589 protein-coding genes, 24 tRNA genes, 2 rRNA genes, 2 other RNA genes, 1 pseudogene, 3 riboswitches and 1 other annotated feature (1 of these 622 only partly in view) are annotated in these 670373 nt (G+C 48.9%); of the genes and pseudogenes, 249 read left to right on the plus strand and 369 right to left on the minus strand.

What is annotated here, in order from left to right:
• The 7 genes from AC6R10_RS00255 to AC6R10_RS00285 all read left to right on the plus strand — a co-directional run.
• Positions 1-1395, plus strand: the 3' portion of a protein-coding gene (locus AC6R10_RS00255) for a heparinase II/III domain-containing protein (RefSeq protein ID WP_500671432.1). It extends 771 nt beyond the left edge of the window; the window shows 1395 of its 2166 coding nt (coding positions 772-2166); its start codon lies beyond the left edge, outside the window; its stop codon occupies positions 1393-1395.
• 22 nt (positions 1396-1417) lie between these two features.
• Positions 1418-3571 (plus strand): heparinase II/III domain-containing protein, encoded by a 2154-nt coding sequence (locus tag AC6R10_RS00260; RefSeq protein WP_500671144.1) that lies wholly within the window; start codon positions 1418-1420, stop codon positions 3569-3571.
• A 341-nt stretch (positions 3572-3912) separates the two neighbouring features.
• A complete protein-coding gene (locus AC6R10_RS00265; protein WP_500671433.1) occupies positions 3913-4386 on the plus strand; it encodes a hypothetical protein in 474 nt (157 codons plus the stop codon).
• 23 nt (positions 4387-4409) lie between these two features.
• Positions 4410-5336 (plus strand): tripartite tricarboxylate transporter substrate binding protein, encoded by a 927-nt coding sequence (locus AC6R10_RS00270; RefSeq protein ID WP_334550603.1) that lies wholly within the window; start codon positions 4410-4412, stop codon positions 5334-5336.
• Between the two features lie 65 nt (positions 5337-5401).
• Positions 5402-5845: a tripartite tricarboxylate transporter TctB family protein gene (locus tag AC6R10_RS00275; RefSeq protein ID WP_500671145.1), complete on the plus strand. Its 444-nt coding sequence runs from the start codon at positions 5402-5404 to the stop codon at positions 5843-5845.
• Between the two features lie 9 nt (positions 5846-5854).
• Entirely contained in the window at positions 5855-7348 is a 1494-nt protein-coding gene (locus tag AC6R10_RS00280; RefSeq protein ID WP_500632446.1) for a tripartite tricarboxylate transporter permease, read from the plus strand.
• Between the two features lie 249 nt (positions 7349-7597).
• Positions 7598-8329, plus strand: coding sequence for a BUD32 family EKC/KEOPS complex subunit (locus tag AC6R10_RS00285; protein WP_500671146.1), 732 nt, complete (start codon positions 7598-7600; stop codon positions 8327-8329).
• 23 nt (positions 8330-8352) lie between these two features.
• Here AC6R10_RS00285 and AC6R10_RS00290 read toward each other — a convergent pair whose 3' ends face one another.
• Positions 8353-9708, minus strand: coding sequence for an MATE family efflux transporter (locus tag AC6R10_RS00290; RefSeq protein ID WP_500671147.1), 1356 nt, complete (start codon positions 9706-9708; stop codon positions 8353-8355).
• Positions 9709-9783: 75 nt separating this feature from the next.
• The gene (locus AC6R10_RS00295) at positions 9784-10494 is read right to left on the minus strand and encodes a FadR/GntR family transcriptional regulator (RefSeq protein ID WP_500671148.1); all 711 of its coding nucleotides are present in this window, start codon (positions 10492-10494) and stop codon (positions 9784-9786) included.
• A 536-nt stretch (positions 10495-11030) separates the two neighbouring features.
• On the opposite strand from AC6R10_RS00295, the gene AC6R10_RS00300 reads away from it, so the two are divergent.
• From AC6R10_RS00300 to AC6R10_RS00315, 4 genes are all read left to right on the plus strand, one after another.
• Positions 11031-11750 carry a FadR/GntR family transcriptional regulator gene (locus tag AC6R10_RS00300; RefSeq protein ID WP_500671434.1) on the plus strand — a complete coding sequence of 240 codons (720 nt, stop codon included), beginning with the start codon at positions 11031-11033 and terminating at the stop codon, positions 11748-11750.
• A 209-nt stretch (positions 11751-11959) separates the two neighbouring features.
• Entirely contained in the window at positions 11960-13828 is a 1869-nt protein-coding gene (locus AC6R10_RS00305) for a DUF294 nucleotidyltransferase-like domain-containing protein (protein WP_500626835.1), read from the plus strand.
• Positions 13828-14544: a 3'-5' exonuclease gene (locus AC6R10_RS00310; RefSeq protein WP_500671435.1), complete on the plus strand. Its 717-nt coding sequence runs from the start codon at positions 13828-13830 to the stop codon at positions 14542-14544. The genes AC6R10_RS00305 and AC6R10_RS00310 overlap by 1 nt, the downstream gene beginning before the upstream one ends.
• 30 nt (positions 14545-14574) lie before the next feature.
• Entirely contained in the window at positions 14575-15453 is an 879-nt protein-coding gene (locus tag AC6R10_RS00315; protein WP_500671149.1) for a DMT family transporter, read from the plus strand.
• A 45-nt stretch (positions 15454-15498) separates the two neighbouring features.
• Here the strand turns inward: AC6R10_RS00315 and AC6R10_RS00320 are convergent, their stop codons facing one another.
• The 4 genes from AC6R10_RS00320 to AC6R10_RS00335 form a co-directional block, all read right to left on the minus strand.
• Positions 15499-16503 (minus strand): polysaccharide lyase family 7 protein, encoded by a 1005-nt coding sequence (locus AC6R10_RS00320; protein WP_500671436.1) that lies wholly within the window; start codon positions 16501-16503, stop codon positions 15499-15501.
• 107 nt (positions 16504-16610) lie between these two features.
• Positions 16611-17327, minus strand: a complete 717-nt coding sequence (locus AC6R10_RS00325) for an oligogalacturonate-specific porin KdgM family protein (RefSeq protein ID WP_500631564.1) — start codon at positions 17325-17327, stop codon at positions 16611-16613.
• A gap of 328 nt (positions 17328-17655) precedes the next feature.
• A complete protein-coding gene (locus AC6R10_RS00330) occupies positions 17656-19584 on the minus strand; it encodes a methyl-accepting chemotaxis protein (RefSeq protein WP_500671150.1) in 1929 nt (642 codons plus the stop codon).
• A 60-nt stretch (positions 19585-19644) separates the two neighbouring features.
• Positions 19645-20907 (minus strand): alginate lyase family protein, encoded by a 1263-nt coding sequence (locus AC6R10_RS00335; RefSeq protein WP_500671151.1) that lies wholly within the window; start codon positions 20905-20907, stop codon positions 19645-19647.
• A gap of 326 nt (positions 20908-21233) precedes the next feature.
• On the opposite strand from AC6R10_RS00335, the gene AC6R10_RS00340 reads away from it, so the two are divergent.
• The 4 genes from AC6R10_RS00340 (at position 21234) to AC6R10_RS00355 (ending at position 26558) form a co-directional block, all read left to right on the plus strand.
• On the plus strand, positions 21234-21374 hold the full coding sequence (locus AC6R10_RS00340; RefSeq protein WP_500632453.1) for a hypothetical protein: 141 nt from the start codon (positions 21234-21236) through the stop codon (positions 21372-21374).
• Between the two features lie 510 nt (positions 21375-21884).
• A complete protein-coding gene (locus tag AC6R10_RS00345; protein WP_500671152.1) occupies positions 21885-23666 on the plus strand; it encodes a sodium:solute symporter family protein in 1782 nt (593 codons plus the stop codon).
• A gap of 142 nt (positions 23667-23808) precedes the next feature.
• Positions 23809-25437, plus strand: a complete 1629-nt coding sequence (locus tag AC6R10_RS00350; RefSeq protein WP_500626844.1) for a polysaccharide lyase 6 family protein — start codon at positions 23809-23811, stop codon at positions 25435-25437.
• A gap of 164 nt (positions 25438-25601) precedes the next feature.
• Complete coding sequence (locus tag AC6R10_RS00355; protein ID WP_500637395.1) at positions 25602-26558, plus strand: AEC family transporter; 957 nt, start codon at positions 25602-25604, stop codon at positions 26556-26558.
• 18 nt (positions 26559-26576) lie between these two features.
• Here AC6R10_RS00355 and AC6R10_RS00360 read toward each other — a convergent pair whose 3' ends face one another.
• Complete coding sequence (locus AC6R10_RS00360; RefSeq protein ID WP_500671437.1) at positions 26577-27530, minus strand: LysR family transcriptional regulator; 954 nt, start codon at positions 27528-27530, stop codon at positions 26577-26579.
• Between the two features lie 137 nt (positions 27531-27667).
• On the opposite strand from AC6R10_RS00360, the gene AC6R10_RS00365 reads away from it, so the two are divergent.
• Entirely contained in the window at positions 27668-29008 is a 1341-nt protein-coding gene (locus AC6R10_RS00365) for an MATE family efflux transporter (protein ID WP_500671153.1), read from the plus strand.
• Positions 29009-29046: 38 nt separating this feature from the next.
• Positions 29047-29493, plus strand: a complete 447-nt coding sequence (locus tag AC6R10_RS00370) for a hypothetical protein (protein ID WP_500671154.1) — start codon at positions 29047-29049, stop codon at positions 29491-29493.
• Here the strand turns inward: AC6R10_RS00370 and AC6R10_RS00375 are convergent.
• The 3 genes from AC6R10_RS00375 to AC6R10_RS00385 form a co-directional block, all read right to left on the minus strand.
• Complete coding sequence (locus AC6R10_RS00375; RefSeq protein ID WP_500671155.1) at positions 29480-30676, minus strand: hypothetical protein; 1197 nt, start codon at positions 30674-30676, stop codon at positions 29480-29482. The genes AC6R10_RS00370 and AC6R10_RS00375 overlap by 14 nt on opposite strands.
• Before the next feature lie 37 nt (positions 30677-30713).
• Positions 30714-31958 carry a thrombospondin type 3 repeat-containing protein gene (locus AC6R10_RS00380; protein ID WP_500671156.1) on the minus strand — a complete coding sequence of 415 codons (1245 nt, stop codon included), beginning with the start codon at positions 31956-31958 and terminating at the stop codon, positions 30714-30716.
• A gap of 316 nt (positions 31959-32274) precedes the next feature.
• Positions 32275-33282 carry a LacI family DNA-binding transcriptional regulator gene (locus AC6R10_RS00385; protein ID WP_500671157.1) on the minus strand — a complete coding sequence of 336 codons (1008 nt, stop codon included), beginning with the start codon at positions 33280-33282 and terminating at the stop codon, positions 32275-32277.
• 190 nt (positions 33283-33472) lie between these two features.
• Here AC6R10_RS00385 and cscK point away from each other — a divergent pair, with 190 nt between their 5' ends.
• Positions 33473-34399 carry a fructokinase gene (gene cscK, locus AC6R10_RS00390; protein ID WP_500671158.1) on the plus strand — a complete coding sequence of 309 codons (927 nt, stop codon included), beginning with the start codon at positions 33473-33475 and terminating at the stop codon, positions 34397-34399.
• Positions 34400-34478: 79 nt separating this feature from the next.
• On the opposite strand, the gene AC6R10_RS00395 is transcribed toward cscK, so the two are convergent.
• The 3 genes from AC6R10_RS00395 to AC6R10_RS00405 form a co-directional block, all read right to left on the minus strand.
• Complete coding sequence (locus AC6R10_RS00395; RefSeq protein WP_500671159.1) at positions 34479-35753, minus strand: EAL and HDOD domain-containing protein; 1275 nt, start codon at positions 35751-35753, stop codon at positions 34479-34481.
• Positions 35754-35783: 30 nt separating this feature from the next.
• Entirely contained in the window at positions 35784-37403 is a 1620-nt protein-coding gene (locus AC6R10_RS00400) for a glycoside hydrolase family 32 protein (RefSeq protein WP_500671160.1), read from the minus strand.
• A gap of 170 nt (positions 37404-37573) precedes the next feature.
• The gene (locus tag AC6R10_RS00405; RefSeq protein ID WP_500671161.1) at positions 37574-38563 is read right to left on the minus strand and encodes a LacI family DNA-binding transcriptional regulator; all 990 of its coding nucleotides are present in this window, start codon (positions 38561-38563) and stop codon (positions 37574-37576) included.
• Positions 38564-38800: 237 nt separating this feature from the next.
• Between AC6R10_RS00405 and AC6R10_RS00410 the strand changes: the two genes are divergently transcribed.
• A complete protein-coding gene (locus AC6R10_RS00410; RefSeq protein WP_500626853.1) occupies positions 38801-40240 on the plus strand; it encodes a sucrose-specific PTS transporter subunit IIBC in 1440 nt (479 codons plus the stop codon).
• Between the two features lie 155 nt (positions 40241-40395).
• Here AC6R10_RS00410 and AC6R10_RS00415 read toward each other — a convergent pair whose 3' ends face one another.
• The 3 genes from AC6R10_RS00415 to pheS form a co-directional block, all read right to left on the minus strand.
• Positions 40396-40635, minus strand: coding sequence for a hypothetical protein (locus tag AC6R10_RS00415; RefSeq protein ID WP_500626854.1), 240 nt, complete (start codon positions 40633-40635; stop codon positions 40396-40398).
• A gap of 308 nt (positions 40636-40943) precedes the next feature.
• Positions 40944-43349 carry a phenylalanine--tRNA ligase subunit beta gene (gene pheT / locus AC6R10_RS00420; RefSeq protein WP_500671162.1) on the minus strand — a complete coding sequence of 802 codons (2406 nt, stop codon included), beginning with the start codon at positions 43347-43349 and terminating at the stop codon, positions 40944-40946.
• A gap of 18 nt (positions 43350-43367) precedes the next feature.
• Positions 43368-44351 carry a phenylalanine--tRNA ligase subunit alpha gene (gene pheS / locus AC6R10_RS00425; RefSeq protein WP_334550655.1) on the minus strand — a complete coding sequence of 328 codons (984 nt, stop codon included), beginning with the start codon at positions 44349-44351 and terminating at the stop codon, positions 43368-43370.
• 241 nt (positions 44352-44592) lie between these two features.
• Between pheS and AC6R10_RS00430 the strand changes: the two genes are divergently transcribed.
• Positions 44593-45093: a GNAT family N-acetyltransferase gene (locus AC6R10_RS00430; RefSeq protein WP_500671163.1), complete on the plus strand. Its 501-nt coding sequence runs from the start codon at positions 44593-44595 to the stop codon at positions 45091-45093.
• A gap of 28 nt (positions 45094-45121) precedes the next feature.
• Complete coding sequence (locus tag AC6R10_RS00435) at positions 45122-46225, plus strand: PQQ-dependent sugar dehydrogenase (RefSeq protein WP_500671164.1); 1104 nt, start codon at positions 45122-45124, stop codon at positions 46223-46225.
• 48 nt (positions 46226-46273) lie between these two features.
• Here AC6R10_RS00435 and AC6R10_RS00440 read toward each other — a convergent pair whose 3' ends face one another.
• From AC6R10_RS00440 to AC6R10_RS00480, 9 genes are all read right to left on the minus strand, one after another.
• The gene (locus AC6R10_RS00440) at positions 46274-47074 is read right to left on the minus strand and encodes a hypothetical protein (RefSeq protein WP_500671165.1); all 801 of its coding nucleotides are present in this window, start codon (positions 47072-47074) and stop codon (positions 46274-46276) included.
• 20 nt (positions 47075-47094) lie between these two features.
• Positions 47095-48216 carry a methyl-accepting chemotaxis protein gene (locus AC6R10_RS00445; RefSeq protein ID WP_500671166.1) on the minus strand — a complete coding sequence of 374 codons (1122 nt, stop codon included), beginning with the start codon at positions 48214-48216 and terminating at the stop codon, positions 47095-47097.
• Positions 48217-48480: 264 nt separating this feature from the next.
• Positions 48481-48572 (minus strand) — tRNA-Gly (locus AC6R10_RS00450).
• Positions 48573-48631: 59 nt separating this feature from the next.
• Positions 48632-48723, minus strand: a tRNA-Gly gene (locus tag AC6R10_RS00455).
• Positions 48724-48933: 210 nt separating this feature from the next.
• A tRNA-Gly gene (locus tag AC6R10_RS00460) sits at positions 48934-49025 on the minus strand.
• Positions 49026-49428: 403 nt separating this feature from the next.
• Positions 49429-49504, minus strand: a tRNA-Gly gene (locus AC6R10_RS00465).
• A gap of 28 nt (positions 49505-49532) precedes the next feature.
• A tRNA-Leu gene (locus AC6R10_RS00470) sits at positions 49533-49619 on the minus strand.
• Between the two features lie 78 nt (positions 49620-49697).
• Positions 49698-49773 (minus strand) — tRNA-Gly (locus tag AC6R10_RS00475).
• A 3-nt stretch (positions 49774-49776) separates the two neighbouring features.
• Positions 49777-49850 (minus strand) — tRNA-Cys (locus AC6R10_RS00480).
• Positions 49851-50179: 329 nt separating this feature from the next.
• Here AC6R10_RS00480 and AC6R10_RS00485 point away from each other — a divergent pair.
• Positions 50180-53269, plus strand: a complete 3090-nt coding sequence (locus AC6R10_RS00485) for an EAL domain-containing protein (RefSeq protein WP_500671167.1) — start codon at positions 50180-50182, stop codon at positions 53267-53269.
• A gap of 33 nt (positions 53270-53302) precedes the next feature.
• On the opposite strand, the gene pgsA is transcribed toward AC6R10_RS00485, so the two are convergent.
• The 3 genes from pgsA to uvrY form a co-directional block, all read right to left on the minus strand.
• Positions 53303-53860: a CDP-diacylglycerol--glycerol-3-phosphate 3-phosphatidyltransferase gene (gene pgsA, locus AC6R10_RS00490; protein ID WP_334550665.1), complete on the minus strand. Its 558-nt coding sequence runs from the start codon at positions 53858-53860 to the stop codon at positions 53303-53305.
• Positions 53861-53938: 78 nt separating this feature from the next.
• A complete protein-coding gene (uvrC, locus tag AC6R10_RS00495) occupies positions 53939-55771 on the minus strand; it encodes an excinuclease ABC subunit UvrC (protein ID WP_500671168.1) in 1833 nt (610 codons plus the stop codon).
• On the minus strand, positions 55771-56415 hold the full coding sequence (uvrY, locus tag AC6R10_RS00500) for a UvrY/SirA/GacA family response regulator transcription factor (RefSeq protein ID WP_334550669.1): 645 nt from the start codon (positions 56413-56415) through the stop codon (positions 55771-55773). The genes uvrC and uvrY overlap by 1 nt, the downstream gene beginning before the upstream one ends.
• A gap of 360 nt (positions 56416-56775) precedes the next feature.
• Between uvrY and AC6R10_RS00505 the strand changes: the two genes are divergently transcribed.
• From AC6R10_RS00505 to AC6R10_RS00515, 3 genes are all read left to right on the plus strand, one after another.
• Positions 56776-57261, plus strand: a complete 486-nt coding sequence (locus AC6R10_RS00505) for a DUF3015 domain-containing protein (protein WP_500671169.1) — start codon at positions 56776-56778, stop codon at positions 57259-57261.
• A gap of 141 nt (positions 57262-57402) precedes the next feature.
• Complete coding sequence (locus tag AC6R10_RS00510; protein WP_500671170.1) at positions 57403-59265, plus strand: Lnb N-terminal periplasmic domain-containing protein; 1863 nt, start codon at positions 57403-57405, stop codon at positions 59263-59265.
• 95 nt (positions 59266-59360) lie between these two features.
• Entirely contained in the window at positions 59361-61724 is a 2364-nt protein-coding gene (locus tag AC6R10_RS00515) for a DNA polymerase II (protein ID WP_500671171.1), read from the plus strand.
• Here AC6R10_RS00515 and AC6R10_RS00520 read toward each other — a convergent pair.
• On the minus strand, positions 61721-62488 hold the full coding sequence (locus AC6R10_RS00520) for a nucleotidyltransferase family protein (RefSeq protein WP_500626863.1): 768 nt from the start codon (positions 62486-62488) through the stop codon (positions 61721-61723). The two genes, AC6R10_RS00515 and AC6R10_RS00520, sit on opposite strands and share 4 nt — an antisense overlap.
• Before the next feature lie 139 nt (positions 62489-62627).
• On the opposite strand from AC6R10_RS00520, the gene yeiP reads away from it, so the two are divergent.
• Both yeiP and AC6R10_RS00530 read left to right on the plus strand, forming a co-directional pair.
• The gene (gene yeiP / locus AC6R10_RS00525) at positions 62628-63194 is read left to right on the plus strand and encodes an elongation factor P-like protein YeiP (RefSeq protein ID WP_334550677.1); all 567 of its coding nucleotides are present in this window, start codon (positions 62628-62630) and stop codon (positions 63192-63194) included.
• Between the two features lies 1 nt (position 63195).
• On the plus strand, positions 63196-63516 hold the full coding sequence (locus AC6R10_RS00530) for an HI1450 family dsDNA-mimic protein (protein WP_334550678.1): 321 nt from the start codon (positions 63196-63198) through the stop codon (positions 63514-63516).
• Between the two features lie 111 nt (positions 63517-63627).
• On the opposite strand, the gene ihfA is transcribed toward AC6R10_RS00530, so the two are convergent.
• Positions 63628-63924, minus strand: coding sequence for an integration host factor subunit alpha (ihfA, locus tag AC6R10_RS00535; protein WP_334550680.1), 297 nt, complete (start codon positions 63922-63924; stop codon positions 63628-63630).
• 480 nt (positions 63925-64404) lie between these two features.
• Between ihfA and AC6R10_RS00540 the strand changes: the two genes are divergently transcribed.
• On the plus strand, positions 64405-64830 hold the full coding sequence (locus AC6R10_RS00540) for a hypothetical protein (RefSeq protein ID WP_500671172.1): 426 nt from the start codon (positions 64405-64407) through the stop codon (positions 64828-64830).
• On the plus strand, positions 64823-67333 hold the full coding sequence (locus tag AC6R10_RS00545; protein WP_500671173.1) for a response regulator: 2511 nt from the start codon (positions 64823-64825) through the stop codon (positions 67331-67333). The genes AC6R10_RS00540 and AC6R10_RS00545 overlap by 8 nt, the downstream gene beginning before the upstream one ends.
• A gap of 24 nt (positions 67334-67357) precedes the next feature.
• On the opposite strand, the gene ohrR is transcribed toward AC6R10_RS00545, so the two are convergent.
• Positions 67358-67819, minus strand: coding sequence for a transcriptional regulator OhrR (gene ohrR / locus AC6R10_RS00550; RefSeq protein WP_500671174.1), 462 nt, complete (start codon positions 67817-67819; stop codon positions 67358-67360).
• Positions 67820-67932: 113 nt separating this feature from the next.
• Between ohrR and ohr the strand changes: the two genes are divergently transcribed.
• Both ohr and AC6R10_RS00560 read left to right on the plus strand, forming a co-directional pair.
• Positions 67933-68355: an organic hydroperoxide reductase Ohr gene (gene ohr / locus AC6R10_RS00555; RefSeq protein WP_500671175.1), complete on the plus strand. Its 423-nt coding sequence runs from the start codon at positions 67933-67935 to the stop codon at positions 68353-68355.
• Positions 68356-68511: 156 nt separating this feature from the next.
• Complete coding sequence (locus AC6R10_RS00560; protein ID WP_500671176.1) at positions 68512-69423, plus strand: LysR substrate-binding domain-containing protein; 912 nt, start codon at positions 68512-68514, stop codon at positions 69421-69423.
• 93 nt (positions 69424-69516) lie between these two features.
• Here AC6R10_RS00560 and AC6R10_RS00565 read toward each other — a convergent pair whose 3' ends face one another.
• The 3 genes from AC6R10_RS00565 to AC6R10_RS00575 form a co-directional block, all read right to left on the minus strand.
• On the minus strand, positions 69517-69717 hold the full coding sequence (locus AC6R10_RS00565) for a DUF4250 domain-containing protein (RefSeq protein WP_334550693.1): 201 nt from the start codon (positions 69715-69717) through the stop codon (positions 69517-69519).
• A gap of 69 nt (positions 69718-69786) precedes the next feature.
• Entirely contained in the window at positions 69787-70467 is a 681-nt protein-coding gene (locus tag AC6R10_RS00570; RefSeq protein ID WP_500671177.1) for an HI_1241 family integral membrane domain, read from the minus strand.
• 34 nt (positions 70468-70501) lie between these two features.
• Entirely contained in the window at positions 70502-72967 is a 2466-nt protein-coding gene (locus AC6R10_RS00575) for an EAL domain-containing protein (RefSeq protein ID WP_500671178.1), read from the minus strand.
• A gap of 170 nt (positions 72968-73137) precedes the next feature.
• On the opposite strand from AC6R10_RS00575, the gene AC6R10_RS00580 reads away from it, so the two are divergent.
• On the plus strand, positions 73138-75405 hold the full coding sequence (locus tag AC6R10_RS00580; protein ID WP_500627949.1) for a YgiQ family radical SAM protein: 2268 nt from the start codon (positions 73138-73140) through the stop codon (positions 75403-75405).
• A gap of 73 nt (positions 75406-75478) precedes the next feature.
• Here AC6R10_RS00580 and serC read toward each other — a convergent pair whose 3' ends face one another.
• Complete coding sequence (serC, locus tag AC6R10_RS00585; protein ID WP_500671179.1) at positions 75479-76561, minus strand: 3-phosphoserine/phosphohydroxythreonine transaminase; 1083 nt, start codon at positions 76559-76561, stop codon at positions 75479-75481.
• Between the two features lie 119 nt (positions 76562-76680).
• Positions 76681-77949 (minus strand): DUF945 family protein, encoded by a 1269-nt coding sequence (locus AC6R10_RS00590; RefSeq protein WP_500671180.1) that lies wholly within the window; start codon positions 77947-77949, stop codon positions 76681-76683.
• Positions 77950-78122: 173 nt separating this feature from the next.
• Between AC6R10_RS00590 and AC6R10_RS00595 the strand changes: the two genes are divergently transcribed.
• The 7 genes from AC6R10_RS00595 to AC6R10_RS00625 all read left to right on the plus strand — a co-directional run bounded on the left by AC6R10_RS00595 (position 78123) and on the right by AC6R10_RS00625 (position 85680).
• Positions 78123-80096 carry an ATP-binding protein gene (locus AC6R10_RS00595; protein ID WP_500671181.1) on the plus strand — a complete coding sequence of 658 codons (1974 nt, stop codon included), beginning with the start codon at positions 78123-78125 and terminating at the stop codon, positions 80094-80096.
• Positions 80093-80590, plus strand: coding sequence for a response regulator (locus AC6R10_RS00600; protein WP_500671182.1), 498 nt, complete (start codon positions 80093-80095; stop codon positions 80588-80590). The genes AC6R10_RS00595 and AC6R10_RS00600 overlap by 4 nt, the downstream gene beginning before the upstream one ends.
• Positions 80591-80778: 188 nt before the next feature.
• Complete coding sequence (locus tag AC6R10_RS00605) at positions 80779-81330, plus strand: hypothetical protein (protein ID WP_500627944.1); 552 nt, start codon at positions 80779-80781, stop codon at positions 81328-81330.
• 219 nt (positions 81331-81549) lie between these two features.
• Entirely contained in the window at positions 81550-82692 is a 1143-nt protein-coding gene (locus tag AC6R10_RS00610; RefSeq protein WP_500671183.1) for an ABC transporter substrate-binding protein, read from the plus strand.
• Positions 82693-82716: 24 nt separating this feature from the next.
• Positions 82717-84459, plus strand: coding sequence for an ABC transporter permease (locus AC6R10_RS00615; RefSeq protein ID WP_500671184.1), 1743 nt, complete (start codon positions 82717-82719; stop codon positions 84457-84459).
• Positions 84425-85063 carry an ATP-binding cassette domain-containing protein gene (locus tag AC6R10_RS00620; RefSeq protein ID WP_500671185.1) on the plus strand — a complete coding sequence of 213 codons (639 nt, stop codon included), beginning with the start codon at positions 84425-84427 and terminating at the stop codon, positions 85061-85063. Before AC6R10_RS00615 ends, AC6R10_RS00620 begins: the two co-directional genes overlap by 35 nt.
• Before the next feature lie 2 nt (positions 85064-85065).
• A complete protein-coding gene (locus tag AC6R10_RS00625) occupies positions 85066-85680 on the plus strand; it encodes a CDP-alcohol phosphatidyltransferase family protein (protein ID WP_500671186.1) in 615 nt (204 codons plus the stop codon).
• An 89-nt stretch (positions 85681-85769) separates the two neighbouring features.
• Here AC6R10_RS00625 and AC6R10_RS00630 read toward each other — a convergent pair whose 3' ends face one another.
• The 3 genes from AC6R10_RS00630 to AC6R10_RS00640 all read right to left on the minus strand — a co-directional run bounded on the left by AC6R10_RS00630 (position 85770) and on the right by AC6R10_RS00640 (position 88958).
• On the minus strand, positions 85770-86702 hold the full coding sequence (locus AC6R10_RS00630; RefSeq protein WP_500631599.1) for a class I SAM-dependent methyltransferase: 933 nt from the start codon (positions 86700-86702) through the stop codon (positions 85770-85772).
• A gap of 28 nt (positions 86703-86730) precedes the next feature.
• A complete protein-coding gene (locus AC6R10_RS00635) occupies positions 86731-87423 on the minus strand; it encodes a TIGR01621 family pseudouridine synthase (RefSeq protein ID WP_500671187.1) in 693 nt (230 codons plus the stop codon).
• Positions 87424-87530: 107 nt separating this feature from the next.
• On the minus strand, positions 87531-88958 hold the full coding sequence (locus AC6R10_RS00640; protein ID WP_500626884.1) for a sodium-dependent transporter: 1428 nt from the start codon (positions 88956-88958) through the stop codon (positions 87531-87533).
• A 423-nt stretch (positions 88959-89381) separates the two neighbouring features.
• Between AC6R10_RS00640 and cls the strand changes: the two genes are divergently transcribed.
• On the plus strand, positions 89382-90836 hold the full coding sequence (cls, locus tag AC6R10_RS00645) for a cardiolipin synthase (RefSeq protein WP_500631602.1): 1455 nt from the start codon (positions 89382-89384) through the stop codon (positions 90834-90836).
• 77 nt (positions 90837-90913) lie between these two features.
• A complete protein-coding gene (locus tag AC6R10_RS00650; RefSeq protein WP_500671188.1) occupies positions 90914-92116 on the plus strand; it encodes a cystathionine beta-lyase in 1203 nt (400 codons plus the stop codon).
• Between the two features lie 87 nt (positions 92117-92203).
• Here the strand turns inward: AC6R10_RS00650 and AC6R10_RS00655 are convergent, their stop codons facing one another.
• The 4 genes from AC6R10_RS00655 to AC6R10_RS00670 all read right to left on the minus strand — a co-directional run bounded on the left by AC6R10_RS00655 (position 92204) and on the right by AC6R10_RS00670 (position 95853).
• Positions 92204-92965: an iron ABC transporter ATP-binding protein gene (locus AC6R10_RS00655; RefSeq protein WP_487902069.1), complete on the minus strand. Its 762-nt coding sequence runs from the start codon at positions 92963-92965 to the stop codon at positions 92204-92206.
• 10 nt (positions 92966-92975) lie between these two features.
• Entirely contained in the window at positions 92976-93926 is a 951-nt protein-coding gene (locus tag AC6R10_RS00660; protein WP_500626887.1) for an iron chelate uptake ABC transporter family permease subunit, read from the minus strand.
• Positions 93919-94875, minus strand: coding sequence for an ABC transporter permease (locus AC6R10_RS00665; protein WP_334551469.1), 957 nt, complete (start codon positions 94873-94875; stop codon positions 93919-93921). Before AC6R10_RS00665 ends, AC6R10_RS00660 begins: the two co-directional genes overlap by 8 nt.
• Before the next feature lie 69 nt (positions 94876-94944).
• Positions 94945-95853 carry a siderophore ABC transporter substrate-binding protein gene (locus AC6R10_RS00670; protein WP_500626889.1) on the minus strand — a complete coding sequence of 303 codons (909 nt, stop codon included), beginning with the start codon at positions 95851-95853 and terminating at the stop codon, positions 94945-94947.
• A gap of 270 nt (positions 95854-96123) precedes the next feature.
• Between AC6R10_RS00670 and AC6R10_RS00675 the strand changes: the two genes are divergently transcribed.
• Complete coding sequence (locus AC6R10_RS00675) at positions 96124-97089, plus strand: LysR family transcriptional regulator (RefSeq protein ID WP_500671189.1); 966 nt, start codon at positions 96124-96126, stop codon at positions 97087-97089.
• A 142-nt stretch (positions 97090-97231) separates the two neighbouring features.
• Positions 97232-99214 (plus strand): TonB-dependent receptor domain-containing protein, encoded by a 1983-nt coding sequence (locus AC6R10_RS00680; RefSeq protein ID WP_500671190.1) that lies wholly within the window; start codon positions 97232-97234, stop codon positions 99212-99214.
• Between the two features lie 177 nt (positions 99215-99391).
• Here the strand turns inward: AC6R10_RS00680 and AC6R10_RS00685 are convergent, their stop codons facing one another.
• From AC6R10_RS00685 to pspA, 7 genes are all read right to left on the minus strand, one after another.
• Complete coding sequence (locus AC6R10_RS00685) at positions 99392-99964, minus strand: DNA-3-methyladenine glycosylase I (protein ID WP_500671191.1); 573 nt, start codon at positions 99962-99964, stop codon at positions 99392-99394.
• 34 nt (positions 99965-99998) lie between these two features.
• Complete coding sequence (locus tag AC6R10_RS00690; RefSeq protein ID WP_500627933.1) at positions 99999-103148, minus strand: efflux RND transporter permease subunit; 3150 nt, start codon at positions 103146-103148, stop codon at positions 99999-100001.
• On the minus strand, positions 103135-104229 hold the full coding sequence (locus tag AC6R10_RS00695; protein WP_500626892.1) for an efflux RND transporter periplasmic adaptor subunit: 1095 nt from the start codon (positions 104227-104229) through the stop codon (positions 103135-103137). The genes AC6R10_RS00690 and AC6R10_RS00695 overlap by 14 nt, the downstream gene beginning before the upstream one ends.
• Positions 104229-105260, minus strand: a complete 1032-nt coding sequence (locus AC6R10_RS00700; protein ID WP_334550738.1) for an efflux RND transporter periplasmic adaptor subunit — start codon at positions 105258-105260, stop codon at positions 104229-104231. The genes AC6R10_RS00695 and AC6R10_RS00700 overlap by 1 nt, the downstream gene beginning before the upstream one ends.
• A 212-nt stretch (positions 105261-105472) precedes the next feature.
• On the minus strand, positions 105473-105862 hold the full coding sequence (gene pspC, locus AC6R10_RS00705; RefSeq protein WP_334550740.1) for an envelope stress response membrane protein PspC: 390 nt from the start codon (positions 105860-105862) through the stop codon (positions 105473-105475).
• Positions 105855-106088, minus strand: a complete 234-nt coding sequence (pspB, locus tag AC6R10_RS00710; RefSeq protein ID WP_334550742.1) for an envelope stress response membrane protein PspB — start codon at positions 106086-106088, stop codon at positions 105855-105857. Before pspB ends, pspC begins: the two co-directional genes overlap by 8 nt.
• Before the next feature lie 90 nt (positions 106089-106178).
• Complete coding sequence (gene pspA / locus AC6R10_RS00715; RefSeq protein ID WP_334550744.1) at positions 106179-106853, minus strand: phage shock protein PspA; 675 nt, start codon at positions 106851-106853, stop codon at positions 106179-106181.
• 187 nt (positions 106854-107040) lie between these two features.
• Between pspA and pspF the strand changes: the two genes are divergently transcribed.
• The 7 genes from pspF to AC6R10_RS00750 all read left to right on the plus strand — a co-directional run bounded on the left by pspF (position 107041) and on the right by AC6R10_RS00750 (position 114282).
• On the plus strand, positions 107041-108075 hold the full coding sequence (gene pspF / locus AC6R10_RS00720) for a phage shock protein operon transcriptional activator (protein ID WP_500671192.1): 1035 nt from the start codon (positions 107041-107043) through the stop codon (positions 108073-108075).
• A 139-nt stretch (positions 108076-108214) separates the two neighbouring features.
• Complete coding sequence (locus tag AC6R10_RS00725) at positions 108215-109828, plus strand: ABC transporter substrate-binding protein (RefSeq protein WP_500671193.1); 1614 nt, start codon at positions 108215-108217, stop codon at positions 109826-109828.
• Positions 109828-110790 carry an ABC transporter permease gene (locus AC6R10_RS00730; protein ID WP_500671194.1) on the plus strand — a complete coding sequence of 321 codons (963 nt, stop codon included), beginning with the start codon at positions 109828-109830 and terminating at the stop codon, positions 110788-110790. The genes AC6R10_RS00725 and AC6R10_RS00730 overlap by 1 nt, the downstream gene beginning before the upstream one ends.
• Positions 110777-111664, plus strand: coding sequence for a putrescine export ABC transporter permease SapC (gene sapC, locus AC6R10_RS00735; protein ID WP_334550752.1), 888 nt, complete (start codon positions 110777-110779; stop codon positions 111662-111664). Before AC6R10_RS00730 ends, sapC begins: the two co-directional genes overlap by 14 nt.
• Positions 111664-112662 (plus strand): peptide ABC transporter ATP-binding protein, encoded by a 999-nt coding sequence (locus AC6R10_RS00740; protein WP_334550754.1) that lies wholly within the window; start codon positions 111664-111666, stop codon positions 112660-112662. Before sapC ends, AC6R10_RS00740 begins: the two co-directional genes overlap by 1 nt.
• On the plus strand, positions 112659-113444 hold the full coding sequence (locus AC6R10_RS00745; protein ID WP_334550755.1) for a peptide ABC transporter ATP-binding protein: 786 nt from the start codon (positions 112659-112661) through the stop codon (positions 113442-113444). The genes AC6R10_RS00740 and AC6R10_RS00745 overlap by 4 nt, the downstream gene beginning before the upstream one ends.
• Before the next feature lie 28 nt (positions 113445-113472).
• On the plus strand, positions 113473-114282 hold the full coding sequence (locus AC6R10_RS00750) for a DUF2927 domain-containing protein (RefSeq protein WP_500671195.1): 810 nt from the start codon (positions 113473-113475) through the stop codon (positions 114280-114282).
• 19 nt (positions 114283-114301) lie between these two features.
• Here the strand turns inward: AC6R10_RS00750 and AC6R10_RS00755 are convergent, their stop codons facing one another.
• Positions 114302-114676, minus strand: a complete 375-nt coding sequence (locus AC6R10_RS00755) for a DUF2750 domain-containing protein (RefSeq protein WP_334550759.1) — start codon at positions 114674-114676, stop codon at positions 114302-114304.
• A gap of 73 nt (positions 114677-114749) precedes the next feature.
• Entirely contained in the window at positions 114750-115655 is a 906-nt protein-coding gene (locus AC6R10_RS00760) for a manganese-dependent inorganic pyrophosphatase (RefSeq protein WP_500627927.1), read from the minus strand.
• 191 nt (positions 115656-115846) lie between these two features.
• Here AC6R10_RS00760 and AC6R10_RS00765 point away from each other — a divergent pair, with 191 nt between their 5' ends.
• Both AC6R10_RS00765 and AC6R10_RS00770 read left to right on the plus strand, forming a co-directional pair.
• Positions 115847-116572, plus strand: coding sequence for a transporter substrate-binding domain-containing protein (locus AC6R10_RS00765; RefSeq protein WP_500626901.1), 726 nt, complete (start codon positions 115847-115849; stop codon positions 116570-116572).
• 163 nt (positions 116573-116735) lie between these two features.
• On the plus strand, positions 116736-117941 hold the full coding sequence (locus AC6R10_RS00770; protein WP_500671196.1) for a putative manganese transporter: 1206 nt from the start codon (positions 116736-116738) through the stop codon (positions 117939-117941).
• Between the two features lie 89 nt (positions 117942-118030).
• Here the strand turns inward: AC6R10_RS00770 and hisIE are convergent, their stop codons facing one another.
• The 9 genes from hisIE to AC6R10_RS00815 all read right to left on the minus strand — a co-directional run bounded on the left by hisIE (position 118031) and on the right by AC6R10_RS00815 (position 127209).
• Entirely contained in the window at positions 118031-118666 is a 636-nt protein-coding gene (hisIE, locus tag AC6R10_RS00775; protein WP_334550764.1) for a bifunctional phosphoribosyl-AMP cyclohydrolase/phosphoribosyl-ATP diphosphatase HisIE, read from the minus strand.
• Positions 118663-119436: an imidazole glycerol phosphate synthase subunit HisF gene (hisF, locus tag AC6R10_RS00780; RefSeq protein WP_500671197.1), complete on the minus strand. Its 774-nt coding sequence runs from the start codon at positions 119434-119436 to the stop codon at positions 118663-118665. Before hisF ends, hisIE begins: the two co-directional genes overlap by 4 nt.
• Complete coding sequence (hisA, locus tag AC6R10_RS00785; RefSeq protein ID WP_487902056.1) at positions 119418-120155, minus strand: 1-(5-phosphoribosyl)-5-[(5-phosphoribosylamino)methylideneamino]imidazole-4-carboxamide isomerase; 738 nt, start codon at positions 120153-120155, stop codon at positions 119418-119420. The genes hisF and hisA overlap by 19 nt, the downstream gene beginning before the upstream one ends.
• A gap of 13 nt (positions 120156-120168) precedes the next feature.
• Positions 120169-120783, minus strand: coding sequence for an imidazole glycerol phosphate synthase subunit HisH (hisH, locus tag AC6R10_RS00790; RefSeq protein WP_500671198.1), 615 nt, complete (start codon positions 120781-120783; stop codon positions 120169-120171).
• 11 nt (positions 120784-120794) lie between these two features.
• Positions 120795-121868 carry a bifunctional histidinol-phosphatase/imidazoleglycerol-phosphate dehydratase HisB gene (hisB, locus tag AC6R10_RS00795; RefSeq protein ID WP_500626907.1) on the minus strand — a complete coding sequence of 358 codons (1074 nt, stop codon included), beginning with the start codon at positions 121866-121868 and terminating at the stop codon, positions 120795-120797.
• Between the two features lie 88 nt (positions 121869-121956).
• Positions 121957-123018, minus strand: coding sequence for a histidinol-phosphate transaminase (gene hisC, locus AC6R10_RS00800; RefSeq protein ID WP_500671199.1), 1062 nt, complete (start codon positions 123016-123018; stop codon positions 121957-121959).
• Between the two features lie 3 nt (positions 123019-123021).
• On the minus strand, positions 123022-124320 hold the full coding sequence (gene hisD / locus AC6R10_RS00805; RefSeq protein WP_500626909.1) for a histidinol dehydrogenase: 1299 nt from the start codon (positions 124318-124320) through the stop codon (positions 123022-123024).
• A 5-nt stretch (positions 124321-124325) separates the two neighbouring features.
• Entirely contained in the window at positions 124326-125222 is an 897-nt protein-coding gene (gene hisG / locus AC6R10_RS00810; protein ID WP_500671200.1) for an ATP phosphoribosyltransferase, read from the minus strand.
• A 49-nt stretch (positions 125223-125271) separates the two neighbouring features.
• Positions 125272-125408, minus strand: a sequence feature (His leader region).
• Between the two features lie 199 nt (positions 125409-125607).
• Positions 125608-127209: a Na+/H+ antiporter NhaC family protein gene (locus AC6R10_RS00815; protein WP_500671201.1), complete on the minus strand. Its 1602-nt coding sequence runs from the start codon at positions 127207-127209 to the stop codon at positions 125608-125610.
• A gap of 111 nt (positions 127210-127320) precedes the next feature.
• Positions 127321-127502: riboswitch (Lysine riboswitch) on the minus strand.
• A 622-nt stretch (positions 127503-128124) separates the two neighbouring features.
• Between AC6R10_RS00815 and AC6R10_RS00820 the strand changes: the two genes are divergently transcribed.
• On the plus strand, positions 128125-128532 hold the full coding sequence (locus AC6R10_RS00820) for an H-NS family histone-like protein (protein ID WP_334550775.1): 408 nt from the start codon (positions 128125-128127) through the stop codon (positions 128530-128532).
• Between the two features lie 51 nt (positions 128533-128583).
• On the opposite strand, the gene AC6R10_RS00825 is transcribed toward AC6R10_RS00820, so the two are convergent.
• On the minus strand, positions 128584-129888 hold the full coding sequence (locus tag AC6R10_RS00825; protein WP_334550777.1) for an inosine/guanosine kinase: 1305 nt from the start codon (positions 129886-129888) through the stop codon (positions 128584-128586).
• A gap of 134 nt (positions 129889-130022) precedes the next feature.
• Positions 130023-130295 carry a hypothetical protein gene (locus AC6R10_RS00830; protein WP_487902049.1) on the minus strand — a complete coding sequence of 91 codons (273 nt, stop codon included), beginning with the start codon at positions 130293-130295 and terminating at the stop codon, positions 130023-130025.
• 330 nt (positions 130296-130625) lie between these two features.
• Between AC6R10_RS00830 and mnmA the strand changes: the two genes are divergently transcribed.
• The 3 genes from mnmA to purB all read left to right on the plus strand — a co-directional run bounded on the left by mnmA (position 130626) and on the right by purB (position 133938).
• Positions 130626-131747 (plus strand): tRNA 2-thiouridine(34) synthase MnmA, encoded by a 1122-nt coding sequence (mnmA, locus tag AC6R10_RS00835; RefSeq protein WP_500671202.1) that lies wholly within the window; start codon positions 130626-130628, stop codon positions 131745-131747.
• Between the two features lie 48 nt (positions 131748-131795).
• A complete protein-coding gene (hflD, locus tag AC6R10_RS00840; RefSeq protein WP_487902047.1) occupies positions 131796-132413 on the plus strand; it encodes a high frequency lysogenization protein HflD in 618 nt (205 codons plus the stop codon).
• A 154-nt stretch (positions 132414-132567) separates the two neighbouring features.
• Positions 132568-133938 carry an adenylosuccinate lyase gene (gene purB, locus AC6R10_RS00845; protein WP_334550783.1) on the plus strand — a complete coding sequence of 457 codons (1371 nt, stop codon included), beginning with the start codon at positions 132568-132570 and terminating at the stop codon, positions 133936-133938.
• A 118-nt stretch (positions 133939-134056) separates the two neighbouring features.
• Here purB and AC6R10_RS00850 read toward each other — a convergent pair whose 3' ends face one another.
• The 9 genes from AC6R10_RS00850 to htpX form a co-directional block, all read right to left on the minus strand.
• Positions 134057-134590: a DUF3833 domain-containing protein gene (locus tag AC6R10_RS00850; RefSeq protein ID WP_500671203.1), complete on the minus strand. Its 534-nt coding sequence runs from the start codon at positions 134588-134590 to the stop codon at positions 134057-134059.
• Complete coding sequence (locus tag AC6R10_RS00855) at positions 134587-135150, minus strand: chalcone isomerase family protein (RefSeq protein WP_500671204.1); 564 nt, start codon at positions 135148-135150, stop codon at positions 134587-134589. The genes AC6R10_RS00850 and AC6R10_RS00855 overlap by 4 nt, the downstream gene beginning before the upstream one ends.
• Positions 135134-135658 carry a DUF2878 domain-containing protein gene (locus tag AC6R10_RS00860; protein ID WP_500671205.1) on the minus strand — a complete coding sequence of 175 codons (525 nt, stop codon included), beginning with the start codon at positions 135656-135658 and terminating at the stop codon, positions 135134-135136. Before AC6R10_RS00860 ends, AC6R10_RS00855 begins: the two co-directional genes overlap by 17 nt.
• 3 nt (positions 135659-135661) lie before the next feature.
• Positions 135662-136924 carry a class I SAM-dependent methyltransferase gene (locus AC6R10_RS00865; protein ID WP_500671206.1) on the minus strand — a complete coding sequence of 421 codons (1263 nt, stop codon included), beginning with the start codon at positions 136922-136924 and terminating at the stop codon, positions 135662-135664.
• 100 nt (positions 136925-137024) lie between these two features.
• Positions 137025-137810 (minus strand): DUF1365 domain-containing protein, encoded by a 786-nt coding sequence (locus AC6R10_RS00870; protein ID WP_500671207.1) that lies wholly within the window; start codon positions 137808-137810, stop codon positions 137025-137027.
• Positions 137810-139111, minus strand: a complete 1302-nt coding sequence (locus AC6R10_RS00875) for an NAD(P)/FAD-dependent oxidoreductase (protein WP_500671208.1) — start codon at positions 139109-139111, stop codon at positions 137810-137812. Before AC6R10_RS00875 ends, AC6R10_RS00870 begins: the two co-directional genes overlap by 1 nt.
• Before the next feature lie 47 nt (positions 139112-139158).
• Positions 139159-139887 (minus strand): SDR family NAD(P)-dependent oxidoreductase, encoded by a 729-nt coding sequence (locus AC6R10_RS00880; RefSeq protein WP_500671209.1) that lies wholly within the window; start codon positions 139885-139887, stop codon positions 139159-139161.
• On the minus strand, positions 139884-140303 hold the full coding sequence (locus AC6R10_RS00885) for a nuclear transport factor 2 family protein (protein WP_487902040.1): 420 nt from the start codon (positions 140301-140303) through the stop codon (positions 139884-139886). Before AC6R10_RS00885 ends, AC6R10_RS00880 begins: the two co-directional genes overlap by 4 nt.
• A gap of 214 nt (positions 140304-140517) precedes the next feature.
• Complete coding sequence (htpX, locus tag AC6R10_RS00890) at positions 140518-141378, minus strand: protease HtpX (RefSeq protein ID WP_334550795.1); 861 nt, start codon at positions 141376-141378, stop codon at positions 140518-140520.
• A 370-nt stretch (positions 141379-141748) separates the two neighbouring features.
• On the opposite strand from htpX, the gene AC6R10_RS00895 reads away from it, so the two are divergent.
• Entirely contained in the window at positions 141749-141916 is a 168-nt protein-coding gene (locus AC6R10_RS00895; RefSeq protein ID WP_334550797.1) for a hypothetical protein, read from the plus strand.
• 100 nt (positions 141917-142016) lie between these two features.
• On the opposite strand, the gene bioD is transcribed toward AC6R10_RS00895, so the two are convergent.
• From bioD to bioB, 4 genes are read right to left on the minus strand one after another with little or no spacing between them, the layout of a single operon-like run.
• Complete coding sequence (bioD, locus tag AC6R10_RS00900) at positions 142017-142724, minus strand: dethiobiotin synthase (RefSeq protein WP_334550798.1); 708 nt, start codon at positions 142722-142724, stop codon at positions 142017-142019.
• Positions 142721-143563 (minus strand): malonyl-ACP O-methyltransferase BioC, encoded by an 843-nt coding sequence (gene bioC, locus AC6R10_RS00905; protein ID WP_500671210.1) that lies wholly within the window; start codon positions 143561-143563, stop codon positions 142721-142723. The genes bioD and bioC overlap by 4 nt, the downstream gene beginning before the upstream one ends.
• Positions 143551-144732: an 8-amino-7-oxononanoate synthase gene (bioF, locus tag AC6R10_RS00910; RefSeq protein WP_500671211.1), complete on the minus strand. Its 1182-nt coding sequence runs from the start codon at positions 144730-144732 to the stop codon at positions 143551-143553. The genes bioC and bioF overlap by 13 nt, the downstream gene beginning before the upstream one ends.
• The gene (gene bioB, locus AC6R10_RS00915) at positions 144719-145771 is read right to left on the minus strand and encodes a biotin synthase BioB (RefSeq protein WP_500629670.1); all 1053 of its coding nucleotides are present in this window, start codon (positions 145769-145771) and stop codon (positions 144719-144721) included. Before bioB ends, bioF begins: the two co-directional genes overlap by 14 nt.
• A gap of 129 nt (positions 145772-145900) precedes the next feature.
• Between bioB and bioA the strand changes: the two genes are divergently transcribed.
• Positions 145901-147193 carry an adenosylmethionine--8-amino-7-oxononanoate transaminase gene (gene bioA / locus AC6R10_RS00920; protein ID WP_500671212.1) on the plus strand — a complete coding sequence of 431 codons (1293 nt, stop codon included), beginning with the start codon at positions 145901-145903 and terminating at the stop codon, positions 147191-147193.
• A gap of 39 nt (positions 147194-147232) precedes the next feature.
• Here the strand turns inward: bioA and AC6R10_RS00925 are convergent, their stop codons facing one another.
• Positions 147233-147871 carry a YccT family protein gene (locus AC6R10_RS00925; protein ID WP_500671213.1) on the minus strand — a complete coding sequence of 213 codons (639 nt, stop codon included), beginning with the start codon at positions 147869-147871 and terminating at the stop codon, positions 147233-147235.
• A 73-nt stretch (positions 147872-147944) separates the two neighbouring features.
• Positions 147945-148919 carry a porin gene (locus tag AC6R10_RS00930; protein WP_500671214.1) on the minus strand — a complete coding sequence of 325 codons (975 nt, stop codon included), beginning with the start codon at positions 148917-148919 and terminating at the stop codon, positions 147945-147947.
• A gap of 515 nt (positions 148920-149434) precedes the next feature.
• Between AC6R10_RS00930 and dinG the strand changes: the two genes are divergently transcribed.
• From dinG to rsmS, 4 genes are read left to right on the plus strand one after another with little or no spacing between them, the layout of a single operon-like run.
• Entirely contained in the window at positions 149435-151507 is a 2073-nt protein-coding gene (dinG, locus tag AC6R10_RS00935; protein WP_500671215.1) for an ATP-dependent DNA helicase DinG, read from the plus strand.
• A 60-nt stretch (positions 151508-151567) separates the two neighbouring features.
• Complete coding sequence (locus tag AC6R10_RS00940; protein ID WP_487902031.1) at positions 151568-152347, plus strand: sulfite exporter TauE/SafE family protein; 780 nt, start codon at positions 151568-151570, stop codon at positions 152345-152347.
• A gap of 4 nt (positions 152348-152351) precedes the next feature.
• Positions 152352-152900, plus strand: a complete 549-nt coding sequence (locus tag AC6R10_RS00945) for a primosomal replication protein (RefSeq protein WP_500671216.1) — start codon at positions 152352-152354, stop codon at positions 152898-152900.
• Complete coding sequence (gene rsmS / locus AC6R10_RS00950; protein ID WP_500671217.1) at positions 152900-153076, plus strand: pleiotropic regulatory protein RsmS; 177 nt, start codon at positions 152900-152902, stop codon at positions 153074-153076. Before AC6R10_RS00945 ends, rsmS begins: the two co-directional genes overlap by 1 nt.
• Before the next feature lie 129 nt (positions 153077-153205).
• On the opposite strand, the gene AC6R10_RS00955 is transcribed toward rsmS, so the two are convergent.
• On the minus strand, positions 153206-155323 hold the full coding sequence (locus tag AC6R10_RS00955; RefSeq protein WP_500671218.1) for a methyl-accepting chemotaxis protein: 2118 nt from the start codon (positions 155321-155323) through the stop codon (positions 153206-153208).
• Positions 155324-155536: 213 nt separating this feature from the next.
• On the opposite strand from AC6R10_RS00955, the gene xthA reads away from it, so the two are divergent.
• Positions 155537-156343: an exodeoxyribonuclease III gene (xthA, locus tag AC6R10_RS00960; RefSeq protein WP_500633524.1), complete on the plus strand. Its 807-nt coding sequence runs from the start codon at positions 155537-155539 to the stop codon at positions 156341-156343.
• 148 nt (positions 156344-156491) lie between these two features.
• Here xthA and fabV read toward each other — a convergent pair whose 3' ends face one another.
• The 6 genes from fabV to AC6R10_RS00990 form a co-directional block, all read right to left on the minus strand.
• Entirely contained in the window at positions 156492-157694 is a 1203-nt protein-coding gene (fabV, locus tag AC6R10_RS00965) for an enoyl-ACP reductase FabV (protein WP_334550818.1), read from the minus strand.
• A 204-nt stretch (positions 157695-157898) separates the two neighbouring features.
• Positions 157899-160184, minus strand: a complete 2286-nt coding sequence (locus AC6R10_RS00970) for an acyl-CoA dehydrogenase (RefSeq protein ID WP_500671219.1) — start codon at positions 160182-160184, stop codon at positions 157899-157901.
• Positions 160185-160296: 112 nt separating this feature from the next.
• Complete coding sequence (gene psrA, locus AC6R10_RS00975) at positions 160297-160923, minus strand: TetR family transcriptional repressor PsrA (protein WP_334550821.1); 627 nt, start codon at positions 160921-160923, stop codon at positions 160297-160299.
• A gap of 380 nt (positions 160924-161303) precedes the next feature.
• Positions 161304-161732 carry a GtrA family protein gene (locus AC6R10_RS00980; RefSeq protein ID WP_500671220.1) on the minus strand — a complete coding sequence of 143 codons (429 nt, stop codon included), beginning with the start codon at positions 161730-161732 and terminating at the stop codon, positions 161304-161306.
• The gene (locus AC6R10_RS00985; protein WP_500671221.1) at positions 161729-163132 is read right to left on the minus strand and encodes an ArnT family glycosyltransferase; all 1404 of its coding nucleotides are present in this window, start codon (positions 163130-163132) and stop codon (positions 161729-161731) included. Before AC6R10_RS00985 ends, AC6R10_RS00980 begins: the two co-directional genes overlap by 4 nt.
• Positions 163129-164160, minus strand: a complete 1032-nt coding sequence (locus AC6R10_RS00990; RefSeq protein WP_500671222.1) for a glycosyltransferase family 2 protein — start codon at positions 164158-164160, stop codon at positions 163129-163131. Before AC6R10_RS00990 ends, AC6R10_RS00985 begins: the two co-directional genes overlap by 4 nt.
• Before the next feature lie 125 nt (positions 164161-164285).
• Here AC6R10_RS00990 and AC6R10_RS00995 point away from each other — a divergent pair, with 125 nt between their 5' ends.
• The 4 genes from AC6R10_RS00995 (at position 164286) to AC6R10_RS01010 (ending at position 167604) form a co-directional block, all read left to right on the plus strand.
• Positions 164286-164984, plus strand: a complete 699-nt coding sequence (locus AC6R10_RS00995) for a response regulator transcription factor (protein WP_500671223.1) — start codon at positions 164286-164288, stop codon at positions 164982-164984.
• The gene (locus AC6R10_RS01000) at positions 164978-166237 is read left to right on the plus strand and encodes a sensor histidine kinase (RefSeq protein ID WP_500671224.1); all 1260 of its coding nucleotides are present in this window, start codon (positions 164978-164980) and stop codon (positions 166235-166237) included. Before AC6R10_RS00995 ends, AC6R10_RS01000 begins: the two co-directional genes overlap by 7 nt.
• A gap of 89 nt (positions 166238-166326) precedes the next feature.
• Positions 166327-167223 (plus strand): 1-aminocyclopropane-1-carboxylate deaminase/D-cysteine desulfhydrase, encoded by an 897-nt coding sequence (locus tag AC6R10_RS01005; protein ID WP_500671225.1) that lies wholly within the window; start codon positions 166327-166329, stop codon positions 167221-167223.
• Between the two features lie 54 nt (positions 167224-167277).
• A complete protein-coding gene (locus tag AC6R10_RS01010; protein ID WP_500671226.1) occupies positions 167278-167604 on the plus strand; it encodes a DUF1496 domain-containing protein in 327 nt (108 codons plus the stop codon).
• Positions 167605-167606: 2 nt separating this feature from the next.
• Here the strand turns inward: AC6R10_RS01010 and AC6R10_RS01015 are convergent, their stop codons facing one another.
• Positions 167607-168722, minus strand: coding sequence for a GNAT family N-acetyltransferase/peptidase C39 family protein (locus AC6R10_RS01015; protein ID WP_500671227.1), 1116 nt, complete (start codon positions 168720-168722; stop codon positions 167607-167609).
• Positions 168723-168791: 69 nt separating this feature from the next.
• Between AC6R10_RS01015 and AC6R10_RS01020 the strand changes: the two genes are divergently transcribed.
• Positions 168792-170243 (plus strand): RimK family ATP-grasp domain-containing protein, encoded by a 1452-nt coding sequence (locus AC6R10_RS01020; protein ID WP_500671228.1) that lies wholly within the window; start codon positions 168792-168794, stop codon positions 170241-170243.
• A 60-nt stretch (positions 170244-170303) separates the two neighbouring features.
• Here AC6R10_RS01020 and AC6R10_RS01025 read toward each other — a convergent pair whose 3' ends face one another.
• The 7 genes from AC6R10_RS01025 to AC6R10_RS01055 all read right to left on the minus strand — a co-directional run bounded on the left by AC6R10_RS01025 (position 170304) and on the right by AC6R10_RS01055 (position 180541).
• The gene (locus AC6R10_RS01025) at positions 170304-171938 is read right to left on the minus strand and encodes a response regulator (protein WP_500671229.1); all 1635 of its coding nucleotides are present in this window, start codon (positions 171936-171938) and stop codon (positions 170304-170306) included.
• Positions 171935-172294, minus strand: a complete 360-nt coding sequence (locus AC6R10_RS01030) for an Hpt domain-containing protein (RefSeq protein WP_500671230.1) — start codon at positions 172292-172294, stop codon at positions 171935-171937. The genes AC6R10_RS01025 and AC6R10_RS01030 overlap by 4 nt, the downstream gene beginning before the upstream one ends.
• Before the next feature lie 10 nt (positions 172295-172304).
• Complete coding sequence (locus tag AC6R10_RS01035) at positions 172305-173693, minus strand: sensor domain-containing diguanylate cyclase (protein WP_500671231.1); 1389 nt, start codon at positions 173691-173693, stop codon at positions 172305-172307.
• Positions 173690-174286, minus strand: a complete 597-nt coding sequence (locus AC6R10_RS01040; RefSeq protein WP_500631658.1) for a response regulator — start codon at positions 174284-174286, stop codon at positions 173690-173692. Before AC6R10_RS01040 ends, AC6R10_RS01035 begins: the two co-directional genes overlap by 4 nt.
• Entirely contained in the window at positions 174283-175452 is a 1170-nt protein-coding gene (locus AC6R10_RS01045; protein WP_500671232.1) for an EAL domain-containing response regulator, read from the minus strand. Before AC6R10_RS01045 ends, AC6R10_RS01040 begins: the two co-directional genes overlap by 4 nt.
• Complete coding sequence (locus AC6R10_RS01050) at positions 175449-179144, minus strand: ATP-binding protein (protein WP_500671233.1); 3696 nt, start codon at positions 179142-179144, stop codon at positions 175449-175451. Before AC6R10_RS01050 ends, AC6R10_RS01045 begins: the two co-directional genes overlap by 4 nt.
• A 314-nt stretch (positions 179145-179458) precedes the next feature.
• Positions 179459-180541: an ABC transporter substrate-binding protein gene (locus AC6R10_RS01055; RefSeq protein ID WP_500671234.1), complete on the minus strand. Its 1083-nt coding sequence runs from the start codon at positions 180539-180541 to the stop codon at positions 179459-179461.
• Between the two features lie 128 nt (positions 180542-180669).
• Here AC6R10_RS01055 and AC6R10_RS01060 point away from each other — a divergent pair, with 128 nt between their 5' ends.
• Entirely contained in the window at positions 180670-181722 is a 1053-nt protein-coding gene (locus AC6R10_RS01060) for a FecCD family ABC transporter permease (protein WP_500625586.1), read from the plus strand.
• Entirely contained in the window at positions 181722-182492 is a 771-nt protein-coding gene (locus tag AC6R10_RS01065) for an ABC transporter ATP-binding protein (protein WP_500671235.1), read from the plus strand. The genes AC6R10_RS01060 and AC6R10_RS01065 overlap by 1 nt, the downstream gene beginning before the upstream one ends.
• A gap of 52 nt (positions 182493-182544) precedes the next feature.
• Here the strand turns inward: AC6R10_RS01065 and AC6R10_RS01070 are convergent, their stop codons facing one another.
• Together AC6R10_RS01070 and sohB are read right to left on the minus strand one after the other, a co-directional pair.
• Positions 182545-184407, minus strand: a complete 1863-nt coding sequence (locus AC6R10_RS01070; RefSeq protein ID WP_500671236.1) for a methyl-accepting chemotaxis protein — start codon at positions 184405-184407, stop codon at positions 182545-182547.
• A 194-nt stretch (positions 184408-184601) separates the two neighbouring features.
• Entirely contained in the window at positions 184602-185663 is a 1062-nt protein-coding gene (sohB, locus tag AC6R10_RS01075) for a protease SohB (RefSeq protein ID WP_500631665.1), read from the minus strand.
• Between the two features lie 89 nt (positions 185664-185752).
• On the opposite strand from sohB, the gene AC6R10_RS01080 reads away from it, so the two are divergent.
• From AC6R10_RS01080 to AC6R10_RS01095, 4 genes are all read left to right on the plus strand, one after another.
• Positions 185753-186496: a YciK family oxidoreductase gene (locus tag AC6R10_RS01080; protein WP_500625583.1), complete on the plus strand. Its 744-nt coding sequence runs from the start codon at positions 185753-185755 to the stop codon at positions 186494-186496.
• Between the two features lie 129 nt (positions 186497-186625).
• Positions 186626-187309 carry a translesion DNA synthesis-associated protein ImuA gene (gene imuA, locus AC6R10_RS01085; protein ID WP_500633512.1) on the plus strand — a complete coding sequence of 228 codons (684 nt, stop codon included), beginning with the start codon at positions 186626-186628 and terminating at the stop codon, positions 187307-187309.
• 2 nt (positions 187310-187311) lie between these two features.
• Positions 187312-188760 carry a Y-family DNA polymerase gene (locus AC6R10_RS01090; protein WP_500671237.1) on the plus strand — a complete coding sequence of 483 codons (1449 nt, stop codon included), beginning with the start codon at positions 187312-187314 and terminating at the stop codon, positions 188758-188760.
• A gap of 21 nt (positions 188761-188781) precedes the next feature.
• A complete protein-coding gene (locus AC6R10_RS01095) occupies positions 188782-191853 on the plus strand; it encodes an error-prone DNA polymerase (protein WP_500671238.1) in 3072 nt (1023 codons plus the stop codon).
• Positions 191854-191899: 46 nt separating this feature from the next.
• Here AC6R10_RS01095 and AC6R10_RS01100 read toward each other — a convergent pair whose 3' ends face one another.
• A complete protein-coding gene (locus AC6R10_RS01100) occupies positions 191900-192847 on the minus strand; it encodes a chemotaxis protein CheV (RefSeq protein ID WP_334550864.1) in 948 nt (315 codons plus the stop codon).
• A 113-nt stretch (positions 192848-192960) separates the two neighbouring features.
• Positions 192961-194178 carry a sugar metabolism global transcriptional regulator Mlc gene (mlc, locus tag AC6R10_RS01105; RefSeq protein ID WP_500629695.1) on the minus strand — a complete coding sequence of 406 codons (1218 nt, stop codon included), beginning with the start codon at positions 194176-194178 and terminating at the stop codon, positions 192961-192963.
• Between the two features lie 400 nt (positions 194179-194578).
• On the opposite strand from mlc, the gene pyk reads away from it, so the two are divergent.
• Entirely contained in the window at positions 194579-196021 is a 1443-nt protein-coding gene (gene pyk, locus AC6R10_RS01110; protein ID WP_500671239.1) for a pyruvate kinase, read from the plus strand.
• 103 nt (positions 196022-196124) lie between these two features.
• On the opposite strand, the gene AC6R10_RS01115 is transcribed toward pyk, so the two are convergent.
• Positions 196125-197270 carry a patatin-like phospholipase family protein gene (locus AC6R10_RS01115; protein ID WP_500671240.1) on the minus strand — a complete coding sequence of 382 codons (1146 nt, stop codon included), beginning with the start codon at positions 197268-197270 and terminating at the stop codon, positions 196125-196127.
• 8 nt (positions 197271-197278) lie between these two features.
• Positions 197279-197371, minus strand: a complete 93-nt coding sequence (gene cydH, locus AC6R10_RS01120; RefSeq protein ID WP_334550872.1) for a cytochrome bd-I oxidase subunit CydH — start codon at positions 197369-197371, stop codon at positions 197279-197281.
• Between the two features lie 142 nt (positions 197372-197513).
• Here cydH and AC6R10_RS01125 point away from each other — a divergent pair, with 142 nt between their 5' ends.
• Positions 197514-198107 carry an outer membrane beta-barrel protein gene (locus AC6R10_RS01125; RefSeq protein ID WP_500671241.1) on the plus strand — a complete coding sequence of 198 codons (594 nt, stop codon included), beginning with the start codon at positions 197514-197516 and terminating at the stop codon, positions 198105-198107.
• Positions 198108-198178: 71 nt separating this feature from the next.
• On the opposite strand, the gene AC6R10_RS01130 is transcribed toward AC6R10_RS01125, so the two are convergent.
• The 6 genes from AC6R10_RS01130 to AC6R10_RS01155 all read right to left on the minus strand — a co-directional run bounded on the left by AC6R10_RS01130 (position 198179) and on the right by AC6R10_RS01155 (position 204296).
• Positions 198179-198601 carry a hypothetical protein gene (locus AC6R10_RS01130; protein ID WP_500625574.1) on the minus strand — a complete coding sequence of 141 codons (423 nt, stop codon included), beginning with the start codon at positions 198599-198601 and terminating at the stop codon, positions 198179-198181.
• A 156-nt stretch (positions 198602-198757) separates the two neighbouring features.
• Positions 198758-199753 (minus strand): murein tripeptide/oligopeptide ABC transporter ATP binding protein OppF, encoded by a 996-nt coding sequence (gene oppF, locus AC6R10_RS01135; protein ID WP_487902387.1) that lies wholly within the window; start codon positions 199751-199753, stop codon positions 198758-198760.
• Positions 199750-200721 (minus strand): ABC transporter ATP-binding protein, encoded by a 972-nt coding sequence (locus AC6R10_RS01140; RefSeq protein ID WP_334550877.1) that lies wholly within the window; start codon positions 200719-200721, stop codon positions 199750-199752. Before AC6R10_RS01140 ends, oppF begins: the two co-directional genes overlap by 4 nt.
• A gap of 27 nt (positions 200722-200748) precedes the next feature.
• Positions 200749-201651 carry an oligopeptide ABC transporter permease OppC gene (gene oppC, locus AC6R10_RS01145; protein WP_334550879.1) on the minus strand — a complete coding sequence of 301 codons (903 nt, stop codon included), beginning with the start codon at positions 201649-201651 and terminating at the stop codon, positions 200749-200751.
• A 15-nt stretch (positions 201652-201666) separates the two neighbouring features.
• Positions 201667-202587, minus strand: coding sequence for an oligopeptide ABC transporter permease OppB (gene oppB, locus AC6R10_RS01150; protein ID WP_334550880.1), 921 nt, complete (start codon positions 202585-202587; stop codon positions 201667-201669).
• A gap of 74 nt (positions 202588-202661) precedes the next feature.
• On the minus strand, positions 202662-204296 hold the full coding sequence (locus AC6R10_RS01155; protein WP_334550882.1) for an ABC transporter substrate-binding protein: 1635 nt from the start codon (positions 204294-204296) through the stop codon (positions 202662-202664).
• 754 nt (positions 204297-205050) lie between these two features.
• Here AC6R10_RS01155 and AC6R10_RS01160 point away from each other — a divergent pair.
• Positions 205051-206529, plus strand: a complete 1479-nt coding sequence (locus tag AC6R10_RS01160; protein WP_500671438.1) for a phospholipase D family protein — start codon at positions 205051-205053, stop codon at positions 206527-206529.
• A gap of 41 nt (positions 206530-206570) precedes the next feature.
• Here AC6R10_RS01160 and AC6R10_RS01165 read toward each other — a convergent pair whose 3' ends face one another.
• On the minus strand, positions 206571-207035 hold the full coding sequence (locus AC6R10_RS01165; RefSeq protein ID WP_500671242.1) for a GNAT family N-acetyltransferase: 465 nt from the start codon (positions 207033-207035) through the stop codon (positions 206571-206573).
• Positions 207036-207283: 248 nt separating this feature from the next.
• On the minus strand, positions 207284-208951 hold the full coding sequence (locus AC6R10_RS01170; RefSeq protein ID WP_500671243.1) for a P-loop ATPase, Sll1717 family: 1668 nt from the start codon (positions 208949-208951) through the stop codon (positions 207284-207286).
• Positions 208952-209683: 732 nt separating this feature from the next.
• Between AC6R10_RS01170 and AC6R10_RS01175 the strand changes: the two genes are divergently transcribed.
• The 8 genes from AC6R10_RS01175 to cas6f all read left to right on the plus strand — a co-directional run bounded on the left by AC6R10_RS01175 (position 209684) and on the right by cas6f (position 220545).
• Positions 209684-211321 carry an RNA-directed DNA polymerase gene (locus tag AC6R10_RS01175; RefSeq protein WP_500671244.1) on the plus strand — a complete coding sequence of 546 codons (1638 nt, stop codon included), beginning with the start codon at positions 209684-209686 and terminating at the stop codon, positions 211319-211321.
• Between the two features lie 31 nt (positions 211322-211352).
• A complete protein-coding gene (locus tag AC6R10_RS01180; RefSeq protein ID WP_500625857.1) occupies positions 211353-212561 on the plus strand; it encodes an IS256 family transposase in 1209 nt (402 codons plus the stop codon).
• 248 nt (positions 212562-212809) lie between these two features.
• Complete coding sequence (locus AC6R10_RS01185) at positions 212810-214840, plus strand: hypothetical protein (RefSeq protein ID WP_500671245.1); 2031 nt, start codon at positions 212810-212812, stop codon at positions 214838-214840.
• The gene (locus tag AC6R10_RS01190; protein WP_500627551.1) at positions 214837-215346 is read left to right on the plus strand and encodes a hypothetical protein; all 510 of its coding nucleotides are present in this window, start codon (positions 214837-214839) and stop codon (positions 215344-215346) included. The genes AC6R10_RS01185 and AC6R10_RS01190 overlap by 4 nt, the downstream gene beginning before the upstream one ends.
• A gap of 245 nt (positions 215347-215591) precedes the next feature.
• Positions 215592-216803 carry a TniQ family protein gene (locus AC6R10_RS01195; protein ID WP_500627550.1) on the plus strand — a complete coding sequence of 404 codons (1212 nt, stop codon included), beginning with the start codon at positions 215592-215594 and terminating at the stop codon, positions 216801-216803.
• Positions 216804-216805: 2 nt separating this feature from the next.
• Complete coding sequence (locus tag AC6R10_RS01200; protein ID WP_500671246.1) at positions 216806-218893, plus strand: type I-F CRISPR-associated protein Csy2; 2088 nt, start codon at positions 216806-216808, stop codon at positions 218891-218893.
• A 6-nt stretch (positions 218894-218899) separates the two neighbouring features.
• Entirely contained in the window at positions 218900-219931 is a 1032-nt protein-coding gene (csy3, locus tag AC6R10_RS01205; protein WP_500627548.1) for a type I-F CRISPR-associated protein Csy3, read from the plus strand.
• Between the two features lie 8 nt (positions 219932-219939).
• On the plus strand, positions 219940-220545 hold the full coding sequence (cas6f, locus tag AC6R10_RS01210; protein WP_500627547.1) for a type I-F CRISPR-associated endoribonuclease Cas6/Csy4: 606 nt from the start codon (positions 219940-219942) through the stop codon (positions 220543-220545).
• Between the two features lie 481 nt (positions 220546-221026).
• Here cas6f and ppl read toward each other — a convergent pair whose 3' ends face one another.
• A complete protein-coding gene (ppl, locus tag AC6R10_RS01215; protein WP_500671247.1) occupies positions 221027-223738 on the minus strand; it encodes an anti-phage protein Ppl in 2712 nt (903 codons plus the stop codon).
• Positions 223739-224112: 374 nt separating this feature from the next.
• On the opposite strand from ppl, the gene AC6R10_RS01220 reads away from it, so the two are divergent.
• Positions 224113-225042, plus strand: a complete 930-nt coding sequence (locus AC6R10_RS01220; RefSeq protein ID WP_500625892.1) for a PD-(D/E)XK nuclease superfamily protein — start codon at positions 224113-224115, stop codon at positions 225040-225042.
• A gap of 446 nt (positions 225043-225488) precedes the next feature.
• Here AC6R10_RS01220 and AC6R10_RS01225 read toward each other — a convergent pair whose 3' ends face one another.
• Complete coding sequence (locus AC6R10_RS01225; protein WP_500625891.1) at positions 225489-226367, minus strand: hypothetical protein; 879 nt, start codon at positions 226365-226367, stop codon at positions 225489-225491.
• Positions 226368-226840: 473 nt separating this feature from the next.
• Between AC6R10_RS01225 and AC6R10_RS01230 the strand changes: the two genes are divergently transcribed.
• Positions 226841-226936 carry a DUF4357 domain-containing protein gene (locus AC6R10_RS01230; RefSeq protein ID WP_500671439.1) on the plus strand — a complete coding sequence of 32 codons (96 nt, stop codon included), beginning with the start codon at positions 226841-226843 and terminating at the stop codon, positions 226934-226936.
• A 22-nt stretch (positions 226937-226958) separates the two neighbouring features.
• On the opposite strand, the gene AC6R10_RS01235 is transcribed toward AC6R10_RS01230, so the two are convergent.
• Positions 226959-228344, minus strand: a complete 1386-nt coding sequence (locus tag AC6R10_RS01235) for a DEAD/DEAH box helicase (RefSeq protein WP_500625890.1) — start codon at positions 228342-228344, stop codon at positions 226959-226961.
• A complete protein-coding gene (locus AC6R10_RS01240; protein WP_500625889.1) occupies positions 228338-228883 on the minus strand; it encodes a VspR family transcription factor in 546 nt (181 codons plus the stop codon). The genes AC6R10_RS01235 and AC6R10_RS01240 overlap by 7 nt, the downstream gene beginning before the upstream one ends.
• Before the next feature lie 101 nt (positions 228884-228984).
• Between AC6R10_RS01240 and AC6R10_RS01245 the strand changes: the two genes are divergently transcribed.
• On the plus strand, positions 228985-229302 hold the full coding sequence (locus AC6R10_RS01245) for a helix-turn-helix domain-containing protein (protein WP_500625888.1): 318 nt from the start codon (positions 228985-228987) through the stop codon (positions 229300-229302).
• Between the two features lie 10 nt (positions 229303-229312).
• Here AC6R10_RS01245 and AC6R10_RS01250 read toward each other — a convergent pair whose 3' ends face one another.
• The 8 genes from AC6R10_RS01250 to AC6R10_RS01285 all read right to left on the minus strand — a co-directional run bounded on the left by AC6R10_RS01250 (position 229313) and on the right by AC6R10_RS01285 (position 237455).
• Complete coding sequence (locus AC6R10_RS01250; protein ID WP_500625857.1) at positions 229313-230521, minus strand: IS256 family transposase; 1209 nt, start codon at positions 230519-230521, stop codon at positions 229313-229315.
• A 105-nt stretch (positions 230522-230626) separates the two neighbouring features.
• Positions 230627-231334: a TniB family NTP-binding protein gene (locus AC6R10_RS01255; RefSeq protein ID WP_500671248.1), complete on the minus strand. Its 708-nt coding sequence runs from the start codon at positions 231332-231334 to the stop codon at positions 230627-230629.
• A 48-nt stretch (positions 231335-231382) separates the two neighbouring features.
• Positions 231383-231589: a hypothetical protein gene (locus AC6R10_RS01260; RefSeq protein WP_500671249.1), complete on the minus strand. Its 207-nt coding sequence runs from the start codon at positions 231587-231589 to the stop codon at positions 231383-231385.
• A 23-nt stretch (positions 231590-231612) separates the two neighbouring features.
• The gene (locus AC6R10_RS01265) at positions 231613-233529 is read right to left on the minus strand and encodes an integrase catalytic domain-containing protein (protein ID WP_500625886.1); all 1917 of its coding nucleotides are present in this window, start codon (positions 233527-233529) and stop codon (positions 231613-231615) included.
• A gap of 1 nt (position 233530) precedes the next feature.
• Positions 233531-234157: a TnsA endonuclease N-terminal domain-containing protein gene (locus AC6R10_RS01270; RefSeq protein ID WP_500625885.1), complete on the minus strand. Its 627-nt coding sequence runs from the start codon at positions 234155-234157 to the stop codon at positions 233531-233533.
• A gap of 123 nt (positions 234158-234280) precedes the next feature.
• An RNA gene (ffs, locus tag AC6R10_RS01275) (signal recognition particle sRNA small type) lies at positions 234281-234377 on the minus strand.
• A gap of 142 nt (positions 234378-234519) precedes the next feature.
• Positions 234520-236559, minus strand: a complete 2040-nt coding sequence (locus AC6R10_RS01280) for a GGDEF domain-containing protein (protein ID WP_500671250.1) — start codon at positions 236557-236559, stop codon at positions 234520-234522.
• 158 nt (positions 236560-236717) lie between these two features.
• On the minus strand, positions 236718-237455 hold the full coding sequence (locus AC6R10_RS01285; RefSeq protein ID WP_500671251.1) for a VP0952 family biofilm-associated protein: 738 nt from the start codon (positions 237453-237455) through the stop codon (positions 236718-236720).
• Between the two features lie 51 nt (positions 237456-237506).
• Between AC6R10_RS01285 and AC6R10_RS01290 the strand changes: the two genes are divergently transcribed.
• A complete protein-coding gene (locus tag AC6R10_RS01290) occupies positions 237507-237809 on the plus strand; it encodes an MGMT family protein (protein ID WP_500671252.1) in 303 nt (100 codons plus the stop codon).
• Positions 237810-237817: 8 nt separating this feature from the next.
• Here the strand turns inward: AC6R10_RS01290 and AC6R10_RS01295 are convergent, their stop codons facing one another.
• On the minus strand, positions 237818-238246 hold the full coding sequence (locus AC6R10_RS01295) for a YbaY family lipoprotein (RefSeq protein ID WP_500671253.1): 429 nt from the start codon (positions 238244-238246) through the stop codon (positions 237818-237820).
• 240 nt (positions 238247-238486) lie between these two features.
• On the opposite strand from AC6R10_RS01295, the gene tesB reads away from it, so the two are divergent.
• On the plus strand, positions 238487-239347 hold the full coding sequence (gene tesB, locus AC6R10_RS01300) for an acyl-CoA thioesterase II (protein WP_334550896.1): 861 nt from the start codon (positions 238487-238489) through the stop codon (positions 239345-239347).
• Positions 239348-239423: 76 nt separating this feature from the next.
• On the opposite strand, the gene AC6R10_RS01305 is transcribed toward tesB, so the two are convergent.
• Complete coding sequence (locus tag AC6R10_RS01305; RefSeq protein ID WP_487903569.1) at positions 239424-239888, minus strand: Lrp/AsnC family transcriptional regulator; 465 nt, start codon at positions 239886-239888, stop codon at positions 239424-239426.
• 182 nt (positions 239889-240070) lie between these two features.
• On the opposite strand from AC6R10_RS01305, the gene AC6R10_RS01310 reads away from it, so the two are divergent.
• From AC6R10_RS01310 to AC6R10_RS01325, 4 genes are all read left to right on the plus strand, one after another.
• Positions 240071-241147, plus strand: a complete 1077-nt coding sequence (locus tag AC6R10_RS01310) for a PLP-dependent cysteine synthase family protein (RefSeq protein WP_500671254.1) — start codon at positions 240071-240073, stop codon at positions 241145-241147.
• Between the two features lie 440 nt (positions 241148-241587).
• On the plus strand, positions 241588-243054 hold the full coding sequence (locus AC6R10_RS01315) for a methyl-accepting chemotaxis protein (RefSeq protein WP_500671440.1): 1467 nt from the start codon (positions 241588-241590) through the stop codon (positions 243052-243054).
• A gap of 106 nt (positions 243055-243160) precedes the next feature.
• On the plus strand, positions 243161-244312 hold the full coding sequence (locus AC6R10_RS01320; RefSeq protein WP_500671255.1) for a hypothetical protein: 1152 nt from the start codon (positions 243161-243163) through the stop codon (positions 244310-244312).
• 10 nt (positions 244313-244322) lie between these two features.
• Positions 244323-244733: a phosphate ABC transporter substrate-binding protein gene (locus tag AC6R10_RS01325; protein WP_334550902.1), complete on the plus strand. Its 411-nt coding sequence runs from the start codon at positions 244323-244325 to the stop codon at positions 244731-244733.
• 122 nt (positions 244734-244855) lie between these two features.
• Here the strand turns inward: AC6R10_RS01325 and AC6R10_RS01330 are convergent, their stop codons facing one another.
• Together AC6R10_RS01330 and AC6R10_RS01335 are read right to left on the minus strand one after the other, a co-directional pair.
• Positions 244856-245179: a DUF1244 domain-containing protein gene (locus tag AC6R10_RS01330; protein ID WP_500636973.1), complete on the minus strand. Its 324-nt coding sequence runs from the start codon at positions 245177-245179 to the stop codon at positions 244856-244858.
• Positions 245180-245309: 130 nt separating this feature from the next.
• On the minus strand, positions 245310-246179 hold the full coding sequence (locus AC6R10_RS01335; protein WP_334550905.1) for a Tim44 domain-containing protein: 870 nt from the start codon (positions 246177-246179) through the stop codon (positions 245310-245312).
• A gap of 214 nt (positions 246180-246393) precedes the next feature.
• Between AC6R10_RS01335 and AC6R10_RS01340 the strand changes: the two genes are divergently transcribed.
• The 3 genes from AC6R10_RS01340 (at position 246394) to AC6R10_RS01350 (ending at position 249954) form a co-directional block, all read left to right on the plus strand.
• On the plus strand, positions 246394-246984 hold the full coding sequence (locus AC6R10_RS01340) for a TetR/AcrR family transcriptional regulator (protein ID WP_487903448.1): 591 nt from the start codon (positions 246394-246396) through the stop codon (positions 246982-246984).
• Between the two features lie 18 nt (positions 246985-247002).
• Positions 247003-248874 carry an MFS transporter gene (locus AC6R10_RS01345; protein WP_500671256.1) on the plus strand — a complete coding sequence of 624 codons (1872 nt, stop codon included), beginning with the start codon at positions 247003-247005 and terminating at the stop codon, positions 248872-248874.
• A gap of 156 nt (positions 248875-249030) precedes the next feature.
• Entirely contained in the window at positions 249031-249954 is a 924-nt protein-coding gene (locus tag AC6R10_RS01350; protein WP_500671257.1) for a YeiH family protein, read from the plus strand.
• Between the two features lie 14 nt (positions 249955-249968).
• On the opposite strand, the gene AC6R10_RS01355 is transcribed toward AC6R10_RS01350, so the two are convergent.
• From AC6R10_RS01355 to AC6R10_RS01385, 7 genes are all read right to left on the minus strand, one after another.
• Positions 249969-250163, minus strand: coding sequence for a hypothetical protein (locus AC6R10_RS01355; protein WP_500671258.1), 195 nt, complete (start codon positions 250161-250163; stop codon positions 249969-249971).
• A gap of 170 nt (positions 250164-250333) precedes the next feature.
• Positions 250334-251713, minus strand: coding sequence for an o-succinylbenzoate--CoA ligase (gene menE / locus AC6R10_RS01360; RefSeq protein WP_500671259.1), 1380 nt, complete (start codon positions 251711-251713; stop codon positions 250334-250336).
• Between the two features lie 39 nt (positions 251714-251752).
• Positions 251753-252739, minus strand: a complete 987-nt coding sequence (gene menC, locus AC6R10_RS01365; RefSeq protein WP_500671260.1) for an o-succinylbenzoate synthase — start codon at positions 252737-252739, stop codon at positions 251753-251755.
• An 11-nt stretch (positions 252740-252750) separates the two neighbouring features.
• Positions 252751-253617 carry a 1,4-dihydroxy-2-naphthoyl-CoA synthase gene (menB, locus tag AC6R10_RS01370; protein WP_334550914.1) on the minus strand — a complete coding sequence of 289 codons (867 nt, stop codon included), beginning with the start codon at positions 253615-253617 and terminating at the stop codon, positions 252751-252753.
• 47 nt (positions 253618-253664) lie between these two features.
• Entirely contained in the window at positions 253665-254498 is an 834-nt protein-coding gene (gene menH / locus AC6R10_RS01375) for a 2-succinyl-6-hydroxy-2,4-cyclohexadiene-1-carboxylate synthase (RefSeq protein ID WP_500671261.1), read from the minus strand.
• On the minus strand, positions 254488-256224 hold the full coding sequence (gene menD / locus AC6R10_RS01380; protein WP_500671262.1) for a 2-succinyl-5-enolpyruvyl-6-hydroxy-3-cyclohexene-1-carboxylic-acid synthase: 1737 nt from the start codon (positions 256222-256224) through the stop codon (positions 254488-254490). Before menD ends, menH begins: the two co-directional genes overlap by 11 nt.
• Positions 256225-257553, minus strand: a complete 1329-nt coding sequence (locus tag AC6R10_RS01385; protein ID WP_500671263.1) for an isochorismate synthase — start codon at positions 257551-257553, stop codon at positions 256225-256227.
• 221 nt (positions 257554-257774) lie between these two features.
• On the opposite strand from AC6R10_RS01385, the gene AC6R10_RS01390 reads away from it, so the two are divergent.
• From AC6R10_RS01390 to AC6R10_RS01405, 4 genes are all read left to right on the plus strand, one after another.
• Complete coding sequence (locus tag AC6R10_RS01390; RefSeq protein WP_334550921.1) at positions 257775-258989, plus strand: pyridoxal phosphate-dependent aminotransferase; 1215 nt, start codon at positions 257775-257777, stop codon at positions 258987-258989.
• 113 nt (positions 258990-259102) lie between these two features.
• Entirely contained in the window at positions 259103-259702 is a 600-nt protein-coding gene (yfbR, locus tag AC6R10_RS01395; protein ID WP_334550923.1) for a 5'-deoxynucleotidase, read from the plus strand.
• Between the two features lie 59 nt (positions 259703-259761).
• On the plus strand, positions 259762-262257 hold the full coding sequence (locus tag AC6R10_RS01400) for a bifunctional diguanylate cyclase/phosphodiesterase (RefSeq protein ID WP_500671264.1): 2496 nt from the start codon (positions 259762-259764) through the stop codon (positions 262255-262257).
• A 51-nt stretch (positions 262258-262308) separates the two neighbouring features.
• Complete coding sequence (locus AC6R10_RS01405; RefSeq protein WP_500671265.1) at positions 262309-263613, plus strand: anti-phage deoxyguanosine triphosphatase; 1305 nt, start codon at positions 262309-262311, stop codon at positions 263611-263613.
• Positions 263614-263618: 5 nt separating this feature from the next.
• On the opposite strand, the gene AC6R10_RS01410 is transcribed toward AC6R10_RS01405, so the two are convergent.
• Together AC6R10_RS01410 and AC6R10_RS01415 are read right to left on the minus strand one after the other, a co-directional pair.
• Positions 263619-264644 (minus strand): adenosine deaminase, encoded by a 1026-nt coding sequence (locus AC6R10_RS01410; RefSeq protein ID WP_500671266.1) that lies wholly within the window; start codon positions 264642-264644, stop codon positions 263619-263621.
• A 76-nt stretch (positions 264645-264720) separates the two neighbouring features.
• Positions 264721-264820: riboswitch (purine riboswitch) on the minus strand.
• Positions 264821-264897: 77 nt separating this feature from the next.
• Positions 264898-265518: a tRNA-uridine aminocarboxypropyltransferase gene (locus tag AC6R10_RS01415; protein WP_500671267.1), complete on the minus strand. Its 621-nt coding sequence runs from the start codon at positions 265516-265518 to the stop codon at positions 264898-264900.
• Between the two features lie 45 nt (positions 265519-265563).
• On the opposite strand from AC6R10_RS01415, the gene rrtA reads away from it, so the two are divergent.
• Both rrtA and AC6R10_RS01425 read left to right on the plus strand, forming a co-directional pair.
• Positions 265564-266103 (plus strand): rhombosortase, encoded by a 540-nt coding sequence (gene rrtA, locus AC6R10_RS01420; protein WP_500671268.1) that lies wholly within the window; start codon positions 265564-265566, stop codon positions 266101-266103.
• 183 nt (positions 266104-266286) lie between these two features.
• Positions 266287-267699, plus strand: coding sequence for a DEAD/DEAH box helicase (locus tag AC6R10_RS01425; protein WP_500671269.1), 1413 nt, complete (start codon positions 266287-266289; stop codon positions 267697-267699).
• A gap of 39 nt (positions 267700-267738) precedes the next feature.
• On the opposite strand, the gene AC6R10_RS01430 is transcribed toward AC6R10_RS01425, so the two are convergent.
• From AC6R10_RS01430 to AC6R10_RS01450, 5 genes are all read right to left on the minus strand, one after another.
• The gene (locus AC6R10_RS01430) at positions 267739-268461 is read right to left on the minus strand and encodes a DUF429 domain-containing protein (protein WP_500671270.1); all 723 of its coding nucleotides are present in this window, start codon (positions 268459-268461) and stop codon (positions 267739-267741) included.
• 5 nt (positions 268462-268466) lie between these two features.
• On the minus strand, positions 268467-270176 hold the full coding sequence (locus AC6R10_RS01435) for a class I SAM-dependent methyltransferase (protein WP_500671271.1): 1710 nt from the start codon (positions 270174-270176) through the stop codon (positions 268467-268469).
• A gap of 322 nt (positions 270177-270498) precedes the next feature.
• Positions 270499-270586, minus strand: a tRNA-Ser gene (locus AC6R10_RS01440).
• 145 nt (positions 270587-270731) lie between these two features.
• Positions 270732-271181, minus strand: coding sequence for an L-alanine exporter AlaE (locus AC6R10_RS01445; RefSeq protein ID WP_487902653.1), 450 nt, complete (start codon positions 271179-271181; stop codon positions 270732-270734).
• A gap of 254 nt (positions 271182-271435) precedes the next feature.
• Positions 271436-273862 (minus strand): hybrid sensor histidine kinase/response regulator, encoded by a 2427-nt coding sequence (locus AC6R10_RS01450; protein ID WP_500671272.1) that lies wholly within the window; start codon positions 273860-273862, stop codon positions 271436-271438.
• Between the two features lie 125 nt (positions 273863-273987).
• Between AC6R10_RS01450 and AC6R10_RS01455 the strand changes: the two genes are divergently transcribed.
• Entirely contained in the window at positions 273988-274557 is a 570-nt protein-coding gene (locus AC6R10_RS01455) for a UPF0149 family protein (protein WP_500625853.1), read from the plus strand.
• A gap of 42 nt (positions 274558-274599) precedes the next feature.
• On the opposite strand, the gene AC6R10_RS01460 is transcribed toward AC6R10_RS01455, so the two are convergent.
• The 21 genes from AC6R10_RS01460 to torE all read right to left on the minus strand — a co-directional run bounded on the left by AC6R10_RS01460 (position 274600) and on the right by torE (position 295401).
• Positions 274600-275634, minus strand: coding sequence for an ion channel (locus AC6R10_RS01460; protein WP_500671273.1), 1035 nt, complete (start codon positions 275632-275634; stop codon positions 274600-274602).
• Between the two features lie 129 nt (positions 275635-275763).
• Positions 275764-276825, minus strand: a complete 1062-nt coding sequence (gene nadA / locus AC6R10_RS01465) for a quinolinate synthase NadA (RefSeq protein WP_500634132.1) — start codon at positions 276823-276825, stop codon at positions 275764-275766.
• A 199-nt stretch (positions 276826-277024) separates the two neighbouring features.
• Positions 277025-277798: a tol-pal system protein YbgF gene (ybgF, locus tag AC6R10_RS01470; protein WP_500671274.1), complete on the minus strand. Its 774-nt coding sequence runs from the start codon at positions 277796-277798 to the stop codon at positions 277025-277027.
• Between the two features lie 15 nt (positions 277799-277813).
• Positions 277814-278353 carry a peptidoglycan-associated lipoprotein Pal gene (pal, locus tag AC6R10_RS01475; RefSeq protein ID WP_334550954.1) on the minus strand — a complete coding sequence of 180 codons (540 nt, stop codon included), beginning with the start codon at positions 278351-278353 and terminating at the stop codon, positions 277814-277816.
• A gap of 32 nt (positions 278354-278385) precedes the next feature.
• Positions 278386-279738: a Tol-Pal system beta propeller repeat protein TolB gene (gene tolB / locus AC6R10_RS01480; protein ID WP_334550956.1), complete on the minus strand. Its 1353-nt coding sequence runs from the start codon at positions 279736-279738 to the stop codon at positions 278386-278388.
• A 27-nt stretch (positions 279739-279765) separates the two neighbouring features.
• A complete protein-coding gene (gene tolA / locus AC6R10_RS01485; protein WP_487902660.1) occupies positions 279766-280854 on the minus strand; it encodes a cell envelope integrity protein TolA in 1089 nt (362 codons plus the stop codon).
• Between the two features lie 13 nt (positions 280855-280867).
• A complete protein-coding gene (locus AC6R10_RS01490; protein ID WP_487902661.1) occupies positions 280868-281311 on the minus strand; it encodes an ExbD/TolR family protein in 444 nt (147 codons plus the stop codon).
• Between the two features lie 5 nt (positions 281312-281316).
• Positions 281317-282015 (minus strand): protein TolQ, encoded by a 699-nt coding sequence (tolQ, locus tag AC6R10_RS01495; protein WP_500671275.1) that lies wholly within the window; start codon positions 282013-282015, stop codon positions 281317-281319.
• On the minus strand, positions 282005-282409 hold the full coding sequence (gene ybgC, locus AC6R10_RS01500) for a tol-pal system-associated acyl-CoA thioesterase (protein ID WP_334550962.1): 405 nt from the start codon (positions 282407-282409) through the stop codon (positions 282005-282007). The genes tolQ and ybgC overlap by 11 nt, the downstream gene beginning before the upstream one ends.
• A gap of 213 nt (positions 282410-282622) precedes the next feature.
• Complete coding sequence (gene ybgE, locus AC6R10_RS01505; RefSeq protein ID WP_487902662.1) at positions 282623-282925, minus strand: cyd operon protein YbgE; 303 nt, start codon at positions 282923-282925, stop codon at positions 282623-282625.
• Entirely contained in the window at positions 282918-283025 is a 108-nt protein-coding gene (gene cydX, locus AC6R10_RS01510) for a cytochrome bd-I oxidase subunit CydX (RefSeq protein ID WP_000270284.1), read from the minus strand. The genes ybgE and cydX overlap by 8 nt, the downstream gene beginning before the upstream one ends.
• Positions 283026-283037: 12 nt before the next feature.
• The gene (cydB, locus tag AC6R10_RS01515; RefSeq protein WP_500671276.1) at positions 283038-284174 is read right to left on the minus strand and encodes a cytochrome d ubiquinol oxidase subunit II; all 1137 of its coding nucleotides are present in this window, start codon (positions 284172-284174) and stop codon (positions 283038-283040) included.
• 17 nt (positions 284175-284191) lie between these two features.
• Entirely contained in the window at positions 284192-285784 is a 1593-nt protein-coding gene (cydA, locus tag AC6R10_RS01520; RefSeq protein ID WP_334550968.1) for a cytochrome ubiquinol oxidase subunit I, read from the minus strand.
• 494 nt (positions 285785-286278) lie between these two features.
• Positions 286279-287286, minus strand: a complete 1008-nt coding sequence (ruvB, locus tag AC6R10_RS01525; RefSeq protein WP_500671277.1) for a Holliday junction branch migration DNA helicase RuvB — start codon at positions 287284-287286, stop codon at positions 286279-286281.
• A 21-nt stretch (positions 287287-287307) separates the two neighbouring features.
• Positions 287308-287925, minus strand: coding sequence for a Holliday junction branch migration protein RuvA (ruvA, locus tag AC6R10_RS01530; RefSeq protein ID WP_500671278.1), 618 nt, complete (start codon positions 287923-287925; stop codon positions 287308-287310).
• Positions 287926-287996: 71 nt separating this feature from the next.
• Positions 287997-288518 carry a crossover junction endodeoxyribonuclease RuvC gene (ruvC, locus tag AC6R10_RS01535; RefSeq protein WP_487902666.1) on the minus strand — a complete coding sequence of 174 codons (522 nt, stop codon included), beginning with the start codon at positions 288516-288518 and terminating at the stop codon, positions 287997-287999.
• Between the two features lie 66 nt (positions 288519-288584).
• Positions 288585-290327, minus strand: a complete 1743-nt coding sequence (locus AC6R10_RS01540; protein ID WP_500671441.1) for a glycoside hydrolase family 36 protein — start codon at positions 290325-290327, stop codon at positions 288585-288587.
• 185 nt (positions 290328-290512) lie between these two features.
• Positions 290513-291322: a hypothetical protein gene (locus tag AC6R10_RS01545; RefSeq protein WP_500671279.1), complete on the minus strand. Its 810-nt coding sequence runs from the start codon at positions 291320-291322 to the stop codon at positions 290513-290515.
• Between the two features lie 185 nt (positions 291323-291507).
• Positions 291508-293970, minus strand: a complete 2463-nt coding sequence (gene torA / locus AC6R10_RS01550) for a trimethylamine-N-oxide reductase TorA (protein WP_500671280.1) — start codon at positions 293968-293970, stop codon at positions 291508-291510.
• A 24-nt stretch (positions 293971-293994) separates the two neighbouring features.
• Positions 293995-295176 (minus strand): pentaheme c-type cytochrome TorC, encoded by a 1182-nt coding sequence (gene torC, locus AC6R10_RS01555; RefSeq protein ID WP_500671442.1) that lies wholly within the window; start codon positions 295174-295176, stop codon positions 293995-293997.
• 48 nt (positions 295177-295224) lie between these two features.
• On the minus strand, positions 295225-295401 hold the full coding sequence (torE, locus tag AC6R10_RS01560) for a trimethylamine N-oxide reductase system protein TorE (protein WP_334550978.1): 177 nt from the start codon (positions 295399-295401) through the stop codon (positions 295225-295227).
• 430 nt (positions 295402-295831) lie between these two features.
• Here torE and AC6R10_RS01565 point away from each other — a divergent pair, with 430 nt between their 5' ends.
• Positions 295832-296632 carry an ABC transporter permease gene (locus AC6R10_RS01565; protein ID WP_500634138.1) on the plus strand — a complete coding sequence of 267 codons (801 nt, stop codon included), beginning with the start codon at positions 295832-295834 and terminating at the stop codon, positions 296630-296632.
• A 188-nt stretch (positions 296633-296820) separates the two neighbouring features.
• A complete protein-coding gene (locus AC6R10_RS01570; RefSeq protein ID WP_487902670.1) occupies positions 296821-296952 on the plus strand; it encodes a hypothetical protein in 132 nt (43 codons plus the stop codon).
• Positions 296953-297023: 71 nt separating this feature from the next.
• Here AC6R10_RS01570 and focA read toward each other — a convergent pair whose 3' ends face one another.
• Positions 297024-297875: a formate transporter FocA gene (gene focA / locus AC6R10_RS01575; protein ID WP_334550982.1), complete on the minus strand. Its 852-nt coding sequence runs from the start codon at positions 297873-297875 to the stop codon at positions 297024-297026.
• A gap of 222 nt (positions 297876-298097) precedes the next feature.
• Here focA and AC6R10_RS01580 point away from each other — a divergent pair, with 222 nt between their 5' ends.
• Positions 298098-298331 (plus strand): TIGR02647 family protein, encoded by a 234-nt coding sequence (locus AC6R10_RS01580; RefSeq protein WP_334550984.1) that lies wholly within the window; start codon positions 298098-298100, stop codon positions 298329-298331.
• On the opposite strand, the gene AC6R10_RS01585 is transcribed toward AC6R10_RS01580, so the two are convergent.
• Positions 298328-299101 carry a substrate-binding periplasmic protein gene (locus AC6R10_RS01585; RefSeq protein ID WP_500671281.1) on the minus strand — a complete coding sequence of 258 codons (774 nt, stop codon included), beginning with the start codon at positions 299099-299101 and terminating at the stop codon, positions 298328-298330. The two genes, AC6R10_RS01580 and AC6R10_RS01585, sit on opposite strands and share 4 nt — an antisense overlap.
• A gap of 258 nt (positions 299102-299359) precedes the next feature.
• On the opposite strand from AC6R10_RS01585, the gene AC6R10_RS01590 reads away from it, so the two are divergent.
• On the plus strand, positions 299360-300181 hold the full coding sequence (locus AC6R10_RS01590; protein WP_500671282.1) for an NAD-dependent epimerase/dehydratase family protein: 822 nt from the start codon (positions 299360-299362) through the stop codon (positions 300179-300181).
• Positions 300182-300189: 8 nt separating this feature from the next.
• Positions 300190-300816 carry a YdcF family protein gene (locus AC6R10_RS01595; RefSeq protein ID WP_500671283.1) on the plus strand — a complete coding sequence of 209 codons (627 nt, stop codon included), beginning with the start codon at positions 300190-300192 and terminating at the stop codon, positions 300814-300816.
• A 76-nt stretch (positions 300817-300892) separates the two neighbouring features.
• Here AC6R10_RS01595 and clpA read toward each other — a convergent pair whose 3' ends face one another.
• The gene (gene clpA / locus AC6R10_RS01600) at positions 300893-303163 is read right to left on the minus strand and encodes an ATP-dependent Clp protease ATP-binding subunit ClpA (protein ID WP_500671284.1); all 2271 of its coding nucleotides are present in this window, start codon (positions 303161-303163) and stop codon (positions 300893-300895) included.
• A gap of 43 nt (positions 303164-303206) precedes the next feature.
• Positions 303207-303527 carry an ATP-dependent Clp protease adapter ClpS gene (gene clpS / locus AC6R10_RS01605; RefSeq protein WP_334550991.1) on the minus strand — a complete coding sequence of 107 codons (321 nt, stop codon included), beginning with the start codon at positions 303525-303527 and terminating at the stop codon, positions 303207-303209.
• Between the two features lie 538 nt (positions 303528-304065).
• On the opposite strand from clpS, the gene cspD reads away from it, so the two are divergent.
• Entirely contained in the window at positions 304066-304287 is a 222-nt protein-coding gene (gene cspD / locus AC6R10_RS01610; RefSeq protein ID WP_334550993.1) for a cold shock domain-containing protein CspD, read from the plus strand.
• Positions 304288-304388: 101 nt separating this feature from the next.
• Here the strand turns inward: cspD and AC6R10_RS01615 are convergent, their stop codons facing one another.
• The gene (locus tag AC6R10_RS01615; RefSeq protein ID WP_500671285.1) at positions 304389-306614 is read right to left on the minus strand and encodes an NADP-dependent isocitrate dehydrogenase; all 2226 of its coding nucleotides are present in this window, start codon (positions 306612-306614) and stop codon (positions 304389-304391) included.
• 345 nt (positions 306615-306959) lie between these two features.
• Between AC6R10_RS01615 and AC6R10_RS01620 the strand changes: the two genes are divergently transcribed.
• A complete protein-coding gene (locus AC6R10_RS01620; protein ID WP_500671286.1) occupies positions 306960-307652 on the plus strand; it encodes a pseudouridine synthase in 693 nt (230 codons plus the stop codon).
• A gap of 104 nt (positions 307653-307756) precedes the next feature.
• Here AC6R10_RS01620 and aspS read toward each other — a convergent pair whose 3' ends face one another.
• Complete coding sequence (gene aspS / locus AC6R10_RS01625; RefSeq protein ID WP_500671287.1) at positions 307757-309529, minus strand: aspartate--tRNA ligase; 1773 nt, start codon at positions 309527-309529, stop codon at positions 307757-307759.
• A 269-nt stretch (positions 309530-309798) separates the two neighbouring features.
• Between aspS and AC6R10_RS01630 the strand changes: the two genes are divergently transcribed.
• The 6 genes from AC6R10_RS01630 to AC6R10_RS01655 all read left to right on the plus strand — a co-directional run bounded on the left by AC6R10_RS01630 (position 309799) and on the right by AC6R10_RS01655 (position 316035).
• Positions 309799-310680, plus strand: a complete 882-nt coding sequence (locus AC6R10_RS01630; protein WP_500671288.1) for a DUF72 domain-containing protein — start codon at positions 309799-309801, stop codon at positions 310678-310680.
• Positions 310681-310782: 102 nt separating this feature from the next.
• Positions 310783-311520 (plus strand): carboxy-S-adenosyl-L-methionine synthase CmoA, encoded by a 738-nt coding sequence (gene cmoA, locus AC6R10_RS01635; RefSeq protein WP_487902693.1) that lies wholly within the window; start codon positions 310783-310785, stop codon positions 311518-311520.
• Between the two features lie 140 nt (positions 311521-311660).
• The gene (cmoB, locus tag AC6R10_RS01640) at positions 311661-312635 is read left to right on the plus strand and encodes a tRNA 5-methoxyuridine(34)/uridine 5-oxyacetic acid(34) synthase CmoB (RefSeq protein ID WP_500671289.1); all 975 of its coding nucleotides are present in this window, start codon (positions 311661-311663) and stop codon (positions 312633-312635) included.
• Between the two features lie 160 nt (positions 312636-312795).
• Positions 312796-313536 (plus strand): ATP-dependent zinc protease family protein, encoded by a 741-nt coding sequence (locus AC6R10_RS01645; protein ID WP_500634146.1) that lies wholly within the window; start codon positions 312796-312798, stop codon positions 313534-313536.
• 12 nt (positions 313537-313548) lie between these two features.
• On the plus strand, positions 313549-315054 hold the full coding sequence (locus AC6R10_RS01650) for an inactive transglutaminase family protein (RefSeq protein WP_500671290.1): 1506 nt from the start codon (positions 313549-313551) through the stop codon (positions 315052-315054).
• Positions 315055-315057: 3 nt separating this feature from the next.
• On the plus strand, positions 315058-316035 hold the full coding sequence (locus tag AC6R10_RS01655; protein ID WP_500631918.1) for an alpha-L-glutamate ligase-like protein: 978 nt from the start codon (positions 315058-315060) through the stop codon (positions 316033-316035).
• A gap of 102 nt (positions 316036-316137) precedes the next feature.
• Here the strand turns inward: AC6R10_RS01655 and AC6R10_RS01660 are convergent, their stop codons facing one another.
• The 3 genes from AC6R10_RS01660 to AC6R10_RS01670 form a co-directional block, all read right to left on the minus strand.
• A complete protein-coding gene (locus AC6R10_RS01660; protein WP_500671443.1) occupies positions 316138-317772 on the minus strand; it encodes a GMC family oxidoreductase in 1635 nt (544 codons plus the stop codon).
• On the minus strand, positions 317772-319319 hold the full coding sequence (locus AC6R10_RS01665; RefSeq protein WP_500671291.1) for a long-chain-fatty-acid--CoA ligase: 1548 nt from the start codon (positions 319317-319319) through the stop codon (positions 317772-317774). The genes AC6R10_RS01660 and AC6R10_RS01665 overlap by 1 nt, the downstream gene beginning before the upstream one ends.
• A 94-nt stretch (positions 319320-319413) precedes the next feature.
• Complete coding sequence (locus AC6R10_RS01670; protein ID WP_500657478.1) at positions 319414-320871, minus strand: coniferyl aldehyde dehydrogenase; 1458 nt, start codon at positions 320869-320871, stop codon at positions 319414-319416.
• A gap of 187 nt (positions 320872-321058) precedes the next feature.
• Between AC6R10_RS01670 and AC6R10_RS01675 the strand changes: the two genes are divergently transcribed.
• On the plus strand, positions 321059-322111 hold the full coding sequence (locus AC6R10_RS01675) for an AraC family transcriptional regulator (protein ID WP_500657477.1): 1053 nt from the start codon (positions 321059-321061) through the stop codon (positions 322109-322111).
• Positions 322112-322209: 98 nt separating this feature from the next.
• Here the strand turns inward: AC6R10_RS01675 and mukB are convergent, their stop codons facing one another.
• Genes mukB through cmoM form a run of 4 tightly spaced genes read right to left on the minus strand, consistent with a single transcriptional unit; the run spans position 322210 to position 329521 of the window.
• Complete coding sequence (mukB, locus tag AC6R10_RS01680; protein WP_500671292.1) at positions 322210-326667, minus strand: chromosome partition protein MukB; 4458 nt, start codon at positions 326665-326667, stop codon at positions 322210-322212.
• The gene (gene mukE, locus AC6R10_RS01685; RefSeq protein WP_334551013.1) at positions 326664-327392 is read right to left on the minus strand and encodes a chromosome partition protein MukE; all 729 of its coding nucleotides are present in this window, start codon (positions 327390-327392) and stop codon (positions 326664-326666) included. The genes mukB and mukE overlap by 4 nt, the downstream gene beginning before the upstream one ends.
• Positions 327373-328710 carry a chromosome partition protein MukF gene (gene mukF, locus AC6R10_RS01690; RefSeq protein ID WP_487902687.1) on the minus strand — a complete coding sequence of 446 codons (1338 nt, stop codon included), beginning with the start codon at positions 328708-328710 and terminating at the stop codon, positions 327373-327375. The genes mukE and mukF overlap by 20 nt, the downstream gene beginning before the upstream one ends.
• Before the next feature lie 13 nt (positions 328711-328723).
• The gene (cmoM, locus tag AC6R10_RS01695) at positions 328724-329521 is read right to left on the minus strand and encodes a tRNA uridine 5-oxyacetic acid(34) methyltransferase CmoM (RefSeq protein ID WP_500631950.1); all 798 of its coding nucleotides are present in this window, start codon (positions 329519-329521) and stop codon (positions 328724-328726) included.
• Between the two features lie 96 nt (positions 329522-329617).
• On the opposite strand from cmoM, the gene elyC reads away from it, so the two are divergent.
• The gene (gene elyC / locus AC6R10_RS01700; protein ID WP_334551018.1) at positions 329618-330427 is read left to right on the plus strand and encodes an envelope biogenesis factor ElyC; all 810 of its coding nucleotides are present in this window, start codon (positions 329618-329620) and stop codon (positions 330425-330427) included.
• A gap of 114 nt (positions 330428-330541) precedes the next feature.
• Here elyC and torR read toward each other — a convergent pair whose 3' ends face one another.
• A complete protein-coding gene (gene torR / locus AC6R10_RS01705; RefSeq protein ID WP_500631914.1) occupies positions 330542-331249 on the minus strand; it encodes a two-component system response regulator TorR in 708 nt (235 codons plus the stop codon).
• 238 nt (positions 331250-331487) lie between these two features.
• On the opposite strand from torR, the gene torD reads away from it, so the two are divergent.
• The 5 genes from torD (at position 331488) to AC6R10_RS01730 (ending at position 335726) form a co-directional block, all read left to right on the plus strand.
• Entirely contained in the window at positions 331488-332195 is a 708-nt protein-coding gene (gene torD, locus AC6R10_RS01710; RefSeq protein WP_500671293.1) for a molecular chaperone TorD, read from the plus strand.
• 238 nt (positions 332196-332433) lie between these two features.
• On the plus strand, positions 332434-333438 hold the full coding sequence (gene purR / locus AC6R10_RS01715) for an HTH-type transcriptional repressor PurR (protein ID WP_500629083.1): 1005 nt from the start codon (positions 332434-332436) through the stop codon (positions 333436-333438).
• A gap of 175 nt (positions 333439-333613) precedes the next feature.
• A riboswitch (cyclic di-GMP riboswitch) is annotated at positions 333614-333722 on the plus strand.
• A 204-nt stretch (positions 333723-333926) separates the two neighbouring features.
• Entirely contained in the window at positions 333927-334520 is a 594-nt protein-coding gene (locus AC6R10_RS01720) for a TfoX/Sxy family DNA transformation protein (RefSeq protein ID WP_500631912.1), read from the plus strand.
• A 205-nt stretch (positions 334521-334725) separates the two neighbouring features.
• On the plus strand, positions 334726-335418 hold the full coding sequence (locus AC6R10_RS01725; protein WP_500671294.1) for a TVP38/TMEM64 family protein: 693 nt from the start codon (positions 334726-334728) through the stop codon (positions 335416-335418).
• Positions 335415-335726 carry a putative signal transducing protein gene (locus AC6R10_RS01730; protein ID WP_500671295.1) on the plus strand — a complete coding sequence of 104 codons (312 nt, stop codon included), beginning with the start codon at positions 335415-335417 and terminating at the stop codon, positions 335724-335726. The genes AC6R10_RS01725 and AC6R10_RS01730 overlap by 4 nt, the downstream gene beginning before the upstream one ends.
• 22 nt (positions 335727-335748) lie before the next feature.
• Here the strand turns inward: AC6R10_RS01730 and AC6R10_RS01735 are convergent, their stop codons facing one another.
• The 5 genes from AC6R10_RS01735 to topA all read right to left on the minus strand — a co-directional run bounded on the left by AC6R10_RS01735 (position 335749) and on the right by topA (position 344341).
• Positions 335749-336549 carry an alpha/beta fold hydrolase gene (locus AC6R10_RS01735; RefSeq protein WP_334551028.1) on the minus strand — a complete coding sequence of 267 codons (801 nt, stop codon included), beginning with the start codon at positions 336547-336549 and terminating at the stop codon, positions 335749-335751.
• Between the two features lie 241 nt (positions 336550-336790).
• The gene (glgA, locus tag AC6R10_RS01740; protein WP_500629086.1) at positions 336791-338251 is read right to left on the minus strand and encodes a glycogen synthase GlgA; all 1461 of its coding nucleotides are present in this window, start codon (positions 338249-338251) and stop codon (positions 336791-336793) included.
• The gene (gene glgC, locus AC6R10_RS01745; protein WP_500631909.1) at positions 338241-339458 is read right to left on the minus strand and encodes a glucose-1-phosphate adenylyltransferase; all 1218 of its coding nucleotides are present in this window, start codon (positions 339456-339458) and stop codon (positions 338241-338243) included. Before glgC ends, glgA begins: the two co-directional genes overlap by 11 nt.
• Before the next feature lie 342 nt (positions 339459-339800).
• Positions 339801-341495, minus strand: a complete 1695-nt coding sequence (locus AC6R10_RS01750) for a GGDEF domain-containing protein (RefSeq protein ID WP_500631908.1) — start codon at positions 341493-341495, stop codon at positions 339801-339803.
• Positions 341496-341713: 218 nt separating this feature from the next.
• Positions 341714-344341, minus strand: a complete 2628-nt coding sequence (gene topA / locus AC6R10_RS01755) for a type I DNA topoisomerase (protein ID WP_500631907.1) — start codon at positions 344339-344341, stop codon at positions 341714-341716.
• Positions 344342-344680: 339 nt separating this feature from the next.
• Between topA and AC6R10_RS01760 the strand changes: the two genes are divergently transcribed.
• Positions 344681-344929: a YciN family protein gene (locus AC6R10_RS01760; RefSeq protein ID WP_334551034.1), complete on the plus strand. Its 249-nt coding sequence runs from the start codon at positions 344681-344683 to the stop codon at positions 344927-344929.
• A 73-nt stretch (positions 344930-345002) separates the two neighbouring features.
• On the opposite strand, the gene aroA is transcribed toward AC6R10_RS01760, so the two are convergent.
• Both aroA and AC6R10_RS01770 read right to left on the minus strand, forming a co-directional pair.
• Positions 345003-346283 carry a 3-phosphoshikimate 1-carboxyvinyltransferase gene (gene aroA, locus AC6R10_RS01765; RefSeq protein ID WP_500634156.1) on the minus strand — a complete coding sequence of 427 codons (1281 nt, stop codon included), beginning with the start codon at positions 346281-346283 and terminating at the stop codon, positions 345003-345005.
• A gap of 139 nt (positions 346284-346422) precedes the next feature.
• A complete protein-coding gene (locus AC6R10_RS01770; protein ID WP_487903235.1) occupies positions 346423-346878 on the minus strand; it encodes an outer membrane lipoprotein in 456 nt (151 codons plus the stop codon).
• Positions 346879-346896: 18 nt separating this feature from the next.
• Here AC6R10_RS01770 and aat point away from each other — a divergent pair, with 18 nt between their 5' ends.
• The 3 genes from aat to infA all read left to right on the plus strand — a co-directional run bounded on the left by aat (position 346897) and on the right by infA (position 348613).
• Positions 346897-347604, plus strand: coding sequence for a leucyl/phenylalanyl-tRNA--protein transferase (gene aat / locus AC6R10_RS01775; RefSeq protein ID WP_500671296.1), 708 nt, complete (start codon positions 346897-346899; stop codon positions 347602-347604).
• A gap of 9 nt (positions 347605-347613) precedes the next feature.
• Complete coding sequence (locus tag AC6R10_RS01780; protein WP_500657469.1) at positions 347614-348312, plus strand: arginyltransferase; 699 nt, start codon at positions 347614-347616, stop codon at positions 348310-348312.
• Positions 348313-348394: 82 nt separating this feature from the next.
• Positions 348395-348613, plus strand: coding sequence for a translation initiation factor IF-1 (gene infA, locus AC6R10_RS01785; protein WP_001040192.1), 219 nt, complete (start codon positions 348395-348397; stop codon positions 348611-348613).
• 73 nt (positions 348614-348686) lie between these two features.
• Here infA and AC6R10_RS01790 read toward each other — a convergent pair whose 3' ends face one another.
• The gene (locus tag AC6R10_RS01790; protein ID WP_500625810.1) at positions 348687-349265 is read right to left on the minus strand and encodes a thymidine kinase; all 579 of its coding nucleotides are present in this window, start codon (positions 349263-349265) and stop codon (positions 348687-348689) included.
• Positions 349266-349361: 96 nt separating this feature from the next.
• The gene (cysS, locus tag AC6R10_RS01795) at positions 349362-350744 is read right to left on the minus strand and encodes a cysteine--tRNA ligase (protein ID WP_500634158.1); all 1383 of its coding nucleotides are present in this window, start codon (positions 350742-350744) and stop codon (positions 349362-349364) included.
• A 212-nt stretch (positions 350745-350956) separates the two neighbouring features.
• Here cysS and AC6R10_RS01800 point away from each other — a divergent pair, with 212 nt between their 5' ends.
• From AC6R10_RS01800 to AC6R10_RS01815, 4 genes are all read left to right on the plus strand, one after another.
• Complete coding sequence (locus AC6R10_RS01800; RefSeq protein WP_334551042.1) at positions 350957-351451, plus strand: peptidylprolyl isomerase; 495 nt, start codon at positions 350957-350959, stop codon at positions 351449-351451.
• Positions 351452-351576: 125 nt separating this feature from the next.
• A complete protein-coding gene (lpxH, locus tag AC6R10_RS01805; protein ID WP_500657467.1) occupies positions 351577-352311 on the plus strand; it encodes a UDP-2,3-diacylglucosamine diphosphatase in 735 nt (244 codons plus the stop codon).
• A gap of 82 nt (positions 352312-352393) precedes the next feature.
• Positions 352394-353602: an EAL and HDOD domain-containing protein gene (locus AC6R10_RS01810; RefSeq protein ID WP_500671297.1), complete on the plus strand. Its 1209-nt coding sequence runs from the start codon at positions 352394-352396 to the stop codon at positions 353600-353602.
• Positions 353603-353641: 39 nt separating this feature from the next.
• Positions 353642-354118, plus strand: a complete 477-nt coding sequence (locus AC6R10_RS01815; RefSeq protein ID WP_500629095.1) for a YchJ family metal-binding protein — start codon at positions 353642-353644, stop codon at positions 354116-354118.
• 16 nt (positions 354119-354134) lie between these two features.
• On the opposite strand, the gene AC6R10_RS01820 is transcribed toward AC6R10_RS01815, so the two are convergent.
• Positions 354135-354419: a YeaC family protein gene (locus AC6R10_RS01820; protein WP_334551047.1), complete on the minus strand. Its 285-nt coding sequence runs from the start codon at positions 354417-354419 to the stop codon at positions 354135-354137.
• Between the two features lie 114 nt (positions 354420-354533).
• On the opposite strand from AC6R10_RS01820, the gene AC6R10_RS01825 reads away from it, so the two are divergent.
• A complete protein-coding gene (locus tag AC6R10_RS01825) occupies positions 354534-355352 on the plus strand; it encodes a DUF2989 domain-containing protein (protein WP_500631903.1) in 819 nt (272 codons plus the stop codon).
• A 92-nt stretch (positions 355353-355444) separates the two neighbouring features.
• Here the strand turns inward: AC6R10_RS01825 and msrB are convergent, their stop codons facing one another.
• On the minus strand, positions 355445-355846 hold the full coding sequence (gene msrB, locus AC6R10_RS01830) for a peptide-methionine (R)-S-oxide reductase MsrB (RefSeq protein WP_334551050.1): 402 nt from the start codon (positions 355844-355846) through the stop codon (positions 355445-355447).
• A 334-nt stretch (positions 355847-356180) separates the two neighbouring features.
• On the opposite strand from msrB, the gene gap reads away from it, so the two are divergent.
• The 13 genes and pseudogenes from gap to AC6R10_RS01895 all read left to right on the plus strand — a co-directional run bounded on the left by gap (position 356181) and on the right by AC6R10_RS01895 (position 369973).
• A complete protein-coding gene (gene gap, locus AC6R10_RS01835) occupies positions 356181-357176 on the plus strand; it encodes a type I glyceraldehyde-3-phosphate dehydrogenase (protein ID WP_334551052.1) in 996 nt (331 codons plus the stop codon).
• A 130-nt stretch (positions 357177-357306) separates the two neighbouring features.
• Positions 357307-358197, plus strand: a complete 891-nt coding sequence (locus tag AC6R10_RS01840; protein ID WP_500634172.1) for a D-hexose-6-phosphate mutarotase — start codon at positions 357307-357309, stop codon at positions 358195-358197.
• A 107-nt stretch (positions 358198-358304) separates the two neighbouring features.
• Positions 358305-359126 (plus strand): 23S rRNA (guanine(745)-N(1))-methyltransferase, encoded by an 822-nt coding sequence (gene rlmA, locus AC6R10_RS01845; RefSeq protein WP_500638408.1) that lies wholly within the window; start codon positions 358305-358307, stop codon positions 359124-359126.
• Between the two features lie 140 nt (positions 359127-359266).
• A complete protein-coding gene (locus AC6R10_RS01850) occupies positions 359267-360259 on the plus strand; it encodes a ChaN family lipoprotein (protein ID WP_500671298.1) in 993 nt (330 codons plus the stop codon).
• A 146-nt stretch (positions 360260-360405) separates the two neighbouring features.
• The gene (locus AC6R10_RS01855) at positions 360406-360759 is read left to right on the plus strand and encodes a hypothetical protein (RefSeq protein WP_500629099.1); all 354 of its coding nucleotides are present in this window, start codon (positions 360406-360408) and stop codon (positions 360757-360759) included.
• Between the two features lie 388 nt (positions 360760-361147).
• Complete coding sequence (locus tag AC6R10_RS01860; RefSeq protein ID WP_334551057.1) at positions 361148-361438, plus strand: co-chaperone GroES; 291 nt, start codon at positions 361148-361150, stop codon at positions 361436-361438.
• A 32-nt stretch (positions 361439-361470) separates the two neighbouring features.
• Entirely contained in the window at positions 361471-363063 is a 1593-nt protein-coding gene (groL, locus tag AC6R10_RS01865; protein WP_500671299.1) for a chaperonin GroEL, read from the plus strand.
• Between the two features lie 768 nt (positions 363064-363831).
• Positions 363832-364384 (plus strand): annotated as a pseudogene (locus tag AC6R10_RS01870) (group II intron maturase-specific domain-containing protein); the annotation flags it as partial.
• Between the two features lie 509 nt (positions 364385-364893).
• Positions 364894-366138, plus strand: a complete 1245-nt coding sequence (locus AC6R10_RS01875) for a radical SAM protein (RefSeq protein ID WP_500629101.1) — start codon at positions 364894-364896, stop codon at positions 366136-366138.
• Entirely contained in the window at positions 366131-367936 is a 1806-nt protein-coding gene (locus AC6R10_RS01880) for an MFS transporter (RefSeq protein WP_500629102.1), read from the plus strand. The genes AC6R10_RS01875 and AC6R10_RS01880 overlap by 8 nt, the downstream gene beginning before the upstream one ends.
• The gene (locus AC6R10_RS01885; protein WP_500629103.1) at positions 367926-368513 is read left to right on the plus strand and encodes a hypothetical protein; all 588 of its coding nucleotides are present in this window, start codon (positions 367926-367928) and stop codon (positions 368511-368513) included. The genes AC6R10_RS01880 and AC6R10_RS01885 overlap by 11 nt, the downstream gene beginning before the upstream one ends.
• On the plus strand, positions 368497-369471 hold the full coding sequence (locus tag AC6R10_RS01890) for a hypothetical protein (protein WP_500671300.1): 975 nt from the start codon (positions 368497-368499) through the stop codon (positions 369469-369471). Before AC6R10_RS01885 ends, AC6R10_RS01890 begins: the two co-directional genes overlap by 17 nt.
• Positions 369458-369973 carry a GNAT family N-acetyltransferase gene (locus AC6R10_RS01895; RefSeq protein ID WP_500629105.1) on the plus strand — a complete coding sequence of 172 codons (516 nt, stop codon included), beginning with the start codon at positions 369458-369460 and terminating at the stop codon, positions 369971-369973. Before AC6R10_RS01890 ends, AC6R10_RS01895 begins: the two co-directional genes overlap by 14 nt.
• Before the next feature lie 71 nt (positions 369974-370044).
• Here AC6R10_RS01895 and AC6R10_RS01900 read toward each other — a convergent pair whose 3' ends face one another.
• The 7 genes from AC6R10_RS01900 to AC6R10_RS01930 all read right to left on the minus strand — a co-directional run bounded on the left by AC6R10_RS01900 (position 370045) and on the right by AC6R10_RS01930 (position 378661).
• Entirely contained in the window at positions 370045-370509 is a 465-nt protein-coding gene (locus AC6R10_RS01900; RefSeq protein ID WP_500629106.1) for an NYN domain-containing protein, read from the minus strand.
• A gap of 496 nt (positions 370510-371005) precedes the next feature.
• Entirely contained in the window at positions 371006-371353 is a 348-nt protein-coding gene (locus AC6R10_RS01905) for a hypothetical protein (protein WP_500629107.1), read from the minus strand.
• A 905-nt stretch (positions 371354-372258) separates the two neighbouring features.
• Complete coding sequence (locus AC6R10_RS01910) at positions 372259-372717, minus strand: hypothetical protein (RefSeq protein WP_500628083.1); 459 nt, start codon at positions 372715-372717, stop codon at positions 372259-372261.
• Positions 372714-374696, minus strand: a complete 1983-nt coding sequence (locus tag AC6R10_RS01915) for a hypothetical protein (protein WP_500628084.1) — start codon at positions 374694-374696, stop codon at positions 372714-372716. The genes AC6R10_RS01910 and AC6R10_RS01915 overlap by 4 nt, the downstream gene beginning before the upstream one ends.
• A 3-nt stretch (positions 374697-374699) precedes the next feature.
• Positions 374700-376562, minus strand: coding sequence for a hypothetical protein (locus AC6R10_RS01920; RefSeq protein ID WP_500628085.1), 1863 nt, complete (start codon positions 376560-376562; stop codon positions 374700-374702).
• Positions 376559-378154 carry a site-specific integrase gene (locus AC6R10_RS01925; RefSeq protein ID WP_500628086.1) on the minus strand — a complete coding sequence of 532 codons (1596 nt, stop codon included), beginning with the start codon at positions 378152-378154 and terminating at the stop codon, positions 376559-376561. Before AC6R10_RS01925 ends, AC6R10_RS01920 begins: the two co-directional genes overlap by 4 nt.
• A gap of 54 nt (positions 378155-378208) precedes the next feature.
• Positions 378209-378661, minus strand: a complete 453-nt coding sequence (locus AC6R10_RS01930) for a YcgN family cysteine cluster protein (RefSeq protein ID WP_500628087.1) — start codon at positions 378659-378661, stop codon at positions 378209-378211.
• A gap of 130 nt (positions 378662-378791) precedes the next feature.
• On the opposite strand from AC6R10_RS01930, the gene AC6R10_RS01935 reads away from it, so the two are divergent.
• A complete protein-coding gene (locus AC6R10_RS01935) occupies positions 378792-379040 on the plus strand; it encodes a YkgJ family cysteine cluster protein (protein WP_500625797.1) in 249 nt (82 codons plus the stop codon).
• Positions 379041-379161: 121 nt separating this feature from the next.
• On the opposite strand, the gene recR is transcribed toward AC6R10_RS01935, so the two are convergent.
• The 7 genes from recR to AC6R10_RS01970 all read right to left on the minus strand — a co-directional run bounded on the left by recR (position 379162) and on the right by AC6R10_RS01970 (position 385034).
• A complete protein-coding gene (gene recR, locus AC6R10_RS01940) occupies positions 379162-379761 on the minus strand; it encodes a recombination mediator RecR (RefSeq protein ID WP_334551065.1) in 600 nt (199 codons plus the stop codon).
• Between the two features lie 74 nt (positions 379762-379835).
• Entirely contained in the window at positions 379836-380165 is a 330-nt protein-coding gene (locus tag AC6R10_RS01945) for a YbaB/EbfC family nucleoid-associated protein (protein WP_005380618.1), read from the minus strand.
• Positions 380166-380236: 71 nt separating this feature from the next.
• Complete coding sequence (dnaX, locus tag AC6R10_RS01950) at positions 380237-382420, minus strand: DNA polymerase III subunit gamma/tau (RefSeq protein WP_500671301.1); 2184 nt, start codon at positions 382418-382420, stop codon at positions 380237-380239.
• Positions 382421-382432: 12 nt separating this feature from the next.
• Positions 382433-382978 carry an adenine phosphoribosyltransferase gene (gene apt / locus AC6R10_RS01955; RefSeq protein ID WP_334551070.1) on the minus strand — a complete coding sequence of 182 codons (546 nt, stop codon included), beginning with the start codon at positions 382976-382978 and terminating at the stop codon, positions 382433-382435.
• 169 nt (positions 382979-383147) lie between these two features.
• Positions 383148-383552, minus strand: coding sequence for a YbaN family protein (locus AC6R10_RS01960; RefSeq protein WP_500671444.1), 405 nt, complete (start codon positions 383550-383552; stop codon positions 383148-383150).
• A 7-nt stretch (positions 383553-383559) separates the two neighbouring features.
• Positions 383560-383691 carry a hypothetical protein gene (locus AC6R10_RS01965; protein ID WP_334551071.1) on the minus strand — a complete coding sequence of 44 codons (132 nt, stop codon included), beginning with the start codon at positions 383689-383691 and terminating at the stop codon, positions 383560-383562.
• A gap of 242 nt (positions 383692-383933) precedes the next feature.
• A complete protein-coding gene (locus tag AC6R10_RS01970; RefSeq protein WP_500629916.1) occupies positions 383934-385034 on the minus strand; it encodes a response regulator in 1101 nt (366 codons plus the stop codon).
• A gap of 241 nt (positions 385035-385275) precedes the next feature.
• Between AC6R10_RS01970 and AC6R10_RS01975 the strand changes: the two genes are divergently transcribed.
• Complete coding sequence (locus AC6R10_RS01975; RefSeq protein WP_500625794.1) at positions 385276-386151, plus strand: LysR family transcriptional regulator; 876 nt, start codon at positions 385276-385278, stop codon at positions 386149-386151.
• A gap of 58 nt (positions 386152-386209) precedes the next feature.
• Here the strand turns inward: AC6R10_RS01975 and AC6R10_RS01980 are convergent, their stop codons facing one another.
• From AC6R10_RS01980 to AC6R10_RS02025, 10 genes are all read right to left on the minus strand, one after another.
• A complete protein-coding gene (locus tag AC6R10_RS01980) occupies positions 386210-386758 on the minus strand; it encodes an NAD(P)H nitroreductase (protein ID WP_487903248.1) in 549 nt (182 codons plus the stop codon).
• A 131-nt stretch (positions 386759-386889) separates the two neighbouring features.
• Positions 386890-389016 (minus strand): fatty acid oxidation complex subunit alpha FadJ, encoded by a 2127-nt coding sequence (fadJ, locus tag AC6R10_RS01985; RefSeq protein WP_500671302.1) that lies wholly within the window; start codon positions 389014-389016, stop codon positions 386890-386892.
• Positions 389016-390323, minus strand: coding sequence for an acetyl-CoA C-acyltransferase FadI (gene fadI, locus AC6R10_RS01990; RefSeq protein ID WP_334551079.1), 1308 nt, complete (start codon positions 390321-390323; stop codon positions 389016-389018). The genes fadJ and fadI overlap by 1 nt, the downstream gene beginning before the upstream one ends.
• A gap of 303 nt (positions 390324-390626) precedes the next feature.
• The gene (locus AC6R10_RS01995) at positions 390627-391478 is read right to left on the minus strand and encodes a universal stress protein (protein WP_500638375.1); all 852 of its coding nucleotides are present in this window, start codon (positions 391476-391478) and stop codon (positions 390627-390629) included.
• A gap of 5 nt (positions 391479-391483) precedes the next feature.
• Complete coding sequence (locus AC6R10_RS02000) at positions 391484-393466, minus strand: tripartite tricarboxylate transporter permease (RefSeq protein WP_500671303.1); 1983 nt, start codon at positions 393464-393466, stop codon at positions 391484-391486.
• A 103-nt stretch (positions 393467-393569) separates the two neighbouring features.
• A complete protein-coding gene (locus AC6R10_RS02005) occupies positions 393570-394688 on the minus strand; it encodes a Bug family tripartite tricarboxylate transporter substrate binding protein (protein ID WP_500671304.1) in 1119 nt (372 codons plus the stop codon).
• Between the two features lie 182 nt (positions 394689-394870).
• A complete protein-coding gene (locus tag AC6R10_RS02010) occupies positions 394871-395941 on the minus strand; it encodes a 4-oxalomesaconate tautomerase (protein ID WP_500631890.1) in 1071 nt (356 codons plus the stop codon).
• Positions 395942-396042: 101 nt separating this feature from the next.
• Positions 396043-397092 carry an ABC transporter substrate-binding protein gene (locus AC6R10_RS02015; RefSeq protein ID WP_500671305.1) on the minus strand — a complete coding sequence of 350 codons (1050 nt, stop codon included), beginning with the start codon at positions 397090-397092 and terminating at the stop codon, positions 396043-396045.
• Positions 397089-398534, minus strand: a complete 1446-nt coding sequence (locus AC6R10_RS02020) for a sensor histidine kinase (RefSeq protein ID WP_500671306.1) — start codon at positions 398532-398534, stop codon at positions 397089-397091. The genes AC6R10_RS02015 and AC6R10_RS02020 overlap by 4 nt, the downstream gene beginning before the upstream one ends.
• Positions 398531-399196, minus strand: coding sequence for a response regulator transcription factor (locus AC6R10_RS02025; protein ID WP_500671307.1), 666 nt, complete (start codon positions 399194-399196; stop codon positions 398531-398533). The genes AC6R10_RS02020 and AC6R10_RS02025 overlap by 4 nt, the downstream gene beginning before the upstream one ends.
• Positions 399197-399746: 550 nt before the next feature.
• On the opposite strand from AC6R10_RS02025, the gene AC6R10_RS02030 reads away from it, so the two are divergent.
• The 4 genes from AC6R10_RS02030 to AC6R10_RS02045 all read left to right on the plus strand — a co-directional run bounded on the left by AC6R10_RS02030 (position 399747) and on the right by AC6R10_RS02045 (position 404172).
• Positions 399747-400253 (plus strand): sigma-70 family RNA polymerase sigma factor, encoded by a 507-nt coding sequence (locus AC6R10_RS02030; protein WP_334551485.1) that lies wholly within the window; start codon positions 399747-399749, stop codon positions 400251-400253.
• Positions 400246-400977 carry a DUF3379 domain-containing protein gene (locus AC6R10_RS02035; RefSeq protein WP_500671308.1) on the plus strand — a complete coding sequence of 244 codons (732 nt, stop codon included), beginning with the start codon at positions 400246-400248 and terminating at the stop codon, positions 400975-400977. Before AC6R10_RS02030 ends, AC6R10_RS02035 begins: the two co-directional genes overlap by 8 nt.
• A gap of 264 nt (positions 400978-401241) precedes the next feature.
• Complete coding sequence (locus tag AC6R10_RS02040) at positions 401242-402567, plus strand: outer membrane protein transport protein (protein ID WP_500671309.1); 1326 nt, start codon at positions 401242-401244, stop codon at positions 402565-402567.
• A 297-nt stretch (positions 402568-402864) separates the two neighbouring features.
• On the plus strand, positions 402865-404172 hold the full coding sequence (locus tag AC6R10_RS02045; RefSeq protein WP_500671310.1) for an outer membrane protein transport protein: 1308 nt from the start codon (positions 402865-402867) through the stop codon (positions 404170-404172).
• Between the two features lie 83 nt (positions 404173-404255).
• Here AC6R10_RS02045 and AC6R10_RS02050 read toward each other — a convergent pair whose 3' ends face one another.
• The 23 genes from AC6R10_RS02050 to sixA form a co-directional block, all read right to left on the minus strand.
• On the minus strand, positions 404256-405014 hold the full coding sequence (locus tag AC6R10_RS02050) for an MlaA family lipoprotein (RefSeq protein WP_500625782.1): 759 nt from the start codon (positions 405012-405014) through the stop codon (positions 404256-404258).
• 66 nt (positions 405015-405080) lie between these two features.
• Positions 405081-406298 carry a c-type cytochrome biogenesis protein CcmI gene (gene ccmI, locus AC6R10_RS02055; protein ID WP_500671311.1) on the minus strand — a complete coding sequence of 406 codons (1218 nt, stop codon included), beginning with the start codon at positions 406296-406298 and terminating at the stop codon, positions 405081-405083.
• Entirely contained in the window at positions 406295-406801 is a 507-nt protein-coding gene (locus tag AC6R10_RS02060) for a cytochrome c-type biogenesis protein (protein ID WP_500671312.1), read from the minus strand. The genes ccmI and AC6R10_RS02060 overlap by 4 nt, the downstream gene beginning before the upstream one ends.
• Positions 406798-407352 (minus strand): DsbE family thiol:disulfide interchange protein, encoded by a 555-nt coding sequence (locus tag AC6R10_RS02065; RefSeq protein ID WP_487903597.1) that lies wholly within the window; start codon positions 407350-407352, stop codon positions 406798-406800. The genes AC6R10_RS02060 and AC6R10_RS02065 overlap by 4 nt, the downstream gene beginning before the upstream one ends.
• A complete protein-coding gene (locus tag AC6R10_RS02070; RefSeq protein ID WP_500671313.1) occupies positions 407349-409307 on the minus strand; it encodes a heme lyase CcmF/NrfE family subunit in 1959 nt (652 codons plus the stop codon). Before AC6R10_RS02070 ends, AC6R10_RS02065 begins: the two co-directional genes overlap by 4 nt.
• Positions 409304-409789 (minus strand): cytochrome c maturation protein CcmE, encoded by a 486-nt coding sequence (gene ccmE, locus AC6R10_RS02075; protein WP_334551092.1) that lies wholly within the window; start codon positions 409787-409789, stop codon positions 409304-409306. Before ccmE ends, AC6R10_RS02070 begins: the two co-directional genes overlap by 4 nt.
• The gene (ccmD, locus tag AC6R10_RS02080; RefSeq protein WP_334551093.1) at positions 409786-409992 is read right to left on the minus strand and encodes a heme exporter protein CcmD; all 207 of its coding nucleotides are present in this window, start codon (positions 409990-409992) and stop codon (positions 409786-409788) included. The genes ccmE and ccmD overlap by 4 nt, the downstream gene beginning before the upstream one ends.
• Positions 409993-409994: 2 nt before the next feature.
• Positions 409995-410777, minus strand: coding sequence for a heme ABC transporter permease (locus AC6R10_RS02085; protein ID WP_500671314.1), 783 nt, complete (start codon positions 410775-410777; stop codon positions 409995-409997).
• Positions 410778-410898: 121 nt separating this feature from the next.
• On the minus strand, positions 410899-411567 hold the full coding sequence (gene ccmB / locus AC6R10_RS02090; RefSeq protein WP_334551096.1) for a heme exporter protein CcmB: 669 nt from the start codon (positions 411565-411567) through the stop codon (positions 410899-410901).
• A 2-nt stretch (positions 411568-411569) separates the two neighbouring features.
• Positions 411570-412190, minus strand: coding sequence for a cytochrome c biogenesis heme-transporting ATPase CcmA (gene ccmA, locus AC6R10_RS02095; RefSeq protein WP_500671445.1), 621 nt, complete (start codon positions 412188-412190; stop codon positions 411570-411572).
• Between the two features lie 252 nt (positions 412191-412442).
• Positions 412443-412931, minus strand: coding sequence for a DUF2802 domain-containing protein (locus AC6R10_RS02100; RefSeq protein ID WP_500671315.1), 489 nt, complete (start codon positions 412929-412931; stop codon positions 412443-412445).
• Positions 412931-413425 (minus strand): chemotaxis protein CheW, encoded by a 495-nt coding sequence (locus AC6R10_RS02105; RefSeq protein WP_006959436.1) that lies wholly within the window; start codon positions 413423-413425, stop codon positions 412931-412933. Before AC6R10_RS02105 ends, AC6R10_RS02100 begins: the two co-directional genes overlap by 1 nt.
• 37 nt (positions 413426-413462) lie before the next feature.
• Complete coding sequence (locus AC6R10_RS02110) at positions 413463-414539, minus strand: chemotaxis protein CheW (protein WP_500671316.1); 1077 nt, start codon at positions 414537-414539, stop codon at positions 413463-413465.
• Positions 414532-415308, minus strand: a complete 777-nt coding sequence (locus AC6R10_RS02115; RefSeq protein ID WP_487903592.1) for a ParA family protein — start codon at positions 415306-415308, stop codon at positions 414532-414534. The genes AC6R10_RS02110 and AC6R10_RS02115 overlap by 8 nt, the downstream gene beginning before the upstream one ends.
• Before the next feature lie 10 nt (positions 415309-415318).
• Complete coding sequence (locus AC6R10_RS02120) at positions 415319-416455, minus strand: protein-glutamate methylesterase/protein-glutamine glutaminase (RefSeq protein ID WP_500671317.1); 1137 nt, start codon at positions 416453-416455, stop codon at positions 415319-415321.
• Positions 416456-416479: 24 nt separating this feature from the next.
• A complete protein-coding gene (locus AC6R10_RS02125) occupies positions 416480-418735 on the minus strand; it encodes a chemotaxis protein CheA (RefSeq protein ID WP_500671318.1) in 2256 nt (751 codons plus the stop codon).
• Between the two features lie 9 nt (positions 418736-418744).
• Positions 418745-419464, minus strand: a complete 720-nt coding sequence (locus AC6R10_RS02130) for a protein phosphatase CheZ (RefSeq protein ID WP_334551109.1) — start codon at positions 419462-419464, stop codon at positions 418745-418747.
• Between the two features lie 41 nt (positions 419465-419505).
• Positions 419506-419874 (minus strand): chemotaxis response regulator CheY, encoded by a 369-nt coding sequence (cheY, locus tag AC6R10_RS02135; protein ID WP_017635949.1) that lies wholly within the window; start codon positions 419872-419874, stop codon positions 419506-419508.
• Between the two features lie 44 nt (positions 419875-419918).
• Positions 419919-420653, minus strand: a complete 735-nt coding sequence (locus tag AC6R10_RS02140) for an RNA polymerase sigma factor FliA (RefSeq protein WP_334551111.1) — start codon at positions 420651-420653, stop codon at positions 419919-419921.
• Positions 420646-421533 carry a MinD/ParA family protein gene (locus AC6R10_RS02145; protein WP_334551112.1) on the minus strand — a complete coding sequence of 296 codons (888 nt, stop codon included), beginning with the start codon at positions 421531-421533 and terminating at the stop codon, positions 420646-420648. Before AC6R10_RS02145 ends, AC6R10_RS02140 begins: the two co-directional genes overlap by 8 nt.
• A 13-nt stretch (positions 421534-421546) precedes the next feature.
• A complete protein-coding gene (flhF, locus tag AC6R10_RS02150) occupies positions 421547-423046 on the minus strand; it encodes a flagellar biosynthesis GTPase FlhF (protein WP_500671319.1) in 1500 nt (499 codons plus the stop codon).
• 29 nt (positions 423047-423075) lie between these two features.
• Positions 423076-425169 carry a flagellar biosynthesis protein FlhA gene (flhA, locus tag AC6R10_RS02155; protein WP_334551116.1) on the minus strand — a complete coding sequence of 698 codons (2094 nt, stop codon included), beginning with the start codon at positions 425167-425169 and terminating at the stop codon, positions 423076-423078.
• Between the two features lie 169 nt (positions 425170-425338).
• Positions 425339-425803, minus strand: a complete 465-nt coding sequence (sixA, locus tag AC6R10_RS02160) for a phosphohistidine phosphatase SixA (RefSeq protein ID WP_500671320.1) — start codon at positions 425801-425803, stop codon at positions 425339-425341.
• A gap of 313 nt (positions 425804-426116) precedes the next feature.
• Here sixA and AC6R10_RS02165 point away from each other — a divergent pair, with 313 nt between their 5' ends.
• Positions 426117-428891, plus strand: a complete 2775-nt coding sequence (locus AC6R10_RS02165) for an insulinase family protein (protein WP_500671321.1) — start codon at positions 426117-426119, stop codon at positions 428889-428891.
• Here the strand turns inward: AC6R10_RS02165 and AC6R10_RS02170 are convergent.
• Positions 428883-429479, minus strand: coding sequence for a VOC family protein (locus AC6R10_RS02170; protein ID WP_500671322.1), 597 nt, complete (start codon positions 429477-429479; stop codon positions 428883-428885). The genes AC6R10_RS02165 and AC6R10_RS02170 overlap by 9 nt on opposite strands.
• Before the next feature lie 245 nt (positions 429480-429724).
• On the opposite strand from AC6R10_RS02170, the gene argS reads away from it, so the two are divergent.
• Positions 429725-431458: an arginine--tRNA ligase gene (gene argS / locus AC6R10_RS02175; RefSeq protein WP_334551121.1), complete on the plus strand. Its 1734-nt coding sequence runs from the start codon at positions 429725-429727 to the stop codon at positions 431456-431458.
• Between the two features lie 91 nt (positions 431459-431549).
• Positions 431550-431978, plus strand: coding sequence for an HIT family protein (locus AC6R10_RS02180; RefSeq protein ID WP_500671323.1), 429 nt, complete (start codon positions 431550-431552; stop codon positions 431976-431978).
• 30 nt (positions 431979-432008) lie between these two features.
• On the opposite strand, the gene AC6R10_RS02185 is transcribed toward AC6R10_RS02180, so the two are convergent.
• From AC6R10_RS02185 to znuA, 5 genes are all read right to left on the minus strand, one after another.
• Positions 432009-432239: a FeoC-like transcriptional regulator gene (locus tag AC6R10_RS02185; protein WP_500631869.1), complete on the minus strand. Its 231-nt coding sequence runs from the start codon at positions 432237-432239 to the stop codon at positions 432009-432011.
• Positions 432236-434512: a Fe(2+) transporter permease subunit FeoB gene (feoB, locus tag AC6R10_RS02190; RefSeq protein WP_500671324.1), complete on the minus strand. Its 2277-nt coding sequence runs from the start codon at positions 434510-434512 to the stop codon at positions 432236-432238. The genes AC6R10_RS02185 and feoB overlap by 4 nt, the downstream gene beginning before the upstream one ends.
• Positions 434509-434739, minus strand: coding sequence for a FeoA family protein (locus AC6R10_RS02195; protein WP_334551126.1), 231 nt, complete (start codon positions 434737-434739; stop codon positions 434509-434511). Before AC6R10_RS02195 ends, feoB begins: the two co-directional genes overlap by 4 nt.
• 444 nt (positions 434740-435183) lie before the next feature.
• On the minus strand, positions 435184-438465 hold the full coding sequence (locus AC6R10_RS02200) for an AraC family transcriptional regulator (RefSeq protein ID WP_500671325.1): 3282 nt from the start codon (positions 438463-438465) through the stop codon (positions 435184-435186).
• A 283-nt stretch (positions 438466-438748) separates the two neighbouring features.
• Positions 438749-439624, minus strand: a complete 876-nt coding sequence (gene znuA / locus AC6R10_RS02205; protein WP_500671326.1) for a zinc ABC transporter substrate-binding protein ZnuA — start codon at positions 439622-439624, stop codon at positions 438749-438751.
• A gap of 80 nt (positions 439625-439704) precedes the next feature.
• Here znuA and znuC point away from each other — a divergent pair, with 80 nt between their 5' ends.
• The 12 genes from znuC to AC6R10_RS02265 all read left to right on the plus strand — a co-directional run bounded on the left by znuC (position 439705) and on the right by AC6R10_RS02265 (position 450442).
• Positions 439705-440493 (plus strand): zinc ABC transporter ATP-binding protein ZnuC, encoded by a 789-nt coding sequence (znuC, locus tag AC6R10_RS02210; RefSeq protein WP_334551129.1) that lies wholly within the window; start codon positions 439705-439707, stop codon positions 440491-440493.
• Positions 440486-441268: a zinc ABC transporter permease subunit ZnuB gene (znuB, locus tag AC6R10_RS02215; protein ID WP_500631949.1), complete on the plus strand. Its 783-nt coding sequence runs from the start codon at positions 440486-440488 to the stop codon at positions 441266-441268. Before znuC ends, znuB begins: the two co-directional genes overlap by 8 nt.
• Positions 441269-441539: 271 nt before the next feature.
• On the plus strand, positions 441540-442685 hold the full coding sequence (locus tag AC6R10_RS02220; RefSeq protein ID WP_500671327.1) for an HD domain-containing phosphohydrolase: 1146 nt from the start codon (positions 441540-441542) through the stop codon (positions 442683-442685).
• Between the two features lie 134 nt (positions 442686-442819).
• Positions 442820-443401 carry an electron transport complex subunit RsxA gene (gene rsxA, locus AC6R10_RS02225; protein WP_334551133.1) on the plus strand — a complete coding sequence of 194 codons (582 nt, stop codon included), beginning with the start codon at positions 442820-442822 and terminating at the stop codon, positions 443399-443401.
• Complete coding sequence (rsxB, locus tag AC6R10_RS02230) at positions 443401-443985, plus strand: electron transport complex subunit RsxB (protein ID WP_334551134.1); 585 nt, start codon at positions 443401-443403, stop codon at positions 443983-443985. Before rsxA ends, rsxB begins: the two co-directional genes overlap by 1 nt.
• Before the next feature lie 8 nt (positions 443986-443993).
• Positions 443994-446429, plus strand: coding sequence for an electron transport complex subunit RsxC (gene rsxC, locus AC6R10_RS02235; protein WP_500671328.1), 2436 nt, complete (start codon positions 443994-443996; stop codon positions 446427-446429).
• Positions 446429-447475 carry an electron transport complex subunit RsxD gene (gene rsxD / locus AC6R10_RS02240; RefSeq protein ID WP_500671329.1) on the plus strand — a complete coding sequence of 349 codons (1047 nt, stop codon included), beginning with the start codon at positions 446429-446431 and terminating at the stop codon, positions 447473-447475. The genes rsxC and rsxD overlap by 1 nt, the downstream gene beginning before the upstream one ends.
• Positions 447476-447483: 8 nt before the next feature.
• Complete coding sequence (rsxG, locus tag AC6R10_RS02245; protein WP_500671330.1) at positions 447484-448119, plus strand: electron transport complex subunit RsxG; 636 nt, start codon at positions 447484-447486, stop codon at positions 448117-448119.
• The gene (locus tag AC6R10_RS02250; RefSeq protein WP_500671446.1) at positions 448112-448798 is read left to right on the plus strand and encodes an electron transport complex subunit E; all 687 of its coding nucleotides are present in this window, start codon (positions 448112-448114) and stop codon (positions 448796-448798) included. The genes rsxG and AC6R10_RS02250 overlap by 8 nt, the downstream gene beginning before the upstream one ends.
• Before the next feature lie 25 nt (positions 448799-448823).
• On the plus strand, positions 448824-449465 hold the full coding sequence (gene nth, locus AC6R10_RS02255) for an endonuclease III (RefSeq protein WP_334551142.1): 642 nt from the start codon (positions 448824-448826) through the stop codon (positions 449463-449465).
• An 11-nt stretch (positions 449466-449476) separates the two neighbouring features.
• Positions 449477-449893: a lactoylglutathione lyase gene (gene gloA, locus AC6R10_RS02260; RefSeq protein WP_334551144.1), complete on the plus strand. Its 417-nt coding sequence runs from the start codon at positions 449477-449479 to the stop codon at positions 449891-449893.
• A gap of 111 nt (positions 449894-450004) precedes the next feature.
• A complete protein-coding gene (locus AC6R10_RS02265; protein WP_334551145.1) occupies positions 450005-450442 on the plus strand; it encodes a DUF2753 domain-containing protein in 438 nt (145 codons plus the stop codon).
• Between the two features lie 97 nt (positions 450443-450539).
• Here AC6R10_RS02265 and motY read toward each other — a convergent pair whose 3' ends face one another.
• Positions 450540-451421, minus strand: a complete 882-nt coding sequence (gene motY / locus AC6R10_RS02270; protein WP_500671331.1) for a flagellar protein MotY — start codon at positions 451419-451421, stop codon at positions 450540-450542.
• A gap of 195 nt (positions 451422-451616) precedes the next feature.
• On the opposite strand from motY, the gene rnt reads away from it, so the two are divergent.
• A complete protein-coding gene (gene rnt / locus AC6R10_RS02275) occupies positions 451617-452264 on the plus strand; it encodes a ribonuclease T (protein WP_334551149.1) in 648 nt (215 codons plus the stop codon).
• A gap of 36 nt (positions 452265-452300) precedes the next feature.
• A complete protein-coding gene (locus AC6R10_RS02280) occupies positions 452301-453626 on the plus strand; it encodes a Na+/H+ antiporter family protein (protein ID WP_500628594.1) in 1326 nt (441 codons plus the stop codon).
• 98 nt (positions 453627-453724) lie between these two features.
• Here the strand turns inward: AC6R10_RS02280 and bamC are convergent, their stop codons facing one another.
• Both bamC and dapA read right to left on the minus strand, forming a co-directional pair.
• Entirely contained in the window at positions 453725-454750 is a 1026-nt protein-coding gene (gene bamC, locus AC6R10_RS02285; protein ID WP_500671332.1) for an outer membrane protein assembly factor BamC, read from the minus strand.
• A 52-nt stretch (positions 454751-454802) separates the two neighbouring features.
• Positions 454803-455681, minus strand: coding sequence for a 4-hydroxy-tetrahydrodipicolinate synthase (gene dapA / locus AC6R10_RS02290; protein ID WP_334551153.1), 879 nt, complete (start codon positions 455679-455681; stop codon positions 454803-454805).
• Between the two features lie 313 nt (positions 455682-455994).
• Here dapA and AC6R10_RS02295 point away from each other — a divergent pair, with 313 nt between their 5' ends.
• Together AC6R10_RS02295 and bcp are read left to right on the plus strand one after the other, a co-directional pair.
• On the plus strand, positions 455995-456537 hold the full coding sequence (locus tag AC6R10_RS02295; protein ID WP_500671333.1) for a glycine cleavage system transcriptional repressor: 543 nt from the start codon (positions 455995-455997) through the stop codon (positions 456535-456537).
• Positions 456538-456551: 14 nt separating this feature from the next.
• Positions 456552-457022 carry a thioredoxin-dependent thiol peroxidase gene (bcp, locus tag AC6R10_RS02300; RefSeq protein ID WP_500671334.1) on the plus strand — a complete coding sequence of 157 codons (471 nt, stop codon included), beginning with the start codon at positions 456552-456554 and terminating at the stop codon, positions 457020-457022.
• A 115-nt stretch (positions 457023-457137) separates the two neighbouring features.
• On the opposite strand, the gene AC6R10_RS02305 is transcribed toward bcp, so the two are convergent.
• The 3 genes from AC6R10_RS02305 to AC6R10_RS02315 all read right to left on the minus strand — a co-directional run bounded on the left by AC6R10_RS02305 (position 457138) and on the right by AC6R10_RS02315 (position 460732).
• The gene (locus AC6R10_RS02305; protein ID WP_500671335.1) at positions 457138-459009 is read right to left on the minus strand and encodes a methyl-accepting chemotaxis protein; all 1872 of its coding nucleotides are present in this window, start codon (positions 459007-459009) and stop codon (positions 457138-457140) included.
• Between the two features lie 409 nt (positions 459010-459418).
• Entirely contained in the window at positions 459419-460486 is a 1068-nt protein-coding gene (locus tag AC6R10_RS02310; protein ID WP_334551158.1) for an AI-2E family transporter, read from the minus strand.
• Positions 460487-460732, minus strand: a complete 246-nt coding sequence (locus AC6R10_RS02315) for a sulfurtransferase TusA family protein (RefSeq protein WP_500632791.1) — start codon at positions 460730-460732, stop codon at positions 460487-460489.
• Positions 460733-460985: 253 nt separating this feature from the next.
• On the opposite strand from AC6R10_RS02315, the gene bepA reads away from it, so the two are divergent.
• The 4 genes from bepA to AC6R10_RS02335 are packed head-to-tail and all read left to right on the plus strand — an operon-like array spanning position 460986 to position 463854.
• Positions 460986-462461 carry a beta-barrel assembly-enhancing protease gene (gene bepA, locus AC6R10_RS02320; protein ID WP_334551160.1) on the plus strand — a complete coding sequence of 492 codons (1476 nt, stop codon included), beginning with the start codon at positions 460986-460988 and terminating at the stop codon, positions 462459-462461.
• 36 nt (positions 462462-462497) lie between these two features.
• Positions 462498-462842, plus strand: coding sequence for an arsenate reductase (glutaredoxin) (gene arsC, locus AC6R10_RS02325; protein ID WP_500671336.1), 345 nt, complete (start codon positions 462498-462500; stop codon positions 462840-462842).
• A complete protein-coding gene (gene wrbA / locus AC6R10_RS02330) occupies positions 462839-463411 on the plus strand; it encodes an NAD(P)H:quinone oxidoreductase (RefSeq protein WP_500671337.1) in 573 nt (190 codons plus the stop codon). The genes arsC and wrbA overlap by 4 nt, the downstream gene beginning before the upstream one ends.
• Before the next feature lie 2 nt (positions 463412-463413).
• The gene (locus AC6R10_RS02335; RefSeq protein WP_500625742.1) at positions 463414-463854 is read left to right on the plus strand and encodes a DUF2069 domain-containing protein; all 441 of its coding nucleotides are present in this window, start codon (positions 463414-463416) and stop codon (positions 463852-463854) included.
• Positions 463855-463964: 110 nt separating this feature from the next.
• Here the strand turns inward: AC6R10_RS02335 and AC6R10_RS02340 are convergent, their stop codons facing one another.
• Positions 463965-465248: a DUF2066 domain-containing protein gene (locus AC6R10_RS02340; RefSeq protein ID WP_500671338.1), complete on the minus strand. Its 1284-nt coding sequence runs from the start codon at positions 465246-465248 to the stop codon at positions 463965-463967.
• Between the two features lie 311 nt (positions 465249-465559).
• Between AC6R10_RS02340 and AC6R10_RS02345 the strand changes: the two genes are divergently transcribed.
• Positions 465560-466810 (plus strand): uracil-xanthine permease family protein, encoded by a 1251-nt coding sequence (locus tag AC6R10_RS02345; protein ID WP_334551166.1) that lies wholly within the window; start codon positions 465560-465562, stop codon positions 466808-466810.
• A 7-nt stretch (positions 466811-466817) separates the two neighbouring features.
• On the opposite strand, the gene ybaK is transcribed toward AC6R10_RS02345, so the two are convergent.
• The 8 genes from ybaK to hemA form a co-directional block, all read right to left on the minus strand.
• Positions 466818-467294, minus strand: a complete 477-nt coding sequence (gene ybaK, locus AC6R10_RS02350) for a Cys-tRNA(Pro) deacylase (protein WP_334551167.1) — start codon at positions 467292-467294, stop codon at positions 466818-466820.
• 74 nt (positions 467295-467368) lie between these two features.
• Positions 467369-469030 (minus strand): bifunctional UDP-sugar hydrolase/5'-nucleotidase UshA, encoded by a 1662-nt coding sequence (ushA, locus tag AC6R10_RS02355; RefSeq protein WP_334551168.1) that lies wholly within the window; start codon positions 469028-469030, stop codon positions 467369-467371.
• 379 nt (positions 469031-469409) lie between these two features.
• Positions 469410-470261 carry a 3-deoxy-8-phosphooctulonate synthase gene (gene kdsA, locus AC6R10_RS02360; protein ID WP_334551169.1) on the minus strand — a complete coding sequence of 284 codons (852 nt, stop codon included), beginning with the start codon at positions 470259-470261 and terminating at the stop codon, positions 469410-469412.
• 78 nt (positions 470262-470339) lie between these two features.
• Positions 470340-471149, minus strand: coding sequence for a SirB1 family protein (locus AC6R10_RS02365; protein WP_487903621.1), 810 nt, complete (start codon positions 471147-471149; stop codon positions 470340-470342).
• A gap of 57 nt (positions 471150-471206) precedes the next feature.
• Positions 471207-471590, minus strand: coding sequence for a SirB2 family protein (locus tag AC6R10_RS02370; RefSeq protein ID WP_500625738.1), 384 nt, complete (start codon positions 471588-471590; stop codon positions 471207-471209).
• 23 nt (positions 471591-471613) lie between these two features.
• Positions 471614-472471, minus strand: a complete 858-nt coding sequence (prmC, locus tag AC6R10_RS02375) for a peptide chain release factor N(5)-glutamine methyltransferase (protein ID WP_500671339.1) — start codon at positions 472469-472471, stop codon at positions 471614-471616.
• Between the two features lie 37 nt (positions 472472-472508).
• Positions 472509-473597, minus strand: a complete 1089-nt coding sequence (gene prfA, locus AC6R10_RS02380; RefSeq protein ID WP_334551174.1) for a peptide chain release factor 1 — start codon at positions 473595-473597, stop codon at positions 472509-472511.
• 67 nt (positions 473598-473664) lie between these two features.
• Positions 473665-474921, minus strand: coding sequence for a glutamyl-tRNA reductase (gene hemA / locus AC6R10_RS02385; protein WP_487903619.1), 1257 nt, complete (start codon positions 474919-474921; stop codon positions 473665-473667).
• A gap of 163 nt (positions 474922-475084) precedes the next feature.
• On the opposite strand from hemA, the gene lolB reads away from it, so the two are divergent.
• The 18 genes from lolB to AC6R10_RS02475 all read left to right on the plus strand — a co-directional run bounded on the left by lolB (position 475085) and on the right by AC6R10_RS02475 (position 481207).
• Complete coding sequence (lolB, locus tag AC6R10_RS02390) at positions 475085-475696, plus strand: lipoprotein insertase outer membrane protein LolB (RefSeq protein ID WP_500631948.1); 612 nt, start codon at positions 475085-475087, stop codon at positions 475694-475696.
• Positions 475696-476568, plus strand: coding sequence for a 4-(cytidine 5'-diphospho)-2-C-methyl-D-erythritol kinase (gene ispE / locus AC6R10_RS02395; RefSeq protein ID WP_500625735.1), 873 nt, complete (start codon positions 475696-475698; stop codon positions 476566-476568). Before lolB ends, ispE begins: the two co-directional genes overlap by 1 nt.
• A gap of 28 nt (positions 476569-476596) precedes the next feature.
• Entirely contained in the window at positions 476597-477541 is a 945-nt protein-coding gene (locus tag AC6R10_RS02400; protein WP_334551177.1) for a ribose-phosphate pyrophosphokinase, read from the plus strand.
• A gap of 110 nt (positions 477542-477651) precedes the next feature.
• A complete protein-coding gene (gene pth / locus AC6R10_RS02405) occupies positions 477652-478242 on the plus strand; it encodes an aminoacyl-tRNA hydrolase (protein ID WP_500671340.1) in 591 nt (196 codons plus the stop codon).
• A gap of 10 nt (positions 478243-478252) precedes the next feature.
• Positions 478253-479344 (plus strand): redox-regulated ATPase YchF, encoded by a 1092-nt coding sequence (gene ychF, locus AC6R10_RS02410; protein ID WP_500671341.1) that lies wholly within the window; start codon positions 478253-478255, stop codon positions 479342-479344.
• Between the two features lie 274 nt (positions 479345-479618).
• Positions 479619-479695: transfer RNA gene (locus AC6R10_RS02415), tRNA-Met, on the plus strand.
• Between the two features lie 65 nt (positions 479696-479760).
• Positions 479761-479845, plus strand: a tRNA-Leu gene (locus AC6R10_RS02420).
• A 27-nt stretch (positions 479846-479872) separates the two neighbouring features.
• A tRNA-Gln gene (locus AC6R10_RS02425) sits at positions 479873-479947 on the plus strand.
• A 78-nt stretch (positions 479948-480025) separates the two neighbouring features.
• Positions 480026-480102: transfer RNA gene (locus AC6R10_RS02430), tRNA-Met, on the plus strand.
• A gap of 56 nt (positions 480103-480158) precedes the next feature.
• Positions 480159-480243: transfer RNA gene (locus AC6R10_RS02435), tRNA-Leu, on the plus strand.
• Positions 480244-480272: 29 nt separating this feature from the next.
• A tRNA-Leu gene (locus AC6R10_RS02440) sits at positions 480273-480357 on the plus strand.
• Between the two features lie 27 nt (positions 480358-480384).
• Positions 480385-480459: transfer RNA gene (locus tag AC6R10_RS02445), tRNA-Gln, on the plus strand.
• Positions 480460-480534: 75 nt separating this feature from the next.
• A tRNA-Leu gene (locus tag AC6R10_RS02450) sits at positions 480535-480619 on the plus strand.
• A gap of 27 nt (positions 480620-480646) precedes the next feature.
• A tRNA-Gln gene (locus tag AC6R10_RS02455) sits at positions 480647-480721 on the plus strand.
• Between the two features lie 67 nt (positions 480722-480788).
• Positions 480789-480873, plus strand: a tRNA-Leu gene (locus AC6R10_RS02460).
• A gap of 16 nt (positions 480874-480889) precedes the next feature.
• Positions 480890-480966 (plus strand) — tRNA-Met (locus AC6R10_RS02465).
• Between the two features lie 54 nt (positions 480967-481020).
• Positions 481021-481105 (plus strand) — tRNA-Leu (locus AC6R10_RS02470).
• Between the two features lie 27 nt (positions 481106-481132).
• A tRNA-Gln gene (locus AC6R10_RS02475) sits at positions 481133-481207 on the plus strand.
• 140 nt (positions 481208-481347) lie between these two features.
• Here AC6R10_RS02475 and AC6R10_RS02480 read toward each other — a convergent pair.
• The 15 genes from AC6R10_RS02480 to AC6R10_RS02550 form a co-directional block, all read right to left on the minus strand.
• The gene (locus AC6R10_RS02480) at positions 481348-482481 is read right to left on the minus strand and encodes a flagellin (protein ID WP_500671342.1); all 1134 of its coding nucleotides are present in this window, start codon (positions 482479-482481) and stop codon (positions 481348-481350) included.
• Positions 482482-482986: 505 nt separating this feature from the next.
• Complete coding sequence (locus AC6R10_RS02485) at positions 482987-484132, minus strand: flagellin (RefSeq protein ID WP_500631839.1); 1146 nt, start codon at positions 484130-484132, stop codon at positions 482987-482989.
• Positions 484133-484563: 431 nt separating this feature from the next.
• Positions 484564-485757, minus strand: a complete 1194-nt coding sequence (gene flgL, locus AC6R10_RS02490) for a flagellar hook-associated protein FlgL (RefSeq protein ID WP_500671343.1) — start codon at positions 485755-485757, stop codon at positions 484564-484566.
• Positions 485758-485766: 9 nt separating this feature from the next.
• The gene (flgK, locus tag AC6R10_RS02495) at positions 485767-487641 is read right to left on the minus strand and encodes a flagellar hook-associated protein FlgK (RefSeq protein WP_500671344.1); all 1875 of its coding nucleotides are present in this window, start codon (positions 487639-487641) and stop codon (positions 485767-485769) included.
• Positions 487642-487852: 211 nt separating this feature from the next.
• Entirely contained in the window at positions 487853-488764 is a 912-nt protein-coding gene (flgJ, locus tag AC6R10_RS02500) for a flagellar assembly peptidoglycan hydrolase FlgJ (protein WP_334551186.1), read from the minus strand.
• A 10-nt stretch (positions 488765-488774) separates the two neighbouring features.
• A complete protein-coding gene (locus AC6R10_RS02505) occupies positions 488775-489866 on the minus strand; it encodes a flagellar basal body P-ring protein FlgI (RefSeq protein WP_334551187.1) in 1092 nt (363 codons plus the stop codon).
• 51 nt (positions 489867-489917) lie between these two features.
• Positions 489918-490697, minus strand: a complete 780-nt coding sequence (flgH, locus tag AC6R10_RS02510) for a flagellar basal body L-ring protein FlgH (RefSeq protein ID WP_500671345.1) — start codon at positions 490695-490697, stop codon at positions 489918-489920.
• A gap of 22 nt (positions 490698-490719) precedes the next feature.
• Positions 490720-491508 (minus strand): flagellar basal-body rod protein FlgG, encoded by a 789-nt coding sequence (gene flgG / locus AC6R10_RS02515; RefSeq protein ID WP_334551189.1) that lies wholly within the window; start codon positions 491506-491508, stop codon positions 490720-490722.
• A gap of 21 nt (positions 491509-491529) precedes the next feature.
• Positions 491530-492279, minus strand: coding sequence for a flagellar basal-body rod protein FlgF (gene flgF / locus AC6R10_RS02520; RefSeq protein WP_500671346.1), 750 nt, complete (start codon positions 492277-492279; stop codon positions 491530-491532).
• 196 nt (positions 492280-492475) lie between these two features.
• Positions 492476-493780, minus strand: coding sequence for a flagellar hook protein FlgE (gene flgE / locus AC6R10_RS02525; RefSeq protein ID WP_500671347.1), 1305 nt, complete (start codon positions 493778-493780; stop codon positions 492476-492478).
• A gap of 43 nt (positions 493781-493823) precedes the next feature.
• Positions 493824-494534, minus strand: a complete 711-nt coding sequence (gene flgD / locus AC6R10_RS02530; protein WP_500671348.1) for a flagellar hook assembly protein FlgD — start codon at positions 494532-494534, stop codon at positions 493824-493826.
• 16 nt (positions 494535-494550) lie between these two features.
• The gene (gene flgC, locus AC6R10_RS02535; RefSeq protein WP_334551194.1) at positions 494551-494967 is read right to left on the minus strand and encodes a flagellar basal body rod protein FlgC; all 417 of its coding nucleotides are present in this window, start codon (positions 494965-494967) and stop codon (positions 494551-494553) included.
• Positions 494968-494970: 3 nt separating this feature from the next.
• Positions 494971-495366 (minus strand): flagellar basal body rod protein FlgB, encoded by a 396-nt coding sequence (gene flgB, locus AC6R10_RS02540; RefSeq protein WP_334551195.1) that lies wholly within the window; start codon positions 495364-495366, stop codon positions 494971-494973.
• 279 nt (positions 495367-495645) lie between these two features.
• Positions 495646-496473, minus strand: coding sequence for a protein-glutamate O-methyltransferase (locus AC6R10_RS02545; protein WP_500671349.1), 828 nt, complete (start codon positions 496471-496473; stop codon positions 495646-495648).
• A 10-nt stretch (positions 496474-496483) separates the two neighbouring features.
• Complete coding sequence (locus AC6R10_RS02550) at positions 496484-497410, minus strand: chemotaxis protein CheV (RefSeq protein ID WP_334551197.1); 927 nt, start codon at positions 497408-497410, stop codon at positions 496484-496486.
• Between the two features lie 75 nt (positions 497411-497485).
• Here AC6R10_RS02550 and flgA point away from each other — a divergent pair, with 75 nt between their 5' ends.
• From flgA to AC6R10_RS02565, 3 genes are all read left to right on the plus strand, one after another.
• A complete protein-coding gene (gene flgA, locus AC6R10_RS02555) occupies positions 497486-498244 on the plus strand; it encodes a flagellar basal body P-ring formation chaperone FlgA (protein WP_500671350.1) in 759 nt (252 codons plus the stop codon).
• An 83-nt stretch (positions 498245-498327) separates the two neighbouring features.
• Positions 498328-498645, plus strand: a complete 318-nt coding sequence (flgM, locus tag AC6R10_RS02560; RefSeq protein WP_487903748.1) for a flagellar biosynthesis anti-sigma factor FlgM — start codon at positions 498328-498330, stop codon at positions 498643-498645.
• A 34-nt stretch (positions 498646-498679) separates the two neighbouring features.
• Positions 498680-499105, plus strand: a complete 426-nt coding sequence (locus AC6R10_RS02565) for a flagella synthesis protein FlgN (RefSeq protein WP_500671351.1) — start codon at positions 498680-498682, stop codon at positions 499103-499105.
• A 90-nt stretch (positions 499106-499195) separates the two neighbouring features.
• Here the strand turns inward: AC6R10_RS02565 and flgP are convergent, their stop codons facing one another.
• Together flgP and AC6R10_RS02575 are read right to left on the minus strand one after the other, a co-directional pair.
• Positions 499196-499627, minus strand: a complete 432-nt coding sequence (flgP, locus tag AC6R10_RS02570; RefSeq protein ID WP_500630492.1) for a flagellar assembly lipoprotein FlgP — start codon at positions 499625-499627, stop codon at positions 499196-499198.
• A 12-nt stretch (positions 499628-499639) separates the two neighbouring features.
• Positions 499640-500275, minus strand: a complete 636-nt coding sequence (locus AC6R10_RS02575) for a FlgO family outer membrane protein (protein ID WP_500671352.1) — start codon at positions 500273-500275, stop codon at positions 499640-499642.
• 161 nt (positions 500276-500436) lie between these two features.
• Between AC6R10_RS02575 and AC6R10_RS02580 the strand changes: the two genes are divergently transcribed.
• The 3 genes from AC6R10_RS02580 (at position 500437) to AC6R10_RS02590 (ending at position 502361) form a co-directional block, all read left to right on the plus strand.
• Positions 500437-501570: a flagellar assembly protein FlgT gene (locus AC6R10_RS02580; RefSeq protein WP_500671353.1), complete on the plus strand. Its 1134-nt coding sequence runs from the start codon at positions 500437-500439 to the stop codon at positions 501568-501570.
• Between the two features lie 73 nt (positions 501571-501643).
• Positions 501644-501720 (plus strand) — tRNA-Arg (locus tag AC6R10_RS02585).
• Positions 501721-501854: 134 nt separating this feature from the next.
• Positions 501855-502361 carry a Fe3+-citrate ABC transporter substrate-binding protein gene (locus AC6R10_RS02590; protein ID WP_500671354.1) on the plus strand — a complete coding sequence of 169 codons (507 nt, stop codon included), beginning with the start codon at positions 501855-501857 and terminating at the stop codon, positions 502359-502361.
• A gap of 97 nt (positions 502362-502458) precedes the next feature.
• On the opposite strand, the gene AC6R10_RS02595 is transcribed toward AC6R10_RS02590, so the two are convergent.
• From AC6R10_RS02595 to AC6R10_RS02610, 4 genes are all read right to left on the minus strand, one after another.
• The gene (locus AC6R10_RS02595) at positions 502459-503421 is read right to left on the minus strand and encodes an OmpA family protein (RefSeq protein ID WP_500671447.1); all 963 of its coding nucleotides are present in this window, start codon (positions 503419-503421) and stop codon (positions 502459-502461) included.
• Positions 503422-503667: 246 nt separating this feature from the next.
• Positions 503668-505095, minus strand: coding sequence for a glutamate--tRNA ligase (gene gltX / locus AC6R10_RS02600; protein ID WP_500671355.1), 1428 nt, complete (start codon positions 505093-505095; stop codon positions 503668-503670).
• Positions 505096-505191: 96 nt separating this feature from the next.
• A complete protein-coding gene (locus tag AC6R10_RS02605; protein WP_500671356.1) occupies positions 505192-505860 on the minus strand; it encodes a DUF2057 family protein in 669 nt (222 codons plus the stop codon).
• Between the two features lie 103 nt (positions 505861-505963).
• Positions 505964-507076, minus strand: a complete 1113-nt coding sequence (locus AC6R10_RS02610; protein WP_500671357.1) for a porin — start codon at positions 507074-507076, stop codon at positions 505964-505966.
• 487 nt (positions 507077-507563) lie between these two features.
• On the opposite strand from AC6R10_RS02610, the gene AC6R10_RS02615 reads away from it, so the two are divergent.
• Together AC6R10_RS02615 and AC6R10_RS02620 are read left to right on the plus strand one after the other, a co-directional pair.
• Complete coding sequence (locus tag AC6R10_RS02615) at positions 507564-510305, plus strand: heavy metal translocating P-type ATPase (RefSeq protein ID WP_500671358.1); 2742 nt, start codon at positions 507564-507566, stop codon at positions 510303-510305.
• Positions 510302-510751 (plus strand): DUF411 domain-containing protein, encoded by a 450-nt coding sequence (locus AC6R10_RS02620; RefSeq protein ID WP_487903513.1) that lies wholly within the window; start codon positions 510302-510304, stop codon positions 510749-510751. The genes AC6R10_RS02615 and AC6R10_RS02620 overlap by 4 nt, the downstream gene beginning before the upstream one ends.
• A 128-nt stretch (positions 510752-510879) precedes the next feature.
• Here the strand turns inward: AC6R10_RS02620 and hemH are convergent, their stop codons facing one another.
• The 3 genes from hemH to htpG all read right to left on the minus strand — a co-directional run bounded on the left by hemH (position 510880) and on the right by htpG (position 514962).
• Positions 510880-511839 (minus strand): ferrochelatase, encoded by a 960-nt coding sequence (gene hemH, locus AC6R10_RS02625; protein ID WP_500671359.1) that lies wholly within the window; start codon positions 511837-511839, stop codon positions 510880-510882.
• A 155-nt stretch (positions 511840-511994) separates the two neighbouring features.
• Positions 511995-512639 (minus strand): adenylate kinase, encoded by a 645-nt coding sequence (gene adk, locus AC6R10_RS02630; RefSeq protein WP_334551248.1) that lies wholly within the window; start codon positions 512637-512639, stop codon positions 511995-511997.
• Between the two features lie 418 nt (positions 512640-513057).
• Positions 513058-514962, minus strand: coding sequence for a molecular chaperone HtpG (gene htpG, locus AC6R10_RS02635; RefSeq protein ID WP_500671360.1), 1905 nt, complete (start codon positions 514960-514962; stop codon positions 513058-513060).
• Between the two features lie 287 nt (positions 514963-515249).
• On the opposite strand from htpG, the gene AC6R10_RS02640 reads away from it, so the two are divergent.
• The 3 genes from AC6R10_RS02640 to AC6R10_RS02650 are packed head-to-tail and all read left to right on the plus strand — an operon-like array spanning position 515250 to position 516949.
• Entirely contained in the window at positions 515250-516104 is an 855-nt protein-coding gene (locus AC6R10_RS02640; RefSeq protein ID WP_500671361.1) for a winged helix-turn-helix domain-containing protein, read from the plus strand.
• A gap of 9 nt (positions 516105-516113) precedes the next feature.
• Positions 516114-516629 carry a regulatory protein ToxS gene (locus AC6R10_RS02645; protein ID WP_487903509.1) on the plus strand — a complete coding sequence of 172 codons (516 nt, stop codon included), beginning with the start codon at positions 516114-516116 and terminating at the stop codon, positions 516627-516629.
• A 41-nt stretch (positions 516630-516670) separates the two neighbouring features.
• Positions 516671-516949, plus strand: coding sequence for an Rdx family protein (locus tag AC6R10_RS02650; RefSeq protein ID WP_487903508.1), 279 nt, complete (start codon positions 516671-516673; stop codon positions 516947-516949).
• 41 nt (positions 516950-516990) lie between these two features.
• Here the strand turns inward: AC6R10_RS02650 and yfcE are convergent, their stop codons facing one another.
• From yfcE to AC6R10_RS02675, 5 genes are read right to left on the minus strand one after another with little or no spacing between them, the layout of a single operon-like run.
• On the minus strand, positions 516991-517536 hold the full coding sequence (yfcE, locus tag AC6R10_RS02655) for a phosphodiesterase (protein WP_500671362.1): 546 nt from the start codon (positions 517534-517536) through the stop codon (positions 516991-516993).
• Positions 517537-517581: 45 nt separating this feature from the next.
• Complete coding sequence (locus tag AC6R10_RS02660) at positions 517582-517992, minus strand: CBS domain-containing protein (protein ID WP_500671363.1); 411 nt, start codon at positions 517990-517992, stop codon at positions 517582-517584.
• The gene (locus tag AC6R10_RS02665) at positions 517989-518339 is read right to left on the minus strand and encodes a P-II family nitrogen regulator (RefSeq protein WP_334551262.1); all 351 of its coding nucleotides are present in this window, start codon (positions 518337-518339) and stop codon (positions 517989-517991) included. The genes AC6R10_RS02660 and AC6R10_RS02665 overlap by 4 nt, the downstream gene beginning before the upstream one ends.
• Positions 518329-519123: a DUF1538 domain-containing protein gene (locus tag AC6R10_RS02670; RefSeq protein WP_500626175.1), complete on the minus strand. Its 795-nt coding sequence runs from the start codon at positions 519121-519123 to the stop codon at positions 518329-518331. The genes AC6R10_RS02665 and AC6R10_RS02670 overlap by 11 nt, the downstream gene beginning before the upstream one ends.
• The gene (locus tag AC6R10_RS02675) at positions 519120-519854 is read right to left on the minus strand and encodes a DUF1538 family protein (protein ID WP_500671364.1); all 735 of its coding nucleotides are present in this window, start codon (positions 519852-519854) and stop codon (positions 519120-519122) included. Before AC6R10_RS02675 ends, AC6R10_RS02670 begins: the two co-directional genes overlap by 4 nt.
• 223 nt (positions 519855-520077) lie before the next feature.
• On the opposite strand from AC6R10_RS02675, the gene AC6R10_RS02680 reads away from it, so the two are divergent.
• Together AC6R10_RS02680 and AC6R10_RS02685 are read left to right on the plus strand one after the other, a co-directional pair.
• Positions 520078-520998, plus strand: a complete 921-nt coding sequence (locus AC6R10_RS02680) for a TIGR01777 family oxidoreductase (protein ID WP_487903712.1) — start codon at positions 520078-520080, stop codon at positions 520996-520998.
• A 24-nt stretch (positions 520999-521022) separates the two neighbouring features.
• The gene (locus AC6R10_RS02685; RefSeq protein WP_500633582.1) at positions 521023-521850 is read left to right on the plus strand and encodes an SDR family oxidoreductase; all 828 of its coding nucleotides are present in this window, start codon (positions 521023-521025) and stop codon (positions 521848-521850) included.
• Positions 521851-522148: 298 nt separating this feature from the next.
• On the opposite strand, the gene dnaJ is transcribed toward AC6R10_RS02685, so the two are convergent.
• The 3 genes from dnaJ to grpE all read right to left on the minus strand — a co-directional run bounded on the left by dnaJ (position 522149) and on the right by grpE (position 526261).
• Entirely contained in the window at positions 522149-523291 is a 1143-nt protein-coding gene (dnaJ, locus tag AC6R10_RS02690) for a molecular chaperone DnaJ (RefSeq protein ID WP_500671365.1), read from the minus strand.
• A 196-nt stretch (positions 523292-523487) separates the two neighbouring features.
• A complete protein-coding gene (dnaK, locus tag AC6R10_RS02695) occupies positions 523488-525398 on the minus strand; it encodes a molecular chaperone DnaK (protein ID WP_500671366.1) in 1911 nt (636 codons plus the stop codon).
• Between the two features lie 266 nt (positions 525399-525664).
• The gene (gene grpE / locus AC6R10_RS02700) at positions 525665-526261 is read right to left on the minus strand and encodes a nucleotide exchange factor GrpE (protein ID WP_334551275.1); all 597 of its coding nucleotides are present in this window, start codon (positions 526259-526261) and stop codon (positions 525665-525667) included.
• Between the two features lie 142 nt (positions 526262-526403).
• Between grpE and nadK the strand changes: the two genes are divergently transcribed.
• The 3 genes from nadK (at position 526404) to bamE (ending at position 529666) form a co-directional block, all read left to right on the plus strand.
• Entirely contained in the window at positions 526404-527288 is an 885-nt protein-coding gene (gene nadK / locus AC6R10_RS02705; RefSeq protein ID WP_334551276.1) for an NAD(+) kinase, read from the plus strand.
• Between the two features lie 161 nt (positions 527289-527449).
• Positions 527450-529114 (plus strand): DNA repair protein RecN, encoded by a 1665-nt coding sequence (gene recN / locus AC6R10_RS02710; RefSeq protein ID WP_334551278.1) that lies wholly within the window; start codon positions 527450-527452, stop codon positions 529112-529114.
• 192 nt (positions 529115-529306) lie between these two features.
• Positions 529307-529666: an outer membrane protein assembly factor BamE gene (gene bamE, locus AC6R10_RS02715; protein WP_334551279.1), complete on the plus strand. Its 360-nt coding sequence runs from the start codon at positions 529307-529309 to the stop codon at positions 529664-529666.
• Positions 529667-529738: 72 nt separating this feature from the next.
• Here the strand turns inward: bamE and AC6R10_RS02720 are convergent, their stop codons facing one another.
• Together AC6R10_RS02720 and AC6R10_RS02725 are read right to left on the minus strand one after the other, a co-directional pair.
• Positions 529739-530095, minus strand: coding sequence for an RnfH family protein (locus AC6R10_RS02720; RefSeq protein ID WP_334551281.1), 357 nt, complete (start codon positions 530093-530095; stop codon positions 529739-529741).
• Entirely contained in the window at positions 530085-530528 is a 444-nt protein-coding gene (locus AC6R10_RS02725) for an SRPBCC family protein (RefSeq protein ID WP_500637730.1), read from the minus strand. The genes AC6R10_RS02720 and AC6R10_RS02725 overlap by 11 nt, the downstream gene beginning before the upstream one ends.
• A 117-nt stretch (positions 530529-530645) precedes the next feature.
• Here AC6R10_RS02725 and smpB point away from each other — a divergent pair, with 117 nt between their 5' ends.
• The 5 genes from smpB (at position 530646) to AC6R10_RS02750 (ending at position 534403) form a co-directional block, all read left to right on the plus strand.
• A complete protein-coding gene (smpB, locus tag AC6R10_RS02730; RefSeq protein WP_334551285.1) occupies positions 530646-531131 on the plus strand; it encodes an SsrA-binding protein SmpB in 486 nt (161 codons plus the stop codon).
• 67 nt (positions 531132-531198) lie between these two features.
• Positions 531199-531566, plus strand: a transfer-messenger RNA (tmRNA) gene (ssrA, locus tag AC6R10_RS02735).
• Between the two features lie 98 nt (positions 531567-531664).
• On the plus strand, positions 531665-532954 hold the full coding sequence (locus AC6R10_RS02740) for a tyrosine-type recombinase/integrase (protein WP_500671367.1): 1290 nt from the start codon (positions 531665-531667) through the stop codon (positions 532952-532954).
• A gap of 42 nt (positions 532955-532996) precedes the next feature.
• A complete protein-coding gene (locus AC6R10_RS02745; RefSeq protein ID WP_500671368.1) occupies positions 532997-533347 on the plus strand; it encodes a hypothetical protein in 351 nt (116 codons plus the stop codon).
• A 153-nt stretch (positions 533348-533500) separates the two neighbouring features.
• Entirely contained in the window at positions 533501-534403 is a 903-nt protein-coding gene (locus AC6R10_RS02750) for a hypothetical protein (protein ID WP_500671369.1), read from the plus strand.
• 92 nt (positions 534404-534495) lie between these two features.
• Here the strand turns inward: AC6R10_RS02750 and AC6R10_RS02755 are convergent, their stop codons facing one another.
• The 3 genes from AC6R10_RS02755 to AC6R10_RS02765 are packed head-to-tail and all read right to left on the minus strand — an operon-like array spanning position 534496 to position 536000.
• Positions 534496-535440 (minus strand): reverse transcriptase family protein, encoded by a 945-nt coding sequence (locus tag AC6R10_RS02755; RefSeq protein ID WP_500671370.1) that lies wholly within the window; start codon positions 535438-535440, stop codon positions 534496-534498.
• Entirely contained in the window at positions 535437-535721 is a 285-nt protein-coding gene (locus AC6R10_RS02760) for a helix-turn-helix domain-containing protein (protein WP_500671371.1), read from the minus strand. The genes AC6R10_RS02755 and AC6R10_RS02760 overlap by 4 nt, the downstream gene beginning before the upstream one ends.
• A gap of 51 nt (positions 535722-535772) precedes the next feature.
• Positions 535773-536000 (minus strand): hypothetical protein, encoded by a 228-nt coding sequence (locus tag AC6R10_RS02765; RefSeq protein ID WP_500671372.1) that lies wholly within the window; start codon positions 535998-536000, stop codon positions 535773-535775.
• Between the two features lie 730 nt (positions 536001-536730).
• Between AC6R10_RS02765 and AC6R10_RS02770 the strand changes: the two genes are divergently transcribed.
• Both AC6R10_RS02770 and AC6R10_RS02775 read left to right on the plus strand, forming a co-directional pair.
• Complete coding sequence (locus AC6R10_RS02770; RefSeq protein ID WP_500671373.1) at positions 536731-537564, plus strand: hypothetical protein; 834 nt, start codon at positions 536731-536733, stop codon at positions 537562-537564.
• Positions 537557-538294, plus strand: a complete 738-nt coding sequence (locus tag AC6R10_RS02775) for a hypothetical protein (protein WP_500671374.1) — start codon at positions 537557-537559, stop codon at positions 538292-538294. Before AC6R10_RS02770 ends, AC6R10_RS02775 begins: the two co-directional genes overlap by 8 nt.
• 126 nt (positions 538295-538420) lie before the next feature.
• On the opposite strand, the gene AC6R10_RS02780 is transcribed toward AC6R10_RS02775, so the two are convergent.
• Entirely contained in the window at positions 538421-539974 is a 1554-nt protein-coding gene (locus tag AC6R10_RS02780; protein ID WP_500671375.1) for a DUF3987 domain-containing protein, read from the minus strand.
• 36 nt (positions 539975-540010) lie between these two features.
• A complete protein-coding gene (locus AC6R10_RS02785) occupies positions 540011-541084 on the minus strand; it encodes a tyrosine-type recombinase/integrase (RefSeq protein WP_500671376.1) in 1074 nt (357 codons plus the stop codon).
• An 891-nt stretch (positions 541085-541975) separates the two neighbouring features.
• On the opposite strand from AC6R10_RS02785, the gene AC6R10_RS02790 reads away from it, so the two are divergent.
• Both AC6R10_RS02790 and AC6R10_RS02795 read left to right on the plus strand, forming a co-directional pair.
• A complete protein-coding gene (locus tag AC6R10_RS02790) occupies positions 541976-543337 on the plus strand; it encodes a type II toxin-antitoxin system HipA family toxin (RefSeq protein WP_500671377.1) in 1362 nt (453 codons plus the stop codon).
• Positions 543322-543804, plus strand: coding sequence for a helix-turn-helix transcriptional regulator (locus AC6R10_RS02795; protein ID WP_500671378.1), 483 nt, complete (start codon positions 543322-543324; stop codon positions 543802-543804). The genes AC6R10_RS02790 and AC6R10_RS02795 overlap by 16 nt, the downstream gene beginning before the upstream one ends.
• Before the next feature lie 16 nt (positions 543805-543820).
• On the opposite strand, the gene recQ is transcribed toward AC6R10_RS02795, so the two are convergent.
• The gene (gene recQ, locus AC6R10_RS02800) at positions 543821-545968 is read right to left on the minus strand and encodes a DNA helicase RecQ (protein ID WP_500671379.1); all 2148 of its coding nucleotides are present in this window, start codon (positions 545966-545968) and stop codon (positions 543821-543823) included.
• Positions 545969-546219: 251 nt separating this feature from the next.
• On the opposite strand from recQ, the gene AC6R10_RS02805 reads away from it, so the two are divergent.
• Positions 546220-547953 carry a sodium:solute symporter family transporter gene (locus tag AC6R10_RS02805; RefSeq protein ID WP_500671380.1) on the plus strand — a complete coding sequence of 578 codons (1734 nt, stop codon included), beginning with the start codon at positions 546220-546222 and terminating at the stop codon, positions 547951-547953.
• Between the two features lie 309 nt (positions 547954-548262).
• Entirely contained in the window at positions 548263-549219 is a 957-nt protein-coding gene (locus AC6R10_RS02810; protein WP_500671381.1) for an L-threonylcarbamoyladenylate synthase, read from the plus strand.
• A gap of 15 nt (positions 549220-549234) precedes the next feature.
• Here AC6R10_RS02810 and AC6R10_RS02815 read toward each other — a convergent pair whose 3' ends face one another.
• Both AC6R10_RS02815 and AC6R10_RS02820 read right to left on the minus strand, forming a co-directional pair.
• Positions 549235-550212, minus strand: a complete 978-nt coding sequence (locus AC6R10_RS02815) for an ion channel (protein ID WP_500671382.1) — start codon at positions 550210-550212, stop codon at positions 549235-549237.
• A gap of 112 nt (positions 550213-550324) precedes the next feature.
• Positions 550325-551218: a LysR substrate-binding domain-containing protein gene (locus AC6R10_RS02820; protein ID WP_500671383.1), complete on the minus strand. Its 894-nt coding sequence runs from the start codon at positions 551216-551218 to the stop codon at positions 550325-550327.
• Between the two features lie 47 nt (positions 551219-551265).
• On the opposite strand from AC6R10_RS02820, the gene AC6R10_RS02825 reads away from it, so the two are divergent.
• On the plus strand, positions 551266-552573 hold the full coding sequence (locus tag AC6R10_RS02825; RefSeq protein WP_500671448.1) for a D-amino acid dehydrogenase: 1308 nt from the start codon (positions 551266-551268) through the stop codon (positions 552571-552573).
• Positions 552574-552896: 323 nt separating this feature from the next.
• On the plus strand, positions 552897-554441 hold the full coding sequence (locus AC6R10_RS02830; RefSeq protein WP_500671384.1) for an alanine/glycine:cation symporter family protein: 1545 nt from the start codon (positions 552897-552899) through the stop codon (positions 554439-554441).
• Positions 554442-554587: 146 nt separating this feature from the next.
• On the opposite strand, the gene guaA is transcribed toward AC6R10_RS02830, so the two are convergent.
• Both guaA and guaB read right to left on the minus strand, forming a co-directional pair.
• Positions 554588-556141: a glutamine-hydrolyzing GMP synthase gene (gene guaA, locus AC6R10_RS02835; RefSeq protein WP_500627024.1), complete on the minus strand. Its 1554-nt coding sequence runs from the start codon at positions 556139-556141 to the stop codon at positions 554588-554590.
• Positions 556142-556252: 111 nt separating this feature from the next.
• Positions 556253-557716, minus strand: a complete 1464-nt coding sequence (gene guaB / locus AC6R10_RS02840) for an IMP dehydrogenase (RefSeq protein WP_334551301.1) — start codon at positions 557714-557716, stop codon at positions 556253-556255.
• Positions 557717-557961: 245 nt separating this feature from the next.
• Between guaB and xseA the strand changes: the two genes are divergently transcribed.
• The gene (gene xseA / locus AC6R10_RS02845) at positions 557962-559302 is read left to right on the plus strand and encodes an exodeoxyribonuclease VII large subunit (protein ID WP_500671385.1); all 1341 of its coding nucleotides are present in this window, start codon (positions 557962-557964) and stop codon (positions 559300-559302) included.
• Here the strand turns inward: xseA and AC6R10_RS02850 are convergent.
• The 12 genes from AC6R10_RS02850 to AC6R10_RS02905 all read right to left on the minus strand — a co-directional run bounded on the left by AC6R10_RS02850 (position 559280) and on the right by AC6R10_RS02905 (position 571430).
• The gene (locus AC6R10_RS02850) at positions 559280-559516 is read right to left on the minus strand and encodes a zinc ribbon domain-containing protein (RefSeq protein WP_500629237.1); all 237 of its coding nucleotides are present in this window, start codon (positions 559514-559516) and stop codon (positions 559280-559282) included. The genes xseA and AC6R10_RS02850 overlap by 23 nt on opposite strands.
• Positions 559517-559939: 423 nt before the next feature.
• Entirely contained in the window at positions 559940-561424 is a 1485-nt protein-coding gene (der, locus tag AC6R10_RS02855) for a ribosome biogenesis GTPase Der (protein ID WP_334551306.1), read from the minus strand.
• A 149-nt stretch (positions 561425-561573) separates the two neighbouring features.
• On the minus strand, positions 561574-562734 hold the full coding sequence (gene bamB / locus AC6R10_RS02860; protein WP_500671386.1) for an outer membrane protein assembly factor BamB: 1161 nt from the start codon (positions 562732-562734) through the stop codon (positions 561574-561576).
• An 8-nt stretch (positions 562735-562742) separates the two neighbouring features.
• On the minus strand, positions 562743-563357 hold the full coding sequence (locus AC6R10_RS02865) for a YfgM family protein (protein WP_500671387.1): 615 nt from the start codon (positions 563355-563357) through the stop codon (positions 562743-562745).
• 61 nt (positions 563358-563418) lie between these two features.
• Positions 563419-564687 carry a histidine--tRNA ligase gene (gene hisS, locus AC6R10_RS02870; protein ID WP_500671388.1) on the minus strand — a complete coding sequence of 423 codons (1269 nt, stop codon included), beginning with the start codon at positions 564685-564687 and terminating at the stop codon, positions 563419-563421.
• 31 nt (positions 564688-564718) lie between these two features.
• Positions 564719-565837 carry a flavodoxin-dependent (E)-4-hydroxy-3-methylbut-2-enyl-diphosphate synthase gene (ispG, locus tag AC6R10_RS02875; protein WP_334551312.1) on the minus strand — a complete coding sequence of 373 codons (1119 nt, stop codon included), beginning with the start codon at positions 565835-565837 and terminating at the stop codon, positions 564719-564721.
• 8 nt (positions 565838-565845) lie between these two features.
• Positions 565846-566844 carry a cytoskeleton protein RodZ gene (rodZ, locus tag AC6R10_RS02880; RefSeq protein WP_500671389.1) on the minus strand — a complete coding sequence of 333 codons (999 nt, stop codon included), beginning with the start codon at positions 566842-566844 and terminating at the stop codon, positions 565846-565848.
• Positions 566845-567189: 345 nt separating this feature from the next.
• Entirely contained in the window at positions 567190-568314 is a 1125-nt protein-coding gene (gene rlmN / locus AC6R10_RS02885) for a dual-specificity RNA methyltransferase RlmN (protein ID WP_500671390.1), read from the minus strand.
• 133 nt (positions 568315-568447) lie between these two features.
• Positions 568448-568879 (minus strand): cysteine desulfurase sulfur acceptor subunit CsdE, encoded by a 432-nt coding sequence (gene csdE, locus AC6R10_RS02890; RefSeq protein WP_334551316.1) that lies wholly within the window; start codon positions 568877-568879, stop codon positions 568448-568450.
• A 14-nt stretch (positions 568880-568893) separates the two neighbouring features.
• Positions 568894-569700, minus strand: a complete 807-nt coding sequence (tcdA, locus tag AC6R10_RS02895; protein ID WP_500631505.1) for a tRNA cyclic N6-threonylcarbamoyladenosine(37) synthase TcdA — start codon at positions 569698-569700, stop codon at positions 568894-568896.
• A 140-nt stretch (positions 569701-569840) separates the two neighbouring features.
• On the minus strand, positions 569841-570944 hold the full coding sequence (gene mltA, locus AC6R10_RS02900) for a murein transglycosylase A (protein ID WP_500671391.1): 1104 nt from the start codon (positions 570942-570944) through the stop codon (positions 569841-569843).
• Between the two features lie 69 nt (positions 570945-571013).
• Entirely contained in the window at positions 571014-571430 is a 417-nt protein-coding gene (locus AC6R10_RS02905; RefSeq protein ID WP_334551322.1) for a DUF2850 domain-containing protein, read from the minus strand.
• Between the two features lie 190 nt (positions 571431-571620).
• Between AC6R10_RS02905 and argA the strand changes: the two genes are divergently transcribed.
• Together argA and AC6R10_RS02915 are read left to right on the plus strand one after the other, a co-directional pair.
• Positions 571621-572958, plus strand: coding sequence for an amino-acid N-acetyltransferase (gene argA, locus AC6R10_RS02910; protein WP_500671392.1), 1338 nt, complete (start codon positions 571621-571623; stop codon positions 572956-572958).
• A 274-nt stretch (positions 572959-573232) separates the two neighbouring features.
• A complete protein-coding gene (locus AC6R10_RS02915; RefSeq protein ID WP_334551325.1) occupies positions 573233-573409 on the plus strand; it encodes a hypothetical protein in 177 nt (58 codons plus the stop codon).
• Positions 573410-573477: 68 nt separating this feature from the next.
• Here the strand turns inward: AC6R10_RS02915 and recD are convergent, their stop codons facing one another.
• The 3 genes from recD to recC form a co-directional block, all read right to left on the minus strand.
• Complete coding sequence (gene recD, locus AC6R10_RS02920; RefSeq protein ID WP_500671393.1) at positions 573478-575577, minus strand: exodeoxyribonuclease V subunit alpha; 2100 nt, start codon at positions 575575-575577, stop codon at positions 573478-573480.
• Between the two features lie 2 nt (positions 575578-575579).
• On the minus strand, positions 575580-579227 hold the full coding sequence (gene recB / locus AC6R10_RS02925; RefSeq protein WP_500671394.1) for an exodeoxyribonuclease V subunit beta: 3648 nt from the start codon (positions 579225-579227) through the stop codon (positions 575580-575582).
• 373 nt (positions 579228-579600) lie between these two features.
• On the minus strand, positions 579601-583059 hold the full coding sequence (recC, locus tag AC6R10_RS02930) for an exodeoxyribonuclease V subunit gamma (protein WP_500671395.1): 3459 nt from the start codon (positions 583057-583059) through the stop codon (positions 579601-579603).
• A gap of 160 nt (positions 583060-583219) precedes the next feature.
• Between recC and AC6R10_RS02935 the strand changes: the two genes are divergently transcribed.
• The 4 genes from AC6R10_RS02935 (at position 583220) to ppk2 (ending at position 586386) form a co-directional block, all read left to right on the plus strand.
• Positions 583220-584110, plus strand: a complete 891-nt coding sequence (locus AC6R10_RS02935) for a LysR substrate-binding domain-containing protein (RefSeq protein ID WP_500671396.1) — start codon at positions 583220-583222, stop codon at positions 584108-584110.
• Positions 584111-584213: 103 nt separating this feature from the next.
• Positions 584214-584519, plus strand: coding sequence for a YebG family protein (locus tag AC6R10_RS02940; protein ID WP_334551342.1), 306 nt, complete (start codon positions 584214-584216; stop codon positions 584517-584519).
• Between the two features lie 217 nt (positions 584520-584736).
• A complete protein-coding gene (locus AC6R10_RS02945; protein ID WP_500671397.1) occupies positions 584737-585567 on the plus strand; it encodes a copper homeostasis protein CutC in 831 nt (276 codons plus the stop codon).
• A 36-nt stretch (positions 585568-585603) separates the two neighbouring features.
• Positions 585604-586386 (plus strand): polyphosphate kinase 2, encoded by a 783-nt coding sequence (gene ppk2, locus AC6R10_RS02950; protein WP_500629225.1) that lies wholly within the window; start codon positions 585604-585606, stop codon positions 586384-586386.
• On the opposite strand, the gene phoU is transcribed toward ppk2, so the two are convergent.
• Genes phoU through AC6R10_RS02970 form a run of 4 tightly spaced genes read right to left on the minus strand, consistent with a single transcriptional unit; the run spans position 586383 to position 591849 of the window.
• Positions 586383-587096, minus strand: a complete 714-nt coding sequence (gene phoU / locus AC6R10_RS02955; protein ID WP_487901695.1) for a phosphate signaling complex protein PhoU — start codon at positions 587094-587096, stop codon at positions 586383-586385. The two genes, ppk2 and phoU, sit on opposite strands and share 4 nt — an antisense overlap.
• Positions 587097-587120: 24 nt before the next feature.
• On the minus strand, positions 587121-587939 hold the full coding sequence (gene pstB / locus AC6R10_RS02960; protein WP_334551352.1) for a phosphate ABC transporter ATP-binding protein PstB: 819 nt from the start codon (positions 587937-587939) through the stop codon (positions 587121-587123).
• Between the two features lie 2 nt (positions 587940-587941).
• Complete coding sequence (pstA, locus tag AC6R10_RS02965; protein ID WP_500671449.1) at positions 587942-589597, minus strand: phosphate ABC transporter permease PstA; 1656 nt, start codon at positions 589595-589597, stop codon at positions 587942-587944.
• 38 nt (positions 589598-589635) lie between these two features.
• On the minus strand, positions 589636-591849 hold the full coding sequence (locus AC6R10_RS02970) for an ABC transporter permease subunit (protein WP_500671398.1): 2214 nt from the start codon (positions 591847-591849) through the stop codon (positions 589636-589638).
• A 209-nt stretch (positions 591850-592058) separates the two neighbouring features.
• Here AC6R10_RS02970 and ppk1 point away from each other — a divergent pair, with 209 nt between their 5' ends.
• Positions 592059-594170 (plus strand): polyphosphate kinase 1, encoded by a 2112-nt coding sequence (ppk1, locus tag AC6R10_RS02975; protein WP_500627008.1) that lies wholly within the window; start codon positions 592059-592061, stop codon positions 594168-594170.
• Positions 594145-595644, plus strand: a complete 1500-nt coding sequence (gene ppx / locus AC6R10_RS02980) for an exopolyphosphatase (protein WP_500629218.1) — start codon at positions 594145-594147, stop codon at positions 595642-595644. The genes ppk1 and ppx overlap by 26 nt, the downstream gene beginning before the upstream one ends.
• An 89-nt stretch (positions 595645-595733) precedes the next feature.
• Here the strand turns inward: ppx and AC6R10_RS02985 are convergent, their stop codons facing one another.
• Genes AC6R10_RS02985 through phoB form a run of 3 tightly spaced genes read right to left on the minus strand, consistent with a single transcriptional unit; the run spans position 595734 to position 598749 of the window.
• Positions 595734-596714, minus strand: coding sequence for a PstS family phosphate ABC transporter substrate-binding protein (locus AC6R10_RS02985; RefSeq protein ID WP_500671399.1), 981 nt, complete (start codon positions 596712-596714; stop codon positions 595734-595736).
• Complete coding sequence (gene phoR, locus AC6R10_RS02990; protein ID WP_487901700.1) at positions 596714-598012, minus strand: phosphate regulon sensor histidine kinase PhoR; 1299 nt, start codon at positions 598010-598012, stop codon at positions 596714-596716. Before phoR ends, AC6R10_RS02985 begins: the two co-directional genes overlap by 1 nt.
• A gap of 47 nt (positions 598013-598059) precedes the next feature.
• A complete protein-coding gene (phoB, locus tag AC6R10_RS02995) occupies positions 598060-598749 on the minus strand; it encodes a phosphate regulon transcriptional regulator PhoB (RefSeq protein WP_334551363.1) in 690 nt (229 codons plus the stop codon).
• Positions 598750-598981: 232 nt separating this feature from the next.
• Between phoB and rdgC the strand changes: the two genes are divergently transcribed.
• From rdgC to AC6R10_RS03010, 3 genes are all read left to right on the plus strand, one after another.
• Entirely contained in the window at positions 598982-599896 is a 915-nt protein-coding gene (gene rdgC / locus AC6R10_RS03000; RefSeq protein WP_500671400.1) for a recombination-associated protein RdgC, read from the plus strand.
• Positions 599897-600058: 162 nt separating this feature from the next.
• Complete coding sequence (gene trhP / locus AC6R10_RS03005) at positions 600059-601459, plus strand: prephenate-dependent tRNA uridine(34) hydroxylase TrhP (protein WP_334551365.1); 1401 nt, start codon at positions 600059-600061, stop codon at positions 601457-601459.
• Between the two features lie 2 nt (positions 601460-601461).
• Positions 601462-601716 (plus strand): YfhL family 4Fe-4S dicluster ferredoxin, encoded by a 255-nt coding sequence (locus AC6R10_RS03010; RefSeq protein WP_334551367.1) that lies wholly within the window; start codon positions 601462-601464, stop codon positions 601714-601716.
• A 47-nt stretch (positions 601717-601763) separates the two neighbouring features.
• Here the strand turns inward: AC6R10_RS03010 and mepA are convergent, their stop codons facing one another.
• From mepA to queA, 8 genes are all read right to left on the minus strand, one after another.
• Complete coding sequence (gene mepA, locus AC6R10_RS03015; protein ID WP_500671401.1) at positions 601764-602618, minus strand: penicillin-insensitive murein endopeptidase; 855 nt, start codon at positions 602616-602618, stop codon at positions 601764-601766.
• Positions 602619-602658: 40 nt separating this feature from the next.
• Entirely contained in the window at positions 602659-602991 is a 333-nt protein-coding gene (locus AC6R10_RS03020; RefSeq protein ID WP_487901706.1) for a DUF1904 domain-containing protein, read from the minus strand.
• Positions 602992-603078: 87 nt separating this feature from the next.
• A complete protein-coding gene (locus tag AC6R10_RS03025; protein WP_500671402.1) occupies positions 603079-603573 on the minus strand; it encodes a hypothetical protein in 495 nt (164 codons plus the stop codon).
• A gap of 100 nt (positions 603574-603673) precedes the next feature.
• Positions 603674-604621, minus strand: a complete 948-nt coding sequence (secF, locus tag AC6R10_RS03030) for a protein translocase subunit SecF (protein WP_334551374.1) — start codon at positions 604619-604621, stop codon at positions 603674-603676.
• Positions 604622-604635: 14 nt separating this feature from the next.
• On the minus strand, positions 604636-606492 hold the full coding sequence (gene secD, locus AC6R10_RS03035; protein WP_334551376.1) for a protein translocase subunit SecD: 1857 nt from the start codon (positions 606490-606492) through the stop codon (positions 604636-604638).
• A 20-nt stretch (positions 606493-606512) separates the two neighbouring features.
• A complete protein-coding gene (gene yajC / locus AC6R10_RS03040; protein ID WP_334568317.1) occupies positions 606513-606842 on the minus strand; it encodes a preprotein translocase subunit YajC in 330 nt (109 codons plus the stop codon).
• Positions 606843-607005: 163 nt separating this feature from the next.
• Entirely contained in the window at positions 607006-608139 is a 1134-nt protein-coding gene (gene tgt / locus AC6R10_RS03045; protein ID WP_334551378.1) for a tRNA guanosine(34) transglycosylase Tgt, read from the minus strand.
• Positions 608140-608194: 55 nt separating this feature from the next.
• Complete coding sequence (queA, locus tag AC6R10_RS03050; protein WP_500671403.1) at positions 608195-609259, minus strand: tRNA preQ1(34) S-adenosylmethionine ribosyltransferase-isomerase QueA; 1065 nt, start codon at positions 609257-609259, stop codon at positions 608195-608197.
• Between the two features lie 337 nt (positions 609260-609596).
• Here queA and AC6R10_RS03055 point away from each other — a divergent pair, with 337 nt between their 5' ends.
• Positions 609597-610037 carry a CBS domain-containing protein gene (locus tag AC6R10_RS03055; RefSeq protein ID WP_334551382.1) on the plus strand — a complete coding sequence of 147 codons (441 nt, stop codon included), beginning with the start codon at positions 609597-609599 and terminating at the stop codon, positions 610035-610037.
• 106 nt (positions 610038-610143) lie between these two features.
• Here AC6R10_RS03055 and serB read toward each other — a convergent pair whose 3' ends face one another.
• Entirely contained in the window at positions 610144-611145 is a 1002-nt protein-coding gene (gene serB, locus AC6R10_RS03060) for a phosphoserine phosphatase (protein WP_500671404.1), read from the minus strand.
• A 101-nt stretch (positions 611146-611246) separates the two neighbouring features.
• Here serB and AC6R10_RS03065 point away from each other — a divergent pair, with 101 nt between their 5' ends.
• Complete coding sequence (locus AC6R10_RS03065; protein WP_500671405.1) at positions 611247-611852, plus strand: YtjB family periplasmic protein; 606 nt, start codon at positions 611247-611249, stop codon at positions 611850-611852.
• A 90-nt stretch (positions 611853-611942) separates the two neighbouring features.
• Here AC6R10_RS03065 and deoD read toward each other — a convergent pair whose 3' ends face one another.
• From deoD to AC6R10_RS03115, 10 genes are all read right to left on the minus strand, one after another.
• A complete protein-coding gene (gene deoD / locus AC6R10_RS03070; RefSeq protein ID WP_334551387.1) occupies positions 611943-612662 on the minus strand; it encodes a purine-nucleoside phosphorylase in 720 nt (239 codons plus the stop codon).
• Between the two features lie 98 nt (positions 612663-612760).
• Positions 612761-613981, minus strand: a complete 1221-nt coding sequence (locus AC6R10_RS03075) for a phosphopentomutase (protein ID WP_500671406.1) — start codon at positions 613979-613981, stop codon at positions 612761-612763.
• 66 nt (positions 613982-614047) lie between these two features.
• Positions 614048-615376, minus strand: a complete 1329-nt coding sequence (deoA, locus tag AC6R10_RS03080; protein WP_500671407.1) for a thymidine phosphorylase — start codon at positions 615374-615376, stop codon at positions 614048-614050.
• 87 nt (positions 615377-615463) lie between these two features.
• A complete protein-coding gene (gene deoC, locus AC6R10_RS03085) occupies positions 615464-616240 on the minus strand; it encodes a deoxyribose-phosphate aldolase (RefSeq protein ID WP_500626996.1) in 777 nt (258 codons plus the stop codon).
• 262 nt (positions 616241-616502) lie between these two features.
• The gene (locus tag AC6R10_RS03090) at positions 616503-616673 is read right to left on the minus strand and encodes a XapX domain-containing protein (protein ID WP_334551391.1); all 171 of its coding nucleotides are present in this window, start codon (positions 616671-616673) and stop codon (positions 616503-616505) included.
• A gap of 265 nt (positions 616674-616938) precedes the next feature.
• Entirely contained in the window at positions 616939-618201 is a 1263-nt protein-coding gene (locus tag AC6R10_RS03095; RefSeq protein ID WP_334551393.1) for a NupC/NupG family nucleoside CNT transporter, read from the minus strand.
• A gap of 205 nt (positions 618202-618406) precedes the next feature.
• The gene (locus tag AC6R10_RS03100; RefSeq protein ID WP_500671408.1) at positions 618407-619180 is read right to left on the minus strand and encodes a TatD family hydrolase; all 774 of its coding nucleotides are present in this window, start codon (positions 619178-619180) and stop codon (positions 618407-618409) included.
• A complete protein-coding gene (locus AC6R10_RS03105; RefSeq protein WP_500671409.1) occupies positions 619180-619347 on the minus strand; it encodes a DUF5363 family protein in 168 nt (55 codons plus the stop codon). The genes AC6R10_RS03100 and AC6R10_RS03105 overlap by 1 nt, the downstream gene beginning before the upstream one ends.
• 49 nt (positions 619348-619396) lie before the next feature.
• Positions 619397-620170 carry a peroxide stress protein YaaA gene (yaaA, locus tag AC6R10_RS03110; protein ID WP_500671410.1) on the minus strand — a complete coding sequence of 258 codons (774 nt, stop codon included), beginning with the start codon at positions 620168-620170 and terminating at the stop codon, positions 619397-619399.
• A gap of 93 nt (positions 620171-620263) precedes the next feature.
• Positions 620264-621697 carry an alanine/glycine:cation symporter family protein gene (locus AC6R10_RS03115; RefSeq protein WP_334568325.1) on the minus strand — a complete coding sequence of 478 codons (1434 nt, stop codon included), beginning with the start codon at positions 621695-621697 and terminating at the stop codon, positions 620264-620266.
• 707 nt (positions 621698-622404) lie between these two features.
• Between AC6R10_RS03115 and AC6R10_RS03120 the strand changes: the two genes are divergently transcribed.
• Entirely contained in the window at positions 622405-622587 is a 183-nt protein-coding gene (locus AC6R10_RS03120) for a DUF3545 family protein (RefSeq protein ID WP_334551401.1), read from the plus strand.
• A gap of 64 nt (positions 622588-622651) precedes the next feature.
• On the opposite strand, the gene AC6R10_RS03125 is transcribed toward AC6R10_RS03120, so the two are convergent.
• The 3 genes from AC6R10_RS03125 to nfo form a co-directional block, all read right to left on the minus strand.
• On the minus strand, positions 622652-623203 hold the full coding sequence (locus tag AC6R10_RS03125) for a hemerythrin domain-containing protein (protein WP_500671411.1): 552 nt from the start codon (positions 623201-623203) through the stop codon (positions 622652-622654).
• A 107-nt stretch (positions 623204-623310) separates the two neighbouring features.
• Entirely contained in the window at positions 623311-623997 is a 687-nt protein-coding gene (gene ung, locus AC6R10_RS03130; RefSeq protein WP_500629204.1) for a uracil-DNA glycosylase, read from the minus strand.
• A gap of 256 nt (positions 623998-624253) precedes the next feature.
• Complete coding sequence (gene nfo, locus AC6R10_RS03135) at positions 624254-625147, minus strand: deoxyribonuclease IV (RefSeq protein ID WP_500671412.1); 894 nt, start codon at positions 625145-625147, stop codon at positions 624254-624256.
• A gap of 324 nt (positions 625148-625471) precedes the next feature.
• On the opposite strand from nfo, the gene grcA reads away from it, so the two are divergent.
• Positions 625472-625849 carry an autonomous glycyl radical cofactor GrcA gene (grcA, locus tag AC6R10_RS03140; RefSeq protein WP_334551405.1) on the plus strand — a complete coding sequence of 126 codons (378 nt, stop codon included), beginning with the start codon at positions 625472-625474 and terminating at the stop codon, positions 625847-625849.
• A 108-nt stretch (positions 625850-625957) separates the two neighbouring features.
• Here grcA and AC6R10_RS03145 read toward each other — a convergent pair whose 3' ends face one another.
• From AC6R10_RS03145 to AC6R10_RS03160, 4 genes are all read right to left on the minus strand, one after another.
• The gene (locus AC6R10_RS03145; RefSeq protein WP_500671413.1) at positions 625958-626737 is read right to left on the minus strand and encodes a TSUP family transporter; all 780 of its coding nucleotides are present in this window, start codon (positions 626735-626737) and stop codon (positions 625958-625960) included.
• Positions 626738-626920: 183 nt separating this feature from the next.
• Positions 626921-628234, minus strand: coding sequence for an isocitrate lyase (gene aceA, locus AC6R10_RS03150; RefSeq protein WP_487901723.1), 1314 nt, complete (start codon positions 628232-628234; stop codon positions 626921-626923).
• Positions 628235-628421: 187 nt separating this feature from the next.
• Complete coding sequence (gene aceB, locus AC6R10_RS03155) at positions 628422-630086, minus strand: malate synthase A (protein ID WP_500671414.1); 1665 nt, start codon at positions 630084-630086, stop codon at positions 628422-628424.
• A 639-nt stretch (positions 630087-630725) separates the two neighbouring features.
• A complete protein-coding gene (locus tag AC6R10_RS03160) occupies positions 630726-631631 on the minus strand; it encodes a hydrogen peroxide-inducible genes activator (RefSeq protein ID WP_334551412.1) in 906 nt (301 codons plus the stop codon).
• Between the two features lie 200 nt (positions 631632-631831).
• Here AC6R10_RS03160 and AC6R10_RS03165 point away from each other — a divergent pair, with 200 nt between their 5' ends.
• On the plus strand, positions 631832-632443 hold the full coding sequence (locus AC6R10_RS03165; protein ID WP_334551413.1) for a peroxiredoxin C: 612 nt from the start codon (positions 631832-631834) through the stop codon (positions 632441-632443).
• 333 nt (positions 632444-632776) lie between these two features.
• Positions 632777-633808 carry a 2,3,4,5-tetrahydropyridine-2,6-dicarboxylate N-succinyltransferase gene (dapD, locus tag AC6R10_RS03170; RefSeq protein ID WP_334551414.1) on the plus strand — a complete coding sequence of 344 codons (1032 nt, stop codon included), beginning with the start codon at positions 632777-632779 and terminating at the stop codon, positions 633806-633808.
• Positions 633809-633909: 101 nt separating this feature from the next.
• On the opposite strand, the gene AC6R10_RS03175 is transcribed toward dapD, so the two are convergent.
• Complete coding sequence (locus tag AC6R10_RS03175; RefSeq protein ID WP_500671415.1) at positions 633910-635094, minus strand: NnrS family protein; 1185 nt, start codon at positions 635092-635094, stop codon at positions 633910-633912.
• A 236-nt stretch (positions 635095-635330) separates the two neighbouring features.
• Here AC6R10_RS03175 and AC6R10_RS03180 point away from each other — a divergent pair, with 236 nt between their 5' ends.
• Complete coding sequence (locus AC6R10_RS03180; protein WP_500671416.1) at positions 635331-635888, plus strand: gamma-glutamylcyclotransferase family protein; 558 nt, start codon at positions 635331-635333, stop codon at positions 635886-635888.
• Between the two features lie 150 nt (positions 635889-636038).
• Positions 636039-637040 (plus strand): substrate-binding domain-containing protein, encoded by a 1002-nt coding sequence (locus AC6R10_RS03185; protein WP_500671417.1) that lies wholly within the window; start codon positions 636039-636041, stop codon positions 637038-637040.
• A 58-nt stretch (positions 637041-637098) separates the two neighbouring features.
• Here AC6R10_RS03185 and galM read toward each other — a convergent pair whose 3' ends face one another.
• The 4 genes from galM to galE all read right to left on the minus strand — a co-directional run bounded on the left by galM (position 637099) and on the right by galE (position 641561).
• Positions 637099-638160, minus strand: coding sequence for a galactose-1-epimerase (gene galM / locus AC6R10_RS03190; protein WP_500671418.1), 1062 nt, complete (start codon positions 638158-638160; stop codon positions 637099-637101).
• Between the two features lie 9 nt (positions 638161-638169).
• Positions 638170-639330, minus strand: coding sequence for a galactokinase (gene galK, locus AC6R10_RS03195; RefSeq protein ID WP_500671419.1), 1161 nt, complete (start codon positions 639328-639330; stop codon positions 638170-638172).
• Positions 639331-639403: 73 nt separating this feature from the next.
• Positions 639404-640456 carry a UDP-glucose--hexose-1-phosphate uridylyltransferase gene (locus AC6R10_RS03200; protein WP_500671420.1) on the minus strand — a complete coding sequence of 351 codons (1053 nt, stop codon included), beginning with the start codon at positions 640454-640456 and terminating at the stop codon, positions 639404-639406.
• Between the two features lie 85 nt (positions 640457-640541).
• On the minus strand, positions 640542-641561 hold the full coding sequence (galE, locus tag AC6R10_RS03205; protein WP_500671421.1) for a UDP-glucose 4-epimerase GalE: 1020 nt from the start codon (positions 641559-641561) through the stop codon (positions 640542-640544).
• A 421-nt stretch (positions 641562-641982) separates the two neighbouring features.
• Here galE and AC6R10_RS03210 point away from each other — a divergent pair, with 421 nt between their 5' ends.
• Entirely contained in the window at positions 641983-643317 is a 1335-nt protein-coding gene (locus AC6R10_RS03210) for an MATE family efflux transporter (protein WP_334551423.1), read from the plus strand.
• A gap of 77 nt (positions 643318-643394) precedes the next feature.
• Here AC6R10_RS03210 and AC6R10_RS03215 read toward each other — a convergent pair whose 3' ends face one another.
• The 4 genes from AC6R10_RS03215 to AC6R10_RS03230 all read right to left on the minus strand — a co-directional run bounded on the left by AC6R10_RS03215 (position 643395) and on the right by AC6R10_RS03230 (position 649796).
• Positions 643395-646529, minus strand: a complete 3135-nt coding sequence (locus AC6R10_RS03215) for a beta-galactosidase (RefSeq protein ID WP_500671422.1) — start codon at positions 646527-646529, stop codon at positions 643395-643397.
• 135 nt (positions 646530-646664) lie between these two features.
• The gene (locus AC6R10_RS03220) at positions 646665-647891 is read right to left on the minus strand and encodes an ABC transporter substrate-binding protein (protein WP_500671423.1); all 1227 of its coding nucleotides are present in this window, start codon (positions 647889-647891) and stop codon (positions 646665-646667) included.
• Between the two features lie 133 nt (positions 647892-648024).
• On the minus strand, positions 648025-648876 hold the full coding sequence (locus AC6R10_RS03225) for a carbohydrate ABC transporter permease (protein WP_334551427.1): 852 nt from the start codon (positions 648874-648876) through the stop codon (positions 648025-648027).
• Positions 648876-649796: a carbohydrate ABC transporter permease gene (locus AC6R10_RS03230; protein ID WP_487901735.1), complete on the minus strand. Its 921-nt coding sequence runs from the start codon at positions 649794-649796 to the stop codon at positions 648876-648878. The genes AC6R10_RS03225 and AC6R10_RS03230 overlap by 1 nt, the downstream gene beginning before the upstream one ends.
• 344 nt (positions 649797-650140) lie before the next feature.
• Here AC6R10_RS03230 and AC6R10_RS03235 point away from each other — a divergent pair, with 344 nt between their 5' ends.
• From AC6R10_RS03235 to AC6R10_RS03250, 4 genes are all read left to right on the plus strand, one after another.
• Positions 650141-651223 carry an ABC transporter ATP-binding protein gene (locus AC6R10_RS03235; protein ID WP_500671424.1) on the plus strand — a complete coding sequence of 361 codons (1083 nt, stop codon included), beginning with the start codon at positions 650141-650143 and terminating at the stop codon, positions 651221-651223.
• Between the two features lie 232 nt (positions 651224-651455).
• Complete coding sequence (gene chrA / locus AC6R10_RS03240) at positions 651456-652604, plus strand: chromate efflux transporter (RefSeq protein ID WP_500671425.1); 1149 nt, start codon at positions 651456-651458, stop codon at positions 652602-652604.
• Between the two features lie 239 nt (positions 652605-652843).
• Complete coding sequence (locus AC6R10_RS03245; RefSeq protein WP_500671426.1) at positions 652844-654529, plus strand: AMP-binding protein; 1686 nt, start codon at positions 652844-652846, stop codon at positions 654527-654529.
• Positions 654530-654629: 100 nt separating this feature from the next.
• Positions 654630-655535, plus strand: coding sequence for a LysR substrate-binding domain-containing protein (locus AC6R10_RS03250; RefSeq protein WP_334551433.1), 906 nt, complete (start codon positions 654630-654632; stop codon positions 655533-655535).
• 60 nt (positions 655536-655595) lie between these two features.
• On the opposite strand, the gene AC6R10_RS03255 is transcribed toward AC6R10_RS03250, so the two are convergent.
• The 13 genes from AC6R10_RS03255 to trmJ all read right to left on the minus strand — a co-directional run bounded on the left by AC6R10_RS03255 (position 655596) and on the right by trmJ (position 667596).
• Positions 655596-656630: an ABC transporter substrate-binding protein gene (locus AC6R10_RS03255; protein WP_500629193.1), complete on the minus strand. Its 1035-nt coding sequence runs from the start codon at positions 656628-656630 to the stop codon at positions 655596-655598.
• Positions 656631-656867: 237 nt separating this feature from the next.
• Positions 656868-658955, minus strand: coding sequence for an elongation factor G (gene fusA, locus AC6R10_RS03260; RefSeq protein WP_500671427.1), 2088 nt, complete (start codon positions 658953-658955; stop codon positions 656868-656870).
• 225 nt (positions 658956-659180) lie between these two features.
• On the minus strand, positions 659181-659606 hold the full coding sequence (ndk, locus tag AC6R10_RS03265; protein ID WP_334551437.1) for a nucleoside-diphosphate kinase: 426 nt from the start codon (positions 659604-659606) through the stop codon (positions 659181-659183).
• A gap of 86 nt (positions 659607-659692) precedes the next feature.
• Complete coding sequence (gene pepB, locus AC6R10_RS03270; RefSeq protein ID WP_500671428.1) at positions 659693-660991, minus strand: aminopeptidase PepB; 1299 nt, start codon at positions 660989-660991, stop codon at positions 659693-659695.
• Positions 660992-661157: 166 nt separating this feature from the next.
• Positions 661158-661352: a Fe-S cluster assembly protein IscX gene (gene iscX, locus AC6R10_RS03275; protein WP_334551440.1), complete on the minus strand. Its 195-nt coding sequence runs from the start codon at positions 661350-661352 to the stop codon at positions 661158-661160.
• A gap of 39 nt (positions 661353-661391) precedes the next feature.
• The gene (gene fdx / locus AC6R10_RS03280; protein WP_334551442.1) at positions 661392-661730 is read right to left on the minus strand and encodes an ISC system 2Fe-2S type ferredoxin; all 339 of its coding nucleotides are present in this window, start codon (positions 661728-661730) and stop codon (positions 661392-661394) included.
• 12 nt (positions 661731-661742) lie between these two features.
• Positions 661743-663596 (minus strand): Fe-S protein assembly chaperone HscA, encoded by a 1854-nt coding sequence (gene hscA, locus AC6R10_RS03285; protein WP_500671429.1) that lies wholly within the window; start codon positions 663594-663596, stop codon positions 661743-661745.
• Positions 663597-663615: 19 nt separating this feature from the next.
• A complete protein-coding gene (gene hscB / locus AC6R10_RS03290) occupies positions 663616-664131 on the minus strand; it encodes a co-chaperone HscB (RefSeq protein ID WP_500671430.1) in 516 nt (171 codons plus the stop codon).
• A gap of 57 nt (positions 664132-664188) precedes the next feature.
• A complete protein-coding gene (gene iscA / locus AC6R10_RS03295) occupies positions 664189-664512 on the minus strand; it encodes an iron-sulfur cluster assembly protein IscA (RefSeq protein WP_334551446.1) in 324 nt (107 codons plus the stop codon).
• A 60-nt stretch (positions 664513-664572) separates the two neighbouring features.
• Positions 664573-664956, minus strand: coding sequence for a Fe-S cluster assembly scaffold IscU (iscU, locus tag AC6R10_RS03300; protein WP_138970401.1), 384 nt, complete (start codon positions 664954-664956; stop codon positions 664573-664575).
• A gap of 48 nt (positions 664957-665004) precedes the next feature.
• Positions 665005-666219 carry an IscS subfamily cysteine desulfurase gene (locus tag AC6R10_RS03305; protein WP_500671431.1) on the minus strand — a complete coding sequence of 405 codons (1215 nt, stop codon included), beginning with the start codon at positions 666217-666219 and terminating at the stop codon, positions 665005-665007.
• A gap of 29 nt (positions 666220-666248) precedes the next feature.
• Positions 666249-666755, minus strand: a complete 507-nt coding sequence (gene iscR / locus AC6R10_RS03310) for a Fe-S cluster assembly transcriptional regulator IscR (RefSeq protein WP_334551450.1) — start codon at positions 666753-666755, stop codon at positions 666249-666251.
• 115 nt (positions 666756-666870) lie between these two features.
• The gene (trmJ, locus tag AC6R10_RS03315; protein ID WP_334551452.1) at positions 666871-667596 is read right to left on the minus strand and encodes a tRNA (cytosine(32)/uridine(32)-2'-O)-methyltransferase TrmJ; all 726 of its coding nucleotides are present in this window, start codon (positions 667594-667596) and stop codon (positions 666871-666873) included.
• 176 nt (positions 667597-667772) lie between these two features.
• Here trmJ and suhB point away from each other — a divergent pair, with 176 nt between their 5' ends.
• Positions 667773-668576 (plus strand): inositol-1-monophosphatase, encoded by an 804-nt coding sequence (gene suhB, locus AC6R10_RS03320; RefSeq protein ID WP_334551454.1) that lies wholly within the window; start codon positions 667773-667775, stop codon positions 668574-668576.
• 340 nt (positions 668577-668916) lie between these two features.
• Here the strand turns inward: suhB and AC6R10_RS03325 are convergent.
• The 4 genes from AC6R10_RS03325 to AC6R10_RS03340 form a co-directional block, all read right to left on the minus strand.
• A tRNA-Trp gene (locus AC6R10_RS03325) sits at positions 668917-668993 on the minus strand.
• A gap of 141 nt (positions 668994-669134) precedes the next feature.
• Positions 669135-669211 (minus strand) — tRNA-Asp (locus tag AC6R10_RS03330).
• Positions 669212-669267: 56 nt separating this feature from the next.
• Positions 669268-669383, minus strand: a 5S ribosomal RNA gene (rrf, locus tag AC6R10_RS03335).
• Between the two features lie 182 nt (positions 669384-669565).
• Positions 669566-670373, minus strand: a 23S ribosomal RNA gene (locus AC6R10_RS03340); the annotation flags it as partial.

The following is a 670373-nucleotide window of genomic DNA, read 5'->3' on the forward strand; positions in this document are numbered from 1 at the left end:
AAAGATGGTGTGGTCGGTAAAACCGTGCAAGCGTTGTTGGCGACCGCTTACCCCAATGGGGTGTTCCCCGCTCTGAATGACGCCTCGCAAAGCATGAGCATCAACGATGCCGGCGTGCAGGTCGCCGTGAGCATCTATGGCGCGCATTATGGTTTGGACGATAACATTCTTGGCATGGCGAAAATTCAACAAGGCGTTTGGATGCATCCTTGCGGTTTGGCACTCTCCAATGCCTTTGAAGAGGCTCAGGCGCAGCGTGAGATTGGTCTACCCTACTGGCCAAGTGTTGAACTGTGTGAAGGTCCAAACGGCGATCAAGGTGCACAAGGCTTTATCCGAATGCAAGATCCAAGTGGCGATGTGACCCAACTTGTGATGAATTATGGCATGCACGGTATGGGGCATGGCCATTTCGATACCCTTGGCATCACCCTGTTCAATCGTGGTCAAGAAGTGCTGCGTGAGTATGGTTTTGCACGTTGGGTCAACGTTGAACCTAAATTTGGTGGACGCTACTTGGCCGAAAACCCATCGTATGCTCGCCAGACCGTTGCCCATAACCAGGTCACCGTTGATCAGCAGTGCCAGAACCAATTCGATGTTGAACGCGCAGACGCTCGCAGCGGGACGCCCCACTTTTTCGATGCGACTCAAGAGACACTAAAGGGCATGAGTGCATTCGCCAACGAGCATGTGGATGGTTGCGACATGCAACGCAGTGTCTTTTTACTCAGCCTAGACAAGCTAGAAGCGCCACTCTTGATTGACCTTTACCGCATCGACAACCAACCGGACCAAGCCAATACGCTGCGCAGTTACGACTACACACACCAATATCAAGGTCAAATCATTCGTAGCAACGTGGAGTATCACACCCATCAAGAGCTGCATCCACTGGGCGATAGCCACGGATATCAGCACCTATGGAACGTGGCAGAAGGAGAAGTCGCAGATTGTGCATTGGTCAGTTGGCTTCAGGGCCACAGCTACTACACTTGGGTTGGCGCGAGTTCAAATCCGAGCAACAAGCTAATCTTTACACGCACAGGGGCCAATGACCCTAGTTTCAATTTGCGCAGCGAACCTGCCTTCTTGCTTCGAAGTGAAGGCCCGTCGACGGTGTTTGCCTCTGCGCTTGAAACGCACGGCTATTTTAATGAAGAATTTGAGCAATCGGTCAATGCCCGAGGCCAAGTGGAGTCCATCCAAGTGGTTGCCAATAGCGATGCAGGGAGCGTTGTGCAGATCCGCACCCGCCTCCATGAAATTACCTTGATGGTCAGCCACCAGCAGCACGTGGCTGAGAATACGCCGCACCAAGTGGCGGACACAGAGAATGCAAACATTTACAGCTGGAACGGTGCCTACGCGTTAGACATCACCCCAAAAAACTAAGTATCGGTCAGGAGACAACATAATGAGCTATCAACCTCTATTAATGAATGTTGAGGAAGCAGCTGAACTACGTAAAGCACTTGGCACGGATAGCCTATTAGGACGCGCATTGGCGCGCGACATCAAAAAAACCGACCAATATATGACACAGGTTGGCATTGAAGTCCCTGGTCATGGTGAAGGTGGCGGTTATGAGCATAACCGTCACAAGCAGAACTATATCCACATGGATTTGGCGGGCCGTTTGTTTCTCATCACGCAAGAAGATAAATATCGTGACTACATTGTCGATATGCTTACCGCTTACGCCAACGTGTACCCAACGCTTGAGAGCAATGTCAGTAAAGATACCAACCCACCAGGCAAGATCTTTCACCAGACACTGAATGAAAACATGTGGATGCTCTACGCATCGTGCGCCTACTCTTGTGTCTACCAGACACTATCGGATGAGCAAAAGGCGCTGATCGAAAACGATCTCTTCAAGCAGATGATTGACTTGTTTGTTGTCACCTATGGCCATGATTTTGATATCGTTCACAACCACGGTCTTTGGGCAGTGGCTGCGGTCGGTATTTGTGGTTATGCCATTAACGATCAAGCCTCGGTTGATAAAGCACTGTATGGTCTGAAGTTGGACAAGGTCAGCGGCGGCTTCTTAGCACAGCTTGATCAACTATTCTCGCCAGATGGCTACTACATGGAAGGCCCCTACTACCACCGCTTCTCACTGCGTCCTATTTACCTGTTCGCCGAAGCGATTGAGCGCCGTCAGCCAGAGATTGGCATCTACGAGTTCAATAACTCGGTCATTAAGACGACGTCTTACGCAGTGTTCAAAACCGCGTTCCCAGACGGTACTTTGCCAGCGTGCAACGACTCGTCAAAAACCATCTCTATCAATGATGAAGGCGTGGTGATGGCGACGTCTGTTTGCTTCCATCGTTATGAACAGAACGAAACCTTGCTCGCGATGGCCAACCACCAGCAGGACGTATGGGTCCACATCTCAGGTAAAACGCTCTCTGATGCGGTTGCGAATGCCAGCGACATCAAGCCATTCAACTGGGGCAGCTTATACATTACCGACGGCCCACAAGGTGAGAAAGGGGGTCTTGGTATTTTGCGTCACCGCGACGCGCATGACGACGACACCATGGCGTTGATCTGGTTTGGGCAACACGGCTCTGATCACCAATACCACTCAGCGCTCGATCATGGCCACTACGATGGTTTGCATCTGAGCGTATTCAATCGCGGCGTTGAGGTCCTGCACGATTACGGCTACGGTCGATGGGTCAATGTCGAGCCTAAGTTTGGTGGACGCTACATCCCGGAAAACAAGTCATACTGCAAACAAACGGTCGCGCACAACACCGTGACGGTGAATCAGAAAACGCAGAACAATTTCAACACTGCCCTAGCAGAGTCAAAATTTGGTGAGAAACACTTCTTCAACATCGACAACGCCAAACTGCAAGGCATGAGTGGTCGTATCCGTGATTACTATGACGGTACGCAGATGCAGCGCAGCATCCTACTTGCCGAGTTGCCTGAGTTTGAAAAACCGCTGGTGATTGATGTCTATCGAATCGAATCAGAGCAGGAGAACCAGTACGACCTTCCTGTGCACTACAGCGGCCAGATCATTCGTACCGACTTTGAATACAACACACACTCCACACTCAAGCCGCTTGGCGATTCTGACGGTTATCAGCACCTTTGGAACCTAGGCTCAGGTAAAGTTGAAGGCAGCGCGCTGGTCAGTTGGCTAGTGAAAAACAGCTACTACACGTTAGTCACCAGTGCGACTGCTGACAGCGAAGTGATTTTTGCTCGTCTCGGCGCCAACGATCCTGACTTCAACCTACGCAGTGAGCCAGCGTTGATTCATCGCCAAAGTGCAAAAGATCATGTCTTTGCCTCCGTCCTTGAGACACACGGTTACTTCAACGAAGAGTTTGAACAATCCGTCAATGCACGTGGTCTTGTCCGCGCGGTGACCGTGGTGGGTCACAATGAAGTCGGCACTGTGATTCGCATCGATACAACGTCAGGTAATCACTACCACTACGCCATTTGTAACCTTGATGAACAGGCACAACATGGCGAGCATAGTGTTGAATTTAATGGTACTGCCTACACATGGCAGGGTGCCTTTGCCCAAATTGATTAGACCGTGTTCGGTTCGCTCGTTGGCTCCACCGACTGAGCGCCCCTCTCTCACATGGACTTATTGATGTAAAAATCTAACTACGATCAAAGCCGAGCATCCCGCTCGGCTTTTTATTTACAAGTTATCATATGACAAAAATAACCATACCTGTGATGAGGATTCCATCGTGCTCGCGATCACTAAAATCTTCCGTTAACCCTTTAAATATCTGAGCTGGAGCACTGTTTAGCACTCTCGATAGTGATCAAAATAACACTAGGCCAACTTCTCGTTGTTCACCATTAAAATAATACAATATCATTTGTTTGTGATTAGGACGTAACACGGAATTAATGCCCATGATGAAGGATCACGTATCCATAGCTAAAGATGCCGTCGAACTTGTCAAACCCGCTATAGACAAGCTCTTTGAGCGAACCAATCGTCAGGAGCTGCACATAGTGATCATGGACCCAAGGCTCAAACCTTGGGAGGCAAGCTTCGAAGAGGCCATTTTGTACCAAACCTCACTGGGCTCTCCAGATGAGTGGACCATTCCTTTTGACCAATTTGCCCGCAACAAAGCCAAACAAGCATGGCGCAGCGGTCAACCTAACATGGTCAACCAAACCCTGCACACATCATCACTGCAATCGGAGGATCTGCTGTTCTTTGGCTCCTTCGTATACGGCGATGTCGTCGTCGCGTGCAGCGGCGTCGAACAATGGTACGACATGCTCATCAGCGGATGGCTAGCCGTCACATTTGAGCAACTGTGCATGAGCGAGTACCAAAACAATAAAAGCAACAACCCTACACAAACTTACCGAAACTGAACGTGAAGAGAAGGTCTAAGACTATGAGTAAACTACTGAAATCTCTACTGGTTACCGCGGGCATTATGGCGTCAGCGAGCGCTATCGCCGCCGACTATCCGACCAAAAACATTCGACTTGTTGTTCCCTTTGGCGCAGGTGGCGGTACGGATGCCGTAGGTCGTACCTTGGCCAATTCAGCCAAAGATATTCTCGGTCAAAACATTGCCGTGATGAACCGTACTGGTGGTGCCGGTGCCGTTGGCATGAGCTTTGGGGCTCAACAACGTCCCGATGGCTACACACTGACGGTCGTCACACGCGAAATTGCGTCTTTACCTCAAATGGGGCTCATGCAACACGACGCGAGCGATTTTAAATTGATCCGTCTGGTCAACCTTGACCCTGCGGTTGTGTTGGTGCACAAAGACAGCCCATACAACACCATCAACGACCTGATTGCCGAAGCCAAAAAAGGCGATGGCGTCGTGAAGTTTGCCTCCACCGCAGCGCCAAACTTCTACCTAATGGCTCTAGAAAAAGACCAAGGCATCAAGTTAAACGCCATTCCTTACAACGGTGCAGCGGAAGCCATTCCTTCTGTATTGGGTAACCACACCGACGTGACTATGGTTACGCCAGGAGAAGCGATTGCGCAGCTTCGTTCAGGTCAGCTTAAAGCGCTCGGTGTGATGTCTAATGAGCGTATCTCGTACATTCCAGATGTCCCAACCCTCAAAGAACAAGGCGTTGATGTGGTAACAGGAACATGGCGTGGTATTGGCGCGCCAAAAGACACGCCAGATGAAATCATTGAGACCTTAGGTAAAGCCTTTGATGAAGCAATGGCATCTGCTGAGTTCAAACAGTTCATGGAAAAAGGTGCGATGACTATCCACAACATGAACGCTGAAGAGTTTACTCAGTTCGTCAAAGACGATACCAAAGCACTGAGCACACTCATCAACTGATCGACGTCGAGTTATTGGGAGCCTTCTCTTGAGGCTCCCATTTTTTGCTGTATCGAGGTGTCCCTATGATGAACCGTCATGTAATTTTCCCTTCTCTCATGATTGTATTGAGCGCACTGACTCTTGCCGTCATCACTCAGTTTGATCAACCGAGATTTCAAGATGCGAGCGTTAACGCACAATTCTTCCCGAGTGTGATCGCGGTGATGCAAATCGTCATCTGCGTTGCGCTGATTATTCAACACAAGCTCAAAGCCACCGCGTCTAGCGATGCGCCGATTTTCTCCAAAATGGCGTGGTTCGGTTTGGCTTTTCTCATTACTTATGCCGCGCTCATCAGTGTGATCGGTTATTTGTATGCCAGCTTACTCGCGTTCACCCTCTACCTGATCTGCTTTAGAGTGAAAAAGCCGCTCTTTTATGCCGTGGCATGGGTATTTGTCTTTTCTGTCTACTATCTGTTTGGCGAAGTTTTTTACATTGCTTTGCCCGACGGCTACTTCTACTAAGGAGGGCGTATGTTAGAACATCTGTTTAACGGCCTCTTGACGGCTTTTAGCCCTGCTGTATTGCCGGTGCTGATTTTCGGCGTTGTCGGCGGTATTGTGCTTGGCGCTCTACCGGGATTGACCGCGACGATGGGAGTCGCCATTTTACTGCCTTTCACCTTCGGCATGGAGTCCACTCCGGCACTGGTGATGCTTATCGGCGTCTACATTGGGGGCATTTACGGCGGCTCTATCGCAGCGATTTTACTTAAGACGCCCGGTACACCCGCTTCTGCCGCGACGGTGCTGGACGGGCATACACTTGCGGCGAAAGGCCAAGCCGCCCGTGCGCTCAGTATCTCAGCTGTCGCGTCCTTTATTGGTGGATTGATCAGTACCATAGTCTTGATAGCCATCGCGCCCCTATTGGCCAATTTCGCCCTGCGCTTCAACGCGCCGGAATATTTCGCCCTCGCCCTGTTTGGCTTAACCATCATCGCCAGTGTCTCGGCACAAAATATCCTTAAAGGCTTGTTGGCTGGCACCATTGGCTTACTGGTCTCTACGATAGGTTTAGATCCTATCAGCAGCGTACCCAGATTTACTTTTGGCGTGATGGACTTATACAGTGGCGTGAACGTCATTCCGGTTCTGATCGGTCTGTTTGCTCTGTCTGAGGCCATCAACCAAATTGAGAAACTCCTCAATGAGAAACGTGCCTCAATCGCCAAATTCGACCACACATTGCTCAGCCGATCTGATTTAAAAGAGATGATGCCGACCGCGGTGAAAAGCGGCGTGCTTGGCACGTCCATCGGTTCTGTGCCCGGTGCGGGTGCAGACATTTCGGCATTCGTTTGTTACAACGAAGCCAAACGGGTCTCGAAAAACCCTGATGAATTTGGCAAAGGCTCAGTGAAAGGTCTCGCCGCCGCAGAGGCTGGAAACAACGGTGTTACCGGCGGTGCATTGGTCCCCCTATTGACGCTTGGTGTACCCGGCGATGCGGTCGCCGCCGTACTACTCGGTGCCTTGATAGTGCAAGGTCTCACACCGGGTCCACTGCTCTTTGCGCAAAACCCAGATGTCGTTTACGGTGTGTTTAGCTCGATGTTGGTCGCCAATGTAGTGATGCTCATCGTCGGCTTAGTTGGCATTCGTTTTTTCTGTCGCATCATCGAAGTGCCGAAGCTTTTAATGATACCCATCATCATTTTCTTATCGATCGTCGGTGCCTATGCCATTAACAACTCGATGTTCGATGTCGGTATTGCGATTGCATTTGGCCTACTTGGATTTGTATTGGGTAAGCTTGATATTCCATCCTCACCGATCTTACTCGCCATCATTCTTGGTCCTATGGCCGAAACGAACTTACGAAAAGCTCTACTGATGTACGATAACTCCTGGTCATTCCTCTATGAGCGTCCCATTGCCCTTGGCTTTGTCTTATTGGCCATCTTCTCTGTCTACTCAACGATGAAGATGAAAAAGAAAGCCAAACTCGAATCCGCGCACCAGTGAACTTTCCCCTTCCCCCCTGACTCCCGAGCCTGCTCGGGAGTCGTCACACCACAGTTTGTTACATTATGCCAAGTTGGAATAGCCGTTATTCGTCATCAACAACACCGAATTTTGCTATACTCACCGCGCAACGCACCAAGCCAATTAAAGCACTGATTTAATTGGCTTATTATATAAACAAGAGTGATGATTCGCCTCTATTTGCGTTGCTAGTTGATAAGATTGCTGCGCGTTCAAATAGGTACGGTTATGGGTTTTAAACATCGAAAAACGTTTATTTATCAGTTGGAAAGACACGATAAACGCTACTGGATGAAATTCTGTGGTGAGAACAAACGTAATCCATTCAACCGCCTATTCAATCGTCTGATTACGCTGTCAGAAAAAAGCCAAACTTGGCAGTTACACAGTGGCTTCGACACCAAAACGCGCTTTTTGCTTGAACAGAGTCACTTGATTGAGGCGGCAAAACGCTCACTCCCGGTGCCTCGCGTCGTGATGCAAGGGCGCGGGTTGTTTGTTACTGAGTGTGCTGGTCAGCCTTTGACCGAGTCGCACACAGTCTCCCCCAAACAGCGCTTAACCAAAGCGATGCGCGGGCTGATTGCGTTTCACCAACAAGACATGATTCATGGTCGCCCGGCGATGCGGGATATTTTGATCAATGACGCAGGACAGGTGACCTACATTGATTTCGAAGAGTCGCGCTTCTCTGCCTGCCAGACACTGCGCACGCGCGATGTGCTCTTGCTTTTACTCGACTCCTATCGTTTAGAACGAGTCAGCCAAGCCACACGTTTAGCGCTCCTTACTGAGTGGCAGCAGCAAGTGGGACAAGGCAGTGCGCAAAGCCTAGCCGTTGTCGCACGCTTTCTCACCTACAATCGTTGGATAGCCAATTTAGTGCTGACGTTTAAATCGAACCGATTGTCACGCCAGCTATTACTACTTGAGCGCCTGTTGAGCCGCGCACTTCGTTAGTGCGCTCATCATCTAGAAGCGCTCTAGTCGTACATCAATTGCTTGGCTTTTTCTGCATCGAACTCATCCAAAGAGCGTCTGGCTAAGCGTCTAAACGGCCACGCTTTGACGATTTCTTCAAGTGGCATCACAGCAAACGCCCAGAAAATACTGCCTTCTAGCCACAGCACGATGCCAGCGCACAGCGGCAGCGCAATCACCCATTGCCCCGTAAAGTTGATCTTAAAAACCTCAGTGGTTTTACCCAAAGCACGCAAAACCTGCCCATGCACGGTGTTATAACCACGCACAATCGGAAGGAAGATATACAAAGGTGCAATCACCGCCAGTGCAAGGTACGTGTCGGGGTCCAAATTGGAATACAAATGGGGCAACAGAAAGCTTAATCCTAAAAAGGCCAAGCAAGACAATGCCGAGATGGTCACCGCGACATCAATACTGACATCGACGTTCTTGCGTAAGTCATCCAGCTGCTTAGAACCAATCGCTTGGCTAATGGTAATGGCCGATGAGACGGCCCACGCCGTGATGAACTGATTACCCGCCTTAACCCAAGGCATAATAATGGTGATTGCCACGTAGGAATAAAGCGGCAACTGCGAAAAAGTCAGCATGTACAGTGTTGCGCCCGTCATCAGCATAGTGACATTAGCCGCCACGGGAAAGATCTCTTTAAAGTGGTTGATAGCGTTGCGCCGCAATGACGCATCCAAGGTGCGCAGCGAGAGACGCACATGACTGCGCTGTAAGCAAAGGACGAGAAACAGCAGCCGAACAGTAATCGCCACCAAGCTTCCGATTGCCGCCCCTTGTACCCCAAAGCCCTGCCATGACCCCATACCGTGAATCATCGCGTATGAAACCGCGACGTTAATGGGCGCTTCAAGTAAGTACCCTTTAAACGGCAACTTGGTTTTCCCCAGTGCGTTAAAGAGGGCAATCATCACCTGCGTCGCCGCGTTGATGACCACAATGTACTTCGCCACCGATAAGTAACGCGCGGTTTCTTGCTTTAAAAGGTCATCATTGGTCAGCGCACTAATAAGCGCACTGTCTGCGAGCGTCAACAAGGCTAAAAACAGCACAGCAATACAGCCATTAATCAAAATCGCCGCCCAGAAGCCCTTATTCAGCGCACTCTCTTGACCAGAGCCAAACGCGCGACTGAGCACCAATTGCGAGCCATTGGCCAGTGAGATTTGAATCCCGAGCAAGAAAGAGACGATGGTAAACGCGATCCCCATCGCCGCTAGCGATATCTCACCAAGCGGTGACACCAACAAGGTGTCGATCATCAGCATGGATTGCATCAGCAATGCATTGAGTGCTAAGGGCCAAGCAAGCGATAGGTTTTTGCGAACGTAAGGGTTAAGGGTCATGGTAACGACTCAATTTCCAATGCTTAAACAAACGAAAAAACGTCACCGAAGCGACGTTATTGGGGTGATTCTTTTTCAAACGACTTGCGCTAAACGCTGATTCTCATCATTCAGTAGCGTTTGAGAGGCGAGGCGCGCCGCATCCGATTTTCCTGCCATGATCGCATCGTAAATGCGTTGGTGCTCGGCTAAACAAAATCGTCCGCCTTCTGCCGACTCATCAATAAACTCGCGGAAGATAGTCGAGAGGATATTGCTAAACGGCAAGAAAAACTGATTACCTGTTGACTGAAAAATCAGTTGGTGAAACAAGTGATCGTTTTCTGTCCACTGCGCCATGTTGTGGCTCTGCGCCGCAAAGGTCATGCGCTGAAACACAATAGACAGATCTTTACGCTGAGCGACCGAGGCATGTTTAGCGGCAAGGGCGCACGCTTCAGGCTCAATCGCTTTTCTCAGTCCGAGGAACTGCGCAAGAAACCGTTGATTATCCTCTAAATCTTGCATCCATTCCATCAACTGAGGGTCAAGAAAATGCCAATTATTACGCCCTTGAACTCGCGTTCCTACCCGGGGTTTGGACTCAATAAGTCCTTTGGCGGACAAGAGCTTGATCGACTCACGTAACGAGGTTCGACTGACACCAAAAATGTCACACATCTCCAGCTCACAAGGCAGCTTTTCCAGAGGCTGCAATCCCCCCGATAAAATGCGCCGAGCGATCTGCCGCGCGACTTGAACATGAATTTTACGGCTTGAATCCTCGACTGAGGTAAATGTCGCCATACAGTACTCCCGATGCACCCAATGATGGCCAGGTTCACGACAAGGCCATAGTGGGCACAGACACAATGATATAATCGAAACACTCTCAGCGAGAAGAACGCTTGAATTATAAAAAGCCAGTCAGCGCCGGCTTTTGGGTCAGACGAAGGGTTGCGCGGAGAGAAAAACACACCAAACTCCATTAATAATACAATAATATCAATTTTTAACAACTTAATTTCTCAGCAAAATAACCACCCAACAAAATAAACCCTTGTTTCATTTAATATTTGTGAACCAGTTCAAACTCAAGAAATAATGCGCCGATTTAACACGCAATTAGTCACATAAAGGCGCAAAAAACAGACACAAATCGACCCTCTCTACGTGCTAGATTGAGCCTTTTGAGTGATCGTGCGAGCCTTTATGGCACAAAGAGTGTGAGTCAATCGCGCTTTGCAAAAGCAATGGTTGGTCAACGGTGAGAAGAGTGCTATATTTAGGCTTAAATAATACTTATATTTTTAATTTAAACAGGTCGAAGAAGTAGCAATATGATGACTGGAGCTTTTAACTCAATCGCAGGTTCAAAACGTAGCCTGCACGTACAAGTCGCGAGAGAAATCGCTCGAGGCATTTTATCTGGCAAATTGGCACAAGGCTCTATTCTCCCTGGTGAGATGGAATTGTGTGAACAATTTGGCATCAGCCGCACTGCCCTGCGCGAAGCCGTCAAATTGCTGACCTCGAAAGGCATGCTTGAGTCACGTCCTAAAGTCGGGACCAAAGTGGTCAACCGCGCCTACTGGAACTTCCTCGACCCTCAACTGATTGAGTGGATGGATGGCCTAACAGACACTGACCAGTTCTGCTCTCAGTTCTTGGGTCTGCGCCGTGCTATTGAACCCGAAGCTTGCGCACTTGCCGCCATCCATGCGTCGGCCGATGAACGCATTGAACTTTCTGAGACCTTCCAACAGATGGTTGAGATTGCCGAAGCTGACGTGTTTGACCAAGAGCGCTGGATGGAAGTGGATACGCGATTCCACAGCCTGATCTTCAACGCAACCGGTAATGATTTTTACCTGCCTTTTGGTAACATTCTGACCACCATGTTTGTCAACTTTATTGCGCACTCGTCAGAGGAAGGCAGCACTTGCATCAATGAGCACCGCCACATCTACGATGCGATCATGGCGGGCAACCCAGACAAAGCGCGTCAAGCGTCTATCGTTCACCTGCAAGATTCGAAGCACCGCCTCGCAGCAGTGAACTGATCACTGGCACATATCAAACTCAAAGCCCTCGCCGATGCGAGGGCTTTGTCATTTTCCACACAAATCATCCAACTTACTGCAAGCCTAGCGCACTTCTATCTCGCCTAACCTCCCAAAATTTCCGCAAAAGTTGACTTAAATTTGGACTTCACCCAGCAACAGGGGCTATCATAAGACAATTCATTTTGACTCGTTGACTCACATCGCTCATGACCGAATCTTTACTGCCCAATATTGTCCAATTTATCGCGCAAATTGACCCTTTTGATAAGCTGCCTAAAACCGCAGTGCGTGAATTGGCAGGGAATGTTCAGATCACCTATTTGTGCAAAGGAGACACCGTGGATCTGTGTAAGGAGGGCAAAGAAAAATCCCTCTACATGATCCGCACCGGCTCAATGGAGCAACGTAAAAAAGATGGCGTCTTGCGCGCCAAGCTCGAAGCTGAAGATATTTTTGGTTTTACCTTCCTCTCAAAAGATGTCGATAGTAACAGCGATAAAGGCTACAAAGCGATTGCGCTAGAAAACACCCTGCTCTACATCGTACCTCACTCAGCCCTGAAGGCTCTGTTTAAGGCACACCCTGAATGCGCAGAGCACTTTGCTTCCCAAGCTCAAGTGCGGCTTAAATCTGCATTAGATGTGGTGTGGTCAAACAAAGAGAAAGGCATCTTTATCAAGAAGGTCTCTGAGGTTGCCAGTGGTCGCGTCGCGATTGGTGATGCTAAAGATTCCATCAAGAAAATTGCCAAAGAGATGCTGATCAAACGCTCGCCGTGTGCGGTGATCTACGAGGACGAAAAAATTGTAGGTCTCATCACGGACCGTGACATGACCAAACGCGTCATCGCACAGGACGTTAGCACCGATGAGCCAATTTCCAAAGTCATGACACTGTCGCCGCTGACCATCAGCCCAGATGATCTTGTGATGCACGCAGCCTCTATGATGATGCAGTTCAACATCCGTAACCTGCCTTTGGTCAAAGGCAACAAAGTGGTCGGTTTGCTTACCACCACCCACTTGGTGCAAAACCACCGCGTGCAAGCCATCTTCTTGATTGAAAAGATTAAATACTCAGGCAGTATCAAGACATTGGCCAGTTACACACCGGAAAGACAAGCAATTTTCGAAGCTCTGGTCGAGGGCCATGTCGCACCAGAAGTGATCGGTAAAGTCATGACAATGATCATGGATGCTTATACGCGCCGTTTGATTCAAATCGCTATCGACAAATTGGGACCGCCGCCATGTGAGTTCTCTTGGTTGGTGGCCGGATCTCATGCACGTAATGAAGTTCACATGCTGTCGGATCAAGACAGTGCCATCGTTCTCGCCGACGACGCCACCGACAGTGATAAAATCTACTTTAAACACATGGCGATGATGGTCTCCAATGGATTAGCGAGCTGTGGCTACCCCTTATGCCCTGGCAAGTACATGGCCGCGACACCCAAATGGTGCCAGCCGCTGAGCGTTTGGAAGCACTACTACAAAAAGTGGGTCGCGAATCCAGAATATGAGCGCCTACTGAATATCAGCGTGTTCTTGGAGATTCGCACCGTCTACGGCAACAAAGAGTTTGAGCAGATCCTCCGTGATGAGTTGCATCGCAACATCCGTGAGAACCATGCTTTCTTAAGTATCCTAGTCAATGATTCGGTGCAAACCAACCCACCGCTCGGCATCTTTAACAAGCTCGTTTTAGAAAAATCCGGCGAGAACAAGAAAACACTCAATATTAAGAAGTACGCCATTAACTTGATCATTGATTTGGCACGAATCTATGGTTTAGCGGTGGAGTCCGATGTCTCTGCAACCGACGAGCGTTTTAAAGCCGCGTTTGAAAAAGGCATCATGAGTGAAGATTCGTATAAGAACATCTTGCGTGCCTATCAATTTATTCTCTCATTTCGCTTTAGCCATCAAGTGGAAGCGCTCAAACGCGGTGAGATAGCAGACAACCACATTAACCCCGACAGCTTCGGTAGCTTCGAGCGCAATCACCTAAAAGATGCGTTCCGTATCGTTTCTGAGCTACAAGACGGGGCGAAGATAAGGTTTGGCTCACGATGATTCAGCTCTTTAATCGCTATTTCCATCCGCTGTCCCATCACATTAAAGCGCGCGAGCATTACCTTGCGAATGTTCGTCTCGCCGATGTGTTTTACCCGTTGGTGAAACAACCCGAACTCAATTTGTCGACGCTTGCAAGTGACTACGACTATTTGGTTGTCGACCTTGAGACGACGGGCTTAGACAGTGAAGTGGATCGAATTCTGTCGATCGGTTGGGTCACGCTCTCCGCAGAGTCTATCGATATGACCTCGGCACACCACTACTATGTTAACAGCCGTTCGCAGATCAAAGCCGAGACAGCGGTCATCAACCACATTACGCCACAAATGCTTGAAGAAGGCATTTCGATTCATGATGCGATGAACACCTTCTTTGAAGCCGCACACGGCAAAATACTCGTCGCACACGGTTGTATGGTAGAAAGCAATTTTATCAATCGTTACTTATCAAAGTCATTTGGCCTGAACGCTTTTCCTCTCACCTGGCTCGACACCTTGTGTATCGAAAAGAAGATGGCAAAAGCGATCAATCACCACGAAGAGATCGACGTGTCGCTCTCAGCCACACGACAACGCTATCAACTACCCGAATATTTCGCCCACAACGCCCTCACGGATGCGGTCGCCACGGCAGAACTTTTATTGGCGCAGAAAAAACGCATCGCTTCCCACAAGACGGTGACGCTGAGCCAGTTGTATAAACTCAGTCATTAACTCGGTTTTCCCGCACCTTAAACACACTGTATGAAAAAAAATGATGTCTCGTTCGCCATCTTCCTGCTGGTTGGCGCAAACTTACTCGCTTCACTGTCTGATGTATCGTTAAAAATCCTCAATGGTGAAGTCCCGACATTTCAATATGTCTTCCTCCGTCAATTGATTAGCCTCACTCTGCTACTGCCCTTTTGGTGGTCACTCCCCAAGCAGCGCCGTCGAATGGGCTGTGATGGCATTACCTTTTGGCGCGCACAATTGATTTTATTGGGAAGCGCATGTGCCATGGTGGCCATTACTCACCTGCCCTTGGCGACCGCGAATGCGATTTTCTACGTTGGGCCACTGTTAGTGTTGCCGCTTTCCATCGTCTTTTTGGGAGAGCGCCCTTCCGCGGGCAAAATTTTTGCCACGCTACTGGGCTTTATTGGCGTTTTGATTGTCTTGCGCCCGGAGCACTTTCACTGGGCGGCCATCATCGCGCTAGGCAGTGCGCTCGCCATGGGGGTGGGTAACATTCTCATCAGACGTATGCCTCAAGAGCAACCCTTGGTCTGTACTCTGTTTTGGACCACCTTGATGACTCTGCCCATCGCCGCCGTCATTGCCTACCTTGAGTGGCAACCTATCGAATGGCACCACGTAGGCTGGATTGTAGCGATCAACCTGTTTGTACTCAGCTACCATGCCCTGGTCGTACAAGCCTTTCGCCGAGCCCCCGCCAGCCAAATCGCGCTCGCCGAATACTCTGGCCTTGCCTTTGTCACTCTGTTTGGTGTGATGTGGTTTGATGAAATCCCTGATTTGTTCACAGCGCTAGGGATAATACTGATTATTGTTCCAATGATGCCAATACGTTGGAAACGTTGGATAAGAGGAAAGAGAAGAGACGTTGATTTAGCGGTTTAGCTATGGAGTATAAAAAGAGGTGGGAAGACCACCTCTTTTTATCGATTACTGATCGAGGACTAGCTCATAGAATCGTACCTGTGCATAGTCTTCTGAGTCTGGGCCACCATAAGCGCAGCCAGACGACCCGGTATTACACTGGTTGTAAGATCCCGCCTTAAAGTACATCCAGTCGCTACCGTAACCCTGGTCGATTTCATGCCCTTGGTACTGACCCGCGGTCAAATCGATGGTGACGCTTTTCGTCTCTTCATTGTCTAATCCCGGGGATTTGACAAAGTTGAGCGTCATCATGTCACCTTCGACAATCACTTCATAAGAAAAGACTTCATCTAGCGCAATGCCATCAATTGGCTCTGGATCACCTTGACGCAGATTGTGCTGACCAAAGACATCGTGTCGAATATCTTTGCGCAGTTTTGATTTTTGCTGCTCAAGCGGTGGATTCAGTTCGTAGTTCCAGCTGAGTGAACCCAGGTTGTGTTCCGGTAATTTTCGGTAAATGATTTTTAGTGGCTCATTCTTTGAGCCATGAATCTGCCCAATCACAGTCGCAAATGCACCGTTCTTTTTATAATCACCACTCGTACTCACCCAATCCACAGCTAAGGTTGCCTTCAAACGCCCCCCAATTGAGCCATACTCCTCGGCTTGAGGATGCGATGCGACGACGAAGTTGTTTTTTGGCTCCCCGTAATGATCAGCAAGCATCGCTCTCAACTCACTGCGCGCATTTTTACTGTTAGGTGTGGTTGGCGCTGTGTTAGGCGCTTTAAACACCATAGCGCCAGTTTCTTTATCGGTATAGAACCATTCTGAATGCTCATAACCCGATAGCTTGTCTTTCTGAATTTCTGCCGCTTTTCCTTTGCGGCTCCCCTCTTCTTCGGTCATCGGTAAGGTGATTTTCCAGTTACTCAAGTCGAAGTTTTGCCCTGGTTTTGCTTGAGGATCCAGGGACTGCACCATTGAAGATACTAATTCAGAGCTCGTCGAAGCTGGTAAAGCTGATTCAGCGGACAGTGTAGAAGAAGCAGATGCGAGCAACATACCCACAACAATGAGATTGAGGTTTGTATTTTTCATGACAATATCTCTCGACAATCATTGACTCTGATGAGTCGACCAAGTGCGACTTGGTCGACTCATCAGGGTTGTTAGAATTTATAAGTGATGCCTACACGGCTTCGCAACTGACGATCAGTCTTGTCATCACACGCACTGTTGCACTGAACATTGCCAAACTCTACATAAGGACGCCAGTCTGAGTTTTGAATCTTGTAACCGACTTTCAAGTTATAATCCCACTCGTACTCGCCGTCTTTGTTTCCAACTTTCCATTCTTTGCTAAAAAAGTCTTCTTTGTAGTTAGCTTCAAAACCCAGTTGTATTTGATTCCATGTGTATTCGAGGTTACCAGTTAATTTACTTGCGTTAAGAGAGTCGTGTTTTTCGCCATCACGTCCTGTCGATGTATTCCCACTCGAATAATTTCGAAATTCATGGCGGTAACGAAACTTAGCCGTTACACCATTATCAAATTTCTTTTGTATTCTTAGCTGAGGTTTATACGTGACATTGTTACTACCGAATGTCACTGGCATACCTGGCTGCAATCGCCAACCATCGGCAAGGTCAAAGTTATAGCTGTAGACAAATTCGCTATCACCGCGCTGTAACTCACCTAAATGTCCGGAGTGTTTCATTTCGACACTAAAATTGTGGCTTCCTGAATTGCCACCAATTAGCACGCGCCCCGCCCATTGTTCTCCGCCATGTTTATATTCCTCCCGAAAATCGAGAGAAGCAGCAGAGACAAGGGTAGTACAAAGTAGTGAACTCACTAATACAGCTGTTTTTTTCATGTTGTTCATTTTCGACCTTTCTATATTGTGTTTATGTATGACAATATTATTTATCAGAAAGATAAAATATTCCGTGATCCATTTCTCGATTAAAGATCGAAACATAACAATGTGCGTCGAGTTAATTACTTAGTTATATATCAGGTTATAAAGTTAATGAATTTCATAAGTTATTTGCATGCACTTAAGTGCTTAAATACATCACACTAATCGCACACTAAAGATAAAATTAAAATACTACAAAATAGCAAATGAGATAGATTATCTTTGACTTGGAAAAGAAGTCGCCTACTCTCGACTAAGAAAAGAGAGTAGGCCAGTCGATATGATGGAAGATTTAGATCTTAAATCTAGCGATTAACGTGTCTACCTCACCATTTAAGCTCTGGATGTTGCTCGCTTCGCTGACTTGGTTTTCACTGACGGTGTTTAGCTCGTTAACAAGATCATTAATCTTATGAATATTAACATTCACAGACTGAATGACCGTATTTTGCTCGCTGGAAGAATGGGAAATTTGACTATTAAATTGGTTAATGATGTCTATTTCATTATCTAGCTTGTGAAGCATATCCACTGCGTGTTCGATCTCTAAACGCGTGGCTAAACATTGCTCTTTGGTTTGTTCAATCGACAGAACCAGGCTACTCGATTTATGACTTAGCTTGGTTAACGCAAAATCAATCTCCGAAGTGCTCGTTTGCGTGCGGTTAGCTAACGCACGCACTTCGTCAGCAACAACAGCAAAACCTCGCCCATGCTCTCCGGCTCGGGCCGCTTCGATAGACGCATTTAATGCCAACAAGTTGGTTTGTTCCGCGATGCCGCCAATCACTGTTACAATCGATTGGATACTTTGAGCCTCGTTCGCCATTTCGTTGATATCTTGAAACGTACTGCCAATCAACTTTTCGAGTTCTTCAATGTGGGTGCGAGTTTCGCTGTTGATCGCTTTGGATTCATCACTCAACTTCGTCGCTTGATTGGCTGTCGCCGCCGCCGATTCCGAATGCTGCTCGACGACTTTTGACGTTTGTGCGAGCTCATCCACCGCAGTCACAATTTGGGTCGTTTCACCAGAATGGGTATGTAACACCGAGTGGGACAATTGACAGCTTTGCTCAATTTCAGAGGTACTCTTAGACAAAGAACGCGTAGCACTTCTGAGCTCTTGCAACATACTTTGAATATTGCAAATGAACGTATTAAAGCCGTCGGCTATTTCTGCTAGATCACCGTGGGCTCTGACATCGAGTCTTTGTGTGAGATCGCCTTCTCCTCTGGAAAGGTCTTTAACCAACACTTTCAAGTCCGTGATGGGTCGATAGATGTGATGAAGCAACACTAACACGATAAACATAGTGACCGACAAGGCAGCGAGCATAGTCAGGAAGGAGTGTCGACTTGCTGAACTAAGTTCTGAGAGCGCGATTGCTTTATCCATCACCGCGATAAGTTGCCACTGCGAATGTTGCCCCACGTCAATGGAGGTAGCAAACATAAGAGCATGAGTATCTCCTAGCACCGCCGGCACAAATGCCCCATTTTGTGATGTGCTCTTCAAGCCTTCTAAGTATGGCGCGATTTCACTGTCTGCTATTGAGGTTTGTGCCGCGACGCCATCAATCGTCGACGCAATAATCAACCCTTTTTGATCCACAACCAACGCTCGTGCTCCATTGACACGTTCAAGATCGGTCAATTGTTGGGTAATACCAGAGAAACGGATGTCTCCCAAAATCACGCCATTATCTAACGTATAAGTTACACCTATCATCGGACTTCGGTCACTTTTTGTGAAAAACACGTCACTAAAGCCGAGTCCACGTTTTTTCTTGGCTTCCTTGTACCAAGGTCTGGCAGTTGGATCGTACTTACTTTTGATACCAATCCCATTCGGAAATGATTCTTCAGATGGCCTTGATGTGAATGAACGACCATCATCAAAACCCACCATTATTTTCTCGATACCACCGAGTTGATACGCAAGATAGACCAATTTTTCGTTACGAATGTCTTCGACATAACCGCTTTCGTACTCTTTTGCCAAAGCAACCACCGTATCGATCGTTCTTTCAATGTTCGATTCGAGTTCATCCACCTTTTTATCAAGTGCAGTGTGGATATCTGCGACAATTCGACGTTCAACCTGCTCACTAAGTTGAAGATAAGACAGGTAGTGAGTCACCAACAATGAACCCGCCGCCGTGGTCAAGACGGTCAGCATAAGTTTGGCTTTAAAGCCGAGTTTTAATCGTTTATACATGAAGATGCACCGTATAATGAATAGACAACAAAAAGGCCTCGATTAGAGGCCGAAACATGACTAGTAAGGTTGGTAAAGCAACTCAATGTCCCGTTGAGCCCAGACTTCGGCAAGATTTTTCTTGACCGTATAGGCATCAAAGTTAGTTTGCTTGGCGAGGTTGACCCATTCCTGGTTACCCGTGGCGATGCCACCTTTGAGGTAAAGAGGGGTCATGCGCTCAACACGCCGAGGATTGTCTTTGGCGGTGTAAGGCCAAGGGGCGGCGGGATCGTGGTAATTGGCCATCAGTTGAATGCCCTTAACTAATGAACCGCCCTTGTCGTTTTGATAGTGCCACAAGTCAATCCCGACTTTATCGCCAAGCTGGGCCAGGCCAACCAATGGATCGAGACTAAAATAGTGATAGTGATAAGCACGCGTGCGAGAGATTTCGTGCGGCTGTGAACCATCGGCGTCAAATTGGGTGTCGACGCGCATCTTACCTTTTTGCACCATCTGTTTCGTCAGTGCTTCATTGCCTAAGAAGTAGGCGATACCACCGACTTGGTAGTCATACCAAGTACCATGATTGTTCGGTGCGTAAGCTTCACCCTTTGGTCCACCCGCCAAATCATCGACGATGAGCCAATCTAAGTAATCGCTGTACCACTGTTGAATGCTTTGCTCATCGCCTTCGGTCCAAGCAGACGATGTTGAAACAATCGCGATGGCATCGAGCATGCGATCGGCCAAGGTGCGTGTATCAATAATTCCACTTCGGCGTCCTTCCGCGCGCCCCGGGACACCCTGACCAAAGTTCACATTGGGGTTCATTTTGGTCTTTGGGTCGATATACCAAGTGCGAATGTATTCGATTGCCTTTTGAGCATATTGCTCTTCTTGACTGAAGTAGTAAGCCAGCGCCAGCGCTCTAACCGAGCGGGTAAAGTGGCCAATTCGTCTTGAGTCTGTCTCATTAGTTTTCGACGCTGGGTTGGTTTTGCCATCATGACGTATCCAAGGTAAGCCATCAGCTTTAGTGTCATCTGGCCACCAATATGGGCTAATGCTCAAATAGTCATTCTTGCTGCCACTTGGCGGTGTCATTCCCTTATCAACGACTGAGAAAGGTCCGTCTTGCATCGCAAATTCCGCTTCTTCCAGCAGACGTTGATACGCCACTTTCATCGAATCCGGTGCCTCTTGGGAATGGAGAACGGCGCGATTTTTTTCGATGACATCCTGATCCAAAAAGACAAAATTCGCTGACAACGCTTGGCTGCTTAACAGAGCCGTCGACACGATAGCGGCAAGACGTAGAGGTTTCACATTAAATTTCATGTTTTTCCTTGTTTTTTGATTATTTGTAGTATTAAAATACTAACAAGGAAATAAAATGTTTCTGTGATTCATTTCCGATTTTGGTAACAAAGCAGTGACAGCCCCATCATCATTTGGGCTTTGATTTTGCTAAGTGACTGATTGTACGGGGTGATGACAAGAAGTGGCGAATCGTCACTGAACAAAAAATGTGCGCTTGATTTGATTTTTATAAAAAACAGTTTCATTTTTAATAGTCATACATTACTATACGCAGCGTTGGATGTTGAACAGTTAGCAAAAAAGACGACTGAACAACGCACTAAGGCAGGAATAGCGACCAAACAATGCAAACTTTGACCACCATGCTCAAAGCAAGTTTGATTGGAACGCTGGTATTAAGTGCACGTGTGTTGATGGTCGCAACCGTATTATTGCTGTTTGTTTCTAAGGTGTTATTGGCATTGTCGATGCTATCAACTCAGTGAAACAAGCAACGAAGTGAGTTTTAAGTTCGCTCCCAACCTAATTAACAATAATATTTTCTGGACACAGCCTCGCTCCGGCAGCTTAAACGCTCGAAGATCTGGTGCTGCAACCACGGCTCAAAAGACAGGACATCGCTCACCCCCGTTCCGTCTTTGCGTCTTGGTGTGTATCACTGGTTTAAGTGTAACGACGATGGTGATTATCCAGACGGTACCCATACCGTTTGCGCCCACATATTACAGGCAATATGTGGGCGTTTTTTTATCCTCTTCTCTCCCCTAACTTAAATCATACAATTAAAACGCCGTTTCAATTTCATCTCACTCGAGCAATCCCCTACCCTCCCGAGATTATTGAATGTTTAGAGATTCGATCTCGATCACTTGTATGATTTATTGATCCATCACTCCTAGATCACTGGTCACATTTTTGAGTTATTGTAGTACAAATAAATAAGGAGCTAGATAACATAGGGAGGTGACATTACATAACATTACAAAGGTCAAAAGATGGAACTCAATACAATTATTGTCGGCATCTATTTCCTATTCTTGATAGCAATAGGTTGGATGTTCAGAACCTTTACCAGTAACACCAGTGATTACTTCCGCGGGGGCGGCAGTATGTTGTGGTGGATGGTTGGTGCAACAGCGTTTATGACGCAGTTCAGTGCATGGACCTTCACCGGTGCAGCGGGTAAAGCCTACGCAGACGGTTTTGCGGTAGCCGTTATCTTCCTTGCCAACGCGTTTGGCTACTTGATGAACTACCTCTACTTTGCACCGAAATTCCGCCAACTTCGCGTTGTTACGGTCATTGAAGCGATTCGCATGCGTTTTGGTAACTTCAACGAGCAAGTCTTTACTTGGTCTGGTATGCCAAACAGCGTTATTTCAGCCGGTATTTGGCTAAACGGCCTAGCGATCATTGCTTCTGGTATTTTCGGCTTTGATATGACCACCACCATTATTATTACTGGTCTGGTTGTATTGGTGATGTCGGTCACCGGCGGCTCTTGGGCGGTAATTGCCTCTGACTTCATGCAGATGGTGATCATTATGGCGGTAACCGTGACGTGTGCGGTGGTGGCAATCATCCAAGGCGGTGGTGTCGGTGAGATCGTCAGCAACTTCCCTGTACAAGAAGGCGCGTCGTTTGTTTCAGGTAACAACCTCAACTACCTAAGCATCTTTGGTATCTGGGCATTCTTTATCTTCTTCAAGCAGTTCAGCATCACCAACAACATGTTGAACTCTTACCGCTACTTGGCGGCAAAAGACTCCAAAAATGCGAAGAAAGCCGCTCTACTGGCGTGCATTTTGATGACAATGGGCCCACTGATTTGGTTCATGCCGTCTTGGTTTATTGCTGGTCAAGGTGTCGACCTAGCGATGCAATACCCTGAAGCAGGCAAGAAAGCGGGTGACTTTGCTTACCTCTACTTTGTGCAAGAGTACATGCCAGCGGGTATGGTTGGTCTACTGATTGCGGCTATGTTCGCTGCGACCATGTCATCCATGGACTCTGGCCTCAACCGCAACTCTGGTATTTTCGTTAAGAACTTCTACCAACCGATTTTGCGTAAAGACGCGACAGAGAAAGAGTTGGTGCTTGTATCGAAACTGACTTCTACCTTCTTCGGTATTGCGATCATTCTCGTTGCACTATTTATCAACTCACTCAAAGGTTTGAGCCTGTTTGATACCATGATGTACGTAGGTGCTTTGATTGGCTTCCCAATGACCATCCCTGCTTTCCTTGGCTTCTTTATCAAGAAAACTCCGGACTGGGCTGGCTGGGGTACGCTGGTTGTCGGTGCTATCGTCTCTTACTACGTGGGCTTTGTGATCAATGCAGAAATGGTCGCAAACTGGTTCAACCTTGAACCACTAACAGGTCGTGAATGGTCTGACTTGAAAGTGGCGATTGGTCTGATTGGACACCTAGTGTTTACAGGCGGCTTCTTTATCCTAACTACCCTGTTCTACAAGCCTCTTTCTGAAGAGCGCCAGAAGAACGTCGACAAGTTCTTCGAAAACTTGGCAACACCACTGGTTTCTGAGTCAACGGAACAGAAGAAACTCGACAACAAACAACGTCGTATGCTGGGTTCTCTTATCGCAGTAGCGGGTGTGGGTGTGATGGCGATGTTCTTACTGCCTAACCCGCTATGGGGACGCTTCATCTTTATTCTCTGCGGCGCCATTGTCATGGGTGTTGGTCTACTGCTGGTCAAAGCGGTCGATCAGAGCGTTGAAGACAAAAAAGAGTCAAAATCAGCGACAGCATAAATGCTCTCTTTCGGCGTAACTCTCTTAATCAAGGCGGCTTCGGCCGCCTTACATACTCAAGGCGTTTTGTATCACCCCCATTTTCCTCCATCACATAAGACGCTTTGAGTATGTTTCCTTACCTAAGTAGACGAGTTCAACAATGAAAAAAACTCTACTGGCGGGCGTGATTGCCGCCTCTCTTTCTGTTGTTACTTTGACAGCATGCACGACCACACAATCAAATGAGCTAGCCCTAGATGCACCCACACCCGCCACGTCGGATATCTCTGCACACACGCTGACCCGAGACTACCTTCTTTCAACAACGAGACTCGATAGCGTTGACGGCAGTGCGTTGATTGAACATTCAGCGCAAGAGACCGCAACACTCAAAGCCCAACTGGAAAATGCAGCAGATGGTGACACTGTCACTCTGCCTGCTGGCAAATATGCAGATCTTGGTGTCGTCACGATTTCTGCCAACAACATCACCATCAACACAGAGCAAGCAGGCAGCGCGTGGCTTACAGGCTTAGTGCAGTTTGTCCTTGAAGGTGACGACATCACTCTTGATGGTTTGGTCTTTACGGAAGGTGGTCCAGCCGAGCGCTTTGGTGCAGTACGTATGATGGGCGATCGCAATACCTTGCAAAACTCAACCTTCTACTACTTCAACCATGACTATGCGTATGAGCCAGATGAACGCCGCTCTGAGTACCCGAAGTACCTATGGTTATCACTATGGGGCAAAGACGGTAAAGTCATCAACAACCAATTTGAAGGTAAGCAAAAGCGTGGCACGTTAATTGGCGTTCAAAAAGACGACACGCCGGATAACCACTTGATCGCCCATAACATTTTCCTCGATCAGCAACAGAATCAGTTCAATGAGTTGGATATCAAAGAAGCCATTCGCTACAACGGCAATAGCTGGGAAGCGATTCGCATTGGTGATTCTAAATCTTCTCAGTGGCCTTCGAACTCTCAGTTTGTCGATAACCTGCTGATCAATATGGATGGTGAGCGAGAGCTGATTTCCATCAAATCTGGCGGTAACACCATTGCGCGCAATACCATTTTTGAAAGTGCAGCACTGATCTCGCTGCGTCACGGTAAAGCCAACACTGTCGACAGCAACATCATCGTCGGTAATGAGAAATTGCTGACTGGCGGCATTCGCATTTATGACGAAGACCATGTGATCAGCAATAATTACATCTCAGGTACCCGTGGACGTGATGGATTGATAGAGGGCAATGCCGATTTGCGCGGCGGTGTCGTGATCAACACGGGCATCATTGATGTGGCGAACGGTGAAGTACTGGATCAAGCGGTAAAAGGGAAAGAACTCAACAAGCAGTGGACACCGAAAAATATTCAGATTCACCACAACACCTTAGTGGATACTGAGTGGGGTATGGTCTACGGCAATCAAACGCACCGTGTTAGCCTGTTTAACAATGACGTCGTCGATACCATCTACACAGGCGTAGATGTGGATTTCGACTCAAACGTGGTCGACAATACGCGCAATCCAGAATTTGTTAGTGTACGAGCGACTGATGAACACCCACTGGTCAACGCGACCTATCACAATGAATTCTACGCCGGCACAGTCACGGCTAAAGAACAGATCGATGATTACAGTGCGACGCTGCCAAGCAAAACACAAATTGGTGGTTTTTATGCCTACGAAGGTGCAGGTGCGAACGTCGAATCGCTGAGCGTGATCACCGCTGAGGTCGCAGGACCGAGCTATCGACTCATCAATGCGGTAAAACTCAAGTAACCCATATTGAGACACTCAAGCAAACACGCTGCGCCTAACAAGCCTGGTGAGAACACCAGGCTTGACTGTTTTTCACCTTGGTAAGATGTCGCTATTGTGATCTCGCCAACTAATCGCTATGTTGTGGATTCTTCTCCACTTATTTCTTCATAATCGGATCACGCATGGACGCCATTGTTAGTCAGTTACAGTTCTCACTTTCCATTACCGGCCCTATTTGCTTGATGCTGGTATTGGGTGTGGCGTTTAAGCGCATCGGTTTGATCAACGACAATTTTATCGATGTCGCGTCAAAGCTGGTGTTTCAAGTCTGCCTACCTGCCATGCTCTTTTTGAGTATCGTCATCTCCGATCACGACTTCGTCTCAGCCGGGCGATTTATCGGCTTTGGTGCCATTGCCAGTGTGGCATTTTTCATTTTCACCACACTCTCCGTCAACGGTGCTTTTGCTGGCTCAGCGGATAAAGGGGTGATTGTCCAAGGTGGCTATCGCGCCAACACCGCCATCATAGGTATCGCTTATGTGGCCAACGCCTTTGGCGATCAAGGCGTCGCACAAGCCGCGCTCTACGTCGCTGCGACAACCTTTATCTATAACGTTCAAGCGGTGATTTGCTTAACCCCTCGCGGGCAGACATCTGGCACCCAGGCAGCAAAAGTGATGGTCAAAACCCTGACCAAAAACCCACTGATCATCGCTATCGTCACCGGCGTGGTGTTCTATCTATTATCTATTCCCGTCCCTAAGGTGGCCGTTGACGCAGGTGACTATTTAGCGCGTATGACGCTCCCTTTGGCCTTGCTCTGTACCGGTGGGTCGCTCAATCTCTCGTCGATGAAGAGCGATCAAAAGCCAACCTGGTTTGCGACCGGCTACAAACTGGTGCTCGCCCCTATCGCCATCACAGGTGCTGGCTATTGGTGGGGATTTCGCGGAGTAGAGCTGGGGATACTGTTCTTCATGAACGCCTCTCCGGTGGCCGCCGCCAGTTATGTAATGGCACGCTCAATGGGAGGTAACGCAACACTTGCTGCCAACATCATCGCCTTGACCACCGTCGTCTCAACGTTCACATGTACCCTAGGTGTCATGATTCTGATTGGCCTTGATGCGTTTTAACGCCGTTGCCAATGACACTTATAAGCTGACGCTCTCTAATCCCCAACCGTGCTCATGCGCTAGGCGGCGCAGCAGTGCCCTCTCTTGCTCTGTTTGTGCCACCAGCCACTCCAAGATTTCTTGACTTAATGGGTCATCTTGATTCCGGTAACAAAAGTAACACCAATGACTATGTTGCAGCGCCAACCCTTCGGGGCATTGTAAAAAGCCACGCTGCAGCTCCGGCAAGACCAACAACAAATCCGTGACGGTCACGCCTTGGCCGGACAAGCAAGCACTGAGGGCCAAATCCAAACTAAAGAACACAGTATCGCGACCTTGTTTCTCGCCATCTAACCCCGCGTTGTTCAGCCAGATATTCCAATCTTGATGCTCCAATGTGGCATGAAGGTGGGGCAATCTGAGTACATCCTGTTGGGTGATCCGACGCTCAGACATCGATTGTGCATAGACTGGTGCCATGTATTCATCACGCAGAAAGGTGACGCCCTTCTGACCCTGATACTGCTCACGACGCTGGGTGTTGATGATAAGCAGATCGCAACCTTCATGGCTCAAGTCCGGGTCTTCCTCAACAGAGGGAATGATCACCACCTCATGATCGGGGTAACGTTGATTGAGCATCTCCACCTTAGGCAGTAAGACGCGCGTTGCGTAGCTTAGCGCACTTTTAATCACAATTCGTTTTCTTGTCGGCGCCTGCCAAGATGCGATCAAATAAGAGAGGGACTGGTAGTTTTTACGCAGCACCTCAAACAACTCTTTTCCGCGCGGCGTCAATGATATCGCCCGATGCTGACGAACAATTAAGGATGAATTGAGATCATCTTCCAGTTGCTTGATTTGACGGCTTACTGCACTTTGCGTCACATGCAGCTCTTGCGCCGCTTTGGTAAAGCTCATCAACCTTGCCACTGACTCGAACACTTTCAGCGCGTTATGAGAATACGGGAGACTCGGGTAAGGGTGCACACTCTTTACTCGCATGATTTCAGATCATAGCAGAGTGACATAAATGTCATTTGAAAACCAGATGAACAACCACTAACTTAGCGTGATAGAGATCACGAAAAAAATCGTGACAGCACACAGTCAAGATCGAGAACATTATGAATACCATTTTAAAACTGGCGCTGCCCCTTATCGTGTCGCAACTGATTGCGATGGCACTGGTATTGACGGATGTCTGGATGATGTCACGCCTGAGTATGACCGCCATCGCCGCTGGCGGTTTAGGCGCGTCGGTCTACTCGTTTGTTTTTATCGTTGCTAGCAGTACCGTTGGATGCGTGGCAAACCTGATTGCGATTGCATATGGGCAAAGAATTGCGCGCCCGGAGTATGGCAACCAACAAATTCGCTTCGCAGTGAAAGGCGCGGTGCTGCTCTCGCTCACGCTCTCTGTGCTATTAATGGTCGCCTTCCAATGGGTACCCTCTTTACTGAGTTACGCCAAGCAGCCCGACGAACTGGTTGAGCTCGCCATGACTTACGTGAATACCTTGAAATGGGCGATGCTGCCCTCTTTGATCCTCCTGGTACTGCGTGGTCTAACAAGCGCGCTTGGCAATGTGCGTTCAATCATGGTGATGTCTCTGCTCACCGTCACGCTCAATGTGCCCATCAGCTACCTCCTCGCTTTTACCTTCGATTTTGGTCTCGCTGGTCTAGGCGCAGGCACGGCGCTCTCTGCCTTTAGTGTTATGCTTGGCTATGGCTACTGGGTCTTTAGCAGCGAAAAATATCGCCCGTATGCCCCTTGGCTAAATCGTGATGAGTACTCGCTCAAGCTCATGATTCCCCTACTCTCTATGGGATTGCCTATCGCCATTGCAGCCTTGCTTGAGCACGGCTTGATCTATGGCGGTACCTTGATGGCAGGCGCCATCAGCATCAGCGCTCTTGCACTGCATCAAATTCTGCTTCAATGCTTGAGCTTTACATGGAACGTCAATTTCGGCTTCTCCCAAGCCGCCGCGATACTGGTAGGCCAAGATTTTGGTGCGCAGAACTATAGCGGCATTAAACAAACCGCCATACGTAGCTTTACGATCACCACCGTGGTTAGCGTCATTCTGGCAGGCGGATTTATGCTCTGGCCAGAAGGCATCGCTCATCTATTCAATTTGAGTGCAGACCTCAGCGCCTTGTTGGTCTCAGTGCTCTGGGTCGTGGCGCTGTCGTTTGTTGTGGATGCTTGGCAACTGCTGGCGATCAATCTACTGCGCGGCATGAAAATCGTGATTGCTCCGACCATCATGACCGCGATCGGCTACTGGTTGTTCGGTCTGCCTGCAGCTTGGCTGTTGATGAAACACCATCAACTCGAAGGGATTTGGGCGGGGATCGGCATTGGTCTAGCGGTGACGGGCGTACTGCTGCTCGCACAATTAATTGCGGCGGTACGCAAGCAGAGTCAAACCGTTGAACTTGCGCACGCGGTCAGTTAATCGCTACACTCGCGGTTTTCACCCTAATGTCCCAAATCATGACCGATATTGATATTGAGTTTGAACACATCTGGCTGGAAGTATCGACTGAGCGTTGGATGCACATCGAACGATTTCTACTCAGTTACCACTGCCTTGCTCACGGTTTGGTGACGAGACAAGGAAAAGCAGACTGGGAGCAATTGCGCTCGAGTGCCCCTCGCTCTTTGCAGGTCAAACACATCAAAGGGTGTGAGCTAGAACCTGTCGTCCCTTATGCCGTGGTGGTGGGTGAGATCAAACGCCACTGGCGAGACGGTGAGCTGACCAAACCGCTGCTAAGGCGACTACTGCAAAGTTTGCTGCATTTTGTTGTCATCACCAAAGCCGAAAAGAACCAATTAAAAAAGGCGGGCCTGCTAAACGCCATGCCCGCCGAGTGGTATCAGACCCGAACCTCCATCTATGCTCGGTTCAACGCTATCAATCTCGTTATTCCGATGTAGAGACTTGCATCCAGTCCGCATCGTGCAGAGATGAGAATTGATCTACGAATACACCACCAGTCAAAGTGCCGCCGTCATCGGAGCTACCAAACTTGCCATGACACCCACGTTGCACTGCCAAACCCCATACATCGCTCCAAGGTAGTGTCGATTCCAATGTAATGTTGCCTTCAACTTCAAACGATGACGAATTGGAACATTCCATGATGTTGGTTGTAATGCTGCCGTCGACAACTAAAGAACTGTTTTGGTAAACACTGATACCGTCACCGGTGTCGTTTTCAACGGTCACGTCACCCCATACGGCGACACGCGCACTGCCCCAAATATCTAAAAACTCACCGACAACCAATTCATCAGCTTCAATGTATGAGGCACCCTCAGAGATGATTTCCGTGGCGGATAGTAGTGGGCCCTTAATGACAGAACTCCCCACCGCGACAATGTACTCGAAAGAAACGTCTGGGCTATCAAGGGTAATGGTTGAGTTCGCGTCAGAAATGAGCATCAAGCCATCACCGGTAACGCTGCTTTTGATGTCTACCGTTGAGTTGCGGGAAGCGTGCAAAGAGAGGTTCTCTACCGTACCGGCATTGATTCTCAGGTAGGAAGAGCGAATATCGACATTTCGCTCGTATTCGTCACCATCCATAGCCGGAACGGGAAGTACAACATTTTGCAAACGCACTGCTGAACTATTGCGAGCATAAACTGTACCTGTCAAGGTAACGTCGAACACTCTTACTGTGGATTGACCATCAATATACAGTGACTCACCGTCCCAATCATCTCCCAAGATTGGTCCTATCATAGCTCCACCAGTACCGACAATCTTCACATCGTTTCGCACAATATAAGCGCCATCACAACTGCCGGTAATGTTATATGTTGTACGTGTTGTCGTATTGCGCGATGCGTCAACGGCTGTGGCAAGTGCGGTTGAGTCACTACTACAATCAATCTCTATCGTTGTATAAGGAGCAGATCCCGTCCCGTCTCCACTTGAACCTGAGCCGTTCTCTAGTGTCGTCAAACGCTGATCTAAATCGCTAAAGTTTGCATTGACCTCACTCGCCAGTGCAGCTTCGCCTGAACTGAATGTATGTGGGACCGCAGCGTAAGCACTGAACGCAACTAAGTGACTGATCGCCGCCGCCAACACGAGTTTGTTAGTGTTTTTCATGATACTTTCCTTTCAATTTTACCATCGCTTTGGCGAGTTACTGCCAAGTCGCTTCATCCCAATTTGAATCATCCCAAGTGAAGCCGTTGTCTTCATCACACACATCACCGATGCCATCGTTATCACTGTCTGCCTGATCTTCATTTGATACAAGCGGACAGTTATCAACATCATCTAGGACAAGATCATTGTCGTCATCGGTATCACCGTTGTTCCCCGTACCGTCGTTGTCTGAGTCTTCCCACTCATCGGGATTTTCAGGCGCCCAGTCATCGACACTATCGACTCCGTCACCGTCTGAGTCCCCTGCCTTGGTCGCATCGTTTGGAAACTCATCGTCGAGATTATCGAATCCATCTTCGTCATCATCACCGGCTCGAGTGCTATCTGTGGGGTACTGATCCACATCGTTGTTGTAACCATCATTGTCGGTGTCGTTGGGGTATTGGTCGGCTAGGTTGTCGCCAAGCTCGTCACCATCTTCATCAGCCCACTCGTTGGCATCTTCTGGGAATAAATCATCTTCATCGCCAACACCGTCGCCATCGCTATCTGTGGGTTTTTCCGGTGGCATTTTAGTATTGAGTTCGGTTTCAATCTCCTCGGCGCTCTGCTCGTCGCTGACCGTGTCCAAAATGGCTTTGATTTCCTCATTGGCCGCTGCGACAATAATTTTAAATTTGCTCGACGCACTGTCCGTTGAGGTTGCCGCCTGTTTAAGCTCAGCAGGCTCTTGTGGCAAGACGCCCAAGCTGACGATCTGCTCCGCAGCGTATTTCGCTTTTGAAGCGCCACCAGCAATAAAATCACCAAGTACATCATCCGATGCGATCCCAAGTTCGTTAGCAACTTGTTGCGTGGCTTCAGATTTGGTAAAAGAAGGGTTTTGTTCGAGCACGTTGTGCACGATGGTTGAGAGAGGGGTGACAGCCGTTTCACCTGCCGGTGCTGACATGACGTAATTTTCTGTCACCACACCTTGATCTTCGTCTGTCGTTTGTCCCGCAATAGCCTGAACGACTACGGGGTATTGTTCTGGGTTATCTACGCCAGTCACATCGAGTTCAGCGACACCGCCTTCGCCAGTCACTGCGTTGGGCTCGCCATCATCGAGCTCAAAGTTTCGGTTTAAGTCTAACCACACACGTGCGCCATTGAGATAACCATCTATGGCTGTGACACTGTATGATGACGCTTCTGTCGGTGGGGAGCTGCCGTTGTCGCACCCCGCTAGCACTCCCAAGATGGCTATCCCGAGAGGTATCACCTTTATATTATGCATACCTATGCCTATCCATGTTATTGCACAACTAACAGGTGAAAACGATAGGAATGTTTTTTATCTATTTCAAATTCGCAAACCAAGTCACAATAAATCAATCATTTTATGTATTGACAAATTAAAATAGATATAAAAACAACATATTATGGGCATCTCGCACTACCACCAGAAAGTCATTAAAAATGACCTGTTTTTACAACCCCCTGACAAACAAGCATTAACAAATACTTACGAACAACCGTTTTTATGCGCATAAGATACTTAAGATTTGATAGCAATCACACTTTTAGACTTGAATTTGTGCGGCTTCTCATACCTAATCCATACACCGTAGATGGACTTTCGCAGGAATGACGTAAGGGTTGGATAAAACGTCATCCTTTTGCTCCAGTATGGATTGGCCACACTCAAACAGTGCCAGTGCAATTTGCTCACAATCTTGCTCAATGGAATCGATCGCCAACGGCAGACAATCAAGGATCGAATAGTTATCAAACGTCGCGAGACGAATGTCGGTATTCAATAGTTTGTATTCACTGAGATAACGGAGCACGCCCTCTAAAATGGAATATGAGGCGGTAAAAACCGTTTGGGGCAAGCGGCCCATAGACCGGTGCGCCTGCTCAATCAGATCATAGCCACTTTGAGGTTGATAATCTTTGATCAACACATGCTGTGGCTGATAATCGAGCCCTGCGCTCATTAATCCTTGTCGATACCCCTCAAATCGTTCTTGGCTAGTAGAGAGCGTAAGCTGCCCGCCGATATAAACACACTCGCTGCGCTCGTGACACAGTTTTGCCACCACCTGCTTTGTGGCGGCAGTCGCATCACTTTTCACCCCACAAAGTGAGCTGTCTTCAAATACGCGGTCAAAGGTGATGACGGGCGTGTGTTGATTCACATCTAGTAAAAAGTCGGCATTTTTCGCTGCACTGGCCACCAGCAGTAGGTCTACTTGGCGCTCCAGCAAGTGTTTGATGACGCTTTGCTCCATATCGGCATCGTCTTCTGAAGAGACTATCAAGAGTTGGTAGCCCACTTCTCGGCTTAGCTGCTCAAGCCTTTTGGCAATAGTGGCGAACCCCATATTGAGGATATCGGGAATCACTAAGCCGACGCTGTAGGTACGACTTGATTTTAACGCCCGTGCGTACAAACTGGGGGCGTAGTTGTGCTCTTTGGCTACCGCTAGTACCCTTTCAACCGTCTCTGCATGAATTCGGTGTTTCTTTGCATGTCCGTTAAGCACAAAACTCACCGTCGATTTCGACACCCCTGCCAACGCAGCGATGTCTGCCAATTTGGGCCTTTTGCTCATCACCCTCAGCCTTTCTTTCCTCAAAATCGGTCCTTATCTTACCCCGCTGGGGAGGAAATACTATCTTTACTCTACCTGGGCCGATTTTTGTCAGAAATAGAACGATCTAAACCACAAAACAATCCGTTTAGCGTTTAGCTAAACCGATTTAGCTTTATAATAGGCCAATATTTATTTATGCGAGGAACAGAACATGAGCATGATTTGGGTGACAGGTGACGCGGTTGTTGACCTGATTCCAGATTCCGACACCACCTACTTAAAATGTCCGGGCGGTGCCCCCGCAAACGTGGCGGTTGCCATCGCCAGATTAGGCGGCAAGAGTGGATTTTTCGGCCGTGTAGGGAACGACCCACTGGGCCGATTTATGCAGGAGACCTTAACCGCAGAAAAGGTCAACACACAGAGCATGCGACTTGATGATGAACAGCGCACATCCACGGTCATCGTCGATCTGGACGACAGCGGTGAGCGCAGCTTCACCTTTATGGTCAAGCCCAGTGCCGATCAGTTCTTGCTCCCCAGTGATATTCCGGAGTTTGCAGCCGGAGATTGGCTGCATGTCTGCTCTATTGCACTGGCGAATGAGCCGAGCCGCAGTAGTACTTTAGAAGCCATGCGTCGAATTAAACACGCCCGGGGCTATGTGAGTTTTGATCCCAACTTGCGAGAAGAAGTGTGGGCTAACCCTAGTGAGATTATACCGGTTGTTCGCCAAGCGCTTGAGTTGGCAGATGTGCTTAAGTTTTCTGACGATGAACTGATGTACCTCACACAGACCCACACACTCGATGCCGGACTGGAGGCGATTAAGGGTAACAACAACCGCTTGGTGGTCGTCACGCAAGGCGCGAAAGGTGCGTTGGTGGTTTTTGAGGGAACGCAGACCCTACAAGCTGGAAAGGCGATTCAACCCATCGATACCACAGGCGCAGGCGATGCGTTCGTGGGCGGCCTGCTGGCTAAACTGTCTCAATACGATCAATGGGATAACCAAGAGGCTATTCATCATGCCGTTGAGTGGGCCAATGGCTGTGGCGCACTTGCGACAACCCAAAAAGGCGCGATGACCGCACTGCCATCCGAAAGTGCGCTACGCGATTATATCACTGCACTCTAAGCGCCTTTGATGGAGGATTCATCGCCCCGTTTGGCTCTTTTGAGCAGATGGGGCGATATAATGATCATTGATAGAAATACTAATCGGGCTGCACTGAAAGCTCATTAAGCCACATTGACGCCTCAACATTGCAGCCAATGATATCTTGGTCATTCACGTCTAGGGATCGCCGAATCTGATCGATCTTATCCCACTCTGACGCTTCAATATATTCAAATAAATCAATTAACTGCCCCAAAGTCCCGCTTCGATAAATCAATGCTTGCTTAATGGTGCTATCTAAGTGGATATACTGCAAAGCCTCACGCATATCTATATCGAGAATGCCATCGATCAGAGACAGCAAACCGCAAAGGTATGCAAGATTTTTTAGGCTTGATCGACGCATATAGTGCACCAACAATTCCGCCATTTTTGCTCTGTGTAATGACATGAGAAACAAAGCTTCTGGTTTGCCGGGCGCGAGTGAGGAAATCAATACGTAAGTGACAAACTTCTTCAACTTGTCTTCACCAAGATAAGCCACTGCCTGCTTGACGGATTGAATCGGCGCACGAAGCTTACAACTACCATTGATGAAATTCAGAAGTTGAAGTGATAGGACCGGATTTTTCGCCACAATTTGGCTAATTTCGTCAAAATCAATAATATCTGCTGAGAGTTTCTCAGATAATGACATCAAGTCGGTAAATGACGCGTTAATTTTTCGACTCTTTATGATTTCCGGCTTAGTAAAAAAGTAGCCTTGAAAAAGTGTGAAGCCACACGCTTTGGCCCTTTCAAATTCGTCATTTGTCTCGACCTTCTCCGCAAGAAACGTGATATCGAGATGTTTTAAACCCTCAATCATTAGCGCGCTTTTGGGCATGGAAGTTTGCTGAATGTCGACTTTAATAATATCGATAAGCGGGTAAAACCGTTGCCAGTTCGAATCGAAAACATGATCATCTAATGCGATGGTGTAACCTGCTTTCTTAAGCTTGCTGAGCGCTTGAAACAACGTTTCGTCGGGCTGACACTGCTCTAATACTTCCACCACTAAAGAATCGCTGGGAAAGTCAAAAGGAACACCATCTATCAAGCAACTTTGGCTGAAATTGACAAACCCTTTGTAGGATTCCAACACTCTCGCTTTGTAACTGAGGAAGTGCTCCGCAAGCAACTTTCGCGTCGCCAAAGAGGAATCCATATGCACCGGAAAACCGTTGTACTCACCGTCGCGGTACAAAAGTTCAAAGGCATGAATCTCTCGATTACTATCTAAAATAGGCTGCCGTGCTATAAATGAGTAACTTGCGGATGCTAAACCCTGATCTTGTTTTTCCTTCGATGCGAGGTATTCCGATACTGCCATTGGTCGCCCTTTATCAACTTCGACGAACCGCTAAACAAATGGCTCCGTCGTTTGGTTCATATATCTCAGTTCAGCACGGGTTGCCGCTCCCGTGACCGAAATGCCCGTCGACTGAGCATCGACAAACACTCTTGAGGTCATCACCGCTTCACCGCTGTTAATGAATATTTCGACACTGGACGTGTCGACTAAAATCAGTAAACGAACGCTATCACTGGTCAGCGGCACTTCTCGACATTCATCTTGAGCGCGATTTTGCGTCTCACGGCGATCTAGTACCAACCGGCGGTGGTTGGCGTCTGCGGTCAAAGCTACCTTTTGCCCATGACCTTCGAAAAGGTTTAACGTCTGTCCCCATTGCAGTTCAACTTCTAGCTGATAGCTGTTTACGTCGAGACGCTGAGTTACATTAGACAAGGTTAATGTACTGGAGATTATCATTAGCTGCATCAATTCTTCAACAGGCCATTGATACAATTTCCCATCCCTGTAAGTGAGCTCGCGTGGCGCCGTCAGTTGATGAACCCAACCGTGGTCACTGGATGGCTGATCCACCTCATCAGGTAAGCCCATCCAGCCACACATGACACGTCGGCCATCAGGTGTTAACAGCGTTTGGGGCGCATAGAAGTCAAAACCGTAATCTAGGTGTACAAAATCCTCCAACTGCAATTGCTGACCATCCCATGATGCGCGGGCAATGCCGTTATGGTGAGGAATGGTATTAAAAGGCGAGAACGATTCGATCCCCTGCGGGCCAAGCACAGCGAACGTCTCCCCACCAAGATCAAACCAATCAGGACACTCCCACATATAACCAAAATCGCCAAGCTCATCACCATGCAAAGCGGAGAAAGTCCAGTTGCGCAAGTCATCAGAGCGATACACCGCCAGGCGCCCCTTCAGATCGGTGGTTTGCGCGCCGAGCAACATCAACCACTCTTGCTGGTGACGTATCACTTTGGGATCGCGAATATGGGCAGTCACGCCTGGCGGTAGCGATTCAATCACTGGGCCATGTTTAGTGAAATGAATACCATCGGTTGAAGTCGCAAGACACTGCGTGGTGTGCCGATCCCGCTGCTCATCAATCCGGGTGTTACCTGTGTAGAACAGCATTAATGTCTCATCATCACTCAGCGCATGACCCGAGAATACGCCATGACTGTCGAACCAATCCGATGGCGTCAATGCCACTGGCTGCCAATGCCAATTGACTAAGTCTTTACTGGTCAGGTGAGCCCAGTATTTGTCTTTGTGCACGCAACCAAACGGGTACCATTGATAGAAGAGGTGGTATTGCCCTTGATGATAAATAAAGCCATTTGGATCATTGAGAAGCCCTTGCGGCGGAGAAACGTGCCACTTAGGACGATATGAGCACGCGACAGGCACCATGGCCTCGCTGAGCGCTCGTTGCTGACGCTTTGCTATCTTTTGCCCAAGCTGGAGAAGCTCGGCTTCTATGTCTGAGGGACGAACAAAAGTTACTTGCCATTCGTCACCGACACGGCTTATGGCCTTGAGGTCGAGTTCATCTGACAAGCAATCCCTCTCTTTCACCGCAAAGATCAACCGACTATCGGGGATTAGGACTCGAAGGAGATTTTCTTCACCGCCACACAGCGCAACGTAGTATTCTAACGACATGGCTCAACACCTAAAATTTTGGGAACGTTTGCAAGATTAATCAAAAATGATGGTTTGAGCAAGCAATGAGTCCGTCATGAACCGCACTTCAGTGGTCGTTTTAAGGCTAAGTGCTTGATAGCATGTGTCCCAGTAGCCTAACTGAAGATAAAAATCTGAGTATCAAGGGATCAGCACGTCTCTCGATCAACCCGATGAAACGTTAATACCACTTTACTCATTTCTTGAGGTTGGCCTTCAATCAAATCGAGCAGTAGCTTGGCACCTTTTTCTCCCGCTTTATCAAAGGCATAACCAAAGGTAGATAAACTCGGTGATACCACATAGCCCAGTTCATCATTCCCCACTCCGAGCACTTTGATTTGCTCGCCAACTCGAATGCCACGCTCTTGCAAGGCCTTGATCGCGCCAACGGCAATGCGGTCCGTCGCACAAAATAGGCCATCCAATTGAGGGTATTGCTCGATAAGCGACGGGATCTGCGCATAACCCGAATCAACCGAAAACTCTCCATGACTATGGAACAGCAGAGGTTGTGCGCCGCGCATGCTTAGGGCTTGCTCTAAGCCTTGCGAACGCAAGCTATCGACTGCGATATCGGAGTCTCTTACACCCATAAAGCCGATGTTTTTGCAGCCCGCATCCAATAAGCGGTGACCCGCTTCAAAGCCCACGCGAAAATCATCGTGTACCACACTGGGTATGTTGAACAGCGAGCCATCTTGCCCGACAAGTACAACGGGAACGCGAGAGGCGCGGATAGCATCGACCAATTGCATGTCAATATGGGTCGCATAGAGCACAATACCCTCGACCCGCTTTTGATTAAATACCTGAATGTATTCAATTTCTTTTTCTGACAGCTGTTGAGAACTCGCTAACAACACATGTTTTCCTGCGGCTTCAAACGCCGCGCTGATGCCATCAACACCGAGGGAAACCGCGTTTGATGACATACGAGGAACGATGACGCCCACCAGATTGGTTTTCTGCGATTTGAGATCTTTGGCGACCTGATTCACCACATAACCAACCTCTTCGACTGCCTTCATCACTTTTTGCTTGGTGGCCTCTTTCACGCCATATTCATCATTAATGACTCGGGATACCGTCGATTTAGAGACGCCGGCTAACTTCGCGACGTCATGTAGGCTCGCCATCGGAATTCCTTGGGTTAACTTATTGGGATTGTTTGCAAAAATTAGCAAAAAACACCGCAAAAATCACTCTGCTCAAACGATTTAGCAAAAAATATAAACCGATCCATCTCACATAAACATCCAATATTCTTTGACTGAATAGGTTAAATCTCCAAAAATCCATTTTGCAAACGTTCCCAAAGAGAACAAGCGAGAATTGTATATAATCAACAGTAACGAACCAAACTGGGGTCCGGAATGAATTATCCTAACATTGCAAAAGAGCTGCTCACGCTGCTAGGAGGCAAAGATAACCTCCAAGCACTCGCCCACTGTGCGACTCGTCTTCGCCTAGCATTGAAAGACGATTCGATAATCGATGAAGAGGCTATCGGCAATCTCGATGGCGTCAAAGGTCAGTTTAAAGTGGCAGGGCAATACCAAATTATCTTTGGCTCAGGCATCGTCAACCAAGTCTACGCAGAAATGGCGAAACTGACTGGCATGAGCGAAATGTCCACGTCGGACGTTGCCTCTGCGGGTGCACAAAAGCAGAACATCGTCCAACGCGCTGTTAAGGGGCTATCGGACATTTTTGTCCCTATCATCCCTGCCATTGTGGCGGGAGGTCTGTTGATGGGGCTGTTTAATGTGCTGACCGCGACGGGTCTGTTCATTGAAGGACAGTCACTCATTGACGCAAACCCAGGCCTCGCCGATCTTGCAAGTATGATCAACACTTTCGCCAATGCGCCTTTTGTTTACTTGCCAGTTCTTCTCGCTTTCTCTGCCAGTAAGAAATTTGGTGGCAACCCCTTCTTAGGCGCAGCACTGGGTATGTTGATGGTCCACCCAGATTTGCTCAATGGTTGGGGGTTTGGCGGCGCGAGCGTTGCGGGTACGATTCCGACTTGGAACATTTTTGGCTTTGAGATTCAGAAAGTCGGCTATCAAGGTTCGGTTCTGCCTGTGCTCGTGTCAGCGTTCATCTTAGCGAAAGTCGAAAATGGCCTGCGTTCGTTTATCCCATCTGTGTTGGATAACTTGCTGACACCCATGCTGGCAATCTTCATTACGGGCTTCCTGACGTTCACACTCGTTGGACCCATTACCCGCGATATCGGCTTCTTGCTCGGTGATGGCCTCAACTGGCTCTACGACTCGGCTGGCTTTATTGGTGGCGCGCTGTTTGGTTTTATTTACGCGCCGTTTGTTATCACCGGCATGCACCACAGCTTTATCGCTATTGAAACTCAACTATTGGCAGACATCGCTGTGACCGGTGGTACTTTCATCTTCCCGATTGCGGCAATGTCGAACGTCGCACAAGGTGCAGCAGCACTTGCGGTCGGCATCACCACCAAAGAGACAAAACTGAAAGGTATCGCAATGCCATCTGGTATCACAGCTCTGCTCGGTATTACCGAACCGGCAATGTTTGGTGTGAACCTCAAGCTACGCTACCCCTTCATCGCTGCCATCATTGGTGCAGCGGCGGCGAGTGCGTTTGTCACCTTATTCAACGTGAAAGCGCAAGCACTGGGCGCAGCTGGACTACCGGGCATTATCTCAATCACCCCTGACAAGATTGGATACTATGTCGCCGGCATGGCCATCTCATTCGCTGTCGCCTTTGGTTTGACTTTGGTACTCGGTGCGCGAGACAAAGCCAAAGCGGTGGCCACCGCGACGGCCTAACCTAATCCCCGCAGTCAAAACATGTTTTTGACGCCGAGCCTCGCCTGAGCGGGGCTCTTTTTTGTTAGTTGAATGTCTTGAAGAACAAAAAACGCCCCATATCATTGATATTGGGGCGTTTTGCTTTTTCACTTGTGACCTACAGCCACACGAAATTAAGCGCTGATAGGGTATGCGTTGTCAAAGTTCTTACGGATAAACAATGCATGGCAATAACTTTGAAAGCCAAAACTGCAATAAATCGGGCGCTTGAATTCGTTGCACCAACGAATCCAAACATTGGTCTCTGTGCCTTGATTGTCCACCACGCCATCCCAAAGGAGCGTCTGCGAATTTTCTTGAGTTGGGGTGCAAGCTAACCCCAACTGTTCTAATGCTGTAAAAAACTTTTCCACAACTAACCCTTAATATTCAATTATCTGTATCTATTTCTGTCTTATCACCTTGGTGCAAACGTTTGCTTTTTTGGGCAAAACTATTGCGTCACCGATCTTATCGATACGCAACAACACACTTGGGGGGAGTGATAGTGTAACCTTCACTGAAGCACGGAACTCACGCTCAGTGCACATATTTTGTCATACTATACAACATTATTGACAGTAATTTTTTCTGCTTCCGTTGAGATGCAGTGTGATAAAGATGAAAAAAAGCCCGAAGCTAGGTCGCTTCGGGCTCTCTATTACTCAGTCAATACTGACAATTAATCGCGCAAGCTCGCGCCAAACTTATCCGAGATGTGCGCGACGATGGCGTCAACCGCACCGGCGATGTCCGCATCTTCGAGCGTACGCTCAACCGACTGCAAGGTCAGAGCGATGGCTAGGCTCTTCTTGCCTTCTTCAACGCCTTTACCAACGTAAACATCGAACAGTTTCGCGCCTTTCAAGAACTCACCACCTTGTTCTCGACATGCGGCAACTATGTCGCCAGAAGCGACGGCTTCGTCAACAACGACCGCGATGTCACGACGGTTTGATGGGAACTTAGAAAGCGCTACCGCTTCTGGAATCACTTTGGTGTTGATTGCAGACCATTCCACTTCGAATACGATAGTACGGCCGTTTAGACCAAACTTACGCTCTAGCTCTGGGTGAACGGTACCAATCACACCAACTTGCTTGCCATCAACGATGATAGCTGCAGATTGACCAGGGTGAAGCGCTGGGTTCGCAGCTTTGTCTTCAGCAGAAAGCGCTGCGAAAGAGTAAGCGGCTTCGTTAGCTGTTAGCTCAAGCACCGCTTCTAGGTCACCTTTCAGGTCAAAGAAATCAACTGTGTTAGTTTCGATGTCCCAGTGCTCTTCGCTGCGAGTACCTGCGATAACACCAGCAAGCATTGGCTCTTGGCGCATACCGTTTTCAGCAGACTCACAAGGGATAAAACGTAGGCCGTATTCGAATAGACGAACACGTGGCTGTTGACGTTTTTGGTTGTGAACCACAGTGTTGAGCAGGCCTTGAATTAAACCAAGACGCATTGCTGACATATCCGCAGAGATTGGGAATGGCAGGATTAGTGGCTCAACACCCGGAACGATCAGTTTTTGCTGCTCAGGCTCAACGAAGCTGTAAGTGATCGCTTCTTGGTAACCACGGTCAACAAGTAAGTTACGAACGCGTTTTAGCGGAATGTTCGCTTCAACGTGGTCGTGCATCTTAAGTGCTGCGGCTGGGTTTTGGTTGGGGATGTTATCGTAACCGTAGATACGACCGACTTCTTCAATTAGGTCTTGCTCGATAGCGATATCAAAACGCCATGTCGGTGCTGTTGCTGTCCAACCTGCGTCTGTTGTTTCAACCGCTAAGCCAAGACGCTCTAGAATCTCAACAACATCGCTATCAGCAATGTGGTGACCTAGTAGGCTGTCTAGCTTAGTGCGACGTAGAGCTACTGTATTTGCTTTTGGTAGGTCAGCTTCTGACTCTACAGCAACAACAGGTGCGACTTCACCGCCACAGATCTCAACAAGAAGTTCTGTTGCACGCTCCATTGCGCTAGCTTGTAGTGCGAAATCCACACCACGCTCAAAACGCATGGAAGAATCCGTGTGTAGACCGTAGCTACGCGCGCGGCCACGGATGTGGTCTGGTGCGAAGAATGCACACTCAAGTAGTACGTCTTTAGTCTCAGTCGTTACACCAGACTCTTCACCGCCAAAGATACCCGCAATAGCTAAAGCTTTGTTGTGGTCTGCAACCACTAGCGTATCTGCGTTTAGCTCAGCTTCGCTGCCGTCTAGAAGAGTAAGCTTTTCGCCCTGCTCTGCCATACGAACCACGATGCCACCTTCAATCTTAGCAAGATCGAATGCGTGCATTGGCTGGCCTTGCTCTAGAAGAACAAAGTTAGTGATGTCGACCACAGGGTCGATAGAGCGAATACCGCAGCGACGCAGTTTTTCTTGCATCCAAAGCGGCGTTTCAGCCTGAACGTTAACGTTTTTAACCACACGGCCAAGGTAGCGTGGACACGCCGCCGGCGCTTTCACTTCGATAGAGACTTGATCATCGATAACAGGAGCCACTGGGTTCACCGCTGGCTCAGTTACGTCAGCGCGGTTGAGAACGCCAACTTCACGCGCCATACCACGGATACTGAAACAGTCCGCACGGTTCGCTGTTAGGTCTACGTCAACGGTTACATCGTCAAGACCTAGGAATTCTCGGAAATCTGTACCGATGACTGCGTCTTCTGCTAGCTCCATGATGCCATCAGATTCAACATCAATACCGAGCTCAGAGAATGAACACAGCATGCCGTGTGATGGTTGACCACGCAGCTTGGCTTTTTTGATTTTGAAATCGCCCGGTAGCACAGCGCCAACCGTTGCGACAGCCACTTTGATACCTTGGCGACAGTTCGACGCGCCACACACGATGTCTAGCAGCTCTTCTGCACCAACATCGACTTTAGTCACACGCAGTTTGTCCGCATCTGGATGCTGACCACATTCGACCACTTTACCCACTTTTACGCCAGTAAACTCGCCAGCGACAGGTAGCACGTCATCGACTTCTAGGCCGGCCATAGTAATTTGGTGAGTAAGTTCATCAGTCGAGACTGAAGGGTTTACCCACTCACGAAGCCATGATTCGCTAAATTTCATAGTGATGTATCCCCTGGATTACTTGAACTGTTTAAGGAAACGAAGGTCGTTCTCAAAGAACGCACGCAAGTCGTTGACGCCGTAGCGCAGCATAGTCAAACGCTCGACACCCATACCAAATGCAAATCCAGAGTATTTCTCCGCATCGATACCAACGCTGCGAAGTACGTTCGGGTGAACCATGCCACAACCGAGAACTTCCAACCATTTGCCATTTTTGCCCATTACATCCACTTCCGCTGAAGGCTCAGTAAATGGGAAGTAAGATGGACGGAAACGCACCTGAACCTCTTCTTCGAAGAAGTTGCATAGGAAGTCGTGCAGGATACCTTTTAACTGAGCAAAGTTGACGTTTTCATCCACCAGCATGCCTTCCACTTGGTGGAACATTGGCGTGTGCGTTTGGTCATAGTCATTACGGTAAACACGGCCAGGCGCAATGAAACGGAAAGGAGGCTGACCGTTTTCCATTGTACGAATCTGTACACCCGATGTGTGAGTACGCAGCATCAAATCAGGATTGAAGAAGAAGGTGTCGTGATCCGTACGTGCTGGGTGATCCTCTGCAATGTTCAAGGCATCAAAGTTGTGGAAAGCGTCTTCAATTTCAGGACCAGACTCAACATTGAATCCTAGCTCACCAAAGAACTGCTCGATACGCTCAACAGTACGAGTCACCGGGTGCAAACCACCGTTTTCGATGCGACGACCAGGGAGTGTCACGTCGATGGTTTCAGCGGCCAGTTTCTCTTCTAGCTCTGCGCGTTGAAGGGCATCTTTACGCGCCGCGATAGCTTGTTGAACCACACCTTTCGCTTTGTTGATCTCTTGACCCGCTTCACGACGTTCTTCCGGTGGCAGTTTACCTAGGCTTTGAAGTTGAGCCGTCAGCTCACCTTTTTTTCCTAGGTATTGAACACGCACTTCATCAAGTGCGACGAGCGATGTCGCAGCATCAATGGCTGCGTTCGCATTAGCAATGATCTCTTGTAGATGTTGCATCGTTTCCTCATTACCCTATGTCGGTCAATCACAACCGCCATAAGTGGTAGTGTCCATAAGGTTCCCAAAAGGGATTGTGGGCATTTTCAAATAGCTGTACATAGTAACGAATGCCAAGGTCAAATCCAAACCGAAATCGTGATAATTACTGCCTTTGAATGAAAATTCGCCCCAAGCCTTGATAAAACTCTATTTAGGCCTATCGTAGGTAACACATATTTAAACGGACAAGGAATCAGAATTGGACACACCGAGCTACACCATCACCCCAATCACAGCGGAACATAACGACGCAATCTGCCATATTATCAAACGTGTCGGGCAAGAGTTCGGCGCCATTGGGGAAGGCTTTGGCCCTTCCGATGCCGAAGTGCTCACCATGAGTGAGCACTACCGACCGAGCGAACGCAGCCTCTACTTGGTTGCTCTCTTGGATGGCAAAGTCGTTGGTGGGTGTGGTTTGGCGCCGTTTGGCCAATCCGCTACGCGCTGTGAACTGAAGAAATTGTTTCTTTTGCCTGAAACTCGCGGTCTCGGAATCGGCAAAGCGTTGGCGTTGCAATGTTTGGCGTTCGCTCAATCCGCCGGATTTGAAGAGTGCTATCTCGACACACTCGCAAGCATGACGCAAGCCATCGCTCTGTATGAATCCTTAGGCTTTACACACTTAGCCGAGCCAATGGACGAAACAGAGCACAACGGCTGCGACGTATGGATGCTAAAATCATTCATAACGGACTAGTTTTCGGCTCTAACTCAGAGGACGATGTATGACCAAGCTATTTCTCACGCGCGCTTTTTTAATCTATACACTTGCTTCACTGAACGTCACTTACGCCACTGCGCAAGTGTCAGAGAAGGAGTGGCAAGCCAATCTTATCGTCTCCGGGCTCAATGTCCCTTGGGGAATCGCCGCTGTCGATGACACCACCTTACTTATCAGCCAGAGAAATGGCGAAATCGGTCAAGTGAATCTCAACACTCAGCGCTACACGGCCATCCATCAAGTCAGCGATGTGGCGGTGTCGGGACAAGGTGGATTGTTGGATGTCGCCCGTTCACCTTTCGAGAGCGATCGCTACTACTTTACCTTCACTAAACGTGTCGGCGATGCGCTTGAAACCGCACTGGCAACTGCAACGATTCAAGCGGGTAAACTCAACGAGTGGCGTGAACTGCTCGTGACAACATCTGGCTCTGATACCGGTCGCCATTTTGGCAGCCGGATTACCTTTGATGACCAATACCTTTACCTCTCCATTGGCGACCGTGGTGAGCGGCCCAATGGTCAAGATCGTTCCACGCATGCAGGTTCGATACTAAGGCTTCATCTCGATGGTTCAGCGCCAAAAGACAACCCTTTTGTTACCGAGAAGGACGCGCAAGCAGAAATTTGGAGCTATGGTCATCGAAATCCCCAAGGACTGCTTTACGACGGCCCAAGTCAAACACTCTGGTCTATAGAGCATGGGCCACGCGGCGGCGATGAAATCAATCTGATAGAAAAAGGCGCGAATTATGGTTGGCCTATCACATCGCACGGTAAAGAGTATTGGGGGCCGCTTGCGGTGGGTGAAGCTGAAGAAGCGCCCGGCGTAACCTCTCCCCGAAAAGTGTATGTTCCTTCTATCGCACCTGGCTCGTTAGTGCTGTATCGCGGCGAGGCCTTTCCTGAGCTGGATGGCAAACTTCTCGCTGGGGCGCTAAAACTCACCCATATCAACGTCTTGACTTTGCAAAACAACAACATCATCGAAGAGACGCGCATACTGGAGTCTTTGGGTGAACGTATCCGAGATATCGAAGTGCTCCCCAACGGAGGCATCGTGTTTAGTACAGACAGCGGAAAACTGTTTCAACTGACTAAGCCTTAGAGCGTTTAGCGCGCTGGGTGCCTGCGCTGCTGCTGAATCGGCTACGAGTTAAGACGGTGACACTGAGAGTTTCTTTTGTGCCTCTTCCAAGGTCCGATCAAAGGTGTCGAGAAGCACTTCAATCGCGGACGTCGCCAGACCAAAGTAATCGCTTGGCGTGATGTCTACTGATTCAACCAGCACCTGACGCTCTATAGTAGCCTTGAGCGTTTTGAGGGTGGGATTGCCATCGAGATGCTCAATTTTTCCGATCGCTTGATTGAGGTAGTTGAGCCGTATCCGGTCGACACTGCTGCACGTTTTGGCCGCGGCCACCCCAGTACCAATAGCTCTGGCTTGACCAATGTTTTCCGCGGTGACGAGAATATCTTGCCATAGGTAGCGAATCGAACCGCGCTCCTCATGGACAATTTCATACAAGCGGAAATATTCTGCGCAATCATCAATCAAAAACAACAAACAAGCGATCATAGCGCTGTGTCGACGCAACGATTGATCTGGGCTCATGGATTGGTGTTGATCGACAATCACCGACCAGCGCTGCTCTATATCCTTCCACTCAACGCTATCGATAAACCAAGGCTCTTGATTCAGTCGCTCCATAGCGCGTAAGACCTGCGCTTGAATGGGATGAATTTGCCCCATCAGCGCGTTGTCCCCTTTTAAATAGCCATTGGTCAAGCCACGGTGTTGTTGTACAAGCGTCAGCAGTATCCGACACTCTTTCAGCAGATTCAGACCCTTAGCTTGACGAGCGAGATACGCGCGGCGACGCATGGAATACGCAATCATAATGGCCACAAAGATGGCCAAGGTCAACGCGAGCGCGGTCAGTACCGAAATCATCATGATGGTTCTCCTTACAATATCTACGCCGTTAAGCTTTTTAGGTGGTCTGCCACATTCGCGTTCTCTTTCGCCATTGCTGCATTTTTACCTGCCGCCAACGCGACCTCTTCCATGTTTTTTGAAATCTCTTTGGTTGCGATCGCTTGCTGTTCAGAAGCTGTTGCAATACCAGCAATCTGCTGCGTCACATCATTCAATGAGGCAACCACTTGATCAATCGCGCTCATCGCCGATGCCACACTGACTTGACTCGCTTCACTCGACGCCGCCACGTGGCGCACCTGCTCGACCACTGTCGCCATGCTCTCGGTAACCTCTTTGACTTGCTTGGTGATCGCCGTTGCCGATTGATGGCTGGTTTGTGCTAAACGGCGCACCTCTTCCGCCACGACATTAAAACCTCGCCCTTGTTCGCCCGCTCTGGCTGCTTCAATAGCCGCATTGAGTGACAGGAGGTTAGTCTGCTCGGCCATGTCTCGAATCACATCAGACATCGCGATGATAGACGTCATTTTTTCTTCCAAGACTTCAAGGCTGTGATCGGCCTTTTTGACGTTTCCAGCCACTTTTTCCACCTGTAGCTCTGTCTCGCGCATCGCTTTTTCACTCACCAGACAAAGCTGCTGACCTTCATCCGCCGAGCGTCTTGTCTGCTCGATACGCGTCGCTACTTCATCAATGCTCGCCGATATTTCTGTCGCTGCCGAGGCCGAGGCATTAATGATGTCCGCCTGCTTTTGGCTGTATGACGCTACGCTACGTGCATTGGCCGCAAGCTCAGTGGATGAATATTGCATTTCGTGGCTAATCGATTGAATAGACTTAAGTTCTCTGCGGTTCAAACGCACCAAATTATCAAGGAGTGGAAACAGAGACTGCAGTGGGCCTGCCCGGCTGGCATCCAACATCTCATCACTCTCCAAGCGGCGAGAATCTGAGGCGAGCGACACATGATGAGATAACGTCCGCTGATCTTTGCCTATGGCGGTTAAAACCCAAAGCATTATTACCATGCCGGCCAACATGACCGCATAGCCATAAACCAGTTGATCTAACGCGGCAAGGGCTAAACTTAGCAGCAACAAACCGCCTTGTAACCGAACCGCCCCAACTACCCCTAGCGACTGAACATAAACACGCATAAACAATCCTTATTTAGTGTCGTGATCATCCATTGAGTGCGTGACACTCCTTTTAGTTGTTATGAAAAAGCATGTGCAACTTTTGCACCAAATGATTCATTTTCGAGACATAACAATAAGAATAGAGAGTTCAATGAGTTAACGAGAATGACGCGTAAAAAATAGTGAGGAAGGGAGACAATGAGTGCGATCAATGAGCAGAACGCCCCAAAATGGGGCGTAGAGATCGAAAAAGCCCCAGCATTTCTGCTAGGGCTTACAATTTGGAGCGACACACGAGGTTCGCTTTCTTTTGAACATCAGCGTGACCTCAACCTTGGCAAGATTGCGCTCTACCAATTGATGCTACTATTCACTGGCACGGACGATCACCAAAAACCAAAAAGCCCCAGCATTTCTACTAGGGCTTGTAATTTGGAGCGACACACGAGGTTCGCTTTCTTTTGAACATCAGCGTGACCTCAACCTTGGCAAGATTGCGCTCTACCAATTGATGCTACTATTCACTGGCACGGACGATCACCAAAAACCAAAAAGCCCCAGCATTTCTGCTAGGGCTTGCAATTTGGAGCGACACACGAGGTTCGCTTTCTTTTGAACATAAGGGTGACCTCAACCTTGGCAAGGTTGCGCTCTGCCAATTGATGCCACTATTCACTGGCATGGACAATCACCAAAAACCAAAAAGCCCCAGCATTTCTGCTAGGGCTTATAATTTGGAGCGACACACGAGGTTCGCTTTCTTTTGAACATAAGCGTGACCTCAACCTTGGCAAGGTTGCGCTCTACCAATTGATGCCACTATTCACTGGCATGGACAATCACCAAAAACCAAAAACCAAAAACCAAAAAGCCCCAGCATTTCTGCTAGGGCTTATAATTTGGAGCGACACACGAGGTTCGCTTTCTTTTGAACATAAGGGTGACCTCAACCTTGGCAAGGTTGCGCTCTGCCAATTGATGCCACTATTCACTGGCATGGACAATCACCAAAAACCAAAAACCAAAAAGCCCCAGCATTTCTGCTAGGGCTTATAATTTGGAGCGACACACGAGGTTCGCTTTCTTTTGAACATAAGGGTGACCTCAACCTTGGCAAGGTTGCGCTCTGCCAATTGATGCCACTATTCACTGGCATGGACAATCACCAAAAACCAAAAACCAAAAACCAAAAACCAAAAAGCCCCAGCATTTCTGCTAGGGCTTATAATTTGGAGCGACACACGAGGTTCGAACTCGTGACCTCAACCTTGGCAAGGTTGCGCTCTACCAACTGAGCTAGTGTCGCATAGGTTTGCTAATAACTTAGCGTTAGATGGTGCCCCGGGCCGGACTTGAACCGGCACAGCGCGAACGCCGAGGGATTTTAAATCCCTTGTGTCTACCAATTCCACCACCAGGGCACACAAATCTAAATTTGTGATGCCGTTACGGAAACGTAACACACCATCTAGATATCGAATCATCGCTATCTGAATATTTGGAGCGACACACGAGGTTCGAACTCGTGACCTCAACCTTGGCAAGGTTGCGCTCTACCAACTGAGCTAGTGTCGCAAATGGAGGCGCGTCCCGGAGTCGAACCGAGGTCCACGGATTTGCAATCCGCTGCATAGCCACTCTGCCAACGCGCCTTCGTCGTACCAAGTTAAGCTGCTTGCTTGCTGCCTTCCTCTTGGGTACGGGATGCATTCTACGGATTCGAACTTGTTCGTCAACACTAATTTTTATTTTTTGAATCGTTTGTCTAATTTACCGCCAAAACTTTCAAAATTAACTATTTTCTGTTCAATTTCCGCCAATTCTTTACCTTGTTTCTGTCTGTTTCGTTGTCAACCAAATCAACACCAACTGTGCGCTAGGCCCCGTACCCTCTTGCACAGAGCGTGAGCCAAGAAACAAAATCTTGCTTTGCTACTCGTTCGACACTGAGTTCTATATAGAATGAAGTTCTAAAAAGAATATGGCGGAGAGAAAAGCCCCAATGCAGCGACCAGACAACCTTATTCCAACGCGACCGACGCTGGGTATCATCATGCCGGTGCTGAGTGGATTTTACATGGGTGAGATAAACGCGACCCTCAGGCAGCTTGCCTTTGAGAACAATATCAACCTGATGTTTATTCGCAGTGGCGATCATCCAGAGTTCGATTTACCCGTCGGTTTTCTGCATTTAGATGGGCTCATTGTATTGCTCGGTTGCGCCAGTGAACGTTTGGTTGAACATGCCCTCTCTCTCAACATTCCCGTCCTTTCAATGGGTGGGCATTATTCATTGGACGTTGAACACTTTTTTAGCGACCAAGCTCAGGGAATCACCGCCCTCTACCAGCATCTCACCTCACTTGGTCACCGCCAGATAGGCTTTTGTGGCGATTTTACCGTTGATGACATTCGACAACGTTTCTCTGCCTATAAAACCATCCAACAGGCCTATGGTCACCCTGCCAGTCAAGCGATGATCTTCGAAGTCAACAACTGCTCGCTGGCCGGTGGCCGTGAAGCAGCGGTGCTTTATCAACAGCGCCAATCACCGTGTAGCGCGATTATTTGTGCCACCGACCACAATGCGATTGGAATGATAGAACAGCTTGAACACAAGGGCCTAAAGGTACCACAGGACATCGCGGTGGTTGGTGTGGACAATGTCTTTCTTGGCGACCACACTACCCCGCCGCTCACCACTGTCGACCAAAGGCTTGAGACGCTCACTCGAGATGTTTTCTTTCGAGCCCTTAAGCGGATGCAAGGTGCACCCTATTCAAGAATCAGCACATCGCTCGAGCAACAGTTGATTGTGCGGCGCTCTTGTGGCGTTAAGCCTCGCGAAGATCGCAAGGCCATCGACCCCACCCTCGGCTCCCCGATTCGCCAAGCTTTACTGACCAATGAAGGGCGATCGTCGTTTGAGATTTTTGAAAACTTTTATTCCCTCGCTCAAGAGGGCTTCTCTGCCATCTTAGATGCCCAGAGTATCTATAACAGTCCGCTCGCTTGGGCATGTTTAGCCACAGGGCGTCATGGTGAATACCACGTCGACAGTTGGGCTGAGAAAGGGATGACACATCCTAGCACGTTGGATAGTCAACATCGTATCAGCGACGGAATCGAGAGTTTTCCGTTTATCCAACACGATACCCACTACATTGCCACCATCATCCCGATCGCCACCGGAACCCAGCAGCAGTGGAAACTGGTGTCGGTTGTGGACGCCATCAATGACGAAGTCAACATTCACTCGATGGCGATGTTCAATAACTATTTAGATATGCTGGCACTGTTTATCGAGCGTGACGCCCTGATTGCCACCAGCAAACACAACGAGCAACAATCACAGCAACTGCTTGAACAACTTGAAGTGGTGTCCAATAGTTCAAACGATGGTATTTGGGAGTGGGATATCGCTGCTAACCATTTTCGCCTCAATGGTCGTTTACTGGCGATGGTGGGTATAGAGAGCAGCCGAACTAGCGGCGTCTACCCTCTCGAACAGGTCATCGACTTAGCTCACCATGAAGATAGAGACACGCTAAAGCAAGCGCTCAAGCAGCATCTGCGCGATCAAACCCCTTTCAAGTTGGAATTTCGCTTAAAAAGTTCGAAAGGTGAGATATTGTGGGTCAATGCGGCTGGTTCCGCCCTATATAATGCGCAGGGTCGCGCGGTGAAAATGATCGGCTCGGTCACCGATGTCACCGAGCGCCGAGTGAGCGCGGAAAAAATCCGTCAAATGGCCTATTACGACGCTCTAACTGGCGTAGCGAACCGCCGCAAGATCATTGAAGTCATGAACAGCCAACTTGCAGCCCTACCGACACAGCCCAAAGCGGTCATGTTGATGGATTTAAATCGCTTTAAATTCATCAACGATACTTTTGGTCACCATGTCGGTGACGCCTTGTTACAACATGTCACGCAACAAATACAAAGCACATTAGCCGCGACACATCGCATCGCCCGACTAGGGGGTGATGAGTTCTTACTCTTTTGCGATGTGGCAAACCGCGAACAAGCGCTGGCGCTCGCCAGTGATATGTTGGACGTCATCAGAAAACCGCTGCACTGCGAAGAGATTGAGCTGGTCGCCAGCGGCAGTATTGGCATTGCCATGTATCCGTGGGATGCGACAACGCCCGATGATCTCATTAAGCGGGCAGATATTGCCATGTACCAAGCCAAGCGCCAAGGTGCAACACAGCCCGCCTGCTATCGCCAACAAGACGAAGAATCCCTGTTTGATAAAGTGACCATGGAGCATCACCTCAAACTCGCGATTGAAAACCGCGAAATCGTCATGCACTACCAACCGCTGTTTTCCCCAACGGACAATCACTTTACCGCTGTGGAAGCCTTGGCGCGTTGGCACTCACCGCAGCTTGGACACGTTGCGCCGCATCAATTCATTCGTCTCGCAGAGGAAATCAACCTGATTGGTGCACTGGGTAAGCATCTGATTCATCAGGTGTGTCGCGACATTAAACAGTCCGTCAGCCTTAGCCGCTACCAGCATGTCTCTGTCAACTTGAGTGCAAAACAATTAATCCAACCCGACTTCGCCCATGAGCTGATCACCATCATTCATCACCACCACCTTCCTGTCAGCCGTTTTTGTTTTGAGGTCACAGAAACCGCCGCCATCACAGATTTCGACGCCTGCTTACAAGCGCTCACCACCTTGAGCCAAGCGGGCGCGAAGATCTCACTCGATGATTTCGGCGCCGGCTTCTCCTCTCTGTCTTTACTGCAAAAACTGCCGATTGATGAGATAAAAATTGACCGTTCGTTTGTCAAAGACATCGTGTTTAACGACAACGACCTTAACTTTGTCTCGACCATCGTCGTGATGGCGAGAGGGCTTGGGCTGCGCGTCGTGGTAGAGGGCGTGGAAACCACCGCGCATTTGGATAAACTCACCAAACTGGATGTGGATTTCTTGCAAGGCTACTGTTTTGCTATGCCAAGCCCTATAGATCAACTCAGCCACTACGTTCCGACGCAACAACCCGCCTTGACTGAACCTTCAGCATTAGAAACAACACAGCCCGTCGATTGACGGGCTGTGAGTGTGAAACATGAACGTAATGGATTAATGATGTTCTTCGTCGAGTAGATCATCTTTGGCGGCCAACAAGTATTGCGCCATCGACCAGTAGGTAAGAAAAGTCGCGACGTATAATGCCGCGTAGCCGAGCCAAATCATCCAATCATCGTAACGCCAAATCAGAACCCAAAGCGCAAACATCTGGCTCACCGTCTTCACTTTGCCAACCCAAGAGACGGCGACACTGGCGCGTTTGCCGATTTCCGCCATCCATTCACGTAACGCAGAGATGATGATCTCTCGGGCAATCATGGTGACAGCAGGGATGGTCACCCAAATGGAGTGAAAGTGCTCGGTAATCAGAATCAAGGCGGTTGCCACCAGCACTTTGTCCGCAACAGGATCGATAAACGCACCAAAACGGGAAGTTTGACCCAGTTTTCGCGCCAACATGCCATCTAACCAATCGGTGAACCCTGCCACAAAGAAAATCATTGCCGCCGCGAATGGAGCCCAAGCGTAAGGAAGATAAAATGCCACGACGAAGATGGGAATCAAGAAAAGTCGCAACAAAGACAGTAGGTTCGGAATGTTTAAACGCATATTTATTTAAGGCTCTTTTTGTGTGCGTACGGCTGGCAATCCGCCGTTTTGGCGGGCTCTTATGTTGCGGGATTTTTCTTATTGTTTCAATGCTTGATAGATGTTTTCTGCTAAAGAGTGGCTAATGCCCGGAACTTTGGCGATTTCTTCAACAGTCGCACGTTTGAGCTCTTGTAAGCCACCCATGTATTTCAGCAGCGCCTGACGACGTTTCGGTCCGATGCCTTCAATGCCTTCAAGTGCACTCGTACGGCGTGTTTTACCACGTTTCGCACGATGCCCGGCAATCGCATGATTGTGGCTCTCATCACGAATGTGCTGCATCAAATGCAAAGCAGGCGCGTCACTGGGCAAGTTGAACTCTTCACCATCGGTGGTGATTAAGGTTTCGAGGCCAGGTTTTCGTGTCACCCCTTTCGCAATACCAATCAGTTTGGGTCGCTTTGGCCAATCTCCCCAGTATTGCGAAATGATGTCATGGCCTCGGTTAAGCTGACCTTTACCACCGTCAATAAAGACAATGTCGGGGATTTTTTCGACATCAAGCTGCTTGGCGTATCGGCGCTCAAGCGCTTGCCCCATCGCAGCGTAATCATCACCACCGGTGATCCCGGTAATGTTGTAGCGCCGGTACTCTTGCTTCAATGGGCCTTCGTGGTTAAATACCACACAAGAGGCAATCGTACTCTCACCCATGGTGTGTGAGATATCAAAACACTCCATTCTGGCGATCGTCTCCATACCCAATACCTCCCGGAGTGCTTTGAAGCGCTGAGAGATGGTCATTTTATGGTTGATCTTGGTGGTGATTGCTGTCAGTGCATTGGTGTTCGCCAGTTTGAGGTAGCGACTCCGTGTCCCTGTCGGGTTGGTATGAAAATGGACTTTACGACCGAGCCGCTCACTGAGTGCGGTTTGCAGCGCTTTGGTTTCGTCGCTTAACCCCGCATTTAAGATGATACGCGTTGGTACGGTGCGTGCTTCGTTGTGCGCGAGGTAATACTGAGTCAGGAAACTGTGAAAGACCTCTTGTGCATCGGTTTCAGCCGGGATCTTAGGGAAATGGCTTCGAGAGCCAAGTACCTTGCCTTGGCGAATCATCAAGATGTGGATACACGCGATACCTTTCTCTTGAGCAAAACCCAGTACATCCATGTCGTCCATCGAATCTTCAGAGACAAATTGCTGCTCTTGCACGCGGCGGATGGCTTGAATCTGATCGCGAAACTTAGCCGCATCTTCAAAGCGCAGTGACTGACTCGCCTGCTCCATTTTTTCCACCAGCGTCGAGAGCACTTGGCTGTCTTTGCCTTGTAAGAACAAGCGCACGAGATCAACCAGCTCTTGATATTCCGCGTCAGAAATAACGTCACTGACACAAGGTGCAGCACAGCGACCAATTTGGTACATCAAACAAGGGCGGGTGCGATTACTGTATACCGTATCCTCACATTGACGAACCGGAAAGATCTTCTGAATCAGATGCAACGTTTCTCGAACAGCACCAGAGTCGGGATACGGACCAAAATACTCACCTTTACGCTTTTTCGCCCCACGATGCATTGAAAGCCGCGGGTGCTTATGACCACTAACAAAAATGTACGGATAGGATTTATCGTCACGCAATAGCACATTGTACTTAGGCAAATACTGCTTGATGTAATTGTGCTCAAGAATAAGGGCTTCCGTCTCCGTGTGCGTAACGGTGACATCTATCTTGGCGATATGACTGACGAGCGCGCGAGTCTTCTCGCTATCCACATTTTTGCGAAAATAGCTAGAGAGGCGCTTTTTGAGGTCTTTGGCTTTGCCGACATAAATAACCTCAGCCTCGGTGTTGTACATGCGGTACACACCGGGCTGATTGGTCACAGTCTTAAGGAAGGTTACCGAGTCAAACGTTTGTGTCACTAGAGGGTCTCGGTGTCGAGCATTCCATGTCGTATCGCTAGGTGCGTCAATTCAACATCGCCACTGATGTGCAGCTTATTGAACAAACGGTAGCGATAGCTGTTTACCGTTTTGGGGCTAAGATTGAGTTGTTCGGAAATGTCCGTCACTTTTTGCCCCTTGGTGATCATCATCATGATTTGCAGCTCACGCTCTGATAAATCAGCGAATGGATTTTCAGAGGCGGGTGAGAATTGGCTTAATGCCATCTGCTGCGCTATCTCTGGTGAGATGTAACGCTGACCACTGTGAACAACGCGGATCGCGTTGACCATTTCATCAGGACCTGCACCTTTGGTTAAATAACCGGCAGCTCCCGCTTGCATCACTTTCGTTGGAAACGGATTTTCCGTATGAACAGTCAAAACGATGATTTTTACATCTGGATTGAATCGCAGGATTTTCTTTGTCGCTTCTAAGCCACCAATACCGGGCATATTCATATCCATCAAAATGACGTCTGCATGATTGCTACGACACCATTTTGCTGCATCTTCACCGCTTACAGCTTCCCCTGCTACGTTCATTCCACGGACGTCTTCAATAATACGTCGTATCCCTGTGCGAACCAGCTCGTGATCATCTACAAGGAAAACATTTATCAAACTTGTATCTCCACACTTTTAACTTGGCTCTGCACCCACTTATACAGTGGATAACAGCATGGCTGCCTAGTTTAACTCATTTTGGTTTTTATTGCCTGCACTGAATATGTGCCCAAACGCAAAGTTTAGCAAGAACTTATTTTCATAACTGTTGGACTGCACTTAATTAACCTAAGAATCAATAGTTTGACACTATTTAAAGCGATAGATTCTCAACATTTGGAGCATGAATACTTTATTCGTAGCTATGCATTGAAAATGCAATCAATTTCAACTATTCATAAAAAGGATGTAACGAATTGCGTTGCATAACCTTCGTTGGCATTAAGCTGACGAACCATAATGATATAAGGATATGGTATGAAAAAGCTTCTCGCAGTGGCAGCACTGGCTTCAACTCTTCCTCTCTCAAACGTCGCAATGGCCGATTCTGATATCGGTTGTGGTCTAGGTACCATGATTTTTGATGGTCAATCTGGCAAAGTCTTCAAAGTGCTAGGCGCCACAACAAACGGTACGTTCGGTAACCAAACTTTTGGTATTACATTTGGTACATTGGGATGTGATGGCAACGGCACGATCAACTCAGCGCAGAAATTAGCCCTGTTTATCGATGGCAACATGGACAATCTTGCGCGTGACATCGCGAAAGGCGAAGGTGAAACGCTCGCGACACTTTCTGAAGTGTGGGGCATCCAAGAATCAGATAAAGGCGCGTTCAATACGCTAGCGCAAGAGAACTTCTCGCAAGTGTTCCAGTCTGAAAACGTCACGTCTGAAGAGGTGTTCATCAACCTCAACGCCTTGGTTTCAAGCGACCAAACACTGGCCAACTACGCGATTTAATCCTCGCTTAAAAGGCGCTGCACGCTTGTGTGGCGTCTTTGATCCTCTCAAAGTTATATTGAATATCACTGTACCACTCGAATTATCAGCATGTTGGCGTTAAAGTCATCGCAAGCCGATTTAGGATCTCCCCGACCAACTATGAAAAAACTGATGCCACTCACTGGCGCTTTACTTGCACTTTCTTCCCCTCTTTGCTTGGCGAAAGCCGAGTCGCCGACCGAGGTCGCACTAGACATCGCAACGTTAGCTCACTCGCCATATTGGCATAAACTGGGCCACTATCAGAGCCATTGGTCTGGCCGTATAGAAAGCCAAGTAGATTCGGACGACTTCTTTTTCTCTGCGCAGGGTAAGCAATCGCCAGAGCGAGAGCTTGAGGCGACTATTCATGCGTTCTATCAGCAGGAGGAAGCACAAGCCCACATTGCAAGGTGCCAATTTCCCGCACGCTTTACTTGGCTTGAAGAGCAACAAGGACGACGAGCGACGCTCGACTGCCCGGAGTTGGAGACATGGAAAGCGGTGCTGGATCCTCAAGGACTCACACTGGTGTTTCCGACTGCTTTTATGAATAACCCGTCCTCCATGTTTGGCCACACCCTGCTGCGCGTCGACGCCAAAGACCAGACGCGTCATAAAGAGTTAGTGGCGTTTGCGGTGAATTTCGCCGCGGAGCCGGAAACGCAAGACAATCCAGCACTCTATGCGATGAAAGGGTTGTTTGGCGCTTATCCAGGTCGCTATACCGTGATGCCCTACTACAGAAAGGTAAGGGAATACAATGACATCGAGTCGAGAGATATTTGGGAATACCCCCTCAACTTAACAGAAAATGAAGTAGAACGGGTCTTACTGCATCTCTGGGAAATGCAGCAAGCTCAATTTGATTACTATTTCTTGGATGAAAACTGCTCTTACCAACTGCTCGCTCTTTTGGAATTGGCTCGTGAAGATCTCTATTTAGTCGATCAGTTCCCCGTTCAGGCCATTCCTTCGGATACAGTCAAAGCCCTCGCGGCGCAAGATCTGTTAGCCGCGCCCCAGTATCGTGCGGCCTTTGGTACACGCTTACTGCATCAATCGCAGTCGATGAGTGATGAGCTCTTTTCTGCGGCGCAACGTGCAAAAAGAGGCATCTACCCAAGCGCATCAGAATACAGTGATGCAGAACGTGCGGCGATCCTTGAATTCGCCTATGAGTGGCTTAACTTTGAGCTCTACGACCAAAGGTTAGAGCGCGACCCTACCGCCAAACAGCTCACCGACCTCTTGTATCAACGCAGTATCATTAAAACCCCCTCACCCTTCAGCGACGTCCCCGTACCTAGCGTATCGCCTGAACATGGGCATGGTTCTGCGCGTGTCGGGCTAGGTTATCGCTACTCCGATCTCAACCGTCATCGGCTGACCTTAGATTGGCGCGCCGCGTATCATGATCTATTAGACTCGCAAGCTGGATTTATTCCCGGCGCACAAATTAGTTTTCTTGATGCGCAAATGAGCCTTGATGACAACGGCACAAGCCGGTTAGAGAAGCTGTATATTATTGATGCAATGGCGCTTGCGCCGAGTAATCGCGTCTTCAGCAGTTGGGCATGGAATATTCGCACAGGCTTTGACAGACAGCCCGATAGCACCAACACGTCCGGACGCTGGTTCGGCCAAGGGGGAGTGGGAAAGGCATGGGGGGATCCCAATCTCGTACACGGCTATACGCTGCTCTCCGCTGAATTAAGTGGTGGTGCGCTGACCGACTACCAAGCCACTCTCGGCGCAGGGGCTGAGGTGGGCCTGCTCTATCAAATCAATCAGACGCATAAAGTGAGCGTGCAGGGCCAGTACCTCAGTCTGTTCGATTCTCCTGCCTCTCACAAAGCGCAAGCCAGTACCCACTGGCATTGGTCCATGACGTCAGATTTCGCCCTTCGCAGTGAAGCAAGCTACCGGCACTGGCATCGTGACGAGCTTCTCGCGCAGTTGACGGCTTACGTTTATTACTAGCGTTATCACTTAGCCGCCTGTGCTACACTGGGCGAGCATCCCCCATTACAGCATCGAATTGGGGTTATCATGCTCACCAAGGAACACGCTTTACTATGACCATTCAACACGGTTTTTTACTGACACGCCAAGCACGCGATGTTGGACACCGCACTCAAATTGACCTCTGGCTCTCTACCGCGCAAGGGCCGATGCAACTGGTAATTGAGGGCGAAAAACCCGTGTTCTTTATCCCGCAATCGCATATAGACCAAGCGCGCGAGATCAACTTACATCATGGGTTCGATGCCACTATCCAACCCCTCGAACTGAAAGACTTTACCCACACCCCTCTCGCGGCTTGCTACAGTGCCACCATTCAAACGGCGACGGCCTTCAGCCAACAGTTGAAGCAGCAAGATGTCCTCGTTTTGGAAGACGACATCCGCCTTGCGGATAGATTCCTCATGGAACGATTTATTCAAGGTAGCCTAGAGTTTGTCGGTCACGTAGAGCAAAAGTCAGGCTATGTTCGAGTCAGCAACGCCAAATGTCGCCAAGGCCAATACACCCCAACACTCCATGTGGTGTCGCTTGATATCGAATGCTCCGAAAAAGGCCTTCTCTATTCGATCGGGTTAGACAGCCCCAAAGACAGTCGCGTGATTATGGTGGGAACGCCACAAGCCGCCGATACTCCGATAGAGTGGGTCAGTGATGAGAAAGCCCTCCTCCAAGCTCTGGTTCACTGGTTCCAAACCTATGATCCCGATGTGGTCATCGGATGGAACGTGATTGATTTTGACTTTCGCTTGCTCGATAAACGAGCCCAATGGCACAAGATGGCACTCTACTTAGGGCGAGGCAACCAAAAAGCCTACTTCCGCTCATCTGCATCGACTGGCCAAGCGTTCATCTCGATCCCCGGTCGCGTCGTCATGGACGGTATCGACACGTTAAAAACCGCGACTTACCACTTTCGCAGTTGGTCATTGGAGTCCGTTTCTCAGGAGCTTCTTGGCGAAGGGAAACAGATCCACAACGTCCATGATCGCATGGATGAAATTAACCACATGTTTCGACACGACAAACCCTCTCTCGCCCGCTACAACCTGCAAGACTGTGTATTGGTCAATAAAATCTTCGCCCATACCCATTTGCTCGATTTTGCCATCGAACGATCGCGGTTAACCGGTGTTGAGTTGGATCGCGTCGGAGGCTCTGTCGCCGCATTCACCAACCTCTATCTACCGCAGATCCATCGCGCCGGTTACGTGGCACCCAACTTACAGCCTGAAAACTGGCTAGCCAGCCCAGGGGGTTATGTGATGGATTCGATCCCTGGTTTGTACGATTCGGTGCTGGTGCTGGATTTTAAAAGCCTCTACCCTTCGATCATTCGCAGCTTTCTGATTGACCCAATCGGGCTAGTCGAAGGGCTGAAGCTTGAGGTGGGTAAAGAGGCCCACCAAGCGGTCGAAGGCTTTCGTGGCGGCCAGTTCCACCGCAGCACCCACTTTCTGCCTACCATGATTGAAACCTTATGGGCCGCGCGCGATAGAGCGAAGAAAAACAATGAAAAGGCCTTTTCTCAGGCCATTAAGATCATCATGAACTCCTTCTATGGTGTATTAGGCTCCTCGGGCTGCCGCTTCTTTGATACACGCCTCGCCTCTAGCATCACCATGCGCGGCCACGAGATCATGAAGCAGACCAAACGCCTGATTGAATCCCAAGGCTATCAAGTGATCTACGGGGATACCGATTCGACCTTTGTGTCACTAGGGACAAGCTTAAGCCAGCAAGAAGCTGATGCTATAGGCCAGCAACTGACCACACACATTAATGCGTGGTGGAGTGAGCATCTTAGCCAAGAATACGGTTTAACCTCGATGCTTGAGCTGGAATACGAAACCCATTACAAAAAGTTTTTGATGCCAACGATACGCGGCCAAGAAACAGGGTCGAAAAAACGCTACGCAGGATTGATTGTCACCGAGAGCAACGAACGCCTGGTGTTTAAAGGATTGGAAAGCGCCCGTACAGACTGGACGCCACTGGCACAGCGCTTTCAAAATGAGCTCTATCGCTTAGTCTTTCACGGTGAGGATCCGTGTCAATACGTTAGAGATTGTGTCGAGCAGACGTTAGACGGGCGCTTTGATGAGGAGTTGGTGTATCAGAAAAGGCTACGGCGCAAACTTCATGAATACCAAAAGAACATTCCGCCTCAAGTACGCGCCGCTCGAATGGCGGATGAAATAAACGCGCAACTTGGTCGACCTTTGCAATACCAAAACAAAGGCCGAATCGAGTACCTCATCACCACACAAGGGCCTGAACCCAAAGAGTATCGAAAGAGTCCGATTGATTATCAGCACTACATTGATAAACAACTCAAACCCGTCGCAGATGCAATTCTGCCCTTTATCGGGCTCGACTTTGCACGCTTGAGTGAGCCTCAACTTGGCTTGTTCTAACCGATTTTAAATTCCGTCTTTTGGTACTGTTTGACCAACCAATCACCAAAGGAATCCAACAGACCCACCACAGAGCGTTTAGGGATAACACGCCCAGACAGTAAAATCCCCAAGCGCTCAATGTCGAGCTGCTTTTCAGGATGGTAGCGTAAGAATTGCTGGCCGCACTCAATGGGATCATCGAACCACTGTTTGTCTCGAACCATCACCAATGAGTAGCTTGCTCGGAGCAGCTTTTTGGCGATGATGATTTGAGCATGACTTTGGTCTTCGGGTTTGTTGCTGCGCGCAATTCGATTGCGGTACACGGCAATCCAATCCTCGACGTCCATGTTCCACTGCTTAGCGATTTCCCAACTCGGCTCATAATCGCCAAAGCACTCCGAGAGATCTTCACCATGAATACACACCGCGCAATGACGCAATAAAAATCCCCAAGAAAGAATACCCTCTAAACTCGCCACCTCACTGGCTAAACCAGTTTTAAAAGCAACCCCAGTAATAAACGGATAGCGCTTTTGAAAGTGAAATTTGATGGTATTGAACAGAGATGAACGCGAATCGCTAAAAGAGCGATGCGTAATCACGATGACATCCATATTGGACTTCCCTTCGATGGCCGTTTTACGCGCCACACTGCCATAGAGATAAACGCTGTGGAGATTGTCACCCAGTCCACTTTGTAAATAGGCCATCAGCTCCCCTATTGCAGGCTGATAACGAGCTTGGAACGGTTGAGTTGGGTCGATAACGGGAAGAGGCATGTGGTAACAGTCTGAACTTATTGTCAATCAATGGTGACTTTAATGATCGCTCACACGCTCTGTGCAATCAAGTTATTCCTTCTCAAAGAATAACTGATATATAATGCGCCAAAATACACCCATATAAAGGAAAACGTTCATGCCTAAGGCAAGTGAGCTAAAGAAAGGTTTTGCGATTGTATCTAACGGCAAAACGCTACTCATCAAAGATATTGAAGTGACGACTCCTGGCGGTCGCGGCGGTTCAAAAATTTATAAACTGCGTTGCACTGACCTCACGACTGGTGCTCGCGTTGATGAGCGCTACAAGTCCGATGACGTACTTGACACTGTCGACATGTTCAAACGCGCCGCAGCATTCTCATACGTTGATGGTGACGAGTACATTTTCATGGACAATGAAGATTACACTCAGTACACCTTTAAACGCGATGATATCGAAGATGACTTGCTATTTATCACTGAAGAGATTCAAGGCTTACACGTGGTTTTAGTCAACGGCAACGCTGTTGCACTTGAACTGCCCGCTTCAGTTGAACTTGTGATTGAAGAGACCGACCCATCGATCAAGGGTGCGTCAGCATCTGCTCGCACCAAGCCTGCTCGTTTCTCGACTGGCCTTGTCGTGCAAGTACCTGAGTACATAGCCACTGGCGATCGCGTCATCATCAACACTGCTGAACGTAAATACACAAGCCGAGCGTAATATGTCTGATCTAATTTCTTACGATGACACCATTGACACGGCCTACGACATCTTTCTAGAGATGGCTCCCGATAATCTTGAGCCCGCAGATGTGATTCTGTTTACGGCGCAATTTGATGACCGTGGTGCTGCCGAACTGGTTGAAACCGGAGAAGATTGGGCGGGCCATGTTGGCTTTGATGTCGACAAAGAGACGTATGCAGAGGTTCGGGTTGGACTCGTCAATGAAGACAATGACGTGTTGGATGACGTATTCGCGCGTCTATTAGTCAGCCGCGATCCAGAACATAAGTTTTGCCACATCCTGTGGAAGCGCGACTAACCCCCACTCTTGTATCGCCATGGCATAAAAACAAAAATCCCCGAGTCAAAGACTTGGGGATTTTTTATGGAATTCGGACTGCCATCATCGCACAGGGCGCTGTTTGTCAGATCAACCTTCTGTTTTCACGTTTTCAACTCGGGCTTTCAGTTTTTGCCCAGGACGGAAGGTGACTACACGGCGTGCACTGATAGGAATGTCTTCACCAGTTTTCGGGTTTCGACCTGGTCGTTCATTCTTATCACGAAGATCAAAATTTCCGAACCCTGACAGTTTTACCTGTTCGCCACTTTCTAGAGCTTTACGAATCTCTTCGAAAAACGCTTCAACCGTTTCCTTGGCATCCCGTTTACTGTATCCAAGCTTTTCAAACAGGTTTTCAGCCAAATCGGCTTTTGTGAGCGCCATAAAACTTTCCTCAAAGCTGTGTTAAACATAGTTGCGCCAAGGCAACACCCAGTACTTTCGGTAAGCCAATCAACAACATATCGGCGTTACTTTGAAAAGTGTATGCCAAGCTTCTGATTTTCGCCAACTTTTTTATCTATCTACCTATCACTTGGCGAGAAAGCCAACAGTGACGAAACGCTAAGCATCAGAATTATAAATAGATTTTAACGCAACTTAGCGATCAATCATGCCAAAATTCTGTAAAGAAATCGTCCAATCCTAGAGGATAATGTCATTTTGACAATTAAATCAACAACCCAACACTTAAATTGCGCTAGATCACAAAACTAGCGCAATCAAGATTTTGTTGCATCGCGCACCGAACCACGCTCATCATTTCTTGGGATTAAGATCCAACCAGAATATTAACCAAGTTGCATTTGCGTGAATTATGTGCAACAACAAGAGTGTTCACATAAAAATAAACACGACAACGTCATGGCGACCAACCGCTCCCGAGCAAACAGCCCCCTATCGGTGAGACCAATTTCTGCGTCCGTCTCTAAAGAGGAAGCAAAATATGCTTGGTTTTATCAGGTAGAAGAAAACTATGCCGAAGAGGCGAATGTGTTTTTTCAAAAAGCACTGGATTGTCGTGTACGCGCTTTAAAACGCTGCCTTTCGTATGATGGTTCACCAACCCTAGAGCAACAACTCTCTTCCCGCGCTTGTTTTGATTCACTCGCCCTCCCACAAGGTGAACTGAGGTACTATGATTACCAAAAACTAAGCACTCCAGACCTCTCCAGAACAGACGCGAATCATCACAATCAGAGCGGTCATCGATACTGCCAACCTAACGATAAAAACAGCGCGCAATCACAACAACGTCAACCCATGGTGAAATCCAGAACTCATGCTTAATTTTGTCCTTCAAGAGCTTATGTACCCCAAGGCCATCGTGCTATTTATGACAGCGATGTTGGTACTGACTTGGTCTAGTTACTTCTGTTACTCACTGTATAAAAAGCACGGTGCAAGCAGTCTTAACAGTTATCTTTACTATGTGACCTACACGTTTGGCTTGTTTATTTGGATTCTTAGTAACTACTACTTTCATACCGGATTGCTGCCATTGCTCGGTGAGAAAGCGGCGGTCTTTATGGCGATTGTCGCCAATATTTCTGCGCTAGTCGCCTTCGCTTCTGCGTATCATTTTACCGCTAAGCTGCGCACCTATTACGCAAGTAAACGCGTCCCCGTGTTCCAATCCATTGTGGCATGGAGCGTATTTGCTTTTGGTTTGGCTTGTAACCTTTTACCGGATTTGACCGTACAAGGCGCCTCTATTTCAGGCCCAAGTCAGTTCGTATTAGAGTTTGGTCCGTATACTCAGCCCTTTTTCCTCGGTTTGACCACCTTAGTGGTGCTGACGTTTATCAATCTGCTCTCTCTAACGGCAAGCGAAAACCGTATTCAACGGACTCGAATCAACTACATGATTCTTGGCATGGCCATTTTTATGTGCTCAACGGCGGTCATTCAGCTTGGCTTTACTTATTTCCTCAATGACTTCTCGTTGACTTGGCTACCACCTGCACTATCGGTCAGCGAAATGCTCTTCATGGGCTACGCGCTGCTTACCTCTCGCTTTTATAGCTCGCGCTATATTCTGTATATCGGTTTGAGCTTCGCCGTGACGCTGTTCGTCTATTTTTCTGCCATCACCCTACTGCCCATATTTGATGATTCACACGCGTTTGAGGTGGTCACCATAGTCGCAATTGTTGGCTTATCTTGGTCCAAACTTTACCGCAGCTTGCAACGTTCCATTAGCTATATTGTGTATGGCGATCCCGTGTCTCCAGTGGAAAAAATCATCAAGTTGGAGAACGAATTTCATCACTCACCAACGCAAGCGATGGACAAACTCGCACGCTACCTCGATGTACCTGAAAATAAACTGCGCTTGTTGGATGACTTTCAAGGAGCAAGCTTTTACCGTGATTACTTTGAAACCCACACCGCACCACTTGTGCTCGACGAGGTGGAAGAAGCGATGGCGAAAAGTGGCAATAGCAAACTGAGTCAAGTTCGCTCAGCGATGAAAAAGACACAATCCGCCCTAGTTCTGCCTATTTATGAAGGTCGAAATAAACTGTCGCATGTCTTGGTCTCAAGTGAAAAAGATGGCGGATTAAACTTCTCCTATGAGGAACTTGAAGCGCTGCAACGGGTGCTCTCCAAAGTTCAAGCGCACATCAACTACGAACGTAAGGTCAAACAGTCTCAGGCATTAGCCAATTCCATTGCACATGAAATGCGTAACCCACTCAGCCAAGTGCAGTATGAGTTTGAGCATCTCAACTTAAAAATTCGCCATTTGCCCGCCCATTTTGAATTGATGACACACGTCGACAACGGCAAGCAAGCCGTCCTGCGTGGCCGCCAGCTGATCGATATCATATTGCGAGAGGTGAACAGTGCCTCGCTGGTTCAAGAGCCCGCGGTGGCAACATCGATCAGCGCCTGCGTGCGCAGCGCTGTCGAAAACTATGGCTTTGACGATGAACCCACTCGCCGCCGTGTCCACCTAAAACTGAATCAAGATTTTGTCGCTAAGGTAAACGAGACACTGTTTAACTTTGTGATTTTCAATCTCCTTCGCAACGCCATTTACTATTTTGACTCTTACCCAGATAGCCACATCACCATTGAAACCGTGCCTGGGGAGAACGACAACCGACTCGTTGTTACCGACACAGGCCCAGGTATTCCAGCGGATCTTCTTGAGCGTATTTTTGATGATTTCTTCAGTCACCGTAAGAGTGGTGGTAGTGGGCTAGGTCTGGGCTATTGTCAACGCGTGATGAAAGCGTTTGGTGGGACAATTCAGTGCCGCTCAGAACAAGGCAAATTTACCGAGTTCACGTTGAGCTTTCCCCCCACCACGCAAAAGCCTGTCGTCACGCCGAATAAATCAACGCCCGCCGCTGAGCCTCCAAATAAAGTAAAACCGCGTGATCGCCAAGTGGTTTCGAGCCCTACCGCTCCGGGTGCGCCAGTGGTGTTGGTGGTCGATGATAAAGAAGTGCAACGTGCGTTAGTCAAACTGTACGTCGAACAACTGGGCTATCGAGTGATTATGGCAAATAACGGTCGAACCGCCCTCGACATCATTCACGATAATCCCGTTGAGTTGGTGTTTATGGATATCCAGATGCCGGTCATGGATGGCTTTGAAGCCTCGAGACGCATCAAGGAGTCTTACCCAAGCATTCCTATTATTGCGCTCAGCGGAGAGGCAGAGAGCGCCAGTGTAACGAAAATGGCCAAGCTGATGGATGGTCGCCTCACCAAGCCAGCAACCAAAGAGGCCTTGGCGAGTGTGCTCAACCGTTTCTTTAACAAAGAAGAAGTGTTGTAACGATACGCAGTGAGGCGTTCTCCCTCACTCACCTAGACGCTCAAGCACTTTTTCACATAGCTGCTTGAGCATCACCATCTCTTCCAGGGGTAAATTGATTTTACATGACAGCGCAGTGGGCACGGTAAGGGCTTGCTGCTTCAACGCTTTTCCGTGCGAGGTAAGATTGAGGACCCGCACGCGCTCATCACTCTCACTGCGCGCTCGTTCTACAAACCCTTTGCTTTCCAAACGTTTTAACAGTGGCGTCAAGGTCCCTGAATCGAGGTATAACCGAGCACCCAGCTCTTTGACACTGACGCCATCTTGCTCCCACAGCACCATCATCACTAGGTATTGCGCGTAAGTGAGATCCAATACATCCAGTAGCGGTCTGTATGCTCGGCCAACTGCGTTAGCCGCACTGTATAGTGGAAAACAGACTTGATTCTCGAGTTTTATTTTATCCTCATCACTCAAGGGGGGCGTCACATGACAAGTGTCCATAGCATTAACCTTAAAAATAAATTGTGCACAATATAGTTGCAAAACAGCTCGGCTTCGATATATGATTGCAAACAATTAAATTGCGCACAACTTAAATAACCAAGGAGATACCTATGAGCACACTCTACAAAACTCAAGCAACCGCATCTGCTGGCCGTAACGGTCAGGTTCAAACTGACGACGGTCTACTTTCGCTTAGCCTTGCTTATCCGAAAGAGATGGGTGGCACAGGTGCAGCGACTAACCCAGAGCAACTATTTGCCGCAGGTTATGCCGCCTGTTTTTCTAATGCTCTGCTCCACGTTGCGCGTGAAGGCAAGGTCAAATTGAAAGAAGCGCCGGTAACCGCTGAAGTCGGTATCGGTCCAAATGAGCAAGGTGGCTTTGCACTCACCGTGAGCTTGAACGTCGCACTCGCTCTCGACGATGCACAAGCACTAGAGCTGACGAAAATCGCTCACCAAGTGTGTCCATACTCCAACGCCGTTCGTGGCAACATTGACGTTCATGTCACGGTGAATGGTCAAACGCTGTAAACCAATCCCTACGACAACAACGCCGACCCATTGGGTCGGCGTTGTTCTTTCAGCACATACGACAGCCTTTCGTAGACGTCTAGATGTTTACATGCCTATTAAAAGCGAGTAAGTTAGTTTTACTCATCTGAGACAGGGAAAGGTTGAAACAAATTAATGATCGAGCTGAAGCATCTGAAAACATTAGTATCACTGCGAGATACCGGATCACTCACCGCAACCGCAACGTCACTTCACTTGACCCAATCGGCCCTTTCTCATCAAATCAAAGATCTCGAGTCTCGCATAGGCAGTCCGCTCTTTTTGCGTAAAACTCGTCCGGTGAAATTCACTTCTGAAGGACAAATCTTACTTCGTGTCGCCGATGAGGTTCTGCCCAAGCTTGCGCGCGCAGAAAATGAGTTGGCAAGCCTCAAAGAAGACGTCAACGGACGCCTGCACATGGCGATAGACTGCCACTCCTGCTTTCAGTGGTTGATGCCTGCGCTACGTGAGTATCAAATTGCATGGCCCAGTGTCACACTCGATTTTTCATCAGGTTTCTCGTTTGAACCCCTACCCGCATTGGTCAGTGGCGAGCTGGATCTGGTTATCACTTCAGATATTCAACCGCGCTCTGAAATTCACTATGAACCGCTCTTCGACTTTGAAATGCGCTTGATCACCTCGACCACGCACCCGCTTGCAACAAAACCCCGTATCGAGCCACGCGATCTTGAAGGCGAAACCATGATTTCCTATCCAGTGCAGAAAAAACGCTTAGATGTAGTGAAACACTTTTTGACTCCGGCAGGGGTGGAGCCGGCAAAGTGGAAACAAGCAGACAATACGCTGATGTTGGTGCAGATGGTGTCCGCGGGGCTCGGTATCGCGGCGCTACCTAACTGGGCAATCAGTGAATTTTCTCGTCAGGGTTTGATCACCAGTATTCCTTTGGGAGACGGACTGTGGCGTCGACTGTTCGCGGCTACCAGAGACAGTGATAAGGGCAAACGCTATTTACAAGCGTTTTTCCATACCGCTCGGCAACAGTCGAAAAGTCATTTAGAGGGAATAAAAACGGTGTAACCTCTAAAGGTTACACCGAGACGGTTCGTCACGCCGATACCTAGCTTCGCTGTAAGGTATTGAACCGACATCGACGCTGAATTGAGTGAAGTCCTACCGTTGGTTTGACTTGAACTGGTTGGTGAGCGGGTCATATTGGTAGCCAAGCACATCCAATTTGCCAATCACTGTCTCTGCATCCATTTCATAGGTGCTTACCAACTCTTCGAGACTGTCACACTCCAGTCTCAGTTTCTCGTTCACGATACCAAGTAAAATCGTGCTATCGAAACGGCCAACATTACTAAGATCCATCGCTGCGCTCCTTTGTCGTGTTGATAACACAAGCTTAGACCTTCAGCAGAAAAATAACAGTGACCGAGGCTAAAGAACGAATAAGCCCTGGTTAACCGTCACCGCACTCAGCAACATCACCAGTGCAACCGCCAACTGCGGCTTAGTGATGCTTTTACTGAGCAACATATGCCAGCTCCAGACTACCACAGCAGTGATGAGAAGCGCAAAACTGACCAGCAACGGCTGCGTTGCCATGGTGAGCGTCTGCTCGTCCAATGCCGACGCTTTAAGCAGCACAGTAATGCTCATTATCATTGCAGAAGCCACCCCCGCGACAGGTAAAATTCGATGAAACGCTTGCAATCTCGTTTTTGCCACCGTCAACAGCAAATGGGCAAACAATCCGCCTAGCAACACAATCTGAACCAAAACACTCAATCCAGCGGCAAAGCTCGATTGTTCAGTGACCATGATTCCAACGTAAGCCAGCGCTAAACCATTCCCCAAGTACATCACCCATAACGGCCCTTGCACTCGTGTTTTCTTAGTTTGCACCTGAGAATAGAAATAGCCGATAGCGAACACCACCATCATGGCTTCAATACGCAAGGAGGCGACCGCTAACCACAAAATCGCGATCGCGGGTAATACCTTATGAATGCGCCCACGCTGGCCCGGGCAGATGTCCCCTTTAACCAGAATAAGGGTTAAGATCAATTGCGCGCCGAGCAACATCGGTGCGAAAGAGGCAAGCAAATCACGAGTCATAATCTGTCAGATAATTGAATGAACAAGGCGCGAATCATAACAGACTGGTGAGATGCTTCAATACAGCGCGCTGCTCGACAATGCCTTTGAACGCGCCTTCCTTGTCGACCAACACCCAGGGGAAGTGCGGGTACTGCTCCAACAGTGCCGCCATACTATCGAGCGGGGTTTGCCAATAGATGATCGCCGCAGGCGGCGACATAATACGGTTCGCGGTTTTCAGCCACATGTTGCGCTCTTTGCTGCTTTCTAAATCGGTGCCCATGGTGGGCGTCAGGTGTAAGTTCATCGAAGCACGCTCTATCACACCCAGACATTCCCCTTCATCGATCACAGGTAAGGCTTGTATCGTTTTGTCCTGAAATTTCTGAAAGATCAGTGACAGCGCCACCGTGGGGCTAAGGTGGCTGACATTAGGCGATACCAAATCCGCTAATGATGGCTCACCGCTGCTTGAACGTGGCGCATCGGGCAATTGGCAGTAGTCCTCAACCAATCTGAGGTCATCAAGACTCATCGGCTTTGAGAAGTAGTAGCCTTGAACATAATTGACGCCGAGACTGGCAATCACCTGGTACTCTTGTTCCGTTTCCACTCCCTCTGCCACGACCCTGAGGCCAAGCTTTTGCGCTAACTTAGTGATGGAAGCCACCAAATGGTACTTACGGCTGGTTTCACTGATGCCACTCACAAACACCCGATCAATCTTCAACACATCAAAATAGCTGCGATTGAGATACTCAAATGACGCACTGCCTGTGCCAAAATCATCCACGGCGATGAGCACACCTGCCTCACGTATCGCCGACAACATCGATTCTTGATAGCTGTCACTCTCAAAATAGGCACTTTCGGTAAACTCTATGGTTAATCGATCAGGGTCAATTTTTAGTCTGTCCACCAACTGCACCGTGCGGCCCAAGACTTCACCAATATCGTGTTTTGAGTTGAGGGAGCGGTTAACAGACAAGCCCACTTGAGCGCCAAAGCGCTTTTGTAATTCGGGCAGCATCGACATTGCTCGATGGCAAATCATATCGTCGAGCTCGACGATCAAATCGAGATCTTCAATGACACTCACCATCTCTTGCGTATTAGTGTTCAATTCATCATTGATTGGAAAACGGCACAGCGCTTCAAACTTATCAATGTGACCCGATTTAATATCCACCAAAGGCTGGAAGTGGACATCCACCAGCCCACCTTTCACGCACTTGAGCGCGAACTCCTCCAACGCTTTCTTGCGCTCTTGCGCTTGATGCATCTCTCGGTCGAAAAACGCAATGCGTTTGCCCTCACTCTGGTTCAGCTCTAGTAACGCCTGAGTCGCATGGGAAATCAAACGCGAAGGGTTATTCGCATCGACACCCAACACCGATACCCCGGTTAATCCGTCACGCAATGCCAAGGCAATCTCTCCTTGGGCACGCTTGAAAAGGTGAAAAAAGTTCTTTACCGCTTTGCGTACTTCTCGAATTCGCTCTTCGGCGGTGGATTCCGCTATCGACAAACACACCGCAAAACGACCATTACCCAAATAGCCGCAGCTTGCCACTTTGGTGCTCTCAATCAAATAACTGGCAAATTGCTTTTTGACTTGATGCGCTTTGTCGGCAGGAAACTTTGGCTGCAATACCAACATCACCGCATTCAACGCATCCGGCGCTTGCTCACATTGTTGCTCCAGTTCGGCAATGAAACTGTCTCGAGAGGGTAATAAGGTCAGTAGGTCAATGCCATCGGTTTCCAAGCCATCAATTTTATCCAGCTGCTTGGAGAGATCAGACGTAACACCAATATAGATACGTTCGCCACTGGCACGCTCAATTGCCGTAATTGAGAGCTCTTGTGGCACGGTGGAGCCATCCGCTTTCAAGGTGATGATCGGTCCGCTCCATGCCCCACAACGATTTACACTCGCCCACATCGCTTCATAGAATTCGTCACTCAGCTTGTCGGCATTAAAAATACTGGTTTTCAAACCCACAATTTCATTAAGTAAATAGCCAGTATTTTGTTCAAAGCGACGATTACACGCCAAAATGCGAGTTTGCGCGTCGGTGATGACCACACCGCGCGTCTCACTTTCAAATGCAGAGCAAAACAGGTCACTGGCGTCCGAGCGGGAACCAATCACCAGACGTGGAGAAAAGCAGCCTGAAAGCACGTTGGTCGCTTCTCTATTGACGTCAAACTCAACGTAAGCAAACACGGCATGAGGGATCAGCAAACAACAATGGAACCTGTCCATCTCACCGGTTTTCAGCACCGACTTGAACACACTCTGACAGCGCTTACGGTGTAACGTAGGAAGCAGCTTGAATAACTGCTTCGCCGAAACGCTCGCCACATTCTGGCCAAACAACAGCTGCATCGCATCGGGATCGCAACTAAAAGTCTGGTTGTTAAGGTCCAAACGCCAATCAAACGTGCTGTACTTGGGGTGATTAGAAGGCTCTGCTGTGGTTTCAAGCGCATGCACTTGAAAATTCTCTTCCATGCTCGTAAACACCTGTGTGGTTTATGTTGATGAGGTTAATTTTAGACTGGATGCTCGAAATTATCCGTTAACCTGCCGTGTTTATACGTAAAAAAATGAGGGCTATGTTGAGGTAGATAGATGAATGACAAGCCGCTATAATTCGCGCTCCCTGGCACAGAGAGCAAAATATGTTCAACGATATTACCCCGATTCACCAATACAAAAAGTACTGGGCCGAGTGTTTTGGCACCGCGCCATTCCTTCCGACCAGTCGCAAGGAAATGGATGCTTTAGGTTGGGATAGCTGTGACATCATCATCGTCACAGGCGATGCCTATGTGGATCATCCCAGTTTTGGTATGGCCATCATCGGGCGTCTTTTGGAAGCCCAAGGGTTTCGTGTCGGGATTATTGCTCAGCCAGAATGGCAAACCAAAGATGCCTTTATGGCGCTTGGCAAACCTAACCTTTTTTTCGGCATCACCGCCGGCAACATGGACTCGATGATCAACCGTTACACGGCGGATCGCAAATTACGCCATGATGACGCTTATACCCCAAACAACGAAGGGGGCAAGCGCCCAGATCGTGCCACTTTGGTCTACTCGCAGCGCTGTCGTGAAGCCTACAAAGGTGTGCCTATCGTACTGGGGGGTATTGAAGCCAGCTTACGTCGCCTTGCGCACTACGACTACTGGTCAGATAAAGTACGTCGCTCCATTTTGTTTGATGCCAAAGCCGATATCTTGCTGTTTGGTAACGCAGAGCGCGCACTGGTTGAAGTCGCGCACCGTTTAGCCGACGGCGAAGCGATCGCGAATATGACCAATATTCGTGGTACCGCGGTGAACTTGGCGGCCGAGCCAGAAGGTTACACCATCATCGACTCATCACGTATTGAGAAGCCCCGAAAAGAGGCGTTTATCCCGCCAAACCCTTACGTGGTGGAAGAGCAGTGCGACACCAAAGCGAAACAAGAAGAGACGAAGCCGCAACCGATCACGATTCGTCCTTCTCGCCACGATGCGAAAACCACCGCAGTGCGCCTGCCTCATTTTGAAAAACTCAACAATGACCGCATACTTTACGCGCACGCCAGTCGCATCATGCATCTTGAGACAAACCCGTACTCAGGACGTGCTCTGATTCAAAAGCACGGTGACCGAGAGCTATGGGTCAACCAAGCGCCAATTCCTCTGACCACAGAAGAGATGGACTACGTGTTTGGTCTGCCTTATGCACGCGTGCCTCATCCGATGTACGGCAAAGCAAAAATTCCTGCCTATGACATGATCAAGACGTCAGTCAACATCATGCGTGGCTGTTTTGGCGGCTGTTCATTCTGCTCCATTACCGAGCACGAAGGCCGCATCATTCAAAACCGCTCTCAAGAGTCCATTTTGAATGAGTTGGAAGAAATTCGAGACAAAGTGCCCGGCTTTACCGGAACTATTTCTGATTTGGGCGGCCCTACGGCTAACATGTATCGCCTCGGCTGTAGCGATCCCAAAGCTGAAATCAACTGTCGTCGTCCATCGTGCGTCTTCCCTGGCATCTGTAATAAACTCAATACTGACCATAAGCACACCATCGACCTTTACCGCGCGGCGCGCAAAGTCGAGGGGATCAACAAGGTGATGATCGCCTCTGGTGTGCGTTATGACTTGGCGATTGAATCCCCAGAGTACGTTAAGGAGTTGGTTACGCACCACGTGGGCGGCTACCTGAAAATTGCACCAGAGCATACTGAGAAAGGTCCGCTTGATCTGATGATGAAGCCGGGCATGGGAGCCTACGATCGTTTCAAAGAGATGTTCGAAAAATACAGTGCAGAAGCAGGCAAGAAGCAATATCTGATTCCCTACTTCATCTCCGCCCACCCTGGCACAGAAGATGAAGACATGCTCAATCTCGCCCTTTGGCTGAAAAAGAATGACTTTGAGTGCGATCAAGTGCAGAACTTCTACCCATCACCGATGTGTAATGCGACCTCAATGTACTACTCAGAGACGAATCCGCTCAAGCGCGTTAAATATAAGCAGCGTGAAGTGGTGCCCGTTGCGAAAGGAGAGCGTCAGCGTCGTTTACACAAAGCTCTGCTGCGCTATCACGATCCGCAAAACTGGCCACTGATTCGTGAAGCGCTGATCAACATGGGTAAAAAGCACCTGATCGGTGATAAGCCGAGTTGTCTCGTTCCGGCTGAAGACAGTTCCGCCCAGACGCCTGCGCAACGCAGAAAGTCCGGACGTCACGGCTCCAATCGCTTTGCTACTAAGCACACGAAAACTCAGCCTGGCTTTGAAAAAATGCATGGCAGTGAAAAAGGTAAAGCGAGTAAAAACAGCGGAAATAAGAAAGGCAAAGCGCCAGCGGGTAAAGCCTCACGCGATCATGTGATTGCAGAGCAAGGTCGATCCAATGGCCAAGGCAAGCGAAAACCCAAACACCGCTAATAAATGATGATCAAAAAAGGGGCAAACGCCCCTTTTTTTAATCTCTATTTTAAGCAACGCGGTAGAAATACCGTTATGCGTTGGCTTTTTCAAACTCAGCCATAAAGTTCACCAAGGCTTGTACGCCTTCGAGCGACATCGCGTTGTAGATCGATGCACGCATCCCACCGACCGCGCGGTGACCTTTAAGTGCCACCAAACCTCGGGCTTTCGCTTGCTCTAGGAACAGACTGTCCAACTCCGGTTTTTTGAGTTGGAAAGGCACGTTCATGCGCGAACGGTTGTCGGAATGAACGTTGTTGATGTAAAAGTCTGACTGGTCAATGTAGTTGTAAAGTGTCGCGGCTTTTTGTTGGTTGATTTTCTCCATAGCTGCCACGCCACCTTGCTCTTTCAACCACTTAAAGACCAACCCAGAGAGGTACCAAGCAAACGTCGGCGGTGTATTAAACATCGACTCTTTTTCCGCCAAAATTTTGTAGTTTAAAAAGCTTGGCAACACGTCACTGGCAAGCTCCAGTAAGTCATCACGTACAATCGCGATACAGATACCGGCTGGGCCAATGTTCTTCTGCGCGCCTGCGTAAATCACCCCATATTTCGACACATCAATCTCACGTGACAAAATGTTGGAAGACATATCTGCCACAATCGGCTTGTCAGTCACGGGCAGTTCGCTGATCTCGATACCATCGATGGTTTCGTTAGGACAAAAATGGACATAAGCACTGTCTGCATCGATACGCCACTCGCTCGCGGCGACGACAGCAAGTTTGCCGTCTTTCTCTATTTTTGCAGAGAATGCGTCAACATCACAGTACTTCTGCGCTTCTTCTATCGCACTTTGTGCCCAGTAACCGGCATCAATGTAAGTGGCTTTGCGCGCACTACCGAGCAAGTTAAGCGGCACGGCGGCGAACTGAGCTCGCGCACCACCCTGGCAGAAAAGGACTTTGTAGTTATCTGGGATATTCAGCAGATCACGTAAATCCTGCTCAGCTTCCTCAGCGACTTGAATAAACTCTTTACTGCGATGGCTGATCTCCATAACCGAAGTGCCAAGCGCGTTCCAGTTAACAAATTCTGCTTGCGCTTTTTCCATCACGGCTTTAGGTAGCGCCGCTGGACCTGCACTGAAGTTATATACGTTGTCCATTTCACATTCCTTGATCATTCTGAGAGATTGCTAGGATTAATAGCACGTTTTCTACGAGATAAAAAGCAAGAAAAGAGGTGTTACGACCTCTTTTCTTGCTTAGTGGTTTATTTTCCTAACTATGGCTGCATCATTGCAGAGAGAAACAAGGTCATCAAGGGTATTTTCTGGCCATTGTTAAACACCAAATTCCCCTGCTCAAGGGTGGCTTGGATTTGGTAGCCTTGCTGGGTTTGTGAGATAAACTCCATCACAATCGCTTCATCAACACCCTGCTTAATAAACGGATACTGTTCAACAAGTTGGTTGGAGAAAAAGGTATTAATCTCGCCCGTCAACGCTGGGATTACCATCATAGGGTTTTGTGAGATGCCAGAGGTACCTTCTGGTACTGCCACAGTCCAAGTAGAATCGAACACTGCGCCGTCACCCAAATCGACATCCAATTTGTTCATAGTGAGATAAAACCCTTTGGTAAACAGGGTCTCAACTTGGGAAATTGCTTGCTCAACCTCATTTTCACTGAGAACAGGGTTGTTTTGATAGATATTCACTAAATGGTCGAACGATTCCATATCTAAACCACCAAAAGTCAGATCGAAACCAACACTTTTCACTTCGCCCTCTTGACCGATAACATCGTTAAGACGAACAACATGCTGACTGCTGACGGTTTGATTCACTTCGTCCATAGAGCTGGTGACGCGGTATTGACCTTGCTTGAGGCCAAGCCACACCGCTTGAGCCGGATCCGTCAACGTCACTTCATCGACAGATAGGGTCTGCTCACCTAACCAAAAGCTGCCCTGTTTCTTACCACTTCCACTGCCTTTTAAACCCACAATATGCAGCGACTCGCCGTGGTTAAAGTCGATATCCGCAGCGGGCATATCCAGCTCGTAGCTCACTTCACCTAGCACAGTGATCTGACCGCTCAGCGTCGATGGCGACATCGACAACACCGCGTTATCGGCCCCTTGCGCGACATAATTCCAACTGTCCATAGATACGGTATAACGAGTATTGCCGTTGAGTTGGGTTGAGGTGTGCAGCGTCAATGGAATGGCTTCTAGCCCTTCGATGACCGAATCGGCGTCAAGGCTCACCAAGCCATGAGTCAAATCACTGTGAACGATAAACTCGCTGGGTAAGCCATCTTGAGCCATTTGGGCAGCGAGCTCTTGATCGTGAATCACATAGCGGGTGGTCACCTTTGAGGAAAGGTAGCCTCTATCGTAACTGACGACGTCGGCACTGATGGCCGCGCTGTTTAGGTGACGAATGCCATCTTGAATAACATTTTGACCAATTTGCCCCACGGCCAATGGCCAACAAAGGGCGAGAGAAATGGCACCACCGATGGCGCCAATCTTTTTAAGCTGATGCATGTACGTGTCCGGTATGGAGATTTGTCCCAAGTCTACACCAAAAAACATTGAGATAAATCAGAGTATTGTCTTTCTCTCGATTTTGGCAAAGATTCTATTACTCAGCTCTCAACATGGTTTGTTCAGGCTTGTTACAGTGGATCATGTGTTGGTTTCCAAAAAATGAAAACGCCGTGAATCATTACGCATTATTGTGCCTCGACAACAACCCTGTGAGCGTTGAAATCCTGCGACGTGAACTTGCGACCTTTGCGCCTAAATTCGACATTTACACTGCCGATACCATCGAGGACGCCCACTCGATTCTCGAGTTCTGTATCGAAAGGCAACAGGAGATGGCCTTAGTGATCGCCAGTCACCATGAGCAGTTTGATGGCGCCAGCTTCTTGATTCACCTTGATAAGTCACCTCAAACACGTTTAGCAAGAAAAGTGCTCGTCAGTTGTGGGCAGGATATTCAAGCCATTTTATCCGCGGTCAATGATGGCCGGCTTGACCACTGCTTAACCAAGCCTTTGCAAGACCATGTGGTCGAACGTACCGCATTGAAAGAACTGACCACATTCGTGCTCGAAAACGATCGCGATAACCTGCTCAGCTATAGCCAAGTTCTCGACCAACACCGCCTACTTCGCGCCCACATCGATCAGAAGATGCGAAGCTATCGCGAGGGCTTCATCAGCGATCACCACACGCTGACCGACCAACAATTAGCAGAACAAGTGACCGGTGCTCTGCGCGAGTTTTTTTCCGACCAAGATGACACCAACGCATGTCGCACCTACTCCGCCGACCATCTGTTAACTAAAGAAGGCGAGGAAAACCGCTTTCTGTGGTTCATCACTGAAGGCCAAGTGGCACTGTACAAAAAAGATGAGCTCGGTATCCAGCGTGAAGTCGTCCGTCACAGTCAAGGCAGTATCGTGGGCGGGATGTCCTTTGTCACCGGCGAAGCGTCATTCTCGACCGCCATAACTTTGACGAAAACAGAAGTCATCAAACTCGATCGTGACGTCTTCGCGAAAGTCATGCACTCCAATACTGCGCTGCTGCCACTATTTACCAATTTACTACTGCGCCATTTCAATCGCCGTTTGCAACGCAGCATTACCACCAAACTTGAGTTGCAAAAAACTCTAGAGTCTCTGGAACTGGCCCACCAACAACTGATCGAAAGAGAAAAAATGGCCATGTTGGGGCAGCTAGTTGCAGGGGTTGCCCATGAGCTCAATAACCCGATTGCCGCAATACTGCGCGGCACAGATACCATCACTGACAAAATCCATCAGTTGATCGCCCATCAAGGGGACGAGCCGATACAAGCATTGGGGAGCGAGATTCTCACTCATGCCTTGACCGCACGGCCCCGCTCCACCTCACAAGAGCGCGAGCTCGCCGCCGCCGCTGAAAAGCGCGTGGCTGATCGCCGCGTGGCAAAAAAGCTGGTCAAGCTAGGGCTTAATGAGAATGAAGAGTGGTTAACGCGCGCCAAACGTCACCCGCAGCAGACGCTAAGCCAACTCACCGATCTCGAAGCCTATCAACTAACGGGGTCTACCCTGCGCTCAATCCATGTCTGCGCGCAGCGTATTGCAGATATGGTCAAGAGCCTGAAAGGTTACGCGAGACCCGATGATGAATCTTTTCATTTGAGTGACATACACGAAGGGTTGGAAGACACCTTAGTGATCTTTGAAAACAAATTAAAATTCCATCATGTTGAAAAGCACTATGGCGACATCCCTCTCATTTCCTGTCAGCCTATCGCGCTGCAACAAGTGTGGACCAATCTTATCTCCAACGCGATTGATGTCTTTCCTGCCAAAGGTGTGTTGGAGATCTCCACCACCCTTCATGACGACAACTGGCTAGAAGTGGCATTTAAAGACAACGGCTGTGGTATTCCCAAAGCGCAACTGGATAAAATTTTTACTCTCAATTTCACCACCAAAAAAGAAGGCAATTTTGGCCTAGGTATTGGCTTATCGGTCTGTCAGCAAATTGTCCTGCAACACGGTGGCAGGATAGACGTGGCCTCACTTACCGAAGAGGAGTGCCACCATCACCCAGAGTTGGCCCCCTATACTAAGATGTCGGTTTGGCTGCCAGTCAACCCCATGTCTCACACAACAAGGACTCATGTATGAACAACTATCTCATTTTGTGCGTGGATGACGAGCGAGAAGTCCTCGATAGCGTAGTGCAAGATCTGGATTGCTTTGAAGAGACGTTTGTACTCGAGGCGGCAGAGTCGGTCGCAGAAGCCAAACAGATCATTCAGTCGTCGGCTAAAGAAGGTGCCCGTTTGGCGCTGATTCTCTGCGATCACATTATGCCCGAGCAGACCGGGATCCAGTTCCTGATTGAATTGAATGAGCAAGAAGAGACGAAGCCGACGCGAAAATTACTTCTCACCGGACAAGCGGGGCTAGAAGATACCGTGGAAGCGATTAATCACTCGAGCCTCGACTTTTACATCGCGAAGCCCTGGCGCGGAGAGGAGTTGCGGAAGGTCATCAAAGAGCAACTCACCCAATTTGTTATCGACAACGAGCCCAATCCGCTCCACTGGGCATCGACACTCGATACAGAAGCGATCTTTGCCGCGATAGCGAAAAACCGTTTGGACTTGGGTGAATAAACGACCACCTTAGCCATTCACTGGCTAAATCTTGGCATATCACTTGCTAAATGCTAGATATATCGACAAAACAATGACATTTAGTGTAGTGGCATTCGCTATGATGCATTATTATGTTGACACATCGTCATAGCGACACTCTCGCTAAAGACCAAGGAAATTAACAAGATAAAGGTTTATCGTCCATTATGCGTAAAACAATTTTAGCAGCGGCGCTAGTGCTTGCATCTGGCCAATCATTTGCTGAGGATCCAAACAGCCCAGCGGTTATGAGTAACTTCAGTTACGACTACTTCGAAGCTCGTATCGGCGCAAGCCCAGTGACCTTCGGCGGTGGCGTGAGCAAGTCCATCCACCCTAACGCACACTTTATTGCTCGCATTGATTCAGAGTTTGAAGGCGATTACGACTCAGCGGTCGGTCTTGGCTTTCACGCACCGATCAACAACTGGGCGGATCTGACCGGTTCGATGCTCTTCCGTATGGTGGATTTCAATGGTCGCAACGATAAGAGCACTGAAACAGGCATGCAGCTTAACTTAGGCGTTCGTCAGTGGCTTGGGCCACAACTTGAAGTCGGCGGTGGCGGCGGTTACTTATCGCTCGACGACAAAGACCAATGGTTAGGCTCTGTCTACGCACGTTTCCACTCCACCGAATTGTTCTCTCTCGGTGCAGAGGCTCGTATCAACGACTTCTACGGCGACCAATTGATGTTTACCACGCGCTTTAAGTTCTAACGCATCACGATCATCAACGTGTATTGATAAGCAGCGCCCAAAGCGCTGCTTTTTATTGTCCGCAAGTTTTATTTCCAACGCAGCGCCTTGATTTAACCCACATTTCTCTTTCGCTCGTAAAACTTTTGTTTTTTTTCGTTCATAATGAATGAATCGCAATGCGGCTCCGGTCTACTTGTTTATCGCAACCATTCAATACGTTCATCAGAAAGGATACTCATGACAAGGTTTATCACACTCTTCACCTCGCTTCTTGTGGCGTTCAGTAGCCTAGCAGCCGACAACTGGAATCAGGTAGTTGAAAAAGCCAAAGGGCAAACTGTCTATTTTCATGCTTGGGGTGGCAGCCAGGAGATCAACAACTACTTGCGCTGGGCAAGTTCTGAACTAGAGCGTCAATACGGCGTGACATTGAAACACGTCAAAGTGACGGACATTGCCGAGACCACGACTCGCCTGATTGCTGAAAAAGCGGCAGACAAAAACAACGGGGGCAGCGTTGATATGGTGTGGATCAACGGTGAAAACTTTAAATCGATGAAAAACAACGCTCTGCTTTATGGTCCATTTGTTGAATCGCTGCCCAATTGGCAGTATGTCGATAAGTCACTGCCCGTTGACAGTGATTTTTCAGAGCCAACACTTGGCCTTGAAGCACCTTGGGGGGTAGGACAGCTGGTGTTTATCCATGACACCACCACACTGAATAATCCGCCCGCCTCTTTTAGTGAACTGCTGAGCTACGCCAAGGCCTACCCTAATCGTGTCAGCTACCCTCGCCCGCCCGAATTTCACGGCACAAGTTTTTTAAAAGCGCTGTTGATTGAACTGACTAACAATGATCCATCGCTCGCCAAGCCCGTGTCTGAGGCCCAGTTTGATGCAGTGACGGCATCACTTTGGCAATATCTCGATGAGTTTCATACGGTCGCGTGGCGTCAAGGGAAGCAATTTCCATCAGGTACCGCAGAGACTTTGCAATTGCTCGACGACGGACAGTTGGACTTGGCGATTACCTTTAATCCCAATGCGGTTTTTTCCGCTCAAGCAAGCGGAAAGCTTGCCCCAACCACGGCGGCCTATGCGATGGAGAGCGGCGCCCTGTCTAACATTCACTTCTTAGCGATTCCTTGGAACGCCAATGCGCCCGAGGGCGCCAAGGTGGCGATTAACTTCTTACTCAGCCCAGAAGCACAATCACGCAAAGGAGATTTGAATGTGTGGGGCGATCCGTCAGTGCTTAAGAATGAGGTGTTACAGGGCAGCGCGAAAAATACAACGCTGTTTAAATCTGTGGCGGAGCCGCACCCAAGTTGGCAATCCGCACTCGAAGTCGAGTGGCAGAAACGCTACGGCCAGTAGCCAGCAAACCAATACGAGAGCCAGATGTTTAGAGCGACGTATTTCATTGTTTTACTGATCTGCATCATGCCCATTATGCCCGGCATATTGGGTGTGATGCTCTCTTCTTTGGGGTATATGCCGGTCATCGGCTTTGACCAAATCACATTAGCCGCGTATGACACTGTGTTGCAATGGCCGGGAGTGGGACGCGCCATCGGCAGTACCCTGACCAGCGCACTGGTGAGTACCTATCTTGCCTGCGCCATCACCTTTGCCATCTTACAAAGTTTGTGGATGAACAGACATTGGCGCAAGGTAGAGTTGCTGCTCTCCCCCTTATTGGCGATGCCCCACGTCGCGTTTGCCATTGGGTTTGCCTTTCTCTTCTCACCGACCGGCTTGCTGGCACGATGGGCGAATCAATGGTTGATGATGAGCAGTGATACGCACAATGCAGCATGGTTGATCCATGACCCTTACGCCGCAGGCCTAACGATAGCTCTCGCACTCAAAGAGGTGCCCTTCTTACTCTTAATGAGTATCCCGGTACTTGGCCAGCTTAACCTTCCTAAGCTCGCCCAGGTGTCTCATTCGCTCGGATATTCGTGCGCACAAATGTGGTGGAAAGTGGTGCTACCACAATGGCTGAGAAAAATGCGCTTCCCTCTGTTTGCCGTGATCGCCTACGGCGTATCCGTAGTCGATTTAAGCCTGATTTTGGGGCCCACCAACCCGCCCACCTTTGCGGTGATGATTTGGCAGTGGTTTAACGATCCTGATCTCAACGTCTTACCTCGCGCCGCTGCGGGCGCCGTCACCCTGTTTGCCATCGCATCAAGTTTGCTGCTTGCCGTGGTCGTGATTGAAAAAGCGATCACGCAATTCTGGTCTGGCTGGCAATATTCTGGTCGCGCCGGATTGGCTTTACCTGGCAAATCTGTGTTCACTCTAAGTGCACTGCTTGCCGCGTCAATGCTGCCCATCATGCTGGTGTGGAGCGTCGCACAGCGTTGGCGTTTTCCGGACTTATTGCCCACTTCTTGGAGTGGCCGATTTTGGCACAATGAGTGGCAGAACGTGTTACCAACCATCAGCGACAGCTTACTGCTGGCGCTTATCGCGACCACCATTGCCCTAATAGCCGCCTTGGTATGCCATGAGTACCGGCTGCGTTCGCGTTTGCATGTACCTGGATTTGTCATTGCCTTGCCCATGTTGATCCCACAGCTCTCTATCTTGTTTGGCTTACAAGTGGTCACCCTATCGATCAACAGTGACCTCTACTGGGTATGGACAGTCTGGGCACACGTGTTCTTTGCGTTTCCTTTTGTCTACCTCGCCCTCGATGGGCCTTGGAGAAGCTACAATCTCAACTATACCAAGGCAGCGTTGTCACTGGGCAAGTCGCCACTGAGCGTCTTTTTCACCATCAAGGCGCGACTGCTGTTTCCTGCAATCTGTTACGCTTGGGCGGTGGGGGCCAGTGTCAGCCTCGCCCAGTATTTACCGACCTTGATGCTCGGCGCAGGTAGAATCGCGACGATCACCACCGAAGCTGTGGCACTTTCCAGTGGCTTTGATCGCCGTGTCACCGCCATTTACGCAATCTGGCAAGCCTTACTACCCTTTGTCTTTTTTAGTGGTGCCTTGCTGTTGAGCCGCGCTGTCACCCGGAGAACAAGACGCCGAGTATCAGAAAGCGCCGTAAGCGCCACTCTCATATCCAATGCTGTAAAGGAAGATTCCACTCATGACGCTATATCTCAAAAACCTCGCCATCCATAATCGACAAGGAGAGGCACTACTGCATGACCTTGATTTAACGATAGAAAATGGTGAAGTCGTCTGTGTCATGGGCCCTAGCGGCTGTGGAAAGTCGACGCTACTGAATTTGATTGCGGGTCACCTCAGTGATGACTTTCAGGCGCAAGGAGAGATCATTCTTGATGAGCGAGAGATCAACCAGGTTGAAGCCCACCAGCGAGAAGTAGGGATTTTATTTCAAGATGACCTCTTGTTTCCTCACCTTAATGTTTGGCAAAACCTCGCCTTTGCTCTGCCCAATCAAATTAAAGGCCAGCAACGAAAAAAAGACGCACTGCAAGCCCTTCAGAGTGTCGGCTTGGACGCGTTAGCGAACCAATATCCTGAGCATATTTCTGGTGGTCAGCGTGCTCGTGTCAGCCTGATCCGCATGTTGCTGGCTAAGCCTAGATTGGCGCTACTTGATGAGCCGTTTAGCAAACTCGATCAACAGCTCAGAGTCCAGTTTCGTGACTGGGTGTTTTCACAGCTAAGTAAAGCGCACATCCCTACCCTACTGGTCACCCACGATGAACAAGATGTGCCGCCCGAGGGACGTATTTTGCATTGGCGTTGGGGGAAATAATCATGCTCGATAGAGTGAGTATTCGCGTGATACGCGCACCGCTAACCCTAGCGGCTAAGGGATTGGATAAGCTTGGTGTGACGGCCAACCAAACCACACTATGTGGATTTTTGCTTGGCGTTTTGGCTTTGCCAGCGCTGATCGTTTCTCGCTACGATTTGGCGCTGTTTTTCATCGTCGTCAATCGACTCTGTGATGGCTTAGATGGCGCGCTGGCACGTAGACAAGGGATCACCGATGCGGGTGGATTTTTAGATATCAGCCTCGATTTTCTGTTCTACTCTTTAGTGCCATTTGGTTTTGTATTGGCCAACCCAGAGCAGAACGCCGTTGCGGGAGCCTTTTTGATTTTCTCATTCATCGGCACCGGCTCAAGTTTTCTCGCCTTCGCAGTTTTGGCAAGTAAACGAGGTATTGAGAACCCGAACTACTCTCACAAGTCGCTTTACTACATGAGTGGGTTAACAGAAGGCACAGAGACCATTGCCTGCTTTATTCTGTTCTGCCTGTTACCTGAACACTTCGCCCTGATCGCCTATGTGTTTGGCGCAGCATGCTGGTTTACCACCTTCACACGGATTTATTCTGGCTTCCATACACTGAAATCAGCGCCATAAAGCAGACATCTTGAAGTCATCAACTCACTGCTAAACCTTGCTTGAAAACCAGGGCTTATACATCCGGTCTATTGTTCGATGACTGGGCGTTAGCGAAAACGCAGTACTTTCAGCGCGGCCTCATCGTCGACATCGGCAAATTCAGGCGGGTTCGCTAGGCGCTCAACAAACGATAGTTGCGGCGCCTCACTTTGCATACCATCAATAAGGAATTGGCTTGTCACTTGTGGTGAATTTACACACGCCAGCACCTCACCGTCTTGCGCCAATAAATCGGGCAAGCGACGCAAGATCTTTTGGTAATCTTTCGTCAGTGCGAAACTGCCTTTTTGAAACGAAGGTGGATCGATAATCACTAAATCATACGGACCACTTTTCTTGATTTTTCCCCACGATTTGAAGATGTCATGGGCCAAGAACTTCACTTGATTAAGATTGTGGCCATTGAGTCTGTGGTTATCTCGTCCTTTGCTCAATGACGCCTTGGCCATATCGACGTTGACCACTTGATCGGCGCCGCCTTCTATCGCGGCGACGGAGAAGCCACAGGTATAAGCAAACAAGTTAAGCACGTTCTTATGGCGCGCGTTCGCTTTGACCCAATCCCGGCCAAAGCGCATATCGAGAAACAACCCGAAGTTTTGATTTCGACCAATATCAAGCTGATACTTCAGTCCAGATTCCACCACCACAGGGTGACGGTCTAACTCACCGAACAACACTTCCGTAGGCGCACCTTCACTGTATCGGTGTTGAATCACCACTGAACGCCCGCATTTTTCACGCCAAACATCGCGCTCGGTCATGGCGATAAGCGCCGCTTTAAGTGCCTGCAAACTCTCGTCGCTGACAGGTTTAAACAGGTTCACCATCAACTGACCATTGACCCAATCACAGGTGATTTGCTCTAGCCCTTCATACTGACGTCCGCGACCGTGAAATAGACGTCGAACTTCATCGCTCGCCTCTGACAACGCATGGGTCAACTGTGTGATCAATGATTCAATGGGCAGTAATTGCATAGGTCGTTATCCGTTATTTGATTTGCCGTTATTTAATGGTTGGCCAGTTGAGTGTCCAAGGCGTCAGCCAAGCGTCGATACTTTGTGATACTGGTGCCTCACGCCATTTATTCCCCAGCGTCTCGTACTCGCGTGGGTCACAGACAAACTGGTAGCGCTCACCTTGATAGTCAAAGCCGAGCGCAAACGCGTGTAAATAGCCTCTATCGGCTTTAGAGCTGGCATTATAGATTGGATCACCCACAATGGCCGAGCCAATAGATTTTAGCGCTACCCGAATCTGATGAGTTTTTCCAGTATGTGGCTTACACAAAAACAGACGCTCGCCAGGCATCGCCGCGGCAGAGAAAAACTGTGTCAGCGCTGGGTTACACTGTGTATTGATTAACTTCCAACTTGCTCGGCGCGATCGCGCCATATCACCACTGATCAATCCCTGTTTCTTTTTTGGTTTTTTGCTGCCGATTGCCAGATAAAACTTACTCACCGTTCGTTTCGAAAACAGCGCTGATAGCTCACTCGCGGCCTGACTGTTTCTACCTAGAAGCAATAACCCGGAGGTCATCTTGTCAAGGCGATGGATAAGATAGAGTTTGTCATCCCCCGAGAGACTCGCGATAGCTTGCAGAAGCAGCGTATCACCGTCGTCTTTGTGTACAGAGACACCGGGGTGTTTGTTGATGATAAGAAAGTCTGGGTGAGTGTGTAGAATATCAAACATAGATGGGCCTTTACTTGGAAAGGCGAGTATACCGATTTGAGGTGAAAGCGAAATAGCAAAAAACCTCCCAGAGGGAGGTTTTTGTTTATCAGGTCAACGCTTAGCGATTACAACTTCTTAGAGAAGATACCCGCCAATACGATGATACCGATACCCAGCAGCATGATTTCGCCTTTACCGCTATCAAAGCCAGATTTGATACCCATGAAGGCAACAATCGCGATAGCAACAGGGATAACGAATTTCACTAGGTTGTACCATAGACCGAATAGTGGGAAAGACACTTCGCCATCGTTGGTGATTTCTTTCTTCAGGTCGTCACGGTTCAGTCTCCAGCCTGCGAAGATACAGATCAACATACCACCTACTGCTAGGAAGATTTTATCCGTTAGTAGATCGAAGATATCGAACGCACCAGTATCAAACAGTGTAGGACCAACGCCACCAAGAGAAAGCGATGCGATGATACATAGTGTCGCCATTACAGCGCCTGAACCAATTACCGCTGTTGAACGCTTCAGACCTTTTTCATCGATAAGGTAAGACACAACCACTTCAAGTAGAGAAACGGAAGAAGTCAAAGCCGCCACTGTTAGACCAATGAAGAACGCCAGAGCAAGCAATAGACCTACGACACCACCCATTTCAGCAAACAGTTGAGGTACAACCACAAATACTAGACCTGGGCCCGCTGCTGGCTCCATACCGAAAGCGAACATTGCTGGGAACATGGCGATACCGGCAAGGATAGCAACACCGGTGTCCATCGCAGTAACGATAGCCGTGTTCTGTACTAGATTCTCTTTCTTCTTCAAATAAGAGCCATACGTCAGCATTGCACCCATACCCAAGCTGAGCGAGAAGAACGCTTGACCTAGTGCTGCAAGTACTACGTTGCTGTCAACTTTCGAGAAATCAGGGCTAAATAGGAACTCAAGACCCGCTGTCGCACCTGGTAGCATAAGGCCACGCACCGAAACCACGATGAGGATTAAGAAAAGCAACGGCATAAGAATTTTGCCTGCTTTTTCGATACCACCAGAGATACCTTTGATAACGATCATGATGTTTAGGAAAAGGTAAACCGCCATCCAAAGTAGAGGCTGAACAGGATCAGAGATGAAACCACCAAAGCTGCTGCCAATCGCGTCCGGTGTGCTCAGTAGACCACCACCGACTTTAAACACGTACGCTAACGCCCAACCACCAACGACTGGGTAGAAGCCCATGATCAATAGACCACTGAACACACCCAATACGCCGGTAAAGGCCCAGCGACGGTCTGTTGACTTGAACGCGCCAACCGCAGAAAGACCCGTCTTACGACCGATCGCAAATTCTGTCAGCATGACGCTGAAACCGATAACAATAACGAACACTAGGTAAATCGCAACGAACGCGCCGCCGCCGCTTTCCCCAGCAGTGTAAGGAAACTTCCAGATGTTACCCAAACCAACAGCAGAACCTGCTGCGGCCATGATGAAGCCTAATTTAGACCCCCACGTATCACGGGCTGATGAACTTGATGTAGCCACGGTTACTCCATTAAAACTTGATTGATGTTGTGTATGCTTCTGTTAGGCGTCTTTAAAAGTTGTGTGTATATTATTTTTTACACTTTTAAGAATTTTGAGTGACGCTAACGTTGTGGTAAGTAAACCAGTTTACCAGTAAAATTGGAAGCCCTGCCAAGTACAAATTACCAACATATTTGTAACTTGCGCAGTTAAATGCTGCTTTTTTGACCTGGCGCGCATGCTTGTGTCTTCGTTTTACAATTCTCTAACACAATCGTTCTGTTTGGCTATACGAAACCAGTCTGGTATATAAGCCATTCTCTACCCTACTTACACATTCATAAATGTTATGCATTTGTGTCCATAGCAAACTTTCAAACGCTTGTTGGAAAACGGGGCTCGAAGTAAGATGGACAAGCTATTGCAGTCTTAGGTTGATTGATGGATAAATTTTACCAGTTCCTCACCCTCGCGGGGATCGTACTCTATTGGATACTTGTTGCTGGCGTCACGCTTCGTGTCGTCCATAAGCGGCGCGCTGTCAGCGTCTCGTTGGCGTGGTTGATGATCATTTATATTCTTCCCGTGGTGGGCGTTGGCTGCTATTTCTTATTTGGCGAGCTTAACTTAGGTAGAAAACGCGCCGAACGGGCGAAAGAGATGCTCGCTCCCTTTGCGACTTGGTTCTCAAAACTCAATGATTGCCATGCACACTCCCCTGAGATGTTTGGCCGCCACATCACCCGCATTGACGAACTGTGCAATAATCGCCTCGGTTTGCCCGCCTTATCAGGCAACTCATTATCTCTGCAGAGTTCACCCAATGAGATATTGCGCTCCATCATAGAGGATATCGAACACGCTCAATCGAGCATTCGAATGGTGTTTTACATCTGGCACCCCGGTGGGCTCGCCGACTCTGTCGCCTCTGCCCTTATTCGCGCGGCAAAGCGAGGAGTAAATGTCAAAGTGTTGCTCGATTCCGCAGGCAGCCCGCGCTTTTTTAGCAGTGATTGGCACACCATGATGAAACAAGCGGGCGTCGAGGTGGTTCAGGCGCTCGAAGTGAGCCCGTGGCGTATTTTTCTGCGTCGCCTCGATTTGCGCCAACATCGCAAGATCATCGTTATTGATGAAAAAGTGGCGTATACCGGTTCGATGAATCTGGTCGATCCTGCCCATTTCAAACAAGATTCCGGTGTCGGTCAGTGGATCGACATCATGATCCGCATCACTGGCCCCACCGTCAATGTCCTCTCTGCCATCCATTGCTGGGATTGGGAAGTGGAAACCGGCCAGCGCAGCTTACCCTCCATTCCAGAATGCCGAATAGATGACAGGCAGACCCAGCACCCTGTGCAAGTGGTCCCTTCTGGTCCCGGGATGCCTGAGCATTTGATCTCCCAAGTTTTAACCTTGGCGATCAATCAAGCCAACCAATCCGTGCGCATTACGACGCCTTACTTCGTCCCGAGCGCCGATTTGTTGGAAACCTTGAAGATGACCGCTCAGCGAGGCGTCAAAGTAGAACTCATCATTCCACACAAAAATGACTCACTGATGGTGCAGTGGGCATCTCGCGGCTTCTACGCTGAATTGATGCAAGCGGGTGTGTCGATTTTTGAGTTCTATGGCGGGTTATTGCACACCAAATCGGTCGTGATTGATGAGCAATTCTGTTTGGTTGGCACCGTCAATATGGACATGCGCAGCTTATGGCTTAACTTCGAGTTGACCCTCGCCATCGATGACGTGGCGTTTACTAAAGAGATGTATTGGTTACAGCAAAGCTACATCGAGAGTGCCTATAAGGTGGAGTTAGAGCAGTGGAACGAGCGCTCTCTCTATTCCCGCTTCCTAGAGCGTGTCTTCTACTTATTTAACCCACTGTTATAAGGCTTGATCATTGCCGCTCGCCATGTTTTAAATAGAGGTTCGTTTCATTGGCAACGCAGCAAAGACAAGGACTTAAGATGTCAGAGGGCAAACAAACAAAATTCGTCACCGCAGGTCGTGACAAAAAATGGACCAACGGCGTGGTCAACCCACCCGTGCAACGCGCCTCAACCGTGGTGTTCGACACCGTTGCGGAAAAACATCACGCCATGGTCAACCGCGCGAACAAAACCCTCTTCTATGGTCGTCGTGGTACTCGCACCCATTTTGCCTTTCAAGATGCGATGGTTGAGATTGAAGGTGGCGCAGGGTGTGCGCTGTTCCCCTGTGGTACGGCCGCCATCTCCAACGCGATCCTCTCTTTTGTCGAGACTGGCGATCATATTCTTATGGTGGATACCTGTTACGAACCGACACGTGATTTCTGTAACACCATCATGAAGAAGATGGGCGTCTCGACGACCTACTTTGACCCTATGATCGGCGAAGAGATCGAATCACTTATCCAACCTAACACCAAAGTGCTGTTTCTCGAGTCTCCAGGCTCAATCACCATGGAAGTGCAGGATGTCCCGACGCTCGCCGAAATTGCGCATAAACACGATATCATTGTGATGCTCGACAACACTTGGTCAGCGGGCGTCCACTTCTCACCGTTTGAACATGGGGTCGACATTTCGATTCAGGCGGCAACCAAATACATCGTTGGTCACTCGGACGTCATGCTAGGTACCGCAGTGGCAAATGAAAAGCACTGGGATCAGTTACGTGAGCAAAGCTATCTGATGGGGCAATGTGTCTCGCCGGATGATGCTTATCTGGGTCTGCGCGGCATTCGCACGCTGGATGTGAGACTAAAACAGCATGCGCAGAACAGTCTGAAAGTCGCCCAGTGGCTGGCCAATCGTCCAGAAGTGGATCACGTTCGCCACCCTGCGCTCGATACCTGTCCGGGTCATGAGTTTTTTGCCCGTGACTTTACCGGCGGCAACGGGTTGTTTTCCTTTGTACTCAAAACCAGTTACCCAAGAGCCACCACCGCCCTACTCGATGGAATGACGCATTTCAGTATGGGCTACTCATGGGGTGGATTTGAAAGTTTGATTTTAGCCAACGAGCCAAAGAGTTTTAACAGTTTACGCACGGTAGCCAACCCAAACTTCACTGGCACCTTGATTCGTGTCCACATTGGTCTTGAAGACGTTGACGATCTGTTGGCCGATCTGGAGGCGGGTTTTCAGCGCTACAATGATCTCATTGCCGAAAAAGCGGCTCAGTGACAAATACCAAACAGCCAATATGACAAAAGCGCCACGAAGGCGCTTTTGTTTTATGGATGATGCAGCGAGAGTGATTCACTCAGAGTGTCATCCTTGATAATACATACAAATACGATTGCCATCGACTTCACGAATCGTGAAAGGCAGCTCGTAAATATCACTTAATACCGACTCTTGAATCACTTCCTGCGTTGGGCCGCTTTTCACCACATGCCCCTTTTTCATCGCAATAATGTTATCCGAATAGCAGGAAGCGAAATTGATATCGTGAATCACAATCACAATCGCTTTGTTATTTTTATGCGCGAGACGCTTCAATGACTGCATCATATCGACCGAGTGTTTGATGTCGAGGTTGTTCAGTGGCTCGTCTAAAAATACGTAGTCGGTATCTTGAGCAACGACCATAGCGATGAACGCCATCTGGCGTTGCCCGCCTGACAACTGATCGATAAAACGATCTTGAATATCAGTGATCTCCAATTGCGCCAACGCATCGTCAATGACCGACTGATCCGCTTTGGTCAAGCGTCCTTGTGAGTAGGGGAAACGGCCAAAGGCGACCAACTCACGCACCGTAAATCGCATATTAATGTTGTTGGATTGGCGCAGCACCGCAAGATGCTTAGCAAGCTCCTGGGTTTCCCATTGATTGAGTGGCTTGTCGCCAATCACAACCGTTCCAGCATCACTGTCCGTCAAGCGGCTCGCCATAGCAAGAAGCGTACTTTTTCCCGCCCCATTTGGGCCGATAATGCTCGTCACCTCCCCGAGAGGGAACAAAGCATCAGCATTGTTGACCACATACTGTTCGTCGTATTGTTTACTTAATCCACGGATGGTAATCATTTTGCTCGCCTTAACTGAGTTTTTCTCTGCTCAACAACATTAAGAAATAGGCACCACCGACAAAGTTGATGATGACACTAATCGTGGTTTGAAAATCTAATAGGTTCTCAACCATCCACTGCCCACCTACCAACATGACAATCGACAGCAAACTGGCACCAACCAGTAACACTCGATGCTGATAGGCGCGAAACAACTCGCGCGTCAGTGCCACCACTATCAGACCAAAAAACAGCACCGGACCGACCAACACTGTGGAAATGGAAACCAAAATGGTGATGGCAAACATCACCCTCATCGTCAGCTTTTGGGTATCGACACCGAGACTTTTCGCGTTCGCCTCTCCAAGCCAAAAAACGTCCAACTGTGGAGAGAGATAAAAGAGGTACGCCGCGCTCAAAGAGAGAGGCAACAGACTCCAGTAGACCAAGTCACCGTTGATGTTATTAAAACTCGCGAACATAGACCCCTGAATCATGATAAATTCATCGGGATCGACAATCATAGTGAAGAAGCCGGTGACGCTGCTAAATAGACTGCTCAACACCACGCCAATCAGCAGCAAGGTAAACAGGTTTCGCTGCGCCTTTTTGAAGTAAAAGCCAAACAGCGTCATGGCGAGCAACAACATAATCGACGTGGAGAGCAAAAAGTTGATGCCGCTGTTCACCACCCACACACTCATACTGCCCAACGTCACCACCAGCAAGACCTGAATCATCACATACAGCGAGTCGAAGCCGAGAATACTGGGGGTGAGGATTCGATTGTTGGTGATGGTCTGAAACACCAAAGACGATGAGGCAATCGCCACCGCCGCAATCACAATCGCCAGCACTTTAGGGATGCGACGCGACAAGAAAAACTGATAGTTGTCGACGGTCAGCCCTTTCCCCAAAAAGTAACCGATAAACAGCAGTGACAAGGCCGTCAGCAACGCCATTTTTACGCCATTACGCATTGCTCTTATCCCTTAGAATCAGTGTCACGAAAATGGCTCCGCCTAGGATGCTGATGATCATCGAAATCGGTACCTCATAAGGGAAAATGATCACTCGTCCTAGCACATCACAGATCAGCACAAGCAACACACCCCAATACGCTGTCCAGGGTAGATTTCGGCGCATGTTATCGCCCATAAACAGTGACACCACATTCGGTACAATCAAACCTAGAAAGGGAATCACACCGACGATCATCACCACAGAAGAGGACAACACCGCCACCAGCAGTACGCCCACAGTGACGATTCGTTGATAGTTGAGACCGATATTTCTCGCAAAGCTCTCCCCAATGCTCGCCGCGCTAAACCGACTCGCGTAGAGATAGGCCAAAATCGACGTCGGGACAGCAAGATAGAGCACTTCATAATTGCCTTTGAGAACGGAGGCGAAATTGGCCACTGTCCATGAGCCTAGGGTTTGCACCAAATCGTATTTGTAAGCAATAAAAGTGGTCATTGAGGAGACGACATTGCCGTACATGATCCCAATCAATGGCACCAGCATAGCGTTCTTAAATTTCAGCTTTTGAATAAAACGGACAAAGATCAGCGTTCCAAGCAGAGCAAAGCTCATAATGATGGTGAGATGCAGCCAGCTTTGCGCCTCGGAGAACAGCACTAATCCGATAATGTAGCCGAGCATAGCGCAGTCAACCGTGCCCGTGGTCGACGGAGCCGCAAAGCGGTTTTGAACTATCTGCTGCATGATCAAACCCGCCACACTAAGCCCTGCACCCGCAAGCCCTATCGCCAACAGCCTTGGCAGCCGACTGGTCACAATGATGTCGAGCGTGTGACTGTCACCAGCCATCAGAGACGACAAATTGATCGTCGCCACACCCACAAATAAAGAAGCAATACTCAGTGTGCACAAACCAAGTATTGCGAAGAGAATTTTGTTATTCATTACATAAGGTAGACGTATGGCCGACACCATCCGTCGCTGTCTCAATGATAAAATTTAAACGTCAGAGGCTCAGTGGAACACTTTTTCGACGTCGGCCACCATGGTTTGCGTTGAGTGGTATCCCCCTGCGGTCAAGTACCACGCAGCAGGGTCCAAAAACACAATGCGGTCGTGCTGGGCGGCCGGTGTGTTGTTGACCAAAGCATTATCAAACAGCTGTTTAGAGACATTATTGCCCGCGCCAATCGCCTGTTGTCTATCAAGGATAAACATCACATCCGGTTTGGCGTCAGCGATGTATTCAAAGGAGATCAAGTTGCCGTGTGTCGCAGCGACGGTCTCGACATTTTTGCTTTCGTTGGTATGGAAACCAAACTCGTCATACACAATCGAGAAACGACTTTGACGACCAAACATAGAAATGCGATTGCCATTGTTCATCACGGTCAGCGCGCTGAACTCACCAGACTGCGCTTTCTTCGCGACGGCATCAAACTGCGCTTGCACGTCTGCGATCATCTGCTCTACACGCTCGGATTGACCAAACACATCCCCCATCACACGCCAGTGATGCTGCGTCGTTGTCCAGTAATCCGCACTGTCAATTTGGTACATATAGGTCGGCGCGATGTCTGACAAAGCAGAGTACATTTCCGCTTGGCGCCCTTCAGCAATGATCAAATCCGGTTTCGCCATGTAAATGGCTTCAAAATTTGGTTCTTTCAAACTGCCCAGCGACGCATATTGCTCCGCTTGGTATTGACTAAGGTGCTCTGGGATCAGTTGCTTCACCACACCCACCACTTCAACATTCAACTCATCGAGCAAATCCAACGCGCCGTAACTAAGCACCACCACGCGTTTGGGCTGACCTTCAATCTCAATGCTACCCAAATTGTGTTCGATTGTTTTCGCACTTGCCCATGTACTTGCCAGCGCAACTGCACAACCCAGTACGATGTTCCAAGAAAATACCATGTTTAAAGAAAAAGCCTTAAGCCTTGCCATAAGGAGGTTCCACCTTTACCTAACCACACTCAATGACAGGATGTATCACTGAGGATTCACGACATCACCACGTTTAAGGTGTTGTTCCATATTCAAATATTGAATCATTCTTCTCACCAATAGTTGGCTGCTAAATGGCCATATCGCAAATGGTAACAAGAATGATTCTTGATTATGGTTGAGAATATCAGCTAATATCAATCCGTCAATAGGATAGTTTCCATACTGGTTATGCAGAAAATGAATTTAGATAAGGTTGACTTAAACTTTCTGGTGATTTTGAAACACCTGCTGGAGGAAAAACACGTCTCCAATACCGCACTGACCCTCCATATGAGCCAACCCAGCGTCAGCCGCGCATTGAACAAATTGCGCGTACTGTTTAACGATGAGTTACTGGTTCGCACGTCCCAAGGCTACGAACTTACCTCCAAAGCGACTCAGTTGCAGCAAGAGCTTGACGGGTTACTCCAGCGACTAGAACGCTTTGTCAATGGCGGACAATTTATCCCACACGAGTCGGAACAAACGGTGCGGTTTTTCGGATTGGTTCCGCAAATCAACTGGTTACTGCCACCGATTCTACGTCGTATTCGCCGCTTAGCGCCGAATCTGATTGTCGATTTGGATACGGTGCCAAAACGTCATTTTGATGCGCTCAATGAAGGTAACGTCCATTTTGTTCTTTCAACCATCGAACCGAGCAACAGCGAGCAAAACCTGTATCGCATGTTCATCCGTTCCCGTGACTTCCGGCTGCTGATGAGCGAAGATCATGAATTGGCGAAGCGCCCTATCACAGTGGATGACCTTCGCCACGCCCATTTCGGTCAAATCTCCATCCAGGGTGGTAAAACACTCTCCATCGAGCCCCGATTTAGAGAGCTGGGCTTACTGGCCAAAAACGAAAAACTCTCTACACCAGTGATGTTGACCAACTTTAACGCTGCCGCCAATGTCGCTCAGGAAACGGATCTGATCTTTCATCTTCCTACCCCGTTCGCCGAGGAGGTCGCGGCCGGTAAGCGCTTAGTGACTCGTGAAGTGCCCGATGCCATCAAGTCCTCATACCAAAACATCTACTTGTATTGGCACAAGCGCTACCACTTGGATCCCATGTGTGTCTGGGTACGTGACCTATTTCGTGAGCACTATCATCACGAGCAAGAAAACGTCGCTAAGCGGCATGAAGAGCAAACGAAATAGAATAAAAAACGCACAGGTTATTCATTAGTTGAATAGCGAGCATGTAAAAATCGTATGAAACTTTGATTGCACTTTATTACTCATGCATATGTAATGCGAACCATTCTCATTGGTAATTACATTAAGGATAAAAGTGCATTCCATGAATCGTTTCACGTTAACCCCCATCGCTCTACTTGTCGCGTCTTCTCTCCCTACTTTTGCGGCCAGTGGCGAAGAAACGGAAAAATTTGATGAACAAATGGTGATCACTGCCACGCGCACTGAAACCACGCTGGCGAAAGCGCCCGCTTCAGTCTCGGTGATCACCCAAGAGCAAATCATCGCCGAGCCTTCTCTCGCATTGAATGATTTGGTTCAGTACGTCGCTGGCGTCGAGAGCCAAATGGACGGTGGCCGTGCAGGCCGTAAAAAGATCTCAATTCGTGGTATGGACACCAAGTTCACCATGATCCTGCTTAACGGCAGAAAACTCAGCTCTTCTAACGCTATTTTCCGCGGTAACGACTTCGATTTAGCGACCATTCCTAAAGAAAGCATTGAAAGAATTGAAGTGATACGTGGACCTATGTCTGCACTGTATGGCTCAGAGGCCCTTGGCGGCGTCATCAATGTCATCACTAAGCAACTAACTAACGACTGGCAATCTCAAATCAACACCGATTATGCCTACCGAGATGATGACAAGGGCGGCGAATACAGTGTTGGCTTTAACACCTCGGGGGCTTTGATTGACGACGAACTCTATCTCGCGTTGTCCATCAATAAAAGTGGCCGTGACGCATACCACGCTTTCGATGGCACCGCTTCCGGCCGCAGTGGCGAGTATGATCGTGCAGATGCAACAACACTAGAAGAGCGTGAAACCTTGGCCATGAGCGGTAACCTTCAATGGTACATCAACCCCAATCATGACCTCGCTTTCGATTTCGCATTCAATGATGACGATCGTCAAGGCGTGATTGAATCTACCTCAGGATTAACCGAATCAGACGCGACCATCAAGCGCGACATGCAAGCGCTCACCTACAATGGCGCCTTCAGTTGGGGTGATGCTCAGCTTAGGTACAACCGTGATTCCGTCACCAGTGAAGACGCGGCCGATACGGACACGGCGGTCAACGATGTCATTGAGACCAATCAACAGCTTTACGGTCACGCTACGACCTTTATCGCCAACCACACCCTAACCATGGGCGGCGAATGGAGCTACGCCGAACTCGATAATCCGGAAAGTTTGACGGTTACCGGTAAAGCAGACGCGCACGAACAAGCGCTCTTCGTGCAAGACCAATGGGCACTTGGTGAGGCATACACCCTCACATACGGCACTCGCTTGGACTTTCATGAAAGCTATGGCAGTCACTGGAGCCCACGTGCTTACTTAGTCAATACCGTCACCGACAAGTTGACCCTAAAAGGGGGTGTGGGCTCAGCGTTTAACGCGCCTTCGCTATTGCAAACTTCTCCGGAAAACATCATCAATAGCTGTAAGGGCAGTTGCCAAATCAGTGGTAACCCGAACTTGAAGCCAGAAACCAGCGTCAGCTATGAGGTTTCCGCGATTTATAATGAGCAAGATTGGGGCGTCGAAGCGAGTGTATTTAGAAATGATATTAAGAACCTGATTGATCGAGATCTGTCCGATGGCAGTGAAGTCGGCACGGGTCCCGATGGCCAACCGATTTACACCTACTGGAACATCAATAAAGCGATGACTCAGGGGATTGAGCTGTCTGGCCACGTTAACCTCACTGAAAGCTTGGAATTGAACGCCGCCTACACCTATCTCGATACTGAAAACAAAGAGACCGGTGAAACCTTGGAGAACCGACCTGAACACAAAGCCAACGCTCGACTTACTTGGTACGCGACCGACTGGTTGGATACCTTTGCTCGTGTGAATTACATTGGCGATACGACACTAAGCGTGAGCGATGACATCACACGCCCAGCGGTGACCACCGTCGATTTAGGTATGAATTATCACTTCCAGCAAGATTGGCGCCTCCGAGCTGGCGTGCGTAACCTCACCGATGAACAATATGATGATTTGGACGTGACGCAGCGCGGTTATAGCGTCGACCCTCGCTCTTGGTACGTAGGACTGACGGCCAACTTCTGATCCCTTGAGTGATCGTGTTGAGTGATTGTTGCTAGCTCGAATTGCACACCAAAGTTTCATCGTGCGGAGCAACAAGCGAAACGTTAAAAGTATACCGATACGATAAAGGGGCTTGATAGCCCCTTTGCTTATTTACGTTACTCCGTTCACTTTTGTACGTTACTGAGTTCACTTGGCTTATGCGTGTTGAATCGTGGTTTTCTCTCGGCAGAAACAGTCCAAATCATGATCGAAGACTACCCCAACCGCTTGCAGATACGCATAAAGCGTCGTACTTCCCAAGAACTTAAATCCACGCTTTTTCATCTCTTTAGACAGTTGATCAGACAATGGCGTGGTGGCCACAGGGAGACGCTCTTCACTGCGATTATCGACGGGCACCCCTTGGACGTATCCCCAAATAAACGCACTGAATGAGCCAAATTCCTTTTGCACCTCAAGAAAGCGCTGAGCGTTGTTAATTGCTGCTTCTATTTTCGGCCGGTGGCGGATAATGCTGGCGTCTTGCATCAGTTCTTCAACCTTTTTGGCATCAAACTGTGCGACCTTCTGCGGGTCAAAGCCAGCAAACGCACGGCGATAACCCTCGCGACGCTTTAAGATGGTGTACCAACTCAACCCTGCCTGCGCGGACTCGAGGATTAAAAATTCAAACAACACCTTATCATCATGGACAGGCACGCCCCATTCATTGTCATGATAAGCCACGTAATCTGGCTTTGATTCATCCACCCAACGGCACCGTTGCATGCGCTCTCCTTTTCTTGGTTGTTACAACTGCGAGTTACTGAGTCGCCTCTTGCATACCCAGTGCTGAAGGGTCACTTGGCTCTCGACCATTCGGCACACGTACTGAGTGGAATAGGCGATACAACACGGGTACCACAATCAACGTCAGCACGGTGGCAAACCCAAGACCAAACATAATGGTCACGGCCATCGGTTTAAAGAAGATGTCCGGTAGCAGCGGTATCATACCTAAAATGGTAGTAATCGCCGCCATACACACCGGACGTACACGACTCAGCGCCGCATCCACCACGGCGACGTAGGGATCTTTACCCAGTTTCATCTCTATCTCGATCTGATCCAGCAGCACAATGCCGTTTTTCAATACCATGCCAGACAGACTCAAAAAGCCGAGTAGCGCCATGAAACCAAACGGTGTATCCAGCAGCAACAGGCCACTGGTGACGCCAATCAGGGCCAATGGCACGGTACACCAGACGATGATCGGCTCTTTGATGGAGTTGAACAAGAACACAGTGATCAAGAACATGAACAAATAGCCCATCGGCATCGTAGTAAATAGAGATGCTTGCGCATCGGCGGATGACTCATACTCCCCGCCCCATTCGAGCGAATACCCCGGCGGGAACTCGAGCGCTTCTATCTTGGTTTGTAAGCGACTTTGCAGAGTGGCCGCTGTTTCTTCGCCGAGCAAGTCTGGGTCAGCCATGACGGTCAACATACGTTTGCGGTTTTTACGCACAATAATCGGGTCTTCCCAGCGCATGTCATAACCAAGCGTGACTTGCTGCAAAGGAATAAATTCGCTCAGTGCTGGGCTCCATATCTTCATCCCTTCGATGTTGCGAATATCCACCCGCTCTTCCTCGGGCAGTCTTGCGACAATTGGCATCAAGGTCGTCCCATCTCGGTACACACCGATGGAGAGCCCAGAGAACGACATCGAGAGAAAATCGTCAACATCGGATTTTGTGATGCCGTAACGTCGCGCTTGGCTTTCGTTAAACTTGGGCTCTAAAACCTTAGTGCGCTCACGCCAGTCATGACGGATGTTGGTCGCGCCAGGATCGTCACGCATGATGGCCTGCACCTCTGCGGCGAGCGAACGCAGCACCGTTGGGTCGGAGCCAATCAGACGCGCCTCAATTTTTGCGCCTCCGCCTGGGCCAAGCTCAATCTTTTTCAGCTTGTAATTGACTTCTGGAAATTGCTGCTCAACGTGGGCGCGAAATTTCACCATCAGGGCATCCAAAGATTCATAGCTGGTGACTCGCGTGGTGATCTCCCCATAAGCCGCGTAGCTTTTCTCCGGAGCATACGTGAGCATAAAGCGCTGCAAGCCTTTTCCGGCGGTCGTGGTGACATGCTCGACGCCATCTTGTTGAGTGATCCAACTCTCTAACGCTTTGAGCTTAGTGTTGGTCGCGCGAATGTCCGTCCCTTCAGGCAACCAAATATCCGCCTGAAACATGGGCGTGGTCGATGAAGGGAAAAACGCCTGCTTAACAAAGCCAAAGCCATACACACTGGCGGCCAACCCCACAACCAAGACGATGACGGTAAGCCAAGCTTGACGCATACACAGCTGCAAAAAGCGTCGATAGACGACAAAGATAATCCCATTGTAGGGATCGGCATCCTCACTGCCCGCGGCGTTTTTTTGCCCTTTAAAGAAGATGTCAGCAAAAAACGGCGTGATCGAAATCGCGGTAAACCAACTGAGCATTAACGAGATAAGCAACACGGTAAACAAGGTACCGCAATACTCACCGGTCGAGTCTTCAGACAGCCCAATAGGCGCAAACGCAGTAACCGCAATCACCGTCGCACCGAGCAGCGGCCATTTGGTTTGCGTGACGATATCCGTCGCGGCTTGCAGGCGGGTGCGCCCTTTTTGCGTGCCAATCAGTATCCCTTCCACCACCACAATCGCGTTGTCCACCAGCATACCAAGTGCGATAACTAGGGCGCCAAGCGAGATGCGCTGCAAATCGATCGCAAAGTACTTCATAAAAATAAAGGTACCTAACACGGTCAGCAGCAATATAAGACCAATCAAGAGCCCGGAGCGTAAGCCCATGAAAAACAGTAGCACCACAATCACAATCGCGACCGCTTGGCCCAAGCTGACCACAAAGCCACTCACTGACTTGTCAACTTCCTTCGGCTGGCTGTAGATTTCTGCAATCTCGACGCCTACAGGCTGCTGATATTTCAGCTCAGCCAAACGGCGATCAAAACGCAGCCCCACTTCGACCACGTTCACCCCTTGCGCGAAAGAGACGCCGAGGTTGAGCGCCAAATGGCCGTTAAAGGTAATAATGTTGCTTGGGACTTCGATGTATCCGCGCGTAATCTCGGCGACGTCCCGTAGATAGATAAGCCCTTGTGCGCCCGATTCGGTCAAAATCAAGTCGCCCAACTGGTCGACATTTTGAAACTCACCCGTCGGCTGAATGCGAATGTATTCGCTGCCAATTCGCACCGCACCGGCATCCGAGACCACATTTTGTGTCGAAAGCAAATTAAACACCGTGCTCGGTGATAACCCGAGGCTACTGAGGCGCTTCATGGAAATTTCGATAAAGACTTGCTCTTGTTGCTGACCACTCACCGAGACTTTGCTGACACCGTCTATCAGTTCCAGCTCTCGACGCAGATAGTCGACGTAATCAAGCAGCTCTTTGTAACTGTACCCATCTCCGGTGACGGCGAGCAAAATGCCATACACATCACCAAAGTCATCAATCACTTGTGGATCATTTACCCCAGGTGGCAGCGAGCCTTTGAGGTCGTTGACTTTACGGCGCAACTCGTCCCAAATTTGCGGCAGATCATCCGGCCCGTAGTTGTTTTTCATGGTGACGGTGATTTGCGATAAACCTCGACTGGAAATTGAGTTCACTTCATCGACATAGGTCAGTTGCTGAATCGCCTTTTCTAGTGGGTAAGTCACCTCTTCTTCCACTTGCTGCGGTGTGGCACCGGGATAGGAAGTGACGACCATAGCATCTTTGATGGTAAAGGCAGGGTCTTCCAAACGGCCCAAACCAAAGAACGCCGCCGCTCCACCAATCAAAAAGATCAGTGAAATCATCCAACTGATGACTCGATTACGAATAAAGTACGCGGCGATGCCTGTAATGTCGTCGTCTGCGCGTGGCGTTTGATTAGAGTTCGTCATGCTGCGCCTCCTTGGCGATGACTTCAACTTGCATTCCCTGTGTCAATTTCCCGAGCCCTGCGATTACGACTTGTTGACCCGCTTCCAGGCCCTCAAGAATCTGCACCGATGTTTTGGTCGCCTTGCCGGTCACCACGGCTTGCTTGCTAACCGTGCCGTCATCGTCTAGACGCCAGATGAAGGTTTCGCTGCGCGCCAGTGCGTCGCCATCGGCATTAAATATCGCTTCAATCGGTACTTGTACCCCTGCTGATAAATTCAAGCCTGCGTTTTCCCCACGTGAGGTCACTTCGACCGCCATGCCGTCCAAAATGTACTCCTCTTCTGGCATGGGCATTGATAAGGTCACGGTGAAAGTGCCCGTTGAGGGATCGGGCTCAGTGGTGAACGCCTTGATGGTTGCTGAATATTCGTTGCCACTAGGCACACGAACCACCGCATCGATTTTTTCCAGTTTGGCTTGCTCTGGTTGGCGGGCGTAGAGTCTGTCTGGCAATTGAATCACCACTTCGACGTTGTCTAAGCTGTGAATGTTCACCACTTGCTGACCCACTTGAATGTTTTCGAACTGATCCACTGCGACACGTGAAATCACCCCATCGACGGGGGCTAATAATTGGGTAAACGAGAGCCGCAACTTGGCCAGTTGAAGTTCTGCGAGCGCTATTTGGCGGTTGGCGGCAATTTCATCAAACTGAGACTTCGCTAACAGCCCTTTATCCACCAAAGGTTTTGAGCGGCGATATTGACTGTCAACCACGGTGTATTTGGCACTGGCGTTGTCGACATCCAGCTGGTAGTCGGTTGGGTCAAGCACGGCGATGACGTCGCCTTTTGCGACTTTATCCCCTTCTTTCACATTCAATTGGCTAATTTCGCCGGCGACACGAAAACTAAGATGAGCACGCTCAGCCGCATTGGCCACCGCAGGGAAAAAGAGGCTATCACCGCTGAACTCGCTGCCTACGCTCGCCACTTTAACTTTAGGCAAGCCAAAATCCAGGTAGTCCGCTTCTCTTTCACAGCCAAACAATACGCTGGTGCACAGCAAGGCGACCGATGTGGTCCATATTCTGTTCATCACAACCCCCGCTCTTTAATCCATTCACGCACTTTGATACCTGCAGTCATGCTGTTCACCCCAGAGGTGACTATCTGGTCGCCATCACTGAGCCCCGACACCACATAACGGCGCTCATCCAATGTCACTGGTGCTTTTTCCACTAAACCTTGGTCATCGACTCGCCATACATAAGTGACACCGTCTTGTTCAAGCAGCGCTGATTTCGGGATGGTTGTCGCTTCACCGCTGCCAGCGGTGACACTGACAATGCCAGCCATGCCAGGCAAAATCCCGACATCCGTTGGGCGCTCCATAATCATGGTCACTTTGTACGATCCGGTTTTGGGGTCCGCTTCCGTATCTAACTCTTGAAAGCTCAGCGAATATTGGTACTCAGGAAAGGCGTCAAAGGTCATGACGGCTTGGGATTGTGCCCCTCGCGCAAAATGATTGAGTAGGTAGTCTGGCAGTTGGAACACCACTTTCATTAATTGATTGGTTTGAATGTTCATCACTGCTTGCTTAGCAGCAACATATTCAAAATTTTCAGCGGGGATCAACGAGATGGTACCATCATAAGGCGCAAGTAAGCGTGTGTAGCCCAAATTCGCGTTGGCTTGATCAAGCTGTGCTTTTGCCGAATTGTGATTGGCTTGCGCTTGGTCGAAATCTTGCTCGGAAACGACTTTATCTTCACGCAGTTTTTTATAGCGGCGATATTGCACGTCAGCCAGTGTGAACTGCGCGTTGGCTTGCTCGGCGAGTAATGCATATTCATCGGGATTTAGGGTAGCTAACACTTGACCACGCGTGACATTTTGCCCCTCACGCACGTCAATGGTTTGCAGCTGCCCAGGCACGCGAAACGCAAGAACGGCGCGATCTCCGGCTTCAGAGACTGCCGGGAATTGACGTTCAAATTGCGTGTTGCCAACCGAGACGGTAAATAATTTCGCCGGACGAGAGTCTGGCTCAGGGACAGGGGCAGGCTCTTTTCCGCAGCCACTAATCAGCGCTGCGCCCACCAAGAGCGTTAAGGAAGTTCGCATAGTCACAGTTCCATTGTTCGCTATTCATCTATTCAATCCAACTATTGATAAAGATAGATGATAGCGATGCGCGCTTCCATAACAGGGATAATAAATTATTATGAAAATTAGGGATTTGGCCGAGTTTTAGACCTTAGTCTCAATGATGAACTTTCACGCGTTGATGATAAAGCGATGAAGTGGGCGCCCCATCACTGTTTGCCACCGCGCCTTTAGAGAGAGCGAAACTCCCGCTCGACACTAAACGTATCTGAGGTGACGTAGGCTTCCATATCTCTGATTTTGCCTTCAAGCTGATCAAACTCTTGCTCAATATTATCGAGTAATGCGCTTGGCGCTTGGCCCTTTTCCCACGGCTTACTCTTGAGTTTATGTCCTTGCTCGCTCTCCATTTCCGCTTGATAACTGGCGGGCATTTTTTCCAACATGAAGCTGAGGGCAACATAGGCTAGCAGCACCAGAAACGAACCGCCCAACAGCGCTGCAGAGATGACCAAAATACGTACTAGCCACACTTCTAATGAGAAGTAGTTGGCCAGCCCAGCACATACGCCCGACAACTTACCGTTGGCAGGATCTCGATACAGTTCACGTTTACTCATAGCGACGTCTCCAGTTTGGTGACTGCTCGTCAAGGATCCGCTCTAAGGTTTCTACTCGTTGCTGCATCGCATCAGCTTTGTTGGATAAGCTTTGCAGGCGCTGGTAATCCTCTTGTGATAAGCCACTGCTGGTTCTTTTTTTGCTGCGATAGTGCAAGAAAAGCCACAAGGGGGCGACAAAAATCAAAAAGACAATTAATGGCCCTGTAACCATAAACGATGACATACATGACTCCTTTTAGGCGGAGAAGCTGATCGCTTCTCCCTATTGTTGTGGGGCGAATGCTCTGCAGCGAAATGATTTTTCACAGAGGGATTAAGAGGATTTTTTCTCTTCCATCTGCTGCTTAAGTTGCGCGAGTTCTTTCTCAATTTCATCTTGAGCTTGCAACTCAGCAAATTCTTGGTCAAGTGATTTACTCTGGCCCGATTGCGCAAACACATCTGCTTCCGCTTCCAGTTCATCAATCTTACGTGAATATTGCTCAAACTTCGCCATCGCTTCGTTGGTACGGGCCGTGTGCAGATGTTTCTGAACATCGCGACGATTGGAGGCCGCTTGGCTGCGAATCGCCAACGCCTGTTGTTTGGCGCGAGTCTCGGTAATTTTACTCTCTAGCTTACTGATTTCACCGGTCAGCTTCTCGATGGTTTCTTCCACTAAGGTTTGCTCTGTGTGAAGACCTTTGAGTACATCTTGTAATTTCTGTTTCTCAATCAAGGCGGCACGGGCGAGATCCTCGCGCTGCTTAGTTAACGCTAAAGAGGCCTTCTGCTGCCAATCATGCACTTGCTCATCAATGGCTTCCACTTTGCGCGCCAGCTCTTTTTTGTCCGCTATCGCTTTGGCGGAGTTAGTGCGCACTTCGACAAGTGTATCTTCCATCTCTTGGATAATGAGGCGGATCATTTTCTCGGGATCCTCGGCTTTATCAAGCAGAGCACTGATGTTGGAGTTAACGATGTCGGCGAATCTTGAAAAAATACCCATGATGAGGCTCCTTAATGGTTGTCGCTACGAGTGTGAACAATACAAGTGTCGTGCCAATAAATAAGCTCATTTAAAACAATCACTTAGATTTTCCCCCTTGATTGAAAGACACGCATGTGATGAAAATAACCAACATAAGGTAAATTTTACCACCGCCCATAGGGGCAATTTTGAGTGAGCCGCGACTATGCAACAAAATCTGATTGGTGAGTCACCTGCGTTTCTTGCGGTGCTCGATAAAGTCTCCAAACTGGCTGCGATTGAGCGTCCGGTGTTAATTATCGGCGAGCGAGGGACAGGTAAAGAGCTGATCGCACAGCGCCTGCACTATCTGTCCAAGCGTTGGGACCAACCTTTAATTTCACTTAACTGCGCGGCGCTTAGCGAAGGCTTGATAGATTCCGAGCTATTTGGGCATGAGCAAGGGGCCTTTACCGGCTCCAAAGGGCGTCATCAAGGCCGATTTGAGCGTGCGGAAAATGGCACGCTGTTTCTAGACGAACTGGCCACTGCCCCACAAATGGTGCAAGAAAAGCTGCTGCGCGTCATCGAGTATGGTCACTATGAGCGAGTCGGAGGGCAAAAACCACTGACAGCCAATGTCAGGCTCATCTGCGCCACCAACGCCGATTTACCCACCATGGCGAAAACCGGTCATTTTCGCGCCGACTTGCTCGACAGACTCGCCTTCGATGTCATTTACCTTCCTCCCCTACGAGCGCGTCAACAAGACATCCTATTGCTTGCCCAATACTACGCCATCAAGATGTGCCGTGAATTAGGGCTTAGCTATTTTGCCGGCTTCACCGAGCATGCGGAGTCAGCGCTGCTCGATTACGACTGGCCTGGCAACGTGCGCGAGCTGAAAAATGTCGTCGAACGTGCCGTATACCTTCATGGCGAGCAAGAAACGCCGATTGATGAGTTAACCTTTAACCCTTTTACGCCGCAGTGGAGTGAGGCTTTCGAGTCCGCTTCTCATAACACGGTAGAGAAGGTGTCCAACGCTGAGGGTGCGTCTGTGTTTACTTTTCCGATGGATTACAAACGCTGGCAGGAAGAGCAAGACATCTCTCTACTTAACCAAGTGTTGGCAGAAAGCAAATACAACCAGCGAAAAGCCGCACAATTGCTCAGCCTTAGCTATCATCAGCTCAGGGGAATGGTGAGAAAATATCAATTAAATACGCCAAACCTTGAGTCTTCCGCAGACGATGAGTAAATCGGCTCTTGATAACCCAACACTTGGGTTATCAAGAGGTTTAATGATAAATTACCCTTATCTTTTATGGTAAATCACTCAGATATTGAGGCATAATGACCAATCGCTTTGTGCTTTATCTCAGGCAATCGCTCTTTCTATGAAAGCATTACTACAGTTAACATTCGGTCTCGTTGGCCTCGGTTTGCTTAGCGGCTGCGGAGACGACATCGACCACAGCAAAATCCGCCAAAGTGGCTTCGTCTATTGTGGCCAAGGTGGTCCCGGGACCTTTAACCCGCAACTGGTCGACAGCGGCATCACGTCTGAAGCGCTCAGTCCTCAGATTTTCGATACCTTACTGGTGCTCGACCCAGATACATACGAACCCATACCCAGTCTCGCCACCGCATGGCAGGTGGATGCAAGCGGCACGGAGTACACGTTTACGCTTCGTCCCAACACCCAATTTCAAATCACACCGTGGTTTACGCCCTCTCGAGCACTGAATGCACAAGACGTGGTGTTTAGTTTTAAGCGTATCATTGACCCACAACATCCTTTTCATCACGTCGGTGGCGGTATTTACCCTTGGTTTAACAGCATCGACTTCCCCAATTTAATTGAAGATGTCGTGGCTACCTCAGATGACCAAGTCCGCTTTATTCTTTCTCGTCCGGATAACACGTTTTTATCCAACATTGCCACCAGCTACCCGGTGATTCTCTCCAAAGAGTACGCGAGTGAACTGGAGATAAAAGATGAAAAAGCGCGCTTAGATTCCCACCCCGTCGGCACCGGTCCCTTTTATTTGGCTGAGTACCAAGTCAACGACCTGATTCGCCTTAAACGCCATACACGTTACTGGAAACAGCCCGCCTTGATGGAGCAAGTTGTGTTTGACATCTCCCATCGCGGTACTGGCACACTGGCTAAACTGCTGCGTAACGAATGTGATGTACTGAGCTCGCCTCTGTCGAGTCAACTGCCCATCATTCGCGAGCAAGATAACATTGAGTTGATTTCAAAGCCGGCAATGAACATCTCCTTTATTGCTGTCAATACCGCCCACCCTGCGCTCAAAGATGCGCGCGTGCGCAAGGCGCTCAACTTTGCCATTAACCGACAAAACATTTTAGATTCGGTCTACTATGGCACGGGTAGCCAAGCCTATTCGGTTCTGCCGCCTAGCTCTTGGGCGTACCAAAAAGACGCCAACCAAATTCGTTACGATCGCAACTATGCTTTGGCACTGCTGCGAGAATCGGGATTCAGCGAAGGTTTGGAGCTCAGTATGTCGGTGCCCCTTGAGCCTCGCGCATTCAACCCTAGCCCGCGCAAAACCGCGGAGTTGATTCAAGCGAACTTGGCAGACATTGGCATCACCTTAAACCTCATTACTGATGAGCGCTTCGAGCGAACCAACCTCACCAGCAACATTGATCTCTACCTCACCGGCTGGATCGCCAGCACGGGTGATCCAGACAACATTCTGCGTCCACTCTTGTCGTGCGATTCCGATCGCGTTGGACTGAATGTCTCCAGTTGGTGTAACCCAGATTTCGACTTTTTGCTCGATTTGGCGCTCGAAGTGGATCGTCCTCGCTATCGCCTCAACCTCTATAGGCAAGCGCAGAATATTTTGAACGAAGAATTTCCCGTGATCCCACTCAATCACGGCGTGCAGTTGCAAGCGCATGATCGCTCGATTCGTGGCTTTCGCATGAGCCCATTCAACGCACAGCCTTTTGATAAAGTGGAGAGGGTGAACTAATGCTGCTGTATACCCTAAGAAGACTGAACCTCTTTATCATCACCTTGCTTATCTTAACCATGGTGGGCTTTAGTTTACTTCGTTTGGAGCCCGACTCCGCCTGGAGCCAAATGGGCTACTGGTCTGGCTGGACGACCTATGTTGGCGAGTTGATGCACTTAAATTTTGGTATTAATAAGCAAGGCGTGGCGATTATTGACGAGCTTGGGGTGGTCTTCCCTGCCACCATTGAGCTGTGCTTTATCGCGTTTGTCATTTCCCTGATGATTGGTATTCCTATTGGCACGTTAGCGGGCATGCGCCAAGGTAAGTGGATTGATACGGCGATCTCCTTTACCTCGATGTCGGGCTATTCTGCACCGATATTCTGGATTGCACTATTAATGATCATGGCGTTCTCACTGCACTTTGAGTTATTTCCCGTTGGCGGCCGCTACGATCTTCTGTATCAAATTGAACACGTGACCGGCTTTGCCTTAGTTGACGCGTTTTTTGCCAAAGGTGCGTACCGAGCGCACGCGCTGCAAAGTGTTATCGAACACCTGATCTTGCCCTGCTTGGTGCTGGCACTCGCTCCGACCACACAAGTTATTGGCTTGATGCGCGCCTCGGTTGCGGAAGTGATGGGGCAAAACTACATTCGCGCAGCGCGGATTAAAGGCCTCTCAAATCACGAGATCGTAACTCAACACGTGCTGCGTAATGCCATCCCACCCATCATCCCCAAAATCGGTATTCAGTTATCAAGCATGTTGACCTTGGCCATCATTACCGAGTCTATTTTTAACTGGCCGGGGATTGGTCGCTGGCTACTGGATGCTTTATCAAACCGTGACTACGTCTCTATTCAAGCGGGTGTCATCGTAGTAGCAACACTGGTACTCACCGCCAATATTGTCTCGGATCTGTTTGGTGCTATGGTTAATCCGCTGGTAAGGAAGGAGTGGTATGCTAAGCGATAACATCTATCAAGAAGAGTTGATACCCACTCAGTTTGAGCGTTTTTGGCGCAGCTACAAAGCCAACAGCTTAGCGATGTTTGGTTTGTGGTGTTTGATTCTGCTGATCGTCATCACGCTACTTTCTCCGTGGATCACACCCCATGACCCGCAGGCGCAAACCGGTGAATTGCTGATTCCCCCTTCTTGGGATCCGACCGGCACCGTCGAATACTTCCTCGGTACCGACGATTTAGGCCGAGATATTCTCTCACGCTTAATCGAAGGTTCACAGCTGACGTTCGGCGCAGCTATCATCATAACGCTCATCGCAGCCATAATAGGTTGCTCAATCGGTATTTTGGCCGGAATGACCAAAGGCCTGCTCTCCAGCACGCTCAACCACTTGCTTGATACTGTGATGTCGATCCCTTCCCTGCTGTTGGCGATCATTTTCGTCGCCTTTCTGGGCTTTGGCGAATTCAATATCTTACTGGCGATCGGTCTAGCGCTTATTCCGCGTTTCGTGCGCTCTTTGTATATCGCGGTGCACGCAGAAGTGGAAAAAGACTACATCATGGCCGCAAGACTCGATGGCGCCAATGATTTCTACCTGCTGTGGAACTCCATTCTGCCCAATATCTTAGTGGTGATCGCAGCCGAAATGACCTACGCGTTGTCATTGGCCATCTTGGACATCACGGCACTGGGCTTTTTGGGCCTTGGCGCTCAAACGCCAAGTACCGAATGGGGCGCACTACTCGGTGACTCCGTCGAGCTCATCTATTTAGCGCCTTGGACAGTGACGTTGCCGGGCCTTGCCATTATGTTCACTGTCATCGTGATCAACCTCGTTGGCGAAGGGGTTCGCCAAGCATTGAATGCGGGGATTGAATAATGCCGCTGTTAGATATCCGTCATCTCACGATCGAGATTGAAACGCCTCAAGGGCTGATGAAAGCGGTCGATCGAATGAGCCTGACTCTCAACGAAGGCGAGATTCGCGGGCTTGTGGGCGAATCTGGCTCAGGTAAAAGTCTGGTGGCGAAAGCCATCGTTGGTGTGTGCAAAGAGAACTGGAAAATCACCGCCGACCGCATGCGCTTAGGCAATATAGACCTATTGCAACTCACGCCGAAAGAGCGTCGCCGCGTTATTGCACGCGATGTGGCGATGATTTTCCAAGAGCCCTCCACCTGTTTGGACCCATCGGAAGAAGTGGGCAAACAGCTGATCGAATCCATTCCAGCCAGCGCCTTTGAAGGCCGCTGGTACGAGCGCTTTAGTTGGCGTAAGAAGCAAGCCATTGGCCTGCTGCACAAAGTGGGCATTAAAGATCACAACCGCCTGATGAACAGCTACCCTTATGAGCTGACGGATGGGGAATGCCAAAAGGTGATGATCGCGATGGCAATCGCGGCCAAACCCAAGCTGTTAATTGCAGACGAGCCCACCAATGACCTCGATCCGATCACGCAATCGCAAATCCTGCGTTTGCTCAGTCGAATGAATCAGATCAACAACACTTCAATCTTGCTGATTGGTCATGATCTCACCACCATCACCCAGTGGGCCGATCGCATCACCGTGATGTACTGTGGTCAATCGGTGGAGTCGGCAGATACCGAGCAGTTGCTTGAAAAGCCAAAACACCCCTACACCGTGGCGCTATTGAAGGCGATGCCCGATTTTAGTGAGTGGATTCCTCACAAAGAAAAACTGCAATCCTTACCCGGCACCATTCCACCGTTGCAACATTTGCCAATTGGCTGTCGACTTGGACCCCGCTGCCCATACGCGCAGCGTCAGTGCGTTGAGATCCCCATGACCAGACGGATTAAAAACCACAAATTTGCCTGTCACTTTCCACTCAATACGGAGAGAAAAAAAGCATGAGTGCGCTACTTGAAGTCGACCAACTGTCGAAACAGTTTGTCACGCGTTCTGGCTTGTTTCGAAAGAAAATCCAACAGGCTGTCAAGCCCGTGAGCTTTAGCTTAGAAGCAGGGCAAACTGTGGGGTTTATCGGCCAAAATGGCTCTGGTAAGTCCACGTTAGCGCGCATGTTGGCCGGTGTGGTTGAACCCAGCTCTGGCGAAATCCGGGTGAATGGCGAAGCACTGCGCCATGAAGATTACTCGACGCGTTGTAAGCTCATTCGAATGATTTTCCAAGATCCGAACACCTCGCTCAATCCAAGAATTCAGATTGGCCGTATCCTTGAGGGGCCATTGAAGCGAAACACCAACATGCCACCCGAAGCACGCATTAAGCGCGTGAAAGAGACCCTACTTCGAGTGGGATTGCTGCCCGAGCATGCGTACTTCTACCCACAAATGTTGGCAACAGGCCAAAAACAGCGCGTCTGTCTCGCGCGAGCGTTGATTCTGCAGCCTTCAGTCATCATCGCTGACGAAGCGCTCAATGGTCTTGATATGGCGATGCGCTCACAGATCATCAACCTGTTTCTAGAACTGCAAGAAGAGATGGGCGTATCGTTTGTCTATGTGTCGCAGCATATTGGCACCGTCAAACACATCACTGACAAAGTGATGGTGATGCACGAGGGAGAAGTGGTCGAGGCGGGCGATACACACAAGGTGCTGACTGACCCACAACACCCGATCACCCAGCGCATGGTTGAAAGCCACTTTAACAAAGCGCTCTGCTTTCGCTAAATCGCCATTTCAATCAGGGATGTCAGCAATGGAACAGCGAATCTATCTATTCCAATGGGGCAAAGTGATTCTACTTAGCCCCTTGCTGCTCTTTGCTCACCTCACCTTCGCCTACCCGAGCCAGACGACCTGGCTTGACCCAACCTTTGTTGAACGCGCTTTTCTCGATGTTGCACTAAAAAACGAATACCGCCCTGGCGACAAGCCACTGACAAAATGGCAGGCACCGATTCGTATTTGGATCGATCACCGCGTGGCTGATCGCGAGCTTCATGATGAGCTGACCAATGCACATCTGCGCGACTTATCCGCGATGACTGGCCACGACATTCGTCGCGTTTCACGCCGGGAGGACGCCAACGTGGTGTGGATATTCACCCGTCAAAGTCAGTGGCAAGACGAGATCGCCGCGGAAATTGGTACTTTTGCGCTAGAGCACATCAAGGGGGCCATCTGCAAAGCGAGCTTTAGTTATACGAGCAGCAGCGTTATCGACAAAGGGGTCGTCATTATCCCGGTGGATCAAGCGCGCAGTCACGGCAAGCTGCTAGCATGCATCGTCGAAGAGATCACCCAAGTGCTTGGTCTGCCCAATGACGCAGAAAGCGCCTACCCTTCGATTTTTAATGACGAAACGCCTGAAGATCTGCTCTCGCCTCTCGACGTCATTTTATTAAAACTGCTCTACGAACCTGAGCTGCGCCCCGGTATGAGCCGAGAGCAGGCCGCGCCAGTGGTGCGTAGACTGCTGCAACGCTATCAGCAACAAGGCATCTTACGCGATGCGGCCAAGCAGGCAAAAAACAACCAGCTATTTAAGCTAGTTGGTGGTTATTAATCACGTTGAACGGGCACGGTTAGCCGCGTTTTTTCAGCTCAAATTCAAACTCGTCCGGAAACAGCACGACGCCCTCTTCATTGCTGTCAGGAAAGACAACCACTGAGAGCTCATCTTGCTCAAGCCCGACGGTCCAACGGCTGAACCATTTTGCTGTGGAAATGGATTGCGGCTCGCACTCAGACCACTCACCGGTTGCCCACTCACGCGCAAACTCTTCAGAGGGCCACACAGGCACGCAATCATCATCTTCGGTGTTGAGCATCACGCAGCCATGCTCGTCGGTTAGGATCCACACTTTGCGCTCTTTTGCGATCGCATTTAAACAGTAATTAAAACGCTCATCCGGACGCATCTTGTTAATGCTTGTCTTTTGCTCTTCACTGAGTGACATGTTACCCCCTTAAACAAAGAAAAAAGCGCTCACAGGCATCCCTGTAAGCGCTTGAAAAAGATCACTGTTTGGATTACGCCAACTCAGTTTGTAGCCAAGGCCAGCCTTGCTTCTTACGGCTCAGCGTGTTTTCCATCATCAGCTTGCCATCTTTCTCATGCTTAACCAGCTTCTGCGCCCACTCACCTTTATAGAGTAGACGAGTTTGCGCTGTGGTGATGTCTGTCAACATCACAGCTGCAAACGCAAGACCTTCTTCATTGCAGCGACGCTCAAGATCCGCTTCCAGCGCATCAATCATGCCATCAACTTGCTCAAGGGTTGCCAGCTCAACCTGACCCACTACGACATCACGACCGTTGAATGGGTAGCCTTTAAGATCTTTCTCAACCAATTCCGCTGCCGACAGACCTTCAATGTTCGTCTTAGCAATCAGAAGGTCTTTGATGAAGGCATCAATGTCTGCCACATCTGCGATCTTCGCTAGCTCTTCAACCGCGTCTTTGTCTTTTTGCGTACACGTTGGCGAAGCAAAGCCCACGGTGTCAGACAAGATGGCCGACATCATCAACTTGGCAATCTTAGGCGTGATTGTGTGGCCTTCGATTTTAAACATATTGAATAGAACCGTGTTGGTGCAGCCTACTGGCCAGATCCACGCTTCCATCGGATTGATGGTCATCACATCACCTAGACGGTGGTGATCGACGATACCTAGGATTTCTGCGTCTGCCACATCATCAGGTGCCTGTGCGAGATCTGAATAGTCAACCAACCAGATTTTCTCACCGGCCACAGATGTACGAAGCTCTGGCGTCTCTGCACCAGCAACGTCAAGGATGTGTTGAGTTTCACGGTTGATTTCACCTTGGCGGATAGGCATGGCTTGCTCGCCACGTGCCTTCAGCAGTTCAGTTGCCACCAAAGCACTACAAATACTATCACTATCAGGGTTCTTGTGACCTACGACTAGAATCATCTTATTTCCTATACGACTATTACGAGCCCGATCTGGGCGATTACTCACGAAGCCCGATACTTTACCTGATTTTGAGAATTTGTCATCGCCTAACGGTGCCAAAAGCGCCAATTAACCCCTATCGGGTGTTTTGGCTGTCGGGCAAAAGGTGTCTACACTCAAAGGACAATAATCATAAATGAGTCAATGCCATGCGTTTTTGTTTTTATGCTCTGCCGTTGCTTCTCCTTAGCACAGCGCTTTGGGCCAGCCCTCCCGTGATACGCGCCACTCAAGCGCAGTGGCCTCCCTATGTGTTTGAACGGGTCAACTCCGGGCTAGCGATAGAGATTGTTCAAGAAGCGTTTGCCACGCAGGGCTATGACATCGATTTGGAAATTTTGCCTTGGCTGCGCTCACTTAAAGAAGTGCGCAACAGTAAAAAAGATATGTTGGTGTCGCTTTGGTGGTCAGACGATCGTACCCAAGAGCTAGAATTTAGCGTGCCCTATTTGATGGTCCACCTAAAGTTCATTGTGCTAAAAGAAAACGCCTTTGAGTACCAAGACTTCACCTCATTAGAAGGCATGACGGTCGGCATTATTGAAGATTATGGCTATGGAGAGCGCTTTAATGAATCCACCTACTTTACTCGGGTCGTCGCGAGCGATCTCGCTACCAATCTTCGAAAACTGCGCGCAAAACGCGTTGACGCCATCATCGCCGACGAGCGAGCCGCCATTCATACCATGAAGGAAATCGGTTTAGACTCAGACCACTTTTACTTTGTCGATAAAAGCTTGATGATAAAACCCGTGCATCTCGCCATCGCCAAAGATCATCCCGAAAAAAACACCCTAATGGTCCGTTTTATGATAGGGCTCCACCAGCTAAAGCAGAGCGGACGCTATGATGAACTCGTGATGAAGTACCGATAGCCTTCATGCTCTTGTCAACCATCAGCGCTTACCACTTGTCAAGTAAGGGGTTTAAACGGGTTCGTTTTAGCCATTGAATCGATAGGTGAAATCGACTTAAATGCATTTGCAAATCATTATCATTTTCATATAATCAAGGAAATGCTTTACGATGGTTTGCACTATGAATCACTTCGATGCCCAAACTGCCACGCTTGACTCGCTGCAATTTAGACCCGCTTACAAACGCTTGCTGCTACCCGTAGGGCTATTGGCGCTGTTATTAAACGACTCAACACGCGCGCTCACGGTTTCAACCCTCTCTGATGCCTTCTGGGCCGTATCTTGCTACGTGGCAATGACGCTTGCTCTCTACCACTCGATTGCGAAGATCACTCGTTCGGACAACCGAATCGTGGCGCTGTATCAGCACTCGCGCCACTACCAAGTGATTTTTGCCGCTCTGCTCGGCGCGCTGCCAGGTTGCGGTGGCGCGATTGTCGTGACCACTCAATTTGTTAGTGGCCGGGTCGGATTTGGCGCCATCGTCGCTGTGCTGACCGCTACCATGGGTGATGCGGCCTTTCTATTGCTCGCCAGCCAACCAAGTGTGGGATTAGGTGTGATTGCATTGGGTGTTGTGGTGGGTATTGTCAGTGGCTTGGTGGTCAACGCGATTCACAAAGATGACTTTTTGCGTCCTGCACTTAAGCAAGCTCTAACGTCACGGACGCTGCAACACGCAGCCAATAAAGAGACGAGTAAAGCGATTGAAATTCAAGCCATCAATCTGCAAGGGGCATTCTGGAAGTGGCTGCTGGTCCCCTCCGCTCTTGTCGCCATACTCGGTTCCTTTCAAGTTGATGTGAATCAGTGGTTAAACGTGCCTGACATGACCATGGAGTGGCTTGGCGCGGGTTTGATTGTCATTAGTATGCTGCTGTGGTCTCTGACTCGTGAGATCAAAGACTATGAATCAACGGTGGCGGAAGATTGCAAAATCGTCTCGTCACACCCGATTCAAAAAGCCGCGCAAGATACCAACTTTGTGACCGCCTGGGTGATTGTCGCCTTCCTCACCTTTGAGCTTATCCAACTGGCTGCGCATATCGATATCAGTGATAGTGTGGCTCAACTTGGGGTTTGGATGCCTCTAATGGGGGTTGCTGTGGGTCTGCTTCCCGGGTGCGGGCCGCAAATTTTGGTGACCAGTTTGTATATCTCTGGTGCGGCACCCCTATCGGCACAATTGGCGAATGCCATCTCTAACGACGGCGATGCCTTGTTCCCAGCTATTGCTCTGGCGCCAAAAGCCGCCTTAGTCGCGACCGTCTATTCAGCCTTACCGGCGTTACTGGTCGGTTATGGCTACTTTTTTTTGTTCGAATAGACGCTCAAAAAAAAACGCTCTCGGTATCGCCGAGAGCGTTTTTCTGTCAGCAAGCGATGTCATGCACCACTCGTTCATCAATAATCGCGTTACTTATGACGCTCTTTAAGCTTATTGATCACATCGTTCATCGATAGACCTTGGTCTTGAAGCAGCACCATCAAGTGGTAGATCAAATCGGCCGATTCACACACTAGCTCCGCCTTGTCGCCCGACGTCGCCGCAAGCGCGACTTCAACGCCCTCTTCGCCCACTTTCTGCGAAATACGTTTGGTGCCACGGGCATAAAGGCTGGCAGTATAGGAAGAGTCTGGGTCGGCACTCTTGCGGGCAGCCAATAGCTGCTCAAGTTGATGAAGCCACACCATTTGCGACTCTTCTTGCTTGTCAGCGTCCCAGCACGTCGTGGTACCTGTGTGGCACGTCGGTCCGATAGGCTCCACTTTGACCAACAAGGTATCGTTGTCGCAATCAAGCGCCATGTTTTTCAGTTGAAGCACATTCCCTGAGGTCTCACCTTTTGTCCACAGACGTGATTTCGTACGTGAAAAGAAGGTCACTTGTCCTGTCTGCGCGGTTTTCTCTAGCGCATCTTGATTCATGTAGCCCATCATCAGCACTTGGCTCGATTGGAAATCTTGGACAATCGCAGGCACTAAGCCATCCACTTTGTCCCAATCGATACGCTCAGCAAGTGCGCTCACTTGCCCGCTAGCAAAACTCATACTCGTACCTCTACGCCTTGTTGTTTCAGGTAGTGTTTTAATTCACCAATGTTGATGATTTGCTTATGGAAAACGGAAGCCGCTAGTGCACCATCGACGTTAGCTTGATGGTAAGCGTCTGCAAAGTGGGCCATTTCACCGGCTCCGCCAGAAGCAATCAGCGGTACTTTGCACACTTCACGCACCATGTTGAGCTGTTCGATGTCGTAGCCGTTGCGCACGCCATCTTGATTCATCATGTTAAGGACAATCTCACCGGCGCCTCGTTTTTGAACTTCTTGTACCCAGTCGCGTGTTTCCCACTGTGTCGCTTTGGTGCGTTGTTCGTCACCGGTGAACTGGTACACCTGGTATTTGCCTGTCTCTTTATCGTAATAAGAGTCAATGCCCACCACGATGCACTGCACACCAAATTTATCCGCAAGGTCGGTAATCAGCTGTGGATTGGCTAGCGCTGGTGAGTTAATCGACACCTTATCAGCACCGAACTCGAGAATCCGCGCCGCGTCTTCAGCCGATTTGATGCCACCTGCCACACAAAAAGGAATGTCAATGACCTCAGCAACACGGGCTACCCAGCTCTTGTCGACCACGCGGCCATCACTGGATGCGGTAATATCGTAAAACACTAATTCGTCTGCGCCTTCCTCAGCGTAACGCTGCGCGAGGGGCACAATGTCACCGATAATTTCATGGTTGCGAAACTGAACCCCTTTCACCACCTGACCATCTCGAACGTCGAGACAGGGAATTATTCGCTTTGCCAACATGCAAACGCCTCCTCTGCAGTAAATTTGCCATCGAGTAACGCACGACCAACAATCACGCCAGACACACCGCTACCTTTGAGCGCCTCGATGTCAGCCAGCGACCCAATGCCCCCTGACGATTGAAATTGCACTTGCGGGTACTGCTTGCAAAGGTCGACGTAAAGCTCAACGTTAGAGCCCGTCAACGTACCATCACGTGAGATGTCCGTGCATAGAACATGCTGTAATCCGACAGTTAGATAATCGTCAATTAAGGCTTCAATCGTCACGCCTGAATCTTCTTGCCAGCCGGAGATCGCCACCTTGCGTACACCTTGATCATCGATATTGATGTCGAGCGCTAAGACAATTCTCTCCGCGCCGTATTTTTCCATCCAACCTTTGACCAGTTCTGGTTGCTTCACCGCTGTGGAACCAACCACGACGCGCTCGGCGCCGGCTTCAAGTAAATCCACAACGTCTTGCTCACTGCGCACGCCGCCGCCAATTTGAATTTTTGCAGGGGTACTGGCTAACAGTTTGGCAATCAGGTCTAACTGACGCGCACTGGTGTCTTTAGCACCAGTCAAATCCACCAGGTGCAGCCAGTTGGCGCCAGCTTGGTGATACAGATTAAACTGCTCAGCTGGATCCACTTTGTATTCGGTCACTTGGCCGTAATCGCCCTGATAAAGACGAACGACCTGACCTTCTATTAAATCGAGTGCTGGAATAATCACGAAGGTTATGTCCCTATAATGCTAAAAAGTTTTCAATCAGTTTTGAGCCGGCTTTCGATGAGCGCTCTGGGTGAAATTGCACCCCGTAGTAATTGCCACTTTGCACCGCAGCGGTAAAGGGTTGGCCATACTCACACTGAGCGATGGTGTAGTCGCCGACAGGCATCGCAAAGCTATGGACGAAATAGAAATACTCGCCCTCTTCAATCCCCTCAAACAGTGGGTGATCTGGGGTGGCCGATACCGTATTCCACCCCATGTGCGGGAGCGGAAGATCACCCGTCTCCATCAAGCGTACTTCGCCATCACAAAGACCGAGACACTCAACCGCATTTTCGCCTTGCGTGCCTTTCTCTTGGGAGAGTTTGCCAAGCAGTTGCATACCTAAACAGATACCAAGCAGTGGCTTTTCGACCCGTTTCACCAAATCAATCAAATCGCGCTCAGCAAGATTTTTCATTGCTTCGCTTGCTGTACCAACACCGGGTAAGAACAGCTTATCCGCAGCGAGCACCACATCAGGATCTTTTGAAATCGTCACGGATTGACCTAGGCGCTCAATAGCGAACTTGACCGACGAGACGTTGGCACAGCCAGTGTCGATGATAACGACGTTTTGCTTTGTCATAGTCTCTCTCCTTACAACACGCCTTTACTGCTCGGCAGTTCATTGCCTTCCACTTTGATCGCTTGACGTAAAGTGCGACCAAACGACTTAAACAAGCTTTCGATGATGTGGTGATCATTATCGCCTGCTGAAGAGAGGTGCAAGGTACACGCCAATGTGTCGGTCAATGAGCGGAAGAAGTGCACCACCATTTCAGTGGATAAATCGCCGACCTGATCGCGGCTAAACTTGGCATCAAACTTCAAGTAAGGTCGGCCAGAGAGATCCAACGCGCACTGCGCCAGACACTCATCCATCGGCAAGCTGAAACCAAAGCGGCCAATCCCACGTTTATCGCCCAACGCTTCTTTTAGTGCTTGGCCCAACGCAAGTGCGGTATCCTCGATGGTGTGGTGATCGTCGATGTGCAGATCGCCTTCCACCTGACATACCATTTGGAAGCCGCCGTGCGTCGCAATTTGGTCTAGCATGTGGTCAAAAAAGCCAAGACCAGTGCTGATGGCGTTGCCACCTTGCTCATCGAGATTAACCTTCACTTTGATGTCGGTTTCTTTGGTGGTTCTCACCACTTCAGCAACGCGAGCATTCACGGTGAGCTCTTTTAAGATTGTCGGCCACCCCATGGTTTCTGGGTGGTATTGGATGCCGCGAATCGCCATGTTTTCCGCCAGTTGAAGGTCGGTCGCGCGATCGCCAATGACCACAGAGTGCTTGAAATCCACTTTGCCGCCTTGAAGGTACTCTTTGACCATACCCAATTTCGGTTTACGGCACGAACAGTTGTCCTCTTCAAAGTGAGGACAAATCAATACATCATCAAACTTCACACCCTGAGAGGAGAAGATTTCCATCATCATGTCGTGCGGCGCATCGAAATCCGCTTGCGGATAGCTGTCTGTGCCTAGGCCATCTTGGTTTGTGACCATCACCAAGCGATACCCTGCGTCTTGCAGCGCAAGCAGGCTTGGGATCACAAACGGCTCTAGCTTGAGTTTGTCTAAACGATCGACTTGAAAATCAACCGGCGGCTCGACGATTAAGGTGCCGTCTCGGTCAATGAAAAGAATTTTTTGTTGTGTGCTCACTCGAACTTCCTTATCTCAATCTTAAAGGCGCCCGCCACAGCCAGCGCCCATTTGTTTCTTTACTGCGTGTCATCACGCGCTATAGTGCTTACGGATTAATAGCACTTGCGGATAAATAGTAGTTGCGGATAAAACCGAGTGTCTTCTCGCACTCATCTCGACTACCAATACTGATGCGAACGCAATCCTCAATCGGCGAATTGCGCAAAATAATGCCAGTGTCCCACGCCGCTTTAAACAGTGCATCACCATCGGGGAATTTCACCAACAGATAGTTGCCCCACCCCTCGAACACCGTTAAACCAGCAATGGTCGACAGGCCCGCTTGCAAATACGCGCGATTGGCGTTGAGGTCCAGCACTTGGAACTTGGCTCTAGCAAGCCCTGCCTCTGAGAGAGCTTGGGTGGCAATTTCCGCCACTGGCACAGGCACTGGGTATGGCGCGATCACTTTCAGCAAGACGTTGATCAACGCCTCATTCGCCAAGGTAAAGCCACAGCGCAGACCGGCAAGGGCAAACGCCTTGGACAAAGTGCGCAAAATAGCCAAATTGGGGTACTGAGCCAGTAAATCGACCGTCGATGCTTCTGGACAAAAATCGATGTAGGCTTCATCCATCACAACAATGGCGCGGTCTTGGGTCATCTCAAGCAGTCGGACGATGTCTTCACGCTTAACCAAATTACCGGTTGGATTGTTAGGGCTGCAAACAAAGACCAGTTTTACCTTGTCTAAGTTGGCTTCAATGGCGCTGAGATCCAGTTGCCAATCTTGAGTCAACGGCACCACTTTTTTCTCCACACCAATGGTTTCCGCTGAAATAGCGTACATTCCGTAGGTAGGTGGACAATATAAAATGGCGTCTTCACCCGGCTCACAAAATGCGCGAATCAAAAGCTCAATCCCCTCATCCGCACCGCGCGAGGTCAGCGTTTGCTCAGGTTTCACGCCCGCGTAAGCGGAGTAAGCGTTAATCAACTCAGCAGGTTGACACTCACTGTAGCGATTCAGGCGGGCGAAATCCGTCTTGTACTCATTGTTGAAAGGCGACTCGTTGGCATTGAGCCACACATCGCCACTGCCGCCAATGCGACGTGCAGACAGGTAAGGGGTCAGTTGCTGAACTTGTTTGCGTGCTAGCTTTTCCATCTCTTACCCTTGCTTCTGAGCCAATTTTTCAACACGAATGGTAACGGCGCGTTTGTGCGCATCCAGTCCTTCTGCTTCCGCCATGGTCACGACGGTCGGCGCAAGATTTTTAATCCCTTCCTCAGAGAGTTCTTGCACCGTCATACGCTTGGAGAAATCCGCCAAGCCTAGGCTTGAATAGGTGCGAGTGTAGCCATAGGTTGGCAGAACGTGGTTGGTGCCCGACGCATAGTCGCCCGCCGACTCAGGTGACCAATCACCAAGGAAAATCGACCCAGCGTTATCAAGAAGAGGAAGCAGTTCACGTGGGTTCTTGGTCTGTACTATCAAGTGCTCTGGGCCATAGTAATTCGAAATAGAAACCGCCTGAGTGATGGAATCAGAAATGATGATCAAACTCGACGCCAGTGCTTTTTCTGCAATAGAAGCGCGAGACAGTACTTTGAGCTGACGCTGAACGGCATCCGTCACTTGATCGGCAATCACTGGCGATGGCGTGACCAGCACCACTTGTGAGTCTGGGCCGTGCTCAGCTTGGCTCAAGAGATCCGCAGCAATGAAATCTGGGTCGGCGGTCTCATCGGCAATCACCAACACCTCAGAAGGGCCCGCTGGCATGTCGATCGCGGCACCGCGAAAATCGTTGCTCACTTGGCGCTTAGCTTCTGTGACGTACGCATTACCTGGGCCAAAAATCTTGTCCACTTTCGCCACGGTTTCTGTTCCGTAAGCCATCGCAGCAATCGCTTGACCACCACCAACATTGTAAACTTCATCGATACCACACAGCTTCGCCACGTAGAGGATTTCATCTGCGATCGGTGGTGGTGAGCAGAGTACCACTTTACGACAACCCGCAATCTTAGCCGGTACGCCGAGCATTAATACGGTCGATGGCAGTGGCGCACTGCCACCTGGGATATAAAGACCGACTTTCTGAATCGCTCGAGTCACTTGTTCACACACAACACCAGGTTGCGTTTCAACTTTAATAGGCTGTGGCTTTTGGGCTTTGTGAAACTTAGCGATATTGGCGTACGCTTGCTCAAGCGCTTGCTTCATGGTTTCGCTTAAGCGCTCTGACGCCGCCTCAATCTCTTGAGTTGAGACTCGAATCGACTCTGGTTTGACGCGATCATACTTTTCCGTCAACGCCAATAGAGCAGCATCGCCTTGAGTTTTTACTTGCGCGATAACCTCAGACACCGCAGCGGTAATATTCGCCCCTTCGGTAATGGCAGGGCGCTCTAAAATGGAGTCTTGTTGAGATTCACTCAATGATTGCCAAACAACTGTTCTCATCGCCCTTACTCCATCATTTTCTCAATTGGAAGTACTAGGATTGAGCTAGCACCAAGCTCTTTGAGTTGTTCCATGGTTTCCCAGAACAAGTTTTCGGTACTAACAAGGTGAACGGCCACTTTTTGTTTGTCAGCAGAGAGCGGCAAGACGGTTGGATCTTCTGCGCCAGGAAGGAGCGATTTGATCTGCTCAAGTTTGTCTGCTGGGGCGTGCAGCATGATGTATTTCGACTCTTTCGCTTGCTGAACGCCTTGCATACGAGTCAATAGCTTATCAATCAGTTCGGTTTTATCTTGTGCGAACTCACCTTTACGCTGAATAAGGGTCGCTTTTGATTGGAAGATGACTTCCGCTTCTTTTAAGCCGTTCGCTTCTAAAGTAGCGCCGGTAGACACTAGGTCGGCGATGGCATCAGCAAGGCCAGCACGTGGCGCGACTTCAACAGAACCAGTCAGCATACAGGTTGAGAACGGTACGCCTTGCTCATCCATGTAGGCTTTTAACAATTGTGGATAGGTGGTGGCGATACGCTTACCGGCCAAATCTTGCGGGCCCTTGTACTCTTCATCCTTATCGATCGCAATAGAGAGACGGCAGCCACCAAAATCGAGACGACGCAATGTCACAAACTCACTAGGTTCACCCAATGCTTTTCGGTCTAGGCGGACTTCTTCCAATTCGTTTTCGCCAATGAAGCCAAGATCAACCACACCGTCCATGATCAAACCTGGGATATCGTCGTCACGCACAAGCAGCAAATCGATAGGCATGTTCTCTGAGTGAACCACCAGCTTTTCACCCATGACGTTAAATTTCACACCGCACTTTTTCAGCAGTGCTTGGCTCTCTTTACTTAGACGACCTTTTTTCTGAATGGCGATTCTTAGGCGTTGTGTTTGCATGACTCTTGTATCCCTGTGTTCAAAATCGTTCAAAACGTTAGACTTAAAAACTAAAAAACCCTCGGAAGGTTTGTCTCCCGAGGGTCATAAATCTTTATATTTGCGATTTTCTGCCTCCGGGAGTTTCCTATCTCCCGGGTATGCGCACATCTCCCGAAAGACTAGATTGGGTGATGGTGATGATGAATGTTCATTACAAAATTGCGCATACTGATAAAGCTCTCTTAGCTCGCTTGGTTGCTAACCACACTAACCAAGCTCAGGGATCTTTTCAACCTTTAATTTCAACTTTTTCTTATTTGTATTAGACAAATAAGAAAGGAGGCCAACGCCTCCTTAAAATAATCAATAGAATCTGTCAGTTAGATACCAACTGTCTATCGTTTTATGACGTCGTACAGCTCGCTAGTTTCGATTTAGACATCATTGAAAGCACCGCGCACACCGCTACAAACGCCACGCTGGCGACCGCAAATGAGAGACCGACCGATGCCGTCATACCGAGAGTGATAAAGCCCACACAAGAGATCGCCGCCACAGACAACGCATAAGGTAGCTGAGTCGAGACGTGATCAATGTGATTACAACGAGCACCCGTCGAAGACAAAATCGTGGTATCTGAAATCGGTGAGCAGTGATCACCAAAGACCGAACCTGCCAGCACCGCACTCAGCATTGGCAACATCAAGGCAATATCTGTTGCTCCAGCCATATCACCCGCAATCGGCAACATGATACCGAATGTACCCCAAGAGGTACCGGTCGAGAACGCCATCAAGCCCGAGAGCAAGAACAGGATAACCGGCAACCAATGTGGGTTGATGCTACCTTGCGCCAGCGTTGACAAGTATTTACCTGTGTTCATGTCACCAATCACGCTACCAATGGTCCACGCGAAGACTAGAATGAGGATCGCACCAAACATTGAGCGCGCACCAACCCACAGTGTACGAGCAATTTCGATGGTCGCAATGCGTTGCTTAACTACCGTAAACAGCGCCGTTGCCAAACCCACAATACCACCGTAGATCAAAGACAAACCCACATCGGTGTTTTCAAAAGCGCCCAGCAGATTAAATGCTTGGCCATCCGCTTTGAGCGCCTGACCACCGGTGTAAAGCATGGCCGCGACCGTTGCAATGATTAACAGCACAATAGGCAAAACCAAATCAAGGACGCGTCCGCCTTCGCTTTCACGAATATCCAGCTCTTCATTGAGCTCGTGCGCTTCTTTGGTGTCGTTCTCTGCATCTTTGTCAAAACCACGGCCTTGAGACGCCGCAATTTCATGGCTGCGCATCTTACCGATGTCGAGACCAAACCAAGCCACAGCAAACACCATCAACAGCGCAAATACCGCATAGAAGTTCATTGGAATCAAACGCACGTAAGCGCCCAGAGCGGAATACTCTGTGATGCCATGAGAGACTAAGATGCCACCAATGATGGTCATAATATAGGCACCCCAGCTTGATGCGGGCATCAAGACACACATAGGGGCAGCGGTCGAATCGAGAATATAAGCCAGCTTAGAGCGAGAGACGTAAAAACGGTCCGTGACTGGGCGAGAAATCGCGCCCACCGCCAAGCTGTTAAAGTAATCATCGACAAAAATGAACACGCCCAAAAACGCAGCAAGCAGTTTTGAACCGCGCTTACTTTTCACACGAGACTGCGCCCATTCAGCGAACGCGCGAGTGCCGCCTGAGAGCGTCAGCAGTGCTGTCATCATACCGAGCAAAAGCAAGAAGCCGACAATACTCATGTTCCAAGTATTGAGGCCACCGTCTTCTACGAAAACGCCCGATACGGTTGACGCAAGATAACCCGACGCACTCGCAAACGAATAGTCGTTAAGCAATACGGCACCTAAAACGATACCCACACCGAGAGACACAAGAACGCGACGCGTAATGATCGCAAGACTCAACGCCACGAGTGGTGGCAAAAGAGATAAAGGAGATGAGGCAAAATCAATTAAATTCATGATCTTCAAAAACCAGTAATAAATGGTTAGAGATCTACTGCAGATTAGTCAACCGCACGAGGCCGTTGATAATGTTGAACTTAGCGACAGGGAAGTAGACACTTCACCCAACCCTACAGTAGCGCTCCATAGTTTTACACATTATAGACTATGGCAGTGTTAGCCCTTTCGAGACTAACCCCAGCGAACTCCTTTGATATGGAAGCCCACTTCGGCGAGATAACCTTTCACGCATGCTCATTGGCATCACCCCAACAAACGCTACTATTTTATTCCGCTCCTCTACCGCACAACCAAAATAATCAACCAATGAAACATCAAATTAACAAAGGTTTTACTGTAGTCATGCATTAGGTGGCGCCATTGTACCCATCTAAAACTGCATTTCAACAATTTGGCTCGTTTTGTTGTCACTTTTATTGCTTAGCGATGGTACAAACGGGAAGCCAACTCTCAATTTGGTGACAATTCACACTGTGCTGACGTTCAACGCCCGGGACATTAAAAACTCGGTGTTGACTGCAATGCCAAATAGATAGCACTTTCTCCAAGTCGAAATATGTGCTGTGATCGAAATCGTAAAAGAAAACGTACTGAGGTGGTTCATTTGAACTATATCGACATTATAATGCCAACTATTAGGCAAATTCGTTCTCATGCTGATTTCGGCGACTTTTATCTAAACAGTACCATCAGGATAAGAAACGTTTAATAATAGATATGAAACTCTATTATTAAATCTGAGCGTCAAAACAGGACTTAGCCGAATGATCGCTCCAATAAAGTAAAGAAAGGTAAATTTGGCTGACAGTAACAATAAATTTATCGCATTCTGCTAAGAATGGATTGTAATGTTTAAATATCAGGATTAGTATTTAAGAAATACTCTTAAATAAGATAACAATGAGAGATGTTATGTCTGAACTAACAAAAACACTATTAAATATTCGTAGTCTTCGTGCAGCAGCACGTGAACTGACTCTTGAGCAACTGGAAGACGCCCTAAGCAAATTAACGACAGTCTTTACTGAGCGTAAAGAAGAGGAAGAAGCGCAGCGTGCAGCAGCGGCAGAGCAAGAAGCCAAACTGGCTGCCATTGCTGAGCAAATTTCTAAAGAAGGTATCGATATTGATGCCCTTTACTCTGCGCTTGCTGGTGAAACAAAAACCAAAACAAAATCGAAACGTGCACCTCGTCCACCAAAATATAAATACGTGGATGCAAGCGGTGAAACTAAAACTTGGACAGGTCAAGGTCGCACCCCATCTGCTATTCAACAGCAATTGGATGCAGGTAAGAGCCTAGAAGAGTTCCTGATCTAACTTTCGATGTAAGTTAGTTCAAAAAAAAGCGCCTGTCGGCGCTTTTTTCGTTTATCTTTCCCAGTAGGCTTCTTCCAAGCTATCTTCTCGTTCAGGTAAACCTTTCGAAAGACGTGGAGAGTGCTGAACCAATACCTCATAACTGGCACGGTTAGAATACTTACACACTTGTGAAAAAGAAGAGTAAGTTAAAAACGCATGCGCGTGTTTACTCGAGTTGGGCACATTTTCTTTGTGGTATTTATTCGCGGCCATATCGTGTAGCAACGCAGACAATGCCGCATCACCGGCACCATTAGTGTTTTTAATTTTCTCCGGACCACCCATGTATGGTGAAATATGAGAATACACTTTGATCGCTTGATCGCAATTATCTTTTAATGCTGGGCGGCTAAATTCATAACGATTGAATTCCGCAATACTACCTGGCAACAAAGGCAATGACGTTTCACGTTTGGCTGCTTCTTCGGTATAACCAGCCATAAACAAGCCAAGTGGCCCAGCAGTACACAGCACCAAATCGACCCACTCCAAGGCTTTGTCTGATGCCGCAAGCGGGTCGCTCTCCCCAGTGAGCGCATGCGCCTCATCTTCATTCATCGCTACAACGGTGACATGATCGCGCAAAAATTGCTGCCAAAACTGCGGGTCATCTTGGATGACAAACTTAGTCCCTAACGTGAGAACGACCGGTACATCGTGCTTTTTCGCGTACTCAATAGCGCGCATGGTCGCTTCTGGCATCGGATCGCCCGCTTTGCAGCGCACCAAATACGCAGTCAGCACCAGTGCAGAGGCATTTTTAAAGATTTTTTCTGGAATGCTCTCTGGTTTAAGCTGGTTCATCTGCCCTTCACTAATGGCAAAGGTACGCTCACCATCTTCGGTGATCAGCGCGAAGCAGCGTCCAATTGCGCCGTCGACACCTTGCAGATAATTCAAGTCCATTCGACTGGAGGTATTGCACAAATAACGATAGCCGTAACTGCCGATCTTGATGTCCTGACTCATGACACCAAGCAGCGTAGAACGGTCATCCGCCAACACAGAATAGTTGTGCAAGGTATTGCCAATCGTGCCACCCGCGTATTCATTGGTGATCAAATCATCGCGCTTAAGTTCGTCGTATAACGCTTCGGCCGTCGCATCATCAATCACCAGTGAGTGTCCCTTACTTAACTGGTATTTTTCGATGAGCGAGCTGCACACTTTAGCTTCAATATCCACTAAGGTTTGGTCGATACCAATAATATGTGTGCGGGACATTTTCTTGCTGTCCTGCGCTTGAGTCACTAAAGGGTCGCGAGCATGAACCGGGAAGTAATGTTTGGATTTGCGTTGGCCGGGAAATTTCATAATCAGAGTAAAGTAAGGGATAAAAAGTGGCGCGATTCTACCGCGCCCTTATTGGCGCGGCAACTCCCGCTAGCATAGCAAACGTTTGCTCGCGCATTTAACCTAGAGCAACGTCGATAAGGATTAGCGGCGGCTTATTCGCCTTCCATAAAACTCAAATCTGGCAACAAATCCAAGTGCTCGGAATAGCGTTTAAGATTAAACTCACCATCGTTTTTCATCACATCAAAAATTTCGATTGAGACTGCGCAAGCCATCATGGCAATCGCTTCGTCTCTTGCTGTGCCCGTCATCATCAAACGCATTAACGTTTCTTTCACTTTGATGGGGTTGCCATCTTGCAGTTGGTTTTCAATTACTTCAATAAGTTGCGTTTCTTGCAGCAGTTCGTCTTGGTGTTCAGTCATGAGGAGTTCACTTAATAATGAGATAGATGAGCCTAGGACTCTTGAATTTCGCCCACTATGCCACAACTAACCCTGCATTACCCAATGATATCCGTGCTAACTGTCGACGTAATGACCATCAACGCAATCAACCGATATGTTGTGATATTTACGCGAGGTACATTGCCGTGTTTAGCAGATAACTTGGGCTCTATTTGTCGAACTATGGGCTGCATAACAACCTAGCGAGAACAAGCTCAAAAGCATCGGTGTGATTTCGATCTCGGATCTGTCACCGCTACCGGCTTTCTGCTAGAATTTGCATCCAGTTAAATTGAGTGGTGTGACCTAATGTCTGAAAACTGTACTGACAACAGTAAAAAGAAAGTCATCGTCGGTATGTCTGGCGGTGTAGATTCGTCCGTTTCTGCCTACCTGTTAAAGCAACAAGGCTATCAGGTTGAAGGTTTGTTTATGAAGAACTGGGAAGAAGACGACAACGAAGAATACTGTACAGCAGCAGAAGATCTCGCCGACGCGCAAGCGGTGTGTGACAAGTTGGGCATCCACCTGCACACCATTAACTTTGCTGCCGAGTACTGGGATAACGTATTCGAATACTTTTTGGCGGAATACAAGGCGGGCCGAACGCCGAACCCGGATATTCTCTGCAACAAAGAGATCAAATTTAAAGCATTCTTGGAATTCGCCGACGAAGTGCTCGACGCCGACTACATTGCGATGGGTCATTACGTGCGCCGCACCTTCCCTGACAATGGCGAAGCACCTAAGATGCTGCGTGGATTAGATGGCAACAAAGATCAAAGCTACTTCCTCTATACACTAAGCAGTGACCAAGTAGCACGTAGCCTATTCCCTGTTGGCGAGCTTGAAAAGCCGGAAGTGCGACGCATCGCCGAAGAGCAAGATTTGATCACCGCCAAGAAAAAAGACTCCACCGGGATCTGTTTTATTGGTGAGCGCAAATTTACCGATTTCTTATCTCGCTATCTACCTGCGCAACCCGGTAAAATCGAAACACCGGAAGGCAAAGTAATTGGCGAACACCAAGGTTTGATGTACCACACGCTAGGCCAGCGTAAAGGACTACACATTGGTGGTCAAAAAGGTGGCGGCGGTAATGAAGACCCTTGGTACGTGGCAGACAAAGATCTGAAACGCAATGTGTTAGTTGCTGTGCAAGGTGCAGATCACCCACTGCTCAAGTCTGAGGGTTTGGTGGCTTCACAGTTACATTGGGTCGATCGCACACCGATTCGCGAGCCAATCAAATGCACGGTAAAAACCCGCTATCGCCAAACCGACATCCCTTGTACCATCACACCTATCGATGATGAGAATATCAAGGTGATCTTTGATGAGCCTCAGGTGGCGGTAACCCCAGGGCAATCCGCGGTATTTTATGATGGTGATGTGTGCTTAGGTGGCGGCATCATCGAACAGCGTCTGTAATGGACAGTAAGTCTGTAATCAACAGTTTATTGATAGGAGTACGATTCGGTGGCTAATGCACTCTATGACCGCACCATCGCCTTTGCCGGTATTTGCCAGGCTGTCGCTTTGGTTCAGCAAGTGGCGAAGAACGGTTACTGTGACAATGACGCGTTCGAAACCTCGTTAAAAGCGGTCTTAAACACCAATCCAAGCAACACAGTGGCGGTGTATGGTCGTGAATCCGATCTTAAACTGGGGCTTGAGTGTTTAGTCAAAGGGATCGATAGCACGCCAGCAGGCAGCGAAATCACACGCTACATCATCAGTCTCATGGCGCTTGAACGTAAACTCAGCGCCCGACGCGACTCGATGTCTCAGCTTGGCGATCGCATCCAGATGTTGGAGCGCCAACTCGAGCACTTTGACCTACACAGCGAGCAGATGATCAGCAACCTTGCCAGCGTCTACCTGGATGTCATCAGTCCGGTGGGTCCTCGCATTCAGGTCACTGGCACACCGTCCGTATTACAGCAGACTAGCAACCAGCACAAAGTGCGTGCCTTATTGCTCTCTGGCATTCGTAGTGCCGTGTTATGGCGTCAAGTGGGCGGCAAACGTCGCCACCTTATTTTTGGACGCAAGAAGATGGTGGAGCAAGCACAAATTTTGCTCGCCAGAATGTAAGATACGTCATAGAGAATCTTGGCTCGCCACTCGGCGAGCTTATTTTTTCTTTGTCGGATAAGAATCGCGCAAACGTTTGCGCAATATTCGTGACAATTGCCACAGTTATTGGTATAAAGCTCACCAGATTTAAAACCCAATTCAGGAGAACATCATGGAACTGTCAGCACTGACTGCTGTTTCACCCGTAGACGGCCGTTACGGTAGCAAGACAATTGCACTTCGCAGCATCTTTAGTGAGTTTGGTCTACTAAAGTACCGCTCTATCGTTGAAATTCGTTGGTTACAAAAGCTCGCAGCGACCGATGCCATCGCAGAAGTTCCTGCCTTCAGTGCAGAAGCGAACCAGTTCCTTGATGACCTAGCGGCCAACTTCTCAGAAGAGGACGCGGCTCGCATCAAAGAGATTGAGCGCACAACCAACCACGACGTTAAAGCCGTTGAGTACTTCCTTAAAGAGAAAGTCGCGGGCGTTCCTGAACTGCATGCCGTGAACGAATTCATTCACTTTGCATGTACGTCAGAAGACATCAACAACACCTCTCACGCTCTTATGCTTAAAGAAGCGCGTGACAGCGTGATTCTTCCTGAAATCAAAAATATCATTGATGCGATCAAAGCACTGGCTGTCGAGTACCGCGACATCCCGCTACTCTCTCGTACCCACGGTCAACCAGCATCACCGACCACTATGGGTAAAGAGATGGCGAACGTGGCGTACCGTATGGAGCGTCAATACAAGCAGATCGAAAATGTTGAGATTCTCGCGAAAATCAACGGCGCAGTGGGTAACTACAACGCGCATCTCTCCGCTTACCCTGAGCTTGATTGGCACCAGTTCTCTGAAGAGTTCATTACGCAATCTCTTGGTGTAACGTGGAACCCATACACGACGCAGATCGAACCGCACGATTACATCGCAGAACTGTTTGATGCCATCGCACGTTTCAACACCATCCTTATCGATTTCGATCGTGACGTTTGGGGTTACATCGCACTGGGTCACTTCAAGCAAAAAACCATCGCTGGTGAAATTGGTTCTTCAACCATGCCGCACAAAGTGAACCCAATCGATTTTGAAAACTCAGAAGGCAACCTAGGTTTAGCAAACGCGGTATTTGGCCACCTTGCACAAAAACTCCCTATCTCTCGTTGGCAACGTGACCTAACGGATTCTACCGTGCTACGTAACCTTGGTGTGGGTGTGGGTTACGCAATCATTGCGTACACGTCGACCCTAAAAGGCATCAGCAAACTGGAAGTGAACCGTGAAGCCCTGCTTGCTGAGCTAGACAAAAACTGGGAAGTGCTTGCGGAGCCTGTGCAAACCGTTATGCGTCGTTACGGTATTGAGAAGCCATACGAGAAGCTAAAAGAGCTCACTCGTGGTAAGCGCGTTGATGGTGAAGCAATGCGTCATTTCATCGACGGTCTAGAGCTTCCAGAGCACGAAAAAGCGCGTCTGAAAGAGATGACACCTGCGAACTACATTGGTCAAGCCATCGAGCTGACTGACAAGCTGTAAGCGAGCGTTCTCGCAGCAACAATCAAAAGACTTTGCCTCGGCAAAGTCTTTTTCATTTGTGGCGTTTTCATTTCAGAGTATGTGAGCCTCGCTTAGCGATGAGGACTGTTTAAGGCGCCTACTGCTTTTGGAAAAAGAGCGTGATTTGCCCCACTTCCATCCCCCATTTCTTTATCTTGGTCAGGTTGAACACATGCCGTTCATCTTGTCGATATAGCCAATCATCAAAACTGACCGACACACTGCCATCATCCAATTGCAGATCAAAATCGTATTGCCATTGCAGCGCATTACCGACTTCTCTTCCGCGGGCGGTACCGATGATGTCATCGGCTTTTCCGGTGTAGCGACCAGCGTCACTGCGTGTTATCGTCCAGATGCGCTGACTCAACTCGCCATCATCAAAACGAAAATCTTCCACCAGCGTTAACGTGTCACCCTCTACGTTTCCGTCAATAGTGACGAAAAAACGCCGAGTCTGTTTATCTGTATAGTCTTGCACCATACCCCACGCGTGGGTTTCGCCTTGAAAATAGTCGAACAAATCAAAAGCGGGACTGCTAGTTTGGTAGTCATCAATATCGGCGCTACACCCCACCAATACGACACTCAAGAGTATCGCCGCTAAACGAGCACCTAAACGAGATATCATCGCTGCTTTCCTATCAGTTGTTGACGCAATCTTGGGTAGTCTGTGTTGGGTGAAAGCCATATTGAGACAAATGCATCATTAAAGGCTTCATCGTCGATGATGCCAATGCGCTGAGTGTTCGCCTGACGCGTATAATAAAACTCACCCACCTGACCGTTGGTCACATACGTTAAGTTATGCCCCTGTTCGATATTGGGGAAAACCTCAGCTAAACGAGTCAACCAACCTTGGGCAACCTCTTCTTGATAGCCGAGTTTTTGCCACTGCTCCATCGTGGCATTGAGTAACTGATCTTGGCTGATGTTACGCTGATAGGTAATCGAAAGCGCGAGTGGATGAGGCGTCACGTCGTCACTTTCCCGGTATTGACCATTGGGCGCCCGTAACTCCGACTGGTAAATATCAAAAAAGAGCATGGAGAGCTGCGCCTGACCGACCACCGGCCAGTGTGACCATAGCGCGCTCTGCGTCTGTTCATTATCTCCCCCTGAAACGTGTCCCGCTGAAATGGAGGCGTGCGCGTATTGAGACAAGCACAGCACGCTAATCAGGAATGTCATGACCTTTTTCATTGCCGTATATCCTTAACATCAAACCTATCACCACCATCCACTGACCAAAAAGAATCAGTAAACTGAATGTGGGAGGATAGCCGAATTCCACCGCGCCAAGCCGTTCTCCCGCCCAATAACTCAGAGCGCCCGAGAGCCCTCCTATCACTGTTACGAGCCAACTGGGGTATGTGTTCACCAAGGGCAACAAAAAAGTGCTGTACCAGATGAATATCGCCCAAAGCGCCAATAGCCAAATCGGTAACAACCAAGTTGAATGCATCGCGTACTCGAACCGCAGTACCCCCGCAAGCATATTGAAACTGTCGATGCCAATGCCAACAACGAAAACGAGACCAACAAAACGCAAAGGCAACGGCTTAGCTGACACCCCTATCGTGACCACATAAGTCGCCACCACCAGCACAACCAACCACCATTGCCACGCCTCATTGCCTAATACTGCGAGCAGCCAAAGCGCTTGAAACCAGCTCGATATCAGCAGTAAACGAGTCATCAGTTATGGTCGCTGAAATGTCATATGAACGGTGCTGATGCTCTTGGCTTTAAAGCCCCCTTCGCAATAGCAGAAGTAGTAGTTCCACATGCGAATAAAACGCTCATCAAACCCTAAGTGTTTGACGCGCGCCAGCGAACCATTAAAGCGTCGATGCCAGTGATTGAGCGTTTGCGCGTAGTCCTGACCAATATCGAATAGGTTTCGCAGCACCAAGTCACTGTGTTTGGTGGTGGTTTGTGTCAAGGCCGTGATGGATGGCAGAAATCCTCCCGGGAAGATGTATTTCTGGATAAAATCCACATTGTCGCTGTAATAGTCATAACGCTGATCGGCAATGGTGATCGCTTGAATGGCCATCAATCCACCCGGGCGCAGTAAAGACTGACATTTCTCAATATAAGAGCGCAGAAACTGTTTGCCGACGGCCTCTATCATCTCGATAGAGACCAATTTATCGAACTCCCCCTCAAGCAGACGATAATCTTGCTTAAGTAAGGTAATGTTGTCCTGCAAGCCAAGTGCTTCTATCCGAGTCGCGGCGTATTGATATTGTTGCTCAGAGATAGTGGTTGTGGTCACATGGCAGCCGTAGGTCGTCGCCATGTAGATGGCCATCGCGCCCCAACCAGTACCGATTTCAATCACTCGGTCTTGCTCGTTGAGCTGCAATTCCTGACAGAGTCTCTCCATCTTATTGATCTGCGCTTGTTCTAATGAGTCACTTGGGTCAGTAAACAGCGCCGAAGAGTAGAGCATCTCTTTATCGAGGAAGGTTTGATATAACTCGTTGCTCAAATCATAGTGCGCTTCAATGTTCTTCTGCGCCTTCTCAACCGTATTGCGATTCAACCAATGGCCGAGCTTATAGAGGATTTTAGAGAGTAAGCTGCTGCGACTTTCCAAGGCATCCAATGCGGATAAGTTCTTCGCCATCAATTCCATCACTTGGGTCAGGTTTGGGCTGTCCCACCAGCCATCCATATAGGCTTCACCTGCTGCAATGCTGCCGCCCTTGAGTAGACGTGCGTAAAAACCGGGGTGCTTCACTTCAACAACGGCATTGGGTCCATTGTCTAAATGCTGATTGGATCCGTGATGCTGACCAAACGTCTCTTGTCTTTGACTGCCATCACTGTCACTAAACACTTCTCGTATGGTCAATGTCCCGACCTGAAGATGGGACAGCGTCGAAAAGGCGAGATTACGCGCCGTTTTTTGCACAGTGGTCAGCGCTCTTGGTATGGGCATTACTTGCGAATTCATTGTTCTCTTTGCTCCTTGCAACATGTCCGGCGGACTCTGTTTTGTGCGTACATTTGTCTTTGTTTTAGGTGCTAGGGTTTTAGATGGCTAAACGCCTTGGCTAGCTGTTGCTCTCTTTGTCTTGGTAGCTGGGTTCTTGGGAACCGGGGTGAGAGTAAAAAGGGGCCCCTTTCACCCACAGTTTCAACGCGTGCCAATAAATACCTATCACCACTTTTACTGCCATAATCGGCGTTGCGATCAATCGCTTAGCGAGTTGAGCGGAGGTAAGAGGCTGTTTTCGCATCACCATCGTGGCATCAAACACTTTGGTTCGCGTTGTCTCCTCCGCATCACTATGACATTCAAGATGAACAAACAGAGACTCAGTAAGCGGTTTAAGACGCCATACATAAGCCTGTTTAATTGGGTTAAACGGTGACACATGAAAAGCCTTATCATGACGCCAAGTGTTAGCATCATTGGCATCCACCGCGTAGTAATGGCGCTCGTTCCAAGGCGTGTTGGAGACCTCTGCCAATAAGTAGCGCCATTGCCCTTGTTCATCATAAAGGTAGTAAAAATTGACCGGGCTGAAGTAAATACCGAGGTATCTAAGATGGAGGACGGCTTCAACGCGACCTCGAAGGGTAACGCCCGTCAGCTGTTTGACTTTCTCTTGCACCGCGACCTTGAGACTGCCCTCGCCAACATAGTCACTGCGTTTGAATCTCGCCCAGTGCCACCAGCGTGTGCCAAATGCCCAGACTCTGCTCTCCAGCGCCTCTAGCTCATCCAAATCGATGCACGGCATAAAGAGCGGATAATTGAGACTGTGCGAGATGGGCGAAAAACGCCGATGTCTCACATCACCCACCAGCAATGCACTGCGCAACGCGTCTGTCATTAGGCGGCTCCTCGTGTCGTCTGCGCTAGTGCTTCGATACCGCGAACCACATCCAGGGCGCTGCGTACACCGTCCTCGTGGAATCCGTTGTACCAGTAAGCGCCGCAAAACCAGGTTTGACTTTGCCCGTTGACTTCCTCTCTGCGACCCTGGGCGTTGAGAGATTCGGTATTGAACACTGGATGATGATAATTGAAGGTTCGCAGCACTTTACTCGGCTCTATATTCTGTGAGCTGTTGAGTGAAACGCAAAAGGTCACCGGCGCTTCAATGTGCTGAAGAATATTCATGTTGTAAGTCAGCGTTGGGGCGCGAGTGTGCTGGCCGTCTCCACCTTCAATCCAGTAGTTCCAAGACGCCCATGCTGCCTTACGAGTCGGCAGCAACGCCTCGTCTGTATGCAAAATCACTTCGTTGGCTTGATAGGCCAGACGGCTCAGCACTGAGGTTTCGCTTTCACTCGCATCAGCCAACATCGCAAGGGCTTGATCACTGTGACAAGCAAAAATAACCTGATCGAAACGTTCAGACTGGCGCTGCTCGCTTTGCGTCGCGCTTCGGTCAACATAATGAATCGTCACGCCTGCCGAATCACGCGTGACACGAGTGACAGGCGTGTTCAAACGAATTCTCTCTTTGAAGCCTTTGGTCAGCGGGGCAATGTACTCACGCGATCCTCCCTCAATCACATACCATTGCGGGCGGTTGGTGACGTCCAGCAAGCCGTGATTGAGGAAAAAGCGGGCGAAGAAACCAAGTGGGAAAGCGCGCATATCCGCCAACGTTGATGACCAAATCGCGGCGCCCATCGGCAAAATATAGTTCGTACAAAAATAGTCACTGAATTCATGTAGAGTAAGAAACTCGCCAAGGGTCAATGCACTCTCTTGACTGGCCTGAGCTTGCGCTTTCACTAAACGGTTAAAGCGCAAAATCTCGAAAATAAAGCGATAGAACTGCGGACGAAGCCAATTTCGCTTCTGAGCAAACAAGGTCGTGAGTGTATGGCCGTTATACTCCAGTCCATTGTCGTCGTTTCTCACACTGAAGCTCATTTGGCTCGGTCTGCCACGCACGCCAATCTCCTGCATCAACTGGATAAAATTGGGGTAAGTGCGATCGTTGTAAACAATAAAGCCGGTATCTACCGCGTACGTGTGCCCTTCAACCTCCACGTCCACCGTCGCAGTATGACCGCCCACATAGTCGTTGGCTTCAAACACGGTGATGTCGTGGTTTGGATGTAGGTAGTAACCACAGGTTAAACCTGAAATACCCGAGCCGATGATTGCTATTTTCATTGTTGTTATCCTTGTTCCCTATCCTTTTATCTATGCCGAGAATGCGTTCAACGCGAGCCGAGTAGTCGGCTGACCAGCGCGGTTTGCCAACGATAAGGCAACGCGCCAAACACGCGCAGTAGCGTGGTGAATCGTTTGGGGAAATAGAGCGTCGCCCCCCCCTTTTCCAAACCTCGTCTAATCGAGTCCGATGCCGATTGCACCGAAACCATCATCGGCATATCAAACGTGTTTTTGTCCGTGAGCGGCGTTTTGACAAAGCCTGGAAAAATGATCGTGACATCAACGCCTTTGGGTTTGAGATCCAGCTGCAGCGTGCGGGCGAGATAGCTAACCGCCGCTTTCGAGGCGCCATAAGCTTCTGCCCTTGGCAAAGCGACTTCACTGGCGATCGAGCCCAAAATCGCGACACGTTGCCCGGGCGAAAAACGCGATTGCGCGGCGGTGACAAGATTGACCACCCCCATCACATTGATGGCAAAAATGCGCTCGAACAGAGCAGCATCCATCACACCATCATCGATGTACTCACAATCTCCGGCGCTGAGCAGCCATACGTCCGGTGTGTTCTCGAGGGAGTCTATGGCTTGAGTGGTCTGCGCAAGATCGGTGACATCAAACCGCAGCGGCGTTATCGTCTCAAATTGCTGTGCCAGCTCTGCGAGCGCTTGCTCGTTTCGACCACAAGCGATCACCTGCCAATGGTCTCGGGCGTAATCCATCGCCAGCTGCTTGCCGATGCCTGAGGTCGCCCCCGTGATGAGAACGGTCTTCATTGTCCGAGCCTCTGTTTGATCGATTTAATGACGCTACCCAAAATAGGCAAGTTCTCGTACAACATTTCACCGAGGTCGAAATAGTCGCGATGGTAAATCACTTTGCCATCGGCAAATTTAAGATGAGACACGCCATTGACAGCAACAGGCTTGCCTTTGGACAATTTGGGGTGCTCCAACGTCATCACCCAAGTTAAAAAACCCATGTCGCCACTTTGTTGGGCGTGCTGAATATCAAACTCACAGCGCTGGACATTGCTGTAAAGAGACTGGAAGTAGCGCTCAAGCTCAGGCCAGCCTTCCATTCGATGAGCGGCATCTTCAAATACCACATTTTGGTGATAGACCTGCTCAAGCAACACCAGATTATGCTTATCGAGTTGCTGATAGATATTGCCGACTGACTGGACGTCCATTTCGCCTCCATCTTACATTCACACAAGTTATACATTTTTATTTAATGTACAACTTATATAACCTTAGTTGAACATCAAAAGTTGTACAAATTATTTTTTGTACAACTTTCTACTGCCAGCTTGTACGTCTGCTTAGCGAATAAGATCAAAAAAAGGCTTGGTGATAAACCAAGCCTTTTCAGTCAATTAAGTTGTCTTTATGACGAGATAAGCGTTATGAGTTGCGCAGTGCGGCGATGCGCTTATCCAATGGAGGGTGGCTCATAAGCAGTTCGGTCATTGAGCGCTTACCGTTAATACCAAAGGCCATCATCGACCCTTCGAGTTGAGACTCGTGGCTCACTTTAAGGCGCTCAAGTGCGGCAATCATCTTGTGTTTGCCAACCAAATTCGCCGCACCCGCATCGGCGTGGAACTCACGGTGACGGCTGTACCACATGGTAATAAAGCTCGCGAGGAAACCAAACACCAATTCCAACACCATAGAGACGCCGAAGTAGACCATCATGCTACTGCCTCCCTCCTCGTCGCGGTTCGACGAGACGATATTGGCAATAAAGCGTGACAAGAAGATCACGAAGGTATTCACCACACCTTGCATCAAGGTCATGGTGACCATATCACCGTTGGCAATGTGGCTCACTTCGTGTGCCAACACAGCTTCCGCTTCATCGCGGGTCATGTTGTGCAACAAACCGGTCGATACCGCAACCAGAGAGTCATCACGCTTAGCGCCTGTCGCAAAAGCATTAATATCAGGAGAGTCATAAATGGCCACCGTCGGCATACCGATGCCAACTTGGTCAGATTGACGCTTTACGGTTTCAAGCAGCCAGTGCTCTGTTTCGTTACGTGGGCTCTCAATCACCATACCACCCACGGAGCGAAGCGCCATACTCTTAGACATCAAGAGAGAAATGAACGAACCGCCGAAACCAAATACCGCTGCCATCACCAGCAAGCCCGATAGGCTACCTGGCTGCAAACCGGTGGTCGCATAAACGATATTAAGCACCACACTCAGCACAAGGATCACGGCTAAGTTGGTCGCTAGAAATAACATGACACGCTTCATTATTTACTCTTCTCCACGCAAAAGATGACAGTGAACAGGTCCATCGCCTGTTCTGAATGAACTGTTACGAATGACCTGTTGTAGATGAATTGTGGGCACATTGACTCAATATCAATACCTAGCATAGGAATTATTTCAGGCTAAGTATGACGCACCCCACAATTTATCAGGGATAAAGAGAGTGTATTCCTTTTCTCAATAACGTTAAGTGGCAAATTGAAACATTTGATGTCACAGCACTTTTTCACCTCTCTCTTGAATCAATCAACAGGCCAACCAAACACCATTAGACTTTGGTCTTATTGCTGCATCTTGGTTTCATGGTAGATTTCAAACAGATTTTCACTTCCATGGATAAGGGAACGACATCATGGTTGAAACTAACAACTATCAAATGGCTATTGATATGCTTCGTTGTCACTTAGGATTGTCTGAGGATGAGGCCAAACAGCAACTGGGATTAGCTTTGGGGCAATCGGCGCAGAACCACGCAATGGAAATGCAACAAGCCATGCTGGGGCTAAACGAAGAGCAATAAACGGCAACGACATAAACGCATCGGATGACGACGCAACGAGAAAGGGCAGCCACACGGCTGCCCTTTTTGTCTCTTCATTGCTGTTATCGCCTGAAACCGATCAAGCTTCTAACAAGGGCGAGGTCGCACCAGCAATCAACGGCTCAACATTGATGTATTTTGCCAAATCTTTGCGTTTGACGCTCGGCACGTACGGAATCTCGCCGATTTTAGGTGCGTCAATCTTGTTCTCAAGCATTTCAATGATGTCACGATAGTGCTCTGTACCCGGGTTGACGCGGTTTGCAACCCAGCCAATGACGTCAAGACCATCGGCTTTGATGGCATCTAGCGTCAACATCGCGTGACTCAAACAGCCCAGCTTAATACCCACCACCAGTACCACCGGCAGCTTTTCTTGCACGACCCAAGTCGACAAACAGTCACTTTCGGACACTGGCACGCGCCAGCCGCCCGCCCCTTCGACAAGGACCATCTGCGCATTTTGCTTGTGTTGCGCTAACTTATCGCTCAGCACCGCGTAATCAATCGTCACATTTTCGCGCTGCGCCGCAATATGTGGTGACGCGGGTAGCTCTAGCGCATACGGGTTGACGTCTTCATAAGCGACATCCAACGTTGCAGCGCTTTGTAAATAGAGTGCATCTGAGTTACGCAGTCCAAATTCTGTCTGTTCGCTTCCAGCCGCAACCGGCTTGTAGCCAATTGTCTTCATTCCTTTCTCGGCTAAAGCGTTAAGGATTGCTTTAGAAGCAACCGTTTTGCCTACATCGGTATCCGTACCAGCAATAAAAAAAGCATCAATCATCGATGTATAACCCCTAAACAAACCTGATAAGTTGCGGGTAACAACCCCTCTTGGTTTTGAAATACTTGGTACGCTTGCTCTAACTTTCTAAGCGTTTGGCGACTCATGAGTCCCGGTGAGCGGCCGCTCACATGGTTTGCGCCAATGCCCTTTAAATCACGCATTAGAGAAAAAGCAGTCTCATACCACACTGTGACAGCGGGCAAGTCTAGATGATGGTGGGGTGATTCAGATTGCGCTAACGCAAGTTTTAACTGATTGACGGTGATAAAATCGTTAACGTGTTGATATGAATCAATATTGCGCCATGCGCATTTCAACTCATCGAGCGATCCATCCAGCAAAGTCGAAAATACAATCTCACCGCCCTTTTTCACTACGCGGCGCATTTCTTTAAGTGGCAGAGCCAAGTCCTCACACCATTGCAGAGCCAAGCTTGAGAACACGTAATCCACACTGCCCGCTTGCAGCGGCAACTGTTCGGCATCGCCCAATTGATAGTGCATGTTCACGTTACCGCAGCGGGCTCTAGCGGCCGCCAGCATATCCGGAGAGAGATCAAGACAGATCACCTTAGCCCCGCGCTGTTGTAACTGCCAAGAGAAATACCCCGTCCCGCAGCCGACATCCAGCACGACTTGACCACTCAAATCGCTGGGCATGCGTGCAAGCAGTCTCTCACCTACATCACGCTGGAAAGCCGCATGAGCATCGTAGGTGGCGGATGCTTTGCTAAACGCATCACGAATGGCGGATTTATCGCTCACTGCTTTATCGCTGACTGTTTTGACGCTCACCTGTGTGAGAGGATTTGGGGAAGATGTCGTTACCGCGTGCATGAGTGTCCTCGTCCCGTGGGTTTTCTCGCGCCTTTGATGGCTTGGGCCAACTGATGAATGTGCGTTTTGGTATGATTGGCGGTTAAAGTAATGCGTAGCCGCGCGCTGCCTTTGGGTACGGTTGGCGGGCGAATGGCGGTCAACCATATACCTTGCTGTTTCAGCTGTGAGGCGGTGGCCACCGCATCGTCACTCTCGCCAATGAGCCAAGGCTTGATGGGTGTCGGCGTTGACACATACCCAGGCTCGTCACTAAGCAGTTGATCGTACAGTGCCGTCAACTCAGCTAGCTTATCTCTGCGCCACTGCTGCTGCTCAATGATCTCGCTCGCTTTATGCAGCGCGACCGCTTGCGCCCCGGGCATGGCTGTCGAGTAGACATAGTGGCGAGCAAATTGCGTCAAGTAATCGGCCAATTCGTCATGACACAGAATCGCCGCGCCAGAGAGCCCAAACGCTTTACCAAAGGTGACAATCAACACCTGTGGCTTGATACCCGCATGTTGGCAGCTGCCGCGCCCGCCTTCGCCGAGCACGCCGATACCGTGGGCGTCATCGACCGCAAGCCATGCCTGTTGCTCTGTGAGCTCGCTGATCCCTTGGAGCGGCGCAAGATCGCCATCCATGCTAAACACCCCTTCGGTGACGACAAGGGTCGCAGCTTCAGAAGCAATGGTATTCAAGACCTGACGCAAATGCGCCATATCGTTGTGTTTAAAGCGCTTCATGGTCGCAGGACAGAGTACCCCTGCTTCCATCAAGGATGCGTGGTTGAGTTTGTCTTGAATCAGCACATCGTCTTGCTGAAGTAAACTCAATAGCAGCGCTTGATTGGCGGCAAAACCGGAGCTGAACAGCACCGCTCTTTTATAACCTAACCATTCACACAGCCGCTCTTGTAGCGCTTGATGCGCGCCGCCATGACCTGTCACCAATGGCGATGCGCCAGAGCCATTGCCATAGACGGTAATGCCTTGCTGCCAAGCTTGCCCAATAGTGGCGTTCGTCGCAAGACCAAGATAGTCGTTGCTGGAAAAATTTAAGTATCGGCGCTCGTTATCAGCAATCTCCACCTGATTGCCACCGTGCAAGGTGCGTGTTTGACGCAGTAAACCCTGCGAGCGGCGCTCAGCCAGCACAGCGCGCACGCGAGAATCAAACGCTGGCATCGTAGAACAGGTCGTCTTTGGCTGGGCGAGCTGCCACACGTTCAACAACGCGATCCAGCAGATCGTTCTCTTCTATTTCATCCGGCTTTTGCGACACCTGTTGACTGTTAATGCCCAGCTTTTTGAACAGCTGCATATCTTTGTCTTCCGATGGGTTTGGTGTGGTCAGCAGTTTGCAGCCATAAAACACCGAGTTGGCTCCTGCCATAAAGCACAGCGCTTGCATCTGCTCGTTCATATTTTCACGTCCAGCAGAGAGGCGCACTGCAGAGCGAGGCATCATAATGCGCGCAATGGCAATTAAGCGGATGAAATCAAACGGTTCGACGTCCTCGACCTCTTCCAGAGGGGTCCCTTTGACCTTAACGAGCATATTAATCGGCACACTCTCAGGGTGTGTCGGCAGATTAGCTAGCTCAACCAGTAAGCCCGCTCGGTCATTGGCGCTCTCACCCATTCCAATAATGCCACCGGAGCAAATCTTCATGCCTGCGTCACGCACGTGTGACAGAGTATCCAGTCTATCTTGATAAGTACGGGTAGTAATGATGTTGCCGTAAAACTCAGGCGAGGTATCTAAGTTGTGGTTGTAGTAGTCAAGACCAGCCTGTGAGAGCTCCTTCGCCTGCTCGGCCGTCAACATGCCCAGAGTCATACAGGTCTCAAGCCCCATCTCTTTGACGCCTTTAATCATCTCGGTGAGATGAGGCATATCACGCTGTTTGGGGTTCTTCCATGCGGCGCCCATACAGAAACGTGTAGAACCCGCGTTTTTCGCTTTTTGCGCAGCATCGAGTACCCGCTCGACTTCCATCAATCGCTCTTTTTCGATGTCAGTTTGGTAACGCGCACTTTGCGGACAATATTTGCAATCTTCCGGGCAAGCGCCGGTTTTGATCGACAGCAGGGTACTCACCTGCACATGATTGGCCTGCTGGTAATGGCGATGGACGGTTTGCGCTTCAAAGACTAAGTCCATGAATGGCTTTTCCATGAGCGCACGGACTTGCTCGACAGTCCAGTTATGACGTACTTCCACCTGCTTTCCTTTTTATTATTGGATTGATTTCTCGTCAGTCTACTGACACCATACGCACTGTCAACACAATAAAAACACGCAGGTTTACATCTGCTTAATATTTGAACTTTAATTTATTAAGGGACTTTGATGGATCTCGCCTTTGATCGCTGCCATATCTGGCATCCGTACACTTCTACTCTCACACCTCTGACCTGCTATCCTGTTCGTAGCGCAAAGGGTATCTATCTTGAATTAGAGAGCGGAGAACATCTAGTCGATGGCATGTCGTCTTGGTGGGCTTCGATTCATGGCTACAATCACCCTGTGTTAAATCGCGCCGCCCATGAACAAATTGACACCCTCTCTCATGTGATGTTTGGTGGCATCACCCATCAACCGGCGATCACCTTGTGTCAAGCGCTGCTTGAGCTCGCACCGGATAATCTTGAACAGGTGTTTCTGGCTGATTCTGGTTCGGTGGCAGTGGAAGTGAGCCTCAAAATGGCGCTGCAATATTGGCATGCGAAAGGTGAGCCGCGTTCAAAGTTTCTCACCCTTCGAGATGGCTACCATGGCGATACCTTTGCGGCAATGTCAGTGACCGATCCTGACAACTCCATGCATTCACTTTATAAAGGCTTTCTTCCTGAGCACATTTTTGCCCGCTCGCCTCAAACAGGCTTCTGGCAAACGTGGCAACCGAGTGATCTAGACGATTTTCGTCACCAACTCGCCAATCATCACCAAGAAATAGCAGCGGTCATTCTTGAGCCCATAGTGCAAGGTGCGGGGGGCATGCGTATTTATCACCCAGAATTTCTAAAAGGCGTGCGCCAACTGTGTGACAAATACAGTGTGCTTCTGATATTGGATGAAATCGCCACCGGATTTGGCCGCACAGGCAAGCTGTTTGCCTGCGAGCACGCCGAAGTTCAGCCAGACATCCTCTGTGTCGGTAAAGCGCTCACCGGCGGTTACATGACCTTATCCGCCACGCTCACCACTCGCCACGTGGCTGACACCGTCTGTTCGGGCGAAGCGGGCTGCTTTATGCACGGCCCTACTTTTATGGGCAACCCCCTCGCCTGCGCCGTCGCGAGTGCCAGTATGGCGTTGTTAAAAAGCGGCGAATGGCAAACACAAGTTGCGGGCATCGAACGTCAATTTGCTTCGCTGCTGCCGAGACTAAAAAAACATAAAAAGGTCAAAGACGTGCGCTGGCTCGGCGCAATTGGTGTGGTCGAGACGACGACAGCGGTGGATATGGAAAACATCCAAGCACATTTTGTTGAGCAAGGCGTCTGGATACGCCCATTCGGACGTCTTATCTATATGATGCCGCCGTTTATCAGCGAACCCAAGCATATTGAGAAGTTAGTAATGGCAGTGGAGAGTGCACTGGGGAAAGAGGCGTGTTTTAAAACTCAAACTGAGTCCTAGTTCCCAAAATCTAGGAACTAGGAACTAGACACTAGGAACTTACTCCTGATCAATCATCCAGCGGCGGAAGGCTTTGCGCTCTTCGGTGGAAGATTTTAGGTACCAGGCTTTGAGTTGTTCGAGGTTGTTGGTGTCAACACTAGGCATAGCCTCACTTCCTTGCTTCAACTCGGTTTCAGGTGCTAACTCAGCGCTGGCGACTAAAGCAGCACTTGCACCAAACAACACGCCTCTCGCTTGATTGTGTTGTGCAACAAGCTTAGGTAGGTCGTAATACGGGAAAATGCCTTCACCGCTGTCCAAGACTTCCTGAGAATATTCAATCGATTCGCCATTTTTAGTTTTTATTACCCACTCTGGGGCTTGTTTAAAGTGCGAGTTAGCTTGCTGATAACTGTGCAATTTTGGTGCTTCAATAATCAAATCGCTTTCCGGTGCGTTGAACATGATGACATAAGGCGCAGAATCAAAGATTCGCGATTTACCTGAATCACTCAATTTCTTACTGTACTTTACCACCAACTGGGTAGGACCTTCATCGACACTGACACTTTTACGCTTTTCTTGATTTTGCTCACCGTCGACAAACAGCAACTCAACGCTCGATTGTGGCTCTAGCATCCCCGCTGACACTCCGAAACTCATCAATACGCAAAGTAAGCCCATGGATTTTTTCATACACTCGATTCCTTTAGTCCATAATAAAAAACCACCCCGAAGGGTGGTTTGATTGTATCTCATTCAGGTGAGATTAGAAGTAAGCTTTAACACCTACAGCAACACCAGTTTCAGTTGAGTCACCGTTATCCTGCTTACCGTTGTCACCACCAACTTCAGCGTACAGAGTTGTGTTTGGAGCGATGCCGTAGCCAGCGTTTACATACCAAGTGTCGAAGTCGTCAGCACCGTCTTGCTCAGAAGTGCTGTAACCTGCCGCTAGAGTCACTTTTTGAATAGTGTAAGTAGCTGCTAGACCGATAGTATCGATAGTATCTGTAGAATCGTCAACATTGTAGTAAGCAACTGCAAGCTCTAGGTTCTCAACACCTGAGTAGCGTGCTTGTAAAGACCAAAGTGACTCGTCGTGCTTACCAGCAGCAGTGTCGTCTTCGACTTCACCTGAACCGTAAAAACCAGTGAAGTCAAAATCAGCCACTCGGTAACCAAGCTTAGCGTCGAAGTAAACGGTATCTTCGTCTAGACCAGTGCTGTTGATCTTATCTTGAACTAGAGCTGCAGCAGCGTAGAAATCACCGTTGTCTAAGTCCCAACGAATAGTTTCGTCTGCACAGAAGTGGTCATCACTACCACCGAAGAACGTGTTCAACCCAAACTGGTAGTCAGAACCGATGCCCGCATCATCCATTACTGCACATAGACGACCCACTTTAAATGAACCCGCTGTGTCAGAGTATAGCGCTACGTAAGCATCACCTTCAGATTGACCAACATCTGTGAATTCCCAGAAACCACCAAACTGTAGAGAGTCGTTGATTGCGTAACGAACGTCAAAGCTCAGATCAGCGTCTTGGATTTCTTGGTGGAAATCAGTTTTTTTAGTAGTTAGATTGCCGTCGCTATCAAATGAGTCAGATTTTGACTGCATGTAAACAACTTCAATATCGCCGCCCATAGTTACTGACACTTTGTCTTGATTGTAAATTTCAAAACCAGCGTGTGCTGAACTTGTTGCAAGTACTGCTAGAGCTACTAGAGTCTTTTTCATAATAATCCACTGCCTTTTCTATAGAATGGGAATTCCTTATCCGGTTCCCTTTATGTTTTAGAAGATGACTCAAACTCTTTATTGGTCCGATGTCATCGCCACTAAATTTCGAGGTTTAGATTGCAAAAGATTCCCCCAAGTGTCAAATGTTCTAAATCGCACAACTAAAAAAACATAAATTAATTTAAAATCATACAGTTACATGTAAACCTGTCGTTTTTTAGACCAGGTTCATAAAAATATCGTTACGCCACGCACCTTACCAAAACCGTTAACATTTAGATTTAAATCCCAAACACGAAGAAAATAAAATAAATTATCAGCATATAAATCTGTCAATGGTGATTATTTGGAGTGATATATATTTTACAATTAGAATTAATTATAAGTTCTTGAAGGTTCAGTTTTTTTTTGTGAAGGAGATCTAGATTTGGTCATTTGAGATTCTATTTCGTGAACTGAGTAGCGTTTAGCAAACTGTGCTATCATCCGTCGCCCATAGCGAAGGTCCCCATATGATTGCCAGTAAGATACAAAATTCTATCCGCCACAGTTATCAATCTCTCCAACATCAGTTAGAAAACTTCGTTCCTCGCCGAGCACAAAACTACTTGGTCGCAGAGATCGCCAAAACATTATGTGGCGAGTATCACAAATCTAACCGGATGATAGTTGCAGAAGCGGGGACCGGGATTGGCAAATCACTCTCCTATCTGATGGCCGTGATACCCGTTGCGCTGTTCAATAATCGTAAAGTGGTCATCTCCACCGCCACCGTCGCGCTGCAAGAGCAGCTCATCAATAAAGATTTGCCACTATATAGACGCCTCTCTGATCGTGAGTTCTCCTTTATCCTCGCCAAAGGCCGAGGCCGTTATTGCTGTGCTGAAAAGCTCTACGCCGCGTGTGGGGCAGACGGCGGGCAGATGGCGATGTTCGAAAGTAAACCGAAGAAAAAAGAGGTTGAACTGCTTGAGCTCATGCACACCAAGTTGGCACAAAACAAATGGAATGGGGACCGCGACGCTTGGCCCAAGCCAATTCCCGACCACTTGTGGCAAATCATTGTCAGCGATAAGCACAGCTGCAACACCAGTTTACCTGCGCATCGCCAGTGTCCGTTTCAAAAGGCCCGTGCCGAGCTTGATAAGGTCGACGTGATCATTGCCAACCACAGCTTGGTGATGGCCGATGCCGATCTCGGGGGTGGCGTGATACTACCAGAGCCTGAGAACACCTTTTATGTGTTTGATGAGGCGCACCACTTACCCCACGTCGCGCGCGATCACGCCTCTGCCGCCGCCAGTTGTAAAGGCGCTGCCAGTTGGCTAGAGAAGCTCAATCAAAGTGTGACCAAATTTGCAGGCCTTGCCGATGAAAAGCGCGTTGCAAGGTTTAAAAACGAGTTGCAAGACAGCATTGCGCAGCTTATTCCAACCTTGGCGAAGCTCCCCGCACAGTTTGATACGCAAGCGTTTGAAGACCGTCATTATCGCTTTGAACATGGCGAACTGCCCACTTGGCTATTTGAACAGGCCAAAGAACTGAAGACCTATTCGGTCAAAGGTGCTCAGGCCGTCGCTAAGGTGGCAGATCTGATTTCAGAACGCGTTAAAGACGGTGAAATTGCGAACCGACTCGCAGAACCCGCGCTCGCTGAGCTCGGTTTTTACATTCAGCGTTTTGACAATCTCGCCCAAGTTTGGCGCTTAATGGCCGAGCCCACACGTGAAAAAGGCGCGCCTTTAGCGCGTTGGTTATCCCTGCACCCGGAACGCGAAGGCGACATTATCGTCAATGTCTCGCCGCTCGAAGTCGGTTGGCAATTGGATCAACAGATCTGGAGCCGCTGCGTCGGTGCGGTGCTCACTTCCGCGACTCTGCGCGCGCTCAACTCATTCAGTTTTTTCTGTCGCCAAGCTGGCGTGAGTGAAAAAGAGGAAGACGGGGTGCGCTTTCTTGCGCTCTCATCGCCGTTTGATTACGCCAACCAAGCCGAATTGGTCATACCGACAATGAAGATGGAGCCCCAAGCGCCACAGTTTACTGAATATCTTATAGAGATATTGCCTAACTGGATTGAAGACAAACAGGCCAATTTGGTTTTATTCTCCTCCTATTGGCAAATGAACCAAGTCGCAGAAGCGCTCAGTAGCGAATTTGTTAAAAAGGGTTGGGCGCTGCAAATTCATGGTCAAGAATCGCGCTCTGAAATTCTAAAAAAACATAAAAACCTTGTGCAGTGCGGCAAGACGAGCATTCTGTTTGGCACTGGCAGCTTCTCAGAAGGGCTGGATTTACCGGGCGACTTGCTGACCAACCTGGTGATCACCAAGATTCCGTTTGCGGTGCCGACCTCCCCCGTGGAGCGCTCACATGCAGAGTACATCGAGCGCAAAGGCGGAAACCCGTTTATGCAGATCTCGGTACCCGAAGCGAGTAAAAAGCTGATTCAGTCTGTCGGTCGCTTGCTGCGTAAAGAGCGCGATTCTGGTAGAGTCGTCATCCTTGATCGCAGACTGGTCACCAAACGTTACGGGAGTGCGCTGTTGGACTCACTTCCGCCATTTAAACGCACCATCAAATAGTGGTGCGATTGACACCCATAACTTACAAGCGCTTCAAGCATATAAAGAAGAATACACATTATGGAACTTTTTGAGCCAACCATGTTGTTGGTGTTGGCACTGGTTGCTTTTGTTGCTGGATTTATTGATGCCGTCGCCGGCGGTGGCGGCATGTTAACGGTGCCTGCTCTGCTGTCACTCGGCCTACCGCCGCACATTGCACTCGGTACAAACAAGTTAGCGGCGACCTTCGCATCCTCAACCGCCGCGTTTACTTACTACCGAAAGCGCCTATTTAAGCCTGAATGTTGGCTAAGAGCCTTCTTTGCCACCCTAGCAGGGGCAATCTTGGGCACCTTGTTTGTTGATTTCATCTCAACTGAGTGGCTTGAAAAAATCTTACCGCTGATTATTCTGGCGGCGGCTGTCTATACTGTTTGGCATAAAACGCCGAATGCAAACATCAATGAATCGCCACCACCTTGCCCTGTACTGCATAAAAAGCAGATAGGCCAAGGTTTGATTCTAGGCTTTTATGATGGCGTTGCCGGCCCCGGTACGGGTGCGTTTTGGACCGTGAGTTCAATGGCGCTCTATCGCCTCAATATTTTGTTGGCTTCAGGCTTGGCCAAGGCGATGAACTTTACCAGCAACTTCACGTCATTGGTGACATTTGCCATTTTGGGTCATATCGATTGGGTGTTGGGCCTAACAATGGGCGTCTGTTTGATGGCTGGCGCGTTCGTCGGCGCTCATTCCGCGATACGATTTGGCGCAACGTTTATACGCCCAGTCTTTGTTACGGTCGTCAGTGTGCTCGCCGTCAAACTGGCGTTTGACGCGTGGTTTATCCCTAGTTAACGCAATGAATAGATTCGATTCGCTAAAGCAAACCTTAGAGAACCTTGCCCAACAAGCAGCGGGGCTTGATCGCCAACGGGGTGAGCACCACCTGCCGCTGTTTGATGAACGACTGTTTTCTTGCCGAGCCAAACTGCTTGTCCCCTGCGTGACAGAAACACAAGCTACATTGACATCGATTTTGCGCGAAGAACAAGCGGGCAAATTGACCACGCACCGAGCAGAATACCTCGGCGAGCGTTTACTATCGCAAATCAGCGCCATCGAGCGCGAATTGGCCACCACCTCAATCCGAAAAAACGAACCTAAGCACAAAAGCTACTATAGAAAGCCCATCAACGAGCTCTACCAACAACTGGCGCAGCATCAAGAGTGGGAACGTCGCTTAAAAGAGATGGTGAGAGACAAAGAGCGTGCACTGCAAAACGCCTCATCGTTTGCCCAAGCACAAGCGCAGCAAGCGTTACTGGCTACCGAGCAGCGTCTAAAACGGTGCCAAGAGTCTAAGTTGAAAATCGAAAATCAAATCACTTATCGAGAGAGAAACCAGTAATGTCTAGCCAAGAACAGTCAGCGGCAGCAAACAGCGGGCTTGAAAACGCCCCCGAAGAGATCAAACTGGCGGTAGATTTGATCTACTTATTGGAGAGCAACGAGATCGATCCTCGCACTGCTTTAGCCGCAATCGACATCGTAAAAAGCGATTTAGAGCGAAAGTTGGCACAATAAGGTCAACGCCCTGATTTCAAAGACTTGCTGTCTTGCTTAACGACTAATCGCTGGATAAAACAAAAACGCGCTCGGTGATGTGATTCACCGAGCGCGTTTTTCTCAATAAGAGATGTATGTCCTTTGAGGCTATACCTTAAATTGATTGACCAGTTGCTGCTGATTTTTCGACAGCTCACTGATTTGGCCGCTGACCGTTTCTGACTCTTCCGCTTGAGACAAAATTTGTGCACTCAGATCGCGGATATTAGCGACACTTTGATTCACTTCGCCTGACACCGACTGCTGCTCTTCTGCCGCTTTGACAATCTGGTTGTTCATGTCGTTGATGGAAGCGATCGCGCCAAAGACGTGATTGAGCTCTTGTACCGCCTGTTCAACTTGGCTGGCAGAGTGATTGGCGAGTTCATTCCCCTCTTGAATCGCAGATACCACATCCTGCGTCCCCTTCTGCACACTTTCAATCACTTTACGGATTTCACCAACTGAGTCTTGAGTGCGGCTGGCGAGATTACGGACCTCATCGGCCACCACAGCAAAGCCACGACCTTGATCACCCGCGCGCGCCGCTTCAATCGCAGCGTTGAGCGCCAACAGGTTGGTTTGCTCCGAAATGCCCTCAATCACGGTCAAAATTTCCGTAATGTTGGCGTTGTTCTTCGCCAGCTCTTCCACTACGGGCACTGCTGCAGTCATACGTTCGACCAGATGTTCCATTTCATGTTGCGATTTTTCAATCACTTGTTGACCGACGGTTGCCGCCTGATGCGCTTTATCCGCCTCTTGCACCGCAATTTCTGCGTTTTGTACCACAAGGCCTGCGGTTTGCGTCATTTCTTCAGACGCCGTCGCGACTAAGTCGACCTCTTTAAACTGGGCGTCACTGCTGCGTCTCGTACCTTGGGCGGCGACTTTCGATTGTTCCGTTGTGGTCCCTACCTGCATCGTCGTATCAATCACATCACGAATAATGTGTTGCAGCTTTTCCAAAAACGAGTTGAAACCTATGGCGAGCTGACCAATTTCATCCGCCGATTTCACATCAATACGTTGGGTAAGATCACCTTCGCCCGACGCGATATCATCCAAACGCGCCACCACGTCACGAATGGGTTTCACCAAGCGATTAGCCATAACACCAATCGTAAATAAACCAAACAGCACCAGGACCGAACCGGCCAACAGTTCGGTGGTCACGCTCGATTCCACTTGCGCCGTAATGGTAGCGTCAAGGTCATCGGCATCGGCCAACACACTGTTTCTTGGCATATCAAACAATACACCCCAGGTTTGATTCGCTACCATAATCGGTGCGAACACCGTCATCCAGTCACCGCTTTCGCTCCACTGCGTCACCACTTCTTGACCCAAGAGCAGCTCGCGTAGCGCTTCACTGCTGTGCATGTCGCTCTGATAAGCTTGGCCGATGGCCGCGTCAGGCGCGTCACTGGCAATCAAAGAGCCATCGAAGCTAACAATATTAACGCTGCCGTCGCCCGAAAAGAGTTTGCTGTCAGCATCGGCCACCACCTCTTTCAAGGCGTCGAGACGTAAATCAATCCCAAAAAAACCAATGCTGATGCCATCGAGCATAATTGGCACCGAAATCGAGGAGGTTAAAAATGTTTCCTCCTCTTGAGTAATCAAACGTGGCGTAGTCACACACGCTTGTGCTGTGGTCAATGGGCACTCAAAGCGCTCACGATTACTTGGGTCTAACAGCAGGGCTTCACTGAGCACGCTGTTCACCACGTTTTCACCATTTTGCGCGGTGATCCAGTAAGGCGCAAAACGGCCCACTTCGTTTGAACCGACATACTCGGCATCAACGTAATTGCTGTCTTCATTGTCGAGCATGTCCGGTCTAAAGACCAAATACGCCCCTTGAATCGATTCAAAGTCCATCACCGAACGACGGACCATTTCATCCAATGCGGTACGCAGCTCTTCACTGTCACCAAAATTTTCTTCGGTATTGCGTTTTAAGAACATGGCGCTGGAGGCCAACATTTCAGCGCGGTAGAGCGCTTCATTGAGATACTCCGCCACCTCAGTGCCACTGAGTAGAGCGCGCGTTTGCAGCAACTGCTCGGATTTATCGATCACCGATTCCGCGCTTTGCGCTTTGATCAATTGTTGATTGGATAAAGCGTTGTAGACCGAGAAGCCAATTAAAGAGAGTGACGTAATGAGGAGACAGCAGCCAGCGAAAAGCGTGATCTTCCATTGAACCGAAAGCGTTCGCATAATACATCCTTATAAGCAAACTTGTTGATAGTTTTATCCAATCATTACAGCATATTGAACATGATTATCAATCAAAAGTTTAATAATTTGTTACTATCGCTCAGAGGAAGATGCTGAACGCTTGGCATTAGTCAGCCAAAAGTGGAAGTGTTACTATTCAAAACCAGTGGATTTAGACTGCAAAAACGAGACCTATTCAAGCAAGGATTATCAATGAAAGTCATCTCTTTTAATATCAACGGCCTTCGCGCCCGCCTTCATCAACTGCAAGCCATTATTGATAAGCATCAACCTGACGTGATTGGTCTTCAAGAAATCAAGGTTCATGATGAAGCTTTCCCGCTCGAGGATGTGGAAGCGATGGGCTATCACGTATACTTTCACGGTCAAAAAGCGCACTACGGTGTGGCTATGCTGTGTAAGAAAGCGCCGATTCACGTGCAAAAAGGCTTTCCAACTGACAATGATGATCATCAAAAACGCATGATCATGGCGACGTTTGAAGACGACGCGGGAGAGAAAGTGACCGTCCTCAATGGTTACTTCCCTCAAGGTGACAACATCCACCACGAAACCAAGTACCCGTATAAGCGTCAGTTTTATCAAGATTTAATGACCTACTTGAACGAGTATCACAGCAGTGACGAGCAATTAATCGTGATGGGTGACATCAATATCAGCCCACTGGACAGCGATATTGGTATTGGCGAACCCAACCGCAAACGTTGGTTAAAAACGGGCAAGTGTTCGTTCCAACCTGAGGAGCGCGAGTGGCTTAACACCTTGATGGATTGGGGCTTGGTCGATACGTTCCGTCAGGTTCATCCAAGTGTTGACGATCGTTTTTCATGGTTTGATTATCGCTCTCGCGGTTTCGATGATAACCGTGGTCTACGTATTGATGTGATTCTTGCTACGCCAAGTTTGGCGCAAAAATGCGTCGAGTCGGATATTGATTACGAGCTGCGCGGGATTGAAAAACCGTCTGACCACGCGCCTATTTGGTCGACGTTTAAGTAAGCGGACTGACTAGGATAAAGAACTGGGAAAGCCGACGTTCCAAAGCCGTCGATTGAAAATAGCGCAGTGAAAAAAATCCGGAGCATCAACTCCGGATTTTTTGTCTTTAACGCCATGTATTGACTAATAATGTAGCGATAAATAGCCGTTAGATAGCGATAAAGTCAGCTTTGTAGTCTGGGTTAACATCCGCGTCGTAATCCACGCCTTCAACACCAAAACCAAACAGTTTCAAGAACTCTTCTTTGTACTCGACGTAATCCGTCAGCTCTTTTAGGTTTTCAGAGGTGATTTGTGGCCATAGGTCACGACAGTGTTGTTGGATGTCGTCGCGCAACTCCCAGTCGTCTAAACGTAGGCGGTTCTTCTCATCCACTTCTGCTGCGCTACCATCTTCTTTGTAGAGACGCTGGCTAAACATACGGTAGATTTGTTCCATACACCCTTCGTGAACGCCTTCCTCACGCATCTTCTTAAATACCATAGCGATATAAAGCGGCATAACAGGAATCGCAGAACTCGCTTGAGTCACAACCGATTTCAATACTGCGACATTCGCGCTGCCACCGGTTGAAGAAAGTTTCTCGTTCAGTGCAGCGGCGGCGCGGTCTAAGTCCATCTTCGCTTTGCCTAGCGCACCGTCCCAGTAGATCGGCCACGTCAGCTCAGTGCCAATGTAGCTGTAAGCGACGGTTTTGCAGCCATCAGCCAGTACGCCAGCTTCAGAGAGGGCATTGATCCACAATTCCCAATCTTCGCCACCCATTACGGTGACGGTGTCTTTGATCTCTTCTTCAGTCGCAGGCTCAACGCTCGCTTCGATGATCACATCTTTGTTGGTATCCACCGCGGTCGATGTGTAGGTTTCGCCGATAGGCTTGAGAGAAGAACGAATCACTTCACCCGTCTCTGGCATTTTACGTACTGGAGAAGCCAGTGAGTACACCACCATATCGATCTGACCTAGGTCTTGTTTGATCAGCTCAATGGTTTTTTCTTTTGCTTCGTTTGAAAACGCGTCACCGTTCAAGCTTTTTGCGTAAAGACCCTCTTCACGGGCGAGTTTTTCAAAAGCGACAGAATTGTAGAAACCGGCTGTGCCCGGCTTTTTCTCTGTGCCTTCTTTCTCGAAGAACACACCGATGGTTGAAGCGCCGCCACCAAATGCCGCTGCGATACGAGAAGATAGACCGTAGCCACTCGATGCGCCCACAACCAGTACACGCTTAGGTGCATTCTTGATTGGGCCTTGCGCCTTAGTGTAAGCAATTTGTTCTTTTACGTTAGCTTCACAACCCACTGGGTGCGTTGTTGTACAGATAAATCCACGAATTCTAGGTTTGATGATCATATTCAACTTCCTTAACAAAACCCGGCTAGGATAAAAGGTTCAACGCCAGATCGCATCTAATTTCTGTAAAAATGTCGTGAAAAGGCAAGTGGTTGGATCACTTCCTGTGGCTTCTCTCTGTGGTATCCAAAACATTTTACTGAGCAGAAACAGCAGAGGCACCATGACGGTGCCTCTGAGTAGTAAGAGCGGTGACGTACTTTATTACGCCACGCTATCGAGCTTTGGCTTCGCACCCTCTTGATGGGTACGAGTCTCGCTGAAATCGTGGCTAAAGTGGTCCACTTGAATGGCGCGGTAACGCAATTTATCCGCGGCCAAGATCTTATCCACTTCAGCTTGAGTCAGCACGCCAGCGTCTAAAGCTTGCGCTAATCGCTCGGTCAGTAGACCTTTACGAGCGACTACACCGTCTTTAGCTGCGCGCATCAGTTTGCGCTCTAAGCTCTTCACCCCATACATGGCAAGGAAGGCGTTTTCCATCAAGCCGACACTGTCATCCGCGTCTTTGCCTATGTAGCAAAGGTGAGTGAGGCGATCACGATGCGCGCCTGGTGTCATCAGACTTTCTGCCAGTTTCACAGTAAGCTGATCACTTGGCTTGGTGTAACGATTGCTCAGCGGAAAGATGATCACTTTCAGCAAACGCCCAACCGCTTTTTGTGGGTAGTTAGTAAAGGCTTGCTGCAATGACTGCGCCGCGTGATACAAACAGTGCTGCACGGCGTAGTGTACATAATCGAGATCATGCTGCTGGCGACCTTCATCTTCGTACTTTTTCAGTGCCGCAGACGCCATGTAAAGATACGCCAGTACATCCCCTAAACGTGCCGAGATCATCTCTTTACGTTTTAGATCGCCGCCCAGTGTCGCCATTGCGATGTCCGCACTGACCGCCAACGCGCGGCTGAGACGTGTCATCTCTTTATAGTATTGCTGCGTTGGCCCGCTCATATCGGCTTTGATAAAGCGAGAGCCGGTGAGCGCCGCGCCAAACGCGCCGAAGGCGTTGCCCATCGCGTGTTTGATGTGTTTGAACAGCAAATCATCAAATTGCTTCGCACCCTCTTTTTCATCTGGGTTGGCGGCCGCTTCCATTTCTTTCAGTACGTATGGATGACAACGCGTCGCCCCTTGACCAAAGATCATCAGGTTACGGGTCAAAATATTTGCGCCTTCCACGGTAATAGCGACCGGCACACCGAGATAGTGCGTTGCAAGGTAGTTCATCGGGCCATCTTGAATAGCGCGGCCTGAATGAATGTCCATCGAATCATTCAAAATGGTGCGGGCCATTTCCGTCATGTGGTATTTGGCAATCGCCGTCACAATGCCCGGTTTTTCTTTGAGATCCAACGAGGTGGTGGTGAGTGTGCGGCTCGCTTCGAGCAAGTATGTCAAACCACCGATACGCCCTAGCGCTTCTGCAACCCCTTCGAACTTACCGATCGACATTCCAAACTGCTTACGCACGTAGGAATACGCGCCTGTAGTGCGTGACGTCAGATGGCCAATCGCAGTGCCAAGTGCTGGCAACGAGATACCGCGACCTGCTGACAAACATTCCACCAGCATGCGCCAGCCTTTACCGGCGTAGTCTTGGCCACCAATGAGCCAATCCATAGGAATAAAGACATCCTTACCGCGCGTTGGACCATTCATAAACGCCAAACCTAGCGGGTCGTGACGCTCACCGATTTCCACCCCTTTGTGATCAGCAGGGATCAACGCACAGGTAATGCCAAGCTCTTTTTCATCGCCTAGCAGGCCGTCTGGGTCATACATTTTAAACGCTAGGCCAAGTACCGTAGCAACGGGCGCGAGAGTGATGTAACGCTTGTTCCAGTTGAGGCGAATACCCAGCACCTCTTTCCCTTCATGCTCGCCGTAACAGACGACGCCATCATCGGGAATGCCACCGGCATCTGAACCCGCTTCCGGGCCAGTTAGCGCGAAACACGGAATGTCGGTACCATCGGCAAGACGTGGCAGCCAGTAATCTTTCTGCTCTTGCGTACCATAGTGGGACAACAGCTCACCCGGACCTAACGAGTTTGGCACCATGACCGATACCGCCGTACTGATACTGCGAGTGGCGATGCGCGAAACGATGGTTGAGTTCGCCAATGCAGAGAATTCACGGCCGCCATACTCTTTCGAAATGATCAGCGAGAAAAAGCGCTCTTTGCGTAGGTAATCCCACACTTCTTTTGGCAGATCGCGATCTTCTTTGACGATCTTGTGGTCATTGAGCATCGCCAACAAGGTTTCGAGCTCATTGTCCATAAAGGCTTGCTCTTGTGCTGTTAGCGTTGGTGCAGGATATTGGTGCAACTTACGAAAATCAGGACGGCCTGAGAACAACTCTCCGTCCCACCATACGCTGCCCGCTTCCATGGCTTCTTTCTCTGTGCTTGATAGCGGCGGTAGTACTTTTTTGAACATTTTGAAAGCTGGGTCACTGACCCATTTTCTTCTTAGAGAGCACATAATCCGATCCTTTTGTTCGCGTTAGGGTGTTGAACTTATTGTTAGTGTTATAAATGCTTTGTTGGTGTTAAAGATGCTTTATTGGTCTTAAAAACCTTCGCTATTGCTCGATTTATTTCGCCGCGACGCCCGCAGCCAAATAAGGAATCAGTTGGTCAACGACGGACTTGGCATCCATCGCTTTGCCGTAATCATTTTCAGCGATCTCTAGCAGCGCTTGACTCGAAGCCATAGTGAACACGCAGGTGCCGAGGGTAAAATGCAAACGCCAGAACAGCGCTTCTTGAGTCAACTCAGGGTTGGCTTTCATCACCGATTGGGTAAACAGTGATAACGTCTCTTGGTAACGTGTGGTAATGAACCAACGCAAGTGACCCTGCACATCGGTATAACCACGCCCAATCAGCAACATAAAGCGGCTGGTGCCGTTCGGTCTTACATCGTTTAAGTTTCTTAGTGGCGTACGCAGTGACTCAAACACGTCTGACATTTCATACGTATCATTGAGATTTAAGTTTATTAGCGCATCTTGCACTGAGGGCATAAAAGCTTCGAGATAGCGGTTTAGCACTGCACGTACCAAGGTTTTCTTATCGCCAAAGTGATAGTTGACTGACGCGAGATTCACTCCAGCTTTGCTGGTAATGGTACGAAGAGACGTGTCATTGAAACCATGCTCAGCAAACAACGCTTCCGCTACATCTAGGATTTTCTCTTTCGTCTTATTTCTCGCCGACATTTTAAAGCACTCGTATTAAACAACTGTTTGAAATATACATCCGAAACATTTAACTAACAACCAATTAACATCACATTTTTGCGTTTTGGTCTGACCAGATAAAAAAGTGTGAAAGTAATTCATTGAAACGTAAGAGAGATTTTTTATTGCGAACAAAAAAGTGTGCAAAGAAGAAAAAAGAGAGGAAATTTATTGAACTGTTTGCGCCGTCCCCGGTCTGAATAGGTGTAGTGAGCAGAGCATTCGAAGTTTACAGGCCGTCAAACTTGTTTCCTTTCTGAACCTACTCATATGCTGCTTTTTCTTATTAACTCCTATGTTTTATGTATCCGCCCAGAGACCTTTTACTCTGGGCTTTTTTTATCTGTTCTCTTGCGGTTCTAAACGCGAGCGCCACGGCGCTGAAACACCCAATGTTTGCTCAACCAATAGTTGCTGACCATGCCTGCGAGTACGCCAAGTACCAAGGCCAGCAGTGGTGCCCCATCGTTCTCACCCCACCCTTGCAGAACGAGGGTAAACACCGCGAAATTAGGCAACGCAGACAAGCAAGCACTCACCATAAATCGCCCCCACTCTGACCACTTATCTCTCGACTGACTGGCAAACGTGAACACTCGATTGCCAAGCCAAGTGACGCACGCGGCGCAAAAGAACGCCAGCAGACGTGACAGCATCACGTCAAGCTGAAGTAAGTAGTGCGCGGTGACAAAAACGCCACTGTCGGCGATAAAGCCCGCCCCTCCAACCAATGCAAACCGAACAAACGGAGACTCTGCCAGCCAAGTGGACAACGTCACCTCCTTCATGTCGGCTCCGAGCATTTGTATAAAGTTCGTTGGCTTTTTGCCGTCATTTCAACGATACAACTGAGATGGAGATCAGCAATAATTGGCTCCACTTCGTTCGGATGACCGATCAGTTGCACCGCATTTCGTCGATCAATCTCACTCACATCGGTCAACACCTTGGCTTGCCCTGAGCTGTAAAACTGCCCAGAGAAAGGTCGTTTTCCGATATAGAAAGTTGCGATTTGGCGATCTGCATGGGCCAAAATGCGCTTATCACTGCGCTTTTCCGCGACGCCCAGATGCAAGATGAACACGGCAATGACCAACAAAACCGGAACAACACTGGCGGTCACTTTAAACCACTTCGCATCCGGCTTGATGTCCTCGGTCAGTTTGGCGATCGCAATGCCAAGCGCAGGGATCCCTGGCAGCACATACGCCGGTAGTATGTTGCCCGATAGAGAAAAGAGCACCATTGGCGAAATAAGCCACCACAATGCAAAAGAGAGCACGCCTTGGTCTTCTTGCAACAGACCTCTTAACGCCTTGCGCTTACGCCACAGCATTACTGGCAGCACCAATGACCAAGGCGCGGCGCTGTAGAGCCAAAATAGCCAAATTGTGCCCCGAACTTCATCATGAGCTGTGCCATACAAATCCCCTTGCCAACCACTGACCAAAAAGCGCTTGATATGCTCACCGATGATAAAGTAGTCCAAAAAGCCGGGGGTTCGCTGCTCAGCCAGTAGATACCAAGGAAGTGCAATGGCGAGCATCAACAGGCTTCCACCTAGCCAAGGCACGCGTTTTACAAATAGCGCGACGCCTTGAAAAACCCCATGTCTAATCAGTACCCAAGGGACAACCGCCAGTCCCATCAAGACCAATACCAAGGGGCCTTTGGCAAGCAGACCTATCGCAAGGCCAATAAAACCGACATACCCCCATCCTCGACTCCCCTGCCAGCAGCGAAAGAAACCCACCATCGCCAGCGTCATACCCAGTGTCAGTGCCATATCTGTCATCACGGCGCCAGCCGCAATCGCAAAAATGCCGCAGGTCGCCAACACCAGTGCGGTTACCAAACCGCTCAATTTTTGCGAGCGAGCAAAATTGGCCATCAACAGCATCACCACGACACCAGCCAGCCAGTGGGGGAAGCGCACGGCAAACTCATTGACACCAAACGCCTCAATGCCACCAGCACTCATCCAAGTAAACAAGGGCGGCTTACCCCAAAACGGCACACCGTAGTCGAACTGTGGAGTCACCCAGTTTTTCGTTTCAATCATCAGTCTGGCCATTTCGCCATAGCGTGCTTCGGTGGTGTCCATCAGAGGGTAAGCGCCGAGACTGAGCAAACGAATCAGCAGCGTCGACCCTAAAATGGCCCATAAATGAACGGGGTTGAATCTCATGCTCGTCGCTCCTTACGCACTGCTTTGGCCTCTACCTTCTTCGTTCCCAATGCATTGAGCCCGATGGTTTCTTGAACCGATTGAACCAAATAGAGCGGGCGCTGTTTGGTTTCAATAAAGATGCGCCCGAGGTACTCCCCCATTACGCCCATGCACAATAATTGCACGCCGCCCGACGCTAACTGAACCACCATCATGGAGGGGTAACCGGATACATCTTCGCCAAACAGTAAGGTTTTGCCGACGATGACAGCGCCATACACAAAGGCGCTCAACGCAATGGCAGCGCCGAGCAAAGTGGCGATCCTCAGCGGAGCGATAGAGAACGACGTGATGCCATCGACCGCCAATCCAATCAGTTTGAATAGGTTCCATTTGGTCTCACCGCAATAGCGAGCGTCGCGCTGAAAACTGAGCGTCACTTGCTTGAACCCAGGCCAGGCGAAAATGCCTTTCATGTAGCGATTGCGCTCTGGTAGTTGATTAATGTGATCAACCACTTCGCGGCTGAGTAGACGAAAATCACCGACATTTTCCGGAATGGGTGTTTTCACCATGGTATTGAGTAGCCAATAATAGAGCGCCGCCGAGCGCTTTTTGAACCAGGTTTCGCCCAATCTTTCGCTGCGCTGCATGTTGACCACATCAAACCCTTCGCGCCATTTGGCAAGCATCTCTGGAATCAGCTCTGGTGGGTCTTGCAGATCGGCATCAATCACGACAACGGCTTGACCGCGAGAGTGTTCAAGCCCCGCGCTCATCGCCGCTTCTTTGCCGAAATTACGACTTAAGGCGACACTCACCACCCGGCATCGCTCACACTGAAACGTCGCCACCAACGCTAAGCTGTCATCACGGCTACCGTCGTCGACGTAGATGATTTCACACGGCTCATTGAGCGAATCCAATACCTGCGAGAGTCGTTTATGCAATGCGGGTAGCACCGCTTGTTCATTAAAATAAGGCACAACCACACTAAGAGCGATTGCAGAAACATTCGATTTGGGTACAGAAGTTATAATGCCCATCACGCCTACCTGCTTCGGTTATCTGATACCATCACTCTAAAGTTGCAGGTGTGAAAAGTGTGTTATCGACGTTTTTTTCACGTTTCGATCACCATGATGGGGAGCAAAGTGTATGAGGTCGATGAATGAATAAAGTATTGCTCGTGGAAGACAATCGCGAAGTCGCGGGTATTCTGTTTGATTATTTTGAAGCAGAAGGGTTAGAACTCGATTACGCAGACAACGGTGAGTTGGGACTCAAACTCGCCCTAGAGCAATCCTTCGATCTGATTCTGCTTGATTTAATGCTGCCGCGCATGGATGGTCTAACCGTGTGCAATAAGCTCCGTGAGGCGGGCAATACCACCCCGGTATTAATGCTCACTGCACTGGATAACCGAGACGATATGCTCAACGGCTTTAAGCATGGCGCCGACGACTACCTCACCAAACCATTTGACCTTGAGATTTTAGATGCGCGTATTCATGCCCTGATCCGCCGTTATCGCGGCCAGGTTGCCAGCCAAACCCTTCGTTTTGGTCCTCTGCGCATTGAACAAAAAACGCGGCAAGCCTATCGAGACGATCGCCGCTTGGCGCTCAATCCCACCACTTACACGATTTTGGAAATGCTCTGTGCCCGCGCGCCAGAATTGGTGACTAAACAAGAGATTGCAGACAAGTTATGGCAAGAGGAGGAACCCAATAACGATGTGTTACGCAGCCACATTTACCAACTGCGTAATCAGCTCGATAAACCCTTCGCCTCACCGATGTTGATCACTGTGCCCAAAGTCGGTTTTCGCCTGCAAGTATGCGTCGATGACGAGGAGCATGCATGTTAGGTAGCTTGCCCCCTTCGACACGCTCACTCACCGGCCGACTGGCGCTGTTTTTCACCTTAATGTCTTGCGTGATTGGTTTGGCGGTGTTTCTGATCTTCTATTTCGCGATCCAATGGGCGGAAGACCGAGTCGGCGAACGACGTATTTTGATTGATCGTGATAATGCCGTGCATCGGTTCATTGCTGGCGAACAGGGCAGAATTGCCCTTGATGAGTTGACCATGGCGTACAACGACATGTCGCTGATCCCCTCAGATTATCGAGCCTTTCTCAGCCAACATAGCGAATACTTGGGCGAAATCGACGACCTGTCTCACATGGTCTACAAAGGCCACTACACAGACCAAGGCGAGCACAAACCGATTGTCTTGCTCTCCTTGATTGACAAAGTCGAGTTTGATGATGACGAAATCTTGTATTCCGGTTTGTTGGTCATCGGCCTCGTCGCTGTGCTGATGTTTGCCTTTGGCACCGTGCTGTTTCGCCTTTCAAAACGGCTCATTGAGCCGATTAATCACATTACCGACCAACTCAATCAGTTAAGCGGCGATGGCAATAGAGAGTTCACCATCAATCCGGATGCGGCGAATGAATTCCAGCTTCTCACGGCGCGGCTTAACCAATATCGCCATGAGCTCAATCAAACGCTCAAACGAGAACAGGCGTTTGCACGCTATTCCAGCCATGAGCTGCGTACACCACTCACCGTGGTCAAAGGCGCCAATACGCTGCTCCAGCGCTCTGAACACAACGCGTTTCAAGCTCGGCAAATTGAACGTATCGATGATGCGGCCCGCCAGATGATGACCATGGTTGATGCACTACTGGCGCTGGTGCGCTATGAGAGAAATATCGACGACGCCCCTCTTCGCTTTCTCGAAGAAGCCGAAGTCGCGGCCATCATTGAGCGCCACCAACCGATGGCGAAACAAAAACAGTTGCCCCTGCATCTCGAGGTGACGGGGCAACCTCAATTACGCGCCACCCCCGCCGTGATTGACATGGTATTAGGGAATTTGCTGCGCAATGCCATCGCGGCGACCGAGCAAGGGTCGATAGATGTTCATCTCTCGACTCATTCTCTCTGTGTGATTGATGACGGTGAAGGGTTGTTAGACAAACCCAATCAAGAGGGTCATGGGCTGGGGCTGATGATTGTCGATGACCTTTGTCGCCGCTACGGTTGGCAGTGCTCTTTGACCCATCACGAGGCGCGCGGGTGTCAGGCATTGATTGAGTTTGGGCTATCCTGAGTCGATACTCGGCTTACTGAGACGACATTGGGCATCGGGAAAAAGATCACGTACACTACGCCTCTTTTTGACACCCTGCACGTTAGACCATGAAACTCAGCGATACGCCCGTCACGCAACATCAAGTGGCTTCGATCCCCTTTTTTCTCAAGCGAGACGATCAACTGCACAGCCACTTCTCTGGTAACAAGGCACGCAAACTGATGTCAGTACTGAGCGGCGAGTGGCCAAAGGTGAAAACCTTGATTGGCTATGGCAGCGCACAGGCGAACTCCGCCTACTCGCTTGCCGCGCTTGCTGCAATAAAGGGCTGGGCGTTTGAGTTTTATGTCGATCGTATCCCCGCATGGCTAGAGCAGCAGCCGATGGGCAATTATCGCGGCGTGTTGGAGCTCGGTGGGCAAATCATCGCCGTCGGCGATTCAGGGCTAGAACCCACGCGCTACATCGAGCAAATCCGCCAACCTGATGATACCTGCTTGGTGATCCCCGAAGGCGGCCGCTCTACCCTGGCAGAGCCCGGCGTGGCAGGACTGGCGCGAGAAATTCTCTCTTGGACTCGTTATCATCCCGAGCACGAGTTTGTTGTCGCCCTACCTTCCGGAACCGGTACCACGTCGCTCTATCTGCAAAAAGCACTCAGGCCGCACGGCATTGAGGTGCTGACTTGTCCGTGTGTGGGCGGGAGAGCCTACCTCGAAGCGCAGTGGCGAGCATTAGGTGAAGAGGTGTTTCCCACGGTTCTTGAACTCGAACAAAAGCATCACTTTGGCAAGTTGTATCAAGCGGACTATCGGATGTGGCAGCAACTGCTGGCCGACACCGATGTTGAGTTTGATCTGCTTTACGATCCCATGATGTGGCGATGCCTGCTCAACTGGTACCCAAATCACCCGCAAAAGACTATTCTCTATGTGCATCAAGGGGGATTACTGGGCAATGAAAGTATGCTGGCGCGTTATCAACGCAAATTTGATGGTGTTTAAAGCCAACGCATCCCCTAAGTTCATCACCAACCAAAGAGTAAAAGGAGCGCAGCGATGCGATTGTGCACTCAAATTCTAAGTCTGTTGTTGGCTCTCGGCATGACTTATCCTGCGTTGGCAACCGTCATCACAACGCCGGGTAAACCGGTTGTCGGCGTCAACGCTACGCGCCTTGCGGAGCGCGTCTGTTACTACCAAGACCAAGCCTACTCATTGGGCGCCGTGATTGAAGTCAAGGGTCACCTGCTGCGCTGCTCCAAAGCCAACGACTTTGAGAGCAATGGCGCGCTGAAATGGCAAAGCCTTAATCGCCAAGACGAAAGCAAAACCGAGCAACCTGACGCTGACGCGACCCAATCTAAGCGTTATTCGGTCAACTAGCTCTATGACGCCACTGCGCTGGAGTCAGAGTGCGCAGGGCGAATCACCACACAAGCGGTATGACGCTGCTTGCCAAAACCGATGATCTGCGACAGCGCCGCTTTGCTGACCGTCACGTGCGCCGAACCAACGGCATCCAGCTCAGATTCAGCGTGCGGATCATGAATGAAAAAGAACTGCTCGCTCATCCCACTCAGTACCACCCAGTGCGGCTCTTTGCTGCCATTAAAACGATAGGTGCTGATTAACAGCAAAATGCTGGCCCCTTCTTCCACCCAGCGCTCCAACTGACTCTGTGACGGTGGAGAGTCGATGATATCCACGTCCTGCTCTGCCAACTGTTGGCAAAAATCCTGATGAACAATTTCAATCACTTGCTTCTTGTTGTCATCCCGCACACTGTCGATAAATGGCGTCGACTGGGATTGACTCCACAGCTCGACATGATACCCACGTCGTGCCGCTGCCAGTGCCAATCCATGACCACTGCATCCACCGTGGCCTGACGCCATGAAAATCGTCGTCGCCTCGCGCCACAGTTGCAACTCAGCACTGCGTGTCAGAGGCTGTGATTTATCGAAATGCGCAAAAGCCATTAACAGCGACGCCGCGCCACAGGTAAATGGGGTGGTTTGCACATAAAGTGGCATATTTAACAAGGTCTTAGGTCCGTAATGACTTAAGCGTTTTTGCATTTTTAGCCCATCACACAAATCGTCGTAGTAATGGATCAGCAGCTTGAGGGTTTTATAGCCCAATTTCTTGTATAAATTTATCGCGCCTATATTGTCTTCGCGCACTTCTAGTCGTATTGTTGTGAAGCCTTTTTCGACGGCAGCGCGCTCACACATTTCGATCAACGATTGTGCAATATTTCGTCCCCGGTACTGCGGCATCACCGCGATGGAATAGAGTCTCGACAGTTGTGTTCCTTGGTGAAACAAAACTAATGCATAGCCAACCACCTGCTCATCGCACTGTGCTACGAACAAAGAAGAATGTTCAGATTGGATGAACCTTTTCATCTGCCGTGGTGAGATCCTATCACTGGAGAAAAGTGACTTTTCCAACTGATTTAACGCACTGAGATCTGTGATTTTCGATTGGCGAAAATTCATGTGATACCTTCAAAAAAAGCTTATGCTAGTGTTTACCCATCATAGCGTTATTATTAAGGAACAAGATAGATGGCAAACTTATTAATTGTCGCCGACCAAACCAGTGATTGGCAGCAATATTTCCCGTCAGAACAAGTGGTGAGCGTGGCGCAATACCTCGACAGAGATTGGCAAACCACACAACGTAACGTTCAAGTCGTCAACCTATGTCGCGATTACAGCTACATGAGCAGTGGTTACTACTGTTCGCTGATGGCCGAGGCCCGTCGTCACCGAGTGATCCCGACGGTCACTGCTATCAATGATATTTCTCAACCCCTGTTGATGTCATCTAATTTCCTCAAGCTGAGTAAACTGCCGAGTGACTTAACGACCTTGTCTTGCAAGATCTATTTTGGCCGTACGCAACAAGCAGGGCTTGAAAAACTTGCCCGTCAGCTTTTTGAGCAGTTTATGATTCCGATCATCGAGCTCAAGATGACCAAACACCAAACGCAGTGGCAAATCGAGTCAGTGGCGGCTTTCCCGTTCCAAGAGCTAGAAGATCAAGAAGAAAACTTCTTTATCGAGTCGCTTGAGCTATTCTCAGACAAAGTTTGGCGCAAACCCAAGCAGGTGAAAAAATACCGCTATGACCTCGCAATGCTGGTCGATGAAGAGGAAAAAATGCCGCCATCGGATGCCTCTGCATTGAAGCGTTTTAAGCGTGCAGCGGATCGCTTGGGGATGAACCTAGAGACGATTGGCAAAGACGACATTTCGCGTCTTGGCGAATTTGATGGCTTGTTTATTCGCGCGACCACCAACATCAGCAACTTCACCTACCGCTTTGCCAAGACTGCCGAAAAGCTTGGCCTAGTGGTGATGGATGACTCTGAGTCCATCATGAAGTGTACCAACAAGGTGTTTTTGACTGAGCTGTTGAAAAACAACAAAGTCCCTGCGCCTGCAAGCGTGATTTTGAATCGCTTTGACCCAGACTGGCAAAACGATTTGCTGAGCGAGTTGAGCTTTCCGATGGTGCTTAAGATTCCAGATGGCGCTTTCTCTCGCGGTGTGGTGAAAGTTAAAAACCAAGAAGAGCTTGAGCGCGAAGCGGCTGCGCTGTTTGAGAAAAGCGCATTGATTTTGGCTCAAGCCTTTATGCCGACCGATTTTGACTGGCGAATTGGTGTTTTGAACCACCAAGCGATTTTTGCCTGTAAATACATGATGAGTCGTGGTCACTGGCAAATCTACCAACACCACAACAGTGGTCGTGTTTCATCTGGTAGTTTTGAGACGCTCGATCTTAAGCAAGTGCCAAAGAATGTCGTCGATGTGGCGGTCAAAGCAGCGAATTTGATTGGTCATGGTTTATATGGGGTCGACTTGAAAGAGATCGACGGTCAAGTCTACGTGATTGAAGTCAATGACAACCCAAGTATTGACCATCATGTTGAAGACGCTTTCCTCGGCGATCTTCTCTATGACCGCCTGATGACGGAGTTCCTGCGTCGTATCCAAATGCGCGGCTTCTAACCCATATCATCCGATCATTCGTATCAAAGCTTAACATCATGTCTAAGTCACTCCGGTGGCTTAGGCATACTCCATCACATTGTCTTTCGCCATCGCATAGAGCTTTTTGTAATTGCTGTTGTTGCGCTCTTGTGCCGACATTTGCGCATGGACTACTCGATGGCAATCCGCCAACAAGTTAAATATCTCTCGATAGTTGCGAATTCGAATGCGGTTATTGGCCAGTAGCTTGATGATCGCCAAGCTCACTTTATAGGAGTTCGGCATTAGGGCTTTGAGCGTCGCGTATTGCTCTAAGTATTTCTCGCCTTCTTTTTCGTCGCGTTCGTTCCATTGCGCCATAATGCTTTTCACTCGCTGAATTTGGCGCTGCTTGTCTTTAAAGCGACTTTCAAAATTTTTCCACATGACGTGCTGGCTCTTCTTAATATGGGCAATTTGCTCGTCTCGAATCGCCATTTTGGCCTGCTGCAAGAGCACGGGAATGTCGTTAAACAGCGACAGGTGCTCCAGTAGATAGAGCCAATGAAAATAATCATAGAAATGCAGTGGCTTATCAACGGTGAGCTCAGAAATGAGCGACACGGCGCTGCGCATATCTTGCGACAACCAATGAATGTGCACATGCAGCAACGTCACTTGCACATCAAGATGACGACACTTTTCAAGCTCATCCAACTTACCATTGATGAGGTAGCGCTGAGCTTCAAATACTGCGGGCTTATCCTCATCAACGGCTCGATAGAGAAAACTGCGGACCGTGTTGAGCGTGATATATTCACTTTGCCGATAGGTATTTTCGTTCTTTTCGCTGTAGCGCTTAATGTAATAAAACGCGTCGTCATAATGAGCAATCGCCAGCGACAGATTGGAGAGAATCAACTCGCGCTCCGTCCCCGCCTCAAGCAGGTTGGTGGCCAATTTTAGGTGCCCTATCGCCCCCTCTATGTTGTCGTTGCGTACACACACCGCCGCCATCCCATCATGATAATAGGGATTATTGTCTTGATTCGACAAGGTGCTGAGTACATCCCTCGCCATATCAATCTCTTCTTGTTCAATCAGCACTTTGCTCAATGCGGTTTTCACGCTGTCGCAATCATATTCATCGAGCAGCGTGCGATACTGCTGGGCCGCATCCTCATATTGACCCAACTGGGCATAGCATTGGGCTTTCAGATGGCCCAGATGACGCCCATACTGCGAGTGAAACGGGTGCAGCTCATCACATACCTCTAGCGCGTGTTGGTATTGCTTGTCATAAATAGCGGCATAGACACTCGCCAGTGCCTTTTTCCGCTTGAGACCGCTGTAAAGACGCGCAGAGAGAAAGGGCTTATTGAAGGGCTTAAGCCAATAATCATCCGGGTTACAGTCAATGATGGTACGCACGATTTGCGGTTGGTTTTCACCGGTTAAAAAGGCGAAAAAGAGATCGCTTTTGAGCAGTTGTAAGTGATGCAACTCTTCGAGCAGTTGGTAGCCGTTGATCTGGCTATTGAAGTTCACATCACAAATCACGATGTCGAACGCAATCTGCTTGCAGTGATTAATCACCTCATTTGGCCGATAGGCACAAACAACGTTGCTGCTATCAAAGCCAATCTCTCTTAGGATCAACAAGATAGAGTTGCACACTAAACGCGAGTCATCCGCGACCAATACTTTAAGCTGGCTAACATTGATCCCATTCATGGCCCTGCATCCTCCGATGTCTGCATTGATTGCCAGTTCACGACATGCTCAATGCTTTGGCTTAGGTTTCGTGAAAATTGAATAAGCGCCGGCTCACCCTGCACCGATAGAGAACTGGCTTGCAATAAATGATGCGCATCACTCGCCAATAAGTGGTGACCAACCATCGCCGCGCCGCCCTTGATCTTATGCAGCAAAGCGCGAACGGCCACTGCATCCGCCTGTTCAAGCGCTTGCGTTAAACCGGTGACGTCTTCTTGCATCACATCGATATAGCACTGCGCCATCATCGGCCTTGTGCTTGGCTCAAAGGCATCTAGCCACGCCGTGTGATCGTTAGGCTGGATTTGCTGCATCACCTCTTACTTACCCCCGCTTGCCTTTGTCTTGATAGAGATTTTCATCCGCCATGATCAGCGCATGGTCTAGCTCATCATCTGGCCGTTTAAACGCGACACCCACGCTCACGGTCACCGCGATGTTCATCGGTCTTAACAACTGAGCCGATACCTGCTGTTGCAACTTCTCTTTGAGCTCCAACACACGAGGCGGAGTACACCCTGGCAAAATGGCGAGAAACTCATCACCGCCCGAGCGAACAAGATAGTCGGAGTCGCGGAAAACACGCTTCATCGCGTTGGCAATGTGTTTAATCGCTTCATCGCCGGTATGGTGTCCATATTCGTCATTGATGGTTTTGAGTTTGTTGCCATCCACGGCCAAGATAGCCAGAGTTTCACTGTGCGTTTTTTCTATAAACTTGCGAGTATTGAACACCTTGCGGTTATACAGCCCTGTCATCTCATCACGGTGTGACTCTTCGTACACTTTGGCGATATTGGCTTTCGCCTCACGCAGTTTGGCGTAGTGATTCACCCCAAGTAGCGAGACACACCAAAGCAAGAAAAAGGCGGGTAACGTATCGAGCAACAACTTGCTGACCGGATAATTGAAACTGAGCACCGATTTGTTATCAATCACGTAGTGCGAGCGAAAGCCCAGCTCTGCCAACGGGTAGTCCGGGTAACTGATTTGCACATAATTAAGCTCGCCCACACTGCCTGAGCTGTACGTCGCTTCTTCACCAAATTTTGAACCAAACGCGTACATATCTACGCTCACATCACCAATCACTTCATCGCGATGCAACACGGGGCTCGACAGCGTTATTGTCGGTTCGCCTGAGATCATATCCTGGTAGATTTTTGATACTACTAAGCGATCCGAAAGCGCCTCTGCGGTGGAAAATCGAGAACAGGTTCGAAAACGTTCGCAGCGCTGATCGTGGATGGCGCGTGTACCCAAGTCAATTTGCCCCATATCGCTGAAAAAGATGAACTTTCCCAGCCCTTGAAACGATTGGTAGTAGGTCGCAGAGCGATCATCGAGTAAAAACGCATTCATATTGCCAAAGGCATAAATCAGTGAGGACAACACCACTTTTTCATCGCGATTTAGCTGGTGCAACTCTCCGGTCAGTGGGTAAACGTAGGTCTTAATGCCATATTGACCGATATTGTTGTACGTCTCCTCCAACACCGCCTCATCAATATGAAAAACCGTATTCACAAACAAAGAGGTGTAAATAAGGCGCTGCTTTTGAGTATCGATGCTTTCTGTCAGCAGCTTGAAGTCGTTTTTTTTCGTGCTGACTTGCACATAGGAGTAGGCAAAAAACAGTAAGATATAGGCGATGAATGCCAACGCGCAAGACTTCGTCAGCACGCTGACACGACTCACTTTTTTGCTAATCATAATGCCGCGACCTTGTTGAGCTCCATTAAATTACCCACACCATATTTGTCTAAAAGACGCTTCTTATAGGTGCTCACGGTTTTGTCGCTGATGGACAGAATATGCGCGATCTCCTTGTTGGTTTTTCCGCGCAGTAAATGGTTCATCACGACGGCTTCACGATTAGAGAGATCCACTTTCTCGCGCTCAGGGCTCGGAGTTGATTTGAACTTGAAGAAGGTATAGCCGTTGAAGATCCCTTCTACTGCATCACGCAAGATCTCTTGCTGCTCCGACTTACACACATAACCGTCAGCGCCTGCTTTAAACGCCAATTCGCTAAACAGCGCGCTCTCTTCCGCCGAATAGAACAAGACCTTACCGCGATAGCCATGAGACTTAATGCGGCGGTAGAAATCGTATCCATCGACATCGGTGAGATTGATGTCCAAGATAAGCAAGTCCACCGCCCCTGACTTAATGGTATTGAGCGCACTCTTGGCGTTGTTGGCCACAGAGACACTGTCAATAAAGGGTAAGGTTGAGATGGTGGCGCGAATCGCCACTCCCACCAGTGGATGGTCATCAAACACTAAACAGCGACATTTACTCATAATAAGCTCTCTACTAAATTAGGTTGGCAAAGCGGCAGCTCTGCCAAAGGAACAGGTTTACTGACCAAGTAGCCTTGGCAGGTATGCACACTCAACCTGCGCAATACATCCCACGATTGCTTCGTCTCCACCCCTTCTGCCACAACATGAATGTTGAAAGATTGCGCAAGTTGGCTGATAAACGTCACGATGCGCTGCTTTTTGGTGTCGTTCTCAAGACCAAGCACAAAGGTGCGGTCTATCTTGATTTCGTTAAATGGGAAGGCATACAAGTTCTCCAACGAGGAGTAGCCTGTGCCAAAATCATCAATCGCGACATTGATGTGATTGACGCGCAGCTTGGCTAAGTTTTTGTATAGCGAACGATTTTTCTGGTACGAGTACTCTTCGGTGATTTCTATCGTCAGACGCTGCGGATCCACTCGGTGCTGACGACACAGCGTCAGCACATGATCGGCAAAATTGGGGTTCTCCAGATTCGCTTGATCGGCGTTCACGGAGACTTTGGCGGGCAGCAAACCCTGCTGCATATCCATGAGCGCGTTGAGCAATACGGTATCAAACAGCTCGTTCGACAACTGGCATCGCTCCACCATAGGAAGAAAGGTATCGGGGAAGAGCGTGCCATGCTCTGGGTGTTGCCATCTCGCCAGCGCTTCAACGCCCACTACCTCACCAGTATTGAAATCCACTTGAGGCTGATAAAAATTGCAAATGTCCCCCGCAGCCAATGCGAGCAAAAACTCCGCATCCGTTAGCGTTAGCGCGCGTTGAACGAATGTGCGCGGGGCCGGTTTGATGTAGGAAAATAGAGCGCTTAATTCGGCCTCCACAAAAGGCTTACTGATCTGGGCAATGAGGTCAAAACTGTAACCTTGGCACATGGCTTTCACAGTAGAGAGTACGGGTTGATCTAGCCCACTGAGAATGGCGACATGTCCAGCAAAACCGGCCTCATTGAGCGCTTCAAGCATGTCGATACCGTCTCGGCCGGGCATGCTCAAATCACACAAGATCAACTGGTAATCCCGTTGACTCAGTGACGCCATCGCCGCATCTACCGAGGTAAAACTGTGAATATCACTCACCCCGAGTTGGCGTAGCGCTCTGTCCAGCATTTTTAGCTGTAAGGGGTGGTCGTCTAATAACATCACTGTGTGTGTCATGATTGGGTTCTCCAGCGGTCTACCGCGGCTACCTCTTGCGTCAGACTATCAATCAATGACGCGACTCCCTGAGAGAATGAGTGAGCAGAAGAGTGCTCTATGTGTTGACACTGAGTCACCAGTGACGTGAGCCCAACGGCTGCCAAGCCGCCTTTAATGCTGTGTATCGCCTTACGAAGCACATCGATATCATCGCTGTCTCGCAGCACCTTTAAATCTTGATTCATCGACTGCACAAACAGCGCCGCAAATTCGGCTTGTTCGCTCTCGCTTAACTGAGCAAGCCAAGCAGGCATGGCGCGGTTTTCGTTCGCCTCTGCGGGCAGATACAAGTCAAGCAGAGCGCGTAATTGCGCCATTGAATAAGGCTTGCAAAGGACATGGTCCAAGCCGCTTTGGCTGGCAAGCTCCGTCGCCACTCGCGAATCTTCTGCGGTGAGACCAATCACGGGTAACGCACTCAGCATCGAGGCTTGACGAATGTGACGCGTCAAGGCAAAACCGTCCATGATGGGCATATGAAAGTCAGTCAGCAGCACATCGATATCCTGGTGCTGAGCAAGATAAGCCAACGCTTGTTCGCCGTTATCGACTATCTTGGCGTCAACGCCCAACTCAGCCAGTTGCATCGCGATGATGTTTTGATTGATGAGGTTATCTTCCGCCACCAAAACACGCCCGCTCAGCGCGGGACTTGCAGGCGCATCCTTAGCTGCTGACGTGGAGGTCGATGTCTGACGCGTGCGCTCCGTCAAGGCTTTAAGTACCAGATGAGGGTAGCGATAGTGCTGACTCGGCATCTCATGTACGTCATCACTCAAACCTCGAATCTGAAGATGATGGTTTTCAAGCATCATCACATCCGCAAGCCCCTCACAGGCTTTCAGCCCCCAGGCGCGAAACCACTGTGTCATTTCTACAGGTAAACCTGATTCGTTGTAGCTCACATCGCTCAATATCGGATCTAAGCGAGCACTGGGTTTGAGTGGCAGCTGTAAGCGAAACACACTGCCAACATTGACGATGCTTTCAACATCGAGTGACCCACCCATGCAGGCCACCAGCTTATCAACAATGCTCAGCCCTAAACCGGTGCCGCCAAATTGGCGCGTCACGCCATCGTCGGCTTGGGTAAACGGCTGAAAAATCTTTTCTATTTGGGCGCGCGTCATTCCGATGCCGCTATCAGAGACCGTCACGTTGAGTGCCCGATCAGTGGCGGATGCGTCAATTTTAATGAAGCCCATCTGGGTGAACTTAATCGCGTTAGACATCAAGTTGTTGATGATTTGCACCACTCGCACATCATCAATCACGCCATAACGCTGGGCAAAGGGTAAAAACGCCACGCGACACTCCAGCCCTTTGCTCTGCGCTGCACTTTCAAAGGAACGAACCGTCTCCCCCACCACCTGCAGCAGATCGGTCTCAACCGGATTCACACGCAACTGATTGGCGTGCAATTTGGAAAAATCGAGCACTTCATCCACCAACTGATTGAGGTGACGGGTCGATTGTTTGGCTTGTTCCACCAGTTCAGACACGTCAGAATGCAACGGCTTGGTTTGCATCAGCTCCAATAGCCCTTGTGCTGCCGCTATGGGAGTGCGCAGCTCATGGCTCATGGTTGCCAAAAAGCGCTCACGAGAGACGACCGCTTCCTGCGCATGTTGCTTCGCTTTGAGAAGCTCGGCTTCTTTCGCTTTGTGCTCGGTGATGTCGTTGAGCACCGTCAACACAAAGCGATTGTTTGAGCTCGGAGACGTGATCATTTTACGTTGGCGGAAAATGTGCGCCACCGACAGACGACAATCTTGAGTTTGGTGATAATCCGCGATCAGCTCACCCGCCAATACCCGCTCCACTTCTTGCGCATTATCGACCAAAGGCGACTGCGCGCTACGACTGGCCACGGTGCACCCGTTGCAATCGCCACGTTGAACGTGCTCGCAGTTACTCAGCACCATCTGGTTGCGGCTGTCATGAATAAATACCCAACTGTCGAGCTCTGAAATAATGGTCTTCAACCACTCTTTTTCGTTCTCTTCTTGATTTGCACTTGCCTCAGCCAAGCCCACTTTGAGCCTGAGGTTAGAGATAATAAAGTAGGTCAGCAGCGCCGCCAGCAATACCAATGTCAGCACTGCGCCAGCGACCTGCACCACTTGCTTGTCGTCATAGCCGTAGATGAAGTTGATTTGGCGATAGCCTCGCATCAGCTTCGCCATCTCGTTAACGTCAATGGTGCTAAATACACTGTCGAGCAATCGCTTCAACTGCGGGGAGTTTTTCACCGCAAACGCAAGGTGCACTTTTAGAGGCTCACGCTCATTGATTTCGAGCCCGCCGACATCGCTTCGTACCACCAAACCGTGCGCGATATCTTTAGGGATATAAGCAAAATCAATCGCTTGAGATTTCAAATCTGCAATCAGCGTTTTCAGGGTGTCGTATTGTTTGATCTGGCGATCGCGCCACCCGGTAAGATGAACAAATCCTTGGTGCTCACTGCTGGTCAAAACGCCGACAATGTCATGCCCCTGATGTTGAGGCACGTCACCTTCACGGGTCACGGCAACATAGTTGAGGGACAAAAAGGGCTCAGTCAGTTGCCACTTCGCCATCGGTTTTTCATCGGTATACGCCACAGGAACCAAATCGGCGTTATAGCCTGACAAGCTCCCTTCATCGAGATGATCAGGCTCTACATGGGTAAACTCGAGTCCTGTCCGTGAGCGAAGCAGTTGGAAGAAATCATGCAAAAAGCCATCAAGCTTGCCGTCTTCACCACGAAACAGAAACGGATAGGCGGTGGTCGCGGCGCTATAAGTGATCAGCTGTTCGGCGCTATGGGTACGCTGAAAATCGTTCAGTTTGAGTTCAACCGAGTGATAAGGGTTGTCGGAGACTATCGAGCGAACGTTATCTCCCTGCTCTTCTAAATTCAGCACCTGATTGACGCGATCGACAAGGCTTTGATATTTGGCGGTGGTGATCAAGCGCACTTTCTCGCTCTTGACCCACTCTGGCGTCGCCAATGTACCTTTGACGATGTCATGGCCATCAAGAAAGGTGTTTAAGACCACGAAACTGGAGATAAGCGCATCACTCAATCCCAACTCCATCGCTTGCTTGGCATCATCAAGATCGCGGGCATAGTGAATGTTATCAATGCCCGCCGATTTGAGCTGTTCGCAATGGGAAGTGCCGCGAATGCATGACCAAGCAAGAGATTCAGGCGCATGTTTGGCGAGGTGACGATCGGCGTACCACACCGCCACACTGCTAGTGAAAAAAGGTTTAGAGAAGATAAATCGCTTGGCTCGCTCCTCGGTGTGGCTAAAGCCCACCGCCCCGACCACTTCATCACGCTCAATCGCATCCAGCAGTGCATGCACCGTCGGGTAGCCTTTCAGCTCCACCTTCAACTTCAGCGCATTGGCGATGTTGACCAGATAGTCTTGATTGATGGCATCAAACGCATTAATACCATCGTGGTGGGTACCCATCGCTCCCTCTTTCGACACGATACCAAACACCAACGTCGCCCTTTGTGGCTCATTGGTCGGCGCTATTGGCGCAGTTTTGGTCGCATTCACCTCACCTGTACCTAAACCAAGCAGGCAGAGCGCGCACAGCGCCATCACGCGCAGGCGCGGCATGTGAAATCGTGTTTGAAAACGTGGCATCATAAGTCTTTCCTAATCTACTGATCGGCAAGACTATGGATATAGGAAGCAAAGTCAAACGAGCACGTTCAACGTGGGTTTCATAACTAATTGTTAAATATGGATAATTTTAAATTTTGTAGGAAGAGTATGACACGAGTTCGGGAGATACCAGACAAATCGACTCTGTCAGAAAAGAAGAAGATTGACGCTCTCTAGGCTCAGTAATGACAGAAAAGCCGAAGTGACCCGACATACGGTTCACTTCGGCTTTTGTTGAGGGCAGCACGCTTATTCAACTTGCCCAAAAGAGCGTAACCAGCCTAACAGCTGAGCTCTTATAACTCAGTCATAAAAGTGCCGGTTGGGCTAATCGGCAGGTATTTTTCATAAAACGCCTGGTATTGACCAGCAGGGTCTAAATCACTAAACAGGGATGGGTAGAGAATTTTCGCGTAAAACTGGATCATCGCGCCATCAAGAATCGTACGACATGCACCGTGATACGCCGCAAACATACGCTGGTTTTGCACCGCAGATAGGGTTGACCAACCGACACGCTGCTGAAATCCGGCTAAACGCTGCTTCGCTAGTGCTTCATCCACACCTTGCCCCATGACCATAGAGTCATCGGCGCTACCTGATTCATAGCCTGTCATCACAATCACTTCTGGATTCGCAGCGAGGATTTGCTCTGGGTTGAGTTTGCCCCACCACTCGACGTATGGAGCGGAGATATTGTCACCGCCCGCCATGGTCGCAATTGCACCCCACATGTTTTTGCCAAAGGTGTAGCCAGTTTCACTCACGCCCGCCGCACCATATTCGGTGTAGACACGCGGCTTAGGCAGGTTGGCTTTCGCGAGACGCTCGCTGATCATCTCTACGTTTTTCTGGTACTCATCAGCAATGGTTTGTGCACGTGCTTGCTGACCAGTGATGACACCAATCAGCTTAGTGCTTTGCACATGGCGATCCACCGTTTGGGCGTTGTAATCCACGACGACCACTGCGATTCCAGCACTTTGCATACGCTCAACATCCGATTCAAGTGCCTTAAATTGCCAATCCGCCAGTAGCACGACGTCTGGGTTCAAGCCGATCACTTTTTCTACCGAGAAGGTGTTGGTGTCTACACGTCCGATTTCGGGGATCTCATCAAGAGAGGGGCGGTGCTTGACATACTTCGCCCAGCTCGCCGAACGTGCTTGCCAAATGTATTTAGACATGCCAACCACATGGTCATACGCCGCTTCCGTGCCTATTGCCATATAATCTTCAGGGTAAAATCCTACGACGGCTCGTTGCGCCGGTGCATCAAAGGTCACCTCACGTCCTAGAACGTCAGTTACTGTGGTGGTTTGGGCAAAAGTGAAACCGCTAAAACAGAGTGCGGCAAACATCATTAACTGTTTAATCATTGGGTCAATTCCTTGTTGTTTTGCGACATATTAATCCCTTTATTAATGATAATGCAACTAACTATCATTAATGGTAATATCACCACCTTTATTTATGCGAATACGCCCTTTTGTACAGGTAAGATGACGTGGAATCTGTCGCCTTAGAACAGTTAATCAAGCAGCAGCGCCGCAACGAGAAGCAACGCGTAGGCGTCATTGTCGCCTTTGCTTGTCTGATTGTGATGACGTTTGTTTTTGACATCATGACCGGGCCTTCGATGCTCAATGCATCCAAAGTCCTCTACTCATTATTGGAATGGATTGGCTTGCCGTATCAAGTCGATGCATCCACGCAAATCATTGTCACCAACCTGCGCTTGCCCATCGCTTTGATGGCGATCGTCGTTGGCGGCGCACTTGGCGTTGGTGGTGCAGAAATGCAGACGCTCCTGAACAACACCATGGCAAGCCCCTACACCTTAGGTATGGCGGCAGCCGCAGGCTTTGGCGCGGCCATCACTCTGTACATGGGATCTTGGGGGATCAGCAGCAACTATGCGGTGCCACTTGGCGCGTTTTTGTGTTGTATGTTGTCGGCGTGCTTTTTGTTCTCTCTCGCCTCGGTGCGTCATATTAGTTCTGGCCAGCTGATTCTTGCCGGAATTGCGCTGCTGTTTCTGTTTCAATCGCTGCTCTCGTTGGTGCAGTTTGTCTCCTCCCCTGAACTCAGTCAGCAAATTCTATTTTGGCTCTTTGGTAGCCTGTCGAAAGCAACGTGGAATAACCTAGCCATTACTGCGGCGGTGGTCTTATTGGGAGGCGTGTTGCTGATGAAAGATGCGTGGCAACTCACCGCGCTGCGCCTTGGGGAAGAGCGGGCAAAAAGCGTTGGCGTTAACATCAAACGGCTGCGATTAAAAACCCTGTTTATCGTCGCGGTGATCACCGCAACCGTGACCAGTTTCGTTGGGATCATCGGTTTTGTCGGCATTGTCGCCCCCAATATGGCGAAATCCATGGTGGGTGAAGATCAGCGATTCTTCTTGCCGATGTCGTTTTTGGTTGGGGCATTTTTGCTCTCAGGCGCCTCTGTGCTGTCTAAAATCATCGTGCCAGGCGCGCTATTTCCCATTGGCATAGTCACCGCCATTATTGGCGTGCCTTTCTTCTTCTGGCTTATCTTGGCGAAGCGAGGTTAATGGTGCTGGTTGCGGATCATATTCACATTCATATCGATAATCTCACGCTGGCAGATAACATCAGCTTTGAGCTCAATCCCGGTCAAGTCACTGCGGTACTGGGTCCCAACGGCGCCGGAAAGAGCACACTCTTGAAAGCGCTGTTTGGCGATATTGACCTCTCTCAAGGTGCCATTCGTCATCAAGAGACCACGCTCAACCCGAAAGCTCTCGCTCGCTGGCGTGCTCGCTTTGGCTACATGCCGCAAGACATTCACCTTGAAGTGAGTTTGACTGTGATAGAAGTGGTACTGATGGGCAGGCTCGATAGTTTGAGCTTGCGCATTGATGATGATTTACTCAAGCAAGGGCTGCACATTCTCAACAGTATTGGCATGGCCCATTTAGCGAATCGTAACGTTAGCTCACTCAGTGGCGGTCAACGGCAGATGATTTTGTTCGCCCAAGCTATCATGCGCAACCCGCAGATCATGTTACTTGATGAGCCCGTTAGCGCATTGGATCTTCACCACCAGCATGTCTTGCTTGATCACTTAGTGAAACAGACACGCGAGCAGCAGTTTGTCAGCATTATGGTGCTGCACGATCTTAATTTGGCGGCGCAATACGCCGACCATCTTCTGGTCATCAAGCAGGGGCAATTGGTCGCCAGCGGCGCGCCCAATGCCATTTTGACCACAGAGCTGGTGAAGTCCATCTACAATGTGGATGCCACGGTTCATCATGATAACGATGGCGTACCCTTCGTACGTACTCTAAAAGCCAGTTAACGCACGCTCACCGCTCAAGAAAAGCCCCAGCATTAAGCTGGGGCCACTTCGACTAAACAATAAACTTGTTGAGTGCTGATGATTGCTCTTCGACAAGGCGCGTCTGTTGCTCGACTAAGTTAGACGTTTCCAACGTACGTTCTGCTACTTGGCTCGACAGATCTTTGATGTTCACCGTGTTGCCGTTGATCTCTTCAGCCACCAAGCTTTGCTCTTCCGCCGCGGAAGCAATTTGGATATTCATTTCGGTGATTTGCGACACCGCATCTTTAATGCGATGCAATGATTCATTGGCACTGTGCGCGTGCTCCACCGTCTCCATCGCCAGATCGTAGCTCTGAGTCATCGCCGAAGCCGTCGTGTTCGCGCCCGCTTGTAAGCGTTCAATCATAGCGCGAATCTCGGTGGTCGATTCCGTCGTGCGCTGCGCTAAGGTGCGAACTTCATCCGCTACTACCGCAAAACCGCGTCCTGAATCGCCCGCACGCGCCGCTTCAATCGCCGCGTTCAATGCAAGCAGGTTGGTTTGGTCAGCAATGCCATTAATCACGCTGACGATAGATTCAATGCTGTCAGTTGAGGCTTCCAGTTCACGGACACTTTTCGACGCGCGCTCCATCTGCTGAGCCAATGTTTGGATAGAATCAGACGTCAGCGAGACAATGCTGGTGCCCTCTTCTGCAGCGTGATCCGCCGATTGCGCAGCGTGCGCGGCGCTCTGTGCGTTCTCTGCCACCAACGCACAGGTCGTCGACATCTCATTCATCGCAGTCGCCAACTGCTCCACTTCTTGTACTTGAGTGTCCAGCAGGATTCGTGAATCGTTCGCCGCGATGTTGGTCGATTCCGCCACATGAGTGACATCGTGAGCTGTACGTTGGCTGTCTTTAATCAGCGCTTGAATCGTCGCCACAAAGTTGTTGAAGCTTTTCGCTAGCTGGCTAAATTCTTCATCGGTATTAGTATCAAGACGCTTGGTCAAGTCACCATCGCCACTTGCAACGTTGTCCATCGCTGCACTCAGTTGACGCAATGGGCGGGTTAACCAAGCGATGATCGCCAAGAAAACCGCTAAACTGAGGAACATCAAGAGAGTGGCAATGATCATCGAGCTTGTTCTCATGTTCTGCAAAGGAAGATGTGTCTGCTCAAAATCGACGAGGATGCCGACAAACCAGCGTGTATCAGGCACTGGCTGGTAGGTGACATAGTAATCTCGCCCATTAACAGGCAAGATCTTAACATCATCGCTAATCGCACCATTTGCAATGAAACGGGTCAGAGGCTGACCATTAAATTGCGCGTTTGGGTGACCAATGATGGTGCCATTTTCATGAACAATGAATAGCGTGCTGTGTGGCACGTCAGCCTCATTGACAGTGGCTGACAACACAGAAAGGTCAACATCAAAAAAGCTCACTGCCTCAAGCTGACCACTCTGGTAAATCGGTTGTGACACAGAGATCAATACCGCGCCTGTGCCTTCATCTACATACGGCTCTGTCACCACTCGTTGACCCACGCGCTTTGCGTCCACATACCAAGGGCGGGAGCGAGAATCCCAGTCACTCGGTGGCGTCCAACTGGCATCATTGTGCACAATTCGGCCATCATCTTCATAACCGACTCCGGCGGTAACAAAGACATGATTCAGTGCCGATTGATTGAAAATAGTATGAACACTCTCTTGAGGTGCGGTCGCCGTCAACTCCGATAGGTAATCAGCAAAATCATATTTGGCCTTCATGGTCTCCGACAAATTATCGGCTACCTGTTTCATCGAGAGGTCAATCATTGTTGAGATAGAACTCTCCACTTCTTTGCTCAATGCACGGTAGTTAAGGGTCGATAATAGACTCAACGACACTAAACATATCGCTGATCCTGCTACGATCAGTTTGGTACGAAATTTCATAATTCCTCGGAGACAAATAAGCATGCTCGTGCGAGTGTAGCGAAGTGCATATTTTATGAGGAATATCGGTTATTCCTCATACAGTAACGAGGTACACATTGGCTCCGTACCAATACCAAACAGCAAAAAGCCCACCGAAGTGGGCTTTTGGGAGTTAGGCTTTCGATGTCGTGTTACCAAAGCATCTATCTTTATCACACAATCGGTCTTTGTCCGCGATCCATCAGCTTCATGAGTACGTTGTCGGCGGCTTCTCCGGCAATGCCGGCCAGCTTGGATGACAGCTTTTTCTTTTGTGTGTAATGGATCGCCAAAACGGTTTTTTCTTTGCAGGCTGTGGCGATAAGGTCATCAGAAGTGTTGATTTCATCCACCAAGCCCAGTTTGTGCGCTTGTGTGCCGAACCAGTGTTCACCGGTGGCGACTTTCTCCAACGCTAACTCTGGGCGATGTTCACGGATGAAGTCTTTAAAGAGATCATGCGTCTCTTCAAGCTCTTGTTTGAATTTTTCACGCGCTTTGTCGGTGTTTTCACCAAACATGGTGAGGGTGCGTTTGTACTCACCAGCAGTCAGCTGCTCATAGTCGATGTCATGCTTTTTCAGCAACTTGTTGAAATTTGGCAACTGGGCAATCACGCCAATAGAGCCGACAATCGCAAATGGTGCCGAGACAATTTTGTCCGCAATGCACGCCATCATATAACCGCCGCTGGCCGCCACTTTATCGACCGCGATGGTCAGTGGAATGCCCGCGTGCTTAATGCGATCCAATTGCGAAGAGGCCAAGCCATAGCCGTGCACCATGCCACCACCCGATTCAAGACGCAGCAGAACTTCGTCTCCCTCACGGGCCACGGCAAGAATGGCGGTCACCTCTTCACGGAGCGAAGCCACCTCTTTCGCATCAATGCTGCCCTTAAAATCCAACACAAAAAGGTGCGGCTCGCGCTGGCTGTCTAACTCACCCGCTTTACTGGCCTGTTTAATGGCTTTCTCGCGCGCTTTGGTCTCTTCTTTCTGGCTCTTCTTCTCCGCCTTGTCGCGCGCTTTCAAAAACGCATCATCATGCAGATGATGTTCAAGGGTATCGACGGTGTGTTTATGCTGTTCACTGAGGTTGGTCACCTCCAGTTCACCTTTCGCACTGCCACTCTTGCCACCCGCGGCTTTGGCTATCACTAAAATCGCAATAATCGCGACCACAACAGTCACAATCTTGGCTAAAAACAGCCCGTACTCCAACAAAAATTCCAATGTGAATATCCTCTCCTAGGCGAATTGGTGTATTGTAACCACCTTGTCACGAAGACTTAAAGCAGAAGATTACAATAAGGATGCACATCGTGGATTATGCTGTCTCTTCAGATGCCCTGAAAGGTAAGGTTATTCTGGTTACTGGCGCGGGAGCCGGTATTGGTAAACAAGCGGCGCTCTCTTATGCAGAGCATGGCGCAACGGTGATTCTCCTTGGCCGCACCGTCAAAAAACTCGAAGCCACCTACGACGAAATCGAAGCCGCCGGCTACCCTCAGCCAGCGATTATTCCCTTGGATATGAAAGGCGCCAGCAAGCAAAACTATCTGGATATGGCCGATACGATTGAGAGCCAGTTTGGACGTCTTGATGGTGTGCTGCACAACGCCAGTTTGCTTGGCGTGATCAGTCCGTTTGATCAAATCGGTGAAGACACCTATGACGACGTGATGCAAGTCAACGTCAAAGCGCCCTTTTTGATGACGCAGGCCCTGCTGCCTTTGCTGCGTAAATCCGACGATGCGCGCATTGTCTTTACCTCATCCACCGTGGGTCACAGTGGCCGCGCGTTCTGGGGCACGTATGCGATGTCCAAATTTGCAACCGAAGGCATGATGCAAGTGTTGGCGGATGAGCTCAGTGACTCGACTATTCGTGTTAATGCCATCAACCCAGGCGCGACCCGCACAGGCATGCGCGCAAAAGCCTACCCAGCGGAAGATGCCGATTTGCTCAAAACACCGCTCGATCTGATGCCCCTGTACCTCTACTTGATGGCACCGGAAGGTCGCGCCGTCAACGGTCAGTGTATTGACGCGCAACCGAAAAAATAATCACCAATAAACGCCGTCTTCTCAACGCCTTGCACTCTGTGTGAGGCGTTTTTTTATTCACTCACACCACAAGGATCTTGTCGATCGTTGATAAACAATTATACTGTATATATGTACAGGTAAATAGTTATGTATGAACTGATCGAACATCTTAAGCAAAAACAATGGCTTTGGCAGGGTAATCAAACCTTAGCAGAGCAAGACCACTACACCACTGGCTATGATCTGCTTGATCAAAAGCTCAGCGGCGGCTTCCCGAAGCAAGGTGTGGTGGAACTGAGCTCGCCCGCTGCGATTGGTGAGCTGCGCCTATTGCTTCCCCATCTAAGAAACACCACTCAAGAGCGGTTGTCGGTCTTTATTCAGCCGCCGGGGTATCTGTGTGCCGAGCAGCTCATCCGCGAAGGGTTCGATATGAATAAGATTTTGCTCCTCTACCCGCGCGAGCACAAAGAGGCGCTGTGGGCCGCCGAGCAATGTTTAAAAAGCGGCGCTTGCAGCAATGTGCTGTTATGGTCGAGCGAGTTAGAAGTGCACCAAGCTCGGCGTTTGCAAGTCGCCAGTGAACGCGGTGATAGTTTGTCTTTTTTGTTCAAATCCGAGCAGCACAGCCAGGCATCACTGCCAGTGAGCTTAAGCCTTGCCCTGCGCCCACACCCTTTGGGCTTAGAGGTCACTATCACCAAACGCCGCGGCGGATGGCCACACGCCAGTTTTGTCCTGGATATGAGCCGCACTTGGCCAGCACTGACGCAGGCTCGCTCGCCATCAAGCGCTGACGTACTCCCCTTTCCACTGAGGCAGCAAGGCTAACGATGACGCTCTGGTTGTATCTCCATTTTCCATCCTTGCAACTGGACGCGCTGTTTCACACGCCGCAAGGTGAGCCGCTGGTGATTGTCGATCCCCAGCGCTTTCGGGTTGTGCAGTTAAATGCAGCGGCTCATGCTCAAGGGATCCAACCTGGCATGGGGCTGGGCAGCACCAGTGCGCTTTGCCCGACTCTGCAAGTGCACCCTTATGACGCCGATGTTGAGCATAAGTTGTTACTGGAACTGGCGCAGTGGCTCTATTTCGTCACCTCTGACATTGCGCTCTATCCCCCCAATGGCTTGCTACTTAAAGTTACCGATATGCTGACCTTATACGAGGGGTTGGATAAGTATTGGCAGCAGCTCAGTCAGCACCTCACGCGCTGGTCGTTGGATGGCAAAGAGACAGCAGAGAGCGATAGCAACGCGCCGATGCGCCTTCACTATCACTACGCCACTGGGTTTTCTCCGCTGTGCGCCATGCTATTGGCCAAATCGGGTACAGCCATGATTGAAGAGCGTCAAGAGAGACTCCATCAAGCCCTTTTACCGTTTGCTCTGCACGCGACCGAACTCGCTCCCTCGCAAGTGGATAAACTCGCGCGCGTCGGGATAACCACACTCGAACAATTGCTGGCGTTGCCAATGCAAGATATTGCCCGCCGCTTTGATATTGATTTGGTCAACTATGTTGGGCGCTTGATGGGCCAATTTAAGCATCCGGTGGATTTCTACCATCCGCCCGAGTCCTTCCAGCGTTATCTGGAACTGCTGTTTGAGATTGAGACCATTGCGTGGCTCACTCGCCCTTTGCAGCGCCTGCTCAATCAACTGGAAACCTTCCTTATGCTGCGCAATCAAGTGGCCTACGAGCTCACACTCACGCTGCATCAACGGGAAGGACAAGAGGCGCAGATTCACTTTACCTCCGCCAGTGGTGATTATCTGGCCACGCGCTGGATGACGCTGTGCCAGCTGAGATTGGAGTCGATGAAACTCGACGCGCCAGTGCAAGGGCTGACGCTCAAGTTAGTACGCGGCGGCGAATTAGAATCCACCAGCCCTAACCTATTTGGCAAAAAGCAGGGCCAACAGAACGAGCTGGAACTCATCAGCCTACTGCAAGCCAAACTAGGCGCGCAGCAGGTACGTAAAATCGCGCTCACCGCCGACCCTAGACCGGAAAAATCACTGGCGCTGAGCGAGCCAGAGCGCCCCGTTCCGACCTCTCTGGCTACGCCGAAGTTTCGCCCTTTGGTGTTACTCGACAACGCTCAGCCACTGGAAGAGAACGTCACCTTGATTCAAGGACCCGAACGCATTGCAACCGGATGGTGGGATGGTGACAGCATCACTCGGGATTACTTCATCGCTCGCAGTGAGGTTGGGCGCTGGTTGTGGGTCTATCGCACCCCGCAGCGGCAGTGGTTTTTGCATGGCCTATTTTGTTAGCACTGAACCCAAGAGAAAAGCATGTCGTACGCTGAGCTTTACTGCCAAACCAATTTCTCGTTTCTGACCGGCGCTTCTCACGCAGAGGAGCTGATCTTGCAGGCGGATTTTCTTCGCTATCACTCACTGGCCATTACCGATGAGTGCTCCGTCGCGGGCGTGGTGCGCGCCTACAGTGCCGTTAAGCAGCACCAACTCGGGATTCATTTGATTGTCGGCAGCGTATTTTGGTTGAACCCCCATTGCCACGTGGTGTTACTCTGCCCTAGCCGTGAAGCGTACGCCGAGCTGTGCCGGATTATTACCAATGCGCGTCGGCGCTCAGAGAAAGGGCAATACCAGTTGTCAGAGTGGGATCTGATGTCCGTTCGCCACTGTTTTGTGCTTTGGCTCCCCACCCACCACAGCGAAGATAGCCGCTGGGGACGCTGGCTCCATCAACATCATGCTGATCGCTTGTGGATTGGTATTCAGCGCCATCTTAAAGAGGACGATCACGCCTACTTAACCCATTGTGAGCAGCTCGCCGAATCGCTTCATCTGCCCATTACGGCGTGCGGCGGCGTATTGATGCACAGCGCAACACGCCTGCCTTTGCAACATGTCCTCACCGCGATTCATCTTGGTCAAAGTGTTGAACAGGTCTCTGCGCATTTGCTCGCTAACACGGAGCGCAGCCTGCGCAGCCAAGATAAGCTCAACAAACTGTTTAAAGCTGAATGGCTAGCGGAGAGTGTTCGGATTGCTAAGCGCTGCCATTTCTGCCTCAGTGAGCTCAAATACGAATACCCAAGCGAGCTGATTCCTGACGGCCACACCCCGATGAGTTACCTAACCGCATTAGTAGAAAAAGGCAAAATAGCACGCTTTCCAGACGGCGTTCCTGAAGAGATTGAACACACCATTCAAAAAGAGCTAGCGCTGATTGAGGCGCTCGATTATCCGTTTTACTTTCTCACCATTCATGACATGGTGATGTTTGCCAAGCGCCAGAAAATCCTCTACCAAGGGCGAGGTTCAGCGGCCAACTCCGTCGTCTGCTACTGCTTAGAAATTACCGCCGTTGACCCAAGACAAATCTCAGTACTGTTTGAGCGTTTCATCAGTAAAGAGCGCGATGAGCCGCCCGATATTGATGTCGATTTTGAGCACGAGCGACGCGAAGAGGTCATTCAATACCTCTATCAAAAATACGGCCGTGAACGCGCCGCGCTCGCCGCAACGGTGATCTCCTATCGTTTTAAAAGTGCGGTACGTGATGTCGGTAAAGCGCTTGGCATTGAAGAGAGCCAACTTGACCACTTCATTCACAACGTCAACCGCCGTGACCGCACCCAAGGTTGGCCAGCTCAGATCGTACAGTTAGGTCTACAACCGGGCTCACTCAAAGGCCGGCAGTTTATCGACTTGGTCAATGAGATCTTGGGCTTTCCGCGTCACTTATCACAGCATGTGGGCGGCTTTGTCATCTCCGCAGGTCCACTCTATGAACTGGTGCCGATCGAAAATGCCGCCATGGCCGATCGCACCGTGATCCAGTGGGATAAAGATGACTTAGAAAGCCTCAAACTGCTCAAAGTCGATGTGCTGGCACTGGGCATGCTCAGCGCCATTCGCAAATGTTTTGCTTTGATTGAGCGCTGGCACGGACGCAACTTATCGATTGCCGACATTACCCGCCTTGGCGATGACCCCAAGGTCTATCGCATGATTCAAAAAGCCGACACCGTGGGCGTGTTTCAGATTGAATCACGCGCGCAGATGAGTATGCTGCCGCGCCTCAAACCCGCCAACTACTATGATCTGGTGATACAGATTGCGATTGTGCGCCCAGGGCCAATTCAAGGGGATATGGTTCATCCCTTTCTCAAGCGCCGTGATGGCTTAGAGCCCGTCACCTACCCTTCAAAAGAGGTGGAAGAGGTGCTGTCACGCACTATGGGGGTGCCGATTTTCCAAGAGCAAGTGATCAAACTGGCGATGGTGGCCGCCGGCTTTAGTGGCGGGGAAGCCGATCAGTTGCGACGCGCGATGGCGGCATGGAAGAAAAATGGCGATTTGGTGAAGTTTCGCACCAAGCTGATTGAGGGCATGTTAGCGCGCGGCTATGAACAAGCGTTTGCCGAGCGGTTATTTGACCAGATCTTAGGCTTTGGCGAATACGGTTTTCCTGAAAGCCACTCGGCCTCCTTTGCGGTGCTCGCTTACTGCTCGGCGTGGCTAAAGTGCCACTACCCTTACGCGTTTTATACGGCGCTGCTCAATAGCTTGCCGATGGGCTTTTACAGCCCTTCTCAATTGATCCAAGATGCGCGTCGCCACCAGCTGCGCGTGTTACCTATCTGTATCAACCACTCTGAGTATGACCATCAGGTCGTACGCGATGAACACGGATTTGCCCTAAGGCTGGGCTTTCGTCTTATTAAAGGCTTTAGTCAAACCAGCGCTAAGCAGGTACTCAAAGCGCGCCATAACGGACACTTTCACCACCCAAGTCAACTGAAACACATTGGCTTAAACCAGAAAGAGCTCGAAGCACTGGCCTCAGCCAACGCCATGCACACCATTGCCAACAACCGCTACCATACCCGCTGGGCGATGATGGATTCGCTCAATGACTTGCCACTGTTTCGCCACCTCAATGATGAGCAAGCCGCGCCGGTGCCTGCCCCAAGCGATGTGCAAACCTTACTTGAAGATTACGCTGCCACAGGGCTATCGCTGCACAGCCACCCCATCACACTGCTGGATAACGCTCAGCGATTAGGCCGTTTTACGCGGATGAATCAACTGGTAAAAAAGCCGCATCACTCCTTAGTCACCGTGGTGGGTGTGGTGACGGGCAGGCAATCTCCGGGAACCGCCGCTGGGGTGACTTTTTTTACCCTGGAAGACGATACGGGCAATATCAATGTTGTAGTGTGGCAAGCGACCGCCAGAGCGCAAAAAAACGCTTACCTGACCGCCAAGATACTCAAAGTCAAAGGGATTTTAGAACGCGAAGGCGACGTCACACATGTCATCGCTGGGCGCTTAGAGGATATGACCGAGCAACTGGCAGACTTAAACAGCCGCTCGCGAGATTTTCATTAAATGGTGAGCCCGTCAGATCAAACCCAAAGGTCACAACAAGTCAGACTTACTTGCTCAGTACATCGCGCAGACGATCTTGCGCCACTTCCACCAGCAAATCCGGTTGGAACTTGGAGATAAAACGATCGCAGCCCACTTTTTTCACCATGGCTTCATTAAAACTGCCACTGAGCGAGGTGTTCAAGGTCACGTAGAGATCTTTCATACGCGGATCGTTACGGATTTCATAGGTGAGTTTGTAGCCGTCCATTTCTGGCATTTCGGCATCAGTGATCATCAGCAACAAGTCCTCAACCACATTCTTGCCTTCATCCGCCCAAGATTTAAGCAGTCTCAACGCTTCAAGGCCATCTCGGCACTCAATGATATTAAGGCCCAGCTGCGATAAGGTTCCCCTCACCTGAGCGCGCGCCGTCGAGGAGTCATCAACAATCAAGACATTGCGTCCGACCATTTGTGTCGACAACTCTTCATCCAGTACGCCTTCAGAAATGGAGACGTCGTAGTCAATGATCTCAGCCAGCACTTTTTCTACATCGATAATTTCGACAATCTCTTGCTGCTTGCCCTCTTGCACATGCGTAATGGCCGTCAAGTAGTTCGCTCGTCCTGCCGTTTTCGGTGGCGGCTGAATTTCGCTCCATGCGGTGTTGATGATGTTGCGCACTTGGCCCACCAAGAATCCCTGCACCGTGCGGTTGTATTCGGTGATGATGAGATTTTCTTCTTGATTTTCAAGACGAGAAGGCGGGAAGCCAATGGCAGCGCGCAGGTCAATCACCGGCACAGAAACACCACGCAATGAGGCGACACCCGTGATGTTGTAATGAGAGCCGGGCATTTTGGTCAATGGCGGCACTTTGATCACTTCACGCACTTTAAACACATTGATCGCGAAGATTTGACGACTGTTGAGGCTAAACAGCAACAACTCAAGTCGGTTCTCACCCACCAAGTTTGTGCGCTGATCTACGGTATTTAATACTCCAGACATACTACTTCTCAACCAATGTATTAAGACAAATTAACTAGGGTATTCACCCCGTCCCTTTTCAAGATTATATGGGAAAGTGGAAAAGATAAAGCTTGGCTATGAGATGACGTGCGTTAACCCTCAATGACTTTCATCAACAGCAGGCCATCGTATAGCGCCTGTTTGATTAGCGCCGCGCCCGGCATGGTCGCTTGTTTATAGAAGCGCGATTCCACCAGTTCCAAGTCTTGATGATAGACAGGCAAACTCTGCTCTTCAATGCAGGTTTGGATTTCAGGGTACAAAATGGTTTTGGCTTGGTTAATGGCGCCGCCAATCAACACCTTCTCGGGGTTGAACAAATTGATCACCATCGCTATCGCAGAGCCAAGGTAGCGCCCTAACTTTTGGATGACATCCACCGCCAGTGGATCGCCGTTCGCCGCCGCTTCACAAATGTCTTCAACCGACACTTCTTCAATCGATGAGAGCGATGACTCTTCACCATTGGCAATACGCTCGGTCACCTCATCACGAATCGCTTGTGAACTGGCAACGGTCTCTAAACAACCACGGTTGCCGCAGTGACACTGCTTACCGTTTTTGTCGATTTGAATGTGGCCAAGCTCACCAATGTTTCCGTGACGACCTTGCAAAACCCGGCCATCCAAAACGATCCCGGCACCAAGACCGTGGTGAATCGAGATGAGTACCGAGTTGTCGTTCTCTTGTGAGTGGCCAAACAGTTTTTCTGCTAGTGCCCAAGCTCGGGTATCGTTGGCAATAAACACAGGCAAACCCGTGGCTTTAAAAATCTCTGGGCCTAAGGCAAGATTCTCGACGTGATAGTGCGGCATTTGCAGCACGACGCCTTGCTCAGAGTTCACTAAGCCCGGCAACGTGATGGCAATACTGGTGACGCGATCAAGCTGATCGGCGTAGGTTTGAAAGAACTCGTCAATTTCATGCAAAAGTCGCGCGAGCACGTCATCTTGGTCTGTCTCGTGAATATCGATTTTGGTATCGATGAGGACATCACCACCCAGCTCATGCAGTGCAATGGTCAGATAACCGCGACCAAGACGCATCGAGAGAAATTGCCAGCCTTCGTTATTGACTTGAAGCCCTACCGCAGGTCGACCACGACTGGTGGCTTCTTGCACTGTGGTTTCATGGATAAGGTGCGCCTCTATCAGCTCACGAGTAATCTTGGTGATACTCGCTGGTGCTAACTCGCTCAACTTGGATAAGTCGATGCGAGAAATAGGGCCGAACTGATCGATCAGTTTGTAGACACGGCCAGCGTTGACCTGCTTGATATGATCAATATGGCCAGGTTGAGCCATGTACATAGAGTGCTCCAAATATCAGTAACCTGGTAATTTTTTTACTTTGCGAACTAATTGTGAAGAGCTTTGATGAATCGCCGTGACCAGCATCACGTATAAAGCGTTTTGTTTGTGTCCCGAGTCAAATCACAAAACGATTCCTGCCCCCTTAGTGTTATTTTTTTGCGTTAATAAATATGTCCCCATCCTCAAGTTTGAAACAGCGTATATACTTATCTCATAGGGAATTTAGATCATAGGCCATTTAGATCATAGGGAACTTATCTCATCGAGAATTTTAAGGCATCGAGCATTTAAGTTATCAGGGACTTAATTTATCAAACACTTAATTTATCGACCACAGACATCATCGAGCGCTTGGAGAAAGCGAGTCTGGCAAATAACGCCTTGCAAGGAGAGTTCAATGACCATCATCCAGAGAAGAACAAAAATCGTCTCAACCCTCGGACCTTCAACCGACCAACCCGGTATCTTAGACGCCATTTTGCAAGCGGGGGTCAACGTGGTGAGAATGAACTTCTCGCACGGGACGGCTCAAGATCATAGAGAACGCGCCACCAAAGTCCGCAATATCGCCGCCAAATTAGGCACGCATGTCGCCATTTTGGGCGACTTACAAGGCCCCAAGATTCGCGTCTCCACCTTCAAAGAGGGCAAAGTGCACCTCAAGGTGGGCGACATTTTTATTCTCGATGGCGGCCTACCTGCAGGTGAAGGTGACAAGAACGCTGTCGGTTTGGATTACAAAGCACTGCCAGAAGACGTCACCACCGGCGATATCCTGCTTCTTGATGATGGCCGAGTGCAACTCAAAGTGATTGGCGTATCCGGCCAGCAGGTACGCACCGAAGTGACCATCGGCGGCGCACTCTCGAACAACAAAGGCATTAACAAAAAAGGGGGTGGCTTGTCGGCCGCCGCCTTAACCGAAAAAGACAAACGGGACATTCTGCTTGCGGCAGAGATCAATGTCGATTACCTCGCGGTGTCGTTCCCACGCAACGGCGAAGACATGAAGTACGCCAGACGCCTCGCAAAAGATGCCGGGCTCAACGCCAAATTGGTCGCAAAAGTTGAGCGCGCTGAAACGGTGGAGAGCCTTGAGAACATCGACGACATCATTCTCGCTTCCGATGCCGTCATGGTCGCTCGGGGCGATTTAGGGGTGGAAATCGGTGATCCTGAGCTGGTCGGCGTACAAAAACAACTGATTCGCCGCGCGCGTAGCCTGAACCGCACCGTGATCACCGCGACGCAAATGATGGAATCCATGATGGAAAACCCGATGCCCACTCGAGCGGAAGTCATGGATGTGGCCAACGCGGTACTGGATGGCACCGATGCAGTGATGCTCTCGGGGGAAACCGCAGCGGGTAAATACCCTCTTGAGACCGTGATTTCGATGGCCGAAGTTTGTTTGGGTGCCGAGCGTGTGGCCTCCATCAATCGCAGTCAATTCCAAGTCGATTCAGAATTTGAATCCGCCGAAGAAGCGGTCGCGATGAGCACCATGTTCGCCGCCAATCATACCAAAGGCGTTAAAGGCATCATTACCCTGACTGAATCTGGCCGCACCGCACTGATGATGTCTCGTCCAAGCTCAGGGCTGCCCATCTTTGCTCTCTCTCGCAACGAAGATACGCTAAATCGCAGCGCCCTTTACCGTGGCGTGTTCCCGATTTTCTTTGACTACAAAGGCGACACAGGCTTTAACACCGCTCAAGCCGCGGTCAATACGCTCAAAGAGAAAGGGTTACTGGATGAGGGGGACTTAGTGTTGATCACGCTCGGTGACGTGATGGATGTGGTGGGCTCGACCAACTGCATGCGTATCTTGAAAGCCTAGCCAAAGAACGCCAATAGGGAGCGATGTTCCCTATTGGTTGTTTATTTTCTGAGCCGGTTTATTGGCCGACTTTACATCTTTTCTAGCTTAACTCGCCTGCCCCCTAAACACTGAACAAGCGCTGCTCACTGCATCGGGCGAAGATCTCGACGAATCGATAACCTGCCTCTAAACCGAGTTGATAATCGTGTTCTAACGCGGATTTCTCACTCATCAGCGAACTCGATTGCAGAGGTTTATCGGGCTTAATTTGCACAATAAAACAATCATCCGGTGGCGAATGAAGGAAATCTTGCGTCAAGGCGTAGGTTTGATAGTGCACCATCAGCATATCGGCTAAATGTGAGTCAAACTTATCGCCCAGCAAGTGACTCAAACGGTACACATCGTCGGCGCCAAACAACCAACGCCCACCATTGAGCGCCTCAAAGCCCTGTTTTTGGATTTGCAGCTGTTTGTTTTTCTGCACCTTTTCCGACAAAAACGCGCCCCAATCCAACTTCCATTGCGACAGCTTTTGCTGCCACTGCTCTTGAATCAGATTGAAAGAGTCACGAAACCACTCAACTTTCTCTGTTTGTGTAAGAGGAGTGGGCTCCACGGCGAGATCATCCCCTTCGGTGCGGATCACGACAATGCAACGAGCGCCCTTGCGCCACGCTTCTTGAACCGGGATCGACGCCGACACGCCCCCATCCACGTATTCTCCATGCTCAAACGCCACCGTATTGGGATACAACCTTGGAATCGCGCAGGTGGCAATCAGCACCTTTTTCCAATCATCCTTTAACATGGGTAAATAATGATCGAGAAGATGATGCGTATCCGTGACCGCCGCATAGGCATCACGCTTACCCAGCACTTTGCGTCCTAAGTCGACATCCAATCGGTAGGGGTAATCACTGATTTTATCCAGCGACCAATCTAGCCCAAGGTACTGTTTGCGGCGGATGTAACCGAAAAGATTGAAGAACTGCGGATCCGTGGTCAAATCTAAGATGAAAGAGCGACCGATTCCGCGTTGGCGGCAAAGGTAAGCACACAAGTTCAACGCACCAGCGGAAGTGCCATAGAAGGTATCAAACGGGTCAAAATTGGAGAGAAGAAAAGCATCAAGTACACCGGCAGTGAAGATACCTCTTTGGCCGCCCCCTTGGGCAACCAAAGCGTTTTTGCCGCCGGTATATTTGGCGAGTCGGGATTCGTCTAACTCGACAGCAGCATTAGTAATGCATCCGCTGTTGTTCATGATGGCGGTTAAGCCGCATTGATCGCGATAAGTCCATAGCCAATTAACACGGTAAAGACGGTCGCGACGATGATGAGGGCAAATTTGAGATCGTGTTCCATAGACATCTCCTTGTTGTTTAACAAAGTAATAACACCTCTGTGAAGTATCTTCAAATACCACATCTTTTTTGTGTTTAATTATGGCGTTAGCGTCACAATTGCCTTATCCCACTGCGATTAGATTCTCGATAAGGAACCGCTCATGACTTGTCTGCGCTTGCTCACTCCCTTGCTTTTACTCTGCGCCCTACCCTCTATCAGCTACGCCGAGACTTTCCTCACCCCTTGGCTAGGTGTGACACTGGGCGGCGAGTTAGAAGACCAAAACGGGCAAACCTACGATCTCAAACCGTCAGAGAGCTACGCTTTTAGCCTAGAACATACGCTAGATAAGGGACGCATCGGCCTTTTTTACGCCACGCAGTCGACCGAGGTAGAAAAGATTTCAGAGCGAGCAACCACTCACTATCTTCACTTTCAGAGCAGTATTTACTATCCACTGAATCAGGGGCTGTCGAGCTACGTTGGCGTCGGTTTGGGCGCGTCCTACATGGATGCCCAATGGGTGGATGATCACACTGGGTTTTCCGCCTCGATCTTTGGTGGCTTTGATTACCAGCTCAACTCGCAACTTTCTGTTAACACGCAAGTACGCTGGCTCGGGACTGTGGTGGACAATGACACCAGCGGGATATGCAATCTACCCAGCGATGGCAGCGAACAGTGCATCATTCGCTTTAAGACCGATTGGATGAATCAATTTTCCGCCAACATCGGGCTCACGTGGCGATTCTAGGATTCTCAATATCGAGCAGGCATAAAAACGCCACCGACAAAGCGGTGGCGTAGAGAGTCTAACTGGAGCGCTTAAAAGTTGTACTTAATGCCGAGTGCACCGCCAATTTGCAGTTCAGGACCACTGTATAGGTCAAGCTCTGGGTGAAGTTGGCCGTAAAGATCCCAACCTTTGCCCAGATCCCATTTCAAGCCCAGTGGCACGCGCACGCCAAACTCTTTGTGATCCCACTCGCTCCAACCACCAACACCGACATACCAAGAGACTGGGGCGTTGCCATCAAAACGACCAGAAGTGATCAGGTAGTCAAATGCAGCACCATCATTGCCAAGGGTGAAACGGTATTGATTATCGAGCTCCAATACCGCACTGAGCTCTTGATCGTAAGCCATACCGACCGAAATTGGGGTTTTATCTGGGTTTGCCATGGCTGCGGACGAGCCAAGCAATACTGCCAACGTGCCCCCTACCATGCTAACGCTTCTCTTGTTCATTGATGAGTTCCTTAGCGGTTTAAGTTCTGCAGGAAATTATCGTCAAAAGTGCCTATCAGGTGTCAGGAAAACGTCAGAACCTAATAACAAAGGGCTAGAGACAACAATGCCAGTCATCAGACTGGCATTGAAAGTTGAGCGTGCATAATGCGTCAATTAAGAGACGGACACATGCAAACACGACACTGCATGCACATCGCTACCTTGAATGGTTGGCTTGGTCTTGGCGCACGCGTCGGTCGCTTGTGGACAGCGGGTGCGGAACACACAACCAGACGGCGGACTGATCGGTGATGGCAGATCGCCTTCTAACATTTCAATCTGCTTCTCACGTTCCAACTTAGGATCGGGAATCGGCACCGCCGACATCAGTGCGCGTGTGTAAGGGTGTTTCGGGTTGTCAAACAGCGCGTGAGCTTCACCCAACTCCACTGCGTTACCCAAGTACATGACCAACACGCGATCAGAAATGTGTTTGACCACCGACAAATCGTGGGCGATAAACACCAGTGACAGACCCAGCTCTTTTTGCAGCTCTTTAAGCAAGTTTACAACCTGAGCCTGAATCGATACGTCTAGCGCCGATACCGGCTCATCACAGATGATCATCTTTGGATTCAAGATAAGCGCACGGGCAATACCGATACGCTGACACTGACCACCCGAGAATTCATGAGGATAACGGTTAATCACGTTAGGCAGCAGACCGACCTTCTTCATCATCTCTTTAACGCGCTGCTTCACTTCCTCTTTGGAGAGATCTGGGTAGAAAGTCTCCAGCGGCTCGGCGATGATGTCACCAATGGTCATTCGCGGGTTAAGCGACGCCAACGGATCTTGGAAAATCATCTGGATCTCTTTACGCGTTTCACGGCGCTGGACCTCTTTCATCTTGGTCAAATCTTGCCCAAGCCACACCACTTCACCGTCAGTCGCTTCGACCAAGCCGATGATGGCACGGGCGAAGGTGGATTTACCACAGCCAGATTCGCCCACTACACCGAGCGTTTCGCCTTCGTACAAACGCACGTTAACACCATCCACCGCTTTTAGCGTTGAAGGTTTGGCCCATGGCCACGCCGATTTTGCGGCAATGTTGAAGTGCACCTTCAACTCTGAAATGTCTAGAATGACTTTTTTATCTGCACTCATTTCGTCCAAGCCTCCCAATCAGAAAAACACGCGCGTTGACGACCTTGACCAAATGGCGTCAGGATTGGCGCTTCTTGCTTACAGCGATCCATCACGCGATGGCAACGCTCTTGGTACGGACAGCCCGTCGGCAGACGTAGCAAGTTTGGCGGGTTTCCAGGAATGGTGGGCAGTACCTCACCTTCGGTATCTAGGCGAGGAATCGCTTTGAGCAGACCCTCTGCATAAGGGTGACTTGGGTTGTAGAAGATCTCATCCACGCTACCGTACTCCATGGTACGGCCTGCGTACATCACAAGCACTTTGTCACATGAACCAGCAACCACACCTAAGTCGTGCGTGATCATGATAATGGCGGTGTTGAATTCTTGTTTTAGCTCGTTGAGCAAATCCATGATCTGCGCTTGAACTGTTACATCCAGAGCGGTCGTCGGCTCATCAGCGATCAGCAGTTTAGGACGACACAATAGCGCCATTGCGATCATCACACGCTGACGCATACCGCCTGAAAATTCGTGCGGATACATGGTGATACGCTTGCGCGCTTCAGGGATTTTCACTGCTTCCAACATGCGGACCGACTCTTCAAACGCTTCGGCCTTGCCCATGCCTTTGTGCAGCATCAGCACTTCCATCAACTGATCACTGACCTTCATATAAGGGTTCAGTGACGTCATAGGATCTTGGAAGATCATCGCAATTTGCTCAGCGCGCACTTTATTGAGCGCTTTTTCTGGTAAGTTGAGGATCTCTTTGCCTTCAAACTTAGCACTACCTGAGATGATGCCGTTTTTGGCCAGCAGCCCCATGATAGCGAAAACCGTTTGCGATTTACCTGAACCAGATTCACCCACAATACCCAGTGTTTCACCTTGGTTGAGTGAGAAGTTCAGATCGTTAACTGCGGTGACGATACCATCTTGCGTGGTAAATTCGACGCGCAGATCTTTGACATCTAATAAGCTCATCATTGCTTCCTTAATCTTTCTCTTTAATTATCTGTCTTTAGGATCAAGCGCATCGCGCAGACCGTCACCAACGTAGTTGAAGCAGAACAAGGTCACCACCATGAACGCGGCTGGGAATGTCAGCTGCCAAATAGCGATTTCCATCGTTTGCGAACCTTCTTGTAGAAGTGCGCCCCAACTTGTCATCGGCTCTTGTACACCTAGACCAAGGAATGAAAGGAAAGATTCAGTCAGAATCATGCTTGGGATCAACAGTGTGGAGTAAACCGCCACAATACCCAGTACGTTTGGCACGATATGACGGGTGATGATTTTCCAGTTACTGACGCCACAGACGTGCGCCGCTTCAATGAACTCTTTACTGCGCAGGCTCAACGTTTGACCACGTACAATACGCGCCATATCCAGCCAAGCAATGGCACCAATCGCGACGAAAATCAAAATGATATTTCGGCCAAAGAAGGTCACCAATACGATCACGAGGAACATAAATGGCACCGCGTAAAGGATCTCCAAAATACGCATCATGATTCTATCGACTTTACCGCCGATAAACCCAGAGGTTGCGCCATAGAGGGTACCAATCAGAACCGCCACCAAGGCGCCGAGTACACCCACCATCAGTGAGATTCGGCCACCAATCAGCGTACGTACGTAGAGGTCACGACCTAGACTGTCGGTACCAAACCAGTGTTCAGCGCTTGGGCCAACGTGCATCGCGTACCAATCGGTATCATCGAATGTGTACGGCGCAATCATAGGCAGGAAGATCACCGCTAAGGTCATCACAAACAAAATGCACAGGCTGATCATTGCCGCCTTGTTGCGCATAAAACGAATACGGGCGTCTTGCCACAAACTGCGGCCTTCGACTTCCAAATTCTCTGCAAACTTCTCGACCGCTTCGAGGTTCTCTTTTTTCGTTAACATAACCAATCTTCCCTGTTAGTAGCGAATTTTCGGGTCAATCATTGCAAGGAGAATATCTACCACTGCGTTGAAAAGAATGAAGAGGAAACCGATCAAAATCGTAATTCCCATCACCAGCGAGTAATCGCGGTTAAATGCGGCGTTGACGAACAACTTACCAATGCCGGGCAGACCAAAGATGGTCTCGATCACCACCGAACCGGTAATGATGCCGACAAACGCAGGGCCCATGTAAGAGACGACAGGCAACAACGCAGGTTTCAGTGCGTGTTTAAGAACGATGTAACGGTAGCTCAAACCTTTCGCACGTGCAGTGCGGATAAAGTTACTGTTCAAGGTTTCAATCATCGAGCCACGGGTAATACGCGCAAACGTGGCGATGTACAAAAAGGACATACCAAGGACAGGCAAAACCATGTACTCAATCGCACCGCCGTTCCAGCCGCCCGCTGGGAACCACCCCAGACCAATCGAGAAAATGTAGATAAGGACGGGGGCAAAAACAAACGACGGCAGTACCACCCCTATCATGGAGGTGGACATCACCGTATAGTCGAGCCAGGTGTTTTGCTTTAACGCGGCGAGCGTGCCGACCGCCACCCCGACAATCACAGTGAAGATAAAGGCATAGAAACCGACTTTTGCCGATACAGGTAGCGCCTCAGACACCAGCTCATTCACCGTATAATCTTTGTACTTGAACGAGGGGCCAAAGTCGCCTTGAAGAATATTACCTAAGTAGGTGGTGTATTGCTCAAATAGAGGCTTATCCAAGCCATATTTCTCGTTGATATTTTGCATCACTTCAGGAGGCAGTGTCTTCTCTGAAGAAAAAGGGTTACCCGGTGCAAACCGCATCAAGAAGAACGATACGGTTATTAGGACAAGTAAGGTTGGAATAGCTTCCAAAATTCGAGAGAAAATTAGCTTTAACATAAAACATCTCACATCTAAAAAAACAGTGCGCTAATAACGCGGGCTATCAGCGCACTGGATATCTTACTCAAGGATTACTTTTTGATAATGTACATGTCTTTTGAGTAGATATTGTCTTGCGGGTTTTGATCAGGGTAGCCACCAAGCTGTTTGCTTACTAGACGTGGCTGAACGTACTGATAGATAGGTGCGATTGGCATATCTTGTGCCAACTGAGCTTCTGCGATCGCGTAGTACTTGTTACGCTCTTCTTCAGTTTTCGCCACTTTTACTGCGTCGTTCATGGCCTTATCAAAAATCTCGCTAGAGTATTTCTGGTCGTTTGAACCGTTCTCAGTCATCGCAATCGCTAGGAAGGTAGAGGCTTCGTTGTAGTCTGCACACCAACCTGCACGGCGAACGTCAAAGTTGCCTTGCTTAGAGCTGTCTAGGTAAGTTTTCCACTCTTGGTTCTCAAGCTTAACGTTGACGAAACCACCCAGCGATTTTTTCCACATAGATTGAACCGCGACGGCGATCTTCTTGTGGTTTTCACTGGTGTTGTACAGCAAAGTGAAATCAAGAGGTTTGCCTTGACCGAAGCCCGCTTCAGCAAGAAGCTCTTTCGCTTTCTCTACGCGCTCTTTTTGCGTCATTGTTGCGTACTCTGGCGCTTCAGGTGCGAAACCTGTGATGCCGCTGTGAGTCAATGCGTAAGCAGGTTTTTGGCCTTGACCTAGAATCGCTTGAGTGATGATGTCACGGTCAATCGAATAAGACAGCGCCTTACGTACGCGAACATCGTCAAACGGAGGACGTTGGTTGTTGAAACCGTAGTAGTAAGTACATAGGTTTGGTGAAACAACCACGTTATCTGGGTAATCTTTCACAAGACGACGGAACTGCTCATTTGGCACTTCGTAAGTCATGTGGATTTCACCCGATAGGAAACGGTTCATTTCCGCGTTTTGGTTTTCGATAGGCAGGTAAGTCACTTTATCAATGACGGTATCGGCGTTATCCCAGTAGTTAGCATTACGCTCTAGAACGATCTTCTCGTTCACTACCCAATCAGACAACACGTACGCACCGTTACCGACAAAGTTACCTGGTTTCGTCCAGTCGTTGCCGAACTTCTCAACCGTCGCTTTATGTACTGGGTACATCGTGGTGTGCGCCATCATCTTCACGAAGTATGGCAGTGGTACTTCAGTCTCAACCACGAGCGTGTGCTCATCCACGGCTTTCACACCCAGCTCAGCCACGTCTTTCTTCCCTGCGATGATGTCTTTCGCATTTTTCATCTTGGTGTATTCGATATACCAAGCGTAAGGAGACGCAGTCATTGGGTCAGCAGCGCGTTTGAAGCTGTATTCAAAATCATAAGCGGTGACAGGATCGCCGTTCGACCATTTCGCATCTTTACGGATTTTGAATGTGAACGTTTGATTGTCTTCAGTAGACCAAGATTCAGCAGCACCTGGGATGGTATTACCTGGGCCATCTTGGATAACAAGGCCTTCCATCAAATCACGTAGAACGTGAGACTCAGGCACACCTTCAACTTTATGAGGGTCTAGCGACGCCACTTCCGTACCGTTACCACGGACGAATTCCTGTTTTGCTGCTAGTTCGACACCCGCTGGAACATCAGCGGCAAAAGTTGCGGTAGAGGCCACTGCAAGGCCAGCACCTAGTAGAAGGGCTTGTGTGATTTTGTTCTTGTACATGAGTAAAACTCCAAGTTTTTCTTTTGCATCCATGACGTCTTTGTGGTTTTCACTTGAACGGCCAGTGATTTAGGTTTTTTTAGCCCAAAATTCGACCAAGAATAACCTAAAAACCCCACAAAGATTGCGGCACACATTACCAACCATTGAAGCAATTTGCCATAAATTTGTAGCATTCAACCGTAATATTCCACGATCATATCAATGAATTGGCATATAATTCTGCATACGTAAACGTTTGCCAGAGAGTTGGCATTTCTTTACATCTGCAGACAGACTAATGCGCCTTTTAGTCTAAATTAACACCAGCATCTAGCATCATCTGCTAGAAAGCGTGCAGAAAATTTAACATTAGTTATGAAAGGTGGCGACTACTTAACTACAAATCGCTTATCCGATGAGAGGTTCTGTGAAGCGAATCACCATGATGCACCTATTTAGTCAACCTGCGCCAAAAGTGATCATTCACGAAATAAATAACTCACTGCCAATGCTCAACAAGTCAGTCAATAGCCCACTCTAAATTGATAAATTTAGAGCTTTATTTTGTGTGTTTTTTAACTATCCATCGTCGTGACGAATGCGTGGAATGCTTTATAAACCGCCAATGTGACGCCTCTCATACTTATCCGTATCAAAAACGCAAAATAGCGAGCTCTCCATCGTGACTCATTTACACTCAAAGCTATCTATTGGTTTTGAACAGGCGCTGGCTTTGTCTTCTTTATTTAAAACGCTGTTGATTAGCTTAGTTATGGTTGCCATGACGGCGTGTACTTCCCTGTCACCTGATACCCATAATGAGAAGACCACCAGCACCGCCCTGCCATATCAGCATAACTCGCCCTTAGATCACTATTTCTCTGCCCTTTCGAAAAAGACGCCGGGAGTGACAGGATTCTATCCTTTAGAGCATGGCCACGACGCTCTCCTGACTCGCTTGGCGCTGATTGAATCAGCACAGGCAAGCTTAGATCTTCAGTATTATATTTTCCGTGACGACGAAACCAGCCAACTGCTCAGTTGGCGACTGTTCATCGCCGCAGAGCGAGGCGTCCGAGTTCGCCTATTGTTAGACGACATGCAAAAGCGCGATGACAAGGTCATGGCTTACATCAACTCACACCCAAACATCGAGATTCGTCTATTCAATCCTCACCAATATCGCACAGCGCGCGGCGCGGCCTTCCTCCGTGATTTTGACCGTCTTAACCACCGTATGCACAATAAATCACTCACGGCAGATAATGTCGCGTCAGTGATTGGCGGGCGAAACATTGGCAATGAGTACTTTTCATTTCAATCGGATGTCGAGTTTGGCGACTTTGATCTGTTGATGCACGGTGAAGCCGTCGCAGCGGTGAGTGAGCAGTTCGATAAATATTGGAACAGCGACTTCGCTATCCCAATGGAGTGGATTTACCCCAATCGCACACCGCTCACCTCTGAAGCCATCTCAGATTGGGTCGCAAGCTCTAAAATCGAAGAGCAGTTCACGCAGGGCCAATACGACTTTACCCAATTACCTCTTTATCAAAAGCTTATTAACGCAGAACTCTCGCTTTTCTGGGGTAAGGCGCAGCTTATCTACGACTCGCCAAACAAAGTGCTAGGACAAGGCGAGTCACTAAAAAGCGGATTGACACAATTTCTTAGCCAAACAGAGAGTGAATTGGTCTTGATTTCGCCCTACTTTGTCCCGACGGAATCTGGTACACAAGCCTTGATTTCAGCGGTTGAAAAAGGGATTGAAGTGACGATTATTACCAACAGTCTCGCGTCCAATGACGTTTTCGCCGTTCACGGTTGGTACGCGAAATATCGCCAAGCGCTCATTGAAGGCGGCGTTACCCTGTGGGAAGTCAAAGCGACAGCAGACATCGACAACAGTTGGAGCATCAAAGGCAGCAGCAACGCCAGCCTACATGCCAAAGTGATCGTGCTCGATCGGAGCAAAATTGCCGTCGGTTCGATGAATCTTGACCCGCGCTCTGCGGAACTCAATACCGAGTTGGCAGTACTGTTCGAACAACCTGAGTACGCGGAGCGCGCCTTAGCGCAGCTGTACAGCAAATTGAATGAGAAGGCGTACCAAGTCATCGTCCAAGAGGGCGAACTAATGTGGATCGATCACGCGCAGTCCGTGCAATTTGATAGCGAACCCGATGCTAGCCTATGGTTAAAAATGGGCGCCTGGTTCAGCGGATGGCTACCGATAGAAAGCCAATTATAAACGGGTGAAAAAATCGCACTTCGGCCATTGCCCAATCCATCTTAGCCGCTTGTTTCCATTATGAAGTTAGTGAGTTGCTGCCCACGTACATCGACTTGCTGCTTTGCTACAACACGAAAGCCAAGGTGCTCATAAAACGGACGGGCGGTGATGCTCACGTGAGAATAATAACGCTTGATGCCTAGCCTGCGTCCTTTCGTAAATAGGTGCTCCATTAATAGTCGCCCTACTCCGATGCCTTGATACTCAGCATGACAGAAAAAATGGTCGATATACCCATCCTTCTGTAAATCTGCAAAGCCGACTATTTTGCCTTCGAGTTCGGCAACAAAAGGTTTCATGTCATCGGCGCGCTTTTGCCAAACCACCATATCAAAGCCATCCGGAGCCCAAGCGGATACTTGCTCAAAAGTGTAGTCTTTGATATTCACGGTTCTAATCGTTTGGAACTTCAACTGCCACATTTCTAGGGCGTCTGAGTGCTGGTAGTCTCGTATCGTAATCATAGCTATCTGTTGCCCGTTGCTCGCCGATTTTTAACGTCGTGTTCTTTGGAAGATTAATACCAATCAGTTAGAAAAGCTGCGGCTATTTATCTGTTGAAATCGCTCAAATGGAAAAACACAGCTCATCATACTAAATCTATTGGCGAACGTACCGCTGGACTGACAGTCTAAAATGTTTTTGGACCGAATTGAGCTAGAGCTGAAATTTTAAAACTGTTGCTTCAGATGAGGAAAAGCACCTTAACATTCTATGGTACATCTTCGGTATCAATTGCTTCAAACCTTTCTGAGCCAGTTACCTGTATATCTAAAGAGCGATAAAGCATTTTGTGTACCTTGATTTGAGAAGCACGCCTAACTTCACCCCTACTCACTGTACTTTGATCAAAGAAAGACCACATAAATGTACTAAGCGCGCTGATTTTTATTCCAATGGCTCCAACACGATATAAACAGATTAGGATCTTATTTAGTATCTCTGCTTGTTTGACTTCTCCCGCTGTATCGAAGTAATCCTTTACGGCGCAAACACATGGATCATCTGTTGTCTGGTCATATAGATCTGTAATTATATGTTCTAGACGTGATTCAGAGAGATCTGAACGTTTAAAAGACGTCTGTAAGCCCCTTAGAATTTCAACAGTTTCGTCAAATGAGGGGTATACCTCTCCCCACTCTTCTTTGAGGGATTTAAGTCTTTTCTCGGAGTATTGAGCTTCAGCCGCATAAATTGTTCTCCATGATATTCGCTCTCGTCCATATGCAACTTTGAAACACTCGTTCACAAACTGAAGAATATCTCTGGGACGAAAGAGTGTACGCTCCATAATAAAATCAATAGCTAGTTGACCTCCTCCTTTAGTAGCTGAAGGGAATAAATCTTTGAATGTAACATCTTCATTGGTGTATTGCCGTTTGAATACTTCTTTGACGCGCTTTTCTATCAAATCAGTCAACTCATCGCGTGTCCACTGTATGGGTAAAATATATGATTCATACTTTTCTTCTTGAAATCCAGCTCCCCGCGTTTTATCGAAAACGAGATCTAATAAGTCCTTCCGCATAGCTGCGATAATCTTAATATTTTCAACCTTTCGGAAAGTTTTTATTTCCTCAATTAGCGCACGAATAAACTTACATCTTGTAATCGTGTTAGCCCAGCTTTCATCCAATTGATCAATTACAATATAAAATTTCTGTTGGGGATCATGAAATGAGTGCTCCGCGATTAAATCTAGCATCTCGTTCAGTTTCTTAATTTGTAAACCGCTTACCACTTGGCTAGCTCTTTGTCTTATCTCTGTTTTTTGTTCATCAGTTAGTTTTTCAGCACCACTAACACTGAAGGACAAGCCTGTATATTTTGCACCTAAGTTTGCTTTGGTATCATTTTCAAGCTTTTGAGTGATTACTTTTAAATGTTCATCAGTATCAAGCCAGAACTTATCACCCCATTCTCTAAAGTATTCAATAGCTTTTTTCTTTACCGTATCTCTTCTGAAGTAATCACTGATACTGTCAAAGAAGTTTCGATTGTCTGTTTCATTCTTAATGTTATATCTGAGTTTAAGTAACTCAACTATAAGGATGTGTCTCCATAGAAGGCGATAGAAGAGATCCAAATTAACGTCCAAGGTATCCAAGAATTGGATTATGTCTGAGTGTTCTAGAAATCTCACTGATATGTCATTGGGATCTATTTGTTTTGATTTTTCGGCTAATTGGGAAATCTTGTAGATCAGAGCACTTTTTCCTGCTCCAGTTCTGCCTAATACGATAGATAGAGGATCACCTACATCCATTAATTGATTTATGTAGCCTTTATCGACAAAGCATGTCTCAAGCAGACTAGTATCGGTCTCAGCATCTAGGTCACCAACTTTTAGATGATTTTTGATTATAATCGGGTTAGCCAAGCGCTGCTCCTCAAGTTCTAATAACTACATGTAGTTAAAAGCTATTACTGAATATCCGTGTGGTCAATTAGCCCTACTAAGAAATGAGATTCATAACCCATATCGCTGATACCCAGTGTCCTACTTCAGATGTTAAACAGGATATAAAACACGAACCAACTATAGTTACTTCACAGTTTTGGCTTGGTATGCATTATTATCATTTAGGTAAATTAGATACCGAACAGTGTTAACACTCTTTGGGCAGATATGAAAAAAGCCTGCAATTTATGCGACATATATTGCAGGCTTCATGTCGTTGCACCCATAAAGTGTCCAATCGCATTACAAAAATCAACGCCTTAAACATGAACTAAAACTATAAAGTGTCCCAAATTAAAACCATAAAGCGTCCAAATCTTTATCACACACAAAACTATGCTTCAAACTGAAAGAAAGTTACAAAAAAGGGCCTTATAATTCTATTGCACCCCTTTCATTTAAGGTACGACAGAATCGATTGGTGATCACAGCTAACTATCACTTGAGCTAGCTCGTTGTTGGACATTTCTGTGTCAGTGAATTTGCTAATTTAGCTTTTGACGAATTAATAGGGGTATGGAAAAACCTCTGTTCACGTGGCCAGTTTTCTCATCTACAATGCTCTGCGCTATCACAAAGATAAATTCTTATTCATATAAGTGCAATAAACGCGGTAACATATAAAAAGTCGTAATTTAAAGCGTTGTATCTATGTTACTCCACAAGAAATATAACAAGATCTTACCAACGGAAGACTTCATATCTGATGAAGTTATTCTGTTAAGTGCCTGGAAAAAGTCTCACCAACATATCAGAGGGGTCAACTGGTATGTTGATTGTTTAGACTTAGATAAATCTGCTCTCGAGCTTGATCTAAGGGTTTCCTCTCTATCTTTAGCCCTTAAGGAAAACGACCTTGAGTTATCTCCTCTAAAGCTAATACCTGCACCTAAGTCTCATCCATGGACATTTATAAAATCGGACGATGAGTCTGCCCTCACTTGGGTTCCAAAAAGCAAAGATAAGGATGAAGATGACTCTGATAACCCTCGATTGCCAATGAGACCTTTGGCCCATGTATCGATAGACGATCAGACCGTTTTTACTGCATTGATGATGCTGCTGGCTAACCATGTTGAAACTGAACAGGGTGACACCTCTACTCTGTTTTCTGATGTACACGATAAGGGTTTAATAAACTATGGTAACAGGCTTCACTGTAAGTACGTTGATAACAGTGCATCATACTCCTGGGGTAACAGTAATACATATAGTAAGTTTTTTACCGACTACCAGCGCTTTCTAGAGCGCCCTATCTACTTTGGTCGTGAAGCTAAGCGAGTTAAAACAAGCAAAGAAGAAATCTATGAAATTCATTTAGACTTTTCTAAGTTTTACGACTCTGTTGATCGGACGATACTTGCAGAAAAAATTGAGGATCTGGTCAAAGAAATAACTGGCAAAGAAGCTGATGAATGTATTAGCTACGTTCTAGATCAGTTTGCAGATTGGGAATGGACAGAAGAATCTCAAGACCTATACACAGAAGTGTGTAAAAACGAACACATACAGACCCTAGAAGATAATAAAGGTATACCTCAAGGGCTCGTCGCGGGTGGTTTTTTAGCAAACATTTACATGCTTGATTTCGACAAGGACATTGCTGAGCTGATAGGCCAATATCTAGATGAAAACGAAAAGATACTATTAGTAGATGCTTGTCGATATGTGGACGACCTAAGACTGATCATCAAAGCAGACAAAAACGAAGTATCTGAGAATGAAATCCGTGAAGTGATAGCTGCTCACTTCAAACCATATCAAGATAATTTAGGTCTCATCCTTCAACCTCAAAAAACCAAAGTTAAAAAATTCAGTTCTAAAGAAGGAGCAATCTCATCTAAGCTTGCACACATACAAAATAAGCTAAGTGGCCCAATGCCACTACATGAACTAGATGAACAACTTGGACACCTTGAAGGACTAATTGAGCTAACAGATAATCTTGAGATCGAAGACTTGGATAGTAACGAATTCGAAGACAGTTGTATAAGTGAATTAGCTTTTATTGACAGAACTTTCAATGATGTACGTAAAGATACTCTCCTACGTTTTACAGCCAACAAAATCCACGCACTTCTTCGTCAAAAGCGAAGCATGATCGCACAAGAAGTTACCAATTCTGGAGCCCCTATTCCAGGAGCATGGGATTATCTACAAGAGAGAATGGCTCGAAAACTAATATCAAAGTGGACTAAAGATCCTTCGCTTTTGCTACTTCTAAAAAAAGGACTAGAACTATTTCCTCATGCTCGAAGAGAGTGTCCTGAATTCTGTGTAACTGTCTAGACTTAAGCCTTAAAGGCTAAGGATGGACAATATGGATAAGAAAGCACTCGAAGCTTTTGCTCGTGAAGCAGCAAAGTCAATTAAGACTGAATCTGATCTTGATGACTTCCGAAAAATGTTAACCAAGGTGACCGTTGAAACGGCGTTAAACGCTGAACTCGATGAGCACCTTGGGTATCAAAAACACCAACCTAGAACTAGCTCCAACTCCCGCAATGGCTACTCGGGTAAATCAATCATCACCGATGATGGAGAAGTCGATATCGACGTCCCTCGCGATCGTGAAGCTAGCTTTGAACCTCAACTCGTCCGCAAGCACCAAACTCGATTCCAATCCATGGACGACAAGATATTAAGCCTATATGCGAAAGGCATGACCACACGTGAAATCGTCGCAACGTTCAAGGAAATGTATGATGCAGACGTCTCACCAACGCTGATATCAAAGGTGACCGACTCGGTACTCGAGCAAGTGATTGAATGGCAGTCGCGACCTCTCGACGAAATTTACCCTATCGTCTATCTCGATTGCATCGTGGTTAAGGTGCGTCAAGACAAGCAAGTCATCAACAAAGCGGTCTATCTTGCGTTAGGCGTCAACATGGAAGGCCAGAAAGAACTGCTCGGCATGTGGCTCTCTGAAACGGAAGGCGCCAAGTTCTGGCTTAACGTGCTGACAGAGCTTCAAAACCGTGGGGTAAAAGACATCCTTATCGCTTGCGTTGACGGACTAAAAGGTTTTCCTGACGCCATCAATACTGCGTTCCCAGAGACGCAAATACAGCTCTGTATCGTCCACATGGTGCGAAACTCGGTCAAATACGTCCCTTGGAAAGACTACAAAGCGGTGACGGCTGACCTGAAGAAAATCTACCAATCAGCCACAGAAGATGAGGCACTGCTCGCTTTAGAGCAGTTCTCTGAACGATGGGATAGTAAGTATCCTCAAATCAGTCGCTCTTGGACGGCGCATTGGGACAACCTCAACACCCTGTTTAACTACCCAGAGGATATTCGCCGAGCCATTTACACGACTAACGCCATTGAATCCCTCAACAGCGTTATTAGAAAAGCGATCAAGAAGCGCAAGCTCTTCCCAACGGATGAATCAGCTAGAAAGGTGATCTACCTGGCTATCCGAGATGCTTCCAAGAAGTGGACGATGCCGATTAGAAACTGGCGACAAGCTCTAAACCGCTTTATGATTATGTTCGAAGACCGACTCACTGAATACATGTAACCCCCGACAGTTACACAGAATTATTTACAGGGTCTGCTCGAATACTGCGCCCAATCTTACAAAGCCTCGAGAGCATCCGAGACCATGATGACCTCGCACTTACCACTTTCGCTGAATATTGCTTAAGTGAAGTACTTCGCCACTCTGCTACCGCAATACATACAAAAGATCGGTGGGCGTTTCCTGCACACTCCGATCCAGAAAGCTACTTTGAATGCCTAGAGGATTACGCATGCAGTAAATTTGAAGTGCTAGATTCCTTTGAGGAGGCATTTAAAGAACAAATTTTGTTCTTTAGTCTTGTTCGTAATGACTCACCTCTTAAAGAGGTTATTAATATTGAACCATTTGATCTGATTACTCAGCTACTAAGTGGTTTCCGCAACGTAAACCTAAAGCAAAAACCTACTGAGTTCACTACAGCGGTTTTACTAGCTAACCAACTAGCACTGGACAAAAGAAAAGTCTTGCGTTCTATATCAAGTGCACTGGAATCGATCTATAGTCGGCGTGCTCGCCCAAACGTATCATTGCCCTCACGAAGAGCCAGACAGCTAAATAGAGGAGATCTAAGCGATATATGTGAAAGACTCATGCTAAATAGCCCTGAGCTATTCGAACAATTATACTTAAAAGCGAAATCAACTGACTCAAAGTGGCCTAAGAAAGCCCACTCTTTTGCCAACTATCTTGGTCTAAATGATTATGCCAAAATCAAAGGAAATCTATCTTCCTACAATAGTAAATCAGTATCCCTTCTTTCGGTGATTAGAACCGACAACAGCCCATTTAAGCATGAGAATGGCATACTTAAGCTAGTTCAATCGTCACTAGCTGAAATAGATAAAAACAACTTCGACGCACCTATAGATATTGCAAGTACAAAAGTCCGATGTAGTGATTGGGATGACTTGCTAAGCCTAAAATCATCATGTGAGCTCAAAGTCGAGTTAGAATTTTATGATGACGAGACCGAACTATTTCATACTCCCCCTAAATGGCTAACAGAAGAGCACAAACCACTCTATTACATTGGGATGTTCATTCGAAGTTGTCTGCTGGGCTCTGTCGACTGGAGTAGCAGCAGTCTCCAGTCTGAAAAACCTGCATATCGCGGTATAAAGTCCAATATGCTAAAAAGGCAGATCGGTATGATGCATTCACCTGAAGCATTTGGAGATAGCAAATCGCCGATGAGTGATTGGCTATCAACATTGTTGTTCAAGCTACTACAATGGCCTGGGGTTGAAAGCAACAATAGCTTATATTCATGGCCGAAAGCCTGGACTCTAGATGAACTAGAAAAGTGTATAAACAATCGAAGTAATGACCAAGCTAAGTCATACTGTACACTCTCCAATATGCCAACCTATACAGAAAAAGTAAGATTAGGATGGCCAAAAGACAAAAAACACCTAAATGTTGTCATGGTTCAATCACTTCTACCTTTGACAAAAGACTTTGATTTAGCTGGCTTAAAGTTAGATACACCAACATACAGAGCTAAGCATAGAAGGCACGTTGCTTCAGTTTCAGAACTAATCTTACACAACATCGCTAGCGTCGATAGTGTGAATGAAGCTCCAAACCTCAAAGGAAAAGTGGATCTTATAATTTGGCCTGAACTTTCTGTCTCACCCGATGACCTAGATATCTTAGAAAGGCTTTCGGATAAAACGGGGGCAATTGTTTTTGCAGGAATTGGCTTTAGCCATATTCAGAATGAGCGTGACCTCAATAACTCAGCTATGTGGATCATCCCAAATAAAGGAACGAATGGCAGGAGATTTATCAAGCGCCTTCAAGGGAAGAAAAACATGACTGTTGGTGAAGTAAACCAAATTATGCCTTGGAGACCCTATCAACTAATCGTAGAAATGATTCATCCTGCTCATGAAGAGAAAGAGGGCTTCAAGTTGACTGGCTCGATATGCTATGACGCCACAGATATTAAGCTAAGTGCCGACCTTAAAGACAAATCACACGCGTATATTATTTCAGCGATGAACAAAGATATTGCGACCTTTGATAGCATGGTTGATGCGCTCTTTTATCATATGTATCAGCATGTTGTACTGGTTAACAGTGGTCAGTTTGGTGGTTCAGTAGCCAAAGCTCCTTACAAAGAGCGATTCCATAAGCTCATTACGCACACACACGGTTCCAATCAAGTATCGATATCTACATTTGAGATGAATATGTTCGACTTTAGAGATTGTGGTCAATCACTTAGAACCAACAAGAAAACAAAGACACCGCCAGCAGGAAACATGAAATGATTTGCCTCGACACTAACGCTGCTAACTTATTGACGTTTGAATTTTGGAATGAACGAGCTGATATCATAATGGCCGTTGTTGCTGTTCTTGCGCTAATGCTCACGTTACAACAACTACGGTCAGGGAGACAGGAGTCTCGAAGAGCAACTGCTTATGCAACTTACCAAGAGTATTTAAAAAACTGTGCAGACAATCCAAAATTTGCTTATGGGAATAAAAATGACATTGTTTCGAATGGAGTGACTCACGAAAAGTACCCGTGGTTTATTTCACAAATGCTATTCACATTTGAACAGGTTCTAGAAACATCAAAGTCTGACAAACAATGGAAAACAGCAATACGCTCGCAGCTTGAGAGACATGCATGGTACTTAGAAGGTTCAAACACCATAAAACGGAAAGAGTGGAGTGACGAACTAACGGCTTTAATAAGTGCAGCTATATCAAACTGGCAGATTAAGAAGCGTGCGAATGTGCAAGATGAACCTGTAACGAATGCTTATTAGTTCCAATTTTAGGTCAACAGCATGTTGGCCTAATAAACCTTATGGGGTTAAATCGATACCCAAACACAGTTTGGGGCAGAACCTTCTTAGAACTTTCCAATCACAGTTTGTGATCACCAAGCGATTTTGACGTATGTTGGATGAGTTGGTAAGCGTTTCTGCAAAACACATTAGCTTCTATGGTTGCAATATATGAAATATCGTCGATACTAAAACTTAGAAAGTCTAAGTTTTAGTGGTGGCATGTGAATAGCGACATTCAACTATACCCTGACGAATCGCTCGAAAGCTTCTTGTTGCGCTTGTCGCAAGAACAAGGCTACGAGCGATTTTCTCATTTCGCTGAAGATATATGGTTCGACACCATGGATCAGCATGAAGCGATTGCGGGTGCTTTCCCCTTAGAGCTCAGCCAAATCAATATCTACCACGCGCAAACCACAAGCCAAATGCGGGTGAGGGTTCTAATCCACCTTGAGAACCAATTAAAGCTCAATAACTTTGGCGTGCTGCGCTTAGCATTATCACATTCAAAAGCTCAATTCTCTCCGCAATACAAAGCTGTACATAGATTCGGTTCTGACTACCCTTATACTTTTCTTCGCAAACGTTTCACGCCTCTTTGCCCACTGTGTATTGACGACGCACCCTACATTCGTCAGCAGTGGCAATTTATCTCTCACCAAGCCTGTGAACATCATGGCTGCAAACTGGTTCATCATTGCCCCGAGTGTAAGTCGAGACTTGAATACCAAAGTACCGAGAGTATTAGTCAGTGTGAATGCGGTTATGAACTCCGAAACTCGCCAGTAGACGACGCGTCAGAGGCTGAGGTATTGGTCGCTCGATGGTTGTCAGGAAGTGATTCAAAACCTTTGGGATTATTGAAAGCAGAAATGACGTCATCTGAGCGCTATGGTTTTTTTCTTTGGTATGTAAATCGTTATAGCGATATCGATGACCTCAGTTTTGAGTCATTCATTGAATATTGTGGCGCTTGGCCAACGGCATTGTGGCAGGAACTTGATGCCTTGAAAGAGAAGGCAGGACTTATTCGAATAAAAGATTGGAAGAAGGTGTTTTTCAATGAAGCTTTTGGGGCTCTGCTTAAAGATTGTCGTCAGTTACCGAGTCGGCAATTGAGTCACAATATCGTACTGACTCAGGTGTTAGCTTACTTTACTCAGCTCATAGCAACAGTACCTTCAAGCGCGAAAGGAAATATAGGTGATGTACTGCTCAGCCCCTTAGAAGCTTCTACATTGCTTTCTTGTACAACAGATGAGATCTATCGGTTGTATGAGTTTGGTGAGGTCAAGGTGGCTATAAGGCCACGAATGCACACAAAGTTAGCGACTCACGAATCAGCGTTTACCCTGAGAAGTATCATAGAAACAAAACTGACTCGAATGAGCTCTGAAAGTGATGGCTTAAGTGTATATCTACCAGAGTGGTAAGTATGACGAAATTAAGTGACTTATTGGTATTCGAAGACGAAGCAGTAAAGCAAGCTGCGCTAAAGAAGATGTTCATGCCCTATACGGAAGGTGTCTGTGTTGAAGGGTTTGAAAAAGAGGCGTTAACGATCTTACTCAATCTCAGCTCAAGCCATCAATCAGATAGATGCTCAGATTGGTTGGATGTTGCCCGAGCTAAGAGGCATTTAAAAGCGGCTGAGAACCTAGAGGCGTCCCTTAATGAAATCAAATGGTTCCACACTCATAATCTCAAGTTTCCAGACTGCCGAGTTAAAGATCAGCGGATAGTTGCAATGCCTCTTACGACAACCGAGGTATTTATTTCAAGCGCAGTATTAGAGCAACGCTTGGGGTGGGCGCATAACTCTGCGGTGTATCGACACACATTGTGGTTATTGAATCCTTTTCTTTGGCAATCACAGCCCGTATGTATTCTTTCACTTATACAGCAAGAAAGCCCTGTTTGGGTTGAGCGGCTCAAAGAATTTGGTTTAGGTGCTAAGTCACTTGCGCGCTTGAAACATACAATCGAAGAACATCTCTCTGGTAATCATTTTCCCGATAGTGTCAGTGTTTACAGTAAGCAGCTAAGGTTTCCATGGAGGGATGATTATATTTCGGTGACCCCAGTGGTTAGTCATGCTATTCAGAGTGAGTTAGAAGTGAGGTCGAGAAGTCGAGAAAATAAGCTCAGCTTTGTGTCTTCGTCACTGCCAAACTCTGCAAGTGTCGGGAACCTGTGTGGCAGTTTGGGTGGGTATATGAAAATCCTAAACTACCCGCTAGGCGTCAAAACTGCGCAAGGTGGCACGTTACCTGAAAGTCGTATAAAGAGTGGTCACTATTTTGATGACTATCAGGTAACTAGCGCCAAAACCTGTCAGGTTTTAAATCGTCTAACTGGTTCAGAGCCATCTAAAACACAGAAGCAGAGGGAGAGTGACCGTAAGGTTAGAAGTAAGATATTGCGAAAGCAGATAGCCTTGTGGATGCTCCCATTAATTGAATTAAGAGACATCGTTGATGCTGACCCTACTCAACAGCAATTGGAACATAATGACTCTTTGGCTCAAGCCTTTTTATCGCTACCAGAATCGGACTTGGGCTCCTTAGCCAGTGAGTTTAACCGTCGCTTGCATCTCACGTTTCAAAACAACAAGCATGCTGCAAAGTTTGCCTATCATCCCAAGCTTATACAGGTCGTCAAAGCTCAAATCATATGGGTCCTCGAACAGCTCAGCAAACCAATTAGCAATGAAGATAAGATAACGGGTGAGCAGTATATCTACTTGTCATCAATAAGAGTGCAAGATGCGGTCGCAATAAGCTGCCCTTATTTGTGCGGCGCACCCTCTATGGCGGCGATATGGGGTTTTATGCACCGCTATCAAAGAGAGTTTAATAGGCTAGTTAATTGTGATTCCCCGTTTGAGTTTTCGAGTTTCTCTTTTTATGTCAGAAGCGAAAGCATCAAACCTACAGCCAAGCTTACCGAGCCTAAATCAGTCGCCAAAGTTAGAACCGTTTCAAACGCTAAGCGACCAACTATTCGTAGTGAACGATTGGCAGATCTAGAAATAGACTTAGTTATTAGAGTTCATAGTGAAAGCCGAATTTCAGATTTTAAGTCCATACTTCAAACAGCTCTTCCTGTTGCTTTCGCCGGAGGGGCATTATACCAACCACCGCTATCGACGCAGATTGAGTGGCTGAGGACATTTACCAGCAAGAGCGAGCTTTTCCATGTCATAAGAGGGTTACCAGCATACGGGCGATGGTTATACCCAAGTGAGAGTCAGCCGAGTAACTTTGATGAACTAGCGCGTTTAGTGACTAAAGACGCTGATAATTTGCCAGTTTCTATTGGCTACCATTTGTTAGAACAGCCAACTCAACGGTCCAACTCAATCACCTCTTGTCACGCCTATGCAGAGAACGCGATAGGGTTTGCGAAGAAAGTAAATCCGATAGAAGTACGTTTTAGTGGAAGAGATCACTTTTTAAACCATGCCTTTTGGTCGATAGAATGCAGTAGCGAAACTATTCTTATAAAAAACTATAGGGATTAATCGCTTATGGAACTTTGCACTCAGCTGAACTACGTTCGATCACTCTCTGTTGGCAAAGCGTACTTCTATTATCTATCTCAAAATGGCGAGATGTGCCCCCTTGAAATAGATAGAACTCGGTTGCGCGCACCAAAAGGTGGTTATGCGGAAGCATATAAAGGGTGCAAGTTCGTAGAAAAGAATGTTGCTCCACAAGATTTAGCTTACTCCAATCCTCAGTTCATCGAAGAGTGTTATGTAAAACCTGGTGTTGATGACATCTACTGTGCATTCCCTCTTCGAATTCGAGCCAACTCTCTAACTCCAGATACCTGTAGTGATGATGAGGTACGCTCTAAACTTTCTTTACTCGCTAAAACATACGAAGAACTTAATGGCTATCAGGAGCTCGCTCATCGATATGCGAAAAACATTCTGCTTGGCACTTGGCTTTGGAGAAACAGAGAGTGTCGAAAGTTGTCTATAGAAGTGACTACCAGTGATTCACAAACCTTGATTGTCGAGAATGCAACAAGGCTTTCTTGGTATGGTCATTGGGATGAAGTCTCATCGGAATGCTTAGAAAAACTTACAGGTTATTTGACGCGAGCACTGTCTGTTCCAACAGAATATTTCTACATGGATGTCAAAGCTAAAATTGGAGTCGGTTGGGGGGATGAGGTTTACCCAAGTCAAGAGTTCTTGGATGGCCGAGAAGATGGTGTTCCAACTAAACAATTAGCTACCGTCGAGCTACTGACCGGAGAAGAAACGGTTGCTTTCCATGGTCAGAAAGTTGGTGCAGCGTTGCAATCGATTGACGATTGGTGGCATGAAGATGCAGACAAGCCATTAAGAGTGAATGAATATGGATCTGACCGAGAGTACGTTATAGCAAGGCGACATGTGTCCCATGGAAATGACTTTTACCAATTAGTCAGAAATACAGAGCATTGGATTGAGACAATGATAGCTTCTCAGAACATCCCAAATGACGTGCACTTTATTATGTCGGTCTTGATCAAGGGTGGTCTCTTCAATTGTTCCAAAGCGAAGTAAGGATGATTATGACGAAGCGTTACTACTTCTGTATACGGTATGCCTCTGGCCAGGCCGACTATGAGCTGTTAGCAGGGCGTTGTATATCTCAAATGCATCTGTTTATGGTCCATAACCGACACGTCATGAATAAAATAGGTGTGAGCTTTCCCGACTGGAGTGCTGTTACGGTTGGACAAACTATAGCCTTTGTCGCAGAAGATAAAAAGGTGATGATTGGACTCTCTTTTCAGCCCTATTTTTCTTTGATGGTAAATGAAGGTTTGTTTGAGATCTCCAGTGTATGTGAGGTGCCAGGTACTGCTATCGATGTGAGGTTTACTCGTAATCAAACGATTGGGAAAAGCTTTTTGGGTTCCAAGAAACGTCGAATCAAACGTAGCATGCAGAGATCCGAACTATTTGGCGCTGGCACATCGTTACCAGCCACCAATGAAGAGCGAGTCATCGATAGTTTTCATCGAATCCCAGTTTCTAGTGGCTCATCAGGGCAGGATTTTATTTTGTTCGTGCAAAAGGAGTTTGTCTCGGAGCGCGTTGAAGCAAACTTTAGTAGCTATGGTTTAGCCACCAATCAAGAAAAAAAAGGGACGGTGCCTGAGTTACGTTTTTGACCCGTTTTCTAAAGCTCATTTTTAAGTAAGTAAAAACAGCGAGTTACGTAAGTAAGCAGAAAAAGGGTACTTTAGGGTTTTGTGATGTAAATCCCGTGGAATTAACAGCTTAGTGACTATAGTTAACTGTGTCCTGCCGCATAGGCAGCTAAGAATGATTTGAATGGCACTTCGTCCAAACCCAACACGTGTCCTGCCGCATAGGCAGCTAAGAATAGGCCAGGAAGAAAGCAACCCACCTGCTGAACAAGCAGTTAAGAATAAAAACCATTAAGTTTAGTTTAGGCTTGATGGTTTTTTTTACTTATTAATTTGTGTGCGGGGGGACGTGACTCAAAATGTGTCTTCCAGGCTATAGCTAACTATGCTGGGAATGCGGTGCAACGAGGTGTTGAACTTATTTTTGCCCCAAAGTTTGTTGGATTTAAACGCTTGGAATTAAAAAGCTCAACATTTAGCTGAGCTTTTTAGTTTGCTTTATCTAACCTATTATGCGCTTGAACCTAGTTCTAAAGGCTTTTTCACCACCTTCCATTTGGTTACATATAAACCCTTTCACCGCCTCTTCTTGCAGCCCTCCAGAAATGTAAGGCTCCAACCTTTGAGCTTGCTGTTGCATCCCTACCACTAACTCCGCATCGCCATTCACCACAATTGGCGCAGAGTGTGTGACGACAACTAACTGTCTACGTTTCTTATTATTTGAAATCGCAGGGATCACAGAGCTCGCAAGCATAGCGCAATCTAGGTCATCTTCAGGCTGATCGAGGATAAGCGGATCCTCGCCATATGACATTAAAAAGGACAACATCGAGGCAGACTTTTGGCCAGGTGAAGCCCTTTCTAATTGACGAAATTGTTTCATTGAGTCTTGGAACTCAATCTGTAGCCCATCGTCAGGAAACCAACAATGTAACTCATCTAACCTTTCATCCTGCAGTTGCCCCAGTCGCGCTCTTAGTGCGCCATGGATCGAGGCATAGTCATCACTCTGTTCCTTTTTGACACATGCAATATGGAAACGCTTTAGTTTGGCCAACTCAGTGTATCGCTTCTCCGCGCTTTGAGGATTGAATTTGTTCAAGTTTTCCATCGCGAACAATAAGCTATTCGGAGTGCCTCCATCAAAAATGTGGCTTTCGAATCTTTCAATTCCTGAGGCCGCCTGATACCCCTTAACTAACCGTTCACTCGAACACGCTAGAGGAAGCACTTTGATCCTAAGTTCCGTTAGACCAAGCTCCTCAATGAACTGGTTACGGACTTTGGTTAGATTCTCCCTGTGCGTGACCAGTTTCCCGTACAATTCAGCTTTGTTTGCTTGAACCAACGCAAGGGCATCTTTCAACCCTTGTTCGTTACTTAGAGCAACCTGCAATTCCGCTTGCGAGTCCATAAGAGCACTCAGCTCTTCGTGATTAATTTCCGCATCCTTTAATTGCGAAACCCTAGAACTTAAATCAGCAGAGTTAGCCTCAATTCGCCCCTTGATCGTCTGATAATAGGCTTGCTCAGTGGACTTAACCAACTTGGCCTTCGACTCTTCAATCAGCGCGAGAACTGCAGCACACAGGGTGTCATGAATTTCATTAACCTCGAGCTGCCACTTACCTAAGTCGGACTCTGTATCGTCAATCGCTCCCGATGCGCTCTCGGTACAAATGCCCTCAAGCCCCTCGATTAAATCATCGACTTTCTGCTTACTGTCTCCCGCCTTACCTAATTCTTCTTTATCGCTTGCAAGTGCCTGTTGAAGCGACTCTAATCCCGCTTCTTTTAAGGTTTGAAGCTTACGATCAACGTCTTGTAAATCGCCTTTAGTGGTGATGAGGTTACCGATAGCTCGCTGGGCTTCACGCTCTTCAAAACAGAGCTGTTTATACTTCGTTTCAAGGTCCAGCTTTTCTTGTTCCCACTTGGCATAATTTACGGTATCACTCTCATCGATCACGCTTAGAAATGAATTCGGCTTAGTCGCCATTTCATAGAGCATTTTTTGTGAGAAAATCGATACTGGAAAGCGTGATGTATTGAAGGTATCTTCTTCCTCCCATTGCTCACTTTCCTTTTTGAAGTGCTGAAAGGATGTCTTTGTCGGTGACCAAGATAGCCTGTATTGGTCTTGACCTTTATGGTATTCAAGCTCGACGAATGAGTCAGCTGTCATCGCACCGTTCTGGCCCACCTCTTTAAATGCATCAATATTGCTTTGCTGTATCTGAGGAAGGTGTTCATCACGACGGAGGCTTAAACGCATCGCTTCGATTAACGTTGACTTACCCGAACCCCGACTACCCACAATGGAGGTATACCAAGGGCTTAGTTCGATATTGATGGGACTACCAGTGATGTCTTGGCACATCTTGGTTTTTAAGGTTAGTTTAGTGATTCGCTTCGATGGGATCGCTGGTGGCTGTTTAGGTCCACGCTTTATACAGTGCTTTGGATCAGACAGTGCTACCTTTAACCCTTCAAAGGAAGGTTTTATCATCTTAACCCAGGTGTAGCCCTGTCCCATTTCACCAATAGAATGCGCGTCAGACCCTTTTAACCAAGCAAGATCCTCAATTAGTTTCTTCTGATAGTTGTCAAGATCATCCACATCGCCGATTAGCTCTATTGCGTCTGGTTTTGCATCAAATACCGCACTGACTGAGCCTTGATTATCATTCTGAAATACGCCTTTATCCTTGTCGACATGTGCAAGAATCGCCAAAGTCGGTGAATGAAATGCATGGATAGCCTCAACAACCCCGCGCGCACCTCGTGACAGTTCTATTGAATGATTTTTACCTTGAACGGGGGGAAGTCCGCAGCTGCCCACCAGCTCGCTAATGGTTGTGGAAGTAGCGTCATCATGCAAGATAGCGAGAACATGCACATTCCCCGCAGCGGTAAGCTCCACTGCCGGCATAATGACAATGTCCCGATACCCGTTGCCCTCGCCCGCCTCGTGCTCTACTTTAAGCGCTTCCAGTTCAGCCCGTATTGCATCTAGACCGTCACCCGTATTGTGATCACTCAGTACAACACAATCCACCTCATTGGACATTTGACCAAGGAGCCATTCACGGTTAGTACAACTAGGTGTCCTATCAGACCTAGGAAAGTCATCCGAGGCAGGTGAATGACAATGAAAATCAACCTTAAACCACTTACTACCAACAACTTGCAACTCGTGCTCCCAATGCAATAAGCAACTCTATTGTTATGTGCGCCGTATGATATGCGAGGTCAGTTTTGCGTTCAATGTTCTAGAACAAAGTTATGCCTGCATATTATTGGATATGTCGTAGCTCTATCGTTACTTCATCCACCCCAAATAAGGTCACTCAGTTTAGCGGCTTTCCATGCTTTTGCGGTTTCAAATAGTTACGTTGCCGAAGCTCACTTTTGTCCATACTCGTGTTAGGCCGAACCGCTCTAGCACGTTTCTGCCCCATTCCTTGCTAGCCGCGCTCAACTTCACAAATCATAGTGAGGTGATTTGACCTACTTTTTCTTATCTATGTAATGTCTAGGGAAGTGGACACTTACCAGATAACAACTATAGGAAAGTTATGGCTAATGAAAGAACTAAATACATTTCAGAGTGTTAATGAGCGTGATGTTGATCTATTAGTGCTAGAGGAGCTTAATGTTTCCGACTCATTTGCTCAATGGTTTGTTTGTCGTGTTCGAGAAGAAATAACCTCAGTAAAAACGCTCGGTGCTTGGCACTCTGTCGTAGATACTAACCTAGGCGAGTCAGACTTAGTTTATATCTATCAATCAGATGACTTATCTTCACAAGCAATACTTATTGAAAACAAGATTGATGCTTCAGCTCAGGCCCAACAAGGAGAGAGATACAGGCTTAGGGGTAACAGAGGTCTAGAAGATGGTCTTTGGCAAGATTTTAGAACATGTATCATTGCTCCAAAGGCATATATCGCTCGAAATGCTGAACCATACGACGCTGCCATTTCATACGAAGAAATAATGGTTTACCTTGCTGCCCAAGGTGATAAGCGAGGACTCTATAAGGCACAGACATTAAAAGATGCTATTGAAAAAAACAGAAGGGGTTACGTTGCGACGGTTTGCACCAAAACAACAGAATTTGCACAAAAATACTTAGCTTATGTCTCAGAACATTTTCCTCAATTGAATCCTGAGCAATCAAAACCCCGAGCTAATGGGCACGACTGGATTCATTTCTATCCCGATCCAATAAATAAAAACATACGAATCATTCACCAGATCTACGGCAAAGTCATCAAGTTGCAGTTTCTAGGCCAAGCAGACAACTTTGACGATATTAAAAGTCACTTTGAAGGTTTGGAATGTAGTGGATATCGAATCATAAAGTCGGGAAAATCAGTAAACATAGAAACACCATTACCTGAGATATCAATCGCAGAACAGAGTTTTGACTCAGTATTGGAAGAAATTAGTATCGCTCTAAATAAAGCCCAGCAGTTGCATTCGTGGATGGAAAATTACCATTCTGTGTGACCGTTAAAGAAACGATGCTCAGGAAAACTTATGTCCAGAGGCTTGCCGATGGGGCATGAAACACAGAAATGCCCCAAAGTGTGATTGGAGTAGTTTACATACCATGAGAGCGTATGGCGTTTCTTCATACTTTTCCTAATACCTCGAAAGCACCTGGGGAAGTGGGTTCAGTTCGGACAAAACTAACTAATGTCTATAGACTCGAGGGCTATTCAGGTCAGTACAGCCTGGACACAGAACTATGACTGTGTGATACCAGTTGGCAGGTGGGCTCGGTCAACGTCTAAAGCCTCGGCAGTAAAACTGTTATCATCCAAGCTGCAACTACCTCTACCACCAAAAAGACGAGTATGGCGCAGATTTTCGACTACTGGCTGATATGTATCTTCATACCTGCTAACACAATGCCAATCAGTCCTTGCAAGAGTATACACACTCAACCGAGCCTAAAGTGATAATGGTGCATCCTTTACTTCACTCATTACTGCATCAACGACTTCTCGATTTGCGTTTACGCAACTTTTTTTCAAGGTTTCCAGCGCGTCTTTAGGATCACTTTGCGTCGACAGCATAATCTGCAAACTGGTATTACCATTACCGCTACCACCGCTTAACATAACTAGCATGGCTTTGTCAGGGTACTCGTTATTAGGGTTCCGCATTGAATTAAAAGTGCCATGCATACTCTGCGCTTCCATAGCGGTCTCAAAATTGGTAACCGGGCGTGCTTGGATAACGTAGAGCTGTTTGCCTCCACGTTTAAAGTCATAGAACTGGCTTAGATTAAACCTAGCCTTGAGTGCTTTTGCAACCTCTTCGTAATCGTAGGGATACGATCTACGATAAGCGATATCTGTAACGATACCATTCTGTTGGTTGTAAACTATTTTTACCTCTGCGCTATCAGAGCTATTTTCATCTATATAGGAATAGAAAAAACTTGCTGGAACGCTCGTTTGAGCTAAACTTTCGGTACCGCTAGTAAATGCGTCAGAAAGACGTATAAGCTGCTCTTTGCTTAACTTCCTTTTATCAATTTTGTTGCCTTCCCAAAATTGCTGGCGGCAATATTCGCTGTACGTGGACCATTCATTGTTTAAATTAATTTGGATGTTTTGGCTATTGACGGAATACGTCCCTTTAGAAGAGTCGATAGGATCTCGCTCTAGCAAAGAAGCGATGCTGTCCCCCAAGCGAATCCCATCAATAGACACTGTATCTACGTCCGTTCCGTCTAACACTGGTGGCACGTTTAATGTTTGGCTGCGTGCGTAATAGGGTAAAACGACAACCAGCGACAAAATTGCATAATTCAACCATTTCATAGTTTATTCTCCTATCCGTGGTGCTAATGAAAAATCGCTCCGAGCTATCATCTGCTTAGAAAGACGAGCTTAGGGGGGATGAAATAGTTGTTCAAGGTTTACATAGTCAATTTCATACTTATTGACTAGCTTTGCATTTTTTGTTTAAGCGGCACGCACACGTTGTTACACCGCCATCGCATAGAGAGAATTTCAATTGCCATATGGAGAGACTATTTCAGTAACTGGCTGTAATTGATCCACATAGCCATCTGTAGTGGCATAGTTAATTTGGTCAACTGGTAAGAGGTTTTGCAATACTTCAGGTTATCCTTTAAACGCTAATTTAGCGAAAGCTGTAGCTAATTTTTGTCCAGCAACGAGCTAGCTCATATGATGGCTAGCTTTTCTAAAGGCTATAAGAAACTGCGTAGTAACCTCAAAGACAAAGGTGTACAACACCATCTGGTGATCATCTGATTACGACTGAAGATATTCCGTTTACGAGTGCCTCACAAGCCGCAGCCGTCCTACTTGGCTATCCTTGTAGCGGTCATAATTACTGGAGAGGCTCTTTGGGTAAACGTTGAAAGATATTGAGACAGAATCAGTTTAAGTGAATGCTGCGATGACTCTCTGTTTAAAGAGACCCAGGCTTAACTCATCCAATGCTAGAAAAGGAGGCTCAACATTATTTGGGTCAGTGCTATCTGAAGATTCTCCCCAACTAAGTAAGCCTTGTTGAGATCGATTAGATTTAACGCTTTCCGATACGGTGGATATTGGTATGCGTTGTTCATCTAGAACACTCGGCACATTATTTGCTCGTTTAATGTACATACAGCTATCAGGAATATCCTGCTCTATTCTTTCAGAAAACCCAATCAAACTTTCCTCAGCAAAGGTATACAGCCAAGCTTCCTGGTTGAGTGAATCGTTAACTCTTAATATTCTTCCAAGGACTTGCCTAAAGTAAAGCTCTGTTTTGACCGAACTCATATGGCAACAAACTTGTAGGCGAGGGATATCTGTTCCTTCACTTATCATCCCAACACTGACTATCCATTGAACATTCGAGTGACGAAAAGACTCAATTTCATTTAATGGATTATCATGATGATAAGTTACGATGCGTGCTGATTGATTAAAGTGCTCAACAAGCCGCTTTTGGATATCCTTCGCGTGCTTGATAGAAGCAGCAACGACTAAGCCTCCTGCATTTGGCGACTCTTGCCTTATTTGAGCTAGCTTTTGGCAACCACTATTCAATATGTAGTTCATAGCGTCTTCATTGTGAATGACACTGTGATAAGAAACATCGGATTGTTTAAGGCAATCAAGAATAGAAGTGAAGTGTTGATTATCACTGCCAGCCTTAACACTCAGGTGTTCATTATCGATTAAAACGATTTTAGGACGACGGCACACCTCATCTTCAACAGCCTGTTGCAAACCATAATGATAGTCACAAACAACCTTACCATCTGGGTCGGAATATTCAGCCATGACAATGGGTAGTCGATCGGAGCGCCAAGGAGTGCCCGACAGCGCCAATGTGTAACGGGCAATATCTTGGATCTTACTGACAATTTCTAATCCCCATGAATTTGACCGCCCCTCATCATCAAACGAACAATGATGGATCTCATCAAATACAACTAGCACTCGATACTTACTAACGGTGGTCCAAAATTTATCATCCAAGTAACGGATGGATTGATAGGTGTAAGAGCCACCAAGAGACCCCAAGCCTCCATTAAAGGAACATTCTAGTGTCCATGAAAATGTCTTCTGCATCCCTTCGGCAACCGAAAGTGATGGTGAAAAACAGAGAACTAAGTCAATCATATCTCCTTCAAAAAGGCACTTAGCAACCTCTGCTGCCATGACAGTTTTACCCGCACCAGGAGTGGCTTGACAGAAAAAATGTGGGCGTCTATTTGATGAAAACTTATTGATAGCCTGATCTACACATTCAGCTTGCCATGCTCTTAACATTGGGAAGCCTTTCTTTCGGCTATTTGCATCCAGTTAGTTAGCGCATTAATCCTACCCAATAGCTTGGCAGAGCGTTCTCTTGCCGAATTAAAAAGTGGTTGTATGTCTTGCTTGTTGTTTGGAAAGCGCATCAGCAATGACTGATACTCTTCTATTTCCCCCAGAGTAATCGCTAGTTCACCTTGATGTTGTTTCTTCTCTTGTTCCAATGTATTTAGGGAATAATCTAGACTTCCATCAGTCACTGAGCCCTCTGAGGCCTTCGTCTTTCCGGGCGTTCTAGGCTCGATCATGAGTGCTTTAAAGTCGTTAGTTTGATGGTAGCGCTTGTCCCTACGAGTCCCAGTGACAGAAAGCCAGCCTTTCTCCTCAAATGACAAAAGCTGTTTGTAAATATACTTTCGAGCGTCGTCTCTGTTCGAAAAGGTTGAAGTACCCTTTAACAAAGCATCCCTCGCTTCTACAACAGTGAAATTGTCCATCCCTTTTTCAATCAATAGGTTAAACATATCAGGGTTAATTCTGGTTACTTTCTTCATGTGACTCTTGCATACAACAAAAACTTAGGATTGCTAAGTATACAAAAATCAGTAAAACTTAGACAATCTAAGTTATCTAAAGGTTGAAAAGAAATGTGTAAGTGCAGAAAGACAACCCAATCCCAGCGAGGCTCAAAGCTGCGCGTAAAAAAGCCAAAATCACCCAAAAAGATTTAGGGGTGAAAATCGGCATGGAACCAAGCTCTGCTAGTGGGCGAATGAACCATTATGAGAAAGGCAGACACGTACCTGATATTGGAACGCTAGAACGAATGGCTGAAGTATTAGATGTTCCATTGAACTACTTTTTCTGTAGGAGCGAATTGAGCGCTGAGTTAGCGTGCGCAATTGATAAGTTGAATGATGAAGAGAAGGCGGCCCTATTATTAAAACTGGACCCTGTAAATAATTCTGTGTAACTGTCGGGGGTTACATGTATTCAGTGAGTCGGTCTTCGAACATAATCATAAAGCGGTTTAGAGCTTGTCGCCAGTTTCTAATCGGCATCGTCCACTTCTTGGAAGCATCTCGGATAGCCAGGTAGATCACCTTTCTAGCTGATTCATCCGTTGGGAAGAGCTTGCGCTTCTTGATCGCTTTTCTAATAACGCTGTTGAGGGATTCAATGGCGTTAGTCGTGTAAATGGCTCGGCGAATATCCTCTGGGTAGTTAAACAGGGTGTTGAGGTTGTCCCAATGCGCCGTCCAAGAGCGACTGATTTGAGGATACTTACTATCCCATCGTTCAGAGAACTGCTCTAAAGCGAGCAGTGCCTCATCTTCTGTGGCTGATTGGTAGATTTTCTTCAGGTCAGCCGTCACCGCTTTGTAGTCTTTCCAAGGGACGTATTTGACCGAGTTTCGCACCATGTGGACGATACAGAGCTGTATTTGCGTCTCTGGGAACGCAGTATTGATGGCGTCAGGAAAACCTTTTAGTCCGTCAACGCAAGCGATAAGGATGTCTTTTACCCCACGGTTTTGAAGCTCTGTCAGCACGTTAAGCCAGAACTTGGCGCCTTCCGTTTCAGAGAGCCACATGCCGAGCAGTTCTTTCTGGCCTTCCATGTTGACGCCTAACGCAAGATAGACCGCTTTGTTGATGACTTGCTTGTCTTGACGCACCTTAACCACGATGCAATCGAGATAGACGATAGGGTAAATTTCGTCGAGAGGTCGCGACTGCCATTCAATCACTTGCTCGAGTACCGAGTCGGTCACCTTTGATATCAGCGTTGGTGAGACGTCTGCATCATACATTTCCTTGAACGTTGCGACGATTTCACGTGTGGTCATGCCTTTCGCATATAGGCTTAATATCTTGTCGTCCATGGATTGGAATCGAGTTTGGTGCTTGCGGACGAGTTGAGGTTCAAAGCTAGCTTCACGATCGCGAGGGACGTCGATATCGACTTCTCCATCATCGGTGATGATTGATTTACCCGAGTAGCCATTGCGGGAGTTGGAGCTAGTTCTAGGTTGGTGTTTTTGATACCCAAGGTGCTCATCGAGTTCAGCGTTTAACGCCGTTTCAACGGTCACCTTGGTTAACATTTTTCGGAAGTCATCAAGATCAGATTCAGTCTTAATTGACTTTGCTGCTTCACGAGCAAAAGCTTCGAGTGCTTTCTTATCCATATTGTCCATCCTTAGCCTTTAAGGCTTAAGTCTAGACAGTTACACAGAATTCAGGACACTCTCTAAAACTGACATCACCTAATTAACTCTGAGTAGGGTGATTCACTAACCAACAAGTTGCTGTATCGATAATTTGCTAAACACCTGTTTTACAAAACGAAGTTCACCAGTCTCGGCATCGGTTACATAATTTTCATAAGAAGCTATTTGCTCTATGGTTAGAGCATCTATCGGCACAGTGAAAGGATTTAAATCATTAGGATCATTAATTTTCTCGTAAACTGCAGCAAAGTCCTTCTCGTCAATACAGTGCTTATTATTCTCCAAAGCGACCTCTAGTGCGGCTGCAATTAACTCTTTAATCTCACCAAGTATACCTTTGCTTGCCGATAACAATCTCATTGCGAAATCGACATTTGTCAACGGCACCTTGAATGGTAAAGGCACCGTCTTTTCCAGAGCTTGTAAAACATCTAAATAGCTATCAATTGAGGACTCATCTGTGATCTTAATGTATGGAAGTTTGCGTCGAACCATAATTCGTCTGTTCCACTGCGAGTCCTCTAAAATTAGCCCGGCACTATGAAGTCCTACAAACACAATCGGCAAATGACACTCATCACTAATCATTTTGAGGCGGTCTCTAATATCCTGCCTCTGGTTATGACTTGTTCGTTCAAACAACTCTTGGCACTCCTCTATCACTAATAACTTAAGCCCAACTCTTTTCGATGTATCAATCACACAATCCGTTAATCCAATCTCTGAAGGCTTCGCTCTGCTATTTCTGTATGCGCCAAGCTCTTTGGCCATCCATAGTAAAGTCTCTAATAACGTGGGTCTTACACGAGTAATAAGGACTTAATGCCTTGATAAGTTTTTCTCGATAAAGTGATTAATAGTGGCTGTTTTGCCAGCACCGGTGCCAGCGGTCAGAAGCATTGATGGCGCAAAAGTGCCAAACTTCCTGCGTCTCATTATCCACTCGAGGCCAGAGAGGACTTTTTCAACCTCTGGGTAAACTGAAAATGAGTCATGGTATTCTGCTAAAACTTCATCACGATCCATATTCCTTCTCACTGTGGTCACATCTATTCCCTCAGGTTTTTGCGCTCGTTCCATTTAGACCTAAAGCTCTCTAGCGGAGTTGTATCAGAATTACTTTCCGACTCTGAGGTACTAAAGCTTGGTATTGGTGTTCTGTCACTCAGCTTGGCATGAGGGGTGTCGCTATTGACACTCGATATTTCTGCAACTTTCTTGGTAGATTTCGCCTTTCGTTTTCGCTCAGTGTGAGTTAACTGCATTAAGTCTGCTTGCTCTGCTTCGATTCGGTCATGTAGTGCAAGTCGAGCTTTTGCTAATGACAGTACATCCATCTCTCCTTTTATATAGGTTCTATGAGCCGCCAAAATCTTTTCATGTTCGCAAACGCTCAATCTGACTGTGTAACCAATTGGGTCCTTACTTGGAACCTTCACGTAACCTTGAAGCTCCTCGAGGTAAACGTAGATAGCGGATAAATCATCTGGGTCTACTTTTATTTTCTTTTTCATAGACTCTTTTGTTTGAGGGTACGTCTTTCGATAATCAGACAACGCTACACAGTCATAGTCTATATGCATGAACTTGATACCTTTATCTGTGAGTTTTCGATGCTGAAGAATCCCCATAACTACGCTAAATGCTTGCTCCTGATCGGGTAAGAGTTTTAATGGTGGCAAAACCTCATAGCTTTGTTTCCAATAAAGGTTTGGTATTCTTTTATGACGACTATCAGCATTAACATTGTGCACGTCTACAATCCAACGGTGAAATTCCTCTACAAAGGTACTAAAGCGCATGACTGCATCTTTTTCTGGCTTATAGTCCTCTTTTTCCAGCACGTTGGAGAATGTTTTTCCAGGCACCCAACCGACAATCCCTTGAACAATTTCACCAAATTTACGTTCAACAAATGGCTTTAACCATGGCTTTCGAACCTTGTTATAAACGACATTTATCCCAACTTCCAAACATGCATCCTCCCAGCTTTTTGACCAAAACTCCGCACCGTTGTCGACCACCAAGTTCTCGATTTTCCCTTCGCAAAGCCATTCATTATTGAATGAAATAGGCATTTCAGAAATGTAACTCTTACTTTTTGTAGCATGAATAACAGCTCTGGATGCCGCCACATAACTAGGAGCTTTAAAGCCTAGATGAAAGCCAATTATGCACCCACTAAATACATCTACGAGCAGTGTCAAATGTGCTCTACCCAATGGCACCATGAGGTCATCATGCAATAGAATCAAATCCAAGGGGGTGTGATCCATTTCGACTCGCTGCAAAATTCGAGTCGGCATATCCACAGATTGGTAATAGTTATAAAGCTTGTCTGCGTAGTATTTACCATGGCGAGCGAGCGCGACGCTGTATGGTTCCTCTTTACGAATACGATTCTTAAACGCTTCATATGACACTATCGGTATTTTTCCGGCGACTATCTTATCGTTCGCTACAATTATCCTGTCTCTGTAAAAGTTGAATGCCGCTCTAATCGACTGTCGCCTTGCGTCTAAAAACATCTTTAGAGCTTCATCATAATATTTTTCATCGCCAATAACTCTGGCTTCTCTGTTACCTTTAAGGTGGTTTTTATCGACCAAGCTAGTAAAACTTCCATTCGAGTCAACAAATGAGTTATGCCAACGCTGCAGTGATTTATAGCTAGGTTTCTTGGTAAGACGTGTTTTGGAGAAGTGTTTTTCAATTAGGGGATTGAGGTTTTTAGGGGTCCAACCTCCACTCAGTTCATTCGCAACTAAACATAACAATTTGTACCTTTCTAGCGCTTTGCTCTTCTGCTCCTCGGGATATGAAGAGAGGTCTCGCTCAATGATTTGCGTCGACTGTAATCTCGAGTACTTGAGACGTTCGGTCTGAGTTTCAGGCAAAAGCTCATGTTTTATTTCAGAATCTTCGTTGTACTCAGGCTCAAACTCGTCATGGAATCGGCCAACCATTTTATCTCACCGAAACAGCTGTACTTTCACTCAACTTAGCGATATCCAAATCAACACCGGCCTTTCCTACTGCAATCAGTCTTAAAACAGAAGCGAACACCCGACCGACGGACTCTCCAATTGAGACCGCTATATCACTGATTTTCATTGTTTCCCGTGAAATCAAATAAGAATGCACTTTGACTGCAAGCTCATCGCCTGCGATACACCCACTATACCGATGCACTAACTCTGAGTTTTTGAGAAAGTACCCATCTCTAATTTGCTTATCGGTCACCAAAACAAGACCAAATCCTCTTCGATTGGCAGCCTCTTTACGAGCAGCAAATTCTTGTTTAAATGTCTTTGATAACGTTTTCGAGTGTGGTTTGACTTCCACATACTTGAATGTGCCGTCAACATAGGTGGCTAGGAAATCAGGAGTGTAAGGGCGCTTTTTCCCATGGAGGTCATAATAGAAACCCTCTGGCTGAGATTCGTAGTGAACTACATCTGGATCATATTCGAAATGGTAGCAGCAGTCTCTCTCCAGACTACCCTCACACATAACAGCATCTCGGTTTTTGAGACTCGAGAATTTGTAGATGTTCTTATTAGGCGATGGCTTGCGAAGATTACGAATATACATATGCGTCCCTTTTGTTGTAACAAAACAACCAAATTAAGCTTAGGACACTTTATGGATTTTAAAAGGACAGATTATGATTTTATTGGGACAAGTTATGCTTTTAACAACACTTCAAAAGGGTGGAAGCCCCAGCCACATCCCGGCACACAAGTCACTTGCTGCGGCTGCTTCCTTCCGGACCTGACCGAGTTCACAAGCTATTGTTGCGGGAGGACCAGAGCCTCCATTGATTCGTTTTTCTTGCGACTGTGCGCTAAGACGTGTGGGGATTATTAATCATCGCCTGACTGATTTCAAGCGGTTAACCAGACAAATCAACGAAAAACGGCTTAACTGCCTAATCATTAAGCAATTGTGGCTGCTCAGCCATTGACGGAGCAGTTAACCAAGCTGCTTTGCTCTTTTGCGCCTTGGCTGCTGCGCTCTCGCTGCTTGCGTTTGTGGCTGTACATCGCTTGATCCGCCTGATTCAGGGCTTGCTGAAGTGTCAGTGAGCTAGCGCTCGCTTGGCAAACGCCCATAGCCAATGTAATGTTGAGTGACACACTGTTGTCCCATGAGGTATAGGTTAAGGCGGCAACATGTTGCGCCAGAATATCCAGTTGTCCTTCATCCATCGGGCCAATCAAAATAAACTCATCACCACCGATACGATAAGCGCTGCCTTGCCAGTAACGAACGATCTGGTTGGCGATCGCTTTTAACACCTCATCACCTATCTCATGCCCATAGGTATCATTGATGGCTTTGAAGCCGTTGACATCAAAATAGACCAAGGTGTCACGCGATTTGAGCCCGAGTCGATATTTACGCTGCATGGCACGCCTGTTTCTCAAGCGCGTTAAGTTATCCGTATTCGATTGGCTATAGAGGAAATACGCCACGATGACCAAGAACGCCAACACAAACAGAAGCAATGCTTGGTTCTGCTGGGCTAAGCTCTTCTCGTTATGCAGCGTGGCTTTCCAGTCTGGCTGGTTATCATAGAGGTGGATGATTTTCTCGACGTCGATCATCGTCAGCGCCTGATTGAACAGCGGCACCAATTGCGCTCCGAGTTCATTGTTTGCAAAGCCCATCGCTACCTCTGAACGATAGAACGGCGCTATTGCGGTGTCCTCTTCGAGTGGCAACACCTCTTTGCTCTCACGCAGCAACGCATGGAAGCTGCCGCGCGTCATGGGGATGTAGTCGATTTCGCCATTCAGTAGCGCCGTCACCAACGCTTGGCTATTGTTGTAGACCTTAAAGCGCTTGTTGGGCAGCAAGACATTCAGCAGTGATTCAGATGCTGCTTCTTTGATCACGCCAATACGCTCTGCGATCAATTCAGAAATGTTGCTGTAGACGCCCTTCTTGTACCCTTCCCGTTTGACCAAAATCGCTTCAGGGAAGTAGTAAGACTCACCAAAGAGCAGCTCACCCCGACGCGATTCCAGCACCGCAACCGGAGCAAGTACATCGATGGCCTGATTGACCAAATCTTGGTACATGCTTTCCCAAGTTTCATTGGCTTGACTCTCAAGCTGGCACTTAAGCAGTAAGATGTCACACGCTTGAAACAAAACGTCAGCTGCGATCCCAGACACACTGCCGTCGGCATGATAGGTCGCGTACTGACCAAAATTCTCCAACTTCACTCTCAGTGGGCGATCAAGGTCAAGGCCGCTCTCTTTCGCCACATTTCGTAGTGCATCTCTGCGAATATTAAATTGGTATTGTCGAATCGACTCACGCAACAGTTTTTGTACGCTAGCGCTATGGACGTAATGTTCTATCGCGGCCAAGAGATCCGAGTGTTGGCCTTTGGTCGTCACGATAGAGACTGGTTTAATGGGGATTTGATCGTTCAGCAGTTCGGCATCAAAACCAGAAAGCAACATCGGCTTAAGCTGGTTAATGGCGTCAACAACGCCGTCAACTTCACCGGCATTCAGTAGTCGAACCGCTTCGTGATGGCCCGAGTATTCGATGAGGGTAATAGCAGGAAAGTGGCGCTCAATCAGCTCGCCATAAATCGTGCCGTTGGGCACGCCCACGACTTGAACATCCTCTAAGCGGCGGGCTTGGGGGCTAAACAAATAGGTGTATTCAATGTTAGTGGGCGCAGAAAAATCGAAGTATTGGGCACGCTCAGGGGTGTAGGTGACATTGGCCGCGAAATCGCTCTCACCAGACTCGACAGATTGTAAGATGTCGCTAAAACTAGGATAGAGCACATACTCTACTTTGATGGAAAAATGCTGCGACACTGCATCAAACAGCGTCCTCGTGACGACGTCATCGGCTTCCATCGCGACCCGATACTGCTCTTGCGCTGCTTGGACTCCTCCCATCAACGCCAACAGTAGCCACAATCCTTGGCCGAGTTTGACCATCCGTAGCCAAAACCTAAACCACATTGTTCATGTCTCTAGCGAAAAACTAACCCAAGTAACCAGTTCTGGTGAAGACTGCTCACCCCTTTGCATGAGATTGCAATTAGGCGAGATTCTCGCACACTCGGTTGCATACGCCAAATAATTGCTAGCCCAAACGCTTTATAGTGAGAGCTATGCAACTAAATCTCCGCTTCTTCCGCACTGCGAAGGATGTAATCGGTCATCCACGCCGTGCCTAACAAGGCAAACCACACCACAAATACCGGGTTAGGCACCTCAATATTGGGCGACACCACTAAAGCGGCAAATCCGACGGTCGGTAGCGTCCAACAGAGCAATTTCCCCCAACGCAATGTTTTTAGCTTCGTCAGCGTTTCCATTGAGGCAATCATACCCGTCAGCGAGAGTGCCACCAGCACGCCGTAGGAGAGTTCAGCCATCCACAGGGGCAAAATCAAACAGAGCGCCCACCAGCTATGTTTATTCGATGGTTTCCAGTGATTGGCTGACCACCACACCACCGATATTGAGAGGGTTTGCAGCACAGTGATAAAGGCACTGCCCTCTAATTTTCCACCGGCCTGTGTGACCATAATGCCGACTTGCAGCGCTGCGACAATCAATGCGATGGTTAACACCACCCACATATTGCTGCGTTTTGAGAACACCACCATTAAGAGCGGAAAGAGTATCCATTGGCTTACAGACAACGCAATCGGCTGATAAGGCAACGTCAAGCCGTAAACCGTCATTGCACCGATCAATATCAACCCGACAATACCGCCTTGAGGCAATATCCAAAGCGCGGGAATGAGCATCGCGAGCAGTGGGATGTCTCCTTCACTCATGCTGATGGTGCGGGCGCAAATCACCGCGAGTAGTGTTGCGACAAAGAACTGAAATGTAGACAATACCATCCTCTCTCCTTATCCATTCCATGGAAAAAATCGAACTAGGACAAAAGCATTATGGACCAGTTTCTCGCGCAAATCTTTGCTGTGATTCACCAAATTCCATGTGGAAAGGTCTCTACCTACGGAGAGATCGCAAAAATGGCGGGTTACCCAGGTTACGCAAGACATGTCGGCCGAGCGCTGGGCCAACTGCCGGAGGGATCATCTCTGCCTTGGTTTCGGGTTATCAATAGTCAAGGTAAGCTCTCATTGAAAGGCGAAGCGTTTGAAAGACAAAAAAACGCCCTCATTGAAGAGGGCATTGAGGTATCACCAGAAGGCCGAGTAAGACTGGCTCGCTATCGCTGGCAGCCTTAAGGCGATGTTTAACGCACATCTTTAAGCATTAGATTCACTTGCTGCGTTTTCGCTTCATCGGTAATCACGCGATACGCGGTATCAGAGATAAAACGTAATTTCCCATCCACCTCAATTCTTGCGCTGACGCTATAAGTATGTCGCGCGTCAATTTGGCTCGGATCGTAACTGAGCTCAAACGCAAACGGGACTTGTGCCCCATCCGCCGAAAACTGCTGTTTGGCGATCACTTTTGCTGGCGCATCCGCCAGTGACACATCTTGCAACGTGACCGTCACCAAGGCTTCGCCCGGCAGTGCGATACGCTCTCGGTAGGCAAGAGTACCGGAGACTGTTTCCATTTTCGACGCTGTCGCCGACGGTTGCCCCGCTTGGCAACCTGCGAGCGCAAGTATCGCAGTGCATGCTAAAAACCAATGCGTGATATTCTTTTTCATAGTGCCTCTTTAATTTGTTCGCCAAAAACCCAACGTAAGCGGGAGAATCGTCTTGAGTATAAACGATGGCTGTGCACAGTGGTGCTTATTGATGAAAGAGTTGACCGCGACCTAACGCAAATCAGAAAAGTCTGACTACAATTTCATACAGCTGTTTAAATTTATCACTCAACCGATAAAATAGTCGCTATCGTCAACCTGTACCTATGAAACCCGCTCGACAAGGGGAAGGATCTGCCAATGAGTAAACCTCTCAAAGAACTCCTAGAACTACTGAAACTTGAAAAATTAGAAGAAGGATTGTTTCGCGGCCAAAGTGAAAACCTTGGCCTACCGCAAGTCTATGGAGGACAAGTGATTGGTCAGGCGCTTTCTGCCGCTCGCTACACAGTGGATGATGCGCGCACTGTGCACTCATTTCACAGCTACTTTCTCTACCCTGGCGATCCGGAAAAACCGATCATTTACGATGTTGAAAACCTGCGCGATGGCCGAAGCTTCAGCACACGCCGGGTAAAAGCGATTCAAAACGGTCGACCGATTTTCTACCTCACCGCCTCCTATCATGGTGATGCGCCGGGCTTTGAGCATCAAAACACCATGCCGAATATTCCGGGGCCTGAGAACTTTAAATCCGAGTCTGAGCTCGCCGCGCAAATCGAACACATCTTGCCAGAGAAGCTGAAAAAAGCGTTTTGTGGGGAGAAGCCGATTGAGATGCGCCCGGTCACCGTCGTCAATCCGTTAAATCCACAAAAAGTCGACGCCAAGCAGTATCTTTGGATTCGTGCCAACGGTGAGATGCCCGACAATCAACTGATTCACCAATACTTGCTTGGATACGCTTCTGATTGGGGATTCCTCGTGACCGCGCTTCATCCGCACGGTGTTTCTTTGATGACGCCGAAGTTTCAAGTGGCTACCATCGACCACTCAATTTGGTTCCATCGCCCTTTTAAAATGGATGACTGGTTGCTGTATGCCATCGAGAGCCCGACCGCCAGCAATACCCGAGGCTTAGTCCGTGGCGAGATATACAATCGTGAGGGACACCTGGTCGCCACTGCGGTGCAAGAAGGTGTGATGCGATTTACTCAATAACGCCAATGCCGTGCTTGGCATCATCCAAGCGCGGCGCTATTTTTTCAGGCGCTGCCAGTCATTGTTAATCTTAACGCTAACCCTGAATCGGTAACGCCGTGGTGTATTTCAGGGGCTCCATAGCAAAGGTCGACGTGACATTAGAGATACCTGCTACCGAGTTGACCAACTTTTTGTAGAAGCGGTCAAAACACGGCATGTCTTTCACCAGCACTTTCATCATGTAGTCATACTCTCCCGCCATCCGATAGAACTCCATCACCTCAGGGAACTCCGACACAGTCTCGACAAAGTGGCTATACCAGCCATGCGAGTGATCCGATGTTTTGACTAGCACAAACGCCGTAAACGACAACTCCAGTTTGTCAGGGTTGAGCAACGCAACGCGACGTTCTATAACGCCACTCTCTTCCAACTTTTTCAGCCGCTTCCAGCACGGTGTCGTCGTTAGATTCACCGCATCCGCCAGATCGTTCAACGACAACGTCGCATCTTGTTGCAGCAAGTTGAGGAGGGTTTTATCGATGCGGTCTAGTTGCATGGTGAGGCCTTGGGTTATGGGTTATGGGTTATGGGTTATGGGTTATGGGTTATGGGTTATGGGTTATGGGTTATGGGAGAATTTTTTTCTACGTTGATAGCAAATACAAGGAAAATTAGGTAAGCATTTCTCCTTATTTGAAGTTAGTTTATTTTCATTGCATGAACAATGGAAGCGATACTGTGTGTAAAGATCATGATTGGATAAACAGCGCTGTGCGCAAAATTGAAGCGGACTATCAACGCAGCGCCGATACTCACCTCATCAAACTCGATTTGCCGTGTCTTGACGGCATTGATATCTACTTAAAAGATGAAAGTACTCACCCCACCGGCTCGCTCAAGCACCGATTGGCACGTTCACTGTTTCTGTACGCAATATGTAATGGTTGGGTCGGGCCTGACACTCCGATCATTGAATCCTCTTCCGGCAGTACCGCGGTCTCAGAGGCGTACTTTGCGCGACTACTTGGGTTGCCCTTTATCGCTGTGATGCCCAAATGCACCGCGCGGAAAAAAATTGAGCAAATCGAATTTTACGGTGGCAAAGCGCACCTGGTCGAACGCACCGACCAGATTTACGCAGAATCTCACCGCCTCGCCAAAGAGCTCAACGGCCATTATATGGACCAGTTCACTTATGCCGAGCGCGCGACAGACTGGCGCGGCAACAACAATATTGCCAACTCAATCTTTAGCCAGATGGCACTCGAGACGCACCCTATCCCCAGTTGGATTGTTATGAGCTCTGGAACAGGCGGCACTTCCGCCACCATTGGCCGCTTTATTCGCTATCAACAGCACAACACCAAGTTATGCGTGGTTGACCCAGAACACTCAGTGTTTCATCAATTTTATCGTACTGGCGATGCCTCATTGACGCTCGACTGTGGCAGTAAAATAGAAGGGATCGGCCGCCCAAGAGTCGAACCGAGCTTTATTCCCGGCGTTATCGATGAAATGCGCACCATTCCGGACGCCGCTTCGGTCGCGACCATCCATTGGCTTGAGGGGGTTCTGGGGCGTAAAGTGGGGCCGTCCACAGGCACCAATCTGTTCGGCGCGCTGCAAATTGCCAGCGAAATGAAAGCCAAAGGCGAGCAAGGCGCGATTGTCACGCTACTCTGTGACAGTGGCGAGCGCTACCTCGATACCTACTTTTCACCAGAATGGGTTGAGGATCACATTGGTGATTTAGCGCCTTACCTCACGCAACTTAAACAGTTTGCAACCACAGGATCGGAGCTAAACATCCGATAAATTCAAACAACGGGTGATAAAATCGTGCGTTTATTAACCCGTTGTATTTATTATAAATAACGAAAATAGCAAGGGACTAAGTCATACAAAAATCAATTTTTAACCTAAGACTTCTGTTTTAAACTCAGCAGAGTCCCAAAAGAGCGACTATCCTTCACAGTAATAGCAAAATAACGTGGCTAGGTTATTGTTTTAGTGTTGATAAGATGTGATGATTATTGATAATAATATTACGTACCTTAAAACTATAACAGTCACCATTAAATTGTTGATACTGAAATAAGGAAATTTCTATGCTGTCGCTCTCCATTCGTGGGAAGGTCCTTGCACTCTGCTTGGTGTCGCTATTCGGCTTTGTGAGCATTCTCTCTATCGGTGGCTCAACCCTCACCAATAACACCGAACAAGTTCGTGATATCAATAAGCTTTATTACCCCGTGATGAACTCGGCCTCCCTGAACTCTGTGCTGCTCTCCCAGCTTGCAGAGCGATTCAATCTCGCCGTAACACTTGGTGATGAAGAGATGCTCGACATCAACCGTGATACGCTCGCGGAAATCGTCGGCAACTTTGAGATGCAAGCCACGTTGCAGCCAGCACTGAAATCACAGACTGCGCAACTTAAATCGACGTTAGAGAGCTATTTCAATGGCACTTATGATGTCGCGCTCGGCATGATTGATGGTGAACTCGATCTGTCCGAGGCGGCCAAAAAAGCCGAAGCAAACAACCAACTTCTTAGCCAACTGACCACCCAAATGTCCGATTTCTCTCAAGCTCGCATTGATGAGTTTGAACAGTCGGTGACGGAGCTACAAAGTGACAACGTGATCGCAAGTCGCAACATGAGCGTTCTTGGCGTTGTGGCGCTGGCTCTGATCATCGTCATGGGCGCATTTGTCACTCGTGGCATTCGCCGCGATCTGGGTGCCTTAGCCGAAAACATGCGCGATATTGCTGAGGGCGATGGCGATCTCACCGTTCGTATTCAACATGACAAACGCGATGAATTGAAACCTGTGGTCGACTCCTTCAACCTATTCGTCAATAAGTTGCAGCAAAACGTCACCCACACTATCGAAAACGTCAGCAAGCTGGACAACATTTCCACCACTCTAGTGGAATCGAGCCATTCGACCTCAAGCCTGTCAGACAAACAGTACCAGGCGATCGAAGAAGTCTCTCGCTCACTGGCGCAATTGTTTGAAGCTGCGAGGCTGATTGCCTCTAACGCCAGCGATGCTTCCGTCTCAGCCAACAGCGCCAGTGAGCAAGCCAGCAATGGTGAAGTGCAAGTTAAGAGCACCATCACTGCCGTTCAAGAGCTGACAGAAGACGTGAGAAACGCCTCGACCGTCGTTCAACAACTCGATGCCAACACCCAAAATGCGGGCTCGATTCTGGATGCGATCAGCGCCATTGCTGAGCAAACCAACTTACTGGCGCTTAACGCCGCCATTGAAGCCGCCCGCGCGGGCGAACAGGGCCGCGGATTTGCCGTGGTGGCCGATGAAGTGCGCACCCTCGCTTCTCGCACTCAAACCTCTACTCAAGAAATTCAATCTGTCTTGCAGCAGTTACAGGAACAGACCAAAACCGCTGCCAACATCATTACCGAAAGCGCCAACAAAGCGGAAGCGTGCGTAGAGAAATCGCTCGTCGCCGAGCAATCCTTGCAACGCATCACCGCTGACGTCTCGGATATTAGCCACAAAAACGAACTGATTGCTTCTTCCACAGAAGAGCAAGAACGCACATCCGCAGAGATTGAAACCATAGTGGCCAACATCCGCAACATGGCTCAAGGCACGGCAGACAGTGTCGGTGAGCTCGATAGCGTCGCGCAAAACATCAACATTATTACCGCTAACTTAACCGAACTGACGAGTCACTTTAAGGTCAAGTAGCGACCTCTTTGTCTCTCACACCGTCTCGTAAGCGCGATGGTGTGGACAAATTCGCCCAAAATTAAATAACTATGATAACCCCCAACATAAAGTAGTGGAGTTCAGGATGAAAAGAACGATTCTAGCAAGCTGTGTGGCACTCGCCGCATTTGGCGCTAACGCTGCCAGTTTAGAAGACCTATCTATCGGAGGATTTGGTTCCGTTGGTATCGGTAAAGCAGACAATGATGTCGGCTACGCAGGATACACTGATGACAACGTTGAGTGGGAACAAGAAACACTCGCCGGAATTCAGTTTGACTTCCAAGTGAATGATCGAGCTAAGTTTGTCACTCAAATTGTTGCAAACAGTCGATATGACTACGACCCAAAATTTGAAATGGCTTACCTTGCCTACGAATTTGACTCTTTCACCGCGCGTGCTGGTAAGTTACGCCTACCATTGTTTTTCTACTCGGATTACATCGACTTAGGGTACGCCTATCCAATGTTGAGACCCTCTCAAGAGACGTATCAGAACATTGTCTTAAAAGGGTATACTGGCGCTGAGCTCCTAATACCAGTCGATTTTGATGAATCAACCTTGCTTATTCAACCAGTACTTGGGATTGGTACAGTAGACGAAGATGATTCTCGCATTGGTGAGGTGAAACTCAACAAATTAATGGGTTTATCGGCGAGTTGGAACTACGAAGATATTACTTTACGTGGCTCATATTTTAGAGCAACAGCAGATCCACAATGTACTGACAGCAGCGATGGCTGTAACCTCTCTGTGATAGCCAAAGACAAAGATGGGCAGTTTATTTCCCTCGGAGCACAGTACGATAATGGCGACTTACTCGTTAATGTCGAAGGTACCGACGTTCAATTGGACGGAAAATTCTATGACACTCGTTCACTCTCTGGCTTAGTCGGGTACCGTATTGGCGAATTTACTCCTTACATAGCCTCAAGCTGGGTAGAAACCACGGATGATGATGAACGTCCCGAACCTAGCCTCGCGCTCGCCGTTTCGGATCTATCAGCATACCAAACCGCTCTTGCCCTAAATAAGATCTCTAACTACGAGCGCATCTCATACTCTCTGGGTAGCCGTTGGGATTTTTATCAAAATATGGCTCTAAAATTTGATGTTACATACGTTGACTACAAAGATACGTCAGGCGGCTATCAAACAAATATAAACAGTTCATATTCTGAATTTTTGGAGCAAGACACCTTCGTCTACTCTGCACGTCTAGACTTTGTATTCTAAGGAGGAAGCGATGAAAAAACTGATCACTTTATTAGCGGCTTCTGCCCTTTCATTCAATGCGCTAGCAGGTATGGTCGTGATTGGTAATCCGGCTGGTGTGGACTCACTTTCAGCGGGAGATGTGAAAAAGCTCTTTATGGGCAAGAAAACCAAGCTCGACAATGGCTCAACTGCGCGTATCGTTGAGCTGGCTGATGGCGACGCTGGGCGTATTGCTTTTCATGAAATCGCCACGGGTCGCAGTGAGTCTCAGCTGCAATCGGCTTGGTCACGCTTGGTCTTCACGGGTAAAGCCGAAGCGCCTGTTCAAGTGGCGGATTACGCTGGCGTGATTGCGGAAGTCTCTTCGAATGCCAGCGCGATTGGCTATGTGGATGAGTCTGCGGTTACGGGCGATGTTAAAGTGCTTCTTAAGCTCTAAACCGCCTCTCAACGCAATCTAAACATAGGCGCAATCTAAACAAAAGCCAGCGAGGTAGAACCTTCGCTGGCTTTTTGGTCTCTGACGTTTGCTACTGCGTTGATTCGCTCTGTAGCTACTCGCTATTTGGTGCGATTCTGACGAGCTTCAAAGGCCGCCAACTGCTCTGGGGTAGCCTTAGGTTGATGGTTTTGCTTCCACTCATCGTAAGTCATGCCGTAAACACGCTCGCGTGCGTCATCAATATCCAATGCTAACCCTTGGTTGTCCGCCTCGGCTTTGTACCATTTGCTAAAGCAGTTACGGCAAAAACCCGCCAAGATCATCAGATCGATATTTTGCACGTCTTTATTGTCGTCTAGGTGTGACAGCAAGCGGCGAAACACAGCGGCATCGAGTTTGTCTTGCTCTTCCTGTGAGAGGTGTTGGTACTTAAATTCAGCCACGTTACTCTTTCCTTGTTTTGGTTGTTAAGGTCAATCATGGAGAGGTGAAAAAAACGCCCATCGAAATGGGCGTTTTCTTACATCAGGTTACTATTTCTTACCTTAGGATACTATTTCTTGCCCTAGGATATTATCCTTGGATACCCACAATCAACCATGGCGCATTGTCGACGGTTAAGTCACGCTCTAGGTGCCAGATGTCTTCGATATTCTCTTCAACGCCTTCCACCGCATCACGGTAGCGACCGCTAAACTGTAGGCTCAGTTGCGCTTTTGACGCGTCGTAGTCCGCTCGCACGATTTCCGCATCCACGTACATAACGTCAGTGTGTTGATCGCCCTCTAGCTTCGCACGCTCTGCTTTTAGGTCTTCAAACAAGCTTGGTGACACGTACTCTTCAATGGTCTCCAACTGGTTGTGGTTCCACGCCCCTTGCAAAATGCGGTAGTGCTCACGCGCGCCGTTGATGAAGGCCGCTTGGTCAAAACCCGGTGGCGTGTTGTGTGGCACATCAGTCTGTGCACCAAAACCGCCTGCAGAAGAGGCAGACGCTTGTTCAAAGTTGTGAACATTCGGCTGTTCGAACTTGGGTGCGCTGCCGCCAAAAGCAGGTTGCTGACGATGTTGATTCATGCTGCCCTGTTTTGCGCCCAGCATGCCGCGCATAAATTTGAAGATCACAAAGGCGATCAAACCGAGAATGAGAATATCCATAAATTGGATGCCCTCGAACGCGCCACCGAAAAATGCCGCGAGCAGGCCACCAGCAAGCAGACCGCCAAGCAAGCCGCCCATTAAGCCTTTTTTGCTTGAGCTCGGTGCTTTGGTCGCTTGATCTTTACCCAGCGTATTGGTGTTTTGTTGCTGCTGCTTCGGCGCAGGGGCTGTTTTAAAGCTTTTACCGAAAGATTTACCACCACCGAACTTTTTCGCTTCGGCAACAGGCGTCATGGCGACAGAGACCATGAGTAGAGCAACTAGGGAAAACAAACGTTTCATATTTTTCCTTAGAGTTTCCATTTGAGGATGAAGTTTTCGTTATCATCGCATAATACCCAGACATCCTTGATAAAGAAACCAGAAGCCGGGTTTATGATGTATCAGAATATTGCAGCTATCCGCAAGGAAACGACCCAATTTAGTGATTGTTTTGTTGCGGATCGAACAGGTGCTTATTAGAATATTGAACATTGTTCATTTTCATCCCCTTTTTATGGCCAGACGCAACGACCACACTCGCGAAGAGCTGATCGCACTCACCTTAGACACGGTAAAAGAGTTCCTCACGACTCACTCTCATCATGAGTTGAGCCTGCGTAAGCTGGCGAACAAAATCGGCTATGTTCCGAGCACCTTGGTGAATGTGTTTGGCAACTACAACCTGCTGCTCTTACACGCGGTCGCTCAAACACTGGACGAACTCGCGCTTGAGTCAAAAAAGGTCGTTGAACGTTGTAACCACAGCACCAAGGCCTTATATGAGCTTGCCTATTGCTACCACGACTTTGCGGCACGCCACCCTTACCGTTGGCAGCTCATTTTTGAGCACAATATGAACGGGGAAGAGCTGCCCGAATGGCAAGCACAGCGCATTGACGGTATGACCAGCATGCTGGAACATCTGCTGAAAGCCGTCGCCCCTCATCGCTCAGATCAAGAAGTGGTGAAAGCCAGTCGCGTGTTGTGGGCGGGCGTTCACGGCATTACCTTACTCAGTGTCGATGATAAGTTTTTTGCTGCTGAGCCGATTGAGGGCAAAGTGCTTATCGAAAATTTACTTTCGAGCTATCTTAAAAGCTGGTAATCAATAAAAGGCCCCTTCATGTCAGAGCCCCAGACCTCGCTTCTTCGACAACAGCGCTTTCTACCCTATTTTATTACCCAGTTTTTTGGCGCGTTTAACGACAACATTTTCAAAAATGTTTTGCTGCTGTTTGTCGCGTTCGCGGGCGCAAACGCGCTCCCCATCTCTAGCAACTTATTCATCAACCTCGCTGCGGGCCTGTTCATCTTGCCTTTCTTTTTATTCTCGGCGTCGGCGGGAGTATTGGCAGACAAATACGAAAAAGCGGGCTTCATTCGTAAGGTCAAATTGGCGGAAATTGCCATTATGTGCCTTGGCGCTGTTGGTTTTATTACCGAAAGCTATGTTATTTTGCTCTTGTTACTGTTTTTAATGGGTACCCAATCGGCGTTTTTCGGGCCGATTAAATACGCGCTATTACCTTCTCAGCTTAAACAACATGAACTGGTGAACGGCAACGCCTTAGTCGAAACCGGCACCTTTCTTGCCATTTTGCTCGGCACACTGGGCGCTGGCGTCATTGCCTCCGCAGAGAACGCCAAATACGTTGCGGCGGGTGCCGTCGTGGTGTTTGCGATTGCGGGTTATCTCGCGAGCCGATCAATTCCGGTTGCCCCAGCCAGCGACCCAAACCTGACCTTTCGTTGGCAGCCTATCCAACAGACACGCCGTACACTTGCGATTGCAAAACGCGACAGAACCGTCTTTCAAACTTTAATGGCGATCAGTTGGTTCTGGTTTTTAGGCGCTGCCTACCTGACTCAGTTCCCAAATTTCACCAAACTGCACTTAAGTGGTAATGAAGCCGCGGTCTCCTTCCTGCTCGCGCTGTTTTCAATCGGCATTGCGGTCGGATCCATGGCCTGTGACAAGCTATCGAAAAATCGCATCGATATTGGCATCGTGCCGCTTGGCAGTGCCGGGATTACCCTGTTTGGTCTACTCATGGCGCTCTCTGTACCTGAGCAATTACCTGAATTTTCAACGTTCCTCGCGTTTATTAGCCACTCAGCACTGTGGCCAGTGTTTGTTTATCTGCTACTGCTGGGCGCCTCTGGCGGTCTGTTTATCGTGCCTTTGTATGCGTTAATGCAGCAGCGCTCGAAAGAGAATGAACGCGCGCAGGTCGTTGCGGCGCTCAATATTTACAACTCACTCTTTATGGTAGGCAGTGCTGTGATGGGCATTGTGTGCCTGAGCTTACTCAACCTCACCATAGTGCAGCTGTTTATTCTGCTGTCGGTGTTGAATGCCTTGGTCGCGCTCTATCTCTTCCTGCAAGTGCCGATTTTTGCGGTGCGCTTTTTGGTTTGGGTGCTGACGCACAGCGCCTATCGCGTCAAACACAAAAACTTACACCACCTGCCCGAACAGGGCGGCGCACTGATTGTCTGTAACCATGTCAGTTATATGGATGCGCTGCTACTGAGCGCGGTGTGTCCGCGTTTGATTCGTTTTGTGATGCATGAAGAGTACGCCCATCTTCCTCCGCTAAAACGCTTTTTAAAGCGGGCGGGCGTGATTCCGATTTGCGCGCAAAACCGCGGTTCTATCCGCCGCGCGTTCAGCGAAGTGGAACAATCGTTGGCAGAGGGACACATCGTCTGTATTTTCCCTGAGGGCACACTGACGCCTGATGGCGAAATCGGCCCGTTTATGCGCGGTATGGACATCATTCTTAAACGCAGCCCTGTCCCTGTGATTCCCGTCGCTCTGAAAGGCATGTGGGGCAGCTACTTTAGTCGCCTGAAAGGCAGTGCCTGCAAAGGCTTGCCGAGTCGATTCTGGTCGAGAATTGAAATCGAAGCCGGAGAGCCGGTGGCACCGCAAGAGGCATCCGCCGAAGGAATGAAGCAACGCGTGCTCGAACTGCGCGGCGATTGGCGATAATCACCCCGCACACGACTTGATACAGGCGCTCACTGTGAAGACAAGCGTTAAGAAAAACTTAACGCTTGTTCAAATCATACTAATCTACTTAACAACAAAACTGCTTTAGACTGACGTTATTCACTGAACACGTTTCTGTAGGCACTTAGAGCAACGATGATCCGATCCTCTTCAACTTGGCTTTTCTGGGCAGCACTGGCCCTGTGTTTAACGCCCTGGATTTCGTCACCCACCGCACTGGTGATTGGCTTTTTGATCGCGTCGATGGGCTGGGTACCGGCGTCGATCCCGCTTGCAAAAATCACCAAAAAGCTGCTCGCCTACTCCATTGTTGGCTTGGGTTTTGGTATTCAATTTCAGCAAGCCATCAGCGTCACCGCGGATGGTATCGGCCTGATTATCACCACCATCGTTGGCACCTTGCTCATCGGTAGCTGGCTAGCGAAGAAGCTTAAGTTGGACACGGTCACCGGCTATTTAATCTCATCAGGCACCGCGATTTGTGGCGGCAGCGCCATCGCCGCCGTATCACCGGCGATCAATGCGAAAGATGAGCAAATTGGTTTGGCACTGGCAACTGTATTTGTGCTTAACTCGGTCGCTTTATTTGTGTTCCCGTTGATTGGACACGCCCTCAATCTCGACCAACACACCTTCGGAACTTGGGCCGCCATCGCCATCCATGACACCTCTTCGGTGGTCGGCGCCGCTTCGTCGTACGGTGAGGAAGCACTTACCACCGCAACCACGCTAAAGTTAGCGCGTGCGTTATGGATAGTGCCTGTGGCTCTGGTGAGTGCGTGGATTTTTCACAGCGATGCAAAAAAGGTCACCATCCCCTATTTCATCCTGTTCTACTGCGCGGCGATCGGAGTGAGTGATGCGCTACCGCAATTTCAAATGCTCTATGATGGCCTTTTCGCGCTGGCAAAGCGCGCATTAGTGGTCTGTCTGTTTTTGATTGGATGTGGTATTTCGCTAGAAAAATTGAAAGCTGCCGGACCCAAACCCTTGTTGTTTGGCATCACCTTATGGGTGTTGATTTCATGCGGTTCACTGACTTGGCTAATGCTCAGTTAACGCGCAAACCGACATTAGAGATCTTCTGGTTCGATCATCACTTTGTTGTCTTGCTGTCTGCGACGTGGGCTCAATCGCTGACGCTGACGAAAGACCAACACAATGACCAATAGGAAAGCCGTGAGCTCGCACAACGAGCGCATCACACCCTCGCTTTGCGTCGCGACAATAATCTGAATCACCACCGCGACGATCAAGATCGCATTCATTGCTTATTCCCATCACCATTTAAACTAGCGGTTATTATGAAAGAGAGGAATAACAAAACGAAATTCAGATTTGGTCTGTGATATTGCCAAAAGACCTAATGAATAGAGAGAGGCGAGTGCCTAGTTTCTAGTTCCTAGAAGGAAGAACGCCCTACTCTAGGAACTAGCAACTAGGAACTTGAAACTACAAACTTCTTAACCTCATAACGCGAGACTTTGATGCCTGTTTGGGTCAATTCAGGGGGCATCAAATAGTAACCGATGGGCCATTTGAACTTGGCTAATAATGGTGTTAGGTGGGAATCTAGCTCGGTTTTATCGGGCAGTGCGTTGGCATCAATAACTGCGATAGGCCGCTGGCCATATTCGGCGTCGTCAACGGGCACCACAATCGCTTGACGAATTGCACTGTGGGTACAGAGCGCCGCTTCTATCTCTTCGCAGTGTACATTCTCGCCGCCAGAGATAAATAAGTTGTCGGCACGGCCAAGTATGCACAGTTCATTGTCCTGCCACTGGCCTAAATCTTTGCTATCAAACCCATCACCCTGGCCCGGCACGCTAACCGTCGGGAGCGGGGTCAATTGACCTTGAAAGTAGTACCCTGACGCGAGTGTCTCACCGCCAATCAAAATCCGCCCGTCGTGCACCATCACGCGGCGATGGGGTAACACCACACCAGCGCTCTCTTTGCCATCCACGCGCTTTGCTGTCACGGTCGAGGCCGCTTCCGTCAACCCATACCCCAACCAGGTATCGATACCGCGATCCGCTGCTTGTTGACTGAGCTCTAGCGGAATATGGCTGCCACCAAGTAACACACGGCTCAGTTGTAAAGGCTGTTGGCTGTCGAGTAAACGTTTAAGCTGCGTCGCCACCAGCGAGGCGTGAGTCACCTGTTGAATGTCGCGCGCCAACTCACCCGTGCCGATTTTGAGCTGCGCGCCACTGACCAACCAGCGATAGACAATCGCCATCCCAGAGACATGATAAAGCGGCAAGCTCAGTAGCCAGCAATCTTCAGGCTGAAAAGAAAAGTGCGCCAATAGACCCGTCGCTGAGGCCAAATGCTGCGCGTGTGTATGGGCGACGGCCTTAGCAGGCCCAGTCGAGCCTGAGGTAAAAATTAGCGTCGCGAGGTTATCTGGGTGGTAACTGTGAGAAAAATTCTCTTGGCGTTGTCGCTCGTTGGCAGAGAAGTCTAAGCGGAGGGTACTGCGAATATCTTGGCGAGAAGACCACAGCTTCACAGCGTTGGATGCGGGATACAACGTAGAAAGCTTTTGCGCCCTCTCCCGCTCACTACCGGGCATGCTGATAGCGCAAATGGCCCCTAGCTCCATACACGCCAGCAACACAAATAGGAGTTCCGAATTGTTTTTATCGATGCAGGTGAGCACATCCCCCTGCCCCACACCTTGCTGATCGAGAGTCGATGCTGTTTCACTGACCACATCAGACAGCTCTGCCCAAGTATAGTCTCGCTCTGGCGTGCGCAAGGCCAGTTGCAATGGGCACTGCTGCGCCCATTGTCTAACGGGTGACAACATGAAGCCTTCCATCACAGTGCTCGCATCTCACAGCGGCGATTAACATTGCCAGATGAGACTTTGCGAAGAGAGTGGCGTAACCGGCAGCTCACAGCCCGGCCAAGGGACCTCAAGTTGCGCAGCAAACAATCCGACGGTATCTAAACCTGGAATCGTCTCCGGCAGCAACCAATGGGTAAGGCGCGCCAGTTGAGTCAAGCCAAGGCTCGACTCAATACTTGAACTGATCACCGGTTTTATCCCCAGCGACATCGCTTGCTCAATCAGCGATTTACAGCGTTCAATCGAACCGATTAAGGTCGGTTTGATGATGATCGCTTTGGCGCCATTGAGATCGTGCAGTGAGAAATCCTCGCTGCGCATGGCGTGTTGCAGTGTTTCATCCCAGGCAATCGCTATGCCGGTATTGATGGCAAAGGAGAAGCTGTCCCCCGGCGCTTGACACGGCTCTTCAATAAAAGCGATACGTTGACGCAGCGACGGCGCGATTTTCTTAGCAAATTGCGCCGCCTTATCCGCGCTCCATGCTCGGTTCGCATCAAGACGCAGCGTCAAATCGGGAATCGACTCAAGGAATAGACTCACCAGTAGGCCGTCTCGGATTGGCTCGTACAAGCCAACTTTGATTTTGGCGACTTTCTCCCCGCTCATCCCCGCCAGTTTGGGCAACAGCTCATCTGGGTCGCCCGAGCACAGCGGCGCGGCCTGAAAACAACCCTCAGCCGGCAAGGCGTTGTCGAGCTCCATCTGCGCCATCGATAGACCAAAGGCCACCGACGGGTGCAGCGCATCCAGCGCCAATTCTTGGCCCAGTTGCCAGTAAGAAAGCTGCTCGACCAATTGCGCGTAAGCCTCATCGAGACTCTCCACGCTAAAGCCGGGCAACGGCGCAACTTCACCACGACCAATTTGACCGTCGCAGCAAAGCTCAATCACAAAGCCTTCCCGCACAGTCAAACGTTGCTCGCGCAGGATCACGCCACTGTCCATTGGCAGTTCGTAGCGGTACAGTTTGGCTGTTCTCATCACCAACTCCTTTACGGATTGCGTGGGAATTTATTGAAGTCAGGGCGACGCTTCTCATTGAAAGCGTTGCGCCCCTCTTGGCCTTCTTCGGTCATGTAGAACATCATGGTTGCGTTGCCTGCCAACTCTTGAAGCCCCGCCTGACCATCACAATCCGCATTTAACGCCGCTTTCAGACAGCGCAGCGCCATTGGGCTGTGTTGCAAGGTTTCACGGCACCAGCGCACCGTCTCTTTTTCTAACTCTTCCAGCGGCACAACGGTATTCACCAGTCCCATGTCGAGCGCTTCTTGGGCATCGTAAAAGCGGCACAAGAACCAGATTTCACGCGCTTTCTTTTGCCCAACAATTCTAGCCATGTAAGAGGCGCCCCAACCGCCATCGAAAGAGCCCACTTTGGGTCCTGTTTGACCAAATTGGGCGTTGTCTGCGGCAATCGTGAGGTCACACATCATGTGCAATACGTGCCCTCCACCCACCGCCCAACCGGCCACCGAGGCGATCACAGGTTTTGGACATGTCCGGATCTGGCGCTGAAAATCCAATACGTTGAGATGGTGAGTGCCAGAATCATCTTGGTAACCACCGTAGTCGCCACGAATTTTTTGATCCCCGCCTGAACAGAACGCTTTTTCGCCTAGCCCAGTCAGAATGATCACCCCAACACTCTCATCGTAGCGCGCATCCGCGAGCGCATGGATCATCTCTTTAACCGTCAAAGGGCGAAACGCATTGCGCACCTGAGGTCTAGCGATGGTGATTTTAGCAATGCCATCGTCCGATTTGTGGTAGTGGATGTCTTCATATTCGGCGCTGCAATCACGCCAATGAACGGGAGCGTAGAGTTCTTCTTCTGAGATACCGACTGTTTTAGCCATGATGATTCCTGTTTTGTCTCGTAGCCCAACCGAGCGGGGCATAATGTCTAAGAGCGAGCGGAAAGCGCAATACACTGCGCGCGCACCTGCTCTGCAAAGCGTTGGGGCTGTTCAACATGAACATTGTGCCCCGCATTCTCAACGCAGCAGAGGTGGAGCCTGCTGCGCTGTGCAAGTTGTTTAAATTTCTCATCCTGCTCACCGCAGACATAGGTGATTGGCAGGGTGAGTTGGCGCAGTGCGTCTAAGCAGTCCGGCTGCTTCGCCAAAGACGTTGCTAATAGCATCTTGGCCACCGCGGGGCCTAGATTATCACTGCGCTTGGCGATAAGAGTTTGTCTTTGCGCATCCTTTAGTGAACTAAATACGCGCTGGCGATACCAATCGCTCAATACCTGCTCAATCGGCTCCTCGCTAAAGCGGCGGGCCCATTGCGCATCACTGAGCCATCGCTCGTGGCGCTGTGCTTCGTCTTGCAAGCCAAAATTACCGCCCTCGAGCAGCAAGGCTTGGATATTCAACGGCGCAAAATCGCGCTTCACCGTGCCCATCATGGCAAGGCGAGCGCCAAGCGAATAACCCACTACCACTATAGGTCGCTCCAAAGAGATTTGCTCACTCTGCAATCGCGCCAACACGCTCTTGGTGATCTGTGCGCAGCAAGTCGAAAATGACTCGGTGTGGATACCGACACTCTCACCGTGCCCCGGAAGATCGAGGCAAAGTCGATCAAACTCGCTCAAATAGCTGAGCGTCTCACGCCAGTCGTCACTCGAACCAAGAAAGCCGTGAAGAAACACCAATAGCGGCGCGTCATCAGCTTGCTGAATACTGTCTTTTTTCTGAACATCATCGGCAGGGAAGAACTGACTAGAGAGCATGGATCTGACTAACACATTGACGAATATGACTCGACGCCTCACCCGCGGGCGTGACAACTTCAAGAATGAGTGCGCCACTTCCCTGCTTGAGGTGCGTGGCTAAACAGTGCTGATAGTCCGCCAACGTCTTTGGCTGACGATACGCAAGGCCAAACTGAGCCGCGGCGTGTTCAAAATGAAAACCGTGCGGCATTTGATACAGAGCTTGCTTCTCCCTATCTGGGACCGGCAACAAATCAAAAATCGCGCCGCCATCGTTGTTGGTAATCACAATCACCACCGGCGTTGCCTCATGATGGAACAGGGCAAGTGAATTCAAGTCATAAAGTGCGGAGGTATCGCCAAGCAGCACCACAGTCGGCGTTTGACGCTCACGAACAACGCCTGCTGCGGTGGCAATCAAGCCATCAATGCCCGATGCACCGCGGTTACTCAGTACCTCTCGCGGCGTCAACGCAGTAAACATATCCGCCAAGCGAACAATCAAACTGTTGCCAATAAAGAGCGATGCCTCATCGGGCAACAATTCTAACGACATGGCCACGGACACTTCACTGAGCGCGCCATTCACATTGAACTGCTGCACTAGGCGACGTGTTTGCTCACTTGCTTCTATTATGCCCTCCGCCCATCCGGTTTGATGGCTTGTTGGTGCGGGCATCATCGCTTGGACGTGCCCAATCCAACGGCCAATATCCACCTCGTGATGATGCTGTGGCAGATGGTTCGGGTTATTGCGCACAGGGTGAGGCGATACATAGTGATACTCAGCACCCGAGTCGGCAACGCACTCGGCTATCCACTGCACCAAACGTTTAGAGACCAGACGCGAGCCAAACTGTAGGACGCACTCGCAAGATGCAAGCTGAGAGCGAAAACGCGAATTTTGCAGCCATAAATCGTAGTGTGCCCAAGGCGAACTGACGCCCGACTGCGGATCGCAAAACACCGGCCAACCTAATGTGTCGGCTAAGTGTTTGGCTTGTTTGGCTTCCTGTAATTCCACACTCCCCACCACCACCACGCCTTTCTTGCCCGCCAGATTAGGAACATGGCAAGGCTCACTGTGCTGAGCAGCACTTTTTTGCGAATAAGGTGTGGATGATAGCGTCCACTTAGCCAGTTCAGGGCATAAGGTATCGAGACTTTGCGCCAAGACAGGCTCATCCTCAACGCTGAGATAGAGAGGCTCAGGAAACGGGCAGTTAATGTGCACCGCACCGCCCTCGCGCTGCTGGCTTGCCATCAGGTTATCAACCGATGTCAGCAACCAAGGATACACCTCTCGCGCCGCAGGGATAGGCAGATTTAAGCTGTTAGTGACATGGGTTGAGAACAACCCTATTTGATTGATCGCTTGGTTCGCGCCGCAATCCACCAGCGACGGCGGGCGATCGGCACTGAGCACCACTAAAGGCTCGCCGGTTAACTTGGCCTCAGCAACCGCAGGCAAAAGATTGGCCACCGCCGTCCCAGAGGTGACGACAATAGCGACTGGTTGTTGACTGGCTTTGGCCAACCCTAAAGCGAGAAAGCCTAAACCTCGCTCATCAAAATGGGTGTGCAAGGTAAAATGTGCATTGGCATGGGCTTCTAGGGTCAACGGCGTTGAACGCGAGCCAGGCGCGACACAGACGTGACGCACGCCAAATCGAGATAATTCTTCCAGTAAAACACGCGACCAAAGACGATTTGTCACCGCTTGTGTATAGGTTTGTGGGGGCATTTACGAAGCCACTCCTAATGATGAGCGTTGACAAAAAGGCGGTGATTGATGGCCAAACAGTGACAGTAGCGTCGACATTTTTTTGTCCAGCTCCTGCCACTCATGCTCAGCCACAGAGCCGGGCACAATCCCTGCCCCGGCAAAGAGCTGCACTGTCTCCCCCAAGACCAAAGCGCTACGGATCGCCACGCAAAACTCGGCACGTTGATGGCTAATAAAGCCCATAGAACCTGCGTACCAACCGCGCGCAAACGGCTCGTGTTGGCGAATAAAATCGATCGACGCCTGACGCGGCAAACCCGCGACCGCCGCCGTCGGCTGCAAAGCGCCAAGCAGCTGCACACCGTTAATCCCCGAGTGCAGCGTGGCGTGAATGGTGCGCTTGAGGTGCTGCACTTTTCTCAGCCGAACCAAACGCGCCTCTTGCTCCACCTCAACATGGGAAGAAAACGGCGCAAGGCTTTGCACTATGTCATCCACCACGTACTGGTTTTCGTTGAGATTCTTGCTGTCATTAGCCAGCCAATTGGCGAGCGCCATATCTTGCGTCGCACTTTGCCCACGACCAATCGTGCCAGCTAAGGCTTCGGTGTGCAGCTCATTCTCTTGGCGGGCATAGAGCCGCTCTGGCGTTGACCCTACGAAGCTGTGTTTGCTGTCTAGCGCCAGCATAAAATGGAAGCTATGGTGATTTTGCTCATAGCTGGATTTAAGCAGTTGCGCGGCGCTGATCGCGCGGTCGAGCGCCACATCGGTGCGCCTTGCGAGCACCACTTTTTTAAACTGATCGTTGTCGATACCGTGCAACACTTTGTCGACCAAATCATGCCACTGCGGCTGCTCTGGGCTATGGGTCATGCTCTGCACGTTAGCACTTAAAGGCTTGAGCTTGACCACCTCGCAACGCAATTTGTTTAGCGCCATCAAGGTGCGCGATTTGTCTGGGCTGAGGTTGACCGCCAAAGACCATTGGTCATCAAGACGAATCAACTCCACTTGAGGTAAGAAGAACAACGACGGCATGCAACGGCGATTTTTTTCATCGTCACCATCAAACGCTCGCCCTCCCCACACGCGCTGATCTGCCGATAAAATTGCGTAAGCGGGAGCCGGGTCAACGAAAGTATGCAACTGACCGAGCGCCACCACCTCTTCACGAGTATCGCGGGATTGCCAGTAAAATTTAGGGAAAAGCGGCTGAGCATCCAGCCAATCGATCATTGAACATTCTGGTTTGTCTTCAAGAGCTTGAACCAGACGGGCGGTGCCATCTTCTGCTTGCTTGACGCGTTCTATCAGTTCAATGACTGCTTGATGGAAATGGGACAAATCAGCCTCGTATGCAAAGAGATCATTATTCAATTTTATACCGCTACTCTATTTATTGACCCTACTCAAATCAAGGATGCAAGCAATGTTTTGCAAAATCCTGTGATAATACGCGTGCTACAAGCTCACTAAATAGCCGCAATCATTCAGATTTTTATTCTAAATAACTTTGAATTGAGTTACTTTAATAAAGAAATTCAATTATTTTTAGGTTGTTGCCAATGCAAAATATCGGGATGTCGTCAAAACTCGACAATGTCTGCTATGACATTAGGGGTCCTGTACTGAAACATGCTAAACGCATGGAGGAAGAAGGACACAAAATACTAAAGCTCAATATCGGCAACCCCGCCCCATTTGGCTTCGACGCCCCTGACGAAATTTTGGTCGATGTAATTCGTAACCTCCCAACATCACAAGGTTATTGCGATTCCAAAGGCATTTACTCAGCCCGTAAAGCGGTCGTACAACATTACCAACGTAAAGGTATTCGCTCGCTTGATGTGGAAGACGTCTACATCGGTAACGGCGTGTCGGAGTTGATCGTGATGGCGATGCAAGCGCTACTCAACAACGGCGAAGAGATGCTAGTGCCAGCACCGGACTACCCACTATGGACAGCGTCAGTCGCACTGTCAGGTGGTAAAGCGGTGCACTATCTATGTGACGAGCAAGCCGATTGGTACCCCGATCTGGATGACATCAAGAAGAAGATCACGCCCAAAACCCGCGGGATTGTTTTGATCAACCCAAACAACCCAACCGGCGCGGTCTACAGCCGTGATTTCCTATTGGAAGTGATTGAAATTGCGCGCCAACACAAGTTGATCATCTTCGCCGATGAGATTTACGACAAAGTACTCTACGATGGCGCGACGCACACCTCCGTTGCGACCTTAACCGACGATGTGCTGGTGATGACCTTCAATGGCCTCTCTAAAGCCTACCGTGTGTGTGGTTTCCGTGGCGGCTGGATGTTTATGACCGGGCCAAAACACCTTGCTCAAGGCTACATCAACGGCCTGGACATGCTGGCGTCGATGCGTTTGTGTGCCAACGTGCCTATGCAGCATGCAATTCAAACCGCGCTCGGTGGCTATCAAAGCATCAATGAGTTGATCTTACCGGGTGGTCGATTGCTGGAGCAGCGCGACCGCGCTTGGGAGCTGATCAACCAAATCCCTGGCGTCTCTTGCGTCAAACCTAAGGGGGCGATGTACCTGTTCCCTAAAATTGATACCAAGATGTACAAGATCAAAGATGACCAAAAAATGGTGTTGGATTTTCTGATCCAAGAGAAGGTGCTACTGGTACAAGGCACTGGCTTCAACTGGCCTAAACCGGATCACTTCCGCATCGTGACATTGCCCCATGTTGAAGACTTGGAACTGGCCATTGGCCGCTTTGAGAAATTCCTCTCCGGGTACAGCCAGTAACGCGTCTCGGCGACATGGTGTAATCAGCGATTGGGCAATAGTAATCGCCGCCAAATTTTCTTATGCTAAGGACACGACCTCGTGTCCTTTTTTCATTTCTAGGAGGTAGAGAAATGTCATCCAATCAGCCCCAAGAAAGCCACTTTTTTGCCCATTTGGCCCGTATGAAACTCATTCAGCGCTGGCCGCTCATGCGCTCTGTGTCTACTGAAAACATCTCCGAGCACAGCTTGCAAGTCGCCTTTGTCGCCCACGCGCTAGCGCTTATCAAAAACAAGAAGTTTGGCGGCCAAGTCAACGCAGAGCGTGTCGCACTGCTCGGCATGTATCACGACACCAGTGAAGTACTGACGGGCGATTTACCCACTCCGGTGAAATACTACAATCCTGAGATCGCCAAAGAGTACAAAAAAATCGAAGCGGCGGCCGAGAAGAAGTTGCTCTCCATGCTGCCGGAAGAGTTCCAAGAAGACTTTGCGCCTTACTTAGTTTCTCATCAAGCGCACAGTGACGATGCTGCAATCGTTAAGCAAGCCGACACCATCTGTGCCTATCTCAAATGCTTGGAAGAGCTCAGTGCAGGCAACCATGAATACGCCTTGGCCAAAAAGCGCCTCGATGTGACACTAAAAGAGCGCCATACCCCCGAAATGGAGTACTTCCTCAACACCTTCGCCCCGAGTTTTGAGCTCTCTCTCGATGAGATAAGTTAACTGGCAAGCTAGTACTTTCTGTCTACACTTAATCAAAAAGCCCTAAGACGAGGTGTGTAGTGCAGGACGGTATCTCTAATGATAAAAAACTGCTGATGTTCATTCAGTATGTGCCGCTTACCTTAATGGTCACATTTGCGATTGTCATTGTGGCCTTAATCGTCAACGAAAATCGCTTTGCGCTGGAAAAAGACGTCAACTCCCTGCGCGACAACTTCTACACCACACAGCGCAAAAGTATCCAAAATCGCGTGACCAATATTGTCGATCAGATTGAGTTTGAGAAAAAACGCACCGAAGATCTGCTCCGCCAAGACATTAAACAGCGCGTTGAAGAAGCCCTCGCCATTGCACAAAACTTATATCGCCAGTATGAAGGCCAACCTGAAGAGACCATCAAAAAGGCGATCACCGAAGCGCTCAGACCCATTCGATTCAATCAAGGGCGCGGATATTTCTTTGTCTATCAGCTCGATGGCACCAATGTCATGCATCCGATTCTGCCCCACTTACAAGGGACGGATATGTGGAATTTGCAAGACGTCAACGGCTCCTACATCATCCAAGATCTCTCCAGAATGGTCAGCAACCAACAGCGTGTCTACCACCGTTGGCACTGGAACAAACCCAATGCTTTGGATCAAAAGTTTGACAAAATTGGCTATGTGGCGCTGTTTGAGCCCTACGATTGGTTTATTGGTACCGGTGAGTACGTGGTGGATGTCGAGCAAGATATCCAACAACGTTTGATTGAACGCATCTCAGATTATCGCTACGGCAACAACGACTACATTTTCATCATGGACAGCAAAGGGGCGATGCTCTCTCACCCCAACAAAGCGCTACTCGGTGTTGAACGCTTAGACGCTACCGATAAAACCGGCTTTCAGTATATTCAAGCCATTGTCGATACCGCTCATCAAGGCAGTGGGTTTGTCCGTTACCACTCAAGCCAAACCCCTCTCGGCAGCGAAGATTCCTACAAGCTCAGCTATGTTACCTACCTGCCCGACTGGGATTGGATTGTCGGGACAGGCGTTTACCTCAAGCCCGTTGAAGATTTTCTCACCGACCGAGAGCAGCAGATCACGCAGAGCAATCAGCGTGAGCTCAACCAAGTCTTGCTAGCAAGCATTCTGGTCTGTGGCATTTTAGGCTTGCTCTCTTGGGTGGTCGGTAAACGTGTTGGGCTACGTTATCGCATCATGCAAAAGCAGATTTCGCGTGACTTTACCCAGTTGCAAGAGGCCAAAAGTGAGCTGCAACATCAAGCCCTGCACGATAGTTTAACCGAGTTGCCCAACCGCACCTTCTTGATTGAGTTTATTCAAGAGGCGATTCGCAATGCCAATCAAGAGACACCGCTCACGGCGATCATGTTTGTCGACATTGATGACTTTAAAAAGGTCAACGACGCCTTTGGTCATTCTGTGGGCGACAAGCTGCTGACCTATGTCGGCCATCAGTTTACCGAGATGCTCAATGATCACTCACTGGTAGCGCGCTTTGGCGGTGATGAATTTGTGTTCTGCTTCCCACAACTGGGCTCAGTGCTCGATGCCGAAGAGATCGCCCATCAAATCCGCGATATTTTTAAACAAGAAATGGTGGTGGATGGCAAAGTGATCTCCACCAGTTGTAGTATCGGTGTCTCTATCTATCCGCAAGATGGCTTAAATCCGGAAGAGCTTATCACTCGCGCCGACACAGCGCTCTATACCTCAAAAGCCCGCCGCAAAGGGCGCGTATTGTTCTTTGATGAGTCAATTAACAAGCGTGTCCAGTACGAGCTGACTCTAGAAAAAGAGCTAAGAAATGCCATCAGGAATAATGAGCTCTATATGGTGTTCCAACCGCAGATCAACCTGCAATCTGGCCAGTTTGAATCGGTAGAGGCGCTGCTGCGTTGGCATAACCCTGAGCTTGGGCATGTGTCACCGATTGAGCTGATACGTAAAGCAGAAGAGATCGGTCTTATCCATCAAATTGGCGAGTTTGTCATTCGCCATGCGTGTCAGCACATCATTGCGCACTTCCCCAATGGGCAGGACGCGCTGGGTCTTTCCATTAACATTTCGCCGAGCCAATTGATGGCGAAAAACTTCCTCGATCAGCTTACTCGTATTATTGATGAACAGCAGATCGACCGCAGCCGCATCACGGTTGAAATCACCGAGAACGTCCTGATTGATGACTTAGAAATGGTCACCCCAATCCTTAATCAAGTCAGAGAGAGCGGTTTTGCAGTCTCGTTGGATGACTTTGGTACTGGGTTCTCGTCTCTGAGCTACCTCTGCAATCTACCGATTAACGAGATCAAGATTGACCGCAGCTTCGTCGATAAAATGCTGGTCAACAAACAGAGTGATGCGCTGGTCAAAGCGATCATCGCCATCGGCAAAGCGCATAAGATGAAAGTGGTCGCCGAAGGGATAGAAACGCAAGAGCAAAGCCAGCAGTTGATCGAGTACGACTGCAATTTAGGTCAGGGGTATTTCTATGCTAAACCTCTGTCTATTGAGGATTTGATAAAGCAGATTGGCAATCCATCGTAAGCTAGGCATACTCGAGGTTTAAACACGTAACGTTCGAAAGGTGATGTGCTGATGGATTTCAACTTGGACCCGGCGTGGCTGATGCGCCACGACGATGAACATAAAATTCGCCGTGACGATCATCGCAGCCCATACCAGCGCGATCGAGCAAGAATCCTCCACTCTGCGGCGTTTCGTCGTTTGCAGGCCAAGACCCAAGTGCATGGCACCAGCTTTGATGATTTTCACCGCACCCGTCTCACCCATTCGCTTGAAGCCGCTCAGCTCGGCACGGGTATTGTCGCGCAAATCAAAAAGAAGCAGCCTGAGTTTCGTGACCTACTGCCTAGCGATAGCTTAATTGATTCGTTATGTTTGGCGCACGATATTGGCCACCCGCCTTATGGGCACGGCGGCGAGGTTGCCCTGAACTACATGATGCGCGACCACGGCGGCTTTGAAGGCAACGCGCAAACTTTTCGTATTGTTACCCAGCTTGAACCCTACACCGAGCATTTTGGTATGAACCTCGCGCGGCGCACTCTGCTTGGATTGATGAAATACCCAGCGCCGCTTAGCCAAACTTGCTCCGCCAACACGCCACCGCCGGTCTCTCATCAACGGCGATTAAAAGCCAAAGAGTGGTCGCCAGCCAAAGGGTATTACGATTGTGACCAAGTCACCTTTGATTGGATGCTGCAGCCACTCTCTCAAGCGGACAAAACGCGCTTTAGCGAGATGCGTGAAGCACCAAGCGGGCAAGGGCACCACAAAACGCGCTTTAAGTCGCTCGACTGCTCCATTATGGAACTGGCCGATGATATTGCCTACGGCGTACACGATCTGGAAGACGCCATAGTGCTTGGTCTGGTCACCCGTCATCAATGGATCGAGGGCGCGGCGAGCCAGTTGTCGGAGTGCGGTGAGAGTTGGTTTGAGCAGCACATCGACTCCATCACTGAAATGCTGTTTGCCGGCACGCACTTTCAGCGCAAAGATGCCATTGGCGGTATGGTCAACGCCCTGTTGACCAGCGTTTCTATCAAGCCGGTGGATGCGCCATTCGATTGTGACTTATTGGCTTTCAATGCCTATTTAGAGCCACAAATGGCGCTAGCACTGGATATTCTCAAACGTTTTGTCAGCGACTATGTGATTCAAGTGCCCCACGTTCAGGTAGTCGAATACAAAGGCCAGCAGATCATTATGGATATCTTTGAAGCGCTGAGCGCCGATCCAGAGCGATTGCTGCCGATCGAAGTACGCCAACAGTGGACACAGAGCGCAGACGGCTATCGCGTGATAGCCGACTACATCTCCTCAATGACCGATGGCCACGCTCAGCGCCTGCACCAACAGCTGTTTTCGTCTCATTAACGCGATTAGCTACGCTCTGACTGCCCTGCTTCCATATAGTCACTAAGCTGGGTATTCAGGCGCGCTTTTTCTTGCTGTGAAATGAAACTGGCTTCAATCGCATTGCGAGTGAACATGGCCAGTTCATCACGGCTCAGTGCGTGGCTGGCGGCAACCGCAAGAAAGTTATCGCTCATGTAACCGCCAAAGTAACTGGGATCGTCAGAGTTGATCGTCACACAAAGCCCTTGGCGCAATAGGTCCACAATGTTGTGCTGCGCCATCTCATCAAAGACCTTTAACTTGATGTTTGATAGTGGGCAGACCGTCAACGGCACGCGCGATTGTGCAAGCGAGGCGACTAAGCTTGGATCGTCACTGCAACGCACTCCATGATCGATTCGCGCCACATGCAGCTTGTCTAAACTGTTGGTGATGTTAGCCACAGGCCCCTCTTCGCCCGCGTGTGCCACGGTCAAAAAGCCCGTCTCACGCGCCTTGGCAAACACGCGTTCAAACTTTTCTGGCGGGTGGCCAAGTTCTGAGGAGTCTAGCCCTACGCCAACGATCTTCTCTTTAAACGGCATCGCTTCTTCCAGCGTGTCCATCGCGCTCTCTTCATCCAAATGACGAAGAAAGCACATAATCACTTGGCTAGTAATGCCGAGCTTGTGCTGGCCTTCATCCAAAGCACGCGTGATGCCGTTGATCACGGTAGAGAAGGCTATACCCCTCGCGGTGTGAGTTTGCGGGTCGAAAAAGATCTCGGTGTGCATCACATTATCTTGCTCACAGCGCAGCAAGTAAGCCCACGTCAAATCGTAGAAATCTTGCTCTTCAATCAGCACATTGGCGCCTTGGTAGTAGATGTCTAAAAACGATTGAAGATTGGTAAACTGGTACGCTTGCTTGACCGCCTCAGGCGTCGCAAAGGGCAGGTCTATTTGGTTGCGCTTTGCCAGCTCAAACATCATCTCGGGCTCTAAGGTGCCTTCAATGTGCAGGTGGAGTTCAACTTTAGGTAGGTTTTGAATAAAAGCAGTATGATTCACGTTTGTCGCCTCTTAATGACACTTTCACAACAAACGCTTTTCCCTTGACGAATTTCAGACATACAAAGAGAAAAGCGACTTGCACTTATCTCTTCGTAATCTGGAATTTACGGCTCCAGGTAGAGACTCCCACACCTTATCAGTGGGATTATACGAAGCACCGCAGCGCCGATGATGGCCTTACGGTGAAAACGATTGCGATAAGCATATACCGAGATAGAAGACTTTGCCAACCTTTGCTTCGTGGCAACACCTAGCCTTGGTAGTTTTTCTCGAACACGCCTGGCGGCATTTGCGCAATCTGAAAGTCGATCATCTTCTCAAACGCATTAATAAGTGGGGTGAAATCCTGCCGAGGCTCAAGCAGACGCAAGATGTGATAGCCTGCCTCCACCGTCGATAAGCTGTTGGCACTGGGCGATTTACGAATGCGATAGTTGCCCACCAGATCTGTGGGGAGCGCCACTTTAGGCAAAGCGTGTAAGTTGGTTGAGAGTTGCCACATTTTATAGGCTTTCTTCCATGTGCCATCCAATAGAATCACGCGCAGACGTACCTTAGGCTCAGCTTGCTGGAGGCGCGTTCTCACTTGCTCATAGCTCTGCGCACCTTCACCGGGAAACAGTACCCAATGCTCGACGTTGGGTTCACTAAGCAGGGCGTTGAGCGCCTCATGCTCACTGAAATCTTCCCCGACGTAACAGCGACTATTGGAGAGCGAGAGCGTCAAGATGCGCGCGGTGCCCATTGGTCGGTGGGTTTCCGCTTTATGTTGGAGTATGATGAGTTCCACATGAGAGGATAGCGGCACTATCCATTGGCATAGACACGCTTTGAGTGATTTCCCACATTGAGTACAGTACCGAAACGTCATTTCCGCTTAATTATCCTATTGGGGCTCATTAGCCTTGTGTGTGCCGTGTTACAAACTGAACCCGCCGCGACTTGGAGCGCTTGGCAGCAAATCAATATCCAACAAGGTCAGTGGTGGCGGATCGTAACAGGAAACTTTACCCATACCAACCTTGCCCACCTTGCGATGAACCTCGCAGGTCTGTGGGTGATTTGCTATCTATTCCGCCCTCGCCCCTTTGATCTTATTTTAGCCCTGTTTCTCTGTAGCCTGGGCGTCGGTTTACTTAACTTAACGACGACGATGCAAGGCTATGTTGGCCTCTCTGGCGTTTTACATGGACTGTTTGGCTACTTCGCCTTACGTGAATACTTACCAAGCAAGACCCATTTACCAAGGCGAAAAAGTAGCGGGCTGCTAGTGCTTGGCTTGCTGGCAAAAATTGCTTGGGAGCAAAGCATGGGCGCGCCAGAATCCACCAGCGCTCTGATTGAAGCACCTGTCGCCATTGATGCGCACCTCTTTGGCGCGGGTACCGGCTTGCTCTTGGCGCTTGTCATGCACTTACTCACGCAACAAAACAAAGACGCGATCACGCTAAAATAAGTCACGCTCAAATCAGCCACGGCCGCATCCGCCGTCTTACACTGCCCTCCTTGACGCCCGGCCTTTGTACCCCTTGTCTCAATAATTTTATTGATGTTCAGCGACAAAGGGCGCAGAATGGCCCACTTTTTCGCCCCCCGCATACACGCTGGGGCGTGGTTACATCACAACAGAGAACAACGTATGGGTTTTACCGATTTAGGTCTTTCTGCTCCGCTGCTTAAAGCCATTGATGAACAAGGCTACCGTGAGCCATCACCAATCCAGCAACAAGCCATTCCAGCGGTGCTTGCTGGTCAAGATGTCATGGCCGCAGCGCAGACAGGCACAGGTAAAACCGCAGGCTTTACACTGCCAATTCTAGAGCGCCTCGATAACGGCACGCGCGTCAAAGGCAATCACATTCGTGCGCTCGTCCTTACACCGACTCGTGAGTTGGCGGCGCAAGTGCAAGAAAACGTCTTCAAGTACAGCCGTTACCAACGCCTGACTTCGGGTGTGGTATTTGGCGGCGTCAAGATCAACCCGCAGATGATGAAGCTGCGCAAAGGGTTGGACGTATTGGTCGCCACGCCGGGTCGCTTGCTCGATCTTTACCAACAGAATGCGGTGAAATTTGATCAACTGGAAGTACTGGTTCTCGATGAAGCAGACCGCATGCTGGATATGGGCTTTATTCGCGATATCCGCAAGATTTTGGCTCTGCTACCTGAAAAACGCCAGAACCTGCTCTTCTCAGCGACGTTCTCAGCGGAGATTCGTGACTTAGCAAAAGGCTTGGTGAACAACCCTGTTGAAGTGTCTGTCGCGCCTGCTAACTCGACCGCAACCACCATCGAGCAGTGCATCTACCCGGCCGACAAGCGCAAGAAAGCGCCGATGTTGGTCAAACTGATTCAAGATGGCGACTGGAAACAAGTTCTGGTGTTCTGCCGCACCAAACACGGTGCTAACCGCTTAGCGTATTACCTCAATGACCAAGGGATCACCGCAGCGCCAATTCACGGTAATAAAAGTCAAAGTGCGCGCACCAAAGCACTAGCGGATTTTAAATCTGGCGACGTTCGCGTCCTAGTGGCCACCGACATTGCGGCGCGCGGCATCGACATCCCACAGCTGCCTCAAGTGGTTAACTTTGAACTGCCGCATGTGGCCGAGGATTATGTTCACCGAATTGGCCGTACAGGTCGAGCTGGCGAAGTGGGCCGTGCGATCTCTTTGGTGGAAGCGGCAGAAGCGAGCGAGCTATTTGCCATCGAGCGATTGATTCAACAGCTGTTGCCACGCCTTGCCTTAGAAGGCTATGCGCCAGTCAACGTGCTGCCAGAATCCAAACTCGACACACGCCCGATTAAGCCAAAGAAACCGAAAAAGCCGAAGAAACCGAAAACGGAACATACCGACGGACAACGCCCAGCAGACAACGCACGTGGCCACAAACCGGCCAGCAAAAACAAGCGTCACTTCGGCCCAAAATCGGCGAACGGTGAAAACCGTGGTGGTAAACCCGCGGGGAAAAGCGGCAACGGTGCAAGAAAGCCAAGCCGTTCAGGTAACCGTCCAAACAAGCCATCCAACACTCAAAAAGTGCAATAAACCGGCGTTAAACAGATGACGCCGATGTGAAACGGGTACTCAGCTCACATCGGCGCTCGGTAGATAAACAATCTCACGCGGCAAGCCAGATTCTAAATCGCTGGCAGGGTTTGGTACGCTCACCCACTCTTCTGGTCGCATCGCAATACACATCAGAACAAACGCATCGAGAATGTCATCTTTCTCCGCCACTTTACGCGGTACGCTCGCCAGCGCTGAATTGAGCACCGCCATCCAATCTGGGGCTATGTGATTTAGCAGCGCTAACCGCTCTTGATGCCCCTCAACACACTTTTTATTCCACGCCATCGGTTGACCAGATAGCCCCGCAAAAGCCAGCTCAGGATGCGCTTCACGTACAGACAGTGACGCACTGCGCCGAGATCGGACAAAGGCATCCAATTCACGCATTTTAGGGACAATGCCCCAGGTTTGTTTCGAGAACTTTTTGCCCAACCGCTCCACATTTTGCTCGCAGGCGTGCTCGTAACTCTCACTATAGACCGCCTCACGACAAGGCACGGAAAACACCGACGCACGGCGCCCTTTGAGCAACGCCCTCGCCGCCTTATCACATAACCTATCCGGCTGATCTGGGGTGCTAAAGCCGATTGGCATATCCACCAGCCACACTCCAGTTTCCCCAACCTGCGCCGCCAGCGCGTCCAAACTCTCTCCAATCACCATTTTAGGCAGTGCATTTTCTGTCACTACCCAAGCCAACCAGCCTGCTTTGCAGCCATCAATTCCGGTGTAGGTCATGGTGGTTACCACTCAGAGACAAGTAAGCGGCTTTTGACCCCTCTCACTTGAAGCCCCATCGCTTCAAATACCGCCTCAAAGTCGGTACACGTGGCGGGTAAATTGGGCAGAGATAATGCGGCTTCAGTGAAAAAACGGCGCTGGCGATGTGCATCATTTCCCCACGCAACGTTCCACCAATCTAGGATTCGCACTCTCGAGTCATGCAGGCGTTTAACTGTTGGCAGTCGGTCACTCTTTTTCAGGTTTTCCGCTGATGTCGTCGGCAATAAGTTCCACTTATCATTGTTTGGCCAGTAAGCAAAAGGCAAGCAATGATCAACGTGATACGCATCTGCGAGCGGCTTACCGCTCCACACACTGACAATCTCCGTCCCTTGACCTTTGAGCTCCTCAACTCTTTGCCGCACATCACGCGTATCATGCGCAGCATCAATCCAGACCAAACAATCATGGTAGGTATGCAGCGCAATATCACGCTGGCGATTTAACTCGAATCGCTGCATCTCTTTGACCCATTGATTGACGACTAAAGGCTCAATCCATGAGTGATACAAGCGAAAACACTCCCACAAACTCTCATCAAGCACAAACTCACCGTAATTTGCGAAAAACGCGCCATCCAATACCACTGAGTCTTGACGCTTGCGACGAGAGGACGGTGAGCATAACTCAAACAAGCGATTGTCTTTACTGCCTTGATAAATAAAGGTTACGGGACCTGATTTGATGGTCGCCAGTGTGTGAGAGAAGAGCTTTTGGATGGCTTTGGCGTCATCCCCCATAAAGAGCGCACCAATGGCAAAATCATCCGCCGCTAGATGGTTAAGTTGGTGCCACCCATCTTCTTTTACAAAACCCAGACCTTTACTACTATTGGAGTTTTGTTGAATCCCCATGCCTTGGATATCGACATCAATGAGTCGCTTAAACTGCCTGACCCAGTAAAGCGCGACTAAGCCGGCTGGTAGCGTTATCTTGCCATCGGCTCTCTCCATCACTGCGCCGGGATGAGCATCAGCAATGCGTAAAAGTGTGCGCAACAAAGCCAATTTGTAGGTGGCCGATTTACTGTCATTGATCACAATACGGCGAACGGTGTTGAGACTTCCAGAACGATCATCAGGTAGAGACAGCACAACGGTTTGCCAATGCACACCGCTGCGTTGAAGAGAATCATCGCTATCAGTGACCAACTCCATTTGTAGCGCACGTTCGTTTGCGTAGCGTTTAATTTCGTCCACCGAAACGGGAAAGCTGTGGCGCCCATCATCGAACTCACCATGACGTAAACTGATCACAAGCTTGCCATTGGGAGCAAGAAGATAAGAGAGTTTTCTAAACGCGCGCTCCCGTTTACTACTCGGTATATGCATCCATACTGCGCTGACTAAGATCAGGTCAAAGCGCATGCCTAGGGTGAGCGTGTTCTCTAGCCCAGGGAGTGAATCTTTCAGCCAAGTGACATTCGGGCCCGTACTGTGTTTACCAATATCTCGCAGCAAATCACTCGGCTCGATAGCAATGACCTCACACCCTTGTGCGCTACACCACTTTGCATCTCGCCCAGAACCGGCCCCTACATCAAGCACAGACGAGCCCGCACTCGGCCAATATGCCCGCCAAGATTGGTGAACAGACTCAAACGACACTGAGTTGTATTGCTTTGCTAGCACATCTGCGTGCGCATCATAAAAAGAGGTGGTCTGGAACATAATAGGCGCCGATCATCATTCTAAAATCATGATATACAGCTCTATTGCATATGGCGATAAAGTCTTGGAAATGGGTTAGGTTTGGTGATTTACGTCACATTTGGCATGATGTTTAATTTGAAATTTTCGGACTACCGCCGCTGGATTGCGCGCTTTTTTGTAGTGAATGTGACTGGACTCAAGCCTGATTTGTAATGGTTCGACCTTTACGAGAAGTTAGATTTGGGCTGAATGATATGTGTTGGTTCTAGAGTAGTTATCTAAAATCTTCTTCAATCTTCAGATATGAAAAAAGGCCTGATAAATCAGACCTTTTAGAATGTGGCGGTGAGTGAGAGATTCGAACTCTCGATACGTTGCCGTATACACACTTTCCAGGCGTGCTCCTTCAGCCACTCGGACAACTCACCGAATCAAATTGTGGTTGGTGTTGCTCACCAACGAGGCGCTAATTTAATGATTCTATTACCTTAGGTCAAGACCCATTCCCAAAAAAAGCCAAGTCATTGGGTTTGTTTGGCTACTTATTGGGTTAAGTGGTTAAGGTTCATGCAATTACGCGCGTTGGTAGTAACCCGGAACGCGGAACCACTTGCGGCATAGGTCGAGAAAATAGCCGTACAACACACCCATACCACATGAGATGACAGCGTTCGAGGCAACGGCCGTCATGATCTGATCGGTGGATGCCCCCACGGCCAGAAGAATGCCGGCATAGACTGGGGATTGAAACAGCACGTAAGCCAGCAAGTCTGAGACGCTTTTCATTGCACCTGATGGCGAAAGTCGTCGCCCTTGGCGCAATACAAAGTCACGAAACACGCCATAAGGCCATGCGATAGCGATATTGACGGGAATAGACAGCGTTCTTGATGCAAGAGACTGCTCGAATGTCATACCAGAGATAAAGATCTCAATGATCATTCCAGAAATAAAGCAAAACACGACCATTGCAAAGGTATCTGCAGCGGCATGACGAATACAAAACGGCGCTCTAGGCCTCATTTCACTCACCAAACAATAAACTAGTACAACACACAAACAACAACACATACAACTAAGATAAAAACATCACCCAGTTGATGGAGCTATTAGAGCAGTAAATTTGCAGTTTTTGATCTCGAATTTAAGTAAGCTTGGTCAATAACCCACCAAATAGTGTGAGCAAGGTAGCATTTTTCACTGCCTTTCTGACCTTTGTGTGTTTTCTGAGCAAAACGAGCATTCAGGTAGTATTGAGGTGAATGTGGCAGCCAATTCTAGAGGTTCCGACTCGCTTCAACGGCGAGAGTATCCAAATCGATTTGGCTCGGCGTACGCTTGGCTTCTATGTCACCGTGAAGGTTGTCGATGGCCTGACGTAAGTTGACGCTTTTCGATGAATCGACACTTGCTTGAATGGCTTCAACGCAGGTCAGTGCTTCTTCAAACTGTTGATTTTCAATCGCTACGAACAAACTCACCAGTGCTTTCTCCAACTCTTCTTCGTTTGAAATGACTGCGCTCATTGAACCGTACAGACGATGAGTAAACTGGAACAGTGTGTCGTCAAGTTCGGTTTCATCGATGGGTTTGGAGATAATAGCGTCCACACCTGCAGCGTACATTCTGTCCTGTGTCTCTTTGAACAGGTCGGCCGTACAGCCCAAAATCAAGGTGCTGGCATGGCCATCGGGGAGTGCTCGAATCGCTATGGTGGACTCGATCCCATCCATTACGGGCATGTGGTTGTCCATCAGCACCAAGTCATAGTGCGTTGAGCCAATCGCATCAATGGCTTTTTGGCCATTATCGACACAATCACACGTAAAGCCTTTATTGGCCAAAAACGTGCTCATGATGACGGAGTTGGTGCGGTTGTCTTCCACAATCAGCGCCTTGAGCCCTTTGTAGTTCACTTTGCGCCGCTGAGCCATTTCGACAGGTTGAATGTCACTGATGGCCATTTCGATGCTGATGTGAAAACTCGAGCCGATCCCTACCTCACTGGTTACGCTTACTTCGCCGTTCATCAGTTCACAAATCTGTTTAACAATAGAGAGGCCAAGCCCTGTTCCACCATAACGTCGTGTCGTTGAAGACTCTGCTTGCTCAAAAGGATTAAAAATCTTCCCTTGCGCTTCTTTGGCGATGCCGATTCCCGAGTCTCTGACCTCGACGTTGAGGTAGTTCTTTCCATCACATTTTTGTTCACTCAAATGCACTTCCACGTAGCCGCGAGATGTAAACTTCACCGCGTTATTGAGCAAGTTAAATAGGATCTGCCTTAGACGCGCTTTGTCGGCGCAGTACCAACGCCCATCCGGTACATCACTGTGCACAGTAAACTTGAGGCCCTTTTCATTACATAGGGTGTAGTAGACGCTGTTTACGCTGCCGATGATAGATTCAAGCGGGAAAGGATGATTGGAGAGCTCTAGACGACCTTGCTCAATTTTGGAGAAATCGAGGATTTCATTGAGCAGCGTCATCATGTGATCCCCAGAGTCATAGAGGGTTTTCATGTGTTTGCGCTGCTCATCATCTAAATCGGTTTTGAGTAGAATCTGCGCCGTACCTAAGACGCCATTCATCGGTGTGCGTATTTCGTGAGATAGCGAGGCTAAAAATGCACTTTTCGCTTCGGTGGATGCCTGCGCCTTGCGTTTTTCCGCATCGAGATACACGGTCTTTTGGTTAAACGTGTCGATAAGGTGACGAATTTCATCTTGGCTGTTGTAGGTAATGTCTATCACGCCACCTTCGCGGGAATCATCCACTTTTTTGGCGATATAGACGATGGGAGAAATGAGGTAGCGGTTAATCAAAAAGTACCCAATCAGTACGCAGATCAGCATGATGGGGACAATCCCCGCCTCCACCTTGTAGACGACTTCATAGACTTGTTCGGTCACGAGGCGCTTGGCGTTGATGACATCCACGCTCCAATTAAACTCACCAAATTGGAAGCGACTGATGTACATCCCTCTCACGACTTGAAAATTGTGCTCGGTCACCAAGTCCCCGTAGGCATCGCGCAAGATGACGCCGAGATCGTACTGCTCAGCATGTTGGCGAACAAATTTCACCAAGCTGGACAATGAAATATCGACGGTCGCAACACCGGCAAAGCGCCCGTCTACATAGTATGGCGAGGAAGCGGTGATCATCTGAATGTGGGTGAACGGGTCAATATAGACTTCAGACCATGCGACATAACCGGCGGGCTTTTCCACCGCCGCTGTAAACCAAGGTTCTTGTTGATACCCCCCTAAAGCAGGGTTATCCCATGAGCGTACTCTGTCTATCAGGCCATCACTGGCTCGGTTAAAGAACAGGCTTTGGTGTGGCGTCTCACGCGCGTCTTGAGTGCCCTCTTGGCTGAAGGCCGGCCACAGGCCACCACTGACAGTGATGCCCTGCAGCGTTTCAAACAGTTTGTACAAAATCCGTTCTTGATGATCTTGCGGCTCGTTGTTGCTGCCGATGGCGACAATGCTTTGCAAAATGCCCAGCGAGCTATTGATCGGCTCTTCGATTTGCGCCGACAGGAGCTCAGTGCGCAGATCCAAATTCGCTTCCAACTGATCGCGTATCGGTGGCTCAACCACCAAGTAGCTGACGGTACCGATGAGCGTCACCGCCAGCGCCAAATAGAGCGCCAGCGCATAACTACTTTTGCGCTTGAGGGAAGAACGAATTTTCATAAATGTCTGAATTTTTACTGTTTCTAAAAAATTATAGCGGATATCACTAGGGTTCAACCTTTTTCTCTCAGAAAGAGACTGTTAACATTGCTCCATCACAACTCAAACACTCAATGGAACCCATTTTGACGCTACAAGAGATCCTAGCTCTGCCAGAACTAGAAGGCCGACTTATTAACGAAAACAAAACTCGCGGTTTTGTGACTTCCATGGCCGCGGCTCCCAACGTGCTGGCACCGGAAGAGTGGCTTCCATTCTTATGGGGCGGTGAAGACGTCGCTCCGTTTTCCGATGGTGAGCAGCTTGAGTCCTACATTGAAGCGGTGATCGCAATGTGGAATGAGTACCGTCCTGCCCTGTTAAACAATGAATGGCAATGGCCAGAGAGCTGTCAGATTGATGAAGAAGAGATCGTCAACGAAGCGACTCGCGATTTCTGCGAAGGCTTACTGCAAGGCTGGCAACTCGCGCGCGATGATTGGGAAACCATCATGCCAGAAGAGAGCGAAGATAACGCGCTATTGGGTGGGGTACTGCTTTCTATCAGCATGTTGTACGATCCCGAGACCTCCATCGCCACCTTGGCCGATCAAGGTATTGAGGGTTTAGAGCAGTTTGAAGAGATTTTCAACGCAGTGCCAACCATGCTATGCGGCCTTACCATGCGTGGCTCAATGCTGGCGGAGCAGGATTAATCCCTGAATGGAAACGAACAACGCGGCATCACGCCGCGTTTTTTAATCCAACTTTTGCCACTGGAACGACTCGATTCGTTCATCTGAAATATAGAACAGCTTATCGCCCGCTTTGACTTGCCGATCTAAATCCGGGTTCAGCTCAATCCCCTCACCAACATCAATTGCGATTAATGTCGCTTGATGAGTTCGCTTCATGTAATCAAAAATAGGCGCGATGTCGCGCTGAATAAAGCCAGCTGGCAACGTGGTGGAGTACTGCGTCATACCCCGCGTCGAAGCAAGCAACTCTTGATGCAAAGCGCTAGAGCCGGGGTCAACGGCCGCTTTGGCGAGCATTTCTGCGCCTACTGCGGGTATACACTCGGCATTCGGGCAGTGTTGGCTAAGAAGCTGGCTGAGCGCCTCATCTTTAAAGTACGCGAGCAAATGAGCCTTGGGGTTCACGTTAGCCGCGTAGAGAGCCGCAGAGAGCGTGATGTCATCTTCTAGATTGTCGACCACGATACAGCTCGCATCAGTGATAGAGGCTTTCGCCATCTCTTGCTGGTCGGTGTAACTGGTGACTCGCACAAAGCCAATCTCACCAGGCAATGGGTTTTCGATGTCTGAGCGGCTACACAGTACAATCGGACGCTTGCCCGCTTCCTCATGCTGTAGCATCCGAATCAAATGCATCGTGCGCTGCCCGTTCCACCCCAACAGTAGTATATGATTCTCCACACCCACTCTCCGTTTTCCTAATACACCGGCTCGCCAATAATCCACCGCACTGCCCGCCAGTCGTCCAATTAAGGCCGCGAACAAGGTTAACCCGCCAGGGATGACAAACAACATCACAATCCATTTTCCTGCGGCAGTCTGCGGTGAGTGATCGCCATAACCCACGGTCGAGGCGGTCACCATCAAAAAATAAAAATAGGTTGAAATATCTTGTGTGAGTGCTTGCTCACCACTGGCATCAAGTAAGATCCATGCAATCAACACGTAGAGAAAAAACAACATCAGTACATTGCGTGCACTGAGTTTGAACAAGTGCGTCATCATCCACTTTCTAAAGGTGAGCCACAATGTCATGCTGAGTCTCTACTGTTCCGATATTGGCGTCTATGGCTTTCATACTAGCGGATCCCTAGAACGAAAAAAACCAGCCAATGCGCTAACACAATGGCTGGTTCTCTCAGTAGACGTTTAACGCATCAAAGATTAGGCGTTGCCTTTCACTTGCAGGTTAAGCTGCTCCGCAAAATCAAGCATGCGGTTAAGCGGGATGAGTGATTTCACTCGCAGTGCTTCGTCCACAAAGATTTCGTGCTCTTTGCCGCCATCACGCAGGGCCGTTTCAATCGCTTTAAGGCCATTCATCGCCATCCAAGGGCAGTGTGCGCAGCTACGACACGTTGCACCCGCACCAGCGGTTGGAGCTTCAATCAGCTCTTTCTCTGGCACCAATTGCTGCATTTTGAAGAAGATACCTTTATCCGTCGCGACGATCATCTGCTTATGCGGCAGCGCCTTAGCGGCCTTGATCAGCTGGCTGGTCGAGCCAACCGCATCGGCCAATTCGACCACACTAGCGGGAGATTCCGGGTGGACCAAAATCGCCGCATCAGGGTAGACGGCTTTCATCTTACGCAGTGCATCTGCGGAGAATTCGTCATGAACTACGCACTCCCCTTGCCAAAGCAACATCTCTGCGCCTGTTTTGTTGGCAATGTAAGAGCCTAAGTGACGATCTGGGCCCCAGATGATCGGCTTATCTTGCGCGTCTAAGTGTTCGACGATTTCGAGTGCAATACTCGATGTCACCACCCAATCAGCGCGCGCTTTTACCGCAGCAGACGTGTTGGCGTACACCACCACAGTATGATCAGGGTGTGCATCACAGAACTCACTGAACTTATCCGCTGGGCAGCCTAAATCAAGAGAACACTCCGCCTCTAGGGTTGGCATCAAGATGCGCTTTTCAGGTGTGAGGATTTTTGCAGACTCACCCATAAAGCGAACGCCCGCAATGATGAGAGTGCTGGCTGGGTGACGGTTACCAAACTTCGCCATCTCAAGCGAATCACCCACGAAGCCGCCGGTTTCTTCTGCCAACGCCTGAATTTCAGGATCGGTGTAGTAGTGGGCAATCAGTACCGCGTCTTTTTCTTTCAGCAGCGCTTTAATATTGGCCACGTGGGCCTGCTTTTCTGCATCCGTCAGCGGAACGGGCTTAGGAGGGAATGGGTAAACGGTTTCAATTTTATCGAGTATGTGGCTCATTGCTCTTGCTCTACGCAACTTCCAGTAGTCCGAATATTGTAACCCCAAGTGTGTTGTAGATTCCACCTCATCCTTAGAACCGCTGCTTATGCGTAAGAGACAAAGGCTATCGAACCCAAAATGAAGAAGGAGCGAGATGCGCTCCTTCTTGTTGATGATGTATTGCCCCAGGGAGGCGAGACACGCAACGAGACAGAGTCTACATGCGTTCCTTTGCCATGTTGGCGGATGCGCTGGTAGGGTACTCATCGACCACCTGTTGGTAGTACTTGTTCGCCTGAGCTTCATTGTTGTTGCGCTTGGCAATGTCACCCAATTTGAGCAGTGCGTCTGCACGCTTGTTGGACTCTGGGTAGGCAATCACAGCGGCGAAGCTGTTCACGGCTTCTTTATCTTCTTTCTTCGCGAAATAGAGCTGCCCTAACCAGTAGTGGGCATTAGGGGCAAAGCTAGAATCTGGGTAGTCTTGCTGGAACTGTTTAAATGCAGCGATAGCGCCGGTGTAATCGCGCTTTTTCAGCACGAGATCGGCGGCGTTTTGATAGGCTTCTTGCTCGCTCGCATCGGAGCTGAAGGTGCCGGTCGGCTCGTTGTCTGCTGCATCCGCAGGGACCACAGCAGGGGCGGCGCTGGCTTGAGCGCGCAGCTTATCGAGTTCGATAAACAGCTCACGTTGACGTTGCAGCATTTGCTGCATGTCGTAATTATTCTTTTCGATTTGTCCGCGAAGGTCGCTAATTTCTAGCGCCATACCATCAAGTTGCTGCTGCATTTGTAGCTGCACACGGTTGCGGTTTTCTAATAAGCGTTCAAGACGCTCTACGTCTGACTCGTTACTACGCACAGCGGATGTCGACGCAGCGCCGTTGCCACTACTGCCGAGATCAGATACTGGGGCTGGTGCAGCGAGCACAGAGCTCGCTGCACTTGCCAGTAACGTCAGCGTAAACGCTCGCTTTAAGTTACTGAACATGAGGCAATCCTCGAATTAGTACACTAGAACAGCGCGGCGGTTCTTAGCGTAAACATCTTCTGACTGACCAAGAAGAAGAGGTTTCTCTTCACCGTAGCTTACGATAGCGATTTGATCAGCTTGAACACCAAGTGCTTGTAGGTATTTCGCTACGGCTTCCGCACGACGCTCACCTAGGGCAATGTTGTACTCAGGCGTACCGCGCTCATCCGCGTGGCCTTCGATAGTCACTTTAAGCGCAGGATCTTTGCTTAGGTATGCCGCGTGTGCTGCTAGCATCTCTTCGTAATCTGCTGCGATAGTTGCATTGTCGAAAGCAAAGTAGATAGTTTGCGTTTCACGTAGCGCTTGCTCTTTTAGTTCTTGCTCAGACAGTTGAGCGTTTTGATCGATAGGAGAGACCATAGTGGTATCTGTACCGTTCGCTGAACCTTGAACTGATTGGTTAGTTTCAGAACCAGAAGCGTTAGCTGCGTCGTCGCTTGAGCTACATGCTGTAACTGCAAGGACAGGAAGCGCAATTAGAAGCCCCTTAAACACTTTATTAAGTTGCATTGTTGATTTTCCTTATTTTAGGTATTTACTTGCTACAAAAATGGTGACCATGCAGGTGCACGAACACGTCCGTTTGTCGCTGGTAATCTCGCTTTAAAACGCCCATCGATGGAGACCATGGACAGCACATTGGCTTTGTTATAGATCGAACTATAAATCACCATGCCACCGTTTGGCGCTATGCTCGGAGATTCATCGAGCAGTGTTTTCGTTAGGATTTGTACCGCCCCTGTTTCTAGGTCTTGTTTTGCAAGGTTAAAACCTGTGTTGCTTTGGTTAACCATCACAAGAAAACGACCATCAGGCGTGATTTGTCCACCTAAATTTTGACTTCCTTGCCAAGTGATTCGGCTGGATGACCCGTTTGCCAAATCTACTTGATAAATCTGAGGTTTTCCACCCCGATCCGAGGTAAAGATCAGAGATTTACCATCTGGGTGCCAAAACGGCTCCGTATTATTCGAGCGACCCGTCGTCACCTGAGTTAACTTGCGACTGTTTAGGTCCAGAGTATACACATGCAAGTTACCGGTTTTTGACAGCACCAACGCCAGCTTACTGCCGTCTGGTGAGAATCGTGGCGCCCCATTGTGACGCGGATAAGAGGTCACTTTTTCACGCTTGCCAGTGTAAATGTTCATGATGTAGATTTCCGCTTGGCCGTTTTGGAAGCTCACATAGGCAAGCTGCTGACCGTCCGGTGACCAAGCTGGTGACATCAATGGTTGTTTGGAGCGCAGCACTAAACGCTCGTTGTAGCCATCATAATCGGCGACGCGAAGCTGATAAGGGAACGCCTCTTTGTCATTGACAACCACATAGGCAATACGGGTCAGAAAGGCGCCGCGTTCACCGGTTAACTCTTGGTAGACAAGGTCGGCAATGCGGTGCGCGTACTCACGCATGCGATCGCCCGGTACGGTGGCACGCTTGTTAAACAGCACGTGATCTTTTGATAGCACCAGTTGACCATCGTCGCTTAGCGCTTTGCTCTGCCCTTGCGTCAACTGACCACGTACCACATCCACTAGCTGGTAGTTGATCACGTAATTGCCTTCCGCATTTTGGCTAATGCTACCGGTGACCAGAGCATCCACACCGATGCTCGTCCAAGCATCAAAGTTGACGTCAGATTCGTTGTACGGCGTTTGTGGCATTTTACTGGTGGCAACTGGGCTAAACTTACCGCTGCGCTGCAAGTCAGATGCAATCACGTTAGACACATCTTCAGGTAACTTGCCTGCCCCTTCCCATTGGAAAGGCACAATCGCGATGGGACGCGCAGAATCAATACCGTCGGTAATAACAAGTTCCAAGGCCGCGTTGGCTACTTGAAACAGGCTCATAGTGGTGAGCACCCATCCTAATACTAATCGCTTTAACACAAGCATTTCCTTTTACTCAATCCTGAATTACTCAGGAATTACTCGTAAGTTGATGTCTTTTAACTTGTTCACTATGTCTTGGTCGGTTGGCAGCGGAAAGGTGCCGACTTTGGCAACCGCACTCTTGGTCGCGGCGCACAAACGGCTATCACCCTCTCGAACGCTCAAATTACCAACAATCGCGCCCGATCCCGTGGGTATCAAGCGCAGGTTAACCAAACAAGACTTTCCCCGAAAACTGTCCTCAAGCAATAAATTCTGCTGGATCAGCTGGGTGTAAATCGCTCCGTAGCGGTCCGCTTCACTGGCTACATGGCGTGAACGCGCACTGCTGTTACTCTGTGACTCTGACTCTAGGCCAGCGAAGATATCGTTAAGCGCCGCCTCTTGCTCTTTGCGCTCACGTTCCAGTCGCTGCAAACGCTCCTGCTCTTGACGCGCTTTTTCTGCGGCTTCTTTGGCTGCACGCTCTTTTTCAATCCGCTCTTGCTCAGCCTTCTTCGCTGCTTCTTGTTTCGCTATGCGTTCTTGTTCCGCTTTTTCCGCCGCTTCACGCTCACGACGCGCCTTTTCTTGCGCCTCTTGCGCGGCTTTCTCACGAGCGACACGCTCTTGTTCTGCTTTAGCAATCGCCGCCTCTTTGGCTAGGCGTTCTTGCTCTGCTTTCTTCACCGCTTCTTCTTTCGCTTTGCGCTCTGCCTCAAGTTTGGCTACACGCTGCTCTTCCGCTTCGCGCTGCTTTTCTTTCTCAACACGGCGTTTTTCTGCTTCGCGCGCCGCTTTGGCTTCTTGCGCTTGCTGCTCTTTTAGCTTGCGAATGCGCTCTTCTTCCGCTTTACGGTTCTGCTCGAGCTTCTCGCTTTCTCGGCGCAGCTTATCGAGACGCTCTTGCTCTTTTTTCGCGGCCTCTTCACGCTGGCTGCGAATTTGCTGTGCTTGCGCGCGCACCGCACTGGGGTCTATGACCACCGCTTGCACGAGCTGGCCCGTTGGTTTTGGCGTCGACATGGTGAAATCCGTTCCCCAAATCAGTGCCACCACCAAAGCCGCATGAAGCCCAACTGAAATCAGTATGGGCTTTTTGTATTCACGAAATAGAGACTTCTTTTCTTTCATAGATTAGGAGCACTTACTCTTTGATGTCTGTCAGGAGGCCGACTTTAGGAATGCCTGCACGGCTGAGCTCATCCAGCACCAAGACAACTTCGGCATAAGGGGTGGCCGCGTCGCCGCCCACCGCTACCGGTGAGTCTGGCTTAAGCGAGAGCTCCGCTTTAACTCGCACGATAATGTCTTGCAGTGATAAGCCGCGCACCACGTCTTCGTCGTTGACACTTAGCCCCAAGTTTCCATCTCGGTCGATTTCGACAATGATGAAGCTCGCGTCGCTGTCTCCCGCCATTTCTGAGGCAGGTTTGGCGGTGGAGGTCTTAGGTAGCTCAACATCGACCCCTTGCGTAACAAACGGTGAAGTCACCATAAAGATGATCAGCAGTACCAACATCACGTCAATATAAGGCACGACGTTGATCTCTGCGGTCATCTTACGCTTTTTCGGTTGATAGCCTGCCATCGCGCTTATTCCTTGGACGCTTTGTCTCTTCCGGCCATCGCTTGACGATGCAAGATACTGTGGAATTCTTCAGAGAAGGTGGCGTAGTTGTGCTCAAGCTTGCCCACTTTATTGCTCAGGCGGTTGTAAGCCATTACCGCAGGAATAGCAGCAAACAGACCCATCGCAGTCGCCACCAATGCTTCGGCGATACCTGGCGCCACCATGGCTAACGTCGCTTGCTTCACTTCACCCAGCGCAATGAAGGCGTGCATGATGCCCCAAACCGTGCCAAATAAACCAATATAAGGGCTGATGGAGCCAACGGTCGCCAGAAACGGCAGATGTGTTTCTAGCTCATCGACTTCGCGAGCGACGGCGACGCGCATCGAGCGCCCCGTGCCTTCCATAATGTAGTCTGGCGAATCAGCGTTGGATTTGCGTAGACGAGCAAACTCGGTGAAGCCCGAGTAGAAAATCTCTTCCGTACCGGCCAGTTCATCTTTGCGCTTATTGGCCGCTTGATAAAGCACAGAAAGATCGGTGCCCGACCAGAACTTATCTTCAAACGTCTCCGCTTCTTTCGCGGCTTTTGAGAGCACTTTACTGCGCTTGATGATCATCGCCCAAGAGGTAATCGACATGCCCAAAAGAATCAGCATGACCATTTTGACCAGCAAGCTTGCTTGCAGGAACAGATCCAGCATGGAAATATCAGCGGTCACCGTGTGTAAACTCCGTAATTATTGACTGAGGTATCGCCGTTGGCCTCATTTTCTCATTATCAATACATGCTACCTTAACCATTGTTTTACACAATGACCTTCCTTCAGGATTAACGATTTCCTGACAGAATGTGAGCGATGCTTTTTTGATTTCTTCGACGCGCGTCAGCACCTTGAGATGGTCGTCGAGACGCGCGCCGTGTAAAAAGTCGATATCCATGTGTCGGACTACAAAACCCAACTTTTGTTCAAGTAAACGCTGTTGCGATACACCGATAGTGCGAAGTAACTCAGTTCGCGCACGTTCAAAGTACTTTAAGTAGTTGGAGTGATATACCACGCCACCGGCATCGGTATCTTCGTAGTAGACCGTCACTGGCCATTCAAATGTCATCTCGGCTCCTTGTGCCTATCGGTCCCACCGGAGAAAGGGCGCAAGCCCATCACAAACGGTTTGTTACTATAACGCAACTCATTGGGGTTTACGCAAGGGCTTATCGGCGCTTTTCAAAGATTGAAACAAAAAAATAGCACTACCTTTCAATCAGTAGTGCTATTTCGCTCATGGAATGAGCAGACGGGTTGGCCGGCGATGAGGGGATCGCGTTTAGAGCAATCTCACTGCGGTGAGGTAGCCCAAAATGCTCAAACAGAAATAGGGGCTAAACAGACACTGCCAAACCCATTTCTGCGGCTTAAAGCCAATGCCATACACCATGCTTGAGCAAATGGCCCAAATCATCAGCGGTGAGATCACGGCATTAAAACCACCAATGGATGCAGCGTAGCGTTCTGGATCCCACATCACCATAGCGACATGGTAAAAACCCAACACCAAAGATAAGACCCGAAATAGGGTCTTATCCATTGGCGCATGCCACTTAGTGACACGCGCAGTGAGATTACTCACTGTCTTTGTCCATCATTTCTGAGTGCTCTAACCAAAGCGCGTTAATGATGCCGAACGCACACGCTAAGAGTACACCTAGAATCCATGCGAAATACCACATAATTGTTGCTCCTTAGTAGAGTGAGTTTTTGTTGTCTTCGATGTATTTGTTATCGAGACGGCCAAACATTTTGTAGTAGGTCCACGATGTGTAACCCAAAATCACAGGTACCATCACGGCCGCAACCGCGGTCATTAGGTTCAGTGTGAGCTCAGATGACGTCGCATCCCACATGGTTAGGCTGTGGCTTGGCATCAAATCCGATGGCATCACGAATGGGAACATCGCAAAACCCGCGGTCAAGATGACGCCCGCATTACCAAGGCTCGATGCCAAGAAGGCAAAGCCGCCTTTTTCAAATCGAGACGCCACCACCGCCAACAGAGGCATCGCCACACCCAGTGCAGGTGCTAGCCACATCAGTGGGTAGGTTTCAAAGTTACTCATCCATGCGCCGGCTTCACGCACCACTTCTTTATTGAGTGGGTTTGACGCCGCATTGCCATCAATCACGCTAGTGATCACATAACCATCAATGCTTTGTACCCAAAAACCCGCGCCCACAAAGGCAGCCGCTGTCAGTAGACCCATCAGTTGAGCCACGCCACGAGCACGAACGTGCACGTCATCGGTGGTTTTCATCTGTAGCCAGGTTGCACCTTGCATGATGATCATGAACAAGCTCACTAGGCCACACAGCAGAGCAAATGGGTTCAACAAGCCAAAGAAGGAACCGTGATAGGTCGGCATCAAGAACTCATTGAGTTGGAACGGCACCCCTTGCAGCAAGTTACCAAACGCCACACCAAAGATAATCGGTGGGACAAAACCGCTGATCGAGATACAGATATCCCAAGTGTTACGCCATTTAGGATCTTCAATCTTAGAGCGGTAATCGAGACCAATCGGACGCAACCAGAGTGCTGCCAACGTCACGATCATCGCCAGATAGAAACCGGAGAACGAGGTCGCGTACACCAGTGGCCAAGCGGCAAACAGCGCGCCACCCGCGGTGATCAACCACACTTGGTTACCGTCCCAGTGCGGGGCGATCGAGTTGATCATGACACGGCGCTCGTTATCATTTTTGCCGATAACAGGGACCAGCGCACCGACCCCCATATCGAAACCGTCAGTAATGGCGAAGCCTATTAGTAGAACACCAATCAGTACCCACCAAATCAATCGCAAGATTTCGTATTCAAACATCTGTGTTTCTCCTTGCCTTAAGCTTCTACTTGGCGACTAACTTTGTCTTCAACAGAGTTAGCATCTTGCTCGAAGTGGTAGCGACCTGTTTTCAGGCTGCTCGGTCCCTTGCGTGCAAATTTCACCATCAGGTAGACCTCTGCAATCAAGAACACGGTGTAAAGCGCCAAAATGGCAAACAGCGACGTCCAGATTTCACCAGCAGTCAACGCGGATGCAGCAACGTGAACCGGTAGGATTTCACCCACAGCCCAAGGCTGACGACCAAACTCAGCGACAAACCAACCCGCTTCAACCGCAATCCAAGGCAGTGGGATGCTAAATAACGCCGCTTTGTGGATCCACGCTTTCTGTTCGATTTTCTGACGACAGGTCTGGATAAACGCCGCGCCAAAGACAAACAGCATGATGAAACCACACGCCACCATAATACGGAACGACCAGAATAGAGGCCAAACAGTAGGAATGGAGTCATCCGCCGCCGCTTGAATTTGCTCTTCTGACGCATCGACAACGTTGTCGGTGTAACGCTTGAGCAGCAAGCCGTAGCCAAGGTCGCCTTTCACTTCATCAAACGCCGCGACGTTTTCAGCAGATTTGTCACCAGCGCGCAGCTTCTCTAACAGCTCATAAGCAAGCATACCCGTGCGGATACGGTCCACGTGCTGATCACGCAAATCACGAAGACCCGTCACTTCCTCATCAAACGAACGTGTCGCGATGATGCCCATGACGTACGGGATCTTAATCGCGTAATCGGTGTGCATGGTCTCTTGGTTCGGGACACCAAACAAAGTAAAGGCCGCAGGGGCTGGCTCTGTGTGCCACTCAGCTTCAACTGCCGCAAGTTTCACCTTCTGCACTTCACCCAATTCGTAGCCTGACTCATCACCAAGGACGATAGTCGACAAAATCGCCGCCATACCGAAAGAAGCCGCAATCGCAAATGAACGACGCGCAAACGCAATGTCACGACCTTTCAATAGGTAGTAAGAGCTGATGCCTAGCACGAACATAGCGCCCGTCGTGTAACCTGAAGCGACCGTGTGAACGAATTTAACTTGTGCCACTGGGTTGAGCACCACTTCGGCAAAGCTCACCATTTCCATACGCATGGTTTCGAAGTTGAACTCTGCGCCGACTGGGTTTTGCATCCAACCGTTGGCCACCAAGATCCACAACGCCGAGAAGTTGGAACCAAGCGCAACGAGCCAAGTGACGGCTAAGTGTTGACGCTTAGAGAGCCTGTCCCAGCCAAAGAAGAATAAGCCGACAAAGGTGGATTCGAGGAAAAAGGCAACCAGTGCTTCGATGGCCAAAGGCGCACCAAAGATGTCACCTACGTAGTGAGAATAGTAAGACCAGTTGGTTCCGAATTGGAATTCCATGGTCAAGCCCGTTGCTACACCTAGGGCGAAGTTAATACCAAACAGCTTACCCCAGAACTTGGTCATGTCCTTGTAGATTTGCTTATCGGTCATCACGTACAGAGACTCCATGATGGCGAGTAAGAACGCCATTCCGAGAGTCAACGGTACGAAGAGGAAGTGATACATCGCGGTTAATGCAAACTGCAACCGCGACAGATCCACTACGTCAATATCGAACATTGATTACTCCTTTTGTGCCGGCTGAAGACACTTTACTTCCATTGATGCAGCATGATTATTCGTTACCCAATCTTAAAAGTTGTTATCAGATAACGACTTACTGTTGCAAAAATGTACCGTAACAGTTAGTTAATTGTTAAGCATCAGCTAATATAGCTGGAACTAATATTACTGCTAAAAATTCTACGTTTCAAAAGGTTTATAGAAACTGTCCGCTTTGATTTGTATCAACTTTAGTGTCGCATTTTTGATTAATTTTCCATCAAATTGATCTGCATCAAAAGAAAATCAGCGCGGATGTTAATGGGGCGTAATTAGACGGGTCGAATTCATTTTTATGCAGAACAAGCGATTAACAAAACACCTTATTTCATTAACCACAAAGGGGTAGCAAAGAATTTACATTTGTGACATTGATCACTAAAAATAGAAAACCAGCTCATCGGAGCTGGTTATGCAAACTTAGTTTTCATTCACAATTGGGCATTGACTCGCTAAGACTTGTCGATACCAAAATGGAGATAAGCTCGATCAGTCGCAATACGACCTCTTGGTGTGCGTTGCAGATACCCCTGTTGAATGAGGTAAGGTTCAAGAACGTCTTCGATGGTGTCTTTCTCTTCACCTATCGCTGCCGCCATGTTGTCGAGGCCAACCGGTCCGCCACCAAATTTCTCCATAATGGCGAGCAGTAATTTCCTATCCATGTAATCGAAGCCTTTGGCATCAACATCAAGCATATTGAGCGCTTTGTCTGCGGTGTCAGCGCAAATATGGCCATTGCCTTTTACTTCAGCGTAGTCACGTACGCGGCGCAGCAGTCGGTTGGCGATACGAGGCGTACCTCGCGCACGGCGCGCGACTTCAAGCGCCCCTTCCGCATCCATCGACAGACCAAGGCAATAGGCACTTCGCTGAACAATGTGCTGCAAATCGGCGATTTTGTAATACTCCAAACGCTGAGTAATACCAAAACGATCGCGCAGTGGCGACGTCAACGACCCGGCTCTCGTGGTAGCGCCAATCAGGGTAAACGGAGGCAAATCAATTTTAATTGACCGCGCCGCCGGGCCTTCACCAATCATAATATCAAGCTGATAGTCTTCCATTGCAGGATAGAGCACCTCTTCAACCATTGGGCTCAAGCGGTGTATCTCATCAATAAACAACACATCATTTTCTTCGAGATTGGTTAACAAGGCGGCCAAATCGCCCGCTTTTTCAAGTACCGGCCCCGAGGTGGTACGAATGTTAACGCCCATCTCGTTAGCCACAATGTTCGCCAGCGTGGTTTTACCCAGACCCGGTGGACCAAAGATCAACAAGTGATCGAGGGCTTCGCTGCGCAAATTGGCGGCTTTGATGAAAATTTCCATTTGATCACGGACATGATCCTGGCCTTGGTAATCTTCGAGCTTTTTCGGGCGTATTGCACGGTCAATGACATCTTCTTCTTTGTAGACAGCATTGTCTGGGGCAATCAGGCGATCCGCTTCAATCATGACTGTTTACCTTTCAATGGGCTAGACCATAGATTTGAGCGCTTCACGAATCAATTCTTCGCTGCTCATCTCTGCCGTTTTCACCTGCGATACCACTTTAGACGCCTGGGTTGGCTTATAGCCAAGCGCAAGCAGCGCACTGATCGCCTCTTCTTCCGCGTTCGATTGGCTTGATGGTGTCGCCGAATCCATCGGCGCGGCATCGGTATGTGGCGTGAACAAGTCGCCCGCTCCCCAGCCTTTGAGGCGATCCTTCATCTCAACCACCAATCGTTCTGCGGTTTTTTTGCCTACTCCAGGCAGCTTGACCAGGGTAGAGACATCTTCTCGCTCGACACAGGCGACAAACTGACTCGCCGTCATACCCGATAAAATACCAAGCCCCAGTTTTGGCCCTACGCCATTGGCTTTGATCACTTCACGAAACAGCGCTCTCTCTTTAACCGTATTAAAGCCGTACAACAACTGCGCATCTTCACGAACCACAAAGTGTGTGTAGATGATCGCTTCTTCACCAATGTTGGGCAATTCATAGAAGCAGCTCATGGGCATTTGAACTTCGTAGCCTATCCCGCTGACTTCAATCAGCAGCTCTGGGGGTTGTTTTTCAATTAAAATGCCGCGCAATCGTCCAATCACTGGTTCGTCCTATTCGCTGTATAAAAGTGGTTTGATGATAATAAAGAACTGGATATATAGCCAGTAAAAAACTAGCGGTAGCGTCCTCGTCGTGCGCTGGTCGCTTTTCCCGCGAGCGCCACCAAGGTTTTGTTGGTGTTGGCATGACAAATCGCCACACCCAGCGCATCGGCGGCGTCCGCCTGTGGTTTGGCTGGCAGTTTGAGCATCGACTGAACCATGTGCTGCACTTGCTCTTTATCCGCGCCGCCATTACCCACCACAGCTTGTTTAATAAGACGCGCAGCGTATTCGTACACCGGCAACTCAGCATTTACCGCCGCCACAATAGCGCTGCCCCGGGCTTGACCTAATTTAAGTGCGGAGTCGGCATTGCGCGCCATAAAGACCTGTTCAATAGCGAACACGTCGGGCTGAAATTGGGTGATGATCTCCGAAACGCCCGCGTAAATTTGCTTGAGCCTGCCGGGTAATTCCGATTCTGACGTGCGTATACAACCGCTGCCGAGGTAGTGAAGATGTCGACCTGTTTGGCGAATCACGCCATATCCGGTAATTCTTGAGCCCGGATCGATTCCTAAAATTATCGACATTGAGATCCTAGATTGGCAAAAAACGTCATTCTACCCAATCGATGGGGGAATATGTAGCGTAAAGCATCAAGACGGCGCGGTAATGATCGCGCGGCTCGATAAGCCCGCCTCAAGCGTCACTTCAATCACTTGCTTAGGCTCAGCGGTCAGCTTCTCGCCACTCCAATAATCAAACCAATACACTGGGTAATCGGAGGTCAGCGTGACTTCTCGGCCGGTTTGGTGGTAGTTAAATAAGCAGTGTAAGTCGTTACGCTCAGTCAGTTTCAAAAACCCGTGATGCAGGTTAAACGCGGTAAACTTGGCGGCGTCTTGATTGTGGTTGTGTCGCATCACCAGTTTCGCCAAGGTCTTTTTCGCGAATGTGGTGAGATCCGGTAACGGGTCACCAGAGAGCAGTAATCCGCCACTGGCCAATAACACATCACGATGGAATTCATACGCTTGACGTTCCGCTGCCTGATTGGGCAACGAGACCAACGTCGCGCAATCGGGATCGATTTGCCACAGTTTGCGATGCTGCCAACTGCGGTAGAAGGTCTCTTTGGCGATTTGCTCAAATCGCCTTGGGTCTCGCTCGACATCATCGGATACGCGCATCGCATCTACCATGCCTAGCGACGGCCACATTGGGGCATTGCAGCCCAGTAGCCACGCATCGCCTGCCCCTTGAGCAATAGCCTCCATCCCCATTCGGTAGGCTTCCACCCCAGTAATGCCTGACTGCCAACGGCGACCTTTTAACGCTCCCCAATAGTTAGCATCAAGCTTAAACAGCTCTATCCCCCACTCTTCACGCATGGTCTTAAACACATGGGTGAGATGATCTTGCACATCCGAGTGAGTCGTATCGAGCAGATACCAAGGCGTACATCGCCAGCCCGCATAGGTGACGTCTTCTGCTTTCATGATCTGGCCATTGTCATGGGTGACAAACCAATCTGGATGCTGGCGAAAAATGGTTGAGTTGCCCTCGGCAATAAAAGGCGCGACCCAAATCGCGGGCTTTTTGCCGCTGCGCTTTATCTCCTCAATCAAGGACGCGAGCCCAGACGGAAACTGCGAAGAAGGCGAGAGCCAATCGCCCATAAACGCTTGATAGCCGTCATCAATTAACACGTACTCGAGCGGCTTAATGTTCTCTTTCATACAGCGCACATTGTCGCGAATCTGCTGCTCTTTGACTTGCGCATAATAGGCATACCAAGAGCACCAGCCCAGCGGCGCGACATCATCAACACCTGCACGCGGTGGATGATGTTTGGCAATGCAGTCACTGAAGATTTCATACAGTCCGGAAAGTGAAGAGCCTTTCAGCACAACAACCGATTCGAGTTCGCTATGGCTCCAATCACTAGGGTGGGTATTTTCACCATCAATGTAAGCCGTGAGGGTACGCGTACCCTTCTGCTCTCTCACCTCAAAATAGCCGGCGAAACGCCGACAAGAGGTAAAGCCAAACAAGGTGTAGCCCAGCGAGTCTTCGACCACCAGATAGTTGTAATAGCGTTTAGGTTCGTTGGAGCCATAGAGCCGATAGCTCGCGCTGTTGTCGGGGCAGCGACCGATATCCACCGGCTTGTCGATGGTGCCGGTGGTTTGAGCGAGCATTTGAAAGCCATCGCCAAGTACCGTTGCCTGACGCTCAAACTGAAAATCCGTTGAGAACAGTGCGTAGTGTGAGCCGAATGGATCATTACTTAAGCCTTGGAAGCGAAAGTGGACTTCGTTGCCCTCTACCACCGCATCAAGATCGCGACTCGGCACATACAGCACCTGCTCGTTATCTAATCGAATCACTTGGCCCATCTCGTTACCTCTCACCACAACGATTGACATTACAGCACTGCTCACCGTGCCTGTCTAACCAACAAATCTATTACAAATCACACTTTTATCACTATATGTGATGGTTTTTGTTTTCGCCAAATTCGACGCAACGAAAAATGCCGCTTCACAGGAAGCGGCATTGACCATACAAAACGTATTTAACGTTAGAACTGGTAGTTAAATTCGATGCGGTGATCGCCTTTCGCGTAGTTGACGTTCTCGTTCCAGTTGGCAAAGTAACGAACGTTGGCGCGTGGGTTGATTTGGTAAGAGACCGCCGCTTCGTGCGCGTACAGGGTATCTTCACCTGCACCAAAAGCATTGTCTTTGTAGAAACTTGAGCCAGACATGGTGCCTAGGTACATTGGGTTGTAGTTGATCCAGATGTTCTCAGTCACTTCGATTTTGCTGTACATACCCACAACATAGAAGGTGCCGTGAATGTCCCAGCGATCTTGCGCTTGGTTGTCTGTCGCAGCTTGGCGATTTTCACCAAATGCGACGCCCGCTCCTGCCAATGGGTAGAAGTTTACCGGGCCCATTTTAGGCAACGCTTGAATAAAACTGTAAGAGACGCTGCCTTGAGTACCCATTGCCTCACCGTTTGGCGTTGTGTTTTGGAATCCAAGATTCACGTCCACCTGCGAGCCACGACCGTTAGTCATATCCACGCTGAAGTGGCGGTAGCGTAAGCTATCGATGCTGTTGTCGTTGTCTGAACGTGTGCCGCCATTCCAGCCAAGGTCTTCACCAAGGAAGCCTTTCACCTCTGCGATGTGCATCGCCATCGTGGTTGGATTGCCGGTGTCGTACGCTTGACCGAGTTTCAGGTTCAGACCTTTGTCGGTATAACCCACACCCGCCTGGGTATAGACCGCCAACGGATCCGACATGTCCTGCACATCTTCATTGGCTACTGCATTAAAGTGCACCAACGCCAACGCGCTCAGTGCGAATAGAGGTTTGTTGCTCATCGCCATCTCCACAAAGTTGTTCAGCGATGTCCCTTTCACTGATTATTGGAATTAAACGTGGCGAATTATGCGGTTATCGTGCTCGAACTGATAGGAATAACCATTATTCCCAAAACAGGGAGTTATCAGGTCACCAAAATAGGAAAAGACCAGCGCGATGCTGGTCTTTGCTGGCTACATGGGTGCTACATGACCTCAATAGGCCCACCGAAGGCGGTCACTGGCGGTAATGTGCCGGTGTATTTTTCGAAGTCCACCAGACAAGTGTTGGCAGAGGTCGCTTGCGCTAACTCAGAGGAAGGGATGTCTTGAGTCAGCGTATTCGGATCGCCGTAGGTATCCAACGCGCCCACTTTTTCGTTGAGTGGCCCATACCATGCGCCCTCTTCGATACGTACCACGCCTGGGGCGTAGCTATCGGTCAACACGGCGCCAGCAAGTAGCTGACCTCGGCCGTTGAACACTCGAACCACATCGCCCTCTTTGATGCCTTTGCGTTTAGCATCGGTTGGGTTGATGTAGATAGGCTCACGCCCTTGCACCGCGTAGGTCGCACGAAACGCTTCAGATTCACACATCTGTGAGTGCAGACGCTTGTCCGGGTGGCACGATTGTAGCCAGTAGGGGTACTTTTCTGATCCCGGGCCGCCGTGCGAGCGCTCGGATTTTTCAAACCACATCGGGTGTTCTTGGCAGAACTCATAGCCCATATTACCGATAGTGCGGCTGGTGATTTCAATAAAGCCCGATGGCGTGCCCAGCGCGTTGATTTCCGGGTCTTCACGGAACGAAGCGTGACGAACCCAAGGTTGACCTTGACCAAAATCGAGGAAACCTTGCTGCCAGAACACGTCAAATTCAGGCATATCAAACTTGCCTTTGTTGGCGTCGCGGCAGTTATCATAGAGCGATTTTACCCACTCCATCTCGCTCATACCACGCGTGTAATCCTCAGAACGGCCCCAACGGCGCGTCAGTTCCGTCATGATGTCAAAGTCGGTTTTCGACTGGAACAGCGGATCAACCAACTTATGCATAGCGATTAAGCCACGGCCAGAGTACGCACCGTAACCATCAATATCGTTACGCTCAAACTGAGTACAGGCGGGCAAGACGATGTCAGCGTGACGGCAAGTGGCCGTCCATGCAAAATCAATCGCTACCACGGTTTGCAGCGTTTTGAACGCTTGACGCATTTTGTTGCGGTCTTGATGGTGATGCCAAGGGTTGTTGCCACTGAACACCATCATTTTGATGTCTGGCAAGGTAACCACCGCGCCATTGGCGTTGATCTTCTTACCCGGCTCGAGCAAGGCATCCACCCAACGCGCCACCGGAATCACGCGGCTATAGCCGTTGAAATCTTGGTTGGTATGCTTTGGCTCTTGACCTTGATCGATATTGAGCGGAAACGATCCCGGCGCAGCAAATCCCGTCGAGGATACACCGATACCTGAGTAATGGTGACCGTAAGAGATACCGCCACCAGGCAAACCAATCTGCCCCACCATTGCAGCAATCACGGCGCACATCCAATATGGCTGCTCACCGTGCTCCTGACGTTGGATACTCCAACCGACCAAAATCTGAGTGCGACCATTGACAAGCATGCGCGCAAATTGGCGAATCTCGTCGGCGGATGCGCCGCAAATCTCTGCCGCCCACTCGGGTGTTTTTTCGACCTTGTCTTTAGTCTTACCTTGCACGTAGTCAATAAACTCTTCAAAACCAAGGCAGTAGGTATCAATGAAGGCTTTGTCGTACAGATCTTCGTTGTACAGCACGTGCGCGATTGCAAGCATAAAAGGCACATCCGTTTGCGGGTGGATGTATTGCAACTCATTACCTAGATAACGCGCAGTTTTGTTACGTACAGGATCAACGGAGATGACATTGACGCGCTTCTGCGCGACTTTTTCTTTCAACTGCTCAAGATAGGCAAACGACTCGTGCGTTTCACATGTCCAGCCCACTTGTAGGTTTTTGACCGGATCGTTACCCCACAACACGATGTTGTCACTGTTTTCGAGGATCAGCTCCCATGATGTGCCTTGCGCGTACACCTCGGTGGAACCCAACACATAAGGCAAAATAGTTTGCCCCGCGCCGGTTGAATAGTCGCCGACCTTTTTCACGGAGTAACCATGCAAACCCATCGCACGCTGCATATGGTTGTTACAACTGTGCATCTGACCGGTTTGACGCCAGCCAGTTTGTCCAGTGTGCAAAGCCCAAGGGCCATACTCTTTTTGCACGCGTTCCAACTCACGATAGAAAAGATCCAGAGCCTCATCCCAAGTGACTCGAACAAAACGGTTGTTGCCGCGTGTATCGGTCGAGTACTTATGCTTTTTCAACCAATCCAAACGCACCATAGGGTAGCGTACACGAGAGGGGCTGTAGATGATCCCTTTGATGCCATTTAGCATATCGGTTGGGTACTTATCGACTTCAAGTGGCTTGATTTCTTGTACTTTTCCGCCCCAGATGCGGGCGCGAAATGCGCCCCAGTGTGAGCCAGATACCTTCCAGGTACCCTCCACTTCTCCGGCGTGCGCCGCAGCCGACGTCAATAAGCTCGGCCCAATCAAGGAGGCAGCACTGGTTCCCGCGACACCTTTTAGAAAACTTCTTCTTGTGATTGCCATTATTTGTTACTCCATTGCCGCGAATTAGTGGTGACCATCTGAGAAATCAGAAGAGTGTTTTTGCAGGTATTTGAGCACCAAGGCTTCGGTATCAGTGTCAAAGTTGACGAAGGCAATCATGCCATCGAGCATCCCCACCCAGCCATTGGCACTAAAGTGCGCCTCATCAGGCTGCGTATGACACGTCGAGCAGTTGGTTTGATACGCTTGGCCGGCAGCGCTCCAAATCGGCTCGAAATCCGAGACCATCGACTCTTTTTTCATCCACAAGTCCACGGCCACTTTTTCCCATGGCAACCCCGTGAGTTCGTCTTCTTTGCTTTCTCCTGTCACCACTTGGTCACCCTGAGAGACATCGCGCGTCAAAATGGCCGTTGAGATGTTCATACCAAAATCTTCTTGAATGACACGTCCAAATCCTTTCGCCTTGCGCCAGCCGTCGATCTCTACTTTGATCATGTTGCCCTTCGTTTCCACAATCGCCACTTGGCTTGCTGGGCTAAGTAGGCCCGCTTCGGTGGTCGCGCTTTCGTCGGTATAGAGAGGCAAGTGACGAATCGAAACCACAGAATTGCCCACATTGTATGAGGTGCCGTTGGCGACCTGTTCAAGATCCCCCACAATGCCGCTCGCCGCTTCCATATTATTCGGTAAGTGGTGCGCAATGCCTTTGTGGCAATCCACACAGCTTTGATCGCGCTCTGCTGCGGACTGCATTTGAATGCGCGCGGTGGGCGACATCAAATCAAAATCCATCGATTCGTAGTTGTGACAGTTTTTACACTCCAGTGAACCATTGGCCGAGAAACGGTCCCATTCGTGACGCGCTAACTCAAGACGGCGCGCTTCAAATTTCTCAGGCGTATCGAGATCGCCAAACACCTGCGCAAACACCTCTTTGGAGGCCTGCATTTTACGTGCAATTTTATCCGTCCAGTTGTGAGGTACGTGACAGTCCGGACAGGTTGCGCGAACCCCTGAATGGTTTTTCCAGTGCACGGTTTCTTGCAGCTCAACATAGACGTTGTCACGCATGGTGTGACAACTGATACAGAACTCTTCGGTGTTGGTCGCTTCTAGCGCTGTGTTGAATCCACCCCAGAAAATCACCCCAGCAATAAAGCCACCCATGGTGAGCACACCTAGGCTGATATGAACTGCAGGGCGAGTCATGGTTCGCCACAGCTTAACAATTAGTGCTTTCATCATTCTTTCTCTTTCATCTTATTCTTAACGTCAGTGACGGTTCTTGGTTTAACCGTGCGTTCCCGGTGGTCCCATGAAAAAGACCTGTAGCATCCAGACGATGAATCCGTATCCACCCACCAGTACGACGCTCAACACGGGGAAAAGAATCACTGTGATGAAGAGGAACGATTTCCACTCCAAGGAGCGCTTTTCGCCACTCTCTATTTTGTTAACATTACTCATACATTTTGCCTGCCCTGTCACTGATGCTCACTTTGAGCGCTGATCGATACGCACAAATTTCGTACAACTGATAGACGTAATGGTAGACCACACATTCTGTGGGGTTCAATCGAATTCAAGCCCATCACAACGACTATTCGACACTTTTTTGAGCTGATACAGAGATATGATGGATTGCGATTTTATGTGTTAAATAAGGTGCATTTATGAAGAAATATGAACAAGAAGAAAGAGTTAAAAAACGGTTACTCGCATAACATTTCACTTTCAAACTGGCTTAAAAAACGCAAGTCTAAGCGCTCAACTTCCCAACAAATTGTTAAATTATTATTAATGAGAAACGGGAATGAAGGGCTCAATCCGAGCGCAGCGACCAATCTGTCACAATGAACGCAATGGTGTAGAATGAGCGCGAATATGGAGATGAATAATGAGCAGTGTGGTGGATATTCCTTGGCCCATTCTTGGGCTGTTTTTTCTTACTTTGAGCGTTCCGCTCTCTATCAGTCGCTACTATCAACTGAACATTGGCAAAGATGCGCTCATAGGCGTCGCGAGAATGACGCTGCAACTGGCCCTGGTTGGGGTCTATCTCGAATACCTGTTTGAGCTCAATAGCGCGCTGGTCAATGTGCTCTGGCTCGCCGTGATGATTTTGATTGGCGCCAGTTCCATCATCAACAAAGCACGTTTACCTCGCCGCCCATTGATGGCGGTCGTCACCACAAGCCTCATCGTCGGCCTGACGCCAGTGTTGCTGATTATCACCGCTTTGGTCGTGAGACCCACGCCGTTTTATCACGCTCAGTACTTAATTCCCCTCGCTGGCATGCTTCTGGGCAACAGTTTGAGCGGCAATATCGTCGCGCTGCAACATTTTTACACCGCCTTTGAGCAACGCAATTCAGAGTACCAAGCGGCTATCTCACTGGGCGCGCCACCCAGCTTTGCTACCCTGCCTTTTGTTCGCGAAGCGATTCAAAAATCCGTGGCACCCACATTAGCCTCAATGACCACCAGCGGATTGGTCACGTTACCAGGAATGATGACTGGTCAAATTTTAGGCGGAGCAAGCCCTATTATTGCGATCAAATACCAAGTGATGATCATGGTGGCGATATTTGTCATGATGACCATCTCCATTACCACCACGCTTCGGCTGAATATTGCAGTCAACTTTAGCCAATCGGGTCAAACACGGGTCAAAAGGATCGAGCCTGAACAAGAATAGATCTTATCCACAGATTCTGTGGATAACCGTGGTGATACCTAGCCTTGGTCGAGACGCAAAACGTAAATTTTGACGATTATAGAAAAATTCCTTTACTTTCATCCGAGTATGATTTATTTCGATAACTGTAATAAACAGGTCATAAAATGACCATAGGATGCAATCGGTAACTGCAAAGGAGTGTTGTTATGATAGTGAATCCGTTACACCAAGTGTGCGATCAAGAAGAGGTAGGCAGTGAAGAGCTGCGTGATTGGCTGGTCTCTTTGCCCAAAGAACTGCTGCCATTTGATGAGCCCTATCATCAAAGCCTCGATTAATCAGAGACGATACGAAAAAACCTAGCGCGAGCTAGGTTTTTTGATTTTCAATGGCGAGCACACTGCCCGGTTCAATCTCTGAGATAAATTAACCAGTACCAGATCCCGACAAACACACCGCCTCCGATGATATTGCCCAGCGTGACAGGAATAAGGTTATGGACAAAAAAGTCAACCAAGTTCAAATCGGCATAGTCGGCAATATTCGCGCCTGTCATCTGCCAAAATTCGGCAGGAGCAAAAGATTTAATCGCAATCGCCATCGGCACTTGAAACATGTTGGCAATACAGTGCTCAAACCCCGCCGAGACAAACATCGCCACGGGCAATACCAACACCGCGATTTTATCAGTCAAGGTTCGTCCGCTAAACGTCATCCAAACACCGACACACACTAAGACATTGCACATAACGCCAAGCGCGACTGCCGAAAGAAACGTGTGATGCATTTTGTGCTGGGAAATGGCCATGGCATTTAACCCAACTTGCCCCTGATCGAACATGTACTGACGCGTCATCACCATACAGGCAACCAGCAGCAATGCGCCCACTAAGTTACCGCCGTACACGATCGCCCAGTTTTTAACCAAAACTTGCCAGGTTATTTTACCGCTCGCCCTCGCAACCAGCGTGAGCACTGAACTGGTAAACAGCTCTCCGCCCGTTACCACCACCAAGATCAGACCGAGACTGAACGCCAAGCCTCCGAGCAGGCGTGTGATGCCCCAAGGTAAATCCCCTGCACCGGTTGTCACAATCGTGTAGAAGACAAAGGCAATGCCGATATGAATACCTGCGGAGATCGCCAGCAAAAACGACTTAACGGGATCTTTGGTCGCTTTACCCACCCCGATTTCTGCAGCACGCTCTGCCATTTGCGGTGGCAGTAACGAGTCGAATTGGTTTTGGTTGAGGTTAATCATTGAAGTTACAATTTGAAACAATTAATGGCAGGGCACGGATAATTACTCGAAATGTGATCAAATTCAAGCACTAAAAATAAGGAAATAAGATTTAGCTTTCAGAAGTGATCATTGGCCACTAAAAAAGAGTGGTTGAGCTAACAAAACTCGCCGCAAGGCGTTGTTCTAACGGGGCTGGGCGCTTATGGTGAGATCGACGATAGAAACAGAAGGAAACCGTCTATGAAATACTCCAGCGAGCACCTTTCTGAACTGAATCTCTTACTTCAGTTCGATATCAGCAGCGCAGCGACTGGCATCAAAGTGCACCACGAGGCGTCGCAAGAGATGCAATCCGCGGTGGCTCGTCTGTATCAAAAGGGGCTTTGTACGCTACCTGATGGTGGCTACCTGACGGACGAAGGCATTGAAGTGGCCGAGCACGCTGATAAGATTCTTCGCGTGCTGTGCAGCTAACGTTTATCCGCGACGGGTAACTGAGTCACGTTACCCGGTTCTTGTTGTCTTTTCTGAACACTGGCCGCAATCGCCAGTGGATCGATTTTGGCGAGGCCTTGATTAAAGATGTCTCGCCACTTGCGCCCCTCTTCACTGTTGTTAAACGCCAAAAAGAGATCTTTTTCCGCCAATAAGGTGGGGTTCATTCGCAATCGCTTTGACAATAAAACGGAGCGTGAATCACGCCGAATCAAAAAATCGAGCACATTGGCATCAATCACCGCCGCATCCAATCGCCCTTTTGCCACTTTATAAACATTACGTAAATCATCGAGCGTCTCTTCCACTGTGAGGGAGCCGGAAGCGACCATCTGATCAAATTCTGGTGTGTTGACATACCCTTTCACGGTTCCAACGCGGTATTGAGTGAGATCGCTGAGTGTGCTCCAACGAATGGGTGATTGGGTGTTTTCCACCAGCCCTAACGGACCGCGACCAATCGGGTCTGAAAACACAAACTCTTGTGTATCAAAATAATATTCGGGGAAGTAACCGATGTACTGGGCTTTGCGACTGGCCGTCGTCACCGTTCTGACCCAAGGCTTGAACTCAACCACTAACTGGTAGCCCATGGCGGCAAACGCTTCCTTGGCAATGGCGACGGAGACACCCTGCTCAATCAGCTCTTCACCTGAATACGGGGGCCAGTTGAGTGACGTCATCACGACACGTTGGTTAGCCTGTACCTGCCATGTCAGTAACAACAAAGCAAACCACCACTTGATCATCTTACCTTCCTTTTTCAACGCCCTAGCATTCAACGCCTTCGCAGCCATCGCTATTCAAGCCAGTGACATCCAAGGTTTGGCACTCATTGCCAACCCATTGTCTCACTTTTAATAATAGCGTGATTGACTCAATTCGCTAGATTCATTTTGGCCAACACCTCTACGTGGCCTTGCGATACGGTTGCGAACACTTTCACAATGCTTTTCATTGCACCTAACGCAAGATAGAGTAAAGGAAATAAATGAAGGAAGGATGTCATGAGTCATATAGCGGTTATTGGCGGCGGATGGTTAGGTCGCCCACTTGCTCAATACTTGGAATCCATTGGCCATCAGGTGTCGGTCAGCCGCACCAGTGAGGTGGGGGCTGATGAGCTCAAAGCATCGCACCTCGATGGCTTTATCTGCCAGCTCGAGAGTCCGCAGTCTGAGGTGGAACGCTCACTCAGCGCGATTCAACCTTCGATCGTGATCGGTTGTTTTCCGCCAGGTTTTCGTAAAGGTAAGGGCGATGAATACGCCGAGCAGTGGAAAAAACTCGCCACAGCCTGTGTCAACATCGGGGTCAACAAGCTGGTGATGGTCAGCTCGACCACGGTTTACCCATCAGTGGCGAAAGAGATGTATGAGGACGACGCGACGTTAGCATTGGCCAACACGCACAGTACCTTTTCTGACAATGCCAAAATCATGCTCCGTGCTGAGCAACACGTTCAAGATTCTGGGTTGCGTTTTGCCATCGTTCGTTGCAGCGGTCTTATTGGCCCTGAGCGTCACCCTTCTCGATTTGCAGCCAAGCTTCGCCAAGTCAGTCGCCTTGCGCCCGCTAATATGATTCACCTACTCGATGCCATAGGTGCAGTCAGCTTTGCAGCCCTGCATGACAACAATATAGTGGCCAATGCCACGACGCCGAATACCGTGAGCAAAGCGCAATTTTATCAAACTGCGTTAGAAAGAGCTGGGCTATCAGAGCCCCTACCACCGATTGTCGACGTGGAAGATAAACGGATTATGGCGGACCGTTTGCTAGAGCTCGGTTACCGTTTTCATTTCCAACATACACTAGAGGCTCTGTGAGTCGCACCATGAGACTGTATCAACATCTAGAGCACCTATGGGCGTATATGAGACTCAACCAACCGTTAGAGCAATGTGACGGTTTGTTGGTTCTTGGCAGTAATGATGTGCGTGTTGCAGAGCACGCCGCCAAGCTCTACCTCGACGGCTGGGCCAAGACGGTAATCTTCAGCGGCGGTGCCGGGCGCTTGACGCAGGGTCTTTTTGCCGACAGTGAAGCCGACACCTTTGCTCAAATTGCCATCGATATGGGCGTTCCACGCCGTGATATTGTGATAGAAAGCCGAGCCACGAATACCGGCGAAAACCTGCTGTTTAGCGCTGAAAAGCTCCAACGATTGAACATTCAGCTCGATTCGATCCTATTGGTACAAAAACCATATATGGAGCGGCGCTGCTATGCCGCGTTTTTAAAACAGTGGCCTCTACCCTATCGGCAGGTGTTCGTCACTTCGCCGGCATTAACAGTCTGGGACTATTTCAATGAAGAGATTGACCTTGATACCACAGTGCGGGCAATGCTTGGCGATTTCGAGCGAATAAAAACCTATCCACAGCTTGGGTTTCAGGTCGAGCAAGTGGTGCCAGATTCCGTCGAACAGGCGTATCGTGCACTCAAAGCCATCTTTGATTGAACGACAGTTTAGCCTCATAGCAAAACAACAAGGCCAGATCGCGATGATCTGGCCTTGGTCTTATTCGTGTTTGGATTTAGTGGACCGCTTCTTCTTGCTCGCCTAAGTATTTGAAGGTCAGCGCGTCGCCATCAAGATCGACTTTCACTGTGCCACCGTTAACTAAGGAGCCAAAGAGCAGCTCGTTCGCCAAAGGTTTCTTCAACTGCTCTTGGATCACGCGGCCCATTGGACGTGCGCCCATCGCCTTATCGTAACCTTTGAGCGATAGCCAGTGACGAGCATCATCAGAGACTTCCAATGACACGCCGCGTGCATCCAGCTGGGCTTGCAATTCAACGATGAACTTATCAACCACCTGATGAATAACATGTTCATCCAGGCTGTTAAACCAGATGATGTTATCCAAGCGATTTCGAAACTCAGGTGTAAAGACCTTCTTAATTTCTGCTATCGCATCATGGCTGTGATCTTGCTGAATGAGACCAATGGATTTCTTCTCGGTTTCTTTCACGCCCGCATTCGTGGTCATCACAAGAATCACGTTACGAAAATCCGCTTTACGGCCATTGTTGTCCGTCAGTGTGCCGTTATCCATCACTTGCAGTAACAAGTTGAAGATATCTGGGTGCGCTTTTTCAATCTCATCCAGCAAGACAACGGAGTGTGGATGTTTAATAACCGCATCGGTCAACAAACCGCCTTGATCGTAGCCAACGTAACCTGGAGGCGCACCAATTAAACGGCTCACCGAATGACGCTCACCATACTCAGACATATCAAAGCGAAGCAGTTCGATACCCATAAGTTTAGAAAGCTGCACCGTGACCTCGGTTTTACCCACCCCGGTTGGGCCCGCAAACAAGAAAGAACCGACCGGTTTGTTGTCGTTACCTAGCCCTGCGCGAGTCAGCTTAATCGCCTCACTCAAGGCATCGATGGCATCGTCTTGACCAAACACCAACATCTTCATCTTCTCATCCAAGTTCTGCAAAATCTCTTTGTCAGAAGAGGAGACCGATTTCTCTGGGATGCGCGCCATTTTGGCAACCATCGCTTCGATGTCAGCCACACCGACGGTTTTCTTACGTCGACTGGCTGGGGCTAAGCGGCTGCGCGCGCCCGCTTCATCAATGACGTCAATCGCTTTGTCTGGCAAGTGACGCTCATTAATGTATTTCGCCGACAATTCAACCGCCGCACGCAAGGCTTTGTTGGTGTAACGCACTTCGTGGTGCGCTTCATATTTGGGTTTTAGGCCCATCAAGATCTTGGTGGTGTCATCAAGCGAAGGTTCCACCACGTCAATTTTTTGGAAGCGACGAGACAACGCACGCTCTTTTTCAAAGATGTTGCTGTACTCTTGGTACGTAGTGGAGCCAATACAGCGTAACTTGCCACTGCTGAGGAGCGGTTTGATGAGGTTAGCAGCGTCCACTTGACCACCAGATGCCGCACCCGCACCGATGATGGTGTGAATCTCATCGATAAATAGGATGGCATCTTGCTCTTTTTCAAGCTGCTTTAAGATGGTTTTGAAACGTTTTTCAAAGTCACCGCGGTATTTGGTGCCCGCCAGCAGCGAACCGATATCGAGGGAGTAGATCACGCTGTTGGCGATGATCTCAGGCACTTGCCCTTCGACGATTCTCCACGCCAAGCCTTCCGCGATCGCCGTTTTACCAACGCCCGCTTCACCCACCAACAGTGGGTTATTTTTACGTCGGCGGCACAGGACTTGGATAGTCCGTTCTAACTCTTTATCGCGCCCAATCAGTGGGTCAATTTGACCTTGCTTCGCCACTTGATTGAGGTTAGTCGCGAAACTTTCTAGACGCTCTTCAGAGCCTGACTCTTCGACACTGTCACTGCCAAAGGAATCCGATGAAGAGGACTCGTCGCCCGAACTGGACGCTTTGGTAATGCCGTGAGAGATAAAGTTGACGATGTCCAAGCGGCTGATGTCGTTTTTCTTCAACAGATAAGCAGCATGGGATTCTTGCTCGCTAAAGATAGCAACGAGAACATTCGCGCCAGTCACTTCGCTGCGACCGGACGATTGCACGTGAAAAACGGCTCGCTGCAGCACACGCTGGAAGCTCAAGGTTGGCTGCGTTTCACGGGTTTCGTCATTATCAGGAATCAGGGGGGTAGTTTGATCGATGAAAATGTCCAACTCGGCACGAAGTGCATCGATGTCAGCCTGGCAGGCTTTCAATGCCTCTCGCGCAGCATCATTTTCTAACAATGCTAGCAGGAGGTGCTCGACGGTCATAAACTCATGTCGTTTGTCACGTGCACGTGAGAACGCGCCGTTTAGACTCGACTCTAATTCTTTGTTCAGCATAAGTACCTCCTAAATAGAACAACGATGGTTGCTCGAACAAACGTTACGCTTGTTCCATTGTACAAAGCAGGGGATGCTCATTTTCCTTGGAATACATTGTGACTTGCGCCACTTTGGTTTCAGCGACTTCCGCGGTGTAGGTGCCGCAGACCGCTTTACCTTCATAATGCACTTTGAGCATCACCTGAGTTGCCTTATCAATATCCATAGAGAAAAAACGCTCTAGGATTTCGATGACAAAGTCCATGGGGGTGTAATCATCATTGTTCAATACAACGTTATACATGGACGGTGGCTTAATTTCTGTTCTTTCTTGCTCCAGTAAGTCAGAATCTGGAGTCACCCATTCAAACTGCTTGCTCATGACTCTTCAACAATTAGGTTTATCTGGTTTCAGTTTACCACTTCATGGAAGAGAAGTTTTAGATTTTGCTCTTGTAATTTAGACCATTTAAGCACAACAAAAATTTCACGCTTACTTAGAGACTAATCCACCATTTCCAAGCCTGCAAATAAAAGATTTTTATTCTCTCAAGCCCTCTATCTGATTGATTAAAAAGAAGCCAAAATCGCTGAATTGTCAAAATCACCCCGTAGACTAGAAATTGAAAATCGTTGCAAAAATGTAAATCTCAAAAGTGATTTGTTTGCAAATATGTAGAGTGCAATACGTTTTTTCTATTGACTGTGTTCAATCATTGGCTACATTGGTCAAATAGTGAGTAAAAATTTGGCAGCGGCTGAATGGAAATTCACTTTTTGTTTACACATCACATTTTGACAACATTCAGCGCTAGACGGTCATCAAATGGCAACAGGAATGGCGGCAGTATAGAGCGGAGTTGAAATCGGTCGTGTAACCACCAACAACGTCAGTAAACAATGCATGAGGGATGTATAGCATGGCTACAGGTACAGTAAAATGGTTTAACAATGCCAAGGGATTTGGTTTTATCTGTCCAGAAGGTGAAGAGAGTGATGTGTTTGCGCACTACTCAACCATTCAAATGGATGGGTATCGTACTCTGAAAGCAGGCCAACAAGTCAATTTTGAAGTGGAAGAAGGTCCTAAAGGCTACCACGCCAGCGTGGTGACACCAGTGGACGCTCAACCAGCTAAATAACCGCTGCCAAAAAACTTCGCCCGATTCTTCGGCGCCGCAAATCTAACGCAATAAAAAACCCGCTCAGTCAGCGGGTTTTTGTTTATCGGTTCGCCAGTCTATTAGCGATTAATGATGCTATTGAGTGTTGCGCTTGGTCGCATTAGCGTCGCGGCCTTTTCAAACACTGGTGCGTAGTAGCCACCCAGATCGCCCGCGACACCTTGAGCACCATTGAGCTCAGCGATAATCGCCTCTTCGTTGTCTTGCAACGACTTCGCAATCGGCGCAAACTCCGCCGCAAGCTCAGCATCAGCGGTCTGCTCTGCTAACGCTTTTGCCCAGTAGCTCGCTAGGTAGTAATGGCTGCCACGGTTATCAAGCTCGCCAACTCGGCGAGACGGTGACTTGTTGTTGTCAAGGAACTCACCGGTCGCCTTATCAAGGGCATCGGCCAGCACTTGCGCTTTAGCATTGCCTGTCACGACGCTGAGGTGTTCCAGTGACGCCGCTAATGCCAAAAACTCACCTAATGAATCCCAACGCAAATGGTTCTCTTTTTCCACCTGTTGAACGTGCTTCGGCGCGCTGCCGCCCGCCCCTGTTTCAAACAGACCACCGCCGTTCATTAGCGGTACGATAGACAACATTTTCGCCGAGGTGCCCAACTCAAGAATTGGGAACAAGTCCGTCAAGTAGTCACGCAGCACGTTACCTGTCACAGAGATGGTATCAAGACCTTCTTTAATACGCTCTAGCGAGTATTTGCACGCCTCAAGTGGTGCCAGGATCTTGATCTCTAGATCAGAGGTGTCGTGCTCAGGTAAGTACGCGTTCACTTTTTTGATCAGCTGAGCATCATGAGCACGATTTTCATCCAACCAGAATACCGCAGGGACGCCGGTTGCGCGTGCACGTGTCACCGCAAGTTTTACCCAGTCTTGAATCGGTGCATCTTTCACTTGGCACATACGGAAGATGTCACCCGCTTCCACCGATTGCTCAAGCAGCACCTGGCCGTTGCTGTCAACAACACGAACAGCACCATCGGCATCGAGAATAAAGGTCTTGTCGTGTGAGCCGTACTCTTCCGCTTTCTGCGCCATCAAACCCACGTTAGGCACGCTACCCATAGTGGTTGGATCAAACGCGCCGTGCTCTTTACAGAAATCAATCACCGCTTGGTAGATACCCGCGTAGCTGCGATCTGGAATCATTGCTTTGGTGTCTTTCTGTTTGCCATCAGGGCCCCACATTTGACCGGATGCACGAAGCATGGCCGGCATCGAGGCATCAACGATGATGTCACTTGGCACGTGAAGGTTGGTGATACCGCGATCAGAATCGACCATAGCTAATGGTGGTTGAGTTTCATACACAGCTTGAAGCGCGGCTTCAATCTCGGCTTTTTGATCTTGCGGCAAGGCTTCAATCTTGCTGTACACATCGCCGATACCGTTGTTGACATCAACGCCGAGTTTCTCAAACAGCTCACCATACTTAGCAAACACGTCTTTGTAGTAGACTTTCACGGCATGACCGAAAATCACTGGGTCAGAGACTTTCATCATGGTCGCTTTCATGTGCAGTGATAGCAGCACATCTTTTTGCTTCGCGTCTGCAATTTCTTGCTCAAAGTACGCCACGAGTGCGTTTTTGTTCATCACCGCGCAATCAATAATCTCTTTATCTTGCAGGGCGAACGGCGCTTTCAGTTGTTTTGTGCTGCCGTCTTTCGCGACAAATTCGATGGTCACTTTGGTCGCATGCTCGACCGTCACCGACTTCTCGCTACCGAAGAAATCTTTGTCATCCATACTCGAGACATGAGACTTCGACTCTTTTGACCACGCGCCCATTGAATGTGGGTTTTTCTTTGCGTAGTTCTTGACTGAAAGCGGCGCACGGCGGTCAGAGTTACCTTCACGTAGCACCGGGTTCACTGCACTGCCTTTGATCTTGTCGTAGGTCGCTTTGATCGCTTCCTCTTCGTATGTACTTGGCTCTTCAGGGTAGTTCGGCAGGTTGTAGCCTTTGGCTTGCAGCTCTTTAATTGCGGCTTTTAACTGTGGGATAGACGCCGAAATGTTCGGCAGTTTAATGATGTTGGCATCAGGTGTTTTCGCCAACTCGCCCAATTCAGCAAGCGCATCACCGATACGCTGTTCTGGCGTCAGATGCTCAGGGAAGCTCGCGATGATACGACCGGCGAGTGAAATATCGCGTGTGTCTACGTCAATGCCTGAGGAGGCAGTGAAAGACTGGATAATTGGCAGTAGTGAGTAGGTCGCTAGCGCTGGCGCTTCATCGGTGATCGTGTAAATAATTGTAGGCTTTTCTGTAGGCATGAAATTTCCCTATTTGTTCTGACAAACCCATTGGATGCATGGGCTTTTGTGGTCTGTCCGCGACAAGTAGATAATACCAACACGAATGTGGTTGCCTTGGTATCGTCATCCCCTCACTTGTTGCGATTTAGATGTCTCTTTTTTGTTTGGCCATCGCCGTTGAAACTTTGTGTTTCGCTGACTCGGCGTCCATGAGAACGTAATCGTTATAATTAAACAAAATCGGCAAAATAGTCTATTATCTTGTGCGCCAATCCTGATTCGAGGCGCGCACATCATAGCGTAATTCGAGATAGATCGAAACTTTCGCCCACACTTCGTTTACATTTTTGCAAGGTAGTTAACATGTCACCACGCTCAAGACGCGAGTCTCAGCCCGCTTCACCACGCAACGGTCAAACACGTTTAAAACGACCGTTTGGCGCGCAAGATGCCAAGCGCAGCTCGTCTAAACATCGCAGAAAAAAGCCAAGTCAAAAAGCGAAGATCGCGCCATCAGAACGTAAGGTGATCGTCTTCAATAAACCCTATGACACCTTGAGCCAGTTCACCGATGGGGAGGGAAGAAAAACCCTAGCCGACTACATCGATGTTAAAGATGTGTACGCCGCTGGAAGACTCGATCGTGACAGTGAAGGGCTGATGGTGCTGACGAATGACGGCATCTTCCAAGCCAAACTGACCTCGCCCAAATCGAAAGCCCCTAAAACCTATTGGGTACAAGTAGAAGGTGAGCCGAGCGACGCGGATCTCGACAAGCTTCGCCAAGGGGTTGAATTAAAAGATGGCATGACACTGCCGGCTACCATCGAACGCATAGACGCGCCTAATATTTGGGAGCGCAACCCGCCGGTGCGTTTTCGCGCCTCGATTCCAACGACTTGGCTCGCGATCACCATCATCGAAGGTCGTAATCGCCAAGTCAGACGCATGACCGCGCACATCGGCTTCCCGACCCTTAGGCTTGTGCGCTACTCGATGGGTGACATCACCTTAGGCGATTTGCAGCCAGGCGAGTGGCAAACCGTCGACCTGTAATTGCCCTTGTTATTAGTGGCTCTTCGTTGTCCTCTCAGAGCGACTTAGGATAAAAAATACCGCTCAATTGAGCGGTATTTTTGGTTTCATCACCCGTAAAGGGCTTATTCTTTATCTTTCGCTGCAGTCACTGCAATCGCTAGCTCTTCAAGCGCGGCAGGGTTAGCAAGGCTAGGCGCATCGGTCAATAGACAAGCCGCTGCCGTCGTTTTCGGGAACGCAATCACATCACGGATGTTCTCGGTGCCACACAACAGCATCACAAGACGGTCGAGACCAAATGCAAGACCCGCGTGCGGCGGCGTACCAAATTTCAGTGCGTCCAATAGGAAGCCAAACTTCAGACGTTGCTCATCCGCATCGATACCAAGAATATCGAATACCGCCGCTTGCATCTCCGCGTTGTGGATACGAACAGAACCACCGCCCACTTCGTAGCCGTTGAGTACCATGTCGTAGGCGTTAGAGTTCGCCGCTGCAGGGTTCGCTTTTAGCTCTTCTGCCGTCACACCGAGAGGCGATGTGAATGGGTGGTGCATAGCGTGCAAGTTGCCTTCATCGTCTTCTTCGAACATTGGGAAGTCAACAACCCATAGAGGCGCCCAAGTGCCTTCTTTTGTCAGCTCTAGGTCTTTACCCAGTTTCAGACGCAGTGCACCCAGCGCTTCAGCCACGATGTTCGCTTTATCTGCGCCGAACAAAATAATGTCGCCAGATTCCGCTTGCGTGCGCTCAAGGATGCCATTGATCACCTCTTCGCTGAGGAATTTAGCCACAGGAGATTGGATACCTTCCATACCCGCTGCGCGATCGTTGACCTTCATCCATGCCAAACCTTTCGCACCATAGATACCGACAAACTCGCCATAGCCGTCAATTTGCTTACGAGTGAGTGACGCACCGCCCGGTACACGAATCACAGCAACGCGGCCTTTTTCGTCATTGGCAGGACCAGAGAAAACTTTGAACTCAACGTCTTTCACTAGGTCAGCAACATCAACGAGCTCTAGTGGGTTACGTAGATCTGGCTTGTCAGAGCCAAAACGGCGAATCGCTTCGCTAAATGGCATGACAGGGAACTCACCGAGGTCAACGTTCAGTAGCTCTAGCCACATGTCGCGAACCATTTTCTCTGTGGTTGCACGCACCTCGTCAGCGGTCATGAATGAGGTTTCGATATCGATCTGAGTGAATTCAGGTTGACGGTCAGCACGTAAGTCTTCATCACGGAAACACTTAACGATTTGGTAGTAACGGTCAAAACCCGACATCATCAGCAGCTGTTTAAATAGCTGTGGGGACTGAGGAAGCGCGTAGAAGCTGCCTTTGTGAACACGGCTTGGTACTAGGTAATCACGCGCACCTTCTGGTGTCGCTTTGGTCAGTACAGGTGTTTCGATATCTAGGAAGCCGTTGTCGTCTAGGAAACGGCGAACAAAGCTAGACGCTTTCGCACGCAGCTTTATGCGGTCGCTCATTTCAGGGCGACGCAGGTCTAGGTAACGGTATTTAAGACGTTGCTCTTCCGAGTTCTTTTGGTTGAAGTCTAGAGGCAGAACGTCGCTGCGGTTGATGATCTCAAGACCTTTCGCAAGGATCTCAACTTCACCGGTGGCCATGTCTTTGTTGACTTGGCTATCTGGACGAACACGCACTTCACCCGTTAGCTTGATACAGAATTCATTACGAAGGGTATTCGCCACTTCGTACGCGTCCGCCATGTCTGGATCCACCACTACCTGTACGATACCTTCGCGATCTCGCATATCGATAAAAATAAGACCGCCTAAATCACGGCGACGGTTTACCCAGCCGCACAGTTCTACAGTTTGTCCTGCTAGGGACTTGTTCAGGTGACCACAGTAATGGGTACGCATAATGAAATTCCCAATCTCTCTAGTAATAAGTTGATGACGCCCTAGCTGACTGCCGCCAGAGCAAAGGTCCATTTATACGCTGAAAGTCATTTTAAATCGACTGTTGCAGCGACAATTTATTGCGTTTTATCGTGCTTTGATGATTTTTACACCAACAAATGGCCAAAAAAGCCGATTTCGCCGTCAAATTGACCCGATTATAACGCCAGATTACCTTTTTCTTCAAAACTCTCGTAGAGTAGAGACATCCGATGCGTATTGAGGGAAGTATGGACAAGTTACCACTAAGATTAGGCTTGACAATGTGGTCAAACAACCACTGGCAGCAGGCGTTTTATGGTAGTGGCACGCAGGCCTCACAACGCCTTGAAAAGTATGCTGAGGTATTCCATACCGTTGAAGGTAACACCACGTTTTACGCCACGCCAACGCCATCAACGGTGAGCAACTGGAAAGCCGCCACGCACGATGATTTTCGCTTTACCTTCAAGCTTCCCAAAGCCATCACCCACCAGCATCAGTTGCAAGGCTGCCAAGCACTGCTTGCCGACTTTATGCACATTATGGCGCCACTGATACCGCGCATTGGGCAATGGACTATTCAACTCCCCGCCGCCTTTGGACCCGAACACTTTTCACAGTTGACGACCTTCTGCGCCATGCTGCCACCGGACTTTCCCATCGGTGTTGAAGTGCGCCACCCCGCCTTTTTCGCCAAAGGTGACGCCGAAAAGCGACTCAATCAGTGGCTGCTGGAGCGCAATTACGATCGCATCATTATGGACAGTCGCCCTGTTTTTTCGACTCAGCCAGACAGGCGCTCCCCCTTTTTTGCTGCCCTAATTGATGCCCAAGAGAAGAAACCACGCGTTCCCGTGCACGCCATTGCCACCGGAGCGCATCCTATGGTGCGTTTTATTGGCCATCCTGATGAACCACTCAATGACGGTTTTTTTACTCCTTGGCTCGATAAATTGCCGCAGTGGATAGGCGAAGGAAAGCAGCCTTACCTGATGATCCATACCGCCGACAACCTGATTGCGCCCGAGCTAGCCGCGAAGCTCTATCGACGTTTGCAACAGCAGGTGTCATTACCCGATTTAGCGCCATTTCCAAGCCAAGGCGACCACGCGCAAATATCAATGTTTTAAGTCACATGACAAGCGCGCAAAGATCTCATAAAATACGCGCCTTTTTTGACATCTGACGATGGCATGCTTGACTGTTTGCATCGGCCGTAGCGAGAGTGTGTGATGAACCCTAAGAGCAACCCAGATACCATTTTTTCGGCGCCAATCGACAAAATTGGTGACTTCACGTTTGATGAACGTGTCGCAGAAGTGTTCCCTGACATGATCCAGCGCTCGGTGCCAGGCTACAGCAACATCATTTCAGCGATTGGCATGTTGGCCGAGCGCTTCGTTAAGCCTCACTCCAACATTTACGATTTAGGTTGTTCATTGGGTGCCGCGACCCTCTCTATGCGTCGCCACATCCAGCAAGAAGGCTGCAAGATTGTCGCTGTCGATAACTCGCAAGCCATGGTTGAGCGATGCAAACTGCACGTCAACGCCTATCGCAGCGATACGCCTGTTGAGGTGGTTGAAGCCGATATTCGACACATCGACATCGACAACGCGTCTGTGGTGGTCTTGAACTTCACGCTGCAATTTCTCTCACCACAAGACCGCTACAGTTTGCTAGAGAAGATTTACGCGGGTTTAAGACCTGGCGGTATTCTCATTTTGTCCGAGAAATTTGTCTTTGATGATGTCGGCGCCAACGAGCTATTAATTGATTTGCACCATGACTTTAAACGCGCCAATGGCTATAGCGAACTCGAGATCAGCCAAAAGCGCAGCGCGATTGAAAACGTCATGCGTCCTGATTCCATCAAAGCGCATAAAGAGCGCTTTGCCAAGATTGGCTTTAGCAGTTTTGACGTTTGGTTTCAGTGTTTTAACTTTGGTTCTATGTTCGCGATTAAGTAGTCATCACGCGCATATGGTGTCCATCAACGAATAGTGTTGTACGACACCCATCTCCACATTTGCACGCGCCGAGTCCCTAGAGGCCGCGAGCAAGCATAAACATCTAGGGCCATGCCTGTATCAACGAGGACCTTGTTTTCATGTTTAATTTTGCCGATTTCTATCAACTCATCGCTCAAGACACGCGTCTGCAACCTTGGCTGAATGTTCTACCACAGCAGTTGACCGATTGGCAAAATGCCGAACACGGTGATTTTGGCCGCTGGTTAAAAGCACTGAACAAGATCCCAGAAGGCGCGCCAGATCAAGTCGATGTTAAACATTCGGTGACGTTGAGCAATGACACGCCATTCCATGAGGGCGAGTTAAAGAAACTCGAAAACTTACTGCGTACCTTCCACCCTTGGCGTAAAGGGCCGTACACCGTACACGGTATCCATATTGATACTGAGTGGCGCAGCGACTGGAAGTGGGATCGTGTCCTCCCTCATATCTCTCCACTGAAAAATCGCAGTGTGCTGGATGTCGGTTGTGGCAATGGCTATCACATGTGGCGCATGCTGGGCGAAGGCGCGCGTCTTACGGTCGGCATCGACCCATCACACCTGTTTTTGATCCAGTTTGAAGCGATTCGCAAACTGATGGGCGGTGATCAACGAGCTCATCTTCTGCCGCTGGGTATAGAACAACTGCCAAAACTGGAAGCCTTTGATACCGTCTTTAGCATGGGTGTGCTCTACCATCGCCGCTCGCCGCTTGATCACTTGATCCAACTTAAAGATCAATTGGTGGCAGGCGGAGAGCTGGTGCTCGAAACGCTGGTTATCGAAGGCGATGAAACATCCGTGTTGGTGCCGACATCACGCTACGCACAGATGCGAAATGTGTACTTCTTCCCTTCCGCCAAAGCGCTCAAAGTCTGGCTGGAACTGGTTGGCTTTGAGCAAGTGCGTATTGTGGATGAAAACGTCACAACCACCGGTGAACAGCGCACCACCGATTGGATGACGCATAACTCATTGCCAGACTATTTAGACCCAAGCGATCCGAGCAAAACCGTGGAAGGCTATCCGGCGCCACGACGTGCGATCTTAGTGGCGAAGAAACCCAACTAGGAATTCCGAATTTCTTAAAGATTTGACAATACGTTAACGCATTTTTGCTATCGAATCGTTACTCTCCAAACCCTTACTTTCTGCCGCCTAATACGCCCAGTCAGTAAGGGACTATTTCTTTGTTTTTATCTCTGTTTTACTGCCCAATTTAGGTTGATTAATGTTTTCAAGATTGACTCCGCTTGTCGCCCTTGCTGTGCTTTCAGGCTGCGCGACAACTGACGAAAAGCCGTACCATCAAGAAACACTCGCCGCGATTTCAGCGCAAGAAACCTCTCTTAATAACAAGCTCGAAAACATCGCCCTGCAACTGAGCAATCAGTCCGACTACATCGAAAGCCTAGAGAGCCAAGTCTTGGTGTTAGGTGGTGAGGTGGGTGAACTGAAAAAACGCGTCAACACACCGAGCAAAGCACAAACCACACCCAAAGCGCCCACGCAGAAAATTGTCAAGGTTGACCCAAGTAACCGCATTGTGCTGGGAGAAATCGAGACGGTCACCATAGACAACGTCTCACAACGTTTTGACGCCCGAGTTGACACCGGCGCTGCGACCTCGTCACTCAATGCTGTCGACATTGCGGAGTTTGAGCGCAACGGCAAAAACTGGGTTCGCTTCCACCTCTCCGATGGTGTCACAGAGTTAAATGATGACAACTGGATCGAAGCGCCCGTGGTTCGCCATGTCAAAATTCGTCAATCCACCAATGAAGAACTGGAGCGACGAGTCGTGGTTGAACTTTGGGTCAAACTTGGAAAAATTCATGAAAAAGCGCAGTTTACATTGGCAGATCGCTCTCAAATGAGTCATCCTGTTCTTCTAGGTCGTGAATTCATCCGTGACATCGCCGTCGTCGATGTCAGCAAGAAGTACATTCACACGGAAGTTGCAAAAAAATAATAAGGTAACAGTATGACGTCAAAAGTCCCTTTTTATATTTCAGTGGTTGTCCTGATCTGCGTAGGGATTGCGCTGAGTCTATTTCGCCACCAAAGCTATGGTGTGCCTTGGACGCCAGGAGAAACGCGCCAAGTCTGGGATATCGAGGCTCGTATTGAATTTAATGCGCAAAATAAGCCCGTCAAAGCCTCCCTTGCTGCGCCTCATACACAATCGGGTTTTACCCTGATTAGCGAGTCGTCATCTTCTCCAGGCTATGGTGTTTCCTACATCGACACCGAAACTGGGCGACGTGCCGAGTGGTCCATTCGCCAAGCGAGCGGCGCGCAAACCATCTACTACAAAGCGCAGTTTTTGGTTGACCCGCAAGCCGACGTCGACCCGATTCCACCTGTTGCCGCCACCACCAAACCCACTTTCGATGGTCCTGTCGAAGCAGCAGCCAATGCATTGATTGAACTCGCTAATCAACGCTCTGCCGATGACATCACCTTTACCCGCGAACTGATCAAATCCATCAACGACTCAGACAGCCAGAACGCGGCGTTAATTCTCAATCGCACGTCTAAAGTTGAAGCAGTAAGCAAACTGCTCGCCTATGCGGATATCCCAAGTAAAGTCGTCGGTGTTATCGAGCTGGAAGATGGCCGTCGTCGCCAAAGCATTCAGCAGATGAACCAAGTGTGGGATGGCAAAAGTTGGGTGCTGTTCAACCCAAGCAAAGCGAGCCAAGTCACCGCAGAGAACATTCTGGTGTGGGATGAATCGAACGTCTCGCTACTTGATTTGATTGGCGGTCAAAACAGTCAAGTCCACTTCTCCATGATTGCTCAGGAAGTCTCGCCGTCTCAAGCGACGATGGACAAAGTGCAAGCCGACGGTTTACTCAACTTCTCTATTCATAGCTTGCCACTAGAAGAGCAAGCCATGTTCAAAACCATCATGCTGATCCCGATTGGCGCCTTGATTGTGGTTTTCTTACGCGTGCTGATTGGTCTGAAAACCTCCGGCACCTTTATGCCCGTTCTGATTGCGGTCGCCTTTGTGCAAACTCAGCTTGTGACCGGTATTGTCGGCTTCCTATTGATCGTCGGTACTGGCTTGGTTATCCGCAGCTATCTCTCTAAGCTCAACCTGCTTTTGGTGGCGCGGATTTCGGCGGTCATCATCACGGTGATTATGATCATCTCGGTGTTTACCGTGGTGGCATTTAAGATTGGCTTGACCGAAGGTCTCTCGATCACCTTCTTCCCAATGATCATCCTATCTTGGACTATTGAACGCATGTCGATTCTCTGGGAAGAGGAAGGCGCTAAAGAGGTAGTATTGCAAGGTGGGGGCTCGCTACTGACTGCTGTACTGGTCTACCTAGCGATGACCAACCCTTACATTCAACACCTGACCTTTAACTTTATTGGTCTGCAACTGATCGTACTGGGCGGTATTTTGTTACTCGGTACCTACACTGGATACCGTCTGACTGAGCTGCGTCGTTTTAAGCCATTAGCGGAGGACTGAACGATGTTTTCACGTTTTACCTCTCCGAGTAAGCTGCGCCACAAGGGCATTATGGGCATGAACCAACGTAACCACAGTTATATTGGTCGCTACAATGACCGTTCAAAATACCCCTTGGTGGACGATAAGCTGAAAACCAAGATCATTGCCGAGATGCATGGCGCGACGACACCGAAGCTTATCGGCGTTATCAGTAACCAAGCCGAAGTCAAACGTATTCACAATATGGTGCTCGATTGGCCTGGTTTTGTTATCAAGCCAGCACAAGGCAGTGGTGGCAAGGGGATCCTTGTTATCACCTCTCATAAGGATGGCGTCTACACCAAGCCTTCCGGTGCCACCATCAATAAAGAAGATGTCGAACGTCACATCAGTAATGCCCTCGCTGGGCTCTTCTCGCTCGGTGGCAAGAACGATGTCGCTGTGGTTGAAAATCTGATCAAATTTGATGATTGCTTTGATGGCTTTAGCTACGAAGGGGTGCCCGATGTGCGCATCATCGTATTTAAAGGCTACCCAGTGATGGCTATGATGCGCTGCTCGACCGCTGCGTCTGATGGCAAAGCGAACTTGCACCAAGGCGCCGTGGGCGTCGGGATCGATATTGCAACCGGCCGCGCGGTGCGAGCGGTGCAGTTTGACCAACCGATTACTCATCACCCAGACACCGGCAAAGAGCTGGCGACCCTACAAGTGCCTCATTGGGAGCGCCTTCTGGTGCTGGCTTCTAGTGCTTGGGAGATGACCGGTCTCGGTTACATGGGCACCGACATGGTGCTGGACAAAGAAGAAGGGCCTATGGTGCTCGAGCTCAACGCGCGCCCCGGTCTGGCGATTCAAATCGCGAACGGCAGCGGACTACTCCCAAGGCTCCGTCACATTGAAAACATGGGCACGGCTATCCGTTACCCTACACCGGAAGAGCGCGTCGCCTATGCCGCGAAACAGTTTGGAATTTTCGCCAACGAAATTCCTGCTTGATTCCTTAATGTCTAAGTTGCCTTAAACCTCCAATAAAAAATAGCCGCTTAGCGGCTATTTTTGTTTCTGGTCTTTTGTTTCTTGTCGACCTCGGGTGTCACATTAGCTCGCGGCGCGCACGTCAGGGGTAGACTGCAGGCCATATTGACGCTGAATTTTATCCGCAGCTTGCTCGGCAATCATGATGGTCGGGGCATTGGTATTCGCGCCCACCAAGGTCGGCATCACCGACGCATCCACCACCCGCAGCCCTTCTAAGCCGTGTACCTTGAGGTCGGCGTCCACTACCGCATACTCATCGCTGCTGGGCCCCATTTTACAAGTACCGACTGGGTGATACTGGGTATCGGCGCGATTGCGAATGTCTTGTTCGATTTGCGCATCATCGGTGATATCGACCGGATAAAAGTTCTCCCCCCTCACCTCGTCAAACGAACGGCTGTTTAGCATGCGATGCTGCAACTTCCAGCCACGCTTCATCACTTCCATATCGTCTGGGTCAGCAAAAAATTGCGGATCAATTAATGGGGCTTGAGTCGGGTCAGCGCTCGCCAGCTTAACGGTGCCACGGCTTTTCGGCCTTAGCACAGTGACATGGCAACTGAAACCGTGACTGGTGTGGATTTTTCTTGCGTGGTCATCGACCACCGCGACCACAAACACAAACTCAAGGTCCGGCACATCGAGCTCAGGTTCGGAGTACGCGAACGCAATTCCTTCGGCAAAGTTGCTGCTAAGCTTACCTTTGCGCTCAGACATCCACTCAGGCAGCGCCTTGCTCATCTCAGCCGCCATAGAGAGCGACACACCAAAGGTCTCTTTCTTGGCGCTGGTTTTATAGCTATGGACAAGGTCGATGTGATCTTGCAAGTTTTCTCCCACGCCGGGTAGATGGTGGTGGTGAGTCAGCCCGTGCGGTTCAACATCGCTCTTGGCGCCTATGCCCGACAACAGCATAATTTGCGGCGAGCCAAAGGCTCCGGCGCTCAAAATCACCTCTTTACGTGCTCGAATTTGGTACACCTTACCCTTATGCTGGTACTCCACGCCCACCGCACGCTTCTCTTCAAGCAGCACTTTTCGGGTCGTGGCTCGGGTAATCACGGTGAGATTTGAGCGATGTAAGTTCGGCGTGAGATACCCTTTTGCCGCGCTGCAGCGTTCACCGTTTTTTTGCGTCACTTGGGTGACCATAGCGCCAAACTGCTCTGCACCATTGATGTCATGATTTCTTGGCACCCCGATGGATTCACACCCATCAAGAAAACGCTCTAGTAGCGGACTCGGTGAACGCAAGTTGCTGACGTTAAGCGGTCCACCTTGTCCATGATACGCGTCGACGTGCTGCTCATTATGCTCTGCCTTTTTAAAGTACGGCAGGCACTCGTTGTAGCTCCAGCCGAGATTGCCTAGGCTTGCCCAAAGGTCGTAATCATAGCGATGGCCGCGTGCGTACATCATGGCGTTGATGGAGCTTGAACCACCGAGCGTTTTTCCACGTGGCTGATAGCCTTTGCGACCATTTAGACCAGGCTGAGGCACTGTCTCAAACGCCCAGTTATTGATTTTGGTCGGCATCATCGCCACCGCGCCTACCGGCGTGTGGATCACCGCGCTGCTATCTTTACCGCCAGCCTCAATTAAGCACACGCTGATACTAGGGTCTTCACTCAAACGTGACGCCATCACGCAGCCCGCCGAGCCGCCGCCGACCACAATAAAATCGTATTCCATGATCACGCCTCCTCGGCATCACAAGGATGCAGCTCCCGTTTGAGAATTTTACCCGTCGCTGTCATCGGCAAAGATTGACGAACAAATATGCGGCGCGGGTATTTGTACTCTGCCAACTGCTCACGGCACCACTGAACCAGGGTGTCCGCGTCAAGATCACTGTCATGTTTTAACGTCACGTGAGCGTGGATCTCTTCACCCAAACGCTCATCAGGCTCACCCACTACTGCCACCATCTCAATCGCGGGGTGGCACATCATCACTTCTTCAATTTCACGTGGGTAGACGTTGTATCCGCCGCGAATGATCATGTCTTTCACTCGATCGACGATAAAGAGGTTTTGCTGCTCGTCTAAACGGCCAATATCCCCGGTTTTAAACCAGCCATCTTGAATCACTTCTGCGGTGGCCTCTTCGCGGCGGTAGTAACCTTTCATCACACTCGGGCTTTTCACGCAGATTTCACCCAGTTCTCCACACGGCACGTGATTGCCCTCTAAATCGATTACTTTCACCATGTGGCCACACAGTGGCTGACCGACACTGCCAGGCAGGCGCTCACCGTCAATGTGGTTGAACGTTGCCACTGGCGCGGTTTCGGAGAGGCCATAACCTTCAAGGATAGGCACCTCAAACAGCGCCTCAAACTGGCGCAACACTTCAACCGGCAATGAAGCACCGCCTGACACGCCCAGGCGTAAACTCTCTTTCAGTTTGTGCGCCACTTCGGTATCCGCTTGACCAGCGCTAAGCAGCGCAATGTACATGGTAGGCACACCAGCAAACACGCTGACTTTGTGCCTAATAATGTCTTCAATGACCTGTTTGGGATCAAAGCGAGGCACCAGCACCATACAACCACCAATCATCAAGGTGGCGTTCATCATCACCGTCTGACCAAAACTGTGGAAGAGCGGCAAGGTGGCGATGGTGGTGTCATCACGTTGCAGGCGCATCAAGTTTTGTGACGCCATCGCATTGGTGAGCATGTTGGTGTGTGACAGCTCTGCCCCTTTGGGCTGCCCGGTCGTACCTGAGGTATAAAGAATCACCGCACTGTCATCGCCTTGACGCACAATCGACTCCAGCGGCTCGACGTCCGATGCCAACCACGCTTCCAACGAATGCTCGCCCACTTTACCTTGTGGCATGGCGATATAGTGCTGACAGCCTTGCGCGGCATGAAAACCGTCTCGGCCGTATTGGCCCATCGGCAGCGCTTCATTGCCATCAAAACAGAGATACGCTTTGGCCTCTGAATCATTAAGGTGATAGGCAATTTCGCGCGCTTTAAAGAGCACATTCATCGGCACCACCACGCACCCAGCTTTTAAAATGCCGTAATAGGCCACCGGAAAGTAGTGAATATTGGGGCACGATAGCGCGACTTTATCCCCCGGCTCGAGACCAAGCTCAGCCAAGTGACGCGCCACCTTACCCGCCATGATGTCGAGCTGTTGGTAGGTGATAACGTTGTTCGCCAGTTTGAGCGCAGGATGAGAAGCAAAGAGCGCGGCATTACGCTCCAGATTGACAGCCAAGTTGTGCATGCGGGATCTCCTTATCTTAGCCGCATCAAGACGATGCGGCCCGTAAGTTTGTTATTGTGTGTAGGGTATTCCCCTTCTCGGGGAGAGGGTCGATTTAAACCGTTGGGTCGGATTTGCCGACAAATAGCTTCACCACGAGCTTCTGCACCCAAGTGCCGTAGGGCGGTGAAAACAACGAAATAGGGAACCACTCGCGCATTTGCAGTACGCTGCGCGCGTGGCTAAGCTCGCGAAATCCTTCTTCGCCGTGGTAGTTACCGATACCTGAATTGCCTATGCCGCCAAACGGGACGGAGTGGTTGAGGACATGCCAGCCCCAATCGTTCACGGTGACGCCGCCACTGTGTGTTTGGCAAAGAATGTCATCGCGCAGCGAGCCACTGTGGGTAAACAAATAGCAAGCAAGCGGTCTAGGTCGATTGTTGATGTACTCCACCACCTGCTCGATGTTTTTGTAACTGTGCACCGGAAGCAGCGGGCCAAAGATCTCTTCCTGGCAGATACGCATATCGCTGCTGAGATTCGTGGCAATATAAAGCGGCGTCTTGCGCCCTTCCCCTTCGGGCAAACATTGAATGATGTTAGCGCCTTTCTGTTTCGCATCCTCGAGCAGCGCATGGAAGCGTTGATGTTGTGGCTCATCCACCAAAGAGGTGTAATCAGCATTGCCACTGATTTGCTGATACATAGCTACATGGGCATCACACAGCGCGTCGACAAACGCCTCTAGCTTGCTCTCATGGACAAACGCATAATCGGGAGCGATACAAATTTGCCCTGAGTTAAAGCCTTTGCCGTGCGCCAAACGCTTCGCCGCTTTGGTGACGTCATAATCTGGCGCCACAATAGCGGGAGACTTACCGCCGAGCTCCAATGTGACCGGCGTTAAATTGGCCGCAGCATTGGCCATAATGATCTTGCCGCTGCTCGGCGAACCGGTGAACACCAAGTGATTGAACGGCAGATGCGATATGTCCATCGCTTGCGGGTGATCGCCGGGGACAATCCGCACCAGATCGTTTGAGTAAATTTCCGCCAACATTTGGCTCAATACACGGGTGGTATTGGGACAGTTGGGCGGCATTTTAATCATGCAGCGATTACCCGCAGCCAATGCGGTGATCATAGGCCCAATAGAGAGATAAACCGGAAAGTTCCACGGACAAATGATGCCCACCACCCCTTTCGGTTGGTAGCGTATTTGCAATTTGTTGCCTTTAAATAGCCACTCCGTCGGGCGACGCTTGGCTTTCATCCAACCTTTCAAGTGACGAAGAACATGGTTGATGTCCAATATCGGTGCCAACACATCCGCCATCTTAGATTCGGTCTCACTGCGCCCACCAAAATCATCACTCATCGCTTGAGCTAATCTATCTTGATAGCGGCGCAACTGAGTTTTCAACGCCACTAAACGCTGCTTACGCACATCCAGTGACGGCATGGGTTCGTTGCGATAGGCCGTGCTCAACGCATCAAACCATTGCTGCAGATCTTGGTCTGAGGGTGAAATAACATCATGAGGTGTTTGAGGGTGTACTAATGCATTCATAATCGATTCTCGTGGTACTGACACAAGTATTACAACATTTTGTTAACATGCCACCTAGGTGGCAAACAGACAAAAAACGGTGAATTTCGGACAAAACTGAGAGACTGCTGACAACATCACAGCCCCATCTTGGCTATACTCAACGCCAATATCCGTTATCTTACTCTCATACTGGAGCGGTCACACAATGCAACATTTAGCGGTTTATGAGCCTGATAGTAACGCATGCGGTCTGCTGGACGTGCAGTTGTTGGTGCGCTATCTCGGTCAGCGAGTGCCGCTCACAGACCTGCTGGATGGCAGTGGTGTCAGTGTCGAAAAGCTCTATCAACCCGACACGCAAGTCACCCTCGCCCAGAAGCTGCATATTTTCAGCAATGCCCTACTCTGTGCAGACGAGCCCGGACTTGGCCTTAAGGTGGGCCAACAAGCCAGGTTCAGCGATTTTGGCGTGTTGGGTTACGCGGTGTTTAGCTCCAGCACCTTGCTTGAAGCGATGACGATGGGATTCAAATACCTGAGATTGGCGGGGCCAGTGCTGCGCAAGCAGCTCCTCATCGATAAGGATTTGGGGTATATCCGCGCGGAAGAGTTAATTGATCTCGACACCTTGATGCCCTTTTGCTGCGAATACTGGTTTTCGGCAATTCAATCTTTGTGTGAAGAGGTGATGCAACATCCCTTCCCCTCACACCAATTGCATTTTCCTTACCCCGCGCCCCACTACGCATCATTGTATCAAGAGGTATTTCGCTGCCCGGTGAAGTTTCAATCCAAACAGCTGGAGTGGCAATTTTCTACGGATGTGGTCAATCAACCCTTGCCCACCGCCAACAAGATGACCTTGCAGCAGTGCTTAAAAACGTGTGATGAGATGCTGGCAAAACTGAGTGGCACCAGTACCAGCTTAAAAGACAGGATTACTCAACGCTTAATCGAGCAGCCGGGGCACTACCCATCGATTGAAATCGTGGCGCAGCAGCTGGGGATGTCTTCACGCACGCTGAGACGAAAACTGAGTCAAGAGCAGACCAGCTACCAACAGATTTTGGATCACGTTCGCTTTCAGCTTTCACGCCATTACCTCTGCTCGACGCAATTGAGCATTGATGAGATTTCAGAGCGCGTCGGCTACTCAGACAGTGCCAACTTTCGTCACGCGTTTCGTAAGTGGAGTGGCGATTCGCCAAGTCACTATCGCAAATCGGCCCATGCGGTGCCCCATCTTCGTGAGCATTAGCGAATGCAGAGTACGCGACGTTTCGACATATAAGTCCGTTAAACCGATACGTCCCTTAAACCAATAAAACGACGCCCATCAAAAGATGGGCGTTGATGTTAAAACTCTTCGATGAGTTGAGCAGCTTCACTCTTAGGCTTTTCGCCTTGACCAAAGCCCCTTAGGCCCACCACATGCACATGTTCGTGGTCTTTAAAGACTTTACGAACCAGCTTGTACGTGGTGCCTTTTTCTGGACTGATGTTCTCAGGCGCCGCGATCAACAGCTGCATATCGAGGCGGTCACACAGCTCGAACAGGGTTGAAATCGATTTGGCATCCAATCGAGCCGCCTCATCGAGGAACAACAAACGACACGGCACAATCTCTTTACTGCGTAAGCGGCGAGACTCCTCTTCCCAGCTCTGTACCACCATCAAAAGAATCGATTGACCGGTACCGATCGCTTCACCAGTAGAGAGCGCGCCCGACTCCGCTTGCAGCCAACCGTCTGAGCCACGGTTCACTTCGACGCTCAGCTCAAGGTAGTTACGATAATCGAGCAGCTCTTCACCCAGCACTTGCGGTGAACGTTGGCCCATATCGATGTGTGGGTTCACACGTTGGAACAATTTTGCCATCGCCTCTGAGAAGGTGTAACGCATCGACTCAAACAGGTCTTTGTGCTGCTCTTGACCGGTCGCTAGGCCGTTTAACAGCACCTCATGACTTTCACGAATCTTCACGTTCAGACGTACCCCTTTCACCTGACCAAACGAGATGTTCGAGAGGCCTTGGTTCAGCATACGAATGCGGTTTTGCTCACGCTGAATCGTCTTTTTGATGATGCTAGCAACGGACTCAGAGCTGATCGCCAAACGGTTTTCACGCTGGGTCAACTCTTCGGTCAAACGCGCCAGTTCCACTTCCATCTCTTCGATCGCTTCCACAGGATCATCGGTGCGAATGATGTCTTGGCGAATGCGCTCGCGCAGATGCTGGTAGACCGCAATGTAGAACAAGACTTTTCGCTCTGGGCGAGCGTTGTCTTCCGAAAGGCGCAGCGCATCTCGCAGATCTTCGTTGTCGGCCACCGCAAGACGCAGCGCGCCCAATGATTTGTCCGACATCGAACGCAATTCATCCGCAGAGAGGTAGGCAAGCTCACGCTTGTGCAGGCGTCGCTCGACATCATTTTCACGCGCCAATCGAAGTACCGAGCACCAACCCGCTTTTGCTGCCACAACGAACGTGCGCAGATCCGTGTACTCTTTTTGTACTTTCTTCAGACGCTTAGCCAGCCCTTTCATCTCAAGCTCTGTCGAGGTGATGGTGCGCTCATACTCACTCTTACGTGCTCGCGCGCTGTGCAAACGTTCATGCAGCTCATCACGACGGCGCTCAGCACGTTCCATCGCGCCTTCATCGGCGTTGACACCGTACTCTTGCAGCTCTTGCTTAAACTCTTGCACCGTTTCCATTTTGGCTTGGTGAGAGCTTTTCAAAGAGGCGAGCACTTGGTTGTATTGGTTCAGTTGGTCTTGCGCAAGCTTAAGCTCTTCGCGCGCTCGGCCACGGTTGACTTCCGCTTGTGCCAACTTGGCCTTCAACTGCTCACTGAGCTCGCTGCTCTTACCCAACATGTCGATAGAGTCGGAGTAAGCGAAGTAGTGGCGACGTTCAATAAGATCAGAGAGCGCAAAAATTTGTGCTTTGATCTGCTGCAGTGCCTCATCGGCTTGACGATAGTTCGTCTCCAGCGCTTCAAACTGCTGTGGGTCAGCCTCAAGCGCGGAGGCGATCGGCGTGAGCTGCTCAATCGCTTTACCATGTTGGTTGATAAAGGCTTTCGCTTCGCTCAAGGCGCTCATCTGCGCGTCAAGCTCGCCGAAACGCTCAGCCAAGGTATCGTCTTCCACCAGCGACATCATGGGCGCTAATTTATCCAGTGCGCTGAGCGCCTGTTTGCTCGCTTGCAGCTGACCGCGTAAGGTCGCTTCTTGCCCATCTAACTCGGCTAAGGTGCGCTGCACTTGAGTGCGTTTCTCACGCGCGACTTGCAGGCTTTGCTCAGGATCGTCATCAAAAGCGACCTGAATGTGCTCTGCAACAAAACGGTTGAATGCTTGGTAAAGGCGCTGCAGTTTTTGCGAATCAAACGCCGCTTTGGCGTGCGCTTCGATGACCTCATCACGTTCACTGCGCAAAAGCTCAAGGCGCTGTTCACGCGCCGCACGCCCAAACAGTGGGATCTGAGGGAATCGCGAGTAACGCATTTGGCGCTCATTCATGCGCACGCAGACGGCGCCTTCTAGTTCTTGCGCATCAAAACTGCTGTCATCAAAGGCATCAATATCGCCTTCAATGATGTAGAGATCCTCTGGGCAGTCGTCCAGCTCAACCAACTTTTGCTCGATGCCAGACAAATCCGATACCACAATCGCATGACGAGCAGGGCCATACATGGCGCTGAAGTACGGCGCATCGTCGATAGTGATGTCATCGTAGATTTCAGACAGCAACACACCACCCAGTGTATCCGCCAATCCTTTAAGGCGCGGATCGTTCGAGCCACCCGGTGAGGCGAGGCGCTCAATATCGCTATCGAGTGTCGTGCGGCGCTCTGCCAGTTTCTCTTTCGCTAGAGATTGTTGCTTCTCTTGCTCCAACACTTGCTGCATGTGCGCCATCACCGACTGGCTATCGCCAAGCTCAGCACCGCTTTGCTCACGCAGGTTTTCTAGCGCATCAGACGCGGCAATCCAAGCCGGAGCGAGCGCTTCCAACTGGGTGATCTGCGCAGCGTAATCTTGCTCACTGCGGCGCTGCTCACTGCGCTGCTCACGCAATGCTTCTTGATTGTGCTCAAGAGAGTCAATCAGCGCGCTGTGGCGTTCGCGCTCTTGTTCAAACGTCAGTTCATCAACCAGTGCGACGTTGTGCTGCTTTTGATAGCTCGCCACTTGCTCTGCGGCGCTACGCTGCTGAGTTAAGCTGCGTTCAACATCACGATGTTGGGCGCGCAGTTGAGCTTCGTTTTGCAGCGTTTGCTGCGCATCGCGCGCTTGATTGATCAACGCTTTAGCGCGTTCTGACGCCTCTTGGCGAGCTACCTTGCCCACGACAGACTCAACCAGCGCAAAGGCTTTATCAAACTGCTCGGCCGCCGCACTCGACATATCAAGTTTGTGCTTCATCGCGAGTAAGGCGTCGGTGCGCTCGCCCTGCTCAGCTTTCAAGCTGCTCACCAAGCTTTGCGCCGACTCGGCGGTCAGATTATTGTCACCCAGTAACGTTTTGGCTTTTTCCAGCGCTTGCACCGCTTGCTGATATTGCAACGCGCGCGTCTGCTGAACATCCAACGCTTGTTGGTAATCGGCCAACTGACTCTTTAAGCTATCGACTTCTTCTTCAAATACCAGCGCTTGGTCTTGCGCGATGTGAACTCGCTCATTCGCTTCTTCCACCACCATCATCTGCTCTTCAAGACGCTCACTGAGCTCTTCCAGATCATCTTGGTAGCGGGCAATTTTCTCTTGTTGACGCAGCGCAGTTTGCACCAGTTGCAAGTGGTCGGATGCGGCTTGGTAGTCTTGCTCTAGTCCTGATTCAGACTCCACTAACAGATCAAGCTCTTCTTGCACGCGTGTCAGCAACGCGTTTTGTTCGATCAACATTTCACGTGAGCTGAACAACTCGCTGCGCAGCGCCAAGGTCTGATCGAGTTTATTGCGTCTGTCGTTGGCATGACGCATATAATCCGCTGCAACATAGTTCGTTGACTCGGTGATCAGGTGTTTAAATAGATCTCGGTCCGCTTGAGTGGTTTTGATCGCCTCAAGCGTCATGCGGTTTTCACGCAGCGCCGATTCCATATCTTGGAACGCTTTCTTCACTCCGCCGTTTTGTGGCAGTAGGTAGTCACGCAGCGAACGGGTGATGGCGCTGGAAATACCGCCATACAGTGAGGCTTCGATTAAGCGGTAAAATTTGGAACGATCGCCCGAGTTACGTAGCTTTTTCGGGATCACACCAAATTCAAACATCTGCGCGTGATAATCAACAATCGATGGGAAAGCTTTAAATTGCACCCCTTCAAATTGGACCACTGCCTCTTTGACTTCGTTGACTTGACGTACGCGCGCTTGGGTCGCCGAGACGGTTTCAATCAGTACATCGGTAGGTTTGACATGGCTTGGCAGGCCTTGAATGACGAAGGGTTTGATATCGACCTTTTTGTCACGCCCCGCCACCTGTTGCAGCTTAACGGCAAACAGTAGGCGTTGCTTACGCGAGTTGACCACATCGAGCGCCGCGTAACAGGCACCCGGTTGAAGTTTACCGTAGAGACCTTTGTCGCGGGAAGATTGGCTACTGCCAGCTTCGGTGGTGTTTCTAAAGTGAAGCAAGGTTTGGTCAGGGATCAACGCGGTGATAAACGCCGCCATGGTGGTCGATTTGCCCGCTCCGTTCCCTCCCGATAAGGTGGTCACCAGATCATCAATGTCAAAAGTGCGGGCAAAAAAGCCATTCCAGTTGACCATTGTCAGTGATTGATATTTACCGCGTTCAATCATGCTTCACCTGCTTGTGTCAGTTCTTCTTCGCCTTCTGGCGCATCTAGGTTATCGCTGTGCAAAAGATCGCCTTGGCTCGGCTCTTTGGTGTGAACCACTGCTTCACCATCACGGATGAGGCGTAGCTGCGCTTCACGCATATCGTCACCGACACGAACATCCGCACCAAAACGGAACACAGCTTCACTGATGCTGAATTTTCCGGTTTCACCGATGTTGATCACCATGCCCAAACGGCGCAGTCGGCGCAACGAGGTGCGCACTTTCTCGAACAGTTTCTCTTTGTCGAGATCAGAGCCGCTGGCTCGGTTGGTCACGAGTTTCATCAATTTGGACTCATCGGCCAGTGACAGAAGCTCATCGTACAACTCTTGGTTGGTAAAAATGCCTTCGTGAGCAAGACGCTCTGGGCTCAAATACAAAAAGCACAACACTTTACCCACCAGCATATCGAGCTCAGACAGGACACTGCGGTTAATCAGCGACGTCGAACGCGGACGCAAATAAAAGAAACCTTCAGGCGCTTTCACCAGTTCGGTGTTGTAACGCTGATAAAAACTCGATAGCTCCACTTCAAAATCCGACAGTAAGGCGTGGTTGTCGAGATCTTCACTGGAGATGTGACGCCCGGCACGCAGCATGCTGTCTAGCGCCGGAAACAGCGGATTAGAGATCGCTTTGACCAGATTCTCTGGCATGTATTCATTAGTATCTGTCGATGACATTGGCTTGTACCTTTGCACCATAATTGTTGATCGCTTGCCAATCGGGCTGAATCGCTTGGTAATCGGACTCGGAGTAACCCAGTCGCACCGCTTGGTCGACAACAATTCTGGCTAAATCAAAATGATGGGTATAGGGGTGCTCGGCGAGGTAGTCGCGCAGCACTTGGCCTAAATCAATAGGCTGCCCCTGCGCTTTGTGCACTTGGAGCATCTCCCCAATGCGCTCAGACAGCGCATCATTCACTTGCTGAAATTCTTCGTAGACCACATCGAGTGGCACCTGGCCGGTCACTTCATCATCACGCAACACCAAGGCTTCATCACGTAAATCGCTCAACCGCTCCGCATCGGCGTAAGTGAGGTACCAAGGGTTCTCAAAGTAGTCTTTGACCGACTGACGTAGGCGCGAGCTAAACGCGCGGTTTTTGTCCATGTCGATGGCGGTTCGGATGAACTTGTGCACATGGCGATCGTAACCAATCCAGAGATCAATCGCTTGCTGACCCCAACTGGTGATGCGGTCGAGCTTCATCTGCAACACAAACAGGGTTTCGGCAATAAACTCGAGCTCATCATCGCCATGTACCAACTCTTGAATATCGAGGATTTGGCTTTGCAGCTCATCACCCGCCGCTTGCAAGGTGTCTTGCAGCTCTTTCAGTGTGCTGGAGGTTTCTGACAGCAAGGATTCACAGTTATTGATCGCATCGCGCCAATCTTTGTTAAGTAGCTCAGCTATCTGTGTTTTGACCGACTGCTGCTGCTCATCCATCACGCGCTGGTTTAAATCAATCTGATCGAAAATTTCACCGACTGAGTATTTCAGCACGCCGTAAACGTTTTTCTTCCAATGACCCGCCGTTCCGCCTTTTTGTGCCGCTTCAATGGCTTTCGCCATTTCGTCCGCCACCATAGACAGTTGGATAGAGAGTTTCAGTTTGGAAAATTCGCGATGACGAACATAGTAGTCCGTAATGCCGATGGCCAACGGCGAGAGACGATAGATACTCGCACCGTCGGTAATTTCGCTGGTAAAGCGGCTGATAAGGCGCTGTTTGACCATGTCATTGATGGCGTTGTTGGCGCGAAACGCCGACGCTTCGCCCGAATCGGCAAACAATCGAGTGACAATGGCGAACGCATCATGCAACTCCCCTTCACCTAACTCTTCATCAAACCTTTCATTACTCAACACGGCAATGGCGATCAAAAAGGCCAAGCGTTCGTTGGTCAGGTTCAATGAAAAATCATGCTGCTTGACCCAACCCACCAACTCATCAATCGGTTGCTCAGCGGCATTCAGAGTCATTTCACTCATGGTTTATCCTGTTTTAATTCTTTCTTGCCCAAACGTGGATATAGCGTCCGAGCGACACATACGGTTCTTGGCGGCAAAGTTGCCTCTCTAGGGCCAAGACATCCTCACTGGTGTAGTCGCCCATATACTGGCGATCGCCAATGTAGTCACTGAAACAACGAATGCCGGATTTCCCTTCAATGTGAAACCCCGACTCCTCTATCCAACGGTAGACATCTTCAGGCTTAAGCCCTTTTTGGGGCTGAAGCTTAAATCTCTTTCGGTGCGGCATTCCCTCTAACACATGCGGAAGGTTGCCACACACGACATTTTTGTACACGAGGCCATGATGGTTGTAGAACATGACCGACGCGATACCGCCCGGTTTGACCTGCTCTAACAGCGTTTGCAGCGCTGGCTTTGGCTCAGCCAACCACTCCATGACGGCATGAAACATCACCAAATCCGCCGGTTGCTGCTGGTGTTGAGCGATGGATTGAACGGGCGAATGAATCAAGCGATACTGCTCAAGCAAGCCATTTTTTGCAATATCCTGCTCAGCTAATTGCAGCATTTCAGAAGATAGATCACATAACGTAATGCGATGGCCTAGTTTCGCCAGCTTTTGCGACATTTGTGCCAACCCACCCCCGGCATCGAGCACGTCGAGTGGTGAATCACTGGCGGGTAACGAGGCGAGGATGGTTTGAAGGTCTTCCCAAACAATGACTTGTCGAATCTCGCCTTTGTCAGAGCCGTATATATTTTTTGCAAATTTGTGGGCAATATCGTCGAAATTGCGGTCTTCAGTCACAGCAGCTTGAGTTATGATGTTGAATCGTGCTGCTATTCTGTCACAAGAAAGGCAGGAATAAAGAGGCTTTCTCTTAAATTATAATCAACTGGTGTTTTTTCGGACTATTTAAGTATGTTTGAGCTGAAAAAAGTCGTCTCGGCTTTACTTATGCCTTTGCCAGCCCTGCTGATCATTGGCCTTGTGGGACTCATGCTCGTCATGTTCACACGAAAACAAAAAACAGGATGTTTCGTTGTTCTCTTCTCGTTTGTTGGCATTTTTCTCGTTGCCTTCCAGCCCGTTTCATCACGTCTTCTCATGCCTATCGAGCGCCAATACTCGGCCTTTTTTCCTGTCGATGAATCGATTGATTATGTGATGGTGCTTGGCAGCGGCCATGTTGTGGACGACGACATTCCGCCCACCTCAGAACTGAGTCGCGCCGGCCTAATGCGTTTGACCGAAGGGATTCGTGTGATGCGAATTTATCCGGGCTCTAAACTGATTCTCTCAGGCTATGCCGCCGGTTCTGAAGTGAGCAATGCGCGCATGATGGCTAAAGTAGCGCTGGCGCTTGGCGTTTCTAAATCTGACATCATTCTGCTCGAAACCGCCAAAGATACTTGGGAAGAAGCGCGCCAAGCGGCAGCGTTCGTTAAGAACAAGAAGTTGGTGGTGGTCACATCGGCCAGTCACATGAACCGTGCCCTGAATGAATTCCACTCCGCAGGATTGAAACCTTACGCCGCGCCGACCAACTACCTAGCGCAGAGAAACATCGATCAAGCGTGGGAGAAGTACGCGCCGAAGGGCAAATATCTCGAACAAACTGAGCGCTACTGGCATGAAACGCTGGGCACCATTTGGCAACACCTCCGCGACTGGGCGTCCGATTATGAAGAGCAAGCCTTAGAGGTGGAGGCTGCGCAGAGCGACGTTTAACCGGCCGCCAGCGTAGACGGATAACGTCTTCGACCTAAAACAAAAATCCAGGCTGCATGCCTGGATTTTTCGTTTCTTTTGCGTCAATTTTCGCTCGTTAATTGCCGAACTACGTTAATCTCCGGCGAACATGTAGCCTTCGCCATGCACGGTGACGAATATCTGCGGATTTTTTGGATCCACCTCCATCTTCGCTCTCATGCGTCGAATCAGGACATCGATAGTGCGATCATTGGGTGCGTCCACACGATGACTGATCATATTAAGAATGCGTTCCCGACTGAGCACTTGGTTAGGGTGAGAGGAGAGCGCCACCAAAAGCTCATACTCTGCTTTAGTCAGTTTGACCGGTTCATCCCCTCGGCTCAAAGCGCGGCGCTGAATATCGAACGTCCATTCAGCAAAGCGGACCACGCCGTCTTGCTGATCGCTGCCCGCGTTTTGCGCTCCCGCAGCCAGTGCGATGCGCCACAAGAGGTTCTTGACTCTGACGAGCAGTTCCCTAAGCTCAAATGGCTTGGTGACATAATCGTCCGCGCCCATTTCTAAACCAACAATCTTATCAATGCTGTCGGTACGCCCGGTCACCAAGATAATACCGATGTCCGATTGACTGCGTAGTTCACGCGTCAGCATCAAGCCATCTTCGCTGGGCAGATTGATATCCAGCATCACCAAATCGACCCGACTGCTACTGAGTACGTCGCGCATCTGCGCGCCATTCTCAGCTTGGCTCACCTGATACCCTTCGGTTTGAAAGTAGCCCGCCAATTTACGGCGAGTCACTTCATCATCTTCAACAACCAAAATGTGGTAGCTCATCGGCTCTACTCACTTATTCACACACTGATTCAATGGCTTTATTCTATTCATAATTAGTCACAACTCCATCTTTGTCCTCTTTGGGAGGTGAAAAGTTGGCGATTCATTGATGCAAAGCAAGCTTTGCTGCCCTGTTCACAAATTGCCATATTTGACCATTTCTTCTCATAATCAGGTTGACCGCTGTTCATTTTTATCCGTTAGACTTAACGGCATCTGATTCAGTTGAGAGCCCATCATGCCAGAGACACCTAACGCCCAGATTTCCGACCCTTTATCTCCCGCCGAAAAAGAGCAGCGCGCCTTTGATGAGCAACGCGCCGAGCTCTACTGGTGGTTTTCGAGCGTGTTTGCCAAAGAGCTCTCAGAGCAAGAGCTGGCCCAATATCATTCGGTGGACACACGTACCTTTCTGACGGGACTTGCACAAACCCCTGAGCTTAACGTAGCCGCAGACAGGCTCATCGATACATTGAACCGATTGCAAGACAGGCCAGATGCTCAGTTGGAACTATCAGCCGACTATTGCGACCTGTTTTTAAAATCCGACCGAGACAGCGCGTTGCCTTACGCCTCTGTCTACTTAGATGAATCCGGACTGCTCAATGGGGAGCCCGCCAAACAGATGGACACTCTGCTCCAACAACATGGCGTGGCCGTGCATTCAGGGCTCAATGAACCTTCTGATCATCTCGCGATAGAGTTGGATTTTTTAGGTAACCTGATTGTGCGCGGCGCTCATGCAGCAGAGCAGACGGCAGGCGACACGCATCTCGCCTACCAAGAGCAAGCCGATTTTATTGAGCAGCATCTACTCCCTTGGATTGAGAGGTTTGCCGAGCGCTGCCAGCGCCTCGACACATTCGGCTTCTATGCGGCGCTGTCGTCGCTATTGTGCGCGTTCATTCAATTGGATAAAGCCTACCTGCAAGGCGATAGCGATTAAGCCCATACAAAAGGTGTGGCGAGATCCCAAAGGCGGGTTTTTTATTTGCCCAAATCGACGTTGCGGACTACAATCCGGTTCGCAAACGATAAAACTAATAAATACAAACCGCTTTTTGAGGGCGGTTTTTGTGTTTCTGATACTTTCTGTCTACATACTCTAAACTTTGTATAGACTTTACTTTTATAGACTTAACTTTTCATAGAATAGTAGGCAGTCATCGACAGGACAAAACCATATGGCCACGATTAAAGACGTCGCTCGCTTAGCGGGTGTCTCGACCACCACTGTATCCCATGTGATCAACAAAACACGCTTTGTCGCTGAAGCCACGCAAGAAAAAGTGATGGAAGCGGTTCAAGAGTTGAACTATGCCCCAAGTGCCGTTGCACGCAGCCTGAAATGTAACTCGACACGCACAATAGGCATGCTGGTTACTCAATCGACCAACCTTTTCTTCTCGGAAGTGATCGACGGGGTTGAGAGCTACTGCTACCGTCAAGGCTACACCTTGATCTTGTGTAACACTGGCGGCATCTACGAGAAACAACGTGACTACATTCGCATGCTGGCGGAAAAGCGCGTCGATGGCATCTTAGTGATGTGTTCAGATTTGACCGAAGAGTTGAGCGAAATGCTTGACCGTCATAAAGACATCCCTAAGGTGGTGATGGATTGGGGCCCGGAAAGCTCACAAGCCGATAAAATCATCGACAACTCGGAAGAAGGCGGCTACCTCGCAACAAAATACCTGATTGATCACGGCCACAAGCGCATTGCTTGCTTGAGTGGGCATTTTGAAAAAGCGGCCTGCCAAGAGCGCATCCAAGGCTTTAAGCGCGCAATGAACGAGTCGGGTTTGAGCGTCAACGAAGATTGGATCTTAGAAGGTAACTTTGAGTGCGATACCGCCGTGCTTGCCGCGGACAAAATCGTCGCCATGGACGAAAAGCCAACCGCAGTATTCTGTTTCAACGATACGATGGCGCTCGGTTTGATGAGCCGTTTACAGCAAAAAGGCATTCGTATTCCAGAAGACATGTCGGTCATTGGTTATGACAACATTGAGCTAGCCGAGTACTTTTCACCACCGCTAACGACGGTTCACCAGCCGAAGCGCCGTGTGGGTAAAAACGCATTTGAGATTTTGCTCGAACGTATTAAAGACAAAGAGCATGAAAAACGTATTTTTGAAATGCACCCAGAAATCGTCGAGCGCGATACCGTGGCGACGGTGAAATAGACCAACGAACAAGTTCAGCACATCACATCGACTAGCCCAGCGAGAATACTTCTCATCCGCTGGGCTTTATTCTCTCGGTAACACCCCTCTATTTTATGAACTAAGATCACATTTAACCCATCAAAACGTGATGTTTAGCCCATAAATTATTTATGCTTATTATGTTCGACGAATGCCACGAACAGGGCAAACCATTTCGAAAGGATGGGACGCAAAGCTTCCGGCCTGTTGCAGCCACTCAACTATTTCAACGTTGATGACTGCTTGGTAGCGGGGTTGCCGATGGCAAATGTGCACTTCGTAATTCTTTATCAAAAGCAAAGAATACAATGAGTTAAACGTTGCGCGCGCATTATGCGCTCACACCGTGAGTAGGATTATTCTTTTATGAGCCAGAATGACACCCTACTGACACAAAACCTGCATATTTTTGCTAATCTCTCGGACCTGAATTTGGTGGCGTATTGTAATACACCGAGAATAACAGCATGGATAAACCAATTTTAAAAGACTCAATGCGATTGTTTGAACCATTGGGCAAGATCAAGTCTCGCTCAATGTTTGGTGGATTCGGAATCTTCGCTGATGACACCATGTTTGCCCTCGTGGTAAATGACAAACTTCACATACGCGCCGACGACTCGTTGGCCCAACAGTTTAATGCTCAGGGACTCGAGCCATACGTGTATAAAAAGCGTGGTTTCCCTGTGGTCACCAAATACTACGCCCTTGGCCATGACTGGGATCAGGATGTCGCTCAGACTATTGCGATGGCAAACACTGCACTAGAGGCGGCCAACAAAGACAAGCAGCGTCAAACCAACGCCAAACCAACGCGCCTGAAAGATCTGCCGAACTTGCGTCTAGCGACCGAGCGAATGCTCAAGAAAGCGGGTATCGACAGTGTCTCCCGTTTGGAGCAGACGGGCGCAGTGGAAGCGTATAAAGCGATTCGTTCCACACACTCTGCCGACGTCAGCATCGACCTGCTGTGGGCACTTGAGGGGGCAATTAAAGGCACGCACTGGTCTGTGGTCCCTCAAGCAAGACGCGACGAGCTCCTGAATCAGCTGCAAAGCTAGTCAGCGATAGCGCTCATTAATTCCAATACCCTTCTCAAGCCAGCCGAACACCGCTGGCTTGAGACGTTTTTAGCCGATGCTTTTTCAGCGTTTCCATTCCTTAGTCATAGAATTCAACGTGTTTTCCCCTTAGGGCGAAATTTTTTACTGGCTTTTTGGTTCATATCTAACAATGATCAATGATGATGTTTTCAAAGGGATCCATATGAACAAGAAACTGCTTTTAGGTATTGGTTTGCTCGCTCTGATTGTGTTTTTAGGCGCAAACTTTGGTCAATACCTGACACTTGATAACGCCAAAGCTCAGCAGCAAGCGCTGGCTGAAATCATTGACACCCACTTTGCCCTAGCCGCGCTGAGTTACTTCTTCGCCTATGTCGCTATCACCGCCTTCTCGATCCCTGGAGCAGCCGTCGTCACCTTGCTTGGCGCTGCGCTGTTTGGCTTTTGGACCAGTTTATTGCTCGTTTCTTTTGCCAGTACGATAGGTGCCACCTTGGCGTTTTTAAGCAGCCGCTTTTTACTCAAAGAGTGGGTACAAAGCAAGTTTGGCGATAAGCTCGCGACAATTAACCAAGGGGTCGAAAAAGATGGTGCGTTTTATCTCTTCTCACTGCGCCTTATACCGGTGTTCCCTTTCTTTTTGATCAACCTCTTGATGGGTCTTACGCCCATCACCATCGCGCGCTTCTATCTGGTTAGTCAACTGGGTATGTTGCCGGGCACGGCCGTCTACCTCAACGCCGGGACTCAGCTAGCGCAAATCGACAGTTTGTCAGGCATCGTCTCCCCAACAGTACTCGCCTCTTTTGCGTTGCTCGGGGTATTCCCAATCATTGCCAAATGGGTAATGGCCAAGCTCAAAGCGACACCGCAATCCAATGGGCAAGCGTCTTGAAAATTTTTATTGCCACGACACCACCACAAGCACACATCGTGTGTGAAATGCTGCGCAGCGAAGGAATAGCCTGTGAGGTGAGAGGTGAAGGTTTGTTCGGCTTGCAAGGAGAGATTCCGTTTGGCGAAGAGGCCAGCCCGTACGTTTGGTTAACTCGCCCAGAACAGAAGCAGGCGGCACTCGCGCTGATTGATGATTTCCAACAGGACACCCCCGAAAACATGGTTTGGGTTTGCCCGACTTGCCAAGAAGAAAATGACGACCATTTTCAGTTATGTTGGCAGTGCGAGCACACCAAACCAACTTGAGTGTGCTTGGAGTCAACCGAGATTAAGCAGTGAGGTGTTGCTGAATGAAGGCGATGGAGTGATCGTTAAACTCATCTGGGCGCTCAACATTACACACATGGCCACAGTCAGGAATTTCATGCAGCTCACTGAGCGTATGTGCTGAGACCATCTCTTTCACAGGGGTGATGAACATGTAGTCTTTTTCACCCATCAGATAGAGCGTAGGAATAGGTAACTCGCGGTCTTTGAAGTAGCGCATCAGAGGGTTCACCTCTGCGGTCAAAATAAACCAACGCTTGAACTCCTTTTGGCACAACTTCTTCGCTTCGCGGATAAACATATGTCGCGACTCTTTTTGTGCTCGCTGCGGCATCACAATGTAGGCAAACAGTCGATAGAGCCACATGTAGGGCACAATGTGTTTACACAGATTGCCCAACTTCACCAGTACTTGAGAGCGTGTGTTGAGTCGTGTGACGGCGCCACCTAACACCATGGTTTTTACGCGCCCAGTCGCTAGCTCCGCTAAGTTACGGACGATGATGGTTCCAAGCGACATGCCGACAAAATGTGCCGACTGAATCTTTAGGTGATCGAGCACTTTTAAGATGTCTAATGTGACCTCTTTAAAGGTGTAGCGATTGGCAATGATCTCCTTAATCAGCTGGTTCGATTTTCCATGGCCGCGCAAATCAATCAGCAGCAAATTAAAATGCTGCTTGTAGGCTTTGATCTGTTTAAACCAAATCGATGAGCTGCCGCCTGCGCCATGCACAAAGACCACCCACTCATCGCTAGTGGGGTGTTTAAAAGTCTTATGGAATAGCAAGCTTTGAGTCATAGTCGAAAAATAACCGTTATCGTCACACAATTCAGGGCGCAGGGTAACACAAAAGCGCCCGTGTTTTTGTTTAGCATAAACGAAAACCGCCACTTTAGTGCAATCGGAAATGTTAGAAAAAATGAAAGCGCCGTGAGACTGTGCAAGCACAAAACCCCTCAGGCGCTTTCTTTATGCGGACCTATTGTCGTCTTTACGCGAACAGACTAAAAAATAGCGTCCGCAATTCAATGACCTAGTGTTAGGCGCTTAAAGCACTGTGGTAGAGTTCGATGTACTCACCCGCCGCTTTTTCCCAACAGAAGTTTTCTGTCATCGCGTGCAATTGAACCCGTTTTATCTCATTGAGATTTTGCGCGTAGAGCAGCAAAGCACGAAGCATAGTCAACAACAACGCAGTCGGCGTTGGCTCATCAAACACAAACCCAGTAGCGATTGACGGATCATCGTCGTAATGGTGAACCGTATCTTTCAGTCCACCCACACCACGAACGATTGGCAGCGTACCGTAAGCCATACTGTAGATCTGATTGAGACCACAAGGCTCAAACTCTGACGGCATCAAGAAGAAATCACTGCCCGCTTCCACCAAGTGAGCAAGCTCTTCATCGTAAGCCTCGATAAACGCAAATTTGTCGCTGTGTGTGGCTGAGAGCGCTTTAAGATGGCTTGCCAACATCGGGTCGCCGGTCCCAACAATCACCAACTGAACATCGTGTTTGAGAAACTCAGACAGAATAGGGATCAGGTAATGTAACCCTTTTTGCTGCGTCAAACGGCAAACCATGCCAAACATCGCGACGTTTTTTTCGCTCAGTTTCGCTTTTGCTTGCAGCGCCGCCTTACACGCTTTCTTACCGCGTACCATACTCTGCTTCGTCGCTCGGTAATTTAACGGTAAGTGGGTGTCTGTTTCTGGGTTCCATGTACTGTAGTCGCAACCATTAAGAATCCCCACCAGATCATGGCTTCGGCTTTGAAAATCTTGCGCCATACCATGACTGCCCAGTTCCGTCTTGAGCTCTTGCGCGTACGTCGGGCTAACCGCGTTCACCTTATCAGCGGTTTTCACCCCAGCGCGAAGCATGGTGATGTGCGTTGCACTCACTGCGGCATCCGGCGCGTAATGCGTCTGGAACTCAGGCAGATCGCCGAGCTCATCATAGCTAAAGACACCTTTGAAGACCGCGTTGTGCACGGAAAGAATGCTTTTGGTATGAGCAAAAAAATCGTCACTGGCGTAACGATGCTTGAGAAGGTATGGAACCAGACCCGTGTGCCAGTCATTGGCGTGGACAATGTCCGGCTGAAAGCCCAGTTTCGGCAGCATGTCCAAACTCGCCGCACTAAAAAAGGCGAAGCGTTCACCATTGTCTGAGTAGGCTTGATTGTACTCGGCGTACATGTCAGGACGGTCAAAATACTGCGGACAATCGATGGCATACACAGTGATTCCCGATAGCGCTAGCTGCTTGACGCAATAAGGCGTATGAGGCCAGTGCTCTAATGCCGTCTCTAAAACCACAGTCGCAGACTCAATGCCTGCAACCTTGCGATAAGCGGGAAGTGTGAGTCTCACATCTTGCTCGAGCTCAAAAAGGGCTTCAGGCAGTGCCTTGGCAACATCTGCCAAGCCACCGCTTTTGATCAATCCTTCTACTTCCGATGCTACAAAGAGAATAGAGAGATTCTTAGTAGCCAACACGTGCTCCTTTTGGAATAACGACAACACCGTCATCCGACACGTGGAAATGCTTTTTATCTTCCGTCAGGTTCACACCGATTTGCGTCCCTGGCGCAATATCCACATCCTTGTCGATGATGACGCGACGCAAGACACAGCCTTCGCCGATCTTCACGTCACCTAAAAGGATACTTTCGCTAATATCGCACGCAGATGCAATATTACTTCTAAAGCCAAGCACACATTTTTCAATACGCGAACCGCGTACAAAACTACCGTTACACACTAAACTATCAATAATTTGCACTCGACCATTGTCCGAATCACTAAACGTTGCAGGCGGCAATGGTGGGTAGTAGGTGTGAAGTGGCCATTTACGGTTATAGAGCGAGAATGGCGCGTCTTTGGCAAGTAAGTCCATGTGCGCTTGCCAGTAGGCATCAATCGTACCCACATCGCGCCAATACACTTCTTCTTTCTCGCCAGTGATACGGTTGGTACTGAAGTCGTAAACGAACACGTCGCCACTTGGGAACATCTTAGGAATGATGTCTTTACCAAAGTCATGCGATGACGCTTCATTGTCGGCGTCTTCAATCAACTCAGCAAATAACGTCTCTGCTTCAAAGATATAGTTACCCATAGAGACGAGCGCGTGCTCAGGGTCACCTGGAATCGCTTTCGGATTGGCTGGCTTCTCAGCAAATCCGATCATGCGACCTTCTTCATCCACCTCGATCACACCAAACTGTGACGCCTCTGACAGTGGCATACGCAACGCAGAAACGGTCAGGGAAGCCTCTTTTTCTTTATGGAAATCAAGCATTTGTTTGATATCCATTTTATAGATGTGATCAGAGCCAAAAATACACACTTGCTCTGGCTCCGACAACTGCATGAAACGCAGGTTTTGGTAGATCGCATCTGCCGTGCCTTCGTACCAACGTTTGCCCGTGCGCATTTGCGCTGGGATCGGGTCAATAAAGCGATCCGTAATCCCGCTGATGTTCCACCCTTTTTTCAAGTGATGGAACAGAGACTGAGACTTGAACTGCGTCAGCACGTAAATGCGCATCAAATCCGCATTAACGAAATTGTTCAACGCAAAGTCAATCAGACGGTAACTCCCGCCGAAAGGCACCGAGGGTTTACTTCTTGATTCAGTTAGAGGACGCAGACGCGAACCCTCGCCACCTGCGAGGATCATACCTAAAACACCAGCCATTTTAATCTCCATTTTTATAATATTGTCGATGAGAAAGTGTAATATTTGGGGGGCTCATCGACGCTCCAAAATCTGACAGCGTTAGCGAATGGCGCATGCAAACTGCATAGATCTTACGCGCATTTTGCTACGTAAACGTTTAACACGGCGATTTACTCTACGTTATCTTATTTGCCCAAGATTACAATTTAAAATATACCGTACTTAGATGGTAAGATGAGTTACTTTGCGGATGGCTGATTCAGCTCACATTACATAAGCGATTGCTCACATAAGATTAACAAGATCACCACAAGAGAGTGACGTTCTTGCTCAGTAATAAACCTGTGTTTTATTTATGTTTTATGACAGTTCCATTAGTTGATTCAGGGTGTCATGTGGGCAGTGGTGAATATATATTTTTTCTTGATTAATTTTGGCCTGATAGAGGGCGCGATCCGCCACCGATAAAGCTTGATGCAAGGTCATCTCAGAACTAATCAGAGAGCCACCAACGGACAAACATAAGGCGGGCAATTGGTCTTGGGCTCTTTGCTGTTGAATCGTGTCAATCAATCGCTGTGCTAACGTGCTTAGCACTTCCCTCTGATCGGTTTTGATCAACAACAAAAACTCACTTTCTCCCCAACGCGCAGCAAGGTCATACTCACGAATCGTATCTGAAATGGCTACGGCAATCGACTTCAAACAAGGCGTTTTGTCTTGCCCTATGTGCTCCGCACTCAGCGCGTCACAAAGCCCAGCATCCACCCATATCAAGCCGAATTGGCTCTGTTCGCGCTTACCTCGAGCAAGCTCATTCGTCACTTCTCTTTCTATGCCACGTCGATTAAGTAAGTGCGTCATCACATCATAGGTCGCCAGTTTATCGAGCGCGGCGGTCCGCGCGACAACCAACTTCTCGACGCTTTGACGCGCCTCTAAGAGCTCTCTTTCAACAACCGCTAAGTCCGCATCAACGGTCACAGCATCCAAATGGGAGTGACGCCGACCACGAGCCATCGTGTGTAGGCGCGTGAACCACCTCTCTAGCGGCATCAACCACTCTTTGGCTGCATACAGGTAGAAGAGTACACTCAGTACCAACGCGAGGCCTAGGTAAATAAACAACAAATAATCCAGCATAAAGAGTGGCAGCACCGCGTCTACATTCAGCAGCGTCAACTCAAACCAGCCCAATGCGTCGATGTAATGCATCATGGCCACTACATTACCTGCATCTTGCTTGAGCATCAGAAACTGTGACTCACGGCCATTCAGTTGTTGATACAACGCCGACTGGATGATTTGGTAATCACTGTCGTTGTCTATCACCTCTTGCAGTGTCGGGCGGCTTTGACCTTGCTCGCCCAGTGGAAACACAAAGCGATCGGAATCTCGGATCAATTGCACGCGCAATTGGCGATCAATAAACAGGGTCGAGAGTGGTGAGTTTTTGTGGTGATTAAGCTGACTGACCAACATATCAATATCCAGCCCCGTACCGACAATGCCCAAAAACTGGCCATCGACAATAACGCTTTGGTTGATCCACGCTTTGGTTACCCCCAAGTGAGAGTCTTTATCAATGTTGACCGCCAGAGGCGTTAAGCTCGATTTTTGCTCAAAGTACCATTGGTCGTCATCCGCGTTAGGCTCTAAGGTGTATCGTTGAAAGTCACCCGTTCTAATACTGTTGACATCATTGAAGTGATAGGAAAGGTCTTGATCGAGTGCAATAAAAAAGTTTTTGGAATCAAAGCGCCATCGGTAGTGTTCGAGCGTTTCTTGGGCCACGGAGCGATAAACACCATCTTGAGCATTCTGCGCCCAGGAGGTGATGTTGGGGTGTCTTGCCAGCTCCTGCGCCAAGGCGATTTCCGTGGTCAACGGCGCAAGAGTTTTCTCTACATCATATTGCGCGATGATTTGACCATACTTCCACATCAATTCCTCGATAATATCATCGATAATATGCTTAGAGACCGCATAGGCTGCCAAACCGAACGCCACACAGAGTACGAAGATTGCGAAAAATAGTCTTAACTTTAGAGTCATCTTTTTATCTCACCAGAGATAGATCAATAGAAGTTCAGATTGAAAATGTCAAAACAGAACCAGCGAATCATCACAAAGTTGATTATTTATTTGGCAAATGGGGATCGCCATCCCATTCACCATACTTATTATTGTTAGTTCTAAAACTAAAAAGGCAGCCTAGATTGGCTGCCTTTGGGGTCTGCTGAAGACGTGCTTATCGTAAAGACATCGTCATGTTACTTGGCGGATTTTTTACGCTTGTCCGACACTTCCCATTTTCCGTCGATATACAAAGCGGTGTAACCCGTTGGCTTGCCTTCTACTTCTGAGCGCACGTAGTTCTCTTTAGTCTTACGGCTAAAGCGAACCACCATAGGCAATCCGTCCGGATCCTTTTGCGGCGCTTCGGTCAAGTAGAGGAACTTAGGCGACAAACGGTCTTTAAATCTCACCAACTCTTCAACTAGAGGTGCGCGAGTTTCACGAGATTTCGGGAACGTACTCGCTGCGAGGAAGAGACCAGACGCACCGTCTCTGAGCACAAAGTAAGCCTCTGAGTTCTCACAAGGTAGCTCAGGAAGATGTACAGGATCTTCTTTAGGCGGCGCTACCTCACCATTTTTCAGAATCTTACGCGTGTTCTTACAGGTCTCACTGGTGCAGTCCATGTATTTACCAAATCGACCGTTTTTCAGCACCATGTCACTGCCACATTTGTCACACTCAACGACAGGGCCATCGTACCCTTTGACTTTAAACTCGCCCTTTTCAACCACATAACCTTCACAGTTCGGGTTGTTACCACACACGTGCAGTTTGCGCTTGTCGTCAATCAAATACGCGTCCATCGCGGTTTCACAGATAGGACAACGTTTCTTCGCTCGCAATGCCGCGGTTTCAACGTCTTCTTCAAGGACATTGATGATGCCCTCTTCGTCACCGAGGTTAATGGTGGTTTTACAACGCTCTTTCGGTGGCAGCGCATAGCCCGAACACCCTAAGAAAACCCCTGTCGATGCGGTGCGAATTCCCATTGGACGTGAACAGGTCGGGCATTCGATGTCGGTGTAAACGATATGATTAGGCTTCATACCGCCTTCTTCTTCATCTTGCTCAGCTTGTTCAAGATCTTGAGTGAAATCTTTGAAGAAGCTATCGAGGACCGATTTCCAGTTGGCGGAACCCTCAGCGATTTGGTCGAGCTTCTCTTCCATCTTAGACGTGAACTCGTAGTTCATCAGCTCATCAAAGCTACCATCAAGACGATCGGTGACGATCTCACCCATCTTCTCGGCATAGAAACGGCGCTGATCCACTTTCACATAGCCACGGTCTTGAATGGTAGAGATGATAGATGCGTACGTCGACGGACGGCCAATGCCGCGCTTTTCAAGCTCTTTAACCAGTGCCGCTTCGGTGAAACGAGCAGGCGGCTTGGTGAAGTGCTGCTTAGGATCTAAGCTCACTAGGTCAACGTGATCGCCCACTTGCACTGGCGGTAGAATTTGGTCTTCGTTCTTACCCATCGGGCGCTGAACGCGTGTCCAACCGTCAAATTTAAGAATACGACCTTTCGCTTTCAGCGTGTATTGTGCCGCTTTAACGCTAACGGTGGTGGAATCGTACTTAGCAGGGGTCATCTGACATGCGACAAACTGATTCCAAATCAAAGCATAGAGTTTGTGCGCATCCGCTTCCATGCCTTGTAAATCCTCGGCTTTCACCGCGACATCAGAAGGACGAATCGCTTCGTGCGCCTCTTGCGCCCCTTCTTTGCTGCCGTAAACATTCGGTTTGGCGGGTAAATAGGCATCACCGTATTCACTGCCAATAAAGCCACGCACACTGTCGACCGCTTCTGCACTCAAATTGGTCGAGTCGGTACGCATATAGGTGATGTAACCGGCTTCATACAACCTTTGAGCCAGCATCATGGTTTTCTTTACGCCATAGCCAAGACGTGTACTCGCCGCTTGCTGCAACGTTGAAGTAATGAAAGGTGCGGAAGGCTTACTGGATGTCGGGCGATCTTCGCGCTTGCACACTTCAAACGTGGCGTTTTTGAGCACATCCAGCGCCACTTGAGTTTGCGCTTCATTGACGGGCTTAAATGCCGTGCCATTTTCTTGCGCGACTTGAAGACGAAAATCCGTCTTGTCCGCCGTTTTGGTGTTGGCATGAATGTCCCAGAACTCTTCAGGAACAAATGCTTTGATTTCACGCTCACGCTCAACCAGCAGTTTCACCGCTACCGACTGCACGCGACCAGCAGATAAGCCTCGAGCCACCTTTTTCCACAGCAGTGGTGACACCATAAAGCCCACAACGCGATCCATAAAACGGCGCGCTTGCTGTGCATTGACGCCGTCCATGCTCAACTCACCCGGTTTTTGGAATGCTTGTTGAATCGCGTTCTTGGTAATTTCGTTAAATACAACGCGTTTGTATCGCTCTTCATCGCCGCCGATGATCTCACGAAGGTGCCAAGCGATGGCTTCTCCTTCGCGGTCCAAATCGGTGGCGAGATAGACGGCGTCCGCGTCTTTAGCAAGCTTTTGCAGCTCTGCAACCACTTTCTCTTTGCCGGGTAGGATTTGGTAGTTTGCTTCCCAACCGTGGTATGGGTCGATGCCCATCTTTTTGATCAGTGCTTTCCTGTCTTTCTCTTTCTTGATTTTGGCTTTTTCTTCAGCGCTCAAACCTTTTGTCGAGATCGCCGCCGCCTTCTGGCCTGTGCTTTGACCCGCAGTTGGTAGGTCACGGACGTGACCAACACTCGACTTCACAATGAAGTCTTTACCTAAATACTTATTGATGGTCTTCGCTTTGGCTGGCGACTCCACAATAACCAGTGACTTACCCATAATCGACTCAAGTGTCCTATTTCGGCAGCGCTTTTAACGCACGATATACTTAAAATTTTGCTTCTTTTTTTACTATTGAGCGAGATTGCAAGAAGATCAATACCTTTTTTAAAAAAGTCAATTGACTGCTCGACAATTCGACGACTCTCCCACTATGGGTAATAAAGAAGGGCGCACATACTATAGATAGACTCAGCGATGCGCTTTAGAAATCGAAACGATTTTTGCATTTGCTCACAAAAGCGTAGCCGCACTGTCCTCTTTATCCAACGTAAACACGCATTGAAATTATGGAAAAGATGCTTAGAATTCGGCTATCAATATCAAAGAGGTAACCCCATGAGCGATAAAAAGACCATCTCAGAAGCGGAATTATTGATGATCGCCAATCACATCATCCAAGAACATGATGACTATATCGAAGGGATGCGAGCGACCAGCGTAGAAGAAAAAGAGGACGTATTGGTATTCAAAGGTGACTACTTTCTTGATGACAATGGCCTACCTACCCAAGAGACGACCGCCGTATTCAACATGTTTAAATACCTCGCTCATCACCTGTCTAAAGAGTTTACACTCGCAAAATAACCGAGCGATAGCCCCTCTCTCGCCCCAAAAAAAGCCAAGGACTTTTGCCTTGGCTTTAATCCATTCACCCTCGTTAGCAGCTCAGCGCCGCCAATTTTTCGAAGTAGTCTGGGAAGGTTTTAGAGGTGCACTTGGGATCATTAATCGTCACTGGCGTATCGCTCAGTGCAACCAACGAAAAGCACATGGCCATACGGTGATCATCGTAGGTATCGATCGCAGCGTGTGTCAGCGTTGCTGGCGGCGTCACGATAAGGTAATCCTCACCCTCTTCCACCTCTGCACCGACTTTACGCAGCTCCGTTGCCATCGCCGATAGGCGATCTGTCTCTTTCACGCGCCAGTTATAAACATTGCGTATCGCGGTTGTCCCTTTTGCAAACAGCGCGGTGGTGGCGATGGTCATCGCCGCATCGGGAATATGGTTGAAATCCATATCTACCGCTTTAAGCTCGCCCACGCGTGATATGACGTAGTCATCCCCCCACTCAATCTGAGCGCCCATTTTTTCAAGAGCATCAGCAAATTGAATATCGCCCTGGATACTGTTTTTGCCAATGCCGGTGACTTTGATCTCTCCGCCTTTAATCGCGGCGGCAGCCAAGAAGTAAGACGCGGAAGAGGCATCACCTTCAACCAGAAAATCACCCGGGGCGAGATAAGATTGGCCACTCTGGATCACAAATTCTTGGTAGTCGCGGTTCTCTACTTCAACACCAAACTGCTTCATGATGTGCAGAGTGATATCGATGTAAGGCTTTGAGACTAACTCACCAATGATTTTGATCGCGACATCCCCTTTCGCCAGCGGTGCTGCCATAAGGAATGCGGTCAAAAACTGACTCGAGATGGAGCCGTCAATTTCAACGGTACCACCAGAAAGCCCCGTGCCTTGAATTTTCAGCGGTGGATAGTTAGGGTTTTCCAGATAGGTGATCTCCGCACCAGCTTGACGTAGCGCATCCACTAGGTGACCAATCGGGCGCTCTTTCATGCGCGGCTCGCCAGTCAGCACATAATCGCCAGTGCCAAGACAGAGCGCCGCAGCCAATGGGCGCATCGCCGTGCCGGCATTGCCCAAAAAGAGCTCAAGTGCGCCCTCGCTATGAAATGCGTGACCGAGACCTTCCACCTCACAGACGGTTTTATCGTCCGATAAGGTGTAGCTGACGCCAAGTTGCGTCAGTGCATTGAGCATATGGCGAATATCGTCGCTATGGAGTAAGTTTGTCAGGCGTGTTGTCCCTTTTGCTAGCGCAGCAAGCAGCAGCGCACGATTTGAGACACTTTTTGAACCAGGTAAGTTGACCTCACCATTGACTTTATTGATCGGTTGTAACGTAAGGCTTTCCATTCAGTGAGTTGTTCCTTTATCACCCTCATTCCTATTGAGGGCAATGAAAAATTCTTCGTACTGGCAGACTAACTAAAATCCCCGGTTAAAACCAGAGCTAAGTCACGTACAAATACGATTGAGTGCCTGTGCGACTCCATCAATAGGTCTTATCCACCCGAACGCCGTTGTCAAAATACAAAATCCTGACTTTATCTCCGCGACTAAATAGCATGTTGGGGTCCACATCTTGAATCACATCCACCAAGTGGCCGCTGTCGGTTTCAATCAACAGCTCAACCAATTTGTACTCCACTTTATAGATTTGATTGGCACGATGCCTTGCCACACTGGCTCCCGCGACGGCGCCTACCGCCGTTGCCACCTCTCTCCCGGTACCATCACCAAACTGATTGCCAACCACACCACCAATGACGGCACCTAACAAGGTTTCCCAGCCATTCGCGTGCGACTGAACGGTTTCTTCTTGACTGATGTAGCGCACGGTATCCACTGCGCCAAACACCACTTCGTTCACAGGTCTGGCAACATTTCTCTGATAAGCAGCATTGGCAAACAGAGGAAAAATCAATAAGATCCAAGTCCACTTTTTCATCTCACGTCCTCTTCGATTATGACGATATATTTGACTGAGTTAGACCCACAAACGCTGAGCTTTCCGTCTCCATTTGAGGCGTTAGAAGAGCCCAACGGCCTACTCGCCTTTGGCGGCGATCTCTCACCAGAGCGCGTTGAACTGGCTTATCAGCACGGCATCTTCCCCTGGTTTGGGCCAGGTGAACCCATCTTGTGGTGGAGCCCAGCACCGAGGGCGGTCTTTTATCCTAAGACCTTTGCCCCGGCAAAAAGTCTCAAGAAGTTTCAAAAAAAACAGCGTTACTCTGTGAGTATAAACAAGGCGACCGCACAAGTGATCGACTATTGCGCCAGTGTTCGCCCTGCCGATGAGACATGGTTGAACGAAGAGATGCGTGACACGTATAAGAGGTTGGCCAAGAAAGGGCGCGTCCATTCGGTCGAAGTGTGGCAAGACGAGACCTTGATTGGCGGTCTCTATGGCGTCAGCGTTGGCCAACTGTTTTGTGGTGAGTCGATGTTTAGCCTCAAACCCAACGCCTCCAAAGTGGCGCTTTGGTATTTTTGTCGCCACTTTGCCCGTCATGATGGCCAGCTCATTGACTGCCAGGTGATGAATCCGCACCTTGACTCATTGGGCGCAAAGGAGATAGAAAGAGAGGACTTTATGCAACAACTGCTATTATTAAAAGCACAAAGCGTCAAACTAGGCTGTTTTGCTCAGCAAATCTTAGCCGATGAATAGAGAACGTGGATGAGCTCTGATTTACAGCAGATTCGAATTGGATTAACCGATAGTCACCCATGCAGTTACCTCAAGGAGAGGCAAGAGCGCGTGGCCGTTGCACTCGACCCTAAAATGCACAGCGCTTCTAGTTACGAGGTGCTGCTGGCCAATGGGTTTCGCCGTAGCGGCGACACCATCTACAAACCGCACTGTGACCATTGCCAATCTTGTCAGGCGCTGCGAGTATCACTGCCCGACTTCGTACCAAGCAAGAGTCAAAAGCGTCTCTTGGCCAAATCACGCCACCTGACTTGGCAACTCAAAGAGACCTTAGATGAGGATTGGTTTGATCTCTACTCACGCTACATCATCGCTCGTCACCACCAAGGCAGTATGTATCCGCCAAAGAAAAACGAGTTTGCTCAATTTTCACGTTGCAACTGGCTCAACACCCAATATTTACACCTCTATGATGGCGAGCGTTTAATTGCGGTCGCGGTCACCGATATTCTCTCCAATAGTGCCAGTGCGTTTTATACCTTCTTCGACCCAGACATCGATTTATCCTTAGGCACCTTAGCGGTCTTGCTGCAAATCACCTATTGTCAGAACGCTGGAAAACAGTGGCTCTATCTTGGCTATCAAATCGATGAATGCCCGGCTATGAACTATAAAGTCCGATTTGCGCGTCATCAAAGGCTAGTAAATCAGCGTTGGCAAGGGTAGAATACGCCCCAACTTTACTTAATTCATTTTTATCGGCCTTTCTCGCCGCTGAAAATCGCCCATTTTTTTAAAAGAGGATTAAATGGCTAAAGAAGACGTAATTGAGATGCAAGGCACGGTCCTTGATACTCTACCAAACACAATGTTCCGTGTTGAACTAGAAAACGGCCACGTCGTGACTGCTCACATCTCTGGTAAAATGCGTAAGAACTACATCCGTATTCTTACTGGTGACAAAGTAACTGTAGAGATGACTCCATACGATCTATCAAAAGGTCGCATCGTCTTCCGTGCTCGTTAATCTTTGATTATCAGACAGCAACAAAAAAGCGGAGCTAGGCTCCGCTTTTTTGTTGCTGAATCACTGAAAAACTTTATTTACCCAGCGCTTCTTTGTAGTGCTCACGACACACCGACACGTATTTGTCGTTGCCCCCGATGGCCACCTGATCACCGTGAGCGATGGCGTTGCCCTCTTCATCGGTGCGAATCACCATGTTGGCTTTTCTTCCACAGTGACAAATCGTTTTCAGTTCAATCAGCTTATCTGCCCAAGAGAGTAAATACTTACTTCCTTCAAATAGCTCACCAAGAAAATCGGTTCTTAGACCATAACAGAGCACAGGAATATGCAGTTTATCCACAACTTCGGTCAACTGGTAAACTTGCTCTTTAGTGAGAAACTGACATTCATCGACCAAGATACAGTGACGCTTTTGTTGTTCGTTCAGCGCTTTGATCTCTGCAAAGAGATCCGTCTCAGCGCGAAACAGCTGCGCGTCAGATTGCAAGCCGATACGAGAGCTAACTTTACCGATGCCGTAACGGTCATCTAACGCTGCGGTAAAAATCACCGGCGTCATACCACGCTCTTGATAGTTAAAAGACGATTGAAGTAGTGTGGTGGATTTCCCTGCATTCATCGCAGAGTAGTAGAAGTACATCTGAGCCACGAAAGGTTACCTGTAGCAAAAGTGGCAACATGAGCATACTCAATGCGGCCGATTAAAATGACAAAAAGGGCTGAAAAGTCAGCCCTTAAGTTAAAATTATTTACGACGCCAGGTGGTCCCTTCTGGGCCATCTTCCAAAACGATACCCATATCGGTCAGTTTGTCTCGCGCCATGTCCGCGTTTGCCCAATCTTTAGCGGCGCGACTGTCGTTACGCAGTTTGATAAGCGCTTCAATCTCGGCCACTTCGTCGTCATTGCCCGCGTCGCCTTTTAGGAAAGCTTCGGGATCTTGACCAAGAATGCCGATGATGTCTGCCAATTCGCGCATCAGGACACCTAAACCGTTCGCGGCATTGATGTCTTCGTTCTTCAAGCGATTGATGTCACGCGCCATATCAAAGAGCACTGAATAGGCTTCCGGCGTATTGAAATCGTCGTTCATCGCTTCGGTAAAGCGAGTGATGTACTGCTGCCCGCCCGATGCGGAGGCCGACAGATCCAAGCCACGTAGCGCTGTGTACAAACGCTCAAGCGACGCACGCGCTTGGTTAAGGTTCTCTTCGCTATAGTTCAACTGACTGCGGTAGTGACCCGACATTAAGAAGTAACGCACGGTTTCTGCATCGTAATGACCCAACACATCACGGATAGTAAAGAAGTTACCCAGCGACTTGGACATTTTTTCTTTGTCGACCATGACCATGCCACTGTGCATCCAGGTGTTCACGTATTGTGTCCCGTGTGCGCAGCAAGATTGTGCGATTTCATTTTCATGGTGTGGGAACTGCAGATCGGAACCACCACCGTGAATGTCAAAGTGATTGCCCAAGATCGACGAGTTCATTGCCGAACACTCAATGTGCCAGCCAGGACGGCCCGGGCCCCATGGTGACTCCCACGTTGGCTCACCCGGCTTCGACATTTTCCACAACACGAAATCAAGCGGGCTGCGTTTTGCGCTTTCCACATCAACGCGCGCACCAGCTTGCAGCTGATCCAAATCCTGTTTTGACAACTTACCGTATTCGTCAAATTTGCCCACTTCAAACATCACGTCGCCATTATCGGCCACATAGGCAAAACCACGCTCGATCAGTTTTTCAACCAAGGCGATGATTTCAGGGATAAATTGAGTCGCGCGAGGTTCAACATCTGGGCGCTTCATATTCAAAGCATCAAAGTCAGCGTACATCTCACCGATAAGACGTTCTGTCAGCGCATCACAGCTCTCACCGTTTTCATTTGCACGTTTGATGATTTTGTCATCAATGTCAGTAATGTTGCGCACGAACGTGAGATCGTAGCCTAGGTAGCGTAGGTAACGTGAGACCACATCAAAAGACACAAACGTACGGCCATGACCAATATGACAGAGATCGTAGATGGTGACGCCACAGACATACATGCCGACTTTGCCAGCGGTGATGGGTTTGAATTCCTCTTTCTGTCTTGTGAGTGTGTTATATATCTTTAACATGATCTCTATCTAATAAATGAGTGAAACAAAATAGTGGAGCAGTATATCAAGTCCTGCTTGGCGAAGTCATCCCTAACTCGGCGAAAAACCGACTATCCTTGTGACAAAGGGCCAGTACGTGAACAACACGACTGACTTTGGACGTAGGAAAGTCGTAAAACTTACGTTAGAATCTTGCCTTCACATAGAAAATCGACCGAAAGGACATAATCATGATCACCCTTCACACTAATTTTGGTGACATCAAAATTCAGCTAAACGAAGAGAAAGCACCGGAAACCAGCGCAAACTTCCTTCAATACTGCCGCGACGGTTTCTACGATAACACGCTATTTCACCGCGTTATCGACGGTTTCATGATTCAAGGCGGTGGCATGGAGTCTGGTCTTCGCGAAAAGGCTACTCGTGCTCCTATCAAAAATGAAGCAAACAACGGCCTAAGCAACAAAGTGGGTACATTAGCAATGGCACGTACCATGGAGCCGCACTCTGCAAGCTCTCAGTTCTTCATCAACGTAAACAACAACACCTTCCTAGACTTCCGCAGTGAAAGTCTTGACGGTTGGGGTTACTGTGTCTTCGCTGAAGTCGTTGAAGGTATGGACGTTGTTAACCAGATCAAAGGTGTCAGCACAGGTTCTTACGGCATGCACCAAGATGTACCGCTTGAAGATGTTGTGATCACTGGCACAACGATCGAAGAGTAATCTATCCAAAGAAGAGCTGCCTAATGCAGCTCTTTTTTCCTATATTGGGCGCTTTTACCCTAAACCTGTGATTGTTTTGCCCTACCCTTTCTGCCCACTGGGCTCGCCTGAACTCTGATTGCTTTATGACCACTCTGTTTATTTCCGATCTGCATCTCTCCCCTTCAACGCACGAGATCACCGCGTGTTTTATTCGCTTTATGCGCGAAGAAGCCAGCCAAGCCGACGCCTTATATGTCTTGGGTGATTTGTTCGAATTTTGGGTGGGAGATGACGATAAGTCTAAATTCGCGCAAACTATTCGTGACGAGTTTCGCCGCTTAACACGCTCTGGTGTGCCTTGCTATTTTACCCAGGGGAATCGTGATTTTTTGGTCGGTAAGCGCTTTGCAAAGCAAACCGGAGTCACCTTACTCGGGGATGAGACCGTCATTGATTTGTATGGTCAGCCCACCGTGATTCTACACGGTGATACGCTGTGCACTGACGATGTCAGCTATCTTGAGTACCGAAAAAAAGTTCATCAGCCTTGGCTACAATGGGTGTTCAATCGTATCCCGATGTTCATCAAGCAGAAGATCGTCGCCAAGGTACAAACAGACATCAGTGCAGATAAGCAGACCAAATCCCTTGAGATCATGGATGTCAATCAGCAAGAAGTGGAGAGCGTGATGAATAAACACCATGTTGAGCTCATGATTCATGGCCACACTCATCGCCCGAATATTCACCGTTTTATCAGTAACGGAAAAACCCTGCATCGCGTCGTATTAGGGGATTGGTACACACAAGGATCGGTCTTAGTGGTTGATAAAACAGGATACGACCTACAAAATCGTGCATTCCTATCAACAAATTGACAAATAAGTACCAGATTTTTCAATAAATTGTGCCTATACTTAATTTCAATGTTCGGTAACACGTTGAAGTTAGACTGCTACTTTGAAAACCTCATACATTGCACGCCAACCTATCTTAGATCGGCACAAACATACCATTGGCTATGAGCTGCTGTTTCGTGATGGCCCTAAAAACACGTTTCCAGAAATCGACCCTGAGCTGGCAACGAGTCGTTTGCTGTCTGATCATTTTATGTCCACCCACTACTCGACATTGGGTGACAAAGTTGGCTTTGTGAATTTCCCTTATCAAAGCTTGATCAATCGCGTGCCGACTCTATTTCCGTCGGCGAGCCTAGTGGTTGAAATTTTGGAAGACTGCCTGCCGACGCCCGAGCTACTCGAGGCGGTCAGAGAGATGTCTAAACTCGGTTATAAAATTGCGCTGGATGATTTTGTGCCTTCCCCTGAATGGAAAGCCTTTTTGCCGTATGTCTCGATCATCAAATTTGATATCCGTGTCGTCCCGATTGAAAAAGCGCGACTGTTCATTCGCAAGTTACAAGGCAGCAAAATCCAGTTTTTAGCCGAGAAAGTCGAGACGTATGAGGAGTTTAGTCACGCGCTTGAAGCAGGTTTTGACTATTTCCAAGGTTACTTTTTTAGTAAACCCGAGATCTTGCAGCGCAAATCGATCGAACCTTCCTTCATGACCATAGTGCAACTGCTCAGTGAGATTGCAAAATCCGACATCGATTATCAGCGGATTGAAACCTTGGTGAGTAAAGACGTCTCGCTCTCGTATAAATTGCTCACGCACGTCAACTCGTCTTCGATTGTCAGCACCAAGATTCAGTCATTTAAACAAGCGCTGATTTACCTGGGTGAAGATAGATTGCGTAAATTTGTCTCCTTGGTGGCGCTCGCCTCCTCCCAAGACTCCAAACCCGAGTACCTTTACGGGTTGTCCATTCAGCGCGCACGCTACTGCGAATTAGTCGCGGCGAAGCTCGAGGAGAAGCTCGCCTCTGGCCAAGCGTTTCTTACGGGTATGTTTTCGCTGCTCGACAGTTTACTCGACAGACCGTTAGAACAAATCGTGGCGGAAATCCCCATTGATGAAGCCGTCAAGCATGCACTCACTGATGGTGAAGGGACGCTTGGGGTGTTGCTCAAGCTTGTCATCGCCTATGAACACGCACAATGGGACGAAGCCGCTGAACTCTGTCAACAGCTCGGCCTTGAGAAAGAAGTCGTTAGTGAATGCTACGATGAATCGGTACAATGGACGGCAGATTTACTGTCTAATTAACCCTGATTGTCCCTGATATAAGTAAAAAGCGGAGATTGGATGTCTTTATGTCCTTGTGAAAGTCAGCAGACTTATGAGTCTTGCTGCCTGCCGATTCATCAACATCATCAGAATGCCCATACACCAGAGCAACTCATGCGCGCTCGCTACAGCGCCCATGTCAAAGGTCTGGTTGATTTTGTTGTCGCCACCTATCACCCTTCGTGCGAAGCGGAGAAAGAACGCGATGCCATCGCAGATTCAATCGCGAGCGACTGGTGCGGCCTTGAAGTGGTATCCACCGCGCCGGGCGAGCATCATGATGAGGGTTTCGTCACCTTCAAGGCGTATTTCTCTGCCGAGCAAGGTCGCTCAACACAGACCTTATGCCTTGAAGAGCGATCTCGATTTGTCCGTGAAAATGGCTTGTGGTACTACATCGATGGAGAATTCCCACAAGCGAATCAGGCCAAGGTTGGTCGCAACGATCCTTGCCCATGTCAAAGCGGGAAGAAATTTAAAAAATGCTGCGGATAACGAATAAAATCAGAGACTAAGATTTATTCGGGTTCACTCGCAAAATGTCGTCTTGTTCTGCTTGAAACTGTTTTTTTAGCTCAGATTTTGACTTAAAACTGATCTCACCACCCTGCGCAACTGTCATATGTTGCGCTTCTACATTATGCTTAGACTGATACAACATCACAGCTTGCATGCAAGAATCTCGCTGCTGCTGCGAAAGTGGTGTACCCTCAGGCCACTTACCCGTCTCAACTGCATAGAGGAGACGCTCGTAAGCTTCTGGTGTAATTGAATTAATCAACTGCTCTGCGTCCATGACGTATCCTTTGGTTTCTGTTGTTTTTTGTTAAGGCCCTGACATTAACCGCCTCAATGAAGGCGTCAAGATAACGGCTAAGAATAAGTGTAACGGATCACAAGCAAACTTCGTATGAATCGACTTATCACACTGGTATTGATAGGGCTAGCGGCCACACTCACGGGCTGCTTTGAAGTTCGAAAAAATACCGACCAACTGTGTAAAGACACACCGGAACTTCGTTGCGAACGCCTGAATATGGATGATGGCCAATGTCGCGTTCCTCGTACCGATCTCATTTGGCACCGCTTTGAAGTCTTTAAGGACCCAACAGACCCAAATCTCATCAAAGAATACAATTTGCTGTCAGAGTATAAAAAGTGTCTAGAGCTAGCCTCTCAGATCCAACCCATTGATCAATCCAACCTGAAACAGCGGCGTTTTGAAGCACTGGTCAACTCGGGTAAGGATCTCGAAGCGCTAGTGAAAAAGCTCTCTGAATCCACCAGCCCACAAGCCCTCTACTTTCTCTGGAGTCGCACTGGGAGTGATTCTGCCCGCCGCGCCTTTCTTCAAATGGAAGGGTCACCTCAGCTTGAAAGCGCAGAAATGCAATATGCATTAGCCACGTTTTATACGGGTCGTGACCAAGAAAAAACCATCGCATTGCTTAAGCACGCGTTGGAGCTGACCAAGCGCTCGCCTGTCAACGTTGAAATATTGAAATCACTTGCCAGTATTCACTATCAAACCCATCAACGCGAACAAGCGTACGTTTGGGCGATGGTAGCGAAAGCCTTTGATGTGCCGATCGCTTCCGAGAAGGAGCTGCAATTGCTGTACGGTTTTGATAAGGACAAATATCGTCAGTTGGATGCGTTTGCAGACGATATTGAAGATGCGATTCGGGCCGGGAAATTTCAGCGCCAACAACTCGAAGGGCTTGATTAGCCTTAGGTTTTTAGTGGTTACTCACTTTGAATTGAATGGGTTCAATTTGAAAGTGAGTAACAACACACACAGCGTTTAACGCTGCCTTGCCATCAATTGTTGAAAACTAACGACACCGAGTTAACACAGAAACGCTCACCGGTGGTTTGTGGTCCATCTTCAAATACATGACCTAAATGGCTATCACAACGTGCACAGCGAATCTCTGTCCGCACCATTCCGTGGCTCAGATCCTCTAAGTAACGAATCGCATCGTCATTGATCGGCGCATCGAAACTTGGCCAGCCACAACCGGAATCGTATTTGTTATCTGAACGAAACAGCGGAGCGTCACAACAGGTACACGCGTAGATTCCCGTCTCTTTATTGTGCAGCAATTTACCGGAGAATGGTGCCTCAGTGCCCTGCTGTCTGCATACTCGATACTCTTCATCCGATAGCTTCTCACGCCAGTATTCATCAGGCTTGGTGACTTTTTCGCTATGTTGTTTCACTGACTTATTCTCCACATTCTCATTTTTATTTGTGACTTTTTTGTTGAAAAACTTGCGCAGTTTAACCTTTGTAGCACATACTTTGAAACCATAACAGAATGGCTAAACTTTAAGCAGCAGTTCAAGTCTTCAACGCATTTTACATCAACTGGTTAGGTATAAACTCCACTATCCGTTCAAAAAACAACCACTCGCGTTTAATTGTGAAAAAAAGCGACACTTTTTTTTGACATTAAACAAGTTAAGTCCGATTATCGGTTGCAGATTTTGACTGGGTTTTGTAATTTTACTACCAGTTATCTTTAATCAGAAATTAAGTTGTGGAGCAACTATAATGACTATCAAAGTAGGTATTAACGGTTTTGGCCGTATCGGTCGTTTCGTATTCCGTGCAGCGCAAGAGCGCAACGACATCGAAGTTGTAGGTATTAACGACCTTATCGATGTAGATTACATGGCATACATGCTGAAGTACGACTCAACTCACGGCCGTTTCAACGGTACTGTTGAAGTTGAAGGCGGTAACCTAATCGTTAACGGCAAAACTGTACGTGTAACTGCAGAGCGCAACCCAGAAGACCTAAAATGGGACGAAATCGGTGTTGACGTTGTTGCTGAAGCAACAGGTCTTTTCCTAACTGACGAGACTGCACGTAAGCACATCACTGCTGGCGCGAAGAAAGTTGTACTAACTGGTCCTTCTAAAGACGCAACTCCAATGTTCGTTAACGGCGTAAACTTCGACACTTACGCTGGTCAAGACATCGTTTCTAACGCTTCTTGTACGACTAACTGTCTAGCACCTATCGCTAAAGTTCTTAACGACAAGTTCGGTATCGAATCTGGTCTTATGACTACAGTTCACGCAACAACTGCAACTCAAAAAACTGTTGACGGTCCTTCTGCTAAAGACTGGCGCGGTGGCCGTGGTGCTTCTCAAAACATCATCCCATCATCAACTGGTGCTGCTAAAGCTGTAGGCGTTGTACTTCCAGAAGTAAACGGCAAACTAACTGGTATGGCTTTCCGCGTACCAACAGCTAACGTTTCTGTTGTTGACCTAACTGTTAACCTAGTAAACGGTGCTTCTTACGAAGACATCTGTAAAGCGATGAAAGAAGCGTCTGAAGGCGAACTAAAAGGCGTTCTAGGCTACACTGAAGACCAAGTAGTTTCTCAAGACTTCATCGGCGAAGTTTGCACTTCAGTATTCGATGCTAAAGCAGGTATCGCGCTAACTGACAAATTCGTTAAAGTTGTATCTTGGTACGACAACGAAATCGGTTACTCAAACAAAGTTCTAGACCTAATCGCTCACATCTCTAAGTAATCATCACTTTGAGATAAGCGTTTAGCGCAGAATTTTATAAAAGGCGGCTCTTGAGTCGCCTTTTTTGTATCTGAAATTTGAGAGCTCATTAATGGCGACACGCCTGCTCTCTATGGCACAGGAAACTTACATGGACTTATTAACGCTCCCTGCCCTGACTGTCTTGTCTGACAGTGTCACGATTGTCGAAGTCGACCAAGTAAAGGTGATTCGTATCATCCATGACAAAGCCAGCGCCGGTATTGCCCTGCATGGTGGTCATGTCATTTCATTCAAACCTCAAGGCCAAGAAGATCTCATTTGGATGAGTGAGCAAGCGGTCTTTGATGGTAAGGCCGCTCTGCGCGGTGGCATCCCGGTCTGCTGGCCATGGTTTGGACGCATTGCGGCCCCAGCACACGGCTTTGCTCGTACGAGCGAATGGGAATTGGTCGAGCATCGAGAAAATGAAAACGGTGTCATCGTTGAGCTGGCCCTTTTCTCAAGTGAAGAGACCCACGACATCTGGCCATATATGTTTGAGGCCCGACTTTTGATTGAGATTGGCGAAACACTGAGCGTCACCCTCAAGGTTATCAATATTGATGATCAAGCATGGACCTTCTCCGGTGCGCTGCATACCTACCTCAACGTAGGTGATATTACCCAAGTCCAGACAACAGGTATGGGCGCAGCGTACATCGATAGCCTTCAAGACGGGAAAGTATGCCAAGGCGGTGACGTGTTACAGTTGACCGACACCATCGATCGCGTCTATACCAAGCCTGAGCCCCAAATCAATGTGGAAGACCCAGTCTTTCATCGCACACTTACCGTTGAGAACCAAGGCCACAATTCCGCTGTCCTTTGGAACCCTTGGCAGCAAGGCGCGGCGGCGATGGCCGACATGCAAGACAGCGGCTATCAGCACTTTTTGTGTGTCGAGTCGACCCTGCATGCGACCTCTCTAGACACCGGTAAACGTCTTGAGCCAGGTGAGACTCACCAACTGGTCACCGTACTCTCCAGCGCGAATAAATAGCGCCTTTACGTGACATCGTTGAGGGTAGAGCGGCGCTCTACCCTATTTCTGGGATTCGCTCGTCTAAGCTGATAAAATACAGCCCCCGAAATCGCCCAGAGCTCGATATGTCTTACTCCTGTCCTTTATGTCATCTGCCTTTATCGCAAGAAAAACAGCGCTACTCGTGTGAAAACCGTCACTCATTCGACGTAGCAAAAGAGGGCTACGTCAACCTGATGCCTGTGCATCACAAACGTTCAAAAGATCCTGGCGACAATAAAGAGATGATGCAAGCTCGGCGCCGATTTTTGGAAAAAACCTACTACCAACCCCTGCGACAACGCATTGCCGACTTATGCGCCGAAGCCTTAGTCGGTAGTGATCACCAGTTGCTTGATATCGGCTGCGGCGAAGGCTACTACACGACCCAAGTAGCACATCGGTTAATCGAACAACACGCAGCAGCAAACACATACGGTTTGGACATTTCCAAAATCGCCATCCGCTATGCCGCGAAACGTTACCAAAACTGCCTTTTCAGTGTTGCTTCAAGCCACCGCCTACCCTTTGCCGACCACTCACTCGATGGCGTGTTACGCATCTACGCGCCGTGCAAAGCGCAAGAGTTGCAACGCTGCGTGCGAGACAATGGCGTGGTCATCACAGTCACGCCAGCAGGACGTCATCTTTACCAGTTGCGAGAGCGAATTTATGACGATGTACGACTGCACAGCGAAGAAGCCGAATCGATTGAAGGCTTCGACCTTGAGCGGGAAGAAAAGCTCAGCTACCTCCTCCCCCTCGCCGATGGTGATGCGTTCGACCTATTGCAAATGACCCCATTTGCTTGGAAAGCCAGCGATTCTTTGCGTGACGAACTGAAAAACTCCACTATGTTTGAATGTGAGGCAGATTTTATGATTCGCATCTATCGTAAGCAGGCGTAACCCGGCACAAACTAGATAACAATTCTCATTTGCATTGTAAATGTCCCGAGCCTCCTTTAGTATGCGAGCAGACCATTAGGAGGCCACGGTTTATGCTGATCCGTTTTATATTGACCCGTTTTGTTTGTTTTAGTGCTTGTATGACTCTGACCGCCTGTTCATACAGCGCAGCGTCACTCTCTCCATCCACTCGTTCAAACTCAGTGGCCTCTGATCCAAGCGCTGCTACCCCTATCGTTAGTTTTTATGACTATCAACTATACGACCCATCGGGAAAAGCCCTGTCACTCAATGCACTACCTGAAACCTTCACTCAGGCAGAAGTTATTTTGATTGGTGAATGGCATACTCATTCCGCTATCCATCGCTTTCAAGCCGATTTTATTAAGGCAATAGCGAGCCAAGGCCGAGACACCGCCTTGTCGATGGAGCAGTTTTCAAGAGACGCCCAACCCCATCTCAACGCCTACCTTAACGGTGAGATTGGAGAGCAAACACTGATCACATCGGGTAACGCTTGGCCTAACTATGAAAGTGACTATCGACCATTAGTCGAGCTAGCAAAAACGTTTAACTGGCCTGTCATTGCCGCCAACGCACCTAAATCAACGGTACGTTGTGTGGGCCGTGTCGGTTTACGCTACCTTGATAGCCTATCCGACGATGAGCGCCGCCTCGTGGCCGCTAAGATCAACACCGAGGACTCCGCATACAAACGCAAATTTATGGCCTCAATGCATCATGGCGAGCCCGCCCAAACCGAAAAACAGTACGCTGCTCAAATGACGTGGGATGAAACCATGGCGGAAAGCATCGTCCAATACCTCAATGACCACCCAGGCCACCAAGTCATTCATGTCGCAGGGAAGTTTCATACCGAACAAGGGCTAGGAACCAAAGCGTCTATTTTGGCGCGCAACCCCAACCTCTCTGTCGTGGTTATCACACCTATGTCTGATATCGCATCTATCATCGATGCCGCCAGCGAGCCTCAGCCTCTCAACACGGATTACCCATTGCACGTCTTAGCCCCACCTGTGCGCTTCGTCAAAATGGAAAATCAAATGGCGGCGTTTCATAAAATGTCGACCCGTCATGGGAGCAACAAGTGTCAGCCGACTGAAGCCCCCTAATCGACCTTAGCTGAACGCCTGCACTCGCGACCGATAAATAGGCATGATTTGTGCTTGATGGCTTTTCATACAAATAACGCATATTTTGCACAAGTTTTACACCACACTGCCGATACGTTATTTGAGGATGAAGTAAGGAGAACACTATGACCCCAGTAGGAATGGAGTCAGCGAAGCTGGCACCAACCCAGCAGGTTAAGCCTCAAGCCAACACCTCGGTTGCAGATAAAGGCGCTGCACCTTTAAAAGTTGAGCAAAACACGGTAACCCTTTCAGAGGAAGGGAAAGCATTGCTTGCCGCATTGCAAGAAATTGAGAAAGAGAGCCAAGCCAACAAAGCGGAAAAAACCGTCGGTGACAAAGTAGAGTCTTTCGCCCACGGTGCGCTAGGCATGGATCACCCAGATAAGATCAAAGAAGAGGAAGACGGCTCTTATTCTGCGGGGCAATATCTTTCCGCGGCGGCAACCGTTGGCGGCATTTTGCTGGCCCTAATCTAACATTGAGCGCTAAACGACTCTCAATCAGTTGGGGAACAAGCCTTTGATTCGAGACGACAAAAATCTCAATTTGTTGTCGAACTTGCTGTGGCTTCATAATCATTTCGCATTGCAGAGATTAGGCATCCCCGATTAGGCATCCCCGATTGGGCATCCCGAATTGGGCATCCCGAATTGGGCATCCCGGTTTCTTAGCCATTGCTCCACTCCTTCCTAGTTTTAAAGCTCACTTCGGTGAGCTTTTTTATTGTCCTCGCTACTTTCATAAAAATCTTTTATCGAACTTCCCCCTTGAAGTTGCCATGAGAGACCCTATTTTTTCATCGAGCGCGAAGGAATCGCTCATATTGTGTCTTTTATTTTTTGTCCTAAGTAGGAGGCAAATCCAATGAATATTCGTCCTTTAAATGACAAGCTGATTGTTGAAAGACAAGAAGTGGAAAACAAATCTGAAGGGGGAATCGTACTAACTTCTCAATCGGTGAAAAAATCCACGCGCGGAAAAGTCATCGCAGTGGGTTTAGGCAAACGCCTTGATAACGGTGACCGCGCGTCAATGGACGTCAAAGTCGGTGATCACGTCATTTTCAATGATGGATACGGCGTGAAAACAGAAAAGATTGATGGCAAAGAGTATCTGATTCTCAGTGAGTCAGATGTGTTGGCTATCGTCGAATAATCTCGTTCTGTCATCTTTTTGAGGAGAAAATCATGGCTGCAAAAGACGTACTATTTGCAAACGAATCACGTCAAAAAATGCTCACTGGTGTCAATGTCTTAGCCAATGCGGTCAAAGTGACGCTTGGCCCTAAAGGACGCAATGTTGTTTTAGATCAGTCTTACGGTGCCCCTACCATCACCAAAGATGGGGTGTCTGTCGCCAAAGCCATTGAGCTAAAAGATAAATTCGAAAACATGGGTGCTCAAATGGTCAAACAGGTAGCATCCAAAGCGAACGATGAAGCGGGCGACGGAACCACTACCGCAACGGTACTGGCGCAATCTTTCATCAATGAAGGGCTAAAAGCGGTGGCCTCGGGCATGAACCCTATGGATCTTAAACGCGGTATCGACAAAGCGACGGAAGCCGCTGTGGCTAAATTACGCGATATGGCGAAACCTTGCAGCGATCAAGAATCGATTACGCAAGTTGGCAGTATCTCGGCCAATAGCGATCGCGCTATCGGTGAGATCATTGCCCAGGCGATGGAAAAAGTCGGCCGCAACGGCGTCATCACCGTTGAAGAAGGTCAGGGCCTGATCAACGAACTCTCAGTTGTCGAAGGCATGCAATTTGACCGTGGGTATCTCTCGCCGTACTTCATCACCAATCAAGACACAGGTACCGTCGAACTCGACAATCCTTACATCTTGCTGGTCGATAAGAAAGTGAGCAGTATTCGTGAACTGCTGCCGATTCTTGAGTCAGTCGCTAAGGCCTCTCGTTCATTGCTGATTATCGCCGAAGACATCGAAGGTGAAGCATTGGCGACACTCGTCGTCAACAACATGCGTGGTATCGTTCGCGCAACCGCTGTCAAGGCGCCAGGCTTTGGCGACAACCGCAAAGCGATGATGGAAGACATTGCGGTGCTTACCTCTGGTACGGTTATCTCTGAAGAGATTGGCTTAGAGCTTGAAAAGACCACCTTGGAGCAGCTTGGTCAGGCTAAGAAAGTGACCATCACCAAAGACGCGACGACCATTGTAGGCAGCGATGAACAGCACCATGCAATTCAAGACCGCGTGGCAAGTATTGAAGCGCAAATGGCTTCGGCAACGTCTCAATACGATAAAGAGAAACTCCAGCAACGCATTGCGAAGCTCTCTGGCGGTGTGGCAGTGATCAAGATTGGCGCTGCCACTGAAGTGGAGATGAAAGAGAAGAAAGATCGTGTGGATGATGCGCTGCATGCAACACGAGCGGCCGTTGAGGAAGGTATTGTGGCAGGTGGTGGCGTCGCGCTGACCAAGATTGCCAAAGAGCTCGCCGATCTCAAAGGTGATAACGACGATCAAAACGTCGGTATTCGTGTCGCGCTACGTGCGATGGAAGAGCCACTTCGTCAAATCGCCATTAACGCCGGAGATGAAGCGTCCGTTGTCGCCAACGCGGTGAAATCAGGCGATGCGGACTATGGCTACAACGCCGCAACCGGTGAATATGGCAATATGATTGAGATGGGTATCTTGGACCCTGCTAAGGTGACCCGTTCCGCCTTGCAATTCGCCGCGTCAGTTGCAGGTTTGATGATCACCACCGAAGCCATGATCACAGACCACGTTGAGAGTGAGGAGGCCTAACCTTCTCTCACTGGCGCTCTAGAGCGTCAGTGCACACAAGCGGGCGACGTTGCCCGCTTGTCTTCCACTTTGGATTGTGAGGTAAGAGAGATGAAATCATTGCCATCAATACATTTCTCCGTTGCGGAGTGTGGCACCCGCCCAGCCCCCGCTTCGGCTTGGCCCGTCACCACGACCTTTCCCAGTCAAACGGCCGGTCCACTTTTCTCTATTATGAATCAACTGCCAAAACCCGTGCAGTTGCTCATCATCCGCTTTGATTTAGCTCCGCCAACACGCACCGAGCAACCCGTGGTCCATTGAGACAAAAGAGGGCGGATAAGAGGTTAAAGACGAGGACTTGTTGTCAATTCAACGACAAATCATTGGCTTAATCACGCGTAGGATGATTGAGGCTAACCAAGAATTAATTTTTGTTTTTATGAATCATGAGAGAGACCAGCAATACCAATGGGTTCATGGCTTTCTCAACAAAAAGTCCTTTCTCTAACAAAAACCTGAGAAAATCACCCCGAAATTCTCAACTATCCCATCAAGTCGATCAAAGCAATTCTCGACATTTTGTTGCTAACCAGCGCTCTGCTATACAAGCAATCCTCCTTTGCATCATACAGCCTTTCATAAAACCATAGCTCACATAAAACCATAGCTCCGCGTAAGAAACTTTTGGACAAAAACGTTTCAATGACTTTGCTAAATTAGTATTTAATGGATTACTTTTAATATTGCAAAGCCTCTAACGGACTGGCCATAATCAATCGCCCACTACACGCTACCCATATCAGCCGTGGTTTTGATTTCTTAGGTTTGAATCATAGGAAGTACAAAGGGAAAGTGCTCATTAAACCGAGCAATCCAGCACACTGCTATTCTTAAGTAACTTGCGCGAACTCATCAAAAAGCACGCAACTATCCCCGTCAACGCTTTAATCAAGTTGATAAATCCGAAACTCAGGGGCTGGCCGAATTACTATCGACACTGCGTTGCGAAACAGGTATTCGGATATGTAGGCCACAAGCTATTCCATATATTATGGCTCTGGGCTAAAAAGCGTCATCCAACAAAATCTAGAACTTGGATCGCCCTTGAATACTTCATCAACCTTCAAAGTCAATGGCAATTTCACGGTTGGCAGAAGATCATGAATATGGATTGTCAGTTCAATCTGTTTCAAATAGCTAAAGTGCCATAGAGAGACATGTGAAAATCACGAGTGCCGTTACGCCTTTTGATCCTCAATATCAAGAATACTTGGCTAAGAGAAAATCAAAGAAACAATACCATAACTCTTGGCATGATCCTGCTCTCGCTGCTTCATAAGTTGCTGGGTGCCAATTAGTGCCTTGCTCAGTGCGGTGAAAGTTGCGCGCTGGGCTCTTAGAGGGACGACACTTGGTATCAGGTGTCGTCTACTCAACATAGATGCTTTAGCGAGAGCCATCTGTCGCCAGTTATTATCTTTGTTTTCACTACAAATTATAAACTTACTTATATCCTCCTATGTTTACAACCCTGAATCGATACCACATCGTTGCACTGCTCATTGATGCATATCGTGATGTGAGTCAACTTTCATACAAGTTACTATTGAACTACTATTAAACAAAAAGCAATATAAATACGTTCTCAAAAAAACAAGAGAACAATTAAATAGTTATAAATTAATTAATAAGGAATATTAAAATGAAATACCAAACACCAAAGTCCACACCAACAAATATCGACCGCCCAACTTGTTTTAAACCAGTGGAAAAGAAAACTAAGTAATTTTAGCATTATTTGGTAATGAAGGCGGAGGGGTTCTCCGCCTCTAAATTTTGGTTTTTAGCATGAAAAAACAGTATCTTCTTAACGATGAAAAACGTACCTTAACTTGCCTAAAAAAAATAGCGACAACAGAACTAAATACCACGGCCACCTATTTAATTAAAGAGGTTGTCATCGAAGGTCGCTCCCTTGATGATGTGGCGAAGGAGTGCGAGGTAGCTATAGAGGTTATCCAAACGGATTTTCACGCGCTGATGGCAGACTTAGCTGAGAAAGGGTTTACCCTCAACAAAAGCAATCTTACGTCGGCAACGTTCAACGAACTCGACTTTGAACAATATTGGTCCCCGACGACCGCCATCGTTCATATCATTCAAAACTGTAATAGCCCATGCATGATCTGCGATTGCTGGAAGGCCAAGCGCCATTTTCACGACGTGGATGTGTTGTCTGAAACCTTTCGAATGTTGGCTAAAAAAGGCGCTAGCTCGGTCATGATTTCTGGTGGTGAACCACTACTTCACCCGCAACTCAAGTCGGTATTGTCAGCAGCTAAACAACATGGCTTGAAGATAGAGCTAAACACTAACGGCATTTTGCTCCACAAATTCGATTGGTTGGCTAAGTTTGGAATCAATGAGATCATTATCTCTATGGATGGTATCGATGCTCCATCATACAAGCGCATTCGAGGCACTAATAAGTTTGATCGAGTATGGGCTAACATTAAGCAATTAAAGACACTAAACCCTGAGCAAAACATCGGAATCCGTACGACCTTGACTAGTGTCGTGACGAACAACTTGATGGACTATTTGACCTTCATCGATAGTAGCCCGATTGATTATGTAGGATTTAGCCCGCTTGACACTGATTCCACAAGCTTTTCCCGCGACACCATAACTATTGAGGTAGCGAGTCAACTAAAAGATCACTTGCTCCCTAGTCGAGAAGAATGTTCCAAATTATTCGGGGTGCTCAACGATCCTAATTCGCCAGTTACTAAGAAAATTCGCTCCATGCATGACCAAGGTAAAATCGATTGGAATGTTGAAAAATTTGTGGATTGCCTTGAATTTTACACGCACAACACTCGAAGTCGGGTGACCTCTTCTGAGCCGTGCAATTTTCCTTTGATCTCCTTATTGGTTGACTATGACGGTGCGTTAAAGAACTGTTTCTACTCTGAACCCTTCGGTAACATCTACCAATTGGATGAGGTTAATTGGTCGGCGAAAGCCCCCATTCAAGCTTTGAAGGATAGTAACAGATGCAGCGATTGTCGAGGAAAGGTGTTTTGTGAGTAATCATTTGTTATACCGTTTGTTTTATATTGGTAAGTCCACTGCTTGGGTGGTACCCATTTTTTCTATATTTTTGGTCAATGAAAAGGGCATGGAGGTGTCCGATATAGTCTACATCGCAGGTTTGTTTGGTGTTCTCCCTTTTATTCTCGAGGTCCCGTTTGGCGTCTTATCCGACAAATGGAGTAATAAGAATATCCTTAAGCTGGGCCTCGTGTCGTTTATTTTGGCCTTTGTCTCAATCCTCGGATTAGGAGGAGTTGAGTCCTACTTTTTCTACATGCTGTTTATCTCACTATCTTCGTCTCTATTTTCTGGTGCGGAAGACAAGCTACTGTGTGCCATAATTGAACGTAATGAAATCGAGCGCTATAAATTTGAACTGAACTCCTTATTTTATAAAGCCACCATACCTATGATTTTAATTGGCGGTGTGCTATATAACATCCAGCCCGAATGGCCATTTTATTTTCAACTATTTTCATTTGTGATTTCTTTCATTGCGTTGGCTAGCCTTCCAAATATGAAAATAAATAATCTCAAAAGAAAGGAGTCCAGCATTGAATTAATTAAATCATCTACGACTGACGTATATAATATTTATTTTTTATCCATTGCGCTTATGGGGGCTGTTTGCGCTTTTCTGGTAGCAATAAACACACGAACAGTACAAGTTCATTTTGAGCAATTATTAACATTCAACCCCACGGTAGTGATTGGTCTGTTTTTTGTTTTGGGGAATGTAGCGTCGGCGTATGCTTCAGACGTGTATCGTAAATATCTAATGAATCGATGGCTATTAGACACTAATTTCGTGTTGTTGGGGTTAGTGTCGTGTCTTGCGTTTGCGTTGATGTCCGTCGATGATGTCGTGGTCGTATTTGTGGGTTATGTCGTATTGTGTGGGTTCAAATCTGTGTACCGGCCTATTATCAGCGCGAACCTAATGACTGCACTGAAAAACAGGCAGTCCTTCTCCACGGCAATGTCGATCGCCGCTATGCTGTCTGCCATCATGGGCTTACTACTGAGTGCGCTCTACTCTTGGGGCTTTTCCAATTTCTCAGAGGTAAACCTCATCCTATCGGCGCTAAGTCTCGGGGTTTTCGTGTTGGGAGCTTGGGTAGTCCGACGTCACAATGAAACAATCTCAGAACAACGAGAAGTTCGCTCAATGTCTCAGAAAAAGCACTTTGTGAAACGTTTCTATTCAAAATGGTCTTACATTCAGCAATATCCGAGAGCAGACGATATCAATCCACTATTCCTACAAAGTGACAAGCGCGGCTACCCTTCTCCAAAACTCTTGTCGGTTAAAGACAACCAAGTAGAGTGGGAATACATCAGCGGAGAGTTGCTGTCGAGTTTACATCGTGACCAGCAACGGGTCGTCATTAATGCGTTCTCTCAGTGCTTTAATGACAGGAAGAGCATTCCTCATAACGAGGTTGTGATCCACGGAGATTTGCACCCCGACAACATTCTCGTCAGTGAAGGTCGCATTTACGTCGTGGACTGGGATCTGGCAAGTTTAGGTGATCCGCTCTTTGACGCATTGACCTTAATAACCAGCCCAACACTGGATCTCACCAATCAAGAGCGTGTCGCATTTATCGTCGAAGCCTTCGAGGTAACCGAAAAAGACGCGCATGATTGGGTGACAGGTTTTCTTCGTCAAAAAAGTGAACAACTTGCTGATTTTTTAACTGACGATTACGAAGGTGGGTACTTGGCTGACTTGGTCCAGTCCTACCGAAAACTAACCACTAGCTTTGCCTTAAGTAGTTCCCATGAGCCTTAAAACCGTCATTGTCAATCAGGGATGTCATGCTGAGTGTGTTCATTGCCCACATGGGCAAGAGCGCTCAATACTTCGTACTAAAGCTACAGAAGAGATCGCGCACGCCCACGAAGATATCATCTTGTTGTCAGGAGGAGAACCACTTGAGCTGACTTCTCGAGAGCTACTACCGCTAATTCGTCTATGTGTCGAGAACAAGAAAATCTTTCGTATTGCCACCGGTGGTCATGTACCACTGCCTCCCTTTGTTGAGAGATTGAGACATATACCGTATTTCTCGGGATTTTCTGTTGGCACGGATGTCTTGTTAAGCGAACGTAATTCGCATAGTGTCAGGTTCCAACGTACTTGGGAAGACAATGTTGCTCATCTTCAGTCACTGGACATAAACTATTCTTTCACTGTGTCATTGTCTCAGGGTTTCAGGCTTGCTTCCATCCTGCCCATATTAGCAAGATGGGCCCCCGACTTTTATATGCTCAATTCTATCGATAAAGCAGGGACTGAGAAAATGGAGCAGAGCAAGGCTCAGATTACCGCCATGGGATATGAGGTTGTGTATGGCTATATCGCTTAAATTGTTGGTGCGTGAACATCCTATACCATACGCCATTCACACTGCTTCAGGGACTATTTCTGCAAAGCCGGAAATCTTAATCGCGTTTGCCGTCAATGACCAACTTCGATTTGCAATGGAATTTCCGCTATCACCAAGCGCCGGTGAGTCGCTAGCTAGTCTAAAGTTACGATTCAATGAGTACACTTGTGTCGACTCTCCGCATATCCAAAACGCGATCAGCTACTTTGCAAATCTACACTATCGTGCTTTTGATCTCACACCCAGTCAAACATCGAGCACCTATCAAACGGTGGGGATTACTCAGAATGGTGATTGGAAACCTGGCGCGGACTACGTCAAATTGAAAACCAGTCCTCATCATTTGAATCATCTGAAAGAATTTCTGAACTTTCACCGAGGTAAAGCGAAGTTTATTCTCGATTTCAACGCGTCAATCCAACACACGGACTTCGCCTCGACGTTGAAGTTGCTCGAAGATGTTGATTATTTTGCTCTAGAACAGCCTCTAAACGAGAATTATGATATGAACGTGGGACACGCTAAGTCTCATATGTTCATTGCCGATGAATCGTTGCCACAACTCTCCTATCCTGAATTGATGAAACATGGTTTCAGTGGATTTGTGTTCAAAGCTTTTCGCAATAACTACTCAGCTTTGCGTCACTGTAGTGACAATCGGGAGCAATTGTTTGGTTTAATCGGGACCAATATGTCGGGCCCGTTTGATGTACAGTTGAGCGCTTTACTCAATGACTATATGCCAATTCGTGTGTCTAACTACTCATTACAATCATTTTTCGAGTCGCACCCACTAGAGCACATCGCAATTTACCAAGTGGAAGAGGGGAGAGTGATGCTTACGACAGAGGCCATTGATTATCTTAGCAGAGCTCCAGAGATCGCAAAGTTTTCTCTTCCCATCTCTCAGTTGGAGGCAAAATATGATAAATCATGATAAGTTCACCTTAACCCCATTAAGTGTAGGGCACGCGCAGGCCATGTTTGAGGTAGTCCAGCAAGAGCGAGAATATCTTTCTCGCTATTTGTATTGGGTCGATGAAGTCAAGGACGTCGATACCATGACTCGCTACATTCAGCAACGTGCTGGGTTCCCAGAAAATGTGGCCCGATGGTTTACGATATGGGTTGATGATAAAATCGCTGGCGTGTTTGGTATACGAACCATTGATGAGCACCGCTCTTCAAGTGAAGTGGCGTACTGGTTAACTCGTGAAGCCCAAGGGCATAATATTACCTGTATTTGTATAGAGCAAGCCAAAGCACAACTCAAACAGGAACATGGCATACGAACATTGGAAATACATTGTCTTCAAGGCAACGTAGCTTCTCAACACATTGCGAAAAAGTGTGGTGGTCAGCTTAAAAAGGTTAGTCCAAGTTATTGCATTCAAGACGGGGTGGAGCAAGATCTCCTAATTTATCACCTGTCCACCTAATTGGTAGGAAACGAAACTCGTTTAAACTATCAGCGAAAACAGCACATCATTTTGTCTGCTAGCCTTTGTTATCAACTGAAACTCCATACCAGAACGTTTGCTGTTGCGTGTTCTATAGTGTGTCGATACTTATCAAAAAAGTCAGATAACGTCTTCAATCTGTAGTTTCGAGGGGCAAAATCTGGCTTCAATCTCTTTAAATACTTGCCAATTTCACCTAGTTTTGCCCAACCCGATTCATCTCTATACTTCTGCCAAGCGTGATGCATTAATCGCCATAATTTGCATTCTGCGTCTTGATTAGAGCTTGATTGCACGCCTTCAAGTTCAACGTCTGCGTTTAAGTTCTCTATAACGACAAAGTCGTCACAAGCATTTTTAAACGAAGTCGGAGTCATCGCCTTTCCAACACCGATGACGTGTATCTCCGACTCTCTGAATCTGCTGGCAAGACTTGTAAAGTCACTATCACTGGATATCAAAGTAAAAGCATCAAACCTTTGGCTGTACAAGAGATCCATTGCGTCAATAATCATTAAAGAGTCTACCGATTTTTTCCAGATGTGTAGGCGAATTGCTGTTTGGCTTGAATCGCCAACTCACTCAAAGGCTGCTTCCCGTTTTTTAGTTGTTCAGCAGAAAAGTCGCCATGTGCACGTTTAACGATTATCTGCCCAAACTAGATAGCTCTTCAATAACCAGTTTTAGCTTTGAGGATGGAGTGTTTTCTGGATCAATTAATACAGCGATTTTCTATTGCCCATCACCCGTGCGCAACCCTCCTCTATGTAGTTAGTTGCACTATATAGGCATTAGCAATATTTATTCAAATGTGGGGGCTCAGAAATGTTATGAGTAACAACTCTAAACAATAAAGGGGCATTTTTAAGTTAGTGCATTTTTTGCAACAACTGACCTACCGAGGATTTCTAGGCAGTTGATAGACGAGAACTAAGAACGAACAGTTTAGTTGTTACATTTTTGCCAGAAAATCCCTGGAAAGAGATCGCTTGTTCATCACCGGTACAACAGCTATTTCTCTTCGGCATCATCCCAAGGGGACTTTCGTTCTAGTAAGTCTTTTATGCATTCATTTTCTTTGGGAGGAGCATCCAATACCTCATTGAATGCGTCGAAAGATTGCTGATCCACATTTAAAGAAGTGCAAATTCGATCATATTCTTCTTTCACGTCAGGGTTTTCAAATGCTTTTGCTTTTAAAGCCTCAAGCCTACTCAACTTTTTTAAAGTCCAACTACCATCTCCGTTATCAATCCACTGGATAGCATCTCCTTCATTCCAAGAGAGTTCTTTTTGCAACTCATCAGGTATTACAAAGTAATGTTCACCATGTTCATTTTTTTCAATCTTTACTCGCATACAGTCACTCGTACTAAATCAGTGGTATGTTTAGGTTTATCGCATTACAGAAATTTAGGCAATGACGATAAACGCAAGCTGCTATTGGAAGCAGAACTAAATTATAAAGGGGCATAACAGCCTTCGAAAATTGCTCTAATCTGTGTAGGAGTTAAGGGGTGTTGCCACCCCATCCCCGTACTCATCTATCAAATGAGTACTACTAGTAAACATGCCACGCCACGTAAAATGGCAGCAACATCAATCACCAGTTTAAATGTAGAAGTCGTAATCGAAAACATAACGTTTCCCTTAATCAACTCCCAAGCCGACTTGGGAAGCTATCCCAAAGTTTAACGTCACTGGCCATGACGCCTACGAGTGAGTTTGCAGCTCAAACGCAGGATTGTGAGGGTTGTTGCAGAACCCTCAGCAGACTGTGCAACCACATAACATTGCTCTACTCAAGTTTGTTTACTCCATGGTAAACGCCCTACTTTGTGGAGTTGAAATGTGCAGCCCTATCGCATTAATACTTATCGCACAGCGGGTATTGCAGCGAGTAAATAACATTATATCAACCTGAATGCTAACAAACAAATGGCATATCAATCAGATCAGATGGCTTAATCTGAGAAGTTTCTACCACTAAAGATCCTCACTCTCACCTTCACTGGCTGACTCTATATCTTCTTCAAGTTCCAGTTTTCCCTTGAGTTCTTCATGCTTCTTCTTCATTTCTTTCTCAGAAAGCATAAACTCTCGAGATGAATAGCCGCCGATTCTCTAGACACCTACAACAGATGAATATTTGTAGGTAAATCCGTTCCTCATTATTTTAAATAATTGCACGCACCAAAAACGTTTTGGGGCAGAAACGAGTTATCACGATGCTAGCCCCATTACACTTTGAGCGTGAGAGCGTGTTACTTGATTGGAGTCACAACTGAATTTTCATCTAATAATTCTTGTTGTAGGTCAAACACCCTAAAACGGAGCCTGGCATTCTCAGTCTCTAACAGCTTTCTGGCTTTAATTGCATTATCTCGTTGAATCCTGTACTTGTCTTTCAACTCATTGGCTTTTTTTAATTGGTGTTTTAGCCTATCAAACTCAGATAAAGGGACATCTAGCTCAATATCTAAACCTGTTGCCATGGCCTTATCGCGATTGAGGTTATATTCATCGATAACAGGTTTGGCGTAGGCCACGAAATCTTTGAACTTATGGACGTAGCTATTACCTAGCTGCGCTTCATTATTGATTCGGTTTAACGTGAGCTTGCCCGTAGCCTTAACATGAAGTGGCTTGCCATCTAATAAGCGCTGAAATGCATTGACCAGTAACCCTTCTGCCTTGCAGGTTCCCTTATACTCAACTTTCATAACCATACCGCCTTAATATCATCATTGAAGCTATCAAAAGGAATGCTGTGTTTGACCAACGTTGGTTCAATAGATTGAATTTTCTTCTTTCTGGCATCCAGAATTAATTCATTGGCATAATCGCCCATGTCATTTATCGACCTGAATGAAGCAATGAGGTTATCCCGCTCCCTCGATAGCCTTTTAGCCGCTTTGTCAGTGATTATCTTATGCTTGCAGGGAGCTTCAACAATATCCATCAGGGAGCAAAGGCGCTCACAATTACGGTTGGTGCAGTACCCCCCTGTAGGAAGCAACACAATGGATTTGTCACCTGACCTTACCAAAGAGAACAATTCACTTCGGGACATCACTATTTCTTCCCCCTGTGCTAGCCGCTCGGCTTTATTCTGGGCTATGCGCTCGCCTTCTGCACCACTCAAGGTGTCGGATACATTGTAAATCTCATCCCATGCGTCCACCGCACAGCTTTCAATAGCTTCATTAAATTCACTCATTAACGCTGTATCCATCAGCAAGTGGTTGGTGCGCGCAAGTTCGGAATAATTCGCATACCAGTTGGACATATTAATATTGCGGTGCTTAAGCTGGTATTTTACTGTGAGTGCGTTGCCCAGTCGGTTTTTCACCATAAAGACCACAAAACTCCGCCGTAAATCATGAGGACTAAGCTTAGGTAAACCGCCTCCAACCATTAAACTTCCTGCTCGCTCTGGATTTAACAGGTCGAATTCGTCAACGTCTTCTGCGGTCGCAGTAATGTTGAACTCTTTCATATTCAATGCATCATCAGCACTCTCAATCCTGGGCTTGAACGATTTTTTATTTATGAGCGCTTCACTGTCATAAGGGATGTTAGAAGATATAAAGGCACTCTCAAGGTCTTGTTTCTTTGCATTGTATTGGTCTTGCGTTAGCTGACCATTTTGATAGCCGTCATCCAGTCGCTCTAACTGATATTTCCTTGCGGCTTGCGTAGCATCAAAAGCTAGCTCCAGCGCCAGTTTTGCAATAGGTGCAGTATTCCACGTCGTATAAATCTTTTCGCCCTTATTTCCCTTTGTCGAAAACCCTGAGACCTTGGGTACAGCAGCTAATGTATCGTCATAGCTCTCTTTGTTCATGGAGAGTAGCTCTTCCTTTCGGGCTGCGGAGAACAAACCGACGCAGATAAAACACATCCTGAGCAATGTGCATAACCAATCTCCACGTCTGTAAAACGAAAAATTAGGAATGGCTTTTCGTTCAGGCCACTTACTTGTTCTGCGAGATATTCTAAGGTTGAATGTATGCATTTGCCTCTCATTAAGGGCACTAACACCAAGCGCTTTAAGCTCAGCGTTGAACATTTCATCCTGATAGGTGTAAAGCTTTTCCATCGCTGCTGAAATCTGATGGCGATAGGGGTGATAGGTTTCAACAAACTCAACAACGGTCTTTAAAATACTGACATGAATCGTTTCCGGAAACGCAATTGCCTGACCTTTACCAGCATCAGGTTTAACCCACTGGCTATATTCTCGTTTGTGGACATAACGCGTTACAAGGCCCGCTTTATTCAGTGCATTAATCATAGACGCAATGTGGCTGCACGAGCCTTCTCCGCCAACACCATGTAATGCTTTAGTGCACTTTTTCCACTCTCGCTCGCTCGAAAGTAAACTGAAGTCACTTTTACCCCAACGTGTGGCGATGGCTTTTAATGTATTCCTATACCTTTTCAACGAGCTAACAGCCACATGGGAGTTAGAGTTTGAGGTTTCCTTTTGATATTGAATCAGTGCATAAAGGCAAGACTGAATATCGTGGCGGTACTTCTCATCAATATGCCCAAAAGACAATGTTTTAAAATTCTGGTTCAGGGCGTGAAAATCCCACTCTACATCAAAGACGCGTGACACTCCTTCTCCGTCAGAGTCAAACGCCACATAAGGGTTTTCAGCGAGTTCTTGGCGAAGCGGTATAAGCTTTTCAGACATAAATTACCCCTTAAAAAATTGGCTGGCGCTGGCTCGGTCTTGGTAAAGCGAATGGTAATCGCCATCATCCACCTTTTGTTTTGCTTGAGCGTAGTTTTTTGGTGCTTTTTGTTTCAGCCTGAGAAGGACTTTTTTCAACATCCCCTCCACCACAAAATACTCATCCTTCGGTGCGGAATGACTCGCCACCATCTCTTTGAGGTCTTCGATTTGTTCTAAAAATGACAGCATCAACCAGATATCATTTTCTGACGCCACCAATTTATGGCTGTCACAATCAAAGCAGGCAAGAAAATCCGTGCAACGACCCGTATCTTTGGAAAAATCAATCCCCAACTGCTTCATGCGCCTTGCTTCTGCAACAAGCTTCTCTGGTGTTGCACCTGCGCATTTGATGCCAGTGGGCGTGGTCATTAATGGCTGCTCTTTGCTTTCACGATGACGCAATTTCTTATAATCATAATCAGACAAAATATCGCTGTGCATTACCTTGGAGCCTTCGATGGCTTTGCCAATCTCTTCGCCTTTGGCAACCGCGCTTAACGCGCCAAACGTGGCATTGAGGTTATTATCATGATCTGCCTGAACACCACTCGAGTACCGTTTGGCGACAACATTCACGGAATTATTCAGCCCCTGTGATACAAGGAAGATATCTTCAGTGACTCGCATCAATACATCAGATTTTGTTGCTCTGAATCGACTTGCAGTAACCGTTAAGCCCGTTATCTTTTCAAGCTGAGTATTGATGTAGCCAATATTTGAGCCATGGGTATTGAATGTCCAAACCTCACCGCTGGCACTAAAGAAAGGGCATAGCGGCAGCTCATTTGACAGCTGGATACCCAGTGATTGGTAAATCACCTTCGATGTTTTAAGCCATCGGGTGATCAGTTCTTTGGTTCGCAAGCTAAAGCCAGCGCTATTATCTAAATCCTTATAACCAGCCCTGAACTTCTCACCATCAAAAACAAACCGTCCACTGCCAATACTTTTAAATAAAACGTCCTTATGCTGCACGTTAGCAAGCACCGATGTATTCATGCCTGTCAGCATTGAGAACACGAAAAACCAATTGCGTGATGCCTGATTATAAAATACCTGACGATTAAGCTGCTCAAGTTGAAGCGGGCTACTCTTTATTGTTCCAGCTTGAGGTTTCATGCATTTCTTAAAGCCATGCCTTTTAGTGCCAATTTGAAGTGGTGTCCAGCCATTGCGTCTTGCTTGCTCATTAAACCGCTCTTCATCAAAGAACGGGTGAATCTCTAGCAACTCATTTTTCTCAATCGCTTCCTGAAAGACCACAGCACTTTTAACCAATACCTTTGACAATGGTTTCAGCTCTGTTTCAATATGGAACGCTTTGGACGCTGCAATAGGTTTCGCCGCAACTTCTGGCAGCATCTTAAGGTCAGACTCCCGATTCCACAGCCTTAATAACACTGATAAAGACTTTTGAATCTGCTCCCCTACCGTTACCCGTTCACCTTTTTCGCGTAATTTATTGAAGTGCTTAATACAGTCAATCATGGCTGTAATACTAAAAAGATCACCGCGATAACCAACACCGTCAAGGTATCGAAAGTAGCTAACAAGCCCACTAAAATATGTCTTCTTTGATCTGTTTTCAGGTAAGGATTTGAGCCTTTGGTGAATGTCTCTGACGATATCATCCCGATTTGCTAACTCCACATTCCCTAACTTTATTTGTTCCACTGTCGGGACATTAAGATAGCGTAAGCGATGAGTGTAATCTTTATATCCGTTGCCGCTGAGTAAAACCATATCCTCAAAGCGTAATGGAATGAGGGGTGCGATGGTCTTCTCTATCGTAATTCTGGTGCGCTTTCGCCCTTGATTCATAATGCCCCCTCTAAATCATCAAACGCGCCAATATAGTCCAGTACGTCTTCGTAGATTTCATCGGCAGAGGGCATATCCTGTGCAATTTTCAGGTACTCCATGGTAGTCGCCCGATCTTCATGTCCAAGCAGCGCTGACACCCTATCCAATGCCTCATCGGGTGTGATTGACGGGTTGCCATAATCATCCTTTTTATTTAAAAGGTGACGGAGGATATTTACGGCAAACGTTGAGCGTAAATTATGTATAGAGCCAACAATCGGTTTATCGAGACCTTGGGTTAGGTTTGCAGTGTTACGAATTTCCACCCAGCGCCCAGTAAAGTCTTGTAGCCGTGTAAACATCGGCTTCCCAGACTGGGTAATAAACAGGTATTCCAGTTCAGGGTTAATGGCATCATCACCCTCAAAGAAATGCGTATTACCTTCCTCAACCTGCTCATTGCACCATGCTTTGAATTTCTTGAGGCGCTTTTGATACCTGTCCGACTGCGAGTAATCGTAAAGCATCTTCATCAATGCGGCGGGGATAATGGTAACGCGGCTTTTATTCTTCTCTGCGAAGCCCTCAGCCGTCTTTGTAAATGATTGGTACTTATCACCGACACCCAAATCCATCACAGGTTTTTTAAACACCTCTTTGCCATCCTGAATCATGGTTTCGGGGTTAACTATCTGTCCTAAGTGAAGGCTCGCTGCTTCTTCTCTACGCAATCCAGTATTACGGCAAATCAGTGGGTGGAGGCAAAACTCAATAGGCAATGAGTGTAGTTTATTATTGTCACCATGACGAACCACCTTGCGGGACTTCATTAATATGTTTTGCAGGATGTTCCATTCATTATTGGTAAACGGCTTTAGATCACGGCGCAGATTGCTGAGGCTTGTGCCGCTACTCCGAGATGACTTGGAAAACTTAATCCGCATATCCGTCGTGTGAATCTGCTTACGTTGGTAAGCTTTCATACTTGATGCAGACTCCTCGAAATGGATATTAACTATCTCAAATTGGAAGGGAGGATTATTGAAGCGGATACCTTGTAGAAGGCAGTGCTTATAGAAACCAACGACACTGCTCATATATTGCCTAACGGTAGTTTTAGCCAACACACCATCAATAGCGAGCTGTTTTATACCATCGCGATACTGGTAGGTTAATCGTTCTTGCTTGTTGCGAGGAAATGTACTCCATTCTGGACGAGGGTCATCATAGAGAGGATCAAAGTCTTCTTCATCGTATTCAGCATCCCACTCGGCTTGTTTGTCCAATACAAAACTAAAGTAATGCGCAACCCCCTGCGCATCGGTGCCAAGTTCAAGAACACCATCATCGATTGCTTTCGACAATAAGAACTCATTGACCATATCTAATGGCTGGTAGCTGATTAGGTTATCTTTGTCGTCATACCCAACAATATGGAGTAAGGGAAGTTTCTTAATGGGGATCTTGTTGCCATTAGTACGATAGGTAACCTGAGGCTCGCCATTATCATCAATGGATACCAATGGTTTCTTGTAAACGAAGTTAGGGATAGTTGAAATCTCTACTTCTTTTCGTATTACCTTTTTCTTATTTTTATCAAAATCTAACATACTAAACCTCATGCTATGTACATAATGCATACATAGCATTCTCAACTTTAAAAGTTATTTGTGAGGTTTTAGTCTATCAGGTAAGTTTTGTATGTGGTCTTCCCAATTGATCACGTCGATTTCGTACACCACTTTATTTCTGACGCTTTCGCCGGCGGCGTGCATCGCTGACTTAGAGCCAGTGCGCAGCGGGTGCCATTCGGGCAGTGGCTGGCCTTCTGCCATTAAACGGTAGGCACAGGTGTGCGGTAACCAGGTGAAATCATCGATGTCATCACGAGTCAGCTTGGTGCACTCTTCATGAGACTCAAAGCGATGTTCATAATCGCTGCACGAACAGGTTTTCGTGTTGAGTAAGCTACACGCCACATTGGTGTAGTAGATTTCATCCGTATCTTCATCCATGAGTTTGTGCAGGCAGCACTTGCCGCAGCCATCGCACAGAGATTCCCACTCTTGCTCCGTCATCTGCTCTAACGTTTTTGTTTGCCAAAAGGGTGCGCTCATAGACTCATCTTGGATTAGTTAAAGAAGGGGCGATTTATACCGTCTAGCGGCAAAAACTTCAAGATCTTGTACTGATCGTCTTGATGATTTTTGCTACTATCGCGCCTCAATTTTACTCAGGGGTATCAGGATGGATTGTCGACTCGGTTGCGGGGCTTGCTGTATTGCGCCCAGTATCTCATCACCGATTCCGGGGATGCCAAATGGCAAACCTGCCGGTGTTCGTTGCATTCAGCTCAATGAAGACAATCTCTGCAAGCTGTTTGGCTTACCAGAGCGTCCCAAAGTGTGCGCAGATTTCAAGCCGTGTCCTGTAGTGTGCGGGGCGACCAACCAGCAAGCGATGACCAATATCACCGAGCTTGAGCGTCTGACATAACACTTGGCGTCTGAGGTAACAAAAGCAAACCAAGCACCACGCTCTGTCATGGGTGACAGATAAAAACATGGCCGCAGATGCGGCCATATTGATATTACTTCTGGGTGTAAAATGCAGGGCATTAAATCTTATGTCGCCCGAGCAGTGAATGAGACAGCGTTGTGCCATCCACCAGCTCTAATTCACCACCGACCGGCACACCATGGGCAATGCGACTAGCCGTGACTTGGTGCTCATGACACAACTCGGCAATGTAATGCGCGGTCGCCTCCCCTTCCACCGTTGGGTTGGTCGCAAGAATCACCTCGCTGATATCACCGCGGCGCAGGCGAAAGTCCAACACATCCAAACCGATATCACTCGGCCCAATACCATCAAGGGGCGATAAGTGCCCCATCAACACAAAGTAACGCCCAGAATATTGACCGGTCGCTTCCACCGCTGCGATATCCGCAGGGCTTTCGACTACACAAATTTGTCCATTCTCTTGGCGTTTAGGATTGGTGCAGATATGGCAAACCTCTTCTTCAGTAAAGGTTCGGCATTCCGAGCAATGACCGATTTCCGTCATTGCCTGACTTAACGCGTCGGCGAGTTGCACGCCGCCTTTTCTATCTCGCTGCAATAAATGAAAGGCCATCCGCTGTGCCGACTTGGGGCCAACCCCAGGTAGACAGCGCAAGGCCTCCATTAATTGTTCCAGCATGTGACTGGTACGCATTGACTCTCTTTCTCTATGAATTGTCCGTCATTCTCGTCGATTGCACGTAAACCTGTTACGCGCAGAGTGCGAGATTAGAACGGCATTTTCATACCAGGTGGTAATTGCATACCGCCTGTCACTGACGCCATTTTCTCTTTTTGCGTCTCTTCAACACGACGAGCGGCATCATTGAACGCAGCAGCAATGAGATCTTCTAGCATCTCTTTATCGTCTTCCATCAAGCTCTCGTCGATATCAACGCGGCGAACACTGTGGCTACCAGTAATGGTCACTTTCACAAGTCCAGCGCCCGATTCACCAGTCACTTCCATATTCGCAATTTCTTCTTGAAGCTTTTGCATGCGATCTTGCATTTGCTGGGCCTGCTTCATTAGGTTGCCCATACCGCCTTTACCAAACATGTTTATCTCTCTAGTTTGTCACTATATCGAATTAAATGGGGGCTGAATCAAATGAATTCAACCACCGAAAATTATATCGGTCGTACACTATCGCTATCGAGTTCAGCACCAAAACGCTGCTCGATAAACTGCACGTACTGATCAGCCGCTAGACTGCTAAAAGCTTGCTCAAGCTTGCCTTGATACAGCTTATCTCTTAACTCTAGCGGTGTTTCTCCTTTGTCACCAATCTCGACACTTAACTGGCACTCTTCGCCCAACACTCGATTGAGCTCTGAGAGCAGTTCACTTTGCGCTTTATCCGTGTTGAGGTGAGCCTGCTGTGGACGCAACGTCAGTTGGATAGAGCGACCATCTTTGACGAAATCCGAATTGAGCGCGAGTTGCTCAGTCAACTTAGCTGTATTGAGCTGACTGATGAGCTGCGCCCACTCGCTTCGCTCTAAGCTTTCATTGACGAGTTTATCGACCATCTCTGGCGTCTTCTCGTGCTCGAGCGCTTTTTTCAGCTGCGTGGGTTTCAGTTCCGGCTTTTGCTCATCCACGACTGGTTGGCTTGGCGTCCATTGATAGGGCTCAGGCTTCTCAAGCGATGCGTTGTTTGCCGACTCGTTTCTAGCCATGTGTGCAGCAGGCGACATCTGCGGCGCTCCGGCGTGTTTTTGCGCAACACGTTCGAGCACCGATTCAGGTTTGGCAGATGCCGCTTTAGCCTTTTTTGTTGACGCGCCTGGCGAGCTGCGCCCTTGACGCTGTGAACGCAATTGATGACGCAAACCACTAATGCCGCCGCTCACCCCGCTTGACGCAGGCTTCTGCGTTGGAGGCGGTGTTGGCGCTGCTGGGGCTTGTGGGGCCGAAGCGGGCGTCATCTGTGCATACTCATCTCTGTCATATCCAGACGCGTCATGCATATCGTCATGCGGTGGCATGTCGTAATCGGCCATCGGTGGCTCATACGACGGTGCGCTTGGCATTGGCTGCGATAGCGCTTTAGGCTGAGGTGGTGTCGCTTCAGGCTGAGGTGATACCGCTGGAGAGGACATCGGCGCTTGAGGCGCAGCATGGCTGACTGGTGGCGCTGCATGGCTGACTGGTGGCGCTGCAGATGGCACCGGCGCCTCTGCGACAGGTGCGCTGGACGTTGAGATTATATTGGCTTGCGACACCTCTTGTGGCCTAAATGCCACCATGCGCAACAGCACCATCTCTAAACCAATGCGCTCTGACGGCGCCAACGCGATGTCTTCACGCCCTTTCAACGCAATTTGGTAGAACAGTTGAATATCTTGCGGCGTTAACGCTTTGCTCAGCTGCACGACCTTGTCAGCGTCAGGCTGGCCTTTATCAAGCGAGGATGGCAAAGCCTGCACCATGGCTAATCGATGCAATTGACTGGCGAGTTGTTGCAACAATCCATCCCAATCCACACCGTTTTGCGCCATTTGCTCCACACTCGACATCACCACATCCACCGATTTCGAGCTGATCGCTTGCAGCAGATGCAAGGCTTGATCGGTGTCGAGTGTACCCAACATGTGCGCCACGCTTTCTTGGCTGATACTGCCATTGCCAAGAGCAATCGCTTGGTCAGTCAAACTGAGTGCATCACGCATACTGCCATCCGCCGCATGGGCAATCATACCCAATGCGCGTGCCTCTGCACTCACTTGTTCCTGTGCAAGGATATGATCCAGCTGTTGATGAATGGCATCGACCGTGATCGGCTTAAGATGAAACTGCAGACAGCGCGACAAAATCGTCACAGGCAGTTTTTGCGGATCGGTGGTCGCCAGAATAAACTTCACGTACTCTGGCGGCTCTTCCAATGTTTTCAGCAGCGCGTTAAAGCTATGACGAGAGAGCATGTGCACCTCGTCAATCAGGTACACTTTAAAGCGTCCACGCGCTGGCTTGTACTGGACGTTGTCCAATAACTCTCGAGTATCTTCCACTTTGGTGCGCGACGCCGCGTCGATCTCTAATAGATCCACAAAGCGCCCTTGGTCTATCTCTTGACACGTATCACACTGACCACAAGGGTTGGCAGTAATACCCGTTTCACAATTTAGACCTTTGGCAAACAGTCGCCCAATCGAGGTTTTACCGACACCTCGCGTACCACTGAACAAGTACGCATGGTGGAGACGATTTTGAGCGAGTGCATTTTCAAGCGCCGTCAAAACGTGCGCTTGACCCACCACTTCACTGAATTTGGTTGGACGCCACTTTCGCGCTAAAGCAAGATAACTCATGAATAATTCCGATTAATGACCGTCAAATTCACAGATGCTGTAAACCGTAAGGCCGAGACCTTGCAGACGTTTATCACCACCGATTTCAGGTAGATTGATAACAAACGCCGCATGTTCGACCACGCCACCTAACTGTCTGATCAGTTTGGTGGTCGCTTCGATGGTACCGCCGGTTGCGAGCAAATCGTCCACCACCAGCACCTTGTCACCTTCTGAGATGGCATCGGTATGAATCTCTAGCGTATCAACGCCATACTCCAACTCATAAGATTGAGCGATGGTGTTGCGTGGTAGTTTGCCCGGTTTACGCACAGGGACAAAACCCACACCAAGCTCCAACGCCAACGGTGCACCAAACAAGAAGCCACGTGCTTCTGTACCAACGACTTTGGTAAAGCCTTGATCTTTATATTTATCCACTAAAAGTTGGATCGTGGCTTGGTAGGCTTTGGCGTTCTCCATCAAGCTCGTGACATCACGGAATAGAATGCCTGGCTTTGGATAGTCTGGAATGCTTTTGATGCTAGATTTGATGAATGCGATCGTTTCAGTTGTCATAGTTCATTACTTACTTTGGCTAAGTGGGCGCCTATCATTGTTATCATCGGCCACTTAATAATGGGTTTTGTGCCACTCGGATCCGGTATCTGACCAAATCACTGACTAAAATACGGTTCGTATAAAAAACAAACGCCCACCAATAGAGTGGGCACACTTCTGGGTAATCTTAGTGATTTTCTTCTCTATCGGCAAGCGGCTCCATCACAGGAAGACGCAAGAACCAACTGAGTAAAATCACCAGCATCACCACCAACATCACTTTCAGCCATAGGTGAGGGACAACCCAAATTGAGAAGCTAAAACTGAGTACCATCGCGAGAGCGCCGCGCTGTTTTACACCGCGCGTTACCGCCCGGTTCTGATGCCAATTGATAATGATAGGCCCAAACGTCGGGTGTTGATGAAGCCAGCGGTGAAAACGCGGACTGCTGCGCATAAAACAGGCGCTAGAGAGCAAAATAAACGGTGTAGTAGGAAGAACGGGAAGGAAGATGCCCAGTATGCCTAGGCATAAACTGAGCACACCAACAACATAGAAAAAGAATCTGCGTAGAGGAATGGTATGCTCCAGAACTGCGTTAGAAGCCTGCGTATCCGTTGAACACGCGAATCCAAGTCAAGGTCGCGGGAAGCGTTGGGATCAACAGGGCTGCAATAAAGCCTAAAAAGTAAAAAATATTATACGGTTCTTTAAAATCTTTGTCTGCCATGGGCTGCTTCTCTTTTGGTAGGTGGCGATACGTTTCTTTCAATAATGAAAGTCCCATTAACGCAAGTGCTGCCCTGCGTTTTAGGGTTATTTTTGTTTGGCGAGACTATACCTTAATGGTTAAAGCATAAACACCGAGCAGGTGTAAGGTTATTGATGAAATGAGAGGGAGTAACCCATCAACCCCAAAGACGAATTAGGCCTTTGGGATTGATCACTATTTGGGGAAATACATGAATGCGTTTAAGCGCTGCCACCACGGAAGATGTCTAAAGTAAAGCTGCTAGAACCTAGGCGGCTTAGGGATAACTGACACGCCGACTGTATCGAGAGATCGGTGGTGATGAAGTTTTTGGCGCAGTTTTCTCCCAACTTGACGCCAGAAGGGATATGTTGAGATTGGTACCCATTCGACCACTGTGCATCCAGCCCGGCAGGCAGCAGAGACAGCTTTCCTGAGCAGAGATCTGCCACCCCAAACAAGGCTTTCACCGGTACGCCGCAGTCGGAGCACTGCATGCCTTTCTCTAGAATATCCGCCAGATCTTTCAAATCCGCATTGAAGGATTTGAGGTTACGCAGATAATCATGGAACAAAGCGCGAACCAGCAGCGTCGCTGCTGGGCCATGATGATGGCTACTGGCCGAATCCACCAAATAGAAAGCAAACTGACCGTTCATAAGCCAGGCATAATCAAACACCAAAGGCATCACATCCGTCGATTGCAGTAAGCGGTAACTGCACTTCCAATCCCCTTGTGCGGTGTCTTTGTCTGGCAACAGCGCATGGAGTAAATCTTTGGCCGCACTTGGGTTATCCTCTAGAAACTCTAAGTGCCAATGAAGCTCTTGCTCCTCAGGCATATCCCCGCTATCGACACGAAACCACTGACTGGAAAAATCCCTGAGATCACTGAGGTGGTTGTCCGAATCCTCCAACGTCACTTCAATGGCGTTGGCGAGGTGTTCATAATTGGAAATCGGTTTAGGAAGGAAATCTTTGATGCCGTAACGCAGCGCCTTCGCCACATCAGACATCTCATCGGTCGCCGATACAACAATAAGCGGCATAGACGGGTACTCTAGGCTCACCTCCTCGACAAATTCGATACCATCAAGCACCGGCATCGACAGATCACATAAAATGAGGTCGGGGGAATGTTCCCTCAACTGTTTTAAACCTTCTAAGCCATCTGAAGCCTCGACGACTTCATAACCTTGTGCGGTTAGAAATCCCGTCGTAATGCGACGAAAGATAGGATCGTCATCAACGACCATAATGAGCTTTTGACTTGCAGCCAGTCGCGGATTCACCACCGAGGCCACCTGAACTGATTTGTGCATAAACCTTGCCTCACCCAAATTTGGATTATCAACATTATTGTTATTATTAACTGCGTGTTTGAAACACTTCTTAAAAAGTAGTCGCCACGGCCCATTTATACAAATATTCCACCGTAAATGAGGGATAGCTACTATATGTATGAATCCGGTAAGATCGGTGAAGTTGTTGATGTGCCTCAAGCTTTGACATGATATATAAAGATAAATTACCTAAATTCGTAACCAAAGTGTGTTCGACAGAATGAAATTAGATGATCTCAACCTATTTAGACTGGTGGTAGAAAATGGAAGCTATACCGCAACTTCCCGTAAAACCATGATTCCGGTCGCCACGATCACTCGACGAATTCAAGCGCTGGAAGACTCACTTAACCTTCGCTTGCTCAATCGACATGCAAGAAAGCTGTCACTGACTGAGGCGGGTGAGCGCTTTTTCAATGAGTGCTCTCCCCTGCTCAACCGTCTGACGATGACAGCAGAGGAGATCTCTGATGAATGTCGTGGCGCTGCGGGTAAAATTCGTATTACCTCTCCTTCCAATCTAACCAAACGCATGATGATGCCGATGTTCAATGCGTTTATGCTTCAATACCCTGATATCCATATAGAGCTTGATACCAGCACGCAATCCGACCACCTTGACCCCACCGAGTGGGATGTCATTTTCCGAGTGGGGCCGCAGCGAGATTCAAGCCTGATTGCACGTAAAATTAGCTCGGTCAAAGACATTTTGGTTGCCAGCCCAACGTATTTGCGCCTACATCCTGCACCGAAACACGCCGAAGAGTTGAGCCAGCATGCACTGCTCAAAGGTTCGCCGCTGCTCAAATGGCAACTCAAAAATCACAATGGCGAAGTGGTGGTCAATAATGATAAAGGCCGCTTCCAAGCCAATACGCTCAATGTCGTTCGCAGCGCATGTTCTGAAGGGCTTGGCATTACGCTCATGCCGGATGTGATGATTCGCGAGTACATTGAGGATGGCAGTCTTGTCCAAGTACTCGATGACTGGATCGCTAACCCTCGTGATATTTATATGCTGTATAACCACAAAGATCACTTACCGGAGAAAGTCCGTTTATTCATCGACTTTGTGATCGCGTTCAACCTGCATTAAAAAAGCGCCTGATTGTTTTCAATCAGGCGCTTTTCTTTCCCTATTTGCCCGTCAAGGATTACAAATACTCGACGAATTTACTCAACTCGCGATGGGGCACTTTCATTGGCTCACTATCGGGCGTACCAAGATAGAGGAATCCGACGATTTGATCTTCTCCCTGCAAGCCAAAAGCTTGATGCACATTCGGGTGGAACATCCAAGGGCCAGAGCGCCAGAACCCTTGGAAGCCCTGTGCAACCGCCGCCATCTGCATCGCTTGCACGGCACAACCTGCAGATAGGTGCTGCTCAAGTGCTGGCACTTTGTCGTGCTCCGTCACTTTGGCAATCACGGTGATCACCATAGGCGCGCGAAAAGGCGCATTTTTCACTTTTTCAAGCACAGCGTCATCACTATTGTCTGCCACCGCAGCGCGGTGCAAAATCGCAGACAGCTTATTGAGACCTTCCCCTTGAGCAATCACGAAACGCCACGGCGTCAACCCAGCATGATCCGGCGCGCGCAGGCCTGCGCGAATGATGTTTTCTAATGCGACTCCCTCAGGAGCCGGGGCAGACAGTTTGCCGACTGAGCGACGGTTGAGCAGTAAATCAAGCGCATCCATTTGATATCCTTAATGATTATATTCGAGACACTCGCCAGCCTATGGTTGGCTGCTTATCGTTATAAATAGTAACGCGTCAAACAAAAAAAGCGAGCCTATTACCCAGGCTCGCTTTTTATTTTGAGAAAAAACTAGTTGCTGTAGAAGGGCTTATCCAAACCCGCACGTGTTAACAGCCCATCGCATGGCGCGAATCGGTCCCCGTATTTTTGTGCGTGGTCGTTCATGATATCCACCAGCTTCTTCACGCCAATTTGGTCCATGTAGCGGAAAGGGCCACCTAAGAATGGAGGAAAACCAATACCGAAAATCGCCCCGATGTCACCATCTCTAGGGCTACGGATGATGCCCTCGTCCAGACAGCGGACCGCTTCGTTGAGCATCGGCAGCACACAGCGCATGGCGATGTCTTTCTCAGCAAGGTTAGATTCCGGGGTCAATTTCAGCAGTTTGTACACGGACTTATCGACCTCTTTCTTTTTCCCTTTGTAGGTGTAGAAGCCTTTGCCACTCTTGCGCCCTTTGCGGCCATCATTGAGTAAGATGTCAAACACATCTGGGCCTTGAAAACGCGCGCCGAGCTCTTTGACCAAGATAGGCATAATTTTCGCGCCGATATCGACGCCAACTTCATCCAACAACGTAATCGGACCGACTGGGAAGCCGAAGTTAAGCAGCGCTTTATCTAACTGTTCAATCGGTTCACCCGCCATCAGTACTTGCGCCGCTTCATTCATGTAAGGCGCTAAAATACGGTTAACGTAAAAGCCTGCGCAATCTTTGACCACAATCGGCGTTTTGCCTTGCTTGCGAGCAAAAGCGACCACAGTGGCAACCGTTTCATCCGACGTGCCTTCGTGTGGGATCACCTCAACCAGCGGCATTTTTTCCACCGGGCTGAAGTAGTGCAACCCGACGACTTTCTCAGGGTGCTTAGCCTCGGCGGCAATTTGGTGGATCGGCAATGATGACGTATTGGTCGCAAAAATAGTTTCTGCATGGCCATTGGCTTCCACATCCGCCACCATTTGCTGCTTGAGCGTCAAATCTTCAAATACCGCTTCAATCACGATGTCTGTGTTTTTAAAGCCGGTAAAATCGGTGCCACCCGACAGCTGCACCATTTTCGATTGCAGTTGCGCTTTGGAAAGAATGCGACGTTGACGCTGCTTGTCGAACAACTTGTAGTTGTATTGCAAAGCGTTAAGAACGCCATCGTTTGACACATCTTTTATCCGGACAGGAACTTTCGCTTTCGCCACACTGACGTGACTAATGCCCGCCCCCATCAAGCCACCACCTAGCACGGCGGCACGCTGAATCTTACGCGGCGTAGCATCACTGCCGTTGTCTTTTTTCATTTCAGTGGTCGCAAAGAAAATCGAGCGCAGTGCCTTCGATTCTGAAGTCATCACCAACTCACCAAAGCGCTGCGCTTCTTTCTGTAACCCTTTATCGAAGCCGTGCTCAAGCCCGTAGCGAATGACGTCTAAAATCGCCTCTGCCGCTGGGTAATTGCCGCGCGTTTTGGCGTGGGTTTTCTTGGCAGCTTGTTCAAAGATCACCTTGCGGCCCAACCCGGTGTGCGCCATCAGCTTTTCTTTAGTCGATGCTTTTTTGCCACTTTTTCGCTTCGGCGATGATTTTTCAATCAAGCCTTTCGCCACATCGAGCAAGATAGTCTGCGGCACCACCGCATCCACCACGCCCAATTTGCCCGCTTTTTTCGCTCGCAACTGTTTACCGGTCAAAATCAAATCCAGTGATGGCAGCAAACCAATCAAACGAGGCAGTCTTTGCGTGCCGCCCGAGCCTGGCAAAAGTCCAAGTTGAACTTCAGGTAGACCCAGTCTCGTCGCATCATCATCACTACAAACACGATAATCACACGCCAAAGCAAGCTCTAAGCCGCCGCCCAAACACGGACCATGAATCGCCGCGACAACAGGAAAAGGCAGATCCGATAATGTCGCGAACATCTTCTGACCTTGTTGCGCTAACGCTTGTGCTTCTGCAGCACTTTGACAGGCGTCTAACATACGTACATCGGCGCCAGCAATAAAGTTGTCCGGCTTGAGTGAGTGGACCACCATGCCTTTGAGGGTAGACTGCTTGTCACCGAGCTCATCAAAGATAGCGGCCATTTCATCGGCAAACGCCGCTTGCAGCGTGTTCATTTTCTCGCCGGGCACATCAATCGCCAGCCAAGCGATGTTTTGCTCATCAATGGTTAAGTTAAATGCTTTTTGCTCACTCATTATTCGACCTCCAGAACCATTGCTGCGCCCAATCCACCTGCTGCACAGGCGGTATTCAATGCCAATCCACCGCCACGGCGTTGCAACTCACGCAGCGTTTGCGTAATCATGCGAGCGCCCGTCGCCGCGAATGGGTGTCCGTAGGCAATCGAACCACCTAGAACGTTAAACTTATCCATATCAATCTCACCGATGGCTTTTGAGCGACCCAATTTCTCTTGGGCAAACTTATCGCTCGCAAACATCTTCACGTTCGATAGCGCCTGAGCGGCGAACGCTTCGTGCATATCGATCAAGGTCAAATCAGACAGCGTAATACCCGCTCGGTCGAGTGCAACCGGTGTGGCGTACGATGGCCCCATCAACATGTCGGTTTCAACGCCAATCGCCGAGAAGGCGTAAGAACGGATGTAACCCATGATCTCAAGCCCAAGCTCCTTAGCGCGCCCTTCTCGCATCAACATAATGGCGGCGGCGCCGTCCGTCAGTGGCGTACTGTTTGCCGCTGTCACGCTACCAAACTTACGATCGAATGCAGGACGAAGCTTGGCGTAGCCTTCTAAGGTCGAATCGCGGCGAATATTGTTGTCTTCGGCGATCCATTTTTTGTAGGGCTCTGGGAAAGCGGTCATCACTTCGTCGCGAATTTTCCCTTCTTCCCACGCTTTTGCCGCTAGCGTATGCGAACGGTGCGCTAACGCGTCTTGCTCTTGGCGAGAAATGCCGTGTGATTTCGCCATTTGCTCCGCCGTTTGCCCCATAGAAAGACCGGTGGAATATTCAGCGACCGCTGGTGGCACCGGCATGAGATCTTTCAATGACAAAGTTTTAAGAATGTTAAGCTTTTGACCTAGCGTCTTCGTTTTGCTGAGCGCCAGCAAGTTCGCGGCGAGCTTTTTCGAGACACCAATAGGCAGCACAGACGATGAATCCGCGCCACCGGCAATACCGATATCAATCGTGCCGGACATAATGCTTTCCGCCACATTCACGGCGGATTGGAAACTGGTCGCACAGGCGCGAGTCACACTGTAGGCGTCGGTATGAATGTTCATCCCGGTGCCCAGTACAATTTCTCGGGCAATGTTGGGGGCCTCTGGCATTTGAACCACTTGGCCAAACACCACCTGATCGATCAACGCAGGATCGATGTCCGTTTTGGCCAACATATCGCTGACCACCATTTTGCCCAGATCCACCGCGGGGACCTGGCTAAATTCCGTACTTTGACGTGCAAACGGCGTGCGTAAACCGGCAACGATGGCGATGCGTTCGCCCGAGCGGGTCTTTAATTCCTGCTTGCCCATTGTTTCTCCTTAATCATGAGAGGTCTGACCACGCCATTGTAACGAGATTGTTAAAGCAATCAAACGGCCGTTTAAATAAACGTGATTTATGATGGAAAAGTAGCAGAGGGTTTGGAGGCGGTAAATGGGAGTAAAGTCAGGAAAAGGAAAAGGAAAAGGAAAAGACTGGTTAACACAACACAAGGAGGAGTAAACCCTGCATTTTTCTTGGGCGGATGGATTAGGTGTTAACCAGTCTTTTAGTTAGAGTACACGTTCAAGCTGTCACGCAGCTGTCATTGAACAATGCGGTGAATCGCGTAGTTAACTCATCATCCACAAAGGGATCGTGGCACTTGAGAGCAGTTGGTTAGTTACGCCCCCAAACACCTTCTGATGAAGCTTCTGGTGTGCAAACGCGCCGGCAACGACGACATCCGCTTTGATTTCACTGGCCACCTCAAGCAACTGCGAGGCTGTGTTTCTTCTCGCTCGGGTAAACGTCAAACATTCCGCATCCACTCCGTGTCGTGCAAGGTAGGTAGCGAGATCGATTTGCGTCGGCTTTTTCGCTAATGAGCGCTCACTGGTCGCAACCACGACATTATCGACAAGTTTGAGCAGCGGTAATGAAGAACTTACTGCGTTTGCTGCTGCTTCATCGCCATTCCACGCAATCATTACCGTCTTCGGTGCAAAATGCGTCTGCGTCCTCGGCATCACTAGAACCGGTTTGCCGCCATGCTCTATCGCCGCTTCAAAGCTGACGCTTGTGCGCCCTGTTAGTGATTTAGGAATAATGATGATGTCCGATACTTTACCGCGCTCCGCCACCACCTCACCACGATAGCCAAAAATATCATGCCAAGTGGCACTGGTTTGGTTGAGACTCGACTCGCCCTCCACCACGTTAAGTGATTGACATAGCTCAGAAAATCGCAACTTAGCTTGCGACATATCATTACTGACGTAGTCGCGAACAATTTTACCTATCTGGTCATAGAATTTGCGTGACACGAGCCGCTGCTCGTGGGGCATCAGTTGCTCAGACCCCACTTGTGCGTGCAATACATCCAAGTGTGCCAGAAAAAACTTGGCCACATGTAAGCCTCCCTCGAGGCGGGTATCTCCATCCTCTTGCGAGGCAAAAGGCATGATGATCGATTTAATAGACATCTAGGTTATCCTCCGAATGGCCAAGGTAGATCCACGGCGTCCTGCAATAGGCCAATGGGCAAATCCAACAACATAAGATGGGTCAAACCAAGTAGAAATCCGCATGCCAATGTCGTCGTTGCGAAAGATCGCCATAAGCTCAGACCGGCTTTATTCATCAAGAATAAACAGAAGAACACACTAATTGAGATGACATAGCCGACTAAAAAGCACCCGAGCACCAAACCCGCCAACCAGTAGAGGTAGTGCATCATCGATGACGTGTTGTCATCAAACGCGTAGCCTTGCTCATATTCGTTATCAAAGTAAATCGGTGATGATGAGGTGTGCGTCAGTAACTGCACAATCACCACAGCGGAAAGCAACCACATACCACTCGCCACGACAATCGGGAAAATGCCCCCTAGGAAACTCTGCTGATATCCATCATAGATACCGTGAGCGAAAGCCAAGTTCACCACGACCGCAAATGCTAATTGAGGGGTACGTGGAGCAGGAGTGGAGGACGCTTCGTTGGTCGATTGCTCGCGCTTCTTCATATTTTGTCGGATCATAAAAACGAGTGAAAGTAATGTGAGCGCACCAATGATCATTACGCCGGGACGAAGTAAGAACGCTGCACCATCAAATTGAACCGCTTGATATAAATAGGTTTCCATTCCGGCAGAAAGAACAAAGCCGATAAGAAACGCAGGGCGAGGCCAATCAAATCGTTTCATAAGCACGCCCAATACACCGACTGCTAACAGTGTCACCAAGTCCCCTAAATCGCGGGTAGCTTGAAACGCTGCAAAACAGATCACCATAACCATAAAAGGAGCGAGTAAGGCATAGCGAATGGTGGTCAACTTAGCAACCCATGGCGAAATCAGCATACAAGCACCTGCACCAAACACGTTGGCAAGTGCTAATGACCAAACAATCGTGTAAGTAATGTCTAAATCAGTGCTGACCATCGCTGGTCCAGGCTCTAAACCGACCAATACCATGCCACCTAAAAACACCGCCATGCCACCAGATCCAGGAATACCAAACAGCAGAGTGGGCACTAAACCACCGCCCTCTTTCGCGTTGTTTGATGACTCAGGTGCAATGATGCCACGCACATCCCCCTGGCCAAAATCAGGCTTGTCCTTCGTGGTTTGCACTGCGTGTCCGTAGGCTATCCAATCGACCACACTTCCCCCCAAACCTGGCAAAGCACCGATGATGCAGCCAATGACACTGCATCGTAGAGCAAGCCACTTGTTTTCGAAGAAATCTTTTACCCCCGATAGCCATCCGGAACCAAGTTTGCTGGCACTGGCTATTGGCTTGTTTTGGCGAAGGAGATCGATGATCTCTGGCAAAGCGAAAATTCCCAAGCCCACGACAACAAGTGGAATGCCGTCCATCAAATAGAAATTATCAAACACCATTCTATATTCGCCGGTGGCTGGCGCACTGCCGACACTACCCAGCATCACACCCAAACCACAGGCCGATAAGCCTTTGACTAAACTTCTTCCTGCTAGAGAGCCCACCATGGTCAGACCAAGTAACGTCAGCATAAACAGCTCACCAGAGCCAAATGCTAAAATCACCGGACGAGCCACCAGCACAAAGCCAGTCAGAACCACAGCACCGAACAAACCACCAAACAAAGATGAGGTGAACGCCGCAGATAACGCTCGCGCAGCTTGCCCTTTCTTTGCCATAGGAAAACCATCCAGTACGGTCGCTTGTGAGCCACTCGAACCGGGAATCCCCATCAATACAGAGGTGAAGGTATCAGAGGTAGGGATAACGGCAACCAAACCGATCAACATCGCGAGTGCTGAAACCGGATCCATGCCATACAGAAACGGCAGCAACAATGAAAGACCCGCAATCCCCCCTAAACCTGGGAATATACCGATCGCTAAGCCCAGCATCACGCCCCCTAACATGTAGGTAATGTGCTGGACGGTAAGTATGGTCTCTAGGGCCAAAAACAATTCACTAAACATCGTAGAACCTTTGAACGCCAACGTCGTCAGACGGAGAATAGAGGGACAACTAAATTGAGGAATGAGAAATAAGAGCAGCGCTCAGAACGCTGCTCATTGAGAGTTACAGTTTGGTGTTGTACTTGTCAGCAAGCCATTGAGCGACCCACTCTCTGCTGCTCTCATCGAGTGACAGAATCGCTTCTACCGCTTTGTCTGCCTCCGCGCCCGTTAGCTGTTGATAGTTACCCAGTACGTCTTTAGCTCGAGCTTGGAACTCTTCATCTGCAACGAAGGTTTTTGCTGCATCACGCCAGGCTTGTTTGACCGCTTCTGGCGTTGAATCAGGAAGGAAAAACATTTTCTGAGCCACGAAACCTGCGACAAAGAAAGAACGCCAAACTTTGAAACCTTGGGCATTCATGTCCCCATTGGCTTTCTGATAGACCTCAGCGAAGTGTGGAATATCGGGGAAGTTAGGATCGCGCTGAAGTTGACCGTTGTCATCCAACACACCCAAACTAAAGATTGGGATCGCTTTGCCTTCCTCTACCAGCGGGGTTACCTTCTTCAAATAGGCAGAACTGGTCTGAGAATCTAAATTGACTTCGCCACGTTCAAAAGCGAGGCGACCAGCACCACGACCTTTCATACCAAAGACAGCTTTGACATCAGCACCCAATAAATCAAGCGCTAACAAAGGCACCAAATCAATCGTTGTCGCACCTTGACTGGCATACTGAAACTCTACTGAGCCTAGGTTGGCAACAAAATCATCCGCATTGTTGATACCTGTACTCGGAGATACGTAAATCACACCGCCGGTAGGCGACGCCATCACGACATCCCAATCGTTGTAATCGTATTTGACACGGCGGTCACCGAGCAGATAAGTAAACTGAGTCGATGCGGAGCTCGCGAGGACATCCAAACCGTTGTCTTTGGCTCTACGGGCAAATTGGTTAGCTCCTTTAGTTGAACCGCCACCAGGCACATTTTTGACCACGACAACAGGCTCGCCAGGCAGCGTTTGGCTAAAGTAAGGAGCAAAAAATCGTGCCCAAGTATCCGTACCACCTCCCTCTTTATATGGGACGGTAATTTGAGCACGCTCGCCATCAAAGGAGACATCCTCTGCCAGTACCGACGGGCTCAGAGAGGCGACCCCTAGGGCAACCATTGCGGAAAACAGTGCCGTAGTACGGCGAATAAACTGGGGGTAAGTGGGTTTGCTCATTGGCATGAATGCCTCCTCAAATCCTTTGATTGCTTCTCGTTAATCTTGTTATCTATCGCCCAATATTGCGATGCGTTAACACTAATCACTCAACCTGTCATCAAACTGACAAGGACAACCTCATTAACAAAAATGTTACATAGATCGACTTTACGACGAGAGTGCGAAGCCGTTTGCTAGCAGACACATTAGTGGCTAACAAACACCTCGCCCTTGAACAAAGGCCGAGACGTTCTGACTAACGCCGCTTGAGCGATGATCGGCTCTCCTTCACCTTCTAAAATACTCATTTGCACATCAATTTTTCCGCTTGGGTGCTCAACCACTACACGCTCATCTTTGCTCGGCGCTGCCAGCGAGTGAGTGACCGTACCGGGAATCAAACAGGCAGACGCAACACAAATAGCGCCGGTCACCGCATGACTGGCATGGCAATTGTGGGGGACTAAATAGCGAGAGGTAATGGTTCCACCGGATTGAGGTGCGGACACAATGGACACTTTAGGGATAACGCTCGAGCGAACATCACCTAGCCCCATCAGCTCACCCGCCTCAATGCGAATCGCTTCGATGCGTGCCAGTAGATCATGATTCGCATCAATTTCGGCTTTGCTCTCTGTACCCATAATGCCCAGTGCTGATGCGGGTATATGCACCATAGGAACAGCGGCATCAATGCAGGTTACATCAACATCAAGAATGCGTTGTTGACGTTGACCCGTTGGGAACAGCGCCCCGGTTTTTGCTCCGCCCACGTCAAGGAAGTTCAACAAGACTGGTGAGCCCGTGCCAGGGACGCCATCAACCGTCACATCCCCATCGAACTTTAAGCGTCGATTCGGCGTTTCGGCTGTGACTTCTATGATGGTGTTGGTATTGACGTTCTTGACTCGGACCGTCGTCGTACCGTCTTGAAGTGAGATAAGATTCTTTTCGGTTGCAAACGCAATGATTCCAGACAAGATGTTGCCGCAGGAGGGTTTGGTATCCACGATCTTCTCCTCCACGCCAACTTGAGCAAACAGATAGTCAAGGTCGACTCCTAGCGAGTCAGACAACGAGACGATCGCCACCTTACTGGTCAACGTGGTGCCCCCACCAATACCATTGATTTGCTGGACATCACCTGATCCCATGATGCGTATCAGCAACGCATCACGTTCATCTGGGTCACTGGGGAGATCTTGTGAAAGAAAATACGCGCCCTTCGAGGTGCCACCCCGAATAAGCATGCAGGGAATTAGATGAGAGTGTGTCATTCCTTCGCTCCTTAGCAATCACACCACTTCCTGCTTGAAATGGCTGCGTAAGGCTACGAAACGAACCTGTCACCGAACTGACACACGCATGCGTGGACAACTCAATCGTAATTTTTGAGAGCGCTCTCCCACTCTGTCGTCACCACCTCCCGTTTACTCTGATCTGAGAACACCATGAGTCGCACGTCAAGAGGAATTGGGTTCAGTTGATCTGCATAGTGTTGACGTAAATATGCGGCGGATTTTTCACTAGTAATATCTGTGCGAATCGGCGGCATATTGGTTTGTTCAGCCATGACCCATTGGCCAGACAAAGACAAGATGTAATCAATGAAGGCTTTTGCGGTATCGGGCTGTTGAGTGGTTTTATTGATAAAGGCGCTGCGAATGATTACGGGTGTGTAGTCTGTCAGCGACACGATCACGATGTTGTCATCCAACTCTTGCCAGCTTCTAGCGTATGATCCGAGCACGTTGTAAGCCATAAGAAGCTCACCCTCACTGGCCGCTTTAAGCATCGAACGGGTGCTACCAAAAGTGCGTGCCTGGGCGGAATTAAACAGCTCAAGAAACTGACCGTAATTTCTTGCCTGCTGCCTTTCAAAAGACCAAAGTAAATAACCGATCCCCACTCGGCGGATATCAAACAGGCCGATTTTCCCGACTAACTCACTGCTGTATTGACGGATAAAGCTCAATAATTCAACGCGGTTCATTGGGGTCACCTTACCGTCAATGAAGGCTTTATTAAACACTAAAACTGCAGGCTCAAAGCTAAAACCAAACAACTCATCACGCCATTGACTCCACTCCGGTAATACACTCTGCGAAGTACCGTAGCTCGACATCGCGACCTGATGAGGCAATGCGTAGCCATCATTCACTAGCCGCAGTTGCAAATCCATCACGGAACTGATGGTGATATCGGGCTGTGGCTGAATGTTATCGCGAACATACCGGTCTAAATCATTACTGCTCATCCAGCGGTAATCGATCTTAACCTCTGGGTGACGCATTTTAAAATCATCCAGCATCGGCTTCATTTCTGACTGATATGCTGCGCCATAGATCCGCAGTGGCAACAAAGCCTCATCAGCCGCACTGAAACCAGACCATAGGAGCGCTACCGCTAACCACCCGATACGCTTCATTCGCTTACCTCTTGCCACGCTGTATAAGGAAACTGTATTTCTACCGTCAGCCCCGTTGGGACACTGTCTTTTAGCAACAATACGGCTTGCATCTTCTTCGCTACGTCAGCCGCAATACTCATCCCCAGACCGGTACCGGCTTCGTCGGTCCCCGCGATACGATAAAAACGATCAAACACCAAAGGCTTATCAGCATCGCTAATACCGGGGCCGAAATCACGTATCACCACGACGGCTTTGCTACCCATATGGCTGACTTCCACTTCCACTCGACTGGATGCTGGCGAGTATTTAATGGCATTTTCAACGAGGTTCGTCAGCATTTGCTCAAGTGCAAAGGCATCCCCGCGTACAGAAAAGGCCGTGTCCGAGTCATAACTTAGCTCTATCTCCTTTGCCAACGCATTCATCGCCAACGAACGACACACAGCTGCCGTTAACTGATTCATGTTCACCCACTGGGGCTCAACACTTCGATATCGGTGCTTAATGGTTGCGTGATTAAGCAGTTGATCAATGGTCCGTTCGAGCACATCGCACGCCTTGAGCACGTTCGCTAACGATCGTGCGGTCGCCTCATTGTGATCTCGACTCAGAATCAAACCGACTTGCGCGCGCATGCCGGCAAGCGGGGTTTTCAACTGATGCGCCGCTTCTCCAGTAAAGTTTTTCAGGTTTGTCAGCGTGTCATCCAACTGAGACATAAAGGTGTTAACGGTCTCAATCAAGTGGGACACTTCCTCAGGTGCATCCATATCGATGGGTGTGAGATCCACATTGGAGCGACTGGCGATTTTCTGGTTAATCACGTTTAAAGGTTTAAGTACCATAGCAATCAGTACGAGAATCACCACAAGGGCACAACTGACCACACCGACCAATAGCTTGAATGCCACATCTGATAGCTCTTTTTCCCAATGAGTCCTGGCTTGAACCGTCTGACCCACCAATACCGAGACCACTTGCGCCCCCTCACTGGTGTTCACCGAGCGGCTGACCAAGGCAAAGCGTACATACTCATCAAACATGGTGTGGTAGAAAAAATGGGGTTTGATCTCTAACTGTACGGGATATTGCTGAATGTGTGATTGAATTGTTGTATCGCTGAGCAAGGAAGCATAGCCCGTGATAAATTCATCGTGATTGATGACAACAGCATAAAATACTTTGTCTCTGGGAGAATCTGATAAACCGGCAAACGCAGAGAAAGGCAGGTCAACGCTGACTTGCAGGTGCTCAAACCTTACCTGCTCTAAAATTTGTAACGCTGAGTTGGCGAGCGGACGATCGAACGCAATTTGCGCTGTCTGATACGCATAGCGCTTGACAGCGAGCATAGAGAGCAAGCCAATAAACAGCAGCAACATCGTCGCATAAACAACAAGCTGAAAACGTAAAGAACGAGTAGAAAATCCCTGAAAAACGGGCAATGAGGCGATCATCCTGCTTTGGCCATCACATACCCAAGGCCACGCAGTGTTTTGATCTCCACCTCACTCTCGGACAACGCTTTTCTGAGACGCCCTACGTATGTCTCAATTGCGTTCAGATTCGGCGGATTGTCATAGCCATACAGATGGTCGATGATCTCTTCTTTACTGAGAACGCGATTCGGGTGACCGAGAAACACTTCCAACAAGCGATACTCTCGCTGTTTGAGCTCCACCGTCTTACCCTTCACCTGCACCGTGGCACTGGCTGCATCAAAACAGATGTCACCAAATTCGATAAGGTTGTGATCTTGCCCTTGACTCCTGCGCACAATAGAACGACATCGCGCCTCTAGTTCACCCAAGTCAAATGGCTTACAAAGGTAATCATCCGCACCTAAGTCAAGCAGTTGGATTCTATCGAGCACCTCGTTTCTCGCCGTCAGTATCAAAACAGGCGTATCGTAACGTTGGCGAATTTTTTTTGTAATCTCTTCTCCAGAACGATGCGGAAGATTCAAATCCAAGATGATTAAGTCGTATTGAGTGTGAGCGACCAAGGCATACGCCACTTTTCCATCGTAGGCACAATCAACTCCATGACCTAAATCAGTGAAGCGCTGCTCCAATGATTGGCTGATCAAACGATCATCTTCCACTATCAAGATTCTCATCGGTCCTCAACTTTCCTTGTAGGCAATGCAACAAATGCATCACTTTTATCCTCAGTTTATAACATCAGACAAGGTAGGGTGACAATCCAGTTGTCGGCTTTTGCCAAACACTGTGATCATCAAACACAGCCGCCTAAACGGGAGAACAGCGTTGCTGCGCCGGGCATTTTCTCGAGGCAAAAAAAAACCACACAGAACTGTGTGGTCGGAATGTATAAAGCAATTAACTAACGCCAATTGAAAATAATCAGTTTCCTGATTAGGAGAAAGTAAAGTCAGCCTTCAAAAGGAAGTGTCATCTTGCTCAACTTGTCAGCAGATGCCGACTAGATGACAGGAGTTACTATACCTGTTGCCGCTTGCCTCTTTTTGAAGTAGATCAATTTTAATGGGATTTCTCTCTTTTTATCGCACTGTGCGCCACTTTGCTTCAATATATAAAGAGGGTTTTATCAGCCATAATGAGCACCACGGAGCATACTAGGAGGCTCGTGTGTCAATAATTTCGTTTTTTGGAAAGAAAAAGTCCGACACTCCGGTCAACTCGGATATGGACAGACAAAGAAAATATGAAGCGCTGGTTCGTGCCTATCACCGAGATCTCTACCGCTATGCGTATTGGCTCTGCAAAGACCCAACCATCGCGGAAGATTTGGTGCAGGAAACCTGCCTAAGGGCTTGGAAGTCACTGGACAGTTTGCAAGATGAAAAAGCGGCCAAGTCTTGGCTGATCACCATCTTGCGCCGTGAGAACGCGCGTCGTTTTGAGCGTAAGCAGTTTGATCTCGTGGATATCGATGATTACAGCGGCGAAGCCAAAGTGAGCGATGACCCACATCATCAAACCCAGTGGATCCAAGCGCAAATCATGAAGCTAGAAGAAGAATACCGTGAGCCCCTCTTCCTCCAAGTGGTAGGAGGGTTCAGTGGTGAAGAGATTGGCGAGATTTTGTCTTTGAACAAAAACACCGTCATGACACGGCTTTTTCGAGCGCGTAACCAACTTAAAGAGATGTTAGATTCTGATGACAGCGCAAGGGGGCAAAAAAATGGATGAGTTAGAATTCCGTCGTCGTATTATGTCCGACCCAAAACAGCGTGACTCACAAATCAACGAAGCGATCAAAGCCGACAGCAAGAATGCCAAGTTTGCCGACGATATTCTTGAACTCGATACCCTCATTGCCAATGCCATGAAGGTCGATGTACCCGATGGGCTCGCTGACCGCATTTTGTTTAATCAATCCGCGGCAATCAAAGAAGACAATGTCGTTCGCCCGACATTCGTTAAACGTGCCATGGCAATGGCAGCTTCGGTCGCCTTTGTCGCTGGTCTGCTGGTTGGCCAAGTCAACTGGGGCAATTTAGTGGTATCCCCCGCGAACGCCAATTTAGCGGATACCGCTATTCAACATGTGTTTGATGAAAAAGGCTTCGTGTTTGTGTTGGATGAACAAGTCCAATCGTCGCAAATCAACGCCAAAATGGTGCCGTTTAAAAAACACTTGATTGAGCAGTTCCCTTACCATGTCTACTATCTTAACCACTGTGGCTTTGGCGATGCCAATGCGGTGCATATGGTCTTTAAAGGGACGCAAGGCAAAGTGACGCTGTTCTTAACCGGTATCGCCAGTGACAAAGCCTTTACGTTTGAGAAACAAGGTATGGCGGGCATTGTTGAACCGATTGGCAACAACAGCCTGATTCTGGTTGGAGACAAAGGCGAAGATGTGGCGAACATCGCGCAAACCTTGATGGATATCATTAAGCCGATGAGTTAACAACCTGATAACATTTTGTGAGCAAGATCATGGCCCGAGATTCCCTCTCGGGCCATTTTTTTAGCATAAAATTAGAGCTTACACTCTAAAAACAGCCATTTTGTAGGATTTTCCTGCCAGATAACCGTCATTTCGCTAATTTTATCTGCCAACTACGCAATGGTCGGATATGTATCTCCTATAATTGCCTCTAGGATCAGCCACCACTGAGCTTTTGCTCAAATATAACGTCCGAAAGAGACGAACAAAAAGGAAAAAGCACAAATGAACAAGACGCGTCTGTTTAAAAAATCACTGTTAGCAGTGACTATCGCATCAACGGCAATGGCTTCACAGCAAGCGATGGCCGCCGGTTTCCAACTTAACGCACAATCAGCGACGGGCCTTGGCCGTGCATTCGCAGGTGATGCGGTTATTGCTGATAATGCATCAGTAATGGCACGTAACCCAGCAGCTATGGCGCTGTTTGACAAGACTGAACTTTCTCTGGGTTTTGAAACGATAACTTCAATGATTGAAGTTAAAGACGCCACTTACAGTAAGACTTATCTTGATGCAAACGGGCAACCAGTTGGGACCCCGGCGCCATCAACGTCCCCTGCAAATGTAGATGATGCAGGCGATACTTCTATAGCTCCAAACATTCATTTAATTGTTCCTGTAAATGAACAGTTTGCTTGGGGCGTAAATGCCTACACAAACTTTGGCACAAAAACCGAGTTCGACAACGATTATGTCGCTGCAGAGTTCGGTGGGCTTACTGACGTAAAAAGTTTTAACTTCGGCCTAGCTGGATCATATCGTATAAACGACCAATGGAGCCTCGGCGCTGGTCTGGATTTGATATATGGACAAGGTACCTTTAAACGAGCAGTACCAGGTAGCAATAGTACGAGTTACCTCCTTAACGTAGATAAAGCCGATGGATGGGCCGTTGGATTTAATCTAGGTACTGTTTATGAGTTAGACGAAAATAATCGTTTCGGCCTAGCATACCACTACAGTCCTAAATTTGAGGCTGAAGACGACTATGGACAAAAAGTAACTCTTCCGCTACCAGATATGGTTGAATTTTCAGGGTTCCACAAAATCGAAGACACCAAGTTTGCTGTACACTACAGCGTTCAATGGATCGGTTGGGGCGACTTTGAAAAAATTGACTTTGACAATCTAGACAGTACTCAGTCAGGTTTAGCCGCAGCAGGCTCGCTTTACCAAAAAGATTACAAGTGGCAAGATGGTTGGCGCTATGCTTTAGGTGGGACGTACTACCTAAATAGTGACTGGACTTTGCGTGCAGGTTATATGTACGACACAAGTGCACAAGACAGTTTGACATCGATTTCTGTACCGGATTCAGACCGTCAGTGGTTTTCTACTGGATTTACCTACCATATTGACAACAGCTCAAACATCGATTTCGGCTTCACCTATCTATTGGGTGGCGATACTAAAGTCGATGAGTCTGTAACTCTTCCTACTGGTGCTACAGGTCCTAGTCCTACACCCGTTTATCAACACACAACGATCAACGCAACTACTCACGCTGATGCAATCCTACTAGGCCTACAATACAGCCGTAGCTTCTAAGCACAGCGAACACGCTATACCTTCAAAGGCCGCTCTCGCGGCCTTTTTTAGTTTTCTATTCAATCACTTCAATTCCTATTCAGGCTACACGTGTAACCTGAATCCTCTGATTGACCCTACAGATGTACGCTCAATTTTAGAAACACACCATTAACAAACAACATTTAAACTATATATTTTTATAATGATTAGTATTTTATTCCAAAAACCATTAATGGCTCGTTTTTTATTTTTAAAGTGTTTGCTCTAACTTTATCATCACCCGACCAAAGTCAACGACAATCAGCGAACATAAAAATGAAAACCAATAAAACACTTCTTTCTCTTGCAGTGGCTGGCACTCTGATGACCAGCGCCACACACGTGTCTGCGGCTGGCTTTCAGCTCGCCGAGTACTCCGCAACTGGCCTAGGTCGAGCGTACGCTGGTGAAGCCGCGATGGCAGACAACGCCAGTGCGCAATGGCGCAACCCTGCCATGCTGACTTATCTAAAAGGGACGCAGCTCTCTGTGGGCGCTGTGTATGTGGACCCGAATGTGGATGTTAGCGGTACTGTAGATGGTTCAACATCGGCTAATCCAACGTTACCGAGTTCGAATGCCACGTCGTCTGACTTTGCTCACGATGCCGTTATCCCTAACTTTTACGTTTCTCACCAGTATTCTGAGCAGTTCTTTGTTGGCGCCGCATTCGGCACCAACTACGGCATGGAGACTGATCTGGGTACCGATTTCGCCGCTTCTCACTTTGGTAATGAAGCGAGTGTGATCACGATGGAAGCCAACCTAAACGCTGCATATCAAATCAATGATGCGGTGAGCATCGGTGGTGGTCTACGTTACGTGATGGGTGAAGGAAGCTTTGGCGCAACGGCGCCAACAAGTAATGCTTACGCTCTTTCACAAGGCACGACCCTTAAATATATGGAAGGCGATGACACCGCTTGGGGTTGGCAACTTGGTGCTGCTTGGCAGATTAACCAAAGTCATCGTATCGGTGTTGCCTATAAATCAGCGGTCGATCTTAAACTTCAAGGTTATGCCACTGGACTAGGGTTCGATGTTGCACTCGCAGCTGATCGAGACAATGGCTACATGAACCTTCAACTACCCGCTACCGCAGAGATCGCCAGCTACCACCAGTTGAACGACAAACTCGCTATACATGCGAGTATTAACTGGACAGATTGGAGCAGCTTCGAAAAACTCGAGGCAGAACTTGAGACCTACGGCACCAAGATGGTCAAAGAGGAAAACTGGGAAGACAACTACCGTTTTGCGCTCGGTACCACCTACCAATGGGATTCTAAGTTGGCACTACGAGCGGGTGTCGCGTATGACATGTCAGCGGTGAGTGACAAAAACCGCACCATTACTATTCCAGAAACAGACCGTACTTGGCTGAGCGTTGGCGCCAGTTACGCGTTTACCAAGCAGTTCACGTTGGATGGTGGCTTCACTTACGTGTTCGCGAAAGATGCACCTATCACTGAGTCACGCGGGTACCCATCTGATGAAGCAGCAGAGGTCATTGGCGGCGAATTTGTCGGCGAGACATCGGGACACGTAATCATCGTCGGTGTACAAGCGAACTACACCTTCTAACGCATACCCTTAAAGACTTCTCCTTTATACGAAAAGGGCTTGGTCAGTGACCAAGCCCTTTTTACTTTCTCAACGTCAAGTAGTCAGAAATCTTGTAGATATTCATCAAGATAAGCTTCTTCTTCCTCATTGAACGCTTCTTTTTCTATCTCGGCGTTAAAGTCTTGGCGTTGAAGATACGCATCACGCGTCAGTGCGTAAGGGTCAGGAGAGTTTTCCAACATCACTTCTTGATTCACCAGTGCTGCACGGGTTTCCATCCCTTCCAGGGCCCATTTACCTAACGCGCCCCAAAAATTCAGCAACGAAAGTGGTACGTAAGCACTGTCGACAAAATCGGCGGTCTCTCGCACTGTCCAAGGGCCATAGCCCGGCACCATGACATAGGGACCATTGCCGACCCCGTAGTGACCCACCGCATCACTGAACGTTTTTTCGTTATGGTCGGTGATACCCGCCGCAGACGCCACGTCAATCAAACCCAGCAAACCCAGCGTACTGTTGATCAGGAATCGATTAAAGTGGTCGAGCGCTTTTTCACCATTGCCCATAACGAGGTTGTTGATCACGCTCGATGGCTCATCTAAGTTGCCTAAGAAGTTACCTATACCAGAACGAATCGGCGTCGGAACATAACCGACGTAGGCGAGCGATACGGGTCGAACCAAGTAAGGATCTAAGTAATCGTAATTAAGGGTCCACATGGTTCGGTTAAACCCTTCGATGGGATCGTACGGACCAGAGTCGTCATAAGCCGAGGAAGCATCAGGCTGGCTAGCACACCCTGACATCACTAACGCTGAGCAAAGTAACAGTCCGGTTCGAGACGTTTTATCTATCATTATTATCTCTTTCCATGAAAAAAGCCGGTCGTGACCGGCTTTTTGTTAATCCATAAGCATTGGGAATTAGTATTGCTTATCTATTAGCACTTCAACTGGTTCCCCTATCTTAACCGCTTCGCTCTCGCCAAACCAGTCCCCTGCTTTAGTGGCAACATTGCCATCGCTGTCGATGCGCACACGCACCATCAACGCATCGAGCGAGGAGAGTTTGCGTGCTTCCAACATGCTGTTGCTGTCATCCAACACGACAGTGCGCGGGAAACTCCCCACAGGGTAGCGTGCTGCTGCGACTGGCATAGGCGCGCCATCGGCACTGTGTACAGACACAATCAGCGAAGCATTAGGATCCGCTTGTACACTAGGGTCAAGCGCAATCGTCACCGCCACAGATTGGCCGTTACCTATCGCTTGCCCCATCTGCTTGCGCGCGTTGTCGATACTGCGCGAGAGCATCTCATAACGGCTATCGTCAGGGCCGATCATCTGCTGCATCACGCCCCAATAACGAATCGCCGCTGGGAAATCCTGACGCTCATAAGCATCAAACGCGAGTAAAGAGAACACACGCAAGTCGACATACTCTTGCTGAACCAACTCGGAAAGCAAGGTACGAGCGCGGTTTTGATCAAACTCATCTTGAGAGAGCATCAAGGCTTGAGCATAACCCAGTTGAACATCGGTGTTCTCGGGTTCTAGACGATAGGCTTTTTTCATCGCACCGATCGCCGTATCCACATCGCGATTAGCGAGGCCAATGCGACCGAGTAGCAACCAGCCCGTTGAATCATCCGGTTGATAATGAAGGCGGGTTCTCAGCGCCAAGGTTAAGTCTTTCATCTCGTCGTCGCTCAAGCTGGCGCCTTCCGGCGACATGAGCTTTTTCGATAGCGCAGGCAAGTTTGCACTCACTTGCTGCCATTCGTTGACTTGATTAGCACCACCAAACTGGAAATACATCGCATAAGAGAGCGCAATGACCAGAGCAAATGATGGCACTAGCACCCATACCGGCTTGATAGCTGCGCTATCAGCGCCCCCCTCTTTGGCAGGGATGTCATCAAGCAGGGATTGCTTAAGATCGTCGATGAGCTCTTGTTGGTTCTCCACCAAGCCTTCATCGGTTTCTTCAGCAAGTTCCGAGAGACGGTCTTTGTAAAACGCTTTATTGAGCTCGTCACGAAGACGGACATCTTGGTTCTCTGTGCGTCGAATAAAAGGCAAAGCAACCAACAAGCAGCTCATGACGATTAAAATGACTGAGGCTACCCAAAATAGTGTCATTTGTGTTTATCTCCATCATTTTGTTCATCAAGAAGGGCTTTCAGTCGCGCTTCCTTATCGGCGCTCCATCGCTCATCGGATACACTCTTTACTTTGCTTTTTCTGCTGCGAAGAACAATCAGCGCAAAGCCCAGCACCACCACACACAGCGGGCCAAGCCACAGAATCGAGGTGGCCAATGTGAACGGCGGTTTGTAAGTCACAAAATTGCCGTAGCGCGCGATCATGTAATCAACAATCTCTTGCTTCGATTTGCCGTCTTTAGTCATTTCGTACACTTTTTGGCGCAAATCGACCGCAAGTTCCGCGTTAGAGTCCGCAATGGTGTTGTTTTGACATTTCGGACAGCGCAAGGTATGCCCGAGCTCCTTAAACTGCTGCTCTTGCTCGAGAGTCTCAAATTCATACACCTCGATGGCCGCCTTCGCTGCCATTGAGAGCGTCAATGCCGTCATGAGCATCAAAGTTAAAAGCCAAAAGGGGGAAACGCTCTTTCGAATCATTGCACTGCTTCCTCAACCATACGTTGGTACATAGGCCCTAGCTTCTCTGCCCAGTTGCGTGCGTTCACATCACCCACATGGCGGTACTGAATCACGCCATTTGCATCAATGAGGAACGTCTCTGGCGCGCCATAAACACCAAGATCTAGGCCCAACATGCCATTGCCATCAAACAGGCTGATGAGATACGGGTTACCGAGATCATTGAGCCAGCCGACTGCCTTAGTGCGATCGTCTTTGTAGTTCAGTCCGATGATTTTAACGCCTTGACTAGCCAACTCATTAAGATACTGATGCTCGGCATAGCAGGTTGGGCACCACGTCGCCCAGACATTGAGTAGCAAAGGCTCGCCAACAAAAATCTGTTGATCGTACAGTTTGCCGGGTTCCGCCAAATCTTCTAAGCGAAACTCTGGCACCGTTTTACCGACCAAGACCGACTCCAATTTTGTAGGGTCATCACCGTGTTGGTTTTTAATGAGCTGGGTGGCAAAAACGCTCACCAGCCCCAAAAAGGCCACCAAGGGAATAAACAGTAGCTTCTTACTCATGATGCCTCCTGCTGGGTATTCTTTCTAAATCGGTAACGCTTATCGCTGATGGCCATCGCGCCGCCGAGCGACATCAACAGAGCACCCGCCCAAATCCAACGCACAAACGGTTTGTAGTAGATACGCACAGCCCAAGATTTGTTGTCGTCGAGTTGCTCGCCCATCGCGATGTAGAGATCGCGCGTTATCCCTCGATCGATCGCCGCTTCAGTCATCATGGAGCGCGCCGTGCGGTAGAAGCGTTTCTCTGCATGCAAGGTATTGATGTATTTACCGTTGAGGGTAATTTCAAAATCGGCAATATAGCCATCATAGTTGGGGCCATCTTTGTCTCGTAAGCCTTCAAAGTAGAAGTCATAACCTTGAATTTGGAAATGCTCACCAGGTGCCAAACGGACGTCACGTTCGATACTGTAGTTTTGCACCATCGCGATACCGATAATCGAAACCGCAAGACCGATGTGGCCCAGCATCATCGCCCAGTGACTACGCTGAAGTTTTTTCACACCGCTCCAGAAAGTGTGACGGTGCGTCGCACGTTGGTAGAGCTCAAACCCATGCAGCAAGATGATCCACAGTGCCATCACCCAGCCGATGTACGCCATCACTAGGAACTGATCGGCTAGCCATACAGTGAACAAGGCAGCGAGCAACAATGAAGCCACGCCAGAGATGAGCATCGGCACTTTGACCGTTTTGAGGTTGTCGCGTTTCCAGCGGATCAGCGGTCCAATACCGAGGAAGAAGGCAAACGGCACCATCAACCAAGCAAACAGCATGTCAAAGAATGGCGCACCAATGGAGACAGAGCCTAACCCGATTTGCTTATGCACGAGCGGCAATAAAGTCCCAACCAACACCACCACTAACGCCGCAATCAGCAACACGTTGTTAACCAACAGCGCATTTTCGCGTGATACCAACTCGAAGTTGCCACGCACACGAACCGACGCGCCTTTGAGCGCAAACAAAAGCAGCGAGCCGCCGATGACAAACACCAAGAAGCCAAGGATAAACATCCCACGCGAAGGATCGGAAGCGAAAGCGTGCACCGAGACAAGAATGCCGGAGCGCACTAAGAAGGTGCCCAATAAGCTGAGCGAGAATGCCGATATGGCCAGTAGCACCGTCCACGCTTTGAACGTGCCGCGCTTTTCGGTCACAGCGAGTGAGTGCATCAGCGCAGTACCGGCAAGCCAAGGCATGAAAGAGGCGTTTTCAACTGGATCCCAGAACCACCAGCCTCCCCAACCTAACTCGTAGTAAGCCCACCATGAGCCTAACGCAATACCCAGTGTGAGAAAGAGCCAAGCGGCGGTTGTCCAAGGACGAGACCAACGCGCCCATGCCGTATCAAGTCGGCCGGTCATCAGTGAGGCGATCGCAAATGAGAAAGCAACCGAAAAGCCTACGTACCCCATGTAGAGCATGGGTGGGTGAATGATCAAGCCCGGGTCTTGCAGTAACGGGTTTAAATCGCGGCCATCGACTGGGAAGTATGGCAATGTACGCAAAAATGGGTTCGAGGTGACGATGATAAACAGCAAAAAGCCTACCGTGATAAGGCCCATCACCGCCAATACGCGTGCGACCGATTCTTGTGGCATACCTCGACTAAAGCTCGCCACCGCAACCGTCCACCCAGCTTGGATAAGAACCCACAGCAGCAATGATCCTTCATGGGCACCCCAAACCGCGGTCAGTCGATAGTACCAAGGCAATTGCGTGTTGGAGTTGCTTGCCACATAGTTCAAAGTGAAATCGTTGGTATAAAACGCCCACAACAAGATGGCAAACGACACCAACAGCAGCAAGAACATCCCCCAAGAGAGTGGTCTTGCAGTGTTCATCAAAAGCGTATTGTTACGCGATGCACCGACCAGTGGCAAAATGCTCAAGAGCACTGCCATGGCGAGAGAAATAATCAGCGCAAAATGGCCAATCTCAGCAATCATTGGTCACTTCCTTGTTTTTGCTCTTGAGTGTACTGAAGCGGTTCGTGGGTCTTCTTCATCGCTTCGGCCACTTCAGGCGGCATATACTCTTCGTCGTGCTTCGCTAACACTTCAAACGCCTCAATGGTGGTCGCGTTTTTTAGTACGCCTTGCGCCACGATCCCTTGCCCCTCACGAAATAGGTCAGGCAAAATGCCATCGTAGTAAATGGTCACTTTCGGGCCGATATCATGTAAGTCAAACGACACACGCAAAGATTGCGGATCGCGCTTAACTGACCCTTCTACCACCATGCCACCAATGCGAAGGCGTTGACCCACTTCTGGTTTGGTGCCATCAGGCTTACCATTGACCAGCTCGGTTGGTGTATAGAAAAGATCCATGTTTTGGTTTAGGGCGTAGAGCATCAAACCCACGGTCGCAGAGATGCCGACAAAAATAGCGAGGACAATACTGAGTCTCTTTTTACGTCTTGGGTTCATAAGGTGTTCTCCAAATTTTTCGCCGCTTCGATTCGTGCTTGGCGGTCTACTTTTGCTTTCACATCGCGCAAGATGCCTTTGCCACGCTTCACACTGACCACCCAGAGTATCCACATCGACAAAAACGTGATTCCAAACGCACTCCACACATAGCCGGCATAACCGCCCATTGCCCAAAAATCACTTAAGCTATCAAAATGCATGGTTAGGCCTCCTGATTGGATTCTTTTTTGGCGGATGGTTCTGTGGCGGATTCTTCTGTGGCGAGTTGAACCACCCACGGGCGGTGGCTCTCTTTAGCCAAAATTTCATTTCTCAAGCGAACCATGGTCAGGCTGGCAAAGAAAAACGCAAAACCAAAGATGTTCAAGAGTAAAGGCCACAGCATGTTCGCCGAGATAGAAGGCTTTTCGAACTTGGTAATGGTGGCGCCCTGATGCAGGGTGTTCCACCATTCCACTGAGAAGTGAATGATAGGCAAATTAACCACACCAACAATCGCTAAAATACCGGCTGCTTTGGCGGCGGTTTTTTGATCATCAAACGCGTGATACAGAGCAATCACGCCAAGGTAGAGAAACAACAGAATCAGCTCGGATGTTAGGCGAGCGTCCCATACCCACCATGTACCCCACATCGGCTTGCCCCACACGGCCCCCGTTAATAGGGCAATGAAGGTGTACACCGCGCCAATTGGCGCCATCGCAGAGGCTGCCATATCTGATAAGCGGACTTGCCACACCAATCCGATAAACGCGGCAATCGCCATCGACATGTAGACGCCCATCGACCAGATCGCAGAGGGTACATGGATATAGATGATTCTAAAACTGTCGCCTTGTTGGTAGTCAGAAGGTGCAAAGGCCAGCCCCCAGACGGTTCCGGCGACGAGACACACCAAGGCTAAAACGGAAAACCAAGGTAAGCACTTACCGCACAATCGGTAAGCGGCTTCTGGCTTGGCATAAGGATGGAGCCATTTCCACATCGTTTTACTCACTCTTACTTCTGGGCACCGTCCCGCAAAATTCATCAACGGGTCGGTCGGTTTATTTATTGTCGTTATGTAATGTATAGAAAGGGAATTTTTCGTGCTTGATTCAAAACAATCAAGTCACACTTACCCTAAGTGCTGCACTGATCGCAAATGGCGTTAACGTCATCGATCCCATCAGCATGGCACCGAGTATCGCTAACTGTCCGTTATACGCCATGCCAAGCGATGCCGCATCAATCGCGGAGGTCGCAAAAATCAAAATAGGTATATAGAGCGGCAGCACCAATAAACTCAGCAGCACGCCACCTTTCTGCAGACCCACGGTCAGCGCAACGCCTATCGCTCCAATAAAGCTCAGCGTGGGTGTACCAATCAAGAGTGTCAGCACGACACCAAGCCAAGTATTAAAATCCAGCGATAGTAATATGGCGAGCAGCGGGCTAATCAGAATGAGCGGCAATCCCGTTAACAGCCAGTGTGCCAACACCTTTGACATCACCACCAGCGGCAATGGAATGGGCATCAGCATCATCTGCTCAAGTGAACCGTCTTGGAAGTCATCCCTAAACAGGCGCTCTAAGGAGAGCAGCGCCGACAACAGTGCCGCGACCCAAACGATGCCTGCAGCAATGCGAGCCAACAAATTGGGCTCAGGCCCGATACTGAGCGGAAAGAGCGTGATGACAATAATAAAGAACCACAATGGGTTAAAAATATCCGCTTGACGGCGAAACGCGATCAGCAACTCACGGCGAATTATCGTGTTCATAGCTGCGAGCATGGCTAGTCACCTAACTTAATTTTTCTAAGGATGGGATTGTCGGCAAACATGTCTTGGTGCGTCGTCAAAATCACTATGCCCCCTTGCTCTGCATGTTGCAGAAAGAGCGCTTCTAACACCTTGACGCCTTGCTTATCGATGGCCGTGAGAGGCTCATCTAAAATCCACAATTTATGTTCACTGAGCCACAACCTTGCCAATGCTACTCGCCGCTGCTGCCCCGCAGACAGCTGCCCAACGGGGACATCCTCTCGCCCTGCCAGTCCAACTTTGACCAAAGCGTTATAGATATCGGTTTTCGTGAGCGCTTGCTGGCTGTGCAGGCCGAGATAAAAACGCAAATTTTCGTACGCGGTGAGTTCGCGCTTGATGCCGGTCTGGTGGCCGAGAAACAGCAAGTCTTGATGGAAGGCTTCACGATTGGAGAGCACAGATTCACCGCACCAAGTAATGTCTCCGCACTCTTTGTCACCAAGACCCGTAATAATACGCAGCAACGTCGTTTTGCCGGTGCCGTTGCGCCCTTCAATTTGTACTAATTCACCTGGCTCTATATCGAAAGAGAGCGATTCAAACAACACTCTTTCATCTCGGATCGCCGTCAGTTGCGAGACTTGTAACATGTATGACCAATCAACCATTTTCGAGCCGCTAGTTTACCACAGCCTTTTCACGACAAAACTACCAACACTGACCTAGGCTCACGAAACTACGTAAGATTCTGTTAATAATTGATTATGTTTATGCTTTCGGCGTGAAAATTGTGATTTACAGCGATGTGAATTTCACACTCTACCCCTTATGGATAGGGTGAAAGAAAAAAGGATGCCTGAATGGGCATCCTCACTATTTGCGACACTGCTAATTTGATAATGTCACTTTCGTACCGGGCGTTTGCGCGCCTCTTGACGTCTTGGTGTGCTCTGGAGTGGAGGAATCTTCTCCTCTCCCGCTAATTTCTTCTGTAATGACATCATCAGCTCCGCTTCCGCCTTGGGAAGCTCACACTGCTCAATCAACTCATCCAAATCAGCCCCGAGTTGGACCATTTTGGTCGCTCTTGAATAGAGACGCCCATCACTGTCCTCTTGCTCAAGTTCTGTCACGCGTTCATTGAGGTGCTGAATGATGTCCTGCTGCTCGCTGATCCTTTGTCCAAGCCCAACGACAACCGAGCGCACTTCTAAAAGCTGCTTATTGGCCTTTTGCAGCTCTTTATCAAAATGCCGTTGCTGCTGGCGAAAATGATCGGCCGTTCTCACTTGACCTCGATTGAGGCGAAACAGCGCAAGCAAAAGAAACAAAAAGACGAACGCCACCGCCCCTGCTAACACAGGTGCGGGAGCTACAGCGAAGATATCCATTATAGGTGAGCCATCTCATCCCATTCTTCGTCAGTCAACAGCTTGTTCAAGTCCACAAGGATAAGCAGCTTACCATCACGGTTGCTCACACCCTGAATGAACTTGGCGCTTTCGTCAGTGCCGACACTTGGAGTTGTATCGATTTCAGAAGAACGGAGGTAAACCACTTCAGCCACACTATCAACCAGAATACCGATCACTTGGTGCTCAGACTCAATCACAATGATGCGAGTGTTGTCTGTGATCTCACCTTCCATGAGACCAAAACGTGAACGCGTATCGATGACAGTGACTACGTTACCACGAAGGTTGATAATACCCAGTACATAGTCTGGTGCACCCGGTACTGGTGCAATTTCGGTGTAACGCAGCACTTCACGCACTTGCATTACGTTAATACCGTAAGTTTCTTCTTCTAGTTGGAACGTCACCCACTGAAGTACTTCGTCATTGGACTGGTCTTTTCTTACTTCGACTTCATTCGTTTGAGACATACCTATTCCTCTCTGCCCAAATTGGCCTTAAATGAACTTATTTATCTAGTGCTTTAACATCAAGTCCTGCATTAAGCATAGCTATCAATGCCTCAACGTGAACCAAAGCACACATTTTTTCTTTTACCATACCCGCAAGCCACGGACGCTTCCCGGCCGTCACACGCCAGCGGACCTTTTCAGGGCTGAGCGACTCAGTACCCAGCAATTGCGTGCTTGCTAGTCCCCAAAGGCTCTCACCAAGCATGACAATGTATTGATATTCGTCTTTATGGCTATCATCTTTCAGCTTTTCGGCCATGACCCATTTCGCGGTATCCACCACATCAAGCTGAGAGTCTCGATTGGTTTGTAGGCCCAAATACCAACTTGGTCGACCAATTAAATGATTCAGATCGCCAATACGGTGAATGCCGCCAAGCTCATCGAGTGGCACCGCAAAGGTCACGCCATTCACCTCAAAGTAGAGCACCTGAAACGATACGTGACGCTCGGTGCTTTGCCAGTTGTCTAGCGCATTCCCACTGGATGTCTCGAGTTCGCTCTGCACCTCGACCGTGGATTCAATATGCTGCTCCACTTCAACAATAGGCTCCTCTGCGACAGGAACCTCAGCGATGGGCGCCTCATCGACCACCTCAGTCAGCGGCGGTTCGAACGTCTGAACGTCCTCTTCAACGAACGCCTCCGCCTCTTGTGTTGGGGCTAGGGGTTCATCAATCACCCAATCTTGAATCTCTTCGACTTCTGGCTTCACAATGTCAGGTTCAACCTGAGCAATCGCCGCCGTATTCTGCTCCATGACCTCTTCTAATTGTAAGTCAGCAACAGGATTCGTCGACTCGAGCTGTTTGAGCAGCCTTTCTACGTCTTCAAGATTGGGTACTTCCAAATCGACCGTCGACTGTAAGATGTAGCTGTTTTCAGCCACGGTCTGCACTTGTGGCTCTGGCTCCCATGACGTTTCAACCGCATGCAGCGCTTCGGGTGCATCCAACGATTCATCTTGTGGCGCGGCGACCTGAGTCTCTTCTTGCTCCACCTCTTCGTCGAGCAAAGCGGCAAAATAATCATCCAGTGCCTGTTCCCCTGACAGCAACGCGTTGTTACTCATTGAGCGCTAACCTCTCTAAATGAATCAACAGCTGCTTGTAGGCAAACACACCACGACTGCCCGCCGCAAAGTGGGAGACAGGTAAATGCTTTAAGCTCGCATCACGAAATTTGGTATCAATCGGAATGGCCGAAGACCACACCTGATTCGGGTAATCTTTCTTAAGCTGCTGCAGGGTTTGCAGCGACGCGCGAGTCCGCTTGTCGTACATGGTGGGGACGATCGTCACTTTGAATGCACGATTGCGAGACTTCTGCATGATCGCCAACGTGCGAACCATGCGCTCTAAACCTTTCATGGCCAAAAACTCGGTCTGAACCGGAATCAAAATTCGATCGCTCGCAGCCAGTGCATTGACCATCATCACCCCTAAGATAGGTGGGCAATCAATCAACACATAATCGTATTGATCTCGAATCGCGAGCAAAGCGCGCTTTAGAATCAATCCCATACCGCTGCGGTTACCCATCACGCGATCCAGCGTTGCTAAAGACATGTGCGCCGGAATCAGATCAATGCCTTCAATGTCCGAGTTCATGATCAAAGGGTTGACGGTGCTTGGGGTATAATCCTTGAGCTGAAAAAGATCAAACAAACTGGCAGGTACGCTGTCGGAATCATAACCAAGATAGGTCGTCAAAGAGGCATGCGGATCGGTATCGACCAATAACACCCGTTTACCTTGCTGGCTTAATAAGCCTGCAAGCGTAATGGTGGTGGTGGTTTTCCCCACGCCGCCTTTTTGGTTTGCAATACTCCAAACTATCATGTCGCCACCTCTACGCGAGTCCAAGCTCAACCAGCATTCGCTCAGGAATACGGTCTAGAGGTAGATCTTCACTGGAGAGTCCGGCTTTAGCCACAGCTTGAGGCATGCCATACACCACACAGCTCTCTTCGTCCTGCGCCCAAATCGTTGAGCCGGCATTTTTGAGCATTCGTGCGCCTTCGCGACCATCCGCCCCCATACCCGTCAGGACCATCGACAGCACTTGGTCACCATACACTTTGGCTGCACTGCCAAAGGTGACATCGACACAAGGTTTGTAGTTCATCCGCTCACCGCCATCAATCACACGCAATTTAGCGCTGCCTGGGCGGCCATCAATCATCATCTGCATACCACCTGGCGCGAGATACGCCACGCCTGGTCTTAGCATATCGCCATCTTCTGCTTCTTTTACGGTGATTTTACACAGCGAGTTTAAGCGACTAGCAAACGCCGCGGTAAACGTCGCAGGCATGTGCTGAATAAGCACGATCGGATGCGGATAGTTTGCAGGTAATTTGGTGAGAATTTTTTGCAAGGCGACCGGGCCGCCGGTGGAGGTTCCGATAGCCGTTAACTGATATTTTTTACCACTGGCTTTAAAACGCGTCGCATTCACCGCCGGACGCGACGGTGTGGCGGCGCTTGGTGCCGTTCTTGCTGTTGAGGTCGGACGAAGCGCAGATGAGGTCGGCGTACTTCTTGGCGCGGGCGTCGCCGATTTTGCCACCGGACGGCGCATAAAGGTTCGACGAGAGGCGATTTGCAACACTCTTTGTTGCAGTAACGTCACCGCTTCATCTCGATTGCGCGCGATGTCTTCAAACTTTTTCGGCAAAAAGTCCAACGCTCCGGCTTCCAGCGCATCGAGGGTCGCTTTCGCACCATCGTGCGTCAATGATGAAAACATCAAAATCGGAACAGGACTTTGCGCCATAATTTCGCGGACGGCAGTGATGCCGTCCATAATAGGCATTTCGATGTCCATAGTGATGACGTCGGGCTTAAGCGACAGTGCTTTTTGCACCGCCTCTTTGCCGTTGGTTGCGACATCCATCACTTCAAGCTTAGGCTCAGAGTTAATGATCTCGCTAACACGACGGCGAAAGAAGCTCGAATCGTCAACAACTAATACTTTGATTGCCATATAAATCCTTCTATTTACGCACCGTTAGATGCGTGATGCCGCTGCGTACTGTTTCAGCAGATCAGGCACATCAAGAATCAAAGCAATGTGACCATCACTGGTAATCGTTGCCCCCGCCATACCCGGCGTCCCTTGCAACAACTTATCAAGCGGCTTGATGACGACTTCTTCTTGTCCAATCAAGGTATCCACAACAAAGCCAACACGCTGGCTTCCTAGTTGAACGATAACCACATGACCATGCCCTTTACGTAGCTCGACTTTCCCCGCACTCGGCGCTAGCCAGTTTTGCAGATAGAACAGCGGAATAGATTTGTCTCGAACAATGATCGTCAACTGGCCATCGACGACGTTGGTGCGGCTTAAATCCAAATGGAAGATCTCGTTGACACTAGCCAAAGGCAGCGCAAATGGATGCCCTGCTACCCCAACCATCAAGGTTGGCAAAATCGCCAGTGTCAGAGGTACTTTGATCGTAATTTTGGTGCCTTTACCGAGCTCCGAGTCAATATCGATCGAGCCGTTTAAGGTATTGATGGCCGTTTTCACCACATCCATACCCACACCGCGACCAGAGATGTCAGAAATCTTCTCTTTACTTGAGAAACCTGGCATGAAGATCAGGTTGAAACACTCTTTGTCGGTAAGGCGAGACGCTGCGTCTTCATCCATCATGCCACGTTTAACGGCAATCGCACGGAGCTTATCTGGGTCCATACCGCCACCGTCATCGACAATGGCCAGCTCAATATGATCACCTTCTTGCGAGGCAGACAGAATCACTTTGCCCGTGCGCGGCTTGCCAGCGGCAACGCGATCGTCAGGCATTTCAATACCGTGATCCACCGAGTTTCGAACCAAGTGAATCAATGGATCAGCAAGCGCCTCAACCAGGTTTTTATCTAAGTCTGTCTCTTCACCGCGCATTTCCAGCGTGATGTCTTTATTCAGGCTACGAGCTAAATCTCGAACCACTCGCGGGAAACGACCAAACACTTTCTTGATTGGCTGCATGCGCGTTTTCATGACCGCGCCTTGCAGATCCGCAGTGACAACGTCTAAGTTCGCGACCGCTTTGGACATCTCCTCATCGTTGCTATTCAAACCCAAACTGAGTAAGCGGTTACGCACCAACACTAGCTCGCCCACCATGTTCATGATGACATCGAGGGTTGAGGTATCGACACGGACCGTGGCTTCTGCTTGAGGTTTCTTGGCCGGAGCAGACGCCTCTTTCTTCGCTGGAGGTGGCGCTGCCTCTGCCTTAGCGGCTGGGGCTGGTTTCGCAGCAGGCGGCGCTTTCGGAGCCGCCGCTGGAGCCGATTGACTTGGTGCAGAAGACTGGGGCGCAGAAGATGGCGCCGCAGCAGGTTTAGGTGGCGCTGGCTTCGTGGCCGCTTCGAGTTCTTCCACTGATGGTCCTTTACCTGCACCGTGCAGGTTGTCCAACAGCTTCTCGAACTCTTCATCGGTCATTAGATCGCCATCACCAGCCACAGAGCTAGGCGGTGGAGGAGGCGGCGGAGCAGACGCTGCAGCTTCATTTTCACCCGGGCCTTTACCGACCCCGTGAAGTTCATCAAGCAGCTTTTCAAATTCATCATCGGTGATATCACCGCTCATGTCTGCACTTGGCGCTGGAGCGGCTGATGGCTGCGCCTCGGCTTCTTTGCCAGGTGCGCTACCCTTGCCATGAAGCTCATCAAGTAGCTTTTCAAACTCGTCTTGGGTGATTTCGTCGATAGAACCACCAGAGCCTGAAGGCGCTGGGTCTGCAGCAGGCGCTTCCACGATAGGTTCTTCGACAACAGGTTCTTCAACAACAACCGGCTCTTCAACGACAGGCTCAGGCTCAACGGGCGCTTCAGCTTGAGGCGCCTCATCTTCTGAGGCAGGTCGACTTAGACGATGAAGTTCATCAAGAAGTGCGGGATCTGCTGGCGTCAGTGGGTCTCTGTCTTGGACGGCCTGAAACTGTTCATTGACGGTATCGAGGGCTTTCAGCATGGTGTCCATCAAGCCAGAATCGACCTGACGCTGACCATTACGCAACGTGTCAAACACGTTCTCAGCACCGTGACAAGTGTCAACAAGCTCAGTCAAAGAGAGAAACCCTGCGCCCCCTTTCACCGTGTGGAAACCACGGAAAATGGCGTTGAGCAAATCTCTGTCATCTGGGTTGTTTTCCAATTCTACCAACTGCTCAGACAGTAGTTCTAGAATCTCACCCGCTTCTACCAAAAAGTCCTGAAGAATATCTTCGTCTAAATCAAAGCTCATATGTTACCTCTAAAACCCAAGACTAGAGAGCAAGTCGTCCACTTCGTCTTGTGATGAAACGGCATCATCCCTTTCTTGAGGGTTAAGGATTGGCCCTTCCGGATCCGTAGATGCTTTATTCTTGTTTTTCGTGCTGCCTTCCAACTGGCTTGCGCCAAACGCAGTGAGAATCTCGACTAATCGTGCTTCAACTTCACTGACCAAAGTAATCACGCGTCTAATAATTTGTCCGGTCAAATCTTGGAAATCTTGAGCCATCAAAATTTCCGTCAACTGACCGCGTAACTCTGTACTGTCGCCCTCGACTTGACCAAGTAGGTCATCGATGCGATGGCACAAGGCTTTGAACTCTGCAAGGTCAATGCGTCCGTGCATCAGTTCGTTCCACTGAGGGCGTACCTTAAGTAGCCCTTCGTGCAAATTGTCTGCAATCGGCATACAACGGTCGACGGCATCCATGGTTTTGTTCGCGGCGACTTCTGTCTTGTCAATGACGTATTGAAGGCGATCCCTTGCATCAGGAATTTCGTCATTCGCGATTTCGTTAACTCGTTCACTGAGCGTAAACTGCTTGATAGACTCGTGCAGATCACGGGTTAACTCGCCAATCTCTTGAAGCATCGGATTGGCATTTGATTCATGAATGTCTTTAACAAGAAGGTCTGCTTCCTGCTGTTGACCATTTTCTAATAGTTCGACAAGTTGTTTTGCCTGTTCTAATGAAATCATTCTGAATTTGGCCTATTGCGCCACGTCGTCAATTCCTTGACTTATAAACGCTCAAAAATTTTGTCTAGTTTTTCTTTTAGTGTTGCCGCGGTGAATGGCTTAACGATGTAGCCGTTCACACCCGCTTGTGCCGCCTCGATGATCTGCTCACGTTTTGCTTCCGCGGTGATCATCAAAACAGGAAGGTGCTTAAGCTCAGCATCGGCGCGAATGTGCTTGAGCAGGTCAATACCTTGCATGCCTGGCATGTTCCAGTCGGTCACGACAAAGTCGAAATCACCTTTTTTCAGCATAGGTAACGCAGTCAAACCATCGTCGGCTTCTTGAGTGTTATTAAAACCCAAGTCACGAAGTAAGTTCTTAACGATTCGGCGCATTGTTGAAAAGTCATCAACAATTAGGATTTTCATGTTTTTATTCAAAATTGCCTCCACTGAGTTTGATATCAGTGATGTTAGTCATTATTTGTCCAAGCACTCAACTTTGTGCGTAGACGTTGCATTGATTGGCTTAGTATCTGGCTAACGCGTGACTCGCTAACCCCAATTACCTCACCGATTTCTTTCAAGTTTAACTCTTCATCGTAATAAAGCGAAAGTACTAGTGCCTCTCGTTCTGGTAGAGATTTGATCGAGTCGACAAGTGCGGTGCGAAAATACTCATCTGCCACCCCTTTAAAAGGGACATTGTCTTCCTCTTGGTCCTCAGGAGAAATCGAATCTTCCGAGACGCCTAAGTCCTCTATCCCAACCAAACGTGAACAGTTAATGTCCGTTAGTATGGTGTGGTACTGATCTAGGCTGATGCCCATAAACTGCGCCACTTCCGCATCGGTTGGGTCTCGATTGAGTTGCCCTTCCAACGATGCGATAGCTTGACTGATTTCTCGATTGTTCTTATGCACAGAGCGAGGAACCCAGTCTCCACGTCGGATGTCATCCAACATCGCGCCTCGAATCCGTATGCCTGCATACGTTTCAAAACTGGCGCCTTTACTACCATCGTAGTTTTTTTGTGCCTCTAGCAGACCAATCATGCCCGCCTGAATAAGATCTTCTACCTGCACACTCGGAGGCAAACGTCCAAGCAAATGGTGAGCAATACGCTTCACCAGCACCGAGTATTTTTCTAAAAACGCTCGCTGGCTATCGTGATTGGCATATTGGTCATAGGTCAGGGCCTTATTCACCAAACGGTTCCTCTAGCATCTCATTCTTATTTACTAAGCGTTCTACAAAAAACTCAAGATGTCCACTCGGCACTTTCGGAATTGGCCAAGTTAGCGCTTTACTGGCTAATGAACCGATGGCGAGAGCAGCAGGGGAGCGCGGGAAGGCGTCCACAACAATCTTTTGCTTTTTAACAGCTTGTCGAACTTTATCATCTAAAGGAATACATGCTACGAGCTCAAGACTCACATTCAAGAATCGCTCTGTGACCAAGGTCAACTTTGCGAACAATTCTCTGCCTTCTCGATAGCTTCTGACCATATTTGCAACAATTTTGAATCGCTGCACTTGGTGGTCCTTGTTCAATAGTTTAATTAAAGCATACGCATCGGTAATTGACGTAGGTTCATCACACACGACGACAACCACATCTTGGGCCGCGCGCGAAAAACTCACTACCATATCAGAAATGCCTGCCGCTGTATCAATCAACAGCACATCCATTTCGTCTTCGAGACTGCCAAAAGCGCGAATCAAGCCCACATGTTGCGCGTGGGAGAGTTCGGTCATCGACTGCGTCCCTGACGTTGCAGGAATGATGCGGATACCGTGTGGCCCTTCAACAATGGCGTCTTGCAGGTCACACTCTCCGGCCAATACATGGCCTAAATTGCGTTTAGGTCGAATGCCGAGCATCACGTCCACGTTGGCCAGACCTAAGTCTGCATCGAGCACCATGACTTTTTTGCCTTGGCGCGCCATACAAATTGCCATGCCTAAGGTTACGTTTGACTTACCAACTCCGCCTTTGCCTCCGGTTACCGAAATAACTTTAGTCAACGAGGGTTGGGTTAAGCGGCGTAGCCCGCTAGCTTGGTCTTGAATCATATTCTTCGTCATAATCGTCCGCCGCCTAGAACCTGTCTGCGTCACTATTCCAATAGTGCGGTTCGTTATCTGTCGACTTCTCTAGCAACTCATTTGCTTTCGCTACCATGTATTTTGGCTGAGCAATCACAATGTCTTCTGGTACACGCTGCCCGTTTGCGATATACGCGACGGGCAGTGCATTTTGCACCACAACACTGACAAACTCTCCCAAACTCAGTGACTCATCGAGCTTGGTCAAAATACATCCAGAAAGTGGAATACGTTTAAAGTGATCAATGGTCTCTTGTAATACTTTGCGCTGCGCCGTAGCAGGCAGTACCAAATAGCTATGAATCACTTCACCAATTTCGTGCATTAGGGTGTCAAGCTGCTCGGACAATCGGACATCACGCTGTCCCATGCCGGCAGTATCGACCAAAATTAGGCGACGATTTCTCAACTGATAAATAACATCGGCTAATTCATTGGAATCTTTAGCAACTTTTACTGGGCACCCCATAATTCGACCATAAATGGCCAGCTGTTCATGAGCGCCAATTCGATAAGTATCTGTGGTCACAAGCGCCACGTTGTCCGCGCCAAACTCCATCGCTGCGCGCGCGGCCAATTTGGCCACCGTCGTGGTTTTCCCTACACCGGTTGGGCCAAGTAATGCGACCACGCCACCGCGTTTAAGGATGTCTTGTTTGGAGATAGGGATCTGGTCTGAGACTAAACCCAGCAACGCTTTCCACGCTTTGGTAGGCGGCGTATCTTCAGGTATGTAACACGCCAATTGATCAGCCAAATCCGAAGAGACGCCCATCCGCTCAAGGCGCTTAATTAACATGGCTCTAAGGGGCTCTCTTCGCTCCACTTCTTGCCACATTAACCCCGATACTTGATGCTCAAGCAGACGACGAATCGAGGACATTTCCTCTTTCATCTCTTCAAAATCTTCGTTGGGAATCGCTGACTCTTGCGCGCGACCTCGTTCATAACGAGAGGGGTCCAAGCGTGCCGCGGGCCTTTCAATGCGGCGGTCTTCTGCAATCAACTTGGCTAAAGGTGAGTCTTCACGCACGCGAACATCCTCATCCTGGCCGGATTTATAAGAGGTGTTTTGACGCTTCAACAACGCCGCCAGCGAGTCTTCTTCTTGCTCATCACGAGGTGAAGTTCCGCCACGATATTGAGCCAGCATATTGGCAAAACGTTTGGTCATCGAGCGCCCTGAATCCCCTTGTGATTGCAGGCTCACCTTATCATCATCAAGGCGACGCTGATTCGATGAGGCTAAGCTCGCACTGGCTTGGCTATGCTGGCTAGATGATTGAGAGGCAGGGACATGTCGTGGATTGGAGCTATAGCTGTGACTTGGTGCCGCTCGCTTCGCTGTTGAATCGCCATCAACAGCCGCCACGATTTCTACGCCACCAGCGACTTTTTTGTTCGACATGATTACTGCGTCATCGCCTAACTCTGCTTTCACTTGAAGCAGAGCGCCACGCATGTCTTTTGCAAAAAATCGTTTAATTTTCAAGTTAGATACCGTGTTTTACCGACTCTGTTCTAGTTACCGACAGCTTGAACAATGCGGATTTGTTTTTCGTCTGGTATTTCTTGGTATGACAGCACACGCAGTGATGGAATCGTATTCTTCACGAACTTGGCTAAGGTTGAACGCAACACCCCTGATGTCAGGAGCACAGCAGGCTCACCTTTGAGCTCTTGTTCTTGTGTGGCATGGCTCAGTGATGATTGCAATCGCTCTGCCAAACCAGGTTCTATCCCTGCGGACTCTCCTCCCGAAGCTTGCATTGTCTGATGCAATATTTGTTCCAGCTCAGGAATCAAGGTGATAACCGGCAACTCTGGCTCTATACCATTGATTTCCTGAACGATTAAGCGCTTCAATGAAATTCGCACGGCAGCCGTTAGTATGTCGGGTTCTTGACTCTTCGATGAGTATTCCGACAAGGTCTGAACAATGGTACGAATGTCTCGAATAGGCACGGCTTCGTTGAGTAAGTTTTGCAGAACTTTCACTACTACGCCAAGTTGCAGCTGATCGGGTACAAAGTTTTCCACCAACTTCGGCGCGCTGCGGCCCAACATTTCAAGTAGATTTTGTACTTCTTCATGACCGAGCAGTTGAGAGGCGTTGTTGGTCAACAGCTGACTTAAGTGCGTCGCCAATACCGTGGACGAGTCAACGACGGTGTAGCCTAATGCCTGAGCATGCTCGCGCTGCTCCTCGCGAATCCACACCGCTTCAAGCCCAAACGCGGGGTCAATGGTCGGTTCACCCTCAATCATGCCGTACACTTGTCCTGGGTTGATTGCCAGCTCCATATCTGGGCGAATTTCCGCCTCGCCTACCGCAACGCCCATTAAAGTGATGCGGTAGCTATTTGGCGTCAATTCAAGGTTATCGCGAATGTGCACAGCAGGAATGAGGAAGCCAAAATCTTGAGAGAGCTTTTTACGCACCCCTTTCACTCGCTCAAGCAGTTCGCCCCCTTGGTCTTTATCCACCAATGGGATCAAGCGGTAGCCCACCTCAAGACCAATGGTATCGACCGGCTGAACGTCATCCCAAGAGAGCTCTTTCGGCGTGGGGGCTTCTGTCTCTTGCGTGGCGGGCAGGTTCTTGCTCTCGGCCTGTTTTTTCTGCTTACGTTGAATGAGGTACGCACCGCCGCCCGCTAACAGTGCGAGGAGCAAAAACGCAAAATGAGGCATCCCCGGAACGATGCCCATGACAAACAAAATCGCGGCGGTGATCATCAGCGCCTTGGGGTTGTCAAACATCTGAAAGACAACCTGCTGTCCCATATCCTCGTCTGTATTTTGACGCGTCACCATGATCGCGGCGCCAATCGACAACAGCAATGATGGGATCTGGGCGACCAGACCATCACCAATAGTCAGCAAGGTATAGATTTGAATCGCTTCACCAAAGCCGAGGCCGTATTGCGCCATACCGATCGATAAGCCGCCGATAATGTTGATAAACAGAATCAAGATACCGGCAATGGCGTCACCCTTAACAAATTTTGACGCACCGTCCATCGAACCATAGAAATCGGCTTCTTTGGTCACTTCTTGACGTCGAGTGCGCGCTTGATCTTGGTCGATAAGTCCCGCATTCAAGTCTGCGTCAATGGCCATTTGCTTACCGGGTAAAGCATCCAAGGTAAAGCGAGCACTCACCTCAGAGATACGCCCTGCACCTTTGGTCACGACCATAAAGTTGATGATCATCAAGATGAGAAAGACCACCAGACCGACAGCGTAGTTACCACCAATCACCACGTTACCGAAGGCTTCAATCACAGAACCTGCCGCTTCGGGTCCTTCATGACCGTACAGCAGTACCACACGCGTTGAAGCAACGTTGAGCGCCAAACGCAGCAAGGTCGCAATCAGCAGTACCGTGGGGAAAGCCGCAAAATCAAGCGGGCGGCGTGTGTAAACCGTGACGAGCAGCACCACCATCGCCAAAGCGATGTTGAAGGTAAACGACAAATCGAGCAAAAAAGGCGGGATCGGCAATACGATCATCGCCAATGTCGACAGCACCATGACAGGCGCGCCTATGGCGGGTAAGGCTCGCTGAGGTATCGGTGGCAGCTTATCTGCAAACGGCAAAGAAAACTTCATAGGTAAGTAATGAGAATCTATGGAAAAAGAGTCAACGTCAGCTGATTATGCAATTTTTAGTCCAGTGATGTTGTCAAAAAACTGGCTAGAGACAAGATCTAGGCGACCCAACTTTTGAAGTGACACCTATAGCACGACTGACGTTAACGCATGAATATTGCTGACGGCGTTAGGGTCTGAGGTTAAACAGCAACTCTCCTTGTTTGGTCTGAGGTTGGTAATCGACACAAGCCAACCCTGAGGTAGGGAACAGTGGCGGCGCCATATCCACCACAAACTCCGCGGTCAAATATCCGACCAGAGGTAAGTGAGAGACGAGCAACACAGACTCTAGCTGCTCAACATCAATCAAGGCGTCAATATACTGCGCGACTTGCTCAGAGTCCCCATAGGGCGTGATGTCATCCAGTGTCTCTACTTTATCGGCGTCAAAGCAGTGAGCGATCTCCTGCCATGTCTGCTGAGCACGGATATAAGGGCTGACAAGAACCTTATCAAAAGAGCGATAGCCCTGCTCGACACACGCTTTTGCGACCGCTAGAGACGCTTGTCGACCATTCGCGGTTAACTCACGCTGGGCATCACTGTCGGCAAAATGCTCTGCTTCCCCATGGCGCATAATAAAAATTTTCATGGCTAAATCCTACACTACCCTGCCAGCGCCCATTCGACGTGGCGAATTTATTATCGTGCCAGTCTTGCTGGCCATTTTTACTCTCAAGTATATCAAGAGCGTGGCTAAAGACACCGATTTTATTAATGAATTGTTGACGAAACGATCGCAATCTCAGGCAGGTACCGACGAGCGTTTTATAAAATCAATGACTTTTCTTGACGATATGGTTTGCAGACAGGCACATCGCGTTCATAATTGTTAAAAAGAACGACGACTATTTGCATTACCCTAATCGCCATTCACATCACTCGCCCACTTTTTGGAGAACATCGTGCACATTAGCCCAAATGATACCAATCAATACCATTATCTCGAGTTGGACAATGGCTTGAGGGTATTGTTGATTCACGATAAAAACGCACAGAAATCCGCTGCGGCATTGGCGGTGAATGTCGGTCACTTCGACGACCCGGAAGATCGTCAGGGGTTAGCCCATTACCTTGAGCACATGCTATTTCTCGGCACAGAGAAATATCCTAAAGTGGGGGAGTTCCAAAGTTTTATTAGTCAACACGGCGGATCAAATAACGCTTGGACGGGCACTGAACATACCTGCTTCTTTTTCGATGTCTCTCCCACGGCATTTGAATCGGGCCTAGATCGTTTTAGTCAGTTCTTCACCGCACCACTGTTTAACTCCGAAGCACTCGATAAAGAACGCCAAGCGGTCGACTCTGAATACAAACTGAAACTCAATGATGACTCGCGCCGACTGTACCAAGTCCACAAAGAGTTGGTGAATCCTGCTCACCCGTTTAGCAAGTTTTCAGTGGGTAACATTGACACCTTAGGCGATCGGGAAGGCGAATCGATCCGCGACGAAATCGTTGCCTTTCACCGCGATCATTACTCAGCGGATATCATGACACTCACAGTGGTGGGCCCGCAGTCGTTGTCTCAACTTGAGGGATGGGTGCGAGAGAAATTCACTACAGTGCGCAATCAGCGCTTGGCGGGCAAGCAGATAGAGGCGCCCTACACTCATCCGGGTTCCACCGCTATCCGTGTCAATGTTGAACCGGTTAAGGATCTGCGTAAAATCATCCTCACCTTCCCCATGCCAAGCATGGATGCTCATTATCAAACCAAGCCTCTCTCTTATTTCGCTCATTTGCTTGGCTATGAAGGCGAAGGGAGCTTGATGTTGGCACTCAAAGACGCGGGATGGATCACTTCGCTGTCAGCAGGGGGCGGCACCAGTGGCAGCAACTACCGCGAATTTACCGTCAGCTGCGCACTGACCCCTGAAGGGCTTGAGCACATTGATGAACTGGTTCAGGCGGTGTTTAGTTACCTGACCTTAATCAAAGCGCACGGTTTTGACGAATGGCGCTACATGGAAAAACGCGCCGTGTTGGAGTCAGCGTTTCGTTTTCAAGAGCCGACTCGCCCCCTCGATTTAGTCAGCCATTTGGTCGTCAACATGCAGCATTACCAAGCGCAAGACATCGTCTACGGCGACTTTATGATGGCGGGCTACGATGAGGCTTTATTACGCGAATTGATGGGCTATTTCACGCCGCAGAACCTGCGCATCACCGTGATTGCCAAAGATTTGCCGTGTGACCAGCAAGCCAAATGGTACTTCACACCCTACTCGGTTAAGCCACTCAGTGATGAACAGATGGCGTTCTATCACGAGCCATCAGCGCTGACGTTTGCTCTACCAGAGAAAAACCCGTTTATCGCCTACGATCTCGATCCTCAGCCTATTGCTGAGCATCAGCTTGTGCCTGAAATCCTTGAGAATTTACCTGGATTTACTCTCTGGCACATGCAAGACAGCGAGTTTCGCGTGCCAAAAGGTGTTGTCTATGTGGCAATTGATAGCCCACATGCGGTCGCCAACCCGCGCAATATTGTCATGACGCGTCTGTGTGTGGAGATGTTTTTAGACTCGCTGGCCAAAGAAACCTACCAAGCTGAAATCGCCGGTCTTGGCTACAACATGTACGCACATCAAGGGGGCGTGACGCTCACCCTCTCCGGTTTTAGCCAGAAACAACCCGAGTTGATGGCGATGATCCTGAAACGATTTGCAGCGCGAGAGTTCAGTGCTCAACGTTTTGAGACCATCAAAGCGCAGTTGAAACGAAATTGGCAAAACTCAGCGCAAGATCGCCCTATATCGCAGTTGTTCAATGCACTAACAGGCATACTCCAACCCAATAACCCACCGTATGCAACGTTGCTTGATGCGCTAGATACCATTAACGTCGATGAGCTAGCACGTTTTGTCGATGCTATTTTAGCTGAGTTGCACGTTGAGATGTTCGTCTATGGTGACTGGACCAAACGCGATGCGCTCGCCCTCGGTGAGACATTGAAACATGCGTTACGCGTTAAAAATCAGCAGTATGAAGAAGCACTGCGTCCATTGGTCATGCTTGGCGAAAACGGCACCTTCCAACGAGAAGTGCACTGCAACCAAGAAGACTCAGCGGTGGTGCTTTATTACCAATGCGAGGATTCCTCGCCAAGAAACATCGCCCTCTACTCGTTAGCAAACCACTTGATGTCGGCGACATTTTTCCATGAGATTCGCACCAAACAGCAGCTGGGGTATATGGTGGGCACCGGCAACCTGCCGCTCAATAAGCACCCCGGTATTGTGTTGTATGTACAGTCGCCCAATGCCGCACCGATTGATTTAATTGCGTCGATTGACGAGTTCCTTAACGCTTTTTACATGGTATTGCTTGAACTGAACGAGTACCAATGGCACAGCAGTAAGAAAGGGCTTTGGAACCAAATCGCCACCCCGGACACCACATTGCGCGGCCGCGCGCAGCGTCTTTGGGTCGCGATTGGTAATAAAGACAAAGAGTTTAATCAGAAAGAAGTGGTACTGAGTGAACTTAAGAGCCTGACCAGAACGGACATGATTCGCTTCGTAGTCAATAAACTCAAACCGCGCACCGCCGATCGTTTGATCATGCACACTCAAGGTAACGCACACAGTGATGCCCCGCCGCTCAATTTAGGTTTAGAGATTGGCTCTATCGAACAGTTCCAACTCCGACCTAAAGATGTCGAACTAGGCTAACTCAGACGCCACAATGGCCTTTAACGAATGGGGGTGGAGCTTGATGCACACCCCTTGATATTTGAAGGCGACCGTCGGGTTGCTGAGCCGCTCGCCCTCTCCTTTCGGACTCGACAATTTCACTTTCACTCCCATCTCACCAAGCTTCTCCCAATGCGCTTTCAATAGCGGAAAACGATGTTTGATCTCTTCAAGGTAAGCCTCGGCATCTTGTGCCTGTGAGGGAACCACAAATTCAACATGTTCCCAACTTTGCTCTGGATACACTTTTCCAGGCGCAGGATAAGGCAGCTCTAAGCACTCAATCGACCAGCCCAAGCTTTCAAGAGGTTGATGAAACTCAAGCACGACGATGGGACGGCCATTAATACGCGCTGTCGAGATTTCCTTACCCTCTTCACGCCAAGCCTGATGGGCAAGTTCAGCCAACGCATTGTCATTGATGCGCATTGCGATGTGATCCGCCTGATAAGGACTCAAATCCAAATGCAGCACCTCGCTTAAATCGCGAATTTTATGCATGAAGTTATCTAAATTAGCTTTCATTTGCGCTGGCAACAGCGCTGCGTCTGACAAGGATTGAGCCATGGTTTTGCATCCAATACGTTGAGATTGCGGCAATAGTAACAAGTTCGCGCTGAAAAGTAGAAAATTTCCCAATTAAGTCCCTATAAGCGCCGCGATAAAGTTGTTATTATGTGCGCCAATTTATGAACTAGATCGAGATATGCATTCACCCTATCCCCACGGATATTATGCGCAGCAAGATGCCCATCTGCTCGCCGAAATTGAATGCATACCCAACCAATTCCCGAGAATTGAAGGAAGCGCGAGTGAATATCCAAGCACTTATTAATGACAAAGTTTCTCAGGCTCTAGAAGCCGCTGGCGCACCTGCAGGCAGCCCTGCAGCGGTACGTCAATCTGCAAAACCACAGTTTGGTGACTACCAAGCGAACGGCGTTATGGGCGTCGCGAAAAAACTCGGCACCAACCCACGAGAATTTGCACAAAAAGTATTGGACGTACTAGACCTCGATGGCATCGCCAGCAAAACGGAAATCGCTGGCCCAGGTTTCATTAACATCTTCCTTGATGAAGCCTTCCTTGCAAAACAAGCCGATGCAGCGCTTGCCGATGCGCGCCTTGGCGTGGCGGCTGAAGCGCAGCAAACCATCGTCGCAGACTACTCAGCGCCAAACGTCGCCAAAGAGATGCACGTTGGTCACTTGCGCTCAACCATCATTGGTGACGCGGTGGTGCGCACACTGGAGTTTTTGGGCCACAAAGTGATTCGCGCTAACCACATTGGTGACTGGGGCACGCAATTTGGTATGTTGATTGCCAACCTAGAGCGCGTGCAGAAAGAGTCTGGCGAAGTGTCGATGGAACTGTCGGATCTTGAAGCCTTCTACCGCGAATCGAAAAAGCTCTACGACGAAGATGAAGCATTTGCAGAGAAAGCCCGTAACTACGTGGTCAAACTGCAAGGTGGTGACGAATACTGCGCAGAAATGTGGAAAAAACTGGTGGATGTCACCATGATCCAGAACCAGCGCAACTATGATCGCCTCAACGTTTCTTTGACGCGTGACGACGTCATGGGCGAAAGCATGTACAACGACATGCTGCCAGGCATCGTTGCCGATCTCAAAGAGAAAGGCTTGGCGCAAGAAGACGATGGCGCACAGGTCGTCTTCCTTGACGAGTACAAGAACAAAGACGGTGAGCCTATGGGTGTCATCATCCAAAAACGCGATGGCGGCTTCCTCTACACAACAACAGACATTGCGTGTGCCAAATACCGCTATGAAACGCTAGGCGCTGATCGCGTGTTGTACTTTATCGACTCACGTCAGCATCAGCACCTAATGCAAGCGTGGACCATCGTTCGTAAGGCAGGTTACGTCCCAGAAGAGGTTACCCTTGAGCACCACGCATTCGGTATGATGCTTGGCAAAGATGGTCGCCCATTCAAAACTCGCGCGGGCGGCACTGTGCGCCTTGCTGATCTGTTGGATGAAGCGCAAGAGCGTGCCATCAAACTGATCGAATCGAAAAACCCGGATCTTGATGCGCAAGAGAAAACCAACATCGCGACGACCGTAGCGATGGCAGCGGTGAAATACGCGGATCTCTCCAAGCACCGTACCACGGATTATGTGTTTGACTGGGACAACATGCTCGCATTTGAAGGCAATACTGCGCCTTACATGCAGTACGCCTACACGCGTGTTGCGTCGATCTTCGCCAAAGCGGGAATCGAAATGGACGCGTTGTCTGGTGAGATTAAAGTGACGGAAGAGAAAGAGAAAGCGCTGATCGCTAAGCTTCTGCAATTTGAAGAAGCGGTACAGTCAGTGGCTCGCGAAGGTCAGCCTCATATCATGTGTAGCTACCTGTTTGAGTTAGCGGGTCAATTCTCTAGCTTCTACGAAGCATGCCCAATTTTGAGCAGCGAAGATGAGTCCATCAAGCAAAGCCGCTTAAAACTGGCGGCATTGACCGCAAAGACCATCAAACAAGGTCTTTCTCTGTTGGGTATCGATACCCTTGAGCGCATGTAATCGCGCCTAGCCTTGACCATTCAGGCAACGAAACGAAGGTTGGTGTGAAAGCATCAACCTTTTTGTTATCCATGGACTAAGGACCCTCACCATGAGTTTTGAACTTCATCCCCAGCTGGTTAAAGACACGACTTTACTTGGCCACTTCCCACTCTGTGTTGCACTGCTACACAAAGACAGTGCCGTGCCTTGGGTTATCTTGGTGCCCAAACGAGCGCAACTCAAAGAACTGCACCATTTGCCGATGCAAGAACAGCAACAGTTTTTGCTGGAATCACAAGCGGTGAGCCAAGCTCTGGAAGCCACCTTTCGACCAGACAAACTGAACCTTGGGGCGCTGGGCAACATGGTGCCGCAACTGCACATTCACCATATCGCTCGCTTTAAGGATGATGTGGCTTGGCCTGGCCCTGTTTGGGGCAATACGCCGGGTGAGCATCGTAGCGACGAGGCACAAACTGAGATAGCAACTCGCTTGACCAATGTTCTGTCGCTTAGTCACTTGTTTACACGAGTTTGAACTTCTGTCGAACACCACAGCAGCGGACGTCTACATGCTAGTGATGATAGCAATCTGGTCATTTCGGACGGACACATATCGTGTCCGAACCGTAATGTTGTGCTCATTGACATCATCTATCCTAGACAGTTTCCCTTTGCGTAACCATATCGCCAACATGGCATCGACCCCATCGAGCGACAACGAAAAACGCTTGGCAAGCTCGGCTTGGGTCACCGTGCCACATTGATCAATGTAAGCTTTTAGCTCTGAGACGATCATGCGGTTTGCACCTCTAGCGACGCTTGCTCTCGTCTTCCCGCCACTTTAAGAGCACGCCAAACGCCTCCACTGACAACGACAATCCCCGCAATCCACACGCTGCTACTTAGAGGATGAGCGGCAAAATGCGCCACTTGGTAATACAAGGCCGCGCTGCCGTAAGCCAGACCCATCGTCCATACGGCAATAAAGCGCGCGTATCGAGCGCCAAATTCACGCACATACGCTCCCATCGCCGCCACACACGGTGTGTAGAGCAATATGAATACCAGATAGGCGAACGCTGCGTGATAAGAAGCAAAATGCTGCTTTAAGTTCCCGAAAATCGATGCGTCCACCGCTTGCTCTTCTGCCACCGCTTCGGTGTCGGATAAATCCCCCACGGAAATGCCCAACGGGTCGCTAAAGCTCAGGCCAATCAAGTTATCGCCGATCGAGGCAAACGCCTCTTCCATACTGGCTAATAAATCATACTCACTCTCTTCATCTTGCGCGGGCGCGTAGAGGTTATTCAAGGTGCCGACCACCGCTTCTTTAGCAAAAATGCCGGTGATGATGCCGACGGTTGCCGGCCAGTTGTCCGCTTCAATACCGATAGGCTCAAATACCGGTGTGACCCATACCGCCGCTTGCGACAGTACCGAGTGCTCGCTGTCCTCATTACCAAAACTGCCATCAGTGCCGAGCGAGTTCATAAAACTCAAGATCGCCACAACCATGACAATGGTTTTCCCCGCGCCAAGCACAAAGCGTTTGAGCTTTTGCCAAGTTTTGATCAGCACATTTTGTACCGTCGGTAGTTCATAGTCCGGCATTTCCATCACTAAACTCTCACTCGAACCTGGGTAGAGCGTGTGCTTAAGTACCCAACCCGTCAACACTGCGGCGACAATGCCAAGTAAGTACAGGGCGAAGACAATGTTCTGCCCACTTTGCGGGAAGAAAGCGGCAGCAAACAGCGCATAAACCGGTAGACGAGCCCCGCAAGACATAAACGGTGCCATTGAAGCAGCCAGCTTACGCTCTCGTTCTTGATCGAGCGTGCGCGTCGCCATAATGGAGGGTACGTTACAGCCAAACCCGAGCACCAAAGGCACAAATGCTTTGCCCGGTAAACCGAGTTTTTGCATCACCTTATCCAGCACAAACGCAGCGCGAGACATGTAGCCTGAACTTTCCAAAATGGCGAGAAACAGATACAAACACGCGATCACAGGAATAAAGGTGGCGACGGTTTGTATACCGCCACCAATGCCATCGGCAAGTAAAGTCACCAACCACACAGGCAGATGATCATCGAGCAAATAGTGGCCGCCATCGACCAGCAAAGCGCCGACACCAATATCAAAGAAGTCGATAAATGCGCTGCCGATGTTGATGGAGAACATAAACATCAAATACATCACGACAAAGAAAAACGGCACGCCAACCCACTTGTTGAGAATGACGTTATCAACATTTTGTGTGAATGAATGGCTTAACACTCCCTGAGCTCGACGCACCTGTTGGCACAATTGGTGAAGATAGGTGTATTTGGTATCTGCCACCAGCAGATCAATATCCATCGTCAATTGACTCTGAGCCACATGCACCTTTTCTCTTGACGCTTGAGTGAGTCCGTTGAGCACCAAACGGTCACTTTCCAACGCACGGATCGCCAACGCACGCGGATTCACTTCAGCCTGACTCGATAAGGTCGATGCAAGCGAATCAATCGCCGCTTCAAACGCATCACCGTAATTCAAGCAAAATGCTTTCGGCGCGATGCCTTGCACTAAACGTTTATGGATATGCGCCTTAAACTGTTCAACATCACCCTTTCGGTTGGCAGAGAGCGCCCAAACTGGGCAACCTAAAGCGCGTTCTAGCGCGTTGACGTCAATGGTTTGTCTGACTCGTTTTAGGGCGTCCATCTTATTGAGCACCACGATCATCGGTCGGCCGAGCTCGCGTAGCTGTAAAGTCATATAGAGGCTACGTTCAAGACAGGTCGCATCAACGACATTGATGATAAGATCCGCCGGATGAGTGAGCACTGCCCGAGATGCAATAGACTCATCAATGCTGTTGCCATCGTTCCCGCTATCAAGCGCGTAGATACCTGGCAGATCGGTTAAAGAGAAGTCGTCACCGGCATGGCGAAAGCGGCCGGTCTTTTTCTCTACCGTCACGCCAGCCCAGTTACCGACTTGCTGACGCGCGCCCGTTAAGCCGTTAAACAAGGTCGTTTTGCCACTGTTTGGATTGCCGACAGTGAGAATTTGGTAATTCATGCGCGCACCTCTACATCAATCGAGTTGGCCATAGATTGACGAACGGCCAGTGAGACACCGCGGACTTCAACTTGCAGTGGGTCTCCCATTGGCGCGACACGAATCAAGGTTACCGCCGTATTAGGCAGAAGCCCCATGACCATGAGTTTCTTGCGCACGTCTTTTGACATCTGACCAAAGCCAATGATGGTCGCGGTTTGACCCGGAGAAAGCTGAGATAATTGCATAACAGACCAATCGATAGTGTAAATGAGAAATATTACTATTAGTTATTGAGATAATATCTCTCTCTACCCGGTCAGATATTGTCTGAAATCAATCTTTGCATTTTTGTCCTCGTCACTTTTGTTAATTTTCGCCTCGTCAATACCGTCAAAATGGGACACTTGTTCAGACTTCCCCCACATTCCATATGACAAAAAAAACATCAAAAACCCACATAAAGCAACCAAAATTCATACACTTAAAACGATTGGCGTAATTCTTATAGTAAAATGGCGTTAATTTTATAAGTAAAATAAGTGCGGGTATTTATAGTGAACAGGTCGCTAGGGCACGGCCTGAAGTGACATTGAATTCCAGAGGTGGCGCAGCGCGCCACTCCGGCAGCAAGCGAAGGTGTCATTGACACCCGTGGTATAGTCCCCCCGGCTATACCACGTTATTTTTTTTTACTCTTCCCCCTGCCCTTCGACAAATTGAGTCGGCGACATTCCAAAACGATATTTAAACCGTTGACTGAAATACGAGGGATCGTTAAAGCCACATTCAAACGCCACATCCGACACTTTTTCCCCCGCCAGCAAACGTCGACATGCATGATCGAGGCGTACTTCATTGAGATATTCGGTAAAAGTGGTGTGCTGATGGCTTTTTAAGCGGCGCTGAAGGCTACGCTCTGAGACATAGAGCAATTGCGCCGCCCTTGATAAGCCAAAATCCGCCTCCGCATAGTGCGCTTCAACAATGGTTTTTAGCTTGGCGAACCAAGGGTCACTCTCTTCTTGCACAGAGTGCGGCAGTTGCTTGACGGCTGAGCGCTCAGTGAAGTGATCGCTCACTGGCCACGTGAACTCCTGCATATTGCGCTCTTTTGAGCAGTGAATCGTCACACTACCACCGCTCGCCTCAACCAGCTGGCTCATTTTCATCAGGTAATCTTGGCCGAGATACGCATGGTCAATCGACTCCCCTTGATCCAACACCGTCAAAGCAAGGCGCTCAACATTGTGGTCAATACGCATCATCACCGTCTGGTTGCGATAGCCGCGCTTAATGACATTATCAATCAGCACGTTAAGTATTTCGTCGAGGTTGAACGCATTTAGAGAGAGATAAACCGCTTGATCTTGTGGCCACTCAATATCCAAGCTCTGCCCTGATTTACGAATCTCTTCTTGCCAACCATCGATCGCCGCATGAAAAATGAGATTGAAGTGGTAAACCGGATCCGCCTCTTTATTCGCTTCACGGGCAAAAATCGACAACGCAAGTTCTTGACTGAGCCTATCGACGACAGGTTTAAACTCCGCACTGTTGTATGGCTGCATCGTCAACTTACTCTGTAAACTCGCCACAGACTGGGCGTAAATAAGACGCCGAATGTGAAGTTGTTTCCTTAACTGAACATTATTCGCCAATAGCACTCGGCTTTGGTGTTCAAGCTGGTGGGTTTTCAGTTCCACTTGCGCTTTAAGCGCTCGGTTTGCTTTGGCCATTAGCCGCGATCGCCAATAGACTATCCCGACGACACACACACAGAGCAACACCACGGCCGCCCCTAGCGAGCTATGCTCTAAGTACCAAGGCTTGTTAACGAGAAATTCAAAGCGGTCTTCCTGACCGGTGCGTCGGCCGTTGTGTGTCACTCTCACGCTCAATTGATGCAAGCCGGGCAGCATGTGTTCGATGGTCAGCGTCACCCCCTCCAACACTTGCCATTCAGGCTCGTTATCTAAACGATATTCAATCTGCGCGCCGCTCAACTGAGGCATCACACCAAATTGGAAGGAGAGTGACTCGCCAAACTCTGTGGTTAATCTTCTATCCGGTGAATGGCCCAAAGCGACCCGTTCCTGACCAACGTTCACTTGACTGACTACGACACGACCAGATGGGAGCGCTTGATGCGCTAAACGCTCAGTATCCACCGCCATTAAATGATGGCTTGAGCCCATCAGCAAGGTGTGCTCGCGGCCAAATTTAGCGCCGCAAAGCCCAGTGACAAACTCATTATTCCTCAGCCCTAAAGGCTCGCCATAGTGCTCCTTGAGCTCCCCCGCCAATGTGTATTGCGACAACCCTGCGGACGTCGTTAGCCAGATACCTTGTTCATTACTCATCAAACATTTTGGCGAGATATGACCATCAATCAGCGCTAGCGATTCGGTGATCCCTGTCGCCGTATCAACACGATAGAGCCCGTATTGACCGGCCACCCAAAGCTCATCATCTGCCACCTCAATAATGTGGCTCACGCCGCCGTATTGGCTGCTGTCATCAACAAACTTGATCACACCACGCTCGAGCAAATACAGTCCATGATCGGTGCCGATCAGCAAACGCTCACCGGCCGATTTGAGATACGTCAGTTGCGCAGGGAGGTACTGCGTTAACATCCAATCCGAGACAAAATCACGGAACACTGCGCGCTCGGGATCATAGCGCCATAACTGCTGATCATTGGCTCCCCAGATGTGGCCCTGACTGTCGACTTCAAGATACTTGGCAGCCGGTGCATTCGATACCAGTTTTGGCTCAGCAAGGCGACTGAGTGGCAAGGTGATCACGCCATTGAGGGTCGCGAGCCACAAGGTCTCTTGATGCTCCATCACATCACTAACAGCGCCTTGATACACTAATGTCCTCTGCCCTCCATCAGTGAGATCCAGTTGATAGAGCCCGAGTGTCGTTAAGAGCCAATACCCTTGACGCTGCGCCATTGGCTCCAACATCAGGGGTTGCTCTCGCTCCGTTCCTTCGCTGAGCAATTGCGGATCAAAGCGCTGGAAATTGGGAGAGAACAAGGAGTAATAGCGCACGCCCTTATCGGTTGCCAACCAAATACCGCCCGCTTCATCGTTGACGATGGAGTAGATACGCTCTCCATAAAGCGGGTGCCCAGCCAAACGCTGGGAGCCAAGACGGCGTTCAGCACCATCGTTATGGGAGTAAATAATCAAGCCGTGTTCAGTGCCAATCCAATACGCGTCATCTGTTTCTGCCAAGCTCAGCACGTGCGAACCCGGAATGTCGGCGACCATTTGAGTAGGACGATGGATATTAAACACCAGCGCTCCCGACAAGGTCCCAACCACAATTTCGCCTCGCTTCGCGGAGTAATGGAGCTTTTCAATGTAATGCTGCTGCGAAAGTGGCACGTGTTCGAAATGACGTCGGTCGGAGACGTAGGCGCCCGCATTGGTGGCGAGCACCCATTTGGAGACGACAAATTGCGCATCATTGATGATGATGGTTGAGGATTGGGTAAACTGATACAACTCCATCAAAGAGAGCGTGTCGAGTTCGCCACTGGGGATATGGTAGGTGTAAAAATAGCGTTCATCGGCCAACCAAATGTAATCTCCCGACGCGCCGATGGAATGAATGTCAGTGCCAGGAGTGAGGCTCAACACCAGTTCGCGCTCCTGATTTGGCAGCGTTCGATAGATTTCATTGCGAAAGAAAGACCAAAATGCATGGTCAGCGTACGCCACTTTATCGACATCATGCGTCAGCGCCGAGCCGACGTTCGGCGCCACGTTTTGACCGTCAAAAAAGAGGATTTGTGCGCGAACATCTTGCAGCCACAAACCGCCCCCCTCAGCAAGAAACAGCTGTTTGGCGGCAAAGACCTTACCCTGACTTTGACTAGGTAGAGAATAAAAGACCTCTGAAGAGGCCAATACAACGTGTGCGCTCAAACACAGCCAGAAAGCGATGAGCTGAGTCATCAGTTTTGATAAAGGGACGACGCGCAAAATACACCTGTTGCTATCAGTGACGCGCAGCGACAAGACTCGCTGCGCAGTTATTTTGAGTCGATAATTATCTAACAACGCTTGGTCATTACAAGGTGTTTGCGTCTCACTTATCACATTCTTTGTGGCAAATCGTTGTGACCGAAAGCAAAAAAGGGAGACACGTCGCCTCCCTTTTCCCTCGCTCTCTGCGCTTAGTGCGTTACGCTAAACGGCCGCTGCGCTCTACATCTGAACATTTTTATATCTGAACGTCTTAGTTTGATAAACACTGCTCAAAACTGTCCGCCATCTGCTGCATAAAGTTGAAATAACCGCCAGCTTCAACCACGATGTCTGCGCCGATGGGGTCAAGCACGCCTTGGTTGACGTCGGTGTTTCGCGTCACGGACTCGACCACCGCAGGCGTATATTGTGGCTCAGAAAAGACGCATTTCGCCTCTTTCTTCGACAGTGCTTGCCTTATCGCAATCAAGGTCTTCGCGCCTGGCTTGCGCTCTGGGCTGACAGTGAAAAAGCCCAATTGATTGAGGCCATAATCCTCTTCAAAGTAACCATACGCGTCGTGGAACACGTAGTAGCCCTGATCTTTCACCTTGCTGAGTTGAGCGGCAATCTCATTGTGCTGCTGGCGCAGGCGCGCTTCAAACTGAGCAAGGTTGGCTTGATATGCTGCTTGCTGACTTGGGTCTATCTCAATCAACTTGGCACTGATCGCTTTGGCCACCTGAGAAGCCGTGTCCACGCCCATCCAAAAGTGGGGATCGTGACTGCCATGATCGTGACCGTCATGATCATGATGATCGCCCTGATATTCACGCAAAGGGAGACCGTCTATTTTGCTCAGTGTTAACACGTTGTCACGCCCCTCCAAGATTTTGTCAAGGAAAGGCTCTAAGTCTGGGCCAAACCAAACAATCAAATCCGCTTGGTTGATTCGGCGCACGTCAGACGGACGCAACGCATAATCGTGCGGCGAGGTGTTGGCCGCCAATAAAACATCCGGCTCGTTGATGCCTAGTGTTAATTCATACGAAATTAATTGGATCGGTTTTATACTCGCGATAATATCGCTGGCCACGACACCCTTGCTGCTCAAGATAAGCAACAAGAGAGGAAGGAAACGTTTCATTTATGTACGACTGCTCTATAGCGTTGAGAAAGTATAAATGTTACATTATAACAATACTGAATTGCAAATGAGTTCTATTCATGTCGACTCTCGTCGAACTAGCTAATATTTCGGTCCAATTTGATGAGCGCAAAGTGCTCGATAAGGTCTCCTTGACCATCAAACGCGGCGAAATCACCACCTTGATCGGCCCAAACGGCGCGGGTAAATCTACCTTAGTCAAAGTGCTGCTTGGCTTGCAGAAGCGCTTTACCGGCCAGATTACACGCCAAAAAGGGCTGCGCACCGGCTACGTCCCACAGAAACTCAAGCTGAATGATTCGCTCCCTTTGACCGTTGAGCGATTTCTTAAACTGGCTGGGCGTTACAGCCAACAAGAGATCATCGACTCGCTCAAACTGGTAGGCGCAGAACACATGCTCATGGCCAATATGCATTCGCTATCTGGCGGTGAAACGCAGCGCGTGTTACTCGCGCGGGCTCTGTTGCAGCGTCCAGATTTATTGGTGCTTGACGAACCGGCACAAGGGGTCGACGTGCAAGGGCAAATCGATCTGTATGAGCTGATTGATACGCTACGCCGCCGTTTTAACTGCGCGGTGTTTATGGTCTCCCATGATTTACATCTCGTCATGGCCAAGACCGATGATGTGATTTGTCTGCAACATCACATCTGCTGCTCCGGCGCACCTGCCGACATTGCACAGCACCCCAATTATATTGCGCTGTTTGGCCAAGCTCAGCGTGAGTCACTGGCGTTTTATCACCACCAGCATGACCACCATCATCATGATTTATCCGGTCAACCCGTAGCGGGCGATGCGACGGCCTGTTCTCACCATTCTCACGGACACCATCATCATGATTGAGTTTTTACTCCCCTCACTCTTTGCCGGTCTTGGTATTGCGGCGATCTCCGGTCCGTTGGGTTCATTCGTCGTGTGGCGAAAAATGGCCTATTTTGGGGACACCTTGGCTCATGCGTCACTAATGGGTATCGCACTCGGCTTTTTGCTCAATATCAACTTGTATCTCGCCTTGGTGGTCTGCTGTTTGGCGCTCGCGGTGATTCTGGTCACGTTGCAACGCCAGCAGTTGGTCGCCACCGATACCTTACTTGGGATCTTGGCTCACAGTGCCCTATCACTCGGTTTGGTCGCCGTCAGCTTTCTTGATCACGTACGTATTGATTTGATGAGCTACTTGTTCGGAGATTTGCTCGCCGTCACGCCCACAGATTTGATCTACATTTACCTTGGCTCGCTCGTCGTTGGCGCGGTGCTTATCGTCTTCTGGCGTCCGCTCATTTCCACCACCGTCAATGAAGAGTTGGCGGCTGTCGAAGGCCATAACGTCGATTTGATGCGCTTGATTTTAATGTTGCTGGTCGGCCTAGTGATTGCGATTGGTATGAAATACGTCGGGGCCTTGATCATGACCTCACTGCTGATCATTCCTGCTGCGGCGGCAAGACGTTTTGCCAAAAGCCCAGAGCAAATGGCGTGCTTTGCATCGCTGATTGGCAGTGTCGCGGTGATCTGTGGGCTGTCGCTCTCTTGGCATTACGATACCCCGGCTGGTCCATCTGTCGTCATCTGCGCGACGGCCTGTTTTATCCTCGCTCAGTTAAAACGTATTGATTAACCAATAGACCAAGCGCCGCGATCAGCGGCGCTTTACATTTTTTTCTCCCCAAGTTTGCGATGGATCAAGCCTTTCGCATTTAGCTCTGCCTTTCCCCGCCAAGAGAGTCATCCCTGTCTACACTTAAGTAGGTAAGTTGCAGATTGCAGATTACTGCTTGTCCGAAGCTATGTGGCCGAAACTGAGTGTGCACACATTCAATACCCAGTGAGGCACAACAATCGGTTCGTTCTTGATTCATCGTTGGCGTTGATTTTGTAAGGGGGGCATCATGGAAAACTCAACACTGCATCGCCACTCTTCACTGGCACAAACCCATCACCTAAACGAGCAAATGACCGGCTTGTTGGAGCGCATGCAAGTTCACCATCCCGCTCTCGACCACTTAAGTTTTGCCCTGTATGACGACAGAGATCATTTGCTGCGCAGTTACGCCGACAGTACCTCGCTTTCGCTCAATATTACCCATTACGAAGCGCCACTGAGTTCATTACCGACGCTGCGCCAAAGCCTGCAATCGCGCAGCCCGGTCATTTTGACGCATCTAACAACATTGCGCCGCTCGCCGCATATTGAGTCTTTACTGCGCGATGGCTACCGATCTTCAGCGACCATACCAACCTTTATCCATGATCGATTCCTTGGGTTCATCTTCCTCAACTCTTATCAAGAGGGTGCGTTTACACCGGCGGCGCTCGATACCCTTAAGCCTTACTTGGAGATGATGAGGTTGTCGATTTTTTCTGAGTATCAGCTGGTGGATACCTTGATCAATTGCGCTTGCAAGCACGCTGCGCAGTTTCCGCTCTATCAACGAGAGTCTCGGGCGCACAAACAGCGCGTCGCCAGTTTTACACATGTAATAGCAACGGGCCTTGCGCTCAAATACGATCTCGATGACGAAACCATTGAACACCTCAGCTTATTTTCGCAGTATCACGACATTGGCAAAGTCACGCTACCGGCCGAGCTACTGTGTAAACCCGGTAAATTGACCGAGGTAGAGCTCGCCACACTCAGAGAACATGTTCAAGCGGGCGAAGTCATCATTCATGAGTTCATTGAGCAAGCGGGCGCAAGTGGTCACCCCAGTGCTGAACTGTTTTTACACATCATTGCGCACCACTATGAGTTTCTCGATGGCTCTGGATATCCTCGCCATCTAAAAGGCAATGAGATCCCTCTCGCCGCTCGTATTGTCTGCGTCGCAAATATCTTTGACGCTTTGATCACCCATCGCCCGTATAAACAGGCGTCGTCGATTCTTTATGCACTGCTAGAGCTGGAAAAGATGGTTCAGATGGGTAAATTGGATCGTGATTGCGTCAATGCACTGCGCGAGCATCAAAGCGAACTAAAAGCGATATCAGAGCGCTATCCTGAACTCGACCCAAGTGAACGAGCGACGACAAATTAGTGACTTGGCTGACCAAACGCCGCCCGATCCCGTATAATTTTCATTCAACAATATAAAACCTTATCTTTCCTTGGTTGTTATTAGGCATCCAAAGCAGGATAATGTCGGGATCGGAATATCTAAATTATATAACTATGACCGAATATCTTTTGTTGTTGGTCGGCACTGTGCTGGTAAACAACTTTGTACTGGTAAAATTCCTGGGGTTATGTCCATTTATGGGGGTGTCTAAGAAATTAGAGACCGCTATTGGTATGGGGCTCGCGACGACGTTCGTGTTAACCCTCGCTTCCGTGTGCGCGTATTTAGTAGAAAACTACATCTTGCTGCCGCTTGGGTTGCAATACTTACGTACCATGAGCTTCATTCTTGTTATCGCCGTCGTCGTGCAGTTCACGGAAATGGTGGTACACAAAACCAGTCCGACGCTCTACCGCTTACTCGGCATCTTCCTGCCGTTGATCACCACCAACTGTGCGGTGCTGGGTGTTGCCCTGCTTAACATCAATGAGAACCACAACTTTATCCAATCGATTATCTACGGCTTTGGCGCTGCGGTGGGTTTCTCTATGGTGCTGATTTTGTTTGCTTCGATGCGTGAACGTATTAACGCTGCGGATGTGCCAGTCCCATTTAAAGGAGCGTCCATTGCGATGATCACCGCAGGACTGATGTCTCTCGCCTTTATGGGCTTTACTGGGTTGGTGAAGCTGTAATGAGTGCCATCCTAATTGCCGTTATCGCGATTGCCGCGCTTGCTGCGCTGTTTGGCGCAATCTTGGGCTTCGCCTCCATCCGCTTCAAAGTAGAAGCCGATCCGATCGTCGATCAAATCGACGCGATTTTACCGCAAACTCAGTGTGGCCAGTGCGGCTACCCTGGCTGTCGCCCTTATGCAGAAGCGATCGCCACGGGAGACGAGATCAACAAGTGTCCTCCAGGCGGTCAAGCCACCATTGAGAAGCTGGCGGATTTAATGGGTGTCGAAGCGACAGAGTCTGCGCATGACCTAGATGAAGCCGTCAAAAAAGTCGCCTTTATTCATGAAGATATGTGTATTGGCTGCACCAAGTGCATTCAAGCCTGCCCGGTTGATGCCATTGTTGGCGGCACCAAAGCGCTACATACCGTGATTAAAGATGAATGTACTGGCTGCGATTTGTGTGTCGCGCCGTGCCCAACGGACTGCATTGAAATGATTCCTGTAGAAAACACTACAGCGAACTGGAAGTGGCAACTGGACGCCATTCCTGTTGTTGATATTACCGATTCTGCCTCCGCGCAGAAAAGCGTGAATTAAGGACTGGTATGTTGTCATTAATCGAACAAATTAAATCAGGTACGCTGTGGCAGTTTCCTGGGGGAATTCACCCACCAGAGAATAAACAGCAGTCGCTGGGCAGTGAATTGGTTCGCGCCTCGTTGCCAAGTGAAATTGTGCTGCCTCTCAAACAGCACATCGGCAAAGAAGGGACCTTACTGGTTGATATCGGCGCGCACGTCTTAAAAGGTGAGCCGTTAACCAAGTACGACGTCACATTTACGTTGCCCGTGCACGCGCCCACCTCAGGCACCATTACGGCGATTGAGCCTCGTACCACCGCCCACCCTTCCGGTTTAGCGGAGACCTGCATTGTCATTCAACCCGATGGCAAAGAAACCTGGTATGACAAAGCCCCTTGGCCTGATTTCAGCCAACACTCTCCAGAAGCTCTGATTGAAAAGATCCGCCTAGCGGGGATTTCTGGTATGGGAGGCGCTGGCTTTCCTACCGCGAAAAAGATTCAATCGGGCCTCTCGCGTACCGAGATTTTGATCATCAATGCCGCTGAGTGTGAACCCTACATCACCGCCGATGACACCTTGATGCGAGAGTTTGCACAAGAGGTGATCACGGGCATCGAGATTGTCGAGCATATTCTCAAGCCAAAGCTGACCGTGATCGGCATTGAAGACAACAAACCTGAGGCGATTGCAGCCTTAGAAGCGGCAGCGCAAGACAAAGACCTTATCATTCGTGTCGTACCGACTAAGTACCCCTCGGGCGGCGAAAAGCAGCTCATCAAACTGCTGACTAACAAAGAAGTCCCCGCCGATGGCATCCCAGCGGACATTGGGATGATGGTACAAAACGTTGGATCGCTGTACGCCATCAAACGCGCCGTTGTGGATGGTGAACCTTTGATTGAGCGCATCGTTACGTTAACGGGCAATGCATTTCGTCAACCACGCAACGTCCTTGCGGCTTTGGGCACCCCAGTTCAAGCGCTGCTCGACGAGTTCGGCTATCAAGCAGATAAGCGCCTACCTCGATTGATCATGGGTGGGCCAATGATGGGCTTTACCTTGCCGCACGCCAATGTGCCAATCACAAAAACCTCCAACTGTATTCTTGCCCCAACTCGCCGCGAGATCGCCCCTGCGGGTACGGAAATGGCGTGCATTCGCTGCGCTCAGTGCGCAGAGGTTTGCCCCGCGTCACTATTGCCTCAACAGTTGCAGTGGTATGCGAAATCGCAAGAGTATGAAAAATGTGAAGAGCTCAACCTAAAAGACTGCATTGAATGTGGCGCCTGTGCGTACGTCTGCCCTAGCGAGATCCCACTGGTGCAATATTATCGCCAGGCCAAAGCGGAAATACGCACGCGCAAAGAAGAAGCGCAAGCGGCAGAGCGTGCCAAACTCCGCTTTGAAGAGAAAAAAGCGCGTATGGAACGTGACAAAGCCGAACGTGAGAATCGCTTCAAAAAAGCCGCGGATGAGCGTCGCAGCGAGATGAAAGCCAGTGGAGGAGATGACGCCATCGCCGCCGCCATCGCGCGTGTGAAAGCGCAAAAATCCACAAGCGAAGACAGCAAAACCAAGCCAGCGGTCGCCGCCGCGATTGCCAGAGCCAAAGCGAAACAAGAAGCGGCTAGAGAGCAAGCGACAAGCAGCAGCGACCAACCGGACAACACGGAAATGGCCAAGTTGCGAGAAGAGCGTAAGCGTCAAGCCCGCGAGAAAAAAGCGCAGAAAGCGCAACAAGAAACCACTCAAAGTGATGAGCAAAGCGAAACAGACAAATCTTCCGCCGTCGCCGCTGCTGTGGCCAGAGCGAAAGCGCGCAAAGCCGCATTAGCAAGTAACAGTAGCGAAGAGACACCTGAAGAGCACAAGCCAGCAGAGGATCCAAAAAAAGCGGCAGTCGCGGCAGCGATTGCTCGCGCTAAAGCTCGTAAGGTGCAGCAAGAGAACGAAACGGGCTCCAGCAGCGAAGAGGCTCAAGCTAAGAATGAGCCTGCTGAGGATCCGAAAAAAGCCGCCGTCGCGGCAGCGATTGCTCGTGCTAAAGCGCGTAAAGCGCAGCAAGAGAACAAAACGGGCTCCAGCAGCGAAGAGGCTCAAGCTAAGAGTGAGCCTGCTGAGGATCCGAAAAAAGCCGCCGTCGCAGCAGCGATTGCTCGCGCTAAAGCGCGTAAAGCGCAGCAAGAGAGCGACGCAGACTCTAGCAGCGAAGAGACTCAAGCTAAGAATGAGCCTGCTGAAGATCCGAAAAAAGCCGCCGTCGCGGCGGCGATTGCTCGAGCCAAAGCGCGTAAGGCGCAGCAAGAGAGCGACGCAGACTCCAGCAGCGAAGAAACTCAAGCTAAGAATGAGCCTGCTGAAGATCCGAAAAAAGCCGCAGTCGCGGCAGCGATTGCTCGCGCAAAAGCTCGTAAAGCCGCCCAACAATCATCTAAACCTTCTGAGGAGAACAACTAGTGGCGTTCTTTATCGCAAGTTCCCCCCATGCTCACAGCCGTAAAAGCACGCCGGATTTGATGAAATGGGTCGCCGTCTGCGCCTTGCCCGGGCTTGCCGCTCAAATCTACTTTTTTGGTTGGGGCACTTTGATCCAACTGATTTTTGCCATTGCACTGGCACTGCTACTTGAAAGTGTGGTGATGCTGGTTCGTGGCCGCTCGCCCATGTCAGCACTGCGTGATAACAGCGCCATCGTGACCGCTTGGTTGCTGGCTGTGGCCATTCCGCCTCTTTCCCCTTGGTGGATGATGGTGATTGGACTGGTGTTCGCCATCGTCATCGCAAAACACCTCTACGGCGGTATTGGACAAAACCTCTTTAACCCAGCAATGGTCGCCTACGTGGTGTTGCTCGTCTCCTTCCCTGTCCAAATGACCAGTTGGATGGCTCCGAGCACACTGCAACCCGTCAGCACCTCCCTTGCCGATACCTTGTCGCTAATCTTTAGCGGTTACAGTCAAGAGGGGCTGTCGCTACAACAAATTCGCACCGGTATCGATGGCATCACTATGGCCACCCCACTCGATGCGTTTAAAACTGGCCTGCTTGCAGGAAATACCAGTGTGGAAGTGATGCGACAAGCGCAATTTAGCGGTTTAGGCGGCGTCGGTTGGGAATGGGTCAACTTGGCGTATTTGTTCGGTGGTTTGATGCTGATAAAACTGCGCATCATCAGTTGGCACATCCCTGTGAGTTTTCTCGCTAGCCTCGCTGCCATGAGCGGAATTTTTATGCTCATCATGCCAGGAGAGACCGCCTCACCCATCTTGCACCTCCTTTCTGGCGCAGCCATGATCGGCGCCTTTTTTATCGCAACCGATCCGGTGTCGGCGTCGACCACTGTCAAGGGACGCTTGGTATTTGGGGCCTTTATTGGCGCTATGGTCTTTATCATTCGAACGTGGGGCGGCTTCCCAGATGGCGTTGCCTTTGCGGTGCTACTGGGCAATATGTGCGTACCCATGATTGATTACTACACCAAACCCAAAACTTACGGTCACTGAGGGGTATCATGCTGAACGCTATACGTAACAACGGCGCAATCCTTGCCATCTTTGCCTGTGCTTCTACAGGCTTAGTTGCGCTGACTCACTACTTGACCGCCGATCAGATCCAGCGCCAGGAGCAAGCGCAGTTGCTCTCGGTACTCAATCAGGTCATCCCACATGACCTGCACGACAACGATCTCTACCAAGCCTGTACCTTGGTAACGGATCCGCTGCTTGGCACGACTGAGCCTATGCCAGTCTATCTCGCTTCCTTAAATGGCGAGCCTAGCGCCATGGCGATTGAAGCCATCGCGCCCGATGGCTATAACGGCTCCATCAAACTCATCATTGGCGTAAAACAAGACGGCACCGTCACCGGCACCCGAGTATTGAGCCATCAAGAGACACCCGGACTCGGTGACAAAGTCGATTTACGTGTCACAGATTGGATCCTCGGCTTTACCGGCAAAGTGCTGACTACGGAGAACCAGGCCAGTTGGAAAGTACGTAAAGATGGCGGGCAATTTGATCAATTTACCGGGGCGACCATCACGCCAAGAGCGGTCGTCAAGGCGGTACGTAATACGTTAGAGTATGTCAACGACCATCGTGGTGACATTCAATCTCAACCGCTCAATTGCGGAGGTGCGCGTGACTGAACATCAAACACTGATTAAGAATGGTTTGTGGGACAACAACCCCGCACTGGTCCAACTGCTTGGCCTATGCCCTTTGCTGGCGGTCTCCTCTACCGTCACTAATGCGCTTGGCTTGGGGATTGCGACCCTGTTGGTTCTGGTTGGATCGAACGTGACCGTCTCTTTAGTACGCGACTATGTGCCAAAAGAGGTACGCATTCCGGTCTTTGTGATGATCATTGCCTCGTTAGTGACCTGCGTGCAGCTGCTGATGAACGCGTACGCTTACGGTTTGTATTTGTCGCTGGGCATATTTATCCCACTTATCGTGACCAACTGCATCATCATCGGACGCGCGGAAGCGTTTGCCTCGAAAAACGTGCCACTTCTTGCCGCTCAAGACGGTTTTTGGATGGGCATGGGGATGCTGATTATTCTTGTCATTTTGGGAGCCATGCGTGAGATTCTTGGCAATGGTACCTTATTTGATGGTGCAGAGCTGCTGCTAGGGCAATGGGCAACGGCGCTGCGAATTGAAGTGTTCCAATTTGACAGCAATTTCCTGCTGGCAATGCTGCCGCCAGGTGCCTTCATCGGCGTTGGGCTACTGATTGCGATCAAAAACACCATCGATAGTCGACTGAGCGCGCGCAAAGAGAAAACCAAACCAACGATAGAACGAGCGCGGGTGACCAACTAATCAACACACGGGAAGTCAGCGAATAATGAACAAAGAGAAACGCATTCAAATTCTACAGAGGCTAAGAGATGACAATCCGCACCCGCAAACGGAGCTGAATTGGAACACGCCTTTCGAGCTGCTGATCGCGGTTCTCCTCTCGGCTCAAGCCACCGATGTCAGTGTCAACAAAGCCACTGACAAGCTCTACCCTGTTGCCAACACGCCACAAGCGATGTTTGATCTCGGCGTTGACGGCGTGAAAGAGTACATCAAAACCATTGGCTTATTTAACTCAAAAGCAGAAAACGTCATCAAAACCTGTCGTATTCTGCTCGACCAACATAACGGTGAGGTGCCTGAAAACCGTGAGGCACTCGAGGCACTACCTGGCGTGGGTCGCAAGACGGCGAATGTCGTCCTCAACACGGCCTTTGGTTGGCCAACGATTGCGGTCGATACGCACATTTTCCGCGTCTCCAATCGCACCAAATTCGCTATGGGCAAGAACGTTGACCAAGTAGAAGAGAAACTGCTTAAGGTGGTCCCCAAAGAATTCAAACTCGACGTACATCACTGGTTGATCCTTCATGGCCGCTACACCTGTTTGGCCCGTAAGCCAAGGTGTGGCAGTTGCTTGATTGAAGACCTGTGTGAATATAAAGAGAAAGTTTACCCCGACAACTAGGAGCTAGGCACATGTCAAACGGACGCATTCTACACACCATGCTACGCGTAGGTGATCTCGACAAATCTATTCAGTTCTACACTGACGTAATGGGCATGTCTCTGTTACGTAAAAACGAAAACACAGAATACCAATACACGTTGGCTTTCGTTGGCTATGGCGATGAATCGCAAGGCGCGGTGATTGAGCTAACGTACAACTGGGGTACCGACAGTTACGATCTTGGCAACGCATTTGGCCATGTAGCGGTGGGTGTCGATGACATCTACGCTACTTGTGATGCGATCAAAGCCGCAGGCGGCAATGTGACTCGTGAACCAGGCCCCGTAAAAGGTGGCACGACACACATCGCGTTTGTTGAAGATCCAGACGGTTACAAAATTGAGTTGATTCAAAACAAGCAAGCGACAGCTGGGCTTGAAGGCTAACAGTGCCAATCAATTCAACCTATGGGTAGCCTCGGCTGCCCATTTTTATTTGCTTTACATGATAATGATTATCACTTAATCTTATCCTTCTCATAGAGAGGAGAGACAAGCATGCAACTGGCAGAATGGGAAAAACACACACTGCTCGCAGACGTCGCGTTTAAGGACCAAGACCACTTACGCAGTATTCTGCATTATCAACAGGCATTAACACTGAGCGAACGACTGGGTGAACAGGTCGATGTCGATATCGAAGACCGACTGATGATCTCGGTGATTTCGTGCCACAACCTAGCGACCTTCTGGCGCTCGATGGGCGATGAAAAGTATGAACTGAAGTATTTACAGCTCGCTTCAGAGAAAGTGCTGACGCTGATCCCTCAATGCCCGAATTCAGACTGTGACGCCTTTGTCTCTTCGATCGGCTGCTGTAAAAAGGCGTTAGTGGAGTTTATGAAACGCCACCCCAATCCGACCATCGCTCGCATGGTACAAGACATCGATACAGCGACCAATTGCAACTTAATCGCACAGTTTAAGCTGAACTGATCGGCTATCTTGCTAAAAACTTGGCTTCATGTTTTACCTTACATACTGAAGCTATGCAGCGGATACAAAAACAGCGCCAAATTTTGGCGCTGTTCTTTTAGACTTGGGTACGACCGAGAGAAATCACTACGCGGCGGTTTTTATCTTTGCCAAGCGGTGATGCGTTGTCCGCCACCGGACGACGACGCCCATAACCTTGAACTTGAATCCTGTCTTCCGGTAAACCAAGCGAACGGAAGTAACGTTGCAGCACTTCAGCACGCTGCTCAGATAAACTTTGGCTGGCGGCTTTACTGTCTAACGAGTCGGTGTATGTCGATACCAACACCAAGTCTATATCTCGGTTGTGTTTAATGTACTCCGCAATTTGTGCAAGGCGTTTTTGCGAAGCTTTATTCAGCTCTACGCTAGAACGGTCATAATGCAAAATGGTGAAGGCGATATCTTCAAAGCTGTAAGGCAACAAGTTGGCAATACAATCACTAAATACGTTGTAGGTGGGCTGAAAAAGCACCGACGACAACGCCACCTCTACCCGCTCGTCACGACTTTGCCACTCTTGATAGCTAAACGTGGGATAACGCCCCTTTTCAAGCTCACCCAAAATGCTCCACGCGGTTTGTCCACCAACGTAACCATCAAATTGCTGAAAAAACTGAATGCTCGACATGCGGCTGGCGCCATCGCCAGGTCGCCATGCTGGAGGCATCGACACTAAGCTAACGTCTCTTGTCTGCCCCATCGGCCGTTTCATCTTCAGCTCAAAGTCCAGATTGATCTTTTTACTGGCTTGGGAAGAAAACACCGCATCGCCGTAGTTTGGGATAGGATGAACCAACTTACATTCTAGCGGCGTATTGGCAACCATTTGCCAGGTTGACTGCATCGGCGTTGCCACATAGCGCTTCTCAAGCGCAAAGGCGTTCGCTTCAAAACCGGCAATGACTAGCCCTAAACAGGCAACGTAGAATTTGTTCATAGTATGCTTCATCTCTAATACTGCTGGGTGACTGGCGTTGCCGCTTGTCACTCTGTCTGCATGACTTTGGTGAGAATAATGCAAAAAGCTCGCCAACACTTTCATTCCCCAGCGTCGCCATCAAAGAGATTAACGGTTTTTCTTGTTGACAGAATCTGCAATAATGCTGCCCCTGTCACATAACAATAGACCAACATGAGTTCAGAAAACGAAGCATTGACGCTTAAAAAACGCTTTCGAGGCTATTTCCCAGTGGTGATCGACGTCGAGACCGCAGGATTTAACGCCCAAACCGATGCCCTCTTGGAAATCTGCGCGGTCACCTTACGTATGGATGAAAATGGCGATCTCCACCCTGCGTCAACGATTCACTTCCATGTTGAACCATTTGAAGGGGCGAACTTAGAAAAAGAAGCCCTAGAATTCAATGGGATTCGTGACCCATTTAGCCCGCTTCGCGGCGCAGTGACAGAAGCCGAAGCATTAAAAGAGATTTATAAGCTTGTTCGCCGCGAGCAAAAAGCGGCGGACTGTAGCCGAGCTATCATCGTTGCGCACAATGCCACTTTTGACCACAGTTTTGTCATGGCAGCAAGCGAACGTAGCAAGCTCAAACGCGTCCCATTTCACCCCTTCGCCACCTTTGATACTGCCGCATTAAGTGGTTTGGCCTACGGTCAAACTGTTCTGGCCAAAGCGTGTAAAACCGCAGGGATGGAATTTGACAACAAAGAAGCCCACTCTGCGCTCTACGACACGGAGAAAACCGCAGAGCTTTTCTGTGGCATCGTCAATAAATGGAAAGCCCTAGGCGGCTGGCCACTGAGCGACGACGCCGATTAATACTAAAAACATGTAAACACAATTATCGAGTAAGTTATGAACCCTGTTGTTATTTCCGTTTGCGTTATGCTAGCGCTTGCCCTGATGCGCGTGAACGTCGTGGTCGCGCTGACATTCAGTGCTATCATCGGCGGCCTCGTCTCTGGCATGAGTCTAAATGAGGCGGTTTCCGCGTTTGAAAGTGGTCTAGGTGGCGGCGCAACGATTGCACTGAGCTACGCGATGCTAGGTACGTTTGCCGTTGCGATTTCAAAATCCGGCATCACCGACCTTCTAGCAAGCAGCGTGATCAAACGTATTCATGGTAAAGAGAATGCCAATGCGTCACTTGGCCTTAAGTACGCCGTGCTGGTTGCCCTGATTCTAGTGACCATGTCATCGCAAAACGTCATTCCTGTCCATATCGCCTTCATCCCTATTCTTATTCCACCTTTGCTAGGCGTATTTGCAAAACTGAACCTTGACCGCCGCATGATTGCCTGTGTGCTGACTTTTGGCCTAGTCACGCCATACATGGTGTTGCCGATCGGTTTTGGTGGCATTTTCCTCAACAACATCTTGCTGAAAAACTTGCACGACAACGGTCTTGAGTCTGTCACCGCAAGCCAAGTGCCGATGGCGATGCTGCTCCCTGCTGCGGGTATGGTGTTTGGTCTGATCACGGCTATTTTTGTCAGCTACCGTAAGCCTCGAATCTACAAAGAGACGGAGCTGACGCATGTGGAAGAGAACACCACCCAAGTGAACAAGAAGAACGTCCTGACTGCCGCATTGGGTATTATCGCGGCATTGACGGTTCAGCTCTCGACCGGTTCAATGATTGTCGGTGCCCTAGCTGGCTTTATGGTCTTTACCTTTGGTGGTGTGATTGCCTGGCGTGAAACTCAGGATGTCTTTACTAAGGGTGTGCACATGATGGCTATGATTGGCTTCATCATGATTGCAGCCGCAGGCTTTGCCGCGGTCATGAAGCAAACCGGTGGTGTTGAATCTTTGGTTGAAGCACTCTCTACCAGCATTGGTGACAACAAACCGCTCGCTGCGCTTCTGATGCTCATTGTTGGCCTATTAGTCACCATGGGTATCGGTTCTTCTTTCTCCACTATTCCTATTATCGCCACCATTTACGTTCCACTTGCTGCTGCGTTTGGTTTTTCACCACTGGCGACCGTTGCCCTTGTCGGTACGGCGGCAGCGCTTGGTGATGCAGGCTCTCCGGCCTCTGATTCGACCTTAGGCCCGACGTCTGGCCTGAATGCCGATGGGCAACATGAGCACGTATGGGAAACGGTTGTCCCAACCTTTATCCACTACAACATCCCTTTGATCGTCTTTGGCTGGATTGCCGCGATGACGCTCTAAACGCGTTGGTCTGTGGATAGATGAAAATCTAAAGACAATTAAGATCAAAAAAGCTGACTCTAGGTCAGCTTTTTTACGTTTGGATGTGCAGACAACACCTATTTGGCATGTTTTTCTGCCACCGCCGCCAGCACTGGCGCCATATCTTTCAACAACTCTTCATTCACTGGGGCATCCGATGAATCGGTAATGTTGATGGACGTACGGTTCCCAAGATCGCCAAAGAGGAAGGTATAAGTTCCGGCTTTCAGCTCGGTCGGTTTCACTCCGATATCATCCCAAAACGCATCATCCGGTGAGGCATACTTGGCCTTGATGGTACCTTGAGATTGGTTGCGCGCTTCGATGGTAAAGCCCATCTTAGGTAGCAATTCTGGCAAACGCTGCCATAGGACATCGTATGGAGTACGAGCGATGATAACCGGGAAGCCACTGCGATCTCGGCCCATTGTAATAGGGATCTGTTTAACCAGCTCTTGCGCTTTACGCGTCGCTTCTTCACGCAAGTCCAAATCATAGCGAGCGGTGACAAGATTGGTCATCAATGCGTTGTAGCGAGATTTATTGGTCGCAGTAACAGGCATAGATTTACCGCCTTCGCGCCAATCGATAAGAGAAATTTTGAAGCCGTAGCGGTTGTTTGCCACAAGACGAGAGATATCGTAGCGAGAGCTGAGCTCCACATCTTCATCAGCAGAATTCCATGTCACCCAATCGGTTTCAATATGGTCTGTCGTTTGCTCTACGATACCGATGTTGCGCTCACTCAGCATGGTTTGCGCAGTTTGCCAAACACGATCCAGTTCGTCTTCGCGTAGCAGCCATAATGTCGTTTCCCCTTCTTTGCGCTCTGCTCGCGCTCCAGGAATCAAGGCTAGGACCTGCTGGGGAGGACGAATATCCACTTCACGACCAATTCCACCGCTGAACTCGCCCTGAGGAATTTGGTAGTTGGGGTAAAACTGAGGCTCTGCGCCTGCCGGTAACGTCCACTCGGTCAAATCAGGGGTATTAAGATACTCAAAGTCGTCTTTGGCTTGGCGACGCTGCGTGGCGCTGCCTGAGCAGGCACTTAAAACAAAAACAGCTAGTGAACTAACGACTAGCTGGTGAGACAATTTCATTGAAACTCCTAAGAAATCAAAGCCGAAGCTAAGCTTCGGCAGTTATCCTAAATCAGTAGATGCCCGCATCCGTCATGGCTTGCGATACAATCGGCTGCGCGTTATCTGACAGCTCTGTCAGCGGCAATCTTAGGCTACCGTGGTCAATCAGACCCAGCTTATGCGCCGCCCATTTGACCGGAATCGGGCTTGACTCCACAAATAGATTCTTGTGCAAAGGCATCAAACGTTGGTTGATGACTTCCGCTTCGTCAAATTTGCCTTCGCTGGCTAAACGGAACATGGTTGCCATATCCGCAGCCGCAATATTGTTGGTCACAGAAATCACACCTTGACCACCCATTTTGACGAAATCCAAACCGGTCGAGTCATCACCACTTAGTAAGATAAAATCTTCGCCACAAAGTTCACGATGAATCGCAATTCGACTCAAATCACCGGTCGCATCTTTTAATGCAACGATGTTGTCGATTTCAGAAAGGCGAGCAACCGTCTCAGGTTTAAGGTCTACCGCAGTACGACCCGGTACATTGTATAGGATCAGCGGCACTTCGCTGACGTCAGCGATCGCTTTGTAGTGCTGGTACAAACCTTCTTGTGTTGGCTTGTTGTAGTATGGTGTAACGCTCAGACAACCGGCGATACCCGTATTATTCAATAGGCGGCTAAAGGTGACTGACTCGTGGGTTGCGTTCGCGCCTGTGCCTGCTATAACAGGAATACGGCCATCCGCGAATTCCAGCGTCTTGAGTACAACCTTGACATGCTCTTCTATCGATAACGTCGATGATTCACCCGTCGTACCTACCGCAACAATACCGCTGCTGCCCGCAGCAATGTGGTATTCGACCAGTTTTTTCAGACTCGCGTAATCGACTTCGTCTTCTTGATTAAACGGTGTAATTAACGCGACGATACTTCCTGAAAACATGTCTCTCTCCCTAATTTCGATACTTATCGCATGTTACTGTATGGGGATTGAAAAACACAAGCGGTTCGTCACGCTTAAATCACCTAAATCTGTGAATATTTATCATATGTTAGCGTTGGCGCAATTCTGGGTAAAATCTATCCCAACCTAGACCACTCCACAGCCCGATTTGACTTAGGCTGCGCGCTTTCACTCTACAATGTGAAAACACTCAATTTAGGTGATTAGAAAACCTACAGATCCCGCAACTTTCTCCCTTTTAACTGTGCTAAGCTATCTCATTAACAAAGTTAACAATGACTGAAGTGACATTATGAACCAACATCTGGTGATTACCGCGGTAGGGACAGACCGCTCAGGCATCTGTAACCAAGTCGTTCACCTTGTGACGCACTCGGGTTGCAACATTGTTGATAGTCGTATTGCGCTATTTGGTAGTGAATTCACGCTTATCATGCTGCTGTCGGGAAGCAACGCAGCCATCACTCGCGTCGAGACCACCTTGCCTTTACTTGGCCAGGAACATGATCTCATCACCATGATGAAACGTACTTCTCCTCACGCTCTGTCAGACAATAGCTATATGGTCGAAGTCTTCATTGAGTCGGACGATAAACCGGGCTTAACGGAACAATTCACCCAGTTCTTTGCCAGCAAAGAGATTGGCCTTTCTTCTCTTAGCGCCCAGACGATCAATAAAGATAAGATTCAAGCGCAGCAAGACCAGTTCCATATCGCTATTTCTGCTTCTGTCGACTCGGGCTGTAACCTGATGCAGTTACAAGAAGACTTCAGTGCTTTATGTAAAGAGCTACAGGTTCAAGGCTCACTTAATTTTCTAAAAAATAGTCAGTAAGAAAGGAATACTTCATGAATACACTCAAAGCCGGCTCTCCTGCTCCTGCTTTTTCTCTTCTCGACCAAAACGGCGATACCGTGTCATTGTCGGATTTCGCTGGCAAAAAAGTGCTGTTCTACTTCTACCCTAAAGCGATGACGCCAGGCTGCACAGTTCAAGCACAAGGTCTGCGAGACGTGAAAGCCGAGCTAGATAAGCACAACGTGGTGGTGTTGGGGGTAAGTATCGACCCTGTAAAACGACTCGGTAAATTCATCGAACGTGACGAGCTCAACTTCACCTTACTTTCCGATGAAGACCACGCCGTCGCCGAGCAGTTCGGTGTGTGGGGCGAAAAGAAATTTATGGGCAAAGTGTATGACGGTTTGCACCGTATTAGCTTCCTTATCAACGAAGACGGTGTGATTGAACACGTGTTCGACAAGTTCAAAACGAAAGACCATCACGAAGTGGTTCTGAACTACCTGAACGAGAAAGCCTAACGATTGCGTTTGCCACCCACTCATCGCGCCTTACCGTGAAAAAGTGGGATAGACAGAATTACAGAGACAAAAATGCCAGCAGAAATGCTGGCATTTTTACTATCAAAGGTAGGAACTACACAATGAACTTGTTGAGAATTGCGTCTTGCTCTCGCACGTTCTCTGTTTGAACCTGCATGGCAATACTGGCCTCCTCTGACGCGTTGGTCACCTGTGTCGAGAGGTCTTTGATTTTCACTGTGTTGCTGTTGATCTCTTCTGCTACCAAGCTCTGCTGCTCAGCCGCCGACGCAATTTGCATATTCATATCCGAGATTCGCTGAATCGCATCACGAATACGTTGCAGTGCACCATCGGCCGCTTGCGCTTTGTCTACGGCATCGACCGCGGTCGCTTTACTTTCGTTCATGGCGGCCGACACTGAGCTCGCACCCGCTTGTAGCTGCTCAATCATGTTGCGGATCTCGGTCGTTGACTCTTGGGTTCTTTGCGCCAGAGTTCGAACTTCATCCGCTACGACCGCAAACCCACGTCCCGACTCACCAGCACGCGCAGCCTCAATCGCGGCGTTCAGTGCCAATAGGTTGGTTTGATCGGCAATGTCATTGATGACCTTCAAAATGGTCTCAATGTTGGCCGTCGCCGACTCGAGCCCTTGCACTTCTTCAACCGCTTGATCGATGCGAGCAGAAAGCATGTCGATAGAGGCTGTGGTGTCACTCACCACCGAGGTACCATCAAGCGTTGCTTCATCGGCCTCACGCGCGGCAGCCGCAGCACCTTGTGCATTGTTGGCTACTTCCGTCGCAGTGACCGCCATCTCATTCATCGCGGTCGCCAACTGTTCAAGCTCTTGTAACTGACTGCGCATTGCTTCGGCAGATTCGTGCGAGCCTTGAACGGTCATCTCTGTGCCGCGTAGAATCTCTGCACCGATCGCTTTCGATTGTTGAATCTGTTTCTGCAACGTTTCCGTGAACTGGTTAAAGCCATGCGCAAGCTCGGCGAACTCTTTATCTGTGTTAGTATCAAGACGCTTGGTCAAATCCCCTTGCCCAGATGCCACATCTTGAATCGCCGCATTGAGTGTCCCTAGTGGGCGCATCAACACTTTGATGAGGAAGGTCAGGCCAAGAATACTCAGCACCACACCGATAATCACGTAAATGATCGAGCTATTACGCATATCGCTGATGGCTTTAAACGCGATGCTTTCATCGACAATCGCGCCGATGTACCAGTTTTCACTAGGAACATGCGCCAATTGAATAAGGAAATCTTTACCGTCTTGCGTGATGCGCTGTTCGCCCTCTTGAAGCCTCACTTCAGGCAGATAGGTCGATAAGTTCTCACCGTTAAAGTCCGAGTTAGGGTGGGCAATCGTCGTACCATCACCTGAGATAATAAACAGGTAACCCGCATCATGCAGATTGGCTTTGTTGACCAAATCCGCCAAGCCGCCCAGTTCCATGTCATAGAACATACCGGCAACCATTTTGCCGTTTTCTTTCACTGGCGTGCCGATCGAGATAATCACTTTCTTCGATGAGACATCCACGTATGGCGCGGTGACAATCAACGCCCCTTTGGCTTTTGCATCTTTATACCAAGGACGAACGCGAGGGTCATAACTTGAGTCGGCTTCCCAGCCATCGTCATTTTCTACCAGAGACCCATCGGACTCATAACCATATCCCACAGCAAGAAAGCTCGATTTTAAATTGGGCTGCTCAAGGATCTCACTCACGCGTGCTTTATTGAATGGGTCTAACTGCAACACTTCAGTCGACGAACGGGCCAACGATTTTTTCGCTTCCATCTCGGACACCACCGTGTTTCTTACGCCGTTAACGATTTCGCTCAAGCTGACATCCACCAGCTCCTCGACTTCGTTTTTCACAATGGACAGTTGCTGGACGGACAACAGGGCGACCGTCACAAATAGCAGCGCGGACGATGCGGCGACAATCTTTTGACTAAATCTCATAACTTCCCTCGAAAAATGTATAGGTCGTTCGTATTATTGTAGTTATATCTATCGACTGTGCTGACGTTGACTTGAGTAAATTCTTATAGAAACGATAGCTTGTAAACAAAAAGAGTGAATTTTTTCACTCAACCTTTCAATATTTCATCGCTCTATCAGGCAACTCCTACCTGACTGTATAAATCTAGCTGCATAAACCAGATAATTCAAAAGTACTAGTCGACTTTTTTGTCACCTAGCCCTTATGCAACCTCGCCTCGTCCATATTGGGTTTGTTCGGCACACCTCCCTTGGCAATATCGAGATTTTATCGAATAAAATTCTGCCACTAATATGAATAGTGCATAAAAAATAACGCCGCTAGAGTTTTAACTCTAGCGGCGTTATTTCACCGACAACTGACGACTTACTAAGAAATAATATTCTCTTCTTCACTGCTCGGAAGAGCACGCCATACCGCTTTAACCAAAGTGGCCAGAGGAATCGCGAAGAAGACCCCCCAAAAACCCCACAATCCGCCAAAGACTAAAACAGCAACGATGATCGCCACCGGATGTAAGTTGACCGCTTCAGAAAACAGAACCGGAACCAACACATTGCCATCTAACGCTTGGATTATGCCGTAAGCCAACAGCAGCCAGTAGAATTGTGGTGTGAATCCCCATTGGAACAATCCGACCATAGCCACTGGCAAGGTAACGGCAGCCGCGCCAATATAAGGAATGAGCACAGAAAGCCCGACAGACACCGCCAATAACACCGCGTAGCGCAGATCCAAAATCGCAAACGTAATGTAGCTCACGCCACCCACAATCAGGATTTCCATCACTTTGCCGCGAATGTAGTTGGAGATCTGCTCATTCATCTCAAGCCACACTTTGTTGGCGAGACGACGATTTCTCGGCAGTACGCCACTGGCCATCTCTAGCATCTCTTGCTTATCTTTCAATAGGAAAAACACCAATAGTGGCACGAGAACCAAATACACAGCCAATGTGGCCAAGCTCACCAAAGAGGCCAACGACCCTTTGACAACACTTTCTCCCATTCCCAATACTTGATTTTTCGTGTTGCTCACCAGAGATTCGACGATCTGGAAATTCTCAAGTTCTGGATAGCGCTTAGGCAACTCAGCAATGACTTTTTGTAAACCGACATACATGGTGGGAATATCATTGATGAGGTTGCCGACCTGTTGCCAAATCGTTGGTACCAGACCAAATACAGCCACCAGCATAATGCTGATAAAGCCCAGAATCACCACCACCACCGATAAGGTGCGGGGCAGCCCAACTCGGGTCAACTGATTGACCGGCCATTCCAGTAAATAAGCCAACACGATCGCCACCAACAAAGGCGCAATCAAGTTGCCGAAAAAGTAGATAGTAATAAAACCAAAGAGCAGTATGGCCACTAGGCTCACGGCATGAGGATCAGAGAAGCGTCGCTTGTACCAGCGATTGATCATTTCGAGCATTTAACTGTTTTCCCTTGTGACATCTAGACAAAGAGTAACATGCAAAGCAAAGTGGCCTTCTTGGGGTTGGCAGTCATGTTGCCACCCTTTCGCCGTAACAAAACGCTGAATATCCTTCAGCGATTGCGGGTCAGAGGTAAGAAGTGATGCTGAACTCTGCTCATGAAGCGATGTGAGGTAACGTTTGGCTAATAACAGCGCCATCGGGCACCGCTCCTGGCGCAGATCCAAAATATTGGGTTCCATTCTTCCGCTCGATGCATATTATATCGTGAAGTATTGTATAGTGTTTTTTTAAAAGAGACAGTGTAAATAGAGGCGGCCAGGCAAACTTTGACCGCTATTTGACTCTCCCTCAACCAACTAAGAGAATGAAGGGTAACACAGGGAGACCACCGAGACATTGCACTCGAAACCAACCGCAAAACTCGGTGTCCAAGCAGTAAGTGCAGCTCAGCTTGCTGTCGAGACAATATCCACGGAGCATTTCAGGAAATTTATGCTTAAACGTACGCGTTCTATCGTTTGCTTGTGTGTAGCGACTGTTTTAGGGACATCTACCGCCAGCTTCGGCCCTGTTACACCTGTGTATGCCAACACAATAGACTTGCCCGACATTGGTACGGCCGCCAGTGGCACCTTGACGATTGCGCAAGAGATGCAATACGGCGACGCCTACATGCGCATGTTGAGAAACGGCCAGCCGATCGTCAATGACCCAGTTCTCAACGAATATATCGACGCTTTAGGCCATCGATTGGTGGCGAATGCGGACGATGTGAAAACCCCCTTCACCTTTTTTATGATCCGCGACCGCAACATCAACGCCTTTGCCTTCTTCGGTGGATATGTCGCGTTACACAGCGGATTATTTTTGCATGCACAGAGCGAAAGTGAACTCGCCTCCGTCGTGGCGCACGAAATCGCCCACGTCACGCAGCGTCACTTAGCGCGCAGTATGGAAGATCAAGCCAGACGTTCACCTGCCACCATGGCGGCTCTCGCGGGAGCACTTCTACTTGCGATTGCGGCGCCAGAAGCGGGAATTGCGGCCATTACGGCGACAACGGCAGGCAGCATGCAGGGCCAAATCAACTACACGCGTTCGAACGAAAAAGAAGCGGATCGCTTTGGCATCGCCACTCTGGCGAAAGCGGGGTTTGACGTCAACGCCATGCCACGCTTTTTCAGTCGCTTAGCGGATGAGTACCGTTACGCGAGTACGCCACCGCCAATGCTGCTCACTCACCCTTTACCTGAAGATCGCATCACCGATAGCCGAGCTCGTGCGCAAAACTATCCGGCGAGACGGGTCGATTCGTCACTCGATTATCATTTAGCGCGTGCGCGTATCGTCGCCCGCTATGCGGGTATCAGTTCGAAAGCGGCACTCGATTGGTTTGAGCGCACCGAAGCAAAAGCAGAGCCCGAGATTAAACGCGCATTCCAATACGGTCGAGCCCTAGTACAAATGGACAACAACCAACTCGACGAAGCGAGCAAAACCCTGCATGAGCTGTACAAGCAGCAGCCGAACAATCATTTTTATCTCGATGCGATGAGCGATCTCTATATCGCGCAAAAAACACCCGAGAAAGCCAAAACGCTGTTAGAGCAAGCTCTGAAAGCAACGCCAAACAACCCCGTCCTGACCATCAACTACGCCAACGTCTTGATGCAAATGGATAAGAATCAAGACGCGTCCAAAGTATTGCAGCGCTATACCCACGACAACCCAAATGATGTCAACGGATGGCACTTGCTCTCGGAAGCCAGCATTCACTTAGGGTACAGTGACGAAGATTTGGCCGCGCGTGCGGAGATTTTGGCGCTGAAAGCCAACTGGAACAAAGCGATTCAGTACTACACCCAAGCCAGCCAACTCGCTGACCTTGGCAGCCTAAAACAGGCGAGATACGATGCACGCATTGACCAACTTATGATTCAGCGTGATCGCTTTATGGCGCTGCAATAACACAAGTTCTAACGATAACAATAATGGAGAAAGACTATGTCTGTCGTGATTTATCACAACCCTCGCTGCTCAAAAAGCCGTCAAACACTGGCGCTATTGGAAGAAAACGGTGTTGAGCCACACATCGTCAAATATCTTGAGCAAACCCCAAGTGTCGATGAACTCAAGACGCTCTTTAGCCAACTCGGCTTCTCTGAAGTTCGTGACATGATGCGCACCAAAGAAGAGATTTACAAAGAGCTGCAACTGGCCGATGCCGACGATGAAACCCTGTTTCGCGCAATGGCGGAACATCCGAAGTTGATTGAGCGACCTATTGTTGTCAACAACGGTCATGCCAAACATGGCCGACCACCAGAGCAGGTGCTTGAGCTACTATGAGCTGCCGCCTGATTGTCCTCTACTACAGTCGGCACGGTGCAACCCGCTCTCTCGCACAGCAGATTGCGCGAGGCATTGAGTCGATTGACGGTTGTGAAGCGTTGCTTCGCACCGTCAACGAGATAGAGAGCGGCGATGATCCCCTCGATCCCATTATTACTCTGGACGAGTTGAAAAACTGCGCGGGGCTGGCGATGGGCAGCCCTGTATGGTTTGGCAATATGGCTGGCGCGTTAAAGCACTTTTGGGATACGACGACACCATTATGGCTAGCGGGCGATCTGATTGATAAGCCCGCTTGTGTCTTCACCGCATCCTCATCCATGCACGGCGGCCAAGAAACCACCTTGCAGTCTATGATGTTACCGCTACTGCACCATGGGATGTTAATTTTGGGGATTCCTTATTCTGAACCAGCTCTGCATACCACACGCTCTGGGGGCACGCCTTATGGCGCCAGTGCGGTCACGACACATCAACCACGCACCTTGTCGCAAGACGAAATAGCATTAGCTCAGCAAGTCGGCAAACGTCTGGCCCGCTGCGCACGTCAATTAAAGGAACTCTAACCATGCAAGAGATGCAAGCGACCACAAAACGATACCGTTTCATGGCGCTGCTTGGCAATCTGGCGCTGCTCGCTTGGATTGGACTGTGGCAATTATCGTTATCGCCTCACCCTCACCTCAACAGCACCACACTCGCGATTGCTTGGGCTATCCCACTGCTGCTGCCTATGCCAGGGATCTTGGCCGGCAAACCGTATACACACGCATGGGCAAACTTTGTTTTAATGCTCTACTTCCTACACGCTTTGACCATCCTTTGGATTGACGACGGCGAACGTTATTTAGCACTGGTTGAACTGCTACTCACCAGTCTCGCGTTTGCTGGCAACATCCTTTATGCACGAGCACGGGGACAAGAATTGGGCATGAAACTAAAAAGATTGTCCAAAGTGGAAAAAGAAGAGCGTGCTAAGTTCGGTGCTGAAGATAAGTCTGAGGGATAAGGTCACGCTGATGGTCACCCATCTAGCCAACTCACCCTTATACTCCAGGTAAAAAACGACAAAAGGGGCGGATCATCCAGCCCCTTTCTCATCTCAAATCTTGATGTGGTTTACTCTACTACCTCAATAGGTTCCATCTCCACACCTTCAGTCTCTGCCACTGCTTCGTTGGCAGAGACGTCACTGTCTGGCTGAATCAGTAGCGGCTCAGGTTGATACGGTTTACCTTGCCACTGGAAAAGCAGCACCGTTTCAGTCTGAATAAGCGGGGCTGAAACCGCCAGCGAGCTCTCTGTCGCCACAAGAGTTGAATCGGTCGTCGTATCGCTAGGCTGATTGAGCTCATCGCTGCCTTGCGCGGGCAACGTTGGCGTGAGCTCCCCTACCTCGGGTTCAGTTTGAATAAACTGGGTCTCCAGTTGCGTCACTTCGAGTGCAGAGACCTGCTGCTCAAACTCTTCAACACTGGCAAGCAAGTGGACATCAAACGTCACCTGATTGCCTTGAATTTTGATGATGTCTAACGAGGCGACTGAGCTCAGTGCCTTGAGTTTATTCTCAAGTTGGAAAAAGCCCATCGCATCATTGAGTTCGATAAAGCGTGCTTTCACGGACTCAGAAGACTCACTCGCCACCAGCACCGCACTCTTTTTCGCGTAGTAATCGCTGATTTGGTTGATCATTTTATTCGCCGCATCTGCACCATTATTGGCGCCGCTGATCGGTGCTTGACGAGTCACCCCTATAGTTGCCGGCTTTTGATCGTATAACGTCCAACGTAATGATTCGCCTTGCACTTTCACCACTAGGACGGCATCAACCGGGTAGCGCTGACTCGCTTGACCCACTGGCTGAATAAAGCCGCCCCACAAGTCTGAGACAGCCACTCCGGTAACGTCATCAAAATCGCCAACCGGTACGGTCACGGGCAAGCCTCGCTCTCGCGCTTGCTGCTGCAAGTTGACCAGTGTCTCAGAGCGAGAATGCTCCCAGATGATGGTGCGATCGTAGGGCGTCTCTTCCACCATCCAGACTAAAACGTTCGCACGTGTTGCTGGCCAAAGCGGCAATTGCGCTTGACTGAGTAGAGAACGAATATGAGGGCCGCTAAACGACATACGCAGTGAGGTCTCCTCACCGATTTTGCCGTAGCCGAGTTGAGAAACGTACTGAGCGCTCTGAGAGAGGGCCTTCTTGACGACTTCGTTATCCGCAGCTTGCGGATCGCCAGACGCGCGAATGATGACTTGCTTCATCCCAGCTTCACGAGCTCGGGTATCGGCGTTATTCTCGCTTTGATCGATGACGATTTCAGCTCGGTAAAGATCCACATTGGTCAGGGCCATCGCTGGCAAACCCATCAGTCCGAGCGCGAGTAAAGCTAAACGGCGCATACATTTCCTACATCTAATCGAATTCATAAACAGCGATGATAAGCAACTATCCTCTGTGGGGCAACTTTCCCGGTCGGTTGGCAGCAGCAAGCGCGATATGGCTAACACTCTCCTCGTAGCAACGCTCAAAGTGAAATAGCAACGCACGGAGTAAACGCGGTTCACCTGCCTATCCAAACGAGCAATATTTGATCAAGCTCAGATTGCAATCGTTTGCTTTAATGTTAAAATCTCGCGATTTTATTTTTAGTACCCATGCTCTATCGCTATGTACTAGACCGAAACTATCCGCTTTACAAAGGAATGACGACATGAAAAATGCCATTCAAGGCGCACAAATGCTGTTTGTTGCATTTGGGGCCCTGGTTCTCGTCCCGCTGCTGACGGGGCTCGACCCTAGCGTTGCCCTCTTCGGTGCTGGCCTTGGTACCTTACTCTTTCAATTAATGACTCGCCGCTCTGTTCCTATCTTCCTCGCCTCCTCCTTCGCTTTTATCGCCCCTATCCTTTACGGAGTACAAACTTGGGGTGTACCAGCCACTATGGGTGGTTTGATGGCCGCTGGTCTTGTGTATGTTGCACTGGGTGGTCTAATCAAACTTCGTGGGGTTGAGATTATCCATAAATTGCTGCCTCCCGTTGTGGTTGGGCCGGTCATTATGGTGATTGGTCTTGGATTGGCGCCCGTCGCCGTCAATATGGCACTGGGTAAAGGGGGCGATGGCACGCAACTGATTGATGGACAAGCGGCGCTAGTGATCTCTTCTGTTTCACTGCTCACAACGATTCTACTGAGTGTCTTTGCCAAAGGCTTCCTCAAGCTCACGCCTATTTTGGGTGGTATTGTGGTGGGATACTGCCTGAGCTTAGGCTACGGCATTGTCGATTTCACGCCCGTTAAAGAAGCGGCATGGTTTGCGCTACCAAACTTCACGGCGCCTGAATTTAACATTAACGCCATTCTATTTATGATTCCCGTTGCCATCGCGCCAGCGGTGGAGCACGTTGGGGACATGCTGGCCATTTCAAACGTCACCGGAAAAGACTACCTGAAAAAGCCCGGCCTTCATCGCACGATTGCAGGGGACGGGGTCGCGACGATGGCGGCATCACTGTTTGGTGCGCCACCCAACACCACCTACTCTGAGGTGACAGGTGCAGTCATGCTGACCAAAGCCTTCAACCCTGTGATTATGACCTACGCTGCAGTGACGGCTATTGTCCTAGCGTTGGTCGGCAAGCTTGGCGCTGCGCTGCAAACCATCCCTATGCCAGTGATGGGCGGTATCATGATTCTGTTGTTTGGCTCAATTGCGACCGTAGGATTGAACACCTTAATCAAAAATCACGTCGATTTGCACAAATCTCGTAACCTCGTCATCGTTGCCATTACCTTAGTCTTCGGTATTGGTGGTATGGCGTTTGGCATCGGTGAGTTCAGTCTCCAAGGCGTGAGCCTATGTGGTATCGTCGCGATTGTGCTAAATCTGGTTCTTCCAAAAGACCTGGGTGAAAACCACGTCGTCGACAACGCACAAATGGAAGAGGAAGAAGCGCGCTAATCCACGCTCACCCTTCACAAAGATTGGCAAACTGGCCTTGGGTCAGTTTTGCCAAATCTTGCGCCGCCAATTCGATTTCCAACCCTCGCTTACCTGCACTGACACAGATCGTTTCACGCTCCAACGCACTTTGATGGATAAACGTCGCCAATCGCTTCTTTTGCCCGAGCGGGCTGATTCCGCCCACAATATACCCTGTCACTGTTTGCGCAATAGCCGGATCGGCCATCTCTGCTTTTTTAGCCTTTGCCGCTTTTGCCGCCTGCTTCAAATTGAGTTTTTGGTTAACAGGTATCACAGCGACAGCGAGGTTTTTCGCCTCACCATTGAGTGAAAACAGTAGAGTTTTAAACACGCTATTGGGATCTTGCCCTAATGCTTGTGCGGCTTCGAGCCCGTAACTCTCGGCACGCGCGTCGTGCTGATACTGGTGTATTTGATGAGGAATTTTGTGTTTTTTAGCAAGATTGATGGCTGGGGTCATACACACTCCGAGAATAAAAAAAGCGCAGCTCTAGGCTGCGCATTCAGTTAATAAGATTTAGCTTGTTAGGTCAATTACTTGTAGACCATCTCACCTGCTGGTGCGTATTGGTTTACATCTACTGGGCTGTTCGCCTCTAGGTAGTCTTTGAGCACTTCTGCATCAACAAAGCCCGTATTGACGTGACCTGGGTGGTCCGTCAGCTTAGGATAGCCATCGCCCCCTGCAGCATTGTAGCTTGGTACTGTGAAGCGGTAAGTTCCGTCAAGACGCAGCTGTTTACCACCGATAAACACGTTTGACACTTCACCGTTTTCCACCGTCATTGAAATGCCAGCAAACTGAGCGTAAGCGCCAGAATCCACTGGCTTGGTCGCCACAACGTTGAGGTAATCCAACACTTCTTGGCCAGACATATCGGTGTAGGTCAAAATGTTGGCAAACGGCTGAACCGTTAGCACGTCTTTGTAGGTCACGTCACCGCCTTCAATCGAGTCACGCACGCCACCTGAGTTCATCACAGCAAAATCCGCTTTGGCGCGTTGCATGTGCGAGGTCGCGATTAAGCGGCCTAAGTTGGTCTGTTGGAAACGAACCACATTACGATCCCCTTCCAGCTTGCCATTGGTCTCTGCGATCTTCACATTCAACTGAGCTTGACCTTGCTCTTGGTAAGGACGCAAAAACTCGAGCAGTTCGCTGTCTTCGGCAATCTCGTCTTCGATAAAGACGCGTTTTGATTCGCCATCCACTTTGACTTTTTTCTTCAAGTTGACCGGTATCAGGTCGTAGCTGACCATCTGCAGTTCACCGTTACGAAACTCATAGTCCGCGCGACCGACGTATTTGCCCCATTCGTGCGCTTGGACGATGTAAGTGCCGTTTTGCATGTCCGGTTTACACTCATCGGATGGCGCGAAGTTTTTCTTCACTACATTTGGCGCTTCCATACAGACTGGTTCCTGGGAGTGACCACCTACAATCATATCCAGAGAACCTTCATCTAGGTAACGAGCCAGAGCCACATCACCCGGTGCGTTCACGCCACGCTTACCATCTTCGTAGTGGCCCATGTGAGTCACAGCGAAAATCAGATCTGGCTTTTCTGTTTCTTGTAGCTCAGCGATCAGCTTCTTCGCTTCTTCTTTCGGGTCGCGGAAATCGATGCCACCAATAAACTCTGGGTTACCGATTTTCGCCGTATCTTCGGTGGTTAAACCGATGACGGCAATCTTAATACCTTGCTTATTGAACATCTGGTATGCCTGGAACATACGCTCGCCCGTTGCTTTGTCGTAGATGTTGGCGGACAGCATTGGGAAGTTGGCCCACTCTTTTTGCTTGAACAACACCTCAAGTGGGTTATCAAACTCGTGGTTACCAAGCGCCATCGCATCATAGCCGATTTTGCTCATGCCTTTGAAATCGGGCTCCGCGTCTTGCAAGTCAGATTCTGGCACGCCAGTGTTGATGTCACCACCAGACAACAGCAACACACTGCCGCCTTGTGCGGTGATATCGGCACGCAACTCATCGATCAGAGTTTTACGCGCGGCCATCCCATACTCGCCGTATTTGTTCTGCCAAAAACGACCGTGATGGTCATTGGTGTGAAGGACGGTGAGCTTGTACGTTGTGTCTGCTTCCCACTCGTGCTGCGGTGCGGTGGCACAGCCAGCCAGAGTTGCCAGAATTGCTGCGCTTATAGCGCTTTTTACGATCAGGCGTTGCTTCATTGTCATACCTTTTGAACTTGGGGGTTTCCACTGCCGAAATTACTGTGCTCTCAACGAGTTAAACGGAGTCAAAAAACGGCTCTGAGAACAGTAAAACTTGAACTAGTTTAAATTAAGGGTTTTTGCGCAACAGTCTGTTTTCATATTTATGATGTATAGATCACTTTATTTCGCTTGAAAGGATGAAACAAACCACAGAGTTTTCATTGGCCGCATCAAGCGATCACAGGCAAACGTTTAGCTTATTGATGGTCTCCCAAGCTTGATTTTGCGACAGAAAGCGTTTAACCAACAGTTTTTCACCCATTGTCCAACGTTCACCGCCAATAAACGAAAAAAGCCAGCAGATGCTGGCTTAATCGATGTTTTTCGCGACAGACTATTTAATGTCGATCGGCGCAAAACCTTTAATCAAATCATCAAGGGCTTTCATTTGCGCCAAGAATGGTTCCAGTTTATCTAGCGGCAGCGCAGAAGGACCATCGCAACGCGCCTTATCTGGATCGGGGTGAGCCTCGATAAACAAACCGGCGATACCGGTTGCAAGACCAGCTTTCGCAAGTTCGACCGTTTGCTCACGACGACCACCAGATGCCGCGCCAGACGGGTCACGCATCTGCAATGAATGGGTCACATCGAAAATAATCGGGCTACCGTTGGAGGCTTTTTTCATAACGCCAAAACCCAACATATCCACCACCAAGTTGTCGTAGCCGTGGCAAGAGCCACGCTCACACAAAATCACCTGCTCATTGCCACACTCAGCAAATTTCTCGACGATATTGCCCACTTGACCTGGACTCATAAATTGCGGTTTCTTGACATTGATGACAGCGCCCGTTTTCGCCATCGCTTGCACGAGATCGGTTTGACGCGCAAGAAACGCAGGCAACTGAATAACATCAACCACATCGGCAACAGGCTGAGCTTGCGCTTCGGTGTGCACATCCGTGATAATTTTTACGCCAAATGTCTCTTTGAGCTCTTGGAAAATCTTCATGCCCTCTTCTAGACCTGGACCACGGTAAGAGTGTACCGAGCTTCGGTTGGCCTTATCAAAAGAGGCTTTAAATACGTAAGGAATGCCGAGTTTGTCAGTAACCTTCACGTAGTGCTCACAGATTTGCATCGCAAGATCGCGCGACTCGAGCACATTCATGCCCGCAAATAGGGTAAACGGCTTGTCGTTGGCAACGGGGATATCGCCAACCTGAACGATTTTCTGTTCCATTTTGTTCTCTCTTTATTTAGTCACTGCGCTTAACAACCACAGTGGTTTGTGTGCGTTGGCGGCAAACACCGCCTAGCGCTAGTGTAAAGTGACGCGCGTATCGCTCATCGCGTTAACTTGGCTCTTGAGCAGCTCAGACGCAGGGTCATCAGGGCATTGGTCAATAAAATATTGATAATCATTGAGTGCAATTTGATGACAATCAAGCTGCTGATAGATAAAACCACGGTCGCGGATCTCATAAGGGTCATCCGGGACAAACGTCAGCGCCAAGTCGGTACATTTTAACGCTAAAGTGTAGCGCTCTTCACGCAGCAGCGCCGATTTAATCAATGCTAGCCAGCGACCAATCACGGTTGGATTGTCCGCTTCTTTAAGGTGTTCAGATTTGAGTGTCGCGAGCGGACCGCTGTGCCCTATCAACCAAGCGCCCAACGTGTGCTCACACACGTACTCGCCGTTAAAAGGATTGATATAACGTGCCGGCTCACCAAACCACTCCAGTTTGAGCAAAAACTGGGTAGGAAACGTGACGGCCTTAAGAGGAAAGTCCAGTTGACGGCCAAGATAAAGCAGCAGCGAGCCTAAACTCACCGGAATCCCCTTGCGCCGCTTTAGCACTTTATCGACAAAAGCATTAGCGGAGTCGAAGTAGGCATCTTGATCACCGCGAAATCCCCACTCATGGTAGAAAAGTCGCAACAACGCATCAAAACGTTGCTTCTCATCATACTCGTGGCTTAGCGCCAGCTCAGCCTCTTTGACCAAACGAAGTAATTCTGCCTCTGCCCACGCCACTTGAGTGTCTGAATTGATGGCTTTATTCAATGCCAAAGCGCCTTCTACCAGCTCCATTGCATCAAAATCTTCGTCAAATAACTCCAGCATATCTCGTCTAACCACCTGCTTTGTTGTCTATCTTAGTGTTTCTCTCGTTCTGGTTGATTAACCAAAAAACATCGGCGTTTTGGTGACGGCGACTTTGCCCGCCATCGCCAACCACCCGAGCGCGCCAAAAAAGGAGAACGTGCGCAGCAGTTTGTTTCGGCCCAGTTTCAAGGCGAAAAAACCAAGGGCAATGTACGCCAGCACGCAGGTTAACTTTTCTGTTAACCATGGGGCCGCTGGTGTGAACGGGATGAAGCCCGTGATGACAATCAGATAAATACCTGACAACAGCAAGAAGGTGTCATTAATGTGAGGAAACACTTTGAGAAACTTGTTCTCGAGTAGCTTTGAGTTGGCCATCATCAGTGCAAATCGTACCGAAAGCAACGTGGCGCTGATGGCAATGGTCAATAGGTGAAAATGCTTTAATCCTTCGTACATGTTCTCTTCTCTATTTTTTATCTCTATGAGTCAGCAACGTGGCAACCTATGGTTACTCGATCGTTGCCGCCGTAATCCTTGAGGGTGTCGATTTGGCGATAGCCATTGGCTTGCAGAATCTCTCGCACCGCCTTACCTTGTTCAAACCCATGCTCAAACATCAACCAGCCATTGGGCAGCAAATACTCGCGCGCCGCTCTCGCGATCCATTTGATGTCTGCGAGGCCTTCATCCTCAGCCACTAGCGCACTCAAAGGCTCAAACCGCACATCACCTTGCGTCAAATGTGGGTCTCTCTCTTCGATATAAGGAGGATTAGACACAATCAAAGCAAACTGCGTACCAGCTTCAATAGGTTCGAACCAACTGCCCGCTAAGAACGCAGCATTGGTGATACCAAGACGCTCTGCGTTGCGAGTGGCTAAGTCGCGTGCGTCATCCTTGAGGTCAACCCCGAATACCTTACGCTGAGGGCACTCACTGGCTAGCGCCAAGGCAATGGCGCCCGTTCCTGTGCCCAAGTCCAGAATCGGCCCTTCAATGTCTGGCGCTTTATCGAGCGCAATTTCGACTAAACGCTCAGTATCAGGCCGTGGGATCAAGGTCGATGGCGAGACCAGTAGTGGCAGAGACCAAAACTCTCTTTCACCCAAAATATACGCCACAGGTTCTCCCGCGCAGCGGCGCACTAATAGCGCATCTAAAGCGGCAAGCTGCGCGTCGTCGAGTGTTTTTTCTGGCCAAGTGAACAAAAAGGAACGCGGTTTCTCCAACGCGTGGCAAAGCAGTACCGCCGCATCAAGCGCTGGCGACTCACTGCCGCTTTGCTCAAGTTGCTGCGTCGCTCGCGCAAGCGCTTGTTCCACCGTGGTGATCGTCATATCAAGCTCATCTCCATTCCGTAGTAACGGAATGCCATTAATGGTTTTCAGCTAATGCGGCTAACTGATCCGCTTGGTGCTCTTGGATCACTGGGTCAACCAAGCTCACCAAATCCCCTTCCATCACTTCGTTCAAACGGTAAATGGTCAGGTTAATACGGTGATCAGAAACGCGGCCTTGTGGATAGTTGTAGGTACGAATGCGATCGCTTCGATCCCCTGAACCCAACAGGTTGCGACGAGTGTCTGACACTTCAGCCGCACGTTTTGCCTCTTCCGCTTGAATGATGCGCGCCGCCAACACCGCCATCGCTTTCGCTTTGTTTTTGTGTTGAGAACGCTCGTCCTGACACTCGACTACCGTGCCTGTTGGTAAGTGAGTAATACGAATCGCCGAGTCCGTGGTGTTGACGTGCTGACCACCGGCACCTGACGCTCGGAAGGTATCAATTTTCAGATCTGCCGCTTTGATTTCAGGAATCTCCGCTTCTGGTATTTCCGCCATTACCGCGACGGTACATGCAGAGGTATGGACTCGACCTTGCGACTCGGTTGCCGGTACGCGCTGCACGCGATGGCCACCTGACTCAAATTTCAAGATGCCATAAGCGCCTTCACCGCTCACTTTGGCAATCATTTCTTTGTAACCACCATGCTCGGCTTCACTGGCAGACATCACTTCGATGCGCCAACCTTTCTTTTCAGCAAATTTGCTGTACATACGGAACAGATCACCAGCAAAAATGCCCGCTTCGTCACCGCCCGCACCCGCACGAATCTCAAGGAAACAGTTGCGATCGTCATTAGGATCTTTTGGCAGCAGTAAAATCTGAAGCTCCGCTTCCAGACGCTCAATCGCGTCTTTGGCCGCTGAAATCTCTTCTTGCGCCATTTCACGCATCTCTTCGTCGTCTTCATTGGCCATATCTTGCGCCGCGACTAAGTCTTCTTGAGCTTGTTGGTAAGCTTGGAAACACTGAGTGACTTCTTCAAGTTGCGAGTACTCTTTAGACAGAGCACGGAATTTATCTTGGTTACCGATCACATCCGGATCGCCAAGTAAGTGTTGAACTTCTTCGTAACGTTCAACCAGTGTTTCTAGCTTAGTTAGAATCGAGGGTTTCATACTGTATTTCTCAAGATAGGGTAAGTGGGCACAATCAATAACGTACGGGCACGGCAAAGTGACTCCGCTAGTTATCGTCTAGGCCTAAACTTTGTCTAATGATAGCAAGCTTTGCAGGCTCGCCCTGCTCCGCAGCACTTTGCATGGCACGCGTCGGAGCATGAATCAATCGGTTAGTCAATTTGTTGCTGAGTTCATGGAGCAGTTTTTCAGGATCGGCACCGGTTGCCAGTGCTTGTAAGCTTTTCGCCAACAACTCTTCACGAATGGCGTTCGCGCTGCGGCGATAATCGCGGATGCTATCTACCGCCTGCAACGAGCGCAGTGAAGACATAAACGCCGCGCTCTCTTCGCTAACAATCGCTTCGGCTTGAATGGCTTCCACTTTGCGCTGCTCGATGTTGCTGTCTATGATCGACTGCAAATCATCGACGGTGTAAAGGTACACATCGCTCAAATCGCCGACCTGAGATTCAACATCACGCGGTACGGCGATATCAACAAACAACATAGGACGGTGACGTCTTGCCTTAATGGCACTTTCCACCATGCCTTTGCCGATAATCGGTAGCGGGCTAGCCGTCGAGCTGATCACAATGTCAGCTCGGCCAAGGTGCTCTGGAATCTCAGGCAAACTGATGATCTCAGCGCCAAACTCGCGCGCCAGTGGCAAGGCCCGCTCTCGGGTTCGGTTAGCCACGATCATCTTTTTACAGCCATTGGCAGAAAGGTGTTTAGCGACCAGTTCAATCGTCTCGCCAGCGCCGACTAACAGCACGGTGGAGGCTTCAAGCGATTCAAAAATGTGCTTCGCCAACGTACAAGCGGCGTAGGCAACCGAGACCGCTTGGCCGCCGATGTCCGTTTCTGTGCGCACGCGCTTGGCAACGGAAAAGGTTTTTTGAAACAGCTTCTCCATCGCGCTGTCCACCGAGCGGTGTTCACGCGAATCGGCATACGCTTGTTTCACCTGACCTAGAATTTGCGGCTCGCCCAAAACAAGCGAGTCTAACCCGCACGAAACACGCATCAGATGCTTGATAGCGGCCTGCTCTTCATGGATGTATAAACTGGGCTTTAACTCTTCGGGGCTGACCTGATGAAACTGAGATAACCACTCAATAAGCTTGCTTTTACCGGAGGGTTTGACATCGCAGTAGACTTCCGTTCGGTTACAGGTAGAGACAATCACGCTGCCATTGACGGCGGCATTGTCGCTCAGTTGCTTGAGTGCTTCAGGCAGCTTTTCCGGTCCAAAGGCAACTTTTTCACGAAGTTCCACTGAGGCCGTGTTGTGATTGATACCTATAGCAAGCAAAGACATGTATTCGAAGGTTCTCTGAATCAGGCAGTTAACAAATGAGGACGGAATTTTACTTTATGCCCCAAGTTAATGAAAGGGCATTGAGGATATGTTTTCATGAGTTCGTGATATCAATGATATAGTGATGCCCATGGCAGCAGAAGAAACGGACAAATTATCAGCAATGACGCTCTATTTGCGATCCCTAATCCTTGCGCTTATGACGCTCGTGTTACTTAATGGCTGTGCGACGATGGAAAGCACCACCAACGTGCAGTGGCAAACTCATCAACAACAGCTTGCGGCCATCGAGCAATACCGGGCCAATGGCAAGCTGGGCTACATCGCCCCAGACCAAAGACAATCGCTCAATTTCCAGTGGCACCATGCCAGTGAATCGAATCGCCTGAGGCTGACCACCTTCCTCGGCCAAACCGTGTTACTGCTAGAAGACACGCCCACCATGGCCAAGGTGGAGACCATGGATGAGCAAACCTTTCAAGCGCCGAGTGCTCAAACTCTGATTGAACACTTAACGGGTCTGTCGATTCCCGTTGATTATCTCCATGACTGGCTATTGGGCCGCCCTACGCAAGCCGACGATTACACACTCAACCCGACCAACACGCTCGCTACCTTAACCAAAACGGTCAGCGGCCAAACCTGGCAGTTGGAATACCAACGGTATCAAGATGTGCTCGTCGCTGGGCTACCCACACCGTTACCACAACGCATTGCCCTTCGCCAAGGTGACACGACCATCAACATCATTATTTCGACCTGGACACTGAACTGATGATTACCCAAACCACCACATGGCCCTCACCGGCCAAACTGAATCTCTTTCTCTACATCACAGGCCGACGAGCCAATGGCTACCATGAACTGCAGACGCTGTTTCAATTCCTTGCTTATGGCGATGAGTTAACCATCACCGCCAATCACAGTGGAAACATTACGCTCTCACCTGCTATCGAGGGCGTTGCGCTAGAAGACAATTTGATCTGGAAAGCGGCAATGGCACTGAAAAGTGCGAGTCAATGTCCACTCGGCGCTCATATTGAACTCAACAAAATTTTACCTATGGGCGGTGGTATTGGCGGCGGTTCCTCCAACGCAGCAACAACGCTTGTCGCGCTCAATCACTTATGGCGAACCGAACTGAGCGATGATGCTCTCGCCGAGATTGGATTGGCTCTAGGAGCAGATGTCCCGGTGTTCACCCGAGGTTTTGCCGCCTTTGCTGAGGGTGTGGGTGAGCAGCTGACGCCGGCATCGCCAGAGGAAAAGTGGTACTTAGTTATCAAACCCTCTATGAGCATTGCGACGGTGGATATATTCACCCATCCAGATTTGTGCAGAAATTCGCCAAAGCGAGCACTGACAACCCTTCTCGCCGATCCTTACGGAAACGATTGCGAAAAAATTGTTCGAATGCTTTACCCAGAGGTTGATAAGCAACTTTCATGGCTGCTACAATATGCGCCGTCAAGATTGACCGGGACTGGATCGTGCATTTTTGCCGAATTTTCGAGCAAAAATGCGGCACAATCTGTCTTCGAAAAATTACCTGACGCCGTCTCGGCTTTTGTAGCCCAAGGGAAAAACATTTCGCCTTTACACGAGACTTTGGCTAAGTATCGCTTAGCCCACACACAATCTATCTAAAACTGGACGCAACCCTGAGGTTTCCACCGTGCCTGATATGAAGCTATTTGCTGGTAACGCTACACCTGAACTAGCCCAACGTATTGCTGATCGTCTATACATCTCCCTTGGTGACGCAACTGTTTCTCGTTTTTCTGATGGCGAAGTCGCTGTACAAATCAACGAAAACGTTCGTGGTAGCGATGTTTTCATCATCCAATCTACCTGCGCACCGACCAACGACAACCTAATGGAACTTGTAGTGATGATTGACGCAATGCGCCGCGCTTCAGCGGGCCGTATTACAGCAGTTATCCCTTATTTTGGTTACGCTCGCCAAGACCGTCGCGTACGTTCTGCTCGCGTGCCAATTACGGCAAAAGTTGTTGCTGACTTCCTGTCTAACGTCGGTGTTGACCGCGTTTTGACTATCGACCTACACGCAGAGCAAATCCAAGGCTTCTTCGATGTCCCTGTTGATAACATCTTCGGTACACCTGTACTGCTTGAAGATATGCAGGCTCGCGGCCTAGAGAACCCTGTTGTGGTCTCTCCAGACCTTGGCGGTGTTGTTCGCGCTCGCGCAACAGCAAAAGCACTCGGTGACATCGATATTGCTATCGTTGACAAACGTCGTCCACGTGCCAACGTCTCTGAAGTGATGAACCTGATCGGTGATGTTGAAGGTCGCGACTGCGTGATCGTTGATGACATGATCGATACAGGCGGCACACTGTGTAAAGCAGCTGAAGCGCTAAAAGAGCGCGGCGCGAAACGTGTCTTTGCTTACGCGACACACGCCGTATTCTCTGGTAACGCAGCACAAAACATTGGCAACTCAGTACTAGACCAAGTGATCGTCACCGACTCCATCACTATGTCTAAAGAGATGGAAGCGACCGGTAAAGTGACCACACTTAGCCTTTCTCGCATGCTTGCTGAAGCGATTCGCCGCATCAGCAATGAAGAGTCTATCTCGGCAATGTTCAACTAATATCGAGCCTCGCACCGATGTAAAAACACCCTACGGGGTGTTTTTTTATTGCGGCGATAAAATTGTGCTATCATACTGCGCTTTTTGAGATTGCAAGAGAGATCCTAACCTTGACTCAACCGATCAAACTTCTTGTCGGCCTAGCCAATCCTGGGCCTGAATACGCCAAAACTCGCCATAATGCAGGCGCATGGGTGGTAGAAGAACTCGCACGTATCCACACGGTCACCTTGAAGAACGAACCGAAATTCTTCGGTATGACCGGGCGCATACTGATCAATGGTCAAGATCTCCGCCTGCTGATCCCCACCACTTTTATGAATCTCTCCGGCAAAGCGGTCGCCGCTATGGCAAAGTTTTACCAAATTAAAACGGAAGAGATCATGGTGGCACACGATGAGCTCGACTTGCCACCTGGTGTAGCCAAGTTTAAAAAAGGCGGTGGACACGGTGGGCACAATGGCCTGCGTGACACCATTAGCAAGCTTGGCAATAACAAAGATTTCTATCGCCTCAGGATTGGCATTGGTCACCCTGGGCACAAAGACAAAGTCGCTGGTTTTGTCCTTGGCAAAGCACCAGCAAAAGAGCAAGAACTGCTCGATGCAGCCGCCGATGAATCGGTCCGCTGTTTAGACATCCTTTTAAAAGATGGCTTAGCGAAAGCTCAAAACCGTCTACACACGTTCAAAGCTGAATAAGGTTACTATCATGGGTTTTAAATGTGGCATCGTTGGTCTCCCTAACGTAGGTAAATCAACTCTGTTTAACGCACTGACTAAAGCGGGTATTGAAGCAGCCAACTTCCCGTTCTGTACCATTGAACCAAACACAGGTGTGGTACCTGTGCCTGATCTTCGTCTTGATGCACTGGCAAAGATCGTTAACCCACAAAGAATACTTCCAACCACGATGGAGTTTGTTGATATCGCAGGCTTGGTTGCAGGCGCGTCTCGCGGTGAGGGTCTAGGAAATAAATTCCTTGCCAATATTCGTGAAACCGATGCCATTGGCCATGTGGTTCGCTGTTTTGAAAATGAAAACATCGTTCACGTTGCGGGTAAAGTGTCTCCAATCGAAGATATCGAAGTCATTAACCTTGAACTGGCGATGGCGGACTTAGACTCATGTGAGCGCGCCATTCAACGTAACGCTAAAAAAGCCAAAGGAGGCGACAAAGACGCGAAATTCGAATTGACCGTCCTAGAGAAGCTACTCCCAGTACTGACCGAAGGTGGTATGGCGCGTACCGTTGAGTTGTCGAAAGAAGAGTTAGATGCCATTGGTTACCTCAACTTCCTAACGCTCAAGCCAACCATGTATATTGCGAACGTCAACGAAGACGGATTTGAGGACAACCCGTACCTGGATGCGGTACGTGAGTACGCAGCAAAAGAAAACAACGTGGTTGTGGCCGTCTGCGCAGCGATCGAATCTGAGCTTTCTGAGCTCGACGACGAAGATCGTGAAGAGTTCTTGGCGGATATGGGCATTGAAGAGCCGGGCCTAAACCGCGTTATCCGCTCTGGTTACGAGCTTTTGACCCTACACACCTACTTCACCGCAGGTGTCAAAGAGGTACGTGCTTGGACTATCCCTGTCGGTGCAACCGCCCCACAAGCAGCAGGTAAGATCCACACGGATTTTGAAAAAGGCTTTATCCGCGCAGAAGTTGTCGGCTATGACGACTACATCCAGTTCAACGGTGAAAGCGGTGCAAAAGAGGCCGGTAAGTGGCGTCTAGAAGGTAAAGACTACATCGTCAAAGATGGTGACGTTATCCACTTCCGCTTTAACGTATAAAATTGCGCAAGTGATTGACTTAAAAGCCAGCAACTCTGCTGGCTTTGTTGTTTTCTCCCCCAGCAAGCCTAAGTTAAGTAAAGAGATTGACGCCAAAATGTTACCTGTTTTTGCCTGTTTACACGCCTCTTTGTTTAAAAAGGAATCGAACAGCTGGTTTATCCGGATTTATTCAAAAAAACTATTGACGCCTCTGCCTCAACTTCGCATAATGCGCGCCGTTCCCGACAATAAGGCATATCGTTTTTAAACGAAGCCGAAAGGGACACAGAGTGGCTACGTAGCTCAGCTGGTTAGAGCACATCACTCATAATGATGGGGTCACAGGTTCGAATCCCGTCGTAGCCACCATACATTTTGTTTCTAGTGATGATACATGACTGGAAACCTCTAGAGCTAACTCTAGACAGAATAATGCGGAAGTGGCGGAATTGGTAGACGCACCAGATTTAGGTTCTGGCGCCGCAAGGTGTGAGAGTTCAAGTCTCTCCTTCCGCACCATTATTCGATAGCATCGCTATCACCTGCAGGTCTATCGCCAAGCGGTAAGGCAGCGGCTTTTGATGCCGCCATTCCCTGGTTCGAATCCAGGTAGACCTGCCATTTTTACATAGCTGAGCCTTTTATTATAAAGGGCTTGTCTATCAGAGCGTGAGGGTTTATATTGTCTCGCTCACGAGTGGCTACGTAGCTCAGCTGGTTAGAGCACATCACTCATAATGATGGGGTCACAGGTTCGAATCCCGTCGTAGCCACCATTAAATCAACACCACTGATTTTTACCAATTGATCAGTTGTGTACAGAGTTCAAGACGCGGAAGTGGCGGAATTGGTAGACGCACCAGATTTAGGTTCTGGCGCCGCAAGGTGTGAGAGTTCAAGTCTCTCCTTCCGCACCATCTTGATAAACAACTCTGAACTTGATTATGCGGAAATGGCGGAATTGGTAGACGCACCAGATTTAGGTTCTGGCGCCGCAAGGTGTGAGAGTTCAAGTCTCTCTTTCCGCACCATCATTCGATAGCATCGCTATCATCTGCAGGTCTATCGCCAAGCGGTAAGGCAGCGGCTTTTGATGCCGCCATTCCCTGGTTCGAATCCAGGTAGACCTGCCATATTTTGTTTTTAGTCTCGCCAGACTGAAAACCGCTGAATTTACTCACTATTGAGTAACTTGAGCACTATGATTCGCGGAAGTGGCGGAATTGGTAGACGCACCAGATTTAGGTTCTGGCGCCGCAAGGTGTGAGAGTTCAAGTCTCTCCTTCCGCACCATCATTCGATAGCATTGCTATCACCTGCAGGTCTATCGCCAAGCGGTAAGGCAGCGGCTTTTGATGCCGCCATTCCCTGGTTCGAATCCAGGTAGACCTGCCATATATTTCTTGTGGTGAGTTTTCTCATTACAAGCGTCTAGAAAGACCTTCTAGGCACCATTAAGTATGCGGAAGTGGCGGAATTGGTAGACGCACCAGATTTAGGTTCTGGCGCCGCAAGGTGTGAGAGTTCAAGTCTCTCCTTCCGCACCATACTTAATTCAGGTTCGGCTACGTAGCTCAGCTGGTTAGAGCACATCACTCATAATGATGGGGTCACAGGTTCGAATCCCGTCGTAGCCACCATTACAATTAACACTAGCTGATTTTTACCCATAGTTCGGTTATGATATAAACAAAGCGGAAGTGGCGGAATTGGTAGACGCACCAGATTTAGGTTCTGGCGCCGCAAGGTGTGAGAGTTCAAGTCTCTCCTTCCGCACCATTATTCGATAGCATCGCTATCACCTGCAGGTCTATCGCCAAGTGGTAAGGCAGCGGCTTTTGATGCCGCCATTCCCTGGTTCGAATCCAGGTAGACCTGCCATATTAAAACCCAGCCTTTTGGCTGGGTTTTCTCGTTTCAGCCCAGTTGCCTTTTTCGCTTCTCTTCTGCACAAAAAAATCCAGCCCTTGGGCTGGATTTAACATTAAGTCATGACTTTTTAGATGCTAGAAATCACTTTCTTAGCCTAAAAGCCCCAACGCTGAGTTGGGCGCTTGCTTTGCCTGAGCAAGTACAGAGCTTGACGCTTGAGACAAGATCTGAGACTTAGTCAATGCAGTGGTTTCTTTGGCGAAGTCCGTATCTTTAATGCGGCTCTTCGACGCGTTAACATTCTCATTGATGTTCTCTAGGTTGTTGATCGCGTGATTGAATCGGTTTTGGAATGCACCCAATTCCGCACGGTGACTATCAACAAACTTAAGCGCAGCATCGACGATGGCAACCGACTCTTGAGCGCCGCCGACGGTGCGAACGTCAATGGTATCCACGGTGACCGCTTTAGCAGGGCCAATGCTCAGTTCACCTGCTAGACTACCTCCAAAGGTCGCCGTGCCTTCTACCGTGTTGTTATCTGTGAACAATTGAAGTTGACCATCTTCATTAACCGACGCTTTCACCATGTCCGTTTGACCGTTGATGTAAGTGGCCAGCTGCTCAATATCATCCCCCTCTTTTGCGGTAATGTTGATGTCTTGCACACCGCCAAACTTATCAGTGACGTTGATGGTCAAGTCATTGGCACCCGCTTGCACTGCCCAGTCTTTATCTTGACCGTTAGCTGCAACGTAGCTGTTACCGCCCATCATTGTGTTGTCGCTGCGCATGTTGTTCATCGTCAACATAACCGCTTCACCATTGTCCGCACCGATCTGGAACGATTTGGTGGCGAACGTACCGTTAAGTAGTTTGTTGCCACCAAACGAGGTGGTCTCAGCGATACGATTCAATTCATCGTTCAACGCGGTGATCTCTTCTTGAATCGCCACACGCTCAGACTTAGAGTTCGAGCCATTCGCCGATTGTAGCGAGAGGTCACGCATACGTTGCAGGATGTTGGTGGTTTCATTCATCGCGCCTTCCGCTGTTTGCGCCATCGAAATGCCGTCGTTCGCATTTCGTACCGCGACGTCTAGGCCACGACTTTGGACATTCAAACGGTTCGAGATTTGCAGGCCCGCTGCGTCATCTTTCGCACTATTGATTTTGAAACCAGACGACAATTTTTCCATTGATGCTTGCTGCGCTGATGTTGCTGAGTTTAAGTAGCGCTGAGCTGTCATTGCCGAAACGTTGGTATTTACATTAACCGCCATAATGGTGTCTCCTATTGATTTCCGTAGAGCGGAGGTCCAAAGGTTTCCGACGTCTCGGTAAACCAATTAGTTCTCTCAAAGTATCCTTATAGCGACGCCAACTTGATTATCTTTAGAGCATTTTGATAAATCCTCCTCGTTGCATAGCAAAAATCGATAGAATTTGAGCAAGCTCAGAGTTCGAGAAAATATCATTAAAGTTTTGTGACTATTGACCGATCGGGTGCACTTAAGACATCAGTGCGAAAGAATTGCGATTGATTGAAGAAAGAGAAATCTGGAGATAAAAGAAAAGCCCCTTTTCCTTTGAGAGAACCGGGGCTATAGAGGTCACCAGTGCCTTTGGAGATCGAGAGAAATGATTCCGGGCTGGCAACCAAGACACAGGTAAAGCGGTTAAGCAGAGCAGGTTTGAGAGAGAACTCTGCTTATCCAATCACCCATGTTTGCCTGAATGCCTTCAAAAGCCCCACGTCTGGGTCTGCGCTAATGAAGATATTCGCAACTACTGCAATAGTGACATCGCAGAGTTTGGCAACTGTTTTGCTTGAGCGAGAATCGATGTCCCCGCCTGCTGCAGAATTTGTGCTTTGGTCATTGCCGTTGTCTCTTTGGCAAAATCCGTATCGCGGATTCGGCTGTTCGACGCTTCAACGTTTTCTTGGATGTTGGCCAAGTTATTAATACTGTGGCTGAGTCGGTTCTGCTTCGCACCCAGATCGGCACGCTGAGAATCTACGTAGCGTAACGCCGCATCCAAGATACCGACCGCGTTTTGTGCGCCACCCACAGTATTCACATCAATACTCTGTACTGTGGTCTGAACACCAGGACCACCGTTGAGGCCAATCTCGGTCGCTAAGCCACCAGAGATATTCATATTGCCTTCCAAGTTAGGCTCAGCGGCAAAGATTTGCAGTCTGCCATCTTGATCGACTGAAGCTTTCAGTTTGTCGGTTTGACCGTTGATGTACGTCGCTAGCTCTTCGATGTCATCCCCTTCTTTCGCGAGGATATCGAGCGTCACCGCTTCGCCATCTTTAGTGGTGAATTCAAATTTTAGATCTCGTGCGGTGGCAGGCACGCCCCAGTCTTTGTCTTTACCCTTCTCGGCATCCGAGATGAACGACTGGCCTCCCATGCGGAAATCATCGGCACGAATGCTGGTCAATCCCATGATGATCGCTTCACCCGAGCTGGCACCGATCTGGAATGACGCTTCACCAAATGATCCGTTGAGCAGCTTACGTCCACCAAAAGAGGTGGTTTCTGCAATACGGTTAAGCTCATCTTGCAGTGCGGACACTTCTTCGTTCAGCGCTTGACGCTCTGAGGCAGAGTTGGTGCCGTTCGCTGATTGTAGCGACAAATCACGCATACGTTGCAGAATCGAGGTCGACTCGTTCATCGCCCCCTCTGCGGTTTGTGCAATCGAGATACCGTCATTGGCGTTACGCATCGCGACATCTAAACCACGAGACTGAGCAGTCAGACGGTTTGAGATTTGCAGACCCGCTGCATCGTCTTTCGCACTGTTGATTTTTTGACCTGAAGATAGGCGCTCCATCGACGTATTCAAATCGCCAGTCGCTTTATTCAGGTAACGCTGCGCGGTCATTGCTGACACGTTAGTGTTGACTGTAATGGTCATAGTTTGCTCTCCTAGTGAGTCGCAAGTTCTTGCGAAGCGGCCAGCTTAATCTCATTTGGAAGCACTGACCGTGTATGACTTGCTAAGCAGGCGGTAGCCGGCTTAAAAATTTCTACTCTGATTTTACTAATTCAAGTTGTATGCCAACTTAACAAAAAATAGCCAAATCAATTTATTTTAATTAACTATCAAATAGTTATAAATATCACTTCCGTCGAGATGCGCTTAGTTAATCTGTGCTTGCTAGTGAGCGGCACGCGATAATTGCCGCTCGGTGGCAAGGTTTGCCGACACACAGGCTAGTGGGTTTTGCTCGGCACTTAAGGCGTAGCACATAAGGCATGGAGCGAACCCATTGGTTATCCTGAACTTCTGTCAGACAACCTAATCACCAAGAGTGTTAAGCATCAACTTAGGCGATAAAGATCCATTTAGAGATAGTTAAACAGGGTTAAATCTTTCGTTTTTCCGAACGCTTGCTGCGATGCCTGCAACGCACGGGTATTTTCGTTAAATTCGATGATCGCTTCCGAGTAATCCAAATCTTCAAAATTGCTTTTCGATTTAGCGAGCGTCATCTTAAAATCTTCATGCTGCTCTTCTTGAATATCGAGCGTGCTCAACCTTGCCCCCACATCCGTGCGCGCTTTATTGAGATGAATAAACGCCGAATGGAATTCTTGAGTCATTCGATGCAAACGTGCGGTATTGGACGTATCTGACACAGACCCTTGTGACAAGTCCATCGCCTTTTGAAAGGTATCGAAAATGCTGTAGCTTTTGCGCGGCTCAAGCGTGATTTCATCACCCTTCTCGATTTGGCCTTTGACCTGAATCGTCAACGCCTCGTACTTGATCCCTTTCGCCGGCTCAAAGGTATCAGCCTGCACCACACTGCCGTTGCGCTCGAGTTGATAGCCATATTTGCCACCCGGCATATCAACAAACGTGACCTTATAGCTCGAATCATCATCAGGATTAAAGTTGGTCGCGCGCTCAAGCAGCAACTCAGAGGTATCACCCAGGTTGTAGTCCGGAGCGTAATCACCAAAGGGGTTATCTATTTCCATAAACAGCTTGCTACCTGGATCGTTGATCGGCATTTCAAGCGTGTTGGAGATTTTCATCTTGCGTTGGTAGTCATCGCCTGCGTACACCACAGCGCCATCTTTATCCCGAAAGAAGGGTTGGTTTTTCGGCTTAGTCCCGGCAAAAATGTAGTTGCCTGATTCATCTTGTACATTCACCAAGTTAAGGAAGTTATTGCTGATTTCCTCAAGCTCTCGACGCTTCGCGATGCGGTCTTCAGGGGACAACGCACCGTTGATCATTTCCATCACGGTTCGCTTTGCTTCATCGGCGTACTCTTCCGCATTGGAAATAATCACTTCGTGGTGCTCAAGGCGATTACGCGTCAGCACGATGGCATCGGTGTATTGACGCAATTGCTCTTTCTGCTGGCCGATATTCTGGATGTAGTGCGTGGCCAAGGGATCATCACTGGCGCGCATCAACTTCTTACCTGAAGCGAGCTGCGCTTGGTTATGATGGACTTTTGCTTCTTGACGACGCAGATCATTTTGCACCGACTGATAATTATGGAAGCTGGAAATACGGTTGATCATTTACGCCCCCTATCGCAATGCCAAAATCGTGTTAAAGGTGTCGTTTGCCGCTTGCATGATGCGTGAAGACGCCATGTACGCTTGCTGAAACTTCATCATGTTGGCGGCTTCCTCATCCAAATTCACTCCGGAGATAGACGCTACACGCTCTTGTGCCGCCTCTTTCTCTAACCTTGACACATCGGTTAAACGTGATGCGGTAGACATCTGTAACCCGACGTTGGTGTTGAGGTTGTGATAGATATCGAGAATAGTCGACTCACCATCATTGAGTTTTTTCTCGGTTTGGATGTTTTGCATTTTGAGCAAGTTGCCGTTGTCCCCCTCGGAAGGGACAAGGTTTGCCGTAAATTTATCGTTCGGCAATGCCCCATCGGTCAGTTCAAAAATCGTACCTTGAACCTCGACAGGACCAAACGGTGGGTAATCTTGGGGCGGCAAGAGAATTTTGCCTTTTGTGTCCGTGACGGCAAACTGCTTCCCATCCGGCGATACCACCACTTCAAACTCGCGCAATTCCCCGACTTCTTCGATATTGAATTTCGCTTTACCTTGCGCGAAAGTGGTCGAAGCTTCATAACTCTGCGCGGCGATCGCGGTCGGATCATTGGTGGCCATTTTCATTTGCGCAGCGCCACTGCGGGTCGGACGAATCAACACGCGTTCGCCCGGCGCTAAATCTTGATTGATTTCAATACGTAAGCCATCAATTTGCAGTGCATTACCTACTTGAGGTACGGCAAACTGCTCACCGGATGGGCGAGTAATGAGGTAATCACCGTCGTGATACTGGAGAGAATACTCGCCACCTTCAAGCCGAGTGGTATCTTCAATATACACGGCTAAATCCGCATTAGAATTTGAGGCTGTCACCACACGTGATTTAGCTATGATGTCTGAATTGACATCAGTAAAAACCAGACCACCAATTTCCCCCCTAAGATCAAGACCTTGAGATTGTAATCTATTCACTTCATAAGAAAACGACGTGGCGAGTTTGCCAAGCTCATCCATAAGCTGGGGGATCTTATCATCACGCATAGTGAGCATAGCGCCCATTTTGCCATCAATATCTTTAGTGGTAATCGCTTTGATGCCTTTACCCTCAATCATGGCTAAGCGGCGCTGATGAACATCTGGGTAACCATCGATCATGGTTAAGCGACTCGCTTCCGTTCCTGACACTAAGGTATGCCCGTTACCGATATGGATGTTGAACCCTTCCGCATTCTTGCGCGGAGTCACGGTCACTTTGGTGTACTCAGACAGCTCAGCCACCAGCTTTTCGTGTTGGTCCATCAAATCGTTGTGCGGCCCAGGTGTTCTCATCATCAAACGATGTAAATCACGTATTTCAAGCGCCAGTTGATTCATTCGCTCGACACCAAGATCGAGTTTTTTATTGGTCACATCCGACTGACGGCGAATGGTCTCATGGAAATCATTGAGGTTTTGGGTGATCAAATTGGCTTTTTCGAGCACCACTTTACGTGCCCCGACATCGTTGGGGCTGTCGGCAAGCGACTTCACCGCATCAAACCACTCATTGAGATTTTCTGGGATTTTTTTCGAGGCAACCGAGGAGAGCATGTTCGACAGCATTTCTAAGTTCGCTTCATCGTCGACTTTGTGCGCGTAATTGGTGGTCGAGACATTGAGTTCATTAACGGCAAATTGATCCCATGAGCGGCGAACTTTTTCCACATGCACGCCCATACCGTAGGTTTCCCCGCCATATTGACGCGGCATGTTTGTGCCTTGTATCACCGACTGACGGCTGTAACCCTCGGTATTCACGTTCGAGATGTTGTGCCCTGTGGTGTTCAATTGTCTCTGAGCCGTCAGCACGCTTTGCGAACCAAGATTCAGAAGATCAGACGCCATATTGCCCCCAAGAAACCTTTATTTATCAGTGTTTACTGATTGCCTATAGGCTTAGATAGCAATATGTGTGCCAGGGTTAATTTTCGAGAGTGTGTGTTGGAGAAGATTGACTGGATTAGGGGTGATGGGTGATGGGTGGTGGGTGGTGGGTGGTGGGTGGTGGGTGGTGGGTGGTGATAGGGTCTGCTGAGAGACCCTATCGGTCAAGCTATTACATGCTATCAATGCGTCGTTTGACACTCAGCACTTTATCCGCGTAATCGGGGTCTGTGGCATAACCGGCATCATGAATGCCGCGAATAAACGCCTCATCATCGCCATTGTGCTTGAGCGCAGTGGTGTAGCGAGGGTTTTGATTGAGGAAGCGCACATAGTCGTTAAAACTCTCTTCAAAGTTAGCATAAGAACGAAATGCTGCTCGCTCTTGTACTGGCACACCCTGATGATATTCAAGAGTTTGAGTGGACATCTTATTGCCTGCCCAGCTGCGGTCCGCTTTGATATTGAAGAGGTTGTTACTGCTACCACGCGAATTGTTGATGACTTTTTGGCCCCAGCCGGTTTCGAGCGCCGCTTGGGCAAGTAGCAATGATGAGTCCACACCGAGTGCCTGAGCGGCCTTTTCCGCATAAGGCGACATCGACGCTACAAACGATTCTGGAGAGTCGAATGTGCTCGCTTGTTCCTCTCCAATAGCACGCATTTCAGCAGGCGCATTGGCACGCTCTTCACGAATACGAGAGACTTTGTCCATCATGGCTTCAAAATCAGGGTTGCGGTTGTTCGCGGTTTCATTATCCACTTGGCCTGTGGAAAGCTGCGCCACAATCATGTCGGCAAGACCGAGTGAGCCAGAGGCACTCAATTCACTCGCCATCTGATCATCCATCATCTGACGATAGAACTGTTGGTTCTGGCTGTCCATCAAGCCGGATTCAAAGGTTGAATTGGCATCACGCATCGATTTGAACAGCATAGAGGTAAAAATCGCTTCAAACTGTTTGGCGGCGGCGTTGAGCGCTTCTTGCTCTGCCCCTTCCTCACCATTGACCGCTTTACGGCGCAGTGAGTCTAAGTTGGCGATATCATGAATAAAACCGATGTCATTTCCGTTATTGATCATATCGCCCCCGTTAAATGATGATCAGCTGACCTTCAATCGCGCCCGCTTGTTTCAGCGCTTGCAAGATTGCCATCAGATCAGACGGCGCCGCGCCGACTTCATTCACTGCACGAACCAGATCGTCTAGAGTTAATCCAGGCTCAAACTTAAACATCTTGCCTTGTTCTTCGGTGACTTCGATATCGCTGTCGGGGACGACAACCGTCTCACCACCACCAAACGCATTCGGTTGACTCACGTTGAGATTTTCTTTGATTGCCACTGTCATGCCACCATGAGTCACGGCAGCCGGCTTTAAGCGCACGTGCTGGCCGACAACGATAGTTCCTGTACGTGAGTTAACAATGATCTTCGCTGCACCATCGGCGGGGTTAAATTCGAGGTTTTCAATCGCTGATAAAAAGGCCACACGCTGAGTGACATCACGAGGCGCACGCACTTTCACCGATGTGGCATCCACCGCTGAGGCCATCTGAGGACCCAGGAAGTTATTAACGGCATCCGCCATACGCTGAGCAGTGGTGAAATCAGATTCAAGCAAGTTAAACGTGATGTAATCACCGCGACTAAACGGCGATGGGATTTCTCGCTCAACGATGGCTCCACTAGAAATCATACCTGCTGTCGGGTTGTTGCCGACAATTTTAGAACCATCAGCGCCGGTAGCACTAAAGCCACTCACCACTAAATTGCCTTGCGCCACCGCATACACTTGCCCATCCAGACCTTTGAGCATGGTCTGCATCAGTGTACCGCCACGCAAGCTTTTCGCCGAACCTATCGAGGAAACCGTCACATCAACCGTCTGGCCTTGCTTAGAAAAGGGCGGCAACTCAGCCGTCACAATCACAGCGGCAACGTTTTTGGTCTTTGGCTTAGTGCCGGGCGGCAATTGAATGCCAAAGTTTTGCAACATGGCGTTAAAGCTTTGATCGGTAAAGGGTGTCGATTCTCCTGTGCCCGGCAAACCTGTGACCAATCCGTAACCGACAAGTTGGTTACTACGAACACCGGCAATTTGAGCCACGTCTTTAATACGAGCGGCCTGAGCTTGTGTCACAACAAGCAGCGAGCTAATGAGGAAGACAAACAACGTTTTCATGGGGACACCTTTTTCTCTAACGCAATGACAAAACATCGACATCAAACGGGATTAAAGAGCGACATTAAAAAATCGTGCCAAGAATCCAGGTTCTTGCATATCTTGTTGCGTTCCCGTACCAGAGTACTGGATTCGGGCATTCGAAATACGCGTTGACGCAATGGTATTGTCGTAGTCGATGTCATCCGGACGGATGGTACCGCTTAAGCGAATGTATTCGTCCCCTGTGTTGAGGGTCAACCACTTTTCACCGCGAATCACCAAGTTTCCGTTGGCCAGAACTTCAATCACTTCGACCGAAATCGAGCCTGAAATGCTGTTACTTTGGTTCGCCGCCGCGCTGCCACTGAACGAATTATCATTACTTAAGTTATACGAAAAGTTGTAGTCGCCAATGGTCAGCTGTTGACCACCCACTTCCAGCGGGTCCATCGACGCATCATTATTTTTTGACAGATCAGCGTCTGAGCTTTTCGCCGCTTTTGTACTCTCATCCAAAGTGACGGTGATGATGTCACCGATGCCTCTCGGTTTAGAATCGTCGTACAAACTGACGGTCATTTTTCCGGTATTAAACAGCGAACCGGTTGCCGCTGCATAGTGCTCCGGCTCATGCTTGGGATGAATTGGTGCCCAAGCGGGATCGCCAGCGACAGGGTCGCTACGTCCTCGGAGGGTGTCAATAATGCCAGAGCTTTCATCTTGCGATTTATCGCCTTCGACAGCATCAACACTTGTGGTCCCTTGAATCTCTTCAGGCGTTTCCAATGGCATGTCAAACGCTGAGCAACCCGCCATGGTCATCACAAGTAATACAGTTATGACTCTCATAATGCTAACCACCCTAATCCCATTACAATTGCTGGTTTACGAAGCTCATCATCTTATCGACGGCAGAGATGACTTTTGAGTTCATTTCATACACGCGCTGCGCTTCAATCATGTTGACCAACTCTTCCGTCACGTTCACGTTCGAGGTCTCTAGCATCGATTGACGTACTTCACCAAACCCATCAAAACCCGGTACGCCTTCTTGAGGATCACCACTGGCACCGGTTGGTAAGTAGAGGTTTTGACCAATCGGCTCAAGACCACCAGGGTTGATAAAGTCAACCGTGGTAATTTGCCCTAGGACTTGGTTATCTTGCTGACCTCTCACGCGCACAGAGACTTCCCCATCCGTACCAACGGTAATGCTGATGGCGTCGTCTGGAATCGTGATTTCAGGCTCTAAGGAGTACCCCGCACCAGACGTGACAATCACACCTTCACTGTTGACGGTGAACTGACCATTGCGCGTGTAACCGATGTTGCCATCCGGCATCAATATTTGGAAAAAACCGTCGCCTTCGATCATCATGTCGAGGCTGTTGTTGGTCGTTTGCGTATTCCCTTGGGTATGCACCTTCTGCGTTGCCACGACCTTAGAACCCGCGCCGAGCATTAAGCCACTTGGCAATTCGGTATTTTGCGAAGATTGGCCACCCGGCTGGTTGATGTTTTGATAGAACAAATCTTCAAACACAGGACGGCTTTTCTTAAAACCCACCGTCGAGGCGTTAGCCAAGTTGTTGGAAATGGTCGAAATATTGGTTTGCTGAGCATCTAAGCCCGTCTTACTTACCCATAATGCCGGTTGCATAATTCTCTCCTAGAAACTGTCTTAGCTCATACGAAGCAGAGAATCAGACGCTTTGTCCATGTCTTCTGCTGTGCTCATCATCTTGACCTGCATTTCGAATTGTCGTTGAAGATCAATCAAGCTGGTCATCTCTCCGATGGCATTCACGTTGCTGCCCTCTAACGCGCCTTTGAGCAGTTTTACGCCGGCATCCGCCTCGTAAGCTGCATTAGGATCTTTGGCGCGGAAGAGGCCATTGACATCTTTATACAGTGATTGGTTATCGTTGCGTGTCAGTTTGATGCGATCAACGATTTCGATCGCATCCGCTGGGGCACCTTGCGGCACGACAGAAATCGTCCCATCGGTACCGATTTCCACTTTGCTCAACGGAATCGGTAAGGTGATCGGTGCGCCTGTCTCGCCCAAAACCAAGTTGCCATTACCATTAGTAAGTAAGCCATTGACGTCAATATTGAGGTTACCGTTTCGGGTCAGGCCTTCTTTGCCTGTCTTGTCCATAACGGCAATCCAACCTTGACCTTCAATAGTGACATCGAGATCTCGCCCAGTGGTAATCACACTGCCTTGCTGAAAATTATGGCCAGGTCGCTCTGTCATGCTAAATACGCGGCTTGGCAAACCATTGCCGTATGCTTGCATCGAGCGGGCTTGCGCCAAATCAGCACGGAACCCCGTGGTACTGACGTTTGCCAGGTTATTCGCTCTTAGCTGCATCGCTTGCATATTTTGCTTTGCTCCGCTCATAGCGAGAAACAGTGCACGATCCATAATTTGCTCCAACAATCACAATTTAGATCATTTAAAGCAATTGGCGTGCCAACAAAAACAAACAAATGTTATCAGTTAGTTGCAAAGAAAAATGGCGATATGAAATGAGATTGAGGCGGCAATTGCCGCTAGAGGCAACAATAGCAAACCAACGATTGCCGTTGGTTTGCTATTCAGAAGATTGCGTACGATTCAATTAACGAATCTGAAGGATATTTTGTTGAGTTTGGTTGTGCACTTCAAGTGAACGTGAGTTCGCTTGGAAGTTGCGCTGGGCTGAAATCAGATCCACCAGCTCTTGAGTCATATCAATGTTGGACTGCTCTAGCACACCACTATTGATACTGCCGAAAGAACCTTTGTTCGATTCACCCCACACTTTGGCACCAGACTTTTGAGTGGAATCCCATTGGGTGCCACCTTTTTTGTCTAAGCCTTGCTCATTAGCAACACGAACCAATGCAACGCGACCTAGCGAAATAGCTTCACCGTTAGAGTAAGTCCCCAAAACACTGCCGTTCTCATCAAAGTCAACTTTAGTCAAGAAGCCGGTTGTCGCACCATCCTCATCAAACTTGGTCAACTCGAAAGGTGCGGCAAACTGAGTCGCACTATCGAGACTGAAAGACAACGTCTGGTTGATGTCAGCACCGTTCAAGTCAATCGGGTTAGCACCTGCGCCCAAAGGCTCAGAAACAATGTTCTGACCACTGTTAAGGCTGGCAAGCGTACCATCATTATTGAACTGCATAGTGTGACCGATATGCCCCGTTGGTGTCGTTGCATCACCACCCACGATATTAAGTGGTTTCTCACCCGCTCGATCCGTCACCGTATAGTAGGTCTGCCATGTATTTGCCTGATTTTGATCTTTTAGATAGTAGGTCGTCAGTTTGTACGACTGGCCCATCGAATCATAAATCGTCGATGACGTAGAGCGGTTGTACGTTTCAGGATCGGTATAATCGAATAAAGTCGGATCTTTCAGCTCACCACCCGCAGGAAGATTTACCCCGACTTCGATATTTGCGGTCTGTTTCGGTTTACCAAACTCTTTTGGAATGTTGAGTGGACCTGGCTCATAAGACAGCACATCCCCCGTATCAGGGTTGACTTGATACCCCAACAAAAACTCATCGTTCGCCGTCACCATGTAGTTATCTTTATTGAGATGAAACGCACCGTTACGCGTCAACTCATTCGATGATGGTGTCAGTCTATCCTTGGCCACAGCAAAGAAGCCCGTACCAGAGACACGCAAATCCATTGGGTTATTAGTATAAATACTAGAACCTTCATGGAACTGCTGTGCAACCTGGGCGGCTTGCACACCCTGACCGGGCGCAGTTTTAGCCTGAGTGAACAGTGAGTTAGAGTACACATCGCCAAACTCTGCACGCGACTCTTTGAAACCAAACGTGTTTGCGTTCGCAATGTTGTTACTGGTGGTGTTCAGATCTAACTGAGCTGCGGATAATCCGCTAAGTGCAATATATGACATTCCAAAATCTCCTATCTAGCTAGCGTCGTTTATCACTAACACGTTACGCTTTGCCAACTTCTAGTACTTCAGCAAGTCGAACTGGCGACTCGAAGCCAGCCAGATTGAGTAGTACGTTACCATCGCCTTTACCTAAGAGAACACTATTGACGTTTGCATAGGTGGATACCTCAAACTCTTTAGATTCTCCATCTAGCAAACCCGCGGCTCTCACCTTGTATTTGCCAGCCGGCAATGGATTACCGTTTTGATCCTTGCCGTCCCATTCGACTCGGTTGTCGCCCGCAGGCTTAGCACCAGCATCGAAGGTTCGAACAAGTTGGCCCATTTGGTCTTCAATGCGCACCATCATGCTGTCTACGGATTGGGGAAGTTTGACCATCGCAGCCATGCTGCCAGTGTCCTTCTTCACACCCGAAGCGCCAGGGACTAATACATCACGTCCTACTAATGACGAGGCTTGAAGCGCTTGGTTCGACGTCATAGAGGTATTAAGCGTTTCGAACTGAGTGTTCATTTTGCCAATCCCATCTACCGTCGCAAATGACGCCATTTGCGCAATCATCTGGTCATTACTGACCGGCTTAAACGGATCTTGCTGAGCAAGCTGCTTAGTGAGTAGCGATAAGAAGTCTTCTTGTTTAAGATCTTGCTTACCTGTGGTCTCATTGGGCTTATTCTTCTCTTGAAGCTGTTTAAGCTGGTCGATATAGGACAAGCCGTTTTGACCAACATTATTTATGCCATCGGCCATACGTTACCTCCTATCCCTATTGACCCATCTGCAGCGTACGCAGCAGCATTTGTTTGCTTGCATCTGCCACTTGAACATTCGTTTGGTATGAACGAGAAGCAGAAATCATGTTGGCCATTTCTTCCATCACATTGACGTTGGGTTTGTAGATATACCCTTCATCATTGGCAAGTGGGTGGTCAGGGTTGTACTCCGCAGTGAGCGGTTTATCACTTTCAATAATCCCCATTACCTTCACCGGCACCATATGGTCGCGGCCATACTTTGCCTTACTTAACTCAGCACCAAATACTGCATGGCGAGCCTTGTAGGTATCTTTCGCAGAGCTTGAGATACTGTCCGCGTTCGCCAAGTTGCTCGAGGTGGTATTTAGACGAACAGATTCAGCGCTCATCGCAGAACCAGTGACATTGAAAACGTTAAATAAGCTCATCTATTAATCCCCTTTGATTGCCTTGGTTAAGTTCTTGAACTTACTGCCTAGGAAGTCCAGTGACGCCTGGTGCCTGATTTGGTTTTGCATAAACAAGTTACGCTCTAAATCTACATCCACCGTGTTGCCGTCACCTGTGTCAGGTTGGGTTGGAAGACGATACATGACTTCCCCTGTCACCTGAGTAGAGGCAGGAATATGCCGACCATCCGTACGGCTAAGACTAATACTTGCCCCCGACGTTGCCGCCTGCAATGCCTTTTGAAAGTCCATCCCTTTCGATTTATACCCAGGCGTGTTGGCTTGCGCGATATTGGTGGAAATCACCTCAGCATTACGCTCACGTACACCCACCGTATGTTGGTGGATACCTAGTGCATTGTCGAAAGAAATAGCCATGTTGACCTCTACTCAAAGAACTGACCGATATTATTAAATGATTTAGCAATTAGCGTACCAACTTTTAGAATTGCCATTGTTAAGCCATTTAATCAAGTGCACAGAGGCACTCATGTTTTGTTTTGCAATTAACGAGCCAATTTCCGCTCCGTTAGGAACCCGTGTTTGTCGTTGTCACCGTTGCTACGGATAGGCATTTTGCTACGGATAGATACTTCAAAGTATGGCAGGAAAAAAAATCCCAGCCACAAGGCTGGGATTTGAATGAGAGCGAGAGGACTACTTGAGCTTGTAAATAATACCTGGGTTGCAACGTACCATCTCAAAACGGTCTGTCAGCCCAGTGAGTGACTCCGATGCGCCAAGCAACAAATAACCACCGGGGTTAAGACTGTTGGCCATCTGGTTGAGCACTTTTGATTTCATATCCGGCGAGAAGTAGATCAACACGTTACGACAGAAAATGATGTCAAATTTACCCAGTAACGCATAACTTTCCATTAAGTTCTGCGGTCGAAAGTTCACCAAACGCTTCACATTGTCTTTCACTTTCATTCGGCCGTCTCCGGCATCTTCAAAGAAGGTACGACGACGCTCGGGTGAGAGACCTCGCCCTAGCGCAAGGTTGTCATAGATACCCGCTCGACACATATCCAACATGCTAGATGAGATATCCGTTGCCGTAATCGCCACACTCGGTAGCAAGCCTGGTTTGCGTTGCTGCGTCTCCAACACTGTCATTGCCATAGAGTAGGGTTCTTGACCCGACGAACTAGCCGCTGACCATATTTTGATTGGGCGCTTATTCGCGGCCGCTTCGGGCAGAAGCTTGTCGGCCAATACTGTAAATGGGTAACCATCACGAAACCATAAGGTTTCGTTGGTCGTCATCGCATCCACAGCGGCAACACGCAACTCACGGTTTCTCCCAGTGACCACATCTCTCAACAGGTCAGACAAAGAGGCCAACTTAAACTTGGTCACCAGTGGACTCAAGCGGCTCCGAACGAGATACTGCTTGCTATCCCCAAGCACAATGCCACATTGCGCTTCGAGGAAACGGCTGAAATCACGATATTCTTGATCGCTTATTGTTATGGCTGTCATTCAGTTCTCTTTAGTTAGTCAGCGCAGATTTCACTGCATTACCTAGCTCATCAGGATTGAATTTCGCAATAAATGAGTTGGCACCTACCCGCTCAACCATCGCTTGGTTAAAGACACCACTGAGTGATGAGTGAAGGATAACGTACAAATTTTTCAAATCCGCATTGCGGCGAATTTCGGCCGTTAAGGTGTAACCATCCATCTCTGGCATTTCGATGTCTGAGATCACCAAGGAAATCTGGTCATAAATACTGCCTTCAGCGGCCATTTCCACCAGCTTTTCGTACGCTTCTTTCCCATCTTTAACCGCAATAACCTCAAAGCCAATTGACGTAATCGCTCTTTCTACCTGCTTACGTGCCACAGTGGAGTCATCGGCAATGAGAATTCGGCGAACGATCTGTTTTTCTGTCTCTGCTTGGGCGATTTCCTCACCGATGGATGCATCCATGGTTTCATCAACCGGCGCGATTTCTGCAAGGATTTTCTCTACGTCGAGGATTTCTACCAACTCGTTATCGATGTTGGTGACCGCGGTGAGGTAGTTGGCTTTACCCGCGCCATCTGGCGGCGGCAAGATCGCTTCCCAATGCATGTTGATGATGCGCTCTACAGAGGTGACCAAAAACGCTTGAATAGAGCGGTTGAACTCGGCAATGACAACGAAAGCTTTTTCTACATCTGTGGTCGGACGTCCACCGATGGCTAAACTTAAATCAATGACAGAAACCGTATGGCCACGAATGTGGGCGACCCCTTTCACCAAACGGTGCAGATTTGGCATAGAAGTAAGCTTAGGACATTGGAGCACCTCTTTTACTTTGAATACGTTTATTCCATAACGCTGACGCCCCATCAGGCGGAAGGTAAGGAGTTCCAATCGGTTTTGACCGACGAGTTGCGTACGCTGATTCACAGAATCAAGAATACCGGTCATAAGCTCATCTCCATCTAAAACTTTCGTGTCAAAAAATGATAGTCTACTACAAGCTAAGAAATTCTAGGAAACAGAATGAAGAACCTAAAATCACAGTTTTGTTCAATTTCCACTAGTTGTTCTTTCACTAAGTGTAGAGCTTTATTTAAAAGAGTTTATACGTCTATCGGTGTTTTGTGTATTTTCTTTAGCTTTTCAGTCAATTCCGCTACCGAAGCTCAGATATTTGCCATACAAAATGCCGCTCAAGAGTACATTTTAGCCAATGTCGAATGGCCGACAGGTGGTACTTTGGAGGCAGACGCCGCCTCCATCGATAGTCGTATTTTTGCCACAGATTGCCCCGAGCCGCTCGTGGCATCCTCTAGCTCCACCAACCCAATGGCCAGTAATATTACCGTCCAAATCGAGTGTGAAGCGGATAACTGGCGAGTCTATGTGCCCGTTCGCCTGACGAGAACCGGTCCACAAGTCACTCTACTGAGCCCAATTTCCCGTGGGCAAATCATTGCAGCGCACGACATTACAATCAGCATGGTCGATTTGCAACGCTTCAGACGGCAAGGTTTTTCCTCGCTCGATGCGGTCATTGGAGCCAAAGCAAAAAAAAACATGAACGCGGGTGACGTAGTCGAAAACCGTGATATTTGCGTGGTGTGCCGCAATGAAACCGTCACCATTCGCGCCGTACAGTCTGGTATGACCATCACCACCAAAGGCGTGGCTTTGACAGATGGATCTCATGGTGAGCAGATAAGAGTGAAAAATAGTAAATCCAACCGTATAATTGAAGGCAGAGTAACAGGCATTTCAGAAGTCACGGTTATTTTTTAACTTTGGTTGAAAAAGCACTAAAGTTATTCGCCCTGTAGTCGATAGTGACAGTACAGGTCATCCTCTAATTAAAAGGCTCAAACATGGCAGGTATTGATAACATTCGTGCAGGGCAGACGTTAACCACGTCCACTCGTAGCCCCTCGCGCAGTGAAACGAACGCAACATCCAGTACAAGTGACTCTTCGAGCAAGTCGGGTGTAGCGCAAGATTCGGTGTCCCTCAGCACACAAGGTAAAGCGGTGGGCGAGATGCATAATCAAATGGCAAGTCAACCCAGCTTTGACAAAGCAAAAGTGGCGGCAATCAAAGAAGCGATTGCAAACGGCTCTTATTCCGTGGATCCGGAAAAGCTGGCTGACAACATGATGAAATTCGAAAAAGAGCTTGGTGGTTTTTAACCACTGAATTTGGAACTGAAGAAACAATACCACCATGGCAGCGTTAAAAGGGCTTGTAGAATTCCAATTGCAAAGCGCAACCGAATTGTCGGCACTGTTAGAGCAAGAAAAAGTGGCGATAGCCAGTCGCGTCTCTAAAGATATCGAACTGGTTGCGAAAGCGAAGGTCGATCTGATCTCTAAGCTTCAACAAACCGATCAACGCATTCAGAAACACCCCGATGTTGAGACGCTGACGAGCGATCCAGAGTTGAGCCCTCTGGTCGACAAGATCCGCAGCATCATCTCTGATTGCCAGCAGGCCAATGCCGTCAACGGTGAAGCATTGCAACGTGCTCAATTGAGCTTCAACAAACTCAACAATCTAATGAAACAGTCCCAGGGTAAGCTTGGCATGACTTACACTGCCGAAGGGCAAACCAGTAACGTCACCACCCTTGGCACCAATATCAAAGCCTAACGTCGCTATCACGTTACACAGCTAGAACGATATAAAAACGGCGCTCATACGAGCGCCGTTTTTATATCGGAAATCAGAGAAAAAATGGGGCTAGAACAACGTTTGCTGGCGTTTTTCTGGAACTTGCTGCACTTCCCCGTAGTCTCGCAGTCGATCCATTTTTTTCACATCAAGGCGAAGCTCTGTCACATAGCTGTCACCCACTTTGTAGCTACGTACCACCTCGGCACCACGGATGACGCCATCGACCGCACCAGAGGTGAGCTCAGTGCCAAGACGCTGATCAGTAAGGTCAGCTCGCGCACTCACTCGAAGACCGTACACTTGTTCTGCTAATTCTCGATAAGCATCCATTTTGGATGCGCGCATAGCACGAACTTGTTTCTCTTCTTCATCACGCCCTTTTTGCTCACTGATGCTCGCATAACCCACAGCAGACAACCAATCATCAGCACGCATATTTTGAATCGGCTGGCAACCTACCATATAGAAGGAGAACAGCAACATCATTATCTTCTTCATCGCATCTTCTCCTTATGGTCTCAAAATCACGGTATAAGGCTGAGTCATTGTCGGATCTGAGCGAATGAGTACCCCATCCTGAGTTCGAATACTATTGAGTGTATCTAGATCTCGACCAATACGATCTGCTGGTAAAAAGCCTTGCGCGGTGGCCACAACCACTCTGGACTGCATACCCACGACACGAGCGTTAATGATCACTCCCCCTTCTTGACGAAGCATGGTGCCTGTTAACACGTACTGAATATCTTGTTCTTGGGCAAGATCCTTCCAATCGCGGCTAAACGCAAAATCACCCGAATGTGTGACCTGAATCGACCCTGTCGTTTTGAAATCGACCACTTTAAAGCCACGACGTTGGAACTGGTGAATAAAGCCTTCCGAGACCGAGTTCCCTAGCCAGTTCGTCGCATCCATATTTTGCAAGTCAACAAAAGAGGTGACGGCAATAGGTGTTCTTGCTGATACGCTCGTGTTTGAAATCATCAGATCGTCAGTCATGCTCTCAACAAAGAAGTCAAGAGTATGACGCGGACTTTCCATCAACATAAACTGTGAACCTCGGTAAGCTTCCTTACCATTATAGATTGGAGCGTAAGCACAAGCAGTCAGCAACACTGCTGGTACAAGCGATAACCATTTTTTCATTCTCTCATCTCCGATAATCCTAGGCATTCTGCGTTCCAATGGGCTGTCTTTGAAAAAGTGGAACGCTCTTTGCTTTTCTAATTGTGCAATCAGTTAGAATCACAACGCCTAAATCAGCTAAGATTAACTAAGCAAAAAACGAACCAAGTTGGTAATCGAACATGAAAAAAACACTTCTGATAGTTATCTCTAGCCTCTATCTCAGTCTCGCTTCTTCACTGGCGAATGCGGGCTGGTATGAGGTCACCGGCGTTGCAACCGTAGTGTCATCAGAAGAGGTAGCCAGACTCCATGCATTAGAAGATGCCCTCTATAAAGCAGTGAGTTTCTCAGGTGCTGATATCGGTAGCATTAGTAACTTGCGCCCTTTTTTAGAAAGTGAGCAGAAAGAGTATCAATTTACAAACAGTGAAGTACGCTACATTCTGATTCAGGAGCAACGGGTTAGAAAAGGCACGATGTTTGTTAAAGCGCGTATTGACATCTACCCATCGGCAACAGGTTGCCACGTGAGCCAGTATAAGAAGACCGTCCTTGTCGGCAATATCGACTTGGCATCCCCACAGCAAGCAGTTATGGGGCAAATCTACAGCGTTGGGGACGACTTTGCCCAAGTCATCAACCGCCAACTCGACAATGAATCGGCAAGTTTTGTTTCCGTAGGCACAACAGATTTTGCGATAAGCAAAGACTACCCTGAGAGATTAAAAATGATCGCGCAAGATACGGGCGCACAGTACATCATCGGCGGCGTTATCAACGACTTGACGGCGACCATTGAACAAAAATTACTGCAAGACGACATCATCAATCGACAGTTCTCACTCGAGATGACGGTGTACGACGGCAAAACGGGTAATGAGGTTTACCACCGCAACTATCGTGAAGTGGCAAAATGGCCGTTCCCTAAAACCAGCCAAGTAGACACTAAGAGCGCGCGTTTTTGGGCATCGACCTACGGCAGTATGATGTTGCGCGTCAGCCGAAACATCATGTTGGATCTTGAATCTGAAATCTCTTGTAAAATCACCTTACCTGAAGTGGTCGCCAAGTGGGGCAACACCATCACCATGGATCTCGGTCGTGTACATGGCGTCGTCGAAGGCGATAAGTTGCAGCTATGGCATACAGGCTCTTTCATCGACCAACGTGGGTTACCACGCAATAAAGTCACAGAAACGGACATCACACTGACGGTATCTCGTGTGTATGAAAACGAAGCTGAGCTTACTATTGACCAACCCGAGTTACTGGGGAGTATTCAAATTGGCGATGTGATGCACAAACTGCTCTAGCGATGTTCAAAAGTAAATCAGATCATAGTGTTACCTCTTAACAACAGCACAAATTGGGGTATCATACTCCTGAGCTCCCGTGGCACAGCTGGATAGCGCGGCCCCCTCCTAAGGGGCAGGTCACAGGTTCGAATCCTGTCGGGAGCGCCAATATTCAAGAGCGGGTATCCACTCGCTCTTTTGCTTTCATTGTGAGCCTCTGCGCAATTACTTTTACTCTCTATTTTCCCTTGCGGCGAATCTCTTCTAAACTAGTAATTAACAAAGTTGTAGATAACCGCACAATGACAAAAAGCAACCTCATTACCAATACAGGTCATCGTTTTATTTCAAAAGCGAAAACCGCCTACAAAATTCATATCCATACGCCGGATGATAGGGTGTTGCACCGTTCGGTTGGCTATGTGCGTATCGGTGAAAAGAAAGGGCTGCAAAAAGCGATTCGCCTGAGAAATGAGCTGGGTAGCGAAATGTGGGGCAAATTCTGGCGTCGCATCCTCAAAGACCCCTACCTGATCACGCGCCTCCCCCACTCACTGGAACCTAAAATTATTTATAAACCTCGACCCACAAAACACGATCCAGAGGCGAGAGACGAATGCTATATCGCCGCTTGGAGAAACTATGATAACAATGGCCGTTTAATCTATAAAAGTGTCGTCTGTTCTATCAAAAAACATGGTCGCTTGGGTGCCTACACCAAAACCAAAAAAGCCCTATTGGAAGCCAATAAGGCTAATCTGGAAATACTCGAGTTCATGGGGCGATTAACGAGTATTGATCTCAAGTAACCAAACCAAGCCCTCAAATAATCAAACTACATTCTCAAACCATAACGTAAAAAGCCTTGGCAGATGCCAAGGCTTTACTATCAACAGAGAGGTCAAATTACTCTTCGTATTCAAACTCAGGAACGTTGATCTCGACGCGACGGTTCTTTTGACGACCTTCGCTAGTCTCATTTGACGCGATAGGGCTAGATTCACCTTTGCCCTCTGCAGTGATGCGCGAAGCATCGATGCCTTCATTTTCAAGTAAGCCGGCGATCGCTTGCGCACGCTTCTCAGACAATGTCTGGTTGTACGCCGCTGAACCAGTGGAATCCGTGTGACCTGTGATGGTAACCGTGGATTGCGGATACTGCTTCATCATGGCAACAAGTTTGTCGAGCATCGCAACACTTTCTGACTTTAGCTCAGCACTGTTGACTTCGAAGATACCGGCATCAACCAATTGCGCAGTGAATTTTTTGGTTGCAGGCTCAGCGACCACTTCTTGCACTGGCTCTGCGACCATGACCTCTGCCACAGGCTCTTCCGTTGTCATCGGCTGCTCACTCGCACCGAAGCGATACAAAAAGTTCAACGTTGCGGAATTGGCAGAGACACGAGCGACATCATTGTTGATATCCGTCAAACGTTGGTACTCAAGACGTACACCAGTAGATTTAGAAGGGTTCAACTCCACACCAAGCGCACCGAGATACGATGGATCGCTTTCGCTCCCGTAATCCACATACGCAGCACCTACTTTTGCATAGACATCGACCATTTCAGTTAACGATAGGTTGAACTTAGGGGCAAGTGTGTATGCGTTGGCGTTGCCATCATTGATGCCATCAGCCGTGTATTTACCGAGGTAATCATAACCGGCTTCTAACGCTAACCAATCGACAAACTGGTATCCAGCAAACACACCTAGCGTACCATGTTCATCATCACAATCAGCGGTCATGTCACACGCATCATTTAACCAAGATTTACCGACTTTACCCCCTAAGTACACATCAGCGAATGAAGGCGCTGAAGAGAAAGCGAGAGCACTTGCTACAACCACTGCTACTGTTTTTATTTTCATTTATTTTCTCCTTAATGCGCGGTCCGTTGACCACCACTTCCATTGGAAGACACCCTTTCAGAATATGTGAAGAATTACCAAATGTCTTGTCTCAAAGGTTAAAATAGCGTGAAAAATTATATTGATAAGTCAGTGATTAGTTAAACAAAGATACCCAAAACTAGTGAACACCCCATAGATGTAAAAAAGCCGCAGAGATTAACCACTGCGGCTAGTGTCTTGATCTACTTAACGCGCGATTTACGCGTTCGCTTCACGCTCAGCAATAAAAGCAAGTGCCAATTCAATACGAGCGACAACGCGTTCTTTACCGATAAGCGCCATCACGGCATCCACTGATGGTGATTGACCACCGCCAGTCACAGCGACGCGCAGCGGCATACCAATTTTACCCATGCCGATCTCAAGCTCTTCACACACAGTCGCAATGATCGCTTGTTTGATGTTGTCGGTTGTCCACTCTGTCAGGGCTTTGGCTTTCTCTAGAGCAAGTTGCAGAGGCTCTTTGGCAACGCCACGAAGGTGCTTCTTCGCCGCCCCGGCTTCAAACTCCGAAAAGTCTTCGTAGAAGTATCGAATTTGCTCAGCCAGTTCCACTAATGTGTGACAACGCTCGCCGACCAGTTGAATCACATCTGTGATCGCAGGGCCATTTGAGATATCAAGTTTTTGGTTATCCAAATGCCATTGAAGATGCGTTGCAACGTACGCTGGATCGGAGGTTTTGATGTAGTGGTTGTTCAACCAAAGTAACTTGTCTGTGTTAAACGCAGAAGCAGACTTAGAAATCGCCTTCAAGGAGAAATGTTCAATCATCTCTTCGCGTGAGAAGATCTCTTGGTCGCCATGAGACCAGCCCAAACGCACTAGGTAGTTGTTGAGTGCATTCGGCAGATAACCTTCATCACGGTATTGCATCACAGAAACCGCGCCGTGGCGTTTTGACAGCTTCGCACCGTCATCACCCAGAATCATGGCACAGTGGGCAAACGTTGGCACGGGTGCACCAAGCGCTTTGTAAATGTTGATTTGACGAGGCGTGTTGTTGATATGGTCTTCACCGCGAACAACGTGAGTGATGCCCATGTCCCAATCGTCGACAACAACCACAAAGTTGTAGGTTGGCGCGCCATCCGTACGACGGATAATCAGATCATCCAACTGTTCGTTGCCAATTTCGATGCGACCGCGAATTTGGTCTTCAAACACCACGCTGCCCTCTTTCGGGTTGCGGAAACGAATCACACAAGGATCACCCTCTTTTGCTGCCGCGTTGGCAGCGATAATTTTCGGGTGGTTGGCGTCGTAGCGCGGCATCTGCTTTGCTTCTTCTTGTTCTGCGCGAATTTCGTCAAGCAGCTCTTTCGGTGCGTAACATTTGTACGCTTTGTCTTCAGCCAGCAGTTTGTCGACCATTTCATTGTAACGATCAAAACGCTTGGATTGGTAGTACGGGCCCTCGTCCCACTCAAGTCCCATCCATTGCATGCCTTCAAGAATCGCATCGACAGCTTCTTGTGAATTACGCTCAAGGTCGGTGTCTTCAATACGAAGTACAAATTCACCGCCTTGGCTTTTTGCGTAGAGCCAAGAATAAAGAGCAGTACGAGCGCCACCCACATGGAGGTAGCCTGTCGGGCTTGGAGCAAAACGAGTTTTAACCGTCATGTAAAATACCTTGATTGTCTGAATGACTGCGCCGCCTTCCGTTTGCGAGGAGTGTGACGCCAAAATTGCGCGTTATTTTAGCACCGATATGTAAATCTACAATCCGTGGTTAAGGTGTTTTACTGCCCAAGAGAGAAACTCTTGGCGTTCTGAAGCAGGAAGCGTGAGAAAATCATGTTGCAACCGCGATGTACGTGTCGTTCTCTCCTTATCCGTCAGACTCGGCGTCGCTTCTAGAACGACGTCGGATGACGTTGGAGACCTAGCAGCTGTCGCAGTTGATTTTAATGTTGAGTTGCGCAGCTGCGCTTTACCATCACCAAGTTCGTTGTAGCTTGCTAACATTTCATCGTAATTTTTGGTCAGAGAAAAACTCTGATCGTAGATTTCATCGGATTGATACGGCAAAGGCTGGCCATTGACGTGTAAATGGACACTCGGTGCCCGTTTATACCGCTCTACCCCTCTTTGATCGCGGATAACAAAGGGTTCTGCAATAGTCACCGCTTGATCGTGCGCCTCAAATGTGACCACTAGAGGTAAGCCATTAAACTTCTGTTTACCTCCGTTGGTGTCAATCATCCCACTGACTCGCACTAACAGTTGATTGGTGCCGTTGGGCAGTTGCCATTCACCCGGTTTAACATGAACGATGGTATCGGTTGAGTTGAGCGCTAATACCTCCACTCGCCCCTCGGTCGTCAATTGCACGCTGGCCCACAGTGACTGACAGATAAACAAACTCAGCAGCGTTAATGATCTCATCACGATCTTTCCTCTATTTTTATAATGGCAAACACATAGCAGTGGCAAAAGTACAAAAACGACAAAAGGCGGACAGAGCCCGCCTTGCCTTTCTTGCTCTATATTAGAATACCCATTCGGTACCGATACGAATCATCAAATCGTCATCAAACGCTGCGTCGTCTTGTTGTGTTAAACGAACGAAGGTGTAGACAGAGTTAAATGAGTAACCGAATTCACCACTGATTGAGGTAGAATCCAGATCCTTATCTTTTCGGCCATCTTGCTTACCGGTTTGATCCGCGTAGCCGACACGAATATTGGCATTGCCAAAGTAGTAGTTCGCTTGAATGGAGTAAGCATCGATTTCACGCTCTTTGTAGCCGTAGCCGCCACCATTGTTGGTCGAGTCGTAAGAGCCAGACTTGTAAGCACCTAATAGGTTGAAGTTGTCGAGTGGGTGAAGCTCAAAACCGACAAAGTACGCATCAGTATCACCAATTGATGCTGCAACTCCTGGTTTCCATGAAGGCTGACCATTTGGATCTGGGTTGTTCGTATCCCAAATGCCAGATTCGCCACCTTCAAACGTCGTTCCTTCTGCGGTTTCAAACGCCGCATGCAGGGTCAACATATCGATTGGCGTCACAGAGATAGAACCACCAAAGAAGTTCGAATCTTCGTGATTTTCGCTACCGTTACCACCGGCCAAGCTAAATTTCACCATCTCACCAATCACTGGCGAATCGTAGCGGAACATTTGGCTCTTACGGTCAAAATGGTAACGCTCACCGCTTCGCCATGCGCGGTCAAATGTGCGGCCTAAGTTCGATGCTGAGTATGGCCAGTCCACCAATTCATACATAGGTGTCAACATACGACCAAAACGCACGGAGCCCCAATCATCGCCGCGTAGGCCAACGAAGGTATCACGGTTGCCGAGCTTAGCGCCGTCATCCAGAACCCAACCCGATTCCACTTGAGCAAATGCCGTGACGCTGTCCGTCATCACTTTCGCAGCGCGAAAACCAACACGCGTTTCATTCTCTAGTGCCCAGCCGGCATCCGGCCCTGCATCATTTGATGCGCCGTAATCCACCGCTGAAATGGAGACCACACCATACACTACAACATTGGCATCATTTGGGTCACCTAACAGGTAAGCGTGTGCAGCGCCCGCAGTCAGAGTCGCCGCAGCAACTGCTGCGCTAAGAAACGTTTTTTTAAAGTGAGACATAAGAATAACCCCTATATAGTCATTTTTTGAATTTTTCTCTTGCCTCACCACCGCGCTGATGAATTCACCGTGGTGAGGACTCTTTATGGACGGGCTCATCTTGGCAAACTTTTTTTGCCTTAAAAAACAAACCAAATTATTTTTCGACTCACTTCAAATTTGTCATTGAGAGAATATCTAAATCAACGATATTTCAATGGGTTAATAAAAACCTAAAGCGATAAAAACGGCAATTTTGAGCTTTTTATACCCGTAAAGCGGTGAGATTGTTAACGACGTCAAAGCCTATTTGCGTTTCTTTAGTTCACTTTATATTTGTAATAAAAAAAGAGTGAACACGATCTCACTTGATGCAAGTCACTGATTTTGTTTGATACGTTGATTTCAACGAATTTGACGTCATTCGGGCTCCAATGCTTGACCTTTCCCCAGAGGTAAGGTTTATGCTTATCGAACTCACATCGAATAACAGTGAAAGGCCGTCGCTATGTACAGGTTTGATATTCCATTACAGGGTTTGAGTTGCATGGGCTGCGCACGCAAAGTAGAGCGAGCGCTGATAGAGCATCATGCGCTCACCGTCCTCGACGTATCGAAAAAACACATTGAAGTCGAAAGTCACGCCCCGTATGGCGAACTGGCGAAAACGGTGGCGTCTTTAGGCTATCAATCAGGAACGAGCTGTGCGTTTTCACTCTCGGGGCTAAACTGTGGCCGATGCGTGTCCAAGCTGCGAACGGCGCTCGAATCCCATCCGTCTATCGGTGATGTCGACATCTCCACCACCAAGCTCACCGTGACCGGTCTACTCACAGCAGACGAGATCATCGCCCTAGTGCAAGAGACGGGTTACGACGCAGTGCCGATTGAAGACTCCCCGCTCATATTGGAAGACACAGTTAGTGAAGACCCTATCAGTGAAGAGCCTATCAAGGAGAGTGGTGATGAACCGCAGAGCTCCGCGCAAAGAAATAGTAATGAGCACCGCCTCTATTTCGCTATTTCAGGGATGACGTGCGCCAGTTGCGTCAGCTCAGTGGAAAAAGCCTTACTCTCCGTCGAGGGCGTGAACAGAGTCAGCATTAACCTAGCCGAGCAAACAGCCTCAGTATTCAGCAAACGAGAAAGCGCACAGATACTGGCTGCTCTTGTAGAAGCGAGCCAGAGCGCGGGTTATCAAGCCACACATATCGCCGATCCTAACACCCAGCAGGACGAGCAAGCGGCAAATTTGGCAAAGCAGCAAGCGCAGCACAAGCGTAGCGCACTGGCCGGTTTAATCGTCGGGGCGCCGCTAATGCTATGGGGTGTTCTCGGTGGCAGTATGATGATCCAAAACCGCGGCGACCAATGGGCGTGGGGCGTTGTTGGCTTGATCTGTTTTGCGCTACTGGCGAGTGCAGGAAGAGGATTTTTTGTTAACGCTATCGCGGCACTGCGCCATAAACGAGCGACCATGGACACCTTAGTCGCTCTGGGGACTGGCGCTGCCTGGCTCTTTTCGATGCTTGTGGTTGTCATGCCACAGTGGTTCCCTGTTGCCTCAAGACACGTCTACTTTGAAGCCAGTGCCATGATTATCGGCCTGATTTCGCTCGGCCACTATATTGAAGCGAAAGCGAAAGCCAAGACTACCCAATCGCTTAAAGCACTGATCAATTTGCAAAGTAACGACGCGCTGTTGGTCGACGAGCAAGGTGAACGAACCATCCCTATCGACCAGATCACCCAAGGTATGATGCTGCGCGTCATGCCTGGGGCTCAGTTCGCGGTCGATGGCGTTGTCACTGACGGGGAGTCCTATGTCGATGAATCAATGCTTACCGGTGAGCCGATCCCAGTCTTCAAACGCAGCGGTGACACCGTACATGCCGGTACCTTGAACCAAGATGGTAGCTTGCTATATCAAGCCACCAGCGTAGGCAGTCAAACCATGCTGGCAAAAATCATCAAATTAGTCAGAGACGCGCAAAGCAGTAAACCGCAGATTGCCAAACTGGCCGATCAGATTTCATCCGTTTTTGTGCCTATCGTCGTCGCGATTGCTCTGATTGCGGCCGCGGTCTGGTTCTTTGTTGGCCCTGAGCCCAAAGCCAGCTATATGCTGGTCACGGCGACCACAGTATTAATTATCGCCTGTCCATGTGCGCTCGGCCTTGCGACGCCACTGTCAGTCACGGTTGGGATTGGTAAAGCAGCGGAGCTAGGGATCTTAATTAAAGATGCGGATGTGTTGCAGTCGGCCAGTCGCATCGATACGGTCGTCTTTGATAAAACGGGCACCTTGACGCAAGGTAAACCTGAAGTGCAGTTTCACGCCCGCTACCATATCGATGACGAGACGCTTTTAGGTCTCAGCGCGGGTATCGAACGTCACTCGGAACACCCATTGGCAAAAGCGATCGTGCACTACGCCCAAGCGTCACACATCACACCACTGCCTATCACACACTTCACTAACCTTCGCGGGCAAGGGGTGACCGGACACTATCAAAAGCGATCTCTAAGTGCTGTCTCTCTCAACTATGCCAAGGCAAAAGGCTGGGATCTTAGCCTCGCCGACGCAGACATCAAACGTGCAGCTGACCAGGCTTACACGCCAATCATTATTGCTTTGGATGAGCAGGTTGTCGGTGTGATGGCGATCGCCGATGGCATTAAACCTGATTCCGCGCGAACGATAACCACTTTAAAAAATATGGGGATTACCCCTGTGCTGCTGACTGGAGACAACGCCCATGTCGCTAACGCCATCGCAAAGCAGCTAGGTATTGATGACGTCATCGCCGAAGTGCTGCCAGATCAAAAAGCGCAGCATATTGAGTCACTGAAAGTGCGCGGTCAACGTGTCGCCATGGTCGGTGATGGCGTCAACGATGCACCCGCGCTCGCCTTAGCAGACATCGGTATTGCAATGGGTAGTGGCAGTGATGTGGCAATTGAAAGCGCGCAAATGACGTTACTCAACGCCTCTCCGATGGCGGTGGTGCAAGCCATCGAGCTCTCTAAAGCCACTCTCAAAAACATGAAACAGAACTTATTTGGTGCTTTCATCTATAACTCACTGGGCATTCCCGTCGCCGCTGGCGTGTTATACCCACTCTTTGGTTTCTTGCTCAGCCCAGTCATTGCTGGCGCAGCGATGGCTTTATCGTCGATTACTGTTGTCAGCAACGCCAATCGACTTCGACTTTTTAAAACCTCAACTCAGCTTGGAGATCGCTCATGAACAGATTGCTGAAAACCTCAATGTTGACCGCCCTACTCACTATAGCGCCGCAGGTACTGGCAGCCGATGTGGTCAACCATAAATCGCCGTACTGTGGCTGTTGTAGCGAGTGGACTAAACACATGGAGCAGGCAGGGTTCACCGTCAAAGAAGTACTGCATGACAACATGAACCCAATTAAAGAACAGCTCGGGATTACCTCGCAGCTTGCCTCTTGCCATACCGCAGAAATCGACGGTTATGTATTTGAAGGCCACATCCCCGCCAGTGACATTCAAGCGTTTCTCGCCAATCCTCCCAAAGGGGCAAAAGGATTAGCGGTGCCGGGTATGCCGATGGGCTCACCCGGTATGGAATATGGAGAGAAAAGCGACGCCTATTCCGTGTATGCGTTCAATGAGCAAGGGCAGGTGTTTGAATACCGTCATTACGAAGCGAAAGAGTAAAAAGCGAGTCAGTCACCATCAAGGCGGCTGACACGAGGTGTAAAAAAGCCAGTCAAGAACACATCAGGCTCTTGGCTGGCTTAACATCGCCTCTCATTATTCTCCTTGGAGATTATTTGCGTTGAGCATCATTCTCCTTGAACTAAAGCTGCCATCATCTCGATATGCAGCTCATCATCATTGAGGCAAGGAATAAAATTAAACTGCTCTCCCCCATGCTCTTCATACAACTCACGACACTGCTCGGAAATTTCCTCTAAGGTTTCCAAACAATCAACAGAAAAGGCGGGGGTCATAATATCGAGCTTTTTGATGCCAGCGCTCGGTAACTGTTCAATGGTTTTGTCCGTATAGGGCTGAAGCCACTCTTCTCGACCAAAGCGCGACTGGAACGTGGTGCCAATTTGTTCACTGGTTAATCCCAGCGCCTTACCCAAAAGCTCAGTGGTTCGCAAACAGTGCTGTGGATAGATGTCACCGTTATCGGCGTAGCGTTTAGGGATGCCATGATACGAACAGAGCAAGTAATCCCCACGCCCATGTTGGCGCCAAGAAGCTTCAACACTGGCCGCCAGCGCTTTGATATACAGAGGATGATCGTGATAGTCGCGCAGCATTCGATAATTGGGTAACACGGGCATCGTTTTAAAGGCTTTCGCTAAGCCATCGTTGACCGCGCCAGTGGTGGTGCCGGAATACTGAGGGTAAAGAGGCAGCACAATGATCTCTTCGACGCCTTGTACAAGCAGTGCCTCAACGCCAGATTGCAGACTAGGATTGCCATAAGTCATGCCAAGCTCCACTGGCATCGATAAAAAATCAGCCAGACGCGCCGCTTGGCGCTTAGAGTACACCATCAGCGGCGACCCTTCTTCCATCCAAACGCTTTGATATAACTTGGCGACTTTGGGCGAGCGAATGGGCAATATCACACCATGTAAAATAGGGCACCACAGCCAGCGGCTCATGTCGACGACTCGATGATCATGAAGGAACTGACTTAGAAACCGCTTCACGGCTGGTGCGGTGGGTTCATCGGGTGTGCCCAAGTTCACCAATAGCACACCTTGTTGTTTTTTATTCTGCATAGAGTCCGCCGATCCTGTGTTGAATCCAGTCTTAATTGTCTGAAAGATACGTTGCCTAGCCGCGTTAAGTTCAAGAGAAATATAAAAAAAGCGACCTGATTAGGTCGCTTCACTATAACAAATTTCACAAAAGTGATGAAAATAGGTATTGCCTATTATGCTAATGCCTTCTCGATATCAGCGCTCACTTCCGCCACTTGCTTAGTACCATCGAATTTCAAGTACTTAGTGTTACCTGCTGCCGCTTCTTTACCGTAGTATTCGATCAGTGGCGCAGTTTGATCGTGGTAGACACCTAAACGAGCGCGAACGGTCTCTTCTTTGTCGTCATCACGAACCACAAGGTCTTCACCCGTCACGTCATCTTTACCTTCCACTTTTGGTGGGTTGTACACAACGTGGTAAGTACGGCCTGACGCTAGGTGAGCACGACGGCCCGCCATACGCTCAACAATCACATCGTCAGCGACATCAAACTCAATCACGTAATCAACATCAACACCCATCTCTTTCAGGCCATCCGCTTGAGGGATAGTGCGAGGGAAGCCGTCTAGAAGGAAGCCTTTCTCACAGTCGTCTTGAGCGATACGCTCTTTGATAAGACCCAGGATGATTTCATCCGATACTAGTTGACCAGCATCAATCACAGCTTTCGCTTGTTTACCAAGCTCTGTCCCTGCTTTGATCGCAGCACGCAGCATGTCACCAGTAGAGATTTGTGGAATACCGTACTTCTCCATGATGAATTGAGCCTGTGTGCCTTTACCTGCACCTGGAGCACCTAGAAGAATGATGCGCATGTTAAATCCTCTTAAGATAATAATGGTTTATACCGAAGCTCACAGCGGCTTGCCACTTGGAGCCAGATCATCGGTAAGTTTCGGTATAACGGTTGTCATAATCAGCCGTTGCGTCTTGCAAGGCACAATGGACAACGTCCTCATACAAACACGGTTTACAATAGATACTGTCATAATAAACAGTAAAACAGGCGTGCACATTACACGCCTGTTTGATCGGTTTCAAGCTGGCATTCTATCATACAATTTAGGCTCAACGCGCCTATTACGACTAAAGAATGCTTAAACACTCACATTCGCCTGCAACATCATGAGTTTTTATGCATTTTGAGTGCAAGGTCCTCACAATTTCCTGCAGATTCGAACCAATAGACGTAAAAAGCCCGCAAGATACGGGCTTTTGCACGACGTTATGCCATTATCCTTTAGTCAAAAGGGTATTGACGGCGCCAAGGAACTGAGACGGGTCCGCCATCGAACCACGCTCTGCCAGCATGGCTTGACCAAGCAGTACCTCGACCCAACGGCCAAAGGCTTCCTCATCGGCCTCATCCGCCATACGCTTAACCAGCGCGTGCTCTGGGTTAAGTTCAAAGATGTACTTCACTTCTGGAGCGGCTTGACCTGCGGCTTCCAGCAGTTTGGCCATCTGTGTACCCATTTCGAAATCATCGGTAACAACGACCGCTGGCGTCGATGCGAGTTTAAAGGTGGTGCGAACCTCTTTCACGCGATCGCCTAAGTAAGCCTTAGTGCGCTCGACAACCGACTTAAACTCTTCCTCGGTCTCTTTTTGTTTCTCTTTCTCCGATTCGTCTTCGAACTGGCTAAGATCGAGACCCGCTTTCGTAATGGACTGGAACTGCTTACCATCGAACTCAGTTAAGTAGTTCATCAGCCACTCGTCGATGCGGTCATACATCAAGATAACTTCAATGCCCTTGGCCTTAAACTGCTCAAGGTGAGGGCTGTTTTTCGCCGCCGCGTAGCTGTCTGCGGTGAGGTAGTAAATCTTATCTTGGCCCTCTTTCATACGCTCAACGTAAGAAGCGAGGTCAACCGTTTGCTCTGCCGAGTCCACTTCCGTAGACGCAAAACGCAGCAAACCGGCTACTTTCTCTTTGTTCGCCATGTCCTCAGCTGGGCCCTCTTTGAGCACCAAGCCAAACTCTTTCCAGAATGACTGATATTTCTCGCTGTCATTCTTAGCCATGCGTTCAAGCATGGTCAAAACACGTTTGGTACACGCATTACGCAGGGATTGAGTCACCTTGTTGTCTTGAAGAATTTCACGTGACACGTTGAGTGGCAAATCGTTGGAATCGATCAAGCCGCGTACAAAGCGCAGGTATGACGGCATGAATTGCTCAGCATCATCCATGATAAACACACGCTGCACATACAGCTTGAGACCCGATTTGTGGTCACGGTTCATCATATCCCAAGGTGCTTTTGATGGAATGTAAAGCAAACTGGTGTAGTCATTTTTACCTTCCACTCGGTTGTGGCTCCATACTAGCGGATCGGCAAAATCGTGCGATACGTGCTTATAAAACTCTTGGTACTCTTCCTCTGAGATGTCCGACTTATTACGCGTCCATAGTGCTTGCGCTTTGTTGATCTGCTCCCACTTCTTCTCGTCGGTCTCTTTACCTTCGTCATCACGAACGGCCGTTTGGATTGAGACTGGAATACCGATGTGATCGGAGTATTTGCTGATCACATCACGTAAACGCCATTCGTTTAGGAACTCTTTACCCTCTTCACGCATATGAAGAATGATATCGGTACCACGCTGCTCTTTTACGATGTCTTCGATGGTGTACTCACCTTCACCTGCTGAGTGCCATTGCACCGCCTGTTCGGCAGCCAGGCCAGCTGCGCGAGTGCGCACGGTCACGGCATCTGCGACGATAAAGGCGGAGTAGAAACCCACACCAAATTGACCGATTAATTGCGAATCTTTGCTTTGCTCTTCCGACAGCTTAGAGAAAAACTCTGCAGTGCCCGACTTAGCGATCGTACCTAGGTGTTCAATCACGTCATCACGACTCATACCGATGCCGTTATCGGAAATGGTCAGAGTGTTTGCCTCTTGATCAAAAGAGAGCTTCACTCCCAATTCGGCGTCACCTTGATATAAATCGGGATTGGACAAGGCTTGGAAACGCAGTTTATCCGATGCGTCTGAAGCATTAGAAATCAACTCACGAAGAAAGATCTCTTTGTTTGAGTAGAGAGAATGGATCATCAGGTGAAGCAGTTGTTTGACTTCAGACTGAAAACCACGAGTTTCTTTGTTATTCGTTGCTGTTTCGCTCATGATAACTCCACATTTGGTGCTTTTTATTCCAAGGCCACCTGCCTGTTCGCAGGAATATTGGCGCTAAATCTGACAGTTAAGATGAGGGTGGAGAGTGTAAATTCAAGGTCAAAAAACATAAAAACAGTGTTTTTTTGGTTTTATTTTGATTATTCTTGCACATCTAAAAATGAATAAATCATAAAGAGACGCCAAGATTTGCGCTGTTTTGTTCAATCAGCACTGCTTGGTGGCGAATGGATGCGCATTACGTTACTTGAACCTTTTTATAGAAATGGCCAACCTCAATGAGCAACATAGGTACTAAGTTCAACCTCGCGAACCGCTTCACGTTTGACCCAAACACCAACTCTCTGACCGATAAAGAGAGTGACAACGAGGTGATTCGTCTGGGCAGCAATGAAAGTCGCATTCTCCTTTTATTGGCAGAAAAACCCAATGAAGTTGTCTCCCGCAACGAGCTGCACGATTTCGTGTGGCGAGAGCAAGGGTTTGAAGTCGACGACTCTAGCCTTACTCAAGCCATTTCTACACTAAGAAAGCTATTGCAAGACTCCACCAAGTCGCCTCAATACGTTAAAACAGTGCCTAAACGCGGCTACCAGTTGATCTGTCCGGTTGAAAGAGCATTGCCTCAAGTCACCAGTGACGATCTCGACGAGATGGACGACAGCCAAGACGCTGCCGTTGCAGGGTTCGACACCAACGAGAGTGCAACAACGTCATTGTCCCAGACCGTTGATACCACAGCCCGCACGGTGGACACCAAAAAACCTAAAACCAACAACAAGCCCTTGATGATGGTATTGCTTGTCATTACCGTCATGCTGCCTATCCTAGCCATTCTGCTAGCAAAACCGGCGCAAACGCAGTTCCGTGAGCTAACGGTGGTCGATAGCACACCGGTGAGAACGCCGCTGAACCACCCTGATTTAAGTGTATGGATGCCCTCTATCGAGCAGTGCGTCAAACGTTACAAAGAAACTCGCCAAGGGGATTTAGCGCCTGTTGAGGTGATCGCTACGGGTGGTCAAAACAATCAGTTAGTCTTGAACTACATTCACTCTCTTCAACAATCAGGTGAAAACATCACCTTGCGTATTGTTGCCGAGCAAGACGATCTCTCTCGAGTATGCCAGTAGGAGTTACCCATGAATCATAGAATCGCCGCTGGCCTTGCCATTATCTCTGCTGCTTTAAGTAGTTGGCTCTACTGGGGCAGTGATATCAAAATTGAGAAAATCCTCACCTCAAGTGAATGGCAATCGAAAATGGTCACCCTAATTGACCAAATGCGCCATGAACAAGATATCGGTCCTTTGCGTAAAGTGGACGTGGTTTCAAACGTTAAATATTTACCGAATAACACTTACATCCGCGTCTCTACCGTCCGCCTTTTTCCAGATACCGACTCACTAGAAAGCATCATCAATATCTCGGAAAGCGGTAAGTGGGACATCAGTGATAATTACTTGCTGATCACTCCAAGTGAGTTCAAAGATGTCTCGTCTGCGCAAACGCGCGACTTTTCCGAGCAGCAGTTAGAGCTTATCACACAGATCTTCAGGATGGATGCTCAGCAAAGCCGCCGCATAGATATTGTCAATGAGAAGACCTTGCTTCTGACCAGCCTCAGCCACGGCTCGACGGTGCTGTTCACCAATTAATACCTCTAGGGAGCTTCGGCTCCCTTCTTTGTGGAGAACATATGCTAAAAGCACACATTGATATTTACTACTGTCGCCAATGTAATTGGATGCTGCGTGCCACTTGGCTCAGCCAGGAGCTACTGCACACCTTTAGTGAAGAGATCGATACGCTGTCGTTACACCCAGACACCGGTGGCCGATTTGAAATTCACTGCAATGGCGTGATGGTGTGGGAAAGAAAGCGCGATAGTGGCTTCCCAGAAGCGAAAGTGTTGAAACAACGAGTGCGCGACATCATTGATCCACAAAGAGATTTGGGCCACAGTGATACCAAGTAGCCCAAAAAGGTGTACTAGCCTTATTCTCAAATATTCCTTGTTTACAGCTGACAGCTCACGATGCACTCACCGTCAAAAGTGACGGTTTTCAGCTCGCCATCGTCATAAAGTCCGTAGCTAGGCGCAAAGCCGTTACGAGGGAAGGTCACCGAACCTGGGTTAAACACAAAGTGTTCACCATCTCGCTGCGCCACTGGGATGTGAGTATGACCATGAACCAGCACATCGTTGGGGCTTAGCGCTGGACGCTTGTCCGCGTTGTACAGATGACCGTGGGTTAAAAACAGTCGAGTGCCCGACCCCAAGACCAGCCAGGCGTAATCGGCCATAATAGGGAAATCGAGCAACATCTGATCCACTTCACTGTCGCAGTTGCCACGCACGGCAATGATCTGCGCGGCAAACTCATTGAGCCGACTGGCAACCTCGGCCGGGTTGTACCCCTCAGGAATCGGGTTTCTTGGTCCGTGATTCAGTATGTCCCCAAGCAGTACCAAAGTCTTAGCACCCGATGCTGAAAAGGCTGATAACAGTGCTTCGGTGGCAGGAAGGCTGCCGTGTATGTCTGACGCGATAAAAATAGTCACCTAATGCGTACCCTTAACGTAAATAAGGCTATTGTACGCACTGAGCTACACATCGTCATCATTGAGCATGCCGTTAATCACAATGTTGTTGTAACTGACCATCCCAATAATCTGGCCATGCTCGATCACAGGGGCTCGGCTGATACCAAAACGCTCAAAGAGGCGCGCGCAATATTTCACATTCATATCAGGGCTGACGGAGAGTGCAGGCTTGGTCATAATTTCATAGATGTTCGTCCGCTCTGCCGAGCGATTCTGCGCCAGCACTTTTTTCGCGATGTCGTTCATCAGCACAATGCCGTACTCATCCCCTTCATGCCGCTTATCAACCACCAGCGCTTTGACTTGGTGCTGGCGCGCAAGCTGGATTCCCTCTTTGACGGTCGTCAAACCATCAATGATGACATAAGTATTGGCCATCACATTCCGCACTTGCACTCGATCATGGCTGTTCATAACTCATCCTCCACCACTTTGGTCAATGTTTCTACTTGGTGGGCGACCCCCACCGCATCTTCAATATCAATTTGAATCGCGATGCCTTGCCCAGAGGTTTGATCAAACTCTCCAACCTCGTTGATCGTCTCCAGTATGTGTCGCGATAAGTGCTCCTCGACCACAAACAACAGTACATCTTTTTGCACATCGAGCGTCAGACCAAAAAAAGTTTTCTTCTGTTTTAATCCTTCGCCACGGGCATTGTTAATAACCGTGGCCCCCGTAGCGCCCGCAGTGCGCGCCGCATCAAGCACCACGTCGGTTTTGCTGTCTTCGACAAACGCAATAATGAGTTTAAAGCGCATTAGTTTCATCCTCCTGATTGGCGCGTTTATTCAGCCAATCTGTCATTTGTGCATAGCCCATGACTGAAATAATGGGGAATAAGCTGGCAAAGGCGATAAGGCCAAAGCCATCGATCATTGGGTTTCGGCCCGGTACGGTAGAAGCAAGCCCTAGACCAAGCGCGGCCACCAAAGGTACGGTGACCGTTGAGGTCGTCACACCGCCGGAGTCGTAAGCCAGTGGAATAATCAACTTAGGAGCGTAAAAGGTTTGAATCACGACCACAATGTAACCAACGATGATGTAGTAATGGATAGGATCGCCAACCACAATTCGGTAGCTGCCAAGCGAGATACCAAACGCAACCCCAAGCGCCACCGCGATACGCAACCCATTGACACTGATACTGCCCGCCGAGACTTGATTAGCTTTGATGGCAACGGCGATCAGTGACGGCTCTGCAATAGTGGTACTAAAGCCGATAAAAAAGGCAAACAAGTAGACCCAATAGTAGTCAAACCACTCTAGTGGTGCGGTGAGGTTATCTCGAAACTGATCGATAAAGCTGGGCGCCGTCAACTGAGTGGCCATTGTCTCGCCGAGCGGAAACAACGCAAGCTCCAAGCCAATAAGAAACAGAGATAAGCCGAGAATGACATAGACAAAACCGAGCAATACCTTAGCAAGGTTGGTGACCGGGCGTCGTAACACGGCAAACTGGAATCCGAAAATAATGGTCGCAATCGGCACCACATCGGTGATGGTGCCAAGTAGAGTATGAAAAAAGTGTTGCCATTCCATCATGCCACCACCATGCCGTATACCATGACGAACATCATCGGCAGCAATGAGGCAAACGCAATCAAGCCAAACCCATCGATCATGGGGTTACGTCCTTTGATCGCACTTGCAAGCCCAACCCCTAGTGCCGTGACGAGAGGAACCGTAATGGTGGAGGTCGTAACACCACCTGAGTCGTAAGCGACGCCGATGATGCTCTCCGGCGCAAACATCGTCAGTACCACTACGCCAATGTAGCCACCAATGATCAGATACTGAATGGGCCAACCTTTTAAAATTCTCAGCACACCCAACATGATCGCAAAGCCCACCGAGAGGGCGACGGTGTAGCGCAAGCCATTGGCGTAATCATCCATCGCCTCCGGCCTATCGGCAATCATCCCTCCTTGCGCCGCCACTTGTGCGGCTTCTGCGGCAACTGCCGTGAGAGCAGGCTCAGCAACGGTGGTCCCAAACCCTAAACAGAACGAAAACAGCAGCAACCAAAAGACACTCCCCTTACGCGCAAACGCTTGCGCCATGGATTCACCGATGGGAAACAACCCCATCTCTAAGCCAAAAATAAAAAAACTCAACCCAAGTACCACCAACACGAGTCCAAATACAATTGAAGGGAGGTTGGGAAGTGGCTCTTGCAAAACGACCAATTGGAAAAAAGCAATCACAGCGATGATGGGCAGTAAGTCACGTAAGCTGCCCATTAAAGAACGAAATAGTGCCCTTATTGCTTCCATACTCTCTCCGCTGCGATGAAATCCACACTATTTATCATGGCAAAGGAATTCATCCTTAAGTGTGATAAATCTGGCATCTCTCCCGATAGAACGCACGAATGTTTCATTTTGTGAGTTGGCGAGTGAGCCAATAAGCAAAGATGCGGTCAAACCGAGTGAAGAGCGATCTATTCATGCTTGAGATCGCTATAATGATTCGAGAAATCAAAAAGAAGGGACAGCAATGAAAATTTTGCTCACCGGAGGAACCGGGTTTATTGGCAGAGAGCTGCTTAAGCAGTTGACCACACATGAAGTGACAGTATTGACCCGATCTCCCTCGCGCGCTCGGCAAGTCCTCGCCCACCTAAAACAAGGCAACCTCTCCTTCATCGACAGTTTGGACGACTTTCATGATCTCAATCCCTTCGACGCCGTCATCAATTTGGCCGGAGAGCCCATTGCCGACAAACGCTGGACTGACACCCAAAAATCCTTAATTTGTGAGAGTCGCTGGCAACTGACAGAGCAGTTGGTCGCCTTGATTCACGCAAGCACCGCGCCGCCCTCGGTATTTCTCAGTGGCTCTGCGGTGGGATACTACGGTGACCAACAAGCGCATCCGTTTGACGAAAGTCTGCAAGTGCAAAGCAATGACGATTTCGCTCATCAAGTCTGTGCACGTTGGGAACAGATCGCTCTGCGCGCACAATCTCAGCACACGCGAGTGTGTTTGATGAGAACAGGTATTGTACTTGGTCCTGATGGTGGGGCACTGAAGAAAATGCTGCCCCCCTATCGCCTCGGATTAGGCGGCCCAATAGGTACTGGCAAGCAGTATATGCCTTGGATACACCTGATGGATATGGTGCGTGCCATTGTCTACTTGTTGGATACCGAACATGCCCAAGGCGTGTTCAACTTCACTGCGCCTCACCCTGTCACCAATACTCTGTTTAGTCAGACGCTGGCTCGTTGCCTGCGACGGCCGCATGTACTTTTTACACCAGCATGGGCAATGAAGCTGATGATGGGCGAGAGCGCGACCTTGCTGTTTGATAGCATCCGCGCGAAACCCAAAAAGCTCACCGAACTGGGCTTCACCTTCCAATACTCACGACTTGAACCCGCCCTCAAGCACCTTTTGCAGCCCGTAGGGCGCTAACAACGGATCATAAATACGACAAACATGACTCAATACATTTTGATTACAGGCTGCTCGAGCGGCATAGGCCATACAGTTGCCCACGCCCTTCATCAGCGAGGATACCAAGTGATCGCGTCTTGTCGCCAAGCACAAGACGTCGAGCGATTAAAACAAGAGGGGTTGTTGTCGGTGCAACTGGATCTCTCTGATCCACAAAGTATCGAAGCAGGCTTTCATGAAGCCTTAGCATTAAGCAACGGCCGACTTGATGCTCTGTTTAATAATGGGGCCTACGGTCAACCTGGGGCATTGGAAGATCTCCCGACAGAAGCCCTGCGCGCCCAGTTTGAAAGCAATTTTTTTGGCTGGCATCATCTTGTTTCTTTGGCTCTGCCGATAATGAGAGCGCAAGGCGCTGGGCGAATCGTACAAAACAGCTCGGTACTTGGCTTTGCAGCGATGAAATATCGCGGTGCGTACAACGCCTCCAAGTTTGCTCTTGAGGGCTGGACAGACACACTCAGACTGGAACTGGCCGACACCAACATTCACATCAGCCTCATCGAACCAGGTCCCATAGAGACGCAGTTCCGCGCCAACGCCTTGGTGGCATTTCAACGCTGGATCAAGGTGGAAGAGAGCGCGCATCGTGCGCACTATGAGCAACAATTAGCAAGACTTGGCAACGATACTTCAAGCAACCGCTTTGTTCTTCCCGCCTCTGCCTGTATTGCGCCTGTGGTTCATGCTTTGGAGTCCGAAAAACCCAAAATCCGCTACAGAATAACCACACCAACGCGAGTGCTTTGGTGGCTAAAACGTCTACTATCGAGCCGAGCCTTAGATCGACTATTGAGCAAGGCTGCATAAAAAATCGTCTGTATGTAATTTAATCGTAATATTGAGACAGTAAGATTTAAATCGTTGCCTTCGCGCCACTGACGAACTCCCATCGCTTTGGGTTTGGCCACATAACAATTCATTATTACAGCGTTACATTCGGATAAGACTATGTCATTAAACCAGTTGAACTGGCTGAGTGTCGGTGTTGCGCTAACGTTACTGATGTTTTTGTAACACCTTCGCTTGCACATTGTAAAAAAGGTAGGATAACCCTTCGGTTTCCTACCTTTTTTGCTGTGTTACCGCTTTGAATTCAGCTTGTGCGTTAGCTGGTCAAATCATCGAAAAACTTCTTCACACCATTGAAAAAGCCTTCTGATTTCGGCTTGTGCTTGGTCGCTGCTTCGCCACCGCAAGACTCTTCAAACTCTTTGAGTAGCTCTTTTTGACGGGCACTGAGGTTCACTGGCGTCTCTACCACAAGCTTGACAATCAAATCGCCAACACCACCACCACGAACACCTTTTACGCCTTTGCCGCGCATACGGAACATACGACCAGTTTGTGTCTCCGTTGGCACTTTAAGGTTCACTCGGCCGTCCAATGTTGGGACTTCCACCTCACCACCGAGCGCTGCCATAGCAAAGCTCACAGGCACTTCACAGTAGAGGTTATTACCATCACGCTCAAAGATGTGGTGTTCTTTCACGTGTACTTGTACATACAAGTCGCCCGCTGGTGCGCCCATCTCTCCCGCTTCACCTTCACCTGAAAGACGAATGCGATCGCCAGTATCCACACCGGCTGGGATCTTAACGTTAAGGGTTTTGCTTTTCTGTTTACGACCTTGACCATGACACACATTACATGGGTCTTTAATGATCTTGCCTTTACCGTGACAGGTCGGACAGGTTTGTTGAACCGCAAAGAAACCTTGGCGCATCTGAACTTGGCCATGACCATGACAAGTGCCACATGTTTCAGGTGATGTGCCTTTCTTCGCGCCGCTTCCTTCACAGCTGTCACAATGGACTAACGTAGGAACTTCAATTTCTTTCGACACACCACGTACGGCTTCTTCAAGCGTCAATTCCATGTTGTAGCGTAAATCAGCGCCACGCTGAGCGCGAGCTTGACCGCCGCCACGACGACCGCCACCAAAGATGTCACCAAACACGTCGCCAAAGATGTCACCGAAATCGGCACTACCGCCACCGAAGCCGCCGCCTCCCATACCGCCTTGTTCAAAGGCTGCATGGCCGTACTGGTCATAAGCGGCTTTCTTCTGTGGATCGAGCAGAACTTCGTACGCTTCTTTTACTTCTTTAAACTTATCTGCAGCGCTGTCATCACCCTGATTACGGTCTGGGTGGAATTTCATCGCTAGGCGTTTGTACGCCTTTTTGATATCACGCTCTGATGCATCGCGGCTTACGCCTAATACTTCGTAAAAATCACGTTTTGACATGTTTCTCGTCACCAAATTTATTACTGCAAACGGTCAACACCGCTTGGTGTTATATCTACCTAACTAATGGCTCTGGATTTTAGCGATCCCACACCAAAAAGACACTTTTAGTTAGATGGACATAATGTACAAACATACGGGCGTAAGAGTCTCCTCAAACGCCCGCATCATAGTTAAGTTAAGTCCGAATCAAGAATTACTTCTTGTCGTCTTTGACTTCTTCAAACTCTGCGTCAACCACATCGTCTTGAGCGTCGCTGCTTGCTTGCTCGCCACCTTGTGCTTGCGCTTGAGCTTGCTGCTGAGCGATTTCCATCAGTTTCTGAGCCGCAGTCATCAGTGCTTGAACTTTCGCGTCGATCGCTTCTTTGTCTTCGCCTTTACGTGCTGTTTCTAGCTCAGAAATCGCGGCTTCAATCTTCTCTTTCTCGTCAGCTGGAAGCGCATCACCCGCTTCTTCTACTTGCTTACGAGTACCGTGAATCATTTGGTCCGCTTGGTTACGTGCAGTCGCTAGCTCTTCGAACTTCTTGTCCGCTTCTTTGTTCGCTTCTGCTTCTTGAACCATTTTCTCGATGTCTTCATCGCTTAGACCACCAGACGCTTGGATAGTGATCTTCTGCTCTTTGCCAGTCTGCTTGTCTTTCGCTGACACGTGTAGAATACCGTCCGCATCAAGGTCGAAAGTCACTTCGATTTGTGGCATGCCACGTGGCGCAGGCTGAATGCCTTCTAGGTTAAATTGACCTAGAGACTTGTTGTACATCGCTTGCTTACGCTCACCTTGAAGAACGTGGATGGTTACCGCGTTCTGGTTGTCTTCCGCTGTCGAGAAAACTTGGTTCGCTTTGGTTGGGATAGTGGTGTTCTTCTCAACCAACTTAGTCATTACGCCGCCCATTGTCTCAATACCTAGAGACAGAGGTGTAACGTCAAGTAGCAGTACGTCTTTCACGTCACCCGCAAGTACGCCACCTTGAACAGCAGCACCCATAGCTACGGCTTCGTCAGGGTTTACGTCTTTACGCGCATCTTTACCGAAGAACTCTGCAACTTTCTTCTGAACCATAGGCATACGGGTCTGACCACCGACTAGGATCACGTCAGTGATTTCATTCACTGAAAGTTCCGCATCCGCTAGTGCGACTTTTAGTGGCTCAAGTGAACGTTGAACAAGGTCTTCAACTAGAGATTCTAGTTTCGCACGCGTCACTTTCACATTCATGTGCTTAGGACCCGTCGCATCTGCTGTCACGTATGGTAGGTTTACGTCAGTTTGAGAAGTCGAAGAAAGCTCGATCTTCGCTTTTTCTGCCGCTTCTTTCACACGCTGCATCGCTAGAGGATCTTTCTTAAGATCGATGCCTTGCTCTTTCTTGAACTCTTCAACGAGGTAGTTGATAAGGCGGTTATCAAAGTCTTCACCACCTAGGTGAGTATCACCGTTGGTTGCAAGAACTTCGAACGTTTTCTCACCTTCAACTTCATCGATTTCGATGATAGAGATATCGAACGTACCACCACCTAAGTCATAAACCGCGATAGTGCGATCGCCGCCTTTCTTGTCTAGACCGTATGCCAACGCTGCCGCTGTCGGTTCGTTGATGATACGTTTTACTTCTAGACCTGCAATGCGGCCTGCATCTTTAGTTGCTTGACGCTGAGCATCGTTAAAGTAAGCCGGTACAGTGATGACCGCACCTGTTACTTCTTCACCTAGGAAGTCTTCCGCTGTTTTCTTCATTTTCTTCAGAACTTCAGCAGAAACTTGAGGTGCTGCCATTTTTTGGCCTTTCACTTCAACCCAAGCGTCACCGTTATCAGCCTTAACAATCTTGTATGGCATGATTTCGATGTCGCGCTGAACTTCTTCGTCTTCAAAACGACGACCGATCAAACGCTTGATTGCAAATAGCGTGTTTTCAGGGTTAGTAACTGCTTGACGTTTCGCAGGCTGACCAACCAATGTCTCGCCGTCTGTGTAAGCAATTACCGATGCAGTAGTACGTTCACCTTCTGCGTTTTCAATCACGCGTGGTTTGTCGCCGTCTAATACAGCAACACAAGAGTTAGTAGTACCTAAGTCAATACCAATGATTTTACCCATCAGGCTATCTCCGAATAAATTCTATTTTCGTTGTGCTATATCCCCTATGTGGGGATGGAGAATCGGGTTTCAACCCTTGCTCACAAACAAAAATAATCATGTTTGCTTCTCTATGCCCCTTAGATAAGGTCTGGAATTACCTTTTCAAGGGACAAAATGAAAAAAATCGTAATTTTTGTTTAGAAACAACAAAGCGAGGCCGAAGCCTCGCTTTGCTCGCTACTCTATCGCGCAAAATGTCGCGATTATTTCGCTACCATTTCGGTTTACTTCGCTACCATCACCATGGCAGGACGGATCACGCGTCCGTTCAACTCATACCCTTTTTGCATCACAAACATCACCGTGTTCGATTCATGATCAGGGCTTTCCTGAATGGACATCGCTTGGTGCTGCTCAGGGTTGAACGCTTCACCTTCTGGGTTGATCTCTTTCAAGCCAAACTTAGACACGGTATCGACAAACGTTTTATGCGTCAGTTCAACACCTTCAAGAATCGGCTTGACCGCTTCATTCTCTCCGTCTGCCGCTTGAATCGCACGCTCTAGGTTATCAATCACCGGTAACAGCTCTTCAGCAAACTTATTCAATGCGTATTTACGTGCTTTGTCGATCTCGGTTTCCGTACGGCGACGCATGTTTTCGACTTCTGCTTTCGCACGCAATACACCGTCTTGCTGTTCTTGAATTTTCGCTTCGCTTGTCAGTAGCGCCGCTTCTAGTTGAGCAATCTTCGCGTCTTTTTCATCACCCATCTCTTCAAGCTCAGCTTCCACTTCTTGTGCTGCCGCTTCGGCTTTTTCCGCTTCTTCGATGATTTGATCAAGCTCTTCTTCTTTAATCTTGTTTTCTTCGTTGCTCATGGTCTCTCCAGAATTCAATGTTCTTTGTACTTAACGGCTCAGTTTGCCACCACCAAATACAAAAAATTCGCACAATTAGCTAACTTGCCATTATTATGGGGATGTAGATTGTCGATTCAAGCCTATTTAGCGCGGAAAACTTATGAAAAAACCTTTTGAAGTGATCGCTATCATTGGTAAGCCCAGAGATCAGCAGGCTATCCAAACGCACCGAGAACTGTACACTTGGTTAAAATCAGAAGGTTATCAGGTTCTTATCGATGATCGCCTCAGCGAAATCTTAGATGACCTACCGCAACAAGATTTCGCCAGTTTGATTCGGCTGGGCAACGTCGCAGACTTGGCGATTGTCGTTGGTGGTGACGGCAACATGCTAGGCGCCGCTCGTGTGCTGTCGCGCTTTGACGTGCGCGTCATTGGTGTGAACCGAGGAAATCTCGGCTTTTTGACGGACTTAAATCCCGAAGACTTTCAAGCGGCGCTGAAAACCGTGCTAGCGGGAGACTACATTGAAGAAGAGCGCTTTTTACTTGAAGCGGAAGTCCATCGTCATGGCCAAGTTAAAAGCCACAACGCTGCGCTAAACGAAGCGGTACTTCACCCCGGGCAAATTGCGCACATGATTGAATTCGAGGTCTATATCGATAATAGCTTCGCGTTTTCTCTGCGTGCGGATGGCATCATAGTCTCAACGCCGACCGGCTCTACGGCTTATTCGCTCTCTGGGGGCGGTCCAATTCTGTCGCCTAGCCTCAACGCTATCTCGCTTGTCCCTATGTTTCCCCATACCTTGTCGAGTCGACCTTTGGTCGTTGACGGAAAACGGCGTATCAAGCTACTGGTGTCGCCCGATAACCGAGGCACACAGGAAGTCAGCTGTGATGGTCAAGTGTCATTGCCCGTCTCACCGGGGGATGAAATCCATATTTATCAAAGCCCTAACGTCCTGAAACTTATCCACCCAACGGAATACAGCTACTATCATGTACTTAGAAACAAACTGGGCTGGTCCAGCAAGCTTTTCTAACAAGCGGCCCTAAACAGAGATGAACACTTGAAAGGTTGATGTACACACATCAACCTTTTTTAATCGCCCTCACAAAATTTGTTGCCACCATCTTTACTGTATAAAGAAACAGTATATACTGTTTTCTTATACAGTATTGTTCATTTAAACAGGTGCTAAAAATGCTGGCTCATCTAAGTGTGAATAATTTTGCGATTGTAAAATCTCTACAACTTGAACTCTCTAAAGGAATGACAACCATCACAGGTGAAACGGGCGCAGGCAAGTCCATTGCGATCGATGCGCTCGGCTTATGCCTTGGTGGCAGAGCGGAAGCCAGTATGGTTCGCCAAGGTGAAGATAAAACGGAAGTCAGTGCCGCGTTCTCACTAGAAAACAATATTCACGCAACACGATGGCTAGAAGATAACGACCTGCTCGATGGGAGCGACTGCATTTTGCGTCGTATCATTAGCAAAGAAGGTCGTTCACGAGCCTTCATTAATGGTAGCCCAGTCCCTCTCTCTCAGCTCAAGTCGCTCGGACAACTACTGATCAATATTCATGGCCAACACGCGCATCATCAATTGATGAAACCTGAGCACCAACTCGCCATGCTCGATCAGTACGCTGGGCATATACACTTGCTCAAAAGCACTCGTAATGCTTACCAACTCTGGCGTCAGGCGGACATTCATTTCAAGCAACTTAAAGAAAATAGTGCGGCTAACCTTGCGCAAAAACAGTTGCTTGAATACCAAATTAAAGAGTTAAACGAACTCTCTCTAGGGGAGGAAGAATATGAAGAGCTCGAACAAGAACACAAACGCCTCTCCAACAGCGGAGAGCTCGCCACCACCTGCCAACAAGCCATTGAGCTTATTTACGAAGGTGAAGAAGTTAATGCGCTTGGTATTCTCCAATCAGCCAGTCAGTCCTTGATTCAACTTGCAGAACTCGACGATAAGTTGGCTGCTCTGCCTAATATGCTGGCGGAAGCCCTGATTCAAATTGAAGAAGCCAACAATGAGCTTCGCAACTACCTCGACAATATTGACGTTGACCCTGCGCGCATGGCTTATGTAGAAGAGCGATTCTCCAAAGTGATGTCTATCGCACGTAAACATCATGTGATGCCAGAAGCTTTATATCAACATCACCAAGAGTTGTTGGCACAAATCGACGCGCTAGACTGCTCCGATGAAAAACTCGAGCAACTGGAAAATGAGGTGAGCCAGACTTTTGCAACCTTTGTCGAGCACGCAGAAAAACTGAGTAAATCACGTTCACGATATGCCAAAGAGCTCAACAAGCTGATCTCAGCCAGCATGCACGAGTTGAGTATGGAAAAAGCGAAGTTTTGTATCGATGTGGTCAGTGATACGGCGCATCCTTCACCACTTGGCCTCGACCAAGTATGCTTCTTAGTCTCAACGAACCCCGGCCAACCACTTCAACCGATTGCCAAAGTGGCATCTGGAGGGGAACTTTCACGCATTTCCCTAGCCATTCAAGTCATTACTGCGCAGAAAGTCGACACACCAAGCCTCATTTTTGATGAAGTGGATGTCGGTATCAGTGGGCCAACCGCCGCCGTAGTCGGTAAAATGCTGCGAAAATTAGGCGAATCTACCCAGGTTCTCTGTGTGACTCACTTACCGCAGGTCGCCGGATGTGGCCACCAGCAACTGTTTGTTGCCAAAAACACCAAAGCAGGTAAAACGGAGACTCAGATGCGTGTTCTCGATCGCAATCAGCGCATTAGCGAGCTTGCCCGCTTGTTAGGTGGAAGTGAAATTACCGACTCAACCTTAGCCAATGCAAAAGAGCTCCTAGTCGCCGCTTAGGGTGTTCAGCAATAGATCGCGCTCAGGTTAGGTAGCCAAAGTTCCCTAGCTCAGGAATTTTGGCTCGAATTTGCAACCTAATTCAAAAATCATGGTCTGAAACAGTTCAAATGCCGATGAGCTTTTTACATTACAAGCAAGCTTGTTTATTATCGGCTCAGTTTTAGAACCCTCTGCAGTAAGAATACTCGTATGCAACTAACTAAGTGGCTTATCGCATTACCACTCGCGATCACAACCCTGACTGGCTGTTCATTATTAGAGAAGCTGGTGTATCGCATTGACATCAACCAGGGCAACTATGTTGAGCAAGAAGCGGTAGAAAAACTTAAATTCGGTATGACCAAAGAGCAAGTACGTTATGTGATGGGCTCACCGATGTTGGTTGAAAATGGCTACCCTGACACTTGGTACTACATTTACCATCACACTAAAGGCCACCATGACTCGATTCAGAAAAACTTAGTGGTCAACTTCAATGGCAATGGTCAGTTGGTTGATGTGACTGGCGACTTCACCGCCAGTGACGATTTTTTTGAAAGTATCAATTAATAAAGTGTCTATTCGTTGAGGCGCTATTCGCGCAAAAATGGAAAACGCTGACGATATGTCAGCGTTTTTTGATTAAGCCTGTTCTTTCCTAAGCGGGTTCTTTTTGCCCCCTGTCACTGGATCTGCGCTTCCGGCCGCTTTGGCTTGTTCTGCTCGCTTGCGTCGGATCTCTTTCGGGTCCGCTAATAAAGGTCGATAAATTTCGATTCTATCTTTGTCTCGGACAGTCGCATCCAACTTCACATTGCGACTAAACACCCCAACTTTATTTTTTGTTAGGTCAATATCGGGATAGCGTTCCAAAACGCCAGATTGCTTGATGATTTCCTCAACCGTCATCGACTTGTTGACCACCAAAGTGTAGACCCGCTGCTCATTGGGTAGCGCATACACCACCTCAACATGGATCATATCAGACTCAATACTCATAGCAGTTATACACCTGTTTCGCTCTTGCGGTAAAAGCATTGACCATATTGCTCGTCAACTCATTGAAGATTTTACCAAAGGCCATCTCAATCATTTTGCTGGAAAACTCAAACTCTAACTTAAGCTCTACTTTACAGGCTCGCTCATCCAACGGTGTAAAATACCAGCCCCCTTTCAAAGTTTTGAATGGGCCATCGACCAAATTCATGATGATCGCCTCGCCAAAGTGCAAGGTGTTTGAGGTGGTAAATGTCTTGCTGATACCCGCTTTAGACACATCGACCGACGCCACCATCGTATCCTGACTCTCTTCAATCACTCGAGAACCGGAACAGCCTGGAAGAAACTCGGGATAACTCGCCACGTCATTGACCAACTCATACATCTGCTCTGCACTAAAAGATACCAGCGCTGAGCGACTGACTTGCTTCATATTGACTCCTTACGACTAAGCTTGGGCATCAAGCTGGCGATAATTTTACTTTTATTTGCACTCAGCGCAAACAAAGGGATTTGCTAAGCACTAAACCCTCTTTATAATGACCGTATTATGGCAAAGAAAAACTCAAAACAAAAAGCGGGTAGCAATACCATCGCGCTCAATAAAAAGGCTCGCCACGAATACTTCATCGAAGATGAGATCGAAGCAGGTCTAGAGCTACAAGGGTGGGAAGTGAAAGCCCTTCGCCAAGGTAAAGCCAATATTTCAGAAAGTTACGTATTTATGCGTAACGGTGAAGCCTTTGTGAGTGGAATGACGATCACTCCTCTAAATCAGGCATCGACACACGTAGTGGCGAACCCGACTCGTGTGCGAAAACTACTTATGAGCCGTCGAGAGCTCGACAACTTAACCGGACGCATCAACCGTGAAGGCATGACGCTTATCGCCTTGTCTCTCTACTGGTCTAAATCTTGGGTCAAAATGAAAATCGGCGTAGCAAAAGGTAAAAAGCTACACGACAAACGTGATGACATCAAAGATCGCGACTGGCAGCGTCAAAAAGCTCGAGTAATGAAAAGCGCGCTGCGCTAATCTTAACCACTTAAACGCATAGTGCTAGACAGGCATCACTAATCTGGTACTATGCACCAACAACCTTGGGGCTGATTCAGGATTCGACGGGAATTTTGCAGTCTAAGGTGCATGCCGAGGTGCGGTAGGCCTCGTTAACAAACCGCAAAAAAATAGTCGCAAACGACGAAAACTACGCACTAGCAGCTTAATACCCTGCTGAGAGCTCTCTCGCCCTAGCTTCCGCACGTAAGACGGGGACCAACGAGGGATCAAACCCAAACGCGCTAGCCCGGATTCTCCCACCTGAGAGATGAACGGCGAATTATAATTCAGGTTAGTCATTCATTCGCGTGTCGGTTCGCAGGTGGGTGGCGAAATTAAAGATCGACTAAGCATGTAGTACCAAAGATGAATGATTTTCGGACGCGGGTTCAACTCCCGCCAGCTCCACCAAACGTTTGGAAAGGGCGGTAAGTCACTGATTTACCGCCCTTTTTGTATTTGCACATTCAATAATTTAGCTGTTTGGTACTAAAATATGGTACTGAGACATGCGAAACCTGCACATTTCCAAAAACGGCATTTGGCAATTCCGTTTTCAAATCCCGCGACTCCACCGACACCTATTTTCAAACCGATATGAAATAAAAAGATCGCTGAAGACAAGTAACAAACAAGAAGCCAGAATCAAATCACTAGAACTTGAGTTGGAAATTCGCACCTCAATCCAACAACAAAAGAACTTCTCAGAAGACAGCAAAACCGCACCTGCACCACCTGCAAAACGCAAAAATCTGACACCACGAAAATCGAGTTCATCGCCAAACCCATTTGAATGTCTGGATAAATACAGAGAAGCCAAGAAAGGTCTTGTACATGAAAAGACATTAAACATGGCTTACGCAAAATGTCATATTGTTCTTACTCTACTTCAGAAAAGTAACATCGAAAATATTAGGCGGATTCAAGCAGAAGAGGTACGCAAACTACTATCCCTGTATCCGGTGAATGCCAAGAAACACAAAGAATTAGCGAAACTAGCAGGTAGAGAGGTCATCAATATAAATAAGAAACTTAAACTACCGACCCTAAGCCCAGAAAGTGTCAAAGATTACATTCAAAAATGTTCTTCATTTTTCGAATGGTGCTTACAAATGGAGCTAACCGACATCAACCCTTTTAAAGGTATGAAATTTAAGAAGACTCGCAAGGATAGCGAGGCAAAACATGCCTATAACAAAACTGAACTCAAGAAATTATTCAGTACAGAGATTCATACCTTAAAGCAGTACAAACACCCTCACTATTACTGGTTGCCTCTACTTGGCATATTATCAGGAGCTAGATTAAATGAACTATGCCAACTGTATAAGACTGACATCTATCAAGAGGGAGGCCATTGGGTTATCAGCATTGATGATTCTTATGCAGGGCAAAGATTAAAAAATAACTTCAGTCGACGGGTTATTCCGCTACACCCGAAACTAATTAAATTAGGTTTTATTGACTACCTTTCAAGTGTCCAGCATGAACGACTATTCCCAGAATTAAAACTAGAGCGCGATGGCTACGGCACTTCTGCATCTAAATGGTTTGGCCGCTTCAAAACAAAGCTAGGTTTTGGTAAAGGCTACGACTTTCATTCCCTACGCCACACAGTAGCAACCCAACTAAAGAACCATGACGTTTCCCCCATTGTCGCTGGCGAAATACTTGGACATTCACAAAACAATATTACCTATGATAGATATGGGAAATCCATTAACTTAAACAAACTTCTCCAAGCTATTAGTGTACTTGAAGTAGATCTACAACTAAATGAAACTAACCCCTGTAATTAATTATTGGTACAGCTCGCAAAATTTGTATACTTCTAAGAAAATATGGAAACAAAACGCCCATTTTCTGGTGTGGAGTTGCTGTTAGTAGCATGTGCCCCACACACTTATGATAATTTCAAAACAATTACGAAACAGAAAGTAGTAGAGATTTGTATTGATAGAGGCTATATCACACCTATAGATATACGGAAAAAAAGTAAAAAGTTTGACTTTATTATTGATGTATTCGAGCGAGATTATCCCGCTATGATCTTGTCTGCACCACCGATTACAGTTGTCGAAGAACCTGATGATTACTATCGTGTTCAAGAAGAGTCTAATGAGTTCGCCAAAGCTATCATCGAAGACATCGGAAAGTCGTTAATGGAAAAGAAAGTGGACCTACCATTTTAAGCCCTCACAACAGTAGCTTTTCAGGGTCGCAGGGAGTTCCCCGCAAGATGGCAAACCTAGCAACTTGTTGCTAGGTTTGCCTATCTTGACTACCGCACATATAGGGAATGGTTTTCAAATCTTTGATTTATTTTGTATCTTTAAGATAAAGATATGCTCAAAAACTGGACAGTGATAACAGAATCAACAAAGAGCGTGCTTGCCCGAGAGAAGTACCTCAATGACGCAAAGCACAAAAATCATCGCAATACAGAAGTAATTCTCAACATATATGGTAGCGAAGACACATCACTTAATATGATGAGAAACTGTGATAAGTACACTCTTAATCAAGCGAACAAACGCAAAGGTGGTCGTCCACCAACACCAGCGGTCGAAATGGTTTTTGCACTTCCTAAAGGAATACGCCCTAACAGCAAGGAATGGCGCAAGATGCTAAATATCATTATGCAAACCTTAGCTCTATCATTCAATGTTAGTGGTAAGGATTTAGCACCAATTACTAGAGCAGTCGTGCATCAACAGACGCAATCTTCAGCAACGCGTGGCTCAGGAGATCACCTTCACCTCATTGTTGGTAAGTTCACAAACAACCTCATCTACCTCCGAGAACTACAACGAAAATCAACGACAAGATTGATAAAGCAAGCCTTCAATACTGCAATGATTGAAATCATGAATGTAGATCACCGTTCCTACTCTCCACAAAAAAACTACATAGGCGTTGCAAAGAAACGTTCACCTCAATGGAAAGTTCAAGCAGCACGCCGTAATCAGCAAATAGAAGATAAAACTAATGAAACAACACAGCGGCTATTAAAATTAATGCACCAAGCAGATAAGTGGTTAGCTGCATTTAGAGCCAATGACTCCACACAAATGAACCGACAGTATAATCGCATAATGAAAGAGTGCGGCTTGCTTGATACATCAAATGTAACGATGCCAGAAAAAGAACTATTAGAAAGACTTAGAAAACTTACGACTAAGATAGATGATAAATTATGTTCCAGCGGCAAAGAGCCAATGGCGAAAAGATTAAGGCTACGTTTTTAAGTTCACGCGCATAACTTCAAGAGTTATTTTGATACTTATTAGCTATTGGGTTGATGAATGTTTTACCTTAAAAGGATTCGACAAACTTCCTTTTAATTAGTCACGGGTTTTACTGCAGTTAGCCTAGCTCTTAAGTCTTTAGCTTCTTTTTCGTGCATTCGCCCCATTGTGTTCACTCTTCCCAAAGCACTATTGTAGGCAGATTGGTATTCGCTTGTAGTAGGATCATCACGAAACGCCAGTTCACATTTATGGACAGCTGCTCGAATCTGATCTCTAGCTTTTTTAGGCATTGTTGGAGAGGTTTTATTGACGTTAACACCATGAACTTCTTGCCTACGACTCCTAGGCATCACTTTGTGTTTTTTACGGTTAGGTTTTGCACCAACACTACGAAACAATGAATAGATCGAGTTAATAATCGCGGACTTTTCAGATTTTGATAACATGCGTTTAGTCGATACAGTGACATCATCAACATAACGTGTATAAGTGAAGCCTTTTGCTTCAAGTTTACTTACCAGTTCAGCTTCTCGTTTCCATAAAACTAGATTGCAGATATAGCTACTCGTTTTTGCCCCCTGCACAACATAACCTTGATACGTAACTAACTCAGCCAACAAATCAGCAACTTCATTAGAGAAACCAAAACAACCGACCCACATTTCGTGAACAACTTTCTTAGATATACTAGGGAAGAAGTTAGTGATGTCTTCACTAATCAGCAGTTTTGACGATACATGCTGTTTAGCGTCAGAGATGTAATCTCGTTTTTTGATGCTTCCTTGAAGATAGCTAGGGTAATCGACTTTTTTTAGAAAAGCTTCCGATATTTTGCCATGTACAGTTTTGAGGACGGGCTTTGCGTCATAAGTCAGACGAAGTGAGCCATCAGGCTTTTCGATTTTTCTCGTAAGAAAATAGTAGTCGTCAGATGTCGAGACAAGTTCATGTAACTCATCCAAAGAAAGACCTAGTGCCAAAGCTAGTGACGACAAACTAGCGACGGAAGCATGTGGGTATACAGGAAGGTTCAACTACCTTGTTCCATTAAAGAAAGTGCCGTATGAGCTAACTTTTCTGACAGTTCATTACTTATACCGTCTCTATCTTCTGCGTCAGAGGCAAGAAACATGAATATACTCGTCGGAACACTCATTGCCTTACAGATTTGGTTGATCGTAGACAAGTTAGGATCTCTTTTTCCTTGCTCCAATAGAGTTAAGTAAGAAATAGAAACGCCAGCAGCTTTTGAAAGTTGGGTTTTTGTCATCCCTTTCTGGGTTCTACAAAGTGACAACGCTTTTCCGATATTCATCAGTTACCTCCAAAGAAAAGAAGTGACCTGCTGTAAATAACAACCTTATAGCTAGAACCACATTCTCAAAAGTGCCTCTACAGCAGGAATCAACTTAATAGCAGTTCCGAAAGTCTCAAGTAATTGAGAACGAGACTTCTTTTTTCCATGCTGTTCGAGGTCGCTAATGATTTTGTCTAGCTCGGCTCGTTTACTGCTGTCCATAACATCATGCATCTCCTCTCGCATCATCTTTAGTGATTCGATGGAGTTCTTTAAAAGATTAGAATTATTTTTCATAATCAAAGACCTTTCGTCATTCAGTGCAACATTGCACCAGTCGACAAAACAATACTGAACTGAATAGAAATGTTATGGACAACACAGGTCACTCATTCTTGGGGCTACTTTGTAGCCCCTCCAGTCGAATATTTGGTTCCGTTTTCTCACTGTCATCGGTCAGTAACGTTACACATCTGCTGGGTAGCGGATTGCCAGTAGAAGGCAATCGACTCTTATGAGTCACAATCTTGTTCAGATTTAGGTCATATCTTTTAAAGAGCATCAGGGTGGTTCACCCTGTACATTTACAATAATAGCTGCTTTTTAACTTAAAACAACCTTTTTTTTTACTGTCAGTCAAAAATTAAGGGGCGTAATGAAATCTATTAATCATTTGAACATGTAGCTTGCGGAAGTTAAAAGCAACTAAATAAATTCATGTTGAACGAGTTATAGTTTACGAATCGAGATATTCCGCTTGCTCACCCTACGACTGGCTCCGCCAGCTACGGGATTGCGCCGAGCGGTGTAAATTCTTAGACCGTAAAATTGTAAAAATGTCTCCACACCACAACAGATATAGGTGTCACAGAACTATGAACACCCTCAAATGTTCCTGTTTCCTAAATTGTCTTTTACTAGAACTCGATTGGATCACAAACTCTCTATAAGCCACTGTCATATCTAGAAATTAAAGTTTTCATCTATATACTGGATGCATATCAATTTGACTAACCTAGGAATATATATGAGCCTCAACTTTGATGTTGTGATAGCAAGTGATGATTACTCCGTAGACATGAATTCAGGACTTGATACGCTTAAAGGGGCGTCCGAGGCTACTAGGCAGATAGCTACCACAATTCTTGAAGAACGAGTTCCAGAAAGGTTATCGTGTGAGAGTAAAGTTCGAACAAACTTAAAGAAGAGTTTTAAAGGCTCTTTTGGTCAGCAGTTTTCTCTTGATATCTACGATTTGGACATACAGAAGCGCTTCAATAAGATTGGCAAGAAAGCATTTTCAGAACTAATTTCTTATTTTATAAATGAAGCCCTTTACCAAGAAAGCCTTGAACTATCTACAAAGGCTAAAAAAGTTCTAAAAGAACTTGGAACTGAACTCGAAGAGAAGCTAATTAAACAACTACAAAAAAGCTCTCTTGATCACTTACACACAGTGTCAAATAACTATAATCAAGATGTAAAACTGAGATATAGGCAAAGTAGAGAGAAACAAACGGTCTTAGCTAGAGTTGACCGCGCAACACATGCGACTTTGCAACCGAGAACAGACAAAACCAAAAGAAACATCACTGCAAGTATTACTCGTCTTAATATCAATACTGGTAATGGTAGACTTCAAATACAAGGAGACAATGAAACCGTTGCATTTGGATTTCCTGCCACGAAAAGATATCTAGAACTTAAAGTCGCATCTAAAACACCATTCTCAAGAAACTTACATACTAATAACAGTAGACCAAGAGAAGAATGGGAAACTCTAGAACTTCTTGTTCATACGCAAACTACAAGTACAGGACGTGTAATCAAATATATTATTGAAGGTATTGTCGATGCTTAATCGGTACTCAGTTATAGCTATCGGTTTGATGGGTGCCGTCGTAGCTTCTTATGTGTTCCAGTTCTATTTCACTCTGGGGTATGAGCTCTCTGAGCAGCCCTCCGATTGGGTTGATTTTGGCGACTTCTTCAATGGGCTTGTTAGCCCGCTACTTAGCTTTGTATCCTTGGTACTGTTAATTCAATCTTTAAACCTACAAAACCAAGCGAATACAGAGCTTAGAGCTGAAGTACAACTAAACCATAAAAATGAACAACTAAGATCATTTGAAACCTATTTCTTTGGCCTAATTGAAGCTCAAAGGGCTTCATTTTCTAACTTTGAATTGAAGTTTGGGAACGCGGAAGATGCTAAAACGCTAGTAGGAGTATGTGCTATACGCGAGCTTGAAGATCGGATTGAAGCTTTTCGTGAACTTGACGCACGAGATACAGAAATAGAAGATATGTTAGAGAAGCTTGATCAAGATGAGCACATCTATAACACGATTCGTGTCTTCTATAATATAGTAAAAATGATCACCGAAAGACTCAGTGATGCAAATCAATTTGATGAGACTATAAGAGCTAACCAATTTCAGACACTGATAAGCTTTACTGAGTTCTCTCAACTAAGACTAGTAATGATCTGTATGCAGTTTATGGATTACCCTTCGGCAAACTACTTAAAAAATAACCATGAATTCATGTCGGTATTAACAGAGCTTGGCGGTGGAGCAGATCAATATTAACTTATGAAGACTATTAACAGTATCTGCAAGTAGTACAAGTTAGTATAACTTAACTGTCCTCTGAATAGCGAATATCCAAAACCTGCCAACCCTGCGTACTTTTCAATACGCAGGGTTGGCAGGTTTCTAGTTGTTTTTCTGACAAAATTCAGGATGTACCAGATACATTTTTTTGGGTTTCCGAACAAGCTTAATGTAACCATGCTGCTCAAGTATTTCCAGAGCCCGATTACGATCTTTACTTGTCGTAAGGCTTTTCCAATCCTTTTGACCTAGTTTTTGTTTCGTAAACTTCCCTTCCAATAGTGGAAGTTTTTCAAGTAAGCTCTGAACACTCGCATCGACTTTTAAGCTATCAAGCCCGAGAATCTTACGAGAGTGAGAGCTCAGATAACCTACCCACCTTAATGCCATTTTAAAGTTCTCTACATTAATACTCAGGTTTGGATGGAAATCAAAGCCTGTATTCCTCTCCGCCTCAGTGTAGATATGAAACAATAATGCAAGTTTTGCAATTAAAGTTGGCAGCTTGACCAATATAGAACGGTACTCCTTATGTTGCTCATTTAAGTTAGCTTGAAAACGCTTTTGCCATTTGTCCCATTCGCCTTGTGCTTCATCAGTAAAGCTATAATTTAATGCCTCTTTGCTACCTAAATCAGCTATCTTCTCAAACGCTCTGAACACTTTCTCATCAACTTTCTGATCTACATTTATATCAACATAGCAAGCCTCCGCTGTATCAGGAAAAACCGCTAGTTGAAAACGTTCAAGAAAGCCATCATTACCTCTACCATCAGCTCTTGCCTTTATCAGTGATTCAAGCAAGTCAGGTTGAATTCCTCCAAGCATATTGATATGAACGCTATCAACTACTATTTTTTCTGAAGTTTTCCGTTCCTGAACATACCTACTACCACTAGCATTGAAACCCTCTAGCAATAGCGGGCGTAGTTGCTCCCTTCCTTGCTTATTAAAATTCGAAAACAAGTTGCTCATTTCATCATTGAAAATCAATATTCCAAGAGGGTTTTTCCTAAGTTTCAAAATTAGAGCTTCTGGTGTAAGGTCATTACATATTACCTCTCGCTCAGCAAAATAAACTTTCTTTAGGTTAGATAACTCATCGATAAGTTCTTTACCAAGATCATCGTCTCCATCCATAAAAGCACGTTTCGCTTTTTCTTCTAACTCCCTTTGATTTTCATCAATTAGTTCATGCTCGATTTTCTGTTGATGAAAGTTCTTAATATTAAGAACGTCGAGTATGTTCTTTTGAACAAGTTCTAGCGGCCTCAGCCCTGACATTAATAAGGGGGTTTTCATGTCAGATACATTTCCAACCCCTAGTCCCCATATAGTTGGCTTAATTCTCCATTTTTTATCATGCTTCTTTGGAGTTATAGTAGCAGACCCTCCTACCAAACTAGCAAGGGATGTCACGAGCGCAATAGCAATGTAATCCATATTAGATTTATTTATTGCATATGCATTCTGGCTTCCATACTTGTATAGAGATTCAGGTAGCATTTCCTTGCTAACACTCTCCACACGTTCACTACCTAAAGTTCTTATTGGAATTACATCTTCCCAATCAACTTTTTCATAGTCCAATAGCTCCTCATCCAATTTAGGAATAAATTTACCATCAGACTTTTTAAAAAAACCCAATAACCTCATATTTCTCCTTCATTAAAAACTCATTGTTATTTAAAATTAATAAACAGAGACCAACTTTACCTTAAACCCCTTAATTATGTTATTTAAAAAAACTCGTCTAGCATACCTAGCCACTGTTAAAGAACCGTGTTTATCTAGTATCTTCTGTTTATATTTGATAGGACGATCTTTTCCATATCTACCGAACGTCTCTTTGTTATGTTCTCTGCCATTAATCTCAGCAACAACATCTTCTGGTAGATCTTTTTTCTTCAACTTATCAACAAAGTAATGTCTAATTGAATGAAAGGTTAATTTTTCATTATCGAACAAAGAACGATTTATCCTAGAATAATGTTCTGAGACTTTCCGAGAATACTTATTCTTCTCACAGTAAGTTAATCCTTCAAATAACATATCATTTTTGCTCTCTACGAAATTTAGAAATCCCAACCTAATCATTGACTTTGTTATTGGTAAATGCCTCTCTGAATATTTGTTTTTTATAGACTGCAAAGGCAATCTATCATTGACAGAAATACAATGAACTCCATCGACCTTAACAACATTAAGCTTATGAAGCTGAGATATTTCATTCTGTCTCATCCCCAACTCTATAGCTATGATTAAAATCCAACCAAGGTCGCTGATTTTCGTCCAGTCTGTAACACTAACTTTTAATAGTTCGTGTAATTGCTCCTCTGTATAAGATTCTCGTTGCCGATTATTCTTAACTGTATTTTTCTTCGCACTTAACATTGAAAAACAGTTTCTATCCAACAAACCTAATGAAACACACCATTCAAAGAATCTATTTACTTCACCAAGATATTGTTCAGCTGTTGCCAATGAAATATTTTCAAACCCTAGTTCTTTAGACTTTAGAATTAATTCATCACCACAATAATCTTTCAGACACTTCTTCTGATATAGAAACTTAGGCATTTCATATAAGCGGCTATACATATTAATAGCCTCCTCAGCTGAAAGTCGAAATGGATCTTTATCGGTTAACCTAAAGAACGTATCAATTTTATTGATAATGACTTTGATATCAACATTACTGACACCTTTCTTATTTAGAAAATTTCTATAATTCCTTTTAGCAACATGAAATTTCTTATGCTTCATTCATATTTAAACCTCAACCGCTTCCGTCTGGTATTAATATTAATAGTAGCTAGCTCATACCTTCAATAGCTAGAAAATACTAATTACGTGTCAAGAAAAATATAAAATGGATGTTAATGTTTTATCACGAAAAACCACTGCTCTGACCAGTTACCAGAAACATACACTTGACGAAAACCGAACAATAAACATACAAAAAAACCTAACTCATTGATATTAAAGAAACTGGCAGTTTTTTCGTTGTTCAACATAGAGTCCTTTCCCAAAAATAAACCTCGATTTTGAATGCTATAGACAACTCTGTTGTCTGTAGATTCAAGGTCGGGGCACAGCGGACATTCAACAAGTCCGGAATGAAATCTTTCGTAGGAGAGAGTTTAACTGGAATCCGTATTTTGGTTTACGTGGAGTCATTTCGCAGGTATTGCAGGTATAAGATGTCTATAGAACCCCCTGCGGATTTGTGCTAATTTCAGGTACTAAAGTTCACAAAACCAAACTTCTAACTAATTGATAAATATAAATTAAATGTTAACCGTGACTCTCCCGCCAGCTCCACCAAACGTTTGGAAAGGCGGTAAGTTATTGACTTACCGCCTTTTTTTGTTTTTATTTTTCGTTCGTGTACCGCTTGTACTAAAAGTTGGTACTAAAAATGCGCTATCTAAAGATATCCTCATCTGGTATTTGGCAATTAACTCGCCCCTATCGCAGCTTTCATAGCTAAAACAATCCATTCTGCTCATCAATAATTTTGACTTACGTTCTATGAGTAATCATTTACTCATAAATAGTCTACCTGCATATTAATGAGTAAAATTTTACTCATTTCTTGAAAATAAACGAATTTACGAGTAAAGTTTTACTCATTGATAAGTAGAGGTGTTGTCAATGGAAGAACTAACCGTACAAGCTTTTATCAGAGGTGAATGGATAGATATCGGTATCATCTCATTCCCTAAAAGTAGCCAACATAATTTCCGAGTGACTGAACTCAACTACCTCAGCGACTATGCGCTAGAACATCACGATAAAGATGACTTTCACGCTGTTTCACTAAATCATCCTGTCTCATTCTTTTTTAATGACATGGGTAAACCTGGATGGTTAACGTTTCTAGACGATATTATGCCTAGTGGTGCGAGTAGACGATACTGGGTCAAACACCTAGACATTGACGACCTTAGTTCTGATGAACAAGACTATGTTTTGCTCAAGTTTGGCACAATGTCGCCTATTGGTAACTTAAGAGTAAAAGACTCTCTTCCTGAGCGCTATGAAGTAGCAGACAACCTCTACTTCTCTGTTGATGATGTTAAAAATCGAGCTGGTGATTTCCTCGACTATGCACAGCAAAGAGGGGCCGCCGCAGGTGGTGCAACAGGGGCTGGAGGTGAAGCGCCAAAACTGATCCTCCGATGCGGTTTCGATCATGGATCGGGCAGCGAAAAAATATGGATTGATCCATACCAAGATGACAATAGCAACCACGACTTACATTACTTAGTAAAGTACCCTAGAGGCTCAAGAAGCACCATCGACTGTAATATTCTAAGAGCTGAGTTCTACTTCTACCACGAGCTAACAGAAATGGGAGTTGAAACAATCTCCACCGACGGCATGCGCTTGGAGGAAGGTTTAAACTACCCTTCCTTGTGGCTTCCTCGATTTGATGTTCAAATTATTGAGCAACAAATCTCGAGGTTTGGCATGGAATCTGTGTATTCCATTTTGAACAAAGGCGCTGGAGTCACTCTTGATCACGAAACAACAATCCGAACTCTCATAGAAAAAATCACTGAAAGCAATATGGTTAAACACCAAGGGTATAGGTTTGATACTCAAGCTTTCGTCATTGAATGGGTGAAGAGAGATCTGCTCAACATATTGTTTGGTAATAGTGATAACCATGGCAGAAACACTTCATTCTTAAAAGGTGATGGAGTCATAAAGCTTGCTCCCGTTTACGACTTTGCACCAATGAAAGCTGATCCTGAAGGCATTCCAAGAACAACAAAATGGAAAGCCCCACTAGAGGTTGGCGGCACTTACGACTTCGTAGGAATAGCGGACACCTTATCTGATCTCGTGCCAAAAGAAGTGTTATTACAAGAGCTAGAGGTTACTGCAAGTCAATGCATTGACTTAAAGCAGAGACTAGCATTACGAGGAGTGCCAGAACAAATCTTAGAGATGCCAGCCGTTGGACTTAATCATATATCAGAAAAGCTCACTAAATGGGGGCTACTATGAATCAGCCAAGCAATAAAGAGTCCGTACAAGATACAGTTGCTCGTCTAAGAGCAAAGCGAAATCAAAATCAGCACAAGACTGGGACGAATGCAACTCATTCGACCAAAGAACGATCGCAACTTAATACTCCGACGAGATCGAAAACCTCAAAAAACGCCAAAGCAGTCAGTGCAGCAGAACGCAAAACAGAGGCAAACAAAATCATCAAACACTTATTGCTTGGAGAGCTAACACAAGGCCAAGCGTTGAAAAGTTTACGCATTAATATACTAGGGCTCAAACAGGATGTATTCGCAAGACTTGTCGATGTCTCAAGAAAAACAGTCTCAGATATAGAGAATGATCGGGGCAGCTACAACACAGAGATTCTCAACAAGGTGTTCAAACCATTTGGCTTAAAAGTCGGACTGATCCCTACTTCTGTCAGTACGTTAAAATCGCTGATAGATGATAAGCAAGCAGACTAAATTAGGCTTATGACGCTCACTGAGCCTCAACGGCTTGTTGGCTTAGCTTATGCTTCATATGACCGAGTACGTAGCGCAGCGTGCCATAGTCGTATTGTTCATTGAACGCTTCAAACAAAGGCTTTAACTTGTTTTCATTGATGCTGTTAAGCGCAGTCGCTTTCTGTTCAATGTCGCTGAGCGCATCAGGGCTAAGTTCCACTAATTGTTCGAGTTGGCACGCCCCGCTCTCAATGGCGGCGCTGAGGTGACTCTGTATCGTGGTCTCGGCCAGTTGACGGTGGGCAGCGACACTCGCAACCGACGTCATCTGGTGAAAGAGCTCAACCGACTGTTGCTCGGTATCGTTCAAGCGGCGCAGCTCAACGGGTTTGTCTTCCATTACGGCTAACAGCGCTTCACCATATTGACTCACTTTGGTATCACCAAACCCTGAAATATGACGAAGCTGATCCAATGTTTGGGGTCGAGCTTTGGCTATGGCTTTCAAACTGACATCTTGACAGATGACATACGCTGGCACGTTTTGCTCTTTCGCCAAGCGAGCACGTACGGCTTTCAAAGCAAGAAATTGCTCCGTATCTGAAGGAGATAACGACTCTGCGGCGCTCGATTTCGTCGATTGGTTCGACTTCGCTTTGCGCAGCGCTCGCAACTGGACACTCTGCTCGCCTTTTAAGATGGGACGACATTGCGGCGTGAGCACTAAACGGTTGTACTCACCTTCCACCCGTAGGTAATTCATCGCGATGAGTTGACGAAAGACGCCTTTCCATTGATTGGCATTGAGCTCGGTGCCAATCCCAAAGGTAGACACCTTGTCGTGACGGAATCGTTCAATGCGATCGTCGCGCTTGCCCAACAAGACATTGATAAGATATGTGACACCAAAACGCTGCTCACATCGGTATACCGTCGACAACGCCTTTTGAGCCGCCTCTGTGCCATCCCAAGTGGTTGGCGGCGTCAGGCAGTTGTCGCAGTGGCCACACGGCTCCTTCATCTGCTCATCAAAGTAAGCGAGAAGGGTTTGCCGGCGGCACGTCACCAACTCACAGTAACCAAGTAGGGCATTCAGTTTTTGAATTTGCACTTGTTTATAGGCTTCACTACCGTCTGAGTTTTCTACCATCTGGCGCTGCATCACCATATCTTGCATCCCGTAGGCCATCCAAGCATTGGCGGGTTCGCCATCTCGGCCCGCGCGCCCCGTCTCTTGATAGTAGGACTCCAAGCTTTTCGGTAAACTCAAGTGAGCGACAAAACGCACGTCGGGTTTATCGATGCCCATACCAAACGCAATGGTCGCGACGATGATCACTCCTTCCTCACGCAGAAAACGTTGTTGATGCTCATTGCGCTTTTCAACGGACATTCCGGCATGATACGCCAATGCGTTTCGACCTTTGCTCGCTAACCACTCTGCTGTCTCTTCCACTTTTTTACGCGATAGACAGTAGACGACGCCCGCATCGTTCGCGTGATGCGCAGAGATGAATGACCACAAGTCATTCTTTGCATTGCTTGGCTCACTGACGTAGTAGCAAATATTGGGGCGATCAAAACTGTGGACAAACACTTGGGCCGATTGAAGCGCTAGCTGACTGATGATCTCTTGCTGCGTACGCTTATCAGCCGTTGCGGTAAGTGCAATGCGCGGCACGTTCGGAAAGCGTTGATGTAAAACAGAAAGCTGTTGATATTCTGGTCGGAAATCATGTCCCCATTGGCTCACACAGTGTGCCTCATCAATCGCAAAGAGCGATACGCGACACTCGGAGAGCAAGTCGAGGGTTTGCGACATCATCAAACGCTCTGGGGCGATGTAGAGAAGCTGAATCTCTTCACGTCGAATCTGATCTTCAACTTCACGCTGTTCATAGCGATCTAATGTGGAGTTGAGGTAGGCAGCGGCCACACCGACTTGCGCTAATGCATCAACCTGATCCTTCATCAAGGCAATCAACGGCGACACAACCACTCCCACGCCTTCTCGCACAATGGCTGGAATTTGGTAGCAGAGCGACTTTCCCCCACCGGTCGGCATCAAGGTAAGCACATCACCACCTTCAACCAACGTCTCGATGATCGATTGTTGCTGATGACGAAAATGATCGTAACCAAATACAGAATTGAGTACCTCTAACGGGGTCGGGCGATGCACGGCGAATATCCAAAGTTTGAAAGACAGTACCACTATCCTACCTCAATAGGCGCATCAATTCAGAGGAGATAACTGAGGTGTCTGCGGGCAACATCACCGCTTTCCATACTTACGTGCAGCCGTTTCATTCACTTACTTGACTCAGCAAATATGATCCAGCTCTCCCAATGCAGGTTAGTCTTGTCGTACAATATGAAGTGAAACGTGATTTTAAAAAAACTTTACTCCCTCTTTTATAGTTAGGTTCCCTTGTGACACATCTCGACTGGTTCGTACTTGCGCTCTATTTCGTTTTCTTACTGATCGTGACCAACGCGTTCAAACGCCACGCTTCCAATGCCGACGGCTTTATTAAAGGCAATGGCGCAATGACGTGGTGGATGGCGGGCGCCACCGCCTTCATGACGCAGTTTTCGGCATGGACATTTACTGGCGCGGCAGCCAAAGCGTTTGAAGATGGCCTCAGCATCATGTTTGTCTTTTGGGGCAATGCGTTAGGCTTTTTTGTCTCAGCGCTCTTTTTTGCGTCGCGTTACCGCCGCTTAAGGGTTGCTACGGCGATGGATGTGGTGCGTCTGCGTTTTGACAAGTTGTCTGAGCAAGTCTTCACTTGGTCGAGTTTTCCCATCACACTGATTGGCGCAGCGATTTGGCTCAATGGATTGGGCGCCTTTTTGTCGGCCACCTTTGGCATTAGTATCGACGTCACCATCGTCTCTATTTCTCTGCTGGTCACCTTTATTGCCCTCACCGGAGGGGTTTGGACGGTCTCTGCGACTAATGTGATCCAACTGGTGCTGTTGGTCACCATTACCATGGTCGTTGGAGCCACTGCGGCAAAGCACGTCGTGAGCCTACCGGTTGAATCTTTGTCAAACACCGTCATGGGCGAGAGCATGCACACCTGGCAGATTTTCATTGCTTGGGTGGCCATCATGCTGCTGAAACAAACCCTAACCACGAATAATGCCCTCAGCAGCTATCGCTTTCTCACCACCAGCAATGAGAAAGAAGCATCACGCTCGGCGTTGCTGGCTGGCGCGCTGTTTCTCGTCGCACCGCTGCTTTGGTTTGCCCCGCCTTGGTTTGTTGCTTCACTCAATATTGATTTGGGCTTGAGCTACCCAGAGCTCGGAGGTGGAGCCAACAACGCCGCCTACCTTTACTATATCGAACACTACATGCCACAAGGGCTATTAGGGCTGGTGATGGTGGCGATGTTAGCGGCGACCGTGTCTCCGATGACCACTGCGCTCAATCGCAACGCCGGCATTGTGGTCAACAATGTCTATCTTTCCCTAATCAATCCGCACGCGAGCAGCGAACAACAGATGCGTCTGGGTAAAATCGCCACAGTCCTGACCGGTCTGTTGGCTTGCGGCGTAGCGCTGTTGTTTGCTCGTATCGAAGACTACAGTCTGTTCGACATCATGATGATCTTCTCTGCCTTGCTGCACATGCCGATGTCGATTCCCTCACTATTGGCCATGCTCAACTTACGTACGCCGCCTTGGTCTGGCTGGGCGACGGTTCTGGTCGGCATCCTGGTTTCCGCATGGATGCATTTTGTGTTCGATGTTCATTGGCTTGAGCCTTTCATCGGCCCGCTCAATCACAGAGAAAGTGTTGATATGATGGTGGTGTGCAGTCTCCTGGCGCATGTGATCGTCACTGGTGGCTTTTTCCTTTCTACCGCTTTGATGACTAAACGCCCCTATATCAATCACACTGTGAGTGAGCGAATCCACACTCCGATTTCCTCGCAAGAACAAACGCCGATTGATCACGCCAACGGCATTTTTATGGGGAAAGCAATGACGGCGCTGGGCGTCATCGTGGCGCTGTTTGCTGTCACCACCGACAACTTCGCCGATGGCACGATTTTCGTCGCGATTGGCGGTGCGATATTGGCGTGCGGTTTTGCCTTGATGTCGATGTCTCTGCGTTTACGAAAACTTGATTCAGCTAGCGCTGCTGAGTGTTAATTTTTACGCTCTCCATTTAATTAAGCAATCACGCTCTTATCCCACGGTGCAGAGTTCGGCTGCACATTTTTGAGACTGTGGGTTGTGGGTTGTGGGTTGTGGGTTGTGGGTTGTGGGTTGTGGGTTGTGGCAAGATTTGATGGAAAGCTTACACAGAATCAAGCACTTCGCAAAACGAGATTCGCCTAGCGATGTAAAAAGGAAAATAAGCATCGCAAATTTGAAAAAGATAGCTAAAATGTGCGTTTGCTTTGATTTGACTAGAGCAAACATGCCTGTGTAACCGTCCGTTTTTCTGAGGAAGTGACATTGAAAACGCTACATCTTTCCGCACAAAACCAAAACGATATCGAACAAGCGAAGTCGCTTCTTGCTTCTGGCGAGTTAGTGGCGATTCCGACCGAAACCGTTTATGGACTCGCGGCAGATGCCACCAACCCAGAGGCGGTAAAGAAGATTTTTGCGGCGAAAGGCAGACCGGCAAACCACCCGTTAATCGTACACATTGGCCAAGTGCAGCAATTATCCGATTGGGCGACGGAGATCCCAGAGGAAGCGTACACCATTGCTAATTTCTTTTGGCCTGGTCCGGTTACCCTGCTACTAAAGAAATCGCCACAAGCTAATTCGGTCGTCTCGGGCGGTCTAGAGACCATTGGCGTTCGCATGCCGGCGCACGACGTGTTTAATGAATTGCTCTCTAGCGGGCTGGCCGTTGCCGCCCCATCCGCTAACCCTTATAAGAAACTGAGTCCAACCTCAGCGTCGCACGTACTCAAATCGCTAGGCGGTCATATCGCTGCGGTGCTTGATGGCGGAGATTGTGCTCATGGCCTTGAGTCAACGATTGTCGATCTCACTCAACGTCCATTTCGAATCCTTCGCGCAGGTCCCATTAGCGCGGCGCAATTGTCACACACATTAGGTGAAGAGGTGTGTTCGCCTCAAGCGCACAATGTCGCCGTCCCGGGTAACGTGACCAGCCATTATCAACCTAACACCTCAGTGAAGTTGGTCGACATTGATCATCTACCGGAAGTAAAGGGAGAGGTGGCTTTGCTGCACTACTCACCGTTACCTACGGATTTGAATGTTCGAGCAATGAAAATGGCGGATAACGTGGCTCAGTACGCACACGATCTGTACCGCGCGCTTGATGATGCAGACCAATGGCACTGCGATGAGATTTGGGTAGAAACGCCACCACGCAGTGACGAGTGGATCGCGGTGCACGACCGCCTCGGCCGTGCACAATCCAAGCTGTAATTGGGGCAGGCTGCGCTAGCGAGTCATTTTTTTTACAAACACCACCACAAACAGAGCCATGGTGAAACTGCCTAAAAAGGCCTCAAGCGCAGCAATAAACCTCGCAACACCAACCGGTGAGATGTCACCGTAACCGAGCGTGGTAAAGGTCACCACACTGAAATAGAGCGAGTTAAAAAACTCCAACAGATAAAAACGCCAGCCCGTCACCCCTTCGTAAATCGGATGCGCCCCTGTGGTATCAAGAAAGAAATAGGCCATCGCGCACACCATGATCAAAAAGATCGAAAATAGCACCACGCGCACGGGGTCTTCGCCATAGCCGCAAAACAGATCAACTGCTTTGGATATACACCGTTTGGTACTGAATTTGGGTAACTGATAGCGACGAAAACGCATCTCACGTTTAAAGAAGTCTCCCGCCATCTCAAACAGTCCTTGTTTTTCGCACTGTTTACGAATGTTACGACACACCTCTTCCGCCTCCTGATAGAGACTGGCGGTGAGCGTTCTATCGTGCTTTTTCTTTGCTTGCTTGGCATCGAGTTCTTGCTTTAGGTAGCGTCCCCACTCGACATTTTCTAGCTTGGCACGCCCAAGATCTGCGCCCAGTAAATTGCATTTATCCAATTTCGCACAGTGCAGATTGGCGCCGAGCATCTTGGCTTTCATCAAAGAGGAGCCTCGAAGATCTAAGCCAAAAAAATGCGCATCGGTGAGGTCTGCTCGATAAAAATCGGCCTCACGACAAAGATACCCGTCTTTACTGCCTCGATTGACCAAGTCTACATCCGTCAAATCGGTTTTCGCTAACTGAAAGCCATCCAGTGGCTTGCCCTCTGCGGCCCATTGCTCCACTTGCTGTTTGATGTCGTCATTACTTTTATCGATGTTCGGATCATGCCAATAGCACAGTCCTGACTCACCACTAATTTGATCGCAGCACCAACCATCTGGATTACGATAGCTGCATAACTGCTCATTCGAATTCATACATGCCGCTCCCTCACTCTGCCAACAAAGGGCTATCCCATTGACTTTTTTAAGTGTAGAGCCAATAAGACGCAGCGCCAGATTAATTGGCGATAGTGACCGTCACCGTTGTTTACTCACCCACATCGCACTGCGCTCTTAACCACTGTTTGAAGACCCGCGTGTGTGCGTTGTCCACATGGGTCAACACAAAGTACCCCGCGCCAGCAGGGATGGGCTCATAAGGTGCGACTAACCTTTGCATTGAAACTTCATCGCCCAGCAATGCCATACGAGCCAAAGCAACACCCACGTTAGCCTCTGCTGCCGACATCGCCATATCGGTGCGATTGAAAAAGTGACCATGTTGGCAGTCAAAATCCATCCCTTGCTGCTTAGACCAATAGCGCCACTCATGATCTCGAACGGCTCCTTGCCAAAGCATCGCATCATGCAGCAACGTCACCCGCGACCACGCTTCATTGGACGAATGCGACGAAAAATGCTGCTGATAGTAATGGGGGCTCATCACAGGGAGCAGTGACTCCGACATTAACAGTTCAGCGCGATCATCTTTGTAGGGGAGCGGACCATAGTCGATCGCAATATCAAAGTCCTTATGCTGGCTATCCACCAATGCGCCCTCGGCAAAGGTGTGAACCTGAATCGTCGGGTGTAATCGATAGAAACTCTCTAAACGAGGGACGAGCCATTTAAACGCGAAAGAGGGGGTTAACTTCAGACGAATCTGCGCTGCTTCGCCGGAGGATCTCACTTGCGCGGTCACTTCTTCAATGGCTAACAGATGCGGCGTCACCCCGTCGATCAGTTTTCTCCCCTGCTCGGTTAAGCGAATCCCGCGCGGATGACGTTCAAAAACACTAAAACCCAAATGTTGTTCAATAGACTTTACCTGCTGACTGATGGCTCCCGGCGTGAGGTTTAGACGACTTGCTGCTTGGCTTATCGTCGGACACTGCGCGACTTGGCACAGTAAATGAACACCTTGAAATAACATCTGGGTCATGAGTGCTGCTTTTAGTTTTTCTAAATGATGTGTTTAATTTTTATCGATTGTTACGCAAATGTAAATCACAGATTCTTAGCCAAAATACCAATGAGGAGAATGATGTGAAGGTTGTGGTGATGGGCAGTGGAGTCATCGGACTCACGAGCGCTTGGATGCTCAATCAAGCAGGATGTGATGTGACGGTTATCGATCGTCAATCTCGCGCAGGCGAAGAAACCAGTTTTGCCAACGCAGGGCAAATCTCTTATGGCTACTCTTCTCCTTGGGCCGCTCCCGGCATTCCGCTCAAGGCGATCAAATGGTTATTCGAGCAACATGCGCCGCTAAAGATCAAACCTATGGTGAGCCGCGAGCTATTCATTTGGATGACGCAAATGCTGCGTAACTGCCAGCTAGAGCGCTATCGAGTGAACAAAGCCCGCATGTTGACGATAGCAACTCGCAGCCAGAAGAGCTTAAAAAGACTCAACCAAACGCACAAGCTCGATTATCAAGGACGCCAGAAAGGCACACTGCAACTGTTTCGTCATACTCAGCAATTGCAAGCGGTAGAAAAGGACATGGCGCTGATTGCCGAGGCAGGCACTCGCTTTGAACTGCTCGATGCTAATCAGTGCCTTAACCAAGAACCCGGTTTGGCTCATATGCAGGGAGAGCTGGTCGGTGGCCTCTATTTACCGGACGATGAAACCGGTGACTGCCACCTTTTTTGCCAAGAGCTCCAGCGTCTGTGTGAAGAGGCTGGCGTGCAGTTTCATTTCAATACCCGTATTCAACGTCTAACTGCGTCTCAGCAACGTGTCTGCGCCATTCACACGGATGCCGGTGATTTCACCGCCGATACCTTCGTTGTCGCAATGGGCAGTTACAGCAAGGCATTATTAGAGCCGCTGGGGCTAACCCTCCCGATATACCCCGTCAAAGGCTATTCGCTTACCTTACCTGTCAGTGATGATCAGTACGCCCCCTCTTCCACCATTATGGACGAGACCTACAAAGTCGCCCTAACGCGCTTTGATGACAGAATCCGCGTGGCGGGTATGGCTGAATTGGCTGGCTTTGACGATAAGCTAACGGCCAAACGCCTGGCGACGCTCAATCATGTCGTCAGCAACCTCTTCCCTCGCGGTGCCTCTTTTGAGCAAGCGCAATATTGGAGTGGATTTCGCCCAATGACGCCCGATGGCACGCCGATCATTGGCCCAACACCACTGAGTAACCTCTTCACTAATACTGGTCACGGTACGCTAGGATGGACGATGGCGTGTGGCTCCGCCGAAATATTAACCGACCTTGTCACCGGAGATCGTCATCAATACCCGCAACTGAGCATGAGCCGCTACGGCAAATAGTAGCATTCACTAAATTAACCGACATTATCAGCACATTTAACAAATAGAATTTTCGCTTTTCCATAAAACGCATCGACCACCAGATGCGTTTTACCGTTCTCAGTTTTGGCACTAGGAGACTAAACGGTGAAGTTTTAACCTACCATTCCTCTTCTGATTGGAATTTTGTGGATGGAGTCACGCCAAACAAGATTAATAGATAAATGATTTAACATTAAGGTTACAAAAAGGTTAATATGCTGTTCGCAATTAAACACAACACCCCTTTAAACGATATGCCGTTTTGTCGCTAAAGGGACTCAATAACTAACAGGGAAATTCATATGCAGTCATTTGTTGATTTTATGAATGGGATTATCTGGAGCCCGGCACTGATTTACTTGTGCTTGGGCGCGGGTTTGTTCTATTCAATCATGACTCGATTTGTACAAGTTCGACACTTCACCGAAATGTGGCGTTTGCTTCTGTCTGGAAAAAGTTCTTCTAAAGGCATCTCTTCATTCCAGGCTCTGGCCGTTTCACTCTCTGGTCGTGTCGGTACAGGTAACATTGCAGGTGTCGCTGCAGCGATCGGTTTTGGCGGCCCAGGTGCTGTCTTCTGGATGTGGACAGTCGCATTTTTTGGCGCGGCAACCGCGTATGCAGAATCGACACTGGCGCAAATCTATAAAGAAGAAGATAACGGCGAATTCCGTGGTGGTCCGGCTTACTACATCGAGAAAGCCATGGGTCAGAAATGGTATGCGTGGATTTTTGCAGTCGCGACCATTTTTGCGTGTGGCTTCCTACTTCCTGGTGTGCAATCGAACAGCATCGGTAACGCAGTCGAGGCAGCATTTGGCTCAGGTGACATGATCGAAACGGCCATCGGCACCTTCAGTTTCGCGAAAATCTTCACCGGCACACTGATTTCTATCATTCTTGCGTTCATCATTTTTGGTGGTGTAAAACGCATTGCGAGCTTCACTCAGATTGTCGTACCTTTCATGGCATTGGCGTACATCGTCACCGCTTTCATCATCATCCTACTGAACATTGGTGAAGTGCCACGCATCTTCTCAATGATCATCGGTGATGCATTCACGCCGATGGCAGGTGTGGGTGCCGCGATTGGCTGGGGTGTTAAACGTGGTGTTTACTCAAACGAAGCGGGTCAAGGTACAGGGCCTCACGCGGCGGCAGCGGCAAGTGTTGAGCACCCAGCGCAGCAGGGCCTAGTGCAATCTTTCTCTATCTACATTGATACTTTGCTTGTTTGTTCAGCCACGGCGTTCATGATCTTGATCACTGGCGCGTATAACGTTCACGGTGCAGAGGGCTTCATCATCCAGAATGTCGCGGCTGATATCGCGGCGAACGGCCCAGTGTTTACTCAAATGGCGATTGAAAGTGCACTGCCAGGCATCGGCAAACCGTTCATCGCTATCGCGCTGTTCTTCTTTGCCTTCACAACGATTCTGGCTTACTACTACATTGCAGAAACCAACGTTGCGTACATCCGTCGCCACTTCAAAGTTGACGGCTTGATGTTCATCCTTAAAGTCGCGTTGATTGCCGTGGTGTTCTACGGCACCGTCAAAACCGCAAACCTCGCATGGGCGATGGGTGACGTCGGTGTAGGCTTGATGGCGTGGTTAAACATTGTCGGTATTTTAATCATCTTCTTTATGTCAAAGCCTGCCCTAAAAGCACTGAATGACTACGAAGAGCAGCAAAAACAAGGCGTTGAAGAGTACACGTTCAACCCTGTGAAACTTGGTATCAAAGGCGCTGACTACTGGGAAGAGAAATACCGCAGAAAAACAGGACTCGATCCGAAAGCAGAAGCGGAATCAAAAACCAAAAGCGTTGAGCAGCCTTTAACCTAATCGATAAATAAAAAGCAGTGGACGACCGTTTCGGTCATCAATAGAGGCAAACCAAGGTTTGCCTCTATTTTTTTGCTTGGCCGCTCATCCAAAGACGAAAAAAAAACCAGCCTATCAGGCTGGTTCTTAACATTTAGTCGGAAAAATTATTCCCACTCAATCGTCGCTGGCGGCTTACCTGAGATGTCGTAAACCACGCGAGAAATGCCGTCTACTTCGTTGATGATACGGTTAGAGACTTTACCAAGGAAGTCATACGGTAGGTGTGCCCAATGCGCTGTCATAAAGTCAATGGTTTCGACTGCACGCAGTGACACAACCCAGTCGTACTTACGGCCATCACCCATAACGCCTACAGAACGAACCGGTAGGAAGACCGTGAACGCTTGAGACACTTTGTGGTAAAGGTCAGCAGCATGCAGCTCTTCAATGAAGATCGCATCCGCACGACGCAGTAAATCACAGTACTCTTTCTTGATTTCACCAAGTACGCGCACACCAAGACCCGGTCCTGGGAATGGGTGGCGATATAGCATGTCGTAAGGTAGACCTAATTCTAGACCGATCTTGCGCACTTCATCTTTAAACAGCTCACGTAGTGGCTCAACCAAGCCCATCGCCATATCTTCAGGTAGACCACCCACGTTATGGTGAGATTTGATCACGTGTGCTTTGCCCGTCTTTGACGCCGCAGACTCAATCACGTCTGGGTAGATGGTGCCTTGCGCTAGCCATTTCGCGTTTTTCAGCTTCTTAGACTCTTCATCAAACACATCAACAAAGACGTGACCGATGGTCTTACGCTTCTCTTCAGGATCCGACTTGCCTTCTAGTGCGGCAAGGAAACGCTCTTCTGCGTCGACTTTGATGATGTTTAGGCCAAATTTATCGCCAAACATATCCATCACTTGTTGACCTTCGTTTAGGCGTAGCAGACCGTTATCAACGAAGACACAGGTTAACTTGTCGCCAATTGCACGGTGAACCAACATCGCCACAACCGAAGAGTCAACACCGCCTGATAGACCAAGGATAACTTCGTCGTCACCCACTTGCTCTTTGATGCGAGCAACCGCATCTTCAATGATGGATTCAGAGGTCCAAAGACGCTCACAGCCACACACGCCAAGAACAAAGTTCTCAAGCATTTGTAGGCCTTGCTTGGTGTGTGTCACTTCAGGGTGGAACTGCACGCCGAAGTATTTTTTCTCTTCATTGGCCATCGCCGCGTAAGGACAGGTGTCCGTTTCGCCCACTTTGACGAAGTCTGCTGGAATCTCAACAACCTTGTCACCGTGACTCATCCAAACATCTTGGGTCAGGTCTAGGTCTTTAAATAGTGAAGATTCACCTGACACTTTGACTTGCGCATAGCCAAATTCGCGTTCATTGGAACCGGCAACTTTACCACCTAGCTGCTCTGCCATTGTCTGCATGCCGTAGCACACACCAAGCACTGGCACGCCAGAGTCAAATACGTATTGAGGAGCACGTGGAGAGTTCTCTTCGGTGACGCTTTCTGGTCCACCAGATAGGATGATACCGTCTGGGTTGAACTCACGAATATCTGATTCTTCAACGTCCCAGCTCCACAGTTCACAGTAGACACCGATTTCACGTACACGACGTGCGACAAGTTGGGTGTATTGCGATCCGAAATCGAGGATCAAGATACGTTGGTCATGAATATTTTTGGTCATTTGAGCAGTCTTTTTAAGCTGGGTTAAGAAAACGAGGCGAGTGTACCCGCCTCTCTTCAATGCTTCAAGGAAAAAGCAAACGTTTTCGTCGAGGATTTCTTGTCTAAGAAATTAACCGCGACGGTAGTTTGGTGCTTCCTTAGTAATTTGAACATCGTGGACGTGAGATTCCGCCATACCAGCACCAGAGATACGAACGAACTCAGCTTTAGTACGCATGTCTTCAATCGTCGCGCTGCCCGTTAGGCCCATGCTTGAGCGTAGACCACCCATTTGCTGGTGAACGATCTCTTTTAGGCGGCCTTTGTACGCGATACGTCCTTCGATACCTTCAGGGACAAGCTTGTCTGCGGCATTGTCCGTTTGGAAGTAACGGTCAGAAGAGCCTTGAGACATCGCGCCCAATGAACCCATACCACGATACGCTTTGTAAGAACGACCGTTGTAAAGAATCACTTCACCCGGAGCTTCTTCAGTACCCGCAAACATCGAGCCCACCATCACACACGATGCGCCAGCAACGATAGCTTTACAGATGTCGCCTGAGAAACGGATACCACCGTCAGCGATAACAGGAATACCGTGTTGATTTGCCACTTCCGCCGCATCAGCGATGGCCGTTACCTGAGGAACACCCACGCCCGTTACGATGCGAGTGGTACAGATAGAACCTGGGCCGATACCGACTTTCACTGCGCTAACGCCTGCATCGATAAGGGCTTTCGCACCGGCACCCGTTGCGACGTTACCGCCAATGATATCGAGGTTAGGATATGCCGCGCGAGTTTCACGGATACGGTTAAGAACACCTTCAGAGTGGCCGTGTGAAGAGTCGATCAAAAGCACGTCAACCCCTGCTTCAACCAATGCCGCAACACGCTCTTCGTTGCCCGCGCCAGCACCCACTGCCGCACCAACACGAAGACGACCGCGCTCATCTTTACACGCGTTCGGTTTACGTTCTGCTTTGTGGAAGTCTTTTGCAGTGATCATGCCCGTGAGTTGGAACTCATCGTTAACCACCAACACTTTTTCAACGCGCGCTTCGTGCATCTTCTCTTGCACTTCAGCACGAGTTGCCCCTTCTTTTACTGAAGCAAGGCTCTCTTTTGGCGTCATCACTGAAGAGACCTTCTTAGTGAGGTCCGTAACAAAGCGCACGTCACGACCGGTGATAATACCGACCAGCTCGTTGTTCTCTGTGACGACAGGGAAGCCTGCAAAGCCGTGCTTGTCTGTCAGTGCAACCACATCCGCGATGGTCGCTTCAGGGTTAACGGTAACAGGGTCAGTGACCACACCCGCTTCAAATTTCTTAACTTTACGAACTTCTGCTGCTTGCTGCTCAATCGACATGTTCTTGTGGATAAAGCCAATGCCACCTTCCTGCGCAAGAGCGATAGCCAGACGGGCTTCCGTCACGGTATCCATAGACGCAGAAATCATCGGAATATTAAGAGTGATATTTTTCGTCAACTGAGTGCGAAGATCAGCTGTGTTTGGGAGAACGGTGGAGTGTGCTGGCACAAGCAGTACGTCGTCGAATGTCAGCGCTTCTTTGGCAATTCTTAGCATTTGCAATATCTCACAATTAGAGGAGTAAAAAGAACAATCCAATCTCATCGTTTCGCATAATGAGGGCAACCTATTCACACTAGAGTGTGCGAGAACAATGTTGCATTTGGATTAGATATTGCGGACGGATTATACGGTCAACGCAAACGCTTGGCTACACATTTTTCTACTTTTTATTTGCAATCACCCCCTTGCTATGTATTATATTGCCGCTAATTTCCATACCCACGTCCATGGGATTAGCTGTGCCTGCATCCACCAATCAAAACATTTTCACTGTCTCTCGCCTCAACGCAGAAGTTCGCCTGCTGCTTGAAAACGAAATGGGTATCGTTTGGTTGGTCGGAGAGATCTCCAACTTCTCTGCCCCGGTGTCTGGTCACTGGTATCTCACCCTTAAAGACTCCCGAGCTCAAGTCAAATGCGCGATGTTTCGCGGCAATAATCGTCGTGTCACGTTCAAACCGGCCAACGGCAATCAAGTATTAGTCAAAGCGCGTCTCTCGTTGTATGAACCTCGCGGCGACTATCAGTTGATCATTGAAAGCATGCAGCCGGAAGGCGATGGCCGACTCCAACAAGAGTTTGAAGCGCTTAAAATGAAGCTAGCCGCTGAAGGCCTGTTTGCACAGACTAACAAGAAGCCGCTGCCTGAGCATCCGAAACGGGTCGGCATCATTACCTCGAAAACAGGTGCGGCGCTCTACGATATTCTGGATGTACTGAAGCGACGTGACCCTTCACTGCCGGTGATTATTTACCCGACCTTAGTACAAGGTGACGATGCCGCGATTCAAATCGCGCAAGCCATTGGTTGTGCCAACAGCCGTAACGAATGTGATGTCTTGATCGTCGGTCGTGGCGGGGGCTCTCTAGAAGATTTATGGTGCTTTAACCACGAGGTCGTAGCTCGAACGATTGCGGCGAGCCAAATCCCGATTATCAGTGCGGTTGGACATGAAGTGGATGTGACCATCGCCGATTTCGTCGCCGATATGCGCGCGCCTACCCCCTCGGCAGCCGCAGAGCTAGTGAGCCGCGATAACAGCCATAAAGAGCAAGCGCTCGCTAGCCGTGAGCATAAACTGCTCAGTGCGTGGCGCCAGAGAGTGTCTGAGCAACAACGCAGCCTGACTGGCCTGCAGCATCGTCTCGAACGCCAACATCCCACTCATCAGCTTCAACGTCAGAGCCAGCAGTTAGATGAACTCGAAATTCGCCTCAAGCGAGCGATGGATAATGGATTGCGCAGTGCAGAGCAACGAGTCGAGCGACTGCACTACAAACTCAACCTGCATAGCCCTGCACATAAACTCGCCAATCAACACGCAAGCATAATCCGTTTAGAGCAACAACTGATCGACGCGATGAATAAACGTTTGACCTATCAACGCCATCAACTCGCGTTAGCGGCGGAAACGTTAGATGCGGTCAGCCCACTGGCGACATTAAAACGTGGCTACTCGATCAGCCAAAACGCACAAGGCGATGTGGTGACCTCCACAAAACAAATGAAATCAGGTGACACCTTAGTCACCCGATTAGCCGATGGCACCCTCTTTTCTACGATTTCTTCGAGTCAATAGGACGGAACTCAAATCGAATCGCTGATTTCGATTTGAGTTCATTGCACTGATTACAAAAATAATTTGCCGCCCCGCACGCTTGCAGCTTCTCTAATTCACTGTCGCACTGTGGGCACCAACCGATCTTGTTGTAATCATATTGGCACTGTGTGCAGTGGTAGTGGCCATTCCACTCCAGCTCTTGCTGACAACTTGGGCATAGATTGGTGTTCATGATCTGTGTTACCTTTTTAATTTAGCTTAAACTAATATACAAAAATCCCATCTCCAACTCAATATCACACCGACTAGCTTGCTCTCATCGCTCTATGCTTCTATAAATGATCATAATAAGATCATCGGCAAAAGCCGCTGTGATCAGCGATCTCCCCCTAAAAGAACATTTATATAACCACACACCGAAAGCATAAGTTACATATGCTGCATTTCAATTTTAAAAAGAACATTCAACCAATAAAGATTAAAATAACACACCAAAACCAGAGTTAATAAAATGATCACTCATCCAAATACACAGTATGTAACTCGAAAATGAGTGGAAAAGACGGATAGGCTCTTTGGTGTAGCCCATTAATGACATAAAAAACGCCTTAGCAAGCTAAGGCGTTTTGACCATCATGTGATTATTCAGATAGGGCTACTTCTTACGGTTTTTCACCATGCCCATTAAGCGTTTGCGTTTACGCTCTTGTGATAGGGTCATCTTGCTCGATTTACCTTCATACGGGTTTTCACTGTTCTGGAAAGTAATTCGAATCGGTGTGCCCATAATCTCAAGCGATTTACGGAAGTAGTTCATCAAGAAGCGCTTGTAAGAGTCTGGAAGCTCATTCACTTGGTTGCCGTGAATCACCACGATCGGTGGGTTGTATCCCCCAGCGTGGGCGTATTTTAGCTTCACACGACGTCCACGTACCAAAGGTGGCTGGTGATCGTCGGTTGCCATCTTCATGATTCGGGTCAGAACAGAGGTACCCACGCGAGTAGTGGCAGACTTGTACGCCTCTTGAACCGATTCAAACAGGTGGCCTACACCCGTACCGTGTAACGCCGAAATAAAGTGAATGCGTGCAAAATCAACGAAGCCTAAGCGGCGATCCAGCTCTTTCTTGACGTGCTCTTTCACGTCCATATCAAGACCATCCCACTTATTGACCGCAATCACAATCGAACGTCCAGCGTTGAGCGCAAAACCGAGTAGGCTTAAGTCTTGGTCTGATATGTTTTCACGCGCATCAATGACCAGAAGAACCACGTTAGCATCTTCAATCGCTTTCAATGTTTTCACCACCGAGAACTTCTCAACGGTTTCATTGATACGTTTACGACGACGCACACCAGCGGTGTCAATTAGGACATATTCACGGCCATCGCGTTCCATCGGAATGTAGATAGAGTCACGAGTGGTACCCGGCATATCGTACACAACCACACGCTCTTCACCCAGAATACGGTTAGTGAGTGTCGACTTGCCAACGTTAGGTCGACCGATGATCGCCAATTTAATCGGCTGATCTTGTAGGCGTTTAAACTCTTGTTCCGCCTCTTCCTCGCTGTATTCCAGTTTTTCTTCTTCATCAATGAAGTCAGTGAGGTCTTCAATTTCGCCGTTGGCTTCTTCAAGCAACTGCTCAGCAAACGGGTTAAGCGCACGGTCAATCAGTGCACCAACACCACGGCCATGAGCGGCAGCGATTTGGTACATGTTGTCCATACCCAGTTGCCAAAACTCAGCGCTGGCCGCTTCGGCATCGATACCGTCGACTTTGTTTACCACCAGCATCGCTGGCTTTTCAATCTTACGTAGATGAAGGGCAATGGCTTCGTCCGCCACAGTCAGACCCGCACGGCCGTCCACCATGAATAGCACAACATCCGCTTCATCAATCGCGGCGAGTGACTGCTGGGCCATTTTGGTTTCAACGCCCTCTTCCGTGCCGTCGATACCGCCAGTGTCTACGACGATAAATTCATGTTCACCAAGTTTCGCTTGGCCATATTTACGGTCGCGAGTTAAGCCAGGGAAATCCGCCACTAACGCATCACGCGTACGCGTTAGTCGGTTAAACAACGTCGATTTACCAACGTTTGGACGCCCTACAAGAGCAACAACAGGTACCATAACAACCTCTACAATCTTTTTCTCATATGTAGTTATAGGTAAGGACTGATGACGAGACCAATTTTTACCTATAACTACGTAGCGTTAACAATAAAACGGCTCCCAACTGAGTAACCAGCTAGGAGCCGAATGTGAATTATATCACATGATTATGGGTTGATCGTCTGTTTCTTTACATCGCCATTGCGAGTAACCGTGACAAATCCACCCGGTACGGCGATAGGTGCGACCGCGAAACCGCTGTCATCTAATTGCTGCTGAGCAACAAATTCGCCGGTACGTCGATCAATCCAGTGCAAGAAGCCTAGACTATCACCCACGACTACGTAACCATTGAGCATGACTGGCGCCGTTAGCAAACGGTGCTCAAGCAGATCATTGCTCCAAAGCTCAGTACCGCTGCGCGCATCAACCGAGACAATGTGGTCTTTATCGGTCACCAAGAATAAACGACTGCCTTCACTCGCCATATCAGTGGATGAAGAGTAGTTACGCTTCCAGCTTGGTGTGCCTGAACGCAGATCAATCGCGGTCAACTGCCCGTTGTAACCGACAATGTATAGCGTGCTGCCCAAAATCAGTGGTGAAGCATCAACATCCACCAAACGATCGATTTCGGTCGCCCCTTGTGGTGTACCAATGGGTTGCTGCCAAATCAATTGACCACGCTCGACAATCGCTGCCGCCAAACGACCGTTCGCCGTTCCCCAGAAAACGCCACCAGACACCGTCACAGGCGCGCTGTTACCACGCAGAGTCAGGTTCGGCACTTCAGTGCTGATGGTCCATTTGCTCTCGCCCGATTCTTGATCCAGGGCGATCAGCACACCGTCACTGGTATGAACAATCACTAAGTTACTGTCTACTGCAGGGGCAGCAAGCACTTCACCTTTGACAGCGGTCTGCCAATTGAGCGCACCGGTTTCTTCATCAAGGGCAATCACCTGACCATTTTCACTGCCAATAAACAGCTGACCATAACCGGCGGTAATACCACCAGATAAACGTGCAGAGCCCTCTTTTTCCAGATCCGCTTGCCAAATCGCTTTGCCCGTTTCAGGGTTGAGTGCTTTCACCACACCATCACGACTGGCAACAAACACTTTATCGTAGGCGTATTCGGGTGAAAGTTGCGAGTAGTACATGCCCACACCTTTCCCTGCCGACGCACTCCATGCGCTCTTGGTCGTGAACTCATTGTCCACAACCGGTGTCGGCGCCATGATAATGGTGTCTTCCTCTCCAGCACACCCTGCAAGCAAGCCAAGAACCAGCGCGGTAGAGAGTGCTTTATTGAGCATTGTCTTCATGCGCATCCTTACTTAGCGAGATCGTCCAGCTTCATTTGCAGAGCCTGACTTGGCTCGCCAGACTGTTGAGCTTGGGTGTAGGCGGCATATGCCCCTTGTTCATCACCCTTGAGTAAAAGAATATCGCCTTTCAACTCTTCTACGCGCCCCATCCAACTTTCGTCGTTGATGTTAGCCAACTCTGAGATAGCCGCATCAAAGTCTGTTTGCTGAGCTTGAATACGCGCAATTCGGTAGTGAAGGACACTCAGCAGTGCTTGATCTTTAGTGGCCGATTTTGCCCACTCGAGCTGCGCTAGTGCTTCATCCAAGTTACCTGCATCAACCTGAGCCTTCGCCAATTGCATCGCCGCCAATACCGCGTATTGCGACTCGCCATTCGCCTCAATAAACCCTTGCACGTTAGCACTGGCATCTGCGCCTTTGGCTGCCAACTCTTGAATCACTGTGGTGTAACTCTCAGAGGCCGCTTCCTGAGCTGCTGTGACGGAGTCTTGGTAATAACGCCAGCCAAACAGACCACCCAAACCAATGACGGCACCGAAAATGACCGCTTTGCCATTTTCTTTCCACCAATCTTTAATCGCTTCTACTTGTTGTTCTTCAGAATCGTAGAGTTCCACTTCCTGTCCTCTTAAAATCGAAAAAAGTGGCGCATAAAGGTCGCCACTTCCTGTTATCGGGTTATACCAACTGCGCTAGTTTGCTCGCCACATCGGCATGGCTGATGGTTTCTTGTGTACCACCAATCAGATCTTTCACGACGACCGTGCTGTCTGCGACTTCATTCTCGCCGAGAACCAGCGCCACCGCTGCACCCACTTTGTCCGCACGCTTGAATTGCTTCTTAAAGTTACCGCCGCCAAAGTGATTCATCACTCGCAGGCCTGGTACTTGCTCGCGTAACTGCTCAGCTAATTTCATTCCAGCCATCATTGTACCTTCCCCCGCGGTGACCATGTAAACATCGACGCTGCGACGCACATCGGTCAACTCAAGGGTTTCTAGCATCAGAACCAAACGCTCAAGGCCCATAGCAAAACCAACCGCAGGCGTTGCCTTGCCACCGAGTTGCTCAACCAGGCCGTCGTAGCGACCACCGCCACACACCGTACCTTGCGCACCGAGGCTTTCCGTTATCCACTCAAATACCGTGCGGTTGTAGTAATCCAAACCACGCACCAAACGCTCATTGACTGTGTATTCGATACCTGCTGCGTCGAGAAGTTCACAAAGGCCGACAAAATGTTGCTTTGAGTCTGCGTCTAAGTAGTCAGACAGACGAGGGGCATCACCGAGTACCGCTTGGATTTCTGGGTTCTTGGTATCCAAAACTCGCAGTGGGTTAGTGTGCATGCGACGCTTGCAATCGTCGTCCAGAATATCCATGTGCTGAGTGAGAAACTCGATTAACGCTTCGCGGTATTCAGCTCGCGCGTCAAGAGAGCCAATCGAGTTCAACTCTAGACGTACATGTTTATCAATACCAAGCTCACGCCACAGACGCGCCGTCATCATGATCAGCTCTGCGTCGACGTCAGGGCCATCGAGACCAAACACTTCGACACCACATTGGTGGAATTGACGGTAGCGACCTTTCTGCGGACGTTCATGACGGAACATTGGGCCCATGTACCATAGGCGCTGCTCTTGATTGTAGAGCAAGCCATTTTCAATTCCGGCGCGAACACAGCCCGCCGTGCCTTCTGGGCGAAGGGTTAAACTGTCACCATTGCGGTCTTCAAAGGTGTACATCTCTTTTTCAACCACGTCGGTGACTTCACCAATCGCGCGGCTAAATAGATGAGTCATCTCAACAATCGGCATGCGCACTTCATTGTAACCGTAAGCGCTGATTACGTTTTTCACTGCGGTTTCAAGTTTTTGCCACAGTGGAGATTGAGTTGGGAGACAATCGTTCATGCCTCGGATTGCTTGAATTGTTTTTGCCACAATAATTACCGTAATCGTTGGTTGAGAGTTATTACTCTTGTACTTTTACATCAATGCGATTTTGCGAATCCATCAACGCGGCTTTAGCGCGGATCTTCGCTTCGAGTTGACTCACGAGATCGTCGTTATCAAATCGCTCTTTTTGACGTTTGCCATCTTCATAGAAGGCACTTTTCTTGTTACTGCCTGCCAAGCCCAAATGCGACACTTCCGCCTCACCGGGCCCATTGACCACACAGCCAATAATTGAAACATCCATCGGTGTGATAATGTCTTCAAGACGCTGCTCTAGCGCATTGACGGTACCAATCACATCAAATTCTTGGCGAGAACAACTCGGACACGCAATAAAGTTGATCCCGCGAGAGCGGATGCGCAGCGATTTTAAGATATCAAAACCGACCTTGATCTCTTCAACTGGGTTCGCCGCAAGCGAGATGCGCAGCGTATCGCCAATCCCTTCTGCCAGCAGCATGCCGAGTCCAACCGCAGATTTGACAGAACCCGCACGCGCTCCGCCTGCCTCAGTAATACCTAGGTGTAGTGGCTGATCGATTTTTTTCGCCAACAGTCGGTAGGAATCCACCGCAAGGAAAACATCGGATGCTTTGACACTCACTTTAAACTGATCAAAGTTGAGGCGATCTAAGATATCAACATGACGCATCGCCGATTCCACCAAGGCCTCTGGGGTCGGCTCGCCATATTTCATCTGGATATCTTTTTCCAGAGAACCACCGTTCACGCCGATACGAATTGGAATGTTTTTATCCCTTGCACAATCGACGACCGCACGAATGCGATCTTCTTTACCGATGTTACCTGGGTTGATACGCAAACAATCGACGCCGTATTCTGCAACCTTGAGTGCGATGCGGTAGTCAAAGTGAATATCCGCCACCAGCGGAATCGACACTTGCTGCTTGATCTGCTTGAAAGCCTCGGCTGCATCCATGGTCGGCACCGAGACGCGAACGATATCCGCACCCACATTTTCCAGGGCACGAATTTGCGCCACGGTGGCGTCAACGTCTGTAGTACGAGTGTTGGTCATCGACTGCACCGCAATCGGCGCACCGTCACCAATAGGTACGTCGCCCACATAGATACGAGTCGAGGGGCGACGTTTGATAGGAGATTCGTGTTGCATAGTAATGTCTAAGGTAAGGTGAATCTTGCTACTTTGCCTGAAGTATACCCAGAAAGGTCGACAGGTTCACTCGCTAATGTCATTGAAACGTTTTCTGGTGCACCTAAAATCACGCTGTAAGGAGACTGACCATCCAACGCCACCGACTCGCCGCCTTTTTTGATGCCGGTAACGAGGGTTTTACCACTGGCGTCTTTCACCTGAACCCAGCAATCATCGCTAAAGCTCATCTCTAGACGGTTCGTCACTGCAACCGCCGTATCCACTGTGCTCTCTTGCGGCGCATCAACTTGCTCGGCTGAGTCTGATGCGGTCACTGTTTCTTCTGGGGACTCTAGCGCGCTCTCTTCACGGATGATTTCAGTCTCTGACGACATCTCAGTTTGCGTGTTTTCGACCGTCTCAATACTGCTCACATCGGAATCTTCACTAAGGATAGGTTCCATCGTTTCTTGAGTCTCTTGCGAAGGCTCATCTGGCATCGCCTCATCAAGCGAAACAAAGTCCAAGGTGTCACTGTTGCTTGAGTCTGCACTCTGCTGCGTGGTTTCCTGCGCCGAAGATTGGCCCAAATCCAACATATCATCCTGCTGATTTTGCCACCACCATAAGGAAGAGATCCCGGCAATCACGGCAAAAATACCCCACGTCAGAATCATAATGCGGCTGTCGTGCTTCTCTCGCTTGGTTTTACGTGAAAAGCTCTGCATCGATTGCTCTTTATGCTGAGCGGTGCCGCTGTGATCGAGCGCAGCCAATACGACTGACTCTTTTAGCCCCACAGCCTTTGCGTACGAACGAAGGTAACCGCGGGTAAAGGTAGCGACTTGATCAGACTCGAAGTCATTTTTTTCCAAGTTTTCGATGATGGAGAGGCGAAGACGAAGCCTATCGGCAATCTGCTTTTGCGTTAATCCTAACTGCTCGCGCTTTTGCTTAAGTAGTGTACCCGCTTCAATATGTTCTTGTGGTTGATTGGTTTCTGTCGTTTCGTGTTCGGCAGTCATTATGAATTCATCTCTTTTAAGTGCAGGGCCTCTTCCGCGCGTGCTTTTCGTTATTCATTATTGGTAGCAATGGGGCAGAATTGGCGAAGTATCCGGGCAGCTAACTCATCAAAGAGGCAATATACGCCATCAAAAGTGTGAGGAAGCCACCAAAAGCATTAACTTTCAATTCTAATCTATATCAGAGATGAAACAACATGACAAAAGGTGATAATTCACAGCCAGCTCAAGGTTTTTCCTTAAATTGACATTAAGACGCAACATCTGATTACAAATTGTCGATAAAAAAGCCAGAGCAAAGCTCTGGCCTCCGGATTCATGCACATTTAAGCATTCAATATGCGGTTAAACGGCTTTCACCTCGATGGTTTCACCTTTGGCCGCTTTTAACATGGCAGTACGTTTGGTGCGGTCAATGACATCGCCGACCAACTGTCCGCACGCCGCATCAATATCATCCCCACGCGTTTTACGCACGGTCACGGTGTGATCGTACTGCATTAAGGTTTTCTGGAAGCGATCAATGCGAGAGTTGCTTGGCTTCTTATAAGGCGAGCCCGGATACGGGTTAAATGGAATCAGGTTGATTTTACATGGTGTATCTTTCATCAGCTCTGCCAATTCACGCGCATGGTCCATATCGTCGTTAACGTGATCCAATAGCACGTACTCTACGGTCACCTTGCCACGGTTGGCATTGGAAGAAGCAATGTAGCGGCGCACAGACGCAAGAAAATCATCGATATCCCACCGGTCGTTAATCGGCATAATTTCGCTGCGCAATTTATCGTTCGGCGCGTGCAAAGAGATCGCCAACGCCACATCAATCTTACCTGTCATCTGATCAAGGCCAGAGACGACACCCGATGTGGAGACAGTAACGCGACGTTTAGACAAACCAAAACCGAGATCATCTAGCATAATCTCTAAGGCTGGAATGAGGTTTTTCATGTTCAGCAGAGGTTCACCCATGCCCATCATCACGACGTTGGTAATCGGGCGACGACCGGTCTCTTTTTCTAAGCCGATCTCACGGGCAGCTCTCCATACCTGACCAATGATTTCTGAGACTTTGAGGTTGCGGTTGAACCCTTGTTGAGCCGTCGAGCAGAACTTACATTCCAGTGCACAGCCCACCTGAGAAGAGACACACAAGGTCGCGCGATCGTCTTCAGGAATGTAGACCGTCTCGACATCTTGATCGCCCACCTTCATTGCCCACTTGATGGTGCCATCAGAAGAGTGTTGCGCCTCAGCGACGACCGGCGCTTTGATCTCACAGCGCGCGTGCAGTTTCTCGCGTAACTTTTTGTTAATGTTGGTCATGTTGTCGAAGTCATCGACACCAAAATGGTAGATCCACTTCATAACTTGATCGGCGCGGAATGCTTTTTCACCTAATTCTTCAGCGAAAAATTCACGCAAGCCCTTGCGATCGAAGTCGAGTAGATTGATTTTTTCAGTGCTCATGTAACCTCACAAACGACAGAACATTAATTAAGGGCGCGGATTGTACAGCCTTTATTCAGCGACAACAAGCGTTGTAAAGCCCTGTATTTCCTAAGGCGTTAATTCCACTTTGTTTATTAATTGAACACGCCATTTACGCCGCGGTGATTTGCTTAATTTGCTCCACAATCGCTTTCAGCCCATTGCCGCGCGAAGGACTTAAATGCGCGATAAGTCCAAGCTTTTCAAAGTACTCATCCATATCAAAATGTTGGATTTGCTGCGCTGTTTTGTGGTTGTAAGCCGCCATCACGAGGGCAATTAAACCACGTACAATACGAGCGTCAGAATCGGCACAAAAGGTCCACACACCGTCGTGCTGCTCGCAGACCAGCCACACTTGGCTCTCACAGCCTGACACCGTCACTTGTTCACTTTTCAGCGCATCAGGCATCACGGGGAGTTGCTTACCCCACTGAATCACTTGTCGGTAGCGATCTTCCCAGCCTTTTAATCCTGACATAGTTCGAATGACGTCGTCCGCCGTTATCGTCTGGCCAAACACTGAGGATGGTGCTTCACTCATTTCATTTCCACTCATTAGCGATATTTCTGAATCAATTTTTCCACAATACGCGAGACCGCCACAAAACCAAAAGTGGCCGTCACCACCGTGGCGGCGCCAAAGCCACTGGCGCAATCCATTCGCTTTGGCCCTTCTGCCGTTGACTTCACCCCACACACGCTGCCATCGGCTTGCGGGTACTTCAACTGCTCAGTGGAAAAGACGCAATCGATGCCAAACTTACGCTGCGGATTTTTAGGGAAATTATGGTGCCGGCGCAAGGTATCTTTGATCTTTTTCGCTAGCGGATCTTGAATGGTCTTGGTTAAGTCCGCGACTTGAATTTGAGTCGGGTCAACCTGGCCACCCGCACCGCCCGTCGTAATCACTTTGATTTTGTTGCTGCGGCAGTAGGCGAGCAACGCCGCTTTTGCTTTGACGCTATCAATCGCATCTAACACATAATCAAACTCTTTGCTGAGGTACTCATGCTGATTGTCTGGCGTAATGAAGTCATCAATTAAATTGACTTTGCATTCTGGATTGATGAGTTTGACGCGCTCAGCCATGACCTCAATTTTGCTCTGCCCAACAGTGCCTGACATCGCATGAATCTGGCGATTAATGTTGGTCACACAGACATCATCCATGTCAATCAAGGTCAACTCACCAATCCCTGTGCGAGCCAACGCCTCTACAGCCCAAGAGCCAACGCCGCCTATTCCGATAACACACACGTGCGCAGCACGCAGGATCTCCACTTCACTCTGTCCGTAGAGTCGGCGTGTACCGCCAAAACGTTGGTTATAGCTGTCCGAGGCGGGGGTATCAAGTTGGCGCATGGCAAGGCTTCTCCGCTACAAATTTGGTGATGAGTAAATAGAAAGAGTGCGATTTATACGCACTCTTGTTTCAAATGTCTAGAATTGGCCAAGCCAACGCTTAACGAGTCGAAGGGAAAGATCTCGCTAACCAGCGGCCACTATTCTCGCTTCTCTGGCGGCATGGCCCAAGGCGCTTCAGTCGCGCTGCCTTCTAATCCGAGTTTCCACACCCGGCCAAAGTGTTTGTAATGGCCCGCCTCAATACCGGCTCTCGGCCCCATGCCGTGGTACAGATCAAGGTGATTCTGTTTCACTGCGCCACCAGTATCGAGTACGATCAACAAGCGAAGTTGATGGGCACCGCTCCAGCTGCCGTCAGGGTTGAGCAGTGGTACTTCAGCTAAGATAGGCGTACCCATTGGAAAGAGGGAGCGATCCCCTGCCACCGACGCCATTGCCAATAACGGGATACCCGCCGAACCGGTCACCGGCGCATCGGCGCGGGGCTCAAAAAAAACAAACGATGGGTTTTGCTCTAACAGCTCACGCACCGTGGCTTCATCGTTGGCCATCACCCACTCTTTGATCGCTTTCATCGACATGTTTTCGCGAGCCACGAGTCCGCGGTCAATCAGAACTCGACCTATGCTCACATACGCTTTGTTGTTTTTACCGCCGTAGGCAAAATACTCCAGCGTGTCGTCATCTTCAAAATGGACAAAACCGCTGCCCTGAACTTCCATCAAAAAGGGGTCAATAAGATTCGCGGCATACCCAAGTTCGAGCCCTTGTCCTTCCAAAGCGCCTGCATAGATTTGCGCGCGAGTTGGGCAGTCTTGGCTGCACTCAGGTTTGCCATACACTGGGTACTTAAAGACATCATTCGGTTGATGACGAAGTTCCATCACTGGTGAAAAATACCCGGTAAATAGCACGTTACCCTGCTTATCCCCGCCCCCTAATTGCGCTGCCTGAATGCCGTATTGGCCAAGCTCTGTCGGCTCGCCACTGAGTAAAACCCACTCGTTGAGCTTGTCATAAAGCGGTTGATAGAGCGAAGCCATACTTGGTGAGTTGATGACCACTTGCTCCGCCTGACGATGAAATTCGGTGAAATCTCGTGGTTTGTCGGACACCACTATATCGGCTGGATTGAGTACATTGGTCAACTCGCCATCGAGATACTGCTGAGCGCGATCGGTTGGCTGGGCACAGCCAAACAAAACACCGGCCGCAAGCAGAGGTAAGATTTTTTTGAGCACGTTGGTTTTCCCTTATTGTCGTTGGCGTTAAGCATGGCAAAGTGCCTGGCCGATAGCAACGAAAAAGCGTTAGCGAATGTTATGCTGGTATTTGGCGTCAAGACGATAGATAGGTTGATAATGAGGCTGTGAAATCAACTTCATTTCAGAAAACTCTTGATTGAGGATCTGAAAGCGCTTGGTGTCATCACCGAAACGGTATTCAAAGAACTGACCATCAAAGGCAAAATTGGTATCCACGACCCGCCCGTTGATCACGACACCATTTTCATTGAGGACGAAACGATCCGTCGCATACCCCGCGACATTTTGCTCAATCCAAGTGCCGTAAAGGAAAGACTTAGGATAAGTGACCTGTAAGTAATATTGATAGAGCTGCGTGCCCAGCAGCGCAACCACTAACGCAAGTCCGGCAGCCATCAAAAAGAAGCTGCGCTCTTTCAGTTTGTTTTTTATCGCGCCGTTTGCGTCGATGTTACTCTTCATGAATGGGTTCCAAACTTGCTCTTAATAGTAAGTCTTAGACCAAAATGCGCACTTTGGCGAGTCTAGCCAAGGTCACTGTTTGCTTTCCATCTCAAGAAAATCCGCTCGAGATAAGAAAAGCACTTGCCGAAACAAGAATAAAATCGCAATATTTCCACATACTAATTCACTCGTAACTTTGGACGCTTCTGTGAAAATTCGAAATACCGCCCTTGTGAAAGGGTTCAGACAATCGGCACCTTACGTCAATGCTCACCGCGGTAAAACCATGGTAGTGATGCTCGGAGGCGAGGCCGTCGCAGATGCAAATTTTCCGAATATTATCAGTGATCTTGCTCTACTTCATAGCTTGGGCGTGAAAATCGTCGTCGTCCATGGAGCAAGGCCACAAATTAACGACATTTTGCAGCACAATCACAGCGAAACCCCCTATCACAAGGGAGTACGAGTGACGCAAGAAACCAATTTGAGCTACGTGATGCAAGCCGCCGGTCAACTGCAACTGGCCATCACGGCGCAGTTTTCCATGAGCATGAGCAACACGCCGATGGCGGGAACACAGCTCAACGTCGTAAGCGGCAACTTTATTATTGCTCAACCGTTGGGCGTCGATGATGGTGTGGACTACTGTCACAGTGGTCGCATTCGGCGTATTGATGTCGAAGGCATCAATCGCATGCTCGACCATGGCTCCATTGTGCTGCTTGGCCCGATCGCCAGCTCAGTGACTGGCGAGTCATTCAACCTACTTTCGGAAGAGTTGGCTACACAAGTCGCCATCAAGCTCAAAGCCGATAAGCTGATCGGTTTTTGTTCTGAGCAAGGGGTCATTGATGCCAATGGCAATGTTGTGGCAGAGCTGTTTCCTAAAGATGCAGAGGCCATTTTGTCCTCACTGGAAACGGAAGCCAACACTAGCAGCAACGACACCTCTGGGACACTGCGTTTTTTACGTGCCGCCACCAAAGCCTGTCGAGCTGGAGTACCACGCAGTCATTTGGTCAGTTATAAGGTGGATGGCGCGCTGATTCAGGAACTCTTCTCGCTTGATGGTATCGGTACCCAGATCGTTCATGCCAGCGCTGAGCAAGTTCGAATAGCGGACATCAATGACATCGGTGGGATACTCGAGCTGATTAGGCCACTGGAAGAGCAAGGAGTACTGGTCAGGCGCTCTCGTGAACAACTGGAGCAAGAGATTCATCAGTTCACCATCATAGAAAAAGACGGCTTGATCATCGGCTGTGCGGCCCTTTACCCCTACCCGCAGGAAAAAATGGCCGAGATGGCCTGTGTCGCGATTCATCCAGAATATCGTGATGGTAACCGAGGCTTGCTGTTACTCAACCACATGAAGCTGCAATCCAAAGCACAAGGAATTGAGAAAATTTTTGTATTAACCACTCACAGTTTGCACTGGTTTAGGGAACAAGGTTTCTTCGAAATGGGCGTTGAGTGCCTGCCTTCTCAAAAGCAGAATTTGTACAACTATCAACGCAAATCAAAGATTTTAAGCATCAAACTTTGAATTTTTACTGCCGTTTTTCTCATTCGGAATGAAGGGGTAAACGGCAGTTACCAAGATTTTCAAAACTAAATTATTAGCCATTTTAATAGGTTAGCCACCGAGCTATCGATTTTTATCGATAAGCACTTTATTTAATATATTGGATTGGTTAATATTTGCGCTCCCGATTCAGGGGCTCCATGGACTTACCTTCACTTACGACCTGAGAGAACTCGGCGTAAGTCGCACGGATTGCTTGAAGTAGATAAACACGATACTAAGAGCATATAACTTGATGAAAACCATCATCTGTAACTCGATTCAAAGTTTTTGGGATATGGCAGACAACGAACTGTTAGCCGGGCTCGACGTACATTGTGTCTTCCCAGTCACAGAAGGGTTGAAGGCGTTTATCCTCAATTACCAAGAAAAATACGCGATTCGCAGCATCTCATTTACTCAAGCGCTGTAACCGACGGCGCTCGACGCTGCCCAAGCGCAGCCAGCAATCAGGGACGATTGCTCATCCCTTCTCTCACCTTACTCTTTTTCCTTCAAGCGCTGTGTCAAACCACTGGCCCGAACCGTTCGCACTTTTATTCCTCTTGCCATCACCGACTCATCCACATACAGACTTAAACGTGACTTAGCGCGAGTGACGCCAGTATAAATGAGCTCTCGAGTTAAGATAGGGCTGAACTCCGGCGGCAAAATCATCAAGGTATGATCAAATTCACTGCCCTGCGATTTGTGAATCGTCATCGCATAGGCGGTTTCATGTTCGGGCACACGGCTCGGTAACACCGCCTTTACGCTGCCATCTGGCAGTTCAAAAAAGACTTTCAACTTGTGCCCTTCTTCGTCAGGATCACGAATGCACAAACCGATGTCACCATTGTAGAGGCCTAACGCGTGATCGTTGCGCGTCACCATCACGGGCCTACCGTGGTACCAAAGCTCATCTTGTACCTGAATCAGCTTGCGAGCAGCCAAAGCGCGCTCAATACGAGCATTGAGCCCTTGCACACCAAAGTCCCCTTCACGAACGGCGCACAACAAACGACAACGTGCAAATGCCGATAACGCCTTACGAGCGAGCGTATTGAGATCTTCCTGCGCCTGATTCGCCTCATTTAACAGCGCAAGGTAGCCGCGATACTCTTCCACCAGAGATTTTATCAGCTGTTGGTAGTGCTCTGTGTCGATAGGGTACTTGGCAACATCCTCAAACCCTTGCCGCCAAACTTGCTCAACCTTGCTTACGCCTCCCGAGTTGATGGCTTTGGCCAATTGACCAATCCCCGAACGCGCATCGAATCGATAACTCTTTTGCAGCATGCAGAGACTGTCCGCCATCCCTGATTGGCTGGCGCTTGCTCCATGCGCGAGTGAATCAAACCCTGTCAGTTGGGCGAGTAGTTTGCCCTGCAAGGCGCTATATCCCTCTTGATGGAAAGAGCAGATGTCGCCCAATACCGCGCCCGCTTCCACTGACGAAAGCTGATCTTTATCGCCAAGTAAAATCAGCCGAGCCTGCTTGGGCATCGCATCCACCAGCTTATGCATCATAGAGAGATCGACCATCGACGCCTCATCGACGACCAAAATGTCCAAATGTAGAGGGTTATCGTGATGATGGCGAAACTCGGCGCTGTCTGGAATCGCGCCAAGCAAACGGTGAATGGTGCTAGCTTGTGTCGGTATGGCCGCTTTCAACTCTGGACTCACCGCCAATTGCTCCACCGCTTGGCCGATAGATTCAGTCAGGCGCGCGGCGGCCTTTCCTGTCGGCGCCACCAATTTGATGGTTGGCACATGACCATGGATGCGATCTTGTTTTGCTTGCTCAATCAAGGCGGCGAGTAACTTGGTCACAGTGGTCGTTTTGCCTGTACCGGGTCCACCAGAAATCACAGCAAATCGACGAGTGAGCGCCACCGCCGCCGCCACCTTTTGCCAACTGACGCATACCGCTTGGGGAACGAGCTTATCTAAAGCAGACAACTCGGCCACAGTTTTGGCCTGCTGGAGTATTTGGCCTATGGCAACCCAATCGAGCTCATCAGGCGTAACCACATCTAAATGGTCACACACTAATTGCTGAATTATGACGGGGGTTACCGACTTACTGTTTCTAATATTATCAAAAAGATAGCGATAATTTCGCGCAAATAGATGATCAAGAAGTTCGGTCAACTTCGCTTGCTCATCAGGCTTTAGGATCATAGGTAACCCAAAGCTCAATAAGCGTTCGGATAAGGTCGTTTCATAATGCCAGAAACGGTGCAAGTAGAGTCGCTCACCATCGAACATCAAAGGCAGCGCCTCACCCGCACTCCCCACCCACGGCGAATTCGCTAAATGGGCAGCCCAATCAAATGTATGTAAGGTCTGATTGAGATTCAGCGCTGCCTCGCCATACAAACCGATCTTGTGTGCCAGATCCACCTTTTGACCATTGGCATCAAAAAGGGGTAAACAGATATTGCCTTTCGCCTGCTCTGCGCTGGTCAAACCGGCGATAAACGCCAAGTGGTCATCGTTAGACTGCTGATGGATAAAACGCGCAAATTGGTAGTCCAACTGGCGAATCACGCCTTTTGCTGCCAAGAGTTGCAGCTGTGAAACAAGTAGCGCCATGTCTAGATCAACTCCCCTTGGCCCGCTGGGTTAAATTTGGTTTCAATCGGCTTACCCTCTATCAATCGATCTAAATCCTCCAACATGGCTAAGCTCGGTTTGGCCGAAAAAATGCCGTGTTCACTCTGGCCATCCATACCACGTAAAAAGAGATAATAGACACCGCCAAAATGGCGTTGATAGTCATAATTCGCCAAGCGGCTGCGCAAGAAACGGTGTAGGGCTAAAGCATAAATTTGATACTGGAGATCGTAGCGATGATCGGCCATCGCTTGGTTAAGCGCCTCACCATGATAATCGCTGACATCACTGCCAAGGTGATTCGACTTCCAATCCAGTACGTAGTAGCGACCTTGGTGCTCAAACACCAAATCGATGAACCCTTTTAACATGCCGCGCACTGTTTGGAACCCGAGCTCACCGGCGCGCGCGGACAGGGTATCGTGACGCGTGATCACTCGATTCAGGGATGGCGCGTCTAAAACGGTAATGGGCAGTAAAAACTCCATCTCCACCAAACGCTGAGATGGCCCTTTTTCATTCAGTCGCAGTGCATCACCATCTAAGGGCGTCGCTAGCACGGTATCGACCAACGATTGCAATACAGGAAGCCAGCTCTCATCCAACTGCTCGGCTTGCAATAGCGATTCGATGATGGCGCGATTGTGATCGCTATAGGCAGACTCGGTAAATTCAACATCTTCAAATAACGTGTGTAAGAAAGTGCCCGGCCTTGCGCCGCGGGGAAAGGTGAAAATCGACTTTTCTGGTTCAGTGAGTGACGCTTCGTCGTGATCCTGCGCCGAGTCCACATCAAGGCGCAGTACATCCTCAAACCCTTGCGCCGCATGACTAGACGATTGTTTAACGAGACCGGAATAACTGGTGATGCGCCAATAGCGGTCCAGTGGTGTGGTAAATGCTTTGGCGCCAAGTGGCGGCATCTCTGGTGGCGGAATCATCAGCGGCTGAGCGTGCGAATTTGGCAGGTCCGCCACAGCAACACAAGCCAACGCCTCACTTTGCCGGCAAAGCGCCTTGGTCAAATCTGAGATGCCCCCCTCTTGGCCATCTTGCAGTAAATAACCCATCGCACTTTTGTGTACACCCGTCGGCTCTTTGGTCGAGCGACCATTACGCAGTGGTGCGGCGCCGACAAAACAGCCATATACCGCACGCGTCAATGCCACGTAAATCAGACGCAGATCTTCTGCAAGACGTTCGTTATCCGCAAGCGCCAAAGCCGCGCTTTGCCCCGTAATATCAAGCATGGTCACATCTTGCTCGGCATCGTAATACTTCGCCTCGCTCGCTTCACGATAGCTCAATGCAAACGGCAGAAAGACTAAGTCGTACTCTAACCCTTTCGATTTGTGGATGGTGACGATCTGCACCAGATTACGCTCCGATTCCAAGCGCTGAATTTGCTCATCACTGCCACCAAGCCCTTGCTCCGCATCGCTGATGGATTGCGCCAACCAACGCAACAAGCCATGATCGCTGTCGAGTTCACCACTCATCTGTTGCAACAACTCACCCATGTGCATCAGATCCGTCAAGGTTCGCTCACCGTTTTGCTCTTCTAGCAGGCGCTCTGCAATATGACGCTTGCTGATCACACTGCGCAACATCGGCAATACGCCGCGTTGCTGCCAAAGTTGGCGGTAACCTTTAAACTCATTGATCGCGTTTTCCCACTCGTTTTCATCGTTGTTCAAGCTATCAAGTGTTGCAGCATCAAGGGCAAACAGTTCGCTGGCTAAGCACGCTCTTAACGCTCTGTCGTATTCGGGCGTCAGCACCGCTTGCAGCAGACGCTGCACATCGCTAGCAACAACAGAGCTGAACACACTGTCTCGGTTGGAGAGATAAACACTGGCAATACCTTGTTCGGCCAGCGCTTGTTTGATCATCCGACCTTCATTCCCAGTGCGCACCAACACAGCAATATCACCGGCCTCAATCGCCTGCTCGCCTTTCGCGCCCACCAACATGGCTTCGTTATTAGCCGCAGCCTGAAGAATTGTCTGGATCTGGTTGGCCGTCGCACTCGCCATCGCCTCAAGGTACTCACCTTTGGCGAGCGGTTTCTCTTCAGCTTCTTGTAACCAATACGTCAACGCAGGTTGTCGTGTGCCGCTTAAAGTCCAACCTTTGCGCTCAGAGCCCGGAGAGGCGTTGACGGGATGAAAAGGAATATCTTGATCGTAGATAAACGGGCTTTGTGGCATTGAAAACACTTGATTGACCGCTGCCACCATATCGGCGCTTGAACGCCAGTTCGTGCCCAAAGTGAAATGCGACGTCACTTGTTGGCGCGCTTTAATGTAGGTAAAAATATCCGCGCCACGAAACGCATAAATCGCCTGTTTCGGATCGCCAATCATAAACAGACCGCACTCAGGACGATCTAGGTAAATACGGCTGAAAATACTGTATTGCAGCGGATCGGTATCTTGGAATTCGTCGATCATTGCAACGGGATAGAGAGTGCGAATGCGCTCACGCAGCAACTCAGTATCATCAAGGTCGATCGCCGCAGAGAGCTGAGTCAACAAGTCATCAAACGAGAGCCACTGCTTCTGAGCTTTGGCCGCTGCCAGCATTGCGCGGCAATGCTCTATCGCATGAGCCAACATCGGCGCTTTCAGATCCACCGGGTGAGCGAGGTGGGCTTCAATACGTGCAAATAACGGGTGCTCAGGCGCTTGGCCTTTCGGTGTTTTTTCAAGCAGTGCGTTTTGCGCAAACTTCTCCAGCGCCGTAGGTATCTCATAGTTTGTCGTTGCCTGGGCTGCCCAGGCAGAAACACTCTCTATCCAGGTCGGTAGCGATTTTTTACTGTAACTGCGCTTATTGACGTCTGACTCGTTGATGATCGCCAGCACCTCGTCTTGATGCGCTCGCCAAAGTGCCTTGAGTTCATCAATTTGAGCCAGATTACGCTCATGCAGATCCGCTAAGCTGCCCTGCATTGCAGGCACGCTTAACGCCAAAGGTGCACCAGTCAAATAGTTCGAAATCGCGGCTAACAGCTCATTCGGCGCCCGCCAAATTCGGCGAATTTCACCTGCCAGTTGGGGGGGTAATGGATAGAAATTACGCCGCCAATAATCTGCGACCACTTGCGCTTTTAGATGGCTTTCATCAGTGACAAATTCATTGCTAAATCGACTGCCTGACTCAAACGCATTTTGCGTCAGCATCCGCTGGCAGAAACCATGAATCGTGTAGACGGCGGCTTCATCCATCTGCCTTTCCGCTTGCAGCAAAATTTGCGCAGCTTGGGCGTGATCCGTCACCGCTTCCAGCAAAGGCTCGATCACTGGGTCGCTGCTTTGGCCACGAGCAAAAGCAAGGCGCGCGTCATGAATACGCGCTCTGATCCTATCGCGTAGCTCCGCCGTGGCAGCCTCAGTAAAGGTCACCACCAAAATCTGATCCACAGTGAGCGGATGCGCGTGCCGAGTCTGATCGTCGCCATGCCCGAGTAGCAAGCGCAAATAGAGCCCAGCAATGGTAAAGGTTTTTCCTGTCCCAGCGGAGGCTTCAATCAGCCGAGCACCATGCAATGGAAAAGTCATCGTATCGAGTGCGGTCGGTGTGATATCACCACCACTAGAAAGAGTGGAACGAGACGATGCGGTCATAAAACTCTGCCCTTTAACTGTTCGAGTTCACACATTGGCTCAATCGCACATTGTATGAATTCATGGATGTTTCACCTATCACGATTCAGCTCGACAATATTAGTGCTAATACTCAATGTGATCCGGTTAATAAAACGCTATTTTATCTGTTAACCCCATAAAAATACGGGGAGTTCTGCGATCTTACTCACAGCAGCCTACAGAGTGAGTCGTTAGTATTCGCAGCACGAGTTGAGGCAGTGTGTCTGCCCATCAACCCAACAAATCATGGTCCCTCTGACCTGTGGCCGTACAGCGAACGCCCTACACTATAATGATTTTCTGGCGGCCACTTTACCTTCTGCTATTTTTGCTCTTCATCTTCACTGACCCTTTACGACACATCGGCAGCGTCTTGTGCAGCGAGACGAGGTGCTTGAATGACGCGAGCAGCCAATGTGCGCACTCGAGCGGCCAGTTGATCATCCCATTGCGGCCAAATACGACGAATATAACTGTCGTTGCCTTCGCCACTCGACATGTAGCCATCATTGAACGTATCGGCCATTTTTTTCAGCGATTTGTCTTCATCGTCCGCCCACTTTCCGCGGCTAAAGCCCGCCTCTATCGCCGCTAAAGCGGTACGGGGGAAATAAGGTAAAGGCTCACTCATACCTTGGTAGTAAAGACCCACCAGCTCATTGAGTAGTGCGTACGCTTGCTCACGAGACTCTAGTGCAGGGTAGATTAGATGCTGCGCCCCTTCATTTTTGTCATAGCCGATCAGGTGAGTGCGCAGCGCACGGCCACTGGCGGCCATGGCCAAATGATCAAGCCAAGCGGAGAGATAGTCTTGAGATCGAATCCGCCCTGTACGAAAACGCACAAGCCCAGATTGGTACACTTGAGTCAACCAGCCGACCAGCTGTACGGGTTTGCCATCGCCAAGCACATCCAACGTGAGAGTGACTTCATGATCCTCACAAGGCGCTTGACACAATCCGTGCAAGGTTTTCGCTAACTCTTCACTTTGCACTCGGTTGGTTTCAAACTCAATGTCACCAAAGGCGCCAATAGGCAAACGCCCTTCGGCGCGATGCTTCGCCACACATTGCGCCATCAAGCGACTAGGATCGCGATCAGCTAATGTGTGAGCGGTCAGCAGTGTCGTAAGCAGCTCATCGCGCAACTGATAGCTTTCCAGTCCGCCCAGCACAAAGGGCTCTTCATCGTTCATCACAGGTTGCGGCGGCTCAAACGTCACCTTTAAACGGCGGTTGAAAAAGTACTGAACAGGCAGACGCCAAAAGCGTTGCAGCTCGACTAAATCCAACTCGAGTGGAAAGTGTGCGCCGAGTAGGTAGTCACTCAACTGACGCTGGAAGTCGCCACTCTTTTGCCCCTGGCGCAAGGCGGCAGGTAACCACTCTTGGGCATAACTCGCCCGCTCGCCAATAAACGCCTCAGCGCTGAACGGCACCATAGGATGAGTCGTGCTCAAGTGGTGAACAAGGCGCGAGCCGGACTCATCACAGCCTAAATCTGAATCGCCTTCCAAACAGTAGTTTTGATGGCAGTATTCCATTAACTCAGAGACCAACACCGATGGCATGCGCGGCGTGTTGTCTTGAATTGAGCGCCCGACATAACTGATGTAAAGCGTGTCCTGCGCCGATAACAGCGCCTCTAAGAAAAGGTAGCGGTCATCATCACGGCGCGAACGGTCGCCATGCTTGGCGCGACCATTCATCAAATCAAACCCTTCCGGCGGCACAGACCTTGGGTAAACGCCTTCATTCATCCCCAATAGACACACAGTCTTAAATGGAATGGAGCGCATCGGCATGAGGGTACAGAAGTTGACTTGGCCGGCAAGAAAGCGCTGACTTACCCGCGTACCAGAGAGTTTGTCACGCAAATACTGCGTCACAATCGCCGCAGAGAGCGGTGCACTGAACGCGGCATCATTCAGCTGCTCTTTGAGCATCGCCAACGTATCACGAATGGATTTGAGCGCCGCTTCGCCATCCAAATCCACTAAAAAGAAATCATCCAACAGCTGAGTCAGCACTTCGCGCCACTGATCCACACCTTGGCTCTGCGCTAACTTGGCGCGATAAAGCGCAATGGTTTCAATATAGTGAGCCAGTTTGCCCGCCAGTTCAGCGCCAAGACCTTGAACTTCGTTAAATGGCGCCAGTTCACCTTGTTCGGTGTTCAGCAGCCCTGCCGATGCAGGCATCGCATAGCCCAGCAACATGCGGTTGATACCAAATTGCCATGTATTTTGGCCGGTTTTAGGCAAATCAAATTCTTGCGCGGTGTGGCCGTCGAGCCCCCAGCGAATCCCCGATTGCTCTACCCACTGTTTAGCGCGAATAAACTCGTCATCGTCGAGACCAAATCGCGCCAAGATCGCTGGTGTTTCCAGCAGCTCAAGCAGCTCCGAGGCCAAACAGCGCGATTGCGGCAGCATGGTCAATAATAAGAAAGCGTTCAAGATCGGGCTTTCTTGGTTGGCACTGCGATCCGAGATAGAAAAAGGGATGAATCGTTCACCCGGCGCATTGCCAAACACCGCTTGAATGGCCGGACTGTAGGCATTGATGTCCGCCACCATCACAATCACATCACGCGGTTTGAGCAACGGATCCGCTTCAAACATTGCCAACAATTGATCGTGCAGCACTTCCACTTCTCGCATTGGGCTATGACAAGCATGTAAGGTCAGGGAGCGGTCTTGCAGCGAAACGCGACGTTTATGGTGGCTCGTGTCGAGCAACGTATCATCTTGATGCTCTTCAAGATTGAGGATATCGGCCTGCAGTTCGTGCAGCAATGAGTCTCGCTCGATATCCACAAAGGCTTCAATCTCATGGGATTCCAACTGAGAGAGCAGATACATGTTGTCGCGCCCCAATTTGCCCATTGAGGCCAGTAAGCTGTTCCCCACCACATCGGTGTGCAGCTCATCCACTATATTCTCTTCAAGGCTGCCTTTGAGCGGTTCGCTCTCGCCTTGCCACTCTGAGTGATCCTCTCGCCACACCAAATGTTTGCGCCGCTTCGCCGCCAATTTTGCTAAGAATTTACGGTCACGGACCTCCCCCCAATAGTAGCGACACGGATTGGTGAACATGAGATGGACATCAATGTGCTCACCGATCGCTTTAAGCGCATCCATATAGCGCGGCGGCAACGAAGTGATACCAAACACAAACAAGCGTTTGGGCAGATGGTCAAAACCACCCGTTCGATGTTCAAGCGCTTCGATAAATTCTTGATAGAGGTTGGCACGATGGTAAGGCGATTGCCCTAGCGCCAGAGTCTGATCGTAGAGCGCTTGCCAAAGGATGGGTTGCCAAGGGTGTTCATCGTGTATTTCAGCGACACCTTGCCCCGCCTCCCAACTGGCGATCCACTCAGGTCGATAGACCAGATACCCATCAAAGATGTCGGCAATTTTTTCTGCCAATTGATAGCATTTACTGCTGTCTTGATCGTCAGCCAAGTAACGGCGCAACGGTTCAAATTCGTCCCTTTCTAGCTGAGATGGCAACACTTGCATCAACTTCCATGTCATCGCCTCTTTATTAAACGCACTGCGAGTCGGCACATCGGGCAAGACTTGGGTAAACAAGTTCCAGATAAAGGTCGCGGGAAGAGGAAACTCTATGTTTGCAGCCACGCCGAACGCTTTCGCCAGTTCCATTTTCAGCCATTGAGACATGCCGGGGCTCTGAACCAAAATCTGCTCGGCTTCAAACGGGTTCTCAAGCGGCTGATGGCGAATGAGCTCCACCAACAAAGATTTCAACACATCGACTTGATTGGAATGATAGACAATAAACACAAGGCGCTCACACGATAAAAGGACGATAGGGTGAGATTAGCATAAGTGAGTGAATATAGTGACGTTTGCAAGCTGACGAAGTCGGGTTTCATTCGACTTGCACCATAGTCTAATTTCGCCAATGATAGCCATTGGCGCTTCTATTTATCGAATCAATATTATGGCTGTATATCTTACACTGAAACAACTGAAGGTGTTCCTTGCTGTCACTCGGCATGACACGCTCACCCACGCTGCTGACGCGCTGTATCTCTCCAAAGCGGCGGTTAGCATGACCTTGTCAGAGCTTGAGAAACAGCTTGGACACTCGTTGTTTGATCGTGTGAATAACCGTCTGCTGATCAATCAAGAGGGCATCAAACTACTGCCGATGGCCGATGAACTGTTAGAACGAGCCAGAGATATTGAACATCTGTTTGATGACACTCAAGGGTTAAGCGGCGAACTGAGAATTGGCGCTAGCGATACCATCGGCAATCAAGTAGCACCGTTTCTCCTGCGCTCCTTTCGTGACGCAACGGGCCATGAGCAGCAAAGCTTATTGATCTCCAACTCCGCTTTGATTTGTGAAAAACTGGTCGACTATGAACTGGATATCGCCTTGATTGAGGGTAAAACGCTCCATCCGGCTCTAAACTCGACCCCATTTAGTCGCGACGAGATGTGCGTTATTTGTTCGCCCTCTTCACCGCTCGCACGTCACGAACGAGTAGCAATGGATGAGCTGGAACACAGCCGCTGGGTACTGCGCGAGGCGGGGTCTGGCTCTCGCGAGTTCTTTCTGCGCGTTATCGCGCCGCGCTTAGAGCGATGGCAGGAATCATTTGAACTCAATACCACTGAAGCCCTGATCAACAGTGTCGCCGCTGATTTAGGTTTGGGCTGCCTATCGCGCTTATCGGCACAACCGGCGATCAATGATGGCCGAGTGATTGAGTTGCCGCTGCCCCTCGATATGACACGCCGCTTTTGGTTATTGGTGCACAAAGAAAAATATCAAAGCCCGCTACTCAAATCCTTTATTGCCTTTTGTCAGCAGTGGAAAAATTAAGCATCTGTCTCTCATAGCGCGCACGCACACCTAGACTTAAGCGGCTCAAACCTGTATAAACAGCCAGTAATAAAACCTATCAATTTAAGTTAGAGGACCAACCATGGCTGTAATCGTCAAGTACGTGGTAGAACGCAACGGAGAAGAGAAAATGACTTTTACCTCTAAAGCGGAAGCGGACGCCTATGACAAAATGCTCGATATGGCGGACGAGCTTTTCGAGCTTCTAGGTAAAAGTGAACTGATGGAAGATGAAGCCAAGCAAGAAGATTTGGCGATGTTCCTAGCGCAAAATAAAGAAGAAGTGCTCTATGCATTAGGGGCAAAGCGCAAGCCCACTCCGAAGAAGAAAAAAGTGGTGGCCGTGGACACGGAAAACACCCCAGAAGAACAAGACGACGCGGCGTAATGCCCTTTCTTTATCGTTACCAAGCCTCTGCGATTGCAGGGGCTTTGTTTTTTATACATCCTCATAAATACCATGCTCACCAACAGGGCATCCCCAGAAACAAGGCTCCAATAAACAAGGCCCTCATAAACAAGGAAAATATCCTTGCAGCACTTTACCCTAATACCCAATACGTTCTCTCGCTACAATAACGTAAATCCCTTTGGTAACATAACCTATGACCACACACATTGAAGTCTGTATCGATCACATTGAATCTCTTCATCACGCCCTCAAGGGCGGTGCGACACGAATTGAGTTGTGCAGCGCGTTAGCGCTTGGCGGCCTCACCCCCAGTGCCGGATTGATGCGCCTGGCGGGCCGTTACCGTGCCCTGAGAGATATTGCCCAGAAAGAAAGTACCCAGAGAGACTTAGATTCAAACGCAAAAGGCATCCCTATTTACGCCATGATTCGCCCTCGCCAAGGCGACTTTATTTTCAGCGAACAGGATTTAGAGTGCATGCTGCACGACATCGACACCGCCGCGCAAAGTGGCCTTCAAGGCGTCGTAATTGGCGCTCTGACTGCCGATGGGAAAGTGGACACCCACATGACCTCACAACTCGTCGAACGCGCGCACGCCCATCAGTTGGGTGTGACTTTCCATCGCGCGTTTGATCAATGCCAAGATCCCGGTGAAGCCTTGGAAACCATCATCTCGTTAGGCTGTGAGCGAGTCTTAACCTCTGGCCTTGCGTTGACAGCCCCTGAAGGTGTTGCGGTGCTAAAACAGTTAGTGACCCAAGCGCGCGAGCGTATTGTGATTATGGCAGGGGCGGGAGTGAATGCCAGCAACGCGCGCGAGCTCATCAACCAGACCGGCGTGACCGAGCTGCACCTATCAGGAAAAACCCTGCGCCCAAGCTTAATGCGCTCACACTCTCAAGCGGCGATGGGCGAGATTGATGACTATCAGATCCCAGTCACGGATCCAGATGCGATTGCCCAAGTGGTCAAAGCGGTAAAATGTGCCCATTCAAACACTATTGTCCCGAATAAGTGCTAACATATTGATAATAATAAAAGCTTAAAGGGATGCACCATGGCAAAGAACAAGCTTGATAAAGCCTTTTACGAAAGTGAACTGGAACGCTTGCAGATTGAACTGGTCAAGTTGCAAGAGTGGGTAAAGCAAGAAGGTCTGAAAGTCGTGGTGATCTTTGAAGGCAGAGACGCGGCTGGAAAAGGGGGCGTGATTAAGCGCATCACCGAAAAACTCAATCCGCGCGTGTGTCGTGTCACAGCGCTCCCTGCCCCAACAGAAAAAGAGAAAACGCAATGGTATTTTCAACGCTATGTCGCGCATTTACCCAGCGCTGGCGAAATAGTACTGTTTGACCGCAGTTGGTATAACCGGGCTGGTGTTGAAAAAGTGATGGGCTTTTGTAGCGAAGCGCAATACGAAGAGTTTCTCCACTCTTGTCCGGAATTCGAGCGCATGTTGCAGCGCTCTGGCATCATCTTGATTAAGTACTGGTTTTCCGTCTCAGACGAAGAACAAGAGAAGCGCTTTCTTGGTCGTATCAATACCCCCATCAAACGTTGGAAATTCTCGCCTATGGATCTTGAATCCCGAAACCGCTGGGCGGAATATTCAGAAGCGAAGGATAAGATGTTTGCCTACACAGACACCAAACAATCGCCGTGGTGGGTCGTCCCTTCAGATGATAAAAAACGCGCGCGCCTCAATTGCATCAGCCATCTCTTAAGCCAAATTGACTATCAAGAAATCTCTTATCCAGAGATCGTGTTACCGGACATCAACAAAGAAGGCTATATTCGTAAGCCGATGGACGACCAGACGTTTGTCCCAGAGAAGTATTAACGCTTAGGTCCAGAATTCAACGCATCATCAATGCTCTGTTCGCCCAAGTGGCGAACATCTTTACCTTTGACAAAGTAAATGATGTATTCACAAATGTTTTGGCAGCGGTCACCCACACGTTCTATTGCCCGGGCAGACCACATCACTTGCAGGATGTTGGGGATGTTTTTCGGGTCTTCCATCATGTAAGTCATCAACTGACGAATAACGGCTTCGTACTCGGCATCTAACTTATCATCCAGCTTGTACACTTCTGCGGCGGCATCGACATCCATACGAGCGAACGCGTCCAACACTTGATGAAGCATGGTAATCGCTTGGCGACACAAAGGCTCGAGGGAAACTTGAAATTGGCGCTCTTTAGAGGATGGACTCTCAATCGCAACATAAGCCATCTTGGTGGCAACGTCGCCAATACGTTCCAGATCGGTAATGGTTTTGATGATGGCCATGATCAGGCGGAGATCTTTTGCGGTCGGCTGACGCTTGGCGATGATCCGAGTACACGCCTCATCAATCGACACCTCCATCGCGTTCACTTTGTGATCGTCACGTACCACTTTTCGCGCCAATTCGATGTCCTCTTTGTGCAGCGCTTGCATCGCAAAAGAGAGTTGCTGCTCAACTAAGCCTCCCATGGTAAGCACGTGGGTACGAATCGACTCTAGTTCGACATTAAACTGACCTGAAATGTGACGACCAAAATTCATAAACTGTGTGTGACTCCTCTTTGATTATCCGTAACGTCCGGTGATGTAATCTTCGGTTTGCTTTTTCATTGGTGAGGTAAAGATTGAGTCGGTATCGGAGTACTCAATCAATTTTCCCATATGAATAAATGCAGTGTGATCGCTCACCCGCGCCGCCTGCTGCATGTTATGCGTGACAATCACCACAGTATATTTGGTTTTGAGGTCATTGATCAGCTCTTCTATCGTCAAAGTGGAGATAGGATCAAGTGCTGATGTCGGTTCATCGAGCAAAAGGACCTCTGGCTCTATCGCAATCGCGCGCGCAATCACCAAACGCTGCTGCTGACCACCCGATAATCCAAACGCATTTTCGTGCAAGCGATCTTTCACTTCGTCCCATAATGCTGCGGCGCGAAGCGAACGTTCAACCGCATCATCAAGAATTCGGCTGTTTTTGACCCCTTGCAGACGCAAGCCATACACCACGTTTTCATAAATGGATTTGGGAAAAGGGTTGGGACGCTGAAACACCATTCCAACTCGGCGGCGCAACGTCGCAACATCGACCCCCGGATGGTAGACGTTTTTTTTATGCAGTTTCACTTTGCCTTCGACGCGGCAGCCTTCGACCAAGTCGTTCATACGATTAATGCAGCGCAGCAAGGTCGACTTTCCGCACCCCGATGGACCGATGAACGCCGTCACCTGACCTTTAGGGATGCGCATTGAAATATCACTCAGCGCTTGCTTGTGACGATAAAACAAGTTGAGGCCATCGATCTCGATCGCCGTTTGTTCATCGCTTAGGTTACGCACATCTAGCGGCGCTCGGTAGCCTAAGGTTTGGTTCACTGAAAACATGCTTAATCTTGTCCAAAGGTTCGATATTTTTCGCGTAAATTATTGCGAATACTGATGGCGGTTAAGTTGAGCCCGATGATGACCGTGACCAATAAAAAAGAGGTCGCGTACACTAAGGGACGCGCGCTTTCGATATTGGTGGTCTGAAAACCGACATCGTAGATATGAAAGCCCAAATGCATAAACTTACGCTCAAGGTGCAAAAAGGGAAACTGGCTGTCAACGGGCAAGCTGGAGGCCAACTTCACCGCCCCAACCAACATCAGCGGCGCCACTTCTCCCGCGGCGCGAGCCACGGCGAGAATCAATCCGGTGATAATTGCAGGGCTAGCCATCGGCAGAACGATGCGCCACATGGTCTCGAACTGTGTCGCGCCTAATGCCAAAGAGCCGTGACGCACCGAGCTCGGGATGCGGCTTAAGCCCTCTTCCGTGGCCACGATGACCACAGGCAAAGTCAATACCGCCAAAGTGAGCGCTGACCAAAGTAGACCTGGCGTTCCAAACGTCGGACTGGGCAGCTTTTCAGAATAGAAGAGCGCATCAATCGAGCCACCTAAGGTGTAGACGAAAAAGCCTAACCCAAAGACACCATAAACGATCGAAGGCACCCCAGCCAAGTTGATCACCGCCACACGAATCACTCGAGTAAACGCGTTGTTGTGCGCATACTCATGTAAGTAGACTGCTGCAATCACGCCCAGTGGCATAACAATAATCGACATGATGATCACCAGCAACACGGTACCAAACATAGCCGGAAATACGCCCCCTTCCGAGTTGGACTCTCTGGGATCATCGGTCAGAAACTTCCAAGCTTGCAGCGACCACTGGCCAAGTTTTTCGAGCAGAGACATATCATTGGGATACCACACATCCAACATCTCACGCAGTGGAATCGTCACCTGTGTGCCTTGCATATCCACCACAACCAGTCCTTGAAGATCAAGCTCATCACGCCAATCATCAAGCCTCGCTTCCATCGCCATCAACTGCTGGCTAAAGCCTTGGGATTGCTGCTGATAACGTAGCAAAAAGGCATCGTCTATATTTCCGTTGAGTTCTCGCTTTCGATACTCCAAGCGTAGCTTATCTGCCTGCGCGCTGAGCACTTTGATCTGCTTCTCGACCAGATTCTCAATGTCGCCCCGCACCTCTTTTGCAAACGCCAGTCCACGACCAATCGCCACATCCACATTTTGGCTCATCTCGCCATCGGCTTGTCGATAAGCGATGGGTCGACCAAAAAAATCACCGCCGCGCGTGCGCTCAATCACCGCCCACCCGGAAGGGGTCGTGCGATCTAACACCTCAGTTTCAAGTACAGACACAAAATCGGCAGAATAGAGATCGCGGTTGGCGACTTTAATACTCAAGCGCTCAACCAACCCTCGCTCTTCCACCTCATCTGACAATTCAATAGCCATCTCTTGTAAATGATTAATGGGCACCGATTCCGTCGCGTAGAGTTGCCCCACCAGCACCTCACCTTGAGAGGTCTGCCATTGATAGAGTGGAGAGGGCCAGAAAAACGAGAGACCTTTCCAACCAATCAGCAGCAATAAGCCCAGTACCGAGAGTAAGCTCACACTGACCGCACCGCCGGTGAGCCAAATCCAAGGAGAGCCGGATTTCAGCCATTGATAACCCGATTTCATACTAATCATGGCTCACCGCCTGAGCGGTTTTGACTCGCTTACAACGCACGATACTTCTCTCTTAACCTCTGACGCACCCACTCCGCCATCGAGTTCACTGCAAAAGTGAACATCAACAAAATCAACGCCGCTAGGAATAGCAATCGGTAATGGGAACTGCCTACTTCCGACTCCGGCATCTCAACCGCGATCGTTGCGGATAATGTGCGCATCCCTTCCAATATGTTCCAATCAAGGATCGGGGTGTTACCGGTGGCCATCAGCACAATCATCGTCTCACCAACGGCGCGACCAAGCCCCATCATGACGGCCGAAAAAATACCCGGACTGGCGGTAAGCAACACCACGTGTACTAAGGTTTGCCACTGTGTCGCCCCCAAGGCCAATGACCCGTCCGATAAGTGTTTCGGTACCGAGAAGATGGCGTCTTCTGCAATGGTAAAAATAGTGGGGATCACCGCAAACCCCATCGCAAACCCGACCACTAGAGCATTGCGCTGATCAAAACCAATCCCGTGCTGCGCCAAATACGCACGCACATCGCCACCAAACAACCACTCTTCTAAACCGCTCGTGTGAGAAAGCACCACCACCGTCAGTAAGATGATCACCGGCATAAGAATCACCGCATGCCAGCCATTGGCAAAGTGACGCTTCCATATTTTGGGTAGACTTTGCCACAGCGCCCCGGCCACTACGGTAGACAGCGGCAAAGCAATCAACAGTACCACCACAGACGCGAGATAGTTCTCAACAATCGGTGCAAACCACAGCCCCGCCAGAAAGCCGATGATGACCGTCGGTAGCGCCTCCATCAGCTCGATAGAGGGCTTGACGACTCGGCGCATCGCTGGCGTCATAAAATAAGCGGTATAAATGGCGCCCAATACCGCAATCGGTACCGCGAACATCATGGCGAACAATGCCGCTTTGATGGTGCCAAACGCGATCGGCACCAAGCTGAATTTGGCTTCAAACTCATCATTGGCTGAGGTGGTTTGCCAGACAAACTCTGGCTCTGGGTAGCCTTCATACCACACTTTTTGCCACAGAGAAGACAACGAGATTTCGGGGTATGGATTATCGAGATGCGAGACAGACAACTGGTCGCCACTTTGGGTCAACAAGTATTGTTCATTGTTGGACATCACCGCTAAGGTGGGCGCTTTATCAAAGGCTCGGTTAAACAGGACCAACTTTTCACTGGTGGTGTAGTGGCTTTGAACCGTGCCATTGGTATAAAAACTGTAGAACCCTTTGCGATAGGTATCAGGCAGCAGCAGCTGTAACTGCGGTGCGAGTTGAAACTCTCGAATCGGCATCAAGTGGCGCTCACCCTCTTTGAGCACATCAAACCACTGCGACACTTTGCCGTCTTGGTGGCTCACTAACAAAGAGTAAGCGCCCGCTAACAGCTGCACCTCACTCACCGCATGTTTGACGTCGCCTGCACTTAAATCGACCACTTCACGAACGGAGAACCCCTGACGCTGTTTGGTGGCAATGACCAGCTCAGATGCGCTGCGCAAATATAGCGTGTCACCATTTGGGGTGAGCAAAAGCTGATCTAAATCGATAAAAGGCTGTGGAAACTCAAATTCTTGGCGTTTCCCGTTGGAATCTAACCAACGGACACGGATGCGATTGTCGTCATAGTAGCCGACCAAAGTGAAATTATCGTGCGTGAAGGCATCGCGGTCTGCAAAAGCAAACGCGCGCAACTGAGCGTCAGTAGCTGACTCACCCATGAGTAAATCCAGCGGCGGCATAACGACATCGACACTCGGGGTGAGTACTCGCTCACCATTTGCCAACCTGCTGCTTAATTCAGGGCGAAAGAGCGTCACCTGCCCTGATGGCGTCGCCATCGCATGCCAAGGGTTTACACCAATACCAGAGGCAAACAAGGTGTGCTGCGCCCCCAAGTCATAGTGATAAATCGCGTCGCGGCGCTCATCATTGAGCGCCCAAAACTTGAGTGTACCGAGAGAGGATAAGGTATAAGCGGAGTGGCCATAGTCATCGACGCCCAGCGCAACGATAGACTGCTCATCTATCGTTTTAGTCGCCAAATTGGGCGTGATCTTGGCGTCAGAAAACAGAGGCAAGACCATCATGGCGAGATAAACAAAGATCAGCACCAGCGCCGCAAGCACGCCGACGCCACCCGCAGAGACAGCCAGTTTTACGATTCTATCTTTAATAAGTCGTTTTCTGTCACGTTCTCGTAACGAAAAATCGCCTTTAACCATCTGTCCCACTTACCTAAATTAACCCAAGCGTATAATATTTCCATTAGGTGACAATTATATTACAGCTCACATTAAGCAACTGAAAGTAGTGTAATAAAAACCTGCAATAAAAATGTCATATAAAGATCTTAGCTTGGCTACCAGTTTGGTCTTATTAAGTCCTTACTCTATAGCGCCCCTTAGAGAAGGCACGTTGCAAAGGTTGGGTTATGAGTGCTGAAAAACTGTATATCGAAAAAGAGCTAAGTTGGCTGTCGTTTAATGAACGCGTACTCCAAGAAGCGGCAGATAAAGAAGTGCCACTCATCGAAAGAATTCGATTTTTAGGCATATTTTCCAACAACTTGGACGAGTTTTATAAAGTTCGATTTTCCGATGTCAAACGTCGCATTTTAATCAATCAAGAGCGTGGAGGCAGTGACAACCCCAAACATCTGCTGAGTAAAATGCAGAGCAAAGCGCTCAAACTGAATGATAAATTTGATGAGCTCTACTCTGAGCTCATCCGCGAAATGGCGCGTCGGCGGATTTTTTTAGTCAACGAAACTCAGCTTAGTGACGCACAACAAAAGTGGATAAAAAAATATTTTCGCAATGAAGTGGTTCCGCATATCACCCCGCTTTTGATGCGTGACGACATCGATGTGCTGCAATTCCTAAAAGATGAATACGCCTACATCGCTGTCGACTTACGCAAAGGCGAACACAATCAATATGCCTTGATAGAGATCCCCACCGACCACTTGCCTCGCTTTGTCATGGTGCCAGAACAGAAAGGCAAACGGCGCAAAACCATCATTCTTCTCGATAACATCATCCGATACTGTTTGGATGAACTCTTCAGTGGCTTTTTTGAGTATGACGAGCTAAACGGCTACGCGATGAAAATGACGCGTGACGCCGAATACGACCTCAGTCACGAAGTCGAGCACAGCCTTCTTGAGCAAATGTCTGAAGGGGTCAGTCAGCGCTTAACCGCGATGCCGGTTCGCTTTGTCTATGAGCGTGACATGCCCACCGAAATGCTGAGCTTTTTGTGCGATAAGCTGAAAATCTCCAACTACGACAGTTTGATCCCAGGTGGCCGCTACCACAACTTTAAAGACTTTATTGGTTTTCCCAATGTGGGCCGTGACTACCTCGAAAACAAACCCTTACCGCCGATGAAATGCGCCGATTTCGACGGGTATGCCAACGCCTTTGATGCCATCAAAGCGCAAGATATCTTACTCTATTACCCCTATCACACATTTGAGCACATCAGCGAAATGGTGAGGCAGGCATCGTTCGATCCGAAAGTACTGAGCATCAAGATCAATATTTATCGCGTTGCCAAAGATTCGCGCCTGATGAACTCGATTATCGATGCGGTGCACAATGGCAAAAGTGTCACAGTGATTGTAGAGCTTCAGGCTCGATTTGATGAAGAAGCCAACATTGAGTGGTCGCGGATTCTGACCGAAGCCGGCGTGCATGTCATTTTTGGCGCGCCCGGATTAAAAATCCACTCTAAATTGCTCTTGATTACACGCCGCGAAGATGACGACATCGTCCGCTATGCGCACATCGGCACCGGCAACTTCCATGAAAAAACCGCCCGTATCTACACCGATTTCTCGCTTCTCACCGCAGACCCTGAGCTCACTAACGAAGTGCGCAATGTGTTTGGCTACATTGAGAACCCGTATCGACCGGTGCGCTTCAATCACTTAATTGTCTCACCACAAAACTCTCGCAAGCAGCTCTATCGCCTCATCGACGCAGAAATTGCCAATGCGAAAGAGGGTAAAAAAGCTGCTATTACTCTGAAAGTCAATAACCTAGTGGATCGCGGACTGGCAAATAAACTCTACGGCGCGAGCAGCGCAGGGGTAGAGATAAAGATGATCATTCGTGGTATGTGCTCTTTGGTGCCGGGTATTGATGGCGTGAGCGACAACATCAAAATCATCAGCATCGTCGACCGATTCTTAGAACACCCGCGCGTTCTCATCACGCACAATGATGGAGACCCCAAAGTGTACATCTCATCAGCAGATTGGATGACACGGAATATCGACTATCGGATCGAAGTCGGTGCTCCAGTGCGTGACGAACGTCTTAAACAGCGCATTATCGATATCATCAACATCCACTTTACCGATACAGTAAAGGCGAGGTGGATAGACAAAGAGATGAGCAATACCTATGTGCCACGCGGAAACCGAAAGAAAATTCGCTCACAGATTGCCATTTACGACTATCTTAAGAATGTAGAAAAACAGACAAAGAAACAGAAAGAGCTTTCAATCACTCATGACCCAAACACCGGAAATTCGTGATGTTGCCGCGATTGACCTTGGCTCAAACAGCTTCCACATGGTGGTCGCCAAAGTTGTAGACCAAGACTTGCAACTGGTAAGTCGACACAAGCAGCGAGTCCGTCTCGCAGCTGGGTTAGATGCACAAAAAAATTTAGACAACGCCGCCATTGAACGTGGCTTAGAATGTTTGACCATCTTCGCTGAGCGACTGCAAGGGTTTGAGGAGAGCAATGTGCGTATCGCCGCAACGCACACCCTACGTCAAGCCAACAACGCGCATATCTTTTTGCAGCGAGCCCGTGACGTACTGCCCTTTCCCATCGAGATCATCCCCGGTATTGAAGAAGCACGCCTAATTTATCTGGGGGTTGCCCACACGCAACCGGCCTCTGACTCCAAATTGGTGGTAGACATTGGCGGTGGCAGTACCGAAATGATCATAGGGCAAGGCTTCGAACCGCATTTAGTCAACAGTAAGCAGATGGGGTGCGTCAGCTTTACTAAGCACTATTTCAAAAACAACAGGCTGTCGAAGAAGAACTTTGCCAAAGCGACCTTAGCCGCGGAGCAAAAGTTGGAGTCCATTGCCCATCAATATCGCAAGAAAGGCTGGGAAGTCGCGTTTGGCTCCTCAGGGACCATTAAGGCCATTCGTGATGTACTGGTCGGAATGGGCTTTGAAGATGGCATTATCGACAGCAAACGACTCGACAAGCTCATCGAAAAACTGTGTGAGTGGGAGACGATTGATGACATCAACCTCACCGGCCTCACACCGGAACGTCAGCCTGTGTTTGCGGCGGGTGTGGCGATCCTTGCCGCCATTTTCAAAGATTTCAAAATCAACGAAATGCACTTTTCAGAGGGCGCACTGCGAGAAGGCTTACTCTACGAAATGGAATCGCGCTTTAAGCGCTCCGACATCCGCATGCGCACCACGGAAAACCTTGCCAGTAAACATCTGGTCGATCTAGAGCATGCGGCCAAAGTCAAAGGCCATGCCCGCGAGTTTTTGGATCAAACCCACCAAGAGCTTGGCATTAACAAACACTCTGAGCTGTTTGATTTGCTCGAATGGAGCGCGTTATTGCATGAAGTAGGGCTTAGCATCAGCTTACAAGCCTTCCACCGCCATTCGGCTTACATTCTCAAACATACCTACATGCCCGGCTTTAACCGAGAGCAGCAAACCATTCTCGCCATGTTAGCGCGCTTTCAGCGCAAAGCGTTAAAGCTCAATGAAATGGAAGAGTTTTCGCTGTTTAAGAAAAAGCACGTCATCAGTTTAATTCGCATTCTGCGCCTCGCCATCTTGCTCAACGGTCAGCGCAACGATGACCCACTGCCAGCCCTGACACTGAAAGTCGATGGCGACAGTTGGACCTTGAAGTGTGATGAAGCCCAGTGGTTGGAACACAACAAGCTGCTCCATGCCGATCTGCTTTGCGAGCAAGAATACTGGAACAGTGTCGGCTGGGAACTGACCTTTTAGACTCAGTCTCTCTCATAAAACGAAAAAACGCCGCGTTATAAGTGAACGCGGCGTTTGTTTAACCTTATGATGACGACGTCTTCGTCATTTCAATTACGTAGAGAAAGGCCGACTTTTTCTAATTCCTGCTGCGCGATTTCAGGCGATAGAGGGACATAACCATCTTTGCTCACCAGAGCTTGCCCTTGTTTAGAGTAAATAAAGCGAATGAACTCTCGCTCGATCGGAGGCAGCGGTTTGTCAGGATGCTTGTTGACATACACATACAGGTAACGCGACAAAGGGTACCGACCAGTCAAAATGTTTTGATAACTCGGCGCGATGTAATCCTCGCCCTCTTTGGCAATCGGCAACAGCTTCACACCTGACACTTGATAGCCTACGCCAGAGTAGCCGATCGTATTGATCGCAGAGGCCACCGATTGGACGACCGATGCCGATCCCGGCTGCTCATTGACGTTATTTTTAAAGTCACCGCCGCATAAGGCGTTGTTTTTAAAATAGCCGTACGTACCGGAGACCGAGTTACGACCAAACATTTGAATCGCACGCTTTGCCCATTGGTAGTCGAGTGCTAGTTGGGTCCAAAACTCGATACTCTCCGTACCGCCACAACGTAAAGTCGCGGAAAAAATACGATCAAGCTGAGAAAAATTGAGCCCTTCAATCGGATTGTCGCGGTGGACAAAAACGCCAATCGCGTCGATGGCGACGCGTAACTCTGTGGGTTTGTAACCATGCTCGCGCTCAAAGGCCTCAATTTCACGGTTGCGCATTTCGCGGCTCATCGGGCCAAATTGCGCCGTTCGCTCAGTTAATGCTGGGGGAGCGGTGGAAGAACCAGACGCCTGGACTTGACCATTAATACTGGGATAAATCAGCGTAAACTCTTCCATCCATAAGGTGGTCATACCGGCAAGCGTATCAGAGCCAACACTGCTCAGGCTTCCGCTAACGCCGCGTACTTTTTGATACTCTTGCAATCCTGTCGCTCGAGCAGGGCCAGTCAATAGCCCCAATACCGCCACACCAATCGTGATGATGATTGGCCACGCTTTTTGGCGCCCCATTACTTCACCACCAAACGTTTTGGCAACAAGAAGGAGAACTTACTGCCCACACCGACTTGCGACTCAATTTCAAGATGTGAATCGTGGTGGGTTAACGCATGTTTAACGATGGCAAGACCGAGTCCACTTCCGCCGGTATCACGCGAGCGTGCCTTATCCACTCGGTAAAAACGCTCGGTTAAACGGTGAATATGCTGTTTCTCGATCCCTTCACCGCTGTCTTCCACTTCAAGCCTCGCCCCTTGTGCCGTTTCATACCAACGCACATTGACCGTTGCACCGGCTGGGGTGTATTTCACGGCGTTATAGACCAGATTAGAAATAGCGCTGCGCAATTGATCTTCGTCACCAAGCACTCGTAACGTGTCATCGACATCAAAGTGGAGCTGATGGTTATGCTCGCCACTGAGGCTCGCCGCTTCTTTCTCAAGCACATCCAGCATCGCGGGGACGTTCACGACATCTTCAAGCTCATGCATGGGCGCCGCTTCGATCTTAGAGAGGGTCAACAACTGATTGACCAAACTGTTCATGCGGTTTAGCTGCTCGGTCATCACGCCGTGTGCCTTACTCCACATCGGGCCGACCACCATGTCTGGGTCTTCCGTCATTTCCAGGTACCCTTGCAGCACGGTCATCGGCGTACGAAGTTCATGAGACACGTTGGCGAAGAAATTGCGGCGCATCCCCTCAAGCTGCTTGAGCTGAGTGACGTCACGCACCACCATCAAGTGCTCCCCTTCGGTATAAGGCACAATACGTAGTTCGAGCATTCGCTCGACGTTCAACGGTGAACGCATTTCCAGAGGGACAGAGAAATCTTGCTTATTGAGATATTTGATGAAATCAGGGGTACGAATTAGATTCGATATCGGCTGGCCCGAATCATCTGGCCAGCGAAATCCAAGCAGATGCTGGGCGAGCTTGTTGCACCAGACAATGTTGCCTTCACTGCGAAACACCACGACTGCATCGGGTAAGGATTCGGCACCGTTGCGGAAACGGCGGATAAGATTGGTCAGCTCTTTGCGCTTTTTTCGCTGACGCTGCTGCAAGCGGTAAATGCCATTAAATAGCGACTCCCAGTTACCAGACCCCGACGGTGGCGTCAGGCGCTTTTCGTCCCACAGCCAAGCAGATAAACGTATTTGATTGTGCAGATGCCACAGCAACTGAATCGCCGTCGCGGCTAACAACAGCCACGGCAGATAGCCAAATACCCAACCAATGAGTACCCAAGGGGTGTAAAAAAAAGCCAGCTCCCAGGCCAGCTTTTTCCAAGTTAACCGTTCTACCACTTACCTCTCCGTTTTGCTTTCCTTATGACCTCACACGTTTAATGTGATTATGCTTTGGTGGAGAAGCGATAACCTGCACCACGCACTGTTTGGATCAACTTATCGTGCCCGGCGGCTTCGAGTGCTTTGCGTAAACGACGGATATGAACGTCAACCGTACGATCTTCCACGTACACGTTGGTTCCCCAGACGTTATTGAGCAACTGCTCGCGGCTGTAGACACGCTCTTGGTGAGTCATAAAGAAGTGCAACATTTTGAATTCCGTTGGCCCCATATCGACAGGCTCATCGTTCGCTGTCACACGGTGAGAAACGGGATCCAATTTGAGTCCTTGAACATCAATCACATCTTCCAGCGCAGTGGGCGTCACGCGGCGAATTACCGCTTTAAGCCTCGCCACCAGCTCTTTCGGTGAAAATGGCTTGGTGATGTAATCATCCGCACCCACTTCAAGGCCACGAACCTTGTCTTCTTCTTCACCACGCGCTGTCAGCATCACTACCGGAATGTTGCGTGTCAGCTCTTCACGCTTCATGTGTTTGATGAAATTAATACCGCTGCCGCCAGGGAGCATCCAATCTAGCAGCACTAGATCTGGGAAGGGTTCAGCCAATTTGGTTACTGCAGTATCGTAATCTTCTGCTTCTACTGCTTGGTAACCTTTTTGTTCAAGAACAAAACACAGCATTTCACGAATTGGTGCCTCGTCTTCAACAACCAGAATCCTTCTAGACATAATCATTTAACCTTATGTTCGTTGAGTTTACTCAATGATTAGGGCGGGCAGCCTGCCGCCTCTTGATGCATAGGCATTATTACTAGCAATTATGACACTTTTGTGACCTTTGAAAACAAATTTTCATATAACTTTTATTCTGGATTCATCTTCATATTTTGCATTTCGGCTAAGACAATCTGGTTGAAATTCCTTATTATTGCCGACTTACTTGTAGCACTAGAGAGATCATATGTGGTTTAAAAACTGTCTGGTTTATCGCTTTAACCGCGATATTGAGTTCAATGCAGACCAATTAGAAAAACAGCTCCAAGAGTTTCGTTTTACGCCATGTGGCAGCCAAGACAAGCAAAAATTCGGTTGGGTCACCGCCATGGGGAAACACGGCGACATGATGACGCACGTTTCCGAAAACCGCATTCTTATCTGCGCCAAGAAAGAAGAGAAAATGTTGCCCGCTTCCGTGATCAAAGAGTCACTGAACGCTAAAGTGGATGCCATGGAAGCGCAAGAAGGTCGACCACTGAAAAAGAAAGAAAAAGAGACCTTAAAAGACGACATCGTGATGGATTTGCTACCGCGTGCCTTTAGCCGCAGTAACCACACCTATGTGCTGATTTTGCCGAGCGAAGGCTTTATTTTGGTGGATGCGAGCAGCTACAAAAAAGCCGAAGATGTCTTAGCTCTACTGCGTAAAACCATGGGAAGCTTACCCGTCGTGCCTGCCATCCCGGAAAAACCGCTCGAACTTACAATGACAGAATGGGTAAAGAGCGGCGATCTCCCAGCAGGCCTACAAATGCTTGACGAGGCCGAACTAAAATCGGTACTGGAAGAAGGCGGTATTATCCGTTGTAAAAAGCAAGAGCTCACCAGTGATGAGATTCGCAGCCACATTGAAGCGGATAAGCAAGTCACCAAACTCGCCTTGTGGTGGCAAGAGCGCTTGGAGTTTATTTTGGCCGACGACGGCAGCATCAAACGCCTCAAGTTTTCAGATGAACTGAGAGATCAGAACGAAGATATTCCTCGTGAAGATCAAGCGGCGCGCTTTGATGCCGACTTTTCACTGATGTGCAGCGAAATGAGCACCTTCTTACCGGATCTCTACCGCATGCTCGGTGGACTACCGCACCCGAACGCGTAATCTTCTGCCCCTAACTCTCTTCAGCGCCTTCGCTTCGAAGGCGTTTCATTACTCTCTCTTATGTTTTCCTAGTCACCACAGCGTATTTGACGTAAAATTTGCGCCCCTGATTCCATATGGTGGAATCGGCCTGACTTGAGATCAGATTGAAGAGAAATGACTATGACCACTGAGAAAGCTTTTGTTCCTGAGCTACTGTCACCGGCAGGCAGCTTGAAAAACATGCGTTATGCCTTTGCCTACGGCGCTGATGCCGTTTACGCGGGCCAACCTCGTTACAGCCTGCGCGTTCGTAACAACGAGTTCAACCACGAAAACCTAAAAATCGGTATCGATGAAGCGCATGCGCTGGGTAAAAAACTCTACGTGGTGTGCAACATCCAGCCGCACAACTCAAAGCTAAAAACCTTTATCCGCGACCTTAAACCTGTGGTCGAAATGGGCCCAGACGCCTTAATCATGTCTGACCCAGGTCTGATTATGATGGTACGTGAAGCCTTCCCTGATATGCCAATCCACTTATCAGTACAAGCGAACGCGGTGAACTGGGCGACGGTAAAATTCTGGGCTGCCAACGGTGTTGAACGCGTGATTGTTTCTCGTGAGCTTTCTCTAGAAGAGATCGAAGAGATCCGTGAACACTGCCCTGAAACAGAGCTCGAAGTCTTTGTTCACGGTGCACTATGCATGGCGTATTCTGGTCGCTGTCTGCTTTCTGGCTACATCAACAAGCGTGATCCGAACCAAGGGACATGTACGAACGCATGTCGTTGGGAATACAAAGTTGAGCAAGGCAAAGAAAACGACACTGGCGACATCGTTGAGAAGTTTGATCCATCACAGGCCCAGCCTGTTGAAGTTCAAGACGAGCGCCCTGAAACCACGATTGGTCGTGGCAAACCAACCGATGAAGTGGTGCTGCTTTCTGAAGCTCACCGTCCAGAAGAAAAGATGGCCGCTTACGAAGATGAGCACGGCACTTACATCATGAACTCGAAAGATCTCCGTGCGGTTCAGCACGTTGAGCGTCTAACGAAGATGGGTGTTCACTCGCTGAAAATCGAAGGCCGCACTAAGTCTTTCTACTACTGTGCGCGCACCGCGCAAGTCTACCGTAAAGCGATCGATGATGCGGTTGCAGGTCGTCCGTTTGATGAGAGCCTAATGGGCACGCTTGAAAGCTTAGCTCACCGTGGTTACACCGAAGGCTTCCTTCGTCGTCACACGCACGATGCGTACCAAAACTACGACTACGGCTACTCTGTTTCCGATTCTCAGCAGTTTGTCGGTGAGTTTACCGGTAAACGTCGTGGTGACATGGCAGAAGTGGAAGTGAAGAACAAATTCGTTGTGGGTGATAGCCTTGAGCTTATGACACCTAAAGGTAATGTAGTCTTCACGCTTGAAGCGATGGAAAACCGCAAGTCTGAGTCTATCGATGACGCAAAAGGCAATGGCCACTTTGTCTTCATTCCAGTCCCGCAGGATTTGGATCTGGAATTTGGTCTATTGATGCGTAACCTTAATGCTGGTCAGGATACCCGTAACCCAACAGGTAAATAACCATGGCGTTGCTGATCACGGATAAGTGCATTAACTGCGATATGTGTGACCCTGAGTGCCCTAACGGCGCTATCTCTATGGGTGACAGCATATTCGAGATCGACCCTGATCTCTGTACAGAGTGTAAAGGGCACTACGACAAACCCACTTGTCAGTCTGTGTGTCCGATCACCAAATGCATTATCACGGACCCAAACCATATTGAAACCGAAGAGGAACTGCTCGAAAAGTTCGTCATCATTCAAGGGTTAGCCTAATACCAAAAACGCCGCTCATCGAAGCGGCGTTTTTTATTCCTACCTTGTCACTGCTCAAGCAAGGCTTGGCATTGGCTCGGCATCACCTTTGGCTTTCGTTTTGCTGACGCCGTGGTGCTGCTCGTTTTCGTGCTAGGTTTGGGCTGTGGTTTCCAACTGGCAAGCTCTGCGCCGCAACCATCCCCCGCAGGAGGCGCGGCTTGAGGTTGACAGGCATCACTGCCCTTAGGGCAGCGAAGCCGAACATGCATATGGTAATGATGCCCCCACCAAGGCCTGACTTTGCGAAGCCATGTTCTGTCTTGGCTCTCTTCGCTGCGACACAAGGTGTCTTTGATTACGGGGTGAACAAAAATTCGAGCGACGTCGTCATCACTGGCTGCAAGCTTGATCAAATCAAAATGACGACGGTCCCAGCTCGCTTTCACTAAGCGGTATTGCTCTAGGTTGACCACGCTCACAGGCTCAGGTTTGGCCAACTGAGGGGAGCTCAATGGCGCATCCGCCAACCTAAGCCAAATGTCGATATCGAGCCCCGTTTGATGACTTGAATGGCCAGACGAAAAGCGCCCGCCTTGTGGCAGCGAGAGATCGCCAATCAAGAGCGAGGTGTTCAACGTTCGATACGCTTGCTCAGCCAAATGTTCGATGTAGCGAATCGCACTGGGGTGAGCATAGTATCGAGCGCGCTGGCTGCGCAGCACTTGATACCCTTCCCCTTCAAGCGGTAGCGCCTTGGCCCCGGCTAAGCAGCCATTGGCGTAGCTTCCTATCGCCTGCGGCTGAGATTGAGACGGAGATGAAATGGCCTCCCAAGGCGTGGCACTGACCGATGAGCCAAAGCTCATCATCAAAGCGATAGGTAGAAAGGCGCTAAGTCGCCAAATCGTCCCTGTTTGCATGACTCGTCCCTTCCCTCAATTCACCGTTGCCACTCAGCGTTTAATAATGGTCACCATTATCATAATAGCCCCTGGCTTCAAGCGCCGTGAAAATTACCGCTACATCGACCTCTTCGCCAAGCACGCCGCGAACCTGACGAGTAATGATGCTCGCGACCGCATCTTGGGTCTCTTGGCCGCGATCAAACCACAACACTTCGACAAACGGATACGCTTGGCTGACCTCTCCATCGTAAAAAAACGTGGTATAGATGTATTCAAAGGTGAAATCCTCTTTGGGGCAATCCATGTGCGGTTGCAGCTCATCAAGCAGTGTTGAGGATAAGGTTTGAACCGTTTGCGGCTCCACTGCTCGAAAACGTAGATGAGGCATAGATAAGATCCTATTGTTGAGTTTGCTCCATAATAACAAGATATTGAGCAATGCCCATCGCATTCCTGCATGCGACGACCTCTAACATTATCGTGGCTTGAACGTCACGCGAAGAACCCCATCCTGACTGACGATCACCGCTCGCCAATCTGGATGTTGATAGACCAGGCGCTGGGTCGATTCAGGTGAGGCTTGCCCCAGAAGCCGCACTATTTTGGTTTCGACCTCTTGGTTTGACGCAAGCGCGAGTTCTGTCTCGATATTTAAACTCTGATCATCGATGGTGACGTGGTTGAGCACAAAACCATCTTGGCGAAGATGTAACTGCAGCCGACTCCATTGATGGGTTGAAAACGATGACAGTAATGTGATTGAGAACGTTGCGCCGTCTAAGGTGGCTTCAGCGATATAGTGCTCTTTGTGGAAGTCCAGCGCCATCTCACACCAAGTATCGCGCTCACACGCCTGCCAAGTTTCCTGGATCTCTTGGCGTATTGCATCGCCATTCAATATCGGTATCAACAGCGTATTGGCGCAGGCCAGTGGACTCACCAGCATCACTATCAACAATCGAATTCTCATCACTCTTCCTTCGGTGAGTAGGAACAAAAAAGCCGCTGACATCAGCGGCTTTGGAGTAGCTCAAATAGAGGTAGCGAGCACGGAGAATGCAAGAGAGCCATTAAGGCATCTCATCAAACTCAGCGCCCTCTTTTTCAACTTGAGGTGGCATCAGGTGCTCTCGGGTGATACCCAGCTTCAATGCCAGCGCAGAAGCGACATAGATAGAAGAGTAGGTACCCACTGTGATACCAAGCAATAGCGCAGTGGCAAAACCGTGAATCATCGCACCACCTTGGGTGAACAAGGCGATCACCACAAACAAGGTCGTGCCCGAAGTGATCAAGGTACGACTCAGTGTTTGGGTAATGGAGTTGTTCATGACCTCAGCCGATTCGCCTTTACGCATCTTGCGGAAGTTTTCACGGATACGGTCAAAGACAACAATCGTATCGTTGAGCGAGTAGCCGACCACCGTTAGCAAGGCTGCGACAATGGTAAGATCCACTTCAATTTGCATCAAAGAGAAGATGCCCAAGGTGATGATAACGTCGTGCGCCAAAGCAAGTACCGCGCCCGCCGCCAAACGCCACTCAAAGCGCACCGAGACGTAAATCAAGATACAGATCAGCGACACCAAGATCGCCAGACCGCCCGCTTCTGTCAGCTCATCACCCACGTTCGGGCCGACAAACTCGATACGGCGCATCTCTACGTTTTCACCCGTGCCCTCTTTAATGGCACTGATGATTTGGTTGCCTAAGGTTTCGCCTGAAGCGTCATCACGAGGACGCAAACGCACCATGACATCACGGGCACTACCAAAGTTTTGCACCGTAGCGTCACCGAAGCCTTTGGCATCCAGCGCACCACGAATCTCTTCAAGGTTTGCCGGTTGCTCAAAGCCCACTTCAATCAGCGTACCGCCAGTGAAGTCTAAGCCCCAATTCAACCATTTAGTTGATAGCGTGAAGAGCGCCGCAGCGATCATTACAATAGACAGCGCGAATGCTGCCTTTGACCAACGCATAAAGTCGATCGTTTTCTCTGCTTTTAGAATCTGAAACATACGTATTCCTAGCCCTAGATCGACAGTTTATTAATGCGCTTACCGCCGTACAGTAGGTTAACCACACAACGGGTACCAACGATAGCAGTAAACATGGAGGTCAAAATACCGATAGACAGCGTGACCGCAAAACCTTTGATGGCACCAGTACCGACGGCAAACAAGATGATCGCGGTGATCAGCGTCGTGATGTTTGCATCCGCAATAGTACTGAACGCGTTGGCGTAACCTTGGTGAATCGCTTGTTGTGGATTGCGGCCATCACGCAGCTCTTCTCGGATACGCTCAAAAATCAGCACGTTAGCATCCACCGCCATACCGACCGTCAAGACAATACCGGCAATCCCTGGCAGCGTCATGGTTGCCCCTGGAATCATCGACATTACCCCAATGATCAACACCAAGTTCGCCATCAGCGCCATGTTGGCAATCAAGCCAAACTTACGGTAGTAGAGCAAGGTAAACAGCATCACTGCGACCATACCCCAAATACACGCTTGGACACCCATATCGATGTTCTGCTGTCCCATTGATGGACCAATGGTACGCTCTTCAACAATCGAGATTGGCGCAATCAAAGCCCCCGCACGGAGTAGCAACGCAAGGTTATGCGCTTCGGCGGCAGAATCGATACCTGTGATGCGGAAGTTACGCCCAAGTGCCGATTGAATGGTCGCTTGGTTGATCACTTCTTCATGCTTAGACAGAATCACTTTGCCTTCAGGAGTACGTTTACCGCTGTCTTTGTACTCTGCAAATACCGTCGCCATCAGCTTACCGATATTTTGACGCGAGAACGCCGACATCTTGTTCCCACCTTCACTGTCGAGTGAGATGTTCACCTGCGGGCGACCATACTCATCCACGCTGGAGCTCGCATCCGTGATGCTTGAACCACCAAGAATGACACGCTTTTTCAGCACGACAGGGCGACCATCGCGATCTTGCTTGATTTCACTGCCCGCTGGCGCGCGACCACTGGCAGCGGCCGCAAGGTCAGCGCTCGCATCCACTTCACGGAACTCAAGCGTCGCCGTCGCACCGAGAATTTCTTTCGCGCGAGCGGTGTCTTGTACGCCCGGAAGCTCCACCACAATGCGGCTTGCACCTTGACGCTGAACCAATGGCTCCGCAACACCTAGTTCGTTCACACGGTTACGCAAAATGGTAATGTTCTGCTCGACCGCGTAGTTGCGAATTTCGGTGAGGCGTTGCTCGGTAAAGGTTGCTTTGAGTGCAAAGCGGCTCTCGCTGCCTGACTCCACAAACAACATGTCAGGGTGTAGACCTTCGAGAACACGTTTCGCTTGCGCGAGCTGCTCGCCATCACGAAGCAGCACTTCGACCGCATCTTTGCCCAGTGGGCGAATGGCGCGGTAACGAATTTTCTCTTCGCGAAGCTCACTACGAAACGCTTCTTCTTGCTGGCCGACGAGTTTTTCCATCGCCGCGTCCATATCCACTTCCATCAGGAAGTGAACACCACCACGCAAATCTAGACCTAACTTCATTGGCGCAGCGCCAATCGCTTCTAGCCAGTCCGGTGTGGATGGTGCAAGGTTAAGCGCGACAATCGTATCGTTACCGAGCGCTTCGCTGATGACGTCGCGCGCACTGATTTGCGTATCGGTACTCGTAAAGCGTACAAGGATGGATCCATTTTCTAGAGCAATGGATTTATGAGATAAGCCCTCTTTTTCAAGAGCTTGAGTGACAGAGTCCAGCGTTGACAGATCAACAGAGGCGCCGCGCGCCCCTGTCACTTGAATTGCCGGATCTTCACCGTATAAATTCGGAAGTGCGTACAACGCAGCGATAGCGATGGTTAGCACCACCATCAAATACTTCCATAACGGATAGCGGTTAAGCACAGCGAGGATCCTCTAGCTGTTTATAGAGATTTCAGCGTACCTTTTGGTAGCACTGCAGTCACGAAGTCTTTCTTGATCACAACTTCGTTGTTCGCGTTAAGTTCGATTGAGATGTAATCGTTGTCTTCTGCAATCTTAGTGATCTTACCCACTAGACCACCGCTCGTCAGCACTTCGTCACCTTTGCCCATAGAAGCCATTAGGTTCTTGTGCTCTTTCACACGCTTAGACTGTGGGCGGTAGATCATGAAGTAAAAGATAACCGCGAACATACCTAGCATGATCAACATTTCGAAACCGCCACCTGCTGGTGCGCCTTCAGCGGCTGCGTGAGCTTGAGAAATAAACATTAAAATAATCCTCTATTTATATTTTATTGATATCCAAATTGGGCTTTAGCCAAACACTTTCAAGGGTCAGATTAAACAATAGAGATCACCCTCTCAAAAATGCACGCTGTTTGCCTATTTTATTAGCAAAAGCCTCTGACCATAGGTCAAAGGCTTTCAATCGTTATGCTTTCGTCAGTGGCGGCACTTCGCGGTCACGACGTGCATAGAACTCTTCCACAAACGCGTCAAAGCGGTCTTCATCGATCGCCTTACGGATGCTTGCCATCAAGCGTTGGTAGTAGCGCAAATTGTGAATCGTGTTCAAACGCGCGCCCAAAATCTCATTGCAGCGCTCTAGGTGATGCAAATAGGACTTCGAGTAGTTTTGGCAAGTGTAACAGTCACAATGTGGATCCAATGGCGTGGTATCCGTTTTGTGTTTTGCATTACGGATCTTGATCACACCGCCAGTGACAAACAAGTGGCCATTACGAGCGTTGCGCGTTGGCATCACACAGTCAAACATGTCAATACCACGGCGAACACCTTCTACCAAATCTTCCGGTTTGCCAACCCCCATTAAGTAACGAGGTTTGTCTTCAGGCAGTTGCGGACAGGTGTGCTCAAGAATGCGGTGCATGTCTTCTTTTGGCTCGCCTACGGCCAAACCGCCCACAGCGTAACCATCAAAGCCGATGTCTGTCAGACCTTTCACTGACACATCACGCAAGTCTTCGTACACGCCGCCCTGAACAATACCAAAGAGGCTGTTCGGGTTTTCAAGCTTATCAAAATGATCGCGTGAACGCTGCGCCCAACGCAGTGACATTTCCATCGATTTCTTCGCTTCATCGTGTGTCGCTGGGTATGGCGTACACTCGTCAAAGATCATCACAATATCGGAGCCCAGATCGTATTGAATTTCCATCGACTTTTCAGCGTCCATGAAAATTTTGTCACCGTTCACCGGGTTACGAAAGTGAACCCCCTCTTCGGTGATCTTACGAATATCACCAAGACTGAAGACCTGGAAGCCACCAGAGTCAGTCAAAATCGGCCCTTGCCAGTTCATAAAGTCATGCAGGTCACCATGCAGCTTCATCACTTCTTGCCCCGGGCGTAACCACAGGTGGAAAGTGTTACCAAGCAAGATCTCGGCGCCGATCCCTTTTACTTCTTCAGGGGTCATGCCTTTCACCGTACCATAGGTACCCACAGGCATAAACGCTGGCGTTTGCACGGTTCCGCGCTCAAAGGTCAATTGACCACGGCGCGCAACGCCATCTTTTTTCTTAAGTTCAAATGTTAACTTCACGAAGCCTCCAGTGTCAGAGAAACAGTCTGACGGTTTAATATCGCACCAACGCCAATTACGCGTTAGCGCTCTGAGTCTTTTTGGTGATGAACATGGCATCGCCATAAGAGAAAAAGCGATATTGCTTCTTCACCGCGTGGCGGTAGGCGTTCATCGTATTGTCGTAGCCCGCAAATGCACTCACCAGCATGATGAGCGTCGACTCTGGGAGATGGAAATTGGTGATAAGCGCATCCACCAATTGATACTCATAGCCAGGATAGATGAAGATTTCCGTATCACCGAAAAATGGCGCCAGTGGCGTGCCTTTTTTCAACGCATCTTGCGCGGCACTTTCTAAAGAGCGTACCGACGTGGTACCGACCGCAATCACTCGACCGCCACGTGCCCGAGTGGCTTGAATTGCCTCGACCACCTCTTGTGGTACTTCAACGTATTCAGCGTGCATGTGGTGGTCATTGATGTTCTCAACCTTCACTGGCTGGAATGTCCCCGCCCCAACGTGCAACGTCACGTAAGCAAATTCTGCCCCTTTCTGAGCGATTTTATCCAGTAGAGGCTGGTCAAAGTGCAAGCCTGCTGTCGGCGCCGCAACTGCGCCAGGTTTTTGGTTGTAAACCGTTTGATAACGCTCTTTGTCTGAGTCTTCGTCTGGGCGATCAATGTAAGGTGGCAGCGGCATATGCCCTATCTGCTCTAAGATGGAGAGCACATTGAGATTGGATTGAAAATCGAGTTCGAACAAGGCGTCATGACGCGCGACCATCAGGGCAGAAAATTCATCATTGTCGCCGACAAAAATGGTCGAGCCCGGCTTGGGTGATTTTGAGCAGCGCACATGGGCGAGAATGCGCGTTTCGTCGAGCACTCGCTCAACCAACACCTCAAGTTTGCCGCCCGATGCTTTACGCCCAAAGAGGCGCGCAGGAATCACTCGAGTATTGTTAAACACCACTAAGTCGCCAGGCTGAATCTTGTCGAGAACATCGGTAAATGTGCCATCAACCAATTCACCGCTGTTGCCATCCAACTGCAGTAAACGGCTCGCCGTACGCTCTGGTTGTGGGTAACGAGCAATCAGCTCATCAGGCAGGTCAAAATGAAAATCGGATACTTGCATATTACTAGTCTATCGCAGTGCATGAATGAGGCCGCAATGAAGGCGCCCCAATTCAGGGTTAGATTCAAATGCTTGCTCGCTCTGATTCTGTCACAAACAGACGACAAGTTTTTCGCAGCCGACTAGTATATGCGCCGCACGGTCAATAGCAAGAAAAGAGAGTGGATTTCTTCCGAACCGTACCGGAATAAGGTTAAGCAAAAGCGCAAGTTTTGCACCTTGTCACGCCGCATCAATTCGCTGCATCAAAGAGCATAAAAATAGGTCGAGCTCTCACATTCAACGCTGGAAAGTGACTATATTTAAAGAGTGAAAAATAACAACTCAGGAGGCAGCCATGATCAAGGTCGAAGACATGATGACGCGTAATCCACACACGCTTCTCCGCTCTCACAATCTTGGCGACGCAAAGAACATGATGACCGCACTGGACATCCGCCACATTCCCATTGTCGATGCGAATAAAAAACTGCTTGGAGTGGTGTCACATCGCGATGTATTAGCCGCCCAAGAATCAAGCTTACAAGCCCTACCAGAGAGCCAATCTTATACGCTACAAACGCCGCTATACGAAGTGATGAAAACCAGTGTGATGACGGTTGATCCACAAGCAGGGCTCAAAGAGAGCGCCGTCTACATGCAAAAACACAAAGTGGGCTGCTTGCCCGTGGTGCACAAAGGCCACTTGGTCGGCATCATTACCGACAGTGACTTTGTTTCTATCGCCATCAATTTGCTTGAGCTGCAAGAAGAGTCTGAGCCGGAGGAGATGGAATAAGTCCATATCGATGAAATGGGACGATAAACAAAAGAGTGAGACGCACTGGCGACTCACTCTTTTTTAAAGGTCGGGCTTAGGCTTGAAGAGCGCCCGAGGCAAGCCGTCAAAAACTGACGCGCTTTTGCTTCACCAGTAGCGCAGAAAGAATACAGATCACACCACCAAGGCCAACATAACGCACCGCGCACTGGGCTTGCTGCTCCACTTTGGGTTTGGCGTGATAAGCAATACCGAGCCCCGCCCGCTCCATCATCACAAGATCGTTCGCGCCATCACCAATGGCTATGGTGTTGTGTGGTTCGATATCATACTGCTCGGCTAGCCTATCCACGATGTCCGCTTTGGTTTGTGCGCCGACGATGTCGCCAAGGACATTGCCGGTCAACTTGCCCTGAACAATCTCCAATTGGTTTGACTGAGCATGATCAAGCGCTAGCGTCTCTTTCAAATAGTCCGAGAAGTAGGTAAAGCCACCAGAGGCAATGGCGGTTTTCCAACCAAACGCTTTGAAGGTCGCCACCAGCTCGGGTAAATCAGGCATCAGTGGCAACTCAGCGCGTACCGCGCCTAAAATGGACTCGTCGGCCCCTTTTAACTTGCCGACACGCTGACGAAGGCTCTGTTCAAAATCCAGTTCTCCTTGCATCGCGCGCTCGGTCACCTCGGCGACCTCTTCGCCCACTCCGGCTAGTTTGGCGATTTCATCAATGCATTCAATTTGAATCGCGGTGGAGTCCATATCCATCACCACCAATCCGGGTTTGCTCAGCTCTGGAATGTCGTTCAGGCGAGCGTAATCCAGCTCAATCGCTCGAAGAATTTCTTCATGCTCAGTGGTGAGCTCGCCGGCCATTAAAGCAACTTCGTATTGACCGACTTTCCACACTTCGACAATCGCATTGTACTGCCCGGTGTAAAAATCGATATCTTCAAAGAGATTGGCGCTTAAGTAGTGACCGAAAACAATCCAATTGGCTTTATTGATATCAAAGCGGCTGGTGTGTCGGGTTTCTGGTATACGATTGCACAGTGGAATGTGCTTACGAATTGAAAGCGGTTTGCTGACCGAGAGAGCAGCGTGTATATCGGTGTTGAACGTGTCCATGTATCACTTCCCTAGAATTTCTCTCCACACGTTAACCTATTGCAATTTATCTGTGCAAGTATCAATATGCCGATTGGTGGAATTAAACTCGCGGGGCTTTCATGGACACCTCACTCTTCTCATTTCGGATGGCCATTCGCGCCGTCGCGATCTTAGCCTTGATTGCGATGGTGGTGACGATTGGTGTCAACAGTGTCAAAATTACTCAGGGTAATGAGGAAATCCAAGCCAACCAGCTTGAGACATTGACCAAGATCTTGATCTCGCAAGCCTCACTCTCTTCCAGCGATATGATTTTAAACGACGACCAAGAGCGGCTGTTGGCACTGGCTAACCAATTGGCCAACGACCGTTTGGTGTATGATGCGACCATTTATGATGCCGAAGGCATTCGTCTTGCGGCCAGCGATCAAGCCAAATCGGTGCGGGAAACATTGGGGCTGGACACCCCACTGCAAACCGCCAGCATTGGCAAACAGCAACTGGTCGAGCCTATCTACAACGACGGCGTGGTGATTGGCTTTGTGCGCATCACGTTCGAAACAGGGCGCTTAACCGCGTTTTCCGATCACTACTACCGAAAAAGTGACCGCTACATGGTCACCATGGTGGCGATGAGCTTTATTGCCGGTCTCCTGCTTGCGATCATCATCCGCAGGAAGCCAAAAGTGAAACAAGAGAATTTACTGCTCAAAGAGATGAGTTAGCCCTCCTCCCCCACGCGCTAAGCCACAAGTGAGCATTCAAAAAAAGAGCCCCGCAATTGCGGGGCTCTTTGTACAACAAAGCAAGAATACTTACAGAGTATCGCCAATCAGTACAGAATCGAGCGCGACCACCATCATGTCATTGAAGGTCGTTTGACGCTCATCGGATGTGGTTTGCTCGCCAGTTTTGATGTGGTCAGAAACGGTACAGATGGTCAGTGCTTTCGCGCCGTACTCGGCACACACACCGTAGATGCCTGCCGCTTCCATTTCCACACCCACGATGCCGTACTTATCCATCACATCAAACATCTCTGGATCTGGCGTGTAGAACAACTCAGCCGAGAACAGGTTACCGACTTTAACGTCAATACCCCGTGCCTTTGCGGCTTCTTCTGCCGCGCGCACCATTTTGTAATCTGCAATCGCTGCGAAGTCATGACCTTTGAAGCGGATGCGGTTAACTTTCGAATCCGTACAGGCTCCCATGCCGATCACGACGTCACGCACTTTGATATCGGTGCTCACCGCGCCACAGCTACCCACACGAATGATCTTTTTCACACCGAAGTCTTTGATAAGCTCAGTGGCGTAAATGGAGCAAGAAGGAATGCCCATGCCGTGTCCCATTACTGAAACTTTGCGGCCTTTATACGTGCCCGTGTAACCGAACATATTACGCACATCACACACTTGAACGACATCATCGAGGAAGGTTTCCGCGATGTATTTTGCACGTAGTGGGTCACCTGGCATCAATACGACGTCAGCAAATGCCCCCATTTCTGCGTTAATATGTGGAGTTGCCATAATCCAATGTCCTTAGTTGAAACGAATGAAATGAAGCAGAGGTGAGCAGCTATCGCTTGCAACCTCTGCGTGAGAATCAGGGGAAAAAACCGCCTCTTTTAGAGGAAGTTCTTACCGTAATCCATTGGCGAAGTGCCAAAATAGCTCGCAAGCGTTTGGCCGATATCGGCAAATGACTCGCGGCGACCCAATGACCCAGCCGGCACTTTTTGCCCGTAGACAATCACAGGAATGTGCTCACGGGTATGATCGGTTCCTGGCCAAGTGGGATCACAGCCGTGGTCCGCCGTCAAAATCAGCACATCGTCTTCCTGCATCAGCGCCATCACTTCGTTGATGCGACCATCAAAGTATTCCAATGCCCCCGCATAACCTGCAACATCACGGCGGTGGCCGTAAGCAGAATCAAAGTCAACGAAGTTGGTGAACACAATGGTGTTGTCCTGTGCGGCTTTGATTTGCTCAAGAGTCGCTTCAAACAAAGCGGGAATGCCGGTAGCTTTCACTTTTTTGGTGATGCCACAGTTAGCGTAGATGTCGGCAATCTTACCAATCGAGACCACTTCACCTTGCTTCTCTTCAACCAGTTTTTGCAACACGGTCGCAGATGGCGGCTCAACAGAGAGATCGCGACGATTACCCGTACGCTCAAATTGACCTTTACCCGAGCCAATAAATGGACGCGCAATAACGCGACCAATGTTGTAATCTTCAAGCTCTTCACGAGCGATTTGGCACAGCTCAAGCAATCTATCAAGACCAAACGTCTCTTCATGACAGGCGATTTGGAATACCGAATCAGCCGACGTATAGAAGATAGGTTTGCCGGTTTTCATGTGCTCTTCACCAAGATCATCGAGCACTTGCGTGCCTGATGCATGGCAGTTACCAAGAAATCCATCTAAACCCGCACGCTCAAGAATGCGATCCGTCAGCGCTGACGGGAAGCTGTTCGATTTGTCGCTAAAGTAGCCCCAATCAAACAGAACGGGCACACCTGCGATCTCCCAGTGACCCGATGGGGTATCTTTACCGGAAGAGAGCTCTGCCGCATGACCGTAGGCACCAATAATCTCTGCGTTAGCATCAAGCCCCGGTGCAAAGCGCCCGGTTGATTCTTTATGCGCCATCGCCAAACCAAGCTTAGACAGGTTCGGCAAGCGCAACGCACCTTGGCGTTGCTCGTTGTCCGCTAGGCCTTGCTCACACTGATCCGCAATATGACCCAGTGTGTCCGAGCCCACATCGCCAAACTTATCCGCATCCGCCGTCGCGCCGATACCGAATGAGTCTAGGACTAAAATAAATGCTCTTTTCATTGCGTATTCCTTTCGCCCACTCAGCCACTGTGTGCCTGAATGGGCCTAATGTAATGATGTCGTCGATTAAATGTCTTCTGCGCGAATCTGACGGTAAACCTCTGGGGTTGGGGTGTATTCACCACCAATTTTGATTGCACTGCGCAGCGCCTGCGCGGCCTCTTCCCACTGAGCCTCATTGCGTGCATGAATCACGGCAAGAGGTTGTTCGCTGCTAGCGATCTCACCTAGGCGAATGAATTGATCAAAGCCCACGGCGTAATCAATATTGTCGCTGGCCACGCGGCGTCCGCCGCCCATAGCAACCACCGCCATTCCAATCGCGCGCGTATCCATCGCCGAAACGACACCGGACTCTTGCGCGTAAACCGGTTTAATGATGTCCGCTTTTTCTAGGTATTGCTCATAGTTCTCAACAAAATCCGCTGGGCCACCTAGGCCTGCCACCATTTTGCCAAAACACTCTGCCGCTTTACCGTTATCGAGTACCTTCATTAATTTAGCGCGCGCGTCTTGTGTGTCGTCGGCTAATTTGCCGAGCACCAGCATTTCTGCACAAGAGGCCAGCGTCACTTCTAGAAGGCGTGGATTGCGATATTCACCCGTTAGGAAGCGCACCGCTTCGCGCACTTCCACGGCGTTGCCAGCAGACGAGGCGAGGACCTGGTTCATGTCCGTCAAAATGGCGGTGGTTTTGGTGCCCGCACCATTGGCCACCGCGACAATAGACTTAGCCAACTCTTCTGAGGCTTCATACGTTGGCATAAAGGCGCCCGAGCCCACTTTCACGTCCATCACCAAAGACTCAAGGCCCGCTGCGAGTTTCTTAGACAGGATGGACGCTGTGATCAAGGAGATGTTATCGACCGTCGCAGTGATGTCACGCGTCGCGTAAACGCGTTTATCAGCCGGCGCTAGATCGCCGGTCTGACCGATGATCGCCACCCCTGCCTCTTTGGTCACTTGACCAAACACCTCATTGCTTGGCGTGATGTTGTAGCCGGGAATCGATTCCAGTTTGTCCAGTGTGCCACCGGTATGACCGAGGCCGCGCCCCGAGATCATAGGAACAAAACCGCCACAGGCAGCGACCATTGGCCCTAACATCAGCGAGGTCACATCACCCACACCACCGGTGGAATGCTTATCGACAATCGGGCCATCAAAGTTCATGTGGCTCCAGTCGATCACCATGCCAGAGTCACGCATCGCACAAGTCAGTGCAATGCGCTCGGGCATGGTCATTTCATTGAAGAAAACCGCCATCGCAAACGCCGCTATCTGACCTTCAGATACGCTGTCGTTTGCAACGCCTTGGATAAAAAAGTTAATTTCGTCTGCGGTGAGCACTTCACCGTCACGTTTTTTACGAATAATTTCTTGTGGTAAGTACATTAGAGCCTCCCACGCATTGAATGCGGTGGTAATAAGGTAAAGAGGTAAGGTGGCGCAACAACGCGCCACCGAACAAACCGGCGTCGCTTAGTAAGCGCTTGGATCCGCCGTTTCGTCTGTTACTTCTAATGTATTGAGTAGGTTTGTCAGCAGGCTAGACGCACCAAAGCGGTAGTGACGCGCATCGACCCAGTTGTCGCCTAGGATCTCATCGGCCATCGCTAGGTACGCGGCAGCATCTTCTGCGGTACGTACGCCGCCTGCAGGTTTGAAGCCAACGGTCTCAGCCACACCCATATCGCGGATAACTTCGAGCATCATGCGAGCGTATTCAGGTGTTGCGTTCACCGGCACTTTGCCTGTTGAGGTTTTAATAAAATCAGCGCCTGCTTTGATGCAGATTTCTGACGCTTTCTTGATTAGCGCTTCTTCTTTCAGCTCACCGGTTTCGATGATCACTTTTAGCAAGATATCGCCACACGCTGCTTTACATTGCTTAACCAATTCGAAGCCCACTTCCTCATTGCCCGCCATTAGTGCGCGGTATGGGAACACCACATCGACCTCATCAGCACCATAAGCCACAGCAGCTTTGGTTTCCGCTACCGCAATCTCGATATCGTCATTGCCGTGTGGGAAGTTCGTTACCGTTGCGATACGAACGTCAGGTGTGCCTTGCTCACGAAGGGTCTTCTTAGCAATAGGAATAAAGCGAGGGTAAATACAGATGGCAGCTGTGTTACCTACCGCTGATTTTGCATCATGACACAGTGAAATAACTTTCGCGTCAGTGTCATCGTCATTCAGCGTAGTTAGGTCCATAAGTTTTAGTGCACGTAGTGCAGCTGCTTTTAAATCGCTCATTTCTATCTCCGATCAATATTCAAAAATTTCACCGCCTTAATCCCTATGATTAAGGTGTAATCATTAATGAACGGACTTGGTTCCTTGAAGACTTGCTACATACAGCGAACATGTACCAATTGCTATCCTTGTCACCGCACAGTACCAATTTGGTCTATGGCACAACAATCTGCGATTGCGGTGTCTAACGTGTATAGGCGCTTTGTGACGCCTCAGGCAAGCGATGTTGCCGCGCTAATCATACTCCTTGTATTAATTAGCGTTAACTAAAAAACCGCTCAATGATCCATTGAAAGGTTACACCACCAAGATAAACGCCCACAATTCCCATCACTCCCGGTAATACTGGAGGTGCTGGAATGGGCAGCTTGATGGCGGAAAACAGGATTCCGACAACAAAGCCCGCTAAGGTCGCGAGAATCACATCATTCATCAGTTTAGGCCTATTTTCTTTACACCTATACAGTATAGATATTTATCGCAAAACTGTAGTCGCACACAGAGCGCAAACGGTTTGTATCTCAAAAAAGATCCGGCTTAACGATTGCTGAGTTTTATCCACTGCACAAACGTTATGAATCTTGTTGTCTGGAAATACTCCAGACCTTTAAACAACGAAAAAACCCCGTAGTACATAGCAAGCTATGCAACTACGGGGTCTTATAAAACGGCGTCTATATAATCTATCGCTTCTTAAATTAGAAAGATAGGAAGAAGCCAGCGATGGTTGCTGCCATCAAGTTAGACAGAGTACCTGCTGCGACCGCTTTCACACCCATACGAGCGATGTCATGACGACGGTTTGGCGCTAGACCACCTAGACCACCTAGTAGAATCGCAATTGAAGAAAGGTTTGCGAAACCACATAGCGCGAACGAGATGATAGCGGCTGTCTTAGTCGACATCACTTCACCGGTTGCTGGTACAACTTGAGCTGCATCACCAACGTAAGGAACGAAGTTTAGGTAAGCAACGAATTCGTTCACCACCAGTTTCTGACCGATGAATGAACCCGCTAGCGTCGCTTCTTCCCAAGGCACACCAATTAGGAATGCAAGTGGTGAGAAGATGTAACCTAGAAGAATTTCTAGTGTCAGTTCAGGCATACCGAACCAACCGCCAACGCCACCTAGGATGCCGTTGATAAGAGCAATAAGGCCGATGAACGCAAGTAGCATTGCACCAACGTTAAGCGCAAGCTGTAGACCGACAGACGCACCGCCAGCTGCTGCATCGATAACGTTAGCAGGCTTGTCGTCACCACCGTCGATGTCCGCGCCTAGATCGTCATTTGGCGTGTCAGTTTCAGGTTTGATGATTTTAGCGAACAGTAGACCACCTGGTGCTGCCATGAATGATGCGGCAACAAGGTACTCTAGAGGTACACCCATTGAAGCGTAACCAGCAAGTACACCACCTGCTACAGACGCTAGACCACCACACATCACTGCAAATAGCTCAGACTGAGTCATTTTAGGTACAAACGGACGAACCACAAGTGGAGCCTCAGTTTGACCTACGAAAATGTTCGCTGCTGCAGACATAGACTCGGCACGTGATGTACCCAGTGCTTTTTGTAGACCGCCACCAAGAATCTTGATAACCCACTGCATCACACCGATGTAGTAAAGTACAGAAATTAGCGCAGAGAAGAAGATTAGCGTTGGTAGTACTTGGAAAGCAAAGATGAAACCGATACCGTCAACTGAGAAGTTAACTAGGCTGCCGAATAGGAAACCAGTACCGTCTTTACCGTAGTCGATCACGTTTTGTACACCAGCTGAGAAACCAGCTAGAAGATCACGACCCCATGGTACGTACAGAACGAAACCACCGATGATGAATTGGATAGCAAAAGCGCCACCCACAGTTCTTAGATTGATAGCTTTGCGGTTATCAGACAGTAGAAGCGCGATAGCGATCAAAACTGCCATACCGACTAGGCTCATAAACAGGCTCATAGTTTATGACTTCCTTATTAAGTTATTTGTTGGCGTGTTACAAAATGGAGCTCAAAAGCACGGGCAATTATACTCATCCGTCCACCGATAAAGTAATGCCGCGTTCACAGTTTCTGATAAGATTCACCACTCGTTCACTCGTAAGTGTGACAAAAATCACAACTAAAGTTCATAGGAATCATAAAAAGCACATTTTATTTAGAATTCATTCACAAATAGACAGTGCCAAAAAGCTGTTTTTCCAAACGTTTTCCGCAACCGTTTGCTCACAACTCTGCTTCAGTTGCGCCAATGTCGTTAACACTTGGGGTAAACGCTTAGGATGATTGGCTTGGCCTTGATACCCTGACAACGGCATGTCTGGCGCGTCGGTTTCCAAAACAAGATGGTCGATGGGCACCTGCGTCACCGCTTGACGCGTCTTATTCGCTCTTGGGTAGGTAATCACTCCGCCCACACCGATGTAGAAACCGAGCTCAACAAATTGCATCGCTTGTTGATAGCTGCCGGAAAACCCATGCAAAATCCCACCGTAGTGAAAACGGTGCTGCTTAAGCAGTTGCAACAAGCGGTGATAGGTTTTTCGCCCGTGAAGAATCAAGGGCCGCCGCAGGTTCTTGGCCACGCTGATCTGCGCCTCAAACACCGCTTCTTGTCGCAGAGCGTCGACATCGATCATGGCGTCTAAGCCGCACTCTCCGACTGCGATACACACCGAGCCTGCCGACTCACATTGAGCTTCTAGACGACTGACCTCAATCAATGAGTCGGTGTGAACAAAATAGGGATGGCACCCCAAACTGACGTACAAGCTCGTGTGCTGGTGAGATAGCGCAATAAGATCGCTCCAATTGCTTTCGCCAATCGCAGGAACAAGAAAACGCTCGACTCCTTGCTCACTGGCTTCTTGCAATGTTGCCCCTAATTGAGCCTTAAAGGGGGCAAAATCGAGATGACAGTGAGTATCAAAAAGGCGCATTACTGCTGCGCCTTTGAAGTGGGTGATGAGAACGAAGTGGCAGCGTCGCTCTGCCTTGCATCATCAGAGCGGTACGGCACGCAACTGCGCTTTTGCCCAGGAGTAAGGCCCATAGAGTGGCACCAAGCGTCGTAGCGCTCAAGCCAATGTTTTAATCTCTTCCACATGTGCATGACTCCCCTGCCCGATGCTAGCAACGATGACCACTCGCCTGCACTACTGCTCTTCACGTTTGAAGACTAACTCAGTCGCGCTCGACTCATCCTCAGCAAAGGTGTAACCCGCCGTGTTGAACTGAGTCAAATCTGCGACACTCTCGATACGGTTTTCGATAATAAAACGCGCCATCATGCCGCGCGCTTTTTTGGCATAAAAGCTGATCACTTTATATTGGCCGTTTTTGCAGTCTTTAAACACCGGCGTAATCACCTGTGCATCCAAGTTCTTTTGCTTAACCGCCTTAAAATACTCATTGGAGGCCAAGTTGATCAAGACGTTGTCCCCTTGCTCGGTGATCGCTTGATTGAGCTTGTCGGTAATCACATTCCCCCAGAACTGATACAAGTTGCTGCCTTTCTCATTGGCAAGCTTAGTGCCCATTTCAAGGCGGTACGGTTGCATCAGGTCAAGCGGCTTAAGCAGACCATAAAGGCCAGACAACATACGTAAATGGCGCTGAGCGTACTCAAAATCCGCCTCTGTGAGTGTCTGGGCATCAAGACCTGTATAGACATCGCCTTTGAACGCCAAAATCGCTTGGCGGGCATTGTCGAGTGTGAATGTCTCGCTCCACTCTTGGAAGCGGCCAACGTTCAGATCGGCGATTTTGTCACTGACCTTCATCAAACTCGCCACATCGGCTGGCGTCAATTTACGGCACACCTCAATCAACTGCTTGGAGTAGTCAATTAACTCAGGCTGTGTGTAGGTCTCGGTCACCAAGGGTGATTCGTAATCTAAGGTTTTCGCTGGAGAAACGACGATTAACATGACTTTACTCTTATTGATTGTTTGCCTTAGGGTACAAAAAAAGCCGTGCAATGTCTGCACGGCTTTATGAATCATTTCAATAGTATTCAGCTATCAATTCTTTTCTTTTTGATCCCAAATGCCATCTTCAAGCTGAGATTTCAGCTCTGGGAAATCATTGGCATCAAAGGTCGGAACTTTGCCTTCATCAAGCTGACGGTTGTAGTCTTTTGCTAGCTTAACCACGGTGCCAGAGAGCAAGATAATCGCGACTAGGTTCACCAGTGCCATCAAGCCCATTGATGCATCGGCCATATCCCAAACCACTGGCAGCGCCGCCACAGAACCAAACATCACCATACCCAAAACCACGATACGGAACAGGCCAAGGCCCGCCTTGTGATTGTGCTCTAGGAAGATCAGGTTAGTTTCTGCGTATGAGTAGTTTGCAATGATCGAGGTAAACGCGAAGAAGAAGATCGCTACCGCTACAAAGATGCCACCCCAATCACCCACTTGTGAGCTTAGCGCGCGCTGAGTCAGCTCGATACCTGTCACCGCCGTTTCAGTCCCTAGGTACTCACCCGACATCAAGATGATCGCTACCGTTGCTGAACAGATCACAATGGTGTCCATGAATACGCCCAACATTTGCACGTAACCTTGTGACGCTGGGTGTGGTGGGTAAGGCGTTGCAGAAGCTGCTGCATTAGGCGCAGAACCCATACCCGCTTCGTTTGAGAACAGGCCACGCTTGATGCCGTTGATCATCGCTTGAGCAATCGCATAACCTAGGCCACCAGCCGCCGCTTCTTGCAGACCAAATGCGCTCTTAATAATCAGTGAAAGCACGCCTGGCAACTTCTCAAGGTTGGTCAGCATGATAAACATCGCCAATAGCAAGTAAGCCAGCGCCATAACCGGTACGATAAGCTCAGCCACTTTTGCAATACGCTTAATACCACCAAAGATAACCACAGCAGACAGCAATACCACTGCAATGCCAACGACTTTGGTATCCCAACCAAACGCGGTATTCATCGCGCTAGCAATCGAGTTTGCTTGTACGGCATTGAAGACCAAACCAAAGGCAATAATAAGGAAGATGGAGAACATCACGCCCATCCAGCGCATGCCCAAGCCTTTTTCCATGTAATAAGCAGGACCACCACGGTAGTTACCGTCATCGTCTTTCGTTTTGTATAGCTGTGCCAACGTGCTCTCTGCAAATGACGTTGCCATACCTAGCATGGCAATCAACCACATCCAGAAAATAGCGCCAGGGCCGCCAACGGTCAGTGCAACGGCCACACCCGCCATGTTACCCGTGCCGACACGCGCCGCCAAACTGGTACAAAGGGCTTGGAAAGAGGAGATACCCGCTTGGTCGGCTTTACGGCTGTTTTTCAGCACTGAGAACATGTGGCCAAAGTGGCGGAACTGGATAAAGCCCAGTCTTACGGTGAAGTAAACGCCGACACCAACCAGTAGATAAACGAGAATAGACCCCCACAGCAGGTCATTCATCAAATTAATTAAGTCTGTCATAGGATCCTCATAGTGAGTGTTCGCTGGCTAGGCATCCGAGCCTACGTTGGGTTGCGCTGTTGAGTGTCAAAGTGTAGCTCAAACTAAATATTATCATTGTCTGCAACCTCAGCGTGTCACGTCCCAAAGGCACGTCCTTTACATCTCAGCGGAAATTTTGACGGCGCGATAATGCAACCTGAGCAAACAAAAATCAATACGCAACAGTGAGACTAAGCTTGTTATTTTTCACTGTAAAATCACCAATAATTAACACAAACAAGCACAAGAACCACACAACAACAAAACAACTCAATAAAAAATTAACAACGCACAGAGTCTTGCCAATGACGACCTATCAACGCCGCCAAAGCAACAGACAACCCCTTACTCCGCATAGCTTGCGACGCTATCGATGCACTGAGCATCAAGATAAAAAATGAAGTACGGTTTAATACCGCTCTTGTATGACAAGAGACACTCACAACCCTAATCACCTCCACAAGCCTTTAACATCCACTTTTTTCGCATTTAATCGTTTGCGTGAACTCGTTTGAACAAATTTCAACCACCTCAAGCACGATTTTTTGTGATTCAGTGACGAAAAGTCAGAAAAAACTTCATCGAAACGTAACAAATGAGAAACGAATCATGGTTAGTCTCCACGTTGAGTGGTATTAAGAATTTACCCCGTTTAGGACGGTCATAACGATAAAATGAGGTAGCTTATGGAAGGCTTAAATTTTGATGACTTTATGGACTATGAGGTGCCGCGCGCACGAGCAGCGCGCTCTAAACCCGTTAAACGTAAGTGGCGAGAAATCGAAGCAATCAAAGATCGTCAACGGCTAAAGAAAGAGCTGATGGATATGGATATCGGTTTTGACGATGTGGAGAGCATCGAATACTAAGAATTAAGAAAGAGAGGCCTTGAGCCTCTCTTTCTGCTTTTCACGCGCTAGGAATAGCAAAAGCTCACGTACACTCGTGCTCAGTTTGATGAATGCGCTCTGCCAACTGTTGGTATTGCTCTGCAATCGTCTCACCAAACACTGGGTCGTCTTCGCACACACTCCACTGAGCTTCGACAGCCTGCCAATCCTCTACCGTAAAGACATCCATTAAGTATGGGAAGACCTGCTTTTCTTCCATTTCGAGGTGCTGTTTTTGCATGTTGAGGAACGACTCTAACTGGTCAATGAAAACCTGCTGCGGGATCACTGCATCTTGCAAGACCATATCCACCGTTTGCAAAAAATCATGGGTCTTTTCTGATAGCGCCTGATGATCGTGTTCAAGATCATCAATCTTATGGTGTTGACCATAATGCGAGTGGTAGTAGTGGTAAAGAATGTCTTCTTTCGGGTGATGGACCCGTTCAGAGTGGGTCGCCAGATAATCGACGATTTCACGAAGAACCGCGTAATTAACGGGACGCTCGTCTTTTAACTGGTTCAATTTATGGCGAAGTATGGCGAGCAAACGCACCATGTATCCATGCTCTCGCCTTATCCGTTCAATCATCATAGCGTTTCTCCTTAACACCGACACGTAAACAGTGTATTAGAGAAACGCAAAGCGTGTTTTGATGCTGTTCGAAAAAACAACATCTTTACCCTTATTTTTGTATGGCTTTAGACCTCAACAGTTTGAGGCAGCTGCCAATCAATCGGTGTTTTTCCTTGCGCGACAAGCCGTTCGTTGGTCGCCGAAAAGTGCCCACAGCCCAAAAAGCCACGATGCGCCGATAACGGTGAAGGGTGCGGTGCCGTCAATACATGGTGTTGGTTACGGTCAATAAAGCGGCCTTTCTTTTGCGCATGCGCGCCCCACAACAAGAAAACAACGCCTTGTTGATGGCGGTTGATGGCATCAATCACAGCATCCGTAAAGGTCTCCCACCCCGTTTTGGCGTGCGAATGCGCTTTACCTTGCTCCACTGTCAGAACCGTGTTGAGAAGCAGTACCCCTTGCTCTGCCCAACGTTGCAAATAACCGTGTTGAGGAATCTGAAAGCCATCGATGTCTTGCGCCAACTCTTTGTACATATTGGCGAGCGATGGAGGCGTCTTGATACCCGGCAGGACAGAAAAACACAGCCCGTGCGCCTGATTAGGCCCATGATAGGGATCTTGGCCCAAGATCACGACTTTCACATCGCCAAACTCGGTCGCTCGAAACGCGTTAAAGACATCTTTCGCTGGCGGGAAAATCGCTTTGCCCGCCGCACGCTCTGCGTCAACAAACGCGAGAGTGTCTTGAAAATAGGTCTGCTGCTTTTGCTCACCAATCACATCTTGCCACGTGAGTGAAGGGGTCATTGTCTGTTCCTTTTGTCCAATCAGTCAGCGGATTGTCGCAAAAGTTACAATAAGAGCAAAGCCCTCTGTTAGGCGAGCTAAACCCACTTAACGCTTAGGTTGCGGCGAACGATGATGTCCTTGACCATTCACATGACGGTTGGGCATAGGTAAACGTGCAAAACGGATCGCAGGTGTAACAACTGAATGAGGCATAATAGGCACCCTCTTGTGAGTAACATCACTATTTACTATGAAAGATTGGTGCCAATTTTAGTTACGCTGAGACATTTACCGGTGATTTTTGATCGATGCGGCGCAAACGAGCAATTTCATCAGGCCATAATTCGGGTTTAATTGTTTCTAATATCAAAGGGATAGCATCAAAACGTGCATCATTGGCGATATAGTCAAAACATGGCCAGCCAATCTCCCCCTCGCCCAGCGCATGGTGGCGATCCACTTTGCTGCCCAAGGCCGACTTTGAATCATTGATGTGCATCGCCCGTAAATAGTGCATGCCAACCACTTGATCAAACTCGGAAAACGTCGCGTCACATGCCTCAACACTGCGAAGATCATAGCCAGCGGCAAATGTGTGGCAAGTATCGAGGCAAACGCCCACCCGAGTTTTATCGTCCACCTGTTCAATGATCTGCGTCAAATGCTCAAAGCGCCAACCAAGGTTCGTGCCTTGGCCAGCTGTATTTTCGATCACTGCGACAACATCTGGCACCGCTTGATGGGCGAGGTTGATCGACTCGGCGATCCTCGCTAAACACGCTTGCTCAGAAAGCTTCTTTAAATGACTCCCAGGATGAAAATTCAACAAGCTCAGTCCTAACTGCTGACATCTCCACATTTCATCAATAAATGCCACTCTAGATTTTTCGAGCTTTTCCTCTTCAGGCGCACCAAGATTAATCAGGTAGGAGTCATGCGGTAAGATTTGCTCATGCGTAAAGCCGTACTTGTTGCAGTTGGCTTTAAAACGCGCGATGGTCTCTGCGTCGAGCGGCTTCGCCGCCCACTGGCGTTGATTTTTGGTGAACAAAGCAAAGGCGTTGGCGCCAATATCATGAGCGCGAATCGGTGCCATATCGACACCACCCGCGGCGGAAACATGCGCGCCGACCCATTTTCTATCACTGTTCGATGATGAGATTGTCATTTAATCACTTTACACTTTCAGTTCGGGGATGGAATTACAACAACTTATCGTCTGCGTCTCAATCAATACATGCAAAATGTAGTAAATTTACAACATCTATGACATTCAAAAATAGTTAATATTATAAAATATTTTTTAAAACACTATTTTTAAAGGTTTTATTGATTTATCGCAAAGAATTAACCTTAAAGTAATTAATGTTTTTAGTTGTTTTTTGACCTAAATCAATACTATCATAAGGGACATTCGCTATATAATACGTAGCTCAACGAAATTCGAAAGTTAACACCAACTCACCACCCAAGAGTGGACTAGGAGACAGTAATGATTCAAGGCATTCAGATTACTAAAGCAGCAAACGACGCACTACTTAACTCAATCTGGCTACTAGACAGCGAGAAAAATGAAGCACGCTGCGTAGCGGCAAACACTGGCTACGAAGCAGACCAAGTCGTAGCGATTAACGAATTGGGTGAGTACGAAAGCCGTGAAGTAGCCATTGAAACGGCACCAAAGATCGAAGGTGGTCAGCACCTAAACGTCAACGTTCTTAAGCGTGAAACCCTTGAAGACGCCGTTGCTCACCCTGAGAAGTACCCTCAGCTAACGATTCGTGTTTCTGGTTACGCAGTGCGTTTCAACTCACTGACGCCTGAACAGCAGCGCGACGTTATTGCTCGTACATTTACCGAGTCTTTGTAAGCTCGACACCATCATAAAAAAACGGCGCATCTCGCGCCGTTTTTTATTCTCTAATCGACTGTTTTTTTTTTCTAATCTATTCACAGTGCTTTGATTGAATTCTGCACTCTAAAACCAAGCCAAAAAGGTACTCTGATGCTGTTCCCAGAGTAACTTCAGCGCCATCAACATCGACATAATAATGACCAGCGGGCGAATCCACTTCTGACCTTGCGCGATCACCACTTTCGCCCCCAATCTAGCGCCGAGAAAACCGCCGACCGCCATCACTAGCCCTAGCTCCCAAATCGGTAAACCTGCCAGAACGAATAGTAACAGCGCGGCGATGTTTGACGTAAAGTTCAGTACTTTGGTTCTTGCCGTCGCATCCACTAAGGAGTAGTGGCCTAACGCGACAAAGCAAACCGTAAAAATCGAACCTGTCCCCGGCCCAAAAAAACCGTCGTAGAACCCCACGCCCCCACCGACCGAGAGTGCAAACATCGCTTCAGAGAGTCGAGGCTCACCCGATTGCGCCTTAGTCTTTGGCATCAAAAGAAAATAGAGCGAGATCGCCACCAGTAGCAGCGGAATCAAACTGGTTAAGACGCCAGCATCAATGTATTGCACGACCTGGGCGCCAAGTGCAGCGCCGACAAAGGTGCAGAGAATCGCAAGGCGCATCGCTTTCAAATTAACAATGCCGCGCCGAACAAAATACCAAGTTGCGGAGAAGCTCCCAAATGAGCTTTGTAACTTGTTGGTCGCCAACGCCTGTGCTGGTGTGATGCCAACGGCCAACAAAGCCGGAAGCGTAATAAGCCCGCCTCCCCCTGCCATCGCATCAATAAAGCCAGCGAATGCCGCGACAAAAAACAGCAGGGTGAGAATATCTAAGGTGAGTTCCATGACGATCAGTTGATAAGGGGTAAGATGCGCAGAGTACCACTGGTGACTTGATGATGGGAAACAAAAAAAGAGCGACCGATGGCCGCTCAAAAGCATGTCAATACAAATGCCTAAACAGTTGAGTCATGGGGATAACAGCCTGCATTTTGTTATCCCACATAAGACTCATAAGGGTGGGGACTACTAGAATTGATCTTCTTCGGTTGAACCGGTTAATGCAGTCACTGATGATTGACCACCTTGGATGGTGTTGGTCATCTTATCAAAGTACCCAGTGCCCACTTCTTGTTGGTGCGCAACGAAGGTATAGCCTTTTTCTGCCGCTTGGAACTCAGGACGCTGCACTTTCTCCACGTAGTGGCGCATACCTTCGCCTTTCGCATAGTCGTGCGCCAGTTCGAACATGTTGAACCACATGTTGTGGATACCCGCTAGAGTGATGAACTGGTACTTATAGCCCATATCCGACAGTTCTTGTTGGAACTTGGCGATGGTCTCTGCATCCAAGTTTTTCTCCCAGTTGAATGATGGCGAGCAGTTGTACGCCAACAGTTGATCTGGGTACTCGGCATGAATCGCTTCAGCAAACTTACGCGCTTCTTCAAGACACGGCGTGGCGGTTTCACACCAGATGAGATCCGCATACGGAGCGTAAGCAAGACCACGCGCAATCGCTTGGTCGATGCCTGCGCGTACTCGGTAGAAGCCTTCTTGAGTACGTTCTCCAACAATGAAGTCCGCATCGTATGGGTCACAGTCAGAGGTCAACAAATCGGCGGCGTTCGCATCGGTACGTGCAATCACTAAGGTAGTCGTGCCCGAAACGTCGGCGGCCAGGCGCGCTGCCACTAATTTCTGCACCGCTTCTTGAGTCGGTACTAATACTTTACCGCCCATATGGCCACATTTTTTCACTGACGCTAGCTGGTCTTCAAAGTGCACACCAGCGGCGCCCGCATCGATCATCGACTTCATCAACTCATACGCGTTGAGTACACCACCAAAACCAGCTTCTGCATCAGCAACGATAGGCAAGAAGTAATCAATGCCGCCTTCATCTTCTGGTGATTTACCGTTTGACCACTGGATCTGGTCAGCGCGGCGGAACGAGTTATTGATGCGTTTTACCACTGAAGGGACCGAATCTACCGGGTAGAGCGATTGGTCTGGGTACATGGTAGACGCGGTGTTGTTGTCCGCTGCCACCTGCCAACCTGAGAGATAAATCGCTTCAATCCCAGCTTTGGCTTGTTGTACTGCTTGACCACCGGTCAGTGCACCCAAACAGTTCACATAGCCTTTTTTGGCGCTGCCATTGACCAATGACCACAATTTATCCGCACCGCGCTGAGCGATGGTGTTAGCCGGCACCATAGAACCGCGCAGTTCGACCACTTCTTCAGCCGTGTATGGACGTTTCACATGCTTCCAGCGTGGATTGGTTGCCCAGTCTTTTTCTAGAGCTTCGATTTGTTGGCGACGAGTTAAGTTTGTCATTGGTCTATCCCTCTTGTTTTGAGTGCTTGCCGGTAGGGGCGGCGCACGATCCTTTTGTTTCTTTTGTTAGATGGTGTGGCGGTACAACCTTACCCGCCATCTGCATTCACGTTATTGTTATTAATAAAACGATAGTTACCTGTAAACGATGCTTATAGGTAAACGGTTGTTATGGGTAAATCCGTGGTTAATCTAAATAGTCATAGCCTGGGATGGTGAGGAAATTCCCCAACTCATCACTGGTGGTCATCTTAGCCATCAAGTCAGCCGCCTCGCTAAAGCGCCCCGCTTGATAACGCGCTTCGCCCACTTCCTGTTTTACCACCTCAATCTCTTGAGAGAGGTATTGTTCAAACAAGGCTTTGGTAACCACTTGACCGTTATCAAGAGTTTTGCCGTGCGCTATCCATTGCCAGATAGAGGCGCGAGAGATCTCAGCGGTCGCGGCATCTTCCATTAAGCCGTAGATGGGAACGCAGCCGTTGCCCGAAATCCACGCCTCGATGTATTGCAGCGCGACGCGAATATTGTGTCGCATCCCTTCTTCGGTGCGCTCGCCTTCACACGGGGCAAGTAGCTGCTCTGCCGTAATAGGCGCATCCTCTTCTCGCGTGACATCCAATTGATTTCGGCGCTCGCCAAGCACTTGGCTAAACACCGCCATTGCCGTATCCGCAAGACCTGGGTGAGCGACCCAAGTACCATCGTGACCATTGTTCGCCTCTAGCGATTTGTCGTTTTGAATTTTGTCTAGCACGCGCTGGTTTTGCTCAGGATCTTTGGCTGGAATAAAGGCCGCCATTCCCCCCATCGCAAAGGCACCGCGTTTGTGACAAGTGCGCACTAACAAGCGTGAGTAGGCGTTCAAAAACGGCTTGTCCATCGTGACCACTTGGCGGTCTGGCAAGACGCGATCTGGGTGCTTTTTCAATGTTTTGATGTAACTGAAGATGTAGTCCCAACGGCCACAGTTGAGGCCAACAATGTGCTCTTTGAGCTCAAAGAGGATCTCGTCCATTTCGAATACCGCAGGCAAGGTTTCAATCAAAACGGTTGCCTTAATGGTGCCCGTATCCAGACCAAAGTAATCTTCGGTGAAGTGGAACACCTCACTCCACCACTGCGCTTCTTTGTGGGATTGCAACTTGGGAATGTAGAAGTAAGGGCCGCTGCCTTTTTTAAGAAGCGCCTGGTAGTTGTTGTAGAAATAGAGCGCGAAATCAAACAGAGCGCCGGGGATAATTTGGCCGTTAAACGTCACGTGTTTCTCTTTTAAATGGAGACCACGTACACGACAAATCAACACCGCTGGATCCTCATTCAATTGGTAGTGCTTGCCATTGTCAGGGTTGGTGTAGCTGATCTCCCCTCTTACCGCGTCGCGCAAGTTAATTTGTCCGTCCAACACTTTATCCCAAGCAGGTGACATAGAGTCTTCGAAGTCGGCCATGAACACTTTAACGTTGGCATTCAAAGCGTTAATGACCATTTTTCTGTCCGTCGGGCCGGTGATTTCTACTCGGCGATCTTGCAGATCGTCTGGAATTCCTAAGATCTTCCAACTGCCTTCACGGATGTCTTGCGTCTCAGGCAAAAAGTCTGGGAGTTGCCCACCATCGATGGCCGCTTGGCGCACTTCACGTGCCGCCAGCAGCTCATCCACACGCGGCGCAAACTGCTCACACAACAGAGATAATAGGGTTTGGGCTTCAACAGGGAAAATTGCCTGATGTTGTGGCGAAAGGGAGCCAGTAACCTCAAGCATGCCTTCTTGGGCGCTCATTTTATTGCGACGAGCTTGACCATTTGGGTCCTGTGATAGGGTGTCTCTGTCTGGTGTGTTTGCAAGCATAGTGATGTCCCTTATTTTTGCTCTCTTGTATGATTCACGTTTCTTAGCGAATGTTCATTTGTAACTATTAAACAACACTTTCACATTCCGACTTGCTCAGTGTTGCTGCTGTTTTTATCCGCTTATTTTTTCTTGTCTGGCTCTACTTTCACTAACCTTCTCTGGATTTGCAATCTAGACATAAGTCTTACTAGGCCTGCATTTAAGCTATACCAAACCTGGGTAGAGTAAAAGACCTAAAGTAAACAAAACGTTAAATTCAAAGTTTTATTCCGATCGAGATAAAGACCCTATTTCTGCGCCAAACTCGTAACAAGTTACGTAATTTAATTACAGTAAAATTAGACATGTGAACGCGTTTCAAACGAACGTTTGATTTTTTATAGGAAGGGGTAACGCCTGTCTCAGATGGCTTTGAGCGGCCTAGAAGGACAAAGATTAAACAGCCTCTTTTGTTTGGGCTGTAAAATTGACAGTGTGAAATTTCACAATTTAATGAAAGCTTCATCAAAGTTTTGTTGTGAAATTTTACACGTCAAAGTTTACGAACAGAATAAAATGCTAACTTTACCCGAAAAAGCAGTGTGTATTTTAGCGAGAAATCGCAACAACAGAACGCAATAGCCTTACGACTATTTGCTAGAGCAGTTGTGAAACCACATCAGCTAGACGATGAAAAGTCGCCACACGTGACGAACTTGGACGCCAAACCAGCCCGATATGACGATGGGCTTGCTGCCCAGGGGCATCCACCACCACCAAGTTTTGGTTATCGATAAGACCGTGGTCGATGGCCATTTGTGGAATAAAAGTAGTACCGAGTCCATTCGCCACCATCTGCACTAACGTATGTAAACTGGTGGCAGAGAACGGATTGATCTTCTCTTTGTCGGTTAATTGACAGGCAGAGACAGCATGTTCGGTCAGGCAGTGCTCTCGTTCTAGTAAGAAGACCGATTCGTCCGGCAGATCAGCGTACTTAATCGGAGTGCGGATTGCGTCCGCTTGATGGCGGCTGATGATCATACGAAATGGATCGCTGCCCACAATTTTGCTTTCCATCTCACCAATGTCCACTGGCATGGCGAGAATCAGCACATCCAACTCTCCCTGACGCAGCGCGGCAAGCAAATTGGTCGTGGTATCTTCACGTAATAGAAGATGTAAATTGGGAAAGCGTGTGTTGACCTCTTGCACCAAGTCACAGAGCAGAAACGGCGCAATCGTCGGTATGCAGCCCACTTTTAACTGCCCATGCATCTCATCTTCTTGGCAAAGACGGCCAAGCTCGGCGAGATCTTGGCCACGAGCAAGCAATTCACGTGCATGCTTGACCACTTGCTCGCCAACATGGGTGAACACTAACGGGCTTTTTTTGTCTTTCTTTTCGTAGAGTGGGCAACCAATCAGATCTTCTAAGTTTTGAATGCCTTTACTTAGGGTTGATTGACTGACGAAGCATTTTTCAGCGGCATCGCTAAAATGACGGGTTTCATGCAGAGTCACCAAATAATGTAACTGCTTGAGGCTAGGCCACTTATTCATAGATTTATTGATAACTTCTAGCTAGGCATTGATCCAGTTAACCCTTTTGGCATTATCGCTTTTTTCGATTAACTTAATCTAATTAATTCATTTATTTCAATACTACAATTTGTACTACACTTTGTCTCGCAAAAACACGGACTAAGCAAAGGAGACCACTCCAATGCTTGGAACAAACCATACTTTTAGGAGCAATAAAAATGGTACTAGTAGGTCGTCAAGCCCCTGATTTTACTGCAGCAGCTGTTCTAGGTAACGGTGAAATCGTTGAAAACTTCAACTTTGCAGAGTTTACAAAAGGTAAGAAAGCGGTTGTTTTCTTCTACCCGCTAGACTTCACATTCGTTTGCCCATCTGAGCTGATCGCTTTTGATAACCGCTACGAAGATTTCAAAGCGAAAGGCGTTGAAGTGATTGGTGTTTCTATCGATTCTCAATTCTCTCACAACGCATGGCGTAACACTGCTATCGAAGATGGCGGTATCGGTCAGGTGAAATACCCACTGATTGCAGACGTGAAACACGAAATCTGTAAAGCGTACGACGTAGAGCACCCAGAAGCAGGTGTGGCTTTCCGTGGTTCGTTCCTAATCGATGAAGATGGTCTTGTTCGTCACCAAGTTGTGAACGATCTTCCTCTAGGTCGTAACATCGACGAAATGCTACGTATGGTAGACGCACTAAACTTCCACCAGACACACGGTGAAGTATGCCCAGCACAATGGGAAGAAGGTAAAGCAGGTATGGATGCATCACCAAAAGGTGTGGCAGCATTCCTATCTGAGCACTCTGCAGACCTAGGCAAAAAGTAATTTTGCCGTCGGCGTCCAAGCTCACTGGGCGCTATGGTTGGACGATATAAAGCGACAACGCATAATGCGCAATAAGCGCAACGCCAATCAGTTTAGTAAAGTCTCAAAGCAAGCCCACACTTCGGTGTGGGCTTTTTTCATTCAGGGTTAGCTTATATGGCTAAAGAGGCCATATATCTCTAAAGAGACTACATATCGCTAAAGAGACAAAAAATATCGACTTACGGACTTTATCGATCCTCGGTCTTTAAGTTCTGGGTCGCTCTCTTTATGATGAATTCAATTGATAGCGGCACTCCCGCTAATGCCTAATTTAGATAATGGAGATTCAACATGGCTTACTTCTCACTTGCGTTTGGTAGCGCGACTAAAAACCGTGACGGAAAAATCATCGAAGCGTTTTTTCCAAACCCAGTGCTCAACCCAGCGGATGCGCTGGTTGACGCAGTAGCGACCGTGGCAGGTTACGAGCAAGGTAATCAGGCCATCGAAATCTCTGCGGCGCAAAGTGCAGAGCTTGCCATTGCCTTTGCTGCTCACGGTGATGTGGCGAACGCCTCGTTTGCAGAGAAAGCGGCGCAGTCTGCTCAACCATTGGTCCTTGTAGTACTTGCGACAGATGACAAGCCAGCATCCGTGGCAGAAGGTTTCCTCAAGCTACAACTGATTTCTCATCGCCTGGTTAAGCCGCACGGCACGGTGCTTGATGGCATCTTTGGCCTACTGCACAACATCGCATGGACCAACGAAGGCCCAATCGATCTACCAGAGTTGGCTGAGCGTCAAATGGATGCGCGCCTAGCAGGTCGCACTTTGACGGTCGATTGTGTCGACAAGTTCCCGAAAATGGTGGATTACGTTGTGCCTGCGGGCGTTCGTATTGCAGACACCTCACGCGTTCGCCTTGGCGCACACGTCGGTGAAGGCACCACCGTGATGCACGAAGGCTTTATTAACTTCAACGCCGGTACCACAGGTGTGAGCATGGTAGAAGGCCGTATCTCTGCGGGTGTGGTTGTGGGTGACGGTTCAGACATCGGTGGCGGTGCGTCTATCATGGGTACCCTATCAGGCGGCGGTACTGTCGTGGTCTCGATTGGTGAGAACTCGCTACTTGGTGCGAACGCGGGTCTTGGTTTCCCACTGGGCGATCGTTGTACGGTTGAGTCAGGTCTTTACGTGACGGCGGGTTCTAAAGTGCGCATGCTTGATTCACAAGGTAACGAAGTCGAAGTGGTGAAAGCTCGTGACCTCGCAGGCGTTTCGGATCTTCTGTTCCGCCGCAACTCAGTGACCGGTCAAATCGAGTGCCTTGCCAACAAAACGGCGGTAGAGCTTAACTCAGAGCTGCACAGCAACAACTAATGATGCACTAGGTCATCAACGACAATGAAGGGTTGGCACCATGCCAACCCTTTTTCTATTCGTCTCTTCTGTTTATTCTCACACTCTTCGTATCAATGCGCTCAACCGGGGTGACCATCGACTCGTGGTTTGAGTAACATCGGCACAAACTTCACCACATAAAGCCCAAAGGCAAATACCCATAATCCGGCGCTGAGGTTGACCCACCCAATCATCTGCTCCGGCCATATCACGACCAGCACCGCACGCACTAACGCCGCGCACAACAGCGCAGAAAAAGCCCAGCGCATATTAGGCCCCTGATAAATCGAGCGACCGGTATGCCCCATGGTCACGCGTGCAATCATTGCCAAAATGACGCCGCCAAGCGCGCCAATCGCAAACAAATGCAGCAGCGTATGGGTGGCAAAAGGATTGTCCATTACCGCGCGCAGTAACAAGCTCAGCGGTATGCACGCGTACCCAGCATGCAGCGACCACACCAAGGGCTCGCTAAACGTGCACCAAGGACGCCAGCGGTATAACCGAATCGACTGCGCAGCACCGGCCAACCCCATCAGCGGCGCGCCAAATTGCGCCATAGTTAAAGGGAAGAAGCTCAATACGAACAGGGCTATGAGTGGCCCATTGGCACACCACTCTAGCCACACTAGGCGTGCGCTTTGCTTAAACTCAAAACGCCGCGCCGTAAAAAAGGGGATCACTCTGCCGCCCATGACCGACAACAGCAAGGTGAACCACCACAGCATCGCCTGCCAGACGCTACTTGGCGCAAATGGCGCTACGCCTTTGACTGTGGCATAACTTGCAAAGTTCGCCACCAGCGCCAACACGATAAGCGGCACAAAGAACAGGTTTCGCCACCCTTTCACTTTGACCACTCGCCTTCCGACCTCATAGGCCAGTAGCAGCAGAAATAGGGCTTCAATAGTGGCAGTGATCCACAGAGGCACAGGCGCCCAAAACAGGCCACGCGGCACAAGCCAAAGTAGGCTCAGTAGCATCAAACAGGGACCTTTTGTACCCTGGATTCCCGTCCAGTTTTGCACAGCGGTGAGCAGAAAACCGGCCACAATCGCCATTGCAAAACCAAACACCATTTCATGCACATGCCACCACAAAGCTGGCACTTGCAGAGCTTCTGGCTGGCCAGTCTGAAACATCCACACCCAGCCAACGATTGCCACGATGGCGTAGACGCTGCCGAGTAGAAAAAATGGACGAAACCCTAAGCGCCAAATTGGCGTAATGCGCTCTTCCTGCTGTTTATCTGTAATCGTAATCAAGCCTAAATCTCCACACGCGGCCCTATCAGTAAGACTCCACTAACAGCAATAATTAGACCATTTAATCAATCTAATAGAATCAATAAGATAAACGTAATTAGCTCAATCATTGATGTCTAAATGACACATATAGCGATGTCTTAGTTACATCAACTCGAACTGAACATGCGCAACATTGATGCTTTTCATTTATATGCGAGCAAGGTAGCTTAAAAGAAAAAATAGAGGAGAAAGTCATGGCGCACTACATTTTCGGTTACGGCAGTTTGATGAATTCCGCCTCACGCCAACTCACAGGCAAAACCGCTCCAGCGATTCCCAGTGTCGTGCACGGGTTTAAACGCTATTGGGGAAAAGTGGACGACAGTTACACCCTCTCCCCCTTAGTGGTTGTTCGAGGGGAAGGCTTAGTAAATGGCGTTTTGCTCGCCATCTCACCGGGCGAGATAAGCGAATTTGATCGCCGTGAGCGCGGCTATCATCGTGTGGCGATCCCGCACGCCAATATTGAAACGACGCAACCGCTTACTCGCGAAGACAGCGTTTGGGTCTACATTAAAGACGCGCCCGAGCCGCCTTGCTCACTGATACCCATCATGCAAACCTACGTCGATACCGTGTTGGCTGGTTGTTTGGAGATCTCCGAGAACTTTGCCGAGCAGTTTATCCACTCAACGTTTGGCTGGCATCATCCACTGGAAAATGATCGCCACCAGCCGAAGTATGGCAACCTCGCGGGCGTCACCCAAGCGCACCATCCGCATATCGATGCGTTGGTGGCTATCGTCAGGTGAAATAAGCGCGATATTTTGAAACGTTTACACCTAGCCTAAAAGCAGTAAAAACAAGCGCTAGGGCTCGTATTTGCATCGTTAAAACCGCGCAATGATTGCGTCATTTTCACAATGGGTGTTTAATGAACGCATCAGAAAACGAGGTTCAAGATGGCAACAATCAAAGACGTCGCAAAAGAAGCCGGTGTGTCGGTCGCCACGGTATCACGCGTCATTAATAAATCCCCCAAAGCAAGCAAGTCCTCCATCGCGGCCGTCACGCAAGCAATGAGCAAACTGGGCTATCGCCCAAACGCGGCAGCCAGAGCCTTAGTGAGCCAAAGCACCAATACGGTCGGCGTCTTGGTGGGGGATGTCTCTGATCCGTTTTTTGGTACCTTAGTCAAAGCGGTCGACAACGTTGCTCATGAGCATGGCAAGCATATCTTGGTCGGCAACGGCTACCACAGCTTAGAGGATGAGCGCCGAGCCATTGAACTTTTGATCAATAACCGCTGCGATGCGTTAGTCATCCACTCAAAAGCCTTATCTGATGAAGAGCTTCAGGGCTATGCAAAAGAAGTGAAAGGCATGGTGATCATCAACCGTCATATCCCTGCGCTCGCAGAACGTTGCATCTCTTTGGATAACCACAAAGGCGCCTACCTCGCAACGGAATACCTGATTCGTAACGGCCACAAACACATCGCCTGCATCGCCTCCTCGCATCAAATTGAAGACTCGGGCCAACGTATTGAAGGGTATTTAGCGGCGCTCAAAGACCATAAGATCGATCTCTCCAAGGCGTACATTGAGTACGGTGAGCCCAATAGTGATGGCGGTGAAATCGCAATGACCAACTTACTCACCAAGTCGTTGGCCATCACTGGCGTCGTCGCTTACAACGATTACATGGCGGCGGGAGCATTGTCGGTACTCGATGAAAATGGCATTGCTGTGCCGCAGCAGGTTTCGATGATGGGGTTCGATGATGGCTTGATTGCTCGCTATGTTCATCCAAGGCTGACGACGGTGCGTTACCCCATTCAGATGATGGCCGAGAAGGCCGCGAGACTCGCCCTTGCACTCGCCAAAGGGGAACCGGAAGAGAACGACACCATCATTTTTTCGCCCACCGTGGTGCGCAGAAACTCAGTAGAGCGACTGTCATAAACAACACCTTGTCCGCGAGATAACCTTATGAGACCGCCCTCCATTGAGGGCGGTTGTATTAATGACACATAAACTGATAAATGGTCTGCTGACGATACTGCTCTTTCGGCTTTAACAAGCAACTTGGTTGCGGCCACTCAGGGTGGTTGGGCGAGTCAGGCAAAAACTGGGTTTCCAGCGCAATGCCCGCATAATCTTGATATTCGCCCCCTTCTCGTCTTGGCGCGCCGCCTAACCAGTTGCCAGTATAAAGTTGAATCGCCGGCTGCGTGGTGATGACACTGACGCTGACACGCTCATCTTGGCTTGTTAAGGTTGCGATCGGCGCCTTCACCTCTCGTTCTGGAGCGAGAAAGAAGCTGTGATCGTAACCTTTGGCTTGTTGTTGCTGCGTGTCAGACAATAGGTCTGCCGCAACCGATTTAGGTTGGCGAAAATCGAAACTGGTGCCTTCGACGCTCACCAGATCCCCCAAAGGAATCCCGACCTCGGTGGTAGGTAGGTAGTAGTCGGCCTCAATAGAGAGGATATGCGCACGCGCATCCAGCCCGCTAGTGGTGCCATTGAGATTGAAATAACCGTGGTTGGTGAGATTGATTGGCGTGGTTTTATCACTGGTCGCCAAATAGTCAATGTGCAGCGCATTGTCGTCACTGAGCAGATAACGCACCGAAACAGTGACATTGCCGGGAAAGCCTTGATCGCCATCTTTCGAGTGCAACGCAAACAGAACGTGCTGTTCGCTGCGCTCAACGATCTGCCAGCGTCGCTTATCAAACCCTTCGGCGCCGCCATGCAGACAATTACCCGCTTGATTGGTCGACACTTTATAGGACTCACCCTCTATCTGAAAAAGACCATTGGCGATACGGTTCGCATAACGTCCAACGGTTACCCCCAAGTAACCTTGTTGGCACTGGAAGTCTTCCATGGCCCCTACACCAAGTAACACTTCACGTTGCTCCCCGCTCGCCAAAGGCAAACGACAACTGAGCCAAGTGGCTCCGATGTCCATCAGCACAACGCGAGTCCCCACTGCGTTGTTCAATTCGACCAACTGCGCTGCCTCACCATCATAGGCTAGCTGCGCCGTCATGGTCTCAAATAGAGCATGAGTCATGGGTTTTCCTTATTCCGCTGTAACCAGGCCAGCGCCTTGCTTGGCTTGGCAAACATAGATCGACGCTTTGAGCCCCGTTTGCGCTTCGTATTGCGCCTCAACGACGGCGCGAACATCTCCCACCAGCGCGGGCGGAACAAGCGCTACAATACAGCCACCAAAACCACCGCCGGTCATCCGTACGCCGCCTTGGTCACCGATGACCTTTTTGACCATCTCGACTAACACATCGATCTCTTTGACGGTGATTTCAAAATCGTCACGCATCGAGGCGTGCGATTTGGCCATCAGCTCACCCATGCGTTTGATGTCATTGTTTCTCAGCGCTTGTGCCGCTTCTAAAGTGCGATCGTTTTCGGTAATGACATGACGTGCACGTTTGGCTACCACAGCATCTAGCTCGGATGCTTTGGCATTGAACTCCTCAATAGTGACATCGCGCAGCGCAGGCACACCGAAAATACGTGCGGCCTCTTCACACTGCTCGCGGCGAGTGTTGTATTCACTATCGACCAGCCCACGTTTTTTATTCGAGTTGATGATCACCACGGACATCTCTGCAGGCATCGATACTGATTGAGTCTCTAGCGTACGGCAATCTAGCAACATCGCATGATTCTCTTGCCCTTCAGCGGAGATCATTTGATCCATGATGCCGCAGTTACAACCGACAAACTCATTCTCCGCTTGCTGACCGTTGAGTGCGATTTCGGCTTGAGAAATATCAAGCTTGTACAACTCCTTAAACGTCTGACCAATGACCACTTCCAACGCGGCTGACGAGCTGAGACCCGCACCTTGAGGTACATTACCACTGACCGAAATGTCCGCGCCGTTGAAGGTGTACCCTCGCGCCAACAAACACTTGACCACACCGCGAATGTAGTTGGCCCACATTTTGTCTTGCGCAAAGGTGATGGTTTGGGTGATATCGAACTCATCCACGGCGTTGCCGTAATCAACCGACACCACGCGCACGAGGTTATCGTCACGCTTTGACGCCGCCACCACCGTTTGATAGTTAATCGCACAAGGGAGAACAAAGCCGTCGTTGTAGTCGGTGTGCTCACCAATCAAGTTGACGCGCCCCGGCGCTTGAATAATGTGCGATGGCGCATAGCCTAGCACCTTCTCGAACGAGCTCTTCACATTTTGGATCAGTTCAGACATAAGGTTCTTCTCTTAAAAAATAGCATTCGGTGGGTCAACGCCACGTGCGGCGTTCACGCGTAACAGACTCGGCTTAGGCCTCTTTGTAATGCACGTCACTGACGTCTCTTAGACGCTGCGCGGCTTGCTCTGCAGTTAAGTCACGCTGGCTTTCTGCCAGCATCTCATAGCCGACCATAAATTTTCTTACCGTGGCGCTGCGCAGCAACGGTGGGTAGAAGAGTGCGTGCAGTTGCCAGTGCTCAATGTCCGTCCCTTGTTCAAAAAACGGCGCGTAATGCCAGCCCATCGAGTAAGGGAAGGAGCACTGGAATAAGTTGTCATAGCGACTGGTTAACTTTTTGATCGCCAGAGCGAGATCATCACGCTGAGCATCACTGAGTTCACTCATGCGGCGGATGTGCGCTTTGGGTAACAGCATGGTCTCAAACGGCCAAGCGGCCCAGTAAGGCACTACGGCGTTCCAATGCTCAGTATCGACCACAATGCGCGATCCGTCTTTCAACTCTGCTTGGACATAATCAACCAACAAATTGCGCCCGTGCTCTTCGAAGTAGGCTTTAAGGTGGCGCTCTTTGCGTTCAATTTCATTCGGCAGAAAGCTGTTGGCCCAGATTTGACCATGTGGGTGTGGCTGAGAGCAGCCCATGGTCTCGCCTTTGTTTTCAAACGCCTGAACCCATAGGTACTCTTGGCCTAACTCTTCAATCTGTTCATTCCAAGTGTCAATCACCCCACGAATTTGAGCCACGGGTAATTCCGGCAAGGTTTTGCTGTGATCGGGAGAGAAGCAGATCACGCGGCTCAAGCCACGTACACCTTGGGTTTTAAATAGCGGATTGTCAGATTCTGGCGCGTCAGGAGAATCAACCATCAGGGCGGCAAAGTCGTTATTGAACACATAGGCGCCGCGGTAATCAGGATTCACATCGCCAGAGATACGAGTGTTGGTAGGACAAAGAAAACAGTGCGTATCATAACGAGGCAACGCATCCAGCGCGGGCTTTTCATCCGCGCCACTCCAAGGGCGTTTTGCTCGATGAGGCGAGACTAATATCCACTGCCCAGTCAATGGGTTATAGCGGCGGTGTGGGTGATCCACAGGATTAAATTCAATATTCGACATCTTACTTACTCAACCTTAAACACAAAAACTCTTAACTGTTTGCTTAACCTTTGCCTAACTCATGCCCAGCTCGGCTCGCTGTGCGTTATGACGCACCGTAACCTTGAGGGTTTGTGGACTGCCATTTCCATGTATCGGCCGTCATATCCGCTACGCTGCGGCTCGCTTTCCAACCCAGCTCTCGTTCTGCTTTCTCGGTGCTGGCAAAGCACTGGGCAATATCTCCTGGGCGTCTTGGGCACAGCTCATACGCAATCGGCTGACCGCAGGCTTGGCTAAAGGCATTGACCATCTCAAGCACACTGGAGCCTTGGCCGGTCCCCAAATTAAAAATGTGCAACCCAGCGCACGCCCCTACCGATTTCAACGCTGCGATGTGCCCATCCGCTAAATCCATCACATGAATGTAGTCACGCACTCCGGTGCCATCGGGTGTTGGGTAGTCACTGCCAAAGACCGACAATTTCTCTCGCCGCCCCACCGCAACTTGAGCGATGAAAGGCATCAAATTATTTGGAATGCCTTGTGGGTCCTCTCCCATTGAGCCTGATGGATGGGCGCCGACCGGATTGAAATAGCGCAGCAAGGTAATGCTCCAATCGTTTTCCGCCGCAAAGAGATCCGATAAGCACTGCTCGACCATGTACTTACTGCGACCGTATGGGTTGGTCGTCGCGCCTGTCGGTGACTCTTCGGTGATCGGAACGCTAGTCGGATCGCCATACACCGTCGCGGAAGAGCTAAACACTAAGCTTTTCACGCCCGCTTTACGCATGCAGCGCGCCAACACCAAGGAGCCATTCACGTTGTTGTCATAGTATTCGAGTGGCTTGGCTACCGACTCCCCGACCGCTTTCAATCCGGCAAAATGAATCACGGCGGCAATGTCATGCTGAGCAAAAACACCATCGAGAAACGCCTCATCGCGCACATCACCTTGATGAAAAATCGGCTTCACCTTGGTGAGCGCTTCAATACGGTTCAACACTTCTTGATTGGCATTGCAGAGGTTGTCGATAATCACAGGCTCCATGCCTGCTTCGATCATCTGTACACATGTATGGCTACCGATGTAACCCATTCCACCCGTTACTAATACTTTCACTGTTTGCCTCGCTCTGGTTCGCAATCGCTCAGAAATGACTCTGCTTGCTCAAAAGTCTAGCAATCATTTGCGCCTAGTTTCCGTGATCAATTTCTCATTGTGTAAACGTTTCCACAAATTACTCACCAATAATGGATTTGACTGCTATCCGACCCTTTTCTTTAGCCCATCAGAAAGAGGGCAGCAGGCTAAGGAAGCCAAAGCCATCAATATCTCTATCAAGGTCACAATCCCTGACTAAACTTTGTGAAACGTTTTCACAGAAGCGAAAAATTATGGACATTTTCTCATCAAGTAAGAATCATAACGAAGAAACTGATTTGCATATCCAGCCCAGCACCGGACAATTTGTGACTTTGCCTTTGCCAGCCCTACCGCACCCTGCAAACTCGCCACCGGGGCACCACAGTTAGGACCACCCATGCCAAATACGATAGATAAACGCATGAAGATCGTCGCGCTCACTTGGCCGCTATTTGTCGAGATCTTGCTGCGAACAGCGCTCAATACTAGCGATGTCTTCATGCTCAGTGGTTTCTCTGATAAAGCCGTTTCGGCGGTGGGCGTCATCTCTCAACTGTCGTTCTTTTTGATTATCGTCTCGTCGATGGTCAGCAGCGGCACGGGTATTTTGATTGCGCAATACAATGGTTCAGGCCGTGTACAAGATTCCGCCCATGTTAGCGTCGCCAGTATTTTTCTCTCTGCCCTGGTCGGTATCTGCCTGAGTGGACTGTCGATCTGGGGCGCTTACGCGTTTCTGCCGCTCTATGGATTAGAAGCTCAGGTCGAACAGTACGCCCAAGAGTACCTGCTGATCAGCGGCGCGATGACTTTTAACGTCACCCTCGGCATCGTGCTGACCACTATTTTGCGCAGTAACGGCTTTTCCCGCTCTCCCATGGTGGTCAACTTGGTGTGCGGCGTGCTCAATATCATCGGTAACTACATCGCCCTTTATCAGCCTTTTGGCTTGCCGGTCTATGGGGTGCAAGGGGTGGCGATTGCCACTGTCGTCAGTCAGGTGCTCAGCACCGTGATCCTCTGGGCGGCGGTTAAACGCTCTGGCATCGAGATACCTTTTGCCGAGTACCGAGCAATCCCTCGCGTTATCTACTCACGCATCATCAAAATTGGTGCCATGAATGCCGGAGAAGTGCTCTCTTACAACATGGCGCAAATCTGCATCACCTTTTTTATCGTCCAGATGGGTACTGCCTCATTGGCCGCCTTCACCTACGCACAGAACATCGCGCGCCTCTCCTTTGCCTTTGCGCTTGCCCTCGGGCAAGGCAGTCAGATTCAAGCGGGCTACTACATAGGCCGCGGTTGGATTGACTCGATTTTGTCTCTAGTGCAAAAGTATTTTGTGGTTGGCTTTTGCGTCTCGACGCTGTTGACGGTCATCGTCTACTTGCTGAGCGATCCCATCATCGCGCTCTTTACTACAGAGCCGGAGATCGCCGCCCTAACCGCGACCTTGATTGCCGGTTCGATCGTGCTCGAAGCGGGGCGCGTCTTTAACCTCATCTTTATCTCGGCGCTCAAAGCGGCTGGCGATATCAAATTCCCAGTCAAAATGGGCATCATCAGTATGTGGGGATTCGGGGTCGGTATGAGCTATGTGTTTGGCGTCTACTGGGGCTATGGCGTGCTCGGTGCCTGGATGGCGATTGCACTCGACGAGTGGTTTCGCGGCATCATCATGGCAAGGCGTTGGCGCTCAAAAGTGTGGACACGTTACACCCTTCAGTGATCGACCATTTGTCATCAGTAACCAGACCGTCGTTAAACAACAGGGATAGCGCTCGCTATCCCTGTTGTTTTTATCCCCTACACCTCGTCAGCTTGAGCGTGGCTCAACGACAGTGTCACCTGATAGCGATAGCGTTTATCACTCAGAAGATAAGCCTGATGCACGCTAGGCGTCCACGAATCGTCACCGCCCACGCCCATATGCGCACCATCAATTCGCACGTAACAGGACTCACCTTTGATTAACTCGTGCGTATGTTTGGCACTGGCTAAGTTGTGCAAACTGTAGCGACTGACGGCAAAATGAAATTGCCCCTCGATGAGCAACTCACCCACTTTGGCCTGCGTGACATCACAGCGCAAGCCGTTGTCACTTGGGAAAATGTACGGCGTGTGCATCGCATCCAGCGATTGTTGATAGCGTCCGATGTGCGCAGACGCTAATCGGTCCGGATAGTTCTCATGTGGGCCGCGGCCCAGCCAAGAGACCTGTTCTATAGACTCGTGATGTTCGCCATCGTACAACGCCACCTCTAAGCCGATACGCGGCAGTGGAGGTAGATACTGAGCAAGCGTCACATCGACATCCAAACTCACACTGCCATCACTGGCCACCGTATAGCGCCACGTCGAGCGGATCAGCGCCTTACCTTGATGGGAATAACGCTGCTGACTCACCACCACAATTCCTTGCTCAGCTTGATACCATTCAAACTGCTCAAGCTCTCGGGTCAAGGAATCGAGCCCTATCGACTGCCAACGCGCAAACCAAGAGTTGGGGTCGAGCTTGTTGGCCTCACTGGTGCCAATATCATTATCAAGCGGAGCCCGGTAGAAGTTATCGATAATCGGTGCGGTCAGCTTTTCGCTGTCGTTGACTTTCCAACTGCCGATCGCGCCTATTGATTTGTCAAACTCGAGCGCAAAATCATCACTATAGACCAGCAAGGCTTTTGCGCTGTCCGAGGTGTTGATAGCGCCAATAGGCTTGATGCTCGGGCTCGGTAGCGCCGTCTCAACTGAAAGTTCCAGTTGCTCGATGGCCGTCACATGGCCGGCGCTTGCCCAAGCCGTCTCTTGACGAAGGCTCACCTCTAGGTTGAGGTAATACGGAGCGCAGCGACCACTGCTGATGGGCTGCTCGCTCAAGGTTACGCTTTGCGTCGATTTTGCCGCCAAATTGAGATCAAGCTGACCACGGTGCAGCACCTCTCCTTCACAAGTGACACTCCAATCAAGTATCTCGTTGTCACTGGCGCTAAACAGGTACTCACTCTCTACCTCGATCACCAATGGCTGAGTCGATAGCAGGCGGAACTGGTAAAACTGCTGCGCTTTTTTGACTTCCTGCAGGGTGGGATGCGCGCTTCTATCTGGGAACAGCAGACCATTGATGCAAAACTGACGATCATTGATTTCATCACCAAAATCCCCGCCATAGGCCCAATACGTTTGGCCATCCGGCGCTATCTTAGTTAGACCTTGATCGACCCAATCCCAAATGAATCCCCCTTGCAAGCGCGGGTTATCTCGAAACGCTTGCCAGTAGTGCGTAAAGCTGCCGAGGCTGTTGCCCATCGCATGAGCGTATTCACATAAAATCAGGGGACGCGTCTCATCAGGCAGTGCAATGGATTTACGAATCCCGACACGCGGCGTGACCTGTGGTTGATGCTTCACGACTGGCAGATCCCAATCGACCCGTGCGTACATTGGACATAGGATGTCGGTCGCGGCCGTCATCGCGCCGCCGCCTTCATATTGGACAGGTCGAGAAGGGTCACGCTGTTTGACCCATTGATACATCGCATGATGGTTATTCCCGATCCCCGACTCGTTGCCAAGCGACCAAATGATGACACACGCATGGTTCTTATCGCGCTCCACCAGCCGAGTAATACGGCGCAGGTAGGCCGGTAGCCATTCACTGTCGTCGGACAAGCGGCACATCGGAAACTGGCCGTGGGTTTCAATGTTGGCTTCATCCACCACATAAAGACCATACTCATCGCACAGTTGATACCACAGAGGATGGTTTGGATAGTGCGCAGTACGTACCGCGTTGAAATTGTTTTGCTTGAGCAGTTGGATGTCGCGGTGCATATCTTCTCTTGTCATCACATGACCAAGCTCTGGATGATGCTCATGACGATTGACGCCGCGGATCAGCACCGCTTCGCCATTCACTTTCAGCAGACCGTGCTCAATGCGTACCTCACGAAAACCGACCGAATACGCCTCACAATCTATCACCGTGTCATGCTCATCAAGCAAGCTGACAACGGCGCGATACAAGTAAGGGCGCTCTGCGCTCCATAGTATCGGCGCTTGAACGTCAAGGGCATGCTGCGCTTTATCGCTCCACGGCCCTTTTTCATCGACAAACTGTAATCCGGCCGTGCTGACTTGCTCTGCGACCAGCTGCTTTTTGGCATCAAACAGACGCACACGTACGCGATTGTCGACCTCTTTTTGCGATAAAGTGGTCGTCACACCAAGCGTGGCCTGATGAAACCCTGCCGCCAACTCAGTGCGAATCTCCACATCTTGAATGTGCAGTCGCGGTTTTCGGGTTAAGGTGACATCACGGAAAATACCGCTTAGCCACCACATATCTTGATCTTCCAAGTAGGAACCGTCACACCAACGCATCACCATGACCGTCAACTGGTTGCGCCCCTCCTGAAGATAAGGCGTTAGATCAAATTCGGCGGGCAAACGGGCATCTTGCGAGTAACCGACCCACACGCCATTGCACCACAGGTGAAAGGCGCTGTTGACGCCATCAAAGGTGATCCACGTTAACTCATTGGACTCTGGCAACACCTCAAACGTGGTGCGATAAACCCCGGTCGGATTGTGCTTAGGCACGATTGGCGGCGTGTCCGCAAACGGATATTTGACATTGGTGTAAATTGGCCGATCGTCAACCTGCGGCTGTAACTGCCAGTTGGATGGCACCGTGATTGGCGACCAAGCGCTGTCATCAAAACTTTTCTCAACACACGCTTCTGGCACCTCACTCGGCGCCGAGAACAGCATAAACTGCCATTGACCATTCAAGCACGTTTGCTGGGCAGACCCTCTCCCTTGCAAGGCATCGTCTTCGTTTTGGTAAGCATGGAAAGGGGTATGTGCGGGCAGAACATGATGGTGGGTGACGTGATGATTTTCCCACTCTCGCGCTGCCAGAATATCGGCAAAAGTTCTCATAACAACACTCTTAATCTCTGTGATAAAAAAGAGCGCACTGACTCGAGAGGCCACGAGTGGAGCAGTGCGCTCAGTCGGCTGACTCTGGCAGGTCTATGTACAGGGGAATAGACTCGCCGTCAGCGTATCAAAACCTTATTTGAAGGTGCGTTTGCTGACCTTATCCAGTTTTTGCAAAATGTCGTCGATGCGATCAGGGTGAACCATGAACTCTTGGAAGCCCTTCATCCCTTCTTTCGCCATTGCAGGATCGGTATCTCGGTCATAGAACTGCGCCGTACCTTCCGCGTTCGCCAGCATTTCCACCCCTTTGTCTAGGAACGGATCCGCTTTCGCTTTCGCTTTATTGTTGGTTGGGATCTGCAACAACATCTCGTTGATCAATTGCTGGTTTTCCGCACGAGCGACAAACTGAAGGAACTTACGTGCGTCTTCTTTGTTTTTCGCTTTTGATGGGATGTGAATCGTATCCATCGGCGCGTCTTCCGCCATCGGAACGGAAGGGTCGATCACAGGGAATTGGAAGAAGCCCATTTTGCCATCCAACTCTTTCGGGAAGTTAGGAGTAATGAAGTTACCCATCAGATACATCGCCGCCTGACCGTTGTAGAGGAAAGGCTGCGCCTCTTGCCAGGAATATGACGCATGGTTTTCTAGGAAATAACCTGGCTCCACCAACTGTGCCCAGTTCGCGAAGGTTTTCTTCACTCGCTCATCGGTGTAAGGCACTTTGCCGTCCATCAACTGGATATGGAAATCGAGGCCGTTGGTGCGCAAGTTGATGTAATCAAACCAACCCGCTGCCGTCCAAAGATATTTGGTACCGATGGTGAACGGCGCCACGCCATTCTCTTTCAATGTCGCCGAGGCTTTAAGTAGATCGTCCCACGTTTTTGGCTCAGCAATACCGTACTGCTCAAAGATGTCTTGGCGGTAGTAGATACCCCATTGGTAATAGGTGTAAGGCACACCGTATTGCTTGCCATTGACCGTCATCGCGGGCGCCGCAGCGGTGAAGTCTTGCTTCATGTTGTTGTCTGTCCAGATGTCACTCACATCTTCAAACAGGCCACGATCAACGAAGGTTTTCATACGGTTACCCGCATACCAGAACACCACATCCGGCGGCGAAGTCACCAACCAGTTACGGATGGTCGTTTTGTACGCTTCATGATCGTAGAGGTTATATTTGACGGTGACATCCGGGTACTCTTGCTCAAATCGCTTGATGATTTCAGCCCACGCCTCTTTAGGTGCAGGGTCTGAGGCGTCAGAGTTGATCACCAAAGTGCCTGCCCATGCGGATGTCGAAAGAGTTGCACCGAGTATTGCGGTAGCAGCAAGGTGTTTCACGTATTTCATATTCAGGTCCTTGTTATTGAGCCTAAGGCTCTTGGTCCAATTTATTGTTTTGTTGCTGTGTAGAGTCTGTTACTGCATAGACCTGCTGGTGAGCCAAATGGGGGTTTTGCCCACCAGCAATTTATTAATCCTGTTATCCTTTGGTCGCACCTAGGGTTAAGCCGGCGATGAAATGACGCTGCATGGTAAAAAACAGCACCACAGGTGGAATCGCCGCAACGATCGCGCCTGCCGACATCAGCTGCCAAGACGCTAGCCACTGACCTTGCAGTGAGCTAAGCCCCGCAGTAACCGGACGGACTTCATCACTTTGCACTAAGACCAATGCCCAGAAGAAGTCGTTCCAGATGAAGGTGAAAACCAGCACCGCCAACGCCGCTAATGCTGGGCGAACCAAGGGCAATACTACGTGCCAGAAGATCTTCCATTCGGTGACCCCTTCCACGCGCGCCGCTTCAATCAAGGCATCCGGAATACCGACGATGAAATTGCGCATAAACAAGGTACAAAATCCGGCTTGAAACGCGATATGGAAGAAAATAAGCGCCCAATGGGTGTCGTAGAGACCAAAGCTGATGGTCAAATCGCGCACTGGGATCATCAGGATCTGGAAGGGTACAAAGTTACCCGCGATGAACATCGCGAAGATCCAGATGTTCGCCTTGAAGTTGTACTTCGCCAAAGCAAAGCCCGCCAACGTTGACAGCGCCACCGCCCCGGCAACCGCAGGCAAAGTGATCATCAAACTGTTGATCAGGTATTGGCCCATTGCGGTTGAGGTAAAGACTTGAGTGTAGTTTTCGAGAAACTGGATTTCGCTTGGCCAGCCCCAGTAATTACCAGTGTTGATGTCTTCTATCGAGCGAATCGAGGTCATCATCACCGCAATCAATGGCAGTAACCACATCACGATCGACAGTGGCAACGCGACGCGATAGCTGATATTGACAAAACGGCCAGATTTTTGAATCGGTTGTGGGTACATTATTTTTCACTCCTCAACATACGCCATAAGAAGTACGCGATATACACATCCATGATGAGGAACAACACAACGGAAACTGCCGCGCCATAACCCATTCGGTAGTTAAAAATGGACTCTTCATACATCTGGTAAGCCAATACCGTCGAGCTGCCCCACGGGCCACCGGCTGTCATGGTGGCAACCAAGTCAAATGAGCGCAGCGCACCAATCACGGTCACCACAATCGCAATGAAGGTCGCAGGGCGAAGCTGCGGTAACACCACGTACCACAACATGCGCCACTTTTTCGCACCATCAAGACGCGCCGCTTCAAGCTGCTCTGGATCCAAGTTGTTCAAACCCGTGAGGTACAAAATCATGCAGTAAGAAATCTGCGGCCACAGACCGGCGGCAATGATGCCGTAGGTGACGTAATCTTCGTTGGCCAAAATAGAAACCGGCTCGAAACCGAGACCACCCAACACAATATTGAACAAGCCAAACGACGGGTCATAGAACCAAGCAAACACCAAACCGACGACCACTTGCGAAATAACAAAGGGGAAGAAGAACAGCGATTTAACAACACGAATCCCTCTCACCTGTTGGTTAAGAAAGAGCGCGATCGCTAAACCAATCGGCGGGGCGAGCATAAAGAACACTAGCCAAAGGAAGTTGTTTTTCAATGAGGTGTAAAACGCATCGGAATCAAACAACTCACGATAGTTGTCTAGGCCGACCCATGTTTTTTCACCTAGCCCATCCCATTCAAAGAAACTGAGCCAAATACTGTCTAGAATCGGATAGATAACATAAACGGCAAAAATCGCCATCGCAGGCGCTAAAAACAGCCAAGGGGAGAGCTTGGCACTCACCCGAGATTTACGTCTGGCTGAGGGGAGACGATTTTCTGGGTATATCGTTTTCACAGATTGCTCCATTTTGTGTGACTCCTTGTCACATCTCGTCGTTTCTGTTCGTTAAAGTTTCACTCATAAAAAGTAGACAAAAAGAAACCAAAAGATGAAGTTTTATCGTATCTACGAATACATATTAGCCATCCACTTTATTTTATATAGGGAGAGAAATTAATTTTGTAAACGTTTCCACAAAATTCACCTATTTTCCTCCAAAAACCATGACAAGGATCAACTATTGCCATTGAGCAACTAACAAAAATCGCGGAAAAGCGTATGTTTTAGACAGAAACAAAAAACAACTCACGTTAAACGAGCGTATTCGCTCATAAAACGAAACTTATAAGCCATATGGGCAAGGAGTATTTATGGCTGACATCAGCTTAAAGAAAGTCATCAAGCGTTTCGGTGACGTTCAAACCATCCATGGTGTGGATCTTGAGATCGACAATGGAGAGTTTGTGGTTTTTGTTGGACCATCCGGTTGCGGTAAATCGACCCTGCTTCGTCTTGTGGCCGGTTTAGAAGAGATCACCGAAGGCGAAATCAGTATCGACAACCACATCGTCAATGACGTTGATCCTGCCGAGCGAGGCGTGGCGATGGTATTTCAATCTTACGCCCTCTACCCTCATATGACTGTTGAAGAGAATATGGGCTTTGGCCTGAAAATGAACGGCCACCCTAAAGAGTACATCGACAAGCAAGTGAACGGCGCGGCGAAAACGCTACAGCTTGATCACTTGTTGCAGCGTAAACCTAAAGAGCTCTCTGGTGGTCAGCGTCAGCGTGTCGCTATCGGCCGCGCCATTGTACGTAACCCCAAAGTGTTCCTTTTTGATGAGCCCCTCTCCAACCTCGATGCAGAGCTGCGCGTCGACATGCGTCTGCAAATCGCCAAGCTGCATCAAGATCTGCAAAACACCATGATCTACGTAACGCACGATCAAGTCGAAGCCATGACGCTCGCCGATAAGATCGTCGTCCTGCGCGATGGTCGTGTTGAGCAGGTGGGCTCGCCGCTAGAGCTCTACCACAAGCCGCAAAATGAATTTGTTGCCGGCTTCATCGGCTCACCGAAAATGAACTTCATTCCAACTCAAGTCGAGCAAGCCAATGGCTCTGGCCTGACCTTGGTGAGTCAAGACGGCAAGGTATTCCATCTGCCCGCGGTGCAACGCGCACTCCACGCTGGCGATAAAGTCACTCTCGGTATTCGTCCTGAACATTTAGAGATTAACCATGACAACCCAGTGCAGATTGAGTTCCAAAGTGAAGTGGTCGAACGGTTAGGCAACAGCACCTACATGTTTGGTCAATCTTGTGGCGTTGATGGGTTTAAAGTGCACCTACCCGGCGATCAAGAGGTCACTAAGTTCCAAACTATGGCGCTAAGCTGCAAACAAAGCGACTGTCACCTCTTCGATGACCAAGGCCTTCGTGTAGAGTAAGGCGTTTTAACTCCTCACGTTGAACAGGTCAGCCCTTTGGCTGGCCTTGTTTGTTATCCCCTCTCTTTATCACTCGTATTCACTCGCCCAATTTGTTACTGATCTTTTCAGTGCCAATCTTTGTCATAAAAGTGACACATTCCATTGAGACCATGACGCCCTCACTGACGAGGCCAACCTTCCTCTTTCTATAATGCCTTGTTTTTCAATCACACTAAGGATGCGTTGAGCAATGCTAGCGATTTTCAAAACCTTCTTTTGGCTAGGCTGGATTAGCTTTGGTGGCCCTGCCGCCCATATCGGTTATTTTCGTCATGCCTTTGTAGAGAAACGCCGATGGCTCAGTGATGAGGAATACGCGCAAATCGTCGCGCTCAGTCAGTTTCTACCCGGCCCAGGTTCGAGCCAAGTGGGCTTCGCGTTAGGCTACAAACAAGGCGGGTTGCTTGGTGCCCTTGCTGCCTTTATTGGCTTTACCACCCCCTCCATCGTGATCATGTTGGTGCTCGCATTGGTCAGCAGCCAAGTCACCGATGCCCCGTTGTTTCAACATATCGTCCACGGCCTGAAGTTGCTGGCAGTGGTTGTGGTCGCCGATGCCACCTTAGGGATGTACAAGAACTTCTGCCAAAATCGCCTAAGCGTCAGCCTCTGCGTGGCGACTGCGATCGCACTGCTCGTTATGCCGAGTATTGTCACCCAAGTGATGGTTTTGTTGCTGGCCGCTGCGATTGGCGTGAAGTTCTTAGGCCGCAAAACGTCAACGCCGCCGAGTGCCTTTACTCCAAGCCTATGGCCTCTCGCACTTTTTGCTGTGCTGTTCATGGGTTTACCCTTAGTCGCAACACGTTCTGACGCATTGCAGCTATTTAATGATTTTTTCCAAGCGGGTAGTTTGGTTTTTGGTGGCGGTCATGTGGTTCTGCCACTGCTGCAAGAGTTGGTCGGTGATAGGCTGTCACAAGATCTCTTCCTCACCGGCTACGCCGCCGCACAAGCCGTCCCGGGTCCGATGTTCACGTTTGCCACTTACATCGGCTACGCCTTACTGCCGAACGCGCCGATTTTTGGGGCTCTACTGGCCACCCTAGCAGTCTTCTTACCGGGTTTTCTGCTGCTCTTAGGCGTACTGAAAAACTGGCAATCGCTGGCGCAAAGGCCCGCCGTGTCAGGCGCGTTGCAAGGCGTGAATGCCGCCGTGGTGGGATTATTATTGGCGGCCTTGTATCAACCTGTGTTTAGTAGCGCGGTTTTATCTTCGGTGGATCTGGCGCTCGTCGTGCTCGGTATTTACTTGATGAAACAATACAAACTACCGATTGTATGGATGGTGGTGCTCTTTATGCTGTTAGGCGCGGTGGTCGGCCACCTGACCCTCTAGTCGTTCTCACAGGGTTTGCGAGCGTGCAAAGCGCTCGCAAATGTATCGCTATATACAACACAATGTCAGACGGCTCACATCTACACCGTTCGCTTCACCTTGAAATCCTCTGTTTCATCACATCTTACCAGTTTGCCCCCTAGGATTCGCTTCACTCACTTTTCATTTACATGCTAAAGTTAACAAGCTGTTAACAATAAAAATAATGTACCCATTTGCCAATAACACGGAGTTAGAGAATGATTCAGCCTAACGAGTTACGCAAACCGTCCTGTGCTCTCCCCCCACCGAACGAGATGATTTTGAAATGGGCAGAGGAACGCCCTAATCAGGTCTATCTAAAACAGATCATCAACCGCCAGTTTGTCGAATACACTTACGCCGAGGTTGCAGACAAAGCGCTCAGATTAGTCTCAGCACTGCAAGCGCTAGGTCTTAAACCGCGTGACAAAGTCGCACTGGTATCGAAAAACTGCGCTGAGTGGTTCATTTGTGACTTGGCGATGATGTTGGGCGATTTTGTCAGCGTACCCATCTTCCCGACTGCCGGTGCTGACACGATTGAATACTGTGTGACCCATAGTGAAAGTAAAGCTCTGATTGGCGGCAAACTCGATGATGCCGGCGCCACTCAGGAAGTGATTGATGGTCAAGCAGACTTGATTACTATCGCGCTGCCCTATGACACTGCGCCAAAGTGTCAACATCAGTTCAACGACTTAATGGCGCAGCATGCTCCAACGGATTTTCGCGCCGAGCACTGCGATGATAAGTTAATGTCGCTAGTTTATACCTCAGGGACATCGGGTCTACCGAAAGGGGCAATGTTGACTTATGGCGCATTCAGCTGGTCTGCGCAGCAGTTGATCAATCATATCGGCATTGAAGAGAACGATCGCCTATTCTCCTACCTGCCTTTAGCGCACATTACCGAGCGTGTGTACATCTTTGGATCCTCCATCATGGGTGGCGTCCAAACGGCCTTCCCAGAGTCGCTCGATACCTTTATCGAAGATGTTAAAATGCAGCGCCCGACGCTGTTTATCTCTGTTCCCAGACTCTGGACTCTGTTCCAACAACGTATCCAAGATAAGTTGCCGCAGAAGAAACTCAATATTCTGCTCAAGATTCCGTTCGTTAATTCTCTTATCAAGAAAAAGCTCGCCGATGGCCTGGGCTTAGATCAAGCACGCGTGCTCGGCTGTGGTTCTGCGCCGGTGTCACCCGCTTTGCTCGATTGGTATCACAGTGTCGGCCTCAATATTACTGAGGCTTGGGGGATGACTGAGTCCTTTGCCTACAGCACACTCAACTACCCGTTCCGCGCTGATAAGATTGGCAGTGTCGGCAATGCTGGCCCCGGAATCGAACTCAAAATTGCCGACGATGATGAAATCATGGTACGCAGTAAAGGGATGTTCTCTGGCTACTACAAAAATGACATTGCCAGTCAGGAGTCATTCGACAGCGAAGGTTGGCTACATACTGGCGACATCGGCGCTATTGATGCTGAAGGCTACTTGACCATTCAAGGGCGCAAAAAAGACACCTTCAAAACCGCCAAAGGTAAATTTGTCGCGCCAGTGCCCATTGAGAAGAAACTGTTCGAATACAGCCGCGTTGAAATGATGTGTTTGATTGGCCTCGGTCTGCCCGGCCCGATTTTGCTCGTCGTCCCGCATGATTTTCCAAACTTTGACCGTGCTCGCTATGAACGCACCACCAAAAAAGTGATTGCGCGGATGAACCAAGAGCTCGAATCGCATGAGCAAATCAAAGGGGTACTGATGATCAAAGAGCCGTGGAGCATCGAAAATGGCATTCTAACGCCCACACTCAAGATCAAACGCCATGTACTGGAGCAGAAGTACCACGACATGGGCCACAACTGGCCGAAAGGTCAACTCGTTGTCTGGGAAGAGTAACGCTAGTCGCTCTATCTTATCGAGAAGTTAAGGAGAACGTGGTTCTCCTTTTTTTCGTCATGTATAGTGACGAGCAAAATGTGATTGAAAAGGATCGTCTATGGATGCAAGGCTGCATCATCTTCCGGGGTTACGGTATTTCGAAGTCGCGGCGAGGCACAACAGCTACAGTCGAGCGGCTGAAGCGCTGTTCGTCAGTCAGGCGGCGGTGAGCCAAAAAATACGTCAACTTGAAGATGGCTTAGGATGCAAACTGTTCGTGCGTGATGGTCGAGAAATGCGCCTCACTGAGCAAGGCAAGGTGCTTTATAAGCATGTTTCTCAAGGGTTCGAACAGATCATTTCGGGGCTCAATCAGATTCAAGCTGAGCCGGTCGAAGGGTTGCTCTGTGTCAGCTCTACGCCTTCATTTGCCTCTCGCTGGTTATTGCCACGTCTATGGAAGTTCTCGAGCCAACATCCCAACATCCCCATTCGGATCATCACTAGCTGTGACGCGCCAAACTTAAAACAAGGTGAAGCGGATGTGGTCATTTGGCAAGGTGAGACGTTGGGTGAAGAGTGCCCATCGAAACTTCACAAAGAGTTCCTGTTTGAAGAGATCATTTATCCTTTTTGCTCCCCTCACTTAGCCAAGTCCATTAACCTGACTCAACCCGAACAGCTGCTCGCCAGTTGGTTAATTCACTATGAGTCTGGCGGTTACCCTTGGAAAAGTTGGTTTGCTAAAGCCGGTATAGAGATGGAAAAAGAGTCGGTTCGTTGGATGGATGTCAGTACCTTCGATCACGCTATGAACGCCGTCATGGCCGGGCATGGCGCCTGCTTAGTCTCTGACTCACTCGCGGCTGATTACGTCGAACGTGGACTACTCATGAAGCCCTTCGATATCGGCATGACCCCGGGTATTCAGTTTAATCTCTTCTACGATAGCGAATCGACAAGGCGCGATCGTATTCAAGCTTTCGCCCACTGGCTGAGTAATGAAATTGCCCCTTGTGAATGACATCGCCCCCAGCGATATCTCGCTAGGGGCGTGTTACGTTTAAGCTTAGAGCCGACCCGATTATTGGGTTCTTAGACGTTGCCAGTACTTCTCATACACCGCTAAGGTCTCAGCACCAACATCGTTAATGAACTCCCCTTTCTTGATGTCTTCCACCGCTGGGAAAATCGTCGGGTTATTCTTAAGTTCATCAGCGAGCAATGCGCGGCCTGCATTCGTTGCGGACGCATAGCCTAGGCTATTGACGATCTCAGCTTGCTGCTCAGCTTGGTACATAAAGTTAATGAACTTGTGTGCCAATGCTTTGTTTTGGCTGCCTGATGGAATAGTAAAGTTATCCATCCACAATACCGCGCCCTCTTCTGGCATCACAAACTTCAGCTCTGGCATTTCGACTTGGCCTTGGTAGGCATTACCATTCCACTGCATACCAACAGAGGCTTCACCGGAAACGTAAGGCATTTGTGGTGCATCAGAGTTATAAAGTAGGACGTTATCTCTCAAGGCTACTAACGATTCGTAGGCCTGCTTGATCTCGTCTTCGTTCTTTGTGTTGATGCTATGACCATTCAATTTCAGCGCCATACCAAATACGTCACGAATATCGTCGATCAGCATCACCTGTTGTGCGTATTTCGCATCCCAAAGCTGCGCCCATTTGGTGACAGGTTCGTCGACAAGGGATTCATTGTAACTGATGCCCGTCACCCCCCAAATGTAAGGCAAAGAGTAACGGTTGTCAGGATCATGAGCTTGGCCCAATAACCCTTCCATCGCGTCACCCATATTCGGGACTTGCGCATGATCTATCTCAGCCAGTAGTCCTTCACGTCCCATTTTCTCGATAAAGTAGGCCGAAGCGAATACGACATCGTAACCTGAGCCTTTCACCAGTTTTAACTTGGTGTACATTGATTCATTATTTTCAAATGTTGAATAGTTAATCGTTACGCCTTCTTGTTTCTCGAACGCTTTTAATGACGCTTCTGGCAAGTAGCCACCCCAAGCGTAAACGTTCAAAACTTTATTATCTGCGTGAGAAGAAAGGCTGAGTAACAATGCGCTCAGACCCACTACTTTAGAAAACACTTTCATGGTATGCGATCCAACCTGTCCAGCAACGCGCTGGGATTCGGGTGCATAATTATTTAATTGTTAATCAATTGAAAGGGAAATTAATTAATCGTTATGAACAATATTTGTTATCGCTTAGCGAGCGCCGATAACTGCTGGTCTAAAGAGAACACGTGGTCAAAAACAGACATAAAAAAACCTCCGATGCTTTCGCATCGAAGGTTTGTAATCATCACACAAGTGATACGCGGTTAAGAATTACTTCTTGCCGTCGCGCTCTTTCACTTCAGCGATAACTTGCTCAGCAACGTTTGCTGGACATGGTGCGTAGTGAGCGAACTCCATAGAGAACTGACCACGACCAGAAGTGATAGTACGTAGGTGACCGATGTAACCAAACATTTCTGATAGAGGAACGTCAGCTTTGATACGAACGCCTGTAGCACCTGCTTGTTGGTCTTTGATCATACCACGACGACGGTTAAGGTCACCGATTACGTCACCAACGTGATCGTCTGGCGTGAACACGTCAACTTTCATGATAGGCTCAAGAAGCTGTGCGCCCGCTTTAGGCATAGACTGACGGAATGCACCTTTCGCTGCGATTTCAAATGCGATAGCAGATGAGTCAACTGCGTGGAAGCCACCGTCGAATAGCTCAACTTCTACGTCTAGCGTAGGGAAGCCAGCTAGAACACCCGTCTCCATCATACCTGCGAAGCCTTTCTCTACTGCAGGCCAGAATTCTTTAGGTACGTTACCACCAACAACTGTTGACTTGAACGTGAAGCCAGAGTTTGGCTCACCTGGTTTGATACGGTAGTCGATCTTACCGAACTGACCAGAACCACCAGACTGCTTCTTGTGCGTGTAGCTATCTTCAACAGCTTTAGTGATCGTTTCGCGGTAAGCTACCTGTGGAGCACCAACTTCTAGCTCAACGCCGTAAGTACGCTTAAGGATGTCTACCTTGATGTCTAGGTGAAGTTCACCCATACCTTTCAGGATAGTTTCGCCTGAGTCTTCATCAGTCTCAACTTGGAAAGATGGATCTTCTGCAACCATTTTACCGATCGCGATACCCATTTTCTCAGTTGAACCTTTGTCTTTTGGAGATACAGCAATCGAGATTACTGGCTCAGGGAAGATCATTGGCTCAAGAGTACATTCGTGCTTAGGATCACATAGAGTGTGACCTGTTTGAACGTTCTTCATACCAACAACAGCGATGATGTCACCCGCTTGCGCTTCAGTGATCTCGTTACGGTCGTCAGCTTGCATTTCACACATACGGCCGATACGCTCAGTTTTACCTGTTGCAGCGTTAAGCACTGTGTCACCTTTCTTCATCACACCTGAGTAGATACGGATGAAGGTTAGCGCGCCAAAACGGTCGTCCATGATCTTAAATGCTAGAGCACGTAGAGGCTCGTCTGCAGATACTGTTGCAACTTCACCAGTTGGCTCACCAGTTTCTGGGTCAGTTAGAGGCTGAGGATCCACTTCTGTTGGCGATGGTAGGTAATCTACCACTGCGTCTAGTACTAGCTGAACACCCTTGTTCTTAAATGCAGAACCACAGAATGTTGGGAAGAATGCTAGGTCACGTGTACCTTTACGGATACAACGCTTGATGTCTTCGATAGAAGGCTCTTCACCTTCCATGTACGCTTCCATTAGGTCGTCGTCTTGCTCAACAGCCGTTTCGATTAGCTCTTCACGGTACTGTTCAACGTCATCAACCATGTCAGCTGGAACGTCTTGGATTTCGTAGTTCTCAGGAAGACCAGAGTCATCCCATACGTACGCTTTACGAGATAGCAGATCAACCACACCAACGAAGTCATCTTCACGACCGATTGGAAGAACCATCACTAGTGGGTTAGCCGCTAGAACGTTCTTAACTTGGTCAACAACGTTGAAGAAGTCTGCGCCCATACGGTCTAGTTTGTTAACGAAGATCAGACGAGATACTTCTGATTCGTTCGCGTAGCGCCAGTTCGTTTCTGACTGAGGCTCAACACCACCAGAACCACAGAAAACACCGATACCACCATCAAGAACTTTTAGTGAACGGTATACTTCAACTGTAAAGTCAACGTGTCCCGGAGTATCGATAACGTTTAGGCGGTGGCCATTCCACTCACAAGTTACCGCAGCAGACTGGATAGTAATACCGCGCTCAGCTTCCTGCTCCATGAAGTCAGTCGTAGACTCACCGTCATGTACTTCACCAGTTTTGTGGATTTTACCAGTAAGCTTAAGGATACGCTCAGTGGTGGTAGTTTTACCCGCATCAACGTGCGCGAAAATACCAATGTTTCTGTACTTTGATAAATCTGCCATTGTCTTACTCTGTTTATAAGGTATAAATTGCGCGCAGAGTATATCACAATCTGTCAAGACTGATACCCTCGTGTGCACTTGTGTTCAAAAAAACTTTTCCCATCAATCTTAGCAGGAATTTTCAGTCTTTCTTGCTAATCTCAACCGGATTGATTCGATATCTCGCGATAAAAAATGCTGCTTGCCAAGGCAAACAGCATTGATGATTTTCTGCCCGAATAACAATTAACGTGGGCAGATTTCTGACTGAGGGAAGAAGAACTCGATCTCGCGCGCTGCCGACTCAGGACTGTCAGAACCGTGAACCGAGTTGTGACGCATACTCAGCGCATAGTCAGCACGAATCGTGCCGCAAGCGGCTTCTTCAGGGTTTGTTGTTCCCATCAGCTCACGGTAACGGGCAATCGCATTTTCCCCTTCTAGAACTTGAACCATAATCGGGCCTGAAGTCATAAACTCTTTCAATGCAGGAAAAAAAGGCTTCCCTTCGTGTTCAGCGTAAAAACCACTGGCCTGTTCTTGGGTTAAATGGACCATTTTCGCAGCAATGATACGAAGCCCCGCTTTTTCAATGCGATGGTAAATCTCACCAATCAGATTTCTCTCTACCGCATCGGGCTTGATAATGGAAAAGGTTCTTTCTAGAGCCATAAGTCATCCTTCAGTCATTAGTATAGTTATATGAAAATATAGGGTGTTGTGTAATCACAATAGAACATGGCCTTACGGCCATGTCACTATTCGCCAGCCTGCTCTTGCAGTACACGCGCTAAGGTTCGTACGCCGACGCCCGTAGCGCCTGCGGCCCACTTGTCCGTTGGACCCTTGCGGTAAGTGGCCGCACAGTCAAAATGCAGCCAACCTTTTTTGTAATCAGCAACGAAGTAGGACAAGAACGCGGCGGCGGTACTCGCACCTGGTGCATAGTCGCCACTGCTGATGTTAGAAAGATCGGCAAAGTTAGACGGCAACATGCCACGGTGGAAGTCCGCTAATGGTAGCGGCCACAATCCCTCTTTCTCTGCTTTCGCAGAGGTCAGCGCTTGATGCGCTAGCTCATCGTCAAAACTAAACAGTGCATGGTAGTCATTACCAAGCGCATGTTTGGCTGCACCAGTGAGGGTCGCGCAATCAATAATCAGCTCTGGCTGCTGCTCGCTCGCATAAATCAAACCATCCGCCAATACTAGACGTCCTTCAGCGTCCGTATTCATGATTTCAACGGTTTTACCATTTTTGTAGGTAATGATGTCACCCAGTTTAAGTGCTCGGCCTGAAATCATGTTCTCTGCACAGCAAAGGATAAGCTTCACACGTTTGTTCAAGCCACGCATGATCGCAAGGGCAAGTCCGCCAGTGATCGTGCCAGCGCCGCCCATGTCTGACTTCATTGCCGTCATCATGTTCGAAGGTTTTAGACTGTAGCCGCCTGAGTCAAACGTGATGCCTTTACCTACAAGGCAAGCAAAGACGGGTGCATTCTCATCACCGGTCGGGTTGTAATCCAATTGCAACATTGCGGATGTGCGCTCTGAGCCACGACCGACGGCATAGATACCCTGCCAATCTTCCGCGAGAAGGTCTTTGTCTTTAACAATACGTGCCGTCACTGTCCCTTCTGGTGCAACGGATTTGATGAACTCTGCCGCCATAGTGGCCAGCTGACGTGGTGCCACCTCTTCAGCGGGTTTATTGATGATATCTCGGGTGAACTCTGTCGCTTTGATGCGCGCATCGAGCTCAGCTTGATCCGCATCTGACAGAGCGCCCCAGGAAAGCTGGCTGGTTTTCTTCGGGGTACGGAAGCCTTGATGGAAAGCCCAAATGCTCTCTAGATCCCATCCTTCGCCCTCGAGTGAAGCTTCTCGAATACCTTGCGCTTCTAACTTGCGCGCAGCACGCTGAATCGCGCCTAAATCATGACTGTCGCTAAGGTGGATCGTTGCGCCATTCGCCACGAATGAAAGGATGGCTTTTTCACCCCATTGTGGTGCGGCGGCTTGTTGGCTTAAAAAAACAGACATCGTTGTAGACATGGTTTCTCCTTGTCTTATCTGAGCGCTGCCTACGCTCTTATTCTATGCTTTGACGGATGTTAGCATTTTGTAGGGTTAAAGTGTCAACTTGATAAAAAAACGGACCATAGGGTCCGTTTTTTTTAGTAAGTTTTGTTAACTCTGCAAGGTTTTCTCTCAACCCGCGTTAATCCATCTCATCCATCCAGCATAAGATGACGGCTTCGAGGATTTTTTCATTGGAGCGGTTGGGCTCATCATCGAAGTCATCGAGCTCTAAAATCCACTGATGAAGATCCGTAAAGCGCACGGTTTTAGGATCCGTATCTGGAAATTTGTCACACAGCTCGATGGCAATATCGCGTGAATCTGTCCATTTCATTGCTTACCTTCCTGTTTCAACTCACATGGGGTACGGTGATTAATGATCTTCTGATGCGTGGTTCAATGTGTACTTTGGAATTTCCACAACCAAATCTTCATCCGCGACTCTCGCTTGACAGCCCAGGCGTGATTCTGGCTCCAAACCCCACGCTTTATCTAGCATGTCATCTTCCAGCTCATCGCTCTCTTCGAGCGAATCAAAGCCTTCACGGATCACAACGTGGCACGTCGTGCATGCACACGATTTTTCGCAAGCATGTTCAATTCCAATTCCGTTTTTTAATGCCACATCCAGTACTGTTTCGCCCGATTGAGCGTCTAGCACCGCCCCTTCAGGGCACAAATCTTCGTGAGGCAATACAATAATCTTAGGCATAACGTGTTTCTCTTATAGTTCGTCCACGGACTGACCAGACAGTGCCGCGCGAATCGATTTGTCCATACGACGAGAGGCGAAGTCTTGGCTCGCTTTGTCTGTTTCTTTGATACCTTGCTCAATCGCATCGGCATCATCACCATTACGTAGCGCTATCAATTGCTCGATAACGTGCAACAGTTGTTGGCGCTCTTGTTCTGAAAGTAGCTCGTCGCCATCCGCTTGCATGGCGGCGAGTAGGCCTTCAATCACACGGTCAGCCTCTACACGCTGCTCTGCCAATGCGCGAGCCATCATGTCTTCTTTGGCGTGCGTCATGGAGTCACGTAGCATGTTCGCGACTTCATCGTCACTGAGACCGTATGACGGTTTCACTTGAATCTCAGACTGAACGCCCGTGCTCTTTTCCATCGCAGTCACTGAGAGCAAACCATCCGCATCGACTTGGTAGGTCACACGGACGTGCGCTGCACCAGCGGCCATCGGCGGAATACCTTTTAGGGAGAAACGAGCTAATGAGCGACAATCGTCAACCATTTCACGTTCACCTTGCACAATGTGCACACTCATCGCTGTTTGACCATCTTTGAAAGTCGTAAATTCTTGCGCACGAGCAACAGGAATCGTCGTATTGCGTGGAATGATTTTTTCAACCAATCCTCCCATTGTCTCGATGCCGAGCGACAATGGAATCACATCCAGCAGCAACATTTCAGAGTCCGGTTTGTTGCCTGCCAACACATCCGCTTGGATACCTGCGCCAATCGCCACCACTTCATCTGGGTTGATGCTAGTCAGCGGAGTGCGGTTAAAGAACTCACCGACCATTTCACGCACTAGTAACGTTCGTGTGGAACCGCCAACCATCACAACTTCTTGCACTTCACTGGCTTCAACCTGCGCATCTTTCAGTGCACGGCGACAAGACAGAAGTGTTTTTTTCACTAGCGGTTGAATCAATGTTTCGAATTCTGCGCGTGTCACCGTACCTTGCCAATTGAGCAGCGAGACATCAACGGCCTCTTGATCTGAAAAAGCAATTTTGGTTCGAGTGGCCACATTAAGGGCTACGCGGTAATCATGACTGGAAAGGCGTGTGGTTATCCCGGCTTTGTCGATCAGATAATCAGCGAGCAAGTGATCGAAATCATCGCCGCCCAACGCAGAATCACCGCCCGTCGCCAATACCTCAAAGACGCCTTTAGAGAGGCGGAGAATTGAGATATCAAAAGTACCGCCACCAAGATCGTAAACCGCGATCACGCCTTCTTGCCCGGAGTCCAAACCGTACGCAATCGCGGCGGCGGTTGGCTCATTGAGCAAACGTAGCACATGCAGACCAGCCAGTTTTGCCGCATCTTTTGTGCCCGCGCGTTGCGCATCATCAAAGTAGGCTGGCACAGTAATGACAACGCCAGCCAATTCGCCACCAAGGCTTTGTTCTGCGCGTTGACCAAGTGAGCGCAGAATATCTGCCGAAACTTCAATTGGGTTCTTGTTCCCCATTGCAGTGCGCAGTACTGGCAATCCATTGTCACTGGCTTGCATCTCATAAGGTAAGTGGGGGTAACGCGTTTGGATGTCGGATAAAGAGCGTCCAATCAAGCGTTTAACGGAAATAATGGTGTTTTCCGGATCCGACTCAGCTTGAGCGGCGGCGTCATAGCCTACTTCGATTTTGTCACTCGAGTAGTTCACAATCGAAGGCAATAGGCTTCGACCTTGCTCATCTTTTAATGTCTTGGCTTGGCCGCTTTGTACCGAAGCCACCAGAGAGTTGGTTGTACCTAAATCAATACCCGCCGCGAGTTTGTGCTCATGGGGAGCAGAACTCTGGCCAGGCTCTGCAATTTGAAGTAATGCCATGATGGATCCTTGTTACTCACTAGCCGAGGAGGTTATCTTCGACTCGCTCAATTTCGTGTTTTAATTTCGCAATGAATTTGAGTTTTCTGACGCTGTCCGCTGCTTCTATCCAGCGTTGTTCATCCAGTTGCTGCTGCATACTCTCTAACTGCTGCTGATGCATGCGGCTGACTTTCGCATCGAAGTCAAACAGCGCCGTCTCCACATCGCCACTCTGGCTCATTTCTTCTAGCTCTTCACGCAGCTCCATTTGCTCCATGAGAAACATCGGATCCTGCATCGTCTGCTGCTCCGAGCGGATGTCCACCCCTTGCTGTTGCAGAATATACTCCGCCCGGCTGATGGGATTTTTTAGCACGTGGTAAGCGTCATTGATCTCAGAAGCTTTCTGTACCGCCATTAAACGATCACGCTCAGAACCACTGGCAAAGTTGTCTGGATGAAAACGCTTCTGGAGTTCACGGAACTGTGAAGAAAGAAGGCTACCATCCAGATTAAACTGAATTGGTAGCCCAAATAATTCAAAGTAATTCATTAAGAATTCTGTCCTTGGTCGTCAATCGGTAGGGACATGCCCTACCCATATCATCAATTAAACGTTAAAGCTCTCACCACAACCACACTCGCCTTTTGCGTTCGGGTTGTTGAACTCGAAACCTTCGTTGAGCCCTTCCTTAACATAATCAAGTTCGGTGCCATCTAGGTAAACGAGGCTTTTCTTGTCAATGATCACTTTGACACCAGAATGCTCAAATACTTCATCTTCTTCATTGAGATCATCGACAAACTCGAGCACATACGCCATACCAGAGCAACCTGTCGTTTTCACACCTAAGCGCAAGCCGATGCCTTTACCTCGGTTTTCTAAGAAGGTTCTTACGCGGCTTGCCGCTGTCTCTGTCATTGTGATGGCCATACTGCACCTTAGTTTTTTTATTTGACGATGATAATGGGAGAGCGAGCCTCCCATTGTAACTTATTGTTGGTGTTTTTTCTTATAGTCAGCAACGGCTGCTTTAATGGCGTCTTCCGCCAAAATAGAGCAGTGTACTTTTACCGGTGGAAGCTCGAGCTCCTCAGCAATTTCCGCATTCTTAATCGCGGCGGCTTCATCGATGCTCTTACCTTTTACCCACTCGGTGACGAGAGAGCTAGACGCAATCGCGCTACCACAACCGTAAGTCTTGAATTTCGCGTCTTCAATAATGCCCTCTGGGGTCACTTTGATTTGCAGTTTCATTACGTCACCACACGCTGGTGCGCCAACCATGCCGCTACCAACCGATGGATCTTCTTTATCAAACGAACCAACGTTACGTGGGTTTTCGTAGTGATCAATTACTTTTTCGCTGTATGCCATGATATTTACCTCGAATCCTCTATCTCATTCCCTGGGGAAACCTATCTATTAGTGGTGCGCCCACTCAACAGTGCTTAGGTCGACCCCTTCCTTGTACATATCCCATAGAGGAGACATGTCACGTAGCTTGTTTACCGCTACGCGAATTTGTTCAATTGCGTAATCAATTTCTTCTTCAGTGGTGAAACGACCAAATGAGAAGCGAATTGAGCTGTGTGCCAGTTCATCATCTAAACCGAGAGCGCGCAGTACATAAGATGGCTCAAGGCTGGCAGAGGTACACGCACTGCCTGAAGACACCGCAAGATCTTTCAGCGACATAAGCAAAGATTCACCTTCTACAAACGCGAAGCTGATGTTTAGGTTTTGTGGTACACGTTGCTCTAAGTCACCATTGATGGTCACGGCTTCTAAGTCTTTCACACCATTGAGTAGACGCTCACGCAATGCCAAAGCATGGTCGTGATCTTTCTGCATCTCTTCCTTTGCGATACGGAAGGCTTCGCCCATACCGACAATCTGATGTGTTGCCAGTGTGCCAGAACGGAATCCGCGTTCATGACCACCACCGTGCATTTGCGCTTCTAGACGAATACGAGGCTTACGACGGACGTACAAGGCGCCAATGCCTTTAGGACCGTACGCTTTGTGTGCTGAAAGAGAAATCAGATCAACTTTCATCTCTTGAACATCGATAGGCACTTTACCCGCAGACTGCGCTGCATCGACGTGGAAAACAATCTTGCGCTCACGACACAACTCACCAATAGAGGCGATATCTTGAATCACACCGATTTCGTTGTTCACATGCATGATAGATACAAGAACCGTGTCGTCACGCATCGCCGCTTCAAGCTTCTTCATATCGATGATGCCATTTGATTCTGGCTCTAGGTATGTCACCTCAAAGCCTTCACGCTCTAATTGACGGCAAGGATCAAGAACCGCTTTGTGCTCGGTTTTGCACGTAATGATATGTTTGCCTTTCTTCTCGTAGAAGTGGGCAGCGCCTTTGATAGCAAGGTTGTCAGATTCAGTCGCGCCTGACGTAAAGACGACTTCACGAGGATCGGCATTGAGCAAATCTGCAATGTTTTCACGGGCTGTGTCTACCGCCTCTTCAGCCTGCCAACCGTAACGGTGTGAACGTGATGCAGGGTTGCCAAACGTACCGTCCATTGTCATGTACTGAACCATTTTTTCAGCAACACGTGGATCAACTGGGCAAGTCGCTGAATAATCTAAATAAATCGGCAGTTTCATTCTCTACTCCAATGTAACAGGCAGACCGCTTAAGAGCGGACGTTGACACCGATGGGTGCGGTGCTTGTATTTTTGTTGGTAAACCCATGGTTGACAGCAAGATCGATATCTTGACGGTCTGAAATTTCTAATACTTCATTGTCATTCATCAACTCACCGAGTGTGATGTTGTTGAGGAAATCACTAATTCGAGAACTCAAGTCACGCCATAGCGTATGAGTTAGGCAGCGAGTACCACCTTGGCAGTCACCTTTACCATTGCATTTCGTCGCATCGACCGACTCATCGACCGCTGCGATAACAGTACCAATAGCAATAGTATTCGCTTCTGCACCAAGACGGTAACCACCACCAGGGCCACGTACACTCGCCACTAGGCCAGCTTTACGTAGCTTAGAAAACAGTTGCTCTAAGTAAGACAAGGAGATGCCTTGACGCTCAGAAATGTCCGCAAGCGGCACTGGATTTTGTTGTGAGTGCAGAGCCACATCTAACATGGCTGTCACTGCGTATCTTCCTTTAGATGTAAGTCTCATATAACACCATATCCACATCGTTTATGTGGTAGGAAGTTTTTCATACTTGACCAAAATGGTCAAGTATTTAATTGACTAATTTACTCAGGTATTCATCCCTAAGCTTATTGTGGTTTTACCCTTTGGAAAGCTGCTTCTCGATAGCGCTCAACATACCGCGTAAAATATTGAGCTCTTGGGCCTCTGGCCTCGCTCGATTGAACAACCGGCGAACCTTGTTCATCACTTTACCGGGCTGCTGCTGATTTATAAACTGGGTCTCGGTCGCGACTTTTTCAAGGTGCTCAAAGAACATTTCCAACTCTTTATGCTTGGGGTATTCAGCTTCAGATGGGGCATATTGCGCTTGTTCTGCATCGAGATAAGCCACTCGGACTTCGTAGCTGAGGGTTTGCACTGCCATAGCGAGGTTGAGAGAGCTGTACTCGGGGTTAGCAGGTATGCACACATGATAGTGACACGTTTGCAACTCCTCGTTAGTTAGCCCAGTTCGTTCTCGCCCAAAGACGAGCGCTACAGGTGCCTGCTGCCCTTCAACGACAAATTTTTTGCCGCACTCTCTTGGTGTCAACATCGGCCATTCAAGAGTTCTGGAGCGGGCACTCGAACCTACCACAAGCACACACTCTTTTACTGCCTCTTCTAAGGTGCTGACCACTTCGGCGTTCAACGCAATGTCCGATGCCCCCGACGCCAACGCAATCGCTTGTTCATCAACTTCACATTGAGGATCGACCAACACCATGTTGGATAAGCCCATGACTTTCATCGCACGCGCTGCAGAACCAATATTGCCCGAATGTGAGGTGCCAACTAAGACAACCTTAACGTTATTTAACATCAAACCGTACCAAGATAAAAACCGCTGCGAGATATTAACATATACCTGAGTAAAATGGTCAGACCCTTAAGAGCATAAAAGTTAAGAGTTCAAAAAATAACCACTTCCATTTATCGAGCAATCTGATATACTCCCGCCCGTTTTTTCTGTTCTTTAACATCCGTTGGGAAATTAGTATGCATCCAATGCTTAATATCGCTATTCGTGCTGCACGAAAAGCTGGCAACCATATTGCTAAATCTTTAGAAAATGCTGAGAAGATCGAATCAACTCAGAAAGGCACGAACGACTTTGTCACTAACGTCGACAAAGAAGCAGAAACTATCATTATCGATACCATCAAGGCTTCATACCCAGAGCACTGCATTGTTGCAGAAGAAAATGGGGTTATTGAAGGTAAAGATAAAGACGTACAATGGATCATCGACCCACTGGATGGCACCACAAACTTTGTGAAAGGTTTGCCTCATTTCTGCGTTTCTATCGCTGTTCGTTTTAAAGGTAAAACGGAAGTAGCGTGTGTTTACGATCCTATGCTTAATGAACTGTTTACAGCGCAACGTGGCGCAGGTGCACAGCTCAACAATGCGCGCATCCGTGTTAAACAGCTAAAAGATCTACAAGGTACTGTGCTTGCGACGGGTTTCCCATTCAAGCAAAAACAGCACTCTGAATCTTACCTAAAAATCCTTTCAGCGCTCTTTGTTGACTGTTCAGACTTCCGTCGCACTGGCTCAGCTGCGTTGGACCTATGCTACATGGCTGCCGGCCGCGTAGACGGTTACTTCGAGCTAGGACTGAAACCTTGGGACATCGCTGCAGGTGAACTGATTGCTCGTGAAGCTGGCGCAATCGTGACAGACTTTGCAGGCGGCACAGAGTACATGAAGTCAGGCAACGTTGTGGCATCAAGCGCACGTGGCGTGAAAGGTATGCTTAAGCACATCCGTGAAAATGGTAACGAAGCTATCCTGAAGTAACCGAAGCGTCACCCTATTTCTAGCCCACTCCTCGAGTGGGCTTTTTTGTATCTAACGATAGATATCCCCATCGGCATGCTGGTTAAAGGCAATATCGCTTTTAGCAAGCTTGGCTTTCCGAACGCTAGTTATCGATATTTCGTGACGTGTTGGTTTGTGAAAAATTCGAAAACGAGAGTCCATAATAAAGATACTAGAGAGACGGGGCTTGCTCTATAGGCTCGAGCACCCGATACGCGACGATTTGGAATAGGGATAATCCGCTGCTCTGAGGACAGTCACAACCACGAGGTTTTATAGATACAAAAAGGCTCTAGTCTTTCGACTAGAGCCTTAGATATGGCAGGGGTGGAGAGATTCGAACTCCCAACACGCGGATTTGGAATCCGCTGCTCTGCCAATTGGAGCTACACCCCTAAAAAATAGGTTCAAATTGTTTGTGGAAGAGAGATTCGAACTCCCAACACGCGCCTTCTCGAGGACTTTGGGGAATCCGCTGCTCTGCCAATTGGAGCTACACCCCTATCTTCGTGTTTATCGAGACGACTCTCATATAAGTGGCGGAGTGGACGGGACTCGAACCCGCGACCCCCGGCGTGACAGGCCGGTATTCTAACCAACTGAACTACCACTCCGCAGTGGTCTATTTAAAGTCTTATCTCAATCGTGCTTTAAATAGATAATGTTCAAAGCCTGGCGATGTCCTACTCTCACATGGGGAAGCCCCACACTACCATCGGCGCTAATTCGTTTCACTTCTGAGTTCGGCATGGAATCAGGTGGGTCCAAATCGCTATGGTCGCCAAGCAAATTTTGTTTAAGTTTTTAGAAGTTAGTGCCTAGTGCCTAGACCCTAGTTCCTAGAACTTAATAATTCGGAAAGCTGTGTTTATCGTTTCTAGCTACTAGGAACTAGGCACTCGTCTCTTTTATTCACACAATCAAGTTTCGTTCTTGCTTTGAGTCCATCAAAACCCTTTGGGTGTTGTATGGTTAAGCCTCACGGGCAATTAGTACAGGTTAGCTCAACGCCTCACAGCGCTTACACACCCTGCCTATCAACGTTCTAGTCTCGAACAACCCTTAAGGGCACTTAAAGTGCCAGGGAAGACTCATCTCAGGGCTCGCTTCCCGCTTAGATGCTTTCAGCGGTTATCGATTCCGAACTTAGCTACCGGGCAATGCGATTGGCATCACAACCCGAACACCAGAGGTTCGTCCACTCCGGTCCTCTCGTACTAGGAGCAGCCCCCTTCAATCTTCCAACGCCCACGGCAGATAGGGACCGAACTGTCTCACGACGTTCTAAACCCAGCTCGCGTACCACTTTAAATGGCGAACAGCCATACCCTTGGGACCGACTTCAGCCCCAGGATGTGATGAGCCGACATCGAGGTGCCAAACACCGCCGTCGATATGAACTCTTGGGCGGTATCAGCCTGTTATCCCCGGAGTACCTTTTATCCGTTGAGCGATGGCCCTTCCATTCAGAACCACCGGATCACTATGACCTGCTTTCGCACCTGCTCGAATTGTCATTCTCGCAGTCAAGCGGGCTTATGCCATTGCACTAACCTCACGATGTCCAACCGTGATTAGCCCACCTTCGTGCTCCTCCGTTACTCTTTGGGAGGAGACCGCCCCAGTCAAACTACCCACCAGGCACTGTCCTCACCCCGGATAACGGGGCTAAGTTAGAACATCAAACATACAAGGGTGGTATTTCAAGGTCGGCTCCACAGATACTGGCGTACCTGCTTCAAAGCCTCCCACCTATCCTACACATGTAGGCTCAAT

The organism is Vibrio sp. R12-SG2-ISO1 (genome assembly GCF_059834045.1).

What these genes read in the sequence shown, in the direction of transcription:
- feoB (WP_500671324.1), bottom strand. Translation starts at nt 434,512, where the DNA reads ATGAATTACCAAATTCTCACTGTCGGCAATCCAAACAGTGGCAAAACG.
- AC6R10_RS01920 (WP_500628085.1), bottom strand. Translation starts at nt 376,562, where the DNA reads ATGAATCAAGGGCGAAAGCGCACCAGAATTACGATAGAGAAGACCATC.
- AC6R10_RS03055 (WP_334551382.1), top strand. Translation starts at nt 609,597, where the DNA reads ATGATCAAGGTCGAAGACATGATGACGCGTAATCCACACACGCTTCTC.
- flgD (WP_500671348.1), bottom strand. Translation starts at nt 494,534, where the DNA reads ATGGCCGATGGCATAAATAATGTTGGTCAAAACGGCTTGTCCTATATC.
- hemA (WP_487903619.1), bottom strand. Translation starts at nt 474,921, where the DNA reads ATGTCTTTGCTTGCTATAGGTATCAATCACAACACGGCCTCAGTGGAA.
- oppC (WP_334550879.1), bottom strand. Translation starts at nt 201,651, where the DNA reads ATGTTAACGAAAAAAGAGAACCTCGAAGCGGTCGAGAAGTTTGCAGAG.
- pgsA (WP_334550665.1), bottom strand. Translation starts at nt 53,860, where the DNA reads ATGCGTTTAAACATTCCGAACCTACTGTCTTTGTTGCGACTTTTCTTG.
- AC6R10_RS01050 (WP_500671233.1), bottom strand. Translation starts at nt 179,144, where the DNA reads ATGATGCCACGTTTTCAAACACGATTTCACATGCCGCGCCTGCGCGTG.
- AC6R10_RS00865 (WP_500671206.1), bottom strand. Translation starts at nt 136,924, where the DNA reads ATGAATTCGCAAGTAATGCCCATACCAAGAGCGCTGACCACTGTGCAA.
- AC6R10_RS01720 (WP_500631912.1), top strand. Translation starts at nt 333,927, where the DNA reads ATGGATAAACCAATTTTAAAAGACTCAATGCGATTGTTTGAACCATTG.
- AC6R10_RS00725 (WP_500671193.1), top strand. Translation starts at nt 108,215, where the DNA reads ATGAAAGCATTACTACAGTTAACATTCGGTCTCGTTGGCCTCGGTTTG.
- flgG (WP_334551189.1), bottom strand. Translation starts at nt 491,508, where the DNA reads ATGCAACCGGCATTATGGGTAAGTAAGACGGGCTTAGATGCTCAGCAA.
- ccmI (WP_500671311.1), bottom strand. Translation starts at nt 406,298, where the DNA reads ATGACACTATTTTGGGTAGCCTCAGTCATTTTAATCGTCATGAGCTGC.
- AC6R10_RS02015 (WP_500671305.1), bottom strand. Translation starts at nt 397,092, where the DNA reads ATGAAGCGTATCGGGTGGTTAGCGGTAGCGCTCCTATGGTCTGGTTTC.
- AC6R10_RS02130 (WP_334551109.1), bottom strand. Translation starts at nt 419,464, where the DNA reads ATGATTTCATTAGAACAGGCAAAACAACTTGTCGAACTATTAGAAAAT.
- cydA (WP_334550968.1), bottom strand. Translation starts at nt 285,784, where the DNA reads ATGTTCGATATTGACGTAGTGGATCTGTCGCGGTTGCAGTTTGCATTA.
- AC6R10_RS02365 (WP_487903621.1), bottom strand. Translation starts at nt 471,149, where the DNA reads ATGCTGGAGTTATTTGACGAAGATTTTGATGCAATGGAGCTGGTAGAA.
- guaB (WP_334551301.1), bottom strand. Translation starts at nt 557,716, where the DNA reads ATGCTAAGAATTGCCAAAGAAGCGCTGACATTCGACGACGTACTGCTT.
- phoB (WP_334551363.1), bottom strand. Translation starts at nt 598,749, where the DNA reads ATGTCTAGAAGGATTCTGGTTGTTGAAGACGAGGCACCAATTCGTGAA.
- AC6R10_RS02935 (WP_500671396.1), top strand. Translation starts at nt 583,220, where the DNA reads ATGGCTGTATATCTTACACTGAAACAACTGAAGGTGTTCCTTGCTGTC.
- AC6R10_RS01025 (WP_500671229.1), bottom strand. Translation starts at nt 171,938, where the DNA reads ATGAATGGGATCAATGTTAGCCAGCTTAAAGTATTGGTCGCGGATGAC.
- cspD (WP_334550993.1), top strand. Translation starts at nt 304,066, where the DNA reads ATGGCTACAGGTACAGTAAAATGGTTTAACAATGCCAAGGGATTTGGT.
- AC6R10_RS02765 (WP_500671372.1), bottom strand. Translation starts at nt 536,000, where the DNA reads ATGAAAAATAATTCTAATCTTTTAAAGAACTCCATCGAATCACTAAAG.
- AC6R10_RS03020 (WP_487901706.1), bottom strand. Translation starts at nt 602,991, where the DNA reads ATGCCTCATCTACGTTTTCGAGCAGTGGAGCCGCAAACGGTTCAAACC.
- adk (WP_334551248.1), bottom strand. Translation starts at nt 512,639, where the DNA reads ATGCGCATCATTCTTCTAGGTGCTCCAGGTGCAGGTAAAGGCACACAG.
- cas6f (WP_500627547.1), top strand. Translation starts at nt 219,940, where the DNA reads ATGACGAAGCGTTACTACTTCTGTATACGGTATGCCTCTGGCCAGGCC.
- AC6R10_RS00265 (WP_500671433.1), top strand. Translation starts at nt 3,913, where the DNA reads ATGAAGGATCACGTATCCATAGCTAAAGATGCCGTCGAACTTGTCAAA.
- flgF (WP_500671346.1), bottom strand. Translation starts at nt 492,279, where the DNA reads ATGGATCGTGCACTGTTTCTCGCTATGAGCGGAGCAAAGCAAAATATG.
- AC6R10_RS01010 (WP_500671226.1), top strand. Translation starts at nt 167,278, where the DNA reads ATGCGATTGTGCACTCAAATTCTAAGTCTGTTGTTGGCTCTCGGCATG.
- queA (WP_500671403.1), bottom strand. Translation starts at nt 609,259, where the DNA reads ATGCAAGTATCCGATTTTCATTTTGACCTGCCTGATGAGCTGATTGCT.
- AC6R10_RS01235 (WP_500625890.1), bottom strand. Translation starts at nt 228,344, where the DNA reads ATGTTAAGAGCATGGCAAGCTGAATGTGTAGATCAGGCTATCAATAAG.
- AC6R10_RS02020 (WP_500671306.1), bottom strand. Translation starts at nt 398,534, where the DNA reads ATGATCGCCTCATTGCCCGTTTTTCAGGGATTTTCTACTCGTTCTTTA.
- bioA (WP_500671212.1), top strand. Translation starts at nt 145,901, where the DNA reads ATGGATCTCGCCTTTGATCGCTGCCATATCTGGCATCCGTACACTTCT.
- AC6R10_RS01180 (WP_500625857.1), top strand. Translation starts at nt 211,353, where the DNA reads ATGGATAAGAAAGCACTCGAAGCTTTTGCTCGTGAAGCAGCAAAGTCA.
- AC6R10_RS01585 (WP_500671281.1), bottom strand. Translation starts at nt 299,101, where the DNA reads ATGATCAAGTGGTGGTTTGCTTTGTTGTTACTGACATGGCAGGTACAG.
- rsxG (WP_500671330.1), top strand. Translation starts at nt 447,484, where the DNA reads ATGCTGAACGCTATACGTAACAACGGCGCAATCCTTGCCATCTTTGCC.
- AC6R10_RS00980 (WP_500671220.1), bottom strand. Translation starts at nt 161,732, where the DNA reads ATGAAGGAGGTGACGTTGTCCACTTGGCTGGCAGAGTCTCCGTTTGTT.
- AC6R10_RS01305 (WP_487903569.1), bottom strand. Translation starts at nt 239,888, where the DNA reads ATGCAACTAGACCGCATCGATAAAACCCTCCTCAACTTGCTGCAACAA.
- AC6R10_RS02670 (WP_500626175.1), bottom strand. Translation starts at nt 519,123, where the DNA reads ATGATGGAATGGCAACACTTTTTTCATACTCTACTTGGCACCATCACC.
- nfo (WP_500671412.1), bottom strand. Translation starts at nt 625,147, where the DNA reads ATGACAATCTCATCATCGAACAGTGATAGAAAATGGGTCGGCGCGCAT.
- AC6R10_RS02675 (WP_500671364.1), bottom strand. Translation starts at nt 519,854, where the DNA reads ATGGAAGCAATAAGGGCACTATTTCGTTCTTTAATGGGCAGCTTACGT.
- AC6R10_RS02000 (WP_500671303.1), bottom strand. Translation starts at nt 393,466, where the DNA reads ATGTTTAGTGAATTGTTTTTGGCCCTAGAGACCATACTTACCGTCCAG.
- znuC (WP_334551129.1), top strand. Translation starts at nt 439,705, where the DNA reads ATGTCGACTCTCGTCGAACTAGCTAATATTTCGGTCCAATTTGATGAG.
- fusA (WP_500671427.1), bottom strand. Translation starts at nt 658,955, where the DNA reads ATGGCAGATTTATCAAAGTACAGAAACATTGGTATTTTCGCGCACGTT.
- AC6R10_RS00825 (WP_334550777.1), bottom strand. Translation starts at nt 129,888, where the DNA reads ATGAAATTTCCCGGCCAACGCAAATCCAAACATTACTTCCCGGTTCAT.
- AC6R10_RS00540 (WP_500671172.1), top strand. Translation starts at nt 64,405, where the DNA reads ATGGCGACCAACCGCTCCCGAGCAAACAGCCCCCTATCGGTGAGACCA.
- wrbA (WP_500671337.1), top strand. Translation starts at nt 462,839, where the DNA reads ATGAGCTGCCGCCTGATTGTCCTCTACTACAGTCGGCACGGTGCAACC.
- AC6R10_RS01580 (WP_334550984.1), top strand. Translation starts at nt 298,098, where the DNA reads ATGAAATACTCCAGCGAGCACCTTTCTGAACTGAATCTCTTACTTCAG.
- AC6R10_RS01035 (WP_500671231.1), bottom strand. Translation starts at nt 173,693, where the DNA reads ATGATTAGCAAAAAAGTGAGTCGTGTCAGCGTGCTGACGAAGTCTTGC.
- serC (WP_500671179.1), bottom strand. Translation starts at nt 76,561, where the DNA reads ATGGACAACGTATATAACTTCAGTGCAGGTCCAGCGGCGCTACCTAAA.
- rodZ (WP_500671389.1), bottom strand. Translation starts at nt 566,844, where the DNA reads ATGACTGCCGAACACGAAACGACAGAAACCAATCAACCACAAGAACAT.
- gloA (WP_334551144.1), top strand. Translation starts at nt 449,477, where the DNA reads ATGTCAAACGGACGCATTCTACACACCATGCTACGCGTAGGTGATCTC.
- AC6R10_RS00985 (WP_500671221.1), bottom strand. Translation starts at nt 163,132, where the DNA reads ATGAGATTCAACCCCGTTCATTTATGGGCCATTTTAGGGTCGACGCTG.
- iscX (WP_334551440.1), bottom strand. Translation starts at nt 661,352, where the DNA reads ATGAAATGGACAGATTCACGCGATATTGCCATCGAGCTGTGTGACAAA.
- AC6R10_RS01615 (WP_500671285.1), bottom strand. Translation starts at nt 306,614, where the DNA reads ATGCCTACAGAAAAGCCTACAATTATTTACACGATCACCGATGAAGCG.
- AC6R10_RS01905 (WP_500629107.1), bottom strand. Translation starts at nt 371,353, where the DNA reads ATGCGAGTAAAGATTGAAAAAAATGAACATGGTGAACATTACTTTGTA.
- AC6R10_RS01490 (WP_487902661.1), bottom strand. Translation starts at nt 281,311, where the DNA reads ATGGCAGGCTATCAACCGAAAAAGCGTAAGATGACCGCAGAGATCAAC.
- AC6R10_RS01665 (WP_500671291.1), bottom strand. Translation starts at nt 319,319, where the DNA reads ATGCACAACTTGGCTGTCAATCTGGAGCGTAATGCCGCGCTCTTTGCT.
- AC6R10_RS03025 (WP_500671402.1), bottom strand. Translation starts at nt 603,573, where the DNA reads ATGAGAATTCGATTGTTGATAGTGATGCTGGTGAGTCCACTGGCCTGC.
- AC6R10_RS00690 (WP_500627933.1), bottom strand. Translation starts at nt 103,148, where the DNA reads ATGACGAACTCTAATCAAACGCCACGCGCAGACGACGACATTACAGGC.
- ybgC (WP_334550962.1), bottom strand. Translation starts at nt 282,409, where the DNA reads ATGACATTTGAATGGCCAGTGACGGTCTACTACGAAGATACCGATGCC.
- AC6R10_RS00285 (WP_500671146.1), top strand. Translation starts at nt 7,598, where the DNA reads ATGGGTTTTAAACATCGAAAAACGTTTATTTATCAGTTGGAAAGACAC.
- AC6R10_RS00560 (WP_500671176.1), top strand. Translation starts at nt 68,512, where the DNA reads ATGATCGAGCTGAAGCATCTGAAAACATTAGTATCACTGCGAGATACC.
- xthA (WP_500633524.1), top strand. Translation starts at nt 155,537, where the DNA reads ATGAAAGTCATCTCTTTTAATATCAACGGCCTTCGCGCCCGCCTTCAT.
- ychF (WP_500671341.1), top strand. Translation starts at nt 478,253, where the DNA reads ATGGGTTTTAAATGTGGCATCGTTGGTCTCCCTAACGTAGGTAAATCA.
- AC6R10_RS00395 (WP_500671159.1), bottom strand. Translation starts at nt 35,753, where the DNA reads ATGGCAGTATCGGAATACCTCGCATCGAAGGAAAAACAAGATCAGGGT.
- AC6R10_RS00290 (WP_500671147.1), bottom strand. Translation starts at nt 9,708, where the DNA reads ATGACCCTTAACCCTTACGTTCGCAAAAACCTATCGCTTGCTTGGCCC.
- AC6R10_RS00620 (WP_500671185.1), top strand. Translation starts at nt 84,425, where the DNA reads ATGACGCTATATCTCAAAAACCTCGCCATCCATAATCGACAAGGAGAG.
- fabV (WP_334550818.1), bottom strand. Translation starts at nt 157,694, where the DNA reads ATGATCATCAAACCTAGAATTCGTGGATTTATCTGTACAACAACGCAC.
- AC6R10_RS01890 (WP_500671300.1), top strand. Translation starts at nt 368,497, where the DNA reads ATGGCTATATCGCTTAAATTGTTGGTGCGTGAACATCCTATACCATAC.
- hemH (WP_500671359.1), bottom strand. Translation starts at nt 511,839, where the DNA reads ATGCAGAATAAAAAACAACAAGGTGTGCTATTGGTGAACTTGGGCACA.
- ppk1 (WP_500627008.1), top strand. Translation starts at nt 592,059, where the DNA reads ATGAGTGCTGAAAAACTGTATATCGAAAAAGAGCTAAGTTGGCTGTCG.
- AC6R10_RS03120 (WP_334551401.1), top strand. Translation starts at nt 622,405, where the DNA reads ATGGAAGGCTTAAATTTTGATGACTTTATGGACTATGAGGTGCCGCGC.
- AC6R10_RS00605 (WP_500627944.1), top strand. Translation starts at nt 80,779, where the DNA reads ATGCGTAAAACAATTTTAGCAGCGGCGCTAGTGCTTGCATCTGGCCAA.
- grcA (WP_334551405.1), top strand. Translation starts at nt 625,472, where the DNA reads ATGATTCAAGGCATTCAGATTACTAAAGCAGCAAACGACGCACTACTT.
- AC6R10_RS00380 (WP_500671156.1), bottom strand. Translation starts at nt 31,958, where the DNA reads ATGCATAATATAAAGGTGATACCTCTCGGGATAGCCATCTTGGGAGTG.
- purB (WP_334550783.1), top strand. Translation starts at nt 132,568, where the DNA reads ATGGAACTGTCAGCACTGACTGCTGTTTCACCCGTAGACGGCCGTTAC.
- AC6R10_RS00700 (WP_334550738.1), bottom strand. Translation starts at nt 105,260, where the DNA reads ATGCGAACTTCCTTAACGCTCTTGGTGGGCGCAGCGCTGATTAGTGGC.
- AC6R10_RS02310 (WP_334551158.1), bottom strand. Translation starts at nt 460,486, where the DNA reads ATGCTCGAAATGATCAATCGCTGGTACAAGCGACGCTTCTCTGATCCT.
- AC6R10_RS01620 (WP_500671286.1), top strand. Translation starts at nt 306,960, where the DNA reads ATGTCACCACGCTCAAGACGCGAGTCTCAGCCCGCTTCACCACGCAAC.
- pal (WP_334550954.1), bottom strand. Translation starts at nt 278,353, where the DNA reads ATGCAACTTAATAAAGTGTTTAAGGGGCTTCTAATTGCGCTTCCTGTC.
- ccmD (WP_334551093.1), bottom strand. Translation starts at nt 409,992, where the DNA reads ATGCATTTTGATAGCTTAAGTGATTTTTGGGCAATGGGCGGTTATGCC.
- AC6R10_RS03305 (WP_500671431.1), bottom strand. Translation starts at nt 666,219, where the DNA reads ATGAAACTGCCGATTTATTTAGATTATTCAGCGACTTGCCCAGTTGAT.
- imuA (WP_500633512.1), top strand. Translation starts at nt 186,626, where the DNA reads ATGTATGAACTGATCGAACATCTTAAGCAAAAACAATGGCTTTGGCAG.
- AC6R10_RS00870 (WP_500671207.1), bottom strand. Translation starts at nt 137,810, where the DNA reads ATGACAGACGCGTTGCGCAGTGCATTGCTGGTGGGTGATGTGAGACAT.
- AC6R10_RS00770 (WP_500671196.1), top strand. Translation starts at nt 116,736, where the DNA reads ATGAATCACTTCGATGCCCAAACTGCCACGCTTGACTCGCTGCAATTT.
- yeiP (WP_334550677.1), top strand. Translation starts at nt 62,628, where the DNA reads ATGCCTAAGGCAAGTGAGCTAAAGAAAGGTTTTGCGATTGTATCTAAC.
- AC6R10_RS03160 (WP_334551412.1), bottom strand. Translation starts at nt 631,631, where the DNA reads ATGAATAAGTGGCCTAGCCTCAAGCAGTTACATTATTTGGTGACTCTG.
- flgC (WP_334551194.1), bottom strand. Translation starts at nt 494,967, where the DNA reads ATGAGCTTATTTAACGTTTTCAATGTCACTGGTTCTGCGATGAGCGCT.
- rlmN (WP_500671390.1), bottom strand. Translation starts at nt 568,314, where the DNA reads ATGAGCACTGAAAAAATCAATCTACTCGACTTCGATCGCAAGGGCTTG.
- AC6R10_RS00335 (WP_500671151.1), bottom strand. Translation starts at nt 20,907, where the DNA reads ATGAAATTTAATGTGAAACCTCTACGTCTTGCCGCTATCGTGTCGACG.
- cydB (WP_500671276.1), bottom strand. Translation starts at nt 284,174, where the DNA reads ATGTTTGAATACGAAATCTTGCGATTGATTTGGTGGGTACTGATTGGT.
- elyC (WP_334551018.1), top strand. Translation starts at nt 329,618, where the DNA reads ATGTTTGAGCTGAAAAAAGTCGTCTCGGCTTTACTTATGCCTTTGCCA.
- AC6R10_RS00350 (WP_500626844.1), top strand. Translation starts at nt 23,809, where the DNA reads ATGAAAAAAACTCTACTGGCGGGCGTGATTGCCGCCTCTCTTTCTGTT.
- tcdA (WP_500631505.1), bottom strand. Translation starts at nt 569,700, where the DNA reads ATGCGCCAACTTGATACCCCCGCCTCGGACAGCTATAACCAACGTTTT.
- AC6R10_RS02345 (WP_334551166.1), top strand. Translation starts at nt 465,560, where the DNA reads ATGAAAAATGCCATTCAAGGCGCACAAATGCTGTTTGTTGCATTTGGG.
- AC6R10_RS00305 (WP_500626835.1), top strand. Translation starts at nt 11,960, where the DNA reads ATGACCGAATCTTTACTGCCCAATATTGTCCAATTTATCGCGCAAATT.
- AC6R10_RS01980 (WP_487903248.1), bottom strand. Translation starts at nt 386,758, where the DNA reads ATGGATGCGCTTGATTTACTGCTCAACCGTCGCTCAGTCGGCAAACTG.
- rsxB (WP_334551134.1), top strand. Translation starts at nt 443,401, where the DNA reads ATGAGTGCCATCCTAATTGCCGTTATCGCGATTGCCGCGCTTGCTGCG.
- znuB (WP_500631949.1), top strand. Translation starts at nt 440,486, where the DNA reads ATGATTGAGTTTTTACTCCCCTCACTCTTTGCCGGTCTTGGTATTGCG.
- AC6R10_RS00695 (WP_500626892.1), bottom strand. Translation starts at nt 104,229, where the DNA reads ATGAACAGAATATGGACCACATCGGTCGCCTTGCTGTGCACCAGCGTA.
- AC6R10_RS00565 (WP_334550693.1), bottom strand. Translation starts at nt 69,717, where the DNA reads ATGGATCTTAGTAATGTTGGCCGTTTCGATAGCACGATTTTACTTGGT.
- AC6R10_RS03180 (WP_500671416.1), top strand. Translation starts at nt 635,331, where the DNA reads ATGGCGCACTACATTTTCGGTTACGGCAGTTTGATGAATTCCGCCTCA.
- menD (WP_500671262.1), bottom strand. Translation starts at nt 256,224, where the DNA reads ATGCCCCCACAAACCTATACACAAGCGGTGACAAATCGTCTTTGGTCG.
- yajC (WP_334568317.1), bottom strand. Translation starts at nt 606,842, where the DNA reads ATGTTTATTTCTCAAGCTCACGCAGCCGCTGAAGGCGCACCAGCAGGT.
- AC6R10_RS01595 (WP_500671283.1), top strand. Translation starts at nt 300,190, where the DNA reads ATGAGACTGTATCAACATCTAGAGCACCTATGGGCGTATATGAGACTC.
- ruvB (WP_500671277.1), bottom strand. Translation starts at nt 287,286, where the DNA reads ATGATTGAAGCGGATCGCCTGATTGCCCCAGACAATGCTGTCTACAAA.
- aroA (WP_500634156.1), bottom strand. Translation starts at nt 346,283, where the DNA reads ATGGAAAGCCTTACGTTACAACCGATCAATAAAGTCAATGGTGAGGTC.
- AC6R10_RS00570 (WP_500671177.1), bottom strand. Translation starts at nt 70,467, where the DNA reads ATGACTCGTGATTTGCTTGCCTCTTTCGCACCGATGTTGCTCGGCGCG.
- AC6R10_RS01005 (WP_500671225.1), top strand. Translation starts at nt 166,327, where the DNA reads ATGAAACTCAGCGATACGCCCGTCACGCAACATCAAGTGGCTTCGATC.
- AC6R10_RS02545 (WP_500671349.1), bottom strand. Translation starts at nt 496,473, where the DNA reads ATGACAGCCATAACAATAAGCGATCAAGAATATCGTGATTTCAGCCGT.
- AC6R10_RS00610 (WP_500671183.1), top strand. Translation starts at nt 81,550, where the DNA reads ATGACAAGGTTTATCACACTCTTCACCTCGCTTCTTGTGGCGTTCAGT.
- bioF (WP_500671211.1), bottom strand. Translation starts at nt 144,732, where the DNA reads ATGCCAGCGTTTGATTCTCGCGTGCGCGCTGTGCTGGCTGAGCGCCGC.
- ccmE (WP_334551092.1), bottom strand. Translation starts at nt 409,789, where the DNA reads ATGAACCCAAGACGTAAAAAGAGACTCAGTATTGTCCTCGCTATTTTT.
- AC6R10_RS00485 (WP_500671167.1), top strand. Translation starts at nt 50,180, where the DNA reads ATGGCGGAGAGAAAAGCCCCAATGCAGCGACCAGACAACCTTATTCCA.
- AC6R10_RS02680 (WP_487903712.1), top strand. Translation starts at nt 520,078, where the DNA reads ATGAAAATTTTGCTCACCGGAGGAACCGGGTTTATTGGCAGAGAGCTG.
- AC6R10_RS01290 (WP_500671252.1), top strand. Translation starts at nt 237,507, where the DNA reads ATGGACCAGTTTCTCGCGCAAATCTTTGCTGTGATTCACCAAATTCCA.
- AC6R10_RS02185 (WP_500631869.1), bottom strand. Translation starts at nt 432,239, where the DNA reads ATGATCGTCTCAGAGCTAAAAGCTTACATTGATCAATGTGGCACGGTG.
- AC6R10_RS01240 (WP_500625889.1), bottom strand. Translation starts at nt 228,883, where the DNA reads ATGAAGAAAGTAACCAGAATTAACCCTGATATGTTTAACCTATTGATT.
- bepA (WP_334551160.1), top strand. Translation starts at nt 460,986, where the DNA reads ATGCTTAAACGTACGCGTTCTATCGTTTGCTTGTGTGTAGCGACTGTT.
- motY (WP_500671331.1), bottom strand. Translation starts at nt 451,421, where the DNA reads ATGAACAAATTCTACGTTGCCTGTTTAGGGCTAGTCATTGCCGGTTTT.
- AC6R10_RS01280 (WP_500671250.1), bottom strand. Translation starts at nt 236,559, where the DNA reads ATGTGGTTTAGGTTTTGGCTACGGATGGTCAAACTCGGCCAAGGATTG.
- yfbR (WP_334550923.1), top strand. Translation starts at nt 259,103, where the DNA reads ATGTCATCCAATCAGCCCCAAGAAAGCCACTTTTTTGCCCATTTGGCC.
- serB (WP_500671404.1), bottom strand. Translation starts at nt 611,145, where the DNA reads ATGGACACGTTCAACACCGATATACACGCTGCTCTCTCGGTCAGCAAA.
- ispE (WP_500625735.1), top strand. Translation starts at nt 475,696, where the DNA reads ATGATTACCCAAACCACCACATGGCCCTCACCGGCCAAACTGAATCTC.
- AC6R10_RS01910 (WP_500628083.1), bottom strand. Translation starts at nt 372,717, where the DNA reads ATGAAAGTTGAGTATAAGGGAACCTGCAAGGCAGAAGGGTTACTGGTC.
- AC6R10_RS01900 (WP_500629106.1), bottom strand. Translation starts at nt 370,509, where the DNA reads ATGATTATTGACGCAATGGATCTCTTGTACAGCCAAAGGTTTGATGCT.
- torA (WP_500671280.1), bottom strand. Translation starts at nt 293,970, where the DNA reads ATGGCAATCACAAGAAGAAGTTTTCTAAAAGGTGTCGCGGGAACCAGT.
- AC6R10_RS01350 (WP_500671257.1), top strand. Translation starts at nt 249,031, where the DNA reads ATGATCCGATCCTCTTCAACTTGGCTTTTCTGGGCAGCACTGGCCCTG.
- AC6R10_RS01885 (WP_500629103.1), top strand. Translation starts at nt 367,926, where the DNA reads ATGAGCCTTAAAACCGTCATTGTCAATCAGGGATGTCATGCTGAGTGT.
- AC6R10_RS01095 (WP_500671238.1), top strand. Translation starts at nt 188,782, where the DNA reads ATGTCGTACGCTGAGCTTTACTGCCAAACCAATTTCTCGTTTCTGACC.
- AC6R10_RS02575 (WP_500671352.1), bottom strand. Translation starts at nt 500,275, where the DNA reads ATGAAAAAATGGTTATCGCTTGTACCAGCAGTGTTGCTGACTGCTTGT.
- AC6R10_RS02050 (WP_500625782.1), bottom strand. Translation starts at nt 405,014, where the DNA reads ATGATAGATAAAACGTCTCGAACCGGACTGTTACTTTGCTCAGCGTTA.
- AC6R10_RS01190 (WP_500627551.1), top strand. Translation starts at nt 214,837, where the DNA reads ATGATTTGCCTCGACACTAACGCTGCTAACTTATTGACGTTTGAATTT.
- AC6R10_RS02115 (WP_487903592.1), bottom strand. Translation starts at nt 415,308, where the DNA reads ATGATAGTTTGGAGTATTGCAAACCAAAAAGGCGGCGTGGGGAAAACC.
- AC6R10_RS02060 (WP_500671312.1), bottom strand. Translation starts at nt 406,801, where the DNA reads ATGATTCGAAAGAGCGTTTCCCCCTTTTGGCTTTTAACTTTGATGCTC.
- AC6R10_RS01265 (WP_500625886.1), bottom strand. Translation starts at nt 233,529, where the DNA reads ATGGTTGGCCGATTCCATGACGAGTTTGAGCCTGAGTACAACGAAGAT.
- hisF (WP_500671197.1), bottom strand. Translation starts at nt 119,436, where the DNA reads ATGTTGGCAAAGCGAATAATTCCCTGTCTCGACGTTCGAGATGGTCAG.
- cmoB (WP_500671289.1), top strand. Translation starts at nt 311,661, where the DNA reads ATGTTTAATTTTGCCGATTTCTATCAACTCATCGCTCAAGACACGCGT.
- AC6R10_RS02615 (WP_500671358.1), top strand. Translation starts at nt 507,564, where the DNA reads ATGTACAGGTTTGATATTCCATTACAGGGTTTGAGTTGCATGGGCTGC.
- ppx (WP_500629218.1), top strand. Translation starts at nt 594,145, where the DNA reads ATGACCCAAACACCGGAAATTCGTGATGTTGCCGCGATTGACCTTGGC.
- suhB (WP_334551454.1), top strand. Translation starts at nt 667,773, where the DNA reads ATGCATCCAATGCTTAATATCGCTATTCGTGCTGCACGAAAAGCTGGC.
- AC6R10_RS03095 (WP_334551393.1), bottom strand. Translation starts at nt 618,201, where the DNA reads ATGAGCCTGTTTATGAGCCTAGTCGGTATGGCAGTTTTGATCGCTATC.
- AC6R10_RS01355 (WP_500671258.1), bottom strand. Translation starts at nt 250,163, where the DNA reads ATGAATGCGATCTTGATCGTCGCGGTGGTGATTCAGATTATTGTCGCG.
- AC6R10_RS00895 (WP_334550797.1), top strand. Translation starts at nt 141,749, where the DNA reads ATGGTTGAAACTAACAACTATCAAATGGCTATTGATATGCTTCGTTGT.
- AC6R10_RS02770 (WP_500671373.1), top strand. Translation starts at nt 536,731, where the DNA reads ATGAGCCTCAACTTTGATGTTGTGATAGCAAGTGATGATTACTCCGTA.
- AC6R10_RS00925 (WP_500671213.1), bottom strand. Translation starts at nt 147,871, where the DNA reads ATGAAAAAATCCATGGGCTTACTTTGCGTATTGATGAGTTTCGGAGTG.
- glgC (WP_500631909.1), bottom strand. Translation starts at nt 339,458, where the DNA reads ATGGCTGGTGTTTTAGGTATGATCCTCGCAGGTGGCGAGGGTTCGCGT.
- menE (WP_500671259.1), bottom strand. Translation starts at nt 251,713, where the DNA reads ATGTTGTCACCCGTTAGACAATGGGCGCAGCAGTGCCCATTGCAACTG.
- pstA (WP_500671449.1), bottom strand. Translation starts at nt 589,597, where the DNA reads ATGAAATCGGGTTATCAATGGCTGAAATCCGGCTCTCCTTGGATTTGG.
- rsxA (WP_334551133.1), top strand. Translation starts at nt 442,820, where the DNA reads ATGACCGAATATCTTTTGTTGTTGGTCGGCACTGTGCTGGTAAACAAC.
- AC6R10_RS02065 (WP_487903597.1), bottom strand. Translation starts at nt 407,352, where the DNA reads ATGAGTAAGAAGCTACTGTTTATTCCCTTGGTGGCCTTTTTGGGGCTG.
- AC6R10_RS02970 (WP_500671398.1), bottom strand. Translation starts at nt 591,849, where the DNA reads ATGGTTAAAGGCGATTTTTCGTTACGAGAACGTGACAGAAAACGACTT.
- AC6R10_RS00280 (WP_500632446.1), top strand. Translation starts at nt 5,855, where the DNA reads ATGTTAGAACATCTGTTTAACGGCCTCTTGACGGCTTTTAGCCCTGCT.
- AC6R10_RS02120 (WP_500671317.1), bottom strand. Translation starts at nt 416,455, where the DNA reads ATGGCAATCAAAGTATTAGTTGTTGACGATTCGAGCTTCTTTCGCCGT.
- AC6R10_RS00370 (WP_500671154.1), top strand. Translation starts at nt 29,047, where the DNA reads ATGACCGATATTGATATTGAGTTTGAACACATCTGGCTGGAAGTATCG.
- AC6R10_RS01155 (WP_334550882.1), bottom strand. Translation starts at nt 204,296, where the DNA reads ATGTACAAGAACAAAATCACACAAGCCCTTCTACTAGGTGCTGGCCTT.
- AC6R10_RS02280 (WP_500628594.1), top strand. Translation starts at nt 452,301, where the DNA reads ATGAACCCTGTTGTTATTTCCGTTTGCGTTATGCTAGCGCTTGCCCTG.
- fadI (WP_334551079.1), bottom strand. Translation starts at nt 390,323, where the DNA reads ATGGGCAAGCAGGAATTAAAGACCCGCTCGGGCGAACGCATCGCCATC.
- pspC (WP_334550740.1), bottom strand. Translation starts at nt 105,862, where the DNA reads ATGAGTAAACGTGAACTGTATCGAGATCCTGCCAACGGTAAGTTGTCG.
- AC6R10_RS02295 (WP_500671333.1), top strand. Translation starts at nt 455,995, where the DNA reads ATGAACCAACATCTGGTGATTACCGCGGTAGGGACAGACCGCTCAGGC.
- AC6R10_RS01815 (WP_500629095.1), top strand. Translation starts at nt 353,642, where the DNA reads ATGTCTTTATGTCCTTGTGAAAGTCAGCAGACTTATGAGTCTTGCTGC.
- AC6R10_RS00945 (WP_500671216.1), top strand. Translation starts at nt 152,352, where the DNA reads ATGAATAGATTCGATTCGCTAAAGCAAACCTTAGAGAACCTTGCCCAA.
- aceB (WP_500671414.1), bottom strand. Translation starts at nt 630,086, where the DNA reads ATGCTTGCAAACACACCAGACAGAGACACCCTATCACAGGACCCAAAT.
- menC (WP_500671260.1), bottom strand. Translation starts at nt 252,739, where the DNA reads ATGAGAACAGCCAAACTGTACCGCTACGAACTGCCAATGGACAGTGGC.
- AC6R10_RS03115 (WP_334568325.1), bottom strand. Translation starts at nt 621,697, where the DNA reads ATGACAGACTTAATTAATTTGATGAATGACCTGCTGTGGGGGTCTATT.
- AC6R10_RS01975 (WP_500625794.1), top strand. Translation starts at nt 385,276, where the DNA reads ATGAAATTAGATGATCTCAACCTATTTAGACTGGTGGTAGAAAATGGA.
- galM (WP_500671418.1), bottom strand. Translation starts at nt 638,160, where the DNA reads ATGACTCATGCTCTATTTGAGACCATGACGGCGCAGCTAGCCTATGAT.
- AC6R10_RS01345 (WP_500671256.1), top strand. Translation starts at nt 247,003, where the DNA reads ATGTCAGAGCCCCAGACCTCGCTTCTTCGACAACAGCGCTTTCTACCC.
- flgA (WP_500671350.1), top strand. Translation starts at nt 497,486, where the DNA reads ATGAAGAACCTAAAATCACAGTTTTGTTCAATTTCCACTAGTTGTTCT.
- fdx (WP_334551442.1), bottom strand. Translation starts at nt 661,730, where the DNA reads ATGCCTAAGATTATTGTATTGCCTCACGAAGATTTGTGCCCTGAAGGG.
- AC6R10_RS01675 (WP_500657477.1), top strand. Translation starts at nt 321,059, where the DNA reads ATGCAACATTTAGCGGTTTATGAGCCTGATAGTAACGCATGCGGTCTG.
- AC6R10_RS01020 (WP_500671228.1), top strand. Translation starts at nt 168,792, where the DNA reads ATGGCAAACTTATTAATTGTCGCCGACCAAACCAGTGATTGGCAGCAA.
- AC6R10_RS01130 (WP_500625574.1), bottom strand. Translation starts at nt 198,601, where the DNA reads ATGAACAAGAGAAGCGTTAGCATGGTAGGGGGCACGTTGGCAGTATTG.
- mepA (WP_500671401.1), bottom strand. Translation starts at nt 602,618, where the DNA reads ATGCAAACAGGGACGATTTGGCGACTTAGCGCCTTTCTACCTATCGCT.
- AC6R10_RS01335 (WP_334550905.1), bottom strand. Translation starts at nt 246,179, where the DNA reads ATGAAACGTTTGTTTTCCCTAGTTGCTCTACTCATGGTCTCTGTCGCC.
- AC6R10_RS00755 (WP_334550759.1), bottom strand. Translation starts at nt 114,676, where the DNA reads ATGTCACTCAGTGAAGAGCAAAAGACAAGCATTAACAAGATGCGTCCG.
- AC6R10_RS00760 (WP_500627927.1), bottom strand. Translation starts at nt 115,655, where the DNA reads ATGATTCTAGTCGTAGGTCACAAGAACCCTGATAGTGATAGTATTTGT.
- nadA (WP_500634132.1), bottom strand. Translation starts at nt 276,825, where the DNA reads ATGAGCCACATACTCGATAAAATTGAAACCGTTTACCCATTCCCTCCT.
- AC6R10_RS01125 (WP_500671241.1), top strand. Translation starts at nt 197,514, where the DNA reads ATGACTTGTCTGCGCTTGCTCACTCCCTTGCTTTTACTCTGCGCCCTA.
- chrA (WP_500671425.1), top strand. Translation starts at nt 651,456, where the DNA reads ATGCTAGCGATTTTCAAAACCTTCTTTTGGCTAGGCTGGATTAGCTTT.
- AC6R10_RS01780 (WP_500657469.1), top strand. Translation starts at nt 347,614, where the DNA reads ATGAGCTCTGATTTACAGCAGATTCGAATTGGATTAACCGATAGTCAC.
- iscR (WP_334551450.1), bottom strand. Translation starts at nt 666,755, where the DNA reads ATGAGACTTACATCTAAAGGAAGATACGCAGTGACAGCCATGTTAGAT.
- AC6R10_RS00940 (WP_487902031.1), top strand. Translation starts at nt 151,568, where the DNA reads ATGGAACTTTTTGAGCCAACCATGTTGTTGGTGTTGGCACTGGTTGCT.
- AC6R10_RS03125 (WP_500671411.1), bottom strand. Translation starts at nt 623,203, where the DNA reads ATGATGATTGAACGGATAAGGCGAGAGCATGGATACATGGTGCGTTTG.
- AC6R10_RS02795 (WP_500671378.1), top strand. Translation starts at nt 543,322, where the DNA reads ATGGGGGCTACTATGAATCAGCCAAGCAATAAAGAGTCCGTACAAGAT.
- AC6R10_RS00365 (WP_500671153.1), top strand. Translation starts at nt 27,668, where the DNA reads ATGAATACCATTTTAAAACTGGCGCTGCCCCTTATCGTGTCGCAACTG.
- csy3 (WP_500627548.1), top strand. Translation starts at nt 218,900, where the DNA reads ATGGAACTTTGCACTCAGCTGAACTACGTTCGATCACTCTCTGTTGGC.
- AC6R10_RS01165 (WP_500671242.1), bottom strand. Translation starts at nt 207,035, where the DNA reads ATGATTACGATACGAGACTACCAGCACTCAGACGCCCTAGAAATGTGG.
- iscA (WP_334551446.1), bottom strand. Translation starts at nt 664,512, where the DNA reads ATGGCCATCACAATGACAGAGACAGCGGCAAGCCGCGTAAGAACCTTC.
- menB (WP_334550914.1), bottom strand. Translation starts at nt 253,617, where the DNA reads ATGGCTAAAACAGTCGGTATCTCAGAAGAAGAACTCTACGCTCCCGTT.
- sapC (WP_334550752.1), top strand. Translation starts at nt 110,777, where the DNA reads ATGCTAAGCGATAACATCTATCAAGAAGAGTTGATACCCACTCAGTTT.
- AC6R10_RS02620 (WP_487903513.1), top strand. Translation starts at nt 510,302, where the DNA reads ATGAACAGATTGCTGAAAACCTCAATGTTGACCGCCCTACTCACTATA.
- flhA (WP_334551116.1), bottom strand. Translation starts at nt 425,169, where the DNA reads ATGAAGTTTTCTTTGCCGTTTGCAGATAAGCTGCCACCGATACCTCAG.
- AC6R10_RS01935 (WP_500625797.1), top strand. Translation starts at nt 378,792, where the DNA reads ATGGATTGTCGACTCGGTTGCGGGGCTTGCTGTATTGCGCCCAGTATC.
- cydX (WP_000270284.1), bottom strand. Translation starts at nt 283,025, where the DNA reads ATGTGGTATTTCGCATGGATTCTAGGTGTACTCTTAGCGTGTGCGTTC.
- AC6R10_RS02780 (WP_500671375.1), bottom strand. Translation starts at nt 539,974, where the DNA reads ATGAGGTTATTGGGTTTTTTTAAAAAGTCTGATGGTAAATTTATTCCT.
- AC6R10_RS01040 (WP_500631658.1), bottom strand. Translation starts at nt 174,286, where the DNA reads ATGAGTAAATGTCGCTGTTTAGTGTTTGATGACCATCCACTGGTGGGA.
- AC6R10_RS00955 (WP_500671218.1), bottom strand. Translation starts at nt 155,323, where the DNA reads ATGCGAACGCTTTCGGTTCAATGGAAGATCACGCTTTTCGCTGGCTGC.
- recD (WP_500671393.1), bottom strand. Translation starts at nt 575,577, where the DNA reads ATGGCGCTACTTGTTTCACAGCTGCAACTCTTGGCAGCAAAAGGCGTG.
- groL (WP_500671299.1), top strand. Translation starts at nt 361,471, where the DNA reads ATGGCTGCAAAAGACGTACTATTTGCAAACGAATCACGTCAAAAAATG.
- AC6R10_RS00820 (WP_334550775.1), top strand. Translation starts at nt 128,125, where the DNA reads ATGTCTGAACTAACAAAAACACTATTAAATATTCGTAGTCTTCGTGCA.
- fadJ (WP_500671302.1), bottom strand. Translation starts at nt 389,016, where the DNA reads ATGAGTGAGCAAAAAGCATTTAACTTAACCATTGATGAGCAAAACATC.
- AC6R10_RS03090 (WP_334551391.1), bottom strand. Translation starts at nt 616,673, where the DNA reads ATGAATGATGTGATTCTCGCGACCTTAGCGGGCTTTGTTGTCGGAATC.
- AC6R10_RS02085 (WP_500671314.1), bottom strand. Translation starts at nt 410,777, where the DNA reads ATGTGGAAATGGCTCCATCCTTATGCCAAGCCAGAAGCCGCTTACCGA.
- cysS (WP_500634158.1), bottom strand. Translation starts at nt 350,744, where the DNA reads ATGTTAAAGATATATAACACACTCACAAGACAGAAAGAGGAATTCAAA.
- hisIE (WP_334550764.1), bottom strand. Translation starts at nt 118,666, where the DNA reads ATGAGTTTTGCTAGCGGGCAAGTGAGCGCACTTGCTGAGCGTATCGAT.
- psrA (WP_334550821.1), bottom strand. Translation starts at nt 160,923, where the DNA reads ATGTCGGCGAGAAATAAGACGAAAGAGAAAATCCTAGATGTAGCGGAA.
- AC6R10_RS01390 (WP_334550921.1), top strand. Translation starts at nt 257,775, where the DNA reads ATGCAAAATATCGGGATGTCGTCAAAACTCGACAATGTCTGCTATGAC.
- AC6R10_RS01270 (WP_500625885.1), bottom strand. Translation starts at nt 234,157, where the DNA reads ATGTATATTCGTAATCTTCGCAAGCCATCGCCTAATAAGAACATCTAC.
- ndk (WP_334551437.1), bottom strand. Translation starts at nt 659,606, where the DNA reads ATGGCTCTAGAAAGAACCTTTTCCATTATCAAGCCCGATGCGGTAGAG.
- AC6R10_RS00880 (WP_500671209.1), bottom strand. Translation starts at nt 139,887, where the DNA reads ATGAAGACCGTTCTCATCACGGGGGCGACCTCAGGCATCGGCAAGCAG.
- AC6R10_RS03230 (WP_487901735.1), bottom strand. Translation starts at nt 649,796, where the DNA reads ATGGAGCAATCTGTGAAAACGATATACCCAGAAAATCGTCTCCCCTCA.
- AC6R10_RS00750 (WP_500671195.1), top strand. Translation starts at nt 113,473, where the DNA reads ATGGAACAGCGAATCTATCTATTCCAATGGGGCAAAGTGATTCTACTT.
- AC6R10_RS01645 (WP_500634146.1), top strand. Translation starts at nt 312,796, where the DNA reads ATGTTTTCAAGATTGACTCCGCTTGTCGCCCTTGCTGTGCTTTCAGGC.
- AC6R10_RS00615 (WP_500671184.1), top strand. Translation starts at nt 82,717, where the DNA reads ATGTTTAGAGCGACGTATTTCATTGTTTTACTGATCTGCATCATGCCC.
- ybgF (WP_500671274.1), bottom strand. Translation starts at nt 277,798, where the DNA reads ATGTTCAGTAACTTAAAGCGAGCGTTTACGCTGACGTTACTGGCAAGT.
- AC6R10_RS01315 (WP_500671440.1), top strand. Translation starts at nt 241,588, where the DNA reads ATGAACTCGGCCTCCCTGAACTCTGTGCTGCTCTCCCAGCTTGCAGAG.
- AC6R10_RS01220 (WP_500625892.1), top strand. Translation starts at nt 224,113, where the DNA reads ATGAAAGAACTAAATACATTTCAGAGTGTTAATGAGCGTGATGTTGAT.
- AC6R10_RS00665 (WP_334551469.1), bottom strand. Translation starts at nt 94,875, where the DNA reads ATGAATAACAAAATTCTCTTCGCAATACTTGGTTTGTGCACACTGAGT.
- AC6R10_RS02370 (WP_500625738.1), bottom strand. Translation starts at nt 471,590, where the DNA reads ATGTACGAAGGATTAAAGCATTTTCACCTATTGACCATTGCCATCAGC.
- AC6R10_RS03065 (WP_500671405.1), top strand. Translation starts at nt 611,247, where the DNA reads ATGGACACCTCACTCTTCTCATTTCGGATGGCCATTCGCGCCGTCGCG.
- AC6R10_RS00545 (WP_500671173.1), top strand. Translation starts at nt 64,823, where the DNA reads ATGCTTAATTTTGTCCTTCAAGAGCTTATGTACCCCAAGGCCATCGTG.
- AC6R10_RS01750 (WP_500631908.1), bottom strand. Translation starts at nt 341,495, where the DNA reads ATGACTCTAAAGTTAAGACTATTTTTCGCAATCTTCGTACTCTGTGTG.
- AC6R10_RS02485 (WP_500631839.1), bottom strand. Translation starts at nt 484,132, where the DNA reads ATGACCATTACAGTCAACACTAACGTGTCAGCAATGACCGCGCAGCGT.
- grpE (WP_334551275.1), bottom strand. Translation starts at nt 526,261, where the DNA reads ATGAGCAACGAAGAAAACAAGATTAAAGAAGAAGAGCTTGATCAAATC.
- gltX (WP_500671355.1), bottom strand. Translation starts at nt 505,095, where the DNA reads ATGACGGTTAAAACTCGTTTTGCTCCAAGCCCGACAGGCTACCTCCAT.
- trmJ (WP_334551452.1), bottom strand. Translation starts at nt 667,596, where the DNA reads ATGTTAAATAACGTTAAGGTTGTCTTAGTTGGCACCTCACATTCGGGC.
- AC6R10_RS00740 (WP_334550754.1), top strand. Translation starts at nt 111,664, where the DNA reads ATGCCGCTGTTAGATATCCGTCATCTCACGATCGAGATTGAAACGCCT.
- AC6R10_RS02830 (WP_500671384.1), top strand. Translation starts at nt 552,897, where the DNA reads ATGCAGTCATTTGTTGATTTTATGAATGGGATTATCTGGAGCCCGGCA.
- mlc (WP_500629695.1), bottom strand. Translation starts at nt 194,178, where the DNA reads ATGTACATGGCTCAACCTGGCCATATTGATCATATCAAGCAGGTCAAC.
- dapA (WP_334551153.1), bottom strand. Translation starts at nt 455,681, where the DNA reads ATGTTTTCAGGAAGTATCGTCGCGTTAATTACACCGTTTAATCAAGAA.
- AC6R10_RS00445 (WP_500671166.1), bottom strand. Translation starts at nt 48,216, where the DNA reads ATGCGTGTTTATGTTCAGTCGCTAGGGGTAGTTGGGGCGGTTCGGTTA.
- torD (WP_500671293.1), top strand. Translation starts at nt 331,488, where the DNA reads ATGCCAGAGACACCTAACGCCCAGATTTCCGACCCTTTATCTCCCGCC.
- hisG (WP_500671200.1), bottom strand. Translation starts at nt 125,222, where the DNA reads ATGCAAACACAACGCCTAAGAATCGCCATTCAGAAAAAAGGTCGTCTA.
- dnaK (WP_500671366.1), bottom strand. Translation starts at nt 525,398, where the DNA reads ATGGGTAAAATCATTGGTATTGACTTAGGTACTACTAACTCTTGTGTT.
- AC6R10_RS03165 (WP_334551413.1), top strand. Translation starts at nt 631,832, where the DNA reads ATGGTACTAGTAGGTCGTCAAGCCCCTGATTTTACTGCAGCAGCTGTT.
- AC6R10_RS01250 (WP_500625857.1), bottom strand. Translation starts at nt 230,521, where the DNA reads ATGGATAAGAAAGCACTCGAAGCTTTTGCTCGTGAAGCAGCAAAGTCA.
- AC6R10_RS01590 (WP_500671282.1), top strand. Translation starts at nt 299,360, where the DNA reads ATGAGTCATATAGCGGTTATTGGCGGCGGATGGTTAGGTCGCCCACTT.
- AC6R10_RS02125 (WP_500671318.1), bottom strand. Translation starts at nt 418,735, where the DNA reads ATGAGCTTTGATTTAGACGAAGATATTCTTCAGGACTTTTTGGTAGAA.
- AC6R10_RS00330 (WP_500671150.1), bottom strand. Translation starts at nt 19,584, where the DNA reads ATGTATAAACGATTAAAACTCGGCTTTAAAGCCAAACTTATGCTGACC.
- AC6R10_RS02005 (WP_500671304.1), bottom strand. Translation starts at nt 394,688, where the DNA reads ATGCCAATGAGCAAACCCACTTACCCCCAGTTTATTCGCCGTACTACG.
- AC6R10_RS02740 (WP_500671367.1), top strand. Translation starts at nt 531,665, where the DNA reads ATGCGAAACCTGCACATTTCCAAAAACGGCATTTGGCAATTCCGTTTT.
- AC6R10_RS01225 (WP_500625891.1), bottom strand. Translation starts at nt 226,367, where the DNA reads ATGAAATGGTTGAATTATGCAATTTTGTCGCTGGTTGTCGTTTTACCC.
- AC6R10_RS03145 (WP_500671413.1), bottom strand. Translation starts at nt 626,737, where the DNA reads ATGGAACTCACCTTAGATATTCTCACCCTGCTGTTTTTTGTCGCGGCA.
- rlmA (WP_500638408.1), top strand. Translation starts at nt 358,305, where the DNA reads ATGTCTTACTCCTGTCCTTTATGTCATCTGCCTTTATCGCAAGAAAAA.
- pspA (WP_334550744.1), bottom strand. Translation starts at nt 106,853, where the DNA reads ATGGGTATTTTTTCAAGATTCGCCGACATCGTTAACTCCAACATCAGT.
- AC6R10_RS00340 (WP_500632453.1), top strand. Translation starts at nt 21,234, where the DNA reads ATGCAAACTTTGACCACCATGCTCAAAGCAAGTTTGATTGGAACGCTG.
- AC6R10_RS02775 (WP_500671374.1), top strand. Translation starts at nt 537,557, where the DNA reads ATGCTTAATCGGTACTCAGTTATAGCTATCGGTTTGATGGGTGCCGTC.
- AC6R10_RS01825 (WP_500631903.1), top strand. Translation starts at nt 354,534, where the DNA reads ATGAATCGACTTATCACACTGGTATTGATAGGGCTAGCGGCCACACTC.
- AC6R10_RS02785 (WP_500671376.1), bottom strand. Translation starts at nt 541,084, where the DNA reads ATGAAGCATAAGAAATTTCATGTTGCTAAAAGGAATTATAGAAATTTT.
- ung (WP_500629204.1), bottom strand. Translation starts at nt 623,997, where the DNA reads ATGACCCCTTCACTCACGTGGCAAGATGTGATTGGTGAGCAAAAGCAG.
- topA (WP_500631907.1), bottom strand. Translation starts at nt 344,341, where the DNA reads ATGGGTAAGTCACTGGTTATTGTGGAGTCGCCAGCCAAAGCGAAGACC.
- AC6R10_RS02035 (WP_500671308.1), top strand. Translation starts at nt 400,246, where the DNA reads ATGGATGAGTTAGAATTCCGTCGTCGTATTATGTCCGACCCAAAACAG.
- cheY (WP_017635949.1), bottom strand. Translation starts at nt 419,874, where the DNA reads ATGAAAATCCTAATTGTTGATGACTTTTCAACAATGCGCCGAATCGTT.
- AC6R10_RS02220 (WP_500671327.1), top strand. Translation starts at nt 441,540, where the DNA reads ATGGAAAACTCAACACTGCATCGCCACTCTTCACTGGCACAAACCCAT.
- AC6R10_RS00590 (WP_500671180.1), bottom strand. Translation starts at nt 77,949, where the DNA reads ATGCATCAGCTTAAAAAGATTGGCGCCATCGGTGGTGCCATTTCTCTC.
- ushA (WP_334551168.1), bottom strand. Translation starts at nt 469,030, where the DNA reads ATGAAGCAACGCCTGATCGTAAAAAGCGCTATAAGCGCAGCAATTCTG.
- nadK (WP_334551276.1), top strand. Translation starts at nt 526,404, where the DNA reads ATGAAAAAACCTTTTGAAGTGATCGCTATCATTGGTAAGCCCAGAGAT.
- cscK (WP_500671158.1), top strand. Translation starts at nt 33,473, where the DNA reads ATGAGCATGATTTGGGTGACAGGTGACGCGGTTGTTGACCTGATTCCA.
- mnmA (WP_500671202.1), top strand. Translation starts at nt 130,626, where the DNA reads ATGTCTGAAAACTGTACTGACAACAGTAAAAAGAAAGTCATCGTCGGT.
- AC6R10_RS01435 (WP_500671271.1), bottom strand. Translation starts at nt 270,176, where the DNA reads ATGTTCCAGACCACCTCTTTTTATGATGCGCACGCAGATGTGCTAGCA.
- AC6R10_RS01000 (WP_500671224.1), top strand. Translation starts at nt 164,978, where the DNA reads ATGTTAGGTAGCTTGCCCCCTTCGACACGCTCACTCACCGGCCGACTG.
- AC6R10_RS02170 (WP_500671322.1), bottom strand. Translation starts at nt 429,479, where the DNA reads ATGGCTCAATCCTTGTCAGACGCAGCGCTGTTGCCAGCGCAAATGAAA.
- ccmB (WP_334551096.1), bottom strand. Translation starts at nt 411,567, where the DNA reads ATGCTCGCAGCTATGAACACGATAATTCGCCGTGAGTTGCTGATCGCG.
- AC6R10_RS01855 (WP_500629099.1), top strand. Translation starts at nt 360,406, where the DNA reads ATGACCCCAGTAGGAATGGAGTCAGCGAAGCTGGCACCAACCCAGCAG.
- AC6R10_RS00270 (WP_334550603.1), top strand. Translation starts at nt 4,410, where the DNA reads ATGAGTAAACTACTGAAATCTCTACTGGTTACCGCGGGCATTATGGCG.
- AC6R10_RS03215 (WP_500671422.1), bottom strand. Translation starts at nt 646,529, where the DNA reads ATGAGAACTTTTGCCGATATTCTGGCAGCGCGAGAGTGGGAAAATCAT.
- AC6R10_RS01460 (WP_500671273.1), bottom strand. Translation starts at nt 275,634, where the DNA reads ATGACATTGTGGCTCACCTTTAGAAAGTGGATGATGACGCACTTGTTC.
- AC6R10_RS02685 (WP_500633582.1), top strand. Translation starts at nt 521,023, where the DNA reads ATGACTCAATACATTTTGATTACAGGCTGCTCGAGCGGCATAGGCCAT.
- AC6R10_RS00855 (WP_500671204.1), bottom strand. Translation starts at nt 135,150, where the DNA reads ATGACATTCCTGATTAGCGTGCTGTGCTTGTCTCAATACGCGCACGCC.
- znuA (WP_500671326.1), bottom strand. Translation starts at nt 439,624, where the DNA reads ATGAAACGTTTCCTTCCTCTCTTGTTGCTTATCTTGAGCAGCAAGGGT.
- AC6R10_RS01570 (WP_487902670.1), top strand. Translation starts at nt 296,821, where the DNA reads ATGATAGTGAATCCGTTACACCAAGTGTGCGATCAAGAAGAGGTAGGC.
- AC6R10_RS03255 (WP_500629193.1), bottom strand. Translation starts at nt 656,630, where the DNA reads ATGAAAGTGTTTTCTAAAGTAGTGGGTCTGAGCGCATTGTTACTCAGC.
- trhP (WP_334551365.1), top strand. Translation starts at nt 600,059, where the DNA reads ATGACCACTGAGAAAGCTTTTGTTCCTGAGCTACTGTCACCGGCAGGC.
- AC6R10_RS01540 (WP_500671441.1), bottom strand. Translation starts at nt 290,327, where the DNA reads ATGGGCCAAGTGATTCGATTAGATAACGAGCAGGTGCTGTATGTGCCG.
- AC6R10_RS02725 (WP_500637730.1), bottom strand. Translation starts at nt 530,528, where the DNA reads ATGAAGCAAGTCAGTCGCTCAGCGCTGGTATCTTTTAGTGCAGAGCAG.
- AC6R10_RS02750 (WP_500671369.1), top strand. Translation starts at nt 533,501, where the DNA reads ATGCTCAAAAACTGGACAGTGATAACAGAATCAACAAAGAGCGTGCTT.
- AC6R10_RS01115 (WP_500671240.1), bottom strand. Translation starts at nt 197,270, where the DNA reads ATGAACAACAGCGGATGCATTACTAATGCTGCTGTCGAGTTAGACGAA.
- bamB (WP_500671386.1), bottom strand. Translation starts at nt 562,734, where the DNA reads ATGAAGACAATGCTCAATAAAGCACTCTCTACCGCGCTGGTTCTTGGC.
- tesB (WP_334550896.1), top strand. Translation starts at nt 238,487, where the DNA reads ATGAGTAAACCTCTCAAAGAACTCCTAGAACTACTGAAACTTGAAAAA.
- AC6R10_RS02010 (WP_500631890.1), bottom strand. Translation starts at nt 395,941, where the DNA reads ATGACACACTCTCATCTAATTCCCTGCATGCTTATTCGGGGTGGCACC.
- AC6R10_RS00675 (WP_500671189.1), top strand. Translation starts at nt 96,124, where the DNA reads ATGAATTTAGATAAGGTTGACTTAAACTTTCTGGTGATTTTGAAACAC.
- AC6R10_RS02335 (WP_500625742.1), top strand. Translation starts at nt 463,414, where the DNA reads ATGCAAGAGATGCAAGCGACCACAAAACGATACCGTTTCATGGCGCTG.
- ruvC (WP_487902666.1), bottom strand. Translation starts at nt 288,518, where the DNA reads ATGTCGATAATTTTAGGAATCGATCCGGGCTCAAGAATTACCGGATAT.
- AC6R10_RS02790 (WP_500671377.1), top strand. Translation starts at nt 541,976, where the DNA reads ATGGAAGAACTAACCGTACAAGCTTTTATCAGAGGTGAATGGATAGAT.
- AC6R10_RS01545 (WP_500671279.1), bottom strand. Translation starts at nt 291,322, where the DNA reads ATGAGCAACAAACCTCTATTCGCACTGAGCGCGTTGGCGTTGGTGCAC.
- AC6R10_RS01015 (WP_500671227.1), bottom strand. Translation starts at nt 168,722, where the DNA reads ATGAATTTTCGCCAATCGAAAATCACAGATCTCAGTGCGTTAAATCAG.
- AC6R10_RS01650 (WP_500671290.1), top strand. Translation starts at nt 313,549, where the DNA reads ATGACGTCAAAAGTCCCTTTTTATATTTCAGTGGTTGTCCTGATCTGC.
- recB (WP_500671394.1), bottom strand. Translation starts at nt 579,227, where the DNA reads ATGACCGCATCGTCTCGTTCCACTCTTTCTAGTGGTGGTGATATCACA.
- phoU (WP_487901695.1), bottom strand. Translation starts at nt 587,096, where the DNA reads ATGAATTTTGGTCGTCACATTTCAGGTCAGTTTAATGTCGAACTAGAG.
- AC6R10_RS02565 (WP_500671351.1), top strand. Translation starts at nt 498,680, where the DNA reads ATGGCAGCGTTAAAAGGGCTTGTAGAATTCCAATTGCAAAGCGCAACC.
- rdgC (WP_500671400.1), top strand. Translation starts at nt 598,982, where the DNA reads ATGTGGTTTAAAAACTGTCTGGTTTATCGCTTTAACCGCGATATTGAG.
- AC6R10_RS00580 (WP_500627949.1), top strand. Translation starts at nt 73,138, where the DNA reads ATGTTCAACGATATTACCCCGATTCACCAATACAAAAAGTACTGGGCC.
- AC6R10_RS01850 (WP_500671298.1), top strand. Translation starts at nt 359,267, where the DNA reads ATGACTCTGACCGCCTGTTCATACAGCGCAGCGTCACTCTCTCCATCC.
- AC6R10_RS01565 (WP_500634138.1), top strand. Translation starts at nt 295,832, where the DNA reads ATGAGCAGTGTGGTGGATATTCCTTGGCCCATTCTTGGGCTGTTTTTT.
- htpX (WP_334550795.1), bottom strand. Translation starts at nt 141,378, where the DNA reads ATGAAGCGTGTCATGTTATTTCTAGCGACCAACTTAGCCGTGATCCTT.
- AC6R10_RS00860 (WP_500671205.1), bottom strand. Translation starts at nt 135,658, where the DNA reads ATGACTCGTTTACTGCTGATATCGAGCTGGTTTCAAGCGCTTTGGCTG.
- iscU (WP_138970401.1), bottom strand. Translation starts at nt 664,956, where the DNA reads ATGGCATACAGCGAAAAAGTAATTGATCACTACGAAAACCCACGTAAC.
- flgL (WP_500671343.1), bottom strand. Translation starts at nt 485,757, where the DNA reads ATGATCAACCGTATTTCCAGCTTCCATAATTATCAGTCGGTGCAAAAT.
- htpG (WP_500671360.1), bottom strand. Translation starts at nt 514,962, where the DNA reads ATGAGCGAAACAGCAACGAATAACAAAGAAACTCGTGGTTTTCAGTCT.
- ybaK (WP_334551167.1), bottom strand. Translation starts at nt 467,294, where the DNA reads ATGACCCCAGCCATCAATCTTGCTAAAAAACACAAAATTCCTCATCAA.
- AC6R10_RS02985 (WP_500671399.1), bottom strand. Translation starts at nt 596,714, where the DNA reads ATGGGGCGCCAAAAAGCGTGGCCAATCATCATCACGATTGGTGTGGCG.
- AC6R10_RS02505 (WP_334551187.1), bottom strand. Translation starts at nt 489,866, where the DNA reads ATGAAAACGTTGTTTGTCTTCCTCATTAGCTCGCTGCTTGTTGTGACA.
- AC6R10_RS02745 (WP_500671368.1), top strand. Translation starts at nt 532,997, where the DNA reads ATGGAAACAAAACGCCCATTTTCTGGTGTGGAGTTGCTGTTAGTAGCA.
- aceA (WP_487901723.1), bottom strand. Translation starts at nt 628,234, where the DNA reads ATGACAAACTTAACTCGTCGCCAACAAATCGAAGCTCTAGAAAAAGAC.
- AC6R10_RS00815 (WP_500671201.1), bottom strand. Translation starts at nt 127,209, where the DNA reads ATGAATTTAATTGATTTTGCCTCATCTCCTTTATCTCTTTTGCCACCA.
- AC6R10_RS03105 (WP_500671409.1), bottom strand. Translation starts at nt 619,347, where the DNA reads ATGTGGAAGAGATTAAAACATTGGCTTGAGCGCTACGACGCTTGGTGC.
- ispG (WP_334551312.1), bottom strand. Translation starts at nt 565,837, where the DNA reads ATGCAACACGAATCTCCTATCAAACGTCGCCCCTCGACTCGTATCTAT.
- deoD (WP_334551387.1), bottom strand. Translation starts at nt 612,662, where the DNA reads ATGGCAACTCCACATATTAACGCAGAAATGGGGGCATTTGCTGACGTC.
- bioC (WP_500671210.1), bottom strand. Translation starts at nt 143,563, where the DNA reads ATGCACGCGGTAACGACATCTTCCCCAAATCCTCTCACACAGGTGAGC.
- AC6R10_RS02660 (WP_500671363.1), bottom strand. Translation starts at nt 517,992, where the DNA reads ATGAACAGCCATGATCGAGTGCAAGTGCGGAATGTGATGGCCAATACT.
- AC6R10_RS03200 (WP_500671420.1), bottom strand. Translation starts at nt 640,456, where the DNA reads ATGTCGAATATTGAATTTAATCCTGTGGATCACCCACACCGCCGCTAT.
- secF (WP_334551374.1), bottom strand. Translation starts at nt 604,621, where the DNA reads ATGTTTCAGATTCTAAAAGCAGAGAAAACGATCGACTTTATGCGTTGG.
- dnaX (WP_500671301.1), bottom strand. Translation starts at nt 382,420, where the DNA reads ATGAGTTATCTTGCTTTAGCGCGAAAGTGGCGTCCAACCAAATTCAGT.
- nth (WP_334551142.1), top strand. Translation starts at nt 448,824, where the DNA reads ATGAACAAAGAGAAACGCATTCAAATTCTACAGAGGCTAAGAGATGAC.
- AC6R10_RS02265 (WP_334551145.1), top strand. Translation starts at nt 450,005, where the DNA reads ATGCAACTGGCAGAATGGGAAAAACACACACTGCTCGCAGACGTCGCG.
- AC6R10_RS00355 (WP_500637395.1), top strand. Translation starts at nt 25,602, where the DNA reads ATGGACGCCATTGTTAGTCAGTTACAGTTCTCACTTTCCATTACCGGC.
- pspF (WP_500671192.1), top strand. Translation starts at nt 107,041, where the DNA reads ATGCAACAAAATCTGATTGGTGAGTCACCTGCGTTTCTTGCGGTGCTC.
- AC6R10_RS00260 (WP_500671144.1), top strand. Translation starts at nt 1,418, where the DNA reads ATGAGCTATCAACCTCTATTAATGAATGTTGAGGAAGCAGCTGAACTA.
- AC6R10_RS01100 (WP_334550864.1), bottom strand. Translation starts at nt 192,847, where the DNA reads ATGTCTGGAGTATTAAATACCGTAGATCAGCGCACAAACTTGGTGGGT.
- hisC (WP_500671199.1), bottom strand. Translation starts at nt 123,018, where the DNA reads ATGGAAAAGCTAGCACGCAAACAAGTTCAGCAACTGACCCCTTACCTG.
- AC6R10_RS00680 (WP_500671190.1), top strand. Translation starts at nt 97,232, where the DNA reads ATGAATCGTTTCACGTTAACCCCCATCGCTCTACTTGTCGCGTCTTCT.
- clpS (WP_334550991.1), bottom strand. Translation starts at nt 303,527, where the DNA reads ATGAGCAAGCAGTTTGAATGGGTGACTCCAGATTCTGACTTACTGGAG.
- AC6R10_RS01670 (WP_500657478.1), bottom strand. Translation starts at nt 320,871, where the DNA reads ATGAATGCATTAGTACACCCTCAAACACCTCATGATGTTATTTCACCC.
- AC6R10_RS01860 (WP_334551057.1), top strand. Translation starts at nt 361,148, where the DNA reads ATGAATATTCGTCCTTTAAATGACAAGCTGATTGTTGAAAGACAAGAA.
- AC6R10_RS00575 (WP_500671178.1), bottom strand. Translation starts at nt 72,967, where the DNA reads ATGGAAGAGAATTTTCAAGTGCATGCGCTTGAAACCACAGCAGAGCCT.
- AC6R10_RS00600 (WP_500671182.1), top strand. Translation starts at nt 80,093, where the DNA reads ATGAACAACTATCTCATTTTGTGCGTGGATGACGAGCGAGAAGTCCTC.
- AC6R10_RS02070 (WP_500671313.1), bottom strand. Translation starts at nt 409,307, where the DNA reads ATGATTGCTGAGATTGGCCATTTTGCGCTGATTATTTCTCTCGCCATG.
- bioD (WP_334550798.1), bottom strand. Translation starts at nt 142,724, where the DNA reads ATGATTGATGCTTTTTTTATTGCTGGTACGGATACCGATGTAGGCAAA.
- AC6R10_RS03225 (WP_334551427.1), bottom strand. Translation starts at nt 648,876, where the DNA reads ATGTACCCACAACCGATTCAAAAATCTGGCCGTTTTGTCAATATCAGC.
- dnaJ (WP_500671365.1), bottom strand. Translation starts at nt 523,291, where the DNA reads ATGTCAAAACGTGATTTTTACGAAGTATTAGGCGTAAGCCGCGATGCA.
- AC6R10_RS00295 (WP_500671148.1), bottom strand. Translation starts at nt 10,494, where the DNA reads ATGGCGACATTTACCTCAGTCGAGGATTCAAGCCGTAAAATTCATGTT.
- AC6R10_RS02025 (WP_500671307.1), bottom strand. Translation starts at nt 399,196, where the DNA reads ATGAGAATCTTGATAGTGGAAGATGATCGTTTGATCAGCCAATCATTG.
- AC6R10_RS01090 (WP_500671237.1), top strand. Translation starts at nt 187,312, where the DNA reads ATGACGCTCTGGTTGTATCTCCATTTTCCATCCTTGCAACTGGACGCG.
- AC6R10_RS00530 (WP_334550678.1), top strand. Translation starts at nt 63,196, where the DNA reads ATGTCTGATCTAATTTCTTACGATGACACCATTGACACGGCCTACGAC.
- AC6R10_RS02650 (WP_487903508.1), top strand. Translation starts at nt 516,671, where the DNA reads ATGCTAAAAGCACACATTGATATTTACTACTGTCGCCAATGTAATTGG.
- clpA (WP_500671284.1), bottom strand. Translation starts at nt 303,163, where the DNA reads ATGCTGAACAAAGAATTAGAGTCGAGTCTAAACGGCGCGTTCTCACGT.
- AC6R10_RS02605 (WP_500671356.1), bottom strand. Translation starts at nt 505,860, where the DNA reads ATGAGATCATTAACGCTGCTGAGTTTGTTTATCTGTCAGTCACTGTGG.
- flgB (WP_334551195.1), bottom strand. Translation starts at nt 495,366, where the DNA reads ATGGCTATTTCTTTCGACAATGCACTAGGTATCCACCAACATACGGTG.
- AC6R10_RS00400 (WP_500671160.1), bottom strand. Translation starts at nt 37,403, where the DNA reads ATGTCGTTAGAATACTACGTTGCGCTGTGTGGCGGTGAAGAAAATCTC.
- ppk2 (WP_500629225.1), top strand. Translation starts at nt 585,604, where the DNA reads ATGGCAAAGAACAAGCTTGATAAAGCCTTTTACGAAAGTGAACTGGAA.
- lolB (WP_500631948.1), top strand. Translation starts at nt 475,085, where the DNA reads ATGACGCTCTATTTGCGATCCCTAATCCTTGCGCTTATGACGCTCGTG.
- AC6R10_RS02040 (WP_500671309.1), top strand. Translation starts at nt 401,242, where the DNA reads ATGAACAAGACGCGTCTGTTTAAAAAATCACTGTTAGCAGTGACTATC.
- kdsA (WP_334551169.1), bottom strand. Translation starts at nt 470,261, where the DNA reads ATGGAACAGAAAATCGTTCAGGTTGGCGATATCCCCGTTGCCAACGAC.
- AC6R10_RS00410 (WP_500626853.1), top strand. Translation starts at nt 38,801, where the DNA reads ATGAATTATCCTAACATTGCAAAAGAGCTGCTCACGCTGCTAGGAGGC.
- AC6R10_RS00930 (WP_500671214.1), bottom strand. Translation starts at nt 148,919, where the DNA reads ATGAAAAAGACTCTAGTAGCTCTAGCAGTACTTGCAACAAGTTCAGCA.
- AC6R10_RS01735 (WP_334551028.1), bottom strand. Translation starts at nt 336,549, where the DNA reads ATGACTCAAAGCTTGCTATTCCATAAGACTTTTAAACACCCCACTAGC.
- lpxH (WP_500657467.1), top strand. Translation starts at nt 351,577, where the DNA reads ATGACCACTCTGTTTATTTCCGATCTGCATCTCTCCCCTTCAACGCAC.
- menH (WP_500671261.1), bottom strand. Translation starts at nt 254,498, where the DNA reads ATGCTCTCTAGTCAGTTCTTCCCTGCCGATGATGTTCAGAAAAAAGAC.
- flgH (WP_500671345.1), bottom strand. Translation starts at nt 490,697, where the DNA reads ATGAGAGTCATAACTGTATTACTTGTGATGACCATGGCGGGTTGCTCA.
- hscB (WP_500671430.1), bottom strand. Translation starts at nt 664,131, where the DNA reads ATGAATTACTTTGAATTATTTGGGCTACCAATTCAGTTTAATCTGGAT.
- AC6R10_RS00635 (WP_500671187.1), bottom strand. Translation starts at nt 87,423, where the DNA reads ATGTTTGATATTCTACACACTCACCCAGACTTTCTTATCATCAACAAA.
- AC6R10_RS01320 (WP_500671255.1), top strand. Translation starts at nt 243,161, where the DNA reads ATGAAAAGAACGATTCTAGCAAGCTGTGTGGCACTCGCCGCATTTGGC.
- AC6R10_RS00505 (WP_500671169.1), top strand. Translation starts at nt 56,776, where the DNA reads ATGAAAAAGCTTCTCGCAGTGGCAGCACTGGCTTCAACTCTTCCTCTC.
- bamC (WP_500671332.1), bottom strand. Translation starts at nt 454,750, where the DNA reads ATGAAATTGTCTCACCAGCTAGTCGTTAGTTCACTAGCTGTTTTTGTT.
- AC6R10_RS00440 (WP_500671165.1), bottom strand. Translation starts at nt 47,074, where the DNA reads ATGATGATTTCGGTACTGACCGCGCTCGCGTTGACCTTGGCCATCTTT.
- rsxC (WP_500671328.1), top strand. Translation starts at nt 443,994, where the DNA reads ATGTTGTCATTAATCGAACAAATTAAATCAGGTACGCTGTGGCAGTTT.
- pstB (WP_334551352.1), bottom strand. Translation starts at nt 587,939, where the DNA reads ATGTTTTCAGTGAACCAAACCTTAGGCTACCGAGCGCCGCTAGATGTG.
- AC6R10_RS01070 (WP_500671236.1), bottom strand. Translation starts at nt 184,407, where the DNA reads ATGAAATTTCGTACCAAACTGATCGTAGCAGGATCAGCGATATGTTTA.
- AC6R10_RS01140 (WP_334550877.1), bottom strand. Translation starts at nt 200,721, where the DNA reads ATGAGCTTATTAGATGTCAAAGATCTGCGCGTCGAATTTACCACGCAA.
- AC6R10_RS02180 (WP_500671323.1), top strand. Translation starts at nt 431,550, where the DNA reads ATGAGTTTTGAACTTCATCCCCAGCTGGTTAAAGACACGACTTTACTT.
- AC6R10_RS00320 (WP_500671436.1), bottom strand. Translation starts at nt 16,503, where the DNA reads ATGTTGCTCGCATCTGCTTCTTCTACACTGTCCGCTGAATCAGCTTTA.
- AC6R10_RS00325 (WP_500631564.1), bottom strand. Translation starts at nt 17,327, where the DNA reads ATGAACAACATGAAAAAAACAGCTGTATTAGTGAGTTCACTACTTTGT.
- AC6R10_RS00655 (WP_487902069.1), bottom strand. Translation starts at nt 92,965, where the DNA reads ATGATTACCATCCGTGGATTAAGTAAACAATACGACGAACAGTATGTG.
- AC6R10_RS02945 (WP_500671397.1), top strand. Translation starts at nt 584,737, where the DNA reads ATGACCACACACATTGAAGTCTGTATCGATCACATTGAATCTCTTCAT.
- oppF (WP_487902387.1), bottom strand. Translation starts at nt 199,753, where the DNA reads ATGAGTGCAGATAAAAAAGTCATTCTAGACATTTCAGAGTTGAAGGTG.
- AC6R10_RS03235 (WP_500671424.1), top strand. Translation starts at nt 650,141, where the DNA reads ATGGCTGACATCAGCTTAAAGAAAGTCATCAAGCGTTTCGGTGACGTT.
- AC6R10_RS03075 (WP_500671406.1), bottom strand. Translation starts at nt 613,981, where the DNA reads ATGAAAAGAGCATTTATTTTAGTCCTAGACTCATTCGGTATCGGCGCG.
- AC6R10_RS00730 (WP_500671194.1), top strand. Translation starts at nt 109,828, where the DNA reads ATGCTGCTGTATACCCTAAGAAGACTGAACCTCTTTATCATCACCTTG.
- AC6R10_RS02315 (WP_500632791.1), bottom strand. Translation starts at nt 460,732, where the DNA reads ATGGAACCCAATATTTTGGATCTGCGCCAGGAGCGGTGCCCGATGGCG.
- AC6R10_RS03185 (WP_500671417.1), top strand. Translation starts at nt 636,039, where the DNA reads ATGGCAACAATCAAAGACGTCGCAAAAGAAGCCGGTGTGTCGGTCGCC.
- pepB (WP_500671428.1), bottom strand. Translation starts at nt 660,991, where the DNA reads ATGTCTACAACGATGTCTGTTTTTTTAAGCCAACAAGCCGCCGCACCA.
- deoA (WP_500671407.1), bottom strand. Translation starts at nt 615,376, where the DNA reads ATGTACTTACCACAAGAAATTATTCGTAAAAAACGTGACGGTGAAGTG.
- AC6R10_RS00660 (WP_500626887.1), bottom strand. Translation starts at nt 93,926, where the DNA reads ATGCGTAATGGCGTAAAAATGGCGTTGCTGACGGCCTTGTCACTGCTG.
- AC6R10_RS00520 (WP_500626863.1), bottom strand. Translation starts at nt 62,488, where the DNA reads ATGCCTCTTCCCGTTATCGACCCAACTCAACCGTTCCAAGCTCGTTAT.
- AC6R10_RS02045 (WP_500671310.1), top strand. Translation starts at nt 402,865, where the DNA reads ATGAAAACCAATAAAACACTTCTTTCTCTTGCAGTGGCTGGCACTCTG.
- bcp (WP_500671334.1), top strand. Translation starts at nt 456,552, where the DNA reads ATGAATACACTCAAAGCCGGCTCTCCTGCTCCTGCTTTTTCTCTTCTC.
- AC6R10_RS03220 (WP_500671423.1), bottom strand. Translation starts at nt 647,891, where the DNA reads ATGAAATACGTGAAACACCTTGCTGCTACCGCAATACTCGGTGCAACT.
- AC6R10_RS03100 (WP_500671408.1), bottom strand. Translation starts at nt 619,180, where the DNA reads ATGCGCCTTTTTGATACTCACTGTCATCTCGATTTTGCCCCCTTTAAG.
- AC6R10_RS00315 (WP_500671149.1), top strand. Translation starts at nt 14,575, where the DNA reads ATGAAAAAAAATGATGTCTCGTTCGCCATCTTCCTGCTGGTTGGCGCA.
- AC6R10_RS02905 (WP_334551322.1), bottom strand. Translation starts at nt 571,430, where the DNA reads ATGAAGAGTAACATCGACGCAAACGGCGCGATAAAAAACAAACTGAAA.
- tolA (WP_487902660.1), bottom strand. Translation starts at nt 280,854, where the DNA reads ATGAAAGAAAAGAAGTCTCTATTTCGTGAATACAAAAAGCCCATACTG.
- AC6R10_RS02760 (WP_500671371.1), bottom strand. Translation starts at nt 535,721, where the DNA reads ATGAATATCGGAAAAGCGTTGTCACTTTGTAGAACCCAGAAAGGGATG.
- AC6R10_RS02820 (WP_500671383.1), bottom strand. Translation starts at nt 551,218, where the DNA reads ATGACCCAGATGTTATTTCAAGGTGTTCATTTACTGTGCCAAGTCGCG.
- smpB (WP_334551285.1), top strand. Translation starts at nt 530,646, where the DNA reads ATGGCAAAGAAAAACTCAAAACAAAAAGCGGGTAGCAATACCATCGCG.
- mukF (WP_487902687.1), bottom strand. Translation starts at nt 328,710, where the DNA reads ATGAGTGAAATGACTCTGAATGCCGCTGAGCAACCGATTGATGAGTTG.
- AC6R10_RS01800 (WP_334551042.1), top strand. Translation starts at nt 350,957, where the DNA reads ATGATCACCCTTCACACTAATTTTGGTGACATCAAAATTCAGCTAAAC.
- AC6R10_RS00995 (WP_500671223.1), top strand. Translation starts at nt 164,286, where the DNA reads ATGAATAAAGTATTGCTCGTGGAAGACAATCGCGAAGTCGCGGGTATT.
- rsmS (WP_500671217.1), top strand. Translation starts at nt 152,900, where the DNA reads ATGTCTAGCCAAGAACAGTCAGCGGCAGCAAACAGCGGGCTTGAAAAC.
- guaA (WP_500627024.1), bottom strand. Translation starts at nt 556,141, where the DNA reads ATGACCAAAAATATTCATGACCAACGTATCTTGATCCTCGATTTCGGA.
- AC6R10_RS02105 (WP_006959436.1), bottom strand. Translation starts at nt 413,425, where the DNA reads ATGTCTCAAACGAATGAAGTCGAAGTAAGAAAAGACCAGTCCAATGAC.
- AC6R10_RS01965 (WP_334551071.1), bottom strand. Translation starts at nt 383,691, where the DNA reads ATGGCAGACAAAGATTTTAAAGAACCGTATAATATTTTTTACTTTTTA.
- AC6R10_RS00510 (WP_500671170.1), top strand. Translation starts at nt 57,403, where the DNA reads ATGAAAAAACTGATGCCACTCACTGGCGCTTTACTTGCACTTTCTTCC.
- AC6R10_RS00670 (WP_500626889.1), bottom strand. Translation starts at nt 95,853, where the DNA reads ATGGTATTTTCTTGGAACATCGTACTGGGTTGTGCAGTTGCGCTGGCA.
- flgP (WP_500630492.1), bottom strand. Translation starts at nt 499,627, where the DNA reads ATGAAGAAGATAATGATGTTGCTGTTCTCCTTCTATATGGTAGGTTGC.
- AC6R10_RS02665 (WP_334551262.1), bottom strand. Translation starts at nt 518,339, where the DNA reads ATGCGCTTTAAACTCATTATTGCGTTTGTCGAAGACAGCAAAACCGAC.
- hscA (WP_500671429.1), bottom strand. Translation starts at nt 663,596, where the DNA reads ATGGCATTACTTCAAATTGCAGAGCCTGGCCAGAGTTCTGCTCCCCAT.
- torR (WP_500631914.1), bottom strand. Translation starts at nt 331,249, where the DNA reads ATGAGCTACCACATTTTGGTTGTTGAAGATGATGAAGTGACTCGCCGT.
- AC6R10_RS02100 (WP_500671315.1), bottom strand. Translation starts at nt 412,931, where the DNA reads ATGGATATCTTCGCTGTAGCTCCCGCACCTGTGTTAGCAGGGGCGGTG.
- focA (WP_334550982.1), bottom strand. Translation starts at nt 297,875, where the DNA reads ATGATTAACCTCAACCAAAACCAATTCGACTCGTTACTGCCACCGCAA.
- apt (WP_334551070.1), bottom strand. Translation starts at nt 382,978, where the DNA reads ATGACAACTGAAACGATCGCATTCATCAAATCTAGCATCAAAAGCATT.
- infA (WP_001040192.1), top strand. Translation starts at nt 348,395, where the DNA reads ATGGCTAAAGAAGACGTAATTGAGATGCAAGGCACGGTCCTTGATACT.
- AC6R10_RS00275 (WP_500671145.1), top strand. Translation starts at nt 5,402, where the DNA reads ATGATGAACCGTCATGTAATTTTCCCTTCTCTCATGATTGTATTGAGC.
- torE (WP_334550978.1), bottom strand. Translation starts at nt 295,401, where the DNA reads ATGAGTAATGTTAACAAAATAGAGAGTGGCGAAAAGCGCTCCTTGGAG.
- AC6R10_RS00345 (WP_500671152.1), top strand. Translation starts at nt 21,885, where the DNA reads ATGGAACTCAATACAATTATTGTCGGCATCTATTTCCTATTCTTGATA.
- cmoA (WP_487902693.1), top strand. Translation starts at nt 310,783, where the DNA reads ATGAACCCTAAGAGCAACCCAGATACCATTTTTTCGGCGCCAATCGAC.
- AC6R10_RS01875 (WP_500629101.1), top strand. Translation starts at nt 364,894, where the DNA reads ATGAAAAAACAGTATCTTCTTAACGATGAAAAACGTACCTTAACTTGC.
- yaaA (WP_500671410.1), bottom strand. Translation starts at nt 620,170, where the DNA reads ATGTTAATCGTCGTTTCTCCAGCGAAAACCTTAGATTACGAATCACCC.
- rnt (WP_334551149.1), top strand. Translation starts at nt 451,617, where the DNA reads ATGAGTTCAGAAAACGAAGCATTGACGCTTAAAAAACGCTTTCGAGGC.
- AC6R10_RS00745 (WP_334550755.1), top strand. Translation starts at nt 112,659, where the DNA reads ATGAGTGCGCTACTTGAAGTCGACCAACTGTCGAAACAGTTTGTCACG.
- purR (WP_500629083.1), top strand. Translation starts at nt 332,434, where the DNA reads ATGGCCACGATTAAAGACGTCGCTCGCTTAGCGGGTGTCTCGACCACC.
- AC6R10_RS01340 (WP_487903448.1), top strand. Translation starts at nt 246,394, where the DNA reads ATGGCCAGACGCAACGACCACACTCGCGAAGAGCTGATCGCACTCACC.
- AC6R10_RS00830 (WP_487902049.1), bottom strand. Translation starts at nt 130,295, where the DNA reads ATGACTGAACACCAAGACGAACTGCTGCAAGAAACGCAACTTATTGAA.
- pspB (WP_334550742.1), bottom strand. Translation starts at nt 106,088, where the DNA reads ATGTCATCGTTTATGGTTACAGGGCCATTAATTGTCTTTTTGATTTTT.
- AC6R10_RS02815 (WP_500671382.1), bottom strand. Translation starts at nt 550,212, where the DNA reads ATGAATTCGAATGAGCAGTTATGCAGCTATCGTAATCCAGATGGTTGG.
- dapD (WP_334551414.1), top strand. Translation starts at nt 632,777, where the DNA reads ATGGCTTACTTCTCACTTGCGTTTGGTAGCGCGACTAAAAACCGTGAC.
- oppB (WP_334550880.1), bottom strand. Translation starts at nt 202,587, where the DNA reads ATGTTAAAGCTAATTTTCTCTCGAATTTTGGAAGCTATTCCAACCTTA.
- pheS (WP_334550655.1), bottom strand. Translation starts at nt 44,351, where the DNA reads ATGCAACATCTACAAGAGATCATTGCTAATGCGAACGCAGCCATTGAT.
- AC6R10_RS01295 (WP_500671253.1), bottom strand. Translation starts at nt 238,246, where the DNA reads ATGAAAAAGAATATCACGCATTGGTTTTTAGCATGCACTGCGATACTT.
- mukB (WP_500671292.1), bottom strand. Translation starts at nt 326,667, where the DNA reads ATGATTGAACGCGGTAAATATCAATCACTGACAATGGTCAACTGGAAT.
- AC6R10_RS00300 (WP_500671434.1), top strand. Translation starts at nt 11,031, where the DNA reads ATGACTGGAGCTTTTAACTCAATCGCAGGTTCAAAACGTAGCCTGCAC.
- AC6R10_RS01915 (WP_500628084.1), bottom strand. Translation starts at nt 374,696, where the DNA reads ATGTCTGAAAAGCTTATACCGCTTCGCCAAGAACTCGCTGAAAACCCT.
- AC6R10_RS03010 (WP_334551367.1), top strand. Translation starts at nt 601,462, where the DNA reads ATGGCGTTGCTGATCACGGATAAGTGCATTAACTGCGATATGTGTGAC.
- flgE (WP_500671347.1), bottom strand. Translation starts at nt 493,780, where the DNA reads ATGTCATATATTGCACTTAGCGGATTATCCGCAGCTCAGTTAGATCTG.
- AC6R10_RS01030 (WP_500671230.1), bottom strand. Translation starts at nt 172,294, where the DNA reads ATGCAGCAAATCCAGCCTAACGATCACACGGCGTGGCTAGATGCCTTT.
- AC6R10_RS01655 (WP_500631918.1), top strand. Translation starts at nt 315,058, where the DNA reads ATGTTTTCACGTTTTACCTCTCCGAGTAAGCTGCGCCACAAGGGCATT.
- hisH (WP_500671198.1), bottom strand. Translation starts at nt 120,783, where the DNA reads ATGACAAAGCAAAACGTCGTTATCATCGACACTGGCTGTGCCAACGTC.
- AC6R10_RS00405 (WP_500671161.1), bottom strand. Translation starts at nt 38,563, where the DNA reads ATGGCGAGCCTACATGACGTCGCGAAGTTAGCCGGCGTCTCTAAATCG.
- flgK (WP_500671344.1), bottom strand. Translation starts at nt 487,641, where the DNA reads ATGGCGTCTGATCTTCTGAATCTTGGTTCGCAAAGCGTGCTGACGGCT.
- AC6R10_RS00875 (WP_500671208.1), bottom strand. Translation starts at nt 139,111, where the DNA reads ATGAAAATAGCAATCATCGGCTCGGGTATTTCAGGTTTAACCTGTGGT.
- hisD (WP_500626909.1), bottom strand. Translation starts at nt 124,320, where the DNA reads ATGAGAACAGTTGTTTGGCAATCATTGAGTGAATCTCAACAAGACTCC.
- AC6R10_RS00650 (WP_500671188.1), top strand. Translation starts at nt 90,914, where the DNA reads ATGTCAGAGGGCAAACAAACAAAATTCGTCACCGCAGGTCGTGACAAA.
- AC6R10_RS00515 (WP_500671171.1), top strand. Translation starts at nt 59,361, where the DNA reads ATGACCATTCAACACGGTTTTTTACTGACACGCCAAGCACGCGATGTT.
- AC6R10_RS01445 (WP_487902653.1), bottom strand. Translation starts at nt 271,181, where the DNA reads ATGAGGCCTAGAGCGCCGTTTTGTATTCGTCATGCCGCTGCAGATACC.
- AC6R10_RS00375 (WP_500671155.1), bottom strand. Translation starts at nt 30,676, where the DNA reads ATGAAAAACACTAACAAACTCGTGTTGGCGGCGGCGATCAGTCACTTA.
- AC6R10_RS02915 (WP_334551325.1), top strand. Translation starts at nt 573,233, where the DNA reads ATGAAAACCATCATCTGTAACTCGATTCAAAGTTTTTGGGATATGGCA.
- AC6R10_RS01895 (WP_500629105.1), top strand. Translation starts at nt 369,458, where the DNA reads ATGATAAATCATGATAAGTTCACCTTAACCCCATTAAGTGTAGGGCAC.
- AC6R10_RS02030 (WP_334551485.1), top strand. Translation starts at nt 399,747, where the DNA reads ATGGACAGACAAAGAAAATATGAAGCGCTGGTTCGTGCCTATCACCGA.
- AC6R10_RS01430 (WP_500671270.1), bottom strand. Translation starts at nt 268,461, where the DNA reads ATGACCTACACCGGAATTGATGGCTGCAAAGCAGGCTGGTTGGCTTGG.
- AC6R10_RS02145 (WP_334551112.1), bottom strand. Translation starts at nt 421,533, where the DNA reads ATGACGAAGAATATGATTCAAGACCAAGCTAGCGGGCTACGCCGCTTA.
- recN (WP_334551278.1), top strand. Translation starts at nt 527,450, where the DNA reads ATGCTGGCTCATCTAAGTGTGAATAATTTTGCGATTGTAAAATCTCTA.
- AC6R10_RS01970 (WP_500629916.1), bottom strand. Translation starts at nt 385,034, where the DNA reads ATGCACAAATCAGTTCAGGTGGCCTCGGTGGTGAATCCGCGACTGGCT.
- AC6R10_RS00765 (WP_500626901.1), top strand. Translation starts at nt 115,847, where the DNA reads ATGCGTTTTTGTTTTTATGCTCTGCCGTTGCTTCTCCTTAGCACAGCG.
- AC6R10_RS01285 (WP_500671251.1), bottom strand. Translation starts at nt 237,455, where the DNA reads ATGGTATTGTCTACATTTCAGTTCTTTGTCGCAACACTACTCGCGGTG.
- AC6R10_RS02610 (WP_500671357.1), bottom strand. Translation starts at nt 507,076, where the DNA reads ATGTCTCACTTTAAAAAAACGTTTCTTAGCGCAGCAGTTGCTGCGGCG.
- AC6R10_RS01425 (WP_500671269.1), top strand. Translation starts at nt 266,287, where the DNA reads ATGGGTTTTACCGATTTAGGTCTTTCTGCTCCGCTGCTTAAAGCCATT.
- AC6R10_RS01045 (WP_500671232.1), bottom strand. Translation starts at nt 175,452, where the DNA reads ATGACACACACAGTGATGTTATTAGACGACCACCCCTTACAGCTAAAA.
- AC6R10_RS03210 (WP_334551423.1), top strand. Translation starts at nt 641,983, where the DNA reads ATGCCAAATACGATAGATAAACGCATGAAGATCGTCGCGCTCACTTGG.
- csdE (WP_334551316.1), bottom strand. Translation starts at nt 568,879, where the DNA reads ATGAGTGAAGCACCATCCTCAGTGTTTGGCCAGACGATAACGGCGGAC.
- AC6R10_RS00970 (WP_500671219.1), bottom strand. Translation starts at nt 160,184, where the DNA reads ATGTGCTCTCTAAGAAGAAAATGGGTCAGTGACCCAGCTTTCAAAATG.
- AC6R10_RS02200 (WP_500671325.1), bottom strand. Translation starts at nt 438,465, where the DNA reads ATGACTCAGCTCATCGCTTTCTGGCTGTGTTTGAGCGCACACGTTGTA.
- AC6R10_RS01930 (WP_500628087.1), bottom strand. Translation starts at nt 378,661, where the DNA reads ATGAGCGCACCCTTTTGGCAAACAAAAACGTTAGAGCAGATGACGGAG.
- prfA (WP_334551174.1), bottom strand. Translation starts at nt 473,597, where the DNA reads ATGAAACCCTCGATTCTAACTAAGCTAGAAACACTGGTTGAACGTTAC.
- AC6R10_RS02590 (WP_500671354.1), top strand. Translation starts at nt 501,855, where the DNA reads ATGACAAAAAGCAACCTCATTACCAATACAGGTCATCGTTTTATTTCA.
- AC6R10_RS01055 (WP_500671234.1), bottom strand. Translation starts at nt 180,541, where the DNA reads ATGATTAAACAGTTAATGATGTTTGCCGCACTCTGTTTTAGCGGTTTC.
- AC6R10_RS01840 (WP_500634172.1), top strand. Translation starts at nt 357,307, where the DNA reads ATGGACTTATTAACGCTCCCTGCCCTGACTGTCTTGTCTGACAGTGTC.
- arsC (WP_500671336.1), top strand. Translation starts at nt 462,498, where the DNA reads ATGTCTGTCGTGATTTATCACAACCCTCGCTGCTCAAAAAGCCGTCAA.
- AC6R10_RS03250 (WP_334551433.1), top strand. Translation starts at nt 654,630, where the DNA reads ATGGATGCAAGGCTGCATCATCTTCCGGGGTTACGGTATTTCGAAGTC.
- AC6R10_RS03245 (WP_500671426.1), top strand. Translation starts at nt 652,844, where the DNA reads ATGATTCAGCCTAACGAGTTACGCAAACCGTCCTGTGCTCTCCCCCCA.
- AC6R10_RS00630 (WP_500631599.1), bottom strand. Translation starts at nt 86,702, where the DNA reads ATGCAATTACTGCCCATTGAATCATTGATCACACAGTTGACCCATGCG.
- AC6R10_RS02110 (WP_500671316.1), bottom strand. Translation starts at nt 414,539, where the DNA reads ATGAGTAACAACGCGTTGCTGTCAGGGGAACAGGCACTGGATGATTAT.
- AC6R10_RS00990 (WP_500671222.1), bottom strand. Translation starts at nt 164,160, where the DNA reads ATGGGCATTATAACTTCTGTACCCAAATCGAATGTTTCTGCAATCGCT.
- AC6R10_RS01925 (WP_500628086.1), bottom strand. Translation starts at nt 378,154, where the DNA reads ATGTTAGATTTTGATAAAAATAAGAAAAAGGTAATACGAAAAGAAGTA.
- ihfA (WP_334550680.1), bottom strand. Translation starts at nt 63,924, where the DNA reads ATGGCGCTCACAAAAGCCGATTTGGCTGAAAACCTGTTTGAAAAGCTT.
- AC6R10_RS02720 (WP_334551281.1), bottom strand. Translation starts at nt 530,095, where the DNA reads ATGAGTATTGAGTCTGATATGATCCATGTTGAGGTGGTGTATGCGCTA.
- AC6R10_RS01725 (WP_500671294.1), top strand. Translation starts at nt 334,726, where the DNA reads ATGAACAAGAAACTGCTTTTAGGTATTGGTTTGCTCGCTCTGATTGTG.
- flgJ (WP_334551186.1), bottom strand. Translation starts at nt 488,764, where the DNA reads ATGATCAATAACGGAAATGACATCGGTTTTATTCATGATATCGCCAAC.
- AC6R10_RS01325 (WP_334550902.1), top strand. Translation starts at nt 244,323, where the DNA reads ATGAAAAAACTGATCACTTTATTAGCGGCTTCTGCCCTTTCATTCAAT.
- torC (WP_500671442.1), bottom strand. Translation starts at nt 295,176, where the DNA reads ATGAAAGCACTAATTGTTAAGCTGTGGCGAACCATGACTCGCCCTGCA.
- ccmA (WP_500671445.1), bottom strand. Translation starts at nt 412,190, where the DNA reads ATGTTACAAGTCTCGCAACTGACGGCGATCCGAGATGAAAGAGTGTTG.
- flgM (WP_487903748.1), top strand. Translation starts at nt 498,328, where the DNA reads ATGGCAGGTATTGATAACATTCGTGCAGGGCAGACGTTAACCACGTCC.
- AC6R10_RS01175 (WP_500671244.1), top strand. Translation starts at nt 209,684, where the DNA reads ATGTTACTCCACAAGAAATATAACAAGATCTTACCAACGGAAGACTTC.
- dinG (WP_500671215.1), top strand. Translation starts at nt 149,435, where the DNA reads ATGATTGCCAGTAAGATACAAAATTCTATCCGCCACAGTTATCAATCT.
- sixA (WP_500671320.1), bottom strand. Translation starts at nt 425,803, where the DNA reads ATGAAAATTTTTATTATGCGCCATGGGGAAGCAGAGCATTTTGCCGAC.
- der (WP_334551306.1), bottom strand. Translation starts at nt 561,424, where the DNA reads ATGGTACCTGTTGTTGCTCTTGTAGGGCGTCCAAACGTTGGTAAATCG.
- AC6R10_RS00850 (WP_500671203.1), bottom strand. Translation starts at nt 134,590, where the DNA reads ATGATATCTCGTTTAGGTGCTCGTTTAGCGGCGATACTCTTGAGTGTC.
- AC6R10_RS02195 (WP_334551126.1), bottom strand. Translation starts at nt 434,739, where the DNA reads ATGCAATTATCTCAGCTTTCTCCGGGTCAAACCGCGACCATCATTGGC.
- AC6R10_RS00685 (WP_500671191.1), bottom strand. Translation starts at nt 99,964, where the DNA reads ATGCAACGGTGCCGTTGGGTGGATGAATCAAAGCCAGATTACGTGGCT.
- AC6R10_RS02850 (WP_500629237.1), bottom strand. Translation starts at nt 559,516, where the DNA reads ATGAACACCAATCTATGCCCAAGTTGTCAGCAAGAGCTGGAGTGGAAT.
- AC6R10_RS02550 (WP_334551197.1), bottom strand. Translation starts at nt 497,410, where the DNA reads ATGACCGGTATTCTTGATTCTGTGAATCAGCGTACGCAACTCGTCGGT.
- aat (WP_500671296.1), top strand. Translation starts at nt 346,897, where the DNA reads ATGACGATATATTTGACTGAGTTAGACCCACAAACGCTGAGCTTTCCG.
- AC6R10_RS01260 (WP_500671249.1), bottom strand. Translation starts at nt 231,589, where the DNA reads ATGGATCGTGATGAAGTTTTAGCAGAATACCATGACTCATTTTCAGTT.
- AC6R10_RS00435 (WP_500671164.1), top strand. Translation starts at nt 45,122, where the DNA reads ATGACCAAGCTATTTCTCACGCGCGCTTTTTTAATCTATACACTTGCT.
- AC6R10_RS01770 (WP_487903235.1), bottom strand. Translation starts at nt 346,878, where the DNA reads ATGAAAAAGTGGACTTGGATCTTATTGATTTTTCCTCTGTTTGCCAAT.
- AC6R10_RS01450 (WP_500671272.1), bottom strand. Translation starts at nt 273,862, where the DNA reads ATGAAAATTCGTTCTTCCCTCAAGCGCAAAAGTAGTTATGCGCTGGCG.
- AC6R10_RS01200 (WP_500671246.1), top strand. Translation starts at nt 216,806, where the DNA reads ATGACGAAATTAAGTGACTTATTGGTATTCGAAGACGAAGCAGTAAAG.
- AC6R10_RS02305 (WP_500671335.1), bottom strand. Translation starts at nt 459,009, where the DNA reads ATGAGATTTAGTCAAAAGATTGTCGCCGCATCGTCCGCGCTGCTATTT.
- cydH (WP_334550872.1), bottom strand. Translation starts at nt 197,371, where the DNA reads ATGGAACACGATCTCAAATTTGCCCTCATCATCGTCGCGACCGTCTTT.
- AC6R10_RS01255 (WP_500671248.1), bottom strand. Translation starts at nt 231,334, where the DNA reads ATGGCCAAAGAGCTTGGCGCATACAGAAATAGCAGAGCGAAGCCTTCA.
- mukE (WP_334551013.1), bottom strand. Translation starts at nt 327,392, where the DNA reads ATGTCATCGACAGATACTAATGAATACATGCCAGAGAATCTGGTCAAA.
- ohrR (WP_500671174.1), bottom strand. Translation starts at nt 67,819, where the DNA reads ATGGACACTTGTCATGTGACGCCCCCCTTGAGTGATGAGGATAAAATA.
- AC6R10_RS01415 (WP_500671267.1), bottom strand. Translation starts at nt 265,518, where the DNA reads ATGACGTTTCGGTACTGTACTCAATGTGGGAAATCACTCAAAGCGTGT.
- AC6R10_RS00885 (WP_487902040.1), bottom strand. Translation starts at nt 140,303, where the DNA reads ATGGACGTCCAGTCAGTCGGCAATATCTATCAGCAACTCGATAAGCAT.
- AC6R10_RS02645 (WP_487903509.1), top strand. Translation starts at nt 516,114, where the DNA reads ATGAATCATAGAATCGCCGCTGGCCTTGCCATTATCTCTGCTGCTTTA.
- gap (WP_334551052.1), top strand. Translation starts at nt 356,181, where the DNA reads ATGACTATCAAAGTAGGTATTAACGGTTTTGGCCGTATCGGTCGTTTC.
- pheT (WP_500671162.1), bottom strand. Translation starts at nt 43,349, where the DNA reads ATGAAATTTAGCGAATCATGGCTTCGTGAGTGGGTAAACCCTTCAGTC.
- AC6R10_RS02480 (WP_500671342.1), bottom strand. Translation starts at nt 482,481, where the DNA reads ATGGCGGTTAATGTAAATACCAACGTTTCGGCAATGACAGCTCAGCGC.
- AC6R10_RS01160 (WP_500671438.1), top strand. Translation starts at nt 205,051, where the DNA reads ATGGTTGCCATGACGGCGTGTACTTCCCTGTCACCTGATACCCATAAT.
- AC6R10_RS01995 (WP_500638375.1), bottom strand. Translation starts at nt 391,478, where the DNA reads ATGTCTATTAAATCGATCATCATGCCTTTTGCCTCGCAAGAGGATGGA.
- bamE (WP_334551279.1), top strand. Translation starts at nt 529,307, where the DNA reads ATGCAACTAACTAAGTGGCTTATCGCATTACCACTCGCGATCACAACC.
- cls (WP_500631602.1), top strand. Translation starts at nt 89,382, where the DNA reads ATGGATAAATTTTACCAGTTCCTCACCCTCGCGGGGATCGTACTCTAT.
- AC6R10_RS01065 (WP_500671235.1), top strand. Translation starts at nt 181,722, where the DNA reads ATGGTGCTGGTTGCGGATCATATTCACATTCATATCGATAATCTCACG.
- recR (WP_334551065.1), bottom strand. Translation starts at nt 379,761, where the DNA reads ATGCGTACCAGTCACATGCTGGAACAATTAATGGAGGCCTTGCGCTGT.
- AC6R10_RS00625 (WP_500671186.1), top strand. Translation starts at nt 85,066, where the DNA reads ATGCTCGATAGAGTGAGTATTCGCGTGATACGCGCACCGCTAACCCTA.
- AC6R10_RS01630 (WP_500671288.1), top strand. Translation starts at nt 309,799, where the DNA reads ATGGACAAGTTACCACTAAGATTAGGCTTGACAATGTGGTCAAACAAC.
- ohr (WP_500671175.1), top strand. Translation starts at nt 67,933, where the DNA reads ATGAGCACACTCTACAAAACTCAAGCAACCGCATCTGCTGGCCGTAAC.
- AC6R10_RS02340 (WP_500671338.1), bottom strand. Translation starts at nt 465,248, where the DNA reads ATGCGCCGTTTAGCTTTACTCGCGCTCGGACTGATGGGTTTGCCAGCG.
- deoC (WP_500626996.1), bottom strand. Translation starts at nt 616,240, where the DNA reads ATGAGCGATTTAAAAGCAGCTGCACTACGTGCACTAAAACTTATGGAC.
- AC6R10_RS02580 (WP_500671353.1), top strand. Translation starts at nt 500,437, where the DNA reads ATGAAAAAAACACTTCTGATAGTTATCTCTAGCCTCTATCTCAGTCTC.
- AC6R10_RS02940 (WP_334551342.1), top strand. Translation starts at nt 584,214, where the DNA reads ATGGCTGTAATCGTCAAGTACGTGGTAGAACGCAACGGAGAAGAGAAA.
- pyk (WP_500671239.1), top strand. Translation starts at nt 194,579, where the DNA reads ATGACCATCATCCAGAGAAGAACAAAAATCGTCTCAACCCTCGGACCT.
- prmC (WP_500671339.1), bottom strand. Translation starts at nt 472,471, where the DNA reads ATGACGATCACCACGGTGGAACAAGCGCTTGCGCGAGCGACGCAGCAA.
- AC6R10_RS02640 (WP_500671361.1), top strand. Translation starts at nt 515,250, where the DNA reads ATGAGCAACATAGGTACTAAGTTCAACCTCGCGAACCGCTTCACGTTT.
- AC6R10_RS01760 (WP_334551034.1), top strand. Translation starts at nt 344,681, where the DNA reads ATGAGCGATAAAAAGACCATCTCAGAAGCGGAATTATTGATGATCGCC.
- aspS (WP_500671287.1), bottom strand. Translation starts at nt 309,529, where the DNA reads ATGCGTACCCATTACTGTGGTCACCTGAACAAGTCCCTAGCAGGACAA.
- AC6R10_RS01945 (WP_005380618.1), bottom strand. Translation starts at nt 380,165, where the DNA reads ATGTTTGGTAAAGGCGGTATGGGCAACCTAATGAAGCAGGCCCAGCAA.
- AC6R10_RS01820 (WP_334551047.1), bottom strand. Translation starts at nt 354,419, where the DNA reads ATGGACGCAGAGCAGTTGATTAATTCAATTACACCAGAAGCTTACGAG.
- galK (WP_500671419.1), bottom strand. Translation starts at nt 639,330, where the DNA reads ATGTCTGAACTGATCCAAAATGTGAAGAGCTCGTTCGAGAAGGTGCTA.
- AC6R10_RS01405 (WP_500671265.1), top strand. Translation starts at nt 262,309, where the DNA reads ATGGATTTCAACTTGGACCCGGCGTGGCTGATGCGCCACGACGATGAA.